Origin of the sequence: Caenibius sp. WL, from assembly GCF_019803445.1 — a bacterium.
Taxonomy (GTDB): Bacteria; Pseudomonadota; Alphaproteobacteria; order Sphingomonadales; family Sphingomonadaceae; genus Caenibius.
Window position 1 is genome coordinate 2,014,373 of record NZ_CP081844.1, and the last position, 917,680, is coordinate 2,932,052.

846 protein-coding genes, 20 tRNA genes, 1 other RNA gene, 15 pseudogenes and 3 riboswitches (1 of these 885 only partly in view) are annotated in these 917,680 nt (G+C 61.7%); of the genes and pseudogenes, 395 read left to right on the top strand and 487 right to left on the bottom strand.

Translation table 11 applies throughout. The features are described 5' to 3' along the window. From K5X80_RS09630 to K5X80_RS09655, 6 genes are all read left to right on the top strand, one after another. Positions 1-390: the 3' end of an N-acetylmuramoyl-L-alanine amidase family protein gene (locus K5X80_RS09630; RefSeq protein WP_222557537.1), read on the top strand. The gene continues 477 nt to the left of window position 1, outside the view; only the last 390 of its 867 coding nucleotides appear in the window; its start codon lies beyond the left edge, outside the window; the stop codon is at positions 388-390. A gap of 81 nt (positions 391-471) precedes the next feature. After that, positions 472-3,003, top strand: a complete 2,532-nt coding sequence (locus tag K5X80_RS09635; RefSeq protein WP_222557538.1) for a penicillin-binding protein 1A — start codon at positions 472-474, stop codon at positions 3,001-3,003. Between the two features lie 57 nt (positions 3,004-3,060). Further along, complete coding sequence (locus K5X80_RS09640; protein WP_222557539.1) at positions 3,061-3,597, top strand: peroxiredoxin; 537 nt, start codon at positions 3,061-3,063, stop codon at positions 3,595-3,597. Between the two features lie 111 nt (positions 3,598-3,708). Continuing rightward, positions 3,709-4,836, top strand: coding sequence for a peptide chain release factor 2 (gene prfB / locus K5X80_RS09645; protein ID WP_222557540.1), 1,128 nt, complete (start codon positions 3,709-3,711; stop codon positions 4,834-4,836). Positions 4,837-4,868: 32 nt separating this feature from the next. After that, positions 4,869-5,576: a class I SAM-dependent methyltransferase gene (locus K5X80_RS09650; RefSeq protein WP_222557541.1), complete on the top strand. Its 708-nt coding sequence runs from the start codon at positions 4,869-4,871 to the stop codon at positions 5,574-5,576. Positions 5,577-5,602: 26 nt separating this feature from the next. Continuing rightward, the gene (locus K5X80_RS09655) at positions 5,603-7,009 is read left to right on the top strand and encodes an NAD(P)H-dependent flavin oxidoreductase (protein WP_222557542.1); all 1,407 of its coding nucleotides are present in this window, start codon (positions 5,603-5,605) and stop codon (positions 7,007-7,009) included. Between the two features lie 705 nt (positions 7,010-7,714). Here the strand turns inward: K5X80_RS09655 and K5X80_RS09660 are convergent. Then, the gene (locus K5X80_RS09660; protein ID WP_222557543.1) at positions 7,715-9,013 is read right to left on the bottom strand and encodes an ammonium transporter; all 1,299 of its coding nucleotides are present in this window, start codon (positions 9,011-9,013) and stop codon (positions 7,715-7,717) included. Positions 9,014-9,117: 104 nt separating this feature from the next. Next, positions 9,118-10,152, bottom strand: coding sequence for a 2-hydroxyacid dehydrogenase (locus tag K5X80_RS09665; protein WP_222557544.1), 1,035 nt, complete (start codon positions 10,150-10,152; stop codon positions 9,118-9,120). 129 nt (positions 10,153-10,281) lie between these two features. Between K5X80_RS09665 and K5X80_RS09670 the strand changes: the two genes are divergently transcribed. Next, the gene (locus K5X80_RS09670; RefSeq protein ID WP_222557545.1) at positions 10,282-10,764 is read left to right on the top strand and encodes an SH3 domain-containing protein; all 483 of its coding nucleotides are present in this window, start codon (positions 10,282-10,284) and stop codon (positions 10,762-10,764) included. A gap of 30 nt (positions 10,765-10,794) precedes the next feature. On the opposite strand, the gene K5X80_RS09675 is transcribed toward K5X80_RS09670, so the two are convergent. Further along, positions 10,795-11,991, bottom strand: coding sequence for an acetyl-CoA C-acyltransferase (locus K5X80_RS09675; RefSeq protein ID WP_222557546.1), 1,197 nt, complete (start codon positions 11,989-11,991; stop codon positions 10,795-10,797). A gap of 202 nt (positions 11,992-12,193) precedes the next feature. Here K5X80_RS09675 and K5X80_RS09680 point away from each other — a divergent pair, with 202 nt between their 5' ends. The 20 genes and pseudogenes from K5X80_RS09680 (at position 12,194) to K5X80_RS09775 (ending at position 30,419) form a co-directional block, all read left to right on the top strand. Beyond that, on the top strand, positions 12,194-12,568 hold the full coding sequence (locus K5X80_RS09680) for an NADH-quinone oxidoreductase subunit A (RefSeq protein ID WP_222557547.1): 375 nt from the start codon (positions 12,194-12,196) through the stop codon (positions 12,566-12,568). Further along, the gene (locus K5X80_RS09685) at positions 12,559-13,095 is read left to right on the top strand and encodes a NuoB/complex I 20 kDa subunit family protein (RefSeq protein ID WP_222557548.1); all 537 of its coding nucleotides are present in this window, start codon (positions 12,559-12,561) and stop codon (positions 13,093-13,095) included. Before K5X80_RS09680 ends, K5X80_RS09685 begins: the two co-directional genes overlap by 10 nt. A gap of 2 nt (positions 13,096-13,097) precedes the next feature. Then, positions 13,098-13,712, top strand: a pseudogene (locus K5X80_RS09690) (NADH-quinone oxidoreductase subunit C); the annotation flags it as partial. A 14-nt stretch (positions 13,713-13,726) separates the two neighbouring features. Continuing rightward, positions 13,727-14,941 (top strand): NADH-quinone oxidoreductase subunit D, encoded by a 1,215-nt coding sequence (locus tag K5X80_RS09695; protein WP_283249144.1) that lies wholly within the window; start codon positions 13,727-13,729, stop codon positions 14,939-14,941. Next, positions 14,938-15,120 carry a hypothetical protein gene (locus K5X80_RS09700; RefSeq protein ID WP_222557550.1) on the top strand — a complete coding sequence of 61 codons (183 nt, stop codon included), beginning with the start codon at positions 14,938-14,940 and terminating at the stop codon, positions 15,118-15,120. Before K5X80_RS09695 ends, K5X80_RS09700 begins: the two co-directional genes overlap by 4 nt. A gap of 22 nt (positions 15,121-15,142) precedes the next feature. Further along, positions 15,143-15,448, top strand: a complete 306-nt coding sequence (locus K5X80_RS09705) for a nuclear transport factor 2 family protein (protein ID WP_283249303.1) — start codon at positions 15,143-15,145, stop codon at positions 15,446-15,448. Next, positions 15,448-16,116 carry a complex I 24 kDa subunit family protein gene (locus K5X80_RS09710; RefSeq protein WP_222557552.1) on the top strand — a complete coding sequence of 223 codons (669 nt, stop codon included), beginning with the start codon at positions 15,448-15,450 and terminating at the stop codon, positions 16,114-16,116. The genes K5X80_RS09705 and K5X80_RS09710 overlap by 1 nt, the downstream gene beginning before the upstream one ends. A 3-nt stretch (positions 16,117-16,119) precedes the next feature. Continuing rightward, positions 16,120-17,403 (top strand): NADH-quinone oxidoreductase subunit NuoF, encoded by a 1,284-nt coding sequence (gene nuoF / locus K5X80_RS09715; protein ID WP_222557553.1) that lies wholly within the window; start codon positions 16,120-16,122, stop codon positions 17,401-17,403. After that, positions 17,403-19,409, top strand: a complete 2,007-nt coding sequence (gene nuoG / locus K5X80_RS09720; protein WP_222557554.1) for an NADH-quinone oxidoreductase subunit NuoG — start codon at positions 17,403-17,405, stop codon at positions 19,407-19,409. The genes nuoF and nuoG overlap by 1 nt, the downstream gene beginning before the upstream one ends. Next, positions 19,406-20,452, top strand: coding sequence for an NADH-quinone oxidoreductase subunit NuoH (gene nuoH, locus K5X80_RS09725; protein WP_283249146.1), 1,047 nt, complete (start codon positions 19,406-19,408; stop codon positions 20,450-20,452). The genes nuoG and nuoH overlap by 4 nt, the downstream gene beginning before the upstream one ends. Then, positions 20,449-20,934: an NADH-quinone oxidoreductase subunit NuoI gene (nuoI, locus tag K5X80_RS09730; RefSeq protein ID WP_021688862.1), complete on the top strand. Its 486-nt coding sequence runs from the start codon at positions 20,449-20,451 to the stop codon at positions 20,932-20,934. Before nuoH ends, nuoI begins: the two co-directional genes overlap by 4 nt. A gap of 15 nt (positions 20,935-20,949) precedes the next feature. Continuing rightward, positions 20,950-21,567 (top strand): NADH-quinone oxidoreductase subunit J, encoded by a 618-nt coding sequence (locus K5X80_RS09735; protein ID WP_222557555.1) that lies wholly within the window; start codon positions 20,950-20,952, stop codon positions 21,565-21,567. Next, positions 21,564-21,869, top strand: a complete 306-nt coding sequence (gene nuoK, locus K5X80_RS09740; RefSeq protein WP_021688860.1) for an NADH-quinone oxidoreductase subunit NuoK — start codon at positions 21,564-21,566, stop codon at positions 21,867-21,869. The genes K5X80_RS09735 and nuoK overlap by 4 nt, the downstream gene beginning before the upstream one ends. Positions 21,870-21,875: 6 nt before the next feature. Further along, complete coding sequence (gene nuoL / locus K5X80_RS09745) at positions 21,876-23,915, top strand: NADH-quinone oxidoreductase subunit L (protein WP_283249149.1); 2,040 nt, start codon at positions 21,876-21,878, stop codon at positions 23,913-23,915. Between the two features lie 2 nt (positions 23,916-23,917). After that, positions 23,918-25,486, top strand: a complete 1,569-nt coding sequence (locus K5X80_RS09750) for an NADH-quinone oxidoreductase subunit M (protein WP_222557556.1) — start codon at positions 23,918-23,920, stop codon at positions 25,484-25,486. After that, complete coding sequence (nuoN, locus tag K5X80_RS09755) at positions 25,486-26,949, top strand: NADH-quinone oxidoreductase subunit NuoN (protein ID WP_222557557.1); 1,464 nt, start codon at positions 25,486-25,488, stop codon at positions 26,947-26,949. The genes K5X80_RS09750 and nuoN overlap by 1 nt, the downstream gene beginning before the upstream one ends. A gap of 1 nt (position 26,950) precedes the next feature. Then, positions 26,951-27,667 carry a biotin--[acetyl-CoA-carboxylase] ligase gene (locus K5X80_RS09760; RefSeq protein WP_222557558.1) on the top strand — a complete coding sequence of 239 codons (717 nt, stop codon included), beginning with the start codon at positions 26,951-26,953 and terminating at the stop codon, positions 27,665-27,667. Positions 27,668-27,680: 13 nt separating this feature from the next. Continuing rightward, positions 27,681-28,466 carry a type III pantothenate kinase gene (locus K5X80_RS09765; protein ID WP_222557559.1) on the top strand — a complete coding sequence of 262 codons (786 nt, stop codon included), beginning with the start codon at positions 27,681-27,683 and terminating at the stop codon, positions 28,464-28,466. Next, the gene (locus K5X80_RS09770) at positions 28,463-30,109 is read left to right on the top strand and encodes a ribonuclease J (RefSeq protein ID WP_222557560.1); all 1,647 of its coding nucleotides are present in this window, start codon (positions 28,463-28,465) and stop codon (positions 30,107-30,109) included. The genes K5X80_RS09765 and K5X80_RS09770 overlap by 4 nt, the downstream gene beginning before the upstream one ends. Positions 30,110-30,116: 7 nt before the next feature. Beyond that, positions 30,117-30,419: a DUF1467 family protein gene (locus tag K5X80_RS09775; RefSeq protein ID WP_222557561.1), complete on the top strand. Its 303-nt coding sequence runs from the start codon at positions 30,117-30,119 to the stop codon at positions 30,417-30,419. Positions 30,420-30,446: 27 nt separating this feature from the next. Here K5X80_RS09775 and K5X80_RS09780 read toward each other — a convergent pair whose 3' ends face one another. Beyond that, positions 30,447-33,011: a hypothetical protein gene (locus K5X80_RS09780; protein WP_222557562.1), complete on the bottom strand. Its 2,565-nt coding sequence runs from the start codon at positions 33,009-33,011 to the stop codon at positions 30,447-30,449. 207 nt (positions 33,012-33,218) lie between these two features. On the opposite strand from K5X80_RS09780, the gene K5X80_RS09785 reads away from it, so the two are divergent. Genes K5X80_RS09785 through K5X80_RS09795 form a run of 3 tightly spaced genes read left to right on the top strand, consistent with a single transcriptional unit; the run spans position 33,219 to position 36,808 of the window. Beyond that, on the top strand, positions 33,219-34,427 hold the full coding sequence (locus K5X80_RS09785) for a hypothetical protein (RefSeq protein ID WP_222557563.1): 1,209 nt from the start codon (positions 33,219-33,221) through the stop codon (positions 34,425-34,427). A 38-nt stretch (positions 34,428-34,465) separates the two neighbouring features. Then, positions 34,466-35,413: a hypothetical protein gene (locus K5X80_RS09790; protein WP_222557564.1), complete on the top strand. Its 948-nt coding sequence runs from the start codon at positions 34,466-34,468 to the stop codon at positions 35,411-35,413. Between the two features lie 3 nt (positions 35,414-35,416). Further along, positions 35,417-36,808, top strand: coding sequence for a sensor histidine kinase (locus tag K5X80_RS09795; RefSeq protein WP_222557565.1), 1,392 nt, complete (start codon positions 35,417-35,419; stop codon positions 36,806-36,808). A gap of 118 nt (positions 36,809-36,926) precedes the next feature. Here the strand turns inward: K5X80_RS09795 and K5X80_RS09800 are convergent, their stop codons facing one another. Further along, complete coding sequence (locus tag K5X80_RS09800) at positions 36,927-38,213, bottom strand: citrate synthase (RefSeq protein ID WP_222557566.1); 1,287 nt, start codon at positions 38,211-38,213, stop codon at positions 36,927-36,929. A gap of 23 nt (positions 38,214-38,236) precedes the next feature. Then, complete coding sequence (gltX, locus tag K5X80_RS09805; RefSeq protein WP_222557567.1) at positions 38,237-39,667, bottom strand: glutamate--tRNA ligase; 1,431 nt, start codon at positions 39,665-39,667, stop codon at positions 38,237-38,239. Positions 39,668-39,695: 28 nt separating this feature from the next. Between gltX and K5X80_RS09810 the strand changes: the two genes are divergently transcribed. Further along, positions 39,696-41,900, top strand: a complete 2,205-nt coding sequence (locus tag K5X80_RS09810) for a ComEC/Rec2 family competence protein (protein WP_222557568.1) — start codon at positions 39,696-39,698, stop codon at positions 41,898-41,900. Positions 41,901-42,132: 232 nt separating this feature from the next. Here K5X80_RS09810 and lexA read toward each other — a convergent pair whose 3' ends face one another. The 8 genes from lexA to K5X80_RS09850 all read right to left on the bottom strand — a co-directional run bounded on the left by lexA (position 42,133) and on the right by K5X80_RS09850 (position 50,953). Further along, a complete protein-coding gene (lexA, locus tag K5X80_RS09815) occupies positions 42,133-42,828 on the bottom strand; it encodes a transcriptional repressor LexA (RefSeq protein ID WP_222557569.1) in 696 nt (231 codons plus the stop codon). Positions 42,829-43,130: 302 nt separating this feature from the next. Further along, a complete protein-coding gene (locus K5X80_RS09820) occupies positions 43,131-44,174 on the bottom strand; it encodes a zinc-dependent alcohol dehydrogenase family protein (RefSeq protein WP_222557570.1) in 1,044 nt (347 codons plus the stop codon). Positions 44,175-44,226: 52 nt separating this feature from the next. Beyond that, a complete protein-coding gene (trpC, locus tag K5X80_RS09825) occupies positions 44,227-45,015 on the bottom strand; it encodes an indole-3-glycerol phosphate synthase TrpC (protein ID WP_222557571.1) in 789 nt (262 codons plus the stop codon). Between the two features lie 59 nt (positions 45,016-45,074). Beyond that, positions 45,075-46,067, bottom strand: coding sequence for an anthranilate phosphoribosyltransferase (trpD, locus tag K5X80_RS09830; protein WP_222557572.1), 993 nt, complete (start codon positions 46,065-46,067; stop codon positions 45,075-45,077). Further along, entirely contained in the window at positions 46,064-46,648 is a 585-nt protein-coding gene (locus K5X80_RS09835; RefSeq protein ID WP_222557573.1) for an anthranilate synthase component II, read from the bottom strand. The genes trpD and K5X80_RS09835 overlap by 4 nt, the downstream gene beginning before the upstream one ends. Then, on the bottom strand, positions 46,645-47,487 hold the full coding sequence (locus tag K5X80_RS09840) for a phosphodiester glycosidase family protein (protein WP_222557574.1): 843 nt from the start codon (positions 47,485-47,487) through the stop codon (positions 46,645-46,647). Before K5X80_RS09840 ends, K5X80_RS09835 begins: the two co-directional genes overlap by 4 nt. Then, a complete protein-coding gene (locus tag K5X80_RS09845; protein WP_261390486.1) occupies positions 47,484-49,010 on the bottom strand; it encodes an anthranilate synthase component I family protein in 1,527 nt (508 codons plus the stop codon). The genes K5X80_RS09840 and K5X80_RS09845 overlap by 4 nt, the downstream gene beginning before the upstream one ends. Positions 49,011-49,018: 8 nt before the next feature. Next, the gene (locus K5X80_RS09850) at positions 49,019-50,953 is read right to left on the bottom strand and encodes a peptidylprolyl isomerase (protein WP_222557575.1); all 1,935 of its coding nucleotides are present in this window, start codon (positions 50,951-50,953) and stop codon (positions 49,019-49,021) included. 279 nt (positions 50,954-51,232) lie between these two features. Between K5X80_RS09850 and tpiA the strand changes: the two genes are divergently transcribed. The 3 genes from tpiA (at position 51,233) to pyrG (ending at position 54,269) form a co-directional block, all read left to right on the top strand. Next, a complete protein-coding gene (gene tpiA, locus K5X80_RS09855) occupies positions 51,233-51,994 on the top strand; it encodes a triose-phosphate isomerase (RefSeq protein ID WP_222557576.1) in 762 nt (253 codons plus the stop codon). Positions 51,995-52,101: 107 nt separating this feature from the next. Then, entirely contained in the window at positions 52,102-52,500 is a 399-nt protein-coding gene (gene secG, locus K5X80_RS09860; protein ID WP_222557577.1) for a preprotein translocase subunit SecG, read from the top strand. A gap of 137 nt (positions 52,501-52,637) precedes the next feature. Next, positions 52,638-54,269, top strand: a complete 1,632-nt coding sequence (pyrG, locus tag K5X80_RS09865) for a CTP synthase (protein WP_222557578.1) — start codon at positions 52,638-52,640, stop codon at positions 54,267-54,269. A gap of 100 nt (positions 54,270-54,369) precedes the next feature. Here the strand turns inward: pyrG and K5X80_RS09870 are convergent, their stop codons facing one another. Continuing rightward, positions 54,370-54,840 carry an Hsp20 family protein gene (locus tag K5X80_RS09870; protein ID WP_222557579.1) on the bottom strand — a complete coding sequence of 157 codons (471 nt, stop codon included), beginning with the start codon at positions 54,838-54,840 and terminating at the stop codon, positions 54,370-54,372. A 169-nt stretch (positions 54,841-55,009) separates the two neighbouring features. Here K5X80_RS09870 and grxC point away from each other — a divergent pair, with 169 nt between their 5' ends. The 4 genes from grxC (at position 55,010) to K5X80_RS09890 (ending at position 56,710) form a co-directional block, all read left to right on the top strand. Further along, positions 55,010-55,273 (top strand): glutaredoxin 3, encoded by a 264-nt coding sequence (gene grxC / locus K5X80_RS09875; protein WP_222557580.1) that lies wholly within the window; start codon positions 55,010-55,012, stop codon positions 55,271-55,273. Between the two features lie 8 nt (positions 55,274-55,281). Beyond that, positions 55,282-56,103 carry a carbon-nitrogen hydrolase family protein gene (locus tag K5X80_RS09880; RefSeq protein WP_222557581.1) on the top strand — a complete coding sequence of 274 codons (822 nt, stop codon included), beginning with the start codon at positions 55,282-55,284 and terminating at the stop codon, positions 56,101-56,103. Positions 56,104-56,133: 30 nt separating this feature from the next. Continuing rightward, on the top strand, positions 56,134-56,595 hold the full coding sequence (locus K5X80_RS09885) for a DUF1178 family protein (RefSeq protein ID WP_222557582.1): 462 nt from the start codon (positions 56,134-56,136) through the stop codon (positions 56,593-56,595). Positions 56,596-56,633: 38 nt separating this feature from the next. Next, positions 56,634-56,710, top strand: a tRNA-Arg gene (locus K5X80_RS09890). Positions 56,711-56,729: 19 nt separating this feature from the next. Here the strand turns inward: K5X80_RS09890 and K5X80_RS09895 are convergent. Further along, the gene (locus K5X80_RS09895) at positions 56,730-57,428 is read right to left on the bottom strand and encodes a tyrosine-type recombinase/integrase (protein ID WP_222557583.1); all 699 of its coding nucleotides are present in this window, start codon (positions 57,426-57,428) and stop codon (positions 56,730-56,732) included. 317 nt (positions 57,429-57,745) lie between these two features. Between K5X80_RS09895 and K5X80_RS09900 the strand changes: the two genes are divergently transcribed. After that, a complete protein-coding gene (locus K5X80_RS09900; RefSeq protein ID WP_283249153.1) occupies positions 57,746-58,546 on the top strand; it encodes an SDR family oxidoreductase in 801 nt (266 codons plus the stop codon). A gap of 282 nt (positions 58,547-58,828) precedes the next feature. Here the strand turns inward: K5X80_RS09900 and K5X80_RS09905 are convergent, their stop codons facing one another. From K5X80_RS09905 to K5X80_RS09925, 5 genes are all read right to left on the bottom strand, one after another. Next, entirely contained in the window at positions 58,829-59,104 is a 276-nt protein-coding gene (locus tag K5X80_RS09905; RefSeq protein WP_349306066.1) for a helix-turn-helix domain-containing protein, read from the bottom strand. A gap of 253 nt (positions 59,105-59,357) precedes the next feature. Further along, positions 59,358-59,918: a 2OG-Fe(II) oxygenase gene (locus tag K5X80_RS09910; protein WP_222557584.1), complete on the bottom strand. Its 561-nt coding sequence runs from the start codon at positions 59,916-59,918 to the stop codon at positions 59,358-59,360. A gap of 96 nt (positions 59,919-60,014) precedes the next feature. After that, complete coding sequence (locus K5X80_RS09915) at positions 60,015-61,355, bottom strand: collagen-like protein (protein WP_222557585.1); 1,341 nt, start codon at positions 61,353-61,355, stop codon at positions 60,015-60,017. A 561-nt stretch (positions 61,356-61,916) separates the two neighbouring features. Further along, positions 61,917-62,690 carry a response regulator transcription factor gene (locus tag K5X80_RS09920; protein WP_261390487.1) on the bottom strand — a complete coding sequence of 258 codons (774 nt, stop codon included), beginning with the start codon at positions 62,688-62,690 and terminating at the stop codon, positions 61,917-61,919. A 493-nt stretch (positions 62,691-63,183) separates the two neighbouring features. Further along, a complete protein-coding gene (locus K5X80_RS09925; RefSeq protein WP_222557586.1) occupies positions 63,184-64,233 on the bottom strand; it encodes a helix-turn-helix domain-containing protein in 1,050 nt (349 codons plus the stop codon). 970 nt (positions 64,234-65,203) lie between these two features. Here K5X80_RS09925 and K5X80_RS09930 point away from each other — a divergent pair. From K5X80_RS09930 to K5X80_RS09940, 3 genes are all read left to right on the top strand, one after another. Continuing rightward, the gene (locus tag K5X80_RS09930; RefSeq protein WP_222557587.1) at positions 65,204-69,130 is read left to right on the top strand and encodes an autotransporter outer membrane beta-barrel domain-containing protein; all 3,927 of its coding nucleotides are present in this window, start codon (positions 65,204-65,206) and stop codon (positions 69,128-69,130) included. Between the two features lie 669 nt (positions 69,131-69,799). Continuing rightward, positions 69,800-73,411 (top strand): autotransporter outer membrane beta-barrel domain-containing protein, encoded by a 3,612-nt coding sequence (locus tag K5X80_RS09935; protein WP_222557588.1) that lies wholly within the window; start codon positions 69,800-69,802, stop codon positions 73,409-73,411. 730 nt (positions 73,412-74,141) lie between these two features. Further along, positions 74,142-74,510 (top strand): PH domain-containing protein, encoded by a 369-nt coding sequence (locus K5X80_RS09940; protein ID WP_222557589.1) that lies wholly within the window; start codon positions 74,142-74,144, stop codon positions 74,508-74,510. Between the two features lie 75 nt (positions 74,511-74,585). On the opposite strand, the gene K5X80_RS09945 is transcribed toward K5X80_RS09940, so the two are convergent. Further along, a complete protein-coding gene (locus K5X80_RS09945; RefSeq protein WP_222557590.1) occupies positions 74,586-75,479 on the bottom strand; it encodes a LysR family transcriptional regulator in 894 nt (297 codons plus the stop codon). A 235-nt stretch (positions 75,480-75,714) separates the two neighbouring features. Between K5X80_RS09945 and K5X80_RS09950 the strand changes: the two genes are divergently transcribed. The 7 genes from K5X80_RS09950 (at position 75,715) to K5X80_RS09980 (ending at position 84,398) form a co-directional block, all read left to right on the top strand. Next, positions 75,715-76,794 carry an MFS transporter gene (locus K5X80_RS09950; protein ID WP_283249155.1) on the top strand — a complete coding sequence of 360 codons (1,080 nt, stop codon included), beginning with the start codon at positions 75,715-75,717 and terminating at the stop codon, positions 76,792-76,794. A 9-nt stretch (positions 76,795-76,803) separates the two neighbouring features. After that, positions 76,804-77,871: an alpha/beta hydrolase gene (locus K5X80_RS09955; RefSeq protein ID WP_222557592.1), complete on the top strand. Its 1,068-nt coding sequence runs from the start codon at positions 76,804-76,806 to the stop codon at positions 77,869-77,871. Between the two features lie 151 nt (positions 77,872-78,022). After that, positions 78,023-78,373 (top strand): cyclophilin-like fold protein, encoded by a 351-nt coding sequence (locus K5X80_RS09960; RefSeq protein ID WP_261390488.1) that lies wholly within the window; start codon positions 78,023-78,025, stop codon positions 78,371-78,373. Between the two features lie 72 nt (positions 78,374-78,445). Continuing rightward, a riboswitch (cobalamin riboswitch) is annotated at positions 78,446-78,660 on the top strand. A 33-nt stretch (positions 78,661-78,693) separates the two neighbouring features. Beyond that, on the top strand, positions 78,694-79,371 hold the full coding sequence (locus tag K5X80_RS09965; RefSeq protein WP_222557593.1) for an energy-coupling factor ABC transporter permease: 678 nt from the start codon (positions 78,694-78,696) through the stop codon (positions 79,369-79,371). A gap of 83 nt (positions 79,372-79,454) precedes the next feature. Continuing rightward, a riboswitch (cobalamin riboswitch) is annotated at positions 79,455-79,703 on the top strand. A gap of 177 nt (positions 79,704-79,880) precedes the next feature. Continuing rightward, positions 79,881-82,004 carry a TonB-dependent receptor gene (locus K5X80_RS09970; protein ID WP_222557594.1) on the top strand — a complete coding sequence of 708 codons (2,124 nt, stop codon included), beginning with the start codon at positions 79,881-79,883 and terminating at the stop codon, positions 82,002-82,004. A 94-nt stretch (positions 82,005-82,098) separates the two neighbouring features. Beyond that, a complete protein-coding gene (locus K5X80_RS09975) occupies positions 82,099-83,706 on the top strand; it encodes a flavin-containing monooxygenase (RefSeq protein ID WP_222557595.1) in 1,608 nt (535 codons plus the stop codon). 215 nt (positions 83,707-83,921) lie between these two features. Next, positions 83,922-84,398, top strand: coding sequence for a hypothetical protein (locus K5X80_RS09980; RefSeq protein WP_222557596.1), 477 nt, complete (start codon positions 83,922-83,924; stop codon positions 84,396-84,398). A gap of 303 nt (positions 84,399-84,701) precedes the next feature. On the opposite strand, the gene K5X80_RS09985 is transcribed toward K5X80_RS09980, so the two are convergent. After that, positions 84,702-85,760, bottom strand: a complete 1,059-nt coding sequence (locus K5X80_RS09985; protein ID WP_222557597.1) for a metallophosphoesterase family protein — start codon at positions 85,758-85,760, stop codon at positions 84,702-84,704. A gap of 8 nt (positions 85,761-85,768) precedes the next feature. Further along, positions 85,769-87,952 carry a TonB-dependent receptor gene (locus tag K5X80_RS09990; RefSeq protein ID WP_222557598.1) on the bottom strand — a complete coding sequence of 728 codons (2,184 nt, stop codon included), beginning with the start codon at positions 87,950-87,952 and terminating at the stop codon, positions 85,769-85,771. A 220-nt stretch (positions 87,953-88,172) separates the two neighbouring features. Here K5X80_RS09990 and K5X80_RS09995 point away from each other — a divergent pair, with 220 nt between their 5' ends. Next, positions 88,173-89,414, top strand: coding sequence for a TetR/AcrR family transcriptional regulator (locus tag K5X80_RS09995; protein ID WP_222557599.1), 1,242 nt, complete (start codon positions 88,173-88,175; stop codon positions 89,412-89,414). 8 nt (positions 89,415-89,422) lie between these two features. Further along, positions 89,423-90,175 (top strand): SDR family NAD(P)-dependent oxidoreductase, encoded by a 753-nt coding sequence (locus K5X80_RS10000; RefSeq protein ID WP_222557600.1) that lies wholly within the window; start codon positions 89,423-89,425, stop codon positions 90,173-90,175. Between the two features lie 14 nt (positions 90,176-90,189). Here K5X80_RS10000 and K5X80_RS10005 read toward each other — a convergent pair whose 3' ends face one another. Further along, a complete protein-coding gene (locus K5X80_RS10005; protein ID WP_222557601.1) occupies positions 90,190-92,097 on the bottom strand; it encodes a BCCT family transporter in 1,908 nt (635 codons plus the stop codon). A gap of 249 nt (positions 92,098-92,346) precedes the next feature. On the opposite strand from K5X80_RS10005, the gene K5X80_RS10010 reads away from it, so the two are divergent. The 4 genes from K5X80_RS10010 (at position 92,347) to K5X80_RS10025 (ending at position 98,396) form a co-directional block, all read left to right on the top strand. Then, positions 92,347-92,646 carry a hypothetical protein gene (locus tag K5X80_RS10010; RefSeq protein ID WP_222557602.1) on the top strand — a complete coding sequence of 100 codons (300 nt, stop codon included), beginning with the start codon at positions 92,347-92,349 and terminating at the stop codon, positions 92,644-92,646. 70 nt (positions 92,647-92,716) lie between these two features. Then, positions 92,717-93,991: a TolC family protein gene (locus K5X80_RS10015; RefSeq protein ID WP_222557603.1), complete on the top strand. Its 1,275-nt coding sequence runs from the start codon at positions 92,717-92,719 to the stop codon at positions 93,989-93,991. 3 nt (positions 93,992-93,994) lie between these two features. Next, positions 93,995-95,158, top strand: coding sequence for an efflux RND transporter periplasmic adaptor subunit (locus tag K5X80_RS10020; RefSeq protein ID WP_222557604.1), 1,164 nt, complete (start codon positions 93,995-93,997; stop codon positions 95,156-95,158). Positions 95,159-95,162: 4 nt separating this feature from the next. Continuing rightward, positions 95,163-98,396 (top strand): efflux RND transporter permease subunit, encoded by a 3,234-nt coding sequence (locus K5X80_RS10025; RefSeq protein ID WP_222557605.1) that lies wholly within the window; start codon positions 95,163-95,165, stop codon positions 98,394-98,396. A 52-nt stretch (positions 98,397-98,448) separates the two neighbouring features. Here the strand turns inward: K5X80_RS10025 and K5X80_RS10030 are convergent, their stop codons facing one another. The 4 genes from K5X80_RS10030 to K5X80_RS10045 all read right to left on the bottom strand — a co-directional run bounded on the left by K5X80_RS10030 (position 98,449) and on the right by K5X80_RS10045 (position 103,087). Next, positions 98,449-100,050, bottom strand: a complete 1,602-nt coding sequence (locus K5X80_RS10030) for a GMC family oxidoreductase (protein WP_222557606.1) — start codon at positions 100,048-100,050, stop codon at positions 98,449-98,451. A gap of 180 nt (positions 100,051-100,230) precedes the next feature. Next, positions 100,231-100,737 (bottom strand): SRPBCC domain-containing protein, encoded by a 507-nt coding sequence (locus tag K5X80_RS10035; protein WP_222557607.1) that lies wholly within the window; start codon positions 100,735-100,737, stop codon positions 100,231-100,233. Next, positions 100,734-101,837: a hypothetical protein gene (locus tag K5X80_RS10040; protein WP_222557608.1), complete on the bottom strand. Its 1,104-nt coding sequence runs from the start codon at positions 101,835-101,837 to the stop codon at positions 100,734-100,736. Before K5X80_RS10040 ends, K5X80_RS10035 begins: the two co-directional genes overlap by 4 nt. Before the next feature lie 113 nt (positions 101,838-101,950). Further along, positions 101,951-103,087 (bottom strand): aminotransferase class I/II-fold pyridoxal phosphate-dependent enzyme, encoded by a 1,137-nt coding sequence (locus tag K5X80_RS10045; protein WP_261390489.1) that lies wholly within the window; start codon positions 103,085-103,087, stop codon positions 101,951-101,953. Between the two features lie 174 nt (positions 103,088-103,261). Between K5X80_RS10045 and K5X80_RS10050 the strand changes: the two genes are divergently transcribed. Next, a complete protein-coding gene (locus K5X80_RS10050) occupies positions 103,262-105,034 on the top strand; it encodes an SLC13 family permease (RefSeq protein WP_222557609.1) in 1,773 nt (590 codons plus the stop codon). Between the two features lie 5 nt (positions 105,035-105,039). Here K5X80_RS10050 and K5X80_RS10055 read toward each other — a convergent pair whose 3' ends face one another. Further along, positions 105,040-106,545, bottom strand: a complete 1,506-nt coding sequence (locus tag K5X80_RS10055) for an ABC1 kinase family protein (RefSeq protein ID WP_222557610.1) — start codon at positions 106,543-106,545, stop codon at positions 105,040-105,042. A 247-nt stretch (positions 106,546-106,792) separates the two neighbouring features. Between K5X80_RS10055 and K5X80_RS10060 the strand changes: the two genes are divergently transcribed. The 5 genes from K5X80_RS10060 to K5X80_RS10080 all read left to right on the top strand — a co-directional run bounded on the left by K5X80_RS10060 (position 106,793) and on the right by K5X80_RS10080 (position 110,888). Further along, positions 106,793-107,017, top strand: coding sequence for an FtsB family cell division protein (locus K5X80_RS10060; protein WP_502778658.1), 225 nt, complete (start codon positions 106,793-106,795; stop codon positions 107,015-107,017). Positions 107,018-107,191: 174 nt separating this feature from the next. Next, positions 107,192-108,289 (top strand): pyruvate dehydrogenase (acetyl-transferring) E1 component subunit alpha, encoded by a 1,098-nt coding sequence (pdhA, locus tag K5X80_RS10065; protein WP_222557612.1) that lies wholly within the window; start codon positions 107,192-107,194, stop codon positions 108,287-108,289. Continuing rightward, positions 108,289-109,656 carry a pyruvate dehydrogenase complex E1 component subunit beta gene (locus K5X80_RS10070; RefSeq protein WP_222557613.1) on the top strand — a complete coding sequence of 456 codons (1,368 nt, stop codon included), beginning with the start codon at positions 108,289-108,291 and terminating at the stop codon, positions 109,654-109,656. Before pdhA ends, K5X80_RS10070 begins: the two co-directional genes overlap by 1 nt. A gap of 76 nt (positions 109,657-109,732) precedes the next feature. Then, positions 109,733-110,386 (top strand): squalene/phytoene synthase family protein, encoded by a 654-nt coding sequence (locus K5X80_RS10075; protein WP_222557614.1) that lies wholly within the window; start codon positions 109,733-109,735, stop codon positions 110,384-110,386. Positions 110,387-110,429: 43 nt separating this feature from the next. Next, positions 110,430-110,888, top strand: coding sequence for an EF-hand domain-containing protein (locus tag K5X80_RS10080; protein ID WP_222557615.1), 459 nt, complete (start codon positions 110,430-110,432; stop codon positions 110,886-110,888). Between the two features lie 9 nt (positions 110,889-110,897). On the opposite strand, the gene trmFO is transcribed toward K5X80_RS10080, so the two are convergent. Together trmFO and gyrA are read right to left on the bottom strand one after the other, a co-directional pair. Next, complete coding sequence (gene trmFO / locus K5X80_RS10085) at positions 110,898-112,259, bottom strand: methylenetetrahydrofolate--tRNA-(uracil(54)-C(5))-methyltransferase (FADH(2)-oxidizing) TrmFO (RefSeq protein WP_222557616.1); 1,362 nt, start codon at positions 112,257-112,259, stop codon at positions 110,898-110,900. Positions 112,260-112,414: 155 nt separating this feature from the next. Next, entirely contained in the window at positions 112,415-115,189 is a 2,775-nt protein-coding gene (gene gyrA / locus K5X80_RS10090; RefSeq protein ID WP_261390490.1) for a DNA gyrase subunit A, read from the bottom strand. A gap of 269 nt (positions 115,190-115,458) precedes the next feature. On the opposite strand from gyrA, the gene K5X80_RS10095 reads away from it, so the two are divergent. Next, entirely contained in the window at positions 115,459-116,763 is a 1,305-nt protein-coding gene (locus K5X80_RS10095; protein WP_222557617.1) for a hypothetical protein, read from the top strand. 63 nt (positions 116,764-116,826) lie between these two features. On the opposite strand, the gene K5X80_RS10100 is transcribed toward K5X80_RS10095, so the two are convergent. After that, on the bottom strand, positions 116,827-117,543 hold the full coding sequence (locus K5X80_RS10100; protein ID WP_222557618.1) for an NYN domain-containing protein: 717 nt from the start codon (positions 117,541-117,543) through the stop codon (positions 116,827-116,829). Between the two features lie 35 nt (positions 117,544-117,578). Continuing rightward, positions 117,579-118,232 carry a carbonic anhydrase gene (locus K5X80_RS10105; protein WP_222557619.1) on the bottom strand — a complete coding sequence of 218 codons (654 nt, stop codon included), beginning with the start codon at positions 118,230-118,232 and terminating at the stop codon, positions 117,579-117,581. A 106-nt stretch (positions 118,233-118,338) separates the two neighbouring features. Between K5X80_RS10105 and lipA the strand changes: the two genes are divergently transcribed. Both lipA and K5X80_RS10115 read left to right on the top strand, forming a co-directional pair. Beyond that, positions 118,339-119,265 carry a lipoyl synthase gene (lipA, locus tag K5X80_RS10110; RefSeq protein WP_261390491.1) on the top strand — a complete coding sequence of 309 codons (927 nt, stop codon included), beginning with the start codon at positions 118,339-118,341 and terminating at the stop codon, positions 119,263-119,265. Continuing rightward, on the top strand, positions 119,265-119,726 hold the full coding sequence (locus K5X80_RS10115; RefSeq protein ID WP_222557621.1) for a type II toxin-antitoxin system RatA family toxin: 462 nt from the start codon (positions 119,265-119,267) through the stop codon (positions 119,724-119,726). The genes lipA and K5X80_RS10115 overlap by 1 nt, the downstream gene beginning before the upstream one ends. On the opposite strand, the gene K5X80_RS10120 is transcribed toward K5X80_RS10115, so the two are convergent. Beyond that, entirely contained in the window at positions 119,687-120,193 is a 507-nt protein-coding gene (locus tag K5X80_RS10120) for a CinA family protein (RefSeq protein WP_222557622.1), read from the bottom strand. The two genes, K5X80_RS10115 and K5X80_RS10120, sit on opposite strands and share 40 nt — an antisense overlap. 14 nt (positions 120,194-120,207) lie before the next feature. Then, entirely contained in the window at positions 120,208-121,371 is a 1,164-nt protein-coding gene (locus K5X80_RS10125) for a bifunctional 2-C-methyl-D-erythritol 4-phosphate cytidylyltransferase/2-C-methyl-D-erythritol 2,4-cyclodiphosphate synthase (protein WP_222557623.1), read from the bottom strand. Positions 121,372-121,451: 80 nt separating this feature from the next. On the opposite strand from K5X80_RS10125, the gene dusB reads away from it, so the two are divergent. The 7 genes from dusB to hflX all read left to right on the top strand — a co-directional run bounded on the left by dusB (position 121,452) and on the right by hflX (position 130,723). Beyond that, positions 121,452-122,468 (top strand): tRNA dihydrouridine synthase DusB, encoded by a 1,017-nt coding sequence (gene dusB, locus K5X80_RS10130; RefSeq protein ID WP_222557624.1) that lies wholly within the window; start codon positions 121,452-121,454, stop codon positions 122,466-122,468. Continuing rightward, entirely contained in the window at positions 122,465-123,541 is a 1,077-nt protein-coding gene (locus K5X80_RS10135; protein WP_222557625.1) for a two-component system sensor histidine kinase NtrB, read from the top strand. The genes dusB and K5X80_RS10135 overlap by 4 nt, the downstream gene beginning before the upstream one ends. Beyond that, a complete protein-coding gene (locus tag K5X80_RS10140) occupies positions 123,538-124,953 on the top strand; it encodes a sigma 54-interacting transcriptional regulator (protein ID WP_222557626.1) in 1,416 nt (471 codons plus the stop codon). The genes K5X80_RS10135 and K5X80_RS10140 overlap by 4 nt, the downstream gene beginning before the upstream one ends. 76 nt (positions 124,954-125,029) lie before the next feature. Next, a complete protein-coding gene (locus tag K5X80_RS10145; RefSeq protein ID WP_261390492.1) occupies positions 125,030-127,240 on the top strand; it encodes a sensor histidine kinase in 2,211 nt (736 codons plus the stop codon). A 33-nt stretch (positions 127,241-127,273) separates the two neighbouring features. Next, positions 127,274-128,647, top strand: coding sequence for a nitrogen assimilation response regulator NtrX (gene ntrX, locus K5X80_RS10150; protein WP_222557628.1), 1,374 nt, complete (start codon positions 127,274-127,276; stop codon positions 128,645-128,647). Positions 128,648-128,822: 175 nt separating this feature from the next. Then, positions 128,823-129,401 (top strand): RNA chaperone Hfq, encoded by a 579-nt coding sequence (gene hfq / locus K5X80_RS10155; protein ID WP_222557629.1) that lies wholly within the window; start codon positions 128,823-128,825, stop codon positions 129,399-129,401. Positions 129,402-129,418: 17 nt separating this feature from the next. Beyond that, complete coding sequence (hflX, locus tag K5X80_RS10160) at positions 129,419-130,723, top strand: GTPase HflX (protein ID WP_222557630.1); 1,305 nt, start codon at positions 129,419-129,421, stop codon at positions 130,721-130,723. Here hflX and mazG read toward each other — a convergent pair. From mazG to K5X80_RS10210, 10 genes are read right to left on the bottom strand one after another with little or no spacing between them, the layout of a single operon-like run. Beyond that, the gene (gene mazG / locus K5X80_RS10165; RefSeq protein WP_222557631.1) at positions 130,700-131,470 is read right to left on the bottom strand and encodes a nucleoside triphosphate pyrophosphohydrolase; all 771 of its coding nucleotides are present in this window, start codon (positions 131,468-131,470) and stop codon (positions 130,700-130,702) included. The two genes, hflX and mazG, sit on opposite strands and share 24 nt — an antisense overlap. A gap of 54 nt (positions 131,471-131,524) precedes the next feature. Further along, positions 131,525-131,695, bottom strand: coding sequence for a hypothetical protein (locus K5X80_RS10170; protein ID WP_222557632.1), 171 nt, complete (start codon positions 131,693-131,695; stop codon positions 131,525-131,527). Further along, positions 131,692-132,459, bottom strand: coding sequence for an MBL fold metallo-hydrolase (locus K5X80_RS10175; protein WP_283249159.1), 768 nt, complete (start codon positions 132,457-132,459; stop codon positions 131,692-131,694). The genes K5X80_RS10170 and K5X80_RS10175 overlap by 4 nt, the downstream gene beginning before the upstream one ends. After that, complete coding sequence (locus K5X80_RS10180) at positions 132,456-133,232, bottom strand: TatD family hydrolase (RefSeq protein ID WP_222557634.1); 777 nt, start codon at positions 133,230-133,232, stop codon at positions 132,456-132,458. The genes K5X80_RS10175 and K5X80_RS10180 overlap by 4 nt, the downstream gene beginning before the upstream one ends. Beyond that, on the bottom strand, positions 133,232-134,785 hold the full coding sequence (gene metG, locus K5X80_RS10185; RefSeq protein WP_222557635.1) for a methionine--tRNA ligase: 1,554 nt from the start codon (positions 134,783-134,785) through the stop codon (positions 133,232-133,234). The genes K5X80_RS10180 and metG overlap by 1 nt, the downstream gene beginning before the upstream one ends. Further along, a complete protein-coding gene (locus K5X80_RS10190; RefSeq protein ID WP_222557636.1) occupies positions 134,778-135,740 on the bottom strand; it encodes a DNA polymerase III delta subunit-related protein in 963 nt (320 codons plus the stop codon). The genes metG and K5X80_RS10190 overlap by 8 nt, the downstream gene beginning before the upstream one ends. Next, positions 135,737-136,375: a dTMP kinase gene (tmk, locus tag K5X80_RS10195; protein WP_222557637.1), complete on the bottom strand. Its 639-nt coding sequence runs from the start codon at positions 136,373-136,375 to the stop codon at positions 135,737-135,739. Before tmk ends, K5X80_RS10190 begins: the two co-directional genes overlap by 4 nt. Then, on the bottom strand, positions 136,372-137,535 hold the full coding sequence (locus K5X80_RS10200; protein ID WP_222557638.1) for a D-alanyl-D-alanine carboxypeptidase family protein: 1,164 nt from the start codon (positions 137,533-137,535) through the stop codon (positions 136,372-136,374). Before K5X80_RS10200 ends, tmk begins: the two co-directional genes overlap by 4 nt. A 60-nt stretch (positions 137,536-137,595) precedes the next feature. Beyond that, on the bottom strand, positions 137,596-138,525 hold the full coding sequence (locus K5X80_RS10205) for an SPOR domain-containing protein (protein ID WP_502778270.1): 930 nt from the start codon (positions 138,523-138,525) through the stop codon (positions 137,596-137,598). Beyond that, positions 138,509-139,531 (bottom strand): lytic murein transglycosylase, encoded by a 1,023-nt coding sequence (locus K5X80_RS10210; RefSeq protein ID WP_222557640.1) that lies wholly within the window; start codon positions 139,529-139,531, stop codon positions 138,509-138,511. Before K5X80_RS10210 ends, K5X80_RS10205 begins: the two co-directional genes overlap by 17 nt. A gap of 304 nt (positions 139,532-139,835) precedes the next feature. Here K5X80_RS10210 and K5X80_RS10215 point away from each other — a divergent pair. Next, positions 139,836-139,925, top strand: a tRNA-Ser gene (locus tag K5X80_RS10215). 5 nt (positions 139,926-139,930) lie between these two features. Here K5X80_RS10215 and K5X80_RS10220 read toward each other — a convergent pair. From K5X80_RS10220 to K5X80_RS10275, 12 genes are all read right to left on the bottom strand, one after another. After that, positions 139,931-140,659, bottom strand: coding sequence for a hypothetical protein (locus K5X80_RS10220; protein ID WP_222557641.1), 729 nt, complete (start codon positions 140,657-140,659; stop codon positions 139,931-139,933). Then, positions 140,652-141,152 (bottom strand): hypothetical protein, encoded by a 501-nt coding sequence (locus K5X80_RS10225; RefSeq protein ID WP_222557642.1) that lies wholly within the window; start codon positions 141,150-141,152, stop codon positions 140,652-140,654. Before K5X80_RS10225 ends, K5X80_RS10220 begins: the two co-directional genes overlap by 8 nt. 750 nt (positions 141,153-141,902) lie before the next feature. Further along, positions 141,903-142,163 (bottom strand): hypothetical protein, encoded by a 261-nt coding sequence (locus tag K5X80_RS10230; RefSeq protein WP_222557643.1) that lies wholly within the window; start codon positions 142,161-142,163, stop codon positions 141,903-141,905. Between the two features lie 5 nt (positions 142,164-142,168). Continuing rightward, positions 142,169-142,402, bottom strand: a complete 234-nt coding sequence (locus K5X80_RS10235) for a hypothetical protein (protein ID WP_222557644.1) — start codon at positions 142,400-142,402, stop codon at positions 142,169-142,171. Further along, the gene (locus K5X80_RS10240) at positions 142,399-142,602 is read right to left on the bottom strand and encodes a hypothetical protein (RefSeq protein WP_222557645.1); all 204 of its coding nucleotides are present in this window, start codon (positions 142,600-142,602) and stop codon (positions 142,399-142,401) included. Before K5X80_RS10240 ends, K5X80_RS10235 begins: the two co-directional genes overlap by 4 nt. Beyond that, positions 142,602-143,069 (bottom strand): DUF5681 domain-containing protein, encoded by a 468-nt coding sequence (locus K5X80_RS10245; protein ID WP_222557646.1) that lies wholly within the window; start codon positions 143,067-143,069, stop codon positions 142,602-142,604. The genes K5X80_RS10240 and K5X80_RS10245 overlap by 1 nt, the downstream gene beginning before the upstream one ends. 27 nt (positions 143,070-143,096) lie before the next feature. Continuing rightward, positions 143,097-143,807: a hypothetical protein gene (locus K5X80_RS10250; RefSeq protein WP_222557647.1), complete on the bottom strand. Its 711-nt coding sequence runs from the start codon at positions 143,805-143,807 to the stop codon at positions 143,097-143,099. Positions 143,808-144,364: 557 nt separating this feature from the next. Further along, positions 144,365-145,888: a YfjI family protein gene (locus K5X80_RS10255; RefSeq protein WP_222557648.1), complete on the bottom strand. Its 1,524-nt coding sequence runs from the start codon at positions 145,886-145,888 to the stop codon at positions 144,365-144,367. Continuing rightward, on the bottom strand, positions 145,881-146,072 hold the full coding sequence (locus tag K5X80_RS10260) for a hypothetical protein (protein WP_222557649.1): 192 nt from the start codon (positions 146,070-146,072) through the stop codon (positions 145,881-145,883). Before K5X80_RS10260 ends, K5X80_RS10255 begins: the two co-directional genes overlap by 8 nt. After that, positions 146,069-146,335 carry a helix-turn-helix transcriptional regulator gene (locus tag K5X80_RS10265; protein ID WP_222557650.1) on the bottom strand — a complete coding sequence of 89 codons (267 nt, stop codon included), beginning with the start codon at positions 146,333-146,335 and terminating at the stop codon, positions 146,069-146,071. The genes K5X80_RS10260 and K5X80_RS10265 overlap by 4 nt, the downstream gene beginning before the upstream one ends. Before the next feature lie 189 nt (positions 146,336-146,524). Further along, entirely contained in the window at positions 146,525-146,821 is a 297-nt protein-coding gene (locus K5X80_RS10270; RefSeq protein WP_222557651.1) for a hypothetical protein, read from the bottom strand. Positions 146,822-147,085: 264 nt separating this feature from the next. After that, the gene (locus K5X80_RS10275) at positions 147,086-148,363 is read right to left on the bottom strand and encodes a tyrosine-type recombinase/integrase (RefSeq protein WP_222557652.1); all 1,278 of its coding nucleotides are present in this window, start codon (positions 148,361-148,363) and stop codon (positions 147,086-147,088) included. A gap of 111 nt (positions 148,364-148,474) precedes the next feature. Here K5X80_RS10275 and K5X80_RS10280 point away from each other — a divergent pair. The 3 genes from K5X80_RS10280 (at position 148,475) to K5X80_RS10290 (ending at position 150,666) form a co-directional block, all read left to right on the top strand. Next, positions 148,475-148,569: transfer RNA gene (locus tag K5X80_RS10280), tRNA-OTHER, on the top strand. Positions 148,570-148,845: 276 nt separating this feature from the next. Beyond that, complete coding sequence (locus tag K5X80_RS10285; RefSeq protein WP_222557653.1) at positions 148,846-149,526, top strand: hypothetical protein; 681 nt, start codon at positions 148,846-148,848, stop codon at positions 149,524-149,526. 102 nt (positions 149,527-149,628) lie between these two features. Continuing rightward, positions 149,629-150,666, top strand: coding sequence for a helix-turn-helix transcriptional regulator (locus K5X80_RS10290; protein ID WP_222557654.1), 1,038 nt, complete (start codon positions 149,629-149,631; stop codon positions 150,664-150,666). A 27-nt stretch (positions 150,667-150,693) separates the two neighbouring features. Here the strand turns inward: K5X80_RS10290 and K5X80_RS10295 are convergent, their stop codons facing one another. From K5X80_RS10295 to K5X80_RS10310, 4 genes are all read right to left on the bottom strand, one after another. Next, the gene (locus K5X80_RS10295; RefSeq protein WP_222557655.1) at positions 150,694-151,254 is read right to left on the bottom strand and encodes a YqgE/AlgH family protein; all 561 of its coding nucleotides are present in this window, start codon (positions 151,252-151,254) and stop codon (positions 150,694-150,696) included. A gap of 63 nt (positions 151,255-151,317) precedes the next feature. Next, positions 151,318-152,619 carry a UDP-glucose dehydrogenase family protein gene (locus K5X80_RS10300; protein ID WP_222557656.1) on the bottom strand — a complete coding sequence of 434 codons (1,302 nt, stop codon included), beginning with the start codon at positions 152,617-152,619 and terminating at the stop codon, positions 151,318-151,320. Between the two features lie 86 nt (positions 152,620-152,705). Continuing rightward, positions 152,706-154,118 carry a dihydrolipoyl dehydrogenase gene (lpdA, locus tag K5X80_RS10305; protein ID WP_222557657.1) on the bottom strand — a complete coding sequence of 471 codons (1,413 nt, stop codon included), beginning with the start codon at positions 154,116-154,118 and terminating at the stop codon, positions 152,706-152,708. Between the two features lie 205 nt (positions 154,119-154,323). Further along, positions 154,324-155,625, bottom strand: a complete 1,302-nt coding sequence (locus K5X80_RS10310) for a pyruvate dehydrogenase complex dihydrolipoamide acetyltransferase (protein WP_222557658.1) — start codon at positions 155,623-155,625, stop codon at positions 154,324-154,326. Positions 155,626-155,753: 128 nt separating this feature from the next. Here K5X80_RS10310 and K5X80_RS10315 point away from each other — a divergent pair, with 128 nt between their 5' ends. Further along, positions 155,754-156,206 carry a universal stress protein gene (locus tag K5X80_RS10315; protein WP_222557659.1) on the top strand — a complete coding sequence of 151 codons (453 nt, stop codon included), beginning with the start codon at positions 155,754-155,756 and terminating at the stop codon, positions 156,204-156,206. An 18-nt stretch (positions 156,207-156,224) separates the two neighbouring features. Here K5X80_RS10315 and rnr read toward each other — a convergent pair whose 3' ends face one another. From rnr to radA, 8 genes are all read right to left on the bottom strand, one after another. Continuing rightward, positions 156,225-158,453, bottom strand: coding sequence for a ribonuclease R (gene rnr, locus K5X80_RS10320; protein WP_502778659.1), 2,229 nt, complete (start codon positions 158,451-158,453; stop codon positions 156,225-156,227). A gap of 31 nt (positions 158,454-158,484) precedes the next feature. Continuing rightward, positions 158,485-160,068 (bottom strand): aminoacyl--tRNA ligase-related protein, encoded by a 1,584-nt coding sequence (locus tag K5X80_RS10325; protein ID WP_222557661.1) that lies wholly within the window; start codon positions 160,066-160,068, stop codon positions 158,485-158,487. Between the two features lie 72 nt (positions 160,069-160,140). Beyond that, positions 160,141-160,707 carry a polyhydroxyalkanoate synthesis repressor PhaR gene (gene phaR / locus K5X80_RS10330; RefSeq protein WP_222557662.1) on the bottom strand — a complete coding sequence of 189 codons (567 nt, stop codon included), beginning with the start codon at positions 160,705-160,707 and terminating at the stop codon, positions 160,141-160,143. A gap of 69 nt (positions 160,708-160,776) precedes the next feature. Beyond that, positions 160,777-161,823, bottom strand: a complete 1,047-nt coding sequence (gene alr / locus K5X80_RS10335) for an alanine racemase (RefSeq protein WP_222557663.1) — start codon at positions 161,821-161,823, stop codon at positions 160,777-160,779. Next, a complete protein-coding gene (locus K5X80_RS10340) occupies positions 161,813-163,450 on the bottom strand; it encodes an MFS transporter (RefSeq protein WP_222557664.1) in 1,638 nt (545 codons plus the stop codon). Before K5X80_RS10340 ends, alr begins: the two co-directional genes overlap by 11 nt. Positions 163,451-163,484: 34 nt before the next feature. Beyond that, complete coding sequence (locus tag K5X80_RS10345) at positions 163,485-163,919, bottom strand: iron-sulfur cluster assembly scaffold protein (protein ID WP_222557665.1); 435 nt, start codon at positions 163,917-163,919, stop codon at positions 163,485-163,487. Beyond that, entirely contained in the window at positions 163,916-164,449 is a 534-nt protein-coding gene (locus tag K5X80_RS10350) for a CvpA family protein (protein WP_222557666.1), read from the bottom strand. The genes K5X80_RS10345 and K5X80_RS10350 overlap by 4 nt, the downstream gene beginning before the upstream one ends. Before the next feature lie 18 nt (positions 164,450-164,467). After that, positions 164,468-165,829 carry a DNA repair protein RadA gene (gene radA, locus K5X80_RS10355; RefSeq protein WP_222557667.1) on the bottom strand — a complete coding sequence of 454 codons (1,362 nt, stop codon included), beginning with the start codon at positions 165,827-165,829 and terminating at the stop codon, positions 164,468-164,470. 70 nt (positions 165,830-165,899) lie between these two features. Here radA and K5X80_RS10360 point away from each other — a divergent pair, with 70 nt between their 5' ends. Continuing rightward, positions 165,900-168,215, top strand: coding sequence for a patatin-like protein (locus tag K5X80_RS10360; protein ID WP_222557668.1), 2,316 nt, complete (start codon positions 165,900-165,902; stop codon positions 168,213-168,215). A 37-nt stretch (positions 168,216-168,252) separates the two neighbouring features. Here the strand turns inward: K5X80_RS10360 and dnaJ are convergent, their stop codons facing one another. Both dnaJ and dnaK read right to left on the bottom strand, forming a co-directional pair. Continuing rightward, a complete protein-coding gene (dnaJ, locus tag K5X80_RS10365; RefSeq protein ID WP_222557669.1) occupies positions 168,253-169,389 on the bottom strand; it encodes a molecular chaperone DnaJ in 1,137 nt (378 codons plus the stop codon). An 83-nt stretch (positions 169,390-169,472) separates the two neighbouring features. Then, positions 169,473-171,389, bottom strand: a complete 1,917-nt coding sequence (dnaK, locus tag K5X80_RS10370) for a molecular chaperone DnaK (RefSeq protein WP_222557670.1) — start codon at positions 171,387-171,389, stop codon at positions 169,473-169,475. Between the two features lie 182 nt (positions 171,390-171,571). On the opposite strand from dnaK, the gene K5X80_RS10375 reads away from it, so the two are divergent. Continuing rightward, positions 171,572-172,051 (top strand): copper chaperone PCu(A)C, encoded by a 480-nt coding sequence (locus tag K5X80_RS10375; protein WP_222557671.1) that lies wholly within the window; start codon positions 171,572-171,574, stop codon positions 172,049-172,051. A gap of 122 nt (positions 172,052-172,173) precedes the next feature. Further along, positions 172,174-172,566, top strand: coding sequence for a hypothetical protein (locus tag K5X80_RS10380; protein WP_222557672.1), 393 nt, complete (start codon positions 172,174-172,176; stop codon positions 172,564-172,566). Positions 172,567-172,621: 55 nt separating this feature from the next. On the opposite strand, the gene K5X80_RS10385 is transcribed toward K5X80_RS10380, so the two are convergent. From K5X80_RS10385 to hrcA, 3 genes are all read right to left on the bottom strand, one after another. Beyond that, positions 172,622-172,891, bottom strand: a complete 270-nt coding sequence (locus K5X80_RS10385; protein WP_222557673.1) for a YMGG-like glycine zipper-containing protein — start codon at positions 172,889-172,891, stop codon at positions 172,622-172,624. 116 nt (positions 172,892-173,007) lie between these two features. Beyond that, positions 173,008-173,586, bottom strand: coding sequence for a nucleotide exchange factor GrpE (gene grpE / locus K5X80_RS10390; protein ID WP_222557674.1), 579 nt, complete (start codon positions 173,584-173,586; stop codon positions 173,008-173,010). Positions 173,587-173,614: 28 nt separating this feature from the next. Then, positions 173,615-174,658 (bottom strand): heat-inducible transcriptional repressor HrcA, encoded by a 1,044-nt coding sequence (gene hrcA, locus K5X80_RS10395; protein ID WP_222557675.1) that lies wholly within the window; start codon positions 174,656-174,658, stop codon positions 173,615-173,617. A gap of 128 nt (positions 174,659-174,786) precedes the next feature. On the opposite strand from hrcA, the gene rph reads away from it, so the two are divergent. From rph to K5X80_RS10415, 4 genes are all read left to right on the top strand, one after another. Then, positions 174,787-175,500, top strand: a complete 714-nt coding sequence (gene rph / locus K5X80_RS10400; protein ID WP_222557676.1) for a ribonuclease PH — start codon at positions 174,787-174,789, stop codon at positions 175,498-175,500. Further along, positions 175,497-176,126 carry an RdgB/HAM1 family non-canonical purine NTP pyrophosphatase gene (gene rdgB, locus K5X80_RS10405; RefSeq protein WP_283249160.1) on the top strand — a complete coding sequence of 210 codons (630 nt, stop codon included), beginning with the start codon at positions 175,497-175,499 and terminating at the stop codon, positions 176,124-176,126. Before rph ends, rdgB begins: the two co-directional genes overlap by 4 nt. 112 nt (positions 176,127-176,238) lie before the next feature. Then, positions 176,239-177,390, top strand: coding sequence for a radical SAM family heme chaperone HemW (gene hemW / locus K5X80_RS10410; protein ID WP_222557677.1), 1,152 nt, complete (start codon positions 176,239-176,241; stop codon positions 177,388-177,390). Further along, positions 177,387-178,289 (top strand): tyrosine recombinase XerC, encoded by a 903-nt coding sequence (locus tag K5X80_RS10415; protein ID WP_222557678.1) that lies wholly within the window; start codon positions 177,387-177,389, stop codon positions 178,287-178,289. The genes hemW and K5X80_RS10415 overlap by 4 nt, the downstream gene beginning before the upstream one ends. Before the next feature lie 7 nt (positions 178,290-178,296). Here the strand turns inward: K5X80_RS10415 and K5X80_RS10420 are convergent, their stop codons facing one another. From K5X80_RS10420 to rsmI, 4 genes are all read right to left on the bottom strand, one after another. Continuing rightward, positions 178,297-178,902, bottom strand: coding sequence for a DedA family protein (locus K5X80_RS10420; protein WP_222557679.1), 606 nt, complete (start codon positions 178,900-178,902; stop codon positions 178,297-178,299). Positions 178,903-179,036: 134 nt separating this feature from the next. Next, positions 179,037-179,990 carry a glutathione synthase gene (gene gshB, locus K5X80_RS10425; RefSeq protein ID WP_222557680.1) on the bottom strand — a complete coding sequence of 318 codons (954 nt, stop codon included), beginning with the start codon at positions 179,988-179,990 and terminating at the stop codon, positions 179,037-179,039. 20 nt (positions 179,991-180,010) lie between these two features. Then, positions 180,011-180,337, bottom strand: coding sequence for a YraN family protein (locus K5X80_RS10430; protein ID WP_283249305.1), 327 nt, complete (start codon positions 180,335-180,337; stop codon positions 180,011-180,013). A gap of 36 nt (positions 180,338-180,373) precedes the next feature. Then, the gene (gene rsmI, locus K5X80_RS10435; RefSeq protein WP_261390496.1) at positions 180,374-181,219 is read right to left on the bottom strand and encodes a 16S rRNA (cytidine(1402)-2'-O)-methyltransferase; all 846 of its coding nucleotides are present in this window, start codon (positions 181,217-181,219) and stop codon (positions 180,374-180,376) included. Positions 181,220-181,229: 10 nt separating this feature from the next. Between rsmI and K5X80_RS10440 the strand changes: the two genes are divergently transcribed. Both K5X80_RS10440 and parE read left to right on the top strand, forming a co-directional pair. Continuing rightward, on the top strand, positions 181,230-182,399 hold the full coding sequence (locus K5X80_RS10440; RefSeq protein ID WP_261390497.1) for a penicillin-binding protein activator: 1,170 nt from the start codon (positions 181,230-181,232) through the stop codon (positions 182,397-182,399). A gap of 76 nt (positions 182,400-182,475) precedes the next feature. Further along, the gene (gene parE / locus K5X80_RS10445; protein ID WP_222557684.1) at positions 182,476-184,452 is read left to right on the top strand and encodes a DNA topoisomerase IV subunit B; all 1,977 of its coding nucleotides are present in this window, start codon (positions 182,476-182,478) and stop codon (positions 184,450-184,452) included. A 21-nt stretch (positions 184,453-184,473) separates the two neighbouring features. Here the strand turns inward: parE and K5X80_RS10450 are convergent, their stop codons facing one another. Both K5X80_RS10450 and K5X80_RS10455 read right to left on the bottom strand, forming a co-directional pair. Continuing rightward, complete coding sequence (locus tag K5X80_RS10450) at positions 184,474-185,460, bottom strand: TerC family protein (RefSeq protein WP_222557685.1); 987 nt, start codon at positions 185,458-185,460, stop codon at positions 184,474-184,476. A gap of 77 nt (positions 185,461-185,537) precedes the next feature. Next, a complete protein-coding gene (locus K5X80_RS10455; protein ID WP_222557686.1) occupies positions 185,538-185,723 on the bottom strand; it encodes a hypothetical protein in 186 nt (61 codons plus the stop codon). A 431-nt stretch (positions 185,724-186,154) separates the two neighbouring features. On the opposite strand from K5X80_RS10455, the gene K5X80_RS10460 reads away from it, so the two are divergent. From K5X80_RS10460 to K5X80_RS10470, 3 genes are read left to right on the top strand one after another with little or no spacing between them, the layout of a single operon-like run. Further along, positions 186,155-187,003, top strand: coding sequence for an AAA family ATPase (locus K5X80_RS10460; protein WP_222557687.1), 849 nt, complete (start codon positions 186,155-186,157; stop codon positions 187,001-187,003). Between the two features lie 4 nt (positions 187,004-187,007). Beyond that, entirely contained in the window at positions 187,008-187,436 is a 429-nt protein-coding gene (locus tag K5X80_RS10465) for a GFA family protein (RefSeq protein WP_222557688.1), read from the top strand. 3 nt (positions 187,437-187,439) lie between these two features. Further along, positions 187,440-188,621, top strand: coding sequence for a vWA domain-containing protein (locus tag K5X80_RS10470; RefSeq protein WP_222557689.1), 1,182 nt, complete (start codon positions 187,440-187,442; stop codon positions 188,619-188,621). A gap of 34 nt (positions 188,622-188,655) precedes the next feature. On the opposite strand, the gene K5X80_RS10475 is transcribed toward K5X80_RS10470, so the two are convergent. Beyond that, complete coding sequence (locus K5X80_RS10475; RefSeq protein WP_222557690.1) at positions 188,656-189,861, bottom strand: exo-beta-N-acetylmuramidase NamZ family protein; 1,206 nt, start codon at positions 189,859-189,861, stop codon at positions 188,656-188,658. Continuing rightward, positions 189,858-190,391 (bottom strand): DOMON-like domain-containing protein, encoded by a 534-nt coding sequence (locus K5X80_RS10480; RefSeq protein WP_222557691.1) that lies wholly within the window; start codon positions 190,389-190,391, stop codon positions 189,858-189,860. Before K5X80_RS10480 ends, K5X80_RS10475 begins: the two co-directional genes overlap by 4 nt. Positions 190,392-190,421: 30 nt before the next feature. Here K5X80_RS10480 and tyrS point away from each other — a divergent pair, with 30 nt between their 5' ends. The 5 genes from tyrS to K5X80_RS10505 all read left to right on the top strand — a co-directional run bounded on the left by tyrS (position 190,422) and on the right by K5X80_RS10505 (position 195,071). After that, positions 190,422-191,657, top strand: a complete 1,236-nt coding sequence (tyrS, locus tag K5X80_RS10485; protein WP_222557692.1) for a tyrosine--tRNA ligase — start codon at positions 190,422-190,424, stop codon at positions 191,655-191,657. A gap of 80 nt (positions 191,658-191,737) precedes the next feature. Next, positions 191,738-192,073 (top strand): PilZ domain-containing protein, encoded by a 336-nt coding sequence (locus tag K5X80_RS10490; RefSeq protein ID WP_222557693.1) that lies wholly within the window; start codon positions 191,738-191,740, stop codon positions 192,071-192,073. A gap of 89 nt (positions 192,074-192,162) precedes the next feature. Next, entirely contained in the window at positions 192,163-193,437 is a 1,275-nt protein-coding gene (locus K5X80_RS10495) for an MFS transporter (RefSeq protein ID WP_222557694.1), read from the top strand. Beyond that, on the top strand, positions 193,434-194,351 hold the full coding sequence (cysK, locus tag K5X80_RS10500; RefSeq protein WP_222557695.1) for a cysteine synthase A: 918 nt from the start codon (positions 193,434-193,436) through the stop codon (positions 194,349-194,351). Before K5X80_RS10495 ends, cysK begins: the two co-directional genes overlap by 4 nt. A 6-nt stretch (positions 194,352-194,357) precedes the next feature. After that, positions 194,358-195,071: a dienelactone hydrolase family protein gene (locus K5X80_RS10505; RefSeq protein ID WP_222557696.1), complete on the top strand. Its 714-nt coding sequence runs from the start codon at positions 194,358-194,360 to the stop codon at positions 195,069-195,071. A gap of 7 nt (positions 195,072-195,078) precedes the next feature. Here K5X80_RS10505 and K5X80_RS10510 read toward each other — a convergent pair whose 3' ends face one another. From K5X80_RS10510 to K5X80_RS10525, 4 genes are all read right to left on the bottom strand, one after another. Continuing rightward, positions 195,079-195,375 carry a hypothetical protein gene (locus K5X80_RS10510; protein WP_222557697.1) on the bottom strand — a complete coding sequence of 99 codons (297 nt, stop codon included), beginning with the start codon at positions 195,373-195,375 and terminating at the stop codon, positions 195,079-195,081. Positions 195,376-195,574: 199 nt separating this feature from the next. Continuing rightward, positions 195,575-197,380 (bottom strand): acyl-CoA dehydrogenase C-terminal domain-containing protein, encoded by a 1,806-nt coding sequence (locus K5X80_RS10515; RefSeq protein ID WP_222560430.1) that lies wholly within the window; start codon positions 197,378-197,380, stop codon positions 195,575-195,577. Between the two features lie 74 nt (positions 197,381-197,454). Further along, positions 197,455-197,790, bottom strand: a complete 336-nt coding sequence (gene hisI, locus K5X80_RS10520) for a phosphoribosyl-AMP cyclohydrolase (protein WP_349306067.1) — start codon at positions 197,788-197,790, stop codon at positions 197,455-197,457. A gap of 419 nt (positions 197,791-198,209) precedes the next feature. Continuing rightward, positions 198,210-199,001 carry a ComF family protein gene (locus K5X80_RS10525; RefSeq protein WP_222557699.1) on the bottom strand — a complete coding sequence of 264 codons (792 nt, stop codon included), beginning with the start codon at positions 198,999-199,001 and terminating at the stop codon, positions 198,210-198,212. A 75-nt stretch (positions 199,002-199,076) separates the two neighbouring features. Here K5X80_RS10525 and K5X80_RS10530 point away from each other — a divergent pair, with 75 nt between their 5' ends. After that, entirely contained in the window at positions 199,077-199,859 is a 783-nt protein-coding gene (locus K5X80_RS10530) for a methyltransferase domain-containing protein (RefSeq protein WP_222557700.1), read from the top strand. A gap of 32 nt (positions 199,860-199,891) precedes the next feature. Here K5X80_RS10530 and ppdK read toward each other — a convergent pair whose 3' ends face one another. The 3 genes from ppdK to K5X80_RS10545 all read right to left on the bottom strand — a co-directional run bounded on the left by ppdK (position 199,892) and on the right by K5X80_RS10545 (position 205,530). Then, on the bottom strand, positions 199,892-202,555 hold the full coding sequence (gene ppdK, locus K5X80_RS10535; RefSeq protein WP_222557701.1) for a pyruvate, phosphate dikinase: 2,664 nt from the start codon (positions 202,553-202,555) through the stop codon (positions 199,892-199,894). A gap of 72 nt (positions 202,556-202,627) precedes the next feature. Continuing rightward, complete coding sequence (gene glyS / locus K5X80_RS10540) at positions 202,628-204,634, bottom strand: glycine--tRNA ligase subunit beta (protein WP_222557702.1); 2,007 nt, start codon at positions 204,632-204,634, stop codon at positions 202,628-202,630. Continuing rightward, positions 204,631-205,530 (bottom strand): glycine--tRNA ligase subunit alpha, encoded by a 900-nt coding sequence (locus tag K5X80_RS10545; RefSeq protein ID WP_261390498.1) that lies wholly within the window; start codon positions 205,528-205,530, stop codon positions 204,631-204,633. Before K5X80_RS10545 ends, glyS begins: the two co-directional genes overlap by 4 nt. A gap of 145 nt (positions 205,531-205,675) precedes the next feature. Between K5X80_RS10545 and K5X80_RS10550 the strand changes: the two genes are divergently transcribed. From K5X80_RS10550 to K5X80_RS10580, 7 genes are all read left to right on the top strand, one after another. After that, the gene (locus K5X80_RS10550; RefSeq protein ID WP_222557704.1) at positions 205,676-206,608 is read left to right on the top strand and encodes a TraB/GumN family protein; all 933 of its coding nucleotides are present in this window, start codon (positions 205,676-205,678) and stop codon (positions 206,606-206,608) included. Then, complete coding sequence (locus K5X80_RS10555) at positions 206,605-207,468, top strand: TraB/GumN family protein (protein WP_222557705.1); 864 nt, start codon at positions 206,605-206,607, stop codon at positions 207,466-207,468. Before K5X80_RS10550 ends, K5X80_RS10555 begins: the two co-directional genes overlap by 4 nt. A 135-nt stretch (positions 207,469-207,603) precedes the next feature. Next, entirely contained in the window at positions 207,604-208,233 is a 630-nt protein-coding gene (locus K5X80_RS10560) for a 50S ribosomal protein L25/general stress protein Ctc (protein WP_222557706.1), read from the top strand. Between the two features lie 73 nt (positions 208,234-208,306). Next, the gene (gene pth / locus K5X80_RS10565) at positions 208,307-208,870 is read left to right on the top strand and encodes an aminoacyl-tRNA hydrolase (protein ID WP_222557707.1); all 564 of its coding nucleotides are present in this window, start codon (positions 208,307-208,309) and stop codon (positions 208,868-208,870) included. A 160-nt stretch (positions 208,871-209,030) separates the two neighbouring features. After that, positions 209,031-210,026 carry an SDR family oxidoreductase gene (locus K5X80_RS10570; RefSeq protein WP_222557708.1) on the top strand — a complete coding sequence of 332 codons (996 nt, stop codon included), beginning with the start codon at positions 209,031-209,033 and terminating at the stop codon, positions 210,024-210,026. Between the two features lie 218 nt (positions 210,027-210,244). Then, complete coding sequence (ychF, locus tag K5X80_RS10575) at positions 210,245-211,345, top strand: redox-regulated ATPase YchF (protein ID WP_222557709.1); 1,101 nt, start codon at positions 210,245-210,247, stop codon at positions 211,343-211,345. 10 nt (positions 211,346-211,355) lie between these two features. Then, the gene (locus K5X80_RS10580; protein WP_222557710.1) at positions 211,356-211,826 is read left to right on the top strand and encodes a MaoC family dehydratase; all 471 of its coding nucleotides are present in this window, start codon (positions 211,356-211,358) and stop codon (positions 211,824-211,826) included. Positions 211,827-211,850: 24 nt separating this feature from the next. Here K5X80_RS10580 and K5X80_RS10585 read toward each other — a convergent pair whose 3' ends face one another. Both K5X80_RS10585 and mutL read right to left on the bottom strand, forming a co-directional pair. After that, on the bottom strand, positions 211,851-212,348 hold the full coding sequence (locus tag K5X80_RS10585; protein WP_222557711.1) for a hypothetical protein: 498 nt from the start codon (positions 212,346-212,348) through the stop codon (positions 211,851-211,853). After that, positions 212,348-214,198: a DNA mismatch repair endonuclease MutL gene (gene mutL, locus K5X80_RS10590; protein ID WP_222557712.1), complete on the bottom strand. Its 1,851-nt coding sequence runs from the start codon at positions 214,196-214,198 to the stop codon at positions 212,348-212,350. Before mutL ends, K5X80_RS10585 begins: the two co-directional genes overlap by 1 nt. Positions 214,199-214,371: 173 nt before the next feature. Between mutL and K5X80_RS10595 the strand changes: the two genes are divergently transcribed. The 7 genes from K5X80_RS10595 (at position 214,372) to K5X80_RS10625 (ending at position 220,465) form a co-directional block, all read left to right on the top strand. After that, complete coding sequence (locus tag K5X80_RS10595) at positions 214,372-215,418, top strand: rod shape-determining protein (protein WP_222557713.1); 1,047 nt, start codon at positions 214,372-214,374, stop codon at positions 215,416-215,418. A gap of 85 nt (positions 215,419-215,503) precedes the next feature. Next, on the top strand, positions 215,504-216,391 hold the full coding sequence (gene mreC, locus K5X80_RS10600; RefSeq protein WP_222557714.1) for a rod shape-determining protein MreC: 888 nt from the start codon (positions 215,504-215,506) through the stop codon (positions 216,389-216,391). Then, on the top strand, positions 216,391-216,939 hold the full coding sequence (gene mreD, locus K5X80_RS10605) for a rod shape-determining protein MreD (RefSeq protein WP_222557715.1): 549 nt from the start codon (positions 216,391-216,393) through the stop codon (positions 216,937-216,939). Before mreC ends, mreD begins: the two co-directional genes overlap by 1 nt. Continuing rightward, positions 216,939-219,050: a penicillin-binding protein 2 gene (gene mrdA / locus K5X80_RS10610; protein ID WP_222557716.1), complete on the top strand. Its 2,112-nt coding sequence runs from the start codon at positions 216,939-216,941 to the stop codon at positions 219,048-219,050. The genes mreD and mrdA overlap by 1 nt, the downstream gene beginning before the upstream one ends. After that, complete coding sequence (rodA, locus tag K5X80_RS10615; protein WP_222557717.1) at positions 219,047-220,177, top strand: rod shape-determining protein RodA; 1,131 nt, start codon at positions 219,047-219,049, stop codon at positions 220,175-220,177. The genes mrdA and rodA overlap by 4 nt, the downstream gene beginning before the upstream one ends. Positions 220,178-220,277: 100 nt before the next feature. Next, positions 220,278-220,353, top strand: a tRNA-Lys gene (locus K5X80_RS10620). A gap of 36 nt (positions 220,354-220,389) precedes the next feature. Continuing rightward, positions 220,390-220,465, top strand: a tRNA-Lys gene (locus K5X80_RS10625). A 141-nt stretch (positions 220,466-220,606) separates the two neighbouring features. On the opposite strand, the gene K5X80_RS10630 is transcribed toward K5X80_RS10625, so the two are convergent. The 3 genes from K5X80_RS10630 to K5X80_RS10640 are packed head-to-tail and all read right to left on the bottom strand — an operon-like array spanning position 220,607 to position 226,190. Beyond that, positions 220,607-222,052 carry an efflux transporter outer membrane subunit gene (locus K5X80_RS10630; RefSeq protein ID WP_222557718.1) on the bottom strand — a complete coding sequence of 482 codons (1,446 nt, stop codon included), beginning with the start codon at positions 222,050-222,052 and terminating at the stop codon, positions 220,607-220,609. Continuing rightward, a complete protein-coding gene (locus tag K5X80_RS10635; RefSeq protein WP_222557719.1) occupies positions 222,045-225,122 on the bottom strand; it encodes an efflux RND transporter permease subunit in 3,078 nt (1,025 codons plus the stop codon). The genes K5X80_RS10630 and K5X80_RS10635 overlap by 8 nt, the downstream gene beginning before the upstream one ends. 3 nt (positions 225,123-225,125) lie before the next feature. Continuing rightward, the gene (locus tag K5X80_RS10640) at positions 225,126-226,190 is read right to left on the bottom strand and encodes an efflux RND transporter periplasmic adaptor subunit (RefSeq protein WP_222560431.1); all 1,065 of its coding nucleotides are present in this window, start codon (positions 226,188-226,190) and stop codon (positions 225,126-225,128) included. 175 nt (positions 226,191-226,365) lie between these two features. Between K5X80_RS10640 and soxR the strand changes: the two genes are divergently transcribed. After that, positions 226,366-226,803: a redox-sensitive transcriptional activator SoxR gene (gene soxR / locus K5X80_RS10645; protein ID WP_261390500.1), complete on the top strand. Its 438-nt coding sequence runs from the start codon at positions 226,366-226,368 to the stop codon at positions 226,801-226,803. A gap of 12 nt (positions 226,804-226,815) precedes the next feature. Here soxR and K5X80_RS10650 read toward each other — a convergent pair whose 3' ends face one another. Genes K5X80_RS10650 through K5X80_RS10665 form a run of 4 tightly spaced genes read right to left on the bottom strand, consistent with a single transcriptional unit; the run spans position 226,816 to position 229,116 of the window. Next, positions 226,816-227,355, bottom strand: coding sequence for an AAA family ATPase (locus K5X80_RS10650; protein ID WP_222557721.1), 540 nt, complete (start codon positions 227,353-227,355; stop codon positions 226,816-226,818). Positions 227,356-227,366: 11 nt separating this feature from the next. Then, positions 227,367-228,080: a 2OG-Fe dioxygenase family protein gene (locus tag K5X80_RS10655; protein WP_222557722.1), complete on the bottom strand. Its 714-nt coding sequence runs from the start codon at positions 228,078-228,080 to the stop codon at positions 227,367-227,369. 46 nt (positions 228,081-228,126) lie between these two features. Then, positions 228,127-228,495, bottom strand: coding sequence for a nuclear transport factor 2 family protein (locus tag K5X80_RS10660; RefSeq protein WP_222557723.1), 369 nt, complete (start codon positions 228,493-228,495; stop codon positions 228,127-228,129). 27 nt (positions 228,496-228,522) lie between these two features. Beyond that, positions 228,523-229,116 (bottom strand): LysE family translocator, encoded by a 594-nt coding sequence (locus tag K5X80_RS10665; protein WP_222557724.1) that lies wholly within the window; start codon positions 229,114-229,116, stop codon positions 228,523-228,525. A gap of 85 nt (positions 229,117-229,201) precedes the next feature. Here K5X80_RS10665 and K5X80_RS10670 point away from each other — a divergent pair, with 85 nt between their 5' ends. From K5X80_RS10670 to K5X80_RS10680, 3 genes are all read left to right on the top strand, one after another. After that, entirely contained in the window at positions 229,202-230,590 is a 1,389-nt protein-coding gene (locus K5X80_RS10670; RefSeq protein ID WP_222557725.1) for an aminotransferase-like domain-containing protein, read from the top strand. A gap of 3 nt (positions 230,591-230,593) precedes the next feature. After that, entirely contained in the window at positions 230,594-231,529 is a 936-nt protein-coding gene (locus tag K5X80_RS10675; protein WP_222557726.1) for a DMT family transporter, read from the top strand. Between the two features lie 107 nt (positions 231,530-231,636). Then, the gene (locus K5X80_RS10680) at positions 231,637-232,860 is read left to right on the top strand and encodes a cytochrome P450 (protein ID WP_222557727.1); all 1,224 of its coding nucleotides are present in this window, start codon (positions 231,637-231,639) and stop codon (positions 232,858-232,860) included. Between the two features lie 36 nt (positions 232,861-232,896). On the opposite strand, the gene K5X80_RS10685 is transcribed toward K5X80_RS10680, so the two are convergent. The 4 genes from K5X80_RS10685 to K5X80_RS10700 all read right to left on the bottom strand — a co-directional run bounded on the left by K5X80_RS10685 (position 232,897) and on the right by K5X80_RS10700 (position 236,280). Further along, the gene (locus K5X80_RS10685; RefSeq protein ID WP_222557728.1) at positions 232,897-233,457 is read right to left on the bottom strand and encodes a MarR family winged helix-turn-helix transcriptional regulator; all 561 of its coding nucleotides are present in this window, start codon (positions 233,455-233,457) and stop codon (positions 232,897-232,899) included. 111 nt (positions 233,458-233,568) lie between these two features. Beyond that, on the bottom strand, positions 233,569-234,465 hold the full coding sequence (locus K5X80_RS10690; RefSeq protein ID WP_222557729.1) for an SMP-30/gluconolactonase/LRE family protein: 897 nt from the start codon (positions 234,463-234,465) through the stop codon (positions 233,569-233,571). Between the two features lie 114 nt (positions 234,466-234,579). Further along, positions 234,580-235,419, bottom strand: coding sequence for an alpha/beta fold hydrolase (locus tag K5X80_RS10695; protein ID WP_222557730.1), 840 nt, complete (start codon positions 235,417-235,419; stop codon positions 234,580-234,582). 174 nt (positions 235,420-235,593) lie between these two features. Further along, the gene (locus K5X80_RS10700) at positions 235,594-236,280 is read right to left on the bottom strand and encodes an OmpW/AlkL family protein (protein WP_222557731.1); all 687 of its coding nucleotides are present in this window, start codon (positions 236,278-236,280) and stop codon (positions 235,594-235,596) included. Here K5X80_RS10700 and K5X80_RS10705 point away from each other — a divergent pair. The 10 genes from K5X80_RS10705 (at position 236,279) to K5X80_RS10750 (ending at position 244,399) form a co-directional block, all read left to right on the top strand. Beyond that, on the top strand, positions 236,279-236,428 hold the full coding sequence (locus K5X80_RS10705; protein WP_222557732.1) for a hypothetical protein: 150 nt from the start codon (positions 236,279-236,281) through the stop codon (positions 236,426-236,428). The two genes, K5X80_RS10700 and K5X80_RS10705, sit on opposite strands and share 2 nt — an antisense overlap. Positions 236,429-236,505: 77 nt before the next feature. Further along, entirely contained in the window at positions 236,506-238,161 is a 1,656-nt protein-coding gene (gene ccoN, locus K5X80_RS10710) for a cytochrome-c oxidase, cbb3-type subunit I (protein ID WP_261390501.1), read from the top strand. Between the two features lie 10 nt (positions 238,162-238,171). Next, positions 238,172-238,921, top strand: a complete 750-nt coding sequence (gene ccoO / locus K5X80_RS10715) for a cytochrome-c oxidase, cbb3-type subunit II (protein ID WP_222557733.1) — start codon at positions 238,172-238,174, stop codon at positions 238,919-238,921. After that, complete coding sequence (locus tag K5X80_RS10720; protein ID WP_222557734.1) at positions 238,918-239,088, top strand: cbb3-type cytochrome c oxidase subunit 3; 171 nt, start codon at positions 238,918-238,920, stop codon at positions 239,086-239,088. The genes ccoO and K5X80_RS10720 overlap by 4 nt, the downstream gene beginning before the upstream one ends. Further along, a complete protein-coding gene (gene ccoP, locus K5X80_RS10725; RefSeq protein WP_222557735.1) occupies positions 239,081-240,007 on the top strand; it encodes a cytochrome-c oxidase, cbb3-type subunit III in 927 nt (308 codons plus the stop codon). The genes K5X80_RS10720 and ccoP overlap by 8 nt, the downstream gene beginning before the upstream one ends. Next, positions 239,994-241,439 carry a cytochrome c oxidase accessory protein CcoG gene (gene ccoG, locus K5X80_RS10730; protein ID WP_261390502.1) on the top strand — a complete coding sequence of 482 codons (1,446 nt, stop codon included), beginning with the start codon at positions 239,994-239,996 and terminating at the stop codon, positions 241,437-241,439. Before ccoP ends, ccoG begins: the two co-directional genes overlap by 14 nt. Next, positions 241,436-241,882, top strand: a complete 447-nt coding sequence (locus K5X80_RS10735; RefSeq protein ID WP_222557737.1) for a FixH family protein — start codon at positions 241,436-241,438, stop codon at positions 241,880-241,882. Before ccoG ends, K5X80_RS10735 begins: the two co-directional genes overlap by 4 nt. Then, positions 241,879-243,996: a heavy metal translocating P-type ATPase gene (locus tag K5X80_RS10740; protein ID WP_222557738.1), complete on the top strand. Its 2,118-nt coding sequence runs from the start codon at positions 241,879-241,881 to the stop codon at positions 243,994-243,996. The genes K5X80_RS10735 and K5X80_RS10740 overlap by 4 nt, the downstream gene beginning before the upstream one ends. Continuing rightward, a complete protein-coding gene (ccoS, locus tag K5X80_RS10745; protein WP_222557739.1) occupies positions 243,993-244,163 on the top strand; it encodes a cbb3-type cytochrome oxidase assembly protein CcoS in 171 nt (56 codons plus the stop codon). Before K5X80_RS10740 ends, ccoS begins: the two co-directional genes overlap by 4 nt. Continuing rightward, the gene (locus K5X80_RS10750) at positions 244,160-244,399 is read left to right on the top strand and encodes a hypothetical protein (protein WP_222557740.1); all 240 of its coding nucleotides are present in this window, start codon (positions 244,160-244,162) and stop codon (positions 244,397-244,399) included. The genes ccoS and K5X80_RS10750 overlap by 4 nt, the downstream gene beginning before the upstream one ends. Here the strand turns inward: K5X80_RS10750 and K5X80_RS10755 are convergent. After that, positions 244,384-244,887, bottom strand: a complete 504-nt coding sequence (locus K5X80_RS10755; RefSeq protein WP_222557741.1) for a flavin reductase family protein — start codon at positions 244,885-244,887, stop codon at positions 244,384-244,386. The two genes, K5X80_RS10750 and K5X80_RS10755, sit on opposite strands and share 16 nt — an antisense overlap. 128 nt (positions 244,888-245,015) lie before the next feature. On the opposite strand from K5X80_RS10755, the gene ribB reads away from it, so the two are divergent. Further along, on the top strand, positions 245,016-246,287 hold the full coding sequence (gene ribB, locus K5X80_RS10760; protein ID WP_283249162.1) for a 3,4-dihydroxy-2-butanone-4-phosphate synthase: 1,272 nt from the start codon (positions 245,016-245,018) through the stop codon (positions 246,285-246,287). Between the two features lie 3 nt (positions 246,288-246,290). Then, positions 246,291-246,710 carry a 6,7-dimethyl-8-ribityllumazine synthase gene (ribH, locus tag K5X80_RS10765; protein ID WP_222557743.1) on the top strand — a complete coding sequence of 140 codons (420 nt, stop codon included), beginning with the start codon at positions 246,291-246,293 and terminating at the stop codon, positions 246,708-246,710. Positions 246,711-246,917: 207 nt separating this feature from the next. On the opposite strand, the gene eno is transcribed toward ribH, so the two are convergent. Continuing rightward, a complete protein-coding gene (eno, locus tag K5X80_RS10770; RefSeq protein ID WP_222557744.1) occupies positions 246,918-248,204 on the bottom strand; it encodes a phosphopyruvate hydratase in 1,287 nt (428 codons plus the stop codon). A gap of 171 nt (positions 248,205-248,375) precedes the next feature. Between eno and K5X80_RS10775 the strand changes: the two genes are divergently transcribed. The 5 genes from K5X80_RS10775 (at position 248,376) to K5X80_RS10795 (ending at position 250,477) form a co-directional block, all read left to right on the top strand. Continuing rightward, positions 248,376-248,924 carry a hypothetical protein gene (locus tag K5X80_RS10775; protein WP_222557745.1) on the top strand — a complete coding sequence of 183 codons (549 nt, stop codon included), beginning with the start codon at positions 248,376-248,378 and terminating at the stop codon, positions 248,922-248,924. A gap of 30 nt (positions 248,925-248,954) precedes the next feature. Continuing rightward, positions 248,955-249,341: a phage holin family protein gene (locus tag K5X80_RS10780; RefSeq protein ID WP_222557746.1), complete on the top strand. Its 387-nt coding sequence runs from the start codon at positions 248,955-248,957 to the stop codon at positions 249,339-249,341. 3 nt (positions 249,342-249,344) lie between these two features. Continuing rightward, positions 249,345-249,689 (top strand): hypothetical protein, encoded by a 345-nt coding sequence (locus tag K5X80_RS10785; RefSeq protein ID WP_222557747.1) that lies wholly within the window; start codon positions 249,345-249,347, stop codon positions 249,687-249,689. Further along, positions 249,686-250,186: a hypothetical protein gene (locus K5X80_RS10790; RefSeq protein WP_222557748.1), complete on the top strand. Its 501-nt coding sequence runs from the start codon at positions 249,686-249,688 to the stop codon at positions 250,184-250,186. The genes K5X80_RS10785 and K5X80_RS10790 overlap by 4 nt, the downstream gene beginning before the upstream one ends. Before the next feature lie 69 nt (positions 250,187-250,255). Then, on the top strand, positions 250,256-250,477 hold the full coding sequence (locus K5X80_RS10795; RefSeq protein WP_222557749.1) for a DUF4170 domain-containing protein: 222 nt from the start codon (positions 250,256-250,258) through the stop codon (positions 250,475-250,477). Between the two features lie 118 nt (positions 250,478-250,595). Here the strand turns inward: K5X80_RS10795 and greA are convergent, their stop codons facing one another. The 3 genes from greA to carA form a co-directional block, all read right to left on the bottom strand. Next, the gene (gene greA, locus K5X80_RS10800; RefSeq protein WP_222557750.1) at positions 250,596-251,063 is read right to left on the bottom strand and encodes a transcription elongation factor GreA; all 468 of its coding nucleotides are present in this window, start codon (positions 251,061-251,063) and stop codon (positions 250,596-250,598) included. Positions 251,064-251,176: 113 nt separating this feature from the next. Next, positions 251,177-254,500, bottom strand: a complete 3,324-nt coding sequence (carB, locus tag K5X80_RS10805) for a carbamoyl-phosphate synthase large subunit (protein ID WP_222557751.1) — start codon at positions 254,498-254,500, stop codon at positions 251,177-251,179. Further along, a complete protein-coding gene (carA, locus tag K5X80_RS10810) occupies positions 254,500-255,666 on the bottom strand; it encodes a glutamine-hydrolyzing carbamoyl-phosphate synthase small subunit (protein ID WP_222557752.1) in 1,167 nt (388 codons plus the stop codon). The genes carB and carA overlap by 1 nt, the downstream gene beginning before the upstream one ends. 161 nt (positions 255,667-255,827) lie before the next feature. Here carA and K5X80_RS10815 point away from each other — a divergent pair, with 161 nt between their 5' ends. The 8 genes from K5X80_RS10815 to rpsD all read left to right on the top strand — a co-directional run bounded on the left by K5X80_RS10815 (position 255,828) and on the right by rpsD (position 264,218). Then, positions 255,828-256,280, top strand: coding sequence for a GatB/YqeY domain-containing protein (locus K5X80_RS10815; RefSeq protein WP_222557753.1), 453 nt, complete (start codon positions 255,828-255,830; stop codon positions 256,278-256,280). 16 nt (positions 256,281-256,296) lie between these two features. After that, complete coding sequence (gene dnaG, locus K5X80_RS10820) at positions 256,297-258,204, top strand: DNA primase (RefSeq protein WP_222557754.1); 1,908 nt, start codon at positions 256,297-256,299, stop codon at positions 258,202-258,204. 9 nt (positions 258,205-258,213) lie between these two features. Next, positions 258,214-260,211: an RNA polymerase sigma factor RpoD gene (gene rpoD, locus K5X80_RS10825; RefSeq protein ID WP_222557755.1), complete on the top strand. Its 1,998-nt coding sequence runs from the start codon at positions 258,214-258,216 to the stop codon at positions 260,209-260,211. Between the two features lie 93 nt (positions 260,212-260,304). Beyond that, positions 260,305-260,385: riboswitch (ZMP/ZTP riboswitch) on the top strand. A 122-nt stretch (positions 260,386-260,507) separates the two neighbouring features. After that, complete coding sequence (gene rpiB, locus K5X80_RS10830) at positions 260,508-260,951, top strand: ribose 5-phosphate isomerase B (protein ID WP_222557756.1); 444 nt, start codon at positions 260,508-260,510, stop codon at positions 260,949-260,951. A gap of 4 nt (positions 260,952-260,955) precedes the next feature. Next, positions 260,956-262,248 carry a serine hydroxymethyltransferase gene (glyA, locus tag K5X80_RS10835; RefSeq protein ID WP_222557757.1) on the top strand — a complete coding sequence of 431 codons (1,293 nt, stop codon included), beginning with the start codon at positions 260,956-260,958 and terminating at the stop codon, positions 262,246-262,248. A gap of 3 nt (positions 262,249-262,251) precedes the next feature. Next, a complete protein-coding gene (gene nrdR, locus K5X80_RS10840; protein WP_222557758.1) occupies positions 262,252-262,728 on the top strand; it encodes a transcriptional regulator NrdR in 477 nt (158 codons plus the stop codon). Continuing rightward, the gene (locus K5X80_RS10845) at positions 262,712-263,452 is read left to right on the top strand and encodes an RNA methyltransferase (RefSeq protein ID WP_222557759.1); all 741 of its coding nucleotides are present in this window, start codon (positions 262,712-262,714) and stop codon (positions 263,450-263,452) included. The genes nrdR and K5X80_RS10845 overlap by 17 nt, the downstream gene beginning before the upstream one ends. A gap of 151 nt (positions 263,453-263,603) precedes the next feature. Then, positions 263,604-264,218 (top strand): 30S ribosomal protein S4, encoded by a 615-nt coding sequence (gene rpsD / locus K5X80_RS10850; RefSeq protein ID WP_222557760.1) that lies wholly within the window; start codon positions 263,604-263,606, stop codon positions 264,216-264,218. 113 nt (positions 264,219-264,331) lie between these two features. Here the strand turns inward: rpsD and tgt are convergent, their stop codons facing one another. Both tgt and K5X80_RS10860 read right to left on the bottom strand, forming a co-directional pair. After that, entirely contained in the window at positions 264,332-265,453 is a 1,122-nt protein-coding gene (tgt, locus tag K5X80_RS10855; protein ID WP_222557761.1) for a tRNA guanosine(34) transglycosylase Tgt, read from the bottom strand. Positions 265,454-265,513: 60 nt separating this feature from the next. Further along, the gene (locus tag K5X80_RS10860) at positions 265,514-266,479 is read right to left on the bottom strand and encodes a DUF481 domain-containing protein (RefSeq protein ID WP_222557762.1); all 966 of its coding nucleotides are present in this window, start codon (positions 266,477-266,479) and stop codon (positions 265,514-265,516) included. A 253-nt stretch (positions 266,480-266,732) separates the two neighbouring features. Between K5X80_RS10860 and K5X80_RS10865 the strand changes: the two genes are divergently transcribed. Then, positions 266,733-267,491 (top strand): TSUP family transporter, encoded by a 759-nt coding sequence (locus K5X80_RS10865; RefSeq protein ID WP_222557763.1) that lies wholly within the window; start codon positions 266,733-266,735, stop codon positions 267,489-267,491. A gap of 5 nt (positions 267,492-267,496) precedes the next feature. Here K5X80_RS10865 and K5X80_RS10870 read toward each other — a convergent pair. The 7 genes and pseudogenes from K5X80_RS10870 to K5X80_RS10900 all read right to left on the bottom strand — a co-directional run bounded on the left by K5X80_RS10870 (position 267,497) and on the right by K5X80_RS10900 (position 272,794). Next, positions 267,497-268,261, bottom strand: a pseudogene (locus K5X80_RS10870) (ABC transporter permease). Continuing rightward, on the bottom strand, positions 268,258-269,199 hold the full coding sequence (locus K5X80_RS10875) for an ABC transporter ATP-binding protein (protein WP_222557764.1): 942 nt from the start codon (positions 269,197-269,199) through the stop codon (positions 268,258-268,260). Before K5X80_RS10875 ends, K5X80_RS10870 begins: the two are co-directional and overlap by 4 nt. A 39-nt stretch (positions 269,200-269,238) precedes the next feature. Continuing rightward, entirely contained in the window at positions 269,239-270,273 is a 1,035-nt protein-coding gene (gene queA / locus K5X80_RS10880; RefSeq protein WP_222557765.1) for a tRNA preQ1(34) S-adenosylmethionine ribosyltransferase-isomerase QueA, read from the bottom strand. 36 nt (positions 270,274-270,309) lie between these two features. Next, positions 270,310-271,002 (bottom strand): peptidylprolyl isomerase, encoded by a 693-nt coding sequence (locus K5X80_RS10885; protein ID WP_222557766.1) that lies wholly within the window; start codon positions 271,000-271,002, stop codon positions 270,310-270,312. A gap of 105 nt (positions 271,003-271,107) precedes the next feature. Further along, entirely contained in the window at positions 271,108-271,620 is a 513-nt protein-coding gene (coaD, locus tag K5X80_RS10890; RefSeq protein ID WP_222557767.1) for a pantetheine-phosphate adenylyltransferase, read from the bottom strand. After that, positions 271,620-272,531, bottom strand: a complete 912-nt coding sequence (locus tag K5X80_RS10895) for a polyprenyl synthetase family protein (RefSeq protein WP_222557768.1) — start codon at positions 272,529-272,531, stop codon at positions 271,620-271,622. The genes coaD and K5X80_RS10895 overlap by 1 nt, the downstream gene beginning before the upstream one ends. Then, the gene (locus tag K5X80_RS10900) at positions 272,531-272,794 is read right to left on the bottom strand and encodes an exodeoxyribonuclease VII small subunit (RefSeq protein WP_222557769.1); all 264 of its coding nucleotides are present in this window, start codon (positions 272,792-272,794) and stop codon (positions 272,531-272,533) included. Before K5X80_RS10900 ends, K5X80_RS10895 begins: the two co-directional genes overlap by 1 nt. A gap of 85 nt (positions 272,795-272,879) precedes the next feature. On the opposite strand from K5X80_RS10900, the gene purL reads away from it, so the two are divergent. Continuing rightward, the gene (gene purL, locus K5X80_RS10905) at positions 272,880-275,096 is read left to right on the top strand and encodes a phosphoribosylformylglycinamidine synthase subunit PurL (protein ID WP_222557770.1); all 2,217 of its coding nucleotides are present in this window, start codon (positions 272,880-272,882) and stop codon (positions 275,094-275,096) included. An 81-nt stretch (positions 275,097-275,177) separates the two neighbouring features. Here the strand turns inward: purL and serB are convergent, their stop codons facing one another. After that, positions 275,178-276,059, bottom strand: coding sequence for a phosphoserine phosphatase SerB (gene serB / locus K5X80_RS10910; protein ID WP_222557771.1), 882 nt, complete (start codon positions 276,057-276,059; stop codon positions 275,178-275,180). Positions 276,060-276,074: 15 nt separating this feature from the next. On the opposite strand from serB, the gene miaA reads away from it, so the two are divergent. The 6 genes from miaA (at position 276,075) to leuA (ending at position 283,287) form a co-directional block, all read left to right on the top strand. After that, positions 276,075-277,010, top strand: coding sequence for a tRNA (adenosine(37)-N6)-dimethylallyltransferase MiaA (gene miaA / locus K5X80_RS10915; RefSeq protein WP_222557772.1), 936 nt, complete (start codon positions 276,075-276,077; stop codon positions 277,008-277,010). A 140-nt stretch (positions 277,011-277,150) separates the two neighbouring features. Further along, entirely contained in the window at positions 277,151-278,896 is a 1,746-nt protein-coding gene (locus K5X80_RS10920) for an acetolactate synthase 3 large subunit (protein WP_222557773.1), read from the top strand. A 14-nt stretch (positions 278,897-278,910) separates the two neighbouring features. Next, entirely contained in the window at positions 278,911-279,426 is a 516-nt protein-coding gene (gene ilvN / locus K5X80_RS10925; RefSeq protein ID WP_222557774.1) for an acetolactate synthase small subunit, read from the top strand. A gap of 97 nt (positions 279,427-279,523) precedes the next feature. Next, entirely contained in the window at positions 279,524-280,543 is a 1,020-nt protein-coding gene (ilvC, locus tag K5X80_RS10930) for a ketol-acid reductoisomerase (RefSeq protein WP_222557775.1), read from the top strand. Between the two features lie 131 nt (positions 280,544-280,674). Beyond that, complete coding sequence (locus K5X80_RS10935) at positions 280,675-281,322, top strand: YceI family protein (RefSeq protein WP_222557776.1); 648 nt, start codon at positions 280,675-280,677, stop codon at positions 281,320-281,322. Between the two features lie 279 nt (positions 281,323-281,601). Beyond that, the gene (leuA, locus tag K5X80_RS10940; RefSeq protein ID WP_283249163.1) at positions 281,602-283,287 is read left to right on the top strand and encodes a 2-isopropylmalate synthase; all 1,686 of its coding nucleotides are present in this window, start codon (positions 281,602-281,604) and stop codon (positions 283,285-283,287) included. A 71-nt stretch (positions 283,288-283,358) separates the two neighbouring features. Here the strand turns inward: leuA and K5X80_RS10945 are convergent, their stop codons facing one another. The 3 genes from K5X80_RS10945 to K5X80_RS10955 form a co-directional block, all read right to left on the bottom strand. Next, on the bottom strand, positions 283,359-284,096 hold the full coding sequence (locus K5X80_RS10945) for a hypothetical protein (protein ID WP_222557777.1): 738 nt from the start codon (positions 284,094-284,096) through the stop codon (positions 283,359-283,361). A 56-nt stretch (positions 284,097-284,152) separates the two neighbouring features. Continuing rightward, entirely contained in the window at positions 284,153-284,641 is a 489-nt protein-coding gene (locus tag K5X80_RS10950) for a flavodoxin family protein (protein ID WP_222557778.1), read from the bottom strand. 138 nt (positions 284,642-284,779) lie between these two features. Continuing rightward, positions 284,780-285,952 (bottom strand): hypothetical protein, encoded by a 1,173-nt coding sequence (locus K5X80_RS10955; protein WP_222557779.1) that lies wholly within the window; start codon positions 285,950-285,952, stop codon positions 284,780-284,782. Between the two features lie 189 nt (positions 285,953-286,141). Between K5X80_RS10955 and recJ the strand changes: the two genes are divergently transcribed. From recJ to K5X80_RS10985, 6 genes are all read left to right on the top strand, one after another. After that, the gene (gene recJ / locus K5X80_RS10960) at positions 286,142-287,935 is read left to right on the top strand and encodes a single-stranded-DNA-specific exonuclease RecJ (RefSeq protein WP_222557780.1); all 1,794 of its coding nucleotides are present in this window, start codon (positions 286,142-286,144) and stop codon (positions 287,933-287,935) included. A gap of 81 nt (positions 287,936-288,016) precedes the next feature. Next, positions 288,017-288,091: transfer RNA gene (locus K5X80_RS10965), tRNA-Glu, on the top strand. 41 nt (positions 288,092-288,132) lie between these two features. After that, positions 288,133-288,207, top strand: a tRNA-Glu gene (locus tag K5X80_RS10970). A gap of 101 nt (positions 288,208-288,308) precedes the next feature. Next, positions 288,309-289,916 (top strand): DUF6538 domain-containing protein, encoded by a 1,608-nt coding sequence (locus tag K5X80_RS10975; RefSeq protein ID WP_222557781.1) that lies wholly within the window; start codon positions 288,309-288,311, stop codon positions 289,914-289,916. A 188-nt stretch (positions 289,917-290,104) separates the two neighbouring features. After that, on the top strand, positions 290,105-290,908 hold the full coding sequence (locus K5X80_RS10980; RefSeq protein ID WP_222557782.1) for a hypothetical protein: 804 nt from the start codon (positions 290,105-290,107) through the stop codon (positions 290,906-290,908). A gap of 382 nt (positions 290,909-291,290) precedes the next feature. Beyond that, entirely contained in the window at positions 291,291-291,836 is a 546-nt protein-coding gene (locus tag K5X80_RS10985; RefSeq protein ID WP_222557783.1) for a hypothetical protein, read from the top strand. 16 nt (positions 291,837-291,852) lie between these two features. On the opposite strand, the gene K5X80_RS10990 is transcribed toward K5X80_RS10985, so the two are convergent. Both K5X80_RS10990 and K5X80_RS10995 read right to left on the bottom strand, forming a co-directional pair. Next, entirely contained in the window at positions 291,853-292,671 is an 819-nt protein-coding gene (locus K5X80_RS10990) for a hypothetical protein (RefSeq protein WP_222557784.1), read from the bottom strand. Beyond that, positions 292,668-293,351: a hypothetical protein gene (locus tag K5X80_RS10995; protein ID WP_222557785.1), complete on the bottom strand. Its 684-nt coding sequence runs from the start codon at positions 293,349-293,351 to the stop codon at positions 292,668-292,670. Before K5X80_RS10995 ends, K5X80_RS10990 begins: the two co-directional genes overlap by 4 nt. 227 nt (positions 293,352-293,578) lie before the next feature. Here K5X80_RS10995 and K5X80_RS11000 point away from each other — a divergent pair, with 227 nt between their 5' ends. The 3 genes from K5X80_RS11000 to K5X80_RS11010 all read left to right on the top strand — a co-directional run bounded on the left by K5X80_RS11000 (position 293,579) and on the right by K5X80_RS11010 (position 295,378). Next, a complete protein-coding gene (locus K5X80_RS11000; RefSeq protein ID WP_222557786.1) occupies positions 293,579-294,124 on the top strand; it encodes a DUF488 domain-containing protein in 546 nt (181 codons plus the stop codon). A 78-nt stretch (positions 294,125-294,202) separates the two neighbouring features. Further along, positions 294,203-294,364, top strand: coding sequence for a hypothetical protein (locus K5X80_RS11005; RefSeq protein WP_222557787.1), 162 nt, complete (start codon positions 294,203-294,205; stop codon positions 294,362-294,364). Positions 294,365-294,385: 21 nt separating this feature from the next. After that, positions 294,386-295,378: a site-specific integrase gene (locus K5X80_RS11010; RefSeq protein ID WP_222557788.1), complete on the top strand. Its 993-nt coding sequence runs from the start codon at positions 294,386-294,388 to the stop codon at positions 295,376-295,378. Positions 295,379-295,590: 212 nt separating this feature from the next. On the opposite strand, the gene K5X80_RS11015 is transcribed toward K5X80_RS11010, so the two are convergent. Both K5X80_RS11015 and K5X80_RS11020 read right to left on the bottom strand, forming a co-directional pair. Further along, on the bottom strand, positions 295,591-296,175 hold the full coding sequence (locus K5X80_RS11015; protein WP_222557789.1) for an SLATT domain-containing protein: 585 nt from the start codon (positions 296,173-296,175) through the stop codon (positions 295,591-295,593). After that, the gene (locus K5X80_RS11020) at positions 296,175-297,575 is read right to left on the bottom strand and encodes a nucleotide-binding domain-containing protein (protein ID WP_261390503.1); all 1,401 of its coding nucleotides are present in this window, start codon (positions 297,573-297,575) and stop codon (positions 296,175-296,177) included. The genes K5X80_RS11015 and K5X80_RS11020 overlap by 1 nt, the downstream gene beginning before the upstream one ends. A gap of 184 nt (positions 297,576-297,759) precedes the next feature. On the opposite strand from K5X80_RS11020, the gene K5X80_RS11025 reads away from it, so the two are divergent. From K5X80_RS11025 to K5X80_RS11100, 16 genes are all read left to right on the top strand, one after another. After that, positions 297,760-298,038 carry a type II toxin-antitoxin system RelE/ParE family toxin gene (locus K5X80_RS11025; protein ID WP_222557790.1) on the top strand — a complete coding sequence of 93 codons (279 nt, stop codon included), beginning with the start codon at positions 297,760-297,762 and terminating at the stop codon, positions 298,036-298,038. A gap of 10 nt (positions 298,039-298,048) precedes the next feature. Then, complete coding sequence (locus K5X80_RS11030) at positions 298,049-298,333, top strand: HigA family addiction module antitoxin (RefSeq protein ID WP_222557791.1); 285 nt, start codon at positions 298,049-298,051, stop codon at positions 298,331-298,333. Between the two features lie 348 nt (positions 298,334-298,681). Beyond that, on the top strand, positions 298,682-300,181 hold the full coding sequence (locus K5X80_RS11035) for a type I restriction-modification system subunit M (protein ID WP_222557792.1): 1,500 nt from the start codon (positions 298,682-298,684) through the stop codon (positions 300,179-300,181). Continuing rightward, positions 300,171-301,205 (top strand): virulence RhuM family protein, encoded by a 1,035-nt coding sequence (locus tag K5X80_RS11040; protein WP_222557793.1) that lies wholly within the window; start codon positions 300,171-300,173, stop codon positions 301,203-301,205. Before K5X80_RS11035 ends, K5X80_RS11040 begins: the two co-directional genes overlap by 11 nt. After that, the gene (locus tag K5X80_RS11045; protein WP_222557794.1) at positions 301,202-303,085 is read left to right on the top strand and encodes a restriction endonuclease subunit S; all 1,884 of its coding nucleotides are present in this window, start codon (positions 301,202-301,204) and stop codon (positions 303,083-303,085) included. Before K5X80_RS11040 ends, K5X80_RS11045 begins: the two co-directional genes overlap by 4 nt. Beyond that, the gene (locus tag K5X80_RS11050; protein ID WP_222557795.1) at positions 303,082-306,126 is read left to right on the top strand and encodes a type I restriction endonuclease subunit R; all 3,045 of its coding nucleotides are present in this window, start codon (positions 303,082-303,084) and stop codon (positions 306,124-306,126) included. The genes K5X80_RS11045 and K5X80_RS11050 overlap by 4 nt, the downstream gene beginning before the upstream one ends. Next, a complete protein-coding gene (locus tag K5X80_RS11055; RefSeq protein WP_222557796.1) occupies positions 306,126-306,866 on the top strand; it encodes a M48 family metallopeptidase in 741 nt (246 codons plus the stop codon). Before K5X80_RS11050 ends, K5X80_RS11055 begins: the two co-directional genes overlap by 1 nt. Beyond that, positions 306,866-307,570, top strand: a complete 705-nt coding sequence (locus K5X80_RS11060) for a hypothetical protein (RefSeq protein ID WP_222557797.1) — start codon at positions 306,866-306,868, stop codon at positions 307,568-307,570. The genes K5X80_RS11055 and K5X80_RS11060 overlap by 1 nt, the downstream gene beginning before the upstream one ends. Positions 307,571-307,905: 335 nt before the next feature. Then, complete coding sequence (locus K5X80_RS11065) at positions 307,906-309,024, top strand: ATP-binding protein (RefSeq protein WP_222557798.1); 1,119 nt, start codon at positions 307,906-307,908, stop codon at positions 309,022-309,024. Between the two features lie 86 nt (positions 309,025-309,110). Beyond that, positions 309,111-310,163 (top strand): substrate-binding domain-containing protein, encoded by a 1,053-nt coding sequence (locus tag K5X80_RS11070; RefSeq protein WP_222557799.1) that lies wholly within the window; start codon positions 309,111-309,113, stop codon positions 310,161-310,163. A gap of 14 nt (positions 310,164-310,177) precedes the next feature. Then, positions 310,178-311,557: a phosphate ABC transporter permease subunit PstC gene (gene pstC / locus K5X80_RS11075; protein ID WP_222557800.1), complete on the top strand. Its 1,380-nt coding sequence runs from the start codon at positions 310,178-310,180 to the stop codon at positions 311,555-311,557. Then, entirely contained in the window at positions 311,550-312,800 is a 1,251-nt protein-coding gene (pstA, locus tag K5X80_RS11080; RefSeq protein WP_261390504.1) for a phosphate ABC transporter permease PstA, read from the top strand. Before pstC ends, pstA begins: the two co-directional genes overlap by 8 nt. A gap of 23 nt (positions 312,801-312,823) precedes the next feature. After that, the gene (pstB, locus tag K5X80_RS11085) at positions 312,824-313,615 is read left to right on the top strand and encodes a phosphate ABC transporter ATP-binding protein PstB (RefSeq protein ID WP_222560436.1); all 792 of its coding nucleotides are present in this window, start codon (positions 312,824-312,826) and stop codon (positions 313,613-313,615) included. Beyond that, a complete protein-coding gene (gene phoU, locus K5X80_RS11090) occupies positions 313,615-314,286 on the top strand; it encodes a phosphate signaling complex protein PhoU (protein WP_261390505.1) in 672 nt (223 codons plus the stop codon). Before pstB ends, phoU begins: the two co-directional genes overlap by 1 nt. 94 nt (positions 314,287-314,380) lie before the next feature. After that, positions 314,381-315,070 (top strand): phosphate regulon transcriptional regulator PhoB, encoded by a 690-nt coding sequence (phoB, locus tag K5X80_RS11095; RefSeq protein WP_222557801.1) that lies wholly within the window; start codon positions 314,381-314,383, stop codon positions 315,068-315,070. Positions 315,071-315,120: 50 nt separating this feature from the next. Beyond that, positions 315,121-315,444 (top strand): YnfA family protein, encoded by a 324-nt coding sequence (locus K5X80_RS11100; RefSeq protein ID WP_222557802.1) that lies wholly within the window; start codon positions 315,121-315,123, stop codon positions 315,442-315,444. An 11-nt stretch (positions 315,445-315,455) separates the two neighbouring features. Here the strand turns inward: K5X80_RS11100 and K5X80_RS11105 are convergent, their stop codons facing one another. The 4 genes from K5X80_RS11105 to K5X80_RS11120 form a co-directional block, all read right to left on the bottom strand. After that, positions 315,456-318,872 (bottom strand): error-prone DNA polymerase, encoded by a 3,417-nt coding sequence (locus K5X80_RS11105; RefSeq protein WP_222557803.1) that lies wholly within the window; start codon positions 318,870-318,872, stop codon positions 315,456-315,458. Beyond that, positions 318,872-320,485, bottom strand: a complete 1,614-nt coding sequence (locus K5X80_RS11110; protein ID WP_222557804.1) for a DUF6504 family protein — start codon at positions 320,483-320,485, stop codon at positions 318,872-318,874. The genes K5X80_RS11105 and K5X80_RS11110 overlap by 1 nt, the downstream gene beginning before the upstream one ends. Then, complete coding sequence (locus tag K5X80_RS11115; RefSeq protein WP_222557805.1) at positions 320,370-321,167, bottom strand: hypothetical protein; 798 nt, start codon at positions 321,165-321,167, stop codon at positions 320,370-320,372. Before K5X80_RS11115 ends, K5X80_RS11110 begins: the two co-directional genes overlap by 116 nt. A 108-nt stretch (positions 321,168-321,275) precedes the next feature. Then, a complete protein-coding gene (locus tag K5X80_RS11120; RefSeq protein WP_222557806.1) occupies positions 321,276-322,853 on the bottom strand; it encodes an amino acid permease in 1,578 nt (525 codons plus the stop codon). 111 nt (positions 322,854-322,964) lie between these two features. Here K5X80_RS11120 and panB point away from each other — a divergent pair, with 111 nt between their 5' ends. Together panB and K5X80_RS11130 are read left to right on the top strand one after the other, a co-directional pair. Beyond that, positions 322,965-323,834, top strand: coding sequence for a 3-methyl-2-oxobutanoate hydroxymethyltransferase (gene panB, locus K5X80_RS11125; RefSeq protein WP_222557807.1), 870 nt, complete (start codon positions 322,965-322,967; stop codon positions 323,832-323,834). Between the two features lie 53 nt (positions 323,835-323,887). Continuing rightward, positions 323,888-324,943 carry a DUF475 domain-containing protein gene (locus K5X80_RS11130; RefSeq protein ID WP_261390506.1) on the top strand — a complete coding sequence of 352 codons (1,056 nt, stop codon included), beginning with the start codon at positions 323,888-323,890 and terminating at the stop codon, positions 324,941-324,943. Positions 324,944-325,110: 167 nt separating this feature from the next. Here K5X80_RS11130 and K5X80_RS11135 read toward each other — a convergent pair whose 3' ends face one another. The 10 genes from K5X80_RS11135 to thiE all read right to left on the bottom strand — a co-directional run bounded on the left by K5X80_RS11135 (position 325,111) and on the right by thiE (position 335,134). Next, the gene (locus K5X80_RS11135) at positions 325,111-326,931 is read right to left on the bottom strand and encodes a tetratricopeptide repeat protein (RefSeq protein ID WP_222557808.1); all 1,821 of its coding nucleotides are present in this window, start codon (positions 326,929-326,931) and stop codon (positions 325,111-325,113) included. Continuing rightward, on the bottom strand, positions 326,915-328,279 hold the full coding sequence (gene prsR, locus K5X80_RS11140) for a PEP-CTERM-box response regulator transcription factor (RefSeq protein WP_222557809.1): 1,365 nt from the start codon (positions 328,277-328,279) through the stop codon (positions 326,915-326,917). Before prsR ends, K5X80_RS11135 begins: the two co-directional genes overlap by 17 nt. Beyond that, a complete protein-coding gene (gene prsK, locus K5X80_RS11145) occupies positions 328,279-330,390 on the bottom strand; it encodes an XrtA/PEP-CTERM system histidine kinase PrsK (RefSeq protein ID WP_222557810.1) in 2,112 nt (703 codons plus the stop codon). Before prsK ends, prsR begins: the two co-directional genes overlap by 1 nt. Next, positions 330,390-331,775 carry a TIGR03013 family XrtA/PEP-CTERM system glycosyltransferase gene (locus tag K5X80_RS11150; RefSeq protein ID WP_222557811.1) on the bottom strand — a complete coding sequence of 462 codons (1,386 nt, stop codon included), beginning with the start codon at positions 331,773-331,775 and terminating at the stop codon, positions 330,390-330,392. Before K5X80_RS11150 ends, prsK begins: the two co-directional genes overlap by 1 nt. Positions 331,776-331,907: 132 nt before the next feature. Continuing rightward, on the bottom strand, positions 331,908-332,153 hold the full coding sequence (locus K5X80_RS11155) for a hypothetical protein (protein WP_222557812.1): 246 nt from the start codon (positions 332,151-332,153) through the stop codon (positions 331,908-331,910). 255 nt (positions 332,154-332,408) lie between these two features. Continuing rightward, a tRNA-Leu gene (locus K5X80_RS11160) sits at positions 332,409-332,493 on the bottom strand. Positions 332,494-332,554: 61 nt separating this feature from the next. Continuing rightward, positions 332,555-333,346 carry an inositol monophosphatase family protein gene (locus K5X80_RS11165; protein ID WP_283249164.1) on the bottom strand — a complete coding sequence of 264 codons (792 nt, stop codon included), beginning with the start codon at positions 333,344-333,346 and terminating at the stop codon, positions 332,555-332,557. 79 nt (positions 333,347-333,425) lie between these two features. Next, the gene (locus K5X80_RS11170) at positions 333,426-333,845 is read right to left on the bottom strand and encodes a hypothetical protein (RefSeq protein WP_222557814.1); all 420 of its coding nucleotides are present in this window, start codon (positions 333,843-333,845) and stop codon (positions 333,426-333,428) included. Between the two features lie 2 nt (positions 333,846-333,847). Then, entirely contained in the window at positions 333,848-334,411 is a 564-nt protein-coding gene (efp, locus tag K5X80_RS11175; RefSeq protein WP_222557815.1) for an elongation factor P, read from the bottom strand. A 99-nt stretch (positions 334,412-334,510) separates the two neighbouring features. Next, positions 334,511-335,134: a thiamine phosphate synthase gene (thiE, locus tag K5X80_RS11180; RefSeq protein ID WP_222557816.1), complete on the bottom strand. Its 624-nt coding sequence runs from the start codon at positions 335,132-335,134 to the stop codon at positions 334,511-334,513. Between the two features lie 77 nt (positions 335,135-335,211). Between thiE and K5X80_RS11185 the strand changes: the two genes are divergently transcribed. After that, a complete protein-coding gene (locus K5X80_RS11185) occupies positions 335,212-335,595 on the top strand; it encodes a hypothetical protein (protein ID WP_222557817.1) in 384 nt (127 codons plus the stop codon). A gap of 18 nt (positions 335,596-335,613) precedes the next feature. On the opposite strand, the gene K5X80_RS11190 is transcribed toward K5X80_RS11185, so the two are convergent. From K5X80_RS11190 to tkt, 5 genes are all read right to left on the bottom strand, one after another. Next, complete coding sequence (locus tag K5X80_RS11190; protein WP_222557818.1) at positions 335,614-336,519, bottom strand: fructose bisphosphate aldolase; 906 nt, start codon at positions 336,517-336,519, stop codon at positions 335,614-335,616. Positions 336,520-336,628: 109 nt separating this feature from the next. Continuing rightward, the gene (locus K5X80_RS11195) at positions 336,629-337,051 is read right to left on the bottom strand and encodes a VOC family protein (protein ID WP_222557819.1); all 423 of its coding nucleotides are present in this window, start codon (positions 337,049-337,051) and stop codon (positions 336,629-336,631) included. Further along, the gene (locus K5X80_RS11200; RefSeq protein ID WP_222557820.1) at positions 337,048-338,247 is read right to left on the bottom strand and encodes a phosphoglycerate kinase; all 1,200 of its coding nucleotides are present in this window, start codon (positions 338,245-338,247) and stop codon (positions 337,048-337,050) included. The genes K5X80_RS11195 and K5X80_RS11200 overlap by 4 nt, the downstream gene beginning before the upstream one ends. 93 nt (positions 338,248-338,340) lie before the next feature. Then, complete coding sequence (gene gap / locus K5X80_RS11205) at positions 338,341-339,348, bottom strand: type I glyceraldehyde-3-phosphate dehydrogenase (protein WP_222557821.1); 1,008 nt, start codon at positions 339,346-339,348, stop codon at positions 338,341-338,343. 14 nt (positions 339,349-339,362) lie between these two features. After that, positions 339,363-341,375: a transketolase gene (tkt, locus tag K5X80_RS11210; protein WP_222557822.1), complete on the bottom strand. Its 2,013-nt coding sequence runs from the start codon at positions 341,373-341,375 to the stop codon at positions 339,363-339,365. 193 nt (positions 341,376-341,568) lie between these two features. Here tkt and K5X80_RS11215 point away from each other — a divergent pair, with 193 nt between their 5' ends. The 4 genes from K5X80_RS11215 (at position 341,569) to K5X80_RS11230 (ending at position 343,222) form a co-directional block, all read left to right on the top strand. Further along, positions 341,569-341,757 carry a hypothetical protein gene (locus K5X80_RS11215; RefSeq protein ID WP_222557823.1) on the top strand — a complete coding sequence of 63 codons (189 nt, stop codon included), beginning with the start codon at positions 341,569-341,571 and terminating at the stop codon, positions 341,755-341,757. Positions 341,758-341,797: 40 nt separating this feature from the next. Continuing rightward, positions 341,798-342,118 carry a cell division protein ZapA gene (locus tag K5X80_RS11220; protein ID WP_222557824.1) on the top strand — a complete coding sequence of 107 codons (321 nt, stop codon included), beginning with the start codon at positions 341,798-341,800 and terminating at the stop codon, positions 342,116-342,118. 288 nt (positions 342,119-342,406) lie between these two features. Continuing rightward, a complete protein-coding gene (locus K5X80_RS11225) occupies positions 342,407-342,985 on the top strand; it encodes a 5-formyltetrahydrofolate cyclo-ligase (protein ID WP_222557825.1) in 579 nt (192 codons plus the stop codon). A 9-nt stretch (positions 342,986-342,994) separates the two neighbouring features. Further along, a complete protein-coding gene (locus K5X80_RS11230; RefSeq protein WP_222557826.1) occupies positions 342,995-343,222 on the top strand; it encodes a DUF2842 domain-containing protein in 228 nt (75 codons plus the stop codon). Between the two features lie 86 nt (positions 343,223-343,308). On the opposite strand, the gene K5X80_RS11235 is transcribed toward K5X80_RS11230, so the two are convergent. Further along, positions 343,309-343,385 (bottom strand) — tRNA-Asp (locus K5X80_RS11235). A 194-nt stretch (positions 343,386-343,579) separates the two neighbouring features. Between K5X80_RS11235 and K5X80_RS11240 the strand changes: the two genes are divergently transcribed. After that, positions 343,580-344,020, top strand: coding sequence for a hypothetical protein (locus K5X80_RS11240; protein WP_222557827.1), 441 nt, complete (start codon positions 343,580-343,582; stop codon positions 344,018-344,020). On the opposite strand, the gene thyA is transcribed toward K5X80_RS11240, so the two are convergent. Then, complete coding sequence (thyA, locus tag K5X80_RS11245) at positions 344,017-344,973, bottom strand: thymidylate synthase (RefSeq protein ID WP_261390508.1); 957 nt, start codon at positions 344,971-344,973, stop codon at positions 344,017-344,019. The two genes, K5X80_RS11240 and thyA, sit on opposite strands and share 4 nt — an antisense overlap. A 179-nt stretch (positions 344,974-345,152) precedes the next feature. Here thyA and K5X80_RS11250 point away from each other — a divergent pair. Further along, positions 345,153-345,229 (top strand) — tRNA-Pro (locus K5X80_RS11250). A gap of 112 nt (positions 345,230-345,341) precedes the next feature. On the opposite strand, the gene recG is transcribed toward K5X80_RS11250, so the two are convergent. Beyond that, a complete protein-coding gene (gene recG / locus K5X80_RS11255) occupies positions 345,342-347,399 on the bottom strand; it encodes an ATP-dependent DNA helicase RecG (RefSeq protein WP_222557828.1) in 2,058 nt (685 codons plus the stop codon). A gap of 139 nt (positions 347,400-347,538) precedes the next feature. On the opposite strand from recG, the gene K5X80_RS11260 reads away from it, so the two are divergent. Both K5X80_RS11260 and mfd read left to right on the top strand, forming a co-directional pair. Then, a complete protein-coding gene (locus K5X80_RS11260) occupies positions 347,539-347,808 on the top strand; it encodes an FAD assembly factor SdhE (RefSeq protein WP_222557829.1) in 270 nt (89 codons plus the stop codon). Between the two features lie 34 nt (positions 347,809-347,842). Then, the gene (mfd, locus tag K5X80_RS11265) at positions 347,843-351,340 is read left to right on the top strand and encodes a transcription-repair coupling factor (protein ID WP_222557830.1); all 3,498 of its coding nucleotides are present in this window, start codon (positions 347,843-347,845) and stop codon (positions 351,338-351,340) included. Here mfd and K5X80_RS11270 read toward each other — a convergent pair. Further along, complete coding sequence (locus K5X80_RS11270; protein WP_222557831.1) at positions 351,337-352,677, bottom strand: bifunctional diguanylate cyclase/phosphodiesterase; 1,341 nt, start codon at positions 352,675-352,677, stop codon at positions 351,337-351,339. The two genes, mfd and K5X80_RS11270, sit on opposite strands and share 4 nt — an antisense overlap. A gap of 128 nt (positions 352,678-352,805) precedes the next feature. Here K5X80_RS11270 and K5X80_RS11275 point away from each other — a divergent pair, with 128 nt between their 5' ends. Together K5X80_RS11275 and K5X80_RS11280 are read left to right on the top strand one after the other, a co-directional pair. Then, a complete protein-coding gene (locus K5X80_RS11275; RefSeq protein WP_222557832.1) occupies positions 352,806-353,594 on the top strand; it encodes an NAD kinase in 789 nt (262 codons plus the stop codon). Between the two features lie 103 nt (positions 353,595-353,697). Continuing rightward, a tRNA-Asn gene (locus tag K5X80_RS11280) sits at positions 353,698-353,772 on the top strand. 266 nt (positions 353,773-354,038) lie between these two features. Here the strand turns inward: K5X80_RS11280 and secA are convergent. From secA to K5X80_RS17300, 3 genes are all read right to left on the bottom strand, one after another. Then, a complete protein-coding gene (secA, locus tag K5X80_RS11285) occupies positions 354,039-356,792 on the bottom strand; it encodes a preprotein translocase subunit SecA (protein WP_222557833.1) in 2,754 nt (917 codons plus the stop codon). Between the two features lie 102 nt (positions 356,793-356,894). Further along, positions 356,895-357,161 (bottom strand): hypothetical protein, encoded by a 267-nt coding sequence (locus tag K5X80_RS11290; RefSeq protein WP_222557834.1) that lies wholly within the window; start codon positions 357,159-357,161, stop codon positions 356,895-356,897. A gap of 232 nt (positions 357,162-357,393) precedes the next feature. Beyond that, the gene (locus K5X80_RS17300) at positions 357,394-357,867 is read right to left on the bottom strand and encodes an energy transducer TonB (RefSeq protein WP_502778301.1); all 474 of its coding nucleotides are present in this window, start codon (positions 357,865-357,867) and stop codon (positions 357,394-357,396) included. 87 nt (positions 357,868-357,954) lie between these two features. On the opposite strand from K5X80_RS17300, the gene argJ reads away from it, so the two are divergent. Further along, positions 357,955-359,181 (top strand): bifunctional glutamate N-acetyltransferase/amino-acid acetyltransferase ArgJ, encoded by a 1,227-nt coding sequence (argJ, locus tag K5X80_RS11300; RefSeq protein ID WP_222557836.1) that lies wholly within the window; start codon positions 357,955-357,957, stop codon positions 359,179-359,181. 68 nt (positions 359,182-359,249) lie between these two features. After that, the gene (locus tag K5X80_RS11305) at positions 359,250-360,077 is read left to right on the top strand and encodes an inositol monophosphatase family protein (RefSeq protein WP_222557837.1); all 828 of its coding nucleotides are present in this window, start codon (positions 359,250-359,252) and stop codon (positions 360,075-360,077) included. Positions 360,078-360,144: 67 nt separating this feature from the next. Here the strand turns inward: K5X80_RS11305 and trxA are convergent, their stop codons facing one another. The 8 genes from trxA to ahcY form a co-directional block, all read right to left on the bottom strand. Beyond that, positions 360,145-360,465, bottom strand: a complete 321-nt coding sequence (trxA, locus tag K5X80_RS11310) for a thioredoxin (RefSeq protein ID WP_222557838.1) — start codon at positions 360,463-360,465, stop codon at positions 360,145-360,147. A gap of 72 nt (positions 360,466-360,537) precedes the next feature. Further along, positions 360,538-364,005 (bottom strand): double-strand break repair helicase AddA, encoded by a 3,468-nt coding sequence (gene addA, locus K5X80_RS11315; RefSeq protein ID WP_222557839.1) that lies wholly within the window; start codon positions 364,003-364,005, stop codon positions 360,538-360,540. Further along, on the bottom strand, positions 364,002-367,004 hold the full coding sequence (gene addB / locus K5X80_RS11320) for a double-strand break repair protein AddB (protein ID WP_222557840.1): 3,003 nt from the start codon (positions 367,002-367,004) through the stop codon (positions 364,002-364,004). The genes addA and addB overlap by 4 nt, the downstream gene beginning before the upstream one ends. Continuing rightward, positions 366,997-367,713, bottom strand: a complete 717-nt coding sequence (locus tag K5X80_RS11325; protein ID WP_222557841.1) for a nucleotidyltransferase family protein — start codon at positions 367,711-367,713, stop codon at positions 366,997-366,999. The genes addB and K5X80_RS11325 overlap by 8 nt, the downstream gene beginning before the upstream one ends. Beyond that, positions 367,710-368,693, bottom strand: a complete 984-nt coding sequence (locus tag K5X80_RS11330) for an aminoglycoside phosphotransferase family protein (protein ID WP_222557842.1) — start codon at positions 368,691-368,693, stop codon at positions 367,710-367,712. Before K5X80_RS11330 ends, K5X80_RS11325 begins: the two co-directional genes overlap by 4 nt. Continuing rightward, the gene (tsaE, locus tag K5X80_RS11335; protein WP_222557843.1) at positions 368,690-369,133 is read right to left on the bottom strand and encodes a tRNA (adenosine(37)-N6)-threonylcarbamoyltransferase complex ATPase subunit type 1 TsaE; all 444 of its coding nucleotides are present in this window, start codon (positions 369,131-369,133) and stop codon (positions 368,690-368,692) included. Before tsaE ends, K5X80_RS11330 begins: the two co-directional genes overlap by 4 nt. After that, positions 369,130-371,472, bottom strand: a complete 2,343-nt coding sequence (locus K5X80_RS11340; protein WP_222557844.1) for a sensor histidine kinase — start codon at positions 371,470-371,472, stop codon at positions 369,130-369,132. The genes tsaE and K5X80_RS11340 overlap by 4 nt, the downstream gene beginning before the upstream one ends. 83 nt (positions 371,473-371,555) lie before the next feature. Further along, on the bottom strand, positions 371,556-372,968 hold the full coding sequence (ahcY, locus tag K5X80_RS11345) for an adenosylhomocysteinase (protein ID WP_222557845.1): 1,413 nt from the start codon (positions 372,966-372,968) through the stop codon (positions 371,556-371,558). Positions 372,969-373,166: 198 nt separating this feature from the next. On the opposite strand from ahcY, the gene K5X80_RS11350 reads away from it, so the two are divergent. Further along, entirely contained in the window at positions 373,167-373,646 is a 480-nt protein-coding gene (locus tag K5X80_RS11350; protein WP_222557846.1) for a peroxiredoxin, read from the top strand. Between the two features lie 76 nt (positions 373,647-373,722). Here K5X80_RS11350 and folE read toward each other — a convergent pair whose 3' ends face one another. Further along, positions 373,723-374,331: a GTP cyclohydrolase I FolE gene (gene folE, locus K5X80_RS11355; protein ID WP_222557847.1), complete on the bottom strand. Its 609-nt coding sequence runs from the start codon at positions 374,329-374,331 to the stop codon at positions 373,723-373,725. 125 nt (positions 374,332-374,456) lie between these two features. Continuing rightward, entirely contained in the window at positions 374,457-375,218 is a 762-nt protein-coding gene (locus tag K5X80_RS11360) for a helix-turn-helix domain-containing protein (protein ID WP_222557848.1), read from the bottom strand. Positions 375,219-375,437: 219 nt separating this feature from the next. Here K5X80_RS11360 and K5X80_RS11365 point away from each other — a divergent pair, with 219 nt between their 5' ends. Beyond that, positions 375,438-375,899, top strand: a complete 462-nt coding sequence (locus tag K5X80_RS11365) for an Lrp/AsnC family transcriptional regulator (RefSeq protein WP_222557849.1) — start codon at positions 375,438-375,440, stop codon at positions 375,897-375,899. A gap of 21 nt (positions 375,900-375,920) precedes the next feature. Here the strand turns inward: K5X80_RS11365 and K5X80_RS11370 are convergent, their stop codons facing one another. Then, positions 375,921-376,124: a hypothetical protein gene (locus tag K5X80_RS11370; RefSeq protein ID WP_222557850.1), complete on the bottom strand. Its 204-nt coding sequence runs from the start codon at positions 376,122-376,124 to the stop codon at positions 375,921-375,923. A 188-nt stretch (positions 376,125-376,312) separates the two neighbouring features. Further along, the gene (locus tag K5X80_RS11375) at positions 376,313-376,549 is read right to left on the bottom strand and encodes a helix-turn-helix transcriptional regulator (RefSeq protein ID WP_222557851.1); all 237 of its coding nucleotides are present in this window, start codon (positions 376,547-376,549) and stop codon (positions 376,313-376,315) included. Positions 376,550-376,561: 12 nt separating this feature from the next. Between K5X80_RS11375 and K5X80_RS11380 the strand changes: the two genes are divergently transcribed. Beyond that, complete coding sequence (locus K5X80_RS11380; protein WP_222557852.1) at positions 376,562-376,771, top strand: hypothetical protein; 210 nt, start codon at positions 376,562-376,564, stop codon at positions 376,769-376,771. A gap of 57 nt (positions 376,772-376,828) precedes the next feature. Here K5X80_RS11380 and K5X80_RS11385 read toward each other — a convergent pair. Both K5X80_RS11385 and K5X80_RS11390 read right to left on the bottom strand, forming a co-directional pair. Further along, positions 376,829-376,905: transfer RNA gene (locus tag K5X80_RS11385), tRNA-Arg, on the bottom strand. Positions 376,906-376,951: 46 nt separating this feature from the next. Next, complete coding sequence (locus K5X80_RS11390) at positions 376,952-377,404, bottom strand: NUDIX domain-containing protein (RefSeq protein ID WP_283249165.1); 453 nt, start codon at positions 377,402-377,404, stop codon at positions 376,952-376,954. Between the two features lie 95 nt (positions 377,405-377,499). Here K5X80_RS11390 and K5X80_RS11395 point away from each other — a divergent pair, with 95 nt between their 5' ends. Next, positions 377,500-377,679 carry a Flp family type IVb pilin gene (locus K5X80_RS11395; RefSeq protein ID WP_261390509.1) on the top strand — a complete coding sequence of 60 codons (180 nt, stop codon included), beginning with the start codon at positions 377,500-377,502 and terminating at the stop codon, positions 377,677-377,679. Positions 377,680-377,793: 114 nt separating this feature from the next. Next, positions 377,794-378,015, top strand: coding sequence for a Flp family type IVb pilin (locus K5X80_RS11400; protein WP_222557853.1), 222 nt, complete (start codon positions 377,794-377,796; stop codon positions 378,013-378,015). Between the two features lie 1,051 nt (positions 378,016-379,066). Here the strand turns inward: K5X80_RS11400 and K5X80_RS11405 are convergent. The 5 genes from K5X80_RS11405 to K5X80_RS17085 form a co-directional block, all read right to left on the bottom strand. Continuing rightward, the gene (locus K5X80_RS11405; protein ID WP_222557854.1) at positions 379,067-380,554 is read right to left on the bottom strand and encodes a M48 family metalloprotease; all 1,488 of its coding nucleotides are present in this window, start codon (positions 380,552-380,554) and stop codon (positions 379,067-379,069) included. A 109-nt stretch (positions 380,555-380,663) separates the two neighbouring features. Continuing rightward, positions 380,664-381,629, bottom strand: a complete 966-nt coding sequence (locus tag K5X80_RS11410) for an acetyl-CoA carboxylase carboxyltransferase subunit alpha (RefSeq protein ID WP_222557855.1) — start codon at positions 381,627-381,629, stop codon at positions 380,664-380,666. Positions 381,630-381,638: 9 nt separating this feature from the next. Then, positions 381,639-382,487, bottom strand: coding sequence for a tyrosine recombinase (locus K5X80_RS11415; RefSeq protein WP_283249166.1), 849 nt, complete (start codon positions 382,485-382,487; stop codon positions 381,639-381,641). Between the two features lie 34 nt (positions 382,488-382,521). Beyond that, complete coding sequence (locus tag K5X80_RS11420; RefSeq protein ID WP_222557856.1) at positions 382,522-384,402, bottom strand: hypothetical protein; 1,881 nt, start codon at positions 384,400-384,402, stop codon at positions 382,522-382,524. Then, positions 384,399-384,533 carry a hypothetical protein gene (locus tag K5X80_RS17085; RefSeq protein ID WP_261390510.1) on the bottom strand — a complete coding sequence of 45 codons (135 nt, stop codon included), beginning with the start codon at positions 384,531-384,533 and terminating at the stop codon, positions 384,399-384,401. The genes K5X80_RS11420 and K5X80_RS17085 overlap by 4 nt, the downstream gene beginning before the upstream one ends. A gap of 80 nt (positions 384,534-384,613) precedes the next feature. Between K5X80_RS17085 and K5X80_RS11425 the strand changes: the two genes are divergently transcribed. Then, positions 384,614-385,183: a shikimate kinase gene (locus K5X80_RS11425; protein WP_222557857.1), complete on the top strand. Its 570-nt coding sequence runs from the start codon at positions 384,614-384,616 to the stop codon at positions 385,181-385,183. Further along, positions 385,174-386,280, top strand: coding sequence for a 3-dehydroquinate synthase (gene aroB / locus K5X80_RS11430; RefSeq protein ID WP_222557858.1), 1,107 nt, complete (start codon positions 385,174-385,176; stop codon positions 386,278-386,280). Before K5X80_RS11425 ends, aroB begins: the two co-directional genes overlap by 10 nt. 39 nt (positions 386,281-386,319) lie before the next feature. Here aroB and K5X80_RS11435 read toward each other — a convergent pair whose 3' ends face one another. From K5X80_RS11435 to K5X80_RS11465, 7 genes are all read right to left on the bottom strand, one after another. Further along, the gene (locus K5X80_RS11435; protein ID WP_222557859.1) at positions 386,320-386,691 is read right to left on the bottom strand and encodes a tRNA-binding protein; all 372 of its coding nucleotides are present in this window, start codon (positions 386,689-386,691) and stop codon (positions 386,320-386,322) included. Position 386,692: 1 nt separating this feature from the next. Beyond that, positions 386,693-388,717 (bottom strand): acetyl-CoA carboxylase biotin carboxylase subunit, encoded by a 2,025-nt coding sequence (locus K5X80_RS11440; RefSeq protein WP_222557860.1) that lies wholly within the window; start codon positions 388,715-388,717, stop codon positions 386,693-386,695. A gap of 74 nt (positions 388,718-388,791) precedes the next feature. Beyond that, entirely contained in the window at positions 388,792-389,829 is a 1,038-nt protein-coding gene (gene bioB / locus K5X80_RS11445) for a biotin synthase BioB (RefSeq protein WP_261390512.1), read from the bottom strand. Next, positions 389,826-391,991, bottom strand: a complete 2,166-nt coding sequence (scpA, locus tag K5X80_RS11450; protein WP_222557862.1) for a methylmalonyl-CoA mutase — start codon at positions 391,989-391,991, stop codon at positions 389,826-389,828. Before scpA ends, bioB begins: the two co-directional genes overlap by 4 nt. A gap of 17 nt (positions 391,992-392,008) precedes the next feature. Then, positions 392,009-392,797: an enoyl-CoA hydratase-related protein gene (locus tag K5X80_RS11455; RefSeq protein WP_222557863.1), complete on the bottom strand. Its 789-nt coding sequence runs from the start codon at positions 392,795-392,797 to the stop codon at positions 392,009-392,011. Further along, a complete protein-coding gene (gene mce / locus K5X80_RS11460; RefSeq protein WP_222557864.1) occupies positions 392,797-393,234 on the bottom strand; it encodes a methylmalonyl-CoA epimerase in 438 nt (145 codons plus the stop codon). The genes K5X80_RS11455 and mce overlap by 1 nt, the downstream gene beginning before the upstream one ends. Before the next feature lie 10 nt (positions 393,235-393,244). Continuing rightward, entirely contained in the window at positions 393,245-394,777 is a 1,533-nt protein-coding gene (locus K5X80_RS11465; protein WP_222557865.1) for an acyl-CoA carboxylase subunit beta, read from the bottom strand. Positions 394,778-395,056: 279 nt separating this feature from the next. Between K5X80_RS11465 and K5X80_RS11470 the strand changes: the two genes are divergently transcribed. Further along, positions 395,057-396,466 carry a helix-turn-helix domain-containing protein gene (locus tag K5X80_RS11470; protein ID WP_222557866.1) on the top strand — a complete coding sequence of 470 codons (1,410 nt, stop codon included), beginning with the start codon at positions 395,057-395,059 and terminating at the stop codon, positions 396,464-396,466. 9 nt (positions 396,467-396,475) lie between these two features. On the opposite strand, the gene gorA is transcribed toward K5X80_RS11470, so the two are convergent. Both gorA and pgi read right to left on the bottom strand, forming a co-directional pair. After that, a complete protein-coding gene (gene gorA / locus K5X80_RS11475; protein WP_222557867.1) occupies positions 396,476-397,825 on the bottom strand; it encodes a glutathione-disulfide reductase in 1,350 nt (449 codons plus the stop codon). A 59-nt stretch (positions 397,826-397,884) separates the two neighbouring features. Further along, positions 397,885-399,405, bottom strand: a complete 1,521-nt coding sequence (pgi, locus tag K5X80_RS11480; RefSeq protein ID WP_222557868.1) for a glucose-6-phosphate isomerase — start codon at positions 399,403-399,405, stop codon at positions 397,885-397,887. Between the two features lie 206 nt (positions 399,406-399,611). Between pgi and lepB (K5X80_RS11485) the strand changes: the two genes are divergently transcribed. The 3 genes from lepB (K5X80_RS11485) to era are packed head-to-tail and all read left to right on the top strand — an operon-like array spanning position 399,612 to position 402,027. Beyond that, positions 399,612-400,448, top strand: a complete 837-nt coding sequence (gene lepB / locus K5X80_RS11485; RefSeq protein ID WP_222557869.1) for a signal peptidase I — start codon at positions 399,612-399,614, stop codon at positions 400,446-400,448. Continuing rightward, on the top strand, positions 400,403-401,128 hold the full coding sequence (rnc, locus tag K5X80_RS11490) for a ribonuclease III (protein WP_502778307.1): 726 nt from the start codon (positions 400,403-400,405) through the stop codon (positions 401,126-401,128). Before lepB (K5X80_RS11485) ends, rnc begins: the two co-directional genes overlap by 46 nt. Next, on the top strand, positions 401,125-402,027 hold the full coding sequence (gene era / locus K5X80_RS11495; RefSeq protein WP_222557871.1) for a GTPase Era: 903 nt from the start codon (positions 401,125-401,127) through the stop codon (positions 402,025-402,027). Before rnc ends, era begins: the two co-directional genes overlap by 4 nt. 95 nt (positions 402,028-402,122) lie before the next feature. On the opposite strand, the gene topA is transcribed toward era, so the two are convergent. From topA to plsY, 4 genes are all read right to left on the bottom strand, one after another. Further along, on the bottom strand, positions 402,123-404,687 hold the full coding sequence (gene topA, locus K5X80_RS11500; protein ID WP_222557872.1) for a type I DNA topoisomerase: 2,565 nt from the start codon (positions 404,685-404,687) through the stop codon (positions 402,123-402,125). Positions 404,688-404,765: 78 nt separating this feature from the next. Further along, positions 404,766-405,443: a hypothetical protein gene (locus K5X80_RS11505; protein WP_222557873.1), complete on the bottom strand. Its 678-nt coding sequence runs from the start codon at positions 405,441-405,443 to the stop codon at positions 404,766-404,768. A gap of 30 nt (positions 405,444-405,473) precedes the next feature. Further along, entirely contained in the window at positions 405,474-406,562 is a 1,089-nt protein-coding gene (dprA, locus tag K5X80_RS11510; RefSeq protein WP_222557874.1) for a DNA-processing protein DprA, read from the bottom strand. Positions 406,563-406,572: 10 nt separating this feature from the next. Next, positions 406,573-407,154: a glycerol-3-phosphate 1-O-acyltransferase PlsY gene (gene plsY, locus K5X80_RS11515; RefSeq protein WP_222557875.1), complete on the bottom strand. Its 582-nt coding sequence runs from the start codon at positions 407,152-407,154 to the stop codon at positions 406,573-406,575. Between the two features lie 143 nt (positions 407,155-407,297). Between plsY and murI the strand changes: the two genes are divergently transcribed. Next, entirely contained in the window at positions 407,298-408,065 is a 768-nt protein-coding gene (gene murI / locus K5X80_RS11520; RefSeq protein WP_283249308.1) for a glutamate racemase, read from the top strand. 128 nt (positions 408,066-408,193) lie between these two features. After that, positions 408,194-409,414, top strand: coding sequence for a 5-aminolevulinate synthase (hemA, locus tag K5X80_RS11525; protein ID WP_261390513.1), 1,221 nt, complete (start codon positions 408,194-408,196; stop codon positions 409,412-409,414). Between the two features lie 15 nt (positions 409,415-409,429). On the opposite strand, the gene K5X80_RS11530 is transcribed toward hemA, so the two are convergent. The 6 genes from K5X80_RS11530 to trxB all read right to left on the bottom strand — a co-directional run bounded on the left by K5X80_RS11530 (position 409,430) and on the right by trxB (position 416,213). After that, entirely contained in the window at positions 409,430-410,125 is a 696-nt protein-coding gene (locus K5X80_RS11530) for a helix-turn-helix domain-containing protein (RefSeq protein WP_222557878.1), read from the bottom strand. A 716-nt stretch (positions 410,126-410,841) separates the two neighbouring features. Beyond that, positions 410,842-412,047: a type III PLP-dependent enzyme gene (locus tag K5X80_RS11535; protein ID WP_222557879.1), complete on the bottom strand. Its 1,206-nt coding sequence runs from the start codon at positions 412,045-412,047 to the stop codon at positions 410,842-410,844. 192 nt (positions 412,048-412,239) lie between these two features. Continuing rightward, entirely contained in the window at positions 412,240-413,439 is a 1,200-nt protein-coding gene (locus tag K5X80_RS11540; protein WP_222557880.1) for a carboxynorspermidine decarboxylase, read from the bottom strand. A 63-nt stretch (positions 413,440-413,502) separates the two neighbouring features. Continuing rightward, positions 413,503-413,853 carry a DMT family protein gene (locus K5X80_RS11545; protein WP_222557881.1) on the bottom strand — a complete coding sequence of 117 codons (351 nt, stop codon included), beginning with the start codon at positions 413,851-413,853 and terminating at the stop codon, positions 413,503-413,505. Positions 413,854-413,880: 27 nt separating this feature from the next. Further along, positions 413,881-415,104 (bottom strand): saccharopine dehydrogenase family protein, encoded by a 1,224-nt coding sequence (locus K5X80_RS11550; RefSeq protein ID WP_222557882.1) that lies wholly within the window; start codon positions 415,102-415,104, stop codon positions 413,881-413,883. A 131-nt stretch (positions 415,105-415,235) separates the two neighbouring features. Then, positions 415,236-416,213, bottom strand: coding sequence for a thioredoxin-disulfide reductase (gene trxB / locus K5X80_RS11555; RefSeq protein ID WP_222560443.1), 978 nt, complete (start codon positions 416,211-416,213; stop codon positions 415,236-415,238). Between the two features lie 128 nt (positions 416,214-416,341). Here trxB and K5X80_RS11560 point away from each other — a divergent pair, with 128 nt between their 5' ends. Then, the gene (locus tag K5X80_RS11560) at positions 416,342-417,208 is read left to right on the top strand and encodes an alpha/beta fold hydrolase (RefSeq protein WP_222557883.1); all 867 of its coding nucleotides are present in this window, start codon (positions 416,342-416,344) and stop codon (positions 417,206-417,208) included. Between the two features lie 58 nt (positions 417,209-417,266). Here the strand turns inward: K5X80_RS11560 and K5X80_RS11565 are convergent, their stop codons facing one another. Together K5X80_RS11565 and K5X80_RS11570 are read right to left on the bottom strand one after the other, a co-directional pair. Next, entirely contained in the window at positions 417,267-418,202 is a 936-nt protein-coding gene (locus K5X80_RS11565) for a hypothetical protein (protein ID WP_222557884.1), read from the bottom strand. Next, entirely contained in the window at positions 418,187-419,572 is a 1,386-nt protein-coding gene (locus K5X80_RS11570) for a glycosyltransferase family 2 protein (RefSeq protein ID WP_222557885.1), read from the bottom strand. Before K5X80_RS11570 ends, K5X80_RS11565 begins: the two co-directional genes overlap by 16 nt. A 360-nt stretch (positions 419,573-419,932) precedes the next feature. Between K5X80_RS11570 and K5X80_RS11575 the strand changes: the two genes are divergently transcribed. Both K5X80_RS11575 and K5X80_RS11580 read left to right on the top strand, forming a co-directional pair. Then, complete coding sequence (locus tag K5X80_RS11575; RefSeq protein ID WP_222557886.1) at positions 419,933-421,372, top strand: DUF4403 family protein; 1,440 nt, start codon at positions 419,933-419,935, stop codon at positions 421,370-421,372. 223 nt (positions 421,373-421,595) lie between these two features. Beyond that, positions 421,596-421,829, top strand: coding sequence for a hypothetical protein (locus K5X80_RS11580; protein WP_222557887.1), 234 nt, complete (start codon positions 421,596-421,598; stop codon positions 421,827-421,829). A 329-nt stretch (positions 421,830-422,158) separates the two neighbouring features. Here the strand turns inward: K5X80_RS11580 and K5X80_RS11585 are convergent. From K5X80_RS11585 to aspS, 6 genes are all read right to left on the bottom strand, one after another. Beyond that, positions 422,159-422,235, bottom strand: a tRNA-Met gene (locus tag K5X80_RS11585). Between the two features lie 73 nt (positions 422,236-422,308). Next, positions 422,309-422,857, bottom strand: a complete 549-nt coding sequence (locus tag K5X80_RS11590; RefSeq protein WP_222557888.1) for a 2'-5' RNA ligase family protein — start codon at positions 422,855-422,857, stop codon at positions 422,309-422,311. A gap of 2 nt (positions 422,858-422,859) precedes the next feature. Next, positions 422,860-423,831, bottom strand: coding sequence for an endolytic transglycosylase MltG (gene mltG, locus K5X80_RS11595; protein WP_222557889.1), 972 nt, complete (start codon positions 423,829-423,831; stop codon positions 422,860-422,862). Between the two features lies 1 nt (position 423,832). Beyond that, positions 423,833-425,095 (bottom strand): beta-ketoacyl-ACP synthase II, encoded by a 1,263-nt coding sequence (gene fabF / locus K5X80_RS11600; RefSeq protein WP_222557890.1) that lies wholly within the window; start codon positions 425,093-425,095, stop codon positions 423,833-423,835. 115 nt (positions 425,096-425,210) lie between these two features. Continuing rightward, on the bottom strand, positions 425,211-425,447 hold the full coding sequence (locus tag K5X80_RS11605) for an acyl carrier protein (RefSeq protein WP_222557891.1): 237 nt from the start codon (positions 425,445-425,447) through the stop codon (positions 425,211-425,213). 129 nt (positions 425,448-425,576) lie between these two features. Further along, a complete protein-coding gene (gene aspS / locus K5X80_RS11610) occupies positions 425,577-427,367 on the bottom strand; it encodes an aspartate--tRNA ligase (RefSeq protein ID WP_222557892.1) in 1,791 nt (596 codons plus the stop codon). Between the two features lie 126 nt (positions 427,368-427,493). On the opposite strand from aspS, the gene rnd reads away from it, so the two are divergent. Together rnd and K5X80_RS11620 are read left to right on the top strand one after the other, a co-directional pair. Continuing rightward, the gene (gene rnd, locus K5X80_RS11615; RefSeq protein ID WP_222557893.1) at positions 427,494-428,687 is read left to right on the top strand and encodes a ribonuclease D; all 1,194 of its coding nucleotides are present in this window, start codon (positions 427,494-427,496) and stop codon (positions 428,685-428,687) included. Continuing rightward, entirely contained in the window at positions 428,684-429,580 is an 897-nt protein-coding gene (locus K5X80_RS11620; protein WP_222557894.1) for a hydrogen peroxide-inducible genes activator, read from the top strand. The genes rnd and K5X80_RS11620 overlap by 4 nt, the downstream gene beginning before the upstream one ends. A 12-nt stretch (positions 429,581-429,592) precedes the next feature. On the opposite strand, the gene pgsA is transcribed toward K5X80_RS11620, so the two are convergent. Then, the gene (gene pgsA, locus K5X80_RS11625; protein ID WP_222557895.1) at positions 429,593-430,186 is read right to left on the bottom strand and encodes a CDP-diacylglycerol--glycerol-3-phosphate 3-phosphatidyltransferase; all 594 of its coding nucleotides are present in this window, start codon (positions 430,184-430,186) and stop codon (positions 429,593-429,595) included. 112 nt (positions 430,187-430,298) lie between these two features. On the opposite strand from pgsA, the gene K5X80_RS11630 reads away from it, so the two are divergent. Continuing rightward, the gene (locus tag K5X80_RS11630; RefSeq protein WP_222557896.1) at positions 430,299-431,621 is read left to right on the top strand and encodes an MFS transporter; all 1,323 of its coding nucleotides are present in this window, start codon (positions 430,299-430,301) and stop codon (positions 431,619-431,621) included. A 355-nt stretch (positions 431,622-431,976) separates the two neighbouring features. Here K5X80_RS11630 and K5X80_RS11635 read toward each other — a convergent pair whose 3' ends face one another. Continuing rightward, a complete protein-coding gene (locus tag K5X80_RS11635) occupies positions 431,977-432,390 on the bottom strand; it encodes an EVE domain-containing protein (RefSeq protein WP_222557897.1) in 414 nt (137 codons plus the stop codon). 143 nt (positions 432,391-432,533) lie between these two features. Here K5X80_RS11635 and K5X80_RS11640 point away from each other — a divergent pair, with 143 nt between their 5' ends. The 6 genes from K5X80_RS11640 (at position 432,534) to K5X80_RS11665 (ending at position 437,790) form a co-directional block, all read left to right on the top strand. Then, positions 432,534-433,472, top strand: a complete 939-nt coding sequence (locus K5X80_RS11640) for an isopenicillin N synthase family dioxygenase (protein WP_283249309.1) — start codon at positions 432,534-432,536, stop codon at positions 433,470-433,472. A gap of 58 nt (positions 433,473-433,530) precedes the next feature. Then, entirely contained in the window at positions 433,531-434,355 is an 825-nt protein-coding gene (dapF, locus tag K5X80_RS11645; RefSeq protein WP_222557899.1) for a diaminopimelate epimerase, read from the top strand. Continuing rightward, complete coding sequence (locus tag K5X80_RS11650; RefSeq protein WP_222557900.1) at positions 434,352-435,539, top strand: MiaB/RimO family radical SAM methylthiotransferase; 1,188 nt, start codon at positions 434,352-434,354, stop codon at positions 435,537-435,539. Before dapF ends, K5X80_RS11650 begins: the two co-directional genes overlap by 4 nt. After that, positions 435,536-436,459, top strand: a complete 924-nt coding sequence (gene ftsY / locus K5X80_RS11655) for a signal recognition particle-docking protein FtsY (protein WP_222557901.1) — start codon at positions 435,536-435,538, stop codon at positions 436,457-436,459. Before K5X80_RS11650 ends, ftsY begins: the two co-directional genes overlap by 4 nt. Next, on the top strand, positions 436,459-437,109 hold the full coding sequence (locus K5X80_RS11660; RefSeq protein WP_222557902.1) for an inner membrane-spanning protein YciB: 651 nt from the start codon (positions 436,459-436,461) through the stop codon (positions 437,107-437,109). The genes ftsY and K5X80_RS11660 overlap by 1 nt, the downstream gene beginning before the upstream one ends. A gap of 108 nt (positions 437,110-437,217) precedes the next feature. Next, positions 437,218-437,790, top strand: coding sequence for a urate hydroxylase PuuD (locus K5X80_RS11665; protein WP_222557903.1), 573 nt, complete (start codon positions 437,218-437,220; stop codon positions 437,788-437,790). 64 nt (positions 437,791-437,854) lie between these two features. Here the strand turns inward: K5X80_RS11665 and K5X80_RS11670 are convergent, their stop codons facing one another. The 9 genes from K5X80_RS11670 to K5X80_RS11710 form a co-directional block, all read right to left on the bottom strand. Beyond that, positions 437,855-439,792 (bottom strand): potassium transporter Kup, encoded by a 1,938-nt coding sequence (locus K5X80_RS11670; protein ID WP_502778311.1) that lies wholly within the window; start codon positions 439,790-439,792, stop codon positions 437,855-437,857. A 102-nt stretch (positions 439,793-439,894) separates the two neighbouring features. Beyond that, positions 439,895-440,524 carry a tetratricopeptide repeat protein gene (locus tag K5X80_RS11675; RefSeq protein WP_222557904.1) on the bottom strand — a complete coding sequence of 210 codons (630 nt, stop codon included), beginning with the start codon at positions 440,522-440,524 and terminating at the stop codon, positions 439,895-439,897. Next, positions 440,521-440,901, bottom strand: a complete 381-nt coding sequence (locus K5X80_RS11680; RefSeq protein ID WP_283249310.1) for a cytochrome c-type biogenesis protein — start codon at positions 440,899-440,901, stop codon at positions 440,521-440,523. The genes K5X80_RS11675 and K5X80_RS11680 overlap by 4 nt, the downstream gene beginning before the upstream one ends. A gap of 32 nt (positions 440,902-440,933) precedes the next feature. After that, positions 440,934-441,449: a DsbE family thiol:disulfide interchange protein gene (locus tag K5X80_RS11685; protein ID WP_222557906.1), complete on the bottom strand. Its 516-nt coding sequence runs from the start codon at positions 441,447-441,449 to the stop codon at positions 440,934-440,936. Positions 441,450-441,463: 14 nt separating this feature from the next. Continuing rightward, positions 441,464-443,419 carry a heme lyase CcmF/NrfE family subunit gene (locus K5X80_RS11690; RefSeq protein WP_222557907.1) on the bottom strand — a complete coding sequence of 652 codons (1,956 nt, stop codon included), beginning with the start codon at positions 443,417-443,419 and terminating at the stop codon, positions 441,464-441,466. Further along, on the bottom strand, positions 443,416-443,874 hold the full coding sequence (gene ccmE / locus K5X80_RS11695; protein WP_222557908.1) for a cytochrome c maturation protein CcmE: 459 nt from the start codon (positions 443,872-443,874) through the stop codon (positions 443,416-443,418). The genes K5X80_RS11690 and ccmE overlap by 4 nt, the downstream gene beginning before the upstream one ends. After that, positions 443,871-444,011, bottom strand: coding sequence for a hypothetical protein (locus K5X80_RS11700; RefSeq protein ID WP_222557909.1), 141 nt, complete (start codon positions 444,009-444,011; stop codon positions 443,871-443,873). Before K5X80_RS11700 ends, ccmE begins: the two co-directional genes overlap by 4 nt. A gap of 6 nt (positions 444,012-444,017) precedes the next feature. Continuing rightward, a complete protein-coding gene (gene ccmC, locus K5X80_RS11705) occupies positions 444,018-444,737 on the bottom strand; it encodes a heme ABC transporter permease CcmC (RefSeq protein WP_283249311.1) in 720 nt (239 codons plus the stop codon). Positions 444,738-444,911: 174 nt separating this feature from the next. Further along, positions 444,912-444,988: transfer RNA gene (locus K5X80_RS11710), tRNA-His, on the bottom strand. A gap of 142 nt (positions 444,989-445,130) precedes the next feature. Here K5X80_RS11710 and K5X80_RS11715 point away from each other — a divergent pair. After that, complete coding sequence (locus K5X80_RS11715) at positions 445,131-445,763, top strand: prolyl hydroxylase family protein (protein WP_222557911.1); 633 nt, start codon at positions 445,131-445,133, stop codon at positions 445,761-445,763. Between the two features lie 93 nt (positions 445,764-445,856). On the opposite strand, the gene rpmE is transcribed toward K5X80_RS11715, so the two are convergent. From rpmE to rpsB, 12 genes are all read right to left on the bottom strand, one after another. After that, positions 445,857-446,084: a 50S ribosomal protein L31 gene (gene rpmE, locus K5X80_RS11720; protein WP_222557912.1), complete on the bottom strand. Its 228-nt coding sequence runs from the start codon at positions 446,082-446,084 to the stop codon at positions 445,857-445,859. A gap of 96 nt (positions 446,085-446,180) precedes the next feature. Next, positions 446,181-446,645, bottom strand: a complete 465-nt coding sequence (gene fabZ / locus K5X80_RS11725) for a 3-hydroxyacyl-ACP dehydratase FabZ (RefSeq protein WP_222557913.1) — start codon at positions 446,643-446,645, stop codon at positions 446,181-446,183. Between the two features lie 21 nt (positions 446,646-446,666). After that, positions 446,667-447,350, bottom strand: coding sequence for an OmpH family outer membrane protein (locus K5X80_RS11730; protein WP_222557914.1), 684 nt, complete (start codon positions 447,348-447,350; stop codon positions 446,667-446,669). Continuing rightward, entirely contained in the window at positions 447,350-449,959 is a 2,610-nt protein-coding gene (gene bamA / locus K5X80_RS11735; RefSeq protein ID WP_222557915.1) for an outer membrane protein assembly factor BamA, read from the bottom strand. Before bamA ends, K5X80_RS11730 begins: the two co-directional genes overlap by 1 nt. Positions 449,960-450,125: 166 nt before the next feature. Further along, positions 450,126-451,241, bottom strand: a complete 1,116-nt coding sequence (rseP, locus tag K5X80_RS11740) for an RIP metalloprotease RseP (protein ID WP_261390514.1) — start codon at positions 451,239-451,241, stop codon at positions 450,126-450,128. 1 nt (position 451,242) lies between these two features. Then, on the bottom strand, positions 451,243-452,394 hold the full coding sequence (dxr, locus tag K5X80_RS11745; protein WP_222557916.1) for a 1-deoxy-D-xylulose-5-phosphate reductoisomerase: 1,152 nt from the start codon (positions 452,392-452,394) through the stop codon (positions 451,243-451,245). Continuing rightward, complete coding sequence (locus K5X80_RS11750; protein WP_222557917.1) at positions 452,394-453,110, bottom strand: phosphatidate cytidylyltransferase; 717 nt, start codon at positions 453,108-453,110, stop codon at positions 452,394-452,396. Before K5X80_RS11750 ends, dxr begins: the two co-directional genes overlap by 1 nt. Continuing rightward, positions 453,097-453,741 carry a polyprenyl diphosphate synthase gene (gene uppS / locus K5X80_RS11755; protein WP_222560446.1) on the bottom strand — a complete coding sequence of 215 codons (645 nt, stop codon included), beginning with the start codon at positions 453,739-453,741 and terminating at the stop codon, positions 453,097-453,099. Before uppS ends, K5X80_RS11750 begins: the two co-directional genes overlap by 14 nt. Before the next feature lie 113 nt (positions 453,742-453,854). Beyond that, a complete protein-coding gene (gene frr / locus K5X80_RS11760) occupies positions 453,855-454,412 on the bottom strand; it encodes a ribosome recycling factor (RefSeq protein ID WP_222557918.1) in 558 nt (185 codons plus the stop codon). A 2-nt stretch (positions 454,413-454,414) separates the two neighbouring features. Beyond that, positions 454,415-455,137: a UMP kinase gene (gene pyrH, locus K5X80_RS11765; RefSeq protein ID WP_222557919.1), complete on the bottom strand. Its 723-nt coding sequence runs from the start codon at positions 455,135-455,137 to the stop codon at positions 454,415-454,417. A 143-nt stretch (positions 455,138-455,280) separates the two neighbouring features. Then, complete coding sequence (gene tsf / locus K5X80_RS11770; RefSeq protein ID WP_222557920.1) at positions 455,281-456,207, bottom strand: translation elongation factor Ts; 927 nt, start codon at positions 456,205-456,207, stop codon at positions 455,281-455,283. A 78-nt stretch (positions 456,208-456,285) separates the two neighbouring features. After that, on the bottom strand, positions 456,286-457,047 hold the full coding sequence (gene rpsB / locus K5X80_RS11775; protein ID WP_222557921.1) for a 30S ribosomal protein S2: 762 nt from the start codon (positions 457,045-457,047) through the stop codon (positions 456,286-456,288). Positions 457,048-457,494: 447 nt separating this feature from the next. Here rpsB and K5X80_RS11780 point away from each other — a divergent pair, with 447 nt between their 5' ends. Further along, on the top strand, positions 457,495-457,770 hold the full coding sequence (locus tag K5X80_RS11780) for a hypothetical protein (RefSeq protein WP_222557922.1): 276 nt from the start codon (positions 457,495-457,497) through the stop codon (positions 457,768-457,770). Here the strand turns inward: K5X80_RS11780 and K5X80_RS11785 are convergent. The 3 genes from K5X80_RS11785 to K5X80_RS11795 all read right to left on the bottom strand — a co-directional run bounded on the left by K5X80_RS11785 (position 457,727) and on the right by K5X80_RS11795 (position 460,430). Continuing rightward, positions 457,727-458,545, bottom strand: a complete 819-nt coding sequence (locus tag K5X80_RS11785; protein ID WP_502778314.1) for a CDP-alcohol phosphatidyltransferase family protein — start codon at positions 458,543-458,545, stop codon at positions 457,727-457,729. The two genes, K5X80_RS11780 and K5X80_RS11785, sit on opposite strands and share 44 nt — an antisense overlap. Continuing rightward, positions 458,518-459,267, bottom strand: coding sequence for a phosphatidylserine decarboxylase (locus tag K5X80_RS11790; RefSeq protein WP_222557924.1), 750 nt, complete (start codon positions 459,265-459,267; stop codon positions 458,518-458,520). Before K5X80_RS11790 ends, K5X80_RS11785 begins: the two co-directional genes overlap by 28 nt. A 104-nt stretch (positions 459,268-459,371) precedes the next feature. Further along, a complete protein-coding gene (locus K5X80_RS11795; protein WP_222557925.1) occupies positions 459,372-460,430 on the bottom strand; it encodes a phosphotransferase in 1,059 nt (352 codons plus the stop codon). A 247-nt stretch (positions 460,431-460,677) separates the two neighbouring features. On the opposite strand from K5X80_RS11795, the gene K5X80_RS11800 reads away from it, so the two are divergent. Beyond that, positions 460,678-461,439 (top strand): SDR family NAD(P)-dependent oxidoreductase, encoded by a 762-nt coding sequence (locus tag K5X80_RS11800; RefSeq protein ID WP_222557926.1) that lies wholly within the window; start codon positions 460,678-460,680, stop codon positions 461,437-461,439. A gap of 61 nt (positions 461,440-461,500) precedes the next feature. Here the strand turns inward: K5X80_RS11800 and K5X80_RS11805 are convergent. Beyond that, a tRNA-Tyr gene (locus tag K5X80_RS11805) sits at positions 461,501-461,586 on the bottom strand. A gap of 151 nt (positions 461,587-461,737) precedes the next feature. Here K5X80_RS11805 and rlmB point away from each other — a divergent pair. After that, the gene (gene rlmB, locus K5X80_RS11810) at positions 461,738-462,538 is read left to right on the top strand and encodes a 23S rRNA (guanosine(2251)-2'-O)-methyltransferase RlmB (protein ID WP_222557927.1); all 801 of its coding nucleotides are present in this window, start codon (positions 461,738-461,740) and stop codon (positions 462,536-462,538) included. Beyond that, positions 462,535-463,392, top strand: coding sequence for a hypothetical protein (locus K5X80_RS11815; protein ID WP_222557928.1), 858 nt, complete (start codon positions 462,535-462,537; stop codon positions 463,390-463,392). The genes rlmB and K5X80_RS11815 overlap by 4 nt, the downstream gene beginning before the upstream one ends. A 169-nt stretch (positions 463,393-463,561) precedes the next feature. Here K5X80_RS11815 and K5X80_RS11820 read toward each other — a convergent pair whose 3' ends face one another. The 9 genes from K5X80_RS11820 to K5X80_RS11860 form a co-directional block, all read right to left on the bottom strand. Then, positions 463,562-463,834, bottom strand: a complete 273-nt coding sequence (locus K5X80_RS11820; protein WP_222557929.1) for an HU family DNA-binding protein — start codon at positions 463,832-463,834, stop codon at positions 463,562-463,564. Between the two features lie 237 nt (positions 463,835-464,071). Next, positions 464,072-466,465, bottom strand: coding sequence for an endopeptidase La (lon, locus tag K5X80_RS11825; protein WP_222557930.1), 2,394 nt, complete (start codon positions 466,463-466,465; stop codon positions 464,072-464,074). 283 nt (positions 466,466-466,748) lie between these two features. Then, complete coding sequence (locus K5X80_RS11830) at positions 466,749-467,810, bottom strand: choice-of-anchor A family protein (RefSeq protein ID WP_283249167.1); 1,062 nt, start codon at positions 467,808-467,810, stop codon at positions 466,749-466,751. A gap of 202 nt (positions 467,811-468,012) precedes the next feature. After that, positions 468,013-468,354, bottom strand: coding sequence for a YbaB/EbfC family nucleoid-associated protein (locus tag K5X80_RS11835; protein WP_261390515.1), 342 nt, complete (start codon positions 468,352-468,354; stop codon positions 468,013-468,015). Positions 468,355-468,364: 10 nt separating this feature from the next. Further along, positions 468,365-470,407, bottom strand: coding sequence for a DNA polymerase III subunit gamma/tau (locus K5X80_RS11840; RefSeq protein WP_222557932.1), 2,043 nt, complete (start codon positions 470,405-470,407; stop codon positions 468,365-468,367). 68 nt (positions 470,408-470,475) lie between these two features. Next, positions 470,476-470,570, bottom strand: an RNA gene (gene ffs / locus K5X80_RS11845) — signal recognition particle sRNA small type. Between the two features lie 59 nt (positions 470,571-470,629). Continuing rightward, positions 470,630-470,908 carry an ETC complex I subunit gene (locus K5X80_RS11850; RefSeq protein ID WP_222557933.1) on the bottom strand — a complete coding sequence of 93 codons (279 nt, stop codon included), beginning with the start codon at positions 470,906-470,908 and terminating at the stop codon, positions 470,630-470,632. Between the two features lie 55 nt (positions 470,909-470,963). Then, positions 470,964-473,498, bottom strand: a complete 2,535-nt coding sequence (hrpB, locus tag K5X80_RS11855) for an ATP-dependent helicase HrpB (RefSeq protein ID WP_222557934.1) — start codon at positions 473,496-473,498, stop codon at positions 470,964-470,966. Between the two features lie 112 nt (positions 473,499-473,610). Continuing rightward, the gene (locus K5X80_RS11860; protein WP_222557935.1) at positions 473,611-474,621 is read right to left on the bottom strand and encodes a polyprenyl synthetase family protein; all 1,011 of its coding nucleotides are present in this window, start codon (positions 474,619-474,621) and stop codon (positions 473,611-473,613) included. Between the two features lie 65 nt (positions 474,622-474,686). Between K5X80_RS11860 and K5X80_RS11865 the strand changes: the two genes are divergently transcribed. Next, on the top strand, positions 474,687-474,986 hold the full coding sequence (locus tag K5X80_RS11865) for a chorismate mutase (protein ID WP_222557936.1): 300 nt from the start codon (positions 474,687-474,689) through the stop codon (positions 474,984-474,986). Between the two features lie 39 nt (positions 474,987-475,025). Here K5X80_RS11865 and K5X80_RS11870 read toward each other — a convergent pair whose 3' ends face one another. The 4 genes from K5X80_RS11870 to K5X80_RS11885 form a co-directional block, all read right to left on the bottom strand. Beyond that, on the bottom strand, positions 475,026-476,342 hold the full coding sequence (locus K5X80_RS11870; RefSeq protein ID WP_283249312.1) for a sensor histidine kinase: 1,317 nt from the start codon (positions 476,340-476,342) through the stop codon (positions 475,026-475,028). A gap of 121 nt (positions 476,343-476,463) precedes the next feature. Then, the gene (locus K5X80_RS11875; protein WP_222557938.1) at positions 476,464-477,141 is read right to left on the bottom strand and encodes a response regulator; all 678 of its coding nucleotides are present in this window, start codon (positions 477,139-477,141) and stop codon (positions 476,464-476,466) included. Positions 477,142-477,266: 125 nt separating this feature from the next. After that, the gene (locus K5X80_RS11880; protein ID WP_222557939.1) at positions 477,267-477,584 is read right to left on the bottom strand and encodes a PepSY domain-containing protein; all 318 of its coding nucleotides are present in this window, start codon (positions 477,582-477,584) and stop codon (positions 477,267-477,269) included. 91 nt (positions 477,585-477,675) lie between these two features. Continuing rightward, the gene (locus K5X80_RS11885) at positions 477,676-478,395 is read right to left on the bottom strand and encodes an SIMPL domain-containing protein (RefSeq protein WP_222557940.1); all 720 of its coding nucleotides are present in this window, start codon (positions 478,393-478,395) and stop codon (positions 477,676-477,678) included. A 412-nt stretch (positions 478,396-478,807) separates the two neighbouring features. Here K5X80_RS11885 and K5X80_RS11890 point away from each other — a divergent pair, with 412 nt between their 5' ends. Together K5X80_RS11890 and K5X80_RS11895 are read left to right on the top strand one after the other, a co-directional pair. After that, entirely contained in the window at positions 478,808-480,604 is a 1,797-nt protein-coding gene (locus K5X80_RS11890) for an ABC-F family ATP-binding cassette domain-containing protein (RefSeq protein WP_222557941.1), read from the top strand. A gap of 553 nt (positions 480,605-481,157) precedes the next feature. After that, a complete protein-coding gene (locus K5X80_RS11895; protein ID WP_222560448.1) occupies positions 481,158-481,760 on the top strand; it encodes a uracil-DNA glycosylase family protein in 603 nt (200 codons plus the stop codon). 37 nt (positions 481,761-481,797) lie between these two features. Here the strand turns inward: K5X80_RS11895 and K5X80_RS11900 are convergent, their stop codons facing one another. Continuing rightward, positions 481,798-482,271: a DUF6456 domain-containing protein gene (locus K5X80_RS11900; RefSeq protein ID WP_222557942.1), complete on the bottom strand. Its 474-nt coding sequence runs from the start codon at positions 482,269-482,271 to the stop codon at positions 481,798-481,800. A gap of 98 nt (positions 482,272-482,369) precedes the next feature. On the opposite strand from K5X80_RS11900, the gene K5X80_RS11905 reads away from it, so the two are divergent. Continuing rightward, positions 482,370-482,942 (top strand): helix-turn-helix domain-containing protein, encoded by a 573-nt coding sequence (locus K5X80_RS11905; protein ID WP_222557943.1) that lies wholly within the window; start codon positions 482,370-482,372, stop codon positions 482,940-482,942. Beyond that, the gene (locus tag K5X80_RS11910; RefSeq protein ID WP_222557944.1) at positions 482,939-484,135 is read left to right on the top strand and encodes a glycosyltransferase; all 1,197 of its coding nucleotides are present in this window, start codon (positions 482,939-482,941) and stop codon (positions 484,133-484,135) included. The genes K5X80_RS11905 and K5X80_RS11910 overlap by 4 nt, the downstream gene beginning before the upstream one ends. A gap of 18 nt (positions 484,136-484,153) precedes the next feature. Here K5X80_RS11910 and secF read toward each other — a convergent pair whose 3' ends face one another. Genes secF through yajC form a run of 3 tightly spaced genes read right to left on the bottom strand, consistent with a single transcriptional unit; the run spans position 484,154 to position 487,086 of the window. Next, entirely contained in the window at positions 484,154-485,125 is a 972-nt protein-coding gene (secF, locus tag K5X80_RS11915; RefSeq protein ID WP_222557945.1) for a protein translocase subunit SecF, read from the bottom strand. 13 nt (positions 485,126-485,138) lie between these two features. Next, on the bottom strand, positions 485,139-486,743 hold the full coding sequence (secD, locus tag K5X80_RS11920) for a protein translocase subunit SecD (protein ID WP_283249169.1): 1,605 nt from the start codon (positions 486,741-486,743) through the stop codon (positions 485,139-485,141). A gap of 13 nt (positions 486,744-486,756) precedes the next feature. After that, the gene (yajC, locus tag K5X80_RS11925; RefSeq protein ID WP_222557947.1) at positions 486,757-487,086 is read right to left on the bottom strand and encodes a preprotein translocase subunit YajC; all 330 of its coding nucleotides are present in this window, start codon (positions 487,084-487,086) and stop codon (positions 486,757-486,759) included. A gap of 272 nt (positions 487,087-487,358) precedes the next feature. Here yajC and K5X80_RS11930 point away from each other — a divergent pair. From K5X80_RS11930 to accC, 5 genes are all read left to right on the top strand, one after another. After that, positions 487,359-487,435: transfer RNA gene (locus K5X80_RS11930), tRNA-Pro, on the top strand. A 139-nt stretch (positions 487,436-487,574) separates the two neighbouring features. Next, complete coding sequence (locus tag K5X80_RS11935) at positions 487,575-487,988, top strand: holin family protein (RefSeq protein ID WP_222557948.1); 414 nt, start codon at positions 487,575-487,577, stop codon at positions 487,986-487,988. A 63-nt stretch (positions 487,989-488,051) separates the two neighbouring features. Then, complete coding sequence (aroQ, locus tag K5X80_RS11940; RefSeq protein ID WP_222557949.1) at positions 488,052-488,489, top strand: type II 3-dehydroquinate dehydratase; 438 nt, start codon at positions 488,052-488,054, stop codon at positions 488,487-488,489. Positions 488,490-488,591: 102 nt separating this feature from the next. After that, positions 488,592-489,083: an acetyl-CoA carboxylase biotin carboxyl carrier protein gene (accB, locus tag K5X80_RS11945; protein WP_283249170.1), complete on the top strand. Its 492-nt coding sequence runs from the start codon at positions 488,592-488,594 to the stop codon at positions 489,081-489,083. A 15-nt stretch (positions 489,084-489,098) separates the two neighbouring features. Then, positions 489,099-490,442 carry an acetyl-CoA carboxylase biotin carboxylase subunit gene (gene accC, locus K5X80_RS11950; RefSeq protein ID WP_222557950.1) on the top strand — a complete coding sequence of 448 codons (1,344 nt, stop codon included), beginning with the start codon at positions 489,099-489,101 and terminating at the stop codon, positions 490,440-490,442. A 38-nt stretch (positions 490,443-490,480) separates the two neighbouring features. Here the strand turns inward: accC and K5X80_RS11955 are convergent, their stop codons facing one another. Beyond that, positions 490,481-490,663, bottom strand: coding sequence for a hypothetical protein (locus K5X80_RS11955; RefSeq protein WP_222557951.1), 183 nt, complete (start codon positions 490,661-490,663; stop codon positions 490,481-490,483). 23 nt (positions 490,664-490,686) lie between these two features. Continuing rightward, the gene (locus K5X80_RS11960; RefSeq protein WP_222557952.1) at positions 490,687-491,151 is read right to left on the bottom strand and encodes an Lrp/AsnC family transcriptional regulator; all 465 of its coding nucleotides are present in this window, start codon (positions 491,149-491,151) and stop codon (positions 490,687-490,689) included. A gap of 215 nt (positions 491,152-491,366) precedes the next feature. Here K5X80_RS11960 and K5X80_RS11965 point away from each other — a divergent pair, with 215 nt between their 5' ends. Together K5X80_RS11965 and K5X80_RS11970 are read left to right on the top strand one after the other, a co-directional pair. Next, a complete protein-coding gene (locus K5X80_RS11965) occupies positions 491,367-493,238 on the top strand; it encodes a histidine kinase dimerization/phospho-acceptor domain-containing protein (protein ID WP_222557953.1) in 1,872 nt (623 codons plus the stop codon). Positions 493,239-493,267: 29 nt separating this feature from the next. Next, positions 493,268-494,263, top strand: coding sequence for a polysaccharide deacetylase family protein (locus tag K5X80_RS11970; RefSeq protein ID WP_222557954.1), 996 nt, complete (start codon positions 493,268-493,270; stop codon positions 494,261-494,263). Between the two features lie 48 nt (positions 494,264-494,311). On the opposite strand, the gene K5X80_RS11975 is transcribed toward K5X80_RS11970, so the two are convergent. From K5X80_RS11975 to htpX, 4 genes are all read right to left on the bottom strand, one after another. Further along, a complete protein-coding gene (locus tag K5X80_RS11975; RefSeq protein WP_222557955.1) occupies positions 494,312-494,776 on the bottom strand; it encodes a hypothetical protein in 465 nt (154 codons plus the stop codon). Positions 494,777-494,906: 130 nt separating this feature from the next. Then, a tRNA-Pro gene (locus tag K5X80_RS11980) sits at positions 494,907-494,983 on the bottom strand. A 15-nt stretch (positions 494,984-494,998) separates the two neighbouring features. Then, positions 494,999-495,074 (bottom strand) — tRNA-Ile (locus tag K5X80_RS11985). Between the two features lie 116 nt (positions 495,075-495,190). Beyond that, positions 495,191-496,078: a zinc metalloprotease HtpX gene (gene htpX / locus K5X80_RS11990; protein ID WP_222557956.1), complete on the bottom strand. Its 888-nt coding sequence runs from the start codon at positions 496,076-496,078 to the stop codon at positions 495,191-495,193. Positions 496,079-496,194: 116 nt separating this feature from the next. Here htpX and K5X80_RS11995 point away from each other — a divergent pair, with 116 nt between their 5' ends. Further along, a complete protein-coding gene (locus K5X80_RS11995; protein ID WP_222557957.1) occupies positions 496,195-496,545 on the top strand; it encodes a YbaN family protein in 351 nt (116 codons plus the stop codon). Between the two features lie 7 nt (positions 496,546-496,552). On the opposite strand, the gene ubiA is transcribed toward K5X80_RS11995, so the two are convergent. After that, positions 496,553-497,455 (bottom strand): 4-hydroxybenzoate octaprenyltransferase, encoded by a 903-nt coding sequence (ubiA, locus tag K5X80_RS12000; RefSeq protein WP_222557958.1) that lies wholly within the window; start codon positions 497,453-497,455, stop codon positions 496,553-496,555. A gap of 258 nt (positions 497,456-497,713) precedes the next feature. Between ubiA and K5X80_RS12005 the strand changes: the two genes are divergently transcribed. Genes K5X80_RS12005 through K5X80_RS12015 form a run of 3 tightly spaced genes read left to right on the top strand, consistent with a single transcriptional unit; the run spans position 497,714 to position 500,210 of the window. Further along, positions 497,714-498,499 (top strand): 16S rRNA (uracil(1498)-N(3))-methyltransferase, encoded by a 786-nt coding sequence (locus K5X80_RS12005; RefSeq protein WP_222557959.1) that lies wholly within the window; start codon positions 497,714-497,716, stop codon positions 498,497-498,499. Positions 498,500-498,538: 39 nt separating this feature from the next. Then, a complete protein-coding gene (locus K5X80_RS12010; RefSeq protein ID WP_222557960.1) occupies positions 498,539-499,909 on the top strand; it encodes a glutamate--cysteine ligase in 1,371 nt (456 codons plus the stop codon). A 1-nt stretch (position 499,910) separates the two neighbouring features. Next, the gene (locus K5X80_RS12015; protein ID WP_222557961.1) at positions 499,911-500,210 is read left to right on the top strand and encodes a putative quinol monooxygenase; all 300 of its coding nucleotides are present in this window, start codon (positions 499,911-499,913) and stop codon (positions 500,208-500,210) included. An 18-nt stretch (positions 500,211-500,228) separates the two neighbouring features. Here the strand turns inward: K5X80_RS12015 and K5X80_RS12020 are convergent, their stop codons facing one another. The 5 genes from K5X80_RS12020 to K5X80_RS12040 form a co-directional block, all read right to left on the bottom strand. Continuing rightward, positions 500,229-501,545, bottom strand: a complete 1,317-nt coding sequence (locus K5X80_RS12020) for a methyltransferase family protein (RefSeq protein WP_283249313.1) — start codon at positions 501,543-501,545, stop codon at positions 500,229-500,231. Between the two features lie 156 nt (positions 501,546-501,701). Beyond that, a complete protein-coding gene (locus K5X80_RS12025) occupies positions 501,702-503,036 on the bottom strand; it encodes an outer membrane protein assembly factor BamB family protein (protein ID WP_222557963.1) in 1,335 nt (444 codons plus the stop codon). A gap of 22 nt (positions 503,037-503,058) precedes the next feature. Then, positions 503,059-503,862 (bottom strand): tetratricopeptide repeat protein, encoded by an 804-nt coding sequence (locus K5X80_RS12030; protein ID WP_222557964.1) that lies wholly within the window; start codon positions 503,860-503,862, stop codon positions 503,059-503,061. A 149-nt stretch (positions 503,863-504,011) separates the two neighbouring features. Continuing rightward, positions 504,012-505,169, bottom strand: coding sequence for a glycosyltransferase family 4 protein (locus K5X80_RS12035; protein WP_222557965.1), 1,158 nt, complete (start codon positions 505,167-505,169; stop codon positions 504,012-504,014). After that, complete coding sequence (locus K5X80_RS12040) at positions 505,166-506,050, bottom strand: alpha/beta fold hydrolase (protein ID WP_222557966.1); 885 nt, start codon at positions 506,048-506,050, stop codon at positions 505,166-505,168. The genes K5X80_RS12035 and K5X80_RS12040 overlap by 4 nt, the downstream gene beginning before the upstream one ends. A gap of 69 nt (positions 506,051-506,119) precedes the next feature. On the opposite strand from K5X80_RS12040, the gene K5X80_RS12045 reads away from it, so the two are divergent. After that, positions 506,120-507,532, top strand: coding sequence for a protein adenylyltransferase SelO family protein (locus K5X80_RS12045; protein ID WP_222557967.1), 1,413 nt, complete (start codon positions 506,120-506,122; stop codon positions 507,530-507,532). A 19-nt stretch (positions 507,533-507,551) separates the two neighbouring features. On the opposite strand, the gene K5X80_RS12050 is transcribed toward K5X80_RS12045, so the two are convergent. Then, complete coding sequence (locus K5X80_RS12050; protein ID WP_222557968.1) at positions 507,552-508,286, bottom strand: hypothetical protein; 735 nt, start codon at positions 508,284-508,286, stop codon at positions 507,552-507,554. Between the two features lie 208 nt (positions 508,287-508,494). On the opposite strand from K5X80_RS12050, the gene rarD reads away from it, so the two are divergent. Beyond that, on the top strand, positions 508,495-509,409 hold the full coding sequence (gene rarD, locus K5X80_RS12055; RefSeq protein WP_222557969.1) for an EamA family transporter RarD: 915 nt from the start codon (positions 508,495-508,497) through the stop codon (positions 509,407-509,409). A 9-nt stretch (positions 509,410-509,418) separates the two neighbouring features. On the opposite strand, the gene K5X80_RS12060 is transcribed toward rarD, so the two are convergent. Both K5X80_RS12060 and K5X80_RS12065 read right to left on the bottom strand, forming a co-directional pair. Further along, the gene (locus K5X80_RS12060) at positions 509,419-510,741 is read right to left on the bottom strand and encodes a dihydroorotase (protein WP_222557970.1); all 1,323 of its coding nucleotides are present in this window, start codon (positions 510,739-510,741) and stop codon (positions 509,419-509,421) included. A 292-nt stretch (positions 510,742-511,033) separates the two neighbouring features. Then, on the bottom strand, positions 511,034-511,873 hold the full coding sequence (locus K5X80_RS12065; RefSeq protein ID WP_222557971.1) for an alpha/beta fold hydrolase: 840 nt from the start codon (positions 511,871-511,873) through the stop codon (positions 511,034-511,036). Between the two features lie 160 nt (positions 511,874-512,033). Here K5X80_RS12065 and K5X80_RS12070 point away from each other — a divergent pair, with 160 nt between their 5' ends. Both K5X80_RS12070 and ygfZ read left to right on the top strand, forming a co-directional pair. Next, positions 512,034-512,516, top strand: a complete 483-nt coding sequence (locus tag K5X80_RS12070) for an MEKHLA domain-containing protein (RefSeq protein ID WP_222557972.1) — start codon at positions 512,034-512,036, stop codon at positions 512,514-512,516. A 58-nt stretch (positions 512,517-512,574) separates the two neighbouring features. Next, positions 512,575-513,315: a CAF17-like 4Fe-4S cluster assembly/insertion protein YgfZ gene (gene ygfZ, locus K5X80_RS12075; protein ID WP_222557973.1), complete on the top strand. Its 741-nt coding sequence runs from the start codon at positions 512,575-512,577 to the stop codon at positions 513,313-513,315. A gap of 381 nt (positions 513,316-513,696) precedes the next feature. On the opposite strand, the gene K5X80_RS12080 is transcribed toward ygfZ, so the two are convergent. The 3 genes from K5X80_RS12080 to rplU all read right to left on the bottom strand — a co-directional run bounded on the left by K5X80_RS12080 (position 513,697) and on the right by rplU (position 515,104). Then, on the bottom strand, positions 513,697-514,254 hold the full coding sequence (locus K5X80_RS12080; RefSeq protein ID WP_222557974.1) for a GNAT family N-acetyltransferase: 558 nt from the start codon (positions 514,252-514,254) through the stop codon (positions 513,697-513,699). 217 nt (positions 514,255-514,471) lie between these two features. After that, entirely contained in the window at positions 514,472-514,738 is a 267-nt protein-coding gene (gene rpmA / locus K5X80_RS12085) for a 50S ribosomal protein L27 (protein ID WP_222557975.1), read from the bottom strand. Positions 514,739-514,762: 24 nt separating this feature from the next. Further along, on the bottom strand, positions 514,763-515,104 hold the full coding sequence (rplU, locus tag K5X80_RS12090) for a 50S ribosomal protein L21 (RefSeq protein ID WP_222557976.1): 342 nt from the start codon (positions 515,102-515,104) through the stop codon (positions 514,763-514,765). Positions 515,105-515,359: 255 nt separating this feature from the next. On the opposite strand from rplU, the gene K5X80_RS12095 reads away from it, so the two are divergent. After that, positions 515,360-515,878 (top strand): hypothetical protein, encoded by a 519-nt coding sequence (locus K5X80_RS12095; protein ID WP_222557977.1) that lies wholly within the window; start codon positions 515,360-515,362, stop codon positions 515,876-515,878. 314 nt (positions 515,879-516,192) lie between these two features. On the opposite strand, the gene K5X80_RS12100 is transcribed toward K5X80_RS12095, so the two are convergent. Genes K5X80_RS12100 through K5X80_RS12125 form a run of 6 tightly spaced genes read right to left on the bottom strand, consistent with a single transcriptional unit; the run spans position 516,193 to position 520,069 of the window. Further along, the gene (locus K5X80_RS12100; protein ID WP_222557978.1) at positions 516,193-516,546 is read right to left on the bottom strand and encodes a Rossmann fold domain-containing protein; all 354 of its coding nucleotides are present in this window, start codon (positions 516,544-516,546) and stop codon (positions 516,193-516,195) included. Then, positions 516,533-516,904, bottom strand: a complete 372-nt coding sequence (locus K5X80_RS12105) for a dihydroneopterin aldolase (protein ID WP_222557979.1) — start codon at positions 516,902-516,904, stop codon at positions 516,533-516,535. The genes K5X80_RS12100 and K5X80_RS12105 overlap by 14 nt, the downstream gene beginning before the upstream one ends. An 18-nt stretch (positions 516,905-516,922) precedes the next feature. Further along, complete coding sequence (locus K5X80_RS12110; RefSeq protein WP_222557980.1) at positions 516,923-517,348, bottom strand: SecDF P1 head subdomain-containing protein; 426 nt, start codon at positions 517,346-517,348, stop codon at positions 516,923-516,925. Next, positions 517,348-518,247, bottom strand: coding sequence for an RsmD family RNA methyltransferase (locus K5X80_RS12115; RefSeq protein WP_222557981.1), 900 nt, complete (start codon positions 518,245-518,247; stop codon positions 517,348-517,350). Before K5X80_RS12115 ends, K5X80_RS12110 begins: the two co-directional genes overlap by 1 nt. Before the next feature lie 9 nt (positions 518,248-518,256). Beyond that, a complete protein-coding gene (gene thrC / locus K5X80_RS12120; RefSeq protein ID WP_222557982.1) occupies positions 518,257-519,657 on the bottom strand; it encodes a threonine synthase in 1,401 nt (466 codons plus the stop codon). A gap of 49 nt (positions 519,658-519,706) precedes the next feature. Beyond that, entirely contained in the window at positions 519,707-520,069 is a 363-nt protein-coding gene (locus K5X80_RS12125) for an ArsR/SmtB family transcription factor (protein ID WP_222557983.1), read from the bottom strand. 57 nt (positions 520,070-520,126) lie between these two features. Here K5X80_RS12125 and K5X80_RS12130 point away from each other — a divergent pair, with 57 nt between their 5' ends. Further along, the gene (locus K5X80_RS12130) at positions 520,127-520,573 is read left to right on the top strand and encodes an SRPBCC domain-containing protein (protein ID WP_222557984.1); all 447 of its coding nucleotides are present in this window, start codon (positions 520,127-520,129) and stop codon (positions 520,571-520,573) included. 16 nt (positions 520,574-520,589) lie between these two features. Here K5X80_RS12130 and K5X80_RS12135 read toward each other — a convergent pair whose 3' ends face one another. The 8 genes from K5X80_RS12135 to coxB form a co-directional block, all read right to left on the bottom strand. Continuing rightward, on the bottom strand, positions 520,590-521,174 hold the full coding sequence (locus K5X80_RS12135) for an SURF1 family cytochrome oxidase biogenesis protein (RefSeq protein WP_222557985.1): 585 nt from the start codon (positions 521,172-521,174) through the stop codon (positions 520,590-520,592). After that, entirely contained in the window at positions 521,174-521,569 is a 396-nt protein-coding gene (locus K5X80_RS12140; protein WP_222557986.1) for a DUF983 domain-containing protein, read from the bottom strand. Before K5X80_RS12140 ends, K5X80_RS12135 begins: the two co-directional genes overlap by 1 nt. A 20-nt stretch (positions 521,570-521,589) precedes the next feature. Next, the gene (locus tag K5X80_RS12145) at positions 521,590-522,411 is read right to left on the bottom strand and encodes a cytochrome c oxidase subunit 3 (protein ID WP_222557987.1); all 822 of its coding nucleotides are present in this window, start codon (positions 522,409-522,411) and stop codon (positions 521,590-521,592) included. Between the two features lie 78 nt (positions 522,412-522,489). Then, on the bottom strand, positions 522,490-523,047 hold the full coding sequence (locus tag K5X80_RS12150; RefSeq protein ID WP_222557988.1) for a cytochrome c oxidase assembly protein: 558 nt from the start codon (positions 523,045-523,047) through the stop codon (positions 522,490-522,492). Next, positions 523,044-523,181, bottom strand: a complete 138-nt coding sequence (locus K5X80_RS12155) for a cytochrome c oxidase system small membrane protein (RefSeq protein ID WP_222557989.1) — start codon at positions 523,179-523,181, stop codon at positions 523,044-523,046. Before K5X80_RS12155 ends, K5X80_RS12150 begins: the two co-directional genes overlap by 4 nt. Then, a complete protein-coding gene (locus K5X80_RS12160) occupies positions 523,181-524,104 on the bottom strand; it encodes a heme o synthase (RefSeq protein WP_502778326.1) in 924 nt (307 codons plus the stop codon). The genes K5X80_RS12155 and K5X80_RS12160 overlap by 1 nt, the downstream gene beginning before the upstream one ends. Before the next feature lie 86 nt (positions 524,105-524,190). Beyond that, a complete protein-coding gene (gene ctaD, locus K5X80_RS12165) occupies positions 524,191-525,879 on the bottom strand; it encodes a cytochrome c oxidase subunit I (RefSeq protein WP_222557991.1) in 1,689 nt (562 codons plus the stop codon). Positions 525,880-525,909: 30 nt separating this feature from the next. Then, positions 525,910-526,980, bottom strand: a complete 1,071-nt coding sequence (gene coxB / locus K5X80_RS12170; RefSeq protein ID WP_222557992.1) for a cytochrome c oxidase subunit II — start codon at positions 526,978-526,980, stop codon at positions 525,910-525,912. A 263-nt stretch (positions 526,981-527,243) separates the two neighbouring features. On the opposite strand from coxB, the gene pyrE reads away from it, so the two are divergent. The 6 genes from pyrE to ruvX all read left to right on the top strand — a co-directional run bounded on the left by pyrE (position 527,244) and on the right by ruvX (position 531,554). Beyond that, a complete protein-coding gene (gene pyrE, locus K5X80_RS12175; RefSeq protein ID WP_222557993.1) occupies positions 527,244-527,825 on the top strand; it encodes an orotate phosphoribosyltransferase in 582 nt (193 codons plus the stop codon). 10 nt (positions 527,826-527,835) lie between these two features. Next, on the top strand, positions 527,836-528,582 hold the full coding sequence (locus K5X80_RS12180; protein ID WP_222557994.1) for a pyridoxine 5'-phosphate synthase: 747 nt from the start codon (positions 527,836-527,838) through the stop codon (positions 528,580-528,582). 63 nt (positions 528,583-528,645) lie between these two features. Then, positions 528,646-529,047: a holo-ACP synthase gene (acpS, locus tag K5X80_RS12185; RefSeq protein WP_222557995.1), complete on the top strand. Its 402-nt coding sequence runs from the start codon at positions 528,646-528,648 to the stop codon at positions 529,045-529,047. Continuing rightward, positions 529,044-529,961 carry a signal peptidase I gene (gene lepB, locus K5X80_RS12190; protein ID WP_222557996.1) on the top strand — a complete coding sequence of 306 codons (918 nt, stop codon included), beginning with the start codon at positions 529,044-529,046 and terminating at the stop codon, positions 529,959-529,961. The genes acpS and lepB (K5X80_RS12190) overlap by 4 nt, the downstream gene beginning before the upstream one ends. 7 nt (positions 529,962-529,968) lie before the next feature. Next, positions 529,969-531,090, top strand: a complete 1,122-nt coding sequence (locus K5X80_RS12195; RefSeq protein WP_222557997.1) for a DUF3089 domain-containing protein — start codon at positions 529,969-529,971, stop codon at positions 531,088-531,090. Continuing rightward, the gene (gene ruvX / locus K5X80_RS12200; RefSeq protein WP_222557998.1) at positions 531,087-531,554 is read left to right on the top strand and encodes a Holliday junction resolvase RuvX; all 468 of its coding nucleotides are present in this window, start codon (positions 531,087-531,089) and stop codon (positions 531,552-531,554) included. The genes K5X80_RS12195 and ruvX overlap by 4 nt, the downstream gene beginning before the upstream one ends. Here ruvX and K5X80_RS12205 read toward each other — a convergent pair. Genes K5X80_RS12205 through argH form a run of 4 tightly spaced genes read right to left on the bottom strand, consistent with a single transcriptional unit; the run spans position 531,551 to position 535,220 of the window. After that, positions 531,551-532,336, bottom strand: coding sequence for a precorrin-2 dehydrogenase/sirohydrochlorin ferrochelatase family protein (locus tag K5X80_RS12205; RefSeq protein WP_222557999.1), 786 nt, complete (start codon positions 532,334-532,336; stop codon positions 531,551-531,553). The two genes, ruvX and K5X80_RS12205, sit on opposite strands and share 4 nt — an antisense overlap. Further along, entirely contained in the window at positions 532,333-533,598 is a 1,266-nt protein-coding gene (gene lysA, locus K5X80_RS12210) for a diaminopimelate decarboxylase (protein WP_222558000.1), read from the bottom strand. The genes K5X80_RS12205 and lysA overlap by 4 nt, the downstream gene beginning before the upstream one ends. Before the next feature lie 3 nt (positions 533,599-533,601). Then, positions 533,602-533,841: a hypothetical protein gene (locus tag K5X80_RS12215; RefSeq protein WP_222558001.1), complete on the bottom strand. Its 240-nt coding sequence runs from the start codon at positions 533,839-533,841 to the stop codon at positions 533,602-533,604. 2 nt (positions 533,842-533,843) lie between these two features. Then, positions 533,844-535,220: an argininosuccinate lyase gene (gene argH, locus K5X80_RS12220; RefSeq protein ID WP_222560450.1), complete on the bottom strand. Its 1,377-nt coding sequence runs from the start codon at positions 535,218-535,220 to the stop codon at positions 533,844-533,846. Between argH and K5X80_RS12225 the strand changes: the two genes are divergently transcribed. Together K5X80_RS12225 and K5X80_RS12230 are read left to right on the top strand one after the other, a co-directional pair. Next, positions 535,180-535,827, top strand: a complete 648-nt coding sequence (locus tag K5X80_RS12225) for a TlpA family protein disulfide reductase (RefSeq protein ID WP_261390518.1) — start codon at positions 535,180-535,182, stop codon at positions 535,825-535,827. The genes argH and K5X80_RS12225 overlap by 41 nt on opposite strands. A gap of 129 nt (positions 535,828-535,956) precedes the next feature. Beyond that, positions 535,957-536,032 (top strand) — tRNA-Val (locus tag K5X80_RS12230). A gap of 39 nt (positions 536,033-536,071) precedes the next feature. On the opposite strand, the gene K5X80_RS12235 is transcribed toward K5X80_RS12230, so the two are convergent. From K5X80_RS12235 to K5X80_RS12260, 6 genes are all read right to left on the bottom strand, one after another. Then, positions 536,072-537,055: a helix-turn-helix domain-containing protein gene (locus K5X80_RS12235; RefSeq protein ID WP_261390519.1), complete on the bottom strand. Its 984-nt coding sequence runs from the start codon at positions 537,053-537,055 to the stop codon at positions 536,072-536,074. Positions 537,056-537,115: 60 nt separating this feature from the next. Next, on the bottom strand, positions 537,116-537,622 hold the full coding sequence (locus K5X80_RS12240; protein WP_222558003.1) for a L,D-transpeptidase family protein: 507 nt from the start codon (positions 537,620-537,622) through the stop codon (positions 537,116-537,118). A gap of 32 nt (positions 537,623-537,654) precedes the next feature. Beyond that, a complete protein-coding gene (locus tag K5X80_RS12245) occupies positions 537,655-538,944 on the bottom strand; it encodes an adenylosuccinate synthase (RefSeq protein ID WP_222558004.1) in 1,290 nt (429 codons plus the stop codon). A gap of 166 nt (positions 538,945-539,110) precedes the next feature. Then, entirely contained in the window at positions 539,111-540,223 is a 1,113-nt protein-coding gene (locus K5X80_RS12250) for an ATP phosphoribosyltransferase regulatory subunit (RefSeq protein WP_222558005.1), read from the bottom strand. 108 nt (positions 540,224-540,331) lie between these two features. Next, the gene (gene serA, locus K5X80_RS12255) at positions 540,332-541,915 is read right to left on the bottom strand and encodes a phosphoglycerate dehydrogenase (RefSeq protein ID WP_222558006.1); all 1,584 of its coding nucleotides are present in this window, start codon (positions 541,913-541,915) and stop codon (positions 540,332-540,334) included. 93 nt (positions 541,916-542,008) lie between these two features. After that, a complete protein-coding gene (locus tag K5X80_RS12260) occupies positions 542,009-543,136 on the bottom strand; it encodes a phosphoserine transaminase (RefSeq protein ID WP_222558007.1) in 1,128 nt (375 codons plus the stop codon). 160 nt (positions 543,137-543,296) lie between these two features. Here K5X80_RS12260 and K5X80_RS12265 point away from each other — a divergent pair, with 160 nt between their 5' ends. After that, entirely contained in the window at positions 543,297-543,953 is a 657-nt protein-coding gene (locus K5X80_RS12265; RefSeq protein WP_222558008.1) for an extensin family protein, read from the top strand. Positions 543,954-543,959: 6 nt separating this feature from the next. Here the strand turns inward: K5X80_RS12265 and K5X80_RS12270 are convergent, their stop codons facing one another. From K5X80_RS12270 to K5X80_RS12300, 7 genes are all read right to left on the bottom strand, one after another. After that, entirely contained in the window at positions 543,960-544,595 is a 636-nt protein-coding gene (locus K5X80_RS12270) for a response regulator transcription factor (RefSeq protein WP_261390520.1), read from the bottom strand. Between the two features lie 256 nt (positions 544,596-544,851). Next, positions 544,852-545,592 carry a proteasome-type protease gene (locus K5X80_RS12275; protein ID WP_222558009.1) on the bottom strand — a complete coding sequence of 247 codons (741 nt, stop codon included), beginning with the start codon at positions 545,590-545,592 and terminating at the stop codon, positions 544,852-544,854. 96 nt (positions 545,593-545,688) lie between these two features. After that, positions 545,689-546,501: a transglutaminase family protein gene (locus K5X80_RS12280; RefSeq protein WP_222558010.1), complete on the bottom strand. Its 813-nt coding sequence runs from the start codon at positions 546,499-546,501 to the stop codon at positions 545,689-545,691. A gap of 10 nt (positions 546,502-546,511) precedes the next feature. Beyond that, positions 546,512-547,456, bottom strand: coding sequence for an alpha-E domain-containing protein (locus K5X80_RS12285; protein WP_222558011.1), 945 nt, complete (start codon positions 547,454-547,456; stop codon positions 546,512-546,514). Between the two features lie 34 nt (positions 547,457-547,490). Then, positions 547,491-548,918 (bottom strand): circularly permuted type 2 ATP-grasp protein, encoded by a 1,428-nt coding sequence (locus tag K5X80_RS12290; RefSeq protein WP_283249171.1) that lies wholly within the window; start codon positions 548,916-548,918, stop codon positions 547,491-547,493. A gap of 78 nt (positions 548,919-548,996) precedes the next feature. Further along, complete coding sequence (locus K5X80_RS12295; protein WP_222558012.1) at positions 548,997-549,797, bottom strand: esterase/lipase family protein; 801 nt, start codon at positions 549,795-549,797, stop codon at positions 548,997-548,999. A gap of 42 nt (positions 549,798-549,839) precedes the next feature. Beyond that, a complete protein-coding gene (locus K5X80_RS12300) occupies positions 549,840-550,382 on the bottom strand; it encodes a DUF3617 domain-containing protein (RefSeq protein ID WP_222558013.1) in 543 nt (180 codons plus the stop codon). 121 nt (positions 550,383-550,503) lie between these two features. Between K5X80_RS12300 and uvrB the strand changes: the two genes are divergently transcribed. Continuing rightward, entirely contained in the window at positions 550,504-552,690 is a 2,187-nt protein-coding gene (uvrB, locus tag K5X80_RS12305; protein ID WP_222558014.1) for an excinuclease ABC subunit UvrB, read from the top strand. Between the two features lie 240 nt (positions 552,691-552,930). Next, positions 552,931-553,503 carry a hypothetical protein gene (locus K5X80_RS12310; RefSeq protein ID WP_222558015.1) on the top strand — a complete coding sequence of 191 codons (573 nt, stop codon included), beginning with the start codon at positions 552,931-552,933 and terminating at the stop codon, positions 553,501-553,503. Here the strand turns inward: K5X80_RS12310 and K5X80_RS12315 are convergent. Next, positions 553,475-555,544 carry a protein-disulfide reductase DsbD family protein gene (locus K5X80_RS12315; RefSeq protein ID WP_222558016.1) on the bottom strand — a complete coding sequence of 690 codons (2,070 nt, stop codon included), beginning with the start codon at positions 555,542-555,544 and terminating at the stop codon, positions 553,475-553,477. The genes K5X80_RS12310 and K5X80_RS12315 overlap by 29 nt on opposite strands. Positions 555,545-555,592: 48 nt before the next feature. On the opposite strand from K5X80_RS12315, the gene K5X80_RS12320 reads away from it, so the two are divergent. Continuing rightward, positions 555,593-556,807 carry a UbiH/UbiF/VisC/COQ6 family ubiquinone biosynthesis hydroxylase gene (locus K5X80_RS12320; RefSeq protein ID WP_222558017.1) on the top strand — a complete coding sequence of 405 codons (1,215 nt, stop codon included), beginning with the start codon at positions 555,593-555,595 and terminating at the stop codon, positions 556,805-556,807. Positions 556,808-556,839: 32 nt separating this feature from the next. Here the strand turns inward: K5X80_RS12320 and K5X80_RS12325 are convergent, their stop codons facing one another. Genes K5X80_RS12325 through hemC form a run of 3 tightly spaced genes read right to left on the bottom strand, consistent with a single transcriptional unit; the run spans position 556,840 to position 559,446 of the window. Next, a complete protein-coding gene (locus tag K5X80_RS12325; protein WP_222558018.1) occupies positions 556,840-557,784 on the bottom strand; it encodes an MICOS complex subunit MIC60 in 945 nt (314 codons plus the stop codon). Between the two features lie 55 nt (positions 557,785-557,839). Next, the gene (locus tag K5X80_RS12330) at positions 557,840-558,520 is read right to left on the bottom strand and encodes a uroporphyrinogen-III synthase (protein ID WP_222558019.1); all 681 of its coding nucleotides are present in this window, start codon (positions 558,518-558,520) and stop codon (positions 557,840-557,842) included. Next, on the bottom strand, positions 558,517-559,446 hold the full coding sequence (hemC, locus tag K5X80_RS12335) for a hydroxymethylbilane synthase (RefSeq protein WP_261390521.1): 930 nt from the start codon (positions 559,444-559,446) through the stop codon (positions 558,517-558,519). The genes K5X80_RS12330 and hemC overlap by 4 nt, the downstream gene beginning before the upstream one ends. Before the next feature lie 45 nt (positions 559,447-559,491). Between hemC and tsaD the strand changes: the two genes are divergently transcribed. From tsaD to K5X80_RS12375, 8 genes are all read left to right on the top strand, one after another. Continuing rightward, the gene (gene tsaD / locus K5X80_RS12340; RefSeq protein WP_222558020.1) at positions 559,492-560,526 is read left to right on the top strand and encodes a tRNA (adenosine(37)-N6)-threonylcarbamoyltransferase complex transferase subunit TsaD; all 1,035 of its coding nucleotides are present in this window, start codon (positions 559,492-559,494) and stop codon (positions 560,524-560,526) included. Further along, entirely contained in the window at positions 560,523-561,542 is a 1,020-nt protein-coding gene (locus tag K5X80_RS12345; protein WP_222558021.1) for an NAD(P)H-dependent glycerol-3-phosphate dehydrogenase, read from the top strand. Before tsaD ends, K5X80_RS12345 begins: the two co-directional genes overlap by 4 nt. Beyond that, positions 561,539-563,026 carry a lipopolysaccharide biosynthesis protein gene (locus tag K5X80_RS12350; RefSeq protein ID WP_222558022.1) on the top strand — a complete coding sequence of 496 codons (1,488 nt, stop codon included), beginning with the start codon at positions 561,539-561,541 and terminating at the stop codon, positions 563,024-563,026. Before K5X80_RS12345 ends, K5X80_RS12350 begins: the two co-directional genes overlap by 4 nt. A 305-nt stretch (positions 563,027-563,331) precedes the next feature. After that, a complete protein-coding gene (locus K5X80_RS12355) occupies positions 563,332-564,801 on the top strand; it encodes a vWA domain-containing protein (RefSeq protein WP_222558023.1) in 1,470 nt (489 codons plus the stop codon). Positions 564,802-564,854: 53 nt separating this feature from the next. Further along, positions 564,855-565,589, top strand: coding sequence for an OmpA family protein (locus tag K5X80_RS12360; RefSeq protein WP_222558024.1), 735 nt, complete (start codon positions 564,855-564,857; stop codon positions 565,587-565,589). 127 nt (positions 565,590-565,716) lie between these two features. Then, positions 565,717-566,295 carry a helix-hairpin-helix domain-containing protein gene (locus K5X80_RS12365; RefSeq protein ID WP_222558025.1) on the top strand — a complete coding sequence of 193 codons (579 nt, stop codon included), beginning with the start codon at positions 565,717-565,719 and terminating at the stop codon, positions 566,293-566,295. Positions 566,296-566,390: 95 nt separating this feature from the next. Continuing rightward, the gene (locus K5X80_RS12370) at positions 566,391-566,633 is read left to right on the top strand and encodes a hypothetical protein (protein ID WP_222558026.1); all 243 of its coding nucleotides are present in this window, start codon (positions 566,391-566,393) and stop codon (positions 566,631-566,633) included. A 173-nt stretch (positions 566,634-566,806) separates the two neighbouring features. Next, the gene (locus K5X80_RS12375; RefSeq protein ID WP_222558027.1) at positions 566,807-567,799 is read left to right on the top strand and encodes an HpcH/HpaI aldolase/citrate lyase family protein; all 993 of its coding nucleotides are present in this window, start codon (positions 566,807-566,809) and stop codon (positions 567,797-567,799) included. Positions 567,800-567,822: 23 nt separating this feature from the next. On the opposite strand, the gene K5X80_RS12380 is transcribed toward K5X80_RS12375, so the two are convergent. From K5X80_RS12380 to K5X80_RS12390, 3 genes are all read right to left on the bottom strand, one after another. Next, positions 567,823-568,275, bottom strand: coding sequence for a lipocalin-like domain-containing protein (locus K5X80_RS12380; RefSeq protein WP_222558028.1), 453 nt, complete (start codon positions 568,273-568,275; stop codon positions 567,823-567,825). Positions 568,276-568,405: 130 nt separating this feature from the next. Further along, positions 568,406-569,185, bottom strand: coding sequence for an SDR family oxidoreductase (locus K5X80_RS12385; RefSeq protein ID WP_222558029.1), 780 nt, complete (start codon positions 569,183-569,185; stop codon positions 568,406-568,408). A 57-nt stretch (positions 569,186-569,242) separates the two neighbouring features. Further along, positions 569,243-571,384, bottom strand: coding sequence for an acetate--CoA ligase family protein (locus K5X80_RS12390; protein ID WP_222558030.1), 2,142 nt, complete (start codon positions 571,382-571,384; stop codon positions 569,243-569,245). A 265-nt stretch (positions 571,385-571,649) separates the two neighbouring features. Between K5X80_RS12390 and K5X80_RS12395 the strand changes: the two genes are divergently transcribed. Further along, entirely contained in the window at positions 571,650-572,642 is a 993-nt protein-coding gene (locus K5X80_RS12395; RefSeq protein ID WP_222558031.1) for a cyclase family protein, read from the top strand. Positions 572,643-572,705: 63 nt separating this feature from the next. Here K5X80_RS12395 and K5X80_RS12400 read toward each other — a convergent pair whose 3' ends face one another. The 3 genes from K5X80_RS12400 to K5X80_RS12410 all read right to left on the bottom strand — a co-directional run bounded on the left by K5X80_RS12400 (position 572,706) and on the right by K5X80_RS12410 (position 574,370). Continuing rightward, positions 572,706-572,978, bottom strand: coding sequence for a hypothetical protein (locus K5X80_RS12400; RefSeq protein WP_222560503.1), 273 nt, complete (start codon positions 572,976-572,978; stop codon positions 572,706-572,708). Positions 572,979-573,105: 127 nt separating this feature from the next. Beyond that, positions 573,106-573,921, bottom strand: coding sequence for a ferredoxin--NADP reductase (locus tag K5X80_RS12405; RefSeq protein ID WP_222558032.1), 816 nt, complete (start codon positions 573,919-573,921; stop codon positions 573,106-573,108). Beyond that, positions 573,921-574,370, bottom strand: a complete 450-nt coding sequence (locus tag K5X80_RS12410; protein WP_222558033.1) for a hypothetical protein — start codon at positions 574,368-574,370, stop codon at positions 573,921-573,923. Before K5X80_RS12410 ends, K5X80_RS12405 begins: the two co-directional genes overlap by 1 nt. A 231-nt stretch (positions 574,371-574,601) precedes the next feature. On the opposite strand from K5X80_RS12410, the gene K5X80_RS12415 reads away from it, so the two are divergent. The 3 genes from K5X80_RS12415 (at position 574,602) to K5X80_RS12425 (ending at position 577,387) form a co-directional block, all read left to right on the top strand. Continuing rightward, positions 574,602-575,276: a TetR/AcrR family transcriptional regulator gene (locus tag K5X80_RS12415; RefSeq protein ID WP_222558034.1), complete on the top strand. Its 675-nt coding sequence runs from the start codon at positions 574,602-574,604 to the stop codon at positions 575,274-575,276. Between the two features lie 99 nt (positions 575,277-575,375). Continuing rightward, positions 575,376-576,845 (top strand): FAD-binding protein, encoded by a 1,470-nt coding sequence (locus K5X80_RS12420; protein WP_222558035.1) that lies wholly within the window; start codon positions 575,376-575,378, stop codon positions 576,843-576,845. A gap of 14 nt (positions 576,846-576,859) precedes the next feature. Continuing rightward, on the top strand, positions 576,860-577,387 hold the full coding sequence (locus K5X80_RS12425; protein WP_222558036.1) for a VOC family protein: 528 nt from the start codon (positions 576,860-576,862) through the stop codon (positions 577,385-577,387). Between the two features lie 83 nt (positions 577,388-577,470). On the opposite strand, the gene K5X80_RS12430 is transcribed toward K5X80_RS12425, so the two are convergent. The 4 genes from K5X80_RS12430 to K5X80_RS12445 form a co-directional block, all read right to left on the bottom strand. Further along, complete coding sequence (locus tag K5X80_RS12430; RefSeq protein WP_222558037.1) at positions 577,471-578,253, bottom strand: SDR family NAD(P)-dependent oxidoreductase; 783 nt, start codon at positions 578,251-578,253, stop codon at positions 577,471-577,473. A 419-nt stretch (positions 578,254-578,672) separates the two neighbouring features. Continuing rightward, positions 578,673-580,799 carry an oxidoreductase gene (locus K5X80_RS12435; protein WP_222558038.1) on the bottom strand — a complete coding sequence of 709 codons (2,127 nt, stop codon included), beginning with the start codon at positions 580,797-580,799 and terminating at the stop codon, positions 578,673-578,675. A 63-nt stretch (positions 580,800-580,862) separates the two neighbouring features. Then, entirely contained in the window at positions 580,863-582,842 is a 1,980-nt protein-coding gene (locus K5X80_RS12440; protein WP_222558039.1) for a pyrroloquinoline quinone-dependent dehydrogenase, read from the bottom strand. 120 nt (positions 582,843-582,962) lie between these two features. Next, positions 582,963-584,423: an MATE family efflux transporter gene (locus tag K5X80_RS12445; protein WP_222558040.1), complete on the bottom strand. Its 1,461-nt coding sequence runs from the start codon at positions 584,421-584,423 to the stop codon at positions 582,963-582,965. Between the two features lie 320 nt (positions 584,424-584,743). On the opposite strand from K5X80_RS12445, the gene K5X80_RS12450 reads away from it, so the two are divergent. The 3 genes from K5X80_RS12450 to K5X80_RS12460 are packed head-to-tail and all read left to right on the top strand — an operon-like array spanning position 584,744 to position 590,553. Then, positions 584,744-585,937 carry an efflux RND transporter periplasmic adaptor subunit gene (locus K5X80_RS12450; protein WP_222558041.1) on the top strand — a complete coding sequence of 398 codons (1,194 nt, stop codon included), beginning with the start codon at positions 584,744-584,746 and terminating at the stop codon, positions 585,935-585,937. A 6-nt stretch (positions 585,938-585,943) separates the two neighbouring features. Beyond that, positions 585,944-589,159 carry a multidrug efflux RND transporter permease subunit gene (locus K5X80_RS12455; RefSeq protein WP_222558042.1) on the top strand — a complete coding sequence of 1,072 codons (3,216 nt, stop codon included), beginning with the start codon at positions 585,944-585,946 and terminating at the stop codon, positions 589,157-589,159. Then, positions 589,156-590,553: an efflux transporter outer membrane subunit gene (locus tag K5X80_RS12460; RefSeq protein ID WP_222558043.1), complete on the top strand. Its 1,398-nt coding sequence runs from the start codon at positions 589,156-589,158 to the stop codon at positions 590,551-590,553. The genes K5X80_RS12455 and K5X80_RS12460 overlap by 4 nt, the downstream gene beginning before the upstream one ends. A gap of 34 nt (positions 590,554-590,587) precedes the next feature. Here K5X80_RS12460 and K5X80_RS12465 read toward each other — a convergent pair whose 3' ends face one another. Continuing rightward, the gene (locus K5X80_RS12465; RefSeq protein WP_222558044.1) at positions 590,588-591,241 is read right to left on the bottom strand and encodes a TetR/AcrR family transcriptional regulator; all 654 of its coding nucleotides are present in this window, start codon (positions 591,239-591,241) and stop codon (positions 590,588-590,590) included. Between the two features lie 164 nt (positions 591,242-591,405). On the opposite strand from K5X80_RS12465, the gene K5X80_RS12470 reads away from it, so the two are divergent. The 4 genes from K5X80_RS12470 to K5X80_RS12485 are packed head-to-tail and all read left to right on the top strand — an operon-like array spanning position 591,406 to position 596,634. After that, positions 591,406-593,574, top strand: coding sequence for a TonB-dependent receptor (locus tag K5X80_RS12470; protein WP_222558045.1), 2,169 nt, complete (start codon positions 591,406-591,408; stop codon positions 593,572-593,574). A gap of 36 nt (positions 593,575-593,610) precedes the next feature. Next, entirely contained in the window at positions 593,611-594,657 is a 1,047-nt protein-coding gene (locus K5X80_RS12475; protein WP_222558046.1) for a metallophosphoesterase family protein, read from the top strand. A gap of 39 nt (positions 594,658-594,696) precedes the next feature. Continuing rightward, positions 594,697-595,473 (top strand): SDR family NAD(P)-dependent oxidoreductase, encoded by a 777-nt coding sequence (locus K5X80_RS12480; RefSeq protein ID WP_222558047.1) that lies wholly within the window; start codon positions 594,697-594,699, stop codon positions 595,471-595,473. Between the two features lie 6 nt (positions 595,474-595,479). Continuing rightward, entirely contained in the window at positions 595,480-596,634 is a 1,155-nt protein-coding gene (locus K5X80_RS12485; protein ID WP_222558048.1) for a tyrosine-protein phosphatase, read from the top strand. Between the two features lie 356 nt (positions 596,635-596,990). On the opposite strand, the gene K5X80_RS12490 is transcribed toward K5X80_RS12485, so the two are convergent. Next, positions 596,991-597,344: a winged helix-turn-helix transcriptional regulator gene (locus K5X80_RS12490; RefSeq protein WP_222558049.1), complete on the bottom strand. Its 354-nt coding sequence runs from the start codon at positions 597,342-597,344 to the stop codon at positions 596,991-596,993. A 110-nt stretch (positions 597,345-597,454) separates the two neighbouring features. Here K5X80_RS12490 and K5X80_RS12495 point away from each other — a divergent pair, with 110 nt between their 5' ends. The 5 genes from K5X80_RS12495 (at position 597,455) to K5X80_RS12515 (ending at position 603,510) form a co-directional block, all read left to right on the top strand. Continuing rightward, positions 597,455-598,360: an NAD-dependent epimerase/dehydratase family protein gene (locus K5X80_RS12495; protein ID WP_222558050.1), complete on the top strand. Its 906-nt coding sequence runs from the start codon at positions 597,455-597,457 to the stop codon at positions 598,358-598,360. Then, the gene (locus tag K5X80_RS12500; RefSeq protein WP_222558051.1) at positions 598,357-599,139 is read left to right on the top strand and encodes an SDR family NAD(P)-dependent oxidoreductase; all 783 of its coding nucleotides are present in this window, start codon (positions 598,357-598,359) and stop codon (positions 599,137-599,139) included. Before K5X80_RS12495 ends, K5X80_RS12500 begins: the two co-directional genes overlap by 4 nt. Before the next feature lie 178 nt (positions 599,140-599,317). Continuing rightward, positions 599,318-600,991 carry an MFS transporter gene (locus K5X80_RS12505; protein ID WP_222558052.1) on the top strand — a complete coding sequence of 558 codons (1,674 nt, stop codon included), beginning with the start codon at positions 599,318-599,320 and terminating at the stop codon, positions 600,989-600,991. 9 nt (positions 600,992-601,000) lie between these two features. After that, positions 601,001-602,125 (top strand): HlyD family secretion protein, encoded by a 1,125-nt coding sequence (locus K5X80_RS12510; protein WP_222558053.1) that lies wholly within the window; start codon positions 601,001-601,003, stop codon positions 602,123-602,125. After that, the gene (locus K5X80_RS12515; RefSeq protein ID WP_222558054.1) at positions 602,125-603,510 is read left to right on the top strand and encodes an efflux transporter outer membrane subunit; all 1,386 of its coding nucleotides are present in this window, start codon (positions 602,125-602,127) and stop codon (positions 603,508-603,510) included. Before K5X80_RS12510 ends, K5X80_RS12515 begins: the two co-directional genes overlap by 1 nt. A 16-nt stretch (positions 603,511-603,526) precedes the next feature. Here the strand turns inward: K5X80_RS12515 and K5X80_RS12520 are convergent, their stop codons facing one another. After that, complete coding sequence (locus tag K5X80_RS12520; RefSeq protein WP_222558055.1) at positions 603,527-604,984, bottom strand: zinc-binding dehydrogenase; 1,458 nt, start codon at positions 604,982-604,984, stop codon at positions 603,527-603,529. 173 nt (positions 604,985-605,157) lie between these two features. Between K5X80_RS12520 and K5X80_RS12525 the strand changes: the two genes are divergently transcribed. Then, positions 605,158-605,955 (top strand): SDR family NAD(P)-dependent oxidoreductase, encoded by a 798-nt coding sequence (locus K5X80_RS12525; RefSeq protein ID WP_222558056.1) that lies wholly within the window; start codon positions 605,158-605,160, stop codon positions 605,953-605,955. Between the two features lie 59 nt (positions 605,956-606,014). Continuing rightward, on the top strand, positions 606,015-606,764 hold the full coding sequence (locus K5X80_RS12530; protein WP_222558057.1) for an SDR family NAD(P)-dependent oxidoreductase: 750 nt from the start codon (positions 606,015-606,017) through the stop codon (positions 606,762-606,764). Here K5X80_RS12530 and K5X80_RS12535 read toward each other — a convergent pair. Continuing rightward, positions 606,761-607,969: an MFS transporter gene (locus tag K5X80_RS12535; protein WP_222558058.1), complete on the bottom strand. Its 1,209-nt coding sequence runs from the start codon at positions 607,967-607,969 to the stop codon at positions 606,761-606,763. The two genes, K5X80_RS12530 and K5X80_RS12535, sit on opposite strands and share 4 nt — an antisense overlap. Before the next feature lie 75 nt (positions 607,970-608,044). Then, a complete protein-coding gene (locus K5X80_RS12540) occupies positions 608,045-609,565 on the bottom strand; it encodes an acyl-CoA carboxylase subunit beta (RefSeq protein WP_222558059.1) in 1,521 nt (506 codons plus the stop codon). 191 nt (positions 609,566-609,756) lie between these two features. Here K5X80_RS12540 and trhO point away from each other — a divergent pair, with 191 nt between their 5' ends. From trhO to K5X80_RS12555, 3 genes are all read left to right on the top strand, one after another. After that, positions 609,757-610,770 carry an oxygen-dependent tRNA uridine(34) hydroxylase TrhO gene (gene trhO / locus K5X80_RS12545; RefSeq protein WP_222558060.1) on the top strand — a complete coding sequence of 338 codons (1,014 nt, stop codon included), beginning with the start codon at positions 609,757-609,759 and terminating at the stop codon, positions 610,768-610,770. A gap of 40 nt (positions 610,771-610,810) precedes the next feature. Next, positions 610,811-611,395: a glutathione S-transferase gene (locus tag K5X80_RS12550; protein ID WP_283249314.1), complete on the top strand. Its 585-nt coding sequence runs from the start codon at positions 610,811-610,813 to the stop codon at positions 611,393-611,395. Between the two features lie 401 nt (positions 611,396-611,796). Further along, the gene (locus K5X80_RS12555; protein ID WP_222558062.1) at positions 611,797-612,426 is read left to right on the top strand and encodes a TetR/AcrR family transcriptional regulator; all 630 of its coding nucleotides are present in this window, start codon (positions 611,797-611,799) and stop codon (positions 612,424-612,426) included. 76 nt (positions 612,427-612,502) lie between these two features. Here the strand turns inward: K5X80_RS12555 and K5X80_RS12560 are convergent, their stop codons facing one another. From K5X80_RS12560 to ectA, 11 genes are all read right to left on the bottom strand, one after another. Continuing rightward, on the bottom strand, positions 612,503-613,576 hold the full coding sequence (locus K5X80_RS12560) for a tyrosine-protein phosphatase (protein WP_222558063.1): 1,074 nt from the start codon (positions 613,574-613,576) through the stop codon (positions 612,503-612,505). Between the two features lie 12 nt (positions 613,577-613,588). After that, on the bottom strand, positions 613,589-616,132 hold the full coding sequence (locus K5X80_RS12565; protein ID WP_222558064.1) for a TonB-dependent receptor: 2,544 nt from the start codon (positions 616,130-616,132) through the stop codon (positions 613,589-613,591). 86 nt (positions 616,133-616,218) lie between these two features. Further along, positions 616,219-617,244, bottom strand: coding sequence for a FecR family protein (locus K5X80_RS12570; protein ID WP_222558065.1), 1,026 nt, complete (start codon positions 617,242-617,244; stop codon positions 616,219-616,221). Between the two features lie 2 nt (positions 617,245-617,246). Continuing rightward, positions 617,247-617,819 carry an RNA polymerase sigma factor gene (locus K5X80_RS12575; RefSeq protein ID WP_222558066.1) on the bottom strand — a complete coding sequence of 191 codons (573 nt, stop codon included), beginning with the start codon at positions 617,817-617,819 and terminating at the stop codon, positions 617,247-617,249. Positions 617,820-617,904: 85 nt separating this feature from the next. Then, entirely contained in the window at positions 617,905-619,161 is a 1,257-nt protein-coding gene (locus K5X80_RS12580) for a mechanosensitive ion channel family protein (protein WP_222558067.1), read from the bottom strand. Then, positions 619,161-620,501 (bottom strand): MFS transporter, encoded by a 1,341-nt coding sequence (locus tag K5X80_RS12585; RefSeq protein ID WP_222558068.1) that lies wholly within the window; start codon positions 620,499-620,501, stop codon positions 619,161-619,163. The genes K5X80_RS12580 and K5X80_RS12585 overlap by 1 nt, the downstream gene beginning before the upstream one ends. After that, complete coding sequence (locus tag K5X80_RS12590; RefSeq protein WP_222558069.1) at positions 620,498-621,748, bottom strand: MFS transporter; 1,251 nt, start codon at positions 621,746-621,748, stop codon at positions 620,498-620,500. The genes K5X80_RS12585 and K5X80_RS12590 overlap by 4 nt, the downstream gene beginning before the upstream one ends. An 80-nt stretch (positions 621,749-621,828) precedes the next feature. Continuing rightward, positions 621,829-622,743: an ectoine hydroxylase gene (gene thpD, locus K5X80_RS12595; protein WP_222558070.1), complete on the bottom strand. Its 915-nt coding sequence runs from the start codon at positions 622,741-622,743 to the stop codon at positions 621,829-621,831. A gap of 26 nt (positions 622,744-622,769) precedes the next feature. Beyond that, entirely contained in the window at positions 622,770-623,180 is a 411-nt protein-coding gene (locus K5X80_RS12600) for an ectoine synthase (protein ID WP_222558071.1), read from the bottom strand. Between the two features lie 14 nt (positions 623,181-623,194). Next, the gene (gene ectB, locus K5X80_RS12605; RefSeq protein ID WP_222558072.1) at positions 623,195-624,499 is read right to left on the bottom strand and encodes a diaminobutyrate--2-oxoglutarate transaminase; all 1,305 of its coding nucleotides are present in this window, start codon (positions 624,497-624,499) and stop codon (positions 623,195-623,197) included. Then, on the bottom strand, positions 624,499-625,017 hold the full coding sequence (gene ectA / locus K5X80_RS12610; RefSeq protein WP_222558073.1) for a diaminobutyrate acetyltransferase: 519 nt from the start codon (positions 625,015-625,017) through the stop codon (positions 624,499-624,501). The genes ectB and ectA overlap by 1 nt, the downstream gene beginning before the upstream one ends. A 296-nt stretch (positions 625,018-625,313) precedes the next feature. On the opposite strand from ectA, the gene K5X80_RS12615 reads away from it, so the two are divergent. The 5 genes from K5X80_RS12615 (at position 625,314) to K5X80_RS12635 (ending at position 629,879) form a co-directional block, all read left to right on the top strand. Then, the gene (locus tag K5X80_RS12615) at positions 625,314-625,802 is read left to right on the top strand and encodes a MarR family winged helix-turn-helix transcriptional regulator (protein ID WP_261390524.1); all 489 of its coding nucleotides are present in this window, start codon (positions 625,314-625,316) and stop codon (positions 625,800-625,802) included. Between the two features lie 107 nt (positions 625,803-625,909). Beyond that, positions 625,910-627,253 carry an MFS transporter gene (locus K5X80_RS12620; protein ID WP_222558074.1) on the top strand — a complete coding sequence of 448 codons (1,344 nt, stop codon included), beginning with the start codon at positions 625,910-625,912 and terminating at the stop codon, positions 627,251-627,253. Between the two features lie 132 nt (positions 627,254-627,385). After that, entirely contained in the window at positions 627,386-627,934 is a 549-nt protein-coding gene (locus K5X80_RS12625) for a hypothetical protein (protein ID WP_222558075.1), read from the top strand. A gap of 37 nt (positions 627,935-627,971) precedes the next feature. Beyond that, positions 627,972-628,640, top strand: coding sequence for an SEN1982 family lipoprotein (locus tag K5X80_RS12630; protein ID WP_222558076.1), 669 nt, complete (start codon positions 627,972-627,974; stop codon positions 628,638-628,640). A gap of 48 nt (positions 628,641-628,688) precedes the next feature. Beyond that, positions 628,689-629,879 carry a hypothetical protein gene (locus K5X80_RS12635; protein ID WP_222558077.1) on the top strand — a complete coding sequence of 397 codons (1,191 nt, stop codon included), beginning with the start codon at positions 628,689-628,691 and terminating at the stop codon, positions 629,877-629,879. Positions 629,880-629,937: 58 nt separating this feature from the next. On the opposite strand, the gene K5X80_RS12640 is transcribed toward K5X80_RS12635, so the two are convergent. After that, positions 629,938-630,387 carry a DUF6766 family protein gene (locus tag K5X80_RS12640; protein WP_261390525.1) on the bottom strand — a complete coding sequence of 150 codons (450 nt, stop codon included), beginning with the start codon at positions 630,385-630,387 and terminating at the stop codon, positions 629,938-629,940. A 201-nt stretch (positions 630,388-630,588) separates the two neighbouring features. Here K5X80_RS12640 and K5X80_RS12645 point away from each other — a divergent pair, with 201 nt between their 5' ends. Beyond that, a complete protein-coding gene (locus tag K5X80_RS12645; protein ID WP_261390526.1) occupies positions 630,589-631,140 on the top strand; it encodes a CinA family protein in 552 nt (183 codons plus the stop codon). Between the two features lie 8 nt (positions 631,141-631,148). After that, positions 631,149-632,114, top strand: a complete 966-nt coding sequence (locus K5X80_RS12650) for a DNA topoisomerase IB (protein WP_222558078.1) — start codon at positions 631,149-631,151, stop codon at positions 632,112-632,114. Positions 632,115-632,133: 19 nt separating this feature from the next. Here K5X80_RS12650 and K5X80_RS12655 read toward each other — a convergent pair whose 3' ends face one another. Both K5X80_RS12655 and K5X80_RS12660 read right to left on the bottom strand, forming a co-directional pair. Further along, complete coding sequence (locus tag K5X80_RS12655) at positions 632,134-632,985, bottom strand: SDR family oxidoreductase (protein WP_222558079.1); 852 nt, start codon at positions 632,983-632,985, stop codon at positions 632,134-632,136. Between the two features lie 124 nt (positions 632,986-633,109). Continuing rightward, entirely contained in the window at positions 633,110-633,706 is a 597-nt protein-coding gene (locus K5X80_RS12660) for a UdgX family uracil-DNA binding protein (RefSeq protein ID WP_222558080.1), read from the bottom strand. Between the two features lie 215 nt (positions 633,707-633,921). Here K5X80_RS12660 and K5X80_RS12665 point away from each other — a divergent pair, with 215 nt between their 5' ends. Then, positions 633,922-634,329, top strand: coding sequence for a low affinity iron permease family protein (locus K5X80_RS12665; RefSeq protein ID WP_222558081.1), 408 nt, complete (start codon positions 633,922-633,924; stop codon positions 634,327-634,329). Positions 634,330-634,335: 6 nt separating this feature from the next. Here the strand turns inward: K5X80_RS12665 and ligD are convergent, their stop codons facing one another. From ligD to K5X80_RS12705, 8 genes are all read right to left on the bottom strand, one after another. Continuing rightward, positions 634,336-636,855 (bottom strand): DNA ligase D, encoded by a 2,520-nt coding sequence (gene ligD, locus K5X80_RS12670; RefSeq protein WP_222558082.1) that lies wholly within the window; start codon positions 636,853-636,855, stop codon positions 634,336-634,338. A 58-nt stretch (positions 636,856-636,913) separates the two neighbouring features. Then, positions 636,914-637,171, bottom strand: coding sequence for a hypothetical protein (locus K5X80_RS12675; RefSeq protein ID WP_261390527.1), 258 nt, complete (start codon positions 637,169-637,171; stop codon positions 636,914-636,916). A 161-nt stretch (positions 637,172-637,332) separates the two neighbouring features. Continuing rightward, positions 637,333-638,709, bottom strand: a complete 1,377-nt coding sequence (locus K5X80_RS12680) for an alpha,alpha-trehalose-phosphate synthase (UDP-forming) (protein WP_222558083.1) — start codon at positions 638,707-638,709, stop codon at positions 637,333-637,335. Next, the gene (locus tag K5X80_RS12685; protein WP_222558084.1) at positions 638,706-640,487 is read right to left on the bottom strand and encodes a glycoside hydrolase family 15 protein; all 1,782 of its coding nucleotides are present in this window, start codon (positions 640,485-640,487) and stop codon (positions 638,706-638,708) included. Before K5X80_RS12685 ends, K5X80_RS12680 begins: the two co-directional genes overlap by 4 nt. Then, on the bottom strand, positions 640,484-641,302 hold the full coding sequence (gene otsB, locus K5X80_RS12690) for a trehalose-phosphatase (protein WP_222558085.1): 819 nt from the start codon (positions 641,300-641,302) through the stop codon (positions 640,484-640,486). The genes K5X80_RS12685 and otsB overlap by 4 nt, the downstream gene beginning before the upstream one ends. 251 nt (positions 641,303-641,553) lie before the next feature. Beyond that, positions 641,554-641,751, bottom strand: a complete 198-nt coding sequence (locus tag K5X80_RS12695) for a hypothetical protein (RefSeq protein ID WP_222558086.1) — start codon at positions 641,749-641,751, stop codon at positions 641,554-641,556. Between the two features lie 151 nt (positions 641,752-641,902). Then, positions 641,903-642,502 carry a DUF4142 domain-containing protein gene (locus K5X80_RS12700; protein WP_222558087.1) on the bottom strand — a complete coding sequence of 200 codons (600 nt, stop codon included), beginning with the start codon at positions 642,500-642,502 and terminating at the stop codon, positions 641,903-641,905. A gap of 33 nt (positions 642,503-642,535) precedes the next feature. Next, on the bottom strand, positions 642,536-642,967 hold the full coding sequence (locus tag K5X80_RS12705) for a CBS domain-containing protein (RefSeq protein ID WP_222558088.1): 432 nt from the start codon (positions 642,965-642,967) through the stop codon (positions 642,536-642,538). Positions 642,968-643,592: 625 nt separating this feature from the next. Here K5X80_RS12705 and K5X80_RS12710 point away from each other — a divergent pair. Then, positions 643,593-644,102: a host attachment family protein gene (locus K5X80_RS12710; RefSeq protein ID WP_222558089.1), complete on the top strand. Its 510-nt coding sequence runs from the start codon at positions 643,593-643,595 to the stop codon at positions 644,100-644,102. An 18-nt stretch (positions 644,103-644,120) separates the two neighbouring features. Here the strand turns inward: K5X80_RS12710 and K5X80_RS12715 are convergent, their stop codons facing one another. The 14 genes from K5X80_RS12715 to uxaC form a co-directional block, all read right to left on the bottom strand. Continuing rightward, positions 644,121-644,372 carry a hypothetical protein gene (locus tag K5X80_RS12715; RefSeq protein WP_222558090.1) on the bottom strand — a complete coding sequence of 84 codons (252 nt, stop codon included), beginning with the start codon at positions 644,370-644,372 and terminating at the stop codon, positions 644,121-644,123. Between the two features lie 119 nt (positions 644,373-644,491). After that, entirely contained in the window at positions 644,492-645,235 is a 744-nt protein-coding gene (locus tag K5X80_RS12720; protein ID WP_222558091.1) for an alpha/beta hydrolase family protein, read from the bottom strand. Continuing rightward, positions 645,232-646,332 carry a DUF3182 family protein gene (locus K5X80_RS12725; protein ID WP_222558092.1) on the bottom strand — a complete coding sequence of 367 codons (1,101 nt, stop codon included), beginning with the start codon at positions 646,330-646,332 and terminating at the stop codon, positions 645,232-645,234. Before K5X80_RS12725 ends, K5X80_RS12720 begins: the two co-directional genes overlap by 4 nt. A 183-nt stretch (positions 646,333-646,515) precedes the next feature. Continuing rightward, entirely contained in the window at positions 646,516-647,943 is a 1,428-nt protein-coding gene (locus tag K5X80_RS12730) for an aldehyde dehydrogenase family protein (protein ID WP_222558093.1), read from the bottom strand. Between the two features lie 82 nt (positions 647,944-648,025). Then, the gene (locus tag K5X80_RS12735) at positions 648,026-650,161 is read right to left on the bottom strand and encodes a PQQ-dependent dehydrogenase, methanol/ethanol family (protein ID WP_222558094.1); all 2,136 of its coding nucleotides are present in this window, start codon (positions 650,159-650,161) and stop codon (positions 648,026-648,028) included. Between the two features lie 256 nt (positions 650,162-650,417). After that, the gene (locus K5X80_RS12740) at positions 650,418-651,905 is read right to left on the bottom strand and encodes an ArnT family glycosyltransferase (RefSeq protein ID WP_222558095.1); all 1,488 of its coding nucleotides are present in this window, start codon (positions 651,903-651,905) and stop codon (positions 650,418-650,420) included. Positions 651,906-651,928: 23 nt separating this feature from the next. Continuing rightward, positions 651,929-652,321 (bottom strand): GtrA family protein, encoded by a 393-nt coding sequence (locus K5X80_RS12745; RefSeq protein ID WP_222558096.1) that lies wholly within the window; start codon positions 652,319-652,321, stop codon positions 651,929-651,931. Beyond that, a complete protein-coding gene (locus tag K5X80_RS12750; RefSeq protein ID WP_261390528.1) occupies positions 652,318-653,367 on the bottom strand; it encodes a glycosyltransferase family 2 protein in 1,050 nt (349 codons plus the stop codon). Before K5X80_RS12750 ends, K5X80_RS12745 begins: the two co-directional genes overlap by 4 nt. 130 nt (positions 653,368-653,497) lie before the next feature. Continuing rightward, positions 653,498-654,130 (bottom strand): bifunctional 4-hydroxy-2-oxoglutarate aldolase/2-dehydro-3-deoxy-phosphogluconate aldolase, encoded by a 633-nt coding sequence (gene eda / locus K5X80_RS12755; RefSeq protein ID WP_222558097.1) that lies wholly within the window; start codon positions 654,128-654,130, stop codon positions 653,498-653,500. Position 654,131: 1 nt separating this feature from the next. After that, on the bottom strand, positions 654,132-655,331 hold the full coding sequence (locus tag K5X80_RS12760; protein ID WP_222558098.1) for a Gfo/Idh/MocA family protein: 1,200 nt from the start codon (positions 655,329-655,331) through the stop codon (positions 654,132-654,134). Positions 655,332-655,355: 24 nt separating this feature from the next. Further along, positions 655,356-656,717, bottom strand: a complete 1,362-nt coding sequence (locus tag K5X80_RS12765) for an MFS transporter (RefSeq protein WP_222558099.1) — start codon at positions 656,715-656,717, stop codon at positions 655,356-655,358. Beyond that, a complete protein-coding gene (locus K5X80_RS12770; RefSeq protein WP_222558100.1) occupies positions 656,714-657,568 on the bottom strand; it encodes a ThuA domain-containing protein in 855 nt (284 codons plus the stop codon). The genes K5X80_RS12765 and K5X80_RS12770 overlap by 4 nt, the downstream gene beginning before the upstream one ends. A gap of 74 nt (positions 657,569-657,642) precedes the next feature. Then, on the bottom strand, positions 657,643-659,133 hold the full coding sequence (locus K5X80_RS12775; RefSeq protein ID WP_222558101.1) for a mannitol dehydrogenase family protein: 1,491 nt from the start codon (positions 659,131-659,133) through the stop codon (positions 657,643-657,645). After that, positions 659,133-660,488, bottom strand: a complete 1,356-nt coding sequence (gene uxaC, locus K5X80_RS12780; RefSeq protein WP_261390709.1) for a glucuronate isomerase — start codon at positions 660,486-660,488, stop codon at positions 659,133-659,135. Before uxaC ends, K5X80_RS12775 begins: the two co-directional genes overlap by 1 nt. Between uxaC and K5X80_RS17090 the strand changes: the two genes are divergently transcribed. Next, complete coding sequence (locus K5X80_RS17090) at positions 660,435-660,581, top strand: hypothetical protein (RefSeq protein WP_261390730.1); 147 nt, start codon at positions 660,435-660,437, stop codon at positions 660,579-660,581. The genes uxaC and K5X80_RS17090 overlap by 54 nt on opposite strands. On the opposite strand, the gene K5X80_RS12785 is transcribed toward K5X80_RS17090, so the two are convergent. Next, on the bottom strand, positions 660,557-661,342 hold the full coding sequence (locus K5X80_RS12785; protein ID WP_222558103.1) for a FadR/GntR family transcriptional regulator: 786 nt from the start codon (positions 661,340-661,342) through the stop codon (positions 660,557-660,559). The two genes, K5X80_RS17090 and K5X80_RS12785, sit on opposite strands and share 25 nt — an antisense overlap. A 126-nt stretch (positions 661,343-661,468) precedes the next feature. Between K5X80_RS12785 and manD the strand changes: the two genes are divergently transcribed. Next, entirely contained in the window at positions 661,469-662,677 is a 1,209-nt protein-coding gene (manD, locus tag K5X80_RS12790) for a D-mannonate dehydratase ManD (RefSeq protein WP_222558104.1), read from the top strand. A gap of 34 nt (positions 662,678-662,711) precedes the next feature. Beyond that, the gene (locus tag K5X80_RS12795) at positions 662,712-663,602 is read left to right on the top strand and encodes a sugar kinase (protein WP_222558105.1); all 891 of its coding nucleotides are present in this window, start codon (positions 662,712-662,714) and stop codon (positions 663,600-663,602) included. A 58-nt stretch (positions 663,603-663,660) separates the two neighbouring features. Here the strand turns inward: K5X80_RS12795 and K5X80_RS12800 are convergent, their stop codons facing one another. The 8 genes and pseudogenes from K5X80_RS12800 to K5X80_RS12830 form a co-directional block, all read right to left on the bottom strand. Then, positions 663,661-665,910, bottom strand: a complete 2,250-nt coding sequence (locus tag K5X80_RS12800) for a TonB-dependent receptor (RefSeq protein WP_222558106.1) — start codon at positions 665,908-665,910, stop codon at positions 663,661-663,663. Positions 665,911-665,964: 54 nt separating this feature from the next. Beyond that, a complete protein-coding gene (locus K5X80_RS12805) occupies positions 665,965-668,610 on the bottom strand; it encodes a glycoside hydrolase family 2 TIM barrel-domain containing protein (protein WP_222558107.1) in 2,646 nt (881 codons plus the stop codon). A 463-nt stretch (positions 668,611-669,073) separates the two neighbouring features. Next, entirely contained in the window at positions 669,074-671,380 is a 2,307-nt protein-coding gene (locus K5X80_RS12810) for a TonB-dependent receptor (RefSeq protein ID WP_222558108.1), read from the bottom strand. 45 nt (positions 671,381-671,425) lie between these two features. Further along, the gene (locus K5X80_RS12815) at positions 671,426-672,469 is read right to left on the bottom strand and encodes a tyrosine-protein phosphatase (protein WP_222558109.1); all 1,044 of its coding nucleotides are present in this window, start codon (positions 672,467-672,469) and stop codon (positions 671,426-671,428) included. Between the two features lie 307 nt (positions 672,470-672,776). After that, a complete protein-coding gene (locus tag K5X80_RS17095; RefSeq protein WP_261390530.1) occupies positions 672,777-673,532 on the bottom strand; it encodes a TetR family transcriptional regulator in 756 nt (251 codons plus the stop codon). Positions 673,533-673,886: 354 nt separating this feature from the next. Beyond that, positions 673,887-674,078: pseudogene (locus tag K5X80_RS17305) on the bottom strand (hypothetical protein); the annotation flags it as partial. 27 nt (positions 674,079-674,105) lie between these two features. Continuing rightward, positions 674,106-675,422 (bottom strand): spinster family MFS transporter, encoded by a 1,317-nt coding sequence (locus K5X80_RS12825; protein WP_222558111.1) that lies wholly within the window; start codon positions 675,420-675,422, stop codon positions 674,106-674,108. Positions 675,423-675,758: 336 nt separating this feature from the next. Then, complete coding sequence (locus K5X80_RS12830) at positions 675,759-678,233, bottom strand: TonB-dependent receptor (RefSeq protein ID WP_222558112.1); 2,475 nt, start codon at positions 678,231-678,233, stop codon at positions 675,759-675,761. A 483-nt stretch (positions 678,234-678,716) separates the two neighbouring features. On the opposite strand from K5X80_RS12830, the gene K5X80_RS12835 reads away from it, so the two are divergent. The 3 genes from K5X80_RS12835 to K5X80_RS12845 all read left to right on the top strand — a co-directional run bounded on the left by K5X80_RS12835 (position 678,717) and on the right by K5X80_RS12845 (position 682,705). Then, entirely contained in the window at positions 678,717-679,214 is a 498-nt protein-coding gene (locus K5X80_RS12835; RefSeq protein WP_222558113.1) for a sigma-70 family RNA polymerase sigma factor, read from the top strand. Next, on the top strand, positions 679,207-680,142 hold the full coding sequence (locus K5X80_RS12840; RefSeq protein WP_222558114.1) for a FecR family protein: 936 nt from the start codon (positions 679,207-679,209) through the stop codon (positions 680,140-680,142). The genes K5X80_RS12835 and K5X80_RS12840 overlap by 8 nt, the downstream gene beginning before the upstream one ends. An 85-nt stretch (positions 680,143-680,227) precedes the next feature. Next, positions 680,228-682,705: a TonB-dependent receptor gene (locus K5X80_RS12845; protein ID WP_222558115.1), complete on the top strand. Its 2,478-nt coding sequence runs from the start codon at positions 680,228-680,230 to the stop codon at positions 682,703-682,705. Positions 682,706-682,788: 83 nt separating this feature from the next. Here the strand turns inward: K5X80_RS12845 and K5X80_RS12850 are convergent, their stop codons facing one another. The 12 genes from K5X80_RS12850 to K5X80_RS12905 all read right to left on the bottom strand — a co-directional run bounded on the left by K5X80_RS12850 (position 682,789) and on the right by K5X80_RS12905 (position 697,457). Then, entirely contained in the window at positions 682,789-684,969 is a 2,181-nt protein-coding gene (locus K5X80_RS12850) for a TonB-dependent receptor (protein ID WP_222558116.1), read from the bottom strand. A gap of 205 nt (positions 684,970-685,174) precedes the next feature. After that, positions 685,175-686,359: a beta-ketothiolase BktB gene (gene bktB, locus K5X80_RS12855; protein ID WP_222558117.1), complete on the bottom strand. Its 1,185-nt coding sequence runs from the start codon at positions 686,357-686,359 to the stop codon at positions 685,175-685,177. A 128-nt stretch (positions 686,360-686,487) separates the two neighbouring features. Next, positions 686,488-687,900 (bottom strand): dihydrolipoyl dehydrogenase, encoded by a 1,413-nt coding sequence (gene lpdA / locus K5X80_RS12860; RefSeq protein ID WP_222558118.1) that lies wholly within the window; start codon positions 687,898-687,900, stop codon positions 686,488-686,490. A 58-nt stretch (positions 687,901-687,958) separates the two neighbouring features. Next, on the bottom strand, positions 687,959-689,038 hold the full coding sequence (locus tag K5X80_RS12865; RefSeq protein ID WP_222558119.1) for a phosphotransferase: 1,080 nt from the start codon (positions 689,036-689,038) through the stop codon (positions 687,959-687,961). After that, positions 689,035-690,210 (bottom strand): acyl-CoA dehydrogenase family protein, encoded by a 1,176-nt coding sequence (locus K5X80_RS12870; RefSeq protein ID WP_261390532.1) that lies wholly within the window; start codon positions 690,208-690,210, stop codon positions 689,035-689,037. The genes K5X80_RS12865 and K5X80_RS12870 overlap by 4 nt, the downstream gene beginning before the upstream one ends. A 99-nt stretch (positions 690,211-690,309) precedes the next feature. Continuing rightward, complete coding sequence (locus K5X80_RS12875) at positions 690,310-691,740, bottom strand: dihydrolipoamide acetyltransferase family protein (protein WP_222558120.1); 1,431 nt, start codon at positions 691,738-691,740, stop codon at positions 690,310-690,312. A gap of 14 nt (positions 691,741-691,754) precedes the next feature. Then, entirely contained in the window at positions 691,755-692,768 is a 1,014-nt protein-coding gene (locus tag K5X80_RS12880) for an alpha-ketoacid dehydrogenase subunit beta (RefSeq protein ID WP_222558121.1), read from the bottom strand. A gap of 18 nt (positions 692,769-692,786) precedes the next feature. Further along, positions 692,787-693,758: a thiamine pyrophosphate-dependent dehydrogenase E1 component subunit alpha gene (locus tag K5X80_RS12885; protein WP_222558122.1), complete on the bottom strand. Its 972-nt coding sequence runs from the start codon at positions 693,756-693,758 to the stop codon at positions 692,787-692,789. A gap of 19 nt (positions 693,759-693,777) precedes the next feature. Further along, complete coding sequence (locus tag K5X80_RS12890; protein WP_222558123.1) at positions 693,778-694,986, bottom strand: acyl-CoA dehydrogenase family protein; 1,209 nt, start codon at positions 694,984-694,986, stop codon at positions 693,778-693,780. Further along, a complete protein-coding gene (locus K5X80_RS12895) occupies positions 694,987-696,135 on the bottom strand; it encodes a thiolase family protein (protein ID WP_283249172.1) in 1,149 nt (382 codons plus the stop codon). It lies immediately after the preceding gene. Further along, on the bottom strand, positions 696,132-696,524 hold the full coding sequence (locus K5X80_RS12900; RefSeq protein ID WP_222558125.1) for a Zn-ribbon domain-containing OB-fold protein: 393 nt from the start codon (positions 696,522-696,524) through the stop codon (positions 696,132-696,134). Before K5X80_RS12900 ends, K5X80_RS12895 begins: the two co-directional genes overlap by 4 nt. Before the next feature lie 156 nt (positions 696,525-696,680). Then, complete coding sequence (locus K5X80_RS12905; protein ID WP_222558126.1) at positions 696,681-697,457, bottom strand: helix-turn-helix transcriptional regulator; 777 nt, start codon at positions 697,455-697,457, stop codon at positions 696,681-696,683. A 148-nt stretch (positions 697,458-697,605) separates the two neighbouring features. Between K5X80_RS12905 and K5X80_RS12910 the strand changes: the two genes are divergently transcribed. Then, on the top strand, positions 697,606-698,721 hold the full coding sequence (locus tag K5X80_RS12910) for an acyl-CoA dehydrogenase family protein (protein WP_222558127.1): 1,116 nt from the start codon (positions 697,606-697,608) through the stop codon (positions 698,719-698,721). A gap of 96 nt (positions 698,722-698,817) precedes the next feature. Here K5X80_RS12910 and K5X80_RS12915 read toward each other — a convergent pair whose 3' ends face one another. From K5X80_RS12915 to K5X80_RS12935, 5 genes are all read right to left on the bottom strand, one after another. Beyond that, positions 698,818-699,513 (bottom strand): ThuA domain-containing protein, encoded by a 696-nt coding sequence (locus tag K5X80_RS12915; RefSeq protein ID WP_222558128.1) that lies wholly within the window; start codon positions 699,511-699,513, stop codon positions 698,818-698,820. Between the two features lie 74 nt (positions 699,514-699,587). Next, positions 699,588-701,000, bottom strand: coding sequence for an aromatic ring-hydroxylating oxygenase subunit alpha (locus tag K5X80_RS12920; protein WP_222558129.1), 1,413 nt, complete (start codon positions 700,998-701,000; stop codon positions 699,588-699,590). Between the two features lie 125 nt (positions 701,001-701,125). Then, on the bottom strand, positions 701,126-702,469 hold the full coding sequence (locus tag K5X80_RS12925) for an aromatic ring-hydroxylating oxygenase subunit alpha (protein WP_222558130.1): 1,344 nt from the start codon (positions 702,467-702,469) through the stop codon (positions 701,126-701,128). A gap of 14 nt (positions 702,470-702,483) precedes the next feature. Further along, the gene (locus K5X80_RS12930; RefSeq protein ID WP_222558131.1) at positions 702,484-702,930 is read right to left on the bottom strand and encodes a nuclear transport factor 2 family protein; all 447 of its coding nucleotides are present in this window, start codon (positions 702,928-702,930) and stop codon (positions 702,484-702,486) included. 94 nt (positions 702,931-703,024) lie between these two features. Then, on the bottom strand, positions 703,025-705,223 hold the full coding sequence (locus K5X80_RS12935) for a TonB-dependent receptor (protein ID WP_222558132.1): 2,199 nt from the start codon (positions 705,221-705,223) through the stop codon (positions 703,025-703,027). Positions 705,224-705,407: 184 nt separating this feature from the next. Between K5X80_RS12935 and K5X80_RS12940 the strand changes: the two genes are divergently transcribed. The 3 genes from K5X80_RS12940 (at position 705,408) to K5X80_RS12950 (ending at position 708,594) form a co-directional block, all read left to right on the top strand. Beyond that, positions 705,408-706,076 (top strand): TetR/AcrR family transcriptional regulator, encoded by a 669-nt coding sequence (locus K5X80_RS12940; protein ID WP_222558133.1) that lies wholly within the window; start codon positions 705,408-705,410, stop codon positions 706,074-706,076. A 161-nt stretch (positions 706,077-706,237) separates the two neighbouring features. After that, complete coding sequence (locus K5X80_RS12945; protein WP_222558134.1) at positions 706,238-706,921, top strand: SDR family NAD(P)-dependent oxidoreductase; 684 nt, start codon at positions 706,238-706,240, stop codon at positions 706,919-706,921. Positions 706,922-706,962: 41 nt separating this feature from the next. Then, positions 706,963-708,594, top strand: a complete 1,632-nt coding sequence (locus tag K5X80_RS12950; protein ID WP_222558135.1) for an AMP-binding protein — start codon at positions 706,963-706,965, stop codon at positions 708,592-708,594. Between the two features lie 61 nt (positions 708,595-708,655). Here K5X80_RS12950 and K5X80_RS12955 read toward each other — a convergent pair whose 3' ends face one another. The 3 genes from K5X80_RS12955 to K5X80_RS12965 form a co-directional block, all read right to left on the bottom strand. Continuing rightward, positions 708,656-709,084 (bottom strand): nuclear transport factor 2 family protein, encoded by a 429-nt coding sequence (locus tag K5X80_RS12955; RefSeq protein ID WP_222558136.1) that lies wholly within the window; start codon positions 709,082-709,084, stop codon positions 708,656-708,658. 81 nt (positions 709,085-709,165) lie between these two features. Further along, entirely contained in the window at positions 709,166-709,516 is a 351-nt protein-coding gene (locus K5X80_RS12960; RefSeq protein WP_222558137.1) for a Rieske (2Fe-2S) protein, read from the bottom strand. A 215-nt stretch (positions 709,517-709,731) separates the two neighbouring features. Further along, a complete protein-coding gene (locus K5X80_RS12965; RefSeq protein ID WP_222558138.1) occupies positions 709,732-712,200 on the bottom strand; it encodes a TonB-dependent receptor in 2,469 nt (822 codons plus the stop codon). Between the two features lie 144 nt (positions 712,201-712,344). On the opposite strand from K5X80_RS12965, the gene K5X80_RS12970 reads away from it, so the two are divergent. Together K5X80_RS12970 and K5X80_RS12975 are read left to right on the top strand one after the other, a co-directional pair. Beyond that, positions 712,345-713,355, top strand: a complete 1,011-nt coding sequence (locus K5X80_RS12970; RefSeq protein WP_222558139.1) for an NADP-dependent oxidoreductase — start codon at positions 712,345-712,347, stop codon at positions 713,353-713,355. Continuing rightward, a complete protein-coding gene (locus K5X80_RS12975; protein WP_222558140.1) occupies positions 713,355-714,158 on the top strand; it encodes a ThuA domain-containing protein in 804 nt (267 codons plus the stop codon). The genes K5X80_RS12970 and K5X80_RS12975 overlap by 1 nt, the downstream gene beginning before the upstream one ends. Positions 714,159-714,169: 11 nt before the next feature. Here K5X80_RS12975 and K5X80_RS12980 read toward each other — a convergent pair whose 3' ends face one another. Beyond that, positions 714,170-714,934 carry an SDR family NAD(P)-dependent oxidoreductase gene (locus K5X80_RS12980; protein WP_222558141.1) on the bottom strand — a complete coding sequence of 255 codons (765 nt, stop codon included), beginning with the start codon at positions 714,932-714,934 and terminating at the stop codon, positions 714,170-714,172. Between the two features lie 77 nt (positions 714,935-715,011). After that, positions 715,012-717,309, bottom strand: a complete 2,298-nt coding sequence (locus K5X80_RS12985; RefSeq protein WP_502778347.1) for a TonB-dependent receptor — start codon at positions 717,307-717,309, stop codon at positions 715,012-715,014. Positions 717,310-717,461: 152 nt separating this feature from the next. Between K5X80_RS12985 and K5X80_RS12990 the strand changes: the two genes are divergently transcribed. Then, on the top strand, positions 717,462-718,475 hold the full coding sequence (locus K5X80_RS12990) for an NADP-dependent oxidoreductase (RefSeq protein WP_222558143.1): 1,014 nt from the start codon (positions 717,462-717,464) through the stop codon (positions 718,473-718,475). 99 nt (positions 718,476-718,574) lie between these two features. Here K5X80_RS12990 and K5X80_RS12995 read toward each other — a convergent pair whose 3' ends face one another. Beyond that, the gene (locus tag K5X80_RS12995; protein ID WP_222558144.1) at positions 718,575-719,336 is read right to left on the bottom strand and encodes an SDR family NAD(P)-dependent oxidoreductase; all 762 of its coding nucleotides are present in this window, start codon (positions 719,334-719,336) and stop codon (positions 718,575-718,577) included. A 150-nt stretch (positions 719,337-719,486) separates the two neighbouring features. Between K5X80_RS12995 and K5X80_RS13000 the strand changes: the two genes are divergently transcribed. From K5X80_RS13000 to K5X80_RS13015, 4 genes are all read left to right on the top strand, one after another. Next, entirely contained in the window at positions 719,487-720,302 is an 816-nt protein-coding gene (locus K5X80_RS13000) for an SDR family NAD(P)-dependent oxidoreductase (RefSeq protein WP_222558145.1), read from the top strand. A 128-nt stretch (positions 720,303-720,430) separates the two neighbouring features. Then, a complete protein-coding gene (locus K5X80_RS13005; RefSeq protein ID WP_222558146.1) occupies positions 720,431-721,615 on the top strand; it encodes an aromatic ring-hydroxylating oxygenase subunit alpha in 1,185 nt (394 codons plus the stop codon). Between the two features lie 28 nt (positions 721,616-721,643). After that, on the top strand, positions 721,644-722,447 hold the full coding sequence (locus K5X80_RS13010; RefSeq protein ID WP_222558147.1) for a sugar phosphate isomerase/epimerase family protein: 804 nt from the start codon (positions 721,644-721,646) through the stop codon (positions 722,445-722,447). Further along, complete coding sequence (locus tag K5X80_RS13015; RefSeq protein ID WP_222558148.1) at positions 722,444-722,806, top strand: EthD domain-containing protein; 363 nt, start codon at positions 722,444-722,446, stop codon at positions 722,804-722,806. The genes K5X80_RS13010 and K5X80_RS13015 overlap by 4 nt, the downstream gene beginning before the upstream one ends. Positions 722,807-722,811: 5 nt before the next feature. Here the strand turns inward: K5X80_RS13015 and K5X80_RS13020 are convergent, their stop codons facing one another. Then, positions 722,812-723,246 carry a nuclear transport factor 2 family protein gene (locus tag K5X80_RS13020; RefSeq protein ID WP_261390710.1) on the bottom strand — a complete coding sequence of 145 codons (435 nt, stop codon included), beginning with the start codon at positions 723,244-723,246 and terminating at the stop codon, positions 722,812-722,814. After that, the gene (locus K5X80_RS13025) at positions 723,246-724,589 is read right to left on the bottom strand and encodes an aromatic ring-hydroxylating oxygenase subunit alpha (RefSeq protein ID WP_222558150.1); all 1,344 of its coding nucleotides are present in this window, start codon (positions 724,587-724,589) and stop codon (positions 723,246-723,248) included. The genes K5X80_RS13020 and K5X80_RS13025 overlap by 1 nt, the downstream gene beginning before the upstream one ends. A 230-nt stretch (positions 724,590-724,819) precedes the next feature. Here K5X80_RS13025 and K5X80_RS13030 point away from each other — a divergent pair, with 230 nt between their 5' ends. The 6 genes from K5X80_RS13030 (at position 724,820) to K5X80_RS13055 (ending at position 730,083) form a co-directional block, all read left to right on the top strand. After that, positions 724,820-725,257 carry a GFA family protein gene (locus K5X80_RS13030; protein ID WP_222558151.1) on the top strand — a complete coding sequence of 146 codons (438 nt, stop codon included), beginning with the start codon at positions 724,820-724,822 and terminating at the stop codon, positions 725,255-725,257. Between the two features lie 8 nt (positions 725,258-725,265). Then, a complete protein-coding gene (locus tag K5X80_RS13035) occupies positions 725,266-725,823 on the top strand; it encodes a nuclear transport factor 2 family protein (protein ID WP_222558152.1) in 558 nt (185 codons plus the stop codon). Between the two features lies 1 nt (position 725,824). Further along, positions 725,825-727,150: an aromatic ring-hydroxylating oxygenase subunit alpha gene (locus K5X80_RS13040; protein ID WP_222558153.1), complete on the top strand. Its 1,326-nt coding sequence runs from the start codon at positions 725,825-725,827 to the stop codon at positions 727,148-727,150. Between the two features lie 104 nt (positions 727,151-727,254). Next, entirely contained in the window at positions 727,255-727,701 is a 447-nt protein-coding gene (locus K5X80_RS13045) for a nuclear transport factor 2 family protein (protein ID WP_222558154.1), read from the top strand. 217 nt (positions 727,702-727,918) lie between these two features. Further along, positions 727,919-729,652 (top strand): FAD-dependent oxidoreductase, encoded by a 1,734-nt coding sequence (locus tag K5X80_RS13050; RefSeq protein WP_222558155.1) that lies wholly within the window; start codon positions 727,919-727,921, stop codon positions 729,650-729,652. Further along, positions 729,652-730,083 carry a hypothetical protein gene (locus K5X80_RS13055; RefSeq protein ID WP_222558156.1) on the top strand — a complete coding sequence of 144 codons (432 nt, stop codon included), beginning with the start codon at positions 729,652-729,654 and terminating at the stop codon, positions 730,081-730,083. The genes K5X80_RS13050 and K5X80_RS13055 overlap by 1 nt, the downstream gene beginning before the upstream one ends. Before the next feature lie 82 nt (positions 730,084-730,165). Here the strand turns inward: K5X80_RS13055 and K5X80_RS13060 are convergent, their stop codons facing one another. Genes K5X80_RS13060 through K5X80_RS13070 form a run of 3 tightly spaced genes read right to left on the bottom strand, consistent with a single transcriptional unit; the run spans position 730,166 to position 732,556 of the window. Continuing rightward, positions 730,166-730,945 carry an SDR family NAD(P)-dependent oxidoreductase gene (locus K5X80_RS13060; RefSeq protein ID WP_222558157.1) on the bottom strand — a complete coding sequence of 260 codons (780 nt, stop codon included), beginning with the start codon at positions 730,943-730,945 and terminating at the stop codon, positions 730,166-730,168. 13 nt (positions 730,946-730,958) lie between these two features. Then, entirely contained in the window at positions 730,959-731,777 is an 819-nt protein-coding gene (locus K5X80_RS13065) for an SDR family oxidoreductase (protein WP_222558158.1), read from the bottom strand. Next, positions 731,774-732,556, bottom strand: coding sequence for an SDR family NAD(P)-dependent oxidoreductase (locus tag K5X80_RS13070; protein WP_222558159.1), 783 nt, complete (start codon positions 732,554-732,556; stop codon positions 731,774-731,776). Before K5X80_RS13070 ends, K5X80_RS13065 begins: the two co-directional genes overlap by 4 nt. 148 nt (positions 732,557-732,704) lie before the next feature. Here K5X80_RS13070 and K5X80_RS13075 point away from each other — a divergent pair, with 148 nt between their 5' ends. Further along, the gene (locus K5X80_RS13075) at positions 732,705-733,241 is read left to right on the top strand and encodes a VOC family protein (RefSeq protein WP_222558160.1); all 537 of its coding nucleotides are present in this window, start codon (positions 732,705-732,707) and stop codon (positions 733,239-733,241) included. Positions 733,242-733,298: 57 nt separating this feature from the next. On the opposite strand, the gene K5X80_RS13080 is transcribed toward K5X80_RS13075, so the two are convergent. Then, positions 733,299-733,712, bottom strand: coding sequence for a nuclear transport factor 2 family protein (locus K5X80_RS13080; protein ID WP_222558161.1), 414 nt, complete (start codon positions 733,710-733,712; stop codon positions 733,299-733,301). 108 nt (positions 733,713-733,820) lie between these two features. Here K5X80_RS13080 and K5X80_RS13085 point away from each other — a divergent pair, with 108 nt between their 5' ends. The 9 genes from K5X80_RS13085 to K5X80_RS13125 all read left to right on the top strand — a co-directional run bounded on the left by K5X80_RS13085 (position 733,821) and on the right by K5X80_RS13125 (position 743,644). Then, positions 733,821-734,828: an NADP-dependent oxidoreductase gene (locus K5X80_RS13085; RefSeq protein WP_222558162.1), complete on the top strand. Its 1,008-nt coding sequence runs from the start codon at positions 733,821-733,823 to the stop codon at positions 734,826-734,828. Between the two features lie 469 nt (positions 734,829-735,297). Beyond that, the gene (locus K5X80_RS13090) at positions 735,298-735,900 is read left to right on the top strand and encodes a TetR family transcriptional regulator (protein WP_222558163.1); all 603 of its coding nucleotides are present in this window, start codon (positions 735,298-735,300) and stop codon (positions 735,898-735,900) included. 118 nt (positions 735,901-736,018) lie between these two features. Further along, entirely contained in the window at positions 736,019-738,454 is a 2,436-nt protein-coding gene (locus K5X80_RS13095; protein ID WP_222558164.1) for a TonB-dependent receptor, read from the top strand. Positions 738,455-738,523: 69 nt separating this feature from the next. Next, positions 738,524-739,048 (top strand): nuclear transport factor 2 family protein, encoded by a 525-nt coding sequence (locus K5X80_RS13100; RefSeq protein WP_222558165.1) that lies wholly within the window; start codon positions 738,524-738,526, stop codon positions 739,046-739,048. A gap of 17 nt (positions 739,049-739,065) precedes the next feature. Next, on the top strand, positions 739,066-739,827 hold the full coding sequence (locus tag K5X80_RS13105) for an SDR family oxidoreductase (RefSeq protein ID WP_222558166.1): 762 nt from the start codon (positions 739,066-739,068) through the stop codon (positions 739,825-739,827). Between the two features lie 80 nt (positions 739,828-739,907). After that, positions 739,908-741,542 (top strand): GMC family oxidoreductase, encoded by a 1,635-nt coding sequence (locus K5X80_RS13110; RefSeq protein WP_222558167.1) that lies wholly within the window; start codon positions 739,908-739,910, stop codon positions 741,540-741,542. A 61-nt stretch (positions 741,543-741,603) separates the two neighbouring features. Then, complete coding sequence (locus K5X80_RS13115; RefSeq protein ID WP_222558168.1) at positions 741,604-742,002, top strand: hypothetical protein; 399 nt, start codon at positions 741,604-741,606, stop codon at positions 742,000-742,002. Further along, positions 741,999-743,084: an alpha/beta fold hydrolase gene (locus K5X80_RS13120; RefSeq protein ID WP_222558169.1), complete on the top strand. Its 1,086-nt coding sequence runs from the start codon at positions 741,999-742,001 to the stop codon at positions 743,082-743,084. The genes K5X80_RS13115 and K5X80_RS13120 overlap by 4 nt, the downstream gene beginning before the upstream one ends. Before the next feature lie 8 nt (positions 743,085-743,092). Next, complete coding sequence (locus K5X80_RS13125; RefSeq protein ID WP_502778660.1) at positions 743,093-743,644, top strand: GNAT family N-acetyltransferase; 552 nt, start codon at positions 743,093-743,095, stop codon at positions 743,642-743,644. Between the two features lie 23 nt (positions 743,645-743,667). Here the strand turns inward: K5X80_RS13125 and K5X80_RS13130 are convergent, their stop codons facing one another. Together K5X80_RS13130 and K5X80_RS13135 are read right to left on the bottom strand one after the other, a co-directional pair. Further along, positions 743,668-744,375, bottom strand: a complete 708-nt coding sequence (locus K5X80_RS13130; RefSeq protein WP_222558171.1) for a lipase family alpha/beta hydrolase — start codon at positions 744,373-744,375, stop codon at positions 743,668-743,670. A 348-nt stretch (positions 744,376-744,723) separates the two neighbouring features. Continuing rightward, entirely contained in the window at positions 744,724-746,961 is a 2,238-nt protein-coding gene (locus tag K5X80_RS13135) for a TonB-dependent receptor (protein WP_222558172.1), read from the bottom strand. A 165-nt stretch (positions 746,962-747,126) separates the two neighbouring features. On the opposite strand from K5X80_RS13135, the gene K5X80_RS13140 reads away from it, so the two are divergent. Further along, on the top strand, positions 747,127-748,308 hold the full coding sequence (locus K5X80_RS13140) for a TetR/AcrR family transcriptional regulator (RefSeq protein WP_222558173.1): 1,182 nt from the start codon (positions 747,127-747,129) through the stop codon (positions 748,306-748,308). 181 nt (positions 748,309-748,489) lie between these two features. Here the strand turns inward: K5X80_RS13140 and K5X80_RS13145 are convergent, their stop codons facing one another. Continuing rightward, positions 748,490-748,846: a hypothetical protein gene (locus K5X80_RS13145; protein ID WP_222558174.1), complete on the bottom strand. Its 357-nt coding sequence runs from the start codon at positions 748,844-748,846 to the stop codon at positions 748,490-748,492. 921 nt (positions 748,847-749,767) lie between these two features. Between K5X80_RS13145 and K5X80_RS13150 the strand changes: the two genes are divergently transcribed. Continuing rightward, positions 749,768-750,646 carry an OmpA family protein gene (locus K5X80_RS13150; RefSeq protein WP_222558175.1) on the top strand — a complete coding sequence of 293 codons (879 nt, stop codon included), beginning with the start codon at positions 749,768-749,770 and terminating at the stop codon, positions 750,644-750,646. Positions 750,647-751,013: 367 nt separating this feature from the next. Continuing rightward, positions 751,014-751,760 carry a hypothetical protein gene (locus K5X80_RS13155; RefSeq protein WP_222558176.1) on the top strand — a complete coding sequence of 249 codons (747 nt, stop codon included), beginning with the start codon at positions 751,014-751,016 and terminating at the stop codon, positions 751,758-751,760. Positions 751,761-751,831: 71 nt separating this feature from the next. On the opposite strand, the gene K5X80_RS13160 is transcribed toward K5X80_RS13155, so the two are convergent. The 7 genes from K5X80_RS13160 to K5X80_RS13190 form a co-directional block, all read right to left on the bottom strand. Next, positions 751,832-753,259 carry a UdgX family uracil-DNA binding protein gene (locus tag K5X80_RS13160; RefSeq protein ID WP_222558177.1) on the bottom strand — a complete coding sequence of 476 codons (1,428 nt, stop codon included), beginning with the start codon at positions 753,257-753,259 and terminating at the stop codon, positions 751,832-751,834. Continuing rightward, positions 753,256-754,506, bottom strand: coding sequence for a putative DNA modification/repair radical SAM protein (locus K5X80_RS13165; RefSeq protein ID WP_222558178.1), 1,251 nt, complete (start codon positions 754,504-754,506; stop codon positions 753,256-753,258). Before K5X80_RS13165 ends, K5X80_RS13160 begins: the two co-directional genes overlap by 4 nt. 342 nt (positions 754,507-754,848) lie before the next feature. Beyond that, complete coding sequence (locus K5X80_RS13170) at positions 754,849-756,966, bottom strand: malate synthase G (protein ID WP_222560462.1); 2,118 nt, start codon at positions 756,964-756,966, stop codon at positions 754,849-754,851. 5 nt (positions 756,967-756,971) lie between these two features. Next, positions 756,972-757,400 carry a GlcG/HbpS family heme-binding protein gene (locus K5X80_RS13175; protein WP_222558179.1) on the bottom strand — a complete coding sequence of 143 codons (429 nt, stop codon included), beginning with the start codon at positions 757,398-757,400 and terminating at the stop codon, positions 756,972-756,974. Beyond that, positions 757,397-758,707: a glycolate oxidase subunit GlcF gene (gene glcF, locus K5X80_RS13180; RefSeq protein ID WP_222558180.1), complete on the bottom strand. Its 1,311-nt coding sequence runs from the start codon at positions 758,705-758,707 to the stop codon at positions 757,397-757,399. The genes K5X80_RS13175 and glcF overlap by 4 nt, the downstream gene beginning before the upstream one ends. Then, positions 758,707-759,864: an FAD-binding protein gene (locus tag K5X80_RS13185; protein WP_222558181.1), complete on the bottom strand. Its 1,158-nt coding sequence runs from the start codon at positions 759,862-759,864 to the stop codon at positions 758,707-758,709. Before K5X80_RS13185 ends, glcF begins: the two co-directional genes overlap by 1 nt. A 2-nt stretch (positions 759,865-759,866) precedes the next feature. Next, a complete protein-coding gene (locus tag K5X80_RS13190) occupies positions 759,867-761,360 on the bottom strand; it encodes an FAD-linked oxidase C-terminal domain-containing protein (protein ID WP_222558182.1) in 1,494 nt (497 codons plus the stop codon). Between the two features lie 89 nt (positions 761,361-761,449). On the opposite strand from K5X80_RS13190, the gene K5X80_RS13195 reads away from it, so the two are divergent. After that, entirely contained in the window at positions 761,450-762,346 is an 897-nt protein-coding gene (locus K5X80_RS13195; RefSeq protein WP_222558183.1) for a LysR family transcriptional regulator, read from the top strand. A 58-nt stretch (positions 762,347-762,404) separates the two neighbouring features. Here K5X80_RS13195 and K5X80_RS13200 read toward each other — a convergent pair whose 3' ends face one another. Together K5X80_RS13200 and K5X80_RS13205 are read right to left on the bottom strand one after the other, a co-directional pair. Next, positions 762,405-763,292 (bottom strand): LLM class flavin-dependent oxidoreductase, encoded by an 888-nt coding sequence (locus K5X80_RS13200; protein ID WP_222558184.1) that lies wholly within the window; start codon positions 763,290-763,292, stop codon positions 762,405-762,407. Positions 763,293-763,415: 123 nt separating this feature from the next. Beyond that, positions 763,416-764,450 (bottom strand): NADP-dependent oxidoreductase, encoded by a 1,035-nt coding sequence (locus tag K5X80_RS13205; RefSeq protein WP_222558185.1) that lies wholly within the window; start codon positions 764,448-764,450, stop codon positions 763,416-763,418. A 306-nt stretch (positions 764,451-764,756) separates the two neighbouring features. On the opposite strand from K5X80_RS13205, the gene K5X80_RS13210 reads away from it, so the two are divergent. The 9 genes from K5X80_RS13210 to K5X80_RS13250 all read left to right on the top strand — a co-directional run bounded on the left by K5X80_RS13210 (position 764,757) and on the right by K5X80_RS13250 (position 772,912). Further along, positions 764,757-764,996 carry a hypothetical protein gene (locus K5X80_RS13210; RefSeq protein ID WP_222558186.1) on the top strand — a complete coding sequence of 80 codons (240 nt, stop codon included), beginning with the start codon at positions 764,757-764,759 and terminating at the stop codon, positions 764,994-764,996. Further along, positions 764,996-765,151, top strand: a complete 156-nt coding sequence (locus tag K5X80_RS13215) for a glycine zipper domain-containing protein (RefSeq protein ID WP_222560504.1) — start codon at positions 764,996-764,998, stop codon at positions 765,149-765,151. The genes K5X80_RS13210 and K5X80_RS13215 overlap by 1 nt, the downstream gene beginning before the upstream one ends. A gap of 253 nt (positions 765,152-765,404) precedes the next feature. Beyond that, positions 765,405-766,160, top strand: a complete 756-nt coding sequence (locus K5X80_RS13220) for a helix-turn-helix domain-containing protein (protein ID WP_222558187.1) — start codon at positions 765,405-765,407, stop codon at positions 766,158-766,160. Between the two features lie 212 nt (positions 766,161-766,372). Beyond that, positions 766,373-767,143, top strand: a complete 771-nt coding sequence (locus K5X80_RS13225) for an SDR family NAD(P)-dependent oxidoreductase (protein ID WP_222558188.1) — start codon at positions 766,373-766,375, stop codon at positions 767,141-767,143. Positions 767,144-767,274: 131 nt separating this feature from the next. Continuing rightward, complete coding sequence (locus tag K5X80_RS13230; protein WP_222558189.1) at positions 767,275-769,497, top strand: TonB-dependent receptor; 2,223 nt, start codon at positions 767,275-767,277, stop codon at positions 769,495-769,497. A 10-nt stretch (positions 769,498-769,507) separates the two neighbouring features. Then, a complete protein-coding gene (locus K5X80_RS13235) occupies positions 769,508-769,927 on the top strand; it encodes a nuclear transport factor 2 family protein (protein WP_222558190.1) in 420 nt (139 codons plus the stop codon). Positions 769,928-769,951: 24 nt separating this feature from the next. Then, positions 769,952-770,482, top strand: a complete 531-nt coding sequence (locus K5X80_RS13240) for a nuclear transport factor 2 family protein (protein ID WP_222558191.1) — start codon at positions 769,952-769,954, stop codon at positions 770,480-770,482. Then, entirely contained in the window at positions 770,479-771,750 is a 1,272-nt protein-coding gene (locus K5X80_RS13245; protein WP_222558192.1) for a sulfotransferase family protein, read from the top strand. Before K5X80_RS13240 ends, K5X80_RS13245 begins: the two co-directional genes overlap by 4 nt. Continuing rightward, complete coding sequence (locus K5X80_RS13250; protein ID WP_222558193.1) at positions 771,740-772,912, top strand: DUF1214 domain-containing protein; 1,173 nt, start codon at positions 771,740-771,742, stop codon at positions 772,910-772,912. Before K5X80_RS13245 ends, K5X80_RS13250 begins: the two co-directional genes overlap by 11 nt. Positions 772,913-773,086: 174 nt before the next feature. Here the strand turns inward: K5X80_RS13250 and K5X80_RS13255 are convergent, their stop codons facing one another. The 4 genes from K5X80_RS13255 to K5X80_RS13270 all read right to left on the bottom strand — a co-directional run bounded on the left by K5X80_RS13255 (position 773,087) and on the right by K5X80_RS13270 (position 778,925). Then, positions 773,087-775,402, bottom strand: coding sequence for a TonB-dependent receptor (locus tag K5X80_RS13255; RefSeq protein ID WP_222558194.1), 2,316 nt, complete (start codon positions 775,400-775,402; stop codon positions 773,087-773,089). A 69-nt stretch (positions 775,403-775,471) separates the two neighbouring features. Continuing rightward, positions 775,472-776,518 carry a tyrosine-protein phosphatase gene (locus K5X80_RS13260; protein ID WP_261390714.1) on the bottom strand — a complete coding sequence of 349 codons (1,047 nt, stop codon included), beginning with the start codon at positions 776,516-776,518 and terminating at the stop codon, positions 775,472-775,474. A 321-nt stretch (positions 776,519-776,839) separates the two neighbouring features. Then, positions 776,840-778,108 (bottom strand): TetR family transcriptional regulator, encoded by a 1,269-nt coding sequence (locus tag K5X80_RS13265; RefSeq protein ID WP_222558196.1) that lies wholly within the window; start codon positions 778,106-778,108, stop codon positions 776,840-776,842. 91 nt (positions 778,109-778,199) lie between these two features. Further along, positions 778,200-778,925: an META and DUF4377 domain-containing protein gene (locus K5X80_RS13270; RefSeq protein ID WP_222558197.1), complete on the bottom strand. Its 726-nt coding sequence runs from the start codon at positions 778,923-778,925 to the stop codon at positions 778,200-778,202. Positions 778,926-779,259: 334 nt separating this feature from the next. Here K5X80_RS13270 and K5X80_RS13275 point away from each other — a divergent pair, with 334 nt between their 5' ends. From K5X80_RS13275 to K5X80_RS13290, 4 genes are read left to right on the top strand one after another with little or no spacing between them, the layout of a single operon-like run. Continuing rightward, positions 779,260-780,591 carry a TolC family protein gene (locus tag K5X80_RS13275; RefSeq protein WP_222558198.1) on the top strand — a complete coding sequence of 444 codons (1,332 nt, stop codon included), beginning with the start codon at positions 779,260-779,262 and terminating at the stop codon, positions 780,589-780,591. Further along, complete coding sequence (locus K5X80_RS13280; protein WP_222558199.1) at positions 780,588-781,628, top strand: HlyD family secretion protein; 1,041 nt, start codon at positions 780,588-780,590, stop codon at positions 781,626-781,628. The genes K5X80_RS13275 and K5X80_RS13280 overlap by 4 nt, the downstream gene beginning before the upstream one ends. Continuing rightward, positions 781,625-782,806, top strand: a complete 1,182-nt coding sequence (locus tag K5X80_RS13285; RefSeq protein ID WP_222558200.1) for an ABC transporter permease — start codon at positions 781,625-781,627, stop codon at positions 782,804-782,806. The genes K5X80_RS13280 and K5X80_RS13285 overlap by 4 nt, the downstream gene beginning before the upstream one ends. After that, positions 782,803-783,912 carry an ABC transporter permease gene (locus K5X80_RS13290; protein ID WP_222558201.1) on the top strand — a complete coding sequence of 370 codons (1,110 nt, stop codon included), beginning with the start codon at positions 782,803-782,805 and terminating at the stop codon, positions 783,910-783,912. The genes K5X80_RS13285 and K5X80_RS13290 overlap by 4 nt, the downstream gene beginning before the upstream one ends. Before the next feature lie 176 nt (positions 783,913-784,088). Here K5X80_RS13290 and K5X80_RS13295 read toward each other — a convergent pair whose 3' ends face one another. Beyond that, entirely contained in the window at positions 784,089-784,748 is a 660-nt protein-coding gene (locus tag K5X80_RS13295) for an FAD-dependent monooxygenase (protein WP_222560463.1), read from the bottom strand. A gap of 43 nt (positions 784,749-784,791) precedes the next feature. Next, the gene (locus K5X80_RS13300) at positions 784,792-785,916 is read right to left on the bottom strand and encodes an MFS transporter (protein WP_261390536.1); all 1,125 of its coding nucleotides are present in this window, start codon (positions 785,914-785,916) and stop codon (positions 784,792-784,794) included. 197 nt (positions 785,917-786,113) lie between these two features. Between K5X80_RS13300 and K5X80_RS13305 the strand changes: the two genes are divergently transcribed. Then, positions 786,114-787,010: a LysR family transcriptional regulator gene (locus K5X80_RS13305; RefSeq protein WP_222558203.1), complete on the top strand. Its 897-nt coding sequence runs from the start codon at positions 786,114-786,116 to the stop codon at positions 787,008-787,010. A gap of 84 nt (positions 787,011-787,094) precedes the next feature. Here K5X80_RS13305 and K5X80_RS13310 read toward each other — a convergent pair. Next, positions 787,095-787,556, bottom strand: a pseudogene (locus K5X80_RS13310) (pirin family protein). A gap of 113 nt (positions 787,557-787,669) precedes the next feature. Between K5X80_RS13310 and K5X80_RS13315 the strand changes: the two are divergent. Beyond that, positions 787,670-788,599 (top strand): LysR family transcriptional regulator, encoded by a 930-nt coding sequence (locus K5X80_RS13315; RefSeq protein WP_222558204.1) that lies wholly within the window; start codon positions 787,670-787,672, stop codon positions 788,597-788,599. Here K5X80_RS13315 and K5X80_RS13320 read toward each other — a convergent pair. From K5X80_RS13320 to K5X80_RS13370, 12 genes and pseudogenes are all read right to left on the bottom strand, one after another. After that, positions 788,596-789,954, bottom strand: a complete 1,359-nt coding sequence (locus K5X80_RS13320; protein ID WP_222558205.1) for an alginate export family protein — start codon at positions 789,952-789,954, stop codon at positions 788,596-788,598. The two genes, K5X80_RS13315 and K5X80_RS13320, sit on opposite strands and share 4 nt — an antisense overlap. Further along, positions 789,954-791,534 (bottom strand): MFS transporter, encoded by a 1,581-nt coding sequence (locus K5X80_RS13325; RefSeq protein ID WP_222558206.1) that lies wholly within the window; start codon positions 791,532-791,534, stop codon positions 789,954-789,956. The genes K5X80_RS13320 and K5X80_RS13325 overlap by 1 nt, the downstream gene beginning before the upstream one ends. Beyond that, the gene (locus K5X80_RS13330) at positions 791,531-791,890 is read right to left on the bottom strand and encodes a DoxX family protein (RefSeq protein WP_283249173.1); all 360 of its coding nucleotides are present in this window, start codon (positions 791,888-791,890) and stop codon (positions 791,531-791,533) included. The genes K5X80_RS13325 and K5X80_RS13330 overlap by 4 nt, the downstream gene beginning before the upstream one ends. A gap of 51 nt (positions 791,891-791,941) precedes the next feature. After that, positions 791,942-793,297: pseudogene (locus K5X80_RS13335) on the bottom strand (amidohydrolase family protein); the annotation flags it as partial. A gap of 66 nt (positions 793,298-793,363) precedes the next feature. Continuing rightward, positions 793,364-794,080: an IS6 family transposase gene (locus K5X80_RS13340; RefSeq protein ID WP_222558208.1), complete on the bottom strand. Its 717-nt coding sequence runs from the start codon at positions 794,078-794,080 to the stop codon at positions 793,364-793,366. Positions 794,081-794,141: 61 nt separating this feature from the next. Next, a pseudogene (locus tag K5X80_RS17310) lies at positions 794,142-794,414 on the bottom strand (IS6 family transposase); the annotation flags it as partial. A 75-nt stretch (positions 794,415-794,489) separates the two neighbouring features. Next, the gene (locus tag K5X80_RS13345; protein WP_222558209.1) at positions 794,490-795,782 is read right to left on the bottom strand and encodes a DUF1214 domain-containing protein; all 1,293 of its coding nucleotides are present in this window, start codon (positions 795,780-795,782) and stop codon (positions 794,490-794,492) included. Between the two features lie 38 nt (positions 795,783-795,820). Then, entirely contained in the window at positions 795,821-797,176 is a 1,356-nt protein-coding gene (locus K5X80_RS13350; RefSeq protein WP_222558210.1) for a hypothetical protein, read from the bottom strand. A 183-nt stretch (positions 797,177-797,359) separates the two neighbouring features. Next, positions 797,360-799,690 carry a TonB-dependent receptor gene (locus K5X80_RS13355; protein ID WP_222558211.1) on the bottom strand — a complete coding sequence of 777 codons (2,331 nt, stop codon included), beginning with the start codon at positions 799,688-799,690 and terminating at the stop codon, positions 797,360-797,362. 167 nt (positions 799,691-799,857) lie between these two features. Next, positions 799,858-801,108: a TetR/AcrR family transcriptional regulator gene (locus tag K5X80_RS13360; protein ID WP_222558212.1), complete on the bottom strand. Its 1,251-nt coding sequence runs from the start codon at positions 801,106-801,108 to the stop codon at positions 799,858-799,860. Positions 801,109-801,626: 518 nt separating this feature from the next. After that, entirely contained in the window at positions 801,627-802,487 is an 861-nt protein-coding gene (locus tag K5X80_RS13365) for a hypothetical protein (protein WP_222558213.1), read from the bottom strand. Positions 802,488-802,579: 92 nt separating this feature from the next. Continuing rightward, on the bottom strand, positions 802,580-803,815 hold the full coding sequence (locus K5X80_RS13370) for a S8 family serine peptidase (protein ID WP_222558214.1): 1,236 nt from the start codon (positions 803,813-803,815) through the stop codon (positions 802,580-802,582). Between K5X80_RS13370 and K5X80_RS13375 the strand changes: the two genes are divergently transcribed. The 3 genes from K5X80_RS13375 (at position 803,808) to K5X80_RS13385 (ending at position 805,472) form a co-directional block, all read left to right on the top strand. Next, on the top strand, positions 803,808-804,386 hold the full coding sequence (locus K5X80_RS13375; RefSeq protein WP_222558215.1) for an RNA polymerase sigma factor: 579 nt from the start codon (positions 803,808-803,810) through the stop codon (positions 804,384-804,386). The two genes, K5X80_RS13370 and K5X80_RS13375, sit on opposite strands and share 8 nt — an antisense overlap. Continuing rightward, the gene (locus tag K5X80_RS13380; protein WP_222558216.1) at positions 804,383-805,102 is read left to right on the top strand and encodes an anti-sigma factor family protein; all 720 of its coding nucleotides are present in this window, start codon (positions 804,383-804,385) and stop codon (positions 805,100-805,102) included. The genes K5X80_RS13375 and K5X80_RS13380 overlap by 4 nt, the downstream gene beginning before the upstream one ends. Before the next feature lie 97 nt (positions 805,103-805,199). Next, on the top strand, positions 805,200-805,472 hold the full coding sequence (locus tag K5X80_RS13385; protein WP_222558217.1) for a hypothetical protein: 273 nt from the start codon (positions 805,200-805,202) through the stop codon (positions 805,470-805,472). Positions 805,473-805,585: 113 nt separating this feature from the next. Here the strand turns inward: K5X80_RS13385 and K5X80_RS17315 are convergent. Then, positions 805,586-805,729, bottom strand: a pseudogene (locus K5X80_RS17315) (IS6 family transposase); the annotation flags it as partial. Positions 805,730-806,104: 375 nt separating this feature from the next. Here K5X80_RS17315 and K5X80_RS13390 point away from each other — a divergent pair. Beyond that, on the top strand, positions 806,105-806,470 hold the full coding sequence (locus K5X80_RS13390) for a glycine zipper 2TM domain-containing protein (protein WP_222560464.1): 366 nt from the start codon (positions 806,105-806,107) through the stop codon (positions 806,468-806,470). Between the two features lie 730 nt (positions 806,471-807,200). Here K5X80_RS13390 and K5X80_RS13395 read toward each other — a convergent pair. Together K5X80_RS13395 and K5X80_RS13400 are read right to left on the bottom strand one after the other, a co-directional pair. Beyond that, positions 807,201-809,516: an arylsulfatase gene (locus K5X80_RS13395; protein WP_222558218.1), complete on the bottom strand. Its 2,316-nt coding sequence runs from the start codon at positions 809,514-809,516 to the stop codon at positions 807,201-807,203. 71 nt (positions 809,517-809,587) lie between these two features. Further along, positions 809,588-812,026: a TonB-dependent receptor gene (locus K5X80_RS13400; RefSeq protein ID WP_222558219.1), complete on the bottom strand. Its 2,439-nt coding sequence runs from the start codon at positions 812,024-812,026 to the stop codon at positions 809,588-809,590. Positions 812,027-812,248: 222 nt separating this feature from the next. Between K5X80_RS13400 and K5X80_RS13405 the strand changes: the two genes are divergently transcribed. From K5X80_RS13405 to K5X80_RS17320, 3 genes are all read left to right on the top strand, one after another. Beyond that, entirely contained in the window at positions 812,249-812,944 is a 696-nt protein-coding gene (locus K5X80_RS13405; protein WP_222558220.1) for a TetR/AcrR family transcriptional regulator, read from the top strand. A gap of 182 nt (positions 812,945-813,126) precedes the next feature. Continuing rightward, positions 813,127-813,312 carry a hypothetical protein gene (locus tag K5X80_RS17110; RefSeq protein ID WP_261390538.1) on the top strand — a complete coding sequence of 62 codons (186 nt, stop codon included), beginning with the start codon at positions 813,127-813,129 and terminating at the stop codon, positions 813,310-813,312. Then, a complete protein-coding gene (locus tag K5X80_RS17320) occupies positions 813,249-813,536 on the top strand; it encodes a hypothetical protein (protein WP_502778661.1) in 288 nt (95 codons plus the stop codon). The genes K5X80_RS17110 and K5X80_RS17320 overlap by 64 nt, the downstream gene beginning before the upstream one ends. A gap of 397 nt (positions 813,537-813,933) precedes the next feature. Here K5X80_RS17320 and K5X80_RS13415 read toward each other — a convergent pair. Both K5X80_RS13415 and K5X80_RS13420 read right to left on the bottom strand, forming a co-directional pair. Further along, positions 813,934-814,700 (bottom strand): IS5 family transposase gene (locus K5X80_RS13415; RefSeq protein ID WP_222558221.1). Its coding sequence is split into 2 segments (ribosomal slippage): positions 813,934-814,388 and positions 814,388-814,700, totalling 768 coding nucleotides; the frame shifts between segments, so codons are not numbered across the junction. Between the two features lie 49 nt (positions 814,701-814,749). Continuing rightward, on the bottom strand, positions 814,750-814,938 hold the full coding sequence (locus tag K5X80_RS13420; protein WP_156453956.1) for a hypothetical protein: 189 nt from the start codon (positions 814,936-814,938) through the stop codon (positions 814,750-814,752). 95 nt (positions 814,939-815,033) lie between these two features. On the opposite strand from K5X80_RS13420, the gene K5X80_RS13425 reads away from it, so the two are divergent. Then, a protein-coding gene (locus K5X80_RS13425) for an IS3 family transposase (protein ID WP_222558222.1) occupies positions 815,034-816,157 on the top strand; the annotation gives its coding sequence in 2 pieces (ribosomal slippage) (positions 815,034-815,286 and positions 815,286-816,157; 1,125 coding nt in all). 270 nt (positions 816,158-816,427) lie between these two features. On the opposite strand, the gene K5X80_RS13430 is transcribed toward K5X80_RS13425, so the two are convergent. Both K5X80_RS13430 and ispH read right to left on the bottom strand, forming a co-directional pair. Continuing rightward, positions 816,428-817,147, bottom strand: a complete 720-nt coding sequence (locus K5X80_RS13430) for a sterol desaturase family protein (protein ID WP_222558223.1) — start codon at positions 817,145-817,147, stop codon at positions 816,428-816,430. Then, positions 817,147-818,928: a 4-hydroxy-3-methylbut-2-enyl diphosphate reductase gene (gene ispH / locus K5X80_RS13435; RefSeq protein WP_283249175.1), complete on the bottom strand. Its 1,782-nt coding sequence runs from the start codon at positions 818,926-818,928 to the stop codon at positions 817,147-817,149. The genes K5X80_RS13430 and ispH overlap by 1 nt, the downstream gene beginning before the upstream one ends. A 194-nt stretch (positions 818,929-819,122) precedes the next feature. Here ispH and K5X80_RS13440 point away from each other — a divergent pair, with 194 nt between their 5' ends. Both K5X80_RS13440 and K5X80_RS13445 read left to right on the top strand, forming a co-directional pair. After that, positions 819,123-820,595: a phytoene desaturase gene (locus K5X80_RS13440; protein WP_222558225.1), complete on the top strand. Its 1,473-nt coding sequence runs from the start codon at positions 819,123-819,125 to the stop codon at positions 820,593-820,595. A gap of 30 nt (positions 820,596-820,625) precedes the next feature. Then, complete coding sequence (locus K5X80_RS13445; protein WP_222558226.1) at positions 820,626-821,126, top strand: sterol desaturase family protein; 501 nt, start codon at positions 820,626-820,628, stop codon at positions 821,124-821,126. On the opposite strand, the gene K5X80_RS13450 is transcribed toward K5X80_RS13445, so the two are convergent. Both K5X80_RS13450 and crtY read right to left on the bottom strand, forming a co-directional pair. Beyond that, the gene (locus tag K5X80_RS13450) at positions 821,123-822,046 is read right to left on the bottom strand and encodes a phytoene/squalene synthase family protein (protein WP_222558227.1); all 924 of its coding nucleotides are present in this window, start codon (positions 822,044-822,046) and stop codon (positions 821,123-821,125) included. The genes K5X80_RS13445 and K5X80_RS13450 overlap by 4 nt on opposite strands. Continuing rightward, positions 822,043-823,191 (bottom strand): lycopene beta-cyclase CrtY, encoded by a 1,149-nt coding sequence (crtY, locus tag K5X80_RS13455; protein ID WP_261390716.1) that lies wholly within the window; start codon positions 823,189-823,191, stop codon positions 822,043-822,045. The genes K5X80_RS13450 and crtY overlap by 4 nt, the downstream gene beginning before the upstream one ends. Before the next feature lie 99 nt (positions 823,192-823,290). Here crtY and K5X80_RS13460 point away from each other — a divergent pair, with 99 nt between their 5' ends. From K5X80_RS13460 to K5X80_RS13465, 3 genes and pseudogenes are all read left to right on the top strand, one after another. Next, a complete protein-coding gene (locus tag K5X80_RS13460) occupies positions 823,291-823,734 on the top strand; it encodes a DUF2141 domain-containing protein (protein ID WP_222558229.1) in 444 nt (147 codons plus the stop codon). Positions 823,735-823,928: 194 nt separating this feature from the next. After that, positions 823,929-823,988 (top strand): annotated as a pseudogene (locus K5X80_RS17325) (hypothetical protein); the annotation flags it as partial. 64 nt (positions 823,989-824,052) lie between these two features. Then, positions 824,053-824,253, top strand: a pseudogene (locus K5X80_RS13465) (integrase core domain-containing protein); the annotation flags it as partial. A gap of 14 nt (positions 824,254-824,267) precedes the next feature. Here the strand turns inward: K5X80_RS13465 and K5X80_RS17330 are convergent. The 5 genes from K5X80_RS17330 to K5X80_RS13485 form a co-directional block, all read right to left on the bottom strand. Continuing rightward, the gene (locus K5X80_RS17330; RefSeq protein WP_502778662.1) at positions 824,268-824,339 is read right to left on the bottom strand and encodes a DUF4113 domain-containing protein; all 72 of its coding nucleotides are present in this window, start codon (positions 824,337-824,339) and stop codon (positions 824,268-824,270) included. A gap of 87 nt (positions 824,340-824,426) precedes the next feature. Further along, positions 824,427-825,143: an IS6 family transposase gene (locus tag K5X80_RS13470; RefSeq protein ID WP_222558230.1), complete on the bottom strand. Its 717-nt coding sequence runs from the start codon at positions 825,141-825,143 to the stop codon at positions 824,427-824,429. A gap of 84 nt (positions 825,144-825,227) precedes the next feature. Next, positions 825,228-825,608 (bottom strand): hypothetical protein, encoded by a 381-nt coding sequence (locus K5X80_RS13475; protein WP_222558231.1) that lies wholly within the window; start codon positions 825,606-825,608, stop codon positions 825,228-825,230. 197 nt (positions 825,609-825,805) lie between these two features. Continuing rightward, positions 825,806-826,258 carry a hypothetical protein gene (locus K5X80_RS13480; protein WP_222558232.1) on the bottom strand — a complete coding sequence of 151 codons (453 nt, stop codon included), beginning with the start codon at positions 826,256-826,258 and terminating at the stop codon, positions 825,806-825,808. A gap of 427 nt (positions 826,259-826,685) precedes the next feature. Then, positions 826,686-827,480: an SOS response-associated peptidase family protein gene (locus K5X80_RS13485; RefSeq protein ID WP_222558233.1), complete on the bottom strand. Its 795-nt coding sequence runs from the start codon at positions 827,478-827,480 to the stop codon at positions 826,686-826,688. A 436-nt stretch (positions 827,481-827,916) separates the two neighbouring features. Here K5X80_RS13485 and K5X80_RS13490 point away from each other — a divergent pair, with 436 nt between their 5' ends. Together K5X80_RS13490 and K5X80_RS13495 are read left to right on the top strand one after the other, a co-directional pair. Next, positions 827,917-828,273 (top strand): hypothetical protein, encoded by a 357-nt coding sequence (locus tag K5X80_RS13490; protein WP_222558234.1) that lies wholly within the window; start codon positions 827,917-827,919, stop codon positions 828,271-828,273. 223 nt (positions 828,274-828,496) lie between these two features. Then, positions 828,497-828,997, top strand: a pseudogene (locus K5X80_RS13495) (IS21 family transposase); the annotation flags it as partial. Here the strand turns inward: K5X80_RS13495 and K5X80_RS13500 are convergent. Both K5X80_RS13500 and nhaA (K5X80_RS13505) read right to left on the bottom strand, forming a co-directional pair. Then, complete coding sequence (locus K5X80_RS13500; protein WP_222558235.1) at positions 828,997-829,308, bottom strand: PRC-barrel domain-containing protein; 312 nt, start codon at positions 829,306-829,308, stop codon at positions 828,997-828,999. The pseudogene K5X80_RS13495 and the gene K5X80_RS13500 overlap by 1 nt on opposite strands. 798 nt (positions 829,309-830,106) lie before the next feature. Continuing rightward, positions 830,107-831,420 carry a Na+/H+ antiporter NhaA gene (nhaA, locus tag K5X80_RS13505; protein WP_222558236.1) on the bottom strand — a complete coding sequence of 438 codons (1,314 nt, stop codon included), beginning with the start codon at positions 831,418-831,420 and terminating at the stop codon, positions 830,107-830,109. A gap of 1,009 nt (positions 831,421-832,429) precedes the next feature. On the opposite strand from nhaA (K5X80_RS13505), the pseudogene K5X80_RS17335 reads away from it, so the two are divergent. After that, a pseudogene (locus K5X80_RS17335) lies at positions 832,430-832,882 on the top strand (sensor histidine kinase); the annotation flags it as partial. 145 nt (positions 832,883-833,027) lie between these two features. On the opposite strand, the pseudogene K5X80_RS17340 reads toward K5X80_RS17335, so the two are convergent. Next, positions 833,028-833,378 (bottom strand): annotated as a pseudogene (locus K5X80_RS17340) (DDE-type integrase/transposase/recombinase); the annotation flags it as partial. A gap of 657 nt (positions 833,379-834,035) precedes the next feature. Further along, a complete protein-coding gene (locus K5X80_RS13525; RefSeq protein WP_222558238.1) occupies positions 834,036-834,938 on the bottom strand; it encodes a LysR family transcriptional regulator in 903 nt (300 codons plus the stop codon). A gap of 128 nt (positions 834,939-835,066) precedes the next feature. Here K5X80_RS13525 and K5X80_RS13530 point away from each other — a divergent pair, with 128 nt between their 5' ends. After that, positions 835,067-835,396 carry a nuclear transport factor 2 family protein gene (locus tag K5X80_RS13530; RefSeq protein WP_222558239.1) on the top strand — a complete coding sequence of 110 codons (330 nt, stop codon included), beginning with the start codon at positions 835,067-835,069 and terminating at the stop codon, positions 835,394-835,396. Continuing rightward, entirely contained in the window at positions 835,393-836,172 is a 780-nt protein-coding gene (locus tag K5X80_RS13535) for an SDR family oxidoreductase (RefSeq protein WP_222558240.1), read from the top strand. The genes K5X80_RS13530 and K5X80_RS13535 overlap by 4 nt, the downstream gene beginning before the upstream one ends. Positions 836,173-836,286: 114 nt before the next feature. On the opposite strand, the gene K5X80_RS13540 is transcribed toward K5X80_RS13535, so the two are convergent. Next, a complete protein-coding gene (locus K5X80_RS13540; protein WP_222558241.1) occupies positions 836,287-836,508 on the bottom strand; it encodes a hypothetical protein in 222 nt (73 codons plus the stop codon). 104 nt (positions 836,509-836,612) lie between these two features. Between K5X80_RS13540 and K5X80_RS13545 the strand changes: the two genes are divergently transcribed. The 3 genes and pseudogenes from K5X80_RS13545 (at position 836,613) to K5X80_RS17225 (ending at position 837,524) form a co-directional block, all read left to right on the top strand. Beyond that, complete coding sequence (locus tag K5X80_RS13545; protein WP_222558242.1) at positions 836,613-836,852, top strand: hypothetical protein; 240 nt, start codon at positions 836,613-836,615, stop codon at positions 836,850-836,852. A gap of 167 nt (positions 836,853-837,019) precedes the next feature. Next, positions 837,020-837,205, top strand: a complete 186-nt coding sequence (locus K5X80_RS13550) for a hypothetical protein (protein WP_222558243.1) — start codon at positions 837,020-837,022, stop codon at positions 837,203-837,205. Then, a pseudogene (locus K5X80_RS17225) lies at positions 837,156-837,524 on the top strand (hypothetical protein). Before K5X80_RS13550 ends, K5X80_RS17225 begins: the two are co-directional and overlap by 50 nt. 64 nt (positions 837,525-837,588) lie before the next feature. On the opposite strand, the gene K5X80_RS13560 reads toward K5X80_RS17225, so the two are convergent. After that, on the bottom strand, positions 837,589-838,041 hold the full coding sequence (locus tag K5X80_RS13560) for a YaiI/YqxD family protein (protein ID WP_222558245.1): 453 nt from the start codon (positions 838,039-838,041) through the stop codon (positions 837,589-837,591). A 236-nt stretch (positions 838,042-838,277) separates the two neighbouring features. On the opposite strand from K5X80_RS13560, the gene K5X80_RS13565 reads away from it, so the two are divergent. Continuing rightward, positions 838,278-838,949: a spermine/spermidine synthase domain-containing protein gene (locus K5X80_RS13565; RefSeq protein ID WP_222558246.1), complete on the top strand. Its 672-nt coding sequence runs from the start codon at positions 838,278-838,280 to the stop codon at positions 838,947-838,949. A 36-nt stretch (positions 838,950-838,985) separates the two neighbouring features. On the opposite strand, the pseudogene K5X80_RS17115 reads toward K5X80_RS13565, so the two are convergent. Further along, a pseudogene (locus K5X80_RS17115) lies at positions 838,986-839,216 on the bottom strand (integrase core domain-containing protein); the annotation flags it as partial. Further along, complete coding sequence (locus K5X80_RS13575) at positions 839,207-839,908, bottom strand: GMC family oxidoreductase (RefSeq protein WP_222560505.1); 702 nt, start codon at positions 839,906-839,908, stop codon at positions 839,207-839,209. The gene K5X80_RS13575 and the pseudogene K5X80_RS17115, both read right to left, overlap by 10 nt. Here K5X80_RS13575 and K5X80_RS13580 point away from each other — a divergent pair. Continuing rightward, positions 839,844-840,768, top strand: a pseudogene (locus tag K5X80_RS13580) (IS3 family transposase); the annotation flags it as partial. The gene K5X80_RS13575 and the pseudogene K5X80_RS13580 overlap by 65 nt on opposite strands. 73 nt (positions 840,769-840,841) lie before the next feature. Here K5X80_RS13580 and K5X80_RS13585 read toward each other — a convergent pair. From K5X80_RS13585 to K5X80_RS13630, 10 genes are all read right to left on the bottom strand, one after another. Beyond that, positions 840,842-841,300, bottom strand: a complete 459-nt coding sequence (locus K5X80_RS13585; RefSeq protein ID WP_222558247.1) for a TonB-dependent receptor — start codon at positions 841,298-841,300, stop codon at positions 840,842-840,844. 201 nt (positions 841,301-841,501) lie between these two features. Beyond that, positions 841,502-842,455 carry a sugar phosphate isomerase/epimerase family protein gene (locus K5X80_RS13590; RefSeq protein ID WP_222558248.1) on the bottom strand — a complete coding sequence of 318 codons (954 nt, stop codon included), beginning with the start codon at positions 842,453-842,455 and terminating at the stop codon, positions 841,502-841,504. Between the two features lie 5 nt (positions 842,456-842,460). Then, complete coding sequence (locus K5X80_RS13595) at positions 842,461-844,146, bottom strand: GMC oxidoreductase (protein WP_222558249.1); 1,686 nt, start codon at positions 844,144-844,146, stop codon at positions 842,461-842,463. A gap of 13 nt (positions 844,147-844,159) precedes the next feature. After that, a complete protein-coding gene (locus tag K5X80_RS13600) occupies positions 844,160-844,768 on the bottom strand; it encodes a gluconate 2-dehydrogenase subunit 3 family protein (RefSeq protein WP_222558250.1) in 609 nt (202 codons plus the stop codon). 64 nt (positions 844,769-844,832) lie between these two features. Beyond that, entirely contained in the window at positions 844,833-845,690 is an 858-nt protein-coding gene (locus K5X80_RS13605) for a sugar phosphate isomerase/epimerase family protein (RefSeq protein WP_222558251.1), read from the bottom strand. A gap of 16 nt (positions 845,691-845,706) precedes the next feature. After that, entirely contained in the window at positions 845,707-846,942 is a 1,236-nt protein-coding gene (locus tag K5X80_RS13610) for an MFS transporter (RefSeq protein ID WP_222558252.1), read from the bottom strand. A 74-nt stretch (positions 846,943-847,016) separates the two neighbouring features. After that, on the bottom strand, positions 847,017-848,066 hold the full coding sequence (locus tag K5X80_RS13615; RefSeq protein WP_222558253.1) for a sugar phosphate isomerase/epimerase family protein: 1,050 nt from the start codon (positions 848,064-848,066) through the stop codon (positions 847,017-847,019). After that, positions 848,063-849,223 carry a Gfo/Idh/MocA family protein gene (locus K5X80_RS13620; RefSeq protein ID WP_261390539.1) on the bottom strand — a complete coding sequence of 387 codons (1,161 nt, stop codon included), beginning with the start codon at positions 849,221-849,223 and terminating at the stop codon, positions 848,063-848,065. Before K5X80_RS13620 ends, K5X80_RS13615 begins: the two co-directional genes overlap by 4 nt. A gap of 4 nt (positions 849,224-849,227) precedes the next feature. Further along, on the bottom strand, positions 849,228-850,139 hold the full coding sequence (locus tag K5X80_RS13625; RefSeq protein WP_222558254.1) for a ThuA domain-containing protein: 912 nt from the start codon (positions 850,137-850,139) through the stop codon (positions 849,228-849,230). Between the two features lie 134 nt (positions 850,140-850,273). Further along, positions 850,274-852,673: a TonB-dependent receptor gene (locus K5X80_RS13630; protein ID WP_222558255.1), complete on the bottom strand. Its 2,400-nt coding sequence runs from the start codon at positions 852,671-852,673 to the stop codon at positions 850,274-850,276. A gap of 418 nt (positions 852,674-853,091) precedes the next feature. Here K5X80_RS13630 and K5X80_RS13635 point away from each other — a divergent pair, with 418 nt between their 5' ends. Then, positions 853,092-854,099, top strand: a complete 1,008-nt coding sequence (locus K5X80_RS13635) for a LacI family DNA-binding transcriptional regulator (protein ID WP_222558256.1) — start codon at positions 853,092-853,094, stop codon at positions 854,097-854,099. Positions 854,100-854,645: 546 nt separating this feature from the next. Here K5X80_RS13635 and K5X80_RS13640 read toward each other — a convergent pair. After that, positions 854,646-855,362 (bottom strand): IS6 family transposase, encoded by a 717-nt coding sequence (locus K5X80_RS13640; RefSeq protein WP_222558257.1) that lies wholly within the window; start codon positions 855,360-855,362, stop codon positions 854,646-854,648. Positions 855,363-855,662: 300 nt separating this feature from the next. Here K5X80_RS13640 and K5X80_RS13645 point away from each other — a divergent pair, with 300 nt between their 5' ends. Beyond that, positions 855,663-855,959 carry a TFIIB-type zinc ribbon-containing protein gene (locus K5X80_RS13645; protein WP_222558258.1) on the top strand — a complete coding sequence of 99 codons (297 nt, stop codon included), beginning with the start codon at positions 855,663-855,665 and terminating at the stop codon, positions 855,957-855,959. A 204-nt stretch (positions 855,960-856,163) separates the two neighbouring features. Here K5X80_RS13645 and K5X80_RS13650 read toward each other — a convergent pair whose 3' ends face one another. After that, complete coding sequence (locus tag K5X80_RS13650; RefSeq protein ID WP_222558259.1) at positions 856,164-858,044, bottom strand: potassium transporter Kup; 1,881 nt, start codon at positions 858,042-858,044, stop codon at positions 856,164-856,166. 224 nt (positions 858,045-858,268) lie between these two features. On the opposite strand from K5X80_RS13650, the gene K5X80_RS13655 reads away from it, so the two are divergent. Beyond that, positions 858,269-858,499 (top strand): hypothetical protein, encoded by a 231-nt coding sequence (locus K5X80_RS13655; protein WP_222558260.1) that lies wholly within the window; start codon positions 858,269-858,271, stop codon positions 858,497-858,499. Positions 858,500-858,568: 69 nt separating this feature from the next. Next, positions 858,569-858,706: a hypothetical protein gene (locus K5X80_RS13660; protein WP_222558261.1), complete on the top strand. Its 138-nt coding sequence runs from the start codon at positions 858,569-858,571 to the stop codon at positions 858,704-858,706. A gap of 21 nt (positions 858,707-858,727) precedes the next feature. On the opposite strand, the gene K5X80_RS13665 is transcribed toward K5X80_RS13660, so the two are convergent. Further along, the gene (locus tag K5X80_RS13665; RefSeq protein ID WP_222558262.1) at positions 858,728-859,243 is read right to left on the bottom strand and encodes a rhodanese family protein; all 516 of its coding nucleotides are present in this window, start codon (positions 859,241-859,243) and stop codon (positions 858,728-858,730) included. A 5-nt stretch (positions 859,244-859,248) separates the two neighbouring features. Next, a complete protein-coding gene (locus tag K5X80_RS13670; RefSeq protein WP_222558263.1) occupies positions 859,249-859,563 on the bottom strand; it encodes an ArsR/SmtB family transcription factor in 315 nt (104 codons plus the stop codon). A 73-nt stretch (positions 859,564-859,636) separates the two neighbouring features. Between K5X80_RS13670 and K5X80_RS13675 the strand changes: the two genes are divergently transcribed. The 6 genes from K5X80_RS13675 (at position 859,637) to K5X80_RS17120 (ending at position 866,109) form a co-directional block, all read left to right on the top strand. Beyond that, positions 859,637-860,527 (top strand): MBL fold metallo-hydrolase, encoded by an 891-nt coding sequence (locus tag K5X80_RS13675; protein WP_222558264.1) that lies wholly within the window; start codon positions 859,637-859,639, stop codon positions 860,525-860,527. A 172-nt stretch (positions 860,528-860,699) separates the two neighbouring features. Continuing rightward, positions 860,700-860,900 (top strand): hypothetical protein, encoded by a 201-nt coding sequence (locus K5X80_RS13680; protein WP_283249177.1) that lies wholly within the window; start codon positions 860,700-860,702, stop codon positions 860,898-860,900. A 303-nt stretch (positions 860,901-861,203) separates the two neighbouring features. Then, positions 861,204-862,418: a Na+/H+ antiporter NhaA gene (gene nhaA, locus K5X80_RS13685; protein WP_222558266.1), complete on the top strand. Its 1,215-nt coding sequence runs from the start codon at positions 861,204-861,206 to the stop codon at positions 862,416-862,418. Between the two features lie 261 nt (positions 862,419-862,679). Continuing rightward, entirely contained in the window at positions 862,680-864,116 is a 1,437-nt protein-coding gene (locus K5X80_RS13690) for a DUF389 domain-containing protein (protein ID WP_222558267.1), read from the top strand. Between the two features lie 750 nt (positions 864,117-864,866). Then, positions 864,867-865,445 (top strand): hypothetical protein, encoded by a 579-nt coding sequence (locus tag K5X80_RS13695; RefSeq protein ID WP_222558268.1) that lies wholly within the window; start codon positions 864,867-864,869, stop codon positions 865,443-865,445. Between the two features lie 58 nt (positions 865,446-865,503). Further along, complete coding sequence (locus tag K5X80_RS17120; RefSeq protein ID WP_261390540.1) at positions 865,504-866,109, top strand: excalibur calcium-binding domain-containing protein; 606 nt, start codon at positions 865,504-865,506, stop codon at positions 866,107-866,109. A gap of 148 nt (positions 866,110-866,257) precedes the next feature. Here the strand turns inward: K5X80_RS17120 and K5X80_RS13705 are convergent, their stop codons facing one another. Next, positions 866,258-866,770, bottom strand: coding sequence for a hypothetical protein (locus K5X80_RS13705; protein WP_222558269.1), 513 nt, complete (start codon positions 866,768-866,770; stop codon positions 866,258-866,260). Here K5X80_RS13705 and K5X80_RS13710 point away from each other — a divergent pair. From K5X80_RS13710 to K5X80_RS13745, 8 genes are all read left to right on the top strand, one after another. Continuing rightward, the gene (locus K5X80_RS13710; protein WP_222558270.1) at positions 866,769-867,041 is read left to right on the top strand and encodes a DUF3489 domain-containing protein; all 273 of its coding nucleotides are present in this window, start codon (positions 866,769-866,771) and stop codon (positions 867,039-867,041) included. The two genes, K5X80_RS13705 and K5X80_RS13710, sit on opposite strands and share 2 nt — an antisense overlap. After that, entirely contained in the window at positions 867,041-867,457 is a 417-nt protein-coding gene (locus K5X80_RS13715) for a DUF2924 domain-containing protein (RefSeq protein WP_222558271.1), read from the top strand. The genes K5X80_RS13710 and K5X80_RS13715 overlap by 1 nt, the downstream gene beginning before the upstream one ends. Then, on the top strand, positions 867,454-869,163 hold the full coding sequence (locus tag K5X80_RS13720) for a recombinase family protein (RefSeq protein WP_222558272.1): 1,710 nt from the start codon (positions 867,454-867,456) through the stop codon (positions 869,161-869,163). The genes K5X80_RS13715 and K5X80_RS13720 overlap by 4 nt, the downstream gene beginning before the upstream one ends. 175 nt (positions 869,164-869,338) lie before the next feature. Then, positions 869,339-869,884 (top strand): Ros/MucR family transcriptional regulator, encoded by a 546-nt coding sequence (locus tag K5X80_RS13725; protein ID WP_349306068.1) that lies wholly within the window; start codon positions 869,339-869,341, stop codon positions 869,882-869,884. 243 nt (positions 869,885-870,127) lie between these two features. Then, complete coding sequence (locus tag K5X80_RS13730) at positions 870,128-870,514, top strand: (deoxy)nucleoside triphosphate pyrophosphohydrolase (protein WP_222558274.1); 387 nt, start codon at positions 870,128-870,130, stop codon at positions 870,512-870,514. 4 nt (positions 870,515-870,518) lie between these two features. Then, the gene (locus K5X80_RS13735) at positions 870,519-871,352 is read left to right on the top strand and encodes an HNH endonuclease (protein WP_222558275.1); all 834 of its coding nucleotides are present in this window, start codon (positions 870,519-870,521) and stop codon (positions 871,350-871,352) included. Positions 871,353-871,508: 156 nt separating this feature from the next. Further along, the gene (locus K5X80_RS13740) at positions 871,509-872,021 is read left to right on the top strand and encodes a hypothetical protein (RefSeq protein ID WP_222558276.1); all 513 of its coding nucleotides are present in this window, start codon (positions 871,509-871,511) and stop codon (positions 872,019-872,021) included. Between the two features lie 202 nt (positions 872,022-872,223). Then, positions 872,224-872,685: a VOC family protein gene (locus K5X80_RS13745; RefSeq protein WP_222558277.1), complete on the top strand. Its 462-nt coding sequence runs from the start codon at positions 872,224-872,226 to the stop codon at positions 872,683-872,685. Positions 872,686-872,851: 166 nt separating this feature from the next. Here K5X80_RS13745 and K5X80_RS13750 read toward each other — a convergent pair whose 3' ends face one another. The 4 genes from K5X80_RS13750 to K5X80_RS13765 form a co-directional block, all read right to left on the bottom strand. Then, positions 872,852-873,133, bottom strand: coding sequence for an immunity protein Imm33 domain-containing protein (locus K5X80_RS13750; protein ID WP_222558278.1), 282 nt, complete (start codon positions 873,131-873,133; stop codon positions 872,852-872,854). 312 nt (positions 873,134-873,445) lie between these two features. After that, positions 873,446-873,931, bottom strand: coding sequence for a SpoIIAA family protein (locus tag K5X80_RS13755; protein ID WP_222558279.1), 486 nt, complete (start codon positions 873,929-873,931; stop codon positions 873,446-873,448). Between the two features lie 80 nt (positions 873,932-874,011). Next, the gene (locus tag K5X80_RS13760) at positions 874,012-874,242 is read right to left on the bottom strand and encodes a hypothetical protein (RefSeq protein ID WP_222558280.1); all 231 of its coding nucleotides are present in this window, start codon (positions 874,240-874,242) and stop codon (positions 874,012-874,014) included. Between the two features lie 158 nt (positions 874,243-874,400). After that, a complete protein-coding gene (locus K5X80_RS13765; RefSeq protein ID WP_222558281.1) occupies positions 874,401-874,640 on the bottom strand; it encodes a hypothetical protein in 240 nt (79 codons plus the stop codon). A 104-nt stretch (positions 874,641-874,744) separates the two neighbouring features. Between K5X80_RS13765 and K5X80_RS13770 the strand changes: the two genes are divergently transcribed. Continuing rightward, the gene (locus tag K5X80_RS13770; protein ID WP_222558282.1) at positions 874,745-874,966 is read left to right on the top strand and encodes a hypothetical protein; all 222 of its coding nucleotides are present in this window, start codon (positions 874,745-874,747) and stop codon (positions 874,964-874,966) included. A gap of 105 nt (positions 874,967-875,071) precedes the next feature. Here the strand turns inward: K5X80_RS13770 and K5X80_RS13775 are convergent, their stop codons facing one another. Continuing rightward, positions 875,072-875,398, bottom strand: a complete 327-nt coding sequence (locus K5X80_RS13775) for a type II toxin-antitoxin system RelE/ParE family toxin (RefSeq protein WP_222558283.1) — start codon at positions 875,396-875,398, stop codon at positions 875,072-875,074. Next, positions 875,395-875,634 (bottom strand): ribbon-helix-helix domain-containing protein, encoded by a 240-nt coding sequence (locus K5X80_RS13780; RefSeq protein WP_222558284.1) that lies wholly within the window; start codon positions 875,632-875,634, stop codon positions 875,395-875,397. Before K5X80_RS13780 ends, K5X80_RS13775 begins: the two co-directional genes overlap by 4 nt. 118 nt (positions 875,635-875,752) lie before the next feature. Between K5X80_RS13780 and K5X80_RS13785 the strand changes: the two genes are divergently transcribed. Continuing rightward, positions 875,753-876,385, top strand: coding sequence for a tyrosine-type recombinase/integrase (locus K5X80_RS13785; protein WP_222558285.1), 633 nt, complete (start codon positions 875,753-875,755; stop codon positions 876,383-876,385). A 350-nt stretch (positions 876,386-876,735) separates the two neighbouring features. Here K5X80_RS13785 and K5X80_RS13790 read toward each other — a convergent pair whose 3' ends face one another. Next, positions 876,736-878,511, bottom strand: coding sequence for an FAD-binding protein (locus tag K5X80_RS13790; RefSeq protein ID WP_222558286.1), 1,776 nt, complete (start codon positions 878,509-878,511; stop codon positions 876,736-876,738). A gap of 187 nt (positions 878,512-878,698) precedes the next feature. On the opposite strand from K5X80_RS13790, the gene K5X80_RS13795 reads away from it, so the two are divergent. Further along, positions 878,699-879,334 carry a TetR/AcrR family transcriptional regulator gene (locus K5X80_RS13795; protein ID WP_222558287.1) on the top strand — a complete coding sequence of 212 codons (636 nt, stop codon included), beginning with the start codon at positions 878,699-878,701 and terminating at the stop codon, positions 879,332-879,334. Between the two features lie 421 nt (positions 879,335-879,755). Here the strand turns inward: K5X80_RS13795 and K5X80_RS13800 are convergent, their stop codons facing one another. From K5X80_RS13800 to K5X80_RS13820, 5 genes are all read right to left on the bottom strand, one after another. After that, on the bottom strand, positions 879,756-880,181 hold the full coding sequence (locus K5X80_RS13800) for a hypothetical protein (protein ID WP_222558288.1): 426 nt from the start codon (positions 880,179-880,181) through the stop codon (positions 879,756-879,758). Positions 880,182-880,309: 128 nt separating this feature from the next. Then, entirely contained in the window at positions 880,310-880,885 is a 576-nt protein-coding gene (locus K5X80_RS13805) for a hypothetical protein (RefSeq protein WP_222558289.1), read from the bottom strand. A gap of 651 nt (positions 880,886-881,536) precedes the next feature. Then, the gene (locus K5X80_RS13810; RefSeq protein ID WP_222558290.1) at positions 881,537-882,064 is read right to left on the bottom strand and encodes a DUF2059 domain-containing protein; all 528 of its coding nucleotides are present in this window, start codon (positions 882,062-882,064) and stop codon (positions 881,537-881,539) included. Positions 882,065-882,127: 63 nt separating this feature from the next. Continuing rightward, positions 882,128-882,559 (bottom strand): hypothetical protein, encoded by a 432-nt coding sequence (locus K5X80_RS13815; RefSeq protein ID WP_222558291.1) that lies wholly within the window; start codon positions 882,557-882,559, stop codon positions 882,128-882,130. A gap of 64 nt (positions 882,560-882,623) precedes the next feature. Beyond that, positions 882,624-883,397, bottom strand: a complete 774-nt coding sequence (locus K5X80_RS13820; protein ID WP_222558292.1) for an SIMPL domain-containing protein — start codon at positions 883,395-883,397, stop codon at positions 882,624-882,626. 420 nt (positions 883,398-883,817) lie between these two features. Here K5X80_RS13820 and K5X80_RS13825 point away from each other — a divergent pair, with 420 nt between their 5' ends. The 3 genes from K5X80_RS13825 to K5X80_RS13835 all read left to right on the top strand — a co-directional run bounded on the left by K5X80_RS13825 (position 883,818) and on the right by K5X80_RS13835 (position 886,279). Beyond that, entirely contained in the window at positions 883,818-884,555 is a 738-nt protein-coding gene (locus K5X80_RS13825) for a hypothetical protein (RefSeq protein ID WP_222558293.1), read from the top strand. Continuing rightward, positions 884,548-885,312 carry an SDR family NAD(P)-dependent oxidoreductase gene (locus K5X80_RS13830; RefSeq protein ID WP_222558294.1) on the top strand — a complete coding sequence of 255 codons (765 nt, stop codon included), beginning with the start codon at positions 884,548-884,550 and terminating at the stop codon, positions 885,310-885,312. The genes K5X80_RS13825 and K5X80_RS13830 overlap by 8 nt, the downstream gene beginning before the upstream one ends. Positions 885,313-885,712: 400 nt before the next feature. Beyond that, the gene (locus K5X80_RS13835) at positions 885,713-886,279 is read left to right on the top strand and encodes a hypothetical protein (protein ID WP_222558295.1); all 567 of its coding nucleotides are present in this window, start codon (positions 885,713-885,715) and stop codon (positions 886,277-886,279) included. A 424-nt stretch (positions 886,280-886,703) separates the two neighbouring features. Here the strand turns inward: K5X80_RS13835 and K5X80_RS13840 are convergent, their stop codons facing one another. From K5X80_RS13840 to K5X80_RS13850, 3 genes are read right to left on the bottom strand one after another with little or no spacing between them, the layout of a single operon-like run. Then, positions 886,704-888,584, bottom strand: a complete 1,881-nt coding sequence (locus tag K5X80_RS13840; protein WP_222558296.1) for a hypothetical protein — start codon at positions 888,582-888,584, stop codon at positions 886,704-886,706. Beyond that, complete coding sequence (locus K5X80_RS13845; RefSeq protein WP_222558297.1) at positions 888,581-889,090, bottom strand: ABC-three component system middle component 2; 510 nt, start codon at positions 889,088-889,090, stop codon at positions 888,581-888,583. Before K5X80_RS13845 ends, K5X80_RS13840 begins: the two co-directional genes overlap by 4 nt. Beyond that, positions 889,078-890,031: an ABC-three component system protein gene (locus tag K5X80_RS13850; RefSeq protein WP_222558298.1), complete on the bottom strand. Its 954-nt coding sequence runs from the start codon at positions 890,029-890,031 to the stop codon at positions 889,078-889,080. Before K5X80_RS13850 ends, K5X80_RS13845 begins: the two co-directional genes overlap by 13 nt. 275 nt (positions 890,032-890,306) lie before the next feature. On the opposite strand from K5X80_RS13850, the gene K5X80_RS13855 reads away from it, so the two are divergent. Continuing rightward, positions 890,307-891,395, top strand: a complete 1,089-nt coding sequence (locus K5X80_RS13855; protein ID WP_222558299.1) for a hypothetical protein — start codon at positions 890,307-890,309, stop codon at positions 891,393-891,395. 263 nt (positions 891,396-891,658) lie between these two features. Further along, positions 891,659-892,831: a DUF3644 domain-containing protein gene (locus K5X80_RS13860; protein ID WP_222558300.1), complete on the top strand. Its 1,173-nt coding sequence runs from the start codon at positions 891,659-891,661 to the stop codon at positions 892,829-892,831. A gap of 673 nt (positions 892,832-893,504) precedes the next feature. On the opposite strand, the gene K5X80_RS13865 is transcribed toward K5X80_RS13860, so the two are convergent. Further along, complete coding sequence (locus tag K5X80_RS13865) at positions 893,505-893,876, bottom strand: DoxX family protein (protein WP_222558301.1); 372 nt, start codon at positions 893,874-893,876, stop codon at positions 893,505-893,507. Between the two features lie 255 nt (positions 893,877-894,131). Between K5X80_RS13865 and K5X80_RS13870 the strand changes: the two genes are divergently transcribed. Continuing rightward, positions 894,132-894,278, top strand: coding sequence for a hypothetical protein (locus tag K5X80_RS13870; RefSeq protein WP_222558302.1), 147 nt, complete (start codon positions 894,132-894,134; stop codon positions 894,276-894,278). A 323-nt stretch (positions 894,279-894,601) separates the two neighbouring features. After that, the gene (locus tag K5X80_RS13875) at positions 894,602-894,805 is read left to right on the top strand and encodes a hypothetical protein (RefSeq protein WP_222558303.1); all 204 of its coding nucleotides are present in this window, start codon (positions 894,602-894,604) and stop codon (positions 894,803-894,805) included. A gap of 15 nt (positions 894,806-894,820) precedes the next feature. Here K5X80_RS13875 and K5X80_RS13880 read toward each other — a convergent pair whose 3' ends face one another. Continuing rightward, positions 894,821-895,273: a hypothetical protein gene (locus K5X80_RS13880; RefSeq protein WP_222558304.1), complete on the bottom strand. Its 453-nt coding sequence runs from the start codon at positions 895,271-895,273 to the stop codon at positions 894,821-894,823. A 31-nt stretch (positions 895,274-895,304) separates the two neighbouring features. Then, positions 895,305-895,670, bottom strand: a complete 366-nt coding sequence (locus tag K5X80_RS13885) for a hypothetical protein (protein ID WP_222558305.1) — start codon at positions 895,668-895,670, stop codon at positions 895,305-895,307. Between the two features lie 677 nt (positions 895,671-896,347). Between K5X80_RS13885 and K5X80_RS17345 the strand changes: the two genes are divergently transcribed. Continuing rightward, complete coding sequence (locus K5X80_RS17345; protein WP_502778663.1) at positions 896,348-896,668, top strand: thermonuclease family protein; 321 nt, start codon at positions 896,348-896,350, stop codon at positions 896,666-896,668. Positions 896,669-896,700: 32 nt separating this feature from the next. Here the strand turns inward: K5X80_RS17345 and K5X80_RS17350 are convergent, their stop codons facing one another. Together K5X80_RS17350 and K5X80_RS13895 are read right to left on the bottom strand one after the other, a co-directional pair. Further along, a complete protein-coding gene (locus tag K5X80_RS17350) occupies positions 896,701-896,889 on the bottom strand; it encodes a hypothetical protein (protein WP_502778359.1) in 189 nt (62 codons plus the stop codon). 383 nt (positions 896,890-897,272) lie between these two features. Continuing rightward, on the bottom strand, positions 897,273-897,479 hold the full coding sequence (locus K5X80_RS13895; RefSeq protein ID WP_261390541.1) for a helix-turn-helix domain-containing protein: 207 nt from the start codon (positions 897,477-897,479) through the stop codon (positions 897,273-897,275). A 111-nt stretch (positions 897,480-897,590) separates the two neighbouring features. Here K5X80_RS13895 and K5X80_RS13900 point away from each other — a divergent pair, with 111 nt between their 5' ends. Then, positions 897,591-898,235 carry a hypothetical protein gene (locus tag K5X80_RS13900; RefSeq protein ID WP_222558308.1) on the top strand — a complete coding sequence of 215 codons (645 nt, stop codon included), beginning with the start codon at positions 897,591-897,593 and terminating at the stop codon, positions 898,233-898,235. Positions 898,236-898,745: 510 nt separating this feature from the next. On the opposite strand, the gene terL is transcribed toward K5X80_RS13900, so the two are convergent. The 4 genes from terL to K5X80_RS13920 form a co-directional block, all read right to left on the bottom strand. Beyond that, the gene (gene terL / locus K5X80_RS13905) at positions 898,746-900,170 is read right to left on the bottom strand and encodes a phage terminase large subunit (protein WP_222558309.1); all 1,425 of its coding nucleotides are present in this window, start codon (positions 900,168-900,170) and stop codon (positions 898,746-898,748) included. Continuing rightward, on the bottom strand, positions 900,157-900,684 hold the full coding sequence (locus tag K5X80_RS13910) for a DUF5681 domain-containing protein (RefSeq protein ID WP_222558310.1): 528 nt from the start codon (positions 900,682-900,684) through the stop codon (positions 900,157-900,159). Before K5X80_RS13910 ends, terL begins: the two co-directional genes overlap by 14 nt. Then, positions 900,681-902,192, bottom strand: a complete 1,512-nt coding sequence (locus K5X80_RS13915; protein ID WP_222558311.1) for a DNA modification methylase — start codon at positions 902,190-902,192, stop codon at positions 900,681-900,683. The genes K5X80_RS13910 and K5X80_RS13915 overlap by 4 nt, the downstream gene beginning before the upstream one ends. A gap of 557 nt (positions 902,193-902,749) precedes the next feature. After that, positions 902,750-902,839 (bottom strand) — tRNA-Ser (locus tag K5X80_RS13920). Positions 902,840-902,995: 156 nt separating this feature from the next. Here K5X80_RS13920 and hspQ point away from each other — a divergent pair. Next, the gene (gene hspQ, locus K5X80_RS13925) at positions 902,996-903,376 is read left to right on the top strand and encodes a heat shock protein HspQ (protein ID WP_283249180.1); all 381 of its coding nucleotides are present in this window, start codon (positions 902,996-902,998) and stop codon (positions 903,374-903,376) included. Between the two features lie 41 nt (positions 903,377-903,417). Here hspQ and K5X80_RS13930 read toward each other — a convergent pair whose 3' ends face one another. Next, positions 903,418-904,296 carry an ABC transporter permease gene (locus K5X80_RS13930; protein WP_222558312.1) on the bottom strand — a complete coding sequence of 293 codons (879 nt, stop codon included), beginning with the start codon at positions 904,294-904,296 and terminating at the stop codon, positions 903,418-903,420. Positions 904,297-904,391: 95 nt separating this feature from the next. Here K5X80_RS13930 and K5X80_RS13935 point away from each other — a divergent pair, with 95 nt between their 5' ends. Continuing rightward, positions 904,392-905,126, top strand: coding sequence for a GcrA family cell cycle regulator (locus tag K5X80_RS13935; RefSeq protein WP_222558313.1), 735 nt, complete (start codon positions 904,392-904,394; stop codon positions 905,124-905,126). A gap of 243 nt (positions 905,127-905,369) precedes the next feature. After that, positions 905,370-905,894, top strand: a complete 525-nt coding sequence (locus K5X80_RS13940) for a DUF1993 domain-containing protein (protein ID WP_222558314.1) — start codon at positions 905,370-905,372, stop codon at positions 905,892-905,894. A 126-nt stretch (positions 905,895-906,020) separates the two neighbouring features. On the opposite strand, the gene pnp is transcribed toward K5X80_RS13940, so the two are convergent. The 11 genes from pnp to rimP form a co-directional block, all read right to left on the bottom strand. Further along, a complete protein-coding gene (pnp, locus tag K5X80_RS13945; protein ID WP_222558315.1) occupies positions 906,021-908,318 on the bottom strand; it encodes a polyribonucleotide nucleotidyltransferase in 2,298 nt (765 codons plus the stop codon). A 198-nt stretch (positions 908,319-908,516) separates the two neighbouring features. Continuing rightward, a complete protein-coding gene (rpsO, locus tag K5X80_RS13950; protein WP_222558316.1) occupies positions 908,517-908,786 on the bottom strand; it encodes a 30S ribosomal protein S15 in 270 nt (89 codons plus the stop codon). A 5-nt stretch (positions 908,787-908,791) separates the two neighbouring features. Beyond that, positions 908,792-909,778: a tRNA pseudouridine(55) synthase TruB gene (truB, locus tag K5X80_RS13955; protein WP_222560470.1), complete on the bottom strand. Its 987-nt coding sequence runs from the start codon at positions 909,776-909,778 to the stop codon at positions 908,792-908,794. Continuing rightward, positions 909,778-910,284 (bottom strand): DUF2239 family protein, encoded by a 507-nt coding sequence (locus K5X80_RS13960; protein WP_222558317.1) that lies wholly within the window; start codon positions 910,282-910,284, stop codon positions 909,778-909,780. The genes truB and K5X80_RS13960 overlap by 1 nt, the downstream gene beginning before the upstream one ends. 86 nt (positions 910,285-910,370) lie before the next feature. Then, the gene (locus K5X80_RS13965; protein ID WP_222558318.1) at positions 910,371-910,775 is read right to left on the bottom strand and encodes a DUF6491 family protein; all 405 of its coding nucleotides are present in this window, start codon (positions 910,773-910,775) and stop codon (positions 910,371-910,373) included. Between the two features lie 97 nt (positions 910,776-910,872). Further along, positions 910,873-911,559 carry a site-2 protease family protein gene (locus K5X80_RS13970; RefSeq protein WP_222558319.1) on the bottom strand — a complete coding sequence of 229 codons (687 nt, stop codon included), beginning with the start codon at positions 911,557-911,559 and terminating at the stop codon, positions 910,873-910,875. A gap of 54 nt (positions 911,560-911,613) precedes the next feature. Then, the gene (rbfA, locus tag K5X80_RS13975; protein WP_222558320.1) at positions 911,614-912,009 is read right to left on the bottom strand and encodes a 30S ribosome-binding factor RbfA; all 396 of its coding nucleotides are present in this window, start codon (positions 912,007-912,009) and stop codon (positions 911,614-911,616) included. A 41-nt stretch (positions 912,010-912,050) separates the two neighbouring features. Then, positions 912,051-914,696, bottom strand: a complete 2,646-nt coding sequence (infB, locus tag K5X80_RS13980; protein WP_222558321.1) for a translation initiation factor IF-2 — start codon at positions 914,694-914,696, stop codon at positions 912,051-912,053. Positions 914,697-914,742: 46 nt separating this feature from the next. Beyond that, positions 914,743-915,474 (bottom strand): DUF448 domain-containing protein, encoded by a 732-nt coding sequence (locus tag K5X80_RS13985; protein ID WP_222558322.1) that lies wholly within the window; start codon positions 915,472-915,474, stop codon positions 914,743-914,745. Next, a complete protein-coding gene (gene nusA / locus K5X80_RS13990) occupies positions 915,455-917,095 on the bottom strand; it encodes a transcription termination factor NusA (RefSeq protein WP_222558323.1) in 1,641 nt (546 codons plus the stop codon). Before nusA ends, K5X80_RS13985 begins: the two co-directional genes overlap by 20 nt. Positions 917,096-917,101: 6 nt before the next feature. Beyond that, the gene (gene rimP / locus K5X80_RS13995) at positions 917,102-917,653 is read right to left on the bottom strand and encodes a ribosome maturation protein RimP (protein ID WP_222558324.1); all 552 of its coding nucleotides are present in this window, start codon (positions 917,651-917,653) and stop codon (positions 917,102-917,104) included. Positions 917,654-917,680 lie beyond the last annotated feature (27 nt).

Below are 917,680 nucleotides of genomic sequence, written 5' to 3' on the forward strand. Positions count from 1 at the left end.
CGGGCATCCGATGCGCTGGCGGCGCAAGTGGCGGCCCGCGAAAACCATGCCGACCGGATCAACGGGGTGACGCTCGATGGGCAAAGCGATGCGGTCAGCGCGATCCTTGTCGAGCTTTCCCAGCGGCGCGCGCGGGAGGAGGCCGGGGCGCTCGCCCGCCTGATCGTGCGGGAAGGGGAAGGGCGCCTGGCGTTCCATCCCAGCCCGCACCGTTCAGCGGCGTTTGCGGTGCTGAAATCGCCCGATGTGCCCTCGCTGCTGTTCGAAGCCGGCTATATTTCGAACCCGGACGAGGCCCGGCGTCTGGCTTCGCCCGAAGGGCAAGCGGGGTTCGCGGACGCCGTCGACAAGGCGATCCGGATCTATTTCGCGCGGCAGGCGGGAAACTGACGCGGTGTCGGGTATGAGGCGATGAATTGCGTCGCTTCTGACTGGCATAGCGTCAACCGGGCGTGCTAAGGGCGGCGCACGATGGCCGACGAGACCGATTTCGAAACCGCCCGATACAGGATCCGCCGTGACGCGAAAGGCGTGTTTGCACGGTTTCACGAAGCCTTGGCCTGGGCCAAGCTGCAATGGCGCGAAAGCAGGCTTTTCCGCTGGGCCGCTATCGCTTTGGGCGCGCTGTTCGTGCTCTGGCTGGTGGTGTGGTTCACGCTGACGCGCGACCTTCCCGATGCGAAGACTTTGCTCGATTATCAGCCGCCTTTGCCGACGATGGTGCGCGGGATCGATGGCGAAATCGTTGATTCCTATGCGCGTGAACGGCGTGTCCAGCTGCAGTTCGTCGACTTCCCGCGCCCCCTGACCAATGCGTTTCTTGCCGCCGAGGACAAAACGTTCTGGTCTCATGGGGGGATCGATTACACCGGCTTCGCGGGCGCCGTGTTCGACTATGTCAGCAAGTTCGGTTCGGGACAGCGGGCCAAGGGCGGTTCGACGATCACCCAGCAGGTGGCCAAGAACATTCTGGTGGGGGACGAATATTCGATCACCCGCAAGCTGAAGGAAATGGTGCTCGCGCGCAGGATCGAGGGCGTGCTGACGAAGCAGCAGATTCTCGAACTCTATCTCAACGAAATTCCGCTCGGCCGCCAGAGCTTCGGCGTGCAGGCCGCATCGCGCGCCTATTTCGACAAGGATATCGGCGATCTGCAACTGCACGAGGCCGCGTTCCTCGCCATTCTTCCCAAGGCGCCCGAACGGTATGGCCGCGCCAAATATGCGGAACTGGCGCTGAACCGCCGCAATTTCGTGCTCAATCAGATGGCCGCCAACAAATTCATCACGCCCGCGCAGGCGGAGGAAGCCAAGGCCAAGCCACTGGGGGTCATTCCCCGCCGCATTCCCAGCAAGACGGTGGATGCCGGTTACTTCCTTGAGGAAGTGCGCCGCCAGTTGATCAAGGATTTCGGCGAGAAAGCCGAGGACGGCCCGAACAGCGTCTATGCCGGCGGGCTTTGGGTGCGCACGTCGCTCGATCCCGAATTGCAGATGGCGGCGCGCGATTCGTTGCGGGCCGGGCTGCTGCGGTTCCATGGCGGGCGCGGATGGACCGGCCCGATCGCCAAGATCGACGTTTCCAAAGGCAATTGGCACAGCCAGCTCGCCAGTTCCTACCTTGGGATCAATTATCAGAACTGGCGCGTCGGGGTCGTCATCAGCCGCAATGGCGGTTCTGCCCGGATCGGCTTCGTCGATGGCAAGGATTATCCGTTGACCGGCCTGCCCGACGCCTTGCGCGCGGGGGATGTGGTCGTCGCCTCACCGGATGGCGGCGCATACAGGGTGCGTTCCATTCCCGAAGTGTCCGGCGGCTTCTTGGCGCAGGACCCCAACAATGGCCGGGTTCTGGCGGTGCAGGGCGGCTTCGATTCCCGCCTCGGCGCGTTCAATCGCGCGACTCAGGCGATGCGGCAGCCCGGTTCGACCATCAAGCCTTTCGTCTATGCGACGGGCCTCGATTTCGGGCTGACCCCGGCCTCCATGGTCTCCGATGGCGCATTCTGCGTCTTTCAGGGCACCCGGGGCGAAAAGTGCTTCCGCAATTTCAGCGGCGGCGGCGGCGGTGAGCACACCATGCGCTGGGGCCTTGAACAGTCGCGCAACCTGATGACGATCCATATCGCCAACGATGCCGGGATGGGCAATGTCATCCGCACGTTCGACAAGGTGGGGATCGGCGAATACAAACCTTATCTCTCCTTCGCGCTCGGCGCGGGCGAGACGACGGTGATGAAGATGGTCAACGCCTATTCGGCGCTCGCCAATCAGGGGCGGCAGTTCGATCCCACGCTGATCGATTATGTGCAGGATCGCCAAGGCAAAGTGATCTGGCGCGCGGACAAGCGCAAATGCACCGGCTGCAACATGCGGGAATGGGACGGCAAGCCGATGCCGCGCTTCGCCGCGCGGGGCAAGCAGGTGCTCGATCCGCGCACGGCCTATCAGGTGGTCCATATGCTGGAAGGTGTGGTCCAGCGCGGTACGGCGGTTTCCCTGCGCGATCTCAAATTGCCGCTGTTCGGCAAGACGGGGACGACCTCCGGTCCGACGGATGTCTGGTTCGTGGGCGGTTCGCCCGATATCGTGGCGGGCGTCTATCTCGGATACGATCGGCCGCGCAGCCTTGGCGGCGGCGCGCAGGGCGGGCGCCACGCGGCCCCGATTTTCAAGCAGTTCGTGCAGGAAACGCGCGATCACTGGGCCGATGAACCGTTCCCGGCGCCCGCCGGTGTGCGGATGGTCCGGATCGACCGGCGTTCGGGCAAGCGGGTGTTCGGCGGATGGCCCAGCGACGATCCCAAGGCGGCGGTGATCTGGGAAGCCTTCAAGCCCGATACCGAACCGCGCCGCAGCACCCGTCAGGACGAAGTCGACGCGATGCGCGAAGAAATCCTCACGCTCATCCGCCGTGGGCGGCAGGCGGAAGCCCAGCGCAGGGCGCAGCCGCGCGGCGAACAGCCGGGTAATTTCGTGGAACAGCAGGGCGGACTCTATTAGAAGACGCCTCCTCGTGACATACTGGACAGCATGTGTTGCACGAGTCATGGTGACATCATGAAACGCCTGTCTGCTTTCCTCTGCGCCCTCGGGCTGTTCGGTACGCCTGCCATGGCCGCTTTGCCGGTCGGCGCTCAGGCGCCCGCTTTTGTCACGAAAGGGGCGCTTGCGGGCAAGGATTTCACTTTCAATCTCAGGGCCGCCCTGGCCAAAGGGCCGGTGGTCCTCTATTTTTATCCCAAGGCCTTCACGCAGGGGTGCACGCTGGAAGCGCACGCTTTCGCCGAAGCGATGCCGGAATTTCGCGCGGCGGGCGCGCAGGTGGTGGGGCTGTCGGCGGACGATCTTCCGACCTTGCGCCGTTTCTCCACCGAAGCCTGCCGGGATGCGTTTCCGGTGGCGGTCGCCAACGCGGCGACGATTAGGGCCTATGATGTCGCCCTGACACGCAATGGCGCGCAAACCGGGATGACGGACCGGACCTCCTACGTCATCGGCCGGAACGGACGCGTGGTCATGGTTCATTCCGATCTGGACTGGCGAGAGCATGTCAAGCTGACGCTTGCAGCGGTGAAAACGCTCAAGACCAAATAGGCGCTTGCATCGGCCTGCACTGGCGGGCAGGGGCGGCGAATTGTCGCACCCACTTTCGCAAATCCCGCACCTCAGCTAAGCGGGCCCCGATACTGACGGAGTTGAACAGCCATGCGTGCCGAAGGGCAGGCCCAAATAGATCGCATCGAAGCCGCTCTGGCTCTGGTTCGCCGGTCGCTCGACTGGGACCGCGCCTTGCGTCGTCTCGATGAGTTGAACGCGCGCGTTGAAGACCCGACCTTGTGGGACGATCCCAAACAGGCGGAAGCGATCATGCGCGAACGGCGGCGGCTCGAAGGATCGATCGGCACGGTCAACGAGATCGGGCAGGAAATGGCCGATGCCATCGAATTCATCGAAATGGGCGAGGCCGAGGGTGACGATGCGGTGGTCGAGGAAGGCCTGGCCACGCTTGAAAAGCTCGCGCAGCGGGCCGACGCCGACAAAGTGCAGGCCTTACTGTCGGGCGAAGCGGACGCGAACGACACCTATCTCGAAATCCACGCCGGCGCGGGCGGCACCGAAAGCCAGGACTGGGCCGAAATGCTGCAGCGGATGTACACCCGCTGGGCGGAACGGCGCGGGTACAAGGTGGAACTGGTCGATTATCATGCCGGTGAACAGGCGGGTATCAAATCCGCCACGCTGCTGCTCAAAGGCGAAAACGCCTATGGCTATGCCAAGACCGAAAGCGGCGTGCATCGTCTGGTGCGGATCAGCCCCTATGACAGTTCGGCGCGCCGTCATACGAGCTTCAGCTCGATCTGGGTCTATCCCGTGATCGACGACGATATCGATATCGATATCAACCCCGCCGATCTCCGGATCGACACCTATCGCGCATCGGGCGCGGGCGGGCAGCACGTGAACACCACCGATTCCGCCGTGCGCATCACGCACGGGCCGAGCGGCATCATTGTGGCCAGCCAGATCGACCGTTCGCAGCACAAGAACCGCGAAATCGCGATGAACATGCTGAAGGCGCGGCTGTTCGAAGAGGAAATGCGCAAGCGCGAAGAAGCGGCCAGCGCGGAACATGCTTCCAAGACCGATATCGGTTGGGGGCACCAGATCCGTTCCTACGTTCTGCAGCCTTACCAGATGGTCAAGGACCTGCGGACCGGTGTGACTTCCACCAGCCCCGACGATGTGCTCGACGGTGAACTCGACGAGTTCATGGCCGCGGCGCTGGCCCAGCGGGTGACGGGCGAAGCTGTCGAGGTCGAGGACGTCGAGTGATACCGGCCCGCGCCCTTTGCGCTGCGGCATTGTTGTCCCTGGCTGCCTGTCAGCCAGCGGACGAGAATGCCGACCGCGCGGAGACATCGCGGGATTTCCCACGGGCGGATCGCCCGGTCTCCCAGGCCGGTAACACCGGCGCCACATCGGAACAGGCGCGCGATGACCGGCGCGAGGCGACCACGGTGATGGACCTCGCCCGCATCAGCAAGGGGATGAGCATTGCCGATATCGGCGCGGGGGAAGGGTACTATACCGTTCGTCTGGCCGAACGGGTCGGGCCGCGCGGGCGTGTTCTGGGGCAGGACATCGATCAAGCCGCGTTGAAGAAGCTCGGCGCCCGGGTGGAGCGCGAACGGCTCGACAATGTTTCGATCAAGCATGGCGAACCGGACGATCCGCAATTGCCGGAAAACAGCTTCGACCGGATTTTTCTCGTGCACATGTATCACGAAGTGGCCGAGCCTTACGCCTTTCTCTGGCGGTTGCGCCCGGCGCTGCGCGCTGGCGGGCAGGTGATCGTGGTCGATGTCGACCGGCCGACCGATCAGCATGGAATCGATCCGCATCTGCTGTTCTGTGAATTTTCGAGCGTCGGCTTCCGTCTGGTTGAATTTGTTCGCAAGCCGGAACTGGCAGGGTATTATGCGCAGTTCGAAGCGACGGGAAAATCGCCCGCGCCGAAAGATATAGTCCCCTGTCGCCAATCCGGCGTCGTGAAAAATGCTACAGCCGCCTGACGCGGCTCGTTTGGTTAGGAAAGAGAATGTCATTCAAGGGGTTGCAGCCAATTGTATATCGCGGTCGCGAAGTCTGGCCGCTGATTGAAGGCGGCAAGGGCGTATCTGCGACCAATCATACGAGCTCCGGCGCCTGGGCGGCGGCGGGCGGTATCGGCACGGTCAGCGCGGTCAACGCCGACAGCTACGATGCCGAGGGCAAGATCATCCCCCAGATCTACGAGCAATTGACCCGGCGCGAACGGCACGAACAACTGATCCGCTACGCCATCGATGGCGGCGTGGAACAGGTGAAGCGCGCCTACGATATCGCCGGGGGCAAAGGCGCGATCAATATCAACGTGCTGTGGGAAATGGGCGGCGCCCAGACAGTGCTCGAAGGCATTCTCGAACAGACCCGCGGTCTGGTGACGGGTGTCACCTGCGGGGCGGGGATGCCCTATAAGCTGGCCGAAATCGCCGCGCGGCACGATGTGGCCTATCTCCCCATCATCAGTTCCGCGCGCGCGTTCCGCGCGCTGTGGAAGCGGGCTTACAGCAAGGTTGCCGATCTCATGGCGGCGGTCGTCTATGAAGACCCGTGGCTGGCCGGCGGCCACAACGGCCTGTCCAATGCCGAAGATCCGACAAAGCCGGAAGATCCCTTTCCCCGGGTGAAAGCGCTGCGCGACACCATGCGGGCCGAAGGGATTGCCGACAGCGTGCCGATCGTGATGGCCGGCGGCGTCTGGTTCCTGCGCGAATGGCAGGACTGGATCGACAACCCGGAACTGGGTTCGATCGCTTTCCAGTTCGGCACTCGCCCGCTGCTGACGCAGGAAAGCCCGATCCCGCAAGGCTGGAAAGACCGCCTGCGCACGCTGGAGCCGGGCGATGTCCTGCTGCACCGCTTCTCGCCCACCGGCTTTTATAGCTCGGCGGTGCGCAATCCGTTCCTGCGCAATCTCGAAGCGCGCAGCGAACGGCAGATTCCCTATTCCCGGGTGGAAGCGGGCGCACACACGGTGCAGCTCGATGTGGGCGTGAAAGGCAAGAATTTCTGGGTCGCCCCGGCCGATCTCCAGCGGGCCCGCACCTGGGCGGCGGAAGGCTTTACCGAAGCGCTGCGGACGCCCGACGATACGGTGATCTTCGTGACGCCGGAAGAACGGAACACGATCCGTGAAGATCAGGCCGCCTGCATGGGTTGCCTGTCGCATTGCGGTTTCTCGTCATGGAAGGACTATGACGATTACACCACCGGGCGCCTGGCCGATCCGCGCAGCTTCTGCATTCAGAAGACCTTGCAGGATATCGCCCATGGCGACGATGTGGAACGCAACCTGATGTTCGCGGGCCATGCCGCCTATCGTTTCAAGCAGGACCCATTCTATTCGAACAATTTCACGCCCACCGTGAAGGAACTGGTCGACAGGATCCTGACCGGCGATTGATCGGGGCAGGGTGCACGGCCGCACACCGGCCAGTCACTCGCAGCGCATTCGGAAAGGAGCGATGGCCGGGCCGTCGCTCCTTTTTCGTGGGTGATTTTTTCGTGAGCGATTGTCTCGTTTCAAATACCCCATCCGCTCAGCCTGAGCCCGTCGAAGGCTGCACGCAACAGCAGCCTCCTGCTCTGGAAAGTGCTAGCCACACTTTGGGTGCGCAGCCTTCGACGGGCTCAGGCTGAGCGGGATTGGTGTCCGGGCAATTGGTATTGGCAAACAAGACAGTCGCCTTGTAGTGCGCTGATCGCACGGTCCAAAAACACACCATGCGATAGATCTTTCCTACACGCGCGAAACGTGGCTTATCCTGTGCGATGTCATGCGCATATCTTCCGTTTTCCCGGCTTTCCGTCAGCCCTGCGCCCGCCGCGATCTTGCCGCTTTTCCGGTATCATAATACCGGCGTGAAAAGTCACACACCATGCATGACGCGTGGTGATCGGCGGAAAGGGCGCGATGGTGGCGGTTTCTGCCAGATATTCCTATTTTTCAGGATATTGGTAGATCACAAGCGTTCCGGGCGTGGCGGCGGTTTGGGTCGCATCAGGGGCGAAGAAGGCGCACTTTCGCGCCGTTCTGCGTCAACCGCTCGCGGATGGTTCCCCTTGTCGCCGGCCATTCAAGGCAGGCTGGACGGCGATACGTGCAGGATCAATCCTGCCGGGCAGCATCCCAAAATGCGGCATCGAGCCCTTCGTTTTCCTGCGCTTCGCTCACGCGCATCGGCAGAAACAGTGAAATGCCCAGCGCGATGATCGCAGAGCCGACCGCCGACACCAGCACGACAAGAGCCGACGCCACTGCCTGCGCGGTCAACTGGCTGGCCATGCCCATGCCCGGGGCATAGCCGGTGCCGCCCAGTTCCGGTGCCAGGAAGATCGCGAGAGCGATCGAGCCGAACACCCCGCCGACGCCATGGATAGAAAAGATGTCGAGGGAATCGTCGATATGCAGCTTGTGCTTCACCAATCCAATCGCGCCCCGGCACAGCACGGCGCTGGCCACGCCGATCAGCATCGCGCCGCCGGGGGAAACGAAACCTGCCGCGGGGGTGATCGCAACCAGCCCCGCCAGCGCACCCTTGGCGAACCCGGCCATGGAGATTTTCCCGGCGGCGATCCGTTCGATCAGAAGGAACGTCAAAGCCGCGAGACAAGCGGAAACGTGCGTGTTGATGATCGTGGCGGAAGCATCGTCATTGGCGGCCAGCGCGGCGCCGCCGGCGAGGCCAAGCCAGCCGATCCACAGGAGCAGCCCCCCGGCCAGGGACAAGGCAGGGGCATAAGCGGAAAAGGCGGTTTGCGGGAAGCCACGCCGCCGCCCGAGCAGAAGCGCGACGACAAGCGCGGAGGTGCCCGCCGTGGCATGGATCGTCAGGCCGCCCGCGAAATCGAGCACGCCCAGCCGGGCGGCCATCCAGCCGTGGCCCCAGATCCAGTGGGTGATGGGGGCATAGATCAGCACGCTCCACAGCGTGCAGAAGATCACGACCCAGCCGAGACGCGCGCGTTCGACCCATGCGCCGACCATCAGCGCCGCTGCGAAAGCGGCCAGGGCCAGATGGAAAAGGGCGAATGTGCTTTCCGGGATAGCCAGCCCCACCCGGACATTGCCGAGATTGTTGAGCATCCAGGAACTGCCGCCGCCGATCCAGCCGTTCACGACCGGGCCGAACGCCAGCGTATATCCGAGCGCGACCCACAGGGCCGAGACTGCGGCCACCACGGCGGCGCCTTGCAGGGCCGTAGCCAGGACATTCCGGGCTCTCACCCGGCCGCAATAGGACAGGGCCATGCCGGGGAGCGCCATGAGCAGAACCATGATCGCCGCGATGAGGACCCAGGCAGTGTCGCCGCTGTCGTTGACGGCGGCGTAGGGGCTTTGCGCGGCGGCCATGCTGGCCCAGCCCAGCGATAGCGCGGCGGCTGCCGGTCCGAATTTGCGTATCATGCGTCCCCCTCTGGCGCGTCCTGCCCCGGGGGACGCATATGCTTGAGCTACCTAAGCAACAACCCCTGCGCGCGGCAAGGCGGTGTTGGCGAGATGTCCCGTAATCAGACCAGCCCTTCCAGAACCTGATCGGGCGGGCGGTGCCCATCCGCCCAGAAGCGGATATTGGTGATCACTTTCTCCCCGGACGCTTCGCGCCCCTCGATCGTGGCGCTGGCCATGTGCGGCAGGGCAAGGACGTTGGGCAGGGCGACGAAGCGGGGGTCGATATTCGGCTCGCCGGTATAGACATCGAGACCCGCACCGCCGATCCGGCGGTTGGTCAGGGCATCGATCAGCGCTTCTTCGTCGATGATGTTGCCGCGCGCGGTGTTCACGAGAAACGCGGTGGGCTTCATCAGGCCGATCCGCCGCGCATCGAGCAGATGGTAGGTTTCGGCGGTGGCCGGGCAATGGACGGTGAGAATATCGGATTGCGCGAGCAAACGGTCGAGATCGGGTTCGTAGCGCGCGCCGAGCATGTTCTCGACCGCTTCGGGCAACCGGTGGCGGTTGTGATAGACGATATCGAGGCCGAACGCGCGAGCGCGATGGGCCACGGCTTGCCCGATGCGGCCCATGCCGATAATGCCGAGTTGCTTGCCGCCGATGCGATGGCCGAGCATGAAGGAAGGGCCCCAGCCGGGCCATTTGCCCTGGCGCAACGTGGCGATCCCTTCGGCGAAGCGGCGCGGCCCGGTCAGAATCAGGGCCATGGCGGTGTCGGCCGTGTCTTCGGTGAAAACGCCCGGCGTGTTCGTCACGATAATGCGTCTGCGCCACGCGGCCGCCACATCGATGTGATCGGTGCCCGCGCCGAAGCTGGCGATCAGGCCGAGACTGTCCCCCGCCGCGGCGATCATCGCTTCGTCGATCCGGTCGGTCACTGTCGGCACCAGCACTTCGCAGTTCTGCATGGCCGCGATCAGATCATCGCGGCTCATCACCCGGTCGCCGGTGTTGAGCGTGACGTCGAACAGTTCGCTCATACGCGCTTCCACGGAAGGCAGCAGGCGGCGGGTGACGACGACGCGCGGTTTGCCGGGGAAGTGCCGACTCGGTTCGCTCGGCGTGGCGGAAGGGGGCGCTGTGTCACTCATGACATGATGCGCTAGGCCCGGCGAGTGGCGCCGGTCAAGCGTCCGCTTGGCGGCATGCTGTACCGCCTGTGGGGAATGCTGCATCACATGGCTTGCAGTGCGTGCGGACGTGGCGCTATGGCTATCGAAATGCGGCCCTTTCCTGTCAAATCCACCTTGTTCGCGCTTGTCGTCATCATGCTCGGCCATGCAGGGCCTGCGGCGGCGCAGGATCGGGAAACGCCCTACTGGGCATCGATCCGGGTCGAACGGGTGAATATGCGGGTGGGGCCCAGCGAATCCTACAACATCGACTGGGTTTACAGGCGGCCCCACCTTCCGCTGAAAGTGCTGCGTCTCAAGGAAGGGTGGCGTTTCGTGGAAGACGTCGATGGCGACCGCGGGTGGGTCATCGCCCGGTTCCTGAGCCCGGAACGGACGGCGATCGTCATCGGCAAGGGGGTGGCGCCGATGCGGGCCGATCCTGAGGCCGACGGCAAGCTGATGTGGAACGCCGAGCCGGGCGTGGTCGGCAAACTCGGGAAATGCGAAGACAGGTGGTGCCTGCTCGATGTGGCGGGCCGGAAAGGCTGGATTCCGCAAAGCCGCCTGTGGGGCGCGGGCGAGCCCTGATTGCGCGCTGCGCGCTCAGGGCTCTCAATCTCAAAGCAGTTCGATGGCCACCGCCGTGGCTTCTCCGCCGCCGATGCACAGGCTGGCGACCCCGCGTGTCTGCCCGCGCGCTTTCAAGGCCCCGATCAGAGTCGTGATAATGCGCGCGCCGCTGGCCCCGATCGGATGCCCCAGCGCCGTTGCCCCGCCATGGACGTTGACCTTGTCGTGCGGGATGGAAAGATCGCGCATGGCGAACATGGTGACGCAGGCGAACGCCTCGTTGATTTCGAACAGATCGACATCCTCCACGCTCCATCCTGCCTGATCGAGGACTTTGGCGATTGCGCCCACCGGGGCAGTGCTGAACGCGGCGGGCTCTTGCGAATGGGCGGCAAGGCCGACGATCCTGGCCACCGGCGTCAGCCCTCGTGCTGATGCCGCACTCGCACGAGTGAGAGCCAGGGCGGCCGCACCGTCCGAAATCGAACTGGAACTGGCGGCTGTGATCGTGCCATCTTTGGCGAATGCGGGCTTGAGCGTGGGAATCTTGTCCGGGCGGCCCTTGCCGGGCTGTTCGTCCGTGTCGACCACGGTTTCGCCCTTGCGGCCCTTGATCGTCACCGGGGCGATTTCATCGGCAAAAGCGCCGCTTGCGATCGCTGCGTTGGCCCGGCGCAGGGATTCGACCGCGTAAGCATCCTGCTCTTCCCGCGTCAGTTGATACCGGTCCGCCATATCCTGCGCGAGAGCGCCCATCGCCGTGCCCGCCTGATAGGCATCCTCCAGCCCATCGAGGAACATATGGTCATAAGCGGTATCGTGCCCGGCCCGTGCGCCTGCGCGATGCTTCTTCAGCAGATACGGCGCGTTGCTCATACTTTCCATGCCGCCTGCCACGATCACGTCGGCAGAGCCCGCGGCCAGCGTTTCGGACGCCATGATGACCGCCTGCATGCCCGATCCGCACACTTTGCTTACGGTGGTCGCCTGCACCGACTTGGGCAGTCCGGCCTTCAACGCCGCCTGGCGGGCAGGGGCCTGGCCGAGCCCGGCGGGCAGGACGCATCCCATATAGACCCGGTCGACCGCTTCATCGGCGATGCCCGCGCGGTCTACCGCCGCGCGCACCGCCGTCGCCCCGAGTTCGGTCGAACCAGCCTCGGACAAAACGCCGAGCATGCCGCCCATGGGGGTGCGGGCATAGGAGAGGATGACGACAGGATCTTGCGCGGAAAACTGGGGCATGGGAACCTCGCAGAGTTTGTGGGCCGGATGGCCCAACAAGATGTAACTCTCCGTCGCACCGATGACAAATTGAGAATCGCTCGCAAAATGGCGGAATTCCGGGGTGAAAAGGAACCATCCCCCTCTTGCACCTGCGGGAAGGGGCGACTAGGGCGCACCGTATCCCCGGTTGCATACGAGTCAGCCCCAAAAGGACTGTAGAGTGCTCGATCTCACACAATATCTGCCGATCCTGATATTCCTCGGCATTGCGCTGGCGCTCTCGGCGCTGTTCGTCTTCCTGCCTATCGGGGTGTCGTACCTCACCGGCACCAGCAATCCGACGGCGGACAAGTTGAGCGAATATGAATGCGGCTTCCCCGCGTTCGAGGATTCGCGCAGCCAGTTTGACGTGCGCTTCTATCTCGTGGCGATCCTGTTCATTATTTTTGACCTCGAAGCCGCATTCCTGTTTCCCTGGGCGGTCAGCCTCGATCTGACCGGTTGGCCGGGCTGGATCACGATGATGATCTTTCTCGGGGAACTGATTGTCGGCTTTGCCTATGCTTGGAAGAAGGGAGCACTCGAATGGGAGTGATCGAACCCGCAAAGGCCGCTCAGACGCTGCCTGACCAGGCCTTCTTCGACAGCCTCAATGCCGAGGTGAGCGACAAGGGCTTTCTCGTCACCACCACGGAAGAACTGTTCCAGTGGGCGCGCACCGGCTCGCTTTGGTGGATGACGTTCGGTCTGGCCTGCTGCGCGGTGGAAATGATCCACGCCAACATGCCACGCTACGATCTCGAACGGTTCGGCGCTGCCCCGCGCGCCTCGCCGCGGCAGAGCGATGTGATGATCGTCGCGGGCACGCTGTGCAACAAGATGGCGCCCGCACTGCGCCGCGTGTACGATCAGATGTCCGATCCGAAGTATGTGATTTCGATGGGCAGCTGCGCCAACGGCGGTGGCTACTACCACTACAGCTATTCGGTGGTGCGCGGGTGTGACCGTATCGTGCCGGTCGATATCTACATCCCCGGCTGCCCGCCGACTTCGGAAGCGCTGCTTTATGGCGTGATGCAGTTGCAGCGGAAAATCCGCCGCGAAGGCACGTTGGAGCGTTGACCATGGCACAGGTTCTGCACGCTGCCCCCCGGATCGCGCCGGTCGACGGACTGGCCGACGCGCTGACGAAAGCGCTGGGGGTCAATCTCCTCGCGCTCAAGCAAGAGCATTTCGAAACCGTGCTCACCGTCGAGCGCGACAGCATCGAAACGGTGCTGCGCCAGTTGCGGGACGAGTTCGAATATCAGCAGCTCATGGAAATCGCCGGGGTGGATTACCCCGCGCGGGCCGAGCGTTTCGAAGTCGTCTATATACTGCTGTCGGTGACGAAAAATCATCGGCTGCTGGTGAAAGTCCGCGCGGCGGAAACGACACCGGTGCCCACGGTCACGACGCTGTGGCCCAATGCTGGATGGCTCGAACGCGAAGTGTTCGACCTTTATGGCGTGGTCTTCGCTGGCAACACCGATCTGCGCCGGATTCTGACCGACTATGGGTTCGAAGGGCATCCGTTCCGCAAGGATTTCCCCCTCACCGGTTATGTGGAGCTACGCTACTCCGAAGAGGAAAAGCGTGTCGTCTATGAACCGGTCGAACTGCCGCAGGACCTGCGCCAATTCGATTTCATGAGCCCGTGGGAAGGGGCGCAATACGTCCTTCCGGGCGATGAAAAGGCCGAAGGAGAGGCGAAGTGAGCGGGCTGACTCTCGAGCAGTCGCCGACCACCGGCGATGAAGTCATCACCAATTACACGATCAACTTCGGCCCGCAGCATCCGGCCGCGCACGGCGTGTTGCGCATGGTCATGGAACTGGATGGCGAAACGATCGAACGGATCGATCCGCATGTCGGCCTGCTGCATCGCGGCACCGAAAAGCTGATCGAGCACAAGACCTATCTCCAGGCGTTGCCCTATTTCGACCGGCTCGATTATTGTTCGCCGCTCGCCATGGAGCACAGCTACGTTCTGGCGATCGAGAAGCTGCTCAATCTGGAAGTGCCGCTGCGCGCCCAGTATCTGCGTGTTCTGTTCGCGGAACTGACCCGCATCTGCAACCACATGATGAACATCGGTTCGCACATCATGGACGTGGGTGCGATGACGCCGAACCTGTGGCTGTTCGAAATCCGCGAAGACTGCCTCAATTTCTTCGAACGCGCATCGGGCGCGCGCATGCACAGTGCATGGTATCGGCCGGGCGGGGTGCATCAGGATGTTCCGCTCAAGCTGCTGACCGACATCGCCGACTGGCTCGACACGCGCCTGCCGGAACTGTTCGAAGATGCGATGAGCCTGTTCGTCGACAACCGCATTTTCAAGCAGCGCAACGTCGATATCGCCAAAGTGAGTAAGGAAGACGCGCTGGCATGGGGCTTTTCCGGCCCGATGATCCGCGCGGCGGGCATTCCCTGGGATATCCGCAAAAGCCAGCCTTACGATGTCTATGACCGGATGGATTTCGAAGTTCCGGTCGGCACCAATTCGGATTGCTATGACCGGATGATGGTGCGTGTGGAAGAAGTGCGCCAGTCGGCCCGCATCATGAAGCAGTGCCTGCAGCAGATGCCCGATGGCCCGATCGCATCGACCGACCGCAAGGTTTCGCCGCCCAAGCGTGGTGAAATGAAGCAGTCGATGGAAGCGCTGATCCATCACTTCAAGCTCTACACCGAAGGCTTCCACGTGCCGGCCGGCGAAGTCTATGTCGCCACGGAAAGCCCGAAAGGCGAATTTGGGGTCTATCTGGTCAGCGACGGTTCCAACAAGCCGTATCGCTGCAAGATTCGCCCGACGGCGTTCAGCCACCTTCAGGCGATGGATTTCATGAGCAAGGGCCACATGCTGCCCGATGCGACCGCCATTCTCGGCGCGATGGATATCGTGTTCGGGGAGTGTGACCGGTGATCCTTCGCGAAATTTTCATTCTGGTTCTGGTGTTCGCGGCTTTCGCTTCGGCGGTCGCCGCGTACCTTCTGGCCTTCCATGGCGCCTCGTCGGTGAAGGAAGTGGTTTCGACCGCTTTCGCCGGAACGATCGGTGTCTATGTCGGGCGTTTTATCGAGCGGAGACTGGCCCGTGGCTGATTACCTCGCCATCGCAGAGCAGATGATCGCGCACTACAATGCGCAGGATGCCGATGCATACGTCACGCTGATGACGGACGACGCCTGTGAAGGCGCCTATCGCGGCGCGGTGGCGCGTGAGGGCAAGGAAGGCGTGCGCTCGGGATTGAGGGCGATGTTCGCCGAGTTTCCCGAAAACCGCGCCGAAATCGTCGATCGCAAAGCGCTTGGCAATTATGTCGTGTTTCTTGAACGGGTGTGGCGCTCGAACGATGCCGAACCGTTCGATGTCATCGCGATCTACAGTTTCGAGGGCGACAAGTGCTCTCGTGTGGAGTTCGTTCGCTAATGGCTGACCGTTATCTCGAACCTGATACACCCGATCTGCGCGCGCGCTGGGGGCAGTTCGCCTGGAACGCGGAAAACGCGGAAAAGGCGAAGGAAATCATCGCCCGCTATCCCGAAGGGCGGCAGCGCTCGGCCGTGATGCCGCTGCTCGACCTTGCCCAGCGCCAGGTGGGTGCGGAAACGAACACGCAAGGCTGGCTGCCGATCCCGGTGATGGAATATGTCGCGTCCTATCTCGACATGCCGATCATTCGCGTGGTCGAAGTGGCGACATTCTACACCATGTACAACCTTGTGCCGGTCGGCCGCTATCATGTGCAGGTCTGCGGCACGACGCCGTGCATGCTGCGTGGCAGCGACGATATCCTCGCCACCTGCAAGGCGCGTGGGATGACGAAGGGCCATACCACGGCAGACGGCATGTGGACGCTGACCGAAGTCGAATGCATGGGCAACTGCGCTTCCGCGCCGATGGTCCAGATCAACGACGACAATTACGAAGATCTCACTGCCGAACGGATGGATGCGGTGCTCGATGCGCTGGCGCGGGGCGAAACGCCCAAGGCCGGTACGCAGGAACCCGGCCGCCATACGGTGGAGCCGGTGGGTGGGCCCACGACGCTGAAAGAAATGGTCAGTGCCAATCACGATTATCGGGGGGAGTGGTAAGCCATGCTCGCTGATAAGGATCGCATTTTCACCAATCTCTACGGCTATCAGCCGTGGAATCTCGCCGCTGCCCAGGCGCGGGGCGATTGGGACAACACCAAGGACATTCTCGCCAAGGGGCGGGATGCCATTATCGAGGAAATCAAGGCGTCCGGTCTGCGTGGCCGTGGCGGTGCGGGCTTCCCCACCGGGATGAAGTGGAGCTTCATGCCCAAGGAAAGCAAGGATGGCCGTCCCAGCTTCCTCGTCATCAATGCCGACGAATCCGAGCCGGGTTCGTGCAAGGACCGCGAAATCATCCGCCACGATCCGCACAAGCTGATCGAAGGCGCGCTGGTGGCCGGTTTCGCCATGGGCGCGCGTGCGGCCTACATCTACATTCGCGGCGAATATATCCGCGAGGCGGAAACGTTGTTTGCGGCAGTGCGCGAAGCGTATGACGCGGGCCTGATCGGCAAGAACGCGTCGGGTTCGGGCTACGATTTCGATGTCTTCGTCCATCGCGGCGCGGGCGCTTACATCTGCGGTGAAGAAACCGCGATGATCGAAAGCATCGAAGGCAAGAAGGGGCAGCCCCGTCTCAAGCCGCCGTTCCCGGCGGGCGCGGGCCTCTACGGCTGCCCGACCACGGTCAACAACGTGGAATCGATTGCCGTTGCCCCCACGATCATGCGGCGCGGCGCGGCATGGTTTGCCGGCTTCGGGCGGGAAAACAACAAGGGCACGAAGCTGTTCCAGATTTCGGGCCATGTTGAAAAACCGTGCGTGGTCGAAGAAGCGATGTCGATCCCGTTCCGCGAACTGATCGAAAAGCACTGCGGCGGCATTCGTGGCGGATGGGACAATCTGCTGGCGGTGATCCCCGGTGGCTCGTCGGTTCCGCTGGTGCCGGCGGCAGAGATCATGGACGCGCCGATGGATTTCGACGGGCTGAAGGAAGTCGGTTCGGGCCTCGGCACGGCGGCTGTCATCGTGATGGACAAGTCGACCGATATCGTCCGTGCGATCAGTCGCATCAGCTACTTCTACAAGCATGAAAGCTGCGGCCAGTGCACGCCGTGCCGCGAAGGCACGGGCTGGATGTGGCGGGTGATGGAACGGCTGCGCACCGGTGATGCCGCGGTCGAGGAAATCGACATGCTGCAACAGGTGACCAAGCAGGTGGAAGGCCACACGATCTGCGCGCTGGGCGATGCCGCGGCGTGGCCGATCCAGGGCCTGATCCGCCACTTCCGCCCCGAACTTGAACGCCGGATCGCCGAAAACGTGCGGGAGGCCACCGAATAATGCCTAAAGTTACCGTAGATGGTCAGGAAATCGAGGTTCCTGCAGGCGCGACCGTCCTGCAGGCCTGCGAAGCCGCGGGCAAGGAAATCCCCCGTTTCTGCTACCACGAACGCTTGTCGATTGCCGGCAATTGCCGGATGTGTCTGGTCGAAGTGAAGCCCGGACCGCCCAAGCCGCAGGCAAGCTGCGCGCTGCCCGCCGCCGATGGCCAGGAAATCCGCACGGATTCCGAAATGGTCAAGAAGGCGCGGGAAGGGGTGATGGAATTCCTGCTTATCAACCACCCGCTCGATTGCCCGATCTGCGATCAGGGCGGCGAATGCGATTTGCAGGACCAGTCGGTTGCCTATGGCCGCGGTGCTTCGCGCTATGACGAGAACAAGCGCGCCGTCACCGAAAAGAATATGGGGCCGCTCATCAAGACGACGATGACGCGCTGCATCCATTGCACGCGCTGCGTTCGTTTCTCGGAAGAGATCGCGGGCGTGGATGAAATCGGCGCGCTCTATCGCGGCGAAAACATGCAGATCACGACTTATCTGGAGCAGGCGGCCAAGCATGAGCTGTCGGCCAATGTGATCGATCTGTGCCCGGTCGGTGCGCTCACCAGCGCGCCTTACGCTTTCGAAGCGCGGCCTTGGGAACTGAAGAAGACGCTGTCGATCGACGTGTCGGATGCTGTCGGGTCGAACATTCGCCTCGACAGCCGGGGCCGCGAAGTCATGCGTATCCTGCCGCGCATCAACGATGACGTGAACGAGGAATGGTTGAGCGACAAGGGTCGCTATCAGGTCGATGGCCTGACCCGCCGCCGCCTCGACAAGGTGTGGGTGCGCAACGGCTCCGGCAAGCTGGAGCAGGCAAGCTGGAACGATGCCTTCCAGGCCATCGCGGCCGCGCAGCCGGGCAAGAACATCGCGGCGATTGCCGGCGATCTGGTCGATTGCGAAACCATGTTCGCGGCGCAGAAGCTGCTTGGCGCGCTGGGTTCGGATCTGCTCGAAGGCCGGCAGACGGGCCTCGATTACGATGTCTCGAACCTTGCGGCGGTGAATTTCAACTCCACTTTCGCCGGGATCGAAACCGCTGATGCGATCCTGATCGTCGGCAGTCAGGTCCGCTGGGAAGCGCCGCTGGTCAACGTACGCCTGCGCAAGGCGGTCAAACGTGGCGCCAAGGTGTTCATCGTCGGGCCTGAATGGGAAACGACCTATCCGGCGCAGTTCCTCGGCAACGATTTGGCGGTTCTCGGCAAGCTGCCTGCGGATGTCGCCGAAGCGTTCGAAAAGGCTGAACGGCCTGCCATCGTTCTGGGTGGCGCGGGTCTCGGCAAGGGGGCTCTCGGTCCGCTGCTCGCGCTGGCTGGGAAGTATAATCTGGTCCGCGATGGCTGGAACGGCTTCAACGTCCTGCACATGGCGGCATCGCGCATGGGCGGGCTGATGCTCGGCTATGCGCAGAAGGGCGGGATCAAGGATATCGTTGCCGCGCAGCCGAAAGTCGTGCTCGCGCTGGGTGCCGACGAGGTGGATTTCTCCACCTTCGCCGGTTCGCTCAAGGTCTATATCGGCCATCATGGCGACAAGGGCGCCCATGCGGCGGATATCATCCTGCCCGCCGCAGCCTACACCGAAAAGACCGGCACGTACGTCAACACCGAAGGCCGCGTGCAATATGCGGAAAAGGCGGTCTTCGCGCCGGGCGATGCCCGCGAGGACTGGACGATCCTGCGCGCGCTGGCCGATGCGCTGGGCGTTTCGGTCGGGTTCGACAGCTTCGCGCAATTGCAGGCTGCGATGATCGCCGAAGTTCCCGCGCTGGGCGAGGAAGGGCTGGCCGATTACGGCTCGCTTCCGGCCGGTGGCGGCGAGGCTTCGGGTACGATTGACGCCTATCCGATCAAGGATTTCTACATGACCAACCCGATCGCGCGCGCCAGCGCGACGATGCAGCAATGTTCTGCCGAACTGCTGCATGGTGAGCAATTGCCGGAGGCTGCGGAATGACCGCTTTCTTCCAGAACCTCGGCATGTCCTACGAATGGGCGTGGTTCGTTGCCACGATCTGCGGGATCTTGCTGATCGCCCTGCCGGTGATGCTGGCCGTGGCCATGGTCATCTACGCGGATCGCAAGATCTGGGCGGCGATGGCGCTGCGCCGTGGCCCGAACGTGGTCGGCCCGTGGGGTCTGCTGCAATCCTTTGCGGATGGCCTGAAAGTCTTCCTCCAGGAAACCATCGTCCCGAGCGCCGCGAACAAGGGCCTGTTCGTGCTCGCGCCGATCGTGACGTTCACCGTGGCCCTGCTGGCCTGGGCGGTGATCCCGTTCAATTCGGGCGCGATCCTGGCCGATATCAACGTCGGCCTGCTTTACATTCTCGCGGTCAGCTCGCTGGGTGTTTACGGCGTGATCATGGCCGGTTGGTCGTCGAACTCGAAGTATCCGTTCTTCTCCGCGATGCGTGCCTCGGCGCAGATGATTTCCTACGAAGTCTCCATCGGGTTCATCCTGATCTGCGTGGTGCTGTGGGCGGGGACGTTCAATCTGAACGATATCGTCAAGCTGCAGCAGGGCCACGTGCTCGGCTTCTTCAACGGCTATGCGTTCAATCCGCTGCTGTTCCCGGCCTGGGTGCTGTTCCTGATTTCGAGCATGGCCGAAACGGCGCGTACGCCGTTCGACCTGACCGAGGCGGAATCCGAACTGGTCGCCGGGTATCAGACCGAATATTCGTCGATGGCGTTCGCGCTCTACTGGCTGGGCGAATATGCCAACGTCCTGCTGATGTGCGCGCTCAACGCGACGCTGTTCTTCGGGGGCTGGCTGCCGCCGGTCGACTGGGCGCCGCTCTATTATGTTCCGGGCATCGTCTGGCTGCTGTTGAAGACGTTCTTCTTCTTCTTCGTGTTCAGCTGGGTGAAAGCCACTGTCCCGCGGTTCCGCTATGACCAGCTCATGCGCCTGGGTTGGAAAGTCTTCCTGCCGCTGAGCCTGTTTTTCGTGGTGGTTATTTCTGGTTATCTGATGCTTACGAGGTACGCGGCATGAGCGTTGCCCAGCTCATCAAATCGTTCACGCTTTGGGAGTTTCTCAAAGCTCATGCCCTGACGCTGAAGTATTTCTTCAAGCCCAAGGCGACGATCAACTATCCGTTCGAGAAGAACCCGCTTTCCCCGCGCTTTCGCGGCGAACATGCGCTGCGCCGTTATCCCAACGGCGAAGAGCGCTGCATCGCCTGCAAACTGTGCGAAGCGGTCTGCCCGGCACAGGCCATCACTATCGAGGCCGAGCCGCGCGAGGACGGTTCGCGGCGCACCACGCGCTACGATATCGACATGACCAAGTGCATCTATTGCGGCTTCTGCCAGGAAGCCTGCCCGGTGGATGCGATCGTCGAAGGGCCGAATTTCGAATATGCGACGGAAACGCGCGAAGAACTGCTTTACGACAAGGCTAAACTGCTGGCGAACGGGGACAAGTGGGAGCGGGCTATCGCCGCGAACCTTGAAGCCGATGCGCCCTATCGCTAGGGGGCTCGCGTTTCCATGATCCATGCAATCGCCTTTTATATTTTCGCTACGCTGGTGGTCGCTTCGGCGGCGCTGGTGATTATGGCGCGCAATCCGGTGCATTCGGTGCTCTGGCTGATCGTCGCTTTCTTCAACGCGGCCGGCTTGATGGTGCTGGTCGGCGCCGAGTTCATCGCCATGCTGCTGGTGATCGTTTACGTCGGCGCGGTCGCGGTGCTGTTCCTGTTCGTGGTGATGATGCTCGACATCGATTTCGCCGAACTGCGCGCCGGGTTCGTCCGCAATTTCCCGCTGGGTATCGCCATCGCGGTGATCCTGCTGGCCGAAATGGTGCTGGGCATCGGCGCCTATCGCGCCGGGGCGCTGGAACTGGGCACGCCCGACGGGCTGGCCGCGCCGCTGGTGGGTGAAAGCAATATCGAAAGCATCGGGGCGCTGCTTTACAGCCGCTACCTGTTCCTGTTCGAAAGCGCGGGCGTGATCCTGCTGGTGGCGATGATCGGCGCGATCGTGCTGACCCATCGCGAACGCACCGGCACGCGGACGCAGAACATCAGCAAGCAGAACAGCCGTCGCCCGGAAGACGCGACGATCAACATGAAACCCGAAGTCGGCAAGGGGGTGCAACTGTGATCGGCATCGAACATTATGTCGTCGTCAGTTCGATCCTGTTCGTGCTCGGCGTGCTCGGCATTTTCCTCAACCGCAAGAATGTGATCGTGATCCTGATGGCGATCGAACTCATCCTGCTGGCGGTGAATATCAACTTGGTGGCTTTCAGCGCTTTCCTCGGCGATCTGGTGGGTCAGGTCTTCGCCATGTTCGTGCTGACGGTTGCCGCTGGCGAGGCCGCAATCGGCCTGGCGATCCTGGTTATCTACTTCCGTGGCCGCGGCACCATCGCGGTTGACGATGTCAATCGGATGAAGGGGTAAAACAACGTGTCCTCCATCCTGATCATCGTTTTCGGGCCCTTGCTTGCGTCCATCATCGCCGGTCTCGGCAATCGGGCGATCGGCAACGTTCCGGCCAAGATCATCACCACCGGTGCGCTGTTCCTGTCGTGTGCTTTGTCCTGGCCGATTTTCCTGTCGTTCGTGGCGGGTTCCGCGCAGGCGAGCGTTGTGCCGGTGCTGCACTGGGTGCAGTCGGGCACGCTGACGTTCGACTGGGCGCTGCGCGTCGACACGCTGACCGCGATCATGCTGGTGGTCATCACCAGCGTTTCGGCACTCGTCCACCTCTATAGCTGGGGGTATATGGACGAAGACCCGGATCAGCCGCGCTTCTTCGCTTATCTCTCGCTGTTCACGTTTGCCATGCTGATGCTGGTGACGGCCGACAATCTGGTGCAGATGTTCTTCGGTTGGGAAGGGGTGGGCCTGGCCTCGTACCTCCTGATCGGTTTCTGGTTCAAGAAACCCACCGCTTGTGCGGCGGCGATCAAGGCCTTCGTGGTCAACCGTGTCGGCGATCTCGGCTTCATGCTGGGTATTTTCGGGACCTATCTCGTCTTCCAGACGACCTCGATCCCCGAAATCCTCGAAGCCGCGCCGGGCATGGCCGGTTCAACTATCGGTTTCTTCGGTTTCCGCGTGGATACGATGACGCTGCTGTGCTTGCTGCTGTTCATCGGCGCGATGGGCAAGTCGGCGCAGCTCGGTCTGCACACCTGGCTTCCCGACGCCATGGAAGGCCCGACCCCGGTTTCGGCGCTGATTCATGCCGCCACCATGGTGACGGCGGGCGTGTTCATGGTCTGCCGCCTCTCGCCGATGTTTGAGACGAGCGATGTCGCGATGATGGTGGTCACGATCGTTGGCGCGGCCACGTGCTTCTTCGCGGCGACTGTCGGCACGACCCAGTGGGATATCAAGCGGGTCATCGCCTATTCGACCTGTTCGCAGCTGGGCTACATGTTCTTCGCTGCGGGCGTCGGGGCTTATGGCCCGGCGATGTTCCACCTGTTCACGCACGCGTTTTTCAAGGCGCTGCTGTTCCTCGGCGCCGGTTCGGTGATCCACGCGATGCATCACGAACAGGACATGCGCTATTACGGCGGCCTGCGTAAGCACATCCCGCTGACCTTCTGGGCGATGATGGCCGGTACGCTGGCGATCACCGGCGTGGGTGTGCTGGGCGTGTTCGGCTTCGCCGGCTTCTATTCGAAGGATGCGATTCTCGAAGCGGCCTTCGCCAGCGGTTCGCAGCATGGCCAGGTGGCTTTCTTCGTCGGTATCTTCGCCGCCCTGCTGACCAGCTTCTACAGCTGGCGCCTGATGTTCCTCACGTTCTGGGGCAAACCCCGTTGGGAACAGTCGGAGCATATCCAGCATGCGGTGCATGATGCGCACGGCCATGGCGATCACGCCCATCATGGGCACGATGACCATGCGCACGCCCACCATGGCGCAAGCGACGGCACGGCGGGCTATCATCCGCATGAAAGCCCGTGGGTCATGCTGGCGCCGCTGGTGGTGCTGTCGATCGGTGCGATTTTCGCCGGTTTCGTGTTCCATCACGCTTTCATCGAAAGCGAAGGGTTCTGGAACGGCGCGATCTTTTATGACGGACATCTGATGCATGCGATGCATGAAGTTCCGCTGTGGGTGAAGCTTGCCCCGGCGGCGGTCATGCTGATCGGCCTGTTCCTCGCCTGGAATTCCTATATCCGGAATACGGCGATCCCCGCGGCATTCGTTGCCCAGTTCCGCCAGCTTCACGCTTTCCTCTACAACAAGTGGTATTTCGACGAGCTCTATAATGTCCTGTTCGTCCGTCCCGCCTTCTGGCTCGGTCGGGTGTTCTGGAAGCAGGGCGACATCGGCATCATCGACCGGTTCGGTCCCAACGGCGCTGCCTGGGCAGTCGCACAAGGCACCCGGATCGCGCAGAAGGTGCAGTCGGGTTATCTCTACAGCTATGCGCTGGTCATGCTGCTCGGTCTCGTGGCAGCTATCAGCTGGGTGATGGTACGCTGATTATGGCCGGTTTCCCCATCCTTTCCGTAATGCTCCTCGTTCCGCTGGTTGCGGGGATCATCTGCCTTTTCCTCGACGCGAAAGCGGCGCGCGTGCTGGCTCTGCTGGCAACGCTGGTCGATCTCGCGCTCGGGATCGTGTTGTGGGCCAATTTCGATATCGGCGGCGCGCAGTGGCAATTCGTCGAACGGGTTCCGCTGTTCGCGGGCTTCAACTGGGCGCTGGGCATCGATGGCATCGCCCTGATGCTGATCATGCTTTCGGTCTTCCTCATGCCGATCTGTATCGGCGCGAGCTGGAAATCGGTCGAGAAACGCGTCGGCGAATACATGGCCGCCTTCCTGCTGATGGAAGTGCTGATGATCGGCGTGTTCACCGCGCAGGATCTGTTCCTGTTCTACATCATGTTCGAAGCGGGCCTCATTCCGATGTATCTCATCATCGGGATCTGGGGCGGGCAGGACCGGATCTACGCCAGCTACAAGTTCTTCCTCTACACCTTGCTCGGCTCGGTGCTGATGCTGATCGCGATGCTGTGGATGGCGCACGAAGCGGGTACGACCGATATCCCGACGCTGATGGCCTACGATTTCTCGCCGCAGGCGCAGACCTGGCTATGGCTTGCGTTCTTCGCCAGCTTCGCGGTGAAAATGCCGATGTGGCCGGTCCATACCTGGCTTCCCGACGCGCACGTGCAGGCGCCGACCGCAGGCTCGGTCATTCTGGCGGGTGTGTTGCTGAAGATGGGCGGTTACGGCTTCATTCGCTTCTCCCTGCCGATGTTCCCCGAAGCGTCGAGCCAGTTTGCATGGCTGATCTTCGTGCTGTCGATGGTGGCGGTGGTCTACACCTCGCTGGTGGCTCTGGTGCAGAGCGACATGAAGAAGCTCATCGCCTATTCGTCCGTGGCGCACATGGCGATCGTGACGATCGGCCTGTTCTCGTTCAACGTGCAGGGGCTCGAAGGCGCGATGGTGGTGATGTTGAGCCACGGTCTCGTGTCGGGCGCGCTGTTCCTTTGCGTCGGGGTGATCTACGACCGGCTGCACACGCGTGAGATCAACCGTTACGGCGGTCTGGCAATCAACATGCCGAAGTATGCGCTGTTCTTCATGCTGTTCACCATGGCTTCGATCGGCCTGCCGGGGACGAGCGGCTTTGTCGGAGAATTCCTCAGCCTGGCCGGTATCTATCAGGTGTCGACCGTGACGGCCGCCGTCTGCACCACCGGCATCATTCTGGGCGCAGCCTACATGCTGTATCTCTATCGCCGGGTCATATTCGGTGAACAGAAGAACGCCGATGCCGCGGCCATGCCGGATATCGATGCCCGCGAATGGGTGATGCTCGGTTCGATCGCCGCCGTGGTGCTGTGGATGGGCGTCTATCCCGAAAGCTTCCTGGCGCCGATGCGGGCGGATATCGCCGCGCTGGATGCCCGCGTTTCGCGCGCGGAGCCGCAGAGCGATTCCCGCTTCAAGCTGGGCACGCCCAAGCCCGCGGATCATGCCGATCATTCCAACCATGCGGCTGCCGCCGCACCTGCCGCGCCTGAAGGGGGAGCGCACTGATGGATTTCGCCGCTTCACTGAAGCTCGTCGCGCCGGAAATCGTTCTGAGCGTTACGGGGCTCGTGCTCCTGCTGGCTTCGGCCTGGATCGGCGACAAGGCCAGCCGGGCGATCAGCCTGGTTGCAGTGGCGTCGCTGGCGGTTTGCGCCTTCCTTGTGGCGCCGTTGCTGTGCGGCGGTGCGATGGGGCCGGATACGGTCGTGTTCGACGGCCAAATGCGGGTCGATGCCTTTGCTGCTTTCGCCAAGCTGCTGATCTATGCTTCGGCCGGTGTCGCGCTGCTTATCGCCCCCGCTTATTTCGAACGTTTGCAGGCCATGCGCGCCGAATATTCGGTGCTGGTGCTCTTTGCCGTCGCGGGCATGGGGATCATGGTTTCGGCCACCGATCTGCTCGCGCTGTATATCGGTCTCGAACTCAACAGCCTTGCCGCTTACGTTCTGGCGGCTTTCCTGCGGAACGATAACCGTTCGGCGGAAGCGGGCCTCAAGTACTTCGTGCTGGGCGCGCTGGCTTCGGGCATCCTGCTGTTCGGTATGAGCCTGACTTACGGCTTCACTGGCACCACCAGCTTCGAAGGCATTCGCGCGGCTCTGTCGGGCGAGCTTTCGATGGGGGCGCTGTTCGGGATCATTTTCGTTCTCGCCGGCCTTGCATTCAAGATTTCCGCGGTGCCGTTCCACATGTGGACGCCGGACGTCTATGAAGGCGCACCGACCCCGGTGACGACTTTCTTCGCCACCGCGCCGAAAGTCGCGGCGCTGGCGCTGACGATGCGCGTTGCGCTCGAAGCCTTCGGTATGCAAACGGGGGCCTGGCAGCAGATCGTGATCTTTGCCGCGCTGGCATCGATCATCGTCGGGGCGCTGGGTGCGATCGGGCAGACCAATATCAAGCGTCTTCTCGCCTATTCGTCGATCAACAACGTCGGCTTCCTGCTGATCGGCCTTGCGGCGGCAACGCCCAAGGGCGCATCTGCGATGCTGGTCTATATGATCATCTACGTGGCGATGACGGTTGGCGGCTTCGTTGCCGTGGCGATGTTCAAGGACGCCAACGGCGAACAGCGGGAAACCCTGGCCGATATGGCTGGCTTGTCGCACACTCGGCCCGGGTTGGCGTTGTGCTTTGCCACGGTGATGTTCAGCCTTGCCGGTATTCCGCCGCTGTTCGGCTTCTGGGGCAAGTTCGTCGTGTTCCAGGCCGCCGTCGATGCGGGGCTGATCCTGTTGGCGGTCATCGGTATCGCTGCCTCGGTCATCTCGGCCTTCTACTACATCAAGGTGGTGAAGGTGATGTACTTCGATGAACCGGCGGAAACGATCCAGGGCAAGAGCGATTGGGTCCACTGGGCTCTGCTCGCGATTGCTGCGCTGTTCGTTTCGCCGCTGGGCTATCTGCTGACCAAATGCCTCGGCACTCTGGCAGATAAGGCTGCCGCTGCACTGTTCTTCGCGGCCTGATTTGGGCGCGCAGATCGAGATTCTGCCGGAAACGGGTTCCACCAACGGCGATCTCGCTGCGCGTCTGCATTCCGGCGAACGCCTCGCCGAAGGTTTTTGGCTGATTGCTGACCGGCAATCGGCGGGCCGCGGGCGGCAAGGCCGGGAATGGTTTGACGGCTCGGGCAATTTCATGGGCTCCACTGCCGTCCATGTGGGCGAAGGGGACCCACCTGCGCCAAGTCTGGCATTCGTGGCTGGAATCGCGGTGTGGGAAGCGGTGTCCCACCGCATTCCTGATCCCTCGCGCCTCGTTCTGAAATGGCCTAACGATCTGATGCTCGACGGGGCCAAGCTGGCGGGTATCCTGCTGGAAGGTGTGGGCGATGCGGTCGTGGTCGGGATCGGGGTGAATCTGGCGCGCGCGCCGGAATTGCCCGACCGGCGGACTATGGCCCTTTCCGCTCTGGGCCCCGCACCGGATCGAGACGGATTTGCGGCCACGCTCTCCACTATCTTCGCGGAAGCATGTGCGCGTTGGCGGCAATATGGCCTTGAACCGACGCTGTCGCGCTGGCAGTCAGTGGCTCACCCCGTGGGAACGCCGCTGACAGTGCATGAACCGGGGGCGGAACCGGTGCAGGGCGCTTATGCCGGGCTGGCTCCCGACGGGGCACTGCGCTTGCGCTTGCCAGACGGGGCGATCCGTGTCGTTCACGCTGGCGATGTTTTTGCCTGAAGGAGTGCCTTCCATGCTTCTTGCCATTGACGCGGGCAATACCAACGTCGTTTTCGCTCTGTTCGAAGGGCGCGACCTGAAAGCGCGCTGGCGCATCGCCACCGATCCGCGCCGCACCGCCGATGAATATGCGGTCTGGCTGGTGCAACTGATGGCGATTCAGGGGATCGCGCGCGAAGCGGTGACGCAGATCATCATTTCGACGGTAGTTCCACGGGCGCTGCACAATCTCAATGTCCTGTCGCAGAACTATTTCGGTATCGTGCCCCTGGTTGCGGGCGAAGGGAACGCCGACTGGGGCATTCACATTGATGTCGATCAGCCGCGTTCTCTGGGCGCGGATCGTGCGGTGAACGCCATCGCGGCGCACGCCAAATATGGCGGGGACCTGATTGTGGTCGACTTCGGCACTGCCACGACGTTCGATGTGGTCGATTTCAACGGGGCCTACAAAGGCGGGATCATCGTGCCGGGAATCAATCTGTCGCTTGACGCATTGGTTGGCAACACGGCCAAATTGCCGCGTATAGCCATAGAAGCGCCCCGTTCGACCAGTGTGATCGGCCGGAACACCGAAGATCAGATGCTTATCGGGGTGTTCTGGGGTTACGTTGCGATGATGGAAGGCCTTATTGCCCGGCTGCGTAACGAGATTGGCCGCCCTGCGAAAGTGATCGCAACCGGCGGGCTGGCGATCCTGTTCGATCAGCGCACCGATATCTTCGACGCGGTCGATGCAGAACTGACTCTGGATGGCCTGGCCATTCTTGCCGAACGGGCAGGGACGGTCGCACCATGAAGAAAGATTTCACGCCCGAAGCCGAATTGCTCTTCCTCGCGCTCGGCGGATCGGGCGAAATCGGCATGAACGTCAATCTCTACGGGTGTGACGGCAAGTGGCTGATGGTCGACCTCGGCATGAGTTTCGGCAGCAACGAATATCCCGGCACCGAACTGGTGTTCGCCGATCTGGAGTTCATTGAGGACAGGCTGGACGATCTGCTCGGCATCGTGCTGACGCATGGACACGAAGACCACATCGGTGCGGTGCCCTATTTCGCGGCGGAACTGGGAGTGCCGCTTTACGCCACGCCGTTCACCGCGGATCTGGTGCGGCACAAGCTTGCTGAGGCCGGAAATGGCGATCAGATCGAACTGAACGTGATCGACACGCAGGACAGCTTCGCGCTCGGGCCATTCGATATCACCTATGTGCCGCTGGCCCATTCGATCGCCGAAGGCAACGCGCTGCTGATCGATACGCCCTATGGCCGCATTTTCCATACCGGCGACTGGAAGCTGGATGAAGAGCCGATGATCGGCGAGCCGGCCACGGAGATCGAACTGACCGAACTGGGCGATGCCGGGGTGCTGGCGCTGGTGTGCGATTCCACCAATGTCTTCAATCCTGAGGCATCGGGCTCCGAAGGGGCGGTTTACAGAGGGTTGCTGGACGAAGTGCGCAAGCATGCCGGACGCAGAGTGCTCGTCACCACGTTCGCTTCCAATGTGGCGCGCCTGCAGACGCTGGGCGATGTCGCCAAAGTCACTGGGCGCCAGCTTTGCGTCGCCGGGCGGTCGCTCGACCGGATTATCGAAGTGGGGCAGGCCAACGGTTATCTGCACGATTTCCCGCCCACGGTGGATTTCGACCGGGCGATGGACCTGCCGCGCGGCGACGTGCTGATCATTGCCACCGGCGGCCAGGGGGAAGCACGGGCGGCGCTCGCCCGGATTGCCGACGATACCCATCCGATCGGGCTGGAAGCGGGCGATGTGGTGCTGTTCTCCAGCAGGCAGATCCCTGGCAACGAAATCGCCATCGGCCGGGTGCAGAACAAGCTGGCCGAACGCGGAATCGTCATGGTCACCGACCGGCAGAGCGAAATCCACGTATCCGGCCATCCAGGCAGGCCGGAACTGGAAGCGCTTTATGGATGGTTGCGCCCGCAGATTCTCGTCCCCGTGCACGGTGAGATTCGCCACATGCAGGAACAGGCGCGGCTTGGTCAGGCAAGGGGCATTCCCAGCACTGTGTTCCAGAAGAACGGCGATATCGTGCGTCTCGCGCCGGGGAAGCCTGGAAAACTGGCTGAAGTGCGCGCCGGGCGGCTCATTCTCGATGGCGATATCATCATTCCCGCCGATGGCGAGGCGATCACCATGCGCCGCCGTATGGCGCGCGATGGCGTGGTTATCGCGGTGATCGATCACAAGGGCGCGGTGCAGGTGACGGCGATGGGCCTGCCGCTGGACGAAGATTATGCCGCGTTCGTTGCCGAAGCGGAAAGCGATGCCGGAACCGCGCTGGCTCGCCTGAAAGGCGGCGCGCGCAAGGATCGGGAAGCGATCATCGAAGCGACTCGTCTTGCCGTGCGACGTGCGGCCCAGCGCTGGTCAGGCAAGAAACCGCAGGTCAAGGTTCTGCTGACGGAAGGTTGATGCTGGCATGAAGTGGACTTCTATTCTGGCCATCTACGCGCTGTTCTGGGTGATGAGCGCGTTCATCATGCTGCCGTTCGGCGTGCGCACGCATGACGAAGCGGGAGTGGAGAAAGTTCCCGGCCAGGCGGATAGCGCGCCAGCACATTTCCGGCCCGGCCTGCACATGCTGCGTGCCGCTGTCGTTGCCGCTGTTCTGTGCGGCCTGTTCTATGCGAACTATCTCAACGGATGGATATCCGCCGAAGATCTGAACATTTTCGGCAAACCGCCCGCGATGGATAGCGAACCCGCCCTGTATCGGGATTGATCGCTGCCCAATCGCGTGCTTTCCGGATTACTGCCGTAGCCGTTCGATGGCTTGTGCCAGCGCGACGTAGAGCTTGCCCATATCGGCGGACAGCAGGGTCACACTCATCGCATGGCCATCGCGCGTGGACAGGAGTTCGCGCAGCATCGCTTCGAAATCGTGTACGTAGCGATTCACGTGAGCGCGGAAATTGGCGTCATTCTGATAAGTGTCGCTCACGATCCGGCTTTCGCCGCTGTCGAGCAGGCGCACCGCACGACGGGTGAAAATACCCCGATCCCCGCGCAGATACGCGGCCCAGGCGGTATCGGACACATCGGTGGAGAGAACCCTGGCGATATCGATGGCGCTGGAATTCAGCGCCTCGGTAATCAGGGCGGCCCGGCGGGCGAAATCGTTATCGACCTGCTCTGCCGCGCGTTCGCGCGCGCGGGCGACGCGCATTTCAAGGTGATTGGTAAGATCGGTCACTTTGGCCAGTTGGTCGCGCAACTGGATCGCCGCTTCACGGCTGACGCCTGCGGCATGGGCAGCCGCCTGTTCGAGTTGGCCGACCGCTTCGGCGCTGCGGGCCCTGACCGCGCGATCGATGGCTTGCGCACTGTCGTCGCCGATGCGTGAGGCCAGCCGTGCAGCGGCATCCGCGCCATCCTGTTCGAGGCTGGAAATGGCCGATCGCGTGGCTTCGGCCAGTTGCTCCAGGCTGTTGCGCAGATGCTGCTCGCGCTCCGCTGCCAAGGCTTCGCTTTCCTTGCCCAGGGCTGCCAGTTCGTTGCGGAATAGCGCCAGTTGTTCCGCGTGGCCTTCGTTATAGGCGGCAAAGGTCGCGTGGAACTGTTCCACTTCTTTCATCACGGACACACCATCGCGCTGCGCGGTCTGCACATAATCGGATAGCAGGCGCCCCTTGTCGTGCGCATCGCTGATCAGTCGGTTTACGGCTTCGACATTTCCAGTGAAGCTGCCGAGATGCTGATCGGCATTGCTGATCGCGGCAGGCAGGTCTTCGCGGCTGTGCTGGGCGCCGGCGCGAATGATTTCGAGCAGGCGCACGCTGGCTTCCGTCAGGCTGGCAACGGCCTGATCCGTTTCGGCAACGGTATCGCGGCTTGTGGCGATCTTGGTGCCGAGAGCCGCCAGCGCTTCGCCCAATTCGTTGCGAACGGCATGGCCTTGCGCACCGATCTCCTCGATCCGGGCGGAAAGGCCCGCCAGCCGCGTGGTGATGGCATCGGCATGCTGGGCGATTTCGTGACTGGCGGCGAGATGCGCTTCGCGCCGTTCGGCGATGGCCGCATCGAGGTTTTCAAGGTGCTCGCGGGTATCGGCCAGTTGCTCAGCCTGCCAGCTTTCCGCGCGTTCGCGGCGGCGGGTGAACTCATCGTCCCAAAGCGCGCGACTCGCGGCGGCTGCTTCTTGCGCCTGGGCATCGATCCTGGCGATTTCGCCGGTCGCGCCGTGCAGGCGGGTTTCCAGTTCGCCCACCGCCTGCGTCCACGCCGTCATCGCCGAGTTTTCGTTGGTGCGAATGTCTTGCCCCAAGGTGGTGACGCGATCGCTGAGAGCGGCAATATGGGCGCGCAATGCTTCGAGCGACTGCGTTTCCTGATCGGCCAGTTGCGCGCGGGCGGCGGCCATCTCGTCACTCAGGCTCTGCGCCCGGCGGCGGATGGCGGCCAGCATTTCCACTTCCTGCCCATCCAGTTCCGTGCGGAAAGCAAGGCTGCGCTCGTTCAATGCGGCGAACCGCCCGGTGGCGATATCTTCAAGCTTGGTGGCCTGCATGGCAAAAGCGGCCAGTGCGGCATCGACTTGCGCCCGGACCGCTTGCACCTGCTGTTCGGCGGCGTCGCCAAATTCGTGCATGCGCTGGAAGCCGCTGGTCAGTTCCTGCAAGTGGTCCTGCGCCACCCGCCCGGCATTGCCGATCTGATTGGTCACATCACGGGCGGAATTGGCGATAACCGGCAGTTCGTTGCGCAGCTTGCCCATGTTTTCCAAGGCATTGCTGCTGACACTGGCAATAGATTCGACCTGTGCGCTGTTGTCCTGAATCAGGCTCGCAAGGCGGTCTGCGTGCTGAGAAATGCGTTCGACAGAAACCCGCCCGAGCGATTCGAGATCGCGCGATTGCGAAGCAATGAATTCGCGGGCCAGGCTAAGCTCGCGGTTGACGGTGGCCAGCCGCGTTTCAAGCTGGGCCGATTCCTGCGATAGCAACCGGGCCACATCGTTGAAACGGCCGGCTTCGCGCTGGCTGTTGCGCATGCCCAGCAGCCACAACGCCACCACCAGCAGAACCGGGACAGCCCAGGTGCCGATCCATTCGGCCCATTGCGCAGGCGATGCGCCGGTGGACATGGCCTGGCTGTTGGCCCAGCCGAAAAAGCCTGTCCACAGAACCACCACACCGAGTGCGAGAGCCGGAAGATAGGCGATGAAAGGCGAGGGAGCGGGATGTTCGAACTCCTCCGTCTCGTCCCATATCTCTTCCTCCGGCTGCACCGGTTCGGTTGCCGCCATCGCAAAATGCTGCGCTTCGCCCGGTTCCTCTCCGGAACCGAGCGATACTATCCGTGACCCTCCGCTCATGCGCGGCAACATATCATGCTTCGGCAAGCAATAAACCCTGCCATGCCGGACTTGAGACAAGTTGTGCATGGCATCCCCCAAAGCCAGCCCCTTATCCCCGCATGAAATGGCAATCCCGGGGGTTTCCTGGCATGGGCCTGTGTTGATGGCTTGGCAGGATAGCGTCACCCGCCTAGAGAGGGGCCCGATTTTCAGGGAGTTCTGCGGGTGCGTGTCGCCCTCCTTTCCATGCTCGACAGCGCCGGGGAACCGGGTGAAGGTCACAAGGCCTTCATTCCCTTTGCCGGGAAGACTGTTGCCCGGCGGCAGATCGAACTGGCGCTGGCGCTGGGCTGCGAACGTGTGGTGTGTCTGGCCGACAATCTCGGGCCCGGCCTGATCGCCCTGCAACACGAAGTCGAATCCGCTGGCGCGAAGTTTCACGTCATTTCCGTGCCGCGTGCCCTGTGCGGGCTGGTCTATGCAACAGATGAACTGATCATGCTGGCCGATGGGGTGCTGCCTCTGGCTGATGAGGCGCGGGATATCCTGGCCAAGGGCAATGCGATCGTGGTGGTGTCTGCCGAAACGGGCATTCCTGCGGGGTTTGAGCGGATCGATCTGAATCATGCCTGGGCGGGCGCGCTGGTCATGCCGGGCAAGCTGGTGGAACGGCTGAACGAACTGCCGCAGGATTGTGATGGCGTTTCCTCTCTGCTGCGGATCGCGTTGCAGGGGCGGGTGCCCGAACGGGTTCTGCCCGATGCGGTTCTCGCAGAGGGGCGCTGGGCCATGCTTTCCACCGTGGGCGATGCGACATCGCTCGAACCCGCATGGTTCCGCCGTCACGCCGCGTCAGCCGATCCGTTCACCCCTGGCCGCTGGCTGGCATTCGGGTTGGCGGCGCGTTTCGGTGTCGGGTGGCTCAACCGTGGTATCCGGCCAGCTTATCTGCTGACATGCGCGGTGCTGCTCCTGTGCCTTGCGTTGGCGGGGGGCTGGATGGGAATGATTGCCGGTGGCTTTGCGGCCCTTGGGTTTAGCTGGTTTCTGGCCGATGCCAGCCAGTCGCTCGATCATGGCGAGCGTGCCGGGCGTGAGAGAAAACCCTTTTTCGCCAAGGTGATTCAGGCATTCGCACTGGCGGCCGATCTGGCCGTGATCGCGCTGCTGGCTATGGCGATGGATGGCATGTTCGCATCGCTGTTCGCGTTGCTTTTCATCCCTCTCACGCTGATGGGGCTGGTGTGGCTGGTGCCGTATCTTTCCCGCAAGCGCTGGGCCGGTTTGCTGGGTGATCGGGTAGTGCTGGCGCTAATTCTGGCTCTGGGCGCCACGATGGACATCCTGCCCGAGCTTACCCAATGTCTCATTTTGATACTTGTGGGCTGCGCGATTATCTTGTCCCGCGCGGAGAGGAGGCTAACTCAAATTTAACCAAGGGCCGCTATCGCGGCACGATGATGGAATCTGGCATGTCCCAATTTGGCGATCGTACCACAGAAGAGATTCTGTCTGATACGCTGATACGCGGCGATGCGGCGCTGGCTTCCACTGTCCCGGTCTTGCGCCATCTGCTTGAAAATGACGATCAGTCGATGTTCACCGACGAGATCGTTGCCCGAGTGCGGGGGATGGTGCGGCATATTGCCCGGCAATTGCTGTTCGCGCTGGCCGAAGCAGCCGGGGAAAGCGATCCGCACGCCTTTGCGGAACATGGTTTTGAACGGCTCACGGGCCTGCTCGCACGGGATAGCGCGCTTCTCGGTCATGCGCATACGCTCGCGCTCGAATATCAGTTGTGCGAACGCCTGTACGCGCGCATCGGCCTCGATCCGGTTCTATCCCCTTTTCTACGGACACTGTTCGCGGCGAGCGGTACGGAAACATCGCCTGCCGAGATGGCGGTGGTCGCCGCGCAGGCACGCTTTTGCCAGCAACAACGGCGGATGGAACTGCCACTGGCGGAATTGCCGGAAGCTTTGTTCCAATCGGCCTTGTCCGCATTGCATATGCCGGCGGTCGATCTGGAACAGCAGATCGTTACCGCCGCCCAATCGCAATTGCGTGCGGCATTCGACGAGCGCGCCAGCCGGTGTGGCCTGTTGACGCGCCTGGTCGCCAGTCAGAACCAGACAGGCACGCCGGTGCTCGAAGCCACGCAGGCGGGGGTGTCGCTGTTCATCAGCGCATTGGCGCATGCCACGGGGCAGGACCGGGGGAGCATCGTGCTGGCGATATGCGACCGCCAGATGACACGATTTGCCCTGTCTCTGCGCGCAGCGGGATTGCCCGCCGCCGCGATCGAGACCCAGTTCGCCTGCTTCCATCCCGATGCAGTGGCGCCTTATGGTTTTGAAATGGTCGACCGGGAACAGGCTGCGCTGATTCTGTCGCAATCGGCGGTTGAGATAGCGGACTGATCGATGATCGATGTCGGCACTTTTCTGGCCCGTGCCTCCAGCGATTCGCAGGATCGCCTGATCGAGGCCGACGAGCCGCTGGCGGGATTGCAGAGGCGTTGCGGGGGCGAACTGCCCGGCGTGATCGCGGTGCCTGCCTTGCTCGAACTCGTGCGCAAATGCCGCCTGTTCCGCCTGAAATCGTCGCAGGCAATCCAGGCGCAAGACGGTGAAAATCAGATTGATGCATGGGTGGAAGTCACGCCGAGGCAAGGGGAAGCCAGCGGGTGCGACATTGTCGCCACAAGCTGGAAATCCCAGCCGATGAAGCTCGAAAATCTGGTCGAATATGCCGAACGCAAGGCCGCGATAGACCGGCAACTGGCCGAATTGCATGCCCGGCTCGATCCGGCGCAGAATATTCTGGCGGTTGAGGCGCAGGCTCTGGATCTTGCCGATCTCGCGGCGCGCATGGCGCAAGGCGCCGGGCAGCCGTGGACCGATTTCGTGACCATCGTCGGAAGCACCCAGCGCCAACCCTTGCACTGGCGCCTGCTCGACGGGGCCACGCTGGTTATCGATGGGTCCGACCGGCGCTGGAAAGCAGGGTTCGTGCCTTTGGGCGTTCCCGAGCCTGGTAGCGCGGGATTCGAACTGTATTTCGTGGCCGATCAACCGCTGATCAGGACGCAATCCGCCATTTTGCAGCGGCCTGACCGGTCGAAGGCAACAATGGTGGGGCGCGACATCGCGCCCGTCTTGCGCCAACCGATTGCCCGCATCGTCGCCAATGCGGAAACGATCCGCACTCGTCTCGCCGGGCCACTGGCGGATGAATACGGCCGATATGCCACCGATATTTCCGCTGCCGGCAAGCATCTCCTCGCCTTAGTGGAGGATCTGGCCGATCTGGAAATCGTCGAAGCGGAAAACTTCTCGACCGCGCCCGATCGTATCGATCTGGCCGATGTCGCCCGGCGCGCGGCGGGGATTCTCTCCGTTCGGGCGCAGGAAAAAGGGATCGCTATCGAAGCGCCGCAGGATGGGGCGCATCTGCCCGCTATCGGTGAATTCCGGCGGGTTTTGCAGGTGCTGCTCAATCTGGTCGGCAATGCGATCCGGTACACGCCTGAAGGGTCGACGATCTGGCTGCGTCTGGCCCGGGAGGAAGGCATCGCCCGCGTGATCGTTGCCGATCAGGGACCGGGTCTGACGGAAGAGCAGCAAAAGAAGGTTTTCGAGAAGTTCGAACGCCTCGGCCGCACCGGGGATGGGGGAACGGGGCTTGGCCTCTACATTTCCCGCCGTCTGGCGCGGGCGATGAACGGCGATCTGACCGTGGAAAGCGCACCGGGCGAGGGTGCGCGCTTCATTCTGGATATTCCGGCCAACCAGGTGGCGGTCACGCGGCCTTAGACCGGGGACAAGTCCCCTGCGTTTCCGGCGTCTACCCGGATGAAACGAAAAAGCCCCCGCGTATCGGCGGGGGCTTTCGTCTTTCCGTCAGGCGGGCAACGATGCCCGCAGGACCGGCTCAGCGCTTGTCGAGCGGCACGTAGTCGCGCTGCGTCGGGCCGGTGTAGAGCTGGCGCGGACGGCCGATCTTCTGGCCGGGGTCCGAAATCATTTCGTTCCACTGCGCAACCCAGCCGACAGTGCGGGCAAGAGCGAACAGCACGGTGAACATGGTGGTCGGGAAACCGATCGCCGAGAGGATGATCCCCGAGTAGAAGTCCACGTTCGGGAACAGCTTCTTTTCGGCGAAGTAGTCGTCGCTCAGCGCGATTTCTTCGAGGCGCAGCGCGGTTTCGAAGACCGGATCGTTGACTTTCAGCGCTTCGAACACTTCGCGGACGGTCTTCTGCATCACCGTGGCGCGCGGATCGTAGTTCTTGTACACGCGGTGGCCGAAGCCCATCAGGCGGAACGGATCGTTCTTGTCCTTGGCGCGAGCGATGAATTCCGGAATGCGATCCGGCGTGCCGATTTCATGCAGCATGTTGAGCGCTGCTTCGTTCGCGCCGCCATGCGCCGGGCCCCACAGGCAGGCGATGCCGGCGGCGATGCAGGCGAACGGATTGGCACCCGAAGAGCCAGCGAGGCGGACGGTCGACGTCGAGGCGTTCTGTTCGTGATCGGCGTGAAGGATGAAAATGCGATCCATCGCGCGTTCGACCTCGGGGATCACTTCGTATTCTTCCGCCGGGACGCCGAAGGTCATGCGCAGGAAATTGCCGGTGTAGCTCAGCTTGTTATCGGGATAGACGAACGGCTGACCGACCGAATACTTGTACGCCATGGCCGCGATCGTCGGCATCTTGGCGATCAGGCGGTGCGAGCTGATCTTGCGATGCTCAGGGTCCGCGATGTCGGTGCTGTCGTGGTAGAACGCCGACAGGGCGCCGACGACACCGCACATCACCGCCATCGGGTGCGCATCGCGGCGGAAGCCGCGATAGAACGTCGAAAGCTGTTCGTGCACCATCGTGTGGCGGGTGATGGTGTTTTCGAAAGTCGCCAGTTCATCTTTGCTCGGCAGTTCGCCATTGAGCAGGAGATAGGCGGTTTCCATGAAGCTGGAGTGTTCCGCCAACTGACCGATGGGATAGCCGCGGTGCAACAGCACGCCTTCTTCGCCGTCGATATAGGTCAGCGCGCTTTCGCATGAACCGGTTGACGTGAAGCCCGGATCATAGGTGAACATGTGGGACTGGCCATAGAGCTTGCGAATGTCGATCACATCCGGGCCCTCGGTACCTTCGAGCACCGGGAAGTCAAAGCTCTTGCCGTCGACTGTCAGGGTTGCTTGCTTGTCAGCCAATTCACTTCCTCCAATTCAATAGCTCACCCGGCGCTGCCTGAGGTGGTCTGTGCGTCAATGCGCGCCAGGCTTTCCTCTTTCCCAAGCAGCACCAGCACATCGAAAATGCCTGGTGAGGTAGTTTGCCCCGTAAGAGCCGCACGAAGCGGTTGCGCGAGTTTGCCCAGGCCCAGCCCAAGCTCTTCCGCCATTGCCTTGAGATTGGCTTCGAGGGCGTCGCTTGTCCAGTCAATTCCGGTCTGAAGCCGGGCGGAAATCCGGGCGAGGAGCGCGCGGGCATCCGCGTCCAGCAAGGATGCGGCCTTTTCGGTCATGGCCAGCGGGCGGCGTTTGAACAGGAACGCAGCGCCATCGGCCAGTTCGTTCAGATCCTTCGCCCGGAGCTTGAGCGCGGGCATGGCCTGTTCGAGCAGAGCGATGTCCGCTTCGGGCCCGATGCGTGGCGCGGCGAGCTCTGCCAGATGGGCATCGTCCGCTTCCCGGATATAAAGGCCGTTGAGATTCTGCAGTTTCTTGATGTCGAAGCGCGCCGGGCTCTTGCCGACACCGCCGAGATCGAACAATTCGACTGCTTCGGCGCGGGAGACCACTTCCTTGTCGCCATAGCCCCAGCCGAGGCGCAACAGATAGTTGAACAGGGCTTCGGGCAGAATGCCCATTTCATCGCGGTAGGCTTCCACCCCCAGCGCGCCGTGCCGCTTGGACAGCTTTGCACCGTCCGCGCCGTGAATCAGCGGAATATGGGCATAGACCGGATCATCCCAGCCGCCTTCGATCGCGTTCATCGCGCGGATGATCGGCAACTGGCGGAAAGCGTTGTTGAGGTGATCGTCGCCGCGGATGATGTGCGTCACGCCCATATCGTGATCGTCGACCACCACCGCCAGCATATAGGTCGGCGTGCCGTCCGAACGCAGCAGGATATAGTCGTCGATCTCGGAGTTCTTCACCGTCACCCGACCCTGAACCGCATCCTCGATCACGGTTTCACCTTCCTGCGGCGTTTTCAGCCGGACGACGAACGGCGCGCCAGCGGGCGCTTCCGAAGGGTCGCGGTCGCGCCAGCGGCCGTCGTAACGCAGCGGCTGCTTGGCGGCGCGCTGGGCCGCGCGCATCTCTTCCAGTTCTTCGGGCGTGGCGTAGCAGCGATAGGCGTGGCCTGCATCCAGCAGCTTTTGCGCCACTTCGGCATGGCGCGCTTCGCGGGCCGACTGGAACACGGTTTCACCGTCCCAATCGAGTCCCAGCCAGTCGAGCCCGGAAATGATCGCGTCGATGGCCGCCTGAGTCGAACGGGCACGGTCGGTATCTTCGATCCGGAGCAGCGCCTTGCCGCCATGGTGGCGGGCATAGAGCCAGTTGAACAAGGCGGTGCGGGCGCCACCAATGTGGAGAAAACCCGTAGGAGAAGGGGCGAAGCGGGTGACGACGGGTTTGTCGCTTGCGCTTGCCATGAGACCCCGTTTCCTTTCCTATCGTTCAATGACCGGTCAGGTTCCCTTCGTGCCGCTTGCAGGCGATGACGCCGGGAACAATGTTGCGGTGCAGCGCCCTTGGCGAAAAAGCATCCGGTTGTCCAGCATTGGCGGCGCTCTCGAATCATTTCTCGCTTCGGCGGGGCTCGATCGCGGACCATGGCTGGCTGTCGGGTTTGCTGCGGGAATCGCGCTGTGGTTCGTTTTGCCGGGGCCTCAGGAGTGGGTGATCGCCATTCTCCTCTGCGCGGTGGCCGCGTTGGCGGCGGGCTGGGCCTGGAAAGGGAACGAGCGGCGAATCCATTGCACTATGGCGGTGGTCGCGCTGGCAGTGGTGCTCGCAAGCGGAATCGGAGTGATCTGGGTGCGCTCGGCACTGGTCGGTGCAGAGCCCGTTGCCCGCCCGTTCACCGCAACCCTGGATGCTCGCGTCCTGACGCGTGAGGAGCGCCCGGCGGAAGAGCGCGTACGCCTCGTTCTGGCGACGCGTGAGCCGGAGAGCGGGCGGGCGATCCAGGTGCGCGTCAATCTGCCGGACCGTGCGGACGACCCCGCGATTGCCGAAGGGGCGGTGATCCGGCTGAAAGCCCGCCTGATGCCGCCCGCGCCGCCCATGCTGCCCGGTGCCTATGATTTCGCCCGTGCTGCATGGTTCAAGGGCTATGCGGCCACAGGCAACGCGGTCGGCCCGGTGACGGTTCTGGAGGCGGGTGAGGAAAGTGTGGGATTGCCCCGGTTGCAGCGCGGTCTGGCCCGGCATATCCGCGCCCGGATCGATGGATCGCCGGGCACCATCGCGGCGGCGCTGGCCAGCGGGGATCGCGGAGCCATCGCCGAAAGCGATGAACAGGCGATGCGCGATTCCGGGCTGACGCATCTGCTGTCGATCAGCGGGCTGCATGTCAGCGCGGTGATCGGCGCGGCCTATGTCCTCGCCCTGTGGGTGTTGGCGGGATGGCCATGGCTGGCCCTGCGGGTGCGCCTGCCGCTGGTGGCCGCAGGTGTCGGGGCGATCGCGGGGATCGGGTACACGTTGTTGACCGGGGCGGAAGTGCCGACGGTGCGCAGTTGCGCCGGGGCGGTGCTGGTGCTGCTGGCTCTGGCGCTCGGGCGCGAGCCGCTGTCGCTGCGCATGGTTGCGGTGGCGGTGATGTTCGTTCTGTTGTTGTGGCCGGAATCGCTGATCGGGCCCAGCTTCCAGATGAGCTTTGCCGCTGTGATCGCGATCATCGCCTTGCATACCGCTGCCCCGATACGGGCCTTTCTCGCCCCGCGTGAAGAAGGCTGGATCGCGTGGATGGCGCGGCGGACCGTCATGCTGCTGGTGACGGGTTTCGTTATCGAACTGGCGCTGATGCCGATCGTGCTGTTTCACTTCCATCGGGCGGGTGTCTACGGTGCGCTGGCCAATATGGTCGGGATTCCGCTCACGACGTTCATCACCATGCCACTGATCGCGCTGGCGTTGCTGTGCGATCTGGCGGGCATCGGCGCGCCGGTATGGTGGATGGTGGGCAAGTCACTCGAACTTCTGCTGTCCATTGCCCATGTCACCGCGAGCCAGCCCGGCGCGGTGACGCATCTGCCCACCATGGGGCACGGTGTGTTCGCCTTGTTCCTGGCGGGCGGGCTGTGGCTTGCCCTGTGGCGTGGCCGTGTGCGCCTGCTCGGCTTGCTGCCCGTAATATTGGCGGCCGGGCTGGCGCTGCGCGCGCCCGGCACGGACATTCTGGTGACAGGCGACGGCCGCCATGTGGCGATCGTGGGCGAGGGGGAGCGCCTGGTTCTGCTGCGCGCCAGCCGCAGCGATTACACGCGGGACAATCTGGCCGAACTGTCGGGCCTGACGGCGGAACCCGTGCTGTTCGGCGCGTGGCCCGGTGCGCGATGCAGCCGGGATTTCTGCACCGCCACCGTGGTGCGGGCGGGCAAGGCCTATCATCTGCTCGCCACACGCAGCCGGGCTCTGGTCGAGGCGGGCGCGCTGACCCAGGCTTGTGCCCGGGCCGATATCGTGATCGCCGACCGCCGCCTGCCGCGCAATTGCACACCGCGCTGGATCAAGGCAGATCGCCGCATGCTGCAACAGAGCGGAGGTCTGGCGATCAATCTCACCCATCGCAGCGTTACCGCCGTGGCCCAGAATCAGGGGCGGCATGGTTGGTGGAAAGGACACGGCCGGGGCAAGGTTGTCCTCACGCTATTTGAATAAAATTCTTCTATAAGAGGATGATAGTGGTGGAACTTATTTCTCAATATAAGCGAAATTCCGCGCATCACTCAGCCGGGTAAAGCTGCCACCGCTTTGTCGCCAATATGAGAACAACGGAAAAGGGACGGGAAGGAAAAGTTTTGCTTTTCTGCCTGAGAGATCACCTCTTAAGCACGGAAAAAAATCGCTTTCCCAACGTCAATGCTCCATTGCGAAGCTCTCGCTCTCCGGCTCAGTGATAGCGGCGCAGCAGCCCGGCGAGTTTGCCTTGCACGATCACTTCGTGCGGTTCGTAGATTTGTGGCTCGTACGCCGCGTTGGCGGGGGCGAGACGGATCTTGCCGCCATCGCGGTGGAGATATTTCAGAGTGGCTTCTTCGTTGCGGACCAGAGCCACGACGATTTCCCCGTCACGCGCGCTATCCGTACGCTTCACCAAAGCGAAATCGCCATCGAAAATACCCGCTTCGATCATGGAATCGCCGGAGACTTCGAGAGCATAATGTTCCCCCGCGCCGAGCAGCGCGGCGGGGACGGGCAAAGTTGCATGCGTTTCCAGCGCTTCGATCGGGGCGCCGGCGGCAATCCGGCCATGAAGCGGCAGTTCGATCACATCGTTGACATTGGCGGCGAGCGGCGGTGCGACCGGCGGCTTAATCGCGCGGGCGACCGCAGTATCGGCGGGTGCACCGCGCACCGCGGTTCCGGTCACATCCTCAGGCTGCTTGAGCACTTCCAGCGCCCGGGCGCGGTTGGGCAGGCGGCGAATGAAGCCGCGTTCTTCCAGCGCGGAAATCAGTCGGTGCACGCCCGACTTGGATTTCAGGTCAAGCGCTTCCTTCATTTCCTCGAACGAGGGAGAAATGCCGGTTTCTTCCAACTTTGCCTGAATGAACCGGATAAGCTCATGCTGTTTTGCCGTAAGCATGCTCAAATGCTCCCTTGCTGGCCGGAGTGCCCCGGCTGCTTGGTCCAGATTCACGAGGGGGACACCCAGTGAACGAATGAGGAACAATTAAGCAACCTTTTGCCCTGCGTCAAGCGTTTCCGCCATTTTCGAGCAAAAGGCGCAGGCGTGTTCATCCTACCCCGGTGGCCGGGCCCAAGGGGGTGACAGGGGTGACACAGTTCACAGGGGCGCAAAACCGCCGTTTCCGCCGGGCCGGACAGGAAGGCACAGGCAATGCCGTGCGCCTTCCTGCCGGATAGCCTCTCTGCGGAATGTGGCGATCAGGCCTGATGCGAGATGACCACTTTGCCGATATGCGCGCGGCTGCCGAAATGGCGGTAGGCGTCGGCCGCCCGGTCGAACGCGAACGTGGAATCGATCACCGGCTGAATGCCGTTGACATCGACGAAGCGGAGCATGTTTTCCAGATCGCGGCGGCTACCCATGCCGTTGGCGTAAAGCGTCAGCACTTTGTGGTTGATCGGCAGCATGTGGAGGAAGTCGATCGAGCCGAGCCCGCCGACAATGCCCACCATCGCAATCCGCCCGCCGACTTTGGCGGCGATGATCGATTGCGGCATGGTGTTGGGCCCGCCCACTTCGACGACCAGATCGGCGCCGATACCGCCGGTGGCTTCGAGCGCGGCCACGCCCCAGTCCGCCCGTTCATTATAATTGATGACATGATCGGCCCCCAATGCTTTGAGCCGATCCATTTTTTCTGCGGAAGACGTGGTTGCGATCACCCGGCAGCCCATGGCTTTGGCGAACTGCACGGCGAACAGCGAAACACCCCCGGTGCCCTGTGTGAGGACAGTGCTGCCGGGCGTGACGTTATACCCGCTCGGCCCGCCGGAGAGACTGCTCCACGCGCTGAGCCCTGCGCAAGGCAGGCTGGCGCCCTGTTCGAAGCTGAGGCTGGCGGGCAGGGCGACGAGTACGCTTTCGGGCAGAATCACCGTTTCGGCGAGCATGCCGTTGGCCATGATCCCGAGGACCATGCCCGAACTGTCCGGCGCCGGCGGCCCGGCGATCCAGTTGGCATGCGGATTGGCCACGACCCGGTCCCCGGCCCGAAACCGCTGGACGCCTTCGCCCACCGCTTCCACCACACCCGCGCCATCGAGCAGAGGGATAATCCCATCCACCGGATAGGCCCCATGAAGCGTGATGAGATCGACGAAATTGAGCGAATTGGCCTTCACCGCCACCCGCACCTGGCCGGGGCCGGGCTGGCCCGGATCGCGGTCCGCAAGCTGGATGCCGATGGCCGCGCCATAGACGCCTTCCAGTGCCGAAGCGCTGGTAAATTCGTATGCCTTCATTGGTTTCCTCCCCAAATTTGTCTTTTTATGCAGGGCATTGCCCGCGAATTCTCTAACCCTTTAGAAGCGCACTCGTGGCCGCCGCGACATCGGCCTGCCGCATCAGGCTTTCGCCGACGAGGAAGCAGCGCACGCCGGAACGTTCCATCCGCAGCAGGTCGTCATGCGTGTTGATCCCGCTTTCGCTGACCAGCAGAGTCCCCTCCGGCGCGAGAGCGGCGAGGCGTTCGGTCGTGGCCAGATCGGTGACGAAATGGCGCAGGTCGCGATTGTTGACCCCGATCAGCCGCGATTGCAGCCGCGCCGCACGTTCCATTTCCGCTTCGTTGTGCACTTCGACCAGCACATCCATGCCGCGTTCGATGGCTGCCGCCTCGATCTCGGCCATCGCCCCATCTTCCAGCGCGGCGACGATAATCAGGATCGCATCGGCGCCGATCGCGCGGGCTTCGGCCACCTGCCACGGATCAACCATGAAATCCTTGCGCAGCACGGGCAGGGCGCAGGCGGCGCGCGCATCCATCAGATAGTCTTCATGGCCCTGAAAATAGGGGGCATCGGTCAGCACCGAGAGGCAAGCCGCGCCGCCCTGTTGATAGGCAAGAGCGTGTTCGCCGGGGCGAAAATCAGGGCGAATCAATCCCTTGGAGGGGCTTGCTTTCTTGATTTCCGCAATCAGGCCGAAGCCATGGGCTGCCTTGGCTTCCAGCGCCTTGCGAAAGCCGCGCGGGGCGGTCTGTTCGCGGGCGAGGGCATCGAGATCGGCCAGAGTGGCGAGCGTCTTTCGCCCGGCCACTTCCTCGCGCTTGGTGGCGCAGATTTCGGTGAGTTTGTCGGTCATGTTTCCGGCTTAGGGCAAGATGGCGGATGTGCAAATATCCGCCATGATGAAGTGGGAACTTACTGGCAGGCGGCGATCCAGCAATCGAGCAGCGCGTTGGCCAGCCCCTTGTCAATCGCTTCGGCCGCTTCTTCGACCCCTGCGCGCCAGTCCGCCGCCGCGCCCGCGATGACCAGGCCGCCCGCGGCATTGAACAGCACAGCATCGCGATAGGGGCCCGGTTCGCCTTGCAGCAGGCGGCGCAGCGCGGCCGCGTTGAATGCGGGTTCCTGGCCATGGATGGCGGAGACAGGGCTCGCCGGAAGCCCGGCATCGGCGGCCATGATCCGGTGCATGGCGATCTGGCCGTCCTTGATTTCGGCCAGTTCGTTGCCGCCCGCGAGGCTCAGTTCGTCGAGCCCTTCGTCGCCCGAAACCACCAGAGAATGGGCCGTGCCCAGCCGGAGCAGCGCTTCGGCGTAGATCGGCACATAGGCCGGGCGGGCAATGCCGACGAGCTGGCGGCTGACACGCGCGGGATTGGCCAGCGGCCCCATGAGATTGAAAATCGTGCGCCGCCCGATGGCTTTGCGGATCGGCATGATCCGGCCCATCGCCGGGTGGTGCTTCGCGGCGAACAGGAAGCAGATGCCGATATCGTTGAGCGTCGCTTCGGCCGTTTCCGCCGCGCGATCCAGATCGAGCCCGAGCGCTTCCAGCGTATCGGCCGCGCCCGCCTTGGACGATGCCGCGCGGTTGCCGTGCTTGGCCACGGGCACGCCGCAGGCGGCCACGACGATCGCCACGGCGGTGGAGACATTGAGCGTGTGATGCCCGTCGCCGCCGGTGCCGCACACGTCGATGGCGTTGGCCGGGGCTTCGATCGGGATCATCCGGGCGCGCATGGCGCGGGCCGCGCCGGTGATTTCGCTGGCGGTTTCGCCGCGTTCCGACAGCGCGACGAGGAACGCGATGATCTGGTCATCCGGCAGATCGCCGTCCAGAATCGCGCCGAAGACCGTTTCGGCTTCCGCATCGTCCAGCGGGGCGTGAAGATCGGGCAGGCGCATCATACGCGGGCCGCCGCAGCGCTGCCGCAGATCGCCATGAAATTGGCCAGCAGGTCATGCCCATGCTCTGTGGCGATGCTTTCGGGATGGAACTGCACCCCATGGATCGGCAGATCGCGGTGGCGGAAGCCCATGACATGCGTATCGTCCGCCGTGGCGTTCACCGCCAGCGCATCGGGAATGTCGGTCACGATCAGCGAGTGGTAGCGCGTCGCCGTGAAAGGGGAGGGCAGCCCGGCGAACACCCCGGTCCCGTCATGCGTGACCGGGCTGGTCTTGCCGTGCATCAGCCCGCCGCGTTGCACGGTGCCGCCGAAATACTGGCCGATTGCCTGATGGCCGAGGCACACGCCCAGCAGCGGCTTGCCCGCGTCCGCGCAGGCGCCCACGAGATCGAGGCTGATGCCCGCCTCGTTCGGCGTGCAGGGGCCGGGGGAAATGAGATAGCCGCTGGCGCCCGTTTCCAGCGCCTGCGCGGCGGTGAGCGCATCGTTGCGCACCACTTCGACCGTGGCCCCCAATTCCATCAGGTAATGGACGAGATTCCAGGTGAAACTGTCGTAATTGTCGATAACGAGGATCATGGAGTGCCTTTCCCCGATTGTTCCACGACGATCAAGGGGCCGAGTGGCGCCATGTTGTCGAGCCTGCCGTGCGCCGGGTCCCAGAGGGAGGAGACTTTGCCATCGAGATAGAGGGCATTGGGCACTTTCAGCACGTCGCGGAAGTAGCGGGCGAATTTCCCGAAGGAGAGCGGTGCTTCGGAAATGACGAAATAGGCGCGCCCGTCCTTGCCCACGCCGACCCCGTTGCGGATGTTGGTGGATACGCCGTCGGCGGCGATCTCGGGATGCAGGCGGCCGTCGATCACCAGCATCGGGCCGGACTGGGTGGCGAAATCGGGGCGTTCGGTCACACGATCGGCGAAATCGTCGGTCGTGCTGACAGCCCATACCTGCCCGGTGCCGTAAAACACCCCGTTGGGCAGCATGTGGAAATTGCCGGGCCCTTCGCTGCGGTTCAGTTTTTGCAGGCGCGCGCCGTCTTCCACGTAATAGCCGATGGGCTGGCCATCTTCGTCGAACATGCCGCCGTTCATGGCGAAGGCCACCGGCGGCGCATCGGGCGGCCTGCTGGCGGCGAGAAGAGCGAGATGGCGATAGGGGCGGGCGCCTTCGGGCGCGCCTTTCGGCCCCAGCGCCATGGCGATGCGATGGTGAGCGGGATCGGCGATGCAGACGGTCAGACGGGCCTTTTCGAAGCGTTCCACCCGGCAGGCGACCGCTTTGCCGGCCCTGGCCTTGTCCTTGCCGCTGCTTTTGGCCGCTTTGGGCTTGCCGGCGTTCGCTTCGCCGGGCGCCGCGGGTTCGGGGGAGCAGGCCGTGAAGGAAAGCAGGGCCGTGAGGGCCGCTGCATACCTCATTGCCCGAAATCCGCGTCTTGCGCGATACGGGCGGCTTCGCGGGCGGCGGCCGCGAGAGCGCCGGCCTTGTGCTCGCATTCCCGCTGTTCGTAGGCGGGATCGCTGTCGGCGACGATGCCCGCGCCGGCCTGCACATGCATCACCCCATCCTTGAGGATCGCGGTGCGCAGCACGATGCAGCTATCCACCGAGCCATCGGGCGCGAAATAGCCCACGCCGCCCGCATAGGCGCCGCGCGTTTCGGGTTCGAGACCGGCGATGATCTCGCACGCGCGGATTTTCGGCGCGCCCGAGACGGTCCCGGCGGGGAAGCCGGCAAACAGCGCGTCCAGCGCATCGTGATCGGGCGCAAGCTGGCCGACCACGTTGCTGACGATATGCATGACATGGCTGTAGCGTTCGATGGTGTAGCTGTCGGTGACCTGCACCGTGCCGCGCGCCGCCACCCGGCCGACATCGTTGCGCCCGAGATCGAGCAGCATGAGATGTTCGGCGCGTTCTTTCGGATCGGCCAGCAGGCTGGCTTCGTTGGCGCGGTCTTCCTCCACCGTGTGGCCGCGCGGGCGGGTCCCGGCGATGGGGCGGATGGTCACTTCGCCATCGCGCACCCGGACGAGGATTTCCGGGCTGGAGCCGATGACCGCAAAGCCCGGCAGATCGAGGAAATAGAGGAACGGCGAGGGGTTGATCCGCCGCAACGCGCGATAGAGTTCGCTCGGCGGCAGGGGGAAGGGGCAGGTGAAGCGCTGGGCGAGCACTACCTGGAAGATATCGCCCGCTTCGATGTAGTCCTTCGCCTGCCGCACCATCTCGCCATACTGGCCGGGCGCGAGCACCGGGGTCAGGGCGATTTCGGGCAGGTCCTGCGCCCGGCTGCGCGCCGGAACGGGGCGGCCCAACTGGCTCAGCGCGGCATCGATCCGTTCGCCCGCATCGGCGATCGCACTGTCGGGATCAACGGTGTTGCCGCCTTCCGCCCAGATCGGGGCGATGCAGAACAGTTCGCTGCCCAGGCCATCGAACACGAGAAGCAGCGTCGGGCGGACGAACAGCATATCGGGCAGATCGAGCGGGCTCTGCGGCGCGCGCGGCAGCTTCTCCACCAGACCGATGGTTTCATAGCCGAAGTAGCCAACCAGACAGGCCAGCGCGGGCGGCAGTTCGGCGGGCATATCGGCAATGCGGCAGGCTTCGGCCAGCGTGCGCAATTCGCCGAGGCTGTCCCCGGCGAGCGGGGCGAAAGCCGCGCGGTCGGTTTTCCATTCGCGGTTGATCGCGCACTGCGCGCCTGTCGCCCGGAACACCAGATCGGGCGCCAGCCCCAGCAGGCTGTAGCGCCCGCGCGTTTCGCCGCCTTCGACCGATTCCAGCAGGAAATCGCCCCGGCCGGGCTCGATCAGCTTCAGTGCCGCGCCGACGGGGGTTTCCGTGTCGGCGACCAGCCGCCGCCAGACGAGCGTGGAGTGCCCGGCGGTGAGAGCAAGGCGGGCGGCGGCGGCATTTTCAGGCATGGCGGATGTCATCGAACGGCTCAATTGTCGCCGCTCAACTGCTTGTGAACGGCCTTGATCGCGGCTTCGTTGCGCTTCACGCCCACCGTGTTGCGGACGGCGCGGAGGAACTGGGCCTGATATTCGCGGCCGCTCAACGCGCTCAGTTCGCGCGAGGCATCGGCCAGCAACGGATCGCCCTTGGCCACTTCGCCGGGCTTGATCGTATCGAGCTGGACGATGAACCAGCCCCGCTGCTGCGGTGCTTCGAGGCGCTTGGTGGTGCCTTCGGCCATGCTGAACAGCAGCACCAGCGGCGCAGGCACGCGTTCGCCGAGCTGGGCGAGTTGCTGGCGATTCATCGCGACCTTGTCCGGCGTCGGGAAGGGCTTCTTCTCGGCGGCGAGCGCGGTGGCCAGCGGCGTGCCCTTGCGGATCGCGGCCATCACCCGGTCGGCGGCGGCCTTGGCCTGCGCCAGGCCCTGCTCGCGCTTCCACGCGGCGATGAGATCGGGCTTGATCTCGTTCATCGGCGCGGCGGCGGCCGGGGTGGTCATTTTCACGTCGTAGATGATGAAAGTCTTGCCCGGTTCGATTTCGGCAAGCTGCGGTTCGCCTTCTTCCATGGAAAACGCGGTCGACAGCGCACGGGCCAGCACCGCCGGCGCGGTTTCCGCCGGTTTGCCGTAAACGCGCCCGTCGGCCGTCAGCGGTTGAGTTTCCACGACTTGCGCTTTCACTGTCTTGGCCGCGTCGGCAAGGCTGGCGCCGTTGTCGAATTCGTCCTGCAGGCGCGCGGCGAGATCGGTCACCGCCGTGCGGTGCAGTTCGGCGGCGAGCGCGGCGGTGATTTCCCCGCGCACCTGTTCGAGAGTCCGGGCGGGCGTGCCTTCGATGGCGTCGACCCGGATCAGGTGCCAACCCAGCCCGCTGCGCGCGGGGGCGGTGATGGCGCCCTTGGCGGCCTGGAACGCGGCATCGGCCACCTGACGCGAGGATTGCGCCGAAAGAGCGTTGCGGTCGATCGGGCCGATCGTGGTGGTGGCCAGCCCCTTGGCCGAAGCGGCGGCGGCGAGCGAGATGCCTTTCGCGGTTTCCGCGGCAATCGCTTTGGCGGCGGCTTCGGTCGGCACGACAAGCTGGGTCAGGCGGCGCTTTTCCTTGGCGGCGTAGTTGGCCGCATCCCGCTTGAAGCGGGCGGCGATTTCCGCCTCCGTCGGCGCGCGCTCGGGGCCGAGCGCTTCCGCGCCGAAGACCGCATAACGGATCACGCGGCGTTCCGGCCGGACATATGCGTTCTTGCGCGCGTTATAGAAGGCCGAAAGCTGGGCTTCGGTCGGATCGGCGCTGGGGGCATAGGCATCGCTGGGAATGACCGCAATGGCGCCGGTGCGGCTTTCCTTGAGCAGCGCGGCGTAACGCAACACGAGATCGCCCGGCATAATCGCGCCTTGGGAAACCGGAGTCATGACCTGCTGGGCGAGAAGCCCCTGGGCAAGATCGGCGCGCACCATCTGGTCGCTAAGGCCCTGCTGCTTGAGAACCTGCGCATAGATCTGCTGGTCGAATTTGCCATCGGGCCCGCGGAATACCGGCATTCCCGCGATTTCGCTATCGATCAGGCGATCCCCCGCGCGCAGGCCGAGCATCCGGGCGAAACCGGCAATGGCCGAACGGTCGATCAGATCGTCGAGCACCCGCTCAAGACCGTTTTCCGCCAGAAAGACGGGCATGGTGATTGTCGGCTGTTCCTGCCGTGCCTGATCCACCGCGCGATTGGCGGCCTGGGTAAGAGCGGAGGTGGAAATCTTGTCCTTGCCGACGGTCGCCGCCCGGTCTCCGCCCGCGACACCGCCGAACATGCCGCTCTGCGAAACGTCGCCGCCGGTGAAGGCCACCGCGATCAGGCCGAGAAAAATCAGCGCGGCAACCACCCCGATTTTCGAATCAAGAAATTTGCGGATAAACTGGATCATTCGGAATGGCCGTTTCGCTATTTCTGGGGCTACCGCCCTGATGCTTGGCGCGCGCGCCGGGAACTGTCGATGGGCTGCGCTTTATCGCCCGCAGCCGGGAGCCGCAACCATTGCCTGACGCGTTGCACAGGCCGGGGAAGCATTGTGAGGCGGGTGCGGCCCGGTTGCACCGGCAATGTGTGGACAACCATTTTGACAAGTCGAACCGGTGGGGGTAGCGGGCCTCTCCCGGATGTCCGTATCCGCGGATACCCGGTCGTCGCAATATCTGGTGATAGAATGTCGCAGCAGCGCCCCTATGTCGTAGGCAACTGGAAGATGCATGGCACGCGCGCCATGCTCGCAGAAGCACGTGCCATTGACCGCGCAGGTCAACGCCATCCCAAGGTGGAAGTGGCGATTGCGCCGCCGTTCACGCTCATCCATGCCGCGCGCAAGGAAGCGGAGCAGATCGGAATCGGCGCGCAGGATTGCCACCCGGTCGATGGCGGCGCCCACACGGGCGACATTTCCGCCGCGATGCTGGCCGATGCGGGCGCGAGCTTCGTGATCGTCGGCCACAGCGAACGCCGGTCCAACCATGGCGAAAGCAACGAACTCGTCCGCGCCAAGGCGGAATCGGCCCGTAAGGCCGGCCTCGGCGTGATTCTCTGCGTTGGCGAAAGCGAAGCCGAACGCGATGCCGGGCGCGCCGAGGAAGTGGTGTGCGGCCAGCTTGAAGCCTCCGCGCCGCAAGGGGCGGGGATGGTCGAAAAACTGTCCGTCGCTTATGAACCCGTCTGGGCCATCGGCACGGGCCGGGTTCCCTCGAATGCGGATATCGAAGCGATGCACCGCGCCATCCGCGCCCGCCTGCAGGCCATCTATGGGGCCGAAGGCGATGACATCCGCATCCTTTACGGCGGTTCGGTGAAAGCGGAAAACGCGGCCGATATCCTGGGTGTGCCCGAAGTCGGCGGCGCGCTGGTCGGCGGGGCGAGCCTGACGGCGGAAAGCTTCTACGGCATCATCCGCGCCGCGTCGGGTGAAAACGTCGACTGAAGTATATATAGGGCTTTCGGCGCCTTTCGGACGGCGCCTCTTGCTTAGCGGGGCTTGCGCGCCTAGATGGCGCCACAGCCCCCGCTGTGTTGCGTAAGGTTTCGTTGATGTCCCTTTTCCTGTTTATCACCGTCGTTCAGGCGATTGTTGCCGCCGCTCTGGTCGGTGTGATCCTGATGCAGCGCTCCGAAGGGGGCGGGCTTGGCGTTGGCGGCAGCCCTTCGGGCCTGATGTCGGCGCGTGGGGCAGCCGATTTCCTGACCCGCGCCACGGCGATTCTCGCAACGCTGTTCGTGGTGTTGAGCATCATTCTCGCCGCGCTGGCGGTGAGTTCCAGTTCCGGCCGCGAAATCGATACGACGCTGGACCGCTCGACGCCGCCGCCGGTCACGTCGAACGATCCGCTCGGCACCGGGGCCAGCGGCGCCGCACCGGCACCGGCTGCACAGCAGCAGGCTCCGGCCGCGCCCGCCGACACCGATCCGCTGTCCGGCGCCGCGCAGTAAAATTGCGGCACATGCCGTCTCATCGGCGGCATTTTTCACATTTTTGGTAAAGCAGGCCGGAGATTGCCTCTGGTCTGTGGGAATTCGCCGTTTCGTGCTTGCCACGAATCACGGCTTGCGACTAAGGCCCGACTCCCATGGCGCGGTACATATTTATCACCGGCGGCGTGGTTTCCTCGCTCGGCAAAGGTCTCATGGCGGCGAGCCTCGCGGCTCTCCTCCAGGCGCGCGGTTTCCGCGTCCGGATCAGGAAATTCGACCCCTATCTCAATGTCGATCCGGGCACGATGAGCCCTTACCAGCATGGTGAGGTCTATGTGACGGACGACGGCGCGGAAACCGATCTCGATCTGGGGCACTACGAACGCTTCACTGGCGTTTCAGCCCGCCAGGCGGACAATATCACTTCGGGCCGCATCTACCGCGATATCATCGCCAAGGAACGCCGGGGCGACTATCTCGGCGCCACCGTGCAGGTGATCCCCCACGTCACCGATGCGATCAAGGATTTCGCCCAGGCGGAAACCGAAGATCTCGATTTCGTGCTGTGCGAAATCGGCGGGACGGTGGGCGATATCGAAGGGCTGCCGTTCATCGAAGCGCTGCGCCAGCTCCATAATGAGCTGGATCGCGATCAGACCTGTTTCGTCCATGTGACGCTGGTGCCCTACATCGCGGCGGCGGGCGAGTTGAAGACCAAGCCGACGCAGCACTCCGTGCGCGAACTCACCGGCCTCGGCATTCAGCCCGATATTCTGCTGTGCCGCTGCGAAAAGCCGCTGCCCGACAGCGAACGGGCGAAAATCGCGCAGTTCTGCAATGTCCGCAAGGAAGCGGTCATTCCCGCGCTCGACGCGTCGAGCATCTATGCCGTGCCGTTGCAGTATCATGCCGAAGGGCTGGACAGCGAAGTTCTGCGCCATTTCGGCCTGGCCGCGTCGCTGCCGGACCTGGCCCGGTGGGATGATATCGTCGATCGGCACCAGAACCCCGAAGGCGAAGTGACGATCGGTGTCGTCGGCAAATATGTCGGCTTGCAGGATGCCTACAAGTCGCTGAACGAAGCGCTGGTCCATGGCGGCATGGCCAACCGGGTGAAAGTCAACATCCAGTGGATCGATGCGGAAATCTTCGAGCAGGATGACGCGGCGATCGCTTCGCAGCTCGAACCGATGCACGGCATTCTCGTGCCTGGTGGCTTCGGGGAGCGGGGCTCGGAAGGCAAGATCGCCGCTGTCCGCTTCGCCCGTGAACGCAACGTGCCGTTCTTCGGCATCTGCCTTGGAATGCAGATGGCCTGTATCGAAGGCGCACGGAACACCGCCGGGATCGCGGAAGCATCTTCCACCGAATTCGGTGAAACGAGCGAGCCGGTGGTCGGTATCATCACCGAATGGATGAGTGACGAAGGGCTGCAGAAGCGCGGCGCGGACAGCGATCTGGGTGGGACCATGCGGCTTGGCGCCTACGATGCCAAACTGGCGGGCAACAGCCATGTGGCGGCGATCTATGGCACGACCGAGATTTCCGAACGCCACCGCCACCGCTACGAAGTGAACGTGGCCTACCGCGAACGGCTGGAGCAGGGCGGGCTCGTCTTCTCCGGCATGTCGCCCGATGGACTGCTGCCCGAAATCGTCGAGCGGCCGGACCATCCGTGGTTCGTGGGCGTGCAGTTCCACCCGGAACTCAAGAGCAAGCCGTTCGCGCCGCATCCACTGTTCGCCCGGTTCGTGGCGGCGGCGGTGCACCAGTCGCGTCTGGTCTAGGCTCAGCCGCTACACAGCGCGGACCCAGGATCGAAAAAGAGGGCGGACCTGTGAAGGCCCGCCCTTTTCTTATCGGAGCGAGAGACTGTGGCTGCGCGGCTCAGGCCGCGTTGGCCGCGTCATCATCGCTCTTGACGACTTCGAGAGTCTTCTGGCCACCGACGAGGATCTTCTTGGGCTTCATCGCTTCGGGGATTTCGCGCACAAGATCGATCACGAGCAGGCCATCGGCAAGATCGGCCGCATCCACCCGCACGAAATCGGCGAGTTCGAAGCGGCGTTCAAAGCCGCGGTTGGCGATGCCGATATGCAGGAATTCGCCCTTGTTGGCGTCTTCCTGCTTCTGGCCCTTGATGATCAAAAGGTTCTGCTGTGCGGTAATATCGAGTTCCTCGGGTTTGAACCCGGCCACGGCCAGCGTGATGCGATAGGCATCTTCGCCCCGGCGCTCGATATTGAAGGGGGGATAATTGTCGCCGCTGTTCTGCCGCGCCTGGTTTTCGAGCAGATCGAACAGGCGATCGAAACCGACGGTGCTGCGGCGATAGGGGGTAAAATCGAAACGGTTCATCGTGCAAATCCTCACAAGAGCAATTTGATAGGATGGGGACCGGAAAAACCGGCTCCCCGGGTGAGCGCCATGCCCATCCGGCGCATGACACAGGACCGTAGATATGGTAGCCGCGCCTGATTTCAAGACCTTCGGAAATTCGTGCGATTTCCGCAACAAAGGACCGTTCATGAGCACTCCGCTGATCGAAATCTACACCAAGTTCGGCTGTGGCTACTGCACCCGGGCCAAAGCGCTCTTCGATGCGAAAGGCGTGGCCTACGAAGAATACGATGTGACGATGGGCGGGCCGAAAAAGGCGGAAATGCTCGAACGCGTGCCCCATGCGCGCACGGTGCCGCAGATTTTCATCGACAATGCCGCCATCGGCGGGTGCGACGATCTCGTCGCGCTGGACCGCGCGGGCAAGCTCGATCCGCTCCTGGGTCTCTGACACCGGCCATGGCCAGCACCCGCATCGCCCTGTACCAGATGACGGCGGGCATCGATCCGGCTGCGAATGCGGCCGCGATCGGGGATGCCGCGCGTCAGGCGAAAGCAGGCGGGGCGGCGATGCTGTTCACTCCGGAAATGTGCGGCCTGCTCGACCGCGATCGGCAGCGCGCCGCACCGCATATCGTGGCCGAAGCGGACAATCCGGTTCTGGCTGCGGCACGAATGGCCGCGGCCGATCTCGGCCTGTGGGTCGCTTTGGGATCGCTTGCCATCGCGCGTGAGGATGGCCGGTGGGCCAACCGTTCGTTCCTACTGGCGCCGGACGGGGGCATCGCAGCCCGCTACGACAAGATCCATATGTTCGACGTGCAATTGGCAACCGGCGAAAGCTGGCGGGAATCGGCCGCTTACGCTCCGGGGGAGAGTGTGGTCACGGCGCAGACGCCGCTGGGGCGGCTCGGTCTTGCGATTTGCTACGATGTGCGTTTTCCCGCGCTGTTCGGGGCCTTGGGCGACCGGGCGTGCGATGCCATTGCCGTGCCCGCGGCTTTCACTGCGCCCACGGGGGCGGCGCATTGGCACCTGCTGCTGCGCGCGCGGGCCGTGGAGGAAAGCGCGTGGATCATCGCCGCGACGCAAGTCGGCGTGCATGAAGATGGCCGCAGGACCTATGGGCACAGCCTCGTGGTCGATCCGTGGGGGGATGTGGTGCTCGACATGGGCGGGGATGCGCCAGGCGTGGGATTTGCCGAGATCGCGGCAGAGCGGACGGCGGAAATCCGCGCGCAATTGCCGGCCCTTGCCAATCGGCGAAAAATCCCCAACTGATTCCGTAGGGTTATCTGCTAGAGTGCAAGCATGATCGTTTTCGACCTGCAATGTCCGGAAGGTCACCGGTTTGAAGGCTGGTTCGCCTCGTCGGGCGACTTTGCCTCGCAACAGGAGCGGGGGCTATTGTGCTGCCCGCAATGCGGGGCGGGCGATGTGATCAAGGCTCCGATGGCCCCGGCGGTGCCCATGAAAGGCAACCAGCGCGCCGACAAGGGCGGGAAGGGCGGCCCTGTCGCCGGTGGCGCCATGCCGCCGCAGATGGTCGAAGCGTTGCACAAGATGGCCGCGATGCAGGCCGAAGCGCTCAAGCAGTCGGAATGGGTCGGGGACAAGTTTGCCGATGAATCCCGTGCGATGCATTACGGAGAGCGGGACGCGAAAGTGATCCACGGCCAGACCACGCCCGAACAGGCGAAAGAACTGCACGAGGAAGGCATTCCCGTCGCCCCCCTGCTTTTCCCTGTCGCTCCGCCCGAAGAAATCAACTGATTGCCAGCGCCGCCGCAACTGCCTAAATGCCGTGGCGGGCGCCCGTAGCTCAGCAGGATAGAGCATCAGATTCCTAATCTGGGGGCCACAGGTTCGAATCCTGTCGGGCGCACCACCTTCAAAATTAGGCTTTGTTATTCAGTATCTTGTTGGTGGTTGGCCAAATCAGTTTTGTATTGGGTAGCCAAATCCATGGTTGTATCGGCCAGTCGCACCTGCTCCGCATCGCGCGTATATCGCGCCACTTCGGCGTCACTGGAATGCCCGGTAATCGATTTGATCAACTGATTTGATAGACCCAATTCCGCCAAGCGCCGGACGCATGCCTTTCGCAGTCCGTGCATTGAATAGCAATGCAATCCCGATGCTCGGCACGCGTCGCCAAACCAATTGCCAAAGCCATTGCGCGTCCGAGGCACGCCCATTCTGGTGACGATGGCGAGGTGCCCACTTGGAGTGGCTGCGATGCTTTTTGCCAAATCAGGATGGATCGGAATGCGAAGCTCCTTGCTGGTTTTCACCTGCGTGATTTGGATGCGCCCCTTCTCGACGTGCTGAGAGCCCATCCGGCAGACATCGCTTTTGCGCTGGCCGGTATAAAGCGCCAGATCGAAAGCAAGCCGCTCCTGTGTGCCGATAGGCCAACGTGCCTGGAACGCCGCAATATGCTCCTCTTGCCATGTCTGATAACCACCAGTGCGCGACTTCACCCCGCGCACCACACGGGCAGGATTATCGTTGCGCATTCCCATGAGGATGGCGAAATCGAACAGTTGGCCGAGGCGCTTTTTCAGGTTGTTGGCTGCTGAGGGCGTCGCCTGCATCTTCGTCATCAGATTGGCGACGTGCTTCGCATTCATGCCTGCAACCGTATGGTTCCCATATGTCGCTCGAAACCGCTCCAGTTCGCCCCTGTAGATCCGTTGCGTCTGTGGCTTGGTGTCTTTGAAGTTACGGGCTCGCCGTATGAAATATAGCGGGTCGAGGATAGCTATCTTGGAAGTAGCGCCCGCGCAACATATCCGATCGTTAGCCGAGTTGTCCGAACCGGTTGGCAAGTTGCTCCAGATTAGAACACCTCGCCTGATATGGAAAGCGGGTGCATGCACGCTCTGATATTGTCCGATAAGAGGCCGTTCAGGACTCACCGATGACCGATGGCGCAGGAGTAAATGCATTGGTGGATCATTCGATTAAGGGAAAGACGGTTCTGATCGCGGGTGGCGGCAAGAATCTCGGTGGGCTGATCGCGCGCGATCTTGCGGCTCAGGGCGCGGGAGCAGTCGCAATCCATTACAACAGTGCCGGCTCGGCGGTTGAGGCGATGGAGACCGTCGCCGCAGTGAAGGCCTCCGGCGCGGAGGCGGTCGCTTTCCAGGCCGATTTGACCACGGCTGGGGCGATGGAAAAACTGTTCGCTGATACAATTGCCGCGATTGGTCGGCCTGACATCGCGATCAACACGGTAGGCAAGGTTCTAAAGAAGCCCTTCACGGAGATCAGTGAAGCTGAATATGACGAGATGACCGCCGTCAACTCGAAGACGGCTTTTTTCTTTCTCAAAGAAGCGGGCCGGCATGTGAACGACAATGGCAAGGTTTGTACGCTCGTCACGTCGTTGCTCGGCGCTTATACACCCTTCTATGCGGCCTATGCTGGCACCAAGGCGCCAGTCGAGCATTTCACGCGCGCGGCGTCCAAGGAATTTGGTGAGCGCGGCATCTCGGTGACGGCAATCGGGCCTGGCCCGATGGACACGCCCTTCTTTTATCCGGCAGAAGGCGCGGATGCCCAAGCCTATCACAAGACAGCGGCAGCACTTTCGGCCTTCACCGAGACCGGTCTCACCGACATTCAGGACATCGTGCCCTGGATACGGATACTCGTCTCCGACGGCTGGTGGATGACTGGTCAAACCATCCTCGTCAACGGCGGCTACACGACCAAGTGATGGATAGGCCGGGTGGCCTCGCTGCCCGGCCTAAAATCATTTCTACGCTAGCACCGGCCCATCATCGGTCTGAAGAGGCAAGCGGCTTCGTACCATCCAGGAGGGTGACGAAATCAAATTGCGCAGTGTCCAACCCGGACGCCGTATCATGGTATTTTTTACTAATGAAAGACCAAGAGTTTCGAGTGTGAATCTTATTGCTGCCTCTCTTGATAAGCGCGCGCTGAAATCGAAATGCAAATCTATGTGATAAGGCTGCAGACAGTGCATCAGGATGAGGAGTTATCCTCGTAAAAGGTCTGCAACTGATTTGCCCACGATGCGGGCCAATTGCACCATTTTAGCGAGGCTGGGATTAGCAACCCCTCGTTCCAGGTGAGAAATGTATGTCCGATCCAAACCAGCTAACTCTGCCAAACGGGCCTGAGTAAGCCCGGTTTCACGGCGTGCTTCCCGAAGGCGGCGCGCAAAGATGTCTAGTTCAGTTGGCATTGCGGGATTTATTTTGGGTGACTTCAAAGCAAAGCTCCCACTGTATTCTGCAAAGATTTGGGGCATTCGAGTGCAGCGGAGGGGGTAAAAATCTTCTCCGCATTTGCCTCCTTTCGGCTGAATGGGTTCTCGACGAGCGGTAGCAACAAGAGTGTCCGCTTCTGCTGTTCAAATGACCTTAAGAGAATTGCAGAGGCGGTGAGATGCATGGCGTGAATCTGCAAGTCTGGGCACCACTTCGTGCTCTTTGGGAGCGCGCAAGGAGAAGTCCGGGCATGCGATCTTCGGCCTGCAGCCAGTCGCACAAATGCGGCATGGGTTATCGCCATTTTGGACCCTCAATCCATGTCACCAGGCTGTGCCGAATTCCTTTCGTGACCGGCAGAACCCTATGCTGCAGGAACGATGGAAATATCAGCAGGCTACCCCGCGGCTGAAACACGGCGCCCGGATGCTGCACCGTGGAAAATTCGAACTCCCCACCCTCATAACTTTCAGGGTCGGATAGTTGGACAACGACCGAAAGTTTTCGGTCATAAGGTGCGGGACCATTGAGCTGGACATCATGGTGCCAGCCGTACTTTCCCTTTTTGCTCCCGTGGTATTCGGTGAATTGCAACTGAAATGGAGCCACAATATCGAAGCCGAAGTTCGTCCTGTTGGAGGATAAGACGAACTCCATCAATCGGTTAACCAGACCGCCTTCGGCTTTAGGAGACAGCCACCTGACGGACGATTCCCGCAAACCTTTATCGACCCTGTTGTGCTCTAAGAATCCAACAGTCGCATCTCTTTCCGGGTAAGAACTTGCTCTGGAGATTATGTCATCACACTCATCAGAACTTAAGGCAGATGTCCAAACTTCCCATATGTTCTTCATGAAACATGATTCCTGTGTGGACGTATAGCGCATGCCATCAACATTAAGTGGCCGCCATAATGACTATGACGGCCACGGTACCACTAGCTACGCCCCTTAACCTGGAGTCCCAGGCTCGCCCGGAGGCCCCATGGGGCCCTCAGGACCAGTCGGTCCTACGGGGCCTGGAGTCCCAGGCTCACCTGGTAGACCAGGCTCGCCAGGACTTCCGGGCTCGCCAGGACTTCCTGGCGCCCCAGGATCGCCGGAAGGACCAGTCGGACCTACGGGTCCGGGCGCTCCCGGCGTGCCATCGAGACCTGGCATGCCGTCAGTACCCGGCGTGCCGGAAGGACCAGTCGGACCTACAGGCCCGGGCGCTCCTGGGGTGCCGTCAACACCCGGGGCCCCCGGGGGACCTGAGGGAAGCTTGTTGGTCGAATCGGGCAAGCCGGCTGCATCGCGCCCCAGATATATGGGGAGATAATCCTCGCGCTCTCGCCGGATTAGCGATTTGTTTCCACTGCCGAATGCAAACCGTAAGCCCAGCATGAAGTTGATGCCGCGATCATGTTTGAAATCATAGCCGACATCACCATAGATTTGGGCGGCAGTCCCATTTCCAAATGGGATATTGTAATCCAATCCACCGACCAATTCGCGGCTATCGACAAATGAATTGTTGTGCCGGTAGCCAATATTGAGCTTCAAGTCATCATCCGCATACCAGGCTGCGCGGCCATCCAGGAACAGTCTCGTATTCCGATCGAGGCTGTTCCACTGCCCGCCTGCAATCCCCTGCAAGGTGAATCTGTCCAGATAAAGCTGGGCTTCAGCGGCAACCTTGACCGCTTGCACCCCTGATACCACTTCACCCTTCTTTGCGTAGTTGCCGGAACCGTACAGGAAGCTCCCGTACAGTCCGACTGCGCCACGTTCCGGATCGCGGTGGAACAGATGCGCCGCGGTGCCAGCGAAACCACTGCCACCGGCGATACCGCCGACCGCGTCGATTTGCGCACCCAGATCTTGCCCCAGCGGCAACGCGATCGATCCGTCGGCGAAGCCTATCCCGGCTTCGGTGCTGTTGTTGTAGCCCCCTCCGAAGCCAAAGCGGAAATTGGGGGCAGAAACGGCTGCAACCACCGGCGGTGCCTCAACCCGCTTCCAGCTTTCAATGGCCGCCTGGCCTTCGAACGAGTGTTCGCGAGGCGTAGTGGCCGCCGTTCTGGATTGCAGATCGGCAAGTTCCGCTTTCGCTTTTGCGGCTTCTTCTCGCGCTGTCTGCAGCTCGGCATCCAGAGCCGCTTGTTTCTGCTCCATCGCCTGAATCATTCGGAACAGCTCTTCGTTTGTCGGAGCCTGTGCAAACGCGAGATTAGAGGCAAAAACAGAAGTGGAAATTGCAAATGTTGATGTGGCCAATTTTAATCTATTCAATCTAGATGTATTCGGCATATCAATTCACCCCATTTCAAGTAATATTATTATTAATTTGATAACTTGATTGTAAATTTCGGAGTTTTCTTGGTTTTTGTAATATGTATATTAAATTATTGCATTTGCAATCTCACATCCTGTCATATTCAATCACATGATGACGGATCGTTGAGTTTGATGTCTTCGCAGTGAGATCTGATGGGGATATGCAGGGGGCGGGATTCGTGTTCAGCGAGAGAAGGCGGTCGGGGCATCGGCCGTATCGGACTGTTGCGCGGCCATTCCTTGAACTGGCCGAGATGATTTCGATGCTGTTCATGAGGGTGTTTGTCGTATTTGATGGGAAGGGGTGGGATGCCAGCCTGCAATGAAGAGTTTTATGCCCTTTTGCTCCAGCAAGATCCTGCTGACTGTCGACTTGGCATTCGTGGCGGCTTCCAGGAAAGTATGGTGCCGTCTGCACCATTGCTCCCGGTCAGCCAGTACAGCTCACTCATGTCGGGTCTCCTTGCGGAGCTTGCAGCCGAGTAGCTGCAAGGCGCAATCGCATCACTCTCAGCCGAGCAAAGTGTCCCGCGTTTAATCAGTAAAGGCGAAACCTATCCCGCGGATGGCGTGTAGAGGGAGCGTCATGTTGGCCTTTTTGGCTCGTCGGCGGAGGCGGCTCACGACTGTATCCAGGTGAGCGTAGTTGTATTCGTAGATGTCTTTGCCCAAAGCTTCCACGAGGGCGCGTCGTTCGACGGCCTCCCCGCGCTCAGCAAACAGCCGCCTCAAAAAGCGCTGTTCTGCAGTGGTTAAGCGGAGGCGATGACCTTCACCGTCTACAAGCACCCATCCTCCTTCCACTAGAGCCCATGAGCCACCCGTGGTCTGAGAAAGATTTTTGCTCCCGCCCCGGCTGAGACGGTCATTGAGTGCTACCACCACGGCAGCCAGCTCTTCGGCTCCAATGGGTTTTACGACGTAAGCATCAGCTCCCGCTCTAAGTCCGTTGATACGATCGTCTACAGAGTCACGGGCGGCGATTAAGATGATGCCGACTGACTGCGAAGTGCGCAAATGAGCGGCGATCGATAAACCGTCTTCCTCGTCCAAATCGAAATCAAGGACGACGATGTCAGATGGCCGGGCAGCGTAAGCCCTGTAGAAGGATGCAGCGCCATCAAAACCAAGGACGTTCAAGCCTAATTTAGAGAGGTCTGCGAGCATTTCTTCTCGAAAACCATCATCTTTATCAACAAGATAGATAAGTGGTGTAATCTTGATGCTATTGGCTGTACCTCCCTCGTCTCCTGATAGTGAGTACATAAACATTTCCTGGCACTCAATTTCGCTGTCGTCGCCCGCCATTCGCTCGGGTGCGTTCCGCGGCGAGCTATAGAATGTAAGCCTCACGAGCGAGCAACTTCAGACGGTGTCACATTCTTGCATTTACTGTCATTGCGCCCTGTCTGGTTATTGGCCGAGCGAGTTGCGCAAACGACAAGGTTAAGGGCGATGCTGCTACGTGATCGACGTGTTCAATGCCTCATCCACGCGTCTCATTTTTGTATGCCACGTGTCTCAAAGGCTGCTTTATAAAATTCGGCGGGCATGGGGGTTTGAATCCAGCGGATCGCAACGTTCGGGAGTCGAGTGGTTCTTCAATAGCAGTAGTAAGGGGCGTGGTGGGCGACCGCGCTTGGTGGAGGGCAGAAGCTGGCGGGTCTCGGTTTGGCAGATATGTGGCCGGTCGATCACACCCCTCGATTACGCACCCTGGGGTGGCATCACGAGTTGTCGGCAACAAATGTCATTGCTCGTTAGTCGCCGCCGTTGTCCCGCCGCTCCATCTCATCGCTGGTCAATTCGTCGGGTTTAAGACCCTTCTTCGAATGTCGAGGAAGTGCGCTCGAAGTTCGGAAGTTGGTGAGCGAGATGGCCTTGCATGCCGCGCTTCACTGGGTGTTAAGCCAAAGCGTGTCCGGAAGCAGCGTAAAAAGTGAGTGGCATTCGTAAAGCCAAGCGTAAAAGCGATCTCTGAAATGGATCGATCAATCACATCGGTCTGCGTCAGTTCGAGGAAAGCTGCGTCCAGCCGCCGATCCCGAATTACACTTGAGATGCCGCCATCCCCGGCGAACGCGCGATAAAGATGGGCACGAGAAACATTGAAGTGCCGAAGAATGAAATCTGGACTGAGGTCCGGATTGTTGATGTTGCTGTCAATAAAATCCAGAACGCGTTGATGCAAGGCCACGCTCAAAGGTGGAAGGTCGCGGACTGTGTTGGGTTGTTCCCCTCGTACAGCCGCGGCGAGTATCGTTACCAGCGCGTCCTCTACCGCAGCAGCTTCGTCGTCTGCCAGCTGATCTGAGATGTCGCTCAGCCCCCCAAGATAAGTGGCGAGTAGTTTCGTCATCGGCAGGTGTGCTTTGAGGGTCAGGCCGTGCAAATTTGCGTGGCCACATGCTTTTGCGAGGGCGCGGCGCGGAATGAGCGTTGAGAACATTCCGCCGGCGGCCACCTGCCCCAGAAGGACCTGTGTCAAATCCAGGATGCAAATATCTCCGGGCCGAGCTGTGACACTGGTGCCAGCGAAGTCACCAAACATATCTGCGCCCACAATCGCAACAAGATAATGATCAAGGCCGCTCCATGCGATGATGCGCCGATCACGATTGTATCGCTGGGGGTTGAATGTGACGGAGGCAAACTGAAGCCTCCCCACCTGCTGCAATCTCATAGTGCCTTCCAGCGGTGGGCTTTCGTCTCCTATTATCGATGTAGTGTCATAGAAGGGTCTAGTTACTTCACGCCAGAAGTCATTTCTCAGATAATGTTCTACAAAATCTGTTGAGATTAGAACATCATCTGATGAAGGTACTTCTCTGTGATCGCTCTCATTCGACATTTTTCGCCTTTGTCATTCGGGCCATTAAGTTCCCTCCGCCGAGGGAGCGATTGTTGAGAAGGTTTTCGGGGCCGTAATCCGTGTGGCAACAAACTGGAACAAGCGATTACGAATCTGCAATTGCTTATGCAATTTAAACTATATAAATCATATAGTTATTGTGAACATTCAATTGCATATCCCTACCTGCTTGGTTGAATGAGGCGGGGTTACTGGATATAGGGGGGGCGGGCTAGCTCGCATGGAAAGAAGGCCGTGTGGCCATCTGGAAATCACCCACCTCAACATGCTGTCGCCTTGCTTCAGGCCGAGAGGCCGTGAGCGACGGCCATGTGTGGAGAGGTTCAATGTGCCGAGCTGCGCAGATTGAATTCCGTGCTTGAGCTTCAGCGAAGCGCAGCGCGTCATTCGCTTGAGTGCGCCTGGTCGATTGATCGGAACATTGGTTCCGATCGCCGAGCCTGATTCTCGCTGACCAGAATTCCGCAGAGCAGGGCTGCTGCCGGATCGACCGAGTATGGATGGGTGGCTCGACAGCAAACGGGGCATTCTCTGAGGCAGATCGGCAAGCTCTGAGAGCGAGAATCGCTTCAAAAGATGATCTTTGTCGCGCGCATACGCCGCACTCTGAAGATGACAGGACATGACATCAAGTGACATGCAGTGAGATTGTGAGGGGGTGGAGCTTAAAATAAGTAAGGCCTGTGGGATGGGAAGTGCCGAAAATAACAGATGAGGGGTAATGGGTCATTTATAGGGTAATTCTGTTATAAGAATTAGCTAACTGGCGGTAATACTCATATTATTTATAAAGATTCATGTATCCCTTCTTGGTTTGTCTGGAGGGGTTATTGGTCTTGCAGAGTCAAAATGTTCAGGGGTGGGGGTTTTAAGGTCACCTGCTTATTTTCGGCCATATTTGGCCGGAGTGGCTAAGGGAGCTCTAGCCTCGACTAGTTCGCAACGCTCAATGTCGAAGGTAACAATGATGGACGGAAATTCTTCAACTATCTCCAAATTCGGGCTTAAGGCGGCCTCTTGGCGCGAGGCCCTGCTTCATGGTGGTCGAGTGGGCAAGTACAAGGGCATTGCTGGCGGTATTGCCCCGCACTCGATCGGTGCTACCTCGGCGTTCGCTACTGCCGCCTTGGCATTTGGCGGTGTCATGTTCTCGGCCACCCCAGCTTTTGCAGGCGATTGCACTTTTGATGGCACCACTTACTTGTGCTCGGGCGCGGCAGGTGCGCCTGGCACTGACGCTCCGGTCGCGATCAATCATAATGGAACCACGACGGTAACGACCGAGCCGGGTTTTGGTATCGATGCCAATGCTTCACTGGGAGCCATTACGATTACCGGAACCGGAACCGGTGACATCACTTTTACGGATGTGAATCAGTCTGCGATCACGTCGCAGGGCAATGTTGGTATCCGCGTGTACAGCCAAAATACTGGGGCGGTGAGCATCGATACCAACGGTGTCCTAACCTCTGTCAGCACCGGCGTTGCCGTGCACATGGGCGTCGACACGACTGACGTGACTGTCAAAGTCAACGATGTGAATGCTGGCGATCACGGCGTCCACTTGCTCAATAACCTTGGCACAGGTGATATCTCTATCACCGCCCATGATATCGATGCGGGTGCGACTGGCATCATTTTTGATGCTAGCCCGTTCTCGGGTGACTTCACCGTTGACGTAAATAAGATTACGGCAGGTTTGGACGGAATCTATGGCTTCGCCAGCGGGGATGGCGACGTTGATATCACAGTTCATGACTCGATCGTCGCGGATCGGAATGGCATATGGATGGACGTCGACACCGATGGTCCTTCGAAAGTTAGCATCAATGTAAACAATATCGAAGCCGGGAATGAGGGTATCAATCTCGACACTTCGGTAAGCACGACCGACCTCAATATCGAGGTAAACGACGTCACCTCTCAGGCCAGCGCCATCCATTTTGTCCATCGTGGCACTGGGACGACGACTGTGACCGCGAACGATATTAAGAGCACGAACGGGCATGGCCTTTGGTTCGAGACTCACGGCACCGATACCTTGGTCACCGTTCATGATATCAATACAGCAGGTATCGGCATGTGGATCGATCATGCCGGCTCAGGTTCCGCCACCCTTATCGCTCATGATATTGAGTCTTCCGGCAATGAAGGTATCAATATTGAGACATTCGTGCCTTCGACCGACCTCAATATCGAGGTAAATGATATCACTTCCCAAGCCAGTGGGATTCATTTTGTCCACCGTGGTAGCGGCGACACGATTATCACTGCGAACGATATTACCAGTGAAAGCGGTCTTGGCATCTGGGGGACCACTTACGGTCTCGGCGATACAGCTATCACTGCTCATAATATCGATGCGGCCGGTGAAGGCATTTATGTCGATGTTGCAGGCGCTAACAATGTCACCGACAACAACTACTCGATTGCGGTGAACGACGTTACGGCTGGGGCCAGTGGTATCCGCTTCAATGCTTTCAACACGGGCAACGTGTCGGTGGCTGCGAACGATATTGACGCCGGCTTTATCGGCATTTGGTTCGACAACGCTACGAGCACAAACGACTTTACTGTCACTGCGAACAATATCACGGCTGGAGATGACGGTATCAATGGCTTCGCCAGCGGCACCGGTGCGACCAGCGTCACTGTAGCTGGCAGCATCGTGTCCGGAGATGATGGTATCGAGCTTTATGCCGATAACGCTGATGCAAAGACCGTGAGCTTTGACGTTAACAACGTGAAGGGCGCGGACAACGCCATCTACGTCGGCTCATCTTCCGCAGCCTTGGCTGATCCCACGCTCAACGCGCTGAATGTCACGACCCGTGGGCATATCGAGGCTGGCAGCGGTTGGGGGATATGGACTCAGACTAACGCTGGTGTGATGAGCAACATCACCGTTAAAGACGGTTCGGTCATTGAAGCCAGCAGCGGCGCAGCCATTGGCAACAACGGGGGCGACAGTCACGTCGTCATCGAAAATGCCAAGGAGATTGTCGATGACCCGAACACTCCGGGCGTCGAGAAGTCCAGCGTTAATGGCAGGATCGATCTCGGTGGCGGCGTGGATATTCTTGATCTCCACGGCGGTTTCTCCGGCATTACCCGAGTGGATGGCGGCGGTCAGGCCGGCGATACGCTGAATCTCGATAAGGCCAAAAGCACCTATGATGCGAGCAAGATCGTTGGTTGGGATGTTTTCAACATTGAAGACAGCTACCTCACGCTGGAGGGCGGTCTTGCCAATCTGAACGTGGGCCGAAACGGTGTTGCGGGCACGGGCATCTTCCTGACCGATGGCTCGACGCTGGAAAGCCGTCAGCGCGGCTTGAATATCAATGGTAACCTGACGCTGGCTGCTGGCACGACCTTCATCAGCGACAGGAATGACGATGCGGGCAACCCTGGCCGTGGTGATACCGTAATTTCAGGTTTCCTGCACAATGCGGGCACTGTCTCGCTGCGGGATAATGCTGCTGACGATATCCTTACCGTCAATGGTGCATATGTCGGCAACAACGGTACTTTCCAGATTGAGACTGTACTGGGTGACGATCAATCCAAGACCGATCAGTTGCAGTTCTTTGGCGGTACCTCCGGCACCTCAAAGATCGTGGTGACCAATCTGGGTGGGACCGGCGCGCCGACCGTGGAAGGCATCAAGGTTGTCGATGTGAGGGGGGCTTCGGACGGCACATTCACACTGGTGGGCGACTATGAGATTGCCGGCCAGCAGGCAATCGTTGCCGGCGCATACGCCTACACTTTGCAGAAAAATGGCGTAAGCAACTCAACTGACGGGGATTGGTATCTGCGCTCGAGTCTGGCTCCCGTCGATTCGGGCAATCCTGGGACGGGTGGGCCCGGCACAGGTGAACCTGGTACAGGTGAGCCTGGCACCGGTGGTCCGATTGAGCCGGAGCCCCTCTGCATACCGGGGGTTCCGATCTACGAAGCCTATGGTGCCAACCTGCAGGCGCTCAACGGCTTGGCGACGTTGCAGCAGCGCGTCGGAAACCGGTCTTGGGCAACAGGTGCCGGGATTGCCGGCGGTGGTGTCTGGGGGCGCGTTGAAGGCACCCGCAACCGCGCCAATCCAGGTGTTTCGAGCAGCGGGCTTGACCAGAAGATCAACAGTTGGAAGATGCAGGTGGGGGCCGATCATGTGCTCATCAGCGCAGAAAATGGTGGGCAATTGGTCGCAGGCCTGAATGCCTATTATGGGCAGGCGGAGAGTCACATTCGCTCGCTTTCCGGCAATGGGTTGCTCGAAACCGACGGTTATGGCTTTGGGGCAAGTCTGACCTGGTACGGGCTTAATGGCTTCTATGTCGACGGTCAGGCGCAAGTGAGCTGGTACAACAGTGACCTTACTTCGGATATTTTCGGCAAGCTTGCCGATGGTAACGATGGTAGTGGTGAAGCGTTCAGTTTGGAAATCGGCAAGCGCGCCTCGATCGGCGGTAAGCTTAGCGTTACGCCGCAGGTTCAGATGATCTATTCCAACGTCCGCTTCGACGGTTTGCTTGATCCCACAGGGGCATCGGTTAAATCCGACAAGGGTGATAGCCTGAGGACACGGTGGGGTCTGTCGCTCGACCGCCAGAGTGAGTGGGAACAAGGGCGTAGTCATATCTACGGTCTCATCAACCTGAATTACGAATGGTTGGATGGTACTCGCGCTGTGGTTGCAGGAACCGATATCGACAATGCAAACTATCGGTTCTGGGGTGAACTTGGCCTCGGCGGTAGCATCAGCTGGGGGCAAGGAGTCACACTCTACGCAGAAGTTTCGGGCAGCAGTCCATTCAAGGACTTTGGCGATAGCTATGTGCTCAAAGGTAATGCCGGTCTGCGAGTGGCATTCTAGTGGCATTCTAAAAGCTAACAGCACGGGGCTCGGGCTTGGTAAATCGAGGCCGAGCCCCAAGCTGAGCAAGGTGATGCGGCCTTGCTAATAAAGATCTTCAGCGCGCTGTGGAGGATCGGGCGACCGACAATTGTCATATCATCAACGTCTATGTTTACCGCCTGCGCAAAGAGCTTGCCCGACATGGGATTGTGGACGCTATCATCACTGAAAGAGGCCGATATTCGATCGCAGAGTATAAAGCGCTGACCATAATGAAGATGTTTAATAGAAATTATGATATGGATATACATGTTCCATTATTTACATAAGGATTTTTGACGGATAAATTATATATACATTAATTGCTGATTTATTTTCATAAGTGAAGTTCTGGTTTAAAAATTCGTGATGATGTTTGGTGTGGAAACGTCGCCAAGGTGTAAGTCGCTGGATATTTAAATCAAATCACATATCCTCACTCGCTTATGCACTTTTTATAAAAATATTAATTATTGATTTTTATAATATCTTCATCTTGCGATGATTTGTGGAAGAGGAGTGCGCCGATTGTTCGCTGACCGTATGGAGACGCGGTTTAACGTGCCTAGCTTCGGTGCATGGGGGGGTAATTCACGGAAGGCGCTATTGAACCCTGCTGTCAGTCATCGCTGCTTCTTGGCCGCTGCGATGACTGCACTGCTGCCCTCCGCGCAAGCGTTCGCGCAATGCGCCCCATCGGCGCCAGCTGCGGTCAGCATTTCCTCCGGCAGTTGCTCGGATCCGGCCTTCACCATGAGAGAAAGTGCTGACTCTGCACCTGTGGTCGAGGTCTCCGATAGCGGGGCCTACAACGGCACCTCGATCAATTTGACCGCAATCGGCAGCGGCTTCGGCATGTACGCGACCGGTGGAGGGACGATCAACGTGATCGGCACGTCTATGGAAGGTGCTACGATCACCACCTATGGCACGGGCGGCCATGGCCTCTACACCGATGACGGGGGGCTGATCACCGGCAGCTATACGTCCATCTACACGAATGACGCCGGCGCCGATGGCATCAGGGCGGTTGGGACAGGCAGCAGCGCTACGCTGACAGATAGCCGGATCAACACGGCGTCCGACAATGCGCATGGCGCCTACACGGCAAGCGGCGGGTTGATCAACCTGACCCGCACCGACGTCACAACCTATGGCGTCGGCGCCTCCGCTGCCTTGGCGGATGTTGGGGGCTCGATCAACCTCAGCAACTTGAGCACGTTCAGTTACGGCGATAACGCCCCTGGCGCCGTCGCCTCGGGTTCCGGCAGCAGCCTGACCCTGAACAATACCTATGTGAACACCCACGGCAACGGCAGTGCCGGTCTGTTCGCCCTTGATGGAGGAACGATCACCATCGATGGCGCCGCCGCCACGACCGGCGATTATTACGGAAATACAATTATCGCTAACTCTCCGGGTATGCTCGCCCGGGGCGTTGGCAGCAGCATACAGGTCAGTAACGGTGCAAGTTCCGCCACTTATGGTGCGGACAGCCCGGGCGTGTGGGCCGATGCCGGGGGCAAGATCGACTTTTCGGGCTACGGCATTTTCACCTATCAACCCAATTCCTCCGGCGCGGTGGCGAATGGGGCGGGCAGCATGGTCACCCTGACCAACACTATAGTTCGCACAACCGGCCCTTCCAGCGCAGGTATCCTTGTCAACGGCGCAGGCACGGTCATCGTGACGGGCAGCGAAGTCACCACTGGATATCGGGTGATAGCGGGAACCCCTCCCGTCCTGCAGTTCCCGGATGCGGAGATAGGTCTCGAGGCCCACGGCATCGACGTGGTCGGGGCTGGTAGCCGGCTGCAGGCCGAGAATGACAAGATTACCGCGCATGGAGACGGAGCAATCGGTGTCAGGGTCAGCCAAGGCGGCACGGCCTTGATCACCGGCGGCACTATCACGACCAATGGCGCTGATACCGCCACAGTCGGCGGCGCTGATGGCGTCCGGGCGACCGATGCAGGCAGCACCATCACCCTGTCTGGCACATCGGTCGCCACCACCAACATCGCTGCCATAGGCGTACATGCGATGGCGGGCGGCACGATCACCGCTGCGGATGCAAAAGTCGCCACGCAGGGACAAAACGCCTTCGGTGCGTCTGCACGAGATATTGGCAGCACAATCGGCCTGAGTCATGTCACCATCGCCACTACCGGTGCTGGTGCTGCTGGCCTCCAGGTTAGCAATGCGGGCGGCATACAAGTCACCGGTGGTTCGGTCGCCACCACGGGCAGTGTCGCACACGGTATTGCTGCTATGAACGGCGGGACGATCGATGTCACTGGCGCTACGGTTTCGGCGAATGGCACCGGATCGGCAGCGATCTACGTCACCGGCAATACGCCGAGTGCTGTATCGGTCACCGGTGGCAGCCTGAGCGCCGCCAATAGTGCGATCGTACTCGCCGAGGGCGGCACCGGCACCGTCTCGATCAGTGGTGGCGCCGCAATCACCCCGGCCATAGTCAACGGCCGGGCATTATTGGCGTATGTGACCGAAGATGGGATTGGCACGCCAAGCGACCTGACATTAAACGTAACCGGCATACCAGCGCTGGTTGGCGATGTGGTCATCGGTTCCTCGGCGCTCACCTACAACCTTGGCAACAGCAACTGGACAGGCAATCTGGTGCTGGGTGGCCTGGACGGTATCGCCAGCGCCGATCTTAACGCATCGCAATGGACGGGCGACTTGCTCGCCGATGCCGGTAATAGGGCCGACGTAGCGCTGGTTCAGGGCAGTCTCTGGACCGGGCTGGCGAGGAACGCGACCGATGTTGCAATCTATGCCGGCAGCGCCTGGAATGTCACCGGGAATTCCAATGCAATCGGCAGCGTGAGCAATGCCGGCCTGATTCAGTTTCTGGCACGGCCAGAAGCCTACAGTACACTCACGGTTGACAACTACATCGGCAGTGCCGGTAGCCGCATAGGTTTCAACACCTATCTCGGCGACGACAACTCGCCGTCCAATCTGTTGGTGCTCAATGGCGGCCGAGCTAGCGGCACAACCACCATGTTCGTCAATAACGCCGGCGGTCCAGGTGCGCAAACCGTGGCTGATGGTATTCGGCTGGTGCAGGTAACCGGAGGCGGCACCACCGCTACCGATGCTTTCACGCTTGGTCAGCGCGTCGCTGCCGGAGCCTATGAGTACCAGCTTTTCCGTGGAGGTAGCACCGATCCGAACGATTGGTTCCTCCGATCCCATCTCATCGACACACCGACGGAACCGACGACGCCGGGCGATACAGACATTCCGCTCTACCGTCCGGAAGTGGCGCTCTACGCGCCAATCCCTGCGATTGCTCGGCAGATGGGCCTATCGACCTTGGGAACACTGCATGAGCGCGTTGGGGAGCTGGAGAACCTGCTGGGCCTGTCACAGTCGCGCTCTTATGCGAATGGCATTTGGGGGCGGGGGCTCGGGGAACGGGTTAGTAACCGCTGGAACGGGACGGTAGATGCGAAAGCGACCGGCGACCTGATCGGATTCCAGGCTGGCTTCGATATCCTGCGTCGGACGACGAACAGTGGTCATCGGGACCATGTCGGCGTGTATCTGGCCTACGCCGATTACAACGCGTCCTCGGTGCGCGGCTTCGCTCTGGGGATACAAAATCTGGCAGTGGGCCGCCTGCTGATGAACGGCCCGTCGGTGGGGGGCTATTGGACACATTTTGGGCCGAGTGGTTGGTATCTCGACGCGGTGTTCCAGCGGAGTTGGTACGACGCGAAGGCATCGTCCTTCTATGGAGCGGAAATTTCGACTAATGTGACGGGATACACCGCGTCACTGGAGGCGGGCAACCCGATCCGCTTCGGAAAGGGTGACGCTTGGCTGATCGAGCCGCAGGCGCAGATTATCTACCAGGATGTCTCAGTGGGCCGGGCGCGGGACGCGTATTCCGGTGTGGACTGGAATGCGGGTAAGGCCTGGACCGGACGGCTCGGGGCAAGGTTGCAATACGCCGGTCACAATGAGCGGCGCGTGCTCCAGCCTTATGCGCGAGTCAACCTCTGGCATGCCCTCTCCGGCAGCGATAGCGCGTTCTTTGGACAATCCTCATCAGCCATCAAGACCCGCTTCGGCAACACGGCGCTGGAGGTCGGCGGCGGTGTCACTGCGCAGTTGAATCAGAATGTGAGTCTTTACGGCCAAGCCAGTTACCGTTGGTCGCTCGACGGTGACCGCAACCGCCAGTCCGCAACCGCTGGCACCTTGGGCATCCGGTTCAACTGGTGAGCGGCGCATTCATGCTTCATTTTACCGTTGATCTCCTCCGCGCCGTTCGACGTCTTTCAACGGAAATGGAAATGCGCCCCTACCGTTCGTTGCATCCCGGCGCTTAAACGACGACGACCCAGTTCTCATCTTCGTCATCTCGGGTGCGCCATTTGTTTTCAAAGGCTTATACGGGGTTGCCTTGGAATTAGGCGATTTCCACGTTGCCTTTTGCTTCATTGCCATCCCGTCGCATCCCGTGCTTTTCCGAGTGGTCCGGCTGCTTTGTGTAACATGGATGCGGCATGAGAGGACCTCGTGGGCGGGCTATGCTGCCCAATCGCTTTGGAAATACTCCCACATATATCACGCCCTGTCGCTGAAAGACTGATAGAACCGGAGAACATGGTAAACGAGGCGCATGATGAGGCAGCCATTCAAACTGGCCGCATTTTTCAAATGCCTGTTTCTGCCGCGGGGCCATTGCTGGCGGGATAGTCTGTCGCGCTCCGATCAGCGGGTTTGCCTATACTGCGGGCTGCGAAGATTGCGCTCAGCCAGCGACGCTTAGTCGTCAGCCTTGGCAGCGTGGAAGGGCAAGCTGACCGACACCTTATCCGGCTAAACACTTAGTTGCTGGTCACGATCACCACGCAGAGCTAGTGAGGCAGGCTAGTCATGTCTGTTCGCCTAACACGTATTTTTAACCTTGGTCGGCGATGTCTAAGCGTCTGTCGAAGAAGGGGGCAATATGATCGATTTCCAAAACGGATCAGTGTTCAAACTCAAGGCGAACAACGAATACACCTCCAAAGCGGCTGAAATACTTATTTCGGGGGAAACGATTCTTAGTGCTTTTAAGGCTTTGCGAGATGGTGTGGTTTTCACCGACAAGCGCGTCATCGCAGTGAACGTCCAAGGTATCACGGGGAAGAAGAAAGACTTCATGTCGCTGCCCTACAGCAAGATCACTGCTTTCTCCGTAGAGACGGCTGGCTCGTTAGATTTGGATTCCGAACTCGAGATGTATTTCTCAGGTCTCGGGCGGGTCAAATTCGAATTTATTGGCCAGACGAATGTCGTTGAGATCGGGCGGACCATCGCAAGCTACGCACTCTGATTGCAACATGGGACAAAAATGGCGGAATACCCTGGATAAAACGCGCTAGGGTATCTCAGCCTTAACGCATGACCATCAATCCCGATATCGCAAAGCGTCGACAATGACCTTGAACGCAGGGAGGTTCTGGCGGCGGCTGGGATAGTAGAGGAAATAACCGTCGAACAAGGGCGACCAATCGGCGAGAACCAGTCGCAGATTGCCCGATGCGATGTGCCGTTCCACGATATCTTCGGGGACATAGGCGATGCCGTACCCGTTCACCGCCGCGTCGATCATGGCGTAGCTGTTGTTGAACGTGAGTTGCCCTTCGACCCGGACCCGCAGCTCTTGCCCGTCCTTTTCGAACTCCCAAGCGTAGAGCCCGCCAGCGGTTTCGTGGCGCATGTTGATGCAGATATGCTGAACCAGATCCTGCGGATGGCGCGGCACCCCGTGAGTATCGAGATAGGCGGGCGCGGCCACGGCCACCAGCCGCCAGTCCGGGCCGATGCGTACCGCGATCATGTCCTTTTCGACGCTTTCGCCGAGCCGTACGCCCGCGTCGAACCCTTCCTCGACGATATTGCGGAACGTGCTGTCGAGGATCAATTCGACGCTGATATCGGGATAGGTGCGCAGGACAGGCTTCAGCCTGGGCCAGACGACGCTTTCGAGAGCGTGGTCGGACAGCGTGAGCCTGATCGAGCCTGAAGGTTTCTCCCCAAGCGCCGTCAGCGACGCGATTTCCTCCTCTATCTCCGCGATGCGCGGTGTGATGGTCTGGAGCAATCTTTCACCAGCGGCCGTTGGCGCGACATTGCGGGTCGTGCGTGTCAGGAGCCGTATGCCCAGGCGCGCTTCGAGTTGCTTGATAGTGTGACTGAGCGTCGATTGCGCCACGCCGAGCCTGGCCGCAGCCCTGGTGAAGCTGCGTTCCTGCGCCACGGCCTGAAACCACGTCAGCTGGTTGAGATCGGTTCTGGCCATGACGGCTCTCCACTATCCCGATGCCGGATTATTCGCTGTGATCGATTAGTTCATTCGGATTTCGACGGGTAATCGTTTTATGAGGATTCTGCTAGCCGCGCTGCAACGATAGCTGCAGGAGCGAACGAGAATGACGGTTGCGACCGCATCGGAACCACAAGCGAAACCGGTTGCCGCCTGGGGCGCGGTGCTGTCGATGGCACTGTGCGTCGCTATGTTGATCGCATCGGAATTCATGCCGGTCAGCCTGTTGACGCCGATGGCCGCGGGGCTGCGCGCGACCGAAGGACAGACCGGACAGGCGATCTCGATCAGCGGGCTCTTTGCAGTGGCGGCGAGCCTGCTCATCACCACCGTCGCCGGCAGGCTGAATCGAAAATGGGTGTTGGTCGCCATGACCGCCCTGATGCTGGCGTCGCTGGTGTTGGTCGCGGCCGCGCCGAATTTTGCGGTGCTGATGATCGGCCGTGCGCTGCTCGGCATCTGTATCGGTGGATTCTGGGCATTGGCGACCGCTGTCATCATGCGGCTGGTTCCTGAAAGCGAGGTGCCAAAGGCGCTGGCGCTGATGTATGGCGGGCAGGCCATCGCGGCGGCCTTCGCCGCGCCGGTCGGCGCCTATCTCGGCGGCCTGTTCGGATGGCGCGCGGTGTTCTGGGCGCTGACACCGATCGTCGCGGTCAACCTCGTCTGGCACATGGTCGCGCTGCCCTCGCTGCCCGCGCGCCACCGGCAGGATTTTCGCGCCATGATCGACCTGCTCAAGCGGCCTTATTTCCTGCGCGGGCTCATCGCTTCGATGCTGTCCTGGGGCTCGGCCTTCACCATGTTCACTTATCTGCGCCCGTTCCTGGAGCAGGTGACGGGCGTGGATGTGACGATGCTCTCGCTCCTGCTGCTGGTGCTGGGCTGCGCGGGGTTCGTCGGTACATGGGTTTCGAGCCGGTTCCTGAGCGGCAACGTTGCCCCGCTTCTGAAGCTTCCCGCGCTGCTGATGGGTGGCTGCACTCTCGGGCTGCTGCTGTTCGGCGGTTCCATCGTCGGGGTGGGCCTGTTCCTGGCGATCTGGGGTGCGATGAACACTGCGATGTCGGTGATCTGGATGACCTGGATGGCGCAGAACGCGGACGATGCGCCCGAGGCCGGGGGCAGCCTGATGGTCGCCGCGATCCAATCGTCGATCCTGCTCGGCGCGGTCGTCGGCGGGCTGCTGCTCGATGGCCTGTCCATTGGGGCAACTTTCAGCGGCAGCGTCGTCCTTGCTGGAATTGGCCTCGCGCTGATCGGCAACGGGCGCCGTCTGCTCAAACCATAGGAGGCATTCATGAACACTCTGGAAACCCCGGCGCATGTGGATCGCCGCGCACTGATGAAGCTGACCGGTGCCGGCATGGCCGCTGGACCCCTTTTCACCACTTCCAATGCGGAGGCACAGACTATGACGAACGAGTGGGGCAAGACCTTCCCGAAAAGCGCGAAGGTCGATCACCGGAAAGTTACGTTCCGGAACCGCTACGGGATCACTCTGGTGGGCGATCTCTATCTGCCGCAAGATCGCGGTGACAAGCGCCTGGCGGCCATCGCCGTCAGCGGGCCGTTCGGCGCGGTGAAGGAGCAGTCGTCAGGTCTTTATGCGCAGACGATGGCGGAGCGTGGTTTCGTCACGCTGGCGTTCGATCCCTCCTATACCGGGGAAAGCGGCGGCGAGCCGCGCAACGTCGCCTCGCCGGACATCAACACCGAGGATTTCAGCGCAGCCATCGATTTTCTCGGTTTGCACCCTGCCGTCGACCGGGAGCGGATCGGCGTGATCGGCATTTGTGGCTGGGGCGGCATGGCGTTGAATGCCGTCGCGGTGGACAAGCGGGTGAGGGCAGTGGCGGCCAGCACCATGTATGACATGACGCGCGTGATGGCGAAGGGCTACGACGATAGCATGACGCCCGAACAGCGCACGCAGACGCTGGAGCAACTGAGCCGGCAGCGTTGGACGGACGCGGAAAACGGCGCCCCGGCCTACCAGCCCCCGTATAACGTGCTGAAAGGCGGCGAAGCGCAGTTTTTGGTCGATTATCACGACTATTACATGACGCCGCGCGGCTATCATCCGCGTGCGGTCAATTCCGGCAATGCATGGACGCAGACCACGCCGCTGTCGTTCATGAACATGCCGCTGCTGACCTACATCAAGGAAATCGCGCCGCGCCCCGTCCTGCTGATCCATGGCGAAAAGGCCCATTCGCGCTATTTCAGCGAGACGGCCTATGCGGAGGCGGCGGAGCCGAAGGAACTGGTGATTGTCCCCGGCGCCAGCCATGTCGATCTCTACGATCGTATGGATGTGATCCCGTTCGACAAGCTCCACTCGTTCTTCGAACAGCATCTGGTTTGACGGGGGCAAAGGTGCGGCCATGAGGGCACTGGGACGATCATTGGTTTTGATGGCTATCGCCGGGCTGGCCGGCGCCTGCAAGGCAACGGCATCTTGGGCCGATGCCTCGGCGCTGGGACCGAACCGATCCGAACAAGCCGTGGAGGAGCCGATGAAAATCAGGATTGTCACCGCCGACCGGTCATTGATTGCCGTGCTGGAAGGCAGCGCGAGCGGGCGGGCCTTTGCGGCGCTGCTGCCACTCGAACTGACGCTGAGCGATTATAATCGCACCGAGAAGATCGCCGATCTGCCGCAGCGCCTCTCGACCGAGGATGCGCCTGAGGGAGTGGAGCCGAAAGCGGGCGACATCGCCTACTATGCGCCGTGGGGCAATCTCGCGATCTTCTACCGCGACTTCGGTTATTCGCGCGGCTTGGTCCGCCTGGGCCGTCTCGAAGGCAGTGCCGAACCGCTCGCGAAACTGGATGGCGCGCGGGTGCGTATCGAACTGATTCCGTGATACGGGGTGGCGATTCCAGTCTGGCGGATCCGGGAAAATCGGGATTTGCTTGACTTATCGCATCCCCCGCGCCCTAGCCTTGCGATGCATGGTGTCCGTGATGCGGCAACGCATCAGGGATGAAACGGGAATGAGGAAGGGCCCCCGGGCCTAAGCCTCGACCGCCCCCGCGACTGTGAGCGGCGAGCGACTTTCCGACAAGCCACTGGCGCACCCCTGGTGCTCCGGGAAGGCGGAAAGCGTGACGACCCGCGAGTCAGGAGACCGGCCATGCGTTGACTATAACCAAGGCCGTCGGTGGGACGGCAGAGGAGACGCATATGCATATCGAACCCGGCGTCGTTGCCGAGGGAAAAATCTGGCTGAGCTATATCACCGCAGCCAGCGCCGGTGGCTATGGCCTGAATCTGGCCCGCAAGGCCATCGCGGAAAGCGGCGTGCTGTCGCTTCTGGTCCGTAGTCTTGCGGCGACGGTGCTGGTGTTCTGCTTCTTCGAAGTGCTGCCGCATCATCCCGTTGGCGTATCCGAAGTGCACCTGATCCTGGGATCGACGCTATTCCTGCTTTTCGGCGTTGCGCCAGCGGCCATCGGGCTGGCGCTTGGCCTGTTGCTCCAGGGCGTGTTCTTTGCGCCCGTCGATCTGCCGCAATACAGCATGAACGTTACCACACTACTGGTTCCACTTTTCGCGCTGACGGCGCTGGCCCGGCGGATCATCGCGCCCGACACGCCCTATGTGGATCTTCGCTACGGGCAGGCTCTGGCACTTTCGACGACGTATCAGGCCGGTATCGTCAGCTGGGTCGCGTTCTGGGCCCTCTACGGGCACGGCTTCACGGCAGGCAACATGGCCGCCATCGCCACGTTCGGAGGGGCCTACATGCTGGTGATCGTGATCGAACCGCTTGTCGATCTCGGCGTTCTGGCTCTGGCCAAGACTCTGCACCGCTTCAAGGACAGCGGCCTTGTCGAACGCCGCCTTTACCAGGCAGTATAATCTATTCCTGCAAGTGCTCATATGTGAGCACTTGCAGCATGAACGGAAATTCGTATTGTGCTGTCATCCGGGCTGGCCATCAGCCCGGATATGATCGCGCCGGTGCCTCGAGAGAGGCTTAAAATGGGAACGCGGTGAGGAAGGGATTTCCCGACCGAATCCGAGGCTGTCCCTGCAACTGTAAGCGGCGAGCGCGATACACATGCGCGGCAGGGCAATGCGCCGATGCCGCCAGCCACTGGGCCGGACGCTAAACCATGCGAGGCCTGGGAAGGCCGTGTATCAAGCGATGACCCGCAAGCCAGGAGACCTGCCGGCGTCTGGTCGCTCTTGCTTTGGTCCAGGGGATGGCCGGGGCACGGATCTCTCCGTCTGAGCGACAAACGAGCGGCTGGGGCCGCATCGGTTCGTGTGTCGGTTGCCCCCTGGCGTCCGGCCGATGCGCGCTGCCGACCGTTTGTGAACGGCAAGCCCCCGCCCAGTGTCGTTGGACGCCGATGGGGGATATAATGATCAAGCATGTACCGGCCGCGTTTGCGGCTTTCGCTCTCCTTGCGCCTTGCACAGCCCAGGCCGATGCGGCCGACGCCACCGATGCCGACAGGGATACTATCGTGGTGAACGGGGTGTTGGGCAATCTACGGCTCAACATCGCAACCGAAAGCGCCAGCCGTCTCGGTCTCACGCCGCTCGAAACACCTGCCAGCGTGGAAACGCTCGATGGCGACGCGATCCGTCTGCGCGGTGATCTGACAATCCAGGATGCCGCCGCCAGAGGGACCGGCATTGTGAACACTTCCGGGGTGTTCGGTTATGGCCTCTCGGCGCGCGGTTTCACCGGCCAGAATTCGGTGATGACGCTCTACGACGGCATGCGGATGTACAACAACACGCTGACTTTCCCGGCTGATCCGTGGATGGCGCAGAGCGTGGAGATCCTGCGTGGCCCGGCCTCGGTGCTTTATGGCGAGGGTGCGATAGGCGGCGCGGTCAATGTCTTGCGCAGGCAACCGGGCGACACGCTTGAATTTGCGGGCCGCGCAGGTGTTGCCTCGTTCGGAACAGTGCATGCCGCGGCGGGCGCGGGGGGCCCGATCAGCGATGGGGTCAGCTTCCGGGTGGACGCCAGCTACCGCCGGTCTGATAGCTGGATGGATCGTGGGGACAGCAGCGCCATTGCGTTTTCCGGGGCGATCCGGCTACGCCCGGCGTCCGATTTCAGTATCACGTTCTCACACGATTTCAGCACGCAGAAGCCACGGATCTGGTTCGGTGTGCCGCTGGTCAACGGCGCGCTCGACACATCGATCCGGCGCAACAATTATAACGTCACCGATGCCCGGCTGCGCTTCCGCGACAATTGGAGCCAGGCCAAAGTGGAATGGACACCGTCCGAGGCGGTGACGATCCGCAGCACGTTCTACCATCTCTGGGCGAACAAGTACTGGCGCAACGCCGAAAACGTCAGCTACGTCGCGGCAACGGACACCACGCCCGCGCAGATCCGCCAGTCCGGTTTCCTCGAACTCTATCATATCCAGAAGCAGACCGGGAACCGCACGACCGCCAACCTGAAGCAAACCTTCGGCAGTATCGAGAACCATCTCGTCGTGGGTTTCGACGTCAATCGGATCAGCTACAAGAACGTCAGCAATGCGGGTAACAACGCCGCGCGCCTGATCGATGCCATCGATCCAGTGCCGGGCAGGTTCATCGATCAGGCCGCCGCTCCCACCAAGGCCCGCTACACGAACAATATCGACCAGTTCTCCGTTTTTGCAGAGGACAGGCTGAAGTTCAGCGAGAGGTTCTCTATCGTGGCGGGGCTGCGCTACGACCGGCCGAAGATCACCAGGACCGACCACATCAATGCAGCGAACGATTTCACCAGCACACCCGATGCCGTGACCTGGCGCGTGGGTGCGGTTTACCAACCGATCCCCACGCTTTCGCTCTATGGCCAGTATGCCACCGCTGCCGATCCGGTCGGCGCGCTGGTCTCGACCAGCTTCGCGCAGAGCAGTTTCGACCTGTCGACAGGGCGGCAATACGAAATCGGCATTAAACACATCTTCTGGGGTGGGCGAGGGCAGTGGACTCTGGCCGCATACGACATCGTGAAGAAGCGCCTGCTGACGTCCGATCCGCTGATGCCGACGATTCAGGTGCAGGTCGGCCGGCAATCGTCGCGAGGTGTCGAGGCATCGCTTTCGCTGGAGCCGGTCGACGGCGTCAGCCTCACGCTCAACGGGGCGCTGCTGCGGGCACGCTATGACGATTTCTCCGAATCCGTCGGCGGCGTACAGTTCCAGCGCGTGGGCAACCGGCCGGCCAATGTCGCCGCCAGGACGGCGAATGCCTTCCTGAGCTGGGAATTCCTTGAAGGCTGGGTGGTCGACGGCGGGATGGGATATGTCGGCAAACGCTATCAGGATGCGGCGAACGCGCGGGTGCTTCCCGCCTATACGCTCACCGATATCGGCGTGCGCTGGCAGTTCGCCGAAGCGGCCAGCGCCAGCCTGCGTTTGCACAATGTCTTCAACGAAACCTACGTGCGGTCCACTTACGGTGCATCGCAATGGATTCTGGGCGATCCGCGTTCGGTGGAGGCCAGCATTCATGTCGCCTTCTAACGGCTCCGCCCCCTAAGAGCTTGACAGCCCAAGGGTTATACCGAACCTCGGTTGCATCGTGTTCATGTAGCAGTAAAAACAAGGCAGCGCGGCAATGAAAGACCAGGCAACGGCCGAAATCGTCGATATCGTTATTATCGGCGCCGGTTTTTCCGGGATGTACGCGATTTATCGTTTGCGGGGGGATTACAGTGTCACCTGCTTCGAAGCGGGCGATGGTGTCGGCGGCACGTGGTACTGGAACCGCTATCCCGGCGCGCGCGTGGATATTCAAAGCGTCGAATACTCCTATGGCTTTGACGAGGATCTGCAGCAGGAATGGACTTGGCCGGAATATTTTTCGGCTCAGCCCGATCTCGAACGCTACGCCAATCATGTGGCTGACCGGTTTGGATTGCGCGAGTACATTCGCTTTTCCAATCCGGTCAAAAGCATGCGCTTCGATGACGAAAGCGGTCTCTGGCACGTCCACGCGGCGAACGGCGATCATGTCGTCTGCCGTTATGTGATCGCCGCAACGGGGAGTCTTTCAGCCCCGAACACGCCGCCCTGGCCGGGCCGTGATAGCTTCAGGGGGGAAGTCTATCATACTGCAGGCTGGCCGCGCGAAGGGGTGGATTTCACGGGTAAGCGGGTCGGCTTCATCGGCACCGGTTCGACCGGGATTCAGGCCATGCCGATCATCGCGGAGCAGGCGGAGCGGCTCTATGTCTTCCAGCGTACGCCGGCTTTTTGCATGCCCTCCGGCAATCGCCCGCTCGATGCCGAATACGAACGCGAATGGAAGGAAGATTACGCACAGCGGCGTGAGCGGATGCTGGATACCTACGGCGCGTCGCTCGTCGATTATCCCGATTCCTCCGCACATGACTGCTCACCGGAAGAACAGGCGGCAATTCTCGAAAAGGCGTGGAATTCCAAAAGCGCTTTTCAACTCCTGTTCGCGTTCAACGATGTCCTGACGGATGCAGAGGCGAACGCGTTGGTCAGCGAATTCGTCCGCAACAAGATTCGTCAGATCGTGAAGGACCTGAAGACGGCCGAACGGCTCTGTCCGACGACTTATCCGATCGGCGGCAAGCGCCTGTGCGTCGGCAACGGCTACTATGAAATGTATAACCGCGATAATGTCACGCTCGTCGATGTGCAATCCGACCCCATCGTGGCCTTCACCGAAACGGGCCTGCGTACGCGAGATACGGAATACGCGCTTGACGTTATCGTGACGGCAACCGGCTTCGACGCGGTGACGGGTGCTCTGGCCCGGATCGATATCGAGGGGCTGGGGCATCTCAAGCTGGCGGACAAATGGGCGGATGGGCCGACGACGTACCTCGGTGCGATGGTTGCCGGTTTCCCGAATCTGTTCATGATTCATGGGCCGATGACCCCGGCGGCGCAAGCCCAGATGATCACCACAGGCGAATGGCAGGTCAACTGGACGGCGGCGATCATCGACGACATGAAACGCGAAGGTTACACACGCATCGACGTGACCGAAGAAGCGGAACAATCCTGGGCGGATGAGATCGAAACGGTTTCAGGGCAAACGCTGCATAAGCTTGCCGATTCCTGGTACAACGCCAAGAATATCGAAGGCAAGAAGGGAGGCTTCATGATCTATGTCGGCGGCTTCCCCCGGTTTTCCCGATTGAGCAGGGAAGCGGTGGAGCAGGGCTACAAGGGTTTCGTCCGTAGCTGAGGTCTTAGGTGCTGGAAGTCTGTGTCTGCGGTGATAACCCTTGATGGCCCTTGCCTCCGCGCCAGATAAAGGGAAGAATGGCGGCGAAGCGCAAGGCTGCGCTGATACGAGATCGAAAGGCTGGATAAACGTTCTGATGGAGATGAAGCTTACACCGTGACGATCGAACGGGACCGAGCTGGCATGGTGATCTGCCGTCCGAGCAGCGGCCCGCATTGTTACATATCGACAGACCCCCGCATGCAGCCTGGTCGGGGGAAAGCATTTCTCAGAAACAATTTGCCAGCGCCGCGCCCCATATCCCGGGGCGTGGAACCGGCGAACGCGGTGCCAGCGTGGCGCATGGCGGCTCTCGCAAAACATCGCCGCAGCGGCGTTTCGGCGATACTTCGCAATCACGACCTCTCTGTCATGAAACCGTTCCCGATGGCCACTATCCGGCTGTCGGGCAATGCCCGTTGCAAACCGGTTGCCGACACAATTTCAAAAGCCGTGGCAAACACGGTGAACACAGGAGTAGGAATATGCCCGAGAACCGAGAAACCCTTCTCAACCGCGCCATCGCCGCGATTGAGCGGCCCACGGATTATAACGAACACGACCGCCGGCAACTCATCATGGATTTGCGGGCGGCATGCGATATCGCAAAGCATGGTACGCTGATAGGCCAGAAAGCGGCTCGTAAATTCTAGGCGATTGTATCGTTTGTCAAAACGATCTGCCTGGGCACAATTTTCGTTCGGCCTGAGACTGTCGAAGACCGAGCGGAGGGGCTATAGCAAGCTATACAAGCGCCAAATTCCAAGGAAAGAGGTTCTGGCTGAGACTGCTTCTGACTTGTAACATCCGGCGCCAACCGTGATACCCCGTCCGCGAGGCGTTGGCGTGATAACCGCATGGTGGTTGATTGGTGCATTATCGGCGTAGCACCTGATCTCAGGCGCGCACGTTTCCATTTTCCATTGTCGAAAACCGGGTTTGGTGGAACCGGGGCATCAATGCCCCGGCGCAGCATCCGTCGCCGTGGCTGGCGGGTCTTTGGGGCCTTCGGGGCCGAACACACCATCCACACGGATGTTGGCGACATGGGGCCCATTGTCATCGATCGTGACCCAGCTGATGTGATCCACGGCGCCCGGCCCCTTGCGGATCCATTCGCCGCCAGTGGTCCCCAGGCGGAAATAGTCGTGTCCGTCGATCACGTCATGCTGATAGTAATGCTCGTGGCCCGCGAAGACGGTATAACGGCGCTTGGCCAGCGCGGCCTGGATTTGCGGGAACGCATTGTTGGCGTTCTGATACACCCATGCGGGTTTATGCAGCAGGACGATCGTCCAGCGCACTTCGGGATGCGCCGCCAGAGTCTGTTCTGCCCATCGCGCCTGCTCCTGCGTGATGCTCGCAGGGGTCAGTTCCTCAATCGGAATCTTGAGCTTGTGAATCTGTGCGGAGATCAGTTCGTTGGCGTGCCGGGGATTGGTTTCGAGTAGCTTCTGCACTTCTTCGGCCTTGCCCGGCTCGGGGAATATTCTCGGCAGCATGTTCAGCGCGGAAGCTGGCGGATCTTCCGTGTCGAGGACGAGGAACAGGACGTTCTTGTACACGAAGGAATAGTATGGGTTGCCGAACTGCTTGCGCCAGTTGGCCAGCATCGCGGTGTTGCTGAGATCGTGGTTGCCCGCCACCCGGTAGAACCGCGCATCGAGGCGGGCAAGGATGGTTTCGAATTCCTCCCATTGCCGCGCCAGCACGGCGGGATTCTCGGCATAGCCTTCGACCAGATCGCCGACGCTGACGACAAACTCCGGTTTCAACAGATTGACCTGATCGATGGCTCGTTCGAACACTCCCGCGCGGGCGCCGCCGGTCCGGTCCGACATGATTGCGAAGCGAAAACTGTCCTGCGGATCGACCACGGGCTTCGCGGTGAACGGCTTCGCGTCGGCGGATGGGGCAGGGGCCTGTCCGGCAGATGCGGGAAGGGCACCCAAGGCTATCGCTCCGGCGAGGGCGACGATCGCCGAGAGAGTCTTGAGAGATAATATCCGTGCCATTTTCAACCTCAATATTTGAAGGACAGAGTGACGCCGTAAGTCCGCGGTTCGCCATAGAAGCCCGCCGGCACGCCGACCGCGAAATGATCGATGAGGTAGGTCTTGTTGGTCAAGTTCTTGCCGGACACCGCCACCTGCCAATTGCCGAAGCCCAGCGGGATGTCCGACAGCGTGATCCGGCCATTGAGCAAACCATAGCCGCCGATTTTGTAATGTGCATCGGTCGCTGCCGTAAACTTGCGGCTTTGATAGGAATAATCGGCGTAGATGGCGAGGCGGCCGATCGGGGTTTCGGGAAACTCGTATTCGGCGCTTGCTGTCAGGCTATGTGGCGGGGCCTGGACGAAGCGGAACGTGTCCGTGATATCCGTGCCGGTGCCGTCGATAATCTCCTTATAGCGCGCATGGAGATAGGCATAATTGGCCGTCAGTGTCAGACCGGCAACCGGGCGTGCGGTGACATCGAGTTCCACCCCCTTGATACGGGCTTTGCCCGCGTTCAGCACGTCGGTGACGGCGATGTTCGTCGGGTCGGTCCGCACGTTGATCTGGATGTCGTTATAATCGGCGATGAAGGCCGCCACGTTGACACGCAGACGATTGCCGAACCAACTCGTCTTGGCGCCGATCTCATAGGAGGTCAGCGTTTCCGGGGCGAAACCGGCGTTGAACCGGGCGATGGAACTGGCGCGCACGTTGAAACCGCCGCTTTTGTAACCGCGACTCAATTTGGCATAAAGATTCAGGTCGGCGTTGGGGCTGTATCCGACGACGAATTCCGGGCTGACATTGTCGTAGCTCCGATCACCGATGCCGAGCGCTGAGACGGTGGGCGTGCCCGCTGCGGGGATGCTGATGTTCTGCAACGTTGCCTTGCGCTTGTCATGCGACCAGCGCACCCCGCCGGTGAGATACAACCCCTCCGCGAAATCGGGCCGATAAGTCAGCTGGCCGTAGAGCGCATAGGCCGTGTTATCGATTGTGACATAACGATCCGAGCGCGGCGGGCGCGCCGTGGCGCTGATATCGTAGCTTTTGGCGCTTTCATCGAAGTAATAGGCGCCCAACACATATTGCACCTGGTCGCCGAATGCCTTGCCAATCAGTTGCAGTTCCTCCGAAAACTGTTTTTGCCTGGAATCGAAATAGGTCGCGACAACGGGGAACGGACCGAACGCCCCTGTGAGATAGTCCTGGTGCGTGGTGTTGGCGAGGCGGCGAAAGCCGGTGATCGATTTGATCGTCAGCGCATCCGAAACCTGCCAGTCGAGCGTCAGGTTGTGGCCTTGCGCCACCACGTCGTTGCGTTGCAGGTCTTGGACGAAGGGTGATCCGCCCTTGGGCCGGGAAGCCGTGGCGGGATAGAGCGGCACCTGGGCGATATAGGCCGGTGTGTCGTTCACTTCGGAGCGGTCGTAAGTGTAGCGGACGTCGAAATTCTCTACCGGCTGCCAGTGCACGGCTGCGCGATAAGCGTCGCGCCGTTCATCGCCGAACCGTTTCACGCCGGTTCCCTGGTTGCGCACGAAGCCATCCTTTTCGGATCGCAGATAGCCAAGCTCGATAGCCAGACGGTCGCCGATCGGGATATTCACTTTGCTGAGCGCGCGAAACTGTCCGCGGTTGCCCACGGTCAGGTCCTGGCGCACGGAGAGGCGGCCCAGTTCCGGCGCTTTGGTGATGAAATTGATGGCCCCGCCCGTGGCATTCCGGCCATAGAGCGAACCCTGCGGCCCACGCAGCACTTCGATGCGTTCGAGATCGGCCACTTCCCCGGCGAGCCCCTGGCTGCGCGCGACATAGACGCCATCGAGATAGACCGCCACGCTCGGGTCCTGCGTGATCTGATCGTCGTTGTTGCCGACGCCGCGAATGAAAATGCGGGCGGTGATCGCGCTGTTGGGGTGAGGGGTGATCTGCAGGCTCGGCACTTCCGACCGCAGATCGGTGATGTCGTTGATACCTTTGTTGACGAGATCTGCCGCTGTCATCGCGCTGATGGACAGCGGCGTTTTCTGAAGCGGTTCGGCGCGTTTCTGCGCGGTCACGATAATTTCGCCGAGCCCTTCAGCCTGGGCCCCGTCGCCGGGCGTAGCGGCATAAGCCGTTGCGGGCAGGGCGGTGACGGCGGCGGCCAGCACAGTGGCCTTGTTGCGCAGGCGTCGCGAACGGGTGATGTCCCAATCGCTCATATCAGATTCTCCCTCCATGGCGATACGTATGTACCGAAGTGTCACGCCACAATGACTCGTATTATTTGCAGAAATATTACGTGTATATTAGATATCGTCAACTCCATCCTGATGTGCAATGCAAATGTACCGGTTTGCGTGGATGGCGAAATTGGGTTAAGTCCGAAACCCGGCCTGTGAAATGCCGGGCAATTTCAAAGGGACGGACCCAACGGGAAGAATGGAAAGCACCGACCGGATTCTCGACGCGGCTGTTGCGCGTTTCGCGGAAGGCGGAATGCGCGCGGTCAGTATCCGCGAAGTGGCCCGCGTTGCCGAGATTGACCCGTCCGCGATCCAGTACCGCTTTGGAACCAAGGCCAATCTGTGGAATGCCGCGCTCGAACGGGCGGTGGCCCGCGATCTGGAAAGGCTCCGCGCCTGCGTGGCCATGTTGGAGTCCCGGCCCGGGCTGACGGCGGATGAGAAGATCGCCCTGTTGCGGCACCATGTCGGCGAATCGCTGGGAACATGGCGGGATGTCACAATCACATGGCACACGCTGTTGATCGAAAGCTTGCGGCAGCATGCTCCGCTACCGATAGTGGTCGAGTGGTTCTTGCGCCGTGGTGAGGCATGGGTGGCCATTGCGCGCCAGATGGGGCTGGCATCCGAACAGGCTGGCGGCACACTGCTTCTGGCGGTGTCTTCCGCCGAACTGTTCCTGTTCGGTATCCTGGGAGAGTTCGAGCGGAAGCTCTATTGCGAAGATTTTCTCCGCTTTGTGTTCCGGCGACTGGAGCGAGGGCAGTTGCCAGTGGAAACCGGCAACTGGTTTTCCCGCTGGTGCACGGAACGGACAGATGCGCGCTTCGAACCGGGCCAGCCTGATGGGGACCAGAACGGGCCGGTGCACGCCCTGAGCGAAGCGGTGGCTCGCCTGCTGTTGGCACATGGGGCCGAAGGCGTCACCCATCGCGCGATTGCGAGCGAGGCGTCGCTATCGCTCGCCGCCACGACCCGGCATTTCGCCAATCTGCAGGACCTGCTGAGGGCCGGTTACGATCGCATCGGCGTCAATATGCTGCGCCATCTCGAAGCGCCTGAGCGCATGCCGCCGTTCGCCGCGCCCGAAGATATGGCGCAGGCCGTGGCATCCGTCTGGCTGTCGGAAGATGCGATGTATGGCCGGGCGCTGACGGGATTGCTCGATGTGCATATCGCGGCGGCACGGGATGCAACGCTGTTGCCGGTCGCCTCCGCGATCATTGCCAAGCTGACTGTCCTGGCGACCCGTTACTTCGCCGATGCCAACACACTCGGCGTGCGCACGCCGTTCGAGGCGCACATCCACTATGCCCTGTCCCAGTCGTCGATCCTTTTTGCGGCTCTGCAGGAGGTGGAGCCCGCCACTCTCATCAAGCAAGCCGCGGACGATATCACCCTCCTCAGTGGCCAGTTGTTTTCGCCTGTCAGGGAATAAGAGACATTATGAAACTGTTCGAAAATCAGGTTGCCTTCGTGACGGGCGGGGGCAGCGGTATCGGCCATGCCGCTGCTCTGGCCTTCGCACGGCAGGGCGCACGGGTGGCCATTGCCGACAGCAACGGCGAGGCCGCGCAACAGGTGGCCGCCGAAGTGGAAGACGCGGGTGGGCAGGCACTGCCGCTCACGCTCGACGTGACGGATGCGTCAGCGGTGGAGGCTGCGGTCGATCGGGTCGTGGCGGAGTGGGGCCGGCTCGATTGCGCTTTCAACAGCGCGGGCATCGCGCTGGAAGATACGACGACGCCCTGGGGTGAGCGCGCGATCTATAACCGCGTTGTCGCCGTCAATCAGGATGGCGTGCTCAACTGCATGACAGCGGAACTCAAGCATATGGAGGCAGCGGGCAGGGGCGCGATCGTCAACGCCGCATCGATTGCCGGTGCGGCGGGCACGATCACTGCGGCCTATTGCGCGAGCAAGCATGCGGTGGTCGGGCTGACCCGTTCGGCCGCCCTGCAGTATGCCGCCAAGGGTATCCGCGTTAACGCCGTTTGCCCCGGGGCCATCGCCACCCCGCTGGTGGCGGAAACGATGAAGGACCCGGAAGCTGCCCGGATCATTTCCTCGATGCATCCGATGAATCGCCTGGGTGAGGCACGCGAAGTGGCTGATGCGGTGGTGTTCTTGTGCTCCGAATGGGCGAGCTTCATCACCGGCCACGATCTGGCGGTCGACGGCGGCTACCTCGCGCGCTAGGCGGCGCTCGGCTGCTAGCGCAGTCTCCAGCGCTCCAACTGTTCGAGCAGGTCGCTGGCGATCTGGTCTTGGGTGAAGCCTGTCAGATCGCGCGGCTTGCCTGCGCCATCGGTCTGCGCCGCAAGCCACCATTGCAGAGTGCGGCGGCCCTCGGGTGCGTCCATGGCGGTGAACACGGGGGCAGGCCGCGAACGTGGCGTGAGCCGATAGACGAAGCGGTGCCCGTCTTCCGAACCGATCGAAAGGGATGCAGCGCCATCTTCTTCCTCGATCGCACTGTCGGCCAATCCTTCCTCGATCATTGCATCGCGGACCGATTGCAGGGCAGGCAGGCCGCTGCGGGCGATCTGGTGCATGATGTCCCGATGGCTGGCCGGGGCGATCAGCCGTTTCAGCCTTTCGCTGATCGGGGCGGTATCGGAGGGGATGATGTCGCCGGTTGCGTCGGCATTGGCCTGCCGAACAAGGGCGAATGCCAGCAGGATCATGATAAAGCAGAACGGCAAAGCGGCGACCAGCGTTGCCGCCTGAAGCGCGCCGAGCCCACCCGCCAGAAGCAGCAGCATCGCCACCGCGCCGAGCACCACGCACCAGTAGATACGCTGCCATCGCGGCGTTTCATCCGCGCCGCCCGAAGCGAGCGTGTCGATTACCAGTGATCCTGAATCGGCCGAGGTGACGAAGAAAACGCCGACCAGCAGGATGGCCAGAGTGGAAGTGAAAGAGGCGCCGGGCAGATATTCGAGGAATTCGAACAGCGCGGTGGCGAGATTGGCGTTGACCGCTTCCGCAATCGCCCCGGCAGCAGTGCCGAGATCGAGCGCGATCGCGGTGTTGCCGAACACCGTCATCCACAGGAAGGTGAAAGCTGTCGGCACCAGCAGCACGCCGATCACGAATTCGCGAACGGTCCGCCCGCGCGAGATGCGGGCGATGAACATGCCGACGAACGGCGACCAGGCAATCCACCATGCCCAGTAGAACAGCGTCCAGTCCGCCATCCAGGCGCGCGGTTCATAGGCATAGAGCGTGAAAGTCCGCACGAAGAAGTGATCGAGATAGAGCCCGAAATTCTGCACCAGCGCCCGCAGAAGAAACAGCGTCGGGCCTACCGCCAGCACGAACAGCATCAGCAGGACGGCGAGGATCAGGTTGAGTTCCGAAAGGCGCCGCACGCCGCGATCGACACCGCTGAGTACGGAAAGAGTGGCAATGCCCATGACAATGACGATCAGCCAGCTTTGTAGCATCGTGCCGTTCTGGAAATCGTAAACATAGGCGAGGCCCGCGCCCATCTGGGACACGCCCAGGCCCAGCGAGGTGGCGATGCCGAACAGAGTGCCGCAGATGGCGAAGATGTCCACCGCATCGCCCACCCATCCGTTGATTCTCCGGCCGAGCAGCGGGTGGAGCCCTGAGCGGAGCGTGAGCGGCAGGCCCTTGCGATACGTGAAATAGGCGAGGCTCAGGCCGACAACCGCATAGACCGCCCAGGCATGGACGCCCCAGTGCGTGAACGTGATGACCATCGCTTCCCGTGCAGCCTGGATGGTGCCCGCCTCTGCTTCGGGCGGTGCGCTGTAATGCTGGATCGGTTCTGCCACCGCGAAGAACATGAGGCCGATGCCCATCCCGGCGGCGAACAGCATCGCCAGCCACGAGACATAGGGAAAATCGGGATCGGCATCGTCCGGCCCCAACCGCAGCCGCCCGGCCGGACTGATCGCCAGCCCCACCACCACCGCCAGAAACCCGGCGACAGAGGCGACGTAGAACCATCCGAACCGGTCGATGACCCAGGCCTGCGCCTGTCGGAAGACTAGGTCGGATGCGCCGGGGGCGATCAGCGCGCCTCCCAGCAGCAGCCCGGCAATAGCGGTGGCTCCCCAGAAAACGCGCGGATTCATTGTGTTGGCAGGCATAACAGGGTTCTAAGCCCAAGCTTGGCAGATGCCAATGCTTTGTGAAAATTGCTCAAATTCCGGATGCGGTTGCAATTTATGGATATCGCAATTTTTGCCGAAGCGCCATCACGGGTCGCAAAGCGTCGTCGGGGCCGGGGCATCGATGATCCGGCAATCGACAGTGGTGCATGACGCTTTGCCATGACAGCCCGGCTCGGATCGGCTATCGCACGGGGCATGTTCCGCCGCGGGCTTTTTCTGCTGTGCATGCTTTTGACATCGCTGACTGCGGTGGCAACGCTGCATGCGCGCGAATTTCCGGGTGCGGTCAGTATGGATTGCTCGGGCTATATGCATAGCGAGAGCGATCCCGACCAGACGCCCGCTGATGCCGAAAAGGCGTTGCCGCATCATCATGGCAGCTGCCATGGGGCAGTGGCTTTCATTCCCATCAGGAATAGCGCGCCGATGCCGTTCGTGGCGCACACCCTGCCTGCGTTCCATTCTCCGGCGGCGGCGCTTTATCGCTGGTCGCCAAGCCCCGGACTGCGCCCCCCTATCGCCTGATCGATTCCCTTCGACCTGCCGTTCGCATGACGGATGGCTGACTCGATAGCTTCAATCAGGACTTCTCTCCATGCACAGGATTATTGCGGCCGCGCTGGCCGCCACTTCTTGCGTCGCCGCTGCGCAGGCGCAGGATATCGCACCACCGGCAGCTTCACGGCCCACCGGACCCATTCTCACACTCGACAGGGCGGTGGCACTGGCAGGTGGCAGTTCGCCTGCGGGCGAAGCGGCACAGGCCGATATCAAGGCCGCGCAGGCCGCGCGTACCGTCGCCGGGTTGCGGCCCAACCCCAGTGTCGCAATACAGGTGGAAAATATTGCCGGAACCGGGGTCTATGGCGGTTTCGATCAGGCGGAAACAATGGTCGGTGTCAGCGTCCCTATCGAACTGGGCGGCAAGCGTTCGGCCCGGATCGCCAGCGCCGATGCACAGACCGGCCGGGCGACGCTTATGGCGGCGATTGCCCAGGCGGACATTCGTTTGCAAGTGACGCAATTCTATATCGAAGCGGTGGCGGCGGAGCAGCGCTTGGCCACTGCGCAGGATCAACTCCGCATCGCGCGCGATGCCGCCCATGCAGCCCGTATCCGGGTTTTGGCGGGCCGTGCTTCCCCGCTCGAGGAACAGCGCGCCGATGTCACCCGGATCAATGCCGAAGCGGGGGTCGAGCGTGCCGAGCGCTTAGTGGAAGTTGCGCGGGCGAACCTTGCACGGCGGATCGGCCAGCCGTTGGCGGGGCCGCTTGATATGACGGTGCTCGATTACCTTCCTGCGTCGAACGATGGCGGGGCGCGTTCAATGGGCAGCTTGGGCACTCTGGCTCTCGCAGCCGCCGATGCCGATCTGGCCGTGGCCGATGCCGGGGTCCGTCTGGCACGTGCGCAACGCGTGCCGGATATCACTGTCGGCCCGGGGGTGCGGCGTCTGGAGGCAACCAACGATACGGCTGCCGTTTTCAGTCTTTCCGTTCCGCTCCCGTTCTTCAATTCGGGGCGGGCGGCTGTCGATGAAGCCATCGCCCAGCGCCAGCGCGCCGACGCCATGCGACGCATGACCGCGCTTGATGCCGAGCAGGCCATCGAGGAGGCACAGGCAGAAGCGGCCAATGCTGCGACCACTGCCCGGATGGCGAGCGGGCCCGCGCTGGCCGCCGCGCAGGAAGCCGCGCGGATCGCCCGCATTGGTTATCGCGAAGGAAAGTTCGGTCAGCTCGACCTGCTCGATGCCGAACGGACGCTTGCGGAAACGCGCCTTGCCGCAATCGATGCGCTCGCCGCTTACCAGAACGCACGGGCCCGGTTGGAGCGCTTGACCGCTCCCGCACCGGCACAAGGAGACTGATCCATGAAACAGGCAAGGAAAGCCTTGGCCATGCTGCCGCTGGCGTTCGCCGTGCTGCTGGCGGCATGTGGAACCGCAAATAAGGAGGGCGATGAGGCTGCTTCGGCGGAGAAGCACGCAGAAGGAGAAACGGGGCATGCCGATCACGGCAAGATCGCGCTAACCGCGGAACAGATCGCCGCCGCCGGGATCGAGATCGGGCGGCCCACCATTGGCGGGGCCGGTACGATCGATTTGCCTGCCACTATCGAAGGTGATCCGCAGGGCATGCAGGTGGTTTCCGCTGCGATTGGCGGCCGTGTCGTTTCGCTGACACGCAATCTTGGCCAATCGGTCAATCGTGGGGCAACGCTGGCGGTGATTGAAAGCCGCGAAGCCGCGCAGATCAAAGGGGAAGTGGAAGCATCCCGTGCCCGGCTTGCGCTGGCCAATGCGAACCTCGCTCGGGAGGAACGGCTGTTTGCTCAGCGTGTCTCGCCAGAACAGGACGTGATCGCAGCGCGTACTGCCGCCACGGAGGCGCGGATCGCCTACCGACAGGCGCAGCAACAGGTTGCCGCTGCTGGGGGCGGCGGTGGCGGGCTCAACCGGATCGGGATCGCCGCACCGATATCGGGCCAGATCATCGCCCGAAGCGTGGTGCTGGGGCAGACGGTGGCCGCCGATGCGGAACTCTATCGCATCGCCAATCTCTCCAGTGTCTCGCTTGCTTTTCATCTCCAGCCTGCCGATGCGGGCCGGGTAAGACCGGGGGGCCATGTGTTGGTCACGGCACCCGGCCGCCAAGCCTCGGCGCGGATCAGTTTCGTTTCGCCCGCGCTCGACGCGCAGACCCGATTGGTGCCGGTTATCGCCACGCTCGACAATCGGGGCGGGCAATGGCGGGTCGGTGAAACCGTTACCGCATCGGTCCAGCTATCGGATGGTGGCAATGCCTCAAACGCCATCAGCGTGCCTCTGACCGCAGTCCAGACGGTGGAAGGCAGAACCGTGGTGTTCGTGCAGACATCCGATGGCTTCCGGGCAGTGCCCGTCACCGTAGGCAATGCTTCGGGCAACAATGTGATTGTCCGTTCCGGCCTCAAGGGGGACGAGCGGATCGCCACCACCAACAGCTTCACGCTCAAGGCCGAACTCGGCAAGGGCGAAGCCGGGCACGAGGATTGATGCGATGATTGCCCCAATCGTAAACTGGGCGGTCCACAAGCGCTGGCTCGTGCTGTTGCTGACCGCCATCGCCGCCGTGATCGGTGGCGCGGCCCTCTATCGGCTGCCTATCGATGCGGTGCCGGACATCACCAACAACCAGGTGCAGGTGAATATCCGTGCGCCCGCGCTTTCGCCCGAACTGGTCGAAAAGCAGGTGGCGTTCCCCATCGAAACCGCGCTCGCCGGCATTCCTGGTCTGGAGTATACCCGCTCGCTCAGCCGCAATGGCTTCGCGCAGGTAACGGCGGTCTTCACGGATTCGACCGATATCTATTTTGCGCGCCAGCAAGTGGGCGAACGGCTGAGCAGCGTGCAGGAAAATCTGCCTTCTGGCGCAGCACCGGAAATGGGGCCGATCTCCACTGGGCTTGGCGAGATTTACAACTGGACGGTGCGCCTTTCCCATCGTGAAGATGATGACCACAAGCCCGGCGAACCGGGGATGCAGCCGGATGGCAGCTATATCACACCCGAAGGGGAGCGGCTGACCAGCGATATCGAGAAAGCGACCTATCTGCGCACGGCGCAGGAATGGATCGTTGCACCCTTGCTCAAGAACGTTCCCGGCGTCGCCGGGGTCGATTCGATCGGCGGATACGGCAAGCAATATCTGGTCATTCCCGATGTACCCAAACTCGCAGCATTGGAACTGACGCTCGCCGATCTGACAACGGCGCTGGAACGCAACAATACGAGCATCGGCGGCGGTTTCGTCAATCGCAATGGCGAAGGGCTGGCGGTGCGCTCGGATGCGCTCATCAGGAACACAGCCGAGTTGTCCCGCGTCGTTATCGCTACGCGCAGCGGGGTTCCGATCACACTCGATCAGGTGGCGACGGTGCGCACCGGGCAAGCAGTACGCATGGGATCGGCATCGGAAAACGGCACCGAAGTGGTGGTCGGCACGGCGATCATGCGGATCGGGGAGAACAGCCGGACCGTCGCTATCGCGGTTGCGGAACGGCTTGAGGAAATCAATTCGTCCCTGCCGCCCGATGTGGTGGTCGAACCCGTTCTCGACCGTACCACGCTGGTCAACGCGACTATCAGGACGGTGGCGAAGAACCTGAGCGAAGGTGCGCTGCTGGTGGTGGCGGTGCTGTTCGTTCTGCTCGGCAATTTCCGGGCGGCGCTGATCGCGGCGGCTGTCATCCCGATCACCATGATGCTGACCGGCTTCGGGATGCTGCAAGCCGGGGTCTCGGCCAACCTGATGAGCCTCGGCGCGCTGGACTTCGGCCTGATCGTCGATGGCGCGGTGATCATCGTGGAGAATGCGCTGCGGCGCATGACCGAACGGCAGCAGCAGGCGGGGCATCTGCTTTCGCTGGAGGAGCGGCTCGATACGGTCGCTTCGGCTGCCCGTGAAATGATCCGTCCCACGGTCTATGGGCAGGCGATCATTATCCTGGTGTATGTGCCGCTGCTCACGTTGACCGGCGTGGAGGGCAAGACTTTCGTGCCGATGGCGTTGACCGTCATTATTGCGCTGGCCTGTGCCTTTGTCCTGTCGCTGACTTTCATTCCGGCGGCGATCGCGATCTGGCTGTCGAAGCGGATCGAGGAGAAGGAAGGCCGCATCATGCGCTGGCTCAAGCTCCGCTACAGGCCCGGGTTGGACAAGGCGATGAACCGTCCGTCGCTGACCATAGGGATCGGGATCGGGAGCTTCGTGATCGCGGCTCTTGCGTTCCTGTCGCTGGGTCAGGTGTTCCTGCCGCAACTGGATGAGGGCGATATCGTCGTTCAGGCGACGCGCATTCCCGCCACGTCGCTCGATCAGAGCCAGGCAATGACTCTGCCGCTTGAAAAGGCGCTGACAAAGCTGCCGGAAGTAAAGCTGGCTTTCTCCAAGACCGGGACACCCGAACTGGCGGGCGATCCCATGCCCCCCAATGCGACAGACATGTACGTGATCCTTAAACCCCGCAAGGAATGGCCCGATCCTGGCCTCGACAAGGCTGAACTGATTGAACGGATCGAAAAGGAAATCGCGCGGTTCCCAGGCAACGCCTATGAAATCACCCAGCCGATCCAGATGCGGTTCAACGAACTGATCGCGGGGGTGCGCGGGGATGTGGCGGTCAAAGTGTTCGGCGACAACTTTGACACCATGAACGCCACGGCCGAGCGGATCGCCGACGTGTTGCGGCGCACGGAGGGCGCGGTCGATGTGAAAGTCGAGCAGACCGCCGGGTTGCCGATCCTCGATATCCGGCTCAACCGCGATGCAATGGCCCGGCTTGGGGTTACCGCGCAGGATGTGCAGGATACGATCAGCGCCACAGTCGGCGGGCGCGAGGCGGGCATGATCTTCGAAGGCGACCGCCGCTTCCCGGTGGTGATCCGTTTTTCGGAAGCCCAGCGGGCCGACCTGTCGATGTTGGCGCAGGTGCAGGTTCCCATTTCCGGCGGTTCGTTCGTGCCGCTGGCCAGCGTGGCGGATATCCGCATTACCGATGGTCCGAACCAGATCAGCCGCGAAAACGGCAAGCGCCGGGTCGTGGTGCAGGCCAATGTCCGAGGGCGTGATATCGCCAGCGTGGTGGACGATGCGCAGGCCGCGATTGCCAAGGATATCCGCCTGCCTGCCGGCAGCTATCTCGAATGGGGCGGGCAGTTCGAAAATCTGGCATCCGCGCGGGATCGGTTGCAACTTGTGATTCCGGCCTGCTTCGCACTGATCCTGCTGTTGCTTTATGGGGCACTGGGATCGGTGCGGGACGCGGCGATCGTGTTTACCGGCGTGCCACTGGCATTGGTGGGCGGTGTGCTGGCGCTGTTGCTGAGAGGGATGGATTTCTCCGTTTCGGCGGCGGTGGGCTTTATCGCTCTGTCGGGCATCGCCGTGCTCAACGGCTTGGTCATGGTTTCCTCGATCAGGGCGCTGATGCGCTCGGGCATGGAACGGGCAGAAGCGGCACGCCTGGGGGCGCTCCAGCGGTTGCGCCCGGTGGTGATGACCGCGCTGGTCGCTAGTCTGGGATTCGTGCCGATGGCACTCGCCAGCGGGGCGGGGGCGGAAGTGCAGAAACCGCTGGCAACCGTTGTGATCGGGGGCCTCATCTCGACCACATTGCTCACGCTGTTCGTGCTGCCCACGCTCTATGCCCGGTATGGGAGCAGTCAGGTACATGACGATGCATGGGCGGAGAATGCGGGTGAGGGCGGGGCCGAACCGCTGCCTCAAACTTGAGCGATGGAACGGGAGACCGTGTTTGTATGGTCTTCCGTTCCTCTGCCCATAATCAGGCCGATGCCGCCAGCATATCGGCCGCTTTCGCTCCGATAGCGATACATGGGGCGTTGGTGTTGCCGCGCAGCGGCGTGGGCATGACCGAGGCATCGGCAACGGTCAGCCCCTCGATCCCATGGACCCGAAGATCGGGCGCAACCACGCCCATCGGATCGCGCCCGAGGCGGCAGGTCCCGGCAAAGTGGAAATCGGTGGTGACGGAATCGCGCAGGAAGGCCTCGATTTCCTCATCCGTCTTGACCGAAAGCCCCGGTGCGCGTTCCGAGCCGACAAGCGGCCCTTTGTCGTCCCGCCAGACATCGCTGGTCATGATGCTGCGGCCGAGCTTGACGCCATTGATCAGCGTTTCCATGTCGGCGCGCTTTTCCATGAAATTGAGATCGATTTCGGCTGCGTCGAGCGCGGACGCCGTGCGTGGGCGGATCGTACCCCGGCTTTCCGGTGTGATGCAGCACATGGTGATCGACAGGCCATGACGCCGCGTGTCCCCGCCATCGAGACCGTCCGACATCAGCGGGACGAGCTGGAGCTGCAGATCAGGCGCATCGAGGCCTGGCTTCGAACGGGTGAAGATATTACCGTCGAAATTGTGCCAGGCGCCATAGCCCTGGCGCAGGAACGCCCATTGCAGGAAAATCTTCGCCCGTTCGAAGAATGACATGCCACTGAACGTCAAAGGGCGGTCGGTGTTGTACTTGATCAGCACGGATGGATGATCGTGCAGATTGGCGCCCACGCCCGGCAGGTGGTGCTTCACCCGGATACCGGCCCGCTCCAGATCGGGGGCGTTGCCAATTCCCGACACTTGCAGCAGTTGCGGTGTCTTGAGCGCACCTGCGGCCAGAATGACTTCCTTGCCGCTGATCACGTGTTCCGCACCCTTGTGCTGGAACACGACCGCTCTGGCCCGGCCATCGATAATATCGACATGCATGGCGAGGGCCCCGGTGCGCACTTCGAGATTCTGGCGGTGCCTGACCGGGCTGAGAAACGCCTGCGAACTGGAACAGCGGACACCGTTCTTGATCGTGGCCTGCGTCCATCCCGCGCCTTCCGGATCGCCAGCGCAGAAATCATCGGTCAGCGGAATCTGGTGTGCCTGCGCCGCCGCCATGTAGCAACGCATCAGAACATGATTGGGTAGATCGGGTGCATCCGAAACCCACAGTTCACCATCGACCCCGTGATAGGCGTTTTCGCCCCGGGTCTGGTGCATGGTGCTGCGGAAATAGGGCAGCAGGTCCTCGAAACTCCAGCCTTCGTTACCGGCAGCGGCCCAATCGTCATAGTCCTTCTTCGCGCCACGGATGTAGAGCATCGCGTTGACACTGCTGGAACCGCCTAGAGTCTTGCCGGTGTAGAGCATGATCTCGCGGTTATTGAGGTGCTTTTGCGGCACTGTGGTGAAGTGCCAGTGGTGCCTGCCGGTCTTGAACAATTCCAGCATCCCCGCAGGCATCTTGATGAAAGGATGCGTATCGGGTGGCCCGGCTTCGAGCAGCAGCACCTTTTTGCCCGGATCGGCGCTGAGGCGATTGGCCAGGACGCATCCGGCCGATCCGGCCCCGACGATGATATAGTCATATTCGGCCACGGCTCTGTTCTCCCAATTCCGGCGATCCGGTGTGTTATGTGCTCCCGTGGGGCGACGCTGCCCGGCCCGGAAAGAGGCTAGGTGCACCGCACATCAGGACGGATCGGATATGCGAAACGCAGCGTACGGAAAAGCAGATAGGGAGGTCAATAATGCCGGATCGAAAACCGTTTCCGTTCGTCAGAAGCTCACCTGACCGGAATAGACCGCTTCCGCCCGCGCTTTGAGAGCATAGGCGGAATCGTCGAAAGAGCGTTTGACCCACGGGCCCGCGAACCGGAAGACGTGAATGCCGTGTTCGCCATAGAAGGTATCGGTGCTGTGATACCGGCAGGACGTGGGGCCGGTCTGTTCGATCACCTGATCGCGCCGCGCCGGATAGGGCCAGCTTTCGTCGTAAGGGGCCGACCACGAAAGGAGCCGTTCAGGCTCGAACGCACAGATGTATTCAACCACATGGAACAGCTTGCCCGGTTCGGCATAGCTTTGCAGCACCATGTTGACCGGGGCACCCATTTCCAGCGTGGAATCCGCCCTGATGCAGGACGGATTCCATTCGTTGTAGCGTGGCAGATCGATCAGGACTTGCCAGACCACGCTGGCGGGGGCTGCGATATCGACGGTTTCGGAGCGAACGATGGCATCGGGGTCGAACCCCATGATCGGATCGTCCGCAACGCTGGTCACCGCCGAATATCCGCGAGCTTGACGACTTTGGCCTGTGGCAGCGGATGTTCGTTCGCGCCTGCCCAGCGCAGCAGGGCGGTGCCTTCGGTATGCCCGGCCGGGGTGATCCAGTTGCCGAAGCCGGGATCTTCCGCCGCAACGACGATAATCAGCTTGCCATCCGGCTCGAGCTTGGCGGTGGTCTTGTTCACCGTGCAGTTGACGAAGCGGTAATCGAGCGATTCCATCCACCAGTTGTCGAGCTGGAAATTCCAGTAATAGCATTCCGGCGGCGTTACCTCGATCACCCAGGCTTCATCCTCGGCAATCTGCCAGTAAGCATGGGCGTAGAAGATGTCGGTCGCCCCACCGCCCTTCTGGAACATGCCCTGATCGATATCGGGGAATGCGTTCGGATTTTCGCGGAACATCTTCGACCAGTCGATGAATGTGCCGACAATGCCGCGTAGGAAGCTGATCGTTTCCTTGAGACCAGCGCCCAGCGCTTCGGGGGCAAGCGGGGCGGGCATGGCAGGGCCGCCGATCCGTTCGATCTTGAACTCGCCGGGCTTTTCGGTGGCGCGGTCGAGATAGCTTTGCCGCACGATGATCATGTTGGCATCCGGTTCGAGCCGGAGCCAGTTCTTGGGCTGCGGATTGCACGATGCGATGATCTCGGCAACGCCATTGGCATCCCATTCGATATCGCTGTCGATCAGCTTGCCCGTGGCGAGATTGGTGCCGTCTTCCTGATAGCGGAAGGCGTTGGCGAGGATGGAAAAGTAGGCCATCGTCCCGCGTTTGACAGTGATGCGATATTCGTAATTGCCGCTGATCCGCGCGTTCCAGTACACGTTGTCCGGATTATCGGCGCCGATCTTCCCGGTGGTGTGGCTGAGTTGGTAGAAGAAAGGGAAGCTCATGTCCCGCGCTTCGATCTGCTGTTCGAGGCCGAGACGGAGGAGGCGGGTAAGGTAGCGGAACCCTTCGGCCCGGTCGATCGGGTTGGACGGATTGCCCGGATCGAGAATCATATCCCCGACATTGGCCAGTTCGGCACAGAAATCGCGCCATGCCTGCCCGTTGAGGACCGGATCGTTGTCGATGGATGCGTTGCTCATCGTCTTTCCTTCAAACTCGTATGCCTCTCGTGGGACGAAGCCTTACCGAAAGGGGAAAACATCGGCAATCGCAGCGCGGATGGGCGTTGCTTAATATGTGCCCGGATCGAAAATCAGGCGCATTTTTGTTGTTGAAACCATGGGATCATCCGCGCGATGGCCTGTTCGATCAGCGGGGTGGCGACCGCAAAGCTGAACCGGATGAAGCGATGCCCGTCGACCGGATCGAAATCGAGGCCGGGAGCCGTGGCCACGCCCGTATCGCGAAGCAGCCGCTGGCAGAACGCAAGGCTGTCGTTCGTCAGATGGCCGATGTCGGCGTAGATGTAGAAAGCGCCATCGGGCGGTGCGATCCGTTGCAGACCCAGGTGCGGCATGGCATCCAGCAGCAGATCGCGATTGCGCGCATAAGTATGGACATGGCCATCGAGTTCTTCGCGGCAATCGAATGCGCGAAGGCCCGCGTGTTGGGCCAATGCCGGCGGGGTGAGAAACAGGTTACCCATGCGGGCACGCGCCGCGTCGAGGCAGTCGGTGGGCACGATGAGCCATCCCAATCGCCAGCCCGCCATACTGTAGTACTTCGAAAAGCTGTTGATGATCAGCGCATCGGAGGTGAATTCCAGCATCGAGTTCGCGGGAGCGGTGTAGGAAAGCCGATGATAGATTTCATCGGAGACGATCCTGATCCCGCGGTCCCGGCATAGCGTGGCGATGGCGGCCAGTTCTTCGGGCGCGATGATCGTCCCTGTGGGGTTGGCTGGGCTGGCGATGATGATCCCTTCGGGTGCGGGGTCGATCCGGGCCAGCGCGGCGGCGGAAAGCTGAAACCGTTCTGCCTGTCCGCAGGCGATTTCGACAGGTTCGAGGTACATCGCCTTGAGCGTGTTGCGATACGCGACGTATCCGGGCCGCGCCAGCGCGACCCGCGCGCCGGGTGGAAACAGTGAGGAAAGGGCAAGGACAAGCGCGGGGGAAGCGCCGCAGGTCAGCAATACCTGCTCCGGGTGGATCGTCACCCCGTGCGATTCCGCATAATAGCGCGCGATGCGCTGCTTGAGCGCGCTGCTTTCCCAATAGCCCATCGGATCGGTATCGAGAATGTGGTGGGCCGCTTCTATGGCCAGCTTCGGTGCGCCGGTGGAAGGTTGCCCGAATTCCATATGGATGATGTCACGCCCTTCGGCAGCGAGATCGTGGGCCATGCGGCTGATGGCAATGGCGTGGAACGGTTCGACCTGAGCAATCATGGTGCCCTGCTAGGCCGCCTGCGCGATACGGACAACGTGTGTTGAACAAGGCTGGCCCGATCACAGGAAAAATATCCGGCGGGCGCACCCGAAAATGCGCGTGACGCGTTGAACGTGCAATCGAAGCAAGTGCATGATGCAACGGCAGAACACGGCGAGGGGACCTGAAATCCGATGACGCTTCCGCAATGGTTTTCCATCGCCACGCTGGCCGGAATGATGGTTCTCTTCCTGTGGGGAAAGTTTCGATACGACATCACGGCGGTTATCGCCTTGCTGGTCGCGCTTGGCCTGGGCATCGTGAAACCTGCGGACGCCTTTTCGGGGTTCTCGGACGATATCGTGATCATCGTGGGATCGGCGCTTGTGCTGTCGGCTGCGGTCCAGCGCTCCGGTATAATCGAGCTCGCGATGGGGTTCCTGTCGCGCCGCCTGACGCGGATCAGTTCGCAGCTTACCGTGCTGACGGCTTCGGTGGGCGTCGCATCCGGGCTGATCAAGAATGTCGGGGCTTTGGCCATGCTGATGCCCGCGGCTTTCCAGATGGCGAAGAAAAGCGATACCAGCCCATCCATTTTCCTCATGCCAATGGCTTTCGCCTCTTTGCTTGGCGGGCTGATGACGCTGGTCGGCACATCGCCCAACATCATTGTCAGCCGTGTGCGCGAAGATCTGACGGGCGAGCCGTTCGGAATGTTCGATTATCTGCCCACCGGCCTGGGCCTGCTGATCGTTGGGCTGGTGTTTCTGCGTTTCGCCTACCGCTTGCTTCCCGGCGACAGACGCGCCGCGCCGACCATGGGGGAAGCGCTCAACATATCGGGTTATGTCACCGAAGCGACCGTGCCCGAGAATTCGGCTGCCTGCGGCGAAACCATCGCCGATTTCCTCGAACGGCATCACAACGAAGTGGCGATCACCACTGTCCTGCGGGACGGGCGGCGCGGGGCGGTGCATCCGGGCATGGCCTTGCGGGAAGGGGATGTGCTGATCCTGAGCGGCGACCCGCACGAACTCGAACGGGTCATTTCCCGCGACAAGCTGGTTTTGACCGGCGGTGACAAGGAGAGCGGGGAGGAGGGCGATCAGGATCATATCGGTGTGATCGAAGCCGTGGTGACGACGGATTCTGTGCTGATCGGGCGCACGGCGGGGCGCCTGCTAATGCGCGAACGGTTCGGCATCCATCTGATCGCCGTGTCGCGGGCCGACGAACACTTGATGAGCAAGCCGGGGCAGGTGGTGCTGCAAGCGGGCGACGTGATCGTTTTGCAGGGGCCGCTCGAACTCCTTCCGCTGCGCCTGAAGCAATTGGGGGCCTTGCCACTGGCACAGCGCGACATCCGTTTGGGCATGTCGCGGCGAGGCTGGTTGCCCGTGCTCATTCTCGGTGTCGCGATGCTGGCAACAGCCACCGGGCTGGTGCCGGTGGCGACGGCGTTCTTCGCGGCGGCGGCGCTTGTCGTGATCACCGGGGCGCTGCCGGTGAACGAAGCTTATGAAGCCATAGAATGGCCGATTCTCATCATGCTGGCAGCGCTGATTCCCGTCAGCGGTTCACTCGAAAGCACGGGTGCTTCGGACGTGCTGGCAAGTGGGTTGGCTGAGCTGGCACGGTTTCTGCCCGCCTGGGGCGCGGTCGCATTGATACTGGTGGCGGCCATGATCGTGACGCCATTCCTCAACAATGCCGCGACGGTGCTGGTCATGGCGCCGATAGCGGCGGGGTTCGCCAATACGCTCGGCTATCGGCCGGAAGCGTTTCTGATCGCCACAGCAGTGGGGGCAGGGTGCGATTTCCTGACCCCTATCGGGCATCAGTGCAACACGCTGGTTTTTGGGCCGGGCGGCTACAAATTCAGCGACTATGCCCGCTTGGGCGCGCCCTTGTCGCTGCTGGTCGTGCTGGTGGGCACGCCGCTGATCCTCTTGGTTTGGCCTCTATGAAAGCGTTAAAGGAAACGCGCTGCGAGAATAGCTGCGGCGATCAGGCCCGCGCCTCCCCATATCGCCCGAACGAGCCATGAAATGGCCCGGGTCTGCGCATGCAGCGCTTCCTTTGTGGATGGATCGGCAAGAGCGGGTTCCGTCAGCTTGCGCGCGGCGGCTCGGACCAGGTTCGGAGCATCGTCGCCGACCCGGGCCAGTTCCCATGCCAGCGCGCGCAAAATCGGTTGCCAATGGGCAGGGGCAAGGCGAGCTGCGGCGAGGCGCATGGCCGAACGCTTCAACGCATCCGACAGGTCGAAACCCGGTTCTATGCGCGAAAGCACGCCGTCCATCGTCACCAGTGCCTTGAAAATCAGAATCAGGTCCGGCGGCATGGCCAGGCCCCGCTCGCGCAGCAAAGGCATGAAATCCGCGACCATGGCGCTCAGCACCAGCTTCTGCCCGCCATGGCGTGCGATCAGCCCTTCGGCCGCGGATCGGGCAGTTTCAGGTAGCGCGCGCCCACTCTGATTCGACCATGACAGCAGCACATCGGCCAGCGCATCGCTGTCGCTCGTCAGAAGCGCCTGCGTGAAGCTGATGAATTCTTCCTTCCGGCGCGGACTGACATGCCCGATCAGGCCGAGGTCCAGCAGAGCGAGGCGATTGCCCGCGATGCAGCGCAGATTGCCGGGGTGGGGATCGGCGTGGAAGCGCCCGTTGATCAGCACCATGTCGAGGACGATATCGGCTCCGAGCGAGGCGATGGCCGCCGTGTCGAGGCCCGCTTCCCGCAGCATGTCCCCGCCGATTGGCGGCGTGCCGTCGATGTAATCCATGATCAGCACGGTCTCGGACGTGTATGACCAGTGGATCGCAGGTACGATGACGCGGGCATCCCCGTCGAAATCGGTGCGGATTAGATCGGCATTGCGCGCTTCGATGGTGAAATCGAGCTCCTGCAACAGCGCACTGGCCAACTGTGCAACCATCGCCTGGGGCTGGAAATGTCGCAGGTCGGGGCTTGCCCGTTCGGCCATGGCGGCGAGTTCGGCCAATATCCTGAGATCGGCTTCCATCTGTGGCCGTATGCCGGGGCGCCGAATCTTGACCACAACCGCGCTGCCGTCCTGCAATTGCGCACGATGCACCTGCGCCATGGATGCGGCGGCCAGCGGTGTCGTCTCGAACGTGGCGAAGGCATCCTCCACCCGTTCGCCCAGCGCCTCTTCGAGAGCGGGGCGCAGAGCTTCGAACGGCATTGTCGGGGCATCGCTTTGCAGGCGCTCCAGTTCGGCAATCCATTCAGGGGCAAGCAGGTCCGCGCGCGTCGCCAGGATCTGTCCGAGCTTGATATAGGTCGGCCCCAGGTCCTCCAACGCCTGACGCAAGCGACGCGGCGCCGTCGATGCATCGGATTCGCTTGTTTCGCCGCCGCCGATGCCGAGCCATGCCGCGACATAACCGAGGCCGTGACGGGAAAGGGTGGCGGAAATTTCCGCAAGGCGGACACGGTCGCGCGCGACCATTCTCAATGTTCCGAACATCATGGTCAGATAGGAACCGAAACCGCAGATGGGGAGTGGCCGCTCGATGGCGTGGCCGCGTGGGCAAACAATGCGTCTGAAAAATGCTCACTCTCGCGGAATGTCACTTGTGTTCAAACCCTAACTGTGATTCTTTGGCGGCGTGCCGAAGTCTGAAACCTTGATCCGATCGCCGCGCGAAAAACTGCTGCAGGGCCTTGCTCTTGCGGTGCTGCTTTTGTTGGCCGCAATGGCCTTCTTCGGGCCGAGCGGAGCATTGGCCTGGGGCGAGAATTTGAAGCTGCTGGACCAGCGCAATGCCCATATCGCGCAATTGCAGGAAGAGCGGGACGAGTTGAAGAATCGGGTTGCCCTGCTCGATCCCCGGCATGCCGATCCCGATCTGGTGGGGGAACTCCTCCGCAGCAATCTCAACGTCGCTCATCCGGATGAAGTTGTCATCACGGTGAAGTAAGCGTGGGCCACGGCAGGCCGCCGGTCTTGCCCGTTCGGCATTGCCGGTTTCAAAACTTTGTGTGGCCGTTTGGGGCTTCTGCCCGTTGCTTCCCGTGGCGGCTTGCGCCTATATCCGGCCTTCGATGGTTCTTGGGTTGCCCGTTGGTAACCGCATGATGAGAGGACAGGAATTTTGGCCAAGCCCGCCGCCCGTACCGGTAGCGTTGCGAAGAAACCCGCAAGCAAGAAGCCCAGTGCACCAGCGGATGAGAATTTCGCACTTCGCAGCCTTCAGGAGGAGCTTGAAAAGGCCCGGCGTTTCGACGCCAGCGACGATCAACTCCTGAAATTCTACGAGCAAATGCTGCTTATCCGCCGCTTTGAAGAGCGGGCAGGGCAGCTCTACGGTCTCGGTTTGATCGGTGGTTTCTGTCACCTTTATATCGGCCAGGAAGCTGTCGCCGTGGGTATCCAGTCGGCGCTGGAAGAAGGCAAGGATAGTGTCATCACCGGCTACCGCGATCATGGGCACATGCTCGCCTACGGGATCGATCCGAAGATCATCATGGCCGAACTGACCGGCCGCGAAGCGGGCATCAGCCATGGCAAGGGCGGCTCGATGCACATGTTCTCGCTCGAACACGCATTTTATGGCGGGCATGGCATCGTCGGCGCGCAGGTGCCGTTAGGGGCGGGGCTCGCTTTCGCGCACCAGTATCGCGGCGATGGCGGCGTGTGCGTCGCCTATTTCGGCGATGGCGCAGCCAATCAGGGGCAGGTCTATGAAACTTTCAACATGGCCAGCCTGTGGAAGCTGCCGATCATTTTCGTGATCGAAAACAACCAGTACGCGATGGGCACTTCGGTGCAGCGCAGTTCCGCCGAAACGCATTTCTATCGCCGGGGCACTGCGTTCCGCATTCCGGGCCTGAACGTGGATGGTATGGACGTACTGGAAGTCCGCCAGGCGACCGAAATCGCGCTTAAGCATGTGCGGGGTGGCAACGGCCCGGTGCTGATGGAACTGAAAACCTACCGTTATCGCGGTCACTCCATGTCGGACCCGGCCAAGTACCGGACCCGCGAAGAAGTGCAGGACGTGCGCGAACACAACGATGCGATCGAGCGGGCGAAGACGGACCTTCTCGAACGCGGAATTCCAGAGGACCAATTGAAGGACATCGACAAGCGTATCCGTGCCGAAATCGCGGCATCCGCCGATTTTGCGGAAAACTCGCCCGAGCCGGCACCTGCTGAACTCTACACCGACGTGCTGGTGGAGAGCTACTGATGGCCATCGAACTGAAAATGCCCGCCCTCTCTCCGACCATGGAAGAGGGCACTCTGTCCCGCTGGCTGGTGAAGGAAGGGGATACCGTCCAGGCAGGCGATATTCTTGCTGAGATCGAAACCGATAAAGCGACTATGGAATTCGAAGCGGTCGACGAAGGGACTGTGGGACAGATCGTCGTCCCCGAGGGGACGGAAAATGTCCAGGTCGGCACCGTCATCGCGATTCTGGCGGCTGAGGGTGAGGACGTATCCGAAGCCAAGCCTGCCAAGGCTTCAAAGGCGGATAAGGCGGAAGAGGAAGCTTCCGAGGAATCGGCCCCTGCCGCGCCCAGGCCGCAGGCCAAGGCCCGTCGCAACGATCCGGATGTTCCGGCAGGCACCAACATGATCACCGTCACTGTGCGCGAAGCCTTGCGCGATGCGATGGCGGAAGAAATGCGCCGCGACGATCGCATTTTCGTGATGGGGGAAGAAGTCGCGCAGTATCAGGGGGCCTACAAGGTCACTCAAGGCCTGCTCGAAGAATTCGGCCCCCGGCGGGTGATCGATACGCCGATCACCGAATACGGTTTCGCCGGGATCGGCACTGGCGCGGCTATGGGTGGCCTGCGCCCGATCGTTGAATTCATGACCTTCAACTTCGCCATGCAGGCGATCGATCATGTCATCAATTCCGCGGCCAAGACCAATTACATGTCCGGCGGCCAGATGCGCTGCCCGGTGGTGTTCCGGGGCCCGAATGGCGCGGCCAGCCGGGTTGGTGCGCAGCATAGCCAGAACTATGGCCCGTGGTATGCCCATGTGCCGGGGCTGGTGGTGATCGCGCCTTATGACGCGTCGGATGCCAAGGGTTTGCTCAAAGCCGCGATCCGCAGCGAAGATCCCGTGGTGTTTCTTGAAAACGAACTGCTTTACGGGCGCAGCTTCGAATTGGCACAGCTTGATGACCATGTCCTGCCGATCGGCAAGGCGCGGATCATGCGCGAAGGCAGCGACGTAACGATCGTATCCTATTCGATTGGCGTCGGTCTTGCGCTGGAAGCTGCTGAAAAGCTTGCGGACGAAGGGATCGACGCAGAAGTGATCGATTTGCGGACGCTGCGTCCGCTCGACCGTGAAGCCATTTTGACCAGCCTTGCCAAGACCAACCGCGTGGTGGTGGCAGAAGAGGGATGGCCGCAGTGCTCCATTGCGTCGGAAGTGGCGGCGATCTGCATGGAAGATGGCTTTGACGATCTCGATGCCCCGGTCCTGCGTGTATGCAACGAGGATGTGCCGCTGCCTTATGCGGCCAATCTCGAAAAGCTCGCGCTGATCGATGCGAACAGGATCGTCGCGGCGGTCAAGAAAGTCTGTTACCGCTAAGGAGCTGACGTGGTCTGCCGCCGGCCGTATCCGGCCAATAGGCAGACCGCAACGCAACGCGGCACGAAAGCACTCGATGACCGAGGATGATCTGGTCCGTCTGCGCATGCCTCAGCGACTTGCGCTGACTTACGCCTCGCGCAGCACCCGGCCCGGTTTTGCCGCGCTGTTCCTGCTCGATACCACGCTTGCCGATATCGTGCGTCAGGCGCGTGAGCCGATGCTCGCCCAGTTGAGGCTGGCGTGGTGGCGCGACAGGTTTGAGCAGGATGTGGCTGATCGTCCGGCGGGCAACCCCTTGCTTGCCTCGCTTGCCGATTGGGTCGGGGAGGAATCGGCCTTGCGCGGTCTGGTTGACGGTTGGGAACAGCTTCTCGCCGATGGTCCACTTACACGCAATGCCATGCTGGGATTTGCCGCAGGCCGGGCGGAATGCTTCGCGGCTCTGGCTCGCTTGCATGGCGGTTCCGGGGATGCAGCGGCGCAGGCCGGGCGGCTGTGGGCGCTGGTCGATCTGGCCTCGGGGTTGAGCGATCCGCACGAACGCGAAACAGCTCTGGCACTGGCGCGGATTGAAGGTGCGCCCGCACACACTCTGCCGCGCGCCATGCGGCCGTTGACTGTTCTGGCCGGTCTGGCGCATCGTGCCTTGAAACGGGCGGATGGGGCACTGCTCGCAGGAGCTGGCGATATGCTGGCGGCAATGCGCCTCGGTTTGCTAGGGCGATAAGGCGGGCCTGCCGTCACGCTTTGGCTTCGCAGGGGGATGTGGGGTGAGCCGGATCATACTGGGCGTGTTTCTGGGGCTTGCGTTTGCGGCGATCGGCCTGTTCTGGTGGCAGGGGCGCGAGCGGATTGAAGCCGCCGCCCCGCCGGTTGCCGCGTTGCCTACCTCGACAGGCAAGGACAAGCTGCCCCTTGCCGATGCGTCGGGCATGCGTGGGCCAGCCCCGCCAGAAGCGACGGAACTGACGCGCGAACAGCAGCGTTTCTTCCGTTACGATCGAAATCGTGACTTGCGCATCACCCGCGAAGAAATGTTGGCATCGCGCGCCGACGGTTTCCGCAAGCTCGATGTGGATGGCAACAATCTGCTGACATTCGAAGAATGGGCCGTCACCACTTCGAACCGCTTCAAGGCCGCCGATGTCAATGGCGATGGAGAACTGACTCAGGCCGAGTTCGCTGCCACCGCCCCGAAACCGGCAAAGAAGCCCGCCTGCCGTTGCTGATACGCGGGTTTACGCCTGCATCAGCTGCGCGGTTTCGAGCCATGCACCGAAATCCGCCTTGGCCCGATCAGTGTACGCTTCCTTGCGCACCTTTTTCTTGATGTCGTGTAAGGGCGGGAACAGCCCGAAATTGACATTCATCGGCTGATAACTGTCCGCTTCGGCATCGCCGGTAATATGGGCTAGCAAGGCTCCCATCGCCGTGGTGCGCGGCGGGCTTTCCCAGTTTCGCCCGGCCAGTTCTTCGGCTGCCATGAGCCCGGCTAGAATGCCAACCGCGGCGCTTTCGACATAGCCCTCACAGCCGGTGATCTGACCGGCGAAGCGAATGTGCGATGCCCCTTTGAGACGCAGCTGGCGATCCAGAACGACCGGTGAATTGATGAAAGTGTTGCGGTGCAGACCGCCCAGACGGGCGAACTCGGCCTTTTCCAGCCCGGGAATCGTTCGGAACAGGCGCACTTGTTCTGCATGTTTGAGCTTGGTTTGGAAGCCAACCATGTTCCACAGCGTGCCGAGCTTGTTGTCCTGCCGTAACTGGACCACGGCATAAGGCCAGCGTCCTGTGCGCGGATCGTCCAGCCCCACCGGCTTCATCGGTCCGAACCGCAAAGTGTCGAGCCCACGTTCGGCCATGACCTCGATCGGCATGCAGCCGTTGAAATAGGGGGTGTTCTCCTCCCATTGCTTGAACGTGGTCTTCTCCCCATCCAGCAAGGCTTGATGGAAGGCCAGATACTGGTCCTTATTCATCGGACAGTTGATGTAATCCTTGCCGTCGCTGTCCGGCCCGCTTTTCTTGTCCCAACGCGACTGTTTCCAGCAGATGTCCATATCGATGCTGTCGAAATGGACGATGGGGGCAATGGCGTCGAAAAAGGCGAGACTGTCCGCACCGGTGGCGCGGCCGATACTGTCAGCCAGCGTGGCGGCTGTCAGCGGCCCCGTCGCCACGATGGCCGGGCTCGATACGGGAAGGGTGTCCACTCGTTCCCGGACAACCGTGACATTGGGGTGATTTTCCAGCGCCTGCTGCACCGCAAGAGAGAAGACATCGCGGTCCACCGCCAGAGCGGAGCCGGCCGGAACGCGCGCCTTTTCCCCGGCTTGCATGACCAGCGATCCGAGCCGCCGCATTTCGTGATGGAGCAGGCCGACGGCGTTCTTCTCGTCATCGTCTGAACGGAAGGAATTGGAGCAGACCAATTCCGCCAGGCCATCGGTCTGATGGGCAGGCGTCATTTCCCCGCCCCGTTCCGCAGGTGCGCCTCGCATTTCCGACAGGCGGACTTGGAAACCGCGCTGGGCCAGTTGCCAGGCCGCTTCGCTCCCGGCGAGGCCGCCGCCGATAATGTGAATGTCGTGCGTCATCGCCAGCGCCCTACAGTGTCGTGGCAGGCATTCAAGAGCTGAGCATAAGGGAGCGCCGCGCTTCTCATAAGCAGAAATGCAAACTGGCTGGTCGCATGGGCGCGCAACCAGCCAGTTTGTGTTTGTCGGGCTATCAGCCCTCTTGTGGAAGGATGTTAAACGGCCTCATCGCTATCGGCGCCACCGGGCGTGTCGGTACTATCCGTTTCGACAGATGAGCCTGCTTCGACGGCATCTTCCAACACCTCGGCCTCTTCCGGCTCGTCGATGCGCACGGCGCTCACCACGTGTTCGTTGTCGGCCACATCGAACAGCCGGACACCGGCGCTGGCACGACCGATGACACGCAGCGAATCCAGCCCGATGCGAATCAGCTTGGCCTGATCGGTGACCAGCATCAACTGGTTGGCCTGCGTTGCGCTGAAGCTCGCCACCACCGGCCCGTTGCGGCGGATGTTGTCGATATTGGTGATACCCTGGCCGCCACGGCCGGTACGGCGGTATTCGTAAGCGGAACTGAGCTTGCCGTACCCGTTGGCGCAGATAGTGAGAATGAACTGTTCCTTCTCCACCAGTTCGGTGAAGCGCGCCTCGTCCATTTCGGGCTGGCCTTCCTTCTCCGCTTTCCATGGGGCGAAACGGAGGTAGTCGTCACGTTCTTCTGGTTTCGTGCCGACGCGATGGAGGATCGACAGCGAAACAACCTCGTCACCGTCCTTCAGCGTCATCCCGCGTACGCCGGTGGATGTGCGACTGGTGAATTCGCGCACTTCATCGGCGGCGAAACGGATGGCCTTGCCGTTGCGGCTTGCAAGCAGCACATCGTCGCCTGAACCGAGCAAGGCGACGCCGATCAGCCGGTCGGCGCTGTCGTCCTCGAACCGCATCGCTAGTTTGCCGTTCGATGGAATGTTGGCGAAGGCATCCATGCTGTTGCGGCGCACGCTGCCTTTCGCCGTGGCGAAGACGACGCTGAGAGCGCCCCAACTCGCTTCATCCTCGGGCAGAGGAAGGACAGTGGCGATCGTTTCACCCTGATCCAGCGCGGGCAGCAGGTTGACGATCGGGCGGCCGCGAGTGGCGGGGCCGCCTTCCGGCAGTTTCCATACCTTGAGACGATAGACTTTGCCGGCGGTGGAGAAGAACAGCACCGGATTGTGTGTGCTCGTCACGAACATGTCGCTGACGACATCCTCGTCCTTGGTCGCCATGCCCGCGCGGCCCTTGCCACCGCGGTTCTGCGCGCGGAAAGTCGAAAGCGGGGTGCGCTTGATATAGCCATCGAGCGTTACGGTGACGACCATATCATCGCGTTCGATGAGGTCTTCATCTTCCAGCCCATCCCAGGCCGGGGCGATTTCGGCAATCCGGGGCGTGGCGTAGAGCGAGCGGACTTCTTCCAGTTCCCCGCGCATGACCCGATAGAGCTTGGCCCGATCAGCCAGGATCGAAAGATACTCTTCGATCGCGGTGGCCAGTTCCTTGAGCTCATCCCCGATTTCATCGCGGCCCAGCGCTGTGAGCCGGTGCAGGCGCAGGTCCAGAATGGCCTTCACCTGGATTTCCGACAGGCGATAGGTATCCAGCGCGTCTTCGCCAGCGGTCGGCTCGAATGCTTCGACCAGCCGGATATAGGGCGCGATATCGCCAATCGGCCATTCGCGCGCCAGCAGCTTTTCGCGCGCCTGTGCCGGATTGGAGGCGCTGCGGATGATCGCCACCACTTCATCGAGATTGGAAACCGCGACCACCAGCCCGAGCAAGATATGCGCCCGGTCACGCGCCTTGTTCAGTTCGAACTTGGTCCGGCGGGTGATAACTTCTTCGCGGAACTGGATGAAGCACTGCACCATATCGCGCAGCGAAAGCACTTCCGGCCTGCCGCCACGGATGGCGAGCATATTGGCCGGGAAGCTCGATTGCGCGGGCGTGTGGCGCCAAAGCTGGTTGAGGACGACTTCAGGCGTGGCATCGCGCTTGAGATCGATGACCACGCGGACGCCTTCGCGGTTGGATTCGTCGCGAATGTCGGAGACGCCTTCGATCCGCTTGTCCTTGGCGGCTTCGGCGATTTTTTCGACCAGGTTGGATTTGCCGACCTGGAACGGGATCGAGGTCAGCACGATCGAGCGCCGGTCCCCCCGACCTTCCTCGATCTCGTGGCGGCAGCGCATCAGGATCGATCCGCGCCCGGTGGTATAGGCCGCCCGTGCGCCCGCCGAACCGAGAATCAAGGGGGCGGTGGGGAAATCCGGCCCGGGAATGATTTCGAACAGTTCTTCGGTAGTGATGGCGGGGTTTTCGATGAAAGCAAGGCAACCGTCGATCACTTCACCCAGATTGTGCGGCGGGATATTGGTGGCCATCCCGACGGCGATACCGCCAGCCCCGTTGACCAGCAGATTGGGGAAGCGGGCCGGGAGAACCTGCGGCTCACGCCGAGAACCGTCGTAGTTGTCCTGAAAATCGACGGTATCCTTGTCGAGATCGTCGAGCAGGCTGTTGGAAACGCGGGCAAGGCGCGCTTCGGTATATCGCATGGAAGCCGGCGGATCCGGGTCCATCGAACCGAAGTTCCCCTGACCATCGACCAAGGGCACCCGCATCGACCAGGACTGCGTCATGCGCGCCAGCGCATCGTAGATCGCGGAGTCGCCGTGCGGGTGATAGTTACCCATCACGTCGCCGACGATCTTGGCGCTTTTGCGGTAGGGCCGGCCGGCAACCATGCCGCCTTCCTGACTGGCGAAAAGGATGCGGCGATGCACGGGTTTGAGCCCATCGCGCACATCGGGCAGCGCACGAGACACGATCACGCTCATCGCGTAATCGAGATAGCTCGTCTTCATTTCATCGACGATGTCGATCCGTTCGATATCCGGGCTGGAGGAGGGAACGGGCGGGGTGAGGGTATCGGTGTCGTCGCTCACGGAAAACGGATCTCTTGTACTGCGTATTTCTGAGTTTTCGGCCTAGGCCAACCGGGGGGGAAAGGCCAGCGGGATAGGGGGCTCGGCGGGCGTTTTCCACATGCGCAGCCCCCGTTGCCAAGCCGTTCGTCGCGGATGTATGTCATTCAATCGCTGTTCAGTAGGGGGCACCTATCTGGGCACGGTTGCAAAACCCCGCTTTTAACGTCACTAGCGGTGAATTGTTGCTGGTTTGGGCCGTGAAATCTGGCCGCAAAAGGAGATGATGCATGCGGGGATTTTTCCCGAAAAACACTGTCGGCATTGCTGCAATCGCCATGGCTGCAAGCATGGGGCTGGTTGGCTACGGGCTGACTGCTACTCCGGCACATGCGGCCAAAAAAGGCGGCGGCGGTGGCTACAGCAAGGAATTCGTTGCGGCCGCACAGCCCGTGCAGGAAGAAATCAAGAAGCTCGACGAGCTTAAGGCCAGCGGTGCCGATCAGGGCCAGCTTATCGCTGCGGCGAACGCGGTGCTGCCCAAGGCTGAAGCAGCCGCTTCTGCCGCCAGCACGCCGGGCGACAAGATGGCCGCAGGCCAGTTCCTTTTCAGCATCGGCAATTCCAACGGTGACGATGCGCTGCGCAAGCGCGGCGTCGGCATGATGCTCGATAGCGGTCAGGTCCCGGCGGACAAGCAGGCGACTTACCAGTTCTATCTGGGCAACTTCGCTTATGCGACCAAGGATTTCCCCACCGCCATCAAGGCGCTGAAAGCAGCAGCCGATGGCGGGGTTCAGGAAGACGCGCTGGGGCCGCTCCTGATCGATTCCTACGCTCAGGCAGGGCAGGCGCGCGAAGGCTTGGCCGCGTTCAAACAGCTTGCCGCCGCGCGCAAGGCCGCTGGCCAGGCGGTGCCGGATTCGTGGTTCAGCCGCGCCAGCATGGTCGCCTACAATGCCAAGCTCGGGCCGGAAGCGATCGATGTGGCCATGGCTTGGGTCGCGCAGAACCCCAACAAGATGAACTGGCTGAACGCGGCGCAGATGGTGCGCAATTTCAGCGGTCTCGATACGCCGGCCACGCTCGATCTGTTCCGCCTGATGGACCGTTCGGGCGCGTTGGAAAACGAGCCGAAATTCGTCCAGTCCGAATACAAGGAATATGTCGAATCGGCTGATCCGCGCCGCCTTCCGGGTGAAGTGGTGCGCGTGATCGACAAGGGTTATGCCGCGAATGCGCTCAATCGGTCGGATGCCTGGGTTGCTGAAGCGCGGCAGAACGCCGCTGGCCGCGTGGGCAGCGACAAGGCTTCGCTCGCAGGTGAAGTGGCTGGCGCCAAGGCCGCTGGCGGCAACCGCGCCTTGAGCCTGGGCGATGCATTCCTAAGCTACAGCGAGCCGGGGAAGGCGGAAGAACTGTACAAGGCCGCACTGAACGGCAGCCCCGACCAGAATGCTGCGCTGACCCGCCTGGGTATCGCCCAATACGATCAGGGCAAGTATGCCGAAGCCAAGGCCAATTTCGAGAAGGTCACCGGCCCTCGTCAGGCCGTGGCGCGCCTCTGGCTGGCGCTGATCGGCACGAAGGGCTGATCCCCTTCGAGCATGATTGAAAGGGCGGTAGGGAAGCCTACCGCCCTTTTGTTATGTCCAGCGTCAACGCAGGCGCTTGATCCAGACTTGCCCGCCTTCGCGCCGCTCCGTGATGAAGGAGGGGGTGGCTTCAATCAGATCGATCAGGCGCGGATAGCCATAGCTGCGTGTGTCGAAGCTGGAGCGATTGCCCGCGCGCTGGCCGACTTCGGCCAGTTTGGCGAAGCCGCGCTCATCCCGTTTGCTGGCGTTGTAGGCGTTGATCAGGAGATTGAGCAGCGTTTCGTCCATACGCGGCTTTTCCTGGGGCTGTTCCTGCCCCTTCGCCGCACGTTCCGCTTTGGTGAGAGCATCGACATCGATGAAACGGGTGCAGGCCTGTCTGAAAGCTTCCGGGGTTTGCCCGCTGCCAAAGCCGTAGACGGGATAACCGTCCTGCCTGATCCGCATGGCCAGCGGGGTGAAATCGCTGTCGGAACTCATGATCCCGAAGCCATGGACCCGCCCGCGATAAAGCATGTCCATCGCGTCGATGGTCATCTTCATATCGGTGGCGTTCTTACCCTTGGTCAGATCGAACTGTTGCTGGGGTTCGATACCGTAACGATGGACGATATCGGCCCAGCCTTTGAGCGTCGTCTTACGCCAATTGCCATAAGCGCGGCGAATGTTGACCTGCCCCAGTTCGGCCAGAACGGTAAGAACGGAATCGATGCCAGCCGGAGACGCATTGTCCGCATCGATCAGCAAGGCGATGTTGTGCAAGGATTCTGCTGCCATGCCATCTCATGGAATGGCATGGCGCAGATCGCAAGTCATGATACCGGTTCGAACGTTCCGGTCTCTTCGTCGAGCAGATGAAGAATGCCATCGGAAATGGCGAAGAAGGCTCCACGCAACCGCAATTTGCCAGCTGCTTCTTTCTCTTTAACGCAGGGGAACGTGCGCAGATTGTCGAGCGTGACTTTGACGCTGGCCTGTTCCATCGCGCGTTCCGCCTGCCGGCCCTTGGTGCCGAGTTCGCGCGCGATTGGTTCACGCGCTTCATCGAGCAGGGAAATCCAGTTGGCAATAAATCCGCCTTCACCGGGCTCCGTACCGCGGAGTTCCTGCGTCAATGCGGCTTTGCAGCCGCCGCACATTCCGTGCGCGAGAACGACCACTTCCTTGACCTTGAGCGTCTGCACCGCGAACTCGAGCGCGGCGGAAACCCCGTGCAGGCCAGGGGTCGTTTCAAACGGGGGTACCATGGCGGCGACATTGCGCACCACGAAAATTTCGCCCGGATCGACATCGAAAATCTGCGCCGGGTCAACGCGGCTGTCGGAACAGGCGATGACCATGACTTGCGGGTGCTGCGCTTCGCTCAGCGCAGCCCAACGTTCTCGCCTGCGGCCCCAACCATTCTCACGAAAACGACGATAGCCTTCGATCAGGCTGGCTAATTCGAGCGAGGGTGTGATCGACATGCTGGCGCCCATGCGCTTTCCATCTGCCGCTGGCAAGGGGGAGGACGCAAATTTGGCGCGTTTTGCAGGCATTGCGGAGTAGGGCATGCGGGCCTAGATGGGGCCAATGAACGATCTGTCTTCCACTCCGGTGAACCCCGAGCGCCCGCGCAAGCCCGATTGGATTCGCGTCAAGGCGCCTGTCAGCAAAGGTTATCAGGAAACGCGCAAGCTCATGCGCGACCTGGGCCTTAATACGGTATGCGAAGAAGCAGCGTGTCCCAACATCGGAGAATGCTGGACGAAGAAGCACGCCACCGTGATGATTCTCGGCGATGTTTGCACGCGGGCCTGCGCGTTCTGCAATGTGAAGACGGGGATGCCGCGCAAGGTCGATCCGCTGGAGCCCGAACATGTGGCCACCGCTGCGGCGGAAATGGGGCTGGAGCATATCGTCATCACCTCTGTCGACCGGGACGATTTGCCGGATGGCGGGGCCGGGCAGTTCGTCAAAGTGATTGAGGCACTGCGGCGGAATACGCCGGACACGACTATCGAAATCCTCACGCCCGATTTCCGTGGGAAGATGCGCCCTGCCGTCGAAGCTATCGTGGCGGCGGGCCCGGATGTTTACAATCACAATCTGGAAACGGTGCCGCGGCTCTATCCCACGATCCGCCCCGGCGCGCGCTACTTCGCTTCGCTGCGGCTGTTGGAAGAAGTGAAGATGCACAATCCGCTGATCTTCACCAAGTCCGGCATCATGATGGGGCTTGGGGAACAGCGGCTCGAAGTGCATCAGGTGATGGATGACATGCGCAGCGCCGATGTCGACTTCATCACTATGGGGCAGTATCTGCAACCAACGCCCAAACATGCGAAAGTGGAGGAGTTCGTCACTCCGCAGGCGTTTTCGGCTTATGGCGCGATTGCCCGCGCCAAGGGATTCCTGCAGGTGGCATCCAGCCCGCTGACCCGTTCGAGCTATCACGCGGGCAAGGATTTTGCGGAAATGCGCGCCGCCCGGCAAACGAAGCTGGAGAAGGGGCGCTGATGCCCGCCATGCAGGAAGTTCGCCGGCTGCCTTACAGCGCTGGGCAGATGTTCGACCTTGTGGCCGATGTCGGCCGCTATGGCGAATTTCTGCCGTGGGTGGTGGCGACCCGCGTCCGTTCGGACAGCGACACCGAAATGGTCGCCGATATGCTGGTCGGGTTCAAGGCGCTGCGGGAAAAGTTCACCTCACGGGTGACGAAAAACCGGCCGCGTGAAATTCTCGTTCATTATGTCGACGGTCCGCTCAAGGACCTGCACAACCGCTGGCTGTTCACTGCGCTGAGCGACACGGAGTGCGAAATCGATTTCCATGTCGAATTCAGCTTCAAGAGCAAGATGTTCGAGAAGCTGGCGGGGCAATATTTCGAAAAGGCGTTTCACAAGATGGTCGCCGCGTTCGAAGCCCGGGCTCAGGATCTTTACGGCAGCAGCAATTCCAGCGCCACCAGAGTGGCCTGACGGCGCACTTCGGCGCGGCTCGATCCATCGAGCTTGCGCATTTCGGCAACCGGTTCGGTGCTTTCTTCGCCACGCCGCGCCTGAGCGAAAACGACAGTGCCCACCGGCTTGTGTTCTGTGCCGCCATCGGGGCCCGCAACGCCGCTGATCGCAACAGCCACATCGGCATCGCTCTTGGCGAGCGCGCCTTTCGCCATGGCCCAGACGCAGGCCACGGACACGGCGCCGAAAGTATCGATAATGTCTTGCGGTACGTCGAGCATCGCCATCTTGGCCTGGTTCGAATAGGTCACGAAACCGCGATCCAGAACCGACGAACTGCCTGCAATCTCGGTCAGCGCGGCGGCGACAAGGCCGCCAGTGCAGCTTTCGGCGACCGCAACCTTGCGCCCGGCCCTGGTGTTGGCCTCGACAACCCGCTTGGCGAGCTCTTCGATTTCGTCCGGCAGAAGGCCGCTTACAGCCATAATAGTCGCAATCCCTAACTGATCCTGATGAGTGTTGCCGCTGCTTGGGCGGCGATCCCTTCGCGCCGGCCTGTAAAGCCCAGGCCCTCCGTTGTCGTCGCCTTGACACTAACACAACCGATGTCAACGTTCATCAGTTCCGCCAGGCGGGTGCGCATTGCATCCCTGTGCGGGCCGATCCTGGGGGCTTCGCAGATGATTGTGACATCCGCATTGCCCACGCGATAGCCCGCTTGCCCGGCCAGGGCGACGGCATGGCGCAGGAAATGGCTGGAATCCGCGCCGCGCCACTGCGGATCGCTGGGGGGGAAATGCTGCCCGATATCCCCCGTCGCGGCCGCGCCCAGAAGCGCGTCGACAAGGGCGTGAATGGCCACATCGGCGTCGCTGTGCCCGGCCAGTCCCTGCGTGTGTTCGATCCGGACACCGCAAAGCCACAGTTCCTCACCATCGGCAAGGCGATGGACGTCATATCCGGTGCCGAAACGGATCGCGGGCAGGTCTTCCATGAAATCCTCCGCAAAGGTGATCTTGCACAGAGCGGTATCGCCTTCGACCAGCGCTACCGGCAACCCGGTGGCACGCGCGACCTGCGCATCGTCTCCGGCGGCGGATGCGCTGGTCCAGGATCGGTGCGCGGCAAGAATGTCGGTGAACCGGAATGCCTGCGGCGTCTGCACGCGGCGCAATTCCTCACGCTTCGCGCTGCCGGCCATGAAACCGCCGCGATCGATCGCAAGACTATCGACCACCGGCAGGACGGGAATGGACCCCGGCGCGGTGTCGAGCGCGCTCAGGAGGCGTTCGATGACGGTGGCAGGAACAACCGGCCGCGCCGCATCGTGGATCAGCACCCGCTGTGGGGAGGCAGCGGCAAGCCGTTCCAGCGCGACCTTGACCGATGCCTGGCGGGTGGCTCCACCCGTTACCAGATCGATCCCGGCAATATCCCCAAGCATGTCCCGCGCCAGAGCATCCGCGCCTTCAGGAATGGCGACCACGATCGGGGCGGCACCGGCAGCGGCCAGCGCTTCCACAGCATGGCGGAGGAGCGGTTTGCCGCGCCATGGCGCAAACTGCTTGGGCATGGGCTGGCCCGCGCGCAGGCCTTGACCCGCCGCCACGATGACAGCCGCAAATCGCGTGGCTTGGCCGGAGGAAGGAGAAGGGGCGCTCATGACACCGCGCGCGTAGCTGCTTGCAGGGAGCGCCGCAATCCACTATGCGCGTGCCTGTTTTTTAGGCACAGATCCCGTTTATGAGCGCTATACCCACCCCGCCGTCGATCAAGCCGATCCAGATCGGTCCTGTCACTATCGATTGCCCGGTCATTCTGGCGCCGATGACGGGCGTCACCGACTTGCCTTTTCGTAAGCTGGTGCGCCGGTTCGGTTCTGGCCTCAATGTGACGGAAATGATCGCCAGCCCGGCGGCGATCCGGGAAACGCGCCAGTCGCTGCAGAAGGCGGCGTGGGATGCGATCGAAGAACCGGTGTCGATGCAACTGGTCGGATGCACGCCTTATGAAATGGGCGAAGCCGCCAAGCTGAACGAGGATCGCGGCGCAGCGATTATCGATATCAACATGGGTTGCCCGGTGAAGAAGGTGGTCAACGGCGATGCGGGCAGCGCGCTGATGCGGGATCTCAAGCTTGCCGCCAGCCTGATCGAGGCGACCGTCAAGGCGGTGTCGGTGCCGGTGACGGTGAAAATGCGCATGGGCTGGGATCACAATTCGCTCAATGCCCCGGAACTGGCGCGCATTGCCGAGGATCTCGGCGCCAGAATGGTGACGGTCCATGGGCGGACACGCAACCAGATGTACAAAGGGCAGGCGGACTGGTCCTTTATCCGCAATGTCAAGAATGCGGTCTCCATTCCGGTGATTGCCAACGGCGATATCTGCGGGATCGGGGATGTCGCTGCCGCCATGGACCAGAGCGGCGCGGATGGCGTGATGATTGGGCGGGGCGCATATGGCAAGCCCTGGCTGCTGGGCCAGGTGATGCACTGGCTGCGCCATGGCGTGGCGCTGCCTGAGCCCGATATCGACGAGCAATATGCTGTGATTGTCGAACACTATCGCGGGATGCTCGATCTTTATGGCGAAGATGTCGGTGTGAAGATCGCCCGCAAGCATCTGGGCTGGTATACCAAAGGGCTCCACGGTTCGGCCGAATTCCGCAATCGGGTGAATTTCGTGGACGATCCGCGGCAGGTCATGGCCGAACTGGCGGAATTCTATGGCCCGCTGTTGCAGCGGCAGGCTGCGTGACAGGGCAACCGCCTGTCACCAGCCAGTTTTCCAGTCTGGGTCTGGCAGTCCTGCTGCTCGATCCGGATTTGCACATCGTCAACGCGAACCCGGCCGCGGAACAGTTTCTCGGCGTGGGGATGAGCAGACTGGCGGGCAAGAGCCTCGACCGGTTCATTCGTTTTGACGAAATGCGCCTGAATGACTGGCTTGCGCAAGGCGATGCGCAGATCTCAGCCCATGCCATCAGCATTGTGCTGCGTGACGAGCCGGAGCGGCGCGTCGATCTGACATTATCGCCGGTCAATGGCTTTCCGGGCTGGCAGATGCTGACTTTGCGTGAAGCCAGCAATTCTGGCGGGCTGGAGGACGATCCCGAACAGGCCGTGCGAACCCCAGCCATTCTGGCGCATGAGATCAAGAATCCGCTGGCGGCCATTCGCGGGGCGGCGCAACTGCTGGCTCGCAAACTGGATGAATCCGACCGTTCGTTGACCGGGCTGATCACCGACGAGGTGGACCGGATCGCCAAATTGCTCGACCGGATGCAGTCGCTCGGACGGGAACAGGCGGAGCCGGTGGCCGCGTGCAATCTTCACGAAGTGATCCGGCGCGCGCGCAGTGTGATCGATGCGGCGGCGCAGGACAAAGTGCCGATCATCGAGGAATTCGATCCTTCGCTTCCGCTTGTTCTCGGCAATGCGGATGGACTGGTCCAGGTGCTTATCAATCTGATCTCCAATGCCCGCGATGCCTGCAATGGGGCCGAAAATCCCAAAGTGATCGTGCGCACGCGGTTTGTAAGCGGATTCGTGATGAACGCGATCCGTCTGGGGCGGCCGATCCGTCTGCCTATCCAGGTGCGGGTCAGCGACAATGGGCTGGGCATCGATCCGGCGCTGCGCGATCATATTTTCGAACCCTTCGTCACCGGCAAGAAGCATGGGCAAGGTCTTGGACTGGCGCTGGTCAAGAAACTGGTGCGCGATATGGATGGGCGGATCACGCACGAACGCGACGAAGGGGAAGGGTGGACCCACTTCAACATCCATCTGCCCGTCGCCCAGATCGCGAAAGGGCAAGGCGCGGCATGAGCCACAAAATCCTGCTGGTTGAAGACGATCTGTCTATCGCCATCGTCATCAAGGCCGCGCTAGAAGCCGAGGGGCTGGCCGTGGATCATTGCGAATCCATTGCGGAGCGCGATGAACTGCTTGCCATCGGCACCTATGGCGCCTTGCTGACCGATGTCGTGCTCGATGATGGAGACGGGATCGAAAGCCTGGCCGGTGTGCGCACCGGCCATCCGAACCTTCCGATCATCATTCTTTCCGCGCAGAACACGCTCGATACCGCTGTTCGCGCGACGGATACCGGAGCGTTCGAATATTTCCCGAAACCGTTCGATCTCGATGAATTGGTGCGCGCGGTGCGGCAGGCTGTGGAAGCCCGCGCACCGGTGGAAGCGGGACAGCAGGGCCCCGATGTCGATGGCTTGCCGCTCGTGGGGCGCAGCCAGGCGATGCAGGGGGTCTATCGCATGATTACCCGCGTGCTGCACAACGATCTGACAGTGCTGGTGCTGGGTGAATCCGGCACGGGCAAGGAACTGGTGGCCGAAGCGATTCATCAGTTGGGCGCGCGTCGGGCAGGGCCTTTCGTCGCGGTCAACACGGCGGCGATTCCCGGCGAACTGATCGAAAGCGAGCTGTTCGGTCATGAGAAGGGCGCTTTCACCGGGGCGGTTGCCCGCAATATCGGCAAGTTCGAACAGGCCAACGGCGGCACCCTGTTTCTCGACGAGATCGGCGATATGCCGCTGGAAGCGCAGACCCGCCTGCTGCGCGCGCTGCAATCGGGGCGAATCCGGCGTGTCGGCGGGCAGGAGGAAATCGCGATCAATGTGCGGATCGTTGCCGCGACCCACCGCGACCTGCGCCCCTTGATCGCGGATGGCCGCTTTCGCGAAGACCTCTACTACCGTTTGAATGTCGTGCCGATTCAGATGCCGCCATTGCGTGAGCGGACGGACGATATCGGTCCTCTGTCACGCCACTTCCTGGCGTTGGCGCAGAAGGAAGGTCTGCCGCGCCATATTCTGGAAAAGGACGCGGTGGCGCTGTTGGAGCGCCAGCCGTGGCGGGGAAATGTGCGCGAACTGCGCAATTTCATGTACCGCATGGCTCTGTTGGCCCGCGAGGAGGCCATCGATGCCGGTATCGTTGCTGGTTTTCTCGATGACATGCCGGACACGCCGCGCGCTCCGCGCGAAGTGAATTTCGATGCGGCGCTTCATGCCTGGTTGCTGGATGTCACACCGCCTGACGGAACCTTGTATCACAGTGCTCTGGCAGCGTTCGAGAAGCCCCTGTTCGAACATGCCCTGGCCGAAACGGGTGGAAACCAGCTCAAAGCCGCGCAACTGCTGGGGATCAATCGCAATACCCTACGCAAAAGGTTGGGAGAACTGGCCATCGATCCGGAACGCTTCACCCATCGTGCATGAATTCAACGCAATTGGTGGGAGCTTTGCCTGAAAGTCCTTGCGTCTTCGCAACATCCCTGTTGTAAATCGGCAACGTATGGCTGCCTGGCCTAACTCTTCTAACCGCAAATGGCCAACCTGGTGGCGCCGGGTTCTGGTCGCGTCGCGGCGCGCCAACCTTTTCCGCTTGCTGGAAGTGGTTTGCGCGTTTGCGCTGGTGGCAATGGTCGCCAGCAGCTGGTTCGCGTTCTCTTCCGCTCCGCAGCGGGGCGGGCTGGTCCCTGCCGGACAATTGGCGACATTGCTGATCGGCACGCTGATCCCTGCCATGGGGCTCCTGGTGCTGATGGGGCGCAGGCGGGCGATCAAACGTGCTTCGGGCAGCACGGCACGTCTCCATGTGCGCCTAGTGGCCTTCTTCTCGCTAATTGCTGCGATTCCGACGCTGCTGGTGGCGATTTTCGCGGCGATCCTGTTCCAGTCGGGCATCGAGTTCTGGTTTTCCGACAACTCGCGCGGGATGCTGGAGAACGCCAATCGCCTGGCGAGAGGCTATTACGAGCAGAATCTGCGCGATGTCGGCAGCGAAACGCTGACCATGGCGGGTGATCTTCGTTCCTATCTCAACCAGACTTCGATCGTCAGCCCGGTCTTTGCCGAAGGGTATTCCTATCAGGTCGTCAGCCGCAAGCTGAACGAATCCGCCATTCTGCAAAAGGGCTCCGATGGAAAGCTGACGATTGCCGCGATCATCGATCCCGAACAAAGCGATCATGCCGAACTGGTGGAAAAGGACGCTTTGGAACGTGTCGATGCGGGCGAACAGGTGGTGGTCGAAGCCAACGCCGAACGTATTTCCGCATTTACCGCAATCGATCGCGGGGCGGGAATTTATCTCTATGCGGCCCGCAGTTCCGATGCCCTTGCGCTCAGCCAGTGGAAACGCGCGCAAAGCGTGCGTCAGTCTTACGATGTGTTGACGAGCAAGGCACGCAGTCTGCAATGGCGTTTCAATCTCGCCCTGTTTTTCGTCTCGCTGGCCTTGGTCGGGCTCGCGATTTGGCTCGCCTTGCGCATCGCGGACCGGCAGGTGCAGCCGCTGACGGAACTGGTCGGCGCGGCGCGGCGCGTGGGGGCAGGCAATTTCTCCGTCCGCGTGGAGGGGCGCACCGGGGCCGATGAAATCGGCCTGCTCAACCGCGCGTTCAACCGTATGACAGCCCAGATCGAACAGCAGACCCAGGCGCTTGTCACCGCTAACCGCCAGCTTGACGAACGGCGGGCGTTTACCGAGGCGGTTCTGGAATCGATCACCGCCGGGATCATTTCCGTCGATGTCGATGGCAAGGTGCTGTTGATGAACAGTTCCGCCCAGAAAATTCTGCTTGATCCCGATGGGCCTGCGCCAATCGGGCGGGATCTCGCGGATGTGGCGCCGCAACTCGCGGCGATGCAGGAAACCGGGCACGTCGGCGGCCTTGTCCAGTATGGCAAGGATAGCGAACTGCTCACTCTGGCGGTCAAAGTGGCGCCGGCGGCGGGCGGGGCCGTTATTACTTTTGAAGATATTACGCGCCAGTTGATCGATCAGCGGCAGGCGGCCTGGTCGGATGTGGCGCGCCGTATTGCTCACGAAATCAAGAATCCGCTGACACCGATCCAGCTGGCGACGGAGCGGCTCAGCCGGCGCTACGGCAAGCAGATCGAGCTGGACCGCGAACTGTTCGACGAACTGACCAGCACCATCATTCGGCAGGTGGGTGATCTGCGCAAGATGGTGGACGAATTCTCCTCCTTCGCGCGTCTGCCCAAGCCGGTGTTCCGGCAGGAAAACGGCATCGATCTGGTCCGCCAATCGCTGTTCCTGCAGGAAGTGGCCCATCCTGAAATCAATTATGTTTTCGAGGCAACGGACGATTTGCCGCCGATGGTGGCCTGCGATCGCCACCAGTTCGGCCAGGCGATGACCAACGTTCTCAAAAATGCGCTGGAAGCGATTGAGGCGCGGCGCAAGGACGCGGATGCCGATTATCGCGGCCGGATTGTCGTGCTGGCGAGCGGTGACAGGGAAAACTTCACAATCAGCATTTGCGACAACGGGATCGGTCTGCCGAAGGACCGTGAACGCATTGTCGAACCTTATATGACCACCCGGGAGAAGGGGACCGGCCTCGGCCTCGCCATCGTCAACAAGATCGTTGAGGAACATGGCGGGGAGATGAGCTTTTCATCCAATCCCGGTGGGGGGGCGTGCGTCTGCCTCAAATGGGCGCGCGACCCGTTGGCTGCCCACGAGGTGGCCGTATGATTCACTTGCATCACCTGAAAAGGAGCACGGGCAATGGCGCTCGACATTTTGATCGTCGATGATGAACGCGACATTCGCGAACTCGTCGCAGGCGTGCTGGGCGATGAAGGGTACGAATGCCGTACGGCCGGAGACAGCACCTCAGCGCTGACCGCCATCGACGAACGCCGGCCGAGCCTGGTGCTGCTCGACGTGTGGCTGCACGGCAGCCCGATGGATGGGCTGGAAGTTCTCGATGCGATCAAGGTGCGCGAACCGGAACTGCCGGTGATCATCTTTTCCGGCCATGGCAATATCGACACGGCGGTATCGGCGGTCAGCCGCGGGGCGGTGGACTTTATCGAGAAACCGTTCGAAACCGAACGTCTGTTGCTGCTGGTCGAACGCGCCACGGAAACCGAACGCTTGCGGCGTGAGAACGCGCGGCTGCGCGAAGGGTTTTTGACGGCTGAGGAATTCACCGGAAACAGCAGTTCCATCAATCATGTCCGTGCGACACTGAAACGCGTTGCCAACACCGGAAGCCGTGTGCTCATCAGCGGTCCGGCAGGGGCTGGTAAAGAAGTGGCCGCCCGTCTGCTGCACAGTTGGAGTCCGCGAGCGGACAAGGCTTTCGTGACAGTCAATTCGGCGAGGATCACGCCTGAACGATTCGAGCAGGAACTCTTTGGCGAAGAGGCAGACGGGAAACTTATCAGGGCCGGACTGCTCGAAATGGCCGATGGCGGGACGCTTTATCTCGATGAAGTGGCGGATATGCCCTTGTCGACGCAGGCGCGGATCTTGCGCGTGCTGACCGATCAGAGCTTCGTTCGGGTGGGCGGCAACCGTGAAATCGGTGTGGATGTCAGAGTGGTTTCCTCCACCTCGGGCGATCTTGAAACTGCCATCGACGAGAAGCGTTTTCGCGAAGACCTGTTCTATCGCCTGAATGTCGTGCCGGTGATCATTCCGCCGCTGGTGCAGCGGCGTGAGGATATTCCTGCGCTCTCCAACCATTTCTTTGCCCGTTACGCCAGCGAGCAGGGCATCGCCCCGCCGCGTATCGGCGACGAGGCAATGGCTGCGCTGCAAGCGTATGATTGGCCGGGCAACGTGCGCCAGTTGCGCAATGTGGTGGAACGCACTGTTATTCTGGCCCCGCGCGAAAGGCTGGAACAGATTGACATCGATCTACTGCCGCCCGAAATCACCGGCCGCGGCGACGACAGCGATGCCGGTGTGGGCACTCTGATGGGGGTTCCCTTGAGAGAGGCTCGGGAAAGCTTCGAGCGCGAATACCTGCGCGTCCAGATTCGCCGGTTTTCAGGGAATATCTCGAAAACAGCGGCTTTTATCGGAATGGAGCGGTCCGCCTTGCATCGCAAACTGAAGCTCTTGGGATTGTCGGATCACCGCGAGGATTGAGGCAAGGGCGGCGCTAAATTTATGGTCGCCGATAAAAATTCCTTTGCGCGCTGCAGCAAAAGCAATATTATTCCGCTTTCCATACCGGCTGTCATCATTCGCTCATATTCGGGCGAGTAAGGCAGCCTGAATGCGGATCGCCATCTGGTGGCCGCCAACAACAGGAGATAGAGACATGGCCACAGGCCGCACCCTGTCCGTTCGCCCTCAGTCGAAGTCGGCTTCAGAAGAAGAAACCGCGCCTGCCGCGCCCGCTCCGGCTTCCACCGTCATCAAAGGTCAGAACCTGCAGGATGCGTTCCTCAACCTGCTGCGCAAGAACAAGACCCCGGTAACCATGTTCCTGGTCAAGGGTGTGAAGCTGCAAGGCATCGTGACGTGGTTCGACAATTTCTCCATCCTGTTGCGGCGCGATGGCCAGTCGCAGCTTGTCTACAAGCACGCGATCTCCACGATCATGCCCAGCCATCCGCTCGATGCGGAACAGTTCGGCGCGATCGGTGAAGGCAGCCGCAAGCAGCGCCTGTTGCAGGACGTTTTCCTGACCAGCGTTCGCGATGCCAATGTCCAGGTGACGATGTTCCTCGTCAACGGTGTCATGTTGCAGGGGCGGATCGCCGCGTTTGACCTGTTCTGCATGTTGCTGGAGCGGGAAGGCTATGTTCAGCTCGCTTACAAGCATGCCGTGTCGACCATTCAGCCGGCGACGCATGTCGATCTGACAGGCGATTCTGACGAGGATGCGGACGCCTGAGCTTCACCGATGATCTGATGGGCGAGGTCACGCGCGGTGCGCGTGCCCTTGTCGCATGCCCGGATATCCGGGGCAGGGCCTATAGCGTCGATGCGGAATCGCGTCTGGAGGAAGCCTGCAGCCTTGCGCTGGCGATCGGTATCGAAGTCGCGGAAGGCTTTGTCGTTCCGGTGCGCGAAGTCAGGCCCGGCACCTTGTTCGGCGAAGGCCAGATCGAACGGATCGAAACGGTCTGCCTCCAGCATGAAGCCGAATTGGTTATTGTCGATGGTTCGCTGTCCGCCATTCAACAGCGCAATCTCGAACAGCGGCTGAAGCGCAAGGTTATCGATCGCACCGGCCTGATTCTTGAAATTTTTGGCGAGCGCGCGGCAACGGCGGAAGGCCGTTTGCAGGTGGAACTCGCTCATCTCGATTATCAGCAGAGCCGCCTTGTCCGCAGTTGGACTCACCTGGAACGGCAGCGCGGCGGCTTCGGTTTTCTTGGCGGTCCGGGCGAAACGCAGATCGAGGCCGACAGGCGCATGATCCGTGCCCGGATGGGGCGCTTGCGCAAGGAACTCGATCAGGTTCGGCGCACACGCAGCCTCCACCGCGAACGGCGAGGCAAGGCGCCTTGGCCGGTGATCGCTCTCGTCGGATATACCAATGCGGGCAAATCCACGCTGTTCAACCGTCTGACAGGGGCCGGGGTCATGGCGGAGGATCTGCTGTTCGCCACGCTGGACCCGACCATGCGGGCGATTCGGTTGCCGGGGGTTGAGAAAGCGATCCTGTCCGATACGGTGGGATTCATTTCCGATTTGCCGACGCAGCTCGTCGCTGCCTTCCGCGCGACGCTGGAGGAAGTGACCGCCGCGGATGTGATCGTGCATGTGCGCGACATCGCCAATCCCGCCAGCGGCGCCCAGAAAAAGCAGGTGCTTGATGTGCTTGCCGATCTCGGTGTGATTGATGGGGAAGGGGGCGTGTCCTCCATCCCGATCATCGAAGCCTGGAACAAGTGGGATCTGCTGGGCGATGAGCGCAAGGCCGAACTGGGGGCTCTGGCGGCTGACGATGCGGCGATTGTACCGTTATCCGCCGCAACGGGCGAAGGGATCGATCACCTTTTGGCCCGGCTTGATGCTATGTTGACCGATGGCGCGCAGGTGCACAGCTTCATCATTTCGGCGCGCGACGGGCAAAAGATCGCCTGGCTTCACGCGCATGGGGATGTCCTGGTGGAGGAAGATGCCGGGGAAGGCCCCGACGGCGGCCCCCAATGGCGGCTCGATGTCCGGCTGACACCACGCGAACTAGGGCGTTTCGCCGCGCTCTGAACGTTTTACAGCCTGCCACAGTTCTTCCTGCTGATCGAGGGCAAGCGGAGCAAGCGATCCACCGGCAAGCGCTTCCATCTGGCGAAAGCGGCGTTCGAACTTGCTGTTGGCTGCACGCAGTGCATCTTCCGCGGCGATACCGTAGGCCCGGACAAGATTGACCGCGGAAAATAGCAGATCGCCCGCTTCCTCAAGTTTGTCGGCGGGGGTTGCTTCTTCCAGTTCGCGCGCTTCTTCGGCCAGCTTCTCGGCCGGGCCGCAGGTATCCGGCCAGTCGAACCCTTCGCGGGCAGCGCGCTTCTGAAGCTTTTCGGCGCGCAGCAAGGCAGGCAGCGCCAGAGCCACGCCATCCATGGCGCTACGGGCGCCCTTGGCCTCGCGCTCCTTGGCCTTGAGCGTTTCCCAGCGCTTTTCCCGGTCGCTATCGTGATCTTCGGTTGAGCCGAACAGATGCGGGTGGCGGGCTTCCATCTTGTCCGAGATCGCATTGGCGACGGCGTGGAAATCGAAATGCCCGGCTTCTTCCGCCATTCGTGCATGGAACACGACCTGCAACAGCAGATCGCCAAGCTCTTCCTTAAGGTCGGCCATATCCGCGCGGTTGATGGCATCGGAAACTTCGTAAGCTTCTTCGATAGTGTACGGTGCGATAGTCGCAAAAGTCTGGGTGCGATCCCAATCGCAGCCATTCTGCGGATCGCGCAGGCGGGCCATGATGCGGAGAAGGCGTTCGATCGGTGGGCTCATATTGGGATGATAATATATATTATGTTAAATGAAGTGGGCTTGTGAAAGTAGGTCTTAGGAGGTTAGCCACCCTATCACGAGCATTGCGATCAGGAAAATCGCCACCCACATCAGTGCCATGGCGAATGCCGTGCGTAGCGGTATGCGGCGTTGGATCAATGACGAGATCGGCAGGATGGCCGCCAGCGCAACAAGAAGAATGGAAAGCCATGCGCCGCTGTTCATGCGATCAACACCAGGCCATCGTAACCGACCACCACATTCGCCGGAACTTCATTCGACAACGTCTTGTAATCAAGGCTCTTATCGAGATGCGTCAGAACCGTTGTTCGCGCTCGGCAGCGCGCTGCGAGCTCAAGAGCCATGTCGAGATGCGCATGTGTCGGGTGCGGTTCACGGCGCAAACAATCGACCACGAGAATGCCGAGATCATAGAACATATCGACAAGATCATCGGTAATATGACTGAAATCAGTGGCATACCCAATGGATGTACCACTTTGATCGAAGCGGAACGCGGTGCTTTCGATCGGCCCATGCGGCATCTGGCAGGTATCGATGCGAATACCGGCGAACATCTTCAGGCGGTCCAGCGTGTCGAGCGATACGATCGTGGGATAGCCATGCTGGCCCGAGAAGATATAGCCGAAGCGTTGGCGCAGGCGCCGCACCGTTTCATCGGCGGCGAAGCCCGGGATCGGCCCGCTGCGGCCATAGCGGATGGCGCGCAAGTCATCGATACCGTGGCAATGATCGGCATGATCATGCGTCCAGAACACGGCATCAAGCCGGTCGATATCGTTTTGCAGCAGTTGCTGGCGCAGATCGGTCGCGGTGTCGACCAGCAGACGTGCTCCGTCGTCTCCTTCGACAATGATGGACACTCGGCTGCGGCGATTTCTCGGTTCGTTGGGATCGCAAGCGCCCCAGTCGTTGCCGACCCGGGGCACACCTGCCGATGTGCCCGAGCCAAGCATTATCAGTTTCACAGCACGGCCTTCTGGAACAAAGCATGAAAATTTCGTGTCGTCACCTCATGCAGCCGCTCTGCTGCGACACCCCGTAAATCGGCCACGAACGCCGCTGTGTTCGCCACGAACGCAGGTTCGCACGTTTTGCCGCGATGGGGCACAGGGGCGAGGAACGGTGCATCCGTTTCGACCAGCAGGCGATCTTCAGGAAGCTCTTTCGCTATCTCCTGCAAGTCCTTGGCATTCTTGAATGTTACGATACCCGATAGAGAAATCGTAAGGCCGAGGTCCAGCATCCGGCGAGCGAAATCGGCCGATGCGGTGAAGCAATGGATCAGCGCGGGAAAAGCCCCCTTCTCCATTTCCTCAGCGATAATCGCAGCGGTATCGGCTTCGGCATCGCGCGTATGGACGATCAACGGCAGGCCCGTTTCCCGTGCTACCGCGATATGGGTGCGGAACAGCGCCTGTTGGACCTGCCGGTCGGATTTGTCGTAATAATAATCCAATCCGGTTTCACCGATCCCGATGACCTTGGGTCTTGCGGCTGCCTGAGTCAGCATAGCGGCGCCGAGGTCTGCATGGGCATCGGCTTCATGAGGATGGATACCGACACTGGCCCATACGTCCGGCTCGGCGTCTGCCGTTGCGATCACGCGTTCCCATTCGCTCTGCCGGGTGGAAATGTTGAGGAAGCCCCCTACCCCCGCCCCGCGCGCACGAGCCAGAACACCCGCGCGGTCTTCAACAAGGCCCTCGTATTCAAGATGGCAGTGGGAATCGATCAGCATCAGGCTGTCTCGTCATCCACAGGCAATTCCAGCCGTGGGAAGGCGGGAGTGGGATCTTCAACTCGGATAGTACCAAGCGCGGGATCGTGTGCCAGCGCGGAGAGATCGCGTGCATCCTGCGGAATGCACAGCGCGTCGAGAATTTTGGCGGTCGATGTGGGGGTAACCGGCGAAAGGGCGATAGCGAGATCGCGAATACAGCCGCACAGCGTGGCCAGCACGCGTTTCATTCGCTCCGGATCGGTTTTGCGCAGCGCCCACGGGGCCTGTTCGTCGATGTAAGCGTTGCAGGCGAACACCGCCTGAATCCATGCTTCAAGTCCGGCTGAGATGGCCAGCCGTTCGAACGCCTGCGGCAATTCCTCGGCGCAGGCCTGGCGCACCTTTTCGCGCAGCGCGGCATCAGCCTGTTCGACGGGGGCGGTTGCAGTCACGCTGCCATCGCAGTTCTTGGCGATGAAGCTCATCACCCGCTGCGCCAGATTGCCGAAGCTGTTGGCCAATTCCGCGTTGCAACGGGTTACAATGGCTTCAGAAGAGTAGCTGCCATCCTGTCCGAAGCTGACTTCGCGCAGCAGGAAATAGCGCAACTGATCGACACCGAATTGTGCGGCAAGATCCAAAGGATCGACCACATTGCCCAGAGATTTGGACATTTTTTCCCCGCGGTGAAGCAGGAAACCATGGCCGAAAATACTTTGCGGAACGGGCAGATTGGCCGACTTGAGAAATGCCGGCCAGTACACGGCGTGGAAACGGACGATATCCTTGCCGATCAGATGGAGATTGGCGGGCCAGAACCGCCCGAACATTTCGGTGTTATCGGGATAGCCGATACCGGTGAGATAAGTCGTCAGCGCATCGACCCACACATACATCACGTGTCCCGGGCTGCCGGGAACCGGTACGCCCCAATCGAAACTGGTCCGCGAAACCGACAGATCGCGCAATTCCTGCCCCTTGAGGAAGCTCAACACTTCGTTGCGGCGGCTTTCCGGCTCGAGAAAGCCGGGTGTCTCGTTAAGTTCGATCAGGAAATCGCGATATTTCGAAAGGCGGAAGAACCAGCTTTCCTCCACCGTCCATTCGACCGGCGTATTCTGCGGAGAAAGCTTCTGCCCCCCCTCCCCTTCGATCAGTTCGTCTTCACTGTAGAAAGCTTCGTCGCGAACCGAATACCAGCCTTCATAGCGATCGAGATAGAGATCGCCGCTGGCTTCCATCGCCTGCCACAGGCGGGTGCTGGCTTCCTTGTGGCGCGCTTCGGTCGTCCGGCAGAAGGCGTCATATGAGATATTAAGTTGATCGAATGTGTGACGGAAAGCATTGGACATTTCCGTGGCAAATTCGAGCGTATCCCGCCCTGCGGCCCGGGCGGTCTGATCCATTTTCAGGCCGTGTTCGTCCGTGCCCGTCACCAGCCGGACATCGCGCCCGTTCATGCGTTGGAAGCGGGCGATGACATCGGCGGCGATCGCTTCATAAGCGTGGCCAATGTGGGGCTTGCCGTTGGGGTAGGCAATTGCGGTGGTGATATAATAGGGTTCAGCCATAGCGAGGCTCCCTATCCACCGCCGCCGATGCGAGCAAGGTGCCGATTTCCATCACGAGCAGCGCGGCGTCAAAATTATAGGTCGGCGCCTGACCCGAGAGCCGGTTGATTTCCTCATGAGCGTCGACAATGCGGGGCAGACGCTGCGCGGGTGCTTGCCGCATTTCGCCTGCCAGCACAGCCCGCGCCAGATCGAGGCAGGCCAGCACGCGCTCGCGATCAGGGCGTTGCCCGATGGCGGCAGCCAGTTCGCCACGCAGGGCAAAGCCCGGATCGCCCGAGCGGGCAAGTTGCTGCATCAATCCATGCAGTTTGCCAAGATCATAGGCCACGAAATCGAGCGCCGCGCCGGGAGATCCGGTGGCTGCGGCAATGGCGGCAGCGCGGGTCGCCTCGTTTGCATCGGGAGCGTGAGCCCGCAGAACCGCGTCGATTTCCGCATCGGTGAGCCCCGGAAAGCGCAACGTGCGGCAACGGGAACGGATCGTGGCCAGCAGGCGCCCCGGGCGGTGGGATACCAGCAGAAAGAACGAGCCTGCCGGCGGCTCTTCCAGGCTCTTGAGCAGGGCGTTGGCGGCGGGTTTTTCCAGATCGTCGGCCGGATCGATGATGATCGCCCGGCGGCTGCCGAGCGTAGGCCGGGTGACGAGGCGCTGCTGCATCTCGCGAATTTGGGCAATGCCGATGCTGCGCTTGGTCTGATAGGGCTTGCCCTCCGCCTTCTTCGCTTCGTCGTCCGCCGTTGCCGGTAGATGGGTAAGAAGGATAATATCGGGATGGTCCCCGCCCGGTTGCGCAATGCCGGGTTCGGCAACCAGTTCGCGCGCGGCTGCCATGGCGAAGTTCGCTTTGCCGAGCCCTTTCTTGCCCGCCAAAATCCACCCGTGATGCATGCGGGTGCCGCCCAGCGCGTCGCGCCACTCGCGCCACGCCTCGCCATGTCCGGAAAACGTCATGTTATGCGGCTCAGGTCGGGTGCGAGCGCGGCAAGAATGCGGGCATGAATTTCATCCGGTGTACCCTGCCCGTCGATCCGGAGAAACCGGCCGGGTTCCGCATCGGCCAATCCGGCAAAAGCGGCTGCGACCCGGGCGTGATAGGCAGCATCGCGCCCTCCGATACGATCCGTTGCCTCGCCATCGCGCGCGGCGAGGCGGGTGGCGGTCAGTTCGGGTGCGGCCTCGATCAGCACGGTGCGATCGGGCAACAGGCCATCAGTACCGATCGCATGCAGAGTGAGCAGTTCGGCATCGTTCAGCCCGCCTCCGCCGCCCTGATAGGCGCGTGTCGAATCGATATAGCGGTCGCAAATCACCACGCAGCCGCGCGCCAGCGCAGGCCGGATCAGGCGTTCCACATGATCGGAGCGCGCGGCGGCGAAAAGCAGTGCTTCGGCCCGGGCATTCCACCCCTGCCCCCGGGTGTCGAGCAGGAGATTGCGGATGGCCTCCGCACCTTCCGTACCGCCCGGTTCCCGCGTGAGAACGACTTTCCTTCCCTGAATCTGAAGGGCGGACGCAAGCATCTTTGCCTGGGTGGACTTGCCGACGCCTTCCCCGCCTTCAAACGTCAGGAAGAGCCCCTGCATCATGCAAACAACCCGGCCAGTCCGTTGCGCAAGCGCTGCCACCAGTTGGCTTCGGATACGTTCTGCGCGGCGACAAGCGGCGTGCGGAACGGTTCTTGTCCGGCGATCCTGATTTCCAGTTCGGCAACTTCCGCACCAGCTTGAACCGGTGCCTTAAGCGGACCGGTATAATGGACCATAAGAGAGATTTTCGGTTGGGTGCCATGCGCGAAGCTCACCACCAGCGGCCGCGAGGCGACAAGTGGCACCGATCGTGCCGCGCCGCCCTGTATCGCGGCACGGGCAACCGGCTTTCCCGCGGCAAACAAGGTGCGCGTGGCGAAATGGGTGAAGCCCCATTCGATAAATGCGCGTGCCGCCTTTGTGCGGATGGCCGGGCGATCAGTCCCCGCAATCACCATCAGCAGCCGCCGTCCATCGCGTTCGGCGGAGCCGAGATAGTTGTATCCTGCCTGCCGGGTGAAGCCGGTCTTGATCCCATCGGCACCCAGCACATGGCCGATCATCGGATCGTGATTGGATTGGACGATTCCGTTGAAACTATAGCTCGGCTTGCCGATATACCGGCGATAGAGTTCGGGATGCCGGGTGATCAGCGCGCGTGACAAAATGAACAGATCGCGCGCGGTGACGAATGTTCTGCCTTCGTCCATCCAGCCGTTCGGAGTGCCGAAGTGGCTGTTCGTCATGCCCAGTTCGCGTGCTTTGGCGTTCATCAGGGCGACCCATTTTTCGACCGACCCGGTGGCCCCCACCGCCATCACCGCGCAGCCATCATTGGCCGATACCGTGGTTATGCCGTGGAGCAATTGATCGACCGTGGCCTGATCACCTTCGTTGAGGAACATCGAAGAGCCCTTCCGCCCCCAATCGCGAAAGGTCTGGCGGTCCATCGCGAACACCTGATCCGGCTTCAGGCGCCCTTCGTCGAGCATCTCGAAGGCGAGGAACGTCGTCATCACCTTGGTCACCGAGGCGGGGACGAAGCGCCGGTCCGCTTCGCGGGCATGCAGAATCTGGCCGCTGCCCAGATCGGCGAGGAAAGCGATCGGCACATCCTGGGCAGAGGGAACGGCGGGAACGGCGACCTCACTCTGGGCCCCTGCCGGGACAGCCGACAAGGCGAGGCAGGCGGCGAGGAGGCTTCGGGTAACGTGTTTCAAAATTGCCCCTGATACTTCGGGAACGAGGCCCGCAGAAACCGGGCAACTGCTGTTCGTCAGTTATTCGACCTTGTAGATTCGGGCACCGCTATAGCCTGCGGCTTTTACCTTGGCGAGCGATGCGCTCGCTTCGCCGGAGGTGGCAAAGGGGCCCGTTCGGACAAGAAACAGACTGCCCTGTCTGCTGATCGTTCCCCCGATTTTCCGGGCCACGGCACGGGCATTCGCTTCTACGGAAAAAGCCCCGGCCTGAACGACGTGGCCGCCTTTCGCCGGTTGCGCCGGATTTGGCGCAACCGTGGAAGCTGGCGGTTTTGCCGCGGTCCTGGCTGACGCATTCGAAGCCGTGGCAGCTGTGGAAACCGGCGGCGTTGCTTCTGCTGGCATGGGCGATTGGGCGCGCGATGGGGATGATGCCGGTTCGGGCTTCGCCAGAGCAGAGGCCCCCTTGCCCGGCAATTTGCGCCGCAACACTTCGACCAGCGACATCGGCGTGGCGATTCGTTCCGGTGCGGCTTCACCCTGGCGGAGCAAAGCCCGTTCCTGTTCGGGCGGATTGACCCGCCGTACGCGGACAGGTGTTTGCGGGGATGCCCCCAACTGGCTGAGCGCGCCGGGGGACAAGCCGATAAGGCCATCTGCGGTGGCAGGGCCGCGCCGCTCGATCCTGACGAGAATCGTGCGCCCGGTTTCCAACGAAGTTACCTCAACATAGCTGGGCACCGGCAAGATCCGGTCTTCGCCCGTGATGGCCGCACCCCCCGCCTGATCGAGCACGGCAAGGCCCACATGGTCGTAATTCAGCACGTCCGCCGGCGTGTATTGCACCCCATCGATCAGGTAAGGCTCCCCGATCACCATCGGGTAATCGGCGGCCGGGCCTTCCTTCTGTAACGGCGTGGTGGCCACGGCTTCACGGCTCGCGCCACCGCATGCCGATAGCGCCAGGCTCCCTCCCAGCACCGCGAAAATCTTACCGGGCAATCTCATCTGCAAGCAACCCAACTGACAATGCATAGTAGTTCGAGCAGTTATATTCGGTGATAACCCTATAATTCCCGGTTAAGAGGTAGGCAGGGGTTCCCGGTCCATCAGGCTCGAACAGCGCGGCCAGCACATCATCCCCGATGGCGGCCAGTGGCCGGATACCCTGCGCACGCCATTCGCGCACCGTTTTCCATTGGCTCTGCCGCTCATGCACCCGTGGGCACACGGGGGATGCCAGCTTCGTGCTCACCGATGCCCGGTCGAAACCAGCGGGAATCGCTGCGCGTACGCCCCATGGCTGGCCGGTCCGCCAACCCGCATCGCGAAAGTAATTGCCGATCGATGCCAGCGCGTCTGCCCGGCTCGACCAGATGTTCGCTTTGCCATCACCGTCACCGTCCACTGCCAGACGCAGATAGATGCTGGGCAGGAATTGGGGATAGCCGAACGCACCCGCCCAGCTTCCTTTCAGTTGTGCCCGCGAAACGCCCCGGTCGGCAATTTTGAGCAGGTCGATCAGTTCGGTTTCGAACAGTTCGCGGCGGCGCCCTTCCCACGCCAGTGTCGCCAGCGAGCGGGCCAGATCGAAATCTCCGGTGTAGCTGCCATAATTGGTTTCATGGCCGAAGATTGCCACCACGATGGAGATCGGGACGCCGTATTTCTGTTCGATCGCGGCGCCATAGCCGGGCAGTGAAGCGACCGTACGCTTGCCGCCCGAGATCCGGGCATTGTCGACATGGCGCGCGATATAGGGGGCCATGGGGGCAAAGCCCGAACGGGAAGGCGTGCCGGGCTGTGCCCGGTCAAGCTCGATGACCCGGGGATTCGGCGTCAGATCGCCCAGCATTCGCTGTATGGTGGCATCGCTGACCCCTTCGCTGCGGGCCTTGGCCGCGACTTGGCGCATGTAGGCGTCGAATGTGGTGGATTGTGCGCAGGCGCTGGCAACGGGGGCACAAAGCGCAGCGAAAGCAAGGAGCGAGACGATACGTTTGGGAAATTTCATGGCAGCATAGTGGCATAGGCACAGCCCGCATGGAATCCCCTTTGCGGCAAAACACCCGGTCGCATCGCTCCATAGGTGACAAACCTTCCCGATACCGCTAGCGCGGCGCAGATTTGCGAACAGGTGGCCGAGCGGTTTAAGGCACCGGTCTTGAAAGCTGCTGGAGGTTCGCCTGCCGCGACCGAGCGGACCGAGAAATAGGAGTGTGGTTACAGGGGGTTAAGCGAGGGTCGGCAGCGAGTGGCGCGGGAGCGCAAAGTCGCTCATAAGCCTATCGTCAGCAGCTAAACCCCTGAATCGGTATGGAAGCGTGGCCGAGTGGTTTAAGGCACTGGTCTTGAAAACCAGCAACGGGGCAACCCGTTCGTGGGTTCGAATCCCACCGCTTCCGCCAACAGACTAGGCTGCGAATGGCTCGAATACGTTGAGGAGCAGCATCTCTAGGTGGCTCGCCACCATGTTTGGGCCAGTCTTGAGGCTGTTCGGGTGACCACAGCCATTGCGTAGCTTGAGGGCCTTCGCCAGCTCCTCTTTCACGTTCTTGCCGATGACGCCAATCGGAACGAGGCGGTCTAGAAAGTCAGCTTCTCCCATCCTCGCCAAGCCATCCTCATTCACCGCCGCCTTCCACTTGGAGTTCGCCTTCTGCGCTTCGGAGTTGAATGCGGCGAGGTGATTCGCGACGACCTCACGGTAGAGGACGTCCACGGCTGCAATCCAAGACATGACGATGGCCGAGCGATACAGCTTGGCCTCATGGCACTTGATCGCCTCTTCGACGAAGGCGCGTGTGGTCGGGTTCTTCACTTTGTCGAGGTGCACCCGAAGGTCTGCCGCCACCTGCATTGCGGCTGGGCTGACCGACTCGACGCCTAAGTTGCGAAGGTGGTTCTTGCCAGTCTCGGTAAGCTCCCATCCCGCTGGCACACGGATCGCCAATCCGCCGCTTCGGCCAAGCACGTCCGACATGTTCCACTTTTTGGGAACCTTGAACCCGGCTTCTTCCGAGCGTGAGCGGAGGTCAGCAAGCTGTACCGGCTGATCGAAGGTGGCAAGGATTAGAAGGAGTTTATCGCGTGCGGCGAGATTGCGATGTAGCCAATCCTTCAGCCCGGCAACGTCAAGCAAGCTGTGTCGCCAACTTCTGGTACTCCTCGGAGGTGAGGGAGTACACGCCGTCGCTGATCTGGTTGAGCTTTGACCCCACTAAATTCGCTAAAATCTTCGTCAGGTTTCCTGACATGTTAGCGTTGTAATGCATCGTCGCCTTTTTCATCATGTCGAGCAGTTCAGTTCGCGAGAAGGTTTGCTTACCTTCGCAGATTTGCAGGGTAGCGGCGGCGGCTACTGCAACTTCCGGTCCCGTCTTCGCTTTCAGCTTCTGGGCCACGCTGTTGACGTGGAGTTTCGGTCCACCGCCGTTAACAGCGCCATTACCGGGTGCTTGAGCAGCAGGCAGAGTGGCGGGATTATGGACCTCGCCACCTTCCGCAAGAACGGGGACTTTGAACAGCGTTTCGATGTGGGAGAACAGGTCCTTTATGTCGACGACCGCAAGTTCGGTTTCGCCCTCATACTCGAACTCAACCGGACCGGCCTTGATACGAACCTTAGCTGCCATGGATTTGCCCCCGTTAGCGCTCCCCAGCGCAAGGAAGAAGATTAAGGCGAAAAAGTCAAGAAGATGCAATCCAGCTTACGATGCGGCTTACACTGGGCTTGCCGGGGCGGAGCGGACGACGGCAGAGTAGAACGACTGCAATCGCTTAGCCGACAGGTCCGCACTATTCAGCGTTTGCTGTTCACGACAGCGCCCCGCACCCGAAGGAGCGAGGCGCTGGACAGGTCACGCGCGAAGGAGAGAGAGTTGTACCGCGCGCCCTGACTGCGGAGGTTGGTTGATGACGGGGGAACTGCTCCGCTATGCCCCCGGCGCGGTGGACTAGGTCGCGCACCGCCGTCAGGTGTCGTCCTTCTCCTCCAACACGGCGGCTTTCCTTCGATATTCGGTTAGGGGTTCACCCCGGCACCCGTAGGGGCCATCGCATAGACGTTGAGCGATTACGTCCTCCGCCCAAAACGGCTTCCGACACTTCATGCACTGCCGCCAACCGACATGGACCACACGACGCGCGGCGGCGTGTGGTCCATGTCGATCACCGGCTCCCGACGCGCGCCGCCATCGTTCGGCCAAGCCTCGGGGATCACGAACCCCTGCCAGTTGCGCTTCGGTGCAGCGGGCCGCGCAGCCTCGGCTACAGCCGCTTTTCGCACCCCGCCGCCGGTACACCCTTGGCCGTGCTGCTTTCGCGGCTGTGCGGGCGGCGCTGGGCCGCGCTCCCGCCATGCCTGCAACCACGCGGGGACCGGCTCAGCGCTCACCGCCCGTACCCCATACCTCATTCGGGTTGCGCCCGAACGCCCCGAACGTCCCGTCGCTGTGCCAGCGGCGGATGCAGATCAGCACAATCGGCATGTCGATGCGGTCGTAGGCCCCCGCGTCGATGCCCGCCTGCACCTCCTCGGCGAACGCGTCCAGCGACCCATAGGCCACCTCGAACGGGGAGCGCGGCACGGTTCGCGCCTTCTCCAACCGCTGTACGCGCGACAGAAGCGAGCGGACGGACGACACTGTGGTTACACCTCGCCCTTGAGCGCCTTCAGCTTTGCGCCGAGTTCCAGAGCGCGGAGGAAGTTCAGGTCGCATTCCGCCTGCCGCAGCTTCGCCCGTTCCTCATGCCGGTCCAACAGCGCCTGCCGTTCTTCCGCCGTCATGCCGCGATGCATACCGCTCGGCTGCAACGACTCGTTCAGGTACTCGCGCCCGTTGACCACGATCACGGCGGGCTGGCTGCGACCGTAGTTTTTCATTGGAGCGTTCCTTTCGGCGAACTGACCTGTTGGAGCAGCTTCACGGCCTGCCATCGCACTGCCGGGTCGTCGCATCGCAGGATTGCCTCGTAGCAAGCGTCAACGATCAGCTTGAGGTCGGCTTGCCCCTGCGGCGTGTCCATCGAGGACACAGTTCGCCAACGGGCCATCGGAATCGTATCGGTATCATTGATCGCCATTAGGCCACCTGCTTCGCTTCGAGGAGGATGATGCGCTGCTCCAATTCTTCGGTCGATTTCACCTGAGCAACGGACTGAATGCAGCCGATGAGCGTCCGTGCCGTCTCGGCATCCACCTTCCCCTCCGCAACCGCGAGCAGGATTTGATGGGCCTGCTCCGACAGCGGAACGTCGGGGTCCAACTCGAACTGGACGCGCTCGGCCTGCGCCCGGAGTGGCGGCGCGATGCGGGCGAGCGCAATGTTCGCGGCCTGCATGTCGCCTTCCAGCGCGGCGTCGATCACCACGCGAGCGATGGCAACGGCATCGTCGGCGAACGTGTTTTGCAGCTTCTGGCGACGATCCACGATGCCGGGAGGACGGCCTTTCGGGTTGCCACTCTGGCCCTTCTGCCAGCGGCCACCGGGCGGCACGGGCGTAGGCACGAAGCCTTTCATCCATTCAGGCTGGTCGTTTAGGTCGGTCATCTGACACTTGCTCTCAACAGGTTTCGATCAGGAGCCGAACTTGAGGGCTTTGAGGGCATCCTCATTGCCCTGCTCGATGGCCTTCACCTTGTCGCGCCTCATTCCGAGGACCTTCTCCATTTGCGGGAACAGGAGCGGCGCTCGTTCCTCCACGGCCTTCATTGCCGCGCGGGTCACGGTCAGGCGCTTCACCAGCGCCGGGTTCTGCGACTCGTGGAACTTGCGGACGTAGTAGGCGTGTTCCTCGGGGATGAAGCCGCTGAGGAAGGGCTGAGCACCGAGCAGAGCTTGCAAGGTGTCGGTGTCCTTGGCGTCGAAAGCCTGCTGCACCATCTTCGACCGGTCGTCACGGCTGAGCGACTTGGCGTAAGCTCGCACCTCGCCATTCAGCGTCCCTAGACCCGCCTTCTCCTTGAGCGGCTGGCTCAGTTGCTGATCGTAAGCTGCCACCTGCTTTTTCAGCGCGGCGTGAACGGCGTCGAACTTCTTGCAAAGGCGCGCCTGTTGCTTGTCGGCCTCCTTGGCGACGAGCAGAACCTTCTGCGCCTCGGTCCACGCCTCGTTGCGAGCCGCAGCCTCTTTCGCGTCATGCAGCTTGCCGAGTGTGAGGTAAGCATCGCTGAATGCTTCCTCGACCGGAGCTACGAACATCTTCGTGTCCTCGTCGTACCCCTCAAGCTCCCGGATAGTCGCTTCGTGCAAAGCGGGCGTGACCCGCATGTCAATTTCGGCTGGCATGTTACCCCTGCTTTCGGATGAAAAGTTGTGATGGGCTTACAGCGTGGGACAAGCCGCAATAGGTCCGCAAGGAAAACAGTTTTGGAACAAGTAGTTCTGCTTCTTGGAGCAGGTCGAGAACAGCAAACTATGTATTTGCTGTTCGACTTGTGGGGCATGACCACGTGCCGGAATCGTAGCGGATCGTAGCGGCGAGTTAGCAGCCGCTTGCGACAATCGTAGCGGCACGAAACAACACAAATACAAGGGGTTGCCGGAATCGTAGCGAAAATAGCCGTAGCCGCCGGGGGCTATGCGCGAAAAGCGCAAAAAGTAGCGTGGCGAGGCAGGGGTTCTAAGAGAGTAGTATTGTATGTTTATGAGCTAGTTACGCACCGACTTTACAGGCGTTTACTGGCGCAGGTGTGGTTATCTCCGGCGAGGCCGCTATTTTCGCTACGATTCCTGAAAGCGGCCCGCAACCCCTTCGCGCGCTTGGCTTTGCACCGTAGCGACCCTGCCGCTACGGTGTCGCTACGATCGCTACGATTGCGGCGCATACGCCCGCGGGCGCGTGGTTAACTCCACTCCGCAATCACCTGCGGCGCGACCATGACATAGCGCTTCTTGGTGCCGGTCGGCTGGACGATGCGGATGCGCCCGTGATCTTCAAGCAGTTCCACGGCGGCGTCCAATTTCTGGCGGACGCGAAGTGCGTTCGGCCCCTTCTGGCGCACCATGTTGACAGTGATGTCCGTCCCCTTGTCTTTGCGGAACTGGGCCACCAGCCATTGCTCCAGCATCTCGGCGTTTCTGACCTCCTCGGTAAGGTCGGTGACACGACCGAAGCGCACAGCCTCATCGAGATACCACCGAAGGACGGCGCAGGCGTTCGCCATCGTCTCGCGGCTGATTGCCATGTCGATGCCACCTTCGAAGGCGTGGAAGCAACATGCCAGCCGCGCCGCGTTCTCCGCCGCCTTGCTCGCCACGTCGCGGATGCGGGAGTAAATGTCGTCGCCGCCCATCTGCTCCTCGACCTCGTCGTGGAACCGATACCAGCACTCATGCGCCTGCGGGGTCAGCGGGTAGTAGAACGACACCAGCCTGTCGAACTCGTCAAACTGTGCGGGCTTGTCGAGCAGTTCCGTCACGCGCGCATGGAAGGCGCGCAGAGCGGGCATGTCTGACGGCGGCGGCGCATAGTAGCGGCTCCCCTGCGTCGTCTCGGGCTGGCAGAAAAGGAAGCGGGCGAAATACCCGATGCCCCGCGCAAGCCCTCCGGTCCTCTGAAGGAAGTTCTGCAAGACGGCAGGTTGCACCTGAAGCCCCATCGTCACCCGCACGTCCTCGATGCGAATGCGCTCGCGCGTGATGCGGTCTTGGTCCAACGGCCCGCCGTCCCACATCAGGTTGGCTTGAGCTAGGTTCCGCTGCACGCTGTCCGCGCCCATGCTGTGGGAACCGAAGATGACCCCCGACTCGGCGCTGATGACTGCCGCGACGGGGTAGTTCTGCATGGCGATGGCAAGCGCCTCGGGCGTGTCGTCACCACGAAGCATCCGAGGGATGCGTGGTGGCTGCGGCTTCTGAAGTTCGTGCCTCACCCGAGGGTCAAATTCGGTTCCGAGGTGGTTGTTGTGCATCCCTTGCCGGACCCGTTCATCAACGGCTTTGCCTTCCTGCTCCCAGTCCTCAAGCGCCGCGTCGTATTGCGCCTTCTGCTCTTTCGCCTCCCGCGTCTGCTTGGCCTCCCATTCGTGCAGCGGTGCCATGAACAGCTTGTCCACGGTGGACTTGCGCTCACCGGACTCAGCGACGGTCAGGAAATAGAGCGAGGCCGGACCTCGAAGGGCAGCGTCCCGCTGGACGCTGAACCGCGTTTGGACCGCTGCTGACACGACGGACAGCGCGCACGCGGCGACCATGGCGACCGGGGCCTTCACGTATCCCGCCACCTCTTCCACCGCGTCAGCAATGACCGCTGGCAGACTGTGGACCGGGTATTCCTCCGCTCGCTCGTACCGACGCAGCGGTTGAGGATTCCAGCCGACCCCTGTCATCAGAAAGTTGTCAATCGCAGCCGGGTTGAGATCAGCCATGCCGCACCTCCGAGCTATCGAGGTGCAGTTCGTCGCTGCCGTTATCGGCGGCCTCTGCTACGGTTGCCATGTTGTGATGATCCTTCGAGGCGGCGGGGTTGCTGGACCCTGCCGCTTTTTCGTCTGTGGGCTTTTGATGGGCTTGCCGATGAACGCGGGCGCGCGAAAAGCTCCGTGCCTTCATGCAGATGCGTCCGACGACGAACGGTTATGCTGTTTGATGGAGGCGAGCGCCGCCGTGTAAGCGCTGGTGCTGGCGTACAACCGCTGTTCCAGCCACGCGGTGACTTCTGAAGGCCGATAACGAACCGGCGCTTGCGGCGCGGTGCCCAGCTTGAGGAACGCGGGGCCGTGCCCCTTCGTGCGCCAGATTTCGAGGGTGTTGGTCTTGATGCCGAGCAGCGCCGCCGTTTCGGCGCTCGTCAGCAGGTCATCTTGTTCGGACATATGGCAGTCCTGCGGATGGGTTGCCAACGGCTGCATTCCGCAACCGTCGCCGCCGCATCCGCCATCGGACTGCTACTTATCGCTCCACCCGACCGACTACTGTCGGCACCGCATCACGCTCGGATAAAGCAGGCTGGGCATAGCTTTACAGAGACCAGCTAAGTCGAGCAAACGCGATTTGCACATGGATTAACCTTGCCGCTTCGCAGCCGCCCGCCGTTTGGGCTGGGCGCTGCTCACAGGTGCGGTGGCGGGCAGTGCCCACGGCGGCACCGTCATACCCGGCACCGGCTTGCATTCCAGCTTCCCGACGTCACAGAGTTGCTTCGCTTTGCAGAGCAGCGCCGCTTCCACGATTTTCATCACAAATTCGATGGACATGTAATTGTCAGCGCAATGCGTGACCGTCTCGGAAGCGTCAGTGAGGCAATCGACGATCTGATCGAGGTTGAGAACGTCGTCGGCTTTAAGGTCGATGGCTTGCATGATGGAACTCCGTTGAGTGCCCATCCGCGGACGCGCCAAGACGGATGAGCGTGGTGAACACGATCATCTGCCTGCCCATGCAGCCCAGATTATAAGGAAGTGCGGCCCGGCCCATGCCCCGGCGCGCATGACGTGAATAGCTCGCTGGCGGTGCGCTGTCCAGAGCAACGCTCGCGCTGGGCCGCTACGGGGCGGCGTGGGGCGCGAAACGCATACCGCCGCCACTACCCCGGCACCCGCGCGGGCCGGGGCTGTACGCGGCGGCTACGCGGCCTGCGGCAGCCGCTCCACGTTCGCGCTCGCAGCGATGAGCGCCTGCTGGTCGAGCCAATCGCCAATCTGCTGCGCTTCGGGGGCCAGCCATTGGAGGTTCGTCGTGTCGAAGTAGTGCTCGGCGGTCACGTCGCGGGTGATGTGGTTCGTGAGAAGGTCGGTACGGAACTTCTCGATGCGGCAGGAGCGCAGGGCGATATTCGTGAACGTGCGGCGGGCGTCGTGCGGCGTGATGTGGTTCCCGGCCACACCGCTCACTTTCTTCATGATGTCGCGCGGGTCAACGATGTGACCGGCCTTGCCCCATGACGGAAACACATACGGGTTGCCCTCGACCTTCGGGCGGCCCTTGAGCAGTTCGACCGCCTGCGTCGAAAGCGGCATCGAGACGGGGTTGTTGTTCTTCGGGTTCGGCAGGTGGAAATAGGCATCGTCCAGATGCACCTGATCCCACCTGAGACCCGAAGCCTCCCCGATCCGCAGGCCGGTCAGGAGCAGGAACCGCACGAGGTCGATGCTCGACATGGTGTCGCGGTTGTAGCTCGCCGCCCGCCACTCGCGCAGCGCGAGCCAGACCGCGCCAACCTTGTGGTCCAGGATGCGCGTGGTCCGGGCCTTCAACCTCACCCGGTCGTCCTTGAGCGAATCCACCGGGCTACGGTCGCAGAGCGGCGAACCATCGGCGCGCCGATATTGGCGACCGGCGTATGCGAGCAGCGCACCTAGGACGGAGAACGCCTGATTGGCTTGGCCGGGCGCGCCCTTCTTGCCGCGCAACCCCTTTGTCAGCATCTCGCGATAGCGCTTCTTGCACATCTCCTCCGTGATGCTGGCGATTGGCTTGCTTGACCACGCCTCGAACGTGGTCGTCACATGCCTGCGGATGGTGGCGGCGCTGCTCTCCTTGAGCTTTCCGGGGCGGGCAACGTAGGCATCGCAGACCTGTTGCAACGTGACCTTGGCAACCTCGTCCGCCTTCTTGACCTGCCGAGGATCGACGCCCAAGCGCATCGAGCGCAGATGCTCACGCGCAACGTCGCGGGCCTGATCGACAGTGAAGACGCCGTAAGCGCCAATGGTGATGCGGGCGGCTGGCGCGGTCGTGCCCTCAACTCGCCCCTGCACGATGAAGGTGAGCTTGCCGGTCGGCGTCACCCTCACCCCGTAACCCTTCACCTCCGTATCCCAGTGGAAGGCGTCCTTGGCCTCCGGCTTGATCCGATCGACATACCCTTTGGTCAGTTTCGCCCTGTTCGGCTGGCTGTTCATTTTGGCCTCCATAAGCAGCTCATAAGCAGCAGCGGTAAAGCTGCGGCGACCTGCCTACGGCTTATCGCGGGGGCCAAGCAACTGATTTCGCTCGATAATCTGGCTATTCCAAGCTGCGTAAAGCTACGCTAAGTTCGTTCCCAACAAACTTGAAAACCGGCGTGGGTGCAAGCTCACCGTGGGTTCGAATCCCACCCTGTCCGCCAGTCGACCGTGCCAGCCCGTAGCAGGGCATGCCAAATCCCCGCAAAATTCCATCTTATTGTCACATATGGACAGGCATGGCGTGCCACGTCGTGCCATCCAGGTCCCCACCCCTCAGGGTACATTTGGGGGGTATGGCGATGCTCAGCGATCTGAAGGCGGGCATGGCGTTAATAACCTCTGGCCAAATGGGCTGATTTTACAATACCTACCGCTCACCATCCCTGATCAAAGGACGCATAATGATGAGATCGAAACTGAAACCCGCCTTGCTCTGCATGACCGCTACGCTCACTCTCGGTCTCGCTGCCTGTGGCGGCAATGACGATGGTTCCGGTACGGCAGCCGAAACTTCGGCGGCGGGCGCGGCCGGTGCCAAGAAGGACGCCAAGCCCGCTGCTGCTGCGCCGACGCTGGCGGAAGGACCGGACGTGTGTTTCCGCGCGATCGCCAAGCATCTGGGCGCGGATACGAAAGTTTCCGAAATCACATCGTTCTTCAGCGTCGGTAGCGCGATCGACAGCAGCGATAGCAAACCCGAGGGCGAAATGACCACCTGCACGGTCGAATACCAGAATCCGGACGACCCACGGAAGTTGCTGAACACCCGGCTGAATATCAGCACCGGCCAGTTCGATGCCCCGCGCCCGGTTGAAATCACGGTATCGGGCGGCAACGCGGCCGAGTTCAATCTTGAAGACTACCTTATCCCGCTGTCGAAGATCGATGCCGCGGCGCTGACTTCGGTAATGGATGCGCAGAAAGCCAAGCTGGGCGAAGTGTACAGCCGCTATGCATGGTCGGGCGTCCGGCTGTCCGCTCCCGGTCCTTTCAGCAATACCCACACGCTGCGCCTCGACGTTACCGGCCGCCTGGCATCGAACGATATCAAGGAGGACGGTTACGCGTCGATCACCACCGATGGAAAGACGATCACGACCAATCACCTGATGCCGTGATTGTCGCTGCGCATCGCGGCCAGACCGGTCGCGATGCGCGACACGCTGCGGTTCTCTGGTTCAGTCGGCGAACTTGCGATACATAGGGCGGGGAAGGTGTGCATGTTTCCGGATCGCGACACACTCATCCATGCGCTCTATGCCAGTGCGGTGGAAATCCCCGCGTGGGTCAGCTTCGCCCGCCGCGCGTGCGAGATATTGCGGTGCGATCAGGCCGCAGTGATGATCGCGCCGGATGAGGAAGCGCCGGTCGGTTCCTTTGCCAACGATCGGGCGATTGCCGTGATCAATGCGCTGGCGGCGGACAATGTGGGCTCTGCTCGTGATCGCTCTCCTCTTATGCTCACCACCGAAGATGGTGCGGCACTGATCCTTTCGGTGTCGGGGCTGCGCCAGTCGGGCGGCCTCATCGTTCTTTGGCGGGAGGGCAAGGTGGCCCGGTTCGAACCCGAAACGGCGGCCTTTTTAGAAAGCCTGGCCGAAGCGTTGCGCGGTGCTCTCGCGATCTTCTACACTCATGTCGATCATGTCCGGCAGCGTGCGCTGCATGACGTTGCGCTCGAAACCAGCCGGATTGGCGTCGCGCTTGTGAGCGTGGATGGCAGTCTTCTGATCGCCAATGCCATCACACAGCAGTTTCTGGACAAGAAGGACGGGTTGTTGCTGGTCCACAACAAGCTTCGGGCCGAGAACGCCGCCGAAACGCAGGCCTTGCTCGACGAAATCCGGCGTTGTGCGCTGAACCAGAAGCCGGAAACGAACACCGGCGACTATCGCCCGCTGGCTTTCACCCGGCGAGGGCAGGATCTGCCGTTGACTGCGGTGGTGCGCCCGGGCCCGGGATATTCCCCCCTGCCCCGGCCCTTGCAGCGCACGGCCATTCTCGTCCTGCGCGATCCGGCCCAGCAAGCCCCGTGGCCGGCCGAAGCCCTGGCGCGCCTGTTCGGGTTAAGCCCCGCGGAAGCCAACCTTGCCAGCGAACTGGCGAAGGGGGCGAGTATCGACGATGCATCGGCAACGCTGGGCATCAGCCGCAACACCGCGCGCACCCAGTTGAAAAGCATTTTCCTGAAAACCGGGATCAACCGGCAGAGCGACCTGATCCGTGTCCTGCTGAATTCGGGGGCGTCTTCAACCTAGCGGGGCCGCCGCACCCGGTGCCCACTGCTAGGCCCGGCCCGTTTCCCCGACAAGATAGGCCGGATCGATGCCTTCCGCTTTCCATGTCGCCGCCCAGCGATCGCGCACCGGGGTGTCATAAAGGATGGCGGGATAGCCCTTGGCGGCATACCAGCCGTGCTGGCGCATCTCGGCGTCAAGTTGGCCGGCCCCCCACCCCGCATAGCCCAGCGCGATCAGCCATTGGCGCGGCCCGGTGCCCTGCGCGATGGCGCGCAAGATGTCGAGCGAGCCCGACAAGCCGCCGAAAGGGGTGACGCCGATCGTGCCTTCCCCGCCCCAATCGCCGGAATGGAGCACGAAACCGCGTGAGGTTTCGACCGGCCCGCCGTCGAGCACCGGCACATCGGGCGTGGCGCCCGGATCGATCCCGAGATCACCCAGCAATTCGTGGAAACCGATGTCCTGGCGGATAGCGCCGATGCCGATGCCCAGCGCGCCGTTTTCATCATGCACGCACATGGCGATGACGGCCCGTTCGAAATTGGGGTCGAACATGCCCGGCATGGCAAGCAGCAGGCGGCCGGCGAGAAACTGGGGCTCTGTCATCGCGTCGAAGGATACGCTTGCATTATGCGTGTGTCAGGCCATCAAACGACGGGCGATGCCCGATCAGCGTCCGACCGCGACATAAGCGAAGCCCTGACGCTCCACATCGTCGCGCACATAGATATTGCGCAGGTCGATCAGAATCGGCGCGTTCAACAGATCTTTCATCCGGTTGAAATCGAGCGCCCGGAACGCGTCCCATTCGGTCACGATCACCGCCGCATCCGCGTTTTCCATCGCGGCATAGGCTCCGTCGCAGAAGGTGACGTCGGTCAATTCCGCCGCGGCCTGCTCCATCCCCTCGGGATCGTAGGCGCGAATGGCCGCGCCGTTATCCTGCAAGGCCTGGATAATCGAAATTGCCGGGGAATCGCGCATGTCGTCGGTGTTCGGCTTGAAAGTCAGACCGAGGATGGCGACGGTTTTGCCGTGCACCGAACCGCCCATGGCCTGAATGATCTTGCGGCCCATCGATCGCTTGCGGTTGTTGTTGACGGTGACCACCGCCTCCACGATCCGCAGCGGAGATTCGTAATCCTCGCCCGTTTTCAGCAGGGCCAGCGTATCCTTGGGGAAACAGGAACCGCCATAGCCGGGCCCGGCATGGAGGAACTTGGAACCGATCCGGTTGTCGAGGCCGATACCGCGCGCGACATCCTGCACGTCCGCACCGACTTTTTCGCATAAATCAGCCACTTCGTTGATAAAGCTGATCTTGGTTGCGAGAAAAGCATTGGCCGCATACTTGGTCAGTTCCGCCCCGCGCCGGGACATTGTGACGATGGGCGACTTGTTGAGGAAAAGCGGGCGATAGATTTCGCGCAGCACCTGTTCGGCCCGCTGATCCTCGCATCCGATCACGATCCGGTCGGGATGTTTGAAATCCTCGATAGCGGCGCCTTCACGCAGGAATTCGGGATTGGAGGCAACGGAAATATCGAGGTCCGGCCGCACTTCGCGGATAATGCGCAGCACTTCATCGCCCGTGCCCACCGGAACGGTCGATTTGGTGATAATGACAGTGCCGGGCGCCAGATATTCTGCCATTTCCCGCGCCGCCGCATAGACGTAGCTGAGATCGGCATGGCCATCGCCCCGGCGCGATGGCGTGCCCACCGCGATGAACACGGCATGGGCCTGAGGCACGGCTTCGGCCAGATCGGTCGAGAACCGGAGCCGCCCTGCCCGGGCGTTGCTGGCGACGAGACTTTCCAGACCGGGTTCATAGATCGGAATGCGGCCCGCGCGCAGCGCGTCGACTTTCCCCGCATCCTTATCGATGCAGGTCACTTCATGGCCGAAGTCGGAGAAGCAGGTTCCCGAAACGAGGCCGACATAGCCCGTGCCGATCATTGCAATGCGCATCAAATTCCCTTTCCGGCGTCAATCAGCGCCGCAGGCGGTTGCTACCGCCAGACTGTGTAAGCTTCGTTGCCGTGACGAATTACGGCCTAGATATGGATAGCGCGACCGTAAGCGGCGAGTGTGCTTTCGTGGATCATTTCGCTGAGTGTGGGATGGGGGAAGATGGTCTGGATCAGTTCGGCCTCGGTGGTTTCGAGCTGCTTGCCCACGACATAGCCCTGGATCAGTTCGGTCACTTCCGCCCCGATCATGTGCGCGCCCAGCAGTTCGCCCGTCTTGGCGTCGAACACCGTCTTGATGAACCCTTCCGCTTCGCCCAGCGCAATCGCCTTGCCGTTGCCGATGAACGGGAACGTGCCCACTTTCACCTCGTACCCCGCCTCCTTCGCCCTGGCTTCGGTCAGGCCGACAGAGGCGATCTGCGGGTGGCAGTAGGTGCAGCCCGGGATATTGTTCCGGTCGAGAGCGTGCGGATGCACGTCCTTGTTGCCCAGTTCCTGCGCGATCGCTTCGGCCGCGGTCACGCCTTCATGGCTCGCCTTGTGCGCCAGCCACGGGCCGGGCACGCAATCGCCAATGGCCCACAGGCCCGTCACGCCGGTGCGGCCATAGCCGTCGATCTGGATGAACCCGCGCTCGAGCTTCGCCCCCAGTGTCTCCAGACCGATATTCTCGGTGTTGGGCTGGATGCCGATGGCGACGATCACATGGCTGTATTCGCCCGTCTCGATCTTGCCATCCTTCGTCTTGATCTTCGCCGAAACGCCCTTGGGGCCTGCTTTCAGTTCCTCCAGCGCGGCGCCGGTTTTGATTGTCATGCCCTGTTTGGTGAGCGCCTTTTCAAGGAACGCGGAGACATCGGCATCTTCCACCGGCACGATCCGATCCATCATTTCGACAACGGTCACTTCGGCGCCGATATCGTTGTAGAAGCTGGCGAATTCGATCCCGATCGCGCCCGAACCGATCACCAGCAGCTTGCCGGGCATTTCGGGCGGGGTCATCGCGTGGCGATAAGTCCAGATGCGTTTGCCATCGGCCGGGGCAAACGGCAGATCGCGCGCCCGCGCCCCGGTGGCGACGATGATGTGTTTGGCGCTGAGCGTTTCGGTGCCCTTCTCGCCTTTCACGTCCAGCGTGCCGGGCGCGGTCAGCGTGCCTTCACCCATGTGGACGGCGATCTTGTTCTTCTTCATCAGGTGGGTGACGCCCTGATTGAGCTGCTTGGCCACCCCGCGCGAACGCTTGACGATGGCAGCGAGATCGGCGGTGATCTTCTCGGCGGCAAGGCCATAATCGGCCGCATGCTGCATCTGGTGGAACACTTCGGCCGAACGCAGCAGCGCCTTGGTCGGAATGCACCCCCAGTTGAGACAGATGCCCCCCAGGCTCTCACGCTCCACTATCGCCGTCTTCAAACCCAACTGCGCACTGCGGATCGCCGCCACATACCCACCAGGGCCAGAACCAAGAACGATGACGTCGTAGGTGTCGGACAAGAGAAGCTCCTTAGGACGTGGCTAGCAAGTTGACGCAGAATGGGGAGGAAACGCCGTAAAACTTGCGGTTTTTCAACATATTTTCAAAGACTTGATGGAAAGTGCGTGTGATTTTTCAAAAGCAGTATCTTCCGCGCGCCGAAACCGCATTCCCACATGGCAATATCGGCATATCATCCGGCCTCACCTGTAGGAAAGCGTGCATTCAGGCGACGAGCCCCAGCGGCTTTTCCACCAGTTCGCGCAAAGCGGTCATCAGTTGCGCCCCGTCCGCCCCGTCGATGGCGCGGTGATCGAAGCTGCCGGTGACAGTCATCACTGTGGCCACGCCCAGCGTGCCGTCTTCCATGACCCACGGGCGCTTTTCACCCGCGCCGACCGCCAGGATCATCGCCTGCGGCGGGTTGATCACGGCGTCGAACTGCTTGATGCCCATCATGCCCATGTTCGAAATGCTGGCGGTGCCGCCCTGGTATTCCTGTGGCTGGAGCTTGCCTTCCTTGGCCCGCGCCGCCAGCTCCGCCATCTCGGTGGAGATCTGCGCCAGACCCTTGCCCGATGCGTCGGTGATGATCGGCGTGATCAGGCCGCCGGGAATGCTGACGGCAACGGAAACGTCCGCCCGCTTGTACTGGCGCAGGACATCGCCCGCGAACGAGACATTGCAACTCGGCACCTGCATCAGCGCCACGCCCAGCGCCTTGATCAGCAAATCGTTGACCGACAGTTTCACGCCCCGCGCGGACAGCGCTTCGTTCAACTCGCCGCGCAGCTTGAGCAGCGCATCCAGCCGGATATCGACCGTCAGATAGATGTGCGGGACCTGCTGCTTCGATTCCGTCAGCCTGCGGGCGATCGTCTTGCGCATACCGGACAGCTTGATGTCTTCGAACGGAATGCCAAAATCCGGCACGCCCGCTGCCGTGGTTTGCGCGGCTTCTTCGCTCTTCGGCGCGGCGGCGACTTTGCCCGGTTGCAGGGATTCGATATCGGCCTTGACGATTCGGCCGTTGGGGCCGCTGCCGGCCACGCCGGCCAGATCGATGCCTTTCTGTTCGGCAATCCGCCGTGCCAGCGGCGAAGCAACAATGCGTTCGCCCGCTGCCGCAGGTTTCGGCGCGGCCTTGGCCTGTTGCGCCTTGGGAGCTTCCTCTTTCGGTTCCGGTTCGGATTTCTTCTCTGGCTCGGCCGCGGCAGGCTCGTCCTTGGCGGGTGCGGGTGCATCTTTGGCGGAAGCCTTCGCTGCCGGGGCGCTGGTCTCTTCACCCTCCTCGCCCAAAACGGCGATGACCGTGCCGACTTTCACATCCTCGGTGCCTTCGGGAATCGCGATCGAAAGGATCGTGCCCTCATCGACCGCTTCGAATTCCATCGTTGCCTTGTCGGTTTCGATTTCCGCCAGAATATCGCCGGCGGCCACGCTATCCCCTTCCTTGACGAGCCACCTGGCCAGCGTCCCTTGCTCCATCGTCGGTGAAAGGGCGGGCATCTTGATGTCGATTGGCATGGTAAAGCGGTCTCCGAAGAGGCAATTTGCAGTGAGCCCCGTCATTGGCCAAAATGGGCCTGCGGGGCAAGGCCTTGCGCAGTGGCGGTTTGTAACAGATACCGGCCGCTTGCAAAAAGGGGGTCGCAATGCGTGTCTATCTGGTGATCATGGATGAAACCGAGGAAGCGCTCGTCGCTCTCCGGTTCGCCGCGCGCCGTGCCGCGAAAACCGATGGCGCGGTGCATATCATTGCCCATGTGCCGCAGCAGGCGTTCAGCGCTTTCGGGGGGATTCAGGCCACTATCGAGGCCGAGGCGCGGGATCGGGCGGAAGTCGTCGCGACCGGGGCGGCAGGCAGCATCCTGAACGAAAGCGGCAAGATGCCGACCATTACCGTGCGGGTGGGCGACAGCGCCAAAGTGGTGCAGGAATACCTTACCGAACACCCCGAAGTGGCCGCGCTGGTGCTGGGCGCCGCGCCGCAAGGCAATCCCGGGCCGCTGGTGACTCACTTTACCTCGGTTGCAGGGTCGATGCCGTGTCCTGTTTTCGTGGTTCCGGGCGGGTTGAGCCAGGACGATCTCGACCGCTTGAGTTGAGGCCATCCGGCGCGCGCGTCAGCGCTTGCGCCGCCCCTGATGGCGGATATTGGACGGGCGGCCCCGTTTGCCCACCAGATGCTTGCCTTGGCGCTTGAGCGGGGAAGGCTTGCCGCGTGGCTCTATCGCGCCCCCTGCCCCGTCGACCGGCTCGAATTTCAGTGCCCCGGTCAAAGGATTGGCTTCGGCAAGGCGCAATTGCATCCGGTCGCCCACCGCATAGGTCGTGCCGGTGCTTTCACCAACCAGCTGACGGGCTGCCTCATCATGATGGAAGCGCTCGTTCCCCAGAATGGAGACGGGCACCAGCCCATCGCCGCCTAGGCCGATGATCGTGGCGAACAGGCCGAAACGCTGGACACCGGTGATCCGCGTCTCGAACGTTTCGCCGATATGGCCCGCGAGCCACGCCGCGACGTAACGATCGATCGTCTCCCGCTCCGCCTCCATCGCACGGCGTTCTGCGGAACTGATCGCTTCGCTGACGCGGCCGAGATCGGCCCGGTCGCGATCGGACAGGCCCGATGCGGCAGGCAGCCCGTTCGTGGGTTTGGGCTGTTCCAGAGCGAAAGCGTCGACCAGCGCGCGGTGCACCAGCAGATCGGCGTAGCGGCGGATGGGCGACGTGAAATGGGCATAGGACCCGAGCGCGAGCCCGAAGTGGCCCGCGTTGCTGGGGCCGTAATAGGCCTGCGTCTGGCTGCGCAACACCGCTTCCATGATCAGGGCCTTTTCGCTTTCGTCGGCGATATCCTTGAGCATGCGGTTGAACAGGCCGGGCGTGATGACCTGCCCCAGCGCCAGCTTGCGTTCGAACGTGGCGAGATAATCGCGGAGCGCAATCAGCTTTTCCCGGCTAGGCGGTTCGTGAATGCGATAGACGACCGGCGATGTCTTGCTTTCCAGAGCCTTGGCTGCCGCAACATTGGCCGCGATCATGAAATCTTCGACCACCCGGTGCGCATCCAGCCGTTCGCGCACAGCAATGGATGCGATCTTGCCCGCCTCGTCCAGCACGACGCGCCGTTCGGGTAGTTCCAGTTCCAGCGGATCGCGCTTGTGCCGCGCGGCTTCCAGCGCGCGCCAGCACGCCCAGAGGTTCTGGAGATGCTGGGGCGCCTCGCTGTTGTCGATCTGCGCCTGTGCATCTTCATAAGCGATATTTTCGGCAATCCGCACCAGCGCGCGGGAGAAGCGCCATGCGGTGACGGCGCCGTTTGCCGAAATGGTCAGATGACAGGCCATCGCGGCCCGCGTTTCGCCCTGTTTGAGCGAGCAGACATCGGCGCTCAACACTTCGGGCAGCATCGGCACCACGCGGTCCGGGAAATAGACCGAATTGCCGCGCTTGCGGGCTTCGCGGTCGAGCTTGCTGCCGGGACGGACGTAGAAGCTGACATCGGCGATGGCGACCACCGCGCGAAAGCCCCCTTCCCCATCGGGTTCGGCCCAGATCGCATCGTCATGATCGCGGGCATCGGCCGGATCGATGGCGACGATCGGCAGATGGCGCAAATCTTCGCGCCGGTCCTCGCTCAACGGCAGCGTGGCGGCCTGCTTGCCTTCCTCCAGCACTTCGCCGGGGAACGTGTGCGGGATGCCGAACTTGTGGATGGCGATCAGGCTGAACGCCTTGGGCGCCAGCGGATCGCCCAGCACCTGAATGACTTTGACCCCGGCGCGCGGACTGCGCCCCGCCGGTTCGGCCAGAACCAGATTGCCCGGTTCCGCCCCGCCGAGATCGGCAATCGGCGCCGCATGGCGCACGCGGCGATCGATCGGGGCGAGCCAGTTTTTGCCGCTGCCATCCACTTCGACGATGCCCATCACGGCCTCGGCCTGATTGGGCAGTTTCTTCATCGGATGGGCGATCCAGCCCGATCCGGTTTCTTCCGTGCGGGCCAGCACCCGGTCGCCCGCGCGCAGAGCGCTGCCTTTCTTGCGTTCGATCAGGCGCAGGCGCGGCGGGGGTGTGGCGTCATCGGGATGCCAGCTATCGGGAATGGCGATCGCTTCGCCGTCTTCCGTATCGACAACGCGCAGCACGGTGACTTTGGGAACACCGCCCATGCGATGAAACGCGGTCTTCTTGCCGTCGATCAGCCCTTCGTCCGCCATGTCGCGCAGCAGTTTCTTGAGCGCGATCTTTTCCTGCCCCTTGAGGCCGAAAGCCTTGGCGATTTCGCGCTTGCCTGCGGGAACGTCCGATGTCTGGATGAAATCCAGAACCTGCTGCTTGCTGGGCAGGCCAGGCGCGATTTTCGGCGGGCGGGCCAAATCAATAGGCCCGGGCGACGAAAATGCGTTCCACCGCGGGCGCGCCGGTGAACAGGCAGGCGCCATCGGCGGGGGCCGCATCGGTCGGCACGTTGCGGATGGTGAGTTTCAGCGCCTTGAGCTGTTCCACCACCGCATCGAGCGCCGTGCCGGTCGGCTTCGACCATTGCACTTCCACCCAGCCGGGCTGGTGCCGGTCTTCGCCGAAGAAAGCGGAAAGCTGTTCGAACGTGTCGATGCCGCGGGTTACATTGGCGTCGCGCCGGTCCCGTGCCTCGGCGAACAGCGCCTGCTGGATATCCTGCAACAGGGCCGGAATTCCGGCCGCGCATTCCTCGCGCGTGGGCGCGGTGAAATCGGGCTTGGCCGCCGCATTCCACAACCGGTCGCGGCGAAGTTGGCTGACTTTGCCGTTTTCCATGTCGCGCCCGCCGATTTCGAGAATAACCGGCGCGCCTTTGCGCACCCAGTCCCAGCGCTTGGCCGCGGCCTTGCCCGGCTTGGTGTCGAGCAGGACGCGCACTGGTTCGCCCAAGGCGGTCTGCGCGGCGATCTGCGTGTGCAGTTCGCGACAGTAGGCCAGCAAGGCGGCGTCGCCATCATCATCGCGCAGCATCGGCAGGATCACGACCTGGAACGGTGCAATGGCCGGGGGAACGCGCAGGCCATCGTCATCGCCGTGCGTCATGATGACCCCGCCGATCAGCCGGGTGGAGACCCCCCAACTGGTGGTGTGGGCATGGCGCTGCCCGCCTTCGCGATCCTGATACTGGATGCCCGCCGCTTCGGCGAAGCTGGTGCCGAGATAGTGCGAGGTGCCCGCCTGCAGCGCCTTGCCGTCCTGCATCATCGCTTCGATCGAATAGGTGGCGACGGCGCCCGGAAAACGCTCGTTCTCCGGTTTTTCCCCGGCGATCACCGGCATGGCGAGCACGTCTTCCGAAAAACTGCGGTACATTTCCAGCGCGCGCAGCGTTTCTTCCATCGCGCCTTCGCGGTCTTCGTGTGCGGTATGGCCTTCCTGCCAGAGGAATTCGGACGTGCGCAGGAACATGCGGGTGCGCATTTCCCAGCGCACGACATTGGCCCATTGGTTGGTCAGCAGTGGCAGATCACGCCAGCTTTGCACCCAGCGCGCCATCGCCGCGCCGATCACTGTTTCGGAAGTCGGGCGGACCACCAGCGGTTCTTCCAGCTTCGCTTCCGGATCGGGGATCAGCCCGCCCTTCTCACCCGCGACAAGGCGGTGATGGGTGACGACCGCCATTTCCTTGGCGAAGCCTTCCACGTGTTCGGCTTCCTTGGCGAAATAGGACAAGGGAATGAACAACGGGAAATAGCAGTTCTGGACACCGGCGGCCTTGATCCGGTCATCCATCAGGCGCTGGATGCGTTCCCAGATGCCATAGCCCCACGGCTTGATGACCATGCAGCCGCGCACGCCCGATTCTTCGGCCATGTCCGCCTGGGACACGACGGCCTGATACCACTGGGCGAAATCGTCTGCGCGTTTGATCGAAAGGGCGTGGCGAATGGCGGACACGGAATTCTCATCAATTATGGGTGGAGTCTGTGCCTGCTCCATAGGGCAAAACCCGCTCGTGTCGAGCGGGTGTGAAGTGTCTTACCGTGTTTTGTCCGCCGTTGCAGGCAGTGGTTATTTGCCCAGCGCGTCAAGCTTGCGCTGCATTTCCGCCATCTGTTCGCGCAGTGCGGCCAGTTCGTCCTTGCTTTCGCCGGCTTCTTCCTGACCGGCGGAATCCGCGCGGGATTCCCCGCCCGGCATGAAAGCGGAAGTCGCGGCCTTGAGCATGGCCATGTTGGTTTCGGCGAGGCGGGTGAAGGGATTGGCGGAAACGCCACCCTTGAACGCTTCCTGGAGCTTCTTCTGGTTGGCGAGGAAGCTCTGCATCGAGGCTTCGAGATAGTGCGGCATCATCGATTGCATCGAATTGCCGTACATGCCGATCAACTGGCGGAGGAAACTGACCGGAAGCATCTGCTCGCCGTTGGCTTCTTCTTCCATGATGATCTGCGTCAGGATGGAGTGCGTGATGTCGGCGCCGCTCTTGGCGTCCACGACCTGGAATTCGACCCCTTCACGGGTCATTTTCGAAAGGTCCTCCAGCGTGATGTAGCTGGAAGAGCTGGTGTTGTAGAGCCGCCGGTTGGCGTATTTCTTGATGATGACCGGACCGTTTTCGGTTCCGCCCGCCTTTGCCATTACAGCGCTCCTTGCCACGCTCCTAAAGAACAGGACTTAGCATGCGCAGCGTGTGCGGTGCAACACAGGCTATGTCCGTTCGAAACGTTGGCCCAAAATCGTCAACAATTCGTATTGCGAGAGTCCGGTCAATTGCGCAGCCTCCGGCAAGGCATAGGGGACACCGATCCAGTCCCCATCCTTCAGATGCGGCGCTGCCGCGAGATCGACGGCGACCATATCCATCGACACACGGCCCAGCAGAGGCAGCTTGGCGCCATCGCTGCTCAGAGCGCCCTTCCCGCCCCAGGCGCGCAGGAAACCGTCGGCATAGCCCAGAGAGACTATCCCGGCCCGCATCGGACGGTCGACAGTGAATGTCGCGTTGTAGCCCACGGTTTCGCCCGGGGCGAGATCGCGGCACTGGATGATCGCAGCCTCGATCACGGCGACGGGGCGAATCTCGCCCGCCAGTTCGGGCCGAGGGATGCCGCCATAGAGCGAAAGGCCCGGTCGGGTGACGTCGAACAGATAATCCTTGCCCAGCGCGATGCCGGCGCTGTTGGCCAGACTGCGGCTGCGGGCCGGAAGCGCGGCGCAGGCGTGGCCGAAGCGCGCCAGTTGCGCCGCGTTGAGCGGGCTCTCATCGTCCGCCGATGCGAGGTGCGAGAGCAGGATGTCGATATCGAGCCCGGCAATATCGGCATCCGTGAAATCGGCCGGGGAAATGCCGAGCCGGTTCATTCCCGTGTCGACCATCAGATCGCACGGGCCATTGCCCGCTTCGCGCCACAGTTTCGCCTGAAACCGGCTGTTGATGACGGGTTTGACCCCGGTGGCCTGTGCGAAGGCGCAGTCATCGGCGGTAAGCGGCCCGTGCAGCACGGAAATCTGCTGCGGCGCGACATGCTTCAACAGCGCGGGAACCTCGCTCCAGTGGGCGATGAAGAAGTCGCGCGCGCCTGCATCGCGCAGCGTGGGAACCGCCAGGTCCACGCCCAAGCCATAGGCATTCGCCTTGACCGCCGCCCCGGCGCGCGCGCCGCCGGAGAGGCGATCCAGCGCGCGCCAGTTGTGGGACAGTGCGGAACGGTCGAGGCGAAGGCGAAGCGAGGAAGCCGGTTGTTTAGGGAGCATCTTCTATGAAATCTTGCGGTGGGCCTGAGGGGATACCCCATAGTCCGACCAGAAAGGAAATGAGAACGAAGCTCCACGTATACCACAGGCCCGCATAGGCATCACCTGATTTGGCAACAATATAATTGGCGATCAGGGGCAGGAAGCCGCCGAAGTAGCCCGCCCCGATGTGGTAGGGGATCGACATCGAACTGTAACGGATTCTGGCGGGAAACAATTCCGCCAGCAGCGCGGCCGCCGAACCGAAAGTCAGCGCCGAAAGAACCCCCAGCACCAGAAGGATTGCGATGATCCCGACAATGTTCACAAAAGGCGGGAATTGCACGGAAAAATCGAAGCCATAGGCGGACAGGGCCTGTTCGATTCCGGCCTTGCGTGCGGCATTGTCGCCCATCCAGTGGGGGGCGATCGGAATGTCCTCACCTCCGACCGTGAGGCGGAGAGTGTCCGCCTTCACAACCGTATAGGGGATACCGCTGGCGGCCAGCGTTTCCAGCATACGCCCGCAGGGTGAGGGTTTGCTGCCCACGATTTCACCGAACGGATCGGTCGTGCAATGCGGCCCTTCGATCTGGACCGGATTGTCCTTGGCCGTGGCGGCAAGGCCGGGATTGGCGAGGTGGCCCATGCCCCAGAACAGCGGAAACAGAAGGAACAGCGTGATGAAATTGCCGATGACCATCGGCTTCTTACGCCCGACCCGGTCGGACCATTTGCCGACCACCAGATAGAAGGACATCGTGATCAGCCCGGCCGCCAGCAAGATCAGTTCGACCGTCAGCCCATCCACCCGCATCGGCCCGCGCAGGAACGACATGCTGGTGAACACGCTGGTGTACCAGATCGTCGTCAGCCCGGCGGTCACCCCGAACAGGGCGACGAAAATGCGCTTCTTGTTGCCGGGATAGGTGAAACTTTCGACGAACGGATTCTTCGCGGTTTTGCCCGCCGCCTTCATGGCCCGGAAAACCGGGCTTTCCGACAGTTTGAAGCGCATCCACAGCGAAATCGCCAACAGCAGCAGCGACAGCAGGAAAGGAACGCGCCAGCCCCATGCGGCAAAGGCGTCCTCCGGTATCAGCATCCGGCACGCCACCACCACCGCGATGCTGAGCACGAAGCCGCCGACGACGCTGGCCTGAATGAAGCTGGTGTAGAAACCGCGCCGGTTGAGCGGCGCATGCTCCGCCACATAAGTCGTTGCTCCGCCATATTCACCGCCCAGCGCGAGCCCCTGGAGGATGCGCAGGAAAATGACGATCAGCGGCGCGGCAAGGCCGATGGTCTGGACGCTCGGCACCAGACCGACCCCGGCCGTGGCGATCCCCATCAGAGTGACCGTGACAAGGAAGGTGTATTTGCGGCCGAGCTTGTCGCCCAGATAGCCGAACAGGATCGCCCCGATCGGGCGGAATCCGAAACCGATTGCGAAGGTGGCCCAGGTCAGCAGAACCGAAAGCGTTTCATTGCCTGCGGGAAAAAACGCTTTGGAAATGACGGCATAAAGCGTGCCGTAGATGAAAAAGTCATACCATTCGAACACCGTACCGGCGGATGATGCGGCAATGACGAGGCGTACGTCGGATGCCTTACCCTGCTGTTCGGCAGGCAATGCTGTGCTGGCCATTTCTTATGATCTCTCCCCCGCGGAAGATCGTGATCTAGCGGTGGGAATCGCAGTTGGAAAGCGCTTGTGCCGCGGCACGCCATGGCAGCAGCATGGCACCATGGCGCGCGGGAAACGCGTGCGCGGGTGCGATGGCCGCGATGCCCGGCCAGCCGGGCAATGCCGTCTGCCCGTCCAGCCATTGTTCGATAGCATCGCCGGCAACCAGAAGCGCGGCCCGATCCTGCCCGATGGCGGCATCGGCGAAAATCGCCGCCGCTGCCTGCCCCACGGCGCAGGCGTGGACCCGCATGCCGATGCGGGCAATCCGCCCCTGCGGATCGAGCGCAAGGCCCAGATTTAGAGTGCTGCCGCAACTGGGGGAGCGGGCCGACCCCTGCCATTTCAGCGTGTCGTCGAACGGATAATCGGCAAGGCGGACTGCAAGGCCCAGCAATTCGGGGGTGTATAGCCGGGTGACGCCGTTCATCGCGATGGGGATTCGGATTGCGCTTCCTGCAATTCCATCGCCAGACGCCGTTCCTTGATCAAGGCCACCAGTTCATCCGATGCGGTGTCGATAAACGGATAGACCCGCGCCGTGGTGATCCACGTCGGCCGCCCCGACGGTCCCCATACCGTGTCATAGCCGAGAACGAGAAGCGAGAAGGCCAGCACGGCAATGATCAGGCCCTTGAGGATGCCGAAGCCGAAGCCCAGCACCCGGTCGATCGGCCCCAGCAGCGATGCCCGCGACACGCCGCCCATCCACTTCGCCACCATTTTTATGGCCGCGTAAGGGACGATCAGCAGAATCGCGAAAGCCACAACGGACGCCGTGACCGGGTTATCCATGTAGCCCGTGAGCACGGCGGTGGCCGGTGTGTGGAACATATGGATGACGATCAGCGTCACCACCCATGCCGCCAGCGACAGCACTTCGTGCACGAAGCCGCGCAGAAAGCCCCCAACGGCGCCCACGCCGATCAGAAGCAGCACAATGAGATCGAAGCCTGTCATCGCGGCGATGCCTTAGATTTAGCGCACGATCCGGTCAACGAGCTTCGCCAGAGAGGGCATATCGTCAAACCGGATACCGGTGATCTTTTCCGCTGCCCCGCTCGGGCCGTGGCCGCGGTCGAACCCCAGCTTCAAAGCTTCGCGCAAACGGATACCGGGGTGGGCAACCGGGCGAATCTCCCCGGCCAGGGAGACTTCCCCGAACCAGATCGAACCGGCGGGAAGCGGCCGGTCGGACAAGGCCGATACAAGCGCGGCGGCCACCGCCAGATCGGCCGCCGGGTCTGCGAGGCGATAACCGCCCGCCACGTTGAGATAGACTTCCGCGCTCGAAAAATTGAGCCCGCAGCGCGATTCCAGCACGGCCAGCAGCATCGCCAGCCTGCCGCTGTCCCATCCCACCACCGCACGCCGGGGGGTGGCCCCGCTTTGCAGGCGCACGATCAGCGCCTGGATTTCCACCAGCACGGGGCGGGTGCCTTCGAGAGCGGGAAACACCGCGCTGCCTGCCAGGGGATCGTCCCGGCCCGACAGGAACAGCATCGAGGGATTGGCCACTTCCTCCAGCCCTTCCCCCGCCATGGAGAAAACCCCGATTTCGTCCACCGCGCCGAAGCGGTTCTTGAGACTGCGCAGGATGCGGTACTGATGGCTGCGTTCGCCTTCGAAGCTCATCACCACGTCGACCATGTGTTCCAGCACGCGGGGGCCCGCAATCGCGCCATCCTTGGTCACATGGCCGACCAGCACCAGCGCAGCGCCGCTTTCCTTGGCATAGCGGATCAGTTCGAACGCGCAGCCGCGCACCTGGCTGACCGTGCCCGGCGCCCCTTCGATGGTGTCGGAATGCATCGTCTGGATGGAGTCGATGACCAGCAGTGAAGGCGGGGCCATGGTGTTGAGCGTGGTCAGGATATCGCGCACCGAGGTGGCGGCGGCCAGCCTGATCGGCGCGTCAGCCAGCCCTAGGCGGCTGGCGCGCAGCCGGACCTGCCCTGCCGCTTCCTCCCCGCTGACATAGACGACATCGCCCCCTGCCCGCGCGATTTTCCCCGCCGCCTGCAACAGCAGCGTCGATTTGCCGATTCCCGGATCGCCGCCCATCAGGATGGCGGAGCCCGGCACCAGCCCCCCGCCTAGCGCGCGGTCGAATTCGGCCAGCCCCGTGGCGCGCCGTTCCAGCGCTTTGCCCGGGGTATCCAGCGGTTCGAAGGCAATCGTCCGCCCGCCGGAAGACAGATCGTGCTTCTGGGAGAAGACCGTGGCGGGCGCTTCTTCCGCAAGCGTGTTCCATTCCCCGCAATCGGCGCATTGCCCCTGCCAGCGGGGGGAGACGCTGCCACAGGCCTGGCAGACATAACGGCGTTTGGTTTTGGCCATGACGTTGCGATAATGGGAACATAAAAGGAACGCAATTGCTTTCCCGCGATTGAGTCCCCACAACAGGGCCATGCGGCAAAAGGAACTTCGCATTGCCCTGGTATGCTATGGCGGCGTCAGCCTCGCGGTGTACATGCATGGTGTTACCAAGGAAGTGTGGAAGCTGGCCCGCGCCAGCCGCGCTTCGCACGCCGGCCTGCGGTGCCTCAGTGGCAGCGAAAGCGTCTATTGCGATCTCCTGAGAGCTATCGAAAGCCATCAGGAACTGGAACTGCGTGTTCTTCCCGATATCCTGACCGGCGCCAGCGCGGGCGGGATCAACGCGGTGTTCCTCGCCGAAGCGATCCATTCGGGTTACTCGCTCGAACCGCTGACCGATCTGTGGCTCGACATGGCCGATGTCGACATGCTGCTCGATCCGGAAGCCCGGCCCTGGTCGCGTATCACCAAGCAATGGGCCTGGCCTCTGGTGCAGTATTTGCTGACCCGGCCTGGCAACGCCGTCTCCGAAAGCGTCGCTCCTGAAACGCGGGAGGAAGTGCGGGCCAAGCTGTCGCGCTTCATCCGCAGCCGGTGGTTTGAACCGCCATTTTCCGGCATCGGGTTCTCCCGCCTGTTGTGCAAGGCGTTGATGGCGATGCACAGCGTGCCAGCGGACGATCCGCTGTTGCCCCCTGGCCACCCGATCGATCTGTTCGTGACCGCCACCGATTTTCGCGGCTATCCCGCCTTGCTACGGCTCAACAGCCCGCCCGTCGCGGAAGAAAGCGAACACCGCCTGCCGATCGGCTTCCATGGCCGGGTTCCGGCACAGGGCGGCACGGGCCTTGCCGATCCGCTGGAACTGATTTTCGCCGCGCGATCCACCGCCAGTTTTCCCGGCGCGTTTCCGCCGCTGCAACTGGCGGAAATCGACCAACTGGGGCGGGAACGGGGGCACGAATGGACCGGCCGAGCCGAATTCCTCCAACGGATCATGCCCGGGCATGTGCGGCGCGGGGACGCTGAACACGTTTCGTTGATCGACGGTTCGGTGCTGGTCAACGCGCCATTCGCCGAAGCCGCGGCGAGGCTTTCCACCCGGCCCGCCCAGCGCGAGGTGGACCGGCGTTTCGTCTATATCGATCCGCGCCCGGATCGTTGGGCGGAAGTCGATCTTGCACGCAATCGCCCGGTCGGGTTCTTTTCCGCGATATTCGGCGCTCTCTCGACCATTCCGCGCGAACAGCCGATCCGCGACAATCTCGAAGAACTGGAACAGCAATCCCGCGAGGCGGAGCGCCTGTATACCATCGTCCTCGCCCTGCGGCCGGAAGTCGAACAGGCGGTGGACGACCTGTTCGGCCATACCCTGTTTCTCGACAAGCCGACAGCCCGCCGGTTGCAGATGTGGCGCAATAAGGCGCAGCAGGCCGCCGCCGAAAAGGCGGGCTTTGCCTATCATAGCTACGCCCAATTGAAATTCGCGGGGGTTATCGATCATATCGCGCGGACGATCTACGAAGCGGTGCCCGATCTGGGCCTTCCCGGCCCCAACCCCATTCGGCAACGGCTGAAAGCGGAACTCACGGCGCGGGGGTTGCAGCGGCTTTCCGATCCCAAAGGCGGAGCAAGCAGCGATGCCATCGCCTTCCTGCGCAGGCATGACATCGCCTTTCGCATCCGCCGCCTGCGCCTTCTGGCCCGCCGCCTGTCGGTGGAATGGGAAGGCGACGACGATATCGCCGCACCGGACCGGGAACGCGCAAAGAAACTGGTTTACGATTCGCTCGCGCTCTATTTCGAGCGGGAATCGATCGATTGGCTCGGGGCGCAGTTCGTCGCCGATGCCCGGAATGTGATGGACGACCCCGGCGAGGCGATCGATGCCTTGCAACGGCTGCGCGATCTGCCCGGTGTGGATCGCAAGGTGGAAGCCATGTTCATCGAAGCGCTGTCCGAGATGCCCAAGCCTTTGCGGCGCAAGGTCCTGCTGACCTATTTGGGTTTTCCCTTTTTCGATATCGCCACGCTGCCCCTGCTGCGCAACGAAGGGCTGACCGAGTTCGACCCGGTGAAAGTCGACCGCATTTCGCCCGAAGATGCCCGTTCGATCCGCGAAGGCGGTACGCATGCCACGCTGCGCGGGATCGAATTCTACAATTTCGGCGCCTTCTTCAGCCGGGCCTATCGTGAGAACGACTATCTGTGGGGGCGCCTGCACGGGGCCGAGCGGATGATCGACATCGTCGTGTCCACGCTGAACGAACCGATGCCCGCCGATGAGATCGTCCGGCACAAACGCGCGGCGTTCCTCGCCATTCTTGCCGAGGAACAGAAGCGCCTTACCGCCGATCCCGGCCTGATCGCCCGGATTCGCGCGGAAATAATCGAACGGATGGAATAAGGGCGAGACAGGCAGGAACAGTGCCCTGCCTGCGCGCTTAGTCGGTCAGGTCGTTCCAGGCGTCCTTGATCCGCTCAAAAAAACCGCGGCTTTCGGGACATTCGTCGCCCGTTTCGGTTTCCTGGAATTCACGCAGCAGTTCCTTCTGCCGCGCGGTCAGCTTGGTCGGGGTTTCGACGATGACTTCGATCACCAGATCGCCGCGCCCCCGGCCCTGCAGCACAGGCATCCCCGCGCCTCGCTTGCGCAATTGCTTCGCCGACTGGATACCCGCCGGAATCTCGATGCAGATCGATTCCCCGTCGAGCCCAGGAATGGCGATTTCCCCGCCCAGCGCGGCGGTGGTGAAACTCACCGGCACGCGGGTGTACAGCGCTGTTCCTTCTCGCTGGAATACGCGGTGCGGGCGGACTTGCAAGAAAATGTAGAGATCGCCCGGGGGGGCGCCCATCGGCCCTGCCTCACCCTTGCCGGAGAGGCGGATACGCGTGCCGTTGTCGACACCGGGCGGGATTGTCACGTCCAGCGTCTGCGGCTTGTCCACCCGGCCTTCTCCGCCGCAGGAACGGCAGGGGCTTTCGATGATTTCGCCGCGCCCATGGCAGTGCGGGCAAGTGCGTTCGACGACGAAGAAACCCTGACGCGTGGTGACTTTGCCATGACCGTGGCAGGTGCCGCATCCGCGCGAACCGGTGCCCGGCTTGGCGCCGGTTCCGTCGCAAGCTTCGCACTGGGTCGAGACTTCGACTTCGATCTGCGCTTCCTTGCCATGGAACGCTTCGTCGAGCGAGATTTCCATATCGTAGCGCAAGTCGGCGCCGCGGCGTGGGCGAGCCCTCCCGCCTCCGCCACCGAAAGCCGAACCGAAAATGGTTTCGAAGATATCGCCCAGATCGCTGAATTCACCGCCGCCGGGCCCATGGCCGCCTTGACCATAGCCGCCCTGCTGGAAAGCCGCATGGCCGAAACGGTCATAGGCCGCGCGCTTCTGCGGGTCCTTGAGGCAATCGTATGCCTCGTTGATCGCCTTGAACTTCGCTTCGGATTGGTCACAACCCGGATTGCGATCCGGGTGATAGCGCATCGCCAGTTTGCGATAGGCCGATTTCAGCGTCTTGTCGTCCGCCGAACGCTCCACCTCAAGCAGTTCGTAATAGTTTACTTCGGTAGCCATTGCCCCGCCTCAAACGTCACCGCCGCCGATGCCCGCCATAATCGGGGGCAGAGCGGCGGCGGATTCGATGTCCATCAGGCAATTCAGCCCTTGTTGTCTTCGTCGACTTCCGAGAACTCGGCGTCAACCACGTCGTCCTGCGCGGCTGCGTTGTCGGCCCCATCAGCGGCGCCGCCAGCGGCCTGTTCCTTCTCGTAGATCGCCTGACCCATCTTCATGGCAAGCTGGGTCAGGTTCTGCGCCTTGGCGTTCATATCATCGACATTCCCGCTTTCGATCGCAGTCTTGGTTTCGGCGATGGCGGTTTCGATTTCGGACTTGAGGCCGGCATCGATCTTGTCGCCGTTTTCGGAAAGCTGCTTTTCCGTGGCATGCACAAGGCTGTCGGCATTGTTTCGGGCTTCCGCCGATTCACGCCGCTTCTTGTCTTCCTCGGCAAACTTTTCGGCATCGCGAACCATCTGGTCGATGTCGCCTTCCGAAAGACCGCCGGAAGCCTGGATGCGGATCTGCTGTTCCTTGCCGGTGCCCTTGTCCTTGGCCGACACGTTGACGATGCCGTTGGCGTCGATATCGAACGTCACCTCGATCTGCGGCACACCGCGCGGCGCCGACGGAATGCCGACAAGATCGAACTGGCCGAGCAGTTTGTTGTCCGCCGCCATTTCGCGTTCGCCCTGGAACACGCGGATAGTCACGGCCTGCTGGTTGTCTTCCGCCGTCGAATAGACCTGCGATTTCTTGGTCGGGATCGTCGTATTGCGGTCGATCATGCGAGTGAACACCCCGCCCAGCGTTTCGATGCCGAGCGAAAGCGGAGTCACGTCGAGCAGCAGCACGTCCTTCACATCGCCCTGCAGCACGCCCGCCTGGATGGCGGCGCCCATGGCCACCACTTCGTCAGGGTTCACGCCGGTGTGCGGCTTCTTGCCGAAGAACTGTTCGACGACTTCGCGCACCTTGGGCATGCGGGTCATCCCGCCGACCAGCACGACTTCGTCCACCGCACCCTTGTCCAGCCCCGCATCGGCCAAGGCCTTCTTGCAGGGTTCAAGCGTGCGCTGGATCAGGTTTTCAACCAGCTTTTCGAGCTGCGAACGGGTCAGCGTTTCCACCAGGTGCAGCGGGGTCGTCGCGCCGCCTTCCATACGCGCGGTGATGAAAGGCAGGTTGATTTCGGTCTGCTGCGAGCTGGAAAGTTCGATCTTCGCCTTTTCGGCCGCTTCCTTGAGGCGTTGCAGAGCCAGCTTGTCCGTCCGCAGATCCATGTTTTCCTGCTTCTTGAACTGGTCCGCCAGATACTCGACAATCGCGCTGTCGAAATCCTCACCGCCCAGGAACGTGTCGCCGTTGGTCGATTTCACTTCGAACACGCCATCGCCGATTTCGAGGATCGAAATATCGAACGTGCCACCGCCAAGGTCGTACACGGCAATGGTCTTGCCGTCGTTCTTGTCGAGGCCGTAAGCCAGTGCGGCCGCCGTCGGTTCGTTGATGATGCGCAGGACTTCAAGACCCGCGATCTGGCCGGCGTCCTTGGTCGCCTGGCGCTGCGCGTCGTTGAAGTAGGCCGGAACGGTGATCACCGCCTGAGTGACGGATTCGCCGAGGTACGATTCCGCCGTTTCCTTCATCTTCTGGAGAATAAAGGCGGAAATCTGAGACGGGCTGTAGTCTTCGCCGCCTGCCTGGACCCAGGCATCGCCGTTCTTGCCCTTGGTGATGGTATAGGGGACGAGACCCATGTCCTTCTTGGTCATGGGATCGTCGAAGCGGCGGCCGATCAGGCGCTTGACCGCGAAAACCGTATTGTCGGGATTGGTGACGGCCTGGCGCTTCGCGGGCTGGCCGATCAGGCGCTCCCCATCCTTGGTGAACGCGACGATCGACGGAGTCGTGCGTGCGCCTTCCGAATTTTCGACCACCTTGGGCTTGCTCCCATCCATCACCGCGACGCAGCTGTTGGTCGTGCCAAGGTCGATACCGATAACTTTGCCCATTATTACCTCATCCTAAAATCAAAAGTGGACACCGCGTGGTTCGCCTCCCGAAAGCGGCAAGACGGCTTACGCAGCTCTGAGCCCGAAAAGGCCCTTGTTGACCGGCGATATAAGAGCGCTTTTTCCTTGCACAAGGGATCATGGCAGCTAGTTTCCCCAATCGGGAAACAGGAGGCAAAAACATGAGAAAAACGGTATTCGCATCCCTCGCACTGGTGCTTTCCACACTGCCGCTGGCCGCATGCGGCGAAAAGGAAGCGCCCCCGGCCGATAGCGTCGATGGCAAGCCTGGGGTCGAAATCACCAACGGTCGCATCGTTCTGCCTGCCGTCGCGGGCAATCCGGCTGCGCTCTATCTCGATATCGTGAACAACAGCGATGGCTACGCCGTCGTCCGCAAGGCGGAAGTGCCCGGCGCCAAGGAGGTGGCCATGCACGAAAGCGTGACCACCAACGGCAAGGCCGAGATGGTCGATCTGGCCCCGGTCAATCTCGTGAAGGGGCAATCGGTCAAGTTCGAACCGGGCGGCAAGCATTTCATGATCATGGGCCTCGATCCCGCGCCCGCAGCAGGCGAAACGAAGGAAGTGACGCTGACTTTCGCGGGTGGTGACAAGACCACTTTCACCGCCAAGGTCGAAGCTCCAGGGGGCGGCAACTGAACGAAATCGCGCAGTTTCAAGGGGCGGCTTGTCCGGCCGGCGGCGAACGGCCGCTGACCGAAGGGGAAGTCGCCCTTGTCCGCAGCATCTTTGGCACCGCGATTGATTGCAGCCTCGTCACTTTGCGGCGGCGCAAGTGGTTCCCCTTCCAGCCGCGCAACCGGCTGATGGCCCCGTGCGGACATATCCATTTCCATCCGGACGATTCGATTTACTGCGATGATTTCGCTGCGGCGACGCTCGACCGGCAGGGGCATTTCCTGCACGAGATGACGCACGTCTGGCAGACGCAGGTGCATGGCAAGTACTATCTGCCGTTACGCCGCCATCCGTTCTGCCGCTATGGCTACACGCTGATGCCCGGCAGAGCGCTGAACCGTTACGGTATCGAGCAGCAGGCCGAAATCGTCCGCCATGCCTTCCTGTTGCGCAATGGGAAGCGGATCGCAGGTGTCGGCGATCCGCGCGCATACGATAAGCTGGTGAATTTTCCAGGAGCGGAAAACCCGGGTTAAAGCCCCGAATTAAAGCCAAGCGCCGCCGTGCTGCGATGCCCGGACAAACTGACCGTCAGCGATAGCGGCGACAGCTTACGCGGCGTTCATCGCCATAGCGATCACGGCGATAGCACTTGCCGTCTTTCTTGATAAGCGCGCCGCCGACAGCGCCGGCCGCCGCGCCGATTGCGGCGCCTTCGCCCACATCGCCACCGGTCGCAGCCCCGACACCGGCGCCAACGGCGGCCCCGACGAGAGCGCCCTCACCGGCATGATTGGTGGAGCAGGCGCCCAGCGTGGCAAGCGAAGCCGCCGCCACAGCAGGGACAATCCACTTACGCATGATAAACCTCCGTTCAGCGTTCTTCTTCTCGAACATCAACGGACGGGTTTTGCGCATGTTCCTGATATTAGGGCGCTTCATCGTCATTGCGGGCCTGTTCGACCCGCAATGCGCGCTTATTCGGGTTTCTTGGCGACAGCAACCATGGCCGGGCGCAGGAGGCGGTCCTTGATCATGTAGCCGGGCTGCAATTCCTGCACGATGGTGCCCGGCTCGGCGTCCGTCGAAGGAACTTCGAGCATGGCCTGATGCTGATTGGGGTCGAGCGGCAACCCCATCGCCGCGATCCGGCTGATACCGTGGCTGCTGAAGACCTTATCGATCTCACGCGCGGTGGCCTCGATCCCGGCGAGGAAGCCTTTCACCCGCTCATCATCCTTGAGATCGGCGGGAATGGCATCGAGCGCGCGGGCAAGGTTGTCGGCCACGCTGAGGATATCGCGGGCAAAGCCGGTGGCGGCATACGCGCGCGCATCGGCAATGTCCTTCTCCAGGCGGCGGCGCACGTTCTGCGTTTCCGCCCGGGCATAGAGAATATCCTGCTGGGCGGCTTCCAGTTGTTCTTGCAACAGGCTCACCTGATCCGGGGCGGAACCCTCCGCATCGCCGGCGCTTTCCAGCATTTCTTCGGGTACGCCCTTCAATTCCGCGGCCACGGCGGGATCGTCTTGCGGCTGCGTCTTGTCGTCAGTCATAGGTCTCTAATCTGTCTGTTCTAACTGTTTAACCGATCAATTTGCCCAGGCTCTGGGCAGTGAAATCCACCATGGGGACAACCCGGGCATAATTCAACCGGGTCGGCCCGATTACACCCACCACACCCACAACCTTGCCGTCCCGATCGCGATAGGGTGAAGCGATCACGGACGAACCGGAGAGGGCGAACAGGCGGTTTTCCGAGCCGATGAAAATACGGGTCGCATCGGCTTCGCGCGCGCTTTCCAGCAGTTCGGCAATGGATTGCTTGTTTTCGAGATCGTCCAGCAATTGCCGGACGCGTTCGAGATCGCCCAAGGCGGTTTCGTCCAGCAGGTTGGCCTGCCCGCGCACGATCAGAACCGGGCGCTGCGCCGCATCCTCGGTCCAGACCGCCAGTCCCCGCTCGACCAGATCGCGGCTCGCGGCATCGAGCGCGGAGCGGCCCGAGACGATATCGTGCCCGATGATCCGCACGGCCTCGGCCAGTGTCCGGCCGCGCAGATGCGCCGTGATGTAATTGGTCGCCTGCTCCAGAATCGTCACGGGCAGGCCGGGAGGCAGATCGAGCAGGCGGTTTTCGATGTGTCCGTCTTCCCCGACGATGATCGCCAGCGCCTTGCCGGGCGCGAGGGAAACGATGTTCATCTGCGTCAGCCGGGGCTCGCGGCTCGGCACCATGACGACGCCAGCGGCGGCCGAGAGATCGGACAGCAGCAGACTGGTCGCTTCCAGTGCCTGCTCGATCGGGCCTGGGCGCGACAGGCGGCTTTCGATGGCCGCCCGTTCTTCTGCCGTGGGCTCTGCTACCTGCATCATCCCATCGACGAACAGGCGCAGGCCCAGTTCGGTCGGCATCCGCCCGGCGCTGGTATGCGGCGCGGCCAGCAGTCCGAGCGATTCGAGTTCGGCCAGAACCGAACGGATCGATGCCGGGGAAAGGTTGACCTGCCCCCTACCCGCCAGCGTTTTCGAACCGACAGGCAGCCCGCTCGACAGATATCCTTCCACCACCAGGCGGAAAATATCGCGGGCGCGACTGGTCAGTTCGGTGACGGGCGGCGTGGGCATAACACGTTATCTAGGCGAGACAGCCGGGGAGACAACACCTGTTCGTCTCTTCCCTTTCACGCGCGAGGAAGTAAGGACGGCGCGATGATGGTTCAGGCCGGGTGCCTGATCGGAACAAAGGACAAGATATGCGACCTTCCGGCCGTGCCGCAGACGAAATGCGTGCGATTGAAATCCAGACCGGTTTCACCAAGCATGCGGAAGGATCGTGCCTGATTTCCTTCGGCGATACGCGGGTGCTGGTGACCGCCAGTGTCGAGGAACGCGTACCCCCGTTCCTGCGCGGCAAGGGCGAAGGCTGGGTGACGGCGGAATATTCCATGCTGCCCCGCGCCACTCACACGCGCGGCAGCCGTGAAGCGGCCAAGGGCAAGCAGACCGGTCGGACTCAGGAAATCCAGCGCCTGATCGGCCGCTCCCTGCGCGCCGTGACCGATCTCAAGAAGCTGGGCGAACGCCAGATCACGCTTGATTGCGATGTCATCCAGGCCGATGGCGGCACACGCACGGCAGCCATTTCCGGTGCCTGGGTGGCGCTGCGGCTCGCCGTGAACAAGCTGATGGCCTCGGGCGCGATCACCGCCGACCCGCTGACGGCGAAAGTGGCCGCGGTAAGCTGCGGAATCTGCGGCGGGACGCCGGTGCTCGATCTCGATTACGTCGAAGACAGCGCTGCCGATGCCGATGCCAATTTCGTGCTGATCGAAGGCGGCCAGATCGCCGAAGCGCAAGCGACGGCGGAAGGCGCGCCTTATGACGAGGAAAGCCTGCTGCGCCTGCTCCGCCTCGCCCGGATCGGTTGCGACCGGATTTTCGCGGCGCAGGATGCGGCGGTCAAGTGATGCGCCGCCTCGGTTCCGGCAAGCTCGTCATCGCCACGCATAATGCGGGCAAGCTGAAAGAGATTTCGGCCTTGTTCGCGCCATATGGGATGGAATGCATCTCGGCGGGGGCATTGGGCCTGCCGGAACCGGCGGAAACAGGCACGACATTCATTGAAAACGCCCTGATCAAGGCTCGCGCCGCTGCCGAAGCTTCGCAATTGCCTGCGCTGGCGGATGACAGCGGGTTGTCCGTCGCCGGGCTCGGCGGGCGTCCCGGCGTTTACACCGCCGATTGGGCCGAACGCCAATGGTTCGAGGGCGAGCCGGGGCGTGACTGGTACATGGCGATGGGCAAAGTCGAAGGCATGTTGCAGGCCATCGGCCCCAAAGCGGATCGGGCCTGCTGGTTTTCGTGCGTGTTGGCGATTGCCTGGCCCGACGGTGAAACCGCCGTTTATGAAGGCCGGGTGGATGGGCGCTATAGCTGGCCGCCGCGCGGGGATCGGGGTTTCGGATACGATCCGGTCTTCGTCGCCGATGGGCGGACCGAAACCTATGCCGAAATCGATCCCGAGGAAAAGCACCGCACCAGCCACCGGGCGAATGCCTTCGCCAAGCTGGTGGCGGAGCAATTCGGCGGCTAGAGTGATACCGGTCCTGATTGAACCGGTATCACTCTCGCTTGTCGTTTGATTGCCGTGATTTCCGAGCCAGCAGGTGATTCCACCTGCTTCGAAATCACTCTAGGATACAGGCATGGCCCGCGCACTCTACATCCATTGGCCGTTCTGCCTGAAGAAGTGCCCTTATTGCGATTTCAACTCGCATGTCCGGGACACGGTTGATGTGTCGCAGTGGCAGGCGGGCTTGATTGCCGATATGCGGCATGAGGCGGAACTGGCCGGCGGCGAAGCGCTCGAAAGCGTGTTTTTTGGCGGTGGAACCCCGTCGCTGATGCCGCCGCAACTGGTGGAAACCCTGCTGCGCGAGGCGGAACGCCTGTGGGGTTTCGCGCCGGAAGTCGAAATCACGCTGGAAGCCAATCCTTCCTCCGTCGAAGCGGGCAGATTCGCCGCTCTTGCCGGGGCTGGGATCAACCGGGTGTCGCTTGGCGTACAGGCGCTGGACGATGAAGTGTTGCGCTTCCTGGGCCGTCTGCACGATGCACGGGATGGCTTGCAGGCACTCGAAACGGCACAGAACGCCTTTGCACGGGTCAGTTTCGATCTGATCTATGCCCGTCCGGGGCAGACGGCGGCGCAATGGGAGGCGGAACTGGCGCGGGCCCTGTCGTTCGGCACCGGGCATCTATCACTCTACCAACTGACTATCGAGCCGGGCACCCGCTTTGCCACCGATGTCCGGCAAGGTCGGTTCGCCCCGCTGGATGACGATGACGCGGCCGAACTGTTCGCTCTCACCCGCGCGATGACGGCGGCTGCCGGGCTGCCTGCTTACGAAATCAGCAATCACGCCCGCCTTGGCGAGGAAAGCCGCCATAATCTGACATATTGGCGCTATCGCGATTATTGCGGGATCGGGCCGGGTGCACACGGCAGGCGCGGCCATGCCGCGACCGTGCGGCATCGCAAGCCGGAAAACTGGTTAGAGGCGATTGCGGCCAATGGCCACGGGATTGCGGAGCAGCGCACTCTCCCTCTGCCCGAGCAGGCAAGTGAAGCGCTGCTGATGGGGTTGCGGCTGCGCGAAGGGATCGAACCTGCCGTGCTGGCCACGCGGTTCGGACTGGCGCCCGAAGCCCTGATCGATCAAGCCCGCTTCGCCTTTTACGCCGATCAGGGGCTGTGCTGGCGCGAAGGTGCGCGGATCGGCGTGACCGAGGCAGGGATGCCGCTGCTCGATGCCTTGCTGGCCGAACTCGTCCCCGCCGAACTGGTTTCGGCATGATGCAGAAGGCGGATTTTCTGGCCGCCTGGCAGGATTATCTGACCCAGGCGCGGCGGCGCTCCCCGCACACTGTCCGCGCCTACATCGCCGCCGCCTCCCGCCTGCTTGACCGGATAGGAGCGACCGATTGGGCCGCCCTTGCCCGCACGGATGCCCCTGCTTTACGGGCGCAACTGGCTGCCCGCCGGGGTGAAGGGATCGGCAATGTCTCTGCCGCGCGCGAACTGTCTGCGCTGAAAGGTTTTATCGCCTTTGCCCGCACGCAGGCCGGAATGGACGATGCCGCCCCGCCTCGCCTGCGGGGCCCCCGGATCAAGAAAGGCCTGCCCCGCCCTATTACCCCCGTCGATGCGACGAATGTGGCGGAAATCGTGGAAGGCATGGCCACGGAAGACTGGATCGGCGCACGCGACAGCGCGGTTCTGCTGCTGATGTACGGCGCGGGATTGCGGATCGCCGAGGCCCTGTCATTAACCGGGGCCGATATGCCGCTAGGTGAAACGCTGGTCGTCACCGGTAAAGGCAACAAGCAACGCATCGTACCGATCCTGCCGGTCGTGCGAGAGGGAGTCGCGGCCTACCTGCGCCAACAGCCCTGGCCGGTGGAGCGGGATGAACCGATATTCCGTGGCGCCAAAGGCGGCCCGCTGAGCCCGGGCATGGTGCAGAAGGCCATGGCCAAAGCGCGGACTGTCCTGGGGTTGCCCGCGACGGCCACGCCGCATGCCCTGCGCCACAGTTTTGCGACCCATCTGCTTGGCGCGGGCGTGGACCTGCGCAGCCTGCAGGAACTGCTCGGCCATGCCAGCCTCGGTTCGACGCAAATCTACACCCGCGTCGACGCGGCCAGAATGCTGGACACCTACCGCAACGCCCACCCGCGGGAACGCGGCCGGTAAGCTATCCTCAGCCCCTTTTCCTCGGTTTCCAGGTCAGCACCCGCCAGAGATAGGCAACGACCCCCAGGGCGATTGCGCCGATAACCAGCCAGTCGAGCCAGTGCTTCGATTCCTCGAAATAGCGGGCAAGCCAATGGCCGCCCAATATCAGCAGAGCGTTCCAAACCGCCGAACCGGCAAACGTGTAAACGAGGAAAGCGCCATGCCGCATGTGCGCGAGCCCGGCGGGCAAGGAAATCATGGTGCGCAACAGGGGGGAGAAACGCAGGAAGAACACCACCCACTGGCCATGCCGCCGGAAGAACCTGCTCGCCTGTTTGACGTCCCGCCATTCCAACGTGAGCCAGCGGCCCCAGCGGTCGATCAGAGGACGCAGCCGTTGATAACCCCATTTATCCCCGATCAAGAACCAGACATAATTGCCCAATGTCGATCCGATTGTGCCGGCGAGCAGCAGGGGCCAGAAGCTCATCGTGCCGCGCGAAACAGCCACTCCGCCCAGTCCCATGATCACTTCCGATGGGATCGGCGGAAACACGTTTTCGATCAGCATCAGAAACGCGATGCCGAAGTAGCCGCCCTGTTCGATTATATGGATGATGAATTCGTTCATAAGGGGGAAACGGCCTTTCGGGCTTTCGGTTTAACCGGGCACCGCATCATGCAGGGCCTTTGCAGTGCCGGCGCGTGAAGATCAGCCCCCCTTTGACTGCTGCCGAACTGAATACTGGTGCTTCTCCTCGCCCCTTACTTGCCCAGACGCCGCGCAATCGCATCCCAGATCATACCCGCCGTATCGGTGCCATTGAAACGATCGATAGCGACGATACCGGTGGGTGACGTGACGTTGATTTCGGTCAGCCATTTGCCGCCGATCACGTCGATGCCAACGAAAAGCAGGCCGCGCCGCTTGAGTTCCGGGCCAAGCGCGGCGCAGATTTCCTGCTCCCGCTCGGTCAGGGTCGTCGCCGCTGCGGAACCGCCCACGGCAAGGTTGGAGCGAAACTCGCCCTCGCCCGGAATGCGGTTGATTGCCCCAGCCACTTCGCCATCGACCAGCACGATGCGTTTGTCGCCTTCGGCCACTTCGGGCAGGAACGGCTGAACCATATGCGGTTCGGGCCAGGTCTGGTTGAACACTTCGAACAGCGCGGAAAGGTTGTCCCCGCCTTCGGGGATGCGGAAGATCGCCTTGCCGCCGTTACCATGGATCGGCTTCACCACCACGGCGCCGTGCTTTTCCATGAAGCGGCGCACTTCGTCCACACTGCGTGTGACGAGAGTCGGCGGCATGAACCGCCGGTAATCGAGCACGAAGACTTTCTCCGGCGCGTTGCGGACGCTGGCCGGATTGTTGACCACCAGCGTTTCTCCCTCGATCCGTTCAAGCAGGTGCGTGGCGGTGATATAGCCCATATGGAACGGTGGATCCTGCCGCATCAGGACAACATCGACATCGCGCCCGAGATCGAGACGGCGCGGTTCCCCGATGGCGAAATGATCGCCTTCCACCCGTTGCACGCGCACGGGATGGACGAGAGCGTGGAGCCGGTCGTTCTCATCCAGCGTCAGGCCTTCGACGTCGTAGTGGAACAGTTCGTGGCCACGCTCCTGCGCGGATAGCATCAGGGCAAAAGTGGAATCGCCGGCGATATTGATCGAATGGAGCGGGTCCATCTGGACCGCGACGCGCAAGGACATGAAATTCCCCTGATTGTGGCTCAAGGCTGGAATGCGTTGGTGATGTGGCGCGGGAAACGCCCCGGCGCAAGGAGCAGAACGTCAATCCGCACAATATCGCCCTTTCGCGCGTAGCTGTGCATCAGAACCTCCGCAGCGGCCGCCACCCGGCGCAGGCGATAGGCATCGATGGCATTGTCGAGCCGTTCGGTTCGCTGGCGCCATTTGACTTCCACAAACGCCACGACTTTGCCCCGCCGAGCAATCAGGTCCACTTCGCCGCGCGCGTTCTTGACCCGCCGGGCGAGCACGCGCCATCCCTTGAAACGCAGAAACCATGCGGCCAGCCACTCCCCGCGCCGCCCCATGCGTTCCCGCTGTGCGCGTTTGACCGATGCCACCGCTCAGCTTTGTCCTTGCGTTTTCAGTTCCATCGCGCGGGCATAGAGCGCCTTGCGGTCATGTCCGGTAGCTTTGGCGACTTGCGCGGCGGCCTGCGATGGCTTGTCCTGCTGCATCGCGGCCAGCAGCAGGGCGTCGATATCGTTTTCATCTGCCGCGTCTTCGCCGGGCGGCGCGATCATCAGCACGATTTCCCCCTTGGGCGGATGGCTGGTGTAATGCGCGGCCAAGGCTGAGGGTGTGCCGGTGCGGCATTCTTCGTGCAGCTTGGTCAGTTCGCGGGCGACGGCGATTTCTCTTCCGGGCAGGGCTTCCCCGATCGCATCCAGCGTTTTGACGAGGCGCTGCGCGCTTTCGTAGAAAATCAGAGTTGCCGGGATACGCGCCAGTTCGGCCAGCGTATCGGCCCGCGCCTTGTCCTTGTTGGGCAGGAACCCCGCAAAAAGGAACCGATCATTGGGCAGGCCCGACAATGTCATCGCCACGATGGCGGCGCTGGGCCCCGGCAGACTGGTGATCGGGATGCCTGTTTCCCGGGCCATGCGGACCAGGCGATAGCCGGGATCGGAAATCAGCGGTGTCCCCGCATCGGAAACGAGCGCCACAGAACGGCTGCGCATTGCTTCCAGCAGGCGGTTACGATCTTCTTCGCTGCTGTGATCGTCATAACGCCAGAGCGGCTTGTGAAGACCGAGATGGCGAAGCAGCTTTGCGGTGACGCGGGTGTCTTCGCACGCCACGGCATCGCATCGTGTCAGGATGTCGATTGCGCGCAATGTGATATCCCCGAGATTGCCAATCGGGGTGGCCACAATATAGAGACCGGAAGCTAGAGGTTCGTTTGTCACGACAAGCCTCTTGGACCAGACTGGTATGGAGCGGCAAGAGATGAAGGCATTGCGGATCGATCGGCGGGGTTTTGCGCTGGCACTTACGACGGCTTTGCTGGCAGGCTGCGCGGTCGTTCCGAAGGGGCCGAGTGCGCCCCCTCCCCCGGCAGGGCCGGATGAAACCACTCTGCCGAGCGACGATGGCCGCCATCGTATCGCCCTGCTGGTGCCGACCACGGGCACCAATGGCAATGTCGGCCAATCCATTGCCAATGCCACCACGATGGCGCTGCTCGACACCAATGCGGGCAACCTGCGTATCACCACTTATGACACGGCGACTGGCGCGGAAAGCGCGGCGGCGAAAGCCATCGCGGATGGCAATCGCCTGATTCTCGGCCCGCTGCTGGGCGAAGATACCGCCAACGTGGTCAAAGTGGCGCGGCGCAAGGGCGTGCCGCTGATCAGCTTCTCGAACGATGCCTCCACCGCATCGCGCGATGTCTTCCTGCTGGGCCATATCCCCGCGCAATCGGTCCAGCGGACGGTGGATTACGCCTATGCTCAGGGCGCCCGGCGCTTCGCCGCGCTGGTGCCGCAGGGCGACTATGGCCGCCAGGCGGAAACTTCGCTTTCGAGTGCGGTGCTCGGCAAGGGCGCATCGCTGATGAGCGTGGAAAAGTACGATCGCGGCAGCAGCGGCATTGTCGAAGCGGCCAAGCGGCTCGATGGCAAGGGCGGCTTCGATACGGTGCTGATCGCCGACGGGGCCCGTCTTTCGGCGCTTGCCGGGGCGCAATTTGCCAGGAAACCGCAGATTCTCGGCACCGAGCTGTGGAGCGGCGAAGCCAGTGTGGGTGCGAGCACCGCGCTCCGGGGCGCGCTGTTCTCCGCCGTTTCGGATTCACGCTACAAGCAGTTCGCCAACAGCTACAAAACACGCTTCGGCACTCAGCCCTACCGCATTTCCACCTTGGGTTACGATGCGGTGCTTTTGACGCTGAAAGTCGCGCGCGACTGGAAACCGGGTGCGACCTTCCCCACTGCTAAACTGCTCGACAAGGGTGGCTTCCTCGGAGTGGATGGGCCGTTCCGCTTCCTGCCCAGCGGTGTCGGCGAACGCGCGATGGAAGTGCGCAAGGTCGGCAATGGCACCGTGACGGTCGTTTCCCCTGCCCCGACACGGTTCGCCGAATGATGGCGGCTGCACGGTAGCGGCGGATAACTCCGTACCGCGCTTGTGCAGCGCTGAATCTGCAGGATATGGGTTTGCGATGAGCGATGATCTGTTCGACAAGCTGCCCGCAGGCGGCGGCGATTACGATGCGTCCGCGATCGAGGTGCTGGAGGGGCTGGAGCCCGTTCGCCGTCGTCCGGGCATGTATATCGGCGGGACGGACGACCGCGCTCTCCATCATCTGGCCGCCGAAGTGCTCGACAACGCCATGGACGAAGCGGTTGCAGGCCATGCCACGCGGATCGAGGTCACGCTGGCCGAAGGCGACCGCCTGACGATCAGCGACAACGGCCGTGGGATGCCGGTGGACGAACACCCCAAGTTTCCGGGCAAGTCCACGCTCGAAGTCATCATGTCCATGCTCCATTCGGGCGGCAAGTTCTCCGGCAAGGCCTATGCCACCTCGGGCGGCCTGCACGGCGTCGGTGTCAGTGTGGTCAACGCGCTGTCGGAACACACCCGGGTGGAAGTCGCGCGCGACAAGCAGCTTTATGCGCAGGAATTCGCCCGTGGGGTCACGCTTGGCCCGCTTCAGCGCCTGGGGCCAACCCCCAATCGGCGGGGGACCACCGTTGCTTTCACGCCGGATCCCGAAATTTTCGGTGATCGGCAGTTCAAGCCATCGCGGCTGTTCCGCCTGACCCGCTCGAAAGCCTATCTTTTCGCCGGGGTCGAAATCCGCTGGAAATGCGCGCCGAGCCTCGCATCCGACGATGTCCCGGCCGAAGCGGTGTTCCAGTTTCCCGGCGGCCTTGCCGATCATCTGGCGGAGCAGATCGGGGACCGCGAATGCGTCACCAGTCAGCCTTTCGCCGGGCGGCAGGACTTTGCCGAAGAGCAAGGGCGCGTGGAATGGGCGATTGCCTGGCCGCTGTGGTCCGACGGGGCGACAAGCTGGTACTGCAACACCGTGCCCACCCCCGATGGCGGCACGCACGAGCAGGGGCTGCGCGCAGCGCTGACCAAGGGGCTGCGCGGCTTTGGCGAACTGGTCGGCCAGAAGAAGGCCAAGGATATTTCGGCCGATGACGTGATGACCGGCGCGGAAGTGATGCTGTCGGTCTTCATCCGCGAGCCCCAGTTCCAGAGCCAGACGAAGGACAGGCTCACTTCCCCCGAAGCCGTGCGTCTGGTGGAAAACGCCGTGCGCGATCATTTCGATCACTTCCTGTCCTCCAACATGGAACGCGGCAAGGCGCTGCTGGGCCAGGTGATGGAGCGGATGGACGAACGTTTGCGCCGCAAGGCGGAACGGGAAGTCAAACGCAAGACGGCGACCAACGCCAAGAAACTCAGGCTTCCCGGCAAGCTGACCGATTGCTCCGGCGAAGGGGATGGCGAAACCGAACTGTTCATCGTCGAAGGGGATTCGGCGGGTGGCAGCGCAAAGCAGGCCCGCAACCGCAAGACGCAGGCGATTCTTCCCATCCGGGGCAAGATTCTCAATGTCGCATCGGCAAGCTCGGACAAGATACGCGCCAATCAGGAAATCGCCGATCTTATCCTCGCGCTCGGCTGCGGATCGCGGAAGGACTGCGACCCAGAGAACTTGCGCTACGACCGTATCGTTATCATGACCGATGCAGACGTGGACGGCGCGCATATCGCGACTTTGCTGATGACGTTCTTCTTCCAAGAAATGCCGGAGGTCGTGCGCCGGGGGCATCTGTTTCTCGCCCAGCCTCCGCTCTATCGGCTGACCGCGGGCAAAGAGAGCATCTATGCCCGCGACGATGCCCATCGGGCAGAGCTTGAGCAGACGGTGTTCAAGGGTAAGCGGGTAGAAGTGGCCCGCTTCAAAGGTCTGGGCGAGATGAATCCCCAGCAATTGCGCGAAACCACGATGGGGCCGGAAAGCCGCAGCCTGATCCGCATTACTCTGCCCCCTGAATTCGAACAGCGGGCGGCAGTAAAGGAACTGGTCGATCAGTTGATGGGCCGCAATCCCGAACACCGCTTCAATTTCATCCAGAACCGGGCCGGTGAACTAGATCGCGACCTGATCGACGCCTGACCAATTTTTGCCCCGGCGCTCTCAGGGCGCCGGATGCGCCGCCTCCCCACGCGTTTTCCAGAGCGACCACACCACCCCGCCAAGAATCAGAGCGAACGTTACGCCTAGGCTGATCACAGGCGGGACTTTGCCGCTTTCAGTGAGAAAATCGCCGATGAAGATTTTCGAACCGATGAACACCAAAACCAGAGCCAGAGCATACTTCAGGTAGTGGAAGCGGTGAATCATCGCCGCCAGCGCGAAATAGAGCGCCCGCAAACCGAGAATGGCCATGATGTTCGACGTATAGACGATAAACGTATCGGTGGTGATCGCAAAGATCGCCGGAACGGAATCGACCGCGAAAATCAAATCGGCCACATTGATGACGATCAGCGCCAGCAGCAGCGGCGTGGCCGCCAGCACCATCTTGCCGGTCCTGGCGTCCTGTTCCTTGACCAGGAAGTGGCGGCCATGAAGCTCCCTGGACACCCGCATATGGCGTGAAAGCCACTGCACGGCCCTGTTGTTGCCGATGTCCGGATCATGATCGGACACCCACAGCATGCGCAAGCCGGTCACGATCAGGAAGGCGGCGAAAAGATACAGCGTCCAGTAAAACTGTTCGACTAGCGCCGCCCCGGCCGCGATCATAAGACCGCGCAGGACGATCACCGCCAGAATACCCCACAGCAGCGCCCGGTACTGATATTCGCGCGGGATGGCGAAAAAGCTGAAAATCAGGGAAATCACGAAGACATTGTCGATCGACAGCGCCTTTTCGATGAAGAACCCGGTGTAGTATTTCATCCCCAGATCGGCGCCCCGGGCATACCAGACCCAGAGCCCGAACAGCATGGCAATGCCGATGTAGAACACCGACAGGACAAGCGATTCCCGCACGCCCATGGCCCGATCTTCCTTGTGCAACACGCCAAGGTCGAATGCGGTCAGTGTGAGAACGATGGCGACAAACGCCACCCAAAACCAGAGGGGCGTGCCCAACCAGTCGAGAAACAGGAAATCCATCGGCTTTGCCTTGATTGACGGGGGATGCTGCTACCGGAAAGCCAGCACTTCGCTTGAAAGTGCTGGCTTCGGTCCGGTCAGCAGTGCGCCGGCATGCGGTTGCTATGGCCCATCAGATCGCCAAGACGGCGGCGCAGCGCCAGTTTCAACGCATGCAGGCGTACCAGTTCCAACGCATTGGGAAATCTGCGCGCGCGTGCCTGCGTCAGCAAGGCATCGAGCTTCTGATGGCGTTCCATCAGGCGATACACGGTGTCGGACATGGAAATGCTCCCTATCGAAACGAAAGTGACGTTCGATCGGATGCGCCGCGCCCTGGGTTCGGGGGATGAGGGGGGAAGATCCCGGACCCAAGGCATCGGCGTCATCCGATGCGGTCCGACATCACGAAGCGAACTGCCTATCAGGCCAGCTCGCCGCGCCAGAGGGGCCCGGTCCGCCCATTCAAAATAGGAAAGGTGCGTGCGGGCGCAAGAGGCGATTTGTAACAAATTTCTTTTGTGGGGGATGCCATCGGTTTGGCGTGCGAACCTGTTGTGAAATGATCGCAGCCCCGGAGTTGGCGCACCGACCTGCCGTGGCGCTGTAAAAATCATTGCATTGGCATCGTTCGCGATGCAGCGGTGATGGTTCGCGATTGATGTGAACGTTGGCACGCCGGGATGCGCGCCAGCCGATAAGGACGATATTACCGATGACCACGCGTTTCGAGGGGACCCAGAACTATGTCGCGACGGATGATCTCAAGGTTGCGGTCAACGCTGCGGTAACCTTGCGCCGCCCGCTGCTGGTGAAAGGGGAACCCGGCACCGGCAAGACCGTGCTCGCGCACGAAATCGCCAAGGCGATTGATGCGCCGTTGATCGAATGGAACGTCAAGAGCACAACCAAGGCCCAGCAGGGGCTTTACGAATACGATGCGGTGGCCCGCCTGCGCGATGGCCAGTTGGGCGACGAGCGGGTCCACGATATCCGCAACTACATCAAGAAAGGCAAACTGTGGGAGGCTTTCACGGCCGAACAGTTGCCGGTCCTGTTGATCGACGAAATCGACAAGGCCGATATCGAATTCCCCAACGACCTGTTGCAGGAACTCGACCGTATGAGCTTCGACGTTTACGAAACGCAGGAGCGGATCGAAGCGAAGGAACGGCCTATCGTCGTCATCACTTCGAACAACGAGAAGGAACTGCCCGACGCTTTCCTGCGCCGTTGCTTCTTCCACTACATCAAATTCCCCGATCCGGAGACGATGCGCGATATCGTGGAAGTCCACTTCCCCGGCATTCAAAAGCAACTGGTCACCAAAGCGATGGAAATGTTCTACGAACTGCGCGAAACGCCGGGGCTGAAGAAAAAGCCGAGCACTTCGGAACTGCTTGATTGGCTCAAGCTGCTGCTGGTCGAGGATATGCCGCTGGACGTGCTCCAGAACCGCGATCCGACCAAGGCGATCCCGCCACTCCATGGTGCATTGCTGAAAAACGAACAGGATATCATGATGTTCGAACGTCTGGCCTTCATGGCCCGGCGGGAGCGTTGATCGTATGGCTTTTGCCGGACAATGCGCCTGCGGGCAGGTGAAAGTAGCGGTCAAGGCGGATGCGCCTGTCGCCACGCGCCAATGCTGGTGTCGCCAATGCCAGCAGCTTGCCGCCGGTGGACCGACGCACAACGCGATCTTTGATGCCGGCGATGTCACCGTAACCGGCGATACCGCCTCCTCCGGTTGGACTGCCGCCAGCGGCAATACGCTGACGTACTACTTCTGCCCGTCCTGCGGCACGCAGGTTTACGGGCAGAGTTCGGCCCGGATGCATCTCAAGACCGTGCGGATCGGTGTGCTGGGCGCAACGCCCGCGCTGAGGCCGCAGATGGCGATCTGGACAGCCGAGGCCCCGGAATGGGCGATGATCGATCCCGCGCTTGAACGACATGCGGGCCAGCCCCCTGCCCCGGTCATTGCAAAGGATTGAGGGATGTTCCTCAGTTTCCTCGACGAATTGCGTGCAGCCGGGATTCCGGCAAGCCTCAAGGAGCATCTGATCCTGCTTGAGGCGCTGGACCGTGATGTGATCGAACAGACGCCGGAAGCGTTCTACTATCTTTCGCGCGCAACGTACGTGAAAGACGAGGGGCTGCTCGATCGCTTCGACCAGGTGTTTCAGAAAGTCTTCAAGGGGATTTTCAGCGACTATGGCCAGCAGCCGGTGGATATTCCCGCAGAATGGCTGAAAGCCGTGGCCGAGAAGTTCCTCACGCCTGAGGAGATGGCGCAGATCGAATCTCTCGGCAGTTGGGATGAGATCATGGAGACGCTCAAGAAACGGCTTGAGGAACAGCACGGCCGCCATCAGGGCGGAAACAAGTGGATCGGAACTGGGGGAACGAGTCCGTTCGGCAATTCGGGCTACAACCCCGAAGGCGTGCGGATCGGCGGAGAAAGCCGCCACAAACGCGCGATCAAGGTGTGGGAAAAGCGCGAGTTCGCCAATCTGGACAGTTCGCGCGAACTGGGCACGCGCAATATCAAGGTGGCGCTGCGTCGCCTGCGCCGCTTTGCGCGGGAAGGCGCGGCCAGCGAACTGGATATCGACGCCACCATCCGCGGCACGGCCCGGCAGGGTTTCCTCGATATCCATATGCGCCCGGAACGGCACAACGCGGTGAAAGTGCTGCTGTTCCTTGATGTCGGGGGATCGATGGATCCCTATATCCGACTTGTCGAGGAACTGTTCAGCGCGGCCACCACCGAATTCAAGAATCTGGAATTTTTCTACTTCCACAACTGCCTTTATGAAGGCGTGTGGCAGGACAATCACCGCCGATGGCAGGAACGAACATCCACTTGGAATATCCTCCATAAATACGGGCACGATTACAAAGTGATCTTCGTCGGCGATGCCGCGATGAGCCCATACGAAATCGCCTATCCCGGCGGGTCCGTCGAACATATGAACGAGGAAGCGGGCGCTGTTTGGCTGGAACGGGTGCTGCACACCTATCCTGCGACCGTCTGGCTCAATCCGGTGAAGCAGGATTACTGGAGCTACAGCCAGTCGACCACGATGATCCGGCAGTTGTTCGGCGAACGGATGTATCCGTTGACGCTGGACGGGCTCGACGATGCCATGCGGGAACTGACGCGCAAGCGGAATTGAGTGCTGGCGGACAGGTGTCCGGCACCTATCCGGATCAGCGATAAAGCAGAAACCGGCGGGTTTCTTCGCTCCAGCGCTGTTCATCCACCGCTGCCAGCGCATCGAGATCCCCGGCGGCAGCTTGCCGATCATCAACCCATTCGCGCAGTGCCGGGCCGCCGTTGATCACATCGATGGCCAAACGCTCGAACTCATACTCATAGGGAAAATCGCGCCAGATCGGATAATCCGGGTAGAGATTGCGGATCGCCTTGAACGCCAGGGCCTGCAACCGCCAGGGGCTAAACGCGATATGATCGTAGAATCTGCCTTCAGCATGAATCATCAGCGCGTTGCAAAGCTGCCCCTGATGCTTGTGGAAAGTCGGTTCGAACCAGCACGGGCGAATGGCGCAACCGGCCAGCCATACCGGCGCCAGTCGGTGCATCTCGCCCAGCACTTTCACGGCATCGATATCGGGTGCGCCGAACAGCACTTCGAGCGGACGGGTCGTGCCCCTGCCCTCGCTCAAGGTCGTGCCTTCCAGCATCACAGTGCCCGCATAGGCGCGCGCCATGTTGAGATTGGCGGCGTTGGGGCTGGGATTGATCCAGATGCGGCTATCGGGCCAGCCAAAGCCCGGCGCGGCATCGGGTTGCCAGCCTTCCATCGGGATGACGCGATAATCGACATCGAGTTTGAAATGATCGACGAACCACTGGCCCATTTCGCCCAGCGTAAGCCCATGCCGCATGACCATCGGCCCCGCACCGACGAAGCTTTCCTGCCCAGGCAGCAGCAGCGTGCCTTCTACCGGCCTGCCGGCGGGATTGGGGCGATCGAGCACCCACACGCTCTTGCCTTGCGCGGCAGCAGCTTCGAGCATGTAAAGCAACGTGGTGACGAACGTGTAGATACGGCAGCCCAGATCCTGCAGATCGAACAGGAACACATCGGCCGTATCCATCATTGCAGGCGTGGGACGGCGCACTTCGCCATAAAGGCTGAAAATGGGAATGCCGTAGGCTGGGTCCAGCTCATCGTCGGTTTCGACCATGTTATCCTGCTTGTCGCCCTTCAACCCATGTTGTGGGCCAAAAGCCGCCGTCAACGTGATGTCAGAACAGGCCGCCAGTGCATCGAGCGAGTGGACGAGACCCTGTGTAACGGAGGCGGGATGCGCGACGAGCGCTACCCGTTTCCCCAACAGCGGTTTGCGCAGTTCCTGTTCCGCCAGCAGGCGATCGATCCCGAATTTCATACGCGCTGCGGTGCCGGAACCGCCGCAATGAAGCAAGACGGATCGTGAAAATCAGGCTCACCCGCTGGATGCGCCAGGGCCCAATAGCTTTTGATCCCGCCCCGCTCCTCGATCACCGCGCTGAGTCCCACGCGGCCCGTATCGAGCTTGAAACCGGGAAGCTTCGCCGTGAGCACGAAAAGCTGTTCGCCGCTTTGATGATCGATCACCGGCCCTTCGCCCGCTTCGATATCCTGCCGGTTTTCGCGGTAGGCCGAAAAACGATAGGCCGCCCAGCGCTGCGACGGAGAGAAATTGAATTCCTCATAAGCAGTGCCGCTTTGCTGTGCGAAGAGTTCGAAGCAAGTGGTTTGCCACAATTCGGCCCCCCGCCCCGAACCGGCATAGCTGGGCAAGACCAGCGCCGAACAGCCATCGACCCGCCACCGCAGGAGCAGGCCGCTCGCCGGATGATCGAAAATGGTGGCAGTGATATTTTTAACGGCAACAGACGGTGTATCGGGGTGGCAGACGAGCCTATGCGTTCCCAAGCGGGTTTCTCCGTGCTAGGCGCGCGCGCGATGACCAGCGCCATGAATTACCAATCGACTCTGCTGCGCCTACTCGACGAGCGCGGCTATATCCACCAGCTTACCGATGCCGAGGGGCTGGACGCCCTTGCGCAGCGGCAGATCGTGCCGGGCTATATCGGCTTCGATCCCACTGCGCCATCGTTGCATGTGGGCCATCTGGTTTCGATCATGATGTTGCGCCAGTTGCAGCGCGCCGGTCACAAACCCATCGTGGTGATGGGCGGCGGCACCGGCAAGATCGGCGATCCCAGCTTCAAGGACGAGGCGCGCAAGCTGCTGACCGGCGATGTGATCGCGCACAACGTCGCTTCGATCCGGCGCGTGTTCGAACGCTTCCTGACTTTTGGCGATGGACCGACCGATGCGATTATGGTCGACAACGCAGAGTGGCTGGACAAGCTGGAATACATCCCCTTCCTGCGGGATATCGGACAGCACTTCTCGGTCAACCGCATGCTCAGCTTTGACTCGGTCAAGCTGCGGCTCGATCGCGAGCAATCGCTGAGCTTTCTCGAATTCAACTACATGATTCTCCAGGCATACGATTTCTTGGAACTGTCGCGCCGTGCGGGGTGCCGCCTTCAGATGGGCGGATCGGATCAATGGGGCAATATCGTCAACGGCGTGGAACTGTCGCGCCGGGTGGACGGGACGCAGGTCTTCGGCCTCACCACTCCGCTGCTGACCAATGCCGATGGCACGAAAATGGGCAAGACCGTCGGTGGGGCCGTCTGGCTGAACGAAGACCAGCTTTCCAATTACGATTACTGGCAATTCTGGCGCAACACCGCCGATGCCGATGTTCCGGCGCGCCTGCGTCTGTTCACCGATCTGCCGCTGGATGAAATCGCGCGTCTATCGGCATTGTCGGGCAGCGCCATCAACGAAGCGAAAATCGCGCTGGCCAACGAAGCGACGAAACTATGCCGTGGCGAAGACGCGGCGCAAGCGGCCGAAGCGACAGCTTCGGCGACGTTCGCCGGTGGCGGGGTCGGGGCGGAATTGCCCGAATTCGCACTGCCTGCCGAAGGGATCGGCCTGATCGATGCCCTGGTCGGCATCGGCTTCGCTGCGAGTCGCGGTGAGGCCAAAAGGCTGATCGCCGGTGGCGGGGCCAAGCTGGATGGCGAAAGCATCAAGGACGATGCCCATCTGATCCCCGGCGGAGCGGAAGTCCGCATCTCGGCTGGTAAGAAGAAACACGGCGTACTGCGCCCTGTGTGAGGTGGGTGGGCAACTTTTACCGAAATTTAAGCCACCCGTGCCATGCTCGCCCAGCAGCAGGACAAGGAGATGTTGTGATCGTGGCTGGTGGTGCCCACCTTTCCGTTCCGGACATGCGCCGTTCCACGCGCCATCCCGTCAATCATACGGTTGTCGCCGAACATCGTGACCATGGCGATGTCTCTATGCGCATCGTCAATATCTCGGCGCAGGGCTTCATGATCGACAACGCCGAAAATCTTGCCCGTGGCGATCGTGTGCTGATCCGCCTGCCCGAAGTCGGCCGGATCGAAGGCTATTGCATGTGGACCAAGGACAACCGCGCCGGGTTCCAGTTCGAACGCCTGCTGCGGCTCGACAGTTTCGCCAGCATCGTCGAACAATTGCAGCCCACACCGCTACGACGCTCGCACTGACGCGGCACTTCATCCGTCGAAAGACGGAGCATGGCAGGCCATAGCTTCAATTGCTTGGCATGCTGCCCCACCGATGTCATGGGCGCTGTGTGCAGGACGTAAATTCTCCGTTACAGATCCGCGACTACCAGTTTTTCTGGCTGGCGCGCTTCTTGGCAGTCTTCTCGACACTCTCGATGGTGGTCCTGATCGGCTACCAGACATACGACGTCGCGCGATCCGATTACGGCATGGATAAGGCGCAGGCGGCTTTCCAGCTTGGTCTTCTGGGGCTCGTCCAGTTCATTCCGCTGTTCCTTCTCACGCCGGTCGCGGGCTATGCGGCCGACCGTTTCGAACGGCGCAAAGTGGCAGTCTTCGCCAATCTGCTCGACAGTTGCAGCGCGCTGGCGCTCGCTCTGTTCACCTGGTTCGACGCGCTTAACCTGCCGATCCTGTTCACCATCGCGGCGGCGCATGGTGCCGCCCGGATTTTCACCGGGCCCGCGCTCAGCGCGATTGCGCCGAACATTGTGCCGCCCCGGCTGTTGCCCAAGGCCATCGCGCTCAGTTCTATCGCCTGGCAGGCGGGTACCGTCATCGGTCCGGCGGTCGGCGGGCTGCTGTTCGGTCTGTCCGAATCGTTGCCCTATTTCGTATCGTTCGGGCTGCTGCTCACATCCGCGGCGCTGACTCTGGGCATCAGGCCGGTTCATCCACCGCGTGACGGGAAGGAGCTGAAACCGCTCCGCCAGATGGCCGAAGGGCTGACTTTCACGATCAGGCAGCGTTTCCTGCTCGGCTGCATCACGCTCGATCTGTTTGCCGTCCTGCTTGGCGGGGCCACTGCCCTGCTGCCAGTCTATGCCCGCGATATTCTCCATGTCGGGGCGGAAGGACTCGGCATCATGCGCGGCGCGCCAGCACTGGGTGCGGGGTTGGTCGCGCTGTGGCTGTCTTTCCGCCCGGTGGAACGGAATGTCGGGGTCAAGATGCTATGGGCGGTGGTGGTGTTCGGCGCAGCGACTATCGGCTTCGGCCTTTCTACCGAGATGTGGCTGTCGCTCACGATGCTGTTCGTCCTTGGCGCCGCAGACATGGTTTCGGTCTTCATTCGCAGCACGCTGGTGCAGCTTCACACGCCGGATGCGATGCGCGGGCGCGTGTCGTCCGTTTCGGGTCTCGCCATATCGGCATCGAATGAGCTGGGCGAAATGCGCGCCGGCGCATTCGCCGCGGTGATGGGCAGTGTGGGCGCGGTTGTCATCGGCGGCGCAGGTGCGATATTCATCACGGCATTGTGGTCATGGCTGTTCCCGGAATTGCGCCGGGCGCGAACATTCGATCCACAGGATTCTGACGACAACAAGGGAAGAGCGACATGAAAGCCGACAATATCCTCGCCACTATCGGCAACACCCCCCACATTCGTCTTTCCCGGCTGTTTCCGAATCACGAAGTGTGGGTGAAGTCCGAACGTTCCAACCCCGGCGGCTCGATCAAGGATCGTATCGCGCTTGCCATGGTCGAAGCGGCGGAGGCCAACGGCAGCCTTAAACCCGGCGGCACTATTGTCGAGCCGACCTCGGGCAACACCGGGATCGGTCTTGCGATGGTAGCCGCAGTCAAGGGGTACAAGCTGATTCTCGTCATGCCCGAAAGCATGTCGATCGAACGGCGGCGGCTGATGCTGGCCTATGGCGCCACTTTTGATCTCACACCGCGTGAAAAGGGCATGAAAGGTGCGTTGGAACGGGCGGCGGAACTGGTCGCCACCACACCCGGCGCATGGATGCCGCAGCAGTTCGAAAATCCCGCTAATGTCGCGGTCCACGCGAACACCACCGCACAGGAAATCCTCGCCGACTTCGCCGATACGCCGATCTCGCTGCTGGTCAGCGGCGTGGGCACCGGCGGGCATCTGACCGGCTGCGCCGAAGTGTTGAAAGCCCGCTGGCCGGATATGAAGGCCTACGCGGTGGAACCCACGCTTTCCCCGGTCATTTCCGGTGGCCAACCCGGCCCCCACCCCATCCAGGGGATCGGCGCGGGCTTCATTCCGGGCAATCTGCACACCCAGGCCATCGATGGCGCGATTCAGGTCGAAGCGGAAGACGCCAAGGAAATGGCCCGCCGCTGCGCTCGGGAGGAAGGCATTCTGATCGGCATCAGTTCAGGGGCGACACTGGCCGCCATTGCCCAGAAGTTGCCCGATCTTGCCCCCGGCGCGCGCGTGCTCGGCTTCAATTACGATACGGGCGAACGTTATCTTTCGGTTCCCGACTTCCTGCCGGAGTAAGCGTGCATGAGCGGCTTTGAGCCCATCCGTTATCACCACGGCGAAGTGGCGCTTACCGGGCGGTTGATCCGTCCGGCGGGCCCACCCCGCGCCGGGATCGTGATTTATCCTACGATCATCAACGGATCGGCGCGGATCGAGCAGGCTGCGCGCGATCTGGCGGCTTCCGGCTATCTGGCGTTTATTGCCGATTTCTACGGCGAGATTCCTGCGGATTTCGACGCCGCGCGGCCGCTGGCCGACGCGGCCCGGGCGGATACCGGCTATTTCCGCCAACGCTTGCGCGCTGCGTTGGATGCCTTGCGCGGCCTGCCTGAAATGCAGGGCCTGCCGATGGCCGCCATTGGCTATTGCATGGGCGGTGCGGCAGTCCTTGAACTGGCGCGCGACGGGGCCGATCTGGCGGCGGTGGTCAGTTTTCACGGCCTGCTCGACACGGACCGTCCGGCACCCCCCGGGGTGATCGCCGCGCGCATTCTGGTGTGCCACGGCGATGCCGATCCGCTCGCCCCGCGAGAGAACGTTCTGGCTTTCTGGAAAGAAATGGATGCCGCTGGGGCGACCTGGCATTTCCATAGCTATTCCGGCGTGAAACACAATTTCACCGACCCGGCCAGCGATCTGCGTGGATCGGATATGTTCGGCTACAATGCCAGCGCCGACCGGCAAAGCTGGGCCGCGATGCAATCGCTGTTCGACGAAGTGTTCGCAGCCGGCTGACCGCCCCTTATCGCTGCGCTTCTGCCTTTGCTTGGGTATCGGGCTTGCCGTCGCCATCGTCATCAAAAAGGTCGGGCTTGCCGTCGCCGTCGCTATCCCAGGCGTCGGCCACGCCGTTGGCATCGCGATCCCAGGCATCGGGCACGCCATCGTTATCGGTGTCGACGGACGGAGGAACCTGGGCCGCGCCGCCCGCTTTCGGCGGTGGAGCATGATGTGTCTGCGCCATAGCTCCGGTTGCGCCCAGAGCGATGGCCAATGCGGTGGCGGTGCTGGCTGCGGCCAGCTTCCAGGGAGAAGTCATTCGCAATTCCTTTCGCAGCCCCCTGTTACGAAGCCAGACTCAGACATCGAAACAGGGGGAGCGAGGAGATTGCGACAGCTTGGGCCGCCCACCGGGTGAACCGGCATGTCTGCACCATCCACCGCAGATTGGCGCCATTTCACGGCCCGATCAGGCGGGACATCCGCCCGATAAGGTCACTTTCCAGCGATAATCCGTCTCAGGACACCGCGCCGAAAGCGTCAGCGGGCAAGGCCATCATGGCATCGCTGCCGCCTTCGATCATATGGCGCAGCGCACCCGCCTCGGGCATCATACGATCGGCGAAGTAACGCGCCGTGACGAGCTTCGCCTCATAAAAGGCCTTGTCCTCGGCACCTTCGGCCAGCTTGCGCGCAGCAACGCGGGCCATGCGCAACCACATCAGCCCCACGCAGACGATACCCATCAGGCTGAGGTAGTTGAACGCGCCCGCCCCCACATTGTTGGGATTGGTCATGCCGTTCTGGAGGAACCACATCGTGGCGGCCTTCTGCTCTCCGACGGCTTTGGCCAGCTTGGCGGCAATCTCGCTCAGTTGCGCATCGTCCTTGGCGGCGGCGATATCCTCGTCCACCAGTTGGAAGAATGCCTGGATCGCTCGCCCGCCATCCTTGGCCAGCTTGCGGCCGCACAGGTCCATCGCCTGCACGCCGTTGGTGCCTTCGTAGATCATCGGAATGCGGGCATCGCGGACGAACTGTTCCATCCCCCATTCGGTGATGTAGCCATGGCCGCCGTAGACCTGCTGCATGGCCACCGTGACTTCGAACGCCTTCTCGGTGGTATAGCCTTTGACGATCGGCGTCAGCAGCCCGATCAGATCATCGGCCGCCTGCCGTTCCTCCGCCGTCTTCGCCTTGTGCGCCAGATCGACCTGCAACCCGCTCCACAGCGCCAGTGCGCGCAGACCTTCCGTCAGCGCCTTGGCATTCATCAGCATGCGCCGCACATCCGGATGGACGATGATCGGATCGGCCGGTTGACCGGGATCTGCGGGGCCGGTCAGCGCCCTGCCCTGCCGCCGTTCGCGGGCATAGTTGGCGCCGTTCTGGAAAGCCGTTTCCGCCTGCCCCAGCCCCTGGATACCGACGCCGAGGCGCGCCGCGTTCATCATCACGAACATCGCCGCGAGCCCACGATTTTCCTGCCCGACGAGCCAGCCCTTGGCCCCGTCGTAATTCATCACGCAGGTGGCGCTGCCATGCAGCCCCATCTTCTCCTCGATCGCGCCGCAGGACAGCGTGTTGCGTTCGCCGAGCGAACCATCCGCATTCACCAGAATCTTGGGAACGACGAACAGCGAAATTCCCTTCGTACCTTCCGGTGCGTCGGGCATCTTGGCCAGCACGAGATGGATGATGTTCTCTGTCAGGTCGTGTTCGCCGGATGAGATGAAGATCTTCGTGCCGCTGATCGCATAGGAACCATCATCCTGCGGCACAGCCTTGGTGCGGATCAGGCCGAGATCGGTGCCGCAATGCGCTTCGGTCAGATTCATCGTACCCAGCCATTCGCCGGAAACCAGCCTGGGCAGATAGGTCTGCTGCTGCTCCTGCGTCCCTGCATTGGCGAGAGCAGCCACCGCCCCCATCGCCAGCCCCGGATAGAGGCCGAACCCGATATTCGCCGCATCGACGAATTCCTCGACCACGAAATTGAGCACGTGCGGCAGCCCTTGCCCGCCGAACTCGGTAGGCATCGAGATCGCCCCCCAGCCCGCCTCGCGGAACTGGTTGTAGGCTTCCCTGAAGCCCGGCGGTGTCGTCACCCTGCCATCGGGATGGCGGGTACAGCCTTCCTTGTCGCCGATCATGTTCAGGGGGGCGAGCACTTCGCCAGCGAACTTCCCGGCTTCTTCCACCAGCGTATCGACTAGCTCGGGCGTGACCGCTTCGAACCCCGGCAGATCCGCGTAAGATGAAAGATCGAGCAGTTCGTTAATCACGAAACGGGTGTCGCGGACCGGTGCATTGTAGCTCGGCATCGTATTCCTTCCTGCTGGTGCAGCCATGGAGGCTGCTGGGCTTCAGATGAGCAACGTTTCAAGGGCGGGCTGGTTCATGGCTCCTCGCGCGGGGCCAGTCCATCGCCTTCGAGCCTGCGATAGAAACAGCTCCGTGCGCCAGTGTGGCATGCAGGCCCTTCGGGCACGACTTTCATCACTAGCGCGTCCTGATCGCAATCGACGAGAATCTCCTGCACACGCAGCACGTGGCCGGAGGTTTCGCCCTTCATCCACAGCTTGCCGCGCGAACGCGAATAGAAATGGGCGAATCCCGATTCGCGGGTCTTCGCCAGCGCTTCGGCGTTCAGGAAGGCGATCATCAGAACTTCACCGTCACGGGCATCGGTCGCAACGCCCACCATCAGGCCGTTATCGTCGAATTTCGGCATAAAGGCCGACCCTTGCTCGCGATCGTGCGAATCATGTGAATGGCTGGAAATGGTCATTGTCCTTTGTCGCAACTGATCGTCCGGACCACACGTCCGGGCTTGTTGCACGATAACCACAGATGGCACCGAAAATCCACGTGCCTTGCGGAACACGCTTCCTTCGTTCCGGCATTGATGGGAAACAGTTCTCGCGGTCTTGGAGGGCCGCTCCGCCGGATCTGGCGCGCGAAGCAAGCGCTGAGGTACAGGGGGGATTTAGGCAGCAGCCCATTAAACGAGGCGCGCCGAAACAAGAGGGATCGGACCCGAAGGGGCCATCTGGGGGATGGTTTCTTCAGTCCTAAGAATTTCGTCACGCGGACGCCCGGGATCATTCCCGGGCGTCTTCGTTTATCCGGATCATTCCAGCAGAAGCAGCTTTAGCGGGTTTCGTTATAAGCCTGTGGATCTCCTGCCTGGCCGGTCAGCGCCTCATCCGCCACCCGGGCAAAGCAGGCGATCACCACCTGCTCGGCTCCTGCCCGCCGCAAGGCCGCGACACAGGCATCGCTGGTGGCCCCGCTGGTCAAAACATCGTCCACCAGCACCACCCGGGCACCGCGCACACGCGCCTGCCATTGCGGGGCAAGCGCGATTGCGCCCGACAGGGCGCGCCGGCGCGCCTTGCGGCCGAGCCCGCCCAGTGAGGGCGTTGCTTTGCGGCGCACCAGCGTGTCCACACAGGCGTGCCCCCGGCGCAGTCGGGCCATTTCGCGGGCCAGCAGGGCAGACTGGTTGAAGCCCCGGCGCCATAGCCGCCAGCGATGCAGCGGCACTGGTACGAACAGCCAGTCCGGCCCCACGGTTTGCGGCAGGCGCGCCGCGATCAGGCGCGCCATCATCGGTGCAAGAGCGATCTTGCGCCCATGCTTGAACGACAGGATCAGCTTGCGCGACGCCGGGTTGTAGAGCGTGGCGGCGGCAATCCCGTCATGACGCGGCGGGGTGGCAAGGCACGGGGCGCAGATCGTGCCATCCTGTGCAGCGTCCGAAGCGATGGGCCGCTGGCAAAGGGCGCAGCAGGGCTCCCCCGGGATTGCCAGTTCGCTCCAGCAGGCAGCGCACAGACCGTCCTGCGCGGCCAGCCCCGCGCCGCACAGCGGGCAACGCGGCGGGAACACCAGGTCCACCACCGGGGCGAACGCACGGGCGATATGCTCCGAAACCCCCATCGCCCTGTCATGGACCGGGCGTGGAAGCCCGGCAAGGTGCTTGCGCGATCGGGCCGTGCGCGGCAGGGGGCATGCATGGCCGACAACGCTCCTCCCCCGCCCCGGATATTCCATCCTGCCCGCCGCCGCGCCGCCCGGCAGCGGCTGCGGCACCTCCAAGGCCAGCCCGATGCGCCGCACTATATCCTCGATGACATGATCGAGGACGTGCTGGAGCGGTTGAGTTTCCTCCGCCATGAACCGCAAAGCGCGCTTGTGGTGGGCGACTGGACGGGAATGCTGGCCGCTACACTGGCCGCGAACGGCTGCGCTGTCACCCGTGCCGACAGCGTGCCGGGCGCTGGGGAACAGGCAATCGATGAAGAACGGCCTTACCCCTTCGGTCCGTTCGAACTGGTGGTCAGCCTCGGCACGCTCGATACGGTCAACGACTTGCCCGGGGCACTGGTCCATATCCGCAATGCGCTTGCCCCCGGCGGGCTGGCCATCGCCAGCTTCATGGGAGCGGGCAGTCTGCCCCAGCTGCGCCAGGCCATGCTCGCCGCCGATGGAGAGCGGCCCGCCGCTCGAATGCATCCGATGGTGGATGTGCGGGCCGGCGGGCAACTGCTGCAGCGTGTGGGCTGGGGCCAACCGGTGGTCGACAGCCGGACGCTGACGGTGCGCTTCGGCTCTCTGGAGCGGCTCGTTGGCGATCTGCGTGCGCAGGCGCTGGGCAATGTGCTGGCTTCGGCTGCTCCTCCGCTCACGCGGGCGATGCAGACCAAAGCTCAGGCCGCTTTCCGCGATGCGGCGGACGCCGATGGGCGCACATCCGAACGCTTCGAAATATTGACGTTAAGCGGCTGGCGGGGCTGACATTCTGACGCCAGCCCCGACCTGACTGGATTTCAGCCCAAGGCCGCCTGCGCTGCCGCGAGGCGGGCAATCGGCACGCGGTAGGGCGACGCGCTGACGTAATCGAGCCCGACCTGTTCGCAGAAGGCGATGGAAGCCGGATCGCCGCCATGTTCGCCGCAAATGCCGAGCTTGATGCCTTCGCGCGTCGCCCGGCCCCTTTCGGCTGCAAGCGAGACGAGCTGGCCCACACCTTCCACGTCGAGGCTGACGAAGGGATCGCGCTGATAGATGCCCTTTTCGACATACTGCGCCAGGAAGCGTGCCGCATCGTCGCGGCTGACACCCAGCGTCGTCTGCGTCAGATCGTTGGTGCCGAAGGAGAAGAAATGCGCGGATTCCGCGATTTCCCCCGCCATCAGCGCCGCGCGCGGCAATTCGATCATCGTGCCCACGATATAATCGAGCGTGGTGCCGCATTCGGCGAACACTTCCCCTGCCACCCGGTCGATCAGATCCTTCAGGATATCGAGTTCGCGCTTGGTGCCCACCAATGGCACCATCACTTCGGGGACGATCGCTTCGCCTTCGGCCTTGGCGACGTCGCACGCGGCCTCGAAAATGGCGCGGGCCTGCATTTCGTAGATTTCCGGGTAAGTGATGCCGAGACGGCACCCACGATGGCCCAGCATCGGATTGAATTCGTGCAGTTCTGCGGCCCGTCGGCGCAAGCGGTCGACGCCATAGCCGGTGGCCTGCGCCAGTTCCTCGAATTCCGCGTCGCCGTGGGGCAGAAATTCATGCAGCGGCGGATCGAGCAGACGGATAGTGACCGGCAGGCCCTTCATCACTTCGAAGATGCTGCGGAAATCAGCGCGCTGTTCGGGCAGCAGCTTGGCCAGTGCTTCCCGCCGCCCGGCTTCGTTGTCCGCCAGGATCATCTGGCGCACGGCGGTGATCCGCGTGTCGTCGAAGAACATGTGTTCGGTGCGGCACAGGCCGATGCCTTCCGCGCCGAACTGCCGCGCCATCTGGCAATCGGCGGGCGTTTCGGCATTGGTGCGCACTTTCATCCGGCGGTGCTTGTCGGCCCAGGCCATCAACGTGGCGAAATCGCCGACCAGTTCGGGTTCGATCGTTTTCACTTCACCGGCCATCACATCACCCGTGGCGCCATCGAGCGTGATCAGATCGCCTTCCTTGAGATCGCGATCACCGATCCGCAACGTACGCTCGGCCAGATTGATATGCACCGAGGATGCGCCCGAAACACAGGGTCGGCCCATGCCCCGCGCGACCACCGCCGCGTGGCTGGTCATCCCGCCTCGCGCCGTGAGGATGCCCTTGGCCGCGTGCATGCCGTGAATGTCTTCCGGGCTGGTTTCAACGCGGACCAGAATCACCGCTTCGCCGCGTTCAGCGCGCTTTTCCGCCGTATCGGCGTCGAGCACGATGGCACCGGCGGCCGCGCCCGGCGAGGCAGGCAGCCCCTTGGTGAGAATATCGCGCGGCGCATCGGGATCGAGCGTCGGGTGCAGCAACTGGTCGAGCGCCATCGGATCGACCCGCTTGATCGCGGTCGCTTCGTCGATCAGCCCTTCGCCGACCATATCGACCGCAAGCTTGAGCGCGGCCTTGGCGGTGCGCTTGCCCGAACGGGTCTGGAGCATCCACAGCTTGCCGCGTTCTACGGTAAACTCGATGTCCTGCATGTCCTTGTAATGCTTTTCGAGCAGTTCGAAGACATTGGCCAGTTCGCCATAAGCTTCGGGCATCGCCTCTTCCATGCTCAGCGGCTTGGCATTGGCAGCCTCGCGGGCGCGCCTGGTGAGGTACTGCGGCGTGCGGATGCCCGCGACCACGTCTTCACCCTGCGCATTGACGAGCCATTCGCCGTAATAGGCTTTCTCGCCCGTCGCCGGATCGCGGGTGAAAGCCACACCGGTGGCGCTGGTGTCACCCATGTTGCCGAAGACCATCGCCTGCACGTTGACCGCCGTGCCCCAGCCACCGGGGATATCGTTCAGCCGCCGATAGACCTTGGCGCGGTCGGAATCCCAGCTATCGAACACGGCGGCAATCGCGCCCCAGAGCTGTTCGTTGACATCCTGCGGGAACGGGCGGCCAAGATCGCGCTCGACGATGGCCTCGTATTCGCCGACCAAGGCCGTCCAGTCTTCCGCCAGCATTTCCGTGTCGGAATAGTAGCCCTTGTCTTCCTTGGCGGTTTCCAGCGCTTCCTCGAACGCGCCGTGATCGAGCCCGAGCACCACATCGGAATACATCTGGATGAAACGGCGGTAGGAATCCCAGGCGAACCGCTCGTCGCCCGAAGTGGCGGCAAGGCCTTTCACCGTTTCATCGTTGAGGCCGAGATTGAGCACGGTATCCATCATGCCGGGCATCGAAACCCGCGCGCCCGAACGGACCGAAACGAGCAGCGGATCGGCCGGGTTGCCGAACGTCTTGCCCACGGCCTGTTCGATATGCCGGAGCGCGGTGGCGACTTCGCTGCGCAGCTCCGCCGAAAAGTCCGATCCGCCAGCGAGATAGGCGACACATTCTTCGGTCGTGATCGTAAAGCCCGGCGGCACGGGCAGGCCGATTCCCGCCATTTCCGCCAGATTCGCGCCCTTGCCGCCCACGATCGTCTTGTCGCGGGCGCGCGCATCAGCATGATTGGCGCCACCACCGAATGTGTAGACCGACTTGTTCATATCGAGCCGCCAGCTCCTGTGCTGTTTTCGAGGGGGGTGACAGGGGTGACACAGTCCATAAGGACCGATCCCCTACCCCTCGATCCTTGAGAAATTCGCCACTTTATGCACCGCGGCCCGGAAGCGCGCCAGCAGGTCCAGACGGGCCGCGCGTTTGCCGGGATCGGCATCGTTCACAGTCACTTCGTCGAAGAAGGCATCGATGGGCGCGCGCAGCGATGCCAGCGCGGCCATCGCGCCCGCGAAGTCTTCCGCATCGATGGCGGCCACGGCCCTGGGTTCCGCGGTGTCGAGCGCATCGATCAGCGCCTTCTCGGCCGTTTCGGGCGTATAGGCCAGCGTTGCGGCAGCGCCCGCTTCCGGCCATTCTTCCTTCTTGAGGATATTGGCGGCACGCTTGTACCCGGCGAGGAGATTGGCGCCATCCTCGGTGTCGATGAACGACTGCAGGGCATGGACCCGGGCGAGCAGGCGCACGAGATCGTCCTCCCCACCCAGCGCGAACACGGCATCGATCAGATCGTGGCGAATGCCCGCTTCCTTCTGTTGGACCTTGAGCCGGTCGGCGAAGAAATCGAGCAGATCGCCTTCGGCAATGCTCATTCGCAGGCCGTTGTCGGTCAGCAACCGAATGATGCCCAATGCGGCCCGGCGCAGCGCGAACGGGTCTTTCGATCCGGTCGGCTTTTCATCGATCGAGAAGAAGCTGCGCAGGGTATCGAGCTTGTCCGCCAGGCTGACGGCCACCGTCACCGAGGCGGTGGGAACGTCGTCCCCCTGCCCGACCGGCTTGTAATGATCGCGCACGGCATCGGCCACGGCGTCGCTCTGCCCTTCGGCGCGGGCATAATAGCCGCCCATAAGGCCCTGTAATTCCGGGAATTCGCCAACCATTTCGGTGACGAGATCGGCCTTGGCAAGGCGCGCGGCCAGTTCCGCCTCATCAGCGCTGGCGCCTTTGACGATGCCCTGTTCCACCAGCCAGCGAGCCAGGTTGGCCACCCGGTCGACCTTGTCGGCCACAGTGCCAAGCTTTTCGTGGAACACGATATTGCCCAGCTTCACCGCGTGTTCGGCCAGAGCCTTCTTGCGGTCCACTTCCCAGAAGAAGCGGGCATCGGACAGGCGCGCAGCAAGGACTTTGCGATTGCCGTCCACGATCGCCGCGCCATGGTCCGCCGCCACGATATTGGCGGTGCAGACAAAGGCGTTGGCAAGCTTGCCCTGCGCATCGCGGCAGATAAAATATTTCTGGTTGGTACGGGCAGTTAGCTGGATAACCTCAGGCGGAACCTCAAGATATTCCTCGTCGAACCGGCCGAGCAGCGGCACCGGCCATTCGGTCAGCCCCGCGTTTTCGACCACCAGACCTTCGTCTTCCACCAGCGCCAGCCCGGTCGAGCCTGCGGCGGCCTGCGCGCCGGAACGGACAATGTTTTCGCGTTCGCCATGATCGACGATCACGTGGCAGGCGCGCAGCTTTTCGGCATAGTCGGCCGCGCTGCCGATGGTGATCTCACCGGGGCAATGGAAGCGGTGGCCACGGGTGGCGAAACCGGAGGCAACGCCGCCCACTTCGCATTCCACCAGATCTTCCCCGAAAATCGCGACGATGCCCGAAAGCGGGCGCACCCAGCGCAGGCTCTCACTCGACAGCGAGGCCGCGCCCCAGCGCATCGATTTCGGCCAGGCGAACGCGCGGACGATAGCCGGGATCGCTTCGGCCAGAACGGCTTTGACCGCGCGGCCCGGCTTTTCGGTCACGGCGTAATAGATGCCGTCACGCTCTTCCAACTGGTCCTGCGTCAGCCCGGTCTTGCGCAGGAAGCCTTCCAATGCCTGAGGCGGCGCGGAACTGCGCGGGCCTTTCACTTCCTCGCGCACCGCTTCGGTCTGCGCGGGGAGATCGCGGGCGATCAGCGCCAGGCGGCGCGGGGTCGACCATACGGTGATAGCGCCCGTGGCCACGCCAGCTTCGGCCATTTCCTTGCGGAACAGCTTTTCCAGTTCCGCCCGCGCGCCGGCCTGCATCCGCGCAGGAATTTCTTCGCAGCGCAGTTCGAGGAGGAAATCGCTCATACCGTCCACCCCGGATAGTTCGCCGCCCAGCGGCCTGCTTCCTTGGCCATGTGGGCTTCGCACGAACCGCGCGCCAGATCGCGCACCTGCGCCATATAGCTGGCGCGTTCCTGCACGCTGATCACGCCGCGCGCCTGCAACAGGTTGAAGATATGGCTCGCCTCGATCGCCTGTTCATAGGCCGGGATGGGCAGATTATTGGCGAGGCAGTTGCGGCATTCCTCCACCGCCTTGCGGAACAGGTCGAACAGGCTTTCGGTGTTCGCCACTTCGAAGTTCCACGTGCTCATCTGGCGTTCGTTTTCGAGGAACACGTCGCCATAAGTCACGCCGCGGTCGTTGAACGCGAGATCGTAAACGTTGTCGACGCCCTGGATATACATCGCAAGACGTTCGAGACCGTAAGTCAGTTCGCCCGCCACCGGCTTGCAGTCGAACCCGCCCATCTGCTGGAAATAGGTGAACTGGGTGACTTCCATCCCATCGCACCACACTTCCCAGCCCAGGCCCCAGGCGCCCAGCGTGGGGCTTTCCCAGTCATCTTCGACAAAGCGGATATCGTGTTTGAGCGGATCGATCCCGATCACTTCCAGGCTCTTGAGATAGAGTTCCTGAATATTCTCCGGGCTCGGCTTGAGCACCACCTGATACTGGTAATAGTGTTGCAGCCGGTTGGGGTTTTCGCCGTAACGGCCATCCGTCGGGCGGCGGCAGGGCTGGACGAACGCCGCGCTCCACGGTTCCGGCCCGAGAGCCCGCAAAGTGGTTGCGGGGTGGAACGTGCCCGCCCCCATTCGCATATCGTAGGGCTGCAGGATCAGACAGCCTTGCGCGCCCCAAAAGGAATGAAGCGCAAGGATCATGTCCTGCAGGCACAGTGCACGGCCATCACTCATGGCGGGGCCCATGGCGGATGGGTTTGGGATGGTCAATGCCGCAATGCAAAAGCGTGGCTGAAAAGCCGGTTTTCCATGTCGCTTCCACCGAGTAGGAGGCATAGCGTTCACATCGATGAAACCTCCACCGGAGCAGGCTGGTGCAATGAGACTTCCAATCAGGCAATGGGCTGGGGCATGCGGCGCCCTGATCGCGGCGTTTGCGCTGTCCGGCCCGGCGGCCCGCGCAGAAGCGCCCGCTCCCGCCCCTGTCCTTTCCCCGGCGGCGGTGGAAACCCCGGCGGGAAACGTCGCGCTGTGGAAAGTCGCGGACGAGGATACGACGATCTATCTGTTCGGCACGATCCATCTGCTCGACGGGGATGACGCGTGGTTTTCGGACACTATTGGCAAGGCTCTCGCCACATCGGATCAGCTTGTCACTGAAGTGGATCAGGATAGCGGCGCGGCGGCGAGCGCCATGCTCCTGCGCCGGGCGATGCTGCCCCAAGGGCAAAACTTGCGGGCTCTGATGAGCGCGGAAGATCGCGCGGCTTACGAAAAGGCGCTGCACGCCATCCGCATGCCGGCGGAGACGTTCGACCGGTTCAAGCCGTGGTATGCCGGCCTGATGCTCAATCTCCTGCCGCTGATGCAGAACGGCTATTCGGTCGACAAGGGGGTGGAAGCGGTGCTGACCGCGCGCAAACGGCCGCAGACTGGCACCGGTGCGCTGGAAACAATGGAAGAACAGGTCGATCTGTTCGATGCCCTGCCGCAAACGGCGCAACTCGCCTATCTGCGCAGCACCGCGAAAGCCGCGCCGGATATGGTGGCCACGATTGCCGACATGGTGAAGGAATGGCGCGCGGGCAATGCCGACGCCCTGGCGGAATTGATCAACGACGAAGAAACCGATCCCGCACTGCTGGATCGTATTCTCTATGCCCGCAACACCAGTTGGGCGAACTGGATCGTCAGGCGGCTCGAACAGCCGGGCACGGTGTTCGTGGCCGTGGGTGCGGGCCATCTGGCGGGCCAGGGCAGCGTGCAGGACCAGTTGCGCCGCCGCGGGATCGGGAGCGCGCGTGTCCAATGACGATCCGTCTCGCTCTGGGCGCTGCCCTCGCTCTTTTTGCCGCGGCCTGTTCGCAGCCGCAGGTTCCGGCCACCCCGGCGCTGTGGGAAGTGAGCGGCCCGGACGGCCAGCACGGCTATCTCTTCGGGACGATCCATGCTCTGCCCGCGCATGTCGATTGGCAATCGGGCCGGATCGATGCGGCATTGGAACGGGCGGACAGACTGGTGCTCGAAATTCGCCAGTTGGACGACAGCGCTGCCATGCAGGCGATTTTCACCCGGCTTGCCCGGACGCCGGGCCAGCCCCCGCTTTCCGCCAAAGTCGGCGCGCCCTATCGCGAGGCTCTGGCCAAGCTGATGCAGCAGGCGGGGCTGAAGGAGGCGCAGTTCGCCGATGTCGAAACCTGGGCCGCCGCGCTCACGCTGGCCCAAGCGGTGCGCGGGGCAGCGGATGGCGAAGGGGTGGACCGGGCGCTGATGGCGATGGCCGGGACCAAGCCGGTGGAGGAACTGGAAGGAACCGCGCGGCAACTGGGCCTGTTCGATGCCCTGCCGGAGGAGGAGCAACGCGATCTCCTCGACGCGGTGGTCGCCGAGGCGGCGAGCGCGGCCAGCAACGAGAATCGCATCGAAGGCTATTGGCGCAAGGGTGATATGGCCGCCATCGCGCGCGAAACCGGGCGCGGGATGCTGGCCGATCCCGAATTGCGCCAGGCCCTGCTGGTCGATCGCAACACGGCATGGGCGGATCGGGTGGCGGCGATGCTGCAAGCACGCCAGCGCCCGTTTGTCGCCGTAGGCGCGGCCCATATGGCGGGAGATGAGGGCTTGCCCGCCCTGCTCGCGCAACGCGGCTATACCGTGCGGCGCGTGCAATAGGCCGTCGCAGGCAGGCGATAGCGGCAGCGCTTGCATTTCCGCCGATTTGCCGATAGGGGCCCGCGCTTCGCGGCCATGGTCATCCCTGGAGGCGTGGCGCGAAAGCATAGTAACCGTTTTTCGAAAGGTAAGCAGATGAGCGACGCTCTTACGTTGCCGGCCGAAGCGCGCGAAAAGGCAGGCAAGGGAGCCTCCCGTGCGCTGCGTCGTGCAGGCCGTGTCCCCGCCGTGATTTATGGCGGCAAGGAAGAACCCCAGACGATCCACGTTGAAGAGAAGGAACTGGTCCGCCAGCTCGGCACCGGTCACTTCGCGAACTCGATCGTGATGATCGAAATCGGTGGCAAGAGCGTGCGCACCCTGCCCAAGGATGTCGCTTTCCATCCCGTGAACGACCGTCCGCTGCATGTCGATTTCCTGCGTCTTTCCAAGGATGCCAAGGTCGAAGTGCTGGTGCCGGTGGTGTTCGCCAACGAAGAAGCCTCGCCGGGCCTCAAGAAGGGCGCCGTGCTCAACGTCGTCCGTCACGAACTCGACCTGATCTGCGACGCGGACAAGATTCCGTCGGAAATCGAAGTCGACGTGACCGGTCTGGAAGTCGGCGATTCGATCCACATCAGCCATGTGAAGCTGCCCGCGGGTAGCGAAAGCGCGATCACCGATCGCGATTTCACCATCGCGACGATCGTCGCTCCGTCGGCGTTGAAGCGCGCCGAAGCGGAAGCCGCCGATGGCGAAGCCGCTGCCGAGGAAAGCGAAGGCTGACCCTTCGCCCCGGCTTGGGAAAAGACGCCGGCCCGCACTCGCGCGGCCGGCGTTTTTCTTTTAGGGAACCGTGATGCAACTTTGGGTAGGCCTCGGAAATCCCGGACCGCAATATGCGATGCACCGGCACAACGTCGGCTTCATGGCCGTGGATGTGATCGCGGACATGCACAGCTTCGGTTCGGTGCAGAAGAAGTTTTCCGGATGGGTGCAGGAAGGGCGTATCGGCACCGAAAAGATCGTCCTGCTCAAGCCCGCCACTTTCATGAACGAAAGCGGCCGTTCGGTTTCGGAAGCGATGCGCTTCTACAAGCTCGATCTTTCGGCGTTGACCGTGTTCCATGACGAACTGGATCTGGCGCCGTTCAAAGTGAAAGTGAAAATGGGCGGCGGCATTGCCGGGCACAACGGCCTGCGTTCCATCGCGCAGCATCTCGGCCCCGATTTCCGCCGCATCCGCATCGGCATCGGCCATCCCGGACACAAGGACCGGGTCACGCCTTATGTGCTGGGCAATTACGCCAAGTCCGAAATGGACGATCTGGCCGCCATGCTGGGCGGGATTTCCGCCGAAGCCGAATGGCTGGCGCGCGGCGAGGATGCCCGGTTCATGAGCGAACTGGCCCTCCGCCTCTGATCGCCCGCCTTTTTCGCCATATCGGTCAGCAGTGCCCGTTCGTCTGCGGCATAGACATCACCAACCGGCGGATCGGCCTTGCCCCCTCATCCTCGCATCCATAGGCTGCGCATCTGGCAGCAACTTCGTTACCGCTGCAATAACATAAGGAGAGGAAACCATGCCGGAACTCGATCGCCGCGCGCTGCTGGCGGGCACCGTGGCCGCCACGACGCTCGCCGCCCTGCCCCAGGCCGCCCACTCCGCCCGGACGGGCGCCGTGCAGCCCGATCTGTCCGGCAAGGTCATCCTCGTTACCGGCACATCCAGCGGTTTTGGCCGCCTGGGCGCGGAACATTACGCCCGGCTCGGCGCGAAAGTGTTCGCGACCATGCGCAATCTGCCCCGCCCCGAAGGGGATGCCCTGCGCCAGTTGGCCAGCGACGAGAAGCTCGATCTCACGGTCCTGCCTATCGATGTGCGGGATGAGGCGCAGGTCGCCGCCGGAGTCCGGGAAGCGGAGCGGCTGGCCGGGCGGGCGCTCGATGTCCTCGTCAACAATGCCGGGATCATGATCACCGGCCCTGTCGAAATGCAGGACACGGAAGCCCTGCAATTGCTGTTCGATACCAATCTGTTCGGTTGCCAGCGCATGGCGCGGGCGGTGCTGCCCGGCATGCGCAAGGCAAAAGCGGGCTATATCGTCAACATCGCCTCGCAGGCCGGGAGAGTGATCTATCCGGGCATGGGCGCCTATTCGGCCAGCAAATTCGCGGTGGAATCCTGGGCGGAACAGCTTGCCTATGAAGTTGCCACGCAGGGCGTGGGCATCGGCATTATCGAACCGGGCGGCTATCCCACGCGGGTGATGGAAAATTCGAATCCGGTCTCGTCGGCGCTCAAGGCGCGCGAGCCGGAAGAACGCAAGGCCGCCTATCCGGGCCTCGCCGCGCAGATGGGGCAATCTTCCTCCGCCGGGCAAAGCGATCCGATGGATGTGCCGCGCGCCATTGCCGCGCTGATCGCGATGAAGCCGCAGGATCGCCCCTTGCGCACCATGGTGTCGGCCACACCTTCGCCGCAAGAACCGATCAATGCCGTGGCGGCCGAAGTGCAGCGCAAGATGCTCGGCGGCGGGCCATTTGCGGCGGCGGCGCAAATGGTTCTCGGCAAGTAGAACGGGCCTTGGCCGCCGTGTGACGCAGCGCGGCCTTGATTCCGCGCGCAAAGCGTCTAATCGCGCTGCCTTGGCCGGTGCGCGTCCCGCTCATCCCGGTTTACCTTGTGGTTTTGCGGCAGGTGGATCGATCCGCCCGCCGGGAAAGCACGGCAAAGATATTCAGGCGCGATACCGGCCCTATCAGCCGGGAAACGCTCTGAGGCGAAGGAGCAATAATGGGTTTCCGTTGCGGAATCGTCGGCCTGCCCAATGTCGGCAAATCGACCCTGTTCAATGCGTTGACCGAAACGCAGGCGGCGCAGGCAGCCAATTATCCGTTCTGCACGATCGAGCCCAATGTCGGGCAGGTTTCCGTGCCCGATGCCCGGCTTGAGACGGTGGCGAAGATCGCCAATTCGGCGAAGATCATCCCGACCCAACTGGCATTCGTCGATATCGCGGGCCTTGTGAAAGGGGCGAGCAAGGGCGAAGGTCTGGGCAACCAGTTCCTTGGCAACATTCGCGAAGTGGATGCCATCGTCCATGTACTGCGCTGTTTCGAGGATGACGATATCCAGCACGTCGCCAACAAGGTCGATCCGATTGCGGATGCCGAAGTGGTCGAAACCGAATTGATGCTGGCCGATCTCGAAAGCCTCGAAAAGCGGGTGCCCGCCGCGCAGAAACGCGCGACCGGAGGCGACAAGGAAGCCAGGATCACCGCCAGCGTGCTCGGCCAGGCTCTGGACCTGCTGCGCGAAGGGAAGCCCGCCCGCCTGACCGAACCCAGGGATGACGAGGAAGCGCGGGTCTTTAAGCAGGCGCAATTGCTCACCGCCAAACCGGTGCTCTACGTCTGCAACGTGGCGGAAGAAGACGCCGCGAAGGGCAACGCGCTTTCCGAGCTGGTGTTCGCGAAAGCCGCCGCCGAAGGGGCGCAGGCCGTGGTCGTCTCGGCCGCCATCGAATCCGAACTGGTCGGCATGGATATGGAAGACCGGCAGGAATTCCTCAGCGAACTGGGGCTGGAAGAAACCGGCCTCGCCCGCGTGATTCGCGCGGGCTATCAGTTGCTCGGCCTGAAGACGTTTTTCACTGTCGGCCCCAAGGAAGCCCGCGCCTGGACGTTCCCCACCGGCGCGAAAGCGCCGCAGGCCGCCGGCGAAATCCACACCGATTTCGAAAAGGGCTTCATCCGCGCCGAAACCATCGCCTATGACGACTACGTTGCCCTGGGCGGGGAAGCGCCCGCGCGCGATGCAGGCAAACTGCGCCAGGAAGGCAAGGAATACGTGGTGCAGGACGGGGACGTGATGCACTTTAAATTCAACGTCTAGGCGGGCGCTTATGATCCATTTCGAAGACCTTGTCACAGGAACGGTGGAGCGTTTCGGACGCTACGCGGTGACGCGGGACGAGGTCATCGAATTCGCCGGAAAGTACGACCCCCACCCCTTCCACCTGTCGGATGAAGCGGCGGCGGAAACGTTTTTCGGGCGGCTTTCGGCAAGCGGGTGGCACACCTGCTCGATGACCATGGCGATGTTCGTCGCTCATATTCACGATACACCGCATGCCAGCCATGGCGGCGCGGGGATCGATGATCTGCGCTGGCTCAAGCCGGTCTATCCGGGCGACGTGCTGACGATGGAAACCGAAATTCTGCGCAAACAGCGCAGCCGTTCACGCGCCGATCTCGGCCGGATATGGACGCGGATGACCACGTACAATCAGGATGGCGTGGCCGTGCTCAACATGGTCGCCATCGGGCTCTACGCCGTGCGCGACCCTTCCGCCCCCATCGCGGACGAGGGCTGAGCCCACCGCCGCTTCAGCCTCGCTTCAATTGCCGCACTGGACGGTGCCGAACTGGTCATAGACGATATGGCCTTTCGCATCCTGCACCCGCAGGCGCCCGTCATAATCGCTGCTTTCCATCCCGGTGCGGCGGGGCTTTTCGGATGCGAGCGACAGCTCGAACGCATAGCGTTTGCCGGCATAACGCGCATAGACGCCATAAGGCAGCGCCTTGCTGCCCGTGTCGGCGGCGAAGCGCACAACGGCATCGTCCAGCTTGAGATAGCCCCCATCCGCCCGCGCGAGCATGACCGCGCCCACACCGGCGTTTTTCGCCACGAACGCGCAACCTGTGCCGAACAGGCTGTTGGCCTGCATGTCGGGCAGGAGAATCGGTTGCGGCGCGATCGGCACACCCGCGCCACGATTGGCTTTTTCCACCATCGCCACGTCGCGCGCATCCTGCGCGGCCTGTTCGGCCGGGGACAGGGACTTGCTGCATGCGGCAAGCATCAGCAACGCAACCACGGCAATCCTGCGCATCAATGTCTCCCGAACAGTTTTTCGACATCGGCCATCGACAGTTTGACCCAGGTCGGGCGGCCGTGGTTGCACTGCCCCGAACGCGGGGTCCGTTCCATTTCCCTGAGCAGGGCGTTCATTTCGGCCACTGACAGGGTTCGCCCGGCCCGCACCGAACCATGGCAGGCCATGGTCGCCAGCACGTGATCGAGTTTTTCGCCCAGCAGCAGCGAGGAACCGTGCTGGGCGATATCGTCGGCCAGATCCTGCAACAGCTTGTGGGGATCGCCGCTTTTGATCGCCGCGGGCATCGCGCGCACCAGCATCGCGCCAGGCCCGAACCGTTCGACGATCAGGCCCAGCCCGGCGAAATGGCCGGCCTGTTCTTCCAGCCTGTCGCAAGCGGGTTCGTCGAGTTCGACCACTTCGGGGATCAGCAATGTCTGGCTGGCGGCCACCGTGTCACCGGCACCGGCGGCGCGCAGGCGTTCCAGCACCAGGCGTTCATGCGCGGCGTGCTGATCAACGATCACCAGCCCATCGGCCGATTCCGCGACGATATAGGTGTTGGCGACCTGACCGCGCGCGATGCCGAGCGGGAAACTGGCGGCATCGTCCGGCAGTTCAGCGGCTTCTTCCGCCCGCCCGGCGGGGGCCGCGAGCGGCTCGGCCATCGTTTCGGCCTCGTAGCCGCGCCAGATCCTGCCCGCTTCACGCACCGATGCGCTGGGGCGCGACCAGTCCCGGCCGGAAAACATCGAGCGCAACGCGGGAGTCGGTTCCACGGGAGATTCCGGCGGCGCTTCTGCCGGGCCCGGCGAAGCTTCGGGCTCCACCTGCCAGCGGGCCATGGCATCGGCTGCCGGCGTCTGTGCGCTGCGGCGGTCGCCCGTTGCCAGCGCTTCCCGCAGCCCGGAAACGATAAAGCCGCGCACGGCGGCGGAATCGCGAAAACGCACTTCCGTCTTGGCGGGGTGGACGTTCACATCCACCTCCTCCGGCGGAAGGTCGAGAAACAGCGCCAGCACCGCATGGCGATCGCGCGCCAGCATGTCGGCATAGGCCCCGCGCACCGCGCCAGTCAGAAGCCGGTCTTTCACCGGGCGGCCGTTGACGAACAGATACTGATGGTCGGCCACCCCGCGATTGTAAGTCGGCAGGCCAGCCACGCCCGTCAACCGCAGGGGGCCGCGTTCCGCCGCGATCGCCACGCCATTATCGCCCAGTTCGCGGGCCACGATCTGCGCCACCCGCGCCGCCAGCCCTTCCCCGCCCTGCACCGCCAGAATGCGCCGCCCGTCATGCTCCAGCGAGAAGCCGATTTCCGGCCGGGCGAGCGCGAGACGGCGCACGATATCGAGGCAGGCGGCGTATTCGCTGCGCGCGCTGCGCAGGAACTTGCGGCGGGCGGGCACTTTGCCGAACAGATGCTCCACCCGCACCCGCGTACCGGGCGGCAGGGCCGCAGGGCCTTCCTCGGTCAGAACCCCATGATCGACGACGCGTTTCCAGCCCTGCTCCGTGCCGCGCACCCGGCTTTCCAGCGTCAGCCGGGCCACGCTGGCGATGGAGGGCAAGGCTTCCCCCCGGAAACCCAGCGTGCTCACCTGTTCGATCGCTTCATCGGGCAGTTTCGAAGTGGCGTGCCGTTCGAGCGCGAGAGCCATGTCCGCAGGCTCCATCCCGCAGCCGTCATCCGTCACTTCGATGCGGGAAAGGCCCCCTTCCCCCAGCGCGACGGCAATCCGTGTCGCCCCCGCATCGATTGCGTTTTCAACGAGTTCCTTGAGCGCCGAGGACGGCCGTTCGACCACTTCGCCGGCGGCGATACGGTTGACCAGCGTTTCGGGAAGGCGGCGAATGGCAGGCATTGCCCTTCTCTAGCCACATGGTAAGCGGATTTCGAGATGAGCGGTGCAAAAGGTTTGTCGATTTCGACACAATTTTTTGGCCTATCTCCCTGCTTTGGGTTAAGGACCCCGCCATCTCTATCTTGCCGGGGCGCTCCTTGCGATTCTTACCCGGACATCATACGGAATCGTCGATGAGTTCTTTCCTTTCGCAATTCTTCAAATTCGGCTCCCAGAATATCGCAATCGATCTCGGTACGGCGAACACGCTGGTTTACTTGCAGGATCGCGGCGTCGTGCTGAACGAACCGTCGGTTGTTGCCATCGAAACGATCAATGGCGTGAAGCGGGTCAAAGCCGTTGGCGACGATGCGAAGATGATGATGGGCAAGACTCCCGACAATATCGAAGCGATCCGCCCGCTGCGCGATGGCGTGATCGCCGACATCGAAATCGCGGAAGAAATGATCAAGCACTTCATCCGTAAGGTGCACGGCAAGAAGAACATGTTCCGCTATCCGGAAATCGTGATCTGCGTGCCTTCGGGTTCGACTTCGGTGGAACGCCGCGCAATCCGCGATGCCGCTTCCAACGCGGGCGCCAGCCAGGTCTATCTGATTCTCGAACCGATGGCCGCCGCCATCGGCGCGGATATGCCGGTCACCGAACCGGTCGGCTCGATGGTCGTCGATATCGGCGGCGGGACGACCGAAGTCGCCGTGCTTTCGCTGCGCGGCCTCGCCTACACCACCAGCGTGCGCACCGGCGGCGACAAGATGGACGAGGCCATCGTCTCCTATGTGCGCCGCCATCACAATCTCCTGATCGGCGAAGCCACCGCCGAACGGATCAAGAAGGATTATGGCTGCGCGATCGTTCCGGAAGACGGCGTCGGTGAAGCAATCACGCTCAAGGGCCGCGATCTCGTCAACGGCGTGCCCAAGGAAATCACGATCAGCCAGGCGAATATCGCCGAAGCGCTGTCCGAACCGATCAGCGCCATTGTCGAAGGCGTGCGCATCGCTCTGGAAAATACCGCGCCCGAACTGGCGGCCGATATCGTCGATCAGGGGATCGTGCTCACGGGCGGCGGCGCTCTTATCGGCGGGCTTGACCAGCATCTGCGCGAAGAAACCGGCCTGCCGGTCAGCGTGGCCGAAGATCCGTTGTCCTGCGTGGCGCTGGGCACCGGCCGGGCCATGGAAGACCCGGTATTTCGCGGCGTGTTGATGACCGCCTGATGCACGCAATCCGGCGACGCATATCCGCCGCCGGCCGTGAACGGGCGGGGTCGATGAATCCCGCTGCAAAGAGGAGAAGGCGCTGATGGCGCCTCCGAAATCTCGGAACCCGGGCTATTCGCGCAAGGCGCAATTCAGCCTGTTCACCGGCTATGTCGCCGCCGGCCTCGGCGCGCTGGTCGGTGGGCTGGTGCTGATTGTCGCGCTGGTCAATCCCGGCACCTTTTCCGGCACCCGGGGCCTGGCCAGCGATGTCGCCCGGCCGATCGGCGAGATCGGCGCCGAAGGGCGCGTGGGCGCCCAGGGGTTGTTCGGGGCTATCGCGGGCTATTTCGAAGCGGGCAGCAAGAACGCCCGGCTCAAGGAAGAGAACGAGATCGCTCGCGTCCGCCTCGCCGAAGCGCAGGCGGTCAAGGCTGAGAACGCGCGGCTGAAGGCCCTGCTCGGCTTGCAGGAGGATGAGGTCAAGCCCGTCACGGTGGCGCGGCTGATCGGCTCCACATCCGCCAGCACGCGACGTTTTGCGTTCCTTTCGGTCGGACGCGCCCAAGGCGTGCATCCGGGGATGCCGGTGCGCAGCCCGCATGGGCTGGTCGGGCGCGTGCTCGAAGCGGGCACGCATTCCGCCCGCGTCCTTCTGTTGACCGACAGCGAAAGCCTCGTGCCCGTTCGCCGGGCGCAGGACGATGTGGTGGCCTTTGCCGAAGGGCGCGCGGACGGGACATTGCGGCTGCGTCTCGTCAATCTCGGCATCAATCCGATGAAGCGGGGCGATGTGTTCGTGACATCGGGCGCCGGCGGCCTTTACCGGCCGGGTATTGCGGTGGCTATCGTCGACAAGGTCACGCGCGACGGCGGCATCGCCCGCGTGCTGAGTGATCCCGCAGCGACGGATTTCGTCGTCGTCGATCCGATCTGGCAACCCAAAGCGCGCGAAATCGTCAACGGGCCGCGCGAACCGCTGGCGGAATGATGGAATATCGTCTCGGTTCACGGCACTCCGGTCAAGGGTCGCAGATCAACCGCGCCCATTCGCCGTTCGTCGCGCTGGTCGTGCCATGGGCTTCGATCGTTCTCGCATCCCTGTTCCCACTGCTGCCGCTGATCGCCTCGATGCCGATCTCCCCGCCGATGGGTTTCATGATGCTGCTGGCATGGCGGCTTGTCCGGCCCGGGCTTCTGCCGATCTGGGCCGGCTTTCCGCTCGGGCTGATCGACGATCTGTTCAGCGGCCAGCCTTTCGGCTGCGCCATTCTCGTATGGTCGCTGACGCTGATAGCGCTTGATGTGATCGAGACACGCTTCCCGTGGCGCGGCTTCCTGCAGGATTGGCTGGTGGCCAGTGCGGCGATAGCCTCCTACATTCTCGTCTGCGCCTTTATCGCCGGTTCGTGGAACATCGGATTGCCCACTATCCTTGCCCCGCAACTCGTCCTCTCGATCTTGTTCTATCCCTTGATCGGGCGTCTGGTCGCCTTCCTTGACCGTTTGCGCCTGCGCCGTTTCCGGACCATCGGCTGATGCCGGGCAAATTCACGCAGCATGTCACGCAGGCGACGCTGCAAAACCGCTTCGAACGGCGGGCCGTGGTCATTGGTGCGGTCCAGGGCGGGATTGGCCTGCTGCTGGCCGGGCGTATGGCCTACCTCTCGATCGCCGAGAACGAGAAGTACAAGATGGAAGCGGAGAGCAACCGGGTCAACCTGGCGCTGATTCCGCCACGCCGGGGCTGGATTCTCGACCGGAACGGCGCTCCGCTCGCTTCCAACAAGGCCGATTTCCGGGTCGATATCATTCCCGATCGCATGCAGGATGCGGCGCGCGAAATCGACACGCTGGGCCAGCTTCTGCGGCTGAGCCCGGTTGAAATCCAGGATCTCAAGGACAAGATCGAAGACGCCAGGGGCTGGCAACCGATCGAGGTCGCCAGCGGGCTGGATTGGGACCGTTTCGCCGCCGTCAGTGTGCGTCTGCCCGATCTTCCCGGTGTGGTGCCGCAGCGGGGCTACAGCCGGTTCTATCCCACGGGCCCCTCGGTCGGGCACCTGATCGGCTACGTCGGTGCCGCATCGGCCAAGGAGTACGAGAAGGAACGGATTCCTCTCCTCATCACGCCCGGCTTCAAGCTCGGCAAGGACGGGATCGAACAGCAGTTCGACAAGGTCCTGCGCGGGCAGCCGGGTGCGCGGCGCATGGAAGTGACAGCCAGCGGCCGCATCGTGCGCGATCTGGAGACCCGCGAAGACGTTCAGGGCAAATCGATCAAGCTGACCATCGACGGCCCGTTGCAGGACTATGCCGCGCGGCGGATCGGGCTTGAATCCGGCTCTGTCGTGGTCATCGACTGCCTGACGGGCGATCTGCTCTGCATGGCGTCGATGCCCAGTTTCGATCCGAACAGCTTTTCCGACGGCATTGGCCGTATCGAATGGAAAATGCTTTCGGACGACGATCATGTGCCGCTGCGCAACAAGGTCCTGAAAGGGCTCTATCCCCCCGGATCGACCGTCAAGCCCATGGTTTCCATGGCTTTTCTCGAAGCGGGTCTCGATCCCCATGCGACGACGTTCTGCGGCGGCGGGCTGCGGGTCGGCAATCGCGTGTTCCACTGCTGGAACCGGCGCGGGCACGGCACCGTCGACATGGCCAAGGGCATTTATCAGAGCTGCGACGTCTATTTCTATCACTTCGCGCAGCAACTCGGGATGGATGTGATCGCGCCGATGGCGCGCAGGCTCGGGATGGGGCAGGAATTTCCCCTGCCGGTGGCAAGCCAGTTCTACGGCACCGTGCCCGATCCGGCCTGGAAGATGAAAAAATACGGCCGCGCATGGCAGCCGTTCGACACGGTGAATGCCACCATCGGCCAGGGCTACATGCTGGCCAGCCCGTTGCAACTCGCAGTCATGGCCGGGCGCCTCGCCACCGGGAACAAGCTCATGCCGCGCCTGTTGCTCGGCAATGAGAAGCCGAAGATCGAATCCATGAATTTCCATGGCGACCACGTTCAGATTATCCAGAATGCGATGAACGAGGTCGTCAACGGGCGCGGCACCGCAGGTCGGGCAAAACTGCCTATCCCGGAGGTGCAGATGGCGGGCAAGACCGGCACGGCGCAGGTGGTTTCACTCAGCGTGTCGAGCGGCAAAGGCGGCCCGTGGAAATACCGTGACCACGGCCTGTTCATCTTCTTCGCCCCGTTCGACAATCCACGCTATGCAGGGGCGGTGGTGATCGAGCATGGCGGCGGCTCCAGCGCGGCCTATCCGATTGCCCGCGATGTCACAACTTTCCTGTTCAACCCACAGATTGCACTCGAAAAACTCTACGAGATGGAGAAACAGTGGGGCGGCACGCCGCAGCAGCGGATGGCAGCGCGTTACGCCAGTTACACCAAGATCTACGGCAGCGGCGCGCCCAAGGCTCCGAACGAGGAAGCCGCCGCCCAAAGAGCGGAAGAACGCGATCGCGCGGCCGCCCAGCCCAGTGCGATCGCCAGTGAAGCAGTCGGCCCCGGCGCCGAGCCCAGCGACACCGCGGGCGCGGCTTCGCGGCAAACGCCCGCGCCATCGGCGGATACGGTGGCGCCCACATCCCCCGCTACGCCTGCTGCCAGCGGAGCCCGGGAATGAGACCGTCCATCGTTCCACCAGCGATTGCCAGCCTGCCATGGCAGGTGATCCTGCCGCTGACGGCGCTGGTGGTGTTCGGCGCCGCCGTTCTCTACTCGGCGGCGGGTGGGCATATGCAACCCTATGCGGAATCGCATCTGGTCCGCTTCGGAGTCTTCCTGCTGATGGCGCTGATCATGGCGCGCTTTCCTCAGGATATCGTGAAGCTTGCGGCTTATCCTGTTTATATCGCCGTGCTTTTTCTTCTGATTCTGGTGGAAACCCTGGGCGCCATCGGCGGCGGCAGTCAACGGTGGCTCGATCTCGGCTTTATCGTGCTGCAACCTTCGGAATTCATGAAACCGGCTATCGTGCTGGTTCTCGCGCGGTTCTACAGCACTTTGCCCGCCAATATGGTCGGCAACTGGCGTTCGCTCATTCCCGCCGGGGCGCTGATCGGCTTGCCTGTCGTTCTGGTCCTGCTGCAGCCCGATCTGGGAACCGGGCTAGCGATCACGTTCGGCGGGGTGGTGATCATGTTCATGGCCGGGTTGCCGTTCCGCTGGTTCGCCGCGGCAGGCGGGGCCACGCTGGTGGTTGGCCCCCTCGCCTACTTCTTCGCGCTGCACGATTATCAGCGCCGCCGGGTGACGACATTCCTCGACCCCGAAAGCGATCCGCTGGGCGCGGGCTATCACATCACGCAATCCAAGATCGCCATCGGTTCCGGCGGGATCACCGGCAAGGGCTTCGGCCAGGGCTCGCAAAGCCATCTCAATTATCTGCCCGAACCGCATACCGATTTCGTGTTCGCCACCATGTCGGAAGAATGGGGCCTGCTCGGCGGCCTGCTCGTGCTGGCGATCTTCGCCATCGTGCTGCGCTGGGGGCTGAGCGTGGCGTCGCGCGCGCCCGATCGCTTTTCGCGCCTGCTGGCGGTGGGCATGACGGTTACGATCTTCTTCTACATCGCCATCAATCTGATGATGGTGATGGGGCTGGCCCCGGTTGTCGGCATCCCCCTGCCCTTTATGAGCCATGGCGGATCATCGATGCTGACGAACATGCTCTGCGTCGGCACGCTGATGATGGTGGATCGCTGGAGCCGGAAAGCCGGTGGGCGCAGCCTGTCGTCCTTCGGCGGGTGAGAAACTTTTTCAAAAAATTCTTGCCGTCCCCCTTCCGTCTCGAAAATCAGCGGCTATAGGGAGCCCACCGTACGAATCGTGCGGTGCCGGAAACGGGAATGGACGCATAGCTCAGTTGGTAGAGCAGCTGACTCTTAATCAGCGGGTCCTAGGTTCGAGCCCTAGTGCGTCCACCATCCCTTCTCCTTTACGGCACCCCACCAGAACGGAACGGACGCATAGCTCAGTTGGTAGAGCAGCTGACTCTTAATCAGCGGGTCCTAGGTTCGAGCCCTAGTGCGTCCACCATTCTCCCTCTTCTTCACACGCTTTCATGCCAGCATCGGTAGCGTTCTTCGGCGCGGTTGCGGCTATCGCGCGTTCCCGTGGCGAACGGCATTTCGGCGAGGGAATCTTCCCTCGCCGATGCCAGCCCGGATACCCCTTTTGCTATTCAGTGGGCGCAGGGGATAGCGGGGCGATATCCTGCCAACCGCCGCCCAATGCCTTGAACAGATCGATCCGCGCCGAGCCGAGGGTGCGGTCGGCGGATGCCAGTGTGGCGCGTGCATCCAGCAAGGTCCGCTGCGTATCCAACAGTTCGAGAAACGACAGCGAGCCAGCCCGGTAACGCCGGTTGGCGAGATCGTATGCCGTGCTGGCCCGATTGGCTGCATCGGCCAGTGCCTCCCGCCGCGCGGCTTCGGCGGCAACCATGGTCAGGGCCTGTTCCACTTCTTTCAGAGCGGTCAGCACCGCGCCGTCGAACCTTGCCAGGGATGCCTGCGCCCCCGCTTCCGCCTGCGCGATCCGCGCGCGGGCGACGGCGATGTTGGGGAAGCTCCACGACAGCAAGGGGCCGAATGAGAAACTGAAGGAATCGCTGCCTTTGACCTGATCGTTGCGGAAGAAGTTGCCCGATCCGCCAAGTGCGATGCGCGGATAGAGGTCGGCCGTGGCCACCCCGATCCGGGCTGTGTCGGCGGCCAGTTGCCGTTCCGCTTCGCGAACGTCCGGGCGGCGGGCGATCAGCCCCTGCCCGTCCCCTACCGGGATTGGTGACACTGGCTGCGGCATTCTGGTGCATCGGCGCGCTTCTTCCGGGACCTGAGCCGGGGGCAGCCCCATCAATGCCGCCAGTTCGAACAAGGCATATTGCCGTGCGCCTTCCAGCGGCGGCAGGGCGGCGCGGGCATTGGCAAGGGCCGCCGCCGCGCGTTCCACGTCGAGACGCGATGCCGTGCCCACGCGCTGCTGCGTGGTCACGATTTCCAGACCGCGCTGGGCGATGGCGATCGATTCCCGGGCAACGGCGCCGGATTCGGCCAGAACGCAAGCACCGGTATAAGCCCGTGCGGTTTCGGCGGCGACGATCACCGCCACGCGATCCCGCGCGGCGGCAGTGGCATCGCGATCCGCCCGCGCCGCCTCGATCGAACGGGTGATGCGGCCGAACAGATCCACTTCCCACGAAATGCCCATGCCCCCGGTGTAGGACCACTGTTCCTTGCCGCTGCCCTGGCCGGCGACGCCGGAACCATCGCCATAGCTGGCCCCGCCGGAAAGATCGGTGGACGGCAACCGTCCGCTGTGCGATTCCCGCAGGACCGCCTGTGCCCGGGCCAGATTGGCCGCAGCCACGCGCAGATCGGTGTTGGCGACCAGAGCCTTGCCGATCAGGCTGTCGAGCGCCGGATCGTCATAGAGGCGCCACCACCGGCCCTGCGGCTGTTCGGCCGATGTGCCGGGGGCCGCGCTGACGAACGGCCCCGCGCTCGCTTCGGGCAGAGGGGCTGGCGGGCGATAGTCGGGCCCGGCGGCGCATGCTCCCAGCCCCACGACGCAAGTGGAAACGAACAGCGCCCGGCGCATGATCCTGCCGGTTGTCTTACGCATGGGATATCTCCGTCCGGGCCAGCAGCTTGGCCCGCTCGCTTTCCGCGGCGGCCCGGTGATCGCGGGCCACGAAACTGTAGATCGTGGGTAGTACGAACAGGGTGAACATGGTGCCGACCAGCATCCCCATCACCACCACGATACCGATGGCAAAGCGGCTGGCCGCACCGGCGCCGTTGGCGAACAGCAGCGGCACGAGGCCCGCCACCATGGCTGCCGTGGTCATCAGCACAGGGCGCATGCGGACCGCCGCCGCGCGCTGGATCGCCTCAATCCGGCTCAGGCCCTGGCTGTGCTGCATCTCGTTGGCGAACGACACCATCAGGATGCCGTGCTTCGATATCAGCCCGATCAACGTCACCAGCCCGATCTGGGTGTAGATGTTGAGCGTGGCATAACCGAGATAGAGCGGCACCAGCGCCCCGCACACCGCCAGCGGCACGGTGACAAGGATCACCACCGGATCGCGGAAGCTTTCGAACTGGGCGGCGAGCACCAGGAAAATCACCACCAGCGCGAAACCGAACGAGATCGTCAACCGATCCCCTTCGTGCACGTACTGCCGGCTGTCCGAGAGCCAGTCCACTGTCATGCCCGGGGGCATCGGCTGCGATTCCAGGAAGGACACCGCTTCGCCCATGGTGACACCCGGAGCCAGAACCGCCGAGATCGTGGCCGAGTTCATCTGATTGAACTGCGGCAACTGGTTGGCTTGCGGACGCATGTCCACACGCACCACGGTGGCCAGAGGCACGAGCGCCCCACTGTCCGCCTTGACGTAGTAACGGCCGAGACTTTCGGGCGTGAGGCGCTTGTCCTGCGGGACCTGCGCGATCACATCGTAGGAACGGTCATGCCAGTTGAAACGGTTGACGTAGTTTTCCCCCACCAGCGTGGCCAGCGTTCCGGCAATCGCATCCATCGACACGCCCATCTGCCCGGCCTTCTCCCGGTCGATGGTGATCCGTGCTTCCGGGCTGTCGAAAGCGAGATCGCTGTCGACGAAAGCGAACAACCCGCTGCCCCATGCCGCGCCCTTGATCGTTTCGAGCGTGGCGTAGATTTCCGGGAATTCGTCGGGTGAGCGGATCACCATCTGCACCGGCAGGCCGCCGCTGCCGGCGGGAAGCGGCGGAGGCTGGAACGAAGTCGCGAAAACGCCGGTGATCCCCGATCCTTCCGCGTTCAACTGGGCCTGAATATCGTCGGCCGTCCGGTCGCGGTCGGCCCAGTCCTTGAGAATGATCCCGCCGAACCCGGCATTCTGCGCGTCCAGACCGTTGGCGTACCAAGAACTGACATATTCGGGCATCGAGACGAAGATTGCCTGAAGCCCCTTGGTGAACCGCGCCGTATAATCGACATTGGCGTATTGCGGGGCTTTCGATTGGACGAACACGTAGCCCATATCCTCCTGCGGGGCGAGTTCGCGCCGCGCGCCGGAAAACAGGATCACGATCCCCGCCAGCACCGCCAGACCCACCAGCAACACCGCGCCCCGCGCCGCCAGCGTCTGGCCCAACAGCCTTTCATAGCCGTGTGTCAGGCGCTCCATGGTGTGCTCGATCCGGCGGGCAAGCTTGCCTTCGTTCATCTTGTCGTTGAGCAGGAAGCTGCTCATCATCGGCGACAGCGTCAGCGCGATCACGCCCGAGACGATCACCGCCCCGGCAAGCGTGAAAGCGAATTCGCGGAACAGGGCCCCGGTCAGGCCGCCCATCAGGCCGATCGGGGTATAGACCGCGGCCAGCGTGATCGTCATCGCGATCACCGGCCCGACGATCTCACGCGCGCCGACAAGCGCGGCTTCCACGGCGGACAACCCTTCCTCGATATGACGGTGGATATTCTCGACCACCACGATGGCATCATCGACCACCAGTCCGATGGCCAGAACCATGGCCAGCAGAGTGAGCAGATTGAGCGAGAAGCCGAACGCCAGCATCAGAGCCGCCGTGCCCACCAGCGAAAGCGGAATGGTGACGACAGGAATAATCACCGCCCGCACCGACCCGAGGAACAGGAAGATGACGATGACCACGATCACGATGGCTTCGACCAGCGTGTGCGTCACTTCATCGATCGAAGCGTTCACGAAATGGGCCACGTCGAACTGGCTGATCACTTCCAGCCCCGGCGGGGCGACGCGCTGGATATCGGGCAGAAGCCCTTTCACCGTGCGGACGATTTCCAGCGGATTGCCATCAGGCGTGGGCGATATGGCGATGAACACCGCCGTCCGCCCCCGGCTCCACGCGTTGCTGTTGTAATTCTGGCCGCCAATCTCGATTGCGCCGATATCGCGCAGGCGAACAAGGCCATCCTTGCCGCTTTTCACCACCATGTTGCGGAAATCGTCGACATTGGTGAGATCGGTGCCTGCCGTGATGTTGATCGCGGTATCGGTCCCTTTGAGTTGACCCGGCGCCGCCTGTACGTTGTTGGCGCGCAGAGCCGCTGCCACTTCCCCGGCGGATAGCCCACGTGCGGCCAGCTTGTCGGGATCGAGCCACACGCGCATGGCAAGCGTCTGCCCGCCGCCGATATCGGCCGAAGCCACGCCGGGAACGGCGGTGATCAACGGCTGGGCAACGCGGGTGGCGAAATCGGTGATCTGCGGAATCGTCAGCGTATCGCTGCTGAACGAGATATATTGCACGGCCGAAGCGCCATCGGTGATTTTGGTAATCACCGGATCGCTCGCCCCCGGCGGCAGGCGGTATTTCACCTGCTGCACTTTGGCGAGAACTTCGGTCATCGAACGGTCCGCATCGGCGTTCAGCACGAGCTTGGCCTTGACCTGGCTGCGCCCCTGCGTCGACGTGGAAGTGAGGTATTCGATCCCGTTAGCCGTGGCGATGGCCTGTGCGATAGGGGTCGTGATGAACCCCTGCATCACATCCTGCGTCGCGCCCGGATAGGACGTGTTCACCACAATCGTGGCGCTTTCCATGTTCGGATATTCGCGCACCTGCAACAGGAACACCGAGGCGCCGCCGATCAACAGAATCAGCAGGCTCACCACGATGGAAAGGATCGGGCGGCGGATGAAAAGGTCGGTAAAGCGCACCGGTCAGTCCTTCAACGCGGGAACGATGGTCTTGACCCGCACCGGCGCCCCCGGCTGCACGCGGATCTGCCCTTCGGCCACCACCACGTCACCGGCCTTGAGTCCCTTGGTGACGATCACACTATCGCCGATCCGGCGCCCGGTGGTCACGGCCACGATGGCCGCCTTGCCTTCCTTGCGCGCGTTCTTGCCGCGAATGACCGTCACGCTGTCGCCCGAAGCCGATGTCTGAATGGCGGTGACAGGCACCACCAGCGCCCCGCCCTGCGGCGGCAGTTCCAGCGCCACGGTCACATACATGCCAGGACGCAGAACCTGCCCGGGATTGGGCAGCAGCGCCTGCACCAGGACATTGCGCGTGTCTTCGCCGATGCGCGGTTCGATCGTCGTCACCCGCCCGGTGAACACGCGGCCCGGCCACGCATCGGAGATCAGACGGACAGTGCCGCCGACCTTGAGATGGGACAGATCCTGCTGCGGCACGGTGAAATCGGCGTAGAGCCGGTCGAGCGCGGTCAGCGAAGCGATTTCATCGCCGGGGTTCAGGTACTGGCCCAGATTGACCCGCCGCACACCGATCTGCCCGGCAAAGGGGGCGACAATGCGCTTCTGCGCGATCCGCGCGTCGTATTGCCGCACGGCGGCGATGGCCTGATCGTATTCCGCCCGCCGCTGATCGAGCACTTCACGCGATTCCGCGCCGGTGGGCGCCAGTTCGCGCGACCGGGCCAATTGCAGCCGGGCGAATTCCGCCTTGGCCGCCGCCGCGGCGCGGTCCGCGCGTTCGGGCCCATCGAACAGTTGCACGAGCGGCGCCCCGGCCCCGACATGCGCCCCCGCCTGGAACCGGATCGCGGTAACACGGCCCGCCACTTCGGGCGCCAGCATCACCTCCTGAACCGCGCGCAGGGAACCGACCGCTTCGAGCGCATTCGGCATATCGCGCGGCTCCACGAATGTCGCGGTCACGACCGTGGGCGGCGGCGCGGCCTGTGCGGGCGCGGCATTGCGCCAGCTCCGCCATGCGAACAGCAGCAGGAAAACGATAACGATGAGGCCGACTGCCATTGCGGCCTGCCGCCATGGCAGGACCGGCTCCTTGCCGGTCTGGCTCGATGATGTCTGCAAGATAGCTCCCCTTGCGAATCCGGAGGCACGCTCATAGAACCTCAACAATGGTTGAGGTAAAGCCTTTTGTTCGCGCCCTCTTGTTCGATGGCATAAAAACCGCATGAATTCGGACATGCATCATCGTGCACTGTCGGTGGGCGAAGTTGCACGCCGGGCCGGCATCTCCGTTTCGGCGCTGCATTTCTACGAAAAGCAGGGCCTGATCGAAAGTTGGCGGACAAGCGGGAACCAGCGGCGTTATCACCGCTCGGTCCTGCGCCTGATCGCAATCATCCGGATCGCCCAGCGGGTCGGCATTCCGCTGGCCGATATCAAGGCCCACTTGCCGTCCCCGCGCGGAAGCGGGGCGATCACCGGCGATGACTGGGCGGCGATGTCGCGCGATTGGCACCGCGATCTCGACCAGCGGATCACGCTGTTGACCCGCCTGCGCGATCAACTGGATTCGTGCATCGGCTGCGGTTGTCTGTCGATCGCCAACTGCCCCTTGCGCAATCCGAACGACCGGGCAGCGGCATATGGCCCCGGCGCGCGCATCGCGGACCTGTAGCGCCCCTTCGCGTTACAGCAGTCCGCAACGGCGAAGCACGAACGCCGCACGCTCCGCCACCGGTCCGAACGGCAGCGGCACCAGATCGTACCCCTGCGCTTCATAAGCAACCACCATCGCATCATGGGTGGCGACAGCTTCGGCCCAATCCTGCTTGCGTTCCGTGTCGTTGGCATAGATCTCCCGCCACGGCGGGGCGATGAAGACGGTGCGATTGTAACGCAGTTCCGCGGCGGCCTGCACCAGATCCGGCGGACAGGAAAGACCGCAGAGCGCGCGATAACCGATGACATCGGGAATGCCCCGGTCGAACAGCACCGGCCCATCCTGCGCCAGCGCCCGCCGATAAACGGCTTTGTCATGGTCCAGCATCGCCGTGGCGAAAGCATCACGATCAGCCCAGGGTAAGGCTGTGCCGCCGATTGCCTGCTGCGCGCGGATAATCTGCCGCCCACCTTCCGGCATATGCGCAATGCCATGTTCGCCAAGCACGGCGAGCAGAGTGCTTTTCCCCGATCCCGGCCCCCCGGTGATGACGAAAAAGCGGTCCATTGCGATCTCCTTCAAGCGGCGCGGGCGAACGTCAGGACCAGCGTGTCACGCCACGCAGGGGCATCCGGGGCCAGCGCCTCGATCGGAGACGTTTCGTGCCGCACCATGCGGTCGTCCAGCAGCAGGCCCTCCCCCGGCTGCATCAGCCGGTGGCGCAGGACGATCCGGTCCGCACCGTCGCGCACAAGAGTTTCCCCGCCGCCGATATTGCCGCTGCCGATCAGGCAGATCAACACCCAGTCCCGCCCGTCCCGGTGCATGCCTTCGGGCGTGGGCAAGCCCGGTTGCCCGGCCTGCGCCACGATGCGGAACTGGTGCGCCTCCACCAGCCAGGCGGCGGGAGGTCGGGCCTCATGTGTGGCCACCCTATCCGCCATGACCTGAAGGATATGGCGGAACGGCGCGCTGTCCGCGATGGCCGGTTCCATCGGCGCGAACCAGCGGGCGATGCCGCCGTTGAGCGCATTGTGCGCCCGTTCCTGAAAATGCGGGCGATGCGGCAGGCGCACAATACCGCTGCGGGAAGCCTCAAAAGCCGCATAGCGCCGCTGGCGATAGCTGCCCCCGTCAGCCATGAATGTGTCGGCAGGCAGATCGTCCCAGCTTGCCGCAAAGCGGACCCAGCTTTCCTGGGCCGCTGCGGCCAGTTTATCCGCGCGCAGGTGCAACACATGCCCTGCCAGCGCATCCCGGGGTGGTTTCCCTACCGTTTCGCAAACAGTCATAGTCTGTCCCTGCCGGATCGCTACCCGGGGCATCCGGAGCCTGTCGTCAGAGCGGCGCTCCGTAGAGCGCTTCGCCTTCCACCTGCCAGCGCCCTTTAAAGCGCATCGCTTCGGCCGCGCGGCTGACCTGCCCGTTCCGCTCCGCACGATACTGGACGACGAGCGTCTGCCGTTCGAGATCGCAGATCGCGTCGATCAACGCAAAATGCAGGCTCTCGGTCTGCTCCAGCGCCCTGGTCCAGTACCGGCGCAGGGCGGCCTTGCCCTCGATGACAGGCGAACCCGTCACTTGCGCGGCGAGCGGGCTGATGAAGCGCGCTTCGTCCACATAGGTATCGAGCACAGCATCGATATCGCGCGCATTCCAGTGCCCGATCCACAGGCGGGCGAAATGTTCCATTTCCACGCGGTTCATGACACTCTCCTTTCCAAACAGGCCTTCTCAGGCGAGAAACAACAGGGCGGTCAGCCCGGTGAGCACGGCCATCGCTTTCACGAACATCGCCATGGCGCGCGGGTTGGTGAGCAAGCCGCGGGCCCCTGCCCCGAACGCTGCCCAGACGGCGATGGAGGGCAGGCCAACCGCCGTGAACACCGCCACCAGCATGACCAATTGCAGGCCCAGCGGCCGCCCCGGCACGGTGAAAGTGGCAATGGCGGGCATGGTGATGACCCAGACCTTGGGATTGACGAACTGGAACGCCGCCGCCTGCCAAAAGCCGAACGGCTGCGCCTTGCCCGATTGCGTCACCCCGTCGGAATGCCACAGGACAACCGCCAGCCACACCAGATAGGCCGCGCCCGCGATCCTGATTGCCCAGCGCAGGGCAGGCCAGGCTTCGAACGCGGCGCCCAGCCCCAGCCCGCTCAGCCCCAGCATCGCCGCGCAGCCGAAGCAGATGCCCAACATATGGGGCACCGTCCGGCGAAGCCCGAAAGCAAGGCCGGAGGAAGCAAGCATGATATTGTTCGGCCCCGGCGTCGCCGAACAGACGAAGCTGTACAGCATCAGCGGGGCAATCAGCGCAGGTTCCATGAGTGTGCTCCTGAGCGCGAAATGATCTTAATTGATCTATGTGTCAAACGTGATATTGAACCAGTTCAATTTTTGGGATCAAGACATGGCACATTGGCGACCGCAGCTGGCGAACGGAGACGGCCCGGTTTACGAACGCCTGCTTCACGCACTCGAACGCGATGTGCGCGCGGGGCATTTGCGCCCGGGGGACCGGCTGCCGCCTCACCGGGACCTAGCGCACAGCCTGTCCGTCAGCGTGGGTACGGTCAGCCGTGCCTATGTCGAAGCCGAACGGCGCGGGTTGATTTCCAGCCATGTGGGGCGCGGTTCGTTCGTGGCCCAAGGCGCCGTGCCGGGCCAACCGGAACCGGACAACGCGATTATCGACATGGCGCAGAACGCTCCGCCTCTCGCCCCGTCCGAACGCTGGATGAGCGAAGGGCTCGCGCGGTTGCGGTTGCGCGCCGATCTTGCCGACTGCGTCAACTACGCCCCGCCAGAAGGGCTTCCGGCGGTACGGCACGCGGGCGCATCGTGGCTGCAACGGCGGCACGGGCTGGTACGTGCGAGCGCCGACCGCATTATCCAGTGCAACGGGGGGCAGCATGGGCTGGCGCTGGCCTTTTCGGCCCTGGCCCGGCCGGGCGATACGATCCTGTGCGAGGCGGCGACCTATGCCGGGATCAAGACTCTGGCCGGCCATTCGGGCTATCGGCTGCACGGTGTGGCGATGGACCAGGGCGGCATCGCACCCGAAGCGATTGCCCGCGCCGCGCGGGATACCGGGGCCAGAGTGCTGGTGGTGATCCCGACCTTGCAAAATCCCACCACGGTCACGCTCGATGCCGGGCGGCGGGCCGAGATCGCCAACGTGGCGCGCAAGCACGATCTGCTTATCGTGGAAGATGAAGCCTATCGTGCCTTTGCCCATGAGAATGCGCCTGCGAGCCTCGCCGAACTGGCACCGGAACGCACTTTGATGGTTGCGGGCGTTTCCAAGGCCATCGCGCCGGGCCTCCGGCTCGGTTTCCTCGTCCCGCCGGAAGACGATACGATCCGCAACCGGTTGCTCGTGGGCCTGCGGGCATTGGGCTACAGCCCGCCGACGATCAACGCCCTGCTGTTCAGCCAGTGGGAACAGGACGGCACGGCCGACCGGATCGCGGACGATGTGGTGGCGGAATCCGATATCCGCACGCGGCTGGCCCAGGATATCCTGGGGAATGCCCTGGCCACGCCCGGCGCGGGGCGCAGCCTGCACCTGTGGTTGCCGATGCCGATGATCGCGGCGGAACGGTTTACCGCTCAGGCGCTGCGCGCCGGTGTGGCGCTCACCCCGCCGGATGGCCCGGCGGTCACAGCGGATGCCCCTTCCGGTGTCCGGCTCTGTCTTGGCGGTGTGCGCAATCGCGACACTCTTGAACGGGCGCTGCGATGCCTGCATGGCCTGCTGCAACCGGGCAGCGGCGACAGCGCATTGGGGCTTGTCTGAATGATGACGGCGCACATCGGAGTAGGCCAGCGGTCGCATTGGGTTTCCTATGTGTCGCTCGCTTTCGTCATGCTGTTCTGGTCGGGCAATTTCATTGTCGGCCGCGCGGTGCACGGCGCGATTCCGCCGTTCACGCTCGCGCTCGTGCGCTGGACCGGCGCGGCCTTGCTCGTCCTCCCTTTCGCGCTGCCGCGTTTGCGCGCGGATTGGCAGATCGTCCGTCGGCATTGGCGGATCACGCTGCTGCTGGGCGTGGCCGGGGTCGGCGGGTTCAATGCTTTCGTCTATTCGGGGCTCCGCTACACCACGGCCAGCAATGGCCTGCTGTTGCAGGCCGCGGTGCCCGCGCTGGTGCTCGCTTTCAATCGCGCGATCTTCGGGCAGAGATCCGCCGCCGTGCAGATCGTGGGCGTGATCCTTTCGATGATCGGTGTGGCGCTGATCGTGCTACGCGGCCATCTGGAAGCGCTTCTCGGCCTGACGATCAATTTCGGCGATCTTCTGGTTCTGTGCGGGGTGATCTGCTGGGCGGCTTACACCAGCCTGCTGCGTATCCGTCCGCCGTGTCACCCGCTCAGTTTCCTGCTGGCGACGTTCCTGATCGCCATCGCCACTATGCTGCCGCTGGCGGTGGGGGAATATCTCGGCGGGCAACGCGTCCGTTGGGATACGGCGACATTCGGCGCTTTCGCCTATGTCGCGGTGTTCCCGTCTCTGCTCGCCTATCTGATGTACAATGCGGCAGTGCGCGATCTGGGCGCAGGCCCCGCCGGGCAGACGATCACGCTCATGCCCTTGTTCGGGGCCGCGCTGGCCGCGCTGCTGCTGGATGAGAAGCTCTATGGCTTCCATCTGGCCGGCATGGCGGTGATCCTGATCGGTATCGTGCTCGGTGCATGGGCCGACGCCCACCAGCGGAAAGCGCTGCATCGGACATAAGAAACCCGCAGCGCCACAATTGCGCGGCACAGCAGATTTCCCGCTGTCGCGCATTCCATCTGCATCATAGCCTGACCATCGATCCTGTCAGTCTTTGGAGAGATGCCGTGAATGCCCCTGCCCCGATCCCTGACCATGTCCCGGCCGAACTGGTCGTCCCGTTCGACTTCCGCAACGACGAGGCCATCCGGCAGGACCCCTACGGCTATATCGCCGGTCTGAAAGATTGCCCGGACATCTTCTTCTCCCCTGATCTCGGGGGGTATTGGGTCGTACGCCCCTCGGCGGCGATCGGTGAGGTCTTTTCCGATCACGAACGGTTCACGGCAACTTCCCTTGCCATTCCCAAGCGCGATTCATCGGTGGTCCTGATCCCCAACAATTTCGATCCGCCCAAGCACACCAAGTATCGCAAGGCGATGGCAAACAGCCTGTTCTCGCCTCGGGCTCTGGCAACGATCGATGCGGACACGCGCGATTTCACGCTGAAACTGTTCGAGGCATTCGCCCCGGGTCGCTGCGAATTCGTATCCGAATTCGCTTATAAACTGCCGATCGACACGTTCCTCAACCTGATGGGCGCGGACCTGTCCTTGCGCGATCAGTGCCTGTCATGGATCAAGCTGATCTTTCGGGGGCGCACGGTCGAAGAAACCAATCAGGGCTTCATCGAAGCCTACACCTGGGTCAGCCAATGGCTTGAGGAACAGCTTGCCGATCCGTCGCGCAACAGCGGCAGCATGTTCCAGGCGCTGGCACAAATGACCATCGATGGCGAAAAGCCTGCGTTCGACGATCTGCGCGCGATGACGCTGATGCTGTTTTCCGGCGGGCTGGACACGATCACTTCGCAGATGACGCATATCATGCGCTTTCTCGCGGAAAGCCCGGCCCATCGCCAATACCTGCTCGACAAGCCGGAGGAAATCCCGGTGGCGCTCGAAGAACTGCTCCGCCGGTTCGGCATTTCCTTTATCGGTCGGGCGGCCGCCAAGGATCAGACGTTCCATGGCGTGTTCATGAAGCAAGGCGATGTGGTGTGCGCAGGCACGCCGATTGCGGGACTGGATCCCGACGAGTGGGAGGATCCGCTGGCGGTCGATTTCCAGCGCGGCGGCGGGAAGCGGGTCAAGCACCTCGGCTTCGGCGCAGGCCCGCATCTGTGCATAGGCGCCTATCTCGCCCGCAAGCAGCTCACGATCATGATGGAGGAACTGCTGCTGCGCATGCCCAACCTGCGCATCGCCGCCGATACCGAGGCGATCGAAAATGCGGCTGGAGCGACGATGATGCTCCGTTCTCTGCCGCTCGAATGGGATGTCGCGGGCTGACGGCTCGCAAGCAGGAAACCCCTTCGCCCGCCCTGGTCATCCATGCTGGGGCTGGCGAACGCCGCCGGCTCTGGCCCGAGGCTTCTTGCCCGATTTCAGAATCTTGCTCCCTTCGGTATTCACTGCGTCGATATATTCTTCCAGCAAATCCGCAAACAGCGCGAGCCTGTCATCCGGCAGATGGCCCTGCACGGCGAACATCATCGCCCGGCGCGAATGGGAAATCAGATGCGCCTGTTTCAGCCCTTCCGGTGTGGGGGTGAGAATCGTGAGGCGCTTGTCCTTTTCGTCCTGGCAGCGTTCGATCAGGCACAGTTTGATAAGCGGGCGAATGGTTCTGCTGAGAGTTGAAGCATCAACGCCGAGGTTGCGTGCCAGTTCGGTCATCCTTTGTCCGGGCTGGTCCACCACCGTTTCCAATATATCGACCTGAACCGGTGTCAGTTCATGATCGCCCACCAGATAGATATATCGTTGAATAGCGCGATTGTGGGGATTTCGGCGCAAGGACATGATCATCTGCGCGACCCGTTCGGTCACCGACAAGGGGGCTTCCCCGAAGACGATGCCCTGTTCTGCAAGTTTATGCGGCGCCACGTCCCTGTCTCACGATCATTCTGCCGGTTGGCTGGCTATTAATGTCAAAAAAACAGTCAGATGCAAACGGAATGCAAGCAATTCGCCACACTGGCGCATCCTTTCGGCAGACTATCCCCCGAAACGATGCCCCGGAAGCCCTTTGACCCCCAACCCTCGCACCGCCAGCAGCCTGCCGTCATAGGGCGTTTCCGGAAACTGCCCGGGTATGCTCATGGTGGTGACGAACACGATATCGCAATCGGGGCCGCCGAAGGTCAGGCTGGTGGGCTTGGTCGAAGGCAATGGCACGACGCGGTCCAACGTGCCGTCCGGGGCAAAGCGTCGCAGTTCCCCGCGCCCACTGAAAGCGCCGTTGAGTGTGCTCCAGAGATAGCCTTCGGCATCCACCGTCGCGCCATCCGGGATCGAAGCAGGTTCGAGCTTCGCGAAATCGCGCCGGTTCGCGGGGGTGCCGCTGGCTTCGTCCCAATCGTAACAGGAGATCGTGTCATCGACCGAGTCGGTGAAATAGAACACCTGGCTGTCGGGGCTCCAGCACGGGCCGTTGGAATTGGCGATCCGGTGATCGAGCGTGTGCAAGGTGAGATCGGTATCAAGCCGATAAAGCGTGCCGCGCCGCGCCTCATGCGTCGTCGGTTCCAGAATCGCCGTCATGTCGAGAGAACCGACAATGAACCGGCCCCGGCTGTCGACTTTGCCATCGTTCAGCCGGACATTGTCCTTGCCCGCTTCGGGATGATGGAGGGGCTCCAGCGCGCCGGTTGCGAAATCGAAGAAATGCAGCCCGGTTTCCAGCGCCACGACCGCGCCCCCATCCTGCCGCAGGGCGAGCGAACCGATCGTGGCGGGCAATTCCCATGTCCGCACGTCCGAACCATCGGCCGCGCAGCGCCAGATTTGCGGGGCCATGCTGTCGACCCAGTAAAGGCGTTGTTCCGCCCCGTCCCATACAGGGCCTTCCCCCAGCGTGTTGGTGCAATCCACACATATGCTGACATCGATCATTCGCGGCCATCCTCTCGCTTCTCTCGTCGCCTGTCCGCGCAGGACCGCCGACCATAACGGTTGCCTGCCGGTTGCACAGCGGAATTCGCCGAAGCGAAATCCGCCCACCGCATGTTACGTTTCAAGGAAAGCGGTGATTTCCGTCAGGAACCGTTCCCGATTGTCATGTTGGGGCCAGTGGTTGGAACGGGCCATATCGATCCGCCGCACATCGGGGACATGGCGAACGAGGTCGTCCCCCATGCGCGATTGCCAGCTTTCCGATCCGTAGATCAACAGCGTCGGGCAGGCGATGCGTCGCCACAGGCTGAACACTTCTTCTTCGGTGTTGTCCGCCGCCGGCCACAACCCCAGGCATGTGTCGAACTTCCACTTGTAGTGGCCGGTTTCGCTGCGGCGCAGACCATGGATAGTCAGATGGCGGGCCTGTTCGGCGGTCATCCAAGGGTTTTCCGACTGCATCCGGGCCTGCGCTTCATCGACCGATGCGAAAGTCCGCACGGTGCGGTCAGCCGCGGCGCGCCGTGTGTCGATCCAGTGGCGATAGCGGTCGGCTACCGAACGCTGGCGGTACTGTTTCTCCAGATCGCCGGGCGCCCCCACCGCCTCCACCGCGACCAGATGCGAAAGCGTTTCGGGATAGACCCCGGCATAGCGCAACGCGACATGCGCCCCCATCGAATGCGCCACGATGGCGGCGCGGGATGCGCCCAGTTCGAACACGAACTGCGCCAGATCGTAAGTCAGGCTGGAAAAATCGTACCGCCCTTCCGGGGACCAGTCGCTATCCCCATGCCCGCGCAGATCGGGAGCAACCACATGCCAGCGATCACAGAGATGCCGGGCCACCCCATCCCAACTGCGGCAATGATCCTTGTTCCCGTGGATGAGGATCAGCAGGGGCGCATCCGGATTGCCCCAGTCGACGTAGTGCAGCCGCGAACGCTGCGACATGAAATTGTGCGATGTGGGCCCGAAATGCCGCATCCCCATCCTCTTCCTTGCGGTTGTTGCATCCGACCGGATACGCCAGCCATGCCCCTGCGCAAGAGGCTGGCGCACATTCCCGGAGGAGCGGAACGCCAGCCCTGCCCAGCCCGATGGCGGGCCATCATGGCCATCGAACCGTCAGAAGCGCCATGCCAATCCGACGCTCAACACCCACGGATCGAGCGTGTTTCTGGTGTGGAGCACTTTCGCGCCGCTGGCGTCGTACCATTTCGCGTCGACTTTCATGAAGTAACGCTTGGCATCCAGGCTCAAGGCCATGCCCGATGCGTTGAGCGGAATGTCGATGCCCGCCTGCAGGGCAACGCCGAGGCTGTCGTTGATCCTGTTGCGCGTCGCGCCCAGCGCCCGCGCTGTCGCGCCGGACTTCTCATCGATAAAAATGAAATAGGCGGGGCCCGCGCCCAGATAGGGTTTCACGCCCCCGGCGTTGAAATGATACTTCGCCGTCAGCGTCGCCGGAACGATCTTGGCGTTGGCGATCAGTTCCGCCCCGGCCAGGCTGCCCTTGCCGTCGATATCGTGCTGAGTGACACAGCAAATCGTTTCCAGAGAAACATTGGGCGAGACAAAATACTCGATTGCCACAGTGGGCACGACATTGTCGTTCGCCTGGGTTTCCACATTCGCCGGTAACGCCGCGGCAACGGCGGGAACCGCGAATTTGACCTTGTCGAGCTTGCCATCGGGCAGGACCGCGGTGCCCAGCACCTTGATCTGGATTTTGCCTTCAGGGCTGGCGGCCTGAGCCGGGAGACCGAAAGCAACGGCCACGGCCAGCGTCGCAATGGCGGCAACTTTATGCATGAACAATTCCTCGCGCCGCAATGACCGCCCCCTGCGGCCGATGATGTGTTGCGGCGCAGGCATGGTTGCCCTGACTGCCATCAGCCAAACATTGATCAGGCACAAATTACAGCAGGAACAATATTTTACGCCGCATCCGGGAATTTGATCGCCATCAATGTCGGAGTGATTTTTTCGACGCAGGGCCTTCCTGTCGAATCGATAGTACGAGGGAAGGCAATATCCATGGAAAGGATCGTTGCGCGTGCCGGCATCTGGTTCGCGGTCGTTCTGCTCGCCGTCATGGCAGCAGCAACCGCGCGGGATGCCGGTTTCGCCGTTCATATGATCATCGTTGCGGCCGCAGCCCTGATCGGGCTGTGGTTCGCCATCAGCAAGCCCGATTTTACGGCCATTCTCAGCGGCATCATGCCCGGGAAACCCGATCAATCGCAGTATGACGACGATCCGGTGCGCTGGGGCGTGATCGCCACGGTGTTCTGGAGCATCGTCGGCTTCGTGGCCGGTCTCGCCATCGCGCTCCAGCTTGCCTACCCTCTGCTCAATCTGGAACCTTACCTCAGCTTCGGGCGTCTGCGGCCGTTGCACACCTCGGGGGTCGTCTTCGCTTTCGGCGGCAACGTGCTGATCGCGACATCTTTCTACATCGTGCAGCGCACCTGCCGGGCACGGCTTGCCTTCCCCGCGCTCGCCCGGTTCGTTCTCTGGGGTTACCAGCTGTTCATCATCCTCGCGGCGACCGGCTATCTTCTGGGGATCACCCAGTCCAAGGAATACGCCGAACCCGAATGGTACGTCGATCTGTGGCTGACAGTCGTCTGGGTCGCCTATGGCGTGGTGTTCATCGGTACGATCCTGAAGCGCAAGGAGCCGCATATCTATGTGGCGAACTGGTTCTTCCTGTCCTTCATCATCACTATCGCGATGCTGCACATCCTCAACAATCTGGCGATGCCGGTATCGATTGTGGGGGCGCAGTCCTATTCCGCGTTCTCAGGGGTGCAGGACGCTCTTATCCAGTGGTGGTACGGGCATAACGCGGTCGCCTTCTTCCTGACCGTACCGTTCCTCGCCATGATGTACTACTTCGTGCCCAAGCAGGCGCAACGGCCGATCTACAGCTATCGTCTGTCGATTCTCCATTTCTGGTCGCTGATTTTCCTCTACATCTGGGCCGGGCCGCACCATCTTCACTACACGGCGCTGCCCGACTGGGCGCAGACGCTCGGCATGGTGTTCTCGGTGATGCTGTGGATGCCGAGCTGGGGCGGCATGATCAACGGCCTGATGACGCTCAACGGCGCATGGGACAAAGTGCGCACCGACCCGATTATCCGCATGATGGTCATGGCGCTCGCCTTCTATGGCATGGCGACGTTCGAAGGGCCGATGCTCAGCATCAAGGCCGTCAATTCGCTGTCGCACTATACCGACTGGACCATCGGCCATGTCCATGCCGGGGCGCTCGGATGGAACGGGATGATTTCCTTCGCCGCCATCTACTATCTGGCTCCACGCCTGTGGAACCGTGAACGGCTCTACAGCCTGCGGATGGTCAACTGGCACTTCTGGCTCGCCACTCTGGGAATCGTCTTTTACGCCGCTTCCATGTGGGTCGCCGGCGTGACCCAGGGGCTGATGTGGCGCGAATATGGCACCGACGGTTATCTGGTGAACAGCTTCGTCGATACCGTGGTGGCCCTTCACCCCATGTATCTGCTGCGCGCCTTCGGCGGCGGGCTCTATCTCGCGGGCGGGGTGATCATGGTCATCAATGTCTGGCGCACGATCCAGGGCCGCCAGCGTGACGAGGCCCCGATGTCCACCGCCCCCTATGACGCGGCCGCCGATCGCCCGATCGCGCCTGCTCCAGCCGAATAAGGATCACCTCATGGTCAGTGTTACCCAGCAGCACAGAAAGCTGGAACGCAACGTCACCTTGCTTGGCGCCTTCGCCTTCGTCGCGGTGGCGATCGGCGGCATCGTGGAAATCGCTCCGCTGTTCTGGATCGACAACACGATCGAGAAAGTCAAAGGCATGCGGCCCTACACCCCGCTCGAACAGGCCGGGCGCGACATCTATATCCGCGAAGGGTGCTACACCTGCCACAGCCAGATGATCCGCCCTTTCCGGGATGAGGTCGAACGGTACGGGCACTACAGCCTGGCGGCGGAATCGATGTACGATCATCCGTTCCAGTGGGGTTCGAAGCGCACCGGCCCTGATCTTGCCCGGGTCGGCGGGCGCTATTCGGACGAATGGCATGTCCAGCACCTGAAAGACCCGCGCGCGGTCGTCACCGGAAGCGTGATGCCGACTTATGCCTTCCTGGCGGACAAGGATCTCAACCTGCGCGATCCGGCCGCCAGCTTGCGCGCGCTGCGGCGGGTGGGCGTTCCCTATACCGATAAGGATATCGAGATGGCGATGGCCGATCTCAAGGCACAGGCCGATCCTGATGCCGATGCCGGCGATCTCGAAAAACGCTATCCCAAAGCGCAGATTCGCGATTTCGATGGCGATCCCAACCGGTTGACCGAAATGGATGCGCTCGTCGCCTATTTGCAAGTTCTGGGCACGCTGGTGGATGTGAACGCGGCGGCAGCACAAGAAGTTCTGGCGAAGGAGAAAGGGCGATGAGCGATCATTCGCTGTACGATTTCCTGCGCCATCTGGCCGATAGCTGGGGGCTGGTGGTGATGGTTATCGCATTCGTGATCCTCGCCGCATGGCCCTTCCGCCCCAGCGCGCGCGAACGCAACCGCAAGGCGGCCAATCTGATTTTCAAGGACAAGAACGATGGCTAAGAAGCGCATCGACGAAGCGACCGGCGTCGAAACGGTCGGGCACGAATGGGACGGTATCGAGGAACTCGACAATCCGATGCCGCGCTGGTGGCTGTGGAGCTTCTATGCCTCCATCGTCTTCGCTCTCGGCTATGTCATCGCCTATCCGGCCTGGCCGCTGGTCAGCCAAGGCACGGAAGGGGTTCTGGGCTGGAGCAGCCGTGGCGCTCTGGCCAAAGAACTCGCGGCTGAGGAAGCGCGCAAGAGGCCGATTCTTACGGCTCTGGCTGCCACACCGATCGAACGCCTGCCCGACAATCCCGCGCTGATGCGCGCCGCGATAGAAGGCGGGCGTGCGGCTTTCAAAGTCAATTGCGTGCAGTGCCATGGCGCGGGTGCGGCGGGCAGCCGGGGCTACCCCAATCTCAACGATGACGACTGGCTGTGGGGCGGCGATCTCAAAGCCATCGAACAGACCTTGATCCACGGCATTCGCCAGCCCGGGGACAGCAAGACCCGGATCAGTCAGATGCCCGCTTTCGGCAAGGATGGCATGCTGTCGGAGGCGCAGATCGCGCAAGTGACCCAGCATGTCCTGTCGTTGTCGGGCAAAGCGGGGCCGAACGCCGCAGGCGCTCAGGTATTTGCCGAAAACTGCGCCGTTTGCCATGGCAACGATGGCCGGGGCCTGCGCGAATTCGGGGCGCCCAATCTGGCCGATGCCATCGGGCTTTATGGAACCAGCGCCGAAGCGATCTCCCGGCAGATCCACACGCCCAGCCACGGCGTGATGCCATCGTGGGGCGGCAGGCTCGATCCGGCGACGATCAAGATGCTCGCGGCCTATGTCCATTCTTTGGGGGGCGGTGAAAACTTCAAGGAAGCGGGCCCTGCTCCCGGCAATGGCGCGGCTGCGGCGCAGAGCCATGACCAACCCTGATCGCGGCCCCGCGCCAGCGCTCTATGCGAAGCGTGAACCGGTCTTCAACCGGCGGATCGACGGATGGTTTCGCCGCCTGAAATGGTCCATCATGATCGTCACTCTGGCGATCTATTATGGCACGCCGTGGCTCCGGTGGGATCGCGGGCCTTACGCCCCGGATCAGGCGGTGCTCGTCGATCTGGCCCACCGCCGCTTCTACATGTTCGGCATCGAAATCTGGCCGCACGAATTCTACTTCGTCGCCGGTCTGCTGATCATGGCCGGGATCGGGCTGTTTCTGGTGACGAGCGCGGTGGGCCGCGCATGGTGCGGCTATGCCTGCCCGCAAACGGTGTGGACCGATCTGTTCCAGCATATCGACCGCCTGATCGATGGCGACCGCAATGCCCGCTTCCGGCTCTACAAGGCGCCGTGGGGGCCTGCAAAGATCGCCCGCCGCCTGCTGAAATGGACCATCTATCTCGCCATAAGCTTCGCGACCGGCGGGGCCTGGGTGCTCTATTTCGCCGATGCGCCGTCTCTCATGCGTGATTTCTTCACCGGGCAGGCCGCGCCCGTGGCCTATGTCACAGTCGCTATTCTCACCGCGACCACTTTCGTCCTCGGCGGCTTCATGCGCGAACAGGTGTGCATCTACATGTGCCCTTGGCCGCGCATCCAGACCGCGATGCTCGACGAAAAATCGCTGATCGTCACTTACAAGGACTGGCGCGGCGAACCGCGCGGCAGCGTGAAGAAGGCCGAACGCGATCCCGGCGCCTTCGGCGACTGCATCGATTGCAACCAGTGCGTGGCTGTTTGCCCCACCGGCATCGATATCCGCGAAGGCCCGCAGATCGGCTGCATCACCTGCGCACTGTGCATCGATACCTGCGACCGGGTGATGAAGGACATCGGCCGTCCGCGCGGTCTGATCGATTATGCCACGCTGGAAGGATGCAAGCAGGAGGCGGCAGGGGAAGCACCCATTCCCGTGTGGCGAAACCTCTTGCAAACCCGCACGCTGGTCTATGGTTCGCTGTGGGCGGCGATCGGGCTGGCCATGCTGTTCGCTCTCGGCACCCGCACGCGGACGGATATCTCCGCCGAAGCGGATCGCAATCCGCCTTTCATGCTGATGAGCGATGGCTCTATCCGCAACGGCTACACCGTAAAGCTGCGCAATATGCAGAACCGGCCCCGCGCGATGATCGTGACGATGGAAGGCCTTCCCGGCGCGAAGATGTGGACCGACGACATGCCCCGCGAGCGCGCCACCCGGCAAGTCGAACGCGTGGTTCCGGCCGATGCGACGGAGGTGGTTCGGATTTATGTCGTCGCCCCAGCGGGAACGCCGACGCAGGATTTCGCTTTTGCGGTCCGCTCCACCAGCGATGCCGAGACCGACACCAGCCCTATACGTTTCGAAGCACCGGAGACAAGCGAATGAACAGGCCATTCACCGGACGCCATATGGCCATGATCCTGATCGTCTTCTTCGGGATCGTTTTCGCGGTCAATTTCCTCATGGCGCGGCTTGCGACCAGCACGTTTGGCGGCATCGTGGTCGAAAACACCTACGTCGCCAGCCAGGAATTCAATGGCTGGCTGGATCAGGCCGAACGGCAGCGGGCGCTGGGCTGGACAGCCACCGTGGCACGCGATGAAGATAACCGGCTGGCGATCCAACTCGACAACGCTCCGCAATATACGGTGGTGACTGCCGAAGCCCGCCATCCGCTGGGCCAGGCGCCGAACCGCCACCTGACGTTCAGCCCCAAAGGGGATGGCCGGTTCCTTTCGCAGCAGGCCCTGCCTGCGGGCCGCTGGATCGTGCGCATCACCGCGCAATCGGGCGAAACCGTCTGGCGGATCGAGGAGAACGTGGAATGAGCGCCGCCACCGGCATCCGCCCCGAACCGCTGCAAGAAACGGTTCTTGCCGTACCCGGGATGCATTGCGCCGGTTGCATCAGCAAGATCGAACGCGGGATGAAGGATTTGCCCGGCGTGGCCACCGCCCGGGTGAACCTTTCGGCCAGACAAGTGACGATCCGGCACGATCCGGCCATGAAAGATCGCGATCTGGTCACCGCGCTGGAACGAATCGGGTTCGAATCCGAACTCCGCAAGGCCGTGCAGGCGCAGGACCATTCGGCGGTAAGGCCCCTTCTCGCTCCTCTCGGCGTGGCAGCCTTTGCAGCGATGAACGTGATGCTGTTCTCGGTCAGCGTATGGTCGGGCGCCGATGGATCGGTCCGCTGGATGTTCCACTGGATTTCCGCGCTGATCGCCGTTCCGGCCATCGCCTATGCCGGGCAGCCGTTCTTCCGCTCCGCCTGGGGCGCGGTGCGCCGGGGCCGTACCAATATGGACGTGCCCATTTCGCTCGGCGTGCTGATCGCCACCATCCTGAGCCTTTATGAAACCGTCGTCGGCGGGCAGCACGCATGGTTCGACGGGGCGCTGATGCTGCTCGCTTTCCTGCTCGCGGGCCGCGTGCTCGACGCCATGATGCGCGACAAGGCCCGCACCGGGGTCGATGCGCTGCTCAGCCACGCCGCGCAAGGCGCGATGGTGGTGGGCGAAGGCGGGACGGTGGATTGGCAGCGGGCGGAACAGCTTGTTCCCGGCATGGTGATCCGCATCGCCGCCGGGGAAAGGCTTGCGGCCGATGGCGATATCCTCACCGGGGTCAGCCAGTTCGATCAATCGCTGCTGACGGGCGAAAGCACCCCCATAGCCTCCGGGCCCGGAGACAAGGTACTGACGGGCACGCTCAATCTCGATGCGCCGGTCGATGTCCGCGTCACCGCCGTGGGACAGGATACGACTCTCGCCACTATCGCGCGCCTGATGGACGCGGCGGCACAGAATCGCTCCACTTATGTCCGCATCGCGGACCGCGCTTCGCAACTTTATGCCCCCGCCGTGCATCTGCTGGCCGCGCTGTCGTTCGCGGGATGGATGATCGCGGGCGCGGGGCTTTATCAATCGCTGGTCATCGCGGTGGCCGTGCTTATCATCACCTGCCCGTGCGCCTTGGGATTGGCGGTGCCCGTGGCCCAGGTGGTGGCGAGCGGGGCGCTGATGCGCGCGGGGATCATGGTCAAGGATGGCAGCGCGCTGGAACGGCTCGCCCGGATCGATCACGCGCTGCTCGACAAGACCGGAACGCTCACGCTGGGCAGGCCCGAGCCCGACCCTGCGGTGATAACCAGTCTGTCCGCCGATACCGCCTCCGTCGCGCTGGCGCTGGCGTCGCACAGCCGCCACCCGATTTCGCGCGCGCTGGGCAAGGCTCTTGCGGCCCATGGCCATCGTGCGGCCGTGCTGGATCAGGTAGAAGAACGCGCCGGCCAGGGCGTTTTCGCCCGGTGGCAGGGCCAACCGGTATCCTTGCGCCGCCCGGACAGGGCGCAGGGCGTGGCCGTCACGCTCGATATCGCCGGTCAACCGATCTGGTTGATCCCCTTTGCCGATCGCTTGCGGCCGGACTGGCAGGACGCTTTGCGGCAACTGGCGGGATTGGGCGTGGACGCCTCCATCCTTTCGGGTGACAACGGTGTGGCAGTGGCCGAGGTGGCGCGGCAGACCGGCCTTGAGGCGCGCAGCGATGCCTCCCCGGCGGACAAGCTTCGCGCGATAGAAAGCCTGCAACAGGAGCATCGCGTGCTGATGGTGGGCGACGGCCTGAACGATGGCCCGGCATTGGCGCAGGCGAATGCTTCCATCGCACCGGGAACGGCCAGCGATGTGGGATTGCAAGCGGCCGATTTCGTCTTCGTGCAGGAGTCGCTGCTTGCCCTGCCCCGTGCCGTCCGCGCGGCCAAGGCGACGATGCGCGTGGTGAAACAGAACTTCGCGCTGGCGATCGGTTACAATATCATAGCTGTGCCGCTGGCCATGGCCGGCATGGTGACGCCGATGATCGCGGCCATTGCGATGTCCGGCAGTTCGCTGATCGTGATCGCCAATTCCCTGCGTTTAACGAAAGCCGCACGATGAACGGTCTGGTTCTTCTCATTCCCGTTGCCCTGTTTCTCGGGCTGGCAGGGCTTGCCGCATTCTTCTGGTCGCTCAAAAGCGGGCAGTTCGAAGATCTCGACGGCGCGGCCAACCGGATCTTTCTGGAAGACTATGAAGAAGGCGATAGCGGGGGCAACGGCAAATGATCCAGCGGCATCTGTCTCTGCTCGCAGTGATCGGGCTGGCTCCCGCCGCGCTGAATCCGTCCCTCGCCGCCGCGGCGGCGCATATTGAACTGGCCCTGTGCGGCCCGGCCGGCGGGATGGTCAAAATCCCGACAAAAACGCCGTCGCTCCCGGGGGGCGACGGCGCCATGTGTTGTGCCAAAGGTTGTCACAGCTCACACGATCGCAAGCGTTCCAAGCCTCAGAGAATGACGTGATCGGTGGCCGCTGAAATATCGATGTAGCGGCGATCGTAATAGGTCAGCGGCTTGGCGTTCTCCCGGTGGTGGGCGCTGAGCAATTCACCGATGAAGATCGTGTGCGTGCCGAACCGGTGGCGGTCCATCGTCTTGCAGACCATGCTCGACTGCGCATTGGCAAGAACCGGCATATCCAGCTCTTCCTCCCAGTTGCCGATGCCGAAGCGTTCTTCGCCCTTCTTGCTCATGAAGCAATCGGCGACATCACGATTAGCCAGACCCAAGACGTTCACGCAGAAACGATCCGCCTGCATCAGAGGCCCGTGCGCCGAGGCATCCTGATTGATGCAAATAAGGATCGAGGGCGGATCGAAGCTGACGGACGAAAACGCCGTCGCGACGATGCCGTAGCGCTGGCCTTCCACTTTGGTGGTGATGGCATAGACCGAGGCGGCGATGTGCCGCATCGTGCTCTGGAATTCGCTGAGGATTTCTTCGGGCTGCATCGTGGCTCCTGAGACAGAAAGTTTTCTGATCGCTTTGCACAACCCATTATAGTCGTGCAACCGGCGTTGTGGAATTGAAATGTGATTATTTGATTTGCGCGCACATTTAAATGTGATAAAGCGAGTCCATGAGCACATCGACCATCGACAAAGTCCGTGACCTGGTCTCATCCGGCCATATGTCCAAGGCTGCCCTCGCCCGCGCTGCTGGCCTTCATGCCAACACTCTGCGCGATTGCATCGAACCGGGCTGGAACCCGACGACCGAGACATTGAGCAAGCTGGAACGATTCCTCTCCGCCAATGACGATCGCCCGGTCCTTGTCCCGATCGAGGAAATTATCGACGAAGCACGCAACGGCCGGATGTACATTCTGGTCGACGACGAAGATCGCGAAAACGAAGGCGATCTCATCATTCCGGCACAGATGGCCACCCCCGCTGCGATCAATTTCATGGCCACGCATGGCCGCGGCCTGATCTGCCTGTCGATGACCGGCCAGCGCTGCGAACAACTCGGCCTCAATTCGATGAGCCCGAGCAACGGCACGCGGCATGAAACGGCCTTCACCGTATCGATCGAAGCGCGTGAAGGCGTCACCACCGGCATTTCCGCGGGCGACCGCGCCCGCACCATTTCAGTCGCGATCGACGGCACCAAGAGCCGCGACGACATCGTGACCCCGGGCCATGTTTTCCCGCTTCGCGCCCGCGATGGCGGCGTGCTGGTCCGCGCCGGGCACACCGAAGCGGCTGTCGATATTTCCCGCCTGGCCGGGCTCAATCCTTCCGGAGTGATCTGCGAGATCATGAAGGAAGACGGCACCATGGCGCGGCTTGACGATCTGATCGGGTTTGCCCGCCTGCACGATCTCAAGATCGGCACGATCCGCGATCTGATCGAATATCGCCGCCGCAACGATCATCTGGTCGAATGCATTTCGCAGTCGCCTTTCACATCGGATTACGGCGGTGAATGGACCGCCAAGACCTATCGCGACAAAGTGGAAGGCGCGGTGCATGTCGTGCTGCAGAAAGGGCATGTCATCCCCGACACGCCCACGCTGGTGCGCATGCATGCCATTTCCATCTTCTCCGACGTGCTTGGTCAGCCGGGCCCGTCAAAGCGCGTTCTGCAACGCGCGATGACGGAAATCGGCAGGGAAGGCGCGGGCATCATCGTCCTGCTGATGCCGACCGATCCGGAACAGCTCAGCCGCGAAGTCGGCGGGGCGACCGATCCGGTCATGGATTTGCGCAGCTATGGCATCGGCGCCCAGATTCTTGCCGATCTCGGGGTCCACGAAATGATCCTGATGACCAACACGCATCGCAATGTCGTGGCCATCGATGGCTATGGCCTCAACATCATCGACCAGCGCGCCGTTCCTGAAGGGTAATCCATGGCCCATTTCCTTATTGTCGAAGCCCGTTTCTACGATCACCTGAACGATATGCTGGTGGCCGGCGCGCGTGGCGCGCTGGAAGCCGCAGGGCATAGCGCCGAAGTCATCACCGTTCCCGGAGCGCTGGAGATTCCCGGCGCCATCGCGCTGGCCCACGAATCCGAGCGCTACGATGGCTTCGTGGCGATCGGCGTGGTGATTCGCGGGGAAACCTATCACTTCGAAATCGTCGCGGGCGAAAGCGCCCGAGGGATCATGGCGCTGACGATGGACGGTATCGCCATCGGCAACGGCATCCTCACCGTCGAGGATGAGCAGCAGGCCATCGTCCGTGCCGATCCGGCGCAGAAGGATAAAGGTGGTGAAGCCGCCAAGGCAGCACTGGCGCTTTACGATTTACGCAGGCATTATGCTTGAATGATCTTACGCCGGACGCGGGATGGTTGCCGCTGCTATCCATCCCGTATCTGGCGTGTCTGCATGGCTCCGGTGGTGTCCTCCCTCAGCACTGGCCCGGACCATCAGCAACAATCAGGCCGCCCATCCCCAGGGATGAGCGGCCTGATTTTGTTCTGCAATCGTATGTGACCCGCCGCATCCGATTGGGCGCGGCGGATGCACCTATCAGCCGGCGCGGCGGCCGAAGCAGGCAGCGCCCGCATAATGCGCCGCCATGCCCAGTTCTTCCTCGATCCGGATAAGCTGGTTGTACTTCGCAAGCCGGTCCGAACGCGCCAGCGAACCCGTCTTGATCTGGCCGCAGTTGGTGGCAACCGCCAGATCGGCAATCGTCGCGTCTTCGGTTTCGCCCGAACGGTGCGACATAACGGCCGTGTACCCATTGCGCTGCGCGATGCTGACGGCTTCAAGCGTTTCGGTGAGCGTGCCGATCTGGTTGACTTTCACCAGCAGCGAATTGGCGAGGCCCTTGCCGATGCCCATTTCCAGACGCTTCGGATTGGTCACGAACAGATCGTCGCCCACCAGTTGGACCTTGTCGCCGACTTTGGCGGTCAGCGCGGCCCAGCCTTCGAAATCGTCTTCGCTCATGCCGTCTTCGATCGAGCGGATCGGATAGGCCGCGCACAGATCGGCCAGATAATCGGCCATCTGCTCACCGGTCAGCGAGAGGTTTTCGCCGGAGATTTCGTACTTGCCGTTCTTGAAGAATTCGGTCGACGCGCAATCCAGTGCCAGTGCGATATCGGTGCCCGGCTTGAAGCCCGCCTTTTCGATCGAGGCCATGACGAAATCGAGCGCATCGCGCGTGCTGGCAAGATTGGGGGCAAAGCCGCCTTCATCGCCAACCGCGGTCGCCAGACCCTTGTCATGCAGGCCCTTCTTCAGCGTGTGGAACACTTCCGCGCCCCACCGCACCGCTTCCGCAAGCGAAGCGGCGCCCACCGGCATGATCATGAATTCCTGGAAATCGATCGGATTGTCGGCATGTTCGCCGCCGTTGATGATGTTCATCATCGGCACGGGCAGGACGTGCGCCGACACGCCGCCGATGTAGGAATAAAGCGGCAGGCCGCGCGCATTGGCGGCGGCTTTCGCCACGGCAAGGCTGGTGCCAAGAATAGCGTTGGCACCGATGCGAGCCTTGTTCTCCGTGCCGTCCAGTTCGATCATCGCCAGATCGATATCGCGCTGGTCCTCCGCATCGAGGCCGAGCAGGATTTCAGCAATTTCGCCATTCACGGCGTCGACCGCCTTGGTCACGCCCTTGCCCAGGTAACGCGCCGTGTCACCATCGCGCAGTTCGACGGCTTCGTGCGCGCCGGTGGATGCGCCCGAAGGCACGGCGGCGCGGCCGAAACTGCCGTCGTCCAGCAGGACATCGACTTCGACGGTGGGATTGCCCCGGCTATCGAGGATCTCGCGGCCGTGGATGTCAATGATCGCGGTCATGGTTCAACGCTCCGTTTCATGCTGCAATGCGTTATGTTATGCATTGGGATAACGATGCGGCCTCCTAACCATGGGAACCAAGGCAGGCAAGCCGCGTTGGAAATCAGGCTGGAAAATGGCATTTTTCCTTGAAATAATCCCTCACTCCGCCACGTCAGAATAGGAACCATCATGGCTGATAGCTCCCCGCAGAAAAGCACCCGTTCCACCAAGGCCGAAGCAACCGAATCGGCCCCGGTCGACAACCGTGCCGAAGCAAAGTCGAAGTTCACTTCGGCTCTGGAAGAAGCCAAGGCCGGAGTGGCGGCCCTCGGGCGCGAAGCGCATACCCAGGCAGATACCCTGAAAGAGAAAGCTATGAACAAGCAGGCAAACTGGCAGACCGAAGCAAAGGCCTATGGCGAACAGGCCAAGGCGAAAGTGGGCGAACTGGCCCATGACGGTAAGGCCAAGACCAGCGAAGCGCTGACCGCGCTGGGCAAGGCCGTAACCGACAATGCCGCTGTGATCGATGACAAGCTGGGCGAAAAATATGGCGATTATGCCCGGTCCGCCGGCCGTTCGATCCAGGAAACCGCCGCCAAGCTTGATGCCAAGTCGGTCGATGAACTGGGTGAGGAAGCGCGTGAATTCGTGCGCAAGAGCCCTGGCCTCGCCGTTGGCCTCGCTGCGGTTGCGGGCTTCATGGTTGCCCGGATGTTCAAAGGCTCGAAAGATTGAGGCGCGGTTCCGGTTATCTGAAACTTCGCCATGGATGAAGGAAGCCACGAGTCCGTAAGCCAGCGAACCGTTGCATCGGATGGCGGCAATTCCTCGATTTTCGAGGATGTCGCCACTCTGATCGATGACGGCCGTACCCTGGTCGAAGCCGAACTGGCTTTCCAGAAGACGCGGATAGCCTATGCCGGGATACGCGGGCGCAACGCGGCGATCTTCGGCATCGTTGCTCTGGCGCTCGCAGTTCTCGCGGTATTCGCGCTGATCGTCGGCGCTTTGCTGGCTCTCGCTCCCTTGCTTGGGGCATGGGGAGCGACCGCGGTGGTGGCCGGAGTTCTGCTGGCGGTTGCGGCTCTTTGCGCTGTCTTGGCGCTTCGCAATGCCAAGTTGATCTCAAAAGCATTCCGGGACGAAGGTTGAGCGATGGGCAAACACGAACAGAAGCTCGCCGAATATCGTGATCTGCGTGATACCGCCCACGATGTGTTCCAGGCCGATGTGGAACTGCTGCGGATCGGCCTGACGCCCAAGGCGTTGGCTGATCGTGCGGGGGATCGGGCGGCCGATCTGACCGAAAGCATGGCGGAAACCGCCCGCCGCCATCGGGGCGCTGTGCTGGGCGGGCTGGCGGCGATTGCTGTGGGCAGCGGCGCGCTGCTCTGGTTCAAGCGTGAACCGATCGGCCGCGCAATTGGCGGAATGAAAGCCCGATTGGGCTGGGGAACACAAGGGGGCGACGATCTAGTTAAGAAGGATGACACGCCATGAACGCCGATCCCAAACTCCAGGAAATGCAACGGCGGGTGCAGGATGCATCGGCCCGCAACAGCCGCCGCCTTGCCGAACGTGCGGGCGAAGCACGGGAGAATGCCGTGGCTTTCGTTGGCGACCACCCCTTTACTGCCATTGCCGGTGGTGTGGTCGCCGGAGCTGTGTTGGCCACTCTTCTCCCCAAGCGCCGCCGCCGGGCGCAAAACGAGCCCGAAGACACGCGCACCCAGACGATCAAATGGCTGGCCCTCGCCGCCGATGCAGTCATCGCATTTGCCCAACAGAGCCTCGATTCAGCCCGCAGCGCCGGGCATGCTGGACAGAAAAGAATCGAACACCTAGGGGAACGCGTATCGGACGGCACTGCCGGTCTGCGCAAGGAAATCGGGCGTTTCGCCGATGAGGCAACGCAGAATGTCCGCAGCGCCGGCGAGCAGGCGTCCCAACAGGCAAAAAGCGTTGCCGGCCGGTTCGGTTCGCGCTTCCGCCGCTGACCCGCCGGAAAATCGTGGGAACTGTCCAGGAGGGGCCGTTCGTCAATTCATTTCGAAGGCCTAGAACATATGCAACTTCTTCATCTGGTCATGGGCGGCCGCGTCAAGAACCCCCAGAGCCTTGAATTCGCCGATCTGAAAGATATCGATCTGGTCGGTGTGTTCGGCAGCTACACCGAAGCCGAAGAAGCCTGGCGCAGCAACGCCCAGCGCACGGTGGACGATGCCGAAATGAAATATGTGATCGTACACCTGCACAAGCTGTTGGAACCCGAACTGCCCGGCGCTTGATACAGGTCATGGCTCCATCGTGGCGCACATGCGCCCGATGGGCCGCCTATCGAAAAACGCAAACGCGGCCTCACCATGGGTAAGGCCGCGTTTATCATGAGATTCGCAAAATAAGGCGTCAGATAAACTCGATCTTGTCGACGAGATAGAACCGGTCGCCCGAGGGGACAGTCACTTCGATCTCGTCGCCAACCTTGCGCCCGATCAGCGCCTTGCCCAGCGGCGAATTGTAGGAAATGCGTCCGACTTTGGCATCCGCTTCGGTTTGCCCGACGATTTGATAGCGCACAGGCTGATCGTCATCGTCCCGCAGCGTCACGGTGGCGCCGAACACGATACGGTCGCCCGAAAGCGATGTCGGATCGATAATCTGGGCCCGGCTCACACGGTCTTCGATATCGGCGATCTGCGCCTCTACCTGGCCCTGGCGTTCCTTGGCGGCATGATACTCAGCATTTTCGGAAAGATCGCCATGCGCGCGCGCTTCTTCGATCGCGTCGACAATACGCGGCCGTTCTTCCCTCAGGGCCTTCAGATCGGCGGTCAGCTTTTCATAGCCTTCCGCCAGCATGGGCACCTTTTCCATACGAACTTCCCCACTCGTTAGCAGCGTTCCCGGTCAAACCTTTCCCAGCTATTCCATGCCGTTGGGCTGGAATAGATTAGGTCCGATCCTGATGGCGGGAAGATGCGGGTGTCCTAACTGTAATAATCTTGAAGCGGCCGTACTTCAAGTTCGCTCGTTTTCGCGGCCGCAATCGCCTTCGCCACGGCGACCGATGCGGCGGCGGTGGTGAAGTACGGCACTTTGCCTTCCAGCGCCGAAGCACGGATCGACTGCGAATCCTTGTGGCTCTGCCAGCCTTCGGTGGTGTTGAAGACGATTGCGACATCTCCATCGATGATCTTGTCGACCACGTGCGGCCGCCCTTCGAGCACCTTGTTCACTCTCTCCACCGGCAGGCCGGCTTCGGAGAGGAAACGCTGCGTGCCTTCGGTGGCGATGACTTTGAAGCCATTGGCGATCATCTGTTCGACCGCAGGCAGGATCACCGCCTTGTCGCTGTCCTTCACCGACACGAACAGCACGCCCTGCTCCGGCAGGCGCAGCCCGGCCCCCAACTGCGACTTGTAGAACGCCATCGGGAAAGCACGGTCGATGCCCATGACTTCGCCAGTCGATTTCATCTCCGGCGACAGCACCGGATCGGTGCCGGGGAAGCGGGCAAACGGGAACACGGCCTCCTTCACCGCCATGTAATCCACCGTGCGGCGAATGCCGGGCAGATCGGCGAGCTTTTCACCCGCCATCACGCGCGCTGCGATCTTCGCGACGGGATCACCGATCGCCTTGGCGACGAACGGCACCGTGCGGCTGGCGCGCGGATTCACTTCGATCAGGTAAACCTCGCCGTCCTTCACCGCGAACTGGATATTCATCAGCCCACGCACGTTGAGGCCATTGGCCAGCGCTTCGGCCTGCCGTTCCATTTCGGCAATGATGTCGTCAGACAGGCTGTAAGGCGGCAAAGTGCACGCGCTGTCGCCCGAGTGGACGCCCGCTTCCTCGATGTGCTGCATCACACCGGCAACCACCACCTGATCGCCATCACACAGCGCATCGACATCGCATTCGATCGCATCGCGCAGATACTGGTCGATCAGCACCGGGCTGTCGCCCGACACGTTCACCGCCGTGGCGATGTAATTGTCGAGTTGCGCTTCGGAATCGACGATTTCCATCGCCCGCCCACCGAGGACGTAGGACGGACGCAGAAGCACCGGATACCCGATCCGCGCGGCCACGGCCGCCGCTTCATCACGGCTGCGCGCGATGCCATTGGCAGGCTGGCGCAGACCGAGCTTTTCGACCAGCGCGGCGAAACGTTCGCGATCTTCGGCCAGATCGATCGCATCGGGCGACGTGCCGAGGATCGGAATCCCCGCATTGGCCAGCGGCTGCGCCAGTTTCAGCGGGGTCTGCCCGCCGAACTGCACGATCACGCCGGCCAGTTCGCCCTTGCTCTGTTCCACGCGCAGGATTTCCAGCACGTCTTCCGCCGTCAACGGTTCGAAATAGAGGCGGTCTGACGTGTCATAGTCGGTCGAAACCGTTTCCGGGTTGCAGTTGATCATGATCGTTTCGAACCCGGCATCTTCGAGCGCGAAACAAGCATGACAGCAGCAATAATCGAACTCGATCCCCTGCCCGATCCGGTTCGGCCCGCCGCCGAGAATGACGATCTTGCGCCGGTCGGACGGCATGGCTTCGTCTTCCGGTTCACCGAACGTCGGCGCTTCGTAAGTCGAGTACATGTAAGGCGTGATCGCCTCGAACTCCGCCGCGCAGCTATCGATCCGCTTGAACACCGGATAGACGCCCAGCTTGTGGCGCAGTTCGCGCACTTCTTCCTCGCTGGTGGCACCGGCCATGGCGCGGATCGCATCGTGCAGCAGGCCCGAACGCTTGGCCTGGGTTTCGCCCAGCCCACCCGCGACATGGACCGAACGCACGGCCAGCGTGGCCAGTCGCTTGTCCGAAAAGCCCATCGCCTTGATCCGGCGCATACCGGCGGCGTCAGTCGGCAGGCCATGTTCGGAAATCTGCGCCTCTTCCGCGATGATTTCCTCGATATGGCGCAGGAACCACTTGTCGTAAGCCGTGATCGCGTGGATCTCGTCCACGGTGAAGCCTTCGCGGAAAGCCTGCCCGATCTTGAGCATGCGATCCGGCGCGCGCACCGCCAGCGCGGCGGTGATTTCCTCGCGCCCGGCCCCTTCCAGTTCGATCACACGGTTGAACCCGTCGAGCCCGGTTTCAAGGCCGCGCAGCGCCTTCTGCACGCTCTCCTTGAAATTGCGGCCGATGGCCATGACTTCGCCCACCGATTTCATCGCGGTGGACAGCTCGGCCTTGGCGCCCTTGAACTTTTCGAACGTGAACCGGGGGATCTTCGTCACGACATAATCGATGGTCGGTTCGAAGCTTGCCGGAGTGGCGCCGGTGATCTCGTTGGTAATCTCGTCCAGCGTGTAACCCACCGCCAGCTTGGCGGCGACGCGCGCAATCGGGAAACCCGTCGCTTTCGAAGCCAGTGCGGACGAACGCGACACGCGCGGATTCATCTCGATCACGATCAGGCGACCATCGGCGGGATTGACCGCGAACTGCACGTTGGAACCGCCGGTTTCGACACCGATTTCACGCAGCACGGCAATGCTGGCCGAGCGCATGATCTGGTATTCCTTGTCCGTCAGCGTCAGCGCCGGGGCGACAGTGATGGAATCGCCCGTGTGGACCCCCATCGGATCGACGTTTTCGATGGAGCAGATGATAATGGCGTTGTCGTGCCGGTCGCGCACGACTTCCATTTCATATTCCTTCCAACCGAGAAGGCTTTCCTCGATCAGAACTTCGGTCGTCGGGCTGGCATCGAGCCCTTCGCGCACGATGCGTTCGAATTCCGCCTTGTTATAGGCAATGCCGCCGCCCGTGCCGCCTAGCGTGAAGCTGGGCCGGATGATCGCGGGCAGGCCCGTGGTTTCGAGCACTGCAATGGCTTCGTCCAGTGTATGCGCCACGCCGCTGCGCGCGCTTTCGAGGCCGATCTTGTCCATCGCTTCGCGGAAACGCTGGCGGTCTTCCGCCTTGTCGATCGCATCGGCGTTGGCGCCGATCATAGTCACGCCGAACTTTTCGAGCACACCCATGCGTTCGAGATCGAGTGCGCAGTTCAGCGCCGTCTGCCCGCCCATCGTCGGCAGCAGCGCGTCAGGGCGTTCCTTTTCGATGATCTTGGCGACGACATCGGGCGTGATCGGCTCGACATAGGTCGCATCGGCCATGTCCGGGTCGGTCATGATCGTGGCGGGGTTGGAGTTGACGAGGACCACGCGGTAGCCCTCCTCCTTCAGCGCCTTGATTGCCTGAGTGCCGGAATAATCGAACTCGCAAGCCTGGCCGATGATGATCGGGCCAGCGCCGATGACGAGGATCGAGGAGATGTCTGTGCGTTTGGGCATTAGCCGAGCGATCCCACGAATTTCTGAAAGAGATAGAAGCTGTCCATCGGGCCGGGCGAAGCCTCCGGATGGTATTGCACGCCAAAGGCCTTCTTGCCTTTGATCGCGATGCCACAATTCGAGCCGTCGAACAGGGAAACGTGCGTTTCTTCGATCGTATCCGGCAGGCTGGAATTATCGACCGCGAAGCCGTGATTCATGCTGGTGATTTCCACCACGCCGTCTTCAAGGCGCTTCACCGGGTGGTTCGCCCCGCGATGGCCCTGATGCATCTTGGCGGTTTTCGCACCCACGGCAAGACCGAGCATCTGGTGGCCCAGACAAATGCCGAAAATCGGCACATCGCGTTCAAGCAGCCCCTGAATCACGGGCACGGCATATTCGCCGGTCGCCGCCGGATCGCCCGGGCCGTTCGACAGGAACACGCCGGCGGGATTGTGGGCCAGCACATCTTCCAGTGCCGTCTGCCCTGGCAGCACGGTCACACGGGCGCCGGCCTGCACGAGATTGCGGAAGATATTGTCCTTCGCTCCAAAATCGAGCGCCACCACGTGCGGGCGGCCCTCATCGTCAGCAGACGCGTAGCCCTGGCCCAAAGCCCAAGCCCCGCCGCGCCATTCTTCCTGCGCCGTGCGGCTGACCTCCTTGGCCAGATCCATGCCTTCGAGACCGGGCCACTGCCGGGCCTTCACCAGAAGCGCGGAAAGATCGAATTTTCCGGCGGGATCGTGAGCGATCACGGCATTGGGCGCGCCCGACAGGCGGATACGGCGCGTCAGCGCGCGGGTATCGACGCCCGAAATGCCGATCTTGCCGTTATCCGCCATCCAGTCGCCGAACGTGCGCTCCGCCCGGAAGCTGGAAGGCTGGGTGACGTCTTCGCGCACGACGCAGCCCACGGCCCCGTCCACACGCGATTCGATATCTTCCTGGTTGGTTCCGACATTGCCGATATGAGGGAAAGTGAACGTGACGATCTGCCCTGCGTAAGAAGGGTCAGTCATCACTTCCTGATATCCGGTCATGGCCGTGTTGAAGCAGACTTCGCCCACCGCGCTGCCGGTGGCGCCGAAGCCCTTGCCCCAGATCACGGTGCCATCGGCAAGAACCAGAACGCCGGTCGCCCCATCGGGTTGGGGCGCGTGCAAAGAGGCGGCGTCGGCCATGGGGCAGCTCCGTCAGTAAAAAGGGTTTTGGCGATGTGCGCTAAGGCCCAGCGGCTAGACGCGGGCGGCCCCCGGGTCAAGCTATCGGTAAACAAATATATCCGCTAGGATATCCAACCCGTTTGAACGGCTTCCTAATTCACTGAAAAGAAAGTTCCCCGATGCTCCGCGATTCGCTTACGCAGGCCCAGAAAGACGCCATGAAAGCCCGCGACAAGGATCGCTTGGCCGCGATCCGCCTGATCCTCGCCAAGATCAAGGACCGCGACATCGAACTGCGCACTGCCCCGGCTGCGGGCGACGATGACGCGGTCATCAGCGAAGTGCTGCAGAAGATGGCCAAGCAACGCCGCGAATCCATCACCATGTACGAACAGGGCGGACGCCAGGAGCTGGCCGATCAGGAAAAGGGCGAACTGGCGGTGATCGAGGAATTCCTCCCGCAACAGATGTCCGATGCCGAAGTCAGCGCCGCCATCGAATCGATCAAGGCGGAAATCGGCGCCGAATCGATCAAGGATATGGGCAAGGTCATGGCCGAACTGAAAACGCGCTTTGCCGGGCAGATGGATTTCGGCAAGGCGTCCGGCCTCGTAAAGGCCAGCTTCGGCTGAACGCAGCCAGAGGCCGATGTCTCTTTCCCCCCAATGGCTTGACGAGCTTCGTTCGCGCATCACGCTTTCCGGCGTTATCGGGCGAACGACGAAGCTGACGCGCGCCGGGCGGGAGTGGAAAGCATGCTGCCCCTTCCATAACGAGAAGACGCCCAGCTTCACCGTCAACGACGAGAAAGGGTTCTATCACTGCTTCGGCTGCGGTGCGCATGGCGATGCGATCCGCTGGATGACCGATCAGCGCGGCCTCACGTTTATGGATGCGGTGAAGGAACTGGCTGCGCAGGCGGGCATGGAAGTCCCCCGCCCGGATCCCCGTGAGGCGCAGCGGGCCGAGCAGCGGGCCGGATTGCATGATGTGATGCAGGCCGCGCAGGATTGGTTCGTGGCCAGCCTTGCCGGACCGGATGGGGCGGCGGCACGCACCTATCTGGAAACGCGCGGCTTCAACGCCCGCACGATTGAGCGGTTCGGCTTCGGCTATGCCCCTGATAGCCGCACGGCGCTCAAATCCGCGCTGGAACAGTTCGACGAAGCCATGCTGATCGAAGGCGGCTTGCGCATCGCGGTGGACGACAAGCCGCCCTATGACCGGTTTCGCGGCCGGTTGATGCTCCCGATTCAGGACGCGCGCGGGCGGGTGATCGCTTTTGGCGGCCGCATTCTGGCGAAAGACAAGACCGACGCCCCCAAGTATCTCAATTCCCCCGATACCCCGCTGTTCGACAAGGGGCGCACGCTTTACAATCTCCATCGCGCGGGCCCCGCATCGCGCCAGAGCCACCGCGTGATCGTCGTCGAAGGTTACATGGACGTGATCGCGCTGGCAGCAGCCGGAATCGAGGAAGCTGTCGCCCCGCTCGGCACGGCGCTCACCGAACAGCAGATCGAACTGCTCTGGCGCATGGTCGATGTCCCGATCCTGTGTTTCGATGGTGACGCAGCCGGGCAGCGGGCGGCGATGCGCGCGGTTACACGGGCCCTTCCCCTGCTCCGCCCCGGCCATTCCCTGACCATCGTGCGCCTGCCGTCGGGGCTCGATCCGGACGATCTGATCAAAACGCAGGGCCGCGCCGCGATGGAGCAGTTGCTGGCCAACCCCGCCAGCCTGCTGGACACGCTATGGGCGCACGAGCATGCCGCGCGGCCGCTTGCCACGCCTGAAGACAAGGCCGGGCTCAAGGCGCGGCTGATGGATCATGTGGATGCCATCGCCCACCCCGACATCAAGGGGCTCTACCGCAGGGAACTGCTCGACCGCTTTTCCGCGTTCGCTTATCCCCCCCGCGAAGCCCGCCCGGCATTCACACCGCGCGGGCCCGGCGCGCGCGCCTTTTCCGGCCGCTCTCCCCAACCTGCCGGGCTATCCGAAGGCGCGGCGAATCGCCTCCGCCATCTTGCGCAGGGCGGCGGGCGCGATGGGCTGGTTCATGCCGTTATTGCCGGGCTTGCGCGATTCCCGGACCAATTGCATCGCCATGCGGAAGCGCTGGCGTCATACGCGGCACCCGATGCGGGAACGGCACGCGCGATCGACATATTGCTCGATCATGCCGAAACGCTTGAAAAAGGCGAAACTAGCCCCATAAAAGACCTGCAAAGCCTTGCAATGCCGCCGGATCATGCTCGATATTCCTTCCTGCTGGAAGACCCACATCCGCAGTCTGCCCGCGAGGACTTGGCCGAAGCCGTCGCCCAACTGGTGGAACGGCCCGCTCTCGAAGCCGCTCTCGCGGCGGCGACGGCGCGGTTCGATTCGGATCCGGACGGCGCCATTGCCGAGCAGCAGCGCCTGCGCGAAAGAAAGCTGGCGTTGGACGACCGGTTGAGGCAATTGGCGCGGCAACGCGTTGCCGCGCCGGCACAGGATGAGTCATCGTCTTCTGCCGCCCACGCGGCACAGGGCGAACAGGGAATGGACTAAAACACTATTATGGCGTCCGAAGCGAACACCGACAGCAGCGATGCACCGCTGATCGACCTCAACGAAGCGTTGATCAAGAAACTGATTGCCCGCGCAAAACGGCGCGGTTTCGTCACTGTCGACGAATTGAACGAAGCGCTCCCGCAGGATCAGATGTCTTCCGAGCAGATCGAAGACATCATGTCGGCCATTTCCGAAATGGGCGTGAACATCGTGGAAAGCGATGAAGACGCCGAAAATCAGGAAGACGATTCGAGCGTCGACGAAATCGGTGTCGACGATGGCTCCAAGCTCGTCACCGAAGCGCCCAAGAAGAAGGAATCGGTCGAACGGACCGACGATCCGGTGCGCATGTATCTGCGCGAAATGGGTGCTGTCGAACTGCTCAGCCGCGAAGGCGAAATCGCCATCGCCAAGCGGATCGAGGCCGGGCGCGACACGATGATTCTGGGGCTGTGCGAAAGCCCGATCACGTTCCACGCCATCATCCAGTGGTCCGAAGCTCTTAACAACGAGGAAATGCAACTGCGCGAGATTCTCGATCTCGACGCCATGCTTTCCAAGGAACCTCCGGTCGAGAAGATGGAGGAAGAGAACGACGACAACGGCGAAATCAGCGAGGAAACCGCTGGTCCCTCGTACAAGGAAGATGACGACCTCGAGGAAGAGGACGAAAATTCCGACGATGAGGATGGCGAAGGCAGCAGCCGCCGTCGGGAAGAAGAGGATGAGGATGACAACACCCTCTCCCTCGCCCAGATGGAAGCGGCTCTGAAGCCCGAAGCGCTCGAAAAATTCGACCGCATTACCAAGCTGTTCCGCAAGTTCGAGAAGATTCAGGCCGAACGCGTCGAAGCGCTGGGCCGGGGCGACGAATTTCCGGCCGCCAAGGAAAAGCTGTACGAAAAGCTGCGCGAAGAACTGACCGCCGAAGTCGAAAGCGTGAAATTCCACGCCACCAAGATCGAATTTCTGGTCGACAACCTCTACGCTTTCAACCGCCGGCTGACCACGCTTGGCGGGCAGATGCTCCGCCTTGCCGAGCGCCACAAGGTGCCGCGCAAGGACTTCCTCGATTCCTACATCGGGCACGAGCTTGACGACGGCTGGCTGCAAGCCAACGCGAAGAAAGACAAGAAGTGGGCCGCGTTCGCCGAGAACGAGGCCGACCCGGTGGAACGTATCCGCGCCGAGATCGCCGATATCGCCAGCCAGACGGGCATGAGCCTGGGCGAATTCCGCCGCATCGTGAACATGGTCCAGAAGGGCGAACGTGAAGCGCGCATCGCCAAGAAGGAAATGGTCGAGGCGAACCTGCGCCTGGTGATTTCGATCGCCAAGAAATACACCAACCGCGGCCTGCAATTCCTTGATCTTATTCAGGAAGGTAACATCGGCCTGATGAAGGCGGTCGATAAGTTCGAATACCGCCGCGGCTACAAGTTCAGCACATATGCCACCTGGTGGATCCGGCAGGCGATCACCCGCTCGATCGCGGACCAGGCACGCACGATCCGTATTCCGGTCCACATGATCGAAACGATCAACAAGCTGGTCCGCACGAGCCGCCAGTTCCTGCACGAACAGGGCCGCGAACCAACGCCGGAAGAAATGGCCGAGCGCCTTTCGATGCCGCTGGAGAAGGTTCGCAAGGTGATGAAGATTGCCAAGGAACCGATCAGCCTCGAAACCCCCATCGGGGACGAGGAAGATTCGCATCTCGGCGATTTCATCGAGGACAAGAACGCGATCATCCCGGTAGATGCGGCCATTCAGGCCAATCTCAAGGAAACGGTCACCCGCGTTCTGGCCAGTCTCACCCCGCGTGAGGAACGCGTGCTGCGCATGCGCTTCGGCATCGGCATGAACACCGATCACACGCTGGAAGAAGTCGGCCAGCAATTCTCGGTGACCCGCGAACGTATCCGCCAGATCGAGGCCAAGGCGCTGCGCAAGCTCAAGCACCCGAGCCGCAGCCGCAAGATGCGCTCTTTCCTCGATCAATAATCGCCTTTATTCATGCGAACAGATGCGCGGACTGGCATTGCCGGTTCGCGCATCTGCCGTTCTTGACCGGACCGGCCCGTGCCATTATGAAGCCGCCATTCGCGTAACTGACGAGACAGGCGGAGCACCGCCGTGGAGCGCGAATTGCCATTGCCGCTCGTCTGGGCACTCTCAAACTCTCGCTTGGAGGAGTGCCGTGCGCGAACCATCGCCGATTAACCAACACTGGCCTTGGCGGGCCTCCGCGCCTAAGGGCTCTCTTGCCGATTCCATTTCCTCTTACAGGTGAAATCAAGGTGCGCATTGCCATCGCTTCCGATCATGCAGCCGTCGATCTCAAGGCCGAACTGCGTGAGTATCTGATCGAACAGGGGCACGAAGTCGCAGACCTCGGCCCGGAAACCACCGATCGCGTCGATTATCCCGATTACGGCTACAAGCTTGCCTCGGTCGTGGCCGATGGCACGGCCGAATTCGGGGTGGCGCTGTGCGGATCGGGCATCGGCATTTCCATTGCCGTCAACCGCCATCCGAAACTGCGCTGCGCGCTGGTGTCCGAACCGCTTTCAGCGGCGCTGGCCCGCGAACACAACGACGCCAACGCCATCGCCATGGGTGCGCGCCTGACAGGCATCGACATGGCCAAGGCCTGCCTTGACGCTTTCCTATCTACCGCTTTCGGCGGCGGCCGCCATGGCCCGCGCGTCGACAAATTGTCCAACCCCGCGACCGGGAATTGATCTGATGAGCACCGACACCATGAACCGTTTCTGGAACGATACGCTGGCACAGGCCGATCCCGAGATCGCCGAAGCGATCGCCAATGAACTCAAGCGTCAGCGCAACAAGATCGAACTGATCGCCAGCGAAAACATCGCCAGCAAGGCCGTTCTGGAAGCCACCGGCTCGGTCTTCACCAACAAGTATGCCGAAGGCTATCCGGGCAAGCGTTACTATGGCGGTTGCGATTATGCGGACGTTGTCGAAACGCTGGCCATCGAACGCGCCAAGCAGTTGTTTGGCTGCGACTTCGCCAATGTGCAGCCCAATTCTGGCAGCCAGATGAACCAGGCCGTGTTCCTCGCGCTGCTGCAGCCGGGCGACACGTTCATGGGCCTCGATCTCAATGCGGGTGGCCACCTCACGCATGGTTCGCCGGTCAACATGTCGGGCAAGTGGTTCAACCCGGTGCCCTATACCGTGCGCAAGGATGACGAACTGATCGACATGGACGAAGTGGCCGCCATCGCGCGCGCCAACAAGCCCAAGCTGATCATCGCCGGCGGCACCGCCTATTCGCGCATCTGGGATTTCCCACGCTTTCGCGAAATCGCCGACGAAGTGGGCGCTTACCTGATGGTCGATATGTCGCACTTCTCCGGCCTCGTCGCCGGTGGGGAGCATCCCTCGCCCTTCCCGCATGCCCATGTCGTCACCAGCACGACGCACAAGAGCCTGCGTGGCCCCCGTTCAGGCATCATCCTCACCAATGACGAGGCGCTGGCCAAGAAGTTCAATTCGGCCGTTTTCCCCGGCCTGCAGGGTGGCCCACTGGTCCATGTGATCGCGGCCAAGGCCGTGGCGTTCGGTGAAGCGTTGCGTCCCGAATTCAAGGCCTATGCCAAGGCCGTGGTGCAGAACGCCCGCGCTCTGGCCGCAAGCTTGGAAGAACAGGGCCTGCGCATCGTTTCGGGCGGCACCGACAACCACCTGATGCTGGTCGATCTCACCGCCAAGGACGTGACCGGCAAGGCCGCTGAAAAGGGCCTCGACCGGGCATGGCTGACCTGCAACAAGAACGGCATTCCGTTCGACACGCGTTCGCCCTTCGTCACTTCGGGTGTCCGTCTCGGGACCCCGGCGGGGACGACGCGCGGCTTCGGCGCCGAAGAATTCCGCAAGGTCGGCGCACTGATTGCCCAGGTCGTCGACGGTCTGTCGCGTAATGGCGAAGAAGGCGATGGCCAGGTCGAGGAGCGCGTCCGCGCTCAGGTCGAGGAACTGTGCCAGTCGTTCCCCGTCTATCCGGGCATGTGATCCATGCGTTGCCCGTTCTGCGCGCATGATGACAGCCAGGTAAAGGACTCCCGTCCGACGGAGGACAACACGGCTATCCGGCGGCGGCGCCAATGCGAAAGCTGCGGCGCCCGCTTCACCACGTTCGAACGGGTGCAATTGCGCGATGTCACCGTGCTCAAAAGCGGTGACAAGCGCGAAACGTTCAACCGCTCCAAGATCGAGCAGTCGGTCGCGCTCGCCTGCCGCAAGCGCGGGATCGCGCAGGAACGGCTCGATCAGCTCGTTTCGGGAATCCAGCGCCAGATCGAAACGCTGGGCGAAAGCGAAATCGAATCCGCCCGGATCGGCGAAATGGTGATGGAAGGGCTCCGCCAGTTGGACAGCGTCGCCTATATCCGCTTCGCATCGGTCTATCGCGATTTCAGCGAAGCGCGGGATTTCGAGGAGTTCGCAAGCTCGGTGCAGGCTGTGAGTGGGCGCGATGGCAGCAAGGGCTGACAAGCCGGTTATCGTTCTCGTCCGCCCACAACTGGGCGAGAATATCGGCAAGGCCGCCCGCGCCATGCTCAATTTCGGGCTGGCCGAGATGCGCCTGGTCGCTCCGCGCGACGGGTGGCCCAATCCTTCCGCCGGCCCGGCAGCCTCGGGCGCCGATGTGGTGCTGGAAAAGGCACGGGTCTTCCCCGATGTGGCCGCGGCCGTGGCCGATTGCGAACATGTCTATGCCACAACGGTGCGCAAGCGCGGTGTGACCAAGCCGGTGCTCACGCCTGAACAGGCTGCGAAAGACATCGCTGCCCTGCCCGGCCGCCATGCGATCCTGTTCGGGCCGGAGCGGTCGGGACTCGAAACCGATGACGTGGCGATCGCCAAGGCCATCATCACGGTGCCGATCAATCCGGAATTCGGCTCGCTCAATCTTGCGCAGGCCGTGATCCTGTGCGCCTATGAATGGTCGAAGCACGAAGCGCTGGCCGTGCCCACGGTGGAAGAGGAACTCCCCCCTGCCCCGCAGGCCGAACTGGATGGAATGATCGACCATTTCACCCGCCTGCTGAAGCCGTGCGGCTTTTTCCTGCCCCAAGCGCGCGCTGCGGCGACGGCGCGCACCTTGCGCAATATCCTCACCAAGCCGCGCTGGAACCACCTTGAAGTGCGCACGATGCGCGGCGTGCTCAGCGCGCTGGAAAAAGGCCCCAAAGATTCCCGCGGAAAGCCTTGACTTTCTGCCGCGCCCTCGCAATAGGCGCCCCTTCGCAATTGATCCCGCACCCCGGTGAAGCGGCGATCGCATCCTGCCTATGGCGGGATGGTGCGGTTCCGGGTTGAAGTTCGGGCACGTCGCCCGGATATGCAGATTGAAAGGACTGCGCATGTCAAAGCGCAAGGCATCCAAGTACAAAATTGACCGCCGTCTGGGCGAAAACATCTGGGGGCGCCCCAAGAGCTCGGTCAACCGCCGCAGCTACGGCCCGGGTCAGCACGGCCAACGCCGCAAGGGCAAGCTGTCCGACTACGGCATCCAGCTCCGCGCCAAGCAGAAGCTCAAGGGCTACTACGGCGACGTGACCGAAAAGCAGTTCAAGCGCACCTATCAGGAAGCTGCGCGGATGAAGGGCGATACCGGCCAGAACCTCATCGGTCTGCTCGAACAGCGTCTCGACATGGTCGTGTACCGCGCCAAGTTCGCACCGACCATCTTCGCGGCCCGTCAGATCGTTTCGCACGGCCATATCCGCGTGAACGGCGTGAAGTGCAACATTGCAAGCCGCCGTATCGTTCCGGGTGACGTGATCAGCCTCGGCAACAAGGCCAAGGAAATGGCGCTGATCATCGAAGCGCAGAGCCTGCCCGAGCGTGAGATTCCCGAATACGTTGCCACCGACGGCAACGACAAGGCCACTTTCGTGCGCGTTCCCTCGCTCGACGAAGTGCCCTATCCGGTGAAGATGGAACCGAACCTGGTCGTCGAATTCTATTCGCGCTGATCGGTTTCCGGCTACGGAATACGAAAAGGCGGTCCTTCGGGGCCGCCTTTTTTGTTTGCCTGTGATGACAGCGGACAAAAAGGGAGAGTGAGTTCCTCCCCCTTTCAATCGATTCACTTCAGATAATCGCGTCGAAAATCCGCTGCAAAAGCCGCAAAACGCCCTTCGGCAATCGCATCGCGCATGGCCTGCATCAGTTGCTGGTAAAAGGACAGATTATGCTCCGTCATCAGCATCGCACCAAGGATCTCACCCGATTTCACCAGGTGGTGCAGATAGGCCCGGCTGTAGGTCGCGCAGACCGGGCAGGTGCAGCGTTCGTCCAGCGGGCCGGTATCTTCCGCATGCTTTGCGTTGCGGATGTTGAGCGGACCGGCCCAAGTGAACGCCTGCCCGTTGCGGCCTGACCGGCTCGGCAGCACGCAATCGAACATGTCCACCCCGCGTTCTACCGCGCCAACGAGATCATCGGGCTTGCCGACGCCCATCAGGTAACGCGGCTTGTCATCCGGCAATTGCCCCGGGGCAAAATCGAGCGTGGCGAACATCGCCTCCTGCCCTTCACCCACGGCCAAACCGCCGATAGCATAACCATCGAAACCAATATCGCGCAGCGCATCGGCGCTGTACCGGCGCATATCTTCATCCAGAGCGCCCTGTTGAATACCGAACAGAGCCGCACGCCGGGCGTGGTCCCCACCCGCATCGAAGCCATCGCGGCTACGCCGGGCCCACCGCATCGACATTTCCACCGACCGGAAGATGACATCGCGCGACTGGTCGACCCGGGGGCATTCGTCGAACGCCATGACGATATCCGAGCCGAGCAACCGCTGGATTTCCATCGAACGTTCGGGGGTGAGCATATGCTTCGACCCGTCGAGATGGCTGGAGAAGCGCACTCCTTCCTCGGTGATCTTGCGCAGCGAAGACAAGCTCATCACCTGATAGCCGCCGCTATCGGTCAGGATGGGGCGATCCCAGTTCATGAACTTGTGCAGGCCGCCAAGCCGCGCCACCCGTTCAGCGCTGGGGCGCAGCATCAGATGATAAGTGTTTCCCAGCAGGATATCGGCGCCAGTGCGGCGCACGTCTTCGGGCTTCATCGCCTTGACAGTGGCAGCGGTGCCGACCGGCATGAAAGCCGGGGTGCGGATATCGCCGCGCTGCATCTGAATGGTGCCCGTGCGCGCTTTCCCGTCGCGGGCATGTATGGAAAAGGAGAAGCGTGTCATCGCTCATCCGCTAGACCGGGCCTGTTGAGAGGGCAATCGACGATTGGCGCTGCGCCGCCTTCAGAACCCGTAAACCAGCGTGATCCGGGTCAACGTGTCAGTCGAAACCGCGCCTTCGGCCGGATTGCTGTTGTAATCGATGGTGTAGGAGAAGCGCGTCGTGAAGTGATCGCTGATCTTCGCCTCCAGCCCACTTGTCAGCGCCATGGTGGTGGAATTCGAATCGATGATGACGCTCGCAGACGTGCCTCCATCCGCAACGAGATTGGCATTCTGCGTGAACTTGAGATTCTTCGCCAGTTGCCAGTCGAAATCCAGCCCGGCGAGAACCCCGAGACTGCTGCCTTGTGTGCCATCGGTGAAATCGACATGCCGCCAGGACGGGCCGACCTGCACCGACATCTGGAGCGCCTTGTTGTCGAGCACCTTGTAACCGAGCCCGCCGGAAACCGAATAGCGCGAGGAAAACCCCTGGAACTTATCCCGCTCGTACTGGGCCAGGGCATAAGTGAAGAGGCGGCGGTTGATCTGATAGCGCGGTTCGTAAGCGGCAAGATACTTCTCTGTCGAGGTGACGCCATTGCTCCGCTGATAATCAGCCGTCATCCTCAACCGATGCTGCCAGTCGATCCCGGTCCGCTCCAGCGACAGGGCAACCGAAACACCGGCGTTGTCGCTGTTGCCGGATGACAGCGAAGCGCCGACCTGCCCTCTGCCGCTCCAGCGTTCGAACACCCCGGCGTGGCGAATCTGCTCCTCCTTCTTGCGGGCTTCCTCGTTTGCCAGACGCGCGCGCTCGGCCCGAAAATCGGACAGGATCGCATCCAGTTCAGCCACCTGGTCCGGATTTGTCTTCTTGGCGATCTCGATCACCGTTTCGACCTTTTGGGTATCGCCCGTCTCTACCGCACTATCGACCATCGCCTTCACGGGGGCAGGCAATTCAGCGAATGCGGGCGTGGCCAGTAAAATACCGGCGGCGGCACCGATACGAAACGTCGAAGGCAGGAACGGAGGGGGAGTCATGTGATCCATCGTGATGCGTCGTCCCGCCCTGTGCTTGAGGGTGAGAGTCCCCGCATACCACGAGGACCCGTCACCAACCTGAACGAGACCCCATAGTGACGTCCGATCAGCCGGTGAAAGTCCAGCGCAAACCGTTGACCAGACAAGCGAACGGGATGAACAGTGGGCTGGACGCGATCCACAAACGAGCCAGTGCCCGACGAGCACAGGCCGCTTTTCCGGTCCGCCACAACGCAGTGCAAGTGAGACGTTTTTGGAAATCGAACTCTGGGTCTATGCCGCACTGACGGCCGTTTGCGTGGTATCGGGTTTCATCGATGCCGTGGCTGGCGGCGGCGGGCTGTTGACCATGCCCGCGCTGCTTTCCGCCGGTTTGCCCCCGCATCTGGCGCTGGGTACTAACAAGCTGCAATCATCGATGGGCGTCGCGATGGCGACCCACACCTATCGCCGCAAGGGCTTGCTGCAAATCCGCCCGCATCTGGGCACGGTCGCCTGCGTTTTCATCGCTTCCGGCCTTGGGGCCCTGGCGGTGCAAGCGCTGGAGGCCAAAATCCTGAACCTCGTCGTCCCCGTCCTGCTGGTGTTGTGCGCAGCCTATGTCATCTTTTCCCCGCGCATGGACGATACGGACCGGCGCGAACTGCTGTCACGCAAGGGCTACGTCCCGATCGCGAGCGGGATCGGCTTTTACGATGGCTTCTTCGGCCCCGGTGCGGGCAGCTTCTTCACCACGTCGCTTGTCGCTCTACGCGGCCTAGGGCTGACGCGCGCATCGGCGCTCACCAAGCTGTTCAACACCACCAGCAACCTGGGCAGCCTGCTGATGTTCGTGGCCGGCGGCCAGGTCCTATGGACGCTCGGCCTGTGCATGGCTATCGGCACGATCACAGGCAGTTGGCTGGGCTCGCACAGCGCCATCCGCTTTGGCGCGCGATTGATTCGCCCCCTGCTCGTCACGATTTCACTGCTGCTGACAGCGCGATTGATCTGGGGCTATTTCACCGGCTGATCGCTTCAGTTGCGCAGACGCCAACCGGTCTTGAAAATCACGGCGATGACCGTGATGCACACGGCCAGAAATGCGAATGTCGATCCTGCGGAAACGAGGATGTTCACATCCGACGCCCCGTAGAACGTCCAGCGCAGCCCATTCACCAGATAGACGATGGGGTTGAACAGCGCGATGGAACGCCACGGTTCGGCCAGCATATCGATGGAATAGAACGTGCCGCCCAGAAACGTCAGCGGCATCAGCACCAGCATCGGGATCATCTGCAGCTTTTCGAACCCTTCGGCCCATACGCCGAGAATGAACCCCAGAAGCGAAAACGACGCGGCGACCAGCATGATATAGCCGACCGCCAGAATGGGATGGACAATCGTGTAATCGACGAAAATCTTCGCCGTGGCGAGAATGATCGCGGCGAGAATCAGGCTCTTGGTCGCGGCCGCGCCGACAAAGCCGATCAGCGTTTCAGTGACCCCGACCGGGGCGGAAAGCAGTTCGTAGACCGAGCCGGTGAAGCGCTGCATGTAAATGCCGAAGCTGGCGTTGGATGTGCTTTCGCTCAACAGGGTCAGCATCAGCAGGCCCGGTACGATGAATGCGCCGTAATTGACGCCGTTCACCGCTTGCATCTACCCGCCAATGGCCGCGCCGAACACCACGAAATAGAGGCTCGTCGTCAACACCGGCGACACGATCGTGCCGAACACGGTCCGCCACGCCCGCAGAACTTCCTGCTTGTAGATCGCCCAGGTGCCACGCCAGTTGATCATGCTGCGGCCTCCCGTTCTGTCATCAGTTCGACGAAGATATCCTCCAGACTGGATTCCTTCTGATCGAGAGCGCGGAAATACAGCCCTTGTTCGATCATGATCCGGGCGATGGCCGCCACTTCGGCCTTGCCTTTCCCTGTCCCGTCACCCCCGCGATAGACCAGCGTGTGGCCGCCATCGGCCAAGGCGAGATTGTAAGCCGCCAAGGCAGGCGGAAGCGCAGTAAGCGGATGCTCCAGTGCGAAGCGGGCCTCCGTCCGGCCGAGGCGGGCCATCATTGCCTCCTTCTCATCGACCAGCAGCACTCGGCCCTTGTCGATAATCCCCACTCTGTCTGCCATTTCCTCGGCTTCTTCGATATAATGGGTGGTGAGAATGATGGTCACGCCCTGCTCGCGCAGATCGCCGATCAACCGCCACATATCGCGCCGCAGTTCGACATCGACCCCGGCCGTCGGCTCGTCGAGGAACAACAGATCGGGATCGTGGCTCAGCGCCTTGGCAATCAGCACGCGCCGCTTCATGCCGCCCGAAAGCTTGCGAATCTGATCGTGCCGCTTGTCGAGCAATTGCAAGGCCGACAGAATCCGGGTGATGCGTTCCTCATCCGGCGCCCGGCCGAACAGGCCGCGCGAATAGCGCACCTGCCGGTCCACCGTTTCGAACATATCGAATCCCAGTTCCTGCGGAACCAATCCGATCCGCTGGCGCGCGGCACGCCAATGCCTGCGCATATCGAGACCAAAGGCATGGATCGTGCCCGAAGTCGGCCGAACCATCCCGCAAACCGCACCGATCAAGGTCGTCTTGCCCGCACCGTTCGGCCCCAGAAGCGCAAAGATTTCACCTTTGCGCACCTGCAGATCGACACTGTCGAGCGCTTTGAGGCCGCCGCTGTAGCTCTTGGTCAGACCGCGAATATCGAGAATGGGCTCCATTCCCCCGATATTCGGCAATTTGCCTGTTATTGCAATCGCTCAGGGCAGCAGCAGGCTCGCATCGCCATAGCTGTAGAAGCGGTATCCTTCCGCAATGGCATGGGTATAAGCCGCCTGCATCGTTTCCAGCCCCATCAGGGCCGAAACGAGCATGAAAAGCGTCGACCGCGGCAAATGGAAATTGGTCATCAGACCATCTATCGCGCGGAAGCGGTATCCGGGTGTGATGAAGATATCGGTGTCCCCGGCAAAGGCACGGATCACGCCGTCTTCACCCGTGGCGCTTTCCAGCAGGCGTAGGGAAGTCGTTCCCACCGCGATCACTCTGCCGCCATTGGCACGCACCCGATTGAGCCGGTCGGCCATGGCACTGTCGATGCGCCCCCATTCGGCATGCATCCGATGTTCCTGCGTGTCATCGGCTTTCACCGGCAGAAAAGTGCCCGCGCCCACATGCAGGGTAAGCGTTTCCCGGTCGATGCCTGCCGCATCCAGCGCGGCCAGCAGATCCGGTGTGAAATGAAGCGCTGCCGTGGGCGCGGCAACCGCCCCTTCCTCACGGGCAAAAATGGTCTGATAGTCGGACCGGTCCGAAGCATCGGTCGGCCGTTTGCCTGCGATGTAAGGGGGCAGCGGCATCGTTCCTGCCCGTTCGAGCAGAATCTCCACCGGCTCTTCCCCGGTGAAGGCCAGCGTCCAGCTGCCATCGGGATGGCGCGCTTCTGCAATCGCGGCCACATCCTGCGGAAATTGTATCAGATCGCCTTCACGCAACCGCTTGGCGTTGCGGACGAACGCCTGCCAGCGGCGCAGATCGATCCGCTTGTGCAGCGTCGCCCCGATGCGGGCTTCCCCTCGCCGCCCTTCGAGCTGGGCCGGGATAACCTTGGTGTCGTTGAACACCAGGACATCGCCCCGGCGCAATTGCGCCGGCAAATCGCGCACCGTCAGATCGGCGAAGGCCGGATTGCCCTTCCCTTGCGCCACCAGCATGCGAGCGGAATCGCGGGGCCGTGCGGGCCGGAGCGCAATGCGTTCCGGCGGGAGTTCGAAATCAAACAAATCAACGCGCATCGCGCGCCTCTAGGCGCAACACCGCGCGATGGGAAGCTACTGAACCTGGGAAGACTTCAGCATCTCAGCCGTGATCGGCTGCGCATCGGGCGCTGGCGGAACGAAAGCAGGCGGGGCCTTGCGATCGGAAGCGATCGACGCTTGCACGATCTTCGTCGGGTTCTGCGGTGGTTCGCCCCGCTGGACCCGATCGACGGCATCCATATTGGCGATCACCCGGCCGAAATTGGTGTATCGCCGGTCAAGCGCGAAACGCGGGTAGAAAACGATGAAGAACTGGCTGTTGGCGCTATCATCCGATGCGGCGCGGGCCATTGACACCGAACCGCGAACATGCGGCAGATCGTTGAATTCGGCCTGGATGTCCGGCAGTTGCGAACCGCCCCGGCCGGTTCCCGTGGGATCGCCCGTCTGGGCCATGAAGCCATCGATCACGCGGTGGAAAATCACGCCGTTATAGAACCCCTGGCGCGCCAGTTCCTTGATCCGTTCGACATGATGCGGCGCCCAGTCCGGCATCAGGCGGATGGCGACGCGTTCCCCGGTGGAGAGATCGAGAAGCAGGATATTATCCAGATCCTCGTTCACATTGTAATTGACCGGAGCATAGATGCGCGCGGGTGCCGCGATTTCCTGGCCTTTCTTCTTGCTCTTGTCTTTCGCGGCAGCGAATCCCGGAGCAAGGGCGAGAGAAAGGGCCAAGGCAGTAGAGATCAGGGCTTTCGTCATCGGGTTCTCTGGCAATCGGGGTTTATCGAGCGCAGGGCGCGCAGATTGGCAATCCGCCGCGCCGTTTAGCCAGCGGCGACTGTCAACGCAATGAACGATCGTGGGTCAGTAGTCCCCAAGCTGGCCCCGCTCGGCGACGCGGGCCACCACTTCGCCGCGAATCTCGGGGCTTACGAACGGCTTGATATCTCCGCCGAACAGCGCGATTTCCTTAACCAGCTTGGACGCGATCGGTTGCAGGCTGACATCGGCCATCAGGAAAACCGTTTCGATTTTCGCGTTCAACTGCTGGTTCATCCCGGCCATCTGATATTCGTATTCGAAATCCGCCACTGCGCGCAGGCCGCGGATAATCATGCTGGCCCCCTGTTTTTCGGCGAATTTCATCAGCAGCGCGTTGAAGCCGACCACCGACACGTTATCCAGCCCGAGCATGGCCACTTCGCGTTCGACCATGGCCATGCGCTCCTGCGGCGTGAACATCGGATTCTTCGAAGGATTGGTCGTCACCCCGATAATCAGGCGGTCGACCAGCTTGGCGCCACGCCGGATGATATCGGCATGGCCCAGCGTGATCGGATCAAACGTACCCGGGTAAACACCAATCCGTTCGCTCATCAATGATCCCTTTCAACGATATAGCGCGCCAGTGCCCGCAGCAGCCGGGCTTCCGTCCCGTGGTTGGCAAGATGATCGCTGGCCTGCGCCACCAGCATTTCCGCCTGATCCCGCGCGCGTTGCGCCCCCAGAAGCGAAACGAACGTCTGCTTGCCTTTGCCCGCATCCTTGCGCAGCGCTTTCCCCGCTTTCGCTTCGTCCCCTTCATAGTCGAGGAGATCGTCCACGATCTGGAAGGCAAGGCCGATATCGCGTGCATAAGCGCGCAGATGTGCGCGGCCTTCGGGCGGAATGCGCCCGATAATCGCTCCCATTTCGACCGATGCGGCAAGCAGCGCCCCGGTCTTGAGCTGTTGCAACCGGGTGATGGTATGCAGATCGAACTCTTCGATCTCGGCGGCCATATCGATCATCTGCCCCCCCGCCATACCATGCGCACCAGCGGCCAAAGCCAGCGTTTGCACCAGTTCGGAGCGCACGAACGGATCGCCGCTGGTCGCTTCGTCCGACAGGATCGCAAACGCCATGGCATGGAGCGAATCGCCCGCCAGCACCGCCGTCGCTTCGTCAAAAGCCTTATGCACGGTGGGTCTGCCATGGCGGAGGTCATCGTCGTCCATACACGGCAGATCGTCATGGATCAGCGAATAGACGTGAATCGCCTCTATCGCGCAGGCGGCGCGCATGGCCGCAGCGCGGTGGACGCCATACATTTCGGCTGTGGCGACAAGCAGCAGTGGCCGCAACCGCTTGCCCCCGCCGATCGCGGCATAACGCATCGCCTCGATCAGCCGGGCATGCTTGTCATCCGGAATCGGCAGCAGCGAATCGAACAGCGAATCGATATCGCTGGCGATCTGGGCGAGATTGTCCGCCAGCAAGCCGCCATCGGTGGCGTCGGGCGTGGACATCAGGCCCCGGTCCGGCCTTCCGGATCGAACGCTTCCGCGCCTCTGACCGTGCCACCGGGCCCGGCGACGATCTTTTCGATACGCGCCTGCGCGGCATCGAGCCGTTTCTGGCAATGCATGCGAAGCGCTTCGCCCCGTTCATAAAGATCAATCGATTCGTCGAGCGGCACATCGCCGCTTTCAAGCATGCGAACCACGTCTTCCAGCGCGCGGAGCGCGTCTTCGAAGCTCATCTGCGAAATATCGGGGGCCTCTTGCGCCATGGATGCCAGCTTTGGCGGGCATATGCGGGCCGGTCAAGCGCGCTGGGGCTAGCAGGAGCGAGGTTCCCCCGCTAAGGGCCCGGACATGCCTAATACCGCCGACACGATCACGCCCGCTGTTGTCGAGGCCCATGGCCTCTCCCCCGAGGAATATAGCCACGTCCTCCATGCGCTCGGCCGCGAGCCGAACCTTGTGGAACTGGGTATTTTTTCGGTCATGTGGTCGGAGCATTGCTCCTACAAGAGCTCGCGACTCCACCTGAAGAAACTGCCGACCGAAGCCCCCTGGGTGATTCAGGGGCCGGGCGAGAATGCCGGTGTCATTGATATCGGCGATGGCCAGGCCGCCATCTTCAAGATGGAGAGCCATAACCACCCCAGCTATATCGAGCCGTATCAGGGTGCGGCCACCGGCGTCGGCGGCATTCTGCGCGATGTTTTCACCATGGGCGCGCGCCCCGTGGCCAATATGAACGCCTTGCGCTTCGGCCGCCCCGACCATCCCAAGATGAAGCATCTGGTCAAAGGCGTCGTTTCCGGGATCGGCGGCTACGGTAATTGCGTGGGTGTACCGACAGTGGGCGGGGAGACCAATTTCCACCCGGCTTACGACGGCAACATCCTGGTCAATGCGATGACGGTGGGCGTCGCCGATACGAACAAGATCTTCTATTGCGCCGCGACCGGCGTCGGCAATCCGATCGTCTATGTCGGATCCAAGACCGGGCGTGACGGGATTCATGGCGCGACCATGGCCAGCGCCGATTTCGGCGAGGATTCGGAAGAAAAGCGCCCCACCGTGCAAGTCGGCGATCCCTTCACCGAAAAGCTCCTGATCGAAGCCTGCCTCGAACTGATGGCGACCGATGCCATCGTCGCCATTCAGGATATGGGCGCGGCGGGCCTCACTTCCTCCAGCGTCGAAATGGCATCCAAGGGCGGTGCGGGCATCCGGCTCGACATGAATCAGGTGCCCTGCCGCGAAGAGGGCATGACGCCGTACGAAATGATGCTGTCGGAAAGCCAGGAGCGGATGCTCATGGTACTCAAGCCGGGCAAGGAAGCCATGGCCGAAGCGATCTTCCGCAAGTGGGAACTCGATTTCGCGGTCATCGGGGAAGTGACCGATACTGGCCATATGGTGTTGGAATGGAATGGCGAAGTGGTGTGCGACATCCCCCTCGCCCCGCTGGCCGATGAAGCACCGGAATACGATCGTCCCTATATTTCGAAAGAGGAATACGCGGCCTGGGCCGGGATCAGCGATCTTGCCGAAACGCCCGTGAGCGCAGATGTGGGCTCGGACCTGCTCAAGCTGATGGGCAGCGCCGATCTCGCATCGCGAAGCTGGATCTGGCAGCAGTATGACAGCCAGGTTGGCGCGGATACGTTGCAGCTTTCGGGTGGCGATGCGGCAGTGGTCCGTGTCCATGGCACGAAGAAGGCGCTGGCGATCAGCACCGACTGCACCCCGCGCTATTGCTACGCCAATCCCTACGAGGGCGGGAAGCAGGCGATTGCCGAAGCCTATCGCAACATTTCCGCCGTGGGTGGGCGCCCGCTGGCAGTGACCAACTGCCTCAACTTCGCCAATCCGCAACGTCCGGAGATCATGGCGCAGTTCGTGGGCTGCCTTGAGGGCATGGGCGATGCGTGCCGCGCGCTCGATTTCCCGATCGTGAGCGGCAACGTCTCCCTCTACAACGAATCCAAGGCCACCGGCGGCGGCTCCGCGATCTTGCCGACACCGGCTATCGGCGGCGTCGGACTGCTGGACGATTCCGCCACCATGGCCACAATCGCTTTCAAGACCGAAGGCGAAGCGCTGATCCTGATCGGCCAGACCGCCGGCCACCTCGGCCAGAGCTTGTGGCTGCGTGAATGCCATGGCCGCGAAGAAGGCCTGGCCCCGGTGGTCGATCTCGATGCGGAACGGCGCCACGGCGAATTTATCCGCAGGCTGATCGGCAATTGCGCAGTCACGGCCGTGCACGATATTTCGGATGGCGGCGCACTTGTCGCAATCGCGGAAATGGCGCTCGCAGGAAACATCGGCGCGCAGGTCACTCTGTCCGGCGCTGAAAATCCCGCCGCATTCTGTTTCGGCGAGGATCAGGGGCGCTATCTGGTGACGACCCGCGACGCCGAGGCCGTGCTCAAAGCAGCCGAAGAACAGGGTATCGAAGCCGTGCAGATCGGCACGACCGGCGGCGTCATGATTTCCGGCGCAAGCGTTGCGGTGCCACTGGCCGATCTGCGCGAAGCAAGCGAGAGTTTCTTCCGCGACTGGATGGAAAGCTGAAGCTTAGTCCTTAACAGGTCAAGAAAAAGGGCATCGTGATCGTCTCACGATGCCCTTTTTTGTTGCCAGAGGCGACGCGGGTCAGCCGACCCATTCAGCTTCAGGAATCCGCAGCAGATGGAGGATCGCGGTCAGATCGCCGCGATCGATCCAGCCATTGGCGGCTGCGCGTGCCTTGGGCTTGGCACGATAGGCAATGCCGTACGTCGCCGCTTCCAGCATCGGAATGTCGTTGGCGCCATCCCCTGTGGCCAAGCTGACCCCGGCATCGCCCAGATGGGCCATCTCTTCGAGCAGGACCGCCTTCTTCACGCTGCTGTCGGTAATCGCGCCGACCAGCCCTCCAGTGAGCACGCCGCCTGAAACTTCGAGCCGGTTGCCCACCACGCGTTCGAAACCGAGCTGCTCCGCCACCGGATCGGCGAACTGATGGAAACCGCCTGTCACCAGCACCGTGCGGCAACCTTTGCTTTTCAAAGTCGCGACCAGCGTCTTGGCGCCGGGCATCGGAACGATACGCGTGCTGAGGCATTCGGAAATCGCCTCTTCCGCCAGATTCCGCAGTAGCAGCACACGCTCGCGCAGCGCACTTTCGAAATCCAGTTCCCCCTGCATCGCCCGCTCGGTGATCTCGGCAATCTGCGGCTTGATCCCGGCGAAATCGGCCAGTTCGTCAATGCATTCCTGCCCGATCATGGTCGAATCCATGTCAGATACGAAAACATGCGGGACGCGGATTTCCTCATCGGTCAGCAGCAGGTCCGATGGGCGGAAATGCTCGTCCAGAATGCCCGCGACCGTTGCCGCATCGCCTTCGGGCAAGGAAATCTGCAGGACCGGGCTGTTGGCATCGACCAGTTGGGCCATGGCTACACGCATCCCGTGCGCTTCCAGCGCGGCGGTGGCCTGATCAAGAGTTGTCGAATAGGCGTGCGGGTCTGCTATCAGGCGGGCGATGAGCAAGGGAATCTCCGTATTATGACGACCGGGCTGCCGCCGCTGGCGCTCATTGCAGGGCCGACCGCGAGCGGCAAGAGCGATTGTGCTGTCGCCCTCGCACGTGCACTCGTACAACAAGGGCGCCGCGCGGTGGTTATCAACGCCGACAGCGCGCAGGTCTATGCCGATCTCGCAGTGCTCAGCGCCCGTCCGTCGGCGCAGGAGATGCAGGGGATAGAACACCGCCTGTTCGGCACCTGGGATGGCGCTGTCGCCTGTTCCGCCGCCGATTGGGCGCTGGCGGCGGCAATGGAAATCCACGCGTTGCATGCCGAGGGCGCAGTGCCCATCCTGGTTGGCGGCACCGGGCTCTACATCCGCACTCTGCTGGAGGGTATTGCCCCGATCCCGCCGATCGATCCGTTCATTCGCGAACAGGTGCGCGCCCTGCCCCTCGCCGATGCTTATGCCGCGCTCTGCCGTGAAGACCCCGCCCGGGCCGCGGCGCTCAACGCCAACGATGCCACGCGCGTGGCACGGGCACTGGAAGTCATCCGTTCCACCGGGCGGCCGATGGCCGAATGGCAGGAAGCGCGTGAAGGCGGACTGGGCGATACCGTCGCTCTGCACCCCCTGATTCTGCTCCCCCCGCGTGAGGAGCTCTATGCGCGATGCGATGCGCGCTTTGTCCAGATGATGGATGCCGGCGCCGTGGAAGAAGTCAGGGCTCTGCTCGCCCGCCGACTCGATCCCGCCCTGCCCGTTATGCGTGCGATCGGGGTTCGCGAGATTGCAGACTGGTTGCAGGGGGGATGCACGCGCGAAGAGGCCATCGCACAAGGAGCACAGGCGACACGAAATTACGCGAAGCGGCAATATACATGGTTTCGGAGGCAACCTCCTGTCGCGTGGCCGCGCAAGGAAATTATAAATTCTGAATTTTCTTCCTATTTTGAAATATTATTACAACACTAAGCGTTGACATGCCATATCATGTCTCTTAGGCGCCCCTCATCCACGGTCAGAGAAGCAGGCCCGACGCATCCGCGCCGGGTTCTTTTTTCTGCCCCACGATGTCCGCCAGACGGCAAGCCCGTCACAAGTGAGGAAATGACGTGACCCAAGAGCGCAGCGGCGCAAAGATCCTGGTCGAAAGCCTTGTCCGTCAGGGTGTCGAATTCGTGTTCGGCTATCCCGGCGGGGCTGTTCTGCCGATCTATGACGAATTGTTTGGCGATGACCGTATCCGCCACATCCTTGTCCGGCACGAAGCCGGTGCGGCCCATGCCGCCGAAGGCTATGCCCGTTCCACCGGCAAGCCAGGCGTCGTGCTCGTGACTTCCGGCCCCGGCGCGACCAATGCCGTCACCGGCATTGCCGACGCGTTCCTCGATTCCATTCCTATGGTCGTCATCACCGGGCAGGTCGCCACCAACCTGATCGGTTCGGACGCCTTCCAGGAAGCGGATACGATCGGCATCACGCGCCATTGCACCAAACACAACTATCTGGTGCGCGATCCTGCGGAACTGGCGGCGACGATCGACGAAGCGTTCGAAATCGCCACCACCGGCCGGCCCGGCCCTGTCGTTATCGATATTCCCAAGAACGTCCAGGTCGCGACTGCGCTTCTCAGTGATTCCAAGCCGCAACGCCCGCAGCGCTATAACCCGCGCCTTGCGGCGGAAAGCGACGAAATCGCCAAGGCCATCGATCTGATCGCGAATGCCAAGGCGCCGATCCTTTATACCGGCGGCGGGATTATCAATTCCGGCCCACGGGCGAGCGAACTGCTGCGCCAGTTCCAGGCGCTGACCGGTGCCCCCGTCACCTCCACACTGATGGGCCTCGGCGCGTTTCCGGCGGATCACTCCGATTGGCTGGGCATGCTCGGCATGCATGGCACTTATGAAGCAAACATGGCGATGAACCGCTGCGACGTGATGATCAACGTCGGCGCGCGCTTCGATGATCGCGTCACCGGGCGTCTCGACGCCTTTTCGCCGGATTCGACGAAAATCCACATCGATATCGACCGCAGTTCGATCAACAAGACGGTTCCGGTCGATCTGCCGATCATCGGCGATTGCGCGACGGTTCTGGAACAGCTCATCGCGGCTTGGGGCAATCGCAAGGCCACCGATCTGTCTGAGTGGAAAGCCCGGATCGACGGCTGGCGCGCGCGTGACAGCCTTGCCTATCCGCGCCGTTCAGGCGATCTGATCATGCCGCAATACGCGGTTGAGCGGTTGTTCGCACTCACTCGCGACAAGGACCCGATCATCACCACCGAAGTCGGTCAGCACCAGATGTGGGCCGCGCAATATTTCGGTTTCGACAAGCCGAACAAGTGGCTGACTTCGGGCGGGCTCGGCACGATGGGCTACGGCATGCCCGCGGCCATCGGCGCGCAGCTCGGCAATCCGGAAAGCCTCGTGATCGATATTGCGGGCGAAGCCTCGATCCAGATGAACATTCAGGAAATGGGCACGGCCAGCCAGTTCCGTCTGCCGATCAAGGTGTTCATTCTCAACAACGAATACATGGGCATGGTTCGCCAGTGGCAGGAACTGACTTATGAGAGCCGCTATTCGAATTCCTATTCGGACAGCCTGCCCGACTTCGTGAAAATGGCCGAAGCCTATGGCTGGAAGGGCATCCGCATCCATGACGAAAGCGAGCTGGACGCGGGTATCAAGGCAATGATCGAACACGATGGCCCGGTGATGGTGGATTGCCTCGTTTCGAAGGAAGCCAACTGCTTCCCGATGATCCCGAGCGGTGCGGCCCACACCGAAATGCTGCTCTACGGCGATGTCCATGCCGGGACGATGGACGACGAAGCCAAAGCGCTGGTCTGAGAAGGATGGAAATGATGAAAATCCAGCACGGCGAGGCCGAGCGCCACGTCCTGACTGTCACCGTCGATAACGAAGCGGGCATTCTCGCCCGCATCGCCGGGATGTTCACTGCGCGCGGCTACAATATCGACAGCCTGACTGTGGCCGATATCAGCGAAAATCACTCGATCAGCCGGATCACTATCGTTACTCAGGGGCCGCCCTCGGTGATCGATCAGATCCACGCCCAGCTCGAACGGCTGGTTCCGGTGCACAAAGTCACCGATCTGACCGAATCCGGGCCGCATGTGGAGCGCGAACTGGCTCTGATCAAAGTGTCCGGCACGGGTGAAAAGCGGGTCGAAGCCTTGCGGGTGGCCGATGTGTTCCGCGCCAAAGTTGTCGACACCACGACTTCGAGCTTCATTTTCGAACTGACCGGCGCGCCCGACAAGATCGACAGCTTCATCGCCATCATGCGCGAACTGGGGCTGGTCGAAGTCGGCCGCACGGGGATCGTCGGGATGATGCGCGGCGGCAACGCCGCCTGATCCCTCCATCGCGGAATTGGCGGAAAAGCCAATTTCCTCTTGCAAATTCGTTACCGGGCCGCTTTCGCGAGCCCAGCGCATACACAGGGATAGACCAATGAAAGTTTATTACGACGCCGATTGCGATCTCAACCTGATCACGGACAAGAAGATTGCCGTGCTCGGCTATGGCAGCCAGGGCCACGCCCACGCGCAGAACCTGCGCGATAGCGGGGTGAAGGATGTCGCCATCGCGCTTCGTCCCGGTTCGGCCAGCGCCAAGAAGGCGGAAAGCGCCGGCTTCAAGGTTCTTTCGAACAAGGATGCCGCCGCATGGGCCGATATCCTCATGATCCTCGCGCCCGATGAACATCAGGCCGCGATCTGGGAAAACGACCTCAAGGGCAACATGAAGAAGGGTGCTGCCCTCGCCTTCGCCCACGGTCTCAATATCCACTTCGGCCTGATCGAAGTGCCCAGCGACATCGATGTGATCATGATCGCGCCGAAGGGCCCCGGCCACACCGTGCGTTCGGAATATGTTCGTGGCGGCGGCGTGCCGTGCCTCGTGGCGATCGCGCAGGATGCCACCGGCAATGCGCATGATATCGCTCTTGCCTACGCTTCGGGCGTCGGTGGCGGCCGCAGCGGCATCATCGAAACCAATTTCAAGGAAGAGTGCGAAACCGATCTCTTCGGCGAACAGGTCGTTCTGTGCGGCGGCATCACCCACCTGATCCAAGCCGGTTTCGAAACGCTGGTCGAAGCCGGCTATGCGCCGGAAATGGCCTATTTCGAATGTCTCCACGAAACCAAGCTGATCGTGGACCTGCTGTATGAAGGCGGCATCGCCAACATGCGCTATTCGATCTCGAACACGGCCGAATACGGTGACATCACCACCGGCCCGCGCATCATCACCGACGAAACCAAGGCGGAAATGAAGCGCGTGCTGACCGATATCCAGACCGGCCGTTTCGTGAAGAACTTCGTGCTCGACAACCGCGCTGGCCAGCCCGAACTCAAGGCTGCCCGCAAGCTTGCCGAAGCGCACCCGATCGAACAGACCGGTTCGCGCCTGCGTGCGATGATGCCGTGGATCGGCGCCAACAAGCTGGTCGACAAAGAAAAGAACTAAACTTTTCGGAATGTTCCGGGGCGGCAATGTTACCGCCCCGGGCATTCTTCTTTGCGTGTACGACTGGACAGGCACCCTCGCACACGCCAGATTGCTCCCCATCATCGATCGAACAGGGGAGATCTTCTAAAATGCGTAGGCTTTCGCTAGCCCTTGCAGGCGTTGCCGGGGCAACGCTGCTTTCCTTCAGCGCGCTCCAAGCCCAGAACGGCACCAACGCCCAGCCCGGCACGGCTGACGCATCACTCGTCACCGCCGGAACCTACACTGCCGATCCCGCGCACACGCTGGTCGGCTGGCGCGTCAATCACTTCGGATTTTCGGATTATTTCGGCCTGTTCGGCGATGTGACCGGAACGCTGAAACTCGATCCGATCAACGTCGAATCCAGTTCGCTGGAAGTGCGCATTCCCGTCGCCAAGATCACAACCGCCAGTGCGGACCTGACCTCCCACCTGCTGCGCGCGGGCAAGGATGGCGGCGCCCCCGATTTCTTCGGTCCGACCCCTGCCGATGCCGTATTCAAATCGACCCAAATTCGCCCCAATGGGACCAGCGAAGCGCTGATCTTCGGCAATCTGACGCTGAACGGCGTAACAAAGCCGGTCTCGGTCATGGCCCGCTTCACCGGTGCGGGTGAAAATCCGGCCACCAAGAAGCAGACTGTCGGCTTCAAGGGATGGGCGCGGATCAAGCGGTCCGATTTCAACATCAATTTCGGCATTCCGATGGTCACCGACACCGTCGATCTCGACATCACCGCCGCGTTCGAAAAGTAATTTCCTTTTCCGTGTGAAGGCCTCAATTCAGGCCCTCACACGGCAGGAAATCGCCTTCCGATGCAGCTTGCACTTGAAATTTGCCCGCTGATAGGCAAATAGCCCGGTGTAATGACGTACCGCACGATCTTGGCGCTGCTTCGACTTACTCGCCCTTAGGCGAGTTATTTGCCTGCGCACTGTTCGCGCATGGCACCCGCCTAAGGGCTCTGGAAATCATCAGTCGAAATTCTACCGCGCCTCTTGTCGTGCGCGGCACAAGCGATAAGGCGAATCGTCATGTCCATGTTGAAAGAACCGGGCCGAAAATACCGGCCCTTCCCGCAGATCAATCTGCCTGACCGGCAGTGGCCAAACCGCACGATCACCCAACCGCCGCGTTGGCTCTCCACCGATCTGCGCGATGGCAACCAATCGATCATCGATCCGATGGATGCGGTAAAAAAGAATCGTTTCTTCGATTTGTTGGTGGAAACCGGTTTCAAGGAAATCGAAGTCGGCTTTCCCGCTGCGGGAGCCACCGAATTCGATTTCATCACATCACTGGTCCGTGGCGGGCGTGTTCCGAACGATGTCATCATTCAGGTGCTGACCCAATCGCGCGAAGATCTGATTCGCACCAGCTTCGACAGCCTGGAAGGCGCACGCGCGGCCATCATCCATCTCTACAACGCCGTATCGCCCGCATGGCGCGATATCGTGTTCCAGATGACGCAGCCGCAGGTGAAGGAAATCGCCATCAATGGCGCGAAACTGCTGCGCGATGAAGCGGCCAAGCGGCCCGGAACGGACTGGTTCTTCGAATACAGTCCCGAAACCTTCTCCACCGCCGAACTGGATTTCAGCCTCGAGGTTTGCGAGGCGGTGATGGATATCCTGCAGCCGACGCCGGACCATCCGTTGATTTTCAATCTGCCGGCAACGGTTGAGGCCGCCACGCCCAATATCTACGCCGACCAGATCGAATATTTCCACCGCAACATCCCACGGCGCGACAGCGTGGTGATCTCGCTGCATACTCATAATGATCGGGGCACCGGGGTGGCTGCGGCCGAATTGGGCATAATGGCCGGGGCGGATCGCGTGGAAGGCTGCCTGTTCGGCAATGGGGAGCGCACGGGCAATTGCTGCCTCGTGACGGTAGCTCTCAACATGTACACACAAGGCATTGATCCCAAACTCGATTTTTCTGACATCGACAAGGCGATCGAAACGGTTGAATACTGCAACCAGATCCCGGTGCACCAGCGGCACCCCTACGGTGGCGAACTGGTCTTCACCGCGTTTTCGGGCAGCCATCAGGATGCGATCAAGAAAGGTTTTTCCGCCAACGAGCGGCAGAACGACGAATATTGGCGCGTTCCCTATCTGCCGATCGATCCCGCCGACCTGGGCCGCAGCTACGAAGCGGTAATCCGGGTCAATTCGCAGAGCGGCAAAGGCGGGTTCGCCTGGGTGCTCGAAAAGGATCAGGGCTTGAAGCTGCCGAAGCGGATGCAGGCGCACTTTTCGAAGTACGTCCAGCAATTGGCCGATCATCTGGGGCGCGAATTGAATGCCGATGATATCTGGCAGGTCTTCCGCGAAACCTACTTCATCAAAATTGATAAGCGGCGCTATCAACTTGTTGATTACGATGAAAATCGTGCCAGCGATGGTACACGGCTGTTCAGCGGCACAATCAAAGTCGATGGCCGCGAAGAACGTGTCAGTGGACGCGGCAAGGGGCTGATTTCGTCAGTCCTCGCCACGTTGAAAGAAGCGTTCGGCCTGGAACTGGAAGTGCTGGATTACAGCGAACACGCGTTGGGCACCGGCACCGATGCTCGTGCCGCCGCCTATCTCGAATGCCAGATGCCCGACGGACAGACGGTTTGGGGCGTCGGTATCGATGAAGACGTGGCCGCCGCCAGCGTCCGCGCAATTGTCAGCGCCGCCAACAGCGCCCACCGCGCCATCGCGTAACGGGGACATACGAGCCGGACGGAAACCACCCTGTCCGGCTCGGTTTCCGATACCACCATGCGGAACGGGTCTTAACCACCCCAGACACGCACAAACCGCTGGTTGGAGGATGGCATGACTTTCAGCATCCGCCCATCGGGCCCAACCATCTGCTCAACCGCCTCAAAAGGACCGTTCTCCACCAGATGATCGATCAGGCGCACGGCAATTTTTGTGGCGCTTGCGGTGCTTTCCACCAGTTCCGGCTCCACACGAACTTCCTGCCCGGTGAAGAATGCCGCCCCTTCGCTCTGCAATCCGCCATCGGCGGACAGTTCGAGGCCGACCAGCCCACGCGCCGGAAAAATACCACCTTCCAACCAGTTACGTATCATTGATGCAAAATAGGCTGGGCTGAGCCAACTGCTTGCGGGATGCCACGCCACTGCAACCAGACCATCCAGCGGGCACAACGCCCCTGCAACGTTCATCATCGTTTGCACCACGGGTTTCATCGTCGTGCCGCCTGACAGATGATGCCCCGGCTGCAACGTGATGACTTCCAGATCCGCGCTGTCGCAACCATCGGACAAATCGAAACGATGAAGGCATGGCGGCATGGCATCCGCCGTCCCCGGCGCCAGACCGGTGAGATCGAATGCCAGCCCCTGCGCGAGCAGTTCGACACCGTGCCGCGCATCCATCCCGGAATGGACATGGCTGATAATCAACCCGCTTCCATCCTGGGACAGCAAGGTACGCACGTCGTCGATCCCCGGCCTCCGCCCTGCTTCGAACAGCAAGGAAATTCGCGCGGCTACGCTTTCCATATATCAATCCCCTCAATCGCCCCTTTTGAGGCACTATCGCATCGGGTGTCGATCCGTCAGAATATGCCGAGTTCCAGCCCTTCCGCCATCCCCTGCCCCAGTTCGCGGCAGGCGCTCAGCTTATCGGCCGGCACGGTCTTGGCACGCAGGATTGCTTCCGGTGTCTGCGCGGAAAGGTTGACAATCAACGGTTCGGCCACGCGCCGCAACCGCCAGCCCGTCACGATCCGATCGATCTGGGCCTGCGCGCCATGCCCGTCCGATCCGGCTGCAATCGCCGTGGCATAGGCCCGGCCCTCCACTTTCCCCAGCAGCGGATAATAGCAGCGATCGAACATTTCCTTCATCATCCCGCTCATAGAAGCGAGATTTTCCGGGCAGACGAACACATAGCCATCGGCTGCCAGCAAATCCGCCGGAGAGACCGTTTCCGCCGAATAGAGCTTCGCGTGGCCCCCACCGCCTTCCGCCACGGCTTGCGCCATCGCCCGGGCGGCGCCGGTGCGGCTGTGCCAGACAACGGCAAAGAACGTTTCAGCGGCCATCGCGCGGCGGTTCACCCAAGATCATCACCGCATGATGGCACAAGCGGGAATGCAGCCCAAGCCGGGCGGATGGCCCGCCCGCCCCACAGATACATCCCCGCAATCCCTGTATCGTCACCGCTTGGGAACGTGGCGAAGCTAGCAGCCTCCCCCGCCACCCAAGACGCCACCGAGCATACCGCCCAGCCCCCTGGGCTTGCATTTCTTCTGCTGTTGCCGAGCCGGCGCGCCGTCATCCGCGCTGTTCATAGCCCCCATCATCATGCCCTGCCCGTCCATCCAGCTTGTCATCGAGCGATGGCGGATGCGCGCGGTCCATTCGAGATTCCACGGCTTGCCCGCCTCGGTCGGGCGCGGCGGATAAGAGAACGTTTCCTCCGGCCCGAAAGCCGTCAAGGTTCCGAAGCGGAAATCGGGTGTCGCCTCGCGCACTTCGGTCGGAACGACGCAACTGGTCGCGGTCGGCGGCAGAACCGTCTTGTCCTTCACCAGCCCCGCCACTTGCGAAGGTGAGAGCCAATCGGACAATCCCCCGCCGAACTGGCGTGAGGCGCTGCTGGTCCATAGCACCATATCGCCCATTTCCCCGCCCGGCCCCATTTTGCCGCCGGTGATGAAAGCGAGATAGCCTGTCGCCTCGGGCACGGCCGACCAGTTGATCACGGTTGCCCCGCCAGCCTGCTGCCTGCTCGACACCGAAAGCGGGCGCATGAAATCCTTGGCAGCCGTGAATGCGATTTCCGGTGCATAATTGCTGACGATGCGGTGCGCGCCGAGCAGCGAACTGTCAGGCTTCACATACTTGCCGTCTTCCGCGGGCCAGCGGCCGAACGTCTTGCTGTTGGCCAATGTCGGCCCCCAGTCGCGCACGATCGTCGTCGTCCACAGCCCGGAAGGCATCTGGCCTGCCGCCAGCTTGGCGAAATCGATCACCACCGGCTGCCCCTTGGGTGCATTCATCCCGCAACCCCAGAAGATCAGCAGCCGCCCTTTCGGCTTCTGCGGCAATTCATCGATGCCCCCCCGTTCTTCCCGGGGTGTGACCAGCAGCACCGATTTGCCGAGCCGGGCCGTGGGCGGCATGAAATGTTCCGCTTTGGCCGCACCCTTTTCCGCCGTACGCGACGAGCCGAGACGCAGATAGAGTTCGTGCTGTGCGGCATTGCCGCCACGACCGCCGAACATCATGCTCATCATCGATCCGGCGCCCATCGCGCCCACGCCCGATACCGTCCCCGCACGAATATCGTAGCGGGCTACCGGCCCGCTGCCCGATCCTTGCGCCGCCAGCAGTGGTGCGACTGCAATCACTGAAATCGCTGCAAATACAGCGCCCCTCGAACCCTTCATAATTACGTCCCCAATCGTATTTGCAGGAGTCGAACCACTTCATACTTCACTTTTATCGCTCTGTATTTGTAGAAATACGTCAATCACGTATTTGTCCGCGTGAGCGCTGCCCACTTTCCCCCACGCCAGCGATAGGGTAGCGCGGCAATCATGGCTTCACGTCCGGTTACATCCGTTTTTGGTATCGACCGTTCGCTCAGCGGGCGCATGTGGCGCTGGCGCGGCGGCAACATGGATATGGGGGAAAGCGCCGCCGATCTGGGCGACGATCTCGTCACCCAACTTCTCCTCGCACGGGGGGTTCCGCGGGAGGATCTGGAACGGCACCGCAATCCCACGCTGCGGGAATTCCTGCCCGATCCCTCCGCGTTCCGCGATATGGATGTGGCCGCGGAAAGGCTGGCGCAGGCGGTGATGACGGGGGAATCCATCACCATCTACGGTGATTACGATGTCGATGGCGCGACCAGCGCGGCCCTGTTGATCCGCCTGCTGCGGATGCTGGGGCATCGGGCGGACTACTACATTCCCGATCGGCTGCTGGAAGGCTACGGCCCCAGTGGCGAGGCTCTGGTTCGCCTCGGCCAGCAGGGCAGCAGCCTGATCGTGACTGTCGATTGCGGGGCGATGGCGCATCAGGCGCTGGCCGATGCGCACGCGGCGGGGATCGACGTGATCGTGGTCGACCATCACAAATGCGCGGCGGAACTGCCGCAGACGGTGGCCCTGGTAAACCCTAACCGCCTGGATGAGAGCGATATCGGCGCGGCGCACGGCCATCTGGCGGCGGTAGGCGTGGCTTTCCTGCTCGCGGTGGCGACCGTCCGCACCTTGCGCCAACGCAATTTCTTCGAATCGCGGCCGGAACCGAGCCTTTTCGAACTGCTTGATCTCGTCGCTCTCGGCACGGTGGCCGATGTGGCCGCCATTCAGGGGCTCAACCGCGCGATGGTAGCGCAGGGGCTCAAGATCATGGCCCGGCGCGACAATATCGGGATGGCCGCGCTGATCGATGCCGCGCGGCTCAACCGTGCACCCGTGTGCAGCGACCTGGGCTTTGCCTTGGGCCCACGCATCAATGCGGGGGGAAGAGTCGGGGAATCGACCTTGGGGGTGCGCCTGCTCACCACCGAAGATGCCGAAGAGGCCCGGGCAATCGCCGCGCAACTGTCGCAATTGAACGAAGAACGCCGGGCGATCGAAGCCTCCGTGCAGGAAGCCGCCGAAGCGCTGCTCCAGACCCAGCACAACCGGGCTGTGCCCGTTCTGGCGGGGCGTGGCTGGCACCCGGGAGTGATCGGGATCGTGGCCGGGCGCATCAAGGAGAAGACCGGCAAGCCCGCTCTGGTGATCGCGCTCGACGCGGACGAGGAGACCGGTCACGGCAAGGGCTCGGGTCGCTCCATCACCGGAGTCGATCTCGGTGCCGCAATTATCGAAGCGCGCGAACTGGGCCTGCTGGTGGCCGGCGGCGGCCATGCCATGGCGGCGGGCCTGACCATCGAATCGGGGAAAATCGCGGCACTTGCCGACTTCCTTGATGAACGGCTCGGCCGCGCGGTGACGGCGGCACAGGCCCAGCAGTCGATGCTGCTCGATCTTTCCGTGGCGCCACGCGGGCTCAATCCGTCGCTGGTGGAAGCTCTGGAAAGCGCCGGGCCCTATGGCGTCGGCTGGCCCGGTCCGCGTATCGCGGTAGGGCCGGTGCGCCTCATCAAGGCGGATATCGTCGGCAAGGATCACGTTCGCCTGATCGCCGCCGGGCGCGACGGCGCCTCGTTCAAGGCCGTGGCCTTCAGAGCGGCGGAAAGCGAACTCGGGCAAACTCTGCTGCATGGGGCACAAGGGCGGCAATTGTGGCTGGCCGGGCGTGCGAAGATCGACGATTGGGCAAGCAGACCGCAAGCGGAACTGCATGTGGACGATGCGGCCTGGGCCGATTGATCGCCAACAAATTCCCTCTCTTTGAAACGGGGGGTTGACCAGTCCATCGCCCCCCCCTAAAGGCCCGGTCCTGCACTGAGTGGCCCCTTCGTCTAGCGGTCAGGACGCGGCCCTTTCACGGCTGAAACACGGGTTCGATTCCCGTAGGGGTCACCACCAGTGCAGACGGATTTATCCATGCCTGGGCATTGCCCCAAGGCCCCTTCGTCTAGCGGTCAGGACGCGGCCCTTTCACGGCTGAAACACGGGTTCGATTCCCGTAGGGGTCACCATTCGGTGCTGGTTGTCCCAGAAATGGGCAGGAATGGCAGATTTCAGGCATTTTGACGTGCTCTCTGGTCACAATTTTGTGATACAAAGAGGCATGGAAAAGATGGCTGATATGCAACGGCTGCTGAAGCGCGGCGATACCTACCACTATCACCGGCGCGTGCCGCTCCACCTTGTCGATACAGTCGGCAAGAAGTTTGTTCGCCGTGCGCTGGGCACTGACAGCCCCAAAGAAGCGCGCCGCCGCCGTACATTGGAGGACGCCCGCACCGAAGCAATGTTCCAGGAGGCAGAAAAGGGCATCAAGCCCGGCGCGGGCCGCATGTCCGTATCGCTGGACACCCTGACCGCCTATGTGCGGGAGACGGTGGAAGAGATGGACCGCAAGTCATCCGAACGGCTGGCGCTGGCCCCTCCCGCCGACAAGCGGCAGTTGGCCGATATGGTGGAGGATGCCCACGTCCAGCTTGGTATCCTGACCGATCCCGGCGACCCCCGGCAGGATGAGTTCGTGGCCACCGTCACTGACCGCATCGCCCACGCCCATGATGCGGACCTGACCGACACCGCGCTTGTCGCGCAGTTCGCGGAGATCGTGCGGCGGGGCTTGGTGGAAGTCACCCGTCGCCATATCGGGCGGCTCACCAACGAGAACGGCACCGCCTTCCATGATGCCGCGTTTGATCCCGCCGCGCAGGCCCCCGCTGCTGCCAGCGTGGCCGCGCTCGATGCTGACATTGTGGATGGCTGGGCCGCCGAGCGGAAACCTTCACAGAAAGCTGTGGACAGTTGCCGCAGCGAAGCGCGCAAGTTCCTTGCCCATACTGGGCCGAAGGCGGTGGGGACGATAACGCGGGCGGACGTGCTGACCTACAAGGCCGCGATGATCGCGGACGGCCAAAGCCCCGCCAACATCAAGACCCGCCTGTCGCGTCTCAACACCGTGCTGGGCTGGGCCGCCGAGAACGGTCACCTTGATGCCAACCCCGCGAAGGGCATCACCATCAAGGTGCCGAAGAAGTCCAAGGACAAGCGCCAGCCCTTCGCCCCTGAAGACCTGAACGCGATCTTCGCCGGTCCCGTTCATGCGGATGGCGAACGGCCCCTTCGCGGGCGTGGGGATGCCTCCTATTGGCTCCCCCTGCTGGCGCTGTTCAGCGGGGCGCGTCTGGAGGAAATGGCCCAGCTTCGGCCCCATGACGTGGCGCAGCACACCTATACCGATGGCGATGGCCAGACCCGGCAGGGCTGGTTCATCAAGATTGTTGAAGTGGACGGCGAAGACGGCACCACGGTCAAGACGGTGGACAGCGAACGCCTTATTCCTGTGCATCCCGTGCTGAAGGAACTTGGCTTCATCGCCTTCGTGACGACCCAGAAAGACGCTGGCCATGTCCGTCTGTTCCATCTGCTGAAGCCGGGAGCCTATGGGAAGCTGGGCAACAAGTGGGGCGAATGGTGGAGCAGCTATATGCGCAGCACCATCGGCATCACCGACAAGCGCAAGGTTTTCCATAGCTTCCGCCATAGCTTCAAGGACGCGGCCCGGCATTGCGGCCTGCCCGAAGGCGTGGCCCGTCAGATTATGGGCCATAGCGGCGAGGACGTGGCCGATGATTACGGCAACGGCTATTCCCTGTTCCAGCTTGTCGAGGGCATGGCGAAGGTGAAAGCCGTGGGCGTAAACCTGCCAGCGCCACCAGCCGGTTAAACGATCCCTGACTTTATGGGTCAGAAAAAATTATCTGATCCCGCTGTAGTCAGGTGTTCGCCAGCTTTGAAACGAGAAGACCCCACCTTGCCGGGTGAGGGTCTTCGGGAGCGCCGAGACGACGCTGATCGACACCAGCATTTCTAAGTCCGGTTCTCCTTCGATGCAACTCGATAGGAGCCAGAACCGTGGCCATAAAGATCAAGGTGCAGAAGCCTGCACCCTCAACAGTCATCGCCATCGAGCACCTGAAGGGAACGGCTCGACGACTGGCTGAGTTGGTATCGAAGCATGGCAATTATGAGTATGAGGGGTTCAAATGGCTTCAGGGCACTTTCGGCGGAATTGCCGATCACCTTGGCGTGAATGAGAAGACAATCGAACGTAACGTCCAGAAACCACCGTTTCACCACATTACGCGACAGACTGCTGAGGACGGTAAACACATTCTATTGAAGCTGGGCGCGGAGCCCTGCGAGACCGATCTCGTTTTCAGGCTGCGGACAACTTGGGTTAGAGGTTTGCTCTATTTCAACGGAGCAGCAGTGCAGGCTTGGCCGATCGAAGCCACGAAGGCCAAACACGCAAAATTGCCATATCAGCGACTGCTGAAGCGCATCGAGAAGGCCCAGGAACGGCTACCTGAGTTGGAGAAGCTGAAAGCAGGCGAGGACATATCTTATGAAGTTCAGCCGCGCGAGATGGGCTTACTACGTGAATGCGTGAAACGACTGGACGATGATGCCTTCGCCACCGTTGCGTGCATTGCCTCGTGGAACGGCTGGCACAAATTCATGTCCTACGCGAAAACTGCGGACAGAGTTGCTGATCGATACTATCACTGGCCGACCCTTGGTCCGATCGCGGCGAACCCTGACATCGCTCTGCAGGTCTATCTCGACATCGGACAGGAGGAAGGCACAATCGGCATTGCTGACAGCGCCCGACTGACCGCCAAGATCGCCAGTCTGACGCCTTCTTCGGCAGCTTGATCCAAAAAACGTCTGTTTCTCTTATCCCATGTTCTTAAAATTATATCGTTACCATAAACTGATATGTTCACAGGGAGAGAGAAACAGACATTCAGTGCATGGCTCGTCGCTTCGCTCCTGCGCCATGCCCTTTGTCTCGGGAGAGAATAAAAGGGGATAATAACCACTGCTGCAATTAAAGCGATGTCAGGATTGCAATTAATTGCAATCCATCTTTCGTTAGGATCGGGGTGATATGTCTCGACCTCGTTGGCGGGACACGAGGCTGCCGGGCCGACTAAGCTCAGGGCAGAGCCGGTGCGCTGCCACGGCCCGATCATCCCTTGCCCGCCTGCGTCTTTCCCATAGGCATCTAGTCCCAACAACTACGAAGGTTTCACAGATGGAAGGGATCAAGAAAGCAGCGGTGGAGGTGCCGCAGGACCTGATCGACCACAGCAAGTCGCGGCTCCTCGAAGCGGCGAGCCTCTTGCGGACAGTCCGGGAGGACAATCCCGACGAGTTCAGAACGGTCGCCAGGAAGTTAAGGATTGGTCTGCGCAAAGCGCACCATTTGGCACAGATCGACAAGGTGTTCGAGAAGATGACCATTCCGGTCGAACGGGCACAGCGCTTGGGCTGGACCAAGCTCTCCATCATCGCGGCCCATCGCAAAACGCATACGATCGACGACCTGATCGACGTGGCGGAGGGTTGCACCGCGCACGAACTGAAAATGCACATCCGCGACGGCAAGTTCGATCCTGATGGCCGGACGGTCGTGCTGCACTTCAGCAAGGAGCAATACGCGCTGCTCGATGAGGCCCTGCGCTCCAAGGGCGCCGAACCACATTCCCGAGGGCTGCTGGGCAAGGAGGCAGCGCTCATGAGGCTTGTCGCTGAGAAGGCACCGGCTCCGGCATCGAAGTCAGGCAAGGGAGCGGGCTGATCGCGGATCGGGCATCTCATCCTGTCTGCGTTGGGATCGGGAGATCGTCCTCCTTGTATTCGCCAACGATCCAGACGAGGCTTTGCAGGTCGATGTTGTCGTGGGGTTCCAGATCGGCCACCTCGCGCCCGGTCTGTGCCATAAGATCGCACAGGCTGGCATATACGGCAGGATCGAGCGCGGGGCTGTAATCATGCACGAAGGGATGACCGACCCGCTCCGCGAACTCCTGCGTCACCACGGGCTTGAGGAACATATGATCCTCGGGTCGCCACAGGAACGGCAGATACGTGACCACCGTCCACTTGGCGTTATCGTGTTTGAGTAGCAGCCGATCCATGATCGCGAGCGCCGGTTCGATCTCCCCGATCGTAAAGCGGGCGGCTGCCTGAATGAACGCATCGGCATCAGGGCCTCGCAGAAGCGGTTGCAGCCGGGTCTTTTCGAACGGCGATAACAGGTTCGTGCCCCGGTATGCCGACAGGACGGCCTCGCCCAGATCGCTGCCAGTCAACGCCTGCTCAAGAGGAGCAGTCTCATCAAGCTTCGCCTTGGCCTTGAGCTTGTAATCGCGCTCGGCCTCCTTGAATGCGGGAGATCGGAAACCGTCAGGAAAGAACTGTCGAAATCGGGACCGTGCGCCGTCGAAGCCGAAATAGGCATCACTGGTCCGGCCCGCTGTGGCATGGAGATCAGCCCAGAGCTGCTCAGGATCATCGCCGTCGATCCGGCTCAACTGCTTGCCGCCGGAGATTACCAGGCCGACAAAGCCCTTGCCGGTATCAACGAGCCGCAACGTGTTTTTACCGATCACGTCATTCCGAATGGTTTTCATACCCCTCCCTCATTTGTAATTTGCGATGCGGTGACACGCACCTTGTCGGCCAAGGCTGTGACCGGCACTGGCGTTGTAAATCTGCTGATCGTGCTCAGGGCCGCCTGCTTCAGGTCCGGCAGATCGCGGGTGGCGACGACATAGAACGCCCACTGGGCCGGGTCGCGATGATCGGCGTGGTCGGCATAAATGCCATGATGCGCGAATATGTAGATATGGGCTGGACGCCCCACCTGGGCGATCCACTGTGTTCCGCTCTCCCAATGTCCTGTGCGGGCCGCGACATCAAAAATCGGTTTGCTCGGCTTGCCAGTGCTCCACGACTGCCGTGCGGCGGACTGTTTGACCTCCAGCCGGAGGCCGTCAGGACGCTCGAAGTCCCATCCGCTATAGTCGGCGCTGCACCAGTTCCACTCCGGCTCCAGCGCGAGTGCGACGATGGCCTCCGCAACTTGCCCACGCAGCACATTGGTCACGAGGGCGCTGCCGAAGGCTGCCTGCGAAACCTTGGCGATCACGTCGCCGATCCCGAACGCTGGTGTCCCGACCTGTTGTGATCTCGTGATAATCCTGCCCTCCGTCGCCCCGATATTCCTGTGGGGCGACGGCCAAAGCCGGATGTTGGAAACCTGATCGCTAGAGCAGGCGCATGCGCCTTTACCGGCGAACCGGCTGGACATGCGCGCATGCCACCCGGCCTCCGAAAATCGGCGACCGAGGTCTAGCGATTGGGGTTTCCACGCCCCGCTCTGCGGCTTTCACGCAGAGCACGACGGTCATAGCGAAGCTCGCCCGGGATAGGAAGCGCCGGGTGCGACGGGGGTGAAGTCAAGTATTTAAGTATTTGAAAATACTGTTTTTATTGAGGCTTTGCCCATAGGATCATCTTTATTCTGAAAGGATCAAGATGATTGAAATAATGAGCGTGGGGCATTCCAATGCGAGCTGGAACGAGTTCAGCTACGCCCTCGACCAGTTCGACATCGGTTGCATCGTCGATGTGCGATCATCGCCCCGGTCGCGCTGGCAGCATTTCAATAAGCCGCAACTACGGGTCCGGCTGAACCGGATCGGCGTGAGCTATATCCATATGGGCGATGCTCTGGGCGGGATGCCGGTGAGCGGCCCGACTGATTACGCAACGCGGCGTGGGACCGAGACCTTCACCACGGCGATCGACGACATACTCGCGATAGCTGCCCGATGCAGACCCGCCTTGTTATGCTCGGAACGGGACGTGCTGCAATGCCATCGCTTCACGCTGATCGCCCGGCATCTGCACGATCTGCCCGATGTCCGGGTCTCCCACATTCGCCACAACGGCACGCTGGAGACCCATGACGAGGCCGAGGAGCGCCTGCTCGCCCTCCACAAGCTGTCCGACGACCTACTCACGGATCGCGGCGAGCGACTGGCCGAAGCCTATGCCCGGCAGGAGCGAAAGCTGGGCTGAATACGGCGATGCTTAAACCCCTCTTTTTGGGCCAGCCAATTTTGGACACCCTTCTGAAATCATGAGAGGAATTGCGAAATGCAAAATCAAATAATTGTAGAAATTTCGGGCGACAATCTGTGGGCCGACCGCAATCAGCGGCCAACGGAAGCCAACGCCCTGCACGAGCAAAGTCGGGCGGAAAATGCTGGGTTCCAGACCCCTGTTTTCTGCATAGGCGACCTTAGCTTATCACTTTGAAATCACAGGACGAACTTCCATATGGAAAAACAAATAATTGTCGAAAATGAGAGTGGAGAAGTTTGTGCAATTAATTGCAATCTCAACTCCTCGACGGATCGGCAGCCCCACCTCGTAGAGCCGATCTCAGAGCCGCTCCACCGCCTCCTAACCTCATCTCTATCGGCGGGCACCCGGCGCGCCTACGCGGCTGATCTGAACCATTTCCGGGCATCCGGCAGAGACATCCCCTGTCCACCACACGCGCTGGCGGAGTATCTGGCTGATCTGGCCGCGACCCATGCCAACGCCACGATCCAGCGTCGGCTCGCCGCCATCGCGAAGGCCCATCGTGCTCTCGGATATGATGATCCGTGCAAGACTGAAATCGTGCGCGCGACGATGAGCGGGATCAGGCGGACCAAGGGCATGGCTCAACGAGAGGCGCAGCCGTTGCAGCGCGACAGCCTGTTCTCGGTGCTGGAGTGCATGGGCGAGTGTCCAATCGACATCAGGGACCGGGCGCTGTTGTTGATCGGCTTCGCCGGGGCGTTCCGTCGATCCGAACTGGTCGGGTTCGACTGCGGCGATGTCGAGCATGTCGGACGGGGCATCGTGTTGCATCTGCGTCGGTCCAAAACGGATCAAACCGCGCAAGGCCGCAAGATCGCGATCCCGCATGGGCGCACGCGATGGTGCCCTGTCCGGCACCTCTCCGACTGGCTCGCCCATGCCGGGATCGAGGAGGGAGCGCTGTTTCGCAGCATCGACCGGCACGGGCATATCGCGCCTGATCGGCTGTCAGGGGATGCCGTCTCGACCATCATCAAGAAGCGCGTGGAGGCGGCAGGGTTCGATCCCGCCACCTTCTCCGGTCACTCGCTGCGCGCCGGACTGGCCACCAGCGCCGCCATGGCAGGGGCGTCGTCATGGAAAATTCGTCAGCAGACCGGCCACAAGAGCGACGCGATGCTCGCCCGCTACATTCGCGACGGCGACATGTTCGTCGATAACGCGGCGAGCGCGGTGCTGTGATGGCATAGAACCCTGGGTTCTGCTCGCGACCATCATACGCCGTTCTAATGCGTCACCTATCATGTCGGCTTACACCTCCTTGTGGACGTTCCAGCGCCGAGGCAACTTCCGATATTTCCCCCGACGTTAGTGACAGACCCTGCTGGTTGAGGTGGAAGGGAACGTGGCCTGCGGCTTCATCCTGCGCATCACGTCTTTGCCGAAGGAAGCGATCAGACGCATAAGTTGGCGCGAGCAATCCAGAGACCTAACCCTACGACCAAGGCTAGAGCGACGACGACGATGGTGATGCGCGCAGAAACGGGCCACTTGTCCTTCCAAGTGAAATTCTTCTGCTCTTCCATCCAGTCAATCTGGGTTTCCGCGAACAGTTTATAGTGGGCATACCATCCGCTCAGAAAAATCTGCTTGCTCATGGTGGTAGAGTAATAGTGGGCATCGAGGGCGTCGAAATCAGATTTCGCAGCAACGGGGTCTGCACCCGATTGGACGCTGAGGTAGAGAGACTTCAATCTGTTGTAGACGCTCAGCTGACTGTTCGCCGAACGCTCATACTCCTCAGCGCGATAGAACGATATGTAGAGGCTAGCGATGCCCGCGATGACAAGGATCGCGGAGGGCAGCTTGGCGGACAATGGGTCGTAGATCAACGCGAACACACCTACGGCCAAGGAGACGAAGCCGATCCAGCCCGGCCCCTTGCTCACGATGTCATAGGTCGCGAACGTCTTCTTGACGCCGAAGAGGACATCGTAGCCCTTCTCCGCAAGAAGCCTCAGTAGCCGGTCCTTGTCCATCAACCTTCGCTTTCATCTACGATTGGAACGTGGATGCGGTCCTTGGCCACCACCACACCATCCTGGACTGCGTAACAATCCACGACATGCTCGCCCCGGAAGTCGGAACGCTCCTTCTTGGTTTTGCTCCCGCTGTCAGGCTCGATCTGGCCGCGTATCTTGTCGAGCCTGATCGCCTCCGATCCCCTGTTGAGCACCTTCCAATAGACGTGATAGATGCCCTTAATGTCCTCGTTGGCGATGTAGAACTTCAAAGACTTGGACCGGTAGACGTTGAGGCGCTTCATGCCAACGCCCCGCATCGCTCGCAGAAGGACCGTTCTGAACCCGTTCTGCTTGACCTCACATTCGAGGCGCAGTGAATAGCGGACATCCACGGGGAACATATCCTCGATGAACTCCTCGGTGTTCGTAGCAGTGTAGCTGGCTTCGGTGATGTAAGCCTTCTTGGTCTCCGTCGTATCCGAGAGCGGATAACCCCGGCCGAACAGCTTACGCCAGCGATTGTTGGCCTTGGTATCTTCACCAGCAGCAAGGGCCTTATCGGCTAACTCCAGCCCCTTTTTTGCCTTACCTTCAAACCGCTTGTGGACCTTGACGTGCTGCCCGCTGCCGAGCGCGTGATACCGCTCCTGCTTGGGCTGGTTGGACAGGTACTCCAAGAAGTCGCGCATCATCTGTCCACACGTCGAGAACGTCGTCTTGTCGAAGGCCGTGGTGGTGAGCAGGAAGTTGTGGGCGAGAGTGTCGATCACCAAGCCGTTCATCGCGACACCGTGCTTGTTCTTCCAGGCACGGGTCATTTTGCAGAGCCGCCGCAGGTTGCCGTTCTTGTCGGCATCGACAGTGCGCGTCGCGTCGATCTCCTCACGCGGTTTGGTCAGCCGATAACAGCCGCCATTCTTGGTGTAAGGATACCAAAAGCCTTGGTCGTCCTCGAACACCGGCTGCACTTCGACCTTGAAGTTCTTATACTTGCAGACGACCACGAGGGTATCGACATAAATCTCAGTGGTTTTGTAGCGGTCTTGTATGGCATCCGCCGTGTCGCGCAGTAGCTTGTATGGGTTATCCTTATAGGTGTCCCACTTCCTGTTCGGCATGATGTAAAGCATGTCCAGATCGGAGATGCCCCGGATGCCAGTCCAGCGCCCATAGGAGCCTACTTGCAGGCTATTTGCCGTGCGACTGTCAGTATCGCGAAATTGGAGGTTACAGGCCCTCGTGACCTCACCATAGCGCAACGCGATGGTATCCTCGTTGTCGATCGCAATGTTCGAGAACAGCGTCTTGAAATCGTCCGCCCTGCTAATGGTCGCCTCCCGTTGCTGCGCCCATTGGTGCCCCACCACGACGCTGTCATTGCGGGCAAAGATGGTTAGCGATCTTGTTTTGTTCAACCCTCGAAACGATCGCCATTTTGTAAATGGAGGATGAATGACGATGTTAAACAGCCAACAGCGTTCCCAGCCAGTGATCGCCGATCCGATCGGCTAATCCCTACCACGAGCGCTGTTGGATTGGGGGACGCTACCGAACCCTACTGACACTTGCATCTTGTAACGCGGCGCGATACAGTGCGTCATGATAATCGGCTTTCGGCACAAGGGGCTTGAGGCGCTCTATCGCACAGGTACGACGCGAGGCGTTCAGGTTGCCCATGTGAAGAAGCTCCGCAACATCCTCGGCCTGCTCGATGTCGCGGCAGGACCGGATGACATGAACCTGCCGTCCTTCAAGCTGCACCCACTGAAGGGCGACCTGAAAGGCCACTGGTCGGTTTGGGTCAATGGTAACTGGCGTGTCACCTTCCGGTTTGTCGGCACCGACGCCGAGCTTGTCGATTATCAGGATTACCATTGAGGCGAAGACGATGATGCACAATCCTCCCCACCCCGGCGAACTGCTCCGCAATGAGGTCATTGCAGAGTTGGGCTTGTCCGTCACCGAAGCGGCCAACCGGCTCGCCCTGTCGCGGGTTGCCCTGTCGCGTGTGCTGAACGGCAAGGCCGCGATCAGCCCCGACCTCGCGGTGCGGCTTGAGCAGGCAGGCGCAAGCACGGCTCGGGCGTGGCTGGCCATGCAGGCGAACTATGATCTGTGGTGCGCCCGGCAGCACGAGCAACCGCCCGTGCGCCGATTGCAGGATGCGGCGTGAGCACGACGAACAATTCGGGCCTGCGACGACGCTGTGCCGGAGCGGTGCGTAACGGCGTCCCGCTTCTGCCGATGAGCAACCCGGAAGCCGTCGTCAGGTTGGAGACAGTGAACGTCCTGCGCGACGAATTGGTGGTGACAAACGCACCGCCGGAACGAAGCCCACACCTCGGATAACAACCCTTATCACGGCCCAAAATGGCTTGATGGCAGTCACTTTTCGTCGTGCAATTAATTGCAATCTTGTTTTCCGGTTCCTTTGTGTCGCCAATAATCCCCGACGCTGCTATCGGATCATCAGGTGAACAAAGTTCGTGGCTCAGGGAGGAGCCGCGCTTCCGGGGGATCAATGCCGATACTGACGCAATCCGAACTCGAACGGCATCTGTGGGGCGCGGCGGACATATTGCGCGGCACGGTCGATGCCGGGGACTACAAGCAATATATCTTCGGCCTGCTGTTCTACAAACGCCTGTGCGACGTGTGGGACGAGGAGTTCGAGGCCCTGCTCGCCGAGACTGGCGACCGCGAAGAAGCCGCCGACCCGGACGAGCACCGCTTCCATATCCCCAAGGAGCATCGCTGGGAGGCCTTGCGCCAGCACGCCACCCAGATTGGCCAGCGGCTGAACAATGCGCTGGCGTCCATCGAAGACGCCAACCTTCGACTGCGCGGGGTGTTCGGCGATGTAGATTTCGCCAATCAGGATCGCTTCTCCGACGCTCTGCTGGAAAAGCTGCTGTCGCACTTCGAGAAACACCGGCTGCGCAATGCCGATGTGCCCGCCGACATGCTGGGCGATGCCTATCTCTACCTCATCAAGATGTTCGCCGAGGGCGCGGGCAAGAAGGGCGGCGAGTTCTACACGCCGCGCCAGATCGTGCGCCTCATGGTCGAGATCGTCGAGCCGCGCCCCGGCATGTCGATCTACGATCCCACCTGCGGCTCTGGCGGCATGCTGCTGGAGGCGGTGCAGTATGTGAAGGATCGGGGCGAGGATGCCCGCACCCTGTCGCTCTATGGGCAGGAGAAGAACTTCGCGACATGGGGCATCGCCGAGATCAACCTGTTCCTGCACAATGTCGATGATGCCTTCATCGCCAAGGGCGACACGATCCTGTCCCCCAAACGGTATGATCCCAAGGCCCGCGAGTTCGTGGAGGGCATTGGGGCCTATGATCGGGTGCTGGCCAACCCGCCGTTCTCGGAAAAGGTGTGGGGCCATGACGTCTGGCAGAATGGCGATCCGTTCGGTCGCGATGCCTATGGCTGCCCGCCCAAAGGCTATGGCGATCTCGCCTTCGTCCAGCACATGCTCGCCAGCCTGAAGGATAACGGGATGCTGGCGGTGGTGGTGCCGCACGGCGTCCTGTTCCGTGGCGGGGCCGAGGGGCGGATCAGGCAGGCCATGCTGGATGCCGATGTGATCGAGGCGGTTGTGGGTCTAGCCCCCAATCTGTTCTACGGCGCGGGCATCCCTGCTGCGATCCTCGTATGCCGCAAGGCCAAGCCTGCCGAGCGACGGGGCAAGGTGCTGATCGTCAATGGCGATGCCACCTTCCAGCCGGGTAAGGCCCAGAACTTCCTGACCGACGATCACGTCCGCACGCTGGCCGATACCGTCCACACCTTCGCCGACATCGAAAAGCTGGCCCGTATCGTCCCGGTCGAGGAGATCGCCGCCAACGGTCACAACCTCAACATCAGCCGCTATGTGCAGACCGGCGCGGATGCCGAGGCCGTCGATGTCGCGGCGGAAGTCGCCAAGCTGCAAGACCTGATCGCCAGGCGCAACGAGGCGGAAGCCGTGATGTTCGGGCACCTCAAGAGGCTTGGCTATGTCGGGTGAAATGATCCTCTACAACACCGAGGATGGTGTTACCGTTGTCCAGTTGCAGGCCGTCAACGGTTCGGCCTGGCTGTCACAGGTGCAGATGGCCGAACTGTTCGAGACCACGGTCTCCAACATCAACAAGCATATCAAGGCGATAATCGACGAGGGCGAGCAGCCGGAGGCAACTATTGAGCATTTCTCAATAGTTCAAACCGAGGGTGGGCGCAGCGTCACCCGACAGGTCGCTCACTACAGCCTGCCCATGATCCTTGCGGTCGGTTTCCGTGTGCGCTCCCCACGTGGCGCGCAGTTCCGGCGCTGGGCATCCACCACCCTGTCCGAATATCTGGTCAAGGGTTTCGCGATGGACGATGCCCGGCTGAAAGAACCGGATGCCGATTATTTCGAGGAACTGCTCGCCCGTATCCGGGACATCCGTTCCTCGGAAAAGCTGTTCTACAAGAAGGTGCTGGAGATTTACGCGACCAGCGTGGATTATGACGGCAGCGCCGAGGCCAGCCAGCTTTTCTTCCAGACCGTGCAGAACAAGATGCACTGGGCGGCCCATGGCCACACCGCTGCCGAGATCGTGGCGGTGCGGGCCGATGCCGCCAAGGATCACATGGGGCTGACCTCATGGTCCAACCAGGCGAAGGGCGGCCCGCCGCGCAAGGCCGATGTTCATATCGCCAAGAACTATCTGGAAGGCGAGGAGATCGAGGCACTCAATCGCATCGTCACCGCCTATCTGGAGTTTGCCGAGATGCAGGCCATGGCGCGCAAGCCCATGACCATGCGCGACTGGATCGCCAAGCTGGACGATTTCCTGAAACTGGGCGATCGTGACATCCTGAGCCACGCGGGCAAAGTCTCCGCCGATGTCGCCAAGACGAAGGCGCTGGCCCAGTATGACAAGTGGCATGCCCGCCAGTTGGAAGCCCCCAGCGCGGTGGAGCGGCACTTTATCGAGGCGACCGCGAAGGCGAAGCTGATCGGCGCTGCGCGACCCAAGGGGAAACCGAAGGGTAGCAGCGAATGAACGCGGTCGTCGAACTGGTCCGCGACAGTGCTGCATTGCCTGATGGATGGCGTTCTCTCCGGCTCTGCGATGTCGCCACATTGGGTGGCGGCGCAACCCCTTCACGCGCAAAGTCAACTTATTGGGACGACGCCACGGTGCCGTGGGCAACGCCTTCGGACATCACGTCACTGCCAACCGGCGTCAGCACCATCGCCAGCACTGAAAGCATGGTATCAGAGCGGGCGTTGGCAGAGTGCTCGTTGTCGCTGAACCCTCCCGGCACCGTGTTGATGACTTCGCGGGCAACGATTGGCTTTGCGGCCATCAACACCGCCCCCATGACGACAAATCAGGGGTTCATCACCTTCGCTGCCGGGCGAGACTTAGACCCTGTCTTCCTGCTGTATTGGCTGATTGCGCAGCGCCCCAACCTTGTCGCGGCGGCAGGTGGCAGCACCTTTAAGGAACTTAGCCGGGGGACCGCCAAGCTGTTGCCTATCCTCCTCCCACCCCTCGACGAGCAGCGGCGGATCGCCGAGGTGCTGCGGTCGGTGGATGAGGCTCTCGCTTGGAATGTCGAAACTGCGCAACATCTTTGGGCATTGAGAAAGCTGGCGCTTGCTGAGTTCTTCGTCGCGTCAGAAACCGAAGAGGCGGAACTGACGGTGTTAGGAAGACTTCGTCGCGGTTGGCGGATTATCGCTGCTGATGCGGTTTGCGAGGCAGTGATCGACTGCAAAAACCGAACCCCGCCGATCACGGACGATGGCCCCGCGGTGGTGCGCACGATGAATGTCCGCCGTGGCCGTTTCGTCAGGGTAAACCTCGCTCGCACAGATACCCAATCATTTGACGAATGGACCAAGAGGGGGAAACCGCAAGTCGGCGATGTGCTGATAACTCGTGAAGCGCCTATCGGCGAAGTTTGCGCCGTTCCGCAAGATGAGCCAGTGTGCCTTGGTCAGCGTATGATGCTCTATCGCCCACGACAGAGTGACCTACATTCTGGCTATCTGCTCTATGCCTTGCAAAGTGCTGGCGTGCAGGAGTATTTGCTTCGATTGGCTGGCGGCTCAACCGTCGGCCACGTGCGAGTTGGCGACATTCGCAACTTGCCCTTGCCTGTGCCAGACATGGAAACGCAGGTCTCAATCGCCAAAGCAATGACTGACATAGATCGGGCTCTCGACCATTCCGAGGGTGCGGTATCACGTCTCCAATCTCTGAAGTCGGCAATAGCTTCCGACCTCCTCTCCGGTCGCGTGCGGATGCCTGCCCCAGTCGCCGCCACCTCTGGCAATAGCGTTCCTGCTGCCTTCAAGCGAGCGGCATTTGCCGCCGAAGTGGTGCATCAGCTTCATAATGACAGTCGCTTCGGTTCTGTGAAGCATGAGAAGATCGTTCACCTATGTGAGTTGCATCTTGATCTGCACAAAGAGCTTGATCGCCATGCTTACAAGGAAGCGGCGGGGCCATATGATCCCAAGGCGCGACGTTCAGTGGAGGCCATTTTTGCCAAGCAAAAATGGTTCAAGGCGCACAAGCCCGATGGTAAGCGTGTTGTGTATACGCCGCTCGAAAAATGTGGGGCGCACAAGAGCTACTTTGACCGCTACTTTGGCGATCGCCAACCGGCGATCCAGTCAATAATTGATTTGTTGCGCCCCCTCGACACCGAACGGTGCGAGATCATCGCTACTCTCTATGCGGTCTGGAACGACTTCCTGATAGACGGCGTCCAGCCAACCGACGATGCCATCGTTGCGTCAGTTCTACAATGGCATCCGAAGAAGGCAACGATTGCAAAAAGTCGATGGCTTGCCGCTCTCCCTTGGATGCGGGGCAAAGGATTGATACCGACCGGCAAAGGCGAAAAAACTCGCGCGGTCGGAGAATGAGTGAATATCGCCTCGCCGAGAAGCCCGCGCTCGATGCGCTGGGGGCTATGGGCTGGCACATGCTGTCGCCTGCACAGGCTCTGGCGATGCGCGAGGAGGAGAACCGTGTCATCCTCAAGCCGGTGCTGATCGCCGCGCTGCGTGACCTCAACGGTATCGGCGCGGAGGATGCCGAGGCGATCTATAACGACCTTGCCACCCTGTCCGACAATGAGGAGTGGCAGCGCAAGCTGCGCGGCGGCTACTCCCGTCGCCTGTCCGGCGAGAACCGCGACAGCCCGATCACGCTGATCGACTTCCAGAACCCGGCGCGTAACGCCTTCCACGTCACCCACCAGTTCCGCGTTGCCGCCCAGCGCCCACGCGTGCCCGACATGGTGCTGTTCGTGAACGGCATCCCGCTGGTGGTGATCGAAGCCAAGTCTCCGCTGAAGGCCACGGCACGCGCCGAGGAAGCGTTCGAGCAGATCAAGCAGTATGAGCGGGACATCCCTCGGCTGTTCTATCCCAACGCCTTCAACCTCGTCACCGATGGCATGGCCACCCTGTATGGCGCGACCGGCGCGCGATCGCAGTTCTACGCCCCTTGGCCCGACGCATGGCCGCGCAGCCGTGATGAGCTCCCCCACGACCTCGCCAAAGACCTGTGGTGCCTGTGCGAGCCGTCGCGCCTGCTCGACCTCTTGGCGCATTTCATCGTGTTCGAGATCGACCCGGAGACCGGCCGCAAGATCAAGAAGGTCTGCCGCTATCAGCAGTTCCGCGCTGTCAACAAAGCTGTCGCGCGGGTTGCGGCGGGCGAACATCGCAAGGGGCTGATCTGGCATACGCAGGGGTCGGGCAAGAGCCTGACCATGGTGTTCCTCGCCCTCAAGCTGAAGACCCACCTGACGCTCGATGCGCCCAGCCTCGCCAACCCCAATATCCTTGTCCTGACCGACCGGATTGATCTCGACGATCAGATCAGCAAGACTTTCGTCGCCTGCGGCCTGCCGAACCCCGTTCAGTGCGGATCAGTCGCGGCGCTGCGCGAGGCGGTGAACCGGGGCGGCAACGGGCAGATATTGCTCTCCACCATCTTCAAGTTCGCCGGATCGAAGGAAGCCATCCCGAACTCTGCCAACTGGATCGTGCTGGTCGATGAGTGCCACCGCACGCAGGAAAAGGACTTGGGCGCGTTCCTGCAAGCCACCCTGCCAGATGCCCATTTCTACGGTTTCACCGGCACGCCGATCAAATCCACCGACAAGGATACCTACGCCCGGTTCAGCGTGGCAGGCGAAGGCTATCTCGACAAATACGGCATCGACGACGCCGTGCGCGACGGCGCGACCGTGCCGATCCTCTATGAAGGCCGCAAAGCCGATTGGGCGATCAACGAAGCCGAGATCGACATATTGTTCGACCGCTGGTTCGTGGACTTGCCCGACGACAAGCGCGACGAGCTGAAGCGCAAGGGATTGACGCTGGCCACCATTGCCAAGCACCCACAGCGCATACGCCTGATCGCGCTCGACATCTGGGAGCATTTCAAGGCGGTCTGCCAGCCGGACGGGTTCAAGGCCCAGATTGTCGCCGTAGACCGGGAGGCGGTGATCCTCTACCGCGCCGCGCTCTCCGCCGTCATCGCCGCTGATCTGGAACGCGGCGGGATGGAGGCCGGGGGCGCACAGGCCAAGGCCGATGCGATGATCGCGTGTGTCTATTCCAGATCGCAAGAAGACAACAAGCCGAGCGAGAACCCGGCGATCGCTGCGCTGCGCGCCGGGCTGGAAGCATGTTATCTCGACGATACCGCCGAAAAGGACGTGAAGAAGCGGTTCAAGGCTGTCGGCCAAGACCCGCAGTTCCTGATCGTATGCGACAAGCTGCTGACCGGGTTCGATGCGCCCATCGAGCATGTGATGTATCTCGACAAGCCGCTCAAGGAGCACAACCTCCTGCAAGCCATCGCCCGCACCAACCGCACCTGCACCATCAGGCTGCCGGACGGGGGCGAGATCGCCAAGCCCAATGGCCGCATCGTCGATTATATCGGCGTCACCAGCCATCTCGACGAGGCGCTGCAATCCTATCGCTCCGAGGATGTCGAGAACGCGATGCGCAACATCGCCATCCTGCGCAACGACCTCAAGGAAGCCCATGCCCGCTACCGCGCCCAGAAGCGCGCCATGGGGCTGGAGGGCATGGACGAAAAGTCCGCCGCCTATGCCGCCGCCAAGCTGGCAGCCGGGGGGCAAGAGGACGACTGGTTCGATCTCCAGCGGCTCACCCGCACCTTCATCAAGGTTTATGCCGACCTGTCCCCCGACCCCGCGATCCTCGACTTCACCGCCGAGGTAAAATGGGCCTCCGCCTTCCTGCGGCTGGCGACACAGGCGATAGCCAAGCACGAGAGCCTCGACCACAGGAGCTATTCCGGCAAGATCAGGGAGATGCTGGAGCAGCACGTGCACGTCACCGGTCTCTCCACCACCATCCGCCTGCGCAGCATCACCGATCCAAACTTCACCGATGACTTCGCCACCGAGGGCAAGGCCGAGCCAGAGTTGCAGGAGGCGTTCGTCCGCAAGTCCGCCGAGCTTCGCCGGACCACCCGCGAACTGGTGGACAAGAACCCGGCGCAATATGGCCGCTTCTCCGAGCGGGTAATGGAGATCATCCGCCGTTTCGAGCAGGGCCAGCTTGCCGCCGCTGATGGTCTGCGCGAGTTCGAGGGGTTGACCGGGGACATCGAGACCGAACAGGGTGCGCACTCCGACCTCGGCATGGACGAGAATGCTTTCTCGATCCTGCGCATCATCGAGACCATCGTGCCCGATACCGATCATGCGACCTTGCAGAACGCGGCCATCGCCATCGGCGCACTATATGCCGATGCCGCCGCGACCCAGCCCGCCTTCGCGCATATGGAGGCATATCTCCGCTCGCTGCGCCAGCAGGTCCGGCGCATCCTAACCGATCACGGTGTCGGCGAGACCAAGACCATCCGCGAGAAGGTCGAGGAATTCGCCGTCCACGCCTATGGGGGCGGGGCCTGATGCCGACGATCCAGATCGGCAGGAAGGAAATCCCTTACGAGCTTCGCCGTTCGGCGACGGCATCGGAACGCCGCATCACCATCACGCCCGGCCATGTCGAGGTGCTGGCGCTCACCCGCGACAATGACGACGACATCGCCGGGTTCCTTGAGCGCAAACGCCAGTGGGTGTTCGACACCGTGCGTGAAATGGAGCGCATCACCGCCAGCCGCCATATCGTGCCCCGGTTCATTACCGGCTCGAAGATACCCTATCGGGGCCGTAACATGCCGCTCACCGTGCGCCGCTCTGACGCCGAGCGCATCGCGATCACCTATCGCAACGGGTTCATCGTTGATCTGCCGCACTGGGTCGGAGACGATGCCGATCACCTCGTCGCCAGCGAACTCAAGCTCTGGCTGAAGCAGCGTGTCCGGCGTGATGTGAAGGAGATCGCCGCCGGCTACGGCAGGCGGTTCGGCCTTGTGCCTCGGTCGATCCGCACGACCGACCTTGCCCATGGTTGGGGATCATGCGGACCTGAGGGCAATGTGCTCATCAACTGGCTCCTGATTTTCGCCCCCAGGAAAGTTCTGGAGTATGTCGTCGTGCACGAACTGGCGCACCTGCGGGTGCGGTCGCATGGGCCGGAGTTCTGGGCATTACTGGGCCAGATCGTCCTGGACTTTGCGACACCAAAGGCTTGGCTGGAGCGGCACCAATCAATGCTGTCGGCGAGCTTCCTTCCGGGAGGTGGGTAATGGGCGTCCCGTATCATACGAGCCAAGACGTGCCGGGTCGATGCCTCTGGCTCATCGACAGGCTCTTCTCCAAAGTTCAGACGATCACCGCTCCGCATGAGACTGACCTCGGCCCGTTGGACGCGACGTTCTTGTTCGCCATGTCCACTCTGATTTTCACGCTCCCGATTGAACGGCTTGAGCGGCATCGCCGTAAGGAAGAGGCCGGTCAGCACGGATACATGGATGATCGACCTCTCGATCCTGCATCAGCGAAGGAGATTGATGCAGTGTTGGGCAGTGACGACACTCGGTTTAACGCGTCACCTTTCCATGTTCCCGGCGCATGGCGCTTCGCATCTATCGACTACAACCCCGATCAAAATCTCGCAGTCGAGTTTCCAGAGGAACTAGCAGTGCGACTTTCGGCAGATGATGCCGTCCGAGACGCTGATGATTTGAGTGCAAGAGCATGGATGAACTGCCTGCGCAATGCTCTGGCACATGGCGGCATTATCTACCTCGATGCGGCGGGGCGACAAGCGCATGGTAAGCCTACTTCGATGATGGGCTTTGTCAGTGCACAGTATCCGAATGGTAATATGCGGAAGCCCCCCGAGCGCCTGATCTCGCTGCGCACCACGCCGAATGAGTATCGAGCTACGCTTCAGAAATGGGTTTGTTGGGTTCAGAGCACAGGATTGTCGCTGCCCGCAGCAGCGTAAGGCGGCAGTCACTCATCCCATCCATTTCAAGGGAGCTAAGCACTACTAGAATGGGTAACCGCCTTGTGATACAAGCCAGAAACCAGACACGTCTAAGTGACTGAAAAATGGTGCCTCAAGGGGATGCAATCGCCCCTCCCGTAGGGGTCACCACGCCTTCAAGCACTTTCCCGACAAGGCGTTTCGCCTCCGGATGCGGTCCGGCGGCATTTGATCTGGCCCAAACTCTGCCTCGCCTCTATGGCCGCTTCTGCATGAAGCTGCCCCGCCCCCTCCCCTGGCCCGGAATTGTTCTGGCTACCCTCTGCAATCTGATCTTGCTGTGGTGGGGCACTATGCTCGACCTGGTGGTGGCCAATTTTCTGCTATGGATCGGTTCGTTGTGGATCGCCCGGCCTGAGCCGGTATTCAGCCAGAACAACGCGGATAGAGTCGTGTTCAGCCGTGACGGCATGCGGCCCCTGATCGAACATTCCGGGCTGCCGCTGATGATGCTGGACCGCAACCGGATCGTGATCGCCAATTCCGCCGCGCGCGAAGCGCTTGGGCGCCATATCGTCGGCCAGGATGCGCGGGTGGCCCTGCGCCACCCCGATGCCATCGCCCTGCTCGATGCCCCTGCCGGCGGCAGCGTGACGATCAAAGGGCTGACCGGCGCGCGCAGCATCTGGCAGATGAGCCGCCACCGCGTGGATGAGCGGTACTGGATGGTCGAACTGCTCAATCGCACGGCGGAAGCTGACATCAGCCGCGCCCACACCGATTTCGTCGCCAATGCCAGCCACGAGTTGCGCACGCCGCTGGCCTCCATCATCGGCTATGTCGAAACGCTGGTCGACATGGAAGGCGAAGTCGATGCCGCAACCTCCGCCCGTTTCCATGGCACGGTGCTGAAGGAAGCGAAGCGGTTGCAGATTCTGGTCGACGATCTGATGTCGCTCTCACGCATCGAGGCGGAGAAGCACGACCTGCCCAATGTGCGGCTCGAACTGAACGGGTTGGCGGCGCAGGCGGCGCGCGATGCCGGCAAGCCGGAGGACAAGGCGCGCATCGCCATTGAGGAAGCCGAACAGCCGCTTTACGTACGGGGTGACCGGCAGCAACTGGAACAACTGGTCCGCAATCTCGTCGATAACGGCCTTAAGTACGGCGATCCGCAAGGCGCAGTAACCGTCACTCTGCAACAGGATGAGAACGACACCGTGGTGCTGTCCGTGCAGGATCAGGGCGAAGGCATCGCGCCCGAGCATATCCCACATCTGACGCGCCGTTTCTATCGTACCGATCCGGGGCGCAGCCGCGCGGCGGGGGGGACAGGCCTGGGACTGGCGATCGTCAAGCATATCGTTGAACGGCACAAGGGCCGCCTCGATATCGCCAGCAAGGCAGGTCAGGGCACCTGCATCACCATCCGCTTTCCGGCCTATCCGAAGGACAGTGCCGAATTGTCATGACGGTTTGTCATGAAGCTGTCACATAAGCAGGACATTCGCCCTCCCGACAGCCTGACATGGCTCGTATTCAGGAAGGGCAAACCAATATGAAGAAATCTCTTTTGCTCGCGACGGCGGTTGCCGCCACTGCATTGCTTGCCTCTTGCGGCGGTGCGGGCGATTCAGCGAGTGGCAAGACGCGCGATTCGATCCGTGCCGTAGGTTCCTCGACAGTCTATCCGTTTGCCAAAGCGGTGGCGGAATCCTTCGCCAAGTCGAACGCCGGTTTCAAATCCCCGATCATCGAATCGACCGGCACCGGCGGCGGGGTGAAGCTGTTCTGCGCGGGTGTCGGCCCTCAGCATCCCGATATCGTCAACGCTTCCCGCCGGATCAAGAAGGCGGAATTCGACGATTGTCAGGCGAATGGTGTGAAGGATATCCTCGAAGTCCAGGTCGGCCTCGACGGTATCGCGCTGGCTTCGGCCAAGGGCGGTATCCAGATGAATCTCACCCCGGAAATCATCTACAAGGCATTGGCGGCCAAGCCGTTCGGCAAGGAGCAGACCGCCAAGACCTGGAAGGATGTCGATCCTTCGCTGCCCGCCACCCCGATCCTCGTTTATGGCCCGCCGTCGACTTCCGGCACGCGTGATGCTCTCAAGGAACTGATCCTTGAAGCAGGTTGCAAGACCGATGCCGCGACCAAGGCGCTGAAGGATACCGACGAAGACAAGTTCAAGCAGGTCTGTACCGAAGTGCGCGGCGATGGCGCCTATGTCGATGCCGGCGAGAACGATAATCTGATCGTCCAGAAGATCGAGGCCAATCCGAAGGCGCTGGGCATTTTCGGCTACAGCTATCTCGAAGAGAACGCGACGAAGATCCATGGCCTGACCATCAACGGCGTCGAACCGACTTACGACAACATTTCGAGCTTCGCCTATCCCGGTGCCCGTCCGCTCTATATGTATGTCAAGAAGGCGCATCTTGATGCCATTCCAGGCTTGAAGGAATTCCTCGGCACTTGGCCCAAGATGTGGAACAAGGATGGTTCGCTCGCCAAGATCGGCCTGGTAGCCGCTCCTGATGCGGTGATCGCCAAGAGCACCGAAGCCGCGACCAAGTTCACGACGATGACCGGCGACGGACTCAAGTAAGGGTTTTCGAGAGCATGTCGCCAACCATTCTGTTGCTACTAGCGCTCGGGCTTGGCCTCGCCGGATGGTTGGCGGCCCGGGCCCGCGCCTACGGCTTCAAGCGTGAAGTCGGAAGCGCGCGGCTCGCAGCCCTGCCCAACTACTACGCCTGGTACGTCGCCCTCTGGGTGCTGATTCCGATTGTCGTCTTCATCGCGGTGTGGAGCTTCATCGCCCCGCAAATGGTGACCAGTTCGGTTCTCGCATCCCCGGCGGCGGCCAACCTTCCCGAATTCGGCTTCCTGCGCAATACCATGCTCAACGAAGCCATGGCCGTCGCCACCGGACAGGCCCAGGCCGTGTTCAACCCGCAGGCCGAAGGACTGGTCGAACCCTATCGCGAAGCGATCGGCCAGAGCCGCATGATCGGCCTCGCCGCCACTCTTATTCTCGGCTTCATGGGGGGGGCTTGGGCGTTCCTGCGGATCAGGCCCGATTTCGCCGCGCGCACCAAAGTCGAACGTGTCGTCATGGGCATCCTGCTGCTGGCTTCGCTGGTCGCGATCCTGACGACGCTCGGCATTCTCGCATCGCTTACATTCGAAACCATCCGTTTCTTCGGCATGGTTTCGCCGATGGACTTCCTGTTCGGCACCCATTGGGGGCCCGATCCGATGGCCGCCACGGCGGACCCGAGCCGTTACGGCGCGATCCCGCTGTTCTGGGGCACGATCTTCATCGGCGCGATCATCGCGATGATCGTGGCGATCCCGCTGGGCCTGATGAGTGCGATCTATCTCACGCAATATGCCAGCCCCACCTGGCGCGCATGGCTCAAGCCCGCGCTGGAGATTCTCGCCGGTGTTCCGACAGTGGTCTATGGCTATTTCGCCGCGCTGACAGTCGCTCCGATCGTTCGCGATGCGGCAGTGGCCATCGGGATCTCCAACGCATCGAGCGAAAGCGCGCTTGCCGCGGGTGTGGTGATGGGCGTGATGATCATCCCGTTCGTTTCTTCCATGGCCGACGATTCCATCGCCGCCGTGCCGCAGGCCATGCGTGACGGCAGCCTGGCGATGGGGGCCACCACTTCCGAAACGATCAAACGCGTGCTGGTTCCCGCTGCCCTACCCGGCATCGTGGCGGGTATCATGCTCGCCATCAGCCGCGCCATTGGCGAAACCATGATCGTGGTCATGGCCGCCGGTGCCGCCGCCAATCTTACTGCCAATCCGCTTGAAGCGATGACAACGGTGACATTCCAGATCGTTGCCATGCTGACCGGTGAAGGCAGTTTCGACCATCCCGCGACTCTCAGCGCCTTTGCCTTGGGGTTCGTGCTTTTCCTCGTGACGCTCGGGCTCAATTTCATCGCCCTGCGCGTCGTAAAACGGTTCCGCGAAGCTTATGAGTGAGGCAACCCATTCCACCCGCACCGCCCGCTTCGAGGCGCGGATCAAGAAGCGCTACGCTGCTGAAAAGCGCTTCAAGTTCATCGGCCTCGGGGCGATCGTTTTCTCGGTCACCGTGCTGGCGATCCTGCTCGTCAGCATGACCATGAACGGCATCGGCGGCTTCCAGCGTGCTGAACTGACCGTCCCCGTCGATTTCCGCACCGCCGGACTGACGATCGATGCCGAAAGGCTGGAAGATGCGGACGCCGTCCAGGCGCTTGAAACCGCTGGTCTGCCGATGCTGGTCGAAAGCGCCGCCGAAGAGGCGCTCGGCGCGGAAGGGGCGCAGCAACTCGGCGGCGATGCCTGGCGCGAAGTCGCCCAGGCGATTGTCGCAGATCCCGCGCTGCTTCAGAGCGAGAAGACATTCCATCTGCCCGCCAACAACGCTTTCGCGGCTGCGCTGCGTGGCGAAGGCCGCGAAGAACTGCGCCCGCTGGCCAAGCAGTTGCATGACAAGGGGCTGTTCGAGCGCCGGTTCGATCCGGGGTTCCTTGCCCGCTCCGATGCCACCGATCCGCAAGTCGTCGGCATCTGGGGGGCGCTCAAGGGCTCGATCCTGACCATGCTGATCACGCTGGCGCTGGCTTTCCCTATCGGGGTTCTGGCAGCGCTCTACCTTGAAGAATACGCCCCCAAGAACCGCTGGACCGACCTGATCGAAGTCTCGATCAACAACCTTGCTGCAGTGCCTTCGATCATTTTCGGCCTGCTCGGACTGGCGGTGTTCCTGTGGATATTCCCCTATTACCGCTCGGCCCCGCTGATCGGCGGGATGACCTTGGCACTGATGACCATGCCGGTGATCGTGATTTCCGGGCGTAATGCGATCAAGGCCGTGCCGCCTTCGATCCGCGATGGCGCGCTGGCCATTGGCGCTTCGCCGGTTCAGGTGGTCTTCCACCATGTCCTGCCGCTTGCCCTTCCCGGGATCATGACCGGGACGATCATCGGCATGGCCCGGGCTCTTGGCGAAACGGCCCCGCTGCTGATGATCGGCATGCGCGCTTTCGTCGCCACACCGCCCGATGGCTTCACATCGCCCGCAACGGTCTTGCCGGTGCAGATTTTCCTGTGGTCGGACGAAATCGACCGAGGTTTCATTGAACGGACTTCGGCCGCGATTATCATCCTGCTTATATTCCTGCTCGTGATGAACGGGCTGGCCATCTACCTCCGCAACCGGTTCGAGAAAAAATGGTGAGCAATCAACCTTCCCCTGAAACGATGATCCCGACCGTCGAATTCGCTGAGCCGAATAGCGATCTGACCCCCAAGATGAGCGCACGCAACGTGTGCGTCTATTACGGGGAGAAAAAAGCGCTCGACGATGTCTCCATCGACATCCAGACCAAATACGTCACCGCGTTCATCGGCCCGTCGGGGTGTGGCAAATCCACGTTCCTGCGCTCGCTGAACCGGATGAACGACACCATCGCCACTGCCAGAGTGACGGGCGACATTCACCTCGACGGTGATGACATCCACACCATGGACGTGGTGCAATTGCGCGCCCGGGTGGGCATGGTGTTCCAGAAACCCAACCCCTTCCCCAAATCGATCTTCGAAAACATCGCCTATGGCCCACGCATTCACGGGCTGGCCGATGGCAAATCGGAGCTGGAAGGCATCGTCGAAAAATCGCTCCGGCGTGCCGGGCTGTGGGACGAAGTCAAGGACCGCCTGCACGACAGCGGCACGGCCCTTTCGGGCGGGCAGCAGCAGCGCCTGTGCATCGCCCGCGCGATTGCCGTCGATCCCGAAGTGATCCTGATGGACGAACCCTGCTCGGCGCTGGACCCCATCGCAACGGCCCGGATCGAGGAACTGATCGATGATCTGCGCGGCCGCTATGCGATCGTGATCGTCACTCACTCCATGCAGCAGGCCGCACGCGTTTCGCAACGCACCGCTTTCTTCCATCTCGGCAAGATGGTGGAATATGGCGCGACTTCGGAAATCTTCACCAATCCGCGCGAAGAGCGCACCAAGGATTACATCACAGGACGGTACGGCTGATGGCGGAACATACAGTCAAAGCGTTTGACGAAGACATCACCCGCATCCGCGGCCTGATCGCCGAAATGGGCGGGCTGGCCGAAGTTGCGGTGCAGGAAGCGATGGATGCGCTGATCAACAGCGACGAAGCGCTCGCCAATGCTGTCGTTGCCCGCGACAAGAAGATCGACGCGCTCGAAGTCGAAGTGGACAAGCTGGCCGTGCGCATCATCGCCTTGCGGGCGCCGATGGCCGACGACTTGCGCGAAGTGGTCGCCGCGCTCAAGATTTCGGGGGTGGTCGAACGGATCGGCGATTATGCCAAGAACATCGCCAAACGGGTCGACCGGATCGAACGGCGCAAGATGTTCGAACCGCTGACCCTGTTGCCCGCGATGGGCGATCTGGCCAGCGAAATGGTCCATGACGTGCTCACCGCCTATGGCGCGCGCGATGTTGTGCTGGCCAGGGAAGTGATCGTTCGCGACCGCAAGATGGACGGGTTCTACGACAGCCTGTTCCGCAATCTGGTCTCGTTCATGATGGAAAATCCGGCCACGATCAGCAGCGCAGCGCAAATGCTGTTCATCGCCCGCAATCTGGAGCGGATCGGCGACCATGCGACCAATGTCGCCGAAATGATCCATTACGCCGCCACCGGCACTTATCCGCCCGACCGGTCCGACGATTGAGCAAGCCTGACAGGCGGCGACCGCAGCTTTTGTTTACGCACCACGGAATTGTCACGATAGTGCAACAATTCCGTGGTGTGAGGCTGTCAGAACAATGACCAGACCCAAACTCCTGCTTGTCGAAGACGACACAGCGCTCGCCGAACTGCTCGAATTCCGTTTCCGGAACGAAGGCTATCAGGTTCGCATGACCGGCGATGGCGACGATGCCCTGGTGCTCGCCGCCGAAGATGTGCCGGACCTCATCATTCTCGACTGGATGATCGAAGGCACCAGCGGCATCGAAGTCTGCCGGCGGTTGCGGCGCGACAAGGCCACCGCCAACGTCCCGATCATCATGCTGACCGCGCGCGGCGCGGAGGATGACCGGATTCGCGGCTTGGATACCGGCGCGGACGATTACATGACCAAGCCTTTCTCCCCGCGTGAACTGCAGGCTCGCGTCGCAGCGGTCCTGCGCCGCTTGCGCCCTGCGCTGGCGGGCGAAACGGTGGTCGTCGGCGATCTCAGCCTCGATCCCGTGGCCCACCGGGTGGAACGGCGCGGCACGAAGCTGGCGCTCGGCCCCACCGAATACCGCCTGCTGCAATTCTTCATGGAACATCCCGGGCGCGTGTTTTCACGCGGGCAACTGCTCGATGCCGTATGGGGCACGGGCAGCGAGATCGAGGAACGAACGGTCGACGTGCATATCCGGCGGCTACGCAAGGCGATCGAGATCGCCGATGCCATCGATCCGATCCGCACGGTGCGTTCAGCAGGCTATTCCTTCGAAGGCGCATAACCCACCCGCACACCGTTGCCGGCACAGCCAATTGCTGCGACAGGCAGGGAATGACCGCCTTTGCCTATATCGGCGCCGCGCTGACCGAAATTGCCGGATGCTTCGCGTTCTGGGCCTGGTTGCGGCTGGATAAGTCGCCAGTGTGGCTCATGCCCGGCATGGTATCGCTCGCGCTGTTTGCCTATCTGCTGACGCTGGTCGAAGCGGATCACGCCGGGCGCACCTACGCCGCTTATGGCGGGGTCTATATCGTTTCCGCGATCGCGTGGCTGTGGCTGGTCGAAGGGGCCCGGCCGGATCGCTGGGATATGATCGGCGGCGCGGTCTGCCTGTGCGGCGCGGCGATCATCCTGTGGAGGCCTCGGGCCGCCTGACGTCGTATACTTCAATGGAAATCGCGAGAATTGGGAATGATCCGCGCATTGCGGGGATGCCCGCGATGGGGCCCCGCATCGAAGCGCCTGCCCGGCAAAGGGCGTTCCACATGATCGGGCCGGTCCATTTCCGGGACGAGCAGATCCTCGGACAGGCGATGCAACTGCTCCGTCGCATCCACCAAGTGGGTGGCGATCACATGGATCACACCCTCATCATATTCGACCCGGCCACGTACTTCCATCAGCCGCGCGCCCATCACGACTTTGCGGAACCGCTCCATCACATGGGGCCAGATGACGATGTTGGCGATACCGGTTTCATCTTCCAGAGTGATGAAGCACACCCCTTTCGCCGATCCGGGGCGCTGACGGATCAGCACCACCCCGGCGATGCGGACGGAGGAACGCTGCTTGCAACGGAGCAAATCGGCGCAGCACAGGAAACCCCGTTCGTCTAGAAAAGAACGCAGAAAAACAAGCGGATGCGCTTTCAGACTGAGGCGCGTGGTCTGATAATCGGCCACCACTTCTTCGGACAATGGCATGGCAGGCAGCACGGCGGCGCTTCTGTCCCCGCCTTCCTCCCGCGTGGCCGCATGGGCAAAAAGCGGCAGTTCCGGCAGAGCGGCAAGGCTGCGCGCATGCCATAACGCCTGCCTGCGCGGGAGGTTCAACGAAGTGAAGCAATCCGCGCTGGCGAGCCGTTCCACATGCGCCGGGGCCAGTTTGGCCCGTTCCTGCAGCTCCCCCGCATCGCGATAGCAACCACCTTGTTCCCTCGCTGCAACCAGCTTTGCCGCCGCGTGCTCGGGAAACCCATCCACCTGCTGCAAGCCCAGACGCATCGCGATCGTGCCATCGGAATGCTTTTCCAGGGTGCAGTTCCATTCGCTGTGGTTCACATCGGCGGGCAAAACTTCCACCCCGTGTTCGCGCGCATCGCGCACGATCTGTGCCGGGGCATAGAAGCCCATCGGCTGCGAATTGAGCAAGGCCGCAGCGAAAGCCGCCGGATAATGGCACTTGAGCCAACTGGAAACATAAACGAGCCGGGCGAAGCTGGCCGCATGGCTTTCAGGAAAGCCATATTCGCCGAACCCCTTGATCTGATTGAAACAGCGTTGGGCGAAATCGGGATCGTAGCCGCGATCGACCATCCGGCCAACCATCAGTTCCTCCAGTTCGTCCACCATCCCGCGCGAACGGAACGTGGCCATCGCCCGGCGCAACCTGTTGGCTTCATCCGGCGTGAATTCCGCCGCCACCATGGCAATTTTCATCGCCTGTTCCTGAAAGATCGGCACACCGAACGTGCGTTGCAAAATGGCCTGCAACTCATCCGGCGGGCCCTTGTCAGGGGATGGACCAGGCAAGACGATAGGGCCCCCTTGCTTGCGCCGCTTGAGATAGGGGTGCACCATATCGCCCTGGATTGGCCCCGGCCGGACGATTGCCACCTGCACCGCCAGATCGTAGAAGCATTTCGGTTTCAGCCGGGGCAACATGCTGATCTGCGCGCGGCTTTCCACCTGGAACACGCCGAGGGAATCCCCCCGGCACAGCATGGCATAAACCTCCTCATCGCCCGCGGGCACAGTGGCGAGAGTCAACACCCGCCCATAATGCAGGGCCAGCATATCGAAGCATTTGCGGATGCAGGTGAGCATGCCGAGCGCCAGCACATCCACTTTCATGATGCCCAGTTCATCGATATCGTCCTTGTCCCATTCGATGAAACTGCGATCGGGCATAGCCCCGTTGCCGATCGGCACGAGTTCGCTCAACAACCCTTCCGTCAGGACAAAGCCGCCGACATGCTGCGAAAGATGGCGCGGCATGCCGATCATCTGTTCGGCCAGTCTGATCACCCGGCGCAGATAGGGATCGGCCAGATCCAGCCCGGCTTCCGCCACCCGCTTGTCCGGCATATCCCCGCCGTAACTGCCCCAGACGGTGCGGGCGAGCGCGCCGGTCACATCCTCGCTCAATCCCATGGCCTTGCCGACTTCGCGGATTGCCATGCGCGGCCGGTAATGGATCACCGTGGCGCACAGGCCCGCGCTTTTCCGGCCATAGGTTTTGTAGATGTGCTGGATCACTTCCTCGCGCCGTTCGTGCTCGAAATCGACATCGATATCGGGCGGCTCGTTGCGTTCCGCCGAAATAAAGCGTTCGAACAGCAGTTCCTGCTCCGCCGGATCGACCGCAGTGATCCCGAGGCAGAAACAGACCGCCGAATTCGCCGCCGAGCCCCGCCCCTGGCACAAGATTTGCGGGTCCAGCCCCCGCGCGAAATCGACGATTGTCTTAATGGTAAGGAAATACTGCGCCAGCTTTTGCTTCCCGATCAGCGCCAGTTCCTCGCGCAGGGCCTTGTCCACTTTGGCCGGTATGCCTTCCGGATAGGATTGGGCGGCGCCCTCCCATGTCAGCACTTCCAGATGCTGCTGTGCGCTACGTCCTTCGGGATAGGTTTCCTTCGGATATTCGTAGCGCAGATCCGTGAGATCGAACTGGCAGGCATCCGCAATCTGCCGGGCGGCGGCAATCGCATGCGGCCAGCGGGCAAACAGGCGCACCATTTCCTCCGGGCTTTTCAGATGCCGTTCGGCATTGGCGTGAAGCAGGTGCCCCGCCCGGGCGACTGTGGTCTTGTGGCGGATCGCGGTCATCACATCCTGCAACGGGCGGCATTCCGGCGCATGATAATGGACGGCGTTGGTGGCCAGCAGCCCCAGCCCATGCGCCCGGGCGAGAGCATCAAGCCGCTCAATCCGTGCCACATCGTCCCCGCGATAGGCATAGCTGGCGGCAATGTGCCCCAGCCCCGGCAGGTGACGCACCAGATGCGGCAGCAAAGCCTCCAGATCGCCGCTGCAATCGCCCCCGGCAAGCGGACTGCCATCCAGTGCCACGACATTGGGCCGCAGGTCCGGCAGAGTAAAGGCATGGGTCAGGTCGTCCGGCGGCAGCAGGATCAGATGCACGCCATCCGTATGTGCGGCGAGCATAGGGAGCGAAATATCGCACACACCCTTGGTCTGCCATCCACCTGCCAGATCGTGCATCCGCCCGGCTGAAATCAAACGGCACAGGCGGCCATAGGCGGCCCGATCTTGCGGATAGGCGAGGAAGGCCAGCCCTTCGGCCGTTTCGATCCGGCAACCGATCACCGGCCGCAGCTTCCATGCTTTCGCTTCTTTATGCAGGCGCACCACGCCCGCCATGGTGTTGGCATCGGCGATTCCGATCGCATCATAGCCCAGCGCCCATGCGGTGCGGGCCAGGTCGTCCGCCTGCGACGCGCCGCGCAGAAAGGAAAAGCAGCTCATCACCCCCAGTTCGACGAACGGAGCGCGTTCCGGGGTGACGATACGGCCCTGATCGGGGTGCTGCGGGCGAGTGCGCACGATTTTATCGGGCATCAGGCGAACAACCCCTGCAGGAACCACAGCGGCGCCCCGCCCCGCCCATCGCCCGCGATGCCGTGGCGATAGATCCAGTACCGGCGCCCAGCCCCGTCCTCGATCCGATAATAATCGCGCAGCCGCACCGGCCCGCTTTCCCGCCACCATTCGGGCGCGATCCGTTCCGGCCCTTCGACCCGGGCGACATCGTGCACCTGCCCACGCCAGCGGAACCGGCGCGGCAGGCCATCAGGCGTGGCATAGAGCACGGCAATCGCCTCTGCCCGGTCGAGCAGCTTGAGCGGCCTTGTCGGAACGGCCTCCCCGCCCGGATTATCCGGAGGTGGATCGAATGCCCCCTGCCAATGCTGGGCACGTTCCGGCACATGGCTGGCATAGGGCACCGGGCGGCGCACCGCACCCGGGCCGAGCCGCGTGCTCAACCGGTCGATACAGACTGCCAGACTGGTGCCTTGCCGGACCGCCCGGCCCGCTTCCAGTTCGCTCTGGCCCAGAGACAGATCCTCCACCCACAGCGCCTGCAACCGCATCAGTTCGATCCCGAAACCGGCATCCACATCATCCAGCCTGTTCGCCAGCAGGCGGACGATATGCATGGGATCGCGCGTGGCGGAAGCCAGTTCGAGATGGCGCAGGATTACCAGTCCATCCACCCGCCACAGGGCCAGTTCCAGACGCCTGCCGCCTTGCCTGCGCGCTTCCAGTTCGCGCGCCAGATCGTCTGCGCAATCGGCCACCACCTGATCCAGCAGGGGGCGATGGCGGATCGGTTCCATCAGTCGCCGCTGCGCCATCGGCCGGTCTGGCGCAACGGCGGGCAGCAGAGGTTCCGCCGCATGCCCCAATATCTGATCGAGCCGCAGCAGCGGATTGGCCGAAGCTGTCACACGGTTGCGAAAGCGGCGTTGCAGGGCATCGCGGTCGATCGGATAGAGATCGCCTACCCGCTTGAGCCCAAGGCGCTGGAGAACCAGCAGCACATCGGGATCGAGCCGCAGCGCAGCCACCGGCAACCGGCCCAGCAACGTTCGCAGTTCCTCCCCCGAAGGAAGGAGTGCCGATTGCCTGTGTCCTTCCCCAAAATGAGCGGCAGCCCATGCCGCACCCGCTGTCGGGGCAATGGCCAACCGCACGCTCAATCCCTGTCGATCGAAACAGGTGGCGGCCTCTTGCAGCAGGCGCTCCTCCCCTCCGAACAGATGGGCCCCGCCGGTAATATCGACCAATAAACCATCGGGTGGGTCGATCACACTCCACGGCCCCCAGCGCTGCGCCCACAGCGCCAGACGGCCGAGGAAAGCGGCATCACCCGCCGGGTCGGCCGGGGCTGTTCGCACCTGCGGGCACAGACTGCGGGCATCGGCCAGACGCATTCCTGCATGGACACCGGCAGCAAGAGCAGCATCGTTGACCGCTTCGATCCGCAGGCCATGCGCGGTTTCGGTTATCAGAGCGAAAGGCGCCGCATCGGGGCCTTCGCCTTTCCCGCAATTTTCAGAATGCCGCCAGCGTTCGATCGCCAACCGTGTCAACCAGATCGCCAGAATGCGGCGGGATGTCCGGTTGATCGGCAGGGATCGCGCGCCCGGCGGCGAGACTTTGCCCATCATCGCGCAGATTCCATTCTCCTGGTTTGTAGCCACGGGCGCGAAACAGTTCGGCCCGCCATTCGGACTGGCCGGGCGCCCGCTCGTCCCAGCGTGCGAGGCGCGAAGGGGCAGAACGGATATGCCAGCGCATCCGCGCCGAACCGAGATCGCGCACGGCATCCAGCCTGATCAGGTAAAGCGGCACCCCATGGCGTTCCGCCATCAGCGACAGTCGCCGCGATGCGGTGAACGTCAACGCACGCGGGTTGCCCGCCAGTTCCCCGATCACGCAGGCCAGATCGCGGCACCGCACCCCTTCCTCCAGCGCAAACAGTGCGTCCGCAGGGGTCTCGGCGGCAACATGAATGACATGGCCCCGCATGGCCCGGGGCAGCCCCGGCCAGTAAGGCCGCCCCGACAGGCGCATGGCTTCACGATCCTGCACCCAGAGCACTGACTGCAAGCCTACAGTGGGCCTCTCGTTCCGGTTCATACCGGGCGCTTCAGCCATCGCGCGCAACCCGTCGAGTGCCAAGGCCATGGCCGCCGCAACACCGCCACCATCGGCAGCAGACGCGAATATCTCGTTATGGCAGGAAGGGCGCAGGCCCGGCCGCCAGTCCGCTCCGGCGGCACCGGCGCCCGCCAGCGGCATGGCGCCCCCTTTGCCCCACACGGCATTTCGAATGCTCTGACCGTTCATGTTCTCATTATGTTCCATTCATGAACTCATGGCAAGCAGCCTGTTGAAGCCTGAGCCCAACAAAAAAGGGCCACCGTTACGGTGGCCCTTTGACGCTTTTACCTCGGCTCAATCGCGGCCGCGGTCGGCGATTCCGGGGATATCCGGTTCCAGATCGGCATATTCGGGCTCGTGCACTTCGGTCAGCCCGCGTCCCACATGGCTGCGCGCACGGGCGTAGCCGAAATAGACCAGCAGGCCGATAATACCCCAGCCCGGGAGGACGACCATCGCCGCCACCGGCAAATTGAGGAACAGGAACACACAACCCACGATCGTCGCCGGAGCGATCAACCACAAGAGCGGGGCCCGGAACCTGCGTGGCAGGCCGGGCATGCGATGGCGCAGGATCATCGCGGCAGTCGCCACCATGGCGAACGCATAGAGCGTACCGGCATTGGAAATATCCGCCAGCTTACCCACCGGCAGGAACGCGGCGGCCACCGCCACGACCGCACCGGTGATCGCGGTGACAACATAGGGCGTTTTCCACTTGGGATGCACACGGGCCAGCCTTTCGGGCAGCAGCCCGTCACGCGCCATGACGAAGAAGATACGGGTCTGCCCGAACAGCAGGATCAGGATAACCGAAGGCAGCGCGACGAACGCGGCGATGCCCACCAGATTGCCGACCGTGCTGAAACCGATCACGCGCAGCACATGAGCCAGCGCCTCGTGCGAGCAGACGAGCCGATCCTGGAATTCGGGCAGCGCGCATTGCCGCGCGAGTTCGGCCGACCCGGCAGGCCACGGCACTCCATCCGGCCCCATGATCGGCTGCCCGCCGATCGCGCCCACAGCCCCGGCGGAAACGATGATATAGAAGGCCGTGCAGAACAGCAGCGAACCGACCAGCCCAATGGGCACATTGCGTTGCGGGTTCTTGGTTTCTTCGGCTGCGGTCGAAACCGCATCGAACCCGACATAAGCGAAGAACATTGTGGCGGCAGCCCCCACCGCCCCCACACCCGTCCCGAAACCGCCAAAAACGCCAGCGGGAAGGAAGGGGTTGAACCGTTCGAGTTCGGCCTGCGGCAGAGTGAGGACGACGAAAGCGGTCAACGCCGCGATCTTCACCGTCACCAGCACGGCGTTGAACCATGCGCTTTCGCGCGTGCCCAGAATGAGCAGCCAGGTCACCAGCAGCGCAATAACCAAGGCCGGCAGATTGATCAGCCCGCCCGGCGCGCCGCCCAGCATCAGCGGGCCCGCGCTCAGCCATATCGGCAGGTGTATACCGAAGAATTCCTTGAGTATGGTCCCCGTGAAATAACCGGACCATCCGACCGAAACCGCGCTGGCCGCCACCGCATATTCGAGGATCAGCGACCACCCGACCGTCCACGCCAGCAATTCGCCCAATGTCGCATAGGTATAGGTGTAAGCGGACCCCGCGACGGGCAGAATGGAAGCGATTTCGGCGTAGCAGAGCGCGGCGACGATGCAGATCGCCCCGGCGATGGCAAAGGCCAACAGCAACCCCGGCCCGGCTTTCTGCGCGCCGGAAGCCGTCAGCACGAAAATGCCGGTGCCGATGACACAGCCAATCCCGAACAGCATAAGTTGAAATCCACCGAGCGAACGATGAAGCGATTTCTTTTCGGCTGTCGCAATAATCGCTTCCAGCGGTTTCACTCGTGCGAACATATATCTCCCCCGGCAGAACCGTAGGGATCGAAAGTGAACCGGCCCGATTTGATTGGCAAGTGCTATTGCCAGCCCTTCCCCAGCCCTGATCGAGCGTCTAAAGGACATCCCATGTCCACGACTTTCCAGATCGACACGGCCACGAGCCGCGCCAACCCGACCCCGGCGCCGCTCCGCCGCCTGACTGTCCCCGCGATCCGCGCGCGCAAGCAGGATGGCGTCACGCAGGAACCGATTGTGATGCTGACGGCCTATACGGCGCGGCAGGCGCAATTGCTCGATGCGCATTGCGATATGCTGCTGGTGGGGGATTCGCTCGGCCAGGTCATTTATGGCCTGCCTTCGACCATTCCCGTCACGCTGGAGATGATGGCCAATCATGCCGCCGCCGTGGTGCGCGGCAGCTTTCATTCGGTGATCGTGGTCGATATGCCGTTCGGCAGTTACGAACAGAGCCCGCAGCAAGCTTTCGAAAGCGCGACCTACCTTCTGAAAGCCAGCGGCGCGGCGGCGGTCAAGCTGGAAGGCGGTGAAGCTATGGCCGAAACCGTGGCTTTCCTTAACCAACGCGGCATTCCCGTCGTCGGCCATGTCGGGCTGACTCCGCAGGCGGTGAATGTGCTCGGCGGCTACATGGCACGCGGGCGCAGCGATGCCGAAGCGGAAAAGATCGTCAACGATGCGCGCGCCCTGGATGAAGCGGGCTGCTTCTCCATCGTCGTCGAAGGCGTGGTCGAACCGATCGCCATTGCAGCGACCAGGGCGGTCTCCTGCCCCACTATCGGCATCGGCGGTTCGGCGCAGTGCGATGGGCAGGTGCTGGTGACCGAGGACATGCTGGGCATGTTCGAACGCGTGCCGCGCTTCGTGAAACGCTATGAAAAAATCGGTGAAATCATCGAGGCAGCGGCCGTCCGCTATGCCGAAGAAGTCCGCAGCCGCGCTTTTCCCGGCCCGGAACAGACATACCAGCCCAAATAACGGCCCTTACCCGTACTCTCCCAAGCCACCCTTTCAGGAAAGGCACACTGCACGTGTTTCGCTTCTTTCGCGGATCATTCATCTTCACGATCATCTGCCTTGCGCTCGGCGCGTGGTATGGCTGGAGCACCACCGGCAGCCTGGAAGCCACGGCCCAGATTCTGTGGATCGTTACGGTTCTGTCTATTCTCGAAATCTCGCTCAGCTTCGACAACGCGGTGGTCAACGCCACCGTGCTCGAAGACATGGACGAAGTCTGGCAGAAGCGCTTCCTCACCTGGGGTATCGCCTTTGCCGTTTTCGGCATGCGTGTGATCTTTCCGCTTGCAATCGTGGCTATCGCGGCGGGCATTGGCCCGATGGAGGCTTTGCACCTGTCGCTGAACAAGCCGGCGGAATACGAACGGATCGTTTCCTCCGCGCATGTCGGTATTGCCGGATTTGGCGGCGCGTTCCTCGCGATGGTCGGGCTCAAATTCTTTTTCGATGCCGATAAGGAAGTGCACTGGATCAGCGTGATCGAGAAACGGCTCTCCGGCATTTCCGCGGTCAAATCGGCAGAAATCGGCATTCTTCTGCTGGCGCTGTGGGGCATTTCCAGCCTGCTGGAAGCCGAAGAAGCGCTGACGTTCCTGATCGCCGGGATTCTCGGCATCGTGACATTCATTTCCGTCGAAGCGATCAACACCTGGCTGGAACTGCGCGATGCCCAGCGCAAGCTGGCAGGGGCCGCAGTGCGTTCGGGGCTCGGCGGATTCCTTTATCTCAACGTGCTCGACGCCTCGTTCAGTTTCGACGGAGTCATCGGTGCCTTCGCGCTGTCAAACAACATGATCGTTATTGCCCTCGGTCTCTCGATCGGCGCATTCTTTGTTCGCTCGATGACGATCATGCTGGTGAAGAAAGGCACGCTGGCGGAATACGCGTTCCTCGAACATGGTGCGTTTTGGGCGATTATCGCGTTGGGCACGATCATGCTCCTGTCCGCGCGTTTCCATATTCCCGAAACCATCACCGGGCTGATCGGCGCGGCTCTGATCGGCATTTCCCTGTGGTGGTCGATCCGCGCCAATCGCAAGGAGGCCTTGACAGCGCCAGCCACACCTTGATGGCGCCCATCAGTTGTGGCTGAAAGGGCACAGTCGCGCGCGATCAAAAAAAGTTTCGAGCGAATGGTTGTCAACCACAAGTGATCGATGCATACCGCTCTCCAGTTTGGGAGAGGAGGAAAGAGCGGCACGTAGAGGCCGCTCTTTCTTTTTGTGCCATCGCCGTCTCAGTGATCCCCCGCGATCCGGGCCGCCTTGTCCAACAGAGCCTGCGCGACGGCGTTGCCTTCTCCATCGCTTTTCCACAGCACCCGGCCCGCAACAAACGCCAGTTCGCTGTTCAAGCGCTGCATACGATAGGCTTGTACGGCGTTGCGGCGTGCCGTCCCCGCATCCCCGGCCTGCAACGCGAGGAAAGCATACTGCGCCCGGCTGCCAGGATCGTGATCTGCCACGCCCACGGCGAACGCACGGCCATAGAGCCTCATGGCGCCTTTCACATCGCCCTTGCGCGCGGCGAGATCCGCAGCCCAATCGGCCACTTGGCCATCAAGCGGATGTTCGCGCAGATAATCATGCAGCAGGGCGGGAATCCGCGCTGTATCGCCTGAGCGGGTCAGTGCCGTCGCCATCCGCGCCAGCAACAGGCGTGTATATCGCACTTCCGCAGCCTGCCGATAATGCTGCAAAGCCTCGGCATAAGCTGCGTTGGCCATAGAGGCGTCGCCCGCAAGGACATGGACATCGGCCGCACCGGGAAAACGGGTCACGATCTGGTTGGCGAGCGTGACCGCCCGCGTGCTCTCCCCGTTTGCGATAAGCTGGCGGATCATGGGAATGGCGTTGTCTGCCCGCCCGGGATCGGCCCGCCAGCGCGATTCCAGCACTGACACTGGAAGGCCTGTAGCGATCGGCACCAGACGCGATGCCTGTTGCGGCGCTGCGGCGCGATCGAGGAAGCTCGCCGCTTTCCCGCGGTCGCCCAGCGCTTCATAAGCGCGGCCGACCAGCGTGAGCAGATAGGCAGATGCCCCTTCGTCCTCTGCCATGGGCGCGAACCGTGTCACGACTTCCCGCATCTGCCCCGCCTGATAAAGCGTGCGGGCCAAGAGGAGCGGCGCCATGCGATTGTCGGGCTGGCGCTGCCACAAGCGCTCGAACAAAGTCGCAGCCGTGCCAAAGTTTCCCGCACGGTATTCCAGCACGCCGTTCAGCAGAATGGCCGAGGAGACATCACGCAGCGGATCGCCCGCCCGTACCATCAGGCGGCGGGCAAGATCGACCTTGCCCGCTCGTGCCGCCAGGACAGCCTGCAGATAGAACGCCCGGGGATTGCGCGGTTCAAGACCGATCATCATCCGGGTGACGGCGAGCATGTCTTTTGCCCGGCCCACTTCGCCCAGCGTGGAGGCATAGTGGAACAACACTTCGGTGTCCTTCGGTGCCAGCAGATGCGCCCGCGCGAACCACGGCAAAGCCGCCACCGGGCCAACCGCATCGCGCACGATCTGCCCCTGAAACGACAAAGCGGCGACATTCTCCGGATCGAGCCGGACCGCTTGGCGTACGGCAGCAATCGCTTGCACCTGTTCACCCGCGCGATACCGCAATTGTCCGATATCCACCCACAGCGCGGCGCTATTCGCATCGATCCGCAAGGCCCGTTCGAAAGCGAGGCTGGCAGCCGCCAGATTGCCTTCCTCCATTTCGATCTGGCCGAGCATACGGAAGCCATATGCCTGATCACCGGGGGCGAATTGCCCTGGGGCAAGCCAGTTGCGCGCGAGAGCGAGATTGCCTTGCAACATTTTCGCCTCGCCCATCGGGGCTGCGATAACGCTTCTCTCCGCACCCGCATCCAGCGCCTGACGCAAGGCCACTTCCGCCGCGATGCCATCCCCCCGGATCAGAGCGGCGCGCGCCGTTTTCAACTGCGCGGAAACATCCGAGGCGGCGAGACCTGCCGTGGCAGACACCACGCCTAGCAGGCTGATACACAGCGCAAACCCGCGTCTCCGCCAGTTGTTACCGTCAGACCTGAAGATCATATTGCTTGAGCAGATCGTACAGAGTCGGCCGGCTGATTCCCAACATTCTGGCAGTGCTGGAAATATTGCCTTCGCTACGGGCCAGTGCTTGACGGATCACCTTCCGGTCAGCCTGTTCGCGTGCACTCTTGAGATTGAGCGGAAGGCTGTCAGCCTCCGCACCGGCTTCAAGATCGAGATCGGCCGCACAGACCAGCTTGCCATCGGCCATGATCGCCGCGCGTTTGACCCTGTTTTCCAGTTCGCGCACATTGCCGGGCCATGGCCAGGCATCAATGGCCGCCAGCGCATCGGCACTGAAGCCGGCTAGCTGCGGGTTCATATCGCGCGCGAACCGCTTGAGAAACGCCTTGGCGAGCAGTACCGCATCGCCGGAACGCTCCGCCAGAGGGGGGATTTTCACTACAATTTCGGCAAGGCGATAGAACAAGTCCTCGCGAAAGCGCCCATCCGCGATCATCGCTTCGAGATTCTGGTGTGTGGCGCAGACAATCCGTGTGTCGACTTCAATCTGCTTGCGTCCGCCGATCCGTTCGATTGTCCGCTCCTGCAGAAATCGCAGCAGTTTGACCTGCAACGGCAGCGGAATATCACCCACTTCGTCGAGGAACAGCGTGCCACCCTGCGCCTGTTCGATCTTGCCTTCGGTGGTTTTCACCGCGCCGGTGAACGCCCCCTTTTCATGACCGAACAATTCGCTTTCGAGCAGAGTTTCCGGAATCGCCGCGCAATTGATAGCCACGAACGGGCCTGCCTTGCGTCGACTTGCCTCGTGCAGTCCCTTGGCCAGCAGTTCCTTGCCCGTGCCGCTCGCACCCAACAGCATGACCGACACATTGGCGTTCGCCACCCGTTCGATCGTCCGCGCGACCCGTACCATTTCCGGGGCAGCCGTAATCAGACTGCCAAGCACCGTGGCGCTTTCGCCAACCTGGGTCAGCAATCGGCGATTTTCCGCTTCGATCGTGTGGAGATTGAGCGCGCGGCGGACGATCAAACCCAGTTCCTCGATATCGATGGGCTTCTGGTAGAAATCGTAAGCCCCGCGTTCGATCGCCATCAGCGCGCTCTCACGCGCGCCGTGGCCGCTGGCGACGATCACTTTGGTGTCCGGCTTGAGCGCCATGATCTCTTCGAGAACGGCAAACCCCTCACTCGTCCCGTCGGGATCGGGCGGAAGACCGAGGTCGAGCGTAACCACCGGCGGTTCTTCAGCGCGCAACGCGGCGATGGCCGATGCGCGGTCTCCGGCGATCACCACGTCAAAATCGTCATAGGCCCATTTGAGCTGCGCTTGCAGGCCTGCGTCATCTTCGACAATCAGCAGTTTGGGTCTTTCGTCAGCCATCATGCGACCTCAGTCTTGCCGGGTTCCCCTGTTTCGATCGAATTGTCCGTGTCCGCTTTCGGCAACCGGATAAAGAAACGCGTGCCCGCCCCTTCCCGCGATTCCACATCCAGACGGCCGCGCATCATGACGATCAGTTCACGGGCCTCGAACGCGCCGATCCCGAACCCGCCCTGACGTGAGGATACGAACGGCTTGAACAAGCCCGAACGGATGAATTCAGCACTCATCCCTTCCCCCATATCGGCGATTTCGACCATGCCATGACCCGCTTCGTTGCGAACATGCAGAGAGACAGGTGCCCGATCGCGGCTGGCATCGATGGCGTTTTGCACCAGATGGACCAATGCCTGCTCCAGCCCTTCACGTTGGGCCATCACCATGCAGGGCGCGCTTTCGCCCAGCAGCACGGGATAAGTCTGCTCATACTGCGCCGCCACACGCGCCACGCATGCATCGAGCGCCACCGGTTCCAGCTTGTCGCTACCGTGCGATCCATACCTGCCAAGGCGCACTAGGAGCGTGTTGAGCTTGTCTGCGCTGTTGCGCAAAGTGGTCAGCATATCGGTGCGAAATTCGGGCTTCTCGATATGCCGCTCGGCATTGCGGGCCAGAAGCGAAAGCTGGCTCGCCAGATTCTTGATGTCATGCATGACAAAGGCGATGCGGCGGTTGAACTCATCGAAGCGGCTGGCCTCATTCAACGCTTCTTGCCCGGCATACTCGGCCATATAGCTGGCCAACTGCTGCCCCACCACGCGCAGCAGATCGAAATCTTCCCAATCCAGCTTGCGAACATGCGGCGGGCGGGAAAGGATCACAAGACCGGTCAGCCGCTCGAAATGTTGCAAGGGGATAATCCCCCAAGCTTCCGGATCTTTGAGCAGCCATTCGGGCATGACCTCGGCTTCGCCGCGCAGGTCGATGCCTTCGCGAATATCGTCGAGATTGCAGATAAAGCTAGTGCTGGCAAAGAACCCGGCGCACCGGGCATCCACCGCAATGGCCGGAACGTCGCCTCCCTGCCATTTCCAACGCGCAGCCAGCGTCATCCCCCCATGGCTGTCGGGTATCAACAGCAGCCCCCCCGGACTGTCGGTGATATCGGCCAACGCGCGCACCACGCGTTCATGCAAGGGGGATATTTCAGAGGTGGTGCGGCTGATCGTTCCGGTCAGTCGCAGCCATTCCGCACGATAATCGTAGCGATGCTGAAACAGATGCTTGAGCGTTTTGACTTTCAGCCATCGGCGCAGCCGTTGCGATGGCAGCCACAGCAACGCCACCACGCTGGCAATAAAGAGGAAAGCCACTTGCGTCAGTTTCGCGAGATCGCCGCCAATCCAGGTCAATGACCGCGCGATCACCACCATGGTCAGGAAATAGAGCCCGATCACCACGAGCGAAAGCGTCTGGAACGTCACATCCCGAGACGGCATGAAACGAAGGTCATGTGTGGCCCGGCTCATGCCAACAGCCAGCGGAATGGCGGCGATGGCCAGTGCCACCCCGCGTATGGCCGCCAGTTCCACCTGCACCCCGTTCGCCAGATAGGTGACAGTATAGTAGTTAAGTTCCACCACCCACATGGCGGCGATTGCCGCCGCGGGCCAGCGCAGGTCTGGCTGGCTGGATGTGGACGATCCCGCATAGAGGTTATGTGTCAGCAGCAAGGCCCCGATCACCACGAGAAGATGCAGCACCACTGTTGTTTCAAACGCGAAAATCGGCTTGCCCGCCACGCTGATCAGATAACCCGACGCCGCGAGAAGCACCGGTTGCGCCACTTCCAGCAGAGCAAGAACCATCAGCACCGGACGCACCGGTCGGATCGTCCGATGCCGTCCGTCGCTTTCAAACAAGCGATAAATCAGAAACATCCACCCCAGGTTGCGCAAACTTTCCGCAATCCGAGCCCACAAGGACAAGGGCGTATAAACGGCAGTGATGAGAGCCCAGACCGCGGTAACCGCCAGTGCCAGGCAGGCAGCACGACAGGCCGCATTCGGCTTGTCCCCCCGGCAGACCCAGACGGCAAGGAACGCGCAAACGATCGCACTGCCCAGATGGCTCCAGTATCCGAAAATTTCCCAGAGCGCATAGCCGGACATCAGCGAGCGCCTTCATTCCACAGAATGACGCGCAAAGTCTGCAGCAGGATCAGCAGATCAAGAAAAGGGGTATAGTTCTTCGCATAATAGAGATCGTATTCCAGCTTGTGTCGGGCGTCCTCGATCGATGCGCCGTAAGGATAATTGATCTGCGCCCATCCGGTGATGCCGGGCTTCACCATGTGGCGCTCGGCATAATAGGGAAGCTGCCCTTCCAGATCGGTGACGAAATGCGGCCGTTCCGGACGCGGCCCGACAAAGCTCATCTCGCCTTTCAGAACGCTCCATGCCTGAGGCAATTCATCGATCCGCACCTTGCGAATGAGGCGTCCTATCCGGGTCACGCGGGGATCGTCCTTCTGCGCCCATTTCGCACCGTCCTTCTCAGCGTCGGTGCGCATCGAACGCAATTTGATCAATTCGAAAGGTTCTCCGTAAAGGCCGACTCTGGTCTGCCGGAAAAAGGCAGGACCGCGGCTGTCGATTTTCACCAGCAAAGCGAACAGGAGGATGATCGGAAATGTCAGCAGCAGCAGCACACCGCTTGCCGCAATGTCGAAAGCCCGCTTGGCGATACTGGAAACCATGCGCGCGGACGAGAAACCGTCGGAGAAGATCAGCCAGCTCGGATTGAGCGTATCGAGATCGACGCGCCCGGTCTCCCGCTCCAGAAAACTGGAGAAATCGTTCACATGGACACCGGCCGTCTTGATCCGCAGGAGATCCTTAAGCGGCAGGGCATTGCGCCGTTCCTCCAGCGCCAGGACCACTTCGCTCGGACCGAGATTCTGCACGAAATTATTGAGATCGTTGATCGCGCTGCGGGCAATCGCCTCCTTGATAACGGGATCGGCGGTGCTCATGGCGACATAACCGACGATGACGAAACCGCTGTTGGGCCGTTCGGCAAGGTCGCGCAAACGCAAGGCGCGCCGCCCCGCGCCCAGCACCAGAACGCGGCGGCGAAAAGCGCCCGTGCCCAGCAAACCGCCGACGATTAGCCGGTTGACCAGCAGAAGCGCGATAGCAATGAACATCGTGTAAATCAGCGTGGAACGCCAGAAATCCAGCCCGCGCGCGACAAAATCGATAAACGTAAGCGCAATGACCCCGAGGCTGACTGCGACCAGGATGCGCGCCAGAGCGAAGCGGGTCGAACGCAATGCGTCGGAGCCGTAAACGCCAACCGAAATCATCGCCAGCAGCAGAGTACCGACGAACACGCCGAGCGAAGCGATCCGTTCGGAGGGCGGAGCGACATCTATCGCCAGCTGATGGGCGCGCACATGCCAGGCAGCTTCACCGGCAACGTAAAGCAGTACAAGGTCGATCAGACCAAGCAACAACACCGCATGCGGGATATAATGTTTGAACAGGCGGATCATGTGTTCCTACGGCCATGCTGACGTTGTCGGAACGAGGCATGTAGCAGGTAGAAATAAAATGTCGGTAAATTTTACACAGAAGTTCGCATCGTAAAGTACGCCACGACCGACCGCCCGTTTGTGAGGAATGGATCAGGTGCCGGGCGCTGCGATTGCGCTTTTCCCGGGCGTCTCGACATCCAGAATGATTCCCGGACTCTTGGAATGCGGTTCAGCGGGAAGCAGGCGCGTGTATAACCACACTCCGGCGACCACCACCGACAACACCACACACAGCACCACCCAGCCTGTCAGCGGCGAAAAATTTCGGCCGCTCTTCCCGGCAGGATCGCGCCGGTCGCGTGCGACGCCATCTTCCTGTTGACGATGTTGGTCCATGCCTCGCAGCCTCCACCAAGGATAACGGCGAAGGGACCACCCTCGTTCCGAAAAAGAGCGCAACCCTTATCGATTGAACAGGTAATGTGAGCGAAATGCGACAAAACGAAATGAGGGGCAGGACACCTGCCCTGCCCACCACTGTCGCGATATGGAAGATTAACGATGGGATGCAGCGATATGCCCATCACCCTTGCCAACACCGTGGCAGCATTCCGTAATAGCCAGATCAATGAACAACTTCACGGATTGCTGTGGTGCCCCTGGCCCGACTCGAACGGGCACTTCCGAAGAAACTCGATTTTGAGTCGAGCGCGTCTACCAATTCCACCACAGGGGCACTGTGGGGCGGGCTCTAGCGGGGCATTGCCTCCGCTTCAAGCGCCGCCTGCAATATCTCGTCAGCTTTTCAAGGCACCGGCAACCAGCTTGTGCAGACGCGAATGCAGCGCATCGTTGCCGGCAAGAACCTGGGCAGCGCAAATCGGATCGGACCGTCCGCGCCAGTCGGAGACGAATCCGCCCGCTTCACGAATGAGAAGGCACCCGGCAGCCGTATCCCACGGTTGGAGATTGCTTTCCCAGAAGCCATCGTAACGCCCGGCAGCGACCCAGGCGAGATCCAGCGAAGCCGCGCCGAAGCGGCGGATACCCGCGACTTTGGGCCCGATAGCGCCATAGATCTTGGCCCATTCGTTGGGATCGCCCGCACCCGCGAAGGGGATACCGGTCGCGATCAGCGCTTCATCGAGATGGCGGCGCGAAGACACCCGCAGACGGCCATCGTGCAGCCATGCGCCACGCGTTTTCTCCGCCCAGAACGTCTCGTCCGTAATCGGCTGGTAAATCACGCCAGCGATAACATCGCCCCACCCCTTGCCGTCGAGCCTCGGCTCCTGCGCCGCGACTGAAATCGCGAAATGGGGAATGCCGTGGAGGAAATTGCTTGTCCCGTCGAGCGGATCGATGACCCAGCGCGGCTTGGTCGGATCGCCTTCGATCTCTCCGGCTTCCTCCAGCAGGAAGCCCCAGTCGGGACGCGCCGATAGCAATTCGTCGTACAGCGTACGCTCGGCCGCGCGATCCGCTTTCGACACGAAATCGGCAGGCCCCTTCCGGCTCACCTGCAACTGTTCGACTTCACCGAAATCACGACGAAGACGCGCGCCCGCCTTGCGGGCAGCGCGCTCCATTACTCTTACAAGGCCTGAAACTGCCATGCTGTTCCCTGTTGCCCCCGCAACATAAGCGGAGATTCACGCCCAAAAAGCCTTAACGGCCCTTTTGCGGCGCCGGTTTGGTCGGTGCGGACGCGGCGTTGGCTTCACCCTTCGGAACGGCGCAGACCGCCGCTGCCGCGGCATAGACGTGGTTCGGGTTCTTCGGGTCGAGATTGGTGTTCTCGGCCAGAACCTTGCCGGTGGCGACGCTGATCTGCCTGACCGGATTGTTGTAAAGGCAAGCGACGATTGCACCTTTCTGCTCATTGTTGAGCTGATCGGAATTGAGCGCGCCGGCGAAAGAACGGATGACGATCACACCACGTTGGATGTCTTCCTGGCTGGTGCCGGGTGCGGCGGGCTGCGCCGCAGGCGCCGGGGCAGCGTCCTTCTTTCCCTTGCTTGCAGCGATTGCCATCGACGGAGCAGCCATGACCGACACGGCGGCGGCAAAGAGTATCGTCTTGCGCATTCTCAATCTGCCTTTCTTACATATTCACGAGCATAAACGTCCACGATGATACGTGTGCCGCTTTCGATGTGGGGCGGGACCATGACCCGGACCCCATTGTCGAGAATGGCAGGCTTATAACTGGAACTGGCGGTCTGCCCTTTCACCACGGCGTCGGCTTCAACGATCTGCGCTTCCACCTGTTCCGGAAGCTGGACGCTGATCGGGCGTTCCTCATAGAGTTCGAGCGTTACCTCCATTCCATCCTGCAGAAACGCGGCGGCATCGCCGAGAAGATCCACAGGCAGCTGGAGTTGCTCGTACGTGTCATTGTCCATGAACACCAGCTGATCGCCGTCAGTGTAGAGGTACTGGAAGTCCTTGGTGTCAAGCCGGACGCGCTCAACCGTGTCTGCGCTGCGGAAGCGGACGTTGGTTTTGCGGCCGTCGATCAGGTTCTTCATTTCGACCTGCATGAACGCCCCGCCCTTGCCCGGCTGGGTGTGCTGGGTCTTGGCGACTTTCCAGATGCCGCCTTCATACTCGAGAATATTGCCCGGACGGATATCCACGCCGCTGATCTTCATAAACCGGTTCTTTCGAGAAAATGGGTAATACCTTGCGCGCGGCCCTAGCGGGCGGGCGGGCTTCGGGCAAGATATTCAGCAAGGAAGCTGCGATGGAAATCAGCCTGCCCGGTTGGCAAAGGCGCGCACCGCAGCTGCTTCATCGCCATTCCAGACCGCGCCGCACACTGCGAGGAAATCCGCCCCCGCCTGCACCAGCGGAAGGCAATTTTCAGGGGTGATTCCACCAATAGCGACGCAAGGCAATTCGAACAGCGTCTGCCACCAGGTCAGAATTTCCGGTTCGGCGCGATGTTCGACTTCCTTGGTCGCGGTCGGGAAAAACGCTCCGAAAGCAACGTAATCCGCCCCCGCCTCGCCGCCTTCCATCGCCAGGTGGCGGCTGTTGTGGCAAGTCACTCCGATCTGCGCCTCACGCCCCAGTGCGGCGCGGGCTTCGCGCACATCGCCATCTCCCTGCCCCAGGTGCACCCCGTCCGCGCCCAGGCGTTTGGCCAGCGCAACCGAGTCATTGACGATGAACGCCACGTCGCGTGCCGCACAAACAGCCTGCAACGGCTCCGCAAGGCGGGCGGCCTCATGCTGATCGAGGCCTTTCACGCGAAACTGGAACGCGGTGACAGGCATCGCCGGAAGTTGGGCATCGATCGCCCGAGCAAGCCGTTCGGGGAAATTGCCGCCGACATCAAGCGGCGAGATCAGATAGAGTTGGCAATCGGACATGACACACGCCTCTATCGCTGCAAGCGTCCGCCGCCAAGAGGCTGGAACCAGTCCCGTGCATGAGGCATTATGAGCCCATGCGCAAATTGTTCCTCCTTGCCGCCTGCGCCGCGCTATCCGCCTGCGCCACAACCAAAGACGCCGCTCCGGAAGACGGCATCGCCCGCGCCCGACTGGGTGAGAAAGTCTATGTCGATGGGCCGCATGTGACGCCTCTCGCGCTGCTGGAAGACAGCCGCTGCCCTACAGGCGTTAAATGTGTGTGGGCGGGCCGGGTCAGAATCAAGGCACGGATCGATCTCGGATCGGGCAGCGAGGCACGTGAGTTGACGCTGGGCAAACCTGTTCATGTGGCCGATGGCAATCTCGAACTGGTCGAAGTTACCCCACCCAGAAACAGCGAAGCGGCAGGCTCGCTCAGAGACTACCGCTTCGGTTTTCGCTTCATGGGCGGATTCTGATCCCGCCCCGGCTCGCGATCAGGCCGCGACAGCGACCTTCTTGGTGGAACCCTGGTAGATTTCGTCGATTGCGCTGGCGAGCGAAGCGTTGAATTCGTCATCGCTCATCTGCGCGCGCAGGTCTTCCAGCAGCGCACGGCTGAAGCTGGCGACGATGCCCCGGTTCTTGGCCAGTTCCGCGCAAGCTTCAGGGCGCTTGTAACCGCCCGAGAGCGCCACAACGCGCAGCACTTTGGGATGGTCGACCAGCGGATCGAACAGGCCCGCCTTCACCGGCAGGCTGAGCTTGAGCATCACTTGCGTGCCATCCGGCAGTGCATCGAGATTCTTGAGAATTTCCTCGAGCAGAATCTGGTCGCATTCGGCGCGGGTGTCGCTCTTGATGTTCACTTCAGGCTCGATCATCGGCATCATGCCATGGGCGAGCACTTGCTTGCCCACTTCGAACTGCTGCGCAACGACTGCGGCAATGCCTTCGCGATTGGCCGAATTGATGACCGAACGTTCCTTGGTGCCGAACACGCCAAGACCCTTCGCTTTGGTCAGCAGCGCGTCGAGTTCGGGCATCGGCTTCATCAACTGGACGCCGTTGGCTTCGTCTTCGAGGCCCTTGTCGATCTTGATGAAAGGCACCACGCCCTTTTCGATCAGCGCGGTCGGGGTCTGCTTGCCGTCAACGGTGCCGTCCATCGTCTTTTCGAACAGGATCGCACCGATCACCTTGTCGCCCGTGAAAGCCGGCGAACTGATGATGCGGCTGCGCATCTGGTGAATCAGCGCAAACATCTCGTCGTCGTTGGAATAGGCGTTTTCCTCGATGCCGTAGCCCTTCAGCGCTTTTGGCGTCGAACCGCCGCTCTGGTCGAGGGCCGCGATAAAGCCGTTGCCGTCGCCAATCTTCTTCACCATGTCCTGATGCTGCATTGTCAGCCTGCCTCTTTGCCTAGAATAGTGTTTGAAGGGGCCTTAACCGCCCCTCCTTCCTGCCGCAACTGCGACAACCATATTGCCTGCCGCCGGGGCAACGGCACGGCTATTCCTCTGCACAGCCCGTCTCGGGCGGTCCTTTCAACTCGATCCGGTTGCCTTCAGGATCGAAAATGTAAATGCTCGGCCCGAAACCTTCCGCGCCATAGCGCCGCGCCACCTCCAGATCGCCACAACCGTGCGCGGCAAGATGGGCAAGAAGCGCCGGCTCATCCCAAGGTTCGGCCCGAAAGCAGACGTGATCGACATTGCCCCCGGTGGCGGCAGGCGGCGGGCCGCCCTCCCTGCCCAGCGGCGCGGCGCAATCGACCAGATCGACGAGCGCCGATCCAGCACGCAACTGGACCAGCCCTATATCGTCCACTCTCCGCTCGATCCGTGCGCCGAGAACATCCTCGTAAAAGGCCACCATCCTCACCATGTCCCGCACGCGAAACACGACATGATCGATGGCGGCCAGCCGGATCATTTTTCCAGCGCGGCGACGCCAGGCAGTTCACGGCCTTCCATCCATTCGAGGAAGGCCCCGCCTGCGGTGGAGATGTACGTGAAATCCTGCGCCACACCGGCATGGTTCAAAGCGGCCACGGTATCGCCACCTCCCGCCACGGAAACCAGCGAGCTTTCCTTGGTCAGCGCAGCGGCCGTGCGCGCCAGCGCGACCGTGGCGGCATCGAAAGGTTGCGTTTCGAACGCCCCCATCGGCCCGTTCCACACCAGCGTGCGGCAGGTCTTGAGCACATCGCCCAGCGCTTCGACCGCTTGCGGACCGACGTCGAGAATCATTTCATCGGCGGCCACTTCATGCACGTTGCAGGTGCGCATCGATGGCGGATTGGCCGCGAATTCCTTCGCCACCACCACGTCATAGGGCAGATGCACGGTGCAACCCGCCTTGTCCGCCGCATCCATGATCTTTTCGGCAGTTGCCGCGAGGTCGTGTTCACACAGCGATTTGCCCACATCCACGCCGCGCGCGGCCAGGAATGTGTTGGCCATGCCGCCGCCGATAATCAGGTGATCGACCTGCCCGACGAGATGTTCGAGCACCGCCAGCTTGGTCGAAACCTTGGCCCCGCCGACAACCGCCGCCACCGGCTTTTCCGGACTGCCCAACGCCTTGTCGAGCGCTTCGAGTTCCGCCTGCATCGCCCGGCCGGCATAGGCAGGTAAGATCTGCGCCAGCCCCTCGGTCGTCGCATGCGCACGGTGCGCGGCGGAAAAGGCGTCGTTGACGTAGATATCCGCATTGGCAGCAATCGCCTGCGCGAATTCGGAATCGTTCTTTTCCTCGCCCTTCCAGAAGCGGGTGTTTTCCAGCAGGCCGATATCGCCCGCGCGCAGGATGCCGATGGCCTGCTTGGCCACATCGCCCGCCACTTCGGGAATGAACATCACTTCGCGGCCAAGCACGTTTTCCACCGCGCCCTGCACCAGGCTGAGCGACATGGTCGAATTGCGCTCCCCCTTCGGGCGGCCGAAATGGGCCAGAAGGAGAACCTTGGCTCCGCGATCCGCCAGTTCGAGAATCGTCGGCGCCGAAGCCTTGACGCGGGTGGTATCGGTAACATGGCCGTCCTGCATCGGCAGATTGAGATCGACGCGAACGAGCGCGACCTTGCCGGTGATGTCGCCGAGATCGTCGAGGGTCTTGAAAGCCGTCATATCCGTTTCCGTCCGCGCAGCAGGCGCCCAATATAGAAAAATGGCCCGCCTGCCCTGCACCGTGGCAGAAGCAGGCGGGCCAGATTGCCGTCCTTAGATCAGCTTGCCCATCACGCCGGCCGTATCGACCATGCGGTTGGAAAAGCCCCATTCGTTGTCGTACCAGCTCAGCACCCGAACCAGCTTGCCATCGAGAACCGCGGTTTCGAGGCTGTCGATGGTCGAGCTGTGCGCATCGTGGTTGAAGTCGATCGAAACCAGCGGCTCGTCGGTGAAGCCGAGGACGCCCTTGAGCGGGCCATCGGCAGCAGCCTTGAGCAGCGCGTTCACTTCTTCCACCGTCGTGTCACGCTTCGGCGTGAAAGTCAGGTCGACGACCGAGACGTTCGGAGTCGGCACGCGGATCGCCGAACCGTCCAGCTTGCCCTTCAGTTCGGGCAGCACTTCACCCACGGCGCGGGCGGCGCCGGTGGTGGTCGGGATCATCGACATCGCGGCTGCACGGGCGCGGCGCGGATCGTCGTGGATCTGGTCGAGGATCTTCTGGTCGTTGGTGTACGCGTGGATCGTGGTCATCAGGCCGCGTTCGATGCCGATGGCTTCGTTCAGAACCTTGGCGAAGGGCGCGAGGCAGTTGGTGGTGCACGATGCATTGGAAACGATCAGGTGATCGGCGGTCAGCTTGTCATGGTTGACGCCATAGACCACCGTCAGATCGACTTCCTTGCCCGGAGCCGAAATCAGCACGCGCTTAGCGCCGGCATCGAGGTGCGCCTGGCCGCCCTTGCGGTTGGTGAAGAAACCGGTGCATTCCAGCGCGATGTCGATGCCGTTGGCCGCGTGCGGCAGCTTGGCCGGATCGCGCTCGGCAGTGACCTGGATGCGCTTGCCGTTGATGATCAGATCGTTGCCGTCGACTTCGACCGAACCGCTGAACGGCCCATGGACGCTGTCGCGCTTGAACAGCAGCGCATTGGCCTTGGCATCAGCCAGATCGTTGATCGAAACCAGTTCCAGATCGTGGTCGGTGCGTTCCAGAATAGCACGAGCGACATTGCGCCCGATACGTCCGAAACCGTTGATCGCAACCTTCGTCGCCATGTACTAAACTCCTGTTAGACTTCTAATTTCGCAAGGATTTTGGAAATGATCGCATCGGCGGTAAAGCCGAAGCGTTCAAACAGGACTTCGGCCGGTGCGGAAGCCCCGAAGCGGTCCAAACCGATGTTCAGCCCCTTGTGCGAGGTGAAACGTTCCCAACCCTGGGTAACGCCCGCCTCGATCGAAACGCGCAGAATCTGGCTGGAAGGAACGTCCGGCAGAATGCTGTCGCGATACGCTTCGTCCTGCTGCTCGAACAGTTCCATGCACGGCATGGACACCACGTCCGCACCGACGCCCTGCGCTTCGAGCTTTTCGGCCACTTCGACGGCCAGATGCACTTCCGAACCGGTGGCGATCAGGATCACCCGCCGTTCGGCCTGCGCATCGCGCAGACGATAGGCCCCACGGGCAGAGCGGTTGCTCGCTGAAGTCCAGTTCTCATCCCCTTCGCCGCGCAATTGCGGCAGATTTTGCCGGGTCAGCGCCAGAATCGAAGGTGTGCCCGCCGTCTGCAGCGCCAGCGCCCAGCATTCCGCCGTTTCAATCACATCGGCCGGGCGATAGACATTGAGATTGGGGATCAGGCGCAGGCTCATGACGTGTTCGACCGGCTGATGAGTCGGGCCATCTTCGCCAAGGCCGATGGAATCATGCGTCAGCACGTACACCGTTTCGGTCTGCTGCAATGCCGACATGCGGATCGCATTGCGGGCGTAATCGCTGAACACCAGGAACGTGCCGCCATAGGGCACGACCCCGCCATGCAGCGCCATGCCGTTCATCACAGCGGCCATGCCGAATTCACGGATGCCGTAATAGATGTACCGGCCGCCGTAATTCTTGGCCGACAGTGGCCCGGTGGCCGCCGTCTTGGTATTGTTGGAACCGGTAAGGTCGGCGGAACCGCCGATCATCTGCGGAATCGCCTCGGTCAGCGGGCCGAGCGCCATTTCGGATGCCTTGCGGGTTGCCACCGTCTTCGGCTCGCGGGCGAGGCCGGCGATAAAGGGCTCCAGCGCTTTGCCCGCCGTTTCCCCTGCACTGTTCAGATAAGCTTGGAATGCGGCGGCGCGTTCACCCGCCTGGTTGTAACGGCTCTGCCATGCCTGATGCGCTTCGCGCCCGGCATTGCCGGTTTGCTGCCAGTTGAGCGCCACATCCGCCGGAATGTCGAACGGAGCGGCGGTCCAGCCCAGCACATCGCGCGTGGCGGCCACTTCGTCCGCGCCCAGCGGCGAACCGTGCGTGGCCGAAGTGCCCTGCTTGTTCGGGGCGCCTTTCCCGATCAGCGTCTTGCACGCGATCAGCGAAGGGCGCTCATCCGCAACGGCGGCGTCGATGGCGCGAGCGATATCGGCATAGTCGTGCCCGTCACAGCTCACCACGTGCCAGCCGGTCGCCTCATAGCGGGCTTTTACGTCTTCGCTGGTCGACAGATCGGCAGTCCCGTCGATGGTGATGTTGTTGTCATCCCACAGCACGATCAGGCGGCCAAGCTTCAGATGGCCGGCGATACCGATCGTTTCATGATTGATGCCTTCCATCAGGCATCCGTCGCCCGCAACCACCCAGGTGCGGTGATCGACGAGATCATCGCCGAACTTCGTGTTGAGATGCCGTTCGGCGATGGCCATGCCCACGGCCATGGCCAGCCCCTGGCCCAGTGGGCCGGTGGTGCATTCCACGCCATCGAGAAGGAAGTTTTCCGGGTGGCCGGCGCAAGGGCTGCCGAGCTGGCGGAAATTGCGGATGTCATCCATCGTCGGACGCGCATAGCCGCTGAGATTGAGCAGCGCATAGATCAGCATCGAGCCGTGGCCCGCCGAAAGCACGAAACGGTCGCGATCCGGCCAGTGCGGATCGGTGGGATCGAATTTGAGATAGTTTGACCACAGCACGGCCGCGACATCGGCCATGCCCATCGGCATACCGGGGTGGCCGCTGTTGGCCGCCTGCACGGCATCCATCGAGAGCGCGCGAATGGCATTGGCCATAGGCGCCAGGCGGGACGGATCGAGGCTCATGCGAAGGGTGCTCCTGCATTGCGCCGGCGGTGGTATGAGAAGTCAAGCGATTCGGCGCGGGGTCTCCTTTGCTAACGCAAGCCCCCCCGTCAAGCGTGTGCACCCTATCAGCCAACAAAGGTTTTCCGCAGGTTTTTGGGAACAGGGCCGAACAAATCTTTGCCAGGGCGGCGCTTTGCGCTAGCCATCGGGTATGAAACGGGAGCAGACATTGCAGGCGATTGCCCGGATCGAGGCCGCCCTGACCCGGTTGGAAGCCGTCGGCCGACGTGCCGCGCCGGCACCAGATGCCGACCTTTTCAGCCGCCACGAAGCCTTACGCGGCAGTGTGGGAACGACTCTGGCAGAGCTCGACACGCTGATCGGTGCGCTCGAAAAATAGCCGCATTCCTTCATGACCTCTTTTCCGTGAGCCTCGCCCCATGAGCAACGTGACACTCAAGATCGGTGGCCGCCAATATGCGGTGGCTTGCTCGCCCGGCGAGGAAGAACATGTCGTTTCGCTTGGCCAGGCGATCGATGCCAAGATCATCTCCATGGGCACGGCCGGTGGGCAGAACGAGGTCCGCTCTCTGCTGTTTGCCGCGTTGCTGCTGGCGGACGAAGTGGACGAAGCCCGCAGGAACAAGGGCGAATCGGCGCCCACCCCCGCAACCGAAGATCCGCTGGAGGCCATCGCCCCCGCGCTGGACCGGATTGCGACGCGTCTCGAAAATCTCGCCACGCAGTTCGAGAACACTTGAGACTGGCCAGCAGCCCCCCTACATACAGCCCTGACGGGGACTGCCCGGCACGAGCCGTTAGAGAATATCCCTGAGGCTATAAGCAATCCAAGGGGGCTGTCCCTGCCCGGACCCTGGTCCGCCGCACATGGCTCCCACCTGACGTTTGGGCGTCAGAGGATTTCCCGGTACCGACCCATGGTGGTTCCCGTCACTTTCTCTTTCCCCTGATCCGCCCGGCACGGCATCGGGCACAGGACACAATCCACCGGCGGGGCGTTCTGCCCTTTGCCTGCCTGGGGTCATGACATGACGGGCATTTCCAAAGACAATCTCAGAAACACGTTGCGCGCGCAGCGGCGCAAACATGTGGCGGCGCTGCCCAATGCCACGCGCGCCCTGTTGTTCCTGCGCCCGCCACGCCCCGTGGCCGACATGGTTCCGCAAGGGGCAACGGTCGGCCTTTACCGGGCGACACCCCATGAAGCGCCCGCCGCATCCTACGCGCGCTTTTTTTACGAAGCCGGGCACACGATTGCTTTGCCGCGTTTCTCCGGCCGGGGCAGCGCCATGGAATTCGCCGCTTTCACCGACCCTTTCGAGGAAAGCGACCTGACGCCGGGGCCCTATCAGGTCCTTCAGCCCAACCACGCGGCCCCGGCCGTGATTCCCGATGTGCTGTTCGTGCCGCTGGTGGGATTCACCACCGAGGGGCATCGGCTCGGCCAGGGCGGCGGCCATTATGATCGCTGGTTCGAAGCGAATCCGGACAAGATCGCAATCGGGCTTGCGTGGGATTGCCAGCTTGTGGACACATTGCCGCTCGAAGCGCACGATCACCCTCTGGCCGCAGTGGTCACCCCCACACGGCTCTACGGACCATTCTAGGATATCCCGATGCGAGACAAGCCAACCTTGCGAATCCCTTTTGGCATTCTGGGCCTCCTCTTCGCTCTTGCGGTTTACGCCGTGCTGGTGGCCAAGGCTTCCGATCTCATCGCAGGCTGGCATGTGCTCGCCCAGACCGTCGCCTATATCGTGCTAGGAACGATCTGGCTGCTGCCGCTCAAGCGCTTCCTGGTGTGGATGGAAACGGGTAGCTGGCGCATCCCGCCCAACGCCTGATCCGCCCGCTCGCTGCCATAGCATAATGCAAAAAGCCCCGGCATTTGCCGGGGCTTTTTCGCACTCCAATCAAGAAGTTACCCAAGTGGCGCGAGTGACGGGGCTCGAACCCGCGACCTCCGGCGTGACAGGCCGGCGCTCTAACCAACTGAGCTACACCCGCGTTCTCTAGGGCGTTGCACCGCTTGGGTGAGGGCCCACTAGGCGAGCATCGGCAGGCTGTCAACAAAGCTTCGCATAGGTTTTTTCCTTTACGCAAAAAAGTTCCCACACAACGAAATCGGCCAGTGGCGTTAACCATTTTTTCGTTGGTTTTCGGGAATGTCCGGCCTGACAGGGACAGGGGCAAATATCCACATGCGTATCTATAGTTTGGCCATTCTGGCCGCATTCGCCACACAGGCCATTCACGCGGCCGACACCCCCGCATCGATCAAGAGCGCCATTTTCGTCGAACGGGCAAATCTTGGCGGGCGGATGGACGCACGCATGGTCGAGCGAGCCTCGACTTTGGGTGCGGGCGACCGCGTGGTGACAATTCTCGATTGGCGGGCGCCCGGCGGCAAGCAGGCTTCCACTGTCACTCTTGCCGTGCCCCGTCATCTCGCCTTTCAGCGCAGCAGCGTGGGCGACGAGGAGATTTCCATCGACGGTGGGCGCAACTGGGGCAAGCTGGGTGCCTTGCGCATGCGCGATGGGGATGGCGTACGCCTCGCATCACCCGAAGACGTTACCAATGTCCGCTGGCGGGTGCGCGGCACCAATGGCCGGATCACCTACAGCGCGGTCGTCCGCTAAACCGCGACCGGGGCCACGATCGGCGCCTGCGGCGCATAGCCATCCACGGCAAAATCCTCGATTCGATAGGCAAAGATCGAATCCGGGATGCGCAGCAAAGACAGTGTCGGTTCGCCCTGCGGGGTGCGGCTCAACTGCTCTTCGACCAGATGGGCATGATTGAGATAGAGATGGGTATCGCCTCCCATCCAGATCAGTTCGCCCGGCTGCAATCCGGTTTGCTGAGCGATCATGTGAGTCAGCATCGCACCACCCCACAGGTTGAAAGGCAGGCCGAGCGCCACATCGCAGCTCCGCTGATAGAGCGCACAGCTCAGCCGCCCGTCCGCAACGTGGAACTGATAGGTCTTGTGGCAAGGGGGCAGAGCCATCGAATCGAGCTCGGCCACATTCCATCCCTCGATGATGTGCCGCCTGCTGCCGGGATTGCGGATCAGGCTATCGATCACCTGCGCGACCTGATTGATGCCCTTCCCTTTGCGGTAAAGCCCGTCACCCGTGGCTTCATAGGTCGGCCAATCGACCCATTGCTTGCCATAGACAGGGCCCAGATCGCCCCACTCGGCCGCGAAGGCTTCATCCTGCGCGATTCGCTCCACGAAGCGATCCAGCGGCATCGAATCGCCGGTTTCACGGACATAGCGGGCATGGGGCCATTCGTTCCAGATCTTCACCCCTTGCAGCACCAGCGGACGGATATTGGTTTCCCCGCTAAGGAACCACAGCATCTCCCGCGCCGCCGTTTTCCAATAGACCCGCTTGGTGGTGATGAGAGGAACACGGCCACCTGTCAGATCGAATCGCAATTGTGTTCCGAAAATCGACCGCGTGCCGATGCCCGTGCGATCCACGCGCTCGTCACCTTCCGTCCAGATACGGCGCATGAGATCGAGATATTGCCATTCCCAATGGCGTTCTGCGGCGGAATTGGTGTGAAATGGAGTGCTGGCCATGCCGCATCCTAGAGCGATTTCGGCAGGGATGGAAACATCAGCCACGCCGAAAATCGCGGATTGTTCATGGCTCCGGCAACAATTGCATGCACGTTTTTCAATTGCAGGTTGCCACCCCGCAAAACGCCTACTATAGGCCCGCTCCTGCCTCGCAGATGCTTCGGCATCGGCGGTCTGGTCGGGGAGTAGCTCAGCCTGGTAGAGCACTGTCTTCGGGAGGCAGGGGCCGGAGGTTCGAATCCTCTCTCCCCGACCAATTTCTTGCTGATTTCAGCCTGTTAACCCCAATATCCAGCAACATCCGCTTTCGGGCGCAGGTTCAGGCTCGCACTCCAAAATTCCAATTTCTTGAGCCATCCGGCCTGCGTTTATCCACCGCGCAGCAGCTGCACGCCCCAGTCCCGCTCGAACAGATAGAGCAGCAGACGCGCGGCCTCGCCACGGGGCGAATCCAGCCCGCCATCGCGTTCGATCAACAGACGCGCATCGTCGTGCGCCAGAGGCAACAGTTTCTGAATCTGCTCCAGCGACGCCACGCGGAACGGCGTATCTCCTGATTGTCGTGTGCCCAGCAATTCACCGCCACCGCGCAGGCGCAGGTCTTCTTCCGCCAGCCGGAAGCCGTCCTGCGTTTCCCGCATCAGTGCGAGACGTTCCTTGCCCGTTTCGGAAAGCTGTTCCCCGCGCAGCAGGAGGCAGACCGATTTCTCGCTCCCCCGCCCCACGCGGCCCCTGAGCTGGTGCAACTGGGCGAGGCCGAAACGTTCCGCCTGTTCTATCACCATCAGCGTGGCATTGGGCACATCGACCCCGACTTCGATCACCGTGGTCGCCACCAACAGCTTCGCCTCGCCCCGGGCGAATCGCTCCATGGCGTGATCCTTGGCTTCAGGGCGAAGCTGCCCATGGACCAGCACCACGGTGTCGCCGAAGTGTTCGCGCAAGGCCGCGTGGCGTGCCTCGGCCGCGGCGAGATCGTCCGTTTCGCTCTCGCGCACCATCGGGCAAACCCAGTACGCTTGCTGTCCCGTGGCGATATGCCGCTGAATAGCCGCCACCACATCCCCGAGACGCTCCTGCGCGATCACGCGCGTATCGATCGCCTGCCGCCCCGGAGGCAGTTCATCGAGCCGCGACACGTCCATCTCGCCATATTGCGCCAGTGTGAGCGTGCGCGGTATCGGGGTCGCCGTCATCGCCAGACAATGCGGGGCGACTTTGCCTTTCTGCGCCAGCATCAGCCGCTGCCCCACGCCGAAGCGATGCTGCTCGTCGATCACCACCAGCGCGAGATTGCGATAGGCCACCGTGTCCTGGAAAATCGCATGTGTGCCGACCACCAGATCGATACTGCCGTCCAGCAAACCCATCAGAGTCGATTCGCGCGCCTTGCCCTTGTCGCGCCCGGTCAGAAGCGCCACGCGCACGCCGGTGGGTGCGGCCAGCTTGCGCAATGTCTCGTAATGCTGCCGAGCGAGGATTTCCGTCGGCGCCAGCATGGCCGCCTGCGTCCCTGCCTCGACAGCGATCAGCATCGCTTCCAGCGCGACCACCGTCTTGCCCGCCCCGACATCGCCCTGAAGCAGACGGAGCATCGGCACGTCCTGCGCCAGATCGCCTTCGATCTCACGAATCGTCCGTCGCTGCGCCCCGGTCAGCGGGAATGGCAGGGCCAGCAGATCGCGCAGCCGACCATCGCCTATCAAGGCCTGCCCCCGCCGCGCGCGATTCGCGCTTTTGACCAGCATCAGCGCCAGCGAATTGGCCAGCAATTCATCATAGGCAAGACGATCGCGCTCGCCGGTATGCGTGTCGCGATGGGCCAGATGCAAAGCGTCGCGCCACGTGGGCCACTGCATTTTTCCGAAAAGACCGGGTTCGATCCATTCGGGCATTTCCGGCAGGCGTTCGAGCGCCTGTGCGGCGAGGCTGGCAATGCGCGGCTGCGTCAGTCCTTCCGCCAGCGGATAGACCGGCTCGTTGAGCTTACCCAATAGCGCGCTGCTATCCGCCTCCACATGGTCCGGATGCACAATCTGCAAGGCCTGCCCATATTGATCGAGCCTGCCAGCGATCCAGCGCGTCTCCCCCACCGGCAGGAGCTTCCTGGCGCTATAGGAGGCACGGCCGAAATAGGTCAGCGTGCAAACATTGCCGCGCGCATCCTGCGTCAACACCCGGAAAGGCCCCCGCCCCGCCGAACTGCGCTGATCGGTGACGGTCAGCGCAACAACGATCTGTTCCCCCACGTCCGCTTCATCGAGATGCGCCACTGTCCGGCGCTGCACGAACCGGTCCGGCAAATGGTAGGCCAGATCCTTGACCCGCGTCAGCCCCAGCTTTTCCAGCGGCTTGCGCAATTTGGGCCCGACTCCCTCCAGGCTTTCCGCATCGACGAACAAGGGATTGAGGGTTTCCGGGCGCATGACCGCACCATAGACGGCATGATGACAGGACCGCCAGATATGAACCGCCGGATATCAGACGGCATCTGATCGCGCGCCACGAAACGGCGCATGGTCGCGGGGCTTGCCTGCAAGGCCGGTCTGGCTTACCGGCGCAACGATGTCCGACAACTCCGCTCGTCTCGCCCGCTGCAAGTTCCGCGCCTGGCATCGCGGTACACGCGAGGCCGACTATATGATCGGTGGATTCTTCGACCGGTATCACGCCACCTGGTCCGAAGCCGAACTCGCCTGGTTCGAAGCCTTGCTCGAAGAAGACGATGTCGATGTCATGGCCTGGGCGCTGCAAACGCTGTCTGTGCCTGAAGAATTTCGCGGGCCGCAGATGGAACTGATGCAGCGGCTCGACTACGTCGAAATCAATCGCTGAGAAGGAGCGGACAACCGCTCACCCTATCGTTCCCATGGCCAATCTTCCCGCTCTCCTGCATGCCGAACAACCGCTGACTCTCGCGGCGGTGGCGCGCGGGGCGCAGCCGCTGCTCATGGCCGATCTCGCCCGCGCCGCCGGTGGCCCGGGAGGTAGCGGGCGTGCCGTATTCATTGCCCCCGACGATGCGGCGATGCGCGCAGTCAGCGAAGCTGCCGCCTACTTCGCCCCGGAACTGGAAATCCTCGAATTTCCGGCGTGGGATTGCCTTCCTTATGATCGCGCAAGCCCTGCCCTTTCCGTCAGTGCGCGGCGGCTCGCCGCACTCCATCGCCTGCAAATGCGCGGTGAACGCCCGCAGCTGCTTGTCACCACCATCAATGCCGTATTGCAGCGGGTGCTCACCCCATTCCGCATCCGGGAATCGGTGCGGGCGCTGAAGCCCGGTATCGAGATCGGCCGGGAAAGCCTGATCGCCCTGCTCCAGCGGCAGGGTTATTCACGTACCGACACGGTGGTGGATGCGGGCGAATATGCGGTACGCGGCTCCATCTTCGATATTTTCCCTTCCGGCCTCGATCAGGGATTGCGGCTCGACTTTTTTGGCGATGAACTGGAATCGCTGCGCCTGTTCGATCCCAACACCCAGCGGACAACCGGCGTCTTGGAGGGGCACCTGCTGCTTCCCGCCAGCGAAGCCCTGATCGATGACGAATCGGTCAAGCGCTTCCGTGGACGGTATCGCGAACTGTTCGGGGCCGCCGCCACTGGCGATCCGCTCTATCAGGCGGTGAGCGACGGCCGCCGTCTCGCAGGCATGGAACACTGGCTGCCATTGTTCGAAGAGCGGCTGACCACGCTTTTCGATCACCTCGCCCCCGGCGATGTGATCGTGATGGACCAGTCGGCGGCGGGGGCAGCGGAAGAGCGTTTGTCGGACATTGCGGATTACCACGCCGCTCGCAGCAAGACGGCTGGGCAAGCGGCGGGCAGCTATCGCCCGCTCGATGTCGCAGCGCTTTATCTGCCGGACAGCGAATTCGCCGCCATCGTCAGCGCCTGGCCCGTGCACAAGGCGGACATCTTCGCCCAGCCAGAAAGCGCATCGGTCATCGATTTCGGCTTCTCCTCGTCTCGCGACTTTTCGCCCGAACGGGCACGCGGGGACAACGTCTATCAGGCGGCTGCGCTGCATTTCCGTGGATTGGCCGCGCAGGGCAGGAAGCCCTTGCTGGCAGCCTACTCCACCGGCAGCCGCGCCCGCCTCGCTTCGATCATCGGGGAAGCCGGGGCCGAAATGGCGCTGGCAGAAACCTGGCAGGAAGCGCTCGGGCTGTCGGCCAAGGGTAAGCCGGTTGCTGTCGTCCTCCCGCTGGAAACGGGTTTTGCCAACGACACAATCGAACTGGTCACCGAACAGGATATCCTTGGCGACCGGCTCGTCCGCCGCAAGAAGAAGCGCAAGGACAGCGATGCTTTCCTGGCAGAGCTTTCAGCCCTGCACCCGGGCGATCTCGTCGTTCATATGGAACACGGTATCGGGCGCTATGCCGGGCTGGAATCGATCCCCGTGGGCAAGAGCCCGCACGATTGCGTGATGCTGGAATATGCCGGTGGCGACAAGCTCTACATTCCAGTCGAAAATATCGATGTGCTGTCCCGCTATGGCAGCGGTCATGAAGGGGTCCCGCTGGATAAGCTGGGCGGCGAAGCCTGGCAGCGCCGACGGGCGCGCCTCAAGGAACGCATCCGCGAAATCGCTCATGAACTGATGCGCACCGCCGCCGCCCGCGCGCTGCGGCACGCGCCAGCGCTGGTGCCGGACGATGCCGCGTTCAACCAGTTTGTCGATCGCTTCCCATGGTCCGAAACCGACGATCAGGAGCGCGCCATCACCGACGTGCTGGGCGATCTGTCCGAGGGTCGGCCCATGGACAGGCTGGTTTGCGGCGATGTCGGGTTCGGCAAGACCGAAGTGGCCCTGCGCGCCGCGTTCGTCGCGGCGATGAGCGGGCAACAGGTTGCCGTGATTGCCCCCACCACGCTTCTCGCGCGCCAGCACTTCGCCAATTTCTCCGAACGCTTCGCCGGTTTTCCGCTGAAAGTAGGTCGCCTGTCCCGCCTTGTCCCGGCGAAGGAAGCGGCGGACACCCGCGCCGGGCTGGCCGATGGCACGGTCGATGTGGTGATCGGCACGCATGCGTTGCTGTCGAAATCGGTTCAGTTCAAACGCCTGGGCCTGGTGATTGTCGACGAAGAGCAGCGCTTTGGCGTCAATCACAAGGAAAAGCTGAAGTCGTTGCGCACCGATGTGCATGTGCTGACGCTGACGGCAACCCCGATTCCCCGCACGTTGCAAATGGCCATGTCCGGCCTGCGCGAACTGTCGACCATTCAGACACCCCCGGTCGACCGGCTTGCCGTGCGCACTTATGTGATGGAATGGGATGACATGGTGATGCGCGAAGCCTTGCTGCGCGAACATCATCGCGGGGGCCAGAGCTTCCTGATCGTGCCGCGCATCGCCGACATTCCCGAAATCGAGGAATGGCTGCACAACACCATTCCCGAAATCAAATTCGTCACCGCGCATGGCCAGATGAGCCCGGGCGAAGTCGAAGAACGCATGAGCGCGTTCTACGAGCGAAAGTATGACGTGCTGCTTTCGACGACGATCGTCGAAAGCGGGCTCGATATCCCCTCGGCCAATACGATCATCGTCCACCGCGCGGACCGTTTCGGGCTTGCCCAGCTCTACCAGCTGCGCGGCCGCGTGGGGCGCTCCAAGCTGCGCGCTTATGCCTATCTGACGCATCCGCGCGATCAGGCTCTGAGCGAAGTCGCCGAAAAACGGCTCAAAGTGCTCGGCGATCTCGATACGCTCGGGGCGGGCTTCCAGCTTGCCAGCCACGATCTCGATATCCGCGGCGCGGGCAATCTCCTTGGCGACGAGCAATCGGGCCATATCCGCGAAGTCGGCTTCGAACTTTACCAATCGATGCTGGAAGACGCGATTCTCGCGGCAAAGGCGGGCGATATGGGGCTGGAACGTGAAACCGCCGGCCTGTCTCCCCAGATCACGGTGGATGCGCCGATCCAGATTCCGGAAGACTATGTCCCCGACCTTGCGGTGCGTATGGCGCTCTATCGCCGGTTGAACGATGCGAAGGACAAGGCCGAGATCGAAGCCCTGGCGGCAGAAATGATCGACCGTTTCGGCCCCTTGCCCGATTCAACCGCCAATCTGGTGAAGCTGATCGAAATCAAGCATCAGGCCATCGAAGCCCATATCGCCAAGATCGACGTGGGCGCGCGCGGCACGCTGGTGAGCTTCCACAACGATATGTTCCCCGATCCCGCCGGGTTGATCGCCTATGTCGCACGGCTGAAGGACACGGCAAAGCTGCGCCCGGATATGAAGCTGGCGATCAATCGCGCCTGGGGCGATCCCCAAAGCCGCCTCAACGGTCTGTTCCAGTTGACCAAGGGACTGTCCGGCATCGTGCGCAAAATGGGGAAAGCCGCGAGCTAGGGCCTGCTGCCCTGTTTTCTCCACAGCCCCGCGAAATCGCGGAATGCTTCCGCGCTGATCGGCCCGGCGCGCAAGAACCCCTGATAATAATCGCAACCTTCGCGTGCGACCAGCTTGCGCTGGTCTTCGTTCTCGATTCCTTCCGCGATCACTTCCAGGTCGAGCGCTTTCGCCATGGCCAGGATACCGCGCAACACCGCGAGATCGCGCGGATCGTCGAGCACATCGTCGACCATGACACGATCGAGCTTGAGGTAATGCAGCGGCAGGAGCTTGAGATAGCGGAAATTGCAGAACCCGGCGCCGAAATCGTCCAGTGCGATGCGCACACCTATGTCACGCAGATGCGTCAGCGCCACGGAGGAAAGTTCCAGATCGCTCACCAGTGACTGCTCGGTGATTTCCAGCGTTAGGCGATCGGGGGAAAAGCCCGCTTCGACCACAGCCGCGGCAATATTGTTGGCGAAGGATGCCGCAGTCAGATCCGCCGGAGTGACGTTGAGCGACAGCCGCAATGGTTCCGGCCACCCCGCCGCACCCGCGAGCGCGCGCGTGGCAATATGGTGGGAAAGCTGCGCGACATGATCCGCCCGTTCGGCAATGGCGAACAGGGTGCCTGCTCCGATTCGTCCCAGTTCCGGATGTTGCCACCGCGCCAGAGCCTCGGCCCCGACCAGCCTGTCGTCATCCGCTGCGAACTGGGGCTGATAGACGATGGCTATCTCATCCCGATCGAGTGCGCCCAGCAGATCGGCTTCGAGCTGGCGCACGCTGCGCCCGGCCAAAGTCAGATCGATATCGGCCCACAGCATCCTTCCCGCGACATCGCGTTGTACCCGCGCCAGCGTTTCGGCGAGGCGATCTATTGCACCGCTGCAATCCTCGTTCGGCACGACACGAATCAATGCCAGACGCGGCCACAGACGCACTGTGCCCCCGCCTGGAAGATTGACGATCGGCTTTGCGATCATTTCGGCCAACGCCTCCGCCAGCCATTGCCAGCGTTCGCGGCCGCAACCCTCCCTCGCGGCGAGCAGGAAATTGCTGCCCCCCAAGCGGGCGGCAACCCACTCACCGGTCAGTTCATCCTCGGCAAAGCGCTGCAGCCGCGAGGCGACTTCCACCAGCGCCGCGTCCCCCACCTGTTCACCATAGGCCAGATTGACGGTTTCAAAGCGCCGCAACCCCAGCATCAAGGCATAGACAGGGGCGCACCGCTCACCGGCTTGCGCGGCCTGCGCCCATCCCGAAAAGCGGGCATGTAGCGTCTCTTCGCTTGCAAGACCGGTCAGCGCGTCACGATCGGAAGACCAGGATTGAACATTGCTATCTCTCATCGCGGTTTCATAGCATGCCTGATTCCGGATTTCGCGCCCTTGCTGCTTCGCGCGTTGCCAATTTTTACCCCTGCTCATAGGGTTTACGGGGAGTGCGGGCCGCGGGCCTGCAGTGGGAGACATCGACCGTGACTTTCAGGCACGATTACAAGCATCTCGCGCTCGTCGCCTCTGAAGGCGCGCGGGCGCAGCGTGCGGCGCAGGAACTGGCCGATGCCGAAAACTGGGTGCCGATCGAAGAAGCGGATGCCGTGGTCGTTCTTGGCGGCGACGGCTTCATGCTGCACACCTTGCATCAGATGCTCGACAGCGGGCGGATGCTGCCCGCTTTCGGGATGAATCGCGGCACGGTGGGTTTCCTGATGAACCGCTTCGATACGTCATCGGATTTGCGCACCCGAATCAACATGTGCCGGTCTTTCAGCGTTTCCCCCCTGCTGATGGACGCCACGACCCAAGACGGGCGGAGCCATACGTTCCGCGCGATCAACGAAGTGTCCTTGCTGCGCGAAACGCGCCAGACGGCCAAGATCGAAGTGACCGTCAACGGCAAGGTGAGAATCGAGGAACTGTTCTGTGACGGGATTCTTCTCGCCACCCCGGCAGGCTCCACCGCTTACAATCTTTCCGCCAACGGCCCGATTCTTCCGCTCGATTCGAAAATGCTGGCGCTCACGCCGATCAGCCCCTTTCGCCCCCGGCGGTGGCGCGGTGCGATTCTTCCCGATTTTTCGCAGATCGAATTGCATGTGCTTGAACCGGCCAAACGCCCGGTGGCGGTCGTCGCCGATCAGAAGGAACTGCGCGATATCGCCCATGTGCACCTGCGGATCGATCCCGAGACCACGCTGACTCTGCTGTTCGATCCCGGGCACAGCCTCGACGAACGGATCGTGACAGAACAGTTCATCGCCTGATCCCGATAATTTTTGCGTTTTGGTAAAACAAAGTCCCGGACGGGGTTGCCAAAGCGAACGCCGCTGCATATAGGCGCGGCCTGCCCAGCGAAAGCGAGGCTGCTCCCCGATAGCTCAGCGGTAGAGCATTCGACTGTTAATCGAATGGCCGTAGGTTCGAATCCTACTCGGGGAGCCACTACCTTCTTGGGAAAAGACGGTTTTTCCGTTTTCCCAGCTTGAAACCCCTCCCCAAATTATAACGCTTTTCCGGTGACTGGCGGCGCTTTTTGTCTGCCTGACGCATCGGGCGCGACGCACCCTGCTGCCGTCTTCTCAAACGGTTCACGGTCGCTAGCAAAAAAGCTGCCATGCGGCATTCAAACCGCAGGCAGCCTTTTACCGATGATCCGCGGCATGGAGGGCCAAACGGCCCCCATGCCATTCATCTTTTGCCCGAATCTGTCAGCCGACAGCCCCGTGGCAATGCTTGTACTTCTTACCGGAACCGCATGGGCAATCCGCGTTGCGGCTGATGTTCATCTCCGCATAGGGATTGTCGGCCGCAGCACCCGTGGCCGATTGAATATCCGGCAGCGTGCCACGCAGAGTGCCAAGGATCGCCTCCGAGCCGGGCGTGGTTCCACCCGCTTCGGCAATCGTGCTCCACGGATCGATATGGCCGGTGAGAAAATCGGGCAGTTCAGGAAGCGGGGGCAGATCCGCATCCAGACCGGCCTGCTGAATCTGCAGTTCGCTGTTCATGAGGATGCGCGTCACGTCCTCGCGGATGGTTTCCAGCATCCGTTCGAACAGGGCGAACGCTTCACGCTTGTATTCGTTGATCGGCTGACGCTGCGCATAGGCGCGCAGGAAGACGACCTGACGCAGCGCATCGAGCGTCGCGAGATGTTCCTTCCAATGATAGTCGAGCCGATCGAGCAGCACGCTTTTTTCCACCTGCCGCCAGATGCTCTCATCCGCGGTCGCCTGCTTTGCCGCCATCTTTTCATCGGCCAGCGCGCTAAGCCGTTCCTCAAGGATTTCCGGTTCCAACGCGTCTTCATTCATCCAGTCGTCGAAAGGCGCATCGAGGCCGAGAATATCGGCGCTGCGCTCCTTCAATCCGGCGATATCCCACTGTTCCGGATAGGAGCCGGGCGGGCATGCTTCGCCGACCAGCGTGTTCACCGTGTCATGGCGCATATCGATAACGACATCGTCCACCGCTTCGGAATCCATGATTTCCGAGCGCTGTTCGTAAATCACCTTGCGCTGATCGTTCATCACGTCATCGTATTCGACGACTTGCTTGCGGATGTCGTAGTTGCGCGCTTCGACCTTTTTCTGCGCGGTTTCGATAGCTTTCGACAGCCAGCGCGAACCGATCGCTTCGCCATCGGCCAGATTGGAATTCATCATCCGGGCGAAGAGCGTGTCAGGCCCGAAGATGCGCAGCAGATCGTCTTCGAGGCAGAGATAGAAACGCGACAGGCCAGGGTCACCCTGTCGACCGGAGCGGCCGCGCAACTGGTTGTCGATACGGCGACTTTCGTGGCGCTCGGTGCCGAGAACGAACAGCCCGCCCGCTTCCAGCACCCGCTGCTTTTCTTCCGCGATCTCGGCTTTCAGGCGTTCTATCGCCGCATCGCGCTCAGGCCCTTCAGGCATATCCCGCAATTCGTCTTCGGCGCGGAATTCGAGATTGCCGCCGAGCTGAATATCGGTCCCGCGGCCCGCCATGTTGGTGGCGATCGTCACCGCGCCCAAACGGCCCGCCTGAGCAACGATATGCGCTTCCATCTCATGGAAGCGGGCATTGAGCACATTATGCTTCACCCCTTCCCGGTTGAGAAATTCGGAAAGCAGTTCGGATTTCTCGATCGACACAGTGCCGACCAGAACCGGTTGCCCGATATCGTGCTTTTCCTTGATCGCCTTGGCGATGGCCTGGAACTTATCCTGCGTGTTCTTGTAGAATTCGTCCTCTTCATCGATCCGCTGGATCGGGAGGTTGGTCGGGATCGTCACCACGTTCATCTTGTAGATGTCGTAGAATTCCGCCGCCTCGGTCGAAGCCGTCCCCGTCATCCCCGAAAGCTTCGGATACATGCGGAAATAGTTCTGGTAGGTGATCGAAGCCATAGTCTGGTTTTCCGGTTCGATCCGGACACCTTCCTTTGCTTCCACCGCCTGATGCAGGCCGTTCGACCAGCGGCGCCCATCCATCATGCGCCCGGTGAACTCGTCGATGATGACGACTTTGCCGTCTTTCACGATGTAGTCGATGTCACGCTTGTACATGACATTCGCGCGCAGCGCCTGATCGAGATGGTGCACGACCTGCGTGTTCTCGACATCGTAGAGGTTCTCGGTTTCCAGCAATCCCGCTTCGAACAGGCGCTGTTCGATTGCGTCGACGCCTTCTTCGGTCAGCATGACGTTCTTGGTCTTCTCGTCAGCTTCGTAGAATTCGGGCTCGAGCGTCTTCACCACCGCGTCGATGGACAGGTACAATTCGGCCTTGTCGTCGGTCGGACCGGAGATGATCAGCGGCGTGCGGGCTTCGTCGATAAGGATCGAGTCCACTTCGTCGATGATGGTGTAATTGAAGGCGCGCTGGACCATCTGTTCGCGCGAATGCTTCATATTGTCGCGCAGGTAATCGAACCCGAATTCGCTGTTCGTACCGTAAGTGATGTCCGCGCTATAGGCTTCGCGGCGCTCGGCCTCGCCCATATTGGGCACGATCACGCCAACGCTCAGGCCAAGGAAGCGGTGGACCCGGCCCATCCATTCCGCATCGCGGCGGGCCAGATAATCGTTCACGGTAACGACATGAACGCCCTTGCCCTCGATGGCGTTCAGATAGGTCGCAAGCGTGGCGACCAGCGTCTTGCCCTCACCCGTGCGCATTTCGGCGATTTCGCCGCGATGCAGCACGATACCGCCGACCATCTGCACATCGAAATGGCGCATTTCCAGCACGCGCTTGCTCGCTTCGCGCATGGTGGCGAATGCTTCGGGCAGGATATCGTCAAGCGTCTTGCCGTTGGCGAGCAGGTTCCGGAACTTGTCCGTCTGTGCGGACAGTTCCTCGTCGCTGAACGTTTCAAGCTGCGGTTCGAGCGCGTTGATCTTGCGAACGATCTTGTCGAGCGATTTGACGTATCGGTCGTTGGACGAGCCGAAAAGGTTCTTGGCAATGCCGCCGAGCATGGGCGTGTTCCTGTTGCTTTGTGATGACGAAATACAGGCCCGCTCCGATCCGGATCAGGACACAGGAGCGGGCAAAAACCGTGGGCTGAATGCAACCAAGCGCTATTCGCGGGCGCGATCGATCCCAACATAAACACCGCGCCATGCAGGTGCTGCGCTCACGGGCGCGAGGCCGCGCGCCACCACTGCCTGCACCACCGGCGGCAAGGGGGCCATGGCCGCCTGCTGCTGGCGCCGGTCCGCGGTAACGACGATTTCGAACGTCGCTTCCACCCGGGTTTCAACGCCGATCATGCGCGCCTGCGCGGGCACCGCAGTCGCGGCAAGGCCCGTGATGAGTGCAAAGAAAGTCAGCAGTTGGCGCAACATGGTGCCGCCGAGATAGGCATCGCAATCGCAAAGGTCCAGCGCGAAAGGCGCATTTTCAGTCCTTCAGCGGTTCGGTCTTCACGATTTGGGTAATTGTCACGCGTTTGCTGACCTGTGCGCCATGGTCATCGCGATAGGGCTGGAAATTTACCCATCTCGCGCAGAATGTCCGCTCCGCGTGTCACGAAAAGGCTGCGGCAGCATCGCCTTTCCACTCTTCAGATATGCCGAATCAAAAGCAGTCACCCGTCAATCGCGGACAGTACCGATCGTTTCTATTACGGGTTCCAGTGGCGTACCCGTCCACAGGTGCAGGATTGCTCTGAGGTATCTGCCAGCGCATCGCATTGGTGTAAGTGCCGGGGACGGCTTTGCCCCGACTGTTGCGCACCGGATGAAACCGGGCGCGCCGGCTCACGACATCGCATGTCGCCACATCCAGCGTGGCGGAGCCACTCGAACGGGTAATCCTGCAATTGCTAACCAAGCCATTCGCATCGACATCCAGCAAGAACACGGCGGTCCCGCTCTCACCGTTGTGCATCGCGCTCACAGGATAGTCTTGGGATGTGACCCATGTCGCCGGTGAGGCCACGGGACGCGCCACACGCAATGATACAGGCGGCGGGGCGATCTTCTCCGCGTGCACCACCCCCACGCATGACGTCGTGGCCGCGATAACGATTAGTACTGTTCTGATCCCCATAGCCGCCACGGATAATCAGCGGCGATTCATCCGTCCAGCGCGAAACCGCGTTTACGCAGAGGCACCGCGCCAGTAGAGAACCGCGCCATGGATATCGCGACTTCCCCCCTCGCCCGCCCCTTCCCCGAAATGCCTGCCATTGCAGGCGCCACGCCGCATATCGCCCGCGCCGGTTACAAGGATTGGGGGCGCTGCGACCTGACATATGTCGAACTGACCGAAGGTACGGCGGTTGCCGGGGTGTTTACCCGCAACGTGTGCTGTTCGAGCGAGGTCGAACTGGGGCGCGACAATATCAGTCAGGGTCTTGCCCGCGCACTGATTGTCAATGCGGGGAATTCCAACGCCTTCACCGGCTACCGCGGGCGTGAAGCGGTGGAACAGATCATGGCGCAGGTCTCCGCCCATCTCGATTGCCCTCAGGAACAGGTCTTCGTTTCCTCCACCGGCGTGATTGGCGTCCCGCTGCCGAAGGACAAGGCGAAAGCGGGCGTCGAAGCCGCCCTGAACGCCGCGCCCTGCACTTGGGAAGATGCCGCCGACACTATCGGCACCACCGACACATTCGCAAAGGGGGCGACGGCGCAGGCCGTTGTCGGCGGGAAGACGGTCACTCTCGCCGCCATCATCAAGGGCAGCGGCATGATCGCGCCCGATATGGCCACCATGCTGGGCTATATCTTCACCGATGCCGCCGTGAGCCCGGCTTTCCTGCAAGAGTGCCTGTCCCGGGCAAGCGACAGGAGCTTCAACTGCATCACCGTGGATAGCGACACCTCCACCAGCGATACCGTGCTCGCGTTCGCCACCGGCAAAGCCGGCAATGCCCCGCTCACCGGATTCGACGATGACGGCGCCGATGCGTTCGCCGCCGCGCTGGCCGATGTCTGCCGCCAGCTCGCCCACCTCGTCGTGCGCGATGGCGAAGGGGCACAGAAGTTCATCGCCGTGTCCGTTACCGGCGCCGTATCGGACGAAAGCGCGCGCAAGGTCGGGCTGGCCATCGCCAATTCGCCGCTGGTCAAGACCGCAATCGCCGGGGAAGACGCCAACTGGGGCCGCGTGGTGATGGCTGTCGGCAAAGCGGGCGAACCTGCCGACCGTGATCGGCTGTCGATCGGCTTCGGCGGCATCTGGGCCGCGCGTGAAGGCTTGCCACTTGCCGATTATGACGAAGCGCCCGTGGCCGAGCATCTCAAAGGGCAGGATATCAGCATCGAAGTCGACCTTGGCATGGGCCCTGGAACGGCGACCGTGTGGACCTGCGATCTGACGCACGGCTACATCGCGATCAACGCCGATTACCGGAGCTGACGCGTGCCGCGTATCTGGCGATCCGCCTCTGAATGGGCTGCCCAGGGGCGGCTCAGGTGTCCGGCACAATGACTTGCGCGGCTGTCGATACGCTCGCTCTTACCCCTGCAGTTCGCACGCTGATGCGCGAGGTGGCGGAGCGGGCCATCCTGCCGCATTATCGCACACTCGCCAGCGATGAGGTGATCGCCAAGGCGGTGGACGACGTAGTGACCATTGCCGACCGTGAAAGCGAGGCAATGCTGGGCGAAGGCCTGGCCCGGCTTCTACCCGATGCGGCGATTGTGGGGGAAGAAGCCGCTCACGAAAACCCGGCGGTGCTGGACCGGTTGTCGGATTCGCTTTGCTGGATTATCGATCCGCTGGACGGGACAAACAACTTTGCGGCCGGGAATCCGCCGTTCGGCATGCTCATCGCACTGGCGCAGGAAGGCGATACGATTGCCGGGTGGATTTACGATCCGCTTTCGGGCCGCTTCTGCCATGCGCATCGGGAACAAGGGGCCTATATCGGCGATGAACGCGTTTCCGCGCGCGCCAGCGGCCAGGAACCGCCCGTGGCGGCGATCTCCCTCCTGTATATGGACCCGGCGCAGCGTGAAAAGGTCAAGGCCCATATCGCGCCCCATTATCGCATGGTCGATATCCCCCGCTGCGCCGCCGAACAGTATCCCCGGCTGGTGTTGAGGGAGAATGACCTTTCGATCTTCGAACGGACTCTGCCATGGGATCACGCCGCCGGGGTCCTGTTCCTCAACGAAGCCGGCGGCAAGGCCGCCCGTAACGACGGCTCACCCTATCGCGTGGATGACTATGCAAGGCCGGGCCTGATCGGTGCGGCAAGCCCTGCGCTATGGGAAAGTCTGGCTGCGCAACTGGCTGCGCTCGAAGCCTGAATCCTGTATTCCCGATCCGGACAAGCTCAGCTCGCCCGGATCGCCCAAATAGTGAAATTACAAAATCTTAGAGGACGCTTTCAATCCAGCCCTTGAGCTGGCTTTTCGGAGCGGCGCCCAACTTCTGGGCAACCGGCTTGCCATCCTTGAACAACACCATCAGCGGAATCGACTGGACACCGAACTGGCTGGCCGTGTCGGTGTTTTCCATGATGTCGACCTTGGCGATGGTCACCTTGTCGGCCAACTCCTCGGAAATCTCCTCCAACGCCGGAGCGATCATCTTACACGGACCACACCAGTCAGCCCAGAAATCGACGAGAACGGGCTTGTCGGAATTGAGGACGTCCTCGGAAAAACTCGCATCGGTGACGGCTTTGGTGGGCATGTGTGACTCCTTACTGTTATCCGCAATCTAGGCAGACACCCTGAAGATGCCAATAAGCCGGACGCGATAGGATTACTGCGCCCCCTGCAATTCCCGCTTGTGCGCCTCCAGCAAATCCGCCGGAATGGGCATAAGCTGTGGGGCATGCGTGTAAAGCACGCCTGCATGCACCGCGCGGTCGGGGTAGATCACTTCGAGCGCGGCGGCATAGGCGGCCAATTGGCGGATCGTGCCCACGGGCATGCCCGCAACGGTTTCCGGCGGGCGCCGGGTGGTCTTGAAATCGATTAGCGTGAGTGCCTCCGGCGTCACCAGCAAACGGTCGATCGTGCCCGCGATCACCTGCCCGCCTACTGTCGCCGCAATCGGCACTTCGGCCAGTGCATCGCCTCCCAATACCCTGCCCCATTCGGGCATTGCCAGGACGGCGAGGACCGAAGCCAGCATGGCTTCGCGTTCGTTCGCCGCAAAATCGCCGGCGTTCCTCGCCAGCCACCGCTGCCCGGCGGCCTCGCGCTCGGTGAGCGGCAGTTCCGGCAACCGTTCGAGCAGGCAATGGAGCAGAACCCCGCGCCGTGCGGCATCAGCGCGCGTACCCGGTGGAAAAGGCGGATCGGCGGTATCATCATCCCCTGCGGCGGACGGCGCCAAGGGGCGTGGCGGACGCGGCTCCGGACCGATGGTTTGCACGGCCCAAACAGGCAAAGCCGGGCGTTCGGGCCGCGACAGGGCAACCGCCGCTGCCACGGGCGGGGGCAATTGGCCCCATTGCCGGCGCAAACCCCAGATGGGATCGGGCAGCGGCTCAGCTTCGAACAACGGAGCGAGCTGGGCATACCAGCTATCGTCCGCTGCTGCGCCCCTGTCGCGCGGCCCCAGCGATCCGGCGATATACAGTCCCTCTTCCGCCCGGGTCATCGCGACATAGAGCAAGCGCCAATGTTCTTCACGTTCCTCCCGGGCAATCCGCGCTTCGGCCGCAGCCACCGGGCCGACCTTCTGTTCTTTCACCAGACCGGGCAAGGGGACCGCCCGCCCCCCGCCGCCGCCAATCGGCTCGTCCTGCAAGCTCAGCCCACGCGCGGGGCTGGCATCAGGATTCCCGGCTGCATCAGCCAATATCACAATTGGCGCCTGTAACCCCTTGGAACCATGGATAGTCATGACACGAACCATGCCATGGGCAGAATCCGCCTCACGCTTCAGTTCACCATCGCCCGCATCGAACCAGCGGATGAAACCTTGCAGGCTTGGCGTATGGGCAGCGGCATAGGCGTGGGCCGCATTGAGCAATTCGTCGATCGGATCGTTGGCTTCACCGCCAAGCCGCGCCACCAATTTGCGCCGCCCCTGCCATGGGCCGAGCAACATCCAGTGCAATAGCGCCTGCGGCGGTTCGAAATCCGCCCTTGCCAGCAAAGCCAGCAAATCCGCCCGCGCGGCGGCCACTTCCGCATCCGCCGACGCCCGCAGATGATCCCACAGCTTCACCCCTTTCGGGCGCCATGCGTGATCCAGCAACTGTTGCTGGTTCCATCCAATCAACGGCGACACCAACAGATTGGCAAGATTAAGATCATCAAAGGGTTGTGCAGCAAACCGCAAGGCCGCCATCAAGTCCTTGACTGCCAGGGGAGCGCCCAATCGCAACCGGTCGACCCCTGCAACCGGAACGCCCGCCGCATGCAAGCGCGCCACGATCAGCCCGGCCAGCTCCTTGCGCTTGCGCACCAGCACCATGACGTCGCCCGGTCCCGCATTGCGCGGCTGGGCCCCTTTCACCAGCGGGTAGCCATGGTCCATCCAGTGCCGGACCTGCCGCGCGATACGATCCGCGAGTTGCCGGTCGGGGCGGGAAAGCCAGCTTTCCTCGCCTTCATCCTCTTCTTCCGTTTCGTCGCTTTCTTCTTCCGCACCGATGGCGGGCCAGAGCGCGACCACGCCGGGCCGTTCCTGCCCGACGTGGGCTTCCGCCTTGTCTTTCAGGCCGAACCGTTCCCACCCGATTCGCGCAATCGCCGCATCGACGAATTGCAAAATCTCGACAGAAGTTCGGAATGACTGACCAAGACCATATTCTTTCAGGGTTTTCGGGTCTTCAGCGTCTTTGTGCTCGTGAAGGTTTCCCGCCGCTGCCGCCATTTCGCGGCGGACTCGCTGGCGCGCAGCCTCGAAGTTCTCGGGGCTGGTTCCCTGAAACCGGAAAATCGCCTGTTTATAGTCACCTACGGTAAACACCGTGCGCATTATGCCATCACGCGCGCCCGCACCGGAAAAGTAGTCGTCAATCAGGGCATGGATGATCGCCCATTGCTCGGCATTGGTGTCCTGCGCTTCGTCGATCAGCACATGATCGAAACGGCGATCTAGCTTGTAGCGGATCCAGTCCGCCATATCGCTACGCTGCAGCAAGGCCGCCGCGCGCCGAATCTGATCGTCGAAATCGACAAACCCTTCCCGTGCCTTGGCCTCATCCCACGCCAGAGCGAAAGCGCGCCCCGCAGTCAGCGCGGGCGCGAGGAAATCGGCCAGTTCCACCAAAGCCAGCATTTCGCGCACCCGCGCGATGCTGTCAGACACCCGGGTTACATAGCCTGCATATCCGGGATCGATCTTTTCCTGAGAAGCGAAGGCCCGCAAAGTGCCTTTCTGCGTATGGAACAGGGCATGGAGATCGCCGATCCGGGCAAGCCGCTCCTGCGGGCCGGCAGCGAGCCAGCCCGCGATGGCAGCAGCATTGTCCTGCCCCGTCTTCGCTTTCCATCCGCTGTTGATCGCCATGCAGGCCTGCAACGAACGCACATCGAAGCGTTCATCGGTACAGAGCACGGCAACATCGTCTTTGCCGCAATCGCTGGCGAGACCGAGAAGCTGGCAAACGCGCGGCCGCAACGGCGGCTGCCATGCGCCGGGGCCGAACCACAGCTCCCCGGCCGCAGCGCATTGCATCAACCATTCGAGTACGGCATCCGCCCCTTTTTTGAGGCTCATATCTTCGATAGCTGACAATATTTCCCGATCGTCACGCTGCTGCGCATCCAGCAACATGCCGGTGAGAACCTCGCGGGCGAGCATTCCCCGCTCCCGGTCTTCCATCGCCCGGGCGCCTGGGGCCAACCCTGCTTCGGCGGGGAACGTGGCCAGCAACCACTGGGCGAAGGCATGAATGGTATCGATCCTGAGCCCACCGCCCGGACAATCGAGCACGGCTGCAAACAGCGTGCGCGCGCGGGCCCGGGTCTGGGGTCCGTTGTCAGCGCCGATGGCCACGAGATCGCTGGCCAGCGCGGTTTCGCTCATCCGCACCCAGTTGGCGAGCACTTCGTTGACCCGTACCGCCATCTCCGCTGCGCCCGCCTTGGTAAAAGTCAGGCAGAGTATCTGCGACGGCTGGACACCGGGCTGCAACAGGAGACGCAGCACCCGCGCGGACAGCACCTGGGTCTTGCCCGTGCCTGCGGACGCGGAGAGCCACACGCTTTCCACCGGATCGACCGCAAGACGCTGGTTACCGTGCAGAGGAAAGACCTTGCCGCTCATGCCACCGTATCCCCGGTTTCATCGGCACGCGCCTGCCATTCATCGAGACGCATCAACTGATCGTAATCCGCATAACCGGGAAAATCGGGATTGAGCCTGGCGGTGAACGGTTCACCGCCCTTGATCCAGCGTTGGATGGCTTCGCGGAGGAAATGCGAGCTCTCCGCAAGATATTCCTCCCTTTTCAATCCCTTCTTCCTACCTTCTGCCACGCGTTCAATGCGATAGCCAAAGCCGGTTTCGCTCTTGCGGTCCTTTCCGAACGACCAGTATTCGAAATGGGTCGGCTCTCCTGAAGCCCCCGCGATGCCGCCCGCCTGCGCCATCAACCCGATCAGGCCGAGTTGCAGAGCGAAGCCTTTCTCGACCATAGCCGCAGACGGCGGGCCGCCGGTCTTGTAATCGACGATGGCCAGTTCGCCATTGGCGAAGCGATCGATCCGGTCCGCCCGGCCATGAATGCGCACGCCGTCGACGATCATCTCGCCATCCTGTTCGACCGCGACAATCGTGCGATCGGGCAGGCGGGCGATTTCGGCTTCGATCCAGTCCAGCGCGGCAAGCAGCCGGGGCCGCCAGAGCCCACGCATCAGCGGATGCGCGTTTTCCTCATCCAGCACGCGCTCCGCGATCGGGCGCAGTTCGCCGCCTTCCTGATGCCATATCTGCAAAATCCAGTGGGCAACCGTGCCCTGCCATGCAGGAGACGGCTCCGCGTCCAGCGGATCGAGACTACGCAGCCGCAGGATCGCGCTGGCATAGAATTGGTAGGGATCGCCCCGCAGACGGTCGAGCGCCGTCACCGCCAGGGGGACATCGCGCTGCTCGGCGCTGGGGCACGGCTCCGGCCGTTGGTAAGCGGGTGCAGGCTCGGCAGCGTCCAGCATTCTCGCCAGTTCGACTGCGTGCGTTTCCTGATGCGCGTGCAACAGGTCTTCGCCCAGCAAGGCGCGCACGCGCAGAAGGAAGCGCGAAGGGATCGCCGGCCCCTGCCCATCGCGCTGGGCCCGGCTCAGCACCACTTCGGGCGCGCCCAGCGCGCCCGCCAGATCGTGCGCGGCCAGGCCGATACGGAAATCCGCGCCCGGCACGCCCAGAGCACGCAGAATGGCGGGCGGCAGAAGAGGATCGGGGCCCGGTGGCTGAGGCCAACTGCCTTCGTTCAGCCCGCCGCAGATCACCAGATCGGCCCGGCTCATCCGCGATTCGAGCAAACCGTAGATCGCCACGCGCGGATGCCCGCCATAGGGCGGCCGCACGGCCACCTTGTCCATCATATCGCGCAACAAGGCGGGGACTGCCAGCGGCTCCAGCACGGTGCCGATCCGGGCAGCGTGCGAACGCAGATCCTCGATCAGCGCGGAAAGGGCACGCCCGTCCTCCCGGCTCCACAATCCTATGCCGCACAGCGCCTCGCCCGCAGCGGCGAGCAGATCGATCTGCTCGGCAAGCGGTGCGGGCTCTGCGCCTTGCGCGATCATCAGCGGGGCCAGCGCGGCCTCAACCTTGCCCCACCATTGCGTGATCGCTGCATCATGGCGCGCCAGATGCGCGATATGGTGCTGTAGCGGCGCGAGGCCGGGCGCGGGGCGCGGGCCACGCAGGCGCAATTCCAGCGCGCGGGCATAGTCCAGCCATTGCGCCCGCCCTTCCCCGGCGGCAACCAGTGGATGCCCCAGCAGAGCGCATAGCGGAACGGGCGCCGCACGTTCGGCCATGACTTCGGCCAGAAGCAGAATCACGCGGCCTGCCGGTGTTTGCGAAAGAGCCCGCCCGGCCGTGTCATCCGCTTCGATATTCCAGCGGCGCAGATGCGCGGCGACGCGCCCAGCAAGCCCGCGATCCGGCGTTACCAGTGCGACACGCCGCTCGGGCGTTTCGATCGCCTCGCGAATCAACAGGGCGATGGCCTGCGCTTCTTCCTCGGGATTGGCGGTTTCCATCAGCCGCACACCGGCAAGCTGGCGGCTCTCCGGGGGTAAGGCCGCCCACCCCGCGCTTGCCCTGGGCGGCAGGAACAGGCTGGAAAGCGCGTGGCTGCGCGCCGGTGGGGCCGCTGTCATGCCCGCGCGGTGCCAGGGGCGCACTTCGCTCCGCGCAATTCCCATGCGGTTGAGCAGCAGCTTGAGATGATATTGCGGATGGGTGGCGGCATCGGCCGCGCCGAAGGGCGGCCCGCCCGGCTCTTGCGGCGCCCCCGCGCAGCCCAGTTCTTCCCACACCGCCTCATCCAGCGAAAGATCGAAGTCCGGCAGAATCACCGCCCCGCGCGGTGTCTGCGCCACCACCCGCAACAACCGCGCCAGCGCGGGCGCGGCGCTGGTCACGCCTGCGGCGACGATCGGGGTCCCCGGTGGCTTTTCCGCCCAGCGGGCCGCCGCATAATCGAACAGCCGATTGCGCCGCGCGGCGGCATCCAGTTCGCCGCGCTCCTCCAGTTCGGCCAGCCAGCGATGCTGGACCTTGAGGAACAGCCGGGTCGAATCCGCCCAGTGCGCCGCCAGATCGCCGACAATACCGATCACCGGCTCCTGCAACAGTTGCTCGGGCCCGACGTCTTCCACCAGCAGGCGGTCCATCGTGCGGCACACCTGTTCCGCCTGCCGCAGCAAGGCGGCGCCGCGCGGCGCGGCATCCCCCGCATCTTCGACAATCAACTGCGCCACCCGCAGCCAGCGGGCGGTGGGATCGGCAGCTGGCGGGATCGCCTCGCCCGCGCCCAGCGGATCGAGCAGCGGCCCCAGCGTTTCATCCAGATCGAGATCACCCACCACCGCCATGCGCGGCATCAGCAGGCCAGCTTGCCCCACTTCTCCGGCGAGGCGGATAAAAGCCTCGCTCACCGTGCGGGCGGCGCGCTGGCTCGGCAGCAGCAGCGTCAGCCGGGCAAGGCCGACGTCATCCTCCCAGTAGCGCGGCAGAAGCCCGGCCACCAGGGCATCGGCGAACCCGCGATGGGCAGCGATCGAATAGACGCTGGGCCCGGAACGCTCAGCCACGCGTCAATGCGGCTTCGGTGGCGACGACCGCTCCCGGATCGCCCACTTCATACCACAGGCCGGTGAAAGTCGTGCCGTAAAGCCGCCCTTCCTCGATCGCGCGGGTCCACAGCAGATTGGTGGAAAAGGGCCCTTCGGGCGCATCGCGCAACAGGCGGTGCGATACGATCTGGATCCCGGTGTAAATGAAAGGCGCCACGCGGCGGCTCTGACGGCGGCTGACACGCCCCAGCGGATCGAGATGGAAATCGCCATCGCCGCGATAATTGCGGGCCCCGGCATGCGGCACCATCAGCAGCAGCGCGTCCATCGCGTCGGGGTTCCACAGGTCCGACAACTGGCGAAAACAGTCCACCGGCCCTTCGAGCCAGAGATTGTCGCTGTTCAGGCAGAAAAACGGATCGGGCAGCAGATGCCGCGCTTTCACCATGCCTCCGCCGGTTTCGAGCAATTGCTCACGCTCGTCGGAAATAATGCATTTGGGCACTGCCCGGGCCAGCACATGGGCTTCCAGGGAATCGGGCAGATAATGGACATTGATCACCGCCTTGGCGATTCCCGCCGCGGCAAGGCTGTCCAGCGCATGATCGATCAGCGGCTTCCCTGCCACTTTCACCATCGGCTTAGGCCGGGTGGAGGTCAGCGGCCGCATCCTCTTGCCGAGGCCCGCGGCCATGACCATCGCGGTATCGCTGACCAACGGTTTCATCCCAGCCCGCCTCCGCGCCGTTCGCGGATCGGGGCGGGAATGTTCGCGTCGAACCATGCGGCGACCGGCGCCAGCGCGGGGTGCGCCAGATCGCGTTCCATCGCTTCCCATACGCGCGGGATCATGGCGAGGTAGCGGGGCTTGCCGTCACGTTTCCACAAGCGCGCGAAAATGCCGACGATCTTGGCGTTCCGCTGCGCCCCGAGCCGGGCATAGTCCGCCGCGAAATCGGGCCCGGCATCGATCCGGGCCGCGTAATGATCGAGCATCGCGCGTTCCAGTTGCGGCGAAACGTCCCGGCGCGCATCCTGCAACAACGACACCAGATCGTAAGCCGGATGGCCGACCAGCGCATCCTGATAATCGATCAGCCCCTGTTCCCCATCGGGCAGAAGCATGATGTTTTCCGCATGATAATCGCGCAGCACCGTCACCCCCGGCTGCTGCCGGGCCAGCAACGGCGCCAGTGCCTCGTCCCACGCGGCGGTATAACCGGCGGCATCCACCGTGATGCCGGCAGCGGGGCAGAACCATTCGGGAAGCAGGTTCACCTCGCGCTGATAGACGGCCATATCGTATGGTTCGAAAGGCCCTGCGGGCAGGCCGTGCAAAACCACCAGCGCATCGATCGCGGTGCGATAGGCCGCCAGTTCATCCTGCGGCGCGATATCGAGATGATCGCGCATGCGGGTATCGCCGAAATCTTCCATCAGCACGAAGCCCCGCGCGCCATCCTCCGCATAGATTTCCGGCGCGCGCAGCCCGTTGGCCAGAAGCCATTGGCCGACATGAAGGAAAGGCCGGGTATCTTCTTCCGGCGGCGGTGCATCCATCAGCATGGCGCTGCGCCCACCATCGCTGGCGCGAATGCGGAAATAGCGGCGGAACGAAGCGTCGCCGGGCAGCGGTTCGATCACGCTGCCGCCCCACCCAGCCCCGGCCAGGAATGAATTGATGCCTTCCGGCAGGTTCGTCGTCATGGGCAGCGATCTAGCCAATCGGGCCCCGGTTCGACAATGGCGATCCGCCCTTCTCCACGATGTTCGAGCGCGATCGACAGACAGCCCGGCTCATGGCCGAAGCCGCCCGCATGATCCGGCCATTCGGCCAGCAGCGCGGCGCCATCGCGATAATCGTCCAATCCCAGTTCCTCCGCTTCGTCCGGATGATCGAGCCGGTAGAAATCGGCATGCACCAGCGGCAGGCGCAATGTGGGGCTTTCGTATGTCTCTATGATGGCAAAGCTGGGCGACGGCACTTCGCCTTCGTGTCCCAATCCGGCGATAATCGCGCGTGCGAGCGTGGTCTTGCCCGCGCCGAGACCGCCCGATAACGCCACCACATCGCCGGGGCGCAAGCGGTCCGCAATCGCTTTGCCGAAGCGCTGCATCGCCGCCAGATCGGGCAGATCGCGGGTCACGGCAGAAAAATGGTCGCCGTGGTGCCGACCTCCTTTTCCGAAACGAGATCGAGCCTGCCGCCGTGCGCTTCGATCAATTGCCGGGCAAGCGGGAGGCCGAGCCCCTGCCGCCGTTCCACGCCCTTGCCATCGGCGGCGATACGATAGCCGTCGAGCGCGTGGGCCATCTCGCCGGGGGTCATTCCCTTGCCGCTGTCGGACACGACAATCGCGGTGCCACGCTTGCGCGGGGACACTTCGACCAGGATTTCACCCCCCTTGGGCGTGGCAGCAATGGCGTTGTCGAGAATATGGCCGAACGCCCGCGCCAGCCGGCGCCTGTCCGCCTGCACTTTGCCCGCCGCCTGATTGCCGCGCAGATTGAGGCTGAGACCGGCCTCGACGATGCGCTGTTCCCGTTCGCGCACCACCTTGGTGACGAACGGCATCACATCGACCTCTTCGAGAGCGAGCGGCAGCAGGCCGGCCTCGCTCTGCGTCAGGTCGAGAACGCTTTCGATCTGTTCCCCCAGCCGTTCGACGGACACGAGAATACCCTCGACATATTCCTGGGCCTGCGGCTGCAGTTCCCCCGCCATCCCGCTTTGCAACAGTTCGGCAAAGCCGCCGATCGAAGTCAGCGGCGTGCGGAATTCATAGCTCATATTGGCGAGGAACCGGGTCTTCACCGCATCTGCTTCTTCCAGCGCGGTGTTGCGTTCGCGCAGGGCATCCTCGGCCTTGCGCGAATCCGTAACGTCGAGCGCGGTCAGCAAGCCGTTGCCATCGGGCAAAGGGACCCCGGCAAATTCGAAAATGCGCCCATCGGCCAGTGTAACCTGTCCGCTGGTCTGCTTGCGGTCCAGCGTCGCCGCGCGCACCACATCGCCGATGGCCTGCGTCTGCGCGGGCTTCTGAAGTTTCGTGCCGAGCTTCTCCAGCAACGCCTCGATCCGGGGGTGCTGATCGAGAAATTTCTCGTCCAGTTTCCAGTCTGCGGCGAAGCGGCGGTTCCAGATTTGCATCCGCCCGTCCGGCGCGAACACCGCGAGCGATTCGAACAGCGAATCGAATGTCGCCGTGCGCGTGCGCAGCAGCGTGTCGCGCGTCGCCGACAGCGCGAGCTGTTCGGTGCGATCTTCGGCAATCAGCACCAGCCCGCCATCCGGCATCGGCTGGGCGACGATGCGCAAATGCGTGCCATCGCGCAGCGGCCAGGCTTCTTCCTGCGGCGTCCCGGTGGCGAACCACCGTCCGTGTTCCCGCCGCCATTCGGGGAAATCGCGCAGTTCCGGCAGACGCCCGCTTTCGCGCGCCATGGTCAGCCATTGTTCGAAATCGGGCGCTTCCGCCAAAGCGGCGGGATTGAGCGCGAAAATCCGCTGGAACGGGCCGTTGGCGAAAGCCAGCCGCCTCTTGCCATCGAACTGGGCGACCCCGACCGACAACAGGTCGAGCATGGACCGCTGCGCATCGCGGAACGCCCGCAGCGCACGCGCCTGCTCCTCCAGTTCTTCGATATCGATGGCGTAGCCGGCAACCCCCTCCTCCCCCAGCGGCAGATCGCTGACGCGCAAAGTGCGGCGCTGGCTGCCGATCGTGGCGCTGATATCGCGTTCGACCGGCTGATTGCGGCCCCGCGCGCGCTCCGCCACTTCGGCCGCCGTCATCCCGTCGACCGTTTCGATCAGTTCGATCTGGTCGGCGATCACTTTCGCGGCGTCGGATGCTTCGACCGCTTTGACATAGGCCGAGTTGACGAGCCGCAACCGCATATCGGGCCCACGGAACCACATTGGCATGGGCGCGGCTTCGATCAGGCCGACCAGCGCGGTGAAATCCTCACGCGCGCGCGCCGCCTGCGTGCGCAACTCGGTCAGTTCCGATTCGCTTTCGCTGAAATCGAACACCCAGACGAGCGCCGCGCCGCCTGGGGAAATCTGTGAATCCGCCAGATGCCCTCGCATGGCGAGGCTGCGCTGCGATCCGCGCGGCGTGATGGCGATGCGGAACGGCGCCGCGGTTTTCTGAGTCACCCGCACGGCTTCGCTCAAAGCGGCCAGTTCTTCCGCCGTGATTCCGTGTTCGCCCGCGTCCAGTTCGGTAAGATAGCCCGGCATCGCATCGAGCCCCAGCCAGGCGGCGAGCCGTTGCGGCGCTTCGATCCGCCCGTCGGCGCGCACCAGCATCGGGATGGCGGGCGATTCCTCGATCATGCGCGACAGGCGCCGCGCCGCTTTGCGGCCGGTTTCCGCCCTGCGCAATGCCGCCCGGGCAGACAGGATCAGCCAGCCTGCGCCGAGTGTCCAGGCGGCAAGCAAAAGGCCGATCAACACCAACGCAGTTTCGGATAGTGTCATACGGGCATCGCTATGCCGCGCCCACCGATTTGACAATGGGCCGCACGGTGGCCCGACAGAATGCCGGGCCACTTATCAGCAGTTCAATAGCGATAGTGATCGGGCTTGAACGGCCCATCCACCGAAACGCCGATATAGGCCGCCTGTTCGGGGCTCAACCGGGACAGTTTCACGCCCAGCTTTTCAAGATGCAGCGCCGCGACCTTTTCATCGAGATGCTTGGGCAGAACGAAGACGTTGTTTTCGTAAGAATCGCCCTTGGTGAAAAGCTCGATCTGCGCCAGCACCTGATTGGTGAAGCTGGAACTCATCACGAAGCTGGGGTGGCCGGTGGCGCAGCCCAGATTGACCAGCCGGCCCTTGGCCAGCACGAGAAGCTGCTTGCCATCGGGGAACGTCACCAGATCGGTGCCCGGCTTGACTTCCTTCCACTCGTAATTGCTGAGCGCGGAAATCTGGATTTCGCTGTCGAAGTGGCCGATGTTGCACACGATGGCCATGTTCTTCATCGCCTTCATGTGATCGCCGGTGATCACGCCTTCGTTGCCGGTGGCCGTCACGAAAATGTCGGCGCGCCGCACCGCTTCTTCCATGGTGACGACTTCATAGCCTTCCATCGCCGCCTGCAACGCGCAGATCGGATCGATTTCGGTGACAAGCACCCGCGCGCCGCCCTGGCGGAGCGAAGCGGCCGAGCCTTTGCCCACATCGCCGAACCCGGCCACGCAGGCGACTTTGCCTGCCAGCATCACGTCGGTCGCCCGGCGGATGGCGTCGACCAGCGATTCCTTGCAACCATAGAGGTTGTCGAATTTCGACTTGGTCACGCTGTCGTTCACGTTGATTGCCGGGAACGGCAGCTTGCCCTGCTTGGCGAGCTGATACAGGCGCGTCACGCCCGTGGTGGTTTCTTCCGAAACGCCGTGGATCGCCTTGACCGTGGCGGTCAGATAGCCCGGCTTGCGCGCGATGAACTCTTTCAGCGCACGCTGGAATTCGATTTCCTCGGCATTGCCGGGCGCGGGCATGTCCTCGCCCGCTTCGATCCGCGCACCCCACAGCGCGAACATCGTGGCATCCCCGCCATCGTCGAGAATCATGTTGCAGGTGGTTTCGCTGCCCCAGTCGAAAATCCGCCCGACATAGTCCCAGTATTCCGCCAGGCTTTCGCCCTTGATCGCGAACACCGGAATGCCCTGGGCGGCGATGGCGGCGGCGGCGTGATCCTGGGTGGAGAAGATGTTGCAGGTCGCCCAGCGCACCTCCGCGCCCAGCGCCACCAGCGTTTCGATCAGCACGGCGGTCTGGATCGTCATGTGCAGCGAGCCGGTGATCCGCGCGCCCTTGAGCGGTTGCGCCGCGCCATATTCGGCACGCAGCGCCATCAGGCCGGGCATTTCCGTTTCGGCGATGGCGATCTCGTCGCGCCCGAATTCGGCAAGCGACAGATCCTTGATGACGAAATCATCGGCATTCTGGGCGGAGGCAGTGGCCACTCTCGAAACTCCCGGGAAAAGTGCAAAAACAAGCGCACCGCGCAAACCGGGCGGCACAGGTCAGGCGCCGCCTTTAGCCGCTCGGCCGCTATGAGGCAAACCCTCGCACGCTTACCCGGCACCACCGTGCGCAAAGCGGTTGCGGCCCCATGGCAGCGCGCTTATGCCAGCGCACGGAGCCATTGAAAGGATGAACCGATGACGATTTCCGTGGGTGACAAGCTGCCCGACGTTACTTTGGTCAAAGCCACTGCCGAAGGGCCGGACAAAGTCCAGTCGAGCGATTATTTCGCAGGCAAGAAGGTTGCGCTGTTTTCGGTGCCGGGCGCTTTCACGCCGACCTGTTCGGCCAAGCATCTGCCCGGTTTCGTGGAAAAGGCCGCCGATCTGAAAGCCAAGGGCATCGATGAAATCGCCTGCACCGCCGTGAACGATGCGTTCGTGATGGGCGCATGGAACCAGCGCGACGGTTCGGCCGATGTCACCATGCTGGCCGACGGCAACGGCGAGTTCGCCCAGGCGGTCGGGCTGACGATGGATGGCAGCGGTTTCGGCCTGGGCCAGCGCGGTTCGCGCTGGTCGATGGTCGTCAACGATGGCGTTGTCGAACAACTCAACGTGGAAGGTCCGGGCGAATTCAAGGTCAGCTCTGCCGAACACATGCTCGGTCAGCTCTGAAGCTGACTTGCACCGCGAAAAGGAAAGGGCGCCCATTGGGCGCCCTTTTTCTATCCGATACCGGCCGGCGAAACCGTCAGTAGCCCATCAGGCTCAGCGCTTCCTTGCGGCTGCGCTCGTCCTCCAGGAAAACGCCCATCATCTGGCTGGTCACCATGTTGACGCCGGGTGTGCGCACGCCGCGCGCGGTCATGCAGGCATGGCTCGCCTCGATCACCACCGCAACGCCCTTTGGCTTGAGATTGTCCCAGATGCACTGCGCGACCTCGGCCGTCAGCCGCTCCTGAATCTGCAGGCGCCGGGCATAGCCGTGAAGCACGCGGGCGAGCTTGGAAATGCCGACCACGTGATCCTTGGGCAGATAGGCGATCGCCGCCTTGCCGATGATCGGCGCCATGTGGTGTTCGCAATGCGACTGGAAGGGAATATCCTTCAACAGCACGACTTCGTCATAGCCGCCCACTTCCTCGAAAATGCGGGAAAGGTGGATGGACGGGTCTTCATCGTATCCGATGCAATATTCCTTCCACGCGCGGGCAACGCGCTTGGGGGTATCCTGCAGACCTTCGCGTTCAGGATTGTCCCCGGCCCAGCGGATCAGCGTGCGGATGGCGTCCTGCACCTCATCGGGAACAGGCGCCTTGCCCCGCAACTCATCATCATCCGGACCTGGCTGGCTGCTCATTCGGCTTTCCCCTTCTCGACCATCATTATCCGTCTTGCGGCCATGCAACCGCCGCGTGTGGAGCCCCTTAGCCATAACAGGCAAGGCTTGTCGACCTTGCGCAGCCCCCACGCACGGCCTGTCATTCAGCTTTCCCAGTCGTCGGCCCCGGTCACCGCCTTGTTCAGCTTGACCAGATCGAGCGGACGCATGGCGCAGACCATGCCATACCATGTGCGGTTCAACAGCGCGGTATCGCGGTCCCGCTCGGCCAGGGCCTGCACATCGCGCCGGTGCTGCTCGATCAGTTCGGCCAGCATCGCCGCGCCCGCGTCCGACAGCTTCATCACTTCGGAAGCATAGACCGTGTCCGCCGCGGCAAAATCGATGGCCAGAAACTGCGGCTTCATCCGCGCCTCGAACAGCGAACGCATGGGCGATTTGCGGAAGATCAGCGAACGGTCGACCAACGAGCGCACTCTGCCCCCCGGCAGACGGTCGATCAGGGCGAGCCGTTCCAGTTTCGCCAGCGCCATTTCCATCGCCTGCTCCGGAACGCCGAGATCGCGCGCGATTTCCACCGGGGGCGTGCCGCCGACAATCGTCATGAACAGGAACGAGAGGAACACGTCGCTGGCCAGTTCGCGTTCCTGCGCCAGCGTCAGTTCCCGCGCCAGGCCGTGCTGCCCCTGCTCCGCCTCCCGCGCGAGATCGCCGATGCCCATGCCGCATAGCCCGGCCAGACGTTCGATCTTGTCGAGCGTGAGGCCCTTGCCCGCCAGCCAGCGCTTCGCCGTCGCCTCGCTGATCGACAGCGCTTCGCCCAGGCGCCGCGCCGTCCACCCCGCCTGACGCAGTTCCCGCCGAAGGAGAGCCACCATGGCCGTACTGACAGATTCGTGCCGCATCGCGGCATACAACATGCGATACGACCCCGCTTGGCAAGTGGCATATCATTAAAAATTGCGCGATTTTGCTTGCCTTGCTGAAATGGCCCGGTCAAATTCCCCATTCGCGTAGCTGGCGATGGAATTGATTACGCAAATTGTATGCCACGGATTTTCACCAGTTTCAGTGCCTCCGCACAGGTAACACAGCCTTCCCCCGGCAGAGTTGACGGCTAAGCGATGGCGGAAGTCTTCATCGACGATCTCGATCGCCAGCTTATCGCGATTCTCGCCGGCGATGCGCGCGTTTCCAACCGCCGCATCGCGTCCGAACTCGGAGTCACCGAAGGCACCGTGCGTGGCCGGATCAAGCGGTTGCAGCAGGACAAGCTGATCAGCTTCACCGCGATCACCGGGCTCGAACTCGCGTCGAAATCGCGGCTGGGCAAGATTCGCGTTCAGGCGGAAGCCGTCCGCCAGCGCGAACTGGCCAATCTCATCGGGCAGATGTCGCCGGTCAACGCCGTGTTGCTGACGATGGGCTCGTTCAACATTCTGGCGATGTGCCTGTTCGAGGAACTGGACGAACTGGCCGATCTCGCGTCCAACCGCATTCTCGTGCTGCCGGGCGTGCATCATGTGGAAACCTCGGTCGCCGTGCGCCAGCTCAAGTACAACACGCTGGTCGCCAAGATCACCTGAGCGCGCGGCGCTGCGGCGCTGCTAAGTCCGGCCATTTCGTTGAAAGATATACCACATGCCGCGCGGGCCCGCACAAACGGAGAAATGGTAAGCCGCGTTGCGGAACACGTCGACGCTGTCGAAGCCGTGCGACTCCATCACAAACAGGATCGATTCGGCCGAGCGAACCGACACGGCTTGCGACTGCATCCTGTGATCTGACGGGACGATCTGGAACCGGGACATGATAAATGCTCCGAATCAAGCGGGAGCACATATCGCATGCTGTCTCTCAGTCATCCGCTTGCCATGATGATTTCGGACGATGTGGCCAGCTTACGCCATTTCCCAATCCCCGGCGACGGCAACCTTCATAACAAATGTTAAGCACTGGGCCCGGGATCAGCTCGCCCGCGACGGGCCAAAGCCGGAAATCACCCGCGCAAAAGATCCGCAACAGACTTGCCGACGATCCGGGCCAATTGGGACATCTTGACGAGGCTCGGATTGGCGAGCCCCCGTTCCAGATGGGAGATATAAGTGCGATCCAGCCCGGCCAGCTGGCCGAGCCGCGCCTGGGTCAGGCTCGCTTCCCGCCTGGCCTCTCGCAGACGGCGAGCAAAAACCTGTAACTCGGTGGGTACGAGCTTGATCGTCTCGCGGTGCGGCAAGTGAAACTCCGAATGCTGATGATTTCAATCGGTGCTGCACGTGACCCGTTCGGCAACCTGTTCGATATAGCAATCAAGCGCCTGATGAGAAACCCCGCATGTCCGCTTATCCGCAAGGATGCGCTGATCCGGGGGCGCGCTGGCAGCGTCGCGGGATGGTATCGCCAAAGTTTCGGGCATCGGGCGCGCCATTGCCCCACGCGCCGTTTATCCGGTGCCTGAAACGGCGAGAGGCGGCACCCTATTCGGAAGCCGCCTCGCCTAACCTCTTGAAAACCTTGGCGCGCCCGGAACGATTCGAACGTCCGACCCTCAGATTCGTAGTCTGATGCTCTATCCAGCTGAGCTACGGGCGCGCTTGGTGAGGCGGCACATAAGGGGCAAGTTTGGGCTTGGCAATCCCTAAGACGAGAAGTTTTTCACCGCGAGGCAAGAAACCAGATCGATATCCAGCGGCGGCATCGGATATTCGCCGAATGCCGCCGGTTCAACCCACGCGAAAGAGCCCCCTTCCCGCGCTTCGGGTTCCCCGTGCCACGCCCCAGCCTCGTACAGCAGGATCAGGATTGCCCGGCCGCCGTTTGCGCCGCCGCCCGTTCCATCGCTTTCGGCCCCATCACTTTCGGCAAAGCCGGCCGGCGTCAGCGATTCCGCTTCCAGCACCAGCCCCAGTTCCTCCTCCAGTTCGCGCACCAGCGATTCGCGCGGGCTTTCGCCGGGTTCCACTTTGCCGCCGGGAAATTCCCACAGGCCGGCATGCGCTTTGCCCGGCGGGCGCCGTTGCAGGAGAACGCGCCCCGCCCGATCCCGAATCATCGCCGCGACGACGAGCAACATGGCCGCATTCCTTTCCACTCTCTCTCCTTTCGGAAACACTTCGTTAGGATATTTCCCTGCATAAGCGCATTTGGCCGACAGGCCATCGGGGACACAGGCCGAGGGGGCTCGCCGTGAAACAGTGCAAGGGGCTTACACGCCTGCTCCGCGATAGCGCGGGGGCTGCGGCCGTTGAATACGGCCTGATCCTGGCCCTGATCGTTCTCGCCATCATGACTTCCGTCCAATTCACCGCAACACAAGCTCTTGCGCTGTGGGAGAAAGTCAAAATGGCCGCCGACGCTGTAATGTAATGAACAGATTTCCTGCCATGGTTAGGAATTTATCAACGAGTTCCCGGCAAATACGCCTTTGTTCGATCCGATAGTGGAAAGAGCCGGGGAACTAAAACCCACAAGGAGACGACAATGAAATTCTTCCAGAGCGTGCTGCGCGATGAATCGGGCGCAACGGCTATCGAATATGGTCTGATTGCAGCCCTCGTCGCGGTTGCCGCGATCGCAGCGATGAGCTTCCTGGGCGGCGAACTCACGAACCTCTTCAACGGGGTTGGCAACGAGCTTTCGGATGCTACCACAAACCTCGACACCTCTGCGGGTACGACCACGGGTACGACCACGGGCGGCTGATCTAGCACCTTATACCAGACGAAGGCGGCGGGGAAACCTGCCGCCTTTTTCGTTGGCGATCCTGGCGTTTGCCAACGCTCTAGCTATTCGACCCTGAGCCGCAGCGTGTCCTGAGCGCTTGGCTGCACGCAATCTGGCTGCAACCGTGGAACAGCACCCCTGCGCGGAGATGCCGAAACGATGACCGGGGAAGCAAAGCACTCCAGCAAACCTTTTTCCTACATGCCCAAAATCTGCCTTATCCTGCCGGATGACACAGCGCAGACATCCGTCCGCCCACTCCCGGTCCTTCGTTCCCGGACTGATGCGAGCCCCGCGCGGAATGGCAAACGAAGGATGCCATGTTCGCATCCCACCCGTTCACGCTCCACCCGTCCACTCCTCCTCCGCTCAGCCTGAGCTTGTCGAAGGCCGCGCGCGGAAGGTGTGCTGGAAACTGCTTGGAGTGCGGGGCTATCGTTTGCCCACGTCCTTCGACAGGCTCAGGACGAACGGATGGGATATTGGCCGGACGGACGAGACGCACGGTAACATGATACCGGCACGAAAAGTCACACCCGATGCCCTGCCCACACCCGCTTTCGAAGGGGCCGCTGCGCACGCGGATGGGTCCGCGTGCCTGGCCGGGGGCAGCCGCAGGCCCAGCGATAGCGCGCTGTTACGGCTTCCACCGCAGGATGACCGGGTCTCGCGCGGGCATGAGTGGAGGCTGCGGGGATGAGCGGACAATGCGCGCACTTTCAGGCCGCTTTGTGTCAACCTGTGGGATAGGCATGGCATATTCGCATCCCAACCCGCTCAACCACCCGTTCACTCCCTCCGCTCAGCCTGAGCCTGTCGAAGGCTGCGCGCGGAAGGTGGACTGGAAGTCTGTCAGAGTGTGGGGCTGCCGTTTGTCCGCAGCCTTCGACAGGCTCAGGCCGAGCGGATACTGTGCCAGAGGGGCGTGCGAAATCATGCACAGGGCCAAGATCGAGCGGAATTGCGCCCAAGGCCGGGTGCCAGACGGAAACGCCCTAAAGGGGCCAGACGCCTCGTACCGCCCCGCCCCTCAACTGGCCGCTTTGACGACGATCTTGACTTTCTCGCCCGCGGTCAGCCGGTCGCTGGCGTTCAAGCCGTTCAGCACCCGGAAACGGGCTTCGCGCGCATCGTCGAACGCCATGCGTGCGGCGAGCGAGGCCACGGTGTCGCCCGGCTTCACTGTCACCACTTCCACCCGGCGCGGTTTGATCGCCGATGCCTCGCTCGCGCTGAGGCGGCGCATCGAGCGGTACATGCTGTTGAGCGAACCCGATTGCCCCGCCGCCGTGATCGCGGCGAAATGGAACGCGCGGTTCTGCGCGAATTCATAGGCGAAAACCACCACGTCCACCTGCCCGCTGCTGGTGTTCGCCCGCGCGACGCCATAGGCCGCCGGAATGCCGTTCACCGTCGTCCGCTCGATCGTGCTGGGCGCCAGCGTCTGCCCCTGCCCGACCAGCGCGTTGAACGCGGTGCGGATGTAGCTTTCGAGATTGCCGCTGTACGCCGCGGCGGTGAGCTGCGCCCGGCCGCTCTGCCCGTTGATCGACACGGCGCGCGCGCCGTTGACGAGGTAGAAGCCCTGCGGTGCTTCGAAGGAAAGGCGGAATTCGGGGTGCAGGAACCTGCGGCCTTCAATCACCCCCTGCTTCGGATCGTCGCCATACATGATGCCGTTGATCCGGGTGAGGAACAGATCTTCGTTCGTCTTGCCGGTCGCGGCGGCGCCCGCCTTGGCATAGGCGGTCTGCACGCGCGAGGCGGGATCGGGGTGGGTGGACGCCCATTCCGGCACGCCCGAAGCCTTGCCCTGCAACTGGGCATCCAGCGCATTCTGCGCGGCAAGGCTTTCCAGCACATGCCCCATCGCCCGGGGATTGTACCCGGCCCGGGCAAGGTATTCGATGCCGAGATCGTCGGCCTGCAATTCCTGCCCGCGCGAATAGCGCAACGTCGCCAGTTGCGGTGCGGTGGTCGCGATTTCCTTGCCGATCTGGCCCAGCGCGCTGTCACCGAACACCACGCCCGACAGCACCTGGCCGAGCACGCCGAGCAGCGCATTCTGCTGCGCCGCGGCCTGGCGGCGGGCGGAATGCCGCGCGGCGACATGGCCGACCTCGTGCCCCATCACACCGGCCAGTTCGGCTTCGTTGTTCATCAGCGCCACAAGCTGGCGGGTGACGTAGACATAGCCGCCGGGAATCGCGAAAGCGTTGTTCACCGAGGAATTGAGCAGCGTGACGGTAAAATCGCCCGGCGCGCTGCTGAGGCCGGAATGCACCGCGACATTGCGCGTCACGCTCGCCACATAGTCCGCGCGGGGCCCGGTTTCGGCGCCGCCGAATTCCGCCACCAGTTCGGGATGGGCCTTGGCGCCCTCCTGCCGTTCCATCGCGCTCAGCGGCGTGCCGGTGGACGCAATTTCCCCGCCCATGCACCCGCTCAGCGTGAGCGGAAACAGAGCGCAGGTGGAAATCAGGGCGAGCCGTTTGCCCAAAACCGCCGCGAACCGCATGTGCAAGCCTCCTCCAAGCATGGCGCGCCCTTTCCATGGCGCCGTCATTGTCTGCGGCCGATCCGGAACTGGCGCAACCCATCCGCCGATGAGCTGCCGAATCGCCCGGCTATTTCGTTTTCCGCTCCACACCCGCGCCAATGCCGAGGAAGCGATCTTCGCGCATGCGTTGCAGCGCGCCACGATCCATCGCCACCAGCGTGTCCAGTTCTTCGGCAATCGCATCGCGCAGCGTCAGCGCGGCGGCGCGCGGATCGCGATGCGCCCCCCCCACCGGTTCCGGCACGATCCGGTCGATCACGCCGAGCTTGAGCAGATCGCGCGCGGTCACTTTCATCGCTTCGGCCGCTTCGGGCGCTTTTTCCGCCGTGCGCCAGAGAATCGAGGCACAGCCTTCGGGCGAGATCACCGAATAGACGGCATGTTCCATCATCAGCACGCGTTCGGCGCTGGCCAGCGCGACCGCCCCGCCGGAACCGCCTTCGCCCACGATCGTCGCCACCATCGGCACGTCCAGCGCGAGGCACGCCTCGGTCGAGCGGGCAATCGCTTCGGCCTGGCCGCGTTCTTCCGCTTCCACGCCCGGGAACGCGCCCGAAGTATCCACAAGAGTGACGACCGGAAGGCCGAAACGGCTGGCCATTTCCATCAGCCGGATCGCCTTGCGATAGCCTTCCGGTTTGCCCATCCCGAAATTGTGGCGCAGGCGGCTTTCGGTATCGTGCCCTTTTTCGTGGCCGATCAACATGATTCGCCGATCGCCCAGGCGGGCGAAGCCGCCGACGATCGCTTCATCCTCGCCATAGTAGCGGTCCCCGCCCAGAGGGATGAAATCCTCGAAGGCATAGGCCACGAAATCGCGGAAATGCGGGCGCATCGGGTGGCGTGCAACCTGCGTTTTCTGCCACGGTGTCAACGAACCGTAGATGCTGGCGAGCAGATCGGCGCTTTTGCCTTCGAGCCGTTCCAGTTCACTGCTGATATCGACATCGTCGCCTTCGGCCGCTGCACGCAGTTCGGTAATGCGCGATTCCAGCGCGGCGACCGGTTTTTCGAATTCGAGATAGGAGATCATCGTATTGCGCTAGTCCGCATGAGCCCTTCGGGCAAGAGGATGCCGTTCATTCACCAGTGCGACAAGCCTCGCCGTGTCGACATGGGTGTAAATCTGCGTTGTCGCGATATCGGCATGGCCGAGCAAAGTCTGCAGCACACGCAAGTCCGCCCCGCCTTCGAGCAGATGAGTCGCGAAAGCATGGCGCAGGACGTGCGGACTGACCTTTTCGGGCGCAATCCCGGCGCGCACCGCGAGATCTTTCAACAACTGGAACAGGCGAATGCGGGACAAATGCTTGCCGCGCGAAGGAAACAGGAACTTCCCGCCATCCGGGCGCAGTTCCAGCCACTGGCGCAGCGCCTGCCCCGCCCGGCGGCCGACCGGCACCATCCGCGCCTGCCCGCCTTTGCCCGTGACGGTAACAAACGGCGCGTCGCGGGGCACGGCGGCAAGCGGCAGGGAAACGAGCTCGCTCGCCCGCAGACCCGATCCATAGAGCAATTCGAGCAGAGCCAGCATGCGCACGGCCTCAGCCCTGCCGCTTTCCGCTTCGGATTCGGCGCAGGCGAACAGCGCCTCTATCTCCGCATGCGTGAGCAGCCGGGGCAGCGGGCGGCGTGTCACCGGGCGGGGCAAAGCGGACGAGGGATCGTCCTTGCGCCAGCCTTCATCCACCAGAAACCCGAAGAACTGCCGCAAGGCCGAGCTTTTGCGGGCAAGGCTCGACGGGGCAAGGCCCGACCATGCCCTGGTGAGGCGAATCAGCGATTCGCGATCCGCCGCGGCAATATCGCCGACGATCTCCTCCGCCCCTTCCAGATCGCGGCGATAGGCGGCCAGCGTGTTGGCCGCCGCGCCGCGTTCCGCAGCCAGCATGGACAGGAAACTGTCGATGGCGGCGGCGATGGCCCTAGCCCCGCGCGACCGCCTCGGCCGCGATCATCCGCGCTTCGGCCGACAAACCGACCCGATTGAGCGCGGAAACGATATGGTAGAGATGGCGGGGCGTCATCTTGCCCCAATCGTCGCCCTGCATGCCAAGCCCAGCAAGCAGCGCGACAAGTGCGGGATTGTTCACTTCGGCCGCCTTGTCGATCATCCGGGTCCACCGGGTCGGCTTGTCGAGACTGTCGCCGAGATCCCCGGCGAGATTCACCGCCGTTGCCTTGTCGAGCCGCCCCAGCCCGGCCAGCCCGGCCACCAGGAAGCGCGATTTGCGCTGGCCCGCGCTGGTATCGTCATCGATGAAACTGCTGACCGAGGACGTGCTCACCTGCCCTTCCCGCTCCGGCTGGGCCACGGCCAGAAGGCCCCATGCAGCGCTGCCATCGCTCACCACGCCGCCCCAGCGCATCGCGTTGTGATCCAGCCCCGCGGCCAGCATCGAAGCAACCAGCGAAGCCGCATCGTCGGCCAATGCGTCGTTCGCCGGGATGCGCGCGGCGGCAAACGCCGTCAGCACCAGGCGGCCATAATCCGGCTGCCCTTCCGTGCCCCAGATATCCCGCATGGCAGCCACGCGATTTTCATAGGTTTCGCCCGCATAGGCATCGCGCAGGCGCACCGCGCGCGTGGCGGCATCGCCGGTCACTTCATCGTCGGCATAGATCTGCGCATAGAGATCCACCATCGCCTGCGCCGAGAGAATGCCTTCGCGCGCAGCGATATCGGCGGCCTGCGCCCGTGTCGCCAGCGGCAGCATCGGGGCGATGGCCGCACTGCGCCAGTAATAGGGCGATGCATCGCGCATCAGCTTGTCGGGGATGGTGACGCCCAACGCATTGGCCAGCGAGAAACGCCAGGGATTGAGTTCGGAAACCTTGTCCCATTCGATCGTCACCGCACCCCGGGCATCGGCGGCGGCATTCGCGAATCGCTGTGCCAGCAGCACATCGATCATCGGGGCGATTTCCCTGGTCCGGGCGCGGCGCAGGTCCGTCTTTGCGCTGCTGCCCCGGCCGGAATAGGCATCGCAGATCGACCGGGCGAGTTGCCACTGCGGATCGGTGCGCAAGCTGCCGTGCAGCCGGGTGGCCGGGCAGATGCCGAGAATATCCGACGTAGCGACGTAGGAATCGAACGCCACGCCGATCAGCGCCGCGTCGTAATTGGCCGTATCGACATCCTGCACCAGCGACCGCGCGACCACAGGTTCGCCCAGCTTGTTGAGCACATTGGCGCGCAAGGCGGCGAATTCGACCGGATTCATATCGGCAGGCGCGGTCAGTCGGCTGGCCAATGTCCGGCGCAACAGGATATGGCCCCAACGCGAAACGAGCGGCCCCTTGGTCCCGCGCAGGGCAGCGCGGACCAGCGACGCAGGCTGGCCTGCCAATGCCTGCGAAGGCATCCCACCTTCGGCGCTGTCGATCACGCCGACCCGCTCCATCGACCGCCGCACCGATGCGGGAATATCGAACTTCGGCTTCAGGCCCAGCAATTCGTCGATCTGGTCGTTCGACATCGAATCGAGTTCGGCCAGCGTCGGCAGCTTATCGGGCAGCGCGGCCACCGGGGCATCGCTCGCCCCCGTGGGATCTGCCGGGATGATACGCGGAGCGGCGGAGCCGCCCGGCGATGGCGCCGAAGCGGGCTGTGCAGACGTGCCGCCCGGGCGCGAGGGAGCAGGCGTGGGCGTGGGCGAAGGAGACGGTCTGGGATCGTCAAACCCCGGCGGCAGCAGCGATTCCGGGGCATCCTGCGCCACCACGAGCGTGGAGCACACCAACGCCGAACACAAAGCCAGCGCCCCACCACCGGCCAGCAGGCCGCGTTTCACAGTCCAGATCACAAATCGCCTCCCGGCACCGCCACAGGCTCGCTGATATCGTGCAGCGGCTGTTCGCCACCGTTGATCCAGGCGTAGGCGAAGACCAGAGCCACGAACACCGCCAAAACCACCCAAAATCGCCTGCCGGCCATCGTTTAACCGTCTTCCTGCCAATGAACTCCGCGCGAGCGCGCTTGCACTGCCGGTTAGCGCATCTATAGGCAGGGCGGCAATGACTGTCGATCAGCCCCCCCCTTCTCATGGCGATATTGCCGCCCTTATGGCACGGATCGACCGGCCTATCGTCTTGGTCGGGCTGATGGGCGTCGGCAAATCGTCGGTCGGCCGCCGTCTGGCCGCGGTGCTCGATCTGCCGTTCACCGACGCCGACGATGCCATCGAAGAAGCCGCGCAGATGACTATCAACGACATGTTCGCGATGCACGGCGAACAGGATTTCCGCGACGGCGAACGGCGCGTGATCGCGCGGCTGATGGAAGAAGAACGCGGCGTGATCGCCACCGGCGGCGGCGCTTTCGTCAATGAGGAAACGCGCAAGCTGATTCTCGACAAGGGTCTGGCGGTCTGGCTCGATGCCGATCTCGATACGCTGGTCGAACGCGTCGGGCGCAAGGACAACCGGCCCTTGCTGCGCGATGGCAATCCGCGCGATATTCTGGCCCGGCTGAAGACGGAACGCGAACCGGCCTATGCACAGGCGCCGATTCACGTGCTCAGCGCCCCCGGCCCGCACCAGCGGACGGTCAATGCGATTCTGAAAGCGATCGATTCATGGCTGTGATTCCCGTCGAATTGGCCGGACGGCCTTACGAAGTCCATGTCGGCACCGGATTGCTGGCCGATATGATCACCCATTGCCGGGGCCGCCTGCGCAAGCGCGGTGTGCCGATCGTTACCGATGCCAATGTGCACGCGGCGTGGGGCGCGGTGGTCGATCACGCATTGCGCGAAGCGGGGCATGAACCGCACTGGCGCATCCTGCCTGCCGGCGAAGCGACCAAGAGCTGGGACCAGCTTGCCGCCACGGTCAACTGGCTGCTCGAATGCGAAGTCGAACGCGGCGATCATATTCTCGCGCTCGGCGGCGGAGTGATCGGCGATCTGACCGGGTTTGCCGCTGCGATTCTCAAGCGCGGGTGCCATTTCATCCAGTTGCCGACCACGCTGCTGGCGCAGGTCGATTCGTCGGTCGGCGGCAAGACCGCGATCAACACCCCGGCGGGCAAGAATCTCGTCGGCGCGTTCCATCAACCCTCGCTGGTGCTGGCCGATCTCGCAGCGCTCGAAACGCTGCCCGCGCGCGAACTCGGTGCGGGCTATGCCGAAGTCGTCAAATACGGTCTGATCGGCGATGCCCCGTTCTTTACATGGTGCGAGGAAAACGGCCCTGCCCTGCTCGCCAGGGATACGGCGCTGCGCGAATATGCCGTGGCCCACAGCGTGAAAGCCAAGGCCCGGATCGTGGCGGAGGATGAACGCGAAACCACCGGCATCCGCGCCCTGCTCAATCTCGGCCATACGTTCGGCCATGCGCTGGAAGCCGAAACCGGCTTTTCCGACCGCCTGCTCCACGGCGAAGGCGTGGCGCTGGGCATGGTTCTGGCCGCCCGCTATTCCGCGCACATCGGCCTGATGGGCGCCGGCGAAGCCCGCCGGATCGAAGATGTGATCGCCGCCAGCGGCCTGCCCGCGAAGCTTTCGCAGCTCGGCCTCGATTGCGACGGCCGCACACTGGCCAACCACATGCTGCATGACAAGAAGATGGACGCGGGCACTCTGCCCTTCGTGCTGATGAAAGGCATCGGACAGGCATTCCTCGCCCGCGATGTGCAATTGGACGATGTGGCGGCGTTTCTGGACGGCGAACTGGCGCGCTGAATTTCGCGCCACCTGCTTTCCCAAACCTAAACTAACCTCTCAGAACAACCGCGCCCCATTGGGCACGGGCACATCGGGCGAGAACAGCACCACCCGCTCCTGATCGTCGGCGAAACCGATCGTCAGCACTTCCGACAGGGCTTTGCCGATCTGGCGCGGGGGGAAGTTGACCACGGCGGCCACCTGCCGCCCGATCAGGTCATCCGGCTTGTAGAGCGCGGCGATCTGCGCGCAGCTCCGTTTCACCCCGATAGCAGGCCCGAAGTCGATCCTGAGTTTCAGACTCGGCTTGCGGGCCTCGGGGAACTCCTCCGCCCCGACGACCGTGCCGATCCGGATATCGACTTTGAGGAAATCCTCGAAAGCGATCTGATCTGCTACCGGTGCGTCGGGGGCGTGGAGGAGATGCATCTTATTCCAGTTCGAGAATGATCGCGTCGACCGCCAGGCTGTCGCCAGCCTTGGCGTTCACGCTTTTCACCGTTCCGGCCTTTTCGGCGCGGAGGATGTTTTCCATTTTCATCGCTTCGATCACCGCCAGCGGCTGACCGATTTCGACCTGATCGCCTTCGGCAACGTCAAGACGGACGAGCAGGCCCGGCATCGGGCAGATCAGGAAGCGCGAAAGATCGGGCGGGATCTTTTCGATCATGTGGTGGACATACTTCGCGGCCCGCGCGGGCAGCACGCGCACATCATGGATCGCGCCGCGCGTCGTCAGGCGGAAGCCCGCGCGCCGCTGTTCCACTTTCACCGCGATCTCCTCGTCCCCGATTTCGGCGGTGACGAGCGGTTCGCCCGGCGTGTAGGCCATCGACAGATCGACCGGCGTGCCATCGACAGTGATGGTGTCTTCATCGATCACCACATCATGCAGCGCATCGCCGATCTTGACCTGCCATTCGGCGGGCGGTTCGAGCGCGGTGCCGCCGAGCTGGTTATCGATCTGGCGCGCGCGATCCGCCTGCGCGGTGGCGAGGAAGCCGGCAATCGCGGCGATATCGCGCAGCAGTTCGGGTGATGCGGCCGCACCGTGGAACCCTTCGGGATATTCCTCGGCAATGAAGCCGGTGGTCAGTTCGCCCGAGCGGAAACGCGGATGCTGCATGATCGCGGAGACGAAATCGATATTGTGGCCGAGGCCTTCGATGCGGAATTCGTCCAGCGCCTTGATCTGCTTGTCGGCCGCTTCGTCGCGCGTCTTGCCCCAGGTGATCAGCTTGGCGATCATCGGGTCATAGAACATCGAGACTTCGCCGCCTTCGTAAACGCCATCGTCCACGCGCACGCCATCGACGCCGCGGCGGCCATTTTCGGCGCCATCGTCCGTCCAGCCCTCAACCGGCGGCTGATACCGCACCAGACGGCCGGTGGACGGCAGGAACCCGCGATAGGGGTCTTCGGCATAGACGCGGTTTTCGATCGCCCAGCCATCGATCTTCACGTCTTCCTGCTTGATCGACAGTTCTTCGCCCGCCGCGACGCGGATCATCTGTTCGACCAGATCGACGCCGGTGATCGCTTCGGTAACGGGGTGTTCCACTTGCAGGCGGGTGTTCATTTCGAGGAAGTAGAAGCTTTCCCCGGTCTTGTCCGCGCCCGACACGATCAGTTCGACAGTGCCCGCGCTGTGATAACCCACGGCCTGCGCCAGCGCGACGCACTGTTCGCCCATCGCCTTCCGCATCGCGGGGGTGACGAACGGCGACGGCGCCTCTTCCACCACTTTCTGGTGGCGGCGCTGGATCGAGCATTCGCGTTCGTTGAGATAAATCACGTTGCCGTGCTTGTCGCCCAGCACCTGGATTTCGATATGGCGCGGGTCTTCGATGAACTTTTCGATGAACACGCGGTCATCGCCGAACGAATTCAGACCTTCGCGCTTCACGCTTTCGAAGCCTTCGCGCACGTCCTTCTCGGTGTAGGCCAGGCGCATGCCCTTGCCGCCACCGCCAGCCGAAGCCTTCATCATCACCGGATAGCCGATCTCGTTCGAGATGCGCACCGCGTGCTCGGTGTCGTCGATCTCGCCGACATAGCCCGGCACCACGTTGACGCCCGATTCCTTGGCCAGCTTCTTGGATTCGATCTTGTCGCCCATGGCGGCGATCGCATTCACCGGCGGGCCGACGAAAGCGATGCCTTCCTTTTCCAGCGCTTCCACGAAGCTGGCGCGTTCGGACAGGAAGCCATAGCCGGGATGCACGGCATCAGCCCCGGTCTGCTTGCAGGCGGCGATGATCTTGTCCGCGATCAGGTAGGATTCGGCAGCAGGCGACGGGCCGATATGCACCGCTTCGTCCGCCATCTGGACGAACGGCGCGCGCGCATCGGCGTCCGAATAGACGGCAACCGTCTGGATACCCATGCGGCGGGCGGTCTTGATCACGCGGCAGGCAATTTCGCCGCGATTGGCGATGAGGATCTTCTTGAACATCGGTGTCCTACTGTTCGACCTGAAAAGGAAAGTGTTGGGTACTGCTCACGAGGAGCGGTGAGAAGAAAAGGCAATCATTCGGCGGCTTGCAGCTTGGCGCAGCCGCGCGGCATGCGGGCGGCTTCGGCTTCCGCCTCGGTCTGCGTGATCGGCATCGGCGTGATCCCGAGCCGGGCGAACATCGCCGCGTCGTTATCGTCACCGGCGTTGGGCGCGGTCAGCAGCTTGTCACCGGTGAACAGCGAATTTGCCCCGGCAAGGAAGCACAGCGCCTGTGTCGCTTCCGACATCGATTCCCGGCCCGCCGAAAGGCGAACCATCGATTCCGGCATGGTGATGCGCGCCACCGCCACGGTGCGGACGAATTCGATATCGTCGATCTTCGCCAGCGGGGTGTCGGCCAGCATATCGCCCAGCACGGTGCCTTTCACCGGCACCAGCGCGTTGATCGGCACGCTGCCCGGATGGCTGGGCAAAGTCGCCAGCGTGTGCACGAAGCCGACGCGATCCGCGCGGGTTTCCCCCATGCCGACAATGCCGCCCGAACAGACGTTGATCCCCGCCCCGCGCACGTTGGACAGCGTATCGAGGCGGTCATCCATCGTGCGGGTACTGGTGATTTCGCCATAGCGTTCGGGCGAAGTGTCGATGTTGTGGTTGTAGTAATCGAGCCCGGCCTCGGCCAGCATATCGGCCTGCGCGGGCGTCAGCATGCCCAGCGTCATGCAGGTTTCCATGCCCATGGCGCGCACGCCCTGCACCATTTCGATGATGGCGGGCATGTCGCGATCCTTGGGGTTGCGCCAGGCGGCACCCATGCAGAACCGGGTGGAGCCCTGATCGCGGGCCTGCGCGGCGCGCTGGAGCACTTCCTGCACGCCCAGCAGCTTGGTCGCCTTGACGCCGCTTTCCGCTTTCACCGATTGGCTGCAATAGCCGCAATCTTCCGGACACCCGCCCGTCTTGATCGAGAGCAGCGTCGACAGCTGCACCTGATTGTGCGGATGGTTCGCGCGGTGAACCTCCGCCGCGCGGAAGACCAGCTCCATAAAGGGCAGGTCGAACAGCGCGGCAATTTCTTCACGCGTCCAGTCGTTGCGGACTTCGCTCACTCGGCGGCCTCCTTCACGTGTTCGCCCGCAGGCGGCATGTTGTGACCGAGCAGGCGCAGCACATCGGCGGCGCATTCGACCACGTTGGAACCCGGGCCATAGATGCCCTGCACCCCTGCATCGCGCAGGTAGTCGTAATCCTGCGGCGGAATCACGCCGCCCGCAATCACCTTGATATCATTGCGGCCCGCTTCGCGCAGCCGGTTGATCAATTCGGGGATCAAGGTCTTGTGCCCGGCGGCGAGGCTGGAGGCGCCCACCACATCCACTCCGCTGTCAAGCGCGAGGACGACGGTTTCTTCCGGCGTCTGGAACAGCGGGCCCGACACCACATCGAAGCCCATATCACCGAAGGCGGATGCGATCACGTTGGCGCCGCGATCATGCCCGTCCTGCCCCATCTTGGCGACCAGCAGCTTGGGCTTACGGCCAAGGCGGCGTTCCACCGCCTGCACCCCTTCGACGACCTGCGCCCAGCGCGTGTCATCCTTGTAGGGGGCGGCATAGACGCCTTTCACCGGGGTCGGCTGCGTGCCGTAGCGGTCGAAGCTTTCTTCCATCGCCAGGCTGATTTCACCCAGCGTCGCACGGGCGCGGGCGCATTCCACGGCATGGGCCAGAAGATTGGTTTCGATGGATTGCGGCGCGGCCGCGGCCTTGCGCAGCGCATCGAGCGCGGCCTGGCACTTCGCCTCGTCCCGCTCCGCCTTCATCTTGTTGATGCGGGCGATCTGCGCTTCGCGGACCTTGGTGTTGTCGACTTCCAGCGTTTCCAGCAGGTCTTCGTTGGCAAGGCGATACTTGTTCACGCCGACGATCACATCGTCGCCCCGGTCGACACGCGCCTGACGGGCCGCGGCCGCGGTCTCGATCATGGCCTTGGGCCAACCGGCGGCCACCGCCTTGGCCATGCCGCCTTCGGCTTCGACCCGATCGATGATTTCCTGCGCGGCATCGACGAGCTGCTTGGTCAGCGCCTCGATATAGTACGACCCGCCGAGCGGATCGACCACCTTGGTCATCCCGGTTTCTTCCTGGATGACGATCTGGGTGTTGCGCGCGATGCGGGCGGAGAAGTCGGTCGGCAGCGCAATCGCTTCGTCGAGCGCGTTGGTGTGGAGCGACTGGGTGCCGCCCAGCATCGCCGCCATCGCTTCGATCGTCGTGCGCATGACGTTGTTGTAGGGGTCCTGCTCGGTCAACGACACGCCCGATGTCTGGCAGTGCGTCCGCAGCATCTTGCTGCGTTCGTCCTTCGCGCCGAGATTGGTCATCACGCGGTGCCACAGCACGCGCGCGGCGCGCAGCTTGGCGATTTCCATGAAGAAATTCATGCCGATGGCGAAGAAGAAGGACAAACGTCCCGCGAACTTGTCGATATCGAGGCCGCTGGCAACGCCATAACGCACATATTCGGCGCCGTCGGCGATGGTGAAGGCCAGTTCCTGCACCTGCGTCGCCCCGGCTTCCTGCATGTGGTAGCCGGAAATGGAGATGCTGTTGAACTTCGGCATCTCGCGCGATGTATAGCCGAAGATGTCGGAAATGATCCGCATCGAAGGTTCGGGCGGGTAGATATAGGTGTTGCGGACCATGAACTCCTTGAGAATGTCGTTCTGGATGGTCCCGTCGAGCAGCTTGCGCTCGACCCCCTGCTCCTCGCCCGCAACGATGAAGAAGGCGAGAATCGGGATCACCGCGCCGTTCATCGTCATCGACACCGACATCTGATCGAGCGGAATGCCGTCGAACAGGATCTTCATGTCCTCGACGCTGTCGATGGCCACGCCTGCCTTGCCGACATCGCCCACCACGCGCGGGTGATCGCTGTCATAGCCGCGATGGGTGGCGAGGTCGAAAGCGACCGACAGGCCCTTCTGACCCGCCGCCAGATTGCGGCGGTAGAAGGCATTGGATTCTTCGGCGGTGGAGAAGCCGGCATACTGGCGGATCGTCCACGGACGCCCCGCGTACATCGAGGCGCGCACGCCGCGCGTGAACGGCGCGAAACCGGGCAGGCCGGGCTCCCAGCCTGCGATATCCTCGCTCGTGTAAAGCGGCTTGACGTCGATCCCTTCCGGCGTGTGCCAGGTCAGGTCCTTGCCTTTCACTTCCTTCTCGGCAAGGGCCTGCCAGTTTTCGAGAGTGGGCTTGTCAGTCATATCGTCCTCGTGCCGCCTCAGCGGCCCTTGAATTGGGGTTTGCGCTTCTCGGCAAAAGCGACGAGAGCTTCCCGGAAGTCCTCGCTATAGCCCAGCACGCGCTGGTTATCGCGTTCCAGTGTCAGCACCTCGTCCAGCGTGCCTTGCGCCGCCGCGTTCATCTGGCTGCGGATCAGGCCGATGGCCTTGCCCGGCCCGGCGGCCAGCTTGGCGGCAATCGCCTGGGCCGTCGCCAGCACTTCGCCATCATCGGCAACGCGGTTGATCAGGCCGGCGGCTCTTGCGTCTTCGGCCGACAGCTTTTCGCCCAGCAGCGCCATTTCCATCGCCCGCGCACGGCCGACGCTGGCCGCGACCAGCCAGCTTGCGCCCGCATCGGGAACCAGCCCGATATTGACGAACGCCAGCAGCACATAAGCGGAGCGGGCCATGACCGAGATATCGCCCGCCAGCGCAAGGCTGAGGCCCGCGCCCACGGCCGGGCCATTGATCGCGGTGACCAGCGGCACGGGCAGGTCCATCAGCCGCCGGGTGAAGGGGTTGTAATGATCGTCGATCAATTGCCCGAGATCGTCCGGCAAGCCTTCATAACCCGCGCCATCGGGCTGCAGGTCCGCGCCGGAAGAAAAGGCGCGCCCTTCCCCGCTCAGCACGAAAGCCTTGCAACCATCGGCCAGCGCCGCATCGATCGCCGTGTTGAGTTCGGCAAAGACGTTGGGCGTCAGCGCATTGAGCTTGTCCGGGCGCGCCAGGAACAGAGTCGTGACCGGGCCTTCGCTCGACACCGTGATGAAATTGTATGCCATCAATGCGCCTCTTTCGGGGTTTCCATGATCTCGGTCAGCACCCCGTTCATATCCTTGGGGTGGACGAAGAAAATCAATGTGCCGTGCGCGCCGATGCGCGGTTCGCCCAGAACGCGGGCGCCCTTGCCTTCGAACCATGCCTTGGCTTCGAGGATATCGGGCACCTCATAGCACATGTGATGCTGGCCGCCCGCCGGGTTCTTCGCAATGAAGCCATGGATCGGCGAATCCGCGCCCAATGGCTCGATCAGTTCGATCTGCGTGCCCGCGGTGCCGTTCTCGCCCGGCGTGTCGACGAAGCACACTTTCACGCCCTGCGTGGGCATATCGAACGGTTCGTGGATTTTCGTCGCACCCATCACGTCGCGGTAATAGGCGATCGACTTTTCCAGCGACGGCGTTGCCACGCCGATATGATTGAGACGGCCAAGCTTCATCGTCCGATCCTTACAGCGGGATATTGTCGTGCTTCTTCCACGGGTTCTCAAGCTCCTTGTTGCGGAGCTTGCGCAGGCCCAGGGCGATGCGGCGGCGGGTGGAATGCGGATTGATCACTTCGTCGATGAAGCCCTTGCTCGCCGCCACGAACGGGTTGGCGAAGCGGTCTTCGTATTCCTTGGTGCGGTCCGCGATCTTGCCCGGATCGCCGATATCCTTGCGGAAGATGATCTCCACCGCGCCCTTGGCGCCCATCACCGCGATTTCGGCGGTCGGCCAGGCATAGTTGAGATCGCCGCGCAGATGCTTGGAACTCATCACGTCATAAGCGCCGCCATAAGCCTTGCGGGTGATAACGGTGATCTTGGGCACGGTCGCTTCGGCATAGGCGAACAGCAGCTTGGCGCCGTGCTTGATGATGCCGTTGTGTTCCTGCGAGGTCCCGGGCAGGAAGCCCGGCACGTCGACGAAGGTCAGGATCGGGATATTGAAGCAGTCGCAGAAGCGCACGAACCGCGCGGCCTTCTTCGAGCTGTTGATGTCGAGCACGCCGGCCAGCACCAACGGCTGGTTGGCGACCACGCCCACGGTGCGGCCTTCGACACGCCCGAAACCGCAGATGATGTTGGCGGCATGGCCCGGCTGCACTTCGAAGAAATCGCCTTCGTCCAGCACCTTACGGATGACTTCGTGCATGTCGTAAGGCTGGTTGGCATTGGCCGGGATGATCGTGTCGAGGCTGTCCTCGATCCGGTCCCACGGATCGGAAGTCGGGCGCTCGGGCACCTCTTCCTTGTTCGACAACGGCAGGAAATCGAAGAAATCGCGCACGGCCAGCAGCGCTTCGATATCGTTCTCGAACGCGATATCGGCGACCGAGGTCTTGGTGGTGTGCGTGATCGCGCCGCCCAGTTCTTCCTGCGTGACGACTTCGTTCGTCACCGTCTTCACCACGTCGGGGCCGGTCACGAACATGAACGAGCTATCCTTCACCATGAAGATGAAGTCCGTCATCGCCGGCGAATAGACCGCGCCGCCCGCGCAGGGGCCCATGATAACCGAAAGCTGCGGCACCACGCCCGATGCGTTGACATTGCGCTGGAACACTTCGGCATAACCGGCCAGCGAGGCGACGCCTTCCTGAATGCGCGCGCCGCCGGAATCGTTGAGACCGATCACCGGCGCGCCGACTTTCATCGCCATATCCATGATCTTGCAGATCTTCTGCGCATGGCGTTCGGACAGCGCACCGCCGTATACGGTGAAATCCTGGCTGAACACGAAGACCAGACGCCCGTTGATCGTGCCGCTGCCGGTGACGACGCCATCGCCCGGAATGTGTTCTTCATGCATCCCGAAATCGACGCAGTTGTGCTCGACATACATGTCGTATTCTTCGAAGCTCTCTTCGTCGAGCAGCACTTCGATGCGTTCACGCGCGGTCAGCTTGCCTTTGGCATGCTGGGCATCGATGCGCTTTTGCCCGCCACCCATCTTGGCGGCTTCGCGGCGGCGTTCCATTTCGGCGATATTGGCTGACATTCAGCGGTCCCTCGAGCAAAATGGCCCGGCCTTGCGATCCCCCGGGGATCGGCCGCGCCATGATTGTCCATTTTCGCATGATTTCCCGCAAACCGCCGACTCAGGCGGTCCGCATCATGCCCAAACATATGCAGTGTGCGCCCTTGGCGGCAGATATGCGCCGAGTCCAATGTTAATTTGCGAAGTTGCAAACCCATACTTTGCAAATTAATCTACCCCGAAACAGCCGGGATATCGATCTGGCCGCCGCCGCCCGGCCCAGCGCAGGACCCTATCGCCATGCACGGCAAACGCCGCATTTTCGCCGGACAGCAATTGCGCAGCCTGCGCCTGGCCCGCGCGCTGCGTCAGCCGGAAATGGCGGATCGGTTGGAGATCAGCGTTTCCTACCTCTCTCAATTGGAGAACGACGACCGCCCGCTGAGCAATGCCCTGCTCGAACGGCTGGCGCGGGAATTCCCGCTCGATTGGCAGGATATCGGGGCGGACAGCACGGAAAAGCGCCTTGTCGCGCTGCGTGAAGCCACGGCCGATCCGCTATTCGCCGAAGCGCTGCCCGCCGAACAGCTTGCCCGCATCGCCGAACAGCAACCGGGATTTGCCGAACGCTTCATTGCTCTGCACGAAGCCTATCGCCGCACCGGGCAACGGCTTGAAATGGTCGACGAGGCATTGGCCGCCGACAATGCCAGCGGCACCAGGTTGCCGTGGGAGGAAGTGCGCGACTGGTTCCATTTCGCCAACAATTATGTCGATCCGATCGACCGCGCCGCCGAAACGCTGGCGCAGCGCTTGCGCGACCAGGCTCTGTCTCCCACCGCCGCCGCGCTGGAACAATATCTGGCGGAGGGGTTCTCCGTATCGGTGCGCTATGACAGCGGGCGCGGGCTGCGCGAATTCGATGCGCAAATGGGGCATCTCCTGATCGATGCGGCCCAGCCCCCGGAAACCCGCCGGTTCCAGCTGGCCCACCAGCTTGCCGCGCTGGCACTGAAAGACGAGATCGCATCGGTCATCGCCCTTGCCCCCTTGCGCAGCGCGGCAGCGCGGCAGTTGCTGTTCGTCGGCCTGTGCAATTACGCCGCCAGCGCCATCGTCATGCCCTATCGCGCCTTCCGCGATGAAGCGCGGACGCTGCGCCACGATATCGACCGGCTGGCCCACGCTTTCGGCACCAGTTTCGAGCAGACCTGCCAGCGGCTCTCCACACTCCAGCGCGCCGATGCGCGCGGGGTGCCGTTCTATTTCTGCCGGGTGGACATGGCCGGCAACATCACCAAGCGCCACTCCGCCACGCGGTTGCAATTCGCCCGCTTCGGCGGCGCCTGCCCGCTGTGGATCGTGCACGAAGCGGTGGCGATCCCCGACCGCATCCTCGTCCAGCTTGCCGAAACGCCGGACGGGGTGCGCTATGTCTCGATGGCCAAAGGGCTGGTGAAGCCTTCGGGCAGCTTCGAACGCGCCCCGCGCCGCTATGCCGTGGCGCTGGGCTGCGAAGCCGCGCATGCGGATGAATTCGTCTACGCCGACGGGCTCGATCTCGCCTCCCCGCGCCGGGTGGACAGGATCGGCGTGTCCTGCCGCCTGTGTCCCCGGCCCGATTGCGACCAGCGCGCTTTTCCGCCCAGCGACCGGGCGATCCTGGTCGATCCGGATCAGCGCGGCGTCGTCCCCTACCGGATCAACTGAGCGCCCCGCTCAGCGCATCAGCACCAGTTCCTCGGCCATCGACGGGTGCAGCGCCACGGTGGCGTCGAAATCCGCCTTGGTCAGCCCGGCGCGCACCGCAATCGCCGCCGCCTGGAGGATTTCCGGCGAATCCGGCCCGATCATGTGCACGCCCAGCACCCGGTCAGTGCCGGCATCGACCACCAGCTTGTACAGCCCGCGTTCGTTCCGCCCGGCAAAAACATTCTTCATTGGGCGGAAATCCGAAGAATAGATCCGGATGTTGTTGCCATAGGCATTGCGCGCTTCGCGTTCCGTCAGCCCGACTGCGGCCAGCGGCGGCTGCGAGAAGACAGCGCTGGGGATACAATCATACGCGATTGTGCGCGGGTTGCCGCCGAACAGGCTGTCAGCCACGGCATGCCCTTCGCGGATGGCGATCGGGGTCAACTGCACCCGATCGGTGACATCGCCCACGGCATAGATGCTGTCGCAACTCGTCTTGCTGAACTCGTCGACCGGGATTTCGCCCTTGTCGCCCGGCGCGATCCCCGCGTTTTCCAGCCCCAGTCCATCGGTCTTCGGGCGGCGGCCGGTGGCCAGCAGCACGATATCGGCAGGGATGGGATCGTGCTTGCCCGCCGTGACCAGCAGCGTGCCATCGGCCTGCTTGTCCACTTTGGTGATCGGGCAGTTGAATTTGTATTCGATCCCGCGCGTCATCGTGATCTGCAACAGCCGGTCGCGCAGCGCCTCGTCATAGCTGCGCAGAATCGCGTCGCTGCGGTTGACCACGGTCACCTGGCAGCCCAGCGCATTGAAAATGCCGGCAAACTCGAGCGCGATATAGCCCGCGCCCTGAATCACCACCCGGCGGGGCAATTCCGGCAGATGGAACACCTCGTTCGACGTGATGCAGTGTTCACTGCCTTCGAAGTCCGGCACCACCGGCCACGCGCCGACGGCCACCAGAATGTAGCGCGCTGTTATCTCCCGGCCCGAGGCCAGCCGCACCGTGTTCGGCCCGGCGATGGTGGCCCGTTCGTGGAAATGCTCCACCTTGTTGGTATCGAGCGTCGCGGTATAGGCCGCTTCGATCCGCTCGACATCGCGCAGGACGGTGTCCCGCAAAGTCGGCCAATCGAATTTCGGCGTGCCCAGCGACCAGCCGTACCGCTCGGCATCCTGCAGTTCCTCGGCAAAGTGCGAACCGTACACCAGCAGCTTCTTGGGCACGCAGCCCCGGATCACGCAGGTCCCGCCGATGCGATGTTCTTCGGCCACGGCCACTTTCGCCCCGTGCGATGCCGCGACGCGGCTGGCGCGCACGCCGCCGGACCCTGCACCGATTACGAAAAGGTCGAAGTCGAATTCGCTCATGCCACTGCTCCTTTGTGGGGCAGCGATATGGGCGGCAAGGAAGGGCTTGCCAACTCTTTTCAGGCCAGTCCCGCCGCCTCCAGCAGCGCCTGGGTGCTGGCATCGAAGCGCGTGCCGCCCTGTTCGATCTTGTGGGCGATGTCCTTGCCCAGTTCCACGCCGAACTGATCGAACGGATTGATGCCCATCAGCACCGCGTTGGCGAACGTGCGATGTTCGTGAAACGCGATCAGCGCGCCCAACGCCGCCGCGTCGAGATCGTCGCACAGGATCGTCGTCGTCGGCCGGTCGCCCGGATAGGCCCGCGCCGGGTCCCGGCTGTCCTGCCCGGCCATCAGCGCCGCCCCTTGCGCGAAGCAGTTCATCAGCAGCATCCGGTGATGCATGGGATCGAGCTGATCGCCCGGCGCGATGCTGGCGATGAATTCCACCGGCACCAGATGCGTGCCCTGATGGAGCAACTGGAACACCGCGTGCTGCGCATCGGTGCCCACACCGCCCCAGGTGATCGGCGCGGTCGGGCCGGTCACCGGCTGCCCGTCGGTCATCACCCGCTTGCCGTTCGATTCCATTTCCAGTTGCTGGAGATAGGCTGGCAACAGCGCCAGCCGCTCGTCATAAGCGAAGCAGGCCCGCGTCTGGCAATCGCGCAACCGGGCATAGTAGAGATCGGCAAACGCGGCGCGCAGCGGCAGATTGTCCCGGCCATCGGTATCGCGGAAATGTTCGTCCACCACCCGCGCCCCTTCGAGCATCGACACGAATTCGTCCCAGCCCATGGCCAGCGCGATCGGGAAGCCGATGGACGTCCACACCGAATAGCGCCCGCCCACGGTTTCGGGGAACGGCAGGATGCGGGTTTCGTCCACCCCCCAGTCCACCGCCGCTTCGGGGTTTGCGGTCAGGGCGATCACGCGCCCACCGGGATCGTCCACGCCGTTCTGTTCGAACCAGCGCAGCACGCTTTGCGCGTTGGTCATCGTTTCGACAGTGGAGAACGTCTTGGACGCGACGGCCAGCAGCGTCGTGGCCGGATCGCACGCCGCGAACGCACGCTCCAGCGCGCAGCCATCGATGTTGGAAACCACGTGCACATCGACCAGCGCCAGATCATGGCCCAGCGCATCCACCGCCAGCGCGGGCCCCAGCGCCGATCCGCCGATCCCGACATGGATCAGATGGCGCACTTCGCCCAACGCCCCCTGATGGATCGCCTCGACCAGCAGACGCATGCGGTGATGCAGCGCGAAAGCTTCCTCCACGCTGGTGTCCCTGCCGATGCCGCGCTGCGCGGTGTGTTCGGCCGCGCGCCCTTCGCTGGGGTTGACCACGGCGCCCGTCAGCAGCTTGTCGCGCGCTTCGGCAAAGCCCGCCGCTTCGGCCAGCGCTTCGAAATCGCCGAGCAGACTGTCGGTCAGATGAGTCTTCGACCAGTCGAACAGGATGCCGCCCTGCCCCTCTCCCAATTCGATCCGGCCGGCCAGCTTGGCCACCCGATCGGGATCGGTGAACAACTCCATCAGGGCCGGAGCCGGATGCTGGCCCAGCTTGTCCCAGGCCGCCGCGATCCTGTCTCCCATCGAATTCCCTTTCCTACTACATGGCGCAGGCGGTATGGCACCGCCATGCACAATCATGAACCCAGACTAGCCCGGCCCGGCCGTGCAGGCAAAGCACGGTTGTGCAACTGCGAAACGGTTCCGGAAGTTCCCATCATGAACCGTGTCAACTGTGTCAACTTGCACCGCACTTGACGAACGGAGCCCTGCCCAACATGGACGCGAGCATGGATCAAGCCTCTCCCGAACAGTTGCCCGAGACCAACGCTCAGGCCGCCGCAAAACCGGAAAAGAAGGAGGATAACTTCTTCGTTTTCCTGCTCAAGCTGGTGGCTATCGTCCTCATTTTCCGCAGCTTCGTGTTCTCGCCTTTCACCATTCCCAGTGAAAGCATGCTGCCGCGGCTGGTCAATGGCGACTATCTGCTCGCTTCCAAATGGTCCTACGGCTTTTCGAAATATTCGCTGCCGCTTAATATTCCCTTGATTCCGGGCCGGGTTTTCGCGAGCCAACCGAAACGGGGCGATATCGCCATTTTCAAAGCCCCGCCGCTGAACGATATCGACTATATCAAGCGGGTGATCGGCTTGCCGGGCGATCAGGTGCAGATGCGCGGCGGCGTTCTCTATCTCAACGGCAAGGCGGTGAAGAAGGAGAAGGTTTCCGACTTCGTCGTTGCGCAGAGCCCGAACACCGATTGCGCCGCCGCCAGCTTCGCCGCCATCGAAAACGGCCAGGCCGTCTGCCGCTATCCCCGGTTCCGTGAAACGCTGCCTAACGGGCGCAGCTATTACGTGCTCGATCTCGGCCAGACGCCGCAGGACGATACCGCCCCCGTGGTGGTGCCCGAAGGCCACCTGTTCATGATGGGGGACAATCGCGACAATTCGCTCGACAGCCGCTTCCCCGCACAAGCCGGTGCGGGCATCGGGCTCGTTCCGGAAAAGAACCTCGTGGGCAAGGCGACGATCATCATGTGGTCGACCGACGGCTCCGCCGCATGGCTCGCCCCCTGGACATGGTTCACCGCCGCCCGGTGGGACCGTATCGGGGGCACCTTTTGACCGCGCCGGAAGAACTTTCGCAGGACACCCGGCGGTTTCTCACCGGGCTGGGGTTGGAAACGGACGGTCATGAGGCGCTATGGCTCGAAGCGCTGACGCACGGCAGCCTCGGCGCGCCGCGCAATTACGAACGGCTCGAATTCCTCGGTGACCGGGTGCTGGGGCTCATTATCGCCGACTGGCTTTATGAGCAGAGCGATCAGGCAGAAGGCAAGCTGTCCCAGCGGCTCAACGCACTGGTCAGCCGGGAAATGTGCGCCCGGCAGGCGCGGGCCATCGGCCTGCCGCCGCATATCCGCCTCGGCAAGCAGGCGCGTGAGGATGGCGGGGCCGACAGCGACAATATCCTGGGCGATGTGATGGAGGCGCTGCTGGGCGTCAGCTTCCTCACGCGCGGGTTCGAACCCACACGCGCGCTGGTGCGCACGATCTGGTCCGATGCGATGTCGGGCCGCGCGGGCCATGCCAAGCATCCCAAGAGCGCGCTGCAGGAATGGGCGGCGGGCAACCGGCGGAAAGTGCCGGAATACGAAGTCGTCGAACGGTCCGGGCCGGACCATGCGGCGGTTTTCACCGTCAGAGTATCGATCAAGGGTGTCGGCGAGGCGGAAGCCAGCGGCACCAGCAAGCAGGAAGCGGAAAAGCGCGCCGCGGCCGCATTCATGGAGAAATTCGGATGACAATGGAAAATGCACGCTGCGGCGTCGTCGCGGTGATCGGCGCGCCCAATGCGGGCAAGTCCACTCTCGTCAACGCTCTTGTCGGGCAGAAAGTCGCAATCACCAGCGCCAAGGCGCAGACCACGCGGGCGCGCCTGCTGGGTATAGCGCTTCAGGACAACGTGCAGATCATCCTGGCGGACACGCCGGGCATCTTCGCGCCCCGCCGCAGGCTCGACCGGGCAATGGTCAACGCGGCGTGGGAAGGCGCGCATGCCGCCGATGCGATCCTGCTGGTGGTCGACCCCATCAAGCAGCGGCGGCACGAACTGGCGCCGCTGCTGGAAACGCTGGCCGAGCGGCCCGAACGCAAGCTGCTCTGCCTCAACAAGGTGGATATCTCGAAGAAGGAACCGCTGCTGGCGCTGGCGCAGGAACTGGTCGGCACAGTCCCGTTCGATGAAGTGTTCTTCGTTTCCGCTCTCACCGGCGACGGCGTGGCCGAACTCAAGACGCATCTGGCCGGTCTGATGCCCGAAGGGCCGTGGCACTATCCCGAAGATCAGGTGTCCGATGCCAGCGAACGCCTGCTGGCGGCCGAAATCACCCGCGAACAGCTTTACCGCCAGTTGCACGAAGAATTGCCCTACGATTCCGCCGTCCGGCCCGAAAGCTATCGCACGCGGCCTGACGGCAGCCTTGAAATTCACCAGCAGATCGTCGTCGGCCGGGAAAGCCAGCGCCCCATTGTGCTGGGCAAGCAGGGCAGCCGGATCAAGGCCATCGGCGAGGCCGCGCGCAAGGAACTGGCCGAACAGCTCGGCGTCAAAGTCCACCTGTTCCTGCACGTGAAAGTGGATGAAAAATGGGCCGAAAATCGCGAGATTTTCGAGGAAATGGGCCTCGACTGGGTGAAGTAACGGCCGCGCTTCGGCTGCGCTGCCCAGTCCGATAAACCACACATGGCCCCGCCGGGGCTGTCGGGCCACATTCCCCCGACAGCCCCGGTGCGGCGTTATTCAGCCTTGGCGGCGGCCTTCTTTTTGGCGGGCGCTTTCTTGGCAGCGGCTTTCTTGGCCGGAGCCTTCTTCGCCGCCGGTTTCTTCGCCGCCTTCTTCTTTGCCGGGCCCTTGGCCGCGCGGACATCGATCAGTTCGATCGCCTGCTGCTCGGTCACATCCTCGGGCTTCACGTCCTTGGGCAGCGTGGCGTTGGTCGTGCCATCGGTGACATAGGGGCCATAGCGGCCCGGCAGCACCTTGATCTCCCCGCCGCTGGTGGGATGCGCGCCCAGGGTCTTGATCGGTTCGGCCTTGGCCCGCGCGCCGCCGCCCTTGCGGTTGGCCGCTTCCGCCAGCAACGCCACCGCCGCGTTCATCCCCGTTTCGAAGACATCGCGGGTGCCGCCAAGGCGCGCATACTTGCCATCGTGCGCCAGATAGGGGCCATAGCGCCCGATGCTGGCCGTGATCATGTTGCCGCTTTCGGGATGCGTGCCCACTTCACGCGGAAGGCTGAGTAGCTTCAACGCCCATTCGAGATCGAATTCCGGCAGATCCTTGGGGATCGAAGCGCGCTTCGCCTCCTTCCCTTCGCCCAGTTCGACATAGGGGCCGAAGCGCCCGCTCTTGCGCACGACATCCAGCCCGGTGGCCGGATCCTGGCCCATCACGCCGTCGTCCTCGCTGCCACCGGCGCTATCCCCACCGGGCTGCGCGAAACGGCGGGTGTACTTGCATTCCGGATAGTTGGAGCAAGCCACGAACGCGCCATAGCGGCCGCCGCGCAATGCCAGCCTGCCGCTGCCGCATTGCGGGCATTGCCGCGGATCGGCGCCGTCTTCCTTCGGCGGGAAAAGGTAATCGGACAGGAACTCGTCCAGCACTTCGGTCACTTCCGAAGGCTTGCGTTCCATCACTTCGTCGGACTTCGGCTTGAAGTCGCGCCAGAAGGCGGCGAGCACTTCCTTCCACGCCGCGCGGCCGCCGGACACATCGTCCAGTTCGTCCTCCATCCCGGCGGTGAATTCATACGCGACATAACGCGGAAAGAACCGTTCGAGGAACGCCGTCAGCAGGCGGCCCGATTCCTCGGCGAAGAAGCGGTTCTTCTCCGTTCGCACATAATTGCGGTCCTTGAGCACCTGGATCGTCGAAGCGTAAGTCGACGGGCGCCCGATGCCCAATTCTTCCAGCCGCTTGACGAGGCTCGCTTCGGAAAACCGCGGCGGCGGCTGAGTGAAGTGCTGCGTCGCCTCGACCGCTTTTTTCGCCGGGCAATCGCCCTTGTGCATCAGCGGCAGCAGGCCCTCCGCGTCCTCGTCGTCCTTCTGGTCGAAGCTTTCTTCATAAACGGCGAGGAAACCGGGGAATTTCACCACTTGCCCGGTGGCGCGCAATTCGTTCCGCCCGGTCGCGTCGCGCAGAGTGATCGTGGTGCGTTCGAGGCTGGCGGACGCCATCTGGCTCGCCATCGCGCGTTTGAAGATCAGATCGTAAAGCTTCGCTTCGTCACCGGAACCCGCGCGGTCGCGGGTAAAATCGGTCGGGCGGATGGCTTCGTGCGCTTCCTGCGCGTTCTTCGCCTTGGTCTGATAAATGCGCGGCTTTTCGGGTAGGTAGTGGCCCGAATAACGGTCGCTGATCGCCTTGCGCGCGGCGGAAATGGCGCTGCCGTCCATCTGCACGCCATCGGTACGCATATAGGTGATCGCACCCGCTTCGTAGAGATTCTGCGCCAGACGCATCGTGTGGCTGGCCGAATAGCCCAGCTTGCGCGCGGCTTCCTGTTGCAGCGTCGACGTGGTGAACGGCGGCGCGGGATTGCGCTTCAGCGGCTTGGTTTCGATATCCTCGACCGTGAAACGGCCCGCTTCCACCGCGGCCTTGGCCCGCAGCGCGATGCCTTCATCGCCGAGCGAAAGCTTGTCGAGCTTTTCCCCTTCGAAGCGGACGAGGCGGGTGCGGAACTCCGTCCCGTCATGCTCCATCAGCGCACCGACCTGCCAGTATTCCTGCGGCCGGAAAGCTTCGATTTCCCGCTCACGATCGACGATCAGGCGCAATGCGACGGATTGCACGCGCCCCGCGCTCTTGGCGCCGGGCAGCTTGCGCCACAGCACCGGTGAAAGCGTGAAGCCGAACAGATAGTCCAGCGCACGGCGGGCGAGATAGGCATCGATCAGATCGCGATCGAGATCGCGCGGATGCCGCATCGCCTCGGTCACGGCCTGCTTGGTGATGGCGTTGAATGTCACCCGCTCCACCGATTTGGGCAGCGCCTTGCGCTTCGCCAGCAAATCCTGAACGTGCCAGCTGATCGCTTCGCCTTCGCGATCAGGGTCGGTGGCGAGAATCAGACGGTCGGCCTTTTTCGCCGCATCGGTAATTTCCTTCACCCGCGACTGTTTGTCGCGATAGGTTTCCCAATCCATCGCAAAGTCTTCATCCGGGCGCACCGAGCCGTCTTTCGGCGGCAGATCGCGGACGTGACCGTAGGAGGCGAGAACCTTGAAGTCCTTGCCGAGGTACTTTTCGATGGTCTTCGCCTTGGCCGGCGATTCGACGATAACAAGTTGCATTGCGATGTTCGGATGCCCTTACGCGTATATGTGCGCACGAAAGTGGTGGCGGGGATAGGGGTTCGTCAAGCGTCGGCGTCAACCGAACACGTCCGATAACGCATTCCTCTCGTCCTTCAACAGGGCATAAGCGGCAATGCCGTAGGCAGACCACCCCGCGGTGGAGGCGTAGATCGCCAGGTTGGCCACGATCAGCCACACGCTGTCAGGCACGGCATAGCCCATGTCGACCATGACATAGGAACCGCCCGCCAGCGCCAGCAGGAAGAACGGCATCATGCTGCCCGCCAGCAGAACCCAGAAATGGCCTCTGGTCCTGTTCCAGCTCGACGACAGGGACTGCGACACCCCTTCCCCATCGCCCAGAAGGAAGCCGAACGCGGGCAACCAGCGGATCAGCAGGACGACACCGGGCACGATCAGCAGGAGAAACCCCACGACGGTTCCCAGCCCGGTGACGATGCACAAGCCGAAATAGGCACCGAAGCTCCTGCCCGCGGTGATGCTGCTCAACCCCGATTTGTCGAGCATGGCGCGGCACAGGGCGAAACCGGCCACCAACCCGGCCGCATTGAGCGCGATCATCCCGCCGCCCGATTCCCCCTGGTTCGACAGATCGAGCGCGCTGCCCAGCAGCGTCATGCCCACGATAAAGATCGCGCAGGGCACGGCCGCTGCGCGGACGATCGTCTGCATGGTGGCGAACAGGGCCTGCACGCGCAATGGAACACTGCTCTGCGGATCAAACATGGGCATTCTGGAAACCTCGCATGGAATACCCCTGTTTCATCCGGAAAGGCTGACCCGTCCGCCCGCATGGCGGACAAGGCGCCCGGCAATTTCGAGTTCCAGCAACGCCAGTTGCACCGCCGATGCCCCTTCCCCGCTTTGCCGGATCAATTCATCCACCGCGACCGGCGCGGGGGAAAGCAAGGCCGCGATATCCGCCGCTTCCTCCGCCATGTCCGCGCTCGCATCGAAAAAGGCCGGTGCGGCTTCGCGAACCTGCGAGCGCGGATGCCCGTCGAAACCGGAAACCAGTTCGATCACATCATCCACCGATTGCACCAGCACCGCGCCTTCGCGGATCAACTGGTTGCACCCGTGCGCACGCGGTTCCAGCGGGGAGCCGGGGACGGCCATAACTTCGCGCCCCGCTTCTCCCGCCAGACGGGCGGTGATCAGCGAGCCCGATCTGGGCGCGGCTTCCACCACCAGCGTTCCGGCGGCAAGGCCCGCGATAATGCGGTTGCGGCTGGGGAAATGGCTGCCGCGCGGTTCGGTGCCGGGCGGTTGTTCGGCAATCAGGAAGCCCTCTTCGGCGATCTGATCCTGCAACTGGGCGTGTTGCGGCGGATAGGCAATATCGATCCCGCTGGCGATCACGCCGATGGTGACGGGCAAACTGCCGCGATGCGCCGCCCCGTCGATCCCCCGGGCGAGGCCCGAAGCGACCGTGACGCCCGCTTCCTTCAATCCGGCCGCGAAATCGCCGGCCAGCTTGATCGCGGCGGCCGAAGCATTGCGTGCGCCGACAATCGCCACCACCGTCCCGCTGGCCAGCCCGGCGTCGCCGCGCACTGTCAGAATCGGCGGGGCGCTGTCGATCTGTGATAGCAGTGCCGGATAATCGGCGGAATCATGAAACAGATAGCGCGCGCCAGCTTTGCGCACGGCGGTAATTTCCTCCTCGATCCGGGCGGCAGGAGCTGCCCGGTAAGGCCGCCCGCCACGCGCGGCGAGATCAGGCAGAACGTCCAGCGCCGCCACCGCCGAACCCCAGCGCCGCAGGAGCTGGGCATAGCTGATCGGCCCGATATGGGGCGACCGCAACAGGCGGATGCGGGCGAAAGCTTCCTGCTGCGTCAACGCCATCCCGCCCGCCTTATCCGCGCTTGCCCACACGCGGTTCGGTGCCGTTACGCAGCCGCGCGATATTCGCCCGGTGGAGGAACACCACCAGCGCCGCGATAGCCGCCAGCCACGGTACGATCGCGATCCGCCCCAGCGCGGACGCGGCCAGCGGCAGGACAACCGCCGCGGATATGCCCGCAAGCGAGGAAATCCGGGTCAGCGCCAGCGTGCCCAGCCAGACCAGAGCATAGGCAAGCCCGATCGGCCAGCCGAGGCCGAAAGCGATCCCCGCCGTCGTCGCCACGCCCTTGCCGCCACGAAACTTCAGCCACACCGGGAAACAGTGCCCGATCACCGCCGCCAAGGCGGCCAATCCTTCGGTTCCGGGGAAGAAATACCCAGCGGCCCACACCGCCGCCAATCCCTTGATCAGATCGAGCAACAAAGTCGCCGCAGCCAGACCCTTGCGCCCGGTGCGCAGGACATTGGTCGCCCCGATATTGCCCGATCCGATACTGCGCAGGTCCTCCGTCCCGGCAAGCCGGGTCAGCAACAGACCGAAGGGGATGGAGCCCAGCACATAGGCGATCAGGAATGCGGCGAACCAGTTCATGCATCGTTCCTTATCCCGGCCCACGCAATTGGCGAAGCCCCGTCTTTTCTTTTTTGCATCCGGCACGATAGAAGGGGGCGACGCACCGTCCATCCGAAAGAATCCCCTTGAACGCCCACACCGATCCCGCAGCGCCGATCCTGATGTTCGATTCGGGCGTTGGCGGGCTATCCGTGCTCGCCGAACTGCGCGCGCTGCTGCCCGAAGCTCCGGTGATCTATGCGGCGGACAATGCCGGGCTCCCCTATGGCACGAAGACCGAGGCGGAAATTGCCGCGCGCGTCGCCGGGCTGCTCGGCCGGATGACCGAACGCTTCCGCCCGCGCCTTGCCTGCATCGCCTGCAACACCGCCTCGACCATTGCGCTGAGCGTGGTGCGCGACGTGCTCCACGTACCGATTGTCGGCACGGTCCCCGCGATAAAGCCAGCCGCCGCAGCGACGCGGACGGGCGTGATCGGCCTGCTCGGCACGGCGGCGACGATCCGGCAGGGTTATGTCGACAATCTCGAACACGAATTCGCCCAGGGCAAAACGCTGATCCGCCACGCCGCCCCCGGCCTGGTGGCAGCGGCGGAAGCGAAACTGCACGGCCGGCCGGTCGATCCGGCGCTGATTGCCGAAGCGGTCCGGGGGCTGCGCAGCCATCCTGCTGGCGAACGGATCGACACGGTGGTGCTGGCCTGCACCCATTTCCCGCTGGTGCGCGATGAACTGGCCGCAGTGCTGGGCCCCGAGGTCGGCTTTGTCGACGGGGCCGCAGGTATCGCCCGGCGGATCGCTTCGCTCACCCAGGGCCAGCAATTCGCCCGGACAAGGCCGGATTATGCCGTTTTCACCGGGGGGCCGCTGGACGGCCAACTGCTGCCCGCCTTGGCCCGCTATGGGCTCGAACGGGCGGAACTGTTTTGATAACAGGGACAAAGCGCAAAGTGGGCGTTTTGTCCTACCGCCAATCTGCGCTGGTATTTGTCTATACCATCGGGTAAATGCCCGGCCAAACAACAGCGTTGATAGCGCGCAGGATACGGGCAGGTCCGTTGAATTACGAACACATTTTCGACCAGGCGATTGAACGGCTCCACTCGGAGGGGCGCTATCGGGTGTTCATCGATATTCTGCGGAACAAGGGCGCCTACCCCAATGCGCGCTGCTTCCACGGCCACAACGGGCCCAAGCCGATCACCGTCTGGTGCTCCAACGATTATCTTTCCATGGGGCAGCATCCCAAAGTGATCGCCGCGATGGAAGAAGCGCTACACAATGTCGGCGCGGGTTCCGGCGGCACGCGCAATATCGGCGGCAACACCCACTACCATATCGAGCTGGAACACGAACTGGCCGATCTGCACGGCAAGCAATCCGCCCTCCTGTTCACCAGCGGCTATGTCTCGAACGACGCCACGCTTTCGACGCTGGCCAAGCTGTTGCCCGGCTGCGTGATCTTTTCCGACGAACTGAACCACGCCAGCATGATTGCCGGCATCCTCAATTCGGGCTGTGAAAAGCGTGTCTGGCGGCACAACGACGTCGCCCATCTGGAAGAACTGCTGGCCGCCGAAGATCCCGATGTGCCGAAGCTGATCGCCTTCGAAAGCGTCTATTCGATGGATGCCGATGTCGCGCCGATCCATGCGATCTGCGATCTCGCCGAAAAGTACAACGCGCTGACCTATATCGACGAAGTGCACGCCGTGGGCATGTATGGCCCGCGCGGCGGCGGCATTTCGGAACGTGACGACGCGGCCCACCGGATCGACATCATCGAAGGCACGCTGGGCAAGGCGTTCGGCGTGATGGGCGGCTATATCGCGGCCGATTCCAAGATCATCGACTGCATCCGCAGCTATGCCCCCGGCTTCATTTTCACCACGTCGCTGAGCCCGGTGCTGGTGGCCGGCGTGCTGGCCGCCGTGAAGCATCTCAAAAGTTCGAGCGTGGAACGCGAAGGCCAGCAGGCCGCCGCCGAAATGCTCAAGCGCATGTTCGCCGAAGCCGGGCTGCCGGTGATGAATTCGACCACGCATATCGTCCCGCTCAAAGTCGGCGATCCGGTGCGGGCCAAGAAGATCAGCGACATTCTGCTGGCCGAATACGGCGTCTATGTGCAGCCGATCAATTTCCCGACTGTGCCGCGCGGCACCGAACGCCTGCGCTTCACGCCCGGGCCGACGCATTCGGAAGAGATGATGCGCGAACTGACCAGCGCCCTGCTCGAAATCTGGGATCGCCTCGATCTCGAACTCAAGCAGGCTGCCTGAGCGCCATCGGCGCGATCAAAGCTCGATCATGATCCGGACATTTTCGACGCCGGTGCCGAAAGCGGCGGCGATCTGTTCCCGGCTGCGCGCCAGCATATCGCCCATGCCCTGAATGTTGGGCTTGGCCAGCAAGGCCGCGCGGTCCACGCCCAGCACTTTCGCCAGCGCATCGAGGCGGCTTTCCACCGGCCGCGCCCGCCCTTGCTCCCACGCCCAGACCGTGGGCTTGCTGACCCCGACCGCTTCGGCCACCTGTGCCTGCGTCAGCTTGCGCCCCTTGCGCAGGCGCTGCAGCCGCAGGCCGAAGGATTCGCTGCTGTCCGCCGGTTTCACGGCCGAAACAGCCGCCCCGCTGCTTTCCGCAGGGGCCGCCATATTGGTGTTGGCAACCGCGCTGCTCAATTCGGCCATCATCAATGTCGCGGGCGCAAGCGGGCTATCGAACTGGCAGCCGTACAGCGGCTCGCTGGCCCAGACCACTTTCGCGGAGGTCATCCCCGCATGCGGAAGATCGATGGCGATGGCTTCCCCCGCTTCGAGCGGGCTTTCGCTTTCCAGCAGCAGCCCGGTCACGGAAATGTTGTGGATGTAAACCGCCGTATCGCCCCCATCCGGCAGAAAGCCCTGCACTTCCAGAAACAGCGTACGGCGCGGGGCGCGCGCTGTGCCCGGTTCGGGCGCCGATTTCCGAAAATGGGCCGCAATCGTCATGGTCGAACTCTCCTTGGCAAAGGCCACTGTGGATCGGAGTGGTTAAAGCGAGGTTAGGATCACCCCTGCAACATGTGTACAGCCGTCCGTGCGATCACGGCGCAACGGCGGCAATGGCCTTCGACCAGTTGACACAGAATGGCCCGAAAGTGCGCGCGGGCCGCACACCCTGTTATGCCCGTCCAACTTGGCGGCAAGCTGTAGACCCGCACCCAACTTTCTGAAAAATAGTATTATTCTTTGAGAAAAGGTGAAGCAAGACCTGCCGAGTACGGAGCCACGCCGCACAGAGTGTGTGACTTTCCGCGCCGGTATCATGATACCGGAACAGCAGTGCGCAATGGCAAGGCATGCTGCGGAAAGAAAGTGAATGAGCGGGATGTCTGCGCTGTGTCATCGCACAGGATAAGCCACGTTTCGCGCGTGTAGGAAAGGTCTGTCGCGTGGCCCCGAGATGCGTTTGCAAGCGATAGAACCTCAACAAGAAGGCGATTGTATCGTTTGCCAATACTCCGCCCGCTCGGCCTGAGCTTGTCGAAGGCCACGCGCCAAAAGTATGGTCGGGCGCTTTCCAGAGTAGGAGGCTGCTGTTGTGTGCGGCCTTCGACAAGCTCAGGCCGAGCGGATTTTGGGGGGATTTGTAAAAGTTACAATCCCCAACAAGAAAGGCCCCGCAACCGGTGCGGGGCCTTCATGATTTGCGATGAGGCGCGTTCTTAGCGCAGGCTCACGACATTGTCGCTCTGGCGCGGATCGGCGCGGTCGCCGCGGTAGAGGCTGGCCATTGGCTCGTCCGCCACGCGTACGGCTTCGCCCCGGCCGAAGCCGTTGAACGCGGTGCGCATCGCGCAGCCATAAGCGCCGAGCATGCCGATCTCGATATAATCGCCAGCCGCCATGTCGCCGGGCAGAACGAACGGGCCCTCCATGAAGTCCGCATCGTCGCAAGTCGGGCCGTAGAAGGAGAATTCCTCCTCCGCCCCCGCACGCCCGCTGTTGAGCGCCCGCACTGGGAAACGCCATGCGACATGCGCCGCATCGAACAGCGCGCCATAAGCGCCGTCGTTGATATACAGCTCGTCGCCCCGGCGCTTCTCGACCTTGACGATCAGCGAGCTGTATTCGGCGCACAGGGCTCGGCCCGGTTCGCACCACAGTTCGGCGTTGTAGGCAATCGGCAGCGCTTCGAAGTGGCGATGGATGATCGCGAAATAGTCTTCGAGCGGCGGCGGTTCCATCCCCGGATAGACCGACGGGAACCCGCCCCCGACATCGACGATATCGACAGTCACCGCAGCCTGGGCAATGGCGGCACGCACCCGGTCCAGCGCCTGGACATAGGCGAACGGGGTCATCGCCTGGCTGCCGACATGGAAGCACACGCCCAGCCAGTCGGCCACCTGACGCGTTGCCTGCAACAGCGGCGCGGCATCGGCCAGATCGACTCCGAACTTGGAAGCGAGGCTCAGTTCCGAATAGTCGGACGACACGCGCAGGCGCACGCACAGGCGCAGATCGGCGGCGGCGTTGCCGTCGGCATCCCGGGTCGCATCGACGATCTTGTTCAGTTCGTCCAACGTATCGAGGCTGAAAGTCCGCACGCCGTGTTCGAAGTACGCTTCGCGGATCGCGCTCGCCGTTTTGACCGGGTGCATGAAGCACAGCGTCGCTTCGGGCAGAAGCCCGCGCACCATGCGCACTTCGGCAATCGAGGCGACATCGAAATGCGTGATCCCCGACGCCCACAGGATCTCGATCAGATCGGGCGAGGGATTGGCTTTCACCGCATAAAGCGACTTGCCCGGAAACTTCTCGGCAAAGAAGCGTCCGGCGCGCGCCGCAGCGTGCGGGCGGTTGAGAATAACAGGTTCGTCCGGAGCGAGGTCGCGGACTACAGCCGGTGCATCAGGATAGATGTACAACTCAAGGGACCCCCATAACGGTTAGTTAGACAAGAAGCTGCCTTGCGGTTTGGAAGTCCCCTTGGGGCAGCGGGGGGTCGCTATAATCCAGCGTGCATGAACTTCAAGTGAAAACGCACCCCTGTCCGCCACCCTTTTCCCCCTCGGCCCCGAAGCCAAGGGAATCCGCCAAACCCGCAGAAACCCGCAGGATCAGGAAAGGCGGTCGCGGAAGTCCTCGTAGCCGAATTTGCGAATCTGCTCGAGCGAATCGCTCTCCGAGTCCCACAGCCAGATCGAGGGCAAAGGCACCCCGTTGAACGTCGTCGTCTTGACCATCGAGTAGTGCGCCTGATCGAGAAACGCGATGCGCTGGCCCGGCTCGCCCGGCACCGGCAGGCGGTAATCGCCGATCACGTCGCCCGCCAGACAGGAAGGCCCGCCAAGGCGAACCGCCCCGCCCTGCCCTTCGTCGATCTGGATCCCCTCCAGCGGCTCCTCACCCAGCATGGCCGGGCGATAGGGGGCCTCGATCACGTCGGGCATATGGCAGGTGGCGGAAATATCGGTGATCGCCAGCGGCATCCCGTTCCAGTGCGTATCCAGAATCGTGCCGACAAGAATGCCCGCATCGAGCGCGACCGCCTCACCCGGTTCCAGATAGACTTCGCACCCGGTATCGTCCTGCACGTCGCGCAGGAATTCGACCAGTTCATCGCGCTGGTAATCGGCGCGGGTGATGTGATGCCCGCCCCCGAAATTCAGCCATTTGAGCCGATCGAAATAGGGTTCCAGATGATCGAACACCTTGTCCCACGTGCGGGCCAGCGGTTCGAAATCCTGTTCGCACAGCGTGTGGAAGTGAATCCCGTCCACCAGATCGATATGTTCGGGCCGGAGTTGATCGATCGGGAAACCGAGCCGCGAATGCGGCGCGCAGGGATCATAGCGCGGCACTTCGCCTTCGGCATGCATCGGATTGATCCGCAGCCCGACATCGAAATCCTCCCCCCGCGCGCGGGCCCGCAGCAGGATATCGCCGAACCGCTCGATCTGCATCGGGGAATTGAAAATCACGTGGTCCGACAGGCGGCAGATTTCATCGAGGTCTTCAGGCTTGTAAGCCGCGCAATAAGTCGCGATCTCGCCATCGTAATGCTCGGCCGCAAGCAGCGCTTCCCAGAGGCCCGACGTGCACACGCCATCGAGATATTCGCCGATGATCGATGCGGTGGACCACATCGAGAAGGCTTTCAGCGCGCCGAGAATCTTCACGCCCGCCCGTTCGCGGATATCGTCCAGAACGCGCAGATTGGCGCGCAGCTTCGCGGCATCGACCACGAACGCGGGGCTATCGACGCGATAGAGATCGAACTGGGCGAAAGCCCCCGGATCGCCGGCTCTGGTTTCCATGACTGTGCTTCTAGCCTCTCTGCATGCCGTTCGCCAAATCGCAGGCGGCGGCAAGGCCCGGCGTCAGCCGAGCGGTGATTTGAAAATGAAGAACGCCCCGGCCGCGATCAGCACGAAGCCCGCGATCTGGCTTGGCCCTGGGCGCTGGTCGAACAACAACCACGCCACCAGCAGGAAAGCCACCAGCGACAGGACTTCCTGTATCGTCTTGAGTTCGGCGAGGGAATAGGTGCGCACGCCGATGCGGTTGGCGGGCACGGCGAGGCAATATTCGAAGAAGGCGATGCCCCAGCTTGCCAGTATGGCCAACCACAAGGCGCGCGACGGCGCCTTGAGATGGCCATACCAGGCCAGATTCATCAGCAGGTTCGACCCCGCCAGCAGGCCGACCGGCGCCAGAGCGTTCCAGTTCATCGCCGGATCGGCCCGTTCATCGCGGGATCAGAACGTCACCGGGCCCGGCAGCTCTTCCACCGACCACGGCAGGCCATGCCGGTTGAGCATGTCCATGAACGGATCGGGGTCGAACTGTTCGATGTTGAACACGCCCCCTTCTCCATTGGCTCCCTTCCATGCGCCGGTCAGGATCATCGCCGCACCGATCATTGCCGGCACCCCGGTGGTGTAGCTGACCGCCTGATTGCCGGTTTCGGCATAGGCTTCTTCATGATCGCAGATGTTCTTGATGTAGAATGTCTTTTCGCCGCTGCCGTCCAGCGCTTCGCCGGTGGCGATATCGCCGATATTGGTCTTGCCCCTGGTCGTCGGCCCAAGGCTCGCCGGTTCGGGCAGAACCGCCTTGAGGAATTGCAGCGGGACGATTTCCTGCCCGTTGTAGATCACCGGATCGATCCGGGTCATGCCCACGTTCTGCAGCACGGTCAGATGCTTGATGTATTCGTCGCCGAACGTCATCCAGAAGCGCGCGCGTTCCATCTCGGGGATGAAGCGGGCGAGGCTTTCCAGTTCCTCATGATACATGAGGTACATGTTCTTCGGGCCGACGCCTTCGAAATCGAACTGCACCTTGTTGGCCATCGCCGGGGTTTCGACGAACGCGCCGTTTTCCCAATGGCGCGCGGGCGCGGTCACTTCGCGGATGTTGATTTCCGGGTTGAAATTGGTGGCGAACGCCTGCCCGTGATCGCCGCCGTTACAGTCGAGGATATCGAGCGTGCGGATGGTCCTGAGCTTGTGCTTCTTCAGCCACATGGCGAAAACGCTGGTCACGCCTGGATCGAACCCGCTGCCCAGCAGGGCCATGATGCCCTTTTCCCTGAACCGTTCGTGATAGGCCCACTGCCACTTGTATTCGAACTTCGCTTCGTCCAGCGGTTCGTAATTGGCCGTATCCATGTAATCGACGCCGGTGGCCAGGCACGCATCCATGATCGCGAGATCCTGATACGGCAGCGCGAGATTGACGACGAGCCTGGGCTGGATCTGCGCGATCAGGGCGGTGGTCGCCGCCACATCATCCGCATCGACGGCATAAGTCGCGATGGCGACGCCGGTGCGCTGCTTCACCGATTCGGCGATCGCATCGCACTTGCTCTTCGTCCGGCTGGCGAGATGGATATCGCTGAAAATATCCTTGTTCATCGCCATCTTGTGCACGGCGACCGAACCAACACCACCAGCACCAATCACCAATACCCTGCTCACGCACGTCTCCTTTGGCCGCAGCGAAAGCCGGGCATATAGGCCCGGATTATGACAGCACAATATACGCTTGCGCCGCCGCCAGCCACAGGGCCGGCGGCGGCGCGGATTTCAGCGCGGACAACCCGCCGCAATCAGGCGTCGGCCGGTTCGGCTTCCTGACGGGCGAAATCGAGCGCGGCGAGGAAACGCTCGGCATCGAGCGCGGCCATGCAGCCCGTTCCCGCCGCCGTCACCGCCTGGCGATAGGTGTGATCCATCACGTCGCCGCAAGCGAACACGCCGGGGATCGCCGTCTTGGGCGTGCCCGGCTCGACGATCAGATAACCGGATTCGTCCGTCGGCAGCTTGCCCTGAAACAGTTCGGTCGACGGGGCATGGCCGATGGCGACGAAAGCGCCCTGCGTGGCGAATTCGCTCATTTCGCCCGTCACCGTGTCGCGCAGCGAAAGCGCCGTCAGCCCGACACCGGTCGGATCGCCGAGGAAACTTTCCACCGCCTTGTTCCACAGCACCGAAATCTTCGGATTGGCGAACAGGCGATCCTGCAGGATCTTTTCCGCGCGCAGTTCATCGCGCCGGTGGATCAGCGTCACATCGTCGCTGTGATTGGTGAGATAGAGCGCTTCTTCCACCGCGGTGTTGCCGCCGCCGATCACCACCACTTTCTTGCCGCGATAGAAGAACCCGTCGCAGGTGGCGCAGGCGGACACGCCCTTGCCCGAAAACTGCTGCTCGCCCGGCACGCCCAGCCATTTGGCCTGCGCGCCGGTGGCGATCACCAGCGTATCGCCTTCGTAGACATCGCCGCCATCGCCGATGGCGCGGAACGGCGAGCCGCTGGCAAGGTCCACCTCGACAATCGTATCCCACAGCATGCGGGTGCCGACATGTTCGGCCTGGGCCTGCATTTCCTGCATCAGCCACGGGCCCTGAATCACGTCGCGGAAACCGGGATAATTCTCGACATCGGTCGTGATCGTGAGCTGGCCGCCGGGTTGCAGCCCCTGCACGACAATCGGTTCCAGCCCGGCGCGCGCGCCATAGATCGCCGCCGAAAGGCCAGCGGGGCCCGAACCGATAATGAGCATGCGTGTCTTGTGAGTCGCCATGAAATCCTCCGGATTCGGCAGATAGGATGGCGCCGGACGGATTGCCACCCCGCTCCATCTTCTGCCCGGCAAAGCTGAGCTTGGCCCCCGGATTGACGGAGCCCCGCACAGCGCGCAATGCTGGGCATATGAAAATACTCGGCCCGACATCGAACAGCTTCATCTCGCAGCGTCTCAAACTCCACTATGTCGACTGGGGCAATCCCGATGCCCCGCCGCTGATCCTCCAGCACGGCGGGCGCGATCACTGCCGCAGCTGGGACTGGGTGGCCGAGGAACTGCGCGACGACTGGCACGTGATCTGCCCCGATCTGCGCGGCCATGGCGACAGCGCGTGGTCGGCCGACGGCAATTACAGCTTCAATGCCTATGTCTACGATTTCGCCCAATTGGTGCACGCGCTGGGATACGATCAGGTATCGATCGTGGCCCATTCGCTGGGCGGCAACATCACCGCCCGCTTCGCCGGGCTCTATCCGCACAAGGTCGCCAAATACGTCAATATCGAAGGGCTCGGCCTGACCCCGCAGGACCTTCACGAACGCGCGCTGCCCATGCCCGATCTGTTTCGCGAATGGATCGACAAGAAGCGCAACGCCGCCGCCCGCGCGCCGCGCCGCTATCCCACGCTCGAAGCGGCCTATCGCCGGATGATCGAAGAGAACGACTATCTGACGGAAGAACAGGCCCGGCATCTGACCGTGCACGGCGCCAGCCGCAATGAAGACGGCACGTTCAGTTGGAAATTCGATCCCTATCTCAACGTCTGGCCATTCTCCGACCTGACGCCCGAACAGATTCAGGCGCTCTGGGCCTCGATCGCCTGCCCCACCCTGCTGCTCTGGGGCAAGGACAGCTTCTTCCCCAGCCCGGCGCAGGATGGCCGCCTCAGCCATTTCCAGCAGGCCAGGCTGGTGGAATTCGAAAACGCCGGGCACTGGCTCCATCACGACCAGTTCGGCCGCTTCATGGGCGAATTGCGCGCATTCCTCTAGGCCTTAGGGGCGCGTCCCACAAAAGATCGGGATGCGCGAGGGAAGCCTGTGCGAGGCGCTAAAACTTCCGGGTCAACGCGATTGTCGCCTGGCCATAATCGTAAGCGCCGGTGTTCTGGGGCACATTGCTGTACTGGACATTGGCCTTCATGAACCACTTGTGCCCTATCTCGGGGCTCGTGATTTCCGCCGCCGCATAATACGACGCCCGCCAGTCGCTGACCGCATCGCGCTGCGCCCCGATGCCTCCTGCCAGCATATACCGCCATCCGCCGGTATAGCGCCGCATCTGGAGGACGGGCAAAATCTGCGTATACCAACGCGGAGAGTAGTAATCATACTCGCGCGGTTCGGTGCTGTGAAAATAGCGGGCGCGAAGCTGCGCGCTCAGGCCCCAATTCTCTTTCAGGACGTGAACGTAATTTGCGCGTGCGTGAAGTCTGACGTTTTTTCCGGTAAATTCCTGAGCGCCAGCCACAACGGTAAAGCTGTTGCGATCATCGACCGGAAGATCGAGAGCGGCCCCGAAAAACGTATAGTAGATCCCTTCACGAACCCCGCGTGGCGTTTCCACCACATCGCGTTCGATGAAGAACTCTTTTCGGAACTTGCTGTTATCATGGATGCTGGCAGAGCCGATGATCGTATCGCCATCCGTGCCGATCTGCGCGTTCCACGCCCAGTCCGAACCTTTTTCCGCGTAACGGAGGAAAACCCGGTCTTTATCGACAGCGGCCTGTCCCAAAGGTTTATACCAGGCTTTTTCCAAGCGCACGCCGATGTAATCGCTTTGATCCTTGTAGCGAAAATCGGCATTCAGGCCCGCGCGGTAAATGTCGGTTTTATCGGAATCCGTGGATGCGAAAAAATCCATACCCACGGCATGCTCCGATTGGGCATCTGCGGCCCCATCCTCTGCCAAAACAGGCTGGGAAACCAGAATAAGGCACCCCAAAGGCATCAAAGACCGCAGCATTTTCACTTGGTATCCCATTTTTTCTTCATTCCGATGATTTCAACAATATAGCCCCATACGCAGACAGGTTGCATGAGAAGGCTATAAATGAGCGCATAGAACAGAAAGCCGACCGGATTTTTCCGTACTTTCAAATTTTCCGACTGATAAACACCGCGCTGGATTCGAAATATGACGATGTTCCACAAGGCAGCCAAAGGCAGAACGGCCAATGTGAGAGGGCCCGCTATGTAAAAATAGCCGAAAAGGGCGAGAACAAGGCCTGGTATAAAGATAAAGCTGTACACCAGATCCAAAGGCAGGAAGCAGACATTCCACCAAATGAACAGTGTCGACATGCGCGCTTTAAAAAGCAGCCGCCAATGGGCCTTGAATGCTTCCATCAAGCCTCGTGACCAGCGCTTCCGCTGCAAGGCAAACTGCCGGAGGCCTTCCGGAACATTGGTGAAGGCCAGCGCGCTGTCGGCGTAACCGATGCGATAGCCACGTTCCAGCAGCGCCCAGGATACAACGATGTCTTCGCCGATAGACGAGGGCCACCCACCGACTTCTTCAAGCGCCTGCCGGGAATACAGCGAGAATGCCCCCTGGGCCACCAGAGTGCCGTGATACATGCCCTGCATCCGTTTTACGGACGCAATACCATGAAAGTAATCCCATTCCTGCGCGCGCGTCAGAAGATTGGTGCGGGAATTGCGGACCATCACCGCCCCTGCGATGGCAGCGGTGTCGGGCGGGTCGGACAGGAACCGCCCCACGATGCTGGTCATAGCGTTGCGCCTCATCCAGCAATCGCCATCGATTGTAGCCACGAGATCATGCGTGGCCGCGCGCAAACCGTCGTTGAGCACGGCTGATTTCCCACGGTTCTCCTTATAATCGTGGAAGCGGAAAGTGATGTTTTCCGGCTTTGGAAGAGTGAGAAGCGCGGTGCGGACAATCTGCGCCGTCCGATCGGATGATCCGTCGTTCAGAACGATGATTTCCAGATTTCCCCGATAGTCCTGCCGGGCAAGGCTTGTCAGGGTCTCTTTTATGCCCTGCTCCTCGTTGTAGGCGGCGACGAGCACGGTCACCCCCGGCATCGCGTCCTCGCAGATTGTCATCCCGGGGCGGCGATCCAATACCAGGGTCGATATCAGAAAGGCATTCATGAAACCCGGCACATAGGCAATGAAGCAAATCGCAATAAGCGCGAAGGCCATGTTTGTGACGGCCGCCAGTTCGAACACCCAGCGTTGCGAAAGCCAGACGCTTAACGCGGTCCACGCTATGGCAAGCAACAGCGCAAATGCGAATTTCGCGCGAACGCTCAAATAATATCGCTTCTTGTGCCCGCCCTGGAGCCGCGCTGTAGAAAACTGTTCCCGTTCCGGAAGCAAAAGCATCGGTCGACCCTGCGGATTAAGTGTGGGCTGTCTCGAATATACGAGAGGATGTTTCCGAATTAACCGATCAACCTTAAGAATTATTTACCAAGGATATCGGAGCCATCGTTGCAGAGGCTACAATGCCCGTTTTCGGATGGTCTCTCCGCCCAAACAGCTTGTGAAAGACAAAACCGAAAAGCCGGCGCCGGATTTGTCCGCATGGACCCACCTGCGCCGCGGCGCGCTGCAACCGATATCGCGGTCGTGCGTTAAAGCCGCATGGGCAACTGATCGAAGCGTCAATACGCTGATTGGGGGAATATGCGTCATAAGGGGCTGCCCCAGGTACCGGGCTGGGTACTGGGCTGTACGGCGGGCATGGCCGTTTTGCTCACCGGGTGTTCAGGCGGCGGGGATACCAAACCGCCGGAACGCGCCACCGACCTGGCCCCCACACCGCAGGATTCCTCCGTCATCGTCGTGCCGATCGCGGCCGATCCCAAATCGCTTTCGCTGCTGCTCGAAGAAGCGGTGCCGCGCCGGCTCTGGTCCATCAACCAGCATTCGAGCCGCTGCGTGGCACCGCAGAAGGTCAAGATTTTCGGCGCGAAGCTCAAAGTGACCCCGCCCATCAGTTGCACGATCCAAGGCCAAGTCACCCGCGGCGCGATCCGCCTGCATGGCGCGGGCAAGGATATCGTCGCCGACATTCCCATCCAGGCCACGATCCATGCACGCGATATCGGCGGCGTGTTGAAAGGCGAAACCGCCACCGGCTCCGCCATGGTCCGCGCGCATATCGCGCTCGATATCCGGCCCGACTGGACACCGGTGGGCACCGTCCGCCTCAGCTATGACTGGACCACCCCGCCCGGTATCGATTTCCTTGGCCAGCGGATCACGTTCACCGATCAGGCCGATCAGAAGCTGGCCCCGATAAAGCAGCATCTCGAACGCACGCTTCCGCAGGAACTGCGCAAGCTGAACCTGCGCGCGGAGGCGGAGCAGGTGTGGAGGAAGAGTTTCACCACTCTCTCGCTCAACGCAGAAAATCCGCCGGTATGGATGCGCATTTCCCCGCGTGCGGTGATCTATGATAGCTACGGTTTGCGCGGCGGCAAGATGCATCTCAATCTGGCGCTGAAAGCGACGACGGAAACCTTTGTCGGCGACCGGCCGCAAGATCCCTCCCCGACGCGGTTGCCCGATCTGGTCAAAGCCAGGACCGATGGACAGTTGCATTTCACCAGCCCGGTCATCGCCGACTATGCGCAGCTGGAACCCGTGCTGTTGAGAGCCCTGCACAAACGCGCCCAGCGCCCGTTCGATCTTCCCGGCCTCGGCCCGATCACCGCGCGGTTCGAGAAAGTGACGCTTTATGGCGCCAGGGACGGGCGCATCGCGGTCGGCCTCCACCTTGCGGCGAAACCCGCGGGCAGCAACACGGCCGAAACCAGAGGCCTGCTCTGGCTCACGGCAAAGCCGGTCAACCGGCCCGGTTCTCCCACGATCACGTTCGAAAATCTCAAAGTCACCGGCAAGACCAACGGCGTGGGCGGCGATCTTCTCGTGCAACTCGTCAACCACCCGGCCATCGCCGCGCTGCTCGCTTCTTCGCTGACTCAGAATTTCACCAACGATCTGGACGAACTGCTGGTCAAGATCAGGGCCGCCATCGGCACCGTGCACCAGGGCGATTTCATCATTCGCGGCAAGATCGACGGGTATCGGATCGGCGCCATCCACGCCTATGGCAACGGCCTCTATCTGCCCGTTCGCATGGCCGGCAAGGCGCATATCGATTACCGGCCGCAATAGCGCGCCAGTCATGGCGAATGCCGAATCCGAGGAAACATTTACGACGGCAAGCCGACCATCTGCTGCGTTGGTAGCGGAGGGACGCTCTGGCCCGCGGCATACTTTGAGCAAAGTACGAGTTAAGCGGAATTTTGAGCCGATGACTCACCTAGGATCCATGCGGCCGGAACCTCCAACATAGTAGACACGTTTAACCGTCGCCTCGATTTCAGGAGAGAGTGTCATGGCAGAAGAGAAAACTGTTATTGTCGATCGAGATAGCCGAGGAAGCGGTTCAGGCTGGGTCATCGCAATTGTGCTGATCATTGCACTGTTGGTGGGCGTTTATTTTCTCAGCGGTATGGCCGGAAGCGAAGCGAGCAAAAACAACGCGGTCTCTGAGGCTGCGGGCCAGGTCGGCAACGCCGCCAAGCAGGTGGGCGACGCTGCCAAAGACGTTGCCAATCCTTCGAAATAGCGGCGTTGAGGCATCGGGCCTTATGGATTCGGTGCCTCACGCTCAAACAGAAATGTATACCAGGGTCAGGATTGAACATGGGACCAGGTGCACCTGCCAAAATCTCTGCGATCAAGGGCCTGACAGACGAAGAGATCGCCCGCATCGTTGGCTGACGGCCAAGCGCGTCGAGCAGATTCGTGCCCGCTACGTGGACGAAGCCCGCGTCGTTGTCGCCTTGGCAGAGCGTCTATCAGCCTGAAAGTTTACAGCAGTTTGAAACCTGCCCAGAAACAGGCACCGCGCCCGCTCGGGCGCTCTCTGCAACTGACTGAATTTCTATGGAAAGTTGGTAGCGGAGGAGGGACTCGAACCCCCGACACGCGGATTATGATTCCGCTGCTCTAACCGGCTGAGCTACTCCGCCCCGAACGAGGCTGCTCCGAGATGTTCCGAACGTCCCGGGCAGGCGGCGCTCTTAGGGCGCAGTCCGCCGCCGGTCAACCACCCTTTGCACCTCTGAACCGCCATGACTGCACAAATTCCCACAGACCATCGCGATAGAGATGCAATGCGAGGCCGGGAAAGGCGAATTTCCGGGGTTTCAGTGTGGCTTTGAGGTCCGCCTGCAAACGCCGGGCGGCCTCGGGCGAAACCTTGTTCTGCACCGTGATATGCAAGACCAGCGGGTGCGAATCCTGCCACGACAGCAAGCCATGGAAACGCTCTGCCAGATTCTCGTGAATCACGACGAGCGCATGGCTGGCGACTTTGAGCGCGGTTCCCCGGTCCATCGCCATGATCCCGGCGATTTGCGCCGCAGGAGGCGGATTGGCCGCCGCCGCTTCGGCCAGCGCCGCACGAATCTCCCGCCCGGCGGACGGCGGCAAACCGTGAAACAGAGTGACGTGCGCGGCGAGCCGGTTGCGTTCGGGCGGATAGTGTTCCCGCCGCAGGGTATCGGCCCACGACAGGATATCCGGCGGCAACAGCGCGGTGACGAGCAAAGGCGCGGGACGAGGCCCCCGATCGCCCAAGCGCCCGATCAAGCCTACATCTCCCCCCGCTCGCGGCGCAGGGCGAACCATTTCTGGACGTTGGCGTTATGCTGTTCGAGCGTGTCGGCAAAGGCGTGCCCGCCCGTACCGTCGGCCACCATGTAGAGCGCGGACGTCTTCGCCGGATTGAGCACCGCGGCAATCGATTCCCGCCCCGGATTGGTGATCGGCCCCTTGGGCAGCCCGGTCATCGTATAAGTGTTGTAGTCGTTGACCGCCTGAATCTCCGACTGGCGGATGCGGCGGCCGAGCGGCTTGCCCTTGGTGATCGGGTAGATGATCGTCGGATCGGCCTGCAGCATCATCCCTTTCTTCACCCGGTTGGAATAGAGCCCGGCAACCATGCGCCGCTCCGCCGGTTTACCGGTTTCCTTCTCCACCACCGAGGCGAGAATCATCGCTTCTTCGGGAGTCTTTACCGCCAGATCGGGCCCGCGCTTGGCCCAAAGTTCCTTGAGCGTTGCGGTCATTGCCGCCTGCATGCGCTTGAGCACAGCGGCACGGCTTTCGCCCCGTTCGAAATCGTAGCTTTCCGGCAGGACCGAGCCTTCTTCCGGCACCGGGATCGTGCCTGTGAGCAAAGGTTCGGCCATCAGCCGTTCGTGCACCATGATCGAAGGCATGCCTTCGGGAATGGTCACGAAGCGGCGCAGGACTTCGCCGCCTTGCAGGATACCGAGAACGCGCGAAGCGCTGGCGCCTTCGGGAAGCAGGAATTCGCCCGCCTTGATCGGCGCATCGCTGCCGAAAAACCGTGCGCGGAGAAGAAAGCTGTCGGCCGAGGAAATCGCGCCCGCTTTCTCCAGATCGGCGGCGACGGTGCGCAGCGTCGATCCCGACCGCACCAGGAAGGAATGCTCCTTCTCAAGCGGGCCGGGGCCGAACCAGCCGTATGCGAATATCCCGATCGCGGCGAGCAGGGCCAGCCCTGCCAGCAGCAGGGCCTGCTTGCCGCGCCGGATCATCTCAATCGGCCCGCTTCATCACCAGGCTGGCATTGGTGCCGCCGAAGCCGAAGCTGTTGTTGAGCACCGCGCGCACTTCACGCTTCTTTGCGGTGTGCGGCACGAGATCGACCCCCGCGCAGCTTTCGCTCGGATTGTCGAGATTGAGAGTGGGCGGCACGATCTGGTCGCGCAGGGCGAGAATGCAGAAGATCGTTTCCACCGCACCCGCACCGCCGAGCAGATGGCCGATGGCCGATTTGGTCGAGCTCATCGAGACATTGCCCATGGCATCGCCGAACAGGCGGCGCACCGCACCCAGTTCCAGTTCGTCCCCCAACGGAGTCGAAGTGCCGTGGGCGTTGATGTAGTCGATATCCTTCGGCTCGAGCCCTGCCTTGCGCAGCGCCATTTCCATCGAGCGGTATGCGCCCGAACCTTCCGGGTGCGGCGCCGTCACGTGATAGGCATCGCCCGAAAGGCCATAGCCGAGGACTTCGGCGTAGATTTTCGCGCCGCGCGCCTTGGCGTGTTCATACTCTTCCAGCACGACGACGCCCGCGCCCTCGCCCATCACGAAACCGTCGCGGGCTTCGTCATAAGGGCGGCTGGCCTTTTCCGGCTGATCGTTGAAATTGGTCGACAGCGCGCGCGCCTGGGCGAACCCGGCAATGCCAATCGGGCAGATCGTGCTTTCCGCACCGCCCGCCAGCATGATGTCGGCATCGCCGTCCTTGATCATGCGGGCGGCATCGCCGATCGAATGCGCGCCGGTGGAGCACGCCGTCACCACCGCGTGATTCGGGCCCATCAGGCCGTATTTGATCGAAACCTGGCCGGAAATGAGATTGATCAGGCGGCCGTGCACGAAGTGCGGCGACACGCGGCCCGGCCCCTTTTCGGCCAGCACCAGCGATTCCTTTTCGATCCCCGGCAGACCGCCGATGCCCGAACCGATCGAACAGCCCGCACGCAGGCGCGTTGCTTCGTCCATATCCAGCAGCCCGGCGTCTTCGATCGCCTGCCCGGCGGCATCGATGCCATAGACGATGAACGGATCGACCTGGCGCTGAATCTTGGGATCGACCCGCCCATCGGCATTGAAGCCATAGGGATGATCGGCCGGTTTCACCTCGCACGCGATGCGGCATTTCTGGTTGGACGCATCGAAACGGGTAATCGGGCCTGCCCCGCTCTTGCTGGCCAGGATATTCGCCCAGGTGGTTTCGACATCGCCCCCCAGCGGGGTGACAAGGCCAAGACCGGTTACGACCACACGGCGCATAATCTACTCTCCGTAAAGACCAACAGGCCCAACCCTATAGGGTCGAGCCTGTCGAAGCCCCGCCGACTGCCTGAACATTCTGGCCGACAGGCGAGTACGGCGGGAATGCGGGCAATCAGCCCTTGTTGTCGTCGATGTACTTGATCGCGTCGCCAACGGTGCCGATCTTTTCCGCCGCATCGTCGGGGATTTCGACGCCGAATTCTTCTTCGAAAGCCATCACCAGTTCGACGATGTCGAGGCTGTCTGCACCCAGATCGTCGATGAAGCTGGCATCGGGAGCAACCTTGTCGGCCTCCACGCCAAGGTGTTCGACGACAATCTTCTTAACGCGGTCAGCGGTATCGCTCATGTTATCCCTCTTACGTTGGGAGCTGGAATTGGCATTTGCCCTAAAGAGTGCCGCGCGCGCTGGCAAGGGGATAGCCCTTGCCGATGTGCAGTTTTCCTATGGCCAATGCGGCGCGCAACAACCGGAATCTCAGGCCTGCGGCTTGGGCGGTTCGACGATCCGCATATGCAGTTCGCGAAGCTGCTTCGGCTCGGCCGGGCTCGGCGCCCCCATCAGCAGGTCTTCGGCGCGCTGGTTCATCGGGAACAGCGTGATTTCACGCAGGTTTACCGCGCCGCACAACAGCATCACGATACGATCGACACCGGCGGCCATGCCACCATGCGGCGGGGCGCCGTACTGGAAAGCGCGGTAAAGGCCGCCGAAACGGTCCTCCACGTCCTGCTGCGACAGGCCGACTTTCTCGAATGCCTTGACCATGAGTTCGGGCGACTGGTTGCGGATCGAACCCGATGCGATTTCATAGCCGTTGCAGACGAGATCGTACTGGTAGGCCTTGAGCGTCAGCGGGTCCTGCCCTTCCAGCGCTTCCATGCCGCCCTGCGGCATCGAGAACGGGTTGTGCGCGAAATCGACCTTCTTGTTGTCCTCGTCCCATTCGTAGAACGGGAAATCGACGATCCAGGCGAGTTCGAACCGGTCGCGGTCGATCAGATCGAGCTGCTCGCCCACCCGAATGCGTGCCGCCCCGGCCAGCTTGGCGGCCTGTTCTTCCTTGCCTGCGGCGAAGAACACGCCATCGTTCGGGCCAAGGCCGAGCGCAGCGATCAGCGCCGCCGTCTTTTCCTCGCCGTGGTTCTTGGCGATCGGGCCGCCGGGCACGCCATCCTTGATGTTGATGTAGCCGAGGCCGGAGTAGCCCTCGCCCCGCGCCCAGTTGTTCATATCGTCGAAGAACTTGCGGCTGCCCGCCCCCGCGCCCGGCGCCGGGATCGCGCGGATCACACCGCCGTTGGCGACGATGCCGGCGAAAATGCCGAAGCCGGATTCGCCGAAGTGTTCGGTAACATCCTTGATAATCAGCGGGTTGCGGAGGTCCGGCTTGTCCGAGCCATAATCCAGCATCGCCTGGGCATGCGGGATACGGCGGAATTCGCCTGCCGGAGTGACCGGCTTACCATCCGCGAACTGGGCGAAAACGCCCTGGATGACCGGCTCCATCGTGTCCCAGATTTCCTCCTGGGTGACGAAGCTCATTTCCAGGTCGAGCTGGTAGAATTCGCCCGGCAGACGGTCGGCGCGCGGGTCTTCGTCGCGGAAGCAGGGCGCGATCTGGAAGTAACGGTCGAAACCGGCGACCATCAGCAACTGCTTGTACTGCTGCGGCGCCTGCGGCAGCGCGTAGAACTTGCCCGCATGGATGCGGCTCGGCACGAGGAAGTCGCGCGCGCCTTCGGGCGAAGACGCGGTCAGGATCGGAGTCGAATATTCGGTGAAGCCCGCCTCTTCCATGCGGCGACGCATGTTCGCGATGATCTTGGTGCGCGTGACGATATTGGCATGCAACGTCTCGCGGCGCAGATCGAGGAAGCGGTATTTGAGACGGATATCCTCGGGATACTCCTGCTCCCCGGCCACCGGCATCGGCAATTCTTCGGCGCGGCTCAGTACTTCGGCGCTGCGGGCGAAGACTTCGATTTCGCCGGTCGGCAGATTCGCGTTCACCGTTGCATCGTTGCGGGCTTTCACTTCGCCGTCGATAGTGACGACGCTTTCCACGCGCAGGCCATCCAGAATAGCCAGTGCCGGGCTATCCTCGTCCGCCACGATCTGGGTGATGCCGTAGTGATCGCGCAGGTCGACGAACAGCACGCCGCCGTGATCGCGCTTGCGATGAACCCAGCCCGAAAGGCGGACAGTCTGGCCCACCTGCGCCTTGGTCAAGGCACCGCAGGTGTGGGAACGATAAGGATGCGACATCGAAACTCTTTCCAATTGGCCTGCAATCGGGCAGGGGGAAAGCGGCGCTAACAGGGTAACACGGCGATTTTGTCAACCCGCGCCGGGTGGCCAGGCCATCCTTGACCATAAACAGAAACGAACAGAATGAAGATACATAAGCTTATTACCAAGACTGAAGATCTTGCCGATCTGTGCACCCGGCTCGCCGAGTCGGAATTCGTCACCGTCGATACCGAATTCATGCGCGAGAACACCTACTGGCCGGAACTGTGCCTGGTGCAGATCGCCAATGAGAAGGAAGCCGCCGCGATCGATCCACTGGCGAGCGGGCTCGACCTTTCCCCACTGCTCGACCTGCTGACGGACAACGAAGACGTTCTGAAAGTCTTCCATGCCGGGGGGCAGGATGTGGAAATCATCTACAATCTCACCGGCAGGACCCCTCACCCCATTTTCGATACGCAGATCGCGATGATGGCGATCAGCCAGTCGGAGCAGATCGGCTATGCCAATCTCGTCGAAAGCTGGCTCGGCCTGACGATCGACAAGGGCGCGCGTTTCACCGACTGGTCGCGCCGCCCGCTGACCGAACGGCAGATCGAATATGCCATTGGCGACGTGACCCATCTGGCGAAAATTTTCCCCAAGATGCTCAAGCGCCTGATCAAGACCGGGCGCGGCGAATGGCTCGATATCGAAATGGAATCGCTCGCCGATCCGGAAAACTATCGCAACGATCCGACCCGCGCCTGGCGCAAGATTCGCCCCCCCAGCCGCAATCCCCAGGTGCTCGGCCGGTTGAAAGCGCTGGCGGCATGGCGCGAACTCGAAGCGCAGGACAAAGATATCCCGCGCGGGCGGATCATGCGCGATGAAACACTGGCCGATCTGGCCAGCAATCCGCCCGCCAAGCAGGGCGAACTCGCCAAAGTGCGCGGCCTGTCTCAGGCATGGTCCGACAACGAGATCGGCAAGCGCCTGATGCGCACTCTGCGCGATGCCGAACCGCTCCCGCCCGAGGAAATGCCCGCCAAGACCCCGCGCGGGGCCCCGCTGGGCAAGGAAGGCGCACTGGTGGCCGATCTGCTTAAGCTTCTGCTCAAGATCCGGTCGCGCGAAATCGATGTCGCCGCGCGCCTGTTGACCCGCAGCGACGAACTGGAAGCGCTGGCGTCCGGCGTGCGCAAGCTGGCGGTGCTGGAAGGCTGGCGCTACGACATGTTCGGCCGCGATGCGCTGGAACTGGTCGAAGGGCGGCTGGCTTTCGCGGTACTCGACGGCAAGCTCAAGATGACCCATATCGACGAGATGACGGAAAGCATGGTCGGGACCGCATGAGCACCTATCTGCCGACGCTCAAGCAGTTGCAATATCTCGTTGCCCTGCATGAGCATGGCCATTTCGGCCGGGCGGCAGACAGTTGTTTCGTATCCCAGTCGACACTTTCGGCCGGCCTGCGCGAACTCGAATCGCTGCTTGGCGTCACTCTCGTCGAACGCAGCCGCCGCGTCGTGCGCTTCACGCCGCTCGGCAATGCCGTGGTCGAAAAGGCCCACCGTCTGCTGCGCGAGGCGGAAGAACTCTCCGAACTCGTCCAGTCGGCGGGCAAGCCGCTTTCCGGCGAGCTGCGGATGAGCGTGATCCCCACGATCGCGCCTTTCCTCCTGCCCCGCATTCTGCCCCGCCTGCGCAAGGACAAACCGCAACTCAAGCTGTTCCTGCGCGAGGAAACCAGCGCGGACGCCATCGAATCGCTGCACCATGGCCGGGCCGATTGCGTGCTGCTCGCTCTGCCTTTTGCCACCGGCGATGTGGAAAGCGCGAAAATCGGCGACGATCCGCTCTATGTGGCGTTTCCCAAGGGCGATCCGCGCGATCCACCCGCGGAAGTGCCGCCTTCGATGATCGATGAAGGCCGCCTGCTGCTGCTGGAAGACGGGCACTGTCTGAAGGAGCACGCCCTCGCCGCGTGCAATCGCCCCGAACTGCGCGCCAGCGCCACGATGATCGGCACCAGCCTGCACACGCTGGTGCAGATGGTCGATAACGGCCTCGGCCTGACCATCGTGCCGAAAATGGCGCTCGACGCGGGCATTCTGACCGGCACTGATGTGGTCGCAAGGCCGCTCAAATCCAGGAATGCCACGCGCGAAATCGCGCTGGTCTGGCGCAAGAATTCACCGCGTGGCGACGAATTCCGGATGCTGGCCGAAGAACTGAAGGATCATTGAGCCGACCCGCGTTCAATCCATGTGTTTGAGGCCGATCCGCAGATAATCCCAGCCGGTGATCAACGTCAGAATGGCGGCGGCCCACAGAGTCGTCAGCCCCACGGTATGCGGAACATTGGCCACGATAGTGCCCAGCACGACATTCCATTCGGGCAAGGCCCCGCCGAGAATCAACGCCCCCAGCGCGACAAGCTGAAACGTGGTTTTCCATTTGGCCAGCTTGCTGACGGGCACCGAGACTTGCAGGCCGCCGAGAAATTCCCGCAGCCCCGACACGGCGATTTCGCGGATCAGGATGATAAGCCCGGCAATCACGTGCATGTCGCCGACATAGGGCCCGCGCAGGATGCCCTGTGCCGTCAACACGAGGATAACCGCCGCCACCATGATCTTGTCGGCAATGGGATCGAGAAACACCCCGAGCCGGGATACCGCACCGCTGGACCGGGCGAGCAGGCCGTCGAAATAGTCGGTGATCGCCATCAGGCAATAAAGCGCGAAAGCAAGGCCATAGCCGATGCGCCATGTCGGCCACCACAGCAGGAAAGCCAGCAAAGGCACGGCCAGAATACGCGAAAGTGTAAGAATATTCGGTAGAGTGAGCATCAATCCGCGGTTCTCTAGTCCGTGCTTTCGTGCAAAAGCGCCCGAACCCCCTTGTCCATCCCGGCCACGGCGTTAGGCTTTCACACGAGCGAGAGGCATCTGGCAAGCATTCATGACAACATCGACGCATCTTCTGCGCCGGCGGCGCTTCCTTCCGCTGTTCGTGACTCAACTTCTCAATGCCTTCAACGACAATCTGTACAAGAACGCGATGGTGCTGTTCGTCGTCTACAGCGTCTACAATTCGGAGGCCGAGGAAGCGAAGTTCAGCGCAATCGCATCCGGGGTGTTCATCCTGCCCTTCTTCGTCCTCTCCGCCCTGTCGGGGCAACTGGCGGACATGCGCGACAAGGCCCGCATCATCCGCATTATCAAGGCCTGCGAAATCCCGATCATGATCTGCGGTGCGGCCGGTCTGCTGCTGGCATGGAAAGGGATCATGGTCAGCATGCTGGCCATCCCCCTGATGCTTCTGGCCCTGTTCGCGATGGGCGTTCATTCGACTTTCTTCGGCCCGATCAAATACGCCATCCTGCCGCAACATCTGAAAAAGGAAGAAGTTCTCGCCGGCACCGGCATGGTGGAAGCCGGGACCTATATCGCGGTTCTCACCGGCACGATTCTCGCGGGCTGGATTCCGGTCGAATGGGCAGCGGGCGCCGTGGTCATCACCGCGATGATCGGCTACGCCACCAGCCGTTCCGTCCCCCCTGCCCCGCCGATGATCGAACCGCAGCCGCTCGATCACCATGTCTTGCGCGCCTCGGTCGCGCTGGTGCGCAACACGATGCATGAACGCTGCGTGTTCTATGCGATTCTGGCGATCAGCTTTTTCTGGACCATCGGCGCGGTGCTGTTCATCCAGTTCCCGCCGCTGGCCAAGAACGTGCTGATGGCCAGCAAGGAAGTGGCCAGCCTGTTCCTGGTGATCTTCTCCGTCGGTGTGGCGGTCGGCTCGATGTCGATCAATGCCCTGCTCAAAGGCAACGTCTCGGCGCGTTATGCCCCGGCTTCGATCCTTGTCATGGCGCTGTTCGTGGTGGCCTTCCATCTCGTCTGCCAAGCCTGGGATGTCGACACCGGCGGGGCGCTGCTCGACGTGGGCGATTTCGTCCGCGAACCGCTTGCCATACCGTTGCTGCTGACGCTGCTGGGCATCGCTTTTTCGGGCGGCATGTTCGTGGTTCCGCTCTATGCCTTCCTCACCACCCGCGTCGATCCGTCGCAGGCCGCGCGGACGATCGCCGCCAACAACATCGTCAATTCGGGGGCGATGGTCGGCGGTTCCCTGCTGGCGGTCTCACTCAGCGCCATCGGCGTGGCGATTGCCGACCAGTTGCTGCTGAGCGCGGCGATGTGCGGCGTTTCCGCCTGGCTGGGGTACAGGCTCTACAAGGCCGAACGCGAAACCGCCTGCCCCGGCACGGTGCATTGAACCGTGCCGGAGGCCCGCGCCGAAGCGCCGGTCACAGGGTGAAAATGAGAACCGCCAGAAACGTGGCGCAATAGGTCACTGCGATATCGCGCAAATCCTGCCCACTAAGGCCCCACCAAAGCGGCTCCCCCGCTGCGACGGCGACAAGCCCGCTCTGCGGAATGCATAGCGCCCTGCTGACGCCAGCGGCATTTGACCGGGGTTGTCCGAAAGTGATCCGGGCGTGATTCATGCCCCGATCTTAACTTCCTGCTAACCATGGGGAAGAGGCATGACCGCGCCCGTTTCCCATGACTGTTGCAGTTTGGAACAGCGGGCGGTGCAACTCCGGTTTCAGAAACCGTCGCCGCGCCGGTTATTCGCCCGCCATCGCGAGAATCTTGCGCCATTCCTCCGGCTTGATTTCCGCAACCGACAGGCGCGACAGCCGCACCAGTTCGATATCCGCCAGTTCCGGATTTTCCTTGATCGCCTTGAGCGTGACCGGATGCGCAAGCTTGCGCACCGGCTTCACTTTGACCGCCGCCCATTTGCCCTCGGGGTCCGTCGGATCGGTGATGCCCGTCACGCTGATGGTGACGATTCCGACGATCTCCTTGCCGATATTGGAATGATAGAAAAACGCCTGATCACCCACTTTCATGGCGCGCATATTGTTGGCCGCGCGATGATTGCGCACACCATCCCAGGTCCCCTCACCCTCGGCGACAAGATCATCCCAGCTATAGGCGTCGGGTTCGGACTTCATCAGCCAGTAGCTTTTGCTCATACATGCTCCGGTTTCGCATCCGGCAGGCCGCGCGGCTTGCCCGTGGTGGTGTGATCGCAATGCCCCATGCGGAAAACCGGTTTCCACTTTTCCGCACGACGCTTAAACCCCGCGCCTTAACCGCAAATGGCCCCTATCTCCACATGACGCTTGAAACTCTCCCCATTCTCTCGCTCGCGGATGACGAGCATGCGTTTGCCGCCCGGATCGGCGAAAGCTTCGAACGGTACGGGTTCGCCATGGTGCGCGATCACGGGTTGGATGCCGGCATCGTCGCGAAAGGTTGGGGCCTGACTCGCGCCTTCTTCGCCCTGCCCGAGGAAACCAAGCGCCGCTATCACATCCCCGGCAATGCAGGAGCGCGCGGATACACGCCTTTCGGCCGGGAAACCGCCAAAGGCGAAACCATGGGCGATCTCAAGGAGTTCTGGCACGTCGGGCGCGACCTGCCCGTGGGGCATCCGCTGCTGACACCTTCCATGCCCGCCAATATCTGGCCCGATCAGCCGGAGGATTTCGCACCGTGCATGCGCGCCCTGTTCGATGAGATGGACCGCATCGGGCGCACGATCCTGTCACGGATCGCCATTTATCTGGGCCTCGCATCGGACTGGTTCGACGATGTGGTGGCGATGGGCAATTCGGTTCTGCGCCTGCTTCATTACCCGCCGGTGCCCGCATCGGGGCAAGGCGCGGTGCGTGCGGCGGCGCATGGCGACATCAATCTCATCACGCTGCTGCTGGGGGCGGAGGAATCAGGGCTCGAACTGCTGGATCGCAGCGGGCGCTGGCTGCCGGTTGCCCCGCCACCGGGCGCGCTGGTGGTCAATGTCGGCGATATGCTGGAACGGCTGACCAACCATAGGCTGCCCTCCACCATTCACCGGGTGTGCAACCCTTCGGGCCCGGCGGCGGAGCGCAGCCGGTATTCGATGCCGTTTTTCCTCCACCCGCGCAGCGATTTCATGATCGCCACGCTGCCGCAATGCATCAGCCGCGAACAGCCCGATTGCTACCCAGAACCGATCACGGCAGACGCTTTCCTCCAGCAGCGGCTACAGGAAATCGGGTTGAAATCGTGAACGCCAGCCAAGCGGGCCACTGGACGTAGCGCCTGTCAGCGCATAGATGCGCACGGCTATGCGCGTCCCTTTCATCAAGATGCACGGTCTGGGCAACGATTTCATCGTGCTCGACAGCCGCGGCGACACTCTTCCGCCCGTCGATGCGCGGGTGGCCGCGGCGCTTGCCGACCGTAAGACCGGGATCGGCTGCGATCAGCTCGTTCTGATCGAACCCAGCACCATCGCCGATCTTCGGATGCGCATTTTCAATCCCGATGGCAGCGAAGTCGGCGCCTGCGGCAACGCCAGCCGGGCCGTTGCCCTGTTGCAGGGACAGCCCTGCACGATCGAAACCGGCGGCGGACTGATCGAAGCCCGCCCCGCCGATGCGGGCATTGCCGTCAACATGGGCGCTCCGCGTTTCGGGTGGGACGAACTGCCGCTGGCCTACGCGATGGATACGCTGGCCATGCCGGTGGGCTGGGAAGAACTGGAAAGCCCGGTTGCGGTAAATGTCGGCAATCCGCATGTCGTGTTCTTCGTGCCCGATTGTGACGCGGTCGAACTCGATCGCCTGGGCCCGCTGATCGAAAACGATCCGCTGTTTCCCGAACGGGTGAATGTGAATGTGGCCACGGTGACAGGGCCGCAATCGCTGCGCCTGCGCGTGTGGGAGCGCGGGGCCGGGCTGACGCGGGCCTGCGGCACCGGCGCCTGCGCAACGGCCATCGCGGCCATGCGGCGCGGGTTGACCGGGCGCAGCGTCGAAGTGACTTTGCCTGGCGGCCCCCTCAGGATCGACTGGGACGATGACGACGCGATCATCATGACCGGGCCCGCCGTCGAATCCTTCCGCGGGGATTTCGCATGGGAGTATTACGCGGGGGACAGCCGCGCATGACCCGCGCCCGGCAGGCCGAAGTCATTTCCTTCGGCTGCAGGCTCAACCTGTCCGAAAGCGAAACGATCCGGTCCCTGCTGGCGCGGGAAAGCGACATTGTCGTGATCAACAGTTGCGCCGTCACCGCCGAAGCCGTGCGCCAGACCCGCCAGGCGATCCGCAAGGCCCGGCGGCAAAACCCCGCCGCCCGCCTGCTGGTGACCGGGTGCGCCGCCGATATCGAGCGCGAACAGCTGGCCGCCATGCCCGAGGTGGACGGGCTGATCCCCAACACCGACAAGCTCGATCCGCGCGCATGGAACGTGCCGCCCCGGCCCGGCCTCACGCCGCCCACGGCCCATACCCGCGCCTTCATCGCGGTGCAGAACGGCTGCGATCATGCCTGCACATTCTGCGTCATCCCGCAGGGACGCGGTCCCAGCCGTTCGCTCACCATTCCGCAGGTGCTGGCCGAAGTGGAACGTCATCTGACCATGGGTGCGCCCGAAGTGGTGCTCACCGGGGTGGATGTCACATCCTGGGGGCACGACCTGCCTGATCGGCCGCGCCTCGGCGCGATGGTCCGGGCTATTCTCGACGCTTTCCCCCGGTTGCAGCGCTTGCGCATGTCCTCGCTCGACGGGGTGGAAATCGATGGCGAACTGTTCGAACTGCTGGCGGGCGAGAAACGCGTGATGCCGCATCTTCACCTCTCCTTGCAGCACGGCCACGATCTGGTGCTCAAACGGATGAAACGGCGGCATTCGCGCGCCGATGCGCTCCGGCTGGTGGCAAGCCTGCGCGCGCGCCGCCCGGATATCGCCATCGGGGCCGATCTCATCGCGGGCTTCCCCACGGAGGACGCGGCTATGCACGCCGCCAATCTCTCCATCGTTGACGAACTGGACATCGTGCACGGCCATATCTTCCCCTATTCGCCGCGCCCGGGCACACCCGCCGCCCGGATGCCGCAGGTCAATCATGCCGTGATTCGTCAGCGGGCCGCCGAACTGCGCGCGGCGGTCGCCCGCGTGCGAGACAGATGGCTGAACGCGCAGATCGGCCAGCGCCTGCATGTGCTGAGCGAAGCGGACGGCACCGGCCACGCCGAGAATTTCGCCCGCGTCGCCATACCGGCAGGCACACCGCGCGGCACTATCCTGCCGCTCACACCCACACGACTGGAAGAGGGATTGCTCCAATGAGCAGCGAAAGCTGGACGGATCGCCTGCTCGGCGGCTTCCGCAAGACATCAGACAAGCTCTCGGGCAATCTTTCGAGCGTGGTCGGCACGGCGAAGCTCGACGATGCCACGCTGGACGATGTCGAAGATGCGCTGATCCTGTCCGATCTCGGCCCCACCGCCGCCGCGCGCATTCGCGCCCGTCTGGCGGAGCAGCGCTTCGGCCGCGATATCGACGAACAGGGCCTGCGCGAAGCGGTGGCGGAGGAAATCGCCGCGATCCTGCGCCCGGTGGCCAAGCCGCTGGAAGTCACTGCCTTTCCCCGCCCGCAGGTCGTTCTGGTGATCGGCGTCAACGGCAGCGGCAAGACGACGACCATCGCCAAGCTCGCCCATCTGTTCCAGGAAGAGGATTACGGCGTAATGCTGGCGGCGGGCGACACGTTCCGCGCGGCGGCCATCGGCCAGCTTGGCGTCTGGGCGGATCGCCTGGGTGTGCCGATCGTCAAGGGCCCCGAAGGCGGTGATCCGGCCAGCGTGGTGTTCGACGCGGTAAAGCAGGCCACCGCCATCGGCACCGATGCGCTGATCGTCGACACCGCCGGACGCCTCCAGAACAAGACCGAACTGATGGACGAACTGGCCAAGATCCGCCGGGTCCTCGGTCGGCTCAATCCCGAAGCGCCACATGATGTCGTGCTGGTGCTTGACGCCACCAATGGTCAGAATGCACTCTCCCAGATCGAGATATTCAAGGAAGTCGCCGGGGTGACCGGGCTGATCATGACCAAGCTGGACGGGACCGCGCGCGGCGGCGTGCTGGTGGCCGCCGCGGAAAAGTACGGTTTGCCGATCCACGCCATCGGCGTGGGCGAAACGATTGACGATCTGCGGCCATTCGACCCGGATCTGGTGGCCAAAGTGATTGCAGGGCTGGCGTGATGACGAAAGAAACCGACACGAAAAAAACCAAATCGGGCTGGCTCAATCTGCTGGTCGATTATGGGCCGCTGCTGGTTTTCTTTCTTGCCTACCGGCACTATTCCCCCGAAGGGACAAGCGATGCGGTCGGCGAAGTCTTTGCCGTGGTGCGCGGAACGATCGCGTTCATCGTCGCGGCGATCATCGCCCTCGCCGTCTCGAAATGGCGGCTGGGCAAAGTCTCGCCGATGCTGTGGCTGTCGACCGCGCTGATTGTCGGCTTCGGCTCGCTGACGATCTTCCTGCACGATCCCTTTTATGTCCAGATCAAGCCGACAGTGATCTACCTGTTCTTCGGCGTGGCGCTGCTGGTGGGATACTGGAAAGGCAAGGCCTTGCTGAAAATGCTGCTCGAAGCCGCGTTCGAAGGGCTCAACGATGCGGGCTGGATGAAGCTGTCGCGCAATTGGGGGTTCTTTTTCCTGTTCCTCGCCGCGCTCAACGAAACCTTGCGGATGACTCTGGAATTCGGCCCCTGGCTGGCCACGAAGCTGTGGGTCTTCATGCCGCTGTCGTTCCTGTTCACATTCTCGCAGATTCCGATGCTGCTGCGCCATGGGCTGGACGGGCAAGGCGAAGAGGAAGCCGAGCATCGCATTCCCCCGGCCTGAGCGCGTGCGAAACAATGTGACAAATTCGCACTGATCCTTAATATCTGCCCCACTCCGATCCGCACAAAAGGTCGCGGAGAAAGTAGAACAACCGGAGGGGGAGTATACATGGCAAAATTTTTCGGCAACTTGCATCTCGTGCTGCTGGTGGGGTTGGCTGCGGCAATCGCACTCATGGTCGCCTTCCAGCTTACGGCGCCAGTCGATCCCAATTCGATTCTGCGCTGGCTTCATCTGTTCTTCGGCATCGTCTGGATCGGCCTGCTCTATTACCTGAATTTCGTCCAGGTCCCGACCATGCCGACAATCCCGGATGAACTGAAACCCGGCGTTTCCAAGCATATTGCGCCCAAGGTGCTGTTCTTCTTCCGTTACGGCGCGCTGCTGACGGTTCTGACCGGCCTCGCCATCGCGCATGTCAGCGGTTACCTCGGGCAGGCGCTGTCTTTCTCAGGCCAAGGCAACGTCAACCTGATCGGCGTCGGCATGTGGCTGGCCCTGATCATGGCATTCAACGTGTGGTTCATCATCTGGCCGGCCCAGAAGAAAATCCTCGGCCTCGTCGAAGCGACGCCGGAGGAAAAGGCCGCCGCCGGCCCGCGGGCCCTGATCGCCAGCCGGACCAACACCCTGCTGTCCCTACCCATGCTCTATGCGATGGTCAGCGCCAATCTCGGTTGATCGATAGCAGGACGAAAAAGGGGCGCCCCGCTATGCGGCGGCGCCCCTTTTCGTATCGGAACGCTCAGATTTCCACCTGGCTTCCGAGTTCGACGACCCGGTTGGTCGGCAGGCGGAAGAAATCCATCGGCGACGCCGAATTACGCATCATCCAAGCGAACAGCTTTTCCCGCCAGATCGCCATACCGGGGTTCTTGGCCGACAGCAGCGTCTGCCGCGAGAGGAAAAAGCTTGTCTGCATCATATCGAACGGCCCGCCGCAGATATGGCGGTTCTGGAGCGCGGTGGGAATATCGGTTTCCTGCATGAAGCCATACCGCAGGATCAGGCGGAAGAAGCCATCTCCCAGATCCTTGACCGAGCACCGCTCCTTCTCGGAGATATACGGCACATCGGCGATATCCACCGTCAGGATCACCACCCGTTCGTGCAGCACCTTGTTGTGCTTGATATTGTGCAGCAGCCCTGAAGGCACACCATCGGTGCTGGAGGCCATGAAAATCGCGGTGCCCGGAACCCGTACCGCGCTGCTCGCCGACTTGATGAACACTTCCATCGGCAGGCTGGCTTCGGCCATGCGGTCGCGCATCAGCTTGCGCCCGCGCGCCCAGGTGGTGAGCATGGTGAAGGCGACCGCACCGACCAGCAGCGGGAACCACCCACCATCGGGGACCTTCATGAAATTGGCCGCGAAATAGGCACCGTCGACAATGAAGACCACCGCCAGCACCGGCAGGGCCAGCCACCATTTCCACTTCCACACCGCCAGCAGGACCACCGCCAGCAGGCAGGCATCGATCAGCATCGCGCCCGTCACCGCGATCCCGTAGGCGGAGGCGAGATTCGAGGAATTCTGGAACATCAGCACCAGAACGATCACTGCGATCATCAGCGCCCAGTTGATGACGGGAATGTAAATCTGCCCGGCTTCGGTCTCATTGGTATGGCGGATCGACAGGCGCGGAATGAAGCCGAGCTGGATCGCCTGATGCGTGATCGAGAATGCGCCCGTGATCACCGCCTGGCTGGCGATGAAGGTGGCGAAGGTGGCGAAAATGACCAGCGGCAGGCGATAGGGTTCCGACGCCAGCATGAAGAACGGGTTCTGGATCGCTTCGGCAGCAGCCGCCGCATCAAGGCTGAGGATCATTGCCGCCTGACCGAAATAGTTCAGCAGCAGGCAGGGCATCACGAAACCGAACCAGGACAGGCGCAGCGGCCCCCGGCCGAAGTGGCCCATATCGGAATAGAGCGCTTCCGAACCCGTCACCGCCAGAACGACAGAGCCCAGCGCAAGGAATGCTAGCAGCCGGTCGCTCATGAAGAACTGGAATGCGTAATACGGATTGAGCGCCACCAGCACTTCGGGCGAGGACACGATATGGATGATGCCCAGGATGGCCAGGATCACGAAATAGGTGATCATTACCGGCGCGAACAGCTTGCTCACCTGCTCCGTCCCGCGTTTCTGCAACAGGAACAGGCCCACCAGCAGCACCAGCGCGATCGGCAGGACAAGCGGCTGGAGCTTGCTTTCGACGACTGTCAGCCCTTCGACGGCGGACAGCACCGAAACGGCGGGCGTGATCATGCTGTCGCCATAGAACAGCGCGGTGGCGAACACGCCCAGAATCACCACCAGCCAGCCGTAGCCGGACCCGCCGATAAACCGTGACAGCAGCGCCACCAAAGCCAGACTGCCGCCCTGCCCCTTGTTGTCGGCGCGCATCAACAGGCCAACATACTGGATCGACACCACCAGGGTCATCGACCAGAAAATAAGGCTTGTCACCCCCAGCACATGCAGGTCATCCAGCGCCAGCGGATGGGGGCCGACGAAAGTTTCACGGAAAGAATAGAGCGGGCTCGTCCCGATATCGCCGAACACGATACCAATCGCCCCGAACGCCATCTTCGCGATATTCGATTCGCGGCTGTGGCCATTCGTCTGGGACGGCAGCGAAGGAGGAGGAGAATCACCCAAATCGGCGGAATCGGTCATCAGGAAGTAACGCCCCTGTTGCCACTATCCCCACGCAACCGGATGTCCAGCGGAGGGGCGGTGGCGCTTAGCAGCATGCCTATCACGCCGCAACAGCGGAAGCTACTGCCCTGCGATGCGCCGCATCAGTCCTTCCAGCGCGCCGATGCGTTGCTCCAGATCCGCGCGCCACGCCGCATCAGCCGGAGTCTTGCGCAAGGCTTCGCGCCACAGCTTGTCCGCCTCGATCAGCCGGCCGCCACGAATCATCGCCACGCCGAGGAAAAAGGCGGGCGCGGCGCTGTCCGGCGCTGCTTCGCCCGCCTTGCGATAGGCGTAAAGCGATGCGGGCGTCAGTTGCCCCTCGGCCTGTTCGACCAGGGCATTGGCCATCGCCAGCCAGGCGTCGCTGTCCTCGGGGTTTTCACGCACGGCCCCGCGCAGGATTCCCGCAGCCTTGGCGTAATCGCCCCGTCGGGCAAAGCCATCGGAAATGATGGCGAAATTGCTCTGCGGCGCACCTTCGGCGAAGCTATGCCGTGCGGCCACCAGGGCCGAACCGTCCTCGGCCGCGGCGATTGCAGCATTCTTGGGCTGGCCTGCCTGATAGGCTTGCCCCTGCCAGGCATAGCCCGCCAGCCCCAACATCAGCGCCACACCGAGAAGCGCCCATTGCGGCCGGGGCACGCGGAACAGCAGAACCGCCGCCGCCCCCGTCGCCAGCGCAAGGGCGATCACCATGGCCCAGATCATGCGCGTCTTCCCAGCTTGCGCCAAAGGACGAGCCCGATCACGCACAGGAAAATCAGCGGAACCACGAACAGCGGCCACGTCGCCCCATCGAAACGCGGGGCGAAGCTGACATAATCGCCATACCGTTCGACCAGCCAGGCGCGGATAGCCTCCGGCTCCTCACCCGCCGCAATCCGCAACCGTACCTGATGGCGCATGTCGCCCGCCATCGAAGCGTCGGAATCCGCGATCGACTGGCCCTGGCACTTGAGGCACCGCAGCGTCTCCATCAACGCCTTGGCTTTCGCCTCCTGCGCCGGATCGTCGAGCTGGCGATAGGCGTAGGGTGCGGGCGGCAGCGAATCCTGCGCCATCGCCGGAATGGTCCCCAGCGTCATCCAGAGGATAAGGAACAGGGCAAGCGAAGCTCTCACTTGCTCGCCTCCTTCAGCTTTTCGATCAGCATCGGCACATGTTCCGCCCGGATATCGCCGATATGCTGGTAACGGATCACCCCCTTGCCATCGACGACGAAAGTTTCGGGAATGCCGGAGGAGCCGATGCCCATCTGCACCGTGGACCGATCGTCCGCCCCGATACGGCTATAGGGATTGCCATAACGGGCGAGAAACTGCGCAACATCGTCCGGGCGGTCTCTGATCGCCACGCCGACGATTTCTACCCCCTGCTTGCGCAAGGCTTCGAGTTGCGGCGCTTCGGCCGCACAGGGTACGCACCAGCTCGCCCAGATATTCAGCAGGCGGGCCTTGCCGTCCGCCATGTCGGTGTTGGCCAGACCCGGAACGTCCGCTGCCGCCCGCAGCGCGAATTGCGGCAGCGGTTTGCCGATCATCGCGCTTTCCACTTCCCTTTCCGCGGGATTGCGCAACTGCATGGCGAACAGCACGACAAAGCCGAGAAAGAGCGCCAGGGGCAGCCAGATCATCCATTTCCTGCCCATCACGCCCCCCGCACTTTCGCGAGTTCGTCCTTGCGGCTGGCGATCTTGCCCAGCGCGGCACGGCGGCGCAGATCGGTCGCGACCCGGCCGATGAGCGCCAGCAAGCCACCCAGAGCCACCAGCAGGCCGCCATACCAGATGCAGGTCACGAACGGTTTCCACCACAGGCGCAACTGCCAGCGGCCATCATCCGTTTCATCGCCCAGAACGGCATAGAGCTGGCCGTTCCACCGCGTCAGCAACGCGCTCTCGCTGGTTTGTTGCGGCGGGGTCCAGAAACTGCGGGCCTGCGGGGCCACAGCGATAGCTTTGCCATCCCGATAGCGGGCGCTCAGCCGCCCTTCGAGCGCGGTCCAGTTCGGCCCCGCGACAGGCTCTACCGCATCCAGCCTGACTTGCCACGGCCCCACCTCGGTCACCTCGCCTACGCGGGCGGCGGCAAGCTTTTCAACGGTCAACGCGCTGTCAGCCGCCATCCCGAACAGGCACAGCCCCAATCCGAAATGTGCAACAACCATGCCCCACACGGCCAGCGGCAAGCGCAGAAGATTGCGTCCGCGCAAGGGCAGGAGGCTGGCAACCATCAGCACCACCGACAAAGCCAGGCCGATCAGCGGCAACACTCCGAACGGCCGCCAAACCAGCAGGCCAATCAACAGCGCGACGAACAGCAGGCCACCGGCAATAAGGGGCCCCCGGACCCGCGCCACCCGGTCACGCCGCCAGCGCAGCAGCGGCCCGATGGCCATCACCACCAGCATCGGCACCGCGAAAATCGCACCGACCGGATTGAAATAGGGCGGTCCGACAGAGACTTTCACACCGAAAGCTTCCGTCAACAGCGGATAGAGCGTGCCCAGCAGCACGATCCCGAGCAAAGCGGACAGCATCACGTTGTTGAACACCAGCGCACCTTCGCGGCTGGTGACGGAAAACCGTTCCCCTTCCGCGATTGATCCGGCCTTGAGCGCGAACAATGTCAGCGCCCCGCCGATATAGATCGCCAGCAGGACAAGGATGAAGCTGCCCCGTTCCGGATCGACGGCAAAGGCATGAACGCTGGTGAGAATGCCCGAACGAACGAGGAACGTGCCGACCATCGACATCGAGAACGCCACCACACCCAGCATCACCGTCCACGCCCGTAGTGCATCGCGGGCTGCCAGGACGCTGACCGAATGGAGCAGCGCCGTCCCGGCCAGCCACGGCATCAGCGAGGCGTTTTCCACCGGGTCCCAGAACCACCAGCCGCCCCAGCCCAGCTCGTAATATGCCCAATAGCTGCCGGCCGCGATGCCGATAGTGAGGAATATCCACGCCCCCAGCACCCACGGGCGCATGACTTTGGCGAATGTGGGGCCCACCTGCCCGGTCAACAGCGCGCCCACGGCAAAACTGAACGCGACGGACAGACCGACATAGCCGAGATAGAGCGTCGGCGGATGAAAGGCGAGGCCGATATCCTGCAACAGTGGATTGAGCCCCATCCCTTCCGCAGCCGGTCGCGGCAAGCGTTCGAACGGATTGGAGGAGAACAGCAGGAACGCGTAGAAGCCGAGCCCGACAAACGCCTGCGTTGCCAGCGTGGCAAGGATCGTCCGCTCCGGCAGGCGCCGTTCCAGCAGGGCGATCAGCGCCCCCATCCCGGCCATAACCGCCACCCACAGCAGCATCGAGCCTTCATGGTTGCCCCATGTGCCGGCCAGCTTGAAAATAAACGGCTTTGCCGAATGGGAATTGGCCACCACCAGCTTGACCGAAAGATCGGTTCGGATGAACAGCAGCATCAGCGTAGCGAAGGACAAGGCGGTTAAAACGCCCTGCAGGATTGCCAGCGGGCGCGTGAGGCCCGCCAACCCTTCCCCGCCGCGCAGAGTTACGATGCCGGCGAACAGTTGCAGGCCCGCCAGTGCGGCGGCCAACCACAATGCGGCGAGGCCGAATTCCGCGATCACCGGGTTTCCGCCACAGCCGCCTGGGCCTGTGCTTCCGTCATGTCCTTCAATTCACGGGGAACATAGTTTTCGTCGTGCTTGGCCAGCAGATTGTCCGCCACGAAGATTCCGCTGCCATCCAGGCGGCCTTCCGCGACCACGCCCGATCCTTCAACGAACAGAGCGGGCACAATCCCCGCATAACGCACCGGCCTCCGCGCTTTTCCGTCACCGACAACGAAGGCGATCGTCACCCCGTCCGCCATGGTCTTGATTGAGCCCTGCTCCACCATGCCGCCCAGACGCACGGCCTGCCCCACCTCTGGTGGATTCTCCGCCATTTCGCTGGGCACGTAGAAATAGTTGGCCTGGCTGCGCAAAGCCCATGCCGCCAGCAAGCCCGCGCCGATCAGCGCGGCAAGAGCGATCACCACCAGCACGAGCCGCTGATGCTTGGCCTTGATCCCGGTGTTCATCGTCTCTTGATCCTGTCGCGCCGCGCTTCGGCCCGGCGCATGGCCAGCCAGCTCCACCCGGCCACGGCGAGCGTGCCGACAACTCCGATGGCATAGGCCGCGAGGACGAATGTCCACTGATCGAGCGCTTCACGCATAGACGCTCATGCCTCCAGCGCTTTACGGCGCAGCCGCGCCTCTGCCTGGATGTTGGCCAGCAAAGCCCGCATCCGCGCCAGGACGATGCCACCGAACAGCAGCGAAAAACCGAGCATCGCGGCCAGCAGGGGCCAGAGAAACACCGGATCGATGGCCGATTTTCCGACAGTGATGCTGGGCGGTTGATGGAGCGAGTTCCACCACACCACCGAACGGTTGATGATCGGCACATTGATCGCACCGACCAGGCCGAAAATCGCCGGAATCCGGCTCGACGCGCCATCCCGTTCCGCCGCGCCCGCCAGCGCGATATAGGCGAAATAGAGGAACAGCAGCACCAGAAAGCTGGTCAACCGGCCATCCCAGACCCACCATGTGCCCCATGTCGGCCGTGCCCAGATCGAACCGGTCAACAGGCAGATCGCGGTGAAAGCCGCGCCGGGGACCGCCACCCCTCGCGCCGCGATGCTGGCCAGCGGATGCCGCCACACCAGTTGAACCAGGCTGGCGATCGCAATCGCGGCCCATCCCCCCATGCCCAGCCATGCAGCGGGCACGTGGATGAAGAGGATGCGCACCGTATCCCCCATCAATCGATCCGGCGGCACGACGAAAAAACCCCAGGCGAGCGCCACGGCAGCGATCAGCAGGCCGCTGCCGAACAGCAGCGGAGTCAGCCAGCGCGCCAGCTTCAAAAAACGGGTCGGATTGGCAAAACCGTGCATCATGAGACCTAGGCTGCGACCCTTGGCAGGTGCGGCCCGGATAGACAAGTGCGACCGGATTGTATCACCGATTAAGGCCGTAATTGCCCGCCTTGCGGTGCTCGTTCAGGATTGATGCGGTTCACTTGAACCGAAGGAGCACCGTTACAAATACGGAGCACACCGCAGAAAAGCTGGGGCGACCGAGGGGTCTCGAACCCCCGACCTCCGGTACCACAAACCGGCGCTCTAACCAACTGAGCTACGGTCGCCACTCCAGCATCGCGCCATTCGCAAAGGGAACGGCGTCGGCGGCGAGCCTCTGGCATAGAGCGCGCGCTTTGGGAAGTGAAAATCGCGTATCATGCACAGGGAATTATTTGCGCGGGCGACCGGGCAAGCTATCCCTGTTGCATGACGCGACCCGGCGACACTTCGGCGCAACGCCTGCTTACGTGGCCCGGTATCCGGCGCACGCCAACGCCGCTGCTTGAACTGTTCACCATACCGCGTTTTCTCGATGCGGCGCATTGCGCAGGGCTCATCGCGCTGATCGACGCCAACCGCCGCCCCTCCACCATTGCCGACCCCAACGGCGACGCTTACTTCCGCACCAGCGAAACCTGCGATCTCGATCACGGGGAACCGGCGGTGACCATGCTGGAGGAGTTGCTGTTCCATCTCAGCGGAATCGATCCCACGCACGGGGAGGCGCTGCAAGGGCAACGCTACGATGTGGACCAGGAGTTCAAAGCCCACACCGACTATTTCGAGCCTGGCGGCATGGATTACCACCGCTATTGCGCAACCGCCGGGCAGCGCACCTGGACGGCGATGATCTATCTTAACGAGCCCGTTGCAGGGGGTGGCACGCGCTTCAAGCAGATCGGCAAGACGTTCCAGCCGGAAACCGGGAAATTGCTGATCTGGAACAATCGCCATGCCGATGGGCGGGTGAATCCGGTCACGCTTCACCACGGCATGAAAGTGCGCAAGGGAATCAAATACGTGATCACCAAATGGTATCGCGAATATCCGTGGCGATGATTGCCCAGTGAAGGCGTGTATGAAATGCCGGACAGGAACAAAAAAGGCGGCCCCAAGGCCGCCTTTTCGGTAATCGATGCAGTCGCGCGTCGCTTACTGCTTCTTGAGCGAGAGGCCGCCGAAACGCTTGTTGAAGCGCGCCACCTGGCCACCTTCGTTGACCACGCGGTTGCCGCCCGTCCAGGCCGGGTGGCTGGTCGGATCGATTTCCAGCGCCAGCGTGTCGCCTTCCTTGCCCCAGGTCGAGCGGGTTTCGAACACGGTGCCGTCGGTCATCTGCACCTTGATCGTGTGATAATCTGGATGGGTATCGGCCTTCATGGCGATCATGCTCCGTAAACGCGAGCCGGTTCCGACCGGCTCTTCGGATGGATAGAATGCGGCGCCCATAAAGGCGAGCGCCGCGAAAAGCAAGGATTACTCCCCTTCGGCGGGGGGATCGGCAATCATCGCGGTGAACTGCACTTCGCAGGCCACTTTGTCGCCCAGCATGGCCTTGCCCCAGAACTTGCACACCCGTGCGCGCTTCTGGACAAAACCGACATGCAGATCGAGCAGACAGCCGGGTTCCACGGGATTGCGGAACTTCGCATCCTCGATCGCCATGAAATAGACCAGCTTGCCCGACCCGGCGAGTTCCAGCGATTCGATCGCCAGAATCGCCGCCGATTGGGCGAGCGCTTCGATGATCAGAACGCCCGGCATGATCGGCCTTCCAGGGAAATGCCCCTGGAAGAACTGTTCGTTGAAGCTGACCGCCTTGACCGCGTGAATTTCCTCACCGACCGTCAGCTTCTCCACCCGGTCAACCAGAAGGAGAGGATAACGGTGCGGCAGAGCATTGAGAATCTTACGAATATCGTAAGATTTGACTTCGCTCATCAGATTGCCCCCGCCAAGCTCTTAGCGGCCGCTGGTGGCCGGTTGAGTCGCCGCCGGAGCAGCCGCAGGTGCGGCAGCGCCCTGCTGTTGCTGCTGCGCGGCCTGCTGCTCACGCATCTGGCGCGGCAGCCAGCCCTGCGGCGGCACCAGTTGCGCCGACGGCAGCACAGCGTTCAGTTCGTTCAGCACCTGCTGCGTCAGATTGTAGCCTTCGTCAGCGTGCAGCACCGAATCGGGCGTCAGGACCAGACCGATCTTGCTCTTCGACGCGGCGGCCTTGATCGCTTCATCGATCTTGTCGTTGATCTGTTCTTCGACATAAGCGCTCGACAGCGCCACCGGCTGCAGGATCGACTGGATCTCACGCTGGCCGTTCTGTTCGATCTGCTGGATCGTGTTGGCCTGCTGCTGCAGCGAAGGCACATTCGGATTGGCCGCCTGGCTTTCGGCGTTGAACTTGTCGACCAGCGGCTTGAGCTGCGCTTCAACCTGCGCCTTCTTGGCCTTCGCCGCGTCAAGCTGCGCCTTGTACGTTACCGGACGCTGCTGTTCCGCGTTCTTGTACGCGTTCGAATTGGCGATCACGGCGCTGTAATTGACGATACCGATACCCTTGACGACCTGCGCGGCGGCAGGTGCGATGGCGATGGGAGCAGCCGAGAGAACGAGACCGGCAGCAACGGCCGATTTGAGAAGAAGCTTCATCAGAATTGGGTCCCTACGTTGAACGAGAATGCCTTGGTGTCATCGCCCTTGACCTTGAGCAGAGCCTTGGCGAAGTCGATCCGGAGCGGACCGAACGGTGAGTTCCAGTTGACGCCCACGCCGATGCTGACACGCGGCCGGGGCGTATTGCCGAGAAATTCTTCCTTGAACGGATAAGCCGCAATCACGTTTTCCGTCTTCCCGTCCGGAGCCAGCTTCTCGGTCGTATAGATTGGCGTATCAAGCTGCTTACCGTCAGCACCCACGTATTGCAGGTAGAGCGGCGTTTCGAGACTGCCCGTCTTGGGCGTCGTCAAACCCCAGACAGCGCCCGCATCGACAAAGATGGAGGGCCGCAGACCCATTTCACGGGCGCCGCTACCCATCGGAATTTCAAGCTCCGCCCGAGCGACGTAATAAGCGTGACCGCCCAGTGCGTCGTCGGTTGCATCGCTGCGGCTGGTATTGACCGTGCCATCGTCATTCAGGCGATAACGGATAACGCGCGGGCCAACGCCGCGGATATCGAAGCCGCGAATCTGAGGCTCGCCAAGGAAGAAGCGGTCCGTGATGCGAACATCGTCAACACCTTCGCCGCCGCGCTTCTTGAACGACTTGATATAGCCGCCTTCGGCCGAAACCGAAAAGATGAAGCCACCGCCCACCGGCCAGTACTTCGAAGCCTGCCCCGTAAAGCGGGCATAGCGCACATCGCCGCCCAGCCCCGCGAAATCGATACCCACGGTGACATTGTGGCCGCGCGTCGGGCGATAGCGGCTGTCGCGCGTGTCATAGACCAGCGACGCACCGATCATCGAGCTGAGATCCTTGCCCAGGGCATCGCACAGATAACGGCCCGCCAGCAGCGGATCGCACTGCTTCACACCCGGCGTTTCACGATCGGTGTAGAACTGATCGTCCAGCGAAACGTCGTCATAGTTCAGGGTATACCGCCCGATGGCCGAAAGATATTCGGTCAGCGGCACGCCCACACGGGCTTGGAAACCGGTCGTCGAACGCTTGTAGGTCGTGTTCCGCTTGCTGCCGAAATAGTTCCAGCTGTTCATGTCGCGGCGATAGACATCGAGACCGAACGACACGTTGTTGTCGAACAGGTAAGGCTCCACGAAACTCACCTGCGCAGCCTTGGTGTAGCGCGAGAAGTTGAGGCTCAGGCCCAGCGTCTGTCCCCGGCCGCGGAAGTTGTTCTGGCGGATCGAGCCGGAAAGGATGAAGCTTTCAAGGCTGGAGAAGCCCGCCGAAAGCTGCAATTCGCCGGTCGGTTTTTCCTGAACGTTCGCTTCGAGCACGATCCGGTCGGGCGCACTGCCTTCCTTCTGCTCGACTTCGAAGTTCTCCTGAAAATAGCCCAGCGACTTGATGCGGTTGGTGGTCCGCTTGATCTTGAGAGAGTTGAACGCGTCGCCTTCCGCGATACGGAATTCGCGGCGGATCACCTTGTCCTGCGTCAGAGTGTTGCCGTTGATGTTGACTTTCTCGACATAGACGCGCGGCGCTTCGGCCAGCGTGAAATCCACCGACATGGTGAGATTGTCTTTGTTGCGGCGGAAATTCGGCCGCACATCGGCAAAGGCATAACCCAGCGAACCGGCGGCTTCGCTCAGGCTCTCGACCGTGTCTTCGACTTCCTTGGCGTTGTACCAGTCGCCTTCCTTCATCGGCAGCTTGGCGGTGAGATCCGCGCTCTTGAAGTCGCGAAGCTGACTTTCCACGTTGACGGGGCCGAACTTGTACCTGTCGCCTTCCTCGACGACGTAGGTGATGATGAAGTCCTTCTTGTCCGGGGTCAGTTCGGCCACGGCCGAAACAACGCGGAAATCGGCATAGCCTTCCGTCAGGTAGAACTGGCGCAGCTTCTGCTGGTCGAAAGCCAGACGATCCGGATCATAGCCGGTGTTCGAACTGAACAGGCGGAAGAAGCGCGCCTGCTTGGTCACCATCTGCTCTCGCAGGTCGCCGTCGGAGAATTTCTCGTTGCCGATGATGTTGATCTGGCGGACCTTGGATTTCGGCCCTTCGCTGATCTCGTACACGATATCGACGCGGTTCTGCTCAAGCTCGACCATCTTCGGTTCTACAGTGGCGGCAAAGCGGCCCTTGCGCTTGTACAGTTCGATGATGCGGGCCACATCGGCGCGCACTTTGGAACGGGTGAAGATCTGCCGCGGCGCCATCTTGATCTCTGGCAGGATCTTGTCGTCCTTGATCCGCTTGTTCCCTTCCAGGATGATGCGGTTGATGATCGGGTTTTCCTTTACCTGGATCACCACATTGCCGCCTTCGTTGCGGATCGACACGTCCGCGAACAGTTCGGTGGCGTAAAGGTCCTTGAGCGCCTGGTCGGCGGCGGCCTGGGTATAGGGCTGCCCTTCGCGAAGCTGGATGTAGCTGAGGATCGTCTGCTGCTCGAGGCGCTGCGACCCCACGACAGTGAGCGAACGGATCGTTTCCGCATCGGTTGGGGCCGCGCTCAACAGCGGGGGAGCGGTCTGCGCATCCTGGGCATATGCGGCAACAGGCACACCACCGAGGATCGTTCCGCCCAGCAAGATCACTGCCAGACGCGAAGCGTTGTAATTATTGCCCATGCGGCTCAAGTCCCGTCCAAAGTTCGACACGGTAATTCCCATCGTTCGACGGCTGCCCCAATACGGCAGGGCAACCGCAGCAAACAATCGCCGCCCTGTGCCCGATCAACAGACACCAATCAAGCGGAAGCACATTACGATTGCCTGCCTTGCATTCCTTTCCCGGCTAGCTCCCGAAGATCGGCAGCGAGATCAGGTCGTTTATCGTCACGAAAAGCATCAGGGCCAGCACGAGCGCCATGCCGGTCCGAAATGCCCATTCCTGACTTTGTTGGCCAAGCGGCTTCCGGCGAACCGCCTCCACGGCATAGAAAGCCAAATGCCCGCCATCAAGGGCCGGGATTGGCAAGAGATTGATGAATGCCAAGTTAATTGAAATGAGCGCCACAAAGTACGCAAAAGCACGCCATCCAAGCGTCAACTGCTCGCCGGAATACTTGGCGATCTTGATCGGTCCGCCCAGTTCCTCGACCGAGCGCCGCCCGGTCACGATCTGGCCGATCCCCTGGACCATCATCACCACGATATCGCCCGTCTGGCGCACGCCCAAAGTCACCGCTTCGACCGGCCCGACATCCTGCAATCGCCCGGTGACGGACGCGACACCGAGGCGGCCGATACGAAATTCGTTGCCGAAGCGGTCACGCTCCACAACTTCGGGGACACGGAACGGAACATCGAAAGTCCGTTCCTCGCGCGTTACCGTCAGCACCATGTTCGCGCCGGGATTGGGCACCACACGGTTGCGCAGATCGTCAAAACTGGTCACCGCCTTGCCATCGACGGCGGCGATGCGATCCCCCGGCGCCAGCCCCGCTTCGGCCGCGGCGGAACGTTCCGCCACCGCGCCGATCACCGGCGGCACCACCATTTTGCCGTATGCGAAATTGAACGCGGCCAGGATCGCCACCGCCACCGCAAAATTGGTGAATGGCCCCGCGGCGACGATCAACGCGCGCTGCCACAAGGGCTGCGCCTGGAACGTCTGCGCCCGTTCCTTCTCGGGCAAGGCCAGCCATTCCTCGCTCGGCTGGCTGGCGGGATTCATATCGCCTGCGAACTGGACATAGCCGCCAAGCGGCAAGGCCGAGAGCTTCCACCGGGTTCCACGGCGATCCGTCCACCCGAACAGTTCCTTGCCGAAACCGATGGAAAACGCCGTCGCCTTGACCCCGCACCAGCGGCCCACAAGATAGTGGCCGAGTTCGTGAACCGTCACCAAAGGCCCCAGCACCAGCAGGAAGCCGACGATCATCACGAAAATAGAGGGGGATTCGGTCAATTCAGGCCTGCTCCAGCAATGCACGCGCGCGCAAACGTGCTTCATGGTCGATTGCAAGCACATCGTCCAGCGATGAAGGCGCAGATGGCACCCCCGCCGCGAGCACGCGTTCGACATTTGCGGCGATACGCGTGAACCGGATCTGTCCGGCGAGGAACGCGGCGACCGCAATTTCGTTGGCTGCGTTCAGCACGGCAGGCGCCGCCCCGCCCGCCTGCGCCGCCTCGCGCGCCAGCCGCGTGGCCGGGAAACGCACCTCGTCAGGCGCGAAAAACGTGAGTTCGGCCAGGGCTGCCAGATCGAGCGATGGCATCGGCGTGTCCATCCGCTGTGGCCAGGCAAGGCAGGACGCGATCGGCACGCGCATATCGGACGGGCCAAGCTGCGCGAGGCTGGAACCGTCGCGATATTCGACCAGCGAATGAACGACGCTTTGCGGATGCACCACGATCGAAAGCCGGTCGAGCCCGACCGGGAACAGGTGCCAGGCCTCGATCAGTTCCAGCCCCTTGTTGAACATGGTCGCGGAATCGACGCTGATCTTCGCGCCCATGTCCCAGTTGGGATGTTTCACCGCCTGCGCGGGCGTGGCCGCATCGAGTTGTTCCTGCGTCCAGGTGCGGAACGGGCCGCCGCTGGCCGTCAGCGTGATACGCCGGACATCGGTCGGAGCGTTGGCGCCGAGGCACTGGAAAATCGCATTGTGCTCGGAATCGAGCGGCAACAGCGTTGCCCCGTACCGTTCCACGGCGGCCATCATCACGTCGCCTGCGGAAACCAGCGCTTCCTTGTTCGCCAGGGCCACGGTCTTGCCCTGCTCGATCGCGGCCATGGTCGGTGCCAGCCCGGCACAGCCGACAATCGCCGCCACTGTCATATCCGCCCCTGCCGCCGCGGCGGCACAAAGCCCCTCTACCCCGCCCGCAGCGGCGATACCGCTTCCCGCCAGCGCCTCGCGCAATTCCGGCAGGCGCGTTTCATCGGCGACAACAGCCATTTCCACGCCGAATTCCCGCGCCAGGCGCGCCAGTTCAGCGGCATTGCCGTTGGCGGTCAGCGCAACGACGCGCCACGCATCACGATTGCGGCGAATAAGGTCCAGCGTCGATGCGCCGATCGAGCCCGTGGCTCCGAGGATGGAGATGGTTCGCATCACGCTATCCGCAAAAGGGGAACAAGCACACCGGCGATAATCGCCACGGGCAACAGGCCATCGACGCGATCGAACACGCCGCCATGGCCGGGAATGAGCTGCGAACTGTCCTTGACGCCCGCGCGCCGTTTCAGCCAGCTTTCAAAGAAATCACCTGCTTGCGCGGCCACAGCCAGAATGGCCCCGATGGCGAAGCTTCCCGCATGGGTCACTAACCCGGCACCGCTTCCAGCAGGCATGAGCGTTCCCGTTGCGCGGAAGTGCTGCAAGACGGCCAGTGTAAAAATCCCGGCGGCGATCATGCCGCCGACCAGCCCCGCCCAGGTCTTGGACGGGCTGATTGCCGGGGCGATCTTCGGCCCGCCAAACGTGCGCCCGGAGAAATAGGCCCCCGTATCGGTGCAGACCACCACCCCGATCACCCACGCGACCATCGGCAGCGCCAGAGTCATGAGCCCGAATGCAGCCAGCGCGATATAGAACGCGCCCAGCCCGAGGGAGAGCAGGCGCAACCCGGCGCCCATGTCGATACGGGCGATCAGTCGGGCCATTTCCGCCAGCGTCACCAGAGCAACCGCGCCGACGAACGCCTTGAATGCCATGCCGCCGAGCCAGACCGCGCCCCCGGCAACCGCCAGCATGACCACCGCCGAGGCGAAACGCACCGGCAGATCGCTTTTGGCCTTGGGGGAAACCGGCGTATCAGCGCCCGCCATAGCGGCGCTCCCGCCCGGCGAAGGAGGCCAGCGCGTCTTCCAGATGCGCGGGCGTGAAATCGGGCCAGAGCACGTCGGTGAACCACATTTCCGCATAAGCGGCCTGCCACAGGAGGAAATTGGACAGGCGGATTTCGCCCGACGTGCGGATCAGCAGATCGAGCGGCGGCAGATCAGCCGTATCGAGATGCCGCTCGATCGCCTCCACGGTTACCGCGCCTTCGGCTGCGGCGGCAGCGGCCGCCCGGGCGATTTCCTGCTGCGACCCGTAATTGAGCGCCACGGCCAGAGTGCCCGCGCGCCCTTGCGCCGTATGCGCCAGCGCCTGATCGAGTTGTTCGACAAGGTCCGGCGACAATGCTTTGTAATCGCCGATGATCTTCAACCGGATACCGTTGGCGATCAGATCCTTGAGATCGCTTTTCAGAAAGCGCTTCATGAGCGCCATCAGGTCGTCGACCTCATCTTCCGGCCGCTTCCAGTTCTCGGACGAAAAGGCATAGAGCGTCAGCACGTCCAGCCCGCTGCCCGGCAACGCCCTGACCAGCTTGCGCACCGCTTCCGCGCCCCGCTGATGACCCATGGCGCGCGGCAGGTGGCGCTTCTTCGCCCAGCGCCCGTTGCCATCCATGATAATGGCCACGTGGCGCGCGCCATCCGCGCGCCGCGCAATCGGACGCGCATCAGGGCTCTCTGTGGCGCTCTCACTGTCATCCAGCGGAGCCAGCGAAGGCTGGCGCTCGTTCACTGGCTGAGGATTTCCTTTTCCTTGTGCTCGGCGGCTTCGTCGGCCTGCTTCACATACTGGTCGGTCAGCTTCTGGACTTCCTCTTCCTTGCGCTTGCGATCGTCCTCGCTGATTTCCTTCTTCTTCTCATCGTCCTTCAGCGCTTCCATACCGTCGCGGCGCACGTTGCGGATCGCGATGCGGGCCTTTTCGGCATACTGGCCCGCCAGTTTGGCCAGTTCCTTGCGCCGTTCAGCGGTGAGATCGGGGATCGGCAGGCGGATGTTCTGGCCGTCGGTCATCGGGTTGAGGCCCAGACCAGCCTGACGGATGGCCTTTTCCACCGGGGTCATGTTCGACTTGTCCCACACCTGCACGCTCAGCATACGGGGTTCGGGCGCGGACACGGTGGCAACTTGGTTGAGCGGCATCATGGCGCCATAGACCTCGACCTGAATCGGATCGAGCAAAGTGGTGTTGGCACGCCCGGTGCGCAGGCCCGAAAGATCGCTCTTGAGCGCTTCCACCGCGCCGGACATCCGGCGTTCGATATCGGCCTTGTCGTATTTTGCCATGGTCAGCCTTCCTTCTGCACTATCGTCTGGACGCCCCGCCCTTCCAGAACCCGGGCAAGATTGCCCTTCTCGCGGATCGAGAACACCACGATGGGAATGGAATTGTCGCGGCACAGAGCCACGGCGGATGCGTCCATCACCTTCAGATTATCTGCCAGAACCTTATCGTAACTGACTGTATCATATCGCTTTGCCTGCGCGTTTTTCTTCGGATCGGAATCATAGACCCCATCCACGCTGGTGCCCTTGAACAGGGCATCGCAGCGCATTTCCGCCGCGCGCAGGGCTGCGCCGCTGTCAGTGGTGAAATAGGGGCTGCCGACACCGGCCGCGAAAATCACCACCCGGCCCTTTTCCAAATGCCGTTCCGCGCGGCGGCGGATCACCGGTTCGCACACCGTGTCCATCTGCACCGCCGATTGCACGCGGGTGTGCACGCCCAGTTGCTCCAGCGCGCTCTGCATCGCCAGCGCGTTCATCACCGTGGCAAGCATGCCCATATAGTCGGCCTGCGCCCGGTCCATGCCTTGCGCCGCGCCGGCCATGCCGCGAAAGATGTTGCCGCCGCCGATCACCAGGCAGATTTCCAGCCCGGTATCCTTCGCCGCTTTCACTTCCTTCGCCAGTTCGGCCACGAAGGCCGGATCGATGCCAAATTGCTGATCCCCCATCAGCACTTCGCCCGAAAGCTTGAGCAGGACGCGCTTATAGGTCGGTTTGGTCATCGGACGGGAATCTCACTCGGAACAGGCGTCGCCCTTATAGAACGACAGATGGCGGTGCCAAGGGGCGGACACAGCGGTTTTCAGGCACAAAAATCCCCGCGCGACGCAGGCCGCGCGGGGATCTTCGTATTCAATCGTGCGGATCAGCCGGCAACGGCGGCAGCAACTTCCGCAGCGAAGTCGGTCACTTCCTTCTCAATGCCTTCACCGAGCTGGAAGCGGACATAGTCCTTGAGCACGATCTTCGTGCCGGCGGCTTTGCCCGCCTGCTCGACGACCTGTGCGATCGGGGTCTTGTTGTCCATCACGAAAAGCTGGCTGAGCAGCGCGTTTTCCTTGGCGAATTTCGCCACGGCGCCTTCGACCATCTTTTCCTGGACGTTTTCGGGCTTGCCGCTTTCGGCAGCCTTTTCCTGAGCAATCGCGCGTTCGCGGGCGATCACATCCGGATCGAGGCCGTCAGCGTCGAGCGCCTGCGGGAAAGCCGCCGCGATGTGCATGGCAAGCTGCTTGCCGAGCGGTTCGAGCACGTCCGCGCCCGCATCGCTTTCCAGCGCCACCAGCACACCGATCTTGCCGAGATTGTCGGCAGCGGCATTGTGCATGTAGGGCACGATCACGCCCTGGCTGACCGAAACGGTCTTCATGCGGCGAAGCTGCTGATTTTCACCGATGGTCGCGACGTTGTTGGTCAGCTTTTCGCCGACCGTGCCGCCATCGGGATAAGCCGCGGCCTTGAGCGTTTCGACATTGTCGCCGTCCACGCCCAGCGCAACTGCGGTAGCCTTGCGAACGAAGTCCTGGAACTGATCGTTCTTCGCCACGAAGTCCGTTTCCGAGTTCACTTCGACAGCCACGCCGCGAGTGCCTTCGACGGCCACGCCGACGAGACCTTCGGCCGCGGTGCGGCTGGATTTCTTGGCGGCAGCGGCCAGACCCTTGGCGCGCAGCGCGTCAACCGCGGCTTCGAGATCGCCGTTGGTTTCGTCCAGAGCCTTTTTGCAGTCCATCATGCCGGCGCCGGTGCGCTCGCGCAGATTCTTGACGTCAGTGGCAGTGTAAGCAGCCATGATAATACCTCGTTAAATGTCGGACGCCAGGCCGCCCCTGGCGGCCCGGCGCATTACCCGGCAATCGTGCCGGATCGATTACGCTTCCGCCGAAGCGACATCTTCCGTCAGGGGCTCGGCCAGTTCACCGATGTCCGCACCCGAATCGACCACCGCTGCATGGCCACCCTTCTGGGCTGCCTGGGCCACCGCTTCGCAATAAAGGCGAACGGCGCGGCTTGCATCGTCGTTGCCCGGAACCGGGAATGCGATGCCCGAAGGATCGACGTTCGAGTCGAGAACCGCAACGACCGGAATACCCAGAACGTTGGCTTCCTTGATCGCCAGTTCTTCCTTGTTGGCGTCGATCACGAACATCACGTCCGGAATACCGCCCATGTCGCGGATACCGCCCAGCGACAGTTCGAGCTTGTCGCGTTCGCGGGTCATCTGAAGGACTTCCTTCTTGGTGAGACCGGCGGTGTCGCCGCCCAGGCGTTCTTCCAGCGTCTTGAGGCGCTTGATCGACTGCGAGATCGTCTTCCAGTTGGTGAGCATGCCGCCCAGCCAGCGGTGGTTGACGAAGTGCTGCCCGCAGCTGCGCGCAGCCTGAGCAATCGGTTCCTGCGCCTGGCGCTTGGTGCCGACGAAGAGCACCTTGCCGCCTGCCTGCACGGTGGCCGAAACGAAATCGAGCGCGCGCGCGAACAGCGGCACGGTCTGCGACAGATCGATGATGTGCACACCGTTGCGGGCGCCGAAGATGTACGGCTTCATCCGCGGGTTCCAGCGGTGGGTCTGGTGGCCGAAGTGCGCGCCGGCCTCGATCAATTGCTGCATGGTGACGGTAGGAGCCGCCATAGATAAATTCCTTCCGGTTGTACCTCTGGAAAGCTGGAACCGTGCGGATCACTTCCGCTGCGGCACCGGTATGTGCGCTTTCCATGTGGATTTTCACCTCCGCCTGAAATGCCGGGAATCGCCATTTCTCAAGCAGAAGCGCGCGCCCCTTACCCCCATTCCCGGCAGAAATCCAGAGGATTGCGCCGAAAAACGGGAACCACCACTCCGCTCAAGCGATCCGGTATATAGAATCCGGCAAACCTGCGGAAAAATGGTGTGTTATTCCGCAGCCTGCGCCGGTCATGGGATTGCATAAGGCTGGGCCATGCAAATGACGCTTGACATTCTGGAACAAATGGAGAACATTGTTCTCATCGAAGGACGGCCTCTCATAACAGGCATCAGATTTATCCACAAGCCGTCCACAGCTTCTCCACGCCGTCGGGCCGGGAAAGGAACAGGACAATGATCACATTTGCCGTTACCGCGCTGTTTGCCGTCGCCGCTTTCGTCGCACTGGCCGTTATCGCTTCGTCACTGCATCGTGCCTGCACCGTCTATCGCGGATTGCAGCATGCGCTGGCCCACTGCGATGTACCGCAGGCCGTGATGGTCCAAATGAAGGGGCAGGAACAATACACCGTTCCGGCGCCGCGCATGGTCAGGTTGCGCCTCGCCGATCCGGCGCGCCGCGCCGTCAGTCGGCCGGCGCCGCAATCCGGGTGGCGCGCTGCCGCCTGACCCGTGCATAGCTGATCCAGCCGTAAGGCATCAGCACGAGATACCCCACGCAGAGTACGGCCAGCGTCCACCACGGCTCGGTCAGCAGGGCAGCGAACACCAGTCCCGCCAGTGCCAGCATTTCCAACCGGATGCTGCGGCGGGGGCGAAGCGAAGTCCAGCTCAGCGTCGCCAGATTGGAAATCATCAGGAAAGCGATAGCCGCCACCCAGACCGCTACGGCCAGCGGATCGCGGAACTCCTCCCGCCCGCTGGCCATCCAGAGATAGAGCGGCAGGAAGGCCAGCCCCGCCCCGACCGGAGCGGGAACACCGGTCAGGAACCCGGCCGACTTGTGCGGCTGATCCTCCGTATCGATCCGGGCATTGAAACGGGCAAGCCGCAGCACGCAGCAAATCGCCAGCCCCAGTGCCGCGAACCAGCCGAAGCGCGGCAGATCGTGCAAGGACCAGAGGAACAGGATAAACGCCGGGGCCACGCCGAAAGACAGCGAATCCGCCAGACTGTCCAGCTCCGCGCCGAACCGCGATTGCGCACGCAGCAAGCGGGCGATGCGGCCATCGATCCCATCCAGCAGCCCCGCAAGGATCACTGCGATAACCGCCATTTTCCAGTTGCCGTCAATCGCGAAGCGGATCCCCGTCAGGCCGGAACACAGCGCGGCGACGGTGATCGCATTCGGCACCAGGGCCCGCAAGGTCAGCCCCTGCGGCAATCCCGTCAACCGGTTTTGCCGCTCCTCGTCGCTCACTGGGCAACGCCTTCGAGATGGCATTGCTGGCCCAGTTCGGCGAGCACGGTTTCACCGGCCACGACTTTTTGTCCGAGAATCACTTTGGCGTCCGTGCCTTTCGGCAGATAGACATCGACCCGGCTGCCGAAGCGGATCAGGCCGACGCGCTGGCCCACCGCCATGGTATCGCCCGGCTTGACGAAGGGGACAATGCGCCGTGCCACCAGCCCGGCAATCTGCGTGAACGCGATCGACACGCCATCGCTGCGTTCGACCAGGATATGCTGACGCTCGTTCTCTTCGCTTGCCTTGTCGAGATCGGCGTTGAGGAATTTGCCCGGCAGATAGATCAGGCGGCGCACGGTGCCGCTTACAGGTGCGCGGTTGATGTGCACATCGAACACGCTCATGAAAATGGAGATCCGCGTCACCGGCTCGCTGCCGAGCCCGGGACCGCCCATGCCGTCGGGCAATTGGAGCTCGCGCGGCGGTTCCACCTGCTGGATCAGGCTGACGAGGCCATCCGCCGGGGAGACCACGAAATTGGGGTTCTGCGGGACGACTCGTTCAGGGTCGCGGAAGAAAGCCAATATCCCCAATGTCAGCACCGCCAGCGGCCACGCGATCGTTTCCCAGGCGAGAAACGCCGTGACCGCGCAGACAACCGCTGCAATCAATGCGAATTTGCGACCTTCGGGATGAATGGCTGGCCAACGCCACGCCGCTTCACCCCGACCCTTGTTATCTGATATTTCACCTGGCATCGCCCTCGTCTAGGCGCTGCCGGGCAAAACCTCAATAAGCCGTGCCGTTCCCGCGGGCAGATGAGCGGTTCACGCCGCCGGCCATTTCCGGAAAGCCCGGAAATTCAACCCGATTGCGCCAGCTTCCGCCCGATCTCGCCCAGCAGCGGAAACGCGTCGCCGCGCCGCTTGGCCTGTTCCGAAGATGCGGTCCCGCGCAAATAGCGCCCTTTGATCCCATGCAGGATCGCGCCCAGCCGGAAGAAGTTGAACGCCAGATAGAAGTTCCAGTTCGCGATATCGCTCCGCCCTGTCAGGCTGCAATAGCGGGCGAGATAGGCATCTTCGCTGGGAATATTGAGAGCGGCGATATCCGCATCCCCCAACCCCGCCACGACATGCGGCGGCATATGGTACATCATCGCGTGATGGCCGAAATCGCCAAGAGGATGGCCCAGCGTCGACAGTTCCCAATCGAGCACCGCGAGAATGCGCGGCTCCGCGGGGTGGAAAATCATGTTGTCGCAGCGGAAATCGCCATGGATCAGGCTGGTTTCATCACCCGCCGGGATATGCGCGGGCAACCAGTCGATCAGCCATTCCATATCCGCGCTGCGGCCCGCTTCGGGATCGTCGAGATATTGCCGGGTCCAGCGCGAAATCTGCCGTTCGAAGTAATTGCCCGGCTTACCGAAATCGCCCAGCCCGATGGCTTCGTGGTCGATCGAGTGCAACTGGGCCAATGCCGACACCATCGCATCGAAATAGGCCGGGCGCTCCTCCCCACCGACTTCAGGAAACGTCGCATCCCAGAAATTGCGGCCCTCCACCATTTCCATGACGTAGAACCATGTGCCGATCACGTTCTCGTCGGTGCACAGGCCGTAAAGATGCGCCACCGGAAAGCCCGTCTTCCCCAGCGCGCCGATCACCCGCGCCTCACGATCGATGGCATGCGCGCCCTTGACCAGCTGACCCGGCGGTTTGCGCCGCAAAACATAGGCACGCCCGGGCGTAATGAGCTTGTAAGTGGGGTTGGATTGCCCGCCCTTGAACTGTTCCACTTGCAGCGGCCCGGCATAGCCTTCGACATGCTCTTCCATCCAGCGGGCGAGCGCCGCCGTATCGAATGCAAAGCCTTCACGCACCGCCGCTGTGCCGCCGAATGTTTCCTGATCGTTCATTGCGTCCTCATCCTCCTCGCCTGCCGCCTAAGCAAAATGTGCGCCCTTGCGCCAGAACCAAGACACGGCAAGCCAAGCTATCCATGCGGATATGCAGCCGGGCAATCCACAATTGAAAATGTCTTCCCCGCTACAAGATATTGCAAACGCTGGATTTTTATACGGCACAGAAAAGCGTTTCCCACTTCTCAACCCGATGCATTAGGGTTCGCACCAAATTGATCGGATCAAAAAGGAAAACGCGGAAATGCATGATCTTTCCGGACGTATTTGCCTGATTACGGGCGCCTCCTCGGGAATCGGCGCCCATTTCGCCCGGCTTTTCGCGCGCCATGGTGCTGCGGTGATTCTCGGCGCACGGCGCCGGGATCGTATCGAAACACTGGCCGAGGAAATCGCAGCCTCAGGTGGGCGCGCCCTGCCCGTCTCGCTCGATGTCGTCGATGAAGAATCCCTCGCCGCCGCGCTCGACCAAGCGGCAGCCGCCATCGGCCCGGTCGATACGGTTATCGCCAATGCCGGCATTTCCGCCCCCGGCCGTTCCACCGACATGGCGCTCGACACCATACGTTCGGTTTTCGACACCAATCTGCTCGGTACCTATCTCACCGCCCGCGAAAGCGCGAAACGCATGATCGCCGCCGACAGCCGCTCCAGCGGGCGTGGGCGCATTCTCCTGATCGGATCGATCACCGCCATGCAGACCGGCCACGGCGAATCCGCCTACGCCGCGAGCAAGGCCGCCGTGGCGCATCTTGGTCGGAATCTCGCGCGTGAGTGGGTGCGGCAGGGTATCAACGTCAACGTCATTCAACCGGGCTACATCCAGACCGAACTGGCCAGGGACTGGTTCCAGAGCGAGGAAGGCAAAGCGCAGATCGCCGGATTCAACCGCAGACGGCTCCAGCCGATCGAATCGCTCGACGATATGGCGCTCTATCTTTGTTCGGATGCATCGGAGCACATGACAGGCGCTGTCATCACTATCGACGACGGGCAGTCGGCCTGAATCGCCCTGCGCGCCTGCCATTGGGCGGGCACGCCATCAGACCTGTTGTCGAAGAGACCGGTGGTGGACAGGGCTGGATTCGAACCAGCGTACGCTTGCACGGGCAGATTTACAGTCTGCTGCCTTTAACCACTCGGCCACCTGTCCACACCAGTGTCGGCTGCGGGATAACCCGCGTTGTTGGTGCGCCCCGCAAGGGGCTGTCCGACCGAGGACCGCCCCAATGGCGAAGCGAGCCTTGCCTGTCAATGGGGGTGCTGGCAGGGAGCGGCGGAAAGTTTGCATCCAGGGAGTTTTCATGAACACGAACGGTTCCAAGCGCGCATTGCGCGGACGTGCGGGACGCATGCAGGGCGGGCGCGGCTCGGGTCGCGCTTCCAAGGGCATGGTCCGCCTGTGGGGCCGGCATGCGGTCGAAGCGGCACTGATGAATCCGAACCGGCAGCACCGCAAGCTGTGGGCCACGCGAGAGGGAATCGATTCCCTGTGCGGCGATCTGCCCGAAGGTTTCCCGGTGGAATATGCGCAAGCCCAGGATCTCGCCCGGCTGGTGGCGCGCGATGCGCCGCATCAGGGCCTGGTGCTGGAATGCGAACCCTTGCCCGATCTGCATCTCGACGAGGTATTGGATGCCGAATCGGGCCGCCCGATCGTGGTGCTCGATCAGGTCACCGATCCGCACAATGTCGGCGCGGTCCTCCGTTCGGCGGCGGCGTTCGACGCCTGTGCACTGGTAACGCAGGATCGCCATGCTCCGCCGGAGTCGGGCGTGATCGCCAAGTCGGCTTCGGGCGCGCTCGAAATCGTGCCGTGGGTGCGCGTGGTCAATCTGGCCCGCGCGCTCGAACAGATGGCCGATGCCGGTTACTGGCGCATCGGTCTTGCCGGCGAAGCGCAGGCGACTCTTGCCGAAGCCATGTCCAGCGGCGCCGTCGCGCTCGTGCTCGGCGCCGAAGGCGAAGGCATGCGCCATAATATCAGCGAACATTGCGACACTCTCGCCCGTTTGCCGATCAGCCAGGCGATGGAAAGCCTGAACGTATCCAATGCCGCGGCGATCGCCTTGTACGCGGTAGCCACCACGAAGGGGACCTCATGATCGCTCTGCCCGCTCTCACCATCCGCCGCGCTGCCGCGGCGTTGCTCGCCTGCGGGCTGGCGGTTGCGCTGGCGGCCTGCTTTGTCCTGCCGGGCCAGTTCACGTCCACGCTCGATATCCGCAAGGATGGCCGCTTCACTTACAGCTATCAGGGTGAAATCTTCATGTTCATGTTCAGCGAACTGAACGATGCCGCCAAGCCCGAAGAGTTCTCCCCCTCCGCCTGCTTCGACGGCGATACCGGCGAAGAACGCAAATGCAGCACGAGCGAACTGGCCGAGCAACGCAAGGAATGGGATGAAGGCGCGGAACGGCGCAAGGCCAAGCAACAGCGCGAGCTGGAAGAAATGCGCGCTTTCCTCGGGGGAATCGATCCGAGCGACCCGAAAGCGGCCGAAAAGTTCGCTGAAAAGCTGCAACGCCAGGCCGGTTGGCGGCGCGTGGTCAGCAAAGGCAACGGTCTGTTCGATGTCGACTTTGCGATCAACGGCATGCTGACTTACGATTTCGCCTTCCCCACCATGGAGCAGGTGAACAATTCGATGCCGTTCCTGCAGCTTTCCGTCCGCAATGACGGCACGGTGCGCATGGATGCGCCGGTGTTCGGGACCAAGGCGAATGATCCGCTGCGGCTGATGATGGGCCAGAATTTTCCCGGTTCCGGAGAGGAAGAGAAAATTCCCCATGCCCCCAAAGTGCGCGGGACTTTCACTTTGACCACCGATGGGCAAATCCTGTCCAACAACACCGATCAGGGGCCGCAGGCGGATAGCGCGGGCCAGAAGCTGCACTGGACGATTGGCGAGCAGGACAATCTCGCCGCGCCGATGGCGTTGATCAAGCTGAGCCGGTAACGGATGATCCAGGATGCGTCCGGCGTGGCGCATCCCACTGCAACAAACAGGCGGCGCGACAGATTATCGCGCCGCCTGTTTTTCAAGTCATATCGCCAGTTACAAAAAAACCGCGCGCGGCCGGTGCCACGCGCGGTTCTTATACTTGAGGCGCGATAGCCGATGAGTCTTAGTTGACCGCGTCCTTCAGGCCCTTGCCAGCCTTGAACTTCGGCTGCGTGGAAGCCTTGATGGTCATCGCTTCGCCGGTGCGCGGGTTACGGCCGGTGGAAGCCTTGCGCTTGGCGGTCGCGAACGTGCCGAAGCCGACGAGGCGCACTTCGTCGCCCTTTGCCAGCGCTGCGGTGATCGCATCGAACACACCTTCGACAGCCTTGGTCGCGTCACTGCGGGAAAGGCCGCTCGAATCTGCAACAGCGCTGATCAGATCGTTTTTGTTCATGGTCTTGATAAACCCCCTACCTAGAGAAATTGGTGAGCGTTGAAGCGCCTCTCCAACGGGCCGGGAATTGAGCGGGTTTTCCTGATCCTGTCAAAGGCAAAAACCGCCAAAAAGTGCGGTTTTCAACCGATTCACCATGATTTTCGACGAACCGTTTCAAGCAACAGGCCATTAAATGGGCGGCAGGGGCCCGCAAACCCCTGCCTTTTTGGCTGCGATTCGCCGTTTTGCGCCGAATCAATGGGCGGTTTGCGCCGCCGGGCCGCCAGGGGCCGCCGGGGCCGGCTGGCTCGCCAGATCGTCATCCTCGGTCCATTCGATCGCGACCAGCCTTTCGGTCAGCGCACGTTCGAGCACCTGATCGACGTGCGAAACCGGAATGATCTCCAGCCCCTGCTTCACGTTGTCGGGGATTTCGACCAGATCCTTCACGTTCTCCTCGGGAATGAGCACGGTCTTGATCCCGCCGCGCAGCGCCGCGAGCAGCTTTTCCTTGAGGCCGCCGATCGCCAGTACCCGGCCACGCAGCGTGACTTCGCCCGTCATTGCCACATCGGGCCGCACCGCGATCCCGGTGAGCGTCGACACGATCGAAGTGACCATGCCAATGCCCGCGCTCGGCCCATCCTTCGGCACCGCTCCTTCGGGCAGGTGGATATGGATGTTCTTGCGCTGGAACAGCGACGGCTTGATCCCATAGGCAGGCGCGCGCGCCTTGACGAAGCTGAACGCGGTCTGGATCGACTCATTCATCACTTCGCCCAGCTTGCCAGTGGTGCGGATTTCGCCCTTGCCCGGGGTCGTCACGCTTTCGATGGTCAGCAATTCGCCGCCCACTTCCGTCCACGCAAGACCGGTGACCGCGCCGACCTGCGGCTCTTCGTCGGACATGCCATGGCGGAATTTGCGGACCCCGGCGAATTCACCCAGATTTTCCGGAGTGACCGTAACCGCCTTGGCCTTGCCTTCGAGAATCTTGCGCAATGCCTTGCGCGCCAGCCGGGCGATTTCCCGCTCCAACGTGCGCACGCCCGCTTCGCGAGTGTAATAGCGGATCAGATCGCGCAGCGCGTCTTCTTCCAGCGTGAATTCGCCAGCACGAAGGCCATGCTGTTCGACCTGCTTGGGCACCAGATGGCGCTGGGCGATCTCGACCTTCTCATCCTCGGTGTAGCCTTCGAGGCGGATGATCTCCATCCGGTCCAGCAAAGGCTGCGGCAGGTTGAGGCTGTTTGCCGTGGTGACGAACATGATGTCCGACAGATCGTAGTCCAGCTCCAGATAGTGATCCTGGAACTTGGCGTTCTGTTCCGGATCAAGCACTTCGAGCAGGGCCGAAGCCGGATCGCCCCGGAAATCCTGACCGAGCTTGTCGATCTCATCCAGCAGGAACAAGGGATTGGACGTCCCCGCCTTGCGCAGATTGGTGACGATCTTGCCCGGCAGCGATCCGATATAGGTCCGCCGGTGCCCACGGATTTCCGCTTCGTCGCGCACACCGCCGAGCGACTGGCGAATGAATTCGCGCCCCGTCGCCTTGGCGATGGACTTGCCGAGACTGGTCTTGCCGACGCCCGGCGGGCCGACGAGGCACAGGATCGGCCCCTTCAGCTTGTTGGTGCGCGCCTGCACCGCGAGATATTCGACGATGCGTTCCTTCACCTTGTCGAGCGCGTAGTGATCCTCGTCGAGGATCGCCTGCGCCTTGGCGATGTCCTTCTTGAGGCGGCTCTTCTTGCCCCACGGCAGGCCGAGCAGCACATCGAGATAATTGCGGATGACCGTCGCTTCCGCGCTCATCGGCTGCATGGTCTTAAGCTTCTTAAGCTCTGCCGTGGCCTTGGCCTTGGCTTCTTCCGACAGCTTGAGCGTTTCGATCTTCTGCTGCAGTTCGGCGATTTCGTCCGCTTCGCCTTCATCGCCCCCGCCCAGCTCGGACTGGATCGCCTTGAGCTGTTCGTTGAGGTAATATTCGCGCTGCGTCTTCTCCATCTGCCGCTTCACCCGGCCACGGATCTTGCGCTCCACCTGCAGGACAGACAGTTCGCCTTCCATGAAGGAATAGACCATTTCCAGCCGCTTGAACGGATCGCGTTCGGTGAGCAGCGCCTGCTTGTCGGAAACCTTGGCGTTGAGATTGGCCGCAATCGTATCGGCCAGCCGCGCGGCATCCTCGATCTCGCCAAGCTGCTCGCCCAGATCTTCGGGCAGCTTCTTGTTGAGCTTGGCATATTCGCCGAACTGTTCGATCACGCTGCGCATCATCGCCGACACTTCGGTGCCGCCGACCGCTTCGCTATCAAGCTGTTCGACCTGCGCGACAACGAAGCCCTTCTCGTCACGCATGTTGGCAAGCCGCGCGCGGCTGTGGCCTTCGACCAGCACCCGCACGGTGCCATCGGGCAGCTTCAGCAGTTGCAGCACCTGCGCGATCACGCCGACATCGTAGAGATCGTCCTTGCCCGGATCGTCGCACCCCGGATCGAGCTGGGCGACCAGGAAGATTTCCTTGTCGCCCTGCATCACGTCTTCCAGCGCGGCGACCGACTTTTCGCGTCCGACGAAAAGCGGCACGACCATGCCGGGGAACACCACAATGTCGCGCAGAGGAAGGAGAGGATAGAGATTCATAAGTTCGCAAATCCAGTGTTCATCGGGCGGCAGAGCGCCGCGAAAGGGAAAAGCCCCTTGGTTTGACGCGAATATGGGGAGCCACCCGGTGGCGTGCAATGGCCCGCTGCCCATCACTTGTGGATGGATGGACTGGCGCGCCGCGCAGGAACGGGGGAGTTGCACGATGGCACGAAGTGGAAGAGCCCCATCAACCGCCCCGTTGCACGGTTCCAAACACGCCCCCGCGCAGCACTACTTCCTCACCCTGAGCAGGGTTTGGGGCCTGGGGCAGCCACAGCCGTCAGGCGGCGGTCCGACGACGGCGCCAGAAGACCAATCCGCAGAGCGCCATGGCGAGAAGCGCCAGCATGCCCGGTTCGGGCACTTCCGTCCCGCCGCTGCTGGAACCGCCGCTCGATCCGGTCGGCGGCGTTTCGGGCGGGACATAACCGCCCTTGTATGTGCCGACATGCATTTCGCCATTCTGGTTCAGATTGCCAAAAACAGCCGATCCCTGGATGTAATTGGCAGTGCTGGCATCGGCTTTCGGCGCCAGAACGCTGCCGCCCCAGGCGGTGGTCAGCGTCAGCTTCTCCGCCTCGGGGAAATTCCAGATAACCTTCTCGCCGAGATTGTTCGTCCCGCCGAGGAAATTGTCGTTGAGATTGATCGAGGCGCCGCTGACATTCACGATGACGGTGCCGGCCCCGTTTACGTTGAACTGGATTTCACCGATCTTGTTGAGCTGATCGGAGGTGATGTTGAACACCGCCATCCCATCAGCGCCCGGCTGCGCGTTGAATATGCCGCGATTGCCGGAAATCTGCATGGTGCTGTTGGCCGAAAGCGTGCTCATTTCGTGCGACAGGTTGTTCATGCTGGTGGTCAGCAGGCTCTTGTCCTGTTGCAGCTTCTGGATGAAGCCCGGATTGGATGCCGCCAGACCGCTATTCACGGTGTTCTGGTTGACGTTGGTCTTGGAGATGCTGCCGCCCACCTGCACCGTCTGCGGGCTGCCGTTGAGATTGAAGCCGCTGCTGACATTGCCGCCGACAATCGCCCCCGAACCGTTGTTCAGGTTCTTCGCGCCGCCCGTCACGTCACCGACGACGATCAGGCCCGGCTGCGCGCTGGGCGAAGGCGTGCCCGGCTTGATATTGTAGTTGGAGGAATTGCCCGTGAGGTTTCCGCCGACGAACGTGCGGCCTTCCACTTCGGAACGGGATGACAGGTTGCCCAGAACGATGAGATTCCATTCGCTCAGCGCATTGATACCCGAAGGCGTATCGGCCTGCGCCGGTACGGCCAGCACGGCAGAACAAAAAAGCAGGGCGACGCTCTGCGATAGGCGAAGACGAATCATCAAAATCTCTGGTCCTGAACAGTCGCGGCCGTTGTGCCCACACCGCCCTGACAACCGGTTAACAAATGCGCACTTCCTATCCGGGAGAGCGCATAGGCACCGATCATCTCAGGCGATGCAGATGTCCGACAAACTGCGGCCTGTTAGGAAGATACCGCGAATATGCCAGAGACTCTTCTAATCTGTCGTATTGCGGGACAAATCAACCAAGGCCGGGAAAGTTAAAACCCGGCGGAAGGCCCAGCCCTTGCTGCATCTTGCCCATTTCATCGTTGGCGACCCGATCGGCCTTGGCCCGCGCATCGTTGAACGCGGCAGTGACGAGATCTTCGAGCATCTGCTTGTCCGCAGGCACGATCAGGCTGTCATCGATCGACACGCCAAGAATGCGGCCCTTGGCCGTGCAACGGATTTTCACCAGGCCGCCGCCCGACACGCCTTCCACTTCGAGCGAGTCCAGCTTGGCCTGCGCCTCGTTCATCTGCTTCTGGATCGTCTCCGCCGCCTGCTGCGCGGCCTGGAGCATTTCTTCCATCGATTTCATCTGTCTAACCTCAAGCTCTCTTGGACCATTGACGGCCTTGCCGCTGATCGGCGCCGTCTTCCTTGATGATTTCCGCCTCGGGGAATGCGGCTCTGGCCGCTTCCACCAGCGGTTCACGCTGCAAGGCCGCATCCGCTTCCGCCTTGCGGGCATCGGCCAGTTCGCGCAGCGAAGGCGCGCCTTCGCCGGTGCCCTGTTCGACCAGCCACTTTTCACCCGTGGTCTTGTACAGCACATCGCGCAATTCGCCGATCGGATCGACCGCAAGGCCGGGCATCAACGCGAACACCAGCTTGCCCGGTGTGAGTTCGATCACCCGCAGCCAATCCCGCATCAACTGCGCGATACGCAGATTTCCCGCCCGGTCGACCCGATCGACCAGAGTTTCCCAATCGAGTGCGGCAACCGGCGGTGCCGGCGCGCCCGCTTCGCCGCCGCCCGATCCCGGGCCCGATGCAGCAGGCGCCGCAGAGGCGGCAACGCCGTTTGCCGCCAGTTCCTCCAGCTTTTTCACCAGCGAACCGGGGTCCGGCAGATCGGCCGCATGGAGCACCCGCAGCAAGGCCATTTGCGCCGCGACTTGCGGATCGGGCGCGTTGCGCACTTCCTCGTGCCCTTTCAGCAGCAATTGCCACAGGCGATGAAGCTGGGCCGCATTCAGTTTCTCGGCCCAATCCTCCAGCGCGGCCCGCTCCTCCGCCGTCGGCGCATCGGCCCCGTTGCGCCCGATCTGCGCCACGGTGATCCGGTGCACCAGATCCATCAGCGAGCGCATCAGCGCCAGAGGCTCCACCCCCAGCGCATACTGGCGGTCCATGCCATCGAGCAATGTCGCCGCGTCGCCTTCCATGATGGCGGCGAACATCGCGCGTTGCGCGCTCTTGTCGGCCAGGCCCAGCATGTCGCGCACGCGTTCCGCCACCACCCGGCCGCCGGTATCGAGATCGGCATGGGCAATCGCCTGATCGAGAATCGACAGGCCATCGCGCACCGAGCCTTCCGCCGCGCTCGCGATCAGGTGCAGCGCTTCCGCATCGGCTTCCACGCCTTCCTTCGCACAGATGCCGGCGAAGTGATCGCGCAGCATGGCGGTGGGGATACGGCGCAAATCGAACCGCTGGCAGCGCGACAGCACGGTGACGGGCAGCTTGTCCACCTCCGTCGTCGCGAAAAGGAATTTCACATGCGCGGGCGGTTCCTCAAGCGTCTTGAGCAAGGCATTGAAAGCATTGCGCGAAAGCATGTGGACTTCGTCGATGATATAGATCTTGTAGCGCGCGCTGACAGCGGCATAGCGCACCGCCTCGATGATTTCGCGCACGTCGTCCACGCCGGTGTGGCTGGCTGCGTCCATTTCGATCACATCGATATGGCGGCCTTCGGCAATCGCCTGGCAGGGTTCGCACCGGCCGCAGGGATCGATGGTCGGCCCGCCCTGCCCATCGGGCCCGATGCAGTTGAGCGCCTTGGCGATCAGCCGCGCGGTCGATGTCTTGCCGACGCCGCGCACCCCGGTCATCAGGAAGGCATGGGCCAGCCGGTCCCGCTCGATCGCGTTGGCCAGCGTGCGCACCATCGCTTCCTGCCCGATCAGCTCGGCGAAGGTCTGCGGGCGGTATTTGCGTGCGAGCACGCGATAGGGCTGAGCACTTTGTTCCGCAGGCTGCGAAGGTGCGGGCGGCGGAACGGGCGCAGCGGCAGCGACAGGTTCTTCCACCGGAACTTCGGGCTCCACCGCCGCAGGCGTTTCCATATCGGCCGGAGAGGCAGTATCCGCCGCTTCGGGTTCGTCAGCCTGCGCAACCGGGGGCTCGTCGGCCTTCGCGGCAACGGGCGCCTCAGGCTCTACCGCCCACGGCAGCGCCTCTTCCTTCACCGCAGGCGCTTTAGAATCGGCCTCCACCTTGGGCGGCGGCGCGGGTTCGCCAAGGTCGAACATCGACACCTGCCCTGCCGCTTCCAGCTCCGCAGCCGAAGGTTTATCCGGGAGAGCATCCTCGCTCTCGTCGTCGCGCTCCGGCTCGTCGCCAAACATGTCGAATGAATCGCCCATCGGGGGCAAGGTAAGACCTCAAGTCACGATTGTCAGGAGGCAAGCCCGCAAAGGGTGCTGCAACTTGGGGAAAAGGAGCCGGGCGACCCGCCGCAATCCGTTGTGGCTGCTTCCTTCCGGACCTGACCAGGTTGGCGAACGCAAACGCCCGCCCGACTCCCGGTGGGCCATATGGCGGCAGTTCCGCAATGACGCAACCCCTCCCCTCAAGGGAGGCGGCAATTAACGGAAATTGTCCGCGTACGCCTGGATTTTCAGCCGCTTGGGCGGCGTGGCGGCAATGCGCGCGGCGATCCCGTACTTCGCGGCATAAGCCTGCGCTTCTTCCTTGCTCGCGAATGTGAGCTGAACTTGCGCCTGCGTGTCGCCGCTGCCCGCCCAACCCATCAGGGGATCGGGCTTGCGCGCTTCGGCCGGGACGAATTCGAGAATCCACTGATCGACAAGCGCCTTGCCGGATTGCATGGCGTTTTTCGGGCGTTGGTAGATGCGTGCAGACATAGCCGCGCAGTGTCCCGAATCGCCGCCGAAATCAAGAGTGCTTGCGCCGCTGCGTTCAACGGCGCGAATTTTCGAACGCGTTCTTCGTTTTCAGGCTGGGCGCTTCGGCCCAGGGTTCCTCGGGCCAGCGATGCTTGGGATAGCGGCCTTTCATATCCTTGGCCACATCGCGCCAGCTTCCGCGCCAGAACCCGGGCAGGTCCCGTGTGGTCTGGATCGGCCGGCCGGCGGGGGAGGTCAGTTGCAACAGCAGCGGTGTGTGGCCCACCATCGGATGCCGGTCCAGCCCGAACAGCGCCTGCACCCGCACTTCCACCGCCGGGCCGCCTTCGTGCGCATAATCGATGGGGTGATGCGTGCCCGCCGGGCTGATGAATTCGCGCGGGGCGATCCGGTCCAGCTTCTGGCGGCTGTCCCAATCCAGCCGGGCGAGCAGGGCATCGGTCAGCGCGCTTTTGGACAGCGCCAGATCGCGCCGCCCCGCGAGCAATGGAGCGAGCCATTCCTCCGCTTCCGCAACCAGCATTCCCGCCGCCAGCGCATCGAGCCCGGCATAATGGGCTCGCGCCATCAGCGCGGGCGGCAGGAGTTCGGCCAGCCGGCCTTTCGCGGTTTCGAGCAGCAATGCGGCGACGGCGGCGGAATCCGGTTTCGGATCGGGCCCGCTGGCCAGCGTGATGGCGCCGAGCCTGCGTTCCAGCCGCGCTTCGACGCGCCCTTCGCTGTCGTTCCAGCGCAGAGTGGAGCGGCGCTCCATCATTCCGCCGAGCCAGCGGTCGACATCGTCCGCCGTCAGCGCCACGCCCGCCATGATTCGCGCGCCTTTGGCCTGCCCCTGAGCATCGCCGATCGCCAGCCATTCGCTGCTCGCCAGCGGCGATGCGGGATCGAGGATATAGCCTCGCCCTCCGGCTGAGAGCCACTGTTCGCCCGAAGCATCGCGGCGGCGCGCGACATTGTCCGGCAAGGCCATCGCCAGCAGAACGCCGAGCGGTGGAGCGCTGCCTTCGATAGGCGCAGGACGGACGGAATTTGGAGAGACCGGCCCGGGATTGGTGGTCAAGGAACTGGCGGGCTGGGACTGGGGATCGCTGCCCCCGCCCCGCTCGTCCTGAGCCTGTCGAAGGGCGCGCGCGCGCTTTGCCCAACTATCGGCCAGCTTGCGCGAAGCCTGCGCCCGTGCGGAGCGGTCGCCATCCCAACGGGCAAGGCGCTGGGCAAGGTCTTCCCCCCGCCCGCCGAGCCCACGTTCCTGCAACAGCAGCGCCAGCCGCGCCGCCTGCTCCGCCGCGCCGTGTTCAGCGCCGAACAGCACCATCGCCGCTTGCGCCGGGTCCATCGGCAGGGTGGCGATCTGCCGCCCACGCGGGGTGATCCGATTGTCTTCATCCAGCGCCCCCAAGGCGCGCAAGCGGGCCCGCGCGCCGGCAAGCGCCGCATCGGGCGGCGGATCGAGCCACGGCAGGCCCTGCGGATCACCCGCGCCCCATTGCGCCAGCGCCAGCGTGAGCGGGGCGAGATCGACCGTCACGATCTCCGGCGGATCGAATTCGGGGCGGCCGGGATGCGCGGCTTCGGCCCACAGGCGATAGGCCACGCCCGGCGCCTGCCGCGCGGCGCGGCCCGCGCGCTGGGCGGCGGCGGCGCGGCTTGCCGTCACCGTCACCAGATGGCTGACGCCCGCCGCCAGATCGTATTCCGCCCGGCGCGACAGCCCGGCATCGACCACCACCGAAACCCCGTCCAGCGTCAGCGAAGTTTCGGCAATCGCCGTCGCCAGCACGATCCGCCGCCGGCCTTGCGGATCACGGCGGATGGCGGCGCGCTGGCCCGCTGGTTCGATCTGGCCGTGGAGAGGCAGGATCGGCACATCGGGCAAGCGCGGGGTCAGCCGTTCCGCCGTTCGCTCGATCTCGCGCACGCCGGGCAGGAACGCGAGGATATCGCCCTGCTCCTCCCGCCACGCGGTCAGCACAGCGCTCGCCATCGCGTCCTCGATGCGTTTTTCAGGCGACGCACCCAGCCAGCGGATCGCCAGCGGATAGGCCTGGCCTTCGCTTTCGATCGCCGGCGCCCCGTCGCCCAGCAAGCGGGCGAAGCGCGCGCCATCGATCGTGGCCGACATCACGCAGATGCGCAGATCTTCCCGCAGGATCGCCTGGCTTTCGAGCGCGAGCGCCAGCCCCAGATCGCTGTCGAGATGGCGTTCATGCGCTTCGTCGAACAGCACGGCGCTCACGCCGGTCAATTCGGGATCGTCACAAATCCGCGCGACGAAAATCGCTTCCGTCACCACCAGAATGCGGGTTCCTGCCGAGCGTTTGCTATCCAGGCGGGTGAGATAACCGACCGTTTCGCCCGGCTTTTCGCCCAACAGTTCGGCCATCCGCTCCGCCGCCGCGCGCGCGGCCACGCGGCGCGGAGACAGCAGGATGATCGTGCCGGTGCACCATTCCTCTCCCAGCAGCGCCGGGGCCACCGTCGTCGTCTTGCCAGCGCCGGGCGGCGCGATCAGCACCGCCGAGGATCGCCCGCGCAAGGCGGCGAGCAGATCGGGCAGAACGGCGTGGATGGGCAAGGCCGAACTCATCGCCTCATATTCCGTTCGTGCTGAGCCTGTCGAAGCACCGTTCTTTCCTTCGATGCAGGGCTGAAGCGCAGGAATGGCCCTTCGACAAGCTCAGGGCGAACGGCCTTGGGGATCAATATCCCCGGCTGACGGCGAATTGCGCCGCTTCGGCCATGGCCGCGCGGGCCTTGCTGTCGGGGAAAATCGACAGCGCATCGATGGCCCGTTCGACGAAATGGCGCGCGCGCTGGCGCGTGGCGTTCACGGCATCATGCCTGCGGATCAGTTCGATCGCATGAGCAAGATCTTCATCCTCGTTGCGGAAACCGGCGATGGCTTCCTGCCAGAACCGGCGTTCTTCCTCATTCCCGCGAGCATAGGCGAGAATCACCGGCAGCGTCATCTTGCCTTCGCGGAAATCGTCGCCGCGTTCCTTGCCCATTTCGGCGGCATCGGAATCATAATCGATCGCATCGTCGACCAATTGGAAGGCAATGCCGAGATTTCGCCCGTAATCGTCCAGCGCCCGCTCTTCCGCCTCGTCCCGTTCAGCGACCACCGCCGCAATCCGGCTGGCAGCGGCGAACAGAGCGGCGGTCTTCGCGCCGATAATGCCGAGATAGCGTTCCTCGCTCGTCTCGATCACGCGCTGCGCGGTCAACTGGTCGACTTCGCCCTGCGCGATGACAGCCGAAGCGCTGGACAGGATTTTCAGCACTTTGAGGCTGCCATCCTCCACCATCAGTTCGAAAGCGCGGGAAAACAGGAAATCGCCGACCAGCACCGTGGCCGGATTGCCGAACACCAGATTGGCCGCTTCCTTGCCCCGGCGCGTTTCCGAACCGTCCACCACATCGTCGTGCAGCAGGGTCGCGGTATGGATGAATTCCACCGCCGCCGCCAGCTTGTGATGGCGCGTGCCCTGATACCCCACCAGGTCCGCCCCGGCGAGTGTCAGCATCGGGCGCATACGCTTGCCGCCACCCGAAATCAGATGGCCGGCCAGCGCCGGAATCAGCGGAATTTCGCTTTGCATCCGATCGAGAATCACCGTGTTCACCGCGTTCATCGCAGTGGCGGTCAGCGACAGGATCGGAGCCAGCGACGGCTCTTTGCGTGGCAGGGGGACAACCTCGGCGCTCATTCTCCGCGCCATGGGACGGATGGCAGCGCTTGGCAAGCATGGATTGCGGCTGTAGCTAGCCAGCCATGACTCAGACGCCAGCAGAAGACCCCGTCCTTGCCGCATACCGCAAGAGCATCGACAATATCGATGCCGCGCTGATTCACATGCTGGCGGAGCGGTTCCGCATCACCAAGGCCGTCGGCGAACACAAGGCCAAGACCGCTCTGCCCGCCGCCGATCCGGGGCGCGAACAGCGGCAGGTGGAACGTCTGCGCAAGCTGGCGGAAGATGCCGATCTCGATCCGGAATTCAGCGAGAAATTCCTCCGCTTCATCATCGATGAAGTGATCCGCCATCACGAACGCGCCAAAGCGGAACAGTAAACCGCCTGCCCAGCCCGGCACCGCGCAGCGCGGGACAAATCACACCGCCGCGCGCGGCAGCCGGACGATGACCATCAGCCCGCCGAGATCCTCGCTCTCGCCAAGCTTCACGCTGCCGCCGTAGATTTCCACCACATCGCGCACGATGGCGAGGCCGAGGCCGGTGCCCGGCTTGCCCGTGTCCAGCCGCGCGCCGCGATCGAATATCCGCGTCCGTTCCGCGTCCGGGATGCCTGCCCCATCATCTTCGACCAGCACGGTGCACAGCGCCCCGCCCGGTTCGGCATCGACTGTCACGAACACGCTGCCGCCGCCGTATTTGGCCGCGTTTTCGAGCAGATTGCCGAGAATTTCGTCCAGATCCTGCCGTTCCAGGGACACCATGGCCTGGCGATTGCCTGCCACATCGAAGCGGCATTCCTCGTACAGGCGCGCCACCGCCCGTTCCACGCCGGCGACGCTATCCCATACGTTGGCCCGCGCCTGCCCCGCCGCCCGGCGGCCCACGGCCCGCGCCCGCGCGAGATGGTGATCGATCTGGCGGCGCATGACATTGGTTTCGCGCAGCACCGTTTCGGCCAGATCGGGCGCATGGGCGCTGGCGGCGTTGGTCACCACCGTCAACGGCGTTTTCAGCGCGTGGGCGAGATTGCCCGCATGGGTGCGCGCTTCTTCCGCCTGCCGCTCGGTATGCGCCAGCAGAGCGTTCAGTTCGTCCACCATCGGCTGCACTTCCAGCGGCAGCGGATCGGTGACGCGGTTGGTCCCCGTGGCGCGGATATGCTGGATCGCCAGACGCACCCGGCGCAGCGGCACCAGCCCATAGAAGGTCTGCAACATGGCGAGGACGAACAGCCCCAGCCCGAGCACGACAAAGCTCCATACGAGGATCGAGCGGACCTGTCTGATCTGCAGGTCCAGCTCGTCCCGCGCGGCCGCGACAGTAAACCACCACCGCGTATCGCTGCCGGGCAGAACGATCGAACGCTCGATCACGCGCAGGGGTTCGCCGGCAAACTGGTTGCTGTTGTAGAACAGGACATCGTGCCCGGCGGGCCCCCTGCCCACTTTCAGGCTGCGATCCCACAGCGAGCGCGAAGGGAAATCCTCGTGCCCCTTGCCGCTGATCTGCCAGTAAAGCCCGCTGTTGGGTTCGAGGAAGCGCTGGTCGCCCAGCGGGCGATTGAAGAACACTTCGCCATCGGGGCCGATTTCTGCCGCACCGATCATCGCGGTGAGCATATATTCGAGCTGTTCGTCGAAATTCTTCTCGATCAGGCCCGCCAGCGTGCGGTCGAGCGCGACGCCGCCGAGCAGCAGGAGAATGGAAATCCACCCCGCCGCGATCAGCATCATGCGCCGCGACAGGCTGCCCGTATGGCGTTCCCGGCGCGGGGCGGGCACAGCGCCGTCTTCCACACCGGGCTCTGCCGGGGGATGATCCCCCGTGCGCCCGGTGCCGGCTACACGCCCGGTATCAGGCGCGGGGCGTTTCGGCGGGGTCGTCGAGACTGTATCCAAGGCCACGGATCGTTGTGATGACATCGGCACCCAGCTTCTTGCGGATGCGCGTGACGAAGACCTCGATCGTGTTCGAATCGCGGTCGAAATCCTGATCGTAAATATGTTCGATCAGTTCGGTGCGGCTGACCACTTTGCCCTTGTGGTGCATCAGGTAGGACAGCAGCTTGTATTCCTGCGCGGTCAGCTTCACCGGCTCGCCCGCCAGTGTCACCCGGCCCGAGCGGGTATCCAGCCGGACATCGCCCGCCGTCAATTCCGAGGAGGTGTTGCCCGAAGCGCGGCGGATCAGCGCGCGCAGGCGGGCGATCAGTTCTTCGGTCTGGAACGGCTTGGCAAGGTAATCGTCCGCCCCGGCATCGAGCCCGGCGACCTTGTCCGACCAGCTATCGCGCGCGGTCAGCACCAAAACGGGGAAACTGCGCCCTTCGCGGCGCCACATGCCCAGTACGGTCAGCCCGTCGATCTCCGGCAGGCCGAGATCGAGAATCACCGCATCGTAATCCTCGGACGCGCCGAGAAAGTGGCCATCTTCACCATCGGTGGACAAGTCGACGGCATAACCGTTCTGTTCCAGCGTCGATTTGAGCTGCTGGCCCAGCGTGGGTTCGTCCTCGACAATCAGGATGCGCATGCCTCAACCCTCATCTGCAAGTTGCGATTTTTCAAGTGGGACCTGGGACACAAGCCGTCAAGCGGCCTGTCGCGATCCTGCACAGCCGCAGCGGGCAGGACAGGGCCGGACGCACCGCCCCTGCGTCAGTTCGACCGCCTGATAACGCGGCCCGAACGGGCATCGATATCGACGAAGACCACCCGCCCATCGCGGATGAACTTGAGCCGGTAGGCCATGGCGCCCGCATCGTATTCTGGGCCGAGGTACTGCATCCCGCGCATTTGCGGCAGCACCATGCCTTCGATATCCCGCAAGGGCCGGACGTTGCCCGCTTTCATTTCCCGTCGGACCTGCCCCTGATCGTCATGATCCTGGGCATGGGCCGCGGCAGCCGCCAGCGGGGCGAGCGATACGGTGCAAGCCGCTGCACCGGAGAGGACAAGGACGATAGCCTTTCGCATAACGTCCTTGTGCCTATCTCCCAAGGCTTGAACAAGTTGTGAATGATACCAGCGGTACTCATTCAGAAATGTTTGCCCGCTTTATTCGGTATCAGCGCACCATTTCATATTTCACCGTTACCATGACCGAAGTGCCGACAAGACCCGGCTCGACCGGGGTCGGCGCGGCGGCGGCCTGAGCATCGAATGCGGCAGTCTTCGCCAGCATCGGCATCGGCCGCGATTGGCCAACCGTTTCGTTTATTTCGAGCAGGCGGATATCGCTGTATCCGGCCATCCGCGCGTAATCGAGCGCCTGTGCGCGGGCGGTTTCCATCGCTGCCTTGCGCGCCTGATCCTTCGCGGGCTTGTCGTTGTCGATCGCGAAATTGGGCCCGTTGAGATCGGTCGCGCCCGCCGCCACCAGCGCATCGAGCACCGGCCCGGCCTTGTTGACGTCGCGAAGGGTGATGTTGACGGTGTTCGATGCGCGATAGCCACGGAACACCTGTTTCTGCTGGCGCTGGTCATAATCGTACTGCGCATTGAGATTGATTCCCGCCGTCTGCACATCGTCCTTGGCGATACCCAGTGCGCGAATCCTGGCGATCACGCTATCCATCGCCTTGGCATTCTGCTGCATGGCGGCCACCGCAGTGGGCGCATCGGTGGAAACCCCGGCGCCGACCGTGACGATATCCGGCCGCCCCTTTACGGTTTCGCTGACGCCCAGCTCGATCACCGGCCCCTTGGCCGCGATCTGCACTTCGGCGGCCATCGCCGGTGAGACAAAGGCCGTGGCGGCCAGAAGCGGCAAAGCATAACGGATCATCACAATACTCCCTGTGTGGCGCAGCCCCGCTGCGAATAAGGATAGGTACGCATCGGCAAGCAGTGCAGTTCCCACGCCGAGCCGTGCGTGCCGGATAGGCATGCCCAGATTAACGCAGGCAAGATGGAAAACCCGCAATTCGTTCAGCCAGGTTAACGGCTGCACGGCACTGGCGGCCGCGCGCTATTGGGCCTTCGCGCTCACGCACCCGTCATGCAGCATCCATTCGCCCCACAAACCATCGGATGAATCGGCGAGATGGACCCCGAAACAAGTTCGGGGTGACGAAGGGCGAATTGTCGGCGCAAAAAACCGGTTCCCACTTTTTCGCGCGATGCGAAGTCCCCCTCATCGCATCGCTAGCGCAAAAACCGGTTCCCACTTTTTCGCGCGATGCTCTATGGGGCCCGGCATGGCGCAACCCCCTATTCTCAGTTGGGAAGGCCTCGGGCTCATTCAGGGCGCGGGCTGGCTTTTTCAGGATATCGACCTCCACATCGCACCGCGTGATCGGCTGGCGCTGATCGGGCGCAACGGTGCGGGCAAGACGACGCTGCTCAAACTGATCGCCAATCATATCGATGCGGACAAGGGCAAGCGCACCGTGCAGCCCGGCACCCGCGTGGTGATGCTGGAGCAGGAGCCAGACTTTTCCGGTTGCGAGACTCTGCTCGATTTCGCGCTCCACGGCGCGGATGCCCCGGCGCAGCACGAAGTGGAAGCGATTGCCGGGCAGATCGGCATCGACCTGTCGCGCACAGCGGCCAACGCCAGCGGCGGGGAAAAACGCCGCGCCGCGCTCGCCCGCGCACTGGCGATGGAGCCCGACCTGCTGTTGCTGGACGAGCCGACCAACCACCTTGATCTCGCCGCGATCGACTGGCTGGAAGACTGGCTGGGCCGCTACAACGGCGCGTTCGTGGTCATCAGTCATGACCGCACGTTCCTCACCCGGCTGACCCGTGCGACGCTGTGGATCGACCGCGGCTCACTGCGGCGCAAGGAAGTCGGCTTCGGCGGCTACGAAGCGTGGGAAGAACAGGTTTTCGCCGAAGAGGCGCGCGCGGCCGAAAAGCTCGATGCCAAGCTCAAGATCGAAGCCCACTGGCTCGAACGCGGCGTCACCGCGCGGCGCAAGCGCAATCAGGGCCGCCTGGAAAAACTCTACGCCATGCGCGCCCAGCGCGCCGCGATGCTGACCCCCACCGGCAATGCCAAGCTGGCGCTGGCCAACGACGATTCGAAAACCAAGTCGGTGATCGTGGCCGAACACGTCACCAAGCGTTTCGGCGCGGGAGAGACAGCGCGCACGATCATCAAGGATTTCTCTCTGCGTATCCAGCGGGGCGACCGGATCGGCGTGGTCGGATCGAACGGCGCGGGCAAATCCACGCTGCTTAAGCTGCTGACCGGCGAACTGGCGCCCGATGAAGGGACAGTTACACTGTCCAAAACGCTGAACGGGATCATGATCGATCAGCAGCGCAGCCTGCTTTCGCCCGAAAAAACGGTGCGTCAGATATTGGCCGAAGGCGGCGACTGGATCGACGTGCAGGACACGCGCAAGCACATCCAGGGCTACCTCAAGGAATTCCTGTTCGATCCCGCCATCGTCGATATGAAAGTGGGCGTGCTCTCGGGCGGCGAACGCTCGCGCCTGCTGCTGGCGCGCGAATTCGCCCGCAAATCGAACCTGCTGGTGCTGGACGAGCCGACCAACGATCTCGATCTCGAAACGCTTGATCTGCTGCAGGAAGTGATCGCGGATTATGATGGCACCGTGCTGATCGTCAGCCACGACCGCGATTTCCTTGACCGCACGGTTACGGTCACGCTCGGCCTCGATGGCAGCGGCACGGTGGATGCGGTCGCGGGCGGCTATGCCGACTGGGAAGCCAAGCGCAAGCAGCGCACCGCCCCCGCCAAAACGAAAGCCAGGGCCGAAAGCGCCACCCCGCCCCCGCCGCCGCAGAAGAAAACCAAGCTGAGCTACAAGGACCAGCGCGACTACGATCTGCTGCCCGGCCGGATCGAGGAACTGGAGGCGCAGATCGCGCGCGACGAGGCCGCGCTTGCCGACCCCGCGCTCTACACCAGCGATCCCGCAAAATTCGCCGCTCTCACCGCCGCCATTGCAAAGGCGCGAGACGAGAAGGACGCGGCGGAAGAGCGCTGGCTCGAACTCGCGGAGATGGTCGAGGCGCTGTGAGGGGGCGGCGCGCTGCCCCTGCCTTGCGCCGCGCCGCCGCTTTGCGCCTGACCACCGGATTTCTGCACGAGATAGAGCAGTTACTCCTATATCCACCCGTTCAGCCTGAGCCTGTCGAAGGCCACGCACTGACAATTGCCCGATCAGATTTGCCGATCTGATGCCATGCCATGCGCTGATGCGCTGTGCTGGTATAGCCGCTTCGTCCGACGCCAGCGTTAGGTTCAGAAAATCGATCGCCCGTGGCCAGCGTGGTGCGTGGCCTTCGACAGGCTCAGGCTGAACGGGTCTTTGCATGAGCCGGAAACTGTCACAATCGCCGATGATCGGTTTGCGGTGCCCTGCCCTGCCACTCCAATCGGCAGCAGAGCCACGATTGCGGAACACGCCGTATCATCCTGCTTCGGGACTGTAATCTGCAATCTCCTTCCTATGTAGGGACCAGCAAAGGAACCCCGGAGCAAGCGGCCGGTGTTTGGATGCGGTCCGCATTCCCCGCAAGGACAGGCCTTTCTTGAATCATACCGTGAACACCGCCACCGATTTCCGCCCGATGGACGCCCTGCACGAGTCCATCGCCGCCTGCCGCATCTGCGCCGGGCATCTGCCGCATGGGGTGCGGCCGGTGGTGCAGTTTTCGCCCGGCTCGCGGCTGGTGATCGTGGGGCAGGCGCCGGGTTCCAAAGTCCATGCCAGCGGCATTCCATGGGACGATGCCAGCGGCCAGCGGCTGCGCGAATGGACCGGGCTGGAACCCGAACGGTTTTACGATCCGGCGCTTGTCGCCGTGGTTCCGATGGGGTTCTGCTATCCCGGAAAGGGCAGCAGCGGCGATCTGCCGCCCCGCCGCGAATGCGCGCCGCAATGGCACGATACGGTGATGGCGGCGATGCCCGACAAGCGGTTGACGCTGCTGGTCGGCAGTCATGCGCAGGCATGGTACTGGCGCAAGCAACGGCCCGGTTCGGGCGCCGTATCGATGACGGAGCGGGTCCGCGCTTTCCGCGACGCCCCGCCGGGCTTCTTTCCCCTGCCCCATCCTTCGTGGCGCAGCACCCTCTGGATGCGGCGCAATCCGTGGTTCGAGGAAGAGGTTCTGCCCGAACTGCGGATCCGGGTCGCCGCCGCGCTGCGTGACGACGCGCGCCCTGCGTGAGCGGAAGCAGAGCACGGCCAGCCCCTATTCTGCCCGATCATGGGAGCCGGTAGAAATCGGCCACCCGGTCAAGCGCCAGCCGCAGCACCAGCTTGCCGCTGCGCACCGGCCAGGCGAGCGCCCTTTCCGCATCGGGCACGGTCTCACCCGCGCAGACGACGCGCCACAGGATGTCCTCCAACCCGCGCCCGGTGGCAGCAATCGCCCCGTCGAACCGCGCCTTGGCGGCAATCTGGCGCTCGGCAGACGTCAGCGCGGCATCGGGCCCGCCCCTGATTCGTACCGGGTCCCATCGCATCGTCACCTGGGGGGCCAGCCGAGCCCGTTCGAAATCGCCGCGCAGCATTTCTCCCGCGGCCAGTTGCCGATCATCCAGATGGCCTCGCGCATGCAGCCAGGCTAGCGGCGATTCGGCGAGATTGACCGTCACCGAACGGCGGCGCTTCCCCGCGCTTTCACGGCGACGGGGGCCTTCGGCGGTCAGTTCGCGTTCGACAAGCAGAGGGCGCATGGCAAATCCTTTCCTGCGGTGATGGAATGTCTGCTTGCCAAATTCCGGTTACTGTAGGAAAGTGAAAAAACCAATTTGGTTAAATCAGGTGATTTTCCATGATCAATCGCATCCGGGCCATTCGCAAGGAAAAGGGCATGACTCTGGCCGATGTGGCCGCCGCCTGCGCCCCGCCGACGACCGCGCAGACCATCGGCCGGCTCGAAACCGGGATGCGCAATCTCTCGCTGACATGGATGAACCGCATCGGCGCCGCGCTGGGGGTCGAGCCGGAACTGCTGGTGCGCGGAGAGGTGGCGGCACAGCCACAAGTCGTTGCCCGGCTGACCGATTCGGGCGCGGAAGCGCTCACCGCGCCGCGTGACGCGATCCTGCCGACCGAACTGGCCGCAAACGCCGCCCTGCTCTGCCTCGCCATCGAAACCGGCGCGGGGGAATATCGCGCGGGCGATCAGTTGTGGCTGCGGCAGATTCCGCCGGAGGAAGCCGCACAGGCGATCAACCGCGATGTCCTCGTCCCGCGCAAGGGCGGACGGTTCGCTTTCGGCCGCCTGATCGACCGGCAGGGCGCTCTCGTCGGCCTGCTTCCCCCGGGCATGGGCCAGCGGCAGATCGTGGTCGACAATCCGCCGTGGCTGGCCGTGGCCGAAATGCTGGTGCGCAAGCTGTGACCACCGCCCCGCGCCGGGTGCTGTCGCTCGCCACGCTCTATCCAAACCGGGCCCAGCCCCGGTTCGGCACTTTCGTCGCCCGCAGTCTCGAAGCGCTCGCCGCGCGGGGGGATTGGCGGGTCACGGTCATCAATCCCATCGGCGTGCCGCCTCTTGCCCTTGGCCGCTACCGCACGCTGGCCGCCGCGGCGGTCAGCGGGATCGAGCACGGGGTGGAGGTCCACCGCCCGCGCTACACGCTGATCCCGAAAATCGGGGGGCGGTTCAATCCCGGCGCGATCGTCCGCAGGACGCTGCCGCTGATCCACCGCCTCCATGCCGAGGCGCCGTTCGATCTGGTCGATGCGCAGTTCTTCTACCCCGACGGGCCCGCCGCCGCCGCCATCGCCCGGGCGCTGAATCTGCCGCTTTCGATCAAGGCGCGCGGTGCGGACATCTCCTATTGGGGTTGCAAGCCCTTTGCATTGCCGATGCTGCGCGCCGCCGCCGCACAGGCCGATGGCCTTCTGGCGGTAAGCGACGCTCTGGCGCGGGATATGGCCGCTATCGGCCTGCCGCGCGAAAAGATCGCGATTCACTATACCGGGCTCGATCGCACGCGTTTCCACCCGCGCGACAAGGCCGGGGCACGCGGCTGGATCGCCGGTAATCTGGGGCTATCGATCCCCGCCTCGGCGCCGATTCTCGCATCGGTCGGCGCACTGATTCCGCGCAAGGGGCAAAGCTATGTCATCCGTGCCCTGCCCGCGCTGGCAGACGCGCATCTGCTGCTCGTCGGCAAGGGAGAGGACGAGCCCACGCTCCGCGCATTGGCCGCCAGCCTGGATGTGGAGGAGCGCGTGCATTTCCTCGGCTCGCTCGATCATGAAGCCCTGCCGCAGGTCCTCAGCGCCGCCGATGCCATGGTCCTGCCATCCGCGAGCGAAGGCCTGGCCAACGCCTGGGTGGAAGCGCTGGCCTGCGGGACACCGCTGGTCATCACCGATGCGGGCGGCGCGCGGGAACTGGTTCGGGATCGCAGCGCGGGGCTGATCGTTGCCCGCGATCCGGACGCGATTGCCGAAGGCGTCGCCGCGTTGCTTGCCGCACCGCCTGCCCCGGATACGGTTGCGGCCAACGCCGCGGCATTCAGCTGGGATGCGAATGCGGCGGCGTTGGCCGAATATTACAACCGTCTGACCGGGGCACGCTAGGCCCCCCGGCGCGTCGGGTCAGGCGTTGCGCGGGACGACGTCCTTGTCATCGCTCGCCTTGTCCGGGACAAAGCTCGACTGAGTCACGCCCAGCCAGATCAGGATCGGCGCGGACATGAAGATCGAACTGTACGTCCCGACGAAAATGCCGAGCGTAATCGCCGCGGTGAAGCCGAAGATCACGTCCGGCCCGAGCAGCAGCAACGAGACCAGCATGATCAACACCGCCAGCGAAGTGGCCACGGTGCGTGACAGCGTTTCGTTCACCGAGAGATCGAGCAATTCGGGCATCGGCATCTTGCGATACTTTTTCAGATTCTCGCGGATGCGGTCGTACACAACGATCTTGTCGTTCAGCGAATACCCCAGCAAGGTCAGCAATGCCGCAACGATGTTGAGATCGAATTCCATCTGCGTCAGCGAGAACATGCCGATCGTCAGCAACAAGTCCTGCAACAGCGCGAACAACGCGCCGACGCCGAACTGCCATTCGAACCGCACCCAGATGTAGATCGAGATCCCGATCATCGCCAGCAGCAGCGCGAACATGCCCGTCTTGAACAGTTCGCCCGAAACCTTGCCCGAAACCGAATCGACCCCGTCGATCCGCACGCCCGGATAGGTCTGCCTGAGCGTGGAGGTGATCTTGTTCGCCATCGCGTCGGCCAGTTCGGCGTGCTCTTCCGCACCGTCCGGCAATTTCATCCGGATCGACACCTCGTTGGGCTTGCCGAACTGCTGGATGATCGGCTCGCCATAACCGAGACTGCCGACTTTCTGGCGCAATTCCGCCACCGGGGCTTCGCTGCTTTCGACGAAAGTCGCGCGGATCATCTGCCCGCCGACGAAGTCGACGCCCAGATTGAGACCGTGCGTGAACAACAGCACCACCGCACCGATCATCGCCAGGATGTTGCTGATGAAGAACGGCCACTGCCAACGCAGGAAGTGGATGTTGGTGTTATCGGGAACGAGCTTGAGGAGCTTCATCGGTCCTCTCCTCTCACAGGTTCAGGTCAGTGGGCCGCGCCTTGCGCAGCCAGGTGGCAATCCACATCCGGGTCATCGTCACGGCGGTGAAGACCGAAGTTACGATACCGATCATCAGCACGACGGCGAAACCGCGCACCGGCCCGGAGCCGAACAGGAACATCAGCACCGCCGCGATGACATTGGTGATGTTCGCGTCGAAAATCGCGCGGCTGGCTTCCTTGTAACCCAGTTCCACCGACTGGACCACACGGCGCCCTCGCTTGCGTTCTTCGCGTATGCGCTCGTTGATCAGCACGTTGGCGTCCACCGCCGCGCCGATAGTGAGCACGAAGCCTGCGATACCCGGCAAGGTCAGCGTCGTCCCGGCGATGCCCATGACACCGATGATCATGAGAACGTTGAGGAACAGCGCCCAGCACGCATAGATGCCGAAGCGGCCATACGAGAGAATGATGAACGTCATCAGCGCGACCGAGCCGACGAGCATCGCGATCGCGCCCTTCACGATCGAGTCCGCCCCGAGGTCAGGCCCGACAGTGCGTTCTTCGATCACTTTGAGATCGACCGGCAGCGCGCCGGACCGCAGCGAAATGGCGAGCTGCGTGGCGCTTTCGACCGTGAAATTGCCGGAAATCTGTGCGCTGCCGCCCAGAATCGGTTCGTTGATGTTCGGTGCGGAAAGCACTTTGCCATCAAGGATGATTGCGAACGGGCGGTTGACGTTTTCGGTCGTCAGCTTGGCGAAGCGCGAGCCGCCCTGCTGATTGAACGTGATGTTCACCACCGGCTGATTGCCCTGCTGCGAGAAGCCCTGCTGCGCGTTGGTGAGATTGTCCCCCTTGATGCCGCCCAGCCGCTTGACCGCGATATGCGTCGGCTGCCCCGGCAATGCATCGGCATAAGGAACGATTTCGCTGCCCGGCGGGGCGACACCCTGCGCCACATCGCTGGGTAGCGCGGTCGTATCGACCAGCTTGAATTCGAGCTTGGCGGTCTGGCCGAGGAGGTCCTTGAGCTGCTGGGGATCCTGCAGGCCCGGAACCTGGACCACGATTCGGGTCGCGCCCTGGCGGATGATCGTCGGCTCGCGGGTGCCAAGAGCGTCGATACGCTTGCGGACGACTTCGGTCGCGCTGTCCATGGCGTCGGTCACGGCCTTGTCGATCCCGGCCTGGCTCGGCGTGAGAATGAACCGCTGGCCATCGACCACTTCGATCCGCCAGTCGCGCTGGCCGGTCATGCCTGCCCCGGTGGTCAGCGGCAGAATCGCTTCGCGGGCGGCATCGACCTGTCCGATATCCTCCACCAGGAACGACAGGCGTCCGCCGGCGCTGGAGAAATCGCCGATGCGCACGCGCGGTTCGGCATTGCGCAACGCGCCGCGAACCGATTCTTCCATGCTTTCAAGGCGCTGCTTGGCTACTTCCCGAGCGTCCGCTTCGAGCAGGATGTGGCTGCCACCAGCAAGGTCGAGGCCGAGGTGGACCTGGGGATTCGGCAGGAACGATGGCCATGCCCCGCCCGACACCGATACCAACGACGGCAGGGACGCCACCGCGAAGAACAGTGTCACGAACCAGAGCCAGGCCCTTTTCCAGGGAGGAAAATCGAGCATCTGTCAGTGCGTCTCAGTCGTTGGCCGGGGCGGTGCCGCCCGGCGGGATGATATCGCCGATGGTGCTTTTTACCGCTTTCACGCGGACACCCTGGCCGAGTTCCAGTTCGGCGTAGTGATCGTCGACCTTGATGATCTTGCCGACCAGCCCGCCAGCGGTGACGACCATATCGCCCTTCTTCATCGCCGCGATCTTCGCGCGATGTTCCTTCTGCTGGCGCATTTGCGGGCGGATGATCAGGAACCAGAAGATCACGATCATGCCGAGGATCGGCAACCAGCTGATCCACGCAGGCGGGGCGTTGCCCCCGGCGGAAGCGGCTGCGGACAAGATATCAAGCATCGATATACACCCTCGGAAAATATGTCAGTCCCGGTCGAACCGGGCGGGATATTGCCCTTCGAAGCGGCGCAGACAAGCACCACCCACCAGAAGGGTGCGCGCCTAGCAGCAAAGAAACTGGCTGGCAACGCGAACGGCGCGGCCCGCAGGCCCGCGATTTTCGGCTCGTGCACAAGCGATGCGCCGGCCATGCAACGGCAAAGAAATCGCAATCGCGTTCCAGAGTGCTTGCCATGCCCGAAACGGATGCCTATAGGCGCGCCTCCACTGCTCGGGACGTAGCGCAGCCTGGTAGCGCATCACACTGGGGGTGTGGGGGTCGGAGGTTCGAATCCTCTCGTCCCGACCAGTGGAATTCTTATCCGAAGAACCACCCCTTTTCCCTGCCGCGCCGCATCACGGCGCCGCGCGGGCGATTTTCATTTTCCTACACGAACCTATCTGGTTATCTGTTTGCGCGTTTCTCCATTCAGCAGGGATTCGCGCTCATGGCTATTTTCGAAGCAATCGTCGGTCCGCTCGCCTCCATCATCGACAAGGTCATTCCCGACAAGGAAGCGCGGGAGCGCGCCAAGCTCGAACTGGTGAAGCTGCAAGGCACGCAGGAACTGGAAACGATCCAGGCCCGCCTGTCCGCTATCGTCACCGAGGCCGGTTCGCCCGATCCCTGGACCAGCCGCGCCCGGCCCAGCTTTCTCTATGTGATGTACGCGATGATCCTGTGGGCCATTCCGATGGGCCTGCTCAGCACTACGCGGCCGCACACCGCCCAGGCCATCGCCGCCGGGATGAACGCCTATCTCAACGGCCTGCCCGAGCCGCTCTATGCGCTGTTCGGCACAGGCTATCTCGGCTACACCGCCGCGCGCCAGTGGGGCAAGGCCAAGGGCGTCGACAAATAGCCTCGCGCGCCGCTATGGCGGCAACGCATCCTTATCCGGCACTTTTCAGCAACGGGGCACGCAATGGCCAAACCTGTCGTCTATGTCCTCAACGGGCCCAATCTCAATCTGCTCGGCACACGCGAGCCTGAGATTTACGGCACGACCACGCTCGACGATATCGCCGGAATGCTGGAAGATCGGGCACAGGAACTGGGCTGCGAGATCGAAATGCGCCAGTCCAATCACGAAGGCCACCTGATCGACTGGCTGCACGAAGCCCAGGCCGAAGGCGCGCGCGCGGTGCTGCTCAACGCGGGCGCCTATACCCACACCTCGATCGCGCTGCACGATGCGATCAAGGCCATCCGCACCCCGGTGATCGAAGTGCACCTGTCGGAACCCAAGGAACGGGAAGCCTTCCGCCATATAAGCTATGTCGGATTGGCGGCGTCCGATTGCGTTTCGGGCCATGGGGCGCAAAGCTACATAATCGCCCTCGAAAAAGCGATGAATCCGTAGAATAACCGCAGACGACGCGGGGATTTTACTTACTCCCCTCTTGCCAGCACCGCCGACGGGCCGCATAGCGGCCCCCGGTATTGAAACGAGCAAGAGGGACGCATGTCCGAATCCAAGGATTCCGCCGCTGGCCGCGGCATGAGGATCGACAGCACGCTGGTCCGCGAACTGGCGGAACTGCTGGCCGAGACCGGGCTGACGGAAATCGAGGTTGAAGACGGCGATCGCAAGATCAAGGTCTCGCGCGCGGCCATGGCCGCCGCCGCAACGCAATTCATCGCCGCGCCCGCGGCGCCCGCTCCGGCGGCCGCACCTGCCGCCTCCGCGGCAGAAGCGCCGACAGCCGCGCCCGCCATCGATGGCAACGCGGTGAAATCACCGATGGTCGGCACCGTCTATCTTTCGCCCGAACCGGGCGCCAGCGCCTTCATCAGCGTGGGCAGCCAGGTCAAGGCAGGCGACACGCTGCTGATCGTGGAAGCGATGAAAGTGATGAACCCCATCACCGCCACTGCTTCCGGCACGGTCAAGGCGATCCTCGTCGAAAACGCGCAGCCGGTCGAATTCGATCAGCCGCTCGTCGTCATCGGCTGATCGGACGCACTGCCCATGGCCATAACCCGCATTCTCATTGCCAATCGCGGCGAAATCGCGCTGCGCATCCATCGCGCCGCACACGAAATGGGGATCGAAACGGTGGCGGTGCACTCCACCGCCGATGCCGACGCGATGCATGTGCGCCTTGCCGACAGCGCGGTGTGCATCGGCCCACCCGCGGCGGCCGACAGTTATCTGAACGTGGCCGCGATCATTTCGGCGGCGGAAATCAGCCGCGCGGATGCCATCCATCCGGGCTATGGCTTCCTGTCGGAAAACGCCAAGTTCGCCGAGATCGTCGAAGCGCACGATATCGCCTGGATCGGGCCCAAGCCCGAACATATCCGCACCATGGGCGACAAGGTCGAAGCCAAGCGCACCGCCGGTGCACTGGGCCTGCCGCTCGTCCCCGGTTCGGACGGCGCCATCGAATCGATGGAAGAAGCCAAGCGGGTCGCGGCGGAAATCGGCTATCCGGTGCTGGTGAAGGCCGCATCGGGCGGCGGCGGCCGGGGCATGAAAGTCATTCCCGACGAAGCGAGCCTCGAAAGCCTGGTCAGCCAGGCCAAGAGCGAAGCCAAGGCCGCGTTCGGTGACGATACGGTCTATATCGAAAAGTATCTCGCCAATCCGCGTCATATCGAATTCCAGATTTTCGGCGACGGGCGCGGCAATGCAATCCATCTGGGCGAACGCGACTGTTCGCTCCAGCGCCGCCACCAGAAAGTCCTGGAAGAAGCGCCCTCGCCCGTGATTTCCGCCGCAGAACGCGAACGGATGGGCGGCATCGTTTCCAAGGCGATGGCCGACATGGGCTATCGCGGCGCGGGCACAATCGAGTTCCTGTGGGAAAACGGCGAGTTCTATTTCATCGAAATGAACACCCGCCTGCAGGTCGAACACCCGGTGACCGAAGCGATCACCGGCCTCGATCTGGTGCGTGAACAGATCCGCATCGCCGATGGCAAGCCGTTGTCGGTCACGCAGGATGAAATCCGCTTCACCGGCCATGCGATCGAATGCCGCATCAACGCGGAAGATCCCTTCACGTTCGCTCCCTCGCCGGGCGAAGTGACGAGCTACCATGCGGCCGGAGGCATGCATGTGCGCGTCGATTCCGGGCTTTATGCGGGCTACCGTATTCCGCCCTACTACGATTCGATGATCGCCAAGCTGATCGTATATGGCCGCACGCGCGAAGGGTGCATCATGCGCCTGCGGCGCGCGCTGGAAGAAATGGTCATCGGCGGTGTCAAAACCTCGATCCCGCTGCACGCGGCGCTGATGCAGGAACCCGATTTTCTCAACGGCGACTATTCGATCAAATGGCTGGAGGAATGGCTGGCCCAGCGCTAGCCTTGGTAAGAGCGGTTGCGGACCTGCCCTGAACGAGATCAGGCACGGGACGCCCGCTCTATTCCATCGTTCCTGATGCCGATCGCGCCGTATCGGGTCTTGGCCCCTGTGCGCGAAATGCTTTCATCACTCTGCGCCGATCCGGCCTGCCCTTTGGGCTTGTAGCGGTGCTGGCGCTGCTCCCCGGTGCGACCCTTGGGGCTGTGCAGCAATTTATCCACAAGTTAATATAGTTAACCGCACCTCATTCCAGCGGCACGCCGGGGAGTTGTTTTGCTGTGCGAATCGTCAACGAGGTCTTGACGCTGGCGACATTGGGCGCGGGTGTCAGCTTGCTGGTGAGAAATTCCTGGAAGCTTTGTAAGTCGCGGCTGACAATTTTAAGAATAAAATCGATTTCACCGTTCAACATATGACATTCGCGCACTTCGGCCAGCGCTTTCATATGATCTTCGAACGCGCGCAAGTCCGCCTCGGCTTGGCTCTTGAGACTGACCATCGCGAAAACGGTAATGGAAAAGCCCAGTTTTGCGGGGTCCAGCTCGGCATGATAGCCGCGGATAACCCCCGCATCCTCCAACGCTCGCATCCGTCTCAGACACGGCGGCGCGGTAAGCCCTACGCGCTTCGCAAGCTCTACATTGGTAATACGCCCTTCTGCTTGCAGTTCTGCCAGCAGATGGCGATCAATTTTATCAAAATTGTCCAACTGACATGCCCTCACTTCTCGCCGCCGGTGCGGCGCCCCGTATTCTTCATAACACAATTTATTCACAATCTTGTGTGTATAGAACAAGCTTAACGCACGGTGTCCCGCTTTGCGACGTGAAAGCGCGCCTTCATGCGGCCTCGGGCAAGATGTGATATCGGCGCGTAAACTTGATTCACTGCGCCGGATGGCGGGTCTGGAACTGAATAGACGCTATGTATTTCGATGATCGCCTTGCCACCGTGTTGCGCACCGGAATCGGCGGCGATCGTGCATTGCGCACGCAATTCCGCCAATTGCTGGACCTGCTCGGCACGTTGCCCGACGGGGCCGATGGCCCGCTGGTCGATGCGGCTTTCGCCCGCCTCGCCCTGTTGTCCGGGGAACTGCCCGCCGCGCTGCGCGGCAACATGATCCGCGAACCCGGTTTGCGACTGGTCAGCGCGCGGCTGATCGCCACTTTGGCAACGCAGGAAATCGAAGTCGCATCCGCCGCCATGGCCGCCGCCCGGCTCCCCGACTCGGCATGGCAAGCGCTGATTCCCGATCTTCCGCTGACAGCGCGCGGTTTCCTGCGGCACCGCCGCGATCTGGGCGATGGCGCCAATGCCGTGCTTCAGCAATTGGGCGTCATCGATCTGGTGCTGCCGGGCCCCGAAGTTCTCGAACTGTCGGCCCCGCTCGAACTGCCCCGCTCATTTATAGCGGAAGCCCCGCCGGAAACGCCGGAACAACCCGCACCCGCAACGCAACCTTCCCTGCCCCCGGCAGTCGAGGAGGCAGTCGAGGAATGTGTGGAAGCAGCACCTACTCCCGCCGCGCCTGCGGCTGTGGAGGAAACTGCGGCCTCCTCCCTCCCGCAGGCGATGCCGGTGGAGGAGGAGGGCGCAAACGAAACCATCGCCATCGGCACGCTGGTGCGCCGGATCGAAGCTTTCCAGCGCGCGCGCAATGGCCAGACGCTGCACGGCCCGCGTGCGATGCCGTTCAGCGCCCCCCCGCATGAAGGCGCGGATCAGGCCGGGGAACCAGCCCGCAGCGCATTCGATTTCGCCACCGACGCCAACGGGCGGATCAACTGGAGCGAGCCCGCTTTCGCCCCGATGGCTGTCGGGCTGGCGCTTGCCAGCGAAGCGGCCGAATCCCCCGCCCAGCTTTCCGCCGTTGCCCGCACGGCATTGCGGCAGCGCCAGCCCTTGCGCGGCGCGCCTGTCGCCATCACCGGCGCGCCGGCGATTTCCGGCGCCTGGCGCATCGATGCCTATCCCCGTTTCGACCGGGATACCGGGCACTATCTTGGCCATTATGGGCGGATGCGGCGAATGCCCGCCGCCAAGCCCGCCGTCCGCCCGCAAACGGACCAGACTGCCGACCGCATGCGGCAGATTCTCCACGAATTGCGCACGCCGGTGAACGCGATTCAGGGCTTTGCCGAAATCATCCAGCAGCAGCTCTATGGCCCGGCGCCGCACGAATACCGGGCGCTGGCGGCCACTATCGCCAGCGATGCCGCGCGCATCCTCGCCGGGTTCGATGAGCTGGACCGGCTGGCGCGGCTGGAAAGCGGCGCGCTCGAACTGGACGAAGGACAGTGCGACATCGCCGCGATTCTGGCGATGCTGACCGAACAGATCCGCCCCGCCCTGCTCCCGCGTAGCAGCGAAATCACTGTCACCGGCACGGAAGGTCCGCTGCCCGTTCCCATGGCCGCACACGATGCCGAACGGCTGTGCTGGCGCCTGATGGCAACGCTGGCCGGGGAAGCCAGCGCCGGGGAAGAAATCGCGCTGCATGTCACGCATGAGGAAACCGGCGCCCTGATCGCCATCGATCTGCCCGCCAGCCTTGCCGGGACGGCGGATATCTTTTCCGCCTCGCTCCAGGGCAACCAGCGGACGATCAGCGCGGGCATGTTCGGCAGCGGCTTTACTTTGCGGCTGGCCCGGGCGGAAGCGCGCGCGGTGGGCGGCGATCTTGCGCGCGAAGGCGATACGATCCACCTTTGCCTTCCGCTTGTGAACGGCAAAGACGATCAGCCGGACGAAACCCGGACTGGCGCCGAACCGACAGGAGCGATCCCCGCCTGAACGGGCCAACCGGAAGCGGGCCGTGTGCGATGCGATCCATCACCGATCTTCCTCCTCCGGCGGCCATGGCGCGCTTCCCGGCGGGCTTCGGGCCTCGTTTTCTGCTGACGGTCGATACCGAGGAAGAGTTCGACTGGAACGCGCCGTTCCGCCGTGGCGGCCACGGTCTCGATCATGTGCCTCATCTGCGCAAGTTCCAGCATTTCTGCGACGGGCACGGCGTCGCTCCGGTCTATCTCATCGATCACCCCATTGCGACATCCCCCGCCGCAATCGAAATCCTGCGCGAGGCGGCGCGCGATGGCCGGGCGGAAATCGGGGCCCAACTGCATCCATGGGTCAATCCGCCGTTCACCGAAGAACTATGCGATTTCAACAGCTTTTCAGGCAACCTTCCTCCTCAACTGGAGCAAGAGAAATTCCGCGTCCTGCATGATTGCATCGCCGGGGCGATGGGGGCGAAACCGCTGATCTATCGCGCGGGGCGCTATGGCCTGGGGCCCCATACCGCCACCATCCTGCGCAGCGCGGGGATCGCGGTCGACAGTTCGGTGAGAGCGCGTTTCGATTATACAAGCGCCGGGGGCGTGAATTACCGCCATCATCCTGCCCATCCCTATTGGGCGGATGACGAGCGCACGCTGCTCGAACTGCCGCTGACCACGGTTTTCAGCGGCGGCTGGCGGCGCATGGGGGATCGGCTTTATCCCGCGCTCTGGCGCATGCCGATGCTGCGGGGAATCCTCGCCCGGTGCGGACTGCTCGAACGCATTCCGCTGACGCCCGAAGGCATCACCGTGGCCGAAGCGAAACGGGGCATCGACGCCGCTCTGGCGGAAGAGTTGCCGCTGCTGGTGTTTTCCTTCCACAGCCCATCGCTGCATCCGGGAAACACGCCCTATGTGCGGCACGAGGAAGACCTGGCCCGCTTCTACAACTGGTGGCGCGAAATTTTCGCCTATCTCGCCCAGCAAGGGGTGCGGCCAACCAGCATTTCCGCCATTACCGACGCCGTCCAGCGTTGAAGGAAAACAGGGGGTTACCAGGTACAGCTCGCACCCGATCCGATGCTGTTACTGAGAGTACGAGACGACCACCGACGTCTGCCCCTCATCCGGCGCGGCGGTGATGGAGGCCTTCTTCCCGTTGCCTTCGGCAGAGATCATGCTGACTTCGGATGTCGTCATATCGGACGCGATGGTCAGCCCGGCAGCAGTGAACTTGTCCTTGTAGAACGCCGCCACCTTGTCGATGCCATCCTTCGTCGTAAGGACGATATTGGTCCGGTTGCGATCGTCCTTGCGCGTGGTCAGCGCCGTGGTGATCGTCGATCCGGGGTACTGGGGCGCATAGTCCGGCATCTGGGTCTTGGCCGCAGCCGCGCCGTCCGCGGTTGTAATCGAACCTTCGGCGTTGGAGATCGTCGCCGTGCCCGCCTGTTCGTTGCTGGTGAACGTCGTATCGCCGAGCGTCACCGTATCGTCATCCGAACCGCAAGCCGCCAGGGCCAGAGCCCCCAGCACAACAATCGCGCGCATCCCATTCTCCTCATTTTCGCGTACCGATCCCTACCCGGCGAGGGCCGAGCCCGCAAGCCAACGGGCAGAATCCGGCGATCCGGGAAGGCTGGAAGTGGCGGCACAAGCCATGGCCAAGATGTTGAAATATTGGTCGGGGAGACAGGATTCGAACCTGCGACCCTCTGCTCCCAAAGCAGATGCGCTACCAGACTGCGCTACTCCCCGACACCAGGCCGGCAATGGTGGGCCCGGCAGGATTCGAACCCGCGACCTAGCCGTTATGAGCGGCCAGCTCTAACCGCTGAGCTACAGGCCCGGCCATTGCGTTGGGGGGCCTAGCCCGGGCGGCAATCGCAGGCAAGTGGGATGCTTGCAGTTGGCCGCGCTTTTTGCAGCTATCTCGCGCCGAAGCACGCCATTCCCCCGCCGCGGTCAGCGGTTCCGGTTCAGCGGATCGAGCGCCGATGGCCGCCTGGCCGGTGCGGATGCCGGGGTGATACCGCCCTGCATGGCCTGCAACGCGGCAATGCGCTTTTCCGTCTTCGGATGGGTGGAAAACAGTTCCGACAGGCCCACCGGAACGATGTAGAGCTGCGCGGCGGCGGGATTGCGTTCCACCACCGGATTGGGGATGCGTTGCGCCGCGCCGCTGATCTTGGCCAGCGCGGAAGCCAGCGCGGCGGGATTGCCGGAGATTTCCGCCCCCGCCCGGTCCGCGCCGTATTCGCGCGTGCGGCTGATCGCCATCTGCACGATCATCGCCGCGAACGGCGCCATCACCACGGCGAGAATGCCCGCCATCGCATGGCCGCCATTGCCACGATTGCCGCCGAACAGCAGGCCGAAATTGGCGATCATCGAAATGGCCCCGGCGATCGTCGCCACCATCGTCATCACCAGTGTGTCGCGATTGCGGACATGGCCCAGTTCATGCGCCATCACGGCGGCGACTTCCTCGCGGCTCAACATCCGCAGCAATCCGGTGGTGGCGGCCACGGCCGCGTTTTCCGGATTGCGGCCGGTGGCGAAGGCATTGGGCGCATCGGTTTCGACGATATAGACCTTGGGCATCGGCAGCCCGGCATTGCGGGCCAGATCGGCGACCATGCCGTAGAATTCCGGCGCACTGGCGGCATCGACTTCACGCGCATCGTGCATCCGCAGCACGATCTTGTCGGCATTCCAGTACGTGAAGAAATTCATGCCCGCCGCGGCGATCAGCGCGATCAGCGCACCGCCCGAACCGCCGAACGTATAGCCCAGCACCATCAACAGCGCGGTCAGCGCCGACAGAAGCATCGCGGTCTTGAAACCGTTCATCGTTATCCCTTGCCCATGGCAAACAACCCTTGACGGAAATTTAGGAACCCGTGCCGGTTTGACAATGGCCGCGAACCCATTTCCTTTGGCGAGCCATCAAACCACAGGATCGATGAATGCGGCGTGTCTATCTGATTGCGGGAATGACCAGCGTGGTGCTCGGCGTGATTGGCATCCTGCTGCCGATCATGCCCACGGTGCCGTTCCTGATTCTCGCTGCGTGGTGTTTCGGCAAATCGAACCCGGCGTTCGAGCAGCGCCTGCTCAACCATCCGCGTTATGGCCCGCATATCCGCGTCTGGCGCGAACGGCGCGCCATCGCCCGCATCGGCAAGGTCGGCTCGACCATCGCCTTTGCGGGCAGCATCGCGATGGGGTTCTACTTCCTGACCTGGCCCTGGCCGCTGTTCCCGGCTGCCATCGCCGTGATCGTGCTGAGCTGGATCTGGACCCGCCCGGACGCCTGAGCGCCCATCATGCGTTGCCCACCACGAAGCACGCCAGCGCCACCAGCAATCCGGCGAATCGGTTGGAACGGAACCGGGCCAGCGCGTTATCGCCATCGTCCGGCTTCAGCGTCGCCACCTGCCAGGCGAAATGGAGCGCCGCCGGGGCCATCGCCAGCAGGGCCAGCGGATCGCCGCGCAGCAGCCACAGCGCCAGAGTCCACAGCGCCAGCGCCAGCGCATAGCACAGGCCGACCCCGGCCCGAACATGCCGCCCCATGCGCAGCGCGCTCGACCGGATACCGACCAGCGCATCGTCTTCCCGGTCCTGCAAGGCGTAGATCGTATCGTAGCCGATGCACCAGAACATCGCCCCGGCATAGAGCGCAGCGAGCACTTCCCAATGATCGCTGCGCAGCGCGACCCAGCCCACCGGCGCGCCCCAGGTGAACACCAGCCCCAGCCATGCCTGCGGCCACCAGGTGATCCGCTTCATGAACGGGTAGGCCGCCACCAGCGCCAGGCTGCCCAATGCGACGAGCTGCGCCTGCCAGCGCAGTTGCAGCAGCACGGCCAGCCCGATCAGACACAGCACGCCGAGCCACGCCCAGGCCAGCTTGCGACTGACCCGGCCGCTCGCCACCGGGCGGCTGGCGGTGCGGGCCACCTGCCGGTCGAGATCGGCATCGACGATATCGTTGTACACGCACCCTGCCCCGCGCATCGCGATGCTGCCGAGCAGGAACCAGCCAAGCAGCGTCCATTGCCAGCCCGCACCCGCCAGCCAGGTGCCCCATACGCAAGGCCAGAACAGCAGCCACCAGCCGATCGGCCGGTCGAACCGCGCCAGTTGCGCCAGATCGCGCGGCAATTGCGGAAGGCGGGCGACAAAGCCGCGATGCTGGCTATCGGGAACGATGGCGTCTGTCATGGCCGCTCCCCCGCCCCCATCGCCCGGCGCGATTCGCCCGCGCCACCGCCCTTCGCCCGGGGGCAAGTTGACAAAGTTGACACGGTACAAAGAGACGAATTCGGGACGCTGCTTTCGGCCCGGGAAAGCGGGGCGGCAGAGAGGGGGGTATGGCTGCTCATCCCCTCCCCTTGCCATAGCCTGCCCGTGTAGGACAGAGATGTAAGGCAAGACAGCTTCCCGCTTTCGCCCCGGCGCCAAGGCGGCTAACGCAGCGGGATGCCCGCTACTCCCGCATGGCCTCCGAAAAGCGCCCCGCGCCTGTTTGTCCCGCCACCGCTGGCGCAAGGCAGCCAATGCGTGCTGGAAGGACAGCAGGCGCATTATCTCGCCCGCGTGATGCGCGTGGGGCCCGGCGACGCCGTGATCCTGTGCGATGACCAGACCGGCGAATGGGCGGCGCGCGTGGTGAGCGCGGGCAAGCGCGAAATCGTGCTCGAAACCGTCGAGCGGCTGCGGGCGCGCGAAGATGTGCCCGATTTCTGGCTCTGCGCCGCACTGCTCAAGAAGGACCGGTTCGATCTGGTGCTGGAAAAGGCCACCGAACTGGGCGTGGCGCGTATCCAGCCTGTCGTCACCCGCCGCTGCGTGGCGGACAAGCTCAACCCCGAACGCGCGCGCACGATCCTGACCGAAGCGGCCGAACAATGCGCTCGCACCGCTCTGCCCGAACTGGCGGAGCCGATGAAGCTGGAACATCTCCTCCGGCAGTGGCCCGAAGGGCGGACGCTGCTCTTCGCCGATGAAACAGGCGGAGAACCCGCCGCCGCGATGTTCGCCGCACATCACGGCCCGGCGGCGCTGCTGATCGGGCCGGAAGGCGGATTCGACGAGGCCGAACGTGCGGCAATCCGCGCTCTGCCCACCGCCCGGCCGATCACGCTCGGCCCCCGTATTCTGCGGGGGGAAACCGCCGCCATCGCCGCCGCCGCGCTGTGGATGGGCACCGCTGGGGACTGGAGCACAAACGGAGCCGGGGATTGGCGAGCGGCATCCCGCAATTAAGGCTTTCCTCCGCCCGCCTGCTTGCCTAACGGCGAAAGCATGAGCACCCGCACCGCGTCGGACGGAGAAGATCCGCGAATCGAAAGCCGCGACCAGTTGGTGGCGCCCTTGGCCGCTGGCGAAAAACCGCGTGAAAGCTGGCGTATCGGGACGGAACACGAAAAGCTGGTGTTCAACCGGCATGATCGCCACGCCCCCTCCTATGACGAGCCCGGCGGCATTCGCGATCTGCTCTTGGCCCTGCGCGAATTCGGCTGGGAGCCGATCGAGGAAAACGGCACCGTCATCGCCATGAAAGGCGCGGACGGCACGGTGAGCCTCGAACCGGCGGGCCAGTTGGAACTGTCCGGCGCGCCGCTGGAGAACCTGCACGAAACCTGCGCCGAAACCGGCCGCCACCTGCAACAGGTGAAAGCGATCGGCGAACGGTTCGGCCTCGGCTTCCTCGGCCTCGGCATGTGGCCGGACAAGACCCGGGCCGAACTGCCGATCATGCCCAAGGGCCGCTATGACATCATGCTGCGGCACATGCCGCGCGTCGGCAATCTCGGCCTCGACATGATGCTGCGGACCTGCACCATCCAGGTCAATCTCGATTATTCCAGCGAAGCGGACATGGCCAAGAAGTTCCGCGTCGGGCTGGCGCTGCAACCGCTGGCAACCGCGCTATTCGCCAATTCGCCGTTCACCGAAGGCAAGCCCAACGGGTTTCTGTCCTATCGCAGCCATATCTGGTCGGACACCGATCCGCACCGCACCGGCATGCTGCCGTTCGTGTTCGAAGACGGTTTCGGCTATGAACGCTATGTCGATTACATGCTCGATGTGCCGATGTACTTCGTCTTCCGCGACGGGAAATATATTGACGCGGCGGGGCAGAGCTTCCGCGATTTCCTCAGGGGCGAACTGCCCGCGCTGCCCGGCGAGTTGCCGACATTGAGCGATTGGAACGACCACCTCTCCACCGCTTTCCCCGAAGTGCGGCTGAAAAGCTTCCTCGAAATGCGCGGGGCCGATGGCGGCCCGTGGAACCAGATTTGCGCCCTGCCCGCCTTCTGGGTCGGCCTGCTGTATGACGATGGCGCGCTCGATGCGGCGTGGGATGTGGTGAAGCACTGGTCGATGGACGAACGCGAAGCGCTGCGCAACGCGGTGCCCCGGCTGGCGCTGGACGCGCCGCTGCCGGGTGGCGGCGTGTTGCGCGACCTTGCCGGGCCGGTGCTCGATATCGCCAGCGCGGGCCTGTCCGCCCGCAACCGGCTGAACGCCAGCGGCGACAACGAAACCGGATACCTTGCCCCGTTGCAGGAAATCGCCCGCACCGGTGTGGTCAGCGCCCAGCGTCTGCTCGATCTCTACAACGGGCCGTGGGGCGGCGATCTCAGCCGCGTTTACGGGGAACATTTTTGACATGATCCTGGTGGCCGGCCATTTCCGCATTCCGCCCGCGAATCTGGAACAGGCCCGCCCGGCGATGCGCCGCGTGGTGGAGGAAACCCGCCGCGAACAGGGCTGCATCAGCTACAGCTATGCCGAGGATATGTGCGAACCCGGGCTGATCCGGGTGAGCGAAAGCTGGGTCAGCGGCGCGGCGCTCGACGCTCATCTCGCCAGCCCGCATATGCAGCGCTGGCGGGACGAACGCACCGCGCTGGGCCTCAGCGACCGGGATATCACCCGCTACGAAGTGGCCAGCGCCGAACCGTTCTGACGGCGGCGCCCGCGCCGGTTATTCACCAGCCCGCAGGATCTGGCCGCGCGGGCGGAACAGAGCCTGCACGCGCGCCAGCGTCCGCGTGATCGGCGCATTTGCCGCCATCCAGGCGTGATAGGCGCGATACTTGGCATCTTCGGCCAGCAGGTGCTGTTCTTCCGTCTTCGCCCGCCAGTAATAGATCCCGCTGACGATCGCCAGAATCACCGTGTTGCGCACCATGTCGACGAACGAATGGCTGGTGACGAGAAACGGCAGGGTCGACAGCCACCAGAACAGGTTCTTCGACAGATAGGCCGGGTGCCGGGTAAAGCGATAGGGCCCGTTGGTCAGCACGCCGCGATAGGTCAGGTTGGAAAAGCGGATGCCGAAAGCGACCGTGGCCCAGGCGTAGATCGCGGTCAGGAACACCAGGATCGCACCCCACACCCATAACAGCGCGGTCTGCCCCTGAAACCAGTAAGCCCAGTCCGCCGTGTTGGCATGATAATCGAGCACATCCCCGCTGCCCATCAGCAGAAACGGCGGATAGCACAGCAATGCCGCCAGCCACCCGCCGAGATAGGGGTTGGCGGTGCGGATCTGCGCATCGAGCGGCTTCAGCGTCAGCAGATAGCCGACCATCGCGATCTGCACGTCGATCATGAACATCAGGTTGATCAGGTACATGCAGAAGACGACCGGATCGTGCAGCCCGTCCGCCAGCGTCGCGCCCACCGCTATCGACCAGCCGCCGGGCAGGATCGAGAACATGAAGGCGATGAAGAAGCCTTTCACCGCCCACCCGCGCAGATGATGGCCGACCATCGCGGGATCGTATGGCTCCCGCCCGATCAGCATGGCCCCGAAGTGCCAGCTATGATCGCGCGGCTGGACCATGTAGCGATCAAGCCAGAGCACATAGGGGATCGAGAGCAGCACCATCGGCCCGATCAACATGCCCAACAGTTCCATCGCGAAGAGATAGTCCCCCCGCCAATACCAGCGGGCAACGCAATAGAGCGCGGCGATGACCGCCCAGGTCGCCCACAACCCGGCAATCTTCGTGCCTGCCGTTTCCAGCGCGGCGGACAGCGGGCGCGGATTGTTCCAGTCGAGCCCGGTCGATGCGCGGCGATGCACTTTGTCGATGCACAACGACCAGAGCACCATCGGAATGCCGGAAAAGAGCATCGCGATCAGCGCGGGAACCGGGCCGTTCAGCACCGCAGCTTCGCCGCGGATACCCAGCATCGGGGCGATATCGGGCCAGTTGCGGCAGATCGCCAGCCAGACGAACAGCCCGGCCACGCCCGAAAGGCCGACGCCCGCCGAAACATCGCTTTTCGGCATAGCCGCGCTGCTGTGCTGATTATCGTCGATCACGCTTCCCCCTAGCGTGGCAGGGTTAAGGAGACGGTAACGTACAGCAAAGGCACGCACAGAAAAGGGGCGGGATGCCCGTGGCCGCCCCGCCCCTTTTCCATATTCCGTACGATCCGGCCGCGATCAGCGGAACGCGGTGATCCTGCCGTTGTCGCTGAGGATATAGAGCGTCCGGTTGGCAACGACCGGCGGCAGCGAAACGGACGAACCGAGATCGGCGAATTCGCTGGCCGTGCCGTCGTTCACATTGGCGGCGTAAAGTTCGCCCAGCGAATTGGCGACCCACAGGCGATTGCCCGCCAGCACCGGCCCGGTCCAGAAGACCTGCCCGGTCTTCTTCTTGGCCTTGCGCCATTCGCGCAGTTGCGTGATCCAGCGGACCCGCCCGCTCGATTTCGCGATCGCCAGCAGGCGCGCATCGTCGGTCAGCGTGAAAATCCATTCGCCCGCCACCGCCGGGGTGGAAATCCCCGCGAGGCTGAGTTCCCACAGCCGCTGGCCCGTAACCAGTTCATAAGCCGCCATGCGGCCGCCCTGTCCCAGCGCGTAGACCCGGCCCGCATCGATGATCGGATCGGCGTCCACATCGGTCAGCGTGCCGACCTGAGTCGAGATCGACGTCCGCGCCAGAGCGTCGGACCACAGCGTGCGGCCGTTTTCATAGCGGTAAGCGACGAGTTCGCCGGTGCTGTACCCGGCCACGACCGTGCCCTGCCCTGCGGCCGGCGCGGCCACGCCGAACACGCCCGCCTGCGCCTGCGCGCCCGATTCCTGCCACAGCGGCGAACCGTCGCTGGCGTCCAGCGCATAAATCTGGTTGTCCTGCGTCATCACATAGACGGCGCCGAACGCCAGAGTCGGCGAACCGCGCAGCGGCCCCGCCGGTTTCACTTTCCAGATTTCCGCCCCGGTGTTGGCGTCGAGCGCCGCGACCATGCCCACGCCGTTGGTGGCGTAGATGCGGCCTTCGGCATAACTGACCCCGCCCCCGAAAGCGGAAGCGCTCTGGTTGCCCGGCACTTCGATCCGGCGCTGCCAGACGGTGCGCCCGGTCTGCGCATCGAACGCGTGGACCACGGCGGAGGTATCGATCACGTAAAGGCGGCCGTTGCCGATCACCGGCGAAGCGGCCAGGCGGCGCTTGCCGTTGGTTCCGTCAATCGAGGCTGTCCACACCCGCGCGGGCGTGGGCGACAGAGCGAGATGGCCGGTGGCTTTCGATGCCGGGCCGCCTGCTTGCGCCCACTGATCGTTGGCTTCTTCGGTCGGCAGGACGACGGAGACGCTCGCCAGTGCGGGATCGACTTTCGCCCCGCTTTCGATCCGCGAGAGGATCGGCATGCGATCGCCCACGGTGGGCGTCTGGGGTTTGCCCTTGCCACCGCATCCCGCAAGGCCGGCGGCCAGCAGCACGGCAAGCGGAAGAGCAAGGGTGCGGCTTGCAATGATCCGTTTCATAACCTGCAAAGATCCTTTTGCGTTATTGTGCCGGTGCGGCGCTGGCGGGTTGCGGAGCGGCGGGTGCCGCGCCTGCCCCGGCGGTCTGCACGAGGCTATCCACATCGGTGATGGCATCGAAACCGAGCAACCCGGCCAACTGGCGTGCGCGGCTGCGCACCGTTTCGGGAACGTCCTTGTCCTTGGCGATCGAAGCGAACAGAGGCCCGGCAAGATCGTTCTTGCCCTGCTTGAGATAGGCGGCGCCTACCAGTTCGCCTGCGCTGCCGAACCACGCGTTGCCCGGCACGGCCAGCGGCTTGAGCCGGGCGATCACGTCATCCGGCTTCATCGCGTCGAAATTTGCCGCCACCGCGCGGATCGTCGCCAGATCGCGATAGGGGGCGGGTACATCGCCGTTGCCCGCGACGCTTTCGTAAAGCTTGACCGCTTCGGCCTTGCGCCCTTGCTCCAGCGCGATCCCCGCGCGCAGCAGGTTCGCCGATGCGCCGGTGCCGGCGTTCGCGCCATCGGCCACTTTGGCCAGGGCCTTGTCCGCTTCGCCCGGATGGCCCGCACCCAGCGCGTCGATTGCGCGAACCAGTTCTTCCGAACGGCTTTCCAGCTTCGATTCCCGGTTTTCGTGGTAGAGCAGATAACCGCCGAACCCGACGAGCCCGGCGACGACCGCGGCCATAATGGGAATGCCATAGCGCTTGGCCGTTTCCGACATTTTTTCCTGGCGCACGGCCTCATCGACTTCACGCATCAGCATGGCGTCTTCGGCTGCCTTGCGTTCAGCCAGTTGATCGGCGCGGGATTGGGGGCGGTTTGGTCTGAGTGCCACGCGGGCGCTTTCGCTTCTTCGTATGCCGCGAACGGCAGATGGAACAGATGAGGCTGTTTAGCGGATGACACCATCAATTCAACGGGGAAAGCCGCGCTGTCCCCGCGAAACAAGCCCGATGCAGGTTAACCGGCGCTGAAGTGCCCCTTTCAGGGGAGCATTTCGCGCCCCATGACCCCGGCATAGAGCGCGCGATAGGCCTCCACCATCCCGCTTTCGTCGAAGCGTTCCTGCGCGCGCGCCTTGTTCGCCTGCCCCAGCGCCTTGCGCAGGCCGGGATCGGCGGCCAGCCGCTCCAGCGCTTGGGCCAGCGCGGCCTCGTTGCCCGGTTCGACGATGAACGGCCGGTTTGCCTCAGCCACGATCTGCGGGATGTCGCCCACGGCGGGCGCGGCCACGGGCAGCCCCGCCGCCATCGCTTCCACCACCGAGAGCGGGAACTGTTCGCTGTCCGACGACAGCGCGAAGATATCGAACAGGCCCGCCGCTTTTGCCGGATCGACAAAGCCGGGCAGATGCACCCGGTGGACGATATTCAGCCGCGCGGCTTCCTGGCGGATCGCCTCCCGTTCGGGCCCTTCGCCCAGAATCACCAGATGCCAGTGTTCGGGCAGGCCGGAAAAGGCGCGCACCATGCGCGGCAGGTTCTTGACCGCGCGCAGCCCCGCCAGCGTGCCGACCCAGCATTCGCCCTCGCGCTTGATCAGGCGCGGCAGCGCGTCCTTGCGCGGCTTGCGGGCAAAATCGCGCGTGCGGATGCCGTTGGCGATGCGGTGGACCTTGTCCGCAGGTTGCAGCCAGGTTTCGCGCGCGATCCGTTCAAGCCGGATGGACGGCACCACCAGCGCATCGGCCCGGCCCAGCGCGATCCGCCGATACCAGTTGCGCGAGGATTTGAGCTTGCCCGCCTCGTCGGCATTGAACCCGTCCTCGTGGTGGACCAGCGGCGGCAGGCCGAACGGCTGCGCGAATATCGTGTGCGCCATCACCGCGTCCATCGCCCCCCAGTTGTAGGTGAGGATGAGATCGAACCCGCGCATCGCATTGGCGATCCGGTGCAGCCGCCACGGCGTCGGCATCGCGGCAAGCGGCGGGAACGCCCCGAGATAGCGCATCGGGATGGAAGGCAGGATATGCCGCCCGGCGGACAGCGCCCCCGGCTGCGCGGACACGAGCGCATGGGCGACGTTCGGCCCGAACGCGTTGATCAGCCGGGCGCAGCGCAATTCCTTGCCCCCGGCGTCGAACGTCGAATGAAGATGGAGGAAACGCAATGTCTGGCCTTCGGTCCGGCTTGCGCCGCTCATGCAACGCTATCCAGCAGGCGGGCGATGGCGTCGAGCGCTTCGGGCTCGTCCAGCGTCGGGGCATGGCCGGTGCGCGGAACCGTCACGCTCACCATGCCGGGCAGGCGCGCGGCCATGACTTTGAGCGTCGCATCCGAGAGAATGTCCGACAGTTCGCCCCGGATGGCCACCACCGGGCGCCCGGCCAGCGCCTCGAACGCGGGCCACATGTTCGGGCTCGCGCTTTCGCCGCCGGGCTGGCGGAACGGTTCGGCGATCTTCATATCGTAATCGAACGTGATCCGCCCGCTGCCGGTGCAATCCATCAGCCGTTTGGCCATGCGCAGCCAGTCGGAAATCTCATAATCGGGATAGATATCCCCCTGGCTTTCCTCCAGCGCGCGGGCGGCGTGCATCCAGGTGGGGAAACTGCGAAGCTGGCCGACGTAGGAACGGATGCGTTCCAGCCCTTCGGTTTCGATCACCGGGCCGATATCGTTGAGCACCGCGCCCGCGATACGCTCCGCCCCGCCCAGCGCCAGCAGCATGGTCATCAATCCGCCCAGCGAGGTGCCGACCGCCACGAACCGGCCGATCCCTTCGGCTTCCAGCAGCGCATCGATATCGGCGACATAGGCCAGCGGATTGTAGCTTTCGCTGTCCCTGGCATATTCGCTGTCGCCCCGGCCGCGCATATCCGGGCAGATCACCCGCCATTCGCCTGCGAAGCGCTGCGCCACCGGCTCGAAATCGCGCGCGTTGCGCGTCAGCCCCGGCAGGCACAGCAGCGGCGGACGATCCGCGCGCCCGGCATAATCGCGGAAATGGAGTTTCAGCCCGTCAGGACTGGTCCAGTAGCGATCTTCGTATGCGTTCGTGCCTTGCGTGATATTTCCGGCCATCGGCGCCCCATCTGATGAAATTATCCCGACCGGCTTGCGCCGAGTGCCTGTCGCGGCCACTATTGCGTCATGCGCGCCGAACCGCAAGCCGCCCCTTACACTCCCGATCCCCAAATCCTGGCTATCGCACAGTGGCTTGGCGATCCGGTTGCCGCTGCCGATTTTCCGGACACCATATTGCGGTTCCGCAATCGCCGGTGGGACAAGGCGGTGGGCCTCGGCGCATTGAGCGATGCCGAATGGATTGCCCATTTCGGCCGGTTCCAGCCTTTGCCGGACAATCTGCCGCAACCGCTTGCCCTGCGGTATCACGGGCACCAGTTCCGCGTGTTCAATCCGGAAATCGGCGACGGGCGCGGCTTCCTGTTCGCGCAGTTGCGCGATGCGCAGGGCCGCCTGCTCGATCTCGGCACCAAGGGTTCGGGCCAGACCCCTTTCAGCCGGAGCGGCGACGGGCGGCTGACGCTGAAAGGCGCGGTGCGCGAAATCCTCGCCACCGAAATGCTCGAAGCGTTGGGGGCCAACACCAGCAAGACGTTCTCCGTTATCGAAACCGGTGAAAGCCTGTGGCGCAACGATGAACCCTCGCCCACCCGCTCGGCGGTGATGGTGCGGCTCAGCCATGGCCATATCCGCATCGGCAGCTTCCAGCGGCTGGCCGCGCTGGAGGAACACGATTCGCTCGCCAGGCTGGTCGACTATTGCCTCGCGCAGTATCCCGGCCCCCTGCCGCCGGAAGATGCGCCGGGGCGCGAGGAGCCCGCGATCATCCTGATGCATCAGGTGGTCGAACGGCTGGCCGATCTCGCCGCGTCCTATGTCACGGCGGGCTTCGTGCATGGCGTGCTCAACACCGACAACATGAACATCACCGGCGAAAGCTTCGATTACGGACCGTGGCGCTGGCTGCCCCGGTGGGAAATGGATTTCACCGCCGCCTATTTCGATCACAGTGGCCTCTACGCTTTCGGGCGGCAGGTCGAAGCATTGTCGTGGAACTGTGCGCAACTGGCGATCGCGCTGCGCCCGCTGGCCGATTCCGCCCCTCTGGTGGCCGCGCTCGAACGGTTCGGCCCGCTCTATCAGGAAAACATGATCCGGCGGTTCCTCTGGCGGCTGGGGGTGGCCCCGCTGTCGCCGGAACGCGATCTCCAACTCGTCGCCACCGCCGAATCGGGCATGCGCGCCACCGCGGCTTCTCCCGATGCGTTCTTCTTCACCCATCAGGGCGGGCGCGCCGCGCAAGGCGATCTCGCCAGTGCACTGGAAGGGTTCGCGCCGCTGGAGCGCAGCCATCCCTATTGGGAAGGCAACCGCCCCGAAGCGCTGCTGATCGAGGAAGTCGAAGCGATCTGGGAACCCATCGCCCGCGATGACGATTGGTCCGCGCTGGAAGCCAAACTGGCCGCGATCCGCCGCATGGGCCAAGCGATGGGCGATCCCCTGCCCCCGGCAGGCCATGCCGCGCCAGAACCGGCATAAGCCGCGCCGCCGCCCGGGCTCAGTTGCTGGTGACGATATCCACTTCGGTGCGGCCCGATGGCAGGCGCCGGGCATAGACCATGTAGGACGACCGTCCCTTGGTGCCGCCCAGCATGTCATCGCCGCCTTCCACCACCCGGTCGATGGTGTAGCCCGCGTTCACACCACGCGTGTAGTAGAACGACAGCACATCCTCCAGCCCCACCGGCGTGGTGAACGTGACCACCCGCAGCGCGCAGCCGTTCTTGTCCGTGCCCGCCGCTTCCTGGACATTGCCGCGCGGATAGACCGGAAACAGCGCCGGCAGGCGCGCCGCCCAGGCCGCGGTATATTCGACCGTTGCGGCGCATTTGGCCCCGGTGGGCGATGATGCCGCCGCCCGCGCCGCGGCGGTAAACGCCGCCGCCTGCGGTTTCCCGCCGCCGGTCGGCTTCGCTCCGGGCAGCACTTTCATCGCCCCCGGCCCACCGACCAGCGCCACCGCTTCGCTCCGCGCGGCGGCGGCCTGCTCCGGCGCATTGTTGTCGGTGGGAAGCATGCCATCGGCCACCACCATGCGGGCGCCGCTGGCGACTTCGTTCTGCCCGGTCAGATCGGGATCGACCATGATCTGATCGGCCAGCGCCCCGGTCAACGCCGGGTCGTCGTTCGCCGGATCGGCCTTCGCCCGTTCCTCCTTGCCGCCGCATCCGGCCATCAGCATGGCGGGCGCCGCCGCCAGCAGAACCAGGGACCGAAAGACGAAACGCGGCATGGGTAAATCCTCGCACAGTTGCCAGAGAAGCAGGCAGCTCTCCGCCGATAGCCACCTGATGTGCACCGCGAAGAATTAATATTCATCCTGTCCCGCTGCGGGATGGTTCGCCAGGCCGAAAATGCGCGCGGGATGCGGTATGGCCCAACCGGGCATTGCGATGGGGCGCAAGCAGGACTAGAGCCCCGCGACCAACAGGAGTGAAGCCGTGCCTCCCTTGCCAGATGCGGATCGTTCGGGACGCGGCCTGCCTTATGCGCTGGCGGCCTATATCGCGTGGGGGCTGTTCCCCCTCTATCTGATGTCCGTGCGCAGCATTCCGCCGGTCGAACTGATCGGCTGGCGCATTCTTTTCACGCTGCCGGTATGCCTGCTGATCGTGACTTTCCGGCGGCAATGGGCGGACCTTCTGGGCGCGCTGTTCAACCGGAAAGTGCTGCCGTGGCTGTGCCTCAGTTCGCTGCTAATCGGCTGCAACTGGACGCTCTACATCTTCGCGATTCTCGAAGGGCACGTCTATGCGGCCAGTCTCGGTTATTACATCAATCCGCTGATCAATGTGCTGATCGGCACGCTGTTCCTCGGCGAAAGCCTTTCGCGCCAGCAATGGCTGGCCGTTGCCCTGGCGGCCGTCGGCGTCGCGATTCTCGCAGCGGGCGCGCTCACCACCTTGTGGATCAGCGTGGTGCTGGCGATCAGCTTCGCGCTTTATGGCCTTGTCCGGCGGACTTTGCCAGTCGGCTCGCTGCCGGGCCTGACAGTGGAAGCCATCGTGCTGACCGCGCCCGCGATCATGGTCATGGTCCATCTCGGCTCGTCCGCTGCCGGGCTGCATCTGGGCAACGATACGCCGGTGGATATCGCGGTCGGCCTGTCGGGCCTCGTCACCGCGATCCCGCTGCTGATGTTCGCCATCGCCGCGCGGCGGATGGATTATTCGACACTCGGCTTCGTGCAGTTCATCGCGCCGACCGTGGTTTTCATCCTCGGCCTGACGGTATTCCACGAACCGCTGAAGCCCGCCCAGTTGTGGAGCTTCCTGTTCATCTGGTGCGCGATCGCGATCTTCGCCTGGGACCTGCTGCGCAAGCGCCGGACCGTGAAGACCGCGACAGCGACTTGACCGGCCCCCTTACAGGCAACCGGCGAAACGGAGCGGTTCGCCCACCGCCTGATTGCCAAGCTGGCCTTCCCACATCGCCACGTGGCCCCGCACAACGGTGCCGATCACCCGGCCCTGCAGGTCCATGCCGGTGAACGGCGACCAGCCGCAGCGGCTTTCCCCCCATTCCTCCGTCACGGTGAACTGTCCCTTGCGGTCCACCACGGTGAAATCGCCGTCATAACCGGCGGCGATGCGGCCTTTGCCGACCAGGCCGAAAACGCGCTGCACGCCCGCGCTGGTCATGTCGATCAGCCGTTCCAGCGTCATGTGGCCTTTGGCCACATGGTCCAGCATCAGCGGCAGCAGCGTCTGCACGCCGGGCATGCCGCTGGGGCTGGCGGGATAGGGCTTGGCCTTTTCCTCGCGCGTGTGCGGCGCATGGTCGGAGCCGAGAACATCGGGCACACCCTGCCGCAGCCAGTGCCACAGCCCATCGCGATGGGCCGCGCTGCGGATCGGCGGGTTCATCTGCGCATAGCTGCCAAGGCGCGGATAGGCGTCTTCCGCCGCCAGAGTCAGGTGCTGCGGCGTCACTTCGCAGGTCGCGATATCGCGGTGCTGCGCGATCAGTTCCAGTTCGGCGGGCGTGGTCACGTGCAGGATATGGATCGGGCGGCGCGTTTCGCGCGCCAGCCGCAGGATGCGCTGCGTCGCCAGCATCGCGCTTTCATCGTCGCGCCACACGGGATGGCTGGACGGATCGCCTTCCACCCGCAAATCCTTGCGCGCGTTCATCCGCGCTTCGTCTTCCGCATGAATCGCCACGCGGCGCACGCCGTTGGCTAGCACGCGGCGCAGATTCTCATCCTCCGCCACCAGCAGACTGCCGGTGGAAGCGCCCATGAAAATCTTCACCCCCGCCGTGCCGGGAATGCGTTCCAGTTCGCCCAGCTGCTCCGCATTGTCCGCCGTAGCGCCGACATAGAATGCATGATCGCACCACATGCGATGGCGCGCGCGCGTCAGCTTGTCCGCCACCCGCTCCGCCGTGTCGGTGTTGGGCGATGTGTTGGGCATTTCGAACACCGCCGTCACCCCGCCCATCACGGCGGCGCGGCTGCCTGTTTCGAGATCTTCCTTATGTTCCAGCCCCGGTTCGCGGAAATGCACCTGGCTGTCGATCACACCCGGCAGGATATCCAGCCCGGTGCAATCGATCCGCCGCCCGCTATCGGCATAGCTGCCGATGCCGGCGATCCGCCCATCGCGCACCGCCACATCGCCCACCACGGGGCCGGACGGCGTATGGATCGTGCCATTGGCGAGGACGAGATCGGGGGCGGTGCTCATGCGGTGGCCTTTGCGGTTGGGTGGCATCAAGTTGACACAGTTGACACTGTTCAAGGGACAGGAAACCGGCGCCCTTCAACCCGCCCGCGCATAGCGCGAAAAGGGGTGAAAAGGCGGCAGACTCAGGTCCATGGCCACCCTTTGCCACAGACCGCCCGTGTAGGACAGGCCAAGGAGAACAGACCATGCAAGGCGGGACGCGGCCGCACGGCAGCCACGCCCCGCTATCTCAGAGGCGATTGTATCTTTGCAAATACTCCACCCCCGCTCGGCCTGTTCAGCCGGACCGCATTCAACGCTTCAGGAAGCCGAGCACGACCTGTTCGAACGCGGCCTTCTGTTCGATCATCGCCCAGTGGCCGCATTTGGAGAACACGTGCAGTTCGACGTTGGGGATAAGCCGCAGCGGCAGCATCGCGATGTCGAGCGGGTTCACCCGGTCATCCCGGCCCCAAGTCATCAGCGTCGGCGCCTGGATCTTAGGCAGATAGGCGAAGCCCTGCACCGCGTCCGGCCCGCTCATGCCCGCGGCAATCATGTCGAGCATCTGGCGCGAATACATCTTGGCGTTGGTTTCTTTCGCGCCCGGTTCCAGCGCGACCGAAAGGCGGGCCTCGATCAGTTCCTCGGTCAGCATCTCGGGATTGTAGACCATAGACCGCAGCCAGTGGACGATCATCTCGCGCGTCGGATTCTCGACGAATTCGCTGAGCCGCGCGATGCCTTCATAAGGGAAACCGGTGAACAGCGGCACGCCGATCCCACCGATCGTGACCAGCTTCCTGATCCGGTCGGGATAGGCCGCCGCGAACCGGCCGCCGACCATGGCGCCATAGGAATTGCCGATGATGCTGGCGCTCTCGATCCCCAGCTGGTCCATCAGATGCAGCACCGCTTCGACCGCGGCGCCCACCGGCTCGCCCGCAATCGGGCTGCTGCCGCCATAGCCCGGCAGATCGGGCGCGATGCAGCGGTAATGCTCGGCGAAAACCGGGAGATTGCCGCCGAAATTCATCCATGCCGTAACCCCCGGACCGGAGCCGTGCAGCATGAGCAAAGGTTCGCCTTCACCCATTTCGTGATAGCTGATCTGGCCTTCGCCATAGGCCAGTGTCTTGGGCGTCGCAGTCATGGAAATGCCTTTCGCTTTGTTCTCAAATGCTCTCTTCCGGCTGCTCGTTTTGCATTTGGAAGGCCCGACTGCAACGCCGCAATGCCCGTCGGCGACGAATTTCGCGGCTGATCGGGCGAAGGGGGATTGATTCTCGCAGGAAGAAGGCCAGTTTGCCTTTATGGACGGTCCCGCCCCCACGCTCACCGATGATAGCGAACGCGCCAGCATCGAAGCCCATGCCGGGGCGGATCGCATCGCTTTGATCGCCAGCAGTTTTCATCGCGTCACCGGCCGGCCGCTGCTGGCGGGCGGCGGCCCGCTGTGGTCCGCGCCGATGGTGATTCTGGCGCACGGCACGCAGGACGATCCGATCTTCTTCTACGCCAACCGCATGGCGCTCGCGCTGTTTGAAACCTGCGCCCGCGACGTGATCCGCATGCCTTCGCGCTATTCCGCCGAAGCGATGGAACGGGCCGAGCGCGCCCGTTTCCTCGATGCGGTCGGCGCGCGCAATTTCATCGCCGATTATGCGGGTATCCGCATTTCCCAACGCGGCGCGCGCTTCCGCATCGAACAGGCGGTGGTGTGGAACCTGCTTGATGGCGATGGCGCGATCCATGGCCAGGCGGCTTGTTTCGACCGCTGGACTGCGTTGGATTGATGCCGATGCCCGCCTTCACTCCGTTTTCCCGCCCTCAGAAAGAAAGCCAGCCCTGCCTATGACCGCTACCCGCCTGTTCGGCCGCGCCGTGATCCGCCTTTCCGCCGAAGACCCGGGGGAAGACGCAACCGATTTTCTCCAGGGCCTCGTCACCAACGATATCACCGGGACATTACCCGTCTGGACCGGATTGCTCACCCCGCAGGGCAAGGCGCTGTTCGATTTCCTCGTCTGGCCGGGGGCGAACGACAGCCTTCTGCTCGATTGCGAAGCGGACCGGGCCGATGCGCTGGTGAAGCGGCTTTCGCTCTATCGCCTGCGCCGCAAGATCATGATCGCGCGTGACGAGACGCTGGCCGTGCACTGGCGGGGCCATAACGGCGATGGTGCGGCCACCGATCCCCGCCTCGCCTCGCTGGGCGAACGTTGGCTGGCTCCTGTCGCCCCCGACGATCAGCCCGCCGATGCCGAATGGCTGCGCCATCGCCTGGCTCTCGGCGTGGCCGAAGGGGTGGCCGAACTGGGCGATGGCGAAACGCTGTGGCTCGAATGCAATGCGGCGGAACTGCACGGGGTCAGCTTCGCCAAAGGCTGCTTCATCGGGCAGGAAAACACCGCGCGGATGAACTGGCGGCAGAAGGTCAACCGGCGGCTGGTGGTGGTGCCGCTCGATCAGTCGCTCCCGGACCGGCAGCGGATCGCCTATCCCCAACTGAACTATGCCGTCGATCATCTGCGGGTCGACACGATCGACCGCAAGCACGTGCCGCGCTGGCTGGCGGCGGCGCTGGACGAATGAACATTGGGATGACACCGATTCGCACTGACGTGGGCCGCTGCGTGCCATTCGAACGACGCGTTAACCAAGCGACGTGTTGATAAGGCAGGAAAACTGTTCGTTTGTCCGCAACGATTGACATCCATGTAATCTACAATAGATATACTCGGGTTTGAAAATCGAATGCAGCCTGCTCAAGCATGCCGAATATTTCACGGCGGCGGCTTGGGTTTTTGCATTTCGTGCCGACCAGTTCGCCATGATCCGGAATCCATGCCCGCATAGGTCCCGGATCGTGTCGCCGAAGGCCAGTCCTTCGGGTCGCGACTCCCCCCTCGATCACCCCCCAAGTATGGAGGGGGGAGTTTTCGGCCCGCCCTTATAGCGCGGCCGAAAACTCCCTCATGCGGCAGCGGGCATTTGCGGCTCCGGATCGGAGCCGGCCACATCGCCGAGATCGAGGATATGGCAGCGGGTCGCGACTCCCGCGCCGCCATGGCCCGCGCTCTTGCGAACGCAGATTTCGCCGGTCGCCTTGAAGCCGAGCTTGTGCAGCACCCGCGCCGACGCCGGGTTGTCCAGGGCATGCGCCGCATAGATCCGCCGATGGCCGATGGCCGCCGCGCTGGCCAGCAAGGCACGGCCCGCTTCGGTGGCATAGCCACGGCCCCAGAAGCCGCGCGCCAGCCAATAACCCAGCTCGACACCGTTTACCGACTGCTGCAGCCCGATCCCGCCGATAAGCGGCGCGCCGGGTGTGTCCGGCACGGTGATGACGCATTGCGGCAGCAGCGGGTTCTGCGCCCGCGCGGCGAAATCGCGCGCATCCTGCTCGCTGTAGGGCCAGGGGACACTGGCCAGCATGCGCACGATGCCTTCATCGTTGATGCCTGTGTGGATCGCCTGCCAGTCTTCCGGAAAGGCCGGGCGCAGGAACAGCCTCTGGCTGCGAATGAACATGATCGTCTCCTCTCGAGTCCGCTCGAGGGTATCCCGTCACAGGATCGCATAAATCCCGCGCGTGACACCCGTATTTCGATGGACCGCATCGGGTCCGGGAGAGAGGGAGATAAACGCAAAGAGGGAGACGGGACGGGGCCCCTCTCCCTCTCGCAGCCGCGCTAGAAAAGCGCGGCGGGGCCATCCCGGTGGATGGCCCTGTAAAATGCCATCCGGCTTATTCCGCGGCCATCGCCACGTCGACCGACACGTATTTGCGGCCGAGCTTGCCATCGTGGAAGCGCACGCGGCCACCGGCCAGCGCGAACAGTGTGTGATCCTTGCCCATGCCGACATTGGCGCCCGGGTACACCTTGGTCCCGCGCTGGCGCACGATGATGTTGCCGCCGATGACTTCCTGGCCACCGAACTTCTTCACACCAAGGCGACGACCGGCCGAATCGCGGCCGTTGCGCGACGAACCGCCTGCTTTTTTATGTGCCATTTCGCTCTACTCCGTCGCTTGCTTTCAGTCGGCCTTGGCGGCCGCAGCCTTCTTCGCAGGGGCCTTCGAATCGCCCACGGCCACGATACGCAGCAGCGTGAGCTGCTGGCGATGGCCGTTCTTGCGGCGATAGTTGTGGCGGCGGCGCTTCTTGAAGACGACGACCTTTTCACTCTTCGCCTGAGCGATGATTTCCGCCGAAACGGCAACCTTGGCCGCGTCCTTCAGCCCTTCACCGTCACCGGCGAGGAGGACATCACCCAAAGTGATCGTATCGCCGGCTTCACCAGCCAGCTTTTCGACTGCGATCTTGTCTCCGGCGGCAACCCGATACTGCTTGCCGCCCGTGCGCACTACTGCGAACATGGTGCCTTATCCATTCAACTTGCTGTGCCACATCGTTCCTGCCCCGCCCCAAAACGGCTCGTGACCCTAACGACGCGCCGACGCCCCGCCCCAGTGGCAGGCGCCGGAAAGATGGCTGCCGTTAGGCAAAACCCTCCGCCATGTCAACGGAGGAAAACCGTCCGCCCGCCGGAATATCCCCGCCACGCCCGGCCTCGCAGGGCCAGGACACGCGCCAGGCTGGCATGGCGCGCGGGGCGTGCTATGGCATCGGCCATGGTTTGCAAACCCGTTTCCGCCCCCGCATGCGGCCTCGCCCTGATCCTAGCGCTCGGCGCCTGCACCAGCACGTCGGACCGTTATCCCTCGCTGGCGATTCGGGAAGCCGAGCGGATTCACGGCAGCGCCCAGCCGGTCGCCCCTGCCCCGCCCCCCCAACCGGTGCAGCCGAGCGCAGAACTGGCCCAGCGTCTTGCCCAGTTGCGCGGGGAAGCCACCCGCTCGCATCAGGCGTTCCTTTCCGCCGCGCCGCGCACGCGGGCCCTGGTCAACGCGGCGCGCGGCAGCGCCGTGGCCAGCGATCCCTGGATTGCGGCGCAAGCCAGCCTGTCCGGGCTCGAAGTGACCCGCAACCGGACGATGGAGGCCATGGCCGACCTCGACAAGCTGCTGCTGCAGGCGGAGATGGAAGGCGGCGCGCGCGAAGCCGTGGCCGAAACGCAGGCACAGGTGAACTCTCTGCTCGACGAGGAAAACGCGCTGGTACGCCAATTGGCCGGCAGCCTGCGCCAGTAAAAATCCGCCACCCCCGCTCAGTCTGAGCGGATTTGGGATTTGGGGAGTTGCAAAGGTTACACCCACCCCAAAAGTTGCGCGGATCGCCGAAGCAACCCGCGCCAGTTTGGGGAGAAGCAGAATGAGAATGGGAACGGCGTTCCAGCCCATCCCCTGATCGAAAGCCGATCAGCCTCTTTGCTGCGACACCGGACATAGCCACGCGAAGCCGCGGCGGACTTGACCGCGATCAAATCGCGCGAAATTGTCTTTCCGGGGCGCGGCCAATCCGATGGATTATCGAAATACTCCGCATTCCTTCGATCAGAAGCGAATCATGCCTGATCCGGCGCATTCGCCTCATCGATTGCCAGCATCTGCCCGGTGACGCCCGGCGCAGAATCGAGATAGGCCAGCGTGCGCGCCGTCGCATCCGCTTCGCCACCAGCCAGCCCGACCACTCGCACCGGGGCATGGGCGCGGGCGAGATCGGCAATCGCCGCGCGCCGCCATGCGCGATGATCGTAAGGCGCAGCCGGGAAAATCACCACCAGCAAATCCGGCTGCCCGGCGATCAGCCGCGTGATTTCCGGCAGGTGATGAACATGGAAAGCGGTCGAGGCGTCCAGCGCGGCCTGCGGCAAGGCGCCCGTGCGATAGATCGCCCGCGCCATATCAGCGCCGTTCACGGTGCAGAGTGATGCCGATCTTCTCGTTATGCTCGGCAATCGCCAGCTTGACGATTTTCACCGTCACCGCTTCGACTTTCCGATCCTGAAGGAACAGCGTGTCGCAGACGTGATCGGCCACGGCTTCGATCAGTTTGAAATGCACCCCTTGCGGCAAGGCTTCGGAAGCCGCAAATTTGAGGTCCATGTAATTCTTGCTTTCGACCAACGGCGTGTCGGGCGCATAGTGATCGGCCACTTTGTAGCGGACGGTGATCGTGAAGCGCAGCGGCTGCGGCTTGCCCGTCTCTTCCGAATAGATGCCGGTCAGCACGTTGTGTTCGAAATCGGCGACTTCCAGAATCAGGCTATCGGGCATCGGGGGTCCAGTCAGGAATTATGCGGCGGTGGACGCGGGATCGCCCGCGCCGAAGGGGCATGGCGCCGCCACAGCGGCGCGCGCGCGTTCGATCTGGGCATCATCCATCCCGCTGATCGACAGACGGCCCCCGGCGATCGGCTCCCGCACGACCGGCTCGGTCAGCACCGCCCCGTCGAGCCACACGGTGATGGATTTCCCCACCGCCTGCGCCGTCAGCCGGGCGAAACGCGCCCCCGCGTCCGGCGTCAGTTCGATCGAAAGCTGGCGCATCGCGCCGTTGAAGTCCGCCGCATCCGCGGCATTGACGACCGTCTCCGCGCAGAGCGGAATGTCCGCCACCCACAGCCCTTGCGGCGACGGCGGCGCGGCGTCTTCCGCACCGGCGGGAATCGCAGCCAGGCCCAGCAATGCCAAAGCGGAAAGAGACAGCAGCGTGCGCATCAGTCGTTCCTCCAGCGGGCGAAAATCGCGGTCGGCAGCAGGCGGCCCTTGTCGCCGTCCTCCCGCACCGCCAGATCGCCATGTTCGATCGTACCGGGCAGATCGGCGAACAGTTCCGCCAACAGCCCCGCCAGCGCAAGGCTGGACATCCGCACCGCATAGACGGTGAGGAACAGGAAGCGGCTCCGGGTATCGAGTAGGCGGCGGCAATCGGCCATCAGCGCGGGCAGGCTGTCTTCCAGACGCCAGACTTCGCCGTTCGGCCCGCGCCCGAACTTGGGCGGATCGAGAATGATCCCGTCATAGCGCTTTTCCCGCCGCACTTCGCGCGCAGCGAATTTGGCCGCATCGTCGATCAGCCAGCGGACCGGGCGGTCGGCCATGCCGGAAAGCGCCGCGTTCTCCCGCGCCTGGGCAACCGATTTCTTCGAGGCATCGACATGCGTGACCTGGCCGAAGCGGCTCAGCGCCAGCGTGCCCACGCCGGTATAGCCGAAAAGGTTGAGCGTCTGCGCATCGTCCATCCCGGCCAGCATCTCGCCCATCCAGTCCCACACCGGGGCCATGTCGGGGAAGAAGCCGAGATGGCGGAACGGGGTGCATTGGGCGGTGAACCGCACCGTGTCCGGGCCGTTGGGCCAGGCCAGCGGCCAGCCTTCGCGCGGAACAGGGCCGGAAAACTGCCAGCGCCCGCCGCCGTCCTCGTCCGCACCGGGCACGAATTCGCCATCGGCGGCCCATTCCGCCTCGCGCGGGCGCCACAGCGCCTGCGGCTCGGGCCGGATGAAGCGGCGCGCGCCATACCGTTCCAGCTTGCGGCCATCGCCGCTGTCGACGAGGCCGTAATCCCCCCACCCCTCGCCGGCGAGGATCAGGGGCGAGGTTGCAAGATCGGCCATCGCACCCGGTCAGGCGTTCGGTGTCGCATGCTCTGCGACATAGGCGGCGATCGCATCGTAGTCGCCCGCCAGTTCGACGTAGCGTTCCTCACGCTCGAACAGGTCGCCGATCCGGCCCGGCAAGCTCGGCCGGGTGCCGGTGGCGCGTTCCACCGCATCGCGGAACTTGGCCGGATGCGCGGTCGCCAGCGTGACCAGCGGGATCGACGGATCGATGCCGGCGGCACGCGCGGCGTGCAGGCCGATGGCGGTGTGCGGATCGATCACTTCGCCGCATGCCTCGTAAGCCCAGCGCATCGCCTTGGTCATGTCGTCGGCATCGGCGCGCGCGCTGGCGAACAGCGCCGCCGCGCCTTCGCGCTGCGCATTGGTCAGTTGCATCGCCTTCGCCGCTTCGAAGCCGCGCATCTGTTCGGCCAGAGCCAGGCCATCCCGGCCGCCGACATCGAACAGCAGGCGTTCGAAATTGGAACTGACCTGGATATCCATCGACGGGGCCGCCGTGGGCGTGACCGTGCCGGTCGAATAATCGCCGGTGGACAGCGCCCGGTGGAGGATATCGTTGACATTGGTCGCCACGATCAGCCGCTCGATCGGCAGGCCCATCTGCGCGGCAACATAACCGGCGAAGACATCGCCGAAATTGCCCGTGGGCACACTGAAGGCCACTTTGCGATGCGGCGCGCCCAGTTGCACGCCCACCGCGAAGTAATAGACCACCTGCGCCATCAACCGCGCCCAGTTGATCGAATTGACCGCGCTGATGCGGAAACGCCCGGTCATCGCCGTGTCGCCGAACATGCGCTTCACCATCGCCTGCGCATCGTCGAAGCTGCCGTCGATGGCGATGTTGTAGACGTTGGGCGCCAGCACCGTGGTCATCTGGCGGCGCTGCACGTCGCTCACCCGGCCATTGGGGTGAAGCATGAAGATATCCACCCGGTCGCGCCCGGCCACCGCGTCGATCGCGGCGGAGCCCGTGTCCCCGCTGGTCGCGCCGACGATGGTCAGCCGCTCATCCGTGCGGGAGAGGAATTCCTCGAACAGCAGGCCGAGCAATTGCAGAGCCACGTCCTTGAACGCCAGCGTCGGCCCGTGGAACAGTTCCAGCAGCCAGTTCTGCTCGTCCAGTTGCACCAGCGGCGTCACCGCCTTGTGAGCAAAACGGCCATAGGCCTGCTCGCACAGGTCGAGCAGCTTTTCCGGGGTCAGGCAATCGCCGACGAAAGGCTGCATCACCCGCGCGGCAAGCTGCGCATAAGGCAAACCGGCCAGCGCGGCGATTTCCGCTTCCGAAAAGCGCGGCCATGCGGACGGGATATAGAGCCCGCCATCCGATGCCAGACCGGCGAGAGTGACGCCTTCGAAATCGAGCGCCGGGGCGCTGCCACGGGTAGAGACATACTGCATGGCCGCGGGCCTTAGTCGCTGCCCTGTTGGAGAGCAAGTGGCGGCGATCTTATGCTTGCGGCGCGGCTGCCGCTTCCCTCCGTGCCGGTTCGGCTTCCAGCGCCCGTTTGAGGCCGAGCAATCCGCCCGCGGCATGGGCCGCATGCGGACCGATCCAGCGCTGGTGGATTTCCTGGATCGGCATGGCGTCGAGATGGTTGAACCGTTCCCGCCCTTTGCGCGCCACCACGACCAGCCCGGCCCGCTCCAGAACCCTGAGATGCTGCATCACCGTGCAGCGGTCGAGCGGGGCGAGCAGATCCGCCAGTTGCCCGGTGGTGAGCGGGCGATCGCGCAGGGCATCGCAGATGCGCCGCCGCGTCGCATTCGCCAGCGCCTTGAAAACGAGGTCCACCCGATCATCCGTTGACATGTTATATTTTTATAACATAATTTGCCGGACAGCAAGGCCGAGCGAAGGAGTCGCGGCATGGAACTGAAATTCAGAGTCTTCGGGCGCATCGCCCGCCCCGTGGCGGAAGTGTTCGAAGCGGTCGTCAACCCGGATCAGCTCTCGCAATATTTCACCACCGGCGGGGCGCAGGGCCGGATCGAAAAGGGCGCGACCGTCACCTGGGATTTCGCGGACTTCCCCGGTGCCTTTCCGGTGGAAGTGGTGGACGTGATCGAAAACAGCCTGATCGTGCTCCACTGGGAAAGCAACGAAGGCAACGGCGTGATGACCGAAGTCACCATGCGCTTCACCGATTGCGGCGGCGGCGTGACTCTGGTCGAGATCGGCGAGGCCGGATGGAAGGAAAATCAGGCCGGGCTCGATGCCAGCTATGACAACTGCATGGGCTGGAGCCAGATGCTCTGCGCGATGAAAATGTGGGTCGAACACCGCATCCGCATGCGCGACGGGTTCTACAAGTAGTCGGGATAAGGCCGCCTTATCCGGCCTTATCGCTGTCGCGCAGCCTGCGCCGCAACGCCAACGCATAGATTATCAGCGCGGTCGCCGCGAAGAAGAACCACTGCACCGCATAGGACACGTGGTTGTTGGGCAGATCGTGCGGATCGGGCTTGGCCAGTTGCGTCAGGCCCGCCTGCGCGGGCACCGCGACCAACCGCACGCCATGGGCTGCCGGGGCGACGATGCCCTGCACCGTGCCGCCATCCCATGCCGCAATCGCCGGATCGCGCGACCAGCCCAGCGCCACTTCCGCTTCGCCCTCTGGAGTCGCGCAGCGCACGGTCTGCGCCCATCCCGCCTCTTGCGCGGCGTTGCGCCCGGCTATCGGATTGCGGGCCAGCACGCGCCGGCATTCCAGTGCGCTGCGGTGATAGAGCGCCGCTTCGCGCTGATCTTCCGTGAAGGGGAACGCCACCGCCGTCCCTGCCTTCGCCGCCCGATCATAGCGGGCGAGCAGGTCTTCCTTCCACGCGGCGCGCTGCCATTGCCATACGCCCGCCGTCACCATCACCGCCACCGCGATCAGCACCAGAAGCGTGGGCAGGATGGGCAGGCGCCGCATCATTCCTCGCGCACGTCCGCCCCGCCCGCTTCGCGCGCGCCCCGGCTGTATTCCGCGTAAAGCAGCGCCGCCTTGCCCAAGCGCAGTCCGAAAATGACCGCAGCGACAGTCATCGGCACCCACAGGATCACATGCACCCAGAACGGCGGATCGACGGCGATCTGCAACCACAGCGCGAGGCCGGTGATCAAGGCCCCCACGATCAGCGTGAGAAAGGCAGCCGGGCCATCCCCGACATTGAAACTGGAATAGTCCAGCCCGCAGACCCGGCACCGCCCGGCGAAGCGGACCGCCCCGGCGAACAGCGTTTTCGCCCCGCAGCGGGGGCAAAGGCCGAAAAGGGCAGCCTTGCCAAGCGGCGGCTGCCCTTCTTCATGCGTGTGCGGATCAGTCATCTGACAGCGCGATCACACGATCAGTGGATCGGTGCGCCCCAGCCGCCCCAGACATAGATGACGACGAACAGGAACAGCCAGACGACATCGACGAAGTGCCAGTACCATGCCGCCGCTTCGAACCCGAAATGCTGCTTCGGCGTGAAATGGCCAAGATAGGTGCGGCGCAGACAGACGATCAGGAAGATCGTGCCGACGAGGACGTGGAAGCCGTGGAACCCGGTCGCCATGTAGAACGCCGAGCTGTAGGTGTTGCCACCGAAGCCGAACGGCGCGTGAGCGTATTCGTAGATCTGAATGCTGGTGAACAGGATACCCAGCAGGATCGTCAGCCACAGGCCCTTCTTCAGCCCTTCGCGATCACCGTGGATCAGGCAATGGTGCGCCCAGGTGACAGTGGTGCCCGAACAGAGCAGGATCAGCGTGTTGATCAGCGGCAGATCGAACGGGTCCATCACCGCTTCGATCGCCTTGGGCGGGAAAACGCCGCCCACGGTCTCGGCCAGTTCCGACGGGAACAGCGCGAAATCGAACCATGCCCAGAACCAGCCGACGAAGAACATCACTTCCGAGGCGATGAACAGGATCATGCCATAGCGGTTGTGCAACTGCACCACCGGCGTGTGATCACCGGCCTGCGCTTCGGCAACGACTTTGGAAAACCAGCTGAAAAACGTCACCGCGAGAGCGAGGACGCCCAGCATCACCACCGGCTTGCCGAACGGCAGCTCGTGCATGAACAGCACCATGCCCGTGGTGAAGAGAAGCGCCGAAAGCGATCCGGCCAGCGGCCAGATATCGGGCGGCAGGATATGATAATCATGGTTCTTCGTAGCAGCCATGTAACGTGCTTCCTGATTGCGGGGCTTCCCCATTTCCCAGCGCCCCATTTATCGTTCTGTTTTCACCCGGTCCAGAGGTTAGGAAGGGCTGTCCTCTGCCTTGTGGAAGGTATAACTCAAGGTAATCTGCTGCACATCCTTGGCATCTTCGTCCTGCGCGATCCGCGGATCGATATAGAACAACACCGGCATACGCACTTCCTCTCCCGGCTGTAGCGTTTGCTCCGTGAAGCAGAAACATTGAATCTTGTTGAAATACTGGCCGGTCTGTTCCGGTTCGACATTGAATGTCGCGGTGCCGGTGACCGGCTTGTCCGAATTGTTCTTCGCGATGAAGAACGCCAGATCGCGCTGGCCCAGTTCGACCGTATCGGTGGTGTGTTCGGGATGGAACGTCCACGGCATATCCGGCCGCACGTTCCCATCGAAGCGCACCGAAATCGTCGTGCCCGCGGCGCGGACCTGGCTCGCCTGCGCGGCGGTGACTTTTTGCGTGGTCCCGGCGAACCCGGTCACCTGGCAGAACAAGCGATAAAGCGGAACCGAGGCGAAACCGAGCCCCAGCATGGCGCCCGCCACACCCAGCGAAATCAGCCCGATCCGGCGATTCCTTTGGCCCAGTGCCGCCACGCTCATAGCGATTCCTTCATCCGCACAATGGTGATCGCAAACAGCAACACCGCAAATCCCCCGAGCAGCAGGCCGACCACGATGTTCCGCGCCCGCATCCGCCGCTTGTATTCTTCGTCAGGTTCGAACTGTCCTGTCATCATGCCAATCCCTGCACGGAAATCCAGCGATCTGCAACCAATGCCGCGAAGATCACGAAAAGATACAGCACGCTGTAGCCGAACAAACGCTTTTCCGGCCGCATCGCATCGTCCGGCCCTGTCGACCGGCGCAGGGCGACCGGCACCGACAGCGCGAGAAACAGGCCCGAAAGAATCAGCGCGCTGACGGCATAGACCGCCCCCGCCCCGCCGACAAACCACGGCGCCAGCGACAGCGGCAGCAAGATCACGCAATAGCCGAGGATCTGCTTGCGCGTGGACGCCTCACCCGCGACCACCGGCATCATCGGAATGCCGACTTTGGCGTAATCGCTACGCACGAACAGCGCCAGCGCCCAGAAATGCGGCGGCGTCCAGAAGAAGATGATCGCGAACAGCAGCACCGGCATCAAAGTGATGTCGCCTGTCACCGCAACCCACCCGATCAGGGGCGGAAAGGCCCCCGCCCCGCCGCCGATCACGATATTCTGCGGCGTGCGCGGCTTGAGCCAGATCGTATAGACCACAGCGTAATAGACGACCGACAGCGCGAGGATGATCGCCGCCAGCCAGTTGACCGCCACCCCCATCAGCAGCACCGAGGCCGCCGACAGGCCGACGCCGAAATCGCGGGCGCTGGTCCGCGCCATCCGTCCGGCGGGCAAAGGCCGCCCGGCGGTGCGCCGCATGCCCGCGTCGATATCGGCTTCCCACCACTGATTGAGCGCTGCGGCGCCCCCGGCCCCGAGCGCGATGCACAGGATTGCGGTGAAGCCGATCACGGGATGGATCGTTCCGGGCGCGGCGAGCAGGCCGCACAGGCCGGTGAAGACCACCAGGCTCATCACTCTCGGCTTGGTCAGCGCATAGAAATCCCGCCAATCGGCCGGAAGCTGCACCGCGCTGTGGCTCGTACTCATCATCTCAAATCCTAAAGGCAGGGGCGCACCGCACCCGGCGCGCCCCCAACCCTTTATCCATGCGGCCCCTGTTTGCCGGGGCCGCCCGATCAATGCGCCTTGCTGTCTTCGATGACAGGCAGGGTTTCGAACTGGTGGAACGGCGGCGGGCTCGACAGCGTCCATTCGAGCGTGGTCGCGCCTTCGCCCCAGTAGTTGTCTTCCGCCTTACGCCCGGCAACGAACGCATAGATGATGTTGATGAAGAAGATCAGGATCGAAACGGCCATCACTTCGTAACCGAACGTCGCCACGCCGTTCCAGTGGGCATAGGCTTCCGCATAGTCCGGATAGCGGCGCGGCATGCCCTGCAACCCGAGGAAGTGCATCGGGAAGAAAATCAGGTTCACGCCGACGAAGAACACCCAGAAATGGATGTGCGACAGCAGTTCGGAATACATCCGGCCGCTCATTTTCGGGAACCAGTAATAGAACCCGGCGAACAGCCCCGTCACCGCCCCTAGCGAGAGCACGTAGTGGAAGTGCGCCACCACGTAGTAGGTATCATGCAGGTTATCGTCCACGCCGCCATTGGCGAGCACCACGCCCGTCACGCCGCCCACGGTGAACAGGAAGATGAAGCCCAGCGCCCAGACCATCGGGCTCCGGAACTGCAGCGAACCGCCCCACATCGTGGCGATCCAGCTGAAGATCTTCACACCCGTCGGCACGGCGATGACCATGGTCGCGGCGGTGAAGTACATCTTCGTGTTTACGCTGAGGCCGGTGGTGTACATGTGGTGCGCCCACACGATGAAGCCGACCACGCCGATCGCCACCATGGCGTAGGCCATGCCGAGATAGCCGAACACCGGCTTGCGCGAGAAAGTGGCGACGATCTGGCTGATGATGCCGAAGGCCGGCAGGATCATGATGTACACTTCGGGGTGGCCGAAGAACCAGAACAGGTGCTGATAGAGCACCGGATCCCCGCCGCCCTGCGGATCGAAGAACGTGGTGCCGAAATTGCGGTCGGTCAGCAGCATGGTGATGGCCGCAGCCAGAACCGGCAGCGCCAGCAGCAGCAGGAACGCGGTGACCAGCACCGACCACACGAACAGCGGCATCTTGTGCAGGGTCATGCCCGGCGCGCGCATGTTGAAGATCGTGGTGATGAAATTGATCGCGCCCATGATCGAGGCCGCACCGGCAAGGTGCAGGCCGAAGATCGCGAAGTCGACCGCCGGCCCTTGCGAACCGTAGGTCGAAAGCGGGGCATAGACCGTCCAGCCCACGCCCGCGCCGTTGCCCGTGCCGCCCGGCACGAACGGCGAAATCATGAGCGAGCAGAAACCCATCACCGTCAGCCAGAACGACACGTTGTTCATGCGCGGGAAGGCCATGTCCGGCGCGCCGATCATCAGCGGCACGAACCAGTTGCCGAAGCCGCCGATAACCGCCGGCATGACGAGGAAGAACACCATGATCAGGCCGTGCGCGGTGATCAGCACGTTCCAGAGGTGGAGCGCTTCATCGAAGCTGTTGGCGTTGCCGCCGAGGAAACCGGTCCACCACTGAAGGTACTGGATGCCGGGTTCGGCCAGTTCGGCCCGCATGATGCCCGAAATCGCCCCGCCGACGACCCCCGCGAATATCGCGAAGATCAGGTACAGCGTGCCGATGTCCTTGTGGTTGGTGGACATGAACCAGCGAGCGAAAAAGCCCGGCTTGTGGTCATGGTCGTGGCCGTGCGCGTGATCTTCGGCGTGGCCCTGGAATGTTTCTGCGGTGGTTGCCATGGTTAGCTCAACCTTATGCTTTTCTAGCTGTTATTGGGCCGCCGGGGCCGCGGTTGCTTGGCCTGCCGGTGCGGCAGCCTCACCGGGGGCGGCGGCAGGCGCCGCGCCTTCCGGAGTTGCCGCCGGAGCGGGCGCTGCGGCGGCAGGCGCCGGAGCAGCGGCAGACTCAGCCTTCGGCTTGCCGATCGTGCCGCCCTTCGACAGCAGCCACTTGTTGAATTCCGCGCGCGGCAGAGCCTGGATGGCGATCGGCATGAAGCCATGCTTCACACCGCACAGTTCGGAGCACTGGCCGTAGTACACGCCCGGTTCCTTGATGAAGAGCGTCTTCTCGTTGAGACGGCCCGGAACCGCGTCCAGCTTGAACCACAGCGAAGGAACCGCGAACGAGTGAATCACATCAGCCGCGGTGATCTGCATGCGGATCGGCTCTCCCACGGGCAGGATCAGGCGGTTATCCACCTCAAGCTGCGCCGGACCGTCCGCCGGATCGGTGCCGACATTGCGCACGCCGGGGTTGATCACCGGGCGGCCCGGCTCGTTCAGCATTTTCGAATCGTATTCGACTTCGCCGTTATCGGGATAGCTGTAAGTCCAGAACCACTGGTTGCCGGTCACTTTCACGGTCAGCGAGTCAGCCGGCGGCGATTTGTACTGCTTCGCCAGAAGATCGATCGACGGCACAGCGATACCCACCAGGATCAGCACCGGGAGCAGCGTCCAGATCACTTCGATCAAAGTGTTGTGGCTGGTCTTCGAAGGAACCGGGTTCGCCCGGCGGTTGAACCGCACGATCACGAACAGCAGCAGCAGCAGGACCAGCAGCGAAATGACCGCGATCACCGGCATCAGCACCGCATCGTGCATCCACAGGGCGTATTCGCCGTTGGGAGAATACTGATCCTGGAAGAAGATACCGCGATCGACCGGCATACCCTTGCCCGGCGTAGGCGCCATGCGCGCTACGGCTTCCGCCGCAGGCGCCGCGGCGTCGGCGGCCGGAGCGGCAGCATCCGCAGCAGGCGCAGCCGGTGCGGTGACAGCAGCCGGTGCTGCGGCAGGCGCTTCGGCCTGCGCCATCGCGACCTGCGGCACAGCCATCAAAGCCAGCGCCAAGGCGCTATTTTTAAAGGTTTTCGCCCCTTTATGGGCCCATTCAGCGAAATTCATTTTTGACGCTTTCCGCTCATTGTTATTGGGCTGCGAACAGCCCATCTCCCCCCCCAGCGGGGCATGAATTGCTCGGGCTATACGCGCGCTTGCCCCATGCCTCAAGCGCTTCTAGGGATATTTTTGAGCGTTACCGGCAAAGCCTGCCGATCCATCCACACTATGTCACCTGTGAAGGTTACGGGACAATCATGATGACTGAAGACGAGGTACTCTCCGAGTTCCGCGCGAGCGAAGCCCTGCTGGAAGGCCACTTCCTGCTTTCTTCGGGGCGCCACAGCGCCCATTACCTGCAGTGCGCGCGGGTGCTGATGAACCCGGATCGCGCGGCGCGCCTGGCGCTGGCCGTAGTGCAAAAAATCCCCCGGGAGATTCGCCAGCAAATCGCCAAAGTCGTCTCCCCCGCCATGGGCGGCGTCATCATCGGGCAGGAAATCGGCCGTGCGCTGGGGGTTGACGCGATGTTCGTCGAGCGGCCGACCGGCACGTTCGAACTGCGGCGCGGCTTCACGCTGGCCGAAGGCGAGAAAGTCCTGCTGGTCGAAGACGTCGTCACCACCGGCCTGTCCTCGCGCGAGGCGATGGAAGCAATCGCCAGCGAGGGCGGACAAGTGATCGCGGCGGCCTCGCTGGTCGACCGTTCCGGCGGCCAGGCCGCATTCGACGTGCCGTTCTTCCCGCTGGTCGAACTCAATTTCCCCACTTACGCGGAGGATGACGTTCCGGCGGAACTGGCCCGGATTCCCGCGATCAAGCCGGGCAGCCGCAAGAAGTGAGCGGCCGGACATGAACACGGCGCCGCTCCAGCCCGGAAAGCTTCGTCTGGGCGTCAACATCGACCACGTGGCGACGATCCGGAACGCGCGTGGCGGCGATCATCCCGATCCCGTGCGCGCGGCGGAAATCGTCGCCGCCGTGGGCGCGGACGGTATCACCGCCCATCTGCGCGAAGACCGCCGCCATATCCGCGACGAGGACATCGCCCGTATTCAGGAAGCGACCGGCCTGCCGCTCAATCTGGAAATGGCGGCAACCGGGGAAATGCTCGCCATCGCGCTCAGGCACAGGCCGCACGCGGCCTGCATCGTGCCTGAAAAGCGGGAAGAACGCACCACCGAAGGCGGGCTGGATGCCGCCGGGCAATTCGAACTGCTCGCCCCGATGGTGGCGCGGCTGAGCGATGCCGGGATTCGCGTCAGCCTGTTCATCGGCCCGGAAGTCCGCCAGTTGGAAGCCGCAATGCGGCTGCAAGTCCCCGTGGTCGAATTCCATACCGGCGAATATGCGCATGCCGCGGGTGAACAACGCGCGGTGGAATTGAAACGGATCGCCGATATGGCCGCCCTCGCCGCGCGCAACGGCATCGAACCCCATGCCGGCCACGGGCTGACATACGACAATGTCCAGCCGATCGCCGCCATCCCGCAGATCGCGGAACTGAACATCGGCCATTACCTGATCGGCGAAGCGGTCTTCGTCGGGTTGGAAGCGGCCGTGCGGCAGATGCGGGCGTTGATGGACGAAGCGCGGTAAGCAGGGCGCGGCGATCCGCCGGAGCCACGCGGCCGCAACATCGGGAACAGGAAGGGCAGGATCATGATTATCGGCATGGGCTCCGACCTCTGCAATATCGAACGGATACAGGCCTCGCTCGACCGTTTCGGGGACCGCTTCGAACAGCGCGTGTTCACCGCTCTGGAACAGGCCAAGGCCGCCCGCCGCCCGTTCACCAAGGCAGGCACTCTGGCCAAGCGCTTCGCCGCAAAGGAAGCCTTTTCCAAGGCCGTCGGCACCGGCTTTCGCGCCGGGGTGTTCATGAAGGATATCGGGGTGGTCAACGCGCTTTCGGGCGCCCCCACTCTCGCCCTCACCGGAGGGGCGGCGGCAAGGCTTGCGGCAATCACGCCGGAAGGCCATGAAGCCGTCATTCATCTTACCCTCACCGATGACCATCCATGGGCTCAGGCCTTCGTCGTCATAGAAGCACGGAAATTGTGACCGATCATCCCGACACCCCTGAGCCTGCCCCCGCGACCGAACCTGCGGAAAAGCCCCGCGAGAAGATCAACTGGCTGGTCGAAGTCCGCGGCCTCGCGCTGATGTTGCTGGCCGTGCTGGCTTTTCACAGCTTTCTCGCCAAGCCGTTCTACATTCCCTCGCAGTCGATGATGCCCAATCTGCTGGTGGGCGACCGGCTGGTGGTGAGCAAATACCCCTACGGCTGGAGCTGGGTTTCGGCCTCGTTTCACCTCCTGCCGCGCGGAACCTGGCGAATCGCGGGCAGCACGCCCGAATACGGCGATATCGTGATCGCCGTACCGCCCGATCGCGATGAAGACTATATCAAGCGTGTCGTCGCCCTGCCGGGGGACAGGATCGCCGTGATCAACGGGCAGATCGTTCTCAACGGCAAGGCCGTTCCGCAAACGGTGGAACCGCCGCTGGAACTGCCGGTGGAGCCCAATGCGCTCTGCACAGCGGAAGACTATCCCAATCTCAAAGTCCGCAAAGCTTCGGGCAAGGATATCTGCGAACTGCCGTTGCTGCGAGAAACCATGCCCAACGGCGCGACTTACGTGGTGATCGATCATATGCGGCAGCCGCTCGACAACATGCCGGAAATCACTGTGCCGCAGGACAGCGTGTTCTTGATGGGGGACAATCGCGATCATTCGGCCGACAGCCGCGCCGAAACCTGGGAGCGCGGCCTTGGCGGGCCGGTGCCGCTGGCCAATATCGGCGGACGGGCGGAATTCATCACTTTCTCGCTCAACGGCACCGAAACGATCAACCCGATGAGCTGGTGGGCCGCGCTACGCGGCGACCGGGCCTTCCGCAGCCTGCGCCCCGCGATCATCAAGCAGCCTGCCCCGGCCCTCGCCGGTGCAGATGCGGCGCAGAACGTGCGGTAAATCGGCGATGGCGCGCAAGTTCCTCTATCTCGTCGCGATTCTGATCGTGCTGGTGATCGCGGCCTTGTTTGCGCTGGCGCTGTGGTCAACGGAACTGTCGCGCCTTGCCTTCGTGCCCCGCGCCGCATTCACCGAACAGCCGACGCTGGCCGCGAACACCTATCGGGACAAGGTGATGTGGCTCGCCACCCCCACCATGGGCGCGAACGATCCGGCCCGTTGGCAACCAACGGGCGCGCAGAAGCCCGCCGCCACGCGCGATGCGCCTTCCGCCGTGTTCTTCATCCACCCGACCAGCTATCTGCGCACGGCGGCATGGAACGCGCCGGTGGACGATGCCGAATCGCAGGAACGCGCGCGGCTGTTCATCCGGGCCATGGCCAGCCCCTTCTCCCGGGGCGGGCAGATTTGGGCCCCGCGCTATCGGCAGGCCGCTTTCGGCGCGTTCCTGACCGAGGAGGCCGCCGGGCAAAAGGCGCTCGATGCTGCATATGGCGATGTGGCGCAGGCGTTCGACCAGTTTCTCGCCGAAGCGCCGCAGGATGCCCCGATCATCCTCGCCGGGCACAGCCAGGGCGCGCGCCATCTGATCCGGCTGCTGCACGATCGCGTGGCGGGCACGCCGCTCGTCGGGCGGATCGCGGCGGTCTATGCGATTGGCTGGCCGATTTCGCTCGAACACGATCTGCCTCATCTCGGCCTCCCGGCCTGCACCAGCGCCCAGCAGAAGGGCTGCATCCTGAGCTGGCTGAGCTTTGCCGAGCCCGCCGATCCCGCCATGCTGCTCGACCTCTGGCGCAAGGCCCCCGGGCTTGACGGCAAGCCGCATGGCAACAGCGCCATCCTCTGCACCAATCCCTTGACCGGCCAGCAAGGCGGCAGCGCGCCTGCCAGCGCCAATCTCGGCACGCTCAAACCCGATGCGGAACTGAAACAGGGCGAACTGGTGGCGGGCGGCGTGCCCGCGCGGTGCGATGCGCAGGGGCTGCTGCTGATCGGCGATCCACCCGATATGGGCGCTTATGTCCTGCCGGGGAACAACTATCACGTTTACGATATCCCGCTGTTCTGGGCCAATGTGCAGGCAGACGCCGAACGCCGCGCGGCAGCATGGAAAGCGGCGCAATGATCACGCAGATGACGTTCGAATTTTCGGATGCCCTGCCCAATGGCGGCGCTCTGATCGGTCTCGATCCTGGCACCAAGACCATCGGCACGGCGTTCTGCGATGCAGGCTGGCGGTTCGCCTCCCCCGGCAAGACCTTGCCGCGCGGCAAATTCGCGCGGGACAAGGCTGCGCTGGAAACGCTGATCGCCGAACGGTCGGTGAAAGGGATCGTGATCGGCCTGCCGCTCAACATGGACGGCAGCGAAGGCCCCCGCGCGCAGGCATCGCGCGCTTTTGCCCGCAATCTGGAAAGTCTCGGCCTGCCGATCCTGCTGTGGGACGAACGCTGGTCCACCGCCAGTGCCGAACGCGGGCTGATCGAACAGGACATGAGCCGGGCCAAGCGGGCGGAACGTATCGATTCGGCCGCCGCCGCCGTGATTCTGCAGGCGGCCATCGACGCACTGGCGGGCTCGGCGTTCTAAAAGCTATTCGCCGCCCTGCGCAGGGCGACCACCAGCCCCTCCGGCTCCGGCCCGGACAGAGGCAGCACGATCCGCTGCGCGTCCGCCCGCGCCCGGTCGAGAATCGCGGCGGCCACCGCCCGATCGTGCAGAATCGCGTCGGCCGACCCCAGCAACCGCGCCTGCCGCAGCGTGAGGTCTTCGGGATCGTCGCTCGCCAGCGTGAATTCGTAACGGCCCGCGCTCTGCGCCACCTGCCCTGCCCCGGCCAGCCACGGCTCCACCGCTGCTGCCGCACCATCACGCAGCGGATCGAGCGGCCCGTGCTCCGCCATGGCCGCATCCAGCGCCCGGCGGCGCTGCCCGGCATCGGGCCAGCGCTGCCGCACGCGGGCACGCGCCGCCTGCATCGCCCGCGCGAACGCCCCCAACCCATGCGGGACAAGCGTTTCGAGCCGCAACCGCAGGGCTTTGGCTAGCCCGGCAGAAGCGCCTCCGGTGCCGATGGCAATCAGCACAGGATCACGATCCAGCACGCTGGGCACAGTGAAATCACACAGATCGGGCCGATCCGGCACATTCACCAGCAGGCCGAGATATGTGAGGCGCCGGACAGCGGCGCGGGCTTCACCCTCGTTCTCCAGTGCGACGAACGCCAGCTTTGCGCCGTGCGCTTCGGCTTCGCCCACCGGGATACCGCCCGCACGCGCTACCAGCCGCCGCTTGGCCTCCGCCGCGATCCCATCGCCCAGGACAACCACCCGCTGCCCTGCAATACGATGAAAGAGCGGCAGGCTTTTCATCCGGCCAGCCAATCGGGAATGCGTTCCCCCGCCAGCACCGTTTCCGGCTCGATCCGTTCGGCCACCACCGCCCAGCGCGCGCCATCCACCAGCACTTCAGGCACCAGCGGGCGGCTGTTGTAGGTGTTGGCCATCGTCGCACCATAAGCGCCCGCCGTGCGAAATACGCCCAGATCGCCCGCTTTCACCGCATCGATCGTGCGGCCCATGGCGAACGTATCCGAGCTTTCGCAGATCGGGCCGACGATATTGGCCACCATCGTTTCCCCCGTGGGATGCACGGCGGCAAAATCGTGCCACGCATCGTACATCGCCGGGCGCGCGAGATCGTTCATCGCCGCATCGACCACCACGAACGGCGCGTTGACGCCCTGCTTCACACGGATGACTTCGGTGATCAGCACGCCGGCATTGCCGGTTATCACCCGGCCCGGTTCGAACATGATCGTGGCGTCCCAGCCTTCGGTCACTTCCGCCACCATCGCGGCATAATCCTCCGGCCCGGGAAGCTGTTCGCCCTGCTTGTAAGGCACACCCAGCCCACCGCCGAGATCCATGTGCATCACCGTGTGGCCCGCGCCGCGCAAGCCGCGCATCAGTTCGCCCATCTTCGCGAACGCCTGCCGCGAAGGATCGAGATCGGTGATCTGGCTGCCGATGTGGACCGCAAGCCCCCGCATGGCGAGACCATCCAGCACCGCGAGGCGGGCATAGATTCCCGCCGCCCGGTCATAGGCCACGCCGAACTTGTTTTCCGCCTTGCCGGTGGAAATCTTGGCGTGTGTCCGGGCATCGACGTTGGGATTGACGCGCAGGGCGCAAACCGCCGTCTTGCCCATGGCGGCGGCAATCGCCGCCAGTTCCACGCCTTCTTCCTCGCTTTCCAGATTGAACTGGCCGATTCCTGCCGCGACGGCCGCCTTCAGCTCGCGCCCGCTTTTGCCGACGCCCGAAAAGACGATATCCCCGGCCGGAATCCCCGCAGCCAAGGCACGGTTCATTTCCCCTTCGGACACCACATCGGCGCCGTATCCGGCATCCTTCAGCACGCGCAGAACGGCCAGATTGGGATTGGACTTCACCGCGAAGGCCACATGCAGGCGCGGCAGCACCGCCGCCAGCGCATCGCGAAACACCGTGGCATGGCGCGTCAGCGTGGCGCGCGAATAGACATAGACCGGCGTACCGACTTCGGCGGCAATCCGGTCCAACGGCACATCCTCGGCATGGAGGATGCCGTTCTTAAGCTGGAAATGGTCCATGTATCAGCCTTCAGGGGGAAGATCGAAGGGGTCTTCTTCGCGTTCTTCCGAACGTTTGCGCAATTCCACGGTCCGGCTCGGATCGGCCTGCACCGGCACGGCCAGCAACGCATCCGCATCCCTGGGCTCTTTCGCACCATAGGGAGCAGGCGGCAGGCTATGCCCCTTGGCCGGTTTCAGCGGGCCGTCGGCACCACAGGCAGCCAGCGCCAGCAGCAGCGAAACAGCGATGAAGCGGCGCATCGTCAGCTCTCCATTCCCAGCGCAAGGCGCGCTTGTGCAACGCGCAACCTTACCTGTTCCGGCGCGGTTCCGCCATGGCTGCTGCGCGCGGCAACCGATGCCTCGACCGACAGGGCGCTGTACACACGCTCGTCGATCCGCGAATCGATCCCTTGCAACTCGGCGAGCGAGAGCGCGTCCAGCGCCTTGCCTTGGCTTTCGGCCAGCTTGACCGCTGCGCCGGTGATATGGTGCGCTTCGCGGAAGGGGATGTCGGCCTGCCGCACCAGCCAGTCGGCCAGATCGGTCGCCGTGGCATAGCCCAGTTCCGCCGCCTGCCGCATCCGCGCGGTGCGGAACGTGCTGTCCGCCACCATCCCGGTCATCGCCGCAATCGACAGGCCGAGCAGGTTCGCCGCTTCGAACACCGGCGGCTTGTCGTCCTGCATATCCTTCGAATAGGCGAGCGGCAGGCCCTTCATCGTGATCATCAGCGATGTCAGACAGCCGACGATCCGGCCCGCGTGGCCGCGCACCAGCTCCGCCGCATCGGGGTTCTTCTTCTGCGGCATGATCGAACTGCCGGTGCTGAGCGCATCGGGCAGCGCGACAAAACCGAACGGCTGGCTGGCCCAGATGATGAACTCTTCCGCCAGCCGCGACAAGTGCAGCGAACACTGCGCCGCCGCCTGCAGATAATCGAGCGCGAAATCGCGGTCGGATACCGAATCGAGGCTGTTGTCAGTCGGCTTAGCAAAGCCCAGAGCTTGCGCTGTCGCCGCCCGGTCGATCGGGAAGCCGGTGCCCGCCAGCGCGGCCGAACCCAGCGGGCATTCGTTAAGGCGCGCGCGCGCATCGGCAAAGCGCGACCGATCCCGCCGGATCATCTCGTAATAGGCCATCAGGTGATGGCCCAATGTCACCGGCTGCGCGGTTTGCAGATGGGTGAAGCCGGGCATGATGGAATCGGCATGTTCACCGGCCCGCGTGACCAGCGCCCGTTGCAAGGCAAGCAGGCCGGCGTCCACCTGATCCATCGCATCGCGCACCCAGAGGCGGAAATCGGTCGCCACCTGATCGTTGCGGCTGCGCGCGGTGTGCAGCCTCCCGGCCGCCGGGCCGATCAGTTCGGCAAGGCGGCTTTCCGTCGTCATGTGGATGTCTTCGAGGTCCCAATTCTCGGGAACGCCGTTCGCTTCGTATTCGGCGGCCACCGTGTCCAGCCCGGCAATGATCGCCTGCATATCCACGCCGGACACGATGTTCTGCGCGCCCAGCATGGCGACATGGGCTTTGGACGCGGCGATATCCTGCCGCCACAACGCCTTGTCGAACGGGATCGAGGCATTGATTTCGCGCATGATCGCGCTAGGTCCTTCGGCGAACCTGCCCCCCCACATCTGGTTGGAGCCTGCCGCCGTGGCCCGATTGTTATCAAGAGTATTGTCGCTGTCGCTCACGCTTGCCGTCCCGGGTCTCGCCCTATCAGTCGGCGGCTGCGATAGGCAAAGCGAGCCGCCTGCGCAACCGGCGGCTGATAGCGGGAAGAAACCCGCCGCCGCTGGCACGCTGGATCGCAGCCACAAAGGCAGCGAAATGCCCGATTTCACGCTGTCCGATCCGGCGGGCAAGAAACTACGCCTGCCCGACCTCAAAGGCACGCCGGTGCTGCTCAATCTCTGGGCGACATGGTGTGCGCCCTGCGTCACCGAAATGCCGCTGCTCGATACGCTGGCGGGCGACATGCAGGGCAAGCTGCGTCTGGTGACCGTCAGCCAGGACATGCAAGGCGCCGAAAAAGTGCAGCCGTTCTTCGCCGAGAAGAAATTCGCCCACCTCGAACCGTGGCTGGACCCGGAAAACGATCTCGTCTTCCACTATGGCGGCAACAATCTGCCGCTATCGGTGCTGTATGACGCGCAAGGGCGCGAAGTGTGGCGCGTCGCAGGCGATCTCGACTGGGCATCCAAGGCGGTGCGCGCCAACGTGGCCGAAGCCCTGCCCTGATGGCCGATCCCTGCTGCGGCGACAGGTGAGACGCATCGCGCCTGCATGCACGATGCGTCCTTGTGAACGGACGCACGAAAGCCGATTGACCGGCCGGGCAAAGCGTTTATTAGCGCGGTTCCCGTTCAGGGGCGGTTAGCTCAGTTGGTAGAGCATCTCGTTTACACCGAGAGGGTCAGCGGTTCGAGCCCGTTACCGCCCACCATTACGGCGCAGCGCCGCCCGAATACGCGAACGGTATCTTTCAGACGAGGTGGCCAGCCTCCCCGCCCAGTTCCGCGAAATAGGCGATCATCGCCTCGGCCGCACGCGGGGCGAGGCCGATGAAGGCACGCCGACGGTCCACATCGTCTTCCATCCGTTGCAGCAAGCCTGCTTCCGTCATCTGCGTGATCCAGCGCAAGGCCGTGGTCGGCGGAACGCCCGCCGCGATGCAGAGCGAAGTCACCGAAACGCGTGCACCTTCGGCGTGGGCCGCCGTCAGATCGAGCAGGATATCCCAGGCCGGATCGGCGAACAGCGCGGCATCGAAGAAGCGCGCCCGCGCCTGACGCTGGCGGATGATCTGCCGCACCAGTTGCGGATCGGGCCAGGCGGGATGGCCGACCGGTACGAGGCGATCGCGCGGTTTGGTGGCGTTGGCCCCGCGAAAGCCGCGCCGGGGCGCTTCCACCTGCCATGCCGAACCCGTCCTTGCGCCATCTTCGCGGCATAATGTGTCCAGACGATCCGCGATCTGCGCCACCTGTTCCGTTAGCCGCAACAGCATCAGGCGATCGTCCGGTGACAGATCGCGCACACGCAGGTTGGGGATATGGGCCAGCGCCCGGCCGAGCGCGATCACCCGTTCCGCCCGGCTGGGATCGACGAGAATTTGCGGATTCGACTGATCGAGACAGGCAAAGATAGCGTCCAGCGCCTCCACCGTGGTCGAAACCACAAGCTGCGCACCGGATTGCGCGGCACGCATGTCCAGCCGGCACAAGGCAGCCAGAGTGCCCGCATCGGCCGCCGGGCAATCGAGCAGAACGACTTCCCCCGGAGCCAGCCCATCATCCGCCTGCGGAAGTTCCGCCAGAGCGCCGCAGGCCGTCAATCCAAAACCTGCGGCTTCCGCATCATCGCGCATTTCGGCGCGCACATAGGGCCGGTCCGCATAGATCGCCACGCCGCAAGGCAGGCCAACCCTGTCGTCGGCCGGTTCGTACCGAAAATCCGCCTGTGCCATACACACCCCCCGATTCCCGAACATAGTGAGAACATAAAGGGATCAGGTCAAGTATATTGTTCAGGGCAGGATTTCTATCGGGGTGCCATCGGGCACCAGCGCCCACATATCCTCGATTTCCGGATTGCTCAGCGCAATGCAGCCGTCGGTCCAGTCCCCCGCCATTCTGCCGGGAAAGCCGTTGGGCTGACCATGAATGAAAATATCACCGCCGGGGGACCGCCCCCGCGCCTGCGCATGGGCGCGGTCGCGCGCATCCGGATAGGAGATGTGGAGCGAGAGATGATAGCGGCTGTTGGGATTGCGATAATCGATGACATAGCGCCCTTCGGGGGTACGCTCGTCCCCCTGGAACCGCTTGTGCCCCGCGGGCGCATCGCCAAGCTGGATATCGCGATAGGTACGCAGCGGCTGCCCTGCCCCGTAAAGCGTCAGCGTGCGGCCGGTCTTGTCGACCTTCACGAAATCCACCGGAGCCGAGATGGGCGGTAAAAGTGGCGCGGTTTCCGCCTGCGCGCCGGCGGTCAGCACCGGCAGCAGCAGGACGATCGGGAAAAAACGCCTCATGCCGGAACGGCTAATCCCTTCCGGCGTCAGGCTCAATCCTCGAACGGGTCGCGCACTAGAATCGTATCGTCGCGTTCGGGGCTGGTGGACACGCTGGCCACCGGGCAATCGATCAGCTCCTCGATCCGGCGGATGTATTTCACCGCCTGCGCGGGAAGATCGGCCCAGCTGCGCGCGCCGGCGGTGGTGCCGTGCCAGCCTTCCATTTCCTCGTACACCGGCTCCACCTCCGCCTGATCGGCGGCATGGGCGGGCAGATAGTCGATCACTTCGCCGCGCAGCTTGTAGCCGGTGCAGATTTTCAGCGTGTCGAACCCGTCGAGCACGTCGAGCTTGGTCAGCGCGATCCCGGTGACGCCGGAAATGGCGCAACTCTGGCGCACGAGCACCGCATCGAACCAGCCGCAGCGGCGCTTGCGCCCCGTCACCGTGCCGAATTCATGGCCACGCTCGCCAAGCCGTTGCCCCGTATCGTCATCCAGTTCGCTCGGGAACGGGCCAGAACCCACGCGTGTGGTATAGGCCTTGACGATCCCCAGCACGAAACCTGCCGAACCCGGCCCCATGCCCGAACCCGAAGCGACCGTGCCGCTGACGGTGTTGGAACTGGTGACGAAGGGGTAGGTCCCGTGATCGACATCGAGCAGCACGCCCTGCGCGCCTTCGAACAGGATGCGCGAACCTTCCTTCTTCACATCGCGCAGGCGTTTCCACACCGGCTGCGCGAACTGCAGCACGAAGGGCGCGATTTCCTTGAGATCGGCGATCAGGCGCGCCCGGTCCACCGGCGGTTCGCCGAACCCGGCGCGCAGCGCATCGTGATGCGCGCACAGTCGATCAAGCTGCGGGTCGAGCGAATCGAGATGGGCGAGATCGCACACGCGGATCGCCCGGCGGCCCACCTTGTCTTCGTAAGCGGGGCCGATGCCGCGCCCGGTGGTGCCAATCTTGCCCTTGCCCGCGGCGGTTTCGCGCAGCTGGTCGAGATCGCGGTGGATCGGCAGAATCAGCGGGCAATTGTCCGCGATGGCAAAATTTTCCGGGGCGATTGTCACGCCCTGCCCGATCAGCTTTTCGACTTCGGCCTTGAGCGCCCAGGGATCGAGCACCACACCGTTGCCGATAATCGACAGCGTGCCGGTGACAATGCCTGAAGGCAGCAGGCTCAGCTTGTACGTGGTGCCATCGATCACCAGCGTATGGCCGGCATTGTGTCCGCCCTGGAACCGCACCACCGCGTCCGCCCGGCTGGCCAGCCAGTCGACGATCTTGCCTTTGCCCTCGTCACCCCATTGGGCGCCGATCACCGTCACATTTGCCATTGATAGAGTCCCTCACCCTGCCAGGTGGATCCGTGCACGCCCTTCGACAGGACTCGGCGTGGCGGATAGCGAAAACAGGCCCGCTGCAGGCCCCGATTGCGAGGCGCGCGTTACCGGCAGCAGCGGGAGCGGTCAAGGCATGAGGCGGCATCGCCGCCCCTGCCCGTCAAAGCGGTTGCGGTTCCTTTCCGTTCAGCACGTGGCTGCAGCCCAGTGCCTTGCCCTCATCCGCATTGGAAAGGGCGGCAACAGTGCGCCAGCCGATCCCGCGCAGGCGGGCGGCGGCATCGGCATCGTGCCCCAGGGGCAGGAACAGCGTATCGCGTGGCTGGCCGCCGTCCTGATCGGCCGCGACCAGCGCATCGGTGTAGAGCGAAAAGCCGGTAGCCGGTTCATCCATGCCGTGAATGCGGTAAGTGCCACCCCGCCCCAACGCGCCGCGCACGCCTTCGGCATAGAGCGTGAAGCCGAACCAACTCTGATATTCGAACCCATGCCGTTCCGTCGGGTCGAGCGTGATCCGTGCCCTGCCGCCCACGCGCGCGGCCACGGCTTTCAACCCGTCGATCCGGCTGGCCAGAGCGCCGCCCGCATCGATCGCGGCCAGTTGCGCAATCGCCTGAGAAAACGGCCCGGTGGCGTAGAGCAGCGGCAAATAGTCGTCACCCCCCGCTTCGCGCAGTGATCCGGCATCCTTGGCGTCCAGTTCGCGGCGAACGGTTTCGATGGCCCCGGCAGGCAGCGGGAATGGCCCCGCCGCCAGCGTATCGACCAGATTGGGCAATGTGAAATCGACGGAAATACCCTGCGCCCCGGCAGCAGTCAGCGCCTCGATCGCCAGCAGGACGATCTCGCTCACCGCCGCGACCGAATCGCTGCCGATGAGTTCCGCGCCCAGTTGCAGGCGTTCGCGCGAGGGATCGAGCCCATCGCCCTTGATCGTAACGACCGGCCCGCCATAGCACAGCCGCAAGGGGCGCGGCGCGGCGGCCAGGCTGGTGGCCGCGATCCGGCCCACCTGCACGGTGATGTCCGAACGGACCGCCAGCGTGCGCAGGCTCGTCGGATCGACGAAGCGAAACATCCGGCGCGGCTGCACGCCATCCATACGCCCGGCCATCGACTTCTCGAATTCGATCAGCGGCGGACGGACCCGGTCATAGCCATGGCTGTCCATCACATCGATGACGGCACGGCTGATGCGGGTCACGGCGGCGGCTTCGCGCGGCAGCCGGTCCTCAAGCCCTTCGGGCAAAAGATCGCGGGTTGGATCGGTCATAATGCGATGCCCACTAGCCGTTCGCGGTGGTGCTGTCGAACCCGAAAGCAAAAGCCCCCTCCCGCACCGGACTACGCCCGGAGCGGAAGGGGGCAAGCGTCTGAACAATCAGAACTTCAGCGCCATCGCCCGCTTGACGCCCGGCAGAGCGCGCGCGGTTTCGAGCACTTCGGCCGGAACCGGGCTGTCGACCGACAGCAGCAGCACCGCTTCACCGCCCGCTTCGCGGCGGCCAAGGTTGAACGTGCCGATGTTGATGCCGTTCTCGCCCAGCAACGTACCGATGCGGCCGATGAAGCCCGGTGCGTCTTCGTTGACGATGTACATCATGTCCCCGGTCAGTTCGGCTTCGACCTTGATGCCGAACAGTTGGACGAGGCGCGGTTCGGCATTGCTGAACAGCGTGCCCGCGACCGAGCGTTCGCCCGTTTCGGTCTTCACCGAAACCCGGATCAAGGTGTGGTAATCGCCTTCACGCTCGGTCTTTACTTCGCGCACTTCCATGCCGCGTTCCTTGGCCAGGAACGGCGCATTGACCATGTTCACGCTGTCCGACTGGACGCGCAGGAAGCCCGAAAGCACCGCCGCCACGATCGGCTTGGCGTTGAGTTCGGCCGCCGCACCTTCGGTGTGGATCGAAATCCGCGCGAGCGAACCGGTGGTGAGCTGGCCGACGAGCGAACCGAGCTTTTCCGCCAGCGTCATGTAAGGCTTGAGCTTCGGCGCTTCTTCCGCCGAGAGCGACGGCATGTTGAGCGCGTTGGTGACACCGCCGTTGAGGAGATAGTCGCTCATCTGTTCGGCCACCTGCAGCGCGACGTTGACCTGCGCTTCGCTGGTCGACGCGCCGAGGTGCGGGGTGCAGACGAAGTTCGGCGTGCCGAACAGCGGGCTTTCCTTGGCCGGTTCGGTCACGAACACGTCCAGCGCGGCGCCAGCCACATGGCCCGAATCCAGCGCTTCCTTCAGCGCTTCCTCATCGACCAGACCGCCGCGCGCGCAGTTGATGATGCGCACGCCCTTCTTGGTCTTGGCGATGTTTTCGCGGCTGAGGATATTGCGCGTCTGGTCGGTCAGCGGCGTGTGCAGCGTGATGAAATCGGCGCGTGCCAGCAGTTCGTCCAGATCGACCTTTTCCACGCCCATTTCCACCGCGCGTTCGGGCGAAAGGAACGGATCGAAAGCCACGACTTTCATCCGCAGGCCCAGCGCGCGATCGGCCACGATCGAACCGATGTTGCCCGCACCGATCAGGCCCAGCGTCTTGTTGGTCAGTTCGACACCCATGAAGCGGTTCTTTTCCCACTTCCCGGCCTGGGTCGAAAGATCGGCTTCCGGCAACTGGCGGGCGACCGCGAACATCAGCGCGATGGCGTGTTCCGCGGTGGTGATCGAATTGCCGAAGGGCGTGTTCATCACCACGATGCCCTTGGCCGAAGCCGCCGGAATATCGACGTTGTCGACACCGATCCCGGCGCGGCCGATCACTTTGAGATTGGTCGCCGCTTCGAGGATATCCGCCGTAACTTTGGTCGACGAACGGATCGCGAGGCCATCGTACTGGCCGATGATGGCTTTCAGTTCTTCCGGCGTCTTGCCGGTGATGACATCGACATCGCATCCGCGCTCGGCAAAAATCTGCGCGGCCTGCGGGTCCATCTTGTCCGAAACAAGGACTTTGGGTTTGGTCATTATTCCCTCGTCATTCCCGCGAAGGCGGGAATCCATCCCGCTTCGCGTCTGGTATTGAGGTTAACTGGATCCCCACCTGCGCGGGGATGACGATCACGAACGAAGCGAAGCGTAAGCCCAGTCGAGCCAGGGGCCGAGCGCCTCGATATCGGCGGTATCGACTGTGGCTCCGCACCAGATGCGCAGACCGGCCGGGGCATCGCGATAACCCGCGATGTCATAGGCCGCGCCTTCGGCTTCGAGCAGGCCGGCGAACTTCTTGATGAAGTCCGCATCGGCGCCTTCCACCGTAAGGCAGACGCTGGTCTTCGACCGGCTGGCTTCGTCGGCGCAGAGGTGGCCGAGCCAGTCCCGGCTTTCCACAATCGCGTTGAGCGCGGCGGCATTGGCGGCGGCACGGGCCTTGAGCCCTTCCAGACCGCCCAGCCCCTTGGCCCATTCCAGCGCGAAGATCGCATCTTCCACCGCCAGCATGGAGGGGGTGTTGATCGTTTCGCCCTTGAACACGCCTTCGGCCAGCTTGCCCTTGGAGATCAGGCGGAAAACCTTCGGTAGCGGCCATGCGGGGGTGTGGCTTTCGAGCCGTTCCACGGCGCGCGGGCCGAGGATCAGGACGCCATGCGCGCCTTCACCGCCCAGCACCTTCTGCCAGGAGAAGGTGGCGACATCGATCTTGTCCCACGGGATATCGTAAGCGAACACGGCGCTGGTCGCGTCGGCGAAGGACAGGCCTTCGCGATCGGCAGGAATCCAGTCCCCGTTCGGCACGCGCACGCCCGAAGTGGTGCCGTTCCAGGTGAACAGCACGTCGTTGCTCCAATCGACCGCATCGAGATCGGGCAACTGGCCATAATCGGCGCGCAGGATTGTGGGATCGAGATTGAGCTGCTTGGCAGCATCGGTGACCCAACCCTCACCGAAGCTTTCCCAGGCCAGCGTCGTCACCGGGCGGGCGCCCAGCATCGTCCACATCGCCATTTCGAATGCGCCCGTATCGGAACCCGGCACAATGCCGATGCGATGCGTATCGGGCAGTTGCAGGATTTCGCGCATCAGATCGATGCAATAGCCAAGACGGCTCTTGCCGATCTTCGCGCGGTGCGAACGGCCCAGCGATTCGGTGGCGAGTTTGTCGAGAGAATATCCCGGCGGCTTGGCGCAGGGACCCGAAGAAAAGAAAGGACGCGCAGGCGCGGCCTGCGGCTTGGTAATCTCAGTCATAAAGACTCTCCTTGCAGAGAGCTCGCGCGGCGTTGGGACCGCGTGGCCCGCCGCCGCACATAGAAGCGTGGGCCATGATGTCAAGCAAAGCATACCAGTGGGTTCGGGAGAAAGACCCCGTCAACCTCGGGTTAACCATATGGGCGGCACATGTGCTGTCATGAGGCACCTTTTTCTGATTTTGCCGCTGGTGGCCATGGTCAGCGCCTGTATCGACAGCCCCCGTGGCCCCAAAAGCCAGAGCAGCCGCCCCAGCCAGACGATCAGTCCGCGCCCGGAAGCACGCCAGTGTCTCGCCAATCTGGGCCGCACCAACGCCAGCTTCACCCCCCTTCCCGATCAGTATTTCAACGGCGGATGCTCCAATCTCAACACGGTCCGGCTGTCTGCGATTCGCGGCGATTTCGATCAGTTCGCGATTGCCAGCCTCGGCCCAGTGACCTGCCCTGTGGCAAATACTTTTGTACAGTGGGCGCGTTTCGGTGTGGATCGCGCCGCGCGGCAAATCCTCGGCAGCGGCCTTGCCCGAATCGAAACCATGGGCAGCTATTCATGCCGCACTGTCGCGGGAACGCAGCGGCTGTCGGCCCATGCCACGGCCAACGCCATCGATGTGGCCGCGTTCGTTCTGGAAAACGGGCAGAGAGTGAGCGTGCTCCAGCACTGGAACGAGGGCAGCCAGGCAGAACGGCAGTTCCTCCGCGTGGTGCACGGCAGCGCCTGCAAGCGCTTCGGAACCGTTCTTGGCCCGGATTACAACCAGGCCCACCGCGATCATCTGCACATGGAAGCCGGCAACGGATCGTTCTGCCGCTGATCCCGCTTACGCGGCAAGCAGGCCGTTCATCTGAACTTTCGCTTCCAGCCACAGCCGGACCGCTTCGGCCGCGTGGCTCGCGCCGAGCTTGCGCATCATGCTGGCCCGATGGATTTCGACCGTGCGCGGGCTGATCTGCAAGGCCTGTGCGATCGTCTTGTTGGCGTGGCCTTCTGCCAACTGATCGAGCACTTCGCGTTCACGCGGGCTCAATGCAGCCAGACGATCACGCGCGGCCACCATCTTTTCGTGGACACTGGCATAAGCGGCGATCTGCGCGGCGTTGGCCGCCAGCACATCGGACAGGCGCTCCGGCGATAACGGCAGAGCGACATAGTCCAACGCCCCGGCCTTGATCGCCGCCACCACCGCTTCGACGTCGGGCGCCTTGCACGCCGCCACCACCGGCACCCAGATGCTTTCGACGATAAGCCGTTCACGAACGGCCGCTATCCCACCCCCGGTTGGATTGTCATGGACGATGGCCACGCCTGAGCGAGGCCGGCTCTGCACCAGTTCGGCAATCGTTTCGTACACTTCGGCATGATGGCCAAGAGCGAATGCGCTGCGCGCGCCTTCCGCCCGGAATCGGGGGGTTCCGCCGAGGAAATGCATGACAGTGCGTTCGTCTGCCGGTTCCACATCCGGACTGCTCCCAACCTCGCCCATCACTTACTATCGCCCCCGCGACAACCACTCTGCGGCATCCGCACCCCTGCGGAAACCGATGCGCCTGTCCTTTTCAAGAATATCGTAGAAATCTTGTTATATAATCAAGAATACCCGTCAAGGCATTCCAATGATTTCACAGCCGCGCACTGAAAGCAAAAAGACGGAAATAGCGGCTTGTTAGCCATCGCGCCTGCAAACAGGGCATGCGCAGGCGACGGGAATGACGCTAATCGTCGAATGTATAGGGCGCCAGCGACAGGACCGCCGCTTTCAGCGCGGCCCCCCAGGTCGATGAGATACCTTCGAAATAGGGATCGTCGATCTCGATCCGCCGTTCGTGCAGCGGCGCGAAACTGTCGCGCCCTATCACCAGCAGATCGAGCGGCATACCGACCGACAGGTTAGCCTTGAGAGTTGAATCAAACGACACCATCAGCAGTTTGACAGCATCTTCGAAACTCATCCCGTGATCGTAGCCGCGCAGGATGATCGGCCGCCCGTACTTGGTCTCCCCGATCTGGAAAAATGGCGTGTCCAGGCTGGCTTCGATGAAATTGCCTTCGGGGTAGATCATGAACAGACGCGGCGCCATGCCCTTGATCTGGCCCGCCAGAATGATCGATGCGGTGAAGCGCCCTTCGCCCAGCGGCCCGTTGCTGGTCTGCGATGTCTGGATCGTTTCGCGCAGCAGCCGGCCCGTTTCCACCGCCATCTGGAACATCGTCGGCGCTTCCAACAGGGCGTTGCTCCTGTTTGCGGGCGTTTCGCTGCGTTCCTGCAACCGGCTGATAACGGCTTGGGTGGTGGCAAGATTGCCCGCCGTCATCAGCGCCACGATCCGTTCGCCCGGTACGGTCCAGTAGAACATCTTGCGGAAGGTGGAGATATTATCGACACCGGAATTGGTGCGGGTGTCGCTCATCAACACCAGGCCCTTGTCCAGCATCATGCCAACGCAATACGTCATTCCCACCCCTCAAGCCACGGCCGCGCGTCTGCGCCTTGGGCTAGCCCGGCTCCCTTCGCCGATCAATGGCGGGGCTGCGCAACAGAGCACTTTTGCCTATTGCGATTGGCACTGACGCTCCACTGCGAGGTGGACGTGCAGTTCCTCGTCCACCCCGCCGTAACTGATCCCGGTGATCGGCGCGGCCTCGCGGTAATCGCGCCCTGTCGCCACGCGGACATAGCGGGCATCCGGGCTGATCCCATTGGAAACATCGAAGCCGACCCATCCCAGCCCCGCCACATGCGCTTCGGCCCATGCATGCGTCGCTTCCTGATCGATCCTGCCCTCCAGCATCAGGTATCCGCTGACATAGCGGGCCGGTATTCCCATCAGGCGCGCGCCGCCGATGAAGATGTGGGCATGATCCTGGCACACCCCACGCCCGGTTTCGAGCGCTTCCTCCGCCGTGGTGCGCACTTCGGTATGCCCCGCTTCATAGGCCACCTGTTGCAGGATCAGCGCCGAAAGATCATGCAGCCGGTCCAGCGTATCCCGATCCTCCCGGATCGCGGCCGCCAGCGCACGCAATCTGGCGCCGGGCGCCGTGCTCGGCGTCTGGGTGACGAAGCTCCACAGCGGCATGTGGCCGCTATGGGCCCCGTGCACTCCCACATAATCCTCGGTCAGCAGCGTACCCCGGCAGCGGATCATCACATCGGTGGTATCCGGCGCCACCGAAACCAGTGTCACATGATTGCAGTTGTGGTCTTCATAGGACAGTTCCTCGACCACGCCTTCATAGTCCACCGCCCAATCGATAATCTTCTGGCCGCGCGTTTCCTTGGGCATCAGCCGCAATCTCTGCAACGCATAGGCGACCGGCTCCGCGAAACGGTAACGGGTCGTGTGTTCGATAGCGAGATGCACGGCGAAACTCCTATGTGGTGAAGCGGTAATCCTCCGCGATCGTGTTGGCGATCGACTGGTTGCGCTCGATGAAATCGATCAGGAATTCATGCAGGCCGGTGTCGAAGATGTCCTGGATATTGCGCCCTGCCAGCCACTGCCGGGCATCCTTCATCAGGGCATGGGCATCGGTTTCTTCCCCATATTCCCGGGCCAGTTCGGAAAGGTGCTGCGACAACTGTTCGTAGCTGAACAGAAGGCTGCGCGGGAAACGCCCATCGAGTACCAGGAACTCGGCAATGCCCCGCGGGTCCATCTGCCCGGCGTTGAGCCAGCTATAGAGCGAATCGCCGGCCAGCGAGCGCAGCACCTGATCCCATTGCGAACTGTCCAGAGCGGAACCGACGTAGGACAGCGAGGGCAACAGCAGGTGGTACTTCACATCGAGTATCCGCGCAGTGTTGTCCGCCCGTTCGATCAGAGTGCCCGCCCGGGCGAACTGATAGATATCGTTGCGCAGCATGGTGCCGTAAGTCGCGCCGTGGAACAGCCGCGCTTCCCGCCGGATCGCGGCCAGCACCGCGCCCAGATTGCGTTCCCGCACCGGACGCGCGAGCACGTCCTTCAGCGTCATCCAGCATTCGTTGACCGATTCCCAAACTTCCGTGGTCAACGATGTGCGGGCAACGCGTGCATTGGTGCGCGCCGCCTCCACCATCGCCAGGACGCAGAACGGATTTTCCCGATCGCGCAGGACATAATTGCACACCTGCGCCCCGCTGTAGCCATCGTAGAGCGAAGAGTAGTGACCGATCTGCCCCAACGTGTTGATGACCGAACGCCATTCCTCCCCCGCCGCATCGGAAGGGCGGGTCAGCGCCATGCGAAACCCGGCTTCGAGCAGACGCGCGGTATTTTCCGCCCGTTCGAAATAACGGCACATCCAGAATATGCTGTTGGCGGTGCGCCCTAACATCCGGTTCGTCCCATCCTGTTGCGCCCGCCGCCCATCAGTCGTCCAGCACCCAGCTATCCTTGGTGCCGCCGCCCTGGCTCGAATTCACCACCAGCGAACCCTTCTTCATCGCCACCCGCGTCAGGCCGCCGGGCGTGATGTCGATCCCCTGCGGCGAAACCAGCACGAACGGGCGCAGGTCCACGTGGCGCGGGGCGAGCCCGGCCTTGGTGAAGATCGGCACGGTCGAAAGCGCCAGCGTCGGCTGGGCGATATAGTTTTCCGGCGTCGCGATCAGCTTCTTGCGGAACTGTGCGATTTCGCGCTTGGACGAGGTAGGGCCGATCAACATGCCATAACCGCCCGACCCGTGGACTTCCTTCACCACCAGTTCGTGAAGATGGTCGAGCACATAAGCGAGGCTGTCCTTCTCCGCGCAGCGCCATGTCGGCACATTGGGCAGCAGCGGCTTCTCGCCGGTGTAGAACTCGACGATTTCCGGCATGAAACTGTAGATCGCCTTGTCGTCCGCGATGCCCGCCCCCGGCGCATTGGCGATCGTGATCCGCCCGGCGCGATAGACGTCCATGATCCCGGGCACACCGAGGAGGCTGGTGGGATTGAAGCTCAGCGGATCGAGGAATTCGTCATCCACCCGGCGATAGATCACGTCGAGCGGCTGATAACCGCGCGTGGTGCGCATGCAGACCCGGCCGCCTTCGACTCGCAGATCGCTGCCTTCGACCAGTTCGGCCCCCATCTGGTCCGCCAGGAAAGCGTGTTCGAAATAGGCGGAATTATAGACGCCCGGAGTCAGCACCGCGACGACCGGCCGCGATGCCGCGCAATCCGGCGCGCAGGCAGCAAGGCTTTTGGCGAGACGGCGGGGATAATCCGAAACCGGCCGCACCCGCACCTGGGCGAACAGTTCCGGAAACATCGTCATCATCGTTTCGCGGTTTTCCAGCATGTAGCTGACGCCGCTGGGCGTGCGGGCGTTGTCTTCCAGCACCATGAATTCATCGGGTCCGGTGCGCACCAGATCGATGCCGACGATATGGGTATAAACCCCGCCCGGCGGCGTGAAACCCACCATTTCCGGCAGCCACGCCGCGTTGTTGCGAAACAGACGTTCCGGCAAACGGCCCGAACGGAGGATTTCCCGCCGGTGATAGAGATCGTGAAGAAAGGCGTTGATCGCACGCACGCGCTGTTCGATCCCGCGCGTCAGCCGCCGCCATTCCTTGCCGGTGATAATCCGCGGGACCATATCGAACGGGATCAGCCGTTCCTCCGCATCCTGATCGCCATAGACGTTGAAAGTGATCCCGGTGCGGCGGAAGAAGGCCTCCGCTTCGGCCCTCTTGCCTGTCATCCAGTGGCGATCTTGCGCCTGAAGCCATTCCCAATAATCAGCATAGGCTGAACGAACATCGCCGCTGTCGGCGAACATTTCATCGAAGGTCAGGCTGATCTTGCTCATATGCCCCTTATGCTGCACCGCAACAATGACAGAGATTCGGCCGCTGTCAATCGTCTTGGAAAATAGGGATATGAGGCGTCAGATGGCCTCCAGCTCGCGCAGCACCGCGCGGATCGCCTCGGGCGAATAAGCAAAGCCGAGATGGGTGCAGCGCAGAGCCACTTCGCGGTCCCGCTCCCCCGGCCACCCGCATGAGGAGCGCGCCGACACGATCCCGTCGCGCGGGCTCCACAGCGCGACTGTCGGCACCGGCGGCTTGGCGGAAAGATCGATATCGATCGGTGGCGCTTCCACCGGATGGCCCGTTACCAGATGATAGAGTCGCCAGGCGTTGTTGGCGCGCGGGCTACCGGAAAACGGCGATCCCATAGTGATGACCTTGCCCACCATATCCGGATGGCGGCGCGCCAGTTCGCGGGCGAACAGGCCCCCCAGGCTCCAGCCGACCAGCACGACCGGCCTGCCATAGCGCTTGTTAAGCGCGGCCAGCCTGCGTTCGAGCAGGATAATGTTCTGTTCGGTCGGGCCGAGATTGAAACCCAGCCCCCAGCGCTTGACCTTGTGCCCGGCCCGCTCAAGCTGCTGCGCCATATAGCGCATGCGCACCGGATGCGTTGCGAAACCGGGCAGCAGCATCACCGTGCGCGGTTCATCCGTGCGTTCGATCGGAAAATCGCGCCCCAGGCGGCGAAGCGGTTCGGCAAAGACCGACAGTTCGCCCAGAAAGTGCCGCAACGGCGGCCCCTTTACGCCCTTGGGGCGCGCTTCGCCCGCCAGCGCCGCGCGCCGCGCGGCTTCCTTGTAGAAGGAGGCCATGCGGAAGGCGGCGCCAGCATCGGCTATCGCGCCCGGCGAATTGCTGTCATGCGTCTGTCTCATTTCGACGCCATAACAATTCGCGCCTTACGCGAGATGAACGAATCAGGCGCAATCCCCGATACGCTCGTTGGTGACTTCCATCTTGGTGTGCATTTTCCCGCCCGGAATGCTGGGCGCGGTGTTTTCGATGTCCATGGTCATCTTGGAATTGGTCTTCGAAGTGGTGCCGTTCATGGTGATGACCGACTTCATCTCGTTGCCCATGTCACAGGTCATCTTGGCATCCAGCGTGTTGGACGCCGCATTGAACTTTTCGAAAGTGCAGTTGCCCTGCGATGTCTTCTTGACCATTTCCTCATAGCCCTTCTCGACATCTTCCTTGGTCATGCAGAATTCGTGACTTTGACCGGCGTTGCCCATCATGCCCTTCATCTGCTCGGCCTGCTCTTTCGGCATGCCGGGAATGTCGAACTCAAGCACCTTCACGCTGGAGCGATACTTGCCGGGTTCGGGCTTTTCCATCTTGGACGCTTCCTGAGCCGCCTGTTCCGGCGTTTTCGGCCCCTCGTCGGATTTGCCGCAGCCGGCGAGTAGAAGTGCGGTCGCAAGCGACGCCGCAACGGGAAGGGTGAGTTTGATACGCATAGACTTCTCCGAAAATTGTCTCGATTACACGACCGTCTTTTCTTTTGTTTCGTCACGCTAACAGCGGATTGCGGCGCTGCCAACGATTGCGTGCGCCGCCATCCACCCCCATATTCCCGCGATGGCTGAACTCGTGATCCGACGCGGACTGGAAGAACCCGATACCTCGGGCAGCTTTGTTCCGCACAAACCGCAGCGCCCGGACAAGACGGACGGCGGCAAACCGTTCAAGATCGTGTCCGATTATGAACCGGCGGGCGACCAGCCCACCGCGATCGCCGAACTCGTGACCGCTGCGAAGGACGGTGAAAAGACTCAGGTGCTGCTGGGTGTGACCGGCTCGGGCAAGACTTTCACCATGGCCAAAGTGATCGAGCACTTGCAGCGCCCCGCCCTGATTCTGGCCCCCAACAAGATTCTCGCCGCCCAGCTCTATGGGGAGTTCAAAAGCTTCTTCCCCGGAAATGCGGTGGAATATTTCGTCAGCTATTATGACTACTATCAACCGGAAGCATACGTCCCGCGCAGCGATACCTATATCGAGAAGGAAAGCTCGGTAAACGAGGCCATCGACCGGATGCGCCACTCGGCCACCCGCGCCCTGCTCGAACGCGATGACGTGATTATCGTCGCTTCCGTGTCATGCCTCTACGGGATCGGCTCGGTCGAAACCTATTCCGCAATGATTTTCGACCTGAAGAAAGGTGACACCGCCGATCAGCGCGAAATCATCCGCAAGCTGGTCGCTCTGCAATACAAGCGCAACGATGCCGCGTTCGCCCGGGGCAATTTCCGCGTGCGGGGGGATAATCTCGAAATCTTCCCCAGCCACTATGAGGATATGGCTTGGCGGATCAGCTTCTTCGGCGACGAGATCGAGGAGATCGCCGAGTTCGACCCCCTCACCGGCAAGAAGGGCGCTTCGCTCGACAAAGTGCGGGTCTATGCCAATTCGCATTATGTCACGCCGGGGCCAACGATGAAGCAGGCATCGGAAGCGATCAAATTCGAACTGTCCGAACGGCTCAAGGAGCTGAACGCAGAAGGGCGCCTGCTGGAAGCCCAGCGGCTGGAACAGCGGACCAATTTCGACCTTGAGATGATCGCCGCCACCGGATCGTGCGCGGGGATCGAGAATTACAGCCGTTTCCTGACCGGCCGCCTGCCGGGCGAACCGCCGCCGACGCTGTTCGAATACCTGCCCGATAACGCCTTGCTGTTCGTCGACGAAAGCCACCAGACGGTGCCACAGATCGGCGCGATGGCGCGCGGCGACCATCGCCGCAAGCTGACGCTGGCGGAATATGGCTTCCGCCTGCCGAGTTGCATTGACAACCGCCCGCTGCGTTTCAACGAATGGGATGCGATGCGCCCGCAGACGGTGGCCGTTTCCGCCACTCCCGGTTCCTGGGAAATGGAACAGACCGGCGGGGTGTTCGCCGAACAGGTGATCCGCCCCACCGGTTTGATCGATCCGCCGGTGGAAATCCGCCCGGTGGAAGATCAGGTGCAGGATTGCATCAACGAATGCCGTGAGACGGCGGCAAAGGGGTATCGCACGCTGGTCACGACCCTCACCAAGCGAATGGCCGAGGATCTGACCGAATTCATGCACGAAGCGGGTGTCAAAGTCCGCTACATGCATTCGGATGTCGAAACGCTGGAGCGTATCGAACTGATCCGCGATCTGCGGATGGGCGTGTACGACGTGCTTGTGGGGATCAATCTCCTGCGCGAAGGGCTCGACATCCCCGAATGCGGCCTCGTCTGCATTCTCGATGCTGACAAGGAGGGGTTCCTGCGCAGCGAAACCTCGCTGGTGCAGACCATCGGCCGGGCCGCGCGCAATGTCGATGGGCGGGTAATCCTCTATGCCGACCGCATGACCGGCAGCATGGAACGCGCGATCGCCGAAACCGATCGCCGCCGCGACAAGCAACGCGCTTTCAACGAGGAGCATGGCATCACGCCGCAGACCATCCGCCGCCAGATCGCCGATATCGTGGCCCACACGGCGGCGCAGGATGGGGTAACGGTCGATATCGACGCGGATGGCCGCAACAATCTCGTCGGCCACAACCTACGTGCTTATATCGAAGAGCTGGAAGCGAAAATGCGCGCGGCGGCGGCCGATCTCGAGTTCGAGGAAGCCGGGCGCCTGCGCGATGAGATTCGCCGCCTGGAAGCAGAGGAGCTTGGTCTGCCAGAAGCGGAACACAAGGCCCCGCTCGTGGGCCGCAGCAACGAAGGCCGCCCCGGCACGCGCAAGATGCGTTATGGCAAGACCCAGCGGAAATGGGGGCGCTGATTGGCCCGCTTTGCGATCAGCGGAGGGGGATAAGCGCGGAAATACTCCGCTTTGCAGTTGCTCTGCGCCAAAATGCCATAATATACGCGTCACAGAACAGAACTGCCGTGGGTCAGGCGTCGCAAATCACACCCCCGGCCCATTGAATCTCGGGAGCCGACCATGCATCGCCTGCGGGAAACAACAGCCTCAAGCCACCGCCGTCATTCCCCTGCCCTGTTTCCTGCCACCTGAGACCCTATGCCCATTCGCCCTTTCGCCCTTTTCGCATTCCTGCCACTCGCGGCGTGCAGCGCCGCAGCCAGCGACAACGCGGTTCAGAAATTCTCGTTCGATGAACTGCAAGCGCAAGCAGCGCCGGTTATCTCCGCATCTCCCGATGCGACCGATGCCGTATGGATGGCGGCCGCGGACGACACACATTCGCTTCGCTTCGGCCGTCCGAATGAAGCACCGATGCTGACGCTGACCTGTGAAACGCAAAGCAAGGCGACGCCGATCATCCACATTGTCCGCAACGCTACCGGCGAACCTGGTGCGAAGGCACTGTTTCCCCTGCTGGGCAGCAACATGAACGCGCGCATCGCCGCCGAAACCCGGATGCGCGACGGCAAATGGATCTGGGAAAGCGAAGTCCCCGCGCTCGATCCGCAACTGGACGTATTCCTGCCCGGCAACGCTGTGGAGGCCACACTCCCCGGCGGCGGCACGCTCAAGCTCGCGGCCAGCAAGGAACCAGCCCGCGTCATCGCCGCATGCCGCCATCAGACCGGCGCTGAACTGGTCAGCGCGGAGCCTGCTCCGCAAGCCTGACCAGGCTATCGGGAGTGAGGACTTGCGGCAATTGCCGCCCCTCACCCCCCGGTTGATACCAGAGATAAAGCGGCACGCCCGCCGCGCCGTGCGCCGTCAGGAAGCGGGTGATTTCCGGATCGCGCCGGGTCCAATCCCCCCGCATGGCGATGACCCCGGCCTTGTCGAACGCGGCTTTGGTCGCCTCGCGTTCGATCGCCACGCTTTCGTTCACTTTGCAGGTGACGCACCAATCCGCCGTGAACCATAGGAAAACCGGCTTGCCGCTGGCGCGGGCATGCGCCAGTGCATTCTCGCTGAAATCCTGCGGGGCGAGCAGTCCGCTCTCCGCCTTGCCGCCACCGGTGAAGCTGGCCGGCAGCGCGACAGCAGCGAACAGCGCGAAAGGCACGGCCACCGCCGCGAACGGCAGCAGCGCCGCCTTGCCTTGCCGCTGACGGCGGCCCACGATCCATAGCGCCAACAGCAGCCCGGCCAGCGCCAGGATCGCCACGGTCATGAAGCCGCTGCCGCCAAGGCGATTGACCAGCCACAGCAGCGCCAAGGCCGTCAGCCCCATCGGCACGGCCATGATCCGGCGGAAAGTCACCATCCACCCGCCCGGCCTGGGCAGCGCGGCGCGCAGCGGCGGAACAAAGCCGATCAGCAAGAACGGCAGCCCCAGCCCCAGCCCCAGCACCGCGAACAGCAGCAATGCCTGCGGTACGGGCAACAGCAGCGCCGCCCCCATGGCCGCGGCCATGAACGGGCCGGTGCACGGCGTCGCGACGAAGGCGGCCAGAAGCCCGGTGGCGAATGCCCCGCCAGGCTTGCCATCGCGGGTGATCGAAACGGCGGGCAACTCGAACAATCCGGCAAGATTGGCGGTGATCGCCGCCGCCAGCGCCAGCAGGGCAACCACCACGCCCGGCTCCTGCAACTGGAATGCCCAGCCGACCTGCTGTCCCCCGGCCCGCAGAACCAGCAACACCCCGCCAAGAGCGAGGCAGGCGAGCATCACCCCCGCCGTGTAGGCCGCGCCTTCTCGCCGGGCTTCGCGTTCGCTTTCCCCCGCCCGCGCGAGGCTCAGGGCCTTGAGGCTCAGGATCGGGAACACGCAAGGCATCACGTTGAGCAGCAAACCGCCCAGCAACGCCCCGCCCAGCAGCAACCACAGGGACGGCAGCTTGGCCCCGTCACCGGTAGCAGCCACGGGAGTGCCTCCAGTGGGCACCGGGCCCGGCTCCGCCACGAAGCGCACGCCTTCGTCCGTGGTGTCCAGCCGCACGATACCGCTGATCGCAGCAGGTTGCGCGCTGCCCTTGCGGACCAGCTCCGCCACCAGCCAGTTCCCGTTGCGGGTAAACGTCTGCGGTGCGGCGTAGTCTACCACTTCCGTGGTTTCGACGAAGACATGCGGATCGTTCAGCGCCATGCTGGCAGGCAGGGGAATGGCCAGCCGGACTTTGCCAGAAGCCAGCGAAAAATGCGCTGGCCGGTCAAGCAGCGCGGGGATCGCGGCGCGCCAGGCGTCGAAGCGGGTATCCGTCAGCCCCGCGCCGGGATGTACCGTCACCGCCATGTCCTGCCGTTCGGGCACGCAGATCGTGTCGGTACAGGCCAGCCACTGCGCCGAAACGCGCAATTCGGCAGGGCTTGATGACGCATTGGCCGGCACGCGCACCGGCACCAGCACGGCATAATCGCCTTCATAGACATGGTTCATCAGCGGGCCGATTTTGAGCCTGTGCGGCACCGGGTATTCCGGCGTGCCCGCTGTCCAACCCAGGGGCAAATGCCACTCCAGCGTCAGCCCGTATCCGGCATCACCCGGATTGACCCAATACCCGTGCCAACCCTGCTCCGGCCGGAAATGAAACGCCAGGTCCACCGTTTCACCCGGCGCGGCCGCGCCATTGGCCACCAGTTCGGCCGCGATATGATTCCGCCCGGCAGAGGCCACGGCAACCGCCGGAAAAGCCCATGCCAGCACGGAGAGCACAATCAGGGCGATCACCGGCGGTTGACGGGCGAAATGCGGCAATGTCCTTGCGCTGATCATGCCCTCGGCTTTAGGGCAGGCTATCTGAACCCGCAATGGAAGCTCAACATGTCGGATATGCGCGAACTGGTCATCATCGGCGGCGGTCTTGTCGGCATGACGCTGGCGCTGGCCGCCGCGCGGCAAGGCATCGCCAGTCATGTGGTCGACATGGCGGACCCGAACGCGCTGACTGCCGACGGTTTCGATGGCAGGGCATCCGCGATTTCCACCGCAAGCTGGAACCTGTTCACCAATATCGGCCTTGCCGAACGCCTTGCGGGCAAAGGCTGCCCGATCAAGTCCATCGCCGTAACAGACAGCATGAAACCGGGCCGGATCGATTTTCAGCCCCAGCCGCACGAAGGATCATTGGGGGTGATGTTCTCCAACCAGACCTTGCGCGAAGTGCTGTACGAAGCCGCGCGCGAGGAAAAGCGGATCGCCTGGCATGCCCCTGCCCGCGTGGTGGAACGGCAGCGCGGCCCGCATGGCGTCTCCGCCACTCTGGCCGACGGCACAGTGCTCGAAGGCCGGTTGATGGTCGCCGCCGAAGGACGCCGCTCCCCCACGCGGGACGAGGCCGGGCTCAAGCTGGCCCGCTGGGATTATCAACACCGCGCCATCATCGTCGGCCTTACCCATGAAAAATCGCATGACAATGTGGCGTGGGAAATCTTCTACCCCGCCGGGCCTTTCGCTTTGCTGCCCATGCTGGACGGACCTGACGGCGAACATCGCAGCGCGCTGGTGTGGACGGTTTCCGAAAAGGATGCTGAGGGTGTTCTGGCCCTCTCGGACCATGCTTTCGTCACCGAAGTGGCCAGGCGGATGGACGGGATGTTCGGCGCCATCGCCCTCAACAGCAAGCGCTCATCCTATCCGCTCGGCTTCCAGCACACCGCCCGGATGGTCGCGGATCGCCTCGTCCTGGTGGGGGATGCCGCGCACGGTATTCATCCGATCGCCGGTCAGGGCCTCAATCTGGGCTTGCGCGATGTCGGGGCGCTGGTCGAAGTGCTGATGGACGGGATGCGGATCGGCCTCGATTCGGGCGATGCGCAACTGCTCAAGCGCTATGAACGCTGGCGCAGCCTCGACTGTTTCGCCGTCTCCTTCACCTGCGACAGCGTCACCCGCCTGTTCGGCGTGCCGGGGCGCATACCCTCCGCGATCCGCCGCCTCGGCATGGCGGGCGTGCAGCGGATCGGCCCGCTGAAGCAGTTCTTCATGGACGAGGCGCGCGGCATGTCGGGCAAATTGCCCGAACTGCTGAAAGCCTGATCGGCACGGCGCTGGCGCGCGATACCGGCCAATCAATCGATCAGGACCGGGCTCAACTGTTCGACCTTGTTGCCGCGTGCATCGCGCAAATCGCGCGGATCGAGCACCGCCGTCGTCTCGATCAGGTCCAGCGAAGCCTGCGCCGAAGCATAGCGTTCGGCATCGTTCACCCAGTCCTGCACATGGTCGGCTTCCGCGCCGGGCATGTTGCGCACTTCGGCCACCGCCGCTTCCACCCGTCCGCTTTCGAGGAACATCTTCGCCCGTTCCAGGCGGCGGCGCGGCGCGGGGGATGGCGAAGTTTCACGGCGCACGATGAAGAGGTTGTTCAATTCGCGCTGGGTCCGGGCCCAGAACCCTTCGTTGCGCGGCGCGCTGACGAGTTCGGGCGAGAGCCCCTCCAGCCGCGCCATTAACTGGTCCAGCGTCACCGGATCGCGCGATGCTTCGATAATCGTGCGCACGGCGTTGGGCCGGGCGTCGCCGAACCGCAGGCGCAACTGATCGGCCAGATAGCCGAGCGGCGCACCGCGTTCCATGGAACGGCGCGTGGCGAAAGCGATCAACAGCCCTTCGGCGCGGGCTGCATTGCCCGATGCCGCTTGCGCCTGAAGATCGAGCCGGGCCAGACGCTGTTCCATCGCGGCGAGACGCTGGTCGAAGCCGCCTTGCGCTTCCGCCACCGTTTCCACGGCAGCCACGGCATCGGCCGCAGCGGCCACCGTTTCCGGATCGGTCTTGGGTTCGGCCGTGGCGGCAGGCGGGATCGCGATCATCGGCGCCGGTTCCACCGCCTGTTCCATCCCCACCAGCGCGCCGATATCGAACCCGCGTTCCCACGCCATCCAGCCGACCAGTCCCCCGCCTACGGCGAAGGCGGCGGCTGCGGATAACAGAACCGCCTTCCATCCCGGCCCGCGCACAGGTGCGGCGGGTCGCGCTGGCTGCATCGGCAGTGTCTGCGGGTGTTCTTCCATATGGTTCCGACCTGTAGTGTACGAATGCCCCACTGCTCACAGCAGGGCCGCAGGGTCAATGGCACATGTCCCGTGCCAAGGCCAGCAGATCGGCTTCGCGCGGGCGTTGCGCGACATGCCGGGCCGCCCAGCCTTGCCCCGCCGCTTCGGCGATACGCGGCCCCAGCGCGGCAAGAGCGATCCTTTCGCGCGGCAGGTCCAGCCGGTCGCATTCGCTCGCCAGATGGCGCGCAGCCACGGCAGAATGGAGCAGAACCGTCGCTCCCCTGCTGAGGCAAGCAGCCAAAGCATCGGAAACCGGCAGGGAAACGTTCTCATAAGCCACGCGCGTGGCAATGGATATTCCGGCAGGCGGCTGCACCGGCACGTGTTCGGCCCCGGTAACACGTAGAAACGCGTGCTCTTCGCCCGCGAGCCGGTCCACAACGCCTTGCAGGTAACCTTCCCCGGTCACCGCCACGGAAAATCCGGCATCGCGTGCGGCCTGCGCGGTCGCATCGCCCACCGCATAGACCGGCTTCCCCGTCCAGTCGGCGCGGGCGGGACCGAAATGACGGATCGCATTCGCGCTGCCGATCAGAAGACCATCGAAACCGGCAGGATCGGGAACATCCCATGCGACCGGGCGAATGGCGAACAGCGGTTCGCCCTGGATCGGCAATCCCATGGCACGCGCGGCGGCAAGAGTGGCGGAAAGGCCCGGCTCCGGCCGGATAGCGATCAGCGCTCCGGTCATGCCGATCCGCTGAAATGCCGGGTGATGGACGCGTCGGCCTGGGCCAACAGGTCTTGCGCCAGCGCGGCCGGAGCCGCCGCGTCATCGGCCGGGAAACGCGCTTCGCCATCGACCCGGGCGGTGCCGTCCGGGCTGAACAGCGCGGCCCGCATCACGATCATATCGGCTTCGATCCGGGCATGCACAGCCACCGGACTGTGACAATTGCCGCCAAGCGCGAGCAGCAGGGCGCGTTCAGCCATGACCCGGGCCCGGCTCGACCTGTCATCGATCGCGGCGAGCAGCGCCCGCGCGGCGGCATCGTCCGCCCTGCATTCGATACCGATGGCCCCCTGCGCCGGGGCCGGAAGCCATGCCTCCACCGGCAAAGGCGCGCCGCCGTATCCGCCGCCCAACCGTTCGAGCCCGGCAGCCGCGAGCAGAGTCGCGTCCGCTTCACCCGCCGCCAGCTTGCCCAGCCGCGTGGCGACATTGCCCCGGAAGGGAACGATCGTGCAATCGGGCCGCAAGTGGAGCAACTGCGCGGCGCGGCGCGGGGCGCTGGTGCCCACGCGCGCCCCGGCGGGCAGGTCCGCGATCCCCGCCGCCCCGAACAGGACATCGCGTACATCGGCGCGCGGCAGGATCGCGGCGATGGCCAGCCATTCGGGCCGGATCGTTTCGACATCCTTCATCGAATGGACGGCGGCATCGATACGCCGTTCGTGCAGCCACTGGTCCAGTTCCTTGGTCCACAGCGCCTTGCCGCCGATTTCAGCCAGCGGACGATCCTGAATCCGATCCCCCGTAGCGATCACGGGCACCAGTTCCACCACGCTTTCATCCCACCCATGGGCGGCGCAAAGCCGCGCACGGGCTTCTTCCGCCTGGGCCATGGCCAGCGGCGAGGATCGGGTTCCAAGGCGAAGTCTGGGCTGTATCGTCATTGCGGCTGCTTGCCCTAATGCGCAATGTCGTTCAGGGGAAGCACGATGGCGACGATCCTCGGCATAGAATCGAGTTGTGACGAAACGGCGGCCGCGCTGGTCACATCGGAACGGGCGATCCTGGCGCAACATATCGCGTCTCAGGACGAGGTGCACCGCCCCTATGGCGGCGTCGTGCCGGAAATCGCCGCGCGCGCCCATGCCGAACGGTTGGCGCCGCTGATCGAAGCGACGCTGGCCAACGCCGGATGCACTCTGGCCGATGTCGATGCCATTGCCGCCACCGCCGGGCCCGGCCTGATCGGCGGCGTGATGGTCGGGCTGGTTACGGGCAAGGCGCTGGCCATGGCCAGCGGCAAGCCGCTGATCGCGATCAACCATCTGGAAGGCCACGCCCTTTCCCCCCGCCTTGCCGATGCAACGCTGGTCTTCCCCTATGCGCTGCTGCTGGTGTCGGGCGGGCATTGCCAGATTCTGCGGGTCGATGGGGTCGGCCGCTATCGCCGCATGGCCACGACGATCGACGATGCGCTGGGCGAAGCATTCGACAAGACCGCAAAAATCCTCGGCCTCGGTTATCCCGGCGGGCCGAAAGTGGAAAAGCTGGCGCAGGCGGGCGATGCCAGGGCCGTTCCCCTACCCCGCCCGTTGCTCGGCAGCCATGAACCGCATTTCTCCTTCGCGGGCCTCAAAAGCGCGGTACTGCGCGCCAAGGAAAGCGGGCAGTACCGGGAGGAGGATCTCGCGGCCAGTTTCCAACAGGCCGCTATCGATTGCGTGATCGACCGTCTGCAACGCGCGCTGGCCGGCATGGGCGATGTGACCGCGCTGGTCGTGGCGGGCGGCGTCGCCGCCAACCGCCCGATGCGGGAAGCGCTGGAGCGGCTTGCACAAACCCATGGCCTGCCGTTCACCGCCCCGCCTTTGCCGCTGTGCACAGATAACGCGGCTATGATCGCCTGGGCCGGGGCCGAACGCTATACCCAAGGCCAGTCCGATCCGCTCGATTTCGCTGCCCGGCCGCGCTGGCCGCTCGATCCCGATGCGGAACCGGTGCGCGGCGCGGGGGTCAAGGCATGACGGACGAGAGCAGGACAGAACAAGGGCCTCGGGTCGGCGTGATCGGCGCCGGGGCATGGGGCACCGCGCTGGCGCAGATGCTCGCCTCCGATGGCCGCGAAGTGCTGATCTGGGCTCTCGAAAGCGAGGTGGTGGACGATATCAACGCCAACCGCCGCAACAGCCTCTATCTGCCTTCGGCGGAACTCGCCCCTTCCATCCGGGCAACCGGCGATCTGACCCGGGCCGCATCCTGCGATGCGCTTCTGCTTGTCACCCCCGCGCAGCATCTCGCCGCCATTCTCGGCCAGATTCCCAGCCTTCCGCGCGATCTGGTTCTGTGCAGCAAGGGGATCGAGAATGGCACCGGCCGGTTGATGAGCGATGTCGCCCGCGATGCCGCCCCCGCCAGCGAAATCGCGGTGCTTTCCGGCCCCACGTTCGCGCACGAGGTTGCCGCCGGGCAGCCGACCGCCGTGACGCTGGCGTGCGGGGGCGGCGATGCGCAGTGGGAGCGGCTAGCCCCGGTCATCGCGCGCCCGGCCTTCCGCCCCTATTTCTCCAGCGATGTCGTCGGGGCCGAAGTCGGCGGCGCGGTCAAGAATGTCCTCGCCATCGCTTGCGGCGTGGTGGATGGGCTGGCGCTGGGCCAGAATGCCCGCGCGGCGCTGATCGCGCGCGGCTATGCCGAAATGCTTCGCTTCGGCGAAGCGCTGGGCGGGCAGGCGGCGACATTGGCGGGCCTGTGCGGCCTGGGCGATCTGGTGCTGACCTGCTCCTCCACCTCCAGCCGCAATTTCTCGCTCGGCAAGGCGCTTGGCGAAGGGCAGGCCCCGGCCGCGCTGATGGCTGACCGGCGAACCGTGGCCGAAGGCGCCTTCACCGCGCCGGTACTGGTCCAACTGGCCCAAAGGCACGGCGTTTCCATGCCAATTGTCGAAGCGGTCCATGCTCTGCTGAACGGCGCGCCCGCGCACGATGTGGTGCGCGAAATCCTTGCCCGCCCGCTCAAGCCCGAACAGGAAGAGCCTGCGTGACGGAAAAGGCAGCGCAGGACGATATCGCCGCCCTTGCCAAGGGGGGGCGAACCAATTTCCTCGGTTTTCTGCTGCGCCTCGCCGCGCGGTTGCCGTTCCTGTTCATTGCCGGGCGGCTTTACGGCGCCGATGCCCTTGGCCGTTTCGCCTATGCACTGGTGATCGTCGAACTGCTGGGCCAGCTCTGCGCTCTGGGCCAGAAGCGGGGCCTTGCCCAATGGCTGTCGCACGATGACGAACGGCCCCCGGCGAATATCATCGCGGACGGGCTGTTCCTCGCCGGGCTGTTTTCGCTCACCGCCGCGCTCGTGCTCTACGCCTTTCCGCTGCCGATGTTTCCCAGCGGCGAATACACCGCGATCGACCGGCTCCTGCCGTTCGGCCTCATTTTCCTCGCGCTGACCGAAGTCGCGCTGGCGGCGCAAGCCTATCGCTTCGATGTCGGCACCACCGTGCGCGCCCGCGCGATCGTGGAGCCATGGACGATTTCGATCATGGCCGGGGTGATGTTCCTGCTGGTCCCTGAAAGCGGCCTGTCGATCGCCTATCTGCTGTCGGTCATCGCGGCGGCGGTCACCGCTTTCATCCCCCTGCTGCGCACGTATGGCCTGCCCCAGAAATGGAGCCCGCAGCCGGTCGTGATGTGGCAGCTGGTGCGGCAGAGCCTGCCGCTGGCGACCGCGGATGCCATCGAATGGGGCACGCGGCGCATCGACATCGCCATTCTCGGCCTGTTCGCTTCGCCCGCCACTGTCGGCATCTATTACATCGCCCAACAGGTCGCCAGCCTGCCGCAGAAGCTTAAGACCAGTTTCGAGCCGATCCTCGGCCCGGTCATCACCCGCAATCTCAAGGAAAAGAACTACGCCGCCATCGCCAGGCAGGTCAGCCAGGTGGGGTTCTGGATCACCGCCGCGCAGGCCGGGATCGCGCTGGCGCTGGGCATTCCGGGCGAAGGCGTGATGGGCCTTGTCGGCCCCGGCTTCGTGGCCGGAACGGGGGCCATGGCGCTGCTGCTTGCGGCGGAAGTGGTGGCGGCCACGGCGGTGGTTTCCGAAGCCGCGCTGGTCTATGTCGCGCGTATCCGCAATCTGTGGATTTCGCTGCTGACCATCGGTTTCCAGGCCCTCGTCAGCGTGGGCTTCATCGTGCTGGCAAAAGACCTGGGTCTGGGCGAACTCTATTGGGCGGCCGCCGTCGCCGCCGCGCTGATGGTGGCGCTCGCCGCATCGTCCCTTGCCAAGGCATGGCTGCTGTCCCGCATTCTCGACCAGCGGATCAACAACTGGCGCTGGGCGCTCATCTGGGCCGCGATTCCGGCGGGGCTAGTCGGCTCGATCGCCACCCGCATGCCCGAATGGATGGAACTGCTGTTCGGCATTCCGGCCATTCTGCTCGCTTATGGCTGGGTGATCTGGCGCAAGGGATTCGGCCCGGAAGACCGGGTGCTGTTCCGCCGCAAGATCGATCATCAGGCTGGCTGAGCCGCTCGACTGGCCGCCCCTGAAAGGCATTCAGTCGCCGTTCACCGGTTCGGCGCGAACTTTTCACCGTCCATGCCAAGCACTTGGAGGGGGCCAAACACTTGGAGGGGATTGTGATGCGCCTTGCCAGATTGACCGCTGCCACCTGCCTTGCCGCCCTCCTCGCCGGATGCGCCGCGCAACAGCAAAGCGAACGCGTCTCCAGCGCGGGGCAAAGGCCGGATCAGGCCACGAGCGACCACGCGCCTCCCCCTCCGCCACCGCCTCCCCCATCGGCGGCAGAAACGCTCAGGCAGGCATCCCCGATGGCGAACATCGCCATGGAACGCCGGATGCCGGGCTACTACGTGCCGCCGGTGATCGTCCCCGGCAAACGGGACAACGAACGCTATGACGGGAAGGAAGTCTCCCCCGTCAAACTGGCCATATCCGAACCGGTTTCGACCTTTTCCGTGGATGTCGACACCGGGGCCTATGCCAACAGCCGCCGCTTCCTCTCGCAAGGCGCGCTGCCGCCCAAGGATGCCGTGCGGACCGAGGAGATGATCAACTATTTCCGCTACGCCTATCCGGCCCCGGCGGCGAAAACCACGCCGTTCACTGTCACCACCGATGTTGCGCGAACACCATGGAATCCTGAAACGCGCCTGCTGCGTATCGGGTTGCGCGGCTACGATCTGGCTCGTTCGGCCCGCCCGCCGGCCAATCTCGTTTTCCTCGTCGATGTGTCGGGTTCGATGTTCAGCGCCGACAAGCTGCCGCTGGTTAAGACCGCGCTCTCCGGCCTCGCCGGGGAACTGGGACCGCGGGACAAGATTGCGATCGTCGCCTATGCCGGGGCCGCCGGGCTGGTGCTCGAACCCACGAACGACACCCGCAAAATTCGCGATGCACTGGAAAAATTGCGCGCGGGCGGTTCCACCGCCGGCGGCGCGGGCTTGCAGCTTGCCTATCAGATCGCGCGTGACAGCCGCATCGAAGGTGGGGTGAACCGGGTGATCCTGGCCACCGATGGCGATTTCAACGTCGGTGTCAGCGACAACAAGGCGCTGATCGAGATGGTCGAAAAGCAGCGTGACAGCGGCATCACTCTCACCACGCTCGGCTTCGGCACAGGCAATTACAACGAAGCGATGATGGAGCAGATCGCCAATCACGGAAACGGCAATTACGCCTACATCGACAGCGCGCTGGAAGCCCGCAAGGTTTTGAACGATGAAATGGCCTCCACGCTGTTCACCATCGCCAAGGATGTGAAGATCCAGGTGGAATTCAATCCGGCCGAAGTCAGCCAGTATCGCCTGCTAGGCTACGAAAACCGCGCTTTGCGCGAAGAAGATTTCGACAACGACAAGGTTGATGCCGGCGAAATCGGTGCCGGGCACCAGGTGACGGCGATCTATGAAATCGTTCCCGCCCATGCCAGGGGATGGATCGCGCCGCGCCGTTATGGCGACGCCCCGCCTGCCGCCGCCACGGCCCGGGCGGGCGAACTGGCCTTTGTCAAACTGCGCTACAAGCTGCCCGATGGCGATACCTCGCGCCTGATCGAGCGGACCGTGCCCGCCGCCGGACTGCGCACTGCTGCGCTTCCCACCGGCGATATGGCCTTTGCCGCGGCCGTGGCCGCATTCGGGCAGAAATTGCGCGGCGATCCTCTGCTGGGCAATTTCTCCTATGCGGATATCGGCGCCTTGGCGGGCAGGCAGACCGATTTCTGGCGGCAGGAATTCATCCGTCTGACGGGCGTGGCAGGGGGTATCGCCACCAATTGATCGCACGGCCGATTGCGCTTTCCCCTGCTTCCCCCGGCGGTTAAGGATGGGCCATGCGGACCGGCCACACCATCCCCCTCGTCGCAGGTGCCTGCCTCACGGCGGCAATGGCTGTGGCCGCATCGCACTGGGGCGCGGCCGCTATCGCGCAACGCCTCGAAGCACAATCGCGGCAAGCGCTGGCCAGTGCCAACGCCCCGGGTGTGACCGCCCGTTTCCTTATTCGCCAATGGCCGACCCGCCATCCCACATTGGAAGGCGGGGAGAAACTGAACGAATCCGCCCGCACCCGCGCGGCAGTGGCCGTGGCGGCCATTCCCGGCGTGGGCGGGGTTCATTGGGCCGATGGCACCAGCCTGGGCATCGTCACCCCCGCCACTCGGCCGCTGCATTGCCAGGACGACGTCGACGCGCTGCTTCACGCCCGCACGATCCGGTTCGAGGAGGCGAGCAGCGCCATCGATCCGCGCAGCCTCGATCTGGTGAACGAAGTCGCCACCGCGCTACGCCCATGCCTCGGCAGCGTGATCGCCATTATCGGCCACACCGACAGTTCCGGTAACGAACGGCGCAATATCGCCCTGTCGCGAGAGCGCGCGGAAGCCGTTCGGGAAGCGCTGATCGAACGCGGCATCCCGGAAGAAGGCCTGCGTGCCAGCGGGATCGGCTCCAGCCGCCCCGTGAACGGGCTCGATTCCAACGATCCGGCCAATCGGCGAATCGAATTTTCGGTGATCGAGAAAGTGCCGCTGCGCCCCACACCGGTCGATGCGCCCGGTCCACGATAGGACAACCCGCGCCATGCCCATCTGGTTGGAACTTCTCGTCCTCGCGCTGATCGCCTATGGCGTCGGCCTGACCATCGGCTGGGCGATCTGGGCCCGACCCGGCGGCGAATTGGGAGGAAAGGAATAAATGACGGTGCTGTTGGAACAATACTGGTGGGTGCTGGTCATCGCGTTGCTGATCGGCGTGGCCGTGGCTTGGGCCATTTTTGGGCGAGCCACAAAAACGCGCGTTGAAACAACCATTTCCCCCGATGTTCTCGATGAAGGCGCAGCACCCGCGCGGCGCAACCAGGCGTTGATCGATGCGCCGCCAGCAACACAGGCCGCCAAACCGCATACCCCCAGCGCCGCACCGGTTCAGACCACCGAGCCCCAGCCCGCTCCGCCCCCGCCAGTTCCGCCTGTCCCTGCGCCCGAAACAGCCCCGGCGCAGCCGGCCGCGCCGCAAGCTGCGGCATCGACTGGCGCTGGAGATGATCTCACCCGGATCAAGGGGTTAGGGCCGAAACTTTCACAATTGCTGCAATCCCTGGGGATTACCCGATTCGACCAGATTGCTGCCTGGAGCGACAGCGATATCGACCGGATCGATGCGCAGCTTGGGAAGTTTCAGGGGCGTATCCGGCGCGATAACTGGGTGGAACAGGCCGGTTATCTCGCCAAAGGGGATACCGCCGGCTTCGAAGGGCGGTTCGGCAAGATCTGACTCTTGTACGCTCCGTGCCATCGGCACGCCGCCGCGCTCTGCCGCTGCGGCGCTTTGTCATGGCGCGACTCGTCAGAAACGGGTATAAAGGCCCAATGGTGGAGAAGCAGAGCATCCACGGGACCATCCCATCGGCCACACCGCAGAACCTGTTGTTCGGCTTGTGGATGCTGCCCGTTCATATGACCGCCGCCTGCTGGGAAAGCTGGATGGTGGTGTCCGATGGGTTTTGCCGGACCGTTTTCCGCCCCGGCGCCTGCCTCGAACGGGAAAAGAAAAACCATCTGACCGTTCCGACCGCCATCCGCGATAGCCGCGAACAGGATTTGTTCGCCTGACATCTGCGCCTGGGATCGCCGGGCCATTATCTCCCTGGCTTCCACATTTCCAAGGAAGCCGCTCCTCCTGATGGGGAAATACGGGCTCGACGCAGGGGCCGCTACGGCGCTAGGGCCATTGCGCGGCCTTCCCGCGCGCAAAGCATCCAGCAAGCAAGCAGGCAGATAAATCCATGAGCCACCCGGTGCATCCCAACGACGCCCTCTACGAAGGCGAACGCCAATCGCCCGTGATTCCGGCGGTCGATCACTATGCCGGAGCCGAGAAGCTGATCCGCAAGGCGCTGGCGCTACAGGAAGAACTGGGCCCGATCTTCGACGTGACGGGCGATTGCGAAGACGGCGCGGCTGCGGGCGAGGAAGAAGCGCATGCGCGCATGGTCGCCGATCTGATCGCTTCCGAAGCCAACGGGTTCGGCCAGCTCGGCATGCGCGTCCACGCCCCGCACCACCCCGCATGCCTGCCCGATATCGATATCCTGCTGGACCGGGCGGGCGACCGGGTGGCCCATATCACTATCCCCAAAGCGACATCGGCGGCGGAACTGGCGGCCGTGATCGACCATATCCGCGAAGGCTGCGCCCGGCGTGGGATCGCCCGTGAAATCCCCGTTCACGCGCTGGTGGAAACGCATGGGGCGCTGGCCGATGTGTGGCAGATGGCCGCGCTGCCGTGGATGCGCGTGCTCGATTTCGGGCTGATGGATTTCATTTCCGCGCATGATGGCGCCATTCCTGCCAGCGCCATGCGCAGCCCCGGCCAGTTCGAACACAAGCTGCTGATCCGGGCCAAGGCCGAAATGGTCGCGGCGGCCCTCGCCCACGGTCTGGTCGCCGCGCACAATGTCTGTCTCGATCTCAAGAATCCCGATGTGGTGCGTGGCGATGCCACGCGCGCGCGCATGGAGTACGGTTTCCAGCGAATGTGGAGCATCTATCCCGCACAAATCCAGCCCATCGTGGAAGCGATGCGGCCGGATTACAGCGAGGCGGAAGATGCCGCCGCCGTGCTGCTGGCCGCGCAAGCCGCCAGTTGGGGCCCGATCCAGTACAAGGGTGAACTCTACGACCGGGCCAGCTATCGCTACTACTGGAAGACTCTCCAGCGGGCGCGGTTGTCGGGCCTCGCCATCGGGGCGGAAGCGGAACAGGCGTTTTTCGCCTGACCGCCCCCGGCAGGCAAATTGCCTCAGTGCCCCGGCAGCGTGCCTGAATTGCGGCGGCGCCAGGTAATACGAACCAGATCTTCGCCCACTTCGGCTTCGAGATAGAGCAGATCATCTTCGAAAGCGTAATGCCGCGGCTGATCCACTGCGGCGAAATTGGGATACCATGCCCCCGTGACGTGGTGAGTGACGATACCCGCCGCTGCATCCACGCTGAACGTCCCGAAATAACCGGAATAGGCCCGCACGGATTGCCCCAGATCGGCATCCGACACGGCATAGATATTCGGTTCGGAAAACAGCGGGCGATTGGCCATCGACAAATGGCAGCTCATATGGCCATCCGCCGTGTACATAATGATGCCGATTGCATCTTCGCCGAACGGCACGCTTTCGGTGCCATCGGGGTGATATGTGGTCCAGCGGACCAGTTCCCACCCGCCGATCAGCTTCTGAACGACCTGTTGCTCATTCATCGCAGGTGGGGTCAACCGGGGTGGCAAGCCAGTCATGCGCCTGCCCTTTTCACTGCATTACAAATCTCAGGAAACATCAACAACATCCTCAAATCCTTACTATATACCCCCGATCCGATTTGGCGAGAGATCAGAATGTGCCCGGATAGGCCCCGCCATCGAGCAGGATGTTCTGCCCGTTGATATAGGCTGCCTGCTGGCTGGCGAGAAACGCGCAAGCCGCGCCGAATTCCTCTGGCTGGCCCAGCCTGCCGGTGGGATTGGCGGCGCCCATTGCGTCCCATGCCTGTTCGGTGGTGATGCCTTTGCTTTGCGCCGTGGCTTGCGCCAATGCGCGCAGGCGACTGGTTTCGAACTGGCCGGGCAGCAGATTGTTGATTGTCACTCCATCGCGCGCCACTTCGCGCGCAAGGCCGGCGATAAAACCGGTCAGCCCCGTACGCGCCCCGTTGGAAAGCCCCAGCAGAGCGATCGGTGCTTTCACCGCGCCCGAAGTGATATTGATAATCCGGCCCCAGCCCTTGCGGCGCATCGGGCCGATCACTTCGCGGATCAGCATGATCGGAGTGACCATGTTGGCCGACAGCGCGGCCTGCCAGTCCCCTTCGTCCCAATCGACGAAATTGCCCGGTGGCGGCCCCGCCGCATTGGTGATGACGATATCGGGCTCGGGGCAGGCTTCCAACAGGGCCGTGCGCCCGGCGGGCGTGGTCACATCAGCGGCCACGCGGGCCACAGTGCGGCCCAGCCTTGCTGAAAGGGCATCGGCCACCTGGGCGAGCTTGCTCTCATCCCGGCCATTGAGCACGACATCGACGCCCGCTTCGGCCAGCGCCACGGCACATGCGTGCCCCAGCCCCTGCGACGACCCGCACACGATCGCACTGCGCCCCGCGATGCCCAGATCCATCTTACGCTCCTGTCTCGCCCATCCGGGGGCGAGACTTCGGCAAGCGTGGATGGGATGTCAATGGTGGCCGTTGTCTTCCGCGCCTTCGAGGATGACCAGCGCATCGGCCGCTACCGCGCGGCCATTGGCCACACGCACCGGGTTGACGTCCACTTCCGAGATTTCCGGCAGTTCGAGCGCCATCTGGCCCAGCCCGAGGACCGTGGCGACCACGGCATCGATTTCGGCCGGTTCGAGGCCGCGCCGGGCCGATGTGATGCGGCCGTCGCACAGGCTGGCGACGACTTTGCGCGCCATATCGGCATCGAACGGCGGGCGAAGCATGGCGACTTCGGCCAGCACTTCCACGAGCACCCCGCCCATGCCGACGACCACGATCGGACCGAACGACAGGTCGCGCTTGATCCCGCAGGTCAGTTCCATACGCGCAGGGACCATTTCCTGCACGAGGATGCCCGACAGTTCCACATGCGGCGCACCGCGCGCCACGTCCTGCAACATGGCTTCTGCTTCGGCCTTGACCGCGCCCGCTTCCAGACCGAGGCGCAGGCCGCCCACGTCCGACTTGTGCATCAGTTCGGGGCTCATGTACTTGATCGCGACCTTGCCGCCGATTTCGGCCGCCGCCGCATCCGCTTCTTCCGGCGTCGCGACAAGCTTTTCACGCGTCACGGGGATGCCGTATTCGGCGAAGAGCTGCTTGCCTTCGTGTTCCATCAACACTTTGCGGCCGCCCATGGATTCAAACAGCGCACGCATACGCGCAATCCGCGCTTCGTCCTTGGCCGGGGCGCGCACGACGGAGGGCTTGTCCAGCGATTGGCGCACCAGCGCGCCGAGCGGGCGCACGGCGCGCGACGGATCGAGATAGAGCGGCGTCCCGGCCTCGGAGACCTTGTCCACCAGCCCGGTGCAGAGGATCGACACCGGCTTGTCGGTACCCTTGTCACCATCGATCAGAGCCTGGATGAATTCCAGAGTGTGATCCCAGGTCACGCAGGTGATGAGATCGACCGAAGGGCTCTTGCCCAGATGCTCCATGATACCCACCGCCGCATGTTGATGTGCGACGATCTGCGCCGTGGTGTCGAGCGGGTTGGCCATGCTCCCGAAGAACGGCTGCGGCATCACCGCTTCCAGTTGCGCCTGTTCCTCGGCCGGGAGTTCCGGCACCGTCAGCCCCACCTGATCCGCTTCGTCGGTCAGCAGCACGCCCGCGCCGCCCGAGGTGGTGAGAACGGCCAGCCGGCGCCCCTTGGCGCGCTTGCCGGTTTCGAACATCAGCCCGAGATCGAGCATTTCCTGCATCGTTTCAGCGATATGCACGCCATACTGGGCACATACGGCGTAGAGCACATCGGCCGAACCGGTGATGGAGCCGGTATGACTCATCGCGGCGCGGGCTGCTTCTTCCGAACGGCCAGCTTTGAGCAGCACGATCGGCTTGTCCAGTTCCAGCGCGCGTTCGGCGGTTTCAATGAAGATATCCGGATCGCGCAGGGTTTCGATGCAAACCAGCAGCACTTTGACTTCAGGCCGTTCGATCAGGTGGCGGCACACCATGGATACGTTGCAATTGACTTCGTTGCCGGTCGAAACGAACCAGCCCACGCCCAGCCCGGCGCGCATCGCCATCAGCGAGATGTAGGAGCCGAAGCCGCCGCTTTGCGAAACCAGCGCAGTGCCGCCTGCCTTGGGCAGCGGGGAATCGGGGGTGATCGCGAAATTCGCCATCACACCGCCGTGCATGTTGAAATAGCCGATGCAGTTGGGGCCGATAATGCGGATACCGGTGCGGGCGGCAATGTCAGCCAGCCGTTCCTGCAAAGCCGCGCCTTCGTCCCCCACTTCGGCAAAGCCGGATGTGACCACGACCGCGCCGCCGATCCCGGCGGCGGCGGCGGCTTCGACCATGTCAGGCACCATGTGCGCGGCCACGGCAACAACCGCCATATCGACCGCTTCGGGCAGATCGCTGAGTGCGGCATAGGCTTTCACGCCCATGATTTCCGGTTCGGACGGGTGGATCGGATAGAGCGCACCATCGAAAGCGCGCTTGAGATTGGCGAAGAGCAGCCCGCCGATACGATGCGCCGTGTTGGACGCGCCGATCAATGCAATCGAACGCGGCGAAAGCAGCCGGTCCATTGCGGAACGGTCGCCCTGGCTGGCATCATTCTGAATCTGGCTGGCGGACATGGTCTCTCCTTGTGTTCCATCGGCTGCCCCGCAGCTGTCGGGGCCGGAATTACGCCTCAGCCCCTGCATAGGCGAAGCGCACTTGGCAAGCCGCTTTCTCGCGAAGCGGCCCTATCGGGCAATCAGCTTCCGCTCATATGCAACCGTTCGCCCTGCCGCAAGCGGGGCGCAATCCACAACCGCGCGGACCAGGCATCATATTTGCCTTTGACAGATGCCCCACCTTGCCACACCCCCGCATCGCACGGAGCAGAGGAGGACGAGGATGCGCTGGAAACAACGGCCGGAAGGATCGAACTGGGGAGATTTCGGCCCGGATGACCAGTTCGGCCGGATGAACTTGCTGACTCCTGAACGCAGGCTGGCGGGCATTCGCGAAGTGCGCGAAGGGATCGCTTTCACTCTGTCGCTTCCGCTCGATTACCCCGGCCCGATGATCGACATGCGCAAACCGCCGCGCCTGTTCGTCGAACAGGTCGATGGCATCCCGGCCTACAATCAGGTCAGCGACCACTGTTCCGATGTCATGTGCGATGACGGGGTGGTGCTCTACACCCAGTTTTCCACCCAGTGGGACGCACTAGCGCACATGGGCCAGCAATTCGATGCGGATGGCGACGGGATTGCGGAAAAGGTGTTCTACAACGGCTATCGCGCGGACGAGCATCTGCTGGGCCCAGACCATCCGGATGGCCCCTATGCCAAGGCACTGGGCATCGAAAACATGGCCGTGACCGGGGTTCAGGGCCGCGGTATCATGCTCAATTTCAAAGCGATGTTCGGCACCGGCTACCGCCGGGTCGGCTATGACGATCTGATGCGCACGATCGAAGTGCAGAATGTGGATGTTCGGCAGGGCGATTTCCTGCTGATGCACACAGGCTATGACGAAGCGGTGCTGTCGATGAACCGGCGACCCGACAGGAGCAAACTCGATGCTCTCGGCGCGGGTCTCGACGGGCAGGATGCGCGTTTGCTCCGCTGGATCGACGACAGCGGCATCGTCGCCATCTGCTCCGACAATCTCGCCGTCGAAGCCTACGACTGGAATTCCCCGCCGGGTGCCGGGCATGCGATCCTGCCGATCCATGAACTATGCCTGTTCAAACTCGGCATCCACCTCGGCGAACTGTGGCAGCTTTACGAACTGGCCGACTGGCTACTGGCGCATGATCGCAGCGCTTTTCTGCTCACCGCTCCGCCGCTCAGGCTCCCCGGCTCTGTTGGATCGCCCGCCACCCCCATCGCCACGGTCTGAGGGACACCTCGGCGGCAAAGCTGGATGGTATTTTTAGTGTGGAGACAGGCTCAAGCCCGCCGGTCAATCCCGCCGGGGCGGGCCTCCCCGGCCGGCATCGGTCACATCGTCATCGTGCCCGCTCTTGTCACTGAAAAAAGCCAGAGCGAACAACCCGCAGCCCAGCAGGACCGAAAAGAACACACCCAGAATGCTTGCAATCACGGTGTGAAGAGTAAGCGAATCCATTGCGGCGAGATAGGCAATCGCACCGACAACCATAAGCACGGCCGCCAGCGCGATCCATTTGAGCATGCGCCGGAATTCCTGTGCGGCGTCCCGCTTGTGCGTTACCATGCTTGCCAGTCCTCTTGTCTGCCGCAGGAGCCTGGACGGCAGCGGTCAAACAATATGGCCCCGTATGCGCCATATTCGCACATGGGGCCGTTGTGGCAATGGGGCAAATTGCCGCAGGGGCCAGAGGTCAATCGACGAAAGCACGCTCGATCACGAATTCACCCGGCGCGGCGTTGGAACCTTCGCTAAAGCCGAGGCCCGCCAACCGTTCCTGAAATTCGCGGATCATGGCCATGCTTCCACAGAGCATCACGCGATCGAGTTCTGGCGTGAAATGGCGCGGCCCGGTCAACATCCGCTCGAACAGACGGCCGCTGTCGATCAGAGTCCCGATCCGTCCGGTGGTGCGAAACGCTTCGCGCGTCACGGTCGGCAGATAGTGGAATTGCAGCAGCGCCTGATCCCCGACCAGCGGATCGCCCGCAAGCTGGCTTTCCAGCTCCTGTCGGAACGCGAGATCGCTGACGCGGCGCACGCTGTGGACGAGCAGGATTTCGGTGAAACGCTCGTAGAGATCGGGATCGCGCGCCAGGCTCAGAAACGGGGCAAGGCCCGTGCCAGTGGAAAGCAGGAACAACCGCCTGCCCGGCAGCAAGGCATCGGCCACCAGCGTCCCGGTAGGCTTCCGCCCCAGATAGATCTGGTCGCCCGGCTGAATCTTCTGCAAATGCGATGTCAGCGGCCCATCGGGCACTTTGATCGACAGAAATTCCAATTCTTCGGCATAGGCCGGGCTGGCGAGCGAGTAGGCGCGCAACAACGGGCGCCCTTCCCCGGGCAGGCCGATCATCACGAATTCGCCCGAACGAAACCGGAATGACGGCGGCCGCGTGATCGTGAAGCTGAACAGGTGTTCGTTCCAATGGCGGACAGATCGTACTTCCTCCACCGTCAAAGCACCGGACGGCGGCAAATGCGCCTTGCCGGCGAGGCGATCGCTCATCACTTTTCTTCCTTCAGGGACTCTCGGACAAGGCCGGCACAGTCGAACCCGGCAGCTATGAATTTGGCCATGGCCGCAGTCAGCGCATCGGCTGTGGCGTTGAGGACATCGTCATCCACCAGGAACGCCAGCGTTTCGCGCATATGATCGCGCCGCCCCAGCGCAATATCGCGCCACAGGCCGAGCAGGATCGCCTCATCCTCCATGATCCGTGCATATTCCATCGGTGCGAGCGAGAGTTGCACCAGCGCATCCCGGTTGAGCAGTGCCATAGCCAGATGGAAGTCGGGCAAGGCGGCAATCGCATTGATCGCGGTGAAGCCTCGGCACAGCGCCATGGGCGGGCACAGATTCTTTGCAATCGCATGCGACCATCCGCGCATCGCCCAGAGCAGGAAGCGTTCCCCATTTTCAAGGCGGCCAACGGGCTGGTCCAGATAGATATACATCGCCTTCTCCTGTGCGGGCATAGTGCGGATTGAGGGCGAGGAGCGATGCACCAGGATATCCACGGGCAACGCCATCCTCTGCTTGGCAACATGTCTCGCATATATGCAAATGACTCGCAATAACATAATTGCGAGTCATTTGAGCTTGCCCCGAACGGTGAATTTTTCCCGATACTGGAAAACCGATTCCCACTTTTCCGCGCAATGTTCTACGCATGCCCACCACACGCCATGACCGAAACCGCCCCCACTCTCCCCGCTGCCCCGAAACGCAAACGCGGGCGCCCGGCCGGACGCACGGCATCGCAGGAAGAAAGCCTGCGCCAGACGCGGACCGCGATCCTGACCGCGGCAGCGCACCTGCTGAGCAGGAAATCCTATAGCGAAACGACCATCGACGATATTATCCGCACCGCCGGGATCGGGCGGACGACGTTCTACCTCCACTTCGAATCCAAACTCGCGCTGGCCACCGCGATTTATGAAGGCATCGCCGACGACTGGCAGAACCTCTGCCTAGAACTGGGCGATATCGCTCCGTCAGACGTGGACGGCCTGTGCGCATGGATCGACAAGCTCAGCCAACTCTATGTCGAACACGGCTATGTCTCGCATCTGGTGTTGCAACTGCCGGTGTTCGAACCTGATTTCGAACGGCGTCTGCGGGATGAACGCAACGCACTGATCGATCGCCTCGGATCGGCGGGAATCGGAGGCTTCGCGGCGGCTGCCATGACACCGGCCACTGGCCCACTCTCGCGCGAACGGGCACGCGCGCATCTCCTGCTGGTTCGTCTGGATCACTTATGCAGCGATCATTCGCGCCGCAGCCTGTGGTCGGCGCAGGACATGGCGACACAGGTGCGGCTGGTGGCCGAAGAACTGGCGGCGTTCCTTTCAACCTGAGCCCCACGCAGCCTGATGCCGCCCGCAGCAAATCATATTTGACCGAACTTACAGTTCACCCTATTTCTTCCGTCAGCGAAGAGATGAGGATGAAAGGTAATGGCGCAGGACAATCCGCTGCTGCTGGACGCAGCGACGGTCGCATCGTGGGATCAGACGGCGGATATCGTCATCGTCGGATGCGGGATGGCGGGCGCATGCGCCGCGATCGAGGCTCGCAACGCGGGCGCTTCGGTTATCGCCATCGAACGCAGCAGCGGCTGCACGGGCACTACCTCGGCCGCAGCCGGGCATTTCTACCTCGGCGGCGGCACCGCCGTGCAGAAAGCCTGTGGGTTCGATGATGATCCGGAAGACATGGCGCGTTATCTGGCCGCCGTGTCGATCAGGCCGGATGAGGAGAAAATCCGGCTTTATGCGCACGGCAGCGTCGCCCATTTCGACTGGCTGGAGCAACAGGGCGTGCCGTTCGACCGCTCGTTCTACCCGGAAAAGAGCGTGGTCCAGCCGACCCGCGAATGCCTGATCTGGACCGGTAACGAACAGGTCTGGCCTTATCGCGATCACGCCAGGCCCGCCCCGCGCGGACACAAGGTCGCTTTCGATGGCGAGGAAGGCGGCGGAGCACTGGCCCTGCGTATTCTCACCGATGCCGCCACCGCGCTGGGTGCCGAAATCCTGACAGACAGCAAAGTGGAAGCCCTTGTCAGCAATGATGCCAGCGATGGTTCGCGCATTGTCGGCGTGCGCCTGCGCAACTTCGGTGAAACGCGGTTCATTCGGGCACGCAAGGGGGTGATCCTCGCCGCCGGGGGCTTTGGCCAGAACGCCGAGATGGTGGCCATGCATGTTCCCATCCTCCAATCCGCTTTCGTGCAGGGCAGCCCTTATGATGACGGCCTGGCCATCCAATTGGGCGCAGCGGCCGGCGGGGTTACGGAGTTCATGGACGAACCGTTCATCACCTCCCCGTTCTATCCGCCGCAGGACCTGCTGAAAGGGGTGCTGGTCAACGGCGAAGGCAAGCGGTTCGTGGCTGAGGATTCCTATCACAGCCGAACCGGCCTCATCTCGACACGGCAACCGGGCGGCACCGTTTACCTGATCGTGGACGCCGAGATCTTCGCCTATCCGCGCTTTGCCGAACTGACCAACCAGAGGCTGGTCGACGGTTATGAGACGATCGCCGAAATGGAAGCCGGGCTGAAACTGTCCGCAGGCAGCCTGCAGGCGACCATGGCCTCCTACAACGCCCACGCCGCGAATGGCGAGGACCCGGAATTCCACAAGTATCCCAAGTGGATCAAACCGCTCGACAAAGGGCCTTATGCCGCGTTCGATCTGTCGTTCGGTACGGCGGTCTATACCGGGTTCACACTGGGCGGGCTCAAGGTTTCCGCCGATGGCGAAGTGCTCGATGCCGCCGGCGCGGCAGTTCCGGGCCTTTATGCCGCTGGCGCCTGCGCTTCCAATCTTGCACAAGACAGCATCAGCTACGCATCGGGCACATGCCTTGGCGAAGCATCCTTCTTCGGCCGCCGCGCCGGACTCCACGCCGCGAATTCATAAGGGAGAGTATCAGTATGGCGCAGCTCAAGTACGGGCAGATCATCCAGCTCGGCTACATCGTGAAAGACCTCGATGCCGGCATCCAACACTGGATGGACACCATGGGTATCGGCCCATGGACGGTGTTCCGCAATGTCACGATGGAAGGCGTTTACTGCGGTGAGCCGACCACGGTGAAAATGGACGTGGCGATGGGCTATCAGAACGAAATGCAGGTCGAACTGATCCAGCAGACCAGCGACACTGCTTCACCCTATCGCACAGCGGACGGCGAACCGATCCTCGGCCTGCACCACATCGCCTGGCTGACCGAAAATCTCGACAAGGATGTGCAACAGGCGGAAGCAGACGGCTGCACCACGATTTTCCGCGCCCAGAATCCCGGCACCCGCGTCGCCTATCTCACTCTGCCAGATGAAGCGAACACGCGTATCGAATTCATCGAAAGCGCCGCAACGGCGGAACTGATCCGTTCCGGAATCGTTGCAAGCAAGGAATGGGATGGCAGCAATCCTGTCACCGTAATCGATTTCGGGGCGTGAACGACGCCCCTTCAGGAGAGGGACGGACAGCACTCGCGACCCGGCTGCCCGTTCCTCTTTTTTCTGAAATGCGCTGAGGCCGGTCAGGCGGCGAAAGCGCCGCCGATATCCGCCATCGACGGATTGCGACGCAGCGTCTGCCCGCCGCTCACATGAATCACCTGCCCGGTTACGAAACCGGCCTCGTCACCCGCCAGCCAGACCGCGGCATCGACCACATCCTTCTTCACGCCGGGCCGCCCCAGCGGGATTTCACGGCCATAAAGCGCCTGCAAGGCAGGCAGATGCAGGCCCCCGCCCGACATCGGAGCATCGGCAATACCGCCCGGCGCCAGCGAATTGGCCCGGATGCCCCGCGCGCCGAATTCGTTGGCGATGCAGCGCATCACATGTTCCATCCCGGCCTTGGTGCCCATGTAGGCGGCGTGATCGTCCATCATGATCGTGGCAGTGACGGAAGAAATCTGGATCAGGCTGCCGCCATCGGAAAGCACGCGCAGCAAATCCTGGAAGAAGCGGAACGGGCCGGTGAACTGCAAAGCCGCCATGGCCTGCAATTCTTCTTCGGTCGTTTCGAGGAACGGCTTCAGCAGACCCCAGCCGGTGGAATTGATCCCGATATCGATCCCGCCGAGAGCCCCGGCCGCCCCTTCGACCGTGCGATCGATGGATGCCATATCGGTAAGATCGCAGACGAACCCGGCAACACCCAGTTCCTTGGCCAGCGCGGCCGTGTTGTCCGGATTGCGCCCGGCAATCGCCACCGCCGCCCCTTCGGCCAGAAAGCGCTCTGCCAGGGCGAGCCCCAGATTGTCCCGGTTCACCCCGAGGATCAGGGCCTTCTTGCCCGCCAGCCGCTGCGTCATGCTTTCATCGCTCCCAATTCTTTGTTCGCCGGATGGCCCGGCCCGGGGCGAGAATTATGGCAGACTACGAGTCCTGTCAAATTCTGGCGGACGATCCGCCAGCCCTGCCCGGAAGCCCGCCGGGCCACTGCCGCGAGGCAGGATGTGTCAGTTTTAAGTTGATCCAGAACGCGGGTCTTGTTTCGGTGATTTCTCTTTTATTACAAATGCCTGCGGACATTCCGTGTGACTTTCCAAAGGCATTTCGTCAACGGCGACGCACGCCGTCGCGATGCCCCCGAATCTGATCCGGAACGAAGCAGTCCGGGCTGCTTTGCGGCATTCGCAATGGCTGTGGAGGAGACCATCCCTCCTCCATGGCAGGTCAGGCGCAGGTAGGAAAACGGTTTGACACCGGCCCGCCCACCAGCGGCGAAACTCTAGCCGATCCGATCCACCAGATCGCCCGCCCCGCGCATCGCCCCTTCGATATAGTTCACCCCCAACGCATCCCCAATGGCGTGTACGGTGAAGCCTTGCGCTTCAAGCTGCTGCGCCAGCGACAGATCGCCGGTTGCGCCCTGCGCCACGATCACCTGATCGCACGGCACGGACTGCGCCTGACCGCTCTCGTTCACAAAAGTGACGGCATCGGCACCGATGCGGATATCGGCAACGCCGCCACGCAGATCGATGCCGTGTTCGCGCAATTCCGCGATCAACCGCATCCGGCGGACCACGGTGAGACCGCGCCCGAGACTCTGCTGTTCATCCAGCACTGTCACCTGCCGCCCGCGTTCGCCCAGGAATTCCGCCAGTTCGAGCCCGACCAGTTCCCCGCCGATAACCACCACGCGCTGGCCCAGCGGCATCCATTGATGCGTCGCCTTGCGCACGAATTCGAGATTGTCGGTGATCCCGGTTACCGCGCCGATCCGGGTCGCCGTACGGGCGAGCCAGCCCGTCTTGCGCTTCAGTTCGTCCGAGCTTTGCCCCATCATCAACTGGCGCATATCGTCGCCTGACAGGACATGCGGCTGATCCGATCCGGGGATCGGCGGCATGGCCCGCCGGGCCCCTGTCGCCACAACCACTTCATCGGGCCTGAGCGAGCGGAGCAATTCCGGGGTCGCCTCGGTCCTCAGGCGCACGTCCACGCCGGACTTCCCGATCTGTCGCTGCAACCAGTTGAGCAACCGTTCGTTCGCGGGATAGGCGAGCGAGGCGAACCGCAGCGTGCCACCCAGCTTGTCGCCCTTTTCCAGCAGGACCACATCGTGCCCGGCTGCATCCAGCCGCCGCGCGGATTCCATTCCGCCGGGGCCGCCGCCGATCACCACCACGCGCTTGCGCGGCGTCGCGCCGTCAGCCCTGGCACGGCGCAAGTATTCGAGGCCCGTCGCCGGATTGACCGCGCAACGGGTGGAAATGTTGACATAGATCGCGCTGATGCAGGTGTAGCAGTAGATGCACGGCAGCACATCGTCCGCCCGCCCTTCGGTGAGTTTGCGGGGCAGATGGGGATCGGCCAGCATCTTGCGCCCCATGGCCACGAAATCGAGGCTGCCATCGGCAATCGCCTTGTCGCCCACTTCGGGCTCGATCCGGCCCGAAGCGATCACCGGCACGTTTACCGCAGCCTTGATCTGCGCGGCGAAAGGAATGTTGAGCCCGGGCTCATGCGGGGTGTGCGATCCCGAATGCAGCTTGAGCTGGTCGGTATCGTGATAGGCCGTCACGCAAATGGCGTCGACACCGGCCGCTTCGGCCTGCTGCGCGTTCCAGATCGCCTCCTCGATCGTGAGCCCGCCTTCCTTGCCGACTTCGCGGGAATCGAGCTTGCACCACACCGGAAAATCGGGGCCGACCGCCGCGCGCACCGCGCGGATCACTTCCAGCAGGAAGCGGATCCGGTTTTCGCGCGACCCGCCGTATTCGTCGGTGCGCTGATTGGTCTTGGGGGAGATGAAGGAAGACAGCAGATAACCGTGCCCCCCGTGGATTTCCACCGCATCGAACCCCGCCTTCTTCGCCCGCACGCCCGCTTCGGCGAACTGGCGGACCACCAGCGCGATATCTTCCACCGTCATGATCTTGAGCGTGATCGGCGCGCTGGGCTTGGCCATCTGCTCGATTTCCTCGGGCAGGAACGCCGTGACCATATTGCCCTTGGGCGCGGGCGGCACGTTCGGCACCCACAGCGGGCGGCCTTCGATCATATCGACCTGCGCCACCGGCCCGCCATGGTGAATCTGCGCCGCGATCTTGCTGCCATGGGCATGAACCGCGCTGGTCAGCGCGGTCAGGCCCGGCAGGAAGCGGTCATCCGAAATCGCGATCTGCCTGAGCAGATTGCTGCCGACCGGCCATGCAACGCCAGCCACCCCGGTGATGATGAGGCCCACGCCCCCCTTCGCCTGCTCCTCATGATAGCGGATGATCCGTTCGCCGCAGTGGCCATCGGGTTCCGCCATGCTGACCCCCATGGCGGGAACGGCGATCCGGTTGCGCACAACCATGGAGCCGATCCGCCCTTCCGAAAGCAGGTGGGGAAGCGTGTTTGCCATATTCTATCCTCTCATCCCGATGCCTCTCATCCCGTGTCTTCCGACGTGCCGGCGCGGTTCCCGTCAGGAACCTTCCGGCAGCGCGAAAGCGACAAGGGAATCGCCCAGCTTCGTCCCCATGAACTTATGGCCGCCTGCCGCGATCACGACATACTGGCGCCCGTTCTTCTTGAGACGGTAGGTCATCGGGGTGGACTGTCCGCCAGCCGGCAGGCGCGCGCGCCAGACGACTTCACCCGTCTTGATATCATAGGCGCGGATATACTGGTCGGAGGTCGCGCCGATGAAGATCAGTCCCGAACCGGTCACGACCGAACCGCCCATGTTGGGCACGCCCAGCTTGAACCACAGCGGAAACGGGGCCTGATCGCGCGCCGTGCCCAGAGGCACGTTCCACAGGACTTGGCCCGCCTTGAGATCGATAGCCATCAGCTTGCCCCAGGGCGGCCGGTTGCACGGCGCACCGAAGGGCGAAAGCAGCGGCTTCATCGTCAGGCCGTAAGGCGCGCCCTTGGTCGGGATGATGCGTTCCCCCGCCTTGGTGCGCGCTTCGATTTCCGCCTGCGGAATCAGCTTCATGATCGCCGCCACCTGAGTGGTGTTGGCGACCAGGATGCCGCGCTGCTGATCGACCGAAACGCTGCCCCAGTTGGATGCCCCCATGAAGCTGGGGAACTGGATCCAGCCGCGGGTCGACGGCGGAGTGAACAGGCCCTTGTAATCGTAGGAGCGGAAAGCCTCCTTGCACTTCGATTTGTCATAGGGCGTGAAGCCCCACATGTCGTCCTCGGTCAGATCGGGATCGCGGACGATGAAAGCCTTGTTGACCGGGAAAGGCTGGGTCGGGGCCAGCTTTTCGCCCGGCACGCCGCCCTGCGGCACGGGGCGTTCCTCCACCGGGAACAGCGGCTTGCCCGTCCGCCGGTCGAGAATGAAGATATGGCCGACCTTGGTCGCCTGCGCCAGCGCGGGCACTTTGCCCGCAGCGGTGGGCAGATCGAACAGCACCGGCTGCGAGGGGATATCGTAATCCCACACGTCATGGTTGACCGTCTTGAAGTGCCATTTCACTTCGCCTGTCGCACCGTCCAGCGCCACCACGGCGCTGGAATAGTAATCCAGGCCCCGGCGATCGCCGCCGAAGTGATCCGGCGGCGCGTTGCCCATCGGCACATAGACCATGTTCAATGCCGGATCGGCCGACATCGGCGCCCACGAATTGGGTGTCGAACGGACGAAATTTTCCCCTTCGGGCGCATCCGCCGTATCCGACATGCCCGGCGGCAGGGCATTCCACGACCATGTCGGCTGCCCCGTGTGGATATCGAACGCGCGGATCACGCCTGCGGGCATATCGGTGCGGATATTGTCCGCGATCCGGCTGTTGGTGACGATATTGGTGCCGATCACCACCGCGGGCGAGGAAATGGACACGTCGCCGCGTTCGTACTGGCCCAGATCGGGCTTGAGATCGACGACACCCTTCACGCCCCAATCCTGGCATACTTTACCGGTGGCGGAATCGAATGCGAGCAAGCGGCCGTCGAGCGTTCCGGCGAAGATCTTGCCCGCGCAGAGTTCGCCTTCGGCCACTTTCGCATCGCGGGCATAGGTCACGCCGCGGCAGCTCAGCAGGTAGGTGCTGAAATTGTCGGATTTCGGTTCGGCCCCCCAGATTTCCTTGCCCGTTTCCGGATCGATCGCGGCGATACGCCCGCCACCGGAACAGACGTAGAGGCGCGATTCCGCCAGAATGGGCGTTCCCTCCAGCGTCGGCGAGGAGAATTCCGGCGGATTCTTGATCATGCCGATGTTGTAGGTCCACGCCGGTTTCAGCGCCCAGACGTTCTCCGGCGTGATCTGGGTCAGCGGCGAATAGCGCGATCCGCCCGGATCGTTGCCCCAGGCATCCCACCCGGCCAGAGGCCCGGAATAATCGATTGCCGGGTTTGCCCGGAACACGTTGGCCTGCCACGCCCATGCGAGTCCGGCCACACCGGCCACCACCGCACCTGCAAGCAAAAGCTTGTTACGACGCGCCATATCCCCTCCCAGTAAAGCTAGCGATTTTTATACTCGGGTCCGGCATTACCTGTTGCGGAAAGGCTTGCCAATGGCGTCCGGAAATTTGTGCAACCGGCGCTGTCGGCGGCTGTGCCGGTCTTACCCGTTGGGCAGTATGCGCCCGGTCGGCTCGCCTTCGCTCTGAACGAATTCCTCCGCTTCTTCCACAGTCGCCAGCAGGCGGATGTTCCGCCAGCTTCCCTGCCAGTAGTAGGCAAACGTCAGCAGCAGCGACAAGGCCCCGCCAATAGGGAAGCTCCACCAGATCGCATCCGCCCCGATCGAATCGTTCAGCAGATAGATCGAGCCCAGCCGCCCGGGGATATAGGCCAGCACCATGATGACCAGCGGCACCATGGTCGCCCCGTTGGCGCGCGTGATCGAAGACAACACCATCGTCACCCCCATCAGGATGAAGGCCCAGCTTGCCAGCAGACCGATATGTTCCGCGATCATGATCGCATCGGCGTGATCGGCCAGGAACAGGGTCAGCAACCGATGATCGAACAGCAAAGTGAGAACCACCATCGACCCGGTCAGCGCCAGATTGACGAGCACCCCGGCCACGGCGATCCGGTCGATCCTGTCCCACTTGCCCGCACCGATGTTCTGCGCGGCCATCGCGCTGGCCGCCATGCCGATCGCCATCGCAGGCATCTGGATATAGGTCCACAACTGGTTGATCGCGCCATAGGCGGCCACCGTGTCCGTCCCTTCGCGGTTGACCAGGCCGAGCATGACCAGTGCGGAGACGGACATCACCACCATCTGTAATCCCATCGGGATGCCTTTGCCGACAATGATCCCGACCAGATCCCGCCGGGGAACAAGATAGCGCCATTCCGGGCCGCGCAGGCGCACCGGCAAGTCGCGGGCGTAAATGACGGCGACCATCACCACGAAGGACACGAAATTGGCGATCAGCGTCGCCATCGCCGCGCCTTTGATCCCCATGGCCGGAATCGGCCCCCAGCCGAGGATCAACAGGGGATTGAGCGCGATATCGATGAACATGCCCGGCAGCATCAGCAGCATCGGGGTCAGCGAATCCCCCGCCCCGCGCATCGCCATGGCGAAGAACACCGTCAGCAGGCTTGTCGGCAGGCCGAGATACATCACGCGCAGATAGATCAGCGCCTGCGGGAAAACGTCGTCCGGCGTTCCCAGCAGATGCAGCAGTTGCGGCGCGGTCAGCCAGCCGACCAGTGTGGCGACCAGGCCGAGCACGAAAAACAGCGTCACCCCGGTGCCCACGCCCTGCCGCATGCCGGCAAGATCGCCCCGCCCCGCGCACTGGCCGATGATAATGGTCGACGCCATGCCGAAACCGAAAATCAGCGCAAACATCATGAACATGACAAGATTGGCGTTGGCCGTCGCGGCAAGGCCCGTTTCACCGACCAGTTGCCCGATCCACACCGCGTTGATCGATCCGTTGACCGATTGCAGCACGTTCGAACCCAGCGCGGGCAGCGCGAAGATCAGCAGGGTTCTGGCGATCGGCCCGCTGGTCAGGTCCATCGCGTTGCCGCCCGGCGCGCGTATTTCCCCTGAAGTCATGCCGTATCTCCTGCCCCTGCGCCACGGCAGGCCGATCCACGCCGATCCATGACGCTCCCGCTTCCTCTATGAGCGCCTGCGCGGAAAAGCCACCCGCAGACACGCCCGAAAGGTCTGTTCATTATACCGTATCATCCTATGCCGTTCAGCGCAGTTTCATGTGGGAGCGTCTTGCACGGGGACGAAACAAAACCCGCCTAAGCGACAGCGATCGTTCGCGCAATTTGTCGCAATTTGTCGCAGACTGGGTTGCGGTGGTTGCCTGCCATCACCGGGTTTGCAAGGAAATGACGAGTCTTGAGGTCAAGGTGCTAATGCAAATGGTTATACGCAAGTCGATCGGACGCATCGCGCTGATTTCCCTTACTTTGACCATGATGGCCGCCTGCTCCGGCACCGATGCCGACGGAAACGGCAAAGGCAGGAACGCGCGCGAGGTCGGCTATGTCGTCGTCAATCCGCAGGCCGTTCCGGTGCCCACCGAACTGGGCGGCCGGGTGGCCGCTTCCGCCACCAGCGAAGTGCGCCCGCAAATTTCCGGTGTGATCCTCAAGCGCAATTTTGCCGAAGGCAGCTATGTCCGTGCGGGCCAGCCGCTATTCGAAATCGATCCCAGCCTTTATCGGGCGGCCGTCAATCAGGCGGCGGCCGATCTGGCCAGCGCTCAGGCCACAGCCAACACCGCAGCCACCAAGGCCGACCGTTATCGTCCACTTGCCGAAATCGAAGCGGTCGCCAAACAGGATTACACCGATGCGCAAGGGCAGGCGCAAGTCGCCCGGGCCGCCGTGGCGCAACGCCGGGCCGCGCTTGAAACCGCGCGGATCAATCTGCGCTTCACCACCGTCCCGGCCCCGATCAGCGGACGGATCGGACGATCGCTGTTCACCAAGGGCGCGCTGGTCAGCGCCGGGCAGGCCGAGCCACTGGCCATTATCCAAAGCACCGATCCGGTCTATGTCGATATGCAGCAGTCGAGCGCCGATCTGACGCGGCTGCGGCGCAGCTTCGCCAGCGGCGGCATGCAGAACGGCAGCACCGCAGTCCATCTCCGCCTGGAAGACGGCAGCGAATATCCCCAGACCGGGCAGGTCCAGTTTTCCGAAGTGACAGTGGACGAAGCGACCGGATCGGTCACTTTGCGCGCCCGCTTCCCCAATCCGCAGGGTTTGCTGCTGCCGGGCATGTTCGTGACCGCGATTTTCGATCAGGCGATCAATCCCAACGCGTTCCTCATCCCGCAACAGGCCTTGCAGCGCGATTTCGACGGCACGCCGTTCGTCTATCTCGTCGGCAAGGACAACAAGGCGGAACGCCGCAAAGTGGTGACCGACAGGACCGCCGGCGCCAACTGGGTCGTCACCGGCGGTCTCAAGGCCGGCGATCGGATCATTACCCAGGGCACCAGCGGATTGGCGCATGGCGCAGCGATCAAGCCGGTTCCCGCCAGCCGCGCGCAAGTGCCCGGCGGGGCCGCAGCCAAAGCGAAGCCCACCGCGAAAGCGGGAGGCTGACGCCCCATGTCACGCATATTTGTCGACCGCCCGATCTTTGCCTGGGTGATCGCGATCATTGTCATGCTGGCGGGGCTCGCCGCCCTGCGCAATCTGCCGATCGATCGCTATCCCGATATCGCCCCCACCCAGATCAATATCCGCGCCACTTATCCCGGGGCATCGGCCGAAACGGTCGAAAACAGCGTGACCCAGGTTCTGGAACAACAGCTCACCGGGTTGGACGGGCTGCTCTATTTCAGTTCGCAATCGGCTTCCAGCGGATCGGTTCTCATCGCCGTGGTCTTCGCCAAGGGCACCGATCCCGACATTGCGCAGGTCCAGGTTCAGAACAAGATCCAGTCGGCCATTTCCCGCCTGCCGCAAAGTGTGCAGAATCAAGGGGTCAGAGTCAGCAAATCGAACCCGGATTCGCTGATGCTGGTGGCGATTTACGACATCACCAACCAGCGTGACGACCGCGAAATCGCCGACTATCTCGCCTCTTCGGTGCAGGACCCGCTGTCCCGCGTGCCGGGCGTGGGCGATGTGAACGTGTTCGGCTCGCCCCACGCCATGCGCATCTGGCTCAACCCGCAGCGCCTCACCGCCATGAGCCTGATGCCGAGCGACGTGGTGAGCGCGATCCAGAGCCAGAACGTGCAGGTCGCCGCAGGTCAGCTTGGCGATCAACCGACCACTCAGGGGCAGATGCTCAACGCCACCGTCAACGCACAGGGCCAGTTGCGCACGCCTGAGGAATTCGGGCAGATCGTGGTCAAGACCCTGTCCGATGGCTCGGTGGTGCGCATTCGCGATGTGGCCCGGGTGGAAATCGGCGCGGAAAACTACAATACCATCCGCCGCCTGAACGGGCACCCCGGCGCGGGCCTGTCGATCTCGCTCTCCCCCGGTGCGGACGCGCTGAAGACGTCCGAGCTGGTCCACGCGGAAATGCGCACCCTGTCCCAGGATTTCCCCGATGGGCTGGTCTATTCCTTCCCGCGCGACAACACCGATTTTATCAAGCTGTCAGTGGAGGAAGTCGGCAAGACGCTGATCGAGGCGGTCATTCTGGTGGTGATCGTGATGTTCGTCTTCCTGCAAAGCTGGCGTTCCACCCTCATCCCCGCCATCGCCGTCCCGGTGGTCCTGCTGGGCACGCTGGTCGTGTTCTATCTCGCCGGATTTTCGATCAACACATTGACCATGTTCGGTCTCGTTCTGGCAATCGGCCTGCTGGTCGACGATGCGATCGTGGTGGTGGAGAACGTCGAACGGCTGATGCACGAGAATCCGGGCATGAGCGCGCGTGAAGCGACGCTGGAATCGATGAAGGAAATCCAGATCGCGCTGATTGCCATCGCGCTGGTTCTGTCGGCGGTGTTCCTGCCGATGTCGTTTTTCGGCGGATCGACCGGGGTGATCTATCGCCAGTTCTCTCTCACCATCATTTCCGCGATGATCCTGTCGGTGCTGGTCGCGCTGATCCTCAGCCCCGCGCTGACGTCCACTTTGCTCAAGCCGAAATCGGCGGAAGGCAAGGATCTCGAAAAGTCGGGGCTCGAACGGCGCTTCCCCAAAGCCGCGGAATGGATCGACCGCGGGCATGAAAAATTCAACCGAACCTTCGACGCTTTTGTGGTGCGTTACCGCGCCATGGTGGCCAAGGTCATCGCACACAAATGGATCGCCTTGGGGGTCTATGCCGCCCTGCTCGTCGTGATGGGCGCGATGTTCATCCGCCTGCCGGGCGGCTTCATCCCGAACGAAGATCAGGGGCTCGTCATGGTCCAGTACCGCCTGCCGGCCGGGGCCACGCGCGACCGCACGATGGAAGTGCAGCAGGCGATCCAGACCTATTTCAACACCCATGAAAAGGCCAATGTCGAAAGCATGTTCGCATTGGTCGGCGGCGGCGGTGGGAGCCCGTCCGGGCAAAGCTCAGGCCAGACTTTCGTCAAGCTGGTCCCGTGGGATAAACGCCATGGCGAGGAAAACAGCGCCGACGCGATTGTCGAACGCGCCACCAAAGCCTTCCGCGCCTTGCGCGATGCTCAGGTCTTCGCCCTGGTTCCCGGCGAGATTCGGGGCCTCGGCGATTCCTCCGGTTTCACCATGCAGTTCCAGAACGCATCCGGGATGCCACGCGGCGAATTCGAGGAGGCGCGGGATAAGCTTCTGGCCCAGGCCAATGCCGATCCCCGGCTGGCGGGCGTGCGCCTGAGCGATCTCCCGAGCATTTCGCAGATGACGATTTCGGTCGACACCCAGAAGGCGACCGCGCTTGGCCTCAAACAAAGCGATATCAATTCCACGATATCGACCGCCTGGGGCGGAACTTACGTTAACGATTTCATCGATCGCGGGCGCGTCAAACGGGTCTATGTGATGGCTGACGCGCCCTATCGCTCGCGCCCTGAAAACCTCGGGGACTGGTATGTTCGCAACGCCAGCGGCAGCATGACCCCGTTCACCGCCTTTTCACATGTGGACTGGGGCACCGCACCCAGCAGCACCTCGCGCTTCAACGGGCTGTCGGCCTTCCAGATTCAGGGGCAGACCGCAGCCGGGACCAGTTCCGGCGAAGCGATGACCATCATCGAGGGGCTGGCCGCCAAATTCCCCGGCACCAGCATCGCCTGGTCCGGATCGTCCTATGAGGAACGAACCGCGTCGGGACAGGCCCCCCTGCTCTATATGCTGGCGCTACTGGTCGTTTTCCTCTGCCTCGCCGCGCTTTATGAAAGCTGGTCCATCCCGGTGGCGGCAATCCTGGTTGTCCCGCTCGGGCTCATCGGGGCCATTTTCGCGGCCACTCTGCGCGGGTTGGAAAATGACGTGTTCCTGCAGATCGGCCTGATCACGGCCATGGGGCTTGCCACCAAGAACGCCATTCTGATCATCGAATTCGCCGAAGCCGCCGAGAAACGCGGCATGCGGGTAATCGACGCCGCACTGGAAGGCGCTCGGCTGCGCATCCGCCCCATTCTGATGACCAGCATGGCGTTCGGCTTCGGCGTGCTGCCGCTCGCGCTGGCCAGCGGCGCGGGGGCCAACAGCCGCATCGCCATCGGCACTTCGGTCGTCGGTGGGGTACTCACTGGCACGGCGCTGGCCATTTTCTTCATCCCGCTGTTTTTCGTGCTTGTCCGGCGCGGGGTCCGCGATGGAATGAAAGCCGCCCGCAAGCGCTTCGGCCGCAATGACGATCCCGATACCAAGACGGAGCCGACCCCATGAGCAAGCGCCTGATCGCCTTTGGCGCGCCCCTGGCGCTGGCGGCCTGTTCGCTGGCCCCGCGCACCGAACTGCCCACACCGCCCGTTTCCCCTTCATGGCCGATCGGCGATGCCTATCTGGTGCAGAACGAAGCCGCCCTGCCCGTGGTTTCCTATCGCGATATCTTCCGCGATCCGCGCTTGCAGACGCTGGTCGAAACGGCGCTGGCCAACAATCGGGACTTGCGCGTGGCCGCCGCCAATGTCGCTGAAGCGCGTGCGCAAGCCCGCGCGACCCGTGCGGCGCAATTCCCGGTCATCGGCGTCGGCGGTTCGGTCGAACATATCGACAGATCGGGCGCCAGGAACACGACCGACTATTCCGCCAGCGCCGCCATTTCCGGCTTCGAACTGGACCTTTTCGGCAAGCTCGCCAACGCTTCGGATGCCGAACGGAACCGGGCTCTGGCCACGGAATCCGCCGCCCGCACGGTGCGGCTCAGCCTCGTGTCGGACCTTGTCGATGCGTGGGCGAGCTACGCCGCGGACCTCGATCTGCTGCAAATCGCGCAGGATACGGCGGAAAGCGCGCGCAAAAGCGTGCAATTGACCCGCGCCCGGCTCGAAGGCGGGGTCGCCCCGCGCACCGATCTGCGGCAGGCGGAACAGATTCTGGCCAGCGCGGAAATCACCGTCGCCCGCCAGAAAACCGCGCTGGCGCAGGATGAGAACCTGATCCGCCTGCTGGTCGGCTCCGAATTCGACAAGGCCCTGCTCCCCGCCGACATGGCGCAAGTGGCAGGCGCGATAAACACGCTCCCCGCCGGGACAAGTTCGCAAGTGCTGCTACGCCGCCCGGATATCATTCAGGCCGAATACCTCCTGCGCGCATCCAATGCCGATATCGGCGTGGCCCGGGCCGCGTTGTTTCCGTCGATTTCTCTCACCGGCATTCTCGGCTTCGCCAGCACGGCCCTGTCGAGCCTGTTCGATAGCGGTTCGTTCAGCAAATCGGCCGGTGCCGATGCGGCGTTGACGATTTTCGACGCGGGCAAACGCAGTGCCGATATCGCCGCCGCCAAGGCAAGGCGCGATGCGGCAGTGGCGACTTACGAAGGCGCCATCCAGACAGCGTTTCGCGAAGTGGCGGATGCTCTCGCCGATCAGGGAACATTGCAGGAGCGGCTGCGCGCGGCCACTGCCTATCGCGTGGCGGCAGCCGACACCGCGATGCTCGCCAACGCCCGCTATCGCGGCGGGGTGGACAGTTTCCTTGCCAACCTCGATGCGCAACGCAGCCTTTTCGCCGCGCGGCAGGATGAAGTCGCGACCCAGCTCGAACTGGTCCGCAACCGGGTGACGCTATACCGCGTGCTGGGTGGCGATCAGGCCACCGGGGAAGACTCGCCGCGTTAAGCCCGCGACGAAACTCGGCTCAGCGGTCGATGGCTTAGAAAGCGACCGCAGCCCGCGCCAGCTTGTGCTGTAAGGCACGAAAACGGGCCAGTTCTTCGGGATCGGCGGGATCGTATTCGCGCTTGGTACCCAGCTGGGCCGGATTGCCCACATACATCAGCGCGCCTGCGGATATCGTTTGCAGAATGTGCATCGCGGAGACGGGAGCGAAATCGCCCTTCTCCATCCCGGCGGCGATAACCGCTTCAAGATCGCGCAAGGCGCTGTCCGAGAATTCGATGGGATTGTCACCGCGCGGGCCATGATCCGCGATCAGGCGCTGGATAATCCGCGCCGCGGTGGGCCGCAAAATGAGGAAATCGAGCCAGGCATCGAGCAGCGCCAGCAAGCGCTGCATCGGATCGGTGACGCCCGCCAAACGATCCTGCACGAATTCATGCATCGATGCGAAAATATCCGCCTCGATCTCATCGTAAAGCTCTTGCTTGCCCGGAAAATAGTAGACGATCGACGGACGGCGGATACCCACTTCCACCGCGACATCTTCCAACCGCGCAGTGGCATAACCGACATCGGCGAAAATCCGTTCGGCAGCCCGCAAGATCGCCTGACGCGTCACGTCGCCCCGCGGTTGCCGCGCCACTTCGCGTGTTTCACGGCGGGTCGGCCGTCTGTTCGTGGTCGCCACGCGATCTCCTTCCCCATGCCCCAGGGCGCTTCTTATTCACCAAAAGGGCGGGCTGACGCAATCTTCGTATTGAATTTCTACCTACACGAAGATAGAAAATCTACCGACACGTAGGTACAAAGTCCCATTTTTCTCTTAGTGTGTTGTTTTCAGGGGGAGAGCCCATGACGAATCGTATTTTCGCCTGCACTTTCGTTGCCTCGCTTCTCGGCACCGCCGCGATGCCTGCTTATGCTCAAGACGCCGCTGACGAGGGTATCGGCGAAATCGTCGTTACCGCGCAGAAGCGCGAGGAAAGCCTGCAGGATACGCCGATCTCGCTGGTGGCGATGACGGCCCGCGAACTCGAAACGCGCCAGATCAACGGGCTCACCGACCTGCGCTCCAACGTGCCGAACCTGCAACTGACCCCGCACCCGAACAGTGCGGCCACGACGCAGGTGTTCATGCGCGGCGTCGGCCTGAACGACGACCAGATCACCCAGGATCCGAGCACCGCGATCTATATCGACGGGGTCTATGTCGCCCGCAGCCAGGGCCTGGCCATGGACGTTGCCGATCTGGAACGGATCGAAGTGCTGCGCGGCCCGCAGGGCACGCTCTACGGCCGCAATGCCACCGGCGGCGCGATCAACTTCATCACCCGCAAGCCCAAGCTCGGCGAATTCGGCGGCAAGCTGCAGGGCAGCGTGGGCAACCGCGACTACTTCCGCGTCAAGGGTTCGGTGAATATCCCTGTCGGCGATACGCTTGCCGTCGGCCTGTCCTATCTGCGCGCGAAGAAGGATGGCTTCGTCCGCAACGCCGGGGCCGGCGTGTCACGCTTCGGCGATCAGGACCGGACCGCCTACCGCGCGGATGTGCTGTGGGAACCCACTTCGAACCTGTCGCTGCGCTACAGCTATGATCGCTCGGAAATCGGCGACACCCCTTCCTATATCGCGCAGGTGCCGTTCTATCCGAACAAGGCCGACCGTCCCCGCGCCGGCGCCAAGACCGTGGCCGGCCTGTTGCCCAACGATGTCGTTTCACAAGGCCATGCCTTTACCGCCGAATGGGAAGCGAGCGACAATCTGACGATCCGTTCGATCACATCCTATCGCAAGCTCAACAATTTCCAGAACCAGGATTACATCAGCGGCGCCGTGCTCGGCGGCACAATCCGTCCGCAGGCCCTGCAACGCAACCAGAGCTGGACCAAGCAGGATCAGTTCAGCCAGGAGCTTCAGCTCATCGGCTCGTTGTTCGACAGTTCGCTCGAATATGTCGTGGGCGCTTACTACTTCGATGAAGACGGCAGCTATCACGCCGCCAATCTGCCCACCACCCAGCCGGTGACGCGGTATACCGACGCCACGATCAGCAACAGCTCCAAGGCGCTGTTCGGCCAGTTCACCTGGACGCCGCACAATCTGGAACGGCTGCATCTCACGGTCGGCGCGCGCTATTCGAAGGACAAGCGCGCCGCTACGCTCGCCACTTCGACGCAGAACGGCACCGGCCCGATCGTGGGCGTGGACAATGGCGGGGGCCGCCGGTCGTACAGCGATTTCAGCCCCAGCTTCATCATCGCCTATGATGCGGCGGACAACGTGAACCTCTATGCCAAAGCCGTGAAAGGCTACAAGACGGGCGGCTTCAACACCCGTGCCAGCACGATCGCCAGCTTCAATGCCGGCTTCGGCGAAGAAACCCTGTGGTCCTACGAACTGGGTCTGAAGTCGCAGTTCCTGAACAACCGGGTGCGCTTCAACATCGCGGCCTTCACTTCGAAGTATCGCGATATTCAGGTCAACGTGCAGTCCGATCCGGAAGATATCCGCAAGACCGACGTGCTCAACGCCGGGCGCGCGACCGTCAAGGGGATCGAAGCCGATCTGACCCTGGTTCCGGTCAAGGGCTTGCGCCTGACGGCGAACTATGGCTATCTCGACGCGAAATACAGCAAGATCATCAATGCCGCGGATCAGGACGTGGCGGATGAATTCCGCTTCGCCAACGCCCCCAAGCATAGCTACGCGCTCGATGCGACTTACACTTCGCCCGATCTCGGGTTCGGTGCGATCGAAGCCAATGTGAACTACAACTGGCAGAGCAAGCAGTACAGCTCGTCGAACCTGAGTTCCGGCGTTTACATGATCGGCTCCTACGGCCTGCTCAACGCACGCCTCAGCCTGATCGATATCCCGGTGGCCGAAGGAATGCGGGTTGGCGTCTTCGGGCGGAACCTGCTTAACAAGGACTACTACATCGCCCATTTCAACGCAGGCGTTCCGGGGGCCGTGTTCGGCGAACCGCGCACCTACGGCATGGACGTGATTTTCGAGTTCTGATCGAACGAACACATCAAGCGGATAAGGAGACCTGACATGCGATGGCCATATCTCGGCGCCGGGGCCCTCGGCCTCGCGATATTGGCGCTCAGTCCGGTCTCCGCGGGCGAGCCGTTACCCAACGGCTCGCCCCACGCCGCAGGCATCCCGCGCACGCAAAAGCCGCTGGCCGAAAAGGACGACCGGCTGCGCTTCGTCATAATCGGCGATCGCACCGGCGAAGCCCGGCCCGGCGTGTTCGAACGCGCGATGGAGCAGATCAACTGGCTCCAGCCCAATTTCGTCATCAGTGTCGGCGATCTGATTGAAGGCTACACCGAGGACACAACCGTAATCAAAAGCGAATGGGACGAGGTCGAAAACGCGATCGACGCGTTGCAGATGCCGTTCTTCCACGTCGTGGGCAATCACGACATGGGCAACGATATCCTCCGCCAGGTGTGGAAAGCCCGTCTCGGCCGGGATTATTACCACTTCGTCAAGGACGGGGTGCTGTTCATCGCTCTCAACACAGAAGATCCGCCGTCCGGCCGCGTGGACCGGGCCAAACTCTTTGCGGATGTCCCGAGAGGCGATCTCGCCCGCCTGTTCGCCGCGATGCAATCGGACGAGGCCGCGCAGACAAAGTTCTTCACGGAAAAGCCCGAACTGAAAAAGCTCGTCGACGCGGTGAAAGCGAGCGAGAAAGTCAGCATCAGCAAGGCCCAGGTGGATTACGTCCGCAAGGCGCTGGCCGACAATACCCATGCCCGCTGGACCATGATCTTCATGCATCGCCCGGCATGGCGCGCCGCATCGCCCGAATTCGCCGAGATCGAGCGGATGCTGGCGAACCGCCCTTACACCGTGATCGCCGGGCATTATCACGCCTACGCCTACGAACAGCGGCATGGCCGCGATTACATCGTCATGGGCACGACCGGCGGCAAGGCCGATGCGGCCAATCCCAATGCGATGGATCACGTCATGCTGGTGACCATGGGAACGGGCAAAAGCGGGCCGGAAATGGCCAATATCAAACTCGATGGCCTCTATGATCGCAAAGGGCCAAGTGCTACGCCAGCAGCGACCAAAGCGCCATAAAGCGATGCTGCAAACACAACAAAACAAGGGATTTCCTGAATGAGTTCTGCATCAAGTCTGAGCACACCCGCCACTCCCGTGATCATCACCGGGGGCGCTTCCGGCATCGGCCTGGCTTCGGCCGAAGCTCTCGCCGAAGTCGGCCGTCCGGTCGCCCTGTGGGATATCAACGGTGATGCGGCGCGCGCCGCCGCGGAAAAGATCGTCGCGACGTACGGCGTGGCCGCAGTCGGTGTCGCCACCGACCTGCGCGATCCGGCGGCGATTGCCCCGGCCCTTGCCACCACGCGCGAACATGCCGGCACGCCGGGCGGTCTCGTCCATGCGGCGGGCACGGTAGACACCGCCTCTATCGATGGGCTGACCGTGGAAAGCTGGGATGCCGGTATCGCCATCCACCTGCGTTCGCTGGCTCTGATCACTCAGGCGATTCTGCCCGATCTCGCATCGCAGAAAGGCTCCGCTATCGTGGCCATCGCTTCGATCAACGCCACGCTCGGCAATGCGATGAACCCGATCTACACCGCAGCCAAGGGCGGGATGCTGTCGCTGGTCCGTTCGCTGGCCGATCGTCTGGCGCAGGACGGTATCCGCATCAATTCGGTTTCGCCCGGCCAGATCATGACCCCGATGATGCGCCCCGCCGTGGAGGCGCTGCCGCAAGGCTATTTCGAAAAGCGCATTCTGCTCGAACGGCTTGGCGAACCCGTGGAAGTGGCCCGCGCCGTGCGCTTCCTCCTGTCCGATGAAGCCAGCTACATCACCGCCGCCCAGCTCGTGGTCGACGGTGGCAATATTTCTTCGCAGCGGGGATAACCGGCCATGACGATGACCCATTCCTTGCGCGCGACCGCTATCGCGCTCAGTCTGACCGCGCTTCCGCTCGCGGCCTGCACCACCACCACCGCCCAATCCGGCCCGGCGCAAGCAGCGGCGGCCACGCAGGAAAAGGCGATTCCGTTTACCGCCGCTTCGGCGGAACTGCTGCCCGATGGCAGCGGCTACCGCGTCAGCTGGCAGGCGCCCGACGCGGGCAAAGTCCGGATTTTCGCTGGCACCGATCCCAACGGCGGCACCACCGGAACGCCGGTTGCGGAGGGGTTGACCAGTGGCACTGTCACCGTGCCCGGCATCGGCCCGGCGCCCCGCCCCTATTTCACTCTGGTGCCCGAACGCGGGCTGCCGTTGGTCGTCAGCGATCGCGGGCTGCATCTTTCGACCGTGCCCAACTGGCGCGACATCGGCGGCTATCGCACCAGCGATGGGCAATGGGTGGCCATGGGCAAGATCTATCGCGCGGACCAGCTCGATCGGGTGAACGACACCGATCTTGCCCGCATTGCCGATCTCGACACGGCGGTGGTGATCGATCTGCGCACCAATTCGGAGCGGACCCGCGAGCCCGACCGGTTGCCGCCCAACGCACGCGGGCTGGTGCTCGACGTCGCGGCGGACAGCAGCGGCTCGCTCGGCGGCGACATGCGCGAAGCGATGGCCGCCATCGCCAGCGGCAAAGGCGCGGAAATGCTGACAGCGGCCAATCGCGATTTCGTCTCGCTCCCCAGTGCGCAGAAGGCTTATGCCGCGATGCTGCGCGAACTGCTGAACGAGGACAAGGGCGCCGTGGTCTATCACTGCACGGCGGGCAAGGATCGCACCGGCTGGGCAACGGCCGTGATCCTGTCGCTGCTCGGCGTGCCGCGCGAAACGATCACGGCCGACTATCTGCTGAGCAACGCCTATCTCAAGGAAAAGAACGCCGCGACAGCAGCCATGTTCAAGAAATCGGGAGCGCCGTTCGACGTCTCCTATCTCGAACCGGTGATGACCGTTCGCCCCGAATACTTGCAGGCCGCCTTTGACGAGGTGGAGCGCAAGTATGGCTCGATGGACGCCTACATCCGCCAAGGGCTCGGCCTGACCGATGCCGAAATCGCGGGTTTGAAGCAGAAATACCTGACCGGCTCGGCCGGTTGATCGAACGAAGCGTGCCGGATCGCGGGAGGCCGTGATCCGGAGTTTCCCGGTGGCGGTTGCCTTGATTTGAAACCAGCGGATTTCGCCCCATTTCAGAGCCCACCCTACACACGATCAGCCTGAGCCTGTCGAAGGCCGCGCGCTACTGCAGCCACAAGCAATGGCTTTTTACGCCCAATCCATATGACGCAACAATGGCGGCTATACCGATAGTGCATGGCGCAGCGTCACATCGGCAGAGCTGATCGGGCAATAGTCAGCGCGTGGCCTTCGACAGGCTCAGGCTGAACGGGTGGAAGATAAAGAGGGAAAGGTCCCAGCCCTCCACGCCGACCCGCCACGGCCCCCCCATCATCTCAAGCCGCGTTCCGCTCGTACCGTATGCGAGCCTGTTCCAGCGCCGCGTGATTGTCGCCGATCCAGCCGCAGATACCGCTCACCGCGCCGAGGAAAGTCCGCCCCAGATCCGTCAGCCGGTATTCGACCGCAGGCGGCGTCGAGGGCAGAACCTCGCGTGAAACGAGGCCGAAGCACTCCAGTTCGCGTAAGGTCTGCGTCAGCATCTTGGAAGTGATCGGGGCCGCCACGCGCTTCAGATCGGAAAAGCGCATCGCCCCTTCCCCCAGCCGGTATGTAACCAGCATCGTCCACTTGTTGCCCACCAGTTCGAGAATCTCGAGCGCGGTCTCTTTGTCAAATCCGGTATCCATAAGATACCTGATATACTTTCGGTGCCTTGTTGCAAATGGAAACCAGATTGAATAGCCATCGTGCATCCCAGCGGCGCGCAGCGCCCAAATATCTGAGAGGACCGATTCCCATGAAGATTCTCGTTATCGGCGGCACCGGCATGATTGGCGGCCACGCAGCCCTCTATCTCAAATCGCAAGGCCACGATGTGACTGTGTCGGGCCGCAAGCCCCCGCAGGCGACGACCGAACTGGCGAACCTGCCGTTCCTGCAGGGCGATTATGTCGCAGGCACGTTCACCGTTGACGATCTCAAGCCGTTCGATGCCATTGTCTTCGCCGCGGGTGCGGACATTCGCCACGTTCCCGAAGGCGGCGATTATGATTCGCACGTCCTGCACGCCAATGGCGAAGCGGTTCCCGCTTTCGCCAAGCTCGCCAAGGAAGCGGGCGTGAAGCACTTCATCCATATCGGCAGCTTCTATCCGCATATCGCGCCCGAACTGCTCGAGTCCAACCCTTATATCCGTTCGCGCAAGCTGGCGACCGATGGCATTTCCGCTCTCGCCGACGATACTTTCCACGCGCTCAGCCTCGATGCGCCGTTCGTTGTCGGCACCGTGCCGGGCATGAGCCTGCCGATGTTCGAAGCCTACACCCAGTACGCGCAGGGCAAGCTGGGCATGCCCGCGTTCGGCCCGGCCGGCGGCACCAATTTCATTTCCACCCAGTCGATCTCCGAAGCGGTCGCCGGTGCGCTGGAAAACGGCGAAAACGGCAAAGCCTATCTGATCGGTGACGAAAATCTCAGCTTCGCGGACTATTTCAAGCTGTTCTTCCGCGCGGCGGGTAACGATGTCGATGTGCCCTCGCTCGATCAGGAACATCCGATGCTGCCCGACGGGGCGATCTTCACCGGCCGTGGCAACACCGTCAGCTACGAACCCGATGCCAAGACCATGGCTGACCTCGGCTTCCGCCGCAACGACATCGCGCGCGCGGTGAACGAAGTCGTTGCCCAGTTCAAAGGTGCATGATGGGCACGCCCGCGCTTGCTGACATGACGGCGCTGGTCACCGGCGGCAGCGGCGGCATAGGCACGGCCTGTGCCCGGGCGCTGGTTGCCGAAGGGGCCCGCGTGGTCATCATGGGCCGCCGTCAGGAACCGCTGAACGCGTCTCGTGCGGAAATCCTCGGCGAATTTCCCGATGCCACGGTCGAAATCGCGGTGGGTGACGGTGGCAGCCAGGCCGATGTGCAGAAGGCACTCGATCAAGCCTACGCCTTGGCCGACCGCCTCGATATCGTGGTCCCCACGGTGGGCGGCAGCGGCTTCGCCCCGTTCCTGCAAACCAGTGTGGAGGATATGCGGCGCGATCTCGATCTCAACATCATCACCACTTTCATCGCGATGCAGCTTGCCGCGCCGATGATGAAAAACGGCGGATCGATCGTGTGCATCTCCTCCACCGCAGCGACGATGCCTTTCCCGGCCCTGTCGACTTACTGCACCGCCAAGGCGGGTCTGGAAGGCCTGATCCGCACCGTGGCGGATGAGCTGGCGGCGCTGAACATCCGCGTCAACGCGGTCCGCCCGGGCCTGACGCGGAGCAACGCGACGACCGACATGTTCGCCAATCCGGTGGTGATCGAACGGTTCCTCGAACAGACCCCGCTGCGCCGCACTGGCGAGCCTGCGGATATCGCCGCAGCCGTCGCCTATCTGGCCAGCCCGGCTTCGGCGTGGGTCACCGGGCAATCCTTCGCGGTGGACGGCGGACAGGAACTCCGCCGCAACCCCGACCTTATGGGCTGATTTCCGGCCTTATACCGGGCACTTGCGGGCGCTGCCGCCATCACGGCGCAGCGCCCGTTTTGCTGCCTTCTGCGTGCGGTGCACCGCACGCTTCCGACACTTGCCCGCATCACGATTGTCATTGTGCTGCCTCCATGGCGCAGCTAGGTGGAGAGCGAAGGAAGGCAGGCGCCCCGCTGTGCAGGATGAAACCGGCTATCAGTTCAAGCCGCACGAACGACCCAGCATGCCGGGTTCGCCCGCCACGCCCGATCATCCCAGGCTGCGCCGCCTCTGCTACATCCTGATCGGTATTCTCACCGGGATCACCGGCGGTCTTGGCAATGCGCTGGTCAGCGTGAACATTTCCTTCGCGCAGGGCACCCTCGGCCTCTATACCGATGAAGCCGCCTGGCTGACGGCGGCCTATTTCATGACGAACATGACAGCCAACCTGTTTCTGGTGAAATACCGGCAGCAGTTCGGCCTGCAACCGTTCATCCGCTACATGCTCGGCATCTACGTGATCACCACCGTGCTGCACCTTTTCGTGCACGGTTTCTGGTCCTCCGTGCTTGTCCGCGCCGCCAGCGGGCTGGCCGCCAGCGGCATATCGACGCTGACCGTGCTTTACCTGATGCAGGGCATGCCCGCCGCCAAGCGCCTCGCCGCGCTGATGATAGGGATTTCCATCCCGCAACTGGCCACTCCGCTGGCGCGGATCATTTCGCCGTTCCTGCTGGAAAGCGGGGACTGGCACATGCTCTACTGGCTGGAAATGGGGCTGGCGCTGGCGATGCTGTCTTCCATCCTCGCCCTTCCCCTGCCGCCCAGCGAACGGACCAAAGCGTTCGAGCGGGAAGATTTCTTCACGCTCGCCCTTCTCGCGCCCGGCCTGTGGCTGATGATCGCCGTCCTTTGCCAGGGCCGCATCGTGTGGTGGACGGAGAGCGCGTGGCTCGGCTGGGCGCTGGCAGTCAGCGTCATCATGATCGTCACCGCTCTGGTGCTCGAACATTACCGCAGCAATCCGTTGATAAACACCCGCTGGCTGGGCACCCGCGAAATGCTGCGGCTGATGTTCATCGCCGCGGCGGTGCGCCTGCTGCTGTCGGAACAGACGGTCGGCTCGGTCGGAATGCTGACTGTGGTGGGCATGATGAACGATCAGATGATCACCTTGAACGTCATCATCGTGCTGGCATCGATCGCCGGCATGCTGACCGCCATATTCACGTTCAATCCGGCCAATGTAGGGCGGCCGATCATCCTGTCCGTCGTGCTGATCGCCATTGCCTCCTTCATGGACGCCAGTTCCACCAACCTCACCCGGCCGAGCAGCTTCTACGTCAGCCAGGCGCTGATCGGCTTCGCCTCGCTGCTGTTCATGGCCCAGGCGATGGTGATCGGCATTTCGCGGACCCTGCTCGCCGGGCCCAAGAATTTCATCAGCTTCATCATGCTGTTCAGCATGAGCCAGAGCATGGGCGGTCTGATCGGCTCGGCCCTGCTGGGCACATTCCAGGTGATGCGCGAAAAGTACCATTCGCACGAGCTGGTCCAGAACATCCTGATGACCGATCCGATCGCCGCCGCCCGTATCACCGGCAGCGGCAATGCCCTGCACGGCGTCATCGGCGATCCGGCCCTGCGCGGGTCGGAAGGCGCGGCCCTGCTGGCGCAGCAAGTCACGCGCGAAGCCAACATTCTGGCGTATAACGATGTGTTCCTGCTCGTCGGCGTACTCGCTGTCGCGGCATTGCTGTGGGGACTTGCAACACATTGGGGGATCAGGCGTAGAGGCGAAGTATCCCCGGTGATACTGCTGCAGCAGGCGGCGCAGGCCCGGGCAGCCCAGGCGGCAAAGGAGTAGCACGGCAATATGGCGCAGACCGAAGATGACGCGGCAAAAGAACCGGACAATGCGGATACCACCGATCCGCAGATCAATCCGCCGCCAGAAGGCTGGCGCCCCCCCCGGCGCAATCCCGTCACTCTGATCGCCATTGCCGCCATTGCCCTGATCGCCGTTCTGGCCATTCTCTATGCCTGGAAACTGCCCCCTTTCGCAGGCTGGGCGGAAACGACCGACAACGCTTATGTCCGTGGGCAGGTCACCACGATCAGCCCGCAGGTAAGCGGCTATATCACCGCCGTTCCGGTCAAGGATTTCGCCGAAGTCCGCAAGGGGCAGGTTCTCGCCACTATCGACAGCCGGATTTATGCCGCCCGGGTCGAACAGGCGAAAGCCAATCTTGCCGCGCAAATCGCCGCGCTGACCAACTCGCAGCAGAGCCAGCGCGCGCGCGAGGCCGCCCTTAGTGGCCAATCCGCCGCGATCGCCAGTGCCCAGGCCCAGCTTGTGAAAGCGCAGGCCGACATGAAGCGCGCCCGCGCGCTGGTGGCCGATGGGTCGATCTCCGAACGCGAATTCGATCAGACGCGCGCCGCTCTGCTCGCCGCGCAAGCCGCAGTGGAACAGGCCAACGCCTCGCATCGGGCCGGGCAACAGGATGTGCGCTCGGTCATCGTCGGACGCGGCGGGCTCGAAGCGGCGGTGGAAGGCGCCCGCGCTCAGCTGCACCTCGCGGAAATCGATCTGGCCAACAGCATTATTCGCGCCCCGGTGGATGGCCGGCTTTCCGAAATCGGCGTGCGCAACGGCGCTTATGTGACAGCGGGAACGCAACTGATGTTCATTGTCCCGCACGACATCTGGGTGATCGCGAATTTCAAGGAAGCGCAGACCCGCAAGATCGTCCCCGGCCAGAAAGCGAGCTTCAAGGTCGATGCGCTGGGCGGCGCGCGCTTCACGGGCCATGTCGAAAATCTCGCCCCGGCAGCGGGTTCCGAATTCGCGGTGCTCAAGCCCGACAACGCCACAGGCAATTTCGTCAAGGTTGCGCAACGGATTGCGGTGCGGATCAGGATCGATCCTGGGCAGGACATGATCCAGCGGCTGCGCCCGGGCATGTCGGTCGAAGCGCGCATCGATACGGCTGATTGATGCGCGCCCTACCCCTTCTCGTGCTTGCCGCCGCGCTTTCGGCCTGTGCCGGGCCGCATGTGGAAACAGCCCGGTTCGATCCCATCGCGCCCCCGGCACAATGGCGGGTGGATGCCGGGCCCACCGCCCCGCTCGATCAGGCATGGTGGCAATCCTTCGGCGATCCGCTGCTGACCGGGTTGGTCGAACGGGCCCTGGCCAACAATCTCGATATCGCAGTGGCTGCGTCGCGGGTGCGCGATGCACGGGCGCAGGAACGCGCCGCTCATGCCGCGTTGCTGCCCACGCTGGATGCGTCCGCCTCCGGCGCGCATTCGCGCAGTGTCGGCGCGCTCGGCTCGCCGTCCGAACAATGGGCCGCGCAGCCGCAACTGCAGGCGGGCTGGGAACTCGACCTGTTCGGGCGTTTGGGCGATCAGCAATCGGCCGCACGCTCCGCCTGGCTTGCCAGCCAGGCCGCGCGCGATGCCGTCCGCCTCTCGGTCGCGGCAACCACAGCCAGCGGTTATATCAACCTGCTCTCGCTCGATGCCCGTCTGGCGGTGGTGCGGCAAACGCTCGATGCCCGCTCGGCAACGTTGCGGCTGGTCGAGCGGCGGGCCGGTGCGGGCTATTCCCCCCGGCTCGAATTGATGCAGGCAAGGGCGGACTATGAAGCGGCAGCCCAGCTTATTCCGCCGCTGGAACAGGCCATCGCACAACAGGAAAACGCGTTGAAGCTGCTGATCGGCGAACTGCCCGGACGGGTCGAGCGGGCCGCCTCTCTCGCCGCGCTGACAGAACCGGCCATTCCCGCTGGCCTGCCATCCGAATTGCTGCGCCGCAGGCCCGATGTGGCGCAGGCGGAACATCAACTCGCCGCCGCCGATCACTCGCTGGCCGCCGCGCGCAAGCGCTTCCTGCCGCAAATCCACCTGACCGGCTCGGCGGGGCTGGCTCTGTCCACTCTGTTGCCCGATCCGGTCGGGCTGTGGTCGCTGGGAGGCAGTATTCTGGCCCCGCTGTTCGAAGGCGGGCGCCTGCGCGCCGGGGCCGAAAGCGCGGGCGCGCAGCGCGATATCGCGGCTTTCACCTATCGTAAGACCGCGCTCAACGCGTTTCGCGAAGTCAACGATGCACTGGCGGTTGCCGAACAGACGGACAGGCAAACGGCGATCATCCTGCGCCAGCGGGCGGCTCTGGCGGAAAGCTATCGCCTTGCTTCCAACCGCTACAAGGAAGGCTATTCGCCTTATCTCGATCAGCTCGATGCGCAGCGCGGCCTGCTCGCGTCGGAACTGTCGCTGGTGCAGGCGCAGGCCAGCGCGCTTCTGGCGCGGGTCACGCTGTATCAGGCGATGGGCGGCGGGTGGAGCGCGGACGCCATCACCACGGCGCAACGCTGACACAATAATGGTGGTTTCAAGGCGTCAGGATGATCTTGCCGCCCACACTGCCCTGCTCCATCATCCGATGGGCATCGGCCACCCGCTCCAGCGGCAGCCGCTGCGCGATGGGCACCCGCCGCCTGCCCGCCGCCCATTCGCGACAGAAGCGTTCCAGCCGGGCCCGGTCGAATGTCACTGTCAGCGTGCAGCACCGCTGGGTGGAATCGGCCGGGGGCTGCGGCGGGGGCACGGCAATGGATGCGAATGTTCCATCGGGCTGGAGACAGGCGAACAGCCGCGTGGCCAGTTCGCCGCCAATCGTATCGCCCACCGCATCGAACGGCCCTGCGGCAGCCAGCGCGGCCTCGTCCGCCGGATCGATCACGCCGCTCACCGGCAGGTCCGCGATCGCGGAGCGCGCCGCCGGGCGCACGGCGGCATAGACTTCGGCCCCGGCATCCAGCGCGGCCATCACCGCCGCCCGGCCGGTGGAACCGGCCGCCCCGGCGATCAGGACACGGTCTCCCGGCCGGGGGCGAATACCGCTTTCGACAAGCTGCGTTCCGGTCAGCACGCCGGTGGGCGCCGCGGCGGCTTCCGCCAGATCGAGCGCTTCGGGCACTTTGGCGAGGGCCTCCTGCCCCGCCAGCACATGGCTGGCATAGGCTCCATCGGCGAACGGGTTGAGCATCCCGGCCACGCGATCGCCCACGGCAAACTGCGTGACACCCGGCCCCACGGCCTCGACAATACCCGCCACGTCGCCGCCGATCTGGGCCGGAAAGCTCAGCGGCACGAATTCATGCAGAACCCCGCGCCGCGCCTTGATATCCACGGGATTGACCGCAGCCCCCGCCACCCGGATGCGCACTTCGCCCGGCCCCGGCGGGGGAACGGTGACATTTGCAATACGGAACAGATCCGGCTCGCCATAGCCTGCCAGCAACGCCGAACGCGCCGCCACGTCCGCGCCGCTATTCTCATCAGGCGATTCGGGCAGTGAAGCGGAAAAATGGTTCGCCCGCGCCTGCAATCGTTCGACCAGTTCCTCGAACATCGGCGTGCGTTCCAGCAGTTCGAGAATGACGCCCGGCGCATCGGGGGAACGAAAATAGACGAAGCGCTGCCCTGCTGCCTCGCCATCGGCGAAGCGTTCCATTCCGCGGGCTTCGGCTTCCGCCGCTTCCCGCTCGATTTCGGAAGTTACGCTGGCCAGTCGTTGCAGGCCGACAATCGGACGGTTCAGGGCATCATGGAAAGGCGAAGGCCCATCCCCCGCCACTTCGATCAGTTCGACGATCCGCCCGTCATGCCAGGCCACCGCGACGTGAGCAGGCAGAGCGATCTGCCGCTCTCCATAACGCATGGCCAAAGTCAGCCCGCGAAACACCGTCCACGGCCCGACCCCCATCTGCCGTTCCCAGAACGCGATTGCCCGGTCGAGATCGTCCGATGCGAAGCTGATCTGATCGAAACCCGAAAACCATGCCACCATGCATCCCCTTTCCAGCGCTCTTGTGGAATGGGTTCCCAGAGGGTGCAAGCCGCTTTCCAAACAGGGTAGCCATACCGTTCATGATGCATTGCGGTTGTCCGATGCGCCTCGTAAAGATCGGTCTCGCGCCAGACGCGACCCCGTAACACACAGAGCATAGAAAGAGGATCATGAGCGGAAGGTTTGACGGCAAGGTTGCCATTGTTACCGGCGCGGCGCGCGGAATGGGCGAAGCGACCGCCCGCCTGTTTGCCCAGGAAGGCGCTAAGGTCATCGTCGGCGATGTTCTTGAGAAAGAAGGCAAGACCCTGAGCGAAGCCACCGGCGGCGCGCTCGAATTCGTGAAGCTCGACGTGTCCAGCGAAGCCGATTGGATCGCGCTGGTCGACCATGTGATGGCCAGGCACGGCCGGATCGATGCACTGGTGAACAACGCCGCCGTCACCCACTTCGCGCCGCTCGAAGAATTGCAGGCCGACGACATCGACCGGGTTCTCAGCATCAACGTCAAAGGCGCCATGCTCGGTCTCAAGCATGTCGGCAAAGTGATGCTCGACGCGGGACGCGGGGCGATCGTCAACATCTCCTCGGTCGACGGCTTCCGCGGCGCCAACACGCTGGCCCTCTACAGCAGTTCCAAGTGGGCCGTGCGCGGGCTGACCAAGACGGCCGCGCTCGAATTCGGGCCGCGCGGCGTGCGGGTCAATTCCGTGCATCCCGGCGGGGTCGACACCGCGATGGGCAACCCGCAAGGGCAGACTGGCGAAGAACGCAACTGGGCCTATGGCCGCGTGCCGTTGCAGCGCATCGGCGAGCCGCATGAAATCGCCGCGGCCAGCGTGTTCCTCTGTTCCGACGACGCCAGCTATATCGCGGGCGCGGAACTGGCCGTCGATGGCGGTTGGGCTGCAGGCTATTACCACTCCTATCTGCCCGGTGCCCCGGCGGCGATCGCCGGAACCAACTGATCCGCAATACTATACCGCCCGATGCCCACAAGGCGTCGGGCGGCCAAGGAAGACGCCCCATGTTCAGGCTGGATGGGAAAACCGCACTGGTCACCGGCGCCGGTTTCGGCATGGGCGCGGGGATTGCCCGCGCATTGGCAAGGCAGGGCGCGCGGATCATCGTCAACGATATCGATCCGGCCCGGGCCGATGCGATGGCGCAGGAACTGGCCCAAAACGGTCACACCGCCATCGGCATCCCTTTCGATGTGACCGATATGGCGGCGGTCCGCACCGCCAAGGCTGAAATCGCGGCCCAGTTCGGCACGGTCGATATCCTCGTCAACAACGCGGGCAATGCGGGTGCGGGCCGGTTCGCGCAGATGAAATTCGCCGACATGACGCCGGAGGACTGGGAACCGTTCATCGCCGTCAATCTCACCGGCGTGCTCAACTGCACCAATGTCTTCCTACCCGATATGTGCCAGCGCAAATGGGGGCGGATCATCACCATATCGTCCGACGCCGGCCGCATCGCCCTGCCCATCGGCGTATCGGTCTATGGCGCTGCGAAAGCGGGGGCAGCGCACATGATGCGCCATGTCGCGGTGGAAGTGGCGGAACACGGCGTCACCGCCAATGCGATTGCACTTGGTCATATGAACACCATCGGCGAACCCTTCGCCAGCCAGATCATCCCCACCATCCCGATGGGCCGCCTCGGCACGCCGGAGGATGCGGCGGCGGCCGTGGTGTTCCTCTCCTCCGACGAAGCCGGCTGGGTCACCGCCGCGACCATTCCGGTAAACGGCGGCGGCCCGGCCATCTAGGCCGAATGCGCGTGCTGCTCCCTGAGCCCGATCAGGAAGAACGTAACCGAGGCAAAAGCGCATCCGGCGACGATGCAGGCGATCACCGCCGCATAACCACCGGCCACATCGTGTAGCCAGCCCGCCAAGGGCGGCAGCAGGAATGTCAGCGGCACGGTGAAAAGCCCGAACAAGGCCAATGCCTTGCCCAGCACCGCCTGTCCGAACAGGCGCGAACAGATCACTGTCATTGCCGGAAAAGTGCCCGCGCCGCACATTCCGATCACGATCAGCATTGCAAGCGTCAGCGCAAAGCCCGGCGTGGCCACCAGAGCAAGCCAGCTTGCCCCCAATCCCGCGGCTGCCAGCGCCAGGGCCCGGCCGCCGCCGACATGATCGCACAGCCAGCCAATCGAAAATGCTCCGCACACGGCAGCCACACCCATGACCGAAGCCATAAAGGCTGCCTTCCCCGGTGAGGTGCCCTGCTCCACCAGCAACGAAACGACGTTGGCCACCCCGGTGATCGACACCGCGTTGATAAGGCCCCCTGCCAGCACCAAAACCCAGAAGACCGGGCGAGAGAGGATAGCCCCCGCTTCGGGCCCGCCACTGCCTGCATCGGCATGAACTCCCGTGGCCGCGACCGGAGCCCTGCGGATACCGGCGATCACCGCCAGCAACGCAAAGTGCAATATGGCGACCAACGCATAGAATCCCGCAAGCCGGGCCCGTTCGATCACCAATGTGCCCAGCATCGGCATCAGGCTCAACAGAATGGGCATGGTCGCCAGCCCAACCGCCCTGCCGCGCGATTCAGGAAACCAACCGCCAACCAGCAAACCGACCGGCAGTGTGCCCGACATCGCCACTCCCGGTCCGATCAGCAGGCCGAACGCCACGAAAAATAGCGCGATCTGCGATGACACAGCCAACAAGGCGTAGCCGCTTCCTGCAAGCGCCGCGCCCACCATCATCGTCCCGCGAAAGCCGAAACGATCGACCGACCGCGAAATCAGCGGCCCGAGCAGCCCCATGGCGAGAACCACCAGCGAGAAGCCGAGCGAAATTGCCCCTCGGCCCGCGCCGTAGCGTTCCTGCAAGCCGATCATGCTGATCCCGAACGTGCCATAGGAACAGCCGATCACAAGATTCTGCGACAGCAGGCCCCGCATCAGCATCCATCCACGCTGCGTCGCCCGCTGGCGTTCGTCTCTTCCTGTCATTCCGTGCAAACCCGTTGTGCGGCGGGAATAGAGACATCCGCGCCCATTTTCTTCCGCTGGCCTCTACCCGCCCGTTCAGGGCAGGATACCCGCCTGGTGCACCGGCCCATCGCCCTGCGCACCGCGCGCCTGTGTCAGAGCAAGGCCATGCAACAGGGCGTTGCGCAGATCGCGCGGATCGATCACATCGTCATATTTCATCCCGTCAGCCAGATGATAGGCACTGCCTGCCTGCTCCGCCTCCAGCCGGGCACGTGTGGCATCGTCCAGCTTGGCCGCATCGGCTGCCCCGCCGACCGGCATGGCCCCCAGCGTGATCGACGGGAAGGCATAGACCGCCGTCTGCCTGTCGAACGGGTTCATCGCCATGATCGAAGATCCGAAGCCGAAAGCCTTGCGCAAGGTGACGTGTATCTTGGGCGAGCGCAAGCGATGCTGCGCCATGAACATGCGCGCCGCGTGGCGCAGGATGCCGCTCTTTTCCGCAACCGTCCCGGCCATCACTCCGGGATTATCGGTCAGGAAAATCGCGGGAATGCGGAAAGCGCCGATCACATCGAGGAAATGCGCAGCCTTATCCGCCGCCGCGGCATCGATCGCACCCGCCCTGACACTGGGATCGTTGGCGAGGATGGCCACGTTGCGCCCGCCAATCCGCGCCAAACCGGTGACAAGAGAGGCCCCGAAGTGCGGCTGGATTTCAAGGAAGCTGCCTTCATCCACCACCAGCCGCGCCAGTTGGCGCATGCTGAACGGCATGCGCGGATCGGGACTGACAAGATCGAGCAGTTCCTCAATCCTGCGTGGTCCGCAATCGCCGCTTTCGCGCACGGGTGGCGCTTCCCAGGCATTGGATGGGAAATAGGAAAGGTATGTTCGCGCTAGAGCAATGGCGGCGGCATCGTCTTCCACCAGATTGTGGACCAGGCCCGATTGCATCACGTGCACATCCGGCCCGCCCAGTTCTTCCTTGGTCACCACTTCGCCCACCGCTGCTTTCACCAGCGGCGGCCCGGCGGCGAAGATCGACGCCTGCCGGGTCATCGCCACGAAATCGCACAGCGGCGCGGTGAGCGCGCCATGCCCGGCCGATGCCCCCATAACCAGGCTGACCAGCGGCACCATGCCCGACAGGGCGGCAAGGCCCTGCAGATCGTTCGGCGTGCGCCCATCATGGCTATTGGTCGGCCGATGGCCTGCCCCTTCCAGCATGAAGACCAGCGGCAGGCGTTCCTGCGCGGCGATCTCGGTCAAACGGTAGCGCTTGTCGGCAGCGGGCATGCCAATGGAGCCGCCGAGCACGGTGAAATCTTCCGCGCCCGCCAGCACAGGCCGCCCGTCCACTTTGCCGAACCCCGCCACGAAAGCATCGCATGGCGCGGGCGCATCGCCCCCTTCGGAGAGAACGCCGGTAAAACCGCCGATTTCAACGAAAGCGCCGCCATCGAACAGCGTTTCAAGCCGCTGGCGCGCATTGAGCTTGCCGCTGGCCGCCTGCCGGGCCAGGCGTTCTTCGCCCCCCATCGTCCGGCCGAACGCCCGCCGCCGTTCCAACTCGTCCAGAATTGCGCCCCACTTTGCCGCCGATCCGCTCACCGCACCCTCTTTTCTCCCTGCCCTTCTGACAGGTAACGGCGGTGTCGATAGCACAGACTGGCTTTCAGGCCAGCGGTGACCCCGTCAGAAAATCGCCGAATTCGTGCAATAACGGTATGCTTTGCCGCAAGGAGTGGGCAAAGCGCGCCTGACTCATATCCCCCGACCCACCCGGTGGGCACCGGTTCGACATGGACGATAAAAACGTGACTTCCCCCCCGCCCCCCACCTCATCACCAATCTGTGTGGCAGCGCTTTACCAGTTCACCCGGTTCGAAGACCGCGAAGCGATCCGTGCGCTGCTGCTCGCACTGTGCGAGCGGCTTGGCATCAAGGGCACGTTGCTGATCGCGCATGAAGGGATCAACGGCACGGTCGCCGGAACGCAGGCGGCCATCGACGCCCTGCTGGCCCATATTCGCACGCTGCCAGGCTGCGACCGGATCGAAGCCAAATTTTCCGCCGCCGAAACGATGCCGTTCCATCGCATGAAAGTGCGGCTGAAGCGTGAAATCGTGACGATGGGAGTCGACACCATCGATCCACTGACCATCGTCGGAACCTACGTTCGGGCTGAGGAATGGAACGCGCTGATTTCCGATCCCGAAACCATCGTGATCGACACACGCAACGATTATGAAGTGGCGGCGGGCACCTTTGCCGGGGCAATCGACCCGCACACCCGTACTTTCCGGGATTTTCCCGCTTGGTTCCGCGCCGAGCGCGATAAGTTGCTGGGTGAAGGCAAAGCGCCGAAAGTCGCCATGTTCTGCACCGGCGGCATCCGCTGCGAGAAGTCGACCGCGTTCCTGAAAGCAGAAGGGGTCGAAAACGTCTTCCACCTCGAAGGCGGTATTCTCAAATATCTCGAAACGGTGCCGGAGGAAGCGAGCTTGTGGCGCGGCGAATGCTTCGTGTTCGATCAGCGTGTCGCCGTGGGGCACGGGCTGGCGCCAGGGACGCATGAACTGTGCCATGCCTGCCGCCGCCCGGTGAGCGTGGCGGGCCGCGCTTCCCCCCTTTACGAACCCGGAGTCAGTTGCCCCGCCTGCCATGATGAGCGGACCGAGGAGCAACGCACCCGCTATCGCGAACGCTATCGGCAGGAATGTCTCGCCAGTGAACGGGGCACAACACATGTCGGAGCGATGCGCCCCGCAAGCGATGGCGCGGATAACAGGGACGATACCGGTGGAGGCGTCTGATCTTCCGATCCTCTACAGTTTCCGGCGGTGCCCCTATGCCATGCGGGCACGGCTGGCCTTGCTGATCAGCCAAACGGATTGTGAGCTGCGCGAAGTCAAACTGGCGGCCAAGCCACAGGCAATGCTCGCCGCATCGCCCAAGGGTACGGTTCCGGTGCTCGTTCTGCCGGATGGCCGCGTGATCGACGAAAGTCTCGAGATCATGCGGTGGTGCCTTTCACGGCACGATCCGGAAGGCTGGCTGGAACGGGACGATCCCGCCATGATCGCCACCAATGACGGTGCGTTCAAGCATCACCTTGATCGCTACAAATACCCTGAGCGCCATGGCAGCGATGCCGGTGAACACCGCGCTGCGGGTTTGAATCTTCTCCATCAGTGGGACGAGCGTTTGCAGGGACAGGCCAATCTGCTGGGCGATCAGCGTGGGCTTGCCGACATGGCGATCATGCCTTTCGTCCGCCAGTTCGCGGAAACCGACCGGACATGGTTCGACGCCCAGCCGCTCCCGCGCTTGCAGGCATGGTTGCAGGGCCATCTCGCTTCACCGCTGTTCGCCGCCGCAATGGTCCGGCACACGCCGTGGAAGGAAGATGATCCGATAGTGGTGTTTGGATCGCATTGAAAGCGATCAGCCACGCATGCCATTCGCAGAGCGAAGCTGATTTCGCGCAACGTGCCGGGCAGGTTCTCCCCAGACCCTGACCCGGCACCCGCACTTGATCGGTCAACCATCACAATGGCATTTGCCGTCGCCCCGGCACCTGCCAATGCTGCCGACCGAACCGCGGCTGGCCCTCGTTACGAGAGCAATCTTGCCAGCCAATGAAGGGATAAACCCGCCATCCGCCCTCTCCGCGCCACCCCTATCCTTGCCCTGCGGAACCGGAGCACCGGCCGGACAGGTGGAATGTACGCTGGATTTCTTATTCAGCCATCCTAACGGGCTGTCAATCTGTTACCCCATAAAATTTGCATTGTCCGACCAAGCGTGACAATCGGGCGCCGGATAGTGGAGCGACAGGCATGAAAGGGCGGCGTCCCGGGACACTCACCGAACTGCAACTGCAGCAGAAAAAGGAAAGCCGCGACAAGATCGTTGCGGCAGCCAATGCGCTGTTTGCCCGCTGTTCCTATATCAGCACCTCGATCGAGGATATCGCGCGCGAAGCGGGCATCAGCCGCGTTACCTTCTACAAGCATTTCAAAAACAAACTTGAGGTGGCGATCGGCATTCTCGATCAATACGCCAGCCATATGATCGACGATTACGGTTCGCTCGGCCGGTATTGCGATCCCGACACCGCGCAGATCGCCGCCTGGATCAAGCACATTCTCGCCCTGTGGCGCAGCCAGCGGGACAGCATGGACACGCTGGCCAGCCTCGTTCGGCAGGATGCGCAGATCGGCGCCCGGCGCACGCGGGCCTACACCCGCACCATCGCCCGGCTGGGCGACGGCATCCCAGCGTTTGCCGTGGCCGCGAGCGGGACGAACGAGGAAGCTAATATCCGCGCACACCTGCTGCTGATCGAACTGGAAAACCTCTGTTACGAACTCGTCATCAGCGAATGGCCGGTCAACGAAGACATGGCGGTGAACGTCCTTGCCGAGCACTTTCGCGATTTCATCGAAAGAACCACTGGCCCGGCCTGATCACTGCCTTGCCGCGCGCCACCACCTTCGAGGGGCAGCCTCGCCATGTGCTGCGACGCCACCCCTGCCCGGCCCCTCATTCCAGCAGATCGCTGCGCAGTTTGGTGAGCTGGGCGTCGGTTACACCCAGTTCGTCACGCAGATAGCTCGGCACCGAGCCGTATTTTTCGCGAATGGAAGCGAACGCCGCTTTTATGTAATCGGGATCGGACGCCAGAAGCGGTTGCAACACGTCCCGCGGCAGCTTGGCCAGAGGGCCGAGCGCCTCGCTATTTTTGGATTCATCCATCATCTTGCCGAAATCGAGCACCTTTTCGCTCATCGCATAGTCGGCGAAGACCGTTTCATCGGGAACGCCCAAGGCGCTGAGAATGAGCGCCGCCGCAGTGCCCGCGCGATCCTTGCCCGCCGAACAGTTGAACGCCAGCGGGATTTCGCCGCCGGCAAGACGCTGGAATATCTCGCGATAGGCCGGGGCCTGCTCTACCGGCAGTTCGCGGTACATAGCCGTCATGGCCTGCTTCATCTGTTCCGCCGTGGCGCCCTTGCGCAACATCGCGCCAAGATCGCCGCCGCTCATGTCATAATCGCGGGTCCAGTAGGCGATGTTCGCGGCCTCCACCCATTTGTTCGGTTCGGCGCTGCGTTCATGCTTGGTCCGCAAGTCGCAGACCGATTTGATGCCGAGCTTGGAGAGGTACTGGTAATCGGCGGGGGTAAGCCCGGCCATAGTGCCGGAGCGGAACACCTTGCCCCATTTCACCCGCTTGCCATCCGCCGTGGCATAGCCGCCAAGATCGCGGAAATTGCGCCCGCCTTCCAGCGGAAGAACCCGTTCCGCCACCCATCGGCCCGCCCCGCCATCGGCCGTGACATAGAAATAGGGCCTGTCCTTGCCTTCCGGAGTAACCGATGCCTTGCCGTCCGTGTCATCATCGACCAGCAACCGCATCGCTTCCTTCGGCGCATTGGCCCTGTCAGAGACATAGATATCCACCGGCCCACCCGCCGGGCTCCAACTGATGGCATAAGCGCCGCCCTCACCCCGTTCGACCGCCACCTGATCGATGGCGGCGACGCCGCCCTCCTTGCAGGATGCCAGCGCAAGCGCCAGCAGAACGGCGGTTGCGGGGAAACCAATTTTGCGCATTTTCCTCTCCGGTCAGAACGTTATTCGTGCTTCAAGCCCATAGGTACGGGGTTCATTGAACAAGACATTGTTGATGTTCGCAAGGCCGGGGCCTGCAACGGCGACCTGGAAAGATCTGAATTCCGCATTCGTCAGATTCTTGCCCCACAGCGAAAGCGCCAGCTTCGCGTTACCGCCGCCGATGTCCAGATCGCGCAGGGTTATGCGGCCGTTGAGCATGGCATAGGCGCCCGTGGTCGGAGAGGTTGATCCACCGGTATAAAAACTGCTCGAATAGACCGCGTCGAAATGGGTGGCGAGCACGGCCCCTGCGAAGGGAGAAAACTCATGGTCGAGAGCCAGCGATGCCGAATGTTTCGGTGTGTAGAGGACAACCCCCCGCTGAATCGCCATGCTGAACGGATTCACATCCACCGCCGCTTCCCAGTCGGTGAAGGAATAGCTTCCCGAAAGCGTCAGGCCAGTCGCGATGCGCGCAGTCAGGTCGACATCGAGACCTTTGATGGTCGTCGGCTTAGGAGTGTTGAGAGTCTCATAGTTTGATGGGTTGGCCGGATTGACGAAATCGACCTGCCGACCGCTGTAGCGGGTATGATAGGCGGCGATATTGAACCGAACACGCCGGTCGAACAGTTCCGTCTTGGCCCCGATTTCCCATGTAGAGACCTGCTCCTCGGCAAACGGGCGATATGTGACAGAACGCGAATTGGCGCCACCGGCGCGATAGGCCCGTCCCCACTTCACATAGGTGTTGACCGCATCCGTCCAGTCAAAAGCCACCGTGAAGGCTGGATCGATACGCTTTGACGCAAACCGGAACGGAATATCGATCACCGCGCCGCGTGCTCGCGTTAATGAGCCATACCGCCGATCATGCGTCCAACGCAGGCCTGCCGTCAGGTGCAGCCGTTCGTCGAGAATGGGCGGTGTATAGGTTGCCTGTCCGAAAATCGCTTTCGAACGTGCAAAAACATCGGCGGCCCTATCCGGATAGCTCGCCCCGCCCAAAACGACGGGCAGGAGCGTGTACCCGGTGCCATCGCTGTTGAACCGCGCCGAGAACGGGCCGAAAGCAAGATCGTCCGCGTCTTCCTTGAAATAGAATCCGCCGAGAATGAACTGGAGGTTATCGAACGACCCAAGAAACTGGATTTCCTGGCTGAACTGATCCTGGTTCACATCGGCATAGCTCAGCCGCGAGAATGTGCCGTTTGGCGCATAAGGCCGCAACAACATCCCGTTGTTATCATATTGTTCCTGTGAAAGTTTACGATAGGCGGTAATGGACCGTAATGTCAGATTGTCGGTAATATCCCATTTTGCCTGCAGGCTATGGCCAGAGACCTTGGCAACGCTCGGCTCGAGTGCAACCCCGGCGCGTCCCTTTCGCACCCGCTTGTCCTCCACCGAAAAAATCGGCGGAAGGGGGGCAGCACCTTTGAGCAGATCCCCGATCTGCGTATAGCCGATCACCGAATTATCGCGTGATTTGTCGAAAGAATAATAAAGTTCGAAATTGGGCGCGGGTTGCCACAACACGCTGACCCGCCCGCCGCGCCTGTCCACATCATACCAGTCCGAAGCGCCAGCCAGCGGGTTCTTCACCCACCCGTCACGCTTGTTCCACAGACCGTCCAGCTTGATCTTGAAACCTGCAATCTCGGGAAGGTTGAGATGGGCGCGTATACTGCGTCCCTTCCAGTTCGATATTCCGGCAGTAACATCAAGGCCCAGCTCGCCTGTCGGACGCTTCGACACCATGCTGATTGCGCCGCCGACCGCGTTGCGCCCGAACAACGTACCCTGTGGGCCGCGCAGGATTTCCATCCTTTCAAGGTCGAACAGTTCCGACCCAAGCCCCTGTACCCGGCCGAGATAGACCCCATCGACATAAATACCCACAGTCGGGTCACGGCTGATCTGCGTGGCATCACCCGGACTGATCCCACGCATGGTCACGGTCATGGATGAGGGGCGACCGGCGGTTGGAGTTACACGTAACGACGGCACGGCCCCGGTGGAAAGATCGCTCAGAGATCCGATGCCACGATTCTGCAAATCATCAGCACTCATGACAGCGATCGAAATCGGCGTATCCTGGAGCGATTCCTCCCGCTTCTGTGCGGTCACGATGATTTCAGACAGCCCGGCACCACTTCTGGTCGGCGCTTCTTCCACAACTGCAGGGGCCGTGGCCACGGCAGCCACTGGGGCTGGCGGTGCGGTATAGGCGATTTTCTGCGGGCGCTGTGGCGCCGCCTTGATCAGATAGGTGCGCTCTCCCGATTTGCGCGCTTCCAGCGGCGTGCCGCGCAGCATCTGATCGAGCGCATCGTGCACATCTGCCGTACCTTTCACCGGATTGGTCGTCACCCCGCGCAGCGTTTCGCCCGGAGCGATCACATCCACTCCGGCCTGCTGCGCAAAGGTCTGGATCGCCTTGTTCGCGGGCATCGCGGGCAAATCGAAATCCCGCTGCTGGGCCCATGCGGGCGATACCCAAGCCAGACTGCCACCAAACACGCCGCAGGCCAGAGCCACTTTCAATCCGTTCATACCCTCTCCCCTCATCGGCCCATTCAGGTCCGTTAAAGAGAAGGATGCTCGCCACCGGACAATCCGCCTTCCCACCAGCAGATTTTTTATCTTTTTCTTCGCAGCGTGATCGCGCCGCCTTCAAGGCTGGCCTGCAGGTCGAACAGTTCCGCCACCGCCCTGGCGAACCCCATGGGGTCGTCGGACGAGAAAACGCCGCTGACCGTCCGGTTCAGCATTCGCGGATCGTCGACATCGATCCGCACCGGCTCATAGCGCCCGAAGGCTGCAATCGCGGTCCGTAGAGGGGTATCCTCGAAAGCGATCTTGCCTTCCCGCCACAGCAATTCGCGATCCATCGCTTCGCGGCTCAGCGTCATCCCGGAAAGGCGATTTCCGGTGAGGAACAGGATTTTGGTGGGCGCAGCCACGGCAAGCGGGGTGGCGTGAACGGGGGTGAGATCCACCGTCCCCTCCGTCACCAGCAGTTGCGGGCGCTTATTCGGCAATTGCTGGATGGCGAAGCTCGCTTCTTCGGCACGCACATCGAATCCCTTGGCTTTGACGAGGAACGGACGCTGCCTGTCGGGCGCGACATCGTATAATGCTTCCCCGTGGACCAGTTCCACGGTGCGCGACATCTCATCGAACAGCACCCGCAGTTTCGAACTCGTGTTCAGGGCAACCCTCGTCCCATCCGCCAGCCGGATATCGCGCCTTTCCCCCAGCCCCGTTTGAAAGGTCAGCGCCCGTGCGGGCTGGCCTGTCGCGAAAAAGGCTGTGGCCATGCCAACGGCGGCCACACCCCCCAAACCGCCCAGAAATGCCCGCCTGGACACCTTGGGCGCGGGAACAGCCGTCTCCTCGCGCGCCATGTCTTCGGGCTCGTTGTCGGTTTCGGTGTGGAGATAGCGGCCCCAGGCATCCGGATCGGGCAAATGGGCAAAGGCCTTGATTCGCCCCGCCTGGCCAAACACCGCTTTCGCACGCATGTAAGCGCCGTAATGCCGCGCATCCGCCGCCAGCCATGCGGCCAGTTGCGTCTCTTCGGCGGGGTTAAGGCCGCCGTCGATCCGGGCAATCCAGTCGAATGCCGTTTGATTGATCTGGTTGTCGTTCATCGTGGCGATCATCTTCAGCTTTGCTGATCACGCTTGCTATCCGAATCCACAGATGCACGAGCCCCCCTGTTTCCGCCGCGCCCAATTTTGTGCGCGAGCGTATTCAGTGTCCTGGCAAGCATCTTCTGGACGGCATTTTCCGACAGGCCAAGCTTCTGGCCGATGGCCCTGTGCGAAAGATCATGAATCATGCGCAGCGTGAAAACCGTCCGATGCGGTTCTCCCATCTGCTCCACCGCGCGGGCCAGCAGCCGCAATTGCTCCCTGTCCGAAACGTGTATTTCGGGCGATGGCGCATCATCGGATATGCGCAACTGCTCCATATCCGCGAGCACTTCGATCGACACCAGTTTCGCGCGCCGCGCATGGATCAGGACAATGGACCGGGCAATCTGGATGAAATAGGCTCTGGGGGTCAGGATATGCGCAACGGAGGGAAGACCGGCGATCTTGGCATAGGATTCCTGGATGATGTCTTCCACTTCCAGGCCATCGGGAAGATGCCATTTCCGGATCGCTTTGCGTATGGCGAATTCGTGGGGCAGGATATGTCTGGCAAGCCAGAGAGCCCTCGCATCATCGTCCATTGCCTCTTCCCAGCCTGCCCGCCGCCCTATCTCCTTATCAGGGGAAAAATCTCAGGATACAATGCCCGACCCGGCTTTAGCGCGGTCACGCGACTTCGCGTGTACTCCGTTCCTCCAGCATTTGCGCCAAGTCCCGCCCCGTCGGCTGCTGGAACAGCCTCAAGCCGAATTCGGGCAGGATCGCCAGGAAATGGTCGAAGATATCGGCCTGGATGCTCTCGTACGGCCCCCACTCCGTGGTGTTGGCGAAAGCGTAGATCTCCAACGGCAGGCCATGTTCGCTCGGCGCCAGTTGGCGGACCAGCAGCGTCTTGTCGTCCGCGATATCCGCGCGTGACCGCAAGTAAGCCAGCATATAGGCACGGAAGGTGCCGATATTCGTCAATCGGCGCGCATCCACGTCCTGCCGGATGCCCTGACTGGTGTTCCAGCGCTCGATATCGTCGGTCTTGTCCTGAAGGTAATCGCGCAGGAGCTGAAAGCGGGAAAGGCTCTCGAAATCCCGCACATCGAGGAAGCGCACGCTGTTCTGGTCGATCTTGATCGAACGCATGATGCGCCGCCCGCCCGATTCCGCCATGCCGCGCCAGTTGCGGAAACTTTCGTCGATCAGGCGATGCGTCGGGATGGTGGTGATCGTCTTGTCGAAGTTCTGCACTTTCACCGTATGCAGCGCGATATCGATGACATCGCCATCGGCGTTGAATTGCGGCATTTCGATCCAGTCGCCCACCCGGACCATATCGTTCGAGCCGATCTGGACCGATGCCACCAGCGAAAGGATCGTGTCCTTGAACACCAGCATCAGCACGGCGGCCATCGCCCCCAGGCCCGACAGCAGCAGGAACGGCGAACGATCCATCAACGCCGCGATGATGAGGATGCCCGCCGCGCTGTAGAGAACGAGCTTTGCAACCTGCACGTAACCCTTGATCGGCCTGTTGGCGGCACCCGGGCGGCGTTGGTAGAGATCGTTCACGAGATTGAGCGCACCGCTCAGCGCGATGGCGATAGTCAGGATGATGAACGCCGCGCAGAAGCTGCGCACCGCCACGATGGCGCCCGCCGGAAGATGGGGCACGGCACCGATGCCCGCCTGGATAATCAGCGCGGGCAGAATGTTCGACAGCCGTGCCACGATCGAACCGATATGCTGCGCTTCGACCGGGAAAGGCAGGTGCGCCAACACGCGCAGAAGCAGCCGCAGCACGATCTGCTTGGCAATCCAGTTCGCGATCCAGGCGACCAGCGCCAGCCCCGCAATCGCGAGCGCGGCCTGCGCGACAGGGCTTTGGATCAAGGTCTGCAAACCATCGGGAAGAAAGGAAAGCCGGGATGTCATCAATGCGCCTCCTGCGTGAAGCTGTCGAAGTGGAGCGGCTGCCCTGCGGTTTCCGGCATGAACACCAGCGCCGCCATGCCTACGAGGCAAGCACCCATCATGTAGAAAGCAGGCATCAGGTCATTGCCGGTGAGCATGATCAACCCGCTTCCGATTGCCGGGGCGGTGCCGCCAAACAGCGATGTCGCAACGTTGTATGCGATGGCGAACCCTGCGAAACGCACCGATGTCGGGAACAGCGCCGGGAAAGTCGCCGAGATCATCGCCAGCTGCGGTGCATAAAGCAGGCCCAGCAGGACGAACCCCAGCATCGCCCCCCAGACACCGGTCGCCATGACCATGTACAGCGGCACGACAAGCGCAAACAGGCCAATCAGCGAAATCCACCACAGCGGCTTGCGCCCGATCCGGTCGGACAGCGCCCCCAGTGCCGGCAGGAACAGCATCATGAACAGCATGCCGACAATCGGGACGATCAGCGACTGGTCCACCGAAAGACCGATTTGCCGCTCCAGATAAGTCGGCATGTAGCTGAGCAACGTGTAATTGGCGACGTTGAGCGCCACCACCAGTCCACCCATCACGATCAGCGGGCGCCAGTACCGTACCACCAGCTTGCCCAGCGGGGGCGTGGTGTGCACTGCCCTGTCGGCCCGAGCTTCCTGCGCACGGAATACGGGCGTATCCTCCATTTGCGCGCGCAGATAGAGGCCGACCAATCCCATCGGCCCGGCCAGCAAGAAGGGGATACGCCAGCCCCAATCATGCATCGCATCGGTGCCGAGCAGCAGCGAAAAACCGAGCATCAACATGGCCCCGAGCGAGAAGCCCGCCAAAGTCCCGACTTCGAGAAAACAGCCGTAGAAGCCGCGTTTGTTGTCAGGCGCATATTCCGCCATGAATGTCGCCGCGCCCCCATATTCTCCGCCGGTCGAAAAGCCCTGCACCATCCGCAGGACAACCAAGAGCAGCGGGGCCCAGAAACCGATGGTGGCATAAGTCGGGATCAGTCCGACGGCGAACGTCGCGCCCGACATGATCAGGATCGTGAACGCCAGCACGGACTTGCGCCCGATCCTGTCCCCTAGCGGGCCCCAGAAAATTCCACCCAGCGGGCGCACGAGGAAGGAGATCGCGAAAGTGGCCAACGCAAACAGCACCGCATCGCCCATGTCGCCGGGAAACAGCGCCGCCGAAATGTATGTCACGCCATAGGCATAAATGCCGTAGTCGAACCATTCCGTGGCGTTGCCAATGGCCGAGGCGGCGATGGCCCGGCGTATCGTGCTTGCGCCGACAGGCCCGGTCGCATCGGGCGCACGGGCGGGAGAGGTCGTCATGATTGCTCCTGTGCAGTGTCGTCAGGATCAGCCGCCTGTGGATCGAGCATGGCCACCACCGGGGTCGTGCGCGGCAGCAGTTGATAGTCCCCCTGGAGAGGCCCCGGGACCGGGGCCGAAGCGGCCTGCCGCCAGATGCCGAACAGGAACATTCCCGCAGCGATGGCGGCGATGAACAGAAAGAGGCCCTGAGATCCGGCGACAGTCATCGCCAGCGCGCCACCGATCGGGCCCAGCACCGCGCCGATGGAATAGAGCAGGACCAGCCCGCCGGTTGCGGCAACCCGCGTGCTGTCATCGAGATGGTCGTTGGTATGCGCGACACAGAGGGGATACAGCGCGAAGCTCGCCCCGCCGAACATAGCCCCTGCCAGCAGCAAGGGCGCACCCGTGCCGGTGATGAACACGAGAGCAAGCGAGCAGAGCGCGGCCCCGGCGAAAGTGCCCACGATCACCACACGCCTATCGAATCGGTCCGACAACCGGCCGAGCGGCCATTGCAGCGCCACCCCGCCCGCGATGACCGTGCTCATGAACAACGCCGTCGCGGCCAAATCGAGGCCAAGCCTGCGGACATGGACCGCCGCCAACCCATAAAACGCCCCCAGCATCATCCCCGTCATCGCTGCGCCGACAGCGCCAAGGGGGGATGCGGCATAGAGCCGTGCCATGTTGAACGGCTGCGCCTCCCCCGGCGCGGGGGCGGCAATCCGGGTCAGCAGCACCGGAATACTCGCCAGCGAGATCACCAGCGACGCGACCATGAACAGGACTGCGGGTTGCTGCACATCAAGATTGAGCAGGAACTGCCCCAGCGCCTGCCCAAGATAGAGCGCGACCATATAACCGGCGAGGATGCTGCCGCGTGTCCGGGCATCCGCCTTCTCGTTCAACCAGCTTTCCAGACAGACGAATACGCCCGCCACGCACAGTCCGTCGACAAAGCGCAAACAGGCCCAGAACCACGCGTCTTCGAACAGGCCATAAGCCAGCGTACTGGCCGAAAACAGCGAAACGACAGCAGCGAAAACCCGGATATGGCCCACCCGGTGCACGACCGGGGCCACCCGCAAGGCGCCGATGGACAGCCCCGCGAAATAGGCGGTCGAAACCAGCCCGATCATCAGGGTTCCGCTGCCGGCCCGTTCCAGGCGGAGGCTGACCAGCGTCGTCAGGAAGCCACTTCCCACCATCAGCGCGAAAATGGCGGTCAGCAGGCTGCGGACGCGAAGAAGGGATTCAATCATCGCCCGCTACGCCGCGTTCTCCGCTGCGCATCGACGGCTCAGCGCCGCCAAAACCCGGGTGCGGACCGGGTGGCCGTGCATCACGTCAGTTCTTCAATCAACGAACCGGACACCGGCGCGATGGGGATAGGTTCGCGGGTGGCGATGAAATCCGGCCGGGGCGTATCGACCCCGAACGGGGCCTGAAGCCGGTTCGAAAGGGCATTATAAACCAGAAACACGTTCGCACGCGGAAATGGCGTGATGTTGCCATTCGATCCGTGCATCACATTGCAATCGAATATGATCATCGTGCCCGGCTTCCCCAGCGGTGCAACGATGCCCAGTTCATGCGCGAGTTCAGTCAGCCTCTGCTCGTCAGGCACACCGTATTCCTGTTTCTTGAGCGAGGATTTGTAATGATCCTCCGGCGTCTCCCCCACACAGGTGAGATAGTGCCGGTGCGATCCGGGGATCAGCATCAGCGGGCCGTTATGCTGCGTATTTTCGCTCAGTAGGACAGACATGGACAACGCCCGCATGCGCGGCATGCCATCCTCCACGTGCCAGGTTTCGAAATCGGAATGCCAGAAGAATTCCTTCCCCGCGAAACCCGGCTTGTAGTTGAGCCGCGACTGGTGAAGGTAAACCTCGTCACCCAGCAGGAAACGCGCGACACCGGCCAGCCGTTCATCCGCCGCCAGCCGTGCCATGGCGCGGTTCTGGACATGGATTTCAAAGATCGAGCGGATTTCCGTTCCGCCGGGCTCGGTGATGATCGTATCGGGGGCCAATGATGCCGGATCGCCCAGCATCGCCCCCGCCTCCTTCTGCAGGCAGACCATTTCCTCCGGCGAAAAGACATCTTCCAGCACCAGATAACCGTCCCGGTCGAACTGTTCCGCCTGGTGCCGCGACAGGGGGCAATCAGGCGTCCATTCGCCATGGATCACCGGATCGAGGCGCGGCAGCAAACGCGATTCAGCCTGCCGCCGCGACGGATAGATATCGTACATCGAGGCTCGCCTTTCGTTCTGCCCGCTCAGGATACCGCTGCCGCCACTTTCGCTTCCGGATCAGCCGGATAAGCGCCGGTTTCGTCATGCACTTCGCGGCCCGTCACCGGAGGATTGAAGACGCAGGCGGTCAGGATATCGGTTTCCGGCCGCACGATATGGCGGTCGTGCGCGTTCAGAGCATAAAGCACGCCCGGCGCCAGAGGGTGCACTTCGCCGGTGCCGAGATCTTCGATCGTTCCCGTGCCGGAAAGGACCAGCACCGCCTCCAGATGGTTCTGGTAATGCATGGCCAGTTCCTCACCCGCGTACATTGTCGTGACGTGGAACGAGAAGCCCATGCCATCGTCCTTGAGCAGCAGACGGGCGCTGTCCCACCCGTTCGATTTGACGTTGCGTTCGGAAGCACGGGTTTCTTCAAGAGTGCGGATAAGCATATGCTGGAATCTCCTTATTCTGCCGCCACGCCAAGCGCCGGGGCGACGGCTTCGCGGATGCATTGATCGAGGATGTCGAGCCCGGCGCTCAGCACCTCGTCCTCGATGACGAGGGGGGCGAGAACTTTCACGATCTCATCGTGTGCGCCGCTGGTTTCGATAATCAGCCCGCGTTCGAAGCAGGCCGACGTGACCGCCGCCGCCAGTTCGCCCGAGCCCATATCGATGCCGCGCATCATCCCGCGCCCGCGGGTGGACAGGCCCATTTCCCCGGCGATCCGGTCTAGGCGATTACCCAGCAGCCTACCACGCCGCTCCACATCGCTGGCAAACGCGTCACTGCTCCAGAAATGCCTCAGGGCCGCTTCGGCGGTAATGAAAGCATGGTTGTTGCCTCGGAACGTCCCATTGTGTTCGCCGGGGCCCCAGCGATCATGCTCCGGCCGGAACAGGGTGAGCGCGAACGGAAGGCCCATGCCCGAAAGCGATTTGGCCATCGTCACGATATCCGGGGCAATGCCCATATCCTCGAAACTGAAAAAGCCACCTGTACGGCCGCACCCGGCCTGAACGTCATCCACGATCAGCAACGCCCCGTGCCGCCGGGCGATCTTGGCGATGGCGCGCAGCCATTCGGGCGATGCGGCGTTGACACCCCCTTCCCCCTGCACCGTTTCGACCAGAATCGCGGCGGGCGCGTCCAGCCCGCTGGAAGGATCGGAAAGACGCTGATCCAGCAGCGCCGCCGTATCGACATCCGGGCCATAATAGCCATCGTAGGGTTCATGGCTCACATGGCTAAGCGGCACCCCTGCGCCGCTGCGCTTGGACGCGTTGCCGGTGCAGGCCAGCGCGCCCAGCGTCATCCCGTGGAAGCCGTTGGTGAACGCGATCACCATTTCGCGCCCGGTGATCTTGCGGGCCAGCTTGATCGCCGCTTCCACCGCATTGGTCCCTGTCGGGCCGGTGAACATCACCCGATAATCGAGATTGCGCGGCTTGAGGATCACCCGCTCGAACGTTTCGAGGAAACGCTGCTTGGCATCGGTGTGGAGATCGAGCCCATGGGCGATCCCATCAGCCGCCACGTAATCGAGCAGCGCCTGTTTCAGGATAGGGTGATTGTGGCCGTAGTTGAGCGTCGAACAGCCGGACAGGAAGTCCAGATAGCGGCCGCCGTTGCCGTCATACATCCAGACCGATTCCGCACGATTGAACTGGCGCGGCATGGCGCGCGCATAGCTGCGCACCACCGATTCCCGTCGTTCGTAAATCCGCGTGTCGGGCGCAACGTGGCTGGGTTTGGGCGTGCGGGTCATCAGATGGACTCCTTGCTGGAATTTGGCTCCGCGCTGTCAGGGGCTGCGGAGCGGAAGGGGCCGATGCGGGCACACCATTCGGTGTCATGGGCATCGGCGAAATGGGCTGTGCGATCGAAGCGAAGCGTCTTCTCCAGTGGGGCCTGGCGGCTGCGCGCAAACCCTTCGAACAAGGCCCAGGAAGCGCGATTGCCGGCCGTGACCGTGCTGGAAAGAAACGCGATGGGCTGGATCTGCGCACGCCTCACCAGATGGTCGAGCATCCGGCTTGCCAATCGCTCGCCCCGCGCCTGCGCGGCGACGGCCACCTGCCAGATGAACAGTTCCTCCGGCCGCGACGGGAGGCGATAGCCTGAAATCCAGCCGACAATGGCGCCGTTCCGTTCGGCCACGATGCAGGTGTCTGCAAAATCGGTGCATTGCAGGAGATTGCAGTAAGCCGAATTGCCATCGAGTGGCGGGCAGGCCGCTATCAAGGCCGTGATCGCCGGCCCATCGGTCGCCACGGGCCTACGCAAACGTGTGGCGGACTCTGCTTCCTCAGTTTCCTCAAAAGTGCCGCCGCCATCGTCCGGCAGCGCGGCAAGCACATTTCCTACACCACTCGAGATGCTTAATCTCCCTGAAGTATATTTCACATCATGGAAGGATCGATTCCCTCATCGCGGGTGCATATATCCTCTAAGATTATGATTTTTCAAGGTCAGACAGAAAAAAGGGGTTCGAACAGACTGCCAACAAACCAGATATATCCTTCATATTTTTAATTATATTCCGTTTGAGAAAATATGTGGTCCACCGTAAATCTGCCCGTGTGGACGAACCCATCACCAACCTTGCGCTGCGATCGCTGCGCCGCATTCTCCGCGCCGCCGAACGCGGCGGGCGGCAGCTCGCCACGGCCACCGGGCTCACCGCCTCCCAGCTTCTCGTGCTGCAGGAAATCCATCGGCGGCGGGAAGCCATTCCCAGCACCATCGCGGCAGCGCTGCATTTCAGCCAACCGACCATCACCTCGCTGGTCGACCGGCTGGTGGCAGCCGGTCTCGTCACCCGGCAACGGGGGGAGCGCGACCGGCGCCAGGTCCTCTTGCGCGCGTCGGCCAAAGGCGAAGCAGTCCTGGCCGGCGCGCCGGACCTGCTGCAGGAGCGCTTCAGCGAACGGTTCGCCACGCTCAAACCGTGGGAACAGGCCATGATCCTGGCGAGCCTCGAACGGTTGAGCGATCTGCTGGACGCCACCGATATAGACGCGGCGCCGCTGCTCGATTCCGGTGCCATCGACCGCGCCTCGCCGGGCTGAGAACCGTCTCCGCATTCCCGGCATAGCCCGGATTCCCGCAGACCGGCTTGCATAGCACCCGTCGTTGCGCCATCGCTGACGGTTCAAGGGGATGGGATCGGAAAGCGATGCAACACGAAGAAACGGCAAACCTGCCTTACCTGCGCAAAGTGGTCGGGGCTTCGATGGCCGGAACGGTCGTCGAATGGTACGAATTCTTCCTTTACGGAACCGCGGCCACGCTGGTTTTCGGCAAGCTGTTCTTTCCCCCGACCGGCAACGAACTGGATGGTGTTATTGCCGCGTTCGCTACGTATGCGGTCGGCTTCATCGCGCGGCCGCTGGGCGGCATCGTTTTCGGGCATATCGGCGACCGGATCGGGCGCAAATCGCTGTTGCAGTTCAGTCTCATCCTGATCGGCGCATCGACTTTCCTCATGGGGTGCCTGCCCACGTTCAACACCATCGGTTATTGGGCGCCGGTGCTGCTGGTGTTGCTGCGCTTCATCCAGGGTTTTGCGCTGGGCGGCGAATGGGGCGGCGCGGTATTGCTGGTGGCCGAACACAGTCCCAATCGCAGCCGCGCTTTCTGGGGCAGTTTCCCGCAGGCCGGGGTGCCGCTGGGCAATCTGCTGGCCACTATCGTGCTGCTCGTCCTCTCCGCCACGCTTTCGGACGAGGCGTTCCTGTCATGGGGATGGCGCATCGGCTTCTGGCTGTCGGTCATCATCGTTGGCGTCGGGTACTATATCCGCACGCAAGTCACAGATTCCCCGATTTTTGAAGCCGCGAAAGCCGAAGCGGAAAAGCGTGCGGACGCAGGCTATGGCCTCACCGAGGTGTTCCGCCACTACCCACGCGGCGTGCTGAACGCGATGGGCCTTCGCGTGGGTGAGAATATCCTCTACTACATGGTCGTCACTTTCTCGATCACCTACCTCGCGCATATCGGCGTGGACACCACCGATATCCTCGCCCTGCTGTTCTGTGCGCATATCCTCCACGTCGTGATTATCCCGCCAATCGGCGCGCTGGCCGACAGGATCGGCCGCAAACCGGTCTATGCCCTCGGCGCGGCGCTGACGATGGCCTGGCCTTTCGCGGCCTTCCCCATGTTCGCGACCGCCAATCTCGGCATTATTCTCGCCGCCATCTTTATCGGCATGATCGTGCATGCCCTGATGTATGCATCCCAGCCCGCGATCATGGCCGAAATGTTTCCCACCCGGATGCGCTATTCCGGCGTATCGCTGGGTTATCAGGTCACGGCGATCTTCGCCGGTTCCTGGGCCCCGCTGATCGGCACCGCGCTTCTGCGTGAATACAACGATTGGCTGCCGATCGCGTTCTACATCCTCGGCGCGGGGGCCGTCAGCCTCATCTCCGCGATCTACATGGCGGAAAGCAAAGGCGTGTCCCTCCTTGCCATCGACCGCGAAGATCGCAGGCGGACGGAAGAAGCGTCGGCATAGCGAATGCCCGGACACACTCAATACATCGACGAAGCGGCCATTGAGTGCGGTGAAATCATGACGCAAACGAACCTTTGATCCACAACCCTGCTAAGGTCCCGGCAGATCGATCGATTTGGGGAAGGATCATATATGACGCGTGGTAAGTGGCTTGCCGCTGGTCTTTGCACTCTGGCTCTCACCGCATGCTCTTCGCCATCGGAAACGCCCACAGCTGACAAGACGCAAGTCGCACCACCGCAGGCAGAAGCTCCGGTTTCCGGCAATGCTCCTTCTCCGGCAACCGCCGATGCAGCGCGCACGATCACGCTGAACACGCAGGGCGTCGCGCCGATCGGCCTGACCGTCCGCGTAAAGGGGATCGAACTCGGCACTGACGCGACTCTGCTCAACGTCAGCGCCTCCTATGGCGGGACCCAGACCAACAATATACCGCTAGCGTCCGATCCGACCTATCTGCAGGATGAGCAAGGCAACAAGCTGATGCTCAAGCCGCCGACGGACAATCCGCGCCTCAATATCATTCGCGGTCAGCAGATGGATGGGCAACTCGTGTTCCTGGGGGCAGTTCCCCAGGATGCGAAGGCACTGACACTGGTGTTCAACAACAACAATCCCGGTGACGATATCATAGCACCCGGGCTCTCGATCCCGTTGAAACTGGACGCAGCTTCACAGTGATCCCAACCTTGCCGTCCCGGCTATCACGCGAGGCCCGATGCATACGCGTTTCCTGATCCCTGCCGTTCTGCTGGCCTTGGCAGGCTGCTCCTCTCCGGCATCCAATGAAGAGGCATGGGTTGCCGGGGACGATGAAGAAATCACGGCCCCGTCCAAGGCCGAGGTCCACACCCTCCTGCAAGGCTGGTTCGACGCCAATCTGCAATGCACGCCGTTCTTCCCGCTGCCGCACGATATCCCTGCTGATGCCGAACACAGGCGCAAGCAGATGCAGGCCTTCATCGATGCGGGGCTGCTGCGGATGGAGGGGGAACTGTCTCTCGCCGATCCCAATTCGGGTTCAGGGCAGCGCCGCGTTATCCGCTACGCCGCGACACCCGAAGGCGAAAAGCAGTTCAGGCCGGGCACAGGCGTGCTCAAGAACCAGAAGACCGTGCTTTGTTATGGCCGACCGGAAGTGAAGATCGACAATGTCGGCGATCCGGACACGACTTTTAGCAGGCTGGAAGTCACCTATCGCTACCGGCTCACCGATATCCCTGCATGGGCACGGTCGCCCTCTATTCTCGCGTTCTATCCCGGCTTTCAGGAACGGCTTGAGCGAGAGGAAGAAGAGCATCAAACCCTGTACCAGAAAGACGGGAAATGGGAACTGGAACGCCCGCCGTCTCTTGCTATGTTCGATCTCCAGCAATTGAGCCGCTGAGGGGCGAATGTCCTTTCAAGGGTGAGAAAGGACACGGAGGGGAACATCATGGAAAAGCCGCATTTCGACCGGCGCGATTTTTTCGGCGGCGCGGGCCTGATCGGTCTGGCCGCTCTTACCGCCTCATCGGCCCATGCCCAATCGCTTCCCCTACCTCCTGGCGATGCGCTCGATGCCGCGATGAATCATTTTGCGGATGTCATAAGGCAGTTCCATGCTGAGTTCCCGTCACTCGAAGCGCCGGATACGCAGATCGATCGTGCGGAAGGCTATCGTCTGTTCCTGCGTTATCTGACGATCGGGATCGACCAGTTCATCCAGTTTGCCGATCCCGCTTTCCCCGCGTTTCATCAAAAGACACGGGACGGGGTTCGCAAGTTCGCCGGCGACAGCCCGGAACAGCTTTACGACGTGGCGGTGATTTCCGGTGAATACGATTACGTGGTGACCGGAAACATGCGTGAAACGGCGCTTATTGAATGCACCGTCTATTCCGGCCAGCTCAAGGAAGGGACAAGTCGCCGGCGCCTGATTGCCAGCATCACCGATGAGCAACTGAACCTCGACAAGGAAGGCAATTTCACTGTGCATCTCAACCGCACCGGTCAGGGTCCGAATGCCTTGCGACTGGACCAGGACGCCAGTTCGCTGGTGGTGCGGCGTTATTTGCGCGATCCGTGGAAAGACCGCCCGCGCCCTCTGGAAATCCGCCGGACCAGCGGCAACCCACCACTCTCCACTCTCGCGCCCGACCAGCTTGCGACAGCGATCGGAGCCGCGGCCGATTTCGCGATCTGGAATGTAAAGACCTGGGCCCGCTGGACTGCGAAGGATCGCATGGCAAAGCGCAACCAGCTCACCCATTTCGACGACACGGGCGACATCTACACTCCGGCAGGCCATCGATACCTTTCCGGCTACTGGCAAGTGCCGCCGGGGAAGGCTTTGCTCATCACATTCGCTCCTCCGGCCGGTGCTTACTGGAGCTTTGTGCCGATGAACTTCTGGATGGAATCGCTCGAATGGCGGTTCGGCAACCGCGTGTTCGCCAGCAGCTATCTCACCCCGCCCGGCAAGGACGGTCACGTTCGCCTGGCCCTGGCGGAGAGCGATCCGCATCTGCCCGGCACGTACTGGCTGGAAACGCTCGGGCACGGCGAAGGTGCAATGGCGCTGCGCCTCGCTCGTTATTCTGGCCCGATGCCTGAGGTGCGCTGCGAACTTATCACGCCCGGATAATCGCGCCGGCTGCTTCGCCGCAGTATAGAAGCCTGATGCTTCCGCGGATCAGGGACTACTACCCCTTACCCGGTTGTTCGCCGTGAGCATGCGGCCGGGCGTGGCCGTGCGTGCGCAGGTATACCTCATCGATCTGTTCGAGGAGACGTTCCCCTTCCTCGCCCCCTTGCATACGGATCAGCGCGTCGATCTTCGCTTCCAGCCGGTCGTCGTTTTCCTTCGATGCGGGCGATCCGAGATAAAGGAAATAGGCCAGCCCCACCACTTGCCAGAGCAGTTGCAGGAATTCCGATTGCCAGTTCTCGAACGTATCCCGCAACATCTGCGCGGAATATTCGCTGAAATCGGCCAGTTGCCCATGTGCGGATGTTTCCGCGAGATAGGATTTCCATCCGAAGTACCAATGAAGGAAAAGAGAGCCCGCAAAGAAGATCAGTGTAATCCAGCCGTAGGCGTATTTCCCCAGAATCCCCCACTTTCCGGCCGCCCGTTCCTGCTCAGTGGACATAAGCCTCTCCTGCCACCCAAGGGATAGTGCCGAATGCCGCTCATGCCGCAGGCTCCGGCAGCGATGATACGGAAGGCGAACGGGCTTGATCCGGCCACCCCGATGAAAGGTTCCGAAATACCGGCAGACCGTTGAGCCATGCTAACGCGGTGGATACAGCCGCGCCACGGGAACCAGGCCTGTGGCGGAGCATATGATACTGTGCAGGCATCGGGTGCGGGCCTGCTCCGTTCAACAGGCAAGGGCGTTCCGATGGCCGATGGCGATCCCGTTCAGACAGCAACCCGTTTGCTCAAGGAGTTGAACGCCTGTGAGTGGCGGGTGATGACGGTGGAGAGTTGCACCGGCGGGCTGGTATCCGCAATCCTGACGAACATTCCCGGATGCTCCCACGCTTTCGAGCGCGGACTGGTAACCTATTCCAACGAGGCGAAGCACGAGCTTGCCGGTGTCGATCCCGGCTTGATCGAGGAATTCGGGCCTGTGTCGTCGCAAGTGGCGCAAGCCATGGCCAGCGGCGGGCTGGCGGCATCCAACGCCCATCTTGCCCTTGCCCTCACCGGCTATGCCGATGACAACGAAGGGGAGGACAAGGCCGGAACCGTTTACGTGGCGGTTGCGACTGCCGACGGAACGGAAAGATGGCGCCTGTTCGATTTTGCCAGTGAACAGCGTGATGCCGTCCGCAACGCAGCGGCGCATGCGGTGATGCAACTGGCCCTAGACGTTCTGCTCGAAAAGAACCCGGCCTGAGCGCGCCCATGCACTATGTCCATGCGGATCAGCCCGGCATTTCCCGCAAGGCCTTGAAGCGGGGATGGGCCTATTACGACGAGCATGGCCATCGCATAACCGACCGGGAAGAGATCGACCGGCTTAACGCGATTGCCCTGCCACCCGCCTATAGCGATGCCTGGTTCAGCCCTTCGCCGGACGCCCATCTGCTGGCGACAGGCCGCGATGCGAGAGGGCGCAAGCAATACCGCTACCACCCCCGATTTCGATCCCGGAAAGAGCGCCAGAAGTATGCCAATTGCCTGTGCTTCGGCCAAGCCCTGCCCGCTTTGCGCAAACGCGTTGCCAAGGATCTGCGCCAGCGCAAACTGACGATGGAGCGCGCAGTCGCCGCACTGGTCCGCCTGCTGGATTGCGGGCATATCCGCGTCGGCAACGAACACTACGCGAAAAGCAACGGCAGCTACGGCGCCTGCACATTGCTGATGCGCCACGTCGATCATCGCGGCACCGGATTGCGGATTCGCTATCGCGGGAAAGGCGGCAAGGAGCAGGAACTTGAAATCGACGACCGCAGCCTTGCACGGTTCGTGCGCGACATGCAGGATTTGCCCGGCCAGCGCCTGTTCCAGTTTCTCGACTCGGACGGCAATCTGCAAACCGTGGGCTCTACGGATGTGAACGACTACATCCGTGCCGCCATGGGCGACGCTTTCACCGCCAAGGATTTCCGCACCTGGGGAGCGAGCGTGGCAGCGTTCGAGGCGCTGGTGGAGACGGACGGCGAGCTAAGCCCCCAGGCCATGGCCGAAATCGTCGCCGGCCGTCTGGGCAACACCCCGATCATCGCCCGCAAGTCCTATATTCATCCCAAACTGCTCGAATTTGCCGGAAAGCCTCCAACGGCCAGCCGGAAGCGCAGACTCAAGTTGCTGCGCGGCACACGCTGGCTATCGCCCGCCGAACGCGGACTGTTAAAGTTCCTGAGCTAGGATCGCTCCTGCTCTCCGATCAGCCGTTGACGATCGTTCCACCGTTGGGGTGCAGCACCTGCCCCGACATGTAGCTGGCGTCATCGCAAGCGAGGAACAGGAAACTGGGGGCGACTTCGTTCGGCTGGCCGGGGCGTTTCATTGGCGTATTCTTGCCGAACGTCTTCATCTTTTCCTTACTCGCCCCGCCGCAGGGGTTGAGAGGCGTCCAGATCGGCCCGGGCGCCACCGCGTTCACGCGGATGCCGTGTTCGATCAGGTTGGCGGAAAGCGAGCGGGTGAAAGCAGTGATGGCGCCTTTGCTGCTCGAATAGTCGAGCAGTTCCTCCGACCCTTTGTAATTCACCACACTGGTGCAATTGATGATCGCCGCCCCCTTTTTCAAATGCGGGCGCGCGGCGCGGACCAGGTAGAACATCGAAAAGATGTTTGTCTGGAAAGTCCGCTGCAACTGCTCGTCTGAAATGTCTTCAATCTCCTGATCGGGGTGCTGTTCGCCCGCGTTGTTGACGAGGATATCCAGCTGCCCGAACGCCTTGATCGTCTTGGCGACCACCTGCTCGCAGAATTTCGGATCACCGAGATCGCCGGAGAGAAAGATGGCCTTGCTCCCCTCCTCCTCGACAATACGAGCCGTTTCTTCCGCATCGTCATGTTCGGAAAGATAGGCGATCGCCACATTGGCGCCTTCGCGCGCGAAAAGAGCCGCAACCGCACGTCCGATACCGCTGTCCGCGCCCGTAATCAGCGCGACTTTGCCCGCCAGCCTGCCGGAACCGGGATACTTCGGTTCCCATTCGGGCTTGGGAGTCAGTTTGCTCTCATGGCCCGGCAACTTTCCTTCCGGCACCGGGGCGACTTTCGCAACCATGGCATCCTCCAATATCGCAAGGGAAACGCTTCAGGTTCTCTGGCCGTTCCACCGCCGGATGGATGAAGGGCGCGGTCCGCCGCAGTTGGGAGGAGCCCGGGCGCAAAACGCACGCCCAAAGGTATCAGCAGGCCTGCGTGGCTGCCTTGATCGCCACTGCCAGATCCCGGGTGAAGCGTTCCCGCTCTTCATGCCTGTCCGCCTCATCGCGCACGCGAAGCAGGTAGCTCGGGTGGACCGTGGGCACCAGTTTGCGCCCATCCCAGGCCAGAACCTTGCCGCGCACCGGCTTGATCGTGCGCTTCCCGGTGAGAGCGACCAGGGCTGTCCCGCCCAGAGCGACAATCACCTTGGGATCGACAAGGCGCACTTCCTCGCACAGCCACCACCGGTAATGCTTGATCTCACCCAGCGTCGGGGGCTGATGCAGCCGCCGCTTCCCCCGCTGGACATATTTGAAACGCTTCACGGCATTGGTGAAGAACAGGCTGGACCGGTCCGCACCAAGCTCATCGAGGCAGGCATCCAGCACTCTGCCTGCTGGGCCAACAAAAGGGCGCTGCTGCTGGTCCTCCACATCGCCGGGCTGTTCCCCGATCAGCATGAGCGCGGCGTGCCTTGCCCCTTCCCCTCTGACAAGCGTGGGGCTGAAATGAGCGAGGTGGCCGCTTTCGTCCTGCTCCAGCGCGCGATACAACTGATCCAGCGTTCTAAAACTCATTACAAACCTGCCGCTATGGCGGCCTTTCCTGCCGTTGGCATTATCTTCACTTGTGCGCTCGTTCTCTCCAAGAGCGATGGCGCCGCGTTATTCAGAAAATGTGCGGCCGGCACTTTGGTTGCCGATTTCTGCACGGCCTGTGGCAGAAAGGCTTGGGCCCAGCGTTCGGGCTCATGATCCATGCCGAACCCACCGCCATTTAGGGAAATGAGGATATGACGCGTTTTTTCACTCGTATCGCGGGCCGCATCGCCTTTCTGGCGGGGCAGCCGTCCGCTTTTCTGCTCGCCTTGCTGATCGTTGCCGTTTGGGCGGCATGCGGGCCGTTTCTCAATTTCTCCGAGACATGGCAGCTGGTGATTAACACAGGGACCACGATCATCACCTTCCTGATGATCTTCCTGGTCCAGAACTCGCAGAACCGCGATGCGGCAGCGCTTCAGGCCAAGCTCGACGAATTGATCCGGGTGGCGGCAGGCGCGGAGAACACCTTCATCGGTATCGAGCATCTGACCGAGGAGCAGATCGAAGCGATCCGCCGTAAACTGGAACAGGATTACGGGGTCGACGCAGACCATGGCGGCATGCACGCAACCATCCGGCGTCTCCAGTCCCGCCATTGAAACCGGTCAGAACGCGGGCAAGGACTGATCGCAAAAGCCCCAGCCGCGCAGCTTGTGGGCCCGCGAAAGCAGGCGATCCGCATCGCGGATGGAAAAGGCCTTCGCGTCGGCGTAATCATCCAGTTCGTCCCAGCCGATCGGGGTCGCCACTGTCGCCCCCGGCCTCGCTCTCGCCGAATAGGGAACGACCGAAGTCGAGCCCCGCTGATTGCGCAGCCAGTCGATGAATATCCGCCCTTGCCGCTTCGCCTTACTCATCGTCGCGGTGAAGCGTTCGGGCGATTGCACCGCCATTGCCATTGCGAAACGCTGCGCGAAATCCTTGACCGTTTCCCAGGTCGCACCGGGGGTCAGGGGGGCGATGACATGTATCCCCTTGCCGCCCGACAGCATGGCGAAATTAACCAGCCCCATATCGGAAAGGGTCCGCGAGATATCGCGCGCGGCGCGGCGCACATCGGCAAAATCGAGGCCGACATCCGGATCGAGATCAAATACTAGCCGATCCGGTTTCTCAATCGCATCGGTGCGCGATTGCCAGCCATGGAATTCGATCGTGCCCATCTGGACACACGCGATCAGGCCGTCCCGATCCTCGATATAGAGATAGTCCTCCACACCCCCATCCTTTTCCTTGATCGGGATGTGATGCACATGCGGCCCGAAGGAACCGCTGTCGTGCTTCTGGAAAAAGCATTGCTTCGCCCGGCCCTGCGGACACCGGACCAGACTGATCGGGCGCGAGGCGGCAAATGGCAGCATGAGCGCACCGATAGTGCGGTAGTATTCCGCCAGATCGCCCTTGGTGGCGCCGCTTTCAGGAAAGATCACCCGTTCCGCATGGGTGATGGTGATGCGATCCTCGGCAGGCACCGCAGCGATAGGCTCTTCCGCCCGCACCTGCTCCGCCGGTTTGTCTTCCCGCAATCCGATGAAGCTGGGATGCCGCAGGATGCCGTCTCTGGTCCGTTCGGTATAGGCAATTTCCGCAACCAGTTCCGGCTTTACCCAATGCACGCTGCGCGCGGCGGGCGATGGCGCCTCAAGCGGGGGTGTTTTGCGCAACAGGCGCTTCAGCCGTGCATCCAGATCGTCCAGTGTCGCACTGCTGAAGCCGGTGCCCACACGCCCGCTATAGACTAGATCGCCATTCCTGTTCTGGGCCAGAAGCAGCGAAGCGAAGGGGCGGGAACGCGAACGGCTCGCACTCCAGCCAACGACAATGAACTCCTCACGGTGCGTGCATTTGACCTTGACCCAGCTGTGCGAGCGTCCCCCACGATAAGGAGCGGAAACCTGCTTGGCGATGATCCCTTCCTGCCCCGCCCCGCACAGGGCCTCAAACAGCTTCTCACCTGCGCCGATGATATGATCGGAATAGCGCACCGGGCCCTCCGCATCTTCCCCGATGAGCGCGGCCAGCCTTTCCTTTCGCTCGATCAGGGGCTGTGCCGTCAGATCCTTTCCGTCCACCGCGAGCAGATCGAAAGCGAAGAACGCCACTTTGCCGCTGCCCGATTGCAGCGCTTCCTGCAGTTTGGCGAAGCTGGGATTGCCGTTTCCATCGAAAGCGACGATTTCACCGTCGATCAACGCGGAAGAAATGCCGTGTTCCGCCATCGCCTTGGCGATGGTGGGGTAACGCTCCGTCCAGTCCAGTCCGGTGCGCGTGAAGATGCGGACCTTGTTCCCCGCCACCGCAATCAGCGCGCGATAGCCGTCGTATTTGACCTCGTGCAGCCATCCGTTGCCAGCCGGCACCGCGTTGACCAGTGAAGCGAGCTGTACCGGTCTGAATTTGGGCAGCGGACCACTTCGAACGCGCCCTTCGGCGCGACCTCTCCGCGCTTTCTCCACCGGTTTCGCCTGCCGTTCGGCAGCCTTGTCCGCCTTGCGCATTGCCGCGTCCCAAGCCTTGCCTTTCTTGCCCTTGAGCGAGACGCGCCCCTCCGCATCGGCGGCAATTTCCGCCATCGTGCGCCCGGTCTTGATCGATGTCAGTTCGTGCGCGATCAGATCGTCGCTTCCGCCGGCATAGCGATCATCAAGTTTGCGCAGCAGCCAGTTTTCCCGCTTCTCGCCCGGCCGGGGCTTCATGCGGACCAGCAGCCATTCGCCTTTCATCCGCTGCCCGTGCAGCGTAAAATGCAGGTGCCCCTGTTCGAGATCGCGTTCGCTTTTCCCTGCGACCGGCGCCCAATCACCCTCGTCCCAGAGCATCACACTCCCGCCGCCGTATTCGCCTTGGGGAATGGTGCCTTCAAACCCGCCATAGCTCAGCGGATGATCTTCGGTCCGCACTGCCAGCCGCTTGTCGCCCGGATCGAGGCTGGGCCCTTTCGTGATCGCCCAGCTTTTCAGAACGCCATCTATTTCCAGGCGGAAATCGTAATGCAGCCGGGAAGCGGCATGCTTCTGCACGACGAAGCGATGTCCTGTACTTTTGCCGCGCGTGCCTTTCGGCTCCCGCGTTTTGCGGAAATCGCGTTTGGCGTTGTAAATGGCGAGCGGGTCAGATGAGGCCATCGCCTGCATCCTTTTCACGCTCGCCATCAATCCAGACCGAGGGCACGGATACGCTCAATCAATAGGTCGCCGGCGGGTCGCTCGCAGGAAAGCTTTCATCGCTTGCCTCGTCCACGGCATCCCAGCGGGGCGGATCGCTGCGCATCGCATCCGGCCCCGCATTGCGAACGGGATTGGGCACGGAACTGCCAGCTTCCTTTTCGTCAAAGGCTGCATGCTGCGGGCCGTTGTTCTTCGATTTATGGGAATAGACCAGATAAGCAGCCGCCCCGAGGGCAGCAGCAGCACTGTAGCGCAATGCGGGTGTCAAATGCATGGGATCAACTCCGTCTCACGAGCCCCGTCCTACCTTTAACAACAGCCAGTCCCGGCTTTTGGTTTCCGCGCTGACGCAGTTCGGCGGAAGTGATGGCCGATTTGTCGGATACGGCGGCGCGGCATGGCGCACGCTTGCGGAACGCCGCGCCCCCACGCCCGTCAACGGGCCCTTTCCGGCACGGCCTTGAGCGCCTCTGTAAACTGGGTGCGCCACCAGACCACGTCCTGTTCCTGCACATCCCGGATGAGCGTTTCCCAGCGCCGGATGCGCTCCTCCCGCGGCATGATCAGCGCCTGGCGGATCGCATCGGACATTTCCTCCGCGCTATAGGGATTGACCAGCAGGGCATCCGGCATCTGCTCCGCCGCCCCGGCGAAGCGCGACAGGATCAGAACGCCGGGATCTTCTGGGTCCTGCGCCGCCACATATTCCTTGGCCACCAGATTCATGCCATCGCGCAAAGGAGTCACCAGGCCGATTTTGCTGGCGCGATAGACACCGGCCAGAACATCCCTTGGATAGCCTTGGTTGACATAACGGATCGGCACCCAATCGAGCGCGGCATGCGCACCGTTGATGCGGCCCGCCAGCCCTTCCAGCGTGCTGCGAATGCGTTGATAGCTGTCGACCGATGCCCGCGAAGGCGGAGCGATCTGGAGCAGGACGACTTCCTTGCGCTCCTCCGGGTTATCGGTGAGAAACCGTTCGTATCCCAGAAAGCGTTCCTCGAGCCCCTTGGAATAATCCAGCCGATCGACACCGACGATCAAAGCCCGGCCGACCACGCTTTCCCTCACGCGCTCGAACGTCTGGCGTGCCGTGTCGCTTTCGGTCAGCTTGGCGAATTCCGCCGCATCGATCCCGATCGGGCAGGCGATCAGGCGAACCCGGCGCTTCCCCAGCACCAGTTCGTTTCCTCCTTCCAGCGTCCCGCCCAGCTCATGACAGACGTAATCGCAGAAGCTTTCCACCCATTCGGGCGTGTGGAATCCGATCAGGTCATAGGCAAGCAGCGCTTTGACCAATTCCTCCGCTTCCGGCAGCGTGACCAGCAACCGCCTCGGCGGCCAAGGGATATGGAGGAAGAAGCCGATCCGATTGCGCACGCCGCGTTTGCGCAGTTCGGCGCCAAGCGGGAACATGTGATAGTCGTGGACCCACACCAGATCCTCCGGCTCGATCAGCGGCGATACGGTATCGGCAAACCGCTTGTTGGTCCGTTGATAGCCGCCGGCGAAATCGCGCTCGTACTCGGCCAGATCGATGCGGTAATGGAACAAGGGCCACAATGTCCGGTTCGCATAGCCGTTATAATATTCCTCGATATCGTGATCATCGAGATCCACCGTCGCGGTCGTGACGCCATTTTCGCGTTGAAAGTTGATCAGGCCGGTAAACTGCTCGACACGTTCGCCCGACCAGCCGAACCAGATGCCGCCATTTTCCCGCAAAGCGGCATGCAGTGCGGTGGCCAGCCCGCCATGTGCGCCGCCGCCAGTGCTGACGCGGTTGGATATGACGATAATGCGGCTCATCTGATGGAACTCCACGGTTTGCTGAGCAGCACCGCGCAATTGATCATGCCCACCAATGAATAGGTTTGCGGATAATTGCCCCACAGCTCGCCCGTCTGCGGATCGATATCTTCAGAAAGCAGTCCGGCCGCCGTCCGGCGCGACAGCATTTCCTCGAAAAGAAGGCGGGCATCCTCGCATCGCCCGGTATAATTCAACGCCTCGATCAGCCAGAACGTGCAGACGTTGAACGCCGTCTTGGGAAGACCGAAATCGTCCTCCGCCGCGTAACGCAACATATGCGAGCCGCGCCGCAGCCCTTTCTCGATGGCCGACAACGTGTCGATATAGCGGGGGTCGTCGGCCGCCAGGAAACGCAAATCCAGCAATTGCAGCACGCTCGCATCAAGATCGTCACCCCGGAACGTCGCCGACATCCGGCGCGTATCCGGGCGCCACGCGGCATGTTCGATATGTTCGCGGATGCGCGCGGCCCGTTCGTTCCAGAAAGCCGCCCGATCATTCAGGCCAAGCACTTCCGCGGCATTGGCCAGCCGGTCGCAGGCAGCCCAGCACATCGCCGCGGAATAGGTATGGACATCCTGCCGGGTGCGCAGTTCCCATAATCCCGCATCGGGCTGATCGTGAAACTGCCATGCCCGTTCGCCGACTTTTTCCAGCGCCTTGAAATCCTCCACACCGGACATGCGGAACAGCCGCTGGTCCACGAAACTGTGCGTGTTGGACAGGACGATCTGGCCATAGGCATCGTGCTGTACCTGATTGTAGGCCTGATTTCCGACGCGGACAGGCCCCATGCCGCGATAGCCGGGCAACCCGCTGGCCACGCGCTCTTCGAGCCTGGTTTCGCCCAGCACGCCATACAATGGCTGAATATGGCCGCCTTTCGCGCTGTCGACGATGTTCCGCAGATAAGCCAGATAGCCTTCCAGCACATCGAGCGCCCCGAGGCGGTTCAACGCCTGCACCGTGTAATAGGCATCGCGAATCCAGCAATAGCGATAGTCCCAGTTTCGCTGAGATCCGGCATGCTCCGGAATGGAAGTGGTCAGCGCGGCAGCGATCGCCCCGGTTTCCTCATGCTGACAGAGCTTGAGCGTGATGGCGGAGCGGATCACCACATCCTGCCATTCCAGCGGGATCGCCAGCCCGCGCGACCACTCGCGCCATTCGGCTTCGGTATCGGCCCGCATACCGTCTATCGTACGGGCGATATCGCTGGAAAAATGCTCGTCCGGCCCAAGGAAAAAGTACAGCGGTCCCTCCAGCCGGAAAACGCGCTCTTCATGGATCATCCCGATCGGCGCGGTTGTCGTGAGCCGCAGCGTCATCGCATCGGTACGATAGCGGAGATGGTTCGTCCCCCCGATCCGCTGGCGTGCCCGCCCGCCCCAGCCGGAGGCGGGCCGCAACCTAACGCGGATACGCGGGCGGCCTGCCAGCGGCCGCACGATGCGCACGAAAGCCACCGGCCGATAGCTGCGCCCGAGACGGCGGAAATAAGGGCAGAAATCGATGACCTCTATGGCATTGCCATCCGCATCGACATGCCGCGTGCTGAGGATCGGCGTGTTGCCATGATAACTCTGATCGATCGATACGCAGTCTTCCAGATCGATGGACCAATAGCCCACTTCGGGCTTGTCGCCGCCCAGCAGCGCCGAGAAAACAGGATCGCCATCAACACGCGGCACGCAACCCCAGACGAACCGCCCGGTCCGATCCACAAGCGCGCTGACCTGACAATTGCCGATAGGCCAGAGATCGAGAGAAGTCATGCTGTCACCTCGGAGGCTGTTTCAAGCCAGTCGAGCATCGCCGCCACCCCATCGAGGCGGTATTGCGCGGCACTGATCCGCACCGGCCCGATCAGCACGCCGGAACCAGCCATTTCCTGCGCGGCGGCGAAGCCTGGTTCATCGGTTACGTCATCCCCGAAGAACAGCGGCCGTGCAGCCGCGAAAACGGGTTCCTGCATAAGCCTGCGAATAGCGCTACCCTTGTCGCCCCCGTCAGCGCGCAGTTCCACCATCATCTTGCCGCTCTGAAGCTTTAATCCCAATTCGGGCGCCAGCCGCCCCGCCAAATCCATACAAGCCTGCTCAGCCGAAGGTGCCTGGCGAAAATGCAGCGCCGCGCCGAGCGGCTTATCCTCCACCAACACCCCGGGGATGGCAGCGGCAAGCTCCCGCATCGCCGCCAGCGCGCACTCAAGGGCCGCAGGCCGTTCGACTGCTTCGATCCGCCCGTCGCCCCAACAGAACTCGAGCCCATGGCTGCCTACGACCGTCATGGCATTGATGCCCAGCAGAGCGCGGACCTCACCTGCCGAGCGGCCACTGATAACAGCCATACGGCCTTCAAGGCGTTCCCACAGGCCTTGCATCAACGTTGCGAGACGGTCGTTGACCCGCACCGCATCAGGGCGTTCGGCGATTTCGACCAATGTCCCGTCGAAATCGAGAAAGACGTTGGCGCCCCGAAGCAACTGGAGCGGCGGAACAGGCATGGGTTTCAACAGTGTGCTCGCATTTTCCACTTCGGCATCAGATCGGCGCCATTCAGCAGAGGAATAACGCACGGACAGGCGCATGGCTCCCTGCAAGGGCAGCCCGGAACGCGGTCAATCTGGTGGTAGTTCCTCAGGGCCTTTGCCGGGCCTGTCGGTATCGGGGACCGGGGGAGTCACTTCATCCGGTATCGAAGGGGCAGGCTCCGCCGGCGCGGGCGGCGTTTCCGGCGGTGATTGCGGTTCGATCTTATCCGGGTGGGACGGCTGGGTGCTCATACAATTCTCCGAAAACCTTGGCCCTGTCACGACGGCAAGCATGGGCAGCGGTTGGATCAATCCATCGCCGAAGGGGGTTTGCGTTGCTTGCTGGTCCATCGGCCATCAGGCGTGGAAGCCGTGCCGGTCACATTTCTGGAATCGCGCGGTTCATATTCACCGCCATGGCCCGACTGGTTATCCTGCCGTTCCGGCTTCCGGTCATGATCGCTGTTTTTCTGCGGAGTTTGGCCAGTCCGCTGACGCTCCACCATAGTGTGTCTCCATAGCCCGCCCAACGATCAGACGTACCGCCACGCCGGATGTTCCCGCAGCTGCGATGAATAGAAGGGCTGAAAAGACGGATGCTGGCACGCCGGCAAGCCAACGGTCTCGATCATGAAACCGCCAGCTTGCCTAAGAATGTTAGGGATTGGCCACCTTTGCCCCAGACGCGCCGAGTTTGCGCGCCTCGGCAAGATGATCAGACACCATTTTGACCGCGTCGGTGGCAAACGTCTTGAGCTTCGGTTCATCACCGTCCGCAGAATAGGCCTGAACTACTTCTAGAGCTTTCTCATGCGCAGCGATCTGGTCCGCGACATAGACCCGTTCGAATTCCGCGCCAGAAAGCTTGCCCAGTTCATCAAGCTTTTTCTGCTGTTCAAGCGATAATACCGGGTCCGGTTTGATCGCCGGGGTCAATGCCGCCGCTTCCTTTTTCAGCTTCTCTGTCGAAGTATTGTGCGCCTCGATCATCTTTTGGGCATAGGCCTTGATCTCAGGCGTGGACGCCTTCTCCGCTGCCAGACGGGCACTTGCGATCTCGAAGGCATCGCTTGCTGCCACGGTATCGGCGAAATCCTGGCGTGGAAGCGAAGTCACCACCGGTTCGGGTGGAACAACTTCGTTGGCCATCGGCGTGCCTTCCACACTGCTTCCCGGCGTCTCGTTGTTCGGGTTCTGGTCACAAGCCGCCAGCGCTAGACTGGCCGCGAGCACCGTCATTCCTGCTATTCTAAGCATGAGATTTCTCCGTATCCTGCGCGCCCGCGCCTCTTAAATGACCTGCGAGTGCATGCTGCTCGGGCGAGCGATTTCGCACAGCGCCTCACCGGTCTGCCGGGTTTCATCCTTGACGAGATCGCCGATGGACACGACACCGACCAATCGCTTGTCACCGTCCACGACGGGCATGCGGCGGATTTGCTGCTCTGCCATCATGTCGAGAATATCGCTCACATCGTCATCGGCATAACAGTAGCGGACTTCCCGGCTCATCACGTCACCGATCTTCGCATCCGAAGCATAACCGCAGCCAACGGCGCGAATAGCGATATCGCGGTCAGTGACTATGCCGATCAATCGATCGTTTTCGCCCACAGGCAGGAAACCGGCATCGATATCCGCCATCGTACGGGCAGCAGCCTGAAGCGTTTCCTGAGGATTGGCGACCCGCACATCGCGGGTCATGCATTCGCTGACTTTCATGATCCTTCTCCGTTTTGCGCTTGGCGCTTGCGCCCTGCGCTGGGTTAATGATGATGTGGCTGCCCGTTCACCCGCCGATGGCCGAGTTTAGACAAGAGGGACATTCGGCTCCGCCTTTTCTGAAGGCAGCCGCCCATATCTTCCGATATCGGCTCCTTCGCGCAGCCAAGCATGCGGCGCGATCACCGATGGAACCCCAAAGGCTCTGCCCGGTTCCGTTCAGGCCAGCCTATTTGATGAAAGGAGGCAGAACTCCGACGAGGCGCAGCCCGATCACCCTGCGGCGGAATGCAGTAAGCCCCGTCGCATTCCTGCGGCGGGGCTCCCTGAGTCTCAATCCGAAGATGAGACTTCAATCTACTCGCTCTTTCGATGGAGTAGACTTTCAAAACGGCCGGTTCACAGTTTGGTTCCCGCCCGGCGCGGATTTTTACCGTCTACGGGCCGAACCGCCGATCTCCGCCCGCCTGTACCACTACTTGTCGCAGTTTACGGAACCAACGCCCTGAAAAAACCGTCTCCATCACAGGACCGATCGGCAAATCGGCGCGATTTGGCCGTGACGCTATGCCGCCGGAAAACATCGGCTTGAACGGTCCAATGCCAATCAGCTTGGAGAAAACCCATGCGAATTCCCCATGATGCCCTGATCGTCGTTGCCGATGGCCGCAAGATGCTGCTGCTTCGCAACGAAGGAGACGCAGAGCGCCTCAACCTGCAGGTGGAGCACAAGGATATTCACGAGAGCCCCAAGGATCGCGATCAGAAATCGGATGCGGCGGGGCGGGCATCCTCCACCCAATCCGGCCCTTCGGCTGCGCCCAGCGCACGGGGTGGATCGTCACATGCCCAAGGACAAGGGGCGCAGTTCGCCCCCTCACGCGGGAGCATGGACGAGCCCGATTATCATCAACTGGAGGAAGACAGGTTCGCTTCCGAAATCGCCGATATGCTGAATGCTCAAGCGCTGGCCCAATCCTTCGATCAACTTATCGTGGCTGCACCTGCAAAGACATTGGGCGAATTGCGCAAGCATTATCACAAGGAAGTCACAGCCCGGCTGGTGGCGGAGATCGACAAGGACCTTACCAACCACCCCGTGCCCATGATTGAAAACGTCTTGCGCAACAGATGACCGGGACCGGTAGAGACTTCAGGGCACGCGCGCGGTTCCTCTGGGCCCATGAACGCCCGGATGCCTGATTTCTTCGAGAGTATCCGTACGCTTTTCGGGGTCCTCGCCATCCTGTCGGCTGTTCACCGTGGTTTTCGGCTTCTTGCCCTTGTCACGCTCACGATAGATCCGCTCTGCTTCCGAACCTGTTTCGCCGGTATCATTTGCGCCCGTCGACGGCAACACACGTTCGACAGGATCGAGATGGTTGGCACTGGGATCGCGGTCCATAAGGCTTCTCCTGCGGTTTAAAGGAGATCAAAGGTCCTGGGCCGGAACCGTTCCTGCGAACCGGGCAGCGCGGGGGACAGGTGCGGTAAGGACCATTGGAAACGTGGCGAAGAAGCCATTCAATCCGGCCGCCGGCCCCCACGGACCATTTCCTCGATCCATGTCAGCAGCAGCTTGTTGTAGGCTATACGATGGGTCTCGTCCCGCAGGGCATGGTCGGCGCCTTTCAGTATGCGGTAGCTTAATGAATTGCTGCGCTGGAATGCTGCGATGAATGAACTGATCGCGGTATGCGGCACATAATCGTCATGCTCCGATTCCACGATAAGCACATCGCCATCGAAAGCCTCGCAAGCGGCAAGCGCCTTGTCCTGATAGCCCGTGCGGAAATGGTTGCGATACGACGAAATCTTGTCGCGCGGCAGCAGGGCCTTAGGAACGTCCCACTGATCGTCCGGGTATAACGCCGGGGCCCGGAGCGCGAGCCATGCCACGGGGCGGTGCGCCGTCAGCAAGGTGGCAAGATAGCCTCCATAACTGACGCCAACGACCGCGATGGCCGATCGATCGACCTGCTGTTGGGACACCAGCAGATCGTATGCCGACAGCACATCAGCGAGACCATCGGACCGTGTCACGATATTACGCTGATTATCGTAGCGGGCATGGCCACGCAGATCGAAAGTGAAGCAGATACATCCGAGTTGGGCGATCTCCGCAGCTCTTACAAGATCCTGCTCCTGCGACCCGCCCCAGCCGTGAATGAACAGCACGCCCGGTATCAATCTCGCTGGAGAAAGCAGAGTCCCGTCGAGTTGCTGCGCGCCCGCGCCAAATGTTATCGCCTTGCGTCCATCGGTCATGAAACTACCGCATATTTGGTCAAAGGCCCAACGACCGGATCGTTCCCGCTGAAATAGACACTGGCCCCGGGCGGGACTGCGCCCGCCGCCCCGTAGATTTCAACCGTCGCCGTATCGACCGTCTGCAAGGAAGGGTCGGCGGCAAAGGCTTCGAAAGCGGCAATTTCCGCGCCGCTCGCACCGCCCATTCGCCAGCTCTGTTCAAGAACACCGATCTTGCGGTCCCCGCGTGCATCCCATCCCACCGCCACATCGTAATTGCGGCGCGATGCGAACATCCTGGGATAAGCGGCAAATACCGCCCGGTCATATCGCCGGGCTTTTTGGATCACTTCCGCATGTTCGGCCGATCCGCCGATAGCCATCAATTCCGCCCAGCCGCCACGCACGCAGTGCAATTGGGAACCGCCATAAACTTCGTTCCCGTGGTTATTGCGGGTCAGGCGCTGGGTTCCCCAATATGCAATCGATTGTCCGAACAGGCGGCTGATTCCCACACTGTATGTCATCACAGGTTCGAGATTTTCCTCGATCACCAACCCGCCTTGCGCCAGGGTTTCGGCATCCAGCGCAGCAATCGCCCGATCCAGTTCCGCCTGGCCGCGAATAACCACTTGTCCGCTACACGAAGTGCCTTCGACATCCTTCAGGCGAATGGGCCCATGCCGGAGCAGCAGTCGCCCGGCGGCACGCGCATCGGCGCATGAGAACACGGAGAAGCCGCGCAGAACCGCATCGCCTAGTTCCGCAGCCAACCCTGCTTGCCAGCCTGCTGGTGCCGGGGCACTTTCGGAAAGCAATCCGTGAGTGACAATCTTGGTCGCGACGAAGCGGTTCGGCACCACGCCGCCATAGAGTTGCGCTTCCTTTACAATTCCTTCAGCCGCGGCATGTTCGAGCAGCATCGTATCATCGGGGATCAGGAACAACTCCGACCGGGCAACATCGCCCGGTTCCACGACCGTGCCGCCTCCAAGGCGCGCAATCCGCCGGGCAAGCTCAGCCTGCGCGGAAAGGTCATGCAGATTGCCTGCATGGCCTTTCCCTTCCCGATAAACACAAATCGTACAGACACGGCATTCGCTTTTCGTGCTCATATCGGGCTTTCGGATCGCGGCTCACCATTGAGCGCTGATCTAGCCACAACGCAGCAAGTGCGCTTGAGTTCACTACATCGCGAAGCAAACAGCGCCGCGCCAGCAGATAAGCCCCAGCCCTCTACAAGCAGAGGCTGGCCGGGGCGGCAAAGTTCCGCCCGGCCAGCCCATCACCATCCGGTATCAGGCGTTGCCGTAGCCCAGCACAGCCTTGGTCTCCATGAACTCGTGGAACGCGTTCTCGCCCCATTCACGGCCGTTGCCCGATTGCTTGTAACCGCCGAAGGGTGCCGTCACATCGAGCGGCGCGTAATTCAGCGCCACCTGCCCCGCGCGGATGCGCGAAGCCACCGCACGGCCATGATCGATATCGCCCGCCTGGACATACCCGGCCAGGCCATAAGGCGTATCGTTGGCGATCTCGATCGCCTGTTCTTCCGTGTCATAGCCGAGCATCACAAGCACCGGGCCGAAGATTTCCTCCCGCGCGACGGTCATCTCGTTGTTGACGTCTGCGAACACCGTGGGTCGCACATAATAGCCTTGATTGAGCCCTTCCGGCTTGCCCAGACCGCCCGCAACAAGCGTCGCCCCCTCGTCGATTCCGGCCTTGATCAGCGTCTGGATACGGTTCCACTGCACATCGGACACGACAGGGCCGAGATTGACCTCATCCGTCGGCGCGCCGACTTTCTGTTTCTCGATCGTTTCACGCGCGATATCCTTGGCTTCGGCCATACGCGCGGCAGGCACCAGCATCCGCGACGGCGCGTTGCAGCTCTGCCCGCTGTTGACCATCATCGCCGCCACACCCTGGCTCACCGCCGCTGCGAAATCGGCGTCTTCCAGGATGATGTTGGCGGATTTTCCGCCCAGTTCCTGATGCACGCGTTTGACCGTGGCCGCCGCGTTGCGCGCCACATCGATCCCCGCGCGGGTGGAGCCGGTGAAGGATACCATATCGACGCCGGGATGCGATGAAATCGCCGCCCCCACCGATGGGCCATCGCCATGGATCATGTTGAAGACACCCGCCGGAACCCCGGCGGCATGCATCACTTCAGCGAACAGATGTCCGCTGAACGGCGCCACTTCCGATGGTTTCAGCACCATAGTGCAGCCCACCGCCAGAGCCGGGGCGACTTTGCAGGCGATCTGGTTCAACGGCCAGTTCCACGGCGTGATCATGCCGACGACCCCGATGGGTTCCTTCGTCAGCCGCGTGGTCCCCTGTGAAACATCGGGATTGAAATGCTCCAGAACCTGTCGGGCAACGGCGAAATGCGCGGTGGCAAGCGGCACATGCGCCGCAGCGGCAAGCGCGGCTGGCGCGCCCATTTCCTCGCGCACGGCGTCGGCGAAATCCTGCTTGCGCGCTTCGAACGCGGCCATCACCGCATCGAGCAATTCCAGCCGTTCGGCCTTGGAACTGCGGCTGAACGTTTCGAATGCGCGGCGCGCGGCGGCAACGGCGCAGTCGACATCCTCAGCCTGGCCCACGCTGATGCGCCCGGCCACCTGTTCCGTCGCCGGGTTGATCACATCCAGTTCCCTTGCCTGGACCGGCGGCACCCATGCTCCGTCAATATAGAATTCGAGGTAATTTCTCACGTTTCAAACTCCTCTCGGTTGTCCTTTGTGGCACCGACCATAGCGGAAAAATCGCCGCGTCGTGGCCGTTCTGTTGTGCAGATTATTTCTTCTTCCGGTTCGCTTCCTGCTCTTTCAGAATACGCGCGCGCTGCGCGACATAGGCTCGCAAATCCTCTGCATCCTTGTCGGTCAGGTACTTGGCAAAGCTGATCATGCCACGATCCTTTAACACACCGCCGATCACTACCGAATTCCAGACTTTGGCATCGGTCAGCGAACCCGCCCGGCGCAGATCGGGAACCACCCCGCTCGAAATCGCACCGGGGCCATGACAGACCCAGCAATCCCGCTCGAACAGAATTTGCCCATGGGCGACTTGCGCGGTCGTGAACGTTTCCGAAGGCGGGTTGGCTGGCGCGGCCTTGCCTCTCACGATCTTGGGCACTTCCGCCTTCGCCCCCAGCCTGAAGACGTAAATCCGCCCATTCGGCTGCGGCCCCGGACTGTCATTGAAAGCCGAGGTCAGCGCATAAGCCCCGCCATAGCCACCGACGACCGCGACATACTGTTCTCCATCGACGGCAAAAGTCATCGGTGCGGCCATGATCGGCATCCCGAGGTTCATCGTCCACAACACTTTCCCGCTGTCAGCGGCAAAAGCGCGGAAATCACCCTTGGTATCGCCCTGAAACACGAGATTGCCCGCTGTGGTCAGCACACCGCTGTTCCACGGTTCGGCATAGTCGAAGCCCCATGCCTCCCGCTGGTTGATCGGATCCCACGCAATCAGACGGCCGCCCAGCATATCACGCGTGGCCTGCATCGCTTTCGGATCGTCGGGCGGAGAGGTCCCTTCCATCTTCAGGCCAAGATTCCAGCGCCCTTCGCGCACTTCGAATGTCGTCGGATCTTCATAGCCGAACACCGCGCGATTGGCCGGAATATAGGCGAAGCCCGTTTGCGGGCTGAACGCCATCGGTTGCCAGTTATGCGCCCCCAACGCGCCGGGGATGGCAGCATAGGGGCCATCGGTATAACGGGCCTTCGGGTCTTCGACCGGGCGGCCGGTCTTGAGATCGTAACTCGTGGCCCAGTTCACTTCGACATAATTCTTCGCCGAAATCAGTTTGCCGTTCGCCCGGTCGACCACGAAGAAGAATCCGTTCTTCGGCGCCTGCATCAGCACCTTGCGCGGCTTGCCATCGATCGTCAGCGTGGCGAGCGTGATCGTCTGGGTGTGGGTATAATCCCAGCTTTCCCCCGGTGTGCCCTGATAGTGCCAGATATACTCGCCCGTATCGGGATTGAGCGCAACGATGGAAGACAGGAACAGATTGTCTCCTTTCCCCTGGCTACGCAGCTTGTGGTTCCACGGGCTACCGTTGCCCGCGCCGAGATAGAGCTGGTTGAGTTCCTCGTCATAGACAATCGAATCCCACACCGTGCCGCCACCGCCGGTCTTCCAGAATTCTCCGAACCAGGTCTTCGCAGCTTTGTCCGCCAGCACCTTGTCCGATGCGGCGTTGTCCGGTCCGTCAGCCGGGTTGCCGGGCACGGTGTAGAACCGCCAGACCTGTTTGCCCGTTTGCGTGTCGTAAGCCGTGACATATCCGCGTGCGCCCAGTTCCGCACCGCCGTTGCCGATCACCACTTTGCCCCGCACCACCCGCGGTGCGCCGGTGATGGTATATGTCTTCGACTGGTCGACCGTCACCACCGACCATACGGGCTTGCCGGTTTTGATATCGAGCGCGATCAACCGCCCGTCGAACGTCCCGAAATAGAGCTTGCCATCATGGAGCGCCGCACCGCGATTGCCGACATCGCAGCACCCTTTCGCCCCGTATTCGCCCGGCACTTCGGGATCGTACGTCCACAGCGTCTTGCCGCTTTTCGCATCATAGGCATAGACTTTGGACCATGCGGTGGTGGTGTAGATCACGCCGCCGTACTCCAGCGGCGTGCTTTCCTGTGCACGGTTGGTATCGAATTCGGAGGACCAGACCAGCCCCAGCCCACCAACGGTCTTGTCGGAAATCTGGGTCAGCTTGCTGAAGCGCTGTTCATCGAATGTGCCGCCGTATGTCACCCAGTCATCGGGGTTCTTGCTATCATCGAGCAACTGGCTCCAGGCCTTGCCGCCATCGGCACCGCCGCTACTGCCCCCGCTACAGCCAAACACACAGGCAGCCATAGCCACGGCGACAACAGCCGCCACGCGTGCATTCTTTCTCACAACCTCTCCCTTTTTATATCCTCGTTGTGATGGCCCCAACATGACATGGTCATGGCAGGGCCTGCCGCCTTTTGGCGCAAATTCCCGGCACCGCCTATGCCCTATGCACACGCAGGAAAAAGAATCCTTCCGACGGGTTTCGGTCCCATGCCTGCGATTTGATCGTTCCGGGCAGGATGGTTACGTTCCGCGCCGACGGAATTCGGCAATGAGATCGGTATGGGAAATCGCCAGTCCAACTCAAGCTGCGGTATTATCAGGAAATACGGTAGAGCATCACTTCGGGGTGATGATAGCGTAGCTTATACCAGACAGCTTCGGGTAGCCTCTTTGAAAGGCCGGTCCATTCGAGAAAATAGGCAAGATAAGTTGGTTCAGGGGCGTACCGGGCTAGCACGGTCCAATTGTCCTGTGGCTGATAGAGGGCAACGGTATCAGCATCCATTTTGAAATTCGCACTGTCGGCATAGGCCGGATTATAGAAATAAAGGCCCACATGCCAGGGAGGATCGGAAAGAACGTGCTTTTCCGCCCCAGCCCACTGCAACAGAATATCGGCGCGAAAGCGTGTCATCGGATCAGTGGTGATCACTTCGCCCGGATGAGAGGCCGCAACGGCGACCAGTTGTTCCACACCGAACATATTCTGTTTGTTTTCGACATAGATTCCCGTGAAATTGCCACCGATCAGGAGCAAGGCGATCATGCCTGCCATCCACTTCCGGCTACCCGCCTTATCGCGCACGAACTGCGCCAAGGCGATCCCGGTCAATGTACAGGCGACAGTGGCCGTTAGCATGAAATAGCGCGGGTTCAACGGAAGCAGCTTCTGCGCTGCAGCTGCGCACACAAACCAGCACAGGCCGAACAAGGCGAGAATGCGGGAAAAGTGACGAACCCGGGAATCGATGCCGGAACCGAAGCACAGCCAGATAGCCGCGGGGATCGCGACGAAGAACAGCGCCATGAATTCCTGATTGAACAGCAACACGAGCAGCGGATCTATCAAGGGCGAGACTATGGCATTGCCAGCAAGATCGACCGAGCGATCGATGGATGAATCATGATGCAGGGAAATGTTGATCCGATAGAGAGGATCACCGGTCATCGTCCAGAGATAGAGGATCTCGCATCCCCAAACGGCGAGAAATCCCCCCACAATCCATAGATATTGTCTGCGGCTGAAACGATGACCGAGCAGAAATAGCACGCCATAGAACGGGACGATAAAAATCGCTGTTTCGCGAGCAAGAAATGCAAGGCCAGCCATCGCCCCGGACGCGAAGAGAATACGTGGAGCCGGCCCTTTGTCGAGGCAGACCCAAAATAGCAGGACCGAAGCAAAGAGAAATGCCATCTCGACGATATCGATGCTGGCGATGCTCGATTGAATGACGAGCAACGGGCAGGTGATCAGCAGCGCCAAAGCGCATGCAGCAGACCACGTTCCGGCAACGTTACGAACTGCATGCCATATCATCGCCAGACAGATCAGCATGTAGATCAGACTTGGCAAAACCATGGCGAATTCGTTTTCACCGAAGGTCAAAAACGACAGGGCTATCGGGATCGTAATTGGATAGCGGATTGTGCCGTGACCACCCACAAAAGGGAAATGCTCGATCCAGCCGGCCCCGCCACGCGCGTATGTAACGTCGTCTGATGCTATGAATCCCACCCAGTTCAGGCAAACCAGGACAAGGAACAGACTGAGGCCCAGCCAGAGGCTGTTACGATTGGCCATGAGCCGGGATATACTTGTTTTGGTCATACGGAGCGGTAGATCCAGAAGCGCCCCGCCACAAAAGAGGCGGTGATCACGGCAATATCGACACACAGTTTGGCAAGGTAAGCATTGGCGTTCGCCCAATCGATCAGCAACCACAAAAGAGCGCTGGATCCGACGATATTGGCAAGGAATACAAGTGCATAGGAAAGCACCTGGCGCGCCAGATTATCCTTCTGTTCCCATGAAAAGGTGAACTGGCGATGGAGCACGAACCCCACGGCCGCTCCTGCAATCTTGCCGATAATATTTGCCGTCAAATACATGTGTTCTGTCAGCCAGACAGCCACGGCAAAAGCGAGGAAATCGGTGAGATAGACAACGCCGCCAACAAGGCCATAGCGTGTCAGTTGATGAAATACACCCTGCTTCACGCCATATCTCGTTCAGCATCCCCACCGCTCACACTGGCGAAATTGTACATACTCACCCAGTCGCTCAAGGTCATGGAGGGTTGAATAGTGATTTTCGGCTCGTTCGCCATATCGAAGCCAAGGAATGAGAGTAGCAATTGGAAACCGAGAATGATGGGCAGGACGGCAAGCATCACCGTTCCGGTTGTGGCCACATGCCCCGTTTCATCGGAATGCACCCAGGCAACGCCCCCGAAAATACCGCCGAACAGCAATAAGAGAATGCCGATAAGGAGCTGAGCCGAGGCCAGACTGAAGTCCCGCATAAAATAAGTATAAAGAATACGCCTAGCACACTCCTTCATATTCTTGCGTAAAAACTGCCCTATAATACTACTTATTTTCAAATTGCTTTGTTCGGTTGCATAAAGAGCTTCCATTGGAACATCGTAAATCACGGCCCGGATATTTCCCAGGTTGATCAGCATATCCGATTCAAAGAAATAACGTTCCGAGATATTGGAAAATTCCAAGCGTTTGAGCGCTTCCTGATGAATCGCAGTAAAGCCATTCGTCGGATCGAAAATGCTCCAATACCCGCTTGATACCTTGGTAAGGAAGGAAAGCGCCACGTTTCCAAACAGACGCATACGCGGCATTTTTCGTATGTTCCATATAGAATAAAAACGATTGCCCTTGGCATAGTCTGCCCGCCCATCAATCACCGGGCGGGCGATAATGGGAATCAATGCCGGGTCCATTTGGCCGTCACCGTCTACTTTCACAACGATATCAGCACCGGCTTCCATCGCGGCGCGATAACCGGACATCACCGCCCCACCAACACCGCGGTTGTGCTCATGGAACAACACGTGGACGCGCGGATCGGTAATGTTTTCGCGGATAAACTGGCCCGATCCCTCAGGACAGGCATCGTCGACAGCAAAAATCATTGACACTTCCGGCCCAATACCAGCGACGACATCGGCGATATGCGCCGTCACCCTGTAACAGGGAATAACGACCGCCAAAGTTTTATGCATCGCTATACGGCTGGATGAGATCATAAATATTTGGCGCGCCCCCTTGCCGTAAGTAGATGCAAGAGGTTCTAGAGAGCAAGAGGTTAAAGCCGCATAAAACCTTTTACCAATTTCTTCGCGCCCAAGAAATCGGCCTCCACCTCAATGTATAAGGTCAAACATCCATCCCCGGCGCTCTCAAAAGCGCGGCCGCCTTGCAGGCAGCCTGCTCGATCGCCGGTAAGTCGAGCGCTCCATGCGATACAAGCCAACTGCCACCCACACACAGAACTTCCGGCAATGCGAGCCAATCACCCGCCGTTTGGGCGTTGATGCCCCCCGTCGGACAAAATCGCGCGTGCGCAAATGGCGCGGCCAGAGCCTTTAGTGCCGGGATACCGCCTGACGCCGCTGCGGGAAAAAACTTGAAGTGAGCCAGTCCCAAGTCCAGCCCATGCATGACATCGCCGGCAGTGGATACGCCCGGGAGGAACGGAATTTCCGCAGCAGCGGCGGTTTCCGCGAGAGTTTCCGTCAGGCCGGGTGAAACGATAAATTGCGCCCCTGCATCGCGTGCCCGGCGCAAATCCGTTGGATTAAGCACAGTCCCTGCCCCGACACATGCCCCGGCGACACTGCGCATTTCCCGGATGGCCTCTATCGCGGCCGGGGTCCGCAAAGTCACCTCAAGCGCCGTCAGCCCTCCCCGGACCAGCGCTTCAGCAATCGGGCGAGCATCCCGCACATCATCGATCACCAGAACCGGAATGACCGGAGCAAGCCGCATGATAGCATCGATAGTATGCATGTCAGACCACTTCCCGCAGATTCACTACCGTCCCTCGTTCCGCGCTCAAATATCCCGCATAGACCGCGATCAGCACATCCCGCGCCAGCATCAGATCGCTTTTCGGCGGGCGGCCGGTTGCGATCGCACCGACAAAATCGCGCAATTCTTCGGGATAGCCAGTCACCGCATCTTCGTCAGGCGCGGGAAAGGACCAGCCTTCTTTCGTCTCGGTTTTCTCTACAATATATTCGTCTGCGAAGTACGCGCCATCAGGCGTGTAAGCCTGGCAAGCGGTGTTGGGATTGATATTGGCAGTGACCAGCGCACGCGACCCATGGGCAGTGATGTAATTGCGGATGCCGCCCATATGCGTGTCGGTGGAAGTGAGTTGCGCGACTGCCCCATCCTCGAAGGTGATGGTGATGCTGGCCCAGTCTTCCACGTCGCTCCAGCCCGCCGCAATATGCCGCACTGGCTCTCGGCGAAAACTCTCTATAGCGGTGAGATTGGCGGTTTGCGCCAGAACAGAAAGCGGCCGGATCGGCACACCATCACGCCTACGACCTTCCTCGTACTTGAGATAGAGTGCGGCGCCGATCGGATGCACACATAACCGCAACAACGAACCGCCGCCCGCTGTGCGCCAATGCCGGGCATAAGGACTGTGCGAGCCGGAGTGCGATTCTTCCCCCTGTATGCGCATGATCGTGGACTTGCTGGCGGCCATCAACCGGTTGAGCTTGGCAACCGGCGGTGCATAGATCCAGTTTTCCGCATAACAGAAAGTGATACCGGATCGCACTACGGCTTCTTCCACGGTATGGATTTCATTCAACACCTGCTGCAGCATCGTGGCCCGTGACGCGCCTTCCGCCGTCCAGTCATCTCCTGCTCCCGGCGGGCCGAAATACCCTCCCAGCGGCTTCTCGCAGATAATGTGTTTACGCTGCTCTGCCGCCTGCAGGATGAGCGGCACGTGCAGGTAATTTGGCACGCATAAATCCACTGCATCGATCAGCGGATCACGCAGCATGGCATCAGCCGTATCGTAACAGGTGGAAATGTCGAACTCGCAGGCCAGCTCAACAGCGCGAGACCGATTGCGCCCACAAATTCCCGCAATCTCGAAATCTTCGCCATAAACCTTGCGGTAACTGGCCAAATGGAAATGCGCGGAAAATCCCGTGCCCACCAAACCTATCCGCACACGCTTGCCCATCCGATTTCCCCACCTGTTCGCCTCTTAGTCGCGCAGAGACATCCCTCGCGTTTCCGGTGCGAAGCGCGAAGCGACAATGCCGATCAAAAACACCGCACACATCACCATCGCTGAATACCGGAGCGGTGCTGGCGCATCGAACCCGGCAAACATCCTTGTGCTGAGCAATGCGGACGCAAAGCTGCCGCCTGCCGCCGCAAAACGCCCTAGATTATAGGCGAACGAAACCCCGGTGCCCCGTACCCGCGCACCGAACAATTCGGGCAGGTAAATCGAAAAACCAGCGAACACACTAAGCTGTGCCGCCCCCATCAAGGGCATCATCCAATAGGCATCAGTGGGAGTTTCCAACCGCCAGTATACGAACAGCGTCATCACGAATGCCGCTGAAAACCCGATAGTGAAAGCAGGCCGACGGCCATAGCGATCGGCGATATAGGTGAAGATGAGCATCCCCATCGCCCCGCCTACCATTTGCAGAAGATAGGCCCAGTTCTTCGCTTGGGCAACTTGCGCCGCAATGTTGCCGCCGTTGTTCTGTGCCGCAAAATAAGTGGTGAACACCGCGTCCTGCAAATCGACCGCATATTCGCCCACCGCCCACAGCCCAACCACCCCGGCAACAGCTAGCAATGTGCCGATCAACAGATTACGCCGCTCTTCCCGGTCGGCCAGCAACTGTCCGTAGGAGCCCAGCCAACCCTTCGGCAGCGCCCCGGCTTGTTTCAGTTTCAACCAAGGTTCCGCTTCCCTCAGAAACATGCCCGAGGCCACGGCCAGCAAGGCCGGAATGGCGCCGATGGCAAACAGCCAGCGCCAACTGCCATCTGCAGGGATGGTCTGCTGGCTGGCAAGCGTATCGACACCCATCTTGGCGAATGCCGCACCGATGTTGCCCACAGTGGACAGCACCTGCAGCAAAGCCAGCATCGCCAGCCGGGCAGCGCCTGAGACCGTTTCCGCAATCAGGGCAACCGCAAGACCAAACACCCCGCCAACACCGACGCCTGTTGCCAGACGCAGCAAGGCAAACTCCCAATGGGTCTGGCAGATCGCCGTCAGACCGGTGCAGATCGAATAAATGAGAATTGCAATCGTCAGCAGTCGAGCGCGGCCGAACCGGTCGCCGAGCGCACCGAAAGTCAGGCCGCCGATACCCCAGCCGATCAGAAACAGGGCCGTTGCCTGCTTTGCGAAAGCCTGCACGTCCAGCATTGATGCGTGCGGCCCCATTAGGTCTTGCAACGCCGTGATACGAGCTAACGAGAAAATCCGCTGATCGAGATTGTCGAACAACCATCCCCCGGCCGCAACCGCGAAAACAAACCACTGATACCCGGTGATTCCCTTCCACCAACGGGCTTTGGCCCCCGCAGAGACAGTCATTTGCCACGCGTCGGATGCTGCGTCAGACCAAGCGACCAGCGAATGCCTTCAAGATACATCTTGCGAACATCGGGATCGGACCAACTCTGGCGGGTATGCCCTATACTGGAATAAAACACGCGGCCCGCACCGTAATTCCGGGTCCAGGCTACCGCGATATCGGAAGTCCCGGCAGGCTTGGTGTCGATCCGGTCCTGATCGACACGCAGCAGCACGTTTACATTCTTGCGAGAGAACTTTTTCGGAACATACAATTCGTTCTGTTCCGAAAAATATTGTGGCCAGTGGCGCACTATCGGGGAATCCGGCGCTTCATTCACCAGCGGGAAAGTGACTGTCGGATGTTCGATAGTGTTGAGCGGATGCCCTCCGAACCCAGCCCCGAACATCTCAGCATAGCCGGGCCAAGAATAGTTGGCATCAAGTGCACCATGAATGCCGACAACCGCCTTGCCCCGATCATGCACGAAGGCGAGCAGGGCCTGCTTCGCATCATCGCTCAGCCCCCATTCCCCGGTGGTATTGACCAACACCACCGCATCGAAATCGCCCAGCCCTTCGGGAATGAAACCGAACCGCATCTTCTGTCCGCCGCGCGGATTGATGAGATCAAAATCGGTCCGCAGCTCTGCATCGAACAGACCGCTTTCCTGCCCCATCACCGCGATTGCCGTCATCGCATCGGAAATGGATTCGTGATGAAATCCGGTCGCTCCGCCCAGAACCAATACACGATACTTTCGCGGGGCCCAGCCGCCCATGCGGGCGGCAATGGCATCCTTCTCCGCCTCGGTCATCCTCGCCAGCGCGCCGCCGCGTTCCGAGGCCGTTGCGGGGTAAATGCTTCCCATAAGCATTGCAGACACAATCAGCCATGCCTTCATTTTCATACTGCCTCTCCCGTCCCGTTCTTGTCTGAATTACGCTAGTCGATCTGTCCCTCATGCCATGACAGAAACGCGTCGAGAGCCGGACGCCAACCGCACTCCAAAATACTTCGCAAGGCTGCCGGAAACGCCTGGCGCAACCGCGAACTGATCCCGAATTCTGTCGGAAAAACGCCGGATTTGTCGATGAACAGTCCGGCAAGACGATCGATGTCGCTGCCAGCTTCCCGCCATAAATCGCGCAGGCGATCAGCCAGCGGATCGTCCACCTTGTAGCTTGCCCCATTTGCGGAACGACCACGGGTGTGCACGGCCCACGCCGCCAAGCTGAGCATATGAGCGGCGCTGCCCTGCCCCGCCTTGTCACGCTCGATCATTGTTGCCAGCCAACGCTGCGGGATCTTCTGCGATCCATCCATCGCAATTTGCTTCAACCGATGATCGAGAGCCGGATTGGCAAACCGGCGCAGAAGGGCATCGCCGTAGGCGCCGGGATCGAGATCAGCGCTTCGCGGCAGGCAAGGCGCCGCTTCCTTCATCATCTGAATCTGCACCATCGAATTAAGGGCAGGATCCGCAACAGCTTCATGCACGAAATCGAACCCCAATCCGATGCCAAAGTAGGCCAGCGTCGAATGGCTGCCGTTGAGCAGGCGCAGCTTTGCGGTTTCAAACGCATGCACGTTGTCGACAAACTGGGCGCCGCCTGCTTCCCAGCGAGGGCGCGGCCCGGCAAAGCGATTTTGGATCACCCATTGGCGGAAAGGTTCCGTCACCACCATCGCGCGGTCGATCAGGCCGGTCCGTTCTGCCAGCGCATCGATCTCCGCCCTCGTGACAGCAGGGACGATCCGATCGACCACCGTATCGGGACACGCCACATGCCGAGCAGTCCAGGCCGCGAGCGAAGGATTATCCCGTTCGAGGTATTCGGCCAGAAGTTCAGCCAGTAAATGGCCGTTGCCGGGCAAGTTATCGCACGACACGAGAGTTACCCCGCCGCAGCCGGCGGCTTTGCGCTGCGCCAACCCGGCGGCAAGAACCGTATAAATCGTTCCAGGTTGGGCTGCTTGGGCATAGTCCAGTTGATTGCTGCCCGCCTGCCGGCAATAACCTTTTTCCGTCACCGTCAGCGTAACGATGTGCGTGGTAGGGGACGCCAGCGCGGCAAGTACCGCAGCAGGATTTTCCCGCGCAGCATAGACGGCTTCGACCGCGCCGATCACTCGCATCGCAGCCCGCTGCCCGCTGCGTTCCATTACGGTGTAAAGATTGTCCTGCGGCACCATGAGATCACGTACAGCAGGAGAACGCAGGGACACGGCGGTGATCCCCCACCCCTCATCGCCTGCAGCCAGGGCATCGTCCGTATAAACGGCCTGATGGGCCCGGTGGAAAGCACCAATACCCAGATGCACGATACCGCCACGCGGCCTGCCCAAGCGAAAGGCAGGGCGGGCGATCTCTCCCCTCATACTGCCCAATGTCGCTATCGAGAGGCGCCGCTTTTGAGAAAGAGCGCTGTGCATCACAGATGGTATGCCTGCTTGGCAAGCGTGTAACTGAGATCGACCGCGAGTTCAGCCGCCTCGTCCTCATCCAATTGATGTTGCGCGACAAGATCAGCCAGAACACCGCAATCGATCCGCCGGGCAACATCGTGCCTCGCCGGGATGGACAGGAATGCGCGCGTATCGTCGTTGAAGCCGACGCAGTTGTAGAAACCAGCCGTTTCCGTCATCCGGGCGCGAAAACGGCGCATCCCTTCCGGACTGTCATGGAACCACCATGCCGGGCCAAGGCGTAAAGCCGGATAATGTCCGGCCAACGGGGCCAGTTCGCGCGCATATGTGCTTTCGTCCAGCGTGAAGACAATCAGCGTGAGCCGGGGATCGTTGCCGAACCGGTCAAGCAACGGGCGCAAACCATGCACGAAATCGGTTCTGGCGGGGATATCCCCCCCTTTGTCCCGCCCGAAGCGTCTGAAAACAGCAGAGTTGTGATTGCGGAAGGAGCCCGGGTGCAATTGCATCACCAAGCCATCGTCGATGCTCATACCCGCCATGACGGTCAACATATGGGCACGGAACAGCTCAGCCTGCGCAGGTGATGCCTTGCCTGCCGCTACGACCGAGAACAAGTCTGCCGCTTCCGCGTCGCCAAGGTCCGCCGTTGCGGCCGTGGGGTGTCCATGATCGGTGGACGTCGCGCCTGCATCAGCAAACGCCGCCCGCCTCTGCCGCAAGGCCCCGAGATAACCGGTATAGGCAAAGCAATCCTCCCCCGTCAGCGCGGACAGGGCTGCAAGATTTTCAAGAAACCCTTCGTATTCCGGATCGACAACCGGATCGGGGCGGAAAGCGGTGATGACCCGCCCTTGCCAACCGGATGCACGGATCGCCGCGTGATGCTCCAACCGGTCGAGCGGGGATTCGGTGGTTGCCAGCACTTCGATATTCAGCCGGTCGAACAGCGCCCGCGGCCGGAATTCCGGGGTCGCCAGCCGCTGCTCAATATGATCGAAATAGAAATCAGCCGTTTCCCGATCCAGCCGCACATCGATGCCGAACAGTTCATGAAACACCCAATCCAGCCACAAGCGCGTCGGCGTGCCACGAAACAGATGGTAGTTCTCCGCGAAAATCCGCCAAGCCGAACGCTGGTCGGCAATTACGGATGCGCTGCCGTCGACCGGCGCAATGCCCAAATCCTCCAGCCGGACACCCTGGCTGTAAAGCATCCGCACGACATAGTGATCAGGTTGCAGCAGCAATTGCGCGGCATCGGTGAAGGCTGCATTCTCTGCAAACCAGCGCGGATCTGTGTGCCCATGCGGGCTGACGATCGGCAAAGCCGCAACATGCGCATAGAGGCGACGGGCGATGGCACATACGGCCTCATCGACTGGAAACAACCGGTCTGGGTGCAAGACAAGAGGACGTACCATCCCGCCTATACCGAAACCGATCTGGCGTAACGGGCGCGCGTGGTTTGTGCCGCCCGACGCGCTTCCTCCACGGCCCGTTCTTCCGTGGCGAACAACAGATGATCGATAACCGCGCCCAGATGCGCGCGCATGGCCGCACGCGCCTGCGCGGGATCGCGGGATCGCAAGGCTTCGACAATGGCGGTGTGCTCCGGGACTACCGGCTTGACCTGCGCATTGCGCGCCTTTTCGTGCAGCAAGGCGCATTCTGGCGAGGCCAAACGCAAATCCCACAAATCATCGATTGTCTTGATAATTGCCGCATTGCGCGTCGCACGGGCGATCAACAGATGGAACGCACGGTCGGCGATTTCACCGTCGCCAGACTCATTTCCTACTGCCATGTCGCGCACGAGATCATCCAGTTCAGCAAGTTCAGCCTCGCTGATCTGGGTCGCGGCCAGAGCGGCGGCCTCCCCTTCGAACAGGAGACGGGCCTCGGTCAATTCGAACGCCGTCACGTTGAATGCGGCCTGCGCCTGCTCGTCCGGACGCTGGCGGACATAGGCGCCCGATCCGACCCTGACTTCGACAAGGCCCTGCACTTCAAGCGCGATAATCGCTTCACGCACGGTCGGGCGACTGACATTGAATTCCGCCGCCAGTTCCCGTTCGGCAGGCAAACGGTCGCCAACGGCATACTGCCCCGAAGCAATCGCCGCCACCAGTTGCCGCGCCAATTCCTGATACAGCCGATCCTGGGAAGCCAGCGCCCCCGGCTGCGCCGTCGTCTCGTTGTTCCGTCGAACCATACGTCCCACTCATTCGCTTGGTCGGCAATCACAAATGGCCTAACCAGTTTCATAAAACTTGACAGACCAAAAAGACCTCGTCAAGTCTCGTAACATAGTGAAGTTAGACAAACCCGGATACGATATATGAAAATTGATGCGGCCAAGGTTGTGGTTACCAGCCCAGGGCGCAATTTCGTGACGCTCAAGATCCAGACCGATCAGGGCGTTCATGGCATTGGCGATGCTACGCTGAACGGGCGCGAACTGGCGGTCGTATCTTATCTTCAGGATCATGTGCTTCCTTGCCTGATCGGCAAGGACCCGCGCCGGATAGAGGATATTTGGCAATATCTTTATCGCGGCGCCTACTGGCGGCGTGGCCCAGTCACCATGTCGGCCATTGCCGCCGTCGATACCGCCTTATGGGATATCAAGGCCAAAATGGCGGGCATGCCGTTGTACGATCTCCTCGGCGGGAAAAGCCGTGAGGGAATCATGGTCTATGGTCATGCCAATGGCCGCGATACCGAGGAGACGGCGGATGAAGTCGCCCGATACATCGAGATGGGATACAAGGCCATTCGCGCGCAGTCTGGCGTTCCCGGGCTCACCGATGCCTACGGCGTTGGCCGGGGCAAGATGTTTTATGAACCCGCCGACGCGGCCCTGCCCTCCGAAGCAGTGTGGGACACGCGCAAGTATCTCAATTTCGTCCCTTCTCTGTTCTCCAAACTACGCGAACGGTTCGGTTTCGATTACCACCTGCTCCACGATGTCCATCATCGGCTGACTCCCATAGAGGCAGCTTCGCTGGGCAAGGCGCTCGAACCGTATAGGCTGTTTTGGCTGGAAGATGCGACCCCGGCTGAAAATCAGGAATCGTTCCGGCTGATCCGTCAACACACCACCACTCCCCTGGCCATAGGCGAAATCTTCAACACCATCTGGGACTGCAAGGATCTGATCCAGAACCAGTTGATCGATTTTATCCGCATGACAGTGGTTCGTGGTGGCGGGATTACCCACTTGCGCCGGATCGCCGATTTCGCCAGCCTCTATCAGGTTCGCACCGGTTGCCACGGAGCCACGGATCTGTCTCCTGTGACCATGGGGGCGGCATTGCATTTCGACACCTGGGTACCCAATTTCGGCATCCAGGAATATATGCGCCACACACCGGAAACGGACGCCGTGTTCCCTCATGCGTACCATATTAATCGGGGCAATCTCTATCCTGGCGACGCAATCGGCCACGGGGTCGATATCGACGAGGCGGAAGCGGCCAAATACCCATATCAGCCCGCTTATCTGCCGGTGGCCCGTCTCGAAGACGGAACCATGTGGAATTGGTAGGGCCACCATGCGCATTGCAGTTCTGGGCGAAGGAATGCTGGAGCTTGCCCACCCCGGTGATGGCGGACAAGGCTGGCAGCTCGGCTTCGGCGGGGATACACTCAACACGGCGGTGCACTTGGCCCGGTTCGGCGTTCCCACCAGCTACGTCAGCGCACTGGGCAATGACCCCTTCAGCGCCGATCTGCGCCGCGATTGGGCGGCCGAAGGGCTGGACACCCGCCATATCCTGACGGATCCCGAGCACCTTCCCGGCCTCTACGCCATTCGCACCGACAGCAAAGGGGAACGCTCGTTCTTCTATTGGCGCAGCGCCAGCGCTGCGCGGCATCTGTTTTCACTGCCCGGCATCGATGAAGCGTTGCACCACATGGCCGGCGCGGAACTCCTCTATCTCAGCCTCATCACGCTTGCGGTGATCCCGAGCCAAGCGCGGCCGCGAGTCTATGATCTGTGCCGTCAGGTCCGTCAGAACGGCGGGTACGTCGCCTTTGACAGCAATTACCGGCCCCGCCTGTGGGATAGCGTGGAAGATGCTCGCGTCACGGTAGAGCGCATGGCTGGCCTGTGCGATATCGCCCTTCCCACGGCTTCCGACGATGCGATGCTATTCAACCTAAGCGAGCCAACGCGGATTGCCGCCCATTGGCATCGACTTGGCGCAAAAGAAATCGCGGTGAAGCTGGGGAAGGAAGGTTGCCTCCTGTCCTACGCCGGTAAATCGCAACACATCCCGGCCATGGCGGCCATCCGACCGTTGGACACCAGCGGTGCGGGCGACGCATTCAACGCGGGTTACCTGCAAGCACGTATGCGCGGGCAGAATCAGACAGATGCCGCATATCGTGGCCATTCCCTGGCGGCATGGGTGATCACCTGCAACGGCGCTCTGCCTCCTCGTTCAGCCCGAGCCCCCTACAGCTGATTGCGATGCTATGGCGCGTAAGGATACCGGCCGGAAAATGTCCGGCCGGTTCCTCCCATCAATAGGATACGGCCACACTGACCCCGACGTAGCGGGAGAAATCGCGCGGAAGAAACTGCGTCACTGATTCCGCACCGAACAATTGAACGTAATTGAACAGGCCGCTGGCATAGTGCTTGTTGAACACGTTGCGAGCGAACAGAGTCACACTGTAGCGGCCGCTTTCCCGTTCCTTTATCCCGATGTTCAGATCGGTGATCCCGAAGGCTTTCTGGATCGTCGTCGGGTCCTGCGAGAGCTGGTACTGAACCTTGCTCTGCCAGGAATAAGCCATGCTGATATTCGCATCGAACGGCAGGCTCGGCAGTTCGACCGTATAATCCGCCACGATATTGGCCTTCCACTTCGGCGCATTGCTGAGGTACGCCCCGGCCAGATCCTGCCGCCCGCTGACGCATCCTTGCGCGACGGTCTGCCCGGCATAGCACTGCGCGTTCGGGTACTTTTTAATTTTCGCGTCGATATAGGCAAGGCCGCCGCTCAGCGTGAAATTCTGAACCGCGCGCGCCATCCATTCGACTTCCACGCCGCGCGTGCGCAGCGAACCGACATTGTCGAGCCGCAGGGCCCCGCCCACGGTCGGCTCCAGCGATTGAGCCTGGAAATTGCGATAGTCGGTGGTGAATGCCGTGACGTTGAACATCAGGCGGCGGTCGAGGAACGTCCCCTTCATCCCCACTTCGTAACTGTCGGCATGTTCGGCCTTCACCGGCTGCAGCGCGGCGATCGCGGCATTGAAGCTGGTCGTGAGATCGTAGGTCTGCCCCTTGTAGCCGCGCGCATACGTGGCGAACAGCATGACGTCCTTCGACGGCATGTATTGCAGCCCCAACTTGCCGGTGAACGCCGTGTCGCCATTCGATCCGTGGAAGTTCTGGCCGGACACGTTGTTAGTGAAGGTATAGGCGATGTTCTCGCGATTGATGCGCGCGCCGGCCACCAGGCCGACCTTCTCCGCGAACCGCCAATCCGCCTGGCCGAACAGGGCATAGCTCTTCGATTCCGAGGTTGCGCTGAAGTTGCCTACGGACACCACCGGCCCGCGCTCGAATTCGCGCGTGAGATCGTTGTCGGCGTAATACGCGCCGAGCACGTACTTGAACGGCTTGTCCGACGATGTCAGCCGCAGTTCCTGGCTGAAGGAATGCGTGCCGTAGACCCCGTGCTGCGAAACGCCCCCATGCATGCGCCCGCCGGTGAGATAGCCCAGGACGTCGACCGCGGAATTGTCGATTTCGCCGTAATCGCGGAACGAATAGCGGTTGAGCGAGGTGATCGACGTCAGCGTGTACTCGCCGATGCCCCAGTTCATCTTCAAGGCAACGCCGCGATCCTTGCCCGTGGGAGTGGCGACCATATCGGAAACGAGCTTGGTATTGCTCTTGCCAGGGACGACGCCCGGCGCGAAAACTGCAGGCGTGAAGGACGGGATAAACAACAACCGGGCCGATGGCGACAGTGACCGCAAGGGTGCCCCGCAGCATTCGGTGCGGGTCTTGTTGTAGTGCCCGAACAAGGTGGCGTCGAAACCGTCCAACGGCTCCCACCGCAGCTTGGCGAACACGCTGTCACTTTTTTTCCCGTTGACCATCTTCCCGGTGTAGAGATTGCGCACGTTGCCGTCGTAGCGCGACACCGTTCCACTCACGCGGAAAGCCAGCGTGTTGGTGATCGGGCCCGACAGGCTCAATGCGTAACGCTGCTCGTCATCGTCCGTCACCTTGACTTCGGCATGGGCAGAGAACCTGTCTGAGGGCTGCTTCGTCGTGACGGAAACCACGCCGGCGGATGCCGATTTGCCAAACAGCGTGCTCTGTGGCCCGCGCAGGACTTCGACCCGCTCGATATCGACGAGATCGGTCAGAGCCTGCGACTGCTGGGCCAGAGCGATGTCATCCACCACCACCAGCACGCTGGATTCCACACCGATGCCATAAGCGAAAGTACCCACCCCACGCAGCGAAATCGAGCTAACTGCCGGGTTGCCGCCATCCTGGAATGTCATGCTGGGCGCCATTTTGGCGATATCGGTAAAATTGCTGCCACCGATCTTTTCCAGCGCATCGCCGTTCAGCACCGTGATCGCCACCGGCACATCCTGCACATTGGCCGCGCGCTTTTCCGCCGTCACGATGATTTCTTCGATGCCGCCGCGCGACGAGGCCGTTGCAGTCTGGCTCTGTGCCTGCACGGCAGCAGGCACAGACAAGGCGATGACGGCGGTTGCCGCCATGAATTGCTTCTTCATGAACTCCCTCCCATTCGTATTTCAGATGCGCGGACCTCGCGCCAATCTTCCCGATCAGCGGGTGATTTCGATGGCCGAGACGAGAGCGGCTCCTTTGCCCCGCTCGAATGCCAGGGACAGGCGCCCACCCTGCACCGTTACGGGAAAACTTCGCTCAACCGCTTTCAGAGCGCCGCCCGCCAACAGGAACGGATCAATTGAAGCCAAGGCGATCTTGCCGTTGGCCTTGACCGAGAAAGTCCGCTTGCCTGCTGCTGTCAGCTCAGGCTCGAAAAAGGAAAGAGTTACTTGCCAGTCTCCGTCGGGTAGCGGAATCTCATAAGCGAACCGCCCCTCACGATAGCCATTGTACAACGCTGCCGAAGTCGCCCCTACTACCACCTTGTCCTTGACTCCGCGGGCGAAGAAGGCGGTTATATCTTTGGGATTTAGGGCCTTGGCTTCACCCCCATCAAAGAAATGGTCGGACCCGAAGTGACGGCCATCTTCCAGTACCTGTTCGGTAAGATCACCTGCATTAATCCGCAGGCCATTTTTCAGCGGATCGGGACCATTCAGCGTGATTTCATCGCTCACCGCTTTGCCGCTGAACACGGCACTCGCCGCGATCCGGTTCGTTCCCGGTTTCAGCGGCACATTGTGCCAAACGCAAATCCGTTCCGGGCACGGCTGAGGGCCAAGATCGGCGCCATCCACCCGCAAGCTGACACTGGGTGCATTGCTGTACACCCGGATATCCGCCACCGGATAGGCACGGTTGCTATAGCGACGGCCGTTGACATGGACGACCGGCTCGCTGCTCCAGTTCGCCTTGTAGAAATAGAACGCGTCCTTCCGGGTCTTGCGATCGTAAGTGACGAGGCCCTTGTCGTTAAGATCGATAGCATCGCCCTCGACTCTGAAATCGCTCGCGAAATCGAACATGTTCCAAACCCAGGCAGCCCAGAGGTATGGACGGGCCTTCAGCGCCCGCCAGTTTTCCTCGTGAACCAGGGACTGGAACTCTTCAGGGTGCGGCCGGCCGAACGCATTGATGACCCCGCCGTGCGGATTGTCCGAATGCTGCGTCAACGCTCCGCCCGCTCCATATTCGCTGACCGACATCGGCATGGCGGGGAAGCGCTTGTGCAGGGCATCCAGTGCCGGCCCCATGTCTTCCGGCTTCATGCCGTACCAGCCGGGATAGCGGTTGTAGCCCGCCACATCGGTCGTGCCGACCAGCGGTTCGGCATCAATCGGCCCACCATAAGGTGAATCGGTGCAGCAATCGGCAAAAGTCGTCAGGCGACGCGGGTCTTCCTTCTTTGCCAGATCGTTGAGGTTCTTCAACAAATCCTTTGCCTTCACCGCCTTGCGAGTAAAGATCGAATAGCTGTCGATCTCATTGCCGACACCCCAGGTCACCACAGAAGGGTGGTTGTAATTCTGGCGGATCAGTTCGATCAGTTGCTGGCGCGCATTTGCGACGATCGCCGGCGAAGGATCGCCGCCGTCGAACGACGCCGCGCTGACATAGGGCACTTCGGCCCAGACCACCATTCCACGCTCATCGGCAAGTTCGAACCATTTCTGGACGTGCTGATAATGGGCGAAACGAATGGTGTTCGCGCCCACTTCCGCGATCAGGTCCATATCCTCGACATGGTCGGCATCGGACAAGGCGGCACCTTTGCCGAGGCGATCCTGATGGCGCGAAACGCCGTGCAGCGGTAGGGATTTCCCGTTGAGAAAGAACCCCTTGTCAGGGTCCATATGAAAAGTACGGATGCCCAGCGGCTGCTCCACCCGGTCAACCACTTTGCCTCCGGCACGCAACTCCACTGCAACCCTGTAGAGATAAGGATCGGCCCGCCCCTGCCACAAGCGGGGTTTGGGCACAGTGAAAGTTTGCTGCACACTCGTGTCATCGCCGCCAGCGAGCCTGACCGGGGCAGACACCTCAGCCACCTTTCCGCCCTCTGCATCCTGGATTGCAGCAACAACCGTCAGATCACGCGATTTGCCATCCTGATTGCGCAGCTTGGTGACAAGGTCGATCGTTGCGGATGTGTCATCCACCGATGCAACCGAGGCATAGACACCCGGGCCGGCGTGATCGAGCAGATCGATCTGGGCCGATGGCGCCACGATCAGGGAAACACCCCGATATATCCCACCATACAGGAAGAAATCGCCGGCAATGGGCAGGACATCGGCCGTCGGGCTACCCGGTTTAGGCTTGCTGTTGTCCGCCCTGACGACAAGGAGGTTGTCCCCCTTCGTGGACAGGAAAGGCGTGACGTCAAACCGGAACCGCGAATAGGCCCCTTTGTGCTGACCGACATAGTGGCCGTTCAGCCAGACATCGGCAATGGCGCCAACTCCATCAAACTGGAGGATCGCCCGATTGCCTTTCAGTTTCTGCGGCGTCGGGAAACGCAGCCTGTACCATCCCGCGCCCTGAAAGTTGTTGGTGTCCGCGCTGCGCTCAGCGCGATATTCACCCAGGCGGTTCCAGCTGTGCGGCAGGCTGATCGATTGCCACTCTGCATCATCGAAAGCCGGTGTGAGAGGTTGCGCGGGCAAATCGCCCTGCTGGAAGCGCCATCCCTGGGCAAGATCGATCGTGCGACGCGGCGCTTCTCCCGCCGATGCAGGGGGCACCGTCAAAACCGTGCCCAGTGCAACGGCACTCACCCAGAGAGTTTCACGACGCACCATCCCCTCACCCTTCCGTATTGAACTGTTTTCACCCGGCCATTGGCCTTACCTTTTTTCAGTACATTTATGTGATTGTCAATATTTTTGGTATGACCAATATTTCCATTCTACCAAACCACTTTTGACCTCCAGCGCCGTGCCGGAAATACCATGAAATGCTGCTATGGTGAGAATGGGGGAGAAAATCGGAGATTATCGGCAATGGCCATCACCCAGGAGGTTGGCGAGCCGGCTGACCGCAATGCATAAAACGCCAAGAGCGCGAGCGGCCCTCAGCATCACAGGTTTCAGGAGCGTGTTATCGAGCGCGCTACAGCACAATCGGCATAATTGCTGCGCCCAGCGGTCGTGTGGCAAGGCTTCCAAACCATAGTGGGGGCGTGCATCGCTGCCCCGCCCCCACTCTTGTTTAGATCACCAATCGGCTCATTTCTTCTGTCAACGCCGCTTCCTGCGGCAGAGTTCAGAATTCGAAGCTGAGATCGAGGCCATAGGTTCGCGGCTGGCGGAAGAAGCCGACGATCACGGAGCCGACATCCGCCGCAAATTCGAGATTCTTTTTGTTCGTCAGATTCTGCACGAAGAAGGACACACGCGCCTTGGAGCCGCCCAGATCGATATCGCTCAACGATGCTCTAGCGTTGACGAGCCAGAACCCTTTGTCGGTCACCAGATCGTTCAATGCGGCGCTGGCATATCCCCCTTGTGCGGTCAGACGGGAAGTTCCCTGATAAGTCGCGTCGAGCCGGAAGGTTGCAGTCCCGATCTGTTCGATCGGCGTGCTCGCCTGCCCGAACACCTGGCCTGTCCAGCGCGGTCTCCCGGTGGGGTGCAGGCTGTCTGAAACGTCTTTGCGAACGCCATTCACGACCTGAATGTATTCTTTGTATTCAAAATCCGTGTGCGCCAGATTGCCGCCGAATGTCACCCCGGCAACGGGCGCCGCAGTCACTTCCAGTTCAAAGCCCTTGATATTGGCGCGCCCGGCATTCTCTATGAATGTTACGCCATTTTCAAACAGCATAACCTGAAGGTTCTTGTACTTCGATGTGTAGGCTGCCGCGTTGATGCGCAGGCGCTTGTCGAGCAGGTCCGCCTTGACGCCGATTTCATACGAGGTGAGTTCCTCGGGTTCGAAAGGAATAGCGCTGCGGATACCCCCTGCGATATAACCGGTGGAAACTTTGGCGTAGGCCATAATATTGTCCGTCGGCCGGTAGGTGACTGTCGCCAGCCAATCCGTATGCTTGAACTTCCGCTTGATCGCGAGCCCGTTCGGGAATGCGGACGTCACATCCTTGTAATACCGCGAATCCTTGGTGATACGTGCGCCTGCCGTCAGATCGAGCTTATCCGTGACATGCAAAGTGCCCTGAACGAACCCCGCATGCGATTGATTGCGCGCGATCAGCGGCTGATACGCGACCGGGCGCGCGGGCGGATTGTAATTGGGTATCGCCGTGAAGGAAAACTGATTGAACAGAGACGGGATACCCGTTGAATTCTCCACGAAATAGAACACGCCCGCAACCACATCCAGCACCCGGGTGCGAGCGGTAATCTGAAACTCGTTGGTGAATTGCCGTTGGCTTTGCGGAGTCCCGCCAATCGTGGCCAGAATCTTGTAAGGCTGGCCGCTGCCTGCCGGGTCTTTCAGCGCATTGCCACCGCCGATATCATTGCCCCCGGTGTTTTCGTCGAAACCGCGCCAGGCCGCAATGTTCTTGATTTCGATGGCATCCGAAAACGCATAGCTCGCCGTCACGCTATGCCCGAAAACACGCAGCGTGTTGAGCGACATCATGTCGTTGGACACGGCCTTGAGCCGCTTGGTGCTGACGATATTCAGGCCGCCGAGAGCGGGCTGCGCATCGTAAATGGCCTTGGCCGCCGCTCCGCCCGAACCTTCGGTGAAGCCAAGCACCTGCACCGCCGCCTGTGTGGCATCGCGATCCGTATAATCGAAACGGTAATCCAGCTTGAACGGCCCACCGTTGTCGAAACGCACAGCGGCTTCAACCGCATCGACATTACGCATTCCCAGAGTCTTCGCCGAGGCGATTTTCTGCACGACACCATTCGAACGGCGGGTGAAATCCCATTCGATGCCCGGCGTCAGATTGCGGACCGAGCCGCGTTCTTCATCATGCAGATAGGTCAGCGACGCAGAAAAGCCGTTCCATTCCGGCGTATCGAGGCGCGCGCGCAGGCGCCGCCCGGCATAATTGCTGATCGATGCATCGACTTTCGCCGCCAGTTCGCCCCGCGGCCCCTTGGTAATGATATTGATCGCGCCGCCGGTGGAATTGCGCCCGAACAGCGTGCCCTGCGGGCCCCGCAACACTTCGATCCGTTCAATCTCCGCGAGGTCGAACAACGAACCGTTGGCCCGCCCGAGATAAACGTTGTTGATATACATCGTGATGCCCGCATCGACGGTGATCCCGGTGGACCCCGTCGTAATGCCGCGCATGGACATCGCAGGCAGATTGGAACTGCCGGATTGGCCTTTGACGATCAGACCGGGGGCAAGAGCTGAAATATCCCGCACATCGGTAACCCGCGCGTCTTCTATCGCCTGACTGGACAAGGCGGTGACCGCTACCGGCACGACCTGCAGATTTTCCGCCTGCTTTTGTGCGGTAACGATGATCTCTTCGAGATGCCCGCTGCCTGCCGGGGCAGGAGATTGGGCATGAACGGTCAGAGGAACAAGCGCTGCCCCCAGAAACAACGCGCCCCGCGCAGCCGATATGGCACCTGTTTTCATGTTATTCTCTCCCCTATGTTCTTCCATGTTGTGGCGTTCCGAGCCCTATGCCGGGCCGGACTGCAGAAACTTGTCCCTCAGCTTGGCCAGAGCCTTCGCATCGAGCCCCAGCCCTTCGCGCAGATAGTTGTCGAATGACCCGTATCGCCGATCGACTTCGTCAAAGGCTGCATCGAGATATTCGGGCGCGACCCGTTCGAGCGGGACAAAAGCGGCGCCATGTTTGCCAATGCCCGCCGCGATCTCCTTGGACCGATAGCCGTTGCTGAGCAGATAATCCCGGTAAACCGTCTCTTTGGGGACGCCCAACAGCGTCAAGAGCACCGCAGCCGCCCACCCCGTCCGATCCTTGCCTGCCGTGCAATAGAACAGGGCTGCGCCGTCCGTATCCTGCGCGAGAAGGTGAAACAGTGCGGAATAGGCCCGCAGGGCTGACGGTGACGACACCATCGCCCGGTTCAAACGCAAAAGCACCTCGTCTCCGCGCCCGCTGTCGATCAGTTCCTGAATATTGCCCAGGTCCCCGGGCGGATCGGCGAAGACATCCGCAACCACATAACGCGCCCCAGCGAGCAGCTCCCCTGGCGCGTCCTTTCGTTCCTGCTCATGCCGCAAATCGACAACCGTTGTCAGATGCAACCGCTCAAGCGCCTTGATATCGCTGGGTGCAAGCCGGGCCAGTTCGCCGGAACGATAGATCATGCCCATACGAACCCAGGCACCCCCGGCCGTGCGATAACCCCCCAAATCCCGCAAATTCGGCAACCTGGTTCGAGACACGTCGCGATCGGCGACAATGAGCGATTGCCCGCAATCGGGTGTCAGACGGAAAAATGTGCGCTGATTGCCTTTGGATGGGGGCAGCACGATCTGCCCGGCTTTCCCACCGCGACCCAGCGCCTCCCTGCGCCCATTCTCCATCTCGCTTCCAGCCGCGATCTCCACGTGGCTGGCGCCACGCGTCATCCAGCTGACGACCGGGCGCCCATCGATCTGTGCGACTTCCGCTGTGAGAAAAGGGCTTTCCGCTTCCGCAGCAGAGGCCGACGCGGGACAGGGCGATACTGCGGCAGTTGCGGGCGTAACCATAACGCACTGCGCGACGAGCATAGCCCAGCCAGCCGCACCGGCACGCGCCCATTTATGCATCCGATCGCCCATGCACCCTCTCTATCCATCCGCCCCGGCAGCCTGTGCCGCTCCATAATTTGGAACAGATGACATATATAGGGTACATATGACATACGGAATGTCAATTACGCATAGAGGCCGAAAATCGCGAGATGATCTCCCAAAAAGTTATGGATTTGTTCGCAGGAAAAAGCCGGTTCCGGCAAAAATCCGCCGGAATAAGTTATAGGAACGATCGGTATACGGGAAGCATGGCTATCGCTTTTTATGCAACCCGGTGATGCTCGGGAACCGCCGCTAATCCAAGGCGCTCTCGCACTTTTGTGGTACGCTCACGCAGGAAGGCTCTGCTCTTTTCAGGATCAAGCGTGGCCTCGGCCAGAAGCCCGGCCCCCAGAAGCCAGACGGAGAAAAGATGGCGGGCGGAATCTTCGCTCCGAAGGTTGAGATCTTCAGCGTTGTTGCGCCAGAAATGCCCCCCTCGCATCATGCGGATGCACCATGCGTGAAATTGGAATTCAGGCTCCGTCGCCGCGGCAGCCAAAGCCTGAAATGAGAGCAAATGCGCGCGCACACCCGCGATGTCCGCCAAGGCCACAGCCAACAATGGTTCCGGCTCTTCCGCCAGTTTGCGCCCGGGCCAACCCGAACGGCTATGGATCAGGCGATAAGCCCCATAGAAAATCAATGCACTGGTCGGAATGTGGTAGGATACCACGGATACCGATGTATTGGCCTTCGCCGCCAGTGCACGGAAAGTCATGGCGGAAAGCCCCCCTTCGGCAAACAGCGCAACCGCCGCTGCGTAAAGCGGGCGAGGCATCGCCGAAGGTCGCCCCGGCTTATTCGGCTTCGGCGATTTCTCCATCGCCAAAGCAGGGGCCAGATTTGCGTTCTCCCACGCAAACCAGAAGGGCACTTCATCGGTCGCGATCTTGTGCGCCAATGCCCCTTCCAGCAGTTCCTGATTCAGCAAGGCGATATTGGGCATTTGCGCGCAGCCGAGGGACAGCAGTTCCATGCCCACGGAAAGTTCGGCAAGAAAGCGCCGGTCGCGATGCTCCCCCACAAACCGGCGCACTTCCCGCAGGCGCCGCGCCGCCCAGGCTCGTGAAGCCGCCCGCCCCCGCCGATGCCTGGCCAGATGCGCCACGGCAGTGAATTCCCCGACCGTCCGCGCATAACAGATGCCCAAGCGATGCGCGGCGGCCGCGGCCAGCTTGCGGAGCGCAAGTGCCTCATCGGCTTTGATGGCCCTTTCAAACGGTACGTTCTCACTTGCTTCCTGATCCGCCCGCAGAAGGATCGCTTCGCATGCTTCATCAAGCAGTGCCGCCAGCGAAGTGAAATGATGCTGTACCGTGGGCAGTGCGACGCCTGCCTCATCACCGGCAGCGCGCAAAGAAAGCCCGCGAATGCCGGAAGATTCGAGAATCCGTATCGCAGCACGCAGGACTTTTTCCCGCCCCCCCATCTCCGCCGCTTTTGATCCTTGGCGGACACGCGCCGAGGCCCGCCGGGCCGGGGCTGCCGTATGTGATTTTCTGCTCATGGTTTCCGAAGACATAGAGGCGGCATAACGCCCACCGTATGATCAAGGCAATCGCGGTGCCAGATTGGTCCCATAATCAGCGTCCTCCCGCCGCAAGGCCAAGATCGCCAAAGACCAGTGAAAAATGGCCCAGACGAAAAGAAGCACCATAATGATCAGGGCGTTTTTCAACCCTGAAGCAGCGCTTCCACTGCTGGCGGCAAACCGGTCGCTCAGCACTCCGGTCAAGAGCGGCCCCAATGCCAGGCCGACCAGATTGGATGCAACCGCACGCAAGGCGGATGCCCGGGCCCGCAATGCGACGGGAGCGAGATTTTGTGTCAACGCTATGGCGGGCGCCGCCCATAACCCGCTCAATATGGTCGGCGGCAGCAGAAGCCATAAGGCCGCATAACCGGAGGGTGCGTGCAGCACCGCAAAATAACACGGAATGCAAAGCGCCAAGCCGATGATCGGCAGGAAAAGCATACGATGCATTCCGCTGCGCCCGAAATAGCTCCCTTGCCATCCGCCCAGCAATGCCCCGGCAATGCCGCCTATCCCTGCGACGAGCCCCACCCCCACACCGACCTGAGACAAGGTCATATCGTATGTGCGAAGGATAAAGGACGGCAACCACGCCATGATCGCCAATTGGACCAGTGCGGTCACCGCCGTCCCCACGATCACATGCAGGAACGCCCGGCGCTTCGCCAGATGGCCCATTGCTTTCACAAGCGATATTTGCGAGCCCGACGGGCTCAGCATGTCATGCCCGGGATCTGCGCCCCCGCGTTTGGGTTCACGCGCGACATGCAGGAAGATCAGGGCAGCCAGAATGCCGGGCAGCCCGACAACCAGCAAAGCAAACCGCCAGCTCACCCATTCCGCCAGCAAACCGCCAATGGCCAATCCCGCCATGATCCCGATGGGGACACCAGCGGCGAACACCCCCAAGGCGCGCGGGCGCTCCACCGCAGAATAAAGATCGGAGATCAAGGCGTGGGATGTAGGAGAAAATCCCGCCTCCGCGACACCGACGCCCATGCGGGCAAGGACAAATTGCCCGTACCCGCGCGCCATGCCGCAAAGTACCGTCATCACGCTCCACAGCAAGAGCATGAGAGCGATCAATCGCGTGCGTCGGGCGCCGCGATCAACCCAATGCGCAATCGGCACCCCCATCGCTGCATAGACAACCGCGAACGCTCCACCCGTCAAAAGCCCCAGATGCCAGTCCTTAAGCTGAAAATCCGCTTTGATCGGTTCCTGAAGAATAACGATGATCTGCCGGTCAATATAATTGAGCGCGTATATGACGCACAACATTCCAAGAATCGCCCGGCGCCGATTTGCAGAAATTGCAGGCAAATCAGACATGTATTTCCCTTGCCGCCAGATACGTTGCGCAAGCGCAATTGCCGCAATGCGTCCTGCGCCAATCACATTCGGGGCGTCGCGGTCCAGTTCCCATTTCGCTGGATTGCCGGCAGCGCGGCCGATTCCCTCTCACCAATCCCATAGCGCAGCATAATCCGGGCATGCCCTGCATGGCAGTGAAATCTCGCAGGCGATATTCACGGCGACTGCGCAACTCAGAATGGTTGGAACTGCGCAGAGCGGAGCGGGCATACCGGATCAAACGGGGTTCCAGCCGGCAGCCAAGCACTTCTCGTCCGGCAGCGCGCAACCGCCGGACGAGAGAATTATGCGCGGTCAGTCCTTGCCGCCAAAGGCATACCGCACACGAACACCATACATGCGCGGTTCGCCATACATCTGCGATTGTGCACCGATCGTCTGATATACGCCGGTGTTGGTGATGGCATATTTCTTGTCCGCCAGGTTTGTGCCGAACACTGAGATGTCGAAATTGCTGCCCATGACATTGCGCCAGTCAAGCGAAGCATTGAGCAACCCGAACGACGGCAGATGCACCCCTGGTTCCATCACCGAACCATCGGGGAACGTTTCCACATAAAGCGGCGCGGTGTCTTGCGCATCGGTCCAGTTATAACTGGCGAACAGGCTGATATTACCCACATTTTCTGGAACCGGAATGTTCAGCCGCCCGTGGACCGACAAGATATTCGGCGAGAGGTATTGCAGCGGCCGGCAAGTCATATCCGCATTGGCGAATTTGAGATCGCCGAGATGCTGCGACGTACAGTCGTAAACACCCGAGTTGGAATTGAACTTGAACGACTTGTAGTGGGACGTGAGGTGGCTGTAGTTGACACCCAGTTCCAGAATTTCGACCGGCTTGATCATCGCCTCGACTTCGACCCCCTTGATCACGGCCGAAGCCGTGCTGAGAGTAATGGCGCCGTTGCCGCCAGTGGTCGGATTTCTGTCACCGGCAGCGCGCTGGATTTTGCTGTAATCCAGATAGAAACCGTTGACGTTCAGACGAACCGGAGCACCCCCGACCTTGAAATCGGACTTGAAGCCAACTTCGTAGTCCGTCACCAATTCGGGGCCGAAGGTCCGCGTATTTTCGTAGACAGCGTAAGCGTTGAAGCCACCCGCCTTGTAACCGCGTGAAACCTTCGCATAGAGCATCAGGTTGTCGACCGGACGATAATCGAGCCCCAGCGTCCATGTGCCTGCGGAATCCTTGCGCGATGACCCGAAGAAGCAATCCTGATCGGGATTGGTGGTGACCATGGATTTCCACGCGCACAGCACCGGACTTCCGGGCACAGGCCCGATGTAGCCGGCAGTCGGCGCATAGCTGTAGGAAATATTGCTACCGCCAACCTTGTCCCAGGTATAGCGATATCCGGCCGTCAGCCGCAGACGGTCGAGCGCAGGTGACAGAGCGCCGAAATCAAGCGTAGCCTGTGCATAGAGCGCCTTGGATTCGCTCCTGCTCTGGATCGCGCCCAATCCGATCCTGCACCCTGCGGAAGTACGCTGGCTACAGACGTTGGTGGCAAAGTTGATCATATCGCCACCGGGTTTCTGTTTGAAGTAGAAGCCCCCCAACGTGTAGGTGAGCTTGTTGTCCAGCGCTTCACCCTGCAATTGCAATTCTTCGGTATAGATACGGAAATAGTCGCGCGGTGATGTGCGGCTTTCGACCGTTTCACCCGTGTCGTAGACGGGGGCTATGGTCGCATCCGCATCCGACGCATAGTATGACTTGAGAAAGGCATAGCTCGCGATATTGCGCAGCTTCAGACCTTCCGAAAGCTGAATATCGGTGGTGTTTGACACGCCCCATGTGGTGATCTTGGCAAAATCGTCCACGCCATGCGCCGTCTTGCGAATGCCGAGATCCTTTTGCTGCGCAATCAGACCGTTGAGATAGGCGGCATCGAACGTGAAGCCAAAAGCATTCAATGCCGTCAGATAATTGGTGTTGAAACTCTTGGCGATCGTACCGCTGCCGTGGGTCTTGGAATACCCGTAGTATGCCATCGTATAGTTCGAAATGGTGTCGCTAGGATCCCATTGCACACCGATGCGCGCCATCCGCCAGTGCTGGTTATCGCGATCCTTGTGCCAGTTCACATCCCTGGTGAAACCATCGCGGTCCCGACCGGCCCCCACGATACGGACCTTGAGCCGGTCGGAGATCGAGATGTTCACCACCGCTTCGAGTTCTTTCATGTCGTAGTTGCCATAGCCACCCTGGACATAGCCTTCGAAGCGGTCTGTCGGTTTGGCGGGTGTCAGAAGGATCGCCCCACCCGTGGTGTTGCGGCCGAACAGTGTGCCCTGCACACCTGCCAGAACCTGCACATTCTGGAGATCGACGAAATTGCCGGGGCCGCCCTGGCTGCTCAGCGTAAAGGCCGCGGGCAAAGGCACTTCATTCATATAGACGACGACCGCGGGAGAGCCCTGGAACGCCGCGCTCTGCCCGCGCATGGAAGGCGACATCACATCGCGCGAAGCCTGGCCGTTCGGCGCAATCACCAGCGAGGGGACCGACGACTGCAGATCCTGCATCTGGGTAACGCCCCGCTCACGCAAGCTATCGGCAGACAGCGCCGTGATCGCGATAGGAACGTCCTGCAATTTCTCTTCGCGCCGCTGCGCAGTAACGATGATCTCCCGGAAACCGGAATTGCCGGTTTCCGCCTGCGCACCTTGCTCCTGCGCAGCAGCGATGGCTGGTACCAAGGCCACACCCGCTGCGACCGTTGCGGAAGTGGCCAAAAGATGTGCGAATGCTTTTTTCATTTCACATACCCTCCTCATCCATTTTTCGGCTCTCTCGATCATGGGAGCCGATGGCATGAGGTTTAGGTCACAGCAGAAATAATTGTTGCACTATAAAAATACTCTGAAAAATATATCCACAAGAATAAGTAAGTGAAAACTTTATTATACTGACAGTATACAAACCCACCCAAGTAAACGCTTATTTTTATTGTAGATTGGTGCCAAGGGAGAGACATCAGGCTTCAGGAAGCAAGATCGATTTTTGCGGCCAGCCTGTCCCACAATGGTCCTCGGCACACTGCGTGCCCCACGCACAGCGACGATGGCGACAACCAGATTAAGCCTCAACTCATGCCCTGATGTCACCCCATGCCAGGCTTCTCAAAGACAAGACAAATGATAAACTCTCGCAAAAACAGGAGAATATCCTCCCACCTAGCCCTTAAATCAGGCGCATTCTGAAGTCTTGATACGTTACGCCTGCCATCGAGCAGAGAGCGAATGGCAAGCAAGCATACCACTTTAGCGGATTGGCGACGGCTGCTCGCTCGTTTGAAACGGAAGGTTCCGTTCTCAGAGGATGCCGAAGACCTGCTGCAATCGGCCTACGTGCGTCTCGCGACCTATCAGAAAACCACTCAGGTTACGCAGCAGAACGCCTTTATCATTCGTACGGCGATCAATCTGGGTATCGATGAGAAACGCAAGTTACGGCACCGAGTTGAAGCCAGCGGCTTGGCAGCCAGCATTCTGCAAATCCCGGACCGCACTCCGCCCGCGGACGAGATTTGCGCTGCCAGGCAGCGGCTCGAACATGTAAAAAGCGCGCTTCAACAGCTCCCACCCCAAACGCTGAGGATTTTTCTTCTCCGCCGCGTAGATGGATTGCGCTACCGGGAGATTTCCGAGTTGATGGGTATAACGGTAAGCGCAGTGGAAAAGCATGTGGCCAAGGCTGCATTGCATATTGCGCAATGGGCGGACGAACACGATGCATAATGGCAGGGATCGCATCGCCCATATTCAGGCAGAGGCCGCCGCATGGTTTGCGCGGCTTGATTCAGACGAATGCACACCTGCCGACAAAGCAGACTTTCAGCGGTGGCTGGCTGAAGACGAAAATCATGGCATGATTTTCAACCGGATGGCGTCTTCCTGGCAAGAGGCTGGGCCCGCAGCGGAAGAACTTGCTGCGGAGAACGCAACCCCTCCCCGCCCCCATGTCACCCGGCGGCATTGGCTGATGGCAACCGCAGCCAGCATTGCGGCACTCGCTGGCGGGGCAGCATGGTGGCATCTGCATGCACCAGATGTTTATGAAACCGCCGTTGGCGAACAACGACGGATCGTTCTGGCTGACCGATCAGAGATTCTGCTCGACACCAATTCCCGAATTTCAGTGAAGTTGGGCAAAGCAGATCGTAGGCTTATTCTTGAACGCGGGCGCGCGAACTTTGCCGTCGCACATGACAGCCGGCGCCCTTTTCAGGTTACAGCGAACAATCAGATCGTGACGGCTCTGGGCACCGAATTCGATGTCACCATTCACTCGCACGGTGCGGACGTCTTCGTATTATCTGGCCAGGTCGCAGTCGATGACGATAATCGCCCCGTTCTTCTGACACCGGGTGAACGGCTGACAGTAACGGCAACCGCCAGCCGCATCGATCATCCCCAAATTGGCCAGATCACGGCATGGCAACAAGGGCGCCTGATCTTTGCCCAGACGCCGCTGAGCGAGGCTGCCGCCCAATTCAATCGCTATGCCGCATTGCCAATCCGCATCACTGATCCGGGCGTGGGGCAATTGCGAATTAGCGGCGTATATTCCGTAAGGGATATTGATGGTTTCACCGATGCCCTGCCGCGCACCCTCCAGGTAAAAGTTACACGTTCCGCCGAAGCTATAACAGTGGCGGCCCCATAGAGAGGAACGCCGTACGGACAGGAGACGGATTTCTGGAATGCATGTCGCCGCGTGGCCGTGTAGATGGTTATGGCTTGGGATCGCATTGATTGCAGGCGGCCTGCCCACCTGTGCCGCCGCCCAGCAGGTTTCCACCATTACTATCGCAGCGCAACCGCTCGATACGGCGCTTTATGAGCTTGCCGTAAAGGCCAATGTCAACATTCTGTTTTCGCCCGATCTGATTGGCCGCCTTACAACGAAAGGCGCTTCCGGCGATGTCCGGGACATCCCGGCCTTGGCGCAACGTCTGTTGGCAGGAACGGGGCTGGTCCTGGAACGGACCAGCAAAGGCTTCATCATCAAACGAGGCCGTGATCGATCGGCGAAACCTACCCGCACCGCCTCACGCCTGCCGGGAGCGATCCAGCCGCTACCGCCGCCCACCCATGTTGCAACCGACGAAATACTGGTCACTGCGATGCGCAGCGCCCAGACACAGAATGCCGCGCCGTTATCCATCGCCCTGATGACGGCCAGCATGCTTGAACAGCATGGCGTTCATGGCCTTTCGGATCTTACCGGCGGAACCGTTCCATCCCTGCGCGTGAACCCGTATGCCAGCAGGGCATCCACGTTTTCCCTTTCGATGAGAGGCATGACCTCCGGCGAAGCATCGCAAATAAGCCGCGATGGGGCCGTGGGCATTTATCAGGATGGCGTCTATCTGGGGCGCGTCCAGGGCCTGAGTATCGATTTTCTCGATCTGGACCGGATTGAAGTGCTGCATGGCCCACAAGGCACACTGTTTGGGCGCAATGCGATGGGCGGCGCGATCAATCTCGTTTCCCGACGTCCGGGTGGCCAATTGCAACTCACCCAGAAGTTCGGGATCGAGGACGACAATGGGCGCTCGATCGTCACCCATCTGGATTTGCCGCGCGTTGCAGATATCAGCGTGAGGCTTAGCGGACTTTATCGGCGCAGGGATGGCTGGGTTGACAACACCATGCCGGGCGAATGGGGCTGGAACGCCTATGAGAAAAGTGGCCTGCGCGGCGCTGCCCTATGGCAACCGAACAAAGACTGGACCATCCATTATGCGGCGGAATATTCGCACGCCCGCGTTACGGGTGGCTATGCCCAGATCGTTGGCCTGTCCGACGATGCCCCGCCCCTCGCCCCGGCCATCACCACCGAAGCCGGGCGGCGACGCGTCGGCCGCCTGCCAGTGCCTCTCAAACCCAGCGTTGCGAGCGTCACCAACCACATGCTAACTGCCGAATGGCAGGTGAACGACGCGTTCCGCATCAAGTCCATCACCGGCTGGCGGCAATTGCACCAATCGCAATACGATCAATACGCCGGCTCCTATCTGGCGTTCGCACCCAATGGGCAAAGCGGACGCGTGAGCCTGTCAAAGGTTCGCCAACAGCAGGTCAGCCAGGAATTGCAGGTCAACGGGAGTGTGGACGATATCAGTTACATCGTCGGCCTGTACCTGTTCAAGGAATGGGCCCGCGATATGTCGCGTTCGCTTCTGACGTTCCAATACAACGCTGCCGGAACGGAGACGGCGCTGCTGTCTCCTCCCCTGTCCATCCTCGCATCGGAGCGCGCCAGCCGAAACGAGTCGGCCACCATCGCCGTGTTCAGCCAGATGGAGTGGACGTTACCCGCGTTCGACGATCGCCTGAGCCTTGCAGCAGGCTTACGCTACAGCATCGATAACAAGAAAGGACAGATGCTGATCAGGAATGGCTTGCCTTCGGGGCAGGCCTATAGCTTGTCACTTCGGCGGCTGGATCCCGCCATCAGCTTGCGGTACGCGCTCGGCAACGATGCCAAGCTCTATGTGCGTTGGGGAACCGGCTACCGGGCTGGCGGGGCGCATACCCGCTCACCAAGCTTTCAGACTTTTGACGAGGAGACGATCAGCAGTTGGGAGCTGGGATTGAAGACGAAGCTCCCGCAACAGCGCGGGTGGATCGCGCTAGCCGCCTATTATGCGCGCTATGCCAACGCTCAGATCGATTTCATTTCCCCTTTCAACCCTTCCTTCGGCGAAACGATCAATTCTCCACGACGCGGGACGCTTGCCGGGCTGGAATTCAACACCGAACTGAAAGTGCGCCCCAATCTCACCGTGTCGGCCGCATACAGTTTCAATGCGATCGATATGCCCCGGCAACGCAATCCCTTCACAGGGCAGTTGCAGCGCATAAATATCGCATACTCGCCCAGACATGCCGGATCTCTGACAGTTGACTGGTCCCTCGATCTCAACAGGTTCGGATTGGCGCAGATCAACCTGAACACGACCGCAGCCACGGGCGCCTATACCTCGCTGGATGATGCTACGCGCAGCGCAACCTATATGCTCATGAACGGACGGATCACCTTTTCCAGGCTGTTCGGCATCATGCCCGAAGGACTCTCTCTCGCCTTCTGGGGCAAAAACCTGCTCAACGAGAAATACGATGTCTTCGATTACACCTACAGCCAACCTGGGCTGACCGGAACCAGCCAGAAGACCTATAACAATCCCCGCAGCCTGGGCATCGAAGCGCGACTGGTGTTGTGAGCATCGGAATCAGTCCGTGGATGGAGTCAACATCCTGCCCGCAGGTGAATCTCCACCGCGCGATAGCGGTGGAGATCCGAACGTCAAAAGCGGAGGCTTGCTTCGAGCCCATACGTGCGCGGCTCGTTGAAGCTGCGCTGATCGACCCCGGCCAACCCCGCACCAACATAGGGATAATCGAAAACATCATATTCTTCGTTGAACAGGTTCTTGCCCCATAGGGAGATGGAGAACTCGCCAGCTCCGGCAATCTTCATTTCTCCCAGCGTCAGGCGGCCATTGAGCATGGCATAGCCTTTCGATTTGGTCGTATCGCCTGCCTCAACGTAGGAACCAGTCGCCATCGAACCATCCAGATGCGCGCTCAGCACGCCGAAACTGAAAGGCGGAAAACTGTAATCGACACTCACCGACGCAGCATGCTTGGGCGTGTAGCGCGGACGCGTCACCTGGAAACGGCCCGAATAGGGATTGAGTTGATCGGGAATTTTCACATCGGTGTAGACATAGTTGATCGAAGTGGTCAGTCCCCGCGCCAGTTGGAAAGTCAGGTCCACTTCGGCGCCTTTGATCTTGGTGACGTTATCGGAATTCAACGTTTCGTTCGCCGATGGATTGAGCGGCGAAACGAAGTCGACCTGCATATCCTTGTAGGCGGTGTGATAGAGGGCGACATTCACCCGGGCGCGGCGGTCCCACAAGTCGGATTTCAGCCCGATTTCCCAGGTTTCCACCTCTTCCTCGTTGAAAGTCCGGAACGTGGCCGACCGGCTGTTCGCGCCGCCCGCCCGATAGGCAATGCCCCAACGGACATAGGTATTTACGTTGTCGGTCCAATCGAAAGCAATCGTTGCAGCGGGATCCAGGCGCTTGGAACTGAACGTGTAGGCCAGCCGCGGCACGGGGGAAACACCGCGCAGTATCGTCATTTCGCCAGCCTTCTTGTCATGCGTATAGCGCAGCCCGCCGGTAAGATGCAGCCGATCATCCAGGATTCCCGGCGTCCAAGTCACCTGCCCGAATAACGCGGTGGACTTCACACGATTGCGGCTGGCGCGATCTAGGCCAACGCTGCTGATCGGTGGATTGAGGATCGTGATCGCGGTGCCATCCTCGTTGAAACGGAACGTGCGCAGCGCATCAGCATCGTCCGAAGCTTTTTCGTCAAAGTAAAAAGCACCCAACACATATTTCAGGCGGTCGGTGGAACCGATCAATTGCAATTCCTGACTGAACTGCCGCTGGCGAACGTTGGCCAGACTGACCCGGCCAGCCGCCCCGTTCGGTTCGAAGGCATAAAACGTGCCGCCATACTGATCATACTGGCTCTGCCGCATCTTGCGCCACGCCGAGATCGACTTGATCTCCAGATTGTCCGTGACGTCCCAACTCGCGGTGAGGCTGTGGCCCTGTGTTTTCCCCACGCTCGGCTGCAATGGCATACCCACGCGCGCCTTGCGGACCCTGTGCGGCTCCAGATAGAAGATCGGCGCCAATGGCGGTGCATCCCCTACCAGCGCGGTTATCTGGCCATAATTGCCGACCGTTTTGTCCTGCGCCCGATCGTAGGAATAGAATACGTCGATCGTGTCGGTTGGCTCCCATAGCGCGGCGACGCGGAAGCCCCAGCGTTTATACTGATAGAAATCCCATTCCCCGCGCATGGGATTGTCCACCCAGCCGCCGCGCTGCTTTACCACCCCGTCGATCTTCATGCTGATATTGGCGAACTTCGGGAGATCGATATGAGTAGCGCTCTCCCAGCCTTCGAAGTTGCGAACCCCGACCTTCTGCGAAACGCGCAGTTCGCCGGTCGGCCGCTTGGAAATGATGTTCAACGCACCGCCAACGGCATTGCGCCCGAACAAGGTTCCCTGGGGGCCCCGCAACACCTCGATACGTTCCAGATCGAGCAGTTCCGTGCCCAACCCTTGCACACGCCCCAGATAAACCCCGTCGATGTAAATCCCGATGGCCCCATCACGGCTGATCTGCGACGCCTCGCCGGAACTGATACCCCGCATGGATATCTGCAACGTGGAGCTTCGGCCCGCATAGTTCGCGGTCCGGACGGAGGGTATGCCACCCGTAAACAGGTCCTGTATACCGCTGACGCCGCGCGCTTCCAGTTGCTCCGTCCCCAGAACCGAAATGGAAATAGGGGTATCCTGCAGGGATTCCTGCCGCTTCTGAGCGGTTACGATGATCTCTTCGAGCCCCACCCGATTGCTTGCTTCGGCCTGATTGTCCTGCCCCAGCGCCACGGATGGCAATGCAACACTCAATGCGACGGCAGAAACCAAGCCAACGCTGCGATATCTTCTCTCGTACAACATCATCAGTCCTCCCCCGGCAGCGATGGTCGCGCCTAAGAGTCCTGACGTATTTCGGTTCATTTTCCACAGCAGGCGTCTGCTGAATTTCTAGGAAAAGATGAACTTTTCCTTCGATAGCGGCTTGCCGATGCCGCTATTCCTCCACACGTTCGATCACCAGCGCGATCCCCTGCCCGCCGCCGATACACATGGTGACAAGCCCATAGCGCTTGCCAGTGCGCTTCAGTTCGTAAGCGGTCTTGATCGTCAGGATCGCCCCTGTCGCGCCAACAGGATGACCGAGAGCGATGCCGCTGCCGTTGGGGTTGAGCTTTTCATGATCGAACCCCAATTCCTCAGCCACCGCCAGAGCCTGTGCGGCAAAGGCCTCATTGGCTTCGATGACATCCATATCGGCCAATGTGAGACCCGCCCGGGCCAAGGCCAGCGGCACGGCCTTGACCGGCCCCATACCCATATAGGCCGGGTCCACCCCGGTATGCGCCCAACTGACAATACGGGCGAGCGGCTTCAGCCCGCGCGTTTCCACCTCGGCTCCGGTCGCCAAGACCATGGCCGCGGCGCCATCGTTGATCCCGCTGGCGTTGGCTGCGGTAACGGTGCCGTCTTTCTGGAACACCGGTTTCATCGCGGCAAGCGTTTCCAGCGCGGTATCCGCGCGAGGATGCTCATCCGTATCGAACAACACAGCGCCTTTGGCAGTGGCGATTTCGATGGGGAGAATCTGTTCCTTGAAACGCCCTTCGGCAATCGCCCGGGCCGCCCGGCGATGACCTTCCACCGCCAGCGCATCCTGCGCCGCACGGCTGATGCCATAGCGGGCAGCAACGTTCTCCGCGGTGATCCCCATGTGATATTCGTCAATCGGATCGGACAGAACCTGCAGCAAGGCATCGGCGTGCTGATTGGGCCCCATTTTCCTGCCCCAGCGCACGCCATGATCGATGTAGGGCGCATTCGACATGCTTTCGGCCCCACCCACCAGCGTTATCCTGGCTTCCCCCAGTTTCATCATCTGCGTGGCCGAAATAATCGCCTGTATGCCCGATCCGCACAGCCGATTGAGCGTGAACGCGGGGGTTTCGACAGGTATCCCGGCTTGCAGCGCCGCCACGCGGGCAAGATAGGCATCCTTGCCGCTGCTGGGGATCACCTGCCCGAACACCACATGTTCGATATCGGCGGGGGCAATCCCAGCGCGCGCCATGGCACCTTGCGCCACCAGCGTCGCGAGCCTGGATGGCAGGAAGGCTTTCAACGCACCTCCAAAATCCCCGATAGGCGTGCGCACGCCTGCCACGATGTAAACTTCTTCCATGGTTTCCGTTCTTTCAATTCTTGCAGGCGGCGCGCCACATCCGACCGCCGGAGTCGCCTATTTCGACTCCGCCAGTAGCCTTCCTGAGGCGGTTGAACACCCTGCAACCAGTATTGTCCTGCAACCGGTCAAATATGGATAGCGCGACCGTAAGCGGCGAGAGTGCTTTCGTGGATCATTTCGCTGAGTGTGGGATGGGGGAAGATGGTCTGGATCAGTTCGGCCTCGGTGGTTTCGAGCTGCTTGCCCACGACATAGCCCTGGATCAGTTCGGTCACTTCCGCCCCGATCATGTGCGCGCCCAGCAGTTCGCCCGTCTTGGCATCGAACACCGTCTTGATGAACCCTTCCGCTTCGCCCAGCGCAATCGCCTTGCCGTTGCCGATGAACGGGAACGTGCCCACTTTCACCTCGTACCCCGCCTCCTTCGCCTTGGCCTCGGTCAGGCCGACAGAGGCGATCTGCGGGTGGCAGTAGGTGCAGCCCGGGATGTTGTTTCGGTCGAGAGCGTGCGGATGCACGTCCTTGTTGCCCAGTTCCTGCGCGATCGCTTCGGCCGCGGTCACGCCTTCATGGCTCGCCTTGTGCGCCAGCCACGGGCCGGGCACGCAATCGCCAATGGCCCACAGGCCCGTCACGCCGGTGCGGCCATAGCCGTCGATCTGGATGAACCCGCGCTCGAGCTTCGCCCCCAGTGTCTCCAGACCGATATTCTCGGTGTTGGGCTGGATGCCGATGGCGACGATCACATGGCTGTATTCGCCCGTCTCGATCTTGCCATCCTTCGTCTTGATCTTCGCCGAAACGCCCTTGGGGCCTGCTTTCAGTTCCTCCAGCGCGGCGCCGGTTTTGATTGTCATGCCCTGTTTGGTGAGCGCCTTTTCAAGGAACGCGGAGACATCGGCATCTTCCACCGGCACGATCCGATCCATCATTTCGACAACGGTCACTTCGGCGCCGATATCGTTGTAGAAGCTGGCGAATTCGATCCCGATCGCGCCCGAACCGATCACCAGCAGCTTGCCGGGCATTTCGGGCGGGGTCATCGCGTGGCGATAAGTCCAGATGCGTTTGCCATCGGCCGGGGCAAACGGCAGATCGCGCGCCCGCGCCCCGGTGGCGACGATGATGTGTTTGGCGCTGAGCGTTTCGGTGCCCTTCTCGCCTTTCACGTCCAGCGTGCCGGGCGCGGTCAGCGTGCCTTCACCCATGTGGACGGCGATCTTGTTCTTCTTCATCAGGTGGGTGACGCCCTGATTGAGCTGTTTGGCTACCCCGCGCGAGCGCTTGACGATGGCAGCGAGATCGGCAGTGATCTTCTCGGCGGCAAGGCCATAATCGGCCGCATGCTGCATCTGGTGGAACACTTCGGCCGAACGCAGCAGCGCCTTGGTCGGAATGCACCCCCAGTTGAGACAGATGCCCCCCAGGCTCTCACGCTCCACTATCGCCGTCTTCAAACCCAGCTGCGCACTGCGGATCGCCGCCACATACCCACCAGGGCCAGAACCAAGAACGATGACGTCGTATTGTTCACTCACTGTATGTCTCCGCTTCGGCCCGCCACAAGGAACCGGTTATGCGCAACGGCTGCTTCGCTCAGGCCCCGGCAATCACGGCCTGCTGCCATGCGAGTTCCATCAGTTCGGGCAGGACTTTAACTCGCTGTGATGCCTGCGTGCTTGCCGCCGTACCGCGCATGACGCGCCCTTTGATGCCATGGAAAATGGCCGCAAGGCGGAAGAAATTGAACGCCATGTAATAAGGATAGCCGGGCATCCCCTGAGCCCCGGTCCGGCAGCAATAGGCTTCAAGGTAAGCGTTCTCATCAGGAATCCCGAGCGCGGCAATATCCGTACCGGAAAGTCCCGCCACGATATGCGGCGGCATGCGGTACATCATCGCATTATAAGCGAAATCGGCACCCGGATGCCCCAGTGTCGACAATTCCCAATCGAGCACCGCCAGAACGCGCGGCTCGGTCGGGTGGAAGATCATGTTATCGATCCGGAAATCGCCGTGAATGATGCTCGCGGCTTCGTCCCCCTCCGGCAGATTGGTTTCCAGCCATGCGATCAACCGGTCCATATTGGGATCGCGGCCTGCCAGATCATCGTCGAAATACTGTTTCGACCAACGGCCGATCTGCCGCGCAAAATAATTGCCGGGCTTGCCGTAATCACCCAGGCCCAGCGCATTGAAATCGAGCGTATGGAGCTTCGCGATGGTGGCATTCATCGCATCGAAGATCGCCGCCCGCTCCGCGCTGGATACGCCGGGCACGGTCGCATCCCAGAAGATGCGGCCTTCGACCATTTCCATCACGTAGAACCATGTCCCGATGACATTCTCATCGGTGCACAGACCATAGACCTTCGCGACAGGGAATCCTTCGCCATGCAGCGCTGTGAGCACACGCGCTTCGCGTTCGACCGCATGCGCGCCTTTCAACAATTGCCCCGGCGGCTTGCGCCGCAGAACATAGCTCCTGCCCGGTGTGATGAGCTTGTAGGTCGGATTGGACTGCCCGCCCTTGAACTGTTCGATGCTCAAGGGGCCGGAAAAGCCCTCCACGTTTTTCGCCATCCAGCCCGCCAGCGCGGCCTCGTCGAAAGCATAGCCTTCGCGAACCGGAGTGGTGCCGGAATTGGCCTCGGCAACAGTACCCTGCCCGTTCATGCCAAGTCCTGTGCCTGTTTCCATTCGCGCTTGATCCTCTTCGCAAGGCTCCACTTGTGGACTTCGGTCGGGCCGTCATAAATGCGGAAGGCCCGGATTTCGCGATAGACCTGTTCCACGATCGTGCGGTCGGTGACGCCCGTGCCACCCATAACCTGCACGCAACGGTCGGCAATCCGTTGCAGCGCTTCCGATACCGCGACTTTGGCCATGGAGCTTTCCTCCGTACCCAGCGAACCGCTGTCGAGCACGGATGCGCACCAATCGATAATCAATTCCGCCTGCCGCAATTCGATGCGGTTTTCGGCCAGCATGAAACCCACGCCCTCATGGTCGATCAGGGCCTTGCCAAACGCTTCGCGGCGGCAAGCATAATCGGTCGCGATTTCCTGCGCGCGTATGCATGCCCCCAGCCAGCGCATGCAATGCGACAGGCGCGCGGGACTGAGGCGCACTTGCGCATATTGGAAACCTTCGCCCGCTTTACCCAGCATCTGATGGGCGGGAATGCGCAGATTATCGATAGTCAACGTGGCGTGGCCGCCAGGCATCGAACTGTCTATCGTATTCGGCACAGCCTCGATACGGATGGCCGGATCGGGCAGATCGACCAGGAACATGCACGCCCCTTCCTCTGCCTTTGCCATAACGATGCCAACCCTGGCCCCGGCGAAGCCGGTGATGAAGGCCTTGCGCCCGTTCACCACCCAATGATCGCCATCGCGGTGGCAGGTGGTCTTCATCATCGACGGGTCCGATCCCGCGCCGCCCCATTCGGCGGGCTCCGTCATCAGGAAGGCGGAGCGTGCCCGGCCATCGATCATCGGCCGCAGAAAGCGCTCCTTCAATTCCGCGCTGCCGACATGACCGAGCAGATACATGTTCCCTTCGTCCGGCGCATTGGTGTTGCAAGCGAGCGGGCCGAGCGGCGAGAGACCTGAACGGATCAGGACCATCGCGGTTTCACGCTGCGTCAGATGGCTCCCATCGGGCAGGATATGCGGCGTCAGCACGCCCGCCGCCCGCGCCTTTTCCCGCAGTTCCATCACAAGGTCATCCAGCGGCGCGCCATGATGATCGCGCCGGGGATCATGCTCGTAAGGAAACACGACCTCGCGAACAAACGCTTCGACCCTGTCAGCCAGGTCCATGGCACGCGCAGAAATCGTCATCCGGTTCCATCCCGTATTCGTAAGAGGCCCGCCGCCTGGCGCATCGCGCTGCAAGAATAGCCGGGCCAGCCGATGACCGGCCCGGGCGGCAGGATCGTGTCAGGCGAACAGCCCTTCGGGCTCTTCGATCAAGGTCTTGAGCGTTTCCATGAACCGCGCACCGACAGCGCCATCGATTGCCCGATGATCGACTGACAGAGTGAAGGCAATCCGGTTTTCGAATGCCACACCGCCATCGGCGGCCTCCACCGGCTGGCGCGTCGCGGCCCCCACCGCCAGGATCGCGGCTTGCGGTGGATTGATAATCGCATCGAACTGTTCGATCCCGAACATGCCCAGATTGGAAACGGAGAATGTGCCCCCGTCCATATCCTCGAACGACAGGTTCCCGGCGTTGGCCTTGTCGATCAGCCGCCGCGTCTCGCCCGCCAACTGGTCGATCCGCATGCGGTCGGCCTGCCGGACAATCGGCGTGACCAAGCCCTTCGGACTGGCAACCGCAATGGCGATATCAGCGTGGGGGAAACGGTGCACGTCTTCCCCATGCACCTGCACATTGACATCGGGATTGCGGACAAGCGCGATAGCCACCGCCTTGACCACATAATCGTTGATCGAGGCCTTGCACCCGAGCACGAGATTGGCCGTCTTGCGCAATTCCATCAGCGCATCGGCCCGCGCCGAAAGGCGCAGATAGAAGTGCGGCAGTTCCTGCTTGGCCTGCGTCAGCCGGCGGGCCACGACTTTGCGAATCTTGTCGAACGGGACGACTTCAGGCCGGTTGTCCACCGGCACAAAAGGCGCACCGAATGCCGCGGCGCCAGAGGCAGGTTCGGGCACCAGCGCCAGCACGTCCGCCTTGCAGATGCGCCCGCGTGGGCCGGTCCCGGCAACCCCGCCAAGATCGATCCCGTGGAGTGCGGCCAAACGCCGCGCGAGAGGCGATGCGAATACCGCCGCCGTTTCTTCCACCAGGGCGGCAAGCCCGCGCAGGCGGGGCTGCGAAGCCGGGCGGCGCACCTGATCGACGTCCTGATAGGTAATCCGCCCGTTGCGACCGGTGCCTTCGACATCATCGAGATCGACCCCGTGTTCTTCCGCCAGCTTCAGCGCTTCGGGGCTGATGGGACGATTGGTTTCGATCTTCCTTTTCGCAGGAGCGGCGGCTGGTGCTACGTCAGCAGGCGCCGTGACGGGGGCGGAAGACGCAGCCTGTGCGGCGACTTTGGTTTCGACAGGACGGAACCCATCGATAAAGGCCTGCACTTCCTCATCAGTAGCCGCGGGATCGGCGAATACCGCCAGCAGAGTGCCGACAGCTTGCGCGTCTTCGCCCTCGCCCACCAGAATCCGGCGGACGACAGCATCGTATTCAGCCTCAACCTCGTTGGTGATCTTGGCGGTTTCGATCAAGCAGAGGAGTTGCCCTTTGGTGAAGGCTTCGCCCTCCTTCACCATCCATTCGGCAATGGTCCCCTCGGTCATTTCGATGCCCCACTTGGGCATGCAGAATGGGCGGATATCAGCCATGATGCTTCCCCTCCTCAGCGCCAGCCGAGAACCTTGCGCACCGCTGCCTCGATCTTGTCGGTCGAAGGCAGGTATGCGCTTTCCAGTTCGCGGGCGAACGGGATCGGAGTATGCGGCGGAGTAACCGCCTGCGGCGGCGCCTTGAGGCTGGAAAACGCCTTGGCGGCCGCCAGTGCGCAGATATCCGCCGCAAGACCGCACCGTGGGGGTGCTTCGTCCACCACCACCAGACGCCCGGTGACCTCGATGGAATCGAGAATGGCTTCTTCATCCAGCGGGCTGGTGGTGCGCAAGTCGATCACATCGCAACCGATCCCCTCCTGCGCCAGTTTGTCGGCCACCGCTTCGCAAAAGCCCAGCAGGAGGCCGGATGAAACGATGGTGACATCTTCCCCCGCACGGGTCAGCCGCGCATGGCCGAAGGGAATCGTGAAGTTCGGATCGTCCGGCACGTCCCCTTTCATCCCGTAAAGCGCTTTATGCTCCAGGAATACCACCGGATCGTCATCGCGAATGGCCGTGCGCAGCAGGCCTTTGACGTCGGCCGGGCTGGACGGCATCACGACTTTCAAGCCCGGCATGCCGGTCAGAATCTGGTGCACGGACTGGCTATGCTGCGCCGCCGCGTTGTAGCCTGCGCCATAGACCAGGCGCAGCACTGCCGGGCAGCGGGTCTTGCCACCGAACATGTAACGAAATTTGGCCATCTGGTTCCAGATCTGGTCCAGACAGACACCGATGAAATCGGCGAACATCAGTTCCGCGATCGGCCGCTTGCCCGCCAAGGCCAGACCCGAGGCCGCGCCGATAATCGCGCTTTCCGAAATCGGGGTGTCGATCATCCGTTCTTTGCCGAACTTGTCGAACAGGCCGACCGAGGTCGACCAGATTCCGCCGATGGCTTCCGGCCCGCCCGCGGTTCCCATGCCGCCGACGATATCTTCCCCCAGCATCACAACGTTGGGGTCGCGCTCCATTTCTTCGGCAATCGTCGAGACCACTGCCTCGCGGTACATCATCTGAGCCATTTTTTGTCGCTCCCCGGATCAGTAGGCAATGTAAACGTCGGCAAGGACGTCATCGGCGGTGGGGCGCTCCGCAGCGCGGGCGGCCTGCACCGCATTTTCGATCTCCGCCAGAACCTCGGCATCGAGCGTGTCGAGATCCTCATCGGTCAGCAGCTTCGCGCTGGTGACGCTGGCGCGGAAATTCTTCAGGCAATCGCGCGTTTCCCGGATGCGGTCGACTTCCCCCTTGCCGCGATAACGCTGTGGATCGCCTTCGAAATGCCCGAAGAAGCGTTCGGTATCGAATTCCACCGCCGCCGGGCCGTTGCCCGCGCGAACATGGTCGAGAACTTCGCGCATGGTTTCATAAACAGCGAAGAAATCGGTGCCATCGGCGCGCCAGACTTTCATGCCGAACGCTTCCGCGCGGCTGGCGATGTCGTTGGCCGTGCCAACCGCGTAATCCACGCCGGTGTGTTCGGAATAATGGTTGTTCTCGAACACGAAGATGCACGGCGCCTGCGTCACCACGGCCAGATTCATCGCTTCGAACGTGGTCCCCTGATTGCACGCGCCATCACCCGAAAAGGCGATCGAGACTTTTCCTTTGCCATCGATCTTGGCGGAGATCGCTGCGCCCACCGCGATAGGGGCGCCCGCCCCCACGATCCCGTTGGCGCCCAGCATGCCGACATCCACATCGGCAATATGCATGGAGCCGCCCTTGCCTTTGCAAAGCCCTTCGCGGCTACCCCAGATCTCCTTCATCATGTCCACCACGTCGCATCCCTTGGCCAGGCAGTGCCCGTGGCCCCTGTGAGTGGAGATGATCTTGTCTTCCCGGTCCAGGTGATCGCACACCCCCACCGCCACGGCTTCCTGCCCGCAATAGAGATGGGTAAAACCGGCGATTTCCCCGGTCTGGATTTCCACGTGCAGACGTTCCTCGAACTCCCGCACCACCTTCATGCGGCGATAGGCACCCAGCAGCGCTTCTCGGCTCAGTTGCATGGTTATTCCCTCTCCTCTCTCACAGGTCGAGCACCGACCGTGCGATGATGTTGGACTGAATTTCGTTCGACCCGCCGAAAATCGTCCAGGCCAGACTGTTCAGGTAACGCGGTGCCGCCACTTGCGCGGCTTGCGTATGCAGTGGCGCGGGCGCGCGATCGCCATAAAGCGGCCGCCGCATTTCGAGCTGAAGGCCTAGCGCCCCATACAAATCCACTGCCAGCAGATCGATGTCCTGCCGCAAATTGGACGCAAGGAGCTTGGTCAGCGAAGTTTGTGGCCCCGGTTTGCGGCCCTTGGCGATCTCGGTGACGATCCGCAGTTCGATCATCTCCAGCGCCTGTGCGGCGAGCCGCACCCTGGCAATGCGGCGCTGCCATTGCGGATCGTCGGCAAGAGCATGTCCCTTGCCATCGCATTCGCTCTTGGCCGCCTGCTCCAGTTGCGCGAGATCGTAAATCAGCTTCGGCGCATGGCAGGAACCGCCCCGTTCGTTTTCGAGGAGGAACTTGGCGATGGTCCAGCCCGCCCCTTCTTCGCCCACACGATCCGATACCGGCACGACAACGTCTTCCAGAAACACCTGATTGACTTCGTGATCGCCTGCTACGGTCAGGATCGGACGCACCGATATGCCGGGCTGATTGAGGTCCACCAGCAGGAAGGAAATGCCTGCCTGCTTCTTGCCCTCGGTATCCGTCCTCACGAGACAGAACATACGGTTGGCGTGATGCGCATGCGTGGTCCAGATCTTCGATCCGTTGAGGATATAGCGATCCCCATCCCGCACAGCGCGGCATTTGAGCGAAGCAAGATCCGAACCGCTGCCCGGCTCGGAAAAACCCTGGCACCAGTAGTCCTCGCCCGACAGGATGCGCGGCAGATAATGCGCCTTCTGTTCAGGCGTGCCGAATGTCCAGAGAACCGGCGCGAGAAGTTTCAGCCCCATAACCGTCAGGCTGGGCGCGCCTTCCTCTGCGCATTCCTTCTCGAAAATGTAGCGCTGCACCGGGCTCCAGCCGGTCCCGCCATACTCCGCAGGCCAATTGTATCCCAGCCAGCCCTTGGCATGGAGAACGGCATTCCATGCCTGGCCGATTTCGGGTTCGACAAATACCGTCGGTGATGCCGCGGCGCCGGACTTGACCGCAGCGGGCAGATTGTCCCGCAAGAATGCCCGCACCTCATCGCGAAATGCGGCTTCTTCAGGGGAGAGGTCGATATCCATTCAGCGTTCCAGAATCGTTACGGCAGAAACGCCGGGGGCGCCGTAAACATGGCTGTAAGCGGTAGTGGGGCAGCCGGGCACTTGCCGCCCGCCGCCATCCCCGCGCAACTGGACCACGTTTTCGTAAACCTGGCGCAGGCCGGAAGCGCCGATCGGCTCACCACAGGCAAGGCAACCGCCATCCGTGTTGACCGGCAACTTGCCGTCGATTTCGGTCAATCCCTCGGCCAGCCAGCGTTCCTGCTCACCGTCCCGGCAGAAGCCGTTCTCGGCCATATGCATGATCTCCGCGCCCGCTTCGGTATCCTGAAGCTGGGCAACGGCAATATCCTCCGGCCCGATCCCCGCGAGATCGAATGCGGCGGCCGAGGCGATGTTCGTTGCCGATCCGCCGCGCTCCACATCAATGGACGGCGCGAACACCTCGAACGAGCCCGGCGGGCGCGTCCGCATCGTCGCCGCTTTCAGACGGACAAGCGGTTTGCCCAGTTCGCGCGCCTTCTTCTCACTGGCGAGCAGCAGCGCCACGCCCCCTTCCGCGGGCGAGCAGAACATGAACTTGGTATAAGGATCGCTGACCATCGGCGCGTTCATGATATCCGTCAGCATCACCGGCTCGCGCCGCCACGCATGCGGGGCATGTACCGCATTGCGAAACGCCTTTTCCGCAACCCGGCCCAGCGATTGCGGGGAAATACCATGATCGTGCATGTACCGCATGATCTTGTTGGCAAAGAACTGGGTGGTAATCATGTAACCTGCTTCGCCGTACCAGTCGGGCAGGTTGTATTCGGATGGCAGGGCATTGAATGCCCCGCGCGGATGCTTGTCGAAACCGACCGCCAGCCCCAATTCGAATTCGCCCGATTTGATCGCCATCTGCGCTGAAAACAGCGCCGATCCGCCCGCCGCGCAACCGTTACGGACATTGATGAACTGAACCCCCGTCAACCCCAGCCGCTCCACCATCGTGTCCGGGTTTCCGGCTGCATCGGAACCGCCATAAGCGAACTGCACATCGCTCCATTCCACTCCGGCATCCGCCAGCGCCTGACGGACCGCGAACACCCCCTGATCGAGCCCGGAAAGGCCATCCGTCCGCCCAAAGGGATGGATACCGATACCAACAATGCAAACATTGCCCATCATGCCGCTCCTGCGGGTTTGAAGGCATGGACCATGACCGGATCGATGGCCTCGGCATCGAGCGGCACGACCGTCAGTTCGAGCGGCATGCCAATGGCGATATCGTCAAACGCGATATCGGTCAGGCGCGCTTCGACAATTGTCTCTCCCGCAAGCTCGACATAACCGACAGGCCAGGGATGGAAGGCATCTGGCCCGGCATAAGGCGGCGACTTCGGGCGATAGCGCTGAATCGTGTAGGACCACAGCGTGCCCTGCCGCTGCAGCGGGTAAGGCTCGTACTCGCCGCTCTCCGGGCAGGGGAAAACAATTCGGCCCGTTTCCCGATTCCTGCCGCCAACCAGCCGCGGCGGTATCTCATCTGTCAGCAGCCCTTCGGCAATCATTCGCATTTCGGTTTCCAGAGACGATTCCTCTCCGAAAACCTTTAGGCCGTCCTGCAACCTTTCCGACTCATCAAAACGCTAGGGTCTTGTTGTAATGCGCTTCCCTGCAGCACACGCATGCCCGGTTCCCGGCCGAAACCGGACACTAGGGCAAAACCATCCTCACTTTTTGGCGAGTGAGATATAGCCCAGTTGCGCCGCTTTGAAGACGGTCTGGCTGCGATTGACAGCGTTGAGCTTGGTCGCCGCGTTGTGGATGTGGAACCGCACCGTTGCCCGGCTGCGCGACATGATCATGCTGATTTCCAGATCGGTCTTCCCGATTGCCGCCCAGCGCAGACATTCCACCTCACGTTTGGACAGACGCGAATCCGGTGGCAGCGCCTGATGCGTACCCATCACCTGCACATAGGTGGCGATAAAAGTTCGCGCATACAGACCAAAGGCATCACCTAGCAGGGCGAAGTCCTCGGTCAGGTCGGTCTTATCCCGGTCTTCCGGGTTGAAGCTGACCGCACCGATCTGCCCGAACGGCAAATGCACCGGCACAACAATCGCTGCCTTGGTCAACGCGCGGTGTTCGAAATTGGTGAGATCGACCGATTCCAGATAAGGGTTGTGTTCCATCGTCCGGAAACCGCCCGCATTCACCCAGAACGGCTGACTTTCGAACCGGCATGCCGCAGTCAGCGGAGAATCCAGCGCCAGCTTCGAATTGCGCCACCACACCCGCTCTTCATCCGGCCAACCGAATACCGAATGGGCCAGGATATTTCCTTCGGCATCAACCGGCGTCCTTTTGTCTGCGATATCGTGCGCCGGGGCCACCCGCATGCCATGTGCATGCGCGATCCGATGAAGCGCTTCGGCAGCCGGCCGAATTTTCTCCGGGCCGGTGACGCGAACCGCATCGATGTTCTCTTGGGATAGAAGCACCATTTTTTCCTCTCCCGGCCATGAGTATCGCCATTGGCCATGAGACACAATTGGTTCGCCATGCAGGAGCAGACCGTTACCCCTAGCTTTTTGCCCAGCGCAGCGCGGGATCGATTGATGATACAGCCCGATCGGAAAGAGGGAGTATCAGGTGAATTTCGATCTCAGCGAAGACGAAGAAATGCTGAAGGCGCTGGCCGAACGTTTCGTCACCGACAATTACGATTTTGAAAGCAGGCGTACTTTTCTGGCCGAAGCCAACGGCTATTCACAAACGAACTGGGCTCTGCTGGGCGAACTGGGGCTGATCGGCGCCATGTTTGACGAGAAGGACGGCGGGCTCGATCTGGGCGCCACCGGGATTGCCACGATCTTCGAGGCGCTGGGCCGCGGATTGGTGGTCGAACCTTTGATCGAAAACGTGCTTCTGGCCGGGCGGCTGTTTGCAAGCTGTGCGGATCAAGATCTGCGCGATGCATGGCTACCCGGTATTCTGACGGGCGAGCAACGCATTGCCTTGGCCAACACGGAAATCCATGGCCGCCCCGGCCTCCTCTGGACCGAAACCGCAGCGCGTATCGATGGCGCGGGCTATCGTCTCTCGGGCATCAAGACTTGCGTTCCGGCCGGCGCCGGCGCCGGTGCCTATATCGTCGTCGCCCGCACCCATGGCGCGCCGGACGATGCTGATGGCGCCGCGTTGTTCTTCGTTCCCGCCGACAGCCCCGGTATCAAAACCGAAAACTGGCGGATGACCGATGGCAGCATGGCGGCATGGCTCACGCTGGATGATGTTGCGGTTGCGGAAAGCCAACGGCTGAACGGCGGATGGGCAGCAGTGGAAGCTGCGGAAGATTTTGCGAATCTTGCGCGCGCTGCCGAAGCGCTGGGTATCATGGAACGCAGCTTCGCAGAAACTCTGGAATACCTGAACACGCGCGAACAATTCGGCGTCAAGCTTGGCTCGTTTCAGGCGCTCCAGCACCGTATGGCCACGCAGTACGCGGTGCTGGAGCAGTGCCGCGGCCTGTTGCATCTTGCCCTGATCAGTCATGGCAGCGACCGGTTTACCTCGGCCGTACAGGGTCTGCGCGCCTTTGTCGGTCCGGCCTCGATCACGTTGAGCCAGGAAATGGTGCAAATGCATGGCGGCATGGGGGTGACCGATGAACTGTCCATCGGCCATGCCCACAAACGCCTGCTGACCCTTTCCCGTTGGCCTGACAGCCCCGAAATCGCACTGAACCGCTACGCCAACACCGTTTGATCGGAAACCCGGACACGCCCCTGGTCATACAAATGAAAATGGCTGGATCGGTCTACCTCATTCCAACCGATCCAGCCATTTCCACATTCCCGCTGATCAGGCTGGCGCACGTTCTTTCAACCAGCCGATCCCCCGCCGCAGCAGATCGTAGAATACCGGCAAATCCCAAGCGCAGCGGTCCACCGTGGGCCACCAATCGACCATGGGCTGCAAATCGTAATGTCCGCGGCAATGGCCAAGCGTCAGATAGAGCACCGCCCCCCGGCCATGCTCCTTGATGTAATAGACCGGATGTTTGCCCGGTGCGCCATCCGCTTCAACGAAACCCGTGCCCGGCTGCGTGCATTCGGTTTCCAGCAGAACATGCAGATCGCCATGCGTCTCCATGTGATAGAGTTCATCGGTGGTGTCGAAGGGCTCCACCCCCTGCACCAACGGATGCGCCGGGTCGGCGACCGTCACGGTGTAAGGCGCGATCGGCGGATGCGAGATGAACTGGCTGCCCACCAGATCCATGAACAGCGGGGCCCAGCGGGGGGCATCCCACAAGCCGTTGTCCAGCAGGCGCAGCACGGAATTGGTGCCATGCAGCGCGTACCAGCGGCCACCGCGCTCCAGCCAGTCGCGCAGCGCCTCCTGCGCTTTCAGCGAAGGGGTAACATCGCAGGTATAGGTGATGAGAATATCAGCCGCTTCGATCGCCTCGACCGTTTCATAATTCTCGAACACCCGCGTGCGGATGCGCGGATCTTCCGCCAGCAACTTGAGCAACTCGAGCCGGGCAAAATCCATGTCATGCCAGACACCGCCACACACAAGGACGCAGTCGATCCGTGGGGGGTGAACCTCCCCCTCGCCAGCACCGCTCACGCCTTCGCCCCCAGCGACCCGTCGATATATTTCATCAATGTCTGGTGGAATTGCCGGATGCGGATTTCCTGATAATTGGCCAGTTGCACCTTGCCGCTTTTGGAACAGTGCAGGCCTTCCTGCACGAACGGCAAATTCCCCATATCCTGATCGAGCACATCGCCGAGCCCGCCGAGTTCCGCGGCGTCGGTCCATGGCTGATCGATCGTGAGATAGTGCATCGGCACACCGCGCGGCATCGGCTCACCTTGCTTGACACGGGCCAGCACGCGCACTTCCATCAGGCAGGTATCCGGCGTTTTCCCGGGGCGCCAGCGATAGACGATATTCGGCATGAAGCCGCCCCAAGGGCCGAAATTGGGAAACACGTTATAGACCAGCGCATCCAGCAGTTCCGAATCCGTCGCCTGTTCGTGATCGTAGCCGGTCTGTTCGGCATAGGTCTTGCGCAGGGCCGCACCGAGCGCCGCGCGCGCGGTCTGCCCTTGCGGCACGTCGACCGCGTAAGGATCGCCGGACGGATCGTAATTGTCAGACGAACGGCCGTTGTACTTGATGAATTCGTCAACGATCCACTGTTCGCTCTTCCCCTCTGCGTCGACATGCGGGCTGAGTACCCCGAACGGAACCAGATTGGCGTTCACGTTGTCGCCCCAGTTCATGTAGGCGCTGTTGCAATCTCCGGTGAAGGGCAGCAATTGCGGATGCGTGATGACCGTGTGCCATGCTTCCATGAACGCCTCGGCCGTCACTTTCCAGTTGGCCGCCACTTCCTTGCCCACCCAGACGACTGTGGCACATTCCTCGTGCCGCCAGCGCGCGAAATGCTGGGGCAGCGGGGCGAGAAACTCCTCCAGGCTCGGCCCGCCGCGCTCTTCACGCAGGAAGATATATCCGGCCCAACGCGCCACTTCCGCATCAGGCAAACGCAGTTCTTCATGCGAAAGATGCTTGAAATCCCAGGAACACGGCATGGAGGCAAAACTGCCATCCTTGTTCCAACTGAAACCGTGGAACGGACAGACGAACTTATCGGCCACACCGTCTTCCGTACGCAGCTTGCGCCCGCGATGGAGGCAGACATTGTGGAACGCGCGAACGGAACCATCGTCCTGGCGTGAAAGTATCCAGGAACGCCCCGCGTTTTCGAACACCGTGTAATCACCGGCCTCGGGAATATCCTCCTCACGCGCGGCGAACTGCCAGACGTAAGGCCACATCCGTTCCTGTTCCAGCCGGGCGAATTCCGCGCTCGTATAGCATTCCGCCGGGATCGGTTCGGAACCGAGATATTCGTAATGATCTTCGACCAGACTGTCAGGCGCCGGGCGGGAATCCGCCTCCATCAACTCTACCCAACTGACGCCTGGGCTGCGGGCGCCGCCAAATTCGGGGTCGCGCTCTGCCATATCACACTCCTTCAACCCAATGTCCGTATCTGTTTCCGCAGGTTCTGCCCCCCGCTTGGCCGTACGTCACCTTGCCGAAAGCATAGGTTACCGCGCAACGATCATCGAAATGACCCCATGCGCGATCAACGGCGTCCTGCCAGATAATCGTTGATCACTTCGTGGAACCGCCGCACCCGCGTTTCCTGACGCGAGAGATAGGCTTCCGTGAACGCCATGGAATGCAAACCTCGTTGTTGCGTCACTGCCAGTGACAAGTCCTGTTCGAGAAAATCGCCTTGCGCAATCGTCGTCTGATAGTCGCTGAAATCGGCATCTTCGAATTCCGCTTCTTCATAAGGCCGCATCCCATAGAGCGTCCCCACTTCGTTCATCCCTTCCACCGGGGCCGCCAGATACCAGTAGTCGAACGTCGACCAATTGGGATCGTCGGCATCGGGTTCCGTACGAAAAACATGAAGACCCTCCGCCGTCCCCGTCAGTGTCAGGTTCGGGAACACCGTATGGTGAATCTGGTCGGTCAGCTCATCGTCGGTGAAAACCGCGAAGTGATGATGGCCGCGTTCCGGCCCCAGCCGCCGCCGTGCTTCCTGTAACGCAATGCGCCCTTCTTGCGCGCGGCCTTCGAAATCGGCCGGATCGATATCCCATTCCGATAGAACCTGCGCCCATAGCGGTTTCACCATCTGCGCATCGGCATAGCGCGATGAAGGCTGCAGTTTCTCGATCATGCGGTTGTGCCCGTTGGGATACATTTCGAACACCGTGGTCGAATAGTGATCGTCGATCATCGGTTCGAACTGCGGATGCACCGCCGGGATATGATAGGCCTCGTTGAAATTGTCCGACGCGAATTTCCAGTTGGTGTTGACGCGCAACCGCCGCCAGACGACGCGCTTCCAGTTCTCCAGATCACGGTTCGCGAGGAGTGTGGGAATAGGATCGAGAAAATCGAGCAGCGGCTTCGCGTTCTGATCGAAACTGAAAAAGACGAAACCGCCCCAGGTATCGCAGGGCAGTTCCTTCAACGCCAATTTTCCGCATGGGTTGACGTCAAAATCCTCCGGATCCTGCACCTGATCGAGCTTGCCATCGAGGGCATATTTCCAGTTGTGATAGGGGCAGGTGAAATGCGTTGCGACGCCACCTTCGGCCGTGTTTACCAGCCGATTGCCGCGGTGCATGCAGACATTGAAGAAAGCCCGGATCGAACCGTCTTCCTGTTTCACCATCAAGATCGATTCATGCATGAATTCATGCGTGATGAAATCGCCCGGTTCCTCCAGTTGGCTGGCCCGGCCACCCACGTGCCAAACCTTCTGCCACATGTGTTCCCATTCACGCGCGGCGAAGTCCTTGCTCCAATAGCGGTCGCCAGTGATCGCATCGCCCCGCGCATGGGGCAACTGCGCATCGGGATGCGTGGGATAGCCGGGCTTGCCCGCCTGATCTTGCATGATCGTTGCCATGGTCAGCCTCTCACTCAATGGTTGCCGTGAATTTCTTCGAGCGAGCCGGGCATCGGCATCATCGGCGTGATCGTGTAGTGGCGGCAGCGCCAGCGATCGGCCTGTTGCACGCATTCCATGCGATAATGGACTTGCACCGTCACCGTGTTGCCATCCTTCGCGCGGCCCATGCCGATGACGTACGCGGTCATCGCGCCGGCTTCGCCATCCCAGCTCTGCGGACGGAAATTGGAGATCATGTGGAAGTGATGCGTCATGTCCGCGAACACGCCATCGAAGAACGCACGGATCGCCTTCTTCCCATCCATCAGGGGCAGGCCGATCGCCGAAAGGTCGGCCACGGCATCATCGGTGAACAAATCGAGCAGCGGCTCCACATCCTTGAGGCCATCCACGGCGTAGCAATAATCCGTCATCAGATCCTGCAGCGCTTCACGAACCTGCTGTGGCATCCGGGTCATCGTTTCTCTCCATTTCTCTTGCGGCGATCATCACGCTGCGCTTTCGCGCCCGGCCCTGATGCGTCTTGCGTGCCAGGGCCGCAGGCCTCGCCGATCAGAAATCGAACCCGAAAGTGACGCCCCATTCACGCGGGGGGCCCAGCACCACGAAGTTTTCAAACCCCGGAGAACCCGCCAGCGCGGCGAAATAGCCGGAAGCGCGATATTTCTCGTTCGAGAGGTTCTTGCCCCACACGGTCACGCTCCAGCGATCATTATCCGGGGCCCATTTCACGCTGGCATCGAACAGATCGAGTTTGGGCACACGGCCGACGAGCGCGTTGCGCGTATCGGTTTCGCGCCGGCTGGTGTGGTTCCAGCCGCCGAACAGAGTGGCCTTTCCACCGCCCACCGCGAATTCGTAAGTCACCCGGGCACCCGCCTGCAACTTGGGGGCGTTGCGCAGCTTCAGATTGGTGCAATCGACGTAATCTTCCGGCGCCGCAGCCTGGCCATCGATATCGCAGCGGAACTGCTTGTAGCGCGCATCGAGATAGCTGAGATTGGCACCCAGAGTCAGGCCATCGACCGGAACGATTGTCATTTCGGCCTCGACACCATCCATCTTGGCCTTGCCCGCGTTGACGATCGTCGAGATCATCGTGTTGCCGAAATAGGTCAGCGTATCGACTTGCAGATCGCGATAAGTGGTGGTGAAGGCCGCGATGTTGAACCGCAGACGGTTGTCGAGCCAGCTGGTCTTCAGCCCCGCCTCGATCGTATCGACCTTTTCCGGGCCGTAAGGTTGCAGAATGATGGTGCGGCCAGAAAAGCCGCCGGAGTGCGCACCGCGAACGTAGCTCACGTAGAAGAAGTGATCGTTGGTGATCTTGTAATCGAGCCCCAGACGCCAGCCCCAGTGCTGCCAATTGGCGGATCTGGTCTGATATTCCCATGGCCCCAGATAATCGCCCCCCAGGAATGTCCGGTTGCCGATCGTCATGGTCTTCTTCTGATCCGTCCAGCGCACGCCGGCTGTCAGTTTCAGCGCATCGGTAACATTGACATAACCCTGCGCGAAGAGCGCCAGCGATTCATCGTCCTGATCATTGTAAAGCAGGCCGCGGTAATCACCGGTGTAAAGGTACTGCCCGTCCTGATCGAGCTTGTAATTCTTCTTCAGATAATAGCCGCCGACCAGCAATTCGGTGCTGGAGGTGGGGTTGACCGTAGCGCGCAGTTCCTGGCTGAATTGCCAGTTCTTCGTGATGCGGCTCGTAGCGAATATCTGGGCGGATGTGCCGTCCTGATCGGTGAATTCATCCAGCTTGACCTTGCGGTAATTGGTGATCGAAGTCAGCCGTACCGGGCCGGTATCGTAATTCAACGTCAGGGTTGTGCCGAACACATCGTAATCGGAATAGCCCCTGTCACCGCCGGTCCGATAACGGATGCGATCAGTCAGGCTATAGGATTCACCAGGAACATATGTCGTCATACCCGGCGTGCTGTAATTGACCACCACCGGGCCATCGTTACGCCCACGCGCCAACTCCGCAACCAATGTGGCGTCGAGCCCGCCCTCTTCATACCGCAACGCTATCCGGCCCGCGTTGACGTTCTGCCCGCCCAGGCGCTTGCCGTTCACCGTGCTGCGATAGAAGCCATCATCGCCCTTGTGCATCGCGGTGATACGCAAGCCCAACCTGTCTTCCACCAAGGGCACGTTGACCGCCGCCATCGCATCCATCCTGCCATAGTTGCCGGCAGTGATCTTGCCGGAGACGGTGAAGTCATGAACATCGGGTTTTTTGGTGGTGACGTTGATCACCCCGCCGATAGTGTTCGCACCGAAGATCGTGCCCTGCGGCCCGCGCAGCACTTCGATCTGTTCGATATCGAACAGATCGAGCAGCGCCGTGGTGTTGCTGCCTTGATAAACGCCATCGACCACGGTGCCGACCGCCGGATCGAGAAAGCCGTCCGCCTCCTGCACCCCGATGCCACGAATCGAAACGGCGGCGGTCAGGCCGGAATTGACCACACTGGTCACCACCAGGCTGGGAACCGAACCGTTCAGCGCCTTGAGATCGGGGGAGATCGTCCGGTCGAGCGCCGCCGCGTTCAGCGCGGTCACCGCAATCGGCACAGTCTGGAGGTTTTCCGCTTTCTTCTGCGCGGTAACGACGATTTCACCGATTCCACTCGCCGGGACCGGATCGGCGGCGGGCGCCTCCTGTGCATGGGCCTGGGCGCCAGCGATGGCCGCCACAGACAATCCCGAAAGTAGCAATTTCATCTCTTCCCTAAACATGTCCTCTCCTCCCAACCGACGGCCGGAATTGCGCCGCCTTATGCCGGCTTCGTCCCGCCATCATAAATAACCGGATGATGTGCCGGTTTTTGTGGCGCAGGCATGGGAAAATGCATACTGAGACTTTGACTAGGGCCACATGGGACCACTTGCAGACACCCATAACGCACGAGACAGTACGCCGATGACTTCACCCAGAGACAAGCAGGTACTCAAAGAGATCCGCCGGGGCAGCGGCCCGGATGACGAGACCCGTTGGCAGCAACGCAAGAGTTCGCTGACGCGCGAGGCTATTCTCGAAGCGGCGATCGAATGCCTGGTTTCTTGCGGCTACATCGGCCTGACGACGAGCGAAGTCACCAAGCGAGCAGGCATTTCCCGCGGCGCCATGCATCACCATTATGCCAACAAGATGGAACTGGTCGCTGCGCTGGTCGACTATGTGCTGTACCGCCGGATGCAACATTTCCTGAAGGAATACCCCCAGCTCCGCCTGGATGACACCGACCGGACGCTGAAGCACGCCACCGAACTGTATTGGCGCATCCTGCAACGCCGGGAATTCATGGCCTATCTCGAACTGGCGATGGCGGCCCGCACAGACCCGGAACTCGAACGTGTGCTGATCCCGGCAACCCGCCGCTTCGACGCAATCTGGACACGCGAAATGGCCGAAGCCTTTCCACAATGGGGGGAGCGTGTACACCAGATGATACTGGCCAGCGATTTTGCGCAGGCCGCCCATCTCGGCCTGCTGTTCAACGCCGCCATCATCGGCGAAGAACGTCAGAGGGCCGTGCGCGACCTTATCGTTCGAATGGTCGATACCGTTTACGGGGATGCCGCCGATTGATTACGCCCTACAAGGCCGATCTGGAAGAAAGGATAGTTTTACAGCGTGCGGGCGCGGCGCAGATTGGGCCAATACGAAAGCGAAACGGCAGGCACGACCTCCGCGCCGGGCTGATCGCATTTCGCCGTGCGGCGAAGTGTCGACTATGGGAAGGAAAAAGAATGGCTAACGTGATTGTCTCCGGGGCATCCCGGGGAATTGGGCTGGAACTGGTCAGGGCACATCTTGCCGCTGGTGATCAAGTCCACGCATTGGCACGCGATCCTTCGTCCCCCGCGCTGGCGGCATTGCAGTCAGAAGCAAACGGCCGGCTGGCAATCCATCAGGCCGATGTCGCTTCGGATGACTCGATTGCCGCCGCGGCGGCAGCGACAGGCAACGAGCCGGTCGATATCATCTACAACGTCGCCGGGATTACCGGAAAAACGCCGGCCGCACTGGAACCGGGCGACTGGGAAGGCTTCGACGATTCCATCGAAATCATGCTCAAAGGGCCCTTGCGGGTGCTGCGTGCGTTCCTACCCCGTCTCGGCGAGGGCTCCAAGGTCATCAACTTCTCCAGCCAACTCGCCGCTTCCACCTGGCCCTATGGCGGATATTATGGCTATGTCGCGGCCAAATCCGGCTTGAACCGCATGATGCGGTCCGCCGCGCTTGATCTCAAGGATCGGGGCATCGTGATCGGCATCGTTCACCCCGGCTACGTGCAGACCGATATGGGCGGCCCCGATGCCGATATCTCCCCGGCGGAAAGCGCGGCCAGCATCATCAAGCTGACACGAGAATGGCCGCTCGAACGCTCTGGCGATTTTTACAAGTGGAACGGCGAAGAACATGCCTGGTGACATCGCAGGCGGCTCTATCCTGGCAAAGGCAATCGCGTAGCATGGCACAACGAAAACCAGCCCCATGGGCATGGCTGGAAACCCCCGCCCCGCATCAGCGCGCCTACGCGCAGGCGATGGTCTGGGATGACGGCACGATTGCCGACCAGGCTATCGCCCTGACCGAACACGATCCCGATTTCGTCGCCTTCGTCGAGGGAGACGAGGAGATGACCCGTGCCGAATTGCTGGCCGATGCCGAAGCACTCTGCGCCGCGCTGCATGCCCACGGGATGCGCCCCGGCGATGTCATCGGGTTTCAGGTGCCCAACTGGCGCGAAGCGGCCGTTATCAATCTGGCAGCCGCGCTCTCGGGCTTCATCATCAATCCGATCGTGCCGATCTACCGCGATCACGAAGTTTCACTGATGCTGGCCGATTGCAATGCCCGTGCGTTCTTCGTGGCGGCGCAGTTCCGCAATTACGATTTCGCCGCCATGGCAGAGCGTATCCGCCCTGCCCTGCCCGATCTGGCGCATGTCTTCATCGTGCGCGGAGAAGGGCCGGATGATTATGCCGCGCTGATCGCACAAGGGCGTGGGCAGCGCTTCGCCCGCCCCACTGTCGATCCGCTGGGCGTCAAGATGGTGCTTTACACATCGGGCACCACCGGACGCCCCAAGGGCGTGCTGCATAGCCATGTGACGCTGTCCCGCATTGTGCGCCAGAGCGGGGAACACTGGGGGCTGCGCGCGGGCGAAGCGACGCTGATGCCGTCGCCTGTCACGCATGTCTCCGGCTATGCCAACGGGCTGGAAGCTCCGCTGATCTGCGGCACACGCACGGTGCTGATGGAAAGCTGGAATGCCGCGATGGCCGTCGCACTCATCGATCGTCACCAGTTGGTCGGCACTGTCGCCGCAACCCCGTTTCTGGTGGAACTGGCCGATGCCGCCCGGGCGGCGGCAAACCCTCTCCCGTCGTTCCGCTATTTCGCCTGTGGCGGGGCGGCAGTGCCTAACGACCTGATCCCGGCGGCCCGGCAAGCCTTCGCCAATTGCCAGCCTTTCCGCGTGTTCGGCGCATCCGAAGTACCGCTGGTGACGTTTGGCTGGCCAGGCAACGCCGATCTTGCCGCCACCACGGACGGCGAAATCGTCGATTACGATGTGCTGGTTGTCGATGCCGACGACCAGCCCCTGCCCGATGGGCAGGCCGGTGAAATTCTCGCCCGTGGCCCCGGCATGATGATGGGCTATGCCGACGAACAGCAAACCCGCGAGGCGATTACGGCGGAAGGCTATTTCCGCACCGGCGACCTTGGTATCCGCACGGCCGAGGGGGCAATCGTGATCACCGGACGCAAGAAGGACCTGATCATTCGCGGCGGCGAAAACATTTCCGCCAAGGAAATCGAGGACACACTGCACACGCATCCCGGCGTGGCGGAAGCGAGCGTTGTCGCCATGCCGCACGAACGGTTGGGCGAAGGCATTTGCGCCTATATCATCGCCGCCGGCAACGCAGCCCCGACGACAGAAGAACTGGCCGCCCATGTCGCCATGAGCGGCCTTGCAAAACAGAAGATACCCGAACGCTTCGAATTCGTGCCGGATTTCCCCCGCACCGCCTCCGGCAAGATCCGCAAGGATCAGTTACGCGAAGATATCGCGCGCAAGCTTGGAGCGAGCTAACGCCCGCCCCGCCCCGCGCCTTCTTCCACCATGATTAGGAAAGAAGGCGCGCGGTCGGGGTTTACACGCCCTTGGGGCCGTGCTGACGGTGAATATTGCGGAACGAGCGGCTGTGGAACAACCACTGCCCGTCGCGCTTGACGCAGGTATCTTCATAGACACCGCGATCCCGCTTGGTCAGACCGTCCTGATCGTACACTTCCGAAGTATAGCTGCGCACGCGCGCATGATCGCCTTCCACCTCGATCGAGGCCGGCCAGGCTTCGAACATGATGCCGGGGTAGGCTTTCATGGCTTCCAGCCACATGGCGACAATCGCCTCACGGCCTTTTGTCGTACCGATTTCGGGGTAGTCGGGCAGCGACCACTCGCCATCTTCGGCCCAGGTCGCGCCCCATGCGAGCGCGTCGTTACGCGTCACAGCATCGGCATACGTTTCAAGCAATTCGCGGATCGCCAGACGGTCCTCCACCGGGCCGGTAAATGGCATGATAGTCCTTTCCCTTCGCTGTTTCCCGCACGAAGCTAGCCCCATCCGCTACCGTACGAACCTATGGCTAGTGCGAGGAAATCATATGCCAACGGGAAGTTCATCCATGCCGGGGGGCGCATCGGGCACAGCCACTTCAATCATGCCGCTTTCGAGCCGAACCGGGAAAACCCGCAGATCGCGATAAGCCGAACCGAGGCAACGCCCGGTGGCGAGTTCAAAGCGAGCGCCGTGGAGCGGGCACATCACCGCACCCCGGCGGATACGCCCCCCCGAAAGCAAAGACGCCTGATGCGTGCAGCGATCATTCACAGCGTGAAAACCGTCATCGGTCCGGGCAAGCAGGACATGCCAGCCCCCCACTTTCACGGCCAGCTTGCCCTCCTCAGGAAAACTGCTTTCCTCGATTACGCTGTGCCAGGCTTCGCTCATACGTCCTTCCCCGTTCCAGCCGCGCCTGCGGCTGTTCCAACCGTTTGTTTACAACATCCGCTTTAGCTTCTGGCCAGCCTCAAAAAAGGCTAGTCATAGCGCTAGGTCGCTATCCCCTCGTGGCCCACCACAGCGGAACAAACGGCACCCACGCAAACGCAAACGGACGGAGCCTTGCAGCTCCGCCCGTCCGCCCCATGTTTCTTTCAAAAGAGTCAGAAACGCTTGGTCAACTGCACCCGGACCGTGCGCGGCAGGTTGCCGAACCCCAGTTGATCGGCGTGAACACCCGCATCAGTGCCGGTGTTGAGCCCGGTGGAAGGCCCATCGACCACGCCCGCAACATAGAACTGGTTGGTCAGGTTCTTGCCAATGACGGCGATTTCCCAGTTGTCATCCGCCGCGCCAAAGCGAACACCGGCGTCCAGCGTCACATATTTTTTCTGGCGCGAGTCCGGATTGCCGAAGCCCGATGCCAGATAGCTCCCGCTGTAACGCGCATCCACATTGATGCCGAACTTCAGGCTGTCGCTGATCTCGCTGTCATAGGACACGCCCAGATTGCCGGTCCATTTCGGAGCCACGGCGAGCGGAGCGCCGTTGAGGTTCTGGCGCGTTTCCAGACCGCCGACGAACGTGCACCCTTCCGCAATCGTCTGGCCCGCATAACACGGCGCCTGCGCGAACTTGCTGTAAGTCGCCTTGGTGTAGTTGACCGAGCCATGGATATTCAGACCCTGCACCGCGCGCGGAGCGAATTCGAATTCCAGTTCCACCCCACGGGTCTTCGCATCCGCCGTCAGCGTCTGGAACGCGAAGATCGGTGAATTGAAGAAGTCCACTTGCAGATCGAGATATTTGTAAGTGAACGCGGTCAGGTTGAGGCGCAGTTGGTTGTCGGCCAGCGTCGACTTGATACCCGCTTCGAACCCGCGTGCCTTTTCCGGATTGAACGTGAGGTCGCTCAGCGGATCGGATGAGAATTTCGAGTTGATCCCTCCGTTCGAAAACCCGCCCGACTTGTACGCTGTCTTGTAGGCACCGTAGATCAGCAGGTTGCTGTTCGGTTTGTAAGTCAGCGTGGCTTCGGGCGACCAGTTGTTGAACTTCTGGTTTGCGCGGATCACGCCGAGACCATCGGGATCATCCGCCGGCCGGAAGATCGAAACCACCCCCGGGTTGTTGTACGGCTGGGTGAAGAAGCTCCGCTTGGTTTCGTGCGTGTAACGCGCGCCGCCGGCAAGCTCGAGTTCGGGAATGATCTTCCACGAAAGCTGGCCGAATATGGCGATAGTCTCACCCTTGGTGTAGCTGCTCTTGCGCGTCGCCATGTAGAGATTTTCGGCCGAGGCAGCGCTGTTGCGCAGCCCCGCGAAGGCAATGTACTGCCCGAAGTCACGCCGGGTTTTCTGATAGAGCGCACCTAGCATGCCGTTGAACGGACCATCGAGCCTGGAGGTGACGCGCAATTCCTGCGAAAAGGCCTTCCAGGTCGAGTTTTCGGTCGCCCATTGCCCGGCGTCGCTCGTCTGGAAATCGCAAGCACAGGCCCAGCGATTGTTGTTGGTGTTGTAGTTCGTCACCGAATTGATGACGAAGTTATCCAGTTCATAACTGATATTGCCGTTGATAGCCCACGAACGATACCGGTTGTAAAGCTGGCCGTCTTTCTTGGCGTAAGGGAAATTCGCCGCGATATCGGCCGGCATGTTGTTCTGGTGGGTGACGAACTTGTTATCGCAGGCATAGCCGGTCAACTGGCTGAGCCCGCTTTCCAGACCGCAATTATAGGCCACATAGTTCCATGAGGAATTGTTGACCTTGTTGTAATCGTATGTGCCTTTCAGCGTCATCGTGAGCCGGTCGGTCGGCGTGTATTTCAGCGTCAGGCGGGCGAGCAATTCATCCTCACCCGGCTGGTGCCTGGAAGCAGGCGATGCGATGGATGTGATCGGATTGCCGCTGCCCCCCGCCAGAATATCCTGGATATCGACCGTGGTATAATTTCGGTCGACGGAAACATTGCGATAGTATCCGCGATCCATCTTCGAACCGCGTACGGCAAAACGTACCCCCAACGTATCGGTCAGCGGACCGGAAGCGATGAATTCCCCCTGATACTGGCGCGAACGGAATTCATATCCGGCACGGGCGATGAATTCCGCCTCGGACCCCGGATCGTTGGTGGTCAGCGAAATCACGCCTGCGGTGGCGTTCTTACCGAAGAACAGCGCCTGCGGGCCTTTCAGCACTTCGACCCGCTGTAAATCGAAAAAGCCTTCCTGGATCACGCGACCCTGGCCGTAATAGGCGCCATCGACCACGACCGCGACCGATTGCTCGATACCGATGGAAGTCGATGAGGAACCGATGCCCCGCAAGGTCAACTGGGCGCCCGAACCGTTGGATGCGCGCCCGACGTTGAGGCTGGGTGTCGCGGCGGCGATCTTTTCGATACTGGTAAAATCGCGTTTCTGGATCGTTTCACCCGAAATCGCCATAACCGCCACGGGAACCGATTGCGCGCTTTCTTCACGCTTGCGCGCGGTCACCACGATATCGGTCAAGCCACCGCCGCCGGTGCTGGCGGCAGCCTGATCGGCCTCCTGCGCCAACGCGGGTTGAACAAAGGCCACAAGCCCGAGCACGCTCGATCCGAGCAACATATTTTTTATGAGACGCATTTCAGTCTCTCCTCCCTGAAAGACGCCCTTGTAATATGCCCACATGCCCCCAAACCTGTCCTCGCCAAATGACTAGTCCTATCCCTTTCGTGAGGTTTATGCAGCGGGCTGGCGCGGCACCCCTCGCTCAAGGGAGAACCGACTATGACCGACCATCGCTACTGGCGTCTTGACCGCCATCCTGCGGGCCATGATTTTGCGAGCGCGCTCAGCTTGCAAAGCGCACCGCTACCCGCACTCAACGAAGGCGAAGTCCGCATCCGCGTGCAGTGGCTTTCGATGGATGCCGGTACGCGGATGTGGATGAGCCCGCGCGAAGATGGCTATCAACCGCCCCTCCCGCTCGGCTCACCCATGACCGGGCTGGTGCTGGGCCAGGTCTGCGAGAGCCGCGATCCCCGCTTTGCCATAGGCGCGCTGGTGCGCGGATTTGGCCAATGGGCAGATATCAGCACCGTCATACCCGATCTGGCAGGCCTTGAGATACTGGACGAAACCGTGGCCGATCCCCGCCAGCATTTCGGCACTTTGGGTATGAACGCCTGGACTGCCTATGTCGGTGTGAAGGAAGTGGCCGCCATCCAGCCGGGCGAATGGCTGGCCGTTTCCGCCGCAGCGGGCGCGACGGGGAGCCTCGCCTGCCAGATCGGGCGCAATCTCGGCGCGCGCGTGATCGGCATTGCCGGGGGGCCAGACAAATGTGCGTTCCTGCGCGAGGATATCGGCGTCGATCTCTCGATCGATTACCGCAACCAGGATGTCGCAGCCGAACTGGCCAAAGTCGATGGCGGGATCAATGCCTTTTTCGACAATGTCGGGGGCCCAATTCTCGATGCCGTATTGCCCAATATGGCCCATTATGGGCGCGTGGCCATCTGCGGCATGGTGGCCTCTTACGACAGCGACGAAGCACTGCCCGGCCCGGCGAAATTCGACCAGATCCTGATGCGGCGGCTGCGGGTCGAAGGATTCTTCATTCCCGATTTCCTCCACCGGGGTAGCGAATTCCTGCCGCAACTGCGCCGCTGGGCCGATGCAGGGCAGTTACAGATGCGATTTGACGAGACACAGGGCCTCGAAAACGTCCTCGTTGCTTACGACCGGATGCTTTCGGGCAAGAATATCGGCAAAGTCATCGTCAAAGTCGCGGACTGATGCCGATCATCCGCCATCGCGCCGCCTTGCAATGCCTTGTCGCCGTGCGCGGGCATCCGTTCGACCGCACGGCGTTCGATGGCATGTTTCAGGCAATGGAGGGGCTTTCCGCCACCATGGTCGATCAACCGGCCGCAGCACGGTTGATGTCACCCGAAGGCATGCGCGGCTTCGATGTGCTGGTGCTTTACGATATGCCGGGTCTCGATTTCGAAGCCGGGGCCGAGGAAGCCCCACCGCTCTACCGCGATCCTTCCCCCGAACTGCGCGACGGGCTGCGCCGCCTGCTGGAACAGGGGACCGGGATCGTCGCACTCCACCATGCGCTCGCCGGCTGGCCGACATGGGGCGATTATCATGAATGGCTGGGCGGCCAGTTCCTCTATCACCCCGGCCCGGTGCGCGGGGAGCACTGGCCGGACAGCGGCTATCGCCATGACGTGACGCATGAAATATCCATCGAGCAAGATCATCCTGTAACGGCGGGCCTGCCACCGCACTTCACACTGGTGGACGAGCTATATCTGTGTCCGATCTTCCCCGAAGGCGCGACGCCCCTGCTGCGATCCTCCGCCGCATTCACCCGCGATCATTTCTGGTCGGCCGAATTGGCCGTCAGCGGGCAGATGTTCACCCGTGAAGGCTGGGACCATCCCGATGGCTCCAACGTGATCGGCTGGGCGAAGCAGGCGCTGGCTTCACGGCTCGTGTATCTTCAGCCAGGCGATGGCGCCGCCGTTTACAACGATCCGAACTATCGCCGCTTGGTGGAAAACGCGATCCGCTGGGTGGCGGATCGCTGAACATCTCCTGCTTACTGCGCGGCCATACCGCCATCGACGACAAATTCACCGCCTGTGATATAGCGCGCCTCGTCCGAGGCGAGGAACAGGTTCATGTTGGCGATGTCGAGCGGGCTGCCCATGTAGCCCATCGGAACCAGAGCCATGGTGGAATCGAAATTGTCGGCGTTGTCTTCCTGCGCCACCCCCTGCATGTTGGTGAGTATCATGCCGGGATGGACGCTGTTGCAACGAATCCCGTCCTTTGCGCATTCCAGCGCCACCACTTTCGAAAACAGCCGCACACCGCCTTTCGCCGCTGCATAGGCAGAACAACCCTGCACCCCGAACAGCCCCGCCACGGACGAGATGTTGATGATCGATCCGCCCTCGCCCACCTTGCGCATCAGTTTCACAGCCCGCTGCGTGCCGTAGAACACGCTGTCGAGATTGACACTGTTCTGAAGCTTCCAATCGGCGGTGGTAAATTCTTCCAGCATCCGCAGCACGGCAATCCCGGCGTTGTTCACCAGTATGTCCAAGCGCCCATGGCCGGCCTCTATTGCCCCGATAACGCGGTCCCAGTCGGCCTCGCTGACGACATCATGGGGCAACGCTTCGGCTTTGCCCCCGGCCGCACGGATGTCCGCCGCCACCCGCTCCGCGCCATCGCCGTCGCGATCGGTGATGAACACGATCGCCCCTTCTTCGGCAAAGCGTTGCGCGGTGGCGCTTCCCAGGCCCGGCACCGACGCGCCGCCGGTTATCAGTGCAACTTTTCCGTCCAAACGTCCCATGATCATCTCCAGAATTGCGATAAAGGGGGTATGAGCATTGGCCCCGGCAAAGTGTCACCGTGCGCCAGAAGGCATAATCAGAATTCGAGCCCGAGCTGCGCCCCGAACACACGCGGTTCGCGAGCGGTCGCGAAGCCCCAGTAAACGGGGAACGCCGATGCGGTGAACGCTGTCTGGCTGCCGCGATCGTTCAACAGATTGCGGACGAACCCGGTCACACGCGCTCTGGTGCTGTCGTTCAGTTTGAAAATGACCGACGCGGAAATGTCGATCAGGTTCTGCGCATCGGAGCGCAAACGCGGATCGTTGCGCGGCACGTCCACCGTCGCCCCGGCAGGCGCGGAAATCGCCGTGGGATAAATCGCCGGATCGGCGGAAATCTGCTGATCGTAGCGCGAAAGGTATCGATAACCGGCGTTGAATTTCAGATCCGCATCCAGCTTCCCTTCCAGCGGCACCGTGTATTCCGCATTGATCGAAGCGGTAATCTTGGGGGCATAGATCATGTCCACCCCGGAAAAATCGAATGTCCGCGAGATCGACGTGGTCGCACCGGTGGCGACGGGTTGATCGACAATGAATCCGCGGAAGCTGGCATCGGTGTAGCCAAAGGCGCCCCGCACTGTCAGGCCATCCACAGGGCGCAAAGTCACGTCCGCTTCAAACCCCTTGATCTTGGCGGCGGCGGCATTGATGACCACCGTCTGCGGCAGGGCAATACCGGGCACTGCCACCGTCCCCGTTTGCTGAATACCCTTGTAGTCGGAATAGAACGCCGCCAGATTCACCGTCAACTTGCGATCCCACAGCTCGCTTTTCAGCCCGGCTTCCCAGGCGTCCACGGTTTCCGGCTCGTAAGGCAAGGTCGCAGAATAGACGGTGAGCCCCCGCCCGTTAAACCCGCCCGAACGATAGCCGCGCGACCATGATGCATAGAGCATCAGGTTCTGGTTCGGCCGATAGTCGATGCCGATTTTCGGGGTAAACTTGTTCCACGTATCCGACACGCGCGGCGCAGCGAAAGATGCCGATGGATTGCCGGGATCGGTGAACGCCGTCTGCAACGACTTCTTGTCATGCGTGTAGCGCCCGCCGCCTGATATACGGACCTTGGGCAACACTTCCCAGTTCACGTCGATGAACCCGGCATAGGATTCCGACCACCCCGTCGTGCTCTGCAAGGTCGGCGCGGCCCCGAAAACCGATGTGGCCTGATCGAGGTGATAGCGGCTCTTGAAGTAGTAAACCCCGGCGACATAATCGAATGAATCGCCGATCCTGCCGCTGGCCCGCAATTCCTGGCTGAACTGGTGGTATGTCTGATCCCGGTTGGTGGCATAAAGGCCGGCGGACCCGTAGTCCTGCATGATATCGTCCGTGCTTTCGCGGTATGCCGTCACCGATGTCAGTTTGATGCCACCCAGATCGAGATTCATTTCCGCGGTCACACCGGGCGAACGGTATTTCCCGTAAAGCGATTTCGACGCGATCACGTTGTAGATACCGCGCGTATTGCTCTGATCGACCAGCGCGGGCGGCATGGCCCCAGCAAACGCATCGCCGGTTTTCGTGAGGCTGCCGAGCACCGGATCGAAATCCTGCACCTGCTTGTCCACGGTAATCAGCGCTTCGAAATTCGAGGATGGGGTGAACAACAGGCTGGCGCCGAAATTCTCGTTGTTCGTGCCGCCGCGATGCTTCCCGCCATCGGCGAGATCGCGATAATAGCCATTGCTCTGCGTATGCATGTAGAAGAACTTGGCCGCCAGAATATCCCGCACGACCGGCACATGCACCACGTTGCGGCTGCTGAAACGGCCATAACTGCCGACTTCCAGTTCCAGCTTGCCGGAAAACTCATTCTTCGGGCGCGAACGCTTGACGTTGATCACGCCGGCGATCGTGTTGCGGCCGAACAGCGTGCCTTGCGGCCCGCGCAGCACTTCGATGGAATCGATATCGAAGAAATCGAGCATTTGCCCGGTCGAGGTCCCGATATAGACTCCGTCGATATTGACCCCCACCGCCGGATCGAACGACTTCTCAATATCGGCAAACGCGATCCCGCGGATCGAAATATTGGCTGCGGCTGCCCCAGTGCCGCCGCTGGTAATCACCACGTTGGGCGCAGCACCCTGAAGGTCGCCAATCGTCAGCGCCGCCGCCCCTTCAAGCTGCGCGCCCTGCAGCGCCGTGACGGCGACGGGCGTTGTCTGGATCGATTCAGCGCGGCGCCGGGCAGTCACGATGATCGCCCCCGGATCGTCAGCCGAAATCGCAGGTTCGCCTTGAGCCCAAGCCGGTGCGGCCAGGCCCGCCATCATCGATGTCGCCAGCAAGGCGGTAAGTGCTTTTCTGCGTGAATGCACGAACATCGCAATCCCCCTCCATACAGCCGCCTTTGGGCGGTCCGTTTTCAGGGGAGGCTATGCAATAGATCGTCAGTTGCGTTTAACTGCCCATTATCACAGGTGCGGCCCGGCCCGTATCACGCAAGCAATGACTGCTCACGTGGAGAGAACAACAGATGCCCGAAAATCGCCGCTTCCTGCTCGTCCGCAGGCCGCATGGCACGCCTGTGCCGGAAGATTTCAGCCTCGTCAGCGAAGCCATACCGACCCCGCCGCCCGGCGGCTTCGTGGTTCGCAACCATTACGCATCGCTTGATCCGGCGCAGCGCGGATGGATGGACGATGCGCCCAGCTACATGCCGCCTATCCCGTTGGGAGATCCGGTGCGCGCCACGACGGTGGGCGTGGTTCACAGCTCGGACAATCCCGATTTCCCACCCGGCCAATGGGTCCTGGGGATGAACGCGCTGGAAGACTATTCGGTGTCCGCGCCGGGCGGTTTCACAATGCCGGTCGACATATCGATCGTCGATTCCCCCTCGAAATACCTCTCTGCCATGGGCGCGGTCGGGTTGACCGGATATTTCGGGCTGCTCGAAGTCGCCAAGCCGCAGGCGGGGGAAACGCTGCTGATTTCAGGGGCTGCGGGCGCGGTCGGCTCCGTCGTCGGCCAGATCGGCAAGATTGCCGGCCTCAAAGTCGTTGGGATTGCCGGGGGCGGCGAGAAATGCCGCCGGCTGATCGAAGATTACAGCTTCGATGCCGCCATCGATTACAAGGGCAAATCAGTGGAGCACCTGGCAGCCGAAATCCACGCGGCGCTGCCCGAGGGGGCCAATATCATCTTCGAGAACGTAGGCGGCGACGTGATGGATGCCGAACTACTGAATCTCGCCAAGAAGGCGCGCGTGGTCCTGTGCGGGTTGATCAGCGAATACAATGCGCCCGAGCGGATCGGCGTGCGCAATCTGTGGCAAGTGCTCGCCCAGGAAGCGACGCTTTATGGCTATCTGGTGATGGACTATGCACCGCGCTTTGCGGAAGCTGGCGCGATCATGGCCGAATGGATGGCCGAAGGCAGACTGCGGATCGACGAAGACGTGCAGACAGGGTTGGAAAACACCTACGATGTGTTCATGCGCCTGTTCAGCGGCGCGAATACCGGCAAACTGGTTCTGCAAATCGCCTGACCATTACCGAGATCGGAAAAAGGCGCGGGCGGGCATAACCGGACCCGCGCCTTTCCTATTTGCCTCCCACGCCCGGCTTTGTGCAGCAGGGCGAAGGCGTCAGAATTGAACCCGCTTGGTATAGCCGCCATCGACCACGACATTGGTGCCGGTGGTGTAGGAAGAAGCCGGGCTCGCCAGGAACACCACGGTGCGCGCCACTTCTTCCGGCCCACCCCAACGGCCCAGTGCGAATTGCGATTCCACCGAATCGTGCAGTTCGGGCGCTGCTGCCTTGATCGCTTCCCAATTGCCGCCGGGAAACTTGATCGGCCCCGGCGAAACGCTGTTCACGCGAATGCCCTTGGGCCCCAGCGACTGGCTGATCTGGCTGGCATAGACGATCAGCGCGCCCTTCAACGCATTATAGCCCTGCGGCATGATGAAAGTTTCAAGCCCCGCAGTGGACGCCATGATGACGATCGAACCGGCAGCCGATTTTTCAAGATAGGGTTCGAGCACTTCGAGCCCGTTCACCGCCCCCATGATGTCGAAATCGAGCGACTTCTGCCAATCGGTTGTCGCCCCCGCCCCCGAGGTCGAAATCATCGGCACGAAAATGTCGCATCCCCCCAGTTTTTCCGCAGCGGAGGCCAACCAGGCGCGATAGGCATCGGCACCCGCTTCCATATCGAACGGTTCGCCCACCACTTTGCCGCCATGGCGGGCAATGGAAGCAGCGGTTTCCGCCACCTGATCCGCGTTGCGCGAACAGAAGGCCACGTCCGCACCTTCGGCGGCGAACAGTTCCACCGTTTCACGCCCGATCCCACGGCTGCCGCCGGTCAGGATAACTTTCTTGCCTTTCAATCCCAGATCCATGGGAAACGCTCCTCGCCGAGAATACCAAACACTACGGCCGTTCTTGTCTCTCGGCCGGGTCGAAGCCACTCCCTTTTTGATCAGGATGGCCCTGTGTGGAGGAATGCTAGCCTGCTGCTTGAAGCAAAAACCAACCCGAGGAGGGATATCATGGATCGGCTTGCAGGCAAGACGGCGGTCGTGCTCGGGGCGAGCAGCCCGGACAATATGGGCCAGCACATCGCCCGCCGTTTCCTGGCCGAAGGCGCGCATGTGCTCGTCGCCGGACGCAAGGCCGATGTCCTCGAAGCCTTCGCCGCCGAAAACGATTGTGCATGGGCAACCTGCGACATCACCAGAGAAGCCAGCCTTTCCGCTCTTTCCGACCGGGCGATGAAGGACCTTGGCGGGATCGATATCGCGGTGAACGCCACCGGCTGGGGCTTGCTCAAACCCTTTCTCGACACCACGCATGACGACATCGTGGCGATGAGCGCGCTACAATATATCGGACCGTTCGAATTCTTTCAGGCGATGATCCGGAAAATGGCGCACAGCCGGGGCGGACGCGGCGGGTCGATCATCCAGATCAGCTCCGCCACCGCCACGATCATGCTCAACGATCATGCCGCCTACATGGGCACCAAGGCAGGAACGGACCATGTGATCCGCTGTATCGCGCATGAATTCGGCGCAGAAGGCATTCGCGCCAATTCGATTTCTCCGGGCCTTACCGATACGCCGATGAACGCGGAGGCAAAGGAAGTGCCCGGCCTGTTCGACGCCTTCCTGCCCGCCTATCCGCTGGGCCGGATCGGCACCAGCGGCGATGTCGCGGCGGCCGCCGTCTTCCTGGCCAGCGACGAATGCTTCATGACCGGCGAAAACCTGCAGGTGAACGGCGGGCTGACTTTGCGCCGCAATCCCACCCGCGAGGAAATCGGCGCCAGTGTCGCCCGCGCAGCGAACGCCCGGGGCCATTCGTGAAGGCATGGAGCACGGCCGAATGAGGCTTGCCCATCGGCGCACCTGTCACCTGTCGCAGCTTGCGGGCGGTCGCCGGCGGTGCTCAACCGGAAGCATAACCAAGGGCCTCGTCCCCTGAGTATGGGAGAATGAAGTTGGACCGCGTGCAGCGTCTGGGCGATGTCGCCGAAATCATGCTCGATTACGTCGAGAACAAGAAGACTCATCAGGGTGAGAATATCCAGCGCGTTCCCACCGCGAGCTATACCGACCCGGATCAGTGGCGCACCGAAATGGATCTGGTTTTCAAGCGCGTACCGCTGATGCTGGCCTTCACGGCCGAACTCCCCAACCCGGGCGATTACAAGGCGATGGACGCGATGGGCGTGCCCGTGCTGATCAACCGCGCCAAGGACGGCACGGTGCGCGCATTTCTCAACGTCTGCTCGCACCGCGCGGCCCCGGTCGCGAACGAAGGGCATGGCAATTGCCCGCGCTTCATCTGCAAGTATCACGGCTGGACTTTCGGGCAGGACGGCAAGCTGATCGGTGTCGCCGAAGCTTCAACTTTCGGTCAGGTCGACAAGGCCGAACGCGGCCTGCGCCAATTGCCGTGCGAAGAACGCGCGGGGATGATCTTCGTCTGCCTCACTCCTGATGCCCCCATGGATCTCGACCGCTATTTCCGCGGATTCCTCGCCGACTTCGAAGCGCTCGATTTCGCCAACTGGACTTATCTCGGATCGCGGGTGATCGAGGGGGCGAACTGGAAGATCGCGTTCGATGGCTATCTCGAAGGTTATCACTTCGCCTCGCTCCACCCCGAAACCATTGCGCCGCGCACGCCCTCGAACTGCATGCATTACGAAGGGTTCGGGCCGAACATACGCATCGGTTTCCCCCAGCGCCGCATCGCCGAAGCGCTGCGCCCTCTCCCGCGTGAGGAATGGGGCGAGCAGGAAAACAACGGCTATGATTTCGTGCGGATATTCTTCCCCAATGTGTCCTGCTTCGTTGCCCCGGAAATCACGCAGGTGGCCCAGCTTTTCCCCGGGCCGACGCCGGACAGGAACCGCACGGTATTGAACTATCTGCGCCGCGAACCGGTTCGTGACGAGGAAGATCGCGCCAATGTCGAAGCGTCGATGAACTTCTTCCGCGATGTGACCTATACCGAGGATTATCTCATCGGCCTCGAAATCCAGAAAGGACTGGAAGCGGGCGCCCACGAAGACATGGTTTTCGGCAAGAACGAACGCGGCAACCAGTACTTCCACGAATGGCTGGACTGGTATCTGAAAGACAATCCTTCCGCCCCCGAACCGACATTGTAGGCACGCTCCGATCGGACGGACACAGCGCATGAACCCGATCTCGCTCGCCTCAGGCGTGCTGCCCGAATTCGGGCCTGTCACCCTGGCCGAGGCCGCCCGCGCGGGTGGTTTCGATGCTGTCGGTCTCTGGATCGAACCCGATCGGTGGACCGCAGGCACCACCCGCGAGGTACGCGCAGCGCTGGCCGCGACCGGCCTACCCGTGCTCGATGTCGAAGTGATCTGGTTGAAGCCGGGTAGCGCGATGGACGATCATCGCCGGGTGATCGATATCGGCGCGGAATTGGGCGCGGCCCATGTCCTGTGCGTTTCTTCCGAGCCCGACAGCGCCGTCACTGCCGCCCGCCTTGCCGATCTGTGCCGCCATGCGGAAGGCAGCGGGATGCGCGTGGCGCTGGAATTCGGTATTTTCACCGAAGTGAAAACGCTGGCGGACGCACTGTCCATTCTGGATGCGGTCGGCCATGATCTGCGCGCGGTGCTGATCGATCCGATCCATGTCGACAGGTCGGGAACCGCTCTGGAAGAGATCGTCCGCATCGATCCCGCGCTGCTGCCCTATGCGCAGTTCTGCGATGCCCCTGCACAGCGGCCCCAGCCCGCCGATTTCGATGCGGTCATCACCGATGCCATCGACTTGCGCCGGCAATGCGGCGAAGGCGCCCTGCCCCTGCATGGCCTCTATGCGGCACTGCCTGCGGATATCCCTCTCAGCATCGAATTGCGTTCGCGTGCCTTGCGCGAAGGCTTCCCCGATCCTGCCGCACGGGCGAGAGCAGTGGCGGAGGCAACGCGGTGGTGGCTGGCATCGACGCGGGAGGCAGCAGCATGACCGTCACCGTCATCACTCTGCTCAAGCGGCGTGCGGGCATGAACAAAGCCGATTTCATCGCCTATTACGAAGACACGCATCGCCGCATCGGCGAGCAGGTGCTGGCAGGCCACGCCACCCGCTACGTTCGCCGGTTCCTGCATCCGCTTGACGGGCAGGACCGCCACGACGATGCCGACGTGGTGATGGAAATCGACTTTCCCGATGAAGCCGCGCGCGATGCCTGCTTTGCCGCGCTGGCCGAACCTGCCACTGCCGCGATGATCGCGCAGGACGAGGAACGCCTGTTCGACCGCACCCGCATCCGCACGTTCGCGGTGGAGGAACGGCAGTCGGATCTGCCGCCCCTCCCTCGCTGAAGCCGTCAGTCGGCAAATACGGTACGATATTCGCGCCGGGTGAACAGCCAGCGCCCGTCAATCTTCTTTAGTTCGTCATCATAGCGGCCCGTCGCATGCACGCGCTTGCCGCTGGCGGGATCATCGTAGATTTCGATGGTATAAGCCACGGCGCTGGCATGATCGCCTTCCACCGCGATCATGCCCGGCTGCATGAAATAGATCATCGGGCTCGCCCCGTGGTTGAGGCCGTAGTGCTTCATCGATTCCAGCCATCCGGCAAGGATCGCCTCCTTGCCCGAAAAGCCGCCGAGGTCGGGATATTCGGGCAAGGCCCAATAGGCATCCTCCGCCCAGATCGCACCCCAGATTTCCGGATCTTTCGTCATCACCCCGTGGGCGTGCGTGTCCATCAATTCGCGGATCGCGGTACGATCCTCCAGCGGCCCTGTGAACGCCATCACGGTTTCCTCCCTTCCAGCCAATCGTTCAGCACTTCGTGGAAGAAGCGCACCCGCGTTTCCTGCGCGGGAAGATAGGCATCGACATAACCGCGCGAATGCATCCCGGCCTGCATCCCTTCGGCCAGTTCCATATCCTGAAACACGATCTGCCCCGCCAGTTCGGGAATGCCCCGCCCGGCATCGAAATCACGGTGTTCGCACAAGTCCGCCTCGCGCAGCGGCCTGGGACCGGCCATCACCGATTCCACTTCGCGCTGCCCTTCCACCGGAAAAGCCATGCACCACAGATCGAAGTAGCATTTTTCCGGATCGTCCGGATGCGGTTCGCTGCGGAAGAACACCAGATTGTCGGGCAGGAAGCTGATCGTCACATTGGGGAAGATCACGGTATGCGGGCTGTCGGTGATCTCTTCATCGTCCATATGCTCGTAGTGGACATAACCGCGTTCCCGCCACAGCCGCCGCTTCGCCGCTTTGAGATCGAGCCATCCTTGCTGGGCGAGTTCTTCGTAAGAGGCATAGCTGTCGGGATCGATATCCCACTGCTGAAGGATCAGTTTGAAAGGGTGCGGGATATTTTCGGGCAGCCGGTCGGACAAGGATGGCCGCATCGGCTGCACCGTGCGCCCATGCCCGGCAGGCCACATTTCATGCCGGGCGGTATCGACATCCTGATCGATCCACGGCGGCACTTGGGGATGGGCCGTGCGCGTGTGGTAGCTCTCGGAGAAATTGTCGGTAACGAATTTCCAGTTGGCGTTGAGCGCGATCCGATACCATGCCACCCGCACAGCGGTATCCATCGGATAGTTGCGGTAAAGCTGCGGCATCGGGTCGAGGTATTCGGCAAGGCTGGGGCCCTCCTCCGCCATCGTGTACCAGACGAACCCGCCCCAGGTATCGCAACGCAGCTCCTTCAGGCGTGCCTTGCCGCACGGATCGCCCTGCGGGAAATCGTGCCCGTCCTGCACGAATCGGACCACGCCATCGAGGCCGTAGCGCCAACCGTGATAAGGGCAACTGAAGGTATCGGCGGTGGAACTTTCGCTCACTATCCGCATACCCCGGTGGGCACAGGAATTGTAGAATGCCTTCACCGATCCATCGTGCTGGCGCACGCAGATCACCGATTCCTTCATGAAATTGTGCACCACATAATCGCCCGCTTCCTGCAATTCCGCAGTGCGCCCCGCGATATGCCAGATCTTCGTCCAGAGGCGATCCCATTCCTTCTGCGCGAATTCGCGCGAGTAGTAGCGATCCCCGGTAATCCGATCGCCGCGCAGGGCAGCAGGATCGCGCCCGGATAGCGGCGGTGGAACCGCGGCAAACTCGTTCATGTCAGTCCTCTCCAACTCTCTGGCTCAAGTTCCATGGAGAATCTGCCTTGCGCCGCCGCCGCCGCAAACTGGTACTTGTCGGAGAAATCGCTCATTTCCTTGCGCGGGATACCGCGCCAACCGCCCGGGCTGGCCTTTGTGAGAGGCTGACGAGGCGCGCATGCCTGATGCACAATCCCCCAACCGGCAGGTTCAGGCCCATATGGCCGTACCGCCACAATGGAGAGAGCATGACCAGCGCGACCGCACATCCGCCGTCCCAGGTGCGCACGGGCGGCTGCCTGTGCGGCGCGGTTCGGTACGAAGCGGACTGGCCGCCGCAGGCGCTTGTCACCTGCCATTGCACCAACTGCCAGAAACAGGCGGGATCGGCCTTGTCGGTTGTTGCGGTGCTTGCCCGCGATGGCCTGCGCGTGGACGGCGAACTCAACACCTATGAAGATCGCGGCGCCAGCGGACAACCGGTCTGGCGGCGGTTCTGCCCCCGCTGCGGCTCACCGGTGATAACCGACACCCCGGCAGTGGCGCAACAAGGGCTGATTTTTCTCAAAGCCGGAACGCTGGATGAAACCGCCGATCTGGTTCCCACTCTGCATTACTGGACGCGCAGCGCGCAGGGATGGTTCCCCTTCAACAGCGGCACCATCGCCTGCCTTGAAACGCAATAGGATTGCCAATGCCCGACCCCTTCGATCTCGAAGCCGAAATGCGCGATTATGCGGCACGGCGCAGCATCACGGACGCGGTGCAGCGCTACATGCGCGGGCTCGATCGCCTCGATCCGGAACTGCACCGTTCTTCCTTCCATGACGATGCCTTTATCGATTGCGGGCTGATGCAGGGCGGTGCGGATCAGTTCGTTGCCTTCGCACAGGATTTCCTTGGCGCGATGGACGGCAGCCATCATCTTCTCGGGCAGGTTCGGATAGAAATCCATGATGCGCACAACGCCAGCGGCGAATGCTATTTTCAGGCGTGGCACGGGGTGCGCGATGCCGCGGGCAATCCGCGCGATCTGTTTATCGCCGGGCGCTATGTGGACGAATACGCCTGCAAAAATGGCGAGTGGCGGATCATCCGCCGCCACCTTATCACCGACTGGGTAAAGGACGACCCGGCCGACCACGCCTTTTACGCCGCGAACCCCACGACCAACCGGGCGGGCCGCAGAGGCGAGGATTTCAGCCAGCACCGCCAGTGGCCACAACAGATGGCCGGGCAAGGAGGATACTGACGTGAACGCCGAAACTAGAGTTTCCCGCTATTCCCAGGAATTCGATCTGCCGGTGCGCGGCGATACGATCACCGCGGACCGTTACATCTCCCGCGAATGGATGGATCTGGAAAACAAGCATTTGTGGCCCAAGGTCTGGCATCTGGGCGGCGTGCTTGCCGATCTGGAGGAACCCGGCGATATCATCCGCCACAATTTCGGCAAGGAATCGGTCATCATGGTCCGGCAGGACGACGGATCGATCCGCGCTTTCTACAACAGTTGCCCGCATCGCGGGAACCGGCTGGTGCTGGGCGATGTCGCCAGCGTCAACCAGATCACCTGCGGTTATCACAGCTGGACTTTCGATCTCGACGGCACTCTCGCCAAAGTACAGGACCCGGACGATTTCGCGGGCGGCAGCCCCTGCGGGCGGGTGCACCTGTCCGAACTGCGCTGCGAAACCTGGGGCCCGTTCGTGTTCTGGTGCATGGATGACGATGTGGCCCCGCTGCACGAATGGATGGCGCCCTTCCCCGAACGGCTGGCGGGCTATGGCCTCGACAACTGGGTACGCGTGCTGAACGTATCGGCGGATTGCAATTTCAACTGGAAGATCCTGCGCGACAATTTCAACGAAAGCTATCACCTGCCCACGATTCATCCCGAACTGGCGATGTTCATCAACGACGGACTGCCGACCACATTGTTCGAAATGTACCCGTCAGGGCACAATTCGATGTGGATGATCGGCCATCAGGCCACCACCCGCACGGATTATGAAAGCGGCGATGTGCCTGCCGGGCTCGCCGAAGCGGCTGCGGCATGGGGTATCGATCCGGCCGAATACAAAGGCCGCACCGGCGATATCCGCCAGGCAGTGATCGAAGCCAAGCGGCGGCTGGGAGCGGAGCGCGGTTACAGCAATTATGCGAATATGAGCGATCAGCAACTGGTCGACTATTTCCACTGCACGCTGTTCCCCAATCTCACGATCACCATGTCACCCGAACAGTGCCAGATCCTGCGCACGGAACCGCATCCGACCGATCCGGAAAAGTGCATTTTCCAGCATTGGTGCCTCTATCCGCCGGTGCCGGGAATGACCGAGGTCTACACCCCCGTCGGCATGGCCCCGCTAGAACACGATGCGATCCATCGTCATTCGGCTTACGGCGATGGCGTCTCACTGGGCTTTGTCGCCGATCAGGATCTTTCCATCGGCACTTCGCAGCAGCAGGGCCTCAATTCACGCGGTTTCAAAGGCTGCATCCTGCCCGGGCAGGAAAAGCGGGTGCAACGGTTCCATGAACTGCTGAACGATATGGTGCTGGGGAAAGAGGGCTGATCGACGATGCGCTGATGTAGGCCCATCCTGCAAACGCATCGCAAACGTCACTTGCGGCTGGGGCGCCCCAGCCGCCCCGCATTTCCAGACCGAAAGCCATCGTCATGTCCATTTGCCCGATTGAAGACCGCCTCGCACTGGAAGACCTCACCGTGGCTTATGCCCATGCTCTCGACAGCATGGGCGACGTGGCCGATATCTGCGCCTGTTTCACCGAAGATGCGGTTTACGATCTTTCAGGCATCGGCATGGCCAAAGTCACCGGCCACAGCGGCATCAGCGATCTGTTCACCGGCATTTTTGCAACGATGAGCCACCAGGCCCATTACCTCAGCAACTTCGCCGTGACCGCCTACGCCGGCGATACCGCTTCGGTCCGCACCTACGTCGCCGGAACAGGCCGGGCGAAGGATGGTAATCAGGTGACTGTCAACGGGCGCTATTATTTCGATGCCGTGCGCACAGCCGAAGGGTGGAAATTCGCCCGGTATCACATGGATTTCCTCCTCCCGGTTCCCGGCGCTCTGGCGGAGATGCATCCCGGCGACTAATCCCCGGCGCAGCGGATGTCCGCTGGCTGGAAAGTCACACCTCGGCAACCGTTAAACGGCTCGTTTCCGCCGTTTAACGGTGCTTTTTCATGGCACATTCTCCCCCATCCTGTGTCAACCGCCCTCCCCTTTCAGCCCTGTCTTTTAGTCGAGTGGACGAACATGCCGCCGAGGCTAACAACAGCCCCAACAGCATGAGGCGAGAGGAACAAAATCAATGTCGGAATACGCAATTGGCCGCCGCCAACTGCTTGCTGGCGCAGGGGTTACGGCGGTCGCGGCAGTTGCCGCCGGCTGCACGCAGAATATGTCCTCCGGTACAGGTGAAGGCGGTTGGGATCACGAGACGGATATCCTCTGTGTCGGTAGCGGCGCGGCCGCCGGCACTGCCGCCGTTACCGCCGCAGCCGAAGGCGCCAAGGTTCTCATGCTCGAAAAGATGCCGATCCTTGGCGGAACCACGGCCAAATCAGGCGGTGTGGCATGGATATTCAACCACTTCATCCTGCGCGAACAGGGCATCAAGGACGAGAAGGCCGATGCTCTGAAATATGCGGTCCGTTATGGCTATCCGCGCCAATACGATCCGTCGAGCCCAACACTCGGCCTCGATGAAAACCGCTACAAGGTGATCGAAGCATTCTATGACCATGGCGCAGCAGCAATCGACAAGCTGCGTGAACTGGGTGCGGTGCAATTCAAGCAATTCCGCCTGTTCCAGATCGACCGCCCGGCCCCCGACTATGCCGACCATCTGCCCGAAAACAAAGTGCCCACCGGCCGTACTCTCGAACCGGCGGTAGGCTCCGGATCGACGGAGGGTGGCGGCAGCCTCGCCAAGCAAATGGCGGAATACCTGAAGAAGAAGGACGTGCCGATCATGCTCGACACGCAGGTGACCCGCGTCGTGAAAGACGGCACCGGGCGGGTGATCGGTGTCGAGGCGCAACAACAAGGCAAGACAATCCGCATCAAGGCCGAAAAGGGCGTGATTTTCGGCACCGGCGGCTATTCTCATAATGTCCAGCTGTGCGAAACGCATCAGCCCTGGGTTTATGGCACCTGCTCCCTGCCGGGCTCAACCGGGGATTTCATCCCCATCGCGGAAGCTGCCGGGGCCAAGATGGGCAATCTCGGTCTCGCCTGGCGCAGCCAGGTGGTGCTCGGCGAAGCATTGGCCAATCGCGGGGTCGGCATGGGCGCCTTCGTCCTGCCTGGGGATTCGATGATCCTCGTCAACAAGTATGGCAAGCGCGTGGTCAACGAAAAGCGTGACTACAACGACCGGACTCAGGCACACTTCCCCTACGATCCCTCGCACGAGGAGTATCCCAATCATCTAATGCTGATGCTGTTCGATGAACGCTCCATCGATGCTTTCGGTGGTGCGTTCCCCTTCCCGGCGAACAAGGGCGAACAGCCCCACCTGATCGAAGGTGCGGACTGGGATGAAGTTTTTCGCAAGGCCGATGCCCAGCTCGCCAAATGGGCCGGCAAGACGGGCGGTGTGCGTCTCGCCCCCGATTTCGCGGCAACCGCGAAAGAGACGATCAACCGCTTCAACGGCTATGCAAAAGCGGGCGAAGACCCGGAATTCAACCGTGGCAAATATCTCTATGACCGCGAGTGGCACCTGCTGTTTTCCGCCCGCCGCCCCGGCACCACACAGCCGGAAAACCCCTACCCCAACAATGTCATGCATCCGTTTGCCGATACCGGGCCATATTATTGCATCATCCTCGGCCCCGGCACGCTGGACACGGCAGGGGGACCACAGGTGAATGAAAACGCGCAAGTGCTGGGCTTTGATGATAAACCCATTCCTGGCCTCTATGCGGCGGGCAATTGCATCGCATCGCCCACCGGGCAGGCTTACCTCGGGGCTGGTGGCACAATCGGTCCGGCACTGACGTTCGGCTATATCGCCGCCACGCACGCGGCGGGTGCCTGATGCGCCGGTTTCTTCCGATCGCCACGGCGCTGCTCGGCGCCTGTTCCGGCTCGCAAGGCGATACCCGCAACACCACGGATAGCGCGCCATCCGAAACCATTGCTGCCCAATCGGCATTCGAGGCGGAAATCGTTCCGATCCTCACCTCATCCTGCGCCACCTGCCATCTCACGGGACAGGAAGCGGGCAATATGGCACTGGTGCCGAGCAAGGCCTTGGCGACACTGGTCAATGTCCCGTCCACCGAAGCACCCGGGCTGATCCGGGTGGTGCCGGGCGATCCCGACAAGAGCTATCTGGTGATGAAACTGGAAGGCACGCAGATCACCCATGGGGGCACCGGGGCGCAGATGCCGTTCGGTGCGCCGCCGCTGTCGCCTGACAAGATCGCCAGAATCCGCCAATGGATCACCGACGGCGCCAAACCGTGAAAGTGGATGCCCTGTCTGGCGCGCTAATACAAAACCGCTCCCCCTACACCGTGCGGAGAGGCCAGTTATAGCGCGCCCGGCATTAGACCTGGCTGAAGCCGCCGTCGATCACCAGTTCGCTGCACGTCACGAAGCTCGCCGCATCGGAGCAGAGATAGACCACCCCACCGCCGATTTCTTCCGGCCGTCCCATGCGGCCGATCGGATGGCGTGCTTCCATCGTGGCCTGCGCCACTTCGCGCGACGGGGCCGCCCCGAGTTCGACATAGCGATCCATGATCGAGCCCAGCATCCCCGTATCGATTCCGCCGGGGTGCACGGAATTGACGCGGATGTTGTAGCCGAGAGCGGCGAACTCCGCTCCCAGACATTTTGACAGCATTTTGACCGCCGCCTTGCTGGTACAATAGGCCGCGTTGAACGCCGCGCCGCGCAAACCGCCGACGCTGGAGAAGTTGACCACCGAGGCCCCACTGCTACGCGCCTTGCCGCCCTCCTTCAGGAGCGGCAAAAGGATCTGCGTGCCGATTATGATGGAATCGACATTCACCGCGTTGACCCGGTGAAAATCGCTCAGCGGCGTATTCTCGAATTGGGTCACGATGGAAATACCGGCATTATGCACCAGCGCATCGATACGCCCGTATTTTTCCGTGGCGAAAGCGGCCAGTGCGCGCCAATCGGCTTCGCTTGCCACATCATGACGCAGATAATGGTCCGCCCCTGCGATATCGGCGTTATCGGGCAGGTCCGTCGCGATCACGGTGGCTTTGGCGGCTTTAAGCGCCCTCACGAGTTCACGGCCGATCCCGCCCCCGGCACCCGTCACCACGGCGACAACGCCATCCAGTGCAATCGTCATATTGCCATGTCCTTTATTGTGCGGTCCAGCCGCCATCGATCACGAGTTCGGCCCCCGTCATGTACGAGCTGTCCTCACTGGCGAGGAAGAACACACCGCTCGCCAGTTCCGCCGGATCGGCAAGGCGGCCCACCGGCGTCTGCGCGGCCATCATATCGACCAGGTCCTGGGGCCTGGCGGCGAAACCCTTGTCCACCCAGCGCTGGAAACCTTCATTCAGCAGCGGCGTGGTAACGAACCCGGGATGCAGGGAATTGGCGCGGATCGGCATCTTCTTCTGCGCGAATTCGATGGCGATCCCCTTGGTGAACATGCGCACTGCGCCCTTGCTGGCGTTGTAGGGCGATACTTCGTTGAATCCGACCAGCCCCATGATCGACGAGACATTGATGATCGATGCCCCGCCTTTCACCTCCCTGCCGCTCTCCGCCAGCAAGGGTACGAAAGTCTTCACCCCCAGAAACACGCCATCGACGTTGATCGCCATAATCCGCCGCCAGGCTTCGAGATCGATCGTCTCGACCGCGCCGGTCTGATCCGTTCCGGCATTGTTGACGAGGATGTGGAGCTTGCCATGGCGTTGGATCACCACTTCGCAAGCCCGCTGCCAGTCTTCTTCGCGGGTGACATTGGCCTGCACATATGTTGCCGCCTGTCCCAGTTGCGCCATGACCATGCGGGCATGATCGCTGTCGGACGCATCGAGATCCGACAGGATCACTTCGGCGCCTTCGGCCAGGAAGCGTTCGACACAGGCAAGGCCGATACCGCGCAGGCCGCCCGAGACGAATGCTACTCTGCCTTGCAGTCTTTGCGAGCCCAGATCGCTCATACTCCCATCATCCCTGCTGTGGTGGCGCCATCGATCACATATTCGCTGCCCGAAACGAATGCCGCCTCGTCCGACGCCAGCCAGGCGACCAGGCCGGCGATTTCCTCCACTCTCGCCATGCGGCGCAGGGGGGACATATTCTCATAAGCCGCACGAGCGGCGGGCGGATCACCCGATTTGTCGATCAGGTCGGTAATCAGCGCCGTTTCGACCACACCGGGCAGGATCGCATTGGTCCGGATCGCGTAGCCCTGATTGCCGCAATGCACGGCAGCCGATTTGACCAGCGCGATCACGGCCGCTTTCGATACCGAATAGGCCACGAAATTACCCATCGCCCGGTGCGCATTCATCGATGAATTGACGATGATCGAGCCTGTGGGCCCTTCAGGATTCTGTTTCATGGCGCGGATCGCGTGCTGGACTGTCAGCATCACGCCCGTCTGATTGACGGCGATGACATTGTTCCAGCCATCGATATCGATGCTCTCCAAACTACCATCGCCGTGTTCGGTCCCGGCGTTGGCGAAAGCGATATCGAACCGGCCATGATCGGCCCGGATACGCTCCATGAGATCGGGCCATGCTGCGGCATCCTGGACGCGCAACGCTTCGAACCGTGCACCGGTTTCGGCGCAGAGACTCGCGGCCGCCGCTTCGTTCGATCCGGTAAACACGACCTGCGCTCCATCGGCGACCAGGCGGCGCACAGTGCCTGCGCCGATACCGGATGTGCCGCCGGTCACCAGCGCGACTTTCCCTTCAAGCCGTTTGCCCACGGCATTCTCCCATATTGTTACGCTACATGGTTTGGCCGATATTTCATGGCTCGCAACCTATGCTTTCGGCAAGGTGACGGCACGGCTGCGCAAGGCCACAGATTAGGGACTATAGATTGAATCCAATCCGCGCGGGAGAATCGCACACATGATCCAACCTGGCCCGATCAAGGCGCTCGGCGATGTTATTCAGATCGCTTATCTGCCCGAAGATTTCGATGCAGCAGTGAAATACTGGACCGAGACGATGGGGGTTGGCCCGTTCTTCCTGATGGAAAATATTCGTCTGGGCGAAATGCGCTATCGCGGGCAGCCCTCCGATGCGGCCTTTTCCATCGCCATCGGATATTGGGGCGATATCCAGATCGAGCTGATCCGCGCGGAAAACGATGCGCCTTCGATCTATACCGGCGAATATGCGGTTACGGACCGGATGCATCACATCTGCATTTTCGTTGACTCCATCGCCGATGCCCGGGCGGCCTGCGCACGGATCGGGGCGGAAATCCTGGTCGAAGGCAAAGTCGGCGATACGGGCGAAGTGATTTATGTCGATGCCGGTGGCGGTCCGGGCCATGTGGTCGAACTGCTGCAACCGGCAGCCGGTTCCGATGGGCTGTTCGCCATGATGAAGGAAGCCGCCCGCGATTGGGACGGGGCCGATCCGTTGCGCGTCCTGGCCTGATCCTGTGCAAGAGGCGAAAGGCCGGGATGAGCATAATGCTCCCCGGCCCCGGACAATTCAGGCGGTCTGGCGCGCCTTGGCTTCGGCTGCGGCGGCAAACTTGCTCGCATCGAAATAGTACGGCTTGATTTCGCAACACTTGCCGTCGCGAAACCGAAACAGTTCAAGCAATTCGGCAGGTTCCAATGCAGGATCGGCGAACCGCATCGACAGGATGGTGATCGCATAATCGCCACCGGTGGTGGTCAACACCCGATCGAGACCGGCGACATCGACTTTGCCCATGACGGTCAGGAACAAATCCTTGAGTGCATTCCTGCCCCGATAGACACCGGCCATCGGCAGGTTGTCTGCCTCGGTCACGAAGAAATCGTCTGTCAACATGCCAGCAGCCTTGTCCCAATCCCCGGCCCCGGTTGCGGCATAGAGATCATCGACAAACCGGACCATTTCTTCGGGCGTCATCGCCATTGCTGAATACTCCTCTCGTTTATGCGAAAGTGGCATCAAAACAGCGCGCGTGGAAAGCTGGCGATATGGCTAGCCCCATTTTCCTCAAACCCGGCATAAAAAGGCACCATGGAAACCATTCGCCAAATCCTGCTCGTTCGCCGCCCCCAAGGGGTGCCCGTCCCCGAAGACTTTGCCCTGGCCGAAGCACCGATGCCGGTGCCGGGCGATGGGGAAATGCTGGTGAAGATGCGGGTCGGTTCGCTCGATGCGGCCATCCGCGGCTTTCTTGACGACCGCCCCAGCTACTTGCCGCCGGTTGCGTTGGGCGCACCGATCAACGGCATGTCGCTGGGTGAAATCGTTGCCTCGCGCAATGCCGACTGGCCGGTTGGCACCCTGGTACGCACCATGGCCACATGGTCGGATCATTATGTCATCGATGGCAATGCGCTGGGGTTGGAAGCCGTCCACCCGCAGCCCGGCAACGATCTCCATCACTATATGGGCGCCCTTGGGCCCGTCGGGCTGACCGCATGGGTCGGCCTGTTCGCCGTGGGTGAGGCCAAGCCCGGCGAAACCGTAGTCGTAAGCGCGGCCGCAGGCGCAACCGGTTCCACTGTCGGACAGATCGCCAAGGCGCGGGGGTGCAAAGTGATCGGCCTCGTCGGTTCCGCGCAAAAGGCGCAGACCATTCTCGATCTCGGCTTCGACGCGGCCATCGATTATCGCGCTACGCCCGATATCGCGGCGGAGATCGCGAAGATCGTGCCCGATGGCGTGGACGTCTATTATGACAACGTTGGCGGTGAGACACTGGAGGCGATCCTGCCACTCATGCGCTTGCACGGCCGCATCGCGGTGTGCGGAATGATCGGGCAATACAATGATGCCGATCATCCTCATGGCGTCAAAACTCTCTGGCAACTCGTGGTGAATCGCATCCGGATGCAGGGCTTTATCACGTACGATTATCCGCAGGTGCTGGATCAGGCGCAGCGCGAACTGGATGCATGGGCCGCCGATGGCATCCTGCGTCCGCTCGCCAATGTTCGGCAGGGGTTCGAGAAACTGCCCCAGGCCTTCATCGATCTGATGTCCGGCCGGACTATCGGCAAGACGCTGGTGCTGATCTGACCGTGCATTTCCCGGCGCGGTAAACCGGAAACCCACCCATAAAAAATCCCGGCCGATATAAATCGGCCGGGGCAGGGAGAGAGTCACTTAACCGGTCCAGCCAAGTATTCGATCAATCTATCCTGATAACAGAATCGCAAAACTATTGTTTCTGTCAGTCTGCGATGGGTTGTGGGTCAGTTTGAAATCTGACCCCGCTTTTTATACGAGCCGCGTTTTGCGGGCTTTGCTTCGGCCTGCTCGACCAGCATCGCAATGTCAGCGATCTCCCGAAGGTGCTCGACCGCCAATCGAATCCTGCCGTTGCAAATCGACAGCCTCATTCCGGGCTCAAGTGGAACGGTTGATCCTGCGGCCTCAGTCCCTTTACAAATCCGATATGATTGAACCCGATGCCACTCAACCTCCCGGTCCGCTCGTACGGCCATTGACCCCACGCCAGCAAGAACGCCGAACCCGCATTCTGCGAGTGACCAACGCTCTGCTGGCCCAGCACGGGTATGACGCGGTTTCCATGCGGGCAATTGCCGCAGCGGCCGGCGTTGCCGAACGCACGCTGTTCAACATCTACATCAACAAGGACACGCTGATCGCGACCTGCGCCCGCGAACGGACCGAAGACGTGATCAACGAAGCGTGGGTGAAGGCCGCCGATCCGGGTATCGGCTTCTTCCTTTCTTTGTCCGAAACCTTGTCACGGCGCACTCTGGAACAGCCCGATGTCGCCCGTGCCCTGGCCCCGGTCCTGATCCAGCATGCGGATATCGTCGGGCTTCATCATGTCTATCGCCGCTATGTCGGCCGGGCGCTGGATGAACTGGCGCGACAAGGCCTGCTGGAGGAAGACGATATCGATACGCTGACCGGGCTGATCGGGCAGCGAATGGTCAGCGCCGTCACCTTGTGGTCCGGACACGGCATGATTGACGATACGCTGGAAACGCAGATGCGGCTGGCGGTCTGCCAGGTGCTGCTACCGCACGCGCACGGCAATTTGCGCGACTGGTCGCATCAGGAAGCCAGACGGTGTGTTCGTCGGCTGGCACAGGCGGCAATCTCGCCCCTCGCCTAGCACAAATTGCAGTGCACTGCACTTTTATAGCGCTATAGCCTTTCTCCAGACCCGCGATGGGTTCCGGAGGGCAGAAACCGAGAACAGGCCCACTCCGGCATGGGGAAAGGAAGCTTGTATGTCTTTGTCGGCAGGACACGCCGTGCGCGTCGCACTTCTCGCCACGGTCTTCACTTCAGGCTTTGCGATCACACCAGCCTTTGCACAAGATGCCGCAGGCAGCGAACAGGCGCAGCAGGGCGGGATCAGCGATATCGTCGTCACTGCCCGCCGACGCGAAGAAAGCGCACAAACCGTACCGGTTTCGGTGACTGCCATCAGCGCCGAACAGATTCAGCGCTACGACATGACCAGTCTTGAAAAAATCGCGACCCAGACACCCCAGTTCACCATCGGCCGCGCATCCAACGGATCGGGCGCCCAACTCACGCTGCGCGGCATCGGATCCTCCTCCACCTCGATCGGGATCGAACAATCCGTGGCCGTGGTGGTAGATGGCGTTTATTACGGCCAAGGCCGTGTCATCAACGAAGGCTTCCTCGATCTCGAAGGGGTCGAAGTGCTCAAGGGGCCGCAATCGCTGTTCTTCGGCAAGAATGCGACGGCGGGCGTTATCTCATTACGCACCGCGAATCCCACCGCCACACCCGAATTCAAGGCCCAGCTCGGCTATGAATTTGCGGGCAAGGAGCTGGTTGGGGAATTTGTCGGCTCTGGCCCGCTGACCGACACTCTTGGTCTGCGCGTGGCATTGCGCGCATCGAACATGACCGGCAGTTATTTCAAGAACCGGGGGATCGACAAAACCTATTCCACTTACGACATCGCCACCGGCGTCACGACCAATCATTTTGCCCCCGCATATGGTGGCGATAACCCAGGAACGAAGGAATTTCTTGGCCGCGTAACGCTGGCTTACGATCCCGGCGATCGCTTCAAATTCACGCTGAAAGCCAATGCTTCGGCTTCCGACGCCGATAACAACAGTTGGAACTACGGCTTGTTCAACTGCGCAGGCGACAACTACGCGCTGAATGCCGCCATCCCGTGCCAGCGCAAATTCAATATCTACCAGAATTACTTCCCCGAGGATCTGGCAGGCACCAATCCTTTCTCCAAGAAAAGCGGCGCGCTGTATAACAAGTATCGCAGTTGGGCGATCACCGGAACGGCAGAGTATGCCTTCGATGACGTCAGTCTCACCTGGGTGACGAACTACAATCGTAACACCAACCGCTGGGCCTGCGATTGCACGTTCGTTTCGTCCGATCTCGCCGCGGCCCCATCGACCGAAAAATCGATCTATCATGCGTTCTCGACCGAACTGCGCGCGCAGACCAGCTTCGATGGCCCGCTGAACCTGCTGGTCGGCGGCTATTATCAGAAGACCAAGCGCAATCATTTCCAGTCCGGCGCATTCGGCAATATCGAAGATTCGACCGCACCGGCCGATTTCCGGTATCTCGGGTATTTCAAGCGGTCGGAAACCGATGGGGAAACACTCTCCGCTTATGGCCAGGTGAGCTGGACCATTCTGCCCAAACTCGAGGCGACCGGCGGCGTCCGCTATATTCATGAAACCAAGGACAGTTATCTCGTCCAGCCCTATGTGAACGGCGCGCTTCAGGCATTGTTCGTCCAAGACAAGACGATTTATGGCGATCAGACTTTCAACGACTGGTCACCGGAATTCACGCTGACCTGGACCCCGAATGAGCAGATCACCGTCTATGGCGCCTACAAGACGGCCTACAAGTCCGGCGGTTTCTCCAACTCCGGCTTTGTCAGCATAGGAACGATCCCCAGCGATGTCGCCTTCGCCCCGGAAAAGGCGCGCGGGTTCGAAGCTGGCATCAAGACGATGCTGGCGGATCGGCAGTTGCGGCTGAATCTTGGCGTTTACAGCTACAAATACGTCAATCTCCAGGTGGACTTCTTCAATTCACAAACGTTCGCCTTTATCACCACCAACGCCGGTTCGGCCCGTACCAAAGGTGTGGAACTCGAATTCGAATTCGCCCCCCGCGCCGTTCCCGGCCTCAACCTTCACGGCACGGCCAATTACAATCGCGCACGCTATCTCAACTACATCGCCCCCTGCTATGGCGGGCAATCGATCGCACAAGGGTGCGATATCCTGTTCCAGGGCGCCCCCGGGCAGGACCTGAGCGGCGCGCCCACGGCAGTGGCTCCGAAATGGACCGCATCGCTGGGCGTTTCGTATGAAACAGAGGTCAGCGACGGCACCGCGCTCGGCTTCTCGCTCGATAGCCGATACTCCGATTCCTACCTCGCTTCGGGCTTCGCGCATCCTCTGTCGAAACAGCCCGCCTATCTCACTCTCGACGGTTCCATCCGGGTCAAGTTCCAGGACGCGCGTTACGAACTGGCGCTGATCGGCAAGAATCTCACCAACCGTTACATAGTTGGCGGCGCAGTGGATGCCCCCAACACCGGCGCGGGCACGGGAACCAATAACGCAATCATGGCCGATCAAGTCGGTTTCGTGTCTCTCCCACGCACTGTCCAGCTTCAGGCAACAGTGCGCTTCTGAAGCCTGCGGCCGGCGGGACAATCCTCCCGCTGGCCGCATTTTTTCGGATCAAGCGACAAGGAAGCAGCGATGACCGATCTCGCCACATTGATTGCCAAGGATGAAATTCGCGATCTGTGCGCACGCTACATGCGCGGGCAGGACCGGCTGGATCATGCCTTGCAGCTTGCCACGTTCTGGCCGGACGCCACCACCGATTACGGCATCTTCAAGGGCAGCGGGCCGGCCTTCGTCGATTTCGCGCAGGAACTGCTCGCCACACACAGCGCCAATCAGCATCTGATCGGCCAACACCTCATCACTTTCGACAGCGACACGCCCGATCGCGCTTATGGCGAAGTCTATTACTATGCCTTTCATCGCATCGTCGAAGAAAGCGGCCCTACCGATATGGTGATCTCAGGGCGTTACCTTGATCGATATGAGCGCCGCGGCGGGGAATGGCGCTTCGCCCACCGCACTGAGCTGGTCGATTGGGTGCGCAAGGAAGCAGCCGCCGACAGCATTCTCGCCACCGATCTCGCGGCCTGTCTTCTTGGCCGCCACGACACGCAGGACCGGTCTTATGACCGTGCCTGGCTCGCCACCGCTTGACCGGAGTATTGCTTGCCGTGACCCAATCTGTCTCCAAAACCATGATCGTCACTGGCGCGGCTTCCGCAGGGGGGCTCGGTTTCGCCACGGCCCGCCTGCTCGCACAGGAAGGGCATACGGTTTACCTTACCGATCTGGATGGCGATGCTGCCGCAGCCAGAGCAGAAGAACTGCGTGCATCAGGCTTCACCGCCACGGGGCTGGCGCAGGATGTCACAGATGAAGCGGGGTGGCGCGCCCTCGTCGCACGTGTCACCACCGAAACCAGCCGCATTGACGGGCTCGTCAACAACGCCGGCATCGCGGTTCTCCGGTGGATGGCCGATCTCGATCCGGCGAGCTGGGACCGCCAGATCGACGTCAATCTGAAGAGCGTCTATCTCGGCTGCCGCGCTGTTCTTCCGATCATGGAAGCGCAAGGTTCCGGTGCAATCGTCAATCTTTCATCCATTGCGGGGCTGGTTGGCATCCCGGGTGCATCCGCCTACGCCGCGAGCAAAGGGGGCGTACGCCTCTATTCCAAATCGATTGCACTGGAAGTCGCGGCCAAGGGAATTCGCGTCAATTCCGTGCATCCGGGGGTGATCTGGACCGATATGCAAAAGGTCGCGATCGAGGATAACCCGGCACAGTATGATGCGATCAACGCCAGTATTCCGATGAAGCGGATGGGCGAGCCGGACGATATCGGCAACATGATCGCCTTCCTGCTTTCGGATCGCGCCAAGTACGTGACCGGCGGCGAGTTCGTTGTCGATGGGGGCCTTACCGCGCAGTAAACCGACCTCTTCCATCCCTGTTTTTTAAGACAGGCGCGCAATCGCACCGGGCTGATACCTCTCTGCGTGGTGAGGATGAAATGAAAGAGACCTGGGATTATATCATCGTCGGCGCAGGCTCAGCCGGCTGCGTCATGGCGGAGCGGCTCAGCGCCGATGGCAAGTCCACCGTTCTGGTGCTGGAAGCCGGAGGAGAGAACGACAGCTTCTGGGTCACTCTCCCCAAAGGCGTCGCCAAACTGGTCCAGAAACCCGAGCATATGTGGATGTACCCGGTCGCCCAGCCGCGTGAGGAAGGCGGGCCGCAGAATGAAGTCTGGATTCGCGGCAAGGGTCTTGGCGGTTCGTCCTCCATCAACGGAATGATCTGGAGCCGGGGTGAACTGGCCGACTATGACGCCTGGGAAAGCGAAGCGGGCGCCGTGGGCTGGAACGGTAAAACGATGACGGCAGCCTTCCTTGAACTGGAAGATCATGCCGCAGGCCCCTCATCACTGCGTGGCGCTGGCGGCCGGGTCCATGTCGATCCCGCGTGTTACACCTATCCCCTTGCCGACCGCATGATCGAGGCAGGGGAAGCCATCGGCCTCAGGCATGTAGACGATCTGAACGGCAGCACCGGCCCGCGCGTCGGCCTGTTCAGCCACAATATCCGCAAGGGGAAACGCGAATCCGCCTCGCGCACCTATCTCGCCGCCGCCCGCAAGCGTCCGAATGTGGCGGTCGTTACTCACGCCATGGCCGATCGCATCGTGTTCGACGGCACGCGTGCCGTAGCGGTCGAAGCGACAGTGAATGGCCAGCCACGCCGTTTTCCATGTTCCGGTGAAATCATTATTTCGGCAGGCGCCATGGAAAGCCCGCTGTTGCTGCAACGCTCTGGCATTGGCGATGCACAGCGCTTGCAGGCTGCCGGCATTCCGGTCGTGGTCCACTCGCCCGATGTTGGCGAACGTATGATCGAACATCTCTCGATTTCCATCCCCTATCGCCTGACAAAGGGGAGCGGCACGAACAAGAGCTTCTTTGGCATCGGCGCGGCCATGGCGATGCTGCGCTATCTCGTCCGGCACGATGGGATCATGGCCACAGGGCCATTCGAAGTCGGCGCCTTCCTGAATGTTACCCATCCCGACGGCAGAACGGACGCCCAGCTTTATCTCGGCGGCTATACGTTCAAGATCGAAGACAATAACCCGGTTCCTCTCGACAAGATCGATCCAAGGCCGGGCATTACCATCTACGGACAGCTCCTGCGCCTCACCAGCGAGAGTTCGATCCGTGCAACGGGGCCCTCGCCGGCCTCTTTACCGGACATCCGGCACAATTTTCTTTCCACCGAACATGACCGCGCATCTGCCATAGCGCTGATCCGCGCCATGCGTGCGTTCATCGCAGCCCCACCGCTGGGTGACATGGTAGGGCCCGAAGTCGTCCCCGGCACACAAGTTGAGAGCGATGAAGATATTCTCACCGCATTCCGCAAACTTTCGACGTGTGGGCTCCACGCAATCCGGTCCTGCCGCATGGGCGGCGATCCCGATGCCGTGGTCGATCCGCGCCTTCGCGTAAACGGTGTTCAGGGCTTGCGGATCGCGGATTGTTCCGTGATCCCCTGGCATGTCACCGGCAATACCAATGCCCCTGCCATGGCCATCGGGTTGCGCGGTGCGGACCTTATCCTCCAAGACAGGAACAAGTCCGGCCAAGCTTAAGGCCTATCGGTCAGATTCTACGCTTACCTACTGATACTATTGCTAGGTTGCCATCGACAGGATGCTGGCCGACGAAGAGTATCGAAGAGGTAGCCCCATGTCGAAGCAAAGCGAATTCGATCCGGTAGCCACATGGCAGAACATGATTTCCCAATGGGAACGGCAACTCAATGAATTGTCGGCCAAAATCAGTTCCAACGAAGTATTCGCCGGCTCCATGAATCAAGCCACCAAGCTGTCCATGACGACACGCAAGAGCATGGAGAACAATCTCAACCGCCTCGTGCAATCGATGCAGTTCGCGACCCAAACGCAGATGAGCGAGGCACTCGATCGGCTGGACCATATCGAACAGAAGCTCGACGCTATCGCTGCGGCACTTCCTTCGAATACCGCGTCATCCAAGCCCTCTCCAGCCCCTCCACGGCGCACACGCAAGCCTGCCGGGCCTGCCGCTTGACAGGCCAGCCGGATACGGGCGCAACCGCCTCCATCGGCGATCGGGTACGCCGCGAAGCAGAGCGCGCAATCCAGCGCAATCTCAAGGGTCTGGAGTTTCTCACCGCACCGCGCCAATCGGTCGGCGCAATGGCAAGCGATCTGCTGATCCGTCGCGGCACGATGGCTTTCTACCGCTATCGCCCCGTTGCCGAAGAAGTTTACCGCGTGCCTCTGCTGATGGTCACGCCCCCCAGTAACAAAGGTTACATCTTTGATCTGGCGAACGGGCAGAGCTTCTTCGAATTCATGCTTCATCGCGGCTACGACATTTATCTGCTGGACTGGATGCCGCCACGGGCCGACGAGGCCGAACTGGGTATCGAACACTATGTGCTCGATTTCATTGCCCAATGCGCAGAGCATATCGCGGACGAAACGGGTGAACGCGAACTGACGATCAGCGGTTATTGCATGGGGGGCACTCTTGCCGTGCTCTATGCCGCGCTGGCCGGGGCAGGCCGTATCGCCAACCTACTTTGCTTCACCACACCGATCGATTTTCACCACATGCACCTGTTTCGCGCCTGGGCTGACAAAGCGCATTTCGATGTCGATCAACTCGTTGACGCACTGGGCATCATTCCCCCTGAACTGATGCTGGGGGCATTCGATCTGATGCGTCCGGCTAATCGAACCGCAGGGATGATGCATCTCTGGGCGAACATGTGGAACGATGACTTCGTCAAATCCTATCGAATGTTCGACCGCTGGGGCGCCGAAACGCTGCCTATGCCCGGACGGTATTTCCGCCAGATCATCAAACAGTTGCTTTGGGACAATGCCCTGCTGGAAGGGCGAATGCAGGTCGGTGGGCGGCATGTGGATCTTAGTGCCATCACGGCCCCCATCCTCAGCATCGTTGCCGAACATGATCACGTGGTCGCACGCGAAGCGGCCGCGCCCCTTCTGAACATGACTGGATCCCAGGATTGCGAGGAAATTCTGAGCAAAGGCGGCCATGTGAGCGTGGTCGCCGGCGCCAGTGCGGTGCGGCGCCTGTGGCCTTCGATCGACGAATGGCTCGGCAAAAGGTCGGTATAGGGATGACTATGGTGACGACGAACGATCAGGCTTTCGAAGCGCGGGCCATGACTGCGGACGATGTCCCCGCGATCCTCGCTTTCGCTGCCCGGCTGCCTGTAACCGACTTGCTGTTCCTGCAACGTGATATCCGTGTCGAAAAAGTTGTGACAGCTTGGGCCAAACAGAACGAGCGCGGACTGATACGCAGCCTGCTGGCGTTTTCCGATGGCCAGCTCATCGGATGTGCCGCCGTCGTTCGCGATGCCTTGAGCTGGTCTCCACATGTCGCGGAAATTCGCATTCTGGTGGCGCCTGAAAGCCGCCGTGGCGGCATAGGCAGGCGGCTTGCGCAGGAAGCTTTCGCACTGGCGCTAACCGACAACACCGAAAAGCTGATCGTGAGCATTGTACCCGAACAAAGGGGGGCCATCGCATTGTTCGAGGAGATGGGCTTCTCTGCGGAAGCATTGCTGCGCGATCATGTCCGCGATGCGGATGGTGTGAAACACGATATTGCGATTCTGAGCATCGACCTTCTACGCCAAGGCAGCCAGCGCTTGGCATACGGGTTGGGCTAAGGTCACGTCAGCAAGGTATCTCGCTATCCCTCTGAGTGCCTTTCGGGATAAAGGAACGCAAGGGCCCGAGGACGAACGAAACGACGCCATGCGTTTTCGGGCTGAGCCAGACGGTCGGCCACGAGGTGCAAAACCGCAGGATTCACGACAAGCCCAAAATGGCTGGAGACCACTTCAATATTCTCGCTGATTGCGTTTTCCTCGCCGATGCAGTTCTGCCAGGCGGCAATCCCATCAGTGCGGCTGAAAACGGCGGTGGACGGCATGGGAAGCGTTTGACGGCCATTCGCGAAACGCTCTCTGGTAGCGGGTGAATCGATGATATTCCCGCTGAGATACTCATAGAGGCCGCGAATGGCATTGGCGCTGGGATCGCCTGCGAAAGGACTGCCCAGCGTAATGACATTACGCACTTTCCCCGGCATGCGGCGCGCGGCCTCACGCGCAATCACCCCGCCAAGACTCCACCCTACGAGACTCACTTTACGGCCGCTTTCCTTCCATAGCGCTGCGATACGCCGAACGATTATCTCGCCTTGCTCGCCAACGGTCTTGTGATCGAGATTCCAGCCGAGATCCCAACTGCGTGCATCGTACCCTCGCTGCGCGAGAAACATGCGCAGCAACCCGGTGGAGTGATCGTTGGTCGCAAATCCGGGCAGGACAAGCACGCTGTGTCCATCACCACGAGGTGCTAATGCCAGAACCGGCGCGAGCGTAAACAGCGCCAACGCCTCGAACCCGGCCCGGCACGGCTCAGCCGCCGTTAGCAACCGATGAGGCGGTTGGGTTGGCTGCATGGTCCCGGAAGGCATTTCGCAGTCTCCCCCACCCACCGAAAAATCACTGCTCATAGGCAGGAAATACGTGAGAATGAGGAGTGGCACACTCCAAAATACCGCGACCTATTATAAACATCAGGCCCGGAAACCGGGTTATCGGGCATTTTCCGCTCCTCGCTCGATAGATTTTCTCCATTCTGCAGCGGTGGAAGAAGCCAGCCCGACACTCCGGCATCACGCCTCGCAGACCAGCGAGTGAAAACGCCAGCAGGTAATGCTAGCGTTTTCAAGCCGACCTCAAAAGCTGATCTTCGCCTCAAGCCCGTAAGTACGCGGCTCGTTCATGTATGCTGTCACCACATTCGCGAGTCCCGTTCCGCCGAGAGCCAACTGGAAGACTTCCCATTCCCTATTGGTCAGGTTCTTCCCCCACAACGAAAATGCCAGCTTGGCGCCACCATTGCCGATATCGATATCCCCCAGTGTCACCCGCCCGTTGAGTGTGAAATAAGACCCGGTTTTCGGCGATGACAGGCCCCCGGTATAGTAGCTACCGGAATAGATCGCATTCAGATGAGTGGCCAGCGTCGCCCCGTCGAACGGCGAAAACTCGTAATCGATCGCGGCAGAAGCCGAATGCTTGGGGGTATTACCGACCCCGGACAATTCCAGTTTTTGGCTGAACGGATTCAGGATTTCCACCGGCTTCCAATCAGTGAACGAATAGCTTCCTGTCAGTGTCAGACCGGGGGCGACACGCGCGGTAAGGTCCACTTCGAGACCCTTGATCGTGCTCGATCCCGGGGTGTTCATCGTGTCGATATTCGATGGATTCTCGGGGTTGAGGAAATCCTCCTGCCTGTCGCTGTAACGAATATGGTAAGCTGCCACGTTGAACCGTACGCGCCGGTCGAACAGTTCCGTCTTGGCGCCGATTTCCCAGGTTGATACTTCTTCTTCAGCAAAGGAACGGAACGTCGCTGAGCGGGCATTCGCACCGCCGGCACGATAGGCTGTGCCCCAACGTACGTAGGTGTTGACCGTATCAGTCCAGTCAAAAGCCACGGTAAAGGCCGGGTCCAGCCGCTTCGACTCAAACTTGAAAGGCACATCGATGACCGCGCCGCGGCGCCGGGTCAGCGCGCCCCATTTGCGGTCGTGCGTCCAGCGCAGGCCAGCCGTAAGATGGAGCCGTTCGTCGAGAACGGGCGGGGTGTAGGTCGCCTGCCCGAAAATGGCTTTCGATCGGGTATGTATCTCGCTCGCCCGCTCGGGATAGGTCGGGCCACCCAGTTCCACCGGCAGCAGGGTATACCCCGTGCCATCGCCGTTGAAGCGAGCGGTATAGGGCGAGAAGGAAACGTCATCCCCGTCCTCTTCGAAATAGAAACCGCCGAGAACGAATTTCAGGTGATCGAAGGTCCCCAGAACCTGCAATTCCTGGCTGAACTGATCCTGATGCACATCAGAATAGCTCATTCGCGCAAAGACTTCGTTAGGACGATAGCGCTGCAGCAGCCCGCCGCTGTTGTCGAACATTTCCTGCGACAGCTTGCGGTAGGCCGAAATCGAACGCAGCGTCAGATTGTCGGAGACATCCCAGCTTGCCTGCAGGCTGTGGCCGGACACTTTGCCAAGGCTAGGCTCCATCGGCACACCCGCCCGCCCTTTACGCACGCGCTTGTCTTCGACCGAAAAGATCGGCGGCAGCGCCGGTGCGTTTGGCAGGAGCTGGCTAATTTGCGCATAGCCCGTAGTCGATGCATCGCGTGACGTATCGTAGGAATAGAGAAATTCCAGATTGGGGGCGGGTTGCCACAACACGCTGACGCGGGCGCCCCGACGGTCAATGGCCGACCAGTCGGAAGCGCCTTCCAGCGAGTTCTTCACCCAACCGTCACGCTTGTTCCACACACCGTCCACTTTGATGCTGAAACCGGCGAATTCGGGCAGATTGAGATGTGCCTTGACGTTTCGCCCGTTAAAATTGCGAATACCCGCTGTCAGATCGAGACCGAGCTTGCCGGTTGGCCGCTTGGATACCATGCTGACCGCGCCGCCCACGGCGTTGCGCCCGAACAAGGTGCCTTGTGGCCCACGCAGAATCTCCATCCGTTCGAGATCGAGCATTTCCGCGCCGAGACCCTGCGCACGCCCGATGTAGACACCATCCAGATAGACGCCAACGGTAGGATCGCGGCTGATCTGGGTGACATCCCCGGGGCTGATGCCTCGCATCGTGACAATCAAAGACGATGGGCGTCCGCTTGTTCCGGCGGTGCGAACCGAAGGAACGGCCCCGCTGCCCAGATCGGTCAGACTGCTGATCCCCCGCTTTTCCATATCTTCCGTGCCGAGCACGGCAATGGAAATCGGCGTGCCCTGCAAGGATTCCTCGCGCTTCTGGGCCGTCACCACGATTTCATCAAGCCGTGTCGATGATGCGCCACTCGCTTCCTGAGCCAATGCCACAGCGGGTAGCGTCAGGCTGCTCCCGGCAAGCAAACCCAATCCCCATGATACACGACCACGCATCCCCTGCTCTCCCCATTTTATCGACCATGGATTGCCCGTTGGCCATAATTGCACAACCGATCAAATCGATATTCTTATAAATATTTGATAATGTTCTATTCACCGATTCACCGCATAGTTATCTTGTACAATCGTTCAATCTTGCGTCAAGCAGGGCTTTTGGGCATGGATGCGCGCATGGTGGCCGCTCGGAAAACTTCGGCGCAAAGGATGCTCGAAATCGCTCGCGATATCGGTCTGCGCGATGGAATCGATGCGATCGGCGTGCGCTCGGTGGCGAGAGAAGCCGATATCGGTCCTTCTCTGGTCAGCTACCATTACAAGGGTCAGGACAAGCTGCTTGCCGCGCTGCATGAACAGATGATGCAGGACCATTATACGGACCTGTCCCGCCACCTAGCCAAAGCCGCGGCCCTGCCCCGCCATATACGCACGCCTGGAAGCTTCCTGACCGCTATGGTCAACCATCTCGCCCACAAGATGCGGCCACAGACACTGCTTCTCCTCGAACTGCGCATGCATGCGGCACTGACCGAAGAGCAGGTCGATACGGCTGCAGCACAACAATTCTGGCAGGATTTCGGCGCGGCTTTCGACTTGCCGGATACGTTGGTCTGGCCATGGGCGATGATGGCCGATGCTATCCTGTGGTACGCGATACTCGATGACGATCCGTTGATCAGTCAGACATGGGTCGTGCGGGTGTTTCAGCGCTTTACAGCCAAGCTTGCGGGACTTCCCGATCAGACGACCGAGGATGCCCTCTTCGATGAGGATCGGGACGAGGCAGAAGAGAAGGAAGCCGCATCCCAAAAGCGCCGACCACGCTCTCAGGAAGTCACAGAAGCAGCCATTCGCCTGGTTTCGCGAGGAGAAAAGATATCCCATCGCACGCTTGCGAAAGAGGCCGGAATTCCACTTGCTTCAATTGCCTACTCCCTGGGCAGCAAGAGGGATATCCTCGCCGATACGTACAAGACGATTTACGATCTGATGATCGGTGATATTACCGCTAAAGGCAGCTGGCCGGTATTTTCGATAAGCGCCGATGGGAAAGTCGCCCCGATCCCCGCCTTGTTCGGCAAACTAATCCTCCACACTGCGCGGGAGGACAGCAACGACTTTCTTTCGAGCCGCCTCAGGGACACAAGAGGCCTTTCTTCTCTCAAGGCCCTGCATAGGCGAGGTGTTCAAGCCGATCGATTGGACGCGCTGATCTGGTCCCTTTGCCACAACCCCTATTCACCGACGATATTCGGTCTGCCCGTTACCGAACGGGCAGACCATTTCAATGTCCGCCTAGCGGATTTGTTTCAAAGGTTATTCAACCGGCATGAGGGGGTTTAATGGAATGTCCGCAAATCCTGCTTTCCGGAAGATCGATATTGCAAACCGTCACCACGCTGAACACCTTCAACCACGCAGCCTGTGATACTGTTTACCCGCTGTTCTATATCGAATTACGGGCACCACTCCATTGCCTGATTAGTCTCTTGCATTCATCGTTAAACGCAGCAGCCCCAATCGTTCATATGAAACCGGAAGCGGGAAAGCGGTAGCCCGACGTTATCGCCACGAATATCCAGACAAGCCCCCCGCCTAGCCACAGGATCGCGAGATAAGAGATGGCTCGCAGGACACGTCCCTGCCGTGCCCGCATCAGCCTGCCATCCAGATAACCCGCAACCGGAAAGCAGACTGCCCAAAGCATGCCCGCCCAGATGATCGAAGGCCAAAACAGGTCCGTCCCTTCCCAATCGTTGATGTCGCCAAACAACGGATAATGGATTGGATAAGTGAGGTAATAGAGCACAAAGCCCAGGACCCCCATGCTGAGCAAACCAAGGGCCGCAACAACCGCACCGGCGATGATGGAACCTTTCATACGACCTCCGTTGGCTTCGCCCTGTCGAAGCACAAAATCCAGTTCAGCATGCTTGCAGGGGATCGCGCTCTGCGGAAAACTTGATCGAGACCGTCGGTACAAGCGCGTTTCACACCCGCTCCCCAACGGCCTCAGGGGTAACAGCCTAATCCAGATGCACTGGGCCGGTGTAATCTAGCGTATTTCCTTCTTCCTCCGCCATGTCGTTCTCCCTTCGCATGCATAGAGCAATGACAGGCAGGTCCGTCGCATGTGTTACCACCCTTCCAAGCGCAGGACACCGCCCATAGCGGTAAGCTTCCCGCTCCGCACCAACCGGCGCGCTTCTCTCTGGCGATTGGTTGCAGTTCAGAACATGATCTCGTTTCCTGTTCAAGATCTGGACCGTAGGTATCGATCGATCCGGAGCGGAACGCTCTCTCCCCGGGGGTGCAGCACTACGACCTGACGGCTGACGGATCGCATGCCGCACCCTGGTCCGTTCGTATCGAAGGGGGCAGCACCAACAACCGGACACAGGATCATTGCATGAAGCCCGGTAAATGCGAATGTTCCAGATGGGGTGAGCAGTAGACTTCCAATCCGTTGGCAGACTCAGGCCTACCCTTTTTTAAAAGGACTGGCTGCCAATCGAGATATGCCTCCAAATTCTATTGCGGCAATTTCACCACCACATCGGTTCGCCGCACGCTGCACTCGAATTATCTGCACAACGAAGGGGGGCGTTGGGGCTGTTCATCTGCGCGAAAGGTTGGTCTGAACACGGCAGGAAACCGATGTTCAGGCACTGCACAATGCCGCACATCATGAAACGAGGTGGAGGGGGTTCTGACAGCCAGATACGCCATCACGGAAGCAGCGGTCGGACGAGAATCTGCGATGCACGCAGGCCCGACCGGTCGAGTTTGAAGGAGTAGCGCAATGAGTATCATTTCCAAAAGCCCAAAAGTGTTCTTACTGCTTGCCATGCTTTCCGGGACAGCATCAGTCGGGCTGGCTCAGCAGCCACAGGACCCGGCCGAGACCGAGCTCACGGGAAGTGTGACCGACACGTCGCCGGCAATGTCCGAAATGGCTGAAGGGCCGGAGATCGAAGGTCTTATCACCGCCCGCAGCGGCGACAGGATGCAAGTCACGAGCGCTGACGGCACCAGCACGGTTATCGCCATCAATGATGCCACCAAGATCAAGTCCAGTGGCGGATTTTTGGGTCTCAGCCGCAACAAGCTGGCTATGGATTCACTGCTCAACGGCCTGCCGGTTACCGTCAAGACATTGCAATCGGGCAATGGCCTGATAGCGAGCCAGGTCGATCTCAAGAACAAGGATCTCAAGACCGCGTCGATGATCCGTAGCGGCACTGCGCAGGGCTTTGCTGAACAGACCGCAGCAACAGAAGCATTGCGCGGTCGCATGCGCGATATCGATCAGTACAACGTCAAAAGCACGACGAACGTGAATTTCGATACTGGCAAGGCAGCGCTGTCTGCTCAGGCGAAAAGCGATCTCTGCGCCACGGCAGCCGCAGCCGAGCAAATGGATAATGCCCTGTTGCTCGTGGTCGGATACACCGACTCTACAGGAAGCCCCGAGTTCAATCAGGTGCTCAGCGAAAAGCGGGCCGGTAACGTCGTCAATCATCTTCAGCAGGCTTGCGGGTGGAAACCTTATCGCATGCTTACCCCCACCGGAATGTCGGAAGCCGACCCGTTGGCGGACAACGAAACCGCCCAGGGTAAGGCACAGAACCGCCGTGTTGCGGTGAATGTCCTGGTCAGCAAGGGGCTCGACGGTCTGTGAGACGCGCGGGGTGGGCTTTGCCCACCCCGATTTCTTGGCCGGAACCGCCAGTTCGGCCGTGAGCAAAATCAAAATTGGCGGCATCGACGCAAGTATGAGATTGGCGGACCAATCCGGCTGCGCGCCGCTTATCTCCTTCTGCCCCTTTCCATATCGTGACCGACGAACACCGGATCGCCATTCCATTTCGAGCGGCGTGGAACACTTGTTGCCACCACAATAGCCCAAGGCAGCAAGCCAGGGTTCATTCTTTGGTCGGCAAGTGCCTGTTGATAGCCCCTTTGCACTCCGCCAGATTGCGCGAAGCAAATCGCGATTGACAGAAACGATACCATTGCCCCTATCGCCGCGCTCATTCACCAAACACTTGCGCGCACGCTTCCACAGGAAATGGGGACGCGAAGCTTTCGGCATCGTTTTTGCCCTCCTGCTGGAAGGCCTGCTTCTGCTGGCTCTACTCAGTCTGGGATGGCAGGTACCAAGCTTGGAAAAGCCTGTGGTCGCCCTATCAACTTTCACCGTAGATGCCGATCGGGCAGAGGATACATCGAACGCACCGGATACTTCTCCATCCTCCCGGGAAAAACCAACGCAGTCGAAACCTCAGCAAAGCCCACCTCACAATACGGTCCCCGCATCGCAAACCGCGCTCAGCACTCCTCCATCGCCTACCCCGGCATTGATTCCGCTCACTCGCGATCAAATGGTGGCCGCAGATATTTCCCGGCTGCCTGCAAAACCGGATATACCGACAAACGATGTTGCGATCGGCCCAGCAGACATTGGTCGGCCAAAAGACACTCCCCTGATGGGCGTACGCGGACCGCGTGGTGAAAAGCTCTATGCCGCCTCATGGTATCGCGAACCTTATGACGATGAACTGCGTGGGTATCTTTCCACCGCCCAAGGGCCCGGCTGGGGATTGATAGCTTGCAAGACAGTGGCCGATTTTCGGGTCGACGATTGCGCGATCATTGATGAGTATCCCAAGGGATCGAACATCGCCCGTTCGGTACTGGCCGCCTCATGGCAGTTTCGTGTACGTCCGCCGCGGCTCGGAGGGCGAGCGATGATCGGTGAATGGGTTGGCATTCGGATTGATTACAACAGATAACAGGCCAAGGTGCTGTCCGACGGCAATCTCTCGAAAGTGCATCCGATATTCGATACCAACCGGCAGACGCTTCAAACCAGGTAGCTGCGCGCGCGAGCAAGATCGGTGACGAATGCCTCGCGCTCCTCCGCCACACGTTTGCGATCGGGAAGCCGTAGCAGGTAAGAGGGATGGATCGTCGCGATCAGCTTCGTCCCCCCTTCCAGTTCATGCACGCCTCCGCGCATCGATTTGATGCTCGCACCCGTCCCTGTCACCGCGCGTAAAGCGCTTGCCCCGAGCGTCACGATGATGCGGGGTTTTATCAGAGCACGCTCTTTATCGAGCCACCAGCGACAGATATCGATTTCAGTCGCTGTCGGATTCTGGTGCAATCGCTTTTTCCCGCGCGGCTCAAACTTGAAATGCTTGACCGCATTGGTGAGGAACAGCCGCCGCCGTTCAAGCCCCGCTTCCTCAAGCGCCTCGCTCAGCACCTGCCCAGCCGGGCCGACAAATGGCCGGCCTTGTAAATCCTCCTGATCGCCGGGTTGCTCACCAACGAGCATGATCTGTGCACCCTCCGGGCCTTCGCCTGGTACGCTTTGGGTCGCATTGCAGTAAAGCGGGCAGCGCACGCAGCGGCGGATCTCGCGGGCGATCTCATCGAGCGTTCTGACATCGTGATCGAGGATCGGGTCTGCGGGCATACGCGTCCGCCATTTTTCGCTTCGTGGATTTGCCGAGGAAACAGCCGCCTCCCGCATACGCTCCACCCGCGCCCCGGCGCCTGCCAGCAATGGTGCGATATTCTGTGCTTCTGGCAGATTGCGCCAATATTTCTTCGGCATCTCGGCACGCATCGCGCTGATCTTCACCCGTGCTGGATTGAAAATCGCGCCATAATAGGTCCGCCACTGATCCTCGACGGCATCGTTTGTCGGGACCTCGTCCCTGGTACCACCGGGACCATAAGCAAGCTGCTCTTCGTGCCAGATCGCGCGCGCGTCGGGCGTGATGATCGCCCAATCCATCCCATAGAAGCGCCTGCGAAAGAAAGGTGCGGCCAGCTGTAATATGCGGTGCGATGGCTCGAACCACGCGGCGAACGCTTCCCGCCCTGCCTCTTCGCCAAGCCGGCGAAAGCGGACGAAGGCGTGCATCTTGTGCACATCGCGACGGGTCGCTTTGTCCGCCTTTCGCAGCCAGTCGACCTCAGGATCGGTAGTGCGGGTCAGCAATTGCCGGTCGTGCAGCGCACGCCAGACAAGCCGGTAGAGCCGCGCTGGCACTTCTGCATCCCTGTAGCAGATTACCCGCCCGGCCATTGCAATCAGGTCGCGCGGCAAGGATATGGTAGCCGTCGATTCGATCGCTGCACTGCTGCCGAACAGCGATGCGCCTTCCAGTCCGCTTCGCCAGCTTACATCTTCGGGCGCTACGCCTTCCACAAGCAGCCCGCGCGCAGCATGTCGCCACTCGGCGAAATCACCGGGCATCTGAAGCACGACTTCTCTCACAGCAAGAGCGCCAGTTGTTCCGGTCGCGGTGCGAAGCACGCACGCAAGTCCGCACTATCGGTCAGCTTGCCCGGCTGCCAGTCAAGCGTAACGATGAAGGGCAATAATTTTCTGACCGACGTGGTGAACTTCGCCAGATCGCCTAGTCTTAGCTTCCCCAGTCGCCGCACCGAGACAATCCGCTCGACTGCGCGCGTTCCCAGACCCGGCACGCGCAGCAGCAGTTCTCGCGGAGCGCGATTGATGTCGACCGGAAAAATCTCTCGCCGTTGCAAGGCCCAGGCAAGCTTGGGATCGATCACAAGGTCGAGCATTCCATCACTCCCCCCCTCCATGATCTCGGCGCGCTCGAAGCCATAAAAGCGTAACAGCCAGTCAGCCTGATAAAGCCGATGCTCACGCATCAGAGGCGGGCGCATCGGCGGCAGATCGCTACTCGCATCGGGAATCGGGCTGTAGGCGGAATAATAGATGCGGCGGAGCCGGTATCCCGAATAAAGGTTTGTCGCCGCTTCCAGTATGTCGTCGTCACGCGCGGCATCTGCCCCGACGATCATCTGCGTGGATTGCCCTGCTGGTGCGAAGCGCGGCGGCTTCGCCCTGCCGATCAGTCGATTCTTCGCAGAAGCGACCGCGTCTGCTTCACCCACGCGCACCAAGGCCATCGTCTTACGGATCGTTTCAGGCTTTTTCTCAGGGGCGAAGTTTTGCAGTCCCGCCACGGTCGGCAGTTCGACATTGGTGGAGAGGCGATCGGCATAAAGCCCCGCGAGCGCGATCAGTCCGGGGTCCGCTCCCGCGATTGTCTTCAGATGGATGTAACCTTGAAAGCGATGTTCCTCACGCAGGCTGCGTGCGATCTCAACCAGTTGCTCCATCGTGTAATCTTCGGAACGAATGATGCCTGATGAGAGGAACAGCCCTTCGATATAATTGCGCTTATAGAAATCAAGCGTGAGGCGAATGACCTCTTCTGGGCTGAAGCGTGCGCGCTCGACATTGCTCGACGCGCGATTGATGCAGAAACGGCAATCGTAGATACAAAAGTTGGTAAGCAATATTTTCAGCAGCGATATGCACCGCCCATCGGGCGCATAGCTGTGACAGATGCCCATGCCCTCAGTCGATCCGATGCCCTTCGTGCTCACCGAATTACGCTTGACCGTACCCGACGATGCGCAGGAGGCATCATATTTCGCGGCATCTGCAAGAATCGCAAGCTTTTGAAGAATCGTCTTTCCTGTCATTTCCCCTGCATAGCAGAAAGAACAAAAAAGGAACAAACTCAAATGATCCTTCAGCGCTCCTTGCAGAATTTATGCGGAAAACCGGGGCAATTGCCGTCCGTGGAAAATACTCTGCGTGCGATAAAAACGCTCTGCCCGCGCCGTGCCTTTGCTATCGGATCCTCCCACTCAGCCAGTACCGCCCTTTCCATCGACACGAAAAGGACGGTACTGGCTGAAGCGATCACGTGAAGCACACAATCCCACGACGGCTTCCGACAAAGAGTGAAAATGCCGGAACGGATGAGCAGCTTGCAGGGCTTGGGCATGACACCCTCGCCCCACGCCTCTCATCCCTTCCGATTAAGTTCTCCCCGCCTCATCCTTCACCGCTGCACGGAACCGATGCAGCAGCGGTTCGGTATAGCCGTTGGGCTGTTCGAGCCCTTCGAAAATCAACGCCCGCGCGGCCTGGAACGCCATACTGTCATTCGGAGCGAGCGCCATCGGGCGATAGAGCGGATCGCCAGCATTCTGCTGATCCACTTTCTCCGCCATCTTGAGCAAGGCCGCTTCCACCGCAGGGGCATCCACCACCCCGTGCAGCAGCCAGTTGGCGATATGCTGCGAGGAAATGCGCAGCGTGGCACGATCTTCCATCAGGCCGATATCGTGAATGTCGGGCACTTTGGAACATCCCACGCCTTGATCGACCCAGCGCACGACGTAGCCCAGAATGCCTTGTGCGTTGTTTTCCAGTTCGTCACGGATTTCCTCGGCCGACCAGTTGACGCCATTGGCGACCGGAACGGTCAGGAGCTTGTCCAGCGGTGCCACCGGTTCCGCGCTGCGTTCCGCCTGCCGGGCGAAGACATCGACCAGATGATAATGAGTGGCATGCAGCGTGGCCGCCGTTGGGCTGGGCACCCACGCGGTGTTGGCCCCGCTCTGCGGATGGCCAATCTTCTGATCCAGCATATCGGCCATCCGATCCGGAGCGGCCCACATGCCCTTGCCGATCTGCGCCTTGCCCGAAAGGCCGCAGGCCAGCCCGATCTGGACGTTGCGATCTTCATAGGCCGCGATCCAGTCGCTGCTTTTCATCGCACCCTTGCGCAGCATCGGCCCGGCACGCATCGAGGTGTGCATCTCATCCCCCGTGCGGTCGAGGAAGCCTGTGTTGATGAACACGATGCGATCCTTCACTTGCGCGATGCAAGCTGCCAGATTGGCCGATGTACGCCGTTCTTCATCCATCACACCGACCTTGATCGTGTGCCGGGAGAGACCCAGCAGGTCTTCGATGGCATCGAACAGACGGTTGGTGAAGCCGGCTTCGTCCGGCCCGTGCATCTTGGGTTTGACGATGTAGATCGAACCGGCGCGGCTGTTGATCAGGCCCCCCTGCCGCTGAAGATCGTGCAGACCGATCAGACTGGTCACGATCCCATCAAGAATGCCTTCGGGCGCTTCGCCGCCATCGGGCAACAGCACGGCGGGCGTGGTCATCAGATGGCCGACATTGCGGACGAACATCAGGCTGCGGCCGGGCAGGACCAGTTCCGACCCATCAAGCGCGATGTAGCGGCGATCCTGTTCCAGCCTGCGCGTCATGACGCGGCCATTCTTTTCGAACGAGGCTTCCAATTCGCCGCGCATGATGCCCAGCCAGTTGGCGTAGGCTTCCACCTTGTCCTGCGCATCCACGGCGGCGACGGAATCTTCCAGATCGGCAATCGTGGTCAGCGCTGATTCCAGCACGATATCCGCGATCCCCGCCGGATCGTCCTTGCCGATGGGATGGCTGCGGTCGATCACCAGTTCGATATGGAGACCATTGTGGCGCAGCAGCAGATTGTCACCTGCGCGCGCGATCAGGCATGCCGGATCAGCCAGTTGCGGCAATCCGTCATTCGTCCAGTCGGTCCAGCTTCCCGCGGCGAGAGGCACGGCCCGGTCGAGGAAATGCTTTGCCCAGGCGATCACCTGCGCGCCGCGCTGCGGATCGTAGCCCTTGCCCGCTGGCGCGCCAGGCACGGCGTCCGTGCCATAGAGTGCGTCATAGAGGCTACCCCAGCGCGCATTGGCGGCATTGAGCAGGAAGCGGGCATTGAGGATCGGCACGACAAGCTGCGGCCCGGCGCTGGTGGCGATTTCGGCATCGACCTTGTCCGGGGCAATGGCGAAGGGCGCAGGCTCATCTACCAGATAGCCGATCTCTTTCAGGAACGCCTGATAAACATCCTGCGCAATCGGCTTGCCCGCGTGGGAGAGATGCCAGGCATCGATCTGGGCCTGAATATCGTCACGCTTTTTCAGCAGTGCGGCATTTTCAGGCCCGAAGCGCCGATATATGTCCGCCACGCCCTGCCAGAAGGCATCCGGATCGATACCGGTGCCGGGAATGGCCCGATCTTCCAGAAAGCTGGCGAGCGAAGCGGCGACTTTCAGCCCCGCGCGATCGAGGTAGGTTTCCGTCATCGTCATCAATCCTGCGCCTTGAGGCCCGCTGCCGCGATCCCAGCCAGCGCGCATGCTTCGTCATTGTCGGACGTATCGCCGGTGATCCCCACCGCGCCCATGGGCATGCCGCCAGCGTCGACGACAATCACCCCGCCCGCCGCCGGGACCACGCCATGCGGTGCAATCGGTCCCAGCGATGCCACGAACGAGGGCCGTTCTGCCGCCATTTCGCCGATCTTGCGGCTGGATACGCCGAGGCCCAGCGCACCTCCCGCCTTTGCGCAGGCGATCTGCGGGCGCAGGGTCGATCCGCCATCCTGCCGCTGGAACGCGATCAGGTGGCCGCCCGCGTCCATCACCGCCACGGTCAGTGGCTTGAGACCGAGTTCCTTCCCTTTCGCGAAGGCCGCGCCTATCAGCGTGTTGGCTTGCTCAAGCGAAATAGAGGTCAATGGGATTTCCTTTCGTTATGCTGTTCGAGCATGCGTGGCATCGGGCCGCCCGTGGCCCAGTCCAGCAATTCGATGGTATGGACAACCGGCGTTCCCGCCCGTTGCCCGATCTGTGTAGCGCAGCCGATGTTGCCGGTGGCGATCACGTCCGCGTCCAGCTTTTCCAGATTGGCGATCTTGCGCGCGCCCAATTGCCCGGCCAGTTCAGGTTGGAGGATATTGTACGTTCCCGCCGAACCGCAGCACAAATGCGCTTCGGCGGGAGTGCGCACGTCATATCCGGCATTGGCCAGCAAACGCTTTGGCAGGTCGACGACTTTCTGCCCGTGCTGCAGCGAACAGGCCGCGTGATAGGCGACCCGCACATTCCGCCCATCGCCTGCGGGTATCTCCGCTTCGGCCAGAAATTCCGAAATATCCCTGGCCAGTGCGGCAACGCGCTGCGCCTTCTCCGCATAGGCGGGATCGTTGCGCAGCATGAACCCATAGTCCTTGATCGTCGTGCCACAGCCGGACGCGGTGATTACAATAGCGTCCAACCCGCCGTCAGCGATCTCGCCCATCCAGGCATCAATATTGCGCCTTGCGGCGGCCAGACCCGCTTCTTCCTTGCCCAGATGGTGAACCAGCGCGCCGCAGCAGCCCTCCCCTTTGGCGAACACGACATCGTATCCGGCCCGGTTGATAATCCGTACGCTCGCATCGCGGATTTCGGGGCGCAGGACGGGCTCGGCGCATCCCTGAAGCAGCGCTACGCGCCCTTTTGCCGCCGAAACCGCTGATGGCGTTGCCGATGGCTTGGGCGGAAGTTGCGCCGGCGCAAGCGCCAGCATGGCGGAAATCGGCGGCATGCCCGTAATCCGTTCAGCCAGCGATGCGCCCGGACGGGCCAGCCGCGCCAGCATCAACGCCAGCCGGAACCGGCGCGAATAAGGCAGAACCTTTGCCAGCACCGAGCGAATAAACCTGTCGCGCCAAGGGCGGCGATAGCGCGCCTCGATATAGGCCCGCGCGTGGTCCACCAGATGCATGTAATTGACGCCGGAAGGGCACGTGGTCATGCAGGAAAGGCAGGAAAGGCAGCGATCGATATGCTTGACCGTATCGGCGGTAGGATCGCGCTGGTTTTCCAGCATGTCCTTGATCAGATAAATACGGCCGCGCGGCGAATCCAGTTCATCGCCCAGCAGGACATACGTCGGGCAGGTCGCCGTGCAGAAACCGCAGTGCACGCATTTGCGGATCACGGCTTCGGATGCCGCCATGGCCGGATCGGCCAACAGTTCGGGTGGAAAACCAGTCTGCATCAGAAGCGCCCCGTTTCAAACAGGCCCACCGGATCGAAGGCCCGGCGAACCCGCTCCTCCAACGCAGCCACGCCGGGGGCAGGAGGATGAAAGGCAGGAACGATTGCCCGGTGCTCTTCGCTACCGCGTACGAGTACCGCATGGCCGCCCGCCTCCGCCACAGCCGTACGAAGGGCCGCAGGCTCTTCATCCGATACCAGCCAGATCAACCCTCCAGCCCAATCGAGCAGGAATCGGCTCTGCTCCCGGCGCGGCGGCGTCAACACTTCGCACGCGCGGCTGGGTGGAACATGGATGCGCCAGAGCATTCCTTCTGTCCCCAAGGAGGCCAGCGTATGCAGATCGGTCCAGCGGGCGTCCGCTGCGCCTGCATCAGGAATTCGCACTGTTCCGAAATCGGCCAGCAACGGCCCCAACATCGCGCAGCGTGCGGCGACGGACGGGCCGAACCCCTGTATCCGCAACAGTGTCGCACTTTCACCGTTGTGCAGGGAAGCCGGAATATAGGCGGCAGCGGCCACTTCGGCCTGTGATCCCATGGCCCGCGCCATGGCGGCAACTGCACGCTCCTCGTCCAGTCCGATCAGCATCCGTGTCGCGCTTTCGCGTGGGCGCGGCAGGACTTTGATCGTCAGTTCAGTCATCGCGAACAGACGGCCCCAGCTTCCCACGGCGAGCTTGGGCAGATCGTAGCCCGTCACATTCTTCACGACTTTCGCTCCGGCCGCGAAAATCTCGCCCCGCCCGGACACGGCTCGAAAGCCCAGCAGATGATCGCGCGCCGCCGATGCGGAAATGCGCTGCGAACCTGAAACGCCCGCCGCCATCACTCCGCCGATTGTCGCCTGCCCCGACGATGCACCGTAGATGGGTCCGTGATCGAACGGCTCGAACGCCAGCATTTGTCCCGATGCTGCGACCAGTGCCTCAACCTCAGCCAGCAGCGTTCCGGGTTTTACCGTCAGAACCAGTTCCGCCGGATCGTAATCGACGATCCCGGCCAATCCCGCCATGGGCAATGCGCGGGCATCCACCGTGCGGCCGAATCCGGCCTTGCTGCCACCGCCCGTAATGGCCAGTTTCACGCTGCCGCGCAGAGCATCGGCAACCGCATCGGCGACATCGCTTTCACATGTGGGGACTACGCTGGCTGCCATCGTCAGAACCGTGGGAGATCGGGAAACGGTACTTGTCCATGATGGACATGCATGCGGCCCAGTTCGGCGCAGCGATGGAGCTGCGGGAAGACCTTACCGGGGTTGAGCAGCAATTCGGGATCGAACGCGCATTTGACGCGCTGCTGCTGTTTGAGATCGGTATCGCTGAACATCACCGGCATCAGGTCCCGCTTTTCGACCCCCACACCGTGTTCGCCCGTCAATACGCCACCCACTGCCACGCACAGGCGCAGGATATCGTTGCCGAATTCTTCGGCCCGATGCAGTTCGCCCGGTTTGTTGGCATCGTAGAGGATCAAGGGGTGGAGATTGCCGTCGCCCGCGTGAAAGACGTTGGCGACTCCCAGGCCATACTTTTCGGACAGGGCCGCCATCTGTTCCAACACTTCGGGCAGACGGCGGCGCGGAATCGTGCCATCCATGCAGTAATAATCGGGCGCCAGCCGCCCAACTGCCGGGAACGCGGCCTTGCGGCCCGCCCAGAACGCCAGCCGTTCCTCCTCGCTGCGCGAGGTCCGGATGCTGACCGCTCCGTTGCGGCGGGCAACTGCTTCCACTTCGCCGAGAAGATGGCTGCATTCCGCTTCCGGTCCATCGAGTTCGACGATCAGCAAGGCCTCCACGTCCAGAGGATAGCCGACATTCACGAAAGCTTCAGCGGCATGGATGGCAGGGCGATCCATCATCTCCATGCCGGCCGGGATAATCCCTTCGGCAATCGTGTCAGCCACGCATTGTCCCGCGCTTTCGACATCGGGAAAGCCAATCAGCAGGGCCCGCGCGGTCTGCGGCTTGGGCAATATCCGGACCGTCACTTCCGTCACCACCCCGAGCAACCCTTCGGATCCCACGATGACGCCGAGCAGATCGAGCCCGCCCGGATCGAGGTGCCGCCCGCCAATGCGGAGCACTTCCCCGTCCATCATCACGATTTCGCAACCAAGGACATTGTTGGTGGTCAGGCCATATTTCAGACAATGCACGCCGCCCGAATTTTCCGCGACGTTGCCGCCGATCGAACAGGCGATCTGGCTGGAAGGGTCAGGCGCATAGTAGAAACCGCGCTCTTCAACCGCGCGGGTAATCGCCAGATTGGTCACGCCCGGTTGAACGATGGCCAGCCGGTCATGGTAATCGATTTCCAGCACGCGCTTGAATTTCCCGAGACCGAGGAGCACCGCATCGGCCAGCGGCAGCGCCCCGCCCGACAGAGATGTGCCCGCGCCGCGTGGAACGACTTTCACCTTGTTGGCATGACACCACGCCAGAATACGCGACACCTGCTCCGTCGTTTCCGGCAACACCACGACCATCGGCGGCTGGCGATAGGCAGTCAGCCCATCGGATTCATACGGGCGCAGGCTTTCCTCATCCGCGATCACGCCTTCGCCGGGAACAATGGCGCGCAAGGCCGCCACGATTTCAGCACGGCGGGACAGCGTTGCCTGATCGGGTTCCGGCATGGTTAGCGACATGATCACCTCTCGGCAGCCAATCTATCTGCTTGGCTATTCCTCCGGAAGACGATAAAAATTCCAAATACTTTTTCTTAAAAGGAAACAATTTGAAAGATTCCGATTACGGCTTGTTTGCGCGCATTGTCGAAGCAGGTAGCCTGTCCGCTGCCGCCCGGGCGCTACAGACCTCGCCCGCGATGGCATCCAAGCGGCTATCGCGGCTGGAACAGCGGCTAGGGGTCCGGCTTATTCATCGGACCACCCGCAAGCTCGTGCTGACTGCCCCGGGGGAGCGCTTCTATGAAGATGTGAAGCGAGTTCTCGGAGCCATCGATGAAGCCGAAGGCAGGCTCATCGGCATCCGCAGCGAACCCAGCGGCCCCTTGCGCGTATCGGCCCCCACCTCCTTCGGACGCTTGCATATCGCGCCTTCACTCAACCTGTTTCTTGAACGGTTTCCGTTGGTGGAACTGGAACTCGATCTGACCGATGAAAACGTCGATCTCTATATGGACCGGGTCGATCTCGCGGTTCGCATCACTTCCGACATTCCCGGAAACGCCAGTGCCTGGCGCCTCGCGGCCAACCATCGCATCCTGTGCGCCAGCCCCGATTATATCGCCCGCAATGGCGCACCTGCCGATTTCACCGAACTCCAGCGGCATCGCCTGATCGCGGCTGATGGGCAATGGCCTTGGCGGCTGGAAAATGGCCCCTTGCGGCGCGTTGTCGATGGGAAAAGCCACGTTCGCACGAACTCCAGCGAGATCGTCCGCGAACTGGCGATTTGCGGTGTGGGTATCGCTTTGCGATCACTATGGGATATCGATTCCGCCTTGAAATCCGGTGCGCTGGTTCCTGTCCTTTCCGAATGGCAGGCACCTCCTGATCTCGCCATTTATGCGCTGCATCAGAAGACGCCCATACCTTCGGCTGCGGTCATGGCGTTCATCGATTTTCTGAAAGATATTCTCGACCCACCCCCATGGGATCTGACTATCTGACAATGTCGGAACGCGGGCCGGAAGATCATCATCCCTACGCACCATTCGGTGCGCGAAATCAGAGCTTCAGGTCGGCAAGGATTCGCACCAGCTTTTCGATCTCATCATAGTGGGCGGTCGCCGGGACGAGAATGCATTCATCCGCCCCCGACGCCCGGACATTCTCGATCGCTTCGATAATAGCCTGAGGAGTATGCCGGGTCATTGCGGAAGCCATGCCATGCGCCAGATCCTCTCCGGCATAACGCATGTAGTTGTAGGCATAATCATGCAGTTCACGCTTTGCATCAGGGGCAAGTGAATACCAGAACCCGCCAATCAAATAAGGCCGATCCGAACGTCCCGCTTCCATCCAGGCGCTCCGCGCCAGATCGAAGACGCGTTGATGCCCTTCACGGTCTCCCGGCATTGAAGGGGCGTAGATTCCATGGGCCCAACGCGCCGCGCGTGTGATCGCTTTTGGCCCCATGGCGCCTGCGAAGATCGGCAAATCACCGCCTTGTGGCGGGCGCGGGCCAATATCACCCGATCCTTCGAAGAGAGGCTCGCCGCGCCAGACCTGCTTCATCACGGCAACCTGTTCATCGAGCGTCTGATGCCGCCGTTCGAACGGCGCGCCCAAGGCCCGATAGTCAAGCGGGCGGCCGCCCACCCCCACCGTAACGGACACGCGTCCACCGGCAACGACGTCCAGCGTCGCGATTTCCTTCGCCGTCAGCACAGCGGAACGCATCGGCAGGACGTAGAGGGCTGGATTGAGCCGCACGCGTTCAGTCACGGCCGCGGCGGCGGCCATCAATGTGTGCATTTCATACGTATAATCGGTGATCCGTTCACCGCATGACATTGTGTCGAACGGTCCGGCATCGATTTCCCGCGCCCAGGTCAGAATGCGCGTCCGATCATAATCCCGCGCCATGTAAGGCAGGCACAAACCGATTTTCATATGCGCGCTTCCCTCTCGACGCCGATTATCAGGAAAGCCTTAACACCGACCTCGTGCGCAACCAAACCGAGAAGGTCTTGCCGGGTGAATTTCCAACGGCGTGCCAAGGCAATCCCAATTGCGTCAAACCGTCGATATGGCGCCTGACATACGATCATCCATGCGCACCACCGCTTTGCCCTTGGCGCGGCCCGCTTCAAGGTAAGCAAATGCCTGCCGGATTTCAGCAAAAGGGAACACGCGGTCTATTACTGGCTCAAGCTTTCCATCTTCGACCAATTGACCAAGTTCCCCCAGTTCCGTGCCGCTCGGATGCATGAACAGATAGCGGTAGGTTACATCGTGCTTTCGCGCTTCCGCACGTGATCCAAAGCTTGCGGCCCAGAACAGAGCGGCAAGCATCGCGCCCCGGCCCAGATCTTTGCGCGCGGTCTGAGGTTCAGGCATACCTGCGATCGACACCACTTTGCCGCGGCGCTTTACCACATCGAACGATTTCTTGAGCGTTTCCCCGCCCAGCAGGTCGAAAACGCCGTCCATATCGCGGACATGATCTTCGAAATGCTGCGTGGTGTAGTCAATCACCACGTCGGCCCCCAGCCGCTCGACAAGCGCCTTGCCGCGCGGCGATGCCGTGGTCGTGACCTCCGCCCCCAGCCATTTGGCGAGCTGGATGGCAAACGTCCCGACGCCGCCCGCGCCGCCGGGGATGAACACCCGGCTCCCCGCTTTCAAATGCAGTTCATCACGCAGCGCCTGCAGTGCCGTAAGCCCCGCGAGCGGAATGCCCGCCGCCGTCTCGAAATCGATGGACGGCGGCATCTTTGCCGGAAGACTGTCCGGAACGGCCGCATATTCGGCGAAAGCTCCCATCGAATCTTTCGTCATACGGGCGAATACGCGATCTCCCGGCGCAAAGCGGGTCACGCCTTCACCACACGCTTCAACGACACCTGCCAGCTCATTGCCCATGACAATCGGCAAGGGATACCGCTGTACGGCCTTCAACATACCCTGACGGGTTTTGAAGTCCACGGGATTGAGGCCCGCCGCATGAACACGTACCAAGACCTCTCCCGGTCCGGGATGCGGTTGCGGCATCTCGCGCAGTTCGGCCGCTTCCGGCCCGCCGTATTTCGTCAGGACAAATGCTTTCATAGAGCGATTATGCCTGAAAAATTATGTCTTCGATATTCGTATGGTGACCTAGGGCATAGGCAAAGCGCTTATTATAAATGTAAGCACAACACAGCGGGAATGAAAGCCGCTCCGCACCATTAGAGACTAAAGCGTATCCGTCCTAATTTACCAAGCGACATGGCCCCACCCAGCTCTGACAGTCCTATTTTGCAGGAATCGCAGACTATCAACGAACGGGCTGAAGTGCATTGAGCGCAAGCCAAGGGCCTGCCGTCGCCTGCTGGTTGTTTGCGCGCCAAGGCGATGTCTACAATCGCTGTATTCATGAACGGCGCGTTCGTGCGCATGGCCGGCAAGCTGCAAACGCCTGGCTTCGCCAGGAAGGCGAGGCACTCGGCCGCCGGGCAGGTGCCAGAGCGAAAGCAGGAGCGCAGTGCTGAACTGTCGCGCCCGCTGATCGCCGCGGCAGCATTTTGTGACCTGTCAGGCTGGGAAGCCGCGCTTCCAACAAATGCCTTCTCTGTGGACCGAGCGCCATACTTGGAGCACGCATTGGATATATGATGGGCAGCAAAGAATTCGCCAGTCTTACTTTGGGCATCGTGCTCGGCGTGGCCATCGGGATGGCGCTGGGCAATGTCGGCATAGGGATTGGTATTGGCATAGCACTCGGCATTGCGTTTGGCCTTGCCTCACGCGGATCCGGCCCCAAGGACTGACCGCCTACCAGCAGTTGGCGATGGCAATCGGGCGCCCAGACAAAAGCAATGTGGCATAGTGCCAATCGCTTTCCTCAAGGCGTGCAAACAATGGCTCTCGCTTAAATCTCCTTCCTAAGCCCATTATTTATAAGCTTTATTTTATCCGTTGCACAGCAATCGCCCTCCACAGATGATAGCCCCTGCTCATCGTCGGCCTGTCAGGCACACATCTGCCTGCGACGCGAGAGAAAATACAGGGAGGTGCCGGGAAGTGCGCGAACTCGATGCATTTGAAAAGATGGAAGATGTCGAACGGTTGCTGAGGGCGTTGAAGCGTATCCTCCGGCAGAAAGGCATCCGGCAAGCACAGATTGCCGCGGAACTGGAAGTCAGCGAGGCCACCGTTCGCCGCTATCTTTCGGGCAAGGGCATGTCGTTGCAGGTCCTGGGACGACTATGCCAGATCGCGGACATCCGCATCATCGACCTCGCAGAGATGGCGCACAATGGCGAGGATGGCCTGATCCACCGATTGAGCAGTGCGCAGGAGCATGGTCTTGCGGAAAGCGTGATGTGCGCTTTCGTGTTCTATCTGCTGCGATACGGCTGGACGCCGGACGAGGCAGCGGTGGAATGCGGCCTGACCGAAGCCCAGCTTATTGCACATCTGGTCAAGCTCGATCGTCTGGGTCTCATCCGTCTCATGCCCAACAACAATGTCCGCATCCTGACAGTGAAATACCCCGACTGGCATCAGGGAGGACCGGTGCGCCGGACCTTCGACCGTTCGGCGCGCAAAATCTTCCAGACCATCGATTACAACGGACCGAGAGCGATCTGGGAAATGGAAACGCTCAAGCTGTCGCCCGCTTCCATCGTCCAACTAGACCTACTGATGAAGGATTTTGTCGGGGCCGTCCGTGCGCTGGCGCTCGACGACAGGAGGCAACAGCGTGCGCAGACCGAATGGCATTGTATCATCACGGCGGCCCACCCGGTGAATTTGCAGCAGATGCTAGACGAATAGCGATACTACCGGGGAGATTTCCAAAACCGCGCAAATAGTGTGCGGTTTTTCCTGCATCAGTTGACCGTTGCACGAAACTGCATTGCCTTGGCCAGTGGGGCATGCACTCATGCCAGCAGGCTGAAGCCACCCAGAAAAATCGGATCGATAACAGTGCCCTGACCAGAATGCTGGACAGGCAGAAGACGGTCGCGATCTGTAGGAGAGGATGCATGGGCAATGAGTTTCCCGACGGCGCCGCAATGGTGTTCGGCGGTAGCGGCGGCATTGGCCGGACGGTGGCCACCGCATTGGCACGAGCGGGCACGCCGGTCGCCCTTACGTATCGCAGCAATGAAAAGGCCGCGAATGCGGCACTCGAAGCCATTGAGGCGGCGGGTGTCGCAGGCAGCAAGCATGCCGTTGACGTCACCGACCCTGCAGAGATCGCGCGGGCATTCGGGGAAGCGGTCGATCGGCACGGGCGTATCCACACGGTGGTGTGGGCCGCCGGACCGCTGGTGACCCAGGTCCATCTGGCAGATACCGATCTTGCCGAATGGCGCCGCGCCCTGGATGTGGAAGTGAGCGGATTCTTCGCCACCAGTCAGATCGCCATTCCCCATTTCAGGACCCATGGCGGTGGCTCGTTTGTCACACTGGGATCGGCAGGGCACAGCCGCTGGCCCCACAAGGACGGGCTTTCGGTTGCCCCCAAGGCAGCCATAGAATCCCTCGTGCGGGGCATCGCCGTGGAGGAAGGGTCTCACAACATTCGCGCAAACTCCGTGCTCGTCGGTGTGATCGAAGCGGGAATGTTCAAGGAACTGCTGGAACAGGGCGTCTTCGACGAGGAATGGATTGCCGAGACGCGCAAGATGCTACCGCTAGTCCGCTGGGGACAGCCGGAGGAAATCGCCGAGGCAGTGACCTTTTTCGCATCGCGCCGGGCTTCCTATGTGACCGGGCAATCGATCAGTGTTTCGGGCGGCTTCGGCCTTTGACCGTGCAAATTCAAATATAAAACAAACAAATCGGGAGATGAAACATGTCTGCAAAGGGAGAACTTGCCTGTACGGCGATAACCGCCCTGGCGTTGGTGCTGGGATTGCCCGCCTCAGTGCGCGCGCAGGAGGTGCCAAAGCGAAGCGATGAGGGTTATTCAAACGCGGATGCTTTCGGAACGATCGTCGTCACCGCCCGGCGGCGCGAGGAGAATATCCAGGATGCGCCGCTGGCGATTACCGCGCTGAACGCGCAGGCGCTACGGAACATGAACGTGCAGTCGAGCACCGATCTCGACGCGCGCATTCCCAATCTCAGCCTTTCGCCCAGCCCGGGCAATGCCTCGTCGACGCTGGTCGCCTACATTCGCGGGATCGGCGAATATGCCCCCAATTTCACCAACGATGCCACCGTCGGCGTTTATGTCGACGGGGTCTATCGCGCACGGATGTCGGGCAACCTGTCGGACCTGATCGACATCGAACGGGTGGAGGTCCTGCGTGGGCCGCAAGGAACTCTGTTCGGCCGGAACACGACTGGCGGGGCACTGAATATCGTGACCAGACAGCCCGCGAGCGAGGCGGGTGCTGACTTGCGCTTTGGCTATGGCAGCGATGACGAGATCACCGCCAGCGGATCGTTCGACACGGGCGCGCTGGGCGACAGCGGTATAAAGGCGCGTGTCGGGCTCTACCGGCACCAACGCGACGGCTATGTCGACAACACGCTGACCAAGGCGAAGGACGATCCCGGCGCAGTCCGCACAACGGCCGTCAATGGCGCGATTACGGCGGAACTGGGCGATTTCACGCTGGATTATCGCGGAGACTATTCCCGCACCCGCGCGATCAGCAACGCCTCGCAGATCCTTGTCGCCTCGCAAGCCGTACAGGACTATTTCTCCAAATCGCCCGGCTATGGCGGCGCGCCCTTCATTGTCTCGGATCGCTACCTGTCGAAGCTGGCACAGGCGGGAACGTTGCCGGCCTCACGGATCGTGTCTTACGGGAATGCGCTGACGGCGGAATACCGCGTCAGCGACGCTTTCAGCGTGAAGTCGATCACCGCCTGGCGTTCCCTCTCGATCCGGGAGAACACCCAGCTTGACGGCAACGGGGCCCTGTTGGGTGAAGTGCTTGGCGCGGTCGGGCCGGTGCCGGTGAGCCCCTACGCCGCCGTTCCTTCCTCACGCCGCAAGCAGGATCAGTTCTCCCAGGAATTGCAGATTCTCGGCAAAGCAGGGGATTTCGACTATGTCGCCGGGCTGTTCTATTTCAATGAGAACGTCAGCGAATTCGCGCCCTATTTCCTGACGTTCGTGATCGACGCGAATACCGCGATGAACATGCAACCAACCACCGCCTACAACGCGGGCGCGAAATCCTATGCGGCCTTCGGGCAGGTCAGTTGGCGCCCCTCCTCGCTCGACGAGCGGCTCGAATTGACGGTGGGTGGACGATACACTCGCGACAAACGGACCATGGACCAGCAGAACAGCTTCGATGGCTTCCCCCTGCCCGACCGTTCTCTGAGCCGATCGTTTCGCAACTTCAGCTGGACGGCTTCGCTCAGCTACAAGTGGTCGCCGGATGTCATGACATTTGCCCGCGTCGCGACCGGATACAAGGCGGGCGGCTTCAACCCGCAGAGCGCCAATGACGGCTATGGCCCGATGAAGGCGGTGTCGGGCGAAATCGGCATCAAGGCCGATCTGGCCGACCGCCGCGTGCGGATCAACGCAACGGCATTCTACACCGATTACGATGATTTGCAGGTGACCCAATTCGTCGCCGGATCGAACGGCACCACGAACGAGACCGTGAATGCCGGCCGCGCCGTCTACAAGGGCGTGGAGCTGGAAGTGGCGGTAATCCCGGTGTCGGGACTGCGGCTGGAGGGGTCACTGGGGTACGTCGATCCAAAGTACAAGACATTCCTCTACCGCGATCCCGTGCAGGACAAGATCATCGATGTCGCCGATCAGGCCCGCTTTGCCTACGTCTCCAAGACAACCGCCCACCTCGCCGCGCAATATCAGACGCAGCTCGATATCGGGGAACTCACCCTGCGGATCGATTACAGCTATAAGAGCGGGCGCTACTGGAACGTGCTGGACCGCGACAGCCCATATAATGCGGCCATCAGAGGCGGTGCGGACAACAATCTCGGGGCACGCATCGCGCTGGGCAAAATTCCGCTGGCCGGGGGCGAATGGGAAGTGGCAGCATGGGGTGATAACCTGCTCAACAAACACGTGATCGTAGGCGGTATCGACTACGGCTCGCTCGGCTTCGGCGGGGTGACATACAATCGCCCGCGCAACGGCGGTATCGAAGTCCGGGCAAGCTTCTGAGGAGAGGATCATGCTGAAAGACGTGTTCCTGGAAACCTATGCCACGATCCCCGCAAGTGTGGACCGCACGCGGATCAAGCAGACGGTGGCCGCCTATCTCGCGTCGTATGCCGACAACGACATCACCGGGCGAGCGGCGCTGTTCGCAGACGAAGTCGTGGCGGAGGAGCCTGTCGGCACACCGCCGATCGAAGGCCTCGCGGCGCTCAAGGCCTTTTGGCAGGGTAGTCGCGACGCCGGGTGGAGCGTCGCCAATCGCCTTAAGCGGATCATCGTCAATGGTAACGAGGCCTGCATCGTGTTCGAATCGGACCTTGCGGTTCCCGGCCAGGGCGCAGTCTCGCTGGAAGTGTTCGAAACGCTGGCTTTCGATCAGGAGGGCCGCATTCTGCGCCTGCGCGCTTATAACGACGAGAGTTGCCTGCGCTGAAACCAGAACAAAACGGAGAGGATGATGAGCTATTCGCACGAGGAAGTCGTCGACACGGTCGAACGGCTGATAGAAGGGTTCAAGCAAGCCGAGGCCACCAACAGCTGGAGTTGGCTCGCCGACGCATTCTACCATCCCGATTGCATTTATGATTGCCAGTATGGCGGTGTCATGCCGGTGGTCGCCAGCGGTGTGGACGCAATCCGGGCAACCCATTATGGGCGGGACATGAGCACGGGTTGGGAAGGCTGGACCTTCCCCTATCTCGGCTATGCGGTGAACGGCGCCGACATCATCACCCACTGGCTCAACCGTGGGCCGGGCTCACGCCCTGACGGTAGCCATTACGAAACCCATGGCGTGTCCTTCATCACTTATGGCGGCAACGGGAAATTCATCCGCCAGACCGATATGTTCGACATCGGCCACCAGATGGTACTGTGCGATGAACTGGATGGGGCCGGGCTTCTGTCCGCCCAACTCAAGCGCGAATGGGTCGAACCGATGAAAGCCCGGATCGCCGCCGCCATGGCCCCGAAGGAAGCAGCGGCATGAACGACCAATCCCATTTCTGGCAAGCGCCCGACCGGCCCGATTGGCTCGCCAAGATCATCGACGAATGCCGTTTCATGGACCCGGCGGCGATCGTTCCGCTGGATGCGGACAACCTGATCCAGACGGCAATCGCGCGCACCGGCCTTTCCGACTTCGGCACCGATGATTGGCGCGAACCGTTCGATATCCTGACCCGGTCGCTCGACAAGGAAGCCGAACTGCACATCTTCGGCCGGATCATGACCCGCAACGAGCTGATCAATCTGCTTGAAGCCCGTCTGCGCGTCGAGGAGACCTATCGCCTCCACCCTGAGATCGAGGAGGAAGTGATCGAAGCGCCTGTCTTCATCACCGGACTGGGCCGCTCCGGCACATCGATCCTGTTCGAACTGTTATCGCAGGATGAGCAATTCGGCGTGCCAAGCAGCTGGGAAGCGATGTTCCCCTGCCCCCCGCCGGAGGCCGCGACTTACCGCACCGATCCGCGGGCGGAGGCTGCGCACCATCTGTTGACCCAATGGGGCCGCGCCGCACCACCCTGGCAGGCGATGCACGAAAGCGGCGGCTGGATTCCCGCCGAATGCGCGGCGGTTTACGAAGCATCCTTCCGCAGCGACAACATGCCGTCCAAGGCACCTGCTGGGGAATATAGCATGTGGCTGGCCACCGCCGACATGACTCCGGCGATGGAATACCACGCCCGCGTGCTCAAACTGCTCCAATGGCGCAATCCCCGGCGGCACTGGTTGCTCAAGGCGCCGTCGCATCTCGGCTACCTCCCAACCTTGTTCAAGGTGTTCCCTGATGCCCGGCTGATCGTGACTCACCGCGATCCCATCAAGGCGAACGCCTCGATCACCAATATGCTTGCCACGCTCTACTGGATGCGCAGCAACAAGCCGTTCAACGTGAGGGAATTCGAAGCCCTGATGACGCCCGATGCAGTCGCGGCGCGGCTGGAACGGCTGATCGACTGGATGGATGCAGGCGACATTCCCGCCGCCCAGGTTTTCGCCTCGCGTTACGCCGATCTGGTGGACGATCCGGAACAGGCGATCACGGCGCTTTACAGACGCGTGGGGCTGTCGCTGGAGGATCGGGCGCTGGCCAATATCCGCGCCTATATCGCACACAAGCCGCGCCATAAGTTCGGCGTTCATCGTTACGATGTGGGCACCGAGGCGGAGATAATCCGCCAACGCGGTCTGTTTCGCCGCTACCAGGAAACATTCGATGTTCCCGACGAGGTCGTGATCGATGCCGTCTGACGAAGAACTGCTGCGCACAGCTTGGGCGGACTTCTGCGACAACCTCAAGCAAGCGGGCGAGATCGCGTTCGATCCGGCGATGCCCGCTGCATCGCTCGACCGCACCGCCGGGCTTCGGCAAATTGCTCGCAACATCGCTCTCGCACTGCAATTCGAATTCGAGAACTGCGATCCGCTGCATCCGCAGTTGCTGCATTACTTCGACCCGATCCGGAAGCAGGGCGGAGACAATCCCGATGCGCTATATCTCGGCGCGCCAATCAACGGGCAGGATCATTATCGCATTTTCGGCCAACGCGGCAGCGCCGACTATGTGGCGATCACAGCAGTCGAAAGCGGCGGTACGCCGTTCGGCGGCAGCCCGGCGAGCATGTTGCGAGGTGACGATCTGGAACTGGGGCCGGACGGCTCTTTCGAGGTCAATATCGGCCCTGAATCTTGCGGGCCCAACTGGCTGCGCACCAGCACGCAGACTTACCGGGTGACGATCCGGCAGTTCTTCGGTGACTGGGTGAAAGAACGCCCCATGCGTGCCGCGATAGAGCATGTGGGCCCGCTTTCCGTGCGTCCGGTGCCTGGCCCTGAAACCCTTGCCGAGGGTCTGGCACGATCCTCGGAATGGCTTGCCACTTCCGTCCGGTACTGGGCGGAAATGCTCGCTCGCTGGAAGGATCAACCCGGCAGTTTCCGCACTTATGGCGAAGTCGTTACCAGCAAGGTCGATGCCACACCCGGCGGAGAGCCCGTCACCGCTTACTGGATGCTACCTCGCGATGAAGCGCTTATCGTACGGGTCACTCCGCCCAAGGTCCGCTACTGGTCGGTCGAACTAGGCAATGCCTGGTGGGAAAGCATGGATTATCGTGACCGGCTTTCCAGTACCAATCACCACTATGCCCGGCTGGAAAAGAATGGCGAACTGGTGATTGTCATTTCCCACAGCGATCCTGGCGTTCCCAACTGGCTGGATGCCTCGGGCCACTCGGAAGGCTTCATTACCTTTCGCTGGATCGGCGCGGAGCTTTCCGCAAGACCCACAATGGAACGCGTCTCGCTCGACCACCTCGGTGCCGCGCTCCGCGATTGCCAGAAAATCGAGCCCGCCGAGCGGACCGCCCAGATCGCGGAGCGCAAACTAGGGCTGCTGCAGCGCTTCGGATGAGGGAAAGGCTTCACTGGAATTGCACCTCGAACGCAGTTTGGGGCCGAGGCCACCCGTACCAATCGCGAAGGCATTCTCACCCGGCTGAACAAACCGTGCTATCGATAGGGAAGCATCCTACAATCCAGCGCTAACGTGGCCGAGAGCAGTGTCCCGGCCACGCCCCCATTGAGCTCAAAATTCAAAGCTGAGATCGAGACCGTAGGTCCGTGGCTGACGGTATGTGGCGACGATGACGGACCCCAGGTCAGTGGCGAATTCCATGTTCTTCTTGTTCATGAGATTCTGAACGAAGACGGACAGGCGTGCTTTCGAACCGCCAAGATCCAGATCGCTCAGCGACGCCCTCGCATTGACCAACCAGAACGGATCAAGCGTTACCAGCTCGTTGAGCTTTGAACTGGCGTAGGGCGACTGTGCGGTCAGACGCGTTCTACTCTGGTATGTCGCATCAAGCCGGACCGAGAAAGTTCCAACGCCAGCAATCGGCTTGCTGAACTGGCCGAAGAGCTGGCCGGTCCAGCGCGGGCGGAGCGTCGGCAGTATCTTGTCGGCGACATCCGTCCGAACGCCATTTACGACTTGGATATATTCCTTGTATTTGAAATCCGTATGGCCCAGATTCCCACCGATGGTGACCCCTTCGAACGGCACCGCCGTAACTTCGAGTTCCAATCCATTGATCTTGGCGCGACCGGCATTATCGATGATCGTCACATTGTTCTGTAGCAGAGTCACCTGAAGATTCTTGTAATCGGAGGTATAAGCGGCCGCGTTGATACGTAGCCGCCTGTCAAACAAATCTGCCTTGACCCCCACCTCATAGGAAATCAGTTCTTCCGGTTCGAAGGAAATGGCGCTCCGGATACCGCCGGCGATATACCCGGTGGCAACCTTGGCATAAGCCATAATATCGCTAGTCGGCCGATAGGTGATCGTCGCCAGCCAATCGGTGTGCTTGAACTTGCGCGTCACGGCCATTCCCGTGGGAGCCGATGAGGTCACATCTTCATAGTAGCGCTTATCCTTTGTCACGCGCGCGCCAGCGGTGAAATCGAGCTTGTCCGTGATGTGCAGCGTGCCTTGAGCGAAAGCCGCAATTGAGGCGTTCCGTGCGGCCAATGGTCTATAAGCGATGGCAATTGGCGCCGGATTGCGATCTGGCACCGTCGTGAAATTCAACCTGCTGAACAACGAAGGCATGCCATCCGAATTCTCAACAAAATAAAACGCGCCCGCCACGACATCGAGCAACGTGCTTTTGGCGGTAATCTGGAATTCGTTGGTGAATTGGCGTTGCTTCTGCGGCGTTCCTCCGATCGTCGCAAAAATCTTATACGGCCTGCCACTGCCTGCCGGGTCGAGGAGCGCATTGCCACCGCCGACATCATTGCCGCCGACATTCTCGTTAAACCCGCGCCATGCTGCGATGTTCTTGATCTCGATGTTATCGGTGACGGCATAACTCGCCGTGACACTATGTCCAAAGACGCGCAGGACATTGAGAGTCATGAGATCATTCGCAACCGCGCCGAGGCGTTTGGTGCTGACGATGTTCAAGCCCCCTAATGCAGGCTGGGCCGCATAGATAGCACGCGCGCTGTCCCCGCCGGCCCCTTCGCTGAAGCCGATCACCTGCACCGCTGCCTGGGTCGCATCGCGATCGGTGTAATCAAAACGATAATCGAGCTTGAATGGTCCGCCATTATCGAAGCGCACCGCCGCTTCCACGGCATCGACATTGCGCATTCCCAAGGTTTTTGCGGATTCGATTTTTCCGACGATACCGTTCGACCGACGAGTGAAGTCCCATTTGACGCCGGGTGTCAGGTTGCGGACCGAACCGCGTTCCTCGTCATGAAGGTAGGTGACCGCCGCTGAGAAGCCGTTCCATTCGGGCGTATCAAGCCGCGCGCGCAAGCGGCGGCCATGATAGTTGCTGATGGACATATCGAGTTTCGCGGCAAGTTCACCCCGCGGCCCCTTGGTCAGGATATTAATCGCCCCACCCGTGGAATTGCGACCGAACAACGTCCCCTGCGGGCCACGCAAAACTTCGATCCGCTCGATTTCGGCAAGGTCGAACAGCGAGCCATTCGCTCGGCCGAGATAGACATTGTTGATATAAAGCGTGATGCCTGAATCGACGGTAATACCCGTCGATCCGCTGGTGACCCCGCGCATGGAAACGGTGGGGAGATTTGCGCTGCCGGGCTGTCGCGTAACAATCAATCCAGGTGCAAGTGCCGAAATATCGCGAATATCCGAGACTCGGGCGTCCTCCAGAGCCTGGCTTGAAAGCGCCGTCACCGCCACCGGCACAACCTGCAGATTTTCCGCCTGCTTTTGCGCGGTGACGATGATTTCCTCAAGATGCGTACCCCGCGCTGGTTCAGCGCCGCTGTTGACTTGCGCATGCGCGGTCAGCGGTAGAAATACGCCTCCTAGCAACAGCGCGGCACGAGCACGAACTACGGTATCCTTTCTCATAGCACTCCCCCTCCATATGCTTGATTGAATCGTCCTTGATCTCCTGCCGGGACAATTGTCGGCTGCGTCTTATTCTTCCCGATTCACGAGAAAGCGGCGTTTGAGCTTCGCAATCTCTTCGTCGTTCAGCCCGAGACCGGAGCGCAGATAATTGGCGAATGTGCCATATCGCTGCTCGACCTCGTCGAAGGCGGCGGCAAGATATTGCGGTTCGGCCCGCTGCAGCGGGACATATGCCGTGCCAAGTTTCTCGACATTGGCCGCGATATCGGCCGCCCGGTACTCGTTGCTGAGAAGGTAATCCCGGTAGATCGTTTCGCGAGGAACCCCAAGCAACGTCAGCAAGGCCGCTGCGGCCCAGCCCGCCCGATCTTTTCCAGCGGTACAATGAAACAGGACGGGGCCGGCGGTGTCGTCTGCAAGTATTCGAAACATATCGCCGTAGGCCCGCCGCGCGGAGGGCGATGACACCATCATCCGGTTGAGCCGTATCAGAACTTCATTCGCGCGGCCCGTCTCGATCAACGACTGCACGTCACCCATCTCATCGGAGGTATTGGCGAACACGTCGGCAACGACATAGCGTACCCGGTCAGGCAAATCGTCCGGCTCGGTCTTGCGCTCATCGACATGCCGCAGATCGACGACAGTCGTGACGTTCAACTTCTCAAGGGCTAATCGATCGGCGGTCTCGAGATGCGACAATTCGCTTGACCGCAGAGCGACACCCATCCGAACCCAGTTTCCATCCTCCGTTCGGTATCCGCCAACATCCCGAAGGTTTGCCAGATTAGGACGGGAGAGATTGCGGTCTGCGATAACGATCGCGGGCCCACAATCCGGAGTAAGGCGAAAGAAGGTGCGCTTGCCTTCTGCCGAAAGAGGGGCCAGAAACTCTCCAGCGGGGCCACCCACGCCAAGCAACCCGCCACCCCTTCCATCGGGGTTCTCCCCGGCTTCGATCGCGACGCGGGTAACGCCCGTCGTGGCCCACCGAACGAGATATCCTTGATCGTTACGAACAACTTCGGCTGATGAGAAGCGTGAGCCAAGTTCGTGTTTCGCCTCGACTGCCGGACATGGTTCACTAGCGACCGCGGGCGTTGCGGCAACCACGCCGCTCAATGGCAGCGTCCAAAACACAACCAACCGGCAAACACATTTATTCGGCTTCAGCCCCCTTACAATCATGCATCGTCCTCCCGGCCTTGCACATCCAGCAAGGGCGTCACCAAATTATAGATATGAATGACCTATAATAGGTATATGTGACATATACATGAGTCAAGACAGCCACACGCAGGTCTTGAAACGGATATATTTCGTTTAATTATAGAATTTTATATCATTAAATCGTACACTCTTTGCCGTCATAGTTGCCCAAGGCAACATCGGACAAGCACATAGAATCAGCACCCTCGCGCTGTGCGGATGGGCTCAATATTCCGGCGTAGCAGACAAGCCCAGTCGAGCACGCACATCCGCCGCACGTCGACGCAGAAGGTGCGCGCTTTCAGCACCTGAAAGACAAGCTTCAGCGAGCAGACCGGCCCCGGCGAGCCAAACCGAGAATATATGGCGATCAAAATCTTCGGGCTGCAGGCGCAAGTTATGAGGATCGTGCCGCCAGAAATGCCCGCCGCGCATTAAGCGAATGCGCCACGAGTGGGATTGAAATCCAGGCTCTACTGCGGCTGCGGCTAGGGCCTGAAATGACAGCAAATGCGCCCTGACTCCGGCGATCTCGGCCATCACCAGGGATAGGGCTGGATCCGGTTCGTCAGCCAGACGCCGCCCATCCCACGCGGCGCGCCGATGAATGAGCCGGTAAACACCATAGAATATATGGGCGCTCGTCGGGTGATGGTGGGAAACCACCGAAATCGATGTGCCGACTTTGGCGGCCAAGGCACGGTATGTCATTGCAGACAATCCGCCCTCCGCAAACAGTTCAACGGCTGCTTCGAGCAATCGGATTTGCATATCCGAGGGCCTGCCTGCGCGGTTCGGACGTGGAGCCGTCTCGCCCGCGATGACGGGCGCCAAGCGGTGATTTTCTTCCTCGAACCACACCGGCACCTCTGTCGGTGACGCCTGCGCCAAAGCCCTTTGCAGCACTTCCTTGTTGATCAGAGATACACTCGGGATGCCCGCGCAGCCGATCGAAAGTAATTCAAGCCCGACACAGAGTTCGGTAACAAACCGTCGGTCTTGCGAAGACGAAACCAGGGCGCCCATCTCCTTCAGCCTTGCCGCAGTCCAGAGACGCGCTGCGGATCGGTCACCTCCCTGCCGGGCAATGTGGGCTAGGGCCGTAAGTTCGCCAATGGTTTTCCCAATATGCAAGCCAAGTCTGAGATTCAGACGCGCGCCCACCTGCTCTGCCACCATCGCCGGCCTGCGCTTCGCTACCGTCGACAGTGGTGAGCCGATTTCAGCATCTTCATCACAAGGTGATCGCCGAAGTGTCTGTTCGCATGCTTCCCGAAGCAGGGCGGAGAGAGCGCTGAAGTGATACTGCACCGTAGGCAGCTTGATCCCTGCCTCTTTCGCCACCGCTCTCATCGAGAGACCGCGAACGCCATCTCTCTCAAGAAGCTTGACCGCGGCAAGCAACACTCGTTCTCGACCGCTTAAGGCCGCACCCTCACGCAGGCCACCTTGTGATTTCGGACCTATTTTCTTCGTAGACACTCGAATGGGCATGCGACGACTTACAGCCTACATGACGAAGGATGCAATCACCGTGAATGATCAAGGCTTGAATAAGCCCGACTTACGGCAGGGTCAGAAAATCTTACTGTTCGACCAAGCGTTGCTCGACAATTTGATCGAGGGTCCAGCGGATCGATGAGGCATCAGCAGGGGGATTCTCAACCTTTTCCTCGATGATCCGCAGCCGGTACGCGACCCCGGGCTGCGGGTCGAAATCGACGATCCCGCCATAGTGGAGCTGCCAGGCATCGCTTTCCTTCTCGCGAACCTGCAAGCAGGTCATCGGTGCCACGCCGGTGCAAGGCCGGGTTTCGGACGAGACATAGATGAATTTCCGCGGCGCATCGGCGGCGGGTTTGTGCGCAGCGCGATAGGTGAGCGTCGTCCCCTTCGCGGTACGCAGGACAAGCCGATCGCCGCTGATCCTGTAGCGCGTGACCTGCGCAAGGCTATCGACATAGGCGTGTTCAACAGACATCGCGGGCTCGGGGCATGCCATCTGGGTGCGAACGAGCCCGCCTTTCCCATCACCGAAGCGGAGCTTGCTGCCCGTAACCTTGAATGCGCCGCCAACCCTGTTGCATCCGGTGCTACTCGAAAAGCGACCGCTTTTATCAAAGTCGAGACGCAGCGGCTGGCCCTGCGGCACGTCGCCACCGCTCCATTCCACGAGGTCCCAGTGCTGTGCCGCAAGCGACGACACAGCCTTTACCGGCCCGGCGGACGGTATGGCCGCGTGAGCACCGGTGGCGGCAAACATGGCGGCAAATGCAATCGTAACAGCACCGGCACGGCGATAGACAGACATTGCAAGCTCCTTTGTTCAGATTGAGCGCGCATCTGAACCCACGATGTTGAATTATGCCTGTGCTCTCCGTTGTCTGGACGAAAGGAAACTTGGCGCGACCGAGAATCCTGCCCACCCCGCCATCTCACACATGCATCACGTTCCCCAACCCGGATTGACGAGCGAAGAAAAGTGACACCGCTATGCAGAAAGGAGGTGGAGACCTCGCCCGATATTGTGCGCGTTCCGATGTATTCTCCTGAAACCTGTTGCCATTTTTTTGCTATCTGCTTTCATCTGGAGTGGTTGCAAAGGCGGCGCGATGTCGGTTCGAGCTATATTGATCGCTGGTGGCATGCTCGCTTCGGTATCCGCGTGGGCACAGGAAACCGGGTCAATTGCCCTCGACTATAGAGCAGCAGAGCATCGCCTTCTCGAGCGATCCGACGCGCTTGCCGCCTCGGATGCGAATGTCCAGAGCAAAGAGGCTCAGGCCGGCGCCACCCGCTCTCTAGGGCGACCTGAGGTCGACTTCGAAGCCCAATTGCTCGATTACCAAAAAACCCTCTATTTGCCGCTGGGATCACTGGCACCCGTGGCGGAGGCCTTCGGCATTCGCGATCCTCTGCGCTTTCGCAGACGTGAAACCGCCGTCAGGCCCATCGTCACCGCCACGCTGCCTCTCTACACCGGTGGCCTGATTGCCGGCACCAAGGCGGGCGCCCGCGCTCAGCTCGATCAGGCCCGCGCCGAACAAAGAGGCGCAGCAGACAAGGCGCGGCTGCAGCTCGTCCAAGCCTATTACGGCCAGCAGCTCGCCGAACAGGCGCTCGGCGTACGGCGCGACGTGCTTGCGGGCCTCGATCGCCATCTTGCCGACGCTCTAAAACTTGAGCGCGAACAGTTCATCAGCAAAGCACAGCGGCTGCAGGCCCAAGTTGCCCGCGATGACGCCGCTCGCGAGTTCGAAAGGGCGGTGGCTGATCTTGCCACCGCCAACGCGGTCCTCGCCGGCCTGCTGCGCGCGCCTGAAGGCGTACGTCCCATTACCCCACTCTTTGTCCTCCCGCAGCGGCTGGAATCGCTCGAAAATTACAAGGCGGCCGCGCTTAGTGCCCACCCCGAACTCGAACGGCTTCGCGCGCTCGAAGCGCAAGCTCAAGCCGGAGTGACGATCGAAAGATCGAAACAGCGGCCGACCGTCGCCGGCTTCGGCCAGTACAATTTCGATCGGCGGGATTCCTTGCTGACCGATCCCGATTGGACCGTCGGCATCAGCCTGCGCTACAAGATCGCGTCCGGAATGGGGCGAAATCAGGCGGTCGAGGCAGCCCGCCAGACCGTGCGCCAGGCCGATGCCGGGCTGCGCGAGGCGGGCGTCCAGATCGAGATCGGCGTCGCAAAGGCCTGGAACGACGCCGAAGCGGCCCGCTCACGCTTTCTCCTGCTCGATAGCGCAATCGAATCCGCGAGGGAGAATCTGCGACTTCAGCGCCTTTCCTATCGCGAACAGCAGGCGACATCGCTCGACGTCATCGACGCGGAGCTGGGCATGGGCCGGGTTCGCGTACAACGGGCACAGGCGGCCTACGACTATGTGCTGGCCCTCGCCCAACTCCTCGAACTCAGCGGGCAAATTGAACAGATGGCCGACTATGCCGCACGCGCCGACAGGGTAATGCCATGACCGAAGCAATCGACACGGCCAGCGATCTCACCCCCGATCAGGCTCCGACGCCCCCCAGCGCCGGACGTCGCAAACAGCTCTTGGCCATCGGCGCGGCAATCATCCTGTTTCTGGGGCTCGGTCTCTGGCTCGCTTATCGCCCGGTCCCCGATCAAATTCAGGGCATGGTGAGCGCCCATGAGGTGCGGGTCACGAGCAAAGTGACGGGGCGGATCGCGGCTTTCCATGTCGAGGAAGGGCAACCGGTGACGGCAGGCCAGCTTCTCTATACTATCGAAAGCCCCGAGGTATCGGCCAAAACCGAACAGGCCGGAGGTGCCCTCGCTTCCGCCGAAGCGATGTCCGACAAGGCCCGAAACGGCGCACGCATCGAAGATATTCGCGCAGCCGAAGCGCAGTGGCGGCGAGCGGACGCAGCCGCCGCACTCGCGGAAACGACTTATCAGCGTACGCAGCGCCTTGCCAAGGAAGGCGTTCTTGCAGGGCAGAAGCGGGACGAAGCCCGTACCAATGCAATCGCATCGCGCGAGGCGGCGAAGGCAGCGCGCGCGCAATATGACCAGGCGCTCGCCGGTGCTCGCGCCGAAGACCAGGCCGCGGCGGGCGGGCAGCTACAACAGGCGCGTGGCATCGCAGCCGAAGTCGCCGCGGCCGCCGCCGAAACCCGAATATCCGCCCCCATGGCCGGTGAGATCGGCCGCCGCCTTGCCCAGCCCGGCGAGCTGGTTCCACAGGGCTTTCCCGTTTTCATGCTCACCGATGTGGCGCATCCCTGGGTCACGCTCAATCTGCGCGAAGATCAGCTGCAAGGCTTGGCCAGAGGCAAGAAGCTGAATGGAACCGTGCCCGCGCTCCGTGATCAGCGGGCCGAGTTTCGAGTAACTTTTCTAGCTCCGGCCGGCGATTTCGCAACCTGGCGGGCGACGCGCCAATCCAGCGGGTTCGATATCAAGAGCTTCGAGGTCCGCGTCGTTCCGGTCGTGCCCATCAAAGGGCTGAAGCCCGGCATGACCGTGCTGTTCGACTGGCCGCAATGAAGCCGCAGCAAAGACCGGTGTCGGGATTTTGGCAAGGCTGGCGCCGGGAAATCGGCTTTCTCCGATCCAGCTTTCCTGACCTGTCGCTGATTAGCTGGATTCCGCTTCTGCTGATGGCTGTCGTGGCAATCCAGATGTCCGCCGGAGTCATGCGCCAGTTACCGATCGCGGTGATAGACGAGGACGGCACCGCCATTGCGCGCGAATTGATCCGACGCCTCGACGCTGCGCCCGGGCTTCGCGTCGCCGCACGGTCCGCCGATATGCAGGATGCCGAGCAGGCGGTCCGGAGCAGGACTGTCTATGCCATTCTCCTCATTCCGCGCGATACCGAACGGGCCATCCTGCGCGGCGAAACGGGAAACCTCACCGTCTTCTACAATGCCAGCTATTCGACGCCTTCGGGCGCCGCATTGCGCGAGGTCGGCAATGTTGTCCAGGCCTATGCCGGCCGTCTCGCCGCCGAGCAGTCCGCGATACTTCAGCCCGGCAAGGTTCGCCCGCCGCCGGTCGCCGCGCAATCGACCATCCTTTTCAATCCGCAGGGCAGCTACGAGCTGCAGCTCGTTGCGCTGATCCATCCCGCCTTGCTCCACCTGATTTTCATGGTAGCGGTCGCGAGCGCACTCGGCCGCGAACTGCGTGACGGCACGATCGGACCTTGGCTGGCCGATTCATCGCGTGCCATTGCAGCGTCGGCGATCGCCGGAAAACTGGCGGTCTATTTTACCGTCTTCATGGCCTGGGGTCTTCTTGCCACTACCTACCTCGCCGGGCTGCGCGGATGGACGATCCAGGGCAGCTTCCTCCTGCTGATGGCCGGGTATGCGGCAATGTTCCTCGCCTATATCGGTGTCACCTTGCTTGTCACGGGACTGACTCTTTCAATGAGCAAGGCCCTGTCGATTTCAGGCCTCTATGCGGGTGCTTCTTTCGCTTTTGCAGGAGCGATTTTCCCGATTGAGTCCGCTTCGCGGTTTGCGCAACTGTGGAGCGCCCTCTTGCCCTATTCCAGCTTCACCGCGCTGTTCAGCGAACAATGGGTGATGGGGGCGCCAGCTTCTGTATCGATCCCGCATATAATGCCCCTCCTCGCTTTCCTGCTCGTCGGAGCGGCCATCGGCCTGCCGCGCTATATCGCCGCCGCACGCATGCCCGCCACCTGGGGGCGGCGATGATCGGTCAGGCTTATCTTGCAACCTTCCGTACAATCCTTGCGGACAAGACCGCATTGCTTCTCCTGATCGGATCGGCAATCCTCTATTCCTTCTTCTATCCCAGCGCCTATTCGGGCGAGGTTCCGAGCCGGATCGCCATTGCCGTGGTCGACATGGACCGTTCGGGCAGCAGCCGATCGCTCATCCACAAATTGTCGGCGCTGCAACAAGCCGAAGTCGTGGCCCGGCCTGGATCGCCCCAGAAGGCGCTGGAACAGCTCGAGCGCCGCAAAATCAGCGCCATCGTGCTCATTCCGGAAGGCTTCGAACAGCATATAGTGCGCGGCGAACAAGGCACCGTCGCGCTCTATGGCAACGGCGCCTATCTACTCCGCAGTAGCACGGCCCTTGCCGGCATTGGCGCAGCTATCGGCAGCCTTGGGCGCGAGGCTGCCACGAGCCAGGCGATGGCGATCGGCGCACCGGCCCAGCCCGCCCTCTCCCTGATCCAGCGTCCGCTCTTCAACACACGCGAGGGGTATGGCAGCGCAGTGTTCCCCGGGGTCACTTTTCTCATCATCCACCAGACCCTGCTCATGGGCCTTGCGTTGCTTGCCGCTACGATGCGTGAGCGGCAAGGACCCCTCGCCTACAGCCTGAAAGGACTGCTTGGTATTGCCCTCGCGTTCTTCACGGTCGGATGTGTCAACGTCGCCTATTATACCGGCTTCGTCTTCTGGTTTCAGGACATGCCGCGAGCCGCAGGCCATATCGGGTCGCTCGCGATTGCAACGGCCCTGTTCGTTGCAGCCACGGTCACCGCAGCTCTGGCGTTGGCAAGTATATTCACGGTCCGCGAACGTCCGATCCAACTCTGGATCATCACCTCGCTGCCGATTTTCTTTCTCGCCGGCCTTTCATGGCCCGTCGAAGCCACACCGGGCTGGCTTGCGGCGTTCGCCCGCCTGCTTCCCACCACGCCAGGCATTCATCTGATGGTGGGCATCAACCAGATGGGCGCATCGCTCACGGAACAGAAAGGCGAACTGCTCAATCTCGCAGCGTTGACGCTGCTTTATGGCATTATCGCAGTCATGCGCTACCACCCCAAAAGGACAGCGATTTGACGGCGAAACCTTCAGTCTAACCCAACCGCTCTTCAAATCGCGGATTTCTGTGGGGCATCACCCCGCCCTACACATCCCCGTCATTCGATCAATCGGTACAACCTTCCGACAGCATCGTCAGTTGCTATAACGCAGTTGCACATGGCGCTTGCGTTGCTTCCCACCATATGAGGTCATCAGCCTGGGCACTTTGCCGGTGAGATCGCCTGCGGGGACAGATAGCCCAGCATATGGGAACCTTGCGTGTCGTAGAAGGCAAAACGGTCGAAGAGCTGCGCGGCCGCCTCATCGGGAATGGTCAGTTCGGGCACAAGCCCGCGCCATGTGGCGTAGCCGACATAGGCGGGGTGAGAATTTTCCCCCGCCACAGCACTGCGCACGATCGAGCCGATGCCGTCGGCGCCGATCACAAGGTCGGCATGCTCTTCGCCGCCATCTGCAAAATGCACCGTGGCGCCAGTCGCATCCTGCGTCACCGCAACGATCTTCCGTCCGCCGATATATCGCTCATCCGGCAGTAGGTTCCGGAAGCTGCGGAACAGCATGTCCCAGGAAAGCTGCATCTGGGGCGTTTGCTGGCGGCGGACGATCTGGCCCGCGCGATCAAAAAAGACGCGCGCCTGCGCGGTGGCGCGGATATGAGCAAGACGGGCAAACCCGGCTACATGCAACATCCTGAAAACTTCGCGCTGGGCGACGAGCCCGGCGCCACGTCCTTCGAGACCGTGGACGGACCGCTCATAGACAGTCGCGTCAAATCCGGCGCGGTGGAGCAAGGTTGCGGCAAACAACCCGCCGAGCGAACCACCGACGATAATGATACGGAAACCTTTCATGTCGATTTTCTCCAGGGATTCTTCGTGAGAGATCGAGCGGTGGTCAATTCGCGTGCCGGCGCCCGGCCTTGAACTGAAGGATCGTCGCGATGGCGGAAAAGCCGATGCCAAGGGTGCTGACTGCCAGCCATCCGCCGCCGTTCCAGACCAGCATGGATGCGGCAGACCCCAGCGCGCCGCCGAGAAACATCGATCCCATCAGCACCGTGTTAAGGCGCGCCCGCGCATCCGGGTGCAGCGCGAAGACGATATGCTGGTTCGAGACAAGAGCGCCCTGCACCCCGAAATCAAGCAGGATGACCCCGACGACAAGACCGATCAGGGAACCCCAGGCACCGAGTATGATCCAGGACACGAGGGTCACGGCCGCGCTAAGCATCACGGCGCCTGTCGCGCCATGCTTGTCGGCGAAGCGACCGGCGAGCGGAGCCGCCAGAATGCCGACCGTGCCGAGCAGACCGAACAGCCCGACAATATCCGCCCCCATGCCGAAAGCCGGCTGATCGAGACGAAAGGCCAGGACAGTCCAGAAGACGGAGAAGGCAGCGAACAGTGCCGCCTGCGTCAGCGCGGCCAGGCGCAGGGCCGGAAACTCGCTCCAAAGATGGCCGATGGAGCGTAGGAGGTGACGATAGGGCAATTTCGAATCCGGCGCGCTGTGCGGCAGAAGCACCGCCATCAGTCCGGCTGCGGCCAGAGCAATCGGCGCGGCCAGCCAGAACATGTCACGCCATCCCCCATTCGCCGCGACGAAGCCGGCCACCGTACGGCTGAGCAGAATGCCGGCGAGCAGGCCCGCCATGACCGTGCCGACGACCGCACCGCGCCGCTCCGGCGTCGCCAGATGGGCAGCGAAGGGCACGATCTGCTGAGCGACCGTCGACAGCAGCCCGATCGCCAGCGAAGCGAGAAGGAGGGACAGCGCATTTGGCGCCACGGCCGCAAGCCCGAGCGCGACCGCCAGCAGGACGAACTGCGCCACGATCAACCGGCGTCGTTCGATGACATCGCCAAGGGGGACCAAAAGAAACAGGCCGAGCGCGTAACCAAGCTGGGTCGCCGTCGGGATCGCCGAGGTAAAAGGGCCGGGCAGATCCTGTTCGATAATCGCGAGCATGGGCTGGTTGTAATAAATGTTGGCCACCGCGATCCCGGCCGCCCCCGCCATGGCGAAAGTCGATGCGAAACCGAAGGCTGCACCGGAACCGGTATTTCCATCTGCGATATGTGCCGCCATGTGCCGTCTCCCTACCCCTCCGGTTAGCGCCGGGAGGGCAAAATGCGTCCGATGCAGGGAAGATAAACTGACGGCGTATTTGTTATAGTGGTGTAGATTGATAGGTTCGTATATCGATATTCGTTACAATGAACTTTGATGCGCTGAACTTGCTAATCGAGACCACAACCGCCGGGAGTCTGGCGGAAGCGGCACGCCGATTGCGGCTTTCGCCGATGAAGGCCACGCGCCTGATCTCCGCACTGGAAGAGGAACTAGGCACGCGCCTGCTTCATCGCACCACACGAGCGTTGTCGCTAACCGACGATGGACGCGCCTTCCTGCCGCACGCCAGAGCGCTTATCGAAGAGCGATCGGCGGCGTTGGCGAGCGTGCGAGGTGCGGGTGCCGGCCCCACAGGTCTGCTGCGGATCAGCGCGTCCCTGGCGTTCGGTCGACAGGTGATTGCGCCGCTCGCCGTGGAGTTCATGCAAAACTGGCCCGACGCGCAGATCGATCTGAGGCTGTCGGACACGGTCGTCGATATCGTGGCGGAGGGTATCGACCTGGCGATCCGCATCGCGGAACTGCGCGACAGCGAATTGATCGCACGCCGGATAGCCGACAATCCACGTCTTCTCGTGGCGGCCCCATCCTATATCGAACGCTTTGGGACGCCTGCATCGCTACAGGATCTGGAACGGCACGAGTGCCTGACCAACAACGCCACGACGCACTGGCCCTTCCGGTTGAAATCGGAAAGCCGCGCGATCAGAATCAAAGGCCGGTTCACGGCCAATTCCATAGATGCGATCCATGAGGCCTGTCGCGGCGGGCTTGGGATCGCCTGTCTCTCCGACTGGGACGTGGCGGCCGATCTCAGGAGCGGGGCGCTCCGCGTAATTGCGATCGAGGATGCAACAATCGAGCCTCTCGCGATCTGGGCGGTCTATGCGAGCCGCCATATGGTTCCGGCAAAGGTCCGCTTCTTTATCGATGCTCTGGCCCGGAAACTGAATCGGCAAGATCAGCACGCTCCATCCTGAGCAGGCATTGCAATTCTTAATGCCAACAAGTTGAGCCCCCCACCATCCGCATCCTCGCGGCCCGGATGGTGGGGGTCAGTCGTCTTATGCAGCATCGACAAGCACGATTTCGCTATCCTCGGTTGCAGCGATCAAGATCGCTGATCGCCGCGCCATCGCGCGCGTTAACGCGCACGCCCTCTATCTCCACCGCGCCGGTGGCGGGCACGAGATAGCCCTTGCGATCCTCCAGATGTATTTCGAATGGCGGATGCCGGTGCCCGCGCTCATCACCTGCACATCGCCCGCTTCGGTGCGGCCTTTTTTGCCCAGACTGTCCTGGTGCGTGATCGCGCCTTCGCGGACATAGGTGATGATTTCCATGTCCCGGTGGGGATGCGGGGGAAAGCCGGTCTGCGGCGCGATGGCATCGTCGTTCCACATCCGCAGGTTACCCCAGTGGATGCGGTCCGGATCGTGATAGCCGGCGAACGAGAAATGATGATGGGCATCGAGCCAGCCATGATTGGCCGCGCCAAGGCTGGCGAAAGGACGAAGTTCGATCATTGTCGGTCTCCAGTCGCGCACCGGAAGCGGTCGCTGATGGAGCCAATTTAGGAGTTGCAGACCCTCTTTACGAATGGGATAAAATCCATCCAATCATTCGAGGAAGTGGAATAGTGGGCAATCCAGGCACCCCGACCTTCGACCAGTTGCACATATTCCTCGCTATCGTCGATACAGGCAGTTTCACGGCTGCGGGACGCCGATTGAATCGCGCGGTTTCCGTAATCAGCTACGGCATCGCAAATCTTGAAGCGCAGCTCGGACTCGCGCTGTTCGAGCGTGAGGGAACACGTAAGCCGCAACTCACCGTTGCGGGCCGCGCGCTGCTCGCCGAAGCGCGGGCGATTTCGATGGGGATCGACGGCCTGCGCGCTAAGGTGAAGGGACTGCTCGACGGGCTTGAAGCGGAAGTCGATCTGGCGGTTGATGTGATGCTGCCCGCCGACCGGCTGGGAAAAGTCTTGCGCGCCTTCGCCGTCGAATTCCCGACGGTTCAGCTCCGCCTACATGTCGAAGCGCTCGGAGCGATCACAGCGATGATCCTCGACCGCAAAGCGATCATCGGTATCTCGGGCCCGCTCGCGGCGGGCGTGGACGGGGTGGAATGCGTCGCGGCAGGCTCAATCCCGATGGTCCCAGTCGCGGCGCCCGACCATCCGCTCGGACTAATGGAGCGCATCGCACCGGGAGCGGGACGCGACTATACCCAGCTTGTTCTCACCGACCGCTCACGCTTCACCGAAGGTCGCGACTATTCGGTGATGAGCCCCAAGACGTGGCGCCTTGCCGACCTGGGCGCCAAGCATGCGCTGCTGCGTGAAGGGATCGGCTGGGGGAATATGCCGCTGCCGATGGTCGAGCCTGATCTCAGCGCAGGCACGCTTGTCCAGCTTGCAATGCCCGATCATCCGGGCGGCACCTACCGCTTCGCGGGCGTATGGCGCCGCGATGCGCCGCCCGGACCGGCAGCATCGTGGTTGCTCAAACAGTTCGTTGAACTCGGCAGCCAGGACGCCGAGATCGCCGGAATGATCGACCTTTAGAATTTCGCCATCGCTTCGAGGCCAAGCATCCGAATGGTGTGGGCCGAGCCAGTTTCGCGAATGAAGGCGCCGGGCCGAAAGGCGGAGAGCGAAGCGGTGAAGGACAGTATCTCACTGGCCTGCCAACCCGCGGAAATCTCGATCTGATCGCCGATGTGGCGCGCCCGGCTCTCGCCTGCAGGACGGATCAGCCCGCCGGGGACATCGTAAATGCCGTCACCACGATTTTGCCGCCAGAAACGCGCAGCGACTAGCTCGACGGTTACTCCAGGCCCAAGATCGAAATCAACGCTCGGGTGGAGGTTCATGATGTTGCGTGGACCGATCGGCGACAGTTCGCCGAAATATTTGCCTTTGGGAAAGAGCGCATTGAAGGTGCCGAGCTTTCCATCGGTAGAGTCGCGGTCGCCGCTCGCGATATTGGCGCGAAGGCGAAGCCGGGGTTGGAACCGCGCATCTGGAAAGCGCCATGCGGTTTCGGTCGCGATGGACCAGGCGTGGATCGGGTTCCCATCGTAACGGCCGCGCTGAAGCATCGCTTCCCAGTTCCAGCCCAGATTGTCACGCTTGCCGAAGAAGCGGAGACCGAACGTGTCGCGCTTCTCGCGCCCCACGCGTCCGACAAAGCGCGCTTCCTCATTCTCATAACCGAGCCAGTAGGCGTCCAGACCCAGGCTGTCCCCCGGCGTGACCGTGGCATAGATTCCATCGAGATTGCGGGTTCTGGATGTCCGATCATCGAAATCGCCGCCGCCAATCGCCACCGGGCGAAGATGAAATGCGTCGATCCGCAGCGGACCATGTTCGGCAATCACGCGGAAACCGTCAAAGGCTTGCGGAATATTGGGCCCATAGCGGATGCCAACGAGGCGTTCAGAACCGAGCGCCATCAATTCGCGCCCGCCGCGCAGCGTCAAACTAGTGTCGCCACCAAGCCCGATGCGAATGTCTGCGAAGCCTTGCAACAGATCAATTCCGGTCTCATCGGCGGGTCCCTTCCCGGCACCAACACCACGAGCATAGCCGGCAATGCCCTGAACGAAGGCGCGCACCGGGCCGGCGTGAAGATCGGCATGCGGCATGACACGCAGCCAGAGATAACCATCGTCAGGCGCAGGCGGATCACCCCAGAGATTGTTATCGAACCCCTCGTACCGTGCCCGCGCTTCGCCGCCAAGCGTCAGATAGACATCGTCTTGCGCCCCGATCGGGACGTATTTGGCCTGCCGCCAACCGCTCTGGCCGGTGCCATGCAGCACTGACCAATCCTCATCATAACGCAGATTGGTCTGCTCGACCTCCTGCGCTTGCGCGCAGAAAGGAATGAGCGCTGCCAGGAGGAACGGCAGACGCATCAGCGGCGGGTGACGAAATGGCGAACGACCGGCGGCGTCTCACCTGTATGAAAGGCCACGAGCGCATCCTGCTGCACACGGTCAGCGTTGGTAACGCGATCATGCTGGCGCAGATGCTCGAGCCAGCTTTCGACGGTGAAAGTCTCGACGACCGTTCCCGGCTGGGCAGTGTCCTCATAAACGCCCCAGTGGATCGCGCCATCGCGGCGGCGGATACGGCGCATCTCCTGCATTGCGGCGAAGAAATCGGAGACCTTGGCGGGATCGATGCGATATTCAATCGTCACCAGCACAGGGCCACTGTCATGCTCGACATCCCCATCGACCAGCGGCGTCGGCCAATGCGCCGAGGGCGCAAGATCGAGGGTGCTCGCACGGTCGAGCGGGAAACGCCATGCGAGGACAAGTCCGGCAACGGCAAGCAACGCCGCGGCCGCGATCAGGGTCGATGGTACACCGATGCGCGAGGCAACCGAACCCCAGAGCGCCGAACCTCCCGCCATTGATCCCTGGAAGACGAGCAGATAGATCGCAAGCGCGCGGGCCTTGACCCAGCCCGGCGAAGTCGCCTGCGCGCCTCCGTTGAGCGATGCCATCATCGCGATCCACGCAAGCCCCGCCACAAACAGTGCCGCCGAAGCCGTCCAGAAGTCGCCTGCCAGCGACAGGGCCGCCATCGCGGCTGCAAGCAGGATCGAGGCGGCAAGCGTGATCTCATTGGCGCCCATCCGTCCCCGCAGCTTCGGCATCAGCATCGCACCGCTGATCGCGCCGAGACCCATGAAGGTCAGCAGTCCGCCATAGCCTGCCGGGCCAAGCCCAAGGTCGCGCCGCGCGATGATCGGGAGCAACGCCCACAGCCCGCTGGCAAAGACGAAGAAGCCCACTGAGCGAATGAGCACGACCTGCAATTCGGGCGCGCGCATCGCGTAACGCAGCCCGGCATGCATCGCCCCGATCATATGTTCGGCAGGCAGGTGGCGTTCGGGAATCGCGCGGCGCCAGCGAACAAGCACGATGACGACACCGACGACGGACAGCGCATTGACTGCAAAGACAGCCGCCGGCCCGGACGCCGCGATGATGACACCGCCAAGCGCCGGGCCAATCGCGCGCGCGATGTTCACACCCAGCGAGTTAAGCGCGACGGCCTGCTGCAGTGCCTTGGGCGGCACGAGTTCTGGAACGATCGCCTGAAACGCCGGGGCGGAGAATGCCGCGCCGACCGCGATCAACGCGGTGAAGACCAGCAGCACCCATGCGGTCGTAAAGCCGGAAAGAGTGATGGCAGCGAGCCCGGCTGCACCGATCAGTCCGAAAAGCTGCGCACCCATCAGCAGGCGGCGACGGTCGACAATATCGGCGAGCGCGCCGGCAGGCAGCGCCAACGCGAACATGGGGAAAGTCGTCGCCGCCTGAACCAGCGCGACCATCAGCGGATCGGGAGACAGCGAGGTCATCAGCCAACCCGCGCCGACATCGTGCATCCAGGTGCCGACATTCGATACGATGGTGGCGATCCACAATGCGCGGAACATCGGGCTGGCGAGCGGACGTTCGGAAGCTGTCTTCGTCGTCATGCTTTTTCCTCCCGGAGGATCGCCGCGATCATCAACCCGCCGATCAGGCCGACATGTTCGAGGAAAGTATTGCGCTCATGAAACCGCGTCACCGGATCGGCGATTTCCCAGAATGGATGTGCGATCAGTGTCGCGACCGCGGTGAAAACGCCGAGCGCGCCCGCCCCTAGCCACGCTTTGCGGCCTAGAATAATCAGCAGCGAGCCACCGATCTGGACAAGAATCGTTGCTGCGACGGCAAGGATTGCGGGTTCGAGCCCAAAATGCCGCACCTCGCCAAGCGCGCCGGAAAAGTCGGTGAATTTGGCGATGCCGCTCGTCCAGTAAGGTAGGGTGAGAAGTGTCGCAGCCAACACCGCGAAGCGATCGTCGCCGAGCAGTCGAGCGATAGGAGCTGGGGTCATGGCTCAGACCGCCCAGCAACCACAACCGAGCGCACCCCAGAAGCTCTGGACGTCGGCAACGGGGACACTCGTTCCAAGGGCTGCGGCATGGTCATGGCCGTGGACACCACATCCATTGTCGCAGCCGCAGGCCGCCGCCATTTTCTGCGCGTCTTCAGGTCGCCGATAATGGCCGCCGAAGGTCGCGACAGGCGACCAATCCGGCATCGCCTTGGGCAGCGCCGGGGCGATGGGGCCATAATCGCCCTCGCCATGTACGACCTTGCCGCCAAGGATGGTGAGAACCGAGCGCAGATGCGCGATCTCGCTTTCCGCAACGCTGAAATAATCATCCGACAACAGCGCAAGATCGGCGAGCTGGCCTGCCTTAATCTGCCCTTTCTTACCCACCTCGTTGGAGAACCATGTGTTCTTTTCAGTCCACAGGCGCAGCGCGGTTTCACGGTCCATCCGATTACGGACCGGGTAGAGCGTCGCGCCACCGACCGTCTTGCCGGTGACAAGCCACGACAGCGAAACCCACGGGTTATGGCTCGCCACGCGGGTCGCGTCGGTGCCCGCGCCGACAGGCAGGCCCGCTTCCATCATCCGCTTGATCGGCGGGGTGGCCTCGGCCGCCTTCGCGCCATAGCGGTCAATGAAATATTCGCCCTGGAACGCCATGCGATGCTGCACCGCTATGCCCCCGCCAAGCGCGGCGATGCGATCTATATTGCGCTCGCTGATCGTCTCGGCATGGTCGAAAAACCAATTGAGGCCAGTGAGCGGAATGTCCCGGTTCACCTTCTCGAACACATCGAGCGCGCGGCCGATCGTCTGGTCATAGGTGGCGTGCAACCGCCATGGCCAGCGCCGCTCGGCCAGCAGACGTATGACAGGTTCAAGGTCGCTTTCCATGTTTGCGGGCATGTCGGGCCGCGCGACGCGGAAATCCTCAAAATCCGCCGCCGAATAGACGAGCATCTCGCCAGCGCCATTGTGGCGGTAGGTGTCGTCGCCATCACCGGGCTTCACCTGGGTCGACCAGGTGGCGAAATCCTTCAGTTCCTCCTTCGGTTTCTGCGTGAAGAGATTATAGGCGATGCGCAGCGTCAGTTCGCCGTCCCGGTGTAGCTTCTCAATGATCTCATAATCGTCGGGATAATTCTGATAGCCGCCGCCCGCATCGATTACGCTTGTCACACCAAGGCCATTCAGTTCGCGCATGAAATGGCGCGTGGAGTTGAGCTGATATTCGGGCGGCAGCTTCGGGCCCTTGGCAAGCGTCGCATAGAGGATCGTCGCATTGGGCTGTGCCAGCAGTAGGCCAGTCGGATTGCCTGCCGCATCACGCACAATCTCGCCGCCCGATGGATTAGGCGGGTGCTGTCAGTCGGATGCGAACTGCTCTCCGTTCGGCAGAATCCGGTCTTTGAGAGGGAAGCATCAGGCCATGAGGGTTTGCCACTCAGCTAAGGCAGCTGAGCGGCGGGCCTTGTAAGTCTGTCTGTCGACGAGATGACGCTCCTGGCTGAAATGGTTGTGAACGTTGGCATGGACCGAGGCGAACTTCTGTAATGACTTCATCTGTCGAAATCGCAGCATCGCTCGCTCTCGCCGCCGGAACGGCAAATGGCTGTTCTCCACCCGGTTGTTCGCGTAGCGGCCAACCTCCTGCTTCTGTTCGCAGCCAAGATCTTTCATCGCAGCCTTGTAGGAACGAAGCCCATCGGTGGTGATGGCCTCCACTGTCCCGTGGCGCTTGAGCGTCCTCTTCATGAAACGCAAAGCCGCGGCTTTGTCCCGGGTCTTCGTGACGTAGCTCTCGAGGATCTCTCCCTCGTGATCGACCGCGCGCCATAGGTACACCATCTCACCATTCAACTTCACGTACATCTCGTCGAGATGCCAGCGCCAGTGTCTGAAACCCCGCATCCGGCTGGCTCGCTGCCGACGGATGTCAGCAGCAAACAAAGGCCCGAACCGGTTCCACCACAGCCGCACGGTTTCATGGCACAGGTCGATCCCACGCTCGAACAGCAGATCTTCGACATTCCGCAGCGATAGCGGAAAGCGTACGTAGAGCATCACCACCATCCGGATGACCTCCGGTGAGGAGTGGAAGTATCGGAATGGATTGGCTGGTTTGCGAGGGCGGGACATCGCCCAGCCCTACGCATCCCCCCTCATTCACGCAATCGGTGCAATCTTTCTGACAGCACCCATAGGCCTCATCAAGATGCCATTTCCAATGGCGGAAACCGCGCATCCGGCTGACCCGCTGCCTGCGCATATGAGCTGCGAACAGCGGACCAAACCTGTTCCACCACAGCCCCACAGTTTCATAACACAAGTCGATGCCTCGCTCGAAAAGCAGGTCCTCGACATTCCGCAACGACAGCGGAAACCGCACATAGAGCATCACGACCATCCGGATGACCTCTGGCGAAGAGTGAAAATACCGGGACAGATTGGTTAGTTTGCAAGGACGGGGCATCGCCCCGCCCTACGCATCCCCCCTCATTCGAGCGATCAGGCAGTTGGCCTGGCAAAACCCGGAGCAAGAGCATCATCAATTGTCATATCGAAGCTGTACATGGCGTCTACGCTCGGAAAGCTCGCGCTTACGATGCTCCTGGGAAACTTGCGGCGTATCTTTTGGCAGCATCGATTTCAGTTGGTCGAGCTTGATCTTCTGAGCGGTCGGATATCTCTTCGGTTCGAACACCTTCTCCGTCATTCCATCGAACCGCAGGAGGAGAACCCCTCGTTTGCGACTATAGGTATCCAGCCAGTTGGGAACGCCGGGATCGATTGCCGTCACGACATAGTAATAAGAACCGTCGCTGCTCCTGTAGGACTGATCCCCGGTCAGGCTGGTCTGGCGGTTGCCGTATTCGAGTGACGAGAACCAAGGATCCGCCAGTTGGATGCCCTGGTAGTTTCCGCTCATTGGCCAGGTTCGGACGATCAAGGCTTCGTCCGGGGCCAAGTCGAAGTTGCCGCTGACCATAAAGCGGCCAGGCACGCCCCCCAATGCCCCAGGATCGCTTGGCTGGCTGATCGTATTCGGCGGCAGGGAAAGATAGCGATTGCCGACCATCGAAGGCCAGACCTTCACATGCCGTTCGAGATCCGCAGCCGCACGGCGAAGCCGGTTAGCCATGATTTGGTCGGTCAGGACAGGCTTGAGTTCGCCCTCATGCCCGACCCGGTCAATGTGCACGTCGCCCGGTACCTCATTTTTCCAGTCGCTGAATATCTGGCGCACAAGAATCTGGTTGCCATCGGCCGGATTCTCCAGCCAGTTACCTTCACGCCGTTCAGGGGAAACCCAAACCTCGAAGCTACCATCGCTTGCCACCTTGAGATTATCCGAACTCAGAAAACCGGCTGCACGTCCCCCGTTGGGAACGAAGGGATCACCCGCATAGACCTGAAAATCGAGTCTGCGCTCTTTTCCGATTTTGCCCCATATACGATATGTCTGACCTCCGTTGATCAATGACATCAGATAGCGCTGATCAGGATTGTCGCCACCTTCGCGAATGCGATGATCGAGCACCCGGAAGTAGGGGAAATCGGGATCGAAGATCACATCCTCTTCGATCCGGGCCACCATCATGCTGGTGAGGTAGGCGTAGGCCGCGGCGCGGTTCTCTGGTTCTGCATAGAAGGGATGCTGGCGCAGAAACGAGGTGAGTTTACCGAGGGTGCCGGTAAATTCGTCCCAAGCGGCCGCCAGATCCTTCCCATCCGCCACGCCGGCCGTAGTCGCCGCCGCCGGTTCCGTCGCCTGCAGCACGGCCGGTGCGCAGAGAGCCGAGCCAGCAAGGAAGAAGGGCAATATTGTCTTGAACTTCATTTCCATTCCTCTCTCTTGCCCCGATCCACACTTCGCGCTTATTCCTGTCGGCTGCCTGATCCGGCGCAACGTTCATCCATCCACAGCGAATAGGGATTGCGCGCGCGCTGTTCGATTTGCGTCTGCCGTTCCTCAGGCCTGAAGGAAGCACTGCCCGCAGGAAGAACCGATGCCAGATCGGGCAGCTTCACGCGGCGGACCAGGACTGCGGGGCCTTGCGCCGAACCGGGCGCACCGGCAATCTGCTGCCAGCGCAAGGTGACATCCCCTTCGTGCCATCCTTGCGTGCTGATCCAGTTCGACACCCCCGGATCCTTGATCGACAGCACGTAAGTATAGCTACCATCGGCGTTCGGCCGCGACTGCCTGTTGGTCAGCGTGCTCACATTGCCGACGAAGTTGCCACTGGTCCCCCAGATATCGGACAACTGGAAGGAGAAATACTCCGCCCCGCCCAATGCGATATCGAAAACCAGCGCCTCGTCGCCAGTGATCGCGAAATATCCCATGGAGTAGGCCTGATTGGGCAACCCGCCATTGCCGTGCTGCCCCATCCAGGGCTGGACAAACATATTGGCAGGGTACTTGCGGTAAAGAGATGCCCGCCAAGCCTGCATCTTGTGCACCGTGTCCGCCACCGCTGCTGCCGCTTCTCGGGAAAGGTTCTGTGTGGAAGGAACCACGGGCCTGGGTCCGCTCATGCGCACCACATCGATATAGACCGGCTTCCCGGTAGACCAATCCGGTATCGTCTCACGCACCATGATATGATGCGCGTTGACGGGAAGCTTGAGGTCGAATTCCGCTCCCCTCCCCACCGACAGGGAAAAGCGTCCCTCGGGATCGGTTGGGATCTCCGCCTTTGCAAGGTTGGAAAGAACGGTCCCGTCCTTCGCCCAGACCGACAGATTGAGATTGGTCCCCGGATCCGTCATCTGCCCCGAAAGACGATAGGTCGCCTGCGGATCGACCGGTATGGTGCCATAGATATTGTCGGTGTTGTCCCACCCGTAGCGGGTCCCAGGTATCCGTACATCACCATGCCGGGACGGCTGGTTGATCATCATCACCATCGCAGGCGGATAGGTCGCATTGACGACGGTCTTCAGCGCGGCATTGAACACGAGTTCTTCGAGCGCCTGGGGAAAAACGGCCTCCATTTCGGAAGCCACATCCCCCCAGTACCTGCGCCATTCTTGCTCGGCCACCGCGCGCGCTTGCTGCACCTCCGGGGTGTGTAGCAAGTCCAGCGCGGCCAGCTCGGCCTTACGCTGTGCCTCGAAAGTGCGGCAAGCGGGCGATTGCGCGCCCGCCTCGGCCACCCCCGGTTGCGGACCGAGCACCGCAGCAACGGCCAGCAAGGCCCCCAAGCAGGCTTTGTGCGAAGGCTCCATTGCGATCTTCTCCCAAACCCGGGGATATCGGACAGGCTACCCAGCCCGATATCCTCGCGCATTCAGAACCGAGGGTCCGGATCGATCCGCCCAGTCGTGGGTCGCTTCCGGTTTGCCTTCAAATTCCAGCTGTCTGCTGGATCGAAGCGGTTGCCCGCGTCGATGAAGGCCCACCCTCATCCTTTACCATTTGTAGGACAGCGTACCTGTGATAGTGCGCGGTTCGTTCCAGTTGGCCGACCGGTACATGCCGAAGTCGATCCCTTGGACCTGCTTCTTTTCGTTCGTGACATTCTTGACGAAGAGCGACAGTTCCGCCTTGCCCGGCCCGATCGGGATATCCGACAAGGCAAGGCGCATGTTGAGGTTCGGCAACGAAGGTAGACCATCGAGCGCGGCGACATAGCTGCCCCCGGCATTGGGTGCGGTCAGTGATTTGTTGACCGGATAGAGGTAAGTCTTCGAAACATATGTATAGTCGGTAATCAGGTGCAGTCGGCCGTATTTGGTATCGGCCAGTTCCCCATCCAGGTTGATGTTCAACGAATGCTTCGGCGCATAGGGCGCCAAGCGATTGCTGGCCGTATCGATGAGAGGTCGACCCGGCGCGAAGCTGTTGTCGAGGAACTTCTTGAACTTGGTGTGCAGGTATCCGTACCCGACCTGCAACGACCAGCCATCCGCGATCTGCGCCGCTGCTTCGATTTCGATGCCCTGATAGATCGATTTGCCCGCGTTCGACAGGAACGACTGCGTCGATGCCGGCAGCAACTGGGTAAGTTGTTGATCGGTGATGCGGTTGCGGAAATAGGTGAGGTTCAGAGTGGCCCGGTTGTCGAACAGACGGGATTTCACGCCCAGTTCCATCGACAGGGATTTCTGCGGCTTGTAGGGATTGACCACACGCGGATCGCTCAGTTCCGAACTGAAACCGCCGCTCTTGAAGCCGCGCGCGACGCGGGCATAGAGATTGATGTCGTCCGTAATCTTGTACGACAGGGCCGCGACCGGTGTGGTGCCGTGAAACTTTGCCGAATACTCGGTGTAGGGGAAGATTTCTGACGAGAACGGACCATCGAAACCCTGCGTATTGAAGCGATGGGTCCAACCGCCCTTGCGTTCACTGGTATAGCGCAGACCGACGGTAGCGGTCAGACGCTCCAGGAACGTGTAATCGATCTGCGCATAGATCGCCTTGGCCGTGGTGTCGGACGCATATTCGCTGCGGACAGGGCCAGTTCCGAACAGGCTGAAGAGCTGCGCGCCCCGTGTCGTACCGTCATCCTTGAAATGGTAAAGCCCGACCACGTATTTCAGGTTGTTGTCCAGCGCACTGCCGATCGCCTGCAATTCGTGGCTGGTCTGCTTGTAATGCGTATCGCGATTGAAATAGGTTAGCAGCCCCCAGTTGAAGCCCGGTGATACATTGACGCTGGTCAGCGGCGATCCATCCAGATCGCCACTGTCATTGTAATGCATCGAACGGTGGCTGAAGATATACTTCAACTGAAGATTGTCGGTCGCCTCGAAGTCCAGGGTAACGGAATGTCCCTTGCTGGTCAGATTGGTGAACAGCGGGAAATCAGGATTGGTGCTGATCCGCTTCGGGCGGCTGGTCTGCACATAAGGTGTCAGTGCATTCTGGATCGCATTGCCGATGGCCGGGCCGAATACGCTGAGAAAATTGCCGCTCCAGCCCGACAACGCATACAGGCTGGTCGGGTTCGGCGTATCCCTGGTTTTCGAATAGTCGAATGCGTAATCAGCGGTTAGCCGCTCACCCAGTTCGAAACGCGCGGCGGCGCGCAACGACAGCCTGTTGGTCTTGCCGAGATCATCGGAGGTCGAGTTCTTCACCCAACCATCCTGCAGTTCCTTGCGCGCGGCCAGAGTAACGGAGACGATAGACATCTTCGGAAGATCGACCGTCGCCCCGAAGACGCGGCGGTTGTACTCGCCGAACTCCAGGTTGGCCTTGCCCTTGAACTCACCTGATGGCTTGCGAGTAACGAAGTTGATCGCGCCGCCTTCGGTGTTGCGGCCGAACAGCGTACCCTGCGGGCCGCGCAGAACTTCGACCCGTTCCAGGTCGACGATATCGAAAACGCTGCCCTGCGATTTACCGAGATAGACGCCATCGACATACATGCCCACCGGCGGATCGACCCAGATCGCGGGTTGCCCTGTGATGGAGCCGCGGATCCCGATCGTCGGGATCGAGCGCGTTCCCGGGTTGGAACGATAGAACAGGTTCGGCGCCAGGCCGCCAAGCCCTGCAGCGCTTGTCACCCCGCGCGCCTCGAGCTGCTCCGCACCGATGGCCGTAATGGCGATCGGAACGTCCAGCAGCCTTTCCTCACGCTTCTGCGCCGTGACAATGATTTCACCCAGCCCGCCAGATTTGGTTTCCGCCTTATCTTCGGAACCTGCGCGATCCTGCGCAGCGGCCAGCGCAGGAAACATGGCGAAATACAGCGCCGAACCTGCCAGAATCATCGATTTCATTGATTTCATCGACCCCTCCCATTCTCTCTTTACTTGAGAGCTTTTGCTCACTTTCCCGGGCCGCTCTCCGATCTATGTCGAAGCGGAACAGCGCGCGAGTCTGCGAATCTCGATGGACTATTGGCTATCATCGAAACGAACGGGCAGTCAATCTAATACGAAACTATGCCGTATTTTTACTTCAAGCGCACCCCCGACAACACGATCTGGACGGCCATAGCGACCGCCTCTTCCCTGGCTTGCGCATCGGGGCGCTCTTCACCTGCAAGCCAGCGCACCCCTTCGGTCGCTAGGGTAAAGAAGGTGCGGCAGACGAACGGCCCAGCCACCGGCCAGCCGAACGCCAGAAGGTATCGTCGCAATTGCGCTGCGGGCCCATTGCGCATCAGTTCGCTGACTTCGGCCATCACGGCAGGGAAGCGCCCGGATTCCGCCAGCATCAGCCGATGCAGCGCGAGGCTGCGCGGGGCGAGATGGCGATCGAGCACACCCGCGATCAGCGCCCGCACCGTCTCCTCAATCGTCGCCCCTATAGTCACCGGAATTTGCGGCCCCCAGATGTCTTCCGCTTCGCGCAAGACAACGTGCTGGAACAACGCGACCTTTGTCTCGAAATGACGGAAAAGTGTGGCCTTGCTAACTCCCGCCTGCCGCACGATCCGGTCCAGATTAGCCCCGTGAAAACCTCTCTCGAGGAATTCCTGCATGGCCGCATCGAATAGCCCTTGCAGTCTTTCGAACGGCATGCGGATCGCTGCCCGCGCCTCGGATGGTGTCGGGGCCTCAGACTCCAGGGTGAGCGCCAGCACATCCTTGATCGACACCGCAGGCGCCGTGCGATAGCCATTAAGGAACAAATGCGTGGCCGCACGAGCGATCTTCCGCGCTTCCGCATCGGACGGCTTGGCATATCCGTTCAGGTAACGGCTGCCGTCCACCACGCAGCTGACGAAACGGAAGGCAAGCAGTTCGGGATTGGTCGACACAATCACACCACGCTCGATAAGCTCGGCGAAATAGGATGTCAGAAGATCGGACACCGCGATCCAGGCGTGCTGCAGATCCATGGACAGTGTCGGCAGTTCTCGCTCTGCGGTGATGGTGGCCCGATAGAGGCCACTCCCTTCCCGGCCAATCACAATCGACAGATAGCTGTACGCATAGTTGCAGAGCACCTCCGTCAGATCACTTCCCTTGATCCTGACACACGACAGCGACACACGCATCCGGTTGAGCGCCTGCTCTACGACAGCCGCGAAAAGCGCATCCTTGCTGGGAAACAACTCGTAATAGCTATTCTTTCCGACCCGCGCCTCGCGAGCGATCCGGTCGACGCTGGTCGCCCACACCCCGTGCGTCAGGAATTGCTCCTCCGCCGCATTGATGATGCGCTCGACGGCCGGGGGGGAAGCTTTCAGTTTGGGCACGCACAGGATCCAGATGCTCTTAAACGAAACCGAAGCCTAACCGGTGTCCGCTCGCCTGTAGAGACCCTCGAAAAATAAAACGATTGAGTTTCGAAAATTCCGTACACGGCCGGTAGCCTGTGTCAGCTTTAGCAATTAGTTGGGGAACCACACATAGAGCGTCACCCCCATACAGACGACCTCGGGCGAAGAGTGGAAATAACCGGAACGGATTGGCTGGTTTGCGAGGACGGGGCATCGCCTCGCCTTACGCCCCCTCATTCAAGAAATCGGTGCAATCCTTCTGACAGCACCTCGTGGCTCCATAGCGGCTCGATGTAACCAGTCTGTGGCCAAAACGGCTCCCCAAGGTGATGGCAAGCCGATTCCAGATCAAATCTCAGTGCGTTCCGACAACGTCAGTGCATCGTCGATATCGACACCGAGATATCGCACCGTGTTTTCGATGTTCGTATGATCGTGCCGTCATCCCAGGGCGTGTTCCCACACGTCCCGGGATGCGGCCATCATGGCTTAGCTTACTTGCTGGCTTCGGATTCAGCCTTCTGCTCCTGTGTTGCCGTCTGCTGGATCTGGCTTTGGGTCATGGCTGACATCACGGCATTGCCGCTGGCCGAGAAGTTGCTGGCCGGAAGGAGCGCGCTCGTGTCGTCCATCTTGACCAATATTTGCTGCACTTCGCCGTGGCCATTGACAAAGAGTTGGCGCACCTTGCCGATGCGCTCACCGTCCGGCGCGAGCACCGGCATGCCACGTGTAACCTGGAAACTGCCCTCGCTCGTACCCTTCATATTACCCGAACCGGTGACGGAACCAGGCCATCCGGTGTCACCCGAACCCGATACGCTGCCCGAGCCCGAAAGTGCGTCGGTCAGGCTGCCGGTAAGGCGGCCAGCGAGCGCACCGCTACCCGCACCACCCATGGTACCCTGAGCCGACTCGACGCCGCTGCGACTGGTTTCACGGGCCGATCGCCCTGCGCTGCGTGCAGCATCGGTGCCGAGCAACTGGGCGTCGAGACTGCTCGCACTGCTGCTACTCGCATTACCCAAGGCCTCGCCTGTAATCACCTGAGTGGGTGTGCTGACTGCTGTTGAAAGATCACCGCCACCCGAAGCACGGGTGCTGCGGTCCATGTGAACCTGACCAGTACGACGATTGATAGACTGATTTCCGCTCGTCGAGCCCTCACCGCGAAGCGTACCGCCGGCCGATGAGCGAACAGAGTCAAGCGTGGAGTCCACCGAGCCGGTGCCGCCCAGCGTACCACCGAACGCCCCTCCCAGTCCCCCTCCAAAACCACCGCCCAGCAATTGGGCATGGGCAGGAGCGCCTGAGAGCATCAGGGCCGTAGTCATGATGATGATGATCTTACGCATTTGGCTATCCTTTTCTCGATTTGGTGAAGCGCGTGTGACTTCTGACGGGAAAACGATGACCGACCGCGATATAATCCGTACGGTCGCGCAATTTACTTGGAGCGTCGACAGGAACCACACAAAAGACCCCGCCCATAGAGCATGTCCGGTCCCTTGCGCCCCAGATCGATCGCTTCGCGATCAAGCGCTGCGGTAATACTGGTGACGTTGTCGTTCGCCAGCGTCGCTGCCACTCGTGCGGCGACTAGTGGCGCGGCATAGGAGGTGCCGCGCACACGGATCCACTTTCCCTCGGCGTTTGCCGCCACCATGTCAGCCCCAGGCCCGGCATAATCTAGGTGCAGTGCCTTGCCTGCCTCGATCAGCGCACGATTGCGGCCGTCCACTCCTGTCACCGCGATGACACCGGGATAGGAAGCAGGATAGGCCGGTGGTGCGGCCGGGCCATCATTTCCGACAGGGGCCACCACAAGCACACCACGCCGGCGTGCGGCGGCAATGGCCTGTCCGAGCAGAGGGTTGTTCGGTCCCACCAAACTGATGCAGATGACCCGCACCCGCAAGCTGATCAGCCAGTTGACTGCCCGGCTAATGGCAAGCGCGTTCCCTCCGGTGGGGTCTGCTCCATAGACGTCGGCCGCTGCTATATTTCGCACCCCGGCGCTGCGTAGCAAGGATGCGGCAGCACTCCCGTGGTCGCTCGCACGCGGCGCGCCCTGAACGAAGCCACGAACAGGTCCTGCCGCAGTCGCCGGTCCGACACCGCCATCGATCAATCCGACCTGGGTGGCGATCCCTGGCATGACGGAGGGGCTTTTCTCTGCCCCGGCAGAGGCCGAACCGCCGGCAGGCAGGTGAATGCTGTCGGTGGCAATGTTCGCCTGGGGCAGAAGTTTGTACAGGGCCTGCTCTGCACGAACCAGCGACATGCCTTTCGGCACTCCGAGACGGGCGACTCCGATGTCCAGCTCATCCAGCGTCTCACGTCCAAGCAGCGTGAAGCCGGCGTCCTGAGCCGCCATAAGGTCGGTATGGGCGGGATCGAGCAACAGCAGTTCGCCTTTGCGAGCAGGTTCGCCCGCATTGTCGAACTCGATGCTGTCCCGGTTACGGCGCACCAGTTCGCTCAGCCGTGACACGCGCTGTTCGGCAAGTTTCGTTGCATCGGTGGTAAGCTGCGAGGTTTGCTCGAGCGGTTCGAGCGTGCGGTCCACAGTGCCCAGGACATCGCCCACGGCTCCTCCCAACGGCGGTACGCTCAGTTGCGCCAAAGCAGGAACAGTACCCGCCGAAGCCAGGAACATCAGGATCGCAAGGCTGATGCGCATCGGTCTTTTTCCAAAATTCTTCCAGAACTATGGATTAAACGAAGCCGCTTGTCCGTTTAATCCGGCAAGAAAGGTAACGACGCTGACGCAGGACTTCCAACAAGGCATTCTGACGCTGCTTCCGCGCTTGCGGCGGTTTGCCGTCGGGCTTGCCCGTAATCCGGCCGATGCGGACGACCTGTGTCAGGTAACAATCGAGCATGCTTTGCGCAGTCGCCATCAGTGGCTGCCAGACTCACGCCTCGATAGCTGGATGTATCGGATCATGCGCAATCTCTGGATTGATGAGACAAGAGCGGCGGCCCGGCGGAGCAAAACTTTTGTCGAGGAAGAACAAGGTCTCTCGGTCGGTGCAAACGGTGCGCAAGAAGCAAGGCTCGAACTCAATGACATTGGCCGCGCCCTGACAAAGTTGCCCAACGAACAACGTGAAGCGGTGCTCCTGGTGATGGTAGAGGGCTATTCCTACAAGGAGGCCGCCGGGATCGTCGGTTGTCCCGTAGGAACGCTGAACTCACGTCTCGTGCGCGGCCGCGATGCCATGCTCGCCATTCTGGGAGACATGGCATGACAATCTTACCTGAACTGCTGGCGGCCTATGCCGATGGCGAACTCGATGACGAAACCACACGCAAGGTCGAGGCAACGATTGCCCGCGATCCTGGGCTCCAAGCCAACCTCGTGGCGCACCATGCGCTGCGAGCGCGGCTGGTTGCACACTTCGCTCCGATCGCTGAGCAGCCGGTACCTGACCGGCTGCTACAGGCCATCACGAAGAACGGAGACGAGAGGCCCAATGTGATTGATTTCGCTGCACGGGCGCGCAATCGCCGCACACCGGTCATACGGGCGCGATGGGCGCGCATGGCCGGTCCGGCGCTCGCAGCCTCGCTGATCCTGATCTTGATCGTCTTCGGTTTGCAACCGGCTGACAGTCCCTATGCACAAGGCGACATTGCTCGGGCGCTCGATAGCCAACTGGCATCCACACAGAAAACCGGTGCCCGGGTTCGTATCCTGCTCAGTTTTCAGGACAAGCAGGGGCAATACTGCCGTGGATTCACGACAGAGGGACGTGCCGGCATCGCTTGCCGTGATGCCGGAGGCTGGCGCCTGCTCAAGACTTTCGATGGTCGCAAAGCCGATGACACCGAATATCGTCAGGCGGGCAATCCGGATATGGCGGTCATGACCGTGATCCAAAGAATGGCGGCGGGAGAAGCTCTGGATGCTTTTGAAGAGGAGCAAGCCGCCCGCAACGATTGGCGGGCCCTGCGCCAGCATTGAAGCTGCCGTTGCGCTACCATTTTCAAAGGCGGTTATCGATGAACGACCGAGAGCTTCCCGAAGCGAAAAACTATCCCATGATGTCCAGGATTCGATGATGGAAATAGCGCAGCAAAGGTTCTCCTACCGGACGGCTTCCTGGGGTGAGCTGGCGGTTTCCGGTGCGCTTGTCCGCTCGGAGTGTCAGCGATGCGGCCTGCAGCATCACGTCAATCCACTCATCAACGCCTTATGTTTTGGCACTGCCACATCGCCAATTAACACGTTGGCCAAATGCACAGTGGTTGGGTGCGATGGCATGATTTTCTACCTGGCCTTGCCTCCCGAAGGCGGTGAATGGATTGCCTTGCTCCGAGGCGACAAGAAGTAAATCCGACTTGGTCTTTGCAATCCCAATATTTCCAGTTTTGGCTTGGGCAATAGATCTGACAAAGCTATCTTTGCGAGATGACAGGCAATATCCCGTCTCCTTACGCACCCTGTACGAATATTGGCAGCGAACAGCGGACCAAACCTGTTCCACCACAGCCGCACGGTTTCATGACACAGGTCTATCCCCCGCTCGAACAGCAGATCCTCGACATTCCGCAGCGATAGCGGAAACCTCACATAGAGCATCACCACCATCCGGATCACCTCCGGCGAGGAGTGGAAATACCGGAACGGATTGGCTGGTTTGCGAGGACGGGGCATCGCCCCGCCCTACCCTGCAACCATCTCTCAGCCAATCGGTGCAATCTTTTTGACAGAACCCTCCAGCGGGATGGGACGATGATGGGCAAACGGAACCGTAAGATAATCCGTCTCGTTCTCGCGTCGGAGCATCAGCCTGTCTCCGGGATGGTAAGCAATCTCATGGCCTAGCGCGCCACGCTCACAAATAGCAGTGTTGCGGGCGGATTGCCGATCGCGGTGAGACCGGATCGTCCTCGTTAATCGTGTGTTTCGCTATCAATCGCTATTCACGACAAATGATATTGGGAGAAACATGCCGTGAAGAAGATGCTTGCCGTTATTACGCTCGCTGCCGTCGCTTTGCCAACGGCTCCCGCCCTTGCTGATCCGCCGCCCTGGGCTCCGGCGCACGGCAAACGCGCCAAAGATCGCGGTCTCTACGACAGCTACGGGCGCTATTACGAACCGCGGCTAATTTCACGTAGTGATCGTATATGGCGCGGCGATGACGGACGTTACCATTGCCGGCGCAACAACGGTACGACCGGGCTGATCATCGGCGCTGCCGTCGGAGCACTCGTTGGACGCGAACTCGATGGAGGGCGCGACCGAACCGTCGGTACGATCATCGGCGCCGCGGGCGGCGGTTTGCTTGGGCGCGCAATCGATCGCGGCGAACTCAAATGCCGCTAAAGCCTGAAATTTAGTTCTTCTGTTCCGCCTCGTGACAATCGAGTCGCCGTCCCGGAAAATCGGTTCGCGCCGCAGGCAACATCAGCAATGTTGCTCCCAGAAGGATCGCGCCCAGAAATGCGGCCGGAACTAACCTTGTTGGACGAATATTCCCTCGCAGCGCGCCCTCTCCCGTTTTGTCCAACCATCACGATCGCCTCTCACGGAGGACCTACAGAGCTACTACAGAGCTACTACAAGCACTTTCCTTCATCATGCACTCCGTTTAGCTATCTTTGGCCTGCATCTGGGCGATAACCAAACGTAGTGCAGAGACTGCGGATCATCTTGTCGAGCCGGACACGTCCTTCAATCAAATGGGCCCGTGCGATGATCACGCTGCGCATGCCATGCGCCGCCGAAGATTTGACGTGCACCTGCTCGTAGAAGCCGGTTCGCGCTAACTGTGGGAGGCCGGCGGCATCGCGAGGGTCGGTCCTGTTCGCTTTCATTGCCTTCGGGCTTTGGTACGCTTGGTGGGCATCAATGCACACCGCAGGGATACCCAGTTCGCAGGTCTAGACAGATTGCCAGCAACATTTGTCCTGTTTCGATTACTGCCCGCGCGATCGGACGGTATCATCCGAGCAGCCCGGCGATAAACATGCCGCCCGACGATTATTGCTTGATCAGCTGCACGCCATTAATTGTTCCTACCTTGCACAATCGTCAAACAGCGTTGGGACGTCCTTCAACGAAGATTGATGCTGATCTTCCTAATAATCCCTGTAAAGCGGCTGTCGGCTATCGTGTAATCGCCATTTACGGGCGTAATCGTATCGCTGCCGATGTCGAAGCCTTCGGTATGTGACATCCACCCTTGAACGGTGCGCTCAATCCGGCCACTCCCGACCACCTTGCCATCAATGCTGATCGTCAGGGTTCCGCCAGAGCCTGGCATAGGTTTGTCGGCCTCGAAGTCGGCACGCACGGTGTGGGTGCCTGCAGGGATGCTCGCTCGCGCCCTAATGGTGAACTGGTCAGAGCCAACTGCATTGTAGTGGAATGTCGGCACGCCGTCCCTTAGATAGAAGGCGTAGCCGCCAAACCGCCCGCCCTGCGTCACCAGCACTCCGCGCGCATCGTCACCCACCTCGATATTGGCATTAATGGTAAAAGACTTGCCGATCGTGTGCGGCGCCGCGTCCTCGTTCAAATGGGTGAGCGGCGCGTTGTAGGTAAAGCTAGTGCGGTTGCCGCCGAGGGTCGGGCGGCCTTCTGCTCCTTCGGAATAGTCGTGGATCGGCAGGATGTGGTTCACCGCCGCCTCTTTCCAGAACAGGTCCTGCATCTCCTTGAGCTTTGCAGGGTTGCTGGCGGCCAGATCGTGCGCAGTGGTGAAGTCCTTGTCGAGGTTGAACAGCGTCCATTTGCGGTTTTCAGGTCCGACGGTAAGCTTTCGATCTTGGCCTGCGCCCACTTCCCAGGCCATGCGCTTGGGAAGTGTCCCGGCAATCCAACCATCGTGGTAGATGCCGAAGTTTTCCATCATCTCGTAGATTTGGGTGTGGCGCCGCGACGGCACCTTCGGTGAAGTGAATGAATACGCCAGGCTGATGCCGTCGATCGGCTGCTGTTTGACGCCATCCACGATATCGGGCGCCTTGACCCCGGCAGCTTCGAGGATGGTGGGCGCAATATCACTGACATGGGCATATTGGTTTCGGAAAGTGCCTCCGTCCTTGATCCGCGCGGGCCAAGAAACCACCATACCGTTACGGACACCGCCTGTCTGCGAGGCGATCTGCTTCCACCACGGATAGGGGCTGTTCATCGCCCAGGCCCACGCCGCAGGAAAATGATTGTAGACGTTCGGGCCGCCGATGTCGTCGTAATGTGATACGAGCTCGGCGAAAGTTTCCTTGCGACCGGTAATCGAGGACTGCTCGAACGCTAGGCCCTGCAGCCCCCCTTCGGCGCTGGAGCCGTTGTCGCCTTGGATGAAGATGATCATGGTGTTGTCGTAATGCCCGCTATCGCGAAGAGACTGGATAAGGCGTCCGGTCTCATAATCGGAATAGGCGACCGTCGCGGCAAAGGCCTCCATAAGCCGTGCATAAACCTTGCGGTGTTCTGCATCTAGTGAGTCCCATGCTGGCAGCGAGTCCGGGCGAGGTGACAACGCCGCGTCCTTCGGGATCAGCCCCATCGCCTTCTGCCGCTCGAACGTCTCTTCGCGCACCTTGTCCCAGCCCTGGTCGAACTTGCCCTTGAACTTATCGAGCCACTCCTTGGGCGCGTGATGCGGGGTATGGGCCGCCGCGGGCGCATAATACATGAAGAAGGGCTTGTGCGGAGCGCTGGCACGCTGGCGCTGCAGCCAGGCGATGGCGCGATTGGCGATGTCGCGCTCGAAGTGATAGCCGGGCTGTGCTGGCTGATTGACCGGTCTCTCGTTCTCCACAAGATTGGGGTTCCACAACGACGTGTCGGCGGAAAGAAAGCCATAGAAATACTCAAAGCCGAGGCCTGTCGGCCAGCGATCAAACGGCCCGGCCGGGCTCATTTCCCATTCGGGCGTGATATGCCCCTTACCCAACATCGCCGTGTTGTAGCCCGCCTTTTTGAGCACTTCAGCCACTGTCGCGGCGCTCTTGGGTATCACACTGGTATAGCCGTCGTACCCTGTAGGCACATTGGCCACATTGCCCATGTTGACATTGTGCGGCATCCGCCCAGTCAGCAGCGATGCGCGGGTGGGCGAACACAGGGCAGCGGTATTGAAGCGGCTGTAGCGCAGGCCCTGCTGTGCCAGCGCGTCGAAAGTGGGCGTCGGGACGGAACCACCGAACGCGCTGGTCACGCCGTAGCCGATATCGTCCGTCATGATCAGAAGCACGTTAGGGGCACCCTTGGGCGCAGTAGGCTCGCTCGGCCATCGCGGCGCGTGGGTCGTCTCCACCGTCCGACCTACAGTATCGGTAGCGATCTGCGCCAGGCCTTGAGAAGAACAGACGAGGGTCGATGTGGCAAGCAGCGCGGCCAATGTCTGCGAGGGCTTGGTCATGATGCTATCCTTGAGAAAAAGGTGGGTCTGCGCTTAGGACGCAGACCCTAAAGGGAGGTTCTTGAAAAATATCAGTACCGGAAGGTTACCTGCGCTTGCAGGGTGCGCGGGATGCTGGCGTAACCGGTCTGGTCAGCGACTATCCCGATGTTTGTGCCGGTGCCCGAGCCGGTGTTCGGCGTATCGACACCACCGATCGCATACCAGCGGTTGGTCAGGTTCTTGCCGATCACCTGGAACTGCCAATGTTCGTCCGCCGTTGTGAAGGACAAGGAGGCATCGAGGGAGACGTAGCGATTCTGCCGGGTGTAAGGGTTACCGAACGCTGTCGCGAGGTAGCTGCCGCTGTATCGTGCATCGACACCAAAGTTGAACTTCGCGCCGTTTTCTAGAAGCGCTTCATAGGAGACGCCAAGATTGCCAGTCCAGTCCGGGGCGTTCGCAGTCGGCAGCCCCTTCAGGTTCTGGCGATTGGCCGCGGCGTCGGTCACCGGGTTGAATGGGCGGGAGGCGTCGGTTGCGGAAACGTAGACAAGATTACACCCCTGCGATCTGGTCTGGCCCGCCCAGCAGGGCGCACCGGGAGCATCACCATAACGGGCATGGTTGTAGTTCACGCTGCCATGCAGATCGAACCCGGGCAGCGCGCGTGGCGCAAACTGGAATTCCAGCTCAACGCCTTTGGTCCGAGCCGAGCCTGCGTTGATGGTGGTAAAGGCGAATGTGTCTGAGCGGAAGAAGTCCAACTGCAGATTGCTGTATTTGAAGTTATAGCCGGTAAGGTTCAGGCGCAGCTGGCGATCGAACAGCATCGTCTTGATGCCGGCTTCGAAGCCCCGTGCCTTTTCCGGACCGAACTCGAAGTCGGACAAAGTGGCCGAGCGGCTGTAGATGCCGGAATTGGAAAAGCCGCCGGATTTGTATGCTGTCTTGTATGCCCCGTAGACGGTGACATCCTGAATCGGCTTCCAGGTGACGGTGGCCTCGGGCGACCAGTCCTCAAAGCTCTGGTTCGAACGCAATGTCACGCCCGGCAGGAAGATGCCCTGCTCAACGCGGATGGGGTGCGAATACGGTTCGATGAAATAGCTGTTCTTACGTTCCGAGGTATATCGGACACCACCTGCGATTTCGATGTTGGCGATCGGTCGCACAATAAGCTGTCCGAACAGCGCAAAAGTCCGCCCCTTAGTCTGCGAGTCCTTCTGGTTCGCAAGGTAGCGGCGATAAGCAGGAGTCGCCTGACTATTCTCGAGGCCGCCCGAGACAGTCCAAGCGTCATAGTCGCGCTTGGTGGACTGATAGTATCCCCCCAGCATCGCGTCCCAGAAACTGCCAGTGCTCGTCTGAGCCCTCACTTCCTGCGAAAACGCGTGGAAGCTGGAATCCTCGGTCGCAAAAACGCCGGGTGCGCCGGCACGGGAAACGCCGTCAGCGTCGAACTGGAAGGTGTTACGATTCCAGTTGTAGTTAGTGACCGAGGAGATCGTCAAATCCTTCAGCGTCCATGCGAGGCCGAGGTTGATCGCCCAGGACTTGTACTGGTTGCCCTGGTGGCCATCCGCATTGGCGAAAGGCTGCGTCGCGGCGATGTCGATCGGGGTGCGATTGGCCGAAGACTCGAAGCGTCGGCGGCAAGGGATCGCCGGGTTGGCCGCGAGTGCACCTGTCGGACAGTAATAGACAACTGCACCTGCGGAAGGATTGTTATTGTCGTTGATCCCGTAGTTGGCCTTGAGCGTCGCGGTCAGCGTGTCGGTCGGCTCCCATTTTAGAGTGGCGCGGATGTAGGCTTCCTTTGCACGGCCATCGCCTGCGGGTCCCGAGGTATGGATCGTCGTGCCCCCCGGCACCGCCGTAGAGGTGCGGTCAATCGTCGGATAAGGCTGGGGGGTACCTAATTGCCGGTAATATCCGTCGAACTGCTTGCTCGCGCGCCCTGCTATGCGGATACCGAGGGTTTCGCTGAGCGGGGTGGATACGATCGCTTCCCCATAGACCTGCTTGGCGGCAAATTCGTAACCTGCACGGCCGACCACTTCCAGCTTGTCGCCGGGGTCGGCAGTGGTGATCGAGACGACGCCCGCTGTCGCGTTCTTGCCAAAGAACAGCGCCTGCGGGCCTTTGAGAATTTCCAGGCGGCCAAGGTCAAAGAAGCCTTCGTTGATCGTGCGCCCTTGCCCGTAGTAGGCGCCATCCACGATAACCGCAACGGATTGCTCCAGCCCGATGGAGGTGGTGTTCGAGCCGATGCCGCGAAGCACCAGCGTTGCACCCGAACCCGACGGCGTGCGGCCAATCGAGAATGACGGAGTGGTCGCGGCCACGCGCTCCAGATTCGAAAGATCGTACTGCTGTATCCGCTCGGCGCTAAGGGCAACGACAGACACAGGTACATTCTGTGTCGTTTCCTGCCGCTTGCGGGCAGTGACTATGATGTCGTTGATGCCCCCTTCCTGCGCGCCCTCCTGCGCAAGCGCTACGGGCGCCTGCCCCAGCGCACCCCCCATGGAAGCGCATAACAGAGTCGCTCGCAATACAGCGCTACGGCGAGAGGGCATGGCCCGGTACTCACGAGTCATCGGCATTTTCTCCCATGTTTTTCTTGTGGACCGCCCCGTTGCGCGGCCTGATAATTAAAACATATGCGTTATTCTCTCAAACGCACCTGTTTTAATTATCAGGCCGCGCCGGACATCCTGATCGCGTAAATGCACTGCAAGGGAGTACCCATGCTGCGCCAACTGGAATTTGCGCGGAGTTCGTGTAGGAAACGGGAGGTGACACAGTCCCCCTCCCAGTTTGCCGACGACGCGAAGATCCGCATCATCGCCGCTGCCGAATCTCTTTACGCCGCACGATCAATCGAGAGCGTGTCCTTTCGCGAGATTGCGCAGGCTGCAGGCAATCGCAACACCAATGCCGTGCAATACCATTTCGGCAACCGCGAGACCTTGGTGCAGGCGATCTTCGCCTGGCGCGTGTGGCAGATGGAGGAGGTACGCGGCGCTGCCCTCGACAAGGCGGAGCGCGAAGGGCGGGAGCTCGACCTGCCACTGCTCTTCCGCATCCTGTGTGAACCTCTGCTCGACCTGGTCGATGCAGAAGGCCGCCACACTTACGCAGCTTTCATGAGCCGATACCTGATGCTGCAGCGCCCGGCCGGCGTTCCCCATCCGGGCGACAACCGACCGGACCTCAATCACAATCTGCGACGCATCCTCAACCGCATCAACAGCATCGTCGGAACGGAAGACCTTTATCTGGGGGATTATCGCATCGCGCTGGGCTATCTCGTCGTCACCAACATGCTGGTCCTGTCCGACAACGAGGGGCTGTCGAAGCGCGATCCGGAACGGTTCCGTCGCCGCTTTGAGGTAGCTCTCGACATGGGCGTAGCAGCAGTTGCAAGGAGCTGTGGCCGCTAGAGCAAGCCCGTAATACCAACTAAGAAAGATTCATTGGCTATCATTTTGGCACTCAAATTAACAGGAGCCATACCCCGTAGACGATGATCTTCGATTACGAAGGCCTCATGCAGAGAGTACGAGATGGCGTAGCACCCGCGTCGATGAGCTCCGAGGGTGAAAGATGAGGCAGGAATCTGCACATGACTGACATCACAGAGCCTGCAGGGATGATCTACCTTGCTGCTGGTATTTTCTCCATGCGTTCCGATCGTTTCTATCGGGCAAAGCGCCGGGCCGCAAAGTTCAGGTCGATCCTTTCTGGATCGACGAAACGCCTGTCATCAGCCGGGAGTTCGCTCACTTCGTCGCGGAGACTGGCTATGTGACGGTGGCCGAAATCGCCCCCGATACCAAGGACTATCTCGATATGCTTGAAGGTATGGACCGACCGGGAGCACTTGTGTTCAAAAGACCCCAGCCCTGTCGACCTGAGCCAGCCGACAAACTGGTGGCAGTTCGCAATCGGCGCAGACTGGTGCAACCCCTTGGGCGACGGCAGCGATCTCGATCTACTGGATTAGTGGGATCACCCGTCGTCTATGTCGCCTAATCTCGCTGACTAACGGCATGCTGTCCATGATGCGAATGTATGCTGGTTTCGCCAACATAGCGGTCATTCTGTGGCTTAGATTAGTCCACCGATACCTGCCGTACATTCATAGCATGTGAATGGCGTGAACTGGGCCGGTGGCGGACTGGCAGCTTAGGGACGTCAAACCCGATAAGCGGACGCTCCTTTTTGGAGCCTGGAAGCCCTCAAGTCGAAGGGTGGGTACCGGGGGTAATGCGTGACGGCGATACAAAGGCACTTGTGCTTTAGTTATCAGCGATCGAATAAGAAGGCCCGGGCGCTTCAGCATCTAGAGCGCGTACCGGAAGGCATGCAAGTTTTCTTACAAAATAGAGATCTTGAAATCGAGGGCGGTGACAGGCTGTGGAGCGTTGGGCTAGGCCGTAGACTCATAAGCCCGCAACCACAGCCGCATTGAGGCGAGTTGGACCATGGCGAGGAAGTTTTCGGCCAGCTTGTCGTAGCGGGTAGCAACCCGGCGGAAGTGCTTCAGCTTGGAGAAGAAGCGTTCGATGAGGTTCCGCTCGCGATAGAGCCAAGTGCTGAAATACGGTTTTGATCGGCGGTTGGACTTGGGCGGGATATTGGCGAACGCGCCCCTTTCGCGGAGAGACGCCCGGATGCGGTCGGCATCATATGCCTTATCGGCCATCACTATCGTTCCGGCACCAACATGGTCGAGCAAACCGTCAGCAGCTTGGCCGTCATGGCTTTGCCCAGCGGTCAGGCTCAGTCGGATCGGGAGACCTTGCCCATCGACGACCGCGTGGATTTTGGTTGAAAGTCCGCCTCGGGAACGACCGAGACAATGATCTCGATCCCCCTTTTTGCGGTCGCGGCCTGTTGGTGCGCGCGAACCGAAGTGCTGTCGATCATCTGGATTTCGCCATCGTGAGCGACGGTGATGGCATCCATCATCCGATCCCACACACCCGCTTTTCGCCATCGCACGAAGCGGTTGTAGCAGGTGGTGCGCGGACCATAGCGTTCGGGAAGGTCGCGCCAAGGAACACCAGAGCGCAGCACCCAGAAGATGCCGTTCAAGACGCGGCGGTCATCGACACGTGGAACGCCTCTTGGTTTGTTGGGCAAAAGTGGCTCGATCACGCGCCACTCGAAATCGGTTAGGTCATATCGGCTCATGCCAATGCTGAATCAGACATCGACCGGCAGTGAAAGCGATTTGCGTACCTCAGTCAGAATGATGCTTTGCGCGATACCGCTCCAGCCAGTGGATGCGGCTTTCGAACGACTTGCAGAGTTGGCTTGTCGGCGCAATTTTCAGACGCGTCCGGTAGCGGTCAATCCCCTCATCCAGTTCGACCAGGCTCAGCTTGGCCAAACCTTCCTCATGATCGATGACGCCGCTGCGCTTGCCCATGCGTTTAGAGCTAAAGGGATGCCCACGCCCGCGCAACTTTTATGGGTTCACGACCTAGTATTTCCGGCGGATTTTCTTTTTGAGGAGGTACGTCGATGAAGCGGAAGCGGTTTTCTACGGAGCAGATCGTAGCGGTGTTGAAGCAGGCAGAATTGGGCTTGCCGGTGGCGGATCTGATCCGCCAGGTGGGGATCACCGAGCAGACATTTTACCGCTGGAAGCGGCAGTATGGGGGGCTGGAATCGGATCAGGTCCGCGAACTCAAACAGGTCGTTGAGGAAAATGCGCGCCTGAAGAAGCTGGTTGCAGAGCTGAGCCTCGATAAGGCGGTGCTGCAGGACGTTCTGTCAAAAAAGTTTCCCGGCCGGCGCTCATGAAGGAAGTTGTAGCCTATGTCGTGTCGTCACACGGCTACAGCGAGCGCCGGGCCTGTCAGGTGACGCGGCAACACCGTTCGACCCAGCGCAAGCCCAGCACGCGAGATCCGCACACCGCGCTACGCCAGCGCATGCACGAGATTGTCGCCACGCGGATCCGCTACGGCTATCGACGCGTGCATGTCATGCTCAGGCGTGAAGGCTGGCAGGTTGGTCGCAACGTCGTCTATCGGCTCTACCGCGAAGAGGGCCTGACGCTGCGAACGAAGCGGCCGCGTCGGCGCAAGATGGTCGTGCACCGGCAGGCACGATGCCAGCCCCAACGTCCCAACGAGGCGTGGAGCCTGGACTTTGTCCATGACCAGTTGAGCAATGGCCAGAAGTTCCGGATGCTGACGGTGGTTGATGTGTTCAGCCGTGAGGCGCTGGCAATCGAGGTGGGCCAGCGGCTGCGCGGTGAGCATGTCGTCGAGGTCCTCAACCGCCTGACGTATCAGCGCGGTGCGCCGAAATACCTGTTTGCGGACAATGGCGCTGAGTTTACCGGTCATCTCGTCGATCTATGGGCGTATCATCATGGCGTTCGGATCGACTTCAGCCGTCCCGGCAAGCCGACGGACAATGCGCATATCGAGACGTTCAACGGGTCGCTGCGCGACGAATGTCTCAACGTTCACTGGTTCGCCTCGCTGGCCGAGGCAAAGCGGCTGATCGAGGCTTGGAGGAGGGACTACAACGTTAGTCGTCCTCACATGGCCCTTTGCAATTTGACGCCGGCGGAATACCTTGCCGGATCAGGATATTGCCTGGCCCCGATCGGGGCCAGGCAAGCCGGAAACTAACCATGGATCTGGACCATCAATCCCAAGCGCTTCAATGGGTTCACGACCTAACTCTGCAACCGGACCACTTTTGCCGTGTCACCTCAACCCCGCAAAGCCTCATCTTGTCAGCAGGTGCGTTTGCGTTGAAACTACCCAATGGAGAGAATGGTTTGCGAGGACGAGGCATCGCCCCGCCCTACGCATGCTCGCTCATTCGAACAATCGGTGCGTTTGCTTTGACGCCACCCACCGGTGCATTTGCTCTAACAGTGCCGCTCGTCATCCAATTCATTTAAGCCCGCCATCCGTATCCATCAGACGATCCCAAAAACGGAAATAGAGACCGAAATTGCGGCTATAAAAGCGATGATGAACCTCGTGATGCGTTGCCGATATTAGCCAGTTGCCAATTTTCCCGCGCACAAGGCTTTGCGGCAGAATTTCCCATCCGGCATGGTTGGCCGCTCCCATAAGCGTCATGATCGCCAACACAGCCCCGACCACCGCGATGTGAAGGGGCAGAACGAACACGATAATTGGCACGAAGATGGCGCCGGTCACCGCTTCGAGGGGATGAAATGCCATCGCCGCCCAAGCGGTTGGCGGTCGGCTTTTGTGGTGCACAGCATGGACTAATTTAAACAGCCGCGGACGGTGCATCAGCCGATGGGTCCAGTAAAACCAGCTGTCATGGAAAAGCAGAACCAAGATGAGGGATAGCGGTATCCACCAAACATCTCTCGGCTGAAGTTCGGTGTAAATCTTCGTCCAGCCATGCGCATGCCAACCCCAAGCGGCGATCGCAGCGGGAACCGCGTAGATGAGTGAACTCACACTCGACCATGCCACTTCATGGCGCATCTGCCGGGACAACCCTTTGTGCAGGCCGGGACGGCGCTTCTCGCCAATCCAAACGAAAACACCGCTGACCACAAGATAGCGCACGAAAATGATCAATGTCATCGTTGAGCAGGCAGCCGCCAATCCAAGCCATGCCGCCGTTGCCATCAGTGTACTCGGCTGACAGCGAACCGCGTCAAATCTCGAAGTGAGGAAGCTTTGGATCCGAAATCTTCCAACGCATCGTGGCAGGCATTTTCCAGTTTGCGCGCTTGTTCCTGCGCCCCTTGAAACCCCAGCAAGGACGTGACGCTACGGCGCCCCGATACGGCATCCTTGCCCACGGCTTTTCCTAGCACCGCGGCATCTCCGCGCTCATCCAGCATGTCGTCGCGAATCTGGAACACGAGGCCAAGATTTTCCGCAAATCGTTTCAGCGTTGCCCGATCCGCGCCACTGCTGTTCCCAAGCATTGCGCCGCCCTCCACCGCGAAACGGATAAGAGCGCCCGTTTTGCGTGCTTCGCACTGGAAAACATCTTCTTTGGTAGGGTTTTGAGGGGGATAGAGGTCCATCATCTGGCCGCCCGCCAAGCCGTCCTGGCCAAGAGCTTGCGCCAAAGCGAGGACGAGATTGGCGCGCACGTCCGCGCTGGGATGCGTGTCCTTTCCAGCGAGAATTTCAAACGCCAGCGCGAGCAGAGCGTCACCGGCAAGGATGGCGGTTGCCTCGTCGAACTTCCGGTGCAGCGCCAGTTTCCCCCGGCGCAAATCATCATCATCCATGCAAGGCAGATCATCGTGCACGAGGGATTGGGCGTGCACGCATTCGATGGCTGCCGCCACCCGGATTGCGTGCTGATAAGCGCCACCGACAAGCTCGCTGACAGCGACGACCAGCGACGAACGAAAGCGTTTCCCGCCCCCCATCGCCGCATAACGCATGGCATCGGCAAGCTGATGGTTCCGCCCCTCGTCCCGCCCAATTGCGCGATTGATCTCTTGCTCCACATCGTTACGGACCTGCGATATCCGCTGGTCGAACTCTACCGGGAACTGCGCGGCGTCCAATCCAGCCAGCGCGACGGGGCGGAAGCGGACCTGCTCACCGCGTCCGGCGCGCGTCTCTATCGCATAGCCCCAAGCTTCCAGTCGGTCGCACACGTCCTTAACGGCGTGGTCGGGCGTGGACGCGGCGGCGGTGATGCCAATTGTGTTGGCCGCGCGAAGTATCGCTTCCTCTGGCAGGGTCGCTGCATCCTGCACAAGCATGGCCTGCGCGCAGCCTGCATCGCGCGCAACCTCCACCAGACGGCGTGCGTTGGATGACGTTGGGTCACCAATTACCAGCACCAGATCGCATTCGCTTGCGAAGCTCGCCAAAGCCTCCTGCCGGTTCGTGGTGGCGTAGCAAATATCGCTCGACCGAGGGCCAGCAACGTCAGCGAAACGCGTATGGATTGCTGCGATCAAACCGGCGGCATCGCGAACGGAAAAGGTTGTCTGAACCGCGTAAGCCACGGCTGTGTTGGATGGCAGTTCCAGCGCCTCCAGATCATCGCATGTCGAAATGACGGAAATCGCCCCTTGTGGCACCTGGCCGAGCGTTCCGACAATTTCGGGATGACCAATATGGCCGATCAGCAGGATGTGCCGCCCCGAATTGTACCAATTTTCCACTTCATGGTGGACTTTGGCCACCAAGGGGCAAATGGCATCCGCAATCCGCAAGTTGCGGACCTGCCCTCTCGTTTTGACGGCACGCGCGCTCCCATGGGCGGAGAGAATTACGATCGCGCCGTCTGGAACCTCGTCCAACTCCTGGACGAAAATCGCCCCCTTGGCTTCCAGATCGCGCACTACATGGGCGTTGTGAACAATGGCGCGGCGCACATAGACGGGGGCACCGAATTTCGTCAGGGCGGTTTCAACCGCATCGATCGCTCGCACAACACCCGCGCAAAATCCGCGCGGCGTTGCGAGAATTACGCGCCGCGCCCCAGCGGCAACTCGGTTAGCAATTTGTCGTCGCCCAGCTTCCATCGCGATTGTCTCGCTTCAACAGTGCCGCATATTCGCCGCGACAGATAGAAAACATTAACGTAGAATCCCGATGTAAAGTTGCAGCAAAATGGAACATTGTCATGCGAAAAGCGTCGAGTGCCATTGTGATCGGCGCGGGCTTCGGTGGGTTGGCGCTGGCAATCCGTTTGCAGAGCGCGGGTATCACAACAACGATTTTCGAAGCGCGCGATAAGCCCGGCGGGCGCGCCTATGTGTGGAACCGGGATGGCTATACTTTTGACGCTGGGCCAACGGTGATCACCGATCCAGCGTGTTTGAAAGAATTATGGGCGCTATCAGGGGATCGCTTAGAGCGGGATGTCGATTTGCTCCCCATCACGCCCTTTTACCGTCTAATCTGGAATGACGGGGTTCGCTTTGACTATTCCAACGATGATGCGGCGCTGAACGCGGAAATCGCCAAGCTCAATCCGGGTGATGTCGACGGCTATGCCCGGTTTCTGGACTATTCATACGGGGTCTACGAACAGGGCTATCTCAAGCTGGGATCGGTGCCCTTCCTCGACTTCGCTCAGATGCTGAAGGCAGCGCCCGCATTGGCGCGTTATCAGGCGTGGCGTTCAGTCTATTCCGTGGTCGCGAGTTATGTGCAGGACGAACATCTGCGCCAGGCGCTGTCCTTTCACACGCTGCTGGTCGGCGGCAACCCGATGCGGACGAGCAGCATCTACGCGCTCATCCACCAATTGGAGAAACTGGGCGGCGTTTGGTACGCAAAGGGCGGCACCAATGCCCTCGTTCAGGGGCTGGTGGCGTTGTTCATCCGGCTGGGGGGTACGTTGAAGCTTAGTGAAAAAGTCTCCCGCATTGATCACGCCAATGGCAGGGTGACAGGCGTTACGCTGGAGTCGGGAACAGCGCATGAGGCCGATCTCGTCGCGAGCAACGGTGATTTGGTTCACAGCTATGGCCTGCTCACCAATTCCGATTACGCGCGCAAAAGACTACGTTCCTTATCGCGCAAGCGCTTTTCGCCCAGCCTTTTCCTGGTGCATTTTGGCTTGAAAGGAAGCTTTCCCGATATCGCGCATCATTCCATTCTGTTTTCCGATCGCTACGCCACGCTGCTCGACGATATTTATGACAAAGGCGCACTCGCACCCGATCCCTCGATCTATCTTCACCACCCCAGCGCGACGGATCCGGGGATGGCGCCCCCCGGTTGCTCCACGTTTTACGCGCTTGCTCCAGTCCCTCATCTTGGGCGGGCTGCGGTCGATTGGGCGGCGGAAGGGCCGCGCTATGAACGCATCGTGCTCGATCGCGTGCGCGACACTCTCATTCCCGATATCTATGAAAGGCTCGATACCAGCTTTCATTACACGCCCGAAGATTTCCGCGATGATCTCGGCGCTCATATGGGCTCCGCGTTCAGCTTGGAGCCAGTGCTCACGCAGAGCGCGTGGTTTCGCGGCCATAATCGCGACGACAAATTCGAGAACCTCTACTTCGTTGGAGCCGGTACGCATCCCGGCGCCGGCATTCCCGGGGTGATTGGCAGCGCCAAGGCGACGGCCAGCCTTATCGTTTAACATGGCGCCCTTGTGCGGTATGGTTCGGATATGTCTTGGTTCGCCATCCTCTGCATTTTCGTTATCACAGTCGTTGGGATGGAAGGGTTTGCCTACGCCATGCACCGCTGGGTCATGCATGGGCCGGGATGGTTCCTTCACGCCAGCCACCATCGCCCCCGCAGGGGAATGATGGAATGGAATGACCTCTATGCAGCCATTTTTGCCCTGCCTTCCATCCTGCTGATTTGGCTGGGCGTGCAGGAAGAATGGGGCAGCGTCTATACCACCGTGGGAGTGGGAATAGCGGCCTATGGCGCCATCTATTTCGGTTTTCACGACTGGATCGTGCACCGCCGCCTGCCGCATCGGATCGTTCCGCATAGCCGCTATTTCAAGCGGATCGTACAAGCCCACCGGTTGCATCACGCTGTCTCAACCAAGCAGGGGACGGTGAGCTTCGGTTTCCTTTGGGCGCCCAAGGTGGCGGATTTGCGTGATCAACTCCGCCGATTGGGGAGCGTCCGATCATCCGAAGTTGATCAGGATTAGCGGGGGCGCTGGAACAGCCCCTCGCGCGATTGCGGGGCATTGCCAAAAACGCCGCGGCCAAGCGCGACGGCCAGTTGTGAGAACTTCTCAGCCGCGCGTGTCGAAACCCGCTGATCCCAAGCCTTCGACCCCAATCGCACGACTTTTTGTCCGATTGCGCCATAAACCCCGTCCGCCATCAACACGGCCAGACGCGAGCGGAAGGGCAGCTTCAGGGCCCCAATCCGGGCTGACCGATGGTAGGGCTGCGAGATGCCAATAAGCCTCGCCGCGAGCACCGCCACTATCTCGCGATTTTCCGGTTCGCTGATTGCTGCTAAATCGAGGCTGTGTTCGCGCAGCCATTCGTCAGGCAAATAATACCGCCCCACTTGCGCATCGGGAATTATGTCGCGGGCAATATTGGACAGTTGGAAGGCAATTCCCAGGTCACAAGCCCGGTCCAGCGTATCCTCATCGCCTGGCGGAACCCCCATCACGATGGCCATCATGCAACCAACGCTGCCTGCCACATGGTAGCAATATTGCAGCAAATCCTGCTCGCTTGCTGCACGCCATTGGGAGGCGTCTAGCGCAAACCCAGCCAGATGATCCTCTATCAAACCCCGACTGACATTCGTCTCGCGCACGACATGGCGCAGCGCTTCAAACGGTGGTGGAACAGCCTCGTCGCTGTCGAGCGCGCGTGCCGTCATCTCCTGCAGGAAGGCGTGGGCGCGGTCAGGATCAGCGTTGTTGCCTGCGTCATGGCCAAGGGTCTGCCCATCGGTTAGATCGTCCGCAGCTCGGCACCAGGCGTAAAGCATCCAGCACCGCTCTCGCACATCGGGAGCAAACAACGCGCTCGCTGCGGCAAAACTTTGCGAACCCACGCTGATCGTTTCCTTGGAAAACCGTACAATCTCGGCGCGCGAGCTCATGGGCGGACCATGGCCTTGAGGGCAGCCGACATCACGACCGGCGGTTTGCCGGTCAGAATTCGAGCCTTGTCCAGAGCCGTAAGCGTTCCGGCGTAAAAACGGGCGATTGTCGATCGTGGTAAGCGATAGAAATGCTCAAAAATGCGATACCGCTCCTCATCCCCGGCAGCGTAGAACATCATCCGGTTGAGCGCACGATAGAAGCGCATGTTGTGCCAGTGACGAAGGAAGCGGGAGCGGGTCCATTGCGCAAGGGCCGGGCCATCATATTCGCCCCCCAATCGCGCAAATTCTTGCGCCATCTGCAAAGCCAGTCCTATGGAATAGCCGGTGGTCGCGTGAAAAAAACCGCCAGTCAGGCCCAATCGGGCAATGGGATCATCCTTCGGCCAGAAAAGATCGGGTTTTCCTGATATGACGATGGGAAGCACGCCGCTTTCCCGCCGCAGTTCTTTGCCATCAAGCCCAGCCTCCTCCGCAATGGCGTGCGCCCGCGCGACGACCTCGTTTTCATCGAGAGTAGGGTCGAGGGTGTAATAGGTGTCCTCCACCAGTACCCGTTGCGGTGCGAGGGGCAGGATATAGGCAAACCGATAGCCACCGATCTGATCAACCGTGGCGTCCATAACGATCGCGCATTCGGGGTCCGGCGAGGTGGATGCCAGCTCGACGCCGACAAACTTCTGCCACCCCAGCGTAAGACCCGGCATTGGGCCTTGCGGACCACGCGCATCGATTACCGCGCGCGCCAGCAGCGTTTCGCCACCCTCCAGTTCCACGCTGTCGCCCGTCAAGTTGGCGACCTTGGCACCCGTTCTCCATTTGCCGGGCGGGAGATGCATGCGGATCACACGGTCGAGCGCCGCCGACTGTACGGTGTTATAGGGAATATCGATCCGCCGCTCCCGCCCCGGAAAATGAACCCGGTGGGTTGGCCATGTCCGCGGCCGGAGCAATTGAACCATCTCCACCGAACCAGGCGGCACATCGCTGGAGAAGAAAGACCAGGTGTGATCGCCTCCAAAAGTTGGCCCGCTCTCAAGCAGAAGGATCGGCACTTCAGGCCGTGAATGATGCAGTGCCAAGGCGGCTAACGATCCACCCAGGCCACCCCCTACAATGACAATCGGATCAGGACAGCCCATGCTCAAATCGTAGCAGACGCGATTGATGAGGCAAGCTCGGCAGGAGGACGCGCGAGGAAAGCTGGCGTGCCGGAATAGGCTCGTGTACGATCACAACCTATGGTTCACCGTTTTGCCGCAGTTATTGCGCTTGTGTTTAGCCTTGGCTCCATCGCGGCCGACGCGAATGAGTCCAATCTTCAGATTGATCTGAATGTGGTCAACGTCGCATCCAGTAAGGGATTAATCCGGGTTGCGGTATGCCCGCGTGGCTCCGGCTTCCCGGAATGCACTGGTCCGGGCGCGCGGACCTATTCCTTCAATGCGGCAAAAGGGACCACTCCGGCGGTTATAATGCTCAGCGAGCCTGGCGATTACGCCATCAGCGTGTTTCACGATAGGAATTCGAATAACCAGCTCGATACATTCGCCGGCATCCCCAAAGAGGGTTATGGGTTTTCAAAAAATCCAGGATTTAAACCCCGAGCCCCACGCTTTGAGGAAGCGCAAGTTAACTTAACGCGTAATGCAAACCTCGAAATACGACTTCAATACATTTTCTAGGGTCAGGACTTCTGTGGTCGCCGCCCGTGATGCAAGAGGGTTCTGACCTTCTGAAGTCTGAATAGCCCCTAGTTTTCTAGACGCCTTCTGCTTTCAAAATCTGTTGCCGTTCGAACTGGGCGATCCGGCTATTTTACGCTTGGAAGGAGCGAAGAATGGCACGGAAGAACTACACTGCGGAGCAGATCATCGGGATGCTTCGCAAGGCCGAGGTCCGGCTTTCGCAGGGAGAGAAGACCGGATCGCTATGCAGTGGTCTGGGAATATCGGAGCAGAGTTATTACCGCTGGCGACGTGAGTATGGCGGGCTGAAGGTGTGGTCCACCGGCGCATATCCGGTCGGACAATGGCGCGGAGTTTACGGCCACCGCGGTGCGAGAATGGCTTGGTCGGATCGGCGTGAAGACACTCTACATAGAGCCGGGATCCCCTTGGGAGAATGGCTACAATGAGAGCTTTAACGGGAAGCTTCGCGATGAACTTCTCAATGGGGAGAACTTCTACACGATGCGCGAGGCTGCTCTATAGCTGCATCACCCCATCTTGGCTGATGGGATTACGGCCCACCTGCCCGTGAAGTTGGGCGACAGGTTCTCCCGCCGCATGTGTCACTCCCCGTTCTTCTGAGGGTGCTGTCAGTCCGATGCGAACTGCTCTCCGTTTGGCAGATTCCGGTCTTTGAGTACGCGTGCTCAGGCCATGAGGTTTTGCCACTCAGCCAGAGCAGCTGAGCGGCGGGCCTTATAGGTTTCTCTATCGACGAGATGGCGTTCTTGATTGAAGTGATTGTGGAGGTTGGCATGAACCGAAGCAAACTTCTGTAACGACTTCATCTGTCGAAACCTCAGCATCGCCCGCTCTCGTCGCCGGAACGGCAGGTGGCTGTTCTCCACCCGGTTGTTCACATAGCGGCCGACCTCCTGCTTCTGTTCGCAGCCCAAGTCCTGCATCGCAGCCTTGTAGGAACGAAGCCCATCGGTGGTGATGGTCTCCACTGACCCGTGGCGCTTGAGCGTCCTCTTCATGAAACGCAGGGCTGCAGCCTTGTCCCGGGTTTTGGTGACGTAGCTCTCGAGAATCTCGCCCTCGTGATCGACGGCGCGCCACAGGTAATGCATCTCGCCGTTGATCCGCACATAGGCCTCATCAAGATGCCATCTCCAATGGCGGAAGCCCCGCATCCGGCTGATCCGCTGCCGGCGGATATCAGCTGCAAACAGCGGACCGAACCGGTTCCACCAGAGACGCACGGTTTCATGACACAGGTCGATGCCACGCTCGAACAGCAGATCTTCCACGTTCCGCAGCGACAGTGGAAACCTAACATACATCATGACCACGAGGCGGATCACCTCGGGTGACGAGTGGAAGTACCGGAACGGATTGGCTGGTTTGCGAGTACGGGGCATCGCCCCGCCCTACCCGGCAACTATCGTTCAGCCAATCGGTGCAATCCCTTTGACAGCGCCCTTCTGACAGCCCCAAGCGATACGCTAATGGCGTTTGGCCATCTCTGCCTCAACGGCATGAATGAAATATTCACCGAATTGACGTGTAGACACATAATTTTGCTCATGGTTGCCAAGATCGTGCCCGCCGCCGAAGCGCAGCTTTAATCGCGTGAGAATCTCCGGATCATCATCCGCGAGATCGCAGACTAGTGCCTGTAATATGCGCTCGTGGGCCAGCACTCTCCGCTCTAATCTCGTCACTTCACTTGGCTGCGCGTTCGCCCCCTCAAGAACTTGATTCGCTTCATCAGCCGCTTTCTGCGTAGCAGTAGCAACGGAATTTCGGATGTTCTTCTGATATTCTTCCAATGAAGATGAAAATGCGGAGAAAGAGCCTGATTTTCTAGAGTAGCCGCTTGTCATATACGCCTCCGCAGAGCGGGAGCATTCAACTCTCAGTCGCACCGTGCTCAGGAGATAGGGCGATGGGTTGGATATGGGATGCATGGCGCAGCAATCAAGGTGCGGTGGGATACTTGGAGGACCCCGTTGCTATGACGGCGAAGCAAAATAACTCGGCCCCCTTATCCGCTTTCATGCGTTTTCTCAGTGGAGGGGTTTCAAGGAGACTGTCGTGAACAACGACCCCAAAAATGTGCCCACTCCAGATCCCCAAAAGGATGCTCAACAGAAACGCCAGCAGGAACAACAGCAACCCAATAAGCCGGGGCAACAGGCAGATGAGCCAAAGCAGAGCCCGCAACCCAAGTAAGATCACTGAAATAGGAAGGGGCGGCCAGAGCGCCCTTTTTCCTTTGGCCGCAATGAAGCCTCTGGCAGCTTGGTAAACCTGAGTTTAAGCCATGGAAACAGGTAATAAGATTTGTCCCCATTGCGCCGCTCCAGTTAATCATAGAGCGGTAATGTGTGATCAGTGTGGTTACAATTTCGCCACAGGCTTGGAAGCTACTCGCCACAGTTATTCTGTTTCGCCCAAGATGAACCGCTTCGGATGCCTGAAGCTTGTCGGAACCGCTGCTATGGTGATCGGCCTGATTGGGCTGGTCGCTCATTATTTTGGGCTCTCTATCGCGCTATGGTGATAGCTGCTCGATAGCAGTGCATATCTCCTTCAATATTAATCCCGGAATAAGGAGGGGTTCGAAATTTTAATTCTGAAGCATAGTATTTTAATTTAATAATATTAAAGTCGATCTTTCTCTTAGGAGGATAGGCGTTCATTTTCCCTTCTCAGGTATATGATTTCAGCGACCATGCGGGGAATAAAAGTTTCGGCAACTGTGGCCGTTTGTCCTTTCGCCCGAATAGCAGCGTTAAGATTTAACAGGAGTTCTCCATCTATCCGTTCCATGGGAAGCCTCAGTCGTAAGATTTGAAATGTTTATCCCCAATCCCTTGGGGGGTGCATTACGCACCTTCGCAAGCAAGGCCTCCGCTCGATCTTGACGGGGTTAAGGGCATATTTGCAGGTTTGCTCCCTTAACTGAGCCAAGGCTCTGATGTGAATGTGACGGTCAGTTCGTTTTCGAACGGGATGCACAGCTTTTCAGCATCCTGTGCCGAGCCGTTCAGCCAGATATCGAAATCGGCCGTCTCCAGGACAACTGGCATGCCATCGCGCAGTGCCCCGGACCTGTCGGATATGCTGGTCATAACCATTGCATAAACCGGCCCCCATTCGTCGCTGTCACGCCAAACTCCAGCACAAGCGAACATAGGGCGATCTGCAATCGCAATCCATTTCTGGATGATTTGGCCGTGAAGGACGTCGGTGATTGCGAAAGCATCGAGCGGGATGAGGCATCGCCGCTTGGCGAAGCGCTCGCGCCACAATGCACTGTCAAGCTGCTTTTTCGACACATTGTTGACAGCCATCAGCAATCGGGTGCCGTCTTCATCGGCCGCCGCTATTGGCATCCCCCACGTCATCGAGCGCACCTTGCCATTGGCAATGACCAGACCGGGCGCACCAGGATACACTCTTTCGCCCGCATTGCTCTCCGCTTCGGTCGCGACATGAAATGCATGGGCCACCTCTGTGACGCTGCTGGCCAACCGATACAGATTGCAAGTCGATGCCTTTATTGCCGGGCTCGCGCGCTTTTTGAGAGGAAGGTCGTTACCTTTTATCGGCAGGTTGACGCGAAGGAACGGGCCGAGATGGCCCCCTTCATTTTCCCATCTTTCGCTTTCCTTCGCAAGCAAGGCGATATCCTCAGCCGTTGAATGGAAAGCTGAAAAGCGTTTGCGGCTGAATAGTGCCGGCGCGGGCATCGGACATCTCCTTTGGAGCGGGAGTGTCTTACTCTCAGTCGCATCCTGCTCGGGTATGCCAATGCGATCGATCAAATATGGGGGCGCTGGTTGTAAATTCAAGGTAAGATCGCGGGAGAAGGCTTGTATTTCCCGTTGTGCACCCCATATCTATATATCGCCTGTTACCCTGCACATAATGGCGACTGAGAGACCGTAGCGCTCCCGCAGTTAGGAGAGCCATCATGGACCTCAATCAATTGCTGTATCATCATCAAGTTGCGCTTATTCGTGCGGTGCAAGCCCGTTCCCTTGGCGCCCCGAAAAGCCGTTTCGACTTGGTTGCACATTATGCCAGGAATATCCGGGCATACCGCAGGAAACATGGGTTGACCCAGTACTAGCCTGAACATTGTTTTTCAGGTTCAGGCGGTTTCCTCAAGACATGGAGAGGATCATGGCCGAGGCCGCATCCAATCACCCCCAGAATGAAAAGCCGCATTATACGAGCCAGGAACGGCAAACGCTTGCGCTGGAAATGATCGCGGATGAGTTGCTGCTGATTTGCGGTCAGCTTGAGATAATCGCAGCTCGTGGAACCAAAGTACCTAATAGGGCCAGTGAACCGCCCCTAAACGATGCGAGCGAAGTGCCGCACGAGAGCGAAAACGGCATTATCCGAGGCGCCATCGAGACTTTTTCAGTCGGCTCTTACCGTTATACCAATTTGGAAGATGCGAGGGCGCAACTACGACGCTCGCATAGGTCTACTCAACGAGAAATACAGCATCTCCTGGACCGCAAGCTCGGCTAATTATTGCTCGGCCACTAACAGGACAAGACCAATCCTACTCATCACACAAAGAGGTGATATACGCCTTCTCGGTGCTAATTTCCATCTTTGAGCGCGGTACTCGCTCTCACTGTTGATTTCCACTGAGAGCTGACCCGGGAGGGGCACAAATTTCCACTGAGAAGTGACCCATGTTTTGACCTTGCCCCTGACTAACTTGTCGGGGGATCCAGGAGTGATCGACATGGAGTTACTGAGTGTAATCCGACGCTGGTATTTCCGGCAGCACCTCCCGATCCGTGAGATTGAACGACACACGGGATTGTCGCGCAACACGATCCGCAAGTACCTACGCACGGATACGGTCGATCCGAAGTTCAGGGTTCCCGATCGGCCGAGCAAGCTGGATCCGTTTGCCGAGAAGCTGTCAGCCTGGCTTCGGATTGAGACCGGCAAGTCGCGCAAGCAGCGACGCACAGCCAAGCAGATGCACGCCGATCTTGTGGCCTTGGGATACGACGGTTCCTACAACCGCGTTGCGGCCTTTGCGCGGGCCTGGAAGGCCGACCGCCAGCGCGACGCCCAGACCAGCGGACGCGGGACTTTCGTGCCGCTGGTGTTCCAGCCCGGCGAAGCCTTCCAGTTCGACTGGAGCGAGGACTGGGCGATGATCGCCGGCAGGCAGACCAAGCTGCAGGCTGCACATACGAAGCTGTCGCACAGCAGAGCCTTCATCGTCCGCGCCTAAGCTTGATCAAAATCTGGCGCGTTGTTCGCCCAGCTCGGCCCGCCTTCGAGCAATCGGCGGTCGGCGGTTACAACGTAGTGGTCGTTCGGCACATCATAGGCCAGAAGCGAAAATGGAATGGGATAGTAGCTTTTCCCCATGCCGAGAAAACCGCCGAGGCTGAGGATAGCATAAGCGGTATTTCCTGATCGCTTGTCCACCATGATTGCTTCGACATGGCCAAGCTTGTCGCCATCGCGGGATCGCACATCTAGCCCACTAGTTTTGGCGGTCAGTAGCAGTGATGTCTTTTGCGGTGCGTCAGTCATCTCTCAGTTCTCCAGCCTGCTAAAGGCCTCCTGATCACTCAATGGTGAACTGCGTGCTTCGTTCCTTGTTTTGCGGCTGGGTGAACGATCAACTGGAGGGGCAGCCGACGTTTTTGCGCGACTCAGGCGCAATCCTGATTCTAGTAACATCAGGTTACTGGCTGCCGGTGAACAAACGAAAGCTCTCACGCAACGAGAGTCGACCGGCTTGAAGGTAGCTAGCTACTGTTAAGCTCACCCGGCCCATGGAAGTTTATTAGGCCAACATCCGCCAAGCCAATCTTGTTTGCATTTGTGAGCGGCCGCGAAGTAGAACCGTTTTACGGATCACCCAAGTCAGCTTCGATTGATGTTGTCTCGCCGGTCAACTTGTCAACAGAAAGACGGCTAATCCGAGAATCGAGCTGCGCTTGTATTTCGCTTATTAATGCCCAACTATGTTTTATCGGTGGCAACGCGCAGTAGGCGTCATCGGCTGAGAGACATGCGAGTTCCCGCTTACGAGGAGTTTTGCCATGTCACAACATCTGATTTCCCAAACCACCCCCGACAGTTGGGAAAACGAAGGCGGCGGCCTGTCCTCGTCCAACTTCGAGTTCGTTCGCCTTCCCCGCTTCCCCACCGAACTGTACGTCGTCGGCGGTCGTGTATGTGCAAACCTTACGGACGCCGTTGCGCAAGAACCTCGGCTGCTTGGGCGTGGCAGGCTGTGACACCCCGTGACAGCCAAGCTCCGAGCTACTTCGCAGTGTTGACGCCGTTCGCTGCCTTGGCCCTGCTGATCTGGTGTATGGTCAACTAGGCTTTCCTCGCTTGCGAGGTTACCCAAAAAACGGCCAACAGGCCCACGATAGCCGATGCGAGCGAAGCAAGAAGAATCCCCAACTTCGCCGCAGCCAGCAGTGTTGGCGGGTAAGCTAGGTTTGCAATGAAAAAGGACATCGTGAAGCCGATCCCGGTCAGAAAGGCACCGGCCGTAAGGAACGACCAGCTCAGACCTGCTCCGAGCCTTGCAAGGCCGGAGCGTAGCGCCAGCCAACTGAAGAGTAGAACCCCGATCGGTTTGCCGAACACCAACGCGACAAAGATCGCAACGGAGATAGGCTGAAAATCGGACGCCGAAAACGCGACCCCCGCGTTGGCCAATGCGAAGAGGGGCATGATTGCGAACCCCACCCAGGGGTGCAGCATCATTTCCAGTCGCTCCAACGGCGATAGTGACTCACTGATCGCCCTACCCGCTTCCACGAGCTCGCGGCGATCCGATGTATCGCCACTCCACTCATGATCACGTGGATCGAGGACGTTCCCAAGGATGGCGCGTAGACGCGGCACCCCCACCCAGATGCGCGTCGGCGCCATCAGCCCGAGAATGACCCCGGCAATCGTCGCGTGGAAACCGGAGGAATCGAGACACAGCCACAAAGCGCTTCCGAGAAGGAAATATATCGGCATGCTCCTGATGCCGAACCGGGCGGCGATGGCGATCAAACCCAAGACGAGGAGCGCAAGGGCGATCACGGCGAAATTCCAAGCGTCCCCGTATCCGATCGCCACGACCAGTATCGCCCCGATATCATCGAAGATTGCCAAGGCTATAAGGAACAGGCGCAGGCTATGTGGAACGCGCGAACCAAAGAGCGCAAGCGCTCCGATGACGAACGCCGTATCGGTGGCCATTACCGTGCCCCAGCCATGCGCGCCGGGTTCTCCGGCCAGGACCGTAATGTAGATTGAGATGGGAACTATCATGCCGCCGAGCGCAGCTGCGAAGGGAAGTGCTGCCGTTCGGAGGTTTCGTAGCTCCCCGAGAGCAAACTCGCGCTTCATCTCGAGGGACACCACGAAGAAGAAGAAGGTCATCAATCCGTCGTTGATCCAGTGCCCCGTTGAACGAGTGAAGTCTAACGAGCCAAGCTGCAGGCCGATTTGCATCTCCCAGAACGCCAGGAAGCACGCAGACCAGGCAGTATTTGCCACGGTTAGTGCGGCTATTGTGGCAACCAGCAACATGCCCCCTGCCGCCGCCTCCACCTTGAGGAATTGCGCGAAGGGCTTTGTAATCCGGTCGGCGAACTCATGCGGAAGACCTGGGCTTGCAGGATCGATCATCTCACCCTCTTCATATTGCGGCCTAATGGGTGGTCACGTTTAGACCTCCAGCCGAAACGGTATATCTGCACACCGCAGCATGGGACATAATCCTAACGTGCGAAGCCGTAGATCGGGCCATATCCCGTACGCACCGCATCCCGTGCATGAATCGCCGCAGGACTTTTTCGTGCTATGCCGGGCGCCCATGCCCACTGTTGGGAATACCCAAAGCTTGGCGCGAGGCGCATTCCTGCCAACTAGTCCCACGAACATCTCGGACATTCGCGGGACTTGGTCACTCGGCCGAAAGGAGCCGTTCGTTCATAGTCAAAGCTACCGCTATGAATAGTGATTTACGCGCCGGAATCTGAAAGGACAGCTTTTATCCGGTGTCGAATAGATGCCGGGCTTACGCGTCAGTCGTGCTATAATGCGCAAGCAAGGCCCTATCTCCTGGAAAGAGGGACTCGCTTGCGATTATCCGGACACAGCTTTTCTCCCCGCAAGCTTTCCGGCTTCCCCGGAAAGGGGGCTGACTATGAACCCGTCCATCCTCCCCGACGTTGCGCACAGCTTGGCGCTAGCGATCCTTGCTTCGTCCGCCGCACCTGCGTTGCTTCTCGACGGGGCCCTGAACGTCATCGCAGGCAGCGCCTCCTTTTATCGTACTTTCGGCCTGAAGCCGCAGAATACGGACGGACGTCCCCTGTTCAAACTTGGCGCAGGAGAATGGGATATACCCCAGCTTCGTTCGCTGCTGAGCGCTACGCTCTCGGGCCATGCGAAGATCGAGGCTTATGAGATGGACCTCAAGGGGGATGCCTCACCCCGACGCCTCATCCTCAATGCCGAGAAGTTGAACTATGGCGATGCCAGCCACGTCCGCCTGCTCCTGACAATTTCCGACGTCACCGAGGCCCGCATCAGCGAGAAGCTCAAGGACGACCTGCTGCGCGAAAAGGCGATCCTCCTCCAGGAGCTTCAACACCGCGTCGCCAATAGTCTTCAGATCATCGCGAGCGTGCTTATGCAAAGTGCGCGACGGGTGCAGTCCGAGGAAACCCGAAGCCATCTTCAAGATGCGCACAATCGGGTCATGTCGATCGCCACCCTCCAGCAGCAGCTCACGGCATCAAGGCTCGGCGATGTCGAGCTACGCAGCTATTTTACCCAGTTGTGCGAGAGCCTTGGCGCATCGATGATCCACGATCATGATCAGGTATCGATCACGGTAACCGCCGATGGCAGCAGTGTAAATGCCGATATCTCGGTCAGTCTCGGACTAATTGTCACCGAACTGGTGATCAACGCGCTCAAACACGCATTTCCGGGCAATCGCGGCGGCAGGATTCTCGTCGATTATTGTTCGCATGAAACCGACTGGGCGTTGTCAGTCAGTGACAACGGCGTTGGCACGCCTGAGGCGTTAGCCGACGCCAAGCCGGGCCTGGGAACGAGCATTGTCGAAGCCCTTGCCCGCCAGCTCAACGCAAACGTTGAAACGAAGGGAGGGAACCCGGGAACGACGGTCTCGGTGAGGCATGCGACATCTTCCGCAGATCGAGGCTGGCAATCAAGTTCGAACAGATGTGGACAAGAAACCGCAGCATCGCCCACTCTCGTCACCGGAAGGGCAGATGGCTGTTCTCCATCCGGTTGTTCGCATAGCGGCCAACCCCCTGCTTCTGTTCGCAGCCGAGATCCTTCATCCCAGCCTTGTAGGAACGAAGCCCGTTGGGTGATGGTCTCCACCGTTCCGTGGCGCTTAAGTGTCTTCTTCATAAACCGCAGAGCCGCAGCTTTGTCCCGGGTCTTCGTGACGTAGCTCTCGAAGATTTCTCCCTCGTGATCGACCGCGCGCCAGAGATATACCATCTCGCCGTTCAGTTGACATACATCTCGTCGAGATGCCATTTCCAATGGCGGAAGCCCCGCATCCGACTGACCCGCTGCTGGCGGACATCGGCAGCGAACAGCTCGCGACAGAATTCCTGATCTTCACACATGCGTGCACGAAGCCCGCACCTGCCGTGGAAGTCCATATCCAGCTTTTTGGATCTCGCCGGCACATTCCATTCGACTTGTTCGCTAAAGCAAGCATTGGTGCGTTCAGAACAGTGGAACCCCGAAGGGGAACCACTGTTCTGACCGGCGCAACCGGCGGGGCTTTGGGTGGTGGAAGCAGCACAGAGCTGCTTCGCAATGGAGAACCACCCGATGACCCGGAAAACCAGCACCACGCCCCGGACTACCCCTTCCGCCAGACGGCCGCGCAGGATGGCGCGTGAACCCAAAACCATGCCGACCCTCGAGGACCCGGTCGATCATGCCGAGCCTGCTGACGAGACCGAGGGAACTGCGCCTCCTCCCCCTGCCCCCAGCAAGACCACCCACCTTGTCATGCTGCTCCAGCGCCCGAGGTAGTGCACGCCGTCCACTGCATGAACAGCGACGCCCGGCGCGGCGCGGTAGCGTGCCTCGACCGGTCCTGACCAGGCCGGGCGCTCGCCGGTGGGCGTGGACGGAACCGGCCGATCAGGGGCTTTCCAGATCGCACCGCCGCGCACCGCTTCGATCAGCACATCGGCGGCATGGTCGAGATCGGAATAATGCAGGTGCGGCTACCCACCGACTTAGTGTGTAAGGACAGAAATTTCTCGGGCGAGCTCAATGAAGGCCTTGAAAGCGGCAGAAGGATTTCGCCGGCTAGGGTAATAGAGGCACAGCGGATTGAGCGGCGGGGTCCAGTCTTCCAGAAGCTGGATCAGGCGGCCCGAGGCGAGATCGTCACGAACATCGTGCTCCATGAAAAAGCCGATGCCAACACCTTCAAGGGCCGCGATCCGGGACAGGCTTGCTTCATCGAGCGTGATCGGGCCCTGCACATCAATCTGTAGCGGCTCGCCATTCTTCTCGAAATGCCATCGATAGGGTGCGCCATTGGGCAGGCGGATGCAGAGGCATATGTGGCCGAGAAGATCCGACGGCACGCGCGGCCGGTTTTTGCCCTTAAGATATGATGGAGAAGCCACGACGGAGAAGCGTCGAGCGGGCCCCAGCGGTAACGCGATCATGTCACTCGGAACGAGGTCGGCGCTTCGGACCCCCAGATCGAAGCCGTCCGCCACGACATCGACCAGCCGCCCTTCGGTTACCAAGTCGATATGGACCTGCGGATAGCGACGGAGGAACTCCAGAATGAGTGGAGAGAATATCTCCCGCGCGGCGGTTGCGAAGGCGTTGATGCGCAAGGTTCCGGACGGGGTTTCCTGCTGGGATCTCACCGCCTCCATCGCCTCGTGGATCGTCCCCAATGCCGGCCCCACTCGCTCGACAAAGGATCGCCCGGCATCGGTCAGCGACACACTGCGGGTCGTGCGATTGAAGAGCCGGACGCCAAGCTGCCGCTCCAGTTTGCCGATGGCATTGCTCAACGCGGTGGTCGACATACCGAGCTCCAGCGCCGCAGCGCGAAAGGAGCCTCTCCGCACAATGGCGAGCACCGCTTCAAGCTCGATGAAACCCTGTCTGATCATTGTCCCGCTAATCGCAATGCAACATGCTTCTTTATCCCGATTATCGCCAGCCGCGTCCATCCCTATGTCAGTCGGCGACAATGGCGGGTGCCCATGCTCCCGTTGGTCGGCAACCTAAGGAGAGAACAATGGCCATCGATCTACCGAACCCGATAGCTGCCTATTTCGAGGCTGACAGACAGAAGGGTGCCGAAGCGATCGCCCGGTGTTTCACCGAACATGCGGTGGTCAAGGATGAGGGCCGTACTTACACAAGCCGCGAGGCGATCCGGCGATGGAAAGCAGACTCCGCCAATAAATATAGCTATGCGGCTGAAACGGTGGCCATCGGACACGATAATGGCCGGATCGTAGTAACCAGACATCTCGTGGGCGACTTCCCCGGCAGCCCAGTGGACCTACGTTACTTCTTCGTTCTACAGAGTGACGAGATCGCCGAACTGGAGATCGTCCCATGACCGGTTTTCTCACGCTGGAGGGAAAGCGGGTGCTGATAACCTCCGGCACGCGGGGAGCGGGCGCGGCCACGGTGAACCTGTTTCGCCAACTCGGCGCTGAGGTTCTGACAACCGCCCGGACGAAGCCTGACGCGCTCCCGGAAGAGCTCTTCGTTGCTGCTGACCTGACGACCGCCGCAGGCTGTTCAGTGCTGGCCAGCGCTACCAGGGAGCGGCTCGGTCATGTGGACGTCATCGTCCACATGCTTGGCGGTTCGAGCGCACCGGCCGGCGGCTTCTCTGCGTTGCGCGACGCCGAGTGGTTGAAGGAGCTGAACCTGAACCTGATGCCGGCCGTCCGCCTCGATCGCGACCTCGTGCCGGACATGGTGTCGCGCGGCAGCGGCGTCGTCGTCCATGTGACCTCGATCCAGCGTGTGCTGCCTCTGCCGGAAGCGACGACAGCCTATGCCGCTGCCAAGGCCGCCTTGTCGACCTACAGCAAGAGCCTGTCGAAGGAAGTCTCGTCCCGCGGCGTTCGCGTCGTGCGCATATCGCCTGGCTGGATAGAAACCGAAGCATCCGTGCAACTCGCCAGCCGGCTGGCCTCGGAGGCGGGCACCGGTCTGGAAGACGGCAAGCGCATGATTATGGCATCGCTCGGCGGCATTCCGATCGGCCGCCCTTCAACACCCGAGGAAGTTGCGAACCTGATCGCATTCCTGGCGTCCGATTTGGCCGGCAGCATCACCGGGACCGAATACGTGATCGACGGGGGAACCGTGCCAACTGCTTGATCGGAATTTTCCACCGACAAAGCGGGCGTTCCGAGCCTCTTTTCACCTCTTTGGAAGCAGCCGTTTGTCAATGGAGAACCGATGGTCGGACTGCTTTCCTGGCGGCCTGTTCCCTCACGGATTATGGCGAGGCGATTTCGCCTGCTCCTTCATCTCCGCGTAGGCGATGTCATGGGCCTGGGGCGCGAGCGAGAGGAGGTATTGGCTGGCATCGCTGTAGGTCAGAAAGGGTCTTCCATCTGCGATGATCGGAACGGAACGCCCGTTGTAGATCCGGCGCAAGAGCCGCCTTTGCGCTCTTTCTAACGATGGAGCGTCTTCTTTCGTGACTGTCATTTCCCATCCTGTAGACGGCAAGGTGCCAACTCGCCATTTCAATCTCGCGCACCGTACGTACGATCAGTCCACACGAAGGGAATACAAAGATTATGTCATCTGGAATGCAGGATCTTTCCGAGCACTTCGCCCATTGCATTCAGGTGTTCGGCGGCACCACCGCTTCCTCGCGGCGACTCGGTATTGACGAACGTGCCCTCAGGCGCTTCATGAACGGCGAACGGCCTATCAGCGCCCAGCTAATGCAGGATACAGCGCAGGCCTTGCGGGCCCTCATCGCGGAAGCCACGGCAGCAGAAGCGCACATCGTCACCGCCTCGGGCATGGAACCGAACAAATCTTAAGTTCAGCCGCCTTCAGGGTACGGTGTGCCCACACGGCCTCTCGCCAACAAACCAGACACACCTGTAATTCACGTGCAGGTCTGAACTTTCCATTCGTTCATCCGGCCGGCGACGGACAAGTCGGCTGCTTGTTGCCGAACGGTTGCGACCATCTGAAGCAGACAGGGATGTACCGCATCGAGGCGGGTGTTCGTGGCAAATCAGCTGTGCTGGCGAATGCCTTGCTTGGAGTGACGGTGTGGTATGCGGATATCGCTCGCTATATGCTGGCAGCGCAAGATCAGGCAATTTCAGGCAGACCATATGGCCCGCAAGCATTCCAAACACGAATCCTATTCAGACCTGCGTCGTGAGGAGGATGAGGTTCCGGCGCAGGAAGTGCTTTGCTGGCTCTGTGGCCGGCCGGTTGGCAAGACCGTGGTTTGACGCCATCCCGTGCCCAAGAGCCGCGGTGGGCGCGATGTCGTGCCTATGCACCCGATTTGCCAACAGACACTGATTGCCAATTTCACCAATTCCGAACTGCAGCGCCATGGGATAGATGTGGAGGGCCTTCTGGCCAACCCCGCCGTGCGCAAATTCGTCGATTGGGTGGTCAACAAAGACCCCGATTTCACCGCGGCCACGGCTAAGAAGCGACGTTGGTCGGCGATTGCACTCTTCGCGGGATAGACTTTCTCAACGGGGCGCCAGCTTGCCCAAAGGGGGCGATTAGTGAATGCGGCATGTCCTGCCATCACATCTGGCGCTGAAGCTTCACCAAGGTTTCATCGAGGTTCGAAAGAAAGCGTGAACGATCGGCTGCACTGAAAGGGGGAGGTCCACCAATAACATCGCCACCAGCGCGCAAGTCAGCCATAATAGCCCTCATCGCGATCGAGTTGCCAATCGAAGATGTCGTGAAGGGTTTTCCGTTCGGGGCAATCACTCTTCCACCGAGCTTCAGACACCGATCCGCGAGCAGGATATCCGCAGTGATAACGATGGTTGCCGGGCCCGTATGCTCGACGATCCAATCGTCCGCGGCATCGAAAGCTTCGCTTACAACCTTGCGCGAGATGAGCGGGTCATGCGGTATGCGGATCGGGCTGTTGCTTATGACAATGACCGGGATCTTGTATCGAGCGGAAACGCGATAGGCTTCATTTTTCACTGGGCAGGCATCGGCATCGATCAGGATCTGAATCATACTGCTTCATAGCGTGATCATACACAAATGACGAACCACCCGTTCCGCAATAGCCCTAGAGCGAAAGTGTGCTACTGCCTCCGTGCTAACGTCGCCGTGGACGGATATCGGGCCGCCTCAACTCTTCCCCTTGTCCCTTGATAGCTTCGCACAGCCGGGAGCATCGTTCGGTGCATGCCCGTCACCCATTTCGACGCTCTCGATACGCTCGAGTAGTAGTGCGCGAGGTACGCTATATGAGCGGACATGAATTGATCGGCAGCGCCATGGTGCCCGATGGGATCGAAGTGCGCTTGGTGCGCAGCGAAGACGACTATGCGATCATGCTGGAAGACAATGAGTTGATGAGCACCGACCTGCATGCTTCAGAGCAGGCGTTGGCGACACTGACTTGCGAACGCCTGGCCGGGCGCGCTGCCCCCCAATTGCTCATCGGCGGTTACGGCATGGGGTTTACGTTGCGCGCCGCTCTGGGGGCGCTTGGCGACGATGCCAGTGTGACAGTAGCGGAGATCGTGCCCGAAATCATAGAATGGGCCCGGGGGCCGATGCGCGAACTGACTGCCGATTGTCTTGACGATGCGCGTGTGGTCCTCGTCATGGATGATGTGGCCATGCTGATTGATGCAGCACAACAGGGATATGACGCGATCCTGCTCGATGTCGACAACGGCCCCAGCGGATTAACCCGTCAGTTGAACGATGGCCTTTATTCCCGGACCGGGTTGCAAGCCGCTATGGCGGCCCTCCGGCAAAATGGACTCCTCGCGATCTGGTCGGCAGAGCCCGATCCAGATTTTGTCACGCACCTGGAGAAGGTCGGCTTCAAAGTGGAGGAAGTGCACGCAAACGCCTTGCCCGACTGTGAGGGAGGGCACCACGTCATCTGGTTTGCCGAAAAGCTATAGCTATTGACCTGCCCCCTGATTTTCCTCCACGTTTGATTAGAGTTCGGCGCTGATTGCACTGCTACCCAACCTTGGACCACTCGGACCTGGAGTTTTCGCCTTGCTCAGGTCCGGTGGGCTAGTCGCACCGGCTGAGTTTGCCAGCAAGATCGGAGGGATATTCTCGATCGCGCTGTGCGGTCGCTCTTCGTTGTAGTGTTTACGCCAAGCCTCCAGCTTTTCGCAAGCATCCTGCAGCGACAGGAACTAGTGCGCGTTCAGGCATTGACCCGACGCTTGGGCGTCTTGTTCCGCAGCTGCAGACCTAACTCCCTGTCAAGACGATAGACCTTCTTCATGTTCACGACCCAACCGTCCCGACTTAGGATGCCCGTCTTTTTCGCTGCCGGAAGGGACGAACTGAGGCTCGAATGATAAGCGCCATAACTGCATCCCCGTTCACAGAACGAGCGCACCTGACAGGCCGCCCTGCCCAGCTCCACATGATGCGGCTGCGCTTTCGATAGGTTGGCCACGCGGCCGGGGATGACCTTGCGGCCAGGAAATTTCGCTTCCACTGCCCGCTTGAAAAGCTGTTCTCCATCGTTGAGCGCGAACGGCGGCAGAAACTCGCCATCGGGTAATTGCGGCAGGCCCTCCTGCGAGCCGGATACGCCAATAAACCGCTCGATGTGATCGTACCACGGAGCGAGATCATCATAACGGATCGGCCAATCCACCCCATGGCCGTCCTTGGCATTCGCTTCAAAATCCATCGGCGACAGCCTGTAAGTCTGACTCCCCCACATCAACGAGCGACCGCCTACATGATTGCCCCTGATCCAGGAGAAAGGCTTGTCTTCGGGCGTCGAATAAGGATGCTCACTATCCTTCACCCAGAAATCCTTGTTGGCACTGAAGGACTTGGTGAAGGAGAATCTTCGGCTTCGGCGTGCGATATCCGATCTCACTTTGGACAAGCTGATCCTGCAGGAAGCTGCCCGGGGAAACTTCTGAGCCCCGCGCACCGAAGGCGCTGTATCGACCACATCAGAACGATGATGCCGGTGTCCGAGCGGCGACTCTGCCGCGTGCTCGGGCAGCACCGATCGACACAGCGCAAGGCGCCCCGTGGGGCAGATGACGAAGCGGCTCTCACCGAGGATATCATTGCGCTGGCGCGGCAATATGGCCGTTATGGCTATCGCCGGGTAACGGCGTTGCTGCGTGATGCGGGGTGGCATGTGAACCGCAAGCGTGTCGAGCGCATCTGGCGCCGCGAGGGGCTAAAGGTGCCGCAGCGGCAGCCAAAGCGTGGACAGCTCTGGCTCAATGATGGATCGTGTATCCGGCTGCGGCCGGAATATCCTGGGCACGTCTGGTCCTACGACTTCGTCGAGGGCCGCACCCATGACGGTCGCAAATACCGGATCCTGTCGATCATCGACGAGGCGAGCCGGGAGTGCATGGCGTTGCCGGTAGCGCGCAAGCTCAGGAGCGATGACGTGCTTGCGGCGTTGGCCGAGCTGTTCGTCACGCGCGGCCCCCCAGCGCATATAAGGTCGGACAATGGCCCGGAGTTTATCGCGACCGCCGTGCAGGAATGGCTGGCGAAGGTCGGCGTGAAGACGCTGTATATCACGCCCGGACGCCATGGGAGAATGGCTATTGCGAAAGCTTTAACGGATCGTTGCGTGATGAACTGCTCAACGGCGAGATTTTCTACTCGCTCGCCGAGGCCCGCATCCTGATCGAAGCGTGGCGACGACACTACAACACCGTCCGGCCGCACAGCTCGCTCGGGTATCGACCGCCGGCGATGGAGGCGTCAATGCACTAACAATCCGCCCGGGCCACTCGGTAGGGGCCGGTCAGTCTTGCGAAGCATAGGATGGGACTCTGCCAGCATTCGATCAGTATTCGAACGAGAGTTCCAATCCATAAGTTCGCGACTGGTCAAAAAAGGCGCTGGATGTGCCGGTATTGAACTGCGCAATATAATATTCCTTGTCCGCCAGGTTGCGCCCGAAAGTGGAGAGGCGCCATTTCCCACCCCCGATAGGTATATCACTCAGCGTCAGGTGTGCATCCAGGAGACCATACTTTTCAGACTTTGACCGGGGGTCCGAAGTCGATGTGGGCGTCAGACCCTGATAATAATAACAATAATCGAGATTAGCGCCCAACTGACTGATGGCCATCGGCGGAAACTGGTATTCAACCTTTGCGCTGATCGTTTGCGGCGCCATGTCGATGAAGCGGAAGCGCAGCGATAGCGGAAAGCGCACATAAAGCATCACCGCCATCCGGATGACCTCTGGCGAGGAGTGGAAATACCTGAATGGATTGGCCGGTTTGCGAGGGCGAGGCATCGCCCCGCCCTACGCATCCCCCCTCATTCCAGCAATCGGTACAATCCTTCTGACAGTGCCAGGGTAAAACATCCTAATGAAGAAGGTGACAATAATTGATGCCGGCCCGGGCGGGATATGTGCTGGGATCAAGCTGACATGCGCCTACCCTACCCCGCAACCATCGCTCAGCCAATCGGTGCAATCCCTTTGACAGCACTCTCAAATTGATTTGAGATAAGCGCTGCTACGCGCGACGGCTTTTACCGGTCCATCGGAGAAAGGCGGTTCTTGTTCGATATAAAAGCTGCGGACGCCGGCTATCCATGCGGCCTTGAGAATTTCGGGCCAATTCAGATCGCCCGATCCCACTTCTGCCGGGTGTTGCTGAAACGCATAATTCGGAACGGGGTTTCGCTTGATATCCTTCACATGCATCTGCGTAAAACGGCCAGGATACCTACGTAGCCATTCAACAGGGTCATGGCCTGCGGCCGCTATCCAGCCTGCATCCATTTCGAATGTGACGAGATCGGGATCACTTTGGGCGAGCAAAATTTCCATACCTGTCGTCTTGCCAAGAGGGGCAAATTCTACGTTGTGATTGTGATAGCCCAAACGCAAACCGTGTTTGCGCAACTGGGCACCAAGGCCGTTCAGGAAATCGGAAAAATGCTCATACGTATCGGTCGAGAGCACACCTCCGCCTTTCTTCGCCAACGTCACAATGTCAATTTTCTCTCCCCAGCGATTGCCATCCTCGAACTGAATGATTGGCAGAACGATCTGGGTCACCCCCAATTCACCAGCATATGCGGTAATCTCTTCGATATTCCCGAAAGTGAGCCCCGAGACCTGGGGGACGAGCGAAGCAACAGGCACATGCAATCCTGTTGCCCGCAAGCCCGCGGCATTCAGGCTCTGCCGCATCTGTTTTGCTGATCGCCCATGAAACGACGCGATTTCAACAACCTCGATACCCAGTTCCGCTACCTTCTGCAGCGTCCCGTCGAAGTCGCGTTTGAGGTCCCCATCCAGCGTGTAAAGCTGCAACCCGAGAGGGGTTCCGCGTGAACTGAAGAAACGGCGGGTGGACGCCGCAGCGGCACTGGCCAATGTTCCCCCCGCTAATGACGCGAGCCCGGCACAAAGCAGGTTTCGGCGATTTACCATCATCTGGATCAGACCTTTCCTTCTTTGAGGAATTCGGCAGCATGGTGTGCAGCACGCGCAGAAAGAGCCATGTAAGTCAGCGAAGGGTTCTGGCAGCCACTTGAAGCCATCGCCGCCCCATCGGTAATAAAGAGATTGGGAACATCGTGCGCCTGATTGAAAGCGTTGAGCACTGACGTCTTGGGATTCTTGCCCATGCGGGCTGTTCCCATCTCGTGAATGCCCAGCCCAGGAGCCCCCGGAACCGCATTCGTGGCCATTATCTGTCCGCCGGCAGCTTCCACCATCGCTTTTCCATCGGCGACCATCTGTGCGGCCATTTTGCGCTCGTTTTCGCCGATCGCGCATTCGATATGCACGATGGGTATGCCCCATTTATCCTTGCGTGTGGGGTGCAGAGTCACCCGATTATCGGGATTGGGCAACATCTCGCCAAAACCGGTGATAAACACCACCCAGGGTCCAACGTGGCTCGTGCGTGCTTTCAATTCCGCACCAATTCCGGGCATACCCAAGGCAGTCGCACGCCAGCCTGCATGCATCACGCCGCCTTGATACCCATAACCACGCAGGAAACCGCCCGGCTCGCTGACATTGCGGAAGCGCGGAATATACAACCCATTCGGACGGCGGCCGAATGAAGTGGTATTCGGACCATCTGGCAGAATGCCCGCAGCCAGCAGGCCATAGAGATGGTCCATCAGATTGCGGCCGACCATATCCGAGCTGTTGGCCAGGCCATTGGGAAAAGCGTCAGACGCGGAGTTTAGCAGGATCTGCGCGGTCCCTATAGTCGAAGCATTGCAGAAGATGATTTTCGCCTCGTAAGTGCGCCTCTCCTTCGTATTGGCATCGATCACCCGCACGCCCGTGGCTTTTCCCGTCTGCGGATCGTGGACGATCGAATGAACGATTGCATCCGCCACCAGCGTGAGATTGCCGGTTTTCTTCGCTGCCGGAAGGGACGAACTGAGGCTCGAATGATATGCGCCATAGCTGCATCCCCGTTCACAGAACGAGCGCACCTGACAGGTCGCCCTGCCCAGCTCCACATGATGCGGCTGCGCTTTCGATAGGTTGGCCACGCGGCCGGGGATGACCTTGCGGCCAGGAAATTTCGCTTCCACTGCCCGCTTGAAAAGCTGTTCTCCATCGTTGAGCGCAAACGGCGGCAGAAACTCGCCATCGGGTAATTGCGGCAGGCCCTCCTGCGAGCCGGATACGCCGATAAACCGCTCGATGTGATCGTACCACGGAGCGAGATCATCATAACGGATCGGCCAATCCACCCCATGGCCGTCCTTGGCATTCGCTTCAAAATCCATCGGCGACAGCCTGTAAGTCTGGCGCCCCCACATCAACGAGCGACCGCCTACATGATTGCCCCTGATCCAGGAGAAAGGCTTGTCTTCGGGCGTCGAATAGGGATGCTCGCTATCCTTCACCCAGAAATCCTTGTTGGCACTGCTCATGGCATAGCACTGGCTCTGGATCGGATAGTCCCGCTTCACTTCATTTTCTGGAATCATGCCGGCATTGGGAAGCTCCCACGGTTGCATCCAGTCAGTATAGTCCTCTCCCGGTTCCAGATTGCGGCCCCGTTCCAGCACCAGCGTCTTCAATCCACGCTCGCACAGTTCCTTGGCCACGATTCCGCCGCTCATCCCCGAACCAATTACGATGGCATCAAACATCCGCCTATTCCTTTCAGATCGGTGAGACGCCGCCTTGGGCACGCGTTTCGGGAGTGATGGGAACAGACGGCTTCCAGGCGCCCGGATCATGTTCCCATTCGAGATCGTTGGTCAGAGCGGACTCCGACAGGTAGAACAGCACCACAATCAGTTCCTTGAGCTTGGCATAGCCAGGGTCGGTCACCGGCGGGCCAAACGAGAAGATTCCACCGGATGGCGCTTGTTTTTGCGGGGCAGGTTTCAGTGCCGCCGCATCATGCCTGGCGAGCAACGCGTTCCTCTTTTCGGCAGGCAGGGAGGCAAAGCCATTGGTGCCCCCCAGGCGATCGATCGCCTCCATCGCAGCAGCAAGCTCCTTGCGCCTGTCGGCCGAGGCCCAATCCGAATACAATGCATCCAGCGCTTTCGGCACACCCGCCATGACAGCACCGGGTGTATCGGTCTGCGGTATGATGGTATCGGCGATGGCAGTGGCGAGCTTCAGTTGCTCTCCCGTCAGTTTTGAGGCGGTTGAAGTCGGGCCTGTCAACGCATCGCAGGCGCTTAACGCAACGCTCGCTCCCGCCAGTACCAACGCGCGCTGCATCAGCGAGCGCCGGTTCATCAATCCGAGATCATTCATGCATCATCTCCCACCGATTTCCTTCGTTTTATCGTACCGCGCCGAGGGCGTTGATCGCGGAGCCTCAACCGCCGCCCCACGTCTTGCGGATCAGCCTGTAGCCTTCGGAATAGACCTGTTGCGGATCGGGAAAGCAGTCCCGCCACACGCGCGTCGCCGCGGCGAGTTCGGGTACTCCTCGCCCAAAAGCCTCGATGGTCAGCCAGCCATCGAAACCCAGGATTCTCAGTTCCTCTATCGTTTCACGGATCTTCGCGTGTCCGCTCCCGGGCGTTCCGCGATCGTTTTCCGAAATATGGACATGGGCAAGCCGGCCCGCGCGATAAAGTGCGCGCAACGCCGCGATGGGGTCCTTCTCCTCGATATGCGCATGGAAGGTGTCGTAAAGGATACCGAACCTCTCCGATCCCACCCGATCGGCATAGGCGATCGCCTGTTCACAGGTGTTGAGCAAATGCGCCTCGAAGCGGTTAAGCGGCTCAAGCGCGGATGCGATACCGGCCGCATCGAGCAGAGGCTGGATCTGGCGATGGACATGCGCGCAGCGTTCGAGTTCGGCTTCGCTGGGCCTATCGCCGGTAAAGACGCCTAGTGGCTGGAACCAAGGGCCCGCCAGAACCTGTCCGCCCAAAGCTACTGCACAATCCACGGTTCGCCGCAGATGATCGAAAGCCCGCGCCCGGTCGGCGGCATGCGGCGAAATCGGGCTATGCGCCTGATCCGGGATGATCGCGGCAACAGTACGTTCAAGGCCGATATCGTCCAGCATTTTCCCGAGGAGGCGATAATGCCCCTCGTCCGCCACCTGAAAGACAGGCACTTCGACACCATCGAACCCTGTGTCTTTCAGAGCCTGCAGGATATGTCTGTGTTCTTCGGTGACGTGACCGGTCCAAAGCAACAGATTCATACCGACCTTCATGTGCAGGCTCCTTCGCTCACGGCCTGCCTCGGCGCTCAACGAACCAAACCACGCCGAAGATCGCGAACAGCACGACCGGCACGATCGAGATGGCCTGAAAGGATTGTTCAGCAGCGAAGGCCAGGACCCGCTGCAGTTCCGGCCCCGGAGGTAGCGCCGCAAAGGCGGTTTCGCCCCCGGCGGCTTCGAGCTTCGCCCGATCGTAAATCTTGCCGATCTCGGGCAGCACGAAATAGATCGCCATGGCCCCCGCGAAACCGACGATACCGATGCCCCAAGGGCCGCTGCGCGGATAACGCCGTGCCACAGCCGCCAGCATGGTCGGCCACATGAAGCAGACGCCCAGCGCCCACAGCGTCGCGGCGACCAGCGCGGCAAGCGGCGTGACCGCCACGCTCAGCAAGTAGAGACCCATGGCCGCCGGAAGCGTGCAGAGCCACAGCAGCCCCATGTCCGAGAAGCGATGTTCGAGAGCCCCCGCGAAATGGCGCATGACGAACATGATCGCCGAGACATAGACCAGTACGAGGATGCCCGGCATTCCGACGGTCTGCGTCAGCGAGATATCGACCCACGATCCGGGTGCGAGTTCCGCCGAAGCGGTCAGGAACATCATCGCGAAGAATATCCAGAAGGTCGGCCGCTTGAACGGCTCCGCCAGCATATCCTTGATAGGAACGCCCAGAGCGGTGCTTTCCGTCTGGGGAAAGTCCTGCGTCAGCGCCCACGCACCGAACACCACAGCAGGCACCATGATCAACGCGATCAAGGCCCGCCAATCCAGGCCAAGGCTTTCGAAGAACAGCAGGCTGGCGAGGCCCCCGATCACGATCCCCGCCGGCCACCAGGCGTGCAGGCGATTGAGCTGGCCCGTCTTGTCATCCGGATAGAGCGCCGCCGTAACCGGATTGATCGTCGCTTCGGTGGCCCCCCAACCGAAGCCGCAGACAATCATCCCCAGCGTGAGCATGCCATAGACTGACGAAATCCCGATCATCGCAGGCGAAGCCAGGATCAGAAGCGGTCCGGCAATAAAGCAGGCAGAGGCGAACAGAATCGTTCGCTTGGCCCCGATCACGTCCAGCAAGGGGCTGATTGCGAGCAAGGACAAAGCAAAGCCGAGAAAGGAATTGCCCAGAGCCAACGCAATCATCTCCCCGGAATGCAAGGGAGCCGCCTGATCGAGCAGCGCGGCCTTGATCGCGCCGGACGCCCCCGTTCGGATCGAAAACGACAGGGCCGCTGTAAACAACGCAAGCACGCAGATCCAGAAAAGCGATCTTGGGTTTGGGCGGCCTGTGCTCATTATTCCTCTCCCTTGCGCCGCTATCGCGTTGTTCCGAGAATCTGCCCGATCAGGGTCTCGTCCACGCCGGATGCCGCGAAATCGTCGAACGCCTTATCGGCTTTGCGGATCATATGGCGGGCTATGAATGGAGCGCCTTCGGCCGCCCCCTGTTCCGGGTGCTTGAGCACGCATTCCCATTCGAGAACCGCCCAACCGTCATAACCGTATTGCGTCAGCTTCGAGATAATCGCCCCGAAATCGATCTGCCCGTCGCCCAGCGAACGAAATCGTCCCGGACGGTCGACCCAATCGGCATAGGAACCGTAGACCCCTGCACGCCCGTTGGGGCGGAACTCAGCATCCTTCACATGGAAGGCGCGAATCCGCTCGTGATAGATGTCGATGAAAGCGAGGTAGTCGAGCTGCTGCAGCACAAAATGCGAAGGGTCGTAGAGGATGTTCGCGCGCGGATGCTGGCCCACCGCATCGAGGAAGCGTTCGAAAGTCACCCCGTCATGCAGATCTTCCCCCGCATGCAGTTCGTAGCAGAGATCGACGCCGTTCTCCTCGAACGCATCGAGGATCGGTCTCCACCGCCGGCCTAGTTCGGCAAAGCCTTCCGCCACCAGGCCAGCCGGACGTTGCGGCCATGGATAGACCATGTGCCACATTAGCGCCCCGGAGAAGGTCGCATGGGACGTACAGCCGAACCTGCGGCTGGCCACGGCGGCCAGATTGAGTTGGTCGATCGCCCATTCCTGCCGCGCCGCCGGATTGCCGCGATACGCGCTAGGAGCAAAACCGTCGAACAGCCTGTCATAAGCCGGGTTAACCGCGACCAGCTGCCCTTGAAGATGTGTTGACAATTCAGTTACTTCCACGCCGTTGGCTGCGCAGATACCCTTGATCTCGTCGACATAGTCCTGACTTTCCGCCGCTCTGGCGAGATCGATCAGTCGGCTATCCGTTGTCGGGATCTGCACGCCCTTGTACCCGAGACTGGCGGCCCATTTGGTAATCGCATCGAGCGAATTGAACGGGCTCTCGTCGCTCACGAACTGCGCAAGGAAGATGGCGGGGCCTTTCATCGCAAAGCCCCCTCACCGGGATCAACGTCGACCCAGACCGCTCCCCGCTCGCTGGATGCCACGCAAGCATCGATAAATGCCATCCCGGCCAGTGCATCGGCCAAGGTCGCATAACCTGCCTCACCCGCCTGAGCAGCGCCGCGGATATGTTGGCCGAAGGCGCGGTAGATGTTGGCAAACGCTTCCAGATACCCTTCCGGATGCCCACCCGGCGTCCGTTGCAAGGCGGAAAGCCCCACAGGCAGATAGGTCCGGTCGGCCCCCGCGTGCCAGATTTCATCGGGGCGCGCCCTGCGCTTGACCGTCAGCCTGTTGGGGTCTTCCTGCCGCCAGTGAAGGCCCGCATCGTCACAATAGATCGCGATGGCAAGGTCGTTCATATCGCCGACACAGACCTGACTGGCAATCAGCGTGCCCCTGCCCCCTCCGCTCAGGCGAAACAGGGCCGCGCCATCATCGTCGATCACCCGCCCGGGAAGCATGGTCAATTCGGCACAAATAGAGGCGATCCGCTCGCCCGTGATGAATTCCACCAGATTGGCGGCATGGGTGCCGATATCACCAAATGCCCCGGCTGGGCCTGCCTGTACCGGATCCATCCGCCATTGCGCCTGCTTGTTTTCTCCGGCATCGGAAATGTGGGCGAGCCAATCCTGCGTGTATTTCACCGCAACGCGGCGCACCGCCCCGACTTTGCCCCCCACGATCATGTCACGCGCCAGCTTCACCATCGGATAAGCGGCGTAAGTATGCGTGATCGCGATCAAGCGGCCGGTCCGGTCGGCCGTTTCAGCAATGGCAATGGCATCCGCCATGGTAGCCGCCAGCGGCTTGTCGAGGATGACATCAAACCCGGCCTCCATCGCAGCGATGGCTGGCGGCGCATGCATGTGGTTCGGAGTTACGATGGCAACGGCTTCGATCCGCTCGTTTACAGGAAGAGAGATTTCCCGCTCGAACATCTCGGACCACGAACTGTAATTGCGGTTGGCAGGGAGGCCGATATCCTCACCCGACGCCCTGGCCTTGTCCGGGGTGGAGGAAAGCGCGCCGGCCACCAGTTGCCAGTTACCTGCGATGGCCGCTGCCGTTCGATGCACCCCACCGATAAAGGCGCCACGGCCACCACCGATCATACCGTAACGGATGGGGTTCATGCGATCAGTTCCCCGCCTTTGCCGGATTGGCGGGTGGGGCCGGCGTTTCGCATCCATCGCCTTTGAGCCGCAATGCCCATTCCGTGGCCCCTAGCAGCATGGCCTGATATTGCGGTTCGGCATAGGCTTCGGGCCGATGCCCCAATGCCGAATAGAGCGCCCGGCCCTTGCCCTGGCAGTGCCACCACACCATCGGGTGATCCTTGCCCATGGATACGTCCTGGCCGAACAATCCCTTGGGCTCATACGTGCTTTCATCGATGCTAACGAGGATGTGATAGCCCTTCTCACGCGGTGACTTGTCGAAAGCGTACCATTCATCGCTGCGTATCCACTCAGGCTTCATGCCTGCCGTGGCCGGATGATTGGTATCTTCGATCCGCAAGGTCGCCTGGGGGAATTGGGGGTTCATCGTATGGCCGATGAACTGTGCGCCGATCAGCTCGTTCACATACCATTTCCAGTCATAGGAATGATCGCCACCGGCCCCATGCACAGCAACGAATCCGCCGCCATTCTCGATATATGCCTTCAACGCAGAGCGCTGTTCGGGCGTGAAGACATCGCCGCTGACATTGTTGAACACCACCGCATCGAAGCGTTTGAGGATATCGGGTGAAAAAGTTGCACCGTTCTCGGTCTGGAAATGGCCCCATCCCTGCTTCCTGGCGATGCTCGCGAACAGCGCATTGCCTGCCGCCACGGCCGCATCATCACGGTATCCGTTCGTCTTGGAAAAGATGAGAATTGCCGGGCGATTGATGGCAGCAGGCATTTTCGGCGGTGTCGTTTCATAAACTTTGACCCCGCCAAGCAGCACCCTTTGGATGGTATCCCAATTGACTGCGGCTGTGATCGCGATCAGCGCCAGCAGACCTGCAAGTATCCAGAGGATTATACGTCCAACTTTGGCCATTTCGCTTCCTTCAATCTCTGCAACTACGTTCTGCGCTCAAGGACCGGCTTGATCACATTGTCGATGATCAGGCCGGTCATCAGGAACCGCAGCATTCTTGCTGCTACCGTCTCAGGGCCAGCTCCACTTTCCGTTCAGAACTTGTAGCTGGCAGTAAGGCCCGCTTCCCGCGGGTTCATCGTATTGACCAAGCGATAACCTGAATCGTAAGCTACATCCGCTGATGTCGCCTGAACGAAATTGCCCAGCGCGGTATTGGTGATCCGCTTCTGATTGAGAACGTTCTTGACGAACACATTGAACTCCCATCCCGCATCCTCGCTGCGAATGCCGGCATAGAGATTCAGCAGGGTGCGCGATGGATACTTGAAGTCCGCCCGGTCCGAATAAAAGCCCGGCCGATAGCTTACGATCCCGCGAACGAATGGAACGATATTGCCCATCGGGAACCGCAGTTCGGTATTCGCCGAAAGATTGAAATCCGGCATTTCAGCCAAGCGGCTATTGGAGATGCAATAGCTCACATTGCCATCGCCCTGCACGGTCGGGGTACCGTTCTGGTTTGGTATGCCGGAGCCATCGAAGTCATTACAGGGGAGCCGCGCACCACTGTACCGCGCATGAGCATAGGAGGCATTGATGCCGACATCCCAATCCTTGGTGATCCGGCCATTAACCTCTGCCTCGACGCCTTTGATCTTGGCATCCCCGTTATAGTTCGCAGACAGAAAACCGCTGCCGCTCGGGTCCAGGGCAGACTCCCAATAAATACTGTTGAAGCGGTTTATGAACCCGTTGAGCTTTTGATAGAAGGCTGCGACCGAGAAATCGATCCGCCGGTCAGCCAGAGACCCCTTGAAGCCCACTTCATAAGAATCTGTCTTCTCTCCTTTGGCTTGCAGGATATCGCTGCTGAGCCCCGCTTGGGTAATGACCCCAGTGGTGCCCGCCCGGAATGAATGCCCATACGCCGCATAGACATTGAGAGTGGGTGAGATTTCATACGTGATATTGAGCCCGCCCGTGATCGGCTTGTCGACGAGCTTCTGCAAATCAGGTGAAATGATTTCATAGGGCGGCACGATCACCTGCGATGGGTAATTCGCCAGAACATTGGGCCCGAGGGCAAGCCCCAGTTGTGTCGTGTGGATCGACTTTATGATCGAGTAGCGTATGCCGCCTTCGATTTTCAGCGGACCCGATTTGTAGCGCAAATTGGCATTGAACGACCACGTGGTGCGATCGATCGGCACCGTGACTATGGTATGGATCGGCAGATAGGGGAGATCGCCAATAACATCGGGCGAACTTGCCACCGAGACAGGGAAGAAGAAGCTGTCTCCAGGCTGCCGGACAACCGTAGTTCCAGTTTGCTTGGTGTAGAATGCACCGAGCCCCCAACCTAGACCTTCGTCGTTGTTCGAAGTCAGGCGCAGTTCGCCCGTCCAGACCTTGTAAGGACTCTTGACGTAAGAGTCCGCGATGTAGTTGGGGACAGCGTTGCCATCGTCGTTATCGCGATGCGTATTCAGCACCGAATATTGGTAGGCACCGATAAAAGCGAGCGTTGCCGGCCCCATATCCCAGTCGACATTGAGATTGACGAGATGGGACTTGTTATCGTTAACAAACTCGCCCTCGGACACAGCGCGATAATCGCTTGCGGCAAGCGGGGGGCCGGAACTTTCACTGGTATCCGGCACAAACCGTGATCCACCGCAATACGATGGCGCGAAATAGCAACCGACAAGATACGAAGGGTGATTTCCTGTCCCCACTACCTGTTGATACTGGCGGTTTCTAGCATGCAGGTACTGATAGGTCAGGTAAGCCGTGAGAGTGTCGGTCGGCTGCATTCCCAGCGTGGCCCGAAAGCTTTCGGTACGGCCCTTCGAATATTGGTCGCCACGATTGACATTGCGAACCTGATTGATCCGGTTGCCATCGATCAACCCAGCCACCCGGATAGCGAATTTTTCAGACAGTGGCACCGAAACCCCGCCCTGCAGGTTGTAGCCATCGCGTAGGGTCACAGTCCCTTGGACATAGCCTTCGGCCTTGTCGAAACTTGGGCGGCGAGTCGTGATCGTGATCGAGCCCGCAGGCGCGGAAAGACCGCGCAACAGCCCCTGCGGGCCACGCAGCACTTCGATCTGCTGAATATCGTAGATCGCCGTATACACCGTTTGCGCATCGGCTGGCGCCTCGTTGTAATATACGCGCACCGCGGGGCTGGTATTCGAGTCCGGGTCAAAGGACACGCCGCGCAAAGTGGTGGTGTTGTTGCGGCCGGAGTTGTTGGTCAGCTCAAGCCCCGGCGCGAGCTGCTGAACCCCTGACACATCGAGAATATTGAGCTTTTCAAGCTGCTCCCCAGTGGCAACGTTGACCGACATCGGAACGTCACGCAACGCCTCGTTCCGGCGCGTCGCGGTAACGATAATTTCACCGGACAGCTCAGCAGGCCGCACTTCCTCAGCCGCTTCTTGCGCCCATGCCACGTCCGCACCACCGGCAGCCAGAACAGCCGCCAAAACCGTATAGCTGACCCCACTCAGACACCGCCCCATCCCATCTCTCCCTTGGAAATCGCATTGAATTTATTTATTTTTTCCAAGCACCTCACAGGCTGACAGCCTGCAGAGCACCTTCTTCTGCCGCAAAAGCATCATATCGGCAGGATAAGGGGTATCGATTTATGAAACGGATTACAATATATAAATATTCTTAATTTTCAGTAAGATAAAGGTATATACTGAAGTATAAGTATTGGCTATGAAAGCGATTGCTATATTGGCATCCATACAGCGGGCTGGCTTGAAACCTCCCCGCTTGCGCTGGCGGAAAAAGGACCGTTGAAGGTTTTCATTCCAGCGATTGCCCGATGGCAGTGCTCAGCTAGAATGAGAGACCAATCCGAATTGTTGCGCCTCAGGGAAGGAACGCCGCCTCATGATCACCATCGCCGATGTAGCCCGTGCGGCAGGCGTATCGACGGCAACGGTCTCCCGAACCTTGAGCAACCCCAACGCAGTGAGCGAACGCCGCCGCAATGCCGTCCTCCAAGCTGTCGAGGCGCTAGGGTATTCGCCCAATTTTGCAGCCAAAAACCTTCGCACCACGCGTTCGCAACGCATTATTCTAACCGTGCCTGACATCTCGAATCCGTTCTATTCGGCGGTCATTCGCGGCGCCGAAGAAGCAGCCCAGACCGCCGGCTATTCCATTCTCATCGGCGACACGCGCCACGATTCTGAGCGTGAGGAATATTACGCCAAAATGCTGGCGCGCAGAGAGGCCGATGGCATGATCTTCCTCGGACACCGCCTCTCCCCCACCGCCGCCAGGATTGTCGCCAAGCAGGGCGCACAGGCGCCGGTAGTCAATGGCTGCGAATACGAACCGGCCCTAAACGTCTCCAGCGTCCATATCGCCAATGCCGTAGCTGCGGCCGAAGCCATGCAGCACCTCTACAACCTCGGTCATCGTCGCATCGGAGTGATTACTGGCCCGCTGCATAGCCCGCTGAGCCGCGATCGCCTGAATGGCGTTCAGGGCGCCGCCATGGGGCGCGGCCTGCTGCAAGATATTGTGGTGCGCACCGGTGATTTTTCGCTCAGTTCCGGAGAAGCCCTGACAAGATCGCTCCTTGACGAAACACCACAACCCACAGCCATATTCTGCTTCAGCGACGAAATGGCTTTTGGTGCCATCGTCGCCTTGCGAGAGCGCGGGCTTAGTTGCCCTGGCGACGTTTCGGTTGTGGGCTTTGACGATATCCGTCTCGCCGGCGCTTACTATCCCGCGCTTACGACAATTCGCCAACCCAAGGAAATGATCGGGCAAAAGACGGTGGAGATCATGCTGGACATCCTCTCCAACGACAAGCAGCATAGCACCGCGATCACTCTACCCCATGAACTAATCGTCCGGGAAAGCACCCGTCTCGCCGCTGCATAAAGGCTGTTGCGCGCAAATCGCGTCTCACATGATACGCAGCCCCTGTCCGAAATATGTATCCATATTTCGGACATATCAGCCTTCACCTAGCACAAAGCGAGTTGCTCTAAGCAAACCAACCATCATCCGGCACATACCGGCACATTGATGAACCGGAAACTGGAAATCAGCATCGACTGGTAAACGTCACGACTGGAAAGTCACGCGGCGAGAGCCAGCCATTCCACGGGATCAGGCGTCCTTGTCCGTTTGCAAATCCACACTGGGAAGACCCGTTACGGTGCGAAAAGGATTCGAACTCAAATGATGGTTTGGACTAACCCTCGGAAAAAATAATGAAATTTTTCCCGTACCGTACCGGGAGAAAGTTCACGCCCAAAATGGCCCTTTTTCCTTCCAAACCGTACCGAGAGAGAAAAAAATGCAGCTTCTGACTCGATGGGTCAGAAGAATTTTTCTATTAAAAACAGGGACTACGTGGCGGTGCTGTCAGTCGAATGCGAACTGCTCTCCGTTCGGCAGAATCCGGTCTTTGAGAGGGAAGCATCAGGCCATGAGGGTTTGCCACTCAGCTAAGGCAGCTGAGCGGCGGGCTTTGTAAGTCTGTCTGTCGACGAGATGACGCTCCTGGCTGAAATGGTTGTGAACGTTGGCATGGACCGAGGCGAACTTCTGTAGCGACTTCATCTGTCGAAATCTCAGCATCGCCCGCTCTCGTCGCCGGAAGGGCAAATGGCTGTTCTCCACCCGGTTGTTCGCATAGCGGCCGATCTCCTGCTTCTGTTCGCAGCCGAGGTCCTTCATCCCAGCCTTGTAGGAACGAAGCCCGTCGGTAGTGATGGTCTCCACTGTCCCGTGACGCTTGAGCGTCCTCTTCATGAAACGCAGAGCCGCAGCTTTGTCCCGGGTCTTCGTGACGTAGCTCTCGAGGATCTCTCCCTCGTGATCGACGGCCCGCCAGAGATACACCATCTCACCGTTCAGCTTCACGTACATCTCATCGAGGTGCCATTTCCAATGGCGGAAGCCCCGCATCCGGCTGACCCGCTGCTTGCGGATATCGGCAGCGAACAGCGGGCCGAACCGGTTCCACCACAGCCTCACGGTTTCATGAAAAAGATCGATGCCACGTTCGAATAGCAGGTCTTCCACATTCCGCAGCGACAGTGGAAAGCGCACGTGGAGCATCACCACCATCCGGATGACCTCTGGCGAGGAATGGAAATACCGGAACGGATTGGCTGGTTTGCGAGGACGGGGCATCGCCCCGCCCTACCCATTCAAGCACTCGGTGCAATCCCGCTGACAGAACCCCCGATCTCATTGAAAGCCCCTTTCTCCAGCCTATATTGGAAGCGCGGGCCGGGCCCCTCTGGCGATCGTTAGGATCGTGATGTCGGACCGCATCGGGGTTTCTCGATGTCGGCTCGACCTGTTCCATGGGTAAGCAGCATCGATACCTCGCGTGATCCCAACGGGAGCTTATCTGATGGTGCATTCGACAGATGATCTCAGTTCCTGGTCTCCGGTTGGCATCGAACACCGCCAAAGGAGATTTAAGCAATGACAGGTCCAGCTGTGGGTATGCCGTGCCCGGTATGTAAGACTCCACTCGCCATGAGTGATCGGCAGGGGGTAGAAATCGATTATTGCCCGCAATGCCGTGGGGTTTGGCTTGATCGCGGCGAACTTGACAAGATTATCGAGCGTAGCATGGCCAACGACACCCGATCCCAGGCGGCGGCACCATCGCAGACATATGTACAAAGTGCTCCGTCAAATTCCTGGGGACACCAAAGCGGGCATCACAAGGGATACCCCAAGCGGCGAAAATCCTTCCTGGAGGAACTGTTCGACTAGCAAATGGAGCTACAAGCAGCCGGTCCACTTTGCCCTTGGACAACCCCACCGAAATGGGCCGACTGCTTCTGGCTATAGATATGTCCTTGCCCGTGGTCGCAGTGACGTGAAGACCGTTCCAGCCTTCTGATTGATAAATTTGCGCACACGGTACACCGCTGGACCCGTACACCGGTGGTAATCATGCTCCAAGAATTCGAAGGCCTAGATTTCGATCTGGCTTCCCAGTTCAATCACGCGATTAGTGGGTAACTTGAAAGACTCCATCGCACTTTCCGCATTACGGACCATTCCGGCAAACAGCTTCTCTCGCCAAATGGCCATGCCAGGCCGCCGGGAGGCGATGAGCGTCTGGCGTGAGAGAAAATAGCTTGTATCCATCGGGGTGAACGGGCCGCCTGCCCTCTCCTCGAGCAGAAGTTCGGCAGGGATATCGACTTCATCCATAAAGCCGTATCGCAGCACTATGCGATAAAAACCCTCACCCAGTTCCTCAACCTCACGGCGTTTCTCCTGCGACACGTGCGGCACGCCTTCCGTTCTCATCGTGAGGAAGACGACCCGCTCGTGCAGGATATGGTTGTGCTTCAGGTTGTGCAGCAGGCCAATCGGAATTCCGTCTGCGTTGGCCGAGAGAAACACTGCTGTCCCCGGCACACGCCCGGCTCTTGCTATCGATTTGAGGAAGATGTCGGTCGGTAATGCCCCTTCCTGCAGGCGCGCATGCATCAGGCGCCGCCCCGTTGCCCATGTGGTAAGCATCGTAAAGACCACCCCTGCCACAAGCAGCGGAAACCATCCGCCATCGGGAATCTTGGTCACGTTTGATGCGAAGTAGAGGCCATCAATGATCAGGAACAGTAAGGTCACCGCCCCGGCCAGAAGCGGATGCCATTTCCAGACGGTAAAAGTCAGCACACCGAGCATACAGGCGGTAATGAACATCGTCCCTGTTACAGCGATGCCATAGGCGGCTGCCAGATTGCTGGAGTTCTTGAAGCCGATCACCAGCATGATCACCATGACAAGCAGGCCCCAGTTGATCACGGGCACATAAATCTGGCCTGCCGCCTTCGCGCTGGTGTGGACGATACGCAAACGCGGGAGGAAGCCCAGTTGCACTGCCTGCCGTGAAACGGAATAGGCTCCCGAAATTACGGCCTGACTGGCAATGATAGTCGCCATCGTGGCTAGTGCGACCAGCGGCAAACGGGCCCATTCCGGGGCCAGCAGAAAAAACGGATTGGCTGCTGCACCGGGATTTTCAATCAGAAGCGCCGACTGGCCCAGATAGTTGATGAGCAAGCAGGGGAAAGCGATATAAAGCCAGGAGATCATGATCGCTTTGCGCCCAAAATGGCCCATGTCAGCGTAAAGCGCTTCCGCCCCTGTAACGGCAAGCACAACCGAGCCCAGCGCAAGGAATGCGAGTGCGGGATCGATCAGGAAAAATTCTAGCGCAAAATGGGGGCTAAGCGCCCACAAAACCTCAGGCGCTCTTGCGATCCCCGCCAGCCCCATCACCGCAAGAGCGAGGAAATAGATGATCATTATTGGGCCGAACAGCTTGCCCATCGCAGCCGTTCCCCGAGATTGAATTGCGAACAGTCCGACCAGAATTCCCACGGAGATGGGAAGAACCCAATCAGCCAAACCTTCGTTCACGATGGTCAGCCCCTCGACGGCGGACAGCACCGAGATAGCCGGTGTAATGATGGCATCGCCGTAGAACAACGCGGCCGCGATGAGTCCGAGCATAGCGATTAACGGGCTCCAGCGACTTTCACCCAGCTTCCGCCCGAGCAACGCGAGAAGAGCAAGGCTACCGCCCTCCCCCTTGTTGTCTGCACGCAAAATCATGAAGACATATTTGACCGTGACGACAAGCGTCATTGTCCAGAAGATTAGCGATAGCACCCCGAAGACATGTGCATGATCGACCGTCAAAGGATGATGACCGACGAAGCTTTCCTTCAGGGCATAAAGCGGGGAAGTACCAATATCACCGAACACCACGCCCAAGGCCCCCACAGTCAGGGCGGATAGGCTTTCAGGATGATGATTTTGCTCGGTTTGATCGCTCATGCCGCGTACATAATCTCAGGCTATCTGATGCGCCATCGGCTTTACGGATTCTTTCTTTCTTTCAGTCACTCGCTAGCTCTTATCTGGTGCCTGTTGTATGCCGACAGAGCGGTCATTCGCGGCGTTAAAGCGACTTCATGGAGGATGGAATCCTGGCGATTCTGCCTTTGGCCGACAGTGCAAAACTGTAGCTATCCGCTGTAATCAGCGGCTAAACGGTGGGCATGACTGCCTCCGACCTCGAACAATTGCTCATCGCCCGCCTCATTCGGGAGAGAGGCGGTACTTCGCAGACATGGCAGCGGGCGCTTGGCAAGGTGATCGTACGCGATACGGCGACGCATGCCCATTACAATTGGGATCTCAGTCTAAGCGGCACCGATGCCCTGCGTGCCGCAATCGAGCGTCTGCTCGACGAGGTGCGACTTGAACATTCGATCGTGGCAGCTGGTTAAACACCCCAAGGCCTACAGCCCCGCAACCAAACGGGGCGCGGTTGGTTGTATCTTTCAGGTGAGGTCGGGGTGATTCTGGCACTGGAAATCGCCTTTGCCCGGCCCTTCGCCTCGATGGTTCCCGCCGCGCAGAGCCTCACGCTCGAACTGCTCGCGGTTGCCACGATACGAAGCAGTCGTCCCGCCCCTAATGCCGCGGCCATTTGAAGCTCGGTCATCACAGGAATTTCAGGCCGAAGTCCTGTTCCACGGCAGGTGGCGAAGTAACCGCGCCATCCCGCACCAGCCGGTCACGCCGGCAAAAATCAACCCTGCCCCCACGAACGCAGACAGCAGGATAAAGGCCGGATCGACCAGCCAGCCGAGCGACACGCCGAACAGAATCAGAGTCCCGGCGGCAAGCTGGACCTGCCGCATGATTTCCAGAGGTTGATGGCGGTCGACAATGGTTTCGAGACCGCAGGCGCGCCAGCCGTCAATGCCGCCTTCCAGCAGATAGCAGGGCGCATCGCCCACCGCCGCTTGCAGCAGGGCCGTGTTGTCCCTTGTCCGCATGCCCGACCGGCAATGGAAGATCACCGGCCCGGCAGGGAGCGGCTGGTTCGCGATCTGTGCAAGCGGTCGGTTAAGCGCACCCGCGATAGCCTCACGCGTATGTTCATCGGCGTCACGGATGTCGATCAAGGTCGCGCCCTTGCTCAGCACTGCTTTTGCATCCGCCGGGGACAATGTGGGAATGGCCATGGGCCTTACTCCTTGCAGTAAAGTTGGTAGAGGGTGGAAAGCAGCGTCTCGGCGCGCGGATCGGAGATACGATACCACAGCGTCTGGCTCTCACGCCGGAACGATACCAGCCCTTCCTCACGCATCTTTGCCAGATGCTGAGACAGCGCCGACTGGGATAGACCAACATCGTTGGCGAGGTCCGTAACCGACCGCTCGCCATGTTCGACCAACTTGCAGAGCATCATCAGGCGGCGGCGATTGCCAATCGCTTTCAACATATCCGCAACCTCACCAGCTTTCGCCTCGAACGTGCCGAGATCTATCGGGGGTTTAATCATGAGGCAATCCTAACATTAGACGTTGCTAATATAGGAGACACCTATATATTAGCAAGTGCTAATGGAGACTAATATGAATCCCGGCCCCATGATCGAAGCTTTCTTCGACGAACCCACCAACACGATCAGCTATCTGGTGGCTGATCCGGCAACGCGCGCGGCTGCGGTGATCGACCCGGTGCTGGATTTCGATGCAGCCAGCGGCGAAGCCGATGCTCGCTCAGCGATTCGAATTCTCGACGCCGCCCGGACAAAGGGTTGGCGTATCGTCATGGTGCTGGAAACCCATGCCCATGCCGACCACCTCTCAGCCGCGCGTTTTATCAAGGCGCGCACGGGTGCGTGGATCGGCATAGGCGAACATATTCGCACCGTGCAGCGCATCTTTCGGCCCGTTTTTGCGATGGATGATCTGGCAACCGACGGTTCGGACTTCGATCGGCTGTTCGCGGATGGTGAACAATTCACATTGGGCGAACTGGCGATTGAGGTGATGCACGTTCCCGGCCACACCCCGGCCGACGTGGCCTATCGGATCAGCGATGCCGTGTTTGTGGGCGATACCCTATTCATGCCCGATTATGGCACGGCGCGGGCGGATTTCCCCGGCGGTGATGCTCGGGCACTTTACCATTCGATCCGCCGGGTGCTGAGCTGGCCCGATGAAACCCGTCTGTTCATGTGCCATGACTACAAGGCTCCGGGCCGCAACGACTATCGCTGGGAAACCACGGTCGGCGAGGAGCGACGCAGCAGTGTCCATGTTCATGATGGGGTGAGCGAGGCAGAATTCGTCGCCATGCGTGAAGCGCGCGACGCGGCTCTCTCCGCGCCGAAGCTGCTGCTGCCCTCGATCCAGGTCAACGTGCGTGCCGGACGTTTCCCGCCGGCGGAAGCCAATGGAGTGCGCTATCTCCGACTGCCCGTTCGACTTGCCTCGACCATGGAAGGGAGCATGGCGTGAGGATCGCGCCACGTACGAATGCCATGAAGGCGACGCTCACCGATCAAGCGGGCGCTGGCCACCCGATTGGGCTTGCCAAAGCGGCCCTTGGTTCAAAAGGCATCCAGAAAATTGGGGCTATTCGCAGGCTAGGCATAGACTAACAAATGCCCATGACGATAGCGCCGCAACCATGAGTGTTATAGCGACCATCATGAATTCGTCGACGGGCTTGGCCATCCAGAAGATGAAGTTCGAGCGCATGCCCAAACCGTGGGTGACGTTCCATCTGGAAACAGGCGAACAGGTTACAGCCGACCGCGTCCATGTCGGCAAACCGGCTCCTGGCAAGTTCATCACTCCAGTGGAAGTCTGGGTAACACCCAAGGAATGAACACCCATTCATGAAGCGCCAACATCACGATTGTTCCGGGCCCTCAACACGTTCCCTGGAACCAGCCGTACATTCATCCTGCCATGGAACCTGACGGACGGCAGCTTTCGAAACCCTGAAATGGTCTAAATGGCAGAGGAGTCGGGATAAGCCGACTGTCAGCTATCGACTGGGCTGCCCTTGAACCGGCCATTCGCCGTGGATTTTATTGCTCTCATAGGGCTGCGGTGCAATAGGTCTGCGTGGGTGTTCGTTTCCCTCTTGAGAAGCGGGCAGGGTCTTGCGCTGGTCGGGCCGCCAGCGATGATCCCTTTCGCCCGGACACTCTCAGTGAAGCTTAAAGTTCATTCCCGACCAAGTGCTATCCGCAAGTTTCTCGAAGCACAGTCCTCTGCTGGGCTGGTGCTAATGGCGGCGGCTATCGTCGCCCTTCTCATCGCCAATTCCCCCCTTGGGCCGGGCTATGAAGCGATGCTTCATGGTTATATCGGCCCGCTCTCATTAGCTCATTGGATTAACGACGGTCTTATGGCCGTGTTCTTCCTTCTCGTGGGGCTGGAAATAAAGCGCGAGATGCTGGACGGTCAGCTTTCGACGTGGCCCAGACGCATTTTATCTGGCGTCGCTGCCTTGGGGGGCATGATCGTACCCGCGTTGATCTATCTCGCTTTCAATCGTGGTCCAACTCAAGCCGGATGGGCAATACCAGCAGCAACGGATATTGCATTTGCACTTGGTGTGATCGCGTTGCTCGGCGACCGCGTTCCCGCATCGTTGCGTGTTTTTCTCGCAGCCCTTGCGATCATTGATGATCTCGGGGCTGTCGTGATCATAGCAATTTTTTACACGGAAGCACTGTCTTTGCCGAACCTCGGCGGAGCAGTGATCGCGCTCGCCTTGCTGTTTGCACTGAACCGAGGCGGAGTGAAGCAGCTTTCACCTTATCTAGCCATCGGGTTGATACTGTGGGTACTACTCTTGCGATCTGGGGTTCATGCCACACTGGCAGGCGTCATGCTTGCCTTGACCATCCCGATTGAGCGCACGCCCACTCAACCTGACGCAGCCTCCCAAAGCCCCCTGCACCGGTTGGAACATGTTCTGCATCGCCCGGTGGCCTTCATCGTGCTTCCGATCTTTGGTTTGGCCAACGCTGCAGTCCCCCTACTCGGCCTCCCGCTAGGCACATTCGTTGCTCCTGTTACGGTGGGCGTCGCACTCGGCCTACTATTGGGTAAAGTCGTAGGAGTGTTCGGCTTCGCAACGTTAGCTGTTCAACTGAAGCTTGCTGATATACCAGCACAGGCGAGCCGGTTTCAGCTTCTGGGGGTAGCGCTGTTGTGCGGGATCGGGTTTACAATGAGTATCTTTATTACGTTATTGGCTTTCCCAACGAGCCCACTCCTACAGTCTGAGGCAAAGATTGGCGTACTGATTGGCTCTCTGGCATCCGGCCTGCTGGGTTATATAATTCTGCGCTTCGCGAACTCTGAACGAACGACCGAGCCCTTAAAGTAAAAGAACGGGCTTCACCGCTTCATTGGCGTAACTGCTCATCTGCCTTTACACACGACTGCGATGGCAAATCTATTCGAAGCCCCCTAACACTAGCTTTGCAGCGAAGTGAGGGACCTGAGGGTGAACAGCGAAGAGTCCGAAATCGATACCCGGTTCAAGCGACTGAAGCTGAAACTGATGCGATGGCGCGTGCGTGTCGCCCGCGTTGTCTTGCTACCCGAACTCTCGCCCAAAGACGCTTTCGAACTGCGCCACAAGGTGATGGATGAAGGCGCGCTGACACAGGGCTACATCCTAATGTGCGCGCTGTCTGCGGGCATCGCCACCCTGGGGCTCCTGCAATCATCCACCGCGGTGGTGATCGGAGCGATGCTGATTTCTCCCTTGATGAGCCCGATCGCCGCACTCGGTTTCGGGTTCGCCTCGCTGGACGGGCAGCGCATCCGCGATGCCATACGTGTCGTCATCGTAGGGGCCTTGATCGGCATTTTCACCGGCATGCTGTTGACCTGGCTCAGTCCGATCCGGAACGCTACGCCCGAAATCCTCGCCCGAACCGAGCCGACCCTGCTTGACCTCGGGGTCGCCCTCCTGTCGGGTATCGCAGGCGGATATGCCACCGTGCGTGGGCAGGGCGGAACCGCCATCGGTGTAGCCATCGCCACCGCCCTGATGCCGCCGCTGGCCACTGTGGGATACGGGCTCGGCGTGTTCCAGCCTGTGTTCGCACTGGGCGCGTTCCTGCTCTTCCTGACCAACCTATCCGCCATCGCTTTCGCTTTCGCACTGGTTGCAAGGCTGAGCGGCGCGGCGCGGCCGTTCCGCAATGTGGAATGGAAACCGCACTACGTGGCCGCCGGACTGGCGGCGTTTCTGGTCCTGGCGACACCTCTCGCGCTCACTCTGGTGCGTGTCACACATGAAGCATCGCTGCGTCTTGCTGCAAGAAACGCCATCCTGAACACAATCGACCACAGCGGTGTGAGCATCGCGCAACTTGACGTGAGTTGGTCCTTGACAGGTGATCCTCATGTCAGTGCCGTTGTTGTGACCCCGCAGTACGAGGCCAATGCGGAAAATGCTCTGCGCGAGCGATTGGCTCGAATCGAAGGGAACAAGATCCAGGTCAATCTGCAGCAGATCCTCGCGGCGGATTTCCCTTCGCAAACACGGGCAATGATCGATGCGGCAATGGAACGCACGGTCACGGGGATCGCAGCCGATGTGCCCCCCTTCGAACGGGTGAGGACGAGTATCGGGCTGCCGACGCGTGGCATCTGGACCAACAGAGCCGAGCGCGTCATCAATATCGAGCCACTGGCTGCACCGGGCTGGACCTTTGCCGATTATCGGGACGCGGAGCGCCGGGCCAATGCCGCGTCCGCTGGTTGGGCAGTGCGCTTGCTCCCACCCGTAAGTGCCCAGTTGCGTGTCCCGCTTTCGGGCACCACTCCGTCCGGAGCCGAAGGCGAAATCTCGCTGGGCGATGCGGTCTGGGCACTGCAGCGCTGGGGGATGACGGAGGTCGGCATAGCCTCGTCGGACGATCAGGACGGTCGGGCCTTGACCAATTCCCTGCGTGCTGAAGGGATTGCCTCGCACCCGCTTGAGAATGCTACGGCACCGACCGGAATGGCCTTGATCCAAGTGGTAGGCCCGCCACCTTCCAGACAGAGAGAAGGGACGCCGCCGACTTGATTATGCGTCTTGAGCGGGAGCCTGCTCGCCCGCTATCAGGGCGAACTTTTGTGACGTGTGTCATCCGCGCAGCACCAGAACATCTCGGCCGGAGGCTGAATATCCAGTTGGCTTGACGTGGCGCGTGCGAGCAACGAACCTATTTGGTGATAAACCTCTTTCCTACACGGAACAAAAAGTGAATATGGAGGCTTCCTTATGAGTCGGAGGAACCCATGCTTATCATCGATGCTGGTCTGATTTGCGCATTCGCGGCGCTGATCACCGCGATTTCCTCGCTGGTTTGGTCGTTGCGGCGCAAATCATGAGAACTGTTCTGCTGTGCCGAGCCACACGGTAAGGGGCTAGCTTGCTGAGCTAGCCGGATTCTGGTGAAGTGCGTGATTGACGTCTGCGAGGATCGCCCACATTCTTTCCCATGGATCGAATACGAGGACCAGATGGCGAGAGACTGGGAAGACCGGATCAACCCTCCGAGCAAAGCTGAAGAACGTCTTATGCGCCTGGAGTTTGGGTTGCTTCTCCTGGGCTGGTTCGCTGCGGGAGCTTTTGTCGTTACGGTGCTGTTGAAATAGCGAGAGCCCGGCTGAGCATTGCACTATGCCGTGAGCCCGAGTGTCTGACATCAAAGGCTTGCCCGCTCTCCTGTTAGCTCTGCAAGGTGTGCTGCGCTGCAGGCCTGAGTTTGCTAAAAACGGCAAGTGCTCAACCGTGCCGATGTAGTTTGATTCGGCCGAAAATGAGGTGACTATGCGGTTGATTGGTCCCGCCTCTCTTGCTCTCATGATTGCTCTTTCCGCATCAGCGGGCGTGCCGGCATCAGCCAGGTCCGGCTCTACCTGGCTTAATGATCTCGTGGGCGCGCGAGCCGGCCAGGCCGAAGCGGAGTTACAAAGACGGGGCTATCGTAATGTGCGCGGTGAGAAAGGTGACGATCGCAGCTATGCCTATTGGTGGAGCGAAGATCGCAACCAGTGCGTATCGATCGCGACAGCGAATGGCCGCTATGAATCCATCACTCCGACGACCGCGCCGGATTGCCGCATGTCACAAGACGATCGCGGTCGATCGGATCGCTATTTGGGCGATGTCCGCCGCTCGCGCCACCATATGCCGGCACGAGGCATCAGCGATTTCACTGAACTTCAGTCCATTTGCAGAGCGGAAGCATCGGGAAGATTTGATCGGCGCCCAAGCGATTTGACAGTGAATGCCCCTATCAGCCAGCGTAATGGTGCGATCGTGCAAGGCTGGTTCAATGAAGGGCGCCGCTCCAAGTTTTTCACTTGCCGCTTCGATGAGGATGGCCGATTTGTCAGTGTGCTCTGACGCGTGGACGCGCATACGAGTGTATTGCTTTTCGCATCCGGTCATCGATAGATGAGCCATGAAGTTTTCTCCTGGAAAGTCAGCGCTCTCATTCCTCTTTTCCGTTTACTTCGCCTTTCCGGCCGAAGCATCCGCAACTCCGCAATGCCTGACCGATGAAATGATCGAGGAAGCGATCGGAGAACAGGTGCGCACCAGCACTCTTATCGTAAAAACACGAGGACTTCCCGAACTGCCGCTCTGTTCCGGTCTGACCCTGGCACAACATATCCAGCGCATGCGCGCCGCAGCCTTTCCGGAAGAACAGCAACGTGTCGAAGATCTGCGAGCCATGGTGCTCGAAAGAGAGCAAGCCGCTAAAGCGACAGCAGCGGCTGAAGCAGCTGCACAAACCGCAGCCCTGTCGCGCTCATCGATAATTGAGGACGCGCCGATCAACCGGTTCTTCGATCAGCCCGCGCCTGCCACAACGCACAAAAGGCGTAAGCCTGCAGCAGCCCGGGCCTCTCCTCCCCGATCATCGCCCAGGCGGTCATCAAGTTCGCGGTCCCACTATCCCAATTGCGGTGCAGTCCGTGCAGCCGGTGCAGCACCGATCCGTCGCGGACAGCCGGGCTACGCGCGCCATCTCGATCGCGATGGTGACGGTATCGCCTGTGAATAGAAGATAAATTCCGAGGACAAGCCAGCTTTCCTCGCCCATGCGCCGTCATTGCATAAGCGTCATGACTGGAAAGTCACACGGCGAGAGCCAGCCATTCCACGGGATCAGGCGTCCTTGTGCGTTTGCAAATCCACACCGGGAAGACCTGTTACGCCCCATCCCTGTTCAGAGCCTCGATCGCCGTTGCCAGGACCTCGATCCGCTCGCCCAGTTCTCGCGACTTCTCAGCCCAGCTGCATATTATATGAGGATCGGATGATCCGGCCTGACCATCGGCTGCAATGGTCGCGGCATCTTCGGCGGCAATCGTGATGAGGGTAAACAGCCGACCGATCAACTGACGACGGAATTCCTGGTCTTCGCACATGGGCACACGAAGCCCGCACCTGCCGCGGAAGTCCATATCCAGCTTTTGGATCTCGCCAGCACATTCCATTCGACTTGTTCGCCAAAGCGAGCATTGGGTGCATTCAGAACAGCGGAACCCCGAAGAGGAACCACTGCCCTGACCGGCGCAACCGGCAGGGCTTTGGGTGGTGGAAGCAGCACAGGGCTGCTTCGCAATGGAGAACCACCCGATGCCCCGGAAAACCAGCACCACGCCCCGAACTGCCCTTTCCGCCAGGCGGCCGCGCAGGATGGCGCGTGAACCCAAAGCCATGCCGGCCCTCGAGGGCCCGGTCGATCATGCCGAGCCTGCTGACGGGGCCGAGGGATCTGCGCCTCCTCCCCCTGCCCCCAGCAAGACCGCACACCTTGTCATGCTGCTCCAGCGCCCGGAAGGCGCCACCCTTGTTGAGCTGATGGAAGCCACCGGCTGGCTGGCCCATACCACCCGGGCAGCGTTGACCGGGCTGCGCAGGAAAGGTCATGTGATTGCTCGCGGCAAGCGCGATGACGTAACCTGCTACTCGATCATCGAGACGGCCTGATGCCGGGAGATGTGAGCGGGCAACTGGCCGGGATGAAACACCTGTCTCCCGCACAGGTGCGCGAAGCCTGGCGCACAGTGACCGGCAAGCCCCTCCCCCTTGTCAGTCCTGCCCTGCTGCGCCTCGCCCTCGCCTGGGAGATCCAGGCCGGGGTCCTTGGCGGCCATTCCCGGGCTACTCAGCAAACGCTCGCCCAGTTAGCGACCGGAAAGACCCGCACCCGCGGGACCTCGCCCGGTATGCGGTTGATGCGCGAATGGAACGGTATCCTGCATGTCGTCACTATCGACGAGGAGGGAGCTATTCGCTGGCAGGAGAAGGAATGGCGATCGCTTAGCGAAGTGGCCCGGGCAATCACCGGGACCCGCTGGTCGGGGCCTGCCTTCTTCGGATTAAAGCAGAAGGTCGCAGCATGAAGAGCGTACGCTGTGCGATCTATACCCGCAAGTCGAGCGAGGAAGGCCTCGAACAGGGGTTCAACTCGCTCGATGCCCAGCGCGAGGCCTGTGCCGCCTATATCCTCAGCCAGGCCAGCGAAGGCTGGCAGCTGATCCCCGAGTACTATGATGATGGCGGGCTGTCGGGCGGAACGCTGGAGCGCCCTGCCCTGCAGCGCCTGCTGGGCGATGTCGCTGACGGGAAAATCGATATCATCGTCGTCTACAAGGTCGACCGGCTGACCCGCTCGCTGCTCGACTTTGCCCGTCTCGTCGAAGCCTTCGATGCGGCCAACGTCAGCTTTGTCTCGATCACCCAGTCCTTCAACACCACCACCAGCATGGGGCGCCTGACGCTCAACATGCTTCTGTCCTTCGCCCAGTTCGAACGCGAAGTGACCGCCGAGCGCATTCGGGACAAGATTGCCGCCTCCAAAGCCAGAGGTATGTGGATGGGCGGCGTGCCCCCGCTGGGCTACCGGCCCGATGGCCGCACTCTCGCCATCGTCGAAGAGCATGCTGTCCTGATCCGTGAGATCTATGCCCGCTATCTCAGGCTCGGCAATGTCCGGCTGCTCGCCGACACCCTGATCCAGGACAAGATTGCCGTTCCCCGCAGGGCGACCCGCAGAGGAAGAGCTTACGGTGGTGGTTCCTTCTCCCGTGGTCAGCTTTATACGATCCTGCGCAATCCCATTTATGCAGGCGACATTGCGCATAAGGACAAGCGTTATCCCGGCAACCATCCCGCGATCATCAGCCGGGACATATGGGACAGGGTCCAGCAGCAGCTGGCACACAACGTCAAAGGTCTCCGGCAGACCCGTCAGGCCAATGCCAGCTTGCTGGCAGGCTTGTTGTTCGACGAGACGGGTGAACCGCTGATCGCGGTGCACACGACCAGAGGCAAACAGCGCTATCGCTACTATGTCAGCAAAGCGCAGCAGCATGGCACAGCCAGTCCGGACACACCGGCCATCCGCCTGCCTGCCCGCGAGATCGAGCAGGTTATCCGGCAAGAACTGTCTTCGCTCCTGGCCGATCCGTTTGTCCTGGTCGAGCGTTGCCGGTTCACTCTCACGCCCGAGATGTTCGCCACCCTGACCGCGCGGTGTGCCGACCTTTCAACTCAGGCCCAGACATGGCCCCATGCCGTGGTCAGCCAGATCATCAGCCGGATCGTTCTTCATCCCGGCCGGATCGAACTGCTCCTTGTCCCATCGGGACTTGCCAAGCTGCTGGAGCTTCCAGCAAGCCCGACGGCGCCAGCGGCGCTTCCCCATATCGCTGCTGTTCGCCTCAAGCGGACCGGTCACACCGTGCGGCTTATCCAGGATGATGGCATGGCGGCCTCGGCCGCCACTCCCGATCCCACGCTTGTTCGCCTGCTACTCAAGGCACAGCGCTGGTGGGCGGAGCTCGCCACAGGCCAGTGCGATATCACCAGGCTCTCCCGGCGGGAGAATGTCAGCGCTTCCTATATGACCCGCGTTGTCCGCCTTGCTTTTCTGGCGCCCAAAATAGTCGATGCGATCCTTTCCGGGCGGACGCTCGCTACCGTTGATGGCGCCTCCCTCCTGGCTACGGGCGCCATCACCACCGACTGGGACAGGCAACATGCAAAGTTCCTGCCCGCACCGGACGGCCAGTCCCTTCAGGCGCGCAAAAAAAGATCGTCTCTCTGATGCCGGCAAGGGATCTGTTGCTTCATCCCAGGCATTCTTCTACCGGCGTCCCTGTCGAAGGCGGGCGCACGCCAGTCAATGCCGACTCATCCAGATATTCGACAAAAATCAGACCATATGGCGGAACTGAAGCAGCATGACTGTTTTGGATTTCTCGCAATGAAAGGACATAGTGGTGGCAGACAACGAGCAGGATCGGGAAACTTTGATTGTTCTAACATCCGATATTGTGGCGGCTCATGTGAGCAACAACAATGTCGGCGTTGAAGAGGTCTCGAGCCTCATTGCGAATGTCTATGCCGCGCTTTCAGGTCTTTCGACCGAACCGGCTGCCCAAGCCGCTGCGAAGGAACCCGCGGTCCCGATCCGCGCTTCGGTGCGCCCCGACCATGTCACCTGCCTTGAGTGCGGTAAGAAGATGACAATGCTCAAACGTCACCTGAGCACCGACCACAACCTCACCGTGAACGAGTATCGTCAGCGCTGGGGTCTTTCTTCCAACCATCCCGTGGTCGCTCCCAATTATGCGGCGCGGCGGGCTGACCTGGCCAAAAAGATCGGGCTGGGTCGCAAGCCGGGCGAACAAACCAAAGCTAAAGCACCCAAAAGCAGTGCCGGCGCGCCCACACCTGTGCCAGCCGACACGAAAAGCGCAAAGCGCCAGGGGCTGATCAGGAAGCTGAACAAGAACGCGGAAAAAGCGCCGGCGCAATCAGATTAATCGGATCAGGGGGAGACATTCGTCCCTCACGTTCCGGCTTCGCTAGTGCCAACGGATGCTCATGGCATTCTGAAAATGCCATGAGCGCATTTGCTGGCCAGAACCGGCCTTGTGCCTGACCGGACCCGCCAACTTCTCCACGGTCGCATTGTGCAGTGTATAACCTCATTGGAAGCGATAGCTGCTGGCGACGTAATGGCTACAGTGGTGATTCAACGGATAGGGACTTCGGGCTGAAATCCTATGAAGCAAGTAGCCGCAGCGATCGCGCTGAACAGGGGTAAAGTACTGGTCGCACGGCGCGCTCCAGGCGAAAACCTCGCCGGTTATTGGGAGTTTCCCGGCGGAAAATTGGAAGATGGCGAGAGTCCCCATGTCTGCATCATTCGCGAACTGCAGGAGGAGTTGAACCTCGCCGCGGAAGCTGGCGAAATTTTGGCTGAGTCCGTCTACGAATATCCCGGAGGCTCGATCAACCTCATAGGTGTTTCAGTCAAGCTCCTCAGCGATGAGATTCAGTTATCGGTTCATGACCAAATCGACTGGGTCGCGCCTTCTGCCTTGCTCAGCATCAATTTGGCTCCCGCCGACATTGCTATCGCTGAAGAACTAGTCCGGCGCTATGGCTGATTTCATGGCTGATTTCGTAGCGCCCACCCTTGGAGAAGAGCTCGACAATGAGCAGTTGTGCGAACTGTTCGGTTGTGGTCCCCAAGGCGGGATGCGCCGGTCGCACAAGACAAACACGCTCACTTTGATCTCGAACCATGTAGAATCGATCTACGATGATCGCTGGATTGATGGCGTCCTGCATTATACCGGAATGGGTCAGACCGGACACCAGTCTTTGTCGTTCATGCAGAACAAGACGCTAGCTGAAAGCCCTGTCAATGGTGTTGCCATCCACCTCTTCGAAGTGCACCAGCCGCAAACTTACACATATGTCGGCGAAGTGAGCTTGTCTGGAGTTCCGTACCAAGAAGTCCAGAACGATGTGCGTGGTGATCAGCGGAACGTCTGGGTGTTTCCGCTTGCGACCAAGAGTGGGATTGTACCACCAATCCCAGCCCGAACAGTCGAAGCGCTCGAAGAACGAAAGACGAGGTTCGCACGCCGGATGACCGACCAGGAAATCCAGCACAAAGCCAAGCTAAGCGGCCGTTCCGTGGTGGGTTCACAGACCACCATCACTACGCGATACCAGCGCAGTGTATGGGTTGCAGAGCATGCCAAGCGTAGGGCGAATGGCTTGTGTGAGCTCTGCCGCACTCCAGCCCCGTTTTCTGACAAAGGTGGACTGCCATACCTCGAGACACACCACATCCAATGGTTAGCTCGCGGTGGTGCAGATACTATTGAAAATACGGTCGCGCTTTGCCCGAACTGCCACAAGAAGATGCACGTGTTGGATCTTCAACAGGACATTCTGCGATTGCGGGAGTCTGCGTCTGGGCGCGAGGTGGCCTAATCCGCCAACAAAGCTGACACTTCGGCTGCAGCCTGCGCATCTTGATACCAGTCATTCATGAGGGCCAGGAAGCCTGACCTGTGTGAGCCGGGGACCTGTCCAGGTAGGCGCAAGCCCGCCCTTTGCGCTCAGTTCGTGAGGCATTAGAGTTGCGGCATGCACCAGACAGTCGAAATAGTCGTGAATGACCGAATGCAGCGGGGCTATCGCTATACCCGTTCTGTGGCCATCGGACAGGCTTTCGATCCCGCATTTCTTCCGGAGCTCACGCCTGCCGAAATGCTGAGTCTGGGGGTTTTTTGTGGTAAATACATGACCGACTGTAGAGCTGAGTTCCCAGCAGATTGGTTTGAGGGTGCGAAGCTGGCCCCTGATCGTCCTGATTGTTCATTGAACTACTTTGGGGTGCGCGCGAGCGTTCCCCTCCGTGTTTGGATCGACAAGGGCTGGATATACCCAGAAGACCCGCGCGGATGGTTTCAATGGTACTGTCGATACTATTCGGGACGCAGGCTGCCACAAGAGGATGCTCGTCAGATCGCGCGCTGGAAAGCTTTCAAACGTCATGCCGCACAAATCGTAAAACATTGCAATCCGGGAGATCCTTTTTGCCGCCCGAGGCAACGGCAAGCTCTCCTCCAATGGGCTTATGACAGCCGGATTCTCTAACCGATTGCTTCCTTGTGATTACCGCTATCGCCAACATAGCTGCCTGACCAGACGGGGTGTAGATGCTGGATAAGAGCACTTAGGCCGTAGTGCGATAGCTCATTCCGTCGGTGGGATCCTCGGATGAGATACATTGAAGGCATATTGCGCTCTGCTGCGTAGCTCGCCAAACTAATCTGAATAAACACGGGAGGGGCTTAATGTGGGATTGAAAGGCGTTAACAGGATCATGATTGCGGTGCATGATCTTGAGCGGAGCAAGAAACTATACGAGGAATTACTCGGTGCGACTTTTCTGGATGCCAACTGGACGGGTGAACCGTTCGGTATTCATGTCGCTATCGCATGGGATGCGGGCATAGAGCTATGCGCACCTATGCCCGGGCGGGAAAGGGACAGTGTGATATCGGGGTTTCTAGCCACTCGGGGTGAAGGCATTATGAGTGTATTTTTTGGAGTTAGTGATGGTGAGGCAGCACTCGAACGCAGCGCTGCTGCTGGCTACACTTGCTCGCACACCCTTGATTATACTCAGGCCGAAATTGACGAACATCTCGGAGGGCTCTTTAGCCGATACCAAGAGTTTAATATTGATACCGGACAACGCTGTGGCTTTGCCGTAAGTTTGGCGCGCATTGAGGAGAAGGCTTCCCAGATGGCTTGATACGACCTGAGGGACAGCGGCGGCCGAGTATTTGGCGCGCGGTCTATGCATGATCCCGAGCTAAGTGGCGTTCTAGTCTAACGTGGGGATCGGCGTATTTTTTGATAGGCTGCTTACACCCGCATGCGCAAGCCAACATCCGCTTCCCCAGCAAAGTTGCCACAAACTAGCCGGCAACAATCCTCCACGCGTCACGGGCATCTGCTCGCCGGAGTACGACACCGAAGGGAAGATCAACAAACGGTCGAAGAGAGGGCTCCCAGGCAAGAACTTCTTGGAGCACACAAACCTGCGTGTTTTGAGCCTCTCCACCACCGCTAGGATGGACACTAAACTGCCAGCCGCTATCCATTTCCTCGACCGGTTCTAATCGCTCGGCGTGTACCAATGGCTTGTCCGCCACGATGGACACGATTGCGGCCAGATTGAGATTTGCCTGCTCGCTCATGCTTTACAGATTGCAGATTGGCGTCCTTCCAGCAATGTCGGCTTTGTTGGCGTGCTCAACCGATAAGGGCGGACGATCCCAAAATGCGCTTCTGACGATCAACTCGAAAAATCGACCTTTCGTTCAGATGACGATCCAACCCTAGGGGGATAATCGGGGCCCTGACGCGCAGTTGGCGTGATGGCCGTAATCTCTGGGCACAGAGCGGTCATCTGCTGCGTAACGAACTCACCGACACATATTCGCCTGCTGCCGTCCCATCTTACCCGTGACCAACTCCCGATGCCCGAGAGGAGGATCGACACGGCACGGTCAAGCCGCACCCTTGACCCATGCCAGCGCTTCGTCACGCTGCCCGGGCTCAAAGACACGGTAGCTGATATGCGGCAGGATCGCGCTTTCGATGCGTGTGAGGACACGGATCCAGGCCTGATCGGCGACGACCGCGACGCGCCCGAATTGACCGAGCTTACCCAGTAGCGGAGTCGCGCGGGCGACATGCGTTGCAAGACCTGCGATCTCGATCCCGTCGATCGAGTTGGTCTCGGCATAGACATGGACCTTGCTATTGGCCGCCATCATCACCTCGAGCCGCTTCATGATGTCCTTGAGGTCTTCGCCGGTGATCTTGCCATCGATCCGGACCGCCAACACGTTGTCCAGTGTTTCGATCATTTTATACATATCGGACCTTCCAGTTACGCTCACCAGTATCGTGGCAACCGCGAACAGATCGAGCGTGAGACTCTGCGCGGCGGGAACGATCAAAGCGAAGGGGCAGGCAAAGGCGATCGCCAATGCCAGTGCCCCCCTGACCGCGCCTGAAGATACAACCAACCGCGCCCCGTCTGGTTGCGGGGCTGTAGGCCTTGGGGTGTTTAACCAGCTGCCACGATCGAATGTTCAAGTCGCACCTCGTCGAGCAGACGCTCGATTGCGGCGCGCTGCGCATCGGTGCCGCTTAGACTGACATCCCAATTGCAATGGGCATGCGTCGCCATATCGCGCACGATCACCTTGCCAAGCGCCCGCTGCCATGTCTGCGAAGTACCGCCTCTCTCCCGAATGAGGCGGGCGATAAGTAACTGTTCGAGGTCGGAGGCAGTCATGCCCACCGCTTAGCCGCTGTTGGCGGCGAAGCAAGCAGAGGTTTGCGCGCCAGCCTGATGAATCAACGACGGGTTTCGAGGATCAGCAACGGAGCAGCAAACGTCCGTTATGTTGGCGAAAGGTCTCGTGGGCACACCGTACCTGAACGCGGCCCAACTTAAGATTTGTTCGGTCCCATGCCCGAGGCGGTGGCGATATGTGCTTCTGCTGCCGTCGCTTCCGCGATGAGGGCCCGCAAAGCCTGCGCTGTATCCTGCATTAGCTGGACGCTGATGGGCCGTTCGCCGTTCATGAAGCGCCTGAGGGCACGTTCGTCAATGCCGAGCCGTCGCGAGGAAGCGGTGGTGCCGCCGAACACCTGAATGCAATGGGCGAAGTGCTCGGAAAGATCCTGCATTCCAGATGACATAATCTTTGTATTCCCTTCGTGTGGACTGATCGTACGTACGGTGCGCGAGATTGAAATGGCGAGTTGGCGCCTTGCCGTCTACAGGATGGGAAATGACAGTCACGAAAGAAGATGCTCCATCGTTAGAAAGAGCGCAAAGGCGGCTCTTGCGCCGGATCTACAACGGGCGTTCCGTTCCGATCATCGCAGATGGAAGACCCTTTCTGACCTACAGCGATGCCAGCCAATACCTCCTCTCGCTCGCGCCCCAGGCCCGTGACATCGCCTACGTCGAGATGAAGGAGCAGGCGAAATCGCCTCGCCATAATCCGTGAGGGAATAGGCCGCCACGAAAGCAGTCCGACCATCGGCGCTCCATTGACAAACGGCTGCTTTCAAAAAGGTAAAAAAAGAGGCTCGAAACGCCCGCTTTGTCGGCGTTAATCATCTACATCAGCCAACCAAGATGGCATATCCCGCTTGGTATGAAGCACGCGCCAGACATCCACATGGGTCTCGAATTCAAGGTAGAAAACAAGCCATGGGAATCCTTTCAGCCCTATGGTCCTCAACCCCGGTAAGTTCAGCTCGTGAGACCACCGCGGAGACCCTGCCGCCGGCATTTCCCCGATGAAGGTATAGGCCTGTTCAAGGGCATCAATGAAGCCGAAAGCCACATCCGTGTCGGCTTCGTCCGCGTAATACTCGACCGCAAGGTCTACATCCTCCCGCGCTTTGGCGCGCGGTATGACCGGTTTTGCAGTCACGAGCCTGTGCGTTGCGTCACACGGTCACGAAGGCCTTGGAAATATCCGGCATCGACCGGCGCGGTGGCTGCAGAACTGGCGCCGTCCAAAAGTATTTCGCGAAGGCGTTGAATGTCCTGATCCTTGCGGATCAACTCCCGCACATACTCGCTGCTCGTACCGTAACCTCGCACGTTGACCTGCTGGTCCACGAACGCCTTGAGTGCATCCGGAAGCGAGATGTTCATCGTCGACATGGACCGCGATATAGCGTGTTTGGCAAAATCTGGCAAGATATCGCGTAGCTCAAATCACCGAACACAGTGACGTTCCGATATCTTCCGGTTGGCCAATTCTCGCCATCGGAGAACTATCATGGGACATTCAGACCTCGACCCCGCCATACATGATCGGCGCCCTTGGAATGCAGGGCAGAATGTAGGACCGAAGCGCCCACTGAAGCTGCGCGATATCTGGGCAATTCGTTTCTATCTCGACGAACACAAGCGTCTGCGTGACCGGGCCCTGTTCGATCTTGCCATCGACAGCAAATTGCGTGGCTGCGATCTGGTCAAGATCAGGATAGGCGACCTGATGAGCGCAGGGTCATTTCGCGATCGCGCGACAGTCATCCAGCAAAAGACCAGCCGTCCGGTGCAGTTCGAGATCATGTCCGAGGCTCGCAAGAGCCTGAAAGCATGGCTTGATCGGCGCGGAGGGACGATCCGCGACTTCGTATTTCCAAGCAGGATCGATTATCTCGGTCACTTGAGCACACGGCAATATGCGCGCCTCGTCGACGAATGGGTGTCAACGATTGGTCTCGACAGGCGGGAATATGGCACGCATTCGATGCGGCGGACCAAGGCGGCGCTGATCTACAAAGCCACAGGCAACCTTCGCGCCGTGCAAATCCTGCTCGGCCATACCAACATCGAAAATACCGTCAGATACCTCGGCGTAGATGTCGATGATGCTTTGACGCTTTCCGAACGGACCGAAATTTGAAAATTCCGGCTTCCCGAGATCTCAGGGAAGCCGGTTCACCCATATGAACGACCGGCAGGTATCAACGAGTGAATCCGCCCCCCACCAATGACAGAAATGTTGGGGTAAACGGAAGGGCAGCTTTCGCTCTCAGGCTGATAAATTCAGTCTATTACCGTCTTTGAGCGCGGCGTTCGCTCTCGCAGCAGATGGATCGATTTCGGTCCTGCCGCTTTCGTTCGGAATAACGGTCAACAAGCTGATTGGCGTGCGGGCGTACCCGCGCGCTGCTATTTCCTGCAACGACGGCTCGATCACGCCGGTGACAAATTTTGTGGCGGGCTTTGAACGTGATTTGAGGACACAAATGCTCAACTTCGCACTTCAGTTGCCACAGCCCTTGCAGCACGGCGGCCGGAGTAGATGCAATCGGCATAAGACAGGCCGCTGACATAGAGGTTGGAGCAAATGCCTACCGCGTTGCGTCCAGCGGCATAGAGGCCAGGCACGCTGCCGCCCTCTGCATGCTGGACCTGCCCGGTCCGTTCATCGACGATCAGCCCGCCAACGGTCATGCAGGCGATCGGAAACATGCGTGCATCGACGGAAGCGTCAATCGCATAAAAGGGGCCTTCCTCCAGCGCGATCATCTCGTCCGGAGTCTTGTGGAACTGGTCGGTGAGTTCGCCCCGTGCCGTGCGGTTGTATTGTGCGATCGTTGCGGAAAATCCGGCAGGATCGAAGCCCATTTTGCTTGCCAGTTCTTCCGGCGTCTTTCCCTTGGTCGCCGCGAACAGGCAATTGACGATAGTGATGTCGCGCTGGAAGCCCAGCACGCCATAACCGAAGGCATCGCGCAGCGCCTTGCGGAACAGTTTGCGGTCGAGAATAATGTAGCCTCGGCCATCGTTGCGCTCGACCATCTCGTCGCCGATCCGCGCGCCATACCAGGTTTCGTTGACGAAGCGCGCCCCGCGGCCATTGACGAGCATACCTTGCCCCCAGGCTTTAGGCGGCGAAAGAAAACGCCAGGCTGAGACGCGCTCCATCAGTTGCGTGGCACCGCCCACGGTAACGCCAAGCATGATACCGCTGCCGTTGTCGCCCAATGTGCCGTTAGGCATTCCGGCGGCGTATTCGGGCGCGAAGTGCTGCACCATGGGCGGATTGCAGATGAAGCCACCTGCGCTGAGGATCAGGCCTTTTCTGGCGCGGATCCACGTGCTTTTCCGTTCGCGGGCTTCCAGTGCCCGCGCTTTGGCGAGATAGCGATAGCCGATCGCAATGGTGACCCGGGCACCAGGAAACGTGCCAGACAGCATGGACATCCACTTGTTCGCCTTGGCGATATAGCGCGAATGCTTTCCGCGGATTGCCGGGTCTGCGAAGCGTTCGACCCTTATGCCGACCACACGCCCGGTGCTGTCCACAGCGAGTTGCCGCGCTTCGGCGCCGGGGTGAAAGATCAAACCTTTGGCCAACGCTGCTTCACGCAAGGGATTGTACATGCCTGCGCCGACGCCCCACGGCTTGTTGCCGTTGCGGAAATGTACCCGGTGGCCGCGTGCGGCGGGCGGCGTGATATCACGATATGGCGCGGCCAGAGTACTGTCGGGATGATAGAGGAATTTGTCGATCGGCGGGTACGAGGTCTTCTCGGGATAATAGCTGGCCTCGAACGGTGCACCGTGGCCGCGCAGCCAATCGAGCGTTGGGGCACTGCTCTCGCAAAAATCACGCAGTGTTTCATCGGAGACCACATCGCCGGTTTCGTGTTTGAGATAGGCGTACATGCGTTCGGGGTCATCGGTGACACCCGCTTCGCGCTGGATCGAGGTTCCGCCTCCTGCATAATAGACGCCGCCATTGGCCGCAGAAGATCCGCCGCCATCGTACTGGTCGACCGCGATCACGCTCATGCCTTCTTCAAGGCCCTGCAGCGCGGCAGCGATTCCGGCGCCGCCCAGGCCAACGATGACCATGTCGGCTTGCTCGCCCCAAGCATGGGTGTCGGGATCGTCGAGCACGAGCGGGGCATCGATAGACAGGCCCCATTCCGTGATGGGCTCGCCGGCACGCGGCATTGGGCGGGGGGGCTTGTTTCGCGGATCGTACCGGAGTGCTGCCAGAGCCGTATCTTCGATCATCGTTCCATTCTCCTGAACCATCTGGCGCGCCTTCTCTTCCTGGAATCACTTTGAGCGAGGAGTTGGCAGCTCGTTTGTCCCGCGAATGAAATTAACTTGTCTAATAGTCAAGTTTAATGCATTGGAGCCTCGCTGATGAAGCGGATAGGCGGGCAAGCCATGTTCAGGTGTGCTGGTGAAAGGGCCCATGGAGCGCAAGAATGTCCGAAGCCGAAAAGGCGGCCGTCCCAGCAGTGCGTCTACCGCCCGCCTGAGCGAGGAAATCCTTGGCGCAGCGGAAAAGACGTTCCTTGCGCAGGGCTTTAACGGAGCCAGTGTCGAGGCCATCGCCACTGCTGCCGGAACCAGCAAGCAGACCATCTATGCTCGTTTCGGAACCAAGGAACGGCTCTTTGTGGCCGTCAGCAATGCGCTCCTGGCTTACAGATTCGAGACCAGGCTGCTCGAGCATGCCACTTTGCGAGACAAGCTTTTGGCGGTGGCCAGGCAGATGCTCGATGCCATGCTCGATCCCAAGATGGTGCGGATGTATACGATCATCACGGCCGAGGCGCAGCGTTTTCCCGATTTGGCGCGCGCAGTTGATCACGATGACACTTTCCCCGGCCGCGCCCTAATATTGCAGATACTTACCGAGGCGGCAGAGAGTGGGGAGGTTCATTGCGGCGACCCGCGCAAGCTGATGCTCATGTTTCAGGACATGGTTCTTTCGGCACCCTTGCGTTCGGCAGCGCTAGGTCTGGGAAAATTCGATGCTCCGGGGCTTCAAGAATGGGCTACGACAGCAGTCGACATCTTTCTTAAAGGCTTGCTTCCTCGCTAATGACTCAATCTACAATAGATCAGAGAGTGCTGTTGCCTGACAATATAGCGAACCGTTGGCAGCACCTCTTACGCAAATGAACCTGCAGCAGGTTTCAATCACGTGCTCGAGCACCACGAAGGGCAACTAGGTTGGCGTTCTCAGATAGCCCGCTTTGACAGAAAAGTTGGGGGAAGCGGAAATCGCGCAAACTTGAAGGCATGGTTCTCAAATGCCAGCCTATTCACTGATCGATTGCATCGAATGATTGGAACCAGCCAGATGCCTGACCCTCGCGCAGAACAAATAGAGAGGTATCGGCAACTGCATCGCGAAGAACGAAGCGGTTACAGCCGCTGGCTACTTCTGATCAAAGAGCTTCGCGTTACGCACGAGGTCAGCAAGCCTGCTTAGTAGCGCTTTAACTGACAGACTGCTGAGGTTATGGGCCTGAGAGCGTCGTCTCCACGGCTGCAACAATCTCTGCGATTGGGATAGTGAATACACCACCATGGGCTCGTCGCCATTCCGCTATCCCTGGGCTCGCATCAGGGAACTCGGTTTTATTTGAAGCAAGCCGAGTGACACTTGCATCCAATGTAGCTTGAGAAACAGGGATGTGCTGGAGTATTCCGCCTGCATCGGGGGCGTCGGGCAGATGCAAGCCGGTCACACTAAGATGATAGATCGTTTCATCTCTGCCAGCGATGCTGAGATGCTCTATCTTTTGAATACGAAGGCGCGAGCCAACGTCGATGGGGCGAGTTTGGTATTCCCAGATTTGGCCTTCTTCGTATCGAGATTGCGGGGATGCTCCGAGCAGTGCAAGGGCAGAAGCCAACAGCGAACAGGTTCTGAAGACGTTCACGCAATTTCCCCTTTGCGATCAGACAAACCCGTCGATGGCTCACAAGATCGACAGCAGCAATAGGAAATATTTTGGCTCACCTTAAACGACTGCTAAGTTGGGGCTGGCAGTCATCGCCAACGGCGAGATTAGCGTACCAAATGAACTCCGAAAATCGTGTACGTGCCCTCTTCGCAACCACCTCCGAACGCCCCTTGATCGATAGCGGCAACAGCCTCTTCGAGTGTGTTCATCAAACAATGCTCATTCACCGGTAGCTGCTCAGCCACAGCGTTGCACGAAAGCGGCGAATGTTCGAGGAAGTCTCCGAATACAACGACGTCATAGCCTAAAAGAGATACTGCGGAGGGGGCTGCCGGAGGTAGGACGTTATCGTCGACAGCGGCAGATCGGGCCGGTGATCTTGGCCGCCAGCAAGTGGCGTCGAAATTCCATCCATCTGACTCTAATTCGAGCTCATAAGCTGTGTAGTAAAATAAGGTCGTCTTGTTCACATCGGCGCCACCTTCAACAGCCAACGTTCCGATTACATCCGGGTTATTCGCCAGTCCGAAGCTGTTGTGCAACCACACTCCCTGCACATCGATCACGTTGTCATTTACACAGTCCGCCACGCTGCAAACGTCTTTGATATGCTTGAGTCCTGCAGTCAGCCACCCAGGTGGCGGGGATACATGCTTCAGGAGATAACCGGCGGGAACCATGACTGCAGTCCTAAACCGGAACTGAGCTGTCTGCTATGTTAGTGTTCTCAGCACGCCCATTTCGGCGCAAATGTCGGGGTCAGCGGACATGAGTGAGGTCATTGGCGCTTAGTGCTGACGCTACAGCTTTTTCAAGGACAGGAACAATCCCAATGGGACGAGGCCATCACCGGCTAATAACTTCTCATTCTCCGCCGCATCGGCCTTGTCGAAGCACCAGCCCCGCCCTCGGTATCGCCTCACAATAATGGACGATGTGATCCAGGGGGTTGGGTCAGATCTCGTTAAACGGCGATTACGGTACTGGCATAGTGCCTTGCCGCGCCAACGATTCGTCCAAGCGCAACTGAGTGTTCCTTCATCACCAATTTCCCCCGTCTCTACCTCTTCGAAATCAATGATCGTACATCTATTTGTTAGAAGGCAGCTGCAACTCGTATCCCTCGGCTCAAGCGTTTCCTTCGGTGACTTTGGCCATCTTGGCGCACCCTCCATTGTGTCCATGGGGTCGCCGCAACCGACAAGCGCAAAGAGCAGGAGAACAAAAGGGCCGCTTTTCATCTCGGCGAACATGACACGCCTATGCACCGGTCACAATTCAGCCATGTTCTCCAAACCAATTTCAGCAATGTTGGGGGAAGCGGACACTCGCTACTTCGGAAGATTGGCCATCGCCTCGTTGACGATCTGCTCCTCCAACTCCTCGGTGTTGGTTCCTACGTAAGCCTCCATGCGCCAGCGTCCATCGAGGAAATGCTTGCCTACCGGGCGTTCCAAGAAGCCGACTATCTCAGCGAGTTCGGCTTCGGTGAATTCCCAGTTTACATGGTCCTCGTAAGCCTGCTGGTATTCGGCCTGGTATTTCGCGTAGACGTTCGTCAACGCGGTCATTCGTTTCTCAAAGCTGGCCTCCAAGTTTTCGATCACGCCTTCCCCGTTTGCTGTCTGCCACATGGGTCCGCCCGGAACGGCATAGCGTTCGAGAAAGCTGCCGGTATCAAGCTGGTCCTGACGTCCAATCGCCCGCAGAAACCGACGAATGAGAAGCAGCTTCGAGGGGCTGGGAGGCTCATCGATTCGCTCGGATGGTGCCAGCGTTTGAGTGGACTGCACAGGGGCCGCGAACGAGTTCGCAGGCCATAACAGCGCAGCGAAACCAAGCAGTAGCAACGTCTTCATCTGCCCGTTGTGACCCAGAACGGCTATGTCCGCAATGTGGGAGGTAAGCGAACATTCGAGGCACTAACGAACCTGCTTATGCCCCAAACATTTTAACATGATCGGCAGGTCGCTACGGCGTGTTTTATAATCTGCGCGAACGAACAGCATGGCACGCGTTCCAACGTTATCCTTTGTCAGAACAACCTCGATATGGCGGACATCGTTCACCAGTGGTTTGTCGGGATCTGGAGCAATGAAAAGATTCGCAAAAATGGGCAACAAGCTTTTCCTTCGGCCACTACTCGGCCTCGGATTGGATACTGCCAATCCTACACCAGATCGTTTCGACAAACATCGTGCAACCTCACTGGCTGTATTCGGCCCTTGAGCATCAATGCGAAGCGTCATCCCATTGCGATACAGTGCCGCTGCTGCAGGGGAGGTGATCATTCCAAGGCCAATATCAAAAGAAAATGGATCGGTTTCCGGCAGGACATCTGCAAGCAATCGCATGCAAACTGAATGCCCGCAATGTTGGCGTTCTCAGCATACCCGTTTTGGCGCGAATGTTGAGGGGTTATTGACCGATCATATAGGTGACGGTCAAATTTGCGCGGGTTGTGATCAGTTCCGGATTTATGGTTATGGGCACCGGAGGAGGAGGAGAGGCAATTGCCAGCGAAGGAGAAGCAGCGCGCTTTTGGGCTGTCACAATGATATAGCCGCCAGTTTGCTGCTCATTGGTGTTGATGCTTAAAATAGGCCCGAGAGCCACGTGGCTTGCCGCAGCGATGGCTGTCGCTTTTGTCGCTGCGTTAGAAAGCGCGGAATCGATTGCTTGCTGCTGGGCCAATCGCGCGTCGCGCAGACCAAAATTTCTGATTTGAGCGTCGAATGCGCCACCTCGACCAACCAGACCAACCATTGTGCCAGCATCTTTTACCGCTATGGTTCGGACGGCAATCGACTGTGTCGCCACATAGCCGAGAATTGTGCAGGCGCCTTTAGACATTTGCGGCGAATCATAATCCTGCTCTCCGCAGTCATTGCTTCGCACAGGTACAACCTTGACCTCGTCGGTTCGTGGTTCTGCAGTAAGATCGATTTTGCGAAGCTCCGTCTCAATTTTGGCACTTTGTGCGGTCATCGAATGAACCGCCTCGTCGCTCGTCGAGCCTTCGCCCCGCGCAGTATAGGAAATGATGGCGAGATCAGGCGGGGTCATGACTTCGCCGTATCCCGTCACAACGATTTTCGGCTGCTCACGCATCGCTTGGGGAATAGGCTGGGCGCCAGAAACATGGGCTGGCATACTCGCAAGTAGTGTAAGTCCAATCCATTTGAGACGCATGAAAAATCCCCCTCCGCATCGCGACGACTCCAGCTTATGGGTGCTTTAGCGCAAGGGCAACCAATGTCCGCTTTGTTGGCGTGTCTGGTCAGGCGGGTTGAGGTCGAAAACCTCAGATAGCTGCCATAGCAACGGGCCACCGCTGCACGACTGCAGCCGCCGACGAAGCTGCCATTCGCGGCGTCTAAGCAGGTCGTTAGAACCCGCCATTGGTTCATACTCATGAGACAGCTGCCCCGCGGCAGCAATCAGCTGTGGTTACTACGGGCCTGGAGGACAAGTTTGTTGGATAGCTGGTGCCAATTTAAGGTCAAGATTATCATATTGTGCCAGAAACACAGGTGTCCTGCGTAAGTTAGGTTTCGCTCGCACATCGCGAAGCTTAATCCGCCTCATCCGACGTCTCATAGGGAGAGAACATTGGAGAAGGTTATCTACGTGCTCTGGAAGGCGGAGAGCGAACCGCTCGACAGCTTCAACCAGATCTTGCTGCAGCAGGCGAGCGATCAACTGCTCGCGCTGGGCGTGGAGAAGCTGCAGATCAATCTCGTGGATGCGGACGTAGCGGCGGGACAGCATCTTAGCGCCGGCCCGTTGCGGCCGGCCCCCTCGGCCATGGTGTCGTTCTGGTTGAACGCAGCGCATGATCGGCCCGCTGCGGAAGAGGTGCTGGAACGGTTTGCTCCCCGGATCGCGGGATATGCCGTGGCGGAATCGACCGTACTGCCCAATACTGGACAGCCCGATACGCAGGGGCGCGTGCGCGGCTTTTCGCAACTGGCGTTCCTGTTTAAACTGCCCAGCATCACCCGCGAAGGCTTTCTGCAGATCTGGATGCGCGATCAGACCCGGGTGGGCGTGGAGACGCAGGACACCTTCTATTACTGCCAGAATATCGTAACCCGGGTCCTCACCCCCGGCGCCCCCATGTGGGACGGCATCGTCGAGGAGTGCTATCCTACCGAAGCGATGACGGATCCGCTGGTCTTCTGGAAAGCGAATGGATCGGAAGATGTCTACCGTGCGAACTACGAACGGGAAATGGCCAATGTGGCGCGCTTCCTCGATCTGGAAAACGGATCGGTGATGATCACCAGTGCCTACCGTTTGCCTGGATGGGCTGATCCGGCTCCGGCGGGGGCAGCGAACCATGGCTGAGCCCTTCGATCTTTCCGGAAAGGTGGCATTGGTAACCGGCGCAAGCAGCGGGATCGGGCAGGCTACGGCCCAGCTTCTCGGTCTGCGAGGAGCTAGGGTCGCAGTGGCGGCGCGGAACGCCGCGCGTGGGCTTGAAACGGTCGAGAGCATTCGCGCCGTGGGCGGGACGGCTACGTTGATCGAGGCCGATATGGAAGTCGCGGCAGATATAGAAACCATGGTGGAGGCGGTTCTCGAACAGTTCGGGCGGCTTGATATCGCGTTTAACAACGCTGGCATCACCGGACGCGCTGCACCTTTCCACGAGCAGGATCTCGACGACTGGGGCGAAGTCATAATGACGAACCTGACCTCGGTGTTTCTCTGCATGAAACACGAGATTGCCGCCATGCTGCGTTCCGGTGGCGGAGTGATCGTCAACAACTGTTCGGGGGCAGGCGTGATGGCCGCGCCGGGGCTGCCGCACTACACCGCAGCCAAGCACGGAGTGCTGGGACTGACCAAGGCGGCCGCGAAGGAATATGCGGCTCAGGGCATTCGCGTGAATGCCATTTGCCCAGGGTTCATCGAAACACCTCAACTCAGCCGGTTCCTCGAAGATCCAGAAGTGCGCGCAGCAGCCGTGAGCGGGATACCTGCTGGCGTCATGGGTCAACCGGATGATATCGCACGTGCGGTTGCTTTTCTGTGCTCTGGCGAGGCAGCCTATATCTCGGGCGATACGATGTTCGTGGATGGGGCGGTGATGTGCCGGTAAAATTGACTCTGTCAAAGCAACGGCGCCAATTGGCTGGGTAACCGCTTTATGAGGGCGGCTAAGTATGCGCAAACTCCACAAACTTGCCAATTCGTTCCGATATTTTCACCCACACTTGAGATCAACCGCATTCTAGCTTCTGGTCATGAGCCACAGATTGGGCAACTTCGACTAGCTCGCCTTTGGACCGACCTCGCCAACAAAACGGCCATACACTTGCTTGAATGAATCCGTCGGAAGCTGCCCTTCATTCATGTCCCGCCATACCTCCTGTGGTGCCAGAGGATCGACCTCAATTGGATAGAGCGCGTCAACAGGCGGCTGTTTCAAGCTTTCGACAAGCTCTTTGAAAAAATAGCGCCATTAAGGCATCCAGAAATATAGGAGCTACCAGACGAAGATGACGTTATCGCCCAACACCGTTCCAAAGGCCGTGACCCCGGAGGTGCTCGCATTCTGTCAATCAATCTCCAACGCCGAACCGATGTTCATCACCTCTGTACCCGTGCAGGGCGCCGTTCAGTCTTTCTGCTTCGAGAACGTACAGCGAAAAATTCGTAGAAGCGGAGGCACAACCGCATACGGCTGGGCGATCTGGCACATACCTGGGCTTTATTTTGAGGCCGAGCATCATGGAGTCTGGCGGAACAAGGCAGGGGGCTTGATTGATGTCAGCCCTCAGCTTGGGAGACGTCGCCGCCTACTGTTCTTGCCCGATGAGAGAGCTGGTTATGATCCACGACACCCCCGACAAAACATCATGGGTCCCGACGGTGATAGCCCGGAGGCGCATGAGCTGGCCGAACTCGGAAACCGCCGTCATTCGGTGATGATGCGCTGCCGTGTTCCGGGAACGCCCGAGATTCGGCTGTACGAAACCGATCAATTGGAGCTTGCGCAGATCGATCAGCGTATCCAAGCTCTTCTAGCTGTCGCCAGTACAGGGAACTCTTATAAATCAGGCTAGGCGTGGACTGAAAGACAGCCAGGCGTGCTCCGATACGGCAGGTGTCAGGCAGTCAGGTCTGACTTGGGAGCGACCGAGATGAGGGCGCGTAGCTGGCAGCTAGACCGCCAACATAGCCACCGGTCCCGGCGCCAAGTACGCGTATCAAAACTTGCCATACATTCAGGAGCGGCCTGGGCCGCTCGGAAGGCGAGAAGTGGGACTTTCTGGTCAATCCATATGGTCCCTGCGAACGACAGTTTCCGTAAAGACCGGACATCAATCTGTAATTACAAAGATCCGAACACTCGTCGTGTACTCGCGAGATGCGCTGATCTTCGCCGCGGTGTCCGTACGGTGGAAACGATGGCACCAAATCTTAGGGTTGCAGGCTGATCGACCCTGTCCCGGAAGCTTGTGACCTCACAAAATCGCAACGGGTGGATCACGAAACAGTTGGCGAACCACTGGCGGAGGGAAGCAATCCGCTACGTCCATCCGCCAAATCCCCCGTGAAGGTCTGCACCGAAAGTCGGTCCACGAGATCGCTAGGCGGATCGCTGTTCTCAAGGATAATGAACTGCGCACGCCCACTGAGGCTGGCCAGATGAAGGTAGAAATGCTCGTATAGCGTAGTCGCGGCCAGCTCCTTCTCGTCGGCAGCCAGCGCGCCGTGGCGTGGCACCCGGATCGGCTCTCGGTAGGTGAGAAGCGGCGTGTCGAGCGCCAACACGCCAGGATGAGACAGGCCTTTGTCCTGACAGTAGAGCAAAACCGCGACCTTGAACGCTGAGTGGAGGATAGCGCGGACGCCCTTTCCGTTTGCACCGCGCTCCTTGCCGTCCAGACGTATATCCTGGGTCTGACTATCGAACGACACGGTCGGATTCCCTGGAAACTTCCAAGCTTGGAGCACCTCAGACACCTTGCTGGCAAAATCATGGCCAGTCGGCCCGTCGATGCCGACGGTGAGTTTCGGCTTGGCCGCAGTTGGGGCCGTCGTGACCTGAGACAATTGCACGGCTAGGCGATCCCGCTCTTCAAACAACTTTAGGCGTTCGCGAACGGTGTCCCGCGCTTCGATCCTCTGTTCGTATTCGTCGCGTAATCCCGATTCCTCCGGACGAAGGGCGCCGAGAATCCGCTCCGCCGCTGCCATTCGCCGTCGCAGCCGTTCCGACGTTGCGAGATTGGTGGCGAAATCTGCCTCAAGCCCGTTCATCGTGGCGACCAGATCCCGGCGTTCCCGATCGATCCGCGCAATCTCGACGCGGGCCGCTACCCGTGAACGCTCGACATCCTGCCGCCCATGATGGTGCTGATGATCAACCTCGGCACCACATAAGGGGCAAGGGCGGTCGAGCCGCGCAAGAAGGAGATGGCCACCCTGGTCCAGGGCCTCAAGGCGCTCGACATCGGATTCATAGACCTCCATCAGCCGCGCGAACCGCGCCAGGGTCAGCTCGATCTCGCGGGCCTGGGCGGTCACACGATCCGCTTCGTCGACCATGCGCCGCCGCTCGCGTGTGACCTCGTCGATCCGGCGCTGACGCTTGGCGAGATCACCTTGGATGGCAATCAGCGAGGCGTCGATCCGCTTGCTTTGATCGTCGAGCTGCTGACGAGGGATGCCGATCGCGTCGATCTGCGCGTCCAGCGACGCGATCCATTCCTCCAGCAGTTCCTTCTGGCCTTCCTGGCGGGCCTTTCGGATCTTGGGTGGGACCACCGCCACGATCGCGGAATCGTCCCGCCCGGTCAGAAGCAGGCGGAAGAGATTCTTTTCCGCCGTCGCGCTCGTGTATTGGCCGGACAGGATCGGGCTGCGCGCATCGATGATCGAGCCCTCGTCCACGAAGATGAAGGGGTCGAGGGATCGGAGCGTGACGCTGTTCTTCTCGCCATTCTCGTTCTTGACGACGAACTTCCCGCCCAGTCCTAGGGCGCCAAGGAGGACGCTGGTGATGTTCTCCGTGCGGGCGTCATATTCCGCATCCAGCACCCGGAAGGGAACGCCGGGCGGCGGTTCGTGATGCAGTCCTTCGTAAAGCCGGAACCCGGCGCCCTGAATACCGCGATAGAGGGTGACCGGCCCGAGCGAAGGGACGTCGAGACCCAGCAGGACCGCTTCATAGCCGTCGAGCTGTTCGATCACAGGAAGCGGCGTCGACTTCCCCAGCATGAATTGCAGGGCGGCGAGCGTGAACGACTTGCCGGTGTTCGAGGCGCCATAGATGACGTTGGGGCCATCGGCGAACGGGAGCGTGCTCACCGGCTTCGCGGTGCCGATGAACGACAGATGCCGGAATATCAGGCGCGCGATCATGCCGACGGCTCGTAGAGTGTGCCTTCGCCCTGGAACTCAAGCGCCCACCGCCCGAGCCGCTGGTGCACGATGATTCGTAACTCCTCTTCCGGGAGCGCGCCGAACCGATCCGCGAGCCATTCCGCACATGATTTCAAGCGCGCGCTATAGGACGCTTCCATGAGCTCGATGAATGACGGAGCCTCCTCCCCGGCGACGTATCGTACCCCGTCCGCTCCATCGACGAGGGCAATGAGACCGGCGTTCAGCAGCAAATGAACGCCCTCGTCGATCAGCCGCCGGCGCACGAGCAGTTCACCCCCGCGTGACGGCAGGTCGGGGTGCAGGCTGTCGGGGCCTTCCACGTCGGCCGTATGCACGACGAGGTGGTCGAACCACGTCAGCTCGCTGATGGTGCAGGGCCGAGGATAAAAGGCATCGAGCACGACCAGAGCACGCAGGCCCGTCTCCAACGGACTATTGAACAGAGGCACATCGCCCAGCGCTGCCGTCATCACTTCACCCACGGGAGCACACCGTCGTTGGCGAAGTGGTGGCAGACGCCCTGCTTCACGGGAACCCGCGCATATTTACCGAGGACACCCGAGACCGACACGCCCTTGGCTTCATTCATGACGGCCGCGATCTTCGCCATGATGTCGGCGTGCGAGAGGCCATGGGTGTCGAACACGCCGTGAAAGATGTCCTTCTCGAATGTGGCGAGCACGGCTGGTTCGGTGCTGTCCCTGTAATAGCGCTTGAAGGAAGCGGCATCGAAGAACCGCTCCCGTTGAACGCGGAAATGAGGGCCGAACTTGGCATCGCCAAGAGCTTCGTCACCCGTGGTGTAAGACGGCGCGCCCTGTTCCTGATAGGCGGCGAGAAGCTGCGCGACGTAGGCAGCCTCTTCCGGCTGCATCGTGTCGGGGACGCTCCCGACCGGAGCTTCACCGGGATCCGCGTCAAACCATTTGACCAGCACGGGTTTCATCTCGTCTGTTCGGACGAGCTTGCCAGCCTCAAGCAGCGACACGTTCTGGAAGTCAAAAGCGTCGATGAGCGCGCGTATCTCGTCCGATAGCGGATGATGTTCACCCTCCACCAGATCGTCGGCACACCAGGTGTCCCATTGCTCCATCAGGCGCGGCCCGATCTTGCTGGGATGACCTATGAGGTTTCGAACGGCCCGGACCGCTCCCCTCGGAGCGACGTAATAGAAGTGCGCGGGGACGCCGAAATGCCCGGCAGCACTATGGAAAAATATCTTACCCAGCTCACGGATGAATTCCGGTTCGCCCAGTGCTTTCCTGAGCTGCTTGCACTGATAATTGTCCCACGGACCATCGAAACGAGCGGCCGTGCGATAGCCCACGACATCGCGCCCCATGTCTCCTGCACCGGAGAAACGGTCGCTGTCGGGATAGCGCGACCGCATCGACGCGACCCAGTCGTCAGTCAGCCGCTCCAAATCCGCGTCATTCAGCGCATATATTCGCGCTGCATAATCCGTTGCACCTGCCCCCAAGGATCGCACTCCCCCCGAGGGAACGATTGCCTGCTACCGCGCAGATTTTCAATCCTTATTATGCGCTTCTTCTCCGCGGTCAGGGGGAAGCGTTACCCCGATGGCCAGGCAGAGCTGGCCCATCGGTGAGGGTTCAGCAAAAGCACGGCGCTGGAGAAAGGGACACGGCGACATCCTGTGGCTGGACCATTCACGCCATTTCGTGTCCAATCGGGCGCATGGGCGATGCGAGCGAAGACATTGATGACTTGCCGCCGCCCACTGCGCCGGAATCGATTCCGTTCAGTATGCGCAACTTCGCGACCGGAGAGGGCGCGAACCGCACCGCCAACAAGCTCGCTTCCTATATCCGACTGATCAGCAGATCCTTGGATCTTAGCCGATTGGATGGAGTGACCGTTGCTTACGACTACGACGCGGCCCTTGCGGAGCTGGATCGCGGTGTTGAAGGCCTGCGGCCGCTAAGCCGTTCAAACGATGATCAATTGATTGGGGTCGGCATGGCGCCTGCGGTGATCCGCGACGGCGTAGTGAAAGTCCACATCGTCTTGAACGCCCCCTATGTCGAGGACATCGAGAAGGACGAAGGAGACGAACCCGATGAGGAGTTCTGGGCCGCTCTATATCTTCTCGCCCATGAGTGCGGGCATGTCCAAGTCACCAGCGACAAGGATCGCGCATTCCCCGGCATGATCCTTCAACATGCCGTCTCCAGCTATGAGGAGGCGATCTTCATGCAGGTTAACGAGGCCTGCTGGGAGGAATATGCAGCCTGTCGCCTGAGCGCAGTTTTCGGACGCGGGCGCCTCCCGCTGTATGAGGAAGGCTTGCGCGGGGTGCTGGGCGTGGCGCGTGAGCGTGCGGCCGATGCACGGGAGGCCTTTTGGCAGCATCGCGATCTCAACCGGGCGGTCGCCGAGGTTGCCCCGCCCTTGGTGGAACCACTTCGGTTGGCCTCCTATGTCCTGGGCCACATCGACGGCTTGGGCGATGACACTTCGATCTCGGAGGAGACCAAGCAGGCGATCGCTGACGCCGGATATACCGACCTTGTCGACGATCTTGCTACAGCGTTGCGCTCCCTATGGGACGTTAGGCGAGAGTGGACCCATATCAGCCAGTTCGACATCATCGGCGACGTCGCTCGTGACGCGCTCTGGTCGGGAGGTCTTACCATCCGACCCGCGGCAAACGATGGTGCGACGATCAACGTGTGGGAGCCGGATGAAGTCGATCCCGTAGATATGGGGCTTGCGAAGACCTGGTTGGCGACGGGCGACGGCAACTCCGAAACGGCAGATTTGTAGCAGCTCAGTGCTCATTGATGCGGGCAACGGACTGACTGCATCAAGAAGCGAGCTGATATTGGCGCTCAGCTGTCCCGCCGCAGGTTTGCATGCGAATGGCCGTTTTGGGCGTGAGCGGACATTCGAGCGTCGACCATGGAATGACTTGAACTGGTCGAGAACTGCCGGTCCAAGCGGCTCATTTTCATTCATGGACACGAGCTGCCCCGCAGACAGTAGACATCGCGGAGTTGGCTTAAGATAAAGCCCTGACTGGGGGGAAAATGGCGAAGCTTCATCTATCGGATCGAGAAATCAGCCTGATCAAGGGGCTGCTCACCCATAAAGGGATGAATGATCAGCAGGTGCTGGCAGTGTTCAGCTACCTTGACCGCAACATGAATCATCGGGAGATCGCCCAAATACGGCGCGGTGATAAGCCTCGGTACGTCGCTATCGCGGCAGCGCCGTTGGCTGAGGTCGACGAGCTTCTGTACCACTACGCCAAAATCGCTTCGTTGGCCGACCGACTCGGTTTTTGCGAAATGGACCCGATCACTGCTAAGGTCCACAAGGCGGTCGAGATCATGAAAACCGCGATCATGGTCTACAACAATAACATGATCGTTACTCGATCTGAGACGTTCATCGTCCTCGGAGTGATCGCGTGGACCTACCTTGTTCATGCCCATCTTGAGGCGCAGAGCGTCGATCCGATTTATCGAACCCCCGACGGCACTGATGTGCTGATCGACGGGAAGCCCAAATACTGGGAACTGACCTACTGCCTTGGCCGGCCTGAGGCAGCTCTGACCAAGGGGATGATCAACAACCTGCGCTACATCATCGCGATCAGGAACGAGGTCGAACATCGCTCCTATGAGGACATCAACGCCGAGATTCAGTCCAAAATACAGGCCGCAGCGCTTAACTTCCTGCGGTACGCCAAGGAGAAGTTCGGACCTAAGTTCGACTTCTCGCACGATCTCGCTTTCACGATCCAATTGCAGGCGCTGACCCTCGGATCGCCAAACATGATCAAGGGCGTTGGCCTGGTGTCAAAGTCGGTGGCGGCTGTGAATGCATTGATTGAAGAGCCCATGTCACCCGGAGATTTCAACGATCCGGATTATGCCTTCCGGGTTCACGTGACGCCGAAGGTGACCAACAACGCCAAAAACGCCGACCAGGCGGTCACCTACAATCCGGTGGGGTCCAACATCGAAATTGCGATCAAGCAGGTTGAGCGCCCCAAGTTCCGGCAAAAGGAAGCGATGGAACGGCTAGAGGCCGAGGGCGTGCCGCACGTCACGTCACACACTTTTCAGAAAGCCTGGAAATCTAAGAACCTCAAGAACCCAGGCAAGGGGATGGCTATCCTGCTTGGCGGGGTGTGGTTCTGGTATCAGGAAGGGATCGACGCGATCAAAGAGATAATGCTGGCTGGGCAGGGCTGACGCTCCAATTCTGATAAGTAAGCGGCCCCCGGCTTGGTGGGCGGGTTACCGGCTGAACCAATGGCCGTTTAAAGCTTGCCGGTTCCGTTACTTGCCGTTCCGGACTGTCCGACAGCCTTGCCCTTCCTGCCGGTCAATCACGGTCCTCAACGAATGTCCGCTCCTGGGGGGCATCCAAGCTGGTGTATGACCGAGAACGGCGAAAAACGGCCGGAACTGCTGGTATCCGATCTCCTCAAACGATGATCACACAGTTCTCATCTTCGTCATCGGGGGGTTCTTCAAAAATTTCAATGGCTTAGAATTTATTTCCGGGTGATGGTCTGGAACCTGCGCGGAAGGTCACCTGCGCCGTCAAATGGGTCCCTGATGGCGATACGCTCCGCGGCGACGGATATGCCAAGAGTACCGGATTATTCGGCGTCGGTGCACCGGAAATGCCGGGCGCCTGTCGGCAAGGCCGCATCTGCACTCCCGGTGATCCCTACGCGAGAAGGCTATCTTGAGCGTCTGATCAGAGGCCAGGCGCTGCAATGCGACCATCTCAAGATCATTACGGCCGCCCTGTGCGGTGCTAGGCAGGCGGCCGGGGACCTGTCCTGCGCGATGGTGAAGGTAGGGATGGCGGTGGAGAGGTGTGGAATGGATCAGAACCGGAGCACGCCGACTACGGCTACTTTTTTGATACGCTCCAGATGCCAGGGCCCTGCGTCGCAATGAACAGAAAAACGAAGCAGTAAAGCGCGATTGTCTCGCCGCCATTGGTGATTGGATATATCCCCTTAGTCGCGTGCGTCAGCCAGTAGCCAACAGCCGCCATACCACTGGCGATGAAGGCAGCAGGCCGTGTGGCAAAACCGATCATAATGAGTGTCCCAGCCACCAGCTCGATGATGCCGGCGGAAGTGAGCAAGGGGTTCAACTTCATCGGAAATGGTGCCGGGAAATTGAAGAATTTCTGAACACCGTGCGAGAGAAACAGCAGGCCGCTGACGATGCGCAGCAATGCGTAGGCGGGACCGTTCAAGCCAATCAAGAACTTCATACCATCTCCGTCGCATGATGGACAATTAAGCCGAGAACAATTCAAAGGGAGCGTCGTGATGTCTGCACCACGCCTTCCGGTAGCGAAGGCAGACATCACGGGCGCTGTCGCCAAAAATCCCGGACGACACGCAAATCGTGAAGACCTATCTACTGTTCCGCTCGGCAAGCCGTCAACGTTTCTCGACGAACACGGCGCAGCGGCATGGGAGGGGCTCAAGCGAGAACTGCCTGGCTGATGGAAAGTGACCGAGCCATGGTTGAAGTCTGCTCACTGATCCACGGTGAATTGACGGCTGACGATGATGTCGGAGTGACCGGCTGTCTATGTGCCAATCAACGCTTTCCAAGCTGGGAACATCGCCAGCGTGCGGACTTCGGCAATGAAAGAATTTACCAGTGATAACGCACAACCACGTACGTCGCAGACTGTGACATGCGTCTCCCCAATTTTGAGGGCACCTCAAATTTTACAGCGAAGCGGCAAAACCCTCCTCCACAAGCACACTAAGGGGCGGAGTTAGGGGGCCTTAAAATACCGCCACAACACCCCATCTTTGGGATGGTCGTGGCGGTATCTCCCCCTCATGAAACCGTCACGGCCACGGTTCGGCGAGCGTAACAAGCACTTCATCGACGACCGGACCGACCAGCACGATGAGCCGACCCGATATCAAGGGTCAGCTGTGGTATGTTTCCTGTGAACGGGGGAGCAAGGAATCAGCCATGGCTACCTACTTACTTGTGTTCACGCGAGAGGGTATTGGCGAGGCACAACGGGTCGAATTTGACGCACCGGATGTCTCCGCCGCTCTCAACCCTTCGATCTACAGCATTCCCGGAGGTGTTGCCGAGCTATGGGACGGTGACAAGAAGCTTGCCTGCCTGAAAAGCTGGGAAGAGGGTCTTTGGGAGATCGATGGCTCGTGAACATGTAGGGATCAGTTAAGGTCCGGCGATCCTCTCGCATTGCCCGCGATAGAGCCAAGTCGCGTTCACAAGATGGGCGATCTCACGATATTCGCCGCTTGAGGATACGCGAAACAGATGGTCTCGATCTTGCGGCCGCACACTTGTGAACAGGCCTGAGTGCGTAACAGTGGAATTGTAGGTCTCGCACACATTGTTATCGCAACGCTCCAGATCGCCGCTTGTCGGATACCACATCACCTTCACGGGTGGATTGGCTGGATCTATCCTGACCGGATTGCATTCAGTTTCATCACAGATGTCTAGCACCTTCGGCGTGCAACTGAGCTTATGAACATTTGCCCAGGTGTTTTGCGAGACTGGCGAATTGCGCCTGGCGAAGTCGGTAAGCTTTGAAGTATCATCGTTAGCGCTGCCGCATGCTGCGGTGAACAGGCACATTCCGATAGCAATCGCCTCCCAACGCATGATTCCTCATTCCCGTTCCAGCCAGAGGGCCTTAGGCCGCCCGCCCTCGCAAAATCCGTTTTACGATCCATACCAACAGCCAGATCACACCATAGGCAAGCGCACATGCAAGGGCAGTGAACCCGAACAGCTGCGCCCAAAGGTCCCAGCCTGGTTGCCAAGCGTTGATTGGGAGCCAAAGCTTATCACACGCTGCGACTGTATCTTGGACCTCCGCACTGGCCGACATCGAATAGACCTCAGTCCGACAGGAGGCTAATCCGAACTTTCGGGCATCTGCATTCATTGATGCCACATCCATCCATGCCAATGTGGGCAGGACGAGCGAGGCGAGCACCGAGGCCGCAATAGCTATTCGGTTCCACATACCGATGCGAATGGTGGCAACCTTGTTCAACTCTTCTCCCCTATCACCGCTTCGTGCTGAACCGGTGGCTACGGACGGCAGCCTGCGCCGCGGTAGCTTTCTATCTTGCAGCGCAGCTTCTAGCAGAACCGCCAGCTACAGCGCCTCGCCCCCCAAAGCAACGCTGTGGTCAGGAGCGGCACGTCGTGCAGTCGTGCCGCTCCGAAATATGCCAAGAAACCGCTACTCTCCGGCCTTTTTCCACCTGATCACTTAACTGAAGCAAGCGCTGTGCGCTTGAAAGCCTTGAGGTGAGTTGCTCACCAAGGATGAAAGTTGATCGCTGGTACCCAGCGCTTGGGCTGGTACCTAATGGTCATAGCGGGCTCGCTGTTATCTCAGTCTGACACCGCCACCTCGTGCAAGTCATTGAAAGGGCGAGTATTACGTGATATTTGGTCCATCCCTACGCTGTATTTGCATAAGGCCCAGGTTCACAACGATGTGGCAGCGGCTTTAACGGCAACAAGCAGGGGGCTTGGTAGGGGCTCCGAGGTCACGCATCGGAGCCCCGTTCATTTTCCTCGTCTCTTTGCCGCGTAGAGCGGATACAATACATGCCATCTCGTCTCAGCTTCGCCAGCGTCCTCGCCTTCTGCATCCTCGCCTTTGCAAGCATGTTCCTGAGCGCATTCAATATGGCTTTCGGACAAGACCCTCAGACGGTCATGTGCCGCGTTCAATGGGTTCATGACGGCGACACGTTCCGCTGCGATGGATATGCAAGAGCACTCGGCTGTTCGGCGTGGACGCACCTGAGATGCCCCGGATCATGCCGCCCGGGTCGCGTCTGTACTCCCGGCGATTCCTATGCCAGCAAAGCCTATCTAGAGCGCCTCATCGGTAACCGGACGCTGGAATGCGATCATTTCGAAACGGATCACTATGGCCGCCCGGTAATGCGCTGCTGGGCAGGCGGCCGGGACCTTTCCTGTGCGATGGTGAAGGGTGGAATGGCGGTGGAGAGGTATGGGCGGCTGAATTGCTGAGGGTGTGAAAAACCCCGCCGAAGCGGGGTTGATCACTGACACTCGAGATCGAGAATTGCTTCTATTCGGCCTAGTACCTCGCACAAGATTTCATGTGTGGCTTCCGACTTAAACTCGACGTTTCTGGCAATCCAGTCCACGGTACGCATTTGGTTGGCAAGGATGGCGCCTGTAACCCCCACTCCACGAGGAACCGGGACCTCCCAAGGAGACCCTTTCAACTGGTTGGTTACTGGACAGCCATGGCAAGTCTTGTCGCTATGTTATAATTCTTCGGGGACAGAATGAGGGCGGGCCGACCCGGACCTAAGCGCGTTCCATCGCCCGGAGCCGCGCAGATGAATGAGGCGCATTGTAATCATCCTTACCTTGGATGAACGAATGACCGCTTTAACCAATTACTGCGCGGGAGCGGACTAACCGGATCGTCCACCAAAACCGCCATTCGTCGACTCCCATCATGTGGCTGCACGAACGGTCGCTTTCCAGGTTCTCAGTTGCGAGCTCGGACCAGCGAGCTTTGCGTCCCATTAACAGCGCCCAGTTGAAGCCCTTCCTTGAAAGAGCAAAAAACATCTGAATGCACACGATGAGATAATAAAGTTCAGTCGAACAGATCGCGCAGTGGAACCTTCAAGGCAATGGCGATGCGTTCGACGATTACAATGGTGGGGTTACGAGCTCCCCGCTCCACATCGCTCATATAGGAGCGAGCGATACCCGCCAGATCGGCGAATGCTTCCTGCGTCAGACCACGCTCTTTACGCAACCGGGCAACATTGGCGCCAAATCTTTGGGTGATGGTCTTCATCCCCATCAAAGGCCATCGCCATACGAATATCTCCACCCGATATAAGTGACATTTTGTTCACCTCTTCGAGCTATCCCCTCCCCGTCCAGAGGAAAAACAGGAGGACTCTTTATGATCAGAACGATGGTGGCCGGGGCTTTCGCACTCACCTCGCTTAGTGCAGCGCAGGCCCAAACGGTGTTCCACTGGCCCGCGCCTATCAATGTATCCGCAAATGAAGGGCAGCGTTTTTATCTGCCAATGGGAACCGCTTTGATGCTGCGGACACGGACTCAAATTTCCACCAAAGACAATAAACCAGGAGATCGAGTCTACCTGGAAGTGGCCGAAACAGTCTCCTTCCGGGGTCACATCGTCATCCCAATCGGCTCCCCGGTTATAGCAGAAGTCTCCCGGGTTCAGCGCAATGGCCATTTCGGTCGCAAGGGCAAACTGGAGATTCGGTTGCTTCAGGCCGAAACACCGAGCGGGCCAGTACGCCTTACCGGTATGGCTTCTGACGAGGGCAAAAGCGGCACAGCAGCGTCGGTCGGTACGATGCTATTCGTATCCGGTCTCGGCTTTCTGATTCACGGAACCAGCGGAGAAATTATGCCGGGGACTCCCGTCCGGGCCTACCTTGCGGAACCGCTGTGGTTTAGGTGGTATCCTCGATCTCCTTCGACAGATATTTCCTTCGCCCAGGCACAACCGGACTCGGCTGCTTCACTAGCTCAGCCGGGTTTTCCCACTTTAGAGGCAGGTCCAGATCGATAACCTGGAAGAAAAATGGCGGCTCTCACGCTGGAGGCCTCGCCAGCTGAGTTCATATGCGCAAGTCCCCCGCGAAGCGGAAAGGAGTGTGGAACCAGCTATGGGTGCGGCAAGCGCAGCCATATGGATTGAGAGGAGAGCCGCAGTGACTTTCAACAAGGAAAAGTCACTGCGGTGAAGGATGCAGTGATTTCGGGATGATGGTTGGAGTGAGTTCCTTTCCGCCTGCTATCCGCTCCGTCTCGCTCTGTCGGCAACCGCAAGCAAACGTCCGGTATCAACTGAGTCAAGGAACTGCATCACGCTGTCCACCTGATCGTCATGCTTGATGCTTGCCATGCAGAAAAGCGAGCAGTTCCTCCTCGAACGTTCAAAGCCATTCCGCTTCGCGCGGCAAGTCGAAGCGCGGCGATGTCCCCTGCTACCGCATCCTTCCGCCGCATCGAGGCATAATCCCACCATGATCGGAGAGCTGCGCGGCATCTGAGCGACCGACAGCGCACGTCGATCCGGTCATCGCAAGGCGCGCAACCTGGTGTGGAAGCTACTGTAATCAGAGGCGGCGAGCAGTTGCACCGTGGAATCGACCTGATCATCGAACTTGCAATGCGGGAATGAGAATAGCTCGGCCTCGTAGGCGGGCAGCCATTCGGCCTCGACCGGTAGCCACACCTTGCCCTGCTCGAATTTCAGACTCTGCTGCTGGGCGCGCTCGACCTTCCCTTTCTCAGGCGAGATATTGACAAGCCAAGGTACCCTTCCCGATTGCTCGAGTGTCTCGATCAGACTGATACCGCTCGCCTTCTTTTCGACGATGACCATGCTGGCCTTCCACTCGGCCTTCAGATCGAGCACCTTTTTATGAAGCGCGGGAAAGCTGGGACGATCGCGCCAGACGTGAAGCAAATAATATCCGTCAGGGCACTTCGCCCAGGTCGTGCACACGGTGTAGGAGTTCCCCTCATCGCCCTCGTAGGCGGTATCCAGGCTTTGGATGATGGCCTCGATCCGAGCCGGCCCAGGCAACTCGTCATAGCGCTTGATCCATTCTTCCTTGAATGTGGCACCGCCGGGCGGCAGCGGGCACTGGTTGAATTGCGCCTCGAAATCGTGCTCGCCCATCTCCCGCCTGAGCTGAGCCAGGTCGTCGGCATCGTGCCGCGAGGGCTGCAGGATACGGCCCGCCTTGAAGCGGGCCTTGCGGCCGCCCTTCACAATATCGAAAACCTGGGTCCTGGCCTGGACCGCCGGCAGGATCAGCGGCTCCCAGCCGCCAACCTCCAGCAGATGGCCCGGCAGGTCCTCGGCATGGAGGCGCTGGGCGACGACGATGATCCTGCCCTGCTTCGGATGGTTGAAGCGGGTGTGAACGCTGCCGTTGAACCAGTCGATGCAGGTCCGCCGCGCGGTTGGCGAGTGCGCCTCGCCCGCCTTGAGCGGATCGTCGACAATGATGAGATCGGCGCCGCGTCCAGTGATCGTGCCACCAACCGAGGTAGCGAGCCGATAACCGCCGGCGGTCGTCTCGAACTCGGTCTTACCTTGCTTCCTGGGATTTATACGAGTGCCGGGGAAAATACGTTTATACCATGCCGATTGCATCAGCTTCAGCGTATCGGCGTTGAACTTCTCGGCGAGCGGCATGCCATAGGCGGCGCAGATGATCCTGATCTTCGGATTTTTCCCCAACAGCCACGCCGTGAACACGATGGTGACGAGATAGGTCTTCAGATAACGCGGCGGAATACAGACGAGCCCGCGCCGGATCTCGCCTTCGTGGACCTTCTCGAGAAATCGGCAGATGATGCTGAAGTGCGGCGCGAGATCGACGTTACCGGCTTCAAGGATAGGAAACGCGCGAATGGCGAAGCTAAGAAAGTCGCGTCGACACAGCCCATCGACAAGGTGACGAAGTTCGCGAGGATCAGCCGTTGTCATCGTCGGCGTCCTCCCCGTCGGAGTCCTCGTCATCATAATCCTCCTCCTCATCGTCATTGTTATCGTCATCGTTCCGCTGGGCGGCGAACTCATCCGCCTCTTCCTTCTCGAAAACCCTGAAGGTCCGCAGCAATTCGAGATGCGCCTTGAACGTCTTGTAGTCGGCGGCTGATTCTTCGGGCGTCGGCGGCGCGACCTCGACTGGTTCGTATTTCTCGTCGAGCTCCCTCTGAATCTGGAACGCCTTGATATCGCCAGCCGCCGATTTCGTGGCGACCTGATGATAGCCCAGTTCCCTCTTCGTCATTTCCTTCTCGGCGCCATCGATGTTGACGACGATTTTAGCCCCGAAGGCTTCCTGGTAGAGCGTCTTCTGGTTCTTCGAGCCCCTGGGGCGTCCCTTGGGATTGGGCGACGGGCCTCCCTTCTCCCACCAGGTGTCGGGATCGGTCTTGCCCCGCCCCCACTTCGACGGCTGCCCGCCGCCGCCATTGCTTGCATTGCCCCTGGTCATGACTTATCTCCCCGCCTCAAGTGCTCGGTCCCCGAATCGGAGACCTCCCGTGAACATTCGTCGATATCGGTGTCGATCTGGCCGTCGCGCCGCTCGGCGAGTTCGGCGAACGTCAGGTTTGTCCTGACGTGGACGGCCTCCTCGCCGGTGAGCTTTTCCCACCGGCGAATGGTGCGATCGATGTATTTGGGATCGAGTTCGATACCGCACGCGCGCCTGCCGCATTGCTCGGCAGCGATGATGGTCGTGCCGGATCCCAGGAAGGGGTCGAGCACGACATCGCCGGGATTGGTCACATCGAGCAACGCCTCGAGCACGAGTTCGACGGGCTTGGGCGTGGGATGGTCCTCAAGCGCCCTGGCCGCGGACGAACCTTTCCGGTTGGCGCCGGGGAACGTCCATACGTTGGTCCGGTCCCGGCCATGCACACCTAGCGCGATATTATTGGTGGCCGCCGACTTGCCGTTGCAGAACACCGCGAAGAATTCGTGTGCGCTGCGGTAGGTACTTCCCATGCCGCCCGCGCCCTTGTTCCAGACTGCGACGTTGATCCGGCTCAGTCCCGCCGCGCGACCAGCTTGCAACAGCACGTCGATTTGCCGCCAATCCATCGCCGCGAAAATCACTGCGCCAGGGCTGGTGAAGGTGCGACAATGGGTTAGATAGGCCTCAAGGAACGCGGCGAACTCCTCCTCGCTCTCCTTCCCGGCGAACATCAGAAAGTCATCGTGCTGGTGCCGGCCGAAGCCGCCGACAAAACCCTTGATCGGGCAATTGTAAGGGGCATCGCTGAACACGCACTGCGCCTGTCGACCCTCGAGCACACGCCGCCAGGAAATCTCATCGAGCGCATCCCCGCACACGAGGCGATGATCGCCGAGCTGGAAATAGTCGCCGGTTTTGGTGACGACGATTTCGTCCTCGCGCCCGCCGTCGCATTCGCCCTCGTCTTCCTCGGTGGGAGCCGGCTTAATCATGATCTGGCCGATTTCCGGAAGCGTGAAGCCCGTTGAGACCAGCTCGATCCCGGCGGATTCGATCCGGATCAGTTGATCGCGAAGCCGTTCCAGACTGTACTTTCCGCTCTCTCCAATTCGGTTGATCGCCAGGCTCAAAGCCTCGATCTCGGTCGGATCAAGATGCTCGACGACGCGGCACTCGATCGTCTCGAGCCCGAGCTTGATCGCCGCTTCCCAAAGCGCGTGGCCGACAACGATGGTGCCGTCCTTCTCGATCAGGATCGGCAAGACGAGCCCGAACGTCTTGATCGAGCGGATGATCTTTTCAAGCAGTTCGGGGGTGGTCTCGCGAGAGCGGGTCGTCGAGGCCTTCAATTCATGAACGGGCCTGTGGAGCATCGCCATCGTCGGTTGAAGATCGTTGCGTCCCACGGCATGCGTCGCCGTCACGATTGCGGTCTCGGCCGCATGGCGCGACCGACGCTCGGCGGACTTGCTCTGGAGCTGCTTCTTGAGCTTTCGTGAATTTACATTCTCGCCTGGTGGCATGTCTTCCTCCGTTAAAAACCGAAGGAAGAGGGCCGGCGCGTATGTCAGGTCCCGCTTCCTTTCGGAAAGCAAGACCTGACCCCAGGAACTAGGGGCCTACATCCGTGACGCCTTTGGATCCGCATCTGGCGGAGAGACCACCCTTCGATCGAGAGGTTGTCCCAACGTCACACCGCACCAGGTCGATGTCTGGGTAATATGCCTCGGCGCGAGCGAGAACGCAACCTCGCCGCGCGAGCGAGCTCGAGCCCCATCCGTGTTACCGGGACCGTCGGCAAGCGCGCGAAGCCCGGATTTGCTGGTTTACCCAGACAGCCAGACGCTTTTTTCCGTGTAAATTTTCAGATTTTCCGTGTTAATTGGCCCGGAACACGGATCGATCGCAGGCCATCCTGGCATTCCGTACTGGCTGAATGGCGGGCAGAGAAAGCTGGCCAAAGTGGCCCCGAGCTGGCCCGCGAAAGCCCTCTCCGAATACGGCTCGCACATGCGAGCGCCGCCAAAACGCGGCCTATGCGGCCGCTAACACCGATGAGCTTGGAAAAGAGAAGACTGCGTGGCGGAGAGGGTGGGATTCGAACCCACGGTACGGTTGCCCGTACACCGCATTTCGAGTGCGGCGCATTCGACCTCTCTGCCACCTCTCCGCTAAGCCAGGTGCGACGCCCCGAGAGGCATGGTCGTTTGGAAGCGCGCGGTTAGCCGATGGCTCGGCGCTTGCCAAGCCCCCTCTTGTACAAAATGAGGATGGCGGGCCTCCTCGCCTTGTTTCGCGTGTGCGGTAAATTATATTGGGTACTGTAATGAACCGCTCGACATTCTTTTCACAGCAAGCTGGCCGTATGGTCGATGCGCCGTTGCAGACGCGTGCGCGCTTCGCCATCGGCGATGTGGTGCGCCATCGCCAGTTCGGGTTTCGCGGCGTAATTTTCGATATCGATCCGGTCTTCGCCAACAGCGAGGAATGGTACGAAGCGATTCCGCAGGATATGCGGCCGCGCCGCGACCAGCCGTTCTATCACCTGCTCGCAGAAAACGAGGATTCGTCCTATGTCGCCTATGTCAGCCAGCAGAATCTGCTGGGAGACAGCGAAGGCGGACCGGTGGATCACCCCTCGCTCCCGCAAATTTTCGACGATTTCGCGGATGGGCGCTATCGCCTGCGCCGCAGCCTTAGCCACTGATCACCTAAAACGGGCGGCGGCATTGCATTACGGGCAGGCAATCAGCTTTTCAGCTTCCATCCGGCCCGCAGCAGGCAGTAGGTGAGCAAGCCCAGTGCAAGATTGAAAAGGCCCAGCCCGGCAGCCGCCCACCACACGGCCGCATGCCCTTCGCCGATGTCGCTGCTGCCGAGGAAGCCATAGCGAAACCCCGAGATGACATAGAAGAAGGGGTTGCCCAAGCTGACGATCCGGAAAGACGGCGCCAGATTGTGAATGGTGTAGAATGTGCCCGAAAGCAGCGAAAGCGGCGCGATCACGAAATTGGTGATCGCGGCGGCATGATCGAACTTTTCGGCCCATAGCGAAGTCAGCAGGCCGAGAAGCGAAAGCATGATCGCACCCATCAGGCCGAACCAGATGATCGCCCAGGCATGGGCGACGCCCAGATTCACCCCCGGCCACAGCCAGATCGCAGCCGCCACAGCCCCACCCACGGCAATCGCCCGGGTGGTCGCAGCAGCAACGATTCCCGTCATCAATTCGCCTTCGCTCAATGGCGGCATCAGATAATCGATGATCGTGCCCTGAATTTTGCCGACCAGAAGCGAAAAACTGGAATTGGCGAAGGCATTCTGCATCATGCCCATGGCGATCAACCCGGGCGCGATGAAGCTGGCGAAAGGCACGCCCAGCACCATCCGCCCTTCCCGCCCGAGCGCGACCGTGAAAATCACCAGAAAGAGCAGAGTCGTAACCGCCGGAGCCCAGATTGTCTGGGTCTGCACCTTGAGAAACCGGCGAACCTCCTTAATATAAAGAGTCCACAGCCCACCCCGGTTGATACCATGAATCAACGGCTCGCCCTGAGGCGGGAAGCGCCGTTGGGTATGAGCGGGTCCGGTGGGAATTACTTCTATCTCTCGGGCTTGATCGGCCATGCCTGGGCGACTATCGGCTAGCAGTGCGGCTGGCAAGCGGCATTCTATCCCGCGATGGCGGGACGCGCGACCGGATTTGAGGAATAGGAACGTCAATGAGCTGGACCGAGGAACGGATCGCAACGCTGACCAAGATGTGGGAAGGCGGTGCAACGGCAAGCCAGATCGCCGAGGAACTGGGCGGAGTCAGCCGCAATGCGGTGATCGGCAAAGCCCATCGCCTGGGCCTGAAGGCGCGCCCTTCCCCGGTAAAGGCGGCCGAACAGCCCAAGAAAGCGAAAGCCGCTGCCCCTGCGGCCAAGAAGGCGCCACCACCACCCACGGAAGCCCCCAAGGTAAAGGCGCCTCCGGCCCGCACGGCGCCAGCTTCTCCGGCCCCCGCTGCAGCAGTCAAGCCCACCAAGGACAAACCGGCAGCGGATGACGGCGCAGCCCGCCCCGCAACCGCCACAGGCACGCCTTCGCAGCCGCTGCCCAATGCCTCGGCCGATATGCCCAAGATTGTGTCGGTCGGCCCCGGTGGCTTCCTCCGTCAGGGCCCCGGCGATCAGCAGGCCCCTATTCCGCCTGCCCCGCCCCGCCGACTCGTGCCGGCCAAGCCGAGCCCGGAAATTGCCGACAAGACGAGCCTGCTCGATCTCAGCGATAAAGTCTGCCGCTGGCCAATGGGCCATCCGGGCGAGCCGGATTTCCATTTCTGCGGAGAGAAGGTCAACCCCGGCTATCCTTATTGCGTCGAACATTGCGGCCGTGCCTATCAGGCGCAGCTTCCGCGTGGCGCACGCCGCCCACCTCCGCCGCTGCCCTATGGCGGCCCGCGCGTCCGCTAAGCCGGAAGGGGCTTCCGCTCCTGTCCACGCCAATCTGCCACATCGCTCCGACTGACAGTGCATCCGCCGCATAAGCTCATCATGCAGAGAGTTTATGCGGCGCTTTGCTGTGAGAGCCCTACCCTTGCACTCCGACACATCCCGTACAGTGGCCAGACTTCGACACCGATCCGCCCGGGCATGGATGGACAGCGCGGGATTGCCCTATAAATCTGCTGGTTATGCCCGTTGGTGGAGAATCCCATGCCTCTTTCGCTTCACGCCGTTCTCGTTCCCGGCTGGCTTCAGATTCTCGGTGCTTGTCGGGATTGGCTGGATAAGGCGGAAGCTTACAGCCTTGAAAACGGATGGAATAAAGCCGAACTTATCGAAGCGCGCCTTGCACCGGACATGCTTCCGCTCAGCTATCAGGTCAAAAGCTGCACGGTCCATTCGATCGGCGCCATCGAAGGTGTCCGACGGGGCATCGCCATGCCCGACTGGTCGGAACCGCCTGCCAGCTTTGCCGGATTGCGCGATCAGTTGGACGAAACGATCGCCGCGCTACGCGCCCTTGATCCGCAGGCGATCGACGGGCTTATCGGGCGTCCGGTGGTCTTCACGGTCGGCTCAACCTATCGCCTCGATTTCACCGCCGAGAATTTCCTGCTCGGTTTTACGCAGCCGAACTTCTTCTTCCACGCCACCACCGCCTACGACATTCTGCGCGCACGCGGCGTCCCGCTGGGCAAAGGCGATTTTCTGGGCGCATTGCCGGGCAACGCCTGACGCCTCTTACCAGCGTTTCGCAAACCGCCACCGCTGAACCAACACGCTCCCCGTTCCATAAGAAAGGCCGCCAGGTTTCCCCGGCGGCCTCTTTTTCCGCCCCGTTCGGGGCTATTTGCGGTTCGCTCAGTCGTCAGACTTGAGGAAAGCCGGCATATGATCGGGGTTGCCGTCTTCCTTGCCTTCACCACGATCGCGACGCGGGCCACGATCGCCGCGGGGGCCACCACGACCGCCACGGTCGCCGTCACGGCGCGGACGACGATCGCCGCGGTCGCCACGATCACCGCGCGGTTCACGCGGTTCGCGCGGCGGACGGGTGTCTTCCAGCTCTTCGCCGGTTTCCTGATCGACCACGCGCATCGACAGGCGGACCTTGCCACGGTTGTCGATTTCGAGAACCTTGACTTTGACTTCCTGGCCTTCCTTGACAACGTCCGTCGGCTTTTCGACGCGTTCGTTCCGCATTTCGGACACATGGACGAGGCCGTCCTTGCCGCCCATGAAGTTCACGAAAGCGCCGAAATCGACGATGTTGACGACTTTGCCGTTGTAGATCTTGCCGACTTCAGCTTCCTCGACGATGCCCTGAATCCACTTCTTGGCGGCTTCGATCTGGTTGACGTCGGACGAGCTGATCTTGATCACGCCTTCATCGTCGATATCGACCTTGGCACCGGTTTCAGCGACGATCTCACGGATCACCTTGCCGCCCGTGCCGATCACGTCACGGATCTTCGACTTGTCGATCTGGATCGTTTCGATGCGCGGGGCATGGGCCGACAATTCGGTGCGGGCTGAACCCAGCGCCTTGGTCATCTCGCCCAGGATATGCGCACGGCCTTCCTTGGCCTGCGCCAGCGCCTGCTTCATGATCGCTTCGGTGATCCCGGCAACCTTGATGTCCATCTGCAGGCTGGTGATGCCCGCTTCGGTCCCGGCCACCTTGAAGTCCATGTCGCCCAGGTGATCTTCATCACCAAGGATGTCGGACAGCACGGTGAATTCGTCACCTTCGAGGATCAGGCCCATGGCGATGCCGGAAACCGGACGTTCGATGGGAACGCCCGCATCCATCATCGAGAGACAGCCCCCGCACACGGTCGCCATCGAGGACGAACCGTTCGATTCGGTGATATCGGACAGCACGCGGATCGTGTAGGGGAAATCTTCCTTGCTCGGCAGCACGGGGTGCAGCGCACGCCATGCCAGCTTGCCATGGCCGACTTCACGGCGGCCCGGCGCGCCGAAGCGGCCGACTTCACCGACCGAATAGGGCGGGAAGTTGTAGTGCAGCATGAAGCGCGAGTAGCTCAGGCCATCGAGGCCGTCGATCATCTGCTCGGAATCCTTGGTGCCGAGCGTGGTGGTGCAGATCGCCTGCGTTTCGCCGCGGGTGAACAGCGCCGAACCGTGCGTGCGCGGCAGGAAGCCGACCATCGCTTCGATCGGGCGGACCTGCGTGGTGGTGCGGCCGTCGATACGCTGGCCATCCTTGAGGATCGCCGTGCGGACGATTTCCGCTTCCAGCTTCTTGGTCAGCTTGATCGCGGTCATCAGCGTCTGGCCATCGGCGTCGGCGAATTTCGCTTTCACCTTGTCGCGCGCGGCATTGAGCGCGTCCGAACGCTTCGACTTGTTGGTTTCCTTGTAAGCTGCGGCGATATCCTTGCCGATCAGCTTTTTGATATCGGCCTTGAGGTCGGCGGTGTTGTCCGACAGGTCGATGTTCCAGGGATCCTTGGCGGCCTTTTCCGCCAGTTCGATGATCGCGCCGATAACCTTGCGCGATTCTTCGTGAGCGAAGACGACCGCGCCGAGCATTTCGTCTTCGGTCAATTCCTTGGCTTCGGATTCGACCATCATCACCGCGTCCTGCGTGGCGGCGACGACGAGATCGAGGCGGCCTTCGGCCACTTCGGCCAGCGACGGGTTGAGCTGGTATTCGCCATCCTTGAAACCGACGCGCGCGGCGCCGATCGGGCCCATGAAGGGAACGCCCGAGATGGTGAGCGCCGCCGAAGCCGCGATCATCGCGACGATATCGGGCTCGGTTTCGCCGTCATAGCTCATCACCTGGGCGATGACGTTGATTTCGTTGTAGAAGCCTTCAGGGAACAGCGGGCGCACCGGACGGTCGATCAGGCGGCTGGTCAGCGTTTCCTTTTCCGTCGCGCCGCGTTCGCGCTTGAAGAAGCCGCCCGGAATACGCCCGGCAGCGGAGAATTTTTCCTGGTAGTGAACGGTGAGCGGGAAGAAGTCCTGCCCTTCCTTCACCGACTTGGCGGCCGTCACGGCGCAGAGCACCACGGTTTCGCCATAAGTGGCCAGAACCGCGCCATCAGCCTGGCGGGCAATACGGCCGGTTTCCAGAGTGAGGGTTTTTCCGCCCCATTCCAGCGATACGGTTTTCACATCAAACATTCAGTTTTTCCTCGAACCCACGGGCCCTATTGCCGCGCGGGGTTTACTGGCCGGGTATTCCGTCCCGGTCCGGTGCGGGGCTTCATGTTGCGCCCCAGAGGCTCTCCACCGGATTGTGGAGATTCCCCTGTCTTATACATCGCAATTGCGATGCCTTACATACAAAGAGCGGCCCACCATGGGGCCGCTCCGCAAGTCTTATTTACGAAGACCCAGTTTCTGGATCAGAGCGTTGTAACGCTCCACATCCTTCTTCTTGAGATAAGCCAGAAGGCTGCGGCGCTTGTTGACCATCATCAGCAGGCCACGGCGGGAGTGGTTGTCCTTATGGTGATCCTTGAAGTGTTCGGTCAGATTGCGAATCCGTTCCGTGAGGATCGCGACCTGCACTTCAGGCGAACCGGTATCGCCCGACTGGCGAGCGTTGCCCTGGATGATTTCCTGCTTCTTTTCGGCGGTAACCGACATGTCATTCACTCCGCGACATCCGAAAGATTGAACCCCCTGACGACCCGGGCTTCACCGCCCGAAAGCTCCATCAGCGCAACTGGGACCGCGCCCGATCTTGCCCAATACAGCCCATCATCCTGGGGCAATCCGGAAATGACCCGGCCCTGACGGACCGCCCGTACCGTGTCCGGATCGAGAGAAAGGGCCGGGATGTCGTCCAGCCCCGCCTCCAACGGCAGGATTACGTCTTCAAGGGCCGCGCCTCTACCGATTTCGTTGAGTTTGTCCAGTGAAATCGCCCGTTTCTCGGTAAACGGCCCGGCTTTGATCCGGCGCAACATGGTCACATGGCCGACCGTGCCAAGCGCATGGGCGATGTCCCGCGCGAGGCTTCGGATATAAGTGCCTTTGGAGACATGCGCCACCAATGTCACGGCATCGACCAGTTCGAGTGGAGCAGCGGGATCGAACGGATCGGGCCTGCCCGCGGTTTCCGCAAAAGCCGACTCCACCTCGCCAGCCCCGCCATGCGGCACGGCGAAATCGAACGCGTGGATCGTCACCGCCCGGCTTTTCAGGGTTACATCTTCGCCCGCCCGCGCAAGATCGTATGCCCGCTGCCCGTCGACCTTGAGCGCGGAATAGGCGGGCGGCACCTGCTCGATCGGGCCGGTGAAATGCGCCAGCACCGCTGCGATGGCGGGGAAGGAGGGGAAATGTTCGCTGCGGGCGACCACCTCCCCTTCCGCATCAAGCGTATCGGTCTCGCTGCCGAACTGGATAGTGAAAGCATAGACCTTAGACGCATCGAGCATCCGCCCGCACAGCTTGGTCGCTTCGCCGATGGCGATGGGCAGCACGCCTTCTGCCAAGGGATCGAGCGTGCCGCCGTGGCCGACCTTGACCTTCTTGCCGTAGCCCGCCTCACGCAGATTGCGCTTCACCGCCGCCACGGCCTGCGTCGAGCCCAGCCCCACCGGCTTGTCGAGAACGATCCAGCCATGCGGCATCACGCGGCGTTCTCCGGCCAAGCGAGCTTGCGCCCATGGGCATGGATATCGGCAGGCCAATCGTGCGTGAAATGATCGTAACCCACACAATTGCCCGCATAGAGCTCGCGGATCGCATCCTCGAAATGCGGCAGATCCCCGGCGATGGCCGACAGGAAGCGATAGGCCGCGTCTCGGCATTCCTCCTCGCTTCTGCCGCGCGCCAAGGCCCCATCGACCAGACGGCGCAAAGCGGCCGAAGCGCCGCCCCGCTGAAGATTGAGCCAATCCCAGTGGCGGGGCAGCAGCGTGACCTCACGGGCGCGAACGCCGAGCGACGGCCGCCCTCGCGTGCGCGGCGCAGGCGGCGCGCGCATATCCAGATCGACCTGCTTGCCCGTGTCGTCATCGAACACCAACATATCGGAACTGCGTTCGGGTGCGGGCAATGCGGCAAGACCGGCCACCACCTCCTCAGGGTTGCCTTGGGCCACGATAGCCCCTTTGCAAAATACGGTCACACTCATGCGGTCACTCCTTGAAGGCCGCATATATAAACCCGGATAAAAACTGTCAATATATTATCCGGGTTAAATTTTAGAATGCGCCGCTCTCAACCCTTGCGCTTGGTGCGCGCTTTCTTGCTCGGCGGTCCGTCGACTTTGACGAAGCTTTCGAAGGGATATTTCTGCCCTTTCACATAGATCGCGCTGAACTTGTCGAGCGAGCCATCGGGATTCGCGTCGATACCGATGAATTCGGTGAAAGGCAGATCGCTCGCCGATCCCATCAGCTTGGCCAGATACCACTGGCCATGGCTGTCCTGGAAATAGATGCGGTCCATTCCCTGAGCGCGCCAGTCGCGCACCCCGCCGCGATTGGCGAAGGGGATCGATGCCGCTTCCTCCTGCGCCCTGGCTGCGGGAGCCGCCTGCGCATGGTCCTGCGCCGATGCGGCAAACGGCATGGCCGCTACGGTGAGCGCACCGAGAGCGGAAATATATCTGGTGCGAAGCATAAGCCGGTCCTTTCGTTAACCCCGCTCCCCGCGTGATCTGGGCATGCCCCCGGCATCGATCAAGAGAGGCAGGATGAAAATCCGCGATCGCGAAGCATCACCGCCCGGCAACTGCCCCGGCCAGTTGCATATAGAGCCCGCTCAGCCACTCGACCGGCGGCAGCACGACTCTTTGCACGATGCCGAGTTGAGGGAACAGCAGAGGCACGATCAGCAGCAGCACGATCAACAATAGAAAACCGAACGGGCGCAGGCGGTTATACTGTTCTGCCGCGGCCCGGGGCAGAAGCCCTTCAACGATGTGGGAACCGTCGAAGGGCGGGATCGGCAACAGGTTGAACAGAGCCAGAAAGATATTCACCAGAATGAAGAATTGCAGGCTGGCCAGACCGAAGCTCAACGCCGCCTCCGGCGGAGCGGTAACCGTGCGTGCGATCAGGCCGAGAATCACAGCGCCGATGGCCGCCAGCACCAGATTGCTGCCGGGTCCCGCCGCCGCCACGGCCATCATACCGAAACGGGGATTGCGCAGCCGCCATTTGTTCACTGGCACGGGCTTGGCCCAGCCGAACACCGGCGCCCCCGTGAGCGCCAGCATACCGGGCAGGACCACTGTGCCTATAGGATCGACATGCCGCAGCGGATTGAGAGACAGACGCCGCTGCTCACTTGCCGTGGGATCACCCAGCAGCTTGGCAACGAAGCCGTGCGCAACCTCGTGGAACACGATGGCGAAGACCAGAGCCGGAATAAGCGCCAGCGCGGTGAGGAGTGTGTCGTTCATCGCTGGGGCAGATAGGCGCTCCGCCCCCGTTCGCCAAGCGGGGCCAGCGGCCTATTATTCTTCGCCGAGATCGCGCACGACGCGCGGATCGGACAGGAGACGCTCGATCCGGTCAGCCTCGTCGAAGCTTTCATCGGGCCAGAACTGGATTTTGGCCGCGTACTTGAGCTTCAGCCGCTGTGCCACTTCGCGCTGGAAAAAGGCGGTGTTGGTGCGCAGGGCCTTGAGCACTTTCTCCTCGTCCGTGCCCAGCAGCGGCTTCACATAGACTTTCGCCTGTCGCAAATCGGGCGACATGCGCACTTCGGTGACCGAAACCGAATGCGCCGTCAGCACATCATCATGGACCTGCTGGCGGGTCAGCAGGTCGGAAATGATGTGGCGCACCTGTTCGCCCACCTTGAGCAGGCGAACGGAGCGGGTTTCGGGTGTCGAATGTTGTCGTGCCATGAATCAAACCTCTCCCCCTCCCCGAAGGGAGAGGGAATGGATCACAGAGTCCGTTCGCGTTCTTCGACTTCGAACACTTCGAGCGTATCGCCCGGCTTGATATCGTTCGTATCGGCCAGGACCACACCGCATTCGAGCCCGGCGCGCACTTCGTCCACGTCGTCCTTGAAACGGCGCAGCGAAGCGATCGTCGTCTTCGAAACGATGACATCGTTGCGGGTAAGGCGGGCATGGATGCCCTTCTTGATGTAACCATCGAGAACCAGCAGACCGGCCGCCTTGTCCTTCTTGCCCGCGGAGAAGATTTCCTTGATCTCCGCACGGCCGACGACATGTTCGATCCGTTCCGGCCCCAGTTCGCCCGCCATCTCCTTCGCGATTTCCTCGGTCAAGTGATAGATGACGTCATAGTACATCATCCGGGTCTTGTTGCGCTCGATCAGTTCGCGCGCCTTGGCATTGGGGCGAACGTTGAAGCCGATGATCGGCGCGCCCGAGGCCGAAGCCAGCGTCACGTCGCTCTCGGTGATCGCGCCCACGCCCGAATGCAGGATGCGGACCTTGATCTCGTCGTTCGAAAGGTTGTGGAGCGCGGTGTTGATCGCTTCCACCGAACCCTGCACGTCGGCTTTCACCACCAGCGGGAATTCGATGACGTTCTGCTTGTCGGCCAGAGCCGAGAACATCGTATCGATGCTGGCGGGGGCCATTGTGGTGCGCTTCTCGGTCGCCTTTTCCCTGCGGTAGGCGGAGACTTCGCGGGCGCGCTGCTCGTTTTCGACCACGGTCAGCGTATCGCCGGCCATCGGCACACCGCCAAGACCCAGAACCTCGACCGGCATGGACGGCGGAGCTTCCTTCACCTGGCGCCCCTTGTCGTCGATCATCGCGCGGACACGGCCGCTTTCGGTGCCGACAACCAGAATATCGCCACGCTTGAGCGTGCCGCGCGTCACCAGAACGCTGGCCACCGGGCCCTTGCCCTTGTCCAGCTTGGCTTCGATCACGGTCGCTTCGGCTTCGCGGTTCGGATTGGCCTTGAGTTCGAGCAGTTCGGCCTGAAGCAGGATCTTCTCGATCAGATCTTCGAGCCCAGCCCCGGTCTTTGCCGAGACTTCCACATCCTGCACATCACCCGACATCGCTTCGACAACGATTTCGTGCTCGAGCAAGCGCTCACGCACCCGCTGCGGGTTGGCTTCGGGCTTGTCGGACTTGTTGATCGCCACGATCATCGGCACGCCAGCGGCCTTGGTATGATTGATGGCTTCCACCGTCTGGGGCATGATGCCGTCGTCGGCCGCCACCACCAACACCACGATATCGGTGACATTGGCACCGCGCGCACGCATTTCGGTGAAGGCCGAGTGGCCCGGCGTATCGAGGAACGTGATCAGACCGCCGTTCTTGGTCTTGATCTGATAGGCCCCGATATGCTGCGTGATGCCGCCCGCTTCGCCGCGCACCACATCGGTGCCGCGCAGCGCATCGAGCAGGCTGGTCTTGCCATGATCGACGTGGCCCATGATCGTCACCACCGGTGGGCGCGTTTCCAGCGTCTCGTCGGCATCCACATCCACGGACGTATCGATATCGATGTCGCTTTCGCTGACGCGGGTGATGTTGTGGCCGAATTCCTCGACCAGCAGCTCCGCCGTGTCCTGGTCGATCGTCTGGTTGACGGTGACCATCATGCCCATCTTGAACAGCGCCTTGACCAGGTCCGCACCCTTTTCGGCCATGCGGTTGGCCAGTTCCTGCACCGTGATCGCTTCGGGCACGACGACATCGCGCACCTGCTTTTCACGCTGCTGCTGATGGCCGGAGAAATGGGCCCGGCGTTCCTTTTCACGCGCACGCTTGAGCGCGGCGAGCGAACGCGCCCGGGCGCCTTCATCCTCGTTCAGCGCGCGGTTGACCGTAAGCTTGCCGCCCCGGCGGCGGTCGTCCACGGTCTTTTCACGGGTCGCCTTGCGATCGTCCTTCTTGGCGCGATCCGGGCGGGGCTTGACTTCCGGCCGGGCCACGGGCGTGAACTTGCGCGGTGCCGGAGCGGGCGTGCCGCTTGCATCGGCAGCAGCCTTGTCTTCCCCATCGGCAGCGGCGGTATCGGCAGGCTTCGCCTCCACCGCGGTTTCGACCGGCGCTTCCGGTTGCGAATCAGCGGCAGGCGCGGCTTCTTCGGCCGGAGCGCTGGCAGCCGTCTGCTCCGCCTTGCGGGCGGCTGCAGCCTCTTCCTCGGCCCGGCGTTTTTCCTCGGCGCGGCGCTTTTCTTCTTCAATCGCGCGCAGACGCTCTTCCTCTTCGCGGCGATTGGCCTCCTCCAGCGCGCTAAGCCGGGCCTCTTCAGCTTCGCGCAGCAGGCGGGCCTGCATTTCCTGACGGCTTTCGTGCGTCTTCGGCGGCGCTGCCGGCTTGGGTGCGGTGGGAGCAGGCGCGGCCTTGGCCGCAGGGGCCGGAGCCGGTGCGGGGGTGGGCGCAGGCGCGGCAGCGGGCGGCGGAGGCGCAACCGCCTCCTTCGCCTCGGGCGCGGCTCCGGGCTTGACGATCTTGCGACGCTTCACTTCCACGACCACCTTGTTGGTGCGGCCGTGGCTGAAAGTCTGCTTGACCTCTCCCGCCTCGACCGACCGCTTGAGGCCAAGAGGCTTGCGGCCCAGCGTCGGTTTGTTGTCGGTATCGCTCATAAAGCTCGTCTAACCCTTCGTATTCCAAATAATTCGCCGTCGCGTGTCACGCGCCAGCATTCGTCCATTCGCCGGTATCGTCTGCGGCTGCGCCATCCGCCCCGATGAAATGCAGCAAGCGCCGCAGCGGTAAGGCTACCCTTTCAGCCGAATTGTCTTCGGCCAATGCCAGATGGACGACATTATCGCGGCCCAATGCCACAGACAGCGCCGCCCGGTCCAGTGGCAAGCGTATGCCCCCCATACCGGACCCTTCGGCATCCATGCCCACACGCCAGGCCTGATCGAGCTTTCGCGTGCCGTCTTCCGCCGCATCCGCCGCATGGGCCAGCCATGCGACGCCGCCCATCCGGGCCTGCTCCGCGATGCGGTCGGTCCCCAAGATAAGCTTTCCCGCCCGCATTTCGAGACCCAGACGGTCGAGAAATGCGCGCGTCAGCGCCTGTTCCACCATGTCGGGCAGGGATTCGGCGATTTCCATCCGCGCGCCTTTGAAAGCCCGCGCCAGAGCGCCCTTGAGCTTGCCGTTGGCGAGCGCGGCAGAAAGAGCATCGCGCGTGACGCCGATCCAGGCCCCCCGCCCCGGCGCACGCGCCAGGGCATCGGGCAGCACGTACGAAGTGCCGTCCGGAGCTTCCGGAGAAATGGCCAGCCGCACCAGCGCATCCCGCGGGGCGTTGTCCCCCGTCAGGATGCAGCGGCGCTCAGGCCCGCTTGCGCGAGCCTTGCGGCCTTCAGCGATGTCTGGGCTTAGCGCCTCATTGTGAGGATTCCGCATCAGCGGCCTCCTCGTTTGCAGGCCCGTCGTTCACCGGTTCGTCATCGAACCAGTGCGCACGCGCGGCCATGATGATTTCGTTGCCTTGTTCTTCGCTCAATCCATAGACCGCGAGCACGCCGCCCTTGTCTTCCGTGCGGCCGCTGCGGCGCGGCGCCGGGGCGTTGTCGCGGCGGCGCGGCGCTTCGCGCTTCTTGGCGATCAGTTCGTCAGTGGCGAGATCGGCCAGATCGTCGAGCGTCTTGATCCCGGCCTTGCCCAGCGTGACCAGCATGGCTTCGGTCAGATGCGGCATTTCGGCCAGCGCATCCTCGACTCCGAGGGCGCGCCGTTCTTCGCGCGCGGCTTCTTCGCGCCGTTCCAGCGCTTCGATCGCACGGCTCTGCAGTTCTTCGGCCAGTTCCTCGTCGAAGCCTTCGATCCCGGCCAGTTCGTCCATCGCCACATAGGCGACTTCTTCCAGCTCGGCGAAGCCTTCGGCGACCAGCAACTGCGAGAGCGTTTCGTCAACGTCGAGTTCTTCCTCGAACATCTTCGAACGTTCGGCGAATTCCTTCTGGCGCTTCTCGCTCGCTTCCGCCTCGGTCATGATATCGATCGCTGCGTTGGTCAGCGAGGAGGCGAGGCGCACGTTCTGGCCACGGCGGCCGATGGCCAGCGAAAGCTGGTCATCAGGCACCACCACTTCGATGCGGCTTTCTTCCTCGTCGATCACCACGCGGCTGACAGTGGCGGGCTGGAGCGCGTTGACGACGAACGTCGCGGTGTCTTCGCTCCAGGGGATGATGTCGATCTTTTCGCCCTGCAGTTCCTGCACCACCGCCTGAACGCGGCTGCCCTTCATGCCGACGCAGGCGCCGACCGGATCGATCGAGCTGTCATGGCTGATCACGCCGATCTTGGCGCGGCTGCCCGGATCGCGGGCGGCGGCCTTGATCTCGATGATGCCATCGTAGATTTCGGGCACTTCCTGCGCGAACAGCTTCTTCATGAATTCGGGGTGCGCGCGGGACAGGAAAATCTGCGGGCCGCGATTGTTGCGTTCCACTTTCAGGATCAGCGCGCGGACACGTTCGCCAACACGGGCCGCTTCGCGCGGAATCTGCTGATCGCGGCGGATCACGCCTTCGGCTCGGCCGAGATTGACGATCACATGGCCGAATTCGACCGACTTGATCACGCCGGTGACGACTTCGCCCGCGCGATCCTTGAATTCCTCGTACTGGCGCTCACGCTCGGCATCGCGGACCTTCTGGAAGATCACCTGCTTGGCGGACTGCGCATCGATGCGGCCAAGATCGACCGGCGGCAGCGGATCGACGATGAAATCGCCCACTTTCGCACCCGGCTGGAGCTTTTCGGCCTGCTTGAGATCGACCTGCTTGAAGTAGTCTTCCACTTCCTCGACCACTTCGACCACACGCCACAGGCGCAGATCGCCCGTCTGCGGATCGAGCTTGGCGCGAATGTCGTTTTCCGCGCCATAACGGTTGCGCGCGGATTTCTGGATCGCCTCTTCCATTGCTTCGATGACGATCGACTTGTCGATCATCTTCTCGCTGGCAACGGAGTTCGCAATTGCGAGCAGCTCTGCCTTGTTGGCGGAAATCGCACTGGCCATGGGTCTTCAGCCTTCCTCTTCTTCGAGAATCTCGTCCGCGCCACTGGAGTCGAGCGGGCGGGTCGCAGCAATCAGGCGGTCGGTCAAGACCAGCTTCGCCGCATGAATGTGGGCAAACGGGAACGACACCGCCCCCTTTTTGCGATCTTCCATAGTGATCACATCATTTTCGACACCGGTAAGATCGCCCCGGAAATCGCGCTGTCCATCGAGCTTTTCGGACAGGCTGATCTTTGCCTCATGCCCGGCCCAGTCGGCAAAATCCTTGATCCGGGTGAGCGGCCGGTCAATCCCCGGCGAACTGACTTCGAGGCGATAGGCCCCCGCGATCAGCACTTCGCCCTGTTCTTCCAGCGCATCGATCACATCCGACACGCGGCGCGAAAGTTCGGCGCACTGTTCGATCACCAGCTGGCCGGTAGCCGGATCTTCCGCCATGATCTGCAAGGCGGGTTCATCCCCGGCCTCGGAGCCCAGCATTTTCACACGCACGAGCTCGAAGCCCAGGGCTTTCACCTCGGGTTCCACCACTTCCGTAATGCGCGCAATATCGGCCATCGCCACTCCAAAATACTTGCCGAACAT

Excerpts from the sequence above, each read along its gene's own strand:
- prfB (WP_222557540.1), top strand. The coding sequence starts at position 3,709 with ATGCGTGCCGAAGGGCAGGCCCAAATAGATCGCATCGAAGCCGCTCTG.
- K5X80_RS13150 (WP_222558175.1), top strand. The coding sequence starts at position 749,768 with ATGAGTATCATTTCCAAAAGCCCAAAAGTGTTCTTACTGCTTGCCATG.
- K5X80_RS13450 (WP_222558227.1), bottom strand. The coding sequence starts at position 822,046 with ATGAGCTCGCGCGCCGAGATTGTACGGTTTTCCAAGGAAACGATCAGC.
- rnd (WP_222557893.1), top strand. The coding sequence starts at position 427,494 with ATGAAGATACATAAGCTTATTACCAAGACTGAAGATCTTGCCGATCTG.
- folE (WP_222557847.1), bottom strand. The coding sequence starts at position 374,331 with ATGAGCAGCCAGCCAGGTCCGGATGATGATGAGTTGCGGGGCAAGGCG.
- K5X80_RS13965 (WP_222558318.1), bottom strand. The coding sequence starts at position 910,775 with ATGCTTCGCACCAGATATATTTCCGCTCTCGGTGCGCTCACCGTAGCG.
- K5X80_RS12345 (WP_222558021.1), top strand. The coding sequence starts at position 560,523 with ATGACGGACGAGAGCAGGACAGAACAAGGGCCTCGGGTCGGCGTGATC.
- K5X80_RS13300 (WP_261390536.1), bottom strand. The coding sequence starts at position 785,916 with ATGGCGGGGGCGGCCGGGATCGCGGTGGCCAACATTTATTACAACCAG.
- K5X80_RS10075 (WP_222557614.1), top strand. The coding sequence starts at position 109,733 with ATGACCGAGGATGATCTGGTCCGTCTGCGCATGCCTCAGCGACTTGCG.
- K5X80_RS10265 (WP_222557650.1), bottom strand. The coding sequence starts at position 146,335 with ATGTCCGAACAAGATGACCTGCTGACGAGCGCCGAAACGGCGGCGCTG.
- K5X80_RS11575 (WP_222557886.1), top strand. The coding sequence starts at position 419,933 with ATGGCCGTTTTGCTCACCGGGTGTTCAGGCGGCGGGGATACCAAACCG.
- K5X80_RS11200 (WP_222557820.1), bottom strand. The coding sequence starts at position 338,247 with ATGACGGCTTTCAAGACCCTCGACGATCTCGGCGACATCACCGGCAAG.
- K5X80_RS09870 (WP_222557579.1), bottom strand. The coding sequence starts at position 54,840 with ATGAACCGTTTCGATTTTACCCCCTATCGCCGCAGCACCGTCGGTTTC.
- recJ (WP_222557780.1), top strand. The coding sequence starts at position 286,142 with ATGGCTTCACGTCCGGTTACATCCGTTTTTGGTATCGACCGTTCGCTC.
- K5X80_RS09710 (WP_222557552.1), top strand. The coding sequence starts at position 15,448 with ATGGCTGACCGTTATCTCGAACCTGATACACCCGATCTGCGCGCGCGC.
- acpS (WP_222557995.1), top strand. The coding sequence starts at position 528,646 with ATGATTATCGGCATGGGCTCCGACCTCTGCAATATCGAACGGATACAG.
- K5X80_RS12310 (WP_222558015.1), top strand. The coding sequence starts at position 552,931 with ATGCCCATTCGCCCTTTCGCCCTTTTCGCATTCCTGCCACTCGCGGCG.
- K5X80_RS11135 (WP_222557808.1), bottom strand. The coding sequence starts at position 326,931 with ATGATCTTCAGGTCTGACGGTAACAACTGGCGGAGACGCGGGTTTGCG.
- K5X80_RS09810 (WP_222557568.1), top strand. The coding sequence starts at position 39,696 with ATGACCGGTCAGGTTCCCTTCGTGCCGCTTGCAGGCGATGACGCCGGG.
- K5X80_RS10740 (WP_222557738.1), top strand. The coding sequence starts at position 241,879 with ATGAGCGCCGCCACCGGCATCCGCCCCGAACCGCTGCAAGAAACGGTT.
- K5X80_RS12235 (WP_261390519.1), bottom strand. The coding sequence starts at position 537,055 with ATGGCACAGGCGGATTTTCGGTACGAACCGGCCGACGACAGGGTTGGC.
- K5X80_RS11330 (WP_222557842.1), bottom strand. The coding sequence starts at position 368,693 with ATGACGACGAACCTGCCGGAAGGCATCAATTCATTCCTGGCCGGGGCT.
- K5X80_RS13675 (WP_222558264.1), top strand. The coding sequence starts at position 859,637 with ATGAATCCCGGCCCCATGATCGAAGCTTTCTTCGACGAACCCACCAAC.
- tgt (WP_222557761.1), bottom strand. The coding sequence starts at position 265,453 with ATGACACGCTTCTCCTTTTCCATACATGCCCGCGACGGGAAAGCGCGC.
- K5X80_RS12375 (WP_222558027.1), top strand. The coding sequence starts at position 566,807 with ATGAGCCACCCGGTGCATCCCAACGACGCCCTCTACGAAGGCGAACGC.
- K5X80_RS12550 (WP_283249314.1), top strand. The coding sequence starts at position 610,811 with ATGCGGGCACGGCTGGCCTTGCTGATCAGCCAAACGGATTGTGAGCTG.
- K5X80_RS10560 (WP_222557706.1), top strand. The coding sequence starts at position 207,604 with ATGAGCGACGCTCTTACGTTGCCGGCCGAAGCGCGCGAAAAGGCAGGC.
- miaA (WP_222557772.1), top strand. The coding sequence starts at position 276,075 with ATGACGACCGGGCTGCCGCCGCTGGCGCTCATTGCAGGGCCGACCGCG.
- K5X80_RS11700 (WP_222557909.1), bottom strand. The coding sequence starts at position 444,011 with ATGCGTGAAGCGCTCGATCAGTGGACATTCGTCCTCGCGGCCTATGCC.
- tpiA (WP_222557576.1), top strand. The coding sequence starts at position 51,233 with ATGTCGCAGCAGCGCCCCTATGTCGTAGGCAACTGGAAGATGCATGGC.
- K5X80_RS09915 (WP_222557585.1), bottom strand. The coding sequence starts at position 61,355 with ATGCCGAATACATCTAGATTGAATAGATTAAAATTGGCCACATCAACA.
- K5X80_RS13650 (WP_222558259.1), bottom strand. The coding sequence starts at position 858,044 with ATGAGCGATCAAACCGAGCAAAATCATCATCCTGAAAGCCTATCCGCC.
- K5X80_RS13405 (WP_222558220.1), top strand. The coding sequence starts at position 812,249 with ATGCTGCGCCAACTGGAATTTGCGCGGAGTTCGTGTAGGAAACGGGAG.
- dnaJ (WP_222557669.1), bottom strand. The coding sequence starts at position 169,389 with ATGGCTACCGAAGTAAACTATTACGAACTGCTTGAGGTGGAGCGTTCG.
- phoB (WP_222557801.1), top strand. The coding sequence starts at position 314,381 with ATGACCAGACCCAAACTCCTGCTTGTCGAAGACGACACAGCGCTCGCC.
- K5X80_RS10290 (WP_222557654.1), top strand. The coding sequence starts at position 149,629 with ATGTTTCCGGATCGCGACACACTCATCCATGCGCTCTATGCCAGTGCG.
- K5X80_RS09985 (WP_222557597.1), bottom strand. The coding sequence starts at position 85,760 with ATGGCACGGATATTATCTCTCAAGACTCTCTCGGCGATCGTCGCCCTC.
- nuoI (WP_021688862.1), top strand. The coding sequence starts at position 20,449 with ATGAGCGTTGCCCAGCTCATCAAATCGTTCACGCTTTGGGAGTTTCTC.
- K5X80_RS12480 (WP_222558047.1), top strand. The coding sequence starts at position 594,697 with ATGAGTTCTGCATCAAGTCTGAGCACACCCGCCACTCCCGTGATCATC.
- ftsY (WP_222557901.1), top strand. The coding sequence starts at position 435,536 with ATGAGCAGCGAAAGCTGGACGGATCGCCTGCTCGGCGGCTTCCGCAAG.
- K5X80_RS12875 (WP_222558120.1), bottom strand. The coding sequence starts at position 691,740 with ATGGCTGATATCCGCCCATTCTGCATGCCCAAGTGGGGCATCGAAATG.
- K5X80_RS17345 (WP_502778663.1), top strand. The coding sequence starts at position 896,348 with ATGTGCCGCGTTCAATGGGTTCATGACGGCGACACGTTCCGCTGCGAT.
- ilvN (WP_222557774.1), top strand. The coding sequence starts at position 278,911 with ATGAAAATCCAGCACGGCGAGGCCGAGCGCCACGTCCTGACTGTCACC.
- K5X80_RS12290 (WP_283249171.1), bottom strand. The coding sequence starts at position 548,918 with ATGAGCAAGATCAGCCTGACCTTCGATGAAATGTTCGCCGACAGCGGC.
- K5X80_RS13535 (WP_222558240.1), top strand. The coding sequence starts at position 835,393 with ATGACCGGTTTTCTCACGCTGGAGGGAAAGCGGGTGCTGATAACCTCC.
- K5X80_RS10665 (WP_222557724.1), bottom strand. The coding sequence starts at position 229,116 with ATGGAACCTGCGCTGATTGCCCCGCTGATGCTGTACAGCTTCGTCTGT.
- lysA (WP_222558000.1), bottom strand. The coding sequence starts at position 533,598 with ATGGACCATTTCCAGCTTAAGAACGGCATCCTCCATGCCGAGGATGTG.
- K5X80_RS12630 (WP_222558076.1), top strand. The coding sequence starts at position 627,972 with ATGCATACGCGTTTCCTGATCCCTGCCGTTCTGCTGGCCTTGGCAGGC.
- K5X80_RS11815 (WP_222557928.1), top strand. The coding sequence starts at position 462,535 with ATGATCGCTCTGCCCGCTCTCACCATCCGCCGCGCTGCCGCGGCGTTG.
- K5X80_RS12665 (WP_222558081.1), top strand. The coding sequence starts at position 633,922 with ATGACGCGTTTTTTCACTCGTATCGCGGGCCGCATCGCCTTTCTGGCG.
- K5X80_RS13370 (WP_222558214.1), bottom strand. The coding sequence starts at position 803,815 with ATGCGCATCAGCCTTGCGATCCTGATGTTCCTGGCTTCGGCGGGTACT.
- K5X80_RS10510 (WP_222557697.1), bottom strand. The coding sequence starts at position 195,375 with ATGACTTCTCCCTGGAAGCTGGCCGCAGCCAGCACCGCCACCGCATTG.
- K5X80_RS11410 (WP_222557855.1), bottom strand. The coding sequence starts at position 381,629 with ATGATCTCCTATCTCGAATTCGAAAAACCGGTCGCCGCGCTGGAATCG.
- K5X80_RS09940 (WP_222557589.1), top strand. The coding sequence starts at position 74,142 with ATGATCGATTTCCAAAACGGATCAGTGTTCAAACTCAAGGCGAACAAC.
- K5X80_RS13895 (WP_261390541.1), bottom strand. The coding sequence starts at position 897,479 with ATGAAGACCATCACCCAAAGATTTGGCGCCAATGTTGCCCGGTTGCGT.
- pstB (WP_222560436.1), top strand. The coding sequence starts at position 312,824 with ATGATCCCGACCGTCGAATTCGCTGAGCCGAATAGCGATCTGACCCCC.
- fabZ (WP_222557913.1), bottom strand. The coding sequence starts at position 446,645 with ATGAGCGAAGTCAAATCTTACGATATTCGTAAGATTCTCAATGCTCTG.
- nhaA (WP_222558266.1), top strand. The coding sequence starts at position 861,204 with ATGATCCCTTTCGCCCGGACACTCTCAGTGAAGCTTAAAGTTCATTCC.
- K5X80_RS12445 (WP_222558040.1), bottom strand. The coding sequence starts at position 584,423 with ATGACTTCAGGGGAAATACGCGCGCCGGGCGGCAACGCGATGGACCTG.
- K5X80_RS10000 (WP_222557600.1), top strand. The coding sequence starts at position 89,423 with ATGAAACTGTTCGAAAATCAGGTTGCCTTCGTGACGGGCGGGGGCAGC.
- mltG (WP_222557889.1), bottom strand. The coding sequence starts at position 423,831 with ATGATCCGGCGCGGCAAGCAGGCCCTGCTGCTGGCAGGGCTGGCCCTG.
- K5X80_RS12450 (WP_222558041.1), top strand. The coding sequence starts at position 584,744 with ATGGTTATACGCAAGTCGATCGGACGCATCGCGCTGATTTCCCTTACT.
- K5X80_RS10070 (WP_222557613.1), top strand. The coding sequence starts at position 108,289 with ATGGCCATCGAACTGAAAATGCCCGCCCTCTCTCCGACCATGGAAGAG.
- K5X80_RS13245 (WP_222558192.1), top strand. The coding sequence starts at position 770,479 with ATGAACGACCAATCCCATTTCTGGCAAGCGCCCGACCGGCCCGATTGG.
- greA (WP_222557750.1), bottom strand. The coding sequence starts at position 251,063 with ATGGAAAAGGTGCCCATGCTGGCGGAAGGCTATGAAAAGCTGACCGCC.
- K5X80_RS11120 (WP_222557806.1), bottom strand. The coding sequence starts at position 322,853 with ATGTTCGCACGAGTGAAACCGCTGGAAGCGATTATTGCGACAGCCGAA.
- thiE (WP_222557816.1), bottom strand. The coding sequence starts at position 335,134 with ATGTCCGATTGCCAACTCTATCTGATCTCGCCGCTTGATGTCGGCGGC.
- K5X80_RS13550 (WP_222558243.1), top strand. The coding sequence starts at position 837,020 with ATGTACCGCATCGAGGCGGGTGTTCGTGGCAAATCAGCTGTGCTGGCG.
- K5X80_RS12570 (WP_222558065.1), bottom strand. The coding sequence starts at position 617,244 with ATGATCGCCACGATGAACGACAACCAGATCAATCAAACGGCATTCGAC.
- K5X80_RS10040 (WP_222557608.1), bottom strand. The coding sequence starts at position 101,837 with ATGAGCAACGCATCCATCGACAACGATCCGGTCCTCAACGGGCAGGCA.
- murI (WP_283249308.1), top strand. The coding sequence starts at position 407,298 with ATGTTCGATTCGGGCGTTGGCGGGCTATCCGTGCTCGCCGAACTGCGC.
- K5X80_RS12080 (WP_222557974.1), bottom strand. The coding sequence starts at position 514,254 with ATGTTCATTCGCAGCCAGAGGCTGTTCCTGCGCCCGGCCTTTCCGGAA.
- K5X80_RS10190 (WP_222557636.1), bottom strand. The coding sequence starts at position 135,740 with ATGACGTTTTCCGGACATGGCGAGGCGTGGCGCGAGTGGCGCGACGCG.
- K5X80_RS10875 (WP_222557764.1), bottom strand. The coding sequence starts at position 269,199 with ATGGAGCCCATTCTCGATATTCGCGGTCTGACCAAGAGCTACAGCGGC.
- K5X80_RS11560 (WP_222557883.1), top strand. The coding sequence starts at position 416,342 with ATGAAAATACTCGGCCCGACATCGAACAGCTTCATCTCGCAGCGTCTC.
- K5X80_RS13295 (WP_222560463.1), bottom strand. The coding sequence starts at position 784,748 with ATGAAAGGTTTCCGTATCATTATCGTCGGTGGTTCGCTCGGCGGGTTG.
- otsB (WP_222558085.1), bottom strand. The coding sequence starts at position 641,302 with ATGCGCCTGTCCGTGCGTTATTCCTCTGCTGAATGGCGCCGATCTGAT.
- K5X80_RS13440 (WP_222558225.1), top strand. The coding sequence starts at position 819,123 with ATGCGAAAAGCGTCGAGTGCCATTGTGATCGGCGCGGGCTTCGGTGGG.
- K5X80_RS11000 (WP_222557786.1), top strand. The coding sequence starts at position 293,579 with ATGATTGAAATAATGAGCGTGGGGCATTCCAATGCGAGCTGGAACGAG.
- K5X80_RS11045 (WP_222557794.1), top strand. The coding sequence starts at position 301,202 with ATGAACGCGGTCGTCGAACTGGTCCGCGACAGTGCTGCATTGCCTGAT.
- uppS (WP_222560446.1), bottom strand. The coding sequence starts at position 453,741 with ATGGATGGCAACGGGCGCTGGGCGAAGAAGCGCCACCTGCCGCGCGCC.
- K5X80_RS12415 (WP_222558034.1), top strand. The coding sequence starts at position 574,602 with ATGACCGAAACCGCCCCCACTCTCCCCGCTGCCCCGAAACGCAAACGC.
- K5X80_RS10975 (WP_222557781.1), top strand. The coding sequence starts at position 288,309 with ATGGCTGATATGCAACGGCTGCTGAAGCGCGGCGATACCTACCACTAT.
- K5X80_RS10550 (WP_222557704.1), top strand. The coding sequence starts at position 205,676 with ATGAGACTTCCAATCAGGCAATGGGCTGGGGCATGCGGCGCCCTGATC.
- K5X80_RS11370 (WP_222557850.1), bottom strand. The coding sequence starts at position 376,124 with ATGTCCCGGTTCCAGATCGTCCCGTCAGATCACAGGATGCAGTCGCAA.
- K5X80_RS13625 (WP_222558254.1), bottom strand. The coding sequence starts at position 850,139 with ATGGCCAAAGTTGGACGTATAATCCTCTGGATACTTGCAGGTCTGCTG.
- K5X80_RS13840 (WP_222558296.1), bottom strand. The coding sequence starts at position 888,584 with ATGATCGCGCGCCTGATATTCCGGCATCTGTCGTTCATCGGCACCGCG.
- K5X80_RS11670 (WP_502778311.1), bottom strand. The coding sequence starts at position 439,792 with ATGACCGATTCCGCCGATTTGGGTGATTCTCCTCCTCCTTCGCTGCCG.
- K5X80_RS10555 (WP_222557705.1), top strand. The coding sequence starts at position 206,605 with ATGACGATCCGTCTCGCTCTGGGCGCTGCCCTCGCTCTTTTTGCCGCG.
- K5X80_RS12765 (WP_222558099.1), bottom strand. The coding sequence starts at position 656,717 with ATGACTGTCTCTGCGGGGGCCAAAGCCCGTTGGTGGAAGGGAATCACC.
- K5X80_RS10105 (WP_222557619.1), bottom strand. The coding sequence starts at position 118,232 with ATGTCGATCACACCCTCGCTCGAATTAGCCAGCCTGATCGAAGGCTAT.
- K5X80_RS11650 (WP_222557900.1), top strand. The coding sequence starts at position 434,352 with ATGACCCGCGCCCGGCAGGCCGAAGTCATTTCCTTCGGCTGCAGGCTC.
- K5X80_RS12110 (WP_222557980.1), bottom strand. The coding sequence starts at position 517,348 with ATGCGCACGCTGCTGTCTCTTTCCGCTTTGGCATTGCTGGGCCTGGCT.
- K5X80_RS10525 (WP_222557699.1), bottom strand. The coding sequence starts at position 199,001 with ATGGGGGTTTCGGAGCATATCGCCCGTGCGTTCGCCCCGGTGGTGGAC.
- K5X80_RS11470 (WP_222557866.1), top strand. The coding sequence starts at position 395,057 with ATGCACGGCAAACGCCGCATTTTCGCCGGACAGCAATTGCGCAGCCTG.
- thyA (WP_261390508.1), bottom strand. The coding sequence starts at position 344,973 with ATGGCCAGCACTCCATTTCACACCAATTCCGCCGCAGAACGCCATTGG.
- trxB (WP_222560443.1), bottom strand. The coding sequence starts at position 416,213 with ATGGCGACTCACAAGACACGCATGCTCATTATCGGTTCGGGCCCCGCT.
- K5X80_RS12295 (WP_222558012.1), bottom strand. The coding sequence starts at position 549,797 with ATGAGACAGACGCATGACAGCAATTCGCCGGGCGCGATAGCCGATGCT.
- K5X80_RS13210 (WP_222558186.1), top strand. The coding sequence starts at position 764,757 with ATGAACGGCGCGTTCGTGCGCATGGCCGGCAAGCTGCAAACGCCTGGC.
- K5X80_RS12145 (WP_222557987.1), bottom strand. The coding sequence starts at position 522,411 with ATGGCTGCTACGAAGAACCATGATTATCATATCCTGCCGCCCGATATC.
- era (WP_222557871.1), top strand. The coding sequence starts at position 401,125 with ATGACAATGGAAAATGCACGCTGCGGCGTCGTCGCGGTGATCGGCGCG.
- K5X80_RS10785 (WP_222557747.1), top strand. The coding sequence starts at position 249,345 with ATGGGCAAACACGAACAGAAGCTCGCCGAATATCGTGATCTGCGTGAT.
- K5X80_RS13635 (WP_222558256.1), top strand. The coding sequence starts at position 853,092 with ATGATCACCATCGCCGATGTAGCCCGTGCGGCAGGCGTATCGACGGCA.
- K5X80_RS13715 (WP_222558271.1), top strand. The coding sequence starts at position 867,041 with ATGCCGGGAGATGTGAGCGGGCAACTGGCCGGGATGAAACACCTGTCT.
- K5X80_RS09750 (WP_222557556.1), top strand. The coding sequence starts at position 23,918 with ATGGCCGGTTTCCCCATCCTTTCCGTAATGCTCCTCGTTCCGCTGGTT.
- K5X80_RS12010 (WP_222557960.1), top strand. The coding sequence starts at position 498,539 with ATGAGCACCCGCACCGCGTCGGACGGAGAAGATCCGCGAATCGAAAGC.
- K5X80_RS11580 (WP_222557887.1), top strand. The coding sequence starts at position 421,596 with ATGGCAGAAGAGAAAACTGTTATTGTCGATCGAGATAGCCGAGGAAGC.
- pnp (WP_222558315.1), bottom strand. The coding sequence starts at position 908,318 with ATGTTTGATGTGAAAACCGTATCGCTGGAATGGGGCGGAAAAACCCTC.
- K5X80_RS10450 (WP_222557685.1), bottom strand. The coding sequence starts at position 185,460 with ATGGATTTCCTGTTTCTCGACTGGTTGGGCACGCCCCTCTGGTTTTGG.
- pyrG (WP_222557578.1), top strand. The coding sequence starts at position 52,638 with ATGGCGCGGTACATATTTATCACCGGCGGCGTGGTTTCCTCGCTCGGC.
- K5X80_RS11440 (WP_222557860.1), bottom strand. The coding sequence starts at position 388,717 with ATGTTCAAGAAGATCCTCATCGCCAATCGCGGCGAAATTGCCTGCCGC.
- K5X80_RS11880 (WP_222557939.1), bottom strand. The coding sequence starts at position 477,584 with ATGCGAAAGGCTATCGTCCTTGTCCTCTCCGGTGCAGCGGCTTGCACC.
- K5X80_RS10225 (WP_222557642.1), bottom strand. The coding sequence starts at position 141,152 with ATGGCAGCTAAGGTTCGTATCAAGGCCGGTCCGGTTGAGTTCGAGTAT.
- K5X80_RS13015 (WP_222558148.1), top strand. The coding sequence starts at position 722,444 with ATGACCGTCACCGTCATCACTCTGCTCAAGCGGCGTGCGGGCATGAAC.
- ubiA (WP_222557958.1), bottom strand. The coding sequence starts at position 497,455 with ATGACAGACGCCATCGTTCCCGATAGCCAGCATCGCGGCTTTGTCGCC.
- ctaD (WP_222557991.1), bottom strand. The coding sequence starts at position 525,879 with ATGGCAACCACCGCAGAAACATTCCAGGGCCACGCCGAAGATCACGCG.
- ccoG (WP_261390502.1), top strand. The coding sequence starts at position 239,994 with ATGACCAACCCTGATCGCGGCCCCGCGCCAGCGCTCTATGCGAAGCGT.
- mfd (WP_222557830.1), top strand. The coding sequence starts at position 347,843 with ATGGCCAATCTTCCCGCTCTCCTGCATGCCGAACAACCGCTGACTCTC.
- K5X80_RS12560 (WP_222558063.1), bottom strand. The coding sequence starts at position 613,576 with ATGCGCAAAATTGGTTTCCCCGCAACCGCCGTTCTGCTGGCGCTTGCG.
- K5X80_RS10895 (WP_222557768.1), bottom strand. The coding sequence starts at position 272,531 with ATGTCCACGCCCGACGCCACCGATGGCGGCTTGCTGGCGGACAATCTC.
- K5X80_RS12835 (WP_222558113.1), top strand. The coding sequence starts at position 678,717 with ATGGCAAGCAAGCATACCACTTTAGCGGATTGGCGACGGCTGCTCGCT.
- K5X80_RS13020 (WP_261390710.1), bottom strand. The coding sequence starts at position 723,246 with ATGGCGTTCACAGGGCCGCTGGAGGATCGTACCGCGATCCGCGAATTG.
- K5X80_RS13235 (WP_222558190.1), top strand. The coding sequence starts at position 769,508 with ATGCTGAAAGACGTGTTCCTGGAAACCTATGCCACGATCCCCGCAAGT.
- ccmC (WP_283249311.1), bottom strand. The coding sequence starts at position 444,737 with ATGCACGGTTTTGCCAATCCGACCCGTTTTTTGAAGCTGGCGCGCTGG.
- K5X80_RS10015 (WP_222557603.1), top strand. The coding sequence starts at position 92,717 with ATGCACAGGATTATTGCGGCCGCGCTGGCCGCCACTTCTTGCGTCGCC.
- K5X80_RS12525 (WP_222558056.1), top strand. The coding sequence starts at position 605,158 with ATGAGCGGAAGGTTTGACGGCAAGGTTGCCATTGTTACCGGCGCGGCG.
- K5X80_RS12535 (WP_222558058.1), bottom strand. The coding sequence starts at position 607,969 with ATGACAGGAAGAGACGAACGCCAGCGGGCGACGCAGCGTGGATGGATG.
- mutL (WP_222557712.1), bottom strand. The coding sequence starts at position 214,198 with ATGCCTGCCATTCGCCGCCTTCCCGAAACGCTGGTCAACCGTATCGCC.
- K5X80_RS12865 (WP_222558119.1), bottom strand. The coding sequence starts at position 689,038 with ATGAACGGGCAGGGTACTGTTGCCGAGGCCAATTCCGGCACCACTCCG.
- hflX (WP_222557630.1), top strand. The coding sequence starts at position 129,419 with ATGGGCGAGGTCACGCGCGGTGCGCGTGCCCTTGTCGCATGCCCGGAT.
- K5X80_RS10385 (WP_222557673.1), bottom strand. The coding sequence starts at position 172,891 with ATGCGTAAGTGGATTGTCCCTGCTGTGGCGGCGGCTTCGCTTGCCACG.
- K5X80_RS12940 (WP_222558133.1), top strand. The coding sequence starts at position 705,408 with ATGACTTCACCCAGAGACAAGCAGGTACTCAAAGAGATCCGCCGGGGC.
- K5X80_RS11215 (WP_222557823.1), top strand. The coding sequence starts at position 341,569 with ATGAAACGGGAGCAGACATTGCAGGCGATTGCCCGGATCGAGGCCGCC.
- K5X80_RS10115 (WP_222557621.1), top strand. The coding sequence starts at position 119,265 with ATGCCCGCCATGCAGGAAGTTCGCCGGCTGCCTTACAGCGCTGGGCAG.
- K5X80_RS12980 (WP_222558141.1), bottom strand. The coding sequence starts at position 714,934 with ATGGGACGTTTGGACGGAAAAGTTGCACTGATAACCGGCGGCGCGTCG.
- K5X80_RS12390 (WP_222558030.1), bottom strand. The coding sequence starts at position 571,384 with ATGTCCGCCAGCCAGATTCAGAATGATGCCAGCCAGGGCGACCGTTCC.
- ccoP (WP_222557735.1), top strand. The coding sequence starts at position 239,081 with ATGGCTAAGAAGCGCATCGACGAAGCGACCGGCGTCGAAACGGTCGGG.
- K5X80_RS12680 (WP_222558083.1), bottom strand. The coding sequence starts at position 638,709 with ATGAGCCGCATTATCGTCATATCCAACCGCGTCAGCACTGGCGGCGGC.
- K5X80_RS12830 (WP_222558112.1), bottom strand. The coding sequence starts at position 678,233 with ATGAAAAAAGCATTCGCACATCTTTTGGCCACTTCCGCAACGGTCGCA.
- K5X80_RS12260 (WP_222558007.1), bottom strand. The coding sequence starts at position 543,136 with ATGACTGAGATTACCAAGCCGCAGGCCGCGCCTGCGCGTCCTTTCTTT.
- K5X80_RS12970 (WP_222558139.1), top strand. The coding sequence starts at position 712,345 with ATGACCGACCATCGCTACTGGCGTCTTGACCGCCATCCTGCGGGCCAT.
- mrdA (WP_222557716.1), top strand. The coding sequence starts at position 216,939 with ATGCCGGGCAAATTCACGCAGCATGTCACGCAGGCGACGCTGCAAAAC.
- K5X80_RS10465 (WP_222557688.1), top strand. The coding sequence starts at position 187,008 with ATGGCTTTTGCCGGACAATGCGCCTGCGGGCAGGTGAAAGTAGCGGTC.
- K5X80_RS12040 (WP_222557966.1), bottom strand. The coding sequence starts at position 506,050 with ATGGCCGGAAATATCACGCAAGGCACGAACGCATACGAAGATCGCTAC.
- K5X80_RS13305 (WP_222558203.1), top strand. The coding sequence starts at position 786,114 with ATGAACTTTGATGCGCTGAACTTGCTAATCGAGACCACAACCGCCGGG.
- K5X80_RS11030 (WP_222557791.1), top strand. The coding sequence starts at position 298,049 with ATGATGCACAATCCTCCCCACCCCGGCGAACTGCTCCGCAATGAGGTC.
- secG (WP_222557577.1), top strand. The coding sequence starts at position 52,102 with ATGTCCCTTTTCCTGTTTATCACCGTCGTTCAGGCGATTGTTGCCGCC.
- alr (WP_222557663.1), bottom strand. The coding sequence starts at position 161,823 with ATGCTCCCTAAACAACCGGCTTCCTCGCTTCGCCTTCGCCTCGACCGT.
- K5X80_RS10145 (WP_261390492.1), top strand. The coding sequence starts at position 125,030 with ATGGCTGCCTGGCCTAACTCTTCTAACCGCAAATGGCCAACCTGGTGG.
- K5X80_RS11405 (WP_222557854.1), bottom strand. The coding sequence starts at position 380,554 with ATGCGGTTCGCGGCGGTTTTGGGCAAACGGCTCGCCCTGATTTCCACC.
- nuoH (WP_283249146.1), top strand. The coding sequence starts at position 19,406 with ATGACCGCTTTCTTCCAGAACCTCGGCATGTCCTACGAATGGGCGTGG.
- K5X80_RS13930 (WP_222558312.1), bottom strand. The coding sequence starts at position 904,296 with ATGGCCGATCAAGCCCGAGAGATAGAAGTAATTCCCACCGGACCCGCT.
- K5X80_RS12815 (WP_222558109.1), bottom strand. The coding sequence starts at position 672,469 with ATGGTTACGCCCGCAACTGCCGCAGTATCGCCCTGTCCCGCGTCGGCC.
- K5X80_RS11340 (WP_222557844.1), bottom strand. The coding sequence starts at position 371,472 with ATGACACTATCCGAAACTGCGTTGGTGTTGATCGGCCTTTTGCTTGCC.
- K5X80_RS12105 (WP_222557979.1), bottom strand. The coding sequence starts at position 516,904 with ATGCCCGATAGCCTGATTCTGGAAGTCGCCGATTTCGAACACAACGTG.
- coxB (WP_222557992.1), bottom strand. The coding sequence starts at position 526,980 with ATGGCTGTGCCGCAGGTCGCGATGGCGCAGGCCGAAGCGCCTGCCGCA.
- K5X80_RS10580 (WP_222557710.1), top strand. The coding sequence starts at position 211,356 with ATGATCCATTTCGAAGACCTTGTCACAGGAACGGTGGAGCGTTTCGGA.
- K5X80_RS12565 (WP_222558064.1), bottom strand. The coding sequence starts at position 616,132 with ATGAACGGATTGAAAGTGGCTCTGGCCTGCGGCGTGTTTGGTGGCAGT.
- K5X80_RS12420 (WP_222558035.1), top strand. The coding sequence starts at position 575,376 with ATGGCGCAGGACAATCCGCTGCTGCTGGACGCAGCGACGGTCGCATCG.
- K5X80_RS09925 (WP_222557586.1), bottom strand. The coding sequence starts at position 64,233 with ATGTCGAATGAGAGCGATCACAGAGAAGTACCTTCATCAGATGATGTT.
- hspQ (WP_283249180.1), top strand. The coding sequence starts at position 902,996 with ATGAACCGCTCGACATTCTTTTCACAGCAAGCTGGCCGTATGGTCGAT.
- K5X80_RS13830 (WP_222558294.1), top strand. The coding sequence starts at position 884,548 with ATGGCTGAGCCCTTCGATCTTTCCGGAAAGGTGGCATTGGTAACCGGC.
- K5X80_RS12320 (WP_222558017.1), top strand. The coding sequence starts at position 555,593 with ATGTCGGATATGCGCGAACTGGTCATCATCGGCGGCGGTCTTGTCGGC.
- K5X80_RS12575 (WP_222558066.1), bottom strand. The coding sequence starts at position 617,819 with ATGGACGATGATGCGAGGGCTCTCTGGCTTGCCAGACATATCCTGCCC.
- K5X80_RS13170 (WP_222560462.1), bottom strand. The coding sequence starts at position 756,966 with ATGACGGAAACCTACCTCGATCGCGCGGGGCTGAAAGTCGCCGCTTCG.
- K5X80_RS13500 (WP_222558235.1), bottom strand. The coding sequence starts at position 829,308 with ATGACTGACGCACCGCAAAAGACATCACTGCTACTGACCGCCAAAACT.
- K5X80_RS10460 (WP_222557687.1), top strand. The coding sequence starts at position 186,155 with ATGACCACGCGTTTCGAGGGGACCCAGAACTATGTCGCGACGGATGAT.
- K5X80_RS13030 (WP_222558151.1), top strand. The coding sequence starts at position 724,820 with ATGACCAGCGCGACCGCACATCCGCCGTCCCAGGTGCGCACGGGCGGC.
- K5X80_RS11350 (WP_222557846.1), top strand. The coding sequence starts at position 373,167 with ATGACGATTTCCGTGGGTGACAAGCTGCCCGACGTTACTTTGGTCAAA.
- K5X80_RS12870 (WP_261390532.1), bottom strand. The coding sequence starts at position 690,210 with ATGACGATTTCTGCGCGTGCCATGGACCTGGCTGACAGGGTCGAAGCG.
- K5X80_RS13270 (WP_222558197.1), bottom strand. The coding sequence starts at position 778,925 with ATGTCTGTCTATCGCCGTGCCGGTGCTGTTACGATTGCATTTGCCGCC.
- coaD (WP_222557767.1), bottom strand. The coding sequence starts at position 271,620 with ATGAGCGAACGGATTGGTGTTTACCCGGGTACGTTTGATCCGATCACG.
- grpE (WP_222557674.1), bottom strand. The coding sequence starts at position 173,586 with ATGACTGACGACAAGACGCAGCCGCAAGACGATCCCGCCGTGGCCGCG.
- pstA (WP_261390504.1), top strand. The coding sequence starts at position 311,550 with ATGAGTGAGGCAACCCATTCCACCCGCACCGCCCGCTTCGAGGCGCGG.
- K5X80_RS11850 (WP_222557933.1), bottom strand. The coding sequence starts at position 470,908 with ATGTCTGCACGCATCTACCAACGCCCGAAAAACGCCATGCAATCCGGC.
- K5X80_RS12795 (WP_222558105.1), top strand. The coding sequence starts at position 662,712 with ATGCTGGAGCTTGCCCACCCCGGTGATGGCGGACAAGGCTGGCAGCTC.
- K5X80_RS11220 (WP_222557824.1), top strand. The coding sequence starts at position 341,798 with ATGAGCAACGTGACACTCAAGATCGGTGGCCGCCAATATGCGGTGGCT.
- K5X80_RS11780 (WP_222557922.1), top strand. The coding sequence starts at position 457,495 with ATGATCACATTTGCCGTTACCGCGCTGTTTGCCGTCGCCGCTTTCGTC.
- rlmB (WP_222557927.1), top strand. The coding sequence starts at position 461,738 with ATGAACACGAACGGTTCCAAGCGCGCATTGCGCGGACGTGCGGGACGC.
- K5X80_RS09660 (WP_222557543.1), bottom strand. The coding sequence starts at position 9,013 with ATGATACGCAAATTCGGACCGGCAGCCGCCGCGCTATCGCTGGGCTGG.
- K5X80_RS11530 (WP_222557878.1), bottom strand. The coding sequence starts at position 410,125 with ATGACGATTGCGGCCCATTTTCGGAAATCGGCGCCCGAACCGGGCACA.
- K5X80_RS12370 (WP_222558026.1), top strand. The coding sequence starts at position 566,391 with ATGGTGGAGAAGCAGAGCATCCACGGGACCATCCCATCGGCCACACCG.
- K5X80_RS09665 (WP_222557544.1), bottom strand. The coding sequence starts at position 10,152 with ATGAGTGACACAGCGCCCCCTTCCGCCACGCCGAGCGAACCGAGTCGG.
- K5X80_RS11835 (WP_261390515.1), bottom strand. The coding sequence starts at position 468,354 with ATGAAATCGATGGAAGAAATGCTCCAGGCCGCGCAGCAGGCGGCGGAG.
- K5X80_RS10245 (WP_222557646.1), bottom strand. The coding sequence starts at position 143,069 with ATGACCGACCTAAACGACCAGCCTGAATGGATGAAAGGCTTCGTGCCT.
- K5X80_RS12385 (WP_222558029.1), bottom strand. The coding sequence starts at position 569,185 with ATGGATCTGGGCATCGCGGGGCGCAGTGCGATCGTGTGCGGGTCGTCG.
- K5X80_RS13445 (WP_222558226.1), top strand. The coding sequence starts at position 820,626 with ATGTCTTGGTTCGCCATCCTCTGCATTTTCGTTATCACAGTCGTTGGG.
- K5X80_RS13140 (WP_222558173.1), top strand. The coding sequence starts at position 747,127 with ATGGATGCGCGCATGGTGGCCGCTCGGAAAACTTCGGCGCAAAGGATG.
- K5X80_RS13870 (WP_222558302.1), top strand. The coding sequence starts at position 894,132 with ATGGTTGAAGTCTGCTCACTGATCCACGGTGAATTGACGGCTGACGAT.
- K5X80_RS13055 (WP_222558156.1), top strand. The coding sequence starts at position 729,652 with ATGCGCCGGTTTCTTCCGATCGCCACGGCGCTGCTCGGCGCCTGTTCC.
- eno (WP_222557744.1), bottom strand. The coding sequence starts at position 248,204 with ATGACCGCGATCATTGACATCCACGGCCGCGAGATCCTCGATAGCCGG.
- K5X80_RS13340 (WP_222558208.1), bottom strand. The coding sequence starts at position 794,080 with ATGTCCCGCCCTCGCAAACCAGCCAATCCATTCCGATACTTCCACTCC.
- K5X80_RS11465 (WP_222557865.1), bottom strand. The coding sequence starts at position 394,777 with ATGTCAGCCAATATCGCCGAAATGGAACGCCGCCGCGAAGCCGCCAAG.
- K5X80_RS09850 (WP_222557575.1), bottom strand. The coding sequence starts at position 50,953 with ATGATCCAGTTTATCCGCAAATTTCTTGATTCGAAAATCGGGGTGGTT.
- thrC (WP_222557982.1), bottom strand. The coding sequence starts at position 519,657 with ATGCAGTATGTCTCTACCCGTGGCAGCGCCCCGGCGCTCGATTTCGAA.
- K5X80_RS11995 (WP_222557957.1), top strand. The coding sequence starts at position 496,195 with ATGCGGCGTGTCTATCTGATTGCGGGAATGACCAGCGTGGTGCTCGGC.
- accC (WP_222557950.1), top strand. The coding sequence starts at position 489,099 with ATGGCCATAACCCGCATTCTCATTGCCAATCGCGGCGAAATCGCGCTG.
- K5X80_RS12925 (WP_222558130.1), bottom strand. The coding sequence starts at position 702,469 with ATGGCAACGATCATGCAAGATCAGGCGGGCAAGCCCGGCTATCCCACG.
- K5X80_RS11015 (WP_222557789.1), bottom strand. The coding sequence starts at position 296,175 with ATGGACAAGGACCGGCTACTGAGGCTTCTTGCGGAGAAGGGCTACGAT.
- K5X80_RS13695 (WP_222558268.1), top strand. The coding sequence starts at position 864,867 with ATGCGGTTGATTGGTCCCGCCTCTCTTGCTCTCATGATTGCTCTTTCC.
- K5X80_RS11415 (WP_283249166.1), bottom strand. The coding sequence starts at position 382,487 with ATGCTGGCTGCGGAACGCGGCGCGGCGGCCAACACGCTGGCCGCCTAT.
- K5X80_RS10695 (WP_222557730.1), bottom strand. The coding sequence starts at position 235,419 with ATGTCGCAGCGTTCGCGGCTGCACTACGTCGACTGGGGCAATCCGGAT.
- rplU (WP_222557976.1), bottom strand. The coding sequence starts at position 515,104 with ATGTTCGCAGTAGTGCGCACGGGCGGCAAGCAGTATCGGGTTGCCGCC.
- K5X80_RS12400 (WP_222560503.1), bottom strand. The coding sequence starts at position 572,978 with ATGGTAACGCACAAGCGGGACGCCGCACAGGAATTCCGGCGCATGCTC.
- K5X80_RS13605 (WP_222558251.1), bottom strand. The coding sequence starts at position 845,690 with ATGAAGGTCGGTATGAATCTGTTGCTTTGGACCGGTCACGTCACCGAA.
- K5X80_RS11820 (WP_222557929.1), bottom strand. The coding sequence starts at position 463,834 with ATGAACAAAAACGATCTGATCAGCGCTGTTGCAGATTCGAGCGGCCTT.
- K5X80_RS12020 (WP_283249313.1), bottom strand. The coding sequence starts at position 501,545 with ATGCCGAAAAGCGATGTTTCGGCGGGCGTCGGCCTTTCGGGCGTGGCC.
- K5X80_RS13375 (WP_222558215.1), top strand. The coding sequence starts at position 803,808 with ATGCGCATCGGTCTTTTTCCAAAATTCTTCCAGAACTATGGATTAAAC.
- tkt (WP_222557822.1), bottom strand. The coding sequence starts at position 341,375 with ATGAGCCTCGATCCGTCCCGCCTGGCGCCTATGGCCAATGCCATTCGC.
- K5X80_RS13460 (WP_222558229.1), top strand. The coding sequence starts at position 823,291 with ATGGTTCACCGTTTTGCCGCAGTTATTGCGCTTGTGTTTAGCCTTGGC.
- K5X80_RS11155 (WP_222557812.1), bottom strand. The coding sequence starts at position 332,153 with ATGGACCAACATCGTCAACAGGAAGATGGCGTCGCACGCGACCGGCGC.
- K5X80_RS12985 (WP_502778347.1), bottom strand. The coding sequence starts at position 717,309 with ATGTTCGTGCATTCACGCAGAAAAGCACTTACCGCCTTGCTGGCGACA.
- K5X80_RS11360 (WP_222557848.1), bottom strand. The coding sequence starts at position 375,218 with ATGCGGCACGAATCTGTCAGTACGGCCATGGTGGCTCTCCTTCGGCGG.
- K5X80_RS11785 (WP_502778314.1), bottom strand. The coding sequence starts at position 458,545 with ATGCCATCTCGAAGGCGTTGCCCAGTGAGCGACGAGGAGCGGCAAAAC.
- K5X80_RS11055 (WP_222557796.1), top strand. The coding sequence starts at position 306,126 with ATGCCGACGATCCAGATCGGCAGGAAGGAAATCCCTTACGAGCTTCGC.
- K5X80_RS09955 (WP_222557592.1), top strand. The coding sequence starts at position 76,804 with ATGAACACTCTGGAAACCCCGGCGCATGTGGATCGCCGCGCACTGATG.
- K5X80_RS11715 (WP_222557911.1), top strand. The coding sequence starts at position 445,131 with ATGACGCGACCCGGCGACACTTCGGCGCAACGCCTGCTTACGTGGCCC.
- K5X80_RS13050 (WP_222558155.1), top strand. The coding sequence starts at position 727,919 with ATGTCGGAATACGCAATTGGCCGCCGCCAACTGCTTGCTGGCGCAGGG.
- ilvC (WP_222557775.1), top strand. The coding sequence starts at position 279,524 with ATGAAAGTTTATTACGACGCCGATTGCGATCTCAACCTGATCACGGAC.
- K5X80_RS13345 (WP_222558209.1), bottom strand. The coding sequence starts at position 795,782 with ATGAAGTTCAAGACAATATTGCCCTTCTTCCTTGCTGGCTCGGCTCTC.
- K5X80_RS13385 (WP_222558217.1), top strand. The coding sequence starts at position 805,200 with ATGGAAATAGCGCAGCAAAGGTTCTCCTACCGGACGGCTTCCTGGGGT.
- K5X80_RS11105 (WP_222557803.1), bottom strand. The coding sequence starts at position 318,872 with ATGCCCGATAAAATCGTGCGCACTCGCCCGCAGCACCCCGATCAGGGC.
- rpsB (WP_222557921.1), bottom strand. The coding sequence starts at position 457,047 with ATGGCGGCTCCTACCGTCACCATGCAGCAATTGATCGAGGCCGGCGCG.
- K5X80_RS11425 (WP_222557857.1), top strand. The coding sequence starts at position 384,614 with ATGACTGTCGATCAGCCCCCCCCTTCTCATGGCGATATTGCCGCCCTT.
- K5X80_RS10860 (WP_222557762.1), bottom strand. The coding sequence starts at position 266,479 with ATGACTCCCCCTCCGTTCCTGCCTTCGACGTTTCGTATCGGTGCCGCC.
- K5X80_RS12250 (WP_222558005.1), bottom strand. The coding sequence starts at position 540,223 with ATGACCGATCCAACCCGCGATCTTTTGCCCGAAGGGCTTGAGGACCGG.
- tmk (WP_222557637.1), bottom strand. The coding sequence starts at position 136,375 with ATGATGCAGGGGCTCTTCCTGACGTTTGAAGGCGGGGAAGGCGTCGGC.
- K5X80_RS13265 (WP_222558196.1), bottom strand. The coding sequence starts at position 778,108 with ATGCCCATTCGAGTGTCTACGAAGAAAATAGGTCCGAAATCACAAGGT.
- K5X80_RS11400 (WP_222557853.1), top strand. The coding sequence starts at position 377,794 with ATGAAATTCTTCCAGAGCGTGCTGCGCGATGAATCGGGCGCAACGGCT.
- K5X80_RS10055 (WP_222557610.1), bottom strand. The coding sequence starts at position 106,545 with ATGGTCGCGCGCGACCGTGTCCGCCTTGCGGAAATTTCCGCCACCCTT.
- hfq (WP_222557629.1), top strand. The coding sequence starts at position 128,823 with ATGGCCACAGGCCGCACCCTGTCCGTTCGCCCTCAGTCGAAGTCGGCT.
- K5X80_RS13855 (WP_222558299.1), top strand. The coding sequence starts at position 890,307 with ATGGGCGATGCGAGCGAAGACATTGATGACTTGCCGCCGCCCACTGCG.
- K5X80_RS11035 (WP_222557792.1), top strand. The coding sequence starts at position 298,682 with ATGCCGATACTGACGCAATCCGAACTCGAACGGCATCTGTGGGGCGCG.
- K5X80_RS13765 (WP_222558281.1), bottom strand. The coding sequence starts at position 874,640 with ATGCAGGATCTTTCCGAGCACTTCGCCCATTGCATTCAGGTGTTCGGC.
- hemC (WP_261390521.1), bottom strand. The coding sequence starts at position 559,446 with ATGACGATACAGCCCAGACTTCGCCTTGGAACCCGATCCTCGCCGCTG.
- K5X80_RS13005 (WP_222558146.1), top strand. The coding sequence starts at position 720,431 with ATGAAGTTGGACCGCGTGCAGCGTCTGGGCGATGTCGCCGAAATCATG.
- K5X80_RS10060 (WP_502778658.1), top strand. The coding sequence starts at position 106,793 with ATGGCCTTCTTCGGGCCGAGCGGAGCATTGGCCTGGGGCGAGAATTTG.
- K5X80_RS10140 (WP_222557626.1), top strand. The coding sequence starts at position 123,538 with ATGAGCCACAAAATCCTGCTGGTTGAAGACGATCTGTCTATCGCCATC.
- K5X80_RS12655 (WP_222558079.1), bottom strand. The coding sequence starts at position 632,985 with ATGGTTGCGAAAGTCGCCCCGGTGCCGGAAGGAAAGTTGCCGGGCCAT.
- K5X80_RS11935 (WP_222557948.1), top strand. The coding sequence starts at position 487,575 with ATGGCTATTTTCGAAGCAATCGTCGGTCCGCTCGCCTCCATCATCGAC.
- K5X80_RS12155 (WP_222557989.1), bottom strand. The coding sequence starts at position 523,181 with ATGACAGGACAGTTCGAACCTGACGAAGAATACAAGCGGCGGATGCGG.
- K5X80_RS12160 (WP_502778326.1), bottom strand. The coding sequence starts at position 524,104 with ATGATGAGTACGAGCCACAGCGCGGTGCAGCTTCCGGCCGATTGGCGG.
- K5X80_RS17300 (WP_502778301.1), bottom strand. The coding sequence starts at position 357,867 with ATGGGGATCAGAACAGTACTAATCGTTATCGCGGCCACGACGTCATGC.
- K5X80_RS11545 (WP_222557881.1), bottom strand. The coding sequence starts at position 413,853 with ATGAACTGGAACGCTCTGGCGCCGGTCGGCCTGCTGGCGGGGTCGAAC.
- trmFO (WP_222557616.1), bottom strand. The coding sequence starts at position 112,259 with ATGACGCACGACATTCACATTATCGGCGGCGGCCTCGCCGGGAGCGAA.
- K5X80_RS10010 (WP_222557602.1), top strand. The coding sequence starts at position 92,347 with ATGCTTTTGACATCGCTGACTGCGGTGGCAACGCTGCATGCGCGCGAA.
- aspS (WP_222557892.1), bottom strand. The coding sequence starts at position 427,367 with ATGTCGCATCCTTATCGTTCCCACACCTGCGGTGCCTTGACCAAGGCG.
- K5X80_RS13680 (WP_283249177.1), top strand. The coding sequence starts at position 860,700 with ATGAGTGTTATAGCGACCATCATGAATTCGTCGACGGGCTTGGCCATC.
- prsK (WP_222557810.1), bottom strand. The coding sequence starts at position 330,390 with ATGTCCGGCTATGCGCTCTGGGAAATTTTCGGATACTGGAGCCATCTG.
- K5X80_RS13085 (WP_222558162.1), top strand. The coding sequence starts at position 733,821 with ATGGAAACCATTCGCCAAATCCTGCTCGTTCGCCGCCCCCAAGGGGTG.
- K5X80_RS10900 (WP_222557769.1), bottom strand. The coding sequence starts at position 272,794 with ATGGCGCAAGAGGCCCCCGATATTTCGCAGATGAGCTTCGAAGACGCG.
- K5X80_RS13780 (WP_222558284.1), bottom strand. The coding sequence starts at position 875,634 with ATGTCGACGATGAACATCTCGCTTCCGGATGCACTCAAGGCGTTCGTG.
- K5X80_RS10360 (WP_222557668.1), top strand. The coding sequence starts at position 165,900 with ATGCGGCAAAAGGAACTTCGCATTGCCCTGGTATGCTATGGCGGCGTC.
- K5X80_RS12365 (WP_222558025.1), top strand. The coding sequence starts at position 565,717 with ATGACGGTGCTGTTGGAACAATACTGGTGGGTGCTGGTCATCGCGTTG.
- K5X80_RS10705 (WP_222557732.1), top strand. The coding sequence starts at position 236,279 with ATGAACAATTCCTCGCGCCGCAATGACCGCCCCCTGCGGCCGATGATG.
- K5X80_RS12885 (WP_222558122.1), bottom strand. The coding sequence starts at position 693,758 with ATGCAACTGAGCCGAGAAGCGCTGCTGGGTGCCTATCGCCGCATGAAG.
- K5X80_RS10270 (WP_222557651.1), bottom strand. The coding sequence starts at position 146,821 with ATGCAAGCCATCGACCTTAAAGCCGACGACGTTCTCAACCTCGATCAG.
- K5X80_RS13655 (WP_222558260.1), top strand. The coding sequence starts at position 858,269 with ATGACTGCCTCCGACCTCGAACAATTGCTCATCGCCCGCCTCATTCGG.
- K5X80_RS13670 (WP_222558263.1), bottom strand. The coding sequence starts at position 859,563 with ATGATTAAACCCCCGATAGATCTCGGCACGTTCGAGGCGAAAGCTGGT.
- K5X80_RS12740 (WP_222558095.1), bottom strand. The coding sequence starts at position 651,905 with ATGGCCAATCGTAACAGCCTCTGGCTGGGCCTCAGTCTGTTCCTTGTC.
- K5X80_RS12530 (WP_222558057.1), top strand. The coding sequence starts at position 606,015 with ATGTTCAGGCTGGATGGGAAAACCGCACTGGTCACCGGCGCCGGTTTC.
- rnc (WP_502778307.1), top strand. The coding sequence starts at position 400,403 with ATGGTTCACCGCCGCCCGGTGGGACCGTATCGGGGGCACCTTTTGACC.
- K5X80_RS10275 (WP_222557652.1), bottom strand. The coding sequence starts at position 148,363 with ATGAACAGCCAGCCGAACAGGGCGAAACTGACCAAAGGGTATGTCGAT.
- K5X80_RS12915 (WP_222558128.1), bottom strand. The coding sequence starts at position 699,513 with ATGGATTTTGCCCGGCTCGAGTTGCTCAAGTTGCTGGCGGAAGATCCG.
- K5X80_RS13915 (WP_222558311.1), bottom strand. The coding sequence starts at position 902,192 with ATGCCACCAGGCGAGAATGTAAATTCACGAAAGCTCAAGAAGCAGCTC.
- K5X80_RS13135 (WP_222558172.1), bottom strand. The coding sequence starts at position 746,961 with ATGCGTGGTCGTGTATCATGGGGATTGGGTTTGCTTGCCGGGAGCAGC.
- K5X80_RS17090 (WP_261390730.1), top strand. The coding sequence starts at position 660,435 with ATGCGGGCTGACGATCGGCAAAGCCGCAACATGCGCATAGAGGCGACG.
- K5X80_RS11165 (WP_283249164.1), bottom strand. The coding sequence starts at position 333,346 with ATGGAGCGCGCTGCCCGCAAGGCGGGCGCGCGTCTTCGTCGTGATTTC.
- K5X80_RS10985 (WP_222557783.1), top strand. The coding sequence starts at position 291,291 with ATGGAAGGGATCAAGAAAGCAGCGGTGGAGGTGCCGCAGGACCTGATC.
- fabF (WP_222557890.1), bottom strand. The coding sequence starts at position 425,095 with ATGCGCCGTGTGGTCGTAACCGGTCTTGGCCTTGTCACCCCGCTGGGG.
- K5X80_RS10345 (WP_222557665.1), bottom strand. The coding sequence starts at position 163,919 with ATGAACGGCGTCACCCGGCTATACACCCCCGAATTGCTGGGCCTTGCA.
- K5X80_RS13875 (WP_222558303.1), top strand. The coding sequence starts at position 894,602 with ATGGCTACCTACTTACTTGTGTTCACGCGAGAGGGTATTGGCGAGGCA.
- K5X80_RS12245 (WP_222558004.1), bottom strand. The coding sequence starts at position 538,944 with ATGGCAAATGTGACGGTGATCGGCGCCCAATGGGGTGACGAGGGCAAA.
- K5X80_RS13190 (WP_222558182.1), bottom strand. The coding sequence starts at position 761,360 with ATGTCGCTAACCATGCCGGAACCCGATCAGGCAACGCTGTCCCGCCGT.
- K5X80_RS09965 (WP_222557593.1), top strand. The coding sequence starts at position 78,694 with ATGCATATCGAACCCGGCGTCGTTGCCGAGGGAAAAATCTGGCTGAGC.
- K5X80_RS12025 (WP_222557963.1), bottom strand. The coding sequence starts at position 503,036 with ATGAAACGGATCATTGCAAGCCGCACCCTTGCTCTTCCGCTTGCCGTG.
- K5X80_RS09635 (WP_222557538.1), top strand. The coding sequence starts at position 472 with ATGGCCGACGAGACCGATTTCGAAACCGCCCGATACAGGATCCGCCGT.
- K5X80_RS11050 (WP_222557795.1), top strand. The coding sequence starts at position 303,082 with ATGAGTGAATATCGCCTCGCCGAGAAGCCCGCGCTCGATGCGCTGGGG.
- K5X80_RS12460 (WP_222558043.1), top strand. The coding sequence starts at position 589,156 with ATGAGCAAGCGCCTGATCGCCTTTGGCGCGCCCCTGGCGCTGGCGGCC.
- rpoD (WP_222557755.1), top strand. The coding sequence starts at position 258,214 with ATGGCGTCCGAAGCGAACACCGACAGCAGCGATGCACCGCTGATCGAC.
- nuoG (WP_222557554.1), top strand. The coding sequence starts at position 17,403 with ATGCCTAAAGTTACCGTAGATGGTCAGGAAATCGAGGTTCCTGCAGGC.
- K5X80_RS09845 (WP_261390486.1), bottom strand. The coding sequence starts at position 49,010 with ATGACATCCGCCATGCCTGAAAATGCCGCCGCCGCCCGCCTTGCTCTC.
- K5X80_RS13595 (WP_222558249.1), bottom strand. The coding sequence starts at position 844,146 with ATGTTTGATGCCATCGTAATTGGTTCGGGGATGAGCGGCGGAATCGTG.
- K5X80_RS11795 (WP_222557925.1), bottom strand. The coding sequence starts at position 460,430 with ATGAACGATCAGGAAACATTCGGCGGCACAGCGGCGGTGCGTGAAGGC.
- K5X80_RS11860 (WP_222557935.1), bottom strand. The coding sequence starts at position 474,621 with ATGAGCGCCGAGGTTGTCCCCCTGCCACGCAAAGAGCCGTCGCTGGCT.
- K5X80_RS13125 (WP_502778660.1), top strand. The coding sequence starts at position 743,093 with ATGGTGACGACGAACGATCAGGCTTTCGAAGCGCGGGCCATGACTGCG.
- K5X80_RS12810 (WP_222558108.1), bottom strand. The coding sequence starts at position 671,380 with ATGAAAACAGGTGCCATATCGGCTGCGCGGGGCGCGTTGTTTCTGGGG.
- K5X80_RS11975 (WP_222557955.1), bottom strand. The coding sequence starts at position 494,776 with ATGCGCGCGATTGTTGTGCTGGGGGCTCTGGCCCTGGCGGCTTGCGGT.
- K5X80_RS11100 (WP_222557802.1), top strand. The coding sequence starts at position 315,121 with ATGACCGCCTTTGCCTATATCGGCGCCGCGCTGACCGAAATTGCCGGA.
- K5X80_RS12785 (WP_222558103.1), bottom strand. The coding sequence starts at position 661,342 with ATGGTTCGACGGAACAACGAGACGACGGCGCAGCCGGGGGCGCTGGCT.
- K5X80_RS11900 (WP_222557942.1), bottom strand. The coding sequence starts at position 482,271 with ATGCGCCCTCTGCTTGTCGAACGCGAACTGACCGCCGAAGGCCCCCGT.
- K5X80_RS11325 (WP_222557841.1), bottom strand. The coding sequence starts at position 367,713 with ATGAAACCGTTGGTCAGCGATACCGCGATGGTCATGGCCGCGGGCCTC.
- aroB (WP_222557858.1), top strand. The coding sequence starts at position 385,174 with ATGGCTGTGATTCCCGTCGAATTGGCCGGACGGCCTTACGAAGTCCAT.
- K5X80_RS12275 (WP_222558009.1), bottom strand. The coding sequence starts at position 545,592 with ATGACGTATTGCGTTGGCATGATGCTGGACAAGGGCCTGGTGTTGATG.
- frr (WP_222557918.1), bottom strand. The coding sequence starts at position 454,412 with ATGGCAAAATACGACAAGGCCGATATCGAACGCCGGATGTCCGGCGCG.
- K5X80_RS13805 (WP_222558289.1), bottom strand. The coding sequence starts at position 880,885 with ATGGTTCCCGCCGGTTATCTCCTGAAGCATGTATCCCCGCCACCTGGG.
- nuoN (WP_222557557.1), top strand. The coding sequence starts at position 25,486 with ATGGATTTCGCCGCTTCACTGAAGCTCGTCGCGCCGGAAATCGTTCTG.
- K5X80_RS11840 (WP_222557932.1), bottom strand. The coding sequence starts at position 470,407 with ATGGGCGATTCATTCGACATGTTTGGCGACGAGCCGGAGCGCGACGAC.
- K5X80_RS10285 (WP_222557653.1), top strand. The coding sequence starts at position 148,846 with ATGACCGCTACGCTCACTCTCGGTCTCGCTGCCTGTGGCGGCAATGAC.
- K5X80_RS11005 (WP_222557787.1), top strand. The coding sequence starts at position 294,203 with ATGCAAAATCAAATAATTGTAGAAATTTCGGGCGACAATCTGTGGGCC.
- K5X80_RS10945 (WP_222557777.1), bottom strand. The coding sequence starts at position 284,096 with ATGGAAAGCGTAGCCGCGCGAATTTCCTTGCTGTTCGAAGCAGGGCGG.
- queA (WP_222557765.1), bottom strand. The coding sequence starts at position 270,273 with ATGCGCGTTGATTTGTTTGATTTCGAACTCCCGCCGGAACGCATTGCG.
- K5X80_RS11010 (WP_222557788.1), top strand. The coding sequence starts at position 294,386 with ATGGAAAAACAAATAATTGTCGAAAATGAGAGTGGAGAAGTTTGTGCA.
- K5X80_RS12960 (WP_222558137.1), bottom strand. The coding sequence starts at position 709,516 with ATGAGCGAAGCCTGGCACAGCGTAATCGAGGAAAGCAGTTTTCCTGAG.
- K5X80_RS09990 (WP_222557598.1), bottom strand. The coding sequence starts at position 87,952 with ATGAGCGATTGGGACATCACCCGTTCGCGACGCCTGCGCAACAAGGCC.
- K5X80_RS12125 (WP_222557983.1), bottom strand. The coding sequence starts at position 520,069 with ATGTCAACGGATGATCGGGTGGACCTCGTTTTCAAGGCGCTGGCGAAT.
- K5X80_RS09995 (WP_222557599.1), top strand. The coding sequence starts at position 88,173 with ATGGAAAGCACCGACCGGATTCTCGACGCGGCTGTTGCGCGTTTCGCG.
- trpD (WP_222557572.1), bottom strand. The coding sequence starts at position 46,067 with ATGATGCGCCTGCCCGATCTTCACGCCCCGCTGGACGATGCGGAAGCC.
- addA (WP_222557839.1), bottom strand. The coding sequence starts at position 364,005 with ATGAGCGGCAAGGTCTTTCCTCTGCACGGTAACCAGCGTCTTGCGGTC.
- K5X80_RS11380 (WP_222557852.1), top strand. The coding sequence starts at position 376,562 with ATGCTGATGATTTCAATCGGTGCTGCACGTGACCCGTTCGGCAACCTG.
- K5X80_RS09950 (WP_283249155.1), top strand. The coding sequence starts at position 75,715 with ATGCCGGTCAGCCTGTTGACGCCGATGGCCGCGGGGCTGCGCGCGACC.
- K5X80_RS12095 (WP_222557977.1), top strand. The coding sequence starts at position 515,360 with ATGGTTTGCAAACCCGTTTCCGCCCCCGCATGCGGCCTCGCCCTGATC.
- dusB (WP_222557624.1), top strand. The coding sequence starts at position 121,452 with ATGAGCGCTATACCCACCCCGCCGTCGATCAAGCCGATCCAGATCGGT.
- K5X80_RS10660 (WP_222557723.1), bottom strand. The coding sequence starts at position 228,495 with ATGAACCGCGTGGAAATGGAACATTTCGCCCGCCTGTGGATCGGGCAC.
- K5X80_RS12880 (WP_222558121.1), bottom strand. The coding sequence starts at position 692,768 with ATGGCTCAGATGATGTACCGCGAGGCAGTGGTCTCGACGATTGCCGAA.
- phaR (WP_222557662.1), bottom strand. The coding sequence starts at position 160,707 with ATGGCAAAGGCGGGCGGAACCGAAAACGGTCCGGTCATCATCAAGAAA.
- K5X80_RS11435 (WP_222557859.1), bottom strand. The coding sequence starts at position 386,691 with ATGCATCTCCTCCACGCCCCCGACGCACCGGTAGCAGATCAGATCGCT.
- nrdR (WP_222557758.1), top strand. The coding sequence starts at position 262,252 with ATGCGTTGCCCGTTCTGCGCGCATGATGACAGCCAGGTAAAGGACTCC.
- rimP (WP_222558324.1), bottom strand. The coding sequence starts at position 917,653 with ATGGCCGATATTGCGCGCATTACGGAAGTGGTGGAACCCGAGGTGAAA.
- K5X80_RS13545 (WP_222558242.1), top strand. The coding sequence starts at position 836,613 with ATGCAGGATCTTTCCGAGCACTTCGCCCATTGCATTCAGGTGTTCGGC.
- aroQ (WP_222557949.1), top strand. The coding sequence starts at position 488,052 with ATGGCCAAACCTGTCGTCTATGTCCTCAACGGGCCCAATCTCAATCTG.
- K5X80_RS10350 (WP_222557666.1), bottom strand. The coding sequence starts at position 164,449 with ATGACAGGCTTCGATCTCATTGTGCTGCTTCTGATCGGCGTGGGCGCC.
- K5X80_RS12965 (WP_222558138.1), bottom strand. The coding sequence starts at position 712,200 with ATGCGTCTCATAAAAAATATGTTGCTCGGATCGAGCGTGCTCGGGCTT.
- K5X80_RS11115 (WP_222557805.1), bottom strand. The coding sequence starts at position 321,167 with ATGAACGGTCAGAGCATTCGAAATGCCGTGTGGGGCAAAGGGGGCGCC.
- K5X80_RS12760 (WP_222558098.1), bottom strand. The coding sequence starts at position 655,331 with ATGGGCAAGCGTGTGCGGATAGGTTTGGTGGGCACGGGATTTTCCGCG.
- K5X80_RS13145 (WP_222558174.1), bottom strand. The coding sequence starts at position 748,846 with ATGAAAGGTTCCATCATCGCCGGTGCGGTTGTTGCGGCCCTTGGTTTG.
- K5X80_RS12425 (WP_222558036.1), top strand. The coding sequence starts at position 576,860 with ATGGCGCAGCTCAAGTACGGGCAGATCATCCAGCTCGGCTACATCGTG.
- ccoS (WP_222557739.1), top strand. The coding sequence starts at position 243,993 with ATGAACGGTCTGGTTCTTCTCATTCCCGTTGCCCTGTTTCTCGGGCTG.
- ychF (WP_222557709.1), top strand. The coding sequence starts at position 210,245 with ATGGGTTTCCGTTGCGGAATCGTCGGCCTGCCCAATGTCGGCAAATCG.
- K5X80_RS13475 (WP_222558231.1), bottom strand. The coding sequence starts at position 825,608 with ATGACAAGCGGCTACTCTAGAAAATCAGGCTCTTTCTCCGCATTTTCA.
- K5X80_RS13730 (WP_222558274.1), top strand. The coding sequence starts at position 870,128 with ATGAAGCAAGTAGCCGCAGCGATCGCGCTGAACAGGGGTAAAGTACTG.
- ribB (WP_283249162.1), top strand. The coding sequence starts at position 245,016 with ATGAGCACATCGACCATCGACAAAGTCCGTGACCTGGTCTCATCCGGC.
- tsf (WP_222557920.1), bottom strand. The coding sequence starts at position 456,207 with ATGGCTGCTTACACTGCCACTGACGTCAAGAATCTGCGCGAGCGCACC.
- K5X80_RS12900 (WP_222558125.1), bottom strand. The coding sequence starts at position 696,524 with ATGCGAATGATTGCCGAAGGGCTGCTGACAGATGAGATACCGCCGCGG.
- metG (WP_222557635.1), bottom strand. The coding sequence starts at position 134,785 with ATGGCTGAACCCTATTATATCACCACCGCAATTGCCTACCCCAACGGC.
- mazG (WP_222557631.1), bottom strand. The coding sequence starts at position 131,470 with ATGAGCCCACCGATCGAACGCCTTCTCCGCATCATGGCCCGCCTGCGC.
- K5X80_RS12995 (WP_222558144.1), bottom strand. The coding sequence starts at position 719,336 with ATGGATCTGGGATTGAAAGGCAAGAAAGTTATCCTGACCGGCGGCAGC.
- K5X80_RS10375 (WP_222557671.1), top strand. The coding sequence starts at position 171,572 with ATGAGAAAAACGGTATTCGCATCCCTCGCACTGGTGCTTTCCACACTG.
- K5X80_RS13940 (WP_222558314.1), top strand. The coding sequence starts at position 905,370 with ATGCCTCTTTCGCTTCACGCCGTTCTCGTTCCCGGCTGGCTTCAGATT.
- nhaA (WP_222558236.1), bottom strand. The coding sequence starts at position 831,420 with ATGATCGATCCTGCAAGCCCAGGTCTTCCGCATGAGTTCGCCGACCGG.
- leuA (WP_283249163.1), top strand. The coding sequence starts at position 281,602 with ATGTCCATGTTGAAAGAACCGGGCCGAAAATACCGGCCCTTCCCGCAG.
- K5X80_RS11675 (WP_222557904.1), bottom strand. The coding sequence starts at position 440,524 with ATGATCTGGGCCATGGTGATCGCCCTTGCGCTGGCGACGGGGGCGGCG.
- K5X80_RS11865 (WP_222557936.1), top strand. The coding sequence starts at position 474,687 with ATGACTCAGACGCCAGCAGAAGACCCCGTCCTTGCCGCATACCGCAAG.
- K5X80_RS13865 (WP_222558301.1), bottom strand. The coding sequence starts at position 893,876 with ATGAAGTTCTTGATTGGCTTGAACGGTCCCGCCTACGCATTGCTGCGC.
- K5X80_RS10430 (WP_283249305.1), bottom strand. The coding sequence starts at position 180,337 with ATGGGGCGGCGCGGGGAGTGGCTGGCCGCATGGTTTCTGCGTTTCAAG.
- K5X80_RS12405 (WP_222558032.1), bottom strand. The coding sequence starts at position 573,921 with ATGAGCGATCGCCTCGCCGGCAAGGCGCATTTGCCGCCGTCCGGTGCT.
- K5X80_RS12440 (WP_222558039.1), bottom strand. The coding sequence starts at position 582,842 with ATGGCGCGTCGTAACAAGCTTTTGCTTGCAGGTGCGGTGGTGGCCGGT.
- K5X80_RS13110 (WP_222558167.1), top strand. The coding sequence starts at position 739,908 with ATGAAAGAGACCTGGGATTATATCATCGTCGGCGCAGGCTCAGCCGGC.
- K5X80_RS09900 (WP_283249153.1), top strand. The coding sequence starts at position 57,746 with ATGACCGATGGCGCAGGAGTAAATGCATTGGTGGATCATTCGATTAAG.
- K5X80_RS11870 (WP_283249312.1), bottom strand. The coding sequence starts at position 476,342 with ATGATGCTGATCGCGGCGGGGTGGATTTCCATTCTCCTGCTGCTCGGC.
- K5X80_RS10505 (WP_222557696.1), top strand. The coding sequence starts at position 194,358 with ATGAGCGGCTTTGAGCCCATCCGTTATCACCACGGCGAAGTGGCGCTT.
- K5X80_RS12775 (WP_222558101.1), bottom strand. The coding sequence starts at position 659,133 with ATGCACAGCGCTCTTTCTCAAAAGCGGCGCCTCTCGATAGCGACATTG.
- K5X80_RS09880 (WP_222557581.1), top strand. The coding sequence starts at position 55,282 with ATGGCCAGCACCCGCATCGCCCTGTACCAGATGACGGCGGGCATCGAT.
- K5X80_RS12395 (WP_222558031.1), top strand. The coding sequence starts at position 571,650 with ATGCGCTGGAAACAACGGCCGGAAGGATCGAACTGGGGAGATTTCGGC.
- recG (WP_222557828.1), bottom strand. The coding sequence starts at position 347,399 with ATGCGCCCGGAAACCCTCAATCCCTTGTTCGTCGATGCGGAAAGCCTG.
- K5X80_RS12905 (WP_222558126.1), bottom strand. The coding sequence starts at position 697,457 with ATGGTGCTTCTATCCCAAGAGAACATCGATGCGGTTCGCGTCACCGGC.
- pyrE (WP_222557993.1), top strand. The coding sequence starts at position 527,244 with ATGACTGAAGACGAGGTACTCTCCGAGTTCCGCGCGAGCGAAGCCCTG.
- K5X80_RS10775 (WP_222557745.1), top strand. The coding sequence starts at position 248,376 with ATGGCTGATAGCTCCCCGCAGAAAAGCACCCGTTCCACCAAGGCCGAA.
- K5X80_RS12410 (WP_222558033.1), bottom strand. The coding sequence starts at position 574,370 with ATGTATATCTATCTGGACCAGCCCGTTGGCCGCCTTGAAAATGGGGAA.
- carB (WP_222557751.1), bottom strand. The coding sequence starts at position 254,500 with ATGCCCAAACGCACAGACATCTCCTCGATCCTCGTCATCGGCGCTGGC.
- K5X80_RS11270 (WP_222557831.1), bottom strand. The coding sequence starts at position 352,677 with ATGAGAGATAGCAATGTTCAATCCTGGTCTTCCGATCGTGACGCGCTG.
- K5X80_RS09945 (WP_222557590.1), bottom strand. The coding sequence starts at position 75,479 with ATGGCCAGAACCGATCTCAACCAGCTGACGTGGTTTCAGGCCGTGGCG.
- bamA (WP_222557915.1), bottom strand. The coding sequence starts at position 449,959 with ATGGGCAATAATTACAACGCTTCGCGTCTGGCAGTGATCTTGCTGGGC.
- glyS (WP_222557702.1), bottom strand. The coding sequence starts at position 204,634 with ATGAGCGATTTCCTCCTCGAACTGCGCTGCGAAGAAATTCCTGCGCGG.
- K5X80_RS12180 (WP_222557994.1), top strand. The coding sequence starts at position 527,836 with ATGAACACGGCGCCGCTCCAGCCCGGAAAGCTTCGTCTGGGCGTCAAC.
- K5X80_RS10045 (WP_261390489.1), bottom strand. The coding sequence starts at position 103,087 with ATGATTGCTCAGGTCGAACCGTTCCACGCCATTGCCATCAGCCGCATG.
- K5X80_RS12070 (WP_222557972.1), top strand. The coding sequence starts at position 512,034 with ATGGACGGTCCCGCCCCCACGCTCACCGATGATAGCGAACGCGCCAGC.
- K5X80_RS10845 (WP_222557759.1), top strand. The coding sequence starts at position 262,712 with ATGGCAGCAAGGGCTGACAAGCCGGTTATCGTTCTCGTCCGCCCACAA.
- K5X80_RS12945 (WP_222558134.1), top strand. The coding sequence starts at position 706,238 with ATGGCTAACGTGATTGTCTCCGGGGCATCCCGGGGAATTGGGCTGGAA.
- K5X80_RS13280 (WP_222558199.1), top strand. The coding sequence starts at position 780,588 with ATGACCGAAGCAATCGACACGGCCAGCGATCTCACCCCCGATCAGGCT.
- grxC (WP_222557580.1), top strand. The coding sequence starts at position 55,010 with ATGAGCACTCCGCTGATCGAAATCTACACCAAGTTCGGCTGTGGCTAC.
- rpmE (WP_222557912.1), bottom strand. The coding sequence starts at position 446,084 with ATGAAGGCCGATACCCATCCAGATTATCACACGATCAAGGTGCAGATG.
- K5X80_RS11185 (WP_222557817.1), top strand. The coding sequence starts at position 335,212 with ATGCGCAAATTGTTCCTCCTTGCCGCCTGCGCCGCGCTATCCGCCTGC.
- rpsO (WP_222558316.1), bottom strand. The coding sequence starts at position 908,786 with ATGTCGGTTACCGCCGAAAAGAAGCAGGAAATCATCCAGGGCAACGCT.
- K5X80_RS12490 (WP_222558049.1), bottom strand. The coding sequence starts at position 597,344 with ATGGATACCGGATTTGACAAAGAGACCGCGCTCGAGATTCTCGAACTG.
- topA (WP_222557872.1), bottom strand. The coding sequence starts at position 404,687 with ATGCAACTTGTTATCGTCGAATCGCCGGCCAAGGCGAAGACCATCGAA.
- ccoO (WP_222557733.1), top strand. The coding sequence starts at position 238,172 with ATGGTCAGTGTTACCCAGCAGCACAGAAAGCTGGAACGCAACGTCACC.
- K5X80_RS13985 (WP_222558322.1), bottom strand. The coding sequence starts at position 915,474 with ATGCGGAATCCTCACAATGAGGCGCTAAGCCCAGACATCGCTGAAGGC.
- efp (WP_222557815.1), bottom strand. The coding sequence starts at position 334,411 with ATGAAGATCAGCGGCGTGGATATCCGTCCGGGCAATATTCTCGAGTAT.
- K5X80_RS10675 (WP_222557726.1), top strand. The coding sequence starts at position 230,594 with ATGACGGCGCACATCGGAGTAGGCCAGCGGTCGCATTGGGTTTCCTAT.
- K5X80_RS11290 (WP_222557834.1), bottom strand. The coding sequence starts at position 357,161 with ATGTTGCGCCAACTGCTGACTTTCTTTGCACTCATCACGGGCCTTGCC.
- pth (WP_222557707.1), top strand. The coding sequence starts at position 208,307 with ATGCAACTTTGGGTAGGCCTCGGAAATCCCGGACCGCAATATGCGATG.
- K5X80_RS12695 (WP_222558086.1), bottom strand. The coding sequence starts at position 641,751 with ATGGTGGAGCGTCAGCGGACTGGCCAAACTCCGCAGAAAAACAGCGAT.
- K5X80_RS11070 (WP_222557799.1), top strand. The coding sequence starts at position 309,111 with ATGAAGAAATCTCTTTTGCTCGCGACGGCGGTTGCCGCCACTGCATTG.
- hrpB (WP_222557934.1), bottom strand. The coding sequence starts at position 473,498 with ATGAGTTCGGCCTTGCCCATCCACGCCGTTCTGCCCGATCTGCTCGCC.
- K5X80_RS11060 (WP_222557797.1), top strand. The coding sequence starts at position 306,866 with ATGGGCGTCCCGTATCATACGAGCCAAGACGTGCCGGGTCGATGCCTC.
- K5X80_RS13240 (WP_222558191.1), top strand. The coding sequence starts at position 769,952 with ATGAGCTATTCGCACGAGGAAGTCGTCGACACGGTCGAACGGCTGATA.
- K5X80_RS13910 (WP_222558310.1), bottom strand. The coding sequence starts at position 900,684 with ATGACCAGGGGCAATGCAAGCAATGGCGGCGGCGGGCAGCCGTCGAAG.
- K5X80_RS11260 (WP_222557829.1), top strand. The coding sequence starts at position 347,539 with ATGTCCGACAACTCCGCTCGTCTCGCCCGCTGCAAGTTCCGCGCCTGG.
- K5X80_RS12590 (WP_222558069.1), bottom strand. The coding sequence starts at position 621,748 with ATGATTGAATCCCTTCTTCGCGTCCGCAGCCTGCTGACCGCCATTTTC.
- pgi (WP_222557868.1), bottom strand. The coding sequence starts at position 399,405 with ATGGGAGACAGGATCGCGGCGGCCTGGGACAAGCTGGGCCAGCATCCG.
- K5X80_RS13620 (WP_261390539.1), bottom strand. The coding sequence starts at position 849,223 with ATGAACCCCATCCGTTACGGTATGATCGGTGGTGGCCGTGGCGCCTTT.
- pstC (WP_222557800.1), top strand. The coding sequence starts at position 310,178 with ATGTCGCCAACCATTCTGTTGCTACTAGCGCTCGGGCTTGGCCTCGCC.
- K5X80_RS10790 (WP_222557748.1), top strand. The coding sequence starts at position 249,686 with ATGAACGCCGATCCCAAACTCCAGGAAATGCAACGGCGGGTGCAGGAT.
- K5X80_RS13380 (WP_222558216.1), top strand. The coding sequence starts at position 804,383 with ATGACAATCTTACCTGAACTGCTGGCGGCCTATGCCGATGGCGAACTC.
- K5X80_RS09975 (WP_222557595.1), top strand. The coding sequence starts at position 82,099 with ATGAAAGACCAGGCAACGGCCGAAATCGTCGATATCGTTATTATCGGC.
- K5X80_RS11025 (WP_222557790.1), top strand. The coding sequence starts at position 297,760 with ATGATAATCGGCTTTCGGCACAAGGGGCTTGAGGCGCTCTATCGCACA.
- prsR (WP_222557809.1), bottom strand. The coding sequence starts at position 328,279 with ATGGCTGACGAAAGACCCAAACTGCTGATTGTCGAAGATGACGCAGGC.
- K5X80_RS13395 (WP_222558218.1), bottom strand. The coding sequence starts at position 809,516 with ATGACCAAGCCCTCGCAGACATTGGCCGCGCTGCTTGCCACATCGACC.
- K5X80_RS12195 (WP_222557997.1), top strand. The coding sequence starts at position 529,969 with ATGGCGCGCAAGTTCCTCTATCTCGTCGCGATTCTGATCGTGCTGGTG.
- K5X80_RS13325 (WP_222558206.1), bottom strand. The coding sequence starts at position 791,534 with ATGACGACGAAGACAGCTTCCGAACGTCCGCTCGCCAGCCCGATGTTC.
- K5X80_RS10885 (WP_222557766.1), bottom strand. The coding sequence starts at position 271,002 with ATGACGAAAGCCCTGATCTCTACTGCCTTGGCCCTTTCTCTCGCCCTT.
- lipA (WP_261390491.1), top strand. The coding sequence starts at position 118,339 with ATGAACGATCTGTCTTCCACTCCGGTGAACCCCGAGCGCCCGCGCAAG.
- K5X80_RS10750 (WP_222557740.1), top strand. The coding sequence starts at position 244,160 with ATGATCCAGCGGCATCTGTCTCTGCTCGCAGTGATCGGGCTGGCTCCC.
- K5X80_RS10340 (WP_222557664.1), bottom strand. The coding sequence starts at position 163,450 with ATGGCCAGCACAGCATTGCCTGCCGAACAGCAGGGTAAGGCATCCGAC.
- nusA (WP_222558323.1), bottom strand. The coding sequence starts at position 917,095 with ATGGCCAGTGCGATTTCCGCCAACAAGGCAGAGCTGCTCGCAATTGCG.
- mreD (WP_222557715.1), top strand. The coding sequence starts at position 216,391 with ATGGAATATCGTCTCGGTTCACGGCACTCCGGTCAAGGGTCGCAGATC.
- thpD (WP_222558070.1), bottom strand. The coding sequence starts at position 622,743 with ATGTACGATATCTATCCGTCGCGGCGGCAGGCTGAATCGCGTTTGCTG.
- ectB (WP_222558072.1), bottom strand. The coding sequence starts at position 624,499 with ATGACCCGCACGCCCAAACCCAGCCACGTTGCGCCCGACACGCGGATT.
- K5X80_RS12825 (WP_222558111.1), bottom strand. The coding sequence starts at position 675,422 with ATGTCTGATTTGCCTGCAATTTCTGCAAATCGGCGCCGGGCGATTCTT.
- K5X80_RS12510 (WP_222558053.1), top strand. The coding sequence starts at position 601,001 with ATGGCGCAGACCGAAGATGACGCGGCAAAAGAACCGGACAATGCGGAT.
- truB (WP_222560470.1), bottom strand. The coding sequence starts at position 909,778 with ATGCCGCATGGCTGGATCGTTCTCGACAAGCCGGTGGGGCTGGGCTCG.
- K5X80_RS09920 (WP_261390487.1), bottom strand. The coding sequence starts at position 62,690 with ATGGCGGGCGACGACAGCGAAATTGAGTGCCAGGAAATGTTTATGTAC.
- K5X80_RS10455 (WP_222557686.1), bottom strand. The coding sequence starts at position 185,723 with ATGTCCGACACCGTGTATCGCCTGATGGAACGCCATCAGAAGCTCGAT.
- K5X80_RS13560 (WP_222558245.1), bottom strand. The coding sequence starts at position 838,041 with ATGATTCAGATCCTGATCGATGCCGATGCCTGCCCAGTGAAAAATGAA.
- tyrS (WP_222557692.1), top strand. The coding sequence starts at position 190,422 with ATGACCAGCGCCATGAATTACCAATCGACTCTGCTGCGCCTACTCGAC.
- radA (WP_222557667.1), bottom strand. The coding sequence starts at position 165,829 with ATGGCCAAAACCAAACGCCGTTATGTCTGCCAGGCCTGTGGCAGCGTC.
- K5X80_RS13530 (WP_222558239.1), top strand. The coding sequence starts at position 835,067 with ATGGCCATCGATCTACCGAACCCGATAGCTGCCTATTTCGAGGCTGAC.
- K5X80_RS12635 (WP_222558077.1), top strand. The coding sequence starts at position 628,689 with ATGGAAAAGCCGCATTTCGACCGGCGCGATTTTTTCGGCGGCGCGGGC.
- K5X80_RS12720 (WP_222558091.1), bottom strand. The coding sequence starts at position 645,235 with ATGACCGATGGACGCAAGGCGATAACATTTGGCGCGGGCGCGCAGCAA.
- K5X80_RS11680 (WP_283249310.1), bottom strand. The coding sequence starts at position 440,901 with ATGACGCTGGGGACCATTCCGGCGATGGCGCAGGATTCGCTGCCGCCC.
- K5X80_RS11365 (WP_222557849.1), top strand. The coding sequence starts at position 375,438 with ATGGCGGAAGTCTTCATCGACGATCTCGATCGCCAGCTTATCGCGATT.
- K5X80_RS13735 (WP_222558275.1), top strand. The coding sequence starts at position 870,519 with ATGGCTGATTTCGTAGCGCCCACCCTTGGAGAAGAGCTCGACAATGAG.
- crtY (WP_261390716.1), bottom strand. The coding sequence starts at position 823,191 with ATGGGCTGTCCTGATCCGATTGTCATTGTAGGGGGTGGCCTGGGTGGA.
- K5X80_RS12215 (WP_222558001.1), bottom strand. The coding sequence starts at position 533,841 with ATGCGCCGCTTCATCGCTGTTTCGCTGCTGCTGGCGCTGGCTGCCTGT.
- K5X80_RS13275 (WP_222558198.1), top strand. The coding sequence starts at position 779,260 with ATGCTCGCTTCGGTATCCGCGTGGGCACAGGAAACCGGGTCAATTGCC.
- K5X80_RS10545 (WP_261390498.1), bottom strand. The coding sequence starts at position 205,530 with ATGAGTGATGGCCGTGCACTGTGCCTGCAGGACATGATCCTTGCGCTT.
- K5X80_RS12895 (WP_283249172.1), bottom strand. The coding sequence starts at position 696,135 with ATGATGGGCAATGTTTGCATTGTTGGTATCGGTATCCATCCCTTTGGG.
- K5X80_RS12240 (WP_222558003.1), bottom strand. The coding sequence starts at position 537,622 with ATGAGGCGTTTTTTCCCGATCGTCCTGCTGCTGCCGGTGCTGACCGCC.
- K5X80_RS12750 (WP_261390528.1), bottom strand. The coding sequence starts at position 653,367 with ATGATCTCATCCAGCCGTATAGCGATGCATAAAACTTTGGCGGTCGTT.
- secD (WP_283249169.1), bottom strand. The coding sequence starts at position 486,743 with ATGCTCGATTTTCCTCCCTGGAAAAGGGCCTGGCTCTGGTTCGTGACA.
- K5X80_RS13815 (WP_222558291.1), bottom strand. The coding sequence starts at position 882,559 with ATGCGATTGCTTGCAGATGTCCTGCCGGAAACCGATCCATTTTCTTTT.
- K5X80_RS12430 (WP_222558037.1), bottom strand. The coding sequence starts at position 578,253 with ATGACGCAGCGGCTGGCGGGCAAGAAGGCCCTGATCCTCGGGGTGAAC.
- K5X80_RS12555 (WP_222558062.1), top strand. The coding sequence starts at position 611,797 with ATGAAAGGGCGGCGTCCCGGGACACTCACCGAACTGCAACTGCAGCAG.
- K5X80_RS09795 (WP_222557565.1), top strand. The coding sequence starts at position 35,417 with ATGATCGATGTCGGCACTTTTCTGGCCCGTGCCTCCAGCGATTCGCAG.
- K5X80_RS12725 (WP_222558092.1), bottom strand. The coding sequence starts at position 646,332 with ATGAGCACGAAAAGCGAATGCCGTGTCTGTACGATTTGTGTTTATCGG.
- K5X80_RS13115 (WP_222558168.1), top strand. The coding sequence starts at position 741,604 with ATGCTGGCCGACGAAGAGTATCGAAGAGGTAGCCCCATGTCGAAGCAA.
- K5X80_RS12975 (WP_222558140.1), top strand. The coding sequence starts at position 713,355 with ATGCCGATCATCCGCCATCGCGCCGCCTTGCAATGCCTTGTCGCCGTG.
- K5X80_RS09840 (WP_222557574.1), bottom strand. The coding sequence starts at position 47,487 with ATGAGGTATGCAGCGGCCCTCACGGCCCTGCTTTCCTTCACGGCCTGC.
- K5X80_RS13010 (WP_222558147.1), top strand. The coding sequence starts at position 721,644 with ATGAACCCGATCTCGCTCGCCTCAGGCGTGCTGCCCGAATTCGGGCCT.
- K5X80_RS11685 (WP_222557906.1), bottom strand. The coding sequence starts at position 441,449 with ATGATCTGGCTGCCCCTGGCGCTCTTTCTCGGCTTTGTCGTGCTGTTC.
- K5X80_RS09960 (WP_261390488.1), top strand. The coding sequence starts at position 78,023 with ATGAAAATCAGGATTGTCACCGCCGACCGGTCATTGATTGCCGTGCTG.
- glyA (WP_222557757.1), top strand. The coding sequence starts at position 260,956 with ATGAGCACCGACACCATGAACCGTTTCTGGAACGATACGCTGGCACAG.
- K5X80_RS10205 (WP_502778270.1), bottom strand. The coding sequence starts at position 138,525 with ATGAGATTGCCCGGTAAGATTTTCGCGGTGCTGGGAGGGAGCCTGGCG.
- serA (WP_222558006.1), bottom strand. The coding sequence starts at position 541,915 with ATGACCAAACCCAAAGTCCTTGTTTCGGACAAGATGGACCCGCAGGCC.
- panB (WP_222557807.1), top strand. The coding sequence starts at position 322,965 with ATGTCCACGACTTTCCAGATCGACACGGCCACGAGCCGCGCCAACCCG.
- gltX (WP_222557567.1), bottom strand. The coding sequence starts at position 39,667 with ATGGCAAGCGCAAGCGACAAACCCGTCGTCACCCGCTTCGCCCCTTCT.
- K5X80_RS12265 (WP_222558008.1), top strand. The coding sequence starts at position 543,297 with ATGAGGCACCTTTTTCTGATTTTGCCGCTGGTGGCCATGGTCAGCGCC.
- K5X80_RS12150 (WP_222557988.1), bottom strand. The coding sequence starts at position 523,047 with ATGAGCGTGGCGGCACTGGGCCAAAGGAATCGCCGGATCGGGCTGATT.
- ligD (WP_222558082.1), bottom strand. The coding sequence starts at position 636,855 with ATGGCCTCATCTGACCCGCTCGCCATTTACAACGCCAAACGCGATTTC.
- trpC (WP_222557571.1), bottom strand. The coding sequence starts at position 45,015 with ATGACCGACAAACTCACCGAAATCTGCGCCACCAAGCGCGAGGAAGTG.
- K5X80_RS13880 (WP_222558304.1), bottom strand. The coding sequence starts at position 895,273 with ATGCGTTGGGAGGCGATTGCTATCGGAATGTGCCTGTTCACCGCAGCA.
- K5X80_RS13690 (WP_222558267.1), top strand. The coding sequence starts at position 862,680 with ATGGATGAAGGCGCGCTGACACAGGGCTACATCCTAATGTGCGCGCTG.
- ntrX (WP_222557628.1), top strand. The coding sequence starts at position 127,274 with ATGGCGCTCGACATTTTGATCGTCGATGATGAACGCGACATTCGCGAA.
- K5X80_RS13400 (WP_222558219.1), bottom strand. The coding sequence starts at position 812,026 with ATGGGGGGTGCGCTGGGGCAGGCGCCCGTAGCGCTTGCGCAGGAGGGC.
- lepB (WP_222557869.1), top strand. The coding sequence starts at position 399,612 with ATGGATCAAGCCTCTCCCGAACAGTTGCCCGAGACCAACGCTCAGGCC.
- rph (WP_222557676.1), top strand. The coding sequence starts at position 174,787 with ATGCGACCTTCCGGCCGTGCCGCAGACGAAATGCGTGCGATTGAAATC.
- K5X80_RS12585 (WP_222558068.1), bottom strand. The coding sequence starts at position 620,501 with ATGACGACCTCTCCCGCCCGTGCGCCCGATGCGACCGGGCCTGTCGGC.
- K5X80_RS12675 (WP_261390527.1), bottom strand. The coding sequence starts at position 637,171 with ATGCATTTGACACCCGCATTGCGCTACAGTGCTGCTGCTGCCCTCGGG.
- K5X80_RS11665 (WP_222557903.1), top strand. The coding sequence starts at position 437,218 with ATGGCAAAATTTTTCGGCAACTTGCATCTCGTGCTGCTGGTGGGGTTG.
- soxR (WP_261390500.1), top strand. The coding sequence starts at position 226,366 with ATGCATCATCGTGCACTGTCGGTGGGCGAAGTTGCACGCCGGGCCGGC.
- infB (WP_222558321.1), bottom strand. The coding sequence starts at position 914,696 with ATGAGCGATACCGACAACAAACCGACGCTGGGCCGCAAGCCTCTTGGC.
- K5X80_RS13740 (WP_222558276.1), top strand. The coding sequence starts at position 871,509 with ATGCACCAGACAGTCGAAATAGTCGTGAATGACCGAATGCAGCGGGGC.
- K5X80_RS12955 (WP_222558136.1), bottom strand. The coding sequence starts at position 709,084 with ATGCCATTTACCGGCCCGGTGGAGGACCGTCTGGCGATCCGCGAATTG.
- K5X80_RS10595 (WP_222557713.1), top strand. The coding sequence starts at position 214,372 with ATGAGTTCTTTCCTTTCGCAATTCTTCAAATTCGGCTCCCAGAATATC.
- K5X80_RS10720 (WP_222557734.1), top strand. The coding sequence starts at position 238,918 with ATGAGCGATCATTCGCTGTACGATTTCCTGCGCCATCTGGCCGATAGC.
- gshB (WP_222557680.1), bottom strand. The coding sequence starts at position 179,990 with ATGTCCTTGCGCGTCGCGGTCCAGATGGACCCGCTCCATTCGATCAAT.
- K5X80_RS13490 (WP_222558234.1), top strand. The coding sequence starts at position 827,917 with ATGGCCGAGGCCGCATCCAATCACCCCCAGAATGAAAAGCCGCATTAT.
- K5X80_RS13060 (WP_222558157.1), bottom strand. The coding sequence starts at position 730,945 with ATGACGATTGCACTGGATGGCGTTGTCGCCGTGGTGACGGGTGCCGGG.
- manD (WP_222558104.1), top strand. The coding sequence starts at position 661,469 with ATGAAAATTGATGCGGCCAAGGTTGTGGTTACCAGCCCAGGGCGCAAT.
- gorA (WP_222557867.1), bottom strand. The coding sequence starts at position 397,825 with ATGAGCGAATTCGACTTCGACCTTTTCGTAATCGGTGCAGGGTCCGGC.
- hisI (WP_349306067.1), bottom strand. The coding sequence starts at position 197,790 with ATGCCGAAATTCGACGATAACGGCCTGATGGTGGGCGTTGCGACCGAT.
- hemW (WP_222557677.1), top strand. The coding sequence starts at position 176,239 with ATGGCCCGCGCACTCTACATCCATTGGCCGTTCTGCCTGAAGAAGTGC.
- K5X80_RS09910 (WP_222557584.1), bottom strand. The coding sequence starts at position 59,918 with ATGAAGAACATATGGGAAGTTTGGACATCTGCCTTAAGTTCTGATGAG.
- K5X80_RS12455 (WP_222558042.1), top strand. The coding sequence starts at position 585,944 with ATGTCACGCATATTTGTCGACCGCCCGATCTTTGCCTGGGTGATCGCG.
- cysK (WP_222557695.1), top strand. The coding sequence starts at position 193,434 with ATGAAAGCCGACAATATCCTCGCCACTATCGGCAACACCCCCCACATT.
- K5X80_RS10585 (WP_222557711.1), bottom strand. The coding sequence starts at position 212,348 with ATGCGCAGGATTGCCGTGGTTGCGTTGCTGATGCTTGCCGCATGCAGC.
- K5X80_RS11635 (WP_222557897.1), bottom strand. The coding sequence starts at position 432,390 with ATGAGCAAAAGCTACTGGCTGATGAAGTCCGAACCCGACGCCTATAGC.
- K5X80_RS12135 (WP_222557985.1), bottom strand. The coding sequence starts at position 521,174 with ATGCGGCGCCTGCCCATCCTGCCCACGCTTCTGGTGCTGATCGCGGTG.
- argJ (WP_222557836.1), top strand. The coding sequence starts at position 357,955 with ATGGATATCGCGACTTCCCCCCTCGCCCGCCCCTTCCCCGAAATGCCT.
- K5X80_RS10255 (WP_222557648.1), bottom strand. The coding sequence starts at position 145,888 with ATGGCTGATCTCAACCCGGCTGCGATTGACAACTTTCTGATGACAGGG.
- K5X80_RS09895 (WP_222557583.1), bottom strand. The coding sequence starts at position 57,428 with ATGACGAAGATGCAGGCGACGCCCTCAGCAGCCAACAACCTGAAAAAG.
- plsY (WP_222557875.1), bottom strand. The coding sequence starts at position 407,154 with ATGAACTGGTTCGCCGCATTCCTGATCGCCTATGTGCTGGGCTCCATC.
- K5X80_RS12625 (WP_222558075.1), top strand. The coding sequence starts at position 627,386 with ATGACGCGTGGTAAGTGGCTTGCCGCTGGTCTTTGCACTCTGGCTCTC.
- K5X80_RS13790 (WP_222558286.1), bottom strand. The coding sequence starts at position 878,511 with ATGATCGAAGATACGGCTCTGGCAGCACTCCGGTACGATCCGCGAAAC.
- K5X80_RS10700 (WP_222557731.1), bottom strand. The coding sequence starts at position 236,280 with ATGCATAAAGTTGCCGCCATTGCGACGCTGGCCGTGGCCGTTGCTTTC.
- K5X80_RS13320 (WP_222558205.1), bottom strand. The coding sequence starts at position 789,954 with ATGCGTCTGCCGTTCCTCCTGGCAGCGCTCATTCCTTTCTGCGCGCAA.
- K5X80_RS11065 (WP_222557798.1), top strand. The coding sequence starts at position 307,906 with ATGCTCGACCTGGTGGTGGCCAATTTTCTGCTATGGATCGGTTCGTTG.
- K5X80_RS11540 (WP_222557880.1), bottom strand. The coding sequence starts at position 413,439 with ATGGAAACCAGAGCCGGCGATCCGGGGGCTTTCGCCCAGTTCGATCTC.
- K5X80_RS13935 (WP_222558313.1), top strand. The coding sequence starts at position 904,392 with ATGAGCTGGACCGAGGAACGGATCGCAACGCTGACCAAGATGTGGGAA.
- K5X80_RS12950 (WP_222558135.1), top strand. The coding sequence starts at position 706,963 with ATGGCACAACGAAAACCAGCCCCATGGGCATGGCTGGAAACCCCCGCC.
- ygfZ (WP_222557973.1), top strand. The coding sequence starts at position 512,575 with ATGACCGCTACCCGCCTGTTCGGCCGCGCCGTGATCCGCCTTTCCGCC.
- K5X80_RS10755 (WP_222557741.1), bottom strand. The coding sequence starts at position 244,887 with ATGCAGCCCGAAGAAATCCTCAGCGAATTCCAGAGCACGATGCGGCAC.
- K5X80_RS11830 (WP_283249167.1), bottom strand. The coding sequence starts at position 467,810 with ATGATTCGTCTTCGCCTATCGCAGAGCGTCGCCCTGCTTTTTTGTTCT.
- eda (WP_222558097.1), bottom strand. The coding sequence starts at position 654,130 with ATGCATACTATCGATGCTATCATGCGGCTTGCTCCGGTCATTCCGGTT.
- K5X80_RS11110 (WP_222557804.1), bottom strand. The coding sequence starts at position 320,485 with ATGATGGGCAAAGTCTCGCCGCCGGGCGCGCGATCCCTGCCGATCAAC.
- K5X80_RS12935 (WP_222558132.1), bottom strand. The coding sequence starts at position 705,223 with ATGTTTAGGGAAGAGATGAAATTGCTACTTTCGGGATTGTCTGTGGCG.
- K5X80_RS13470 (WP_222558230.1), bottom strand. The coding sequence starts at position 825,143 with ATGCCCCGTACTCGCAAACCAGCCAATCCGTTCCGGTACTTCCACTCG.
- K5X80_RS13420 (WP_156453956.1), bottom strand. The coding sequence starts at position 814,938 with ATGGGCAAGCGCAGCGGCGTCATCGATCATGAGGAAGGTTTGGCCAAG.
- K5X80_RS09670 (WP_222557545.1), top strand. The coding sequence starts at position 10,282 with ATGCGGCCCTTTCCTGTCAAATCCACCTTGTTCGCGCTTGTCGTCATC.
- K5X80_RS13960 (WP_222558317.1), bottom strand. The coding sequence starts at position 910,284 with ATGAGTGTGACCGTATTTTGCAAAGGGGCTATCGTGGCCCAAGGCAAC.
- K5X80_RS12485 (WP_222558048.1), top strand. The coding sequence starts at position 595,480 with ATGACGATGACCCATTCCTTGCGCGCGACCGCTATCGCGCTCAGTCTG.
- rpmA (WP_222557975.1), bottom strand. The coding sequence starts at position 514,738 with ATGGCACATAAAAAAGCAGGCGGTTCGTCGCGCAACGGCCGCGATTCG.
- K5X80_RS12380 (WP_222558028.1), bottom strand. The coding sequence starts at position 568,275 with ATGAATGAGCAACAGGTCGTTCAGAAGCTGATCGGCGGGTGGGAACTG.
- K5X80_RS12285 (WP_222558011.1), bottom strand. The coding sequence starts at position 547,456 with ATGTTAGGGCGCACCGCCAACAGCATATTCTGGATGTGCCGTTATTTC.
- K5X80_RS10780 (WP_222557746.1), top strand. The coding sequence starts at position 248,955 with ATGGATGAAGGAAGCCACGAGTCCGTAAGCCAGCGAACCGTTGCATCG.
- K5X80_RS10735 (WP_222557737.1), top strand. The coding sequence starts at position 241,436 with ATGAACAGGCCATTCACCGGACGCCATATGGCCATGATCCTGATCGTC.
- K5X80_RS12225 (WP_261390518.1), top strand. The coding sequence starts at position 535,180 with ATGATCGCGCTAGGTCCTTCGGCGAACCTGCCCCCCCACATCTGGTTG.
- K5X80_RS13080 (WP_222558161.1), bottom strand. The coding sequence starts at position 733,712 with ATGGCGATGACGCCCGAAGAAATGGTCCGGTTTGTCGATGATCTCTAT.
- K5X80_RS13565 (WP_222558246.1), top strand. The coding sequence starts at position 838,278 with ATGAGCGGACATGAATTGATCGGCAGCGCCATGGTGCCCGATGGGATC.
- K5X80_RS09765 (WP_222557559.1), top strand. The coding sequence starts at position 27,681 with ATGCTTCTTGCCATTGACGCGGGCAATACCAACGTCGTTTTCGCTCTG.
- K5X80_RS12710 (WP_222558089.1), top strand. The coding sequence starts at position 643,593 with ATGCGAATTCCCCATGATGCCCTGATCGTCGTTGCCGATGGCCGCAAG.
- K5X80_RS10650 (WP_222557721.1), bottom strand. The coding sequence starts at position 227,355 with ATGGACCGCTTTTTCGTCATCACCGGGGGGCCGGGATCGGGGAAAAGC.
- trhO (WP_222558060.1), top strand. The coding sequence starts at position 609,757 with ATGGACGATAAAAACGTGACTTCCCCCCCGCCCCCCACCTCATCACCA.
- K5X80_RS13485 (WP_222558233.1), bottom strand. The coding sequence starts at position 827,480 with ATGCCCGCGCCGGCACTATTCAGCCGCAAACGCTTTTCAGCTTTCCAT.
- ccoN (WP_261390501.1), top strand. The coding sequence starts at position 236,506 with ATGGAAAGGATCGTTGCGCGTGCCGGCATCTGGTTCGCGGTCGTTCTG.
- K5X80_RS12045 (WP_222557967.1), top strand. The coding sequence starts at position 506,120 with ATGCGCGCCGAACCGCAAGCCGCCCCTTACACTCCCGATCCCCAAATC.
- mce (WP_222557864.1), bottom strand. The coding sequence starts at position 393,234 with ATGAAGCTTGGCCGTCTCAATCATATCGGCGTGGCAACGCCGTCGCTG.
- K5X80_RS10295 (WP_222557655.1), bottom strand. The coding sequence starts at position 151,254 with ATGACAGAGCCCCAGTTTCTCGCCGGCCGCCTGCTGCTTGCCATGCCG.
- K5X80_RS13480 (WP_222558232.1), bottom strand. The coding sequence starts at position 826,258 with ATGAGCGACCAGCCCAATCAGGCCGATCACCATAGCAGCGGTTCCGAC.
- K5X80_RS12685 (WP_222558084.1), bottom strand. The coding sequence starts at position 640,487 with ATGACTTCTCTCGATCTCTGGCCTATCGGCAATTGTCAGGTCAGCGCG.
- terL (WP_222558309.1), bottom strand. The coding sequence starts at position 900,170 with ATGACAACGGCTGATCCTCGCGAACTTCGTCACCTTGTCGATGGGCTG.
- K5X80_RS09820 (WP_222557570.1), bottom strand. The coding sequence starts at position 44,174 with ATGAAGGCATACGAATTTACCAGCGCTTCGGCACTGGAAGGCGTCTAT.
- K5X80_RS13225 (WP_222558188.1), top strand. The coding sequence starts at position 766,373 with ATGGGCAATGAGTTTCCCGACGGCGCCGCAATGGTGTTCGGCGGTAGC.
- K5X80_RS11895 (WP_222560448.1), top strand. The coding sequence starts at position 481,158 with ATGGACGCCCTGCACGAGTCCATCGCCGCCTGCCGCATCTGCGCCGGG.
- K5X80_RS12050 (WP_222557968.1), bottom strand. The coding sequence starts at position 508,286 with ATGCCGCGTTTCGTCTTTCGGTCCCTGGTTCTGCTGGCGGCGGCGCCC.
- K5X80_RS10100 (WP_222557618.1), bottom strand. The coding sequence starts at position 117,543 with ATGGCAGCAGAATCCTTGCACAACATCGCCTTGCTGATCGATGCGGAC.
- K5X80_RS09970 (WP_222557594.1), top strand. The coding sequence starts at position 79,881 with ATGATCAAGCATGTACCGGCCGCGTTTGCGGCTTTCGCTCTCCTTGCG.
- K5X80_RS10530 (WP_222557700.1), top strand. The coding sequence starts at position 199,077 with ATGGCCGACAACGCTCCTCCCCCGCCCCGGATATTCCATCCTGCCCGC.
- K5X80_RS10210 (WP_222557640.1), bottom strand. The coding sequence starts at position 139,531 with ATGAAATTTCCCAAACGTATCGTCTCGCTCCTTGCTTTCGCTGCGCTT.
- K5X80_RS11620 (WP_222557894.1), top strand. The coding sequence starts at position 428,684 with ATGAGCACCTATCTGCCGACGCTCAAGCAGTTGCAATATCTCGTTGCC.
- K5X80_RS11230 (WP_222557826.1), top strand. The coding sequence starts at position 342,995 with ATGCGAGACAAGCCAACCTTGCGAATCCCTTTTGGCATTCTGGGCCTC.
- K5X80_RS13075 (WP_222558160.1), top strand. The coding sequence starts at position 732,705 with ATGATCCAACCTGGCCCGATCAAGGCGCTCGGCGATGTTATTCAGATC.
- pyrH (WP_222557919.1), bottom strand. The coding sequence starts at position 455,137 with ATGACCAAACCGACCTATAAGCGCGTCCTGCTCAAGCTTTCGGGCGAA.
- K5X80_RS13185 (WP_222558181.1), bottom strand. The coding sequence starts at position 759,864 with ATGGCAGCCAGCGTAGTCCCCACATGTGAAAGCGATGTCGCCGATGCG.
- K5X80_RS13045 (WP_222558154.1), top strand. The coding sequence starts at position 727,255 with ATGTCCATTTGCCCGATTGAAGACCGCCTCGCACTGGAAGACCTCACC.
- dxr (WP_222557916.1), bottom strand. The coding sequence starts at position 452,394 with ATGCGAACCATCTCCATCCTCGGAGCCACGGGCTCGATCGGCGCATCG.
- hrcA (WP_222557675.1), bottom strand. The coding sequence starts at position 174,658 with ATGCCCACGCCGCCCGTCACCGAACTGACCAGTCGCGCCCGCGATATT.
- K5X80_RS11040 (WP_222557793.1), top strand. The coding sequence starts at position 300,171 with ATGTCGGGTGAAATGATCCTCTACAACACCGAGGATGGTGTTACCGTT.
- K5X80_RS11965 (WP_222557953.1), top strand. The coding sequence starts at position 491,367 with ATGTATTTCGATGATCGCCTTGCCACCGTGTTGCGCACCGGAATCGGC.
- K5X80_RS12355 (WP_222558023.1), top strand. The coding sequence starts at position 563,332 with ATGGCGAACATCGCCATGGAACGCCGGATGCCGGGCTACTACGTGCCG.
- K5X80_RS11905 (WP_222557943.1), top strand. The coding sequence starts at position 482,370 with ATGATCAATCGCATCCGGGCCATTCGCAAGGAAAAGGGCATGACTCTG.
- K5X80_RS12470 (WP_222558045.1), top strand. The coding sequence starts at position 591,406 with ATGACGAATCGTATTTTCGCCTGCACTTTCGTTGCCTCGCTTCTCGGC.
- K5X80_RS13100 (WP_222558165.1), top strand. The coding sequence starts at position 738,524 with ATGACCGATCTCGCCACATTGATTGCCAAGGATGAAATTCGCGATCTG.
- K5X80_RS09685 (WP_222557548.1), top strand. The coding sequence starts at position 12,559 with ATGGGAGTGATCGAACCCGCAAAGGCCGCTCAGACGCTGCCTGACCAG.
- ppdK (WP_222557701.1), bottom strand. The coding sequence starts at position 202,555 with ATGAACAAGTCGGTCTACACATTCGGTGGTGGCGCCAATCATGCTGAT.
- K5X80_RS13785 (WP_222558285.1), top strand. The coding sequence starts at position 875,753 with ATGGGACATTCAGACCTCGACCCCGCCATACATGATCGGCGCCCTTGG.
- K5X80_RS10260 (WP_222557649.1), bottom strand. The coding sequence starts at position 146,072 with ATGAAGGCACGGAGCTTTTCGCGCGCCCGCGTTCATCGGCAAGCCCAT.
- K5X80_RS11240 (WP_222557827.1), top strand. The coding sequence starts at position 343,580 with ATGCGTATCTATAGTTTGGCCATTCTGGCCGCATTCGCCACACAGGCC.
- K5X80_RS10050 (WP_222557609.1), top strand. The coding sequence starts at position 103,262 with ATGACGCTTCCGCAATGGTTTTCCATCGCCACGCTGGCCGGAATGATG.
- carA (WP_222557752.1), bottom strand. The coding sequence starts at position 255,666 with ATGGCCGACGCCGCCTCTTTGCACGCGCCCCAACCCGATGGGGCGACC.
- K5X80_RS12515 (WP_222558054.1), top strand. The coding sequence starts at position 602,125 with ATGCGCGCCCTACCCCTTCTCGTGCTTGCCGCCGCGCTTTCGGCCTGT.
- K5X80_RS12205 (WP_222557999.1), bottom strand. The coding sequence starts at position 532,336 with ATGAAAAGCCTGCCGCTCTTTCATCGTATTGCAGGGCAGCGGGTGGTT.
- K5X80_RS13810 (WP_222558290.1), bottom strand. The coding sequence starts at position 882,064 with ATGAAGACGTTGCTACTGCTTGGTTTCGCTGCGCTGTTATGGCCTGCG.
- K5X80_RS09885 (WP_222557582.1), top strand. The coding sequence starts at position 56,134 with ATGATCGTTTTCGACCTGCAATGTCCGGAAGGTCACCGGTTTGAAGGC.
- K5X80_RS11885 (WP_222557940.1), bottom strand. The coding sequence starts at position 478,395 with ATGATCCGTTATGCTTTGCCGCTTCTGGCCGCCACGGCCTTTGTCTCA.
- K5X80_RS10420 (WP_222557679.1), bottom strand. The coding sequence starts at position 178,902 with ATGAACGAATTCATCATCCATATAATCGAACAGGGCGGCTACTTCGGC.
- K5X80_RS11730 (WP_222557914.1), bottom strand. The coding sequence starts at position 447,350 with ATGAAGCTTCTTCTCAAATCGGCCGTTGCTGCCGGTCTCGTTCTCTCG.
- K5X80_RS13250 (WP_222558193.1), top strand. The coding sequence starts at position 771,740 with ATGCCGTCTGACGAAGAACTGCTGCGCACAGCTTGGGCGGACTTCTGC.
- rbfA (WP_222558320.1), bottom strand. The coding sequence starts at position 912,009 with ATGGCACGACAACATTCGACACCCGAAACCCGCTCCGTTCGCCTGCTC.
- K5X80_RS13165 (WP_222558178.1), bottom strand. The coding sequence starts at position 754,506 with ATGACAGGAAAGACGATTCTTCAAAAGCTTGCGATTCTTGCAGATGCC.
- K5X80_RS11800 (WP_222557926.1), top strand. The coding sequence starts at position 460,678 with ATGCATGATCTTTCCGGACGTATTTGCCTGATTACGGGCGCCTCCTCG.
- K5X80_RS17110 (WP_261390538.1), top strand. The coding sequence starts at position 813,127 with ATGACTGACATCACAGAGCCTGCAGGGATGATCTACCTTGCTGCTGGT.
- K5X80_RS09905 (WP_349306066.1), bottom strand. The coding sequence starts at position 59,104 with ATGCCCCAAATCTTTGCAGAATACAGTGGGAGCTTTGCTTTGAAGTCA.
- K5X80_RS11565 (WP_222557884.1), bottom strand. The coding sequence starts at position 418,202 with ATGGGATACCAAGTGAAAATGCTGCGGTCTTTGATGCCTTTGGGGTGC.
- K5X80_RS13095 (WP_222558164.1), top strand. The coding sequence starts at position 736,019 with ATGTCTTTGTCGGCAGGACACGCCGTGCGCGTCGCACTTCTCGCCACG.
- K5X80_RS10655 (WP_222557722.1), bottom strand. The coding sequence starts at position 228,080 with ATGACTGTTTGCGAAACGGTAGGGAAACCACCCCGGGATGCGCTGGCA.
- K5X80_RS10095 (WP_222557617.1), top strand. The coding sequence starts at position 115,459 with ATGCGGGGATTTTTCCCGAAAAACACTGTCGGCATTGCTGCAATCGCC.
- ruvX (WP_222557998.1), top strand. The coding sequence starts at position 531,087 with ATGATCACGCAGATGACGTTCGAATTTTCGGATGCCCTGCCCAATGGC.
- K5X80_RS13390 (WP_222560464.1), top strand. The coding sequence starts at position 806,105 with ATGCTTGCCGTTATTACGCTCGCTGCCGTCGCTTTGCCAACGGCTCCC.
- K5X80_RS09735 (WP_222557555.1), top strand. The coding sequence starts at position 20,950 with ATGATCCATGCAATCGCCTTTTATATTTTCGCTACGCTGGTGGTCGCT.
- K5X80_RS12300 (WP_222558013.1), bottom strand. The coding sequence starts at position 550,382 with ATGCGTATCAAACTCACCCTTCCCGTTGCGGCGTCGCTTGCGACCGCA.
- K5X80_RS10310 (WP_222557658.1), bottom strand. The coding sequence starts at position 155,625 with ATGCCAATCGACATCAAGATGCCCGCCCTTTCACCGACGATGGAGCAA.
- K5X80_RS12140 (WP_222557986.1), bottom strand. The coding sequence starts at position 521,569 with ATGACTGATCCGCACACGCATGAAGAAGGGCAGCCGCCGCTTGGCAAG.
- K5X80_RS12015 (WP_222557961.1), top strand. The coding sequence starts at position 499,911 with ATGATCCTGGTGGCCGGCCATTTCCGCATTCCGCCCGCGAATCTGGAA.
- K5X80_RS13710 (WP_222558270.1), top strand. The coding sequence starts at position 866,769 with ATGCCGGCCCTCGAGGGCCCGGTCGATCATGCCGAGCCTGCTGACGGG.
- K5X80_RS10170 (WP_222557632.1), bottom strand. The coding sequence starts at position 131,695 with ATGAACAGCGGCGCATGGCTTTCCATTCTTCTTGTTGCGCTGGCGGCC.
- K5X80_RS09780 (WP_222557562.1), bottom strand. The coding sequence starts at position 33,011 with ATGAGCGGAGGGTCACGGATAGTATCGCTCGGTTCCGGAGAGGAACCG.
- K5X80_RS10935 (WP_222557776.1), top strand. The coding sequence starts at position 280,675 with ATGCGTAGGCTTTCGCTAGCCCTTGCAGGCGTTGCCGGGGCAACGCTG.
- K5X80_RS13430 (WP_222558223.1), bottom strand. The coding sequence starts at position 817,147 with ATGGCAACGGCGGCATGGCTTGGATTGGCGGCTGCCTGCTCAACGATG.
- K5X80_RS10795 (WP_222557749.1), top strand. The coding sequence starts at position 250,256 with ATGCAACTTCTTCATCTGGTCATGGGCGGCCGCGTCAAGAACCCCCAG.
- K5X80_RS11750 (WP_222557917.1), bottom strand. The coding sequence starts at position 453,110 with ATGGCGGGCGCTGATACGCCGGTTTCCCCCAAGGCCAAAAGCGATCTG.
- K5X80_RS13750 (WP_222558278.1), bottom strand. The coding sequence starts at position 873,133 with ATGAGCGAGCAGGCAAATCTCAATCTGGCCGCAATCGTGTCCATCGTG.
- dprA (WP_222557874.1), bottom strand. The coding sequence starts at position 406,562 with ATGGCGTTGACGCAGCAGGAAGCTTTCGCCCGCATCCGCCTGTTGCGG.
- K5X80_RS10120 (WP_222557622.1), bottom strand. The coding sequence starts at position 120,193 with ATGGCTGTAAGCGGCCTTCTGCCGGACGAAATCGAAGAGCTCGCCAAG.
- K5X80_RS10235 (WP_222557644.1), bottom strand. The coding sequence starts at position 142,402 with ATGAAAAACTACGGTCGCAGCCAGCCCGCCGTGATCGTGGTCAACGGG.
- lexA (WP_222557569.1), bottom strand. The coding sequence starts at position 42,828 with ATGCTTACGGCAAAACAGCATGAGCTTATCCGGTTCATTCAGGCAAAG.
- K5X80_RS09640 (WP_222557539.1), top strand. The coding sequence starts at position 3,061 with ATGAAACGCCTGTCTGCTTTCCTCTGCGCCCTCGGGCTGTTCGGTACG.
- K5X80_RS13615 (WP_222558253.1), bottom strand. The coding sequence starts at position 848,066 with ATGAAAGGCCCCGCCATCTTCCTTGCGCAGTTCGTGAGCGACGAGAGC.
- K5X80_RS11890 (WP_222557941.1), top strand. The coding sequence starts at position 478,808 with ATGGCGCAACCCCCTATTCTCAGTTGGGAAGGCCTCGGGCTCATTCAG.
- K5X80_RS09705 (WP_283249303.1), top strand. The coding sequence starts at position 15,143 with ATGATCGCGCACTACAATGCGCAGGATGCCGATGCATACGTCACGCTG.
- K5X80_RS12360 (WP_222558024.1), top strand. The coding sequence starts at position 564,855 with ATGCGGACCGGCCACACCATCCCCCTCGTCGCAGGTGCCTGCCTCACG.
- K5X80_RS12890 (WP_222558123.1), bottom strand. The coding sequence starts at position 694,986 with ATGGATATCGACCTCTCCCCTGAAGAAGCCGCATTTCGCGATGAGGTG.
- K5X80_RS12660 (WP_222558080.1), bottom strand. The coding sequence starts at position 633,706 with ATGAGTTTTAGAACGCTGGATCAGTTGTATCGCGCGCTGGAGCAGGAC.
- K5X80_RS10125 (WP_222557623.1), bottom strand. The coding sequence starts at position 121,371 with ATGAGCGCCCCTTCTCCTTCCTCCGGCCAAGCCACGCGATTTGCGGCT.
- glcF (WP_222558180.1), bottom strand. The coding sequence starts at position 758,707 with ATGCAGACTGGTTTTCCACCCGAACTGTTGGCCGATCCGGCCATGGCG.
- K5X80_RS10470 (WP_222557689.1), top strand. The coding sequence starts at position 187,440 with ATGTTCCTCAGTTTCCTCGACGAATTGCGTGCAGCCGGGATTCCGGCA.
- K5X80_RS12130 (WP_222557984.1), top strand. The coding sequence starts at position 520,127 with ATGGAACTGAAATTCAGAGTCTTCGGGCGCATCGCCCGCCCCGTGGCG.
- K5X80_RS13365 (WP_222558213.1), bottom strand. The coding sequence starts at position 802,487 with ATGCGTAAGATCATCATCATCATGACTACGGCCCTGATGCTCTCAGGC.
- K5X80_RS13665 (WP_222558262.1), bottom strand. The coding sequence starts at position 859,243 with ATGGCCATTCCCACATTGTCCCCGGCGGATGCAAAAGCAGTGCTGAGC.
- K5X80_RS10515 (WP_222560430.1), bottom strand. The coding sequence starts at position 197,380 with ATGCCGAGCTACAATGCACCGGTCCGCGACACCCGTTTCGTGATTAAC.
- trxA (WP_222557838.1), bottom strand. The coding sequence starts at position 360,465 with ATGCCCACCAAAGCCGTCACCGATGCGAGTTTTTCCGAGGACGTCCTC.
- scpA (WP_222557862.1), bottom strand. The coding sequence starts at position 391,991 with ATGACTGACAAGCCCACTCTCGAAAACTGGCAGGCCCTTGCCGAGAAG.
- K5X80_RS12620 (WP_222558074.1), top strand. The coding sequence starts at position 625,910 with ATGCAACACGAAGAAACGGCAAACCTGCCTTACCTGCGCAAAGTGGTC.
- K5X80_RS11875 (WP_222557938.1), bottom strand. The coding sequence starts at position 477,141 with ATGCGCATCCTGATTGTCGAGGACGAACCCACGCTGGGCCAGCAGCTC.
- K5X80_RS12700 (WP_222558087.1), bottom strand. The coding sequence starts at position 642,502 with ATGCTTAGAATAGCAGGAATGACGGTGCTCGCGGCCAGTCTAGCGCTG.
- K5X80_RS11640 (WP_283249309.1), top strand. The coding sequence starts at position 432,534 with ATGACGCTTGAAACTCTCCCCATTCTCTCGCTCGCGGATGACGAGCAT.
- K5X80_RS13025 (WP_222558150.1), bottom strand. The coding sequence starts at position 724,589 with ATGAACGAGTTTGCCGCGGTTCCACCGCCGCTATCCGGGCGCGATCCT.
- K5X80_RS13290 (WP_222558201.1), top strand. The coding sequence starts at position 782,803 with ATGATCGGTCAGGCTTATCTTGCAACCTTCCGTACAATCCTTGCGGAC.
- K5X80_RS10415 (WP_222557678.1), top strand. The coding sequence starts at position 177,387 with ATGATGCAGAAGGCGGATTTTCTGGCCGCCTGGCAGGATTATCTGACC.
- K5X80_RS12805 (WP_222558107.1), bottom strand. The coding sequence starts at position 668,610 with ATGGTGCGTCGTGAAACTCTCTGGGTGAGTGCCGTTGCACTGGGCACG.
- gap (WP_222557821.1), bottom strand. The coding sequence starts at position 339,348 with ATGGCGACGAAGGTTGCGATCAACGGTTTCGGACGTATCGGGCGCAAT.
- ribH (WP_222557743.1), top strand. The coding sequence starts at position 246,291 with ATGGCCCATTTCCTTATTGTCGAAGCCCGTTTCTACGATCACCTGAAC.
- K5X80_RS10475 (WP_222557690.1), bottom strand. The coding sequence starts at position 189,861 with ATGAAATTCGGGATCGATCGCCTGCTGGCGGAACAGGAACTGCGCAAA.
- K5X80_RS13760 (WP_222558280.1), bottom strand. The coding sequence starts at position 874,242 with ATGACTGCCTCCGACCTCGAACAGTTACTTATCGCCCGCCTCATTCGG.
- K5X80_RS12500 (WP_222558051.1), top strand. The coding sequence starts at position 598,357 with ATGATGGGCACGCCCGCGCTTGCTGACATGACGGCGCTGGTCACCGGC.
- K5X80_RS12325 (WP_222558018.1), bottom strand. The coding sequence starts at position 557,784 with ATGGAAGAACACCCGCAGACACTGCCGATGCAGCCAGCGCGACCCGCC.
- secF (WP_222557945.1), bottom strand. The coding sequence starts at position 485,125 with ATGAAGCTCCTCAAGCTCGTTCCCGATAACACCAACATCCACTTCCTG.
- K5X80_RS13590 (WP_222558248.1), bottom strand. The coding sequence starts at position 842,455 with ATGATGGTAAATCGCCGAAACCTGCTTTGTGCCGGGCTCGCGTCATTA.
- K5X80_RS13640 (WP_222558257.1), bottom strand. The coding sequence starts at position 855,362 with ATGCCCCGTCCTCGCAAACCAGCCAATCCGTTCCGGTATTTCCATTCC.
- K5X80_RS10180 (WP_222557634.1), bottom strand. The coding sequence starts at position 133,232 with ATGCTGATCGATTCCCACTGCCATCTTGAATACGAGGGCCTTGTTGAA.
- K5X80_RS12115 (WP_222557981.1), bottom strand. The coding sequence starts at position 518,247 with ATGGCCGATCTTGCAACCTCGCCCCTGATCCTCGCCGGCGAGGGGTGG.
- K5X80_RS12840 (WP_222558114.1), top strand. The coding sequence starts at position 679,207 with ATGCATAATGGCAGGGATCGCATCGCCCATATTCAGGCAGAGGCCGCC.
- K5X80_RS13585 (WP_222558247.1), bottom strand. The coding sequence starts at position 841,300 with ATGCCTCGCCCTCGCAAACCGGCCAATCCATTCAGGTATTTCCACTCC.
- K5X80_RS11660 (WP_222557902.1), top strand. The coding sequence starts at position 436,459 with ATGACGAAAGAAACCGACACGAAAAAAACCAAATCGGGCTGGCTCAAT.
- K5X80_RS10315 (WP_222557659.1), top strand. The coding sequence starts at position 155,754 with ATGCGTGTCTATCTGGTGATCATGGATGAAACCGAGGAAGCGCTCGTC.
- K5X80_RS17120 (WP_261390540.1), top strand. The coding sequence starts at position 865,504 with ATGAAGTTTTCTCCTGGAAAGTCAGCGCTCTCATTCCTCTTTTCCGTT.
- K5X80_RS11970 (WP_222557954.1), top strand. The coding sequence starts at position 493,268 with ATGCGATCCATCACCGATCTTCCTCCTCCGGCGGCCATGGCGCGCTTC.
- K5X80_RS09935 (WP_222557588.1), top strand. The coding sequence starts at position 69,800 with ATGACTGCACTGCTGCCCTCCGCGCAAGCGTTCGCGCAATGCGCCCCA.
- K5X80_RS13970 (WP_222558319.1), bottom strand. The coding sequence starts at position 911,559 with ATGAACGACACACTCCTCACCGCGCTGGCGCTTATTCCGGCTCTGGTC.
- K5X80_RS10250 (WP_222557647.1), bottom strand. The coding sequence starts at position 143,807 with ATGCCAGCCGAAATTGACATGCGGGTCACGCCCGCTTTGCACGAAGCG.
- K5X80_RS10670 (WP_222557725.1), top strand. The coding sequence starts at position 229,202 with ATGGCACATTGGCGACCGCAGCTGGCGAACGGAGACGGCCCGGTTTAC.
- K5X80_RS10690 (WP_222557729.1), bottom strand. The coding sequence starts at position 234,465 with ATGATCGATGTCAGCATATGTGTGGATTGCACCAACACGCTGGGGGAA.
- K5X80_RS11630 (WP_222557896.1), top strand. The coding sequence starts at position 430,299 with ATGACAACATCGACGCATCTTCTGCGCCGGCGGCGCTTCCTTCCGCTG.
- K5X80_RS13355 (WP_222558211.1), bottom strand. The coding sequence starts at position 799,690 with ATGAAATCAATGAAATCGATGATTCTGGCAGGTTCGGCGCTGTATTTC.
- K5X80_RS09655 (WP_222557542.1), top strand. The coding sequence starts at position 5,603 with ATGTCATTCAAGGGGTTGCAGCCAATTGTATATCGCGGTCGCGAAGTC.
- yajC (WP_222557947.1), bottom strand. The coding sequence starts at position 487,086 with ATGCTTGATATCTTGTCCGCAGCCGCTTCCGCCGGGGGCAACGCCCCG.
- K5X80_RS11455 (WP_222557863.1), bottom strand. The coding sequence starts at position 392,797 with ATGGCATACAATTTCATCACGGTGTCGAGCGAAGGCCCGGTCACGACT.
- K5X80_RS10640 (WP_222560431.1), bottom strand. The coding sequence starts at position 226,190 with ATGGCAGTCGGCCTCATCGTTATCGTTTTCCTGCTGCTGTTCGCATGG.
- K5X80_RS12640 (WP_261390525.1), bottom strand. The coding sequence starts at position 630,387 with ATGTCCACTGAGCAGGAACGGGCGGCCGGAAAGTGGGGGATTCTGGGG.
- K5X80_RS13795 (WP_222558287.1), top strand. The coding sequence starts at position 878,699 with ATGGAGCGCAAGAATGTCCGAAGCCGAAAAGGCGGCCGTCCCAGCAGT.
- K5X80_RS11305 (WP_222557837.1), top strand. The coding sequence starts at position 359,250 with ATGACTTGCGCGGCTGTCGATACGCTCGCTCTTACCCCTGCAGTTCGC.
- K5X80_RS10300 (WP_222557656.1), bottom strand. The coding sequence starts at position 152,619 with ATGCGCATTGCAATGATCGGCACGGGCTATGTCGGCCTCGTTTCGGGA.
- K5X80_RS13860 (WP_222558300.1), top strand. The coding sequence starts at position 891,659 with ATGGCGAAGCTTCATCTATCGGATCGAGAAATCAGCCTGATCAAGGGG.
- K5X80_RS12065 (WP_222557971.1), bottom strand. The coding sequence starts at position 511,873 with ATGACTGCGACGCCCAAGACACTGGCCTATGGCGAAGGCCAGATCAGC.
- K5X80_RS11570 (WP_222557885.1), bottom strand. The coding sequence starts at position 419,572 with ATGCTTTTGCTTCCGGAACGGGAACAGTTTTCTACAGCGCGGCTCCAG.
- K5X80_RS09835 (WP_222557573.1), bottom strand. The coding sequence starts at position 46,648 with ATGATCCTCGTTATCGACAATTACGACAGTTTCACCTGGAATCTCGTC.
- K5X80_RS13205 (WP_222558185.1), bottom strand. The coding sequence starts at position 764,450 with ATGAAAGCATTTGTCCTGACGAAATACGGCGGGCCGGAAGCGGCCGAA.
- K5X80_RS12495 (WP_222558050.1), top strand. The coding sequence starts at position 597,455 with ATGAAGATTCTCGTTATCGGCGGCACCGGCATGATTGGCGGCCACGCA.
- K5X80_RS11505 (WP_222557873.1), bottom strand. The coding sequence starts at position 405,443 with ATGCCCATGTTTGATCCGCAGAGCAGTGTTCCATTGCGCGTGCAGGCC.
- K5X80_RS10950 (WP_222557778.1), bottom strand. The coding sequence starts at position 284,641 with ATGGCCGCTGAAACGTTCTTTGCCGTTGTCTGGCACAGCCGCACCGGC.
- K5X80_RS12035 (WP_222557965.1), bottom strand. The coding sequence starts at position 505,169 with ATGAGCGGCGCAAGCCGGACCGAAGGCCAGACATTGCGTTTCCTCCAT.
- K5X80_RS13285 (WP_222558200.1), top strand. The coding sequence starts at position 781,625 with ATGAAGCCGCAGCAAAGACCGGTGTCGGGATTTTGGCAAGGCTGGCGC.
- K5X80_RS13835 (WP_222558295.1), top strand. The coding sequence starts at position 885,713 with ATGACGTTATCGCCCAACACCGTTCCAAAGGCCGTGACCCCGGAGGTG.
- pgsA (WP_222557895.1), bottom strand. The coding sequence starts at position 430,186 with ATGCTCACTCTACCGAATATTCTTACACTTTCGCGTATTCTGGCCGTG.
- K5X80_RS12475 (WP_222558046.1), top strand. The coding sequence starts at position 593,611 with ATGCGATGGCCATATCTCGGCGCCGGGGCCCTCGGCCTCGCGATATTG.
- K5X80_RS10005 (WP_222557601.1), bottom strand. The coding sequence starts at position 92,097 with ATGCCTGCCAACACAATGAATCCGCGCGTTTTCTGGGGAGCCACCGCT.
- K5X80_RS10815 (WP_222557753.1), top strand. The coding sequence starts at position 255,828 with ATGCTCCGCGATTCGCTTACGCAGGCCCAGAAAGACGCCATGAAAGCC.
- argH (WP_222560450.1), bottom strand. The coding sequence starts at position 535,220 with ATGTGGGGGGGCAGGTTCGCCGAAGGACCTAGCGCGATCATGCGCGAA.
- K5X80_RS12715 (WP_222558090.1), bottom strand. The coding sequence starts at position 644,372 with ATGGACCGCGATCCCAGTGCCAACCATCTCGATCCTGTCGAACGTGTG.
- K5X80_RS11170 (WP_222557814.1), bottom strand. The coding sequence starts at position 333,845 with ATGCGCAAGACGATACTCTTTGCCGCCGCCGTGTCGGTCATGGCTGCT.
- K5X80_RS13645 (WP_222558258.1), top strand. The coding sequence starts at position 855,663 with ATGACAGGTCCAGCTGTGGGTATGCCGTGCCCGGTATGTAAGACTCCA.
- rpsD (WP_222557760.1), top strand. The coding sequence starts at position 263,604 with ATGTCAAAGCGCAAGGCATCCAAGTACAAAATTGACCGCCGTCTGGGC.
- K5X80_RS13215 (WP_222560504.1), top strand. The coding sequence starts at position 764,996 with ATGGGCAGCAAAGAATTCGCCAGTCTTACTTTGGGCATCGTGCTCGGC.
- K5X80_RS13720 (WP_222558272.1), top strand. The coding sequence starts at position 867,454 with ATGAAGAGCGTACGCTGTGCGATCTATACCCGCAAGTCGAGCGAGGAA.
- rodA (WP_222557717.1), top strand. The coding sequence starts at position 219,047 with ATGAGACCGTCCATCGTTCCACCAGCGATTGCCAGCCTGCCATGGCAG.
- K5X80_RS10990 (WP_222557784.1), bottom strand. The coding sequence starts at position 292,671 with ATGAAAACCATTCGGAATGACGTGATCGGTAAAAACACGTTGCGGCTC.
- parE (WP_222557684.1), top strand. The coding sequence starts at position 182,476 with ATGAGCGATGATCTGTTCGACAAGCTGCCCGCAGGCGGCGGCGATTAC.
- K5X80_RS13820 (WP_222558292.1), bottom strand. The coding sequence starts at position 883,397 with ATGCGTCTCAAATGGATTGGACTTACACTACTTGCGAGTATGCCAGCC.
- K5X80_RS12600 (WP_222558071.1), bottom strand. The coding sequence starts at position 623,180 with ATGCTTATCCGCACTCTTGAAGAAACCCGTGCTTCCGAACGCAACGTC.
- K5X80_RS11790 (WP_222557924.1), bottom strand. The coding sequence starts at position 459,267 with ATGCCAGGTGAAATATCAGATAACAAGGGTCGGGGTGAAGCGGCGTGG.
- K5X80_RS10325 (WP_222557661.1), bottom strand. The coding sequence starts at position 160,068 with ATGGAGCAGGCACAGACTCCACCCATAATTGATGAGAATTCCGTGTCC.
- K5X80_RS12315 (WP_222558016.1), bottom strand. The coding sequence starts at position 555,544 with ATGATCAGCGCAAGGACATTGCCGCATTTCGCCCGTCAACCGCCGGTG.
- phoU (WP_261390505.1), top strand. The coding sequence starts at position 313,615 with ATGGCGGAACATACAGTCAAAGCGTTTGACGAAGACATCACCCGCATC.
- K5X80_RS13065 (WP_222558158.1), bottom strand. The coding sequence starts at position 731,777 with ATGAGCGATCTGGGCTCGCAAAGACTGCAAGGCAGAGTAGCATTCGTC.
- K5X80_RS09770 (WP_222557560.1), top strand. The coding sequence starts at position 28,463 with ATGAAGAAAGATTTCACGCCCGAAGCCGAATTGCTCTTCCTCGCGCTC.
- K5X80_RS17085 (WP_261390510.1), bottom strand. The coding sequence starts at position 384,533 with ATGGCCGGCAGGCGATTTTGGGTGGTTTTGGCGGTGTTCGTGGCTCTG.
- K5X80_RS17095 (WP_261390530.1), bottom strand. The coding sequence starts at position 673,532 with ATGGAACTGCTGTCCCTCGGCTGCGCGCAAATGCCCAATATCGCCTTG.
- dnaK (WP_222557670.1), bottom strand. The coding sequence starts at position 171,389 with ATGGGCAAAGTTATCGGTATCGACCTTGGCACGACCAACAGCTGCGTC.
- K5X80_RS13035 (WP_222558152.1), top strand. The coding sequence starts at position 725,266 with ATGCCCGACCCCTTCGATCTCGAAGCCGAAATGCGCGATTATGCGGCA.
- K5X80_RS10025 (WP_222557605.1), top strand. The coding sequence starts at position 95,163 with ATGATTGCCCCAATCGTAAACTGGGCGGTCCACAAGCGCTGGCTCGTG.
- K5X80_RS11225 (WP_222557825.1), top strand. The coding sequence starts at position 342,407 with ATGACGGGCATTTCCAAAGACAATCTCAGAAACACGTTGCGCGCGCAG.
- K5X80_RS10240 (WP_222557645.1), bottom strand. The coding sequence starts at position 142,602 with ATGGCGATCAATGATACCGATACGATTCCGATGGCCCGTTGGCGAACT.
- uvrB (WP_222558014.1), top strand. The coding sequence starts at position 550,504 with ATGGCTGAACTCGTGATCCGACGCGGACTGGAAGAACCCGATACCTCG.
- secA (WP_222557833.1), bottom strand. The coding sequence starts at position 356,792 with ATGCTCGGCGGCATTGCCAAGAACCTTTTCGGCTCGTCCAACGACCGA.
- bktB (WP_222558117.1), bottom strand. The coding sequence starts at position 686,359 with ATGGAAGAAGTTTACATCGTGGCAGGCGTGCGCACGCCTATCGGGGAT.
- K5X80_RS13255 (WP_222558194.1), bottom strand. The coding sequence starts at position 775,402 with ATGAGAAAGGATACCGTAGTTCGTGCTCGTGCCGCGCTGTTGCTAGGA.
- K5X80_RS09775 (WP_222557561.1), top strand. The coding sequence starts at position 30,117 with ATGAAGTGGACTTCTATTCTGGCCATCTACGCGCTGTTCTGGGTGATG.
- K5X80_RS11605 (WP_222557891.1), bottom strand. The coding sequence starts at position 425,447 with ATGAGCGATACCGCTGACCGCGTTAAGAAGATTGTCGTCGAACACCTT.
- K5X80_RS12705 (WP_222558088.1), bottom strand. The coding sequence starts at position 642,967 with ATGAAAGTCAGCGAATGCATGACCCGCGATGTGCGGGTCGCCAATCCT.
- K5X80_RS13200 (WP_222558184.1), bottom strand. The coding sequence starts at position 763,292 with ATGAAAATCGGTTTGTGCCTGCCTTACATGGCGCGGGATTATGATCGG.
- K5X80_RS12800 (WP_222558106.1), bottom strand. The coding sequence starts at position 665,910 with ATGAAGAAGCAATTCATGGCGGCAACCGCCGTCATCGCCTTGTCTGTG.
- ccmE (WP_222557908.1), bottom strand. The coding sequence starts at position 443,874 with ATGAACACCGGGATCAAGGCCAAGCATCAGCGGCTCGTGCTGGTGGTG.
- dnaG (WP_222557754.1), top strand. The coding sequence starts at position 256,297 with ATGTCTCTTTCCCCCCAATGGCTTGACGAGCTTCGTTCGCGCATCACG.
- K5X80_RS11150 (WP_222557811.1), bottom strand. The coding sequence starts at position 331,775 with ATGATCCGCCTGTTCAAACATTATATCCCGCATGCGGTGTTGTTGCTT.
- K5X80_RS13770 (WP_222558282.1), top strand. The coding sequence starts at position 874,745 with ATGACAGTCACGAAAGAAGATGCTCCATCGTTAGAAAGAGCGCAAAGG.
- K5X80_RS13525 (WP_222558238.1), bottom strand. The coding sequence starts at position 834,938 with ATGATCAGACAGGGTTTCATCGAGCTTGAAGCGGTGCTCGCCATTGTG.
- K5X80_RS13350 (WP_222558210.1), bottom strand. The coding sequence starts at position 797,176 with ATGGAGCCTTCGCACAAAGCCTGCTTGGGGGCCTTGCTGGCCGTTGCT.
- lon (WP_222557930.1), bottom strand. The coding sequence starts at position 466,465 with ATGAATCTCTATCCTCTCCTTCCTCTGCGCGACATTGTGGTGTTCCCC.
- K5X80_RS10570 (WP_222557708.1), top strand. The coding sequence starts at position 209,031 with ATGCCGGAACTCGATCGCCGCGCGCTGCTGGCGGGCACCGTGGCCGCC.
- htpX (WP_222557956.1), bottom strand. The coding sequence starts at position 496,078 with ATGAACGGTTTCAAGACCGCGATGCTTCTGTCGGCGCTGACCGCGCTG.
- K5X80_RS13000 (WP_222558145.1), top strand. The coding sequence starts at position 719,487 with ATGGATCGGCTTGCAGGCAAGACGGCGGTCGTGCTCGGGGCGAGCAGC.
- K5X80_RS13705 (WP_222558269.1), bottom strand. The coding sequence starts at position 866,770 with ATGGCTTTGGGTTCACGCGCCATCCTGCGCGGCCGCCTGGCGGAAAGG.
- K5X80_RS11195 (WP_222557819.1), bottom strand. The coding sequence starts at position 337,051 with ATGATCCGGCTGGCCGCCATCGATCATGTCGTGTTTCGCGTGCGGGAC.
- K5X80_RS12005 (WP_222557959.1), top strand. The coding sequence starts at position 497,714 with ATGCCCGCTACTCCCGCATGGCCTCCGAAAAGCGCCCCGCGCCTGTTT.
- K5X80_RS12990 (WP_222558143.1), top strand. The coding sequence starts at position 717,462 with ATGCCCGAAAATCGCCGCTTCCTGCTCGTCCGCAGGCCGCATGGCACG.
- K5X80_RS11190 (WP_222557818.1), bottom strand. The coding sequence starts at position 336,519 with ATGCAGCATCAGGACATGGTGAAGAAGATTGGCGACGGCAACGGCTTT.
- K5X80_RS12920 (WP_222558129.1), bottom strand. The coding sequence starts at position 701,000 with ATGGCAGAGCGCGACCCCGAATTTGGCGGCGCCCGCAGCCCAGGCGTC.
- purL (WP_222557770.1), top strand. The coding sequence starts at position 272,880 with ATGCCTAATACCGCCGACACGATCACGCCCGCTGTTGTCGAGGCCCAT.
- tsaD (WP_222558020.1), top strand. The coding sequence starts at position 559,492 with ATGGCGACGATCCTCGGCATAGAATCGAGTTGTGACGAAACGGCGGCC.
- K5X80_RS12930 (WP_222558131.1), bottom strand. The coding sequence starts at position 702,930 with ATGACCCGGATGCCACAGCAGGTTCGTGAAGCGCTGCAGGATCTGATG.
- K5X80_RS13540 (WP_222558241.1), bottom strand. The coding sequence starts at position 836,508 with ATGACAGTCACGAAAGAAGACGCTCCATCGTTAGAAAGAGCGCAAAGG.
- K5X80_RS10020 (WP_222557604.1), top strand. The coding sequence starts at position 93,995 with ATGAAACAGGCAAGGAAAGCCTTGGCCATGCTGCCGCTGGCGTTCGCC.
- K5X80_RS12770 (WP_222558100.1), bottom strand. The coding sequence starts at position 657,568 with ATGGGAAGCATTTACCCCGCAACGGCCTCGGAACGCGGCGGCGCGCTG.
- nuoF (WP_222557553.1), top strand. The coding sequence starts at position 16,120 with ATGCTCGCTGATAAGGATCGCATTTTCACCAATCTCTACGGCTATCAG.
- K5X80_RS09930 (WP_222557587.1), top strand. The coding sequence starts at position 65,204 with ATGTCGAAGGTAACAATGATGGACGGAAATTCTTCAACTATCTCCAAA.
- mreC (WP_222557714.1), top strand. The coding sequence starts at position 215,504 with ATGGCGCCTCCGAAATCTCGGAACCCGGGCTATTCGCGCAAGGCGCAA.
- K5X80_RS13600 (WP_222558250.1), bottom strand. The coding sequence starts at position 844,768 with ATGAATGATCTCGGATTGATGAACCGGCGCTCGCTGATGCAGCGCGCG.
- K5X80_RS12060 (WP_222557970.1), bottom strand. The coding sequence starts at position 510,741 with ATGAGCACCGCCCCCGATCTCGTCCTCGCCAATGGCACGATCCATACG.
- dapF (WP_222557899.1), top strand. The coding sequence starts at position 433,531 with ATGCGCGTCCCTTTCATCAAGATGCACGGTCTGGGCAACGATTTCATC.
- K5X80_RS10995 (WP_222557785.1), bottom strand. The coding sequence starts at position 293,351 with ATGTCCAGCCGGTTCGCCGGTAAAGGCGCATGCGCCTGCTCTAGCGAT.
- K5X80_RS13900 (WP_222558308.1), top strand. The coding sequence starts at position 897,591 with ATGATCAGAACGATGGTGGCCGGGGCTTTCGCACTCACCTCGCTTAGT.
- accB (WP_283249170.1), top strand. The coding sequence starts at position 488,592 with ATGTCCGAATCCAAGGATTCCGCCGCTGGCCGCGGCATGAGGATCGAC.
- K5X80_RS12650 (WP_222558078.1), top strand. The coding sequence starts at position 631,149 with ATGCACTATGTCCATGCGGATCAGCCCGGCATTTCCCGCAAGGCCTTG.
- K5X80_RS12435 (WP_222558038.1), bottom strand. The coding sequence starts at position 580,799 with ATGGCAAACACGCTTCCCCACCTGCTTTCGGAAGGGCGGATCGGCTCC.
- K5X80_RS09790 (WP_222557564.1), top strand. The coding sequence starts at position 34,466 with ATGTCCCAATTTGGCGATCGTACCACAGAAGAGATTCTGTCTGATACG.
- K5X80_RS12330 (WP_222558019.1), bottom strand. The coding sequence starts at position 558,520 with ATGACCGGAGCGCTGATCGCTATCCGGCCGGAGCCGGGCCTTTCCGCC.
- K5X80_RS10630 (WP_222557718.1), bottom strand. The coding sequence starts at position 222,052 with ATGCGTAAGACAACCGGCAGGATCATGCGCCGGGCGCTGTTCGTTTCC.
- K5X80_RS09675 (WP_222557546.1), bottom strand. The coding sequence starts at position 11,991 with ATGCCCCAGTTTTCCGCGCAAGATCCTGTCGTCATCCTCTCCTATGCC.
- K5X80_RS12580 (WP_222558067.1), bottom strand. The coding sequence starts at position 619,161 with ATGACATCCCGGCTTTCCTTTCTTCCCGATGGTTTGCAGACCTTGATC.